Genomic DNA, 922,746 nt, shown 5'->3' with positions numbered 1-922,746 from the left:
CAACACCGATGACCAAATCCAGTGCGGCCATTCGCAAACTGGCCGAAAAGGCCGCCAAAAAGACAAAAGACGGCACCCTTCTTGAGCGCGCCCATGCTCTTTCTGATGCGGTGTCCGATGCGATTGCCTTTGAACCGGGGACAACAGATGTCCACACCACTGCCGCCGATGCGTTGGCCGATGGCAAGGGGGTCTGCCAAGACCATACGCATGTTCTGCTGTCAGCGGCACGACATCTTGGCATTCCGGCACGCTATGTTTCGGGGTATCTGTTTGCCGACCTGCATGGCAAACCGCACGAGGCATCCCACGCCTGGGCAGAGCTTTTTATTGCTGAATTAGGGTGGGTTGGGTTCGACGCCGCGAACCGGTGCTGCCCGACTGATTTTTATATTCGTCTGGGGTCTGGACTTGATGGGCAGGTGGCCACACCTATTAGGGGCGTACATACTGGTGGTGCGAACGAGAATTTGGATGTATCAGTGGTCGTTGCGCAATCACAACAATAGCTGGACCCATTAAGAAATGACCTACTGCGTCGGTTTGATGCTGAAAGAAGGGTTGGTTTTCCTTTCTGATACCCGCACGAATGCTGGCCTTGATAACATTTCGCGCTATCGCAAGATGTTCACGTGGGAAGTCCCCGGTGACCGGGCCATTGTCGCGCTTTCGGCTGGCAACCTTGCGATTACGCAAGCGGTGATGAGCACCTTACAAGAAGCAATCGATGACCCAGAAACCAAGCCGGGCGATTGCATTTTAAGTGCGTCTGGCATGTTCCGCGTGGCCGAGCTTGTCGGTCAAGCCATGCAAAAGGTTCAGCTGAAATACCACGACACACTTGAACAACATAATGAAAGCAGTGCGGCATCGATCATGATCGGTGGCCAGCGCAAAGGCGGCGATCAGCGCCTGTTTCTGGTCTATGCGGCGGGCAACTTTATCGAAGCCACCGAAGACACCCCCTATTTGCAGATCGGCGAACATAAATACGGCAAGCCGATCCTTGATCGCGTGATTACGCCCGAAACCCCAATCCGCGAAGGGGTTAAGGCGGCGTTGTTGTCGATGGATTCGACCCTGCGCTCCAACCTTTCAGTTGGCATGCCGCTTGATCTTGCGGTGCTGCCCGATGACGCGTGCGAATTTTCCGAATTGCGCCGCATCGATGCCGAAGATCCCGGTTTTCATGCCCTGTCATCGGCTTGGTCCGGCGCCCTGCGCGATGCCTTTGCCATGATGCCCGACGAGCATAGCAGCTGATTTCTTTCCGTGATTAATTTGTGGGCTCGACTTCTGTGCGCCCGCAAATTATCTATAAAAACATGAAAGACAAAACGGACACTACGATCACCGGGCGGATTACCCGTGCATTGGCCGATCGCATTATTTCTGGCGATATCCCAGCGGGCACCAAACTCCGTCAAGATCATCTTGCCGAGGAATTTGGCGCAAGCCACGTGCCGGTCCGCGAGGCATTTAGACGTCTGGAAGCACAAGGGCTTGCGATCAGCGAACCCCGCAGAGGTGTGCGTGTCGCCCGTTTTGATATTGCCGAAATCCGCGAAGTCGCAGAAATGCGGGCATCGTTGGAAGTGTTGGCCCTGCGCCATGCCGCCCCTCACTTAACCAGTTCGATCCTTGATCAAGCCGATGCCATCAACCGAACCGGCGAAAACGCACCGGATGTGCGGGCATGGGAAGACGCCAACAAGGCATTCCATCGCATCATTCTAGAGCCCTGTAACATGCCGCGCCTTATGGCGACGATTGATGATTTGCATGCGGCCAGTGCACGTTATCTGTTTTCAGGGTTCCGCACGGAATGGGAAGCCTCGACCGACAGCGACCACCGCGCCATCCTAGCTGCCCTTCGCAGCAATCAAATTGATGTGGCCGCCGCCACCCTTGCCCGGCACGTCAAATGGCTTGGCAGCCAGCCCGGGGACATTCCACGCCGCCGCCCCAAACTGGTCGCACACCAAAACTAAGACAGCACACCTTTAGCATCCGAGGTTTGCCCCGCAGCGCGAGAAAACAGCTGATGGCTGACGGCTGACGGCTGACGGCTGACGGCTGACGGCAGCCCAGACGTTTCTATCCAGAACAATCAAGCCTTTCGGCTTCATGCTTCTACTCGCGTGAATGCCTGTTCAAAGAACTGCTGTGTCGTCTTTTTTGTTAAGGCGAGCGGTGGAATGTGACGCCTCCAGCAGTACTCAAACCCACCTCCCTTGCCTCAGGGCACCGCAAAAAATAAAAATCTATAAAATTTATAGATAATATTTTCCGTTTTAAATCAGTGAACTAAGGCGTACTCGCGCTTGAAACTTGCGATTTCCGCGAAATTTGGAAAATTTCCAATTGATTTCGGGCGCGAGTCACGGCGTAATTAATAGATCAGATGCTGTTTTATAGATAATTTTAACACGAACGCCGATCACACGATCCTAAGACCACATACAGCCCCCATAGAACGATAGGTCGCGGCTTCGCCGAAGGATTTTGTGACGTCTTACACTGAGGTCTGAAAGGGCTGGTCGCGCTTAGGCCAACGCACAGGGCATTAAAAAGGCCGCTTCATGAAGGACACACTTCTAATGCGGCGCCTGCCCCCATTAAGGACATTGTCGCGCCAAACGTTTTGCGCTGCTGACACGCGGTCCTGTTACGGTTCAACCCCCGGAACCCGCACACCGCCCGTGCAGGTTCTATCTGGCGAAGTCCCTGCTCAGTCGGGGCTTCGCCATTTTTTTAGCTGACAGTTTTTGTGGCTTGATGGCACGTGTGCATTGGAACACGCATCTGGCGTCAGTTTGCTTCGGCGGTTTCGCTTGGCTGATATATAAAGCCATGCGCGGGATAAATCCGACCGAACGAACCGAGCGTGTTCATCATACGGACCTGCGACCAATCATTTTTGGGCGATACATCAACCACCGGCTGACGATAATGGACTTTGCCGCGCGTGCGCGAATCACCACCCCAATTGGCTTGGTTCACCAATATCTTACGGTCACTGAGGATCGCAGAAACCACAGCCACATGGCCAAGCTTCAAGCGCGACGTTTTGCGCAAGGTCAAAACAGCACCAACTTGCGGCCGATTTCCGCGCGCATAATTCTTTTTGGCGGCCTGTCCCCACCATGTCCAAGCATCACCATAAATTTGAATGCCCGAAACTTCGCGCGCATAAGGCACGCATTGTAGAAATTTATCGGTGGGGGCAAAGTTATGCAGCGGGGAATGAGGCACACTGACCTTCGTAACCGTCGTAACCGCCTGAACCGAATCGCTGGGCATCGGCCCATCCGATCGTGAAACCGATTTTGCCGTGGTAAAGCAGGCAGATAGCAACAAGCACAATCCGACAATTCCGATCAGGCGCATCTCAGATCCCCAAAAACATCATGATCCGCGACCATAACCACGCAGGGCTTAAACAATTGTTTATTGCCGCAATTGATTTTCATTTCGCACGCCTTTCATCGCAATGCTGAACCCGCCCAATGCGACACAATCGCCAAAACCCGAAAGAGGCGGCGCACAAAATCAAAACACCGGATCCACGTGCGGTATTTTGGATATTTGTGACCTCAGATATCGCACCAAGCAACACACCACCCAGCGCCATGCCGCCGAAACTGGTTGCGCTCCAAAAACTCATCACCCGGCCGCGCAACCGGTCATCGACCGTCAATTGCAAGGCTGTTTGCGATCCCACCCCGACCAAGGTCAAACCCGCACCAGTTATCGCAACCAGAACAACCGCCGCCTCGTACCAAGGTGAAAATCCAAGGCCCAGCATCCCAATTGATGCCCCAAAGGCCCCAAAAATCGTCATGCGCTGATAATCTGCCGCATTTGATCCGACCCGCGATAAAATGAATGTCGACGCCACCGATCCAATCCCACCGGCCGATGCCAAAAGCCCCAACCCAGTAACACCACGCGCATAGACTGCCTCTGCAAAGACGGGCATCAGTTCAACCATTCCGGTCCCCACCAACGAGACAAAGCATGACAATGCCAGCACAGATCGGATCATCGGGTGGTTAAGGGCATATTGCGCCCCATCCACAAGCGACGCCCAGATACGGCGGCTTTTGGCATCCGGTGCGCGTTCTGTGTGGATCGTCACAACGGAAATCACAAAGATCATCGGAAGATAACTGATCGCATTGATCATAAAGGCCGCACCCGTGCCCCATGTGGCAATCACAACACCGCCCACCGCCGGACCAACCAGACGCGAAATATTGAAATTCATCGCCGCATAGGCAACAGCCCGGCTCATGAATTCACGCCGGACAATAACCGGCACCAATGACAGTCGTATTGGCGTCATAGCACTGCCCAGAATCCCCATGGCACCGGCCAGCACCACCATCCAGGGCAGGGTGATCATATCGGCATAGGACAAGCCCATCAGAAGGAACGACACCGCCGCCTGCGCCAGATTGATCATCATCGCGGTACGGCGCAAATCGACCCGGTCGGCTACCACGCCGAAAATCGGACCCAGGAAAAAAGCCGGCGCAAAGTTTAAGGCGGCAATCGTCCCGGTCCAAAATGCAGAGCCGGTCAAAGACCACGCCAGCCAAGACATCGCGATTTTTTGCACCCACAATCCTTGTGTCGTGATGCATTGCCCAACCAAAAACAGGATAAAATTACGATCAGAAAAGATCGAACGCGATGCTTTCTGATCCGACGAAGTGTCATTCACTGGTGATGCAGGGGATTGTTGAGAGTCTGGGCGGCGTGTCGGCACGGAGCTTCCAATCATAGATCAGATTTGGGGCAGCTTGGTATGAGGTATCGTTAGGTAACTCAAGGTCGGATCATGCCAAGATTTCTGGCAGCAAGATGCGGCAACAGTACCTGGAACGGTTGGGCAGGATAGCACATCACCACGTAACAGCGTTGATACTTAGAACAGGTTCATATCTATACGAAAGACATGCAAAATTGATATTAATTCTTCTAAAATCAATTGTAGAATATCCTTCAATCGCGCGTAAAATAACACATAACGAAAGACATAAGCCGACCGCATAAAACGGAAAACGTCCTTGAAACAGACCTTGTGAACCTTCGGGGGATCGCCGCGAATGAACCCATCCTTCCGCGACATCGAACGCGAAAAATTTGCGATCAATCCGAACACATGTCAGTGGACATTGCGGGCAATGACCGCCCTTCGCGCCAATATTGACATCAATATCAAAATGCACGGCGCGCCAGATCATCTGGCGATGGGCGACATTTTTATGTTCAACCATTTCGCCCGGTTTGAAACGTTTATTCCGCAATATCTGATCGCACTTGAAACCGGGGTGTATTGCCGTTCCATCGCATCGGGCGAATTTTTTGCCCAAGACAATACCTTTTCGCGCTATCTGCGGGCACTGGGTGGGGTGCCCAATAATTATCCGCGGCTGTTACCATTTCTTGCCGAAGAAGTCCTTCGCGGCGGCAAGGTGGTGGTATTCCCGGAAGGCGGCATGGTGAAAGACCGGCGCGTCACACATAACGACCGCCCACACCCCAAACACCCGATTTACAGCGTGTATTCCCGATCTGCGGATGCCAGACGGGCGCACCACGCGGGTGCCGCCCTTTTGGGGTTGTGTATCGATGGTTTTAAAATCGGCTTATCGGCCCTGATCGCCAAGGGGGATACGCATGAACTATCGCGTTGGGCCGATATTCTTGATGTCGATGAAGATACGCTGCAGACGGTTTTGGCCAAACAAACCCTGATGTTCCCGGCCAATATTACCTTTCACCCACTGCGCGTGGATCAAAACATCCTGGCCCGGGCGGCGGATATGTTTACCGGCGGGCTTAGCCCGAAAATGGCCGAAGAATTGATCATTGAAGGCAACCTGATGTTCAAGAAGACGGATATGGATATCCGTTTGGGCGATCCGGTCAATCCGCGCGGACAGTTCAACTGGCTTGATCGGCGGCTGTTGGCGCGCCGAGTTGCACGGGCCAAATGCATTGATGATTTGTTTCGCCCGGCCAAAACGCTCGAATCCTTGCCAGAACGGGTCACGCAATATGCCCTGACGCGACACATTTCCCCATTACGCGATCACTGCATGGCGGTGATGTATTCCAACCTGACGATCAATGTCAGTCATCTGGCGTCGCGCCTGATTATGATGTGGCTCGATGATGGGGTTACAGAAGTTGATATCGCGCATTTTGACCGCACGCTGTATCTGGCGATCAAAAACATCCAACAGGCGGACAACGTGCACCTGCATCGCGGCATGCGCAACCCCGCCGATTACATCGGTATTTTTGATCTGAATTGTCCGCAAATCCGATTCTTTATCGACAGTGCCGTGCAACTGGGCCTGATCGAACGGCGCGACGGGAAATACTGTTTCTTGGAAAAGTTACAAGCCGAAGCCGAATTTGATCAGATCCGCATGGGCAACCCGATCATGGTCTATGCCAATGAAATGGCACCGATCCCAGCGGTTTGGCAGGCGCTGGAAAGGGCCCGTGTCGAAGTTGACAATTTAACCGACCAAGACATCGCGCATCGAAAATTTGACGATGAAATCCGTGCTTGGCAGTGGAACCGCACAAAATTCAACAAACCCAAATATGATGCAATTAACGCCCAAGAAACCGCCACGGCTGACAGCCGCCCGTATTTGAATCTGCCCAACGGCAAAACACAGTTCAACCTGGGCATTTTGCTGGTGCATGGCTTTTTGGCGTCCCCGGCGGAATTACGCGACTTGGGCGAAAAACTATCTGCACAGGGCCATGCGGTGATGGGGGTACGCCTTGCGGGTCATGGGACATCACCCCATGAATTGCAAAAACGCAAGTGGACCGACTGGCTGGCATCAGTAAGGCGCGGCTACGATATTCTTGCCCCGTTTTGCGACCAGATCATTATGATTGGCTTTTCGACCGGCGGGGCGCTGGCCGCGATCCACGCAAGCACACATCCCGATAAGCTATCCGCACTCGTGTTGGCCGGAACGCCCCTTAAATTTCGCAATCGCAATCTGATGTTTGTGCCGCTTTTATACGGGGCGAACAAGCTGATGGGGTGGATGCCGTCTGCCCATGAAATGCTGAGCTTCCGAACCAACGAGTCGGAGCATCCCGACATCAATTACCGCCATATCCCCATTGGGGGCTTATATCAGTTGCGCCAAGCCGTGGCCGAGATGCAGCAATGCCTACCGAAACTTGATTGCCCGACCCTGATCTTGCAGGGCGATGCTGATCAGGTCGTCGATCCCGCCAGCGCCACCATGATCAAGCGACTGGCAACCGGGGTTGAAGATATGGATGTGCAGATGCTGAAATCCGACCGCCACGGGATTATCAACGAGGATATTGACGACGCGCATAACCGTATCCTGCAGTTTGTCGAAGCCCATGTCGAAAACCAAACTCAGGCACAAAAGATCGCATAGGGACAATGGCCTCAAGGAACCCAGTCGGCTTAGGATAGAATTGGTCACATCGCCTTGATTAGAAGACACTTAAACCACTGCAGAACACCCCACCAGCAAACAGGGAACCCGCATGAGTAGCTTTGGTGCAGAAGTCATCTGGAAACGCTCGACCACAGAGAAATTTACCGACCGCCGATATTCACGTGCGCATGTCTGGCGCTTTGATGGCGGGGTGGAAGTTCCGGCATCCTCATCACCCCATGTGGTGCCGCTGCCGTATTCGGTCGAAGAAAATGTCGATCCCGAAGAAGCCTATGTCGCAGCATTATCAAGCTGCCATATGCTGTTCTTTCTGCATTTTGCGTCCGACAGTGGGTTTGTGATCGACCAATATGCCGATGCCGCGATTGGCGACATGGCGACAATCGATGGTAAATCCATGATCACCAACGTCACACTGCGCCCCAAGGTCACATATGCCGGTGACGCACCGACCGCCAATGTTGAAGCCGACCTGCATCACCGCGCACACGACGCGTGTTTCTTGGCCAATTCCGTTAAAACAGAAATCACGGTGGCGCCGGTTTCTTAACCGGCATCACAAAGCGCAATGATTAAGCGGTTAAGGGCTTTTGCGCACATAGCGCGTAACGATGCTGCGCACCGCGTTCTAACCCCTTGGCAAAGCTTATATGTTTCTTTTGCGATTTATGGATCTGCTTTAAGTCAAAGTCCGCGACAACTGGATCAAACCCAGCCGTTTTAAGCATTGCGGTGACCTCATTTGCGCGTGCGCCGCTAGAAAAATGCACGCGGGCCAGAATGTCATAATGGGTTTTCATCTGTGGCATCGGATCGGGCGCCTTGCGCAGGCCGAGCGACTGCATCAATCCAGCCATGGCTTGGTTAAGCTTGCTTGCCCAAGTCGGGGACACAAAATCACCGTCGACCACCAAAACCTTCCCACCGGGTTTAAGAACCCGGAACCATTCCGCAAAGGCCGCGGCGGGATCGACCAGCGTCCAAACCAAATGACGTGTGACAATCACGTCATAACTGTCATCTGGCTCCAGCGTGTTTTCCGCATCCCCCAGCAAGAACCGAATATTTGATCCACGCAGCTTTGATTTGGCACGCGCCTTTTCAAGCATGGCTTCGGACCAATCAAGCCCGGTAACGGCAAAGCCAAGATCATCCATCAAATGACTGACCACTGCCGTCCCACTGGCAAGATCAAGTGCACGACGACCATCCCCTTTGCCAAGGTGGCGTTCAAGCAAGGCATGCCAGGCCGCCCGTTCCGTTTCAGAGAAAATTTCATGCCCTGGCTGGGTATCAAAGGTCGCGGCCCGCATCGACCAATATTCTTTGATCTCTTCACGCAGGGAGTAATTGCTGGCTTGGTTCATGCTGTCTGGTGCCCTCATTCGCGCGAAAACGGGATTTCCACGCTTTGTCGTCAATCTCAACTCATCGTCCAAATTGCCTTCTGGCAATTAAATCGCATTATCACTGCAAAACATATTGATTTGCATTCTCAATAACTGATAATCCTCTCGCACGGAAATCCTAAATGAGGGAACGGGAATGAAAATTTTTGGTGCAATCGCAGCGGTAACGATGTTGGTTGCCGGATCGGTACAAGCAGCCGAAACGGTCACCATCACGGATGTCACCGGACGCGAAGTTTCGGTTAACGTGCCGGTAGAGCACGTCATTCTGGGCGAAGGCCGCTTGGTCTATGGTCTTGCGACGCTCGACACCGAAAACCCTTTCGCACGTGTGGTTGGCTGGCGTGATGACCTGGAAAAGGCCGATCCCGAAGGCTTTGAAATTTATGCTGCGAAATACCCAAAGATTAAAGACCTTCCCACTTTTGGCGGCGTAAAAGACGGCAGCTTTGACGTTGAACAGACGATTTCGCTTCAGCCTGACGTCGTAATCATGAACGTTGAATCCAAGGCCGCAACCGAAGATGCCGGTTTTGATGAAAAACTCGAAGCTGTTGGCATTCCACTGGTTTATATCGATTTTCGCGATGCGCCGATGAAAAACACAGAAACCAGCATGCGTATTCTGGGTAAATTGACGGGCAAAGAAGATCGTGCTGAGGAATTTATCAAATTCCGTTCTAACCACATCAAGGTGATCACCGATCGTCTTGCAAAGGCAAACCCGGAAAAACCAAAGGTCTTTATTGAACGTGCCGCAGGCTATTCAGAAGAATGCTGCATGTCCTTTGGCAATGAGAATTTCGGCACAATGGTTGAGATGGCCGGTGGCATCAACATTGCCGCTGACATCATCCCAGGCACCTTTGGCACCATCAATCCAGAACAGGTTGTCGCATCCAACCCCGATCAGTTTGTCGGCACTGGTGGCGATTGGGAAGCATATGCACCGGGCATGGGCTGGGTTCCGGTTGGACCGGGTGCTGACATGGTAGAAGCCAAACGCAAAATGGTCGCGCTAACCGAACGTCCTGCCTTCAGAGGGATTAAAGCCACCCAAAACGGTAACATCCACATTGTTTGGCATCAGTTCTATAACAGCCCGTATCAGTTTGTTGTGATCGAACAGATGGCAAAATGGTTCCATCCGGACCTGTTTGGCGATATCAACCCCGAAGAATCTTTCCGTGAATTGCATGAACGTTTCCTGCCGATTGACTATCAGCCGGGTTACTTCATCTCGATCAAAGATAGCGCCACAAACTAATGACGACCAATCAAGGAAGTATCGAAGCAGGGAGCGTGCAGTACAAGGCACGCTCCTTGCGCCGTTTTTTACTGTTGCTTGCCATGGCGATGGCATTGCTTTTGTCCATTGCAGTCGATCTTGCAACAGGTCCGGCCAACTATGCGTTATCTGACGTGATTTCGACCCTGCTTCATCCGTTTGAAGCAACACGACAAATGCGGGTGGTCATCTGGGAAATCCGCATGCCCGTTGCATTGATGGCGGTGACCGTTGGGGCGGCCCTTTCGACGGCTGGGGCGCAAATGCAGACCATCCTTGCCAACCCGCTTGCCAGTCCGTTTACCCTTGGCATTTCCGCAGCAGCGGGTTTTGGCGCGGCCTTGGCATTGGTTCTGGGCGTTGCGGTGCTTCCGGCCTTTGTTGAATTTATGATTCCGCTAAACGCGTTTGCGATGGCGATGGGGACCGCGCTTATCATCCATTTCTTTAGCCGCATGCGTGGTGTGACGGTCGAAACCATTGTTTTGCTGGGCATCGCGCTGGTCTTTACCTTCAATGCGCTTTTGGCCCTGTTGCAATACCTTGCCAGCGAGCAGGCCTTGGCAGCGGTTGTGTTTTGGACCATGGGCAGTCTGGTCAAAGCAACATGGACCAAGGTTGCCGTGACGGCCGCCGCAGTTGCGATTGCTCTGCCGCTGTTTATCAATCAGGCATGGGCCTTAACCGCCCTTCGTCTGGGTGATGCCAAGGCAGAAAGTTTCGGGGTGAATGTACAAGGGCTTCGTCTGCGCACCATGCTGATTGTCAGTCTTTTGGCGGCAATCCCGGTATCGTTTGTCGGCACCATCGGCTTTATCGGGCTGGTCGGCCCGCACATCGCGCGCATGCTGGTTGGCGAAGATCAACGCTTCTTCTTGCCAGCATCGATACTGTGCGGCGCGCTGATTCTGTCAGCGACCTCTGTGCTTTCAAAAACACTGATTCCGGGGGCCATTCTTCCGATTGGGGTGATTACCGCCCTTGTCGGTGTGCCGTTCTTCTTCTCGTTGATTTTCGCAAGCCGGAGGAAATCATGGTAACGCTGCAGCTTGAAAACCTTGGAACCCGTTATGGCAAAGTGCAGGTGGTTTCAGGGGTCACGACCCCGGTTATCCAGCCGGGCACCGTTACCGCGGTCATTGGCCCCAATGCGGCCGGTAAATCCAGCCTGTTTAAACGCATTGCCGGGCTGGCCAGCGGCGAGGGCAGGGTAAATACCGGATCGGCGGCAAAACAACGCAACACGATTTGCTATATGCCCCAAGATACCGGATCGACCGCCGTTTTGTCGGTATATGAATCGATCATTCTTGCCGCCAAGCAGGGATCAAGCCTGCGCGTGCGCGACGATGAACTCGACCGTATTGATAGCATTCTGGCAGCCTTGCGTATTTCCGACCTTGCCGCACGCAATTTGGGCGAGCTAAGCGGCGGCCAACGCCAATTGGTTGCGATTGCCCAAACATTGGTGCGCGATCCGAAAATCCTTCTGATGGATGAGCCGACCTCTGCCCTTGATCTGCATCGCCAGATGGAAGTTCTGTCGTTTATGCGCGATATCGCCAAGGGACAAAACATCATCGTCATGATTGCCATTCACGACCTGAACCACGCGCTTCAATATTGCGATCATGCCATGGCAATCCGCAATGGCCGCATGGTGACCTATGGCCCCTGTGCCGATGTCATCGACGGCAACCTGTTGCGCGATGTCTATCAGGTGGACGGCCATGTCGAGGTCAACTCGTTGGGCCAAAGCCACGTTGTACTGCGGGGCCCGCACGACGAAACAAAAAGCCGCCAAACCACGGCCGTTATGCATGCCGCTGCCACAGAGACACCATTGGCTGCTCAATAAACGTGCGCGTTTTTAATATCGATTAAAAACTTTGCATTTGCGGAAATTTCTGCTTCCATGGGCGTTAGAACAAATCACATCGTTCTGACGCCCATTTTGCGTCGTATAACATTGAATAATCGGACAGGACCCTGTCTGGCGATGTGACGGATGCTTCAGGAGGCTGAACTTGCAACAAAGCGCGCCCTTTCATTTTGAACGCTTCACCTTTCCCGATCTAAAAACGGTGATGGCAAAGGCAAGCCCGCTTCGGTCTGGCGATGTGCTGGCAGGTCTTGCCGCAGGGTCAGACGAAGAACGGGTGGCCGCACGCTTTGCACTGGCGGATGTGCCACTTAAACAGTTTCTCAGCGACGCCCTGATCCCCTATGAACGTGACGATGTAACGCGCCTGATCATGGATGGGCATGACCCCGACGCTTTTGACGTCGTGTCATCGCTAACCGTGGGCGATTTTCGTAATTGGCTGCTGAGTGATGCGGCCACACCCGAAGCCCTTAAAAGCTTGGCCCCCGGCCTGACGCCGGAAATGGTCGCGGCGGTGTCCAAGCTGATGCGTAATCAGGACCTGATTGCGGTGGCGAAAAAATGCCATGTAGTGACGGGTTTTCGCAATACGGTCGGTTTACCCGGCCATCTTTCTGTGCGCCTGCAACCCAACCATCCGACCGATGATCCCGCCGGGGTTGCCGCCTCGATCCTGGATGGTTTGATGCATGGCAGTGGCGATGCGGTAATTGGCATTAATCCCGCAACGGATAGCCCCGAAGCGATGATTGAGCTTCTGAACCTTATTGATGAAGTACGCGAACGGCTTGATATCCCCACACAATCATGTGTTTTGGCGCATGTGACCACGGCCATTGATGTTATGGCACGCAACGCCCCGGTGGACTTGGTGTTTCAATCAATTGCCGGCACCCAAAAAGCCAATGACAGTTTTGGCATCACCCTTGCCATGCTGGCCGAGGCCGAAGAGGCCGCCAAGGGCCTTAAACGCGGCACGGTTGGCAATAACGTCATGTATTTCGAAACCGGGCAGGGGGCGGCATTATCGGCCGATGCCCACGAAGGGATCGATCAGCAAACCGTTGAAGCACGCGCCTACGCGGTGGCGCGCGCTTATTCACCACTTTTGGTCAATACGGTGGTTGGCTTTATCGGCCCGGAATATCTGTTTGATGGCAAACAAATCACCCGTGCCGGGCTTGAAGACCATTTTTGTGGCAAGTTGCTCGGCGTACCGATGGGATGTGATGTTTGCTACACCAACCATGCCAAAGCCGATCAGGATGATATGGACAATCTGCTCACCCTTTTAGGGGTTGCGGGATGTAACTTTGTCATTGGGGTGCCCGGGGCTGATGACATCATGCTCAATTACCAAAGTACCAGTTTCCATGATGCCATGTATCTGCGATCGACATTGGGGTTGGAGCCTGCACCTGAATTTGCCGAATGGCTGCGCAAGATGGACATCATCGATCAAAACGGTCGCACGCGCCCGCAACTTGACGGGCAGGCCGCGCAAAACCTTTTGGCATGGTCGGGGGCAGCATAATGGCGGATTTAAAACCAACAAACATCGCCGACACCACCCGGAAAAACATCCACAGTGACCTTGATCCGTGGAATGCGCTTCGGGTGCATACGGATGCCCGGATTGGGCTTGGCCGGGTCGGGGATGGCCTGCCGACTGAACGGCTGCTTGAATTTCAAATGGCGCATGCGCGGGCACGCGATTCCGTTCATATGGATTTTGATGCCAGTATCGTGCGCAAAAAACTGACGGATTATGACGGCAAGATCGTTGACGTACATTCGGCTGCCCCGGATCGGGCCACTTATTTACAGCGCCCGGATCTTGGCCGGTTACTTGATGATCCGTCGCGTGACATTCTGCGCAGCTATAAGGGTGATTACGACGTCGTCTTTATTCTTGCTGATGGCCTGTCAGCACGGGCCACCCATGATCAAGCAGCCGACACCGCCCTGAACATTTTGGGGCATCTGGGCGATGATTGGACGGTCGCACCAATCATTTTGGCCGAACAATCGCGTGTCGGGCTGGGCGATGAAATTGGTGCGGCCTTGGGCGCGAAATTAACCGTAATGCTGATCGGGGAACGTCCCGGTCTTTCAAGTGCGGATTCGCTTGGGGCCTATTTGACGTGGGGCCCAAAACCGGGGCGATCAAATGCGGACCGCAATTGCGTTTCCAACATACGGCCCGCCGGCCTTGACCCGAAAAAGGCTGCGAAAAAGATTGCCTATCTAATGCTCGAAGCACGCAAACTGGGCCTGTCGGGAGTCGCACTTAAGGATAATTCATCCAATCCTGCCCTGATTGACACCTAAGTACACAAAAAAGGGGGGTTACACCCCCTTTTTAACGTTCACTGACGATGTTGATCGCAATCAGCCCTGCAAGGCTTCCAAGCCATCTGCCACCATCACCGGATCAAATTCCGTGATTGTATATTCGGCAAGATCATGTTGATGGAACGGATCACGTGTTAGTTCGTCTTCCAATGCCGCCCGGTCGCCCTTGGCCAAAATCACCCCGCCATCGCGCGGTACCTTGCGCCCGGATGCCAGAAACATTCCCTTGCCATACCCGGCCTTGAGCCACGCGATATGACCTTCTATATGCGCATCAACCTGATCAAGCGGCACTTTGTAGCGAAGCGATACAACAAACATATTTGGTCCGATCATACTAATTAGGACGACGAAGCAGGATGCGCCCGGGCAATCAATCGCTCTATGCGCTGGGCATGTGCCTTTTCAACGCGGGCAAGGCTTTCAAACCAGGCAGCAACATCTTCAAGCCCTTCTTCGCGCGCGATGCGCGCCATTTCCGGATAGCTTTTGTCGGCTTCCGCCTGTTCCAACGCCAAAGCCGCATCAAGATTAAGCTGCGTCGTGCCAAGTGCCTTTCCCGTGACTGGATCGCCGGTTTTTTCCAGAAATTCCAGATGGCCAAAAGCATGACCGGTTTCCGCCTCAGCCGCAGCGCGGAAAAACTCGGCGGCCTCGGTATCGCCTTCGATGTCGGCCTGTTGGGCGAAGTAAAGATATCGGCGATTAGTTTGGGATTCCGCGGCAAAGGCTGCGCGCAGGTTTTCCTCGGTACGTGTTCCCTTAAGCGCCATGTGCGCTGTCCTTTTATATTCTTGTTCGCATGGATCGTGATCGACGTTCCACACGAAAGGCGTCAAACAAAAAAGATGGCAAACCAGCTTGGGTTTGCCACCTCTGTATTTGTGCTGAAATGTCTGACCGTCAAGCATCGTGGGACCAATTTGCACCAGTTGGTCCGATATTTCATCTGCCAGTCACCTTTGGATTGCGCCAAAGGTGAAACGGTTCTTCGCCGTCAAAACCCAAGGTGATTTGGGTACAAGCAAATGGATAAAACGATCAGGCCGCGTCGCGCGCAACAGAGTCGCGTTTAAGCCGGAACACAAGATCAACCGACTGCAGCTGCGTACCGCTTGGCACGCTCGGAATGCCTTCGATCTGAACGGCGTCGGCCGGGATATCCGACAGCATACCGTCTTCTTCGCAGTAAAAATGGTAATGCGGTGCGGTGTTGGTATCGAAGTAAGACCGGCCCGAGTCGATGACAATTTCATGGAGCAAACCGGCATCCGTAAACTGGTGCAAGGTGTTATATACCGTTGCCAGCGATACCTTGATGCTGTTGGACATCGCTTCGGAATGCAGCTGCTCGGCTGTAAGATGACGGTGACCGTCTTCAAACATTAACCGCGCCAAAGCCAGACGCTGCCGCGTTGGGCGAAGATTGGCATCTTTAAGACGGTTCAACGCGTTGGTGTATGGACGTGCGGCGGTGCTCATTGTCTTGCCCCTTAAATTTCGTGACGGGCTTTAAACGTGGTTCTTACGCCCGATCAATTTCGAGGGTACCTTAGGGAACCTTTGCGCGTGGTTCTTTGATTTTGATCAACTCCAACCTGCTCAAAATCCGCCGTCTTAACGATAATGGACAATAAAAAAGGGCCGGAAAAATCCGGCCCTTTGTATTTTTCTTTTAGAACGGTGCGTTAGTCACCGGTCATGATGCGATCAACAAGCTGTTTTACCGTCGGAATATTGCCGTTGGCATAGAACGGATCTTCGCCAAACTTATAAGCATTATGCCCAGCAAACATCAGTTCGTTTTCAACTTCGGCACCATGCGCAATGTTCTGCAGCGTTTTCTGAATACAGAAAGAACGCGGATCGGCCCGCTTGCCGGTCGTACCGGTGTGCTGTTCCCAGTTAGAGAACTGGCATTGTGACAAGCACCCCATGCAATCGATCTGGTCTTTTTTGACCGTCAGCGCGCTTTCAGGGGTCAAGAACACCATGGTTTCATCCGGGGTCGGCATGCCTTCGGTGTAACCAGCTTCAAGCCAGCCACGCACCTTATCGGCATCGTCTTCGCGGACATAGATCGGACGCCCACGACGGCCCAGCGGAATACCAACATGCAAGTCGGCCTCAGCGGTACGTGAATAACGTACCTGACGATCCGAACGCTGATGCAGGTCTTCAAGGAACGCGTTACGTACCGCCGAGCTATAAAAGCCCGTCGGGCTGAATTTATGCAGCGATACTTCACCGTTCTTAAGCGTGGTCAGGCGCTGTTTCCATTCGTCGGAAATCTCGCTTTCCTGGGTCAGAAGCGGACGGGTACCGAACTGGAAGGCCACCGGGGCGACTTCCGGATTGTCGATCCAGTCTTCAAAATCACGCAGGTACCAGACACCACCAGCCATCAGAATTGGCACATGGTTCAGACCAACCGAATTCATAAAGGTACGCAGATCGCGGACACGCGGGAACGGATCTTCTGGCACCAGAGGATCTTCGGAATTGGACAGACCATTATGGCCACCTGCACGCCATGGATCTTCATAGACCACGCCGCCCAGCCATTCTGGAATCTTTTTGTAAGACCGCAGCCACAACGCACGGAACGCACGGGCCGAGGATACGATCGGGTAATAATGAACGCCGTAATTCGCGGCGATCTGTGCAATTTTATAGGGCATACCCGCGCCACAGGTTACCCCATGCACGAGCCCTTTGGTGCCTTCAAGAACACCTTCCAGGATCGGTTCAGCACCGCCCATTTCCCACAATACGTTCATGTGCAAACGGCCTTCGCCGTTGCGCATTTCGTGGGCAATTTGCGCCTGTGCAATACCGCCGCGGATACCGTTAGCAATCAGTTCCTGATGCCGGTCACCACGGGTTTTACCTGTATATTCTACCGGGATAATGTTGCCGTTTTCGTCATACGAGTCGGCATTAACAGCGGAAAAAGTCCCGATACCGCCGGCGGCAGCCCATGCGCCGGAACTTTTGCCCGTCGAGACAGCGACGCCTTTGCCACCTTCGATAACTGGCAAGACTTCTTTACCCGACATGACGAGCGGATTGAGGGCTTTCAAGTTCGTCTCTCCCATTCGGCAATTTGCCAGCGACACCCCTGCATCGCTATGACTGCCGGACGACGTTTCGTTTTTATCGTCGTCCGGCATTCAAGTTGCTTATTCGGCGTCGCCTGCGTCGAGGTCAGCACCGGTTTCCTGGTCGACACGTTTCATCGACAGTTTGATCTTACCGCGATCATCGAAACCGATGACTTTGACTTTTACAGCGTCGCCTTCTTTCACGATGTCCGAAACCTGTTTGACACGCTCAGGTGCCAGTTCGGAAATGTGAACCAGACCGTCACGTGCGCCAAAGAAGTTCACGAACGCACCAAAATCGACGGCCTTAACGACCTTACCATCATAGATATGATTCAATTCAGGTTCCGCAACGATGGACTTGATCCAATCGACTGCTTGTTTGCCTTTTGCACCATCGGTATGTGCGACGGTGATCGAACCATCATCTTCGATATCGACTTTCGCGCCGGTTTCTTCGCAGATTTCGCGAATGACCTTACCGCCCGAACCGATGACATCACGAATTTTGTCTTTCGGGATCGAGAACTGGGTAATGGTCGGTGCGTTGCCCGAAACTTCACCACGTGCTTCCGGAAGCGCCTTGGACATTTCGCCAAGGATGTGCAAACGGCCATCACGTGCCTGTTTCAATGCAATCTGCATGATCTCAGCGGTCACCGAAGTGATTTTGATGTCCATTTGTAGCGACGTAATACCATTTTCGGTACCCGCAACTTTAAAGTCCATGTCACCAAGGTGATCTTCATCACCCATGATGTCAGACAGAACAGCAAAATCGTCGGCTTCTTTGATCAGGCCCATCGCAATACCTGCGACCGGACGCGTCAGCGGAACACCGGCATCCATCATGGCAAGCGAACTTGCGCAAACCGTCGCCATCGAAGACGAACCGTTTGATTCGGTTACTTCCGAAACAATACGGGTGGTGTACGGGAAGACGTCTTTGGTCGGCATCAACGGATGCAACGCGCGCCATGCCAGTTTACCGTGACCGATTTCACGACGGCCCGGCGAACCCATACGGCCAGCTTCACCAACCGAGTACGGCGGGAAGTTGTAATGCAGCATGAAGCTTTCACGGTATTCACCGTCAAGCGCATCAACGATCTGTTCGTCCTGGCCAGTACCAAGGGTCACAACGGCAAGCGCCTGAGTTTCACCACGGGTGAAGATCGACGAGCCATGCGAACGCGGCAGAACCGAAACTTCGCCCATGATCGGACGAACGTCGGCACCGGTACGGCCATCGATACGTTTGCCGGTTTTCAGGATCGCACCGCGAACGATGTCTTTTTCCAGATCCTTAATGATCGACGAAACTTTGCCTTTCAGCGCGTCCGGAACATCATCACCGAGTTTCTCGACGATTTCAGCTTTGGCAGCCGAAACAGCAGCCGAACGTTCCTGTTTGACAACGTGGCTATATGCCTGGGTCAGGGCATCGGTGCCAAGACCAGCAATTTTTTCGACCAGCGCGTCATAACCTTCTGGCAGTTCTGCAACCGCACGCGGTTCTTTGGCTGCATCTTCGGCCAGATCGATGATCAGGTCGAGAACGCCTTGGAACTGATCGTGACCGAATTTAACAGCGCCAAGCATAACTTCTTCAGAAAGCTCGGATGCTTCGGACTCAACCATCATCACGCCATCGCGGGTACCCGCAACAACAAGATCAAGATCGCCTTCTTTGATCGTATCGGTCGCCGGATTGAGGATGTACTCACCGTCTTTGTAACCAACACGTGCCGCACCAATCGGGCCGAGGAACGGCAGACCAGAAATGGTCAATGCCGCAGACGTACCAATCATGGCAACCACATCCGGGTCGTTTTCCATGTCGTGGGACAGAACGGTACAAACGATCTGGGTGTCGTTACGATACAGCGGGTGGAACAGCGGGCGGATCGGACGGTCGATCAAACGCGAAACAAGGGTTTCTTTTTCCGACGGACGGCCTTCACGCTTAAAGAACCCCCCCGGGATTTTGCCAGCGGCAAATGCTTTTTCCTGGTAGTTCACGGTCAGCGGGAAAAAGTCGACATCCGGGCGCGGCTGTTTTGCGCCAACAGCAGTACAAAGAACAACGGTTTCACCAAGGGTGACCTTAACCGCACCATCAGCCTGACGGGCAATTTTACCGGTTTCAAGGGTCAGTTTGGCATTGCCCCACTGCATTTCCTTACGGACGACATTAAACATTATTTTTCTCTTCCTCTTACAAACCTCTGGCGGACCCATATTCGTACACGAGTTCCGAACACATTAATCATGAGGCTTTCGTAACAGCGTCATAATTAATGGGTCCGGATTAAGCATCTGGTCGGCCCATCCGACCTTACTTCTCGTGCCCCGATCCACCGGAGCAATAAAAAACGACGGCGGAGGTGACCCTCCGCCGCAGTTCGAAATCAGCGGCGAATGCCGAGACGTTCAATGATCGTCTCGTAACGCGACTGGTCTTTGCGCTGCAGATACTTGAGCAGACGGCGACGCTGACCAACCATCATGAGAAGACCACGACGGCTATGGAAGTCGTGCTTGTGCTCTTTCATGTGCTCGGTAAGGTTCTTGATCCGTTCGGTCAGGATTGAAACCTGTACTTCGGGGGAACCGGTGTCACCTTCTTTCTGACCAAATTCTTTGATCAGCTCGGATTTGCGTTCAGCAGTAATCGACATCAGGCATCCTTTCGCCTTTAGAGATTAAAAACACGCACAGGTCGAATTTCGCCACCACTTATCTCAGCCAACGCAACAGCGCGGTCATTGAGCATGGCACAGACGATCTCGTCCTGCACGACGGGGTTTTCGAGGGCACTTCGCTTTGCAACCGGCAACAATCCAACGGATTGGCCAGATGAAAGGCGTTGCGCCTCGACTTCGGTCAGGGCCAGCGCCGGGATGTCGTCCAGCGCGGTCTCAACCGGAAGCATTTTCTTCAACACCTCTTCGGGGTCCATTTCGAGCAGATCCTGCAAACGAATGGAATCACCTTCCGAAAATGGCCCCGCCGACGTACGGCGAAGCCCGGCGATATAGCCGACAGTCCCAAGGCGCAGCGCAATATCGCGCGCCAAAGATCGCATATATGCCCCTTTGCCCGATACAACATCGAACACAGCATGATCGCGATCTGGCATGTCGACCAGTCGAAGATCCTTGATCAGAATCGGACGCGGTTTTAACACCACGTCTTCATCGCGGCGCGCCAGATCATAGGCACGCTTGCCATTGACCTTGATCGCCGAAAACTTTGGCGGCACCTGCTGAATTTCACCAATGAATTCATTCAGCACAGCCTTAATTTCGTCTGCGCTCGGACGATGGTCGGACGTTTCAATAACGTCGCCTTCTGCATCATCCGTGCTGCGTGCTTCGCCGAATTTCAGCGTCACACGATAACTTTTGCTGCCATCCATGACATATGCAACCGTTTTGGTCGCTTCGCCAAAGGCAATTGGCAACACACCAGACGCCAGCGGGTCAAGAGTCCCACCGTGTCCAGCCTTGGCCGCATCTAACAGACGACGCACCTGATTGACCACAGTCGATGACGTGATCTCAAGGGGCTTATCGACGGCCAGCCAGCCATTAATACTATTCCCGCGACGACGACGCGCCATCAGTCGTCCTCATTTTCCGGCTCATTTGAACCGTTATCCGAAATATCTTGGGCCACGTGCGGATCGCGCAACAAGGCGCCGATATGATCCGCGACATCAAAACTTTTGTCTTCGACAAATCGCAATGCAGGCACATATTTCATGTGCACCTTTTGGGCCACATGGTTGCGCAGATGACCTTTCTGACGCGTCAAAGCCTTAAGCGAGCTTTCCGCGTCCCCCCCGCCAAGTGGCGTGAAGGAGATCATCGCATTGCGCATATCCGGTGAAAGACTGACGCCCGTAATGGTAACCGGGCGCCGGGTCAGTTCCGGTTCGTAAATATCACCGCGTTCCAATGCCTGCGACAGCGCCTGGCGGATTTCTTCCGCCACGCGAAGCTGTCGCTGACTTGGTGCTTTGGCTGGTTGCTTCGCCATTTCGTTCCTCACCGCCTTACAGTTCGACAGCGATTTCCTCGTTTTCGAAGCACTCGATCACATCGCCGACCTGCAGATCATTATACTTGGCGAAGGACATACCACATTCATAGCCCTCACGGACTTCTTTGACTTCGTCCTTGAAGCGACGCAGGGTCGAGAGTTCGCCCGAGTGGATGACAACGTTGTCGCGCAGAAGGCGGACACCCGCACCACGTTTGACGGTACCTTCGGTAACCATACAACCGGCGATCTTGTTGCCAGAGATGGTAAACAGGTCGCGGATTTCGGCGTAACCCAGGAACTTCTCGCGAACTTCTGGTGACAGCATACCCGACAGCATCTTTTTGATGTCATCTGCAACATCATAGATGATCGAATAGTAACGAATATCCACGTTGTCGCGGCGTGACTGTTCACGGGCCTGCTGGTTCGCACGCACGTTAAAGCCGATGATCAACGCATTCGATGCACGGGCAAGGGTGACATCCGACTCGTTGATACCGCCAACGCCACTGTGCAGGACGCGAACCGAAACTTCTTCGTTACCAAGCTTCTGCAAGGTGCCGATAAGGGCTTCGACAGAACCCTGCACGTCACCTTTGATGACGATCGGAAGTTCTTTAACTTCGCCGCTTTGTGCGAACATGTTTTCAAGTGCGGATTTCTTCATCGCCGCAGCCTGCGTTTCGCGGATACGACGCTGACGGAAATCAGAAACTTCACGTGCTTTGGCTTCGTTTTCGACAACCACGAAGTCATCACCAGCCGACGGAACACCGTTCAGGCCGGTGACCTCAACAGGCATGCCCGGAATGGCGTCGGCAACACGGGTACCGTGATCATCGATCAAGGCACGTACACGGCCCCACTCAGCACCGGAAACAAAGATATCACCGGTTTTCAAAGTGCCGCGCTGAACCAGAACGGTTGCAACTGGACCACGGCCTTTTTCCATACGGGCTTCGACGACAACGCCGTCGGCAACACGTTTCGGATTGGCTTTAAGGTCAAGAACCTCAGACTGCAGCAAGATGGCTTCTTCAAGCTCGGTCAGGCCAAGACGCTGTTTCGCCGAAACTTCAACAGCCTGGACGTCACCGCCCATTTCCTCGACCACGACTTCATGCTGAAGCAGCTGGGTCTTAACGCGTGAGACATCCGCACCCGGCTTGTCGATTTTGTTGATCGCAATAATCATCGGAACACCAGCAGCCTTGGCGTGGCTAATGGCTTCGATCGTTTGCGGCATGACCGAGTCATCGGCAGCAACAACAAGAACAACGATATCGGTAACCTTCGCACCGCGCGAACGCATTTCGGTAAATGCAGCGTGGCCCGGGGTATCGATGAAGGTGATTTTCGCACCGGTCGCCATGGTGACCTGATACGCACCAATGTGCTGGGTAATACCACCGGCTTCACCGCTGGCAACGTCGGTTGCGCGCAGGGCATCAAGCAGAGAGGTTTTACCGTGGTCAACGTGGCCCATGACGGTCACGACCGGCGGACGGCCGACCAGCTGATCGTCATTTTCATCAACAGATACCAGCGATTCTTCGATATCAGCGTCCGAAACACGTTTCATGTTATGGCCGAATTCTTCGACAACAAGCTGTGCAGTATCCGGATCAAGGCTCTGGTTGATGGTGGCCATAACGCCCATGCCCATCAGGCACTTGATTACATCTGCAGCACGTTCAGCCATACGGTTGGCAAGTTCCTGAACGGTAATGACGTCAGGGACGACCACATCACGCACGACTTTCTCCTTAGGTTTTTGCGGACCCTGGGCACGGGCCTTTGCTTTTGCCTGCTGGCGTTTGATCGATGCCATCGAACGACGACGACCACTTTCGTCACCGCTCATGGCATTGTTGATCGACAGTTTGCCGCGACGGCGCCCATCATCAGTTTTGGCGCGCGCAGCACCGCCTTTTGCCTCTTCCTCGGCGCGCTTACGCGCTGCCAGACGGGCATTTTCTTCGTCAATTTCCTTGCGGCTTTTGGTCTTGGCTGCGGCCGGCGCTGCACGGCGACGTTCCTCAGGCACAAGCGGTTCCGCCGGCTCGCCGGGCATGATTTCCTCAGCGGCTTTTGGTTTACCAACCGGTTTTGGTTTGGACGTTTTGCCTTTTGCCGTCGAAGCAGCAATCGATTTCTCGACATCTTCGACAGAAACAGAATCGTCTTTCGGCGATGCTTCTTCTGCTTTCTCAGCAGCTTTCGCTTCTTCGGCCTTACGCGCTTCTTCTTCGACTTTGCGTGCAGCTTCTTCGCGCGCACGCACCTCAGCTTCGGCCTCTTCCTGCTTGCGGCGCTCTTCAGCAGCCTTCAAAGCAGCCATACGGGTGGCACGCTCGCTGTTGGTAAGATTGCCGTGGTCTTCAACGACCGGGCGTTTCTTGGCTTGTTTAGCCGGTTCTTTTTTAACTTCCGGCTCTGGCTTGGCTTCCGGTGCCGCTTGCGGCTCCTCTGCCACGAGATCCTTTTTCACTTCACGGAAGCGGCCGGATTCGTTCTTTTCGAATGTCCGCTTCTTGCGCACTTCGACGGTCACAGATTTGGACCGTCCGTGTGAGAAGTTTTGGCGAACCTGCCCTGCCTCGACCGTCTTGCTCAATTCAAGTTTCGATCTGTTGAGGCTCAGCGGTTTCTTCTCCTGATCGCGATCACTCATAATCCGTCCAACTTCCTCATTTCCTGCGGGATCAACTTCACATGTCGATCCTGTCCTGTCCGTCCGGCGCATGCCTGTTGTCAGACTGCGCGAAATCCTTCAAGCCGCTTCAAGGAACGACCCAGCTGTTTAGCCAAGCCTCCTGGCGCAACGGCCACATGTACTGCTTTTTCGCGACCAAAAGCCGCGCCGATTTCAGCAGCGTCCAGAACGGAATAAATCGGCAGATACCGGGCCTTGGCCTCGATCTTGGATTTTCCGTCCGCAGCACCATCGCGTGCTGCCAATATCATCGCCGCACCCTCAGCAATCTGGGCACGTACTTTTTCAAACCCGGCAACGGCTTGACCGGCACGTCGTGCAAGCGACAACAGATCAAGACATTTCTGCGTAAGCAGCTGTTCGATCCGGTCTGCAAGCTCGGAGTCGATCACGACTTTTTGCCGTGCCGCCCGGGCAAAGGCATTCTTTGCACAAGCGGTATTTATCACATCCCGCGACGGGCACAACCATAATCCCCGTCCCGGTAACCGTTCTTCAAGGTCGGGAACGACCGAACCATCTGGTCCGATCACAACCCTGAGAAGATCTTCCTTGGGCCGGACTTCGCCGGTGACGATACACCGGCGTTCCGGAACCTCGGCTACCTTGCCGCCTTTGCGATGCGACATGGCGTCCTCCGATCGGCCTTAGGCCTGTTCACCCTCGACCGCATCTTCGGCGGTTTCAGTGGTCTCTTCTTCAAGACCATCGAACCAGCCAAGCTTGCGACGGGCTTCCATGATCATGTCATTGGCCTGATCCAAGGTGATGTTGTCGGCATCGCCAACAAATTCGATCAACTCGTCACTTGCCAGATCGGCGAAGTCTTCAAGATTTTTGACGTCATTCTCGCCAAGGCGAACAACAACCGCCAATGACAGGCCGTTAAATTCGACCAGATCATCAGAAACTTTAAGTTCCTCACGACGCTTCTGAAGTCGTTCTGCCTCGTCCGACAGGAAGGTACGGGCACGGTTGCGCAGTTCTTCGGCGATTTCTTCTTCGAAACCTTCGATTTCTGCCAACTCGGCCAACGGCACATAGCCAACTTCCTCGACCGAGGTAAAGCCTTCGGCGACCAGGAGATGGGCGATAACTTCATCAACATCAAGGGCTTTGATGAACATTTCCGCACGCTTGCGCGCTTCTTCCTGACGACGTTCGCTTTCGTCTTCTTCGGTCAGAATGTCGATATCCCAACCGGTCAGCTGGGATGCCAGACGCACGTTCTGACCGCGACGACCAATGGCCAGGCTCAGCTGATCATCAGGCACAACGACTTCGATGCGATTGGTTTCTTCATCCAGAACAACTTTGGTGACTTCGGCCGGGGCCAATGCGTTCACAACGAAAGTTGCCGGGTCTTCCGACCACTGAATGATATCGATTTTTTCGCCCTGCAATTCGGCAACAACAGCCTGTACACGTGAACCACGCATACCGACACAGGCACCGACCGGATCGATCGAGGTGTCTGACGACTGAACCGAAATTTTCGCGCGCGAACCCGGATCACGGGCAACCGATTTAATCTGGATAATACCGTCGTAGATTTCCGGCACTTCCTGGGCAAACAATTTTGCCATGAAAGCAGGATGGGTCCGCGACAAGAAGATCTGCGGGCCACGCTGTTCACGACGAACATCAAGGATGACTGCGCGAACGCGATCACCCTGACGCACCGTTTCACGCGGGATCAGTTCTTCGCGGCGCAGGATGGCTTCAGCACGGCCGATATCGACCAGAACGTTGCCAAATTCAACACGCTTGACCAAACCGTTGATGACTTCATCAGCACGGTCTTTGTATTCTTCAAACTGACGTTCACGCTCTGCGTCGCGCACTTTCTGAACGATCACCTGTTTGGCGGTCTGTGCAGCGATACGTCCAAAGTCAATCGGCGGCAACGGATCAATCAGGTATTCACCCAGATTGATATTTTCGTCACGAATGCGCGCCTGCTCGAGCGACATTTGGGTGAAGTCGTTTTCGATATCATCGGTAACTTCGACGAAACGTGCGAGTTTGATTTCGCCCGTTTTCCGGTCAATATGGGCACGGATATCATGCTCATGGCCATATCTGGAACGGCCAGCCTTCTGAATGGCCTGCTCCATTGCGCCAAGAACTTCATCACGATCAATGCCCTTTTCACGGGCAACGGCATCAGCAACCTGCAAAAGTTCTGGCCGTGGCATTCCCGAAGTGGCTTCCATATCCAACCTCTATTCTGCGGTGTCGTCATTCCGGCGGTCGCCGGTGACATGCGCGATCAATTCATCCGTCAGCACCAATTTCGACTTTGCGATATCGGCCAGCGGCAACAAGACACGTTCGCCATCGACAATCAGGGCGACCGCATTATCTTCAATCCCGTCCAGCAAACCGCTGAAACGGCGACGGCCGTCTTTGGCCATCGCAAGTTCGACCTTTGCCTCAAACCCCTTCCACACTTCAAAATGCGGTGCACGGGTTAACGGGCGGTCGATCCCCGGGGAGCTAACTTCAAGGTGATAAGCACCCGAAATCGGATCCTCGACATCCATCAGGGCAGATACAGTTCGGCTGACTTCGGCGCATTCAGTAACAGTGATGCGGCCTTTGGCATCCGCATGATCTACCATGATCTGCAGGATATTGTGGTCCTGTCCGGTCATGGAGACGCGGACAAGTTCAAAACCCAGCGCGTTGATCGACGGTTCGATGATTTCCGTGACCTTCGCCATCAACGGGTCTTTTAACTGCTGTCCAATCAGTTCGGCCATATAGCGATGCCATACCCCAAAATGCACAAAAGAGCGGGCGCGAGGCCCACTCTTTGTCCGGTTTTACAAAAAGCTTGGCGGCTTTATACAGCCGGTTTGCGCAGAAATCAAGTCAGGATACCCAAAGCGCCCGCCTTTCAACCGTGGGATTGTCAATTCGCGTTGCCTGCTGCCTCGACCGTCAACAAGTTGCGAAAGAACGCAAAAGCAGCACACGCACCATCGCGCACGGCTTGTTCTTCGCTGGCATCTAGTGACAAGCCGTTGACTTGGGTCACAAATTCCCGCCAATGCCGGCCCCGACCATCGCTATGCGCGGCCAAATGACGTGCGCCGAAATCGGCCCCAAGGCCAATTCCCGCCGCCGCCTTGAACAAAAAGGCCGCACCAAGTGACGATCCTTCGCAGACATAAAGCCAACCAATTCGTGAGATACCTGTCTGGGGTATCTCGTCCCGACTCCCGCCCGCAGGTATAGCGCATCCAAGATCGGCAAGATCCTTTGACACCGCATCATATCGGCTGCGCGCGGCAAGACCCGGCATCAACTGGTTCAGGTCTTTCGCCTGATAAAGCGGCAGCATCGCCTTATGAAAGATATACTGCAGACGCAAAAACCGAGCGTAGTTTGCACGGCTATCAAACGGCGCCATTTCCATCACCATGTCATCGACACTTTGATGATCACTGCGCGTTGATTGCTTTAAATCTGCCAATCGGGTTGGTGCATCGGCCAATGAAGGCTTCAGGTCGACCTGCGTTATCTCGTTCACATCAAAGTCCCTCGTTTAGACCCGGTTTATTTTGGCCAACGGATGTCCGTCGGCCCCCTAGAGTCTGAAACGATCCTGAGACACGGATATCTGATCCTTGCCCGACATTATCGACATTTCGCTTAATCTTCGCGAAAGGCGCGGGCGAACTGATCAGACAAGGGCTTGAACAGATAACTAAGGGCTGAACGCTCGCCGGTTGCCAAAAAGGTCTCAACCGGCATGCCCGGCACCAGTTCCTGTCCCCCAAGCTTGGCAACTTCGCCAGCGCCGATGCGGACACGCACCACATAATAGCTTTCGCCGGTCAGCTCATCACGATCAAGGTCCGCCGAAATCCGGGCCACCTTGCCCGATAATTCCGGTGTTGTGCGCTGATTAAAGGCGGTAAATCGCAGCATTGCAGACTGGCCCGGCATCACTTGCTCAATATCACGCGGATGAACCCGTGCCTCGATCACCAATTCATCACGATCAGGCACAATCCCCATAATGCGGTCACCGCCGGCAATTACACCACCGACGGTATGAACCGCCATTTGGTAAACCGTACCGTCATAGGGGGCCCGTATATCGATCCGACGCAATTGGTCATTCAGGGCGATCTGGCGTTGCAACAGTTCGGCCAGTTGCTGATCAATCTCGGTTAATTGCGACAGAACCTCGGTCTGGCGTTCGCGGTCAATTTGCAAAATCTGCATTTGTGTTTCAGAAATCTGCATATGGGTTGCCGCGATCTGCGCACTAAGCTCCCCATGCGTCCCATCAAGGCGGGCCCGTTCCCGCCGCAATGCCGCAACCCGCGTAATTGGCACAAGTTGCTTGGCAAACAGTGTCTCTAGGCCGCCAAGCTCATCGACAATATGTCTGCGTTCTTCTTCATTCGCCGTTTTCTGGGCGCTTAAGCCCGTCACCGTCTCGGAAAGCTGCGCCAGTTTTTGCGCAAGCTGTTGCTTTTGACCCTTCAGACTATCGCGGCGTGCAGCAAACAGGCGCTGCTCGGCCGCGACAAGATCAGAAAGGTTTGCGTTCTGATGGCGATTTTTGAAAATCTCAGGTTGGACAAAATCATCGCGAAGGTCACGCTCGGCGATCAAACGCATGCGACGGGCGCTTAGCGCATCAAGCTGGGAATTCACAATACCAAGGCTGGCACGCGCCATCGTATCATCCAGCCGGATCAGAAGATCCCCGGCCTTGACCCGATCCCCGTTATGAACATGAATTTCACCGACAATGCCGCCATCTGCGTGCTGAACATCTTTGACGTTACTCTCGACAACCATTTTCCCCGGCGCCACGACCGCACCGGAAAGCTGGGCTGAAAACAACCACACAATGATCCCGGACATCAGGGCAAGAACAAGTCCGCCGCCCCACACCATGTGACTTTGCAAGGTGCGCTGTGCGGCAGAAAAGTTGGTATTTTGAACGTTGTCATTGCCAAGCCCAGCAAGCAGTTTATGGCCGATACCGATCATGCCATTTCTCCCACTTGTCGCACGGTCTTGCGCAAGATGTCATCGCGGGCGCCAAATGCGACCTGACGCCCATCCTGAATGATGGTTGTTAAATTGACCGTCGCCAGCGCACCCGGTCGGTGGGCAATCAAAACAACAATGGCCCCACGCGCGCGTGCATCTCGAACCGCCTGCAAAAGGGACTGTTCGCCCGCGCCATCAAGATTTGAATTGGGTTCATCAAGGACAATCAGAAACGGATCACCAAACAGGGCACGCGCCAAGCCGATCCGCTGGCGTTGACCCCCCGACAAAACAACACCACCGGCCCCAACCCGGGTATCGTAACCATTTGGCAAAGATTGGATCAGATCATGCACTCCGGCCGCGCGCGCAGCCGATACGATATCGTCGGACCGGGCATCTGGCATCAGACGGGCAATATTGCGCGCAACCGTGTCATCAAACAGTTCGACATCTTGTGGCAGATACCCAATATAACGACCCAAACGGTCCGGATCCCAATGCGATAATTCCGCGCCATCCAGACGGATGGTACCGCCACGGATTGTGCCCATCCCCAAAATGGCCCGTCCAAGGGTCGATTTTCCAGATCCGCTTGGACCGATAATTCCCAAACCGTCCCCGGCCTTCAGCGTCAATTCATTGACCCGCAACAGGACCTTTTGCGGGGTTGCGGCTTTCCCACCCGGGGTGGCAACCACAAGGTTTGAAACCATTAAACTTTCTTTTGGGGCGGGCAATTCAAGACGGTCGCACTCCGTTTCCTGAGTGCCGAGTATCTGATCAAGACGATCGCGCGATTGCCTGGCTGATACAAATCCACGCCAGTTGGCAATTGCTTGCTCGACGGGCGACAGCGCCCGTGCGGTTAAAATAGACGCTGCAATCATCGCCCCCGGCGTGACTTCCTGGGCAATCGCAAGATAGGCACCAAGGGCAAGGACACCGGACTGCAAAGCCAAACGGATCACCTTTATATAGGCCGAAAAGGTTGAATTTACGTCACCGACAGCGGTGTTATCGCTCAAATACCGATCATTGAGGGTCGCCCATTGCCGCCTAAACGCTGCCAACATTCCCATTGCTCGGATGGCTTCGGCATTGCGACAACCGGCCTCGACAAGGTTGTTGCGCGCAGTGGTTTGCGCATTCATCTGCGCTACTTTTTTGCGAGTTGTCCATTCGCTGATCAATGTCAGAATGATTAAAACAACCCCGCCAGCCAGTGCCAGCACGCCAAGCCAAGGATGAAAAACAAACACAATTCCCAAAAAAAGTGGCATCCACGGCAAATCGCAAATAGCAATCGGTCCGGCACCGCTTAGAAATTGGCGAATTTGATCAAGGTCGTTAAGCGGGCGGGCCATATCCCGACCATTGCGCAGCCGAATGGCCAGCGTTTGTGCGAGTGCCTTTGGGCCAATTTGTTCGTCCACACGCCAGCCAATACGAACCAGCATCCGTGCACGCAGCGCATCCACACTGCCCAAAAACAGATAAAGACCAATCATCAACAAAACCAAGGCCAGCAAGGTCGGGACACTCTGACTGGCCAAAACCCGATCATACACCTGGAGCATAAAAAGCGGGCCTGTCAGCATCAGCAAGTTTGAGACGCCACTTAATCCCGCAACAACCCAAAACACGCGACGCAATGACGCAATCGCCGATCCAATTGGTGATTGGGATGCACTGTGCGCAGTGCTTTGGGCAGAAGATTTGCCAAACACGTTTTTTATATTCCAAAGATGTTTTATGGTGGGGTGGGTGTCGCTGTTACGCGACACCCTGCAATCAAGACATTGTGCCCGTTCCGCCGCTTGTGGGACGGGCCGTTTTGTTAAACGAAGTCAGTTGCGTCGATATCGGTGTAATCAACACCGGTCAGCGTGATCGTGCCATTGTCATGGGTGATCAGCGCATTGCCGTTGCCATCATCAGCAACCGTGACTGAGGCATAATCAATATCAAGAAGGTCGGTACCATCGGTAAAATCGTTCACGGTATCGTCACCAAAATCGGACGACGTATCGAATTCAAAGATATCCGCACCACCATTGCCGGTCAGAACATCATCGCCAGCCCAACCTCCGATGACATCATCCCCGGTACTGCCGTTGATTTCGACACCTTGATCCAGAGCAGATTCAAGTGTGGAAGTGCTTCCGGTATAGATGCCGGTGAGCACGCTGTTGGTGTCGCTTCCCGAAATACCCAGATTCGCAATATCAACCGAAGAATCCGAAAATTCGTACTGACCGGCAGTGGCGTCATATGCGCGGGTACTGCCAAAGGAAAAACCTTCGAGATCACCGGTAATGGTGTGGGAGCTTTGGTCATAGGCAAAATCAGTCGCCCCGGCAGTTGCGAGAACGCCACCGGTATATGAACTACTACTATCCATATCCGCCGCATAATATTGCGTCCCACCCATGCCGCCGGGCAGAGCACCATCATAGAAGGATCCGTGGTTGCCTGAGCCAAGCGAAAAGTTCGCGTTGAAATCTTCAAACACACCATGCAGGTCAACACCGTTTCCAGAGGAATCTGCATTCAAATTAATCGTAGCCGTCATTTTGATTTCTCCTGTCATGTTATTGCCCAACCAACGGACAACGACATGAGAATGACTCTCATTACAACAAAGAGTCAACAAAATAATCGTTTAAAAACAAATACTTAACCAGAACACGCCAAATGGCCGGTCAGGCGTTCCTGACCGGCGAATATGGCAACAAATGTGAAAGCGGTCTAAAAATTACCGCTGAGTGTGATCACTGCTGTACGTCCGGGCGACGGCGCGTAAGTGCCACCGGTCCCTTGGACATAGCCCTCGTCAAACATGTTATTCACAGCAAATCGAACCGTGACGTTTTCGTTGATTTCGTATGAGCTGTAGAAGTCGAAAATACGATATTTAAAGTACTGTCCGACGATACTAGACGAGCTGCTACTGCCGAAATTGTCTTGTGGATAGACAAAAGTCGCGCGCATGCCAGCCACCAGATCCTGATCAAAAAGCCGAACGCCACCATCAAGCGTATATTTGCGTTTTGGTGTCGCATAGATCCCGTATAGCTGATTGCTGCCGCCATAAATCGGATCACCGACACCAAGCGGGCTTAAGCCAGTATTGGCATATTGATCATAATCGGCATCAAGAACAAACGGATTATAGTCCCCCTGAAGATCCATATCAGACAGGGTAAGCGTCCCGCCGAGATAATATTCCCCGGCATCATAGGACAGTTCCATCTCCGTCCCGTTGACGTAAACAGGATCCGTAAGGTTGACCATTGCTGCAGCCATCTTACTCTCAATCAGAAGGCGGGGAATTGCGACTTCGGTTGTCGGCTGCGGGACATATGCAATTGTCGTGTAATTCTCAATCTTCGATCTGAAATATGCGACCTTGGCGCGGAAGCCATCCCCTTTCTGAAGAACATTATCAAACTTGAAATTAACGCCAATCTCCTTGGTTTCGGATTCTTCGGCTTTCAAGTTTGCGTTCGAATAGAATGGAATACCGACATTGCCGATATGGTCACCACTTAACATCGCTTCCTGAATTGTCGGTGCCCGCATGTTTTCGCGATAATTGGCAAAAAACTGAACCCCCTCGATGGGCGAAATACTTGCACCAAAACTCGGGGAAACCTTGCTTTCTGAAAGATCAATATCAAGCGGAGTTCCGCCATCCGAACAAAGGTTTCCAGATGCGGCGACGGTCTCGCACCAGAATGCGTCCCCATTCAGGTCGTATCGGTCATATCGAAGACCGCCAGTAAGACTGAACATGTCATTCCAACCGTAAGTGGCGTTCACATAACCACCGTAAACGTCGCGTTCACCGCTCGGCGTGGACCCTTCGACCTGATAGGAAGCACCGTAACCTCCCTGTCCACCCATATCTGCCGTTGTCTTGGCTCTGTCGTGAAACAACTCGCTACCGTAATCGAAGCTGATGCTGCTGAGTCCATCACCGATCTTGTCAAATGCGATATCACTGCGGTTGGAAATATCAGCACCTGTCGTATCAAGCGTGTAATGGTTATCAAATGAGTCTGTCGTCACGGCTCCCGAAGCACTAAAGCGTGCGGGCCGAAATTGATGGTTTTCAGTTCTTGTCCAATACAAACTGGAATTTAGATTGATAAGATCTGATCCCGGATTCCAATTATGTTTGGCCGTAAGCGTATGTGTTTCGGTTTCATTGAAATCCGTATAAATGTTGTTTACATCGTTTGTCTTGGCGTAATCGCTCATTGACCCGACATAACCAAGATTAAGCTCCTGATCGTCATTTAAATAAACATTTGCCTTCAGAAGCCCGGATGTCTGGCGAAGGAAGGTATATTTTGGACGCGAGTTTTCCGTCGAATAAAATTTCCCAATACCCGACGTAAATAAACCCGGATTGTGGGCACCGGCGCGGTAGTTGCCAACCACTTTGCGGCTTATGGCCGCAGCAACATCCAGTTTAGGCGAGACACGATACCCTGCAGATACATCACCGCCAAAATCATAGCTGTTGGTGCCGTGGCTGATATTGACCTTGCCACCCCAATCTTCGCCATCGTCAAGGATATCCTGCGTGTTTAAAGTGCGCATCGTCACGATACCCGCCGACGCACCAGCACCGCCATTTTGCGTCAAATTGGATTTTTCGATTTCCACTTCAGCCAACAAAGCTGGATCGATATAGACACGCGAAGTCGTTCCATGGGTAAGCTGATTATAGTTCTGACGTGCCCCGTCAATATTGACATTCACGCGGCCCATTTCCTGCTGCCCACGGACATTGACGGTCAATCCCGGATCACGCGCATCATTCGAGATGTCGACGCCAGCAACATTGTTAAAAATCTCGCGTGCTTCACGGACCGGTGATTTACGCATGCTTTCGCGCGTAATGACGGCAACCGATCCTGGCGTTTCAAAAACGCCATCCGGGGTACCATTTGGTCCAAGGGCGCGCGTGGTTGCTGTCACCCGTACCGGGGCGGTAAGGGTTGGAGCATCGCCAGTCACGGACGAAACGGGATCGATTACCCTAATCGTTGTCGGCCCCATTGCTGCCCAATCCAAGCCGCTTTGCGATAATAACCGATCCAGCGCATCAGAGGCTGTCTGTTGCCCCTGGACAGCAATGCTTTGCGCACCTTCTGGCAAACGACCGTCAAGCACGACGTCAATGCCCGATATTCGAGAAAATGCAACCAATGCCGTTGCAAGTGGCTGGGCATCAATATCAAACCGATAAACGGTATTTGGCAGTACTGCACTGCCAGCAGCTGCTTGTGCTGCCTCCACGGTGTCAACTGATTGGGACACTGTGACCTTCTGTGACTGCGCATTGGATGGCGATGGCATCACCGCGGCACCGAATGCCGTTAAGGCAACAAGACCGAAACCACCCAAAGATGTCCTTGAATTTAGAATTCTTTTGTACCCATTGGTCATCGTATGACCCCGCCTGAAAGCATTTCTCACGTCTCCTGATAACGATCAATGCAAATGAGATGCATTGTTATTTCACTATTTTCTGAGACGAGGTGGGAATTCATTTATCTGAAATCGTTCAAACTTTTTTTGAAATTAATTTTCATTATCATTAAAAAGCTGATCAGTGGCGTGATGCGGTTGAAATGGTCTTTAGACGTCGCGAATAACCGTCAGATATTCCGTGAACTGCGAAACATCGACCTGCAATACTTTCGCCAAAACCGGCAAAACAGTATGTAACCGTCCAAGATCAACAACCAATGTGACTGGCCGTTGCTTAAGGTGATCACCAAGAACCATGATCTTTCCTTGCTGCCAGCGTTCTAGAATGGCGACCACGTTCTCAAGCGGTTCGCCCATAAAGATTAACTGCCCTTCACGCCAGGCAAGTGCGGATGCGACGTCAATCCGATAAGACGGTTTGACAACCTCAGCCCCCCGATACGAAAGCGCATTGCCCTGCGGGACAGAATACCCAGCCCCGGAAAGCTCAAGCTGCAAAGAATTGGTTTGGGCAATAACAGTGACGTCATTGTTATAAGCTGCGACATCAAACCGTCCACCGGCTGACCAACTTTTTCCACCTTTCGCAACGACAAAGAAATCGCCGCGATCAGCATTGTGCTCAAACCAGGCTTCACCACTGTGAATTTCGACTCCGGGAACGCCACGGTCCGACACAAACGAGATGGCGGTATTGCTTGCTAGGATGCTGCGTCCATTATTACCGGGCAGGGTGACTTCCCGGCGCTGGCCGGTGTCGGTTGTCATATCGGCAAACGGGCGGTAACGCATGGTTCCCCAACCCGCCGCCAAAAGAATAGCAGCCAGAGATCCCCCTAAAACAGCCCGACGCCCAATCGGGTTGGCCGGCGAGAAATCAAGACTGGAACTGCCGCTCCAGAGACGGTCAATCTGGGAAAATGCATCCTTGTGACGCGGATCCTGATCGATCCAACGGGCAAATTCCTTACGGTCTTCGGCGCTTTCATTGCCCTCAAGAAGCAGGGCAAACCAATAGGCCGCCTGTTCTGATATTGGATCGGAGGTAAGATCAAGTTTGCTCATGGATATTACGGCGCATCATTTCGGTTGCTTGATAGACGTTCGGGTCGAACAAGCAACCCTTCACCTGTAACGAACCAGCGCGACAGATTTCTGATGATGAGGTTACTTTTTTTAAGCTTGATCCATTGCTTGTTTAACAAGGCTAAGTGCACGGACCATGCGGCTGAATGCTGTTTGGCTCGGAATACCAAGCTTTTCACCAATCTGAACGTATGTGAGACCTTCGACCCTCGCGAGCACGAACACCTCGCGTTGGGGTTTTGGAAGGGTCTTGAGAATCTTCTGCAACCGAGCAAGCTCTTGGCGCGACCATGCAATTTGCTCGGGCGACGGCGTATCATCGGCAACAAACTCAAACGCCTTATCGGCGTCTGTGACAAAACTTAAAATCCTTTCCCGACGGAAATGATCGATCACCAGGTTGTTTGCGGTTCGATACAAGTAGGATTTGGCAAATTCCGGCTCTGGCAGGGACGGTGTTGCGACCACACGTAAAAATGTATCTTGCACAATATCATCGGCCATATGCCATGACAGCTTGCGCCGCTGCACAAAATGCCGCAGTCGCGTTTGATAAAGGCGGAAGAGTTTGTTGACATCCCAATGTGACACGGGTCGGGCCTTTGGTCTTGGTTTCGAACCAACCTGTATCAGGGTGAACAGACATGGTTCAGGGGCGATGTTCTATAGTAGTCCAAATCACACTATCGCACATGACAATCATTCTCAATATCAACTTAAGCGAAACATGAAAAAACGCACCACACCTTTGACAAAGAAAAACCCGCCTCAGTGGGCGGGTTCGTTTGAGCTTGCCTGATACGCGGCACGTAGAAATAAGAATTAAGGTCAGGCTGTGCGTGGTTTCCGGCGGAAACGCAAATAATTGCATTTCTTACCCTGACGGAGCGCTTTTTGCTCATAGCGGGTTTTAACCCAATCTTGGGGTGGGGTACGCCAATCGTCTGCCCCTTCAGCCAACCATTCGAAATCAGCATGATTGTGCATATGCTGCAACGTCCAGGAAATATATTGCATATCGTCACTGGCGACCCGGAACTCGGCGCCATCTTTAAGAAGGCGCGCCAGTAGGGCCAAGTTTTTCGGCCCGATAAAGCGGCGTTCCGCGTGGCGCTTCTTCGGCCACGGATCAGGAAACAGCAAAAAGGCCCGATCAAAGCAAGCATCGACAAGCTTATAGAGCAACGGGCGCGAATCATCGGCAACGATGCGCACGTTGGTAAGCCCACGCTCATCAATATGGCGGGCAAGGCTTCCGACACCATCCATAAACGGCTCTGCCCCGATAATACCGACATGGGGGTTTGCTTGCGCCTGACCCGCCAAGTGTTCGCCGCCACCAAAACCGATTTCCAGCCAAAGCTGGTCTGGGGTGCCATCAAAATAGCCGTTCGGGTCAACACCGTCCTGATCAGGATAGCTGATGCCGATCTTGGGCATTAGCGCGTCAAGAAGCACACGCCGCGTATCCTTAAGCGGTCGACTGCCACGGCGGCCATAGAAGTTCGGGCGGTCCGGTGTTGGAATCGGTCGGTTACTGTTGCGCATTGTCTTGTCTGTCAGAACGGGAACGAAAAAATCGAAGCATCAAAATCAAACGGGCGGCTCCAAAACCATTCGGAGCCGCCCGCGTCATATCATGTCCGGCAATTTTAGCAAATCGCCCTTTTGCAATGCTGTTGCCTAGGCGCCGAATGCTGACTTGAGATCGCCAACAAGGTCGGTACGTTCCCAAGAGAACTTACCATCATCGGTCGGCTTGCGGCCAAAATGACCATAAGCAGAGGACGGGGTGTAGATCGGCTTGCACAGGGCAAGATGTTCGCGAATACCGCGAGGGCTTAGATCCATCAACTCACGCAGAACACTGCCCAACTTGATTTCATCAACATTGCCCGTGCCATGATTATTGACGTAAAGCGCCAGCGGCTTTGACACGCCAATCGCATAGGCGACCTGAATGGTGCAACGCTCAGCCAAGCCGGCAGCAACAACGTTTTTCGCAAGATAGCGCGCTGCGTAAGCAGCCGAACGGTCAACCTTCGTCGGGTCTTTGCCCGAGAATGCACCACCACCATGCGGAGCTGCGCCACCGTAAGTATCCACAATGATCTTACGTCCGGTCAAACCAGCATCACCATCGGGACCACCAATAACAAAACGGCCCGTCGGATTGATATAAATCTCGTCAGAAGCAGGCAACCAGCCATTTGGCAGGGCAGCTTCGACGTATGGCAGAACCATTGCACGCACGTCATCTTGGCTCAGACCATCAGCATGCTGGGTCGATACCACGACGGATGTTGCACCAACCGGTTTGCCATCGACATAGCGCAAGGTGACTTGGCTTTTGGCATCAGGACCGAAAGCGGCTGCTTTGCCCGAGTGGCGATCTTCCGCCATGGAGCGCAAAATACGGTGCGAAAATTGGATCGGAGCTGGCATCAATTCGTCGGTTTCGTCACATGCGTAACCAAACATGATGCCTTGGTCACCCGCACCGAGATCTTTTTCGCCCGCGGAATCAACACCCTGCGCGATATCGGCGGATTGCTCATGCACATGGCATTCGATCTCGGCGGTTTTCCAATGGAAACCTTCCTGCTCATAACCGATGGCGCGAATGGCTTCGCGGGCCTTTTCGATCATGACTTCTTTGGTCACACTTGCAGGACCACGGGTTTCACCTGCCAAGACCACGCGGTTGGTGGTGGCAAGCGTTTCAACCGCCACGCGCGAATCATCATCCGCCGCCAGAAATGCATCAACGATGGAATCGGAAATGCGGTCACAAACCTTGTCCGGATGACCTTCCGAAACGGATTCACTGGTAAAAAGATATTCGGAAAGAGACATATTGACCTTCTCCGGTAATGGGTTTCCAAAACTGGACCGGAGGGCTCCCAATGCAGATCAGCATCGATAGCGCCCACTTAGCCTTTTTTTGTGTGGTGGCAAGCGGTCCAAATCCGTCCACAATCTGCAAAATTTATTAAAACTGCATGACGCTTTTGCCTGATCGACTTTTGAAGGTCAAGCATCATCGACGCAAAAGCTTAATCAAAAAACTGTATATAAAACTTATAATTTAACAGAGGACAAAAAGGCGCATTCCTCATCATTTTGGAACGCGCCTTTCACTACGATCTAACGTCACACGAACTTACTTCTGATCCGCATCGCCAGAGGCAATCGCCCCCATAGATTTGACCAATTCAAAGATCTTCTTGCGCTGGTTGGGATCGGTTATGCGATAATAAGCACGGACGAGCTCAAGCGTTTCACGCCGGTTCATCGGATCATTGTCAAACGGGTCCGGGCTTTCGGACATCTCGCGGCGCTGATGAACCGATTTTGACGCGATTTCATCAGGCATATCGTCAAAGAAGAACGATACGGGCACTTCAAGAACACGTGACAAATCATAAAGACGCGATGCACCAACACGGTTTGCGCCACGTTCGTATTTCTGAACTTGTTGGAACGTAAGCCCAATGGCCTCGCCCAATTTTTCCTGACTCATGCCAAGAAGCGTTCGACGCAACCGAACGCGCGCGCCAACGTGAATGTCAACGGGGTTTGGATTGCCATTGGCGGTGCGGCCTCGGCCCCGACCACGGGTGTTTTTCACAATAGTACCTTCTTCTTTAGGCGACATCTGCCTTGTTCCTTCTCTCACTCCGACCTATCCGCCCTTATATGCTTAGGACAATCTATGGACGGTTCAGTGCTTTAGACAGCCGCTTAAAGGGATTTTAAAAACCGATTATATCCCATAACGAGAACGGCGAGGAAGGATACAATACCGTAAAATAGTATATCGCGCCACAAATAATATACTGTTGTATGGTTTTGATTACTCAAAAGGGGGTGAATCAATATATTTCTTGTACTTAAAGGCAGTTCAGCCAGTTTTCTTCCATACGGATCGAACATCACCGATACCCCCGTATAGGCAGCACGAACCAAAGGAAGGCCTTCTTCGACACTTCGAAAACGTGCCGCTGCCATGTGCTGATATGGGCCCGCACTGTCCCCAAACCAACCGTCATTGGTCACATTTAATAGCCATTCAGGACGATTTTGATCATCAATGACGTGACCTGGGAAAATAACCTCGTAGCAAATCAAGGGTGAAAAGCTTGGAATCCCAGGAACTTCAAGGGTTCTTGGCCCCGGACCGGCGGAGAAATCTGTTCGGCCAGCTGTTAGCTTGGGAAATGGCAGGATTGAGCGAAACGGAACATATTCGCCAAACGGCACAAGGTGGAATTTATCGAAACTGGCCACGATGTCGCCACGCGCGTCAATCACCTGTACGGAATTCCAAACTTTGTATTCGTCTGTATCACGCGGATAGGTGCGCGGCGCCCCGGTAATCAGAATATCGTCGGGCCCCAAAATTTCTGCCATTTGCGACCGCGCCATTGGCTGGTCTTCGACAAAAAAGGTCGCCGCTGTTTCCGGCCAAATCACAATGCGCTTTTGCCTAGGGTCCATGTCCACCGGACGCCGCGACATATCAATTAATTTGGTAAAATGCTGACGCTGAAGGTCGGGACGCCACTTATCACGCTGGGCAATATTGGGCTGAACAATCTGCACCACTGGCACCGACGGGTCATCCAACGCAGCGCTACTCGGAAGAGTAGGCGTCACACTGGCAAGACGAATGGCACCCCCGCCCCAAAGCGCAACCGCAATCAAAACCCCACCAAGGGCGGCCAAGCGGCCACGTTTTCCGGCGATGACCGCAGCAGGCAACGTGGCAAAAAGCGCCGTGACAACCGAAAGGCCATAAACCCCACCCACGGACGCAAACTGCATCGGCGCGGCATCGACCGCCCATACATGCGCCAGAAGGTTCCATGGGAAACCGGTCAGGATGTGACCACGCAGATATTCCGCCACTGACCATAAGACGGCCAGCATCACCGCGCGCTGAACCAAGCCGGTGGTCAGACGCCAACTGGCCCAAACCGCCAACATCGGAAAGATCGCCAGTCCACCGCCAAGCCCCAAAAGGGCAAACGGAATCATCCAACCATAAACTTCGGGCTGAACCAGAAACGCATGACTGATCCAATAAAACCCGGCGGCAAAATGCCCAGTTCCAAACCACCAACCCGCGGAAAGTGCGCCTTTGTTACAACGAACCCCTTCAAGGGTCCAAAGCAATACGGCAAAGCAGATCGGCAAGACGGGGATCACGAAAAAGGGCGGCAGCGCCAACACCGCAACCGCCCCGGCAATCAGCAAAACAAAACGCCGGCGCCAACCGGACAAACCGGCAAGCCGCGCCGCCAAGGTATTAATCATCAATTTTTTCCTGATTACCCGCGTCATGGTCAGAACCATTTTCCGCGTCATCATTCTGACCATCAGCCGATGCAAGCTCATCACGGCGGATCATGTGAATGCGCAAGCGGCGAATACGCCGTGGATCAGCTTCAAGCACTTCGAACTGAATCCCGGTTGGATGTTCGATCAGCTCACCTCGCGCCGGAACGCGCCCTGCCAAGGAAAAGACAAGACCCCCAAGGGTGTCGATATCTTCGTCTTCTTCATCATCAAGCAGCCCAAAGCCAAGCTTTTCTTCCAGGTCTTCGATCTCGAACCGGGCATCTGCGATATAGCATCCATCGGACAAACGAATAAGCTTTGGCGTCTGGTCCACGTCATGTTCGTCATCAATTTCGCCAACGATTTCCTCGACAAGGTCTTCAATCGTAATCAGGCCATCAATGCCGCCAAATTCGTCAACAACCAACGCCATGTGCGTGCGCGACAAACGCATCTCAGACAACAGGTCCAGTACCCGAATCGCAGGAGAAACGAACAACACCCGCCGCACGAGGGAATTAAGGCTGTATTCACGTCCCGCCGCAACACATCCCAACACGTCTTTGATATGGACCATGCCGGCAATTTCATCGAGCGTGTCGCCATAAACCGGCAAACGCGAATGCGCCTTTTTGATCATCAGCTCGACCAAGGCATCAAGGCTGATGGTCTTGGGCACGGCCACAATGTCGGCGCGCGGGATCATAACGTCCTCGGCCGTCATATCGCGTAGTGCGATGATATTTTCAAACAGGGAACGTTCATGCAGCGAGACCGGCTCGTCATCTTCTTCGGTCCGCTCAGCAAGCTCTTCAAGCGTATCGCTCAAGGAAGCTTCGCCGTTGCGCGTTTTGCGCTTTAGGCCAAGGGCCGAGGCCACATTCCCCCACAAGGAGCCGCTGTCGGCTTCCTGACTGATTTCCTCGCCGATGCGAGGGCGCATACTCTCGTGGTCGTCGTCGCGTTGACTACTGTCGTTCATTGGTCGGGTTCGAAATCCTTTGTTTCAAACGGTTGGTTTAAACAGGTTCATCTTCAATTGGCGCATAAGGATCATCAATCCCCAATGTGCCAAGAATTTTGCGTTCAAGATCTTCCATCTCTTCGGCTTCATCATCAACCATATGATCGTAACCGACAAGATGCAGCGTGCCATGAACAGCAAGATGCACCAGATGGTTTTTCAGGGGCTTGTTTTGCTCGATCGCTTCGCGGGCACATGTTTCACGCGCAATGATGATGTCGCCCAGCAAAAGCGGCATATCCGGCGCCATCATAAAGGCCGATGCATCTTCGGCACTTTCAAGGGCCGCAAAAGACAAAACATTTGTTGGCTTATCTTTGTCGCGATAATCACGGTTTAAAATCCGCACCGTCGCGTCATCAGACAAGCGCACCCCAATTTCAATCACCGGCGCAACTGACAGCAAAGATGCACCGTCGCCCTCATCGGACGTGCCATCATTGGGTTTGGCTTCTTCTTCCCAAAGCGCACCATCGGCGAGCGCACCATCAAGGGCGGCTGAAATCGCGGTTTCAATCGCGTCGATTTCTGCCTTTTCCCAGCCACCGGCCTCAATGTCGAGATCAAGATCAAGCGGTGCCGTCATTGTCCGTTTCCGCTTCTGGAGTTCCGTCTGCACCGTCTTTATTCCCGCGATAGCCCTTTTTAAGCCGGTCGCGCAGCGCATCTTTCGCGTCATAGGCTTGAACGATCTTGGTCACCAGATGGTGTCGGACAACGTCGCGCTGATCAAATTTGACCGTCGCAACACCTTTGACGTCACCAATGGTTTCAAGGGCGTCACGCAAACCTGACTTTGTTCCGTCTGGCAAATCGACCTGCGTCATATCGCCGGTCACCACCATGCGTGATCCTTCACCCAAACGGGTCAGAAACATCTTCATCTGCATCGGGGTGGTATTCTGCGCTTCGTCAAGAATGACAAAAGCATTGGCAAGGGTTCGCCCACGCATAAAGGCCAACGGGGCAACTTCGATCTCGCCACTTTCCATGCGCTTCATCACAACATCACCCGGAAGCGTGTCGTGCAAGGCATCATAAAGCGGACGCAGATACGGATCGACCTTGTCCTTCAAATCGCCCGGCAAGAAACCAAGTCGTTCACCGGCCTCAACCGCTGGACGCGACAAAATAATGCGATCAACCTGACCCAGGATAAAGGCCTGAACGGCCATCGCCACTGCCAAATAGGTCTTACCCGTACCGGCTGGACCGATCCCAAAGATCAGTTCGTTATCAAGGATCGCCTCGACATAGTCTTTTTGACGTTTGGAACGCGGCGAAATACGACGCTTCTTGGTCTGAATGGTCAGGCGCGATCCACCAAACATATCCTTGGTTTGACCGCTCCATGGATCCACGTCATCGGGTTCGGACAACCGAATGGCCCCGTCGACGGTCTCAACATCAATCAGATCAACTTCCTTATCGCGCAACCGGGCATAAAGCTGTGCCAACACCTTTTTGGCCTGCGCAACCTTTTGCCCTTCGCCGACAAGGGTGACGATCAAGCCACGGCTTGAAACCTGAACCCCGGTCCCTTCGGAAAGTCGGGTCAAATTTTCGGCCTGCGGACCATACAGCAATTGCGCAAGCGCATTGTCTGCAAACTCAATCTGCTCTTGCTCTTTGGCTGGGGCTTTTTTGGCGACCGTTTTCTTCGCCGTCGTCTTTTTAGCCGTGGGTTTAGGTTTGGTGGTTTTCGCCGAGGTGCCGCTCACGCAACGTTCCTTTCAGAATCCTGATCTTTCCCTTTATCGGGGGCATTGATCAGTTCACCGCCCAGTGAATTGGGCAGCGCTTCAGTAATTTTCAATCGTACAATCTGACCCAGTGCGCTTTCGGGTAACCCGCTGACATGCACAGGCTGCATATAGGGGCTTTTGCCCACCAGCTGGCCGTCAAGCTTGCCAAACCGTTCCAGAAGGACGTCCATTTCTTTACCGACACAGTTGCGGTTAAATTCAAGCTGCTGTTCCGCCAGCAAAGCTTGCAACCGCATGATGCGTTCGGTTTTAACTTTTTCAGGTACCTGTAATTCCATGGCCGATGCCGGGGTTCCCGGTCGCGGGCTGTATTTGAAACTAAACGCCTGAATAAACGTAATTTCGCGCACGATATCCATCGTGTCTTCGAAATCCTTATCCGATTCCCCAGGGAACCCAACGATAAAGTCCGATGACAATGCCAGATCAGGGCAGGCATCTTTGAGCCGCGCGGCAACATCGCGATAATCCGCACCATTATGTTTGCGGTTCATTGCCTGCAACACCCGATCTGATCCAGCCTGCACCGGCAGATGCAAAAACGGCATCAGTTTTGGCAAATCGCGATGAGCCGAAATCAGGTCTTCATCAACGTCACGCGGATGCGACGTGGTGTAACGAATGCGATCAAGCCCATCGATGTCAGATAATTCGCGCAGCAACCGACCAAGCGTCCATTCCCCGCCATTGGGGGCGTCGCCGTGATAGGCATTCACATTCTGGCCCAACAGCGTGATTTCACGCGTGCCTTGCGCAACCAGTTTGCGGGCTTCCTGAAGAACGTCCATGCCCGGGCGCGAATATTCCGCCCCACGGGTATAGGGCACAACACAAAAGGTGCAGAATTTATCGCAACCTTCCTGAATGGCCAAAAATGCCGAATAGCCCTGTCGGGAAACCTGTTCGGGCAGGTGATCAAACTTTTCCTCGGCCGGGAAATCGGTATCAACAATGCGATCACGCCCGACGGCACGATTTGCGCGCGCGACCATTTCCGGCAAGCGATGGTATGTCTGCGGTCCGAACACCATATCGACCATAGGCTCACGGCGCATCAATTCAGCGCCTTCCGCCTGCGCGACACAACCGGCAACCGCGACAATCATCTTGTCGCCGCCATTGGCTTCCTTGGCTTCTTTGTGTTTGCGCACGCGCCCCAAATCGGAAAAGACCTTTTCGGCCGCCTTTTCACGAATATGGCAGGTATTTAGGATAACCATATCGGCACCAGCCGCACTGTCGACCGACTGGTATCCCAGTGGCGCCAATACATCCTGCATGCGCTGACTGTCATAGACATTCATCTGACAGCCATAGGTCTTTACAAAAAGTTTTTTCGGTTCACTCACGTCAAACCCGTTTCGTTCTTTCAAAACGCAGAAAAGCGGCGTGACGAAATCACACCGCGCTGGGTTCGGACTTGTCACCAAGACCGCCATCATAGAACAGATGTATTTAGCCCCCCGAAGCAAAAGCGCAAGGTTAAGTAGCCTAAGTTACTTTTGCGCGCCCCATTATGGCCTGTTCGTCTGATCTATCTTTACAACATTCGATACCACGGCAGCATGCTGTGTCAAACATCTCAAACGGAGGGGATAAGGGTTTTTTGGAATTTTTCTGATGTCCCTGACCACTTTGGGTGATCAGATCGATAAATAGGGGCCGTCGAAACACTCAGGACCCAAACTGGCGCCCCGGCCCAAAAAGACGCAGATCTTCGGAAATAATCGCCAGCGGTGAAAACCCAACCAGCTCGCCGGAAAGATCGCTATCGATCAACTGCACTGGAATGCCTTGATGAATGCCGCGCAACGCCGCCTGATGGCCTTGGGTGATTTTGGCTTCGCACATCCGTGCCAGTTCCTTTCGCGATCCTGCCGCATCCGCCAACGTCACGGGCGGATGGACCACGATTTCAACGGTTACCTTACCAAGCGCCATGAACTGCCACATGTGCGGGGCCAAATCCATATCCCCGTACCAAGAATAAAAAGCGCGTAAATCACGGCCAATCGGCGCACCATCCAGTCGGGTGGCGGCAATGGATACCGGTTGGAATCTAACTTGCGATCCGTCGGGCAGGGTGCGTTCGGCAGCAGCAAATAATGTCGATTTAAACGGCAAAACCCGGTTGCCGTCATTGCTGGTTCCCTCAGGGAACAGGATCAACTTATCACCGTTATTTAACCGTGCGCTGAGTTGATCATTTTGTTCGCGCGATCGAACTGCACGGCGTTCAACAAAGGTTGTGCGCGATAATTTTGCCAACAAACCAATGACTGGCCAGCGCGCCACTTCGCTTTTGGCGATGAAGCTTCCGCGGGTCAGCGCACCTAGGATCGGCACATCAAGATAAGACGCATGATTGGCAACGATAATGCCCGGCCCATCCATCAAATCACCGCCCGACACGCGCACTTCGATATGCAAAATCCGCAGACAAAGCGCATGGTAAACGCGCGGCAATTCTTCTGCCAGCCGCATCTTGCATGCCACCGCCACCACCTGAACAGGCAACAAGACCAAGGTCAAAAGCACATAGGCCGTCAGCCGGATCGCGGCACACACATAGCAGTTCACGATACCCTCGCGGTGCGTTCGTAATGCTTGTAATAGCGATCGGTTACCTTTTCCGTTGGCAACACGATGCAGATATCTGTGGTGTTGAACTGATGATCAACCACCGCCCCGTCCCCGACAAAACCGCCAAGACGCAGATATCCCTTAATCAAGGGCGGCAGATCGCGAAGTGCTTGGCGCTGATCAATCCCGCCGATTTCGGCACGCATCATCGTCTCGTAGCGTTCCTCGATGGCACGCGGGCGCATGTCTTCGGGGGCAAGGTGATTGTGATGCAAATAGGTCAGAACGTCACTAAAGGCATCCGGGTCGGTGCCATGGAAGGATGCACACCCAAACATCAATTTGATGTCATACTTAAACACATAGGCGGCGATGCCCTGCCACAACAATTGCAACGTCGGCATCGTGCGGTAATCAGCCTCAACGCAAGACCGGCCCAGCTCCATGATTTCGCCGGTTTCCTTGACCGCATTAAGCATGCTTTCAATGTGATATTCATCCGCGCTGTAAAAGCCGCCATGCTCATTGGCAACCGACTGGCGCAGCAAGCGATAGGTGCCAACAACCCCGTCCGCCCCCTCGCCACGGCTATGATCCAGAACCAAAAGGTGATCACAAAGTGGATCGTAATGATCGAAATCACGCTTTTGAGCTGCCATTTCGTCACTTGGCTGCGCACCGCGCTCTTCATAGAAAACCTTGTAACGAAGTTTCTGGCTGGCAAGAATTTCGTCTGCATTCTCGGCGAGGCGTACCTCAAGCCGTTGAGGCTGTCTTTCGTCGCGCATTGCAACACCCTTTCGTTCATCTGTGCGGATTTTGCGCAAGATTCGCGACAAGGGCGAGTGAAGGGTTTGTGAATAAAGCGTAACAAAAATATGAAGGCCACCTGCTCAAAATGAACAGGTGGCCAATAAAAGACTGCTTTTAAGCGCAGAGGAAAAGCGTTTTACTTACTTTTCGTCCAAAGGAACGCCATATAGTTCAAGACGATGGCCGACCAAACGGTAGCCAAGTTCTCTGGCGATCTCTTCTTGAAGCTTTTCGATTTTGTCGTTCGAAAACTCGATGACGTTTCCTGATCGCATATCGATCAAGTGGTCATGATGTTCTTCGGTCAGCTCTTCATAGCGTGCGCGACCATCGCCAAAATCATGTTTCTCGAGAATGTTCGCCTCTTCGAAAAGACGAACGGTACGATAAACAGTCGCAATCGAAATCTTCGGATCAATCTCGGTCGCTCGGCGATAGACCAGCTCCACATCAGGGTGGTCTTCGGACTCTGACAGTACACGGGCGATAACCCGGCGTTGGCCTGTCATTTTAAGGCCCGCGTCGATGCATTTTTGCTCGATGGTTGATTCTGCAAGCATTGTATTATTCTCGTTTCCGGTTCCGGTTCCGCCTGTCCCCAAGCCTGGGTGTCCCAGCCTTCGCTCTCGTGTGGCACAATATTGAAAAATCTGCCACATATCGCAAGGTCGAATTCGCGATAATTCCTTGTCACAGCATTGCTGTGAAAACTGCGTCTTTCTGCGCCCCCTTGTCACCTGCGCTACGAGACGCTACTTCATCATCGCAGCCCCGCAAGGAGACAATCATGGACAACAACGCCCCCGACCAGAAAATCGACATCACAACCGATGTCTGTCCAATGACCTTTGTGCGGACCCGCCTCAAACTTGAAACCATGGCACCGGGCCAGGTTCTGGAGGTAACTCTTCGCGACGGTGAACCGTTAAAAAACGTTCCACGCTCCGTCAAAGAAATGGGTGACCACGTCACGGATCTGGTCGAAATCGCCGATATGCCCGGAACTTATCGCCTGACAATCCGTAAAGGATGACAAACGTCTAAGCCCGAATGTGGCTTTACCGTACAACAGGTTGAACATCAAAACCACACTAATCATGTGGGTATACAATATTAAAATGCGACCAAATTGCACAGAATAATTTCACAAAATCGTGCGCGGCTCACACACCTGCGTCGCCATCACCAAGGTGATCAACTTTGCGCAAAAACACGCTCAAGCACCAGCGCATCGACCTTGCGCCCATCATGCCGATCATAATACCCCTTGCGCCGGCCAACTTTTTCAAACCCGCACCCCTGATACAGGTTTAACGCCGGATCATTATCCACGGCGACCTCAAGCAACATACGCACAACACCGTTGGCACAAAGGCGCTGCTCGACACCGGCTATCAACGTTTTTGCAACCCCCATACGCCGTGCGGCCGATGCGACAACGATTGTGATAATTTCTGCCTCGTCGACAACCGACTGTATCAGCACGAATCCAAGCGGAATATCCGCACCATTTTGGGCACTGTCGCCGGGCTGGAACGCCAACAATCCGAATGTTCCCGGTACATCTAGCAACCGCAACAGTGCGTCTTCATCCCAGCAATCTTCAAACCCCTGAACATGCAACGCCGCCGCAACCGGCACAAACGCTGCGGTCAAAGGCACCAGTTCGATGTTACCCGACGATGAACCGGTCATTTCTTTTTCTGGGGTCCCTGATCTTCGATGCGGCGTGCATCCGGGGCACGCAAATACATCGGAACCGGGGCCAGGTTATCACCACTTTCCCAACGCGACGCCGCAATAAGCGCAACATTGCCCGCCCGGGGTAAACTATGTGCGGTACAATCGTAAAAGGCATCTGGCGCATGGGCCGCTGCGGTCAATAAACGCGGGGTCGCATCACCAGCCAACAGCGTATCACCGGGGGGCGCCATCATCAGGGCTTGGCGCGGAGCAAGACATTCCGGCGCGCTTAACGGCCTTTTTTTGCCATCAAACGCTTGGGCAAAAATCTCGTTTCGTTTGCTATCAAGGGCGACCAAAATATTGCGTCCTTGTTGGTCGCGCTCTGACACCCCATACGCCACCGCTTCAAGCGAACTGACACCGACCACCGGGATTTTCCGCGTCAGGCCAAGCGCACGTGCGGTCGCAAGACCAATGCGCATCCCGGTAAACGCACCGGGGCCAACGGTGACGGCAATACCATCCACCGCGTCAAACTCAATACCGGCTTCTTCAAGGCTTTTGGCGATAAAGCCCATCAGGTGCTCGGCCTGTCCGCGTTCCATATTCTCAAAAAGTTCGCCTTTGACCTCACCATTGATCAAAACAGCAGTCGACAGCGATGTTGAGGCGGTATCAATCGCCAACAGCGTCGGGCTGGTTTTTTCTTTGAGCTGCGATGTGGTTTGCGATGCGCTTTGATCTGCGCTATCTGATGAACGCGACTGACCAGTCAGCATCTTTTTTATGTAATCGGTGAACGACAAGAACAGGGGGCCTCCGGCGATGGCGCTGGTCGAAATTACGCCACAAGAATATGATGTCGAAATTGATATCGTCTATGCCACGGATCGCAATTTCACCGGGGCACCAATTTACGCGCGACCTGCGTGCTATCTTCATGCGGATGCGGCCAAATGCCTGAAAAAGGCATCGGCCATGGCACGGCGTCAGGGGGTGACCTTACGCATTCTCGATGCGTTCCGCCCACAAGAAGCCCAACGCGCCCTGTGGAACCATTCACCCAATCCCGATTTCGTCGCCAACCCGGATTTCGGATCGCCACATGGTCGTGGTGTGGCCATTGATCTAACCCTGATTGATCAAAACGGCAAGGAACTGGATATGGGGGCAGGGTTTGATGAAATGCATGACCGATCCTATCACGGGTCAGATTTGATTTCCAAAACCGCAGAAGCCAACCGTTTTCTGCTGCTGGGCATTATGGTCAGCGCCGGGTTTGAATATTACGATCACGAATGGTGGCATTACCAATTGCCCAATGCCGCGGCAAAATATCCTGTCATGTCCGACAGTGCCCTGGCCAAACCGATGATGGCGACATCAAAACCCGCCTAAAAAAAAGACGAAGCCGCTTTCACCTCAGCGGCTTCGTCATCCAAATGTCCTGATCTGCTTTTGGCTCAGTCTTCGTCACTGATTGATCGGGGATCGATTCGCCAAAATCAATCGGCCGTCATCGCCTGACCGGTTTGTTGGTTAAACAGGGATATGCGCGCCCCATCGAGCATAATCCGCGCATCCGTCCCGGCCTTAAAAGACTGTTCCGGGCCACAGCGGGCGGTAATTTCCGATCCCGCAACCGCCAAACGCACATACTGGTCCGGGCCGGTTGGCTCGGCCAAAATAATCCGGGCTGCCGCACCGCCATCATCAAATAAAATATGTTCGGGCCGCGCGCCCAACGTTACGGGGCGCCCGATCAGTGACCGGACTTGTTCTGGCAATCCGACCAACGGCAATCCACCTGATCCGCTGTCAAAAAAGATATCGGTGCCGTCTTGCATAATCCGCCCATCAATAAAGTTCATCGTCGGCGCACCGACAAAACTTGCAACGAACCGGTTTGCCGGACGGCGATAAACATTTTCGGGCGTATCGACTTGCTGAATGCTGCCCTTATCAAGGACCACAACCCGCGTTGCCAAGGTCATGGCTTCGATTTGATCGTGGGTCACATAGACAATCGTGCGGCCAAGCCGTTCATGCAGGCGCTTAAGCTCAATCCGCATATCAGCGCGCAACTTGGCATCAAGGTTGGATAACGGCTCATCAAACAGAAAAACCGACGGTTCGCGCACAAGTGCGCGGCCAATGGCAACGCGCTGTTGTTGCCCCCCCGAAAGCTGCGATGGCTTACGATCCAAAAGCGGCGAGATTTGTAAAAGATCGCCAATTTCCGCGACCTTTTTATCAATCTGATCCTTTGGCACGCCCCGCATTTTAAGGCCAAAGCCAATATTTTTGCGCACCGACATGGTCGGATACAGCGCATAGGACTGAAACACCATCGCGATGTCGCGCTCATCGGGTTCAAGGGCGGTAACATCACGGCCTTTGATGTGGATGGACCCACCTGTGGTCGGCTCTAACCCGGCAATCATATTTAGCAATGTCGATTTGCCACAGCCCGATGGCCCCAACAGAACCAAAAACTCGCCATCGCCGATTTCCAAATTGATGTCGCTCATCACCGTAAGCCCGGAATAGGCCTTGGTTACGTTGCGAAGTTCAACGCCGTTCATTCCCATCATCCCTTCACTGCACCCGCAGCAATACCGCGCACAAACAAACGCCCCGACAAAAGATAAACCACCAAAGTCGGAAGCGCGGTCAGCATGGTTGCAGCCATATCGACATTGTATTGTTTTTCGCCAAACTGCGATCCGACAAGGTTGTTAAGCGCCACCGTCATCGGTTGGCCGGATCGCCCGCCAAAGGTCAGGCCAAGCAAGAAGTCATTCCAGATGTAGGTAAATTGCAAAATCATCGCGACGCCAAGGATCGGCAAAGACAACGGCAGCATCACATGCCAGAACAACCGCCAAAAACCCGCCCCGTCAATCCGGGCTGCTTTCAGCAAATCCTGCGGAACGGTTTTGAAGAAGTTGCGAAACATCATGGTGGTAAAGGCAACACCCCAAATCAGATGCACCAAAATCAACCCCGGGATTGAGCCAAACAATCCCAATTCCCGAATCATGATGATCAATGGATAAAGCGTCACCTGCGGGGGGATGAACATGCCGACCAAAAGGGCAGCAAACATCAAATTGGCCCCCTTCATCTTCCAGACGGCCAACGCATAGCCGGTTATCGCGCCAAGCCCGACTGACAAAACAAGGGCAGGGATGACAATCTTGACCGAGGTTAAAAACGACGATGAAAGACCACCGCATTTTGTCCCCAATGATTGGGCACAATCCCCAAACCATGCCGTTCCCCACGCGGCAAAGCTGGGATCGGCGGGCAAGGTGAAAATGCTGCCATCGCGAATTTCATCCATGGATTTAAGCGAGGTTGAAACCATGATGAAAACCGGTGCTAAGACCATTAACGCTGCAAGGGCCAATAATCCATAAAGGGCAAGACGGTTATATCGCATGGTTAATGCCCCCGCCCGCCGCGCTCTTTGCGCAGTTCAAAATGGATATAGGGCGAAATAACCGCGATCACGGTGCACAACAAAACAAATGCGCCCGCCGCACCAAGGCCAAGTTCCTGACGGTTCAGGATATGATCCACCACAAACCGGGCTGGCAAATCAGATGAAAATCCCGGACCACCACCGGTCAATGCCACGACAAGGTCGAATGCCTTCATGACAATGGCACTCATCAGGATGAACACCGTAAAGAACACCGTGCGCAACATCGGGGTAATGACATGCAAATAGACCCGCCAGACCGGAATGCCATCAACACGGGTTGCTTTCCAAATATTCGGATCAATATTGCGAAGCCCGGCTAAAAACAGCGCCATACACAGGCCGACTTGTTGCCAAATGCCCGCAATCGCCAAGGTATAGATTGATCGATCCGGTCGGACGATCCAGTTAAATTCAAAACTGGTCCATCCCAAATCGCGCACGGCTTCTTGCAGGCCCAAGCCGGGATTCATCACCCATTGCCAAATCACGCCCGTAACGATGAACGACATCGACAGCGGCAACATAAAAACGGTGCGAAACAGGCCTTCTGCCTTGATCCCGCGATCGACAAGTATCGCCAGAAAATAGCCAAACAGCATGCAGCCACCGATAAACAGCACGCCATGAATCGCCAAATTCTGCATCGCTGTCCACCAACGTTCGTTGGCAAACAGGCGGAAATACTGATCAAAACCGGTAAATTTATAAACCGGCAATAACCGCGACCGGGTGAGTGAAATCACAAAGGTCCAGATGATAAAGCCGTAAAAACAGACAATCGTAATCGTCATGGCAGGGATCAGCGCCATTCTGGCCGTCCATTGTGGACGCCAGCGTCGCCTGCCACTGTGCGAGGACGTCAACGCCCTCTGTGCCTGTTCGGCCATGAATATTCTCGCTTCTTTGTAACGGCGCTGCTGCAACTAAAAATAGCAGCAGCGCACATCATTACAGAGTCTTGTGAACCAAACACCTACCTATTTGGCGTAAGAAATCGCCTGACGGAATTGTTCCTGACCTTCGGCGGCACTCATGTCAGCGCTGTTCCAAAAATTGGAAATACTGTCATCGATCGCCCCGGAAACCGCACTTGGCACCCCAAAAAGACCGGTACTGACAAGGTGCGTTTTTTCATCCTGAAGGGTTTTGATCGCCAATTGCGCACAAGCATCAAAGCTGTCGGACGGCACATCCAACCGGGCCGGGATAGATCCCTTTTTCTTGTTAAAGGCGATCTGCACATCCGGCTCAAGCATCACATGTGCCATCTTGGCCTGGGCCGGGGTGGGGTCTTGTCCATCCATGGCGGAAAAGGCAAATGCATCCACGGTCATGATATAGGCGGTGTCTTTCGCCGGGGCCAAGGAACAGCCAACCGTCGTTCCCGGCTCAACCCCGGCTGCAATGATTTCGCCCTTGGCCCAGTCGCCCATAAACTGAACGGCGGCATCGCCCTTGATCACCATATTGGTGGCCTCGTTCCAATTACGGCCCGGGCTTGATTCATCCACAAACGGCTTTAACTTGGCAAAGGTTTCAAACACCTCACGCATGGTGTCTGATGCCAAAAGGTCATCATCAAGGGTGCTGTAAAGCTTGGCATAAAAATCACGCCCACCAACGCCCAACAGAACACTGTTAAACATGATGCGTTCCTGCCACGGCTGCCCGCCAAGGCCAATCGGGATGATCCCGGCATCTTGAAGCTTTTTGGCCGCAGTCATAAATTCTGGCCAAGTTTTCGGGACGTCGACCCCGGCTTTTTCAAAGGCTTCTTTGTTATAGAACATCCAGTTTTCGCCGTGGATGTTGATCGGGGCGGCGATATATTCGCCGTCATATTTCGCTGCTTTGACAATCAAAGGCGGCAGTTTGTCATCCCAGTGTTCTTCGGTGGCAATTTGATCAACATTGGCCAGCAGGCCCTGATCAGCCAATTCACGAAGCTGTTGACCAATGGAAAACTGAAAGACCGCTGCTGGATCGCCGCCAAGCATCCGGTTTACGGCTGCTGCACGGGCATTTCCGCCCCCGGCAATCGGGGTATCGACCCATGTGCCACCTTGGGCCTCAAATGCCTTGCGCACTTCGCCAAGTGCGGCCTGTTCGCCACCCGATGTCCACCAATGCAAAACTTCGGCAGTTTGGGCGTGAAGCGCACCGGCAGATACAGCTGTGCTTAGAAATGCCGCAACCATCGCGACCTTGGAAAATTCCTTCATAACGGATGTCCTCCCTAATGGATACGTTCGCGCCCGACTTCTTTGAATGGTCGAAAATTCGTAACGTTTCGATTTTTTTGATAATCCGTTTATTCGCTCTTGTCAATCAACATAACCCGCCCATAATAAGGCAAAACCGATGCGGCATTATTTTTTTGCCGATTTTTTCGAAACGTTACGATTTTAGATCCGTCAACGAACGCGATCTATTGGCAGGGCAAGGAAACAACAATGACACGACCTTTTCCCGACGGATTTCGCTGGGGTGTTTCAACCTCAAGCTATCAGATTGAAGGCGGTTCGCCCAACGATGGTCGCGGCACCAGCATCTGGGATACCTATTGCGCCACACCCGGCCGGGTCGCCAACGGCGATAACGGCAATGTGGCCTGCGATCACTATAACTGCTGGGAAGAGGACCTTGACCTGATCAAGGGACTCGGCGCGAAACATTATCGTTTCTCGGTGATGTGGCCGCGCGTGATGCCCGAAGGGACCGGGCATATTAATGAAACCGGACTGGCATTTTATGACCGCCTGATTGATGGCATGCTCGAACGCGGACTTGATCCGTGGCTGTGCCTATATCATTGGGATTTGCCCCAGGCACTTCAGGATCGCGGCGGCTGGACCAATCGCAATATCGTTGATTGGTTTGCCGACTATACTGAAATTCTGGCCCTGCGCCTTGGTGATCGGGTCAAATCGTGGGTTACTTTTAACGAACCCAACGTCGTCGCCTGGGTCGGCCACGAAGAAGGCCGTCACGCGCCGGGCATCACCGACCCCCGTGCCGCCATGCGGGTGGCGCATCACTTAAACATGTGCCATGCCCGCGCCACCGAAGTAATCAAAAGCCACTTCCCCGATGCCCCCGTCGGGTTCGTTTTACCAATGCATAAGGGTTACACCCTTCCTGGACGCCAAGAACAAGACGCCCATTTGGTCGATCTGTTTGAAGCAAAATGGAACGGCGCATTTCTTGATCCGGTTTATTATGGTCGCTACCCGGACCTGATTATGGACCGCATGGAGCCCCATATTCAGGATGGCGACCTTCAGGCCATCAAAACCAAGGTCGATTTCCAAGGGTTAAACCAGTATTTCCCAAGCTATATCGAACCCGCCAATGGCAAAGCATGGCCATTTCAGCATGCCGAACCGCCAAAATATTTCCGCCGGACCGAAATGGGCTGGGCGATTGATGGCGATTGTTTTTACCGCACCATGAAAATCTTGCAGGACAAATACGGCAACCCGCCGGTCTTCATCACTGAAAATGGCGGTGCCTTTGTCGATCTGCCTGATGAAAACGGCAATATCAACGATCAGGATCGCATTGCCTATTACGATGAATATCTGTCGGCAATTTTACGCGCCACCGACGAAGGCGCCAACGTTCAGGGCTATATGCCGTGGTCGTTGCTTGATAATTTCGAATGGGCTTATGGATATGAAAAGCGGTTTGGTCTGGTTCATGTCGATTACACCACCCAAAAACGCACACCAAAGGCATCCTATGATTTCATGCGTAACGTGATCAAAAGCAACGCATTGCCTTAACCCATGCCGCGCGATTAGATTATCGGCCAAGATCGCGTCACCCAAAGATCATAAGAACGGACCTGCATATGCCCGCCTCGCGCCCGAACCTTCGCACCATTGCCGAACATCTTGGCCTTTCGGTCACGACGGTTTCGCGTGCACTGAAAGACGGGCCAGAAGTCAAACCGGGCACGGTTGCCAAGGTCAAGGCAGCCGCCGAGCAAATCGGCTATCAGCCCGATGCGCGCGGCGTCATGCTGCGTACCGGCAAAACCATGCAGGTCTGTTCAATCCTTTATTCCCCCGAAGTCGGCGATTACGGGGATCCGGGGTTTTTGGCCCAAGTTGAAAGCCTGGCGCAGGGGCTGGAAGCAGACCGTTATTCATTGGTCGTGCTGGCCCAAACCAGCAACAAAGACCCGCTTGAGCCGGTTAAACGCGTTCATACCCAACGCATGGCCGATGCAGTGGTGTTTTCGCGCACCACCGCCCAAGACAGCCGTGCGAAATACTGCCTGCAACATGATTTTCCATTTGTCAGCTTTGGCCGAACCGAACTTTTAACCCCGCATGCCTTTGTCGATCACGATGACGAGCAGGCCGCTTATGACGCAATCAAACGCCTGATTGCCGATGGCCATCGCAAAATTGGCATGATCGATCCGCCTGAAAACCTGACCTTTTTTGGCTATCGCAAACAAGGCGCGCGGCGCGCCATGATCGAAGCCGGGCTTGATCCCGAAAGTCTGATCTCGATGCATTCGGATGTTTCGGTCCGTGCCGCACGTGATGCCGCCACCAAACTGTTTCGCGATCAGCGCGACGCCACCGCCGTGGTATGCGCCAGCCAAATGACCATGATCGGCGCACTCGAAGCCCTGATGGAATTGAACATGGATACCATCCGCGACGGGATCGGGGTGGTTGGCTTTGGCGGTATGCCGTTCCGCATGCTGTCAAAACAAAAACTGGCCTATTATTACCAGCCCCAACGCCGCGTGGGCGAGGTATTAGCAAGCCATCTGCATGATCTGATGGCTGGCGTGCCCGCCGAAAACCTGCAAACACTTTTGCCCTATCGGCGCATTGATGATCTTGCCGCTTTCCGGGAGGGGGAGGATTTTTAAAATCCCCCGCCCGATACATACGCCCTTTAGGTCATCCCCCATCAAGCTGGCTTAATCTTGCTTTCCGGTGGTCTCGGGATCTTCGTTGCTCAGCCAGCGCACCAGCGCAGCTTCGATCGGTTTTAGGGCAATCAGAACAATGAATGTCAGCACGGTTGCGATTACAACGATGTGCCAAGCGGCAAGCGCACAGGCAATGCCAAGTGCGGCGGTAATCCAAACGGTGGCGGCGGTGGTTAAACCCGTTACCGACATATTTTTGGGTTGATGCAAAATGACCCCTGCACCGATAAAGCCGATGCCGGTCAAAACACCCTGCAAGATCCCCTGAACAACGCGTGAAAGTGCGTCGGGATGGTCAATCAAATCCTGAAAATGCACGGCGACCACGGACACAACCGCGGCCCCCAACGATACAAGCGCCAAGGTCCGCATTCCTGTTGGCTTGCCATTCACATCGCGGTTTAACCCGACAATCATGCCAATGACGGTCGCCGCAAGCAGCCGCAAAACCATATCGAGAATACCGATATCGAAATATTTTTCGGCCGTCGCATAATAAGGAATATCGCTCAGCATCTGTCCCACCCGCAAAGTTTCAAGACTCTCAAAACGCGGGCCGTTCGATAAATGTTCCGATCACGGCACCGGGCAGCAGCCTTTACGGTGTTACGCCATCGATTTCTGATGCGGGCAAAACCCCATGATCCATATCGCCTGCCGCCGCCATCAACCAATCAAAGAATAACGATATGCGCGGGTCCCGCCCCTGCGCTGAACCGGGCGCGGCATTTGGCGGATCCAGCGTTATCAGGACATAATCATAACCGGTTGGCGCCATGCCATGCGGCGCAATCAAACGGCCGGCTTTCAGATCGTCATAGACCAGCGGCAAGGGACCAATCGCTGTGCCCAATTTGTTCACCGCCGCCTGTAACGCGAAAAAGAAATGATCAAACGATTGCTCGCTTTTCGGGGTGGCGGTGCAGCCGCTGGCACGTTTCCAAACATCCCACGCATCGGGCCGGGTACGGGTGTGTAACCACCGGGCATTGGACAAATCACGAACAAGGATATTTTCCCAGCATCCCGGATCACAAACCGGTCCGGCATGCTCTGCCCACAGGCGGGTGGCGACGTAATGTTCTGAAATGCCGTAATCGGCGCGCCGAATGGCCGCATCGCACCCATCGGCCAAAAGGTCCACCGGCCCACCCGCAAGGCGAAGATCAATGTTCAAACCGGGATTTGCGTTCCGAAACGCCCCCAAACGCGGCATCAACCAACGCATGGCAAGGCTGGGCTCGCACGATACTGTCAAAATCGGTGATGCCCCATCGTGGCGCTGAATATCCTCCATCGCGTGATCAAGTCCATCAAGGGCGGTGGCGGTCGCCTTTAACAGTCTCTCGCCCGCCGGGGTTAACCAAACCCGGCGATTGCGGCGCATAAACAGTTGAACGCCCATGCGCTCTTCAATCTGGGCCACCGCACGGCTAACCGCCCCATGGGTCAGATGCAATTCTTCTGCTGCGCGCGAAAAACTTTGATGGCGGGCGGCGGCCTCAAACGCGGGCAGGGACGCAAGGGGGGGAAGGCGACGCTTTCTGTGAATATTACTCACAATAAATCCCGGAATTTTTCGATTTTTTGGCGGATAAAACAGTTTGATACTTAATCCACGCACAGATCAAGCATCAATTCAGGGATCAAACCATGCCCGACATCGCCACAAACGTCCTATCGATGGAAATCATCGCCGTTGGCATTATCACCATCCTTGCGGTCATAAGCCCCGGCCCAGATTTTGCCATGGTGACACGCATCGCCCTGACACGCGGGCGGCGTGCTGGGGTGCTGTGCGCGATTGGCATTGGGTCCGGGGTGTCCGTTCACCTTGCCTATACCCTGATCGGTTTGGGGGTGCTGTTTGCCAGCAATGTCTGGGTGCTTAACAGCCTGCGCTATCTTGGCGCGGCCTATTTAATCTGGCTGGGCTGTTCGGCCCTTTGGCCCGATGTCCGCAGTTTCCTTGGACGGTCCAAAAATCCAAAAACCACAACCAACACCACTTCTCACGCCACCCCTAACACCATCCCTGCCAGCACGAGCATAAGTGCCGCTTCGCCGGGCACGGATCAAAACAGGAACGGCTCAGCCTTTTGGATTGGGTTTGCGTGTAATGCGCTAAATCCCAAAACGATGTTGTTTATCGTATCGCTTTTCAGTCAGGTCATTTCGCCCAACACCGCAATAATGCAGGAAATCGGCTATGGGTTTTATATCGCCGCCTGCCACATGCTCTGGTTCGCACTGGTTGCGGTTGCGCTAACACTGCCATCGGTTCAGGCCCGCATTGCGGCGATTAAAACATGGATTGAGCGCGCTGTTGGCCTATGCCTGGCCGGTCTTGGCATCAAGCTTCTGGCCAGCTAAACCGAACTTTAACGAGATCAAGCTGGCCAACCGAAATCAGACAAACAGCATCTCGCCATTTTGCTGGGCGTCATTCAAAAACGTCACAACACCGCCCGTTTCAATCGAAAGCTCATCGCGGGTGGCTTGGTTTTCAAGGCCCAAGGCCCGCAAACCCATTTCGCACACCATGAATTTGGCATTAAGCGACGCGCACGCACCCAGCAATTCTTCGAATGTGCCAATCCCACGCGTGGCGTAAGACAAATCGATTGAGGTTGCTGTTGCCCCCTCGGCCTCTGTGCGCAGGTGACGCCAACCCGAAGGCGCCAAAAGCGCGCGGCTGGCTTCCATGGTGAAAAATAACGTCACATCGCGACCAGATGCCAGCGCGGCAGATGCCATTACGAGTGCGTAATGAACTTTTTCAAAACTGCCGGAAAACACCACCAGCGAGAGTTTTTTGGGACTTTGGGTCTCAGTGCTCATGGATCGAAAGGTCCTTGATCGTGGCGTTTTCTGAACAAATCGGGCACCCCGGATCGCGGGGCACCTTGATTTTACGATAAGACGCTGACAGCGCATCGACAATCAGCAACTGGCCCGAAAGCCCATCGCCAATGCCCATCAGTTCTTTAAGAACTTCGGTGGCCTGCATGCCACCAATCATGCCAACAACCGATCCCAAAACACCGCCCTGCGCACAGGATGGAATGGCATCTTCGGGTGGGGGAGCATGGTAAATGCAGCGATAACACGGATGGGGCGCGCCCAGATGGGCCTTAAAGGTCGAAACCTGCCCGTCAAATCGTAACGCTGCCCCCGATACCAATGTCTTACCCGCCAAATAGCAGGCGTCATTAAGCAAAAACCGCGTATCGAAATTGTCCGACCCGTCGGCAATCACATCATAATCAGCAATCAAATCCATCACATTGGTGGCATCAAGCCGGGTGTTATGGGCATTCACCGTCACGTTCGGGTTCATGTCGCGCATGGTGGCCTTGGCACTATCGACCTTGGCGGTGCCAATATCGCCCATGCCGTGCGCGATCTGACGTTGCAGGTTGGAAAGCTCGACCGTATCGGCATCGACAATGCCAATCGTTCCGACACCGGCGGCGGCCAAATACATCGCCAATGGCGATCCCAGCCCACCGGCCCCGACAATCAAAACACGTCCGCGTTTCAACTTCATCTGGCCCGTACCACCAACCTCTTTGAGGACGATGTGGCGCGCATAGCGCTGCACTTCATTTTCGGTGAAGTCAAAATCAGTCACGCGGGCGGGTTTCCTGTCAAAACGGCATTGGCAAAATAAAAGCTCTGACTTCTGGATATAGCGTGGCACGCATGTCGCTCAAGGATAAAGATTTGTTTTTCCGATTATTGCGGCCCGTCTTACGCCGTCTGCCAAGCGGCCCAAAGGCCAGCCGCACACATACCATCCCCATAAAAAAAGGCCCGGCGCATCCGCCCCGGGCCCGTATTTTATGTATTAAGCGTTCAGACAATCAGTCTGAAAACCGTGTTACTGCAGACCATCAAACAGCGGGGTCGACAGATAACGTTCGGCAAAGCTTGGAATGATAATCACAATGCGTTTGCCTGCATTTTCTGGTTTCTGGCCCAGTTCAATCGCCGCAGCAACCGCAGCACCAGATGAAATGCCGGTCGGAAGACCTTCAACAGACGCAAGCTTCCGCGCCGTGGCAAAGGCCGTTTCATTGCCAATGGTCATGACGGTATCGATAATATCTTTGTTCAGGTTGCCCGGAATAAAGCCAGCACCGATACCCTGAATTTTATGCGGCCCCGGTGCGCCACCGGAAATAACCGGGCTGTCTTCGGGTTCGACCGCAACCACCTGAATATTTGGGTTATGCTTTTTAAGCGCCTCACCAACGCCGGTCAGCGTACCACCCGTCCCGACACCGGCAACAAAGATATCAACGTTGCCTGCGGTGTCTTTGATGATTTCTTCGGCGGTGGTGTTGCGATGAATTTCCGGGTTGGACGGGTTGTCAAACTGCTGGAGCATCACCGCCCCATCAATCTCAGAAACCAGTTCCTCTGCACGGGCAACCGCCCCCTTCATGCCCTTGGCCGCCGGGGTCAGATCAATCGTCGCCCCCAAAAGCATCAGCATCTTACGACGCTCAATCGACATGCTTTCAGGCATGGTCAGGATCAGTTTATAGCCCTTGGCCGCCGCAACGAAGGCCAGTGCAATACCGGTATTGCCCGAGGTCGGCTCGACCAAGGTCGCACCCGGCTTGATCTTGCCGGACTTTTCGGCATTCTCAATCATTGCCATACCGATACGGTCTTTGACCGAGGCCAGCGGATTGAAAAATTCAAGCTTGCCAATCAAATCGGCTTTTACACCTTCTGATTCTGCCAGACGCGAAAGGCGCACCAACGGTGTTGCGCCGATGGTATCAAGAATGCTGTCGTAAATCTTGCCGCGAAACTCAGTCATGTTTTCCTCGCACTATTTTGTATTTTACCACCAAACACATGCTCAAACTGTATTTAACTGGCTATTGCCGCATGTCAAATGGGCTTTGGCTGTTTTTACAGTATGTCTTGTTTGGCGGCGTACCCGTTGTCTGTAAATTTAAATGAACCGCAGCGGTTTCTTGTTGATTAACAATACAATACACCGCTAGCGCCTCTAAAGCCTAAATGATGAAATCCGGTGATTCTTCGATCCCGCTGCGCAGGCCGGCATCACGTGCCCGATTGCACAAATCTTCGACCGTGATTTTGGCCAGTTGCTTCATCATTTCATCTTGCAACTCGCGCCACAGCGGGCGGACAACTTCCTTGCCCAGTGGCGATCCGGCTGGATCTTCAATCGGATCATCGGATGTTTCCATCGCCCGGATGACGCCAACGATATCGCAAAGCGTGATGCGACGGCGTTCACGCGCCAAACGATATCCGCCGCGCGGACCGCGCACACCGACCAAAATGTCGGCACGGACAAGTTGCTGCAATGTTTGCTCAAGGTAACGTTTCGGAATGCCCTGACGCGCGGTGATATCACGGCTTTGAACCGGCTCACCTGCCGCGTTATAGGCAATATCGACAACCGCCTCGATCGCAAACAGCATTTTCTTCGAAAGCTTTAACATTGTTTCTCTCTTAACTCCCCTGAGGTCCCGACATCCCCCCAGATGCCATCTGGACCTGATTTCGACAGAGTATTCTTTGTATCGATCCTTCCGGCGAACTGGCCGGAATTCTCCCTAAAAACCGGGGTGTTGATTAACGTGTTCCGGTCGAGCCAAAACCACCCGACCCACGCGCCGTTTCATCCAAATCATCGACCGCCTGCCATGCGACCTGTGTTACCGGGGCAACAACAAGCTGGGCAATGCGCATTCCACGTTCAATTTCAAAAGGCACGTCGCCGTGATTGATCAAAATGACTTTGATCTCGCCACGGTAATCGGCATCAATCGTGCCCGGACTGTTCAGCACGGTGACACCATTCTTGGCCGCCAAGCCAGACCGAGGGCGCACTTGCGCCTCAAACCCGGCAGGAAGGGCAATGGCAATGCCGGTTTCGATCATTGCCCGTTTGCCCGGTGCAATGACCTGCAGCCCGTCAATCGCGGCCTGCAAATCAACCGCGGCTGACTGTGCCGTGGCATAATCGGGCAGGGGCAAATCCGCCCCATGGGGCAGTTGTTTCAAATTGACGGTCAAACGCGTCATTGTTGGTCCTTATCTTTATATCTATCGCCACCCAAAGGGCGTCTATCGCGATGCCTGTGTGGCGTTATGTCGTTCCCGATGCAGCCGCATCAGGAAAAATGGTCAATGATCCGCGCGGTCAAAGCCCGGGCAATACCGGTTTTGCTTTGACGTGGCCAACGTTCATCGCTTGTGTCGTCATCACCTGAAATCAGGCAAATTTCATTTTCATCGCCGCCAAATGTGCCGGTATCAGGCGCAACATCATTGGCCAGAATCCAGTCACATCCTTTGCGGGCACGCTTGGCCCGCGCATGTTCGGCAACATTTTCCGTTTCGGCAGCGAAACCAACGACAAGTGCCGGGCGATTTGGGCCGGGCGCACTTAACGTCGCCAAAATATCGGGATTTTCCAAAAGCTTCAGATCGGCAATGACACCTGATCCGTCTTTTTTCATCTTTTGATCTGCCGTATCGGCGGTGCGCCAATCGGCAACCGCGGCGGCAAACACCGCAATATCAGCAGGCTGTGCATTTTGCACCGCCGCCAACATCTCACGCGCGGTTTCGACCCGCACCACATTCACGCCCGCCGGATCAGCAATCGATACCGGGCCAGACACCAACGTCACATCCGCCCCCGCCTGCGCCAAACTTTCGGCAATGGCATGGCCCTGCTTGCCTGATGACCGGTTGGCAATATAGCGCACCGGGTCAATCGGCTCATGGGTGGGGCCACTGGTCACAATCGCCTTTTTACCCAAAAGCGGCTTGGGTGCGTCAGATGCCTCAAGGAAATCAAGCACGCTTGCAATGATCTCGGCAGGTTCGGCCAAACGACCGGACCCGACTTCACCGCACGCCAAGTCCCCGGCAGACGGGCCAACTCGTATAACACCACGGCTTTCAAGGGTCGCGATATTGGCTTGGGTCGCGGGATGATTCCACATTTGCACATTCATGGCCGGGGCAATCATCACCGGCTTGTCTGTCGCCAACAAGGCGGTTGTTGCCAAATCACCGGCCTGTCCAGTGGCCATTTTTGCCAGCATATCCGCACTTGCCGGGGCGACCAGAACAAGGTCGGCCTCACGCGAAAGGCGGATATGGCCCATTTCCGCTTCATCGGTCAGGGAAAACAAATCCTGATAGACCTTATTTTCGGTCAGGGCTGCAACCGACAATGGGGTAACAAATTCAGCACCCCCTTTTGTCAGGACCGCGCGGATGTTAATGTCGCGGTCTCTAAGCCGACGGATCACCTCAAGAACCTTATAGGCGGCAATGCCGCCCGAGATGATCAGAAGGATACTTTTGCCGGTTAGAGCAGTTTTCACTGTGGTTACCAATTTTCTACGGTTAAGAAGTGTGGTTAACCTACATTGTCGCATGATCCGGTGCAAGCACCCAAAAAAGGCAATTAAAAACGCCGCAGATCCAAAAGACCCGCGGCGTCAAAATACGCGTTTTAGACAAAGTACTTAGCGGCCAAAGTGCTTAGGGAACGGTATAGAGCATCCCGAACCACTGCCACCGCCCTTTCGGGCCAAGTGCTGTGCAATTTATCCGCCAGCGCCCAGATGACACGGGGCCATCCATCCGGATTTCGACCCGTTCATCCCCCAAACGGTTCATGGTGGCTTCCCCATCCGACGGGTAGCACGACACGTTCCGTTGCGGTTTTTTCAGCGTAAAGCCAAAGGCCGGTGGATTGCGCTTTAAGGTATAATCGCTTGGCGTTACGTCACTGACCCGAAGCGGCAGGGAATTTGCCGCCAAGGCAAAACGATCCATCGCCCCATAATGCTCATTTAGCGCAAAGCGCGGCAGATACATGAAATCTGACTCGTCGCTCATTGCACCACTTTGCTGGCCAAAGGCCGCCTTGTAACCGGCTTCCTTAACGGCCTTAACGACGTCAGCATCCGCTTCGCCATAGGGGTATGCAAAGATATCCGGCACAAAGCCAAGCTCTTGCTTAAACCGCTCCGCCGAGTGGGCAAGTTCCTTTTTCACCCCAGCAAGACCAAGCTCGGGCAGATGGGCATGGTTTGCACTATGGCCGCCAATTGTCGCACCACCGCGCACCAAGTCACGGACCATGTCCCACGTCATATAGTTGGAATAGCCCGCATCAAGCTGCTCGGTTGAAACAAACACCGTGAACGGAATGTTGTTTTTCTTGAAAACCGGCCACGCCAATTCATAGACAGAGCGATACGCATCATCAATCGTGATCCCGATTGCCCGGTCGGGCAAACCGCCACCGCCTTGAAGGGCCGCAACAATATCGGAAATCCCCATCACCGTATAACTGCCATTGGTCAGTTCTTTGATGTGGGCGTTGAACTGTTCGGCGGTGATGTTGGTCGATGGGTATTCATCTTCGCCAAACCGATGATACATAAACACCACAGCCGATTTGGCATCCCCTGTGGGGACATCCGCCACCGCCTTCTTTGCGGTCGCATCATCTGCGGACTGTGTCGCTGTCTTTTCGGCTTGATCGGTTGTGTTTTGCTGTGTCGTCGCGGTATCGGACGTCACCGACTCCGACGTCGCTTGCGTTGTTTGCGCGTCGGTCGGCTGCGTGTCTGCCGATTGCGCCAGCGCATGACCAGCAAAGAATGTCAGTCCCACAGCGAACGCAGCACCGAAAGCCATGCCGCGCAGCATGGTGTTGTCTTGCAGGCTTGTCGACGCGGCGGCGAACCTGTGCCCTTTGGCGTCAATTTTCATTTCTGTTTCCAGTTTTCTGCGAACCACTCCTCGCGGTGGATACCTGGTTCAAGGTACCTTCCCGCACCCCTGCAACCTTGGTCACGGGGGCCGTCCCGTTTTCCAGGATCGCCTTTAATATGAAAAATACCAGTGAAACACTTGTTTTTCCACATTTCATGTGCTCGCTTGTGAATTCAACCTAAACACATAAATTTATGCCAGTGTTTCAAATCGTAAAATCTGCGAGGTTCCATGCTTAATTCTGATGCGTTTGATCTTTTGTTTAACAATGCACGCACCTACAACGACTGGCTGGACCGGGATGTTGATACCAGCCTTCTTAAAAAGGCTTGGGATTTGACCGTAATGGGCCCAACCAGCGCCAATTGCGAGCCAATGCGCGTAACGTTCGTCAAATCACCAGACGCCAAAGAACGGCTCAAACCCTTCCTGGCAGAAGGCAATGTGAAAAAAACCATGACAGCGCCTGTCACCGCGATTGTGGCCCATGACATGGAATTTTACGAAAAACTGCCTGATCTGTTTCCCCATGCAGATGCCCGGTCTTGGTTTGCCGGAAATGCAGACGCGATCAAAACAACCGCGTTTCGCAATGGAACGCTGCAGGCTGGTTATTTCATTCTGGCTTTGCGCGGACTTGGTCTTGATTGCGGGGCGATGTCTGGCTTTGACAACGAAAAACTCGATGCGGAATTTTTCGCCAACACCCCGCTCAAAAGCAACTTTTTGATCAATATCGGCTATGGCGACGCATCGACCCTGTTTGAACGCAGCCCACGCCTGACCTTTGATCAGGGTGCCGAAATTCTCTAGGCCCTTTGCCACGCTTGTAAATTCGCCCGCAAAAGGCATCTGATAAAGACACGAAAACGGTGTCTATGTGATATGATCCGTCTGTGGCCCGATAAAGGCCGCAGACGGATTTTTTCAATCGCGCCAGCGTCTTGAAAACTGTCATCAAACTTTTATTTGATCTTTACGCACGCGTAACCATTTTAGGTCCACTTTAGACCTTCGTATCGGACAAGATCGCGATACCACCTGAACAGGAGCATCAATTGGGCTTTCGCCAATTGTTAATGACAGCTTTGGCTGTTGCCTTTCCAGCGGGCATTGTCTTTGTCGTCCTTGCGGCGATGGAGAAGCTTGGCTGGGGCACTGCGATGATCGCAGCGACGCTTTCCTGGTTGGGCATTGCTGCGATACTGCGCATTTATTTTGGCGATTTGCGCCGGGTTGCGCGCTATGCGACCGATCTTCGCGACCAATTTTCCGGCACACCGCCGCAACATCTTTCATTTGGTGCTGCGTCTGAACTGTCGTCCCTGTACACGCAGATCGCCACCGCGTTTCGCGAACGTATCGCCGATTTGGAAACCCAAACCAGCACCGATGCCGAAATCCTCGATCACCTGCCAAATCCGGTGGTGATGGTGAACCAGCACCGGGTTGTCACTGGGTTTAATCAGGCCGCCAAGGGACTGTTTCACAGTCTGGAAACCGGGCGGGACTTAACCCGGTTCATCCGTGACCCCATCCTTTTGGATGCGTTTGATGATGTCGCCAACGAACGCGAAACCATGAAACATGCCGAATTTATCCTAGCCAGTGACGCGCACCGTCATTTTGACGTGCTGACTGCACGCCTGCCTGCGGCAACCGGTGACCGGAACTTTGTGCTTAGCTTCTCGGACCTGACCGAACTTCGCAAACTCGAACAAATGCGCGCCGATTTCGCAACCGATGCCGGCCATGAATTGCGGACACCACTTTCGGTTCTGCTGGGCTTTATCGAAACCCTCGAAGGACCGGCAAAAGACGACCCGGACGCACTCGCACAGTTTCTGCCCGTCATGCGCGATCAGGGTCAGCGCATGCAGCACCTGATCGAAGATTTGCTGTCACTTGCCCGGATTGAACTTAACGAACATACCCCGCCGTCCGAGGATTGCGACGTTGGTAAAATCATTGGAAAAGTGGCCGAAACCCTTGCGATGAAGGCCGACGCCAAGGGCATGAAAATCCGCGTTGATCAGGATCTTGAAAACGCGCAAATGGTCGGTGACGAAAAAGAACTGACACAGGTCTTTGTCAATCTGGTTGAAAACGCCATCAAATACGGCCATGCCGACAGCAATGTCGAAGTATCAATCAGCTTGGCGAAAAACGCTCCCGGTGCCTTGGCCCGGTTCCGCCATGATCGTGTCATGGCCGTTGCCATCCGCGACCATTCAGACGGCATTGCCCGCGAACATCTGCCCCGCCTGACCGAACGGTTTTACCGGGTCGATACCGCACGATCCCGCGCGGTTGGCGGTACGGGGCTTGGCCTTGCCATCGTAAAGCACTTGGTCCAACGCCACCGCGGCACGATGCAGATCGACAGCGAACAGGGCGTCGGCTCGGTCTTTACGGTCTATTTGCCCGCCAAGGCCGACGACAATGTGCGCAAATTGCATTCCGCCTAAAACTTTTTTGCTTCGTCGTGGATGAAGCGATCCGTAAACAATCCGCGACAAAATGCTGATTTATCAAAACATATATCCAAATAAAAAAGGCCAGCACCGAAATGCTGGCCTTTGTGCGATAGTCGAATGTTTTGATCGTTTCGATTACAGAATAAACTTCGAAAGATCGGTATCCTTGGACAGTTCTTCGACCTGTTCACGGACATAGGCACCGTCGACTTTAAACGTCTCGCCCGCGCGGTCCGTCGCGGTGAAGCTGATCTCATCAAGCAGCTTTTCCAGCACCGTATGCAGGCGACGCGCGCCGATATTTTCGACCGTTTCGTTCACAATCGCCGAAATACGGGCGATTTCGTCAATCGCGTCGTCGCTAAAGTCCAGCGTGACATTCTCGGTCTTCATCAACGCAACATATTGCTTGATCAGGGATGCTTCCGGTTCCAGCAGGATGCGGCGGAAATCGCCTTCGGTCAGGGCTTTAAGCTCAACCCGGATCGGCAAACGGCCCTGAAGTTCCGGCAACAGATCAGATGGCTTTGCCAAGTGGAACGCGCCCGAGCAAATGAACAGGATATGGTCGGTTTTGACCGTCCCGTGCTTGGTCGAAACGTTCGTTCCTTCGATCAGCGGCAGCAAATCACGCTGCACACCTTCACGCGATACATCGCCACCGCGCTCTGCACGGGCGGTGATTTTGTCGATCTCGTCGAGGAACACGATGCCGTTCTGTTCGACATTTTCAATCGCCTCGGCGGTGACTTTGTCATTATCAAGAAGCTTGTCACCTTCTTCATCGATCAGACGTTCAAACGCCTCGGCAACGGTCATGCGTTTGGGTTTGGTGTTATTGCCAAACGCCTTACCAAACATGTCGTTCAGGTTCATCATGCCCATCTGCGCACCCGGCATGCCCGGGATATCGATGGTCGGCATCGATGCGGAACTGCTTTCCTGAACATCGATTTCGATTTCTTTATCCTGCAACTCGCCTTCGCGCAGCATCTTGCGGAATTTCTGGCGGGTATCGGCCGATGCGTTCTCGCCAACCAGCCCATCAAGAATACGTTCCTCGGCCTGCATTTCAGCTTTGGCACGCACACTTTTGCGCATGGCTTCGCGGGTCAGATCGATGGAAACTTCGACCAGATCACGCACAATCTGTTCGACATCGCGCCCGACATACCCAACTTCGGTGAATTTGGTGGCTTCGATCTTGATGAACGGCGCATCAGAAAGCTTGGCCAAACGGCGCGCGATCTCGGTTTTACCCACCCCGGTCGGACCGATCATCAGGATGTTTTTGGGCAGAACTTCATTGCGCATGGTGTCGTCAAGCTGCTGACGGCGCCAGCGGTTCCGCATCGCAACGGCGACGGCGCGCTTGGCTTCTTTCTGGCCAATAATGTGGCGATCCAGTTCGGAAACCGTTTCGCGCGGGCTGTAATTCTGGGTCATTTTGGTGTTCCGTGTTGTTATTGCGACGGATGCATGGTCAAGGCCCGAAACGGCACCCTGATTATTTCGCATCCTCGATTTTCTCAAGCGTGACACTGCCATTGGTGTAAACGCAAATATCACCGGCAATTTTCATTGCCTTGCGGGCGATTTCTTCGGCGCTCAAATCCGTGTCAACCAAGGCCCGTGCGGCAGACAATGCATAATTGCCGCCTGATCCGATAGCGATAATCCCGTCTTCGGGTTCCAAAACGTCCCCTTGACCGGTCAAAACCAACGAAATGTCCTTATCGGCAACCGCCATCATGGCTTCAAGCTTACGCAAATAGCGATCTGTCCGCCAATCTTTGGCCAGTTCGACACAGGCGCGCATGGTTTGCCCAGGATGACGATCCAGCTTGGCTTCAAGACGCTCAAGCAAGGTAAACGCATCCGCCGTTGCCCCGGCAAAACCAACAATGATGTCGCCCTTTTGACCGATCCGGCGGACTTTGCGCGCATTGCCCTTAATCACGGTTTGGCCCAGCGATACCTGACCGTCACCAGCCACCACGACCTCATTACCCTTGCGCACAGACAAGATCGTTGTGCCATGCCAGCTTTGTTGTTCGCTCATGAATTATCCTTGAATGTCATCGTATGCTTCGGTCAAGAGTTAGCACGGCAGACGCCCCGGTCAAGGGCAGATGGCCCATTACGGCCCAATACAAAGCCAAAGTCAGACCCAACATGTCGGTACCTAAAAGCCCGCAACACTGTTTCAATGCAGCCATGCCCAAAAAATTCAAAGCACATCCGCTACGATTGCTTTACCCTTTAGGCATCAAAAATTTCAAAAAACACAGGACCAACCCGCATGAGCAGCACCGATCTTTCCCAAACCCATCTTGGCAAATGCATTCTCGCCGGGCAGGGCAAAATCAAGGCGGATCTGGTTCTGCGCAATATCGGGTTGCTTGATGTCATCACCGGCAAGGTCACTGTGACCGACATCGCCATTGTCGGCGACCGCATTGTCGGCACCCATGATACCTATCACGGGGATACCGAAATGGATTGCACCGGCAAATTCGCCGTGCCGGGCTTTATCGATACCCACCTTCATATCGAAAGTTCGCTTGTCACCCCGCTTGAGTTTGATCGCTGTGTGCTGCCCCATGGGGTGACAACGGTGCTGTGTGATCCGCACGAAATCGCCAATGTGCTGGGTGCTGATGGCATTAAATATTTCCTCGAATGTTCTGACCAAAGCATCATGGACATCCGGGTGAACCTGTCATCCTGCGTTCCGGCCACCGCCTTCGAAACCGCCGGTGCGCGGCTTGAAATCGAAGACCTGTTGCCGTTCCGCGACCATCCCAAGGTCGTTGGTCTGGCGGAAATGATGAACTATCCCGGCGTGCTGAACCTCGATCCGGGCATCATGGCAAAGCTCGAAGCATTCCAGAATGGGCATATTGATGGCCATGCGCCGCTGGTCCGCGGCCTTGATCTGAACGGGTATATGGCCGCGGGCATTCGCACCGACCACGAAGCCACCTCGGCCGAGGAAGCACGCGAAAAACTTGCCAAGGGCATGGCGATCCTGATCCGCGAAGGATCGGTTTCCAAGGACCTTGAAGCACTGGCTGAAATCTTGGACGAAAACAGTTCAAGCTTCGTGGCCCTGTGTACCGATGACCGCAACCCGCTTGATATCGGCGAAGAAGGCCACCTTGATAGCTTGGTCGAACGCCTAATTGGCCACCTTAAAGCCCGCAATTGCCCGATCCATCATGCTTATCGCGCCGCATCGCATTCTGCAGCCCGTATTTTTGGCCTGCGTGATCGTGGCCTGATCGGACCGGGCTGGCGTGCGGATATCGCGATTTTGGATGATCTTGAGACCTGTAACGTGGTCGACGTGATTGCGGCAGGCCGTCACGTCACCAACGATTTGTTTGCGGGGCGCAAAACCATCGCCCCGGTCGGCTTGTCATCCATGAAGGCCACCCCGGTTGATGCGGCGGCCTTTGCCTGTGATCCCAAACCGGGCCAAAACCAAACCCCGGTGATTAAGGTCAAACCGGGCCTGATCCTGACCTTCCGCGACGAAGCGACCCTCGAAATTGGTGATAATGGCCTCAAACCCGATCTTGATAACGACGTGATCAAAGTTGCCGTCGTCGAACGACACGGCATCAACGGCAATATCGGCAGAAGCTTCGTCCGCGGTTTTGGCCTGAAACGCGGTGCAATTGCTTCCTCGGTCGGCCATGACAGCCACAACATCACCGTGGTTGGCGCCAATGACGCCGATATGGCTGCTGCGGTCAATCGCCTGATTGAAATGGGCGGCGGCTTTGCGGTTGCCGATGGCGGCACCGTCACGGCGGAACTGGCTTTGCCGGTTGCCGGCCTCATGAGCACGGAGCCCTTTGAGGCGGTCGAAAAAGACCTGATTACCCTGCGCGCTGCGGCCAAGGATTTGGGCTGTGTGCTGCCCGAACCGTTCCTTCAGGTCGCGTTCCTGGCCCTTCCGGTCATCCCGCACCTTAAAATGACGGATCGCGGCTTGTTTGACGTCGATAAGTTCGATTTTGTCTGATTTTGCCAAAATTTGTAGACGGGCATTGGATGCTTGAAGGACCGCAGGTACTGTTTTCATGGATTTAACCGCCATTACTTGGCCGGTTAAACTGGTATTTGCGCGACTTTGTTGCTAAATACGTCCCAACATATGCATCCCTATCTGCAGGAAAGGAGCTTTGCATGCGCAAGGCCCGCGTTGAGCGTAATACAAACGAAACTCAGATCTCGGTTGAACTGAACCTTGACGGGACCGGCGTTTATGACGTCGAAACCGGCGTTGGCTTCCTTGATCACATGCTCGAACAGCTTTCGCGCCACAGCCTGATGGACCTTAAAGTCCGGGCCAAGGGCGACCTGCATATTGATTTCCATCACACCACCGAAGATGCGGGGATCGCAATCGGCGAAGCCTTTGCCAAGGCGCTTGGCGACAAAAAGGGCATCAACCGATATGGCAGCTGCCTTTTGCCGATGGACGAAGCCCTGACCCGTGTGGCCCTTGATATTTCAAGCCGCCCGTATCTGATTTGGAATGTGAACTTTAACCGCGACAAGATCGGCGACATGGATACCGAGCTGTTCCGCGAATGGTTCCAGGGCTTTGCCCAGGCTGGCGGCATCACGCTGCATGTCGAGAACCTCTATGGCGAGAACAACCACCATATCGTCGAAAGCGCTTATAAGGCGCTGGCACGGTCCCTGCGCACGGCGATCGAAATTGATCCGCGCAAATCCGATGCCATTCCGTCGACCAAGGGTGTTCTTGGCGGATCGCTTTGATCCTTTGCTATGATCTGATGTGATCCGCTAAAGATCGGAACATTGCCGGGGCCTTTTACCCCCGGCACGACCAGAAAATCGGTTTTCGATGCAGGTTTATACAGTCCATATCCATCCCGGCGACGCCGACCCGATGGAAAATGCCGTCCTGATCCGCGAAGGTTTCAATTTTTGGGCCTTTTTGCTGACGGGTGTGTGGGCCCTGTATCATCGGCTTTGGCTTGGCTTTGTTGCCATCGTCGCGGTTTCGGCGGTCTCTGGTCTTTTGGTTTCATTGCTGAATGGCGGCCCGGAAATGGATTTTGCCTTGGCATTGTTGACCGGGATTGGTGTTGGCCTAATCGGCAATGACCTTCGGCGCCGCAAATTGGCGGCCAAAGGTTGGAAAATGGTCGATATTGTTGCCGGAAAGAATGTTTCGGACGCGGAATATCGTTGTTTTGCCAATCTGCGATCTGCCCCATCCGGCCCCGTGGCATCCGTTCCTGCGGCGTACCCTGTACCCGCGCCAAATGTTGTCTCCACCCCCTCAATCGGGAGCCCATCCTACCCATGAGTGTTGCGATTATTGATTACGGTTCGGGCAATCTGCGCTCTGCGGCCAAGGCGTTTGAACGCGCCGCGCGTGAAACCGGATTTTCCGACAATATCATTGTTACCGATGATCCCGAAAAAGTCCGCAATGCCAGCCATATCGTGCTTCCCGGTGTTGGGGCCTATGCCGATTGCCGTGCTGGGCTTGATGGTGTTACCGGCATGGTTGACGTGCTGACCGAACAGGTGATTAAGGGCGGAAAGCCGTTCTTTGGCATCTGTGTCGGCATGCAATTAATGTCGTCGGTCGGGCGCGAATTTGTCACCACCGACGGACTTGATTGGATCAAGGGCGAAGTGGTCGCAATTGAGCCAAGTGACCCGTCGCTTAAAATCCCGCATATGGGCTGGAACGAGCTGGTGCTCGATAAGGCCGGTAAATCACACCCCGTCCTGAACGGCATTTCAGATGGCGATCACACCTATTTCGTGCACAGCTATCACATGCATGTGGAAAATGCCGATCAACGTTTGGCGTCGGTATCCTATGGCGGCGAACTGACCGCCATGATCGGACGCGATAACATGGTCGGTACTCAGTTCCACCCGGAAAAAAGCCAGAAAACCGGACTTACCATCATTGGTAACTTCCTTGGATGGAAACCATGACCGCACCAAGCGATATCATTCATCCCGGCGTCATTGCCGAACACGTGACCGAGCTTTCAGCCGGCGATCTGTCTGACATTGTCGATGCCTGCACCCAGGCAATCGTCGAAGGCGGCGGTTTTGGCTGGCTCAACGCGCCGGACCGTCCGGAAATGGAAAAATACTGGCGCGGGGTTTTGTTAATGCCCGGTCGGCATTTGTTTGTATCGCGCGTCGATGGCGTGATTTCCGGGGCGGCGCAATTGCTTGAAACGCCTGCCAACCTCGAAGCACAACGCCATTCCGCCCAAATTAGCAGCCACTTCGTTGCCCCTTGGGCACGTGGACGCGGCAACGGCAAGGCGATCGTGCGGTCGATTGAATATTTCGCCCGTGAAGCGGGCTATAGCGTGCTGAAACTAGACCTTCGCGAAACGCAAGAAGCGGCCATCGCATTGTATAATGGGCTGGGTTATGTCCGTTGGGGAATCAATCCCTATTACGCGATGATCGACGGCAAAATGGTCGAAGGCTACTACTACACCAAAAAAATACAGGACATGGACTCGTGAATCTTTATCCCGCAATCGACCTCAAAGACGGTGCCTGCGTTCGCCTTTTGCGCGGCGACATGGACAAGGCCACCGTGTTTAACAACGATCCCGGCGCACAGGCTGGTGAATTTGTCGCTGCTGGCTGCCACTGGGTTCATATTGTTGACCTGAACGGGGCCTTTGCTGGTGAACCGGTCAATGGGGCGGCGGTTGATTCCATTCTGGCCGCAGTCGACGGCAAAGCCCAGACCCAGCTTGGCGGCGGTATTCGCACCATGGATACGGTTGATTACTGGCTCAATAAGGGCATTACCCGCGTCATTCTGGGCACAGTCGCCCTTCGCGATCCCGACTTTGTCAAACAGGCCTGTGCGAAATGGCCGGGCCGGGTTGCGGTCGGCATTGATGCGCGTGATGGCTATGTCGCGGTCGAAGGTTGGGCCGAAACATCCGAAGTCACCGCCCTTGAATTGGCCAAAAAGTTCGAAGATTGCGGTGTTGCCGCCATCATCTTTACCGACATTGATCGTGATGGTGCGATGGGGGGTCCAAACATTGAATCCACCGTGGCCCTGGCATCTGAAATCTCGACCCCGGTGATTGTATCGGGCGGGGTATCGTCGCTTGACGATCTGATCGCGGTCAAGGCCCACACCGATGCGGGTATTGATGGCGCGATTTCCGGGCGCGCCCTTTATGATGGCCGCATTGATCTGACTGCTGCCATCGCGGCATTGTCCTAACGCTTTGAACAGGAAACCGACCATGCTCAAAACCCGTGTCATTCCCTGTCTTGACGTCAAGGACGGCCGCGTCGTCAAAGGGGTGAATTTCGTTGATCTGATTGATGCTGGTGATCCGGTCGAACAGGCGCGCATCTACGATGCCGAGGGCGCGGATGAGCTGTGTTTCCTTGATATCACCGCATCCAGCGACAACCGCGACACCATCTTTGATGTGGTCGCCCGCACCGCAGAAGCCTGCTTTATGCCGGTAACCGTGGGGGGTGGGGTACGTACCCTTGAAGATATCCGTAAATTGCTGCTTGCCGGCGCGGACAAGGTTTCAATCAATACCGCGGCGGTCAAAAACCCCGATTTCGTGCGCGAAGCCGCGCGCAAGTTCGGATCGCAATGCATTGTCGTTTCCATTGATGCCAAATCAACCGGGCCGGATAAATTTGAAATCTTTACCCATGGCGGGCGCGAACCGACCGGGATTGATGCCGTTTCGTTTGCAAAACAAATGGTTGAATATGGCGCGGGTGAGCTTCTTGTCACCTCGATGGACCGCGATGGGACGCAGTCGGGCTTTAACATCCCGCTGACCAAAACCATTGCCGACAGTGTCCATGTGCCCGTCATTGCATCGGGCGGGGTCGGAACCCTTGATCACATGGTCGAAGGCGTGCGTGACGCCCACGCATCGGCGGTTTTGGCCGCATCGATCTTCCATTTTGGCACCTACCGCATCCGTGAAGTCAAAGACCACATGAAGGCCGCGGGAATCCCCGTGCGCGAGGAATAAGGGCCGATCATGACCGATCAATCAAAACACATGCTTGATGCGCTTTACGCGACCGTGGCCGACCGCAAGGGTGCGGATCCATCCACCAGCTATACCGCCAAGCTGTTTGCCAAAGGCACGCCGAAAATCGCCCAGAAAGTTGGCGAGGAGGGTGTTGAAACCGTCATCGCCGCCCTGGCCGAAACGCCCGATAAGGTCGCATCCGAAAGTGCTGATCTGCTGTATCACCTGATGGTGCTTTGGGCCGATCAGGGCGTAAAACCGCAAGACGTTTGGGACATTCTGGCCGAACGCCAAGGTATTTCCGGCATCGCCGAAAAGGCATCACGCCCGAAAGACTAAAAACGCCCAACGTCGCTTATCCGGAACACCAGCAGGCCGGACCTTGGCGAAGCCATCTTATTTGCATTCGGAGCCGCGGCAGCATGCACTCCCGTGACTCCGATAGTGGCTTAATACCGCGCAACGCGGGGCCAATCGCCAACCTGCGCCCGCCATGGAAGTCAGCCCCGCCAGCAAGCCACAACTGCCAGCGCCGTGGTAATTTTCCAAAATCCAAATTGCGTCTAAAGCCAAGCCTGTCCAATATGGCAACCAGACATCACATTTAGCGACCCTCAGCGATCAGGAGCCCCAAAATGGCCGTCCCCGCCTATGACCCGGAAAACATCTTTGCCAAAATCCTGCGCGGCGAAATCCCGTGCAGCAAGGTCTATGAAGATGATTACGTGCTGGCCTTTAACGACATTGCGCCACAGGCCCCAACCCACGTTCTGGTGATCCCAAAGGGCGCCTACACGTCCTATGACGACTTCGCGCTTAATGCCTCGGACGAAGAAATCATCGCCTATACCCGCGCCATTGGCAAAATTTCCAAGGCCGCTGGCGTGATCGAAGACGGCTACCGCCTGATCGCCAATACCCGCGACCACGGCCGCCAAGACGTCCCGCACCTGCATGTGCATATCATCGGCGGCGAGAAACTCGGCCTGATGCTGCCAAAGGCATAAGACAAACAACCGGCCAATAATTGAACCGGCAGACGATTGAAAAAGGGCAGGATCGCAATGCGTTATCCTGCCTTTTCATCCAATCCATACGAGTATCCGACCCGCCATGACGCCCAACACACCAACCGCCACCGATATATTTTCCGCGCTTTCGGGCGACTGGCATCTGGTGCGTGATCTGGGCGATGTCGGGCAGTTTGTCGGCGATGTCACATTCCATGCGGCCGATCCGGACATCCCCAATATCCTGCGCTACCGCGAAGAGGGGTTTTTAACCCGCCCAGATGGTCAGACGTTTGATGGCTACCGCGAATATGATTTCGTGCTGCATGAAAACCCGTCGGCGATTGAGCTTCTTTTTCGCGATCCGCTCAGTTTCGGCAACCGTTATGTGATGCTAAAGTTTGGCGAAGATGCCAATGATGGGCTTTGCGCGCGCGACATTCACCCGTGTGGAGAGGACTTTTATCACCATTGTATGATCTGGAAGGGGTCAGATCATTTCGAAACTAAAATAAAAATCACCGGCCCAAAGAAAGATCACCTGCTGCACAGCGTCTATCGCCGCGCCTAGCACCAAAAAATTTATAAAATAACGCTTCAATTTCAAAATACTGTGCCTGAAGTCGCATACTTTAGATTAAGGACATAAACCGAGCACCCAGTCGCGAAAAGCTTGGACTTCCGGGACGTCCATTCGGCTTTCTGGCGTGATCAGGTAATATAATCCGCTGGATTTCAGGGCCGCATCACTGATGATTTCGAGGCTGCCCTTGGCAAGCTCCCCTTCGATCAAAACCCTTGGCAGCAGGGCAATTCCCATCCCGGCCTTGGCCGCTTCGATCAGCATAAAAAAATGTTCAAACCCTGGTCCGGGTGCGCCGGTAACGATCACTCCATTGGCCTGCGCCCAGTCATGCCATGCTTTGGGCCGGGTGGTGTGAACCAGCCTTGGATACCGTCCCATCAAATTTGCCGGATCGACAGGGGGCGTTTTGGTGTTGGCGTCAGTTGATGCAATATATCCGGGCTTGGCGACAACCACCTGAATTTCATCAAAAAGCTTATCACTGACCATCCCCGGCCAAGACCCATCACCAAAATACAGCCCAACATCAATTTGCCGTGCTGACAGGTCCGGGCTGCGGTCCGGGGTGGCAAAATTAAGCGCCAAGGTCTCGATTACCGGGCGAATATCAGGATGTTCGTTTTGAAACCGATTTAATTTTGGGATCAACCAGCTGCTGGCAAGTGTATGCAGGGTGCCAATCACCAATTTGCGTTCCCCCGCACCATGGGTCACCAGATCAAGGGTCGCGGCTTCAATCTCGTCCAATACACGGCGCAGCGTTGGCAAATACGCCCGGCCCGCTTCACGCAAGGTCAATTTCGGGCCCTTGCGATCAAACAGCGCCATGCCAAGGCTGGCCTCAAGATTGGCGACCTGCTGGCTGATTGCACCCGCGGTCACCGAAAGCTCATCCGCCGCGCGGGCAAAACTGCCAAAGCGGGCCGCCGCCTCAAACGCACGCAGCGCATTTAAGGGCGGGGTCGTTGGGCGCAGGGCCATAACAATAGTTTTCCTGATGCTAAGGTCAGAACTTCTGATTTTATCGCCCGCATTATGCCGGTTTAGACTGCCTCTAACAACCAAGCGTTAGATAAAATCAAGGATACCGCCATGTCATTGCCCCCATTCCATCTGGCTTTTCCGATCAAATCAATTGCCGACACACGCGCATTTTACATTGATATCCTCGGATGTGCCGAAGGCCGCTCGACCGAGGCATGGATTGATTTTGATTTCTTTGGGCATCAGCTGTCCGCCCATGTACGCCCAGAAGCCGGTCAAAATGCCGGGTCGGGCACGGTGGACGGTGATGCGGTGCCGATCCCGCATTTTGGTGCCGTTCTGGAATGGGAAAAATGGCACGATCTGGCCGATCGCCTAAAGGCCGCCAAGGTTCCCTTCCTGCTTGAACCGAAAATCCGCTTTAAAGGCGAACCGGGCGAGCAGGGCACCTTTTTTGTCTCTGACCCGGCGGGTAATGGGCTTGAGTTCAAAACCTTCCGCGATCCGGCAATGATTTTCGCACATTAAACCCACCGCAGGCACGAAGACCCGCCCTCAGCCAACTCGGCCAACATTTCGCGCGTCACCTGATCGGCACCGCCAAAGGTGACAGCGCATCTGCTTGCCAAGCATCCTTATCCGGATCGCATGTTTCCTCGATCCCAGCACTTGGCACATCTGACCGAATGCGCGCAGCAGGTCTGTGGCGAGTGTGATATGGTTTGCGCCAACGAACCGCAAGCACGTTGCATCTGCCAATCAACGTACCTTAAGTTGCCTTAAAAGGCGCATCAAAAGCCCCGTAAAAGGTCGCGCTGGAACGCTTTGTGCTTTGGCGCGTTCTATTACAATTGATCCCAAACATCGGATCACCCCGATAAATAACGACCCGCATCAGGAGAAAGCCCCATGTCACCGCAATCTGCCACGCCAAACATCCTTATTTCCGCCGCCGGCGAAGATGCCGACTGGAAAAAGGCGATGGTCGAACGGCTGCCTGATGCCAATGTCGCCACCACGGATGACGATTACGATCCCGCAACGATTGATCATGCCCTATTCTGGAAACAACCCCAGGGACTGATCAAGACGCTGCCCAATCTTAAGGCGATCTTTTCGCTTGGGGCGGGTGTTGATCATGTGGTGTCATCGCCAAGCCTTCCGGCCGATATCCCGGTTATTCGACTGGAAGATGCCGGTATGGCCGATCAGATGGTGCAATATCATTTGTATGCCGCCCTTCATTTCATGCGCGATTTTGATGTCTATGCCGCCCAGCAGGCCAAAGCCACCTGGACCCAGCATGATGTTGCGCGCATTTCCAAATGCCGGGTTGGCGTGATGGGCTTGGGCGCACTCGGTGCGGCGGTTGCCAGTGCGCTTTCGAACCTCGGCTTTGCTGTGTCAGGCTGGAGCCGCTCGATGAAGGCCATTGACGGCATCACCACCTATGCCGGCGAAGATGCCTTTGCCGAATTCCTTGGCCAGTCTGATATCCTGATCTGCCTGTTGCCGCGCACCCCGGAAACCGAAGGGTTGCTCAACAGTTCCGCACTTTCGCATTTGCCCAAGCGGGCCGCGATCATTAATGCCGCGCGCGGGGCAATGATCAACGAAGCTGATTTGTTGCGCGCTCTTGATACCGGCCATCTGCGCGGTGCATTTTTGGATGTGGCGGTCACCGAACCACTGCCCGAAAGCCACCCGTTCTGGGATCACCCGAAAATCCGCATCACCCCGCATATCGCCGCGGCCACCCGGATCGAAGAAGCCGTCGATCAGATCGCACAAAACATCGATCGCATGGCACGTGGTGAAACACCATCGGGCCTTGTTGACCGTCAAAGCGGCTATTAATCCAACCCAACTTAAACCCGGCCTATGATCGGGCTTGCAGGAATTGACTTGTCGGACGGAGCGCTTTCTGGGAAGAGAAAGCACTCCGTCCGTTTGTTTTCACAGGATTTTCGATGTCGGCCAAAACCTTTGTCGCCCTTCGCGTTGACTGCGATGCCCAAACCGCCTTTGACACCTTTACCAACGACATTGATCTTTGGTGGAAGCAGGGCCCGCGCAACCGACTGATCGGCAATCGCCCCGGGATCATGAAATTTGGCGAACGCGACGGGGCGCGCTATCTGCAAGAAGTCGATAAACGCCGTCCCGACTTTATTGTCGAGGCAGGCAAAGTCATCCATTGGGAACCCGCCAAACGACTGAGTTTTGAATGGCGCTGGCCCATGGCCGACCGCAATGAGCCGGTCACCCATGTCGATATCCGCTTTGTCCAATCGGGCGATGCCACCCGCCTGACCCTGACCCATACCGGGCTTGAGGGCCTATCGGCAGGCCATCCGGGGCGTAATGGCCTGAATGACAACCGGTTTAAACCGATGATGACCCATTACTGGCAGGCCCATTTAGTCTCGTTGCGAAACCGGATCAAACTGATGCCCCCTCAAAGTGAAAATCCCAAAACCGTGTGATCGCCTAAAACGGCATCCGTTTGGGTCGAAGGTTTCGTTGAAAATCGAACCGTTTTAAGATCATCGGTGATCTTGTTTTATGACATTGCTAAAAATTGGGACCCCATCACAGGTTTGAGGACCAAACATGTCCGACATCACATTCCGATATGCCACCCGCGATGATCTGCCTGCCATCGTTGCCCTGTTGGCCGACGATGAAAAGGGCAAAACCCGCGAAGAACTGACCGATCCGTTGCCCAACGCCTATTACGCGGCCTTTGACGCCATGGCATCGCAGTCCACCGCCGGACTGCCCAATCAATACCTTCTGGCCTGTCACGGTTCGGATATTGTCGGCTGTTTGCAACTGACCCTGATTGCCGGTTTGTCGCGGCGCGGGCAGCTCCGTGCCCAGATCGAAGCGGTTCGGGTCTCAAGCACGATGCGCAGTCAGAAAATTGGTGAAAAGCTTATTTTGGAATCAATTTCGCTATCGAAATCACTTGGCGCGGCTTTGATCCAGTTCACCACCGACAAAACACGCAAAGATGCCCATCGGTTTTACGAACGGCTCGGCTTTGTCGCCAGCCACGAAGGCATGAAGCTGCAGCTAAAGCCTTAGCTGACTTGAATATTGCTTTGGTTGGTGCAAGGCTGACGGTGGAACAACTTTCCGGACAGGACGTTTTAACCCTAAGTGACCCCAACGCGGAGAGATAAAATGACCTTAGCTGAACTTCAGGAAAACGCCAAAGAACACGGTTTTGAGCATCACTTCATCTGTGAAGGCGATGGCGCACGCAGTGACGGCACCGGCACCCTTTACCAGCCAGAAGACCTGCGCCTTGTGCATTCCAACAGCACCGATAATGGTACTGATCCGGGCGATGATGCCACGCTTTACATGATCGAAGCCAAAGACGGCACCAAAGGGGTCATGATCATCCCCAACAGCTTTAACGTTGACCCGAAAGAAGCGCGTTTGATTGATACGCTGCGCCAAAACCGGCAGAATAGCGCGTCTTAATCGTTCGAATTTGCTGCAAGATGGCATGACGAGATAGCAGCTTGAAACACGCGGGTTCGCAAAATGAACACAATATGGCGGGCTTACCGACATAAAGGACCGCTAGTTTCAAGCTCGTTACTCCACACACCAGATAGCAAGGCAAACACGCACATGTCGGATCTTTTGCCATTTTTTCGTGCCTGGGTGACCGATCCCAAAGGGGTATCGGCCATTTCACCCTCTAGTCCGGCTTTGGCAGAATTGATCACATCCGAAGTTGCCGCCGATCATGGCCCGGTTCTGGAATTGGGACCGGGTACTGGCGTTTTTACCCGTGCTTTGCTTGATCGTGGACTTGATGAAAGTGACCTGACCCTGATCGAACAGGGGCAGGATTTTTCCCGTTTGCTATCGGATCGTTACCCCAATGCCCGCATCTTGCAAATGGATGCCACCCGTCTGGCCCGTGCGGGCCTTTATCAACCGGGCAGGCTTGGCACCGTGATTAGCGGCCTGCCGCTATTATCGATGAAGCCGCGACAAATCATGGGCATTTTAACCGGCACATTTGGCTATATGCACGACCAAGGCGCATTTTACCAATTCACCTATGGTCCGCGTTGCCCTGTACCGCAGGCCATCTTGGGCCGCCTTGATTTACGCGCCACGCGCATCGGCACCACGGTGCGCAATATGCCGCCATCCTCAGTCTATCGGATTGAAAAGCAACAGCGCACCCGCGGCTTACAAACCGCTTAAGACGCCAATTGCCTTTCCCCTTTATGCCGGCGCGACAACCCGGCGAAAGGTATCTGGGTAATCGATCACAAGCCCGGCGTCATCAATCGCCAATTCGGCACAAAATCCCCGAAACAGCCCTTCATAACGATATAATTTCCCCTCAATCAAACAGGAATAGCGCTGCTGAACCGGCTGGGGCAGAAAGTCGCCGCTGATCTGGCTTGGCAACGGGACATAGGCCGCAACGATATGCTGACTGGCCTGTGGGGCAAGGCCAAGCCGCTTGATCGCCAGGCTGTTGGTCGCGGGCGTCACACCGATATCAACATCAAAGCACCCATCAAGTGACGGGATTGGCTGATCGCTTAGGATGTCATGCCAATTTCCGTCCCCATTGGCCGCGATATGCAGCGTTCTGCCGCCGATATATTTGACCAACACTTCACGGGTTCGAAACAGGGCATCAGTTCGCACGGAATAATACGCGCCATATGTGCCTTCGCGTGTCCCCGAAACAACGCCCTCAAGGATCAATTGATTGTCATCCTGGGACATAAAGCAGCGTTCAAGCCCGTTTCCGTCCCAATCCGTCCAACACACCGACCTTTCTATCAATCCACACCTCCCAAGCGATCTATTCCCTTAATTTCGCACTGCCAAACCACCGCGAAAACCAAAAACGCAGCCCTCTATCGCCGATACACCATCTGTCGATAATTAAGCGCCTCTGCAATGTGCGGGCGCCTGACGATCTCACTTCCGGCCAAATCGGCAATCGTGCGCGCCACCCGCAATATCCGGTGATACCCACGCGCCGAGAGCTTCATGCGCCGGGTGGCATCCTGCAACAGGCCCCGGCCATCCTCATCGGGTGCGGCGGCCTTTTGCAGGACTTCGCCATCTGCCAGCGCATTGGTTGAGATGTGTTCGTTTTTATAACGTAACATTTGCACTTCACGCGCCTGAAACACCCGATTGCGCACCATGGCACTGGTTTCACCATCCGCCGGAAGATCAAGTTCTTCGGGTTTGACCGCCGGCACATCAATCTGAATATCAAACCGATCCAAAAGCGGCCCCGAAAGCCGTGCCTGATAATCCTCGCCACAGCGTGGGGCCCGACTGCATGCAAGGTCATTATCGCCCAGATATCCGCACCGACACGGGTTCATCGCCGCAACCAACTGAACGCGCGCCGGATAGGTCACATGTGCGTTGGCGCGCGCGACTGACACCTGCCCGGTTTCAAGCGGCTGACGCAGGGCATCTAAAACAGGGCGCTGAAATTCGGCCAATTCATCCAAAAACAAAACGCCGTTATGGGCCAACGACATTTCACCGGGTTTAACCCGATGTCCCCCGCCGACAAGGGCGGGCATGGATGCGGAATGGTGGGGCTGACGAAATGGGCGGGTTCGGATTAAGCCACCTTCGGGCAAAAGTCCCGATACAGAATGAATAACCGTGGTTTCAAGGGCTTGTCTGGCATCAAGATCGGGTAAAATGCCCGGCAACCGCGCCGCCAGCATCGATTTTCCCGATCCGGGCGGGCCGCTCATTAGCAAATTATGCCCACCCGCCGCGGCGATTTCCAATGCCCGTTTGGCACTTTCCTGGCCCTTAATATCGCGCAGGTCCAAAACCGGCCCGGTCGGACTGGCATTTTCAACCGCGCGCGGGCGCGACAGGATTTGCGTCCCCTTGAAATGATTAATCAGGCCAACAAGGCTTTTGGGCGCCAGAATTTCCAGATCCCCGGCCCAAAGCGCCTCGGCCCCATTGGCATCAGGGCAGATAATGCCAAATTCCTGCATGCCCGCTTCCATCGCGGCGGGCAGAACCCCGCCCACACTGGTAATGCTGCCATCAAGACCAAGCTCGCCAAGCACCAAAAACCGCGCGATGTCTTCGTGACCGATAACATCCATCTCGGCCAAAAGGCCAAGCGCAATCGGCAGGTCAAAATGCGATCCTTCTTTAAGCAAATCAGCCGGGGCAAGATTGATCGTGATGCGTTTGGGTGGCAGGGCCAACCCCATCCCCGATAATGCGGACCGTACCCGTTCGCGCGCCTCGGAAACCGCCTTGTCAGGAAGGCCAACCACGGTAAAAGCCGGCAGTCCGCTTGCCATTTGCACCTGAACATCGACAGCAATCGTCTCAATCCCGGCAAAGGCAACTGTTGTGACCCGTGCTGTCAAACCGTCTTCCCCCAAACACCATAAGTTGTATTACTTTGCAGAGTTAATCGATGATGCGCAATGGATGGTTTGCTGTGCGCCAAAGGTCGTCGCGTGATCACCATTCGCGACGTGGGTGTTTATGAACAAGCAGATGATCATCAGAAACGAATAATATAGGTATCAATGGCTTACCTATAAATTCTATTTTCAACCATTAATACTAAAAATTCACCTCAGCACCCTTTAAAAATCATCCTCCGGGCTTAAATCCAAAAGTCTGAATTTCATCTTGGGGGGGAAGATGCTCGGTGGATATTGCTCGACCATTTCTGGTAATCGCGCTTTTGCTTTTTTCAATCACCTCGGCAAGCGCACAAAGCGATGATGTCGCTGGGCGGGTAACGGTCTCCGGGCTTGAACCCGGCCTGATCGAGAATCTCAATATTGATCCAGACCAACCGATCAATGATCTTGCGGCCCAACTGCTGCACGCTTTGGAACAGAGTGGCTATATTCTTGCGACTGTTACAACGGTCTCTGATCGGCATCTGCATGTCGATCTGGGCAAGATCACCTTGATAACGGTGACAAATCTTGGTCCGGATACCGAACGTACCATCAAAGACTTGCTATCAAACGTGCGCAACAATCCGCGACTGGCCGAAATTGATCGCGCTTTGGCCCTCATCAACGATCTTCCCGGCGTATCAGCGACATTTGCCATCAAACGCATTGAAGGCGAGAACAGTTTTGAAGTCGTCGTAAGCGGGAGCGAACGCTGGCAGTTCGGCGCGCTTTCGTTCGACAGTACACCACGAAACCAGTTTGCTCAGAACCGCATCAACCTTCAGCAAGATTTCTATGGTGTTGCAACGGGGGGCGACGTCGTGCGCTTTCAGGGTGTTTACATTGATGGCGACGGCAAACCCGAACAACATAGCATATTTGCCGCCTATCAAAGGCCAATCGGAAACCAAGGTGCGTATGCCGAAATCGGGTATGGCGATATAGAAACAGAAGTAGACGTAAGGGGTGAATCAACTGCCGAGATCACCAGTACAGGTTTTACCATCGACCCGGGTATCGTAACCAATCATGACTTTTTCGGGCAATTCGCAGTATTCACGCTTGGCTATCCGGTTACCCGTTATCACGACCGGTCAACTTATCTGGTCGGCAATCTCGATTATATTTCTGACGACACGTCGGGCGTCGGTGATACGAACACCTGGACAGTCGACCTGTCTTTGTTTCACAGCTATCAGAGCCAAACAGGGTCGAGTTTTGCTGTCGCTGTGACCTTGGGCGGCGGCGACACAGATTCCTACATCGATGCTGATGACGGGGATTTTTATCACCTGCAACTTGGTTCAGGCTACATTCAACCGCTCTCGGCCATTTCACCTGCAACCGAACTTCGCCTTGAAGGTTACGGTCAAATCTCGACGACGGGCACACCAAATTCCAAGACAATCGGGCTTGGGGGCACCGACTTCCTGCGCGGATACGAATCTTCGGCATTTTCGGGGAATTCAGGCTTTTTTGGAACCATAGAAGCCGCACACGCATTCGACTTTACCGGAAACATCTTCCAACACGTCGTTCCATTTGTTTTTGCCGATTTCGGCATGGTTCAGAATCCCGACAAGAAACAAAACACCACGACACGGCCAAGCAGCGACGGCCTTGTCAGTATTGGGTTCGGCGCAAAGATAAACATGACCCAATCGGTATTGCTTGATGGCTACGTCGGTGTGCCGTTGATGGAAGATGCAAATGACCGTATTCCGGGCCCGGTCGGATATATGAAACTGACGTGGAGTTGGTAAATGACGATTAAATCATGGCATATGGCCATTGCGATGGGATACGCGATCGTGTTTGGCGCTGCGCCAGTTTCAGCTGGCCCCAAATGCGCCACCCCCAAACATCCTGATATCTGCGCCAAGCTCATCCATTTTCTTGATCGTGGACATGCAGAAGGACTGCTCACTGATGGGCAATGGGATCCGACATCGCAAACGTTTCATATCTCCGATCAAAACAAATGGCGGGTAAAGGTCACAAGCTCGCCGAACACAAGCGCAGACACCAACACCTATAATTACAATATTCTCCAACTCCAAACAGGGACCGGCACCATGCTTCAACGTATGGAGCTTCAGCTTGAACAATCGATCCACACGGACGGCAGGATCATCACGCTAAGCTACAATGACCAGTTCTCGGGTGCTGCCGGGCAGACTATCGGTCCACAAGTCTCATTTGATTCCCTATCACAGCGCCCGACAGAGGATCGCAATTTAGGCGCCAGACCAACCGCACTTGATGTGTCCATTCACCCGGACGCGATTTCAGTTCAGCATGCAAGCCAGAACCATCCGAATGTTAAGATCGACAAGACAAACATCAACACACGTTTTGTCACACCCGTCGCAGGCGACCATATTGCCCAAAATCAAAGGGCCTTCATGATCGATTCAAACGGCGATGCCTGGAGTTGCAAGGTTTCAAGTTTGGGAATTCGGCGCATGACGAACCAGAACGGTCAAATAACAGTAGCGGGACACGCCGAAACCCTGCATTTCCAAAGCCGTGCGATTGCCCATATCCCGGGAAATCATGCCCAAACAGCCAAATGCCTTATCTCGGTACATAAATAAGGTTTGGTGCCGCAAACCCATCAGGATGTTAAAAGACGAAAACATAAAAACATTTCGTTTTCGTAATTAATGGATTTCTCAGAAACCGCCCCCATACGCCCACGTTGCACCAATTCGACGGGAAACGGGGCCAAGGCAACATATCCTTTTTCCTCAATGGCTTGCGCACAGCCAACCAGTCGGAGGATCATCTGGAAGAGCAGGGCCGATTACTGTGAAAAGATTGTGCTGCGTCTGGTTTTACCCTGCTGCGTCCAACTTTGATTGGCGCAGGTCTCGTCCGGGCGGGACACCAAAAAGGCGGCTATATTCGCGCGTGAATTGGGGGACGCTTTCGTAGCCAACGGCATAGGCTGCATCGGCAATATTCGTACCTTTTGCAACCATCTGGCGACGGGCTTCGATCAAACGTAATTGTTTTTGAAACTGCAACGGCGACAAGGTTGTTGCGGCCCGGAAATGTTGATGGAACGAGGAAACACTCATTCCTGCCGCGGCGGCCAGCTCATTCACCCGGATCGCTTGGGCATAGTGCTGCCTAATCAGTCCGATCGCCTTGGAAATGCGTTGCGCATGCCCGTTGGTGGCGCCCAAACGCCGGATTGCAGCGCTATGACGTCCCGAAAGCACCCAATAGTGCATTTCTTTTAAAAGACCATCCCCCAGAACCGAAATCGCGCCTGACCGATCCAAAAGCCGCATCAATCGCACAGCAACATCTTCGATGTTGGGATCAAATGGCTCCACAGAAATGGGGCCGCTTTGTCCCGGTGGCAGAACAATGGCGTCCGCGATTTCATTGATGATGGAAAGGTCGATCTCTAGCACAAGTGCATAATACGGGGCCGCCTGACTGGCTTGCGTAATCTGGCTTACGGTCGGAACGTCGGCAGAAATCAAAAGCGCTTCGCCCGGGCTCAACTCAAAACTCTCAGAACCCATCGTCACCGTTTTTCGACCTTGCAGAACCATCGCGACAAGGGGCCGGTTGATGGCAACTTGCAGCTCGCCGGGATATATCGCGCGCACCATGGAAAGTCCGCCAACCGGCGTTTGCGAAACCCCTAACGGATCGGCATGGGCATCCGCATAACGCCCCACAAGGTCAAGAAGAGAACGGCTCATTTGGGTCTTTTCCAATCATCTGATTGGATGAATAGGTAAGGATTTCGACCATTACCGCAAGTTATTTTGCCAAACAAAGACAAACAGGCAAAAATTTCAGAGAGACAGGCAACACCGCCGCCCCAATCACCGATATCTTGCTGGCATCGTTACAGACACAGGAGATACGCATGTCTAAAATTTCCCTGATTACCGGTGCGAACCGTGGACTTGGCCGCAACACAGCACTGAGTATTGCAAAAGCAGGCGGCGACGTCATCGTTGCCTACCGCAGCAACGAAGCCCAAGCGCAAGAAGTCGTCGAAGAAATCAAGGCATTGGGCCAAAAAGCAGTCGCCTTGCAGCTTGATGTCACGAAAATCTCGAGCTTTTCGACCTTTGCAGACGCTGTCAAAACCACGCTTGAGAAAACATTTGGCCGCAGTACCTTCGATCACCTGATCAACAATGCCGGCCACGGCGAAATGACCCCCTTTGCGGAAACCACCGAACAACAGTTCGACACGTTGTTTGACGTGCATGTCAAAGGCGTTTTCTTCTTGGTGCAGGCATTGTTGCCGATCCTTGCCGATGGTGGGCGGATCATCACCTATTCTTCGGGGCTGACACGTGTCTCCTTCCCCGGTTTCTCTGCGTATTCCGCTGCCAAGGGGGCCATCGAGATTCTAACGGTTTATCTTGCCAAAGAATTGGGCGAACGCGGTATCACAGCCAACTGTGTTGCGCCGGGCGCAATCGAAACCGATTTTCTCGGCGGTGCTGTCCGCGACACGCCCGAATATAACGAAGCATTTGCAAATATGACCGCACTGGGTCGTGTCGGCGTGCCCGATGATATTGGCCCCATGATTTCCAGCCTGCTGCGCGATGACAACCGCTGGGTTACCGGTCAACGGATCGAAGTTTCCGGCGGCCAAACGATCTAAGCCAATTGCCTGGCCGGTATATGCCGGTCAGGCTTTTTACTTTGGTTTGGTTTGGCTTAAAGGGTGCCCCATCTCCCGATTTTCCATCAGACAAATGCACCTGTGCTGGCCCGTGCTGTCTTAAGCGCCGCACACAAAGCCAAAAGTTGTTTTACGTTAAATGCTTGCGAAGATTTTGCAGCGATCTAGTCAGCGTTTGAAAATTCGATTTCATCAAGAATCTCCAACATCTGATGCAGCCCTTCGCGCACCAAAGCCAGTTTTCGCACTTTGATAAGCTCTGCGTGCCCCGACTGCAGAAGAACCACCTCAAGCACCCGATCAGAATGGCGGCACAACCGCACCAAAAATTCGCCGTTTGGCCCATTCGTGCCATCGAACCAGTTTTTAACCGAACGTTCGTTCGCATCAATCAGCCGGGCAATTGTTTTGACCGAGCTTCGATTGCCCCCAAATTCCTCACGCAATGCCTCAGAAATAAGATCGGCAAACCGTCTCGAATCAACGCTCTCCACAGAATCAGAATCCTTTTTTACGGAAAATAATTTCCATTTTCAGCCCTTATTTTTCGGACTGTTTTTGCAAACGACATTCCTCTGGAAACAAAATTATAAGTTGCAGGACAGGGAGGCCAATAACCCTGCTGATAAGCACTTTAATTTTCATTGGGTGGGAAAACGGCGCCGTCAATTCTGTCCTGACGACACAACCGCACCCCACCAAACCAGGAGAAATACAATGGGTGTTGAAATCGAAGGCACAATTGATCTGAACAAGTTCCACAAACTTGCCAGCCAAGATATCGGAAAATTGATCGCAGGGGCTGCGGTCGACGGAGCGGTTATTTTTAACAACTCAGGTAAGCCTGTGACGTTCCATGTCTATAACTACAGCGATCTGGTCAACTGGGTCCCGGCCCAGAAAACGCTGATCGCGTCGGGTTCATATGGCACGGTTGCCGCGTCTGGGGTGTTTTTCAAAGTGCATCCCAACAATAACAAGAACGAAGAATTCTTGGTCGCGCCGAGCAAAGCCTATGTCTATTCCGGCCCCGGTCGCCTCGAAGCGGCGGAATAATCTGTCGAAATAAACCTGACGGCCTGCCGAACGAACCTTCCATCGACATTTCACATGCGAAAACGACGTCTTAGAGTCATTTCTCCCCCATAAGACGTTTGTTTCCTGAACTTGTGAATTTTTCGCTGTGAAAACCGCTTCGGCAGTGCCGCCTTCCTCAACAGGAGACAGTCATGAAAACCATGATCCCGATGATTGCCATCGCCGCCGGACTACTTGTCGCAGCACAATCGGCACAAGCAGCCAGCTTGAAAAGCTATTGTAACGGTAACGACTTTTACGGAAAGGTTCCCGAGCGTGACGGTTTTGGCGATAAGTACCCACATTTGCATTGCGGCAGTCGGTTTATCACCTACAGCCCCAGCAAAAACAAAGGCAATCGCATTAACTTTCTCGATAAGGGCGGACTATCCGTTTCCAAGGCCGGGAATGCATGTCTCGACGCCAACAACAAGGGTGCCGATCGCCTGACGGCAAAGATCGCAGAAATCTGCACCGATTATGGGGCGGCATGTGGCTGCTAACCACCTAACGGTTAGCTAAACGCAAACAAGGTCGCAATCACGTTGCGGCCTTGTTCTGTTCAAAACTGTTCGGGGAAAGTTTTACGCGCTGCCATCTTCGCGGGGTGGCAAGAATTCCTTGCGGCACGGGACTGCTTCTTCATTGACCACGGTCCAGCCGAAATTGCGAAACTTGCCAAAGCTTTCTTTTTTCATCGTGATGCCGCTTTCCTTGTGCTTACGCACTTCGCGGGGATCTTCGCCGTCAATCTTATCGGCACGGATCCAGGCACGTTCGCGCATTCCTTTGGTGATCGTCGGTTCGGTCATATAGGCTCTTTTCATCGAAAAAGTGGGCAAACCGCATCATAACGCAATCTGCCTTGCGGGGCGATGGCTTTCACCCAGCCGCCTTAATCAATTGGTGCCGGATCGGTATCATGGGGCAGGTGGAAAAGCGTTTCCGCAAAAGATTCCCGTTCAGACATGATCGCCATCCAGTCGCGCACCCGCACCGGAATGTCAAACCGCCGGTCGGGCCACCGAAAATCAATATAATACAGGCCGACCAACACCGAATAGGTGCCCAAATGCGCATCTTCAGTCCGCAACGACGCCAATCCATCCAAAATCGCATCAATACTGCTTTGAACCGCTTGGGCTTGACGTTCCATTACGGTGTCAGAACGATCATCTTCGGGGCGCTGTGCGTCGGCAAATAACCGCCCGGTTGCGGCCATCATACCATCGGCAAGTCCCTGCCATTTCAAGGCATTCAGCCGTGCAGCGCCTTCAAGCGGGATGATGCCAGACGACGTCCCGGAAGCGCGTGCCACCTGATCAAGGTAATCACAAATCACCGCGGATTCATAAACCGCCATACCATCCGGCAGGATCAAGGTCGGCACCTTTGACAGCGGATTATGCGCACGAAGTGCATCATCGGTCCAAGGATCGATCAGGATTTCACTGACGTCCTTTTCCAAATCCAGTTCGCGCATTGCCACGCGCACCTTGCGCGAAAACGGTGATGTTGGTGAATAATAAAGCTGCATCGTTCAAAGTCCCTTGCCGTGATCGACCGTCTGATACGGCTGTCTTTTCAGGGGTCCCAAAAAAAACAGTCTAAATCGTCAGGTCAGGTGTCCAGCCAATCCCTTCGAGATGCCATTTCGCACCCCACTTTTTATCATTACGCGACAGTGTAAGGTAATTTCGCGCCGCACAATAGACACCTTTGCGATCAGGCAGTGGTTTTAACCGTGTCGGACGGTTGGGCAACGGATTATCGCCAATCCAGGCCAGCAATCCCAAACCGCGGGCAAAGGCCTGGGGTGGGGCGGTGTGCGAAATGCCCGATGCCACCAATTGGTGAATGGTTTTGCCCTTGGTTTCAAACGTCCCACGGGTGGCAACATGGATTTCACCCGACAATACCGTGATTTCGTGATCATGATCGTTGGCAATGCGTTCAAGCAATTCCAACATCTTGCACCATTCGCGCCGGTGCCAGCGGCTTTGCCACTGATCGCGCAGGTCATCTTCGTATTTTTGCGGCTTTGGCAGCATATACAAAAAGAATTCCACCAACGACAGCCGCGGTCCAATCACCGGCACCGTCGACATCAGCAAAATACGATTGCCGTCAGGAATGGTTTCAAGCGCCGGCACAAGATCGCGCCACCCCGTATCGCCCATAATCACGTCGGGTGTCCGTTCAGACCGAAGATCAGGCGCAATTAACGTCATCCCCGGATAATCCACCCGCCACGCAAAACTGCGTCCCGCGCGGTCCAAAATCATGTCGGGCAGGGGATCATGTTCGGATTTATTGGCAAGACCGGTTTTACGTTCCACCGCGTCCTGTTGTTTGGGATCAACCACCCCAAGCAAATCAACATCCGCCGCAGGGGCCGCACATAGTTGCATCAAACAAAATGCATCGCGGGCGCAGGCAAACATGCCCTTGGCCACCGCCGATCCTTGGAACCACTTTTTATGGCTGCCCCAGCCATCAAAAATATCATGATCATCCCACATCATAAGCGACGGCACGCGCGCCAGCATATGGGCGATCTGTGGCTGGTTATAGATCGTCAGATAATGATCAAGATAGAATTTCAAAACCGCGTCGCGCATCTCATCGGAAAATGCCGTCGCCAACCTTTGCCGACGGCGCGCGTCAAGCCATGCCTCGATCTCAGGGTGGCAATGCCAAACCCCATCGGCATAAATCTGATCGCCCCCATGCAGCAACAGCGCAAAAGGCCGCTTTTTATGCTGCTCGGCCAAGTCCGCCCAAAGCGCATTGCGCTCCTCTACCGGGCGGTCAAGATCACCTTCTTCCTGACCGTTGCACGACACAAAGCCGATATGTAAATCCGATCCCATATCGGCACAAACTGCATATGTTTCGCTTCCGAAACTATATTGTGCATCCGCGGATGCAGGCAGTTCAAAGTCAAATCGCCAATAGGTGCGCCCAAAAAGGGCCGCAAGCCTTTGCGGCGACACTGGATCGCCATCCATCGCGCGTAATTCTTGGATTTCCGCCCCGTCTGGCGCCACAATCAGGGCAGCAAGCCGGATTTTTGTGCTGTCGCCACCGCGCGCAAATAAAAACGGACCAAACATCTCGTCACCGGACTCTTTCGAAACCTGATTTTCTGTCATGTGGTCCTGTTACCTTTGCGCGAAAATGCTATCCATTCATACGCTTGATAGGGGTTTTAGTTCCAGAATTGCTTTTGGCCCTGTCCAATCTGCACCCAATACATGCACAAAAAAGGGCAAAGTCGGCTCATGCCAAATATTTATGCATTTTTTCATTGAGGCCGCCGGACAATCGTTTACCGTGATCAGACGAAAAAGAAACTGCGCCCCACATATCAGGAGAAAAACCTTGGCTTCACAACGCCCCAAAGCAATTCCGACCGTTCAGGTCGATGACGATACCGTACGCGTCACCGAATGGCATTTCCCGCCCGGTGCGGAAACCGGCGGTCACGTTCATGAAATGGACTATGTGGTTGTTCCCATGACCACCGGTGCGCTGACCATTGAAATGCATGATGGCACCGTCGTCACATCTGACCTTAAGGCTGGGCAATCCTATGCCCGCAAAACCGGCGTTGCCCATAACGTGATTAACGACAACGCATTCGATTTCACCTTCGTTGAAGTTGAAATCAAATAGGCGGCTCAATAACGCTGACGCGGCCTTAAAAACACTTAAAACCAAAACACAAAGGGCAGGTCCGCAATCGCACCTGCCCTTCATTCAATTTATGTCGTCAAACTGCCGGGCTTACGCCAGTCGGCTGTCAATCGCGTCCCAGATCAGACTTTCAAGTTTCGATCCGTCAAACCGGTTTATTTCCTGCAATCCGGTTGGCGAGGTGACGTTGATTTCGGTCATATAATCGCCGATCACATCAATCCCGACAAAGATCAGATCGCGCTTTTTAAGCTCCGGCCCGATCCGTTCGCAGATTTCCTTTTCACGATCGGTCAGCATCGATTTCACCGCAACACCGCCAACATGCATGTTCGACCGTGCTTCGCCCTCGGCCGGAACACGGTTGATCGCGCCAACTGCCTTGCCATCGACCAGAATGATGCGTTTGTCGCCTTTGCGGACATCGGGCAAATAGGCCTGCACCATCAACGGTTCACGCGACTGGGCGGCAAACAATTCCAACAGCGAATTCAGGTTTTCATCACCGGGCTTAAGGTGGAAAACACCCGCGCCGCCATTGCCAAACAACGGTTTGACGATGATGTCTTTGTATTCCTCGCGGAAATCGCGAATGCGCGCGGGCGACCGTGTGATCATGGTGGGCGGCATCAGGTCGGGAAATTCGGTAACAAAGATTTTTTCCGGCGCATTGCGCACATGACCCGGATGGTTGACCACAAAGGTTTCCGGATGAATGGATTCCAGCAAATGGCTTGCTGTAATGTAATTCATGTCAAACGGTGGGTCCTGACGCATCAAGATGACATCGGTTTCCTTTGCCAAATCAATGATCTTGGCATCGCCCAGGTCATAATGATTGCCCGCTTCATAGCGCAAGGTCATCGGTCGAACTTCGGCAAAAACCCGACCCCGGTCATAAAACATGTCGTCGGGATGATAATGTAAAAGATCATATCCGCGCGACTGGGCTTCCAGCCCCATGACAAAGGTTGAGTCCCCTTTGATATCAATGGACGCAATCGGGTCCATCTGAATGGCGACAATACGGCTCATAAAACGCGTTCTCCTTTTCCGGGGCTTGCGTGGCTTTGCAAACCGATCCTGACCAAAACCCGACCCGGTTTCACATGGTCAATTGTGATCATTTGCGGGCACGCCTTGACCCGGCTGGCCTTCCCGGCCAAATGATGCGATATGTAATTCGCGATTGATGGTGACTAATTTGGCAGGATTTTTATCATCCGCCATTCATGTTCTGCAATCGTGATGAGATAATTGTTATTTCGACCAGACAGGCAAGACAGACAAGATGGCATCTTCAAACCGTACCAAGACAACCGACACCCGCAAAATCGGCCAGAAAAGCCGGTCTGTCATTGTTGCATCTGCACTTGCCATGGCCAGCGTTCTTGGCGGCGCAGCCAGCATCGGTTTGTTGCCGACACCTGCGCACGCCCAATCAGCAAATGGCGCAACCAACGAAACGGGCACGGCCAAAAACGCCGATATCAGCCCGGAAATGGTCAAAAAGATCGAAAACTATCTGGCAAATATCACCACCATTCGCGCTGATTTCGTCCAGATTTCATCAGATGGTGGTACCGCCGAGGGCAAGCTTTACATGCAGCGCCCGGGCAAAATGCGGTTTGAATATAACCCACCGGCGCAAATCCTGTTGGTCTCAACGGGCAGTGATTTCATCTATTATGACAAAGAAATCAACGCCCCGACCTATTTCGATATTGATGAAACGCCCGCTGGTATCATTCTGGCGAAAAACATTTCGCTGTCCGAAAAGGTTAAAATCGTTGATTACCGCCGCACGGCCGAAACCATTCGGGTCGAGCTGGTGCGCAAATCCGATCCGGGTGCCGGCAGTGTGACCTTGGTGTTTGCTGAAAACCCGATGCAATTGCGTCAGTGGATCGTCACCGACCCAACCGGGATCCAAACAACCGTGACCCTTTTCAACGCCGAAGACGGCGTCTCACTTGATCCGGAACTGTTTAAGTTCAAACGCATCTGGCCCAACCAGCGCGGCGGCTAAGGCCTTTTCCTTAAAAACAAATTCCGCCCGACAGCACTTTCGCCGTCTGGCCCGCGTCCGAAAAATTAGGATTTTGAGTATCACCCAGCGATGCTCAAAATCCTTAAAACGTTAAGACGCCCAAATTGCGATGGCCCCAAAACGCGCCCATTTCGCGTTTTTGCAAATGACACCAGCCCTTAAATCTCCAAATCTCCCGCCGAAAAACTCAGCACGTCCAATACCCGATGGCGATAACGCGATCGCCGGTCCAAAGCGTGCCCGTCGCACCCCAAACGGGCTTCCAAACGCGACCAAACCCACATCATCCTCAAGTATAAATTCGCCACCCCTAAATTTTTTCACGGTTGGGTGCGAAGATCTGCATGTGTGCCCAAAATCACATTTAAAACGGCAAAACTTTTTGATTCAAACCGTTGCAGACATTGGGGTTACGAAATGATTAACAGCTCACGAAAAAATCATCGCCAACCCCAAAGATTCTTTGGCTTTCACGCTTGCGATCGCTGGCGAAAGCACGTGCTGCTTCCTATATGAAAAGCTGTCACAAGGTTCCTAAATTAGCGAGAGGAACCCGGTGTGAGGGCATGGTCTCCCCTACCTGTCCTCACGCTCCAAATGACGGAGCGCTGGCGTCCGGTTCACCCCCCTGGCCGGACGCCTTTTTTTTGCCCAACCCGCACGGTAAAACCGGCTTTGCATGAAAAAGGCAGCGAAATTTCCCCTGTGACCAACAGATTTCACAGGCTGTTAATTTTCATTGTCTAGTAACGTAAGGCATGATTCCCTTGATGGATGCGCGTGTTTACCGGCGCACCCAACGAAAATGACACGACAGGACCAATACGTTCGATGATCAACGACTTTATGAAATCCGTCTCGCAATTCTCTGACCCGCGTTTTCGCAAAGTCTTGCTGCTGAGTGTTGCCGGTGCTTTGGCAACCATTATTGGACTGTGGGTCTTGATCTGGTTTGGCCTAAGCTCGATCACCTTCTTTGCGGATGGTGGTTGGCTTGAAAGTGCTGCCGACTGGATCCTTGGCATCGGATTGAGCATTCTGGTCGTTCTTTTGTTTCCCGCGGCAACCGTCCTGATCTCGAGCCTCCTGCTCGATCAGATTGCGGATGCGGTCGAAGACAGATATTACCCGACCCTGCCAGAAACCCGCCCGCAACCTATTCTTGAGGCCCTGATCAGCGGCTTGAAATTTGCCCTGACGGCCCTTGCGCTTAACATCCTGATCTTGCCGCTTCTTCTGGTTACACCGGTCTATGTCATCGCCTTTTACGCGATGAATGGCTATCTTTTGTCGCGCGAATATTTTGAACTGGTGGCGATACGCCGCTATGATGCGCGGACAGTTGAGTCCATTCGCAAAAGCCGCCAGAAAAAGCTGTGGCTTGCCGGTGTGGGCCTGACCTTTTTGATGACCATTCCGATTGTCAATCTGGTCGCCCCGATCATCGCCACGGCCTTTATGGTTCATTACTCCGTCCGCCTTGGGACGTACGTCCCCGAAACTGCGGCCTAACCGTTTAAAATTGCGGCTTTGTCGCATCTTTGAATACCGAAACGAAAACACAAAGGATCTGGTCATCCAATGTTTGGAAAGAAAAAAGCCAACAAAACAGTCGACAGCCGTTCGGCTTCGTCAGATACATCTCCTACAGATTTGTCAGACACCCTTTCCAAGACGACGCAAGAGACCGAGATCAAGGCTTCTGGCGGATCTGAAAAAAATAAACACGACACCGGCCCAGCTGTAAAAACCGAAAATCGTAGTGAGCCGCGCCTTTTCAGCAAGCCGCGTACAAAGGATGAACCCGAAATGTCCAGTAGACCGCACTCCACAAATTTCCGACCGGAAATCGCAAAACGCCCGCTTGAGATTCCAACCCGCGGCAGCTCGGGACGTCCTTCGAGCAGCAGCCACCACAATACCGAAGGCAAAAAGCTGACTGTTGGCCGCGATATCCGTTTGGCGGGCGAAATTGGCTCTTGCGACGTTCTGGTCGTCGAAGGTCATGTCGAAGCACAGATCAAAGAATGCTCGCGTCTCGAAGTTGCCGAAGGCGGCACCTTTGTGGGCTCAGCCCAGGTTGAAGAAGCCGAAATCAGCGGAAAATTCGAAGGTGATCTGAACGCACGCCGCGTTATCCTGATCAGCTCGGCTGAAATCGACGGCAAAATCACCTATGGCGCGCTTCAGGTCGAAAATGGCGCCCGCATCAAGGGCACCCTTGATTACGTTGAAGGCAGCGACGATGGCACATCGCGCAGCGGCAACAGCGCAGCTATCACCATTCCGCGTAAATCGGACGATTCCTGATCCCGTGACTTCAATAAAAACACATAAATTCCCACCCCTGACGGGCGCAAAGCGGTCGTTTGGGGTGGTCGCACTTTTTGCGCTCATTGGCACATCGCTTGTGGCCTGTGGTGGCAATGCTGTACCGCCGGGCACCACCAATGCCAGCTATAGCAACCTCTCCACAGGTGCCAAAACGCAAACGCGGGCCAAACCGGCCCCAGTGCGCCGCACTCCGTCGAAAAAGACCAAAACACCCCCGAAAAAAACCGCTGCCTTGCCCTTCGTGCCGCTTGCGGCCGATACGCTGGCCGGATTGTCGGAAAAGGCTGTTGTGGCAAAACTTGGCGAACCCGAACTGATCCGCAGCGAAGGTCAAACGATGGTTTGGCAATATCGATCCAGTGAATGTTCGTTTGATATGTTCTTTATGCCTGTCTCAAAAACCGGCGCCAAAAGTGACAACCGTGAAGTACGTCACATGCTGGCCCGTAAGCGCCGTGGAAATGACCGCATTTCCGTTCAGGCTTGCTTGGATCAGGTGCGTAAAGAACGTCGTTCGCAGGGTTAATCGGTCACTTTCTTTGGTGATCTGCCCGACCCGATTTCGATTTTGCCCAAACGATCTGATTTCCTTGGTTGATTATTTACCTTTTGTTGTCAGGATCGATAAGCAATCTCATAAAGTCGCCATATAAGGTGATTTTAAACCATCCAGTCATGGTCCCGTTCCGGGCCCATCCCGAAACTTCTAGACACGATACGCGACCTCATGAAAAAAAACGCCCATCGTCTCGTCAGAACTTCGCTGGCTGCTGCCTTCTTGGCCCTGGTTAGTACTTTCGCCGTGGCAGTACCTTTTACCAGCGCCCAAGCTCAGAACACCCCAAAGCTGATTGATGTCTTTGGCAAGTGGGAAGCCTATACCTACACCGAGAAAGGCAAAAAAGTCTGCTATATGGGCAGTCAGCCAACCTCGGCAAAAGGCGACTACACCAAACGCGGTCGGATTTATGCGATGGTCACCCATCGTCCGTCGCTCAAACTGCTCAATGAAGTCAGCTTCATCACCGGTTATACCTATAAGACCGACAGCAAGGTGGACCTTCAAATCGATTCAAAATCGTTCAAGCTGTTTACCCATGATGATTCCGCGTGGGCATCCACCAGCGAAGGCGATCAGAAATTGATCAAAGCCATGCGGGCAGGGTCCAAAATGGTGGTTGTCGGCTATTCATCGCGCGGCACAAAAACCACTGACACCTATTCGCTGTCTGGCTTTACCGCTGCCTATAACGCGATTTCAAAGTCTTGCAACGTAAGACCGGTAAACTAATCGGTTGGCCAACAAACGCAGAAGGATGCCTTCTGCGGCCCATATTGCAACCGTGATTGCGCATGCGCGATAGCTGCAATGTGAAATTTATCGTTTCTAAATTGGCTCAGCCCCGCTATATGCGGGGCTGAGTTTATTGTCGTTAAGGTCCGCTTGCCAAATTCGCGGGCCAAGACACGCATTCTGATCGATTTTCTGTTATGATCGCAAATCATCGCGGCACATTGTCCGTGATGGGCAAAATCGCCATATTGCGATCCGTCCAGAGCGACAAAACGCACGACCACCAAAACCAAGAGAGAGACCGGGATGACCGACGTCCTGACTGAAAACGCATCCGCACAGCCAGCAACAGACAGCACCGCCGCAAACGGTCCTTCGCTGTCTGACTTCGTCACGCGCGCCGCCAACGGGCAGGCAGCCGACGGACGTCGTGATTTGGTTGGTATTTCCCGCGAAGAATTGACCGAACTGATGGCCGACATGGGCGAAAGCAAGTTCCGCGTCAAACAGCTGTGGAACTGGGTCTATAACCGCGGTGTCAAAGACATCGAGGACATGACCAACATTTCCAAAAAGCTGCGCGATCGCCTTGCACAGGATTTCTATGTCGGACGTCCGGTTCTGACTGCCGATCAAAAAAGCTCGGATGATACCCATAAGTGGCTGATGAAGTTCCACGACGGCAACGAGGCCGAAACGGTCTATATCCCTGATCGCAACGAAGACCGTGGTGCTGTCTGCATTTCATCGCAGGTTGGCTGCACGCTGACCTGTAAGTTCTGCCATACCGGTACCCAGCTTCTGGTGCGCAACCTGACACCAGGCGAAATCGTCAGCCAGTTCATGATTGCACGTGACAGCTACGGCGAATGGCCAACCCCGTCCAATGGCATCCGTCGCCTGTCCAACATCGTTATGATGGGCATGGGGGAACCGCTGTTTAACTATGAAAATGTCCGTGATGCGCTGCGCATTGCCATGGACGGCGAAGGCATTTCGATCTCGCGCCGCCGCGTAACGCTGTCGACATCCGGTGTCGTGCCTGAAATCGTTCGCTGCGGCGAGGAACTCGGTGTGGGTCTGGCGATTTCGCTGCATGCGCCTGATGATGACCTGCGCAACGAAATCATGCCGATCAACAAGAAATACCCGCTCAAAGAATTGATGGATGCCTGCCGGAATTATCCGGGCATGTCCAATTCGCGGCCGATCACCATGGAATATGTCATGCTCAAAGGTGTCAATGACAAGCCTGAACATGCCCGCGCACTGGCCAAACTGGTCAAAGGCGTTCACTGCAAATTTAACCTGATCCCGTTCAATAAATGGCCGGGCTCGGATTACGAATGCACGCCAACCAACGACATCAAGAAGTTCGCGCAAGTTCTGCTTGATAACGGCTACGAAGCGCCAATTCGTTGGCCGCGTGGGCGTGATATTCTTGCCGCCTGCGGTCAGCTTAAATCCGAAAGCCAGCGTCAGCGCAAATCACGCGCGACCGCCGGTGGCTGTGCGAAATCGGACTCAGATGGCGAAGGTGTTGTTGCCGCCCAATAGGGCCACCCCGCCAAAAAGAGCTTCCAGACAGATCAACACCGGATGGCCCCGCTATCCGGTGTTTTTTTATGTGCGGAGTACCGGTTTGCTGATTAACGTTTTTGGGCAAAATCTGATGGCACTTTTTTCACGTAGGAGCAAAACGATTTAGCCATACAGAGTTATTTATCTAATTCTAATTTGGAAATAAAACCCAACCCACCTGTGGATTTTAATCAAAGATTCAATTGCCCCCGGCACGGTCAGTGCGGCTTTAATCCTACTGCGCTGGCCATTGGGCGGGATCAATGGATTTGGGCAGCAGCACGTATTTTTGGCCCGGCCGGTTCATATGCCCGGCAAACAGGGCCGCGTCTTCGCCTGGGCCAAAGAAAATATCCCCGCGCACCGGCCCGCGAATAGCACCCCCCGTATCCTGTGCGACCATCAAACGATGGAATTTACGGTCCGCATTCATCGGATCATTTGTTTCCAACCACACCGGAACCCCCATGGCATGGAACCGCCGATCCACGGCAAGCGACCGCCCGGGTTCAAGCGGAACACCTTGCGATCCCAGCGGTCCGGCGTCTGGGTCATTGGGATCGGTCTTAAGCGGATTGAAAAACACGTAAGATGCGTTGGTATTCATCACCGCATCGGCTTCGTCGGGATTGTCATGCAGCCATTTGCGGATGGTCTGAAGCGATACGGTTTCGCGCGTCAGCGCGCCGCGTTCGATCAATTCACGGCCAATCGCGTAATAGGCGCGGCCATTGGTCGCGGCATACCCCACCCGCAACACGCTGCCATCGGGCAACACCACCCGGCCAGATCCCTGAATTTGCAGGAAAAAGGCATCAACCGCATCATCGACCCACACCATTTCAAGATCACGCCCGGCAAGCGCGCCATTTTCAATCTCGGCCCGGTCATAATAGGGTTTTAAACGACTGCCCGACAGGCGCCCGACCAGCTTCTTGCCTTTTAAATCGTCGCTGAAATCCCCCAGATCAACCGACACCATGTCATTGGGTTTCAGATAGATCGGGGTTTGAAATTCACCCTCGCGGGTCAGGTTGCCGCGCAGTTCCGGTTCGTAATAGCCGGTAAAAAGCCCCTCGGTCTTATCGCCATTGCCCGAAAGATACGGGGTAAATTCAGTTTGGAAAAACGCCCGTGCATCGTCCTTACGCAAGGTACCAGCATCCAGTGCAAGTGCGGTTTCACATGCCCCGCGCCACTGGCCAATGGTACCCATACGCGCATCTGGCCCCACCGTACGGTCATCTGTACGGCGCACCATCGCCCGACAGGATCGTTGGAATGCGCGCAACGACCCGCGCATGTCATCGCTTTGCCAACCATCAAGATCGGCATATGTCACCTGGCGTAGGGTCAGATGGTCTTTTGGCGCATCATTTTTGCCATCTGCCGTTTCGGTCTTTTGGGAGTTTTGCGTGATCAGGCCGTTAATTTCCGGCCAAAACATCCAGACAAGCGCACATGCCGCCCCGACAAAGATCGATAACAAGGAAAGGCTGCGCGATAAAACCAAACGTCTTTTCAAGATGGCACTCGTTTAACTGACAAAGCGGGACATAAAAGGCGATACACAAAAAACGCCCAGCCACGCTTCATCGCCCGGCCCGACGCAGGGCAATTTTCGCCAAACATGCTTAACAAGCCGATAATTCAAAGATGCTGTTATGCCGGGCACGCCCGATATGGCACAAAATGGTCCCAAACAGAAAAAAGGCGACCCGCATCACACGGGCCGCCTTATATTTTTTGACGACATCAGAACGCTTAAGGGATTAAAGAGCGCTGTCTTCGTCTTCCGGGGTTTCGGTTGCCACCAGCTGCCAATTTGGATCTTTGTTTTCCGTATTGCGCGCAAAGGTCCAAAGGTCTTCGGCCTCAACCACTTGATTGGGATCACCTGAAACCACTTCACCTTCGGCATTGCGAACAACCGATACTTCTTCGGACACGAATTTCACCGTCACATAGGCGGTGCGGCCCTCAAAGCTGGCATCATGGATCGTCGCACTTTTAATGCCGACCAAGGTGGTTTCTTCGTGTTCACCCTTTTCCGACCGCGCATCAATGGCCGCGGTGAAGTTCTTGTAAACTTCTGGCGAAAGCAGCGGGCTTAGGGAATCTTTGTCGCCCTTGGCAAAATATTCGACAATCATTTCAAATGCCATGCGCGCACCATTGAGGAAATCCTTCTGGGTAAAGCTTGAATCGGCTTTTTGGATTTTCTGCAATGTGGCGTAAATGCCGCTCGGAACATCTGCCGGGGCGGGCGCGTTTTCGGAATCCGGCAGGCGATAGACATTATCAGGTTTTGGCGCCGCGCCATTTTCAGCGGGGCTGCCATTGGCGTCATCATGTTGTTGACGGCCAAACACATCTGATGGTCCCTGTTTCTCGTTGCCGGTACGACGGCCAAGAACACTGCGCAAGCGCAGAACAAGGAAAACAGCGATCAGAGCGAAAAGAAAAATATCGAAATATTGCAAGATCCGGACTCTTGATCTTTGGGGTTTCAAAAAGGTCGAAATGAACAAACCGACCATGGTTGTGAAATGGTATGAACCCAACCAAATGCAAGGGCAACCTATGATCACACCTTAAATGTGATCGTCTTCACCTTGATCTTCTTGGGTTCTTGGCAAACTGCCGTAATTTCGTCGAGTTATAAGGTTAAGTATACGATAAACACATTCAGCAGGTTAATCGGAAATCACTGAAATCCAAGTTGTTTTCTGTAATAATTGTGTATGTGACCACGATCTGGCGGCGAAATCCGCTGTGAATTTGAACCAAATGCGGGTTAGTCCCCTTTAACGGAGCACCAATGGGCGTGTATTTTCTGGCCATCTTTGTCGCCATCCCCATCATTGAAATCGCGGTCTTTATTCAGGCCGGCGAGTTAATTGGCCTATGGCCGACCATTGGTGTGGTGATCCTGACTGCAATTATCGGCACCTCGCTGATGCGCGCCCAAGGTTTGCAAACCCTCGCCAAGGCGCAAAGTCAGATGGATCAGGGCGAAATGCCAATTGGGGCCATGTTTGACGGGATTTGCATTCTGATTGCGGGCGTATTGCTGCTGACCCCGGGCTTTGTCACCGATACCATGGGCTTCTTGCTGTTGGTTCCGCCATTGCGCCAATTGGTCGGGGCAAAAGTCATCATGAAACTGGTCCAGTCGGGCAATATTCGCACCAACTTTGGCGGCGGCCGCCGATATGGTGGGCCGGGCGCGCAACAGTCGCACCGCCCCAATGGCCGCCCGGGCAGCGGCCCGATCATTGATGGCGACTTCGAAGATATCAGCCCCGATGACCATCCCAACCAGGGCAACAGCAACGCTGCGTCGTCAAATGGTCCGAAGGACCCTTCAAACGACGATGATGACAATGACGACAATGATCCCGATAACAATAACGGGTCGCGCACCTTGCCGCCCCACACGTCATCATAAAATAACATAACGCTTCGCCGCGCGGGCAATCGGTGTGCGTGCCTTTGCCGTTGCCTTGATCAGCCCGCAAGCACTTTCATATCCCAGTCACGCCCATCATCCCCATGCCATAGCCGGTCTACCCCCGGTTTTGGCAGGGAGGGCCGGCACAATCAGCAGCAACAATCATACCGCCCGCAACACAGCAACCACGCGCTGTTTGCGAACAGCTGGTTGGAAGCCTACACCGGGACCGCATTGCGCTGGTTCTAAACGGCTTAAAACCGCGCCAAACCGCGTCCGATTGGCTTGCTCGCATGATAAAGACATGCTACCCCAGATCATCTGCCGCAGGGTTGCGGCGTCAGAAACAAGCATTTCAGCCGGTCCAAGCATATATCGACCGACATTTTCACAGCATGCCCTTTCATCGGGGCCTGAATGGCTTATTTCTGATCAAGACCGAATTTAATGGGAGCGATACTTAATGGCCGAGAATACCACCGGTACACAGCAGGGCGGTGCAGAACAGGGCGGCGAACAGCAGCAAGCGCCTGCGAACCCGATTACGATCCACACCCAGTACATCAAGGATCTTTCGTTCGAAAATCCCAATGCACCGGAAAGTGTCGCACTTCAGCAGCAGCCGAAAATCAATATCGACGTCGATGTTGAGGCCCGCACCACTCAGGATCAGAAGCTTCACGAAGTTACGATCAAAATCAACGTCAAAGCCGAAGTCGCCGAAAAGGTCGCCTTCATTGCTGAACTTCAGTATGGCGCGGTTGTGACCCTGAATGTTGAAGAACAGCATCGTCTGCCGGTTCTGATGATCGAAGTTCCGCGTCTTCTGTTCCCATATGTCCGTAAGATCGTCTCTGATCTGACCGCGGATGGTGGCTTCCCGCCGCTTATGATGCAGCAGATTGATTTTGCTGATCTTTTCCGCAAAAAATTCGCCAAACAGATGGAAGGCCAGCCTGCGGGCAACGCCTAAATCCCTATTTGGTTCGACATCAAAACAAAGGCCGCCAATTTGGCGGCCTTTTTATTTTAATATCGTAATGAAGTCAGGCCGAATTTTAAAACACCCGGTCTTACACCACAATCGCGCACCTATTTTAGAACGGGCGGGCGATCACCATAAAGACGATGATAATCATCAAGATGGTTGGTACTTCGTTGAAAATCCTAAAGAATTTCTGTGATTTGGTATTGGCATCGGCGTCGAACGCCCGGCGATACCGCGCCAGCATCATGTGCGATACGGTCATCAGAACCACACACAGCAATTTCACGTGAAACCAGCCTTCGGTCATCACACCGGCCGCATGGATCAGGTATCCACCAAAAATCCAGGACGCAATCATCGCCGGGTTCATGATAGCCCGCAGCAAACGCCGTTCCATCACTTTGAATTTCTCACTGGCTTCCGAGCCCGGTGCGACTTCGCAGTGATATACATAAAGCCGCGGCAGATACAAAAGCCCCGCCATCCAGGCAATGATGCTGATGACATGCAGGGATTTGATAACGCTATAAGTGTCCATCTCTCTCTTTTCTCAAATCAGCAGGGGGATAATCAATGGGCCATGACCCAACGGGATGTGTGGACCATACCAAAAAACAGGCCGGCCCCTAAGCGGTAACCGGCCTGTTTAACTTGGCAATTATGCTTATGCGCCGCCCGGTTGCTTGGCCACCGCACAGGAATGCTCATCTGGGCACCACCAACCACGGGTCTCGACCGTGTAATCGTCTCCGCCCTTTTCATCCAGCTCGACTTGCGTTTGTTTTACAACCGAAACAAGTCCGTTGATGAATTTCGGATGGGAACAGACCGTACGCACCCGTTCATAGATCGGCACATGATGTTCGTGGGCCAGCTCGCCATATTCGATATCAAGCTCAACCAGCGTCTCGGAATGCTCGGTCACAAAGGCAATCGGCACAATCACAAGGCCAACACCTTCTTTGCCGGCACGTTCGATCTCGCTTTCGGTGGATGGACCAATCCATTCCATCGGACCGACCCGGCTTTGATAGCAAACTTTCCAATCCAGCCCGGCAATCGCCATTTTTTCGACCACGGCAGCCGCGGTTTTTTCAATCTGCGACTGATAAGGATCACCGCGCTTGGTAATCACTGCTTTTGGCACACCATGGGCCGAAAACAAAAGACGTGGCTTGGCAATGCCAAGTTCTTCGGCCTTGGCCACCGCCTTGTTATAGCCCGTTATGATCATTTCGGCCGATGCGTCGACAAAGCCCGGATTGGTCGGGTAACAGCACGCGGTTTTGATCGGCGCGCTTAAGCCAACCTTATGGCAGGCCTGTTTCCAATCTTTGACCGATGATCCGCTGGTGGTGGTTGAAAACTGCGGATAAAGCGGCAGCAAAATTTGCTCATCCGCACCCCAGGCTTTGACCTCTGCTGCGGTATCCTTGGCAAACGGCTTCCAATAACGCATGGCGATAAAGCACCGATTTTCATAGGTGGTGTCTTCACCATCGGCATTAAGGGCCGCTTGCAGGGCATCTGCCTGTTCTTGGGTCAATTCCAAAAGCGGCGATTTTCCCCCGATATGGGCGTAAATTTCTTGTGCGACCGGGGCGCGGCGATGGGAAATCAGTTTGGCCAGAAAATAGCGAAACGGGTTGGGCAGGCTGATAATCGCCGGATCGTTAAACAGGTTAAACAAAAACGGCTCAACCGCCTCTGGGCTATCAGGGCCGCCGAGATTGAACAAAACAATCGCGCGCTTCTTACGCATATTCTCGGACATATAGCGTATCCTTCATGGCGTTTTGATCAGATCCGTAAAAATCGGAAATCATAATCTATGGATAAAACCCGTTCCGCACCGAAAGCCTATTTGGGTCAAACAGGCCTTCGGCGCAACGGAATTACCTCAGTATACGCACTGATTTTTCCAATCGATTTGATTGATTTCAAAAATCAGCTTTGATTTCGGATAAATTTCACCAGCTTATCGACATTTTCCGGTGACGTTTCCGGGGTGATGCCGTGGCCAAGGTTGAAAATAAACGGTCCGTTTTTCAGCGTTTCAAGAATACGGCGGGTTTCCGCAATCATCTCATCGCCGCCCGTGATCACATACATCGGATCAAGATTACCTTGCACAGGGCCAAGTTTCTGAAGGTTTTCCGCCACCCATTTCAACGGCACGCCACTATCAAGGCCCACCGCGGTCACACCGGTTTTGGTTTTAAAATCAATCAGATGCAAACCAGCACCACGCGGGAAGCCAATGATCGGCAGATCCGGGTGCACATTGCGCAGGTTTTCGACGATTTTCTTGGTCGGCTCGATCACCCAACGGTTAAAGCCGTTTTCCGACAACACCCCGCCCCAGGTTTCAAACAGCTGGATGCATTCTGCGCCCGCTTCAACCTGCTTGAGCAAATATTGCGTTGTCGCCTCGACCAGAATATCAATCAGCTGGTCAAATCCTTCGGGATCGCCATAGGCAAACCGACGGATATTGGCAAAATCTTTGCTGCCTTTCCCTTCGACCATATAGGTCGCCACAGTCCATGGGCCCCCGGCAAAGCCAATGAGGGCCGTATGGTCGGGAATGGCGTCAGACAGCTTTGAAACGGTCTCGTAGATCGGTCCAAGCGTGTCATGAATGCCATCGACCGAAAGTTTACCAAGGCCCGAAGCATCGCGGATGGCCTCAAGCTGTGGTCCTTCACCCTGCTTGAAGGCCAAATGCTGTCCAAGGGCCTGCGGTATAACGAGGATATCGGAGAACAGAATAGCCGCATCGAAGTCATAGCGCCGAAGTGGCTGCAACGTAACTTCGCAGGCAAGGTCGGGATTGTAGCAAAGATCGAGGAACGATCCTGCTTCGCCACGGGTGGCACGGTATTCCGGAAGATAGCGACCGGCTTGGCGCATCAGCCAAATAGGTGGGACGGGCAGCGTTTCACCAGCAAGGGCACGCAAGAAAGTCTTATTCGAATTGGGCATTTGGTTTCCTGTCTGTCTGTCCCGATCGGATGTATTTATGACCAATGCCGTCCCCCGGGCTCGGTGCCCGTGGTTCACGCATTGGTCTTCTGACCCCGTTAATTTTGTCCTGTGGCCTTGGCCGGGACGTTTTCCACGCTCTGCCTACCAAACCCTTATTTAATTAAAAAGGATGTTGTTTGTAGGTGGATACCTGTGGATAACAGGGATTAAATTTAACGCACAGCTTATTCACAATTCGACTCGGGAAAAATGATCCATCTCAAGCGGTCTTGGGGAAAACTGGGGACGACTCCGAACGACTCTCAGACTCTGCCTTGGGATAAGCATGTTTTGAATAATGGGGATAACGTGGATTAAGCTGGTTTTTGCCCCTTTATCCCTGCTATTACGGGAAAAAATAATGAGTTATCCCTGTCGGGATGAACGGTCTGAGAAACTTTGTATGATGGGGAGGATAAAACCTGTGGAAAAAATGCACCCGGAGTCGCACCCGTTATCCACAATAATCCACAGGGCCGACTCCGACCCCCTAACTCTTGGTTGGGCTAATATACCTTATACGGACGGGTGTGATCGAAATATCGAACACCTAAAATAAAAGACACAAAAACCGCTTGGCGCGTCAAAAGTGGATAACTGAATCCTTGCATCGCCAAAAATCGGCAAATTTTGCGAAAAATCGGATGGGTCATGGTCCAAGCAGATAAAATTTTCCATCTTCATCTGGTTTCGGATTCGACCGGCGAGACAGTTGATGGCGTTGCCCGGGCCTGCATTGCGCAATTTCCTGATGTCCGCGCCCATGAACATGTTTGGTCGCTGATCCGAACGGACGCCCAGCTTGCGCGCGTTTTGGCCGATATTGAACGTAATCCCGGCATTGTCCTTTACACCGTGTTTGACAGTGAAATTCGCCGCAAACTCGAAGAAGGCTGTCGCCGCCTTCAGGTGCCGCACAGCCATGTGCTTGATAATACCGTCACCATGATGGCCGGCTATTTGGGCCAGCAATCGCGCGGCCGGACTGGCGCACTTCATAAAATGGACGAAGAATATTTCAGCCGGATCGAGGCGATTGATTTTACCCTGTCCCATGATGACGGGCAGTCTGGCTGGGATCTGGAAGAAGCCGACGTTGTGATTGTCGGCGTGTCGCGGACGTCAAAAACCCCGACCTCGGTCTATTTGGCCAATCGCGGGATCAAAACCGCCAATATTCCCTTTGTGCCGGGCTGTCCGCTGCCGCCTGATTTGGATCAGCTGAAAAAGCCGCTGATTGTTGGCTTGATCAAGGATGTTGATCAATTGGTGTCGATCCGTAAAAACCGTCTGCGTCAGATCGAACGCGGCGAGGGCGGGGATTATGTCGATCCGGTTGCCGTGCGCGATGAAGTCCATCAGGCGCGACGTTATTTTACCGATCGCGGCTGGAAGATTATCAATGTCACCCGCCGTTCGATCGAAGAAACAGCGGCCATGATCATGGCAACCATGTATGACCGTCGCGGTCACGAATAGGATATAAACGATGAACCAACGGCTTATTCTGGCCTCAAGCAGCAAAACACGTCACGCCATGCTGACAAATGCAGGTGTGGATTGCGATGCGATTGCCTCGATGATTGACGAGGACGGCTATAAACAATCGATGAAGGCCGAAGGGGCCAACGCCGCCGAAGCCGCCGAAACCCTGGCCGAAATGAAGGCGCTGCGCATGTATCGCCAGCAGCCCGACGGCATTGTCATTGCCGCGGATCAGATGCTGGAATGCAATGGCATCTGGTTTGATAAGCCCAAAGACCGCGATAACACCCGTGCGCAACTTTTGGCGCTGCGCGGCAAGACCCATCAATTGGTCTCCGCTGCTGTTATATATAAAGAGGGCTCTCGCATTTGGGGCACGATTGATACCGCCCATTTGACCATGCGCAATTTCACCGAAGAATGGCTTGATTGGTATCTTGATACGGCGGGCGAAGACATATTTGACTGCGTTGGCGGGTATCAGCTTGAAGGCATCGGGGCGCAGCTCTTTACCGAAGTACGCGGTGACTATTTCACCGTTCTTGGTTTGCCGCTTTTGCCGCTGATTGGCTTTTTGCGCGATCACGGTGTTCTTAAGGCGTAAAAATGCGATTGTGTCCGTTCATATTGTGTCCGTTCATCTCGATCCCCGCCGTGGCGGGCATGACGGGAAGAACGAAGTTTCACTTTTAACCGTCACTCCCGCATAGGCGGGGGGCTCATGGTTGGCACACCGTAAAAACGAAACAAACGTCGCACGCAAAATCCAGAAGGCAGGAATTTCAGGCTTATGACATCTCGCACTTCCTATCGCACACTTTCGGGGACGTCACGCCTGGCCGGTGTTATGGGCTGGCCGGTGTCGCATTCAAAATCTCCCCGTTTGCAGGGATATTGGCTGGCAAATAATGCCATTGATGGCAGTTACATGCCGCTGCCTGTTGCGCCTGAAAATTTCGAAACGGCTTTAACGTCCTTGCGCGATCTTGGTTTTGCCGGGGTCAATGTCACCATCCCGTTTAAGGAAACGGCGATGCGTGCTTGTGATGAATTGACCGATCGCGCCAAACGTATTGGGGCGGTCAATACCGTCACCTTTGCCAAAGATGGCCGGCTGTTGGGCGATAACACCGACGGATTTGGTTTTATCGAAAACCTGCGCCAAGAAGCCCCGAATACGGCTTTTTGTTCTGGTCCGGCGGTGGTGTTGGGCGCTGGTGGGGCATCGCGCGCGGTTTTGGTGGCGTTACTTGATGAAGGCTGCCCTGAAATTCGCCTTGCCAACCGGACCCGCAAACGGGCCGATGATCTGGCGGGCGAGATAAATGATCCGCGCATAACCGTGATTGATTGGCCGGTCGCGCCATCCGCCTTGGAAAATGCGTCCCTTGTCGTCAATACCACAAGCCTTGGCATGGTTGGCCAACCCGCCCTTGAAATTGATCTGACCGGATTGCCAACATCGGCCCTTGTGACCGATATTGTCTATGCGCCGCTGATCACTGATTTGCTGGCACAGGCCAAAGACCGTGGAAATCCGATTGTCGATGGCTTGGGCATGTTGCTGCATCAAGCCCGGCCGGGTTTCCATAAGTGGTTTGGTATTGATCCTGATGTGACGCCGGACTTGCGCGAATTCGTCCTTTCGACCGATTAAGTATTTAAGGTTGATCTTGATATGGTAATTATGGGGTTAACCGGTTCAATCGGAATGGGCAAATCTACCGCGGCTGGGATGTTTCGATATCTTGGTGTGCCGGTCCATGATGCCGATGCCACGACCCATAAACTGATGGCGCCAAACGGTGCGGCGTTTGATCAGATCGCGGCATTATTTCCCGATGTCATCATTGATGGCAAGATCGACCGACAAAAACTCGGTCAAAAGGCCTTTGGTGATCCCAAAATCCTGACCCAGCTTGAAACCATTTTACATCCGCTGGTGCGCGATGCCGAAAACCGGTTTTTAAAAACCCAGCGGATGCTCGGCCGCAAATTGGTGGTGCTTGATATTCCGCTTTTGTACGAAACAGCGGGCGAAAAACGCTGTGACGTCGTTGCGGTTGTGTCCGCTCCATTATTCATTCAACTTCAACGTGTTATGGCACGACAGGGGATGACGGATGGGAAATTTTCCGCCATTCTGTCCAAGCAGATGCCCGATAGCCAAAAGCGACGGCGCGCCGATTTTATCATCCCGACCGGGTTGGGGCGTGCAGTGACTTTTGATCATATCGCGGCCATCGTTGCCCAATTTTGTTGACCATCGGACTTAAGCAAACATGCGTGAAATCGTTCTTGATACTGAAACCACCGGCCTTGATCCTTATTCCGACCATCGCCTGGTGGAAATTGGCTGTATCGAACTGATCAATCACATGCCGACAGGCCGCCAATATCACCAATATATCAATCCGCAGCGCAACATGCCCAAAGAGGCCTTTGACGTGCACGGACTTGGTGATGACTTCCTCAAAGATCAGCCGGTTTTTGCCGAGGTTGCTGACGATTTCCTTGAATTCATCGGCGATGATTCGATCCTCGTCATTCACAATGCGCCCTTTGATATGAAGTTCCTCAATGCGGAACTGTCATGGCTGAACAAGCCGAAAATTCCGATGGAACGGGCGCTCGATACCGTTCAAATGGCGCGCAAAAAGTTCCCCGGTTCCCCGGTCAGCTTGGATGCGCTGTGTCGCCGGTTCAAAATTGATAACTCCAACCGTACTTTGCACGGGGCACTGCTTGATTCCGATCTTTTGGCGGTGGTTTATCTTGAACTGTTGGGCGGCCGGCAGCACGGTCTATCCCTTGATCCCAATGCCCGCCAAGACGACGACGAAGTTGTCGAACGTGTGCTGGGGCCAAAGGAAAACCGCCTTGAACCGCGGCCCCATCTGGTCAGCGATGCCGAACTTGACGCCCACAAAGCCTACATCGAAGCCAAGGTCAAAGACGCCCTTTGGCTTAAAGCGAAAGAAGCATGATGTGATCGGCGGCTTTTGTTCGATACGAACCCGATCAAACAATTGCGATCGACATGCGATAAAAGCCGCCTTTGGCGGTTTGGTGCTGCTGATAATGATGATGATGGTCATCCCTCCGGCTTATGCATCAGGCCCCACCCCTGAACCCGGATCTGAAATTGATGATGATCTGGCATCTGATATGCCCGATGATTTGGTCGATCAAACAGCCCCGGCCTTTGACGGCACCTATAAAATCCATCTCTCAGAAAGTGGCAAGTCCAGCACGTCAGCCCGGCCAGAACCGGGCTATTTTGATCGTTTGGTCATCACCCTTTTTGATAAAGCCAGTCTTTCAGCCAGACTTTCGCCGCAAGAACCCTGGAAACGCCAGCTCGAGAAATCAGCGAAAGAACCCGGTCACGTCATTTATCCGACCACACGCACCAAAGCCCGCGAAGATCATTTCAAATGGGTCGGCCCCATCAGCAGAACCGTCTGGAATCTATACGGGTTTTCGACAACCGATTGGCAAAATGCCAGATTTGACACGGTTTTAAGGGAGGCCAGCATCGGCGTGTTGCTCGGCTCTGCCCGCGAAGCCTATTTGCGCAAAAGTGGGGCGCAAAAATTGGTGATGGTGCCGCGCGAAGAACTGCTTTTGCCGATGTTGATGGCGCACCGTGTCGATATGATTGCGATTGGCGGCAATATCTTGCGCCATTACATCAAAGCCGCTGACAAGCTGCCAAAAATCGAAAGCAAATTGGCCTATCGCACCTGTTATCTTTATGTCGCGGTCAGTGGCGATGTACCTGATCGGGATATTACAACGCTTCAAGACCAGCTTGATCGCTTTAAACGCAGCGGATTTTTCATCCAAAACCGCCGTGATCATGGTCTTTCGACCAATGCCTTCAAACCGTTTTTACGCGCCATGCTTGATCTCGACAATAATGGGGTCGGGTGCGTGGATCTAAATGGTCATCACGGTGATGCGGGTCATTAAGTCGCTTGGACGGCCCCATGTCCTTGGCGTGAACGCAAATTGGCATGGCGTTTTACTTTTCGCACCTAATTACGATATCGAAATATTCTTGTTTATCGGTTTGAAAACAAGTTCTTATCGTCGCGTAAGCAGCAATTTCCAAACCCAAGGCACTGATCGGCAAACAGGCCAAACTTCCACTTGATCAATCGCGTGTGACGGCGTGGATCTGGGATCAGATCGGCCTGGAATATGTGTTCTGTTTGAATAAATTGTTCATACAGGCGTGGTATCAAACTGCGAAAGGCTTTATGTCATTTGCAAATGGATGCTGGGTTTATGGGTTTTCTGCCGTTAAATCCGGTCGGGCTTTGGTCTTTTTATATATTGGCGTGCGCTTCTGAATGTGGGGGCGGTCGCGTTACATATAATCTGATCATGGCAAAGCACTTATTACGTTAATCGATCTGGTCCGATGACACAGAAAAAGACGCCAAAACGACGCCGTGCCGTCAATGACGAGGAAAAGGCCCTGTGGGAGGTCTTTACCCGTGACGTCACCCCTTTGCGCAGTAAAAAGCGCAAAAGCGTTGATGCGCCTTTCGTGCCGGAAGACGACGATACCCACACAAGCGACACCGCCGTTTCGGCCCCCGGTGACATGTTTGACGATCTGTCTGATATGCTCGCTGAAAATGTGCAAAAATCCGAAGAAAACCGGGCGGCGCGCAATTTACCTTCGGCCCGAAATGCTGATCGCGGCCCGCAGATCAAAAATCGCAACCTTGATGACCTTAAACCCGGTGTTACCGCTGGGATTGACCGATCAACGGCCAATAAGTTCCAAAAGGGCAAAATGTCGATTGATGGGCGCATCGATCTGCATGGCATGACCCAGGAAGTGGCCCATAACGCCTTAAACTCCTTTATCGAAGACAGTTGGCGGGCAGGGAAACGCTGTGTGTTGGTGATCACCGGTAAGGGATCGCGCCCGGATGAATATGGCCGCACGGGTCTTTTGCGTGCCCGCACTCCGCAATGGTTAAGTGCGCCGCGCCTGCGCACGCGCATTCTGGCCATTCACCAAGCCCAGATTCAGCATGGCGGTTCAGGGGCCTTTTATGTCTTGTTAAAACGGAGACGCCCGTGACACCCTTTGGCAATCGTATCCGGGAATTGCGGGCACGCAATGACGTGACCCTGACCGATATGGCAAATGCGCTGCAGCTGTCACCGGCCTATCTTTCAGCCCTTGAACATGGGCATCGCGGCCGGCCCAGCCCCGGATTGGTGCAGCAGATTTGCGGCTATTTCAATCTGGTCTGGGATGAAGTTGACGATATCAAACGTCTGGCCCAACTTTCGCACCCAAAAATCACCGTCGATACCGCCGGTTTGGCCCCCGAGGCGACCGAGCTTGCCAATCTTCTGTCTGAACGCATTGCAGGCTTAAGCGATGAACAATTAAGCCAGATGCTCGACATTGTGCGTGCGCCCCTTTCTCAATAACGGCGTCCTTGGCGACGAAATCCATCGTTAAATCCCAAAAATCGCCTGTTTCCGGGGCGGGTTATCTTGAATTTTCGCGCTGCACCACAATATCGGATTGTATTGAGCGCGCGGCATCACATGCAAATAGCGATCAAATCAATGACCGGTGTTTAAAAAATAACCGGCGTCTTATTCTGTGCACCCAGGGAGTGGGTGAATAACTGGCGGTCATCGACATTTTGATGTGTGGGGGATCGCATGTTTAGTCAGATTAGCATTGGCAAAAAACTTGTTCTGTCGCTGGTACCACCAGTGGTCGGGCTTCTTATTTTGTCGATTATTCTTGTAAGTGGCCGTTATCAGCAGATGGACGAGCTTGGTAAAATCCGCAGTTTGACGGAACTTGCCGGCACCATCGGTGCAACAATTCATGAATTGCAAAAAGAACGTGGCGCATCTGCGGGCTTTATTGGGTCTGGCGGTGAAAAATTTGGGCCACAGCTGGCCAAACAGCGCGCCCTTTCCGATGAAAGAATAAGCACACTGCGGGCGGACATCGCGGAGTTTGACCTGTCGCGCTACGATCAAAGTCTTTCGGAAGATATCAGAAGCTTCATTGCCTTAATCGATCAAATCCCGGCAACCCGACAAAAGGTCGACGCGCTTTCGATCAAGCTTGGCGAGTCTGTTGCGTTCTACACCTCGATCATTTCCGATATGCTGTCGACCGTGAATGTCATGGGGGCGCTTAGTCGGGATCCTGAACTCCTGCGCATGATTGCCGCCTTTAATGACTTCATGCAGGCCAAGGAACGCGCCGGGCTGGAACGTGCAACCGGGGCGGCCGGATTTGGCATGGGCAAATTTGAACCGGCCCTCTATCGCCGCTTTGTCGAACTGATCACGCTTCAAAATGCGTATTTATCGGTGTTTGCAGAATTTGCGCCCGATGATGTCATGGCATTTTATCAAGAAACCATGTCAGACCCAGCAGTAGCAGAGGTCGAGGCGCTTCGCGCGGTTGCGCTTGATTACCCTGTCAGTGGAACCACAAACGGCATTGGCGGCGAAGATTGGTTTGCGAAAATCAGCGTTAAAATCAATCTTTACAAGGCAGTCGAAGACCATATCGCCCAAAAACTGATTTCTATGGCGCAGGCCAAACTGGTGACCGCACGAATCTATTTCTTCGCAACGCTTGCCGGGGTGACCATTCTGTTGGTTTTGGCCTGTATCCTGGTGGTGTTGGTGGGGCGCAGTATTACCCGCCCGATTGGCAATATGACCCAAAGCATGATTGATCTGGCGGCGGGTGATCTTGGCAAAAAGGTCGAAGGACAAGACCGCGGCGATGAAGTCGGGGATATGGCCCGCTCGGTCGAAGTTTTCCGCCAAAACCTTGAACAAAACCGCGAATTGACCTTGCAACGCGAAGCCGATCAGGCCGCGCGTTTGGCACATGCCGAAAAAATGGAAAAGCTGGCCTACGCTTTTCAGGAAAATGTCGACGGATTGCTGCGGGATATTGGCAATTCGACCGATGATTTGCGTACAACGTCTGACGGCATGACAACCGCGGTCAGCACCAGTCGCGAACGTGCATCACGGGTAAGCGAAAACGCCCAAACGGCTTCAAACAATGTTGCGGCGGTGTCGTCTGCCACCGAAGAATTGGCCAATTCGATCCTGGAAATTTCGCGTCAGATTACCAGTGCTGCGGAAAATGCGTCGGTGGCGGCACAGGATGCGCGCGATGCCAGTGTCATTTCCGAGGCCCTGCAAGATGGTGCGGAAAAAATCGGCACGGTCGTCGGCCTGATCCGCGATATCGCCGAACAGACCAACCTCCTTGCCCTGAATGCGACAATCGAAGCCGCCCGGGCTGGCGAGGCCGGCAAGGGGTTTGCCGTTGTCGCCAACGAAGTCAAAAACCTGGCAACCCAAACGTCGCGGGCCACGGACGAGATTTCCGAACAAATGGACAATTTGCAGGATGCGACCGAACGCGCGGTTCGGGCGTTTGGCCGCATTGGCGAACGGATTTCCGAAATCGATTCTGCTTCGTCCTCGCTTTCGGCGGCGGTGAATGAACAACAGGCCGCCACCACGGAAATCGCCAACAATATTGAACGTGCATCAAACGGCACGGCCGAAGTATCGGATAATATTGATGGCGTTCGCGCCGCCACCGATCAGACCGGGCACGCGGCACAAGACGTTCTTGCCGCCTGCGAAACCGTAACCAATGTCAGCAACACCTTGCGTAAGGAGGTCGAAGGATTTTTAAACTCTGTACGGGAAAATCAGGCCTAACAACTGTTGGTTATGGTTGTTAATTTCGCCATTTTTATGCCCCGATACTGCTAAATGCCCTGTCAAACCGTGGTTTTTGTGCACCAGCGGAAACAAAATAGCTGCATTGCACGAAACACGGTTTGACTATTGTGATTATCAAGGGTATCTATCGGTTGTGTTTCGATCCAGAAACATGAAAATGCCTCACCTTTGATTCAACTAAAAGGTTTTTGCACCGTCCGCATTGCTTGCGTCTCTCCTTGACGGTCAACCGCATCTTCTACACTGATCCCACCAAATTTTTCGCCCTCCCGGCAATTACAGATCATTAAACGCACACATGCATCTTCAAGACCTTAAAAAGAAATCACCGACCGAGCTTCTGGCTCTGTCCGATGAGCTTGAAATCGAAAATGCCAGCACGCTCCGTAAGCAGGAGCTGATGTTCGCCATTCTCAAACAGTTGGCCGAGAACGACCACGCCATTTTTGGCCTGGGTGTTCTTGAAGTACTGCCGGATGGCTTTGGCTTTTTGCGTAGTCCCGAGGCAAATTACCTTGCCGGACCGGACGATATTTACGTCTCGCCAAGCCAGGTGCGCCGCTTTAGCTTGCGTACCGGTGACACGGTCGAAGGCCAGATCCGTTCGCCCAAGGAAGGTGAACGGTATTTCGCGCTGCTCAAAGTCGACAAGGTCAACTTTGATGCGCCGGAAAAAGTGCGTCAGCGCGTTAATTTCGATAACCTGACCCCGCTATATCCTGACGAGCCGCTCAAGATGGAGCGTAATGTCGATCAGGAAGGCAACAAGGACACCACCAATCGGGTGATTGAGCTTGTTTCCCCGCTTGGTAAAGGTCAGCGTGCCCTGATCGTGGCACCGCCGCGTACGGGTAAAACCGTGATGCTGCAAAACATTGCGCACGCGATCGAAGAAAACCACCCGGAAGCTTATTTGATCGTTCTTCTGATCGATGAACGCCCCGAAGAGGTCACCGATATGGACCGCTCGGTTAAAGGCGAAGTCATCAGCTCGACCTTTGATGAACCGGCACAGCGCCACGTTCAGGTGACCGAAATGGTCCTTGAAAAGGCCAAGCGTCTGGTCGAACACAAGCATGATGTTGTCATCCTGCTTGATTCCATCACCCGTCTGGCGCGTGCATATAACACCGTCGTGCCAAGCTCGGGCAAGGTCCTGACCGGTGGTGTTGATGCCAACGCTTTGCAGCGTCCAAAACGCTTCTTTGGTGCGGCCCGTAACATCGAAGAAGGCGGCTCGTTGACCATCATCGCAACCGCCCTGATCGATACCGGTTCGCGCATGGACGAGGTCATCTTTGAAGAATTCAAAGGGACCGGTAACTCCGAGCTTATCCTGGATCGCAAACTGTCTGACAAACGTATCTTCCCGGCGATTGATATCCTTAAATCGGGTACCCGTAAGGAAGAACTGCTTGTCGATAAGGCCGTGCTGTCGAAAATGTGGGTTCTGCGCCGTATCCTCAACCCGATGGGGCCGCAGGACGCGATGGAATTCCTTTTGGGCAAGCTCAAAACGACCAAAAGCAACGACGATTTCTTCGATTCAATGAACGGCTAATCCGCCGATCATCTATCGAAACGTCTGATAAACCCTCGGCAATTCATTGCCGGGGGTTTTTTATGCTGTGCGGGGCAGGGTGGTTATATCCAACTTGCGGCCTGCATCGGTTTTCGGGCCTGTTTGAATTGGCGACTGAATTGACGGCATACGACCCCCGAATGTTTCACGGGAAACATTTTCCAAACAAGACAGGCCTGAACTCGCGCTTAATCGTGCAACTGCGGGGTTTCGGTTGATCGACAGGGCAACAGTTTGCATGTCGGCGCACAATTTCCCATGTGATAGGGGGATCAATGCTTGAAACCAGCCAAAAGCCATGGGACTTTGGCGTTCGTCATTCACTACTGTAACGAGCTTTATGCAGCTTTTACTCAAATCTGTTGATTTTGCCGCCCGCGCCCACCGCGATCAGCGTCGCAAGGGACCGGCCGAAGAACCCTATATCAACCACCCGATTGAGGTTGCGCGCCTGATTGTCGAATGCGAACCCGATACAGACGAAGATATTCTCTGTGCTGCCGTTTTGCATGACGTGATCGAGGATTGCGGTGCCACCCGCGATGAAATCGCCGCCTGTTTCAACGATACGGTCGCCGATATCGTCTTGGAAGTCAGTGATGACAAGGCATTGCCGCGTGATGAACGCAAAGCGCGCCAGATCGAAACCGCCCCTGATTTGACCGACGGGGCCAAATTGGTGCGACTTGCCGATAAGGTCGCCAATGTTGGTGCGATGCTGACCGATACGCCAATTGGCTGGGACGAAGACCAAATTCTGGCCTATGTCAGCTGGGCCGAGGCGGTTGTCGCCCCGTGCCGCGTGATCAGCGACAGCCTGTCAGATCGCTTTGATGCAATTTCCCGCGATGTTCGGGCCTTCCACGCACAAGAAGAACAGCAAAAGGCAGAAGCCGGCGCATAAGCCAGCTTCTGCCTTTATTTAAAACATAAGATCATAGATATGATCTTGTGCTGTATTTTCACACTGTAAAGACAATCGATCCGTTGGTTTTACGGCCTTCAAGATCATCATGTGCCTTGGCCGCATCGGCCAGCGGGTAGGTTGCGGTAATGTCGATTTTGACGACACCGGATTTCAGCACATCAAACAAATCCTGCGCCGTTGCCAAAAGTTCTTCGCGGGTGGCGGTATATTGGAAAATGCTGGGTCGGGTCAGGAAATACGCCCCCGGTGCCAATTTAGACATCTCGATGGGCGGAACCGCGCCTGATGCCTGGCCAAAGCTGACCATCATGCCAAGCCGTTTGAGGCATTTAAGTGAGTCATCGAACGTGTCTTTGCCGACCGAATCATAAACAACATCAACGCCTTGGCCCTTGGTGATGTCCATCACCCGCTCGGAAACCACGTCATCACGATACAAAATCGGATAATCGCAGCCCTTTGCTTTGGCGATCTCGGCTTTTTCGGGGGATCCGACCGTTCCAATCACGGTCGCGCCCAAATGTTTGGCCCATTGGCAGACAATCTGGCCAACACCGCCCGCGGCCGCATGGATCAGGATGGTGTCGCCCTTTTGCACCTTATAGGTCCGACGCAACAGATACTGGGCGGTCATGCCCTGAAGCATCGCGCCTGCCGCCAGTTCGAAACTGATGTCATCGGGGATTTTAACCAATCCCTTGGCCGGCATGATGCGCGCCTCGGCATAGGCGCCAAGCGGTTGCGCGGCATAGGCCACACGATCACCAACCGAAAGATCGGTAACGCCATCCCCAACCGCCTCAATCACGCCAGCGCCCTCAAGACCAAGTCCGGCGGGATAGGATGGGGCGGGATAGACGCCAGACCGGAAATAAATATCGATATAGTTCAGGCCAACCGCCTTTTGACGCAGCAAAACTTCGCCTTCGCCCGGGGTGCCAAGGGTGACATCTTCAAACCGCAACACATCGCTGCCACCGGTTTCGTAAAATCGGAATGCTTTGGTCATTGTGACCTCCGTTGATCATACGCGTTTTTTAAAACGCCTGTTTCTGTGATGGCAGCAGTGTAGGGCAGAATCGGGTGATTTACAGCCTGACAAATATGCCAGATAGTTGTGCAATCTTACAGAAACGCACGGAAATGTATGATGCCGATCATCAGTCACATTACGTTTGGCACCAATGATAAGGCCCGCTCAGCGGCCTTTTATGATGCGGTACTTGGCGCAATTGGCTTTGCGCGGTTGCCAAAGCCGCCGGAAAAGCCGCTGGCCTATGACCGCAACGGCGAAATGCCAACGATCTATATCTACACGCCCGAGGATGGCCGCCCGGCGACATGGGGAAACGGCACGCATGTCGCCTTTTGTGCCGACACGCGGGGTCAGGTCGATGATTTTCATGCATTGGCCCTGAAAAACGGGGGCATGGACGAAGGAAAACCGGGCCTGCGCGACCATTACGGGCCGAATTATTACGCCGCCTATGTGCGCGACCCGGATGGCAACAAATTACAGGCTGTTTGCTACGCATCCGGTGTAACGGAGTGATTATAAGGGTAAATCGCCCTGATCGCTCTCAAGGGGCAGATCCACCCCTTCGATCTTAAGCAGCATGCGTTTGGTTTCAAGGCCGCCATCGCCGGAATAGCCCCCCGGTTTGTCGCCCGATGCGACCACCCGGTGACACGGAATGATGATCGGGATCGGGTTATCGCCGCACGCCGTGCCAACCGACTGAAACGCCTTGGGCGATCCGGCGGCTTCGGCCAGTTCTTTATAGGTCGCGGTTGTACCCGCCGGGATTTTGCGCATGGCATCCCAGACCGCCTTTTGGAAGTCGGTGCCCTCGGCATCAAGCGGCAGGTCAAAATCGCTGCGTTTGCCAGCAAAATAATCGGCAAGCTGCTTTTTGGCTTCTTCCAAGACCGGGCTTGTTTCCATGTCCTCGACATAGCCCCATTCCAGCGCGACGATTTTGTCGTCAAATTCAAAAAGTGTCAGCGCACCAACGGGACTGTTGATCGAAATCTGGGGCATGGCGTGTCATCCTGTTCAAAGCGGGTGTTTTAAACCCGGGTCGGGGCGGCAATTTGGTCGTTGCGAAATAGAAACGACGCCCGGTTCACAAGGAACGCCACAGTCCGCAGTTGCGGTTTTTGGTTCTGCTGCGTCCCTACTTGACCCGTTAAGCCGCGTGTTGCGCCCTTATGCCGCCTTGGACGGCAAATCGGCAAGCAATTTGGTCAGCGCATCGACACTGGTTACCGGGGCGGAGCAAACCGGCCCCTGACAGACATAGGCGGTTTCCTTGCCATCAATTGCGGTTTTGCCTTGCGCTGGATGACCATCGGGCAGGGTTTCATTGTCGCCCAGAATGGTAATCGCGCGGTTTGGCAAATAGGTGCCAAAGATGGCCCGGCGCATATCCATATAGGTTTGGCTGCGATCCTTGGCGATCAAAACAATCTGTACCGGGTTTTGCAGCATTTCGGCGGCCAGTAACAATCCCGGCATATTGGGAAATTGTTGCGTAAGCTGCCCGCCAAAGGCCGACAGGGTAATTTCGGCCCGATCGCGATAGGTGCTATCCCCGGTCAGGGCATAAAGCTTGGCCAAGTTTTGCGCCATGATCGCATTGCCCGACGGCACCGCATTATCCATATGCGGTTTCTGGCGGATGATCAGGTCCTTGGCATCCGATGCCGATTGGAAATAACCACCCTTGGCATCGGCAAACAGGGCTTCGACCGTGTCGGACCACGCAATGGCTTCGCGCAGATAGGTATCCTCGCCAAAGCATTCAAACAAACGAAGCGCCGCGCGGATCATATGGGCGTAATCTTCTAACATGCCGGCATGTTGGGATTTGCCGTCGCGGTAACTGTGCAAGAACCGGTCGCCGTTCATCAGCGTGCTGGTGACGAAGTTATAGGCAAGCTTGGCATAATCAAGCCAATCGGCGCGCTTAAACGTCATGGCCGCTTCGGCAAGGGCGGCGATGGTCATGGCGTTCCAATCGGTCAGCGCCTTGTCATCCCAGCCCGGACGGATACGTTTGGCCCGCTCGGTCAAAAGGATTTGACGCAGTTTCGCCAGTTTTTCCTCGGTCGCATCATCCGAAAGGGTCAAGCCAGACTGCGTGCGATTGAGGATATTATTGCCTTCCCAATTGCCGTCTTTTGACACGTCATAAAACTTTTTGAACAATGCGGCGTCATCGCCCAGAATCTGGTCAATTTCGGCATCCGACCAGACATAAAACTTGCCTTCAACACCTTCGCTGTCGGCATCCAGGCTGGCGGTAAAGGCGCCGCCGGTTATGCGCATTTCGCGCAAGATCCAGGTGATGGTTTCTTCCACGCGCTTGGCATAAAGCGGATTGGCATCGACCCGCCAGACATCGCACAAAAGATCAATCAGCTGCGCATTGTCATAGAGCATCTTTTCAAAATGCGGCACCAGCCACTGATCATCGACCGCATAGCGGGCAAAGCCGCCACCAAGATGGTCATAAATGCCGCCTTGGCACATGCGATCAAGGCTGTGTTTGACGATGCGTTGCAGTTCTTCGTCGCCGCTGCGCACCGATGTCCGCCAAATCAGGGACAATAAACTTGGCTGCGGGAATTTGGGCGCGCCCGACGTCCCGCCATTTTTGCCATCCATGATCTGCAAACAGCCATGCCCACAGCGATCAATCATCTCCAAGCTGGGGATGTCACCATTGGACCCGCTGTTTAGTTTTTGAAGCGCTTGGGAAATCTGGGTGACGTTTTGGCGGACATCTTCGGGCTTTTCGGCATAGACATTGGCCATGGCCTTAAGCACCTGATCAAATCCCGGCCGGCCATAGCGCGCGGTTTTAGGAAAATACGTCCCGCCCCAGAACGGCTCGCCATCCGGGGTTAAAAACATCGTCAGCGGCCAGCCGCCCTGTTGGCCAAGCAGGGCCAACGCATTTTGATGCAGCGCATCAAGATCCGGGCGTTCTTCGCGGTCGAGTTTGATATTAACGAACAGATCGTTCATCAAATGGGCAATTTCCGGATCTTCAAAGCTTTCATGGGCCATGACATGGCACCAGTGACAGGCGGCATAGCCAACAGACAACAGGATCGGCTTGTTGGCGGCCTTGGCTGCGGCCAAGACCTCGTCGCTCCAGGGCTGCCAATGCACGGGATTATCTTCGTGCTGGCGCAGATAGGGGCTCGTTTCCGATCCAAGGTTGTTGCGGGCCATGTCCATGTTTTTCGTCCTAATCTTGGCGTTTTCAGTGCGGGAGTTTCTTGTAAGACGATGCGACGCACCGTCGTTTTTTACCCGACTTACTATTAAGGGTAACGATCAGGGGGCCAAACACAAGGGGGACGGGCTGTTTATCGGTAAATTTAGTTAAATATTATATTTCGGAAACAAAACGATTATACTTATGGTTTTTATCGTGCTGAAATTAGGCGATATTCCGAATAAAAATTGAGATAAATCATCACGTCGCGTGTATGGTTCCGGTAACCGTAACCATCAAATTTCTCGAACTGAGTTAAGTCGTGTTAACGCCAAAGCACTTTTGCGCTGCATTTAACAAGGTCTTGCGTGTTCTGTGCATGCTGGCACTTGTTTCTGTGGGTTTTGGGCATGTATTTCCCCAAGGCAATGCGTCACTGACTTTAAATTCTGCAAGCTCAACACCGTTTAAGGCGTTGAATTTGCAACAGTTCGCCCTTCCTGATGGCTCAACGCCCTATATCTGTTCGGCGCTTGGCACGGCCAACACCGATCAGGACGCCCCATCACCACGGTCCAAAGACTGTCCTGCGTGTCGTATTTTTACATCGACGCTGATGCCGTTGCCCGGTCCCATTGTAAAGGTCCGTGAAGCGTATTCGCGCATTTCTTATCTGCAGGTAAAATCGGCGATTTTCCGCCCGATTCCGGTTTTCCAGAATGCGTCGCCCCGTGCGCCGCCGTTGGTCTTCATCTGATCGTTTTTACCGCGATCACATGATTTTCAAACGCAGGTTCGCGTCTTCGTTACGCCGATCCTCGTCCCATGCTGCCGATTGCACAGGGGACGCGGCGATAACGTTAATCGTGACCAGCACGAAGACCCTTATTTCTTGGAAAAGACAGATGAAGATTTTTGCAAAAATCGCCGTTGGCGTTGTTGCCTTGTTCGGCGCGACCCAGGCACAGGCCGAAATTCAAATTACAGACGTTGAAGGCCGTCAGATCACCCTGGAAAAACCGGCAGAGAATGTTTTGCTTGGTTTTAACTTCGAAGATTTCATGGCCATTGTCGGCGAGAACGCGATGGACCGGGTTGTTGCCATTTCCCGCCCGGTGTGGAAGGGCTGGCGCCCCAATCAATATGCCGCCTATGTGCAGCAAATCCCGGAAATTGATAAGCTGGTCGATGTTGGCGATACCGAAGGCGGCACGTTCTCGATTGAAACGGCGATTGCCACCCATCCTGATCTTGCGATCCTTGCCGCGTGGCAGTTCCGTTCTTTGGGCAAAAATGTAGAACAGCTTGAACAGGCCGGGATTCCGGTTTTGGTCATTGATTACAACGCCCAAACGCTTGAGCGTCACTTGCGCTCAACCCGCGCAATCGGCAAGGCCATGGGCGCAGAAGACCGCGCAGAAAAGCTTGCGACCCTGTATCAAACCTATTTTGAAGACACCCTCAAACGTGTCGAGGCCGCGACAGAGCCGAAAAAGAAGGTTTATGTCGAACTGGCGAAAAAAGGTCCTTCAGAAGTCGGCAATAGCTATGCAAATGGCATGTGGGGCGGTTTGATTGACCTGCTGGGTGGTGAAAACATCGCAAATGGCCAGATCGAAGCCTGGGGTCCGCTTAGCCCTGAATATGTGCTGGCAAGCAAACCAGATGTCATCTTTTTGGCCGGGTCGGAATGGGTAAATTCCCCGGGTGCGGTGCCGATTGGGTTTGGTGCCGACCCACAGGTGGTGAACGAACGCATGGCGGCGTATTTGAACCGTGTTGGCTGGTCTGATCTGCCAGCGGTCAAAAATGGCGAGGTTTATGGCCTGTACCATGGCGGTGCGCGCACGCTTTCAGATTTCGTCTATATGCTTCAAATCGCCAAGGCCCTGTACCCATCGGAATTTTCTGACGTTCATCCGGACAAAGAACTTCAGAAATTCTATGCCGATTGGCTGCCGATCACACCAAACGGTGTCTTTGGCATGAAGTATCAGCCTGTTGGACAATGAGTTCATCATTTTCGGTCACCGATACCCGGCACGCTGCCGGGTATCGGCGTATGGCCGTCAGGCGGGCACTGGCGATGGTCGGTGCGCTTCTGGTCTTGGGATGGTTCTTTGTTGTTGATATGGCAACCGGTCCGTCCGGAATGCCGCTTTCTGATGTGATAAATGCCCTTTTGGCGGGGCCTTCGGGCCCGGATCGGGCGTCGGCAACCATCATTTGGTACTTGCGCATGCCCCAAAGCATGATGGGCGTGATTGTGGGCATTTGCCTTGGTGTTGCCGGTCTGCAGATGCAAACGATTTTGGACAACCCGCTTGCAAGTCCGTTCACACTTGGTTTTTCGGCCGCCGCCGGGTTTGGTGCGGCGCTGTCTATTATGTTTGGCGCATCGCTTCCGGTTCCGGAATATCTGGTTACACCCATCGTTGCTTTTGCGATGACGCTTTTGGCGTGTTTGATTGTTTATCTGATGGTGCGTGCCCTTGGGGAAAGTCCGGAAATCCTTGTTTTATGCGGGATTGGCGTGCTGTTTTTGTTCCAGTCCTTGCAATCATTGCTGCAATATTTGGCATCCCCGGAAGTCCTGCAACAGATCGTCTTTTGGCTATTTGGCAGTTTGTTAAAGGCCAACTGGACAAGCGTCATGGTCACCGGCGCGGTGGCCCTGTTTTGTATGCCTTTGGTGATGCGGGATTCGTGGCGTCTGACCGTGTTGCGTCTTGGTGATGCAAATGCCGCAAGCCTTGGTATTGACGTTGCCAATCTGCGACGCCGAAGTTTCATCATTGTCGCCTTATTGACCGCTGCTGCGGTCAGTTTTGTCGGCACCATCGGCTTTGTCGGGTTGGTCGCACCGCATGTGGCAAAGGCATTGGTGGGTGAAGATCATCGCTATTCGATCCCGTTGGCGGGCTTAATCGGCGCAACGATCCTGATCAGTGCGTCTGTTTTTGGCAAAATGATCTCAGTCGGGGGCGTGATACCGGTTGGGATTATTACCGCTGTTGCGGGCATTCCGATGCTGTTCTTGGTGATATTTTCCCGAAAGAGGCAGGAAAAATGACAGATCAGAATTTAGTGATTGATCGTCTAACCGTAGTTAAATCGGGCAAACACATCATCGACAATGTCAGTTGTCAGTTTGCCACCGGCCAGTTGGTTGGCATTATCGGGCCAAATGGCGCAGGGAAATCGACGTTGCTTTCGGCGGTGGCCGGGCAGGGGCGGTATTCTGGCGATATTCGGTGGCATGGGCGTCGTCCGGATGCCTCTGATTTGGGATACATGCCCCAAGCGTGCCGCGTATCATCGACATTAACGGTGCTTGAAACGGTTTTACTAGGATCGCACGAACGGTTGGGCTGGCGCGTGTCGGAGGCGGATATCGAACGTGCGACCGCCATTCTTGATGAATTTGCGTTGGCGCATTTGGCGTCTCGGTCGATGCGCACCCTTTCGGGCGGTCAACAGCAACTGGTTTTGCTCTCGCAGCGGCTGGTGCGCGAACCCAAACTGTTGGTGCTCGACGAAGCAACAAGCGCGCTTGATCTGTCCCATCAGATATCTGTGTTGGGAATGCTGCGCCGTTATGTCGCCAAACAGCGGGCCTTGGTGCTTATGGCGATCCATGATCTTAATGTCGCCATGCAATATACTGATCAGCTTGTCTTGGTTGATAACGGGGTCTTGGCAGGTCAGGACGCGCCGCAAAATGTCCTGACGCAAGATAAGATCAAAAAAAGCTATGGTCTTGCGGTGGATTTGGTACCGCGCCCCAATGGGCGCCCGGTGATCGCCCCCGTCGTGATGGCTTAAAAGTGGTTTTTGGCCGATCAAAACGCTGTTTAAAGCAGTGTTTAAAAGCTGTCGGAGATATATCGGCGTCGTTTATCATTGAGATGGTTCTAAACCCGGTCATAATGTGCAGGTAGCACATAACAGATAAGAACCAAGGAGATCGGGGCGATGAAAGTAACTGTCGATATTGATTGCAGCCCGGAAGAACTGCGGACTTTCTTTGGTCTGCCAGACGTTCAGCCGATGCAACAGGCGATGATGAAAGAAATCGAAGACCGCATGAAAGCCAATCTTGCGGCCATGGACCCCGAAACCATGCTCAATACCTGGCTGCCCCAAGGCATGCAGAACTGGGATCAGATGCAAAAAGTATTCTGGAGCCAGTTCAACGCCACCGGACAAACCGGGCAGGGCAGTAAAGCCGGCAAAAAAAACGATAAGGACTAATGAGATTGACGCGCGACGCACACTACTATCAGGCGCATGTTTTCGTCTGTCAGAATGAACGCCCCGCTGGCCATGAACGCGGCTGTTGCCAGTCCAAAGGTGCCACCAAACTGCGTAATTACATGAAAGTCCGGGCCAAGGAACTTGGGCTTCCCATGACCCGGATCAACACCGCCGGGTGCCTTGATCGCTGCGAATTGGGGCCGGTGATGGTGATCTACCCGGAAGGGACTTGGTACCGCTACGAGACGATGGAAGACATCGACACCATCCTGACCGACCATTTGGTTGGCGGAAAAGTGGTCGAACGGCTCAAGCTCAGCCCGGATCAATAATCCCCGATATCTTGATCCCAATGTTTTGATAAGGGCGGATGTGCCAAACCGGTTTGGGGCATTCCCAGCAAATGGCCGCATCCTTCCTTTCCAAAGCTTTCCTAAATTCTTCGAACCCACATTGATGGATCCCGCCATTTAATCCGCGTCACACGGCCGGTGCGGATACCGCGCGTGCTTTCCTTATGATGGGTGGGTTTTAGGTCGTTCCTGCCGATGACAGCGCGGGTAACGATCTTATGATGGCGATAGCAGGCTTTATAGAGCCGCTATAGACGCTGTTGGCGCCAACCTGTCTCCTTTGCTGCTACCGGCTTCTGTTCACGTACAGTCGCCGCCAAATGAGGCCCAAGCGGTAAATAAGGGTCAGGCCCCCTCTGTCCTTGCCTGAAGGCGATGAAATGCGCGTTATCGGGCAGGGCGGGCCGATCTGTGATGCGGCGGATGAATGCCTCTGATCCCAGCCATCGCAATATTCTCAAACCGTCCTATATTCCGGTGCGTCTTCTTTTCCGGCTTTAAAGACCTGTTGGTATTTAAAGCGATATGTTGACCTTTGCGCCCGTCTGAACGATATCGACGGCACAGAATGCATTCACCGTCCGGCCATCGCATCCCCCATCGCGCAGGCCGCAGGCGGTGTCACAGCCAAAAGCGACGGACAGATTATGATTGCACACCAAAACACCATTTTTGCCCTGTCGTCCGGGGCCGGGCGCGCAGGCGTTGCCGTGATCCGATTATCCGGGCCAATGGCGGGCCAGACGCTTTGTGCGCTGCTTGGGCGCGATACGGTGCCGACACCGCGCCATGCGGTCTATGCGCCGATCCGCGATCCGCAAACTGGCGAGCGGCTTGATGATGCGGTGGCGATCTATTTTGCCGGTCCTGCCAGCTTTACCGGCGAAGACGTGGTGGAGCTTCATACCCATGGCGGGCGTGCGGTGATTAATGGGGTGTTGGAATGCCTGTCGCGGCAACCGGGCCTGCGCATTGCCGAACCGGGCGAATATACCAAGCGTGCCTTTGAAAATGGCAAAATGGATTTAACCGCCGCCGAAGGCATCGCCGATCTGATTGATGCCGAAACCGCTGCCCAGCGCCGTCAGGCTGTGCGCCAGATGGCGGGCGAATTGGGCGCGCTTTATGAAGATTGGCGCACACGGTTGATGAAGGCCCTGGCCCATATCGAGGCCGATATTGATTTTCCCGACGAAGATTTGCCCGATGGGATTGTGCCCGTCGTGCGCGGCGATTTGATCGCGGTGGGCGACGAGATGACCAAACATCTGGCCGATAACCGCCGCGGCGAACGCCTGCGCGAAGGGTTCCAGATTGTCATTCTTGGCGCGCCAAATGCCGGGAAATCAAGCTTGCTGAACCGCCTTGCACAGCGCGATGCGGCGATTGTTTCGGAAATTGCCGGCACGACACGCGATATGATCGAAGTCCACCTTGATCTTGGCGGCTTCCCGGTGACCATGGTTGATACGGCGGGCCTGCGCGAAAGCGGTGACGTCATCGAAACCGAGGGGGTTCGCCGTGCGACCGAACGGGCCGAAAATGCTGATTTGCGCCTTGTGGTGGTGGATCGCGAAGACTGGCCCCATATCGACCCCGAAGCAGCGCGTTTGATCGATGGCAGCACGATATTGCTGATCAATAAGGTCGATGGCCTCGCGCCAGCGGAACTGCCCAAGGTCTGGAACGGGACATCTGCCAAGGGTGCCGCGCTAGAGCTTCCCGTTTTGCCCATATCGGCCATGACCGGGCAGGGGATCGAAAGCCTCTTGCAACTGCTGGAGACTCGCGTAAAAGAAGGTCTCGATTTTGCCGGTCCCGTACCCCTTACACGGTTGCGGCACCGCCGGGCACTTGAAAGTGCCAGCGACCATCTGGATCGCGGAATGAAGACCGATATCGCCGAACTGGCTGCTGAGGATGTACGCCTCGCAGTGCGCGAAATCGGCAAGATTACCGGACGTGTCGATGTGGAAGACCTGCTTGATATTATCTTCGGCGACTTCTGTATTGGTAAATAAGATTAGGGCGCAGTCCCTAAAATTGTTTCACGTGAAACATTGGTCCATTTGTCGGACCAGATAAGCGTATTGGAACCTGACAAGGTTCAGTCCCGCAACCCGTGCTGTAATCTGTGGCGGCCTGCGTTGGCGGGGGATGAATGAGGAACTCGATGTCTCAGAATGTGTCAGATAACCGTTTTGATGTGATTGTGGTTGGCGGCGGCCATGCCGGCTGCGAAGCGGCTGCGGCTGCGGCGCGCATGGGTGCGAACACTGCATTGGTGACGCACCGCGCCGATCGCATCGGTGAAATGTCGTGTAACCCGGCCATTGGTGGCTTGGGCAAGGGGCATATGGTCCGCGAGGTTGATGCGCTTGATGGGGTGATGGGGCGTGCTATTGACCGGGCCGGCATTCAGTTCCGGATGCTGAACCGCTCCAAGGGCCCCGCTGTACGTGGCCCGCGTGCGCAAGCCGACCGCAAGCTGTATCGTCAGGCGGTTCAGGATATTCTGGCAGAGCAAGAAAACCTCACCATCCTTGAAGGCGGTGTGGAAGATCTGATCATTGATGAAAACCATCGCGTTGCCGGTGTGATCACCGGCGATGGCCGCGAATATCGCGCCGGGGCGGTGGTGCTGACCACCGGCACGTTCCTGCGTGGGCTTATTCACATCGGCGAAAAAACCACGCCGGCAGGCCGCATTGGCGATGCACCGTCAATGGGCCTGTCCGATACGCTTGAAAAATATGACTTCAAACTTGGCCGTTTGAAAACGGGCACACCGGCGCGCCTTGATGGCCGGACAATTGATTGGGCCAGCCTGCAAGAACAGCCGGGCGACACGCCACCCGATCCGTTTTCGTTCTTAACGTCTGAAATCACGGTGCCACAGATCCCGTGTCATTTGACCTGGACGACTGAGGCAACCCACGAAATCATTCGGGCCAATTTGCACCGTGCCCCGATGTATAGCGGCCAAATCAACAGCAGTGGCCCACGCTACTGCCCGTCGATTGAAGACAAGGTCGTCCGCTTTGCCGAGAAAAATCAGCACCAGATTTTCCTTGAGCCAGAGGGCCTCGACGATCCGACGGTGTATCCGAACGGCATTTCAACCTCCTTGCCTGAGGATGTGCAGCTCGCCATGCTGGTGACCATTCCGGGCTTGGAAAAGGTCGAAATCTTCCGCCCGGGCTACGCGGTGGAATATGACTTCGTTGATCCGCGCGAATTGCGCCATACGCTGGAAACAAAAAAAGTCGCTGGCCTGTTCTTTGCGGGTCAGATCAATGGCACGACCGGCTACGAAGAAGCCGCCGGGCAGGGGCTTGTTGCAGGTGTGAACGCGGCCCTTTTATGTGATGGCAGCGATCGCGAATTCCGTCTTGATCGTGCAGATGCCTATATCGGTGTGATGATCGATGATCTGGTGACGCAGGGGACGCGCGAACCGTATCGTATGTTCACCTCGCGCGCGGAATATCGGTTGATGTTGCGTGCCGATAACGCCGATCAGCGCCTGACCGATCGTGGGCTTGAAATTGGCTGCGTCGCATCTCCGCGCGCAAAAGTGTGGGGCGATAAAAAATCAGCGCTTGAGGCCGCAAAAAACGATGTCTCCGCCTTGGCCGAAACACCCAATACGCTGACCAAATTTGGCATCAAGATCAATCTCGATGGTGTGCGGCGCAGTGCTTATGACCTGCTGGCCTATCCCGATATTGATTTTGACGTTCTGACCAAAGTCTGGCCGCAGCTTGAAACCATTGATCCGGCGATCAAGGAACAGGTTACGATTGACGCCCAGTATAAAGGCTATCTTGACCGCCAGGCGGCCGACATTGCGGCCTTCCGCCGTGACGAAGAATTGCGCCTGCCGCGCGGTCTTGATTTCGATAAGGTCGGTGGCCTGTCGGCTGAAATCCGCATCAAGCTCAATGAAATTCAGCCTGAAACCATTGGTGCTGCGTCACGTATTCCGGGCGTGACACCGGCGGCGGTTACCGCCCTTCTGGGCCATATCAAAAGCCACAAACACCACGTCAAAAACGCCCGCAGCGCTTAACGTACAGTGGAGCTAGTCGGAATACCCGTCCAACGACGTCATTGATAAAACAAGCAACAGCCCGATTGGTTTCCACCGGTCGGGCTGTTTGCGTTCTGGATTCGAGATAGCGGGCAGGGTTTGAGGACGTGATGAGAAGCACTCGCGGACCAATACCCCTAAGAGAGGATCAAACCGTCTCGGTGAACTAGAGGCCTCACGGATTTCCACCTCGAACCGGTGGGAAAGGTTCTGACCTCAAACCGGGGCAATCGGATCGTGACCTCGAACTGTGGCAGTGATGCTTATGCTTTTGCCGCCCCAGCAAATCCCGACAGTCTCAATGAAGAAGCGAGGGGAGTGATGATCGCTGGCCGCGCGCGATAATACGCTGCCTATCGTACATATTTCATTCTGGCGATGATCACCTAGACCATCCAACCATTGTTGCCATTTTCACTGATAAGAGACTCATAAAAGGCCTAACGCCTCAAATGGAGAGGTTCGCACCTTTGAACCTGCGTTGGGGTTTGTTGAGGGCGTTATGGCGTAGCGAACGGGACTTGGTCCGCGAGATCAATTTTGCACCGGCAGGACGTTCTTACGGTAGGGGCACGCAGGATGGTTTAGACGGCTCTTTCGCTTTCGTAAAGGGCGCAAATGTCACCGCCCCAGCATCGTGAACATTCTGGATATCGCGCGCATTGCGTTAGCGGTCGGGTTGGGAGCTCGGCCTTCAGCATCTCTAAGGCCGTGTCTGTGAATTTGATCTTTGATGGTTGTTGCCGATTTCTCCGGCAAGGTTCTGTCGTGCTATTTGCAAGGTATGGGGTAGGGGCAAGGCAAATGGTTAGTGTTCGGTTTTGCGCGCCTAACGAAGGTCGAGAGATTTTGATCAAAACGTCGTTTTGAATGTTTCACGTGAAACATTGGCGTGGAAATGGCGTGTTTTTATTCGATATCATCATAAAAATTCGCCTTGATATGAAGTCAATGCTGGCGTGTTTTGAAAACGCGGCGTATAAATCGATTATGCAATCAATTTCCGAGCCCGTAAAAACATGGTTTGAACGCGATTTGAGTGTTTCACGTGAAACATTGGACCGTTTAAACCAGTATGCAGACCTCGTTGTGAAGTGGCAGCCACGGATTAATATCGTTGGCGCCAGCACAGCGGAAGACGTTTGGGCGCGTCATTTACAGGATTCTGCACAGCTTTGGCCGCATCTTGAGGATGTGGCTGCCAGCGGAAAGATCGTTGATTTTGGCTCTGGCGCGGGTTTCCCGGGCATTGTTCTGGCCATTTTGGGGGCTGGCAATGTCACGATGATGGAGTCCAACACCAAGAAAACCGTCTTTTTGATGGAAGCCGCCCGGGTTTGCGGTGTTTTGGCGCAAACCAAAATTGCCCGCGAACGGATTGAGGCGGCCAGCCCATCTGAGGCGGATGTGATTACGGCCCGGGCGTTTGCGCCCTTGCCGAAGCTTTTGGAATTTGGCCAAAGACATCTGAAAGCTGGCGGCCATTATGTGTTGCTAAAAGGACGTGCCTTTGAGGATGAACTGGCTGATGCACGTGCGGCTGGTTGGTCATTTGATGTAACCACGCATGCCAGTCTGGTCGACCCGGACGGTGTGGTGATGATCTTAAAAGGAGTGAGCCGGTGACGGATGTAATTGACTTGCCGCTTTCGACCAAATCGCAAGGGCCGGGGCATCGCCCACGCATTATTTCTGTTGCCAATCAGAAGGGCGGGGTTGGCAAAACCACCACGACCATCAATTTGGCAACTGCCTTGGCCGCGGTCAATCAGCGGGTTTTGATTGTTGACTTGGATCCGCAGGGCAACGCCAGTACCGGCCTTGGTTTGCGTCCGTCAGATCGTCAGATCAGCTCCTATGACGTGTTGATCAATGGCAACAGTCTGGAAGAAGCCCGGATTGAAACATCGATCCCGCGTTTGACGATTGTGCCATCGGGTATGGATCTTTCGGGGGCAGAGATTGAGCTGGTGGATTTCGAGCAGCGCGAAACGCAGCTTAAAGAATCCTTGGGCAAATTGCCGCATGACGTTGATTATGTCTTGATCGATTGCCCGCCATCTTTGGGGCTTTTGACCCTTAATGCCTTGGTGGCATCGGATGCGGTGTTGGTGCCGTTGCAATGCGAGTTCTTTGCGCTCGAAGGGATCAGTCATCTGGTCCGCACCATCAAGCGGGTCAAAAAGGCCTTTAACCCGCAGCTTGAAATTCAGGGCATCGTTTTGACGATGTATGACAAGCGTAACAACCTGTCAGCACAAGTTGCCAACGATGTGCGTGATTATTTTGGCGATGTTGTCTATCGCACGGTTATTCCGCGCAATGTGCGGGTGTCGGAAGCACCAAGTCACGGGACGCCCGTTTTGGTCTATGACATGAAATGCCCCGGTTCACGGGCTTATCTTAATCTCGCCAGCGAAGTCTTGAAACGCGAAGGGGTGAAAGCATGAGCGAAGCAAAAAAACGCGGATTGGGACGCGGACTATCGGCCCTTTTGGGTGATGAAGACGAAGATGTTGGCGCAGCCGTTGCGGTTGCGGCCGATGATACGGCAACACCGGCTCATCCGGGGCCTGGTGGCACGACGCAGCTTATTGCGATCACCGATCTGAAGCCGTCACCGTTCCAGCCGCGCGTTAATTTTGACGACGAAGCGATCGATGATCTTGCGGCCTCAATCCGCGAGAAAGGCATTATTCAGCCGATTTTGGTGCGCGCATCGTCGACCGGCGAAACCACCTATGAAATCATCGCCGGTGAGCGGCGCTGGCGCGCGGCACAGCGGGCACAGCTGCACGAAGTGCCGGTGTTGGTCCGCGAATTTGATGATCGCGAAACTGCGGAAATTGCCCTTATTGAAAACCTGCAACGTCAGGATCTTTCACCGCTTGAAGAGGCGGAAGGCTATAACCGCTTGATGAGCGAGTTTTCGCATACGCAGGAAGCCTTGGGGCAGGCGCTGGGTAAAAGCCGTAGCCACATTGCCAATAGCTTGCGGTTGCTGGGCCTTGCCGCACCGATCAAACAGATGCTGTCAGACAAGGTCTTAAGTGCTGGTCATGCGCGTGCGTTGCTCGGTGCTGATAACGCAGTTGAACTGGCCACCCAGATTGTCAAAAAGGGCTTGAATGTCCGCCAGACCGAAAAACTGGTGAAGACAGATGGCGGAAAAACAGCCCGCCCGAAAAAGGCGTCTGGCGGCACATCGTTGAACAAAGACCCAGATACAGTAGCTTTAGAGCGCGACCTCACCAATATGTTGGGGTTATCGGTCAATATCGATTTTGACGGGGCGGCCGGTAAAATTTCTATCCGGTATGAAACCCTAGAGCAGCTTGACGATATTTTACAGCGTCTGACCCACGGGAAAGCCAGCGACCTTGGTGGGGGTAATACCGACGAGGTTGCATCCAACGAGGTTACGCCAGGCGAGGACGAAAACGAATTCGACTCGATGTTTATCGAAGAAGATGCAGCTGACGACGGTTCCGACGGCGTTACCGAGGACCTTGAAGCAATTGCCGCGAGTGCCTTTAGTGCGGAGTCGGGCGATGAGGAGGGCGAGGCAAACACGTCCTCGGCGTCTGACAATGACGACCTGATGATGGAAGATCTGGAAGGTGACACGCCGATCGAGCAGGACCAAGTCGATGACGAGGTGCTTAACGAAATTGTTGAGCCTGCGCCAAAGGAAAAAGAGCCCGACTATAACTTCAGCCGCGAAAATATTAAAAAGATGGAAAAGCTTAAGGCCGAAAAGGATGCGGAGCGTAGGGCAGCGGCGGCCCAAGCTGCTTCATCGGACGCGGACGTGTAGGGGCGAATCGGCGGGAAAGTCGAATTTTCAGGCGACTTCATTTGTCTGGCCTTTTCCGTTAGAGCCGTTGTGGTCTGTCCGGATCATTCCACGAAGATATGAAACAAGGGGCTGCACATTCGTGTAGCCCCTTTGTTTTTCGCGCGTACGTCTACGGGATAAAGGGGCTCTGTACCGGCAGAGACGCTGGTTTACCTACCGCAGGTTCGCATGGGCATGTTTAACCGAGAGATGCCAAGGTTTTGGCCGAAAACTAAGGAGTCGGGTATCTTCTGGTTTGAGCGAATGTGATGCCGGTGGTGGGCAATCAAATTCAGACGCCGTTTGTCGCATGGAGTGCCGCCATGTTGCAATGCAGCATTTAAAGGTTTTAGCGGGGAGACGAGCGATTTAACGGCGGGCTTGTTTCTGGCGGGCGACCGCGATCTTAATCATGGCCCGATGGGCGATGGTTTCGGGCACGGCGATACCGCTTTTGCAGTCTTTTTCAGCCTCGAGCAGGATTTGCAAGCTGCGCTGCAGGTTATTGACTGCCCAGTTGTTCAGATTGGCGCGAAACTGATCGGCAGCCTTAAAGAACAGCGGCGGTCGAAGGGATTTCATCGCTTGTTCTGCATTTGCCCCTTGGGCAACTTGGCCTTTGACCAGGTGCAGTTTTTGGAAGTAGCCCAGCATCATACGCAGCGCCCCGACGGGGTTTAGGCCTTCTTCGGTCAGTCGGGTCAGGGCGGCGTCAAGATTGGCGACATTCCCCTGTGAAACGGCTTGAATGACGTCGTCATAGTGGCGTGCAGAGCTGTCGCCGACACAGGCCATGGCATCGGCCAATGTGACCTGACCGTCCCTGAGCGCATACAGGGCAAGCTTTTCCAGTTCGCTGCGCGATATCATGCGGTCCGACCCAAGATTGGCGACCAAATAGCGAGTCGCATCACGGTCAATCCGCAATTTGTGCTCTTCCATGACCGATTGGATCAATCCTTCGAGGTCGCGGCCACTATCGGCATAACAGGGCAGGGCCATGCCATTGCCAGCCTTTTCGACGGCTTGACGCAGCTTGGAGCGGGACGGCAAGCTGCCGGCTTCGATTACGATCAGGGCATCACCGGCCGGAGAACTCAGAAAATCGGCAATCACCGGGGCCTGCGCATCGCCAATATCACGCAGGCGGATGACGCGGCGCCCGCCGCCAAAGCTGATGGCGGCGGCTTCATCGCGCAGGCGGCTGCTGTCTTCTTTAAGCTGGGCAGCGCCCATCTCGATCACGCGGAACGGATCTTTGAGGTCTTCGACAACGGTTTTGGCAAGCTTCACCGCGCGCTCACGCACCAGTCCTTCGTCCTCGCCGTAAATGAGGATGAGCTGCGCCTTGGCATCGGGTGCGCGAAGGAAGTTCTCGACCTGAGCTGCCTTGAGTTTCATGAAGCTGGCGTCTTTCTTAAATAGACTTAAGGGCCTAAGAAAATCTTAGGGATTGGCGCGCAGGCCAACGGCGACCTGATTGGCGAGCTGTTGCGCCAACGTGCGGGCAGCGTCACGACGGGCTGCCTTCTCGGCTTCGAGGCTGGCAAAGTCGGAATCGACGATGTTGTAACTGGTGCGAGCACGGACTTTGCCATCACGTAGGATCTTGGAGTCGGATCGACGGGTAAGTTTGTAATTTGCAGACAGCAAGTAGTCTGCAATTGTTGCTTCGTTGTCTTTGGTAAAGCCCTGCTCGCTCGTGGTTTCGGTTAATTCAACATTGAGCGTGTAGGCCGGGTTTGAAGGTTGCCCGCGCGGTGTGAGCGTCTCGATCAAAAGGTTGCGTGTGATTTGGCCGACTCGGTCATTAATTAGGCTGACTTCCACCTGTGACATATCTGCCGCAGTGCTCTGACCACTTCGATCTTCGGCATAGAGCGGGCGGAAACCGCATGCGCTAAGTGCGGTTAGGGCGACCAACGCAATGACAATAAAAGGAACACGCAATTTCATTTAAGAGAGCCTTTTGTCCAAGGAGCTTCAACCAGTCCGTACTGATACGATAGTTCACTGCCGATAAAAGGGCAAAACAGCGTCAGGTTGGCAAGGAAAGAATACAATTTGTCGCTCTCAATCTGTTCCGGATCCCGCTCACAGGCGCCTTCAAGAAGATCGTGAAACATTTGCCGAAGTTGCGCGATGGCAACGTTATTTCGGTTTTCCAGAAGGGCATCACGGAGTATTTGGTCTGGTGGAAACTCTTCTATGGGGTGGATGGCTGCTGGCCTTGTTTTGGTTTGCACCAATGTCCGCCAGACCAAGCGCAGCCAACGCCAGTGACCAATTAAACTATTATGACTTATGTGAAGAGGCCGGTGCACAGGGACGTCGGCGAGAAGGGCCAACGTTAAAACATCAAGACCTACTTCATTATATAGCGCGTTGGCAGTCGCCTCGGGAATATCGATGGTGACCTTCGCCGGTGAAGACGGTTTAGGCTTGCTGTCACCTTCTTTGTTTGTGGAGATGACATGACCTGCTAATGCGATTTCTCTCAGACTACGAACCAGAGTTTGGCGCAGCGTTGCGAATGAAGTGCTCGACATAGCGCCAAAGATGTCGGGCCGTTTGGTTTCTACGAAGAACCCCCAATCGCGTTTTAGCGAATGGGGGTTGTATTCCGGCGAGATATAGACAGCCTTGGCCATCAACTTATTCAGCGTTTGCACTATCGATTCGCAATTGGCGCGCACGGGTCAGAATAGCGTCCTCCATTGAGGTTACGGTTCCCTTTTCAACAACAGCATCCTGCCATTGGTTCGGGCCGACATTGACCTGACGGAAAATCGCAACCTTGATTGCATCGGAGCGAAGCGCGGTTCCCAGAATGTACGCCGTCAATTTAAAGCGTTCATTCGGTGTTTCTGTCGGGCTGTACCAATCGGTAATGATCACACCACCAAATGGGTCGGCAGAATTAAGCGGCATGAAGGACAGAGTATCAAGCGTTGCACGCCAGAGAAAACTGTTCACGCCGATTCCAGAACCGGTTTCTTTCTTCGAGCTGTCATCACCAAAGATACCGATGCCGTCACCAAAAATAGTCCCTCGGGCTTTTTGGTCAGCGCGCGTCATCTTGCGTCCATTGACCCGCTCATCCGTACTGGCGGATCCAGGAAATGAATCATAATCGACGCTGCTTGAGGAACATCCTGCGAGCAGCAGAGCAAATCCAGCTCCAAGCAGCACTGACTTTGACAAAGAAAAGGTCAACATTTCCGGCCTTTAAGAACATTGTGAAGCGAAATTTCTGCGAATATAGGGCGGATTGGCGTTGTGATCAAAGAAAACCCGTGTGTTTTTTTTGCAACAGTGTGATGGGAATGTATCATTTTCGACACAGTGTTGCTTGACGGGGACGGTAAATGATGGCTCCATGCCTCTCGAACCGGGCGGCACAAGCTGTCCAAATAATTTTTGTAGCGTAAAAACGCTTGCAAAGACGTTGAGGGAAAAGATGAAAAAGATTCTGTTTGCTTCCAGCGCGATCGCCGCTGTTGCTTTCGCTGGCCAGGCTTCTGCTTCTGAGCCAATCAAACTGTCGCTTGGCGGTTACATGGAACAGTGGGTTGGTTTTTCTGACGAAGATCGCCCGGGTTCTGACGGTCGTAACAATGCGTTCCAGTCTGACACCGAAGTTTACTTCGACGGTGAAACCATCCTTGATAACGGCATCCAGGTTGGTGCGCATATCGAACTTGAAGGTGAAACCTCAACCGACCAGGTTGATGAGCAGTTCCTTTACGTAAGCGGCGGCTTTGGTCGTATCGAAATGGGCAAAAACGACAGCGCAGCTGACTCGATGGGCGTAACCGCTCCGACCGTTGGTCCAGTAAACCCGAGCGATGGCGGGACCGAAGATTGGGTCAACCTGACCAACGTTATCGACACCGTTCCTTCTTCTGGTGACCAGAACCGCGTAACTTGGTTCACCCCGAACATGGGTGGCTTCCAGGCTGGTTTCTCTGTCGCTGACGACAGCAACACCAACGGTTCGTTCGACAAAGTCGTTACCACCAATGCACAAGGTCAACAAGTTGTTGGCGGTTTGAGCAGCGACACCTCAGGTAATGGTGATAGCGTTCTTTCTGCTGCTGTTGCATACGACCATGACTTCGACGGTTTCTCGCTCGGTCTTTCTCTTGAAGGTGAAAGCCAAGGTAACGACGAATGGTATGGCGCTGGTGTAAATGTTGGCTTTGGCAACTTCACCGTTGGTGGTTCTTACGGCCATGTTGACCCGGACGCTACCAGCGACACTAACGCATTTGACCTCGGTCTTACCTATGCAATGGACGCTGCTTCGGTTGGTGTGAGCTACGCTTACCAGGATGACAACGCAGACGACATCCAGAACCAGGGTCTTTCCGTTGGTATGGCTTATACCCTCGGTGCAGGCGTTTCTTGGCAGTCTTCTGTCTTCTGGTTTGACGAAGACACCAATGGCGCGAACAACGACAACGACGGTTACGGCGCTGTTACCGGTCTTGCTCTTAACTTCTAATCCTTACTGGATTGGATGAAGAGTTGAAGGGGGTGGATTTTTCCACCCCCTTCTTTTTTGTTTGGTGACAAAAGTTTGCTGATTTGAGCCAGGTCTAAAAAACCAGAAGAGCTTCAACGTAGCCTCTTCAGAGTCCTAATAGGGCGACCATTATATTATCCTGTAGCAGCCCTTCCTTATCGCCCTGTGGGAGCTGCCGGGGCCAAATCGTTTCACGGGGAGCACGCCAACCTCGGTGCTTGGTTGTCGCGGAAGAGTGGTTTAAAGCGCTTTCAGTTACAAAATTTGCATTCACCTTATATCTAATGAGTGTTGCAAAATTTATGCGTTCTGTTGGTTCGGGCCTAAATCCGACATTAGGATTCCCTGATGCTGACCTTTATATATTTATGTCAAAATACACCGTGATTCTGCCACTCTAGCGGTTCCGTAAAGCTTTCTAATATAACGGCTGCTTAATAGAAATACCGCCAGTGACAGATGTGTGTGCCTAAAATGCAACAGTGCGACAAATAAATAAACTTCGGTCATTTATTGATGTTGACCCAGGGTCAGATAATTGGCTTTATGGCCTCGAACGAGCGAGGGGCCAATTGGTTAACGTCCTTTGTCTCAAACTTATTTTATATCGAGGGTTCCGATGAAAAAGATTCTCTTTGCTTCCAGCGCCATCGCCGCTGTCGCATTTGCCGGTTCGGCACAGGCTTCCGACAAAATCCAGCTGCAGCTGGGTGGTTACATGGAACAGTGGGCTGGCTTCGCTGATGCCGACAACGAAGGCACCGATGGCCGTAACAATGCTTTCCAGTCTGACACCGAAGTTTACTTCGATGGTGAAACCACCCTCGACAACGGTATCCAGGTTGGTGCGCACATCGAGCTCGAAGGCGAAACCTCTGGCGACCAGATCGATGAGCAGTTCCTGTTCGTAAACGGTGGCTTCGGTCGCGTCGAAATGGGCAAAAACGACAGTGCAGCTGACGCAATGGCTTTGACGGCTCCGGCTGTTGGCCCAGTAGGCGTCAACGATGGCGATCTGTCGAACTGGGTTGATGCATACCTTATCGACACCGTTCGTTCGAGCGGCGACCAGAACCGCGTCACCTACTACACCCCGTCCTTCGGTGGTTTCCGTGCCGGTGCTTCTTACGCCGACGACAGCAACCGTAACGGTGCAAACGGTTACAACAACAAAGACGGTTCTGGCGACAGCATCGTTTCTGGTGCCCTTGCTTTTGACCACGATTTCAACAACGGCGTTGCACTTGGTCTTTCCGCAAGCGGTGAACATTCGGGCGAAGGTTACTGGGCTGGTTTCGGTTCGACCGTTGGCTTTGGTAACTTCACCGTTGGTGGTTCTTACGGTCACACCGAAGACGATTACGGCCTGAACTCAACCGGTCAGGAACTCGATGCGTTTGACCTCGGCGTTTCCTACGCAATGGACGCAGCGATCGTTTCTTTGAGCTACGGCTACGAAGATGTTGATAACAGCGGCGACATCAGCACCGTTGATCTCGGTATGGCTTACACCCTCGGTGCCGGCGTAACCTGGAAGTCTTCCCTGTACTGGTTCGACCAGGATGCTGACAGCAACAACAATGCTGCTACCAGCGGTATCGAAGGCGACAACGACGGTTACGGCGTTGTAACCGGTCTTCGTCTGGACTTCTAATTCTTCGGAATTAGATCGCAGATTGGAAGGAGGTGGCTTTGGCTACCTCCTTCTTTTTTTGTCTGGATGCTTTTTGGACATGAAAGACAGCGCGTGACAGCAGCGATCAGATTGCTTTCACGGGATCAAATAATCATTTGATCACTTGATGGCCGACGGCGCATATTGGGTTTTCAGATCTTCGCCAAGAATCTGGAAAATGGCATCCTGATCTTTGCGCAAATGCGCGACACAGGGCACGGTCGACTCGACGACGAGTTTTTCGGCCACTGCCTTGTTGCTGGTCGACGGCAGGGTGCCAAGCTTTTCAAACGGAACTTTGAGGCTGCCCATGCAGCCAATTTGGCCATCATCCGTGGCACGTAGTTTGGCGAGTCCGCAAGGGGCTTGGCAAAAGTCACCCATATAGGTGCTTTGCCAATTGCGTAGATTGCGATGTCGGCCCTGCAAAACCGTGGCGGATGCCGATGTGTAAATCCCCAAGCCCGGTGTTTGAAACAGCTTGGTGATATGGGCTGGGCCGCTGTCGGCCAACACCACATAATCCTGTTTTTCCATAAAGCCGATCAAATCGCCAATGGTGCGAAAGCCGTCAACGACCGCAACGTTAGGCAGGTTTTCAGCCGCGATGCTATCTTTGTATGTGCGCATGACCCCCTGATAGGCATTTAAAATCAGGGTGACGGAATGCCCAGCATTTCCAAGCTTCTGCGCCATATCACGCACCAAAGCCGGGGGAAGCGTGCGCAAAGGTGATGACGCCATGGGCAGAATGCCGATATTCATTTGCGGTTTCACGACCGGTTGGCGTGAGGGCAGAGAAATTGGTGTTACGCCAAAGGCGCTCGATAGGGCTTCTTCGGGATTGACCGGCATTTTGGCGATCGTGTCCCAGCCTTCCATTTCGCTCAGATCAATTAGAACATCAAATCGGGCCAGCTGTTTGGATGAAATGAACAGCTGAAAGATTTCGATATCGGGCAGGGTGGCAAAAATGTCTGATGCGCTGGCACTGTTAAGGACAGCGATTTTTGCCTTTGGGTATTTCTCCGCAAAGGCCCGGAAAAATAGCGCCATGCCAACGCAATCGCCCAAGGCATCATCGGGAATCAGAAACAAAACACGCGACGTTTGAAAATCAGCCTCGGCCCAGGCGCTGCGCGGTAAAACGCGGGGATGATAGGCATCTGACTTGATGGTGACAGACGGTGCATTGGCAAGCACCTGGCGACGCAAAAGCGAGGTTGTCCGGGTGAAATAGATCGGACTGCCGTCAGAGGCCTGCGTCAATGTGGGACTGACATTGGGAAGCCCGAACTGAAACGGCACCTTGGATGCGAATCGGGTAAATTTCTTGCGGGCAGGATGCAGTTTTGCGGACATTTTCGGCGATTCTCCGGCCACCGGGCGGGGTGTATGATTAGCCGACAGAAAACCCGATCCCGGCGACAGACGCAAGAACAGAACCGCGCAGCTTTTTGATCGTGTTGCGATCAATGCCGCCAAGTCCGATTGGGGTGATCGCGTTCTGTGCCGCCAGATGCGCAACCTGTTGGACCCTTTCAAAGGGCATGTGGACGGCACCGGGATGGCTTTGGGTCTGAAAAACCGGTGAAATAAGCACGCCATCGGGCCGGTAATCACGCGGTAGCAGGCAAATTTTGCGTAAAGTTGTCATGCTGTGACACGCCGACGTGACGATTAATCCAGACGGAATTTGGCCAAAGATCGATGGGGTTTGCAAAATGCGGTATTCGGGCAGGTGAACACCATCCGCACCGAGCTTAAGTGCAAGTGCCAAATCATTGGCGATCAGGGTTTTATGCCCCAAACGGCGCGATTCGGCACATACTTTGGCGGCCAAGGCCGTGCGGTTTGCATGATCGTAATGGCGAAAGATCACCATGCTTCTGCGCGGCAATTGCGCAATTGCGGCCAATGGATCGGGCAGGCGTGCATCATCGGTTAGAAGGATCACCGGGGGAAATGGTCCGCCAATAGGACAATTGCGTAAATTCAGTTGGCCTGCCTGCTTTAACAGGATCTCGTCCATTGATAGTATCCCCACTCCATAAGCCCATTTCAAACCATTAGGACCCATCATCCATGAGCGATCATGATCTGTCGTCTGGCAATAGCGACGTTGCACAGAACCTGCGCGAGATTCAGGACAATATCGATGCTGCCTGTGCGGCGGTTGACCGTGATCCAAAGGATGTGACGCTGGTTTGTGTGTCCAAAAACCATGAAGCCGATCATGTGCGCAAGGCATTGGTCGAGGGAAGACGGGTTTTTGGCGAAAACCGGGTGCAGGAATCCGCCGGGAAATGGCCCGGATTGCGTGCAGAGTTTTCCGATGTGCAATTGCATCTGATCGGGCCGTTGCAAACCAATAAGGTCAAAGATGCGGTCGGCCTGTTTGACGTGATCGAGACAGTGGACCGCCCGAAACTGGCACGCGCCTTGGCAAAGCATCGGGATGCGACGGGAAGCTGCCCGGATTTATTCATTCAGATTAATACCGGCGAAGAACTGCAAAAGGCCGGCATAGCCCCCGCGGATGCCGATGATTTTATTACCATGTGCCGCGATGAGCTGAATTTGCCGATCACCGGGTTAATGTGCATTCCCCCGGTAGATGAAGAACCCGCGCCGCATTTTTTATTGCTGGGCAAGATCGCCGATCGCCATAATATCGCAATCCGCAGTATGGGAATGAGTGGCGATTACGAGGCCGCAATCCGCTTTGGCGCGACACATGTGCGCATTGGCACTGCTATTTTCGGGTCCCGGGGCTATTAATTCGTCATTTGGGCCATTTTCAAGCGCCGAAAAACCGCTTTTCACGAGATAAATATGCATATGGTGGCTTAATAACGGCGTTTATCGCTATTTTTACAGAAAATGATGGAAATCCCATTTCTGTGGATAATTTCGCCGATATCTATGACGGTGAGCTAGACTGTTTGTGACAAAAAAATCCCGCTTTTTTATCGCGGGATTTTTTATGTCTGATTGCGAAGGCGACCGCCCCTTAGGGGATCAGCTTATAGCCGCCCGGTTCGGTCACCAGAATGGTCGCGTTTGACGGGTCTTTTTCGATTTTCTGACGCAGACGATAGACATGGGTTTCAAGCGTGTGGGTCGTCACACCCGCGTTATAGCCCCAAACTTCATCCAGAAGCGTTTCACGCGTCACCGGCTTATCCCCGGCCCGGAATAGGAATTTAAGGATCGACGTTTCCTTTTCCGTCAGGCGGACTTTCTTTTCGGTCGCGGTTTCGACCAAAATCTTTGCGCTGGGTTGGAAGCTATAGGGGCCGATGACAAAGACGGCGTCTTCGCTTTGTTCATGTTGACGGATATGGGCACGGATACGGGCCAGAAGCACGTTGAGACGAAACGGCTTGGTAACGTAATCGTTGGCCCCAGATTCAAGGCCAAGGATCGTGTCAGAATCGCTGTTTGCACCGGTCAGCATAATGATGGGGGATTTGACACCTTCGCGGCGCATCAGCTTACACACATCGCGGCCATCCATATCGGGCAGGCCGACATCAAGCAAAATCATGTCGAAATAAGCTTCTTTGACGGCTTCGAGTGCGTCCTTGCCGCTTTTGGCGACGAGACAGTCGAATTCCTCGTGCAGTCGGAGCTGCTCGGTCAAAGACTGGCTGAGTGCCGCATCGTCTTCAACCACGAGAACCTGTTTACCTGTCGACATTTACCATCCCTTGTTGCTTGTCAGATCTGTGTTTCGTTCTGATCCGATGTCACACTGCTTAATGCCATTGTTTTTGTGGCATATCCGATCAAGGCCCGCCATATATCAAGAGTGAAAGTCGCATACTGCTATTTCAAGAACAAACTGTTTTCAGATTAGCCCATTGACCTGTGACGGCCTCGGATTAATTAATACACCCGACGCATCGATACGATTTATATGGGGTATGTGTCGCAAAATGTTGAAAGATGTCGCTCTTCCTGCGATTTTGCGCGGCACGTCACCACAAACCGGATCGATATGTCGGTTATATTAATCAATTCGGGTCCTTATCTAGCCCCCATAGCACCAGATCGCGATGTTGTGATCACGTAATGGCCCCTGACCCTTAACGATAAGATACCAATGACCCAAAGCATCGCCGCCAAGGCCCAGAATGACAGCCCTTCGATCCCGACCACCGATCTGGTGACAGTATCGCGTGCGGTTGCGGATTTACGCCGCGGCGAGATTGTTCTGGTGCAGGGACATATGGACGGTGTCGCCCATAGTGTTGCGGTGATTGCCGCCGAACCGCTGTCACAAAACGGGTTTGATCGGTTGTGTGCGATCAGTACCCAAAATGACAGCCCGGCAATTGTTTTGCCGCGTGTGCGGGCAAAATCCTTGGGCGTGGCATGTAAGGAAGATGCGTTTATCGCCTTTGTCAGTGGCAATGTTGACGATATTGACGCGGCCCGCCTTGGCGAAATCGCCAATCCGCTGCTTGATCTTGACCAATTGCCTGATGGTGATTGGCGTTCAGTGACCATGGCAGAAAGTGCCGCCATTCGGCTGGCAAAACTTGCGCGGCTTTTGCCAGCAGTTGTCACCGTGCCGATCACGGCTGATCAGCTTGAAAACCTTGTGCGGGCGCAGAATTTGTTGGTTTTGCAATCTGATAGCATCAATGGATATGAAGATGCATCGGCTGCGACGCTTCGGGAAGTTAGCCAGGCACGTGTACCGCTTGAAGATGCGGAAAATGCGACCGTGATTGCCTTTCGCCCCGAAGATGGCGGGCAAGAACATCTGGCCATCGTGATTGACGAACCGGCCAAGGATCAGCCGGTTCTGATCCGGCTGCATTCAGAATGCTTTACCGGCGATTTGATCGGATCATTGCGCTGCGATTGCGGGCCGCAATTGCGCGGCGCCATTTCCGAAATCGCCAAAAGCGGGCAGGGCGGCATTATCCTGTATCTGCGCCAAGAAGGTCGGGGCATTGGACTTGTGAACAAGCTGCGTGCTTATGCGTTGCAGGATCGCGGGTTTGATACCCTTGATGCCAACGAGGAGCTTGGCTTTGACGCGGATGAACGCGTTTATCGCCCGGCGGCTGAAATGTTGCGCCAGATGGGCTTTGAATCGGTCCGGTTGCTGACGAACAATCCGGAAAAGCTTAAAGGCCTGGAAAGTTGGGGCGTGACAGTGGCCGAACGGGTGCCGCACACATTCCCGTCCAATGGCCATAATGAATTTTACCTTCAGACCAAGAAGGACCGTGCCGGTCATCTGTTCTAATCAATGCGCGCTTAACGGACTGCAAATAAAGGTTTCTCTGCGCTTCGATGCTCACGTACTTTAGTACGCTGCGCTTCGGTGCTCGTGAAACCATCATTTTCGTCACGTTAAACACGCATTGCGAAATTCGGGATCATACCCGGCAGAAGATTCCGACAGGCAGAAATGCTGCCAGCGGGTTTTGAATAATTTCCATATATAACAATCACTTATCAGCGTGTGAGTTTGGCATTCCTTTTGCAATGTAAGGCGCAAGAGGAGGACAGACATGTCGATTGGTGCAGATTGGCGGCAAAATTCGCCCGGCAGTGTTGCGGGCCAGACCAGCGAAAGTGCGAAAAACAAATTCGTACAGTCGGGGTCAGGTGCGCAGGCGGCTGAGGGCGCGCAAAAAGAGCGCGACTTTTCCGAATATATGTTCGGAAAGGACGGGTTTGAGTTTTCCGATGTGCTCGACGTGATTAATCCGCTGCAACATATTCCCGGTGTCGGAATGCTGTATCGTTCGCTTACGGGCGATGAAATCGGCAATGGCGCGCGGGTTGTTGGCGGCGGTCTGTTTGGCGGTGTGTTTGGTTTGGCAGGTGCCGCAATCGATGCGGTTGTCGACGCCGTTACCGGCGAAGATACCGGCGAACATGTTATGGCCTTCTTGGATGACAGTTTTAATGGCGCCCCGGTTGAGGGGGGGACCGCGGTTGCCGACGCATCACAGGCGGCAGGAGCTGCGCCCGATGCAATGGCGGCCAATGCCCGTGCAGCCGCCGATGGGACCTATCAGGGGGACCTTGTTCTGCCATGGATGGCGGGGCAGCAGGGGGCAACACCGGCCAGCGTCACGGCAAGTGCCGAGGAACAATCCACTATTGTTCAAGCCGCCCCGGTCGCAGGGGTCGATGTGGCGTCGCTTGATCCGGCACAGGATCAAAATGGCGCATCTGCATTTACCGCGCCCACAGCATCCGATTTAAATCCCCCTTGGGCGCAGGCAGCACAATCTGGACAAGTGGCGCAGGACGCCCAAGCAGCGCAAGCGAGACAGGCGCAGCAGACCGAACAGCCGACACAGGTCGCCCAAGCGACACAGGCGCAAACAGCATCACCACAGCCGCGCACCAATAGCACTAACGGCACGAGTGCGATTGCCGAGATGGCTGCAGCCGTTCAAAATGATCCAGCCGAATTGGCCGTGGCGATGGCATCCGCCGGGAGCTACAGCCCGGCTTCGCGCCTGACCGGCGCGGTTGCAACATCGTCATCACAGACCAACCGGTCACCGATCCAGCAAGCATCATTTAACAGTGGCGGCGGCGATACGGTTTGGGCGCGCGCGCAAAATAGTGGACGGGTTAGCCGCAGCACCAATCAATTTGCCGTGTCGCCAGAACTGGTGGCCCACGAAGCACGTTTTGCAAAATTGAATGCTGCCAAACTTGATGCGGAGAAAGCAGCGGGTACTGATGCGGCTGGGAATGAGGCAATGGCCGCAACCGATCGCCGATCCTCAAGCCCGACCGCACAGGTGTCAGCGGATTATAGAAATGGTGATGCGCCGTTATCCGCCGCGGAAATGGCCGCCCGATTTAATGCCGCGCTGGGTGGGGAGCAAGCCCGCACGATGGCCGCCGAATCGGCATCGCCGCGCAACCCGATTGCCGATCAGGGCCGCGTTTCCGGTCATTTTGACCAGACGGATAACGCGCAAAACGCCAATACCGTCGCCCAACGCGACACCAATACGACCGCTGCCGAGCCGGTCCATCCCCTGATGGAAGAAGCGACCAGCCATATCGGCGCCCAGCAACCGGTCGGGGCATGGTTTAGCCAAACGATGATGGATGGCCTGAAGAAATATCAAGCCATGCAGCAAGACCGCCAAGCCCCTGGAAACGCGATCTGATCTGATTTTGTCAGTCGATTGAGCGATAAAAAAAGCCCGTCTGTCTTGCTTGTGAAAGCTGTGACAAACGGGCTTTTGGTATTTTAGGTCGTAATATCGATCAGGAGTTCAGGAAGCCAACGGTTTCCTTGACCTCGCGCAGGATGGGCTGGGCAATGGCATTTGCCCGTTCTGCACCCTTGGCCAGAACAGAATCGATATAGGCCGGATCGGCTTTCAGGCGGGCCATTTCCTCGGTGATGGGGGCCAGTTTTTCGACAACCACATCGGTCAGGGCCTGCTTAAAGCCAGAGAACTGCGTGCCACCATGCTCGGCCAAAACTGCATCCACCGTGCTGTCGGTCAGGGCCGCATAGATGGTGATCAGGTTCTTGGCTTCTGGGCGGCCTTCAAGACCAGCGGCCTCGCTTGGCAGCGGTTCCGGATCGGTTTTAGCCTTGCGGATTTTTTTGCTGAGCGTGTCGGCATCATCGGTCATGTTGATGCGCGCCATTTCCGACGGATCGGATTTCGACATCTTTTTCGACCCATCACGCAGCGACATCACGCGCGTTGCCGGCCCCAGAATCAATGGTTCTGGCTGTGGGAAGAAGCCTTCGACTTCGTAATCATTGTTAAATTTCAATGCGATGTCGCGGGCCAGTTCAAGATGCTGTTTCTGATCTTCGCCAACCGGAACATGGGTGGCTTTGTATGCCAGAATGTCCGCTGCCATCAGGCTTGGATAGGCATACAGACCCAGCGATGCGTTTTCGCGGTGCTTGCCAGCCTTTTCCTTAAACTGGGTCATCCGGTTGAGCCAACCGATACGCGCCACACAGTTAAAGATCCACGCCAGTTCCGCATGGGCGGAAACCTGACTTTGGTTAAACAGCACCTGATTTTCCGGATCAATTCCGGATGCGATCATGCTGGCGGCCAGTTCGCGGATGTTGGAACGCAGTTCCTTGGGGTCTTGCCAGACCGTGATGGCATGCATATCGACCACGCAGAAGATGCATTCATTTTGCTTCTGCAGTTCGACCCAGTTGCGGATCGCGCCAAGATAGTTGCCAAGATGAAGGTTACCGGTGGGCTGAGCGCCCGAAAACACACGTTCCATAAGAGTGTCGTCCATTTCAATAAAAACAAAAATGGGTTCGCAAGCTCCGCCAGGTTGTGGACACCCGCCGGCGGACGAGCTGCAAACCAACGCGCGGAGTTAAGCCCCACGACGGTGTAAGGTCAAGCAGCTTATGGGGAAATCAGCGCAATTATGGATGGTTTTACCACCGGGTTTTGATGTTTTCCCTATTTGGCGCGTTTGAGGGTGGCTTTAAGTTCGCTAAGGTTGGTGGCACCAAGAATTTGGGCCGACAATCCATAGACCGCGACACCGCCAACTACACAGGCCGCCATGATCATCATTCGGGTGATCGACAGCGCGTCATTTTGCCAAAACGCATCAATGGCAAACCAAAGTGCCAGCCCCATCAGGATCGATGCCGCCAGAATACGCGGAACGCGTCTAAGCAAGCGGGCATCAAGAACCAAATCCCCGCGTTTGCGCAGCAAATACCCCAATGACAGTGCGTTGACCCAAACCGATACAGACGTTGCCGCCGCAATGCCCAAATGCCCAAAATAGGGCATCAGGATCACGATCAGAACGATGTTGAGCACCATCGCCGAAATGCCAATGCGGATCGGTGTTTTGGTGTCTTCGCGGGCGAAAAAGCCCGGTGCAAGCACCTTGACCAATACCGATGCGGGCAGACCAAAGGCAAAGACGGTCAGTGCCAAGCCGGTCATTTGGGTTTCGTCGGCGCCAAATGCGCCGCGTTCAAACAGAACATTGATCACCGGAATGCCCATAACGCCAAGGGCGACCGCCGCAGGCAGGGTCAAAAGCAGGGCGATTTCAATGCCGCGATTTTGACTGTTCATCGCAACCGCCGGGTCCGCCCCCTGTAATTGCCGCGACAAGGTGGGCAGCAAGGCGGTGCCAATGGCAATGCCAATCACGCCCAAGGGCAATTGTTGCACCCGGTCGGCATAATAGAGCCACGAAACAGCCCCATCAGAAACAAGCGAAGCCAGCATGGTATCAATCAGAAGGTTGAGCTGATAAACACCGGCACCAATCATGCCCGGCACCATGCGTTTGCCCAGCAACTTAACCCGGTCATCGATTTTGGGGCGCTGCCATTTTATCGCAAAGCCTGCGCGTTTGCAGGCAATCACCAGAAAGACAAATTGCGCGACACCGGCCAATGCCACGCCCCACGCCAGCGCATGGGCCGGGGTTTGGGTGACCGGGGTCAGGCCAAGCAACGCACCAATCAGGCACAGATTAAGGATAATCGGCGCGGCGGCAGCGGCGGCATAGCGGTGCAAGGTGTTGAGAACCCCCGACATCAGGGCAACCGCGGAAATAAAGGCAAGATAGGGGAAGGTGATGCGCGACAGTTCGACGGCAAGCGCGAATTTTTCCGGATCGTCGGAAAATCCGGGCGCGAATACAAACATTGCCCATGGCATCAGAATTTCAATGATCGCGACCAAAAAGCCGGTGATCAGCAACAGCATCGACATGGCACGCGCGGCAAATTCGCGCGCAACATCCATCCCGCGTTTTTCGATATCGCCGGACAAAAGCGGGATGAAGGCCGCGGAAAATGCGCCTTCGCCAAACAGGCGGCGAAACAGGTTGGGAAATTTAAACGCGACAAAAAACGCATCGGCAATGCCACCAGCGCCCAGCATGCTGGCAATCAGGATATCACGGCAAAACCCAAGCAGACGTGACAGCAGGGTAAAGCCACTGACCGTGGCGATGGAACGTACGAGCGACATGTGCGTCTTTTATCCGTCTAAAGGGCCGTGTTTCGGGGGCCGCATGCGCGGGCCGGGCCCCGCAATTGGTAAATCTGTGCGCGGGTTTTTCGCCCGTTTTTATGCCAACGTTTACGTGACCCGGCGCGCCCGACAAAATCTGACAGGGGAAAGTGAAGAAGTCGTAATCAACATGGGGGCAGCGGGGCGTATGTCACAAAAATATGAAATCGGTCTGAAAAGAGCATTCTTTTTGACAGCTGTGACCGCCGTCACAGAAAAATACAGTCAAGACGGCTAAATTCCCGCTTGCTGAGATTCGTTGGGACGCGAGCCTCATTTAGGATGGTCGGGGAAAAGGGGATCCACCTCAACCTGCTGCATTCCGAGGAAAAGACGTCGTGATTAACATATCATGATGTTCGTTTTGGATAGCCCTTCCTCGACCGTCTTTTATTCCAAAAAAGAGCAAACTGAATTTAATCCTTTCTGAGGTGTGACCACGCGTCACATAAGAGGAAGGGTTAAACCGGTGTCTTGGGCGGTTTAATACCGCCCAAGATCGCCATTTCGTCCAAATCACATGCTGGCTTAATTGTTCTGGATAGCCTGGGTCAGGGTTTCCTTGACTTGCACGAATTTGGTGCGGCTGTCGATTTTAAGCCCAAACACATCTTTCACATAGAAAACGTCGACCGCGCGTTCGCCAAAGGTGGAAATCCGCGCCGATGCGATTTGCAAGGACAGGTCACGCAAAGCGCGCGTGATGTCATACAAAAGCCCCTGTCGGTCGCGGGCGGAAATTTCAATCACCGTATGGGTGCGGCTGGCCTTGTTGTCGATAATGACATTGGGTTCGACCTTAAACACGGCGGTACGGTGCTTGTTATCCTTGTTCTGGCGACGTTCGATTTCATGACTGGGGCGCAAACGCCCGGAAATCACCTGTTCGAGGGTTTCACGCAGCTTTTCGAGTTTGGCCTTGTCGTTATAGGCTTCGTCGTTGGTGTCCTGAATAAAGAACGCATCAAGCGCCATGCCGTCGGCCAAGGTCAGGATTTTTGCATCGACAACATTGGCACCACAAATCGCCATCGCCCCGGCAATCTGGGAAAACAGGCCCGGATGGTCGGTGGTGTGAACGGTGATTTCGGTGGCATCAATTTCGGTATCAATGCGCACATCAACCGTGATGTCCGCGCCGCTTTCTTTGGCATCGCGGGTCAGATGGGCGTGATGCACGTGAACGTCGGTATCGAAACTGAGCCAATAAGACGGATAGCCGCGATCAATGAAATCTTCGATCTGATCGGTTGGCCAATCGGCCAAGGCTTCGCGCAGGGCCATTTGGGCGTTGGCCACCCGCGAATCGCGGCTATCGGCGTTAAGGCCGCCCGATAGCAAATCATCGGTGGCATAATAAAGTTCACGCAACAGGGTGGCTTTCCAGCCATTCCAGACATTTGGCCCCACCGCACGAATATCGGCCACCGTCAGGCACAGCAACAGGCGTAGGCGTTCTTGCGATTGCACCAGATCGCCAAAGGCCTTGATCGTCATCGGGTCATTGATGTCGCGTTTAAAGGCCGTCAAGCTCATCCATAGATGGGCCTTAACCAGCCACGCCACGGTTTCCGTATCGGCGGGCGACAGACCCAAACGCGGGCACAGCTTTTCGGCAACTTCGGCCCCCAGTTCGGAATGATCGCCACCACGGCCCTTGGCAATGTCATGCAGTAAAACCGCGACATACAGAACCCGTCTGGAAATCACCTGACCCATGATGCGGGTGGCGACCGGGGCATCATCAACCAGTTCGCCATTTTCGATCTGGTTCAGCACACCAATCGCGCGGATGGTGTGCTCGTCCACCGTATAGGTGTGGTACATGTCATATTGCATCTGGGCGACGACCCGGCCGAAATCCGGGATGAAGCGGCCCAAAACACCGGCTTCGTTCATTTTACGCAGCACGATGTCAGGGTTTTGACGCTGGGTCAGGATTTCAAGGAAGACCTCGTTGGCGTCCGGATCGTTTTGCAGCTTATGATCGACATGTTTTAAGCTTTGCGTCACCCAGCGCAGGGTTTCGGGATGAATGCCGACCCCGTTTTGATTGGCAACCAAAAACAGGCGCAAAATCTTGATCGGGTCGTTTTTGAAAACATCAAGGCTTTCAACGGTTAGCCGGTCATTGCGCAGCTCAAACCCGTCAATTTCCTTGGTGCCAAATAGCTTGCCGGGAAAGCGGATCAATGGGCGGCGTTGATGGCGTTCTTCGAGGGCGGCACAGAAAATCCGGGTCAGGTTGCCGACATGTTTGACCATCAGATAATAGTGTTTCATGAACCGTTCGACGCCCGATGCCCCGGCATGGTCGGTATAGCCAAGGCGTTCGGCGATATCGCGCTGCATATCAAATGTCAGGCGGTCTTCTTCACGGTCAGACAGGTAATGCAACCAGCAGCGCACCGCCCACAGGAAGTTTTGCGCTTTTAGAAACCCTTGGGCTTCTTTGCGGGTCAGAACTTTAAGGTCGACAAGCTCCATCGGGGAATTGACCCGATACAGGTATTTGCCAATCCAAAACAGGGTGTGCAGATCGCGAAGGCCGCCTTTACCGTCTTTGACGTTGGGTTCCACCACATAGCGCGAATCGCCCATGCGCACATGGCGATCATCCCGTTCGCCCAGTTTCTTTTCGATAAATTCAAGGCCGCTGCCCTTGACCAGCTCGTCCATAAAGCGGGCGCGAAACACGTTATAGGTATCCTCATCCCCCCAGACGAACCGGCTTTCCAGCAGGTTGGTGCGGATGGTGATGTCTTGGCGGCCCATGCGCAGGCAGTCATCAACTGACCGGGTGGCATGGCCGACCTTTAGGCCAAGATCCCACAGCATATAAAGAATGAATTCAACAACCTGTTCGCCATTGGCGGTTTGTTTGTAGGGAAACAAAAACAGGATATCGACATCAGAATGCGGCGCCATATCGCCCCGGCCATAGCCACCAACCGCAACCACCGACATGCGTTGTTCATTGGTTGGATTATGCAGCGGATAGACAAAATTGGTCGCAAAATCATGAATAAGACGGACAATCTGATCCATCAGGAAGCTGTTCGAAAAGACGGTTTCCTGCCCGGAATTGCTTTGTTCAAACCGCGCGCGAATGACGTTGTGGCCGTCTTCCAAGACGGATTTTAGCTTGGCCAGAACGGCGCTGCGTTGCTTGAAGCTTTTAAGCGTCGGGTCATTGGCAATGGCGCTTAGATCAGCAAAGACTTTTTTACGATCAATGATTTCGCGCTGTTTCTTGATTTTATACATACCGGGTTGCCGTTTCCTTGCGCCTAGATTGCAGGTTCTGCAATAGCATTTTCCCCCTGTTCGCGGCAATTGAAACGCGCCACAGGACATTTGCCGCCATCATTGCATGTGCCGTGCCAGAGATCAGATGACCTATCGGGCCGCAGCCAACCGCGCCAACCCACGTTTTGGGAGGGCCACAGCGGCTAAATGAAAACAGGCACCTGCCTGATATGGGGGCAAGGTGCCTGTTTTGCATGCGTTTTTTCCGCAAAGGGTTTTAACCCCACCGCGTTTGCGCGGATGCCGCTTATTGGCGTAAGTCACGCAGCCGATAGAGCGCATCAAGCGCTTCGCGGGGCGTCAGGTTATCGGGATCAATATCGGCAATCGCATCCAACAGCGCCTTTTGATCGTCCGACAGGGCCGGGGTGGCGTCACGGTCTTCCTGTGCGGCTTGCTCAATCGCGGCAGCAAACAAAGGCAGATCATCGGCCAGCTTGGACACCGCACCGCCCTGTTGCCCCTTTTCAAGGGTTTTAAGCACCTGTTCGGCGCGCTTGATCACCGGTTTCGGCAGGCCCGCCAATTGCGCGACGTGAATACCATAAGATCGGTCCGCACTGCCCAAGCCAACTTCGTGAAGGAAGACAACCTCGCCCTGCCATTCCTTGATCAGCATGGTGTGGCAAGATAGATGGTCGAGCTTGGCGGCGAGGGCGGTCAGTTCGTGATAGTGGGTGGCGAACAGACCACGGCATTTGTTGATTTCATGCAGGTTTTCGACCACCGCCCAGGCAATCGACAGACCGTCAAAGGTGGCCGTGCCGCGCCCGATTTCATCCAAGATCACCAAGGAACGATCGGTTGCCTGATTAAGGATCGATGCGGTTTCAACCATTTCGACCATGAAGGTGGATCGACCGCGAGCCAAATCATCGGCGGCCCCGACACGGGAAAACAGCCGATCAATCACACCGATATGTGCCTTGGCCGCCGGGACAAAGGCCCCGATTTGGGCCATGACCGCAATCAGGGCATTTTGACGCAGGAAGGTGGATTTACCGGCCATGTTCGGACCGGTGATCAGCCATAGGCTTTGTTCATCTTCCAGGCGGCAATCATTGGCGACAAAGGGCGAATCGGCATTTTCGCGAAGGGCTGCTTCGACGACCGGATGACGCCCGGCCGTGATATCAAACGACAGGCTGTCATCAATTTGGGGGCGGACACAGCCCCGATCGCGGGCCAGTTCGGCAAGGGCGGCAGAAACATCAAGCCCCGCCAAGGCCTGGGCGCATTGGGCAATGTCATCGGCCTTGGCCAGCACGGCCTGAACCAGTTCTTCGAACAGTTCGAGTTCAAGGGCGAGCGCCTGATCCCCGGCCTTTGACACTTTGCTTTCAAGTTCGGACAGTTCGACCGTGGTGAAACGCACCGCATTGGCCATGGTTTGACGATGAATAAATTCATCAATTTCCATCATTTTGTCGGCGTTTTTGGCCGAAACTTCGATGAAATAGCCCAGAACGTTGTTGTGTTTGACCTTAAGGTTGGCAATGCCGGTTTGTTCGGTATAGCGGGCCTGAAGATTGGCGATCAGCTTTTTGCTTTCGCTTGAAAGCATGCGCAATTCATCAAGCGGGGGATGATAGCCCCCGGCAATAAAGCCGCCATCGCGTGCCATCAAAGGCAGGTTTTCGGCAATCGCACGGCGCAAAAGATCAATCAGATCGCCGTGATGGCCCATGCGGGTGACATGATCGGTTAGCGATTCTGGCTGTGCGGTAAGGCCATCATTGCCACCATCGGGCTTGCCCAAAAGGGTGCCAATCGCAAACGAACAGGCCAGACCATCGCGCATGGCGGCCAAATCACGTGGTCCGCCACGGCCAACGGAAAGCCGCGATAGTGCGCGTTCAATATCAGGGCATTCGCCAAGGCCAGATCGCAAATCAGCGCGCAGGCCATCGCGATCATGGAAATATTCCACCAGATCAAGGCGTTTGTTGACGTTATCGGCATTGGTCAGCGGGGCAGACAGACGCGCCGCCAAAAGGCGGGCCCCCGCACCGGTTTTGGTGCGATCAATGACCGAAAGCAACGATCCCTTACGCTCGCCCGATTGGGTTTGGATCAGTTCAAGCGACCGACGCGTGGCGGCGTCAATTTCCATGGCCGCCCCCTGCGCCATGCGGATCGGCGGCGACAGGCGGGGCATCTGACCTTTTTGGGTCAGTTCAACATAATCAATCAGTGCGCCGGCTGCGGACAGTTCGGCCAGCTCAAACCCGCCGAAGGCATCAAGGGCCTCGACCTGATAGAGCTTTTTAAGGCGCAATTGCGCATTTTCGGCATCGAACCGTGCCGCGGGCTGCGGGGTGATGATGTTTTTATATTCGCTGTAGATATCAAAGATTTCCGAGCGGTTGAGCAGCCGGTCGGAAAACAGGATTTCACCCGGATCAAGCCGGGCAAGGGCCGCGGGCAAGCCGCCAATATCGGTGGGCTGGACATAAAAATCGCCGGTCGACATATCAAGCCAGGCCAAGCCAACCTTGCCGCGCAATTCCGCAACCGCAGCCAGATAGTTATGACGGCGCGCGTCCAAAAGGCTGTCTTCGGTCAGGGTGCCGGGCGTAATCAGACGCACGACACCGCGTTTGACCACGGATTTTGCACCCCGTTTTTTGGCTTCTGCCGGGTCTTCCATCTGTTCGCAGACGGCAACACGGAATCCTTTGCGGATCAGACGCTGCAGATATGTTTCGTGGCTATGGACGGGAACACCGGCCATGGGAATTTCGTTACCTTGATGCTTGCCGCGTTTTGTCAGGGCAATATCAAGGGCTTCGGCGGCTTTGACGGCATCGTCAAAGAACAGCTCGTAAAAGTCGCCCATCCGATAAAACAGCAGGCAGTCCTGATACTGTTCCTTGATTTCAAGGAACTGGATCATCATTGGGGTCGCGCCCTCTTTGGAAAAGGACGGGGCACTTGGCGTGGTATCGGATGTATCAGCGATGTTGTTCATGATGAATTTGATAACAAACCCTAAAGGCATTTACGAGGGGCAAGACGTGCGGGTGATAAAACTTGATTTATGCCATTGCAACGCCTGAATTTCCGTAAAAGATAACAACTGAGCACAGACTATGGGAAACTGTTGGTTCGCCGGCGCCATGATGGCGTGAAACCGAACAGAAGACCAGTCACCAAGGAGACACACTATGTCAGAAGACCAGACCGCAGCACAGGCCCCCGAACTGGTTGGGTTGTTCGAGACCAAAGACGGTTTTGACGCCGCCGTGCGCGAATTACGCGATAGCGGCTTTGCGCGCACCGATTTGTCGGTTTTAAGTTCACATGAATCAATTGATGTGGCGGGCGAAGATGGCCGGTCATGGTCAGATGTGCTGACCGCACTTGTCGGCGAAGTCAAATATGAGGTGCCATTGGTGGCATCGGGCGCCATTGCGCTGTTTGGTGGGGTGGCAACCGCCCCGGTGGCCCTTGCGGTTGGCGCGGGTGTTGGTGCGGTGGCACTGAGCGAATTTATCGGCGAGGTCACATCGACCCCGCATACCGAGGATTTCGCACGCGCAATTGACGCCGGATCGGTGATCCTGTGGGTGCGCATTGACCCAGAAGGTGATGAAGCCCTTCTTAAAGCCAAGGCACAGGCGATCCTTGAAAAGCATGGTGCGACCAACATCCACCTGCATCAGGGCGGCAAACCGGCCTGATTCCATTTGCCGTGTAGGGCAGATCACATGGATCAAGATATCAAGGCGATCAGAAATGATCGCCTTTTTTCATTCCGACTTTTTGGTCGTGTTTTTTCATAAAGTGGAACAATCGTCCTGCGGCGTTCAGTGCGATGCAATAGGGGCTGCCAAGACGGGGTTAGGCCGAGATTTTATAGGATGCTGAAAAATCAACGCTATTTGCCGATGACCCATTCACATTCCATCGGCGCTGCGGCGCAATAGTGGGGGCCAGCGGGGGTGTGGTGAAGACGGTTGTTGCATTGCAACATACGGAAAACGCTACGTAATTTTGTGGTTGCCGTTAACGTCGCCTTTGACCCGGGGGGCGAAGCCTGATTTATTGGGCGGTCAGACAACGCGGTCCCACGCCGCACATTTGTCCAACTTTATTAAACAACATACAGCATCAATTGCTTTCCAACCCATCATGCAAGCGTCAGTGAAAAAATAATGTCAGATACAGAAATCAAGGTTCGCGACCGCGAAGCGCTTTTGTTTCATTCCAGTGGCCGTCCGGGCAAAATCGAAATCACGCCATCCAAGCCGCTGACGACACAGCGCGATCTTTCGCTGGCTTATTCGCCGGGCGTCGCGGTGCCGTGTCTTGAAATCGCCAAGAACCCGGCGACAGCGTATGATTATACGTCCAAGGGCAACATCGTTGCGGTGATTTCCAACGGTACAGCCGTTCTGGGTCTGGGCAATCTTGGCGCGCTGGCGTCCAAACCGGTGATGGAAGGCAAGGCTGTTTTGTTCAAACGCTTTGCCGATGTTGACGGTATCGACCTTGAAGTTTCGACCGAAAACGTTGACGAGTTCGTCAATTGCGTGCGGTTCCTGGGGGCGTCGTTTGGGGGCATTAACCTTGAAGACATCAAGGCACCTGAATGCTTCATCATTGAACAGCGTCTGCGCGAAATCATGGATATCCCGGTTTTCCATGACGATCAGCACGGCACGGCGATCATTGCGGCATCGGGTTTGATCAATGCCTGTGATTTGACGGGTCGCGACCTTAAAGACATCAAACTGGTGATCAATGGTGCTGGTGCGGCGGCAATTGCCTGCTGCGAGTTGGTCAAAAGCATGGGCGTGTCGCATGACAACGTCATCATGTGTGACACACGTGGCGTGATCTATAAGGGCCGCGAAGACGGCATGAACCAGTGGAAGTCGGCCCATGCGGCGGACACCGATGCGCGTACCCTTGAAGATGCGATGAACGGGGCGGATGCGTTCTTTGGCCTGTCAGCCAAAGGGGCGGTGACGACCCAGATGGTCAAAAGCATGGCCAAAAAGCCGATCATTTTTGCCATGGCCAACCCGGATCCGGAAATCAGCCCCGAAGAAGTCGCATCGATTCGCGATGACGCGATCTGTGCCACCGGGCGTTCGGATTACCCCAACCAGATCAACAACGTTCTTGGTTTCCCGTATATCTTCCGCGGGGCATTGGATGTTCAGGCATCGACCATCAACGAAGATATGAAAATTGCTGCGGCCCATGCGGTGGCGTCCTTGGCACGCGAAGATGTGCCTGATGAAGTGGCGGCGGCCTATTCCGGGCGTCGTTTGCAATATGGCCCGGAATACATCATTCCAGCGCCGTTTGATCCGCGCTTGATCATTGCGATCCCCAAGGCGGTTGCACAGGCCGCAATGGATAGTGGTGTTGCGCGCCGTCCGATCATTGATATGGCGGAATACGAAAACCAGCTGCGCGGGCGTCTTGATCCGACGGCGGCACATTTGCAGCTTATTTCTGATTATGTGCGGGCCCATCCCAAACGCATCGCCTTTGCCGAGGGCGAAGAAGAAACCGTTATTCGTGCGGCAGTGGCCTATCGCAATTCGGGCTATGGCACGCCGATCCTGATTGGGCGCGAAGACCGCATTCATGCCAGTGCCAAAAACCTTGGCATTGAAACCCTTGAAGGGGTCGAAATCAGCAACGCGGCGATTTCAGACAACAATGCTGAATATGCCCAGTTCATGTATGAACGCCTGCAGCGCAAAGGGTATCTGTGGCGTGATTGCCAGCGCATGGTCAATCAGAAGCGTAACGTTTTTGCCTCTGTCATGGTGGCAAAAGGCCATGCCGATGGTTTGATCACCGGTCTGACCCGGAACTTCAATCGCAGCTTTACCGATATTGCCAGCGTGATCGACGCCAAAGAGGGCGAAATCCCGATGGGTCTTTCGATCGCGATTGCCAAGGGCCGCACGGTGTTTATCGCCGATACCCGCGTGCACAATGTGCCCGATGCCGAACAGCTGGCCGAGATCGCCATTCAGGCGGCGGAAAAAGCCCGTCAGCTTGGTCATGAGCCGCGTGTGGCGATGGTCTCGCATTCGACCTTTGGCAACCCGTACAGTGCCGATACCGACCGTATCCGCGATGCGGTCGGCATTTTGGAACGCAGCAATGTCGATTTCGAATTCGATGGCGATATGGCCGTTGATGTCGCACTCGATACCGAGCTTCTGAAACTTTATCCCTTCTGCCGTCTGTCTGGCCCGGCTAACGTTTTGGTGATGCCGGCCCTGCATGCGGCAACCACGGCGTCCAAGCTTTTGGATAAGCTGGGCGGTGGCACGGTTGTTGGTCCGGTGATGATCGGGTTGGAAAAACCGGCTCAGATTGCCCAGATGGGCGCAACGGTGAATGATCTGGTCAATCTGGCAGCCTTGGCTGCGCATGACGCAGAACATAACTAAGACCGGGTTTTAAGACCTCACGACCTTTTGCGAATGGCGGGGCTTTCATGGAAGCTCCGCCATTCTTGTTTGCAAGGCGCGCTTTGGTTCGGAGTGTGTAGCGGCGTATCGGGGTGCGTTGGCGCAGGGTGGTGGAGGATTATTCGATGGCCTGCCCAAATAGCGCGATGACCGCGCCGAGGCTTGCCAGGGCCAGATACCAACTGACTTTAAGCGCACCGGATTTTTGTTTGATGGCAATGACGGCGGCCAAGGCTGATTGCAGGCCGTAATAGATGGCAAACCCGCGCGAGGCATAACTGACAATGGCAAAAATATCGGCCGACCATGTCAGGGTAATGCCGATCACCGCCAGAATGAAATAGGCCTGCGGTTCGCTGATGCGGTTGCGCGACAATTCGGTGAACAAGCCGCCCGATCCGCTGGTATCGGCGATGGCGGCACTAAATTGCGAGGCAAGGGCGGCTGAAACCAGCAAGAAGGGCAAAATCGGTGCGACGATTTGCATCATGTCGATGATGCCGGTTTCAGACATCGACATTTGATCGGGCCGAAACGCATAGCAAATCAGAACAATATAAATCACGTAAATCGCGGTCGAGAGCCATTGCGCCATGCGCATGGATCGAATGCGCATTTTCGCATCATAAACCGATCCCAGATACCGCGATGTTTCAAACCCCTGAACCGTGATTAACAGGCCCAACGCCATGGTGACGGCGGGCCATCCTGTGACGGTTTGCGGATTAAGGATCAGGGTGTTTTGCCGGGCCTGATCCCCAAAATTGACAATCAAGCCAATGATCAGCCCGGCGATGATTGCCAGTTTGATCGCGACGGAAAAATATTCCATCCGTTCGAGACTTTTGAACCCGTTGGTACACCCGACAATAACGATCAGGACAAAAACGCCAGACGTCAAAAGTTTGGCGTCAAAGTCGGAGTTATACGGGGTGAGGCTGAGCGCGAAGGCGCCGAGCAAGTTCAAATAATACGAAACCGAAATGATATAGGCAAAGGCCAACGCCCAAGACGACACGTTTTCAATGCGTTTGGCCAAGATGCCGTGCCCACCTTCGATAATGGTGGTTTCACCCGCAGCAATATTGGACCGGATCACCCCGCCAAACATATAGGCCACCGCACAGAGCCCGATCATCACCAAGGGGGCAAAGCCGCCATAGCCGTGGCTGAGCACGGGGCCCAGCAACAAAAAGCCACTGCCGATGATCGAGGCCAGCGGGGTGACAACCGCGCGCCATAACGGAAACCGGGCAACATGTGGCAACACCAAAACGAACCCGACAGCCAGTGTCGTCAATGCAATGATCAAATCGAATAACACGTTATGCTACCAACAGGTTTTGGGGCAGGGGACTGACATTCAGGGCAAGATAAGCGGTCCTGAAATCATAAGATAGTCTGGTTTTAACAACACCCACCCAATCGGCACATTGGATCGCGTGCTTTCGGGTCGGGCGTTGCGGGTCATTCTGATTGGGGGGCGACTGTGATACTGTGTTTTGTGATGGATTTTATCGTGTACTGGGCGCGTCGACCTGATTTTTGCCACATGTGATCGGCACACCAGATTAACATCGTCGTTCTACCCGCAAAATAGGATATCGTTCATGGGCCAGATGACCCGGTTTCTTGCCGTTTTTATGTTTTTCCCGTTTCTTGCAGCATGCGACGACCCAGAGGCAAAGGGACCGAGCAGCGATGAGATTACAACGGCCGTAATCGAACGGTTCCGGCAAGACCCGTATGCCAAAGTGGGCCACGTTGAAAACGTCACCAAAACCAACAGCATTTCCCAAGACGATGACGAAGTCATTGCGATGGTGCGTTACGATCTGGTGTTTGACCGTACCCTTGCCGAGTTCGCCGATGATGTGTCGGAAAAGGGCAAGGCAGCCGGGGACCTTGATCAGGTTGGCGACACCGTAAGTGACGCGATTGATTTGGTGAAAACCAAAATGCTGGCGCTCAAAGAAGGTGACTTCAAAGCAGGCGACCGCCGGGTTATTGAAAATGAAATTCGGTTGGTGAAGTCCGAAAAGGGCTGGATTTATCGCGGTCGCCCGTAAGCTGAGATCAATATATTTGGTTCAGACATGAAAAAGGGATCCGTGTGGATCCCTTTTTTGTGGTTTCTGAGCGTTATTTGGTCTCAGAAGGTCTGATGATTAGTCGTCGCGCGATGCCAGCACCTTTGGCGGCGGTGGGACGTCCTCGGCGGCAAATTGCAGCCCATCAAGGTCGGTTAGGTCATTGACCCGCATGATGGCATGCAGGCTTTCGACATATTCTTCACCGCGTTCTGAATATTTCGTCAGGGTCGATGCAAGATCCCAACCGGTGACGCGTTGCCCCTCGGCGCGCAGGCGCGCACGTTCTTCGCGCAGGGCCTGATAGGCGGGGTGGGAGTTGATGTTGCGTGCATAGGCCCGGACACTGTCCATCAGGCTTGGAAACGCCTTAATGACGTGGGTTTTGCCATCTTCGCGATCTTTGGGAATGATGCCTTCGGCATCGCCCCAGGCCCACTGACCAAACAGGGCGTTACCCTTACGCACAAACCGCGAGGTGCCCCAACCGCTTTCTTCGGCCGACTGGGCCATCATCAAGGAGGTCGGGATCACATCGATCCGTTCAAGCAGGGCCGTGATGCCGCCATCGGTCACCCGATAGCGTTTCATCAGCTGGGAAACCCATTGCTGGTCTTTGACACTGACGGGGATGCCCGAAATGCCCTTGGCCTGAATGGCCATCAGACGATCACGGCGCGCGTTGATTTCTTCGTTCACGCGCATGGCCAATGGCAACATGATGCGCAGGAAAAGCTGTTTGCGTTCTTTGACCGATGCCAGTTCGCCAAGTCCCTTTGGTACGCGTTTGATGTAAACGCGCGGGACTTCGGTCAGTGTGGGCAGAAGGTAACCGATGCTTTTGAAATACTGGTTCAGCGCAATCACCTCGGGTCCGCGGCGATAGGCTGGTTTGGTTTTCTTTACCGGTGCTGCCGTTGGTGCCTCAACGACGGTTTCCTCGTCTGGGCTTGTTGGCTGCGGCGAAATATCAATTCCGGTAAAAATGCCAATATAGAGTAAGCTGACCGCTCCGAAGATCGAAGCGAGCGCAATTTTCCTGTACAGGCCTGTTTTTGCGCTATTCATCATGTAATCTCCAGGATCAGTAACACTGCCCACCCCATTTGGACGTTATCTATGCCTGCCACGGGCCAAGATCGCAACGGACAATATTCTCGTGGTTGAGAAGTCCGCGTTATCCTTTGCGTTGGGCACATAATAATTACGCCCGGCACAAAACGAATGCTGCGTCGGGCGTAAGTGTTTTGTTAACGACTCGGGGTCTTTTTCGGTCAGTCTGCCATGACCGGTTCGACGGCCTGAACTTCTGGCACGTAATAACGCAGCATGTTTTCGATGCCCATTTTCAGGGTCGCGGTGCTGCTTGGGCAGCCAGCGCATGCGCCGTGCATTTCAAGGTAAACAACGCCGTCTTCGAAACGGTGGAAGACGATATCGCCACCATCCTGTGCCACGGCCGGACGGACACGGGTATCAAGCAGTTCTTTGATCTGGCTTACCAGCTCGTTGTCGCCTTCGGCGGCGGTGCTGGCACCGGTTGCGGCATCGGAATTCTGATCAAGAACCGACTGGCCAGACGTGTAATGCTCCATAATACCGCCAAGAATCTGCGGTTTTAGGGTCTGCCAATCTTTGGAGTCGTCTTTGGTGATGGTGATAAAATCACCGCCAAGGAACACACCGGCAATGCCATCAACTTCGAACAGTTTACGCGCAAGCGGTGATTTCACGGCTTCGTCACCCTTGACGAAGTTCGCGGTGCCCAGGCGGCCCATCACTTCCTCACCCGGCAGGAATTTAAGGGTTGCGGGGTTCGGCGTTGGTTCAGTTTGAATGAACATGGTCAGCTTGTCCTCTCACTCTGATTGCCGGGGCATTTTGTGCCCGCACGGCAATCTACGTTTATTTGGTTAGGCCCTAAATGGGGCAAAAAACCAAAAAGATCAAGTCACAGCGCGCAACTCAGGTATTCATGCCCTACGATATGTGACCGAAATTACGATTAGCGTTGCAGGATGCTGCTGATTTCACGCATCTGGGTACGGGCGCGCAGCAAATAAAATCCGAGCCCCGCCAGATGGTTGGGGAAAATGATGCCATCAGCCGACCCATTGATCACAACCACCGGATCCAAGGCGGCGGCATGTTGCAACGATTCAACCATTTCGGCCCATGCCGGGGCAACCTGACGTTCATTAATGACCTGTTCGAAGTCCGTTCCGAGATCGCGCAGGATCAGGCTATAGGCATAAAGACGTCCCTTGGTGGCATAGAAGACGTCATCGGCGGTGGTGTCAAAAATCGACGGGGCGTCGACTTTGTCATCCAAAAGGGCCGATGCCGAACCAAGATCGTTGGCAAAGCGGTTCAGGGTTTCTTGCAGGTTATCGGCACGACGTTCGAAAACGGCATTTCCGTTGATCAGGCGCTGATTATATTTGCGAAGCGAACGGATCGCGTCGCGATATTGCTGTTCAGATGTCACACCGGGCAGCAGCGATACACTGGGATCAAACACCCATTTATCACCCCGGAATTTCAACAGGCCAGCAGCATTGTCCAAATCCGGGTCAACCTGACTGGAGCCACGGGTCCGCCCGATCTGGTCAGACAGTTCGATCGCAAAGCGCGACAGGGCATAGATCACACCGGACTGGAAGTTCGGCATGTTATCGAGCGCCCCACCGGGCAGGAAGAACGGATCATTCGCCGTCCAGCGGTTTTGATTGACTTCGCGATCAATCAGGGCTGCTGCGGTGTTTACCGAATGGCTGCCCCCCTGATAATTGCCGACAAAATCAGGGTTGTCATCGATGCGATGCACAATTGCCATGCCCACCGGATAATAGACCACAGCCACAAGGACGATTACGGCAAGGCCGCCGATCCAGAATTTGCGTGAACCGAAAACACGTCTCAGTCGCGCTCTAAATCCTGCCATACCGCCTTTTTTGTACAGATAATCGTCTTCAATCATGACTTGTCCTGTGAATTATATCCGGCCATTGAACCTAGGCTGTCGGCGCCCAAACGGCAAGTGCATGATTTCATGGCACTTCGTCGGTCTTGCCGGTCAGCGGTTGAGTGGGGCTTGGATCGTGGGTGGCGAAGAACGATCTTTACGCGTTGATGGTGATGTATGTGTCGTATTCGACGAGGCTCAAAACCGTTTCAAGATCGGGTTCGGCGAGGGCAACGCAGCCCTCTGTACCGCGATAGTCAGGTTTGGCGACATGCATGAAAATCGCCGATCCTTTTCCCGGTATGGGCGGATCATCATTGTGGCCCAGCACGACGACGATGTTATAGGCGTCATCATCGCGATAAAGCTTTTCGTGGCTGGCATCAAATGGCAAGCGCACGGGCCGGTTATAGTCAGGGTGGTTGGGATCGTCACACCAGCCATCTGAAAATGAAATGGTCGTAACCGGCAGTTTGGTATGCGGGCAGGGGCGATGATCGGCCCGGTACATCACATATCGCAATCGCCAACGCCCGGCGGGGCTTTTGCCGTCGCCTTCGGTTTTGTCATTGGCATCAATGACGCCATTGACCCCCAGCGCACAGCGAAATTCCTGATCCCCCACGCGCAACACGCCGTCAGGCGAGACGGATATCTCGACCGGTTTGGGGGCGGGATGTGCGGTGGCGGTGTCTTGCATTCAATCAGGTCCGTCATCGAAGGGGCAAATACGGCATTTGAGTCCGTATCACGGGACTTTGGCGAGGATGATGCGCCAGAACAAAGGTAAAGTTATGGCAAAGCACGCGTTTCGCAAGGTGCATCACGGATCGGTGATGGAAAGATTTTGCGGGTTTGGTCCTTTTGGACAAAAAAAACAGCGCCCTGTGACAAAACGGGGCGCTGTTTCATATTCTCGGATGTGCGGTCAGGGGCTTATTTGCCCAGACGGGTCACACCTTCTTCGATCAGGCTGGCCGCTTTTTCAGCGCCTTCCCAACCGGTGACTTTAACCCATTTGCCTTTTTCGAGGTCTTTGTAACGCTCGAAGAAGTGCTGGATCTGATCGCGCAGAATCTGCGGCAGATCTTCGTAGGATTTGATGTCGGTGTAGTACGGGTCGATCTTGTCATGCGGGACGCAGATCAGTTTTTCGTCCTGACCAGCTTCGTCTTCCATGATCAGAACGCCGACCGGACGCGCACGGATGACCGAACCAGCAACGACCGGCTCACGGAACATGACCATGGCATCAACCGGATCGCCATCTTCACCAAGCGTGTTGGGGATGAAGCCGTAATTGACCGGGTAATACATCGAGGTATGCAAGAAACGGTCAACGAAGATCGCGCCGGAATCTTTGTCGACTTCATACTTTACCGGACCGCCTTGCGGAATTTCGATGACGACATTTACGTCCCATGGAACATCTTTGCCGACGGGAATCTTGTTGAGATCCATCTGGGAAAATCCCTTTCGCTTTTTTAAAGGCATGCCCCGAATCATCGGGACGGCTGTTTTCGGCTTCAGCTACGTAAATCGTACCCAAAGGAGAATGATGCCGCCCTTTTATCGCGAAATGTCACAGCTTCCAAGGGGGTGCGCGTCCATCCATGGTCGAAAGTGACGCCGTAACCGATTTCGCCCGCAATTTGTCATGTGACAGACGGGGACGAAATCCAGATTTTTCATCACGTTATATGGTCAGAACGCGGCAGGCCATCGCGCGATTAAGCGGCGAAAACGTTTGGTGTTTCGGCGCGAAATCGTTTGCGCAGGATGCATTGGACGCTGCGGGAACGGATTACAAAATCTTTTTACGGGCAAGTGATGCCGTTCTTGGATTGATCAGTTCGCGGATCCAGTTGGCGGCTTCGATCACGACCGGGTCTTTTTGCCGTGCCGGGCGGATCAACAGCCGATACCACCAGTGGGCGACGAAATCGGGGAAATTAAGGGCAACCAATTCGCCGCGTTCGACGTAATTACGCGCCACCACATCGGTGCTGGCCACAATGCCCTGACCGGCACGGGCAGCTTCGAGCGCCCAGATATGGTGGCTGAAAGTCGAACAATCGGTCAGGGCAAAGCCCGCATTTTTGAACCATTGATCGATCTGGGAAAACTGTTCGCTGTCGCTATCGATCAGTAGAATGTCACGCGGATTAAGCCCCTGGATATCGATGTTATAGGCATCAAATCCGCGCTTTTCCAGCCATTGCGGGGCGGCAAAGGCAGTATAGACTTCGGGGGTGAGAAGTTCGGTCACCCAGTTTTCAGGGCCGGGTAGGTCCTTTGGCGCGATTTGCAGGGCCAGATCAATTTCAAGCGGATCGAGATCGTCATCAAATTCGATCTTGCGAAACTGAACCGGAATATCGGCCGGTATGCGCGCATGCAGATTGTCGAGTTCATACATCAAAACGGTCAGGGCCGGGGTCGCCAGTGCGCCAATGCGAATGGCCTTACCCTTGTCCGGGCCGACTTCGCCAGTGATGTCAGCAATGCCGTCAAGCGCCTCTGTCAGGCGGGGCAAAAGAAGTTCGGCCGATTTGGTCGGGGTCAGACCGCGCCCTTTGCGGGTAAACAATACCACGCCAAGGTTTTCTTCAAGCTGACGGAGCTGATGACTAATCGCACTTTGCGTGACGTGCAATTCTTCGGCGGCACCCTTCACACTTTGATGGCGGGCGGTGGCTTCAAAAGCGACAAGCGCGCGTAAAGGGGGCAGTTTGCGGCGCATAAGTTCTATCCGTTAGTCTTGGTTTTGATGGTCTGTCATCTCTATCAGGATCGCGTATGGAATGGGGCAAAAAAATCTCATGAATGGCTGAGAACTCTTCATTCGTATTTTTCAAAGTTTAAGGGCAGGATAATCGCCATACGGGTTTCCGGCCGTGCTTGTAAAAAGATGTCTCCTTGCGCCACCCGCAGCAGTCAACTCAGACTGCCGGAAACCCCGTCAGCCCAACCAACCTTTGATACTGGAATAATGATGACCGCGACGCTTTTGCGCCTGAGCGGAAATTTCCGTGGCGTTTTGTGGATGACGGCTGCCATGGCATCGGGCGTTTTTGTCGATGTCTGTGCCAAGCTTGTGTCCCATGACGTGCCCACCGCACAGATTTTGGCCATGCGTGCGATAACGACGGTCACGGTTTTCGTGATCATTGTCATGTTCATCGGAACCCGCGAAATACGCACGCGTCGTCCCTTTGCGCATTTTGCGCGCGGGGTGCTTTGGTACGGCTCTTTGTTCTTTGTTTTCTTTGCCTTGCGCCAAATGAGCATCGCCGAAGTGAATGCTTATTTGTTCATCGAAGCGCTTTTGACCGTCATGATGGCGGTGGTGATTTTGGGCGAGAAGCTTACAGCGCGCAAACTGATTGCCACCCTTTTGGGGTTGGTCGGGGTGTGGGTGATGTGCGCGCCGCGTATGAATGGCTTTGGCGTGCCGCTTGGTGTTGGCGCGGCGTTGATCGGGGCGTTTTGTTTTTCGGCGCAAACCCTGTTTGCCAAGGTGCTGACCCGCACGGAAACTAACTTTTCAATGCTGTTTTGGCCGCAAATCATTGCGGTGATGTTCTGGGTGCCGATTGCGATTATTACCTGGCATCCGGCATCCTTGGCTGACTGGCTGTATTCGTCGGGTGCGGGATTCTTTGCGATGCTGACCAATTACATGGTGTTGCGCGCGGTACGCGTGGCAGACGCCAGTGTTGTGTCGCCCGCGGCCTATACCGCCTTGCCGTTTTCGGTGGCGATGGATTTGATCTTCTTTGACATGTTGCCGGTGCCGATCATTTTTGTCGGGGCGGGGATTGTCGTGCTGGCGGTGATGTTGCTTGATTACAAAGGTGGGGTGAAGCCCGCCGATCAGGACGCAGAAGCAGATGCAGATTTGTTTGGCGCCAAAGAGGGCCGTGCCGAGGCGTCGGAGGCCGCAAACAGCGCAGAGGATTTCGAGGATGGCGGACCATCCCCGAAACCCGTCACCAATGAGGCCTAAACACGATTGCTTTTTTAGACGCGGCCTTTTCGTGTTTCCCAATTTCCCCTTAGCTTTGCCGACTTATGCGTGATGGGCGGATGAATCCGCCGGTGCCTGATCGCGTGGGGTCAGGCCGTAATCACGGATGACACCCGCGACCCGCAGGCGATAATCGGCAAAGATACGGTTGCGGCCTTCAATCTGGGCGGCGCGGTGTTCGGCGATATTGCGCCATGCCTTGACCGCATCTTCATCACGCCAAAATGACAGCGATAAAACTTTGCCCGGGGTGGTCAGTGAACTGAACCGTTCGATGGAAATAAATCCGTCCATGCCGTCAAGGATCGGTCCAAGGTCACCGGCAATGGCAAGATATTCATCGTAATGGTCGGTGTGCGGGGTGACTTCGAAAATCACCGCGATCATGGCTTGATAAGCTCCGCATGTGGGGTGGAGGCAATTTTGAGAAACTGGCGTTCTTCGCGCAGGATGAATTTTTCGCGCTGGGAAAATTCATAGTTCTCGCGGCCCAGCGGATCGTCCTTCAGACGCGCGCGATAGGCTTCATAGGATGCCAGATCGGGCAAATGATAGATGCCATAGGCGGTTGAAACCGATCCTTCATGCGGGGCGAAATAACCAACCAAATCCGCCCCGCAACGTGGAATGGCCTGCCCCCAATTGCGGGCATATTCGATGAAGGCATCCTTTTTGTAAGGATCGATTTCATAGCGGATAAAACACGTGATCATGGAAAGCTGCCTTTGATTTTTTCAGGTTAAAGCGCGGATCTGCGCGGGTTTGTTGCCTGAAAAGTCATAGCGCAGCAGATGGGCCTGATGCTTCGATACAGATCGAACTATTGGGCGAGATTTCGATCACAGCCGGGGTTCAAACACGCGATGTCGCGATGGACAGGTGGGGTAAACTACTGTACGAAATGATATGTTATAACATATCATTTAATAGGAGCATATTTTGTTCAAAAACATTGCGCGGGCCGCCATGGTAAGTGGCGTGGCTTTGATGCCGGTTTTCGGGGCATCCATCGCACAAGCCGACGATGAAACGCAGCAGGCATGGCGTCTTTTCGTGACCGATCAGAAAGACGGCGGGGTTAGCGTTGTTGATCTGGAAAAAATGACGGTGATCGATCGGTTCGACACCACCGGCTATGTGACGCACCTGGTGCCAAGTGAAAGCGGCCAGACCCTGGCAGCGGTTCAAATGGATCATGATGCGGTGCATGTGATCGATAGCGGGATCAAGGTTTCATCCCATGGTGACCATACCGATATCGACATTCATGATGCGACGTTGCTGCCCATTGAGATCACCGGCAATCGACCGGTTCACGCGGTCCCGCATCACGGGGCGTTTTATATGTTCTTTGACGGCGAAGGTGTTGCAAAGGTCTTTGGCGAAGACAACCTTCTTGCCGGACAATCAAAATATGATGAGGTTGCCGCGACGGCCCCGCACCATGGTGTGGTGGTGCCGATGGGGGATTATTACCTGATTTCCGAACCCAATCTTTCGGTTGAAACCAAACCGGGCAGTCTGCCGCCGCGTCTTGGGCTTAAGGTTGTCGATCATGACGCTAAGCAGGTTGGGGATATCCATACCTGCACGGGGCTTCACGGTGAAGCATACTCCGCCGGGATTGTCGCCTTTGGCTGTGAAGAAGGGGTAATTACCGCCCAGCTTGGTGATGACGACGTGCCGGCCATTAAGATGCTGTCATATGGCGAAGCTATGCCAAGCGGGCGTGTTGGCCATCTGGCCGGTGGCAAAGCCATGCAATTCTTCCTTGGCGATTATGGTTCCGACAAGCTGGTGGTGATTGAACCGACCGAAGACGCGCCGTTCAGGGTGGTCGATTTGCCGGTGCGCTATGTCAGCTTCGCGCTTGATCCGCAACAGGTGACGATTGGCTATGTCTTTACCGAAGATGGTTATTTGCATGCGGTGGATGTGTTGGATGGGAAAATTATCCGATCGCAACAGATCACCAAACCTTATAGCAAGGATGGGCATTGGCGCGATCCGCGACCACGCATTGCGGTTGCCGGTGATGTGATTGCCGTGACCGATCCGCGCAACCATCTGGTACGCCTTGTCGATGCCGAAAGCTTCGCCGACAAGGGTGAAATTCCGGTCGAAGGACTTCCATTTAACATCGTTGCGATTGGCGGTTCTGGCCTTTCGCACTAGGTGATTCTCCACCCAGTGCATTTGGCGTCGCAATCCGATGAAGCGGGCAGATTTGGGTCTGCCCGTTTTTTTATGTGCGCCTTATTATATCCGTCTTCGGCCTTGTTGCCGTGCATCCATCCTTCGATTACTATCGAACTATGAAAGAAGGACCCGATATTGCCCGTGTGGCCGCATTGCTTGGCGATCCGGCGCGCGCGAACATGCTAACCGCCTTGCTGAGCGGTAAGGCACTAACCGCGAGTGAGCTGGCACAAGAAGCCGGTGTGACGCCGCAAACGGCAAGTTCGCACCTGTCCAAACTTGAGGCAGGCCAGATCGTCACCCCGCGGAGGCAGGGGCGGCATCGCTATTTCACCTTGTCTGGCCCCGATATTGTCGAGGCGTTGGAAGTCCTGATGGGGATTGCCAGCCGGGTGGGGCATAACCGTGTTCGTACCGGCCCCAAAGACCCGGAATTGCGCCATGCACGGGTATGTTACGATCATCTTGCCGGTGATATGGGCGTTGCGTTGTTTAACGGCCTGTCACAGCGCAAATTGATCGAGGTTGATCTTAATGGTGTGGCCTTGACCGAGGCCGGAATGGCCTTTGCCGCCGAATTTGGCATTGATCTGGCGGCATTGCGCAAGCATCGCCGACCGCTTTGTCGTGAATGTCTGGATTGGAGTGCCCGACAATCCCATCTGGCCGGGTCATTTGGTGCGGCGTTGCTGGACCGGTTTTATGATTTGGGCTGGGCCCGACGATTAAGCGAGTCGCGCGTGGTGCGGTTTAGCCCAAAGGGCGAACAGGCGTTTCGCGAACTGGTTGGCGGGTAACCCAAGGGTGCTGTTAGCTTTTTAAAAGGGCATCCACAAAGCTTGGCACCAGTTCTGTTGCCGGGCCGTAAGTGCTGTGGTCAAACAGGGTCGCCCCTGTGCTGGGTTCAAGGTTAAGCTCAACCGTTTCCGCACCGGCATCCTGATGGGCAATCTGCACAAACCCGGCGGCCGGATAGACATTGCCCGATGTTCCGATGGACAAAAACAATCCGCAATCGCCAAGGGCATCGTAAATACGGTCCATTTCAAGCGGCATTTCACCGAACCAAACCACATGCGGGCGTAACCCACCGGCCTTGCCACAGGACGGGCAGGGCGTTTCCTTGGCAAGGTCACCATCCCAATGGGTCAGCAAGTCACAGTGATTGCAGCGGATTTTCAAAAGTTCGCCATGCATATGGATCAGGTTTTTTGATCCGGCCCGGCCGTGCAGATCATCAATATTTTGGGTGATCAGCAACACATCCCCCGGCCATTCGGCTTCGAGGCGTGCAAGGGCGTGATGGGCGGCGTTGGGGACAATATTGGGGTCCATCAGGGCCGCGCGGCGGTCATTATAGAAATGATGCACCAGATCGGGGTTATTGATGAAGGCGTCCGGGGTGGCGACCTCGGAAATATCGTATTTTGCCCAAATGCCATCGGGATCGCGGAATGTGTGCAATCCGCTTTCCTTGGAAATTCCGGCCCCGGTCAGAATGACAATCGGGGCTTCTTCAGTGCGCAGAATATCAATCAAATCGGGGCGAAGGGGCATGGAAAATCCTGTTTAAATTCGGATCAGGGGGCTTGATTACAGAAACCATATCGCAAAGAAAACGGCCCCGCCAAGTCTGTCTGGCAGGGCCGCTTATAAACCCGATCCGCTAAAATCGGTTTATCTTGGTGCTGTGTGCTTAGGCCGAGGTATCGACATTCCCACCGGGGGTGTCGTCCTTGGGGGCTTCTTGGCCAGCCGGATTTTTGGTGACACCGACCATGGCCGGGCGCAACAAGCGGCCTTTGAGCATGTAACCGGCCTGCATGACCTGTGCGACATGGCCATCCGGATATTCCGGGTGCGGCATTTCAAACACGGCCTGATGTTTGTTCGGGTCGAGCTTTTCACCAAGCGGCTCAAGCTTTTCAACGCCGTTCTTTTCCAGCGCTTTAAGCAGGGTTTGCTCGGTCATTTCAACGCCTTCGACCAGCGTTTTCATGGTTTGGTCGGCACCCGACGTATCGCCAGCAGCATCAAGGGCGCGGCGCAGGTTGTCACCAACATCAAGAAGTTCGCGGGCGAATTTCGTAATCGCGTAGTTGCCTGCGTCCTCGACGTCTTTTTTGGCGCGGCGGCGGGTGTTTTCCACCTCGGCGGCCTGGCGCAACAGACGGTCTTTCAGTTCGGCGACTTCGGCTTCAAGGGCGGCAACTGGATCGGTGTTAACGCCCTCTTCATTGGCCTCTGCTGCCTCTGCGGCGATATCTTCGGCTGCGGCTTGTTCTGCATTAACGTCCTGCAGATCTTCCGGAGTGTTTTTTGCGGTTTCCGACATGGCTAACCTTGTACTTTCACGTTTATGCGGCCTGACACGCAGCGCCGCGATTTATCCAATCAGTCGACCGACCAGTTTGGCGGTGTAATCGACCAGCGGAATGATCCGGGCATAATTGATCCGGGTCGGTCCGACAACCCCGATTGCGCCCACAATACTGCCTTCGGCATTTTGATAGGGCGAAATCACCATCGAAAGACCCGATCCGCCGAACAACTTGTTCTCCGACCCGATGAAAATCTGAACGCCTTGGGCATCCGTCGTCACATCGAGCAGTTCAATCATCTGATCGCGGGCCTCAAGCACGCTAAACAGGCGCCGCACGGTTTCAAGCTGTTCAATCGTATCGATATTTTCCAACAGCTGGGACTGACCCTTAACGATCAGGGACGATCCCTTAACCCCGCCAGCCCATGTTGCAAGGCCCGCATCAATCAATCCGGCTGAAAGGTCATCAAGTTCCTGACGCAACTGATCGCGTTCTTGTGTGATCAGCAAGCGCGCATCGTCGAGAGTCTTACCAGCCAACCGGGTATTTAGATAATTCGCGGCCTCTGTCAATGCCGAGGCGGGTAAATCCGCCGGAACATCAAGGATTCGGTTTTCAACGTTGCCATTCTGCGACACCAGAACCGCAAGCACCTTGCCCGGCGAAAGGCCAACAAATTCAATCTGTTTAAGGCGCATGCCGTCGGTTTTGGGCGCGACAACAAGCCCAGCACAGCGCGACAGACCAGATAACATGGTGGTTGCTTCGCCCAGCATCTGTTCAAGCGAATAGCCAGCCTGTTCGCAGTTTTTGGTCAGTTGATCACGTTCGGCATTGGGAAGGTCACCGACCTCCATTAAGGCATTTACAAAAAGACGCAGGCCCTTTTCGCTGGGCAACCGACCGGCCGAGATATGCGGGGCGACCAGCAAGCCCATATCTTCAAGATCCGACATCACATTGCGAATGGTCGCCGCCGACAGGTTTTCCGACATGCGCCGCGCAATCGACCGAGACCCGATGGGTTCACCGGTTTCGACATAGGCATCAACAATCTGGCGGAACACTTCGCGTGTCCGCACATTCATGTCACCAAGGAGTGTGTCGTCAAAATGCGCCATAATTTATATGTGACCATGTCTTGCGCAAAAAGGTGCGTTGAAAGTTAAGCTGAATTTAGTCACGCAAAGCGAAACCGTCAATCACACCAGATGTCGTGTGTGCCCGGCGGACCATACCATCAATCAAGTAGTTAGGTTCAAGACCTGTCGGGGCGCAATGTGAAACGCGCCATATATCACAGGAAGATCACAGGGAAACTGCTGGACCTTTGATGGGTGTCATCATACTTTGGGCCAAATTTCAGATCATTCGCCCGGGTTGATAAAGACCCGCGCCATACCGACAAACAAGAGGTTCTCCCCCATGCGCCCATCCGGCCGTACCCAAGATCAGCTTCGTGACGTTTCCATCGAAACCGGCATTTCCAAATATGCCGAAGGGTCTTGCATGATCAAATTCGGTGACACCCACGTCATTTGCACAGCAACGGTCGAGGATAAAGTACCCGGTTGGATGCGCAATTCTGGCAAGGGCTGGATCACCGCAGAATACGGCATGCTGCCGCGTGCCACCGATAGCCGTATGAACCGTGAAGCGGCCCGCGGTGGTCAGTCAGGCCGAACCCAAGAAATTCAGCGACTGATTGGTCGTTCGATCCGTGCTGTGACCGATATGAAGGCCATGGGCGAAATGCAGATGCGTCTGGATTGTGATGTTATCCAGGCAGATGGCGGCACGCGTACCGCATCGATCACCGGTGCTTATGTTGCGGCCCATCTGGCGTTTCAGGGCGTGCGTCGCCTCGGCCTGATTAAGGAAATCCCACTGACCCAGCCGGTCGCGGCCATTTCGTGCGGGATTTATAACGGGAATGCCGTTCTTGACCTTGATTACGCCGAAGACAGCAATGCCGGCGCCGATGCCAACTTTGTACTGGCCGGAAATGGCGGCATTGTTGAAGTTCAGGCCACTGCCGAAGACGTGCCGTTTGATCGTGCTGCCTATGATCAGATGTTTGCGCTGGCGGAAAAAGGCTGCAAGGAGCTGTTTGCAAAACAGCGTGAAGCACTCGGCCTATAAGGCTCAGATATTCGTCCCATGCTGGCCTGCAAATGGCGGGGCGCTGCGATTCCGATGCTCACGTACTTAAGTACGCTGCGCTTCGGTTCTCGCGACCAACCATTTTCGGCTCAGCATGGATCGAATCTCAAGAACCTTATTTTGATCTAACTCTTTTTGAAAATCTTCAGGCAGGAACATGGCCCGTCGTTTTACGGAAAAAAAACTGGTGATCGCCAGTCATAACAAAGGCAAAATCAAGGAAATCGGTGCGCTTTTGGCCCCGTTTGGGATTGAAGTTCTTTCGGCTGGTGACCTTAATCTTCCCGAACCCGAAGAAACCGAAAAGACCTTTATTGGCAATGCGCAGCTAAAATCCACGGCGGCGGCCAAGGGGGCAAATTTACCGGCCTTGGCCGATGATAGCGGTCTTGCCGTATCCGCCCTTGATGGGGCACCGGGCATTTATTCTGCCCGCTGGGCTGGCCCGGACAAGGATTTCGACATGGCGATGGAAAAGGTCCAGAACGGGATTGGCAACCATCCCGATCGCCGTGCATCGTTTGTATGTGCGCTTTCGCTGGCGTGGCCCGATGGCCATGTTGAGAATTTCGAAGGCCGCCTTGAAGGCGAGATTGTATGGCCCAAGCGTGGCCGCCATGGATTTGGCTATGACCCGATTTTCCAGCCCAAAGGATACGACGAAACCTTTGGCGAAATGGATCCGGCCAAAAAACATGAAATGAGCCACCGCGCCGATGCCTTCGCCCAATTGGTCAAGGCCTGCTTTGAATAAGCACGTTTGGCTATCTTGATTGGCTTGATGGCTTGCACGGAACCTATGCACGCATCGCTGATGTTATGATCGGCGGTGCGTGTTAGTTTAAGGCCATTCCATTCGCTTTTGAAACGAGTACCACGTGTCTGCACCCCAAGTGTCCAGCTCCCAAGTGTCCGGCTCCCAAGTTTCCGCAACCATGGCCGAAGACGTGCCGTTTGGCATTTATATCCATTGGCCGTTTTGCTTGTCGAAATGCCCGTATTGCGATTTCAACAGCCATGTTGCCAACAGCGTTGATCATGCTCGTTGGCGTGCGGCCTTGCGCGCAGAGCTGGCGGCGGGGGCTGCGCGCCATCCGGGGCGGACGGTTGGATCAGTATTTTTTGGCGGGGGAACGCCATCGCTTATGGATCCGGAAACAGCCGGCGCACTGATCGCGGACATCAAATCGTTTTGGAATGTGACGGATGATATTGAAATCACGCTGGAAGCCAATCCGGGAACGGTTGAGATCAACCGGTTTTCAGCCTTTGCCGCTAATGGCATTAACCGTGTCTCGATTGGCATTCAGGCGCTGAATGACCGTGATTTGAAGTTTTTGGGCCGCCTTCACAGTGCCGAAGAAGCCATGCGCGCCTTGGACGTGGCAACATCGGTGTTTGATCGGTTTTCCTTTGATTTGATCTATGCCCGCCCGGAACATGATCCCAAAGCATGGCGTAAGGAACTTCGCGAAGGGCTTGCCATCGCCAATGGGCATATCTCGCTTTATCAGCTAACGATCGAGCCGGGCACGCAGTTCTATACCCTGCATCAGCGTGGTGAGTTGGTGGTACCGGATGAAGACCTTGCGACCGAGCTTTATGAAATCACCCAGGAAGAAACCCAGGCAGCGGGTTATGGCTGCTACGAGGTGTCTAACCATGCCAAACCGGGGCAGGAAAGCCGCCATAATCTGGTCTATTGGCGCTATGGCGATTATCTCGGCATTGGGCCGGGGGCACATGGCCGCGAAGCGGTAATTCAGTCTGATGGCAGTACCGTGCCAACGGCGGTCCGCCGCCACCGTGCACCTGATATCTGGCTGGACCGGGTGGAAAAGCATGGCACGGGCACGCAGGAAGAAACGGTGCTGGACGCTAATGAACGCCTGCTTGAAATGGTGATGATGGGCTTGCGCCTCAATGAAACGATCCCGACGGCGCGCTTTAACCGAATCATCGGCAAAGGCCCACGGGATGTTTTGGATGCGGATCGGCTTGAAACCCTGATTGGGTCAGGGGATTTGATCTGTGATTCTTCGGGCCTGCGTACCACCGATCAGGGACGCAACCGTTTGAATGGGGTGCTGGGATACTTGTTCGACCATTCGGCGTAAGGCGAGGTGGCCTGATAAAAACGCCAAAATCCCAAGAAAACCCGGATGTTTCCGGCATTGGCCAAACACATACACATCTGACGTGATTTAGTTTCATCAAACCATCAAAAAGGTGGTTGACACTTCAAGCTGACCGCGTATATTCCGCCCCGTTCCGGCGGATCCCGCCGAACAAACCAGATGCCCCTATGCCCAGGTGGCGGAATTGGTAGACGCGCTGGCTTCAGGTGCCAGTGGCCGCAAGGTCGTGGAAGTTCGAGTCTTCTCCTGGGCACCATACCCCAGCACATTTCAAATGTGCTGGGGTATTGTCGTTTTGGGCACTAGCCGATGTTTAGAATCGAAAAAGGCCCCACAAAATTTTGCGGGGCCTTTTTTTTGGGCTAAGTGATTGTTTTTATCCGCTTTGGTCGCCGCTTATGTAAGTCATGGCTACCTCCTTTATTGATCCTGCCAATAATCTAAACCATTTTAGTTACTAATTTGCAACTGAACTTTCGGATTTGGTTGGCGAACTGTCATCTGATGGCTGAGCTATTGTATTTGGATCTCTCCACCAAAATGTCAAGTTATCTGCTGGTGTGAACTTTTTCCGTTCTTCGAGATCTAACTGAGCATTATGTTCCAAGGATTGTACAGGACCCTCCTGACCTTTTAGGCTAATCACCGCTTTTCCATCCCAGTGGTTAACAATAGTGGTCTTTAAAGTCTCGGTGTATCTAAGAACTTGTGTTACATTTGGCTCTCCTACAAGGCACCACATCCAGTAATTAAACTCATATTCAGTTGTTCCGTTTGCAGGAATTCTAATGCCTATTTTAGTTTTATAGTCTTGATCAGTTATCTTTATGACTTTTTCATTGTGCTTAACAGGTGCTTCACCAATGACCGTGGTTTGAAATAGGTGTATCTCCCCCATGACTTTGCTCTGCACACCACCTAAATTCATTTCTAATTGATCACTCTCGATCGAGTCTGGTGAGATTGAGATATCTATCACGTCTTCGTAATCTCGGTCTTTAAACATGTTTTGCAGTGTGTATCGCTTTTCGACTTCGATACGGTATGCATTCATTGACGCATCATAGTCAGTAATTGTGATTTTTCCGGTTGCGGATTTACAAAATGCGGCAAGTTTCTTTATTTGATTTTTATTGTATTGTAGTGATTCATCCGTAGCATGCTCGCTAGAGTATAAGTACCAAATTCTGTTTTCGAGTAACTCAGACTCCGGTCTTCTAAAGCTGTATATTGCCAATGCCAATCCAATGAATATAAAGAAGACTAGACTTTCTAAGGATGAAGCAAAAAAAGATATGTAAAAGTTGTATCTTTGTTCAATGATTACATCAAACCAAGTACACAGGAGAATAAGATTTCCAGCTACTAATAACAAACATAGAAATCCAATAGTTTTAAAGGCTGTGGACGCATTTGTAGAAGGTTTTTTGATACTCATAATACAAGGACCTGTGTAATGGTATGTGTCGAGTGTAGGGCAATCTTAAATTGAAATTGGTGGCTAGTCACTTTCTTAATGCTGTTGATAAGCGGACCTTCCTCAGTGCGTGCGACTTTTGCGATGCGATGCGCAGTTTGCTGTGTTAAGAACAGGAAAATCCTGACCTTCTGGAGCATCGTAATGACCAATTTCCTCCATCTCGGCGATCTGCCGGGTGACCTTGACCTTGGTAAGGTTGTCGCCATTGACAGTGAAACCATGGGGCTTAACCCGCACCGCGACCGTTTATGCGTCGTGCAATTGTCCAGCGGGGATGGCAATGCCCATCTGGTCAAGTTTGATGGGGAAGATTACAGCGCGCCGAACCTAAAAAAGCTTCTGGCGGATGAAAGCGTTCTGAAGCTGTTTCACTTTGGGCGTTTCGACATTGCGGTGATGGACAAATATCTTGGTGTGCGTTGTGCACCGGTCTATTGCACCAAAATTGCCTCCAAGCTGATCCGCACCTATACCGACCGTCACGGTCTGAAAGACCTGTTGCGTGAATTGGTCGGGGTCGAGATTTCCAAACAGCAGCAAAGTTCTGATTGGGGCGCTGCTGAGCTTTCCAAAGAACAGATTGATTATGCAGCGTCGGACGTTTTGTACCTGCATAAAGCCAAAGAAGAGCTGGATCGTCGTTTGGCCCGCGAAGGTCGGACCGCACTTGCGCAGGCTTGTTTCGACTTCCTGCCGACACGTGCGACCTTGGATCTTGCCGGTTGGGACGAAACCGATATTTTTGCCCACTAGTTTTTGCCAGTCTTTTTTTGAACCTGTCTGATCTGGGCCAAAGACACCGGGTTAACGAACTGCAAAGGTGGGATGTGCAAGATAATTGACCCCCACCAATGCCGGGTTCATAGTTTTGGCAAATTGACCGATTATATGTGTCAATGCGCCTAACCGTCCTAGCAGGTGCGACGCGGCCCACGTTCGGGGCAGGAAACGCAAAAAGAAACAGATGACAGTGACCCAACACGCCAAGACCCAACAGTCCAATACCGAGAACAGCCATCAGACTTCCGGATATCGTGCTGCGCCGGCCTCAAAGGCCGATCTTGCGGTCGCGCGCCGGGTGCTTGAGATCGAAGCAACGGCTTTGCGCGAGTTGGCAGAATCGCTTGATGGGGCTTTTTGTGCGGCGATTGACCTGATTGAGGGGCTGAAAGGCCGTCTTGTGATCACGGGTATGGGCAAAAGCGGACATATCGCCAAGAAAATTGCGGCGACTTTTGCCTCTACCGGGACGCCATCATTCTTTGTGCATCCGGCCGAAGCAAGCCATGGCGACCTTGGCATGATTGGCAAGGATGACGGGGTTTTGGCCTTGTCCAATTCCGGTGAAACCCCCGAACTTTCCGATATTATCGCCTTTACCCGGCGCTTTAACGTGCCGTTGATTGGCATGACGCGCAAACCGCAAAGCTCGCTTGCCGCGCAAAGCGATTGCCCGCTGGTTCTGCCAGCCAGTCCGGAAGCCTGCCCGAACAAACAAGCCCCAACAACCTCGACCACGGCGATGCTTGCACTGGCGGATGCGTTGGCCGTGACCTTGATGGAGCGTCGCGGCTTTTCGGCCGAAGATTTTCGGACGTTCCACCCCGGTGGCAAGTTGGGTCAGCGATTGCTGCATGTTCGTGATGTTATGCATCCCGTCGAAAGCCTGCCGCTGATCGCCAAAGACGCGCTGATGTCAGAGGCGCTTGTCACCATGACCAGCCATTCGTTTGGCTGTGTTGGGGTGTTGGGTGATCAGGGCGAATTGGTTGGGATCGTTACCGATGGTGATTTGCGTCGCCATATGGCCGATGACTTGGTGGCGATGACGGTTGCCAATGTCATGACCGTCGGTCCGAAAGTAACCAGCGAAATGGCGCTGGCGGTTGAGGCCCTTGCGATTATGAATGATCGCAGCATCACCGCGTTGTTTGTTTTGGATGAGGCTGGTGTGCCGGTTGGCTTGGTTCATATCCATGATCTTTTGCGGTCGGGGGTTGCCTAAGCATGACCGAAGATCAGGCGAAACTGGATGAAAAAGCAGCGCGTGATGCACGCAGTCGCGATCGGATGCCGTCCGGGCGGCGCAATGTGTCTATCAGCCCGTTTCGTCGGATCATTGTACGGTCGTTGAAATTCGTTTTGCCGTTGATCGCCATGACGTTGATGGCGCTTGTGGTTTTGTGGCCCCAAATCGAAGAAGTGCAGGAAAGCGGTTTCCGCGTTGGATTTTCCACATCCCCAGAGGATTTGATGGAAAATGTCGCGATGTCCAATCCGCGCTTTTTCGGGGTTGATGGCAATCGTCAGCCTTTTACGGTTACCGCGCAGGAAGCCGTCGAAAGCAAGGCCGAGGACGGACATGACGATCATGTGTATCTTGATGCGCCCCAAGCGGACATGACGCTTAAGGATGGGTCGTGGATCGCGCTGACGGCCAATGAAGGGTTCTATACCGAAACCGACGGTTTGCTTGACTTGGTCGGGGCGGTGAATATGTATCACGATAACGGTTTCGAACTTCACACCCAGAAAGCCGAAGTCGAAATGAATGAAGGCAATGCCAGGGGATCGGTACCCGTCGATGGGCAGGGACCGTTTGGCACGATCAATTCGGATTCAGGCTTTGAGCTTGAAAACAAAGGCAAAGTGATCCGTTTTTTGGGGAATGCCAAAATGGTGATTTTCGATAGCGCATTGAAAGGGAAGTCATGATCGCAACGGCGCGTTTGGCCCGCACACAGGCAGCCGCAGGGCGCTTTTTGGCGACAGTTCTTTTGGGCAGTGCTCTTGTTGGGGCTGGGGCCTTGATGCAGACCGCGTTCGTGGGGGACGCCAATGCAAGCCCGCTTGGCTTGGCGCAAGGCAATGGCGGCGGGCTTGAGGTTGAGGCCGATAACGGCATCGAATGGCGCCGAAACGAGCAAGTCCTGATTGCGAACGGCAATGCGGTGGCCAAGCGCGGAACGTCTCGGATTGATGCCGATGAGCTGCGTGCGCTGTATCGCGACCGCGATGGCAATAGCGAGATTTACCGCATCGTTGCAACCGGCAATGTCACATTATCATCTGATACCGATGTCGCGACCGGCGATAAGGCGGTCTATGATATTGATAAGGCAGTTGTGGTTTTGACCGGGAATGATTTGAAATACAAAACCCCGAAAGAAACCCTGACGGCGCAAGAAAGCCTTGAATATTGGGAAACGGACCGCATTGCGGTGGCACGCGGTGATGCGGTTGCTGTTGCCGGCAATCGGACATTGCGCGGCGATACCCTGACCGCGCGGTTCGAGGCGGGCAAAGGTGGCACCAATGAATTGCGCCGCATTGACGGCGACGGCAATGTGACAATCCGCACCCCCACAGACTTTGTCGTTGGCAATCAAGGGGTTTATGATGCGAAAACAGGTATCGCTACCTTGATTGGATCGGTTAAGATCACGCGCGGGGAAAACCAGCTGAATGGTGATCGTGCGGTCGTTGACCTCAATACCGGGATCAGTCGTTTGACAACCAATGGCGATGGGGGCGGTAAAAGCCGTGTCCGGGGCCTTCTGATCCCAGAAAAAGATTAAAAAGACAGCCTGGCAGTCGCCGGGAAGGTAATTGAAGAAAGGTCGGTAATTTGTTCTGGTCGCGCAAAGGCGTAAAATCCGACACAGCAATCGGACAAGCGGCATCTTCTGTAGAAGGTGGACCGCGTCTGGTCACGGCGAATAAGGGACTGGTGGCGCACAATCTTGGCAAAAGTTTCAAGAAGCGCCCGGTTCTTAAAGATGTGTCGATGTCGGTGCAGCGTGGTGAAGCAGTTGGTCTTTTGGGGCCAAACGGTGCAGGCAAGACGACCAGTTTTTACATCATTACCGGTTTGATCGGATCTGATCGCGGGACCATATCGCTTGATGGGCGCGACATTACATCAATGCCGATGTATCAACGCGCGCGCCTTGGGATTGGCTATTTGCCCCAGGAAGCGTCGATTTTCCGCGGCATGACGGTTGAGCAAAATATCATGTCCGTGCTTGAGGTGGTCGAAGATGACCGCATCAAACGCGAACAGAACCTTGAAGACCTTTTGGCGGAATTTGCCATCGAGCATTTGCGCCGCACGCCAGCACTTGCGCTTTCGGGTGGCGAACGCCGCCGTTGCGAGATTGCGCGCGCCTTGGCAGCCCATCCGAACTTTGTTCTGCTTGACGAACCATTGGCCGGGATTGACCCGATTGCCGTGGGCGATATCCGTGATCTTGTGCGGCATCTGAAAGATCGTGGCATTGGGGTCTTGATTACTGACCACAATGTGCGCGAGACTCTCGACATCATTGACCGGGCATATATCTTGCATGATGGCCGGGTTTTGATGGAAGGTGGTCCCGACGAAATCGTTAGAAATGATGACGTTCGAAGGGTTTATCTGGGCGATCGTTTCAGCCTTTGACCATTTCTTGGGGAGAATCGGATTGACACGGGGTAGTGCATAAATGGCCCTGAAGGCGCGGCTTGATCTTCGCCAGTCTCAGTCTCTTGTCATGACGCCGCAATTGCAGCAGGCGATTAAGCTGTTGCAATTCAACAATATTGAACTTTCCAACTTCATTGACAGTGAGCTGCTGGAAAATCCGCTGCTAGAGCGTGCGGACCCGGGGCAAACATATGCCGAAGCCGGGGACGGCGCAGTGGGCAATGGCGATGAAGGCCTTGATCAGCGTACCAGCGATAATTTTACCGACCGCGATGACCAGTTTGGCACAGACCGCCTGACCGCCAGTGAAACCATGGGGGCGGGGGATAGTCCGCTGGACGTTGCCAGCGATGCGCTGTATGACGGCGAAGGCGAAATTTCGCAAAATGGCGCACCCTTGCCCGGCAACCACGACTATTCCGAGTCCTATAGTGGCGGGGCTTCGGGTGGTGGCGGTGGTTCGGGTTCTGCTGGGCCTGGTGGGGATGAACTGCCCAGTCTTGAACAGACGCTGGCCGACGAAGCAACCCTGCGCCAATCCCTTGATGATCAGCTGAATATTGCCTTTGCCGATGCCCGGTCACGGATGATTGGCAGCTATCTGATCGATATGCTTGATGAGAATGGCTATATCAGCGGGGCGCTGGACGAGGTTTCTTCGTCGCTTGAATGCGAATTGTCAGATGTGAAGCAGGTCCTGTCGGTCATGCAGGGGTTTGATCCGGTCGGGATCTTTGCCCGCGATCTGGCCGAATGTCTTGAACTGCAATTGCGCGATTTAAACCGGTTTGATCCGGCGATGGCCGCCTTGTTGGCCAATTTGGAATTGCTGGCCAAGCGCGAATTTGATCGGTTGCGCCGGATTTGTGGTGTTGATGCCGACGATTTGCACGACATGATTGCCGAGATCAAAACACTTGATCCGCGCCCGGGTCGGACAGCCGATGGCGAGGTCGCAACCCCGGTGATCCCAGATGTTTTGATGCGCGCGGCGGGCAACGGCAATTGGCATTTGGAACTGAATACCGACGCACTTCCACGCGTTTTGGTGAACGAAGAATATGTCGCGGAAATCGGATCAGGTTTGCGTGACCGCGAAGAACGCAGCTTTATGACGGAAAAGCTGCAAACCGCGAATTGGCTGGTCAAGGCGCTGCATCAGCGTGCGACCACCATCATGAAGGTCTCAACCGAGATTGTCCGCCAGCAGGACGGGTTCTTTACCCATGGGGTATCGCATTTGCGGCCCTTGATCCTGCGTGACATCGCCGAAGCCATCGGGATGCACGAAAGTACGGTTTCGCGTGTGACCAATGGTAAATTCATGTCCACGCCGCGCGGCATGTTTGAGCTGAAATACTTCTTTACCACGGCAATTTCATCGTCGGTCGGGGGGGATTCATATTCTTCTGAATCTGTCCGTCATCGGATTAAGTCATTGATTGATATGGAAGATCCGAAAAAGATTTTGTCAGATGATAAGCTGGTTGAGCTGCTGCAAAAGGAAGGGATCGACATTGCACGGCGAACGGTGGCAAAATACCGTGAAGCAATGCGCATTTCTTCTTCGGTGCAGCGCCGCCGCGAAAAGAAGTCACGTGCTCAATAGCAATTTTTTTACCCCAATAAAGCGCCCTAAGGTGCTGTAATATAAGGTAGAATACCCATATCTTGACTTGGCAATGACGAGGGAATATGGTGCGGCCTCCTGACTGAGGGGCCCCAAGCATCCATATGTACTGGGAAGTCACTCAAAGAGGGATAGGCGATCCATGCAAATTACGGTTATCGGTAAGCAACTTGACGTTGGTGATGCTCTTCGCGAGCACGTCGTCGAGACGTTGGACCCTGCGGTAGAGAAATATTTCGATCATGCGATCGAAGCCACGGTGACACTCACCAAACAGGCGCATCTCTATCACACGCAAATTTCGGTCCATGTCGGTAAGGGCATGTTGGTACAGGCCAAGGCATCGGCGGATGAAATTTATCCTGCCTTTGACTCGGCTTGTGACAAGGTGGCCAAGCAGTTGCGGCGCTACAAACGGCGCTTGCGTGATCATCACGCCAACCGGGACCAACATGAGCAGGCACGCCTTGATGCGGTCCACTATGTGATCGCGCAAGAAGACGATGATCATTCGGATGACAATCATGTAAATGGCTACGAACCAGTGATTGTTGCCGAGACGCCCGATCGTATTGATACGCTTTCCGTTGGGGAAGCTGTCATGCGGCTCGATTTGGGGGACATTCCGGCACTTATGTTCCGGAATGGCAAACATGGCGGATTGAATGTTGTGTACCGTCGCACCGACGGAAATATCGGTTGGCTTGATCCATCTGATAAAGATGCCGGTGCAGCGTGACGGACACAGATTCTGAGCCAAACAACGCAACGCGAAAAATGGACATATCATCTATTCTTACCCCGTCCGGGGTCATTCCGGCACTGCGGTCCGGTGCGAAAAAAGCTGTGCTTGAGGAACTTGCCGAAAAAGCAGCCGAAGTTACCGGACGCGACGCAAGCGAGATTTTTTCTGTCCTGCTTGATCGTGAAAAGCTTGGCAGCACAGGTGTTGGCGGCGGTGTCGCAATTCCGCATGGCAAGCTGAATGACCTTGATCGACTGTATATGGTTTTTGCCCGTGCTCAGAACCCGATTGAGTTCGACGCGGTGGATGAACATCCGGTCGATTTGTTCTGCATGTTGATTGCGCCCGAAGAAGCTGGTGCCGATCATCTGAAAGCGCTGGCACGCATTTCGCGCCTGCTGCGTAATCAGGGCATGTGTGACAAACTGCGCGGCGCAGGTTCCGCCGATGCGATCTATGCTTTGCTGACACAGGACGAAGCCGAACAGGCCGCCTGAAAGGGTCAGTAAGCGTCGGGTAGCCCCCGTAAGATCAGACACAGATATAAAAGCGCAGAATTTGAAAAACCGGACGCCCGTTTAAGGCGTCCGGTTTTGTTTTAGGCTTAAGCGGTAAGTGCATGTTCCAACTGGTGGGAATGCGTTGACGTAAGCTGTGCTGCCCGTCGGTATGATCGCAGTGAGGCGCACGAACCCGGCTGACTAGGCATCTGCGTCAGCGGATTTCGGCGATGGGTTTTCGACATCGGTCAAGCGTGCAGCCAACACCACAAGATAAAGTACGGGAATGCCAATCAGGGCGGTTCCGATAAAGAACCAGCTATATCCAACCGCATCGACCGCGGTGCCCGAGAACCCGGCAAGGATTTTGGGAAACAGGGTCATGATCGAACTGAAGATCGCGTATTGCATTGCCGTGAAGGAAATATTGGTCAGTCCCGACAGATAAGCAATGAAGGCCGCGGTTGCCAAACCACCCGAAAGGTTATCGGCCATGATCACCACGGCAAACATGACGGTGTTGGCGCCAAGATGGGCCATGATCGCAAACAGGATGTTGGTAATCGCCGATAACAGCGCGCCAAGAAACAAGATGCGGACAACCCCAAACCGTACCGACAGAACCCCACCCATGAAACTGCCGGTGATGGTCATGAACAGACCAAAGGTTTTTGAGACCGCGGCGATTTCTTCCTTGGAAAATCCAAGGTCGGTGTAAAACACATTTGCCATGACACCCATGACAATGTCGGCAATGCGATAAACCCCAATTAGGGTTAAGACAATGATCGCAGCCTTGCCATAACGGTCGATAAAGTCCTTTACGGGGGAGATATAGGTTTCACGCACCATGCCTGTCGGGGTCAAGCCAAACCGGGTTGTCAGCCATGCGACCCCAATGGCGATGGCAATTGAAATGGCCAGTTTCAGCGCGCCTGCGATAAAGCTGGCCAGTTCGGAAATCATACCTGCGTTCCGCAGGATCTTTTTAAGCGGGTCGGTCAGATCACCGACATAAAGATTGGCGACGATAAAGGCGATGACGGTGACGGCAAACATTGCCAGAAAGCGCGCATAGTCCGACGTTTTATGGAAATACTTGCTGTCGGTGCGGTTAACTTCGGGTTCGCGGATCAAAAGGGTGGTGATCACCCCAACCCCCATCGCAAGCGCCATGCAGGCATAGGCCATCGTCCAGGCATAGGGTTGGTAGGTGCCCTCGGCCTCAAACAGCCCGGCAATGGTCAGTGCGCCGGCACCAGCAACGATCATGCCGATGCGATAGCCTGCGATATAGGCCGAACTCATCATCGCCTGAAGGTCGGTATCCGCGGCCTCAATGCGATAGGCATCAATCACAATATCCTGGGTGGCAGATGCAAAGCCAAGCGCAACAGCGGCAAACGCCATCATGGTCAGGTTTTGCGACGGATCGGTTAGCCCCATCCAAAGAATGGCACCAATGATGCAGCTTTGCGCAACGATCAGCCAGCTGCGCCGACGTCCCAGCAGGCCGTGCAAGACCGGAAAGGGTAGCCGGTCAATCAGCGGCGCCCAGACGAATTTGAACGAATAGCCAAGGGCGGCCCAGCTAAAATAGGTCACGGTGGAGCGATCCACGCCCGCTTCGCGCAGCCAAATCGACAGGGTCGAGAAAATCAAAAGAATGGGAATGCCTGCAGACAGGCCCATAAACAGCATAGTGATCACACGTGGATGGATGAAGGCGGCAAATGCCTCGCTCCAGCTTCTTTTTTCGGCGCTCTGCATCACTTTTCCCTGTTCGAGGACCCTGTGCCGACAAGGTAGGCGATAACTGGTTAAGGAAAGCCGAAATCGTGCTTTGGTGCAGGATTAAGATTGCTGTCGGGTGTGGGGCAATTTGTGCGGATTGGTGGGCGGGTTCGGGCTGACGCATCGGTCGTTAACGTCTTGGGCTTAAACGCAAAAAAGGCCGATCCAAATGGACCGGCCTTTTTTAATTCGAAATCGAAACAATTAGACAGTTTCGGATTCTGATTTACGGCTTTCGCGTTTGCGCACGTTCGGATCAAGGTGCAGCTTACGGATACGAATGCTTGAAGGCGTTACTTCGACCAGCTCGTCGTTCTGGATGTAGGCAAGGGCCTCTTCCAGGGACATGCGGCGCGGCGGGGTCAGGGTGATTGCGTCATCCTTGCCCGATGCACGAACGTTGGTCAGTTTTTTACCTTTGAGGATGTTAACCTCAAGATCGTTGCTGCGGTTATGTTCGCCAATGACCATGCCTTCGTAAACGCGGTCACCCGGGTTAATGAACATCGAACCACGATCTTCAAGACCCCAAAGCGCATAGGCGACAGCATCGCCCTGATCGTTTGAAATCAGAACGCCGTTACGACGACCAGCAATCGCACCTTTGACCGGGCCATAAGAATGGAACACACGGTTCATAACGCCGGTACCACGGGTATCGGTCAGGAATTCACCGTGATAGCCGATCAGGCCACGCGACGGCGCGTGGAAGATGATACGGGTCTTGCCACCACCGGAAGACCGCATGTCGGTCATTTCGGCTTTACGCAGGCTCATTTTCTCAACAACGGCACCCGCAAACTCTTCGTCAACGTCGACCTGAACTTCTTCGAACGGCTCAGACATGACGCCGTCGATTTCCTGGATCAGAACGCGCGGACGCGAGATCGAAAGCTCGTAACCTTCGCGGCGCATGGTTTCGATCAAAACGCCCAGCTGAAGTTCGCCACGACCGGCAACTTCAAATGCGTCTTTATCGGCGGTTTCACCGATTTTAATCGCGATGTTGCCTTCGGCTTCGCGCTCAAGACGGGCACGGATCATACGCGAGGTAACTTTGTCACCTTCTTGACCTGCGAGCGGCGAGTTGTTGACCGAGAAGGTCATTGCAAGCGTCGGCGGATCGATCGGCTGGCTTGAAATCGCAGCGGTGATTTCGGTCGAGCAGATGGTGTCGGCAACGGTTGCGTTGGTCAGGCCAGCAATCGCGATGATGTCACCAGCTTCTGCTTCTTCCTGTGGGACACGGTCGAGACCGCGGAAGCCCATCAGTTTCGACAGACGGCCGGTTTCAACCGTGCCATCGCCACGCAGAACTTTAACCGGCATGTTGAGTTTCGCACGGCCCTGCGCGACACGACCGGTCAGGATACGACCAAGGAAGTTATCTGCATGCAGCATGGTCGCAATCATTGCGAACGGTGCGTCAACGTCGGCTTTTGGTGCCGGGACGTAGTCCAAAATCAGATCCATCAGCGGGGTCAGATTTTCTTTCGGACCTTCTGGGGCAAGGGCTGCCCAGCCATCACGACCCGATGCATAAAGGGTCGGGAAGTCGAGCTGTTCTTCGCTTGCTTCAAGCGATACGAACAGATCGAAGATTTCGTCGAGAACTTCCTCGGCGCGTTCGTCAGGACGGTCAATTTTGTTGATGATGACGATTGGCTTCAGACCGAGTTTCAGGGCTTTACCCAAAACGAATTTGGTCTGTGGCATCGGGCCTTCGGCCGAGTCAACCAACAGAACAACACCGTCAACCATGGACAGGATACGTTCAACTTCGCCGCCGAAATCGGCGTGGCCCGGGGTATCAACGATGTTGATACGGGTTTCGCCCCACTGAATAGCGGTCGGCTTTGCCATAATGGTAATGCCGCGTTCGCGTTCGAGATCGTTGCTGTCCATTGCGCGTTCATCAACGCGCTGGTTGTCACGATAGACGCCAGACTGACGGAACATCGCATCGACGAGGGTGGTTTTGCCATGGTCAACGTGAGCGATGATGGCGATATTGCGCAAGTTCATTGGCGCGGACTCCAGAATAAAAATGCCGCGCGCCGGGATGTATCCCTTGCGCATCGGTCAGTAAAAGTTTCAAGGCCAGTAGATATTCAGCCGCCACAAGACCGGGTCTATTCGGTCGGCAAGGTCAAACCCGCGCGATATGCGCAGTACTGCACGTGCTGAATGTTTACTGGCCCAATGACAAATTGCAGGTTGGCTCGAAGTTGCCCTGTCATAGCCAATGTGGAGGCGAATGACCAGCCTCGTGCACGCCATGCGGGGTTGATTTTTCTGCAATCCGGGGTGTTTGCGCTAAAGTTTGTATAAAGTCAATGCTTGTGTGCAGTGCAAAGCCCGGTAAGCCGCGCTATTTTTCCAAGCAAAACAGGACGACAATCAAATATTGCCGTCCTGTTAAATCTTTTCAGACCTGCCTTGGAGGATCAGAAATCAGACCCAAGGTGGGATTAGATTGCCTTTACGGCCAGTTCTTTGAGGTCGGCAACCGGGCGTGCGCCCATGTGCGAGATCACTTCGCCTGCGCAAATCGCACCAAGCTGACCACATGTCGCAAGGTCATGACCCTGTGTGTAGCCATACAAGAAGCCAGATGCGAACAAATCGCCGGCACCTGTGGTATCGACCACGCGGGCGACTGGCTCGGCGCTGATTTCATATAGTTCCGAATCCGAAACGATCACGGCACCTTTTTCACTGCGGGTAAGGGCCGCGACCTTGCAGTGCTTGCGCACTTCGGCAAGGGCTTCTTCAAAGGTTTCGACTTCATAGAGCGACTTGATTTCGTCTTCGTTGGCGAACAACACGTCGATATGATTGTGGACCAGATCGCGGAACGATTCGCGGTGACGATCCACACAGAAAGAGTCTGACAGGCTAATCGAGACCTGACGGCCAGCGTCATGGGCAACTTTGGCGGCCTTTACAAAGGCTTCCTTGGCTTCTGGGCGATCCCACAGATAGCCTTCCAAATAGGTCAGCTTTGCCGATTTGATCAGATCTTCGTCGATATCGTCCGGACCCAGTTCCGTGCAGGCACCCAAGAACGTGTTCATGGTGCGGTGGCCATCCGGGGTCACAAAAATCAGGCAGCGTGCGGTTGGGGAGCCTTCGGTGGCCGGGGTGGAGTTAAACTGCACGCCAATCGCGCGAATGTCGTGGCTAAAGACCTGACCGAGCTGGTCATCACGGATTTTACCGATATAGGCCCCTTTGCCGCCAAGGGCAGCGATGCCAGCCATGGTGTTGCCCGCAGAACCGCCAGACATTTCAATACCAGGTCCCATTTGCTCATAGAGACTGTCGGCCGCATCTGCGTCGATCAGGGTCATGGCGTTTTTAACCAGGTTCAACCGTTCCAGGTCTTCTTCCTTGCAATTGGCAAGGACATCAACAATGGCGTTTCCGATACCGACGACGTCGACTTTGGTGTCGTGCATGTAAGTTATTCCTGCGATTTTTTCGGTTTAGGATGTGGGATTAACGGCAGACCTGTCAAAGCCTGCTGCCCGATGGGCCGATACGATAAACGGTCGAACCGGACGTCTTTATATATAGGGGTCGTTTGCGCGTTGGCGGGAGTATAGGGATTGCAATTATTGGTGCAAGTGTTGCGACCGTTTCGTGCCCGTTCGTTTAACCTCTCGTTAAGCGATCAAAAAACTACATACGAAGTTTTTTCTATTCGTTTCGATGTCAGATTCTCAAGCAGCCGGTTCAAACATCCATCAATCCGGAAAATTAATTCATTCTGGCCAAGCATGTGGAATCAGAAGTCCCAGAAAACTGCCGATTTTCGAAAATTAGGGGCCTGTTATGGACAAGTGGGGCCGCTGGCCACGTTTGGTGGTGATTTTGGGTCAAAAACACGCAAATAAATCATTTTTACTGATTTTGATGTCGATTTAGGCCGGTGTTCGGATTTCTTGAAACAACGGACAAACTGGTTTGTCTTGAAATAGAGATATTAAGTTAGGTGTATATTTGGCAGTATAGAGTTAATTATATAACCCAAAATGCTTAATTTAGCGATTTTGGCACAATATGCCTACCTGCGACAGCAACCCAAACTTTTCGGGCCAAAAGGCGATCGGACAGCGGATATCAGAGTGATTTGGGGGGTGGTTTGCCGGGACTAAATCGGAAAAAGCGGGATTGGTGCATTGTCCTCAGGCGCGTGGTTCGCCCCATCATGAGGGTCTGCGGCAATGGTTTTTGCTTTGGCAGGGGCGACATCATCCGCACTATCGGCAAGGCCAAGCCGATCGCGTAATTCTTCGATGACGGCTTCTATTCTGGTGCGATGAAGCGGGTCTTTGCACAGGCCAACAAACTGTTCAAAGGCACCAAGTGCCTTGTGGTCCTGATCAAGGCGGGCATAAAGCGCGCCAAGCTGATGCCAAAGGCCTTCATGGTCCGGCGCAATCAAAAGACTATGTTCGATAATACGGGTCGCATAGGCCAGTTCACCGGCGCGAAGGGCGCGAACCTTTAGGTTGTTTTGTAATCGTAATAAAATAGCATTATCGGAAGATTCCCGATAATGGCGCGGTTCAAGCTCCGCATCGAGGCCGCTAAACGACTTTAACAATTCGCGCAGCTCGGCCGGGCGCAGCGTAATGCATCCATGGAACGGATCAATCATGCGGCGTTGACCATTGACCTGAACGCGCAGCAGGAAGTGCCCGGGGAAATCAATGCCGGTGATGGCAATGTCGCAGCGCCGTGCAACATGGATATAAAGCATCGCCAAGGCGACCGGCAGGCCGCGCTTGCGATCCATGACCTTCATCAGGTCGGCATTTTCCATATCGTCATAGTTTTCCGCATCCCCCTGAAAGCCATTTTTGCCCGGGATGACAGATTGCAGCGTGGATACGACATCATCGATTGTGGCCTCTGCCAGCATATCGGCGATGCTCATCGTTTCATGATCGTTCGTATTATTTGAAATGTCGCTGTCATCTGAACCGCGCGCAAGCCGATGGGCCAGTTCGTCATGGACTTGTTCAGCCAAGGCATCAAGCCGCGTCATATATGGTGCAATATCGCGCGCGCTGTCTGGATCGTTCAGACGCGCAAAGCGCAATGCCGCTTCTGCTGGCGTGGCGTCAGGCTTTTGGCCGTTGCCATAATCGACAAGCCATCGGCGATCCGGGTCGGTCGGGTCAATGATGTTGCGCATATTGGTAATGGGATCAGGTTCCTTGCCGGGTTGCATCATTTTTCAGGCGAATATGGCTGACCACGCGTCTGACATAGCTGGTTTCGCGGGCATGTGCGATGACCCGCTTTCGCTCGGCGTCATCTTGGGCAATGCCCATCAGATGTACCGTCCCCTTTACGGTCTCGATGCTGTAATTGATCGCAAAAACATCGGTATCGAACATCAGGGCGGCTTTCAGCCGGGTGGTGATCAAAAGATCACTGGCACTATCCATAAAGGATGTGCCTTCGCCAACATCGATTTCATTCAGCACACGCTTTACGCCATCAACCTGCCAGGTCAGCTTAACCGCTTCAAGCTCGTCTTGATAGGTTTTGACTTCACCTGCCAGTAGAACTTCGCCTTCGACAACTTCAATTTCGATATTGAGGAACAGCTTTTCGTCTTTTGCCAGAAACTTTTGCCAAATCTCAGCCGTGATGGCGGTGTCGCTGACAGCACCTTGGAACCCGCGTTCCTGAAAGGCGGCCACACCCGCGGTTGCGGCCCCGCCAACCGCCATTGATGTGCATCCCGATAACGGAACAAGGCAAATCAAAGCAATGAGGGCGATCCTGCGGTGGCATGGTTCTGCGAAAAGATGATGCCAGGCGCTCTGTATGAACTGCCAAAAAGCGGCAGAAAATGACGTCATTATTTTGATGTCTCGTCCCAATTCCCCAAATCTTGATGCCGATTATGACCGCATGGGGTTAAGGAGTTTTAAAATCGCGGTGGTTTTATCCCGAAATTGCTATTTTATTTCCAACGGTCGAAATTCACCGATCGTCTTGCCGGGTCAGCGAAAGCCACCGACCGGGTGTGACACCATATGTCTGCCGGAAATGACGGTTCAGATGGCTTTGATCAGAAAACCCGGTGTCCGCAGCAACCCCGGCCAACGGTTGCCCCAAAACCATCAGGGCGCGGGCCTTTTGCAGGCGACGCATAATCAGGTAGCGATACGGCGTTGTGCCAAAACGGGCGCGAAAATGACGGATCAGGCGATAACGATCCATGCCTGCTACCTGTTCAAGTTCATCTGACTGCACCGGCCGATCAAAATGCGCGGCAAGAAATTCACGCACCTGATCCATACGTTGTGCGGCATTGAAACGCGGTTGTTTCAGCGGTGCCTTTGCATGTTGTGACAGGCGCTGGGCGATGTCGCTTATGAATTGATCACACAACAGTGGATCCACATCGCGATCGAGTTCGCCCAAAACAGATGCCAGTGTCGACCAAAGGATCGGGTCATGGATGACCGGATCGCCGATGAAGGGAAGGGATGCGTGATCATGATCAAGGCCTCGCCGCAAAAGGGCCGGTTCAAGATAAAGCATGCGATATTGCAGCCCGTCATCTGTTCCCGCACCGCCATCATGAAGTTCATCAGGATGCAGGATGATGACATTGCCCGGATTGCTGGCGCGATATTCACCGCGATAATTAAATGTCTGAACCCCGTGCATGGTGATGCCCAGCGCATAGGTATCGTGCCGGTGCGGGGCAAACATATTGCCAAAAAACTGCGCTTCCATCCGTTCGATCCCCGGTGTTGGCGGGGCCGAAATGAATCTTTCGTGCTTTTTGCACAAACGTTCAATACCGGGGTCGGTTTCCTGTTCTATTGCTTTTGTCATCACCTGATACCCGAACCGGATGGAGAAAACATATGTTTGATACCAAGGTCGCGCTGGTTTTGCGCAATGATCTTCAGGGGTGGCAGTCCCTTAATGTGACGGCCTTTTTGATGAGCGGCATCGTTGCGCAGACCCCCGATATTATCGGTGAGCCTTATGTCGACGCGAAGAATAATATGTACAATCGGCTGTCACGCCAACCAGCAATCGTTTTAGCGGCCGATGCCGCGACCATGGAAAAAATCCATCAACGCACCCTAAACCGTGGGATTTGTGTATCGGCCTATATCGAAGAAATGTTCGAGACCGGCCATGATGCCGCCAATCGCGAGGTTTTCGCCAAACTTGCCCCGGATGATGCCAAATTTGTCGGGATTGGCATCCATGCCGAAAAACGCATTGTCGATAAAATTACCAAAGGTGCAAAAATGCATCCCTGATCAGGATTTGGCCTGCCACGCATTTTCGAAATGCCAGATGCGGCCAAATTGGCCAACCGCCATCAGATCAAGCCGCAAGTCCCCATCATGTCCGGTTTTTGCGGCATAGGCGTGAAGGGCGCGCGCAATGCGCTGTTGCTGTTGCGGGCGGATCGCCAAAAGCGCGTCATCAAGGCGGGCACGGTTTTTTACCTCAATCGCCGCCATCATCTTTCCGCGTTTGGCGATGATATCAATTTCGCCAACCCGACTTTGATGGCGGCATTCAAGAATGCGGTATCCCTTTAACCGCAGCCAAACCGTGCACAGCCATTCCGCCCGACGCCCGGCCTTTTCGGCCTGTTTGCGTTTTGCCTTGGCATCGGGTGTTTGTTGGCGCGATGAGGGGGCCATGGCTTAGTCGCCTGTAGGTTTGGCAAGCTCCAACGCACGGTTATAAAGGTCGCGTTTTTTAAGTCCGGTTTCCTTGGCAAGGATATCGGCGGCGTCCTTGGTGCGGTGGGTTTGAATAAGCTCTGACAGGCGGGCGTCGATGTCTTCGGGGCTTGGTTCATTACCAGATTCATCGGCCGGGCCAACAATGACAACGATTTCGCCCTTGGGTGCACCTTGTTCGTCGTAATGGGCGGCCAATTCATCCAATGTGCCGTTGCGGACTTCTTCAAACATCTTGGTCAATTCGCGCGCGACGGCGGCGTCGCGTGATCCGCCCAGCATTTCGGCCATATCGGCCAAGCTGGCCGCAAGGCGTTTGGGGCTTTCAAGGAAAATCAGGCTGCCGGGAATCGGTGCGAACCGCGCCAGTTCCTTTTTGCGCGCCATGGTTTTGGGCGGCAAAAAGCCCGCATAAAAGAAATGATCGCTGGGCAAACCCGACAGGATCAAAGCCACAATCGGGGACGCCGCGCCGGGGGCAGCGGTGACGTTATATCCCTCGGCTTTGCAATCTTGGACAAGTTTATAGCCCGGATCATTGATCAACGGGGTGCCGGCATCGGAAATCAGGGCAAGTCCCTGACCCTTGGAAAGACGGTCCATAATTTCCGGGCGCATCTTGGCGGCGTTATGTTCGTGATAGGCGATGCGTTTGGTTTTTACGCCATACCGCGACAGCAATTTTCCCGATGTTCGGGTGTCTTCGCACAAAATAATATCGGCCCGTTTGAGCATATCGAGTGCTCTGAACGTAATATCGCCCAAATTTCCGATTGGAGTAGCAACAAGATAAAGACCAGATGAAAGTGGTAAAAGGCTTTCATCGTGTTTACTTGATCGGTCGCCCGCATTAACCTGCGTGCGAAACGAGTTATCGGGAGGTGAGAGTGGATTCTCCGAAACGTCATCCGGGGCAAAATCAGGCGCCGCGTTTTCAGGCGTTAAAGAATTTTGGTCGGGATTCGGCTTTGTGCCGTGTCGTGTGCCGGACGGCATCTGTGTTTGTCCTCTCTATAGGGCTTGCCGCATGTAGTTCGACCACGAGTATCACGGACATCTTTGGCATGCAACGAGACGGGGCGCCGGTGGAAACCGCCAATGGCCCCAATGCAGATGCAACACGTGCGCCAGATCAGGGATTGATCCCGGATGCCAATCCGTGGACGAACGATGCTGCCTTGCCCGAAGGGGTCGGCGAAGAAATTCCGACACTTTTCAACGATGCAGCCGCGTCGTCGGAAAAACGTGTCGCGTTGTTGCTGCCGCTGTCGGGGCAGAATGCCGCCCTTGGCCGCGCGATGCGCCATGCGGCTGAATTGGCAATGTTTGATATTGCCGCAGATGATTTCATCTTGATGCCGGTTGATACCGAAGGCACCTATCAAGGTGGTCAGAATGCTGCGCGCAAGGCAATTGATGCCGGTGCCAAAATGATTTTGGGTCCGCTGTTTTCCGAATCGGTTAGCGGTGCCAGCGAAATCGCAAAAGCGGCCAATGTGCCGGTGGTGTCATTTTCCAATAACCGCCGCGTTGCGGAAAACGGGGTGTGGGTTAATGGCCTGATCCCCGAAGATCAGATCGCGCGTGCCGTTGGTTATGCCACCAGCCAGGGCAAGTATCGTTTTGCAGCATTGTTGCCGCAAAATGATTATGGTCGCCAGATTTCAGCATCCTTAGACAGCATTGTCTCGCGCGTTGGGGGCACGATGGGTCGGGTTGCATTTTATCAGCCCGGGTCTGAAAATTTGCAGCAAACCATTAAAAGCTTTGCCCGATATAATTCCGGCCCGGACAGTGGTTTTGATGCGCTGATCTTGCCAACAACGGGTGGCGATTTGCGTCAGGTGTCCGCAATGTTGGCGTATTACGACGTTGATTCATCAGTCGTGCAGTTTATCGGCACATTTGGCTGGAATGACCCGGCACTGTTTTCCGAACCGGCATTGAAGGGCGGTATCTATGCGGCCCCGAACCCGGGCAATTGGGAATCATTTGCCAACCGGTTTGAGCGCACCTTTGGCAGCCAGCCGCCACGCATTGCAAGCATTGCCTATGACAGTGCCGCATTGGCGGCGTTGCTGTCGCGCGATGGCAAAGAAATATCCGAAGCAGCTTTGACCAACTCAACCGGTTTTGTTGGGGTTGATGGTGTGTTCCGACTGACCCAAGATGGTCGTTCAGAACGGGGTTATGCCATCATGAAAGTGGCACCGGGCGGGGCAAAAGAAGTCGCCCCGGCACCTGAAAGCTTTGATCAGGTTTTCTGATGCACGGATAATATAAAGACATCGCCCGGATCGACATCCGGGCTGATGGTCGGTTTCAAAACGCCTGCCGGGTTATGCCTCGGTGGGCGTTTTGTCTTTGAAGTTGCACAGATCATTGACAATGCAGTCGCCGCAACGTGGTTTGCGCGCCTTGCAGATGTAACGTCCGTGCAGGATCAGCCAATGATGGGCATGGTTCATAAAGCGGGTCGGGACCTTTTTCATCAGACCCTTTTCGACGGCGAGAACCGTTTTGCCATTGGCCATGCCGGTGCGATTGCCGACGCGGAAAATATGGGTGTCGACCGCCATGGTGTGTTCACCCCATGCGATGTTGCGCACCACATTGGCGGTTTTACGCCCGACACCAGGAAGTTCTTCGAGGGCGTCTTGGTCGTTGGGGACGATGCCATTGTGCTTTTCGACCAGAATTTTGGCCGCTGCCATCACGTTCTTGGCCTTGCCGCGATAGAGACCGATGGTTTTGATGTGACTGATCAGGGCCTCTTCGCCGAGATCAAGCATGTCTTGCGGGGTTGCGACGATTTCAAACAGCTTTTTGGTCGCCTTATTGACCCCGATATCGGTTGCCTGTGCCGATAGGGCCACGGCGACCAGCAATGTATAGGGATTGGTGTAATCCAATTCGCCCTGGGGTTCGGGATCGGCATCGGACATACGCTGGAAAAATTCTTCGATTGCGGCTTTGCTCATCGGGCGGGCCATGCGGGAAACTCTTTCTTGGTGCCGCATTTTGCGGTCGATTGTGGAATGGCGTTTTGGTTTTATGTCGGTTGCGTGATCCGATTTCCTGATCTGTTATTATATAAACGTGCAGGGTCAAAAAATCGAATTCTGATTGCAGTCGGGCCATTGCCCGGCGCAAAATTGCGAGCCGGAATTATTAAGAGCGCAATTGGCGCGCCCAAGAGGCCGGATAAAACGACCATCAAGAACAACGCGATGAGGGGGATTGATCGTGCCCGCCGTACCACGCAGTTCAAAACCGATATTTAGCATTGCGCTCAGACCGCCTCGGTCGCTGTCCCGCCGTGGGGCACGCAATGTCGTGTTTTTACTTGCGGCGACGACGACGATGATCAGTGTGATCTTTTGGTCGGTTGGGGCATGGCCGGTTATCGGGTTTTTGGGAATTGATGTGATTTTTCTGGCCCTTGCGTTTCATTTTAGTTTTCGGTCCGCCCGCCAAGAAGAACGGATCGACCTTCATCCGGGGAATTTGCGGGTCACACGCATTCCTGTGCGGGGCACGCGCCAGTACTTTGATTTTCAGCCTTATTGGCTGCGCGTTGTGTTGGAACGCGGCGAGGACGAGACATGCAGTCTTTTTTTACAAACGCATGGAAAAAGTCTGGAAATAGCGGGTTTTCTGGGCCCCGATGATAAGGCCGATTTGGCCGCCGAGCTTGAGGCGGTTTTGCGTAAAACCCGTTGTAATCCGGGGCCGCCACCCGTTTCATCCCTGTGATTTGCCGGGATTTGCAGGTTTTGCAACCCGGTCATGACGGATTTTAAAAGGCGGTTTGCAGGGGTTTAAAACCGGCGTTATGCGCCAAATTGGCGTTCCAGAACGGGTGAAATTGCCCGTCATTGGTGAAAAAACACGGTTTAAATGCCAAAAACACGCAAGATTCCCTGTTTTGACCGCTTGCGACTTCGTGGTGACTTTCATATATAGGTGCGCGGGGTAACGAAGAGCCCCCAGAAAAAATACGTGTATTACAACCATTGGTCCCAGGAGGTCCTGCGCGGCGCTTCAAAGCGAAGGCTGCGGGACGGACCGGCCGCTAAAAGAGGAACTTACTATGGGCAAAATTATTGGTATTGACCTTGGCACCACCAACTCCTGTGTTGCAGTCATGGACGGCAAAGAAGGCCGCGTGATTGAAAACAGTGAAGGTGCCCGTACCACGCCGTCGATGGTTGCTTTCACCGATGACGGTGAACGCCTTGTCGGTCAGCCTGCAAAACGTCAGGCCGTTACCAACCCGGAAAACACCCTGTTTGCGATCAAACGTCTGATCGGCCGTCGTTACAGCGACGCAGAAGTCGAAAAAGATAAAGATCTTGTCCCGTACAAAATCATCTCGGGCGAGAACGGCGACGCATGGGTTGAAGTCAATGGCGAGAAAATGGCACCGAGCCAGATCGCAGCCATGGTGCTTCAGAAAATGAAGGAAACCGCAGAAGGCCATCTTGGCGAGCCGGTGACCGAAGCCGTGATTACCGTTCCGGCATATTTCAACGATTCGCAGCGTCAGGCGACCAAAGATGCCGGTAAAATTGCCGGTCTTGACGTGAAGCGTATCATCAACGAGCCGACCGCCGCTGCTTTGGCGTATGGCCTTGATAAAAAAGAAGCTGGCACCGTTGTCGTTTATGACCTTGGTGGTGGTACCTTTGACGTGTCGGTTCTTGAAATCGGCGATGGCGTTTTCGAAGTTAAATCAACCAACGGCGATACCTTCCTTGGTGGTGAAGACTTCGATAAACAGATCATCGATTATCTTGCTGACGAGTTCAAAAAAGAACAGCAGATCGACCTTCGTAAAGACCGTCTGGCCCTGCAGCGTCTGAAAGAAGCCGCTGAGAAAGCCAAGATCGAGCTTTCCTCGTCGATGCAGACCGACGTCAACCTGCCGTTCATCACCGCAGACGCATCGGGTCCGAAACACTTGAACATCAAGCTGTCGCGCGCGAAGCTTGAAGGTCTTGTTGGCGATCTGATCGAACGCACCATGACCCCGTGTAAAGCCGCATTGAAAGATGCCGGTGTCACCGCGGGCGAAATCGACGACGTGATTCTGGTCGGCGGTATGACCCGTATGCCGAAGGTTCAGGAACGCGTTAAAGAGTTCTTTGGCCGTGAGCCACACAAAGGTGTGAACCCGGACGAAGTTGTTGCTCTTGGTGCGGCCATTCAGGGCGGTGTCTTGCAGGGTGACGTTAAAGACGTCCTGCTGCTTGATGTGACCCCGCTGTCGCTGGGTATTGAGACCCTTGGTGGTGTCTTCACCCGTTTGATCGACCGTAACACCACGATCCCGACCCGTAAGTCGCAGACTTTCTCGACCGCTGAAGACAATCAGACGGCCGTGACCATCCGCGTCTTCCAGGGCGAACGTGAAATGGCTGCCGATAACAAGATGCTTGGCCAGTTTGATCTGGTTGGTATCCCGCCGGCACCGCGCGGTGTTCCGCAGATTGAAGTGACCTTTGACATTGATGCCAACGGTATCGTCAACGTGTCCGCCAAAGATAAGGCGACCAACAAAGAACAGCAGATCCGCATTCAGGCATCTGGTGGTCTTGGCGATGACGAAATCGAAAAAATGGTTAAGGACGCCGAAAGCAATGCCGAAGCTGATAAACAGCGTAAGGCACTTGTCGAAGCCCGTAACCAGGCCGAAGCCGTTATTCACGCGACCGAGAAAAACCTGACCGATCATGGCGACAAGGTTGACGATTCAACCAAGTCGGAAATCGAAAACGCCCTTTCAGCTTTGAAAGAAGCCAAGGACGGTGAAGATGCCGAAGCCATCACCGCGAAGGTTAATGAACTTCAGCAGGCTGCAATGAAACTTGGCGAAGCCATGTATCAGGCACAGCAGGAAGAAGGCGGTGAAGAAGGCGAATCTGCGGATGCAGGTGCGTCGGCACAGGCCGATGATGGTGTTGTTGATGCAGACTTTGAAGAAGTCGACGACACCAAAAAAGACAAATAAGACGACCGCAGAGGTCGTCTTGAACGACGCCCTGTAAAGAAAAATCGGGCCGTTCCGGACGCAAAGATTGCTGGGACGGCCCGACCGTATTTCGGAGTTACAGATGGCGAAAGAAGATTACTATGAGCTGTTAGGCGTCAGCAAAGACGCCAGCGCGGCCGAGCTCAAAAGCGCCTATCGCAAACAGGCCATGAAATACCACCCGGATAAAAATCCGGGCGATACTGCCGCAGAAGTGAAATTCAAGCAGGTCAACGAAGCTTACGAAATCCTCAAGGATCAAGAGAAGCGCGCGGCCTATGATCGTTTTGGTCATGCAGCCTTTGAACAGGGCGGTCCCGGTGGGGGCGGCTTTGGTGGTGGTGGCTTTGGCGGCGGCGGTTTCGGCGGTGGCGGCTTTGCCGATGTCTTTGACGAAATCTTTGGCGCCATGGGCGGCGGTGGCCGTCGTGGTGGCGGTGGATCGTCGCGTGGTGCTGATTTGCGCTACAACATGGCGATCACGCTTGAAGAAGCCTTTGAAGGCAAGAAAGCCGAGATCACCATTCCGGGTTCTGTCTCATGCGAAGAATGTGATGGCACAGGGGCCGAAGCGGGATCACAGCCGGTAACCTGTCCGACCTGTAATGGTCACGGTAAGGTCCGCGCCCAGCAGGGTTTCTTTACCATTGAACGCACCTGCCCAAGCTGTCATGGCAAAGGCAAGATCATTAAGAACCCGTGCAAAGCTTGTCACGGTGTTGGTCGCGTTGAAAAGGAAAAGACCCTTCAGGTCACTATCCCGCAAGGGGTTGAGGACGGCACCCGCATTCGCCTTTCGAGCGAAGGGGAAGCCGGAACCAACGGTGCACCGGCGGGTGATTTGTATATTTTCCTTGATATACAGCCGCATCGCTTCTTCCAGCGCGAAGGGGCAAACCTGTATTGCCGGATTCCGATCCCGATGGGCAAAGCGGCCCTTGGCGGCACCATCGAGGTGCCAACAATTGAAGGCACGCGCACGCGGATCAACATTCCGGCTGGAACCCAGTCGGGTCAACAGTTGCGCCTGCGGGGCAAAGGTATGACCATCCTGCGGTCGCAAGCCCGTGGCGATATGTTTGTGGAAGTTAGCGTCGAAACCCCGGTCAATCTGACCGATCGCCAGAAAGAGCTTCTGGAGGAATTCGACGAGATTTCGCGCGAAGAAGGGTCCAGCCCCGAAAGCGAAGGGTTCTTTTCCAAGATGAAAGAAATCTGGAAAGACCTGACCGACTAGGCTGATGGCTTTTACGCAATGCAATCTGAAAACACCCCGTTACGTTTACCGTGGCGGGGTGTTTTTTTATCGAGATATCGGTGCAGGTGGCGCCGGATGGGCTTTGATGAAGTCGATAAAGGTCCGAAGCGGGGTCGGCACCAGCCGACGACCGGGATAATACAATTTGGGCCCCGGAAATGTGAGCCACCAGTCTGTCAGCAACGGGACAAGTTTGCCGCTGTCAAAATAGGGCTGAAGCCAGTCTTCGAACAAAAAGACGATGCCGGTTCCCGCACATGCGGCATCCACCACAAGGTCGGTTCCCCCGCCAAGACGGACGAGCAACGGACCGGTCGGGTTTATTTCCAGATACTCATCGCCGCGTTCAAATTCCCAAGAGTGCATCGCACCACTGGCAAATTTTCCACGCAGGCAAGCATGCTCCAAAAGGTCGCGGGGATGTTCGGGGACGCCATGCTTTTCCAGATATTCCGGGGATGCGGCGGTGGCAAACCGTTGTGTGCGCTGTCCAATTGGCACTGCGATCATGTCGAGTTCGAGACTTTCGTCATAACGAATCCCGGCATCACATCCTTCGGCCAATACATCGACAAAGCTTTCCTCGGCAATGACCTCAACCCGAATGTCAGGATAGGTGGCCAGAAAGGCCGGAAGAATATGGGGCAAAACAAGACGGGCGGCCGCGGTCGGCACGTTTAGTTTCAGCGTGCCTGCCGGGCGGTCCCGGTAACTGTTCACGACATCAAGGGCCAGTTCCATTTCATCAAGGGCAGGGGACAACCGTTTTAAAAGCCCTTCGCCCGCCTCGGTCAGGGACACACTGCGTGTGCTGCGGTTAAACAACCGAACGCCAATTTGGGATTCAAGCCGCCGGATTTGATCGCTGAGGCGCGATGCGCTTCCGCCACTAAGGCGGGCACCTTCGCGAAAACCGCCTGCGCGGGCAACGGTGATAAAGGCGGTGATGGTCGTCAGATCAAGCTTCATTGTTTCATTTTCCGTACAGCTTGTATCAATTGTAGCGAATTGTCGATCAAATGAGGAGGGACTAACTTTGGGGCAGTCGAAAATATTCTGACATCCAAGGAGTTTTCCATGTCCACCATTCAACACGCCGGAACGGCCTCGATCGGGGATTTGACTGTATACCGCATGGGCTATGGGGCAATGCAGCTTGCCGGGCCTGGTGTCTTTGGCCCGCCAAAAGATCGCGACGAAGCAATCGCAGTTTTACGTGCGGCGGTTGAAGCCGGGGTCAATCACATCGATACCAGTGATTTTTATGGTCCGCATATTACCAATCAGCTGATCAAGGAAGCGCTTCATCCATATTCGGATGATTTGGTGATTGTGACCAAGATCTCGGCAAAGCGCGATGACGAGGGCGCATGGTTGCCGGCCATGTCGCCGGATGAATTGACGGCCGCCGTGCATGATAATCTGCGCAATTTGGGCGTTGATGCGATTGATGTTGTGAATTTCCGTTCGATGCATGGCCTGCACGGCCCGGCAGAAGGATCAATCGAAGAACAATTGACGGTACTTGCCGAGTTGCAGCGCAAGGGATTGATCAAACACATCGGTCTTTCAAATGTCACACCGACCCAGATTGCCGAGGGGCGCAAGATTTGTGACATTGTCTGTGTCCAGAATCAGTACAACCTTGCGCAACGCGATGATGATGGGCTGATTGACGAACTGGCGGCGGATGGTATTCCCTTTGTGCCGTTCTTCCCGTTGGGGGGCTTTTCGCCCCTACAGTCAGAAACCTTGTCCGACGTTGCCAAACGTCTTGAAGCATCGCCGATGCAGGTTGCCCTTGCGTGGTTGCTTCAGCGGTCGCCCAATATCTTGCTTATTCCGGGAACCTCGTCGCGCGATCATTTGTCACAGAACCTTGCGGCGGCGGAACTGGAATTGCCAGCCGATGCAATTGCCGAGCTTGATGGCATAGCAGGTCAGGCGCAAGCAACGACGTGATACCGTCTCGCGGGTTTTGCGCATTTCCGGTGATTTCATCGTGTGGCTGCATGTGCTAAAGCAGTCACACGTTTGAAATTACTTGCCGGAGGAGACCGGAAATGAAAGTCGGGATTGTTGGTTGTGCTGGTCGTATGGGCCGGATGCTGGTGAATGAAACTGCCAGAACCAAAGGATGTGACGTTGGTGGTGGCACGGATCTTCCCGGTAGCGCGTTTATCGGTAAGGATGTGACACTGATTGCCGGTCTGGAAGAAAGTGGCGTTTTGGTTGGTGATGATCCCAAGGCGCTGTTTGAGGCCGTTGATGCGGTGATTGATTTCACCGCACCTGAAGCCACCATGAAACACGCCAAACTGGCAGCAGAAACCGGCACCATCCTTGTGATCGGCACCACGGGCCTTTCCAATGATCAGAAAGAAGAGCTTAAGGTTGCCGCGCAAAAAGCCCCGATTATCTTTGCGCCGAACATGAGTGTGGGCGTGAACCTTGCCTTTGCGCTGGTCGAAAAGGTCGCAAGTGTTCTTGATAAGGATGTGGCCGACATCGAAATCGTTGAAATGCACCACAAGCACAAGGTCGATGCCCCGTCCGGCACAGCCCTTGGCCTTGGTGAGGCGGCTGCGAAGGGCCGTGGGGTTGTGCTTGATGATGTGTCGGTGCGGTCGCGCGATGGGCACACAGGCGCGCGTGAGGACGGTACAATCGGCTTTGCCACCATGCGTGGCGGCGATGTTGTCGGCGATCATACGGTGGTGTTTGCCTGCGAAGGGGAACGTATCGAGATTACCCATAAGGCATCGTCGCGCGAAGTCTTTGCCAAGGGCGCCGTTCGGGCCGCGAAATGGGCCGAGGGCAAAGAGCCGGGTCTTTATTCCATGCGCGATGTTTTGGGTCTTTAATCCGCCCGATACATACGCTGTTTCGTAAAAGAAAAACCCCGGCTGCGTTCGTGCAGCCGGGGTTTTGTATTTGTTTGGTCTTTGTCAGGTTCTAGTGCGCGTCGGCCCAGCTATCACCAATGCCCGCGTCAACAATCAGCGGTACGGACAGGTGGGCGGCATTTTCCATAACGTCGCGGATGATTTTGGTGGCTTTTTCGGCCTCGTCTTCGGGGGCTTCAAAGATCAATTCATCGTGGACCTGCAATAGCATGCGGGTTTTAAGCCCGGCATCAACCAAAGCACCCGGAACCGCAATCATCGCGCGTTTGATGATATCGGCAGCACCGCCCTGAATAGGGGCGTTAATCGCGGCACGTTCGCCAAAGCTTCGGCGCATGCCGTTTTTGTCATTGATGCCACTGATATGGATGTTGCGGCCAAACAGGGTGCGTACATGACCATGCTTTTTGGCAAATTCCTTGGCTTCATCCATGTAATCGCGAATACCTGGATAAATCTCGAAATAGGCTTCGATAAAGGACTTGGCTTCTTTTTGGGCGATGCCCAGCTGATTGGCCAAACCAAAGGCGGAAATGCCATAGATGATGCCAAAGTTAATTGCCTTGGCTTTACGGCGGACCATCGGGTCCATGCCTTCGATCGGCACGCCAAACACCTTGGACGCGGTTGCGGCGTGGATATCCTCGCCATTTTTGAATGCTTCGCGTAGTGCGTCGATTTCGGCGACATGGGCCAGAAGGCGCAACTCAATCTGCGAATAGTCGGCAGAAATAAGCTTGCAGCCCTTATCGGCGACAAAGGCGGTACGGATTTTGCGGCCTTCTTCGCTGCGGATCGGGATGTTTTGCAGGTTCGGGTCATTTGATGACAGACGCCCGGTATTGACGTTTGTCTGACCGTAACTGGTGTGGACGCGCCCGGTCAGCGGGTTGACGTGATGTGCCAAGGCGTCGGTATAGGTGCTTTTAAGTTTTGAAAGCTGGCGCCATTCCAAAATCTTGGTCGGCAGGTTATGACCAAGTGCGGCCAATCCTTCCAAAACATCTGCACCAGTTTGCCAAGCGCCGGTTTTGGTTTTCTTGCCCCCCGGCAGGCTCATTTTATCAAACAGGATTTCGCCAAGCTGCTTGGGACTGCCAAGGTTAAAGGGTTCGCCGGCCATTTCATGGATGGTTTCTTCCAAAACCGCCATGCGTTTGGCAAAGTCATTGGACAGGGTTTTAAGGATGTCGGTGTCGACCTTAACGCCCAAACGTTCCATCTTGGCCAAGACAGGCACCAACGGACGGTCCAGCGTTTCATAGACGCTGGCCATATGTTCCTGCGCGATACGCGGTTTTAACAATCGATGCAGGCGAAGGGTGATGTCAGCATCCTCGGCGGCGTAATCAAGCGCCTTATCAAGGGGTACCTGATCAAAGGTAATCTGGTTTTTGCCAGACCCGCACACGTCCGAGAACTTAATCGGTTGATAGCCAAGATGCAGATCGGCCAGTTCGTCCATGCCATGTCCGTGGCTGGTGCCATCAAGGACATAGGACAGCACCATGGTGTCATCCATCGGGGCAACATCAATGCCATGACGGGACAGAACAATCATATCGTATTTAAGGTTCTGCCCGACTTTCAGGACACCCGGATCTTGTAACAGCGGTTTGATCAGCTCAATCGCGCGATCAAGCGGGATTTGTTTTGGGGCGTCGCTTTTGGCCGGTTCGTCATCCGCATCGCCAAAATCAAAACCGCCTTGTGTACCCTTGGCATCTTCGCTGTCGGTGATTTTACCGTGGCCAAGCGGGATGTAGCAGCCATTGCCCGGCTCGGTCGAAAGCGAAATGCCGACCAGTTTGGCCTGATGGGCATCAAGGGACGTGGTTTCGGTATCAACCGCCACGATGCCCGCATATTCGGCCTTTTCAATCCAATGCGTTAGGCGGTCTTCGTCTTGTATCAGTTCATATTCGGTCTTTTCGACCTTGATATCATTGACACCAACACCCGGTTGGGTCGGCGATTCAAATTCGATATCGCCGCCGAACTTTGCTTTTACTTTAGAAAGTAATGATTTAAAGCCGTGACTTGCGATAAAGCTTAAAAGAACCTCGGGATCGGGTTCTTTAAGTTCAAAACCATCGATCTGTTCGACCACTGGCACGTCAACTTTCAGGGTGACGAGACGCCGGGAAATGCGGGCCAGTTCGGCATTTTCGATCAGTTTTTCGCGGCGTTTTGGCTGTTTAATTTCGCCTGCACGTTCCAGCAGCGAATCAAGATCGCCATATTCATCAATCAGCTGGGCCGCGGTTTTTACGCCGATGCCCGGCACACCCGGAACGTTATCAACTGAATCACCCGCAAGTGCCTGAATATCGATGACTTTATCGGGCGCAACGCCGAATTTCTCCATGACCTCAGCCGCGCCGATGGTGCGATTTTTCATCGCATCAAACATCTGTACGCGGTCGGTGACCAGCTGCATCAAATCCTTATCGGATGAGACGATGATGACGTCGGCACCGTCTGCTTCGGCCTGACGGGCATAGGTCGCGATCAGATCGTCGGCCTCGTATCCTTCGAGCTCGATCGAAGGCAGGTTAAACGCGCGGGTCGCATCACGGATCAAGCCGAATTGCGGAACCAGTTCTTCGGGGGGTGGCGGGCGATGTGCCTTGTACTGATCATAGAAATCATTACGGAAAGACTTGCCCTTGGTGTCAAAAATGACCGCCATGTGATCGGGCTTGGTGTCTTCGCGCAGTTTCATCAGCATGGTGCAGAAACCGTAAACCGCATTGACCGGGGTGCCATCGGGGCTGGTCATTGGCGGCAGCGCGTGAAAAGCGCGGAAAATAAAGCCGGAACCGTCAACCAAGACCACGCGGCGCGGTTTTGAGCCGCTGGCTGTTTTGGTGTCGGTGGAGGCGGAATCTGTCATGCGTCTATTGCTCTTATGTTCGAGGATCATGTTGGCCCGCAGAATGCCCGATCCGCGCTCGTAAGTCGAGGGTGCGCTGAGCCACATCGCAAAAGCAAATGCGGTCTGCTGACAAAACCGTGCCCCGGGGAAAATGCAGTTTGCGCGTAACTGTCTGTAATATATTTCGATTTCGATATGATAGGCCTAAGCACCGGGATTTGGACGATTTTTAACCGATCATCTGTTTGTGCTTATCAGTCTGCCCCGGTGTTGGTATGGTGAGGATATCACTTCATCCCAAGCGTATGGGAGATCCGGCTCGTGGCCCGGAAAACAACCAAGCCGGTATTTCGCCCAAAAGGCATCGGCGTTGAGACGGCAGGACCGGTCGGAGAGCTTTCGATTGATACGAGGCGATCCAACCGGAACGGCAAAAAGAAGCAAGATAGTCGTCGTACCAACGGTGCGAACGAAAGCGGCTGGCGCAGGTTATTCAGCGTCACTGCGTGGCTGCGCTTTGTCCTAACCTTTGGCAGTTTTGCGTTGCTGGTGCATGGGCTGTTTGTTTTCTTTGGGATTTACGAACGAAACCAACGACTTGCCAGTTTTGATCATTTTGTTTTGCTGATCAAACTCGTGGTGTTTGTCGCGTTGATGTATCTGTTCTATGCGATGCTGATGCATTACCGGCCGATTCGCCACAAGGTACGTGGCGTATTCTTTTTGGCGTTGGCGCCAGTGGCCGCCCTTTGTATTTTCATGATCTATGGTGGGGGCGCACTGTTTGGCAGTTTTGTCCCCGTCCTGCAATTCTTGATCCTGACCGCCGGGGTTGGCGGTTTCTTGTTGTATATCCTTGGCTATACGTGGATCACCAAACGCAAGGTCCGTCGCGATAATTTGAAAAACCCCGACGTGCTGTCATGGGCCGACCCGGCAGAACCAGCACGGCAAAAAGGCCTGCCGCCCGGTGTGCATCAGGACCGGCGCAAGGTCCAGAAACCAGGGAACTTGCGTTTGCGCAGCACCGATGGTGGTCCGCAATCCAGCGGCGGTGGTGGGCGTTTGAACCGCAAGGGTGGCAAGGTCAGCCTGCCCGAAATCTAAGCTTGGGAAATGCTTTGGTGACGCGGGGCTTGGGGCTGGTCGCAACCATCCCATGTCCGGCCTAAAAGACCAGCGCGGCTGCTACCCGTTCAAGAATGATTTTCCAGAACCACACCGGCTAGATATAGCGATCCAAGGATCAAAATCCGCGAGGGTGTCGGGTTTTCTTTTAAAAGCACAGCCATGGCCTGTTCCAAGTCACGGCAGGCGTGGCTTTGGGCAATGCCGCATGTTTTGCCCGCATTTTGCAGTGTGGCGGCATCGTGGGCTTCGTGGTCGCTGGGGATTTTAATCCCCGCCAATGCCGAGATATGCGGTGCCAGCGGCTTTAAGAACGCCACAGGATCGCGGTTATCAAGCATACCGACAATGGCCAATGTTTCGCCGTCCGGCTGCTGTGACAGCCATTCTGCGATGGCTTCTGAGGCGGCGATATTATGCCCACCATCAAGGATCAGTGTGCAGTCCTTTGGCAGGGCATCAATCAGTGGGCCTTGTTCAAGGCGCTGAAGGCGCGCGGGCCAGCGGGCAGCGCGCAATCCCTTGGCCAGAACATCACGATCCATGCCATCACAGCCGGGAATATTGGCCTGACGCACGGCGGCAATGGCGGTGGCGGCATTGATATATTGATGATGCCCCGCAAGTGCAGGTCGCGGCAGGTCGAGCATTTCGTTGCCTATCCGTAACGTAAAGCCAGACGGCGTTTCGTCGCGGACTTCAAAGTCGTTAAAGACCGGCGCGTTGATGGTGTTGGCGTGCCGGATCAGGGTATCGAATGCTTCAAGCGTTTGCGGGGCCAAAATGCTGACCACACCGGGTTTCATGATCCCGGCCTTTTCAAAGGCAATTTTGGCAATGGTATCGCCAAGGAAACCCTGATGATCCAGCGAGATCGGCGTGATCACGGTGGCGGCGGGGCTTTCCAGCACGTTTGATGCATCCACGCGCCCGCCAAGTCCGGTTTCCAAGATTAAAACATCGGCCGGAATGCGTGCATAGGCAAGAAAAGCCGCGGCCTGTGTGATTTCAAAGAAGGTAATGCTGTCGCCGCCATTGGCGGTTTCAACTTCTTCGAGCAGGTCACAAAGGGCTTGTTCGGAAATTTGCCGCCCGGCAAGGGTAATGCGTTCGTGGAAGCGCACCAGATGCGGGGAGGTAGAGCAATGAACCCGTAGGCCAGCTGCCTCATAGATGGCGCGCAAATAAGCCTGGGTCGAGCCCTTGCCATTGGTGCCCGCCAAATGGATGACAGGCGGCAGGCTCAGGTGCGGATTACCAAGCTTCTCAAGAAGCCGGGTAATCCGCCCGAGTGAAAGATCGATGACTTTCGGGTGCAACTGCCCAAGGCGCGCAATGATTGCGTCGCTTTTGGCAAGGTTACTTGTCTGTTTGGGCACCTTTGGCGTCCGACTTATTCTTGGCATCCTTGATCGGAACGATTGACGCACCCGGCTTGGTGCGACGGATCATGTCGATCAATCGGCCAAAGGTCTCGTTCAATTCGTTGCGCGGGACCACCATATCGACCATGCCATGTTCCAGCAGGTATTCCGCTGTCTGGAAATCATCAGGCAGTTTTTCGCGAATGGTGTTTTCAATCACGCGCCGACCAGCAAAGCCAATCAGGGCACCCGGTTCGGCGATCTGAATGTCACCAAGCATCGCAAAGGATGCCGAAACACCCCCGGTGGTCGGATCGGTCAGCAGCACGAAATAGGGCAGGCCTTTTTCTTTGACCTTTTCGATCGCAGCCGTGGTGCGGGCCATCTGCATCAGGCTGAGAATGCCTTCTTGCATACGTGCACCGCCCGATGCCGGAACGATGATCAGGGCTGCATCTTGAACCGATGCCAGTTCGGCGGCAGCAACGATGCCTTCGCCAACGGCCATGCCCATCGATCCCGCCATAAAGGAGAAATCGAAAACAGCAATCACCGTGGGATGGCCACCGACCTCACCATGGGCAACAGCCAGTGCGTCCTTGAAATCGGACTTGGCCTGTGCTGCCTTAACACGGTCGGTGTATTTTTTCTGATCACGGAATTTCAGCGGATCGACCGGAACATTCGGCAGTTCGATGGTTTGGTATTTACCTTCATCAAACAGGAGTTCAAGACGGTTTTTCGCGGAAATCCGCATATGATGCCCACAATGCTGGCAAACATGATTGTTCTTTGCCAGATCACGGTGGAAAATCATCTGTTCGCATGATGGGCATTTGTGCCAAAGATTTTCGGGCACATCTGTCCGGCGAACAAGTTGTTGAATCTTTGGACGGACGAATTCAGTCAGCCACGACATATCGGATACTGATCCTTAGGTTCTGTCTATACCGGTTCTTTTCTCAACGCCGCGTGATTATTTACGCGCGTTTCGGACCCCGTCTGCAAGTTCGCGTACAAGGCCAGTCACCATAGAGGCGGTCTTATCGGTGGCCTTGCCGTTTTCGTCAAGACTTTCGGCAATTTTTGATACAATTGCCGACCCAACCACGGCTGCGTCTGCCTGTTTGGCAACATCAGCAGCCTGGGCTGCGGTCTTGATACCAAAACCAACCGCAATCGGAAGGTCGGTATGGCGATGCAGGCGTTCCATTGCTTCGATAATCTGTTCATTGCTGGCTGATCCGGCACCGGTAACCCCGGCAACCGAAACATAGTAAACAAAGCCAGATGTATTCTGCACAAGTTTCGGCAGACGCTTGTCATCAGAGGTCGGTGTGGTCAGTCGAATGAACGATAGACCCTTTTCCACGGTCGGAACACAAAGTTCTGCGTCTTCTTCTGGTGGCAAATCTACCACAATCAGGCCATCAACCCCGGCATTGCGGGCGTCTTCAAGGAATTCGGCAACCCCATAGATATAAATCGGGTTGTAATATCCCATCAGAATGATCGGCGTTTCATGATCCTGATCACGGAAACCGCGCACCAGCGACAAGGTTTTGCGCATATGCATGCCCGCAGCAAGCGCACGGTTCGATGCTTCCTGAATGGCCGGGCCATCGGCCATCGGATCGGTGAACGGCATGCCAAGTTCGATGATATCGGCACCGGCTTCTGGCAGGGCTTTTAGAATCTCAAACGATGCTTCTGGGTCCGGGTCGCCTGCGGTGATAAAGGTGACAAGACCCGCACGGCCTTCTTCCTTGAGCTTGGCAAAACGTTTTTCGATGCGGTCTTTGCCGCCGATGATTGCGTCGCTCACAGTTTCACTCCCAGTGCTTCGGCCACAGTAAAGATGTCTTTGTCACCACGGCCACACAGATTGACGATGATGATTTTGTCTTTGCTCATTTTCGGTGCGATTTTCATGACATGGGCCAAGGCGTGGCTTGGCTCAAGGGCAGGAATAATGCCTTCGCATTCCGAACAAAGCTTAAATGCTTCAAGGGCTTCTTTGTCGGTGATCGCGACGTAATCGACGCGGCCGATATCTTTAAGCCAGCTATGTTCTGGACCAATGCCCGGATAATCGAGACCAGCAGAAATCGAGTCTGCTTCGGTGATCTGACCGTCATCATCCATCAAAAGATAGGTGCGGTTACCATGCAGAACGCCCGGTGCGCCGGCGGTCAGGCTGGCGGCATGCTTGCCGGTATGGACACCATGGCCCGCGGCTTCGACGCCGGTAATTTCAACATCCTTGTCATCAAGGAACGGATGGAAGAGGCCAATGGCGTTTGAACCACCGCCGATGGCCGCAACCAAAAGGTCGGGCAGGCGGCCTTCGGCTTCCATGATCTGTTCTTTGGCTTCGTTGCCGATGACAGACTGGAAATCACGAACAAGTTCCGGATACGGGTGCGGGCCAGCCGCGGTACCGATGATGTAGAACGTATCATCGACATTGGTAACCCAGTCGCGCAGTGCTTCGTTCATCGCGTCTTTCAAGGAACGCGAACCCGATTCGACCGCTTTGACTTCAGCGCCCAGAAGCTTCATGCGAAATACGTTGGGCGACTGACGTTCGATGTCTTTGGCGCCCATGTAAACCGTGCAAGGCAGGCCAAAACGGGCGCAAACGGTTGCCGTGGCAACACCGTGCTGACCGGCGCCGGTTTCAGCAATGATACGGGTTTTGCCCATACGCATCGCCAACAGGATCTGGCCGATACAGTTATTGATTTTGTGCGCGCCGGTGTGGTTGAGCTCGTCACGCTTGAAATAGATCTTGGCGCCGCCAAGTTCTTCGGTCATGCGCTCTGCGAAATAAAGCGGGCTTGGGCGACCGACATAATATTTCAGATAATAATCGAGCTCTTTTTGGAACTCCGGGTCATTCTTGGCGTCTTTATAGGCCTGCTCGAGCTCAAGAATCAGCGGCATCAAGGTCTCGGCGACGAAACGTCCGCCGTAATTACCAAAATGTCCGTCTGTATCGGGTAAGGTGCGGTAGCTGTTGGGCTTGGGCGATGAAGACGTCATAGAAATTCCCCGTGGGTAGGCCGCAAATGACATGCGGCATAGGCTGGCGACGACGGATTAATCCGCAGCGCAAACAGAATTTGTCGCGCTGGCTGTTTACTGTACCCAAGAATGGGCGTAACGGATTAATGGGCGGCGTGTTCGGCTTGGGATTTGTCGAAGATATATTTTTTTGAGCAGTATGGGCAAACCACTTCGCCGTTTTCCTCAAGATTGAGGTACACGGTCGGATGGCCAAGGTGACCTTTTCCGCCGTCACAGGCAATATTTAGGCTGCCGACTTTGATTTCTTCGGTGATCTTCATATATCCAGTTCCAAGTTTTATATGGCCATCGGGATTGGCCACGCGGTGCGGTCAGCATTGACCCCGGTTTAACGGGAATGATACCGATTGCGCATATTCAATCAATACTTCCGCATGCTCATGGCGCTCCATGGTCTTAGCGCAAACAAGCGACGCGGAAAAGAGTGGAGATCACTGACACATGACGACAATGCCCGACTATGCCATCGAAGTCGAAGGGTTGACCAAGGTTTATAAGGGATCAAATGGCGAAAAACTCGCCCTTGATAATGTCTCTTTGAAGATCCCGCGTGGCTCCTTTTTCGCACTTCTCGGGCCGAACGGTGCTGGAAAATCCACTTTTATCAACATCTTGGCGGGTCTGGTGACAAAGACCGACGGCACAGCCAAAATTTGGGACTACGACATCGAAACGCAAATGCGCTCAGCGCGTTGCTCAATCGGGATCGTGCCACAAGAACTAAATCTTGATGCATTTTTCACCCCGCGTCAGGCAATGGAATTGCAGGCAGGCCTGTATGGTGTGCCCAAACCTGAACGCCGCACCGACGAGATTCTCGAAGCAATCGGCCTTTCAGACAAGGCAGATTCGTATTCCCGATCACTTTCGGGTGGGATGCGACGCCGTCTTTTGGTTGGCAAGGCGATGGTCCATACCCCGCCGGTTTTGGTGTTGGATGAACCGACCGCAGGGGTCGATATCGAATTGCGTCAGCAACTTTGGGCCTATGTCAAAGAGCTGAACAAAGCCGGTGTGACGATTGTTTTGACCACGCACTATCTTGAAGAAGCCGAAGAGCTGTGTGACGAAATCGCGATTATCAATCAGGGCAAAGTGATTGCGCACGAAGATAAGCGCAGCCTGCTGCGCCGGATTGATCACAAAACGCTGCTTCTGACGTTGAATAACGAGGTGAATGCGGTGCCAGATGTCCTGGCGCCATGGGGGGCAGAGCTTAAAGGCGACAATCAAATCGCCCTGCATTACCGCCCAAGCAAAACCCAGATGGCGGAAATCCTAGAAGCCATCCATGGCTGCGGCCTTGCGATTAAGGACCTGTCGACCGAGGAAGGCGATCTTGAAGACATCTTCTTGAAGCTGACCCGCGATAACAATGCCGAACGCGCAAGCTCGGCGGCGTAGGCATAGGCGGCTTTGGCTGATTGAAAATATCTTCCTTCTATTCGAACCCCGCATCGTCTTGCGGGGTTCTTATTTTCTGGCTTTAAAATGATCACTTTGTCTGAAATTTTTTCCATCGGAGCCCCCTGTGTCGCGTAGTCAATTCTTCCGACGGATTTCTGGTCGTGTGTTGTCTTGGTTGGCGGCACCTTGTTTGGGCGCATTGCTTTGTGCATGCGCGCCGACGGTAAAGCCAGCCGGACCGCCGATTGCACAAATCTCGTTGAACTCAGACAGTTTTCAGACCAGCGATGGCACGATACTTCCTGTGCAAAGCTGGGGGGCGGTTGCTCAGCCATCTGCCGTGATCTTGGGGCTGCATGGCATGGGCGATTATGCCAACGGATTTATGGAGCTTGGCGAACAGTTGAGCGCCATCGATGGTACTGATGCTGATACTAATGCCGGTGCCGAAAACATTGCCGTTTATGCCTTTGATCAGCGCGGCTTTGGGCGTAGCCCGTCGCGCCCATACTGGGCCGGGACGCGCAGTATGGTTGATGATGCCAGTGATATGTTGATCTTGCTGCGTAGTCGTTATCCCAATGTGCCGATTTACCTTTTGGGTAATTCCATGGGTGGGGCGGTGGCGATTATGGTAGCAGCAACTCGTCCGACCCTGATGGATGGAGTGGTGTTGGTTGCACCCGCTGTTTGGGATCGCGATATGATGCCGTGGTATCAAACCGCGCCGCTTAGTGTCATATCCCACAGCTTGCCTTGGTTGCCGTTAACAGGCAGGGGGCTTGATATTTGGCCGTCCGACAATATCGAAATGCTGCGCCGTTTGTCGCGCGACCCAAATATGATGTCTTCTGTGCGGGTTGATTTGGTGGCCGGGATTGCCGATTTGATGGATTTGGCGCGTGTCCGGGTTTCCGACATTTCCGTTCCGACACTTTTGCTGTCGGGGGCAAAGGATCAGGTCATTCCACCTGAGGCCATTGATGCGATTGATCATGATCTTCGGGTGCAAAATTTACCAAGCTATTTCAGGTGTTTGTATCCATCTGGCTATCACATGCTGTTGCGCGATTTAAACGGGCCGGTGGTGATTAACGATATCGCGCGCTGGATTGCGGCCAAGGGGATGACGGAAAATTATTCCTGCACAGAACAATGACATCGTCCGGCAGGCATTTTGCGATTGCTTTTTGACCCCGGAAGGCCGATCAGGTAGCATTTAGGAAGTCTGTAGTTTGTCATTTAACGCATTACAGTCCCTACTCATTTACGCGGTGTCGGTTGGGTTGTCTGACGCGCATCCAATCCCGATATGTTAGCAACAAACGCGTTATTTTAGCGATTATTTCGGAGGATCAGGACCGGCATGCTACGGACCGTTCGGGCAAAGTTCCTGGGTGTTGCGGCCTTTTTCGTCGTGTGGCTGGTTGTGGCGACTGGTTTTTCTGTCATTCAGTCGCTGGGGATCAATGGCGACCTTGAAGCGGTTTCGCGTTATGTCACCCCGGTCAAAGATGCCATTTCCGATGTGCGTGCGCGCCAGCTTGAACAGATTTCCCTGATTGATCGCTATATGCGGGTGGTTGAAAATGACGGCCCAAGCGCCCCGTTGCTCAATGGCCTTGAAATCGAAATCACCGCCAAGCAGACCCAAATCGAACAAGCCTTTCGTAAGGCGTTTACCTTTGCCGCCCTTGGCCGAGCACAGGCATCTGATCATTTCGACAAGGGCGTGTTGCTTGACCTTGATGTTCGCATGCGCGAATTCGCCGATGTGTCTGCGCAGTTTTCACTTGGCGTTGAACGCCTTTTAGGGCGGGTCGGCGACGGCGATTTGATCGATGCCCAGCGCCAGGAAAACATGGTGCGCGGCCTGCATCGTCAGATCGTGCTGGATTTGCGCAACGAGATTTTGCTGCTGGAAAAATACGCCGCCGATACGGTTGAAAACGTCTCGCTCCGCGAAGATTTCCTGATTCAGGCCGAATTTATCATGATGCTGGCCGCCGTGGTGATTGGCGTTTCGCTGGCCTATTACATGGCGCACGCGGTGGTGCGGGCGGTGCAAATGATCACCAATGCGCTCAACAGCGTGCAGTCGGGCAAACTTGATGCCAGCCTTGATTTCAAAGGAAAGGGCGACTTTGCCCGCCTAGCAGAGGCATTTAACCGCATGACCCGCGAATTGCGGGTGCGATTCCGCATGCGTGAACGGTTTGGTAAATATGTCGATCCAAAAGTCGTCAATAACCTGATTGCTCAGGAAACCGCACTTGAAACCTCTGAAAAGCGGGTGATGACGGTCAGTGTTGTGAACCTGACCGGATTTGACTGGCTGGCCGAACATACCGCGCCAGAGAAGCTGGTCGATTTCCTAAATGACTATTTGACCGCGATGACCGAACCGATTGCCGGACACAGCGGGATTATTGATAATTTCGTCGGTGACCGGGTAATTGGTTTTTGGGGCGCGCCGTTTTGCGGCGAAAATGCCCATGCCGGCCATGCATGCCAAGCCGCGCTAGAGCAAGTCGCGCGCTTTAACGCGCTTAAAACCAAATATGCCGATTTGATCGGTGATCATGGGCTTGATATTCGTATCGGTATCGCAACGGGCGAGGTGGTTGTTGGCTCCATCGGCACCGACAAGTCGCGTTCCTATACCGTGGTGGGCGATTGCGTGAACTATGCCAACCGTCTGGAAAAAGCCAACCGTGTTTACGGTACCCGTATTTTGGCATCCAACGAAACGGCCAAAATGGCATCAGCTGACGTTGAAATGCGTGATCTTGACCATGTGGTGCTGCTGGGTACGGAACAAGTTGTCTATTTGTACGAGGTGCTGGCACAAGGCGGGCAATTGTCCGAAGAACGCCGTGATTGGCGCCGCAAATACGAAACCGCCATGGCGCTGTATCGCGATGGCAGCTTTGATCAGGCCCGACCACTTTATGAAGAAGTCGTCGCGTTTGATGACAGCGACTTTGCCGCCCAGCTGATGATGAACCGTATGGAGCGTCTGCAACGGCGCGAACAGGACCGTGAATGGAACGGCACATGGGTGGTGCGTGATCCGTATGAGCGCCGCGACGTCGAAAGCTGATTGTACCACAACTCAGCCAAAGCTAGGGTAACTGGCCTTGGGTGATGATCTGGGATGCAATCGGGTTCAAAAACCCTTGCCCGTTCTGCTTAAAACCTGTATCACCCAAACCGCTCGGGCCACTTGATCCAGTCGTGGCCCCATATATTGCGCACCCGTAGCTCAGCTGGATAGAGCGCTGCCCTCCGAAGGCAGAGGCCACAGGTTCGAATCCTGTCGGGTGCGCCAAATTCTTGGGGATGGAGTCATGGTTCCCAACTTTCAACAATCTTGACACAGATTCTATTTTATCTTCTTACTTGGGGAATAGAAGTTTGGAGAGTTTATTATGCCTTTTCCAGCCCAGCCAAGAGTAATTTACGATAAAAATGCTCTCGTAGAGGTTGTGTGCCAAGTCAGGTTTCCAACTATCTTAAAGATTGAGGCTGAGCCACCTGTTGCGTTTCAGGAGGCGGTCAGGGCGAAATATCCTTTTTTTAATGAGAAAGATGTGATTCAATTATCTCTTAATGCGGACGCTCCTGCTCAGCAGGTGCGGCAGAATGGGAGAGTTTTAGAGTTCACTTCGTCCGATCAAAAATCAAAAATATATTTTGCAAAGAATTTTATATCATACCTGTCTAACTCGTACGTCAGGTGGGAAGATTTTCGCGCTGATGCACATAGCTGCATTTCAAAATTCTTAAGCATTTATGGTGTAAATAACTTTACTAGAATCGGGTTAATGTATCGAAATCAGATCACTAACCAACATGCCGGTACATCTAACCCCAATTGGGGTGAGCTCCTGAACCCTGCAATTTCAGGCATATATTCATCGAGTGAAATTGATACTGATGCAATCTCCTCGATGAAAGGTACCTTCTCGTCTGCCTTATCTGATGACGGGTTTGTAAATGCTTTCTATGCTTCGGAAGAGGAAAGTAACATTAAGAAATTTGCGATTGATGCTGATTTCTTCTCTGAGGAAGCACTGACTGGTGGAGTAGAAGATGTCTTCGAGCGACTTGACGGTTTCAATCGAAAATCAGGAAGCTTTTTCCGATGGTGTATTTCAGAGAAACTCCACGAAAGATTGGGACCTCAGCCAGTTTCCTGAAGCTGAAGAAATCGATCTTAATTCTGATAATTGCACGGCAATAATAAAAGTTGCAGCTCGTAGCCAGCATCAACACGAATCTTATGACCTGCATAGAATTGCAAATGTGTCTAATAGACTTGCAATTAGACAGATTGACCCGGAGATCATCTGTTTTACGATATTGGACCATCGTTTGTCCCAATATCCATCGGCGCGCTTTGGCCTTAGTCAAAACACTAAACGTGGCGAGCACTTGTCGTGGTTGAGGCTATTTGAGGCAAGTGAAGAAGCTTCCCCAAAGCAAGACGAGATCACAGACGTTTTTAAATACCTAAATGGTATGATCTCTGAAAAGCGCCTTTCTGATGTAGATCATCTTCTATTCTTGCTAGGAAATATCCGAATGAGCTTGGAGTTGAAGGCTGCTATTCTCAGGTTTACTTATCCAAAGAAGGATGAGTTTCGTGCTTGGAATAGTGCAGTTGATAACATTCAAGATAAGATTAAAAGTAAGGGCGATAATCCCAAAGATCTTCTGTTCGGTCTAATTTGAGGGATGTCAGTGCTTGTTTGTCACAAATCTGCTGATGTGAATTGTATTCAAGTGGTTTCATTAGGAATCGCGGAGACATCAGAGGGGCAGCGGCATGTCGGCATTATTTATCGCAAAGATAATCAGGTGAGAGTGTGCCATTTGGCTTGGCACTGCAAATTGATCGACGAGTTGGCTAGTGAGACAGCTCATTTTAAGTTTGATTGGGTCAGAATAGCTATCCCTGATGCTCCTTTACGAGCTGTCGTCTCATTTATTGAACTCATTACAGGCTCGAACACCGGTAGCGAAATTCCATACTCGTTCTTGGGACAAACCCAACCTTTCGACCGTGTGACCGGTAAGTATAATCCATCGGTTCATGCAGGGGACGGTTTGACTTGTGCAACCTTTATTTTGGAAATCTTTAAGTGTTTAGGGCTTGAGCTACTTGATGAAAGTAGTTTTGAAGAGCGCCCCGACGACTTGGATTGGCAGAACAAGATTACCTATTGGTTGCGCCAGCGCAATGTTGAGGGTCATCACGTAGCAAAATTAGAGGAATCAAATTTGGCGAAGCGTTTCCGGCCGGAAGAGGTGGCGGCAGCGTCGGGTGAGGAGAACCTGCCTTTGCAGTTTACCGAGGCTGCGTCGAAAGGTGTCGCGTTGGTTGAAGAACTACATAATTGCTGCCCGTTTACAGAAGACAGAGCAAGACATAGGTAACTGCAATCGTTCCATCAGGTTGAACGAAATTAATGATCTAGGTTAAATATTTAATGCGCGGCTATCTTCATGATTTTGCAGGTCGCAACGTGTTGTTTGCAATGGCAGCACCAGCGGAATATGGGAGTTCCTTAAGCAGCGTTTCACGCCATTGTTGATTAGTGTCGGCCCAATTGAGGTGGCGGTTGACTTATCGGTGGCGCTGGCGGTGTTTGAAAATGCCAAAGACCTCCCTGATTTGGTCGTGATCCTTGGCTCGACCAGGTCACGAACGCTAGATCAAGCTCAGGTTTATCAGGCGATTTCGGTATTTTACCGCAATATGGATACATTGGTTTCGGACTTCCAGAAGGTTGGGCGCCGTTTGTGAATTTGACTGCCGAAGTCGCGTTGCCATACCGGATTCCCTGTGCCTTCGAAGGACGACTTTCAACCGTGCCAATTTTGTTTCAGGTGATGCAAATGATGCGATTGATGCCGATATGGTTGATCTGGAAAACGACGTGAACCTGAGTGCGTACGAAAACTGCGTCCGTTATCCTGCTCCGATCCAGCGCGCCTTTAGTACGTTATTGATATATATAGTTCTATATAGAACTAGTTGACTGAGGTTTTGGAATTTGTATTGTCGAGGTCTCGGGAGGAAACGAGATGGTACAAATTCAACAAGAGCGGGAGCCCGACAAGCGGCTTCCGGCTTATTTGCAATTGCGTGATCGCCTGGCAGCGCGTATCGCCGCTGGTGAATGGCGCGCGGACGATGTTTTGCCGTCTGAAAATGTTCTGACACGCGAAAGCGGCTTGTCCGTCGGAACGGTGCGACGTGCAATTCAACAGCTTGTCGATGAAGGACTTTTGGAACGCCGTCAGGGATCGGGAACGTTTTTGCGTAAACCCGCATTTGACGCGACCTTGTTCCGCTTTTTTGCCTTGCAGCCCAAAGATGGCAAGCCGGTAATCCCAGTCAGCCGCGTTATCGCGCGGACACGTGTGAAAGCGCCATCACAGGCAGCGCACATCCTTGGTACAGAGGATTGCATCCGGATTGATCGCCTGCGCGTGGTGTCTGATGAAATTCTGCTGTCTGAGGAAATCTGGCTGCCAAATCACCTGTTTGACGGGTTTGACAGTGTCGATGCCAGCAGTATCGGCCCCTTGCTTTATCCCTATTATCAAGAACGGTACGGCGTGTTTGTCGCACGTGCAGAGGACGAGGTCAGTTTCGCCACCGCAAGCCCGGCCCAAGCACAACGATTGAACCTGTCGCCGGGGGATCCGCTTGCCCGCATTGAGCGCACGGCCTTTTCCCTGACAGGTGATGCGATCGAATGGCGTGTGGCCTATGGCGATGCCGCGCGGTTCCGGTATCGCAGCAATATCACGTAATTCCGGCCAAGGTCGCGACCGCCAGCTGTAATGCCGGGCACATCCCCGGCGGGTGGTTGATCTTGGCTAGATTTCCCTTGTTTTTGCGGTTTCACGTTTGCTGCGCACCCGAACTTCTTTTGGCGCGCGTACGGTGAAAACACGTGAAAATCCCCTAAGATGGAGACGGTAAAATGACCTCTGTGTGTCGCGTGACGGGTATTGATACCCACGCACATATTTTCCATCCCGATTTGCCGATGGTTGCCGGGCGTCGCTATAGCCCGGAATATGAAGCAGCCCTTGATGATTGGTTGCGCCTTCAAGATGCCGCGGGGATCAGCCACGGCGTTCTGATTCAGCCCAGTTTTCTGGGTACCGATAACAGTCACATCGAAGCCGCCTTGCGCGCCCATCCCAACCGGCTGCGCGGCGTTGCGGTGATTGATCGCGATATTGATGATGCCAAGCTTATGGACCTTGCCAAAGCCGGGTTTGTCGGCGCACGGCTTAACCTTGTTGGCAAAGATATTGAAGATTACCGCGATCCGGCATGGACAGCCTTTTTTGAACGTCTTGCGAAACTAGACTGGCAGGTTGAAATCCAGCGTCGTTTCGAAGACCTGATCGACATTGTCCCGGCCATGGTGGCCGCGGGCGTGACTGTTGTGATTGATCACTTTGGCCTGCCCGGGGGGCAGATTGATCCAGACAATCCAAAACATGCCGCGTTTCTTGCGCTTTTGGCCAAAGAACCCCGCATTTGGGTGAAGCTTTCAGCACCTTATCGTGCCGGGCTTGATGCTGTGGCGGCGGCAAGTGCGCTTGAACATTTGCGCGCGGCATGCGGCGGGATTGATCGTTTTGTTTGGGGCAGCGATTGGCCGCATACCCAGCACGAAGACGTCGTGAATTACCATCAACAATATGACCGGCTGGTCGCATTGCTGCCTGACGCGCTAGAGCGTGATCAGGTGCTATGTGCAAATGCAGTGCGCCTGTTCGGGTTCGATAAAAACGTGGAAGATCGGAATTCCAAATGAGCCTTCTGATTGTTCTGGCCATTCTTCTGGCCATTTTCCTGGGCTATATCACCCGGATTAATATCGGCCTGTTTGCCATTGCTTTTGCCTATATCCTGGGCTGCTTTGTCATGGGACTTTCGCCCAAGGAAGTCATAGCGATGTGGCCGCTTAAGATCTTTTTTGTGATCTTTTCGGTCTGCCTGTTTTACAGCTTTGCGATGGTCAACGGGACCTTGGAAAAGCTGGCTGGGCATCTTTTGTATTTTTGCCGGAACGCGCCTTGGCTTCTGCCGTTTGCGGTGTTTTTGACCGCGACTGTGATTGCGGCAATGGGCGCTGGTTACTACACGGTTCTGGCCTTTATGGCGCCGGTTACCCTGATTTTGTGCAAACGCACCGGCATGGACCTGATCGTTGGTGGCTTGGCCGTGAACTATGGCGCATTGGGCGGGGCGAACTTTATGTCCAGCCAAAGCGGGATCATTTTCCGTGGGCTTATGACAACGGCCGGAATTTCGGACAATGATGCCTTTATCAACGCAACTGCGATTTTCGCCAGCACGTTTGTCTTGCCGCTGATCGTCATATCGGTGTTGCTGTTTGTGTTTGGCCGCCATCGCACGATGGGCACCGATTTGGGGGATGTGACAAAACCAGAACCGCTGACATCTCAGCAAAAAACGACCTTGGTTTTGACCCTTGTCATGATGGCTGTGGTGTTAGCAGCGCCGATTGCCAACCTGATTGCGCCGGACAATGCGACGGTCAATTTCATCAATTCAAAAATCAATATTGGTTTGATTGCCAGTGTCTTTTCCGTCATCGCCCTTCTTTTGAAATTGGGGGATGAACGCAAGGCGATCAGTTCGTTGCCGTGGGGCACACTGATCATGATTTGCGGTATGGGCATGTTGATTGCAATCGCCATTAAAGCCGGGACGATCGTTCAGCTTTCTGAATGGATCGGTGGGAATATTCCGGCCTTTTTGGTGCCGCTTATGTTTGGCATTGTCGCGGCGATCATGTCGCTGTTTGCCAGCACGCTTGGTGTCGTGACGCCGGCCCTGTTCCCGATGGTGCCGGTGCTGTCTGACCAATTGGCAATCAGTCCGGTTCTGATGTTTGTGGCGATTGTCGTTGGGGCGCAGGCAACATCCATCTCTCCATTTTCATCGGGTGGCAGCCTTATCCTGAGTTCCGCACCCGATGAACAGGAACGTCGTTCTTTGTTCTCTCGGTTGTTGTTCCGTGCCGCGCCGATTGGGTTTATTGGGGCGATGTTGGCCAATATCGTGCTGACCTTCGTCTTGTAAAACCAGACACCCAAAATGATATCTTAAATGGCCGTCCGGTATTCGGGCGGCCATTTTTTGTTTTCTCTGAAATTTCAGATGTGCCTGAACTGGCTTTGCGATAGGGTCCATATCAGCGGAACGACGAACAAGAGAGATCAGGTTATGCGCGGCTATCTTCATGATTTTGCAGGTTACAACGTGTTGTTTGCAATGGCAGCACCAGCGGAATATGGGGAATTCCTTAAGCAGCGTTTCACGCCATTGATGATTGGTGTTGGCCCGATTGAGGCGGCGATTAACTTATCGGTGGCGCTGGCGGAGCTTGAAAATGCCAAAGACCTGCCTGATTTGGTCGTGACCCTTGGCTCGGCCGGGTCACGAACGCTAGAGCAGGCTGAGGTTTATCAGGCGATTTCCGTATCTTACCGCGATATGGACGCATCTGTTTTGGGGTTCGAGAAGGGCTGCACGCCGTTTGTTGATTTCCCTGCCGAAATCATGCTGCCTCTTCGCATTCCCGGCATCCCCGAAGCACGTCTTTCAACCGGCGCCAACGTTGTGTCAGGTGCCGCATATGACGCGATTGATGCCGATATGGTTGATATGGAAAGCTTTGCCATCTTGCGGGTGTGCCACAAATTTGATGTGCCCCTGATCGGCCTGCGCGGGATTTCCGATGGCAAGGAAGAGCTGTCCAAGCTGTCAGACTGGACGGCTTATTTGCATGTGATCGACGAAAAGCTAAGCCGGGCTGTTGATCTGCTTCATGCCGGTTTGGAAAGCGGCGAGATCAGCCTATCAAAAGGCTGATCTGCCTTATTACCTTTTCGAAATGATCAACTTCCCGTGCGGATTTGATCAAGGGTTTTGATCGGCGTTAAGGCCTGTGGGTCGACCTGAATTTCAAGGATCGCAGGTTTGCCACTGGCGACCGCACGGTCAAAGGCCGGCCCGAAATCCTCGGTTCGTGTGACGGTTTCGCCGTATCCACCGAATGCCTTGGCGTAGGCGGCAAAATCGGGATTGTGCAGTTCCGTGCCCGAAACGCGGCCAGGATAATTGCGTTCCTGATGCATGCGGATGGTGCCAAACATGCCGTTATTGATAACCAATGTGATGATGTTCGCGCCATATTGAACGGCGGTGGCAAATTCCTGCCCATGCATCAAAAAGCAGCCATCCCCTGCAAGACATACCACTGGACGGTCCGGATGCGTCAGCTTTGCCGATACCGATGCCGGCAGGCCATAGCCCATTGATCCCGATGTCGGTGCCAATTCCGTGCGATAGTCGCGGTAGCGGAAAAAGCGATGCAAAAAGGCGGCATAATTGCCAGCCCCATTGGTGACAATCGCATTGTCCGGCAGCTTTTCACGCAGTTCGGCGACCACATGGGCCATTTTGACATCACCCGGCGTATCAAGCGGGGTGGAGAATTTCAGATATGCCGCGTGGGCGTTTTCGATTTGGGCATCACGGGCACTGCCATCGACCGGCTCCATCATCGCAATCGCTCGGATAAACGACCGCTGAGACGCATTGATCGCAATATCTGGGCGATAGACTCGGCCCAATTCATCAGGCCCGGCATACACATGGATCAGTTTTTGGCGCGGGCAGGGGATATCAAGCAGGTCATAGCCGCTGCTGGTCATTTCGCCCATACGTGACCCCACCAAAATCACCAGATCACTATCGCGGATAAACTCGGCCAGTTTGGGGTTAATCCCAATGCCGACATCACCGATAAAGTGGCTGTGGGTATTTGGAATATAGTCCTGACAGCGGAAACTGGTCGCAATCGCGACATTGTTTCGTGTTGCAAACGATTTAAGGTTTTCGGTGGCTTCACGTGTCCAGCCACCCCCACCGACAATCATGATCGGCTGTTTGGCTTCTTTCAACGCGTTGTGAAAACGCGCAACATCATCGGGGGCGGTTTTGGCCTCAATCGGGACGTATGGTTTGGCATCGGCCACTTCGGCGCATCCCGACAGCATATCTTCGGGAAGGGCCAGCACGACCGGGCCAGGGCGACCAGATGTCGCGATATGGTAGGCGTGGCTCAAATATTCGGGGATGCGGTTAATATCATCAATCTGCCCAACCCATTTGGCCAAGGGTTCAAACATCTTGCGGTAATCGACCTCTTGGAATGCTTCGCGGTCCACCATATCGCGGCCGATCTGCCCGACCAGAAGGATCATTGGTGTGCTGTCTTGGTGGGCAACATGGACGCCCGCCGATGCATTGGTCGCACCGGGGCCACGTGTCACCATGCAAATGCCGGGTTTTCCGGTCAGTTTGCCATAGGCCTCTGCCATGATGGCCGCCCCGCCTTCCTGCCGACAAATGATCGGATCAATATCGGGATGATCCACAAGGCCATCCAAAACGGCCAAATAGCTTTCGCCGGGGACCAGAAAAACGCGTTCGGCACCGTGAAGGGCCAACTGATCAACCAGAATACGTCCGCCGTGGCGCATTTCCGTTTTCGTGGACATGTGTGAAGAACTCCGTGTGATGGGCGGTGGGGCCAAATCGATTTGTTTGTTGTTGGCGCGGTGGATTGCGCAAACCCGATTTCATCACGGATCAGGGGCCAAGGTAAAGATATCAGAACGCAAAAAGGTTGGGAAAATTCAACGCACTGTTGAGCCGTTCTAAAATGCAGCCTTTTAAAAATACCGTTCGGCAATTCTAACGATATCGCCGGGCATGACGATGGTGCTAAGGGATGCTTCCAATGTGACCCGGTTGGTGTCATTGCCACGCTGGATTTCGATGTCATCCTCGTCACCGCGATAGGTCATCCCACCGCCAAGGGCGATGGCATTTAGAACATTCATGCCCGGCACAAAATCATAAGAGCCCGGTTGATTGACTTCGCCAACAATAAAGAACGGGCGAAAGGCAATGATTTCAACAGCGACGTCCGCTTGGCGTAGAAAACCGTCTTGATAGGCATTTTGAAGTTTCTGACGCGCTTGATCCGCTGTCAGGTTGCGCACATCAACCGGCCCGATTAGCGCCATGTTGATCCGACCATCGGCATCAACGGCAAAGTCCCCCGATAACGCCGTTTCGCCAAATACCGTGACGCGCACCGTATCGCCCGAATTAATCCGGTAGATGGTTTGTGCCTTTAGGGGATGAAGCCCGCCCAATAGCAGGACACAACAGGTCAGAACCATCATCACAAAGTTGGTTGGGCGATGAAGCATCTTACATCTCCAGCTTGAGGCTGAGTTGCGTTTGAAGACGGCGATAGTCATGGCCGGCACTGGTCGAATTTCGCATGTCATGGGCAATGCCCGCATCAAACCGCGCAAAACGATTGAGCTGATAATTTAACCCAAGCCCAAAGCGACTGGTGCGGTCACGCCGCGTGGTTTGCTGAAAGGCCTTGTCGGTATAATTTGCATTTGCCGTAATCGATAAAAAGCGCCGGAGTTCGTGTGAAATGCGCGCGCCACCGTCAAAGGCGACGATACCACTTGCGCCGGGCAGGGTGGTTTCGCGGACTTGCCGGGCGGCTTTGACGCCGATGTTGGTTAAACGCGTGACCGCCCAATCGATGTCGGCGCGCAGGGTATAATCGGCAATATTGCCAAATGCCGGGTCGGCGTAGCTTTGCGCCATCCATCCCCCGGCAATATCGGCCGTGATCAGGTTTGTCAGATCAAACCGTAATCCGCCAAGCACCTGAAACCCGGCAGAGTCGCGGACCAGTCCCGCGTCATCGGGGATGCGATCATATTGCCGCTGATTGAAATTAAATTCGCCGTAAAATTCCCGGCCCAAATCAAGGGGCATCAACACCCGGATGGCTTCACGGGTTTCAAGCCGGTTGCGGTCGTCATTGGTAATGTGATCGCCTGAGCTATCGGTGGCATCTTCGAAATCAAGTCGCCTGAGGGCTAGTTCCGTTTGGTAATGCAGGAAGTTGGTGGCGTGGCTGGCCTTTAGGTGGGCTTGTACATCGCGAAAGATCACCGGTTCAGTCGCCCCGGTCGGGACATCATTTCCCCCGCGCGGATCGTGGGTGCGATGCCATTCAAAGGCCCCTTCAAGAGACGTGTTGCCACCGATATCAAGCTCCGCCCCCGCCCGCATATCGACATCTTGATAATTGTCATCATCGGACTTGGCGAAAAAGCCAAGCTCGGCCCCTGTACCGACATAAAGTTTAAGATACCGCCACTCAGATTGCAGGTTTAAACGCGGTGCGATTTGCGTAATGACATCGGATGTCGGGTTGTCATCTGCAAGATAGATATTGTCGTCAAACCTTTCGCGGATAGAGACTGCGGGGCTGATCACAAAGCGCCCTAACCGTATTGCTGTTTCATCCGTCTTTGGCGGTGTTTGTGCCATGCTGGTTATCGGCCAAAGCATGATGGTCAAACCCAAGCCATACACGATCATGATCAAAGACCGCACGCGGACCTGCATCACAGCACCTGCTTTGTCGGGCGGCAGGTGGTGGTTTTCTGGGGTCGGCTAAACGGCAACAGAACCGTACCGATCAGAATTTTCAGATCAAAAAGCAAATTTTGGTTGGTGATATAGTCAAGATCGTGGGCAACCCGTTCGGCCAAGTGATGATGGGTACGAACCGTCCCACGCCATCCCCGTATTTGCGCCCAGCCGGTCAATCCCGGTTTTGCGATCAGGCGTTTTTCGTAATCGGGATGGATCGCGGCAAAACGGATATGATCGGAAATCATGTGCGGTCTGGGCCCCACCAGTGACATATCACCGCGCAAGACGTTGAAAAGCTGTGGTAATTCGTCAAGCCCGCTGCAACGAAGCAGGGACAAGATCGGTTGGCACCAATGACCGGCCATAGGACGAAACACGGCGGTGGCCATGGTGTTTTCGGGCAAGGTTCGGAATTTAACGATCGTAAAAACCCGCCCGTCCTGACCAACCCGCTTTTGGGTGAAAATCGGTTGGTTAAAACCGCAACATCGGATCAGGCCATAAATGACAAGCATGACCGGCAATAGGCCTAGTACGGCAACACTGGCCAATCCAACATCATAGGTTCGTTTAAGGTTTGGCAGATGCTGATATATGGATTTTGCCGCCGATATAGGCGCATGGATGATTTGGGTATTTGGAATATAGGGCCGTGATGGATTTCTTCTAACGACACGCAGCACCTTCTTGCCCCCACATTCCCCAAATGCCAGTTAAACTTAGGGTAGCGAAAAGGTGACGTAATTCAAGGTGATATGTCGACGTTCTTTGGTCTTATGACCTCAGCGATGGGATCGTCGAGAGGATCGTTTTCATCAATTGTGGCTGTCGGTTAACACCAATCTTCGAAAAGATGGTTTTGAGATACGTCCGGGCCGAGCTGTGTGAAATCCCAACCAGTTCGGCGGCCTGATCAAGCGGTAGGCCCTCGGCCAGTTTTTGGGTTAATTTTGCCTCTGACCGGGTCAGGCCAAACAGGTCCATTAAATCATCAATCGCCGGCGCACTTTGTTGCGACGGATCGACCAGAATGAACATGAAGCTACTTTCGCCGTTAGATGATTTTGGCATCCGGCGGACAAATAGGGACAGCTTTTCATCACCTTGTTCCAAGGCAAAGCTTTGTTGACGGCGCGGGGCAAGGTTGGCGGGCGGATTTAAAAAACTGTCGAGGCCATCGGGTTGCGGGCTGAAGACCAGGGTATTGTTCGCATCTATCCGCACCAAGGATGCGTTGCGCAAAACTTCGGCAGCCTGCGCATTCATGTGCGATACGCCAAGCGTTCCATCAACAGCCACGACACCGAGTTGAAACAAATCAAGGAAGGCCGTCGGCAGGGGGGCTTGGGTTTGCGTACCGCGACGATTGATCTCGTCTGAGATGCCTTCCAGGATGATCTGAAGATTTGTCGGTTTGGGATAAAACCGATAGACCCCCAGTTCATTGACCGCGGTTAAGGCCGATTTCAGATCGGCATAGCCGGTCAGCATCACAATGATCAGATCATCGCGGGTTTTGCGGAGTTCCTCGGCCAGTTCCAAGCCGGTCATGCCCGGCATATGGATATCGACAATGGCCGCAACGATATGGCCGGTTTCATCTGCCCCTTGATCGGCCTGTTGGGCGATGGCGTCCCGTGCGGCAAGTGGGTCTGTGAAATAGACAGCCTCCCATTCGGGCATCAGACGGGCAAAATTCCTCCGGTAGGACGACAGAAGATTTTCGTCATCGTCAACAAAGGCAATTCTTACCGGTGATTTTGCATTCATCTGAAAGTGCCCTCCACAAATGGGGATATTCGAATTTCTACTCTGACATTAATTTCCAAAGCATCAAAGTCCCGGCATTTGATCAATCGCTTGATGAGGTGCCTGACCTTATCTGTATTTATGCGTTTTTTGATAAGTTTGGAGATTTCCATTTATGGAAACCGTTGGCGGTAAGCGCCCTGTCATTTTGATGGTTGATGACGACGATAAGCTGCTGGCGTCCGTGCGACGGGCGCTTTCAGGCAGCTTTGACCTCGTCACCCATACAGACTCGGAAGAAGCCTTTGCCTGGCTAACGCAGAATCGTGCCCAGATTGATCTGATTATTGCCGATCTGGTGATGCCGACTTTGGACGGTATTGGCTTTTTGAAAAAAGCAGCCCGGTCTGCGCCAACCATCCCGCGCATTTTGCTTTCGGGCAATGTTTCAAGCATTTCGCTCCGCGAGGCGATTAACCACGCCATGGTGACCCGGGTTTTGGCAAAGCCGGTTTCGGTGGCCGTCCTTAAAGACGCAATTGATCGCGTTATTCAATTGAAAGAACCGCTTAAGATCCCGGTGGATGGACCGACACCGATGATGGTCAATGCGGCGATTGATCGTGCGGACTTTCGAACGGTTTTACAGCCACGGTTCCGTGCAAGTGATTTGGGCCTGTGCGGCAGCGAAGTACTGTGCCGTATCCCGTCGCTTGAAAAGGAATATGGCATCGACGAGATTTTCGACGCCTGCCGTGACCATCCGGTGATTAACCGGCTGACCAGCCAATTGATGGCGCTGATGGTTGATCAGGCGCCACGATACCGTGACCTGATGGAAAATAATGCCAGTGTTGCGGTCAACCTGTCGACATACTCGCTTAAGAATGCAGAGTTTCTTGATCTGATTATCAGGTTCTATGAAAAAATGCGGATGCGCGGTGTCGTGGTGACTTTTGAAGTCCCTGAACGCCAAATCCTGATGAATGATCATCAATTGTTTGCAAATGCCTTACGTCTGCGCGAACGCGGCATTGCGCTTTTCGTCGATGATTTTGGTTCCGGGAACAATTCGCTGGAATTGCTGCGTCATGAAGTTTTCGCGGGCATCAAGCTTGACCGTGAATTGGTCAGCGGAACCATGACAGATTTTCTCGATGATGCCTTCGTTGAATGGATTGCGCGGGTATGTTCAAAACTTGGTGTATCGATTTCGGCAAAGGGGATTGAAAACCGCAAACTGATCGAAAAATTGCAGGTATATGGAATAACCGAATTGCAGGGTTTTTATCTTGGTGGCCCCGTGACACTGGAAGAATGGGAAGACAAGGTTAGGACAAATGTAACCGCCTCTGGTTGATGATAGACATCGCCAAAATTACATTAAGACTATTGTTCTCATGATCTGGTGCTACCACACTTAAGATATGGTTCGAAGTTGGGGGACGAAGATGAAATTCTGCTTGAAACTTTTTGTGATGGTCTGTGGGGTCATTGGACTGTTTGCAGCACCAGCCTTTGCCGGTGCTAAACTTACGCTTGGCAAAACCGATGGTGAACCGGTGACGGTTTCCATGGAAAAGCTTATGAAAATGCCCGCGACCGAGTTTTATACCTCGACACCTTGGACCTCAGGGGTTCAGAAGTTTCGCGGTGTGGATTTCAAACTGCTGCTTGATAGCTACGATATTACCGCCGACACGATCCGGATTTCGGCACTGAATGATTACAGCGTCATGGTGCCCGCCAGCGTCTTGCGCAATGACGGTGCTATCCTTGCCTACCACCTAAATGATGCTGAAATGTCGATCCGCGAAAAGGGTCCGTTTTGGCTTGTCTTCCCGTTTGATCGCGACGTCCGTTTTCAGACGGACACCTTTTGGGCCTATTCTGTTTGGCAGGTAAAAGCGATTGATGGGCAGAACTAAAGCGATTTTTGCAAACATTCCGGGGCGCGCGATTTTCGTCGTCCTGGCTTTGTTTCTGATCCTGTATGCGGTGCTGTCGACGTCAATCGTTCAAAAACTTGAAGATGACCGCTTCACCTACAGAGAGAATTTTGTCTGGGCGATTTATCAGGTCCAGCGGCAATACCTTGTCTTGCAGCGTGATATCGAGGCCGCCTTGGTCGGTGGCGAAGTAACCGAGCAAGAAGCCGAAAACGTGATGCTGGGTTACGAGCTTTTGGTCAGCCGCGTTTATGTTTTGCGCGATGGCGAGGGCTTTTCTGCGCTGTCATCGATCCCCGAAGTTCGCGATTTGATTTCGACGCTTGAAAAGCAGATTGCCCGTATTGACGAGACAATTGCGGGTATGTCCGATCCCAAGGCGCAGCTGATTACGCTTTTGGGGTTGCTTGATTTTTTGGATGAGCCGCTCCAGCAGGCGGTTGTTCGAACCACCAATTTCACCTCGTCCTATAATACCGCCAATATTTCCGGGGTTCGGAACGATATCCAGACCCTGTCCTTTTTGGTGTTCGTTGGCGTGTTTGTGATGGGGGTTTTGGGGCTATTTATGATCCGGCAGCGCCAGCGCGCCTTTGCCGCGGATATCGCCGCCCAAAAAGCCCGCCAAGAACAGGAAGTCATCGAAGAAGCAGCCGATTACGCCAAAATGCATGCGCTTGGCACGCTTGCGGGCGGGGTTGCACACGAAATCAACACGCCGGCGCAATATATCCAAAACAATCTTGAATTCCTGTCCGACAGCTTTGCCAGCTTGGTTGGCGCAATCGAACGCGATGACCAGCAAAAGATCACGTGGCTTAACCTTGATCAGAGCAAAATCGATTTTCTCAGTGCAGAAGTCCCGATGGCGATTGACGAAAGCATTCAGGGGCTTCAGCGTATTGCCGAAATCGTGCGCGGCATTCGTAAATTTGCCCATCCAGATAACGATGTGATCGAACGTATTTCCATCATCGAGGAAATTGATACAGCCGTTACCTTGACCCGCAACGAGGTCAAACACATTGCCGATCTTGAGGTCGATGTCCAAACCGATGTGACTGAAATCAACGGGCGTCGTAACCATCTGTCGCAGGCATTGATTAATCTGATTGTGAATGCGTCCCAAGCAATCAGCATGTCGGACAAACGGCGTGGAAAGATTGATATTGTGCTCAAATCCGATGATACCCATGCCCATATTTATGTGCGCGATAATGGTGGCGGGGTTCCGTTTGATCTGCGCGATCGCATCTTTGATTATTTCTTCACCACCAAAGAACGCGGTGTTGGTACGGGGCAGGGGCTTCCGATTTGTCGCAAGCTTATTCAGGACGATTTTAACGGCGATTTGACCCTGTCGCGCGACTATACCGGTGGGGCGGAGTTCGTGATCAGCTTACCCAAACCAGACCAGTCGAATGCGATCATTCGCCCGGTACTGAATATGAATGATTAAGCGATCTGACGGCGTTTATGCTGTGATCAATTTGCCGTAAGTGTTTCTTGGGGCATGTGGCGTGCCGCACACATTTTTTCCCAATCTTCCCATTTGGCTTCTGCGTTGCATTTTTCGATAAACCCAGTTGCCAGATCGTACTTTACCGCCCATTTGGCGCCATCACGCCCGATTTTGCGGGCAAAATGCTGTGCGGCATAGACAATCAAAAGGCTTTCAGAATTGCGGGTTGGTGCCGATTCCGGGCGATGGTGAAACGCGACGTTTTCGACAATTTCATGCGAAAAGCCCCAAAGCGCACACAGACAGGCCGAAATGCCCGGATGCGCCACCCCGATTTCAGTAATCTCGGCCGAAACAATGTCGCACATATCGCGGTCTGCCGTTTCGCGACTTGCGGCAAACCCGTCGGGATGTACCCGCAATAGGATGTTTTGTCCGATATGGCACAGCAGCGCCGCCGCGCGGACATGATCGACAAATTCTGGTGGGTAATTTTGATCATTTGCGATGTTGGCCGCCATTTGCCCCAGAACAAGGGGCCGATGCAATTTGACATCAAGTTGCCCCAGTTCAAATGCGGTGGGCTCGCCGACCTCAAGCCACAATATGCAAAGTGCCTTGATGCTTTCAAATCCAAGGGCCTTGACCAGATCAAAGAATGGCGGATGCGCATCGCGGTCAATCAGACCTTCGCGATAGGCCAGTTCGCGGGCAAGTGCGGTTAAAGCCGGATGGTCATGGGCAAAATCGGTCAGCTCGGCACGGCTATGTGGGCCACGGAATTGCAAAATCAGGTGCAAGCGATGAAAAACAGGCGGCCAAACCTGATCATCCGTCATGCGGCTAAGCAGTTCCTGAAGCTGCTGATCAAGCAAATAGGCATGTAAAATCAGCCCACGTTCAACAGCATTAATGATGTCCGTATCGGTGCAGGGTTTGGCCAGAAAATGGTGGGTGGCCGCCGTTCCGTTTTCGATGGCAGCTTCATCCGCATAACCCGATAGAAGAATGCGCGATGTATGCGGATACCGTTTTGAAATGATGCGCAGGAATTCCGCACCATCCATCACCGGCATGCGCATATCGGAAATGACAACGTCGGCTGGATTTTCTTCCAGATCGGCAAGGGCATCTTGCGCGCTGGCAAAGAATCGGATCGACCAATTGGGTCGTTTCGCAAAAATACGCCGCCGCAGCCCATTTAAGACGTTTTGGTCGTCATCAACAAAGACAATTGATGCGGTATCAGTCATGGGCGTCTCCAATGGCCCTTTTTGAATATGGCTTGGGAAGTTTGCCATCTTTTCGGGGCGCGCATACACAACATATTCTGCGGTTATTCTCGCCGGTCATTTTCAGCATACGGATGCTGTTTCGCTATTGTTATTTGAGGACGCAAAGAAAAACGGGCAACCCCCTGGGATGCCCGTTTCGCAAGATTTTTCGTATCAAGAAGACGTTTATGTGGCCATGTCGAAAACAAGGGCCTCGGCGTTGTTGGCATCGGTAAAGACAAGTTCGTCTTCGTCCTTGATCGCAACACCATCACCGGCCTTGAGGGCCTCGCCATTCAAAGTCAGGTTGCCACGTGCGACCTGTACCCAGGCAATGCGGCCTTTGGCGAGTTTGTGGCTGGCATTTTCACCGTCATTTAGGTGTGCGACATACAGATCGACATCCTGATGGATGGTGATCGATCCATCGCGGCCGCTGCGCGACCCAATCAACGACAAGCCTGATCCCGTATCGCTACGCGCGATTTCCTTTTCCTCGTAGCCGGGCTCAAGCCCTGCGGCCTCTGGAATGATCCAGATTTGAAGGAAATGGACCGGATCGGTTTTCGAATGGTTGTATTCCGAATGACGAATGCCGGTTCCCGCAGTCATGCGTTGCAAACGGCCCGGCTGGATTACAGAACCGGTTCCGATGCTGTCTTTGTGTTCCAGCGCACCATCAAGCACATAGGAAATGATCTCCATGTCCTTATGGCCGTGGGTGTCAAACCCGGCACCCGCAATAACCCGGTCTTCGTTGATCACCCGAAGCGGCCCCCAACCCATACGATTGGGGTCGTAATAGTGCCCAAACGAAAAGGTGTGGTTGGAATCCAACCAGCCAAACTGCGCGCGACCACGTGTTTCGCCATCTAATTTCATCAGCATATCTGCCTCCGTCGGCTGCTTTCATGTTGAAGCCAGAATACGCTTTTCAGAAATTGAGACAATTTATGTAATAATGCCCATAGTGTTGCATAAAACGCGACAATAGGCGGCATCGTGATGGTACGTGAACAGGAATATTATGGATAAGCTGGCCAGCCTGCAGACATTCATTCGCGTGGTTGAAGACGGAAGCTTCGCCGCGGCGGCGCGGACCATTGGTCAATCACGGTCCCAGGTAAACCGCGCGGTTGTCGCGCTTGAAGATGATCTCGGCGTGCAGCTTTTGAACCGCACCACGCGTCAGGTTTCCGTCACGCCATCTGGGCAGGCCTATTATCAGCGCGCAAAGGCGATCTTGGCCGATTTGACTGAGGCCGAAGATTCCATCCGCGAAAGCCGTGAAACACCGACCGGCGATATTCGCATCAATGCGCCGATGTCGTTTGGGACCCTGCATCTTGGGCCCGCCTTGGTCGATTTTGCCCGTCTTTATCCCGACATTCGGGTGGAGCTGGCACTTAATGATCATTTTATCGATCCGGTCGCGGATGGGTTTGACATCACCGTGCGCATCAGTCGCCCGACTGAAACGCTGGCCCTGATTGATCATGAAATCATCCCGATGAAGCGGGTTCTGTGCGCATCCCCAGAATTCATTCACAAACACGGTGAACCGGTTGATATTCGCGATCTCGCAACATTGCCATGCCTGCATTACGGAAATTTGCCATCCGGGGCGGCGTGGAAACTGACCGGGCCAGACGGGCCGGTCGCGGTACAGGTCAATGGCGTGTTTTGCTGTAACAATGCCGAAGTCCTGCGCGATGCGGCCGTGGCCGGGCTGGGCATTGCGGAGCTTCCGACTTTTATCGCCGGTGCCGAGTTACAAACCGGTCGATTGGTTACGGTCTTGTGTGACTACGCCCCGCCGGAATTGTTTTTGTCGTTGCTTTATCCGCCGAGCAGACAGTTATCATCGCGCATACGGCTGCTGGTTGATTTTATGCATGATCGTTTTGGCGGGCAGCCGCGTTGGGATCTGGTGCAATAGTTCTTGGGTCATCGGGATATCACTTAAAAACACGTTTGCAGAAATCCAATCGGTTGCATCCTGCGTACTGCGTCTTAGGTTAATTTTGAAACACTAAGCATGGTTGGATCGGCATGACGCAGTTTGAAATGCCAACATTGATGATGGTTGCCCACGGTAACAGCGGCAATGGCGGTGATCCCGCAGGCGCGCTGGCGACAAAGGTCGCCCCGCTTTGGGATGGTCGCGTCGCGTTCGGCTATATGCGCAGCCAACCATCCTTGTCCGATCAGTTTGTCCAGATAAAGCGCGATGGCGACGGTGATCGCTTGATCGTTTTCCCGCTGTTTTTCAGCGAAGGCTACCTTGTCTTTCAAGAGCTGCCAAAGAAGCTTTTGGCGGCGGGCCTTGATGATGCGGTGGTGTTGCCGCCCGCGATCAACTTGCCGGGCTTTACCGAAATGGTTGCCAATCATGTCCATGATGCCCTGAACCGGCGGGCATGGAGTGCGGCGGAAACATCTGTGTTTCTTGTGCCCCATGGCCTGAAAACCCTGACCGAGGCACTGCCGGAAACCGTGCGATTTGGCAATGATTTGTCGCGATTGTGTGGTGCGGCCGAAGTTGTGGTGGGTAATATAGAAGGCCACCCGTCACTTGCCGACTGGCGCGATTTAGGATCGCGGAAAAACGCCCTGATTATTCCGATGCTGGCGGGCGGTGGAACGCATGCGCGCGATGATTTGCCCGAATTGATTTCAGCCCGCCCAGGCGAAGAAATCGAAGTTCTGGAACCCATCGGCCAGTGGGAAGACCTTCCGGCATTGGTCGTCGAAGAAGCCAACCGTCACGTGGCGCGGTTTGGCAGGTTTGCTGTGCCGCTTGGCCCAACGGGGCATGATCTGTGGGCGGAACGCATGGCGCGATCGGCCTGATCGTGAGTTTGCTGGCAGTTGAAGTTGTTATCCCAACACCGGTTTAAATTCGGTCTCAGCGGATTTTTTCAACAGGTAATCGCGGAAGGTTCGCGCGGCACTGGTCAGGTTTTCGTCGCCTTCATGGACGATTAGCAACTGCCGCTTGGCCCACGCATCGGCAATTGGGGCACCTGATATATTCATGTGCCCGACATATCCCGCGACAGAGCTTTTTCGCAAAAATCCAATGCCCAGTCCAGCCGCGATCATTTGACGCAACGAGCCGAAACGAACGACTTTGATGTGTGGATGCATATCAAGTTTGATTTTTGCCGCGGCTTCGCTGATCAGATCGTCAATCACCCCGCCTTCAAATAACGAAATGATGTCGTATTTGGCGGCTTCGGCGAATTTAACCGGTTTTGGATTGGATGGATCGGGAATAAGCGGATGGCCCTTTGGGGTCACAACCCAGATCGGATCATCACAAAACACATCGTGCTTTAAATCACCGCGCGGGCTGTTATCGGCAAGAATGGCCAAATCAGCGCGTCCTTCGCGGATGGCCTCGCCACTTTCGCGGGATGTCAGTTCACGTACATCAACAGTAATATCGGGAAAATCGCGTTCGAAATCGGCCAAAAAACGCGGCAGGCCGGTCAAAATGGCAGACGTCACGGCGGCAAGATAGATTTTGCCTTTTTCGCCGACGTTGAAATCACGCAATTCATTGGAAAGATGGTTCAGGTCGCCCAAAAGCTTTTCGCCGTAGCGGGCAAAAATAGCGCCTTCTTCGGTCGGTTCGACCCCGCGCGGCAGGCGGCGCAATAGTTTGACGCCCAACATGGCTTCAAGCTCGCCGATGCGGCGGCTAACGGCCGATGTCGCGATATGTTCGCGTCGGGCTGCTTCATTAATGCTTCCGGCGCGCACAATGGCGACAAACAACCGGATGGTCACGATATCAAACTTTTGCATAGAACCGTTTTCGGTGGTTCAACCAAAAGCGTCAAGCGCTTTAACGGTTCTTGCGATCACGTGCGAGAACCGGCTGGCCGGGTGAGGGCGAATTAGCCCTCGACCTGGTGCCAGGCTTTGTTCCAGTCTGCCGTCAGTTCGGCATGATTTTTTGCGCTGGATGCCTTCATGATGATGGCAACCTGAAGTGCATTTACGAAACTGGTGAACCAGCCAGCGCGGACGTCACGTTCGATGGTGGTGCTGTCTTTGTATGCAATCGTGGACATGATGTTTTCCTTTACGGCTTTCTCTGTCTCTTCGGTGATCTAAGGGATACCAAACACCTGTCAGCACGACTATTCTCGTTTCACCGCTCACCCGTTCTTGTTTGGAGAACGATAGGCATAAGGTTTTGATTTGTTTATCTCATTTCGGTCCTGGCTGCCGCGCGCTTTGATGTAATCCAGGGTTTTGTTGCCGATCATGGCAGCCTATTAAGGGTGTTTTACACAGCACAGATGCGTTTCACCCATGGGATGAATATCTGCTATAGATCGATAAATTTTCACGGCAAAGGTCGCGCACATGACCGCACTGAATACCGACGATATGGATGATAATCTTGCTTACGAGCAGGCCCATGGCAGTGGCTTGCAGGACCACCTTGGATATCGTTTGGTGGAATGGGCGGAAAACCATGCTGTTATGGAACTCGACATTCAGGATCATCACCGAAACCGCGCGGGGATTTTGCACGGCGGGGTGTTGGCGACATTAATGGATACGGTGTCGGGGTATGCCGTTTGTTACTGTGCGGTGCCCGGAAACGTTCGAAGGTCGGTCACACTGACCCTGACCACCAATTTCGTGGGCATGGGCAAAGATGGCACTGTGCGGGTGGTTGGCAAGAAACAAGGTGGTGGGCGCAAGGTCGTCTTTACGCAGGCCACAGCCTATAACGCCGACGGTGATGTGATCGGAACTGCGACCGGCACCTTTAAGTATCAACGCGGCAGTGATGACCCAAACGGTGTGCCGCGTGATGCCTGATAATGCTTAGGTTAAAGTAATCCTCATACAAAAAGGCGCGACCAAATGGCCGCGCCTTTTACATGTCGGATGATTTGCCGTTATTGGCTTAGCTTGGCATCTGCCACTTACCGTTGACCAAACGCGGAATGTTCAGCGGGTTGGAATCCTGAATGGCGGCTGGAAGCAGCGCATCCGGGAAAGACTGATAAGACACCGGACGGATAAAGCGTTTGATCGCAAGCGACCCGACCGAGGTTGAGCGTGAATCCGTGCTTGCCGGGTATGGGCCACCGTGAACCATGGAATGGCAAACTTCGACACCGGTCGGCCAACCATTGATCAAGATACGACCCGCACATTTTTCCAATGCCGGGCGCAGTTTGCCTGCAACATCCGAATCGCCATCAACCATATGAACGGTTGCGGTCAACTGACCGATCAGGGTCGATGACAGCTCGATCATTTCATCAACGCTGTCACACTCGACGATGATGCCAGCCGGGCCAAACATTTCTTCGGCCAGTTCCGGGTTGGCTTTCCAATCAGCTGCCGTGGTGCGGAAGATCGCCGGGCTGCCTTCGAACTTGCCATCAGAATCGCGGCGTTTGAGTTCACAGGTCACTTTGCCATGTTTGCTCATGGTGTCGGTGACATCATGATAGGCACTTGAAACGCGGTCGGTCAGCATGGTGGCACCATCAATCTGACCCAGTTCGGATGCGGCCTTATCGACGAAGGCGTCAAGATCCGAACCTTTAACCGCGATCAAAAGGCCCGGGTTGGTACAGAACTGGCCAACACCCATGGTCAGCGACCCGACCCAGCCCTTGGCGATTTCGCGGGCTTTTTCGCCCATGGCTTTGGGCAGAAGGAAGACCGGGTTGTTTGAGCCAAGTTCGCCATAGAACGGGATCGGTTCCGGGCGTGATACCGCAATATCAAACAGCGCACGGCCGCCACCGGTCGAACCGGTAAAGCCAACCGCCTTAATCAGCGGATGGGCAACCAGTGCCTGGCCGACTTTGCGTGTGCCGCCATGTATCAAGCTAAAGACGCCTTTTGGCATGCCGGTTTTGGCAATCGCTGCTTCGATGGCCTTGGCAACAAGTTCCGAGGTTCCAGGATGGGCTGCGTGGCCCTTGAACACAACCGGGCAACCCGCAGCCAATGCCGATGCGGTGTCACCGCCAGCAGTCGAAAAGGCCAGCGGGAAGTTGGATGCGCCAAACACGCCAACCGGACCAAGCGCCTTGTTCATCACACGCAGATCAGGTTTTGGCAGCGGTTCGCGATCTGGCTGTGCGGTTTCAATACGGGCTTCGAACCATGAACCTTCTTCGATCCAATCGGCAAAGAAACGCAGCTGGCCAACCGTACGGCCGCGCTCGCCGGTCAGGCGTGCAGCAGGCAGGGCGGATTCAAGCGTTCCGATTTCGGTGATGTCATCGCCGCGTGCGTCAATTTCATCAGCAATCGCGCGCAGAAATTCAGCGCGTTTTGCCGGCAGCATCGCAGCGAATTCTTCGGCACAGCTTTGTGCGGCCTGAACGGCCTGATCGACCAGTTCTTCGGTGCCGTGCTGGAATTTGGTTGGCAGTTTGTTGCCGGTTGACGGATTGTCGGCCTGAAAAACGTCCGGGCCGTTAAGCCATTCGCCTGCAATATAATGCTGTCCACTAAGCATATCGGTCTCCTGTGGGTTAAGTCCTGTAACCTGATGTATTCCGCGCAATCACGTCTGAACCGCAAAACATGCCATGCATCGTGGCGGTCCAAAGGGCGCAGTGTTTTTAAACTGGGCGCAGCTTAGGTTCTCGGCGCTGGGATGTAAACATCATACAATATGATAATTATGCGGCGACGGGTCCAAACCCGCATGGTTCGTTCTTTGCCGCGGATCGTTACGAGCCGAACATCAAATAGGAACCTTTGTGATTCAACGGCTGGTGGTGGGGGATGTTCCTAAATACCACGATGGGGTGTTTGGCGGCGTCGGGATTGACGGGGCAGCCCCATACTGGATTGGCCGCTTTGGGACGCAAGCTTAGCGGATGGCTGCGCCTATCGTCGTCAGCGGGGTTTGGTCGTGGACAGATGTCTATGCCAATTCATTTGGCGGCGGCGCGGGCCATGGCGCGGCCAATGATCAGAAGAATGAGCTGTGGGGGTGGTTTTGTGGTGGCTTAGCTGGCTTCTGAGGTCGGGGTGCGGCCAAAGATGCTGGCAAAGTCAGTTTTCCCCGGTTTGGGGCGCTGAAGCTGCAGACGATCGCGGATGGCATCAAGGTGACGGGACATTTCCGCCGCCGCCACATCGGGATCCCCGCTGAGCAGGGCATCAAGCAACTGGTCATGTTCGCTGTGGGAGCAATCAACCGGTTGCGGGCTTTCATACATCGCAATGATCAGCGAGGTGCGCAGAATAAGCCGTTCTAGGAATTCCTCGATCACGAGGTTGCCGGTGAGCCGTGCGAGAAGAAGGTGGAATTCACCCGATAGAATGATCGCGGTTCTGTGGTCGCCGTCATGATGGGCGGCGTGTTCGCGGGCCAGATGGCTTTTGATTTGTTTGGCGCGTTCGGGCGTCATGCTGGTTGCGACTTTGCGTGCCACACCGTCTTCGATCATGCGCCGGGCCGAAAAGACTTCGATGGCTTCGTTGATGGTCGGTTCGGCAATGAAGGCACCGCGATTGGGGATCAGGTTGATCAGTTTGTCGTGTGCAAGCTGAAGGAAGGTGGCGCGAATGCGCGCGCGGCTGACGCCAAACGTCTTAGCCAGATCTTCTTCGACCAGTTTCATGCCCGGTTCCAACCGGCGATCAAGGATCGCGTCGAGCATTTCCTGATAGATCATTTCCTCTGGGCGCAGTTTTTCGCTGCCCTTATAGGGGCCTGTTTGCTCGGCCTTGGCCATCGTGACGATTCTTTCCGCCGTTTGAGTTCATACTTCCGAATATATTTCTACAAAATTGTTGACGATTTGGACAATAAAAAATCAAAGGAAACTGTTTCCGCCTCACCGCAAAATTGCCTGAGTAATGAACAAATAAACCAATGTGCGTAAAAAATAGCCAAATGATGGTCCGAAAACGGGCAACGTATCTGGTGCAATTCCGAGGTCTTGAGGCTTAAATCTATCGAATCCCGCATGAAACAGCCAATAAAGCCAAGTGGCACGTATCTTGCCTGCAATCCCGAATAATATTGTTAACAATTTTGCATGCAGCGACGGGTGGACGGATGAAGGGCAACGGAGCGATTGAATTGATTGCTGTCAGTAAGTTTTACGGCAGCACACACGCAGTCAAATCGATTGATCTGCAAATTCCGGCAGGGGCGTATTGCTGTTTGATTGGTCCGTCGGGCTGTGGAAAATCAACAACATTGCGCATGATTGCCGGTCATGAAGTGATCAGCGAAGGCGATCTTTTGATCGGGGATCGCAACGTCACCGAATTGCCACCGGTCAAACGTGGCACGGCAATGATGTTCCAGAATTACGCGCTTTTCCCACACATGACCTGTGCCGAGAACGTTGCGTTTGGCCTTAAGATGCAAGGCGTTTCGGCGTCCGAGCGCGCCGAACGGGCCAAGGAAATGCTGGCGCGTGTTCAAATGGAAACCTTTGCGGATCGAAAACCCGATCAGCTTTCCGGTGGGCAGCAACAGCGTATTGCACTGGCACGTTCATTGATTACCGAACCGTCGGTTCTTTTGCTTGATGAGCCGCTTTCGGCGCTTGATCCGTTTTTGCGCGCCCGGATGCGTGATGAGTTGCGCCGCCTGCAGCAGGAACTTGGCATTACCTTTGTCCATGTCACCCACGCCCAGGATGAGGCATTGGCCCTTTCGGACATGGTGGTGGTGATGGAAGACGGGATCATTCGCCAAAAAGGCAGCCCGCAGGAAATCTTTAATCAGCCAAAATCCCGGTTCATCGCCAACTTCATGGGCGGTCAAAACATCTTTAAGGGCAAGGTGTCGCAATCAAGCCCGGCGGGGACGTTGCTTGCGCGGGGGCCCGATAGCTTTTTCCTGCCGGGTTTTGCCGATGGCAAAGCGGGCGAAGACATTGAATTTACCATCCGCACCGACCTGATCGGTCTGGATCAAAATGCCCCGGAAGACACCGTAAACGGGCAAATCCCGGTTGAAATTACCACGGTCGAGTATCTCGGCCTGTGGGTCCGGATCGTCGCGACAACAAGCGACGGCAAGGAGATAACCCTGATGAAGACCGAAAGCGAATTTCGGCAGGCGCCTGTAAGGCGACAGGACAAGTTCATCGCCTATTGGAAGCCCGAACACGCACACGTTCTGGCGTAAACGAAAAACAAACCAAACAAACTATCAGGAGTGCTTCACATGACGATCGACATCAAAAAATCAGCGAAGAATCTTCTAACCGATAATGCTGTATCCCGCCGTGGTTTCGTTAAGGGTGCGGCGGTCGCAACCGGTGCTGCGATTGGTTCGGGTGCGATTACCGGTTTTCCGACCATCTGGGCGCAGAACATTAAAAATGTGACGCTGCGCCAGTTCGGCACGGGTGTTTCGAACATCAACGCCATTGGTGACAAGGTCAAAGAAGACCTTGGCTTTACCTTGCAGATGACCGCCCTTGATTCCGATGCGGTGGCACAGCGTGCGGTGACCCAGCCAAATTCATTTGATATCGCCGATATCGAATACTGGATTTGTAAAAAGGTTTTCCCAGCCGGCACCATGCAGCCGATGGATACCACCAAGCTTAAAAACTATAAGTATATTTCAAAGCTGTTCATTGACGGCAAGCTGACCCCGGATTCCGAAATCGCGCAGGGTACAGCCCCCCATACGGTTGGTTTCGTTGAAGGCAAAGACAGCGTTGATTTCGCGTCAGAACCGACCCAGTGGATGACCCTGATCCCGACGATTTATAACGCCGATACCCTTGGCATCCGTCCGGACCTGATTGATCGCCCGATTGATAGCTGGGCCGATTTGCTGGACCCGGCCTTTAAAGGCAAGGCGTCGATCCTAAACATTCCGTCGATCGGGATTATGGATGCCGCCATGGTTTGCGAAGCGATGGGTAAAGTTACCTATGGCGATAAAGGTAACATGACCAAGGACGAAATCGATAAGACGATTGCGATCATGATCGATGCCAAAAACGAAGGTCAGTTCCGTGCGTTTTGGAAAAGCTTCGATGAGTCGGTCAATCTGATGGCATCGGGCGAAGTGGTTATTCAGTCCATGTGGTCGCCAGCAGTGGCCGCCGTGCGTTCCAAAGGCATCGCATGTAAGTACCAGCCGCTTAAAGAAGGTTACCGCGCATGGGGTGGCGGCATTGGTCTTGCCAAGCATCTTTCGGGCCTCGAACTCGAAGCGGCATACGAATATATCGATTGGTATCTGTCAGGCTGGGTTGGTGCATATCTGAACCGTCAGGGCTACTACAGTGCGGCCCCTGAAACCGCCAAGAAATTCATGTCCGAAGACGAGTGGGGCTTCTGGATGGAAGGCGAAGCGGCCGAAGGCGATATCCTGAGCCCAGAAGGCAAGGTTATGGAAAAAGCCGGTGCAGTCCGCGATGGCGGTTCCTATGAAGAGCGCATGGGCTCGGTCGCCTGCTGGAACTCTGTCATGGACGAGAACAAGCACATGATCCGCAAATGGAACGAATTCATCGCTGCCTAAGCGGGCGAAACATCATGATCGGGCGCGGTTTTGGCTGCGCCCGGCATTCGGTTTATGAATTTCAAATGCCAGACTTTATCCGCACATTTTAGCGTCAAACTGGCAGGCATTCAGGGACAGACCATGGCTTCTGATACGTCCAAACGATCGTCCTATTTTTTGATCACGCCAATGGCGGCGATCTTTGCGGTCTTTCTTGTCATTCCGTTGGTGACCATCGTGATTGTCAGCTTCTGGGACTATGACGAGTACCGGATTCTGCCTGATTTTATTTTAGAAAATTACAGCTATTTGCTTGGGTCTTCGGTGACCTGGAGCATCTATCTCAATACATTGAAATATGCGGCTCTGACGTGGCTGTTTACCCTGTTGATCGGGTTTACAGTGGCTTATTTCCTAGCCTTCCACGTGCGCAGTTTAACCTGGCAGATCGTGCTTTTCATGGTCTGTACCATCCCGTTTTGGACATCAAACATTATCCGCATGATTTCGTGGATTCCGTTTTTGGGCAGAAACGGGCTTTTGAACTCGGCCCTGATCAATCTTGGCATTGTCGATCAGCCGCTTGAATTCTTGCTGTTTTCCGACTTTGCTGTCGTGTTGGCCGATGTGCACCTTTATGCGCTGTTTATGGTGGTGCCGATCTTTAATTCGATGATGCGCATTGACCGTTCCTTGATCGAGGCGGCCCGCGATGCGGGCGCCAGCGGATTTGAAACCTTAAAATCAGTGATCGTGCCGTTGTCCAAGCCGGGCATTGCGATTGGATCGATCTTTGTCATCACGGTTGTGATGGGGGATTTCATCACAGTTCGTTTGATGAGTGGCGGGCAAAGTGCATCGGTTGGTTTGCAGATTTCCAACGAAATTGGCCTGTTGCAATATCCGGCCGCGGCGGCCAGTGCGGTGGTGCTTTTGATTACGGTTCTGTTGATCGTAACCGCGTTGTTGCGACTGGTTGATATCCGGAAGGAGCTGTGATCATGGCAGATGCACGCAAAACACGTGAACGGCGCCCGACAAGCTTTTATGTCCTCGCTGCGTTTTTCGCCCTGTTTGTTCTGTTTTTATACGGACCGATGCTGACGATCTTTATTCTGTCCTTTCAGGGGGAAAATGGCGGTTTGACCTTCCCGATGAACGGGTTTTCGTTCCATTGGTTTGGTAATCTGTTTGAACGACAGGCGGTGGGCGACTTTGGTGGATCGTTTTTAAGGTCGCTTAAGCTTGGCCTGATTGTCATGGTGGTGACGGTTGTTGTGTCTTTCATGGCCGGTCTGGCGTTCCGCCGTCGGTTTAAGGGCGACAGCATTGTGTTCTATCTGGCGATTGCCAGCTTGATCGTGCCATCAATCCTGATTTCGCTTGGGATTGGTTTGCTCTTCAACATCATCGAATGGCAGCCACAATGGTTTACCTCGGCCCTTGGTGCGCATTTGACATGGACCTTCCCGTTTGGGCTTTTGATCATGTTTGCCGTGTTTAACCGGTTTGATCCGTCGTACGAGGAAGCCGCCCGTGATCTGGGCGCAAGCAACTGGCAAACCATTCAATATGTTGTCTTGCCAATGGTGGGCCCCAGCCTGATCGGGGTGGCGATGTTTTCCTTTACCCTGTCCTATGACGAGTTCGCCCGAACGCTTATGACAGCCGGTGCGCTTAATACCCTGCCGCTTGAGATTTATGGCATGACGACCAATGTCACGACGCCGGTTCTGTATGCGCTGGGCACCGTGACCACCGGGTTCTCGTTCCTGGTGATTGCGCTGGCGCTTGGGTCGGTGGCGATCCTTCGGATGCGCAAAGGACAAAAGGCATGAGCAGGATTGCGGTGATTAATCCCAACCTGTCTGAGGGCTTTACCAAAAAGGTCGGCGATCAGGCGGGCAAAATTGTCGCGCAACAAACCGAAATCATCGCCCTTAATCCATCCTTTGGCCCGGCCAGCATCGAGGGATACTATGACGAGGCCTTTGCCAGTGTCGGATTGCTTTCGGTTATTCGCGAACTGGAAGCAGACCCAAGTCATGCCGCCGATCCAATCCGTGGATATGTCGTGGCCTGCTTTGATGATACCGGCGTTGATGCGGCACGGTGTTTAACCAATGCGCCGGTTATGGGGCTGTGCGAAGGCGCACTTCGGATGGCTGCTGCCGTCGCGTCGCGGTTTTCGATTGTGACACCGATGTCGGTTTCGGTGCGACCGTTGGAGCACCTTGTGGAAAAATACGGGGCAGCGTCGCAATGTGTTGTGCGCGCAGCTGGGGTGCGGACGCTTGATTTTGAAGGATCTGGGGCGTCTTCGGCCTATTTGGCCTTGAAAAAGCAGGCGGAAACCAGCCTGGCCAAAGACCGGTCAGAGGCCATTGTTTTGGGCTGTGCGGGCATGACCGATATTGCCGATCGCTTGCAGTCCGAACTTGGCGTGCCGGTGATTGATGGGGTCAGTGCCGCCGTTAAGATGGTTGAAGCCATGGCGATGCTGGGGCTTCAGACCAGCAAGGCGGGGGCATATGCCAGCCCACCAGCGAAACCCTATTTCGGGATGTTCGATGGGTTCGCGCCACAAGGCTGAGCCAATTCGAAGCTGCCCGGTTAAGGTATGCGAATTGGTGCAGTTGGTTCGGGGGCTGGGCAGTTTAAAGTAATTCCAAGATCAGCTTTGTTTTAGGGCCTGTTCGACCTGTGCCAGATGCCGGTGCATGGCGTCTTCGGCGCGTTTGGGGTCGCGCATTTCAATGGCATCGACAATTTCATGATGTTGGCGGCTCAGGTCATTGATCAGACTGCCAGAATGGCTGCTTTCGCGCAGACGTGACCACGCGGCGTCACGTCGGACGGCGTTAACCGCCTCAAACACCGCCAGAAACAGGGTGTTTTTTACCGATTCGGCCAGTTTCTGATGAAACGCAGCATCCCATTTTTCATATTCGCCCTGTGTCGTCGCGCGGGCGGCATTTTCAACCATGGTCCGCATGGCATCAATATCGCCCTGCGATGCGCGAAGGGCGGCAAAGCGTGCCATGGATGGTTCGATTTCCTGGCGGACTTCCATGATTTCGAACGGGCTGGTTTTGGTCGCGATGCCTTCAAGTTTGCGCAGGCGCGGCGTTGGCGGGGTGCCGACAAAGGTGCCTTGTCCTTGTCGTCGCCAAATCAGACCTTCGCTCTCAAGCAGGTCAAACGCCTTACGCAGGGCGCGGCGTCCGACATCAAGCTGTTCGGCAAGATGGCGTTCGGGGATGACGCGACCTTCTTTGACGAAGCTGCCGTCTGAAAAGCCTGCTTTAAGTTTCTCGGCCAAAGATTGAGTCGCGATATCATACATGGTCGTTATTCTTTTTTTATGGCGTTCCCTGCGTCCGAACCAATCCGCACCCTTATTTTCAGGTGTTATTTCCCAGTGGACTGGTTCGGGTTTAATTTCGGTCTGAGCTTATATCAGCTAATCAGATCATAGAACATTCTCAATGATGTGACAGCCAGAAACAGCCCAAAGCACATGCGAAGTGCCCGGCGCGGAATGGTGTGCGCGATGCGTGCACCAATTGGCGCGCAAAGTACGGTCATCGGGATCAAAAGGGCGGCGGCCAAAACGTTCACATACCCCAACGAGAAGGGTGGGCGACCTTCGACACCAATGCCCGACATGGCATAGCCAATCGTGCCTGGAATGGCGATGATCAAACCAATGGCAGCCGACGTCCCAACCGCGCGGCGGATGTCATATCCAAGGAAGTTCAGAACCGGCACACAGATCGTACCGCCCCCGATCCCCATCATGGCCGACAAGCCACCGGCGATGACGCCCAGAACGGCCCAAACCGGTTTGGATGGTTTTTTCTGTTCGTCGGTTTCACGGTCCTTAATCAGGATCATGTTTGCAGCAACCAAAAGTGCGACAACAGCAAACACAATGGTCAGAACCCGACCATCTGCAAACCCGCCAATGGCGGTGCCGATGATCACACCAACGATAATCGCCGGTCCCCAATGTTTTAACAGGGCTGTATCAACCGACCCCTTTTTATAGTGACTGCGTGTCGAGGAGATCGCGGTTGCGATGATTGTCGTCAGCGATGTGGCAACGGCGACCTGCATGCGCAGCGTTTCATCCACACCCATGGTGGTCAAAAAGTGATAGAGCACCGGCACAATCACAATCCCGCCGCCTACGCCAAGAAGCCCGGCCATGATGCCGCCAACAACGCCCGCAAACAGCATGGCAGCGCCCCAAACCAAATAGAGGCTCATGGTGCCATCAATTTCAATCATTTCAAACCAATCCAAACCAATTTAAAGTGTATATCTGATTTTAAGTAACGCCAGTCTTCTTGGTTTTGCAATAATTTTGAACGTGAAACTGCAATAAATGGCGAAAAAATAAGTGCATATGCGTTTTTAGGGTTGCAGATAAAAGATTCGGATGACAACAATGTGATGACAAAATGACGGAACCAAAATTTAATTGGTTTTAATTGATCTGGACATGTTTATTCAGGAGGCTCTTAATATGTTCCGCAAGATTGCCGTTGCCGCTGGTTTGATGGCTGCTGCCATTTCTGGCCCGGTTCAGGCGCAAGACTATCCGACGAAACCGATCGAATTCATCGTGCCTTGGGGCCCGGGTGGCGGCAGTGACACGCTGATGCGTATCGTTGCACAGGGTCTGGCAGAAGAAACCGGTCAGGCTGTTCCGGTTATCAATATGCCTGGTGTTGGCGGTAATATTGGTTTGGCTGAGTTCGCCAAACGTCCGGCAGATGGCTATACCATGTCGCAAATCCACGAAGGTTTGCTGATTTCAAATGGTACGGGCATCACTGACCTTAACTGGGACAGCTTCATGCCGATCGCGTTGGTCACCTCGTCGCCGCAGTACCTGACGATTGCGAAAAACGACAACTTCTCGACCTTTGATGAAATGGTTGCTTATGCCAAAGCACACCCGGGTGCGGTGCGCGCCGGTGTGACCCTTGCTGGTGTGCCGCACTTGCACATGGCAATGATCGAAGACGCATACGGTATTCAGTTCTCTTATGTCGGCTACGAAGGTACCGGTCAGCGTATCCGTGCACTGGTTGGTGGTAACATTGACGTTGCAATCGGTGACGTTTCGTCTGCTGGTCAGTTCGTTGAAAATGGCGACTTGATCTTTGCTGCTGTTGGTATGCCTGAGCGTACCGAAGAAGCACCGGACGTTCCGACCTTCAAAGAGCTTGGCAAAGACCTTGATCTTGCTGTGACCCGCGGCGTTGTTCTGCCAAAAGGCACCCCGCAGGAAATCGCTGATGCGCTTGAAGCTGACTTGGAAAAAGTCATGCAGAAAGAAGACGTCCGCGCCAAAATCAAGAATGTTGGTTCTGAGCCGATGTTCCTTGGTCAGGAAGAATACAAAGCCTATCTCGGCAAACTGTCTGAAACTGTTAACCGTCTGGTTGGCAAGCTCGCAGGATGACGAACGGCACTGAGAAATCAGCAGCAGCGGGTGCAGATGCATCCGCTGCTCGTCGTGCAAGAACGGAATTCGCGCGGCTGATTTCATACATCGTCTTTGGTTTGGGCTCAGTTTATCTGTCGGTCCGGGCTGGCGCATTGCCAACATCGCGTTGGGAACCGCTTGGTGCGGGATCATTCCCCAAGCTGGTTTTTGCCGTTCTGGCGGTGTTGTGCCTGATTGCTGCGATCCGTGCGGTAATTGACATTCGCAAAACCGGTCATTTGTACGGCCTCAGTGGGGCTTTGCGCCGATGGATCCGGGCGCGCCAAGTTGCCTTTGCGCTGTTTGGCTTGCTGGTGGTCTATCTCGCCGCCTTGCCCTATGCCGGGTTTTCGCTGGCGACCTTTGTCTTTCTGATGATCGCCCAGCTTATGATCGCAGGCATTTCGAAAAAGACCATTATTCAGTCTGTAATCGCCGCCCTGATTTTCTCGGTCGGCTTGAATCTGCTGTTTGCTGAGGTCTTTAACGTGTTTCTTCCGCGCGGCGTGCTGTTCGCGGGCTAAAAAAAGTTTACGATCATGTTGGATGCATTTCTTGCCGGTGCCCATCAGGTTTTCGCATTCGATACCCTGATTTATATGTTGATCGGCTCTGTCGCCGGGATCGTTGCCGCCGCCATTCCCGGCTTTACGGTGACGATGGCGATTATTCTGACCTTGCCGCTGACCTTTACCATGGACCCGCTACAGGGTGTTTCGGTGATGTTGTCGGTCTATGTCGGTGGTTATACCGGTGGTTTGATCAGTGCGGCCCTTTTGGGCATTCCTGGAACACCAAGTTCGGTCGCCACAACCTTTGATGCCTTTCCGATGGCACGTGGCGGGGAACCCGGACGTGCGCTTTCACTTGGGGTTTGGTCATCGTTCTTTGGAACGGTTATTTCCACCATCATTCTGATCGTTGCCGCGCCGCCGCTGGCTTTGATCGCGGTGAAACTCGGTCCTTGGGAATATTTCTCGTTGATCGTTTTTGCCCTGACGATTGTCGCCAGCCTTGTGGGGAATTCCCTGATGCGTGGCCTGATCGCTGGCGTGATTGGTTTGGGATTGGCAACGGTTGGTCCGGACCCGATGATGGGCCGCCCGCGCTTGACGTTTGATTCTGATATTTTGATGCCGGGTCTGCCGTTCCTGATCGTTCTGATCGGTATCTTTGCCATCAGCCAGCTGATGAGCGAAGTCGAAGATGACGGTAAAACAGGCACCAAAGGTGCGCTGATCCCCGACGTGATCGAGTTCAAGACCTGGGCTGTGATGCGCGAAGTTCTGATGCATCCGGTGAACCTTGTTCGGTCATCACTGATTGGTGTGTTTATTGGCGCGCTGCCGGGTGCCGGTGGCTCGATTGCCAACCTGTTGGCCTATGACCAAGCCAAGCGCAGTTCGAAAAATCCGGAAGAATTTGGCAAAGGCACGCCAGACGGCGTGATCGCGTCAGAGGCCGGAAACTCTGCCACGGCGGGTGGCGGTTTGATCCCGATGATTGCCCTTGGGATTCCGGGATCAGCGGTGGACGCCATTTTGATGGCCGCCCTTATGGTGCATGGCATTTCGGTTGGCCCGCGTTTGATCATGGATAATGCGGATCTGGCCTATGGCATGTTCATTGCCATGATTGTTGCGTCCTTGATGATGCTGGTGGTTTGCGTGTTGTCGATGCGCCTGTTCTTGCGCGTCACCGACATTCCGAAACAGTTCATTGTGCCGACTGTGATGATCTGCTGCGTGATTGGGGCCTTTGCGCTTAATAACCGCGTGACGGACTTGTATTTGCTCGGTGCGATTGGTCTGGTTGGCTATGGGCTTAAATCCCTTGATTATCCGTTGGCACCGTTGGTGCTGGGTGTGATTTTGGGGCCAATTGCCGAAACCAACCTGCGTCGTGCCTTGATGAGTGATGGGGACTGGACAGTCTTCTTTACCCGTCCGATTTCGGCTGTGTTGCTGGCGGCGGCCTTGCTGTCTGTTATTTTCAGCGTCCGTTCGGTCTTGAAAATGCGCCGTAAAGACCGCGCTGCCACCGATGAACAAGATGGCGATTAAGCCATTACCAGGAGACTTCAATGAAACTTCGTCATGACGCGCTTTATGCCTCACGCCGGTCACCGGTTTTGGCGCGCAATATCGTTTCCACATCGCAGCCGTTGGCCGCACAGGCCGGTTTGCGCATGTTGCTCGCAGGTGGTAACGCCGCGGATGCCGCCTTGGCATCGGCCATTGCGCTGACCGTGCTTGAACCGACCGGCAATGGTTTGGGATCTGATGCCTATGCCATTATTTGGGATGGCAAAGAACTGCATGGTTTGAACGCATCTGGTCGTGCACCAGCGGCGTGGAACGCAGAACGTTTTGCCGGTGCCGACACCATGCCCCAGCGCGGTTGGGAAGCGGTCACCACACCCGGTGCGGTTTCCGCATGGCGTGAAATTTCCGATAAATTCGGCAAGCTTGATTTTGAAAAGCTGTTTGAACCGGCTGTCGAATATGCAACGCGCGGCTTTGCGGTTTCTCCGATCATTGCCACCCTTTGGGAAAAGGGCGGCAATCTTTTGGGCAAACAGCCCGGTTTTGCTGAGGCCTTCTTGCCGGGTGGCAAAGCGCCAAAAGCGGGCGAGCTTTTCACCAACAAAGCAGCTGCTGAAAGCCTGATTGATATTGCCCAGACCAAGGGGGAAAGCTTCTATCGGGGTAAATTGGCGGCCAAGATTGCTGCCTTTGCCAAGGAACATGGTGCGGCCCTTTCCGAAGAAGACTTGGCCAACCATAAAGCTGACTGGGTCGGGACGATTTCACAAGGCTTTGGCAAAGTGAAACTGCACGAAATTCCGCCAAACGGGCAGGGGATTTCGGCCCTGATTGCCTTGGGCATTTTGCGCTATACCAATATCACTGATTACGCACCAGACTCGGTCGAAGCACTTCATCTTGAAATTGAAGCGATGAAACTGGCCTTTGCTGATATGCGTGCCTATGTCGCCGACCTTGATCACATGACCGATGTGACGGTCGAGCATCTTTTGTCCGATGATTATTTGAAATCCCGTGCGGCCCTGATTGATGCCAATAAGGCGCAGGACTTCAAGGCTGGTGCACCAAAACATGGTGGTACGGTTTACGTCACGGCAGCCGATGAAAACGGCATGATGGTATCGTTTATTCAGTCGAACTATATGGGCTTTGGCTCTGGCGTTGTGGTGCCGGGCACATCCATCAGTTTGCAGAACCGTGGTCATGGTTTCAGCCTGACACCGGGGCATCCAAACCATGTCGCAGGCGGCAAACGTCCGTTCCAGACGATCATTCCGGCGTTCTTGATGGGCGATGACGGCAACCCCGTCATGAGCTTTGGCGTCATGGGCGGCCCAATGCAGGCCCAAGGGCATCTTCAAATGACCCTGCGCACACAGCTTTGGGGGCAGGACCCGCAAACGGCGGCGGATGCGCCGCGTTGGCAGGCGTTGTCCGGCCTAGAAGTGGCCGTCGAAGCATCCCTTGGTGCCGACGTCATTGATGGTTTGAAAGCCAAAGGCCATGCGATTGCGGTTGAAACACCCGACAGCACCAATTTCGGGTTTGGCGGCGCACAGCTGATTGCCAAAGCCGAGAATGGCTATGTCGCAGGATCTGATCCGCGCAAAGATGGCTGTGCGGTTGGCTACTAATTAAAGCGTCTTTCAGATCGGCATTCGCAGTCATCTGATATCCGGGTCGGTCCAGAAATGGGCCGGCCCTTTTTTTATGGCATGCGGGAAACACCACCTAAGGTTTTAAATTTTGGGTTCTGTCAAGCTGAAAACCCCCGCATTTCAGTGCGATAGCCTATGCAAAAATGCCGCTTTGCACATAGGGCGGTTTGGCGTAGTTGGGATGATGGGGATAGGCTGGGTAAGGTGATGTTGCGGATTCTTTCCCTTTTCGCGACACATTCCTGCCTCGTTTTTTGCGCACAAGCAACGCTAGGATTCTCTAGAAATCCATTGGTTGGGTAACTCAAACGAGAAACATGCAAAATAATCAACGGCGCGTGGCGCTTAGTTTCAAACGTGTTCTTCTGATCGCATCTGCCGCCAGTGCCATTATGGTTGGCGCATCGCACGGTGCATGGGCGCAAGGTTCAAAGCCTGCTGACCAGACCGAGGCGGAAGCGGCGCCAAAGCCACAAACTGATGCTGCGCAACCCGCAGCAGAGGGTGCCGACGCGGCAACTGGCGAAGCATCAGCAGCTGATCAAGGCGATGCCACCGCAGAACCCCAGCCAGTGCCAACAGCGGCAGCAGCCGATCAAGAAAAGCCTGTGACGTCTGCGCCGGTGGCGTTTGATCCGCAAATGGTGATTGATCGCGCCCGCGATTTGGCGAAAAAGCCATTTGAAGACCCACATCGCGATTTGCCCGATGCATTGGCCAATCTGAGTGCCTATGATTACGACCAGATCCGGTTTAAGTCACAGCGCGCATTTTTCAGTCAGGCAGAGTCGGGCTTCTCGCTTGAGCTGTTCCATCCGGGCAATATGTATGATGTGCCGGTCGCGATTAATCTTGTGCGCGATGGCAATTTGCAGGTCGTGCCTTATTCCGCGGGACTGTTTGATTTTGGCAAGCTTGGCTTGTCGGCCAATGATTTTTCAACACAGGGCTATGCCGGGTTCCGGCTTCGCTATCCGTTGACGGATGTGACCAGCAGCGACGAACTGGCACGGTTCTTAGGCGCGTCTTATTTCCGTCTTCAGGGCGAAGGCCAATCAATTGGTCAGATGGCGCGCGGCTTGGCCCTTGATCTGGCCGGCCCAACCGGCGAAGAAGTCCCGGTATTCCGTGAATTTTGGATCGTCGCGCCGAAAAAAGGTGAACGTAAAATCACGGTTTATGCGCTGCTTGATAGTGCGCGCGTCACCGGGGCCTATCAGTTTGACATTACGCCGGGTTCAGACAGTAAAGCCGATATCCGCGCCAACCTGTTTTTCCGCGATGGTGTAGAAAAGGTCGGACTGGCCCCATTGAACGGCATGTTCCTGTTTGGCGAACAGCACCGCCGTAACTTTGACGATTATCGCGGTGAAGTTCATTCCAGCGACGGCCTTTTGATCAATAATGGTCATGGCGAATGGCTGTGGCGTCCGCTTGATAACCCGGTCAATTTGCAGATCAGTTCATTCTTGGATGAAAACCCGCGCGGCTTTGGCTTGTTGCAGCGCGACCGTAATTTCGACCACTATCAGGACCTTGACCGTCGTTTCGATAAGCAACCCGGTTATTGGATCAAGCCGAAAGGCGATTGGGGCAAGGGGCATGTCGAACTGGTCGAAATCCCGATCCCAAGTGAAAGCAACGACAATATCGTTGCCTATTGGGTGCCGGAAACCAAACCGGTCGCAGGCGGCGAAATGCAGGTCGAATACAGCATTACGGCAACCCGTGACGGCGATGATTTGCACCAGATGGCGCAAGCAACCGATACCCGGATCATGCGTATTGCAGCGCAGGGGGATGACGATACGGCCAAGACCCGTTTCATTCTGAACTTTGCCGGTGGCGACCTTGATTACTTCGCCAAAAATGTCGCCAATATGAAGGCCAATGTCAGCACGTCTGAGGGAAGCGTTGAAAATATTCGCATCATCGCTGACCCGGAAAATGGTGGTGTCAGGGTCACCTTTGATCTGATTCACGACAGCGGCGCGCCCAGCAGCAATCTGCGCGCGTTCCTTTTGTATGATGAACAGGTCCTTAGTGAAACCTGGACCATGCCGTGGGTGTTTTAACCCGCATTTTTGACCGCAGATCGTATTGCTGAACACCGATTTATTCAGGTAAAGCCAGATGAACCGCACTTCTGACCAACAAGAAACAACAATGCCTGATGGCCCAACCGGGCAATTTGACGGCGTGGCGTACGATCCGGCAGTCAAGCTGCGTGGACCGGGCGTTGGTGCGCGGCGGTTCTTTTTGTTTGGTGCGTCATTGGCCGCAACTGCCTATGCGGCATGGTTGATGGCCGATGTGTTGGGTGCGGATCAACTGACGATCATGGAAATGGTGGTTGTAACGTTCTTTACCATCAACTTTGCCTGGATTTCGTTGTCGTTTTTCACCGGTATTGTTGGGTTGTTCCTGCGTGGCTTAAAGCTCGATGCGATTACGCTTAAACGCTTAAAACCCATTGAACGCCAAGGGCCGCTACGGTCCAAAAACGTCGTGGTGATCCCGGTTTATAACGAAGACCCAAACCGTGTCTTTGCCGGCCTTCGCGCCAGTTATGAAAGCCTTGCTGCGACCGGTGAAATTGATGCGTTTGATTTCTTTGTTCTGTCTGACACCCGTGATCCCGATATTTGGATCGCCGAAGAAATGGCATGGGCCAAGGCCTGTACGGATTTGAACGCCCGCGGGAAAATCTTTTTCCGCAGACGTACGGAAAATACCGAACGCAAATCGGGCAACCTGAAAGAATTCTGCGAAACCTATGCGGCCAATTACGATCACATGATCGTTTTTGATGCCGACAGTGTGATGTCCGGCGAGGCCATGGTGAACATGGCCTATTTGATGGAAAACAATCAGGATGCCGGGATTATCCAAAGCCCGCCGCAGCCGACCGGTCGTCAGACCCTGTTTGCGCGTATCTTGCAGTTTATTTCCCGTGTTCACGGCCCGACCATGTCAGCAGGTCTGTCATTTTGGTGTATGGGCAGTTCGAACTATTGGGGCCATAACGCAATCATTCGCGTCAAAGCATTCATTGAATGCTGTGGTCTTCCGGTTTTGTCGGGCAAGCCGCCGATGGGCGGGCATATCCTTAGCCACGATTTCGTCGAGGCAGCCTTTATGCGCAAGGCTGGTTGGCGGTGCTGGTTGATCCCGCAGCTTGAAGGCAGCTGGGAAGAATTGCCGCCCAACCTGATTGATTTTGCCATCCGTGACCGTCGTTGGTGTCAGGGCAATATGCAACATGCGCGCTTGATGGTTGCGCCAGGGTTCAAACCGCTTAGCCGACTGCATTTCTTTATGGGTGTTATGAGCTTTGGCTCGTCGCCGCTTTGGCTGCTGTTGCTGTTAAGTTCGACCGTTGCCACACTGCAAAACACGCAGCTGACCTATAGCTTCTTCCCTGGTCATTTCACCATGTTCCCGCAATGGCCGGTGGACAGGTCGTTTGAAATGCTGGTCTTGCTGATTTTCACCATCGGTATGCTGGTTCTGCCCAAGATCATCTCGATTCTGATGGTTTGCCTTGGCCGCGATCGCAAACAGTATGGCGGGGTCATGGTGCTGGCCAGTGGGGTTCTCGAAACGCTGTATTCCGCGTTGCAGGCCCCAATCATGATGATGTTGCATGCCCAATTTGTGTTTTCGGTTCTGACCGGTAATCAGGTCGGTTGGGACGCGCAGGAACGTGATGATGCAGGTGTGCCGTTTCGTGCGGCCCTGAAAACCCATCGGACGATTATTGTGATCGGGTTAATCTGGGGCGCGATCGCGATCTTTGTCGATACGGCGTTCTTCTGGTGGCTATCGCCGATTTTGGCCGGTTTGGTTTTGTCGCCTTGGCTGACCCACTATTCCAGCAGCCTGAAAATTGGCAAGGCTGCGCGGCGGATGAAGTTGTTTGTCACCCCCGAAGAATATGACAGCCCCGATGAACTGCGCGCACTGGATCGGATTACCGCGGAAAACGGTGGCGGCGATGTGAAGGATGGCTTGTTGCGCCTGATCGAAGATCCGTACGCCAATGCCCTGCATTCGGCCTTGTTGCCGACACGTAAACCCGATGCACGCACCGGGATCGAGATTGGCATCATTTACGAAAAGCTTGCGCGTTTGGGGATCGAAAGCCTTACACGCGATGAGAAGCTTCTGATTTTGTCGTGGCCGGTTAAACCACTTGATCAAATCATGGCTGGTCGGGACGCACATGCAGCACAAAAAACAAATGAATCTTCGTAAGTCATTGTTTTTATGATATATGTGCCGCCACAAAAACGCCCAGATTTGAGCAAAATATTCCGACTTTTACAGGCGAATATCATTCTTAACGAACAGTTAATCATAAATGATCGCTTACCTTTTAAAGGGCTGAACACATGACTGATCTGACCTTTGCATCACAGGGTTATTCCTACGCCGCTTTTGAATCGGCTGCTATGACGCGCCTGATCGAAGATACAGCCCGTGCTTGGCTGCGGTCATTTGGTCTGACCAACGCATCGGCGAACCAGCGTTTGGTCACCGCCCTTCGTGATGCCCTTGCCCAAGACAGCTTTGCGGCAAATGATCGGACAAATATGCAGGACCTTTTGGATCAGGCCGCGCACGATGCGATTGCCGGTTGGTTCGAACAGGTAACCGGTCAGCATGATTGTTATCGTTCAACCGCGTTTTCGATGCTGCGTTGCGCCTTTTTGTCGGCCAATCGCGATGGCATCTGGTCTGAGCATTTCCTTGATCAAGAACGTAAAAACAATGATCTGGCGATTGCCTTGTCAGTTCAGATGATGCTGCCAACGCCAAGCTTGAAATCATGCGAAATGCCGCGTCAGACTCTTGAGCGCGAAGCATCCTAAGACACAGTTACACGACTGCGTGCAGACGTTTTTAGAACCCTCAACGTCCTATGCGCATAACAAAAAGCACCGCCGATTTCGGCGGTGCTTTTGTATGTGGTCACTGTCGATCTGCTGATTACCAGCGGTATTTTACACTGGCAAGAAACGTCCGGCCCTGACCGTAATAGCACGACGTTGCGCCGGCACAGCTGGCAACCCAGCGTTCATCGGTCAGGTTGGTCGCATTCAAGGCGAAGACATAGTTTTCAAGATCGTAGTGAATGCCCGCATCAAACAGGGTTGTGTGTGGGACTTCTATGGTGTTGGCGTCATCGACATATTGTGAACCGAGATAACGTACACCGCCATTAAAGCCAAACCCATCAAGCATCCCATGGTCAAAGGTGTAATCAGCCCAAAGCGATGCGGTGTGCTTGGGCGTTGATTTTGCAACCTTCCCCCGATTGCCGTCATTGGTTTTGGTGATTTCGGCATCGTTAAAGGTATAAGCCAGTTTGGTGACAAGACCGTCGATTGGTTCAAACCCAGCTTCAAGTTCGACACCGCGGGAGCGGACTTCACCGGTTTGAACTTTTAAATTTGGGTCATTGGGATCGGCTGTTGTCACGTTCTGACGGCGCAAATCGTAAAGTGCCACCGAGAACAAACCATCAAAGCTTTGCGGTTCGTATTTTGCACCGATTTCAAACTGTTGTCCGGTTTCCGGATCAAAGCTTTGGGTGCCCGTACTTGCCACGGGGGTAAAGGACTCGGAATAGCTGACATAGGGCACCAGACCGAAATCCGTCTTATAGATAAGACCGGCTTGGCCGCTGAAAGCATGATCGTTTTTACTGCTTTCTTTGCCATTGGCAGTGTTATCGATTTTTTCCTCATCCGACCAATCTTGACGTCCGCCAAGGGTCAGCGTCCAGTTTTCATCAAAATCAATCTGGTCTTGGGCATAGATGCCAAGTTGGCGTTGGGTCAGTTCGTCATCATACCATGTCGCTTCGCCAAGCAAGGATCCGTTATATGATGGATTGTAAACATTGATCGATGACGCCATCCCGAAATATGCCTCTCGGTCATATTTGTAGTGTTGGTAATCCAAACCGGTCAGCAATGTGTGATTGACGCTGCCAAATTCGAAACGGCTTTCAATTTGGTTGTCGATGGTAAAGACATTTGCATTCTGATCGGTACGCAAGGTGCTGCGTTTTAGGGTGCCTGCGTTCACATCATCCCAGCCATTGCCATAGAATGTCTTATAGTCGACATCGACATAGGCATAGCGGGCGTTCTGGCGCAAAGTGACTTGATTGTTCACATCGTGGCTGAACTCGTAGCCGACAGAATATTGCGTTCTGTCATATCCTTCGAAACTGGGATCACCGGTAAAGACATCGACCGGAATTGCACCATTCGGGGCGTCATAAATTGTCCCCACGGTGGGTAACCAGTTATTGGCGGATCCGGTATGGTCTTCTTGATAATGGGTCAACAAGACCAAGCTGGTATCGTCGTTTTCCCATTTAAGTGACGGGGCAATATAAACCCGGTCATCATCGACCATATCGGTTTGCGTTCCGGAATCCTTAACCAAACCGGTCAGGCGATACATCACACTGCCGTCGTTCAGGATATTGCCGCCGATATCAAACGCGCCCTGCTTGTGATCAAAACTGCCCCCTTGAATCTCGATTTCGTTTTGCATGTCGGCATTGGGGCGTTTGGTGACGACATTGACCATCCCACCTGGGGAGTTTTGCCCATAGAGAACCGATGTGGGGCCGCGCAAAAGTTCAACGCGTTCTGCGCCATAGGCTTCTTGTTGGAACGATGCGTAGCCAGATGATCGTAACTGCAAGCCGTCGCGGTATAGGCCGACTTCGTTTTGCGAGAACCCACGTACCTTGAACCAGTCATAGCGGGTGTCATAGCCAAACAGATCGGGCTGAATGCCGGGCGAATATTCCAACGCATCCATTACGGTTTGTGCCTGACGTGTTTCGACTTCGTCGGCGGTCACCACGGAAATTGAACGTGGTGTTTCAACAAGGGCTGTATCGGTTTTTGTGCCGGTTGCGCTTCGGCTGGCAATGATGCCATCGACCGGGCCCTTGGCCAGTTCACCTGCCGTTGCTTCGATGGTGACAGGGGCGGTAAGGGTGCTGCCATCGGTGGTTTGTGCTGCGTTTAGTGTGATCGATCCATTATCGCCAACGCGGTAAAGAATACCGGTACCAGCCAAAACCTGTTGCAGTGCATTGTCGATGGTCGCATTGCCGATAAAGCCGCTGCTTTGCAGGTCGCGCGTGATGTCGGCACTGTAAATCAGGTTCACATTAGCCTGCTGCGCAAACCGGGTTAACGCATCAGACAGGCTGCCAGCGGGCACATCAAATGCAACAACGGTGTCGTTGGCGGCAAGTTCAACCGTCGCGCTTTGCGCGTGCAGGGGTGAAATGCCGGTGACGACAAACCCGGTCAACATCGTCCCGGTCAGAAGAAGTGTCAGGATTGGTTTGGATGTGCGGCGGTTAGGCCATGTCTGTGCCGTGCCGGTCATCGTTGGTTTCATCAGGACCCCCAAGAAGCACCGGATATTGCGGCGCAGTGTTTACTTTCCGATAATGCGAATAAATTGCATTCTTATTGGTAAGACGGGGAGGTCCGGGAAAAGACGACCTTAAAAATGAAAATTTTTGGGATTTTTCGTCAATACAGCAGAATCAACGCGTTGGTAACGCTTAGACTGTCGAGTTTCATCGCGTCTTTCAGCGTGTCGACCATGGCAGTTGGGTTGTCCAAGTTCACAACACCGTTAATCCGCTCGTCCGCGCGGGATCGATTGGCAAGGCGGATGATACCGTAATGATATCGATTGATTTTGGCGATGGCGTCATCAAGACGTTCATTGCGAAACACAAGCTTTCCATCAAGCCAACTTGTTTCCGTTAATGCGGTCGTTTCCAGTTTGCCCATTCCCGATGGTCCGTACTGAATTTTCTGACCAGGCCGGACAACGATTTGGCCATCAGGGGCGATATTATCGCACTGACATTGCACGCCAACCTTGCTTTCAAGGACTGTGACGGTGGCATTTTCGTCGTATTTTCGAACACCATACACAGTGCCCAAGGCGGTCGCGGTTCCGTTCCCGGCTGTGACGACGAATGGGCGGGTTTTATCGGGGGATACGGTAAAGATAGCCTCGCCCGAAATCAGATGAATACGGCGTGTATCGTTGCTGTAATCGATATCAATCAGGGTATCGGTATTCAGCGCAATCAACGATCCATCGGGAAGTTCGGTTGTGCGGACTTCACCATATCCGGTTGCAATATCCGCCGTATGATTTGGCAGATAATGCATGCCGCCCAAAACCGCCGCAAACGCAATAGACGCGGCAAGGGCCGATGTGACCGCCATGCGCCAAGGGCCACGTTTTACACGTGACTGGGCGGTTTTAGCACCTGAACGGCGGTTATGTGACGTGAAATCAACGACAGTGGGGGCATCGGATGCATGGCGTGCCGGATGGCTGTCGGCCTGATTTTTGAAATCGTCTGCCAAAAGATCAAATTCTTGCCAGATATTATTAACCTGCTGCCACGCCTGTAGATGACGTGGATCGCGTGCCAGCCACTGGGCATGCGCGTCCGCGACCGCATCGGCTTCTTTTTGGGTTTCTGCACCGTCAAAACGGGCGAGCCAATAAGAAGCTTCTTGTTCTATGCGTTTTTGTGCGTCTGCCGATTGCGGGTTCTGCGGCACGTCTCGTCCTCTGCTCGTCTGTCCGTCACTTTTTGATCCGGTCCATGACAATAAGACGATTGCCAATGCAAAAACCGGAATTGCTTTTTAATTTGTATCGATTTCGCGCATCTTTTCCATGCAATGGGCGAGGGCATTTCGAATGTGCTTTTCCACCATGCCGCGCGAAATTCCAAGTTTTTCTGCAATTTCTGCCTGTGAGATTCCATCAAATTTACGCATGATGAAAACGTCGCGGCACCTTGGCGGCAATTCATCCACAGCACGTTTCAAAACAGCCAGTCGTTCACGTTGGACAAGGTGTTCTTCGACGGATGGGGTATCAGACCGCGCATGTTCGGGGATATCGCCGGTTTGAACATAGCGGGTTTGGGTTTTTTGCGCCCGCAATTGGTCAATCGCCATATTGCTGGCTGCACGATATAAAAATGCCCGTGGGTTTTCGATGGCGGTTTCTGGGGGGCGTTCAGTCAGTTTTGCGCCGACTTCTTGAATGATATCAGCCGCCATCGCACCACAGCCAACCCGTTTGCGCACATGAATAAGCAGCTCGTCATAATAACGTTCGAGCGCATCAAGAATCATATGGCGAGACCGGGTGATCATAAGGGTGAGGAAATTCCACGTACCGCACTATTTTGCGAATGAATATCAAAATCGATTGCAGTGTAAAGCAGAAAAATGCGCCCCATGCAATCAAACTAAACCAGCGGTCATTTGGCGAGCGCCCAAAAAAGAACCCGCCACAAAAGGGCGGGTTGAGTTCAGCGGGCGAGAAACCTGATTGCCATTGTGCAAAATCACATGGACAAATCAGGTCCCCTAAAGACGCCAAAACACCATCATTTTGACGCCAAATCCAATTAGACGGCGGTGTGAAAGCGGCCAATCTTGTCCAAAAGTTTCGCAACCTGCGGGTCGTTCTTGCCGTTGCGATCCAGTTCCAAAAAGAAGTCCTGATAGGGGACTGTGCCCGGCGTCAGGTTGTATTGTTCAAAATCGGTGATGCCGATGGCCTCAAGCACGGCTTCATCGGTAAAGAAGCCGCCGGTCACATCGCGTGCGGGCGATGTCAAAATGGCATGCGCAGCATCGGCCAGAATTTTGGGGGTGCGGGCCCGGCCCTGTTCGATCCCCGGGATCATATTAAGGGCGGCGGTTTCAATCACCGTTACCGGCCAAAGTGAATTCACTGCGATCCCAGCATCGGCAAACTCCGCCGCAAGACCCAGCGTCACCAGGCTCATGCCGTATTTCGAAATGGTATAGGCCGTGTGATTGGCAAACCATTGCGCAGACAGATTGGGTGGGGGCGACATGGTCAGAATATGCGGATTGTCCGATTTCATCAGATGCGGCAAGCAGGCCTGCGCACAGGCAAATGTTGCGCGCGTATTGACCTGATGCATCAAATCAAATCGCTTCATCGGGGTTTGTAAGGTCGGCGTTAGATTGATTGCACTGGCATTGTTGATCAGGATATCGATCCCGCCAAACGCGTCGACGGTTTTGGCAACGGCTGCTGTGATCTGATCTTCATCGCGGATATCGGTTTTAAGGGCCAGTCCCTTGCCGCCGGCTGCCTCGATCTCGGCAACGGCGCTATGAATGGTGCCGGGCAGTTTGGGATGAGGCTGATCGGTTTTGGCAATCACAGCAATATTGGCACCGTCCCGAGCCGCACGCAGGGCAATTTCCTTGCCGATGCCGCGCGATGCACCGGTGATAAACAATGTCTTCCCGTTAAGGTTTGCCATGATCGTATTCCCCCCTGAATTTTTTTTTATGATTTGTCCGATGACTTGCCAAAATGCGGGCTGCGTTTCTCGACAAAGGCGGTAACACCTTCGCGGAAATCATTACTTTGGGCACAGTCGGAAAATGATTTGGCTTCGCGGGTGAGTTGGCTGGAAAGATCATGTTCCAAGGCATCGTTCAAAAGGGCCTTGGTCCGGTCAATGGCATCGCGTGGGCCATTGGCCAGACGGGTGGCATATTGCGCAGTGGCGCTGGCCAATTGCACATGGGGCACGACCCGATTGATCAGCCCGCAATCCATGGCCTCATCCGCGCCAAAACGATCCCCCAAAAGGGCAATTTCCTTGGCCTTTTTCATGCCAACAAGCCGCGGAAGGGAATGGGTCGAACCGCCATCGGGCGATGTCCCGATATGGATATAGGCCAGTGTGAAAACGGTATCCTCGGCGGCAACGGCAAGGTCGCAGGCATTCATCAGACTAATCCCAAAACCCGCAACCGCGCCATCGAGTTTGGCAATCACCGGACGGGGCAGCGCGGTAATGCGGGCAATGATGTCATGGACCTTAGCGATCATGTTTTCGATTTCTGGTCGGGCTTTGTCGGGTGGGGTTTGCGATAGCTGATGAAAGAATTTCACATCGCCGCCCGCCATAAACGTGCCGCCCGATCCTTCGATGATGACCGCGCCAATATGGGCAAGATCGCCTTCGACCTGATCAAGGGCGTTGGCAAGGCCAGCGATCATGGATTGATCAAGCGCATTCATGCGGTCTGGCCGGTTTAGCGTAATTGTCGCGATTTCATCAGAAATCGACAGCAAAACGGCGTCATCTGAGTGCGATGCCATAGGACGTCCTCCCGCGGGCTTTTACCCGGTTTTATGTTTGTGCGCTGTGCGCGTTACGGCGGTACGGCGTTACGCGACAAGGCGGTCTTCGATCGCATTTTCCACATCAGGCCAACTTGCCAACCAGTCGGGCATTATCGGGGACGTTTCATCCGCCCCGACAAGACGACAAATTTCTTGGGGCGTGACGATGCCGCTTGGTCCAACAAACACCGCCTTTACGATGCCAAGGGCAAGGGTTTTGCCATCCGCGACAAAGCGCTGCTCAAGATAAAACCCCTTGTCATCCCAATAGAGAGCCTGTGTTTCGACCGTGAATTTCTGAAACGGTCTGATCGCGCGTTTGAACCGCATGGTGGCGCCAGATACCACTGGTTGCCATTGGCGTTTAAACATCTGTTTAGCAATGCCGTTGCGCAGGATCAGTTCGGTGCGCGCCAAATCCATCAGGGCGAAATAGCGCGAATTGGTCATATGCACATTGATGTCCAGATCAAATGGCCATGCCCGAAAATGCAAACACGATGGATCAAGCGGATGCAGGCCGGGCCGCACCCGTGACAAGATCAAAACACGGATCAGTCGGAAAATCAGGTTCACAACAGTACCCCGCACATTGATGGCGGATCATGTCGGCTGCGGCCCGCTGCCATGACTAAAACAGCTCCTCATCAAGCGACATCATGTTGGAAGATCCCGACATCATCTGACTAAACAGCGCACCCGATTGGGGCAAAATCCGTTCCATATAGAATTTGGCCGTGATCAGCTTGGCCTTATAGAACCCATCGGGATCGTCATCCTTCTTCGCCAGCGCGATTTCAGCGGTACGTGCCCACATGAAACCAACCGCAACCAATCCAAACAGGCGCAGGAACTCGGATGCGGCGGCCCCGGCTTCGTCAGGGTTTTTCATGCCGCGTTGGGCCAGTTCACCGGTGATTTGCTGCAGGCGCATGAACGCCTTTGCCAGCGGCTGCACATAGTCACCCAGTTCCCCGTTCGATACGTTGGCTTGGATATATTCCTGAACCGGGTGGAAAAACCGTCGCAGGTAACGACCTGCCTTTGCCGGCATTTTACGCCCGACAAGGTCAAGGGCCTGAATGCCGTTTGTCCCTTCGTAAATCTGTGCAATGCGGGCATCACGAACATATTGTTCCATGCCCCATTCGCGGATGTAGCCGTGCCCGCCAAAGACCTGCACGCCCAGATTGGCATTATCAAAGCCCCAATCGGTAAACAGCGCTTTGACAATCGGGGTCATCAGTTGCACGAATTCGTCGGCTTCTTCGCGTTTGATTGGGTCTTCGTGATGTTTGGCGGTATCAAGGGCGCGCGCCACCCACATGCCCATCGCCCGGCATCCTTCATTGGTTGCCTTGGCTGTTAACAACATGCGGCGGACATCGGGGTGAACAATGATCGAATCGGCGGGTTTTTCAGGTGATTTTGAGCCGGTAAGGGCGCGTCCCTGCAACCGATCCTTGGCATAGGCGCGTGCGCCCTGATAGGCGGCTTCGCCAATGCCAAGGCCCTGAATGCCGACCGAAAGCCGTTCCTGGTTCATCATGGTAAACATGGCCGGCATGCCTTGATGGGGTTCCCCCACCAAATAGCCCGTGGCACCGTCAAAATTCATGACGCAGGTCGCGGATGCCTTAATGCCCATTTTATGTTCGATTGATCCGCATTTAACCGCGTTGCGATCGCCAAGCGATCCGTCATCACCAACCATGAATTTCGGCACAAGGAACAGGGATATGCCCTTGGTTCCTTTGGGGGCATCGGGCAGTTTTGCCAATACCAGATGGATGATGTTTTCCGTCAGGTCATGTTCACCGGCGGATATGAAAATCTTTGTGCCGGTGATCGCATAAGACCCATCATCATGTGGTTCTGCCTTGGTTTTGATGATGCCAAGATCCGTACCGCAATGCGGTTCGGTCAGGCACATGGTGCCAGACCAAGTTCCATCGACCATCTTGGGCAGGAATTTATCTTTTAGGGTGTCTGATGCATGGTTACGCAGCGCGGCATAGGCGCCAAATGACAGACCGGGATACATGCCAAATGACAGGTTGGCCGAACACATCATTTCTTCGAACAATGCATTAACCGACTTTGGCGCACCTTGACCGCCATAAGCAGGGTCACAGGCAATTCCGGTCCAGCCGCCTTCGGCAAAGGTTTGGTAAGCTTCTTTAAAGCCCTTTGGGGTTGTCACCACCCCGTCATCCCAGTGGCATCCTTCTTCATCCCCGGATCGATTGATCGGAAACAGGATTTCCTCACAAAACTTGGCGGCTTCTTCAAGAACCGCATCGACGACATCGGGTGTGAAATCGGTGCAACCGGGCATCTGGTTGATGTCGTTATAATCAAACAGCTCGGTCAGGACGAAGCGCATGTCGCGCAGCGGTGCTTTATATTCGGCCATTTCTATTTCCTCCTGAACCGTTCCTAGTTACGCAACGGCTTGCCGGTCAGCAGCATATGCTCAACCCGGGCCATGGTGCCTTCATTGTGGACCAGCCGCATGAAACCTTCGCGTTCCATTTCAAGAATGTCGTCTTCGGACAGTTCGTTGGTAACGTCGGTATCGCCGCCCGAAAGAACCGTGGCCAACTCGCCGGCCACGACACGGTCGTAATCGGTGGCCTTGCCAAGGCGATGGAACCCATCCACGGCCATTTCAAATGCGACGCGACCGCTTTCACCAGGCAGGTGGTAGGTGAATTCTTTGGGGGCTTCGTATCCATCCACCATCGAAAGAGCGCGTTGCTTGGCATCGGCCAATAAACGGTCGCGGTTCATGGTGATGCCGTCTTGTTCGCGAAAGAACAGGTTTTCCTTGGCTTCCATGGCGGATTTGGCAACGGTCGCGACCGAGATGATTTCAAACGCCTTGGCACTTGGCGCCATTGGGCCTTTGGCGAATTTGGGATTTTCCGTCCAACGACGGATCATTTCCTTACACCCGCCCCATGCCGGGATCAGACCAACACCGGGTTCCACCAACCCGATATAGGTTTCGCCATGTGCCTGAACGCCATCACAATGCAAAAGGATTTCACACCCACCGCCCAGTGCCATGCCACTTGGCGCACCGACAACCGGGAACGGCGAATATTTAAGTGCCTTATAGGTTTCCTGACCGGTTTCAATCAGGTTTTCAATTTCCGGCCATGCAGCGATGTTGGCGGCAAATAACGCCAGGCCAAGGTTGGCCCCGGCGGAAAAATTGCTGCCTTCGTTATAGATCACCAGCGCCTTGAACTGCTTTTTCACCGTTCGGATCGATGTTTTGAGCGCGCCCAACACATCGCCATCAAGGGCATTCATCTTGGTATGAAATTCAAGGCAGGCGACCCCGTCGCCAATATCCCAAAGCGACGCACCACGATTACCGGCAACCCGTTCGGATTTGCGTTTGATATCTTCAAGCAGAATGACGCCATCAGGGCGGGTAACCGGGGCATATGACCCATCAAAGCCAAGATAATAAAGCTGCCCGTCTTCGACCTTGTAAAACGATTTCCCAGCCGCCTTTTTCAGCAGTGGTGGAACGTCAACGCCATCGGTTTCAAGCATTTCAATCAGCGTATCGACGCCAATGGCATCTATCAGCTCAAACGGGCCAGTTTTCCACGCATAGCCAAGCTTCATAGCGTCATCGACATCGACAATCGACTTTGCGGCCGTTTCGGCGATAAAGGCGGCATAGGCAAGGGTTTTGCCCATAACCGCACGGCCATAAAGCCCGCCCTTATCCGTGGCCTGCATCATTTTGCGCGGGTCTTTGCCTGCATCGCGCACACTGCCAAGGCGGGCTTTTTCCGACTTCGAAAATTCCCCGGTTTCCAGATTGATTGATTCTTTGACTTTCTGGCCGCCGTCGCCGTTCAGGCGGTAAAAACCACCTTTGCCCTTGCGCCCGGTATAGCCATCGGCAATCAGTTTGCTGACTAACGGGCTTTCGCGGTAAATCGCGTGGAACGGATCGGATTTATCAAGAAGACCGGCCATGCTTGATTGAACATGGGGCATCAAATCAAGCCCGACCAAATCCATCAGGCCAAATACACCAGTTTTGGGAATGCCAAACGGGCGGCCAATGACACTGTCGGCTTCTTCGACGGTCAATTTGCGGTCCATTGCCTCGACCATGGCGGCCTGAACCCAATAGACCCCCAAACGGTTGGCGATAAAACCCGGTTGGTCGTGGCAGATGACACAGGTCTTGCCCAATTTGTGATCGGCAAACTCAGCAACCGTGTCGATGACATCATCGCGTGTGACAGATGATCCGACCAGTTCAAGCAACCGCATATAGCGCGGCGGATTGAAAAAATGCGTGATGATGAAGTCCTGTGCGAACCCTTTATCCAGCCCGTCAATCAAGGTCGCCAGCGGAATGGTCGATGTGTTGGATGAAACAACCGACCCCTTGGCACGGACCTTATCGATCTTGCGATACAGGTCTTGTTTGATATCAAGCCGTTCAATCACCGCTTCGATGATCCAGTCACAGTCGGCGATCTTTTCAAGGTGATCTTCGATATTGCCGCAGGTAATCAGCTTGGCGACCCGTTTTGCCATAAAGGGCGCAGGATCGGTTTTGAGCATTTTGGCAACCGCGCCCTCGGCAATCGCATTGCGGTTTTCTGCACCGTCGGGAACGATATCAAGCAGCAAGACCGGGGTACCGGAATTAGCGATATGCGCGGCAATTGATGCGCCCATTACACCGGCACCGATCACGGCGACCTGTTTGATTTTGGCCTGTTTCGGGTCTGATTTGGTATTGGGCATTACATCGCCTCCAATATGGTCGCGATCCCCTGACCCCCGCCAATACATTGCGACGCAAGGGCATATTTACCGCCATCGCGTTTCAAAATCGCGGCGGCCTTGCCCACAATCCGTGCGCCGGTCGCGCCAAGCGGATGACCAAGGGCCAATGCACCGCCGTCAATATTGACCTTTGCGATATCCAGACCAAGATCGGCAATGCTTGCTATGGCTTGCGATGAAAATGCTTCGTTGAGTTCAACCACATCAAGGTCGTCGGCGCTAATCCCGGCACGCGACAGGGCCTTTTTCGATGAGCCAACTGGGCCGATCCCCATAATTTCGGGCAGGCACCCGTCAACCGCAACCGACTTGATGCGCGCAAGCGGCGTAAGACCATGTTTGGCCGCATATTCTTCGGAGCACACCAGAACCGCTGATGCACCGTCGGTAAGGGGGGATGACGTTCCCGCTGTCACAACGCCGTCTTCTTTAAAGGCCGGTTTCAGTTCCGCAAGGCTTTCGGCGGTGGTTTCTGCGCGAATGCAGCCGTCTTCTGAAACAACGCCGTCTTTGGTTTGGATTGGAATGATTTCATCTGTGAATTTGCCAGCCGATTGCGCAGCGGCGGCTTTTTTATGGCTTGTGACGGCAAAGCTTTCCTGTTCTGCACGCGATAAATCATATTTCGCTGCAACGTTTTCGGCTGTGTCGCCCATGCCCATATAGGCCTCAGGCATTGTTTTATAAAGTTCCGGGTTTGGCAGCGGGTTAAAGCCCATCATCGGCACGCGCGTCATGCTTTCGACGCCTGCACAGATGAAAACGTCCCCAGCGCCAATCGCAATGGCACCGGCAGCTTGGTGGATTGCCTGCATGGATGATCCACAGAACCGGTTGACGGTCACCCCGGCGACAGAGCGCGGCAGATCGGCAAGGAATGTGACAAGGCGGGCAACATTAAAGCCCTGTTCGCCTTCGGGAAATGCACAGCCAAGGATCAGGTCTTCGACATCTTTGGGATCGATACCGGTTTTCTCGACCAATCCTTTGACAACCTGTGCCGCAAGATCGTCAGGGCGGACCTTGGTCAGCGCGCCTTTGCGGGCGGGGGTAAAGGGCGACCGGACATATCCGGCAATAACGGCATTGGTCATGGCTAGTCTTCCTTCCTGAACTGTCCTGTTACCCGATCCATATTTGTTACGATTCCGGATCGAGTCCTTTTTCTTTCAGCGCATCAATTGATTGTTGTTCGATTTCGCGCAACTCATCCAATGTGACGTCAAGTGCTTGGCGTTGTTCTTCTAGGTCTGCCACCCGTTCGCGCACTTGGCTGAGCAGCATTTTAATTTGCTCTGCCTGGGTGGGATCCGCCCCATAAAGATCAAGGTAATCGGCGATCTCACGCAGGCTAAACCCCAGCCGCTTTCCGCGCAGAATGATCAAAAGCTTGGCGCGGTCTTGCCGGGTATAAACCCGTGTGGTCCCAGCGCGTTGCGGGTTTAACAGCCCCTTTTGTTCGTAAAACCGGATCGTGCGCGGCGTTATGCCAAGGTCATCGGCCAGTTCCGGCACGGTATAAAACCGCTCCTCAATTTTGGTCATGTTATGGCCCTTATGGTACTCTATTTTATCATTGCGTCAATAAGTTTACGTTAACGTAAAATCGAGCGGTTTAGGGGGGGAACTCCTAACCAAACTCGTCATTACGTATTCTGTTGTTCCCGTTTCTGGCGTTCTTCCTCGACCAATTCTTTTTTTGACAGTTTGCCGACCATTGTTTTGGGAAGTTCTTCGCGAATTTCGATTTCGCGGGGCATTTCGATTCTTGAAATCTTGTCATCGAGAAACGCGCGCAGGTCTTCGGCGGTAATATCGTTCGCACCGTCGATCAGGCGGACAAATGCCTTTGGCGCCTGACCACGATATTTATCGGGGACACCGATACAGGTGACTTCGGCGATTTGGTCATGCAGATAAAGGGCTTCTTCAATCGCGCGCGGATATACATTATAGCCGCTGCACAGGATGACATCCTTTAACCGATCTACAAGGAAGGTATAGCCATCCGCGTCCTGATATCCGACGTCCCCGGTGCGCAGCCAACCATCGACAAAGGTTTCGTCGGTTGCAGCCGGGTTTTGCCAATAAGCGGGCATGATGTTTGGCCCTTTGACGCATACCTCGCCCTTTTCACCCAGTTGCACGCAGTGATCGGGCCGTTCAAGCGCACGAATTTCAATTTCGGCCCCCGGCATCGGAAGCCCGATGGATCCTTCCTTGTTAATCCCTTTCAACGGATTACAGGTGCAAACCGGGCTGGCTTCGGTCAGGCCGTATCCCTCAACCACCTTTGATCCGGTGATTTCTTCAAACCGGTGTTTGACTTCGACTGGAAGCGGCGCGCCACCTGAAATACAGCATCGAATGTTCGACAAATCGTGTTTGGCTGTTTCGGGCGAATTGTTGATCGCGGTGTAAATCGTTGGAACGCCGGGAAAGATGGTGGCGCGTTTTTTATCAAGGGCGCGCAGAACGGCACTGAGTTCAAACCGTGGCTGAAGGACAAGTTCGGCCCCCAAATTGATCGAGGTGTTGAGGGCTACCGTCATGGCAAAGACATGGAAAAACGGAAGCACACAGATTGTGACTTCATGTCCCGGTTTGGCATCGGGCATCCAGCGGGTCAGTTGATCCACATTGGCGCTGAGGTTGGCGTGCGTCAGCATCGCCCCCTTGGGCCGCCCCGTTGTGCCGCCGGTATATTGCAGCACGGCAAGATCATCGACAGCGATAGCGACTAAGGTGTCGATGGGGTTGCAGCCAATGACACGTTCATAGGGGATATGGCGCAAATCGCTGGGGACTTCGGCCAGTTCGCTGCGTTTAAACAGGGAAAACAGCACGCTTTTGATCGGGGGGAGAATGTCGCTCATTTCGCAGACGACAATCCGCTTTAAGCAGGTGTGATCCAGGCAGGCCGCGACTTTTGGGTAAATTTGTTTGAGGTTCAGCGTCACCATCATTCGGCAGCCAGAATCCTCGATCTGATAGGCAATCTCGCGCTTGGCATACAGCGGGTTAAAGTTGACCACCACCCCACCGCATTTCAGGATCGCGTAGTAGCACACCACATAATAAGGCGTGTTGGGCAGGCACAAACCCACCTTGTCGCCCTTTCGCACGCCAAGCTGTTTAAAACCCTCGGCGGCGCGATCAATCTGGTCATTGATGGTTTTGTAATCATAAACACGGCCCATAAAATCGATGCAGGGGCGGTTGGGAAACCGCGCAGCAGCATTTTCAAAAATCTCATGGACCGGACAGGTGCGCACCGGCGAACTCACATCAACCCCGTTGATCAGGGTGGGGGATTCTTGAACGTTTATTTGGTTCATCTGCGTTAACTCCATTACGTTAACGTCACTTTATGAATAGAAAAAAGGCCGGTACGGTCCAGTCCATTAATAGACAGCCGTACCGGTATATATGGGATCAGAATTGGAACTTTGCCTGCAGGGCGATGATGTCCACTTTCGAGTCGTAATCACCAGAAAATGTGTTGTTGGAGCTATCACGCACGTTGACGTGGGCTTCGTGTGCAAAAATATGCGTATAGCCCAAGCTTACGTCAGCCCAATCGTTGACCTTGTAGGATGTGCCAAGGGAAACCCAATACCGATTTGAGTCCGGTAAGCGAACCGAGCGATGCTCGGTTTTAACCGGGGTCTGATCATAAGCAATGCCCCCGGTGAAGGCCCAGTTCTCGTCATATTGATAGCGCGCACCGAGAGTGCCGAACCAAGCGCTGCTCCAGTTGTAATATTCTGAGGTAGAGGTGACTGGAGTGCCGAGATTGCTGATGTTCCCGCCGTAATTGAATGTCAGATTTGTAAGCGACGTCCAGTTTGTCCATTGGGCATCGGCCATGATCGTCCATTTCTCGCCAAGATCCTGGGCAATACCGAATGTGACGAATTCAGGGGTTGTTACTTTTGCTTTGGCGCTCTGGTCGTTATAGGCTGCCGTTGATCCGAATTTGATGTCACCTCTTAGGTGATGGGTAACGTCGGATGTGTAGCTGGCTCCGATGCGGGTCCCTGGGACAACTTCCCAGTTCATCCCGGCGGACCAGCCCATCGCCACATCATCACCTGTCACATCCGAGGCGGCTTCGGTGCCTGCCCCTGTGATAACCGCTCTTGCCAGACGGGCATCCATATATTGAATTTGCAGGCCAGCGCCAAGGGCGAGGCCGTTGTCAAAACGATAGGCGAGTGCCGGCTTGACGTTCGCGGTCTTGATAGAAGATGTCGTTCCAAAAAAACGACCCGCAAAATCATCTTCGTAGTCGGTCACCAACCCCCAAGGCGATGTCAGTGAAATACCCATATTGAGGTTGTCTGTAAGCTTCCATACGGCGTGGGCATTTGGAACAAACGCATCTTGTGCCATGTCGCCATAGTCTGACCGGGAAACGTCTTGGCCGAGCGGTGCATTTGCTGAGGCATTTCTCACCGTCGATTTCGGCATGATCAACGATCCACCAACACTATAAGTGCTTTGGTCGAACTGGCCTATATTCGCCGGATTGAAAAATATGGTTGAGGCATCAGCCGAAGAGGTCGACATGCCCGCAAACGATGACCCTTGCAGGGTGCCACTTACTTCGCGTAACTGGTAACCCGAAGCATGGGCTGTGGTTGCAATGGCAAGGGAACCGAGCAATGCGGTACCCGAAACGGCCGCGCGAAGGCAGGCCTTGCTCAACATCTGTGTCATTTGTTCCTCCCTGAACACGATCTTCGCTCGTTGGCGATTTTCTAAATGAAACTTTTGGTTGGTAATTTTTTATTGGGCATCAACTCTTATAAAGTCGATGTCGTAACCCTCTTTTTTTAAGCTGGTTTTGAGCAGTTTTCCGTTTTTGTCGTACCAGAGTTTGCGCTCGGCATCCCCGGTCATCACATAGTGGACCGCCGGTGTTTCCCGGTTTTCGATCATAAGTGTTTCGTCACCGACCTTCTTGGTTTTGACCTCATATGGTTCGGCGTTAATGACGCTATAGAGATACGTTTTTCCTGTGACGTCTTCCTTCCACATGCTGACAGGCCAGGCGCCGTTACAGGCCTTACGCTCATCGACATGCTTTCCAGAAATTTCATAGCAATCATCCTGATAGCTTACTGAAAAATCGTATGTTTTGTCGTCTTCACTGGTTTTGGCCTCGACCGAGACGATCTGGTTGTTTTCCCATTTCTCGGTGCGTTCGTGTGCGTAATGGTAATCGACAAAAAGCACCGTCACATCGGTCTTTCCGGTGATTTTAACGGTGCGGCCATTTTCCGTATCCGTGATTTCGATTTTTTCATATCCAATTTTTTCGCCGCCTTTAAGGACATGAAAATTCAGGACTTCATCCGCATAAGAGAATGTGGGCACCGCGATAAGGGCAGTCCCAAAAACCAAGGCCGCTATGGTCTGTTTTAAAACGCTTTTTCGCATGGGTTCCCCCGAACCGTAAAAGAGACCTAATCAAGCATCGAAGACAATTTCGCGGCAACGCCCATGGATCCTTTGATCTTTAGTTTGCCCATGGTGAAGGCAAGCATTGGATCAAGCTTGCCAGCGATCAGCTTTTCGAGGTTGGCTTTTTTGATCTTAAGAACACAGTCTGCGTCAGACAGGTCGTCATCGGTGATTTCCGGTTCATCGCCGGTGGCATCGACAACAATCTGACCATCCTCGCCGCAATCAAAGGCGACGACAGCATTCAAACCACGCAATTGTGGAAGCTTTTCTTTTACGGTTTCGAGGATGTCATCCACGAACGCCTCCCTCTTAAAGACGGTGTTTTTTTATGTTTGTGTCGAAATTTTAGCGCAAAGTGACGTTAACGTAAAACAAATTACGAAAGCGACAGTTGAATTGCAAATAAGGTGCTGAAATTAAAACGCTTTAATTGATAAAAAAATCGATATGCCCGGTTAAGTGGTTGCGCAATGTCGGAAGTGATCATGCAGAAAATGGGGCAGGGCTGCATCTGATACAGGTTTTAATGGCCTTCATTTACATTGAAACGATTCTGACAAGCCGATAGCTTGGCGATCAAACAAAGCTGGCGCATAAAGTCGGCAATCACGGCGGGGCGTTTTGTTCCGCCACTTTGGGGAACCGTCATGAGCTTTGCCGCGTGGTTGTCTGTTGCAACCATTTGTATTTTGGGTGCGATGACGCCTGGGCCCAGTTTGGCCGTTGTGTTGCGCTATTCTGTCGGCCAATCGCGTCAGGCCGGTTTCGCCTGTGCGGTGGCGCATGGATTGGGCATCGGATTTTACGCCGTCATCACGATGACGGGGCTTGGCATCCTGTTTCAGACCGTTCCGGTATTTCACAATGCGGTCAGCATTCTGGGCGCGCTTTATCTGATTTGGCTTGCCATCAAGGCATGGCGCGCGGCCGGATCAGGGGAAAAATTTACCGTCGCGCGGAACGGGAACCTTTCCGGGTCTTTGATACAGGCGGCGCGTGACGGGTTCATGATCGCGTTTCTTAATCCCAAAATCGCATTGTTCTTTTTGGCGCTGTTTAGCCAGTTCGTATCCCCTGATTTTGAATGGGGCGGCAAGTTCTTGCTGGCCTTTACTGCCGCGGCGATTGATGCGGGATGGTATTGCCTGGTCGCGATCGGCCTTTCGCATGGGGCTGTCTTGCCGTGGTTACGTGATCACGCCCCGTGGATTGAACGCATTATCGCGGTTTTGTTTGTCCTTGTCGCCTTGCGGGTCCTTTGGGGTATCTCGCCGCTGTGACCTTGCGTATATAATTTGATTCTTTCCATTTTGCCGCCACCACGGACAAAATCGACTTCTGATCGGAGCCACCGAATGACCAACCAACATGCCCCACAACCAGACCCGGACGACAAATCCGGGCGCGGGTTTCATCGCCTTGGCGCGCATATTGGATTTTTGATCGCAATCTTGCTGTTGGCCGCCAATATGCGCGGCAGCATTGTCGGCCTTGGACCGCTGGCCGAGATTATCGGCAATGACCTTGCTCTTTCGGGAACACAGCTTGGCCTTCTGACCACGCTTCCTGTTCTAAGCTTTGGGGTGTTATCAATCTTTGCCCCGCGTTTGGGTCAGCGCTTTGGCCTTGAGGCCACCTTGCTTGCGATGTTGCTGTTCATTGCCATCGGGCAGGGGCTTCGTGCCACCGGTGCCTATGGCATTATGGTGGTTGGCACGATTATTCTGGGCGCTGCCATCGCGGTTTTAAATGTCCTGACACCGTCTTTGGTGCGGCGCAGTTTTCCAGCGCGTGTGGCGCTGGTGACAGCACTTTATACCTTTACCATGTCGACCGGTGCGACCATTGCGGCCTTTTCGGCAATTCCAATTCGGAACGCGGCGGATGGTGACTGGCGCTGGTCACTTGGGGTATGGGCGGTGTTTGCCGCAATTGCGTTTGTTTGCTGGCTGCCGATGCTTCGATACCGCCATAAGGCGGTTGTGCCGTCCAATTTGGTCAAAATATCATTGTGGAAAAATGTCGAAGCATGGTGGTTGGCCCTGTTTTTTGGGTGCCAGTCTTTGATGTTTTATACCGGCACCGCCTGGATCGCCAAAGTGTTCATTGATCAAGGCATGAGCGAGGGCGAAGCCGCCACGCTTTTAACCCTGTTTAACGTGTTTGGGATTCCCGCCGCCTTTGGGGCACCGCTGATTTATTCGAAGTTCCGCAATAAAAAGCTGGCGATGCTGTGCTTGCATATCCCGCTGATGATCGCCGTGCCGGGCTTTGTTTTTGCAACAACTTCGTTCCCGTATGTATGGGCGGTGTGCCTTGGCCTTGGGCAGGGCAGCATGATCAGCATTGCCTTGACCCTTGTCGGGATGCGTGGGGCGGATCCGCAAACCTCGGCCCGTCTTTCCGGGATGGCGCAATCGGTGGGCTATTTGTTTGCTGCGATCGGTCCAGTTTTGTTTGGTGCACTGCACGACCTTTTGGGGGATTGGCAGGTTGCACTTTGGTTCCTGTTTGTCGTGGTTGCGGTCCAGATCTTTGCTGCGATGCGGGCCGGATCACCCGAAAAAATCGGCACCGAATAAACACCCCGAAAACTAGATCAGCACAAAACCCCGGCATGAACTGATCATGGCGGGGTTTTTCGTGTTGTGAGAAAGCTCACAGACGTGAACTTGACTTGCATTCGCAATAAGAATATAGAGATGCAAATCATTATTAATAACATTCATGAACGCAAGGAGTTTGCGATGCCCGACATCGCAGCCAAACCGCAAAAGGCGGAAAAAACCGGCGCGGTTAAACAAATGAACGTCAGTGATTTGATGGGGGATGCTCGGGAAATTATCATTGTTCATCAAGGCGATGAATATCACCTGCGTTTGACGTCAAACAACAAATTGATCCTGACAAAATAACAGCGTCACCCGACGCTAACCTTCCTTAAATATTCAATAAATTCGCCAGCCAGCGCGCCAGTGCCCCGCACAAGCCAGCCAGCCAGCCCAAAAATGGTCCAAAGCTGCCTTACAGGGGAACATCATGGTTCGAACCACTTCTGCGCGCTTTCTGATGGCGACAGTTTCCATACTAGCGCTGAGCATTTCTGCCAACGCCCAACAAGCAACTTCCACCCAAACACAAGCGGTTGATCAAGCGTCCGGTGACGGGCTGAAATCTATGCCTGACAAGACCATCACGCTTGATGCGATTTCGGTCACTGCAAGTAAAACCGAAACCCTTGCAATTGATGCGCCTGCATCGATTTCGATTGTTGATCATGCTGAAATTCAACGTCGTCAACCTGATAATCTTGCCGATATTTTGCGCGGGACACCGGGTGTTGAGATTGCCGGTGGGCCACGCAGCACCGTTCAGATGCCGATCATTCGCGGGCTTACCGATAACCGCGTTGTCATTCGTGTTGATGGTGCGCGTGCAAACCTGAATGTCGGGCATAAGGGCGGGCTTTTTATCGATCCTGAACTGATCAAACAGGCCGAGGTTTACCGCGGGCCCGCATCGACCATGCAGGGCACCGGTGCGCTTGGCGGTGTGTTGGCCTTAACGACAATTGATGCCAACGACATGCTTGAGCCAGGTGAAAAGATTGGTGCCCGAGTTAAAGCCGGTTACACGTCGGTCGATCACGGCATGACATGGAACGGCATGGCTTATGGCCGACCGACCGATAATACGGACGTTCTTTTAAGCATTACGCGCAAGAATACCGATGATTTCGAGGCGGGAAACGGCGAAGAGCAACCCTTTACCGATGATGATTACGTCAACGGATTGCTTAAGGCGGGGCTTGATATCAATGACGTTAGCCGCCTGACTTTGTCATTGCAAAGATACAGCGACGATCATGAATTGCCATCTGCCCCCGACGGGACCAGCATTTCCAATTTGACGGATCGCGAAAGCACGCAGACCACGGCTGTTATTGGCTATGAGTATGATGACAGTGCTAATGATTGGGTGGATGCGGAAGTGCGGCTGTATGGCATGGATAGTGACATCCATGAAGTCCGTATCAGTGATGGCCGCGATGATAAGCGCGAACTTCAAACAATCGGGCTGGAAGGTAGCAACACGGTTCGGTTTGATCTGGCGGGCGGAGAGCTGTTCACCACCCTTGGCGGCGAGATTTTTGAAGATAGCCAAGAAGGGCGTCGTGACGGCGCGCCAACGCCGGGGTGGTATCCAGATGCCGAAATGCTGATTTCAGGGGTTTATATCGACAATACCTATGCGGTGACCGACCGCCTTGAATTGGGTGCAGGTGTTCGGTTTGATTCCTTTGATTTGTCGGCGGATGGTCAGGAAGATCGCAGTGATCAAGCAATCTCGCCGCGCTTTTCAGCAAGCTACCGCGTGACCAACTGGTTCCAGCCCTATGTTAGCTATGCCGAGGCCTTTAACGCCCCGTCGCTAAATCAGCTTTACAATGACGGGCTTCATTTCTCGCTGGGTGGCTTTGGCCCGGACAACTTCTTTGTTCCCAACCCTGATCTGGATGCCGAAACGGCCAAAACATGGGAATTTGGCTCTAACTTTAAGGCCGATGACCTGTTTGTTGGTGGCGATGCGTTGCGCGCCAAGGTGTCCTATTTCCGCAACAAGGTCGAAGATTATATCGAACAATCAACCGATATCATGGCGGGAACGACAACCAGTTCAAATCTGCCCGAAGCCGAAATCAAGGGTTTTGAGGCGGAATTAAACTATGACACCGGCGTTATGTTTGCCGGCATTGCCGCGGCGCGCATCCGCGGGGAAAACGCCCGGACGGGTGAATATCTGTCCAATATTTCCGGCGATAAGGTTTCGCTTTCTGGCGGGTATCGCTTTGTCGATCACGGTGTCGAAGTCGGCGGACGGGCCAATATGGTCGACGCGCAAAAACGGGTGCCAGACGGAGAAGATGAACGCGATGGGTATGCGACATTCGATCTGTTTGCCAACTGGCAGGCTGATGACGTCGTCAATGGTCTGACCGTGAATTTCGGTGTGGATAACATCCTCGATCAGAAATACCGCACCAGTGCTGCCACCCTGTATGAGCCGGGCCGCAACGTCAAAATTTCCGCAAGCATGAAATTCTAATCACTTCAGATCAGACGGCGCGACTTCTGCATCGTCTGATCTTTAAGGAGGTACTTAATCGCCATGACTGAAAACAATTTTAAAACGCCACAAGAAGCTTGGTCCGCATTTTCCGCCGGCGAAGCCAAAGGATATGCGGTTGATATCGCAAGTGCGCTTGGCCTGACCGAGGGTGAGCTGGTTGCTGCGGGCATTGGGCAAAATGTTGTGCGCCTTGATGCGGACTGGGGGGATTTGATTTCCCGGTTGGAAGAGCTGGGTGAGGTCAAAATTCTGACCCGTAACGTCAATGTTGTGCATGAGAAAACCGGCACGTTCGGCAAAGTCAGTATTAATGGCGAGATGGGCCTTGTGCTGAATGGGGATGTTGATTTGCGCCTGTTTTTGGGACGTTGGGGGCATGGATTTGCGGTGGAAACCCATCATCCGCGCGCAGGACGACGCCGTAGCTTCCAGTTTTTTGACCATGAAGGAGGGGCCATTCATAAGGTCTTCCTGACGGGGAACTCAAACGAAGATGCCTATGACGCACTGATTGCCGATTTTAAATCCGATAATCAAAACCCAGGCATCGAGACCCTGCCAGCTTTGCCCGAAAAGGTGACGGCCAATGATAGCGACGTTGACGTTGAAAACCTGCGCGCCCATTGGCAACGCATGACGGATGTGCATCAGTTCCACGGGTTGCTTAAGGATTTCAACGTCGGTCGCCACCAAGGTTTGCGTTTGGTGGGGCGTCAATTTGCCGAACGTCTTAGGGGTGACGCGCTTAAAAAACTGCTGGAAACGGCGGCAAAAAGCGATCTGTCGATTATGGTTTTTGTCGGCAATAGTGGTGCCATTCAAATCCATACCGGCCCGATCAACACCATTCGTGAAATGGGCACGTGGATCAATATTATGGATCCAAACTTCACATTGCATCTGCGCATGGATTTGATCGCCCAAGCGTGGCTTGTGCGCAAACCAATCCGTGAAGGTCAGATCACCACGATCGAGCTTTATGACGCCGAGCTGAACAATTTTGCGATTTTCTGTGGCGAACGCAAACCCAAAGACCCGGAAAACCCAGAATGGCAGAAAATGGCCGAAAGCATGCCCCGTTTCGAAACCGAAACAGCGTCGGCGGCGGAGTAAGTGATGCGCGCGATTTTTGGATTTAGCTTGGCTGTTGTTGGTTTTCTTGGCTTTTGCTTGCCAGCCTTGGCCGAGGATGCACCTCAGCGTGTGATTACTGTCGGCGCACCAGCAACCGAGATTGTTTTTGCCCTTGGGGCAGGTGACGACGTGATCGCGGTCGATACCACCAGCACACGGCCTGAAACGGTGTCATCCCTGCCCAAGGTCGGTTATATGCGCCAATTGGCGTCCGAGGGGATCATTAGCTTGAAGCCCGACTTGATTGTCGCGGTTGAGAAAGCCGGGCCAGAGCCGGTCCTTAAAGAATTAAGCGATTTGGGCATTAAGATCGTCACACTTCCGTCGCTTGATCAGATGGAAAATTTGCCAGATGCCATCAGCATTGCCGCCGGTGCCTTGGGCCGCCAAGACAAAGCCAAAGAGTTGAACGCAAAGATCAAATCTGACATCGGCGGTGTGTCGAAGCTTGCAACCGAAAATCACCCAAGCATCGTGTTTCTGATGGTGGTGGGACATGGCAAACCACTTGCCGCCGGAAACGGCACAACCGCCGCAGAAATCATCAAACTGATTGGTGGGCGCAATAGTATGGATGATGTTGATGGCTTTAAGCCGGTGTCATCGGAAATCATCGCCGCAGATGCGTCGGACTACGTTTTAGTCACCCAGTCAACAATTGATCAGTTGGGCGGGATGGACGGCCTTAAGGCCCATCCGGTCCTGGGCCTGAACAAGGCGGTGGCCAATGGTCATGTCCTGACGGTTTCATCATCTACTATTCTTGGTTTTGGTCCGTCTTCGGCGTCCGAAATCAGGGCCTTGGCCACGTCGCTGCATCAGCAGTCCCAGCAGGCTCATTTAGGGCAATGATGCGATGAAGCAGATGGTGGCATCTCTTCAGGAAAGCATGCCCATACGTCGGCCGGTTATGATGTTGATCCTGATGGGATTGGGATTGCTGGCTGTAACCGTTGTGTCGTTGGGAATGGGTGGGGCCAAGATTAATCTGGCTGATGTTATCCATCATATGGGTCATCGTATCGGCATTTGGCCGACGGGCATTGATGATTTTAATGCGCGTATTCTTGATAGCTTGCGGTTGCCACGTATTGTACGGGCGATTGTTATCGGCGCAGGCCTCGGGCTTGCCGGGGCGGTCATGCAAAGCCTGTTTCGCAATCCGATTGCCGATCCCGGGATCATCGGGGTTTCGGCCAGTGCGGCCCTGGGGGCTGTGGCAATGATTGTTGCAGGTCACCTTGTATTGGGCAGCTATTATGCGGTTGTGGGCCCGTATGGTGTGCCGGTTGCGGCCTTTGCCGGGGCGGTTGTCGCAACGGCGTTGGTACGGATCCTATCGCGTCAGGATGGGCACACCGACGCCGCGATCATGTTGCTGATCGGGGTGGCGATCAATGCCATCGCCTTTGCCGGGGTGGGGGTGTTTACCTATATGGCCGATGATGCACAGCTCCGCAGCCTGACCTTTTGGCAAATGGGGGCACTGTCGGGCAATGGTCCCGCCGATGCACCCGCCTTAATCATTATGGCCCTTGGCGCGGCCTATTTGGTGAGTTTGGGCACGTCGCTTAACCTGTTTTTATTGGGCGAGGCCGAAGCCCGCCATCTTGGTGTCGAGGTCGAAAACCTTAAACGCCGGGCGACTGTTGTCACCGCCTTGGTGGTTGGTGCGGCGGTGGCGGTTTCTGGGATTATTGGCTTTGTCGGGTTGGTGGCCCCGCATCTTGTGCGGTTGGTGACCGGGCCAGACAATCGCTATGTCCTGCCCGCATCGGCGATTTGCGGCGCGGCGATTTTGACCGGTGCGGATGCCGTTGCGCGCATCATTGTTTTACCCGCCGAATTGCCTATTGGTCTTGTGACCGGGATTGTCGGCGGGCCCTTTTTCCTGTGTCTTTTGTTGCGTGAAAAGAAAAGGCGGCGGATATGAGCCTGACGGCGCAAAACATCAGCTTTATGGCGCGCGGCCGTTATTTGCTGCGTGATGTTTCCCTTTCGCTAAACCCCGGAGAAGTCTTGGCCGTTTTGGGGCCAAACGGGGCAGGGAAATCGACCTTGTTAAAGGTTCTGGCAGGGGAATATTCGCCGGTCCACGGGGCTGTTTTGCAAAATGGTCGTGATATCGCAAGCGTTCCAGCAATTAGCTTGGCGGGCGAACGTGCGGTGATGCCACAGGCAACATCGATGACGTTTCCGTTTCCTGTACGCGATGTCGTGGCGCTTGGACGATCGCCGTTTCGCAAAATATCATCACGTCAGCTTGATAATGCGTTGGTTACCCGTGCGATTAAACTGGCCGATATCGAACAACTGGCTGATCGCGCCTATCCAGCGCTTTCGGGCGGGGAAAAGCAACGCGTTCATCTTGCCCGCGCCCTTGTGCAAGTTTGGGGCATGACCGAAGCGAACCCGCAAACGGTACCTGAGGACGAAGCCATCCGTTCAAACGGGAGCGCGCATGGTCGGTTCTTGCTGCTTGATGAACCGACATCGGGGCTGGATGTTTCCCATCAGCACGCGTTACTTTCAGTGGCCCGACGCGAAGCCCGCCAAAACGGGGTCGGGGTCCTGATGATCCTTCATGATTTCAATCAGGTTACGGCCTATGCCGACAGGGTTGCTGTTTTACAATCGGGCGAACTGGTCGCACAGGGGATGGTGACTGATGTCATGACGCCTGATTTGCTTTCGACCGTGTTTAAAAGCCCTATTCGCGCGATTCCCGATCCGGTCGGTGGGGCGGTTTTGGTCAGCCAGGCACAAGAACCGGTTTAGAAGGTCGTTTGAAATCGATATGCGCGTGTGCGGACGTGGTCGGATCGAAATACGATGGCAACTTACGCCAGCATGCGCGTTAGAGCGTGTCAGTTGCTCTGCTGAGTCTCATCTGTTTGGCAGATGTGATCTTGGGTTTTTCAGAGTTTGCGGTAATCGTTGCCACCTTGTTCCTGCCTGCTTTTTTGGCAGAATACAGAGCATAATCGGCCCGTTTATAGATGTCCTTAACCGCTTCACCGATCCGAACCTCCGTGAGGCCAAAGCTCGACGTTAATGTGATCTGGTGTCCGTCGTAGGTGACCGGAGTTTGTTTGATGCGCATTCGAATGCGGTGGCAGACTTTGTTGGCGTCTTCAAAGCTGGTATTGGGCAGGATTAATGCGAATTCCTCACCGCCAATGCGACCAGCTTTATCAAGTGAACGACACTCGTCTATCAGTAATTTCCCAATATGAGACAGCACCTTGTCACCGCATGGGTGGCCATATAGGTCATTGATCTCTTTGAAGTTATCCAGATCAAGAACCGCGAAGCATGTTGGCTTGGCGCCAGTGTCCACATCCTGAACATAGCGCGGAAGTTCATCAAACAGCGTTGAGCGCTGCAACAGACCGGTCAGCGTGTCTTTGCGCGAAATTTCACGTTCGATCAGAAGCTGTCGGTTCTTCTTGCGAAGGGCTTTGTTGAGGTCGTCAAATCTTTGTCGTGTAATCGCATTGACGTCAATAAAGCGCAGCAAGATATGACTTGGCCGTTCACATCCCAGTCGCAACATCGAACACTGTAGGGGCAACCGCGATAGGTTATCTGCATCGCCTGCGTTTGAGCGTCCCTTTCTAGTCTGTAAAACGCCGGGAAATATGCCGCTTTGAGTTCGGCAAAGCGAAAGGATTTGATTAATGCTATCAGTACTTTGTGGAAACAGATCGAAGATCGTTAACTCTTCGATACGATTGTCGCCAATGGTGCTGACATCCTTCATCAACTGGCGTGCGGGCATATTAATGAAGGCAATCTGACCCTTTGTCGTGCAAATAATCACGGCATCGCTGATCGCCTCAATCAGGGATTTGGCGGTTTGGGCGACGTCCTGAGAAACGAGTTGGCGAACGGTTTCAGTCATCTTCGCGGAAATACTCACGCCCGTTAACGTCCTCAACGGATGCCAAGGGATTTAACTGAATAACAACGCGACAGCCTTTGTCGCCTTCTGCAATTGTTTCTTTCAGCTCGACGCGTGCATATCCAAGGTTTTCGGCAGTAATTTTGCCAAAAACATTCGAGGTCATCATGCACATTGATTTGCGACCAACGACGGCTTTACCAAATGGGCATGCGGTGTTTTCAAGAACAATCGCGTCTTGTGTCACTTCGGTAACTTTAAAGCCACCATCGATCTTTTGTTTTAAATCGACAAGGGCATGGCAAACCTGTTCGACCGTCATTTGATCCGTGTCATACAGGGCGCGATAACGATCATTCAGATCTTTGCCGATTGTCGCGCCCACAATGCTGATCATGCCGGATGCTTCTTCAAGCCCGATCAAGTCTTGAAGGTTTCCGCTAAGGTCACGGATGATATTGATCAAGAATGACTGTTTGTCGAAGTCGATGTCGCCCTTGGGCGTATTTTCAATAGACCCCGTCATCTGCATTCACTTTCCGATCAGGTGTCCCGTACGTGCACACGATATTCGCGCGCATCGTTTGTAGGATGAACCTTACATACCGAATTTCATATATAATAATTATAAAAGCCTGATACAAATTCATGACAGCCAACCAGCAGCTGGCGTTCGAATTTTATCAAGCTGTGTTCACTTTGTTGCGACGCAGAGGCGCTTTGGAATCTGAACAACTTACCGGCTAAGGGCGCGGGTTTCTTCGCTGGTCTGGGACGCGCTTAACAGCCAGTCGCGGAATGCGCGCACGGCGAAGTTATTTTCCTTTTCCTTCGGATAGACCACGTAATAGGCGTGTTGGTTCGGTATAGAGATATCAAATGGTGCTACCAGGCGCCCACTTTCAAGTTCTTCGCGAACTAAAAATTCCGGCAATAGGGCCAAGCCAAGCCCGGCGACAGCCGCCTGAATCACCATGTGGAAATGTTCAAACCGGGGGCCGGCCAATTCATCAACCACCGCCACACCGGCCGCAGCAAGCCAGTCTTCCCAGGCGCGTGGACGTGTGGAATGTTGCAGCAGCGTGCAATTGCGCACCCGTTCACGGGCAATCGGCAGATCGTCATTTTCTTTAAGGATCTTGGGGGCGCAAACCGCAATCAGGGTTTCGCCCATCAGCCGATGAAATACGCAACCCGGCAGATTGTCATCGCCAAAGTGAACGGCAATATCAATGCCTTCGCGGTCGAAATTGAATTCGCGCGTTTGGGTCAGCAGATTAAGCTGAATATCGGGCCAGGTCGCTTTGAAATCACCCAGACGCGGGACCAACCAACGGGCACCAAATGTCGGCAATGTCCCCACATTCAACATCCCACCCGCATCGGAATAGGCCATCACTTGCAAGGTGGCGGCCTCGGCCCGGTCCAAAAGATCACGTACCTGTGCGGCATATGCTTCGCCGGCGGCAGTAAGTTTTAGGCGCTTTTTGATCCGTCGAAACAAATCCCGGCCAAGATATTCTTCCAGCGCACGGATCTGGCGGCTGATCGCACTTTGGGTGACGTTTAATTCTTCGGCCGCCCGCGTAAAGGATAGATGGCGTGCCGAACTTTCAAAGAATTGCAGGGCGGTCAGGGATGGCAGGACGCGGCGCATGGCGGTATTCCCAGTTCATAACAAAATGGAATGATGTGGTGCGAATATATCGTTTGTTTGCTGTTCTTCCAAGGCGTACCGTTTTAAACGGTTCCAATCGATTTGACGCACAAAATTACGACAGCTTGGCCAGTGGCCACTAAACCGCAGGATTGTTGATCGATAATTATTCCGAAGGATAAGTCTTTGACGATCAGGCCGTCATAAAGCGTTTTGATGATGGGCCAAACTTAAAAAGACCGGAAAAAAAGCCGGCAAAACGGGACAACAAAAACGGCAAAAAAATCAGCCGGACGTGTTCAAAAAATTATCGGGTAGAAGGCGAGAATGGCTTTAGAAGAGCAAAATTACGATGTGATCATCGTCGGTGGCGCGGTTATTGGCAGCTCCATCGCATGGTTCCTAAGCGGCCGGGATGATTTTAAGGGCCGCGTATTGGTGATCGAAAAAGATCCCAATTATGAATTTTGTTCGACCGCGCTTTCGGCGGCCTCCATTCGTCAGCAGTTTTCGACCCCGATCAATATCGAAATGTCGGCCTTTGGCATTGAATTCCTGCGCAACTTGCAACGCGACCTTGATCCGGACGTTGATATTGCCTTGCACGAAAAGGGGTATTTGGTGTTGGCGACCGATGATGGCCGCGACATTTTGCGCCAAAATCACGCAACCCAGATCGAATTTGGCGCCAACATCGAATGGATGGAACCCGGCGATCTGGCGGCAAAATATCCGTGGATGAACACATCCGATCTGGCCGCAGGTTGCTGGGGACGCACGGGCGAGGGATGGTTTGATGCCTATTGCCTGATGCAGTCATTCCGCAAACAGGCACGCCGCCGTGGTGTTGATTACATTGACGGCGAAGTTGTCGATATTCTGCGCGATGGCAATCACGTGACCGGTGTTGTCCTAAAAGACGGCCGTCGGTTTGGCTGTGGCACATTGGTCAATGCCGCCGGTACGGGCAGTTCAAAGGTTGCCAAAATGGCGGGCCTTGAAATTCCGGTCGAGCCGCGCAAACGCTGCATTTTCGTGTTTAATTGCCGGGACGCTGCCGACATCAGCGCAAGCTGCCCGATGTTGATTGACCCAAGTGGGCTTTACGTTCGTCCCGAAGGCGAGTTTTTCATCACCGGCATTGCCCCGCCAAAGGATCGCGACACGGAATGCTGGGATTTTGATGTCGATCACAGCCTGTTTGACGACATCATTTGGCCGGGCCTGTATGAGCGCTGCGAACGGTTTGAAGCGATCAAGGTCGTTAACGCCTGGGCCGGACATTATTCGTATAACTTGCTGGATCAAAACGCGATTTTGGGCCGCCACACAGATGTGGAAAACTTTGTCTTTGCCAACGGATTTTCCGGTCATGGCTTGCAACAAAGTCCGGCTGTTGGGCGCGGCATTGCCGAGCTGATCACCACCGGCTCCTATCAAACGCTTGATTTATCCGTGTTTGGCTATCAGCGCATTCGCGACAACGCCCCGGTGCTTGAGCTTAATGTTATTTAGTTCGATTTCGTAACGATACAGCGAAATCAGTCTTTTACCTTAATTTAGCCGGAGCAACCCCCAATGCCCCGAGATGATGCAAACCAAATGACAACAAATGCACCGCAAAGTGCGGCGACAATCGATACACGGCAAAAAGCCAGTGTGTCGCATGGTGTGCGCAATGTGCATCCGGTCTATCTGGATCGGGCGCAAAATGCCGAAGTCTGGGACGTTGAGGGCAACCGTTATGTCGATTTCGTTGGCGGAATTGGTGTTTTAACGGTCGGGCATCGTCATCCGGTGGTGATGGACCGCGTAACCGCACAGTGTGCGCGCTTTACCCATAGCTGCTTTAACGCGCTGCCCCACGAACCCTATGTCGCGGTAGCCGATTGGTTGGCTGAAAATTGCCCCATCGAAGGCGCAGCAAAATCGATGCTGACCAATTCCGGTGCCGAGGCGATGGAAAATGCGCTTAAGCTTGCCCGGGCGTTTACCGGACGCACCGGTGTGATTGCCTTTGAAGGCGGCTTCCATGGCCGCACATTGGCGACATTGGCGCTTACGGGCAAAACCAAGCCCTATAAAACTGGATTGGGTCCTTTGCCCGGGCCGGTTTGGCATTTGCCATATCCATGCCCAGAAACCGGTGTATCTGTTTCGGATGCCTTGGATGCGATGGCCAAACTGTTTGCCGTATCCGCCGATCCCGGATCGGTTGGCGCCATTGTGATTGAGCCGGTGCAGGGCGAAGGCGGTTTTCGTGCCTGTGATTGTGATTTTATGAACGAGTTACGCCGGATATGCGATGAAAACGGTATGGTTTTAATCGCTGATGAAATCCAGTCGGGCTTTGCTCGCACAGGTAAGATGTTTGCGATTGAGCATTCTGGTGTCGCGCCTGATATCCTCGTGATGGGCAAGGGGATTGGCGGTGGTTTCCCACTGGCGGCGATCACGGGTGCTGAGGATGTGATGAACGCACTTGCCCCAGGCGGGCTTGGCGGGACCTATTCGGGCAATCCTGTCGCCTGTGCGGCGGCAACCGGTGTGTTTGACGTTTTGAAAAGCGAAAACATTCTGGGTCGCGCCAAACAGCTTGGCGAGAAATACGCCACCCATATTGCGTGGTTGCGAGATCTGCCCGGCGGGCATGTGATCGGCAATATGCGCGGAATTGGCGCGATGCGTGCCTTTGAATTGATTGCAGATGACGGCAAGCCGTCGGCCAAACGTCTGCAAACCTTGTTGCAACTGGCCCGTTCAAACGGGCTATTGTTAATGCCAAGTGGTGAACACGCCAATGTGGTGCGCCTGCTGGCACCTTTGACCATTCCGTTCGATCAGGTCGATGAGGCCTTTGCCATCATCGCCAAGCTTTTGCCCAAGGTGGCCGAAACAAAAGATTGACCCGGAACCAAGATCAAATTTGCCGGTGCAGCGCGCCGGAGAGTGAAAAACGAAGGGAATTTTATCGTGAGTTACAAATCCATCCTGACCGAACTTGGCCTGTCCGACGCCGAGATTACCAACGGAACGCTGAGTGTCGAGACCCCGGTCGACGGTTCAGAATTTGCAAATGTCACTGAAACCACCCCGGCCGAAATGACCGATGTGATCGGCAATGCCAAAAAGGCGTTTGGCGCATGGCGTCAGGTCCCCGGTCCACGCCGCGGCGAATTGGTCCGTCTTCTGGGTGATGAGCTTCGCGCGGCCAAAGAACCGCTTGGTCGTCTGGTGTCGCTTGAATGCGGCAAGATCTATCAAGAAGGTCTTGGCGAAGTTCAGGAAATGATCGACATCTGCGATTTCGCCCTTGGCCTGTCGCGCCAGCTTTACGGTTTGACCATCGCGTCCGAACGTCCGGGCCACAAAATGATGGAAAATTGGCATCCGCTGGGCGTTGTTGGCCTGATCACCGCCTTTAACTTCCCGGTCGCACCATGGGCGTGGAATACTGCCCTTGCGCTGGCATGTGGTAATGCCGTGATTTGGAAACCGTCGGAAAAAACCCCGGTTACCGCCTTGGCTTGTCAGAAGATTCTGGAAAAGGCGATTGCGAAATTCGGTGATGCGCCAGCTAATCTGCATCAGGTTGTTGTTGGGGATCGCGAGATCGGTGAAATTATGACCGACAGCCGCGATGTGTCGTTGATTTCGGCAACTGGATCGACCCGCATGGGCCGTGAAGTTGCACCGCGTGTTGCCCAGCGTTTTGGTCGTACCATTCTTGAGCTTGGCGGCAACAATGCCATGATCGTAACCCCGTCGGCAGACATTGATATGTCGGTCCGTGCGGTTGTGTTCTCTGCTGTTGGTACCTGTGGTCAGCGTTGCACATCTTTGCGTCGCCTGATCGTGCATAAAGATGTGAAGGACCAGATTCTTCCGAAAATTATTGCTGCTTACAAGTCGGTCAAAATCGGTGATCCGCTTGAAGATGGCGTTCTTGTCGGTCCGCTGATTGACGAAGAAGCTTACACCAACATGCAGACTGCCCTGACGAACGCCAAAAAAGATGGTGGTACCGTTCATGGTGGTGAACGCACACTCGAAGATAAATATCCCGATGCGTTTTATGTCACGCCGTCGGTTGTTGAAATGCCGGGTCAGACTGACACCGTAAAGCACGAAACCTTTGCGCCGATCCTGTATGTGATGACCTACGAAACGCTTGAAGAAGCCATCGCACTTCAAAATGATGTGCCACAAGGGCTGTCATCTTGCATCTTCTCGACCGATCTGCGCGAAACCGAATTGTTCCTGTCATCAGTTGGTTCGGATTGCGGGATTGCCAACGTTAATATCGGCCCGTCAGGCGCTGAAATCGGCGGCGCATTTGGTGGTGAAAAAGAAACCGGTGGCGGGCGCGAGTCCGGTTCGGACGCTTGGAAAGCTTATATGCGCCGCGCAACCAACACCATCAACTATTCCCGCGAACTGCCATTGGCACAGGGTATTAAATTCGATATTTGATCACTCGCCCGATCAGCGTCGATCCAAGTCCCGCCGGTTTTCCGGCGGGGCTTTTCGTTTCTGTCGCTTTCGCCAAGAATGGCGGGATCGCAATCACGCATAAAAAAAGCGGTCCCCGAAGGGACCGCTTTCGTGTTCTCGTCTCAAAGCGTAAGGCTTTATTAGCCAGCTTTGGAGAAACGTTCTGCGACATATTCCCAGTTAACGAGCTTGTCGAGGAACGCTTTAACGTAGTCAGGGCGCGCGTTGCGGTAATCGATGTAATAGGAGTGTTCCCAAACATCACAACCGAGCAGCGGGGTCTGACCGTGGACCAGCGGGTTTTCCGCGTTCGGGGTTTTGGTCACAACCAATTTGCCCGATTTGTCCATTGCCAGCCAGCACCAGCCCGAACCGAACTGAGTTACGCCAGCCTGTACAAAGGCTTCTTTGAAGGCATCGACAGAGCCGAAATCTTCAACGATTTTCTTTTCCAGTTCACCCGGAAGATTGCCGCCGCCGTCTTTCTTCATCATTTTCCAGAACTCGATATGGTTCCAGTGCTGAGCAGCATTGTTGAAGAGACCGGCTTTGGACGCGTCACCATAAGAAGCAACAACGATTTCTTCGAGCGACTTACCTTCAAGGCCCGACCCTTCGAGCAGCTTGTTGCCATTCACAACATAGGCGTTGTGATGCTTGTCATGGTGAAACTCAAGGGTTTCAGCCGACATGACGGGTGCAAGCGCGTCGTGTGCATACGGAAGTGCTGGGAGTTCAAATGCCATGATACAGTTCCTCGACTTTCATTATTGGTCTGTGCGGTAACGCAACATATCCCTTTTTGCGCGTTTCGTGAAAGTTAAAATCCCGTGCAAGCTGTTGTAAAACTTTGTTTCGGGCTTTCCGGGTCGCAGCAAAAAAAGATCTCTGTCGCCTTTATCTAAGACAACAGCGCGTTAATGCAATGTTGCGATGAGCATCAGGCGATTGCCCATCCATATATTGAAAACTCATTTGCGGGCAAAACGTTCCATGAAATGCGAAATTTTACCCACATGATGGCATGTGGATGGACGGTTTATTCCTTGTACAGCCCGACCATGTGTTCGATGTCGGTCCCGTTACGGATCATGACATCATACTCGCCCGTAGACAGGGCCGAGATATCAAGCTGACACGGAAATTTCATACAGTTTCGGTTAAACGCAATGGTGCCGTCCTGGTGCGACAAGATCACCTCGCCCTTGGGCTTTTCCGAGTAGATGGTGACACTGTCGGTCGTTGGTTTGGGTGCGATTTTAATAGCAGCCAATGCGGCTGTCGTGCCCATCAAGATAGAGGCCAGGACAATGGCAACCGGTTTGCTGCGCAAAGATTTCATCATGATATCCCTCGCGCTTTATTGCGACTTTCCATGCACACAAGATGCACCCCGAAGCAGAAGAATTCGCGGCGCAATTGAGGCATTTCCATGCCGTTTCGTGCAAAGGGTGAGGATCAGCCATGCACAGGCGTAAAAAGCCAGTCCCCGCAAGTGGTTATGGTTGCGGGGACTAAGTGCCTGATTTGAATATCATCAAGGATATGGGGCGATTTTACCCGATTTTAGGGCACAAATGCCGACTTTGTGGCCTTAATCGCGGCTGCGATTTCTTGTGCGGCACCTTCGGGATTGGGTTGGCCGCAAATGGCGGAAACAACCGCCAGCCCATCTGCACCAGCGGCAAAAACCGGATCAACATGGGCAAGCTTAAGGCCGCCAATCGCAACCGATGGCAGCTTGGTAATTTTGATCAATTCAGCCAGCCCGTCAAAGCCGATGGCGGGTTTATGATCGGGTTTGGTTGGGGTGGCAAAGATCGGGCCGATGCCAACATAATCGACAATCGTCGGATCAACTTTGCGCGCCACAGCGTCACTTTCAATCGAAAGGCCGATGATCTTGTCGCGGCCCAGTCGGTCCCGGGCGGTTTGTGAGGGAATGTCATCCTGCCCAACATGAAGCCCATCGGCCCCAATGGCGATGGCCGCATCGATATCGTCATTTACGATCAACGGCACGCCGGTACCGGCCATCGCCGCCATCAATTCATGGCCGATGCGAATAAGGTCGTCGGTGCTGGCATATTTATCGCGCAGCTGGACCATGGTCGCACCGCCCGCAATGGCGGCCATCGCAGTTTCAACCATGGAAAGGGTTCGGCATAGATCGGGATCAAGAACAAGATATAGCGAAAGATCGAAGGACTTCATTGGGCAGTGATCCGGGCATTGGCGTTAAAGGTTTGCGCATCTAGGTTATGCAGGCCATCGACAAAGGCCGTCATAAACGATGCCGGGCCATTTGCCGATTTGGCGGCGATTTCGCCAACAACGGCAAAATTGGTAAGGGCGGCGATGGTTGCCTCAAACGGCTGATCGGGGGCAATGGCGACATAGGCGCCGGTCAGTGCGGTTAACGCACAGCCCATGGCGGTGATTTTGGGCATCAAATCCGATCCACCGGCAATCCGAACAGACCGCGTCCCATCGGTGACAAAATCAACTTCGCCTGTAACGGCGACAATCGCATTTTGGGTCGTGGCAAGGGCACGCGCGGCTTCTTCTGCCTGTTCGACGGGGTCGCCACTATCAACCCCTTGTCCGGCACTTTGCCCGCCGCCAAGGGCAATGATTTCGGATGCATTGCCCCGAATAACATTGGGATTAAGTTTCAAAAGGTTCGCCGTCGCATCGCGGCGATATTGGGTGGCAAAATGTGCCACGGGATCAAGCACCCAAGGTTTGCGCGCCTGATTGGCCGAGGTGGCCGCCGCCGTCATGCCCGCAACCCAATTGGGCGACAGAGTGCCGATATTAACCGTCAGCGCCCCGGCAATGGCGGCAAATTCGCCGGATTCTTCGGGGGTGTGGACCATCGCGGGGGATGCGCCTGCTGCCAGCAGAACATTGGCGGCATAATTCATTGCGACATAATTGGTGATGCACTGGACCAATGGATTGGTCGCACGCATGCGTTCAAATAGGTCGGTGGTGGTTTGGCTAAGATCGTTCGTCATGTCGAGGCTCCAATGCGTCTTGTGTCGCAGCGTTGGAGACCCAGTTCGAAGTCGGAATGATGGAGAACGTTATCAACAGCATAAGCAACGTTCGCACCGTCCCTACGCCAGTATGAACTGGATCAGGTTCAACGGGTCACTGCGCTTGTGCTTTGCATCGCACGGGGCAGTTTCTCAGCCTCCTGTCGAGGCTCCCCTTGGTGAACCTGCAACATGGGTTTTTACGCGCGGTCTGTCAATTCACACGGTGTTTCTGGCTTGGATTTTCGCAAGATACAAAAAGGGCGGCGGGTTGGTTTGTGCCAATCCCGCCGCCCTTTTCTAAGGTATGTGTTTAATCACACTACGCAGCGTTTGCGCAGTGTCGGTTCTTATTTGCGGCGTTCCATTGCGGCCTTAAGGGCGGCTGCCATCGCGTCATTCCCTGACGAGCTGCCACTGGAACTGCGCGACGCATTCCCACGACCATTACCGCCGCCGCCGCCGGCGTTGCCGCGATTGTGGTTTGGACGGTTGCCAGAATGGGCCTGTCCGCCACGTGGGCCAGCGGATTGACCGTCATTACGACGTTCACGTGTGCCTTCGTAATCCGGTGCTGATTTCATCGAAAGCCCAATGCGTTTACGCGGCGCATCGACTTCCATGACGGTGACTGACACGATCTGACCCGCCTTAACCACCTGACGGGGGTCTTCGACAAATTTATCGGCCAGTTGGGAAATATGCACCAAGCCATCCTGATGCACGCCAATGTCAACAAACGCGCCGAAATTGGTAACGTTGGTCACTGTCCCTTCCAGCTTCATGCCGGTTTTAAGATCTTTGATCTCGTTCACGCCATCGGTGAATTTTGCGGTCTTAAATTCCGGGCGCGGGTCACGACCGGGCTTTTCAAGCTCAGCAATGATGTCGCGGATGGTCGGCACACCAAACGTTTCGTCTGCGTAATCTTCTGGGCGCAGCGTTTTGATAAAGGCCGAATCCCCGATCAAATCCGCAAGTGACTTGGATGCCTGCGCGCTGATCTTTTTCACCAAGGGATAGGCTTCTGGGTGTACTGCCGACGCGTCAAGCGGGTTGGATGCCCCTTGAATGCGCAAGAAGCCCGCACATTGTTCAAACGCCTTTGGACCAAGACGTTCGACCTTTTTAAGGTCACTGCGCGACTGGAACGCACCGTTTGAATCGCGATATCCAACGATATTGCGCGCCAGCGTTTCGGTCAGGCCCGCCACACGGGTCAAAAGCGGGATCGATGCGGTATTAAGGTCAACACCCACACCGTTCACGCAATCCTCAACCACGGCATCAAGCGATTTGGCCAGTTTAGTTTCCGACACGTCATGCTGATATTGCCCGACACCGATTGATTTCGGTTCGATTTTCACCAGTTCGGCCAGCGGATCCTGCAAACGACGGGCAATGGATGCGGCCCCACGCAGCGACACATCCAAATCCGGGAATTCTTCGGCCGCGAATTGCGATGCCGAATAAATCGACGCCCCGGATTCGTTGACAATCACCTTGGTTGCCTTAAGGGCCGGGAACCGTTTAAGCATCTGACCGGCAAGGTCATCGGTTTCGCGCGAAAACGTGCCGTTACCAATTGCGATCAGTTCGATCTGATGGCGCGCGGCAAGGGCGGCCATGGTGTTGATCGCCCCTTCCACGTCATTGCGCGGCTGGAAGGGATAAACCGTTGCGGTATCAACCAGCTTACCGGTGGCATCGACCACGGCAACTTTAACCCCGGTGCGCACACCCGGATCAAGGCCCATGGTGGCCTTTTGCCCGGCCGGGGCTGCCAACAGAAGGTCTTTAAGGTTATCAGCAAAGACCTTGATCGCGTCTTCTTCGGCACTTTCACGCAGCGACCCAAACAGATCAAGTTCGATCGAAAGCGACAATTTCACGCGCCAGGTCCAGCGCACCGTATCGACAAGCCACTTATCGGCAGCACGGCCCCTATCAGCGATCCCGACGTGGGCGGCGATCATGATTTCAGCACGGCCTGCTTGGCCGCGTGGGCGGGCTTCGTCCTCAGCGCCGAGGGTCAGTTTAAGTTGCAGGATGTCTTCGTTCCGGCCCCGGAACAAGGCAAGTGCGCGGTGCGACGGGCAGGTTTTGACTTTTTCCGAATGTTCGAAATAGTCCGAGAATTTCGCGCCTTCGGCCTGTTTGCCTTCGATGACGCTGGCGGTGATTTCACCGTCATTCCACAAAAGGTCACGCAGTTTGGCAACAAGGTCGGCATCCTCGGCAAAGCGTTCCATCAGGATTTGACGCGCGCCATCAAGGGCGGCCTTGGTGTCTTCGACGGCCTTATCTGCATCGACATATTTTGCCGCTTCGGTTTCCGGATCAAGGTCCGGATTGGCAAGCAGATCATCGGCCAGCGGCTCAAGCCCGGATTCACGCGCAATCTGTGCCTTGGTGCGGCGCTTTTTCTTAAACGGCAGGTACAGATCCTCAAGACGGGTCTTGGTATCGGCCTCGTTAATCGCCGCTTCAAGTTCCGGGGTGAGTTTGTCTTGCTCGCGGATGCTTTCAAGCACGGACGACCGGCGGCTTTCAAGTTCGGTCAGATAGCGCAGGCGTTCTTCCAGCGTACGAAGTTGGGTGTCATCAAGCCCACCGGTTTTTTCTTTACGGTAACGGGCGATAAACGGAACGGTGGAGCCTTCATTAAGCATTTCAATGGTGGCGATGACCTGTTCTGGACGTACCGAAAGTTCTTCGGCGATACGCTGGGGAATTGGACGCATGGTTTCTCCTTGTTTTACTCGTCTCCTTGAAATAGCGGCTTTGGACGCGCACGGAAAGAGTCAGTTTTCGCCAAATTTTTGGCTGGGGTTAAAACAGGATTCCGTGTTTGTTTCCAAGGGATTGAAATCGCATGTCTTTCACGCCGTTTGGTCGCACCGATCGCGGACTTGCGGGGGGCTGTGTATGACGTTATCTGTTGGTTAAATGTGATTGAAAGGGGCGCGCGCCCCACAGCAGGAGAAGCCCAATGGCCGGAAAGTTCCGCGAGACCGTCATCCATCGGGTGCCAACAGAAAAAACTGACATCCCAACCGGTGCAGAAACCGAAGCTGCAAAGACGGACGAGATTGCCGGTGCGGACAGTGCGCCGAAACTGTCGCAAGACGCGATCAATGCGCTGGCCGAAGCCAAGGCCGCCAAAGAAGCCGCCGCCAAGCAACGCGAAATTGGTGGCCCAAAAGGCCCGGAACCAACCCGCTTTGGCGATTGGGAAAACAAAGGGCGCTGTATCGACTTTTAAGTGTCGGCTTTTGCGCAATCCGGCCTTCTGGGGCGCCCCGCGCGTCTAAACCGGTTGGTAAAAGGTACGCAACGTGCGTTCGTCGCGCTTTACCAATTTCAAAACAGTACAGGATTGCAAAAGCGCGTTTAGTTCCCGCAGGACCAGCGCATGAGCAAGGCCCAGAAGGCGGGCGAATGTGCGGCTATCACGCGCGATGTTTTGCTGTGCCGCGATGATGATGCCCGCCTGTATCGGGGTCAGGTCTGGTTGCGCGGTACACAGGCGCGCAACCAGATCCATAAATTGATCGCTATCGGGGGGCGTTTCCGTCACGCCGCGGCATCCTTATTGGCGGGGATGTTGGCTTGGCCGTCTTTTTGAAACGATACCATGACCGATTTTGATGTCGGCGTGTCGCTTTGATCCCCGGCACTTCCCAGTGGTACAAGCACGTTTAGTTCCGGGTAATAGCCCGCAACACTGCCGCGTGGAATGTCGTATGAAACGAACCGGAAATCGGTTGCGACACGTGTAATACCGTCATCATATTCACCAACCACATTTACCCGGTCGCCGGACACCGCGCCAAGGGATGCCAAGTCATCGGGGTGGATGAAAATCACATTTCGTTCGCCGTAAACGCCGCGATATCGGTCATCCAGGCCATAAACCGTGGTGTTGTACTGATCGTGTGACCGGAATGTCTGAAGCGCGAAACGGGTTTGTGCCGTGCGGGCCTGTTGATGCACCGTGCTGGTTGGCAGTCCCCCGACAAAGAAATTGGCCTTGCCGGTTGGCGTATCCCATTCCCGATGTGCAGCGGAATTGCGCAAATGGAAACCGCGTGGCTGGCGCAGGCGGGTGTTATATTCGACAAAGCCCGGAACGGTTGCCTCAATATGATCGCGGATGCGTGCGTAATCATCGGCAAGGGCCGCCCATGATAAGGTTTGGCTGCCAACTGTTGCTTCGGCAATGCCTGCAATAATAGCAACCTCCGACAGCAAATGCGGGGAGGCGGGGCGATTAATCCCGGCAGATCCATGCACCATGCTCATGGAATCTTCGACACTGACGACTTGTGGCTGACCGTGGGAGTTCAGATCAATCTCGGTCCGTCCAAGACACGGCAGGATAAAGGCGACCTTGCCCGGCATCAGGTGCGAATGATTGGGTTTGGTTGCGATATGAACGGTTAGGTCCAAATTACGCAGCGCTTTGGCAACCAGCGCACTGTCAGGTGTTGCGCGGGCGAAATTGCCGCCAAGCCCGACAAAGGCTTTTGCGCTGCCATCCAGCATCGCCCCAATCGCGGCCAAGACATTATGCCCATGCGCGCGCGGCACGTTGAAACCAAATTCCCTTTCAAGCGCGTCCAAGAATGCATCGGATGGCTTTTCATTAATGCCAACTGTGCGGTCGCCCTGAACATTTGAATGGCCGCGCACGGGGCAAAGGCCGGCCCCCGGTTTTCCGATATTGCCGCGTAGGAACATGAAATTGGAAATTTCACGGATCGTGGCGACGGAATGAAGATGCTGCGTAATCCCCATGGCCCAGGTGCAAATAACCTTTTCCGCAGACATATAAACGTCTGCAGCTTGTTCGATTTGCGCGCGGGTCAGACCAGATTGGTTTTCAATGTCTGACCAACTGGTTGCATCGACGGCGGCACGGTAATCGTCAAAGCCTTGGCAATGGTCGCGCAGGAATGCGTGATCAAGTACGGATGGACGACCAGCCGCAATCGCGGCATCTTCGGCGGCGAAAACGGCTTTGCTCATGCCGCGCACGGCGGCCATATCCCCACCCAAAAGCGGCTGGAAATAATGACTGGCGATATCGGTCGCGCCACCATGCAGCATTTCAAGTTTGGCCTGCGGGTCAGAAAATCTTTCCAAGCCACGTTCACGGACCGGGTTAAAGACCACGATATTGGCACCGCGAATGGCCGCACGGCGCAAATCACCCAGCATGCGGGGATGGTTGGTGCCGGGATTCTGGCCAAGTACGAAAATGGCATCCGCCTTTTCGAAATCTTCCAGCAGGACCGTACCTTTGCCAATGCCGATGGCCTGTTTTAAGCCAACACCGCTGGCTTCGTGGCACATGTTTGAGCAATCCGGAAAATTGTTGGTGCCATACATGCGAACAAACAATTGATACAGATATGCTGCTTCGTTGCTGGCCCGACCGGATGTGTAAAACTCTGCCTGATTCGGGGAACTGAGGCCTTTTAGGATGTCGCCAATTTCGGCAAAGGCATCTTCCCACGTCACCGGCAGATATTTATCGCTGGCGTGGTCATAGCGCATCGGATGGGTCAGGCGACCATTAAGCTCCAACTCGTAATCAGACAGCGTGGCTAGATCAGATACTGTATGTTTGGCAAAAAAGTCCGGGGTTGCGCGCTTTTCGGTGGCTTCCCACGAAACGGCTTTTACGCCATTTTCGCAAAATTCAAACGACGACCCATGCTCGGGATCGCCCCAAGCACAACCGGGGCAATCAAAGCCGTGAGGCTGATTTGCCTTAAGCATCGTGCGCGCACCGGCGATGGCGTTGCCGCTTTGCAAAAGCTGCTTACCGCAACTTTTCAGCGCACCCCAACCACCTGCGGTCGACGATTTCTTTCCAATAAAATCTGATTTCATGACGCATCTATTTGCGATATCGCAAAAAGGGTCAAGTATGCAGACCTAATCGGGTGATAGAAAAAATTTATCAATCACTTATAGGGGGGAATTAAAATGAAGCTAAAACGCATTCAGGGCCGCAACCATACGTAATGGTGCTGCCCTGAGTAGGTGTTGCTTTGATTTTCCGGCAGATTTACGCGCCGCGAATGGCTTTGATATTGTTGGCATATTCGCCCGGACCGCCCTTGAACGTAGCAGACCCGGCAACCAGAACGTTTGCGCCGGCCTCAATGACCTGCGGTGCTATTTCCGGGTTCACGCCGCCGTCGACCTGAAGGTCGATATCGCGGCCGGTGGCATCAATCATTTTGCGGATGCGTTTGATTTTCTCGAGCTGGCTTGGAATGAATTTCTGGCCGCCAAAGCCCGGATTCACGGTCATGACCAGAACCAGATCGACCATGTCCATGACATATTCAATCACGCTTTCCGGGGTCGACGGATTAAGCGATACACCGGCTTTTTTGCCCAGCGATTTGATCAGCTGAAGCGAGCGATGCAAATGCGGACCTGCTTCGGCATGGATGGTGATGATGTCGGACCCGGCCTTGGCAAAGGCTTCGATATAGGGATCGACCGGTGCAATCATAAGGTGGACGTCAAACACCTTGTCGCTGTGCGAGCGCAGGGCCTTCACCACGTCAGGGCCAATCGTGATGTTGGGAACGAAATGGCCATCCATCACATCGATATGGATGTAATCGGCGCCTGCTTCGTCAACTGCGCGGACATCCACGCCAAGTTGTGCGAAATCAGCCGAAAGGATCGAAGGTGCGATTTTAATGTTCGACGTGGTCATGTGTCACGGGTCCTGAAACACTGCGGGATATGGGAATTTGGCGCCTGTCTTAACGCAAAAAGGCCACTCTGTCATCCAATTGGACATTCGAGTGGCCTAATCTGTGGTTATGTTTGGCGGTAGTACGTGCAACTAGCCTTTTTTGACGAGTCGCGCACAGAAAAAGCCATCCATCCCGCCATATTCCTGCATATGAACCGGCAGAATACGCAACTCGCCCGCCTCGTTGATTGCCTCATCCCAGCCACCAAGTTCATCAGCCGTGATCGGCTTGCGTTCATATTTCGGATGATCGGCCAGGAAAGATTTAATCTGATGCTCGCCTTCTTCGGGTTGCAGCGAACAGGTGCAATAAATCAACTCTCCGCCAACATTCAAAAGCTTGTCAGCCTGATTAAGCAATTTGGTCTGGATCGGCAAAAGCGACCGCATCAGTTTGTCACTCTGACGCAACAAAATGTCAGGATGGCGGCGAATGGTGCCGGTTGCCGAACACGGCGCGTCCAGCAGCACCGCATCTGCACGGGGCGTATCAGGTGCAAGATCGGTTGCGTCCCCGGTGACAACGGCCGCACCCAGTTCGACGCGTTCAAGGTTCTCATAAACGCGTTTTAGACGACCTTCGGATTTATCAACCGCTATCGGGCTGCTGCCAAGGGATGCCAACTGCATGGTTTTGCCACCCGGTGCAGCACACAGGTCATAGATGGTTTTGCCCTTATAGGCCGAAAACAGGGTGGCTGGGATGGCTGCGGCGGCATCCTGTACCCACCATTTACCGCCTTTGTAGCCCGGAAGGTCGCGAATACGACGCCCGCTTTCAAGCCGGACCGATCCGGTCGGCAGAACAAGGCCATCCATTTGCTCGGCCCAATTTTCGGATTCCGAACGATCCTTGATCGACAGATCAAGCATGGCGTGGCCAAGACTTGCCTCGGCAATGCCCTGTGCGATTTCTGCACCATAGGCCTTTTTCCATGATCCGCGCAGCCATGCCGGGATGTTAAGCTGCCAGTCTTCGACACCTTCTGGCCATTCAAAGCCATCGCGCTGCAAACCGCGCAGGACTGCATTGACCAGTTTGACATATTTATGCAAACCGGCATCGCGGGTCAGATTGACCGTGCTGTCGACGGCACCATAATCGGACGTATCCATAAAGAATAACTGAGCAACACCAAGGCGCATAATATTGGTCAGGCGTGCAGCCACCCGGTCTTGCGGGGGCTGATAACGTGGCGCAAGAACCGCATCAATTTCGCCCAGATGGCGCAATGTCGTCCCCAGCAAATGGCGCAGATAGTTTCGATCAAGCGATGGCAGGCCATAGCCATGCTTTGACAGAAGTTCGTCCAGTGTCACTTCGCCGCCACGCAATTCCTGCAATGTTTTAAGTGCAAGCATGCGTGGATCAGGTGCCTCGACCGCCTGGTGGCGGGACGCATTGCGATGGGCAGGACGGGAACGACGTTCAGTCAAAGGGATATCTCCGGTTTATGTTGTGACGTTTAGTTAAGCGTCGCGCGACCGCGTGTAAAGCATCAAGCGTCTGTTTCGTTGGCATGGCTGACCTGCCGATCACCTGTGTGTCGGGGTGAAAAGCCTTGCGATAGGGGCGTGGCCCGGCTAATCCAGACGTAACAATTTATTATGTGCTTTTAAGGCTGTTGATCAAAAGCCGAACAGTAAAAGCCAACTACGGGACGACGCATACAATGACCTTCGCCGGGCTTGCGACCTTTTCCAGCATTTTTCTGATCGGTGCGATGTTGCTGACATGGGCCGTTCTGATTTACCTGCGCCGCAAAGCCATTTTGGATATGCCCAACCACCGGTCCAGCCATGCCGTACCAACCCCACGCGGCGGTGGGCTTGCGGTAACGCCGCTTTTGATTGTGTTGGTTGCGGGTGTGTTTATCTATGCCGGTGTGCGCGATATTGGGCATTGGTTGATGCTTGCGGCGGGGGCGGGGCTTGGAATCCTAAGTTGGCTTGATGATCGCCATGATCTTTCGCCGGCTATTCGCTTTGCTTGTCAGTTCGTTGCGGTGATTATCGGGGTTTTTGCCCTTGATCAGCCGGTTTTGGGCGGAATTGTGCCGGTTTGGCTCGATCATGTTTTGGTGGTTTTCGCCTGGGTCTGGTTTATCAATCTGTTTAATTTCATGGACGGGATTGATGGCATTTCCGGCGTCGAAGCAGGCTCCATCGGGCTTGGTATTTTCATTCTGGCGTTGTTTATCCCACTGCCGGAATTCATTGGGCTTGGCTATATTGGGCTTGGTGTGGTGTCGATCATGGCCGGTTTTTTAATCTGGAACTGGCATCCGGCGCGGCTGTTTTTGGGGGATGTTGGCTCGATCCCACTTGGGTTTATTTTGGGCTGGGTTCTTTTGGAAACAGCGTCACGAGGAGCTTGGGCTGTGGCCCTGATTTTGCCGTCTTACTACTTGTTTGACGCGACGATAACCTTGATCAAACGGGTCTTGCGCCGCGAAAAGGTTTGGCAGGCACATCGCGAACATTTCTATCAACTGGCAACCCAGCGTGGTCTGTCGCATTCAACCGTGTCAGCAATGATTGCAATCGCTAATTTGGCTTTGATTGCCGTATGTTTTGTCGAGGTGGATATCCCCAACTGGGTGCGTGTTATCGCGGCCCTTGTTGTTGTGTTGGCCCTTGTTGGCATGATGTTGCGCATGCCCGCAAAGGGCAGCCGGGGCGCTTAAGTCACGCGATACATGTTTGGATAGCTTGACTTGTTTTCAGGCGGGCGCGAAAAGAAAGCCTTATCCGCCCTCACACGAAGCGGGTATCCTTTAAAAACAGAAAACTGCCGGTAAGGGACCGCATGTCGCGCATCATACAGCGAAGCCATATTGCCTTTGGTCATGACATTGTCATGGCGGCACTTTCCTTTCCGCTCGCATTGTATTTGCGGGTTGGCGACGGCGTGCAGTTTTACGTGCTCGATAACATCCTGTTTTCGTCAGGTGTGTTTACCTTGCTTGCAGCAGTGTCATTCTGGTTTTTTGGCCTCTATCGCGGCATTTGGCGCTATGCGTCGCTGAATGATCTGACGCGCATTGCCAAGGCCGTTTCTGTTGCGGTTGCGGCCCTATTTGTCATCTTGTTTTTGACCACCCGCCTTGACTGGATTCCGCGCTCAGCGCCGATTATCCAATGGTTTTTGCTGATGGCGCTGCTCGGTGGGTCACGCTTGGCCTATCGTATCTTTAAGGATAAAACGACTGCACGTGCGCTGGTGCGTCAAGGCACGCGGCGTCTGTCGGTTCTGTTGATTGGGGCAGGCGACGAGGCAGAAGCCTTCATCCGTGAAACCCAACGTTCTGCCGACACACCGTTCAAAGTGGTTGGGATTGTTGCCCTGAACCCAAGCCGGGTCGGGCGCAATATGCACAATATCGATGTGCTGGCGACAGTGGATGAACTTGAAGAAACCATTCAAAAACTTGAAAAGACGCGGCATGGCCTGCCCAGTCGGTTGGTGTTAACCGGTGACGCATTGCGTCATCCTGATAACGTCAAATGGCTTGAGATTGCCGACCGATACAACATGACCTTTGCCCGCTTGCCCAAACTGGGTGACTTGCGCGAAGGCCTTGCCGATCCGTTGCAAATCCGCCCCGTCGCCATCGAAGATTTGCTTGGTCGTCCGCAGGCGCGCCTTGATCGCGACAAAGTGCGTGAAATGGTTGCTGGCAAGCGTGTTCTTGTCACCGGTGCTGGCGGGTCAATTGGCTCGGAACTGGTGCGCCAGATTGCGTCTTATGGTCCCGATAGCCTGACATTGGTCGATGCGGGGGAATACAATCTTTATGCCATTGATATGGAAGTGGCCGAAAAGTATCCGGACCTTCGCCGCGACAGTGTCTTGGGCGATGTGCGTGATCGCACCAGGATCAATCAAGTGTTTGATCGGTTCAAGCCGGAAATCGTGTTTCATGCCGCGGCCTATAAGCACGTACCGTTGGTCGAACACAATCCCAACGAAGGCATTCTGACCAATACACTTGGCACGCGCAACGTGGCTGAGGCTTGCCGCGCGGCAGATGTCGCGACCATGGTTTTGATTTCAACCGATAAGGCAGTTAATCCGGCCAACGTCATGGGCGCATCAAAGCGACTGGCGGAATGTTATTGTCAGGCACTTGAAACCCTGCCGACCGATCAGCGTGGGGTGACGCGGTTTGTCACGGTGCGGTTTGGGAATGTCTTGGGGTCGACGGGCTCGGTTGTGCCGTTGTTTAAGCGCCAACTCGAAGCAGGCGGTCCTTTAACCGTTACCCATGAAGGTATCACACGTTATTTCATGACCATTGCCGAGGCCGTGGAACTTGTCTTGCAATCGGCAGAGCTTGGCCGTCGTGGTGTGACAGAAGGCGGCAAAATCTTTGTTCTGGATATGGGGCGGCCGGTTAAAATCGTTGATTTGGCCCGTCAAATGATCCTGCTGTCTGGTTTGCAGCCGGGCAAGGATGTCGAGATCAAGGTTACCGGCCTGCGTCCGGGTGAAAAGCTGTATGAAGAACTGTTCCACGATTCAGAACCACCCGTCCCGACGGAAACCGATGGGGTGATGTTGGCGGCTCCGCGTGTGGTTGACTATGATCTGATCAAGCAGGTTTTTGATGCACTTGAAACCAGTGCGACCGGGCGTGATACAGCAACGACGCTTGATCTGATCAGTCGGCTGGTGCCGGAATTTCAGTCACCCGAAATCGGTGTTAAATCAATCTTTGCCGGGGCTTCCGATGCGGCTGAGCACGCCAAGGCGGTTATAGATAACGCTGCCGATCATGGCGGTGCATCTGACCAAAAAGCGGGTACATCAGCCTAATTCATCTTTGTGCGTCCTTTACGCCTTTATGCCGCGTAGTGTGTCACATCATCGCGTGATGCGACTTCATGCGTGTACGGAATGAATTTGTGCGGAATTGTCGTTTGTCAGGCGCGTTTTGCGCCAATATTTTAAAATCAAAATGACAAACAGGAATGATCCATTGGCTTGGGCATTCCAGAATTCAAACATATTCCCGTTTTTGGAGGCCCCATGTCGGCAGACGCTTTTGTCCATCCCGATGAAATTCGTTCGATGTTTTCCAGTGCCATGTCGGACATGTACCGTGCAGAAGTGCCGCAATACGGCACATTGCTGGAACTGGTGGCCGACGTTAATCAGGAAAGCCTCGCCGCAAATGCTGAGTTGCGCGAAGGCCTAGAACGCAGTGACGAACTGGGTCGGCTTGATGTTGAACGCCACGGTGCGATCCGTTTGGGCAAACCCGAAGAACTGTTTACCATGCGCCGCCTGTTTGCCGTGATGGGAATGGCCCCGGTTGGCTATTATGACTTATCAGTCGCCGGTGTGCCGGTGCATTCGACGGCCTTTCGCCCGATTGACGATGACGCGCTGCGCCGCAATCCGTTTCGTGTTTTCACATCCCTTTTGCGCCTTGAGCTGATCGAAGATGAAAGCTTACGCGCCGCGGCAGAGGACATCTTGGCCAAGCGCGATATTTTCACCGCGGATGCCATCAAGCTGATCGATTTGGCCGAAAAGAATGGCGGTTTAACCCGCCCAGAGGCTGAGCAGTTTGTGACCGAAGCGCTCGAAACCTTCCGTTGGCACAGTGACGCGACGGTATCGCTTGAAACCTATAAAAAGATGCATGACGCCCATCGTCTGATTGCCGATGTTGTGTGCTTTAAGGGCCCGCATATCAATCATCTGACACCGCGTACTTTGGATATTGATGCGGTTCAGAAAGGCATGCCCAAACGCGGCATTTCGCCCAAGGCCGTTGTCGAAGGCCCGCCAACCCGCAATTGCCCGATCCTTTTGCGTCAGACCAGTTTTAAGGCGCTTGAAGAAAAGGTTCGGTTTGTCGGTGATAGCGGTGACAAAGGCGCATCGGGCACACATACCGCACGCTTTGGCGAGATCGAGCAGCGCGGCATTGCCCTAACCCAAAAAGGTCGTGCCCTGTATGACACGCTTTTGGCGAATGTCCGCCACGCCGTTCAGATCAATGCTGGCGGATCAAATGCCCGCGATTACGAGACGGAGCTTTCTGAACGTTTCGCAGCCTTCCCAGATGATTACGAAACCCTGCGCACCGAAGATTTGGCCTTCTTTAAATATAGCCCGACCAAAGCCGGTTTGGACGCGGCCAAAAATGGCGAGGTTTCAGGCACAGTCAATGCCTTGGTCGACCAAGGATACCTTCGTTGCGATCCCATCATTTACGAAGATTTCTTGCCCGTTAGTGCGGCTGGAATTTTCCAGTCCAATCTGGGCGATGAGGCCCAGAAAAACTATCAGGAACAATCAAACCAGGACGTGTTCGAGGCAGCATTGGGCACACCGGTCAATGATGAGCTGGCCCTTTACGCCCAAACGCAGCAAGCCTCGATCGAGGCTGCGTTTGCCGCCTTGGGGCTTCGTAAAAGCGTCGCCTGATCTGCTGGTTCGTCTTGAAATTATCAAAGATTTTGCGGGGTGGTTTATGGGCCACCCCGTTTTCTGTGGGGAAATACGGATACAATGTCCGTTTCGATAAAAGCCGCCATGCAACAATTCGGGGTCCACATTTTGCGCTGCACATGCTAAAGGTCCGCGCGAAACATGGTTCGGACTCATTGATCATGTGTCGGCCCTGATCAGGGCCCAATATCTTAATTGGTTTCTTGATCGCGTTTATGGCCGGTTCGCCCGCAATTGATACCCCGCAGGTACGAGCAGCCCTGCAAATCGGTAGCGTCGCTGGGCCGATATATCATCAATGGGTCCGCAACCTTTCATCACATCGATGTATGAAAGCGAACCCAATGACTGCTCGTATTGCGCGCGCGCTTATTTCCGTCTCCGACAAGGCCGGTCTGGTCGAATTTGCCAAATCCCTTCATGAACAGGGTGTTGAAATACTGTCCACCGGTGGTTCCGCCAAGGCCATTGAGGCCGCTGGCATCCCGGTAAAAGAAGTTGCCGATCACACTGGTTTTCCGGAAATCATGGACGGTCGTGTAAAAACCCTTCACCCGAAAATTCACGGTGGTCTTCTGGGCCGTCGTCCGCTTGCCAGCCATATGCAGGCAATGGAAGATAACGATATTGCACCGATCGACCTGGTGGCCGTTAATCTGTATCCGTTCGAAGAAACCGTTGCCAAGGGTGCCGATTTTGACACCTGCATCGAGAATATCGATATCGGTGGGCCAAGCATGATCCGCTCGGCGGCGAAAAACCATGAATCGGTTACCGTTATTGTCGATCCAAGCGACTATGACCGCGTTGTTGCCGAAATGAAGGGCAATGACGGTGCGACCACCGCCGAAACCCGTCGTGTTCTGGCCGCAAAGGCATTTGCCCGTACCGGTGCGTATGACTCGGCGATTTCAAGCTGGTTTGCCGGTGCGCTTGGCGAGACCTTCCCACAGCGTCTGAACGTTTCGGCCGAACTGAAGCAAACCCTTCGTTATGGCGAAAACCCCCATCAGCAAGCTGCGTTCTACACCAACGGCAAAAACCGTCCGGGTGTCGCAACCGCGACCCAGCTTCAGGGCAAGGAATTGTCGTTTAATAACCTGAACGACACCGATGCAGCCTTTGAGCTGGTCTCTGAATTTGATGAAAAACCGGCCGTTGCCATCATCAAGCACGCCAACCCGTGTGGTGTTGCCGAAGGCGAAAGCCTGATCGACGCCTATCACAAGGCGCTGTCATGTGATCCGGTATCGGCATTTGGTGGCATCATCGCGGTGAACCGTACGCTTGATAAAGCCACCGCCGAAGAAATCGCCAAACTGTTTGCCGAAGTCGTGATTTGCCCGGATGCCGATGATGCAGCCCGCGAAGTTCTTTCATCCAAAAAGAACCTGCGTGTTCTGGTGACCGGCGGTATGGCCGATCCAGAAGGCGAAGACATGACCCTTCGTTCGCTTGCGGGCGGCTATCTGCTTCAGAACCGTGATGCAGGTCGTGTTAAACGCGAAGAACTTAAAGTCGTTACCAAGCGTAAGCCATCTGATGCGGAGCTTGATGACCTTCTGTTTGCTTTCCGCGTTGGTAAGCACGTAAAATCAAACGCCATTGTGTATGTCAAAGACGGCAAGACCGTTGGCGTTGGTGCCGGCCAGATGAGCCGCGTTGACAGTTCGCGCATTGCCGCATGGAAAGCCGAAGAAGCCAGCAAAAATGCCGGCGAAGATGAAGTTCGCACCAAGGGTTCGGTCGTATCATCTGATGCGTTCTTCCCGTTTGCGGATGGTCTTTTGGCCGCGGTTAAAGCCGGCGCAACGGCCGTTATTCAGCCAGGTGGCTCCATGCGTGATGAAGAAGTCATCGCTGCCGCGGACGAGCATGACATCGCCATGGTCTTTACCGGTATGCGTCACTTCCGCCACTAAGTAAGGCGGCGAAAGCACAACATAAAAAACCCCGGGGTTCTGCCCCGGGGTTTTTGTTTGGGTATTTCATTTGGGTGCCGACTTGGGGCCTATATCGGTCAAGCAGCCGGTTCAGTTCCCTTTTGCGTCTGATCCGTTTTAGGCGCAGGGCCATCGTTGGTATTTTCAATGATGGTCGCATCCTGTGTCAGGGCAAAGGACCCAGATTTGGAATGGACGTCTTGGGGATCCGTTGCTGTCGGATTTTGCGCCGGATGCACGCGAAGGGGGCTTCGCCATTCAACGCTGCCAAACGAATGGCATGAAGGGCATGAAACAACCCAACGGTCGGTTTCGGCACCGCATGCCCCGCATCGCCAATCGGGATCCGGGTTGGCGTGGCTGGCTTTGATCAAAAGGTCGCGAGCCTTGGCACCATCTTGCTTTTCACGCATTTCCAGATCGGCAAGCAAACGGTAATGGCGGGCTTCTGCCTTTCGGGTCATTGCCTTTTCAAGATTGGTGCGCGCAACACCCCAGAGATCGGCCAAAAGGGCGGCTTCGGCCATAATGATATGGCTTTCAACGTGTTCTGGATTGGTTTCGACCAGTTTTTCAACTGATTTCACCTGTGCCAGTGCATCACCGCTGAGCGTATCCATATAAATCGCGCCAAGGGCAGCAGATGGCGTTGTGCGCCAGCTATGAATAACGACGTCGCGGGCTTTGTTTCCCTGATCAAGGTCACGATAAAGCCCAGCAAGCAAAACAGCCGCGCCGGTAAAATCATCTGCGGAATTCAACGCCTTGCGCAGAAGTTTGACGGCCTCGGCATTTTCACCCGCGGCAATGGCATCTTCGGCCTTGGCGGTAATTAAAAGGGCGCGACGACGTGTCAGTTCCTTTTCGTTAAAGACCTCTGCCTTTTGCGCATCAATCAAAAGGCTAAGCGCACGGTCCCAACGTTTGGATGTCAGCAGCAAGTCAAACAGCGTAACAATCACAGCCGGATTACGTGGGCGCAAACGGTGGGCGCGCTCGGCATAATCAAGGGCATCTTTGCGATTGTTGTTCTTAAGCGATAATTGCAGCAAACCGCGCAACCCGAAAAAGGCTGAGTCTGGTTTTTCCAGCATGGCTTCGAACTGACGTTTGGCAGCTTCGTTATTGCCATCAAGTTCAGCAGCCTGTGCCGTCAAAAGCCGGGTTAGGGTGTCGTCTTCAAGGTAACGGTCAACCGCACGCGTATGCTTCAGGGCCTGACGGACATCGCCCGATGCCAATTCCAACAATCCCATGGTCAGGGCCTGTTGGCCTTTTTTACGGCGGCGACTGCCAAGCAAACGTCCAACCCAGCCCGGTGAATTGGCAATGATCGACCACCCACGCCAGCACAGCACCAGCACGACGGTCAACGCCAACAGGGCCAAGGCAACCATGCCAATTGATCCGTCAAAGCGATAGCCAAGCCAGACAACGTTTATGGTGCCCGGATGATTTGCAAACCAGACCGTGCAGATAATCAGCACGGCCGTCATTAGGATAAAGGTCAGCAAGCGGATCATTGGCTGTCCTCCGACCCGGTCAGAAGACCGATGGCATGCGCGCTGAGCGATGCGATTGCGCTGTTAAGCACCTGACGGTTTTTCGCCTGATTAAGCCATTCAGAAACTGCTGCCGATGCGTTTTTGCCTTCGATCCCTTCAAGGGCGGTGACCGCTTCGTCAAGGTCATCATGTGCCAGCGCGTTTTCAGCCGTCGCAAGGCGACCTTCAAGCGATTCTTCACCAGCAACATCAACGCGCCGGATTGGGATCATTTTCTTGATATTGGCCCAGGTGGCATCCCAAACGCTGCCCGAATGATCATCGGTCGCGGCCTGAACCGCTTCTTGTGCCATCGCCGGGAAGGTTTGGCGCAGTTTTTCAAGTGTCGGAGCACCTTGTTCCGCAAGTGGCTTTAAGGTTTCGATCTGTTTGGTGATAACTTCGTCATCACCGCTGCTGCGTTCAAGCTGATTAAGCGCAATGATAAATGGTCCACCCCGTTGCAGGGCATCGCGCAGAATGGTGACGGCCATGGCAATAGCCTGTCCGCGACTTTCGACACGAAGACCGGCTGTTGCCCGAACTTCTTCTTCCATGGTCGACAAACGTGCGGACATTTGGCGCATTTCATTGGCCACACCGGCAAGTTCGCTCTCGACGCGCGCAAGTTCTTCGATCGGGGCGGAATGGGTTTCGATTTCCGCCATGCGGCGTGCGACGGTATCGTTAACCGTACCACCACGTTCGTCGTTCAACCGGTCGCGCAATGCATTGATCGTGCCTTCAAGCCGCGAAAGACGCTCAGTCAAATCCGGATCAACAACAACTGATCCATCGGGCAGGGTGGACGCGTCGGCATCTGAATTCGCGGTATCGGTCGCATCGTCAGACGATGACAATGAATTTGGTTCATTGACCATGGCGTCGTCTTGTTCGGCCATGGCTGCGTCTTCATCGGGGGCCGGAACAGAATTGGATGTGTTCTGGCTGTCCTGCGCGTTCGTGGTGGATTCTTGGTTTGGTGTATTGGTTGCCGTGTTTGTGCCATCGTCTTTGAATTCATCGGGTGTGATTTCATTCATGATAACGGTCGGCACGTATTGGCTTAGCACCGGTTCAGCATCGCGCCACCAAAATGCACGGGTCAACCAGCCCGCGGCAATCGCAACGATAATGATAACGACAAAAATGAAAATTGCCTTGCCACCAGCACCCTTGGATTTCGGCGCCTTGTCGCTTGGTTTTGTGGTCTTGTCCGTGGACTGACTGCTGCGCTGGGCCGATGCCGGTTTGATTTCCGGTTTTGCAGTTGATGCTGACGATGCTTTTGCGCCTGACGCGTCAGAAGGTTTCTCGCCGGCTTTGTCAGCGGTTTTTTCGCCCGGTTTCGACGCGGTTTGGGATGCGGTGTTTGCCGTTTGGCTTTTGGTCGCATCAACCTTTGCGTCTGATTTCGTATCCGGTTTTGCATCGGTTTTGGCATTAGAAGATGCGCCACCCTTCGAATCGGGTTTCGCATTCGCGCTAGCATTGCCGCTGCTGTCTACAGAGATGGTCTCGGTCGTTTTTTCGGTGTCGACCTGTTTGGCGGAAGCGTCTGGTTTTGGCGTTTCTGGTTTTTTCACGATCGGACCATTACAGTTTGCGGTTGTGCCATAGCGCGATTACGCGCTGGAAAAGGACTGATCTAGGATAGAAAGAAGGTATTCCTGTGTCGGCTTTGATGCAACGTGCGTTCTTTGCCATTTAAGGTCAGCAATCTGCAACTGCACTGCCGGGCTTAGGCAAATTGCCCGCGTATTGCAAAGTTCGCCCTCCAGCTTCGCACTTTTGATCAGCTTAACAAATGTTTCGGCTGTGCGGGGAGAGAAAAATAAAACTGCATCAATATGATGGGCAGCAATGGCTTTGGCAGTTTGCTCAGGCAGCGAGGTGCTGGCATGTGCGTTATAGACAGTTTGACGGTCAATCTTATATCCGCCATCCGCCAATATTTGGCCCAAATCCCCGGCTGTTTTGCGTGCTGCCGGATGGAAAAGGGGGCCTTTTTCGGGATCAATTTGATCGCGGATCAAGTCGGCAAGATCGTTGATATCCCCATTGGCACTTTTGATCTGATCAAAACCGATCTGTGCGGCCAAACGGGCAGTGGCGTCACCGACGCATAAAACATGTCGGGTGCGATCATCTGACAATTGGGCAAACGCCCGGACCCCGTTGGCGGATGTGAAAATCAGTGCCTGATATGGGGCCGGGTCAAAAACAGTTGCCTGATCTGGAAACTCGATCTGTAACATCGGCGCGGACATCACTTGATATCCGCGCTGGGTCAGGATCGACTCAAGGTCGGCAGAATCGGTTTCTGGCCGGGTATTTAAAACCAGTGGTCCCATTTGCTGCCTCATGATCTGTGGATTAGGCCGAAATGAAATCCGGCCCGCCACGTTTTTTCAGTTCTTCACCGGCATCCGCACCCGCCTCTGACGCGGTTTTCAGGTCTGGGTTTGCTATATGCCGTTCCGTATCAAGACGTTCGCTGCCATCTGGTCGCACGATGGTAACGCGCAAACGCATGCTGCCGTCGTCGTTATATTCGGCCAAGGCCGCGATCGGTGTCCGGCAGGAGCCATCAAGCGCAAAGAGGGCCGCGCGTTCGGCTGTCACACGAATGGCTGATTTTTCGCAATGAAGTGCTGAAATCCATTCGTTGGCCTGTGTGTCATCGCTTCTGATGGTGATGCCAATTGCCCCTTGGGCAACGGCTGGAAGCATGTCGTCTTCGGCAATTGGTGCGGTGGCAATTTCGGGCTGACCCAAACGGTTTAATCCGGCCATTGCCAGCAAGGTCGCATCAACCTGTTCTTCGCCAAGTTTGCGAAGTCGTGACTGCACATTGCCGCGGAACGTAATGACCTTAAGGTCGGGATATTTGTTTAAAATCATTGCCTGACGTCGCAGCGACGCTGACCCGATGACCGATCCGGCGGGCATTTCGGCAAAGCTTTTATATTTCAGCGAAATAAACGCATCGCGCACATCTTCACGCGGCAGGATCGTCGGTAGGATCATACCATCAGGCAGAACCGTTGGTACGTCCTTCATGCTGTGAACGGCAAGATCAATATCGCCGCCCAACAGGGCATCGTCGATTTCCTTGGTAAACAGACCCTTGCCACCGATTTCCGACAGGGCACGATCAAGGATTTTATCGCCGGTCGTTGTGATGACCGTGATGGCAATGGCGCCTTCCTCGGCAAGTTCGGGATGGGCGGCGGCGAGTTTGTCGCGGACCTCGTGTGCCTGTGCAAGTGCCAAGGGCGAACCACGGGTACCAATGCGGAGTTTTGCTGTATCTGTCATGCAAGGAGTCTTAGTCTTAAAATTGTTTAAAAACAAGGCCTGCAGCTGCCTGCAGACCGGCAAATTCGGTCTGATATGAAACAGCAATTATAAGGCTTAAAAATGCCATTTCATTGACGTATGTCTGTCTGTGTATTGAATGGCACAAGCGCGGTGGAAATTCGAAAAGATGTATAAAACGCGATAACTGCATATGGCAAATGCGCCCGCCGGGGGTGGAAAGCCGATAAAGTTTCCGCTACATCATCGTCAGGCGTGGCATTGTTGCGGCCCCTGTTATTGTTTTTCCCATGCCGAAGGTGTCGGCGCACCCCTGACCGGATCAAAATTATGATCGTACTTGGTATCGAAACCAGCTGTGATGAAACGGCCGCTGCTGTCGTAAATGACAAGCGCGAGATTCTGTCCCACCGCGTTTTGTCCCAGCTTGATGACCATCGTCCTTATGGCGGTGTGGTGCCCGAAATTGCCGCGCGTGCGCATCTTGAACATCTTGATCGGCTGGTGGCCGAGGCGATGGATGATGCCGGTGTTGATTTCAACGATCTTGATGCGGTTGCCTGTACCGGTGGGCCGGGGCTGATTGGTGGGGTGATGGTTGGGGCCATGACTGCCAAGGCGATTGCCTTTGCCGCTCAAAAACCGTTTCTGGCGGTTAATCACCTTGAAGGTCACGCCCTGACGGTGCGACTGACCGATGATGTTGCCTTTCCTTATTTGCTGTTGCTGGTGTCGGGTGGCCATTGCCAAGTGCTGATTGTCGAAGGTGTTGGTCAATATAAACGGATCGGCACGACGATTGACGATGCGGTCGGCGAAGCATTTGATAAAACCGCGAAAATGATGGGCCTTGGCTATCCGGGTGGACCGGCACTTGAAAAGATTGCCGAAAAAGGCGACCCGGAACGCTTTGGCTTGCCGCGTCCGTTGCGTGGGCGTCCGGGCTGTGACTTTTCATTTTCGGGTCTGAAGACGGCGGTGCGCAATTACATGGATGGTTTCCCGGTCGAACAACAAACCGAGGAAGTCAAAGCCGACCTTGCCGCATCGTTTCAGCGCGCGGTGGGCGATACCCTGATTGATCGTGCCCGCAATGCAGTGTTTGAATTCATGCAAGATTACCCGACGGGCAAGACACTTGTTCTCGCGGGCGGGGTTGCGGCCAATAAATATCTGCGGGGACGTCTGACCGAACTTACCGATCAGGCCGGCATGAAGCTTGTCGCGCCTCCGCTTGATCTTTGCACAGATAACGCCGCGATGATTGCATGGGCAGGGTTGGAACGGTTCCGCCTTGGAGAACGTGATGATCTTGATTTTAAGCCACGCCCGCGGTGGCCGCTCGACCCCGAAGCCCCCAAGCGCCCCGGTGCCGGGGTTAAGGCCTAAGTCACCTGATAAAAAACACCTTACATTTTGCCCGGAATAAGATCATGAAAAAGCGCATTACAGTTATCGGTGGCGGTGCATGGGGTACTGCATTGGCGGTTCAAGCCGTGCGGGCCGGTGCGGATGTTGAATTGGTTCTGCGCAATCCGGATTTGGCAGAACACATCAATGCCAATGGCGAAAATGATTTATATCTGCCTGGCATTTCCCTGCCCGGTGCGTTGCGGGCGACAACGTCCTATGACGGCTTGCGCGATGCGGATGCTGTTTTGCTGGTTACACCGGCCCAGCATTTGCGCGAAACCCTGACCAAACTGGCCGCCCATTGGACCGATAACCTTCCGGCTGTGATTTGCAGCAAGGGGATCGAAACCAAAACCGGTGCTCTGATGGCGCAGGTTGTTACCCAATCGCTTGGTAATGTGCCGGTTGCTGTTTTGTCAGGTCCAACGTTTGCACAGGAAGTTGCCAAAGGATTGCCCGCCGCCATAACGCTTGCGTGTGAAGACCGTGTTGTGGGCAAGCGTCTTGTGGAATTGATCGGAACACCGGAATTTCGCCCCTATTTCAGCACGGACGTTGCCGGTGTTGAAGTAGCCGGTGCCATCAAGAACGTGCTGGCGATTGCCAGTGGCGTTGTCGCCGGGCTTGAGCTTGGCGATAATGCACGTGCGGCCCTGATCACGCGCGGGATTGCGGAAATGTCGCGTCTTGCCGTTGCGATGGGCGGTCGTGTTGAAACCATGCTGGGCTTGGCTGGTCTTGGCGATTTGACCTTGACCTGTACGGGTACGTTATCGCGCAATTACACCTTTGGCCTTGCCTTGGGGCAGGGCCGAAAGGCCAAAGACATTCTTGCGGAACGCCGTTCGGTCACTGAAGGCGTTTATACGGCGGCCTCCATCACGGATGTTGCGGCAAAATACGGGGTCGAGATGCCCATATGTAAGGCGGTTGATCAGGTGGCCAATCATGACTGTGATCTGCGCAGCACGATCAACGGTCTTTTGCAGCGTCCTTTCCGCGACGAGCTTGAAGCCGCATCCTAACTTTTGCGGCATTGCACTTTAAAACCAGCAAAACCAGCAAAACCAGCGCATTATTGATCGGTTGCGCTTGAGAATGGTTGGGGCTTCTGTCACTTTATGGCCATTGATCCCATAAAGAAGCAGGAAACAGTTCATGCATTTCTATATTCGTTGCGTTGATAAACCCGGCCACCTTGACGTTCGCAAGGCCAATCGCGAAGACCATCTGGCCTACATAAAAGGTGGTTTTGCCGATCGTATTGTGGCGGCGGGCCCGACCCTTGATCCAGATATGGAAGGCATGAACGGTTCGGTTTTTATTATCGAATTTGATGCGATTGAAGACGCGCGCGAATTTGCCGCCAATGATCCCTATGCCAAGGCGGGGCTTTTTGAATCCGTCGTGATCCGTCCGTTTAAAAAGGTTTTCTGATCGATGGCATTCTGGCTGATCAAAACCGAACCGGGCAGCTGGTCGTGGGACGATCAGGTCAAGAAGGATGTCGAAGGTTGGGATGGGGTGCGCAACCACCAGGCGGCCAAGAACCTTCGCACGATGAAGATTGGCGACCGGGCGTTTTTCTATCACTCGGTAAATGAAAAACGCATCGTCGGAATTGTCGAAGTGGTCCGCGAATTCTATCCCGACCCAACGGATGCTGCGGGCAAGTTCGTGCAGGTGGATTTCAAAACGGTCAAACCATTGATATCACCAGTGACCCTTGCTGATATCAAGGCCGACCCAAGGTTTTCTGAACTCGGCCTGATCAAACAATCGCGGTTGTCCGTTGTGCCGATTGATGACGCCTCTTGGGCGGCCATCTGCGAAATGGGCGGAGTCGCACCATGACCGATCTACCGGAACCCGGAACCGTTTTGTGTGCGGTATCGGATCTTGATGTCACCGGTGCCAAGGGGATTAACCTTGGCGGAACCGGCATTTTTGTCGTGCGCAGCGGCGCGGATGTTTTCGGCTATGTGAATAGTTGTCCCCATATCGGGGTGCCACTTGAGATGGAACCAGATGAATTCATCAGCGACTTTGGTGATGAAATCATCTGCTCCACCCATGGGGCACGGTTTCGCATCGAAGATGGCGAATGCGTTGCTGGCCCCTGCACGGGCGATATGCTCACACCCGTTGCCGTTAAGATCCAAGACGACCAGATCGTTCTGGCGTGATCATATTGTATTTAAGGCGATGGGGTTATCTCGTCGCCTTTGCCAAAACGGCATCAAGATGCCCGGTAATGACATCAAGTTGATCGGGCTCTGACAGTCGGTGATCGCCGGTCTTGATCAGATCGACGCGGACATCTTTTGTAACCAATGCATCGGTCAGGCGAATCGCTGTTTGCCATGGGACATCAGGGTCCTGCATGCCTTGAACCAGATGAACCGGGCACGTGATATTTAGCGGTTCACGCAAAAGAAGCTGTTTGCGCCCGTCTTCAATCAGATCACGTGTGATGGTATAGGGATCGTCGCCATACTCGGTGGGTTCGACCAATGCCCCATCTTCCATAATCGATTTCTTCTGATCTTCGCTAAATTGTGCCCACATCAGGTCTTCGGTGAAATCGGGTGCTGCGGCAATTCCGACAAGTCCCGCGACGCGTTCAGGCCGAGCAAGGGCGACCAAAAGCATGATCCAGCCGCCCATCGATGACCCGGCAAGAACCTGTGGCCCCGTGGTAATTTCATCAAGAACAGCAATGGCATCGCGTGCCCACTGGCCGATTGTGCCATCGACAAATTTGCCAGACGATTGTCCGTGACCGGAATAGTCAAAGCGGGTATAACCCAGCCCCTGTCTGACGCAGTGCTCTTGAAGATGCGTTGCCTTGGTGCCGGTCATGTCTGACATGAAGCCGCCCAGGAACATAACGCCCGGAGTATTGGGGGCCTTGGTATTTAAGGCCTCGGTGTCAGATTGCTTGCCGGGCGTGTGATGGTATGCGATTTTTAAACCATCCCGCTGGTCGAGATATTGGGGTTTTTCAAGCTGCGGTTTGGGCATGTCGTGTGTCATCCGGGGCAGAATCCTTGGATGTTGGTGGTTGGAGTTGCATGAGCGCGTCAGAAGTTAAGACTGAAGCAGTCTATCGATCAGAGCCCCAAGTGCAAGATGGGGGCTATCGGCCTGCGGTAATTTTGCAGGTTTTACCCGAACTTGATGCTGGTGGGGTAGAACGTGGAACGGTGGATATCGCACGCGCGATTATGAATGGCGGCGGTAAAGCGCTCGTCGCGTCCCAAGGGGGGCGGCTTGAGCGCGAATTAGGCCGTTTTGGCGCAAAACATTTCGAGTTGCCGCTAAAATCAAAAAATTTGCTGACCATGCGTAAGAATGTCGACGCGTTGGTAAAGCTTATCAAAGAAGAAGGTGTGGATATTATCCATGCCCGTTCGCGTGCACCCGCTTGGAGCGCGTATTTTGCTGCGCGGAAATGTGGCATACCGTTCGTCACGACGTTCCATGGGACCTATTCAGGATATACCAATCCGTTTAAACGCCGGTATAACGCGATCATGACCAAGGGTGATCAGGTTATTGCGATTTCCCAGCATATCGCCAAGCATATTAATACCTATTACAAGGTCGAAGCAGATCGTTTGAACCTTGTGCCGCGCGGTACGAATGTTGATCTTTTTAATCCGGAAAATGTTAGTCAAGAACGCCTCATCGCGTTGTCAAACCTGTGGCGTTTGAATGGCGAAGAATATGTCATCATGTTGCCTGGGCGTATCACGCGCTGGAAAGGGCATAGCTTCTTGATCAAGGCATTGCCGGCTGTTCTCGAATCCTTGGGGCATCGCCGTGTCCGGTGTTTGATTGTTGGATCGGATCAGGGCCGTACAGGATACCGTGACGAAATCCTGCAATCGACGAAAAAGCTTGGGCTTGAAGACATCGTTCATATTGTTGACCACTGCGCAGATATGCCAGCAGCCTATATGTTGGCCGATGTTGTTGCCTGTCCGTCTATCGAGCCAGAGGCCTTTGGGCGCATTCCGTCCGAAGCACAGGCAATGGGACGGCCAGTTGTTTCAACCGCCCACGGTGGCGCGATGGAAACCGTTTTGCCCGGCGAAACCGGATGGCTTGTTACGCCAGATGAGGTTGAGCAACTTTCGCGCGCACTTGTTCAAGTGCTTGGCATGACGCCTGAAAAACGTGCCGCTCTTGCTGCGAAGGGACGTCAGCACGTCATCGACAATTACTCGCTCGAGCAAATGGCTGCGAAAACGCTTGCTGTATACGATAAGGCACTTAAGCATGGTCGTAGGGCGGCAGCATGACAGGTGACACTCATAACACCGAAGTTGATCTAGTCGTTTCAGAAGCAGAAGCAGATGCAGATGTTGGACAGACATCGAATGTGACGGCCCCGAAAGAACGTATTCTAGTTATAAAGCTGTCGGCACTTGGGGATGTGGTTATTGCGATGGGTGCTTTTGCGGCGATCCGTGCCGCGCATCCCGATGCGCATATCACTGTGCTGACAACGCGGCTTTATGTTGATCTGATGAAGGCGAGTGGCTTCTTTGATGCAGTTGCCATCGACCGTCGTCCAAAGCTGACGAATGTGCGGGAAGTGTTGGCGTTGCGTCGGTTCTTGCGCAACAGCAACTTCGATCGCGTTTATGACCTGCAAACGTCTGATCGTTCCGGCTTTTATTTTAAGCTCCTATGGCCAGGCGAAAAACCTGAATGGTCAGGCATTGCGCGGGGATGTTCGCATCCGCATGCTAATCCTGACCGTGACAATATGCATTCGATTGACCGGATTGCCGATCAACTTGCATATGCTGGTATTTTAGATGTTCCGGAACCTTCTATCGCGGCACCAGATATTGATTTGGAACGATTTGGGATTCGTAGTCCATTCGTTTTGATTTGTCCTGGCGGCGCGCCACATCGCCCGGCAAAGCGGTGGCCGGCGGAACGGTTCGGTCTGTTGGCCAAACAGCTTGCGGATTACCGGTTAACGCCGGTTTTGATTGGCACTGAAAAGGAAAGTGCTGAGCTTGCCAAGATTGATGGCATGTGCCCAAAGGCGCGCAACCTTATGGGTCGTACCGGGTTTCTTGATATCGCGGCGCTTGCTGCACGTTCGGTTTTGGCAATTGGCAATGACACGGGGCCGATGCATATTGCTGCGGCCGCCGGGGCGCCATCTATTGTCTTGTTTTCACGCGAATCCGACCCGAAAAAAAGCGCACCACGCGGTATTGGCGAGAATGCTGTCAGTATTATTCGTGAAAATGATCTGCGCGAATTAACCGCTGCACGCGTGATGGATCAAGTGCGCCGTCGCCTTGATTTGGAAGAATAAGAATTTCCAAGATGCGCAATAAGCACACTCTTAATCCAAAAGCGCGGAAATAGGGGCTTTGGCAGGTTTTAATTGCCTAAAAACATTGCTTTCTGAGCCAACCGGGATATGTTAGTTCAGGTCTAGTGAAAAACGCGGTTTCTTTGAAACGCGGATTTCCATATTACTCTTTCTGACCGATTTGTTTGATTACCACAGGAGATTATCCATAGCACGACCACGCAAACCGATGCAGCCGACCAAGGATGGTCCGCGCGTCAATGAGGATATTAAAGCCCGTTCCATCTGTGTTGTTGACGCTGAAGGCAATATGTCAGATCCGATGACGGTGCGTGAAGGCGTTGAAATGGCAGCGGAAGTTGGGCTCGACCTTGTCGAAGTCGCTCCGAATGCTGAACCGCCCGTGTGCAAGTTGATCGACTACGGCAAGTTCAAATACGAACAAAGCAAAAAGCAGAACGAAGCCAAAAAGAAACAGAAGGTTATCGAAGTTAAGGAGATCAAACTCCGTCCGAACATCGATATCCATGACTACAACGTCAAACTGCGTGCTGCGCAGAAGTTTCTTGGCGGTGGAGATAAGGTGAAAGTTACGTTGCGCTTCCGCGGACGTGAAATGGCTCACCAGGATCTTGGTCTTGGCATGCTTCAACGGTTCTCGGGGGATCTTGAAGATCTTTCCAAACCGGAAATGATGCCGAAGATGGAAGGTCGTGTTATGATTATGGTACTGGCGCCGCGTTAATACGCGGCGTTTTGCCGTTCTGCCCAAAGAGGTCCAAGCCAAAGAGGGAATGACATGCCAGCCGTGAATGATCTTCTGATCGTCGGTGTCGATGACGACCCGAAAAGTCTGGTTCTCCTGAAGCGAATCGTCGAAAGTGGCGGTTACAAGTTTCAGGGCGTTTCTTCTGGCAAGGACCTTTTGAAGCTTCTGAAGTCTGAAACACCGCGCATCATCCTATTGGATATCATGATGCCCGGCATGAATGGCTTTGAGGCTGCACTGCATGTGCGAACTGAATTTCCCAATCTTGCCTGTGCGATCGTGTACGTCACCGCACGTCAAAGCGAAGAAGACCTTCGGGGCGGGGTTGCGGCTGGGGGCAATGACTTTGTCCTCAAACCGGTTAATCGCGAAAAGCTGATGAGCCGAGTCGAAAAATGGGTGGGCCGGGCCCATACTATTCAGACAGCAGTGTAACGTTTTCCCCAAATCTGCGATTTTATCCACGGCTTGAACGCTGGTTTAACCGATGATGTGCGTTCGCGCTTAAGGACACGCTAAGGTCTCTAACTTGGAAATTTGGCGACTGTCATCGTCAAGAGAAGCCTTGCGGTAACTGTGTTTCGAATGCAGATGAGGCCATTTTGCGGGGGCGAAACCAAATACTTTTATCCGCATCGTTCGGTTCCAAAGCCCTGATATCCCGCGTGTCGCTGCGCCAGAAGACTTTATTCTTCACAAACACAGCAAAGAACACAGTGACGGGATTCCAAGTCTGATTGGCGCGACCCGGCTGTAAAATAAGATGCGGTGAACCGTCTGACGGAATGAGCAGGATCGTTGGATGTTTCGCAAACGCCGGGCAGGCTTGCAAAGGGCTGGGACACAGGGGCGAATTGGTCCTTGAAAAAGGGAAGTCCTGAGTCTATAACCACCCGTCCTCGAAACAGGTGGTGAGGCTGGAAAGTTTGTTACGAACTTTCAGGGCATGCCCAGCCGCCGTAGGGGATTTCGTTTTCATTGCATATGCAAGGATAGAAAAATGCCCAAGATGAAGACCAAAGCGAGTGCTAAAAAACGCTTTAGCCTGACTGCAAGCGGAAAAGTGCGTCGCAACGTGGCAAACAAACGCCACCTGCTGACTGCAAAACCTACCAAGATGAAGCGCCAGGCGCGTGGTACAGAGATTCTGTGTGACGCCGATGCCCGCATCGTCAAAAAATTCCTGCCGTACGGTTAAGGTTAAGGAGAGTTAAATGGCTCGTGTAAAAGGGGGCGTGTCTTCGCACGCTCGTCACCGCAAGGTTATTAAGGCTGCCAAGGGTTACCGCGGTCGCCGCAACAATACTTTCCGCACTGCCGTACAGGCTGTGGAAAAAGGTCTGCAGTATGCATACCGCGATCGTCGCGTTAAGAAACGCCAGTTCCGTTCGCTTTGGATTCAGCGTATCAACGCTGGTGCACGCGACAACGGTCTGAGCTATTCGCAGTTCATGAACGGCCTTAAAAAGGCTGGTGTTGAACTGGACCGTAAGGTGCTTGCCGACATCGCAGTGCGTGAACCTGAAGCTTTCAAAGCTCTGGTCACCCAGGCGCAGGCTGCACTCGGCTAATAAACCTTGTTAAAAGGTTTAATAGGCGCTTGCCTGATTTGATCGGGGGCGGCCATATTGGCCGTCCCCTTTCTTTTTAAGTTCTTTTTGTTTTTGAAACCCAAGCCAAAGCGTCGGAAGTTATGGAAAACATCGAAGCATTGCGCGAAGAGGTTCTGGCGGAAGTCGAAAATGCAGCCGATTTGGCTGTACTTGAAGATGTCCGCATCAGCGCCCTTGGCAAGAAAGGCCGCATTACCGGCCTGATGAAAAACCTTGGCAAGATGGACCCGGATCAACGTCGTGAATTTGGTCAGACGCTGAACGCGGTCAAAGACCAGGTCGCAGGCGCAATCGAAACCCGCAAAACTGCCCTTGAAGATGCCGCCCTTGAGGCGCGCCTGTCGGGCGAGCGGATCGACGTCACCCTGTCATCGCGCCCGGATGAAACCGCGGGTCGCATTCACCCGATCAGCCAGACGATTGATGAAATTGTCTCGATCTTTGGTGAAATGGGCTTTGCCCTGGCCGAAGGGCCGGACGTCGAAGACGATTTCCATAACTTTACTGCCCTTAACATTCCGCCAGAGCACCCTGCGCGCGAGATGCAGGACACGTTCTATCTGCCTGAACAGGAAGACGGCTCGCGCCTTGTGCTGCGAACCCATACGTCGCCTGTGCAGATCCGCACCATGCAAAGCAAAACCCCGCCGATCCGCATTATTGCGCCGGGTCGGACGTATCGTTCCGATAGCGATATGACCCATACGCCGATGTTCCATCAGGTCGAAGGCCTGGTGATCGACAAGAAAACGCATATGGGTCACCTGAAGGGCTGCTTGCTTGAGTTTGTTAAGACCTATTTCGAACTTGATGACGTGCCGGTTCGTTACCGCCCAAGCTTCTTCCCGTTCACCGAGCCGAGTGCTGAAATGGATATCGGCTGTTCGCGCAAAGGCGGCGAGCTTAAGATTGGAGAAGGCGACGACTGGCTTGAAATCCTTGGCTGCGGCATGGTTCATCCGCGCGTTCTGTCTGCCTGTGGTCTTGACCCGGATGAATATCAGGGTTTTGCCTTTGGCATGGGCATTGAACGTATCGCCATGCTGAAATACGGCATTCCTGATCTTCGTACCTTCTTCGATACCGATCTGCGCTGGCTGAAACATTATGGTTTCGTGCCGCTGGATGTACCGAACATGGTAAGGGGCTGAGATTATGAAATTCACACTTGATTGGCTTAAACAGCACCTTGAAACCGATGCCTCGGTCGGGGTGATCGCCGAAAAATTGACCGATATCGGTCTTGAGATCGAAGAGCTTACCGACCGTGGTGCGGCTTTGGCCGACATTCGTGTTGCCCATATCGAAGAAGCCGGACAGCATCCCGATGCCGACCGGCTGAAACTTTGCCGGGTCAATACCGGCGATAAAATCATTCAGGTCGTTTGCGGTGCGCCCAACGCACGCACCGGCATCAAGGTTGCCTTGGCTCAGCCGGGTGCGATCATTCCGATTGATGGCTCCAAGCTGAAACCGGGCAAAATCCGTGGTGTCGAAAGTCAGGGCATGATGTGCTCAACCCGTGAGCTTTGCCTGGGTGATGACCATGACGGCATTATCGAATTGCCAGATGATGCGCCAATCGGTGCGCCGGTTGCCGGCATTTTGGGGGCGGACGATACGATTTTTGAAATCGGTCTGACACCGAACCGTCCCGATTGCACCGGGGTGCGCGGCATTGCCCGCGATCTGGCAGCAGCAGGCATCGGTACGCTTAAATCTGACCCGCGTCAGGACGCCGTTGCGGGCACCTTTGACAGTCCCATTGGTGTCACTATCAGCGGCGACATTGCTAAAAATGGTGCAGTTCCCGCATTTTACGGTCGCTACATCCGCGGCGTGAAAAATGCGCAAAGCCCGGATTGGCTCAAAGCCCGTCTGGAAGCCATTGGCTTGCGCCCGATTTCAGCCCTTGTGGATATCACCAATCTGGTAACCCACGATCTGGGGCGTCCATTGCATGTGTTTGATGCCGATAAATTGTCGGGTGACATCAATGTGCGTTACGCAACGTATGGCGAAAAACTCACGGCCCTTGATAACAAGGAATACCAGCTTTCTGACAGCATGGTGGTCATTGCCGATGCGGCCAAGGCGCTTGGCATTGGCGGGATCATCGGCGGTGAAGAAACCGGCTGCCTTGAAGACACGGTAAACGTGTTTGTCGAATGCGCCTTGTTTGATCCAATCAGCATCGCCAAAACCGGCCGTAAGCTGCAGATCAATTCCGATGCGCGTTACCGTTTCGAACGCGGTGTTGATCCGCAATCGATCGCGTGGGGCATGGAAGTTGCCACCCACCTGATTACCGAAATCTGTGGCGGTGAAGGTTCCAATGTTGTGAAGGCGGGCGAGGTTCCAAACCCGCGCAACAGCTTTGATCTGCGGATTGATCGTATTGCGGAATTGGGTGGCGTCGCGGTCGAGGCTGACCGTGTTGTTGAAATCCTGACATCGCTTGGCTTTGAGGTCAGTGGTTCTGCCCCGGTTATTTCCGCCGTTGCGCCAACATGGCGTCCCGATGTGGTTGGCGAAGCTGACCTGATCGAGGAAGTCTTGCGCATTGTCGGCTATGACAAAATCCCGACCGTTGCGATGGAACGTGAAAGCAGCCTTCCGGTACCGGCCCTGTCGCCAATCCAAAAACGCGTTGGTCTGACGCGCCGTGTTCTGGCGTCGCGTGGTCTTTATGAAACCGTGACTTGGGCCTTTACCGACTCGCGCTGGGCTAAGTTGTTTGGCGAACTCAAAGACGGTTTGTATCTGGCCAACCCGATCAGCTCTGATCTTGATGTGATGCGCCCCAATGCGCTGATCAACATGATCGCGGCTGCTGGTCGTAACCATGCACGCGGCTTTGCGGACCTGGCATTGTTCGAAGTTGGTCCGGAATTCTTTGGTGATCAGCCGGGCGATCAACGCCTTGTTGCGGCGGGCCTTCGTTCTGGTTCGACAACACCGCGCAGCTGGACCGGTTCGCGCCGCGACGTTGATGTATTTGACGTTAAGGCCGATGCCGAGGCCCTGCTTGAAGCACTTGGTACCAATGCCGCCAACGTTCAGATCAATACTGACGGCGCACCAGGCTGGTATCACCCGGGACGTTCGGCTGCCTTGCAGCTGGGTCCGAAAAACGTTTTGGGTTATTTCGGTGAACTGCACCCCAAAGTTCTCAAAGGACTTGGGGTCAAAGGTCGCGTTGTTGCGTTTGAGCTGTTTGTTGAAAACGTGCCGATGCCAAAGAAAAAAGGCACCGCACGCCCGGCACTGAATGCGTCGAGCTTCCAGTCGGTTGAACGTGATTTTGCCTTCCTGCTCGATAGCGACGTCAAAGCCGAAGCAATCGTCAAGGCCGCACGAAGTGCTGATCGCAACTTGATCAGCGATGTGACGATCTTTGATCTTTATGCCGGCAAAGGCATCGAAGATGGCAAGAAGTCGCTGGCATTTTCGATCACGCTGCAGCCGACCAAAGCAACGTTGACCGAAGAAGAAATTGACGCGGTCAGCAAAAACGTTGTCGCAGCTGTCGAAAAGGCAACCGGCGGCACCTTGCGCGCCTAAGCGATAACGATCGCCTAGATATTTAAAAACGGGTCGCTTTCTGGCGGCCCGTTTTCTTTTTTAATGATGGGCGCCCATCAAATATCCATGCGCACAAAGCGTGTGGATAAAGTTACCGACCGGGGCGCTTGCGCATGATGGCATATTCTTCCTCATCAAGGTCAAGCGCGATCAGTTCTGGACCGTTGCTAAAGATTTGCCAGTCCATATCGGTATCATCGCATTCAATGCTAAGCTGATCGGCAACGCTGTTCCAGATGCAGCTTTCCAAGTCGCCATCGGCCTCCAGGCGCCCGCGACCAATATCATCAAGCGACATCACCAAAATCTGCTCATCCTCGTCAATCGAGTAAATGGAATATGTTTCGTTTGCAAAACGGTAGTTGATTTCCCGGCCATCCAGGCGTCGCCAACCGCGTGGCAATGGATCGCCCGGTTCATGCTGGGCAAAGAAATTGGCAAGCGTTTGCATGCGCGCATTGTTCATTGTGCGCATGTCTGAACCACATGCGGCCAGCGTCAAAAGACCCATCATCGTAATCGATGTCAGGATTGAACGCGGGGGCGGTGCAAAGCGTCGGGTCATGTTTGACATACTCCTTGTGTATCAGCGCGCGGCAGCTTTTTCCCTGCCATTCGATGTTGCTGACATATCAAGCAATATGCTTGCCATTTCAGGCGTGAATATGTGTGGGGTTATTCAGACCGATTGGCGCGCAGCGTAAAGATAAATGTCGCACCCGGGCTTGTGATCGGGCGGGTGGTATCCAGCCAGATTTTACCGCCATGCTGTTCGACGATTTTCCGACACATAGAAAGCCCAAGACCGGTGCCGGTAAACTCATCCTTATGCAGGCGCTGGAACAGGCGGAAAATACGCTGCGCATGTTCCGGGTGAATGCCAATGCCATTATCACGGACCGAAAATCGCCAGAAATCGCCAGACGGGGTATCGGGTTCAACCGTGATGTCGATATGGGGCGGCACCCCTGGGCGACGGTATTTGATCGCATTGGATAACAGGTTCTGGAACAGCCGCGAAAGACCGATGCGGTTGCCCATCAGGTTGGGCAATTCGTTATGGGTGATGGTGGCCTGTTCTTGGGAAATGATCGTTTTCAGATCCGCTTGGGCTTCGTTCAGGACCTGATTACAATCAACCATGCTGTAATCTTGATTGGTGCCGGTTTTTGCATATTCCAAAAGATGGCTGATCAGCTTGTGCATGCGTTTTGCACCATCGACGGCATAATCGATATATTCGTCTGCTTCCTGATCCAGTGTACCCGCATATCGCCGTTTTAGAAGCTGGGTATAGCTTGCGACCATGCGCAACGGCTGTTGCAAATCGTGGGATGCGACATAGGCAAACTGTTCAAGGTCTTCGTTGCTGCGTTTAAGTTGGTCAAGCGTATCGCGCAGCTTATTGGCGTTTTCGACAAATTCCGTCACATCGCGTGCACTGCTAAAGGTCATGCCATCAAATGGACCGATGGCATGCCACGAAAGCCAACGGACATTGTCATGGCGATCACGCAGTCGCAGGATTTGCTTGGTACCGTCTGATTGGCGTTTTTCGCGATGAATGCGCGCCGATGCCATGGCGATTTGCTGGTCTTCGGGCTCAAACAGTTTGAAAAATGGTTGTCCGATCAGGTTATAAAGACGCGTGCCTACCAGTTCTTCAAATGCCGGGCTGAACCCTTGCAAGATGCCATCGGTATCAACCGCAATCGATGGTTCTGGGGTGTGGCGTAAATAGGTTTCAAACGGATGGCAAAGTTCCTGTTGTGCGGCGGTTTCAAGCAGCAGCACGGAAATGTAATCACGTTCATTTTCCGTGAACCGATGCGCCATCAGGTAAAACCGTTGGGTACGGTTGGCCTCGATTTGCATATCGACCATCGCCCCGATCCGTGCATCTGGCCAGATATTATCAATCAGTGGTCCACGCAGTTTTGCCAAGGATGGCGGCGTTAAGCGGTCAAGGAACTCGGTTAACAGGGGTTCGATGTCTTCATTGGCCGGGCCCAGAATTTCAGGCCAGTTCATTTGCGTGACCAGACGTCCATCGGCCGTTTCGACCGGCCAGCTAATTACCGCACAGCCACATTCTGAAAGCGCGTTTTCCGTATCGCTGAAATGATCGGCAAGGTGGGCTGCGCGCACATGTTGGCGCTTAAGACGTTGCCAAAGCCAGATCGCCAACCCGCACAGAATAAACATCGCGATGGCAAATAAAAGCACGTGTAAAATGATCGCTTCGCGCCAGCTTTCCATCAATGTTGATCGTGGGGTATATCCGACGACAATCCGATCAAGCTCCGGCAGGCGGCTGTAGGCCAAAATCATCACCTGCTGGCCATGCACGCACAGCATGGAATTGCGATCTTGTGTTTGCCTGCCGATATATTCGACCAGGTCGCCAATCAGATGCAGTGGAACTTGCCCGTCAATTTGCTCAAAGTTGTTATTGAGTAGGCCGACAGTGATGTCTTCGTTGTTTCCAACGATTTTTTGCAGGTCCACACTGCTGTGTTGCAGCATCACCAGCCCCAGACGGTACACCGTGGCTTCGACTTGGCTACGCGCATGATCGACCGCACTGTCATACAGCGTTTTCTGGATGAAAAAGAACGAAAACAGCAGGACGAAAACGCCTGTCAGGGTCAGAAGCGCCAGCCTTTTGCGCAGCATTCCTAAGCTACGGCGAGACAATGTTGTCTCGATTGAGGTCATGAACATGTTGTCTGGCGTTCCCACTCGGCGTTTCGCGGCTTTGATGTCAGCTTTGCCCGGCTGAATTGGTACGGATAGGTTTAAAACCTATGTTCTTTTTGGCTGGTTGAAAAGCAGGTAGATGATCTAAATCGTATGTAACGCCCAAGAAAATGCGTTGTCGATGCCCAATTTGGCGCATGCAAAAGCCTGATGGGCGTCAATTGCAACACAACGCTTCTATTTGAACGCAAAAACCCCTATAAACCCGCTGGTGATTGATCCGGGAAATTGTTTGATCAATTTCCTGATTGCTGCGCGGATCACGTATCGCGGGTTTTCCCATGAGGACGCCACCGTTTAACGGTGCGTTTTACCTCAGAGTCGCTGCCACAATATGGCGTGCAGACCGGGGTGAAAGCTTTGGGTTGAACCAACAAGATGACGGGTTCCGCAGCAGTCAGACAACGGCAATCACAGCGTTTCGAATTATTTTGCCCCTTGGCCGAATGCGTGCCAACTTTAGTGCCAGAAGCAGCCAAAATGACCGATCTTAAGCATATTCGTAATTTTTCGATCATCGCCCATATCGACCACGGTAAATCCACCCTGGCCGATCGTCTGATCCAGTTGACTGGCGGTCTGACCGATCGTGAAATGGCCGAGCAGGTTCTTGATTCGATGGATATCGAACGCGAACGTGGCATCACCATTAAATCACAGGCCGTGCGACTGAAATACACCGCCAAGGATGGGCAGGAATATACGCTCAACCTGATGGATACGCCGGGTCACGTTGACTTTGCCTATGAAGTGTCGCGCTCTCTTGCTGCGTGCGAAGGATCGCTTTTGGTGGTCGATGCCGCACAGGGCGTAGAAGCCCAGACATTGGCAAACGTCTATCAGGCAATCGAAAACAATCACGAAATCGTACCTGTTTTGAATAAGGTCGATCTGCCCGCCGCAGAACCCGACCGTGTCAAAGAACAGATCGAAGAAGTGATTGGCATTGATGCCCAAGACGCGGTGATGATTTCGGCCAAAACCGGCCTTGGTGTTCCAGATGTGCTTGAAGCACTGGTAAACCGACTTCCGGCACCGACAGGGGACGCAACCGCACCGCTTGAGGTTCTGCTGGTTGATAGTTGGTATGATGCATATCTTGGCGTGATGATTTTGGTCCGCGTTAAGCAAGGTACGCTTAAAAAGGGCCAGAAGGTCCGGTTTATGAATGCCAAAGTTACCCACACCATTGATCGCGTTGGGGTGTTCACACCAAAACCAATCGCGCTTGAAGAAATGGGTCCGGGTGAAGTCGGCTTTATCAATTGCGGTATGAAAACCGTTGCCGAATGCGAAGTCGGTGACACCATTACCGAAGAAAAACGCCCGTGTGCAAAACCATTGGCCGGTTTCAAACCGTCCATTCCGGTGGTGTTCTGTGGCATTTTCCCGGTTGATACCAGCGAATATGAAACGCTGCGTGATGCGCTTGAAAAGCTGCACCTTAACGACGCATCCTTCATGTTCGAGCCGGAAAACTCAACTGCTTTGGGCCTTGGCTTCCGCTGTGGTTTCTTGGGCTTGCTGCATCTTGAAATTATTCAGGAACGTCTAGAGCGCGAGTTCGAACTTGATCTGATCACCACAGCGCCGTCGGTGTCCTATAAGATCACCATGAGCAAGGGCGAAGAAATCCTGCTGCATAACCCGGCAGATTTCCCTGATGTCACCAAAATCGCCAAGATCGAAGAACCTTGGATCAAGGCATCCATCATGGTTCCCGACGATTATCTTGGTGGGATTCTAACACTTTGTACCGAACGTCGTGGTGTTCAGCTTGACCTGACCTATGTCGGGAATCGTGCGATGGTGGTCTATAAATTGCCGCTTAACGAAGTGGTGTTTGATTTCTATGACCGTCTGAAATCCATTTCGCGCGGCTATGCCAGCTTTGACTATGAAATTGCCGGCTATGACGAAAGTGATCTGGTTAAGGTATCCATTCTGGTCAACGAAGAACCGGTCGATGCACTGGCATTGATGGTTCACCGTTCGGCAGCTGAATTCCGCGGTCGCGAGATTTGTAAGCGTCTTAAGGACCTGATCCCGCGCCAGATGTTTAAGGTTGCCATTCAGGCCGCAATTGGCGGCCGTGTGATTGCCCGTGAAACTGTATCGGCAATGCGCAAAGACGTGACCGCAAAATGTTACGGCGGTGACGTTTCGCGTAAACGTAAACTTCTGGAAAAACAGAAGGCCGGTAAGAAAAAGATGCGTCAGTTCGGCAAGGTGGAAATCCCACAATCGGCCTTTATCAATGCGCTTAAGATGGGCGACGATAAATAAGCTGAGATTTCCGAAGTTTCGATATCGAAATAAAGGCTGCATCCCACTGGGACGCAGCCTTTTTTCTTTGCCGCTTTGCGCGGCATCGTTGTTGGGATAATGATTGATCCTTGGTAATCCACCATCCGCCACGCATGCCGTTAACCGCAGGAGCCCGTCATGGAACTCGATCTTCTGATCAAACAGGAAGAAACACTGGTGTTTGATCGCTTTGACGAAGACACCGCATGGGATATCGGCACCAAACTGGTTGGGGTGGCAAAATCACAAAACGCAGCCGTTGCGATTAACATCCGCACCCCGGATCGCACCCTGTTTCATGCGTCTTTGCCCGGCGCCAAGCCCGCAAATGATGCGTGGGCACAACGCAAAAGCAATTTGGTTTTACGCGAACATCAAAGTTCAATGCGCTTTGGGGCCGAACTTCGCGCGCAGGGCAAAACCTTGGCCGATCACGGCATTGATTTTGCCGATTATGCCGATCACGGCGGCAGTTTCCCGATCCGGGTTAAGGGGGGGGGGGTTATCGGGGCAATCACCGTATCGGGTCTTGCATCGGCCGAGGATCACGGCATGATCATTGATGTGCTTAGTGCGTTTTTAAAGGTCGATGCGCGCTGAATTCGGCCAAACACCGGTCTATTCGTTTAAGATCGCCTGCACTTTATGCGATACCCATTTTGAAATGATGGTCGAACCGGCCACCAAAAGGCCAATGGCGACGGCTGTGCCAATCACCACCATAAAGCTACCGCCAGATCGGCCGGTCATCATCATGTTAAGGGCGGTCTGAAACGTCACCATCATCAGCAAAGTCCCCAGCAGCAACGTGCCAGATCCGAAAAGAATAAGCTTCTGCATGTTCGAAACACGGCTGGGTTTTTCTTGGGTATCTTGACTTTGGTCGCTCATGAAAGGCCCCCTTTGGATGGTGTGTGCAAATTTCGACTTTAAGTGGAAATTGCAGCCTGACATGAATGCGCCGTAAGGGCCAGTGGTAAGGCCCCAAGGTAAGCCCCAAAGATAAGGGAACGGCGAGGACTGGTGGTGATGGGAAGCTGTCATCGCCCCTTTGGTATCAACTGCCCACCAGATGCAACAAAGCGCACCGCGCCGCAACGATATCCCCTAAAATAGGGCATGGTCGCGGCGCGGTGCGCTTTGTGAAATGCGTTTGGCTTATTCGTTCGGAACGCCCGTCGTGGTCGAGTATTCGAAGTGGAATTCCTTGTCCGGGAACAGGTAGGAACGTGCAGCATGGATTGCGCTCGCACCCTCTGCAAAGCCCGACAGGATCAGCTTAAGCTTGTGCTCATAGGTCGCAATGTCGCCAATGGCGAAAATGCCCGGTACTGATGTTTCCATCGTCGCCTGTTTGACCCCGATATGGCTTTTATCAAGGTTAAGACCCCAATCGGCAATCGGACCCAATTCCATGGCAAGGCCAAAGAACGGCAAAAGATGATCGGCTTCAAGTTCGCGCTCTTCGCCTTTAAGGGTCGCGACAACCACGTGGGATAGAACGCCGTTTTCACCCTTAAGGCTTTTAAGCTGATAAGGGATGACCATTTCGATCTTACCCGCATCGGCCAATGCTTGCAGTTTGGCACTGCTGTCTGGGGCGGCACGGAATTTCGGGCGGCGATGGACAACCATGACCTTTTCGGCAATGTCATGCAGCGACAATGCCCAATCCACGGCCGAGTCCCCGCCACCGGCAATCACAACCTTTTTGCCAGCAAAATCAACGCGGCGTTTGACGTAATACTGAACCCCACCGGAACCTTCATAATCCTCAAGGCCTTCCATCGGGGGTTTGTTCGGGCCAAACGCGCCGCAGCCCGCGGCAATGACCACCGCACCGGCATCGATCACGGTGCCTGTGCTGGTTTCCAAGGTGAACCGGCCATCATCGCGCTTTTCCAATTTGATGACCTGCTGACCCAAATGGTAGGTCGGCTCAAACGGGGCGGCCTGTTTGGCAAGCTGATCAATCAGGTCCTGACCTGCGATTTGCGGATGGGCCGGAATATCAAAGATCGGTTTTTCCGGATACAGCGCGCTGCACTGGCCGCCGACCATTTCAAGCGCATCAATCACATGGGATTTAAGCCCCAGCATACCGGCTTCGAAAACCGCAAAAAGCCCAACGGGGCCTGCGCCAATAATGGCAATATCTGTGCTGGTTGAGGCGTCTGACATGTCTATTCCATCCAAATAATATCGAATTCGGGTCTTGGTCCAGACCCTTAACCCGGCGATCAGCGGGAAAACGAACATTGGCGAAATAGCATTTGGGGCGCAATACCGCAACGTAAACCGGCCAATTTTGCTGTCTTTGCCCGCTTTTGGTGTGACCTTGACCCTGATCGCGTAAAATCATTGCGAACGGGTCACTTCACCCCCTACAAAAGGGGATAAGATGACATCACACATTACCCATTTGCCAACCGATAAACGGACATCATGAGCAAGAAAGTCGCTGTCAGCGATCAAAACGGGACCGAAGCCCTTGCCGCAACGCTTGCATCCACCGCCAAGGCCGGGGATGTGATTTTGATGCATGGCACGCTTGGCATGGGCAAAAGCGCGTTTTGCCGCGCCTTCGTGCGCGCCGTCGCCAATAACCCGCATGAAGAAGTCCCAAGCCCGACCTTTACCTTGGTCCAAATTTACGAGCTTGATCCGCTGCCGGTATGGCATTTTGATCTCTATCGCTTGTCTGATCCCGAAGAAGTGCATGAACTTGATATCGAAGATGCCTTTGCCGATGCCATCAGCTTGATCGAATGGCCCGACCGGTTGGAATATCTGACCCCGGAAAACCGGCTTGATATTCATATCGAACCCGGTCCAAACCCCGATGCGCGGGTGTTTGTCCTTGAACCCCATGGGGCTGATTGGCAAACCCGGATTGAAAACTTGAACGATGATGGCGCACTGTCGAGGGCGCAACAATGACCCGTGCAACACCCGAACAAGTACGTCGCAATGCCGATCGTCAGGATTTCTTGGGCGCATGTGGCTGGCAAACTGCGCAGGTTATGCCGCTGGTTGATGATGCGTCGGCGCGGAAATATTTCCGGCTTGAACGCAAACATGACACAGCCCTTTTGATGGATTTCCCACCCAGTGCGATCCATGTCGATCCGCACGGTATTTATGAAAATCCCGAACGTCCCGCATCTATTGAACCGGTCTTGCAAACCACGGAACTGTTTTACCGCGCAGGATGGCGCGTACCGGAAATTTATGCGTCCGATGTCAAACGCGGTCTTGCCCTGATCGAGGATTTTGGCGATGTCACCTTTACCAATGCCCTACAGGCGGGGGGCAGGATGGACGGGGTTGGCCAAGATGGCCTTTATCTGCGCGCGGTTGATCAGTTAATCACCCTGCATCGGTTCTGTGACGATGGCGCGATGGCCGATTGCGGCTTGGTTACGTATGGCCCGGAAAACCTTCGGCGTATGCTGGGCAGTTTTAAAACCGATTACCTGCCCCTAATCCTTGCCGATCCGCAAAAACGCGCGGCTGCGATGGATGATTTTGACCGTTTGCTTGATGATGTTTTACCGCTCTGTTGGCAGGTGGGGGATGCGATTATTCACCGCGATTATCATGTGGATAACCTGATGCTGGTCGAAAACGGCGATGGCGGGGATGATTGCGGCATCATTGATTTCCAAGACGCGGCCGTTGCCACGCGCCCCTATGATCTGGTGTCTCTTTTGCGCGATGTCCGCCATGATATCAGCCCGGATTTGGAAAGCCGGATGAAACAGTTTTATCTGGCAGCCTTCCCCAATATAGATCATTCCGATTTCGAAACGGCCTATGTCGCCAATTCGATGGTGCGTAATTTCCGGATTTTAGGGCGGTTTGGCTGGCTTGCGATCAAGGCCGGGAAAACCCGCTATTTCGATTTCATTCCGCGCTGCTGGGACGTGATCCTGCGCGGGGCGGCGGACGGTTTGCCCGCCTTGCGTGATTGGGTCGAAACCCACATTCCGGCAGATGCGCGAACCGCCCCGACCCTTCAATCACCGCAATCAAACGAAAAGGCGTCCCAATGACCGGCAGCACCCACACAGCACAGGCAATGGTTTTGGCCGCTGGTCTTGGCAAACGTATGCGCCCAATTACCGATAAAATGCCAAAGCCACTTGTGCCGGTTGCAGGCAAACCGATGCTGGATCATGTGCTCGATAAACTGGCCGATGCCGGGTTTGATCAGGCGGTGGTCAACAGCCACTATCTGGGCCAGATGATTGTTGATCATGTCGGAACGCGCAGCGCGCCCAAGGTTCTAACATCCCCCGAAGCCGATCTTTTGGAAACCGGCGGCGGGGTGAAAAAAGCCCTGCCGATGCTAGACCGTGATGCGGTACTGGTCGCCAATGCTGATGTGTTTTGGACCGAAGGCGCCGAACCGCTTTTTGATCGTTTGATCGGCGCATTTGATCCCGACCATATGGACGCGCTTTTGGCCCTTTACCCGGTGTCAGGGGCGTTTGGCTATGACGGGGCCGGGGATTTCTTTTGGCAGGTTGATGGTCGTTTAAAACGCCGTGGCGATGCACCATCCGCACCTTATTTTTTTACCGGTGTGCAGATTCTCTCACCGCGCTTGTTTGAAAACACGCCTGACGGGTCGTTTTCGCTTAATGTTGTTTACGACAAGGCCCTTTCGGCGGGCCGGTGTTATGGTTTGATCCATGATGGGCGGCATTTCCATATCGGCACACCAGAAGCCTTGAACGCGGCTGAGCCGTTAATTGCGGATGCCCTAAAAGATGAACGCGCAAAACAGGCAACCCGTGGGGAGGTATAATGGCCGACCTATTTGATTATATGGACGAGCCTTCCCCGTTTGCCCCATTTCCTGACGAAATGGCGAACCCCGAAAACCTGTTTTTCATTCCGCCCGGCGTGGCATTTGCCGATCTGATTGCCAAACAGCTGATGGCCGAAACCGCCGATCAGCCCGATGCGCTGCCTGATTACGTCCTGATGGTGCCCAACCGTCGGTCGGCCAAGGTGATGCGCGATGCCTTCCTGCGTCAGTCGGGTGGGGCGGTCACGTTGCTGCCGACCATTCGCCCCCTTGGCGAGGCCGACGAAGATGAATTGGCTGTTTATGGTGCGGGCGGGCAGCAAGCGGCCCTTGATCTGCCGCCGGCTATTCCTGATTTACAGCGCAAATTGCTGCTGACCCGCCTGATTATGAACCGGCCCAATCACCGCGATGAAAAGCCAACAGCCGATCAGGCCGCCCGTCTGGCGGGCGAGCTGGCCCGATTCCTTGATCAGGTGCAAACTGAAAACTGCCAGTTTTCTGATCTTAAGGGCCTGGTCCCCGAAGAATTCGCCGAACATTGGCAGTTGACGTTAGAGTTTCTGCAAATCCTGACCCTGCATTGGCCTGACATTCTGGCCACCCAAGAAGTCAGTGACCGGGCCATGCGTCGCAACGCATTGATCAAGGCGCAAATTGAACTTTGGCAGGAAAATACACCCCAAACCCCGGTTCTGATCGTCGGCTCCACCGGGCCGTTTCCAGCATTGCGCGATTTAATGGGCGCTGTCCTTGCGATGCCAAAGGGCCGGGTGGTTCTGCCCGGCCTCATGACCGGGTTAAGCCACGAAGACTGGTCCGCGATCCAGGATGACGCCGCCCATCCCCAGCATCTTTTGGGCAAGACATTGCGCCATATCGGACGCAGTGCCGAGAGCGTTCTGCCATGGCCGGCGTTGGCGATGGATAATAACGTCACCATCGAACGTCGCCGTCTGGCCCGCGAAGCCCTGCGCCCGGCCAAAACCACCCACCATTGGCGCCACATTACCGGCTTCGTCCCCGATGTTTTGGATGGCGTGCTGCGTGTCGATTGTTCGGGTGCGCGCGAAGAAGCCACCACGATTGCCGTGATGATGCGCGAAGCCTTGGAAAATCCTGGCATGACCTGTGCGCTGGTCACCCCTGATCGTGGGCTTGCGCGACGTGTGGCAACCGAACTACGCCGCTGGGAAGTTGAAATTGATGACTCGGCCGGGATCCCGCTGCATGACACGGCACCGGCGATTTATCTGCGCCTTGTGGTGCGCGCCGTCCAAGAAGAATTCGCACCCGTGCCGTTGTTGGAACTGCTTAAACATCCTTTGTCGGCGGCGGGGCTGTCGCCGGAAACCTTCCGTGTGCTGACCCGTCTTCTTGAACAGAATGTTTTGCGTGGGGCACGTCCGGGGCCGGGATTGGATGGTTTGCAAACCGCCCTTGATGGCTGGCGCGATGAATTTATCGAACGCATGAAAGACAGTGGGGCGCCGCATGCCCATGCCCGGATTGAACGCACTCGTGATGACCACGCGCGTTTGACCGATCTGGTTGCGCGCTGTGCGGAATGCCTTAACCCGCTTTCGGATTTGAACGGCGATAAAACACTGTCGCCGGTCGGTGCACTGCGCAGTCACATCATCGCCGCCGAAGCCCTTGCCGCAAGCGATACGCAACCCGGTGCCGACCGTCTGTGGCGTGGCGAAGCGGGCGAAGCCTTGGCGGATTTTGTGCACGAATTGCTCAATGCATTGGGTGAGTTTGTACCAATGCCCGGCAATCGATATGGCGCGTTTTTGGATGCGCTTATGGCGGACCGTGCGGTACGCCCGCGCTATGGTAAGCATCCGCGCCTGTTTATCTGGGGGACGGTCGAAGCCCAGATGCAGCAAGCTGACCTGACCATCCTTGGTGGCCTGAACGAAGGTGTCTGGCCCCCCGAAGCCGGCGCCGACCCATGGATGAGCCGCCCGATGCGACGCAATTTTGGTTTGCCTGCCCCTGAACACCGGGTCGGGCAATCGGCCCACGATTTCCAACAACTGTTTTGTTCGCCCAATGTGGTGATGACCCGTGCACTGCGTGTCGAAGGCACCCCAACCGTGCCATCTCGTTGGTTGTTACGGATTGAAAACATTCTGCGAAAATCGGGCGTTTCCATGGAAACCGCCGACGCCGCCGAATGGCGCGCATTGGCCGAAACACTTGATGAACCCGCCGACGAAATGCGCCTTAAAATTGGCCGCCCGTCGCCCAAGCCACCTGTTTCCGCCCGTCCGCAACGTCTGTCGGTTACCCAAATTGAAACATGGATGCGCGATCCCTATGCGATCTATGCGCGGCATATTTTGGGGTTGCGCAAACTTGATGGTGTCGACGAGGATCCCGGTGCCGCCGATTACGGCAACTTGATCCATGACGCGCTTGATCAATTCATCGCCCGACATCCTGATCATTTGCCGCCCGACGGTGAACATGAACTCCTGATCATTGGCCGCGAGGTTTTCAAACCCTTGGCCGCCCGTCCGGGGCTTTGGGCGTTCTGGTGGCCGCGTTTCGAACGGATTGCCAAATGGTTCATCCAAACCGAGGCCGCCCGTCGTGATGATGTGCGCAAATCCCATACCGAACAATCAGGCACCCTTGATACGCCAAGTGGTTTTCAGGTTTACGCCCGTGCAGACCGGATTGATCTGCTGCGCGATGGCGGGATTGCGATCATTGATTACAAAACCGGCGCCCCGCCCAGTCAGGGGGATGTGGCAAACGGCTTTGCACCGCAATTACCACTCGAAGCTGCCATTGCCGAAAAGGGGGGCTTTGGCGATGTACCGGCTGGCCCACCGGCCTCAATGGCGTTTTGGAAATTGTCGGGCGGTGACCCGGCGGGCGAGATTGTCGAAATTAATACCAAGCGCATGAAAACCACACCTGCCGAACTCGCCCACGAGGCCGTGGACGGGGTGAATGATTTGGCGGCGGCCTTTGCGGATCCAGCAACACCGTATCTAAGTGTGCCCCATCCCGATCACGCCCCGAAATATTCCGATTACGTCCATCTGGCACGCCTGCGCGAATGGATGGGCAGCGAAGATGTCGAGGATGCTGAGGTGCGCGAAGGTGGCAACAGCGCGGATGATCGCGCGAACACCAAGGCAAACTCTGCTGTGCATAAAGGGGATAAACCATGACCGATATCCGCGGTACAGATCCCAATGTCCTGCAACGCAATGCGTCTGATCCAATGGCATCGGTTTGGGTGTCGGCATCGGCCGGGGCCGGGAAAACCAAGGTTCTGTCGGACCGGGTGTTGCGTCAGATGTTATCGGGCACCGAACCCCATCGCATTTTGTGTCTGACCTTTACCAAGGCCGCCGCGGCTGAAATGTCGAACCGCGTCAATGAACGTTTGGGCCGGTGGGCCACGATGGAGGATCGCGACCTTCATGATGATCTGACCAATCTTGCGGGCACGGCCCCCAGTGGTGATGAAACCATGCGCGCACGCCAACTGTTCGCGCGGGTCTTGGATGCGCCCGGTGGCATGAAAATTCAAACCATTCATGCCTTTTGCCAATCTTTGTTGCGGCGCTTCCCGCTTGAAGCTGGCCTGGCCCCACATTTTGAAATCATGGATGACCGGACCGCGGCGGAAACCATGGCCGCCGTGCAGGAAGAAGTCCTGGCCTTTGCCCGAAATGGCCGTGACCAAGAATTGGCTGATGCGCTTTCGGTGGTGACCGCACAGGTCCGCGAAGGCGCATTTGGCGAGGTCATGAGCGAACTTGCCCGTGAACGCGGCCGTCTGAAACGCATGCTGACCAATCTTGGCGGGGCCAATCGCATGCGCGATGCGGTTTATGCCGCCCTTGGCGTGCCGGTTGGTTTGACCGATGACGCGGTCCTGCGCAAAGCGTTGTCTGATGATGCCTTTGACCGCGACGGGCTGATGCGCGGGCTTGCCGCACTTGAGGCCGGAACGAAAACCGATCAGGCACGTGTGCCAGCATTGGCGCAGTTTTTGGAAAAAACCACAGTCGAAGACCGCCTTTCGGTGTTTGGCGATTATCGCAGTGTGTTCTTTACGGCTGCGGGTGAACCGCGCGCCAAATTGATCACCAAGGGGGCGGCGGAAAACCATCCCGTGGGGGCCGATGCGCTTGAACAAGAAGGTGCGCGTCTGATCGAAGTCGACCGCCAGCGTAAGGCGGCTGCAATGGCCGGGGCCACCGGGGCGTTGATCACGATTGGCAATGCGATGCTTGATCGGTATGCAACGAAAAAGGCCCTGCATGCCCGCCTTGATTACGATGATCTTATCCTGACCAGTTTGAACCTTTTGCAACGCCAGGCCGGGATTGCCGGGTGGGTCTTGTTCAAACTTGACGAAGGCCTTGATCATATCCTGATTGACGAAGCACAGGACACCAACCCCGAACAATGGGAAGTGGTGCGTATTCTGGCCGAAGAATTCTTTATCGATGCCGGGCGTCATGCCGATAAACCGCGCACCATCTTTGCGGTGGGGGATGCGAAACAATCGATTTACAGCTTCCAGCGCGCCGATCCGGAAAAATTCGCCGAAATGCGGCGTTATTTCCGCGAACGTGCCCAACAAATCGAAGCTGCTTGGCGCGAAGTTCCGATGAACATCTCCTTCCGATCCACAGATGCGGTTTTGGGGACGGTCGACCGTGTCTTTGCGGGCCCCATCGCCAAACAGGGGGTTGGGGATGATGGCGCGGATGTGCTTCATAGTCCGTTTCGTGTCGGGCAGGCTGGCCGGATTGAACTTTGGCCCGCAGTCGAACCCGAAGAACGCCCACCCGAAGACCCATGGACGCCACCCACCCGGATTGTCCGCCTTGAAGACCCGGAAATCAGATTGGCCCGCGTCATTGCCGGGCGTATTCGCCATGCGATTGACGCACAGGAAACCCTGACATCGCGTGGGCGTCCGGTGCGTGCCGGTGACTTTATGATTTTGGTGCGCCGTCGTACCGCCTTTGTCGACGAAGTTGTTAAGGCGCTGAAAGAACGAAACGTACCGGTTGCCGGTGTTGACCGTATGCAAATCACCGATCAGCTTGCCGTGATGGATTTGGTGGCATTTGGTCGTTTCTTGCTAATGCCCGAAGATGACCTGACCTTGGCCGAGGTGCTGAAAAGTCCGTTGATTGGGCTTGATGACGATCAGTTGTTTGAAATTGCCCATAATCGGCCCAGAACCCTTTGGCATGCGCTGCGTGAAAAGGCTGCTCTTGTTGAAGACGGCTCACCCTTTGCGCGCGCTTATGCCTTTTTGTTCAAATGGTTGGGTCGGGTGGATTATGAACGCCCGTTTGAACTGTTTGCCGAATTGCTTGGTGGGCGGGGCGAAGATGCGCGCGGCGTGCGTGCCCGCCTGGTCGGGCGTCTGGGCATTGAGGCCAATGACCCCATTGATGAATTCCTAAACCTTGCGATGGGGTATGAGGCCGATCATGCCCCGACCTTGCAAGGGTTCTTGCATTGGTTGATGGCCGGTGATGCCGAAATTAAGCGTGACCTTGAACAAAGCGGTCGCGATGAAGTCCGCATCATGACTGTGCACGGGGCCAAGGGCCTTCAGGCCCCCATCGTCTTTTTGCCCGACACCATGCAGGTCCCGACACAGGCGCCGAACCTGTTTTGGCAAGAAGACCGTAATTTGATGTTCTGGTTGCCGCGCGTCGCACTGGAAACCGATGTTGTCTCGCGGCTGCGCGATGCCATCGCCGTCAAACGCGATCAGGAATACAACCGATTGCTGTATGTCGCGCTGACCCGCGCGGAAGACCGGCTTTATATCTGTGGATGGCAAGGCCGCCGCAAGCCGCCAGAGCATTGCTGGTACAATCTGTGCCAACAAGCAATGGAAGGCTATGCCAAGTCCAAACAGCTTGATCTGGGCGCCTATTCCCCGTCTGGCTGGGGCGGAGAGGGCTGGGTTTGGGAAACCGATCAAAGTCAGGCCCCCAAAGCCGACCGGCCAGAAGAAGACACCACCGAAAAACGCACCAGTCAGCACAGTTTGATCCGGGCGGTGGCACCGCAAGAAGTCTTCCCGCCAAAACCGCTGGCACCAAGCAAAATGATCGAAGAAGACGAAGTGTTCCAATCGCCATTGGGCGGCGATCAGGGGCAAAGCTTCAAACGTGGTCTGTTGATCCACAAACTGCTGGAATTGCTGCCCGACCTTCCGGTCGCGGCACGCCATGCCGCGGCGGAGCGGTTCTTGGCGCAATCGGTCCATGGTCTTGAACCAGATCAGCAGGCGGAAATTGCCGAAGAAACCCTGCGGATTTTTGAAAATCCCGATTTTGCTCCGGTATTTGCAGCCGGGTCACGTGCCGAGGTGCCGTTGGTTGGGGTCGTCGGTGGGGATGTTGTCTCGGCGCAGATTGACCGGCTTGTCGTGCGCGATGACGAAGTCATGATTGTCGATTATAAAACCAATCGGCCGCCGCCGCGTGATGTCGATGGCACACCAAAGGCCTACCGACGTCAGATGTCGATATATCGCGCCGCCCTGCGTCAGATGTATCCGGGCAAGACTGTCAGATGCTTTATCTTATGGACCAATGGCCCCTGGATGGTGGAGCTTCCCGACCATATTCTGACATTTGGTCAGTAGATGCGACTCTGCGGTTGGCATGATTTCTGGCGAACAAGATAAAGCACCAACGCCCAATGCGCTTGACGTTTGCGTCGGTGCTGCCTACCTTGGGCCCATATAGCGGATCGAGGTTGGCGGGGGAAACCCTGATGCCTCGTAACAACTAGGATACTGAAAGCATGACCACGATTAAAGTTTCCGATGGCTCGTTTGAGGGCGACGTTCTGAACTCAGACGCAGCAGTCCTCGTCGATTTCTGGGCTGAATGGTGCGGTCCGTGCAAACAGATTGCGCCGTATCTTGATGAAATTGCCACCGAACTTGATGGCAAACTCAAGATCGCCAAAGTCAACATTGACGAAAACCCGAATACACCGGCGAAATACGGTGTGCGCGGTATCCCGACCCTGATGATCTTCAAGGGCGGCGAAGTGGCTGCAATGAAAGTTGGCGCATTGCCAAAAAGCGCATTGGTTGATTGGATCAACCAGTCGATCTGATCGTTTGATCAGACCAGAATTTAAAAAGGCGGGCTGAAATTCAGCCCGCCTTTTTTTTGTAAGGTGTCTATCTCGTTTCGCGATTTACGCGGCCCGAATGTCAGACAGGAACTGTTTGATCTGTCCCAAAAGGGCTTGGGATTTATCGCCAAGGCCGTTTGAAGCGGTCAAAACCTGTCCAGAAGCTTCGCGCTCTTCCTCTGCCGACTGACGAAGCCCGACAACGTTGTGGGCAACTTCCTTGGTCCCCGTGGCGGCCTCAGATACGTTGCGCGCAATTTCACCGGTTGCGGCATCTTGTTCGCTAACGGCTGCGGCAATACCACCGGCAACTTCATTCAGTTCCTTCATGCGACCAGACAGATGTTCAATCGCCCCAAGTGCATTTTGGGTGGAATCCTGAATGCCGTTGATTTGGCCCGCGATTTCTTCGGTTGCGCGGGTGGTTTGATTGGCAAGGTTTTTGACCTCGGCGGCAACCACGGCAAAACCTTTGCCTGCATCGCCTGCGCGTGCGGCTTCAATCGTCGCGTTCAGGGCCAAAAGGTTGGTCTGTTCGGCAATTGATTGGATCAGTTGAACAACTTCACCAATTTTATCCGACGCATCGCCCAGCTCGCTAAAGATGGCAGTGGCTTCATCAGCCTCGGTCGAGCCCGATTGTGCAATGTCCGAACTTCTTGTGACCTGTGCGGTGATTTCGTCAATCGCAGCAGCAAGCTGTTCGGCGGCAGACGCAACCGTATCAACGTTGGTGGCGGCCTGTTCGGTCGCTGCAGCCACGTTTGTTGCCTGCGACGCCGTATGATCGGATTGTTCCGCCATACTGCTTGCGGTACTGCGCAGTTGCGCAACAGCAGCGTTCACAAAGGTCAGGTTGCCTTCTACATCCTGTTCAAACTCTTTGATTCGCTGATCAATTTTGTTCGCGCGATCAAGCTGGGCCTGATTGGCAGCTTCTTGTTCGGCACGCATGGCTTCCGATTTTTCAAGATTGGCACGGAAAACTTCAAATGCGTGGGCAAGATCACCGATTTCGTCCTTGCGATCGGCCCCTTGCGCACGGGCAGACAAATCCCCCGCTGCAAGCTGATTGATCGCCGCCGTAATCGAGCGCATCGGGGCGGTTGTCGAACGTTCAATGGCAATCGCAAGTGCCAAGATCACCAAAAACAGGGCAACCGTCATCAAGATGTCGATGCGCGCACCGGCCCAAAACGCATCGTTGATGTCATCAACATAGGCGCCGGTGGCAACGACCCATCCCCAATCATTGGTCGCCCGCGCATAGGAAATTTTGGGTTCAACCTGTTTGGTGCTGGGCTTGTCCCAGACATAATGAACAAAACCGCCCTTGGGGTCTTTCGATGCCGCTTCGACAAGGTGGCGCAAAATAGGATCGCCATTTGGATCCTTAACGGTATCAAGTCTTTTACCGATAAGTTGCGGGTTCGTCGGATGCATGACGGTCTGGTCATTATTTTTGCTCAGAACGAAAACATAATTTCCGTTGTCATATCGCTGGCTTTTAAGGACCGAAAGTGCCTGTTCCTGCGCTTCTTCCTGCGAAAGGTCGCCTGATTTTGCTTTCTGGCTATAGCTGTTGATCACCGAAACAGACTGATCGACAACATATTGCAAACTCACTTTGCGGTCGTCCGTCATGGTTTGGTGAAGCGACAGCAAGTTTGTAACCGAAAGAGACACCAACGCCAGCGCCGTCAGGATCATGACACCGCGCAACTTCCACGCGAGCGAATAGTTCGAAAGTTTCATAAGACACCCCACCTTAAATATACATGGCAAGTATATCCTGCCATTTGTGCATATAAGAATTGATGCAGATATAAATCTTCCGGGCATTGAAATGCCTTGATCTATGCCAAACCGCGAACAAGAAGCCTATTCTTGTAGATAAGCTGTTGAATTAAAACAGTTAAAAGGTAAATTCCTTTTCTAAATTCAACTTGTGGATGTATGTGCGCATACCAGAAGACGACATTTCGCATTGGAAATGTCGTCTTGGGATGGGCTGAGTCTGTCGTGTAAAAAAGGTCGTCCCGGACCTAATATTCGTACGGGGAGCCGTCCATGTTTTCCATCAGCACTTCACGCTTGCCGACATGGTTGGCGGCCGAAACAACACCGTTTTCTTCCATCTGTTCGATGATGCGTGCTGCGCGGTTATAGCCGATCGAAAGTTTGCGCTGGATAAAGCTGGTTGATGCCTTTTTCTCGCGCAGGACGATGCCAACTGCCTGATTGTACAAATCATCATCGGACCCATTTCCGCCGCCAGAACCGGCATTCCCGCCCGCCATATAGGCCGCAACCGGGTCTTCTTCGGGTTCTTCGGTAACAGTGTCGAGATAGGCCGGGTCGCCCTGATCACGCAGGTGTTTGACGATGCTTTCGACTTCTTCATCGGACACAAACGGGCCATGGACACGCTGCAGACGGCCGCCTTGGCCCATATAGAGCATATCACCTTGCCCCAGAAGCTGCTCCGCCCCCATTTCGCCCAAGATCGTACGCGAATCGATTTTCGACGTCACAGAGTAAGAAATACGTGTCGGGAAGTTGGCCTTAATCGTACCGGTAATGACGTCAACCGATGGACGCTGGGTTGCCATGATCAGGTGAAGACCGGCCGCACGGGCCATTTGTGCCAGGCGCTGGATCGATGCTTCAACATCTTTACCCGCCACCAACATCAAGTCGGCCATCTCATCGACAATCACAACGATAAACGGCAGCGGCTCCATCGGCAGTTCCTGATCTTCAAAGATCGGTTTGCCGGTTTCTGGATCAAACCCGGTTTGAACACGACGGGTCAGTTGTTCGCCCTTGGCGGCGGCTTCCTTGATACGTTTGTTGTAGCCCGCAATGTTACGCACGCCGACTTGGCTCATCGCGCGATAGCGATCTTCCATTTCACGCACCGCCCATTTCAGGGCGACAACGGCCTTATGCGGATCGGTCACAACCGGGGTCAAAAGATGTGGAATACCGTCATAAATCGACAGTTCCAACATTTTCGGATCGATCATGATGAAGCGGCATTCTTCGGGCCGCAGGCGATAAAGCAACGATAAGATCATTGCGTTCACACCAACCGATTTACCCGACCCGGTGGTCCCGGCGATCAGCAAGTGCGGCATTTTCGAAAGATCGGCAATAACCGGCGTACCGCCAATATCCTTGCCCAAGCTCATATTCAGCTTGCCGGGATTCTTTTCAAAATCGCTCGAAGCCAGAATTTCATGCAGATGCACGGTTTCACGCCGTGCGTTTGGCAATTCAATCCCGATGACGTTGCGGCCCGGCACAACGGCAACACGTGCGGCAATCGCACTCATGGAACGGGCAATATCATCGGCCAAACCAATAACGCGCGATGATTTCACCCCGGCGGCCGGTTCAAGTTCGTACAAGGTCACCACAGGGCCGGGACGAACCTGAACGATTTCACCCTTAACGCCAAAGTCCTGAAGAACGGTTTCCAAAAGACGGGCATTTTGCGCCAGTGCTTCCTGATCAATTTGGGTTGCATCGGCTGGATCAGGCTCATGCAGCAGATCAAGCGGCGGGAAACGGTATTCTTCGGATCCAAGGTCAAACGATGCTTGGCGCTGCGCAGATGCCTTTTCGCTAGGCTGCAGCTTTGCAGCCGGCGCGGCAACGATATGGACCGGTGGTTCGTGGTCTACATCATCATCAAGTTCGTGATACCCGTCATCGTCATTACCCTGATCGGTTGCGGGCTCAGACCGTCGGGTTGAAATCGCCGAACCCAGTTTGGACTTGCCAGCCTGATCCATGGATGGTTCTTGACGTGCCCGTGCGGCCCGTTTGGTGCCCGGTTCATCGTTGCTCGATCCAGGGATCACAGCCCGGATGCCCGAAACAACTTTGCCGCTGGCAAAGGCAAGAATCCCACCAAGACGCGCCCAATCGGACAGCGAATAGGCCATGCAAAAAATGGTCAGCCCCATGCCCAGCAACATTGACGTCAGGGCAATGAGGGCACGCGCACCTGGGATGCCAATCGCAGCAAAACCAGATTGCAGTTTTGACAGCAGCAAATCACCCGCAAAACCGCCAAGACCAACCGTCAAAGGCCAATGCATGCCCGGTTCGATGGCCGCCGCCGATACCGCCACCAGCAACAGCGCCAGCGGCAGGACAAGGAAGCGCAACCACATCCAGTTAAATGGTTTAACCGCAATCAGACGCATGCCCCAACCCAGCAGCAATACGGTAAGTAGTGCTGACGCCAGACCAAGGGTGCGTAACATCAAATCTGCGCTATAGGCGCCAACAACGCCCAGCGGGTTAAACAATGTTGCCCGATCACTGGCATGGTTAAAGGACGGGTCACCGGGATGGAAACCGATCAGCATGATGAATAAGATCACCGCCAGTGCAACCAGTCCAAGACCGCAAATCCGTAAACCGCTTCGTTTCAGCAGCATGACAAGGCTGCCGGGCATGAAAGCGGTTCCAAGAATGTTTGACTGACTGCTCATCTGGGTGTCCGTACTGGTTGGGTTCTGGTTGCGGTTATATTCGTGCGTCTGATCGGTGTGATCGGTGTGATCGGTCTGTCGGTTCGTCCGGCGACCGCAATGGCGGCGCTAATCCGCGTTAGCTTTCCAGCGCCTTTGCAATGCGTGTCAGCCCGTCGCGCGTGGTTGCCAAATCATGGACCAGCGCAATACGGATAAATTGTTTGCCCGGGTTATTCCCATCGGCGTCGGTGATCGACAGATAACTGCCCGGAATGACCTTAACCCCGGCTTCTTGCCAGATTTTCTTGGTCGCGGCCTCGTCATCGCCGACATCCAGCCACAGGAAAAAGCCACCCGGCGGGCGGTAAAAGCCAAACCGATTGCCAAAGATTTCTTCGGCGATGTCGATTTTGGCCCGGTACAAATCACGGTTTTCTTCCGCGTGGGCGTCGTCGTTCCAAAGATCAACCGATGCGGCCATGATCGGCATCGGCATGGTCGCGGAGCAATAACTGCGCAGGTCATTAAACCGTTTGATGATCTTGGCATCCCCGGCAACAAATCCTGATCGCAATCCCGGTGCGCTGGACCGTTTGGACAAGCTATGAAACACAAGGACATTGTCCATGTTGCCACCCTGCGAAGCACAGATTTCAAGCGCGCCAACCGGTGCGGTGGTGTCAAAAATATCGGCGTAGCATTCATCCATCGCCAACACGAAATCATGTTTGCGGGCAAGGGCAATGATGCGTTTCAAATAATCAGGCGATGCGATTGACCCTTGCGGATTGGCTGGGGAGCACAGGAAAAATAAGCTGCATGCATCAAGGGTCTCAGGATCGATCTGATCAAGATCGGGCAGAAAACCATTTTCAGGACTCGCCGCCAACGGCACCATTTCCGCATCATTAAGAACAGCCGCCCCGCAATAGACCTGATAAAACGGATTGGGCAGCAGGACCTTGGGTTTTGGGCCGTTGGTATCTTGTGGGATGACAGTGGTCGCAATCAGATACAATGCTTCGCGCGTTCCCGCCACGGGCAGAATATGATCATCGCGGTCCAGCATATCGGTCGGCAGGCTATAGCGACGATCCAGCCAGTTTTTAATCGCGCTGCGCAGTTCTGGCGTGCCCGCACCTGGCGGATATTTATGCCAAAGGGCGGCATGTTTCACCATCGCATCGGTGATCATCGCAGGTGGGGTGTGCTGCGGCTCTCCGATCGACATGATCAGCGGGGATTGACCGGGTTCAATACCGTCAAGCAAGGCCGCCAACCGTGGAAATGGATAAGCAGGCAATTGATCAAGGCGTTCGTTAAACATGGTTATCGTCAATCCAGCTTGGTCTGTGCCCTCACCGTGCGATCACCGTGCGATGGAGCCGTTGTCATCATGTATGGGTAAATTCCCCAGGGTCTGCGCCCAACTTTACCCCTATGCCAAAAGTGCAAAGAAACATTTAAGAGAACCGCCACCAGAACGTAAAAAGCCCGGAAAGGCGCGCTTTCCGGGCAGGTGATTTTGTTGTGATGGTTAAGGCTTCTGTGCCTAGCTTGCGCGCAGGTCATCCTCTGGATAGGCGCTGATTTTATGCACGGACACATCCGCACCGGCAAATTCGTCTTCTTCTGACAGGCGGATACCGATGGTTTTCTTTAAGACGCCATAAACGACAAACCCAGAAACGCCTGCAAAGACAATCCCACACAGCGACCCGACAATCTGGGCGCCAAATGAAACGCCGCCCATACCGCCAAGGGCCTCAAGCCCAAAGACACCACATGCAATGCCGCCCAAAAGGCCGCACATGCCGTGCAGCGGCCACACACCAAGCACGTCATCAATTTTCCATTTCGCCTGGCACTGATTAAAGCCCCAGACAAATAAAAGTCCGGCAAGTCCGCCGGTGATCAATGCGCCAATTGGGTGCATCACATCCGACCCGGCGCAAACCGCAACCAATCCGGCCAAGGCCCCGTTATGCACGAAGCCCGGATCATTTCGACCGGCCACCAAGGCCGTCAAAATACCACCAACCATCGCCATTAACGAATTGACGGCAACAAGGCCGGTGATCCCGTTAACCGATTGGGCCGACATCACATTAAAGCCAAACCAGCCAACGCATAAAACCCACGACCCAAGGGCAAGAAACGGGATGTTTGATGGGGGGATACCAATAAGTTCGCCTGATTTGCGATATCTGCCGCGCCGCACACCAAGGCAAATAACCGCGCCAAGGGCGATCCAGCCGCCCACGGCATGCACCACAATTGATCCGGCAAAATCGTGGAACGGCGCACCAAAGGTTGCGGTAATCAGGTCCTGAAAACCGAAATTATTGTTCCAGACCAGTCCTTCAAACAGCGGATAACACAGGCCAACCAGAATGGCGGTGGCGAAAAGCTGTGGATAAAAACGTGCGCGTTCGGCAATGCCGCCCGAAATAATCGCGGGAATGGCGGCAGCAAATGTCAGCAGGAAAAAGAACTTAACCAAGTCATAGCCGCTTGACGAAAATGGGTGCAGTCCATCGATCATGGCAGAACCGGAAAGCACGTTGGCATTGGCGAAAAAATCAACGCCGTACGCGACGCTATATCCGACAAAGAAATAGGCAATCGTTGAAACGGCAAAATCGACAATGATTTTAACCAGTGCATTGACCTGATTCTTTTTGCGCACGGTGCCAACTTCAAGAAAGGCAAAACCGGCATGCATCGCAAGCACCATAATGGCGCCCATCAGGACGAAAAACACGTCCGAGGCAGTTTGGAAAGCCTCCATAAGGCATCCCCCCGTTTATTTAAAAGCGTTTCCTCTCGGTTCGGTCTTGCCGGGGCAGCCGAACTCTGGTTCGGAGCAGCCAAGATCAATTTCCGTGCCAACGGGGTTTTGAACTGTTCAAAGGCCTTAATCTTGTAAGGGCAAGGATGCTTTTGGTGACGATGCAATGACGTGGGGGATGTTTCGGTGGAAAACTGGTTTTGCCTTTGCAATGAACAAATTGCTGCCCAAAAAGGCAGCACAGAAACAAAAAAGACCCGCCGGGGAAAATCCCGACGGGTCTTTGATTTGATGGTCCGGGAACCGTTAAACACGGCACCCGGTATCTAAATCATATCGCTTAGAAGCGCTGCGAACCTTTACCGAATTCCGGATAAGCTTCGAGGCCAAGCTCAGCAGCATCAGAACCCATTGCTTCGTCTTCTTCGCTGAGGCGGATGCCAACAGTGAATTTCAAGATCAACCAGACGATAGCAGAGGTAACGATGGTGAAGGCACCCATTGCAACGATACCGGTCAACTGAACGCCAAACGATGCACCTTCATTGGTGAATGGAACAGCAAGCGTGCCCCAGATACCGCAAACCAAGTGAACCGAAACTGCGCCAACGACATCGTCGATTTTCAGTTTGTCGAGCAGCGGAACTGCAACAACAACCAGAATGCCGCCGATTGCGCCGATGATGATTGCCGAACCAATGGTCGGGGTGTCCGGACCAGCCGTGATCGATACCAGACCAGCAAGTGCACCGTTAAGTGCCATGGTCAGGTCGACCTTTTTGTAAAGGATCTGGGTCAGGATCATGGCAGCAACAACACCACCAGCAGCCGCCATCGACGTGTTGCCATAGATGTTGGCAATCGCGATCACGTCAGCAGCCGAACCCATAGCAAGCTGGGAACCACCGTTGAAGCCGAACCAGCCGAGCCACAAGATAAAGGTACCAAGCGTTGCAAGCGGAAGGTTCGAACCCGGCATCGGATGAACCGAACCGTCCTGGCCGTACTTGCCTTTACGTGCACCAAGGATAATCGCACCGGTCAAAGCAGCCCAGCCGCCGATTGAGTGAACGATGGTTGAGCCAGCAAAGTCAGAGAAGCCCATTTCGGACAACCAGCCGCCGCCCCAGGTCCATGAACCCGTAATCGGGTACAGAACGCCGGTCAGGATGACGACAAAGATCATGAACGGCCACAGTTTGATGCGCTCGGCAACAGTACCCGAAACGATCGAAGCTGCGGTTGCAACGAACACCATCTGGAAGAACCAGTCAGACGTTGCGGAATAACCCCCTGAGAAATCGCCACCAAGAGCTGCGGCATCATCCGCACCCCAAAGGCTGAGCGAGCCGATCCAGCCAGTGACATCCATGTACATCAGGTTATACCCGATGAGGTAATACATGATGCCAGCAACTGCGAAGAGCGAGATATTCTTCAAAAGAATGGTCGAAACGTTTTTGGTGCGAACCAGACCAGCTTCGAGCATGGCAAAGCCAGCTGCCATCCACATGACCAGTGCGCCACTGAACAGGAAGCTAAAGCTGTTCAAAATGTATTGGGTCTCTGCCGAAACGCCTGCGTCCTGAGCAAAGGCCGGAGAAGCGAGCGCGAGAACGGCGGTGCCTGCAAGAGCGGCAAGGCCGGTTTTTTTCATAGGAATGTTCATTGTGTCTCCCCTTGTCTCTGGACTTACAGGGCGTCGTCGCCGGTTTCGCCTGTGCGGATACGGACCGCTTGGCTCACATCAAGAACGAAAATCTTACCGTCCCCGATTTTCCCGGTTTGAGCTGTTTTGGTGATAGCCTCGACAACCTGATCAACCAGATTATCCGTGATGGCGACTTCCAGCTTCACTTTCGGCAGGAAGCTGACCATGTATTCAGCACCACGATAAATTTCGGTCTGACCTTTCTGACGGCCAAAACCCTTAACTTCGGTGACCGTCAATCCCTGAACGCCCAGTGCGCTAAGCGCCTCGCGGACTTCGTCCAGTTTGAACGGTTTGATGACAGCGGTAACAAGTTTCATATTGTGCGACCTCCCGGCATATCCGTTGAGTACCAACGTGGTAATCACGATTTCGCAGTCGTAGCACTCAAACCAAGAATCGTGCCAGACTCGAAAAAATAAATGCAAGACATTGTTTTTTAAGGGAAAAATGGAAAAATTGTCGACCGGGAGTCGCGCCGTAGCCCCAGCGTGTTGGATTAAAATATGAACAAAATCCCAGGTTGTTTAAAAATTGTGCATATTTTTTAATCAACAAAGAAGACTGAAAAAACCTGTTTTAGGTCAATGCACTGCCGCACGGTCGCCACTAAGGTCGGCGAAGTTTGAAAATGGAAATCAACAAGTGGCCCAATGGCGCTTGGATGTCGTACGTCTAATGCGTGGGTCTGAATTTTGGTGAATGAACAGAAGGTGTGGTTCTGAATATGGCGTCATATGCAGGATCACAATTTCGCGCATCTGCTTGCCGGGACCGTTAAGGCCGGGGTAAACAGATGCCCAACATAGATACGGCCCAGACAAAGACACGGTCGGTAAAGCAGGCGACCGAGCTTGCCGGACCATACTGACCATACAGGATAGGGATTTTGCACAATGCATGATCAGAACGTGATGAAGACCGATGTGATTATTTTGGGCGGTGGCCTGAATGGTGCGGCGATGGCTTTGGCGCTGGCGCATGGGGGCATCAAATCGGTCGTGATTGACTTTGCTGATCCCAAAACAATCCTGACGGCCAACTATGATGGCCGGACCTGTGCGATTGCGGCGGCATCAAAATCCGTGCTTGAAGTCATCGGTGCGTGGGAACACATGGCCGATGAAGCCGAACCAATCCTTGATATCCGCATTGCGGATGGCCAAAGCCCGCTGTTCTTGCATTACGATCATGCCGACCTTGGTGACAAACCATTGGGCTATATCGTCGAAAATCTGGTTACGCGCGGTGCTTTGTATCGTGCAATTGCCGAAAATGATCTGGTCGAAATGCTCGCCCCGGCACGGGTCGAAGACATCGCACGCGATCAAGGCGGTATGACGATTACGTTGGACGATGGCCGATCCGTGCGTGCACCGCTTGCCATTGGTGCCGAGGGGCGCAAATCCATGTTGCGCGAATGGGCGGGCATCAAAACCTATAGCTGGAGCTATAAGCAAAGTGCGGTCGTTTGTACGGTCAAGCATAAGCAGCCCCATAACGGTCTTGCGGTTGAACATTTCCTGCCAGCTGGGCCGTTTGCCATTTTGCCAATGACCGAAGATCGGTGTTCCATTGTTTGGACCGAAGGCACCGATCAGGCCAATTATTTGGTCAATCTGGATGAACAAACCTTCACAGATGAGTTGCATCGCCGGTTTGATGGCTATCTTGGCGACCTTGAGGTGGTTGGCCCGCGTTTTTGCTATCCGCTGGGTCTTCAGCATGCCTATCACTACACCGATGACCGCATTGCACTGATTGGCGACGCGGCACACGGGATGCATCCGATTGCTGGGCAGGGCCTGAATATGGGCATTCGCGATGTGGCTGTGCTGGCAGAAATTCTGGTCAATGCGCGCCGACTTGGTCGCGATATTGGCAGTGCCGATGTGTTGGGCGAATATGCCCAGTGGCGCCGCTTTGATAACACGGTGATGTTGGGGGTTACCGATCTGACCAACCGTCTATTTTCCAATGATATTGCCCCGATCAAATGGGCCCGTGACATTGGTCTTGCGGTTGTGCAGAAAATTCCACCTCTCAAGAAAACCTTCATGTCCCATGCCATGGGCTATGCCGGGACTCTGCCAAAATTGATGCAGGGCGAGTCGCTATAACGCGATTCGCGTCCGATTCTACCCTTGGTTTAATGGGCGCATCACGCCCTATGGTTGAAATTTCGGCGAAAATGGTTTCGAAATTCGATTATTGGGGCGTGGTCATTTAGAATCATTCAAACGAATGTCGCTTTTTATCAGGCTTTGTTGATTTGCATCAACACTTCGGCGCGATCTTTGGTACAGGTTCCCCGTAGTTAATTTAATGACAGGGGACAGAAAATGACATTTTCCCGTAAACTGATGTTGTCGGCTGCTGTAGCCGCAATCTTCGGTGCAACCATGGCTGCCGGTGGCGTTGCTCAGGCTGACGAAGTTGCTTCTTTCAAAACCAAACAGGCTGGTGACTTCCTGATCCGTGGTCGTGCCATTGGCGTCGTTCCGAATGAAGATTCGTCAACCAACGATATCGGAACCGGCGAAGCCAAGGTCGATAACGATTACGTTCCTGAGCTTGATTTCTCTTACTTTGTCACTGACAATATTGCTTTTGAGCTCATTGCAGCGACCACCAAGCATGATGTAAAATGGCAGAACCCGGATGTAGACCTCGGTTCGGTTAACCTTCTTCCGCCGACCTTGACCCTGCAGTACCACTTCATGCCTGATCAGCGTTTCAGCCCATATGTTGGTGCAGGTATCAACTACACCATGTTCTACAATGAAAAATCTGGTGCAGCGAACTCCATCAAGTACGATGATGGCTTCGGTTATGCCTTCCAGGCCGGCTTTGACTATGCCATTTCTGGCCCATGGTCGCTGAACTTTGACGTGAAAAAAGTCTTCCTCGACACCGACGTAACCGCAGACCTTGGCGGCGCATCGCCGGCCAAAGTTGATGTTGATCTCGATCCGTGGATCTTCGGTGTTGGTGTTGGTTACCGCTTCTAAGCGCTGCCGACCAAATACCTCGATATAAATTGTCGAACCCGAAAGCGGCCCTGTCTTTTGATGGGGCCGTTTTTGTATATGGATTGTCCTGTTCTGGGGGCGGTAGGCAGGGAGGAGGGGCGTTAGGAAGGTTTGCGCGGGTCGCGTGACAGGCCGCGTTTTTCAAGCGCGCTTAGGTAATCCGCCCAAAGCGTATCTTGTGTGTCATGCAATTCGCGAAGGTACTGCCAGCTAAACAGGCCGCTGTCATGCAGGTCGTCAAAGCTGATCCGGATCGCATAATTGCCAACCGGCAGGATATCAATAATCCCGACGTGACGCCGCCCGGGGATGATTTTCTTTTCCGATGGATGGTGTCCCTGAACCTCGGCCGAGGGGCTTTCAACCCGCAATAGCTCCGCACTGAACCGGGATGTCACATCATCATCCCAGACAATCTCAAGAATGTGTTCATCACTGAGATAGTTGATTTCCACAGGTGTGAAATCAGGCGTGAAACCGTCTTTGGTCATGCGGGTTAAGGTGCCTTAATCGTCGATTGCGCGGGCTTCGTCGGGCAGCATGATTGGAATGCCATCACGGATCGGATAGGCCAAACCAGCCTTGCTGCTGATCAGCTCGTTATTATCGCGATCATATTCAAGCGCCTGCTTGGTCACCGGGCAAACAAGAATTTCAAGAAGCTTTGGGTCTACCGGGCTATGGGTCGCGTTCATTATATCGGCCTTCGGTTTGGTGGCGCTATCGGGCGCAAATATCGGGTTTAGTTTGCGTTGCTGTGTGCGTTTTTTGGGTTGGCGTGCGCGGCCATCTCAAGCAACGTTGTCAGCATATCGCCGCGATCATACAGGGTTGTGCATTCGAGCAAAGCCTGTTTTTCAAGCGGGCTTAGCTGACAGCCCATCGAAATGGTCGTGATCAGCATTTCATCATCCCCATCGGCAAGCGTATCCCAGCAAGACCGAAGCGAATGCTGGGCAAAATACGCTTCAAGGGCGGTGCGCAGACGATCACGATTGACCGGCATCTTATCAATCGGCGCATCAAGATCGCTTTTCCACGGGCCAAAGTCACCGCGGACAATGCGATATCCACCGTCATTTTCGGGCAATTCTTCAACCACATCAAACCGGCATACCCCGGTCAATGTGATTAAAAAATGCCCATCATCTGTTTCGCTAAACGCGGTAATGCGCCCGGCACATCCGGTTTTGAACACGGGTGGGTTTTCGTAATCCAAAACATGTTCAATGCGGTTGATCGGTTTTGGCTGGATCATGCCAATCATGCGGTCCCTGCCCAATGCATCAGTCACCATGTTGATATAACGTGGCTCAAACACATTCAGCGGCAAATGCCCGCGTGGCAGCAACAATGCGCCACTCAGCGGGAATACCGGCATCGTCTCTGGAAGGTCGGAAAAAGACGGGGTAAAGGGACCGCATATGCTCATGAAAACAATACCGTTGATAGTGCCCGGCGTCCGGCGACGCTGGCCGGGTCCGTTGGACCCCATGCTTCGAAGAATTTAATCAACTGGGTGCGTCCGGCATCCTCGTTCCATTCACGGTCCGTGCGAATGATCGCAATCATCGCATTAACCGCGTCTTCGCGTTTATTGGTGGCAAAGCACGCCATGCCCAAATCGAATTGCGCCTGAAGGTCGCTTGGATTCGCTGCGACTTTCGCGCGGGCGGCTTCCAAATCTTCTGGGCTATAGCCGGTTTCGGCCAGTTCAAGCGCGCTGATTGCTGCGGCAATCGGGGCTTTCAGGCGGTCGGCATCGGCCATGTTGTCAACAAAGTGGCGGGTTTCTTCAAGTTCGCCCATGCCCACCATGCAACGGATCATGCCGCCAATTGCGACTTCATTTTGCTGCTCGCGTTCAAGCACGCTGACATAAAGACCGTGCGCGGTTGCGTGGTCGTCTTCGGCCAAGGCTGCTGCAGCTTGCTCCAACAGCGCCTCAATCGGGCTTTCAATCGGGCCACCGGCAAGTTTTTCGTAAAAGGCGCGTACTTCGCTTTCGGGCTGTGCGCCCTGAAATGCATCAACCGGGCGACCACCCTTAAAGGCATAAACCGTCGGGACGGATTGAATGCGCAACTGGGCGGCCAATTCCTGGTTTTCGTCGATATTGATTTTGACAAGCTTCACACGGCCACCGGCTTCGCGGGTGACTTTTTCGATGGTTGGCGTCAGGCTTTTGCAGGGGCCGCACCATGGCGCCCAGAAATCAACCACAACCGGCACTTCCATCGACGGCTCAATGACGTCCTCGACGAAAGTTTCAACAGAGCTGTCCTTGATCAGGCCATCTGTCGAATTGGAAGGCTGTTCCGGCGCGTTCGCGTCAAGAATGATCGACATTATCTTTAACTCACTAATTCTGGATTTAAGATGATGATGCCATGGCTCCACGACAAGAGGCGGAATGGCAATATGAGGTGTGCATTATACTTCAATATAAAGGAATAAGGCGGTTCTTGGACCTTTGCCTAGGTTAGGTGGCATCCAATTCATCTTCGAAATTAATAATTTTTGCCTCATAGCCCAGCGACGTAATGAACCGCAACAGATCCTTTGCCTGAATTGTTGTGGTTTGGTCATTCCGCAAGGGGTGAAAGTTTAGTTTTTCACCATTGGCAAGTTTGGCATCCAAGGCAAGATTAACGACGCGGTCCTGATCATTGATCAGGGCAAAGGGCGTAACCGACCCCGGTTTGACGCCAAGTGTCTCGATCAAAAGGTCGGGTTTGCCAAACGAAAGACGCGCACAGCCAAGGCTTTTATGCAGGTGGTTCATACGGATTTGCGTGTTTTCCTCGGCGACGACAAGCCACAATGCGCCTTTTTTATCTTTCACAAACAGATTTTTGGAATGCAGGCCCGGCAGATCACCCCGAAGGTTCTGCGAATCCTCAACCGTGAACAGCGGCGCATGGGTCTGCGTTGTGGTTTTAATTCCCAATTTTTCCAGATGTTCGAAAAGCAGGGTTGATGGATCGCTCATGTTGTTTTCCTTGTGGCTGTGTTGCCAGAAGATAACCAAGTTCAAAACCGGACGCAAATTTGCGACCGGCGCTCAGATTTCGGCAATTCGACCCAGAAAAGTCAAGGAAAACCGCCAAAATTGGCGATGTTACACTTTGATGGAAAAAAGGGTTGCAATCGCTCTTTGTTGGGCTATTATCCGCGCCGCTCCACAGGGGCAGGAAAACACTGATGAATGCGGGCGTAGCTCAGGGGTAGAGCATAACCTTGCCAAGGTTAGGGTCGAGAGTTCGAATCTCTTCGCCCGCTCCATGATGAAAGTTTCAAAGGCCGTCCTTCGGGGCGGCCTTTTGCTTTTGTATCTTGCGCCAAACGTCGTTTTGTCGTGTGCTGGGCTTCATGCACGATACATCTGCCAAAACTCCCGATCCGCATTCGAAAACCATCTTTACTGTCGGCTATGCTGGGCATGACCGCGACAGTTTGCTTGCGCTGTTACGCACCCACGGCATCACCGCAGTCGCCGATATTCGCACCTTTAAGCGATCAAGCTACTGGACGGCATTTGACGCCGATAGTTTCGGGCCGTTTTTACGTGCGCAGGGCATTGCCTATGTTTTTATGGGGGGATATGATGGGTGGAAAGCCTCAGCGGCCTGAGCTGTATCCTGACGGGCAGCTAAGCTATGATTTGATGGCGCAGTTGCCAGAATTTCAAGACGGCATTGCACGGCTTGTCAAAGGGGCGGAAAAATATCGCATTTGCTTGATGTGTGCGGAAAAGGATCCGCTTGATTGCCATCGAACCTTGCTGATCGCCCCACCGCTTAAGGCGGCTGGTTTTGATCTTTGCCATTTGGTTGCCGGGCAGGTCGAACACCAATCACAGACGGAACAACGCATGATCACCCAAAATGGTGGCGATGTGCCAGATCTGTTTGCCGCAACGGATGCCGATCCAGATGCCCAGACCAAGCTGGCATGGCGTCAACAGGTCAAGCGGGTCGCGCCGATGGCTCAAGACGCGATAAAGCGTCGATCTTAGAAAGCGCCATCAAGCGTCGATCTTCTTAGGAAGCGCGATTTCGTTTTGTTGTTGGCCGTCGGCGCATAAAAGCGCCGCTACCCCATAATGTTATATCCGCCATCAATATGAACGACGTCGCCGGTGAGGGATCGTGCCCGATCGCTGGCAAGGAATGCGGCCAATTCACCAATTTCCTCAATGGTCACCAGCCGATGGCCGGGTGATCGCTGGGTCGCCTGATCCATTAGCGTATCAAACTCGGCAATGCCCGATGCAGCACGGGTCAATAACGGGCCCGGTGAAATCGCATGGCACCGGATGTTTTTCGGGCCAAGTTCAGCCGCCATATAGCGGGTTGCGCTTTCAAGGGCGGCTTTGACCGGCCCCATCACCCCGTAATGATCAATCACCCGTTCGGACCCCATATAGGTCACGGTCAAAAGCGCACCGCCGTCCTTCATCAAGGGTTCTGCGCGCTTGGCAAGGCGTTGAAACGAATGGCAGGAGATATCCATCGCCATCAAAAAACCGTCGCGCGAACAGTCCGTCACCCGCCCATGCAGGTCCTCGGCGGGGGCAAATGCGATGGAATGAAGCACAAAATCAAGCTTTCCCCATTGTTTCTCGATATTTGCGAACAATATGTCCATTTGCTGGGTGTCACAAACATCAAGGGGGCAAATAATCGGCGATTGCAGCTCTTCGGCCAAGGGGCGAACATATTTCTCGGCCTTGGCATTTTGATATGTCACCGCAAGGTCAGCGCCTTCGCGCTTAAAAACGCGGCCGCAACCCCACGCGATGGACATTTCATTGGCAACGCCGACGATCAGACCCTTTTTGCCCTTAAGCATACCGAGATACTCCGGTTTTTCGTTGTGCACCTGCGAGGATACCAACCCCGCGACACGGTATCTGTAGTCTAGTCTGATTTTGCAGTGCGAAAAGTCTAAAGTTCTATGACATCGCGCGTATGTTGATATTCAACTCTGGGAGGCTACCCTATTGGAGAAGCGATTTTTTTTTGAGCACAAGCATAGTTTTTAGGCAGATGATCCGCTATGTGTAGGTCAGAAGGAAATCTTCGGAGTTCCAAGAATTTTTACGTTGGAAACCGCCGATTTCCTTCCCAAATAAATATGACATCCGTGGTGTGTGATGCTGGCCGCAAAAGGTCAGTGTTTCGGTCTTGGTAAACAGGATCGGGAAAAAGGGAAATTGGACATGAAAGCCCGTAAAGACGACCCGAAACGGGAAGTCATCGACAAAGTTGTCGAACAAATCCAACAACGCTTAAAAGGCAAAATGGCGAAGGATGCAGAAGCGTTCGTTCGCCTTTTTTATAAGGATGTTCCGCCCGACGACATGGCAGGTCGATCCGTCGACTCGCTTTATGGCGCGGCGTTGACGCTTTATAAATTCGCGCAAAAGCGCCCCTCGGTCGAGGAAGCCAAGATCAGGGTTTATAACCCCGACCTTGAAGAGCACGGCTGGAAATCCGATCACACCGTGATCGAGATGATTAATACCGACATGCCGTTCTTGGTCGACTCGGTCACATCTGCGCTGCATGACCTTGATCTGACAGTGCATTTGGTCATTCACCCGATCATGCGGATCGAACGCGATGACAAGGGCGAACTTCTGGCGGTGACGTCGGTCGAGGAATCCGAAGCACCGCGTGAATCGGTCATGCATCTTGAGATTGACGAGCAAACTGACGAGGCCGTTCTGGCCAAAGTCCGTGCACGTCTTGATGATGTTTTGACCGATGTCGGGCTTGCGGTGCGTGACTGGAAGCAGATGCTTGGCAAAGTCACCGACGTTCTTGAAGAAATCAAAACAGCGCCAAAAACCATTGCCGCCGATGATCGCCGCGAAGCAGAGGATTTCCTTGGCTGGCTGCATAATGATCACTTCACCTTCTTGGGCTACCGCGAATACAAATTTGCCGATGACGCCAAAAAGGCCGGTGGGGATGTCAGTGTCCATAATCAGCTGGGTATTCTGGCCCGCGAAGGTACGCATATTTTTGACGAACTGCGTCAAATCGGCAACCTGTCGGACGAGGTAAAGGATTTCGTCACCAAACCAAGTCTTTTGATGGTGACCAAAGCCAACAAGCAATCGACCGTTCATCGCTCGGTCCATCTTGATACGATTGTCGTTAAGCAGTTCGATAAAAAGGGCAAGGTCATCGGCCAGCACCTGTTTGTTGGTCTGTTTACCTCGGTTGCTTATAACCTCAGCCCGCGTTTGATCCCGCTTTTGCGCAAAAAACTGGATGAAACGATTGCCCGTGCCGGCTTCCCGCCAGCTGGCCATGATGCCAAGGCGCTGGTCAATATTCTTGAAACCTATCCGCGTGACGAGCTGTTCCAGGTCGAACTTGATGACCTGTATCATACCTGCATGGGCATCTTGCACCTGCAGGAACGCCAACGGATCGCGCTGTTTGTGCGCCGTGATGCGTTTGAACGGTTCGTTTCCTGTCAGTTGTTCTGTCCGCGCGACCGTTTCTCGACCAAACTGCGGATCCGATTCCAAAAGGTCATCGAAGATGCGTTTGAAGGCAAAGTCAGCGCCCATTACACCCTGATTGGCGATAGTCCGCTTGCGCGTTTGCATTTGCTGGTCAAAACCACGCCGGGTGAATTGCCGGAATATGACGTTGCCGAAATCGAACGTCAGTTGGTTGAAACCGCACGCGATTGGTCCGACACCCTGCGTCAGGTTCTTGTCCGTGAAAAGGGCGAAGAACGTGGCTTGGCAATGTATCGTAAATACGGCGAAAGCTTCTCGACCGAGTATAGCGAACGCTTTAGCGTCGAAAGTGCCGCCCTTGATGTTGAACGCATTGAGGAGGTCATGAACGCCAGCGATCTTCGGGTAAACCTTTATCGCCCGATTGAAGCCGCCGAGAACGAGCTTCGGTTTAAAATTTACAATCCGGGCGCGCCTGTGCCGCTGTCCGATGTGTTGCCGATGCTTGAAAATATGGGCCTTAAGGTCATCACCGAGAACCCGTTCACGGTGGAGCCGCGCGATGCGGAGCAAAACGTTCGCATCCACGATTTCGGTGTGGTCGTTGACGGTGAATTCCGCCTGCATGATGTGCGTGACAAGTTCCAGGAACTGTTTGTCCGTATGTGGCATGGCGAAGTGGAAAATGACGGATTTAACCGTCTTGTTCTGCTCGGCGGACTGCATTGGCGCGAAGTCGTCATCCTGCGCGCTTATTCCCGCTATATGCGTCAGATGGGCTCTGCCTTCTCGCAGGATTATATGGCCAAGACCCTTGCCAATAACCCGGCACTGGCATCGGCAATCGTCAGCCTGTTTATGGCCCGCTTTGACCCGGATCGCGATCCGGGGCTGGTCGCCGAGGCCGAGGCAATCGAAGGCGATATCGTCAGCCGCCTTGAAGATGTGATGAACCCGGATGAAGACCGCATTTTGCGCGCCTTCCTTAATCTGGTTCAGGCAACCCTTCGCACCAACTTCTTCCAATACGGTACGGATGGAAATCCCAAGCCGTATTTGTCGGTCAAATTCAATTCCGGCATGATCGAAGATTTGCCACTGCCCCGTCCGTGGCGCGAAATATTTGTCTATTCCCCACGGGTCGAGGCCGTCCATCTGCGTGGTGGTCCGGTGGCCCGTGGTGGTATCCGCTGGTCCGACCGCCAGGAAGATTTCCGTACCGAAATCCTCGGCTTGGTTAAGGCCCAGATGGTCAAAAACGCCGTCATCGTGCCGGTTGGCTCCAAGGGTGGCTTTGTTGTCAAACGCCCACCTGTCGATGGCACGCGTGAAGCCTTCCTCGAAGAAGGCATTGCTTGCTACAAAATCCTCATGAGCGGGATGCTCGATATCACCGACAATATCGTTGGTGGGGATATCGTTGCGCCCGAACGTGTGCGTCGTTTGGACGAAGATGACCCGTATTTGGTTGTCGCCGCCGATAAGGGCACCGCAACGTTTTCTGATATCGCCAATGGTGTGGCGCGTGATTATGGCTTCTGGCTGGATGATGCGTTCGCATCGGGTGGCTCGCAGGGGTATGACCATAAGAAAATGGGCATTACCGCACGCGGTGCGTGGGAATCTGTCAAACGTCACTTCCGCGAAATGGGCAAAGACATTCAGAAAACCCCGTTCACCGTGGCCGGTGTCGGCGACATGTCGGGCGACGTGTTTGGCAATGGCATGTTGCTGTCAGAAAAAATCAAACTGACAGCCGCCTTTAACCACATGCATATCTTTGTCGATCCGGATCCGGATATAGCAAAAAGCTTTGCCGAACGCCAACGCTTGTTCAATCTTCCGCGTTCGGGCTGGGGCGATTACGATAAAAAGGTCCTGTCCAAAGGCGGGGATATCTTTGATCGTAAGGCCAAAACCCTTGATCCATCGCCAGAAGTCCGCAAATTGCTGGGCCTTGACCAAGGCAAGGTCACCCCGGCGGATATGATGAAGGCCATCCTGAAATCTGACGTCGAACTTCTTTGGTTTGGCGGCATCGGGACCTATATCAAATCGCACGCCGAAACCAATGCCGATGCTGGGGACCGTGCCAATGATGCCATTCGCATCAATGGCCGTGAAATCCGGGCCAAGGTCGTTGGCGAAGGGGCCAACCTTGGTGCCACTCAGCGTGGCCGGATCGAGTATGCCCAAGCAGGTGGCCGTTTGAATACAGACGCCATCGATAACGCGGCGGGTGTGAATTGCTCCGACCACGAGGTTAATATCAAGATCCTGGTCGGCGAAGTTGTTGCCGCTGGCGATATGACCGAAAAGCAGCGCAATAAGCTTCTGGTCGAGATGACCGAAGAGGTCGGTGAACTTGTTCTGCGTGATAACTATCTGCAAAGTCAGGCGATCTCAAACACCCACGCGGTCAGCTCCGAAGTTCTTGATGCGCAGGTCCGCCTGATCCGCATGTTGGAACGCGAAGGACGCCTGAACCGCGAAATCGAATATCTTCCTGATGACGAAGAACTCGCACGTCGTGCCGCCAATCAAGAAGGGCTGACCCGCCCCGAAGTGTCGGTTTTGATGCCATATGCGAAACTTTGGCTGTATGACGAGGTGCTTGATTCTGATTTGCCAGATGATCCGATCTTGGTCGAGGAACTGGTGCGGTATTTCCCGACACCGGTGCGCAAGAAATACGCCGATGCGATTTCCGAGCACCGCCTGAAACGTGAAATCATTGCAACGGTTGCGACCAACAGTCTGGTCAACCGGGTCGGGGGCACCTTTGTCCATGACATGATGGAGGCCACCGGGCTTTCCGCCGTTGACGTCTCACGTGGTTATCTGATCACCCGTGCGGTGTTTGGTCTGCGCGATATCTGGGCCGGGATCGAGGCCCTGGATAACGTGGTTTTGGCCAAGCTTCAGATCGGGATGTTCCGTGACATCAACCGTATGGTCAACGAAGTCACCCAATGGTTCTTGCGCAATTGCGAGGATCTTAATGTCGGGGCCAAGATCGAACTGTTCCGTCCTGCGGTGTCCAAGGTCATTGCGGCCTTTGATGATATCGTTCCAGCCGATGCTGCTTTCAGAAAGACGCTGAACGAAAAGACGCAATCTTTGGTCGCCCAAGGTGTCCCCGAAGATTTGGCCCGTCGCGTTGCATCCATGGCGCAAATGGTTGCCATTTGTGATGTGGTACGTATCGCCGATGCCACGGGGCGTGACGTCATCGAAGTTGGGGCGACCTACTTTGCGGTGGGGGCGCGGTTCCAGCTTGGTTTGATGCGTGCCGCAGCCGACTCGATCGAAGCTGAAACCCATTGGCAGAAACTCGCCCGGGCGGCGGTGATCGACGATCTTTACGGTCATCAACGTGAATTGACCCGTACGGTCCTGTCGTCGGGCAAAAAGGGCTCCTCTGGGGCGGCACTTGTCGATAAGTGGGTCGAAGACCATCAACGCGGCTGTGCGCGCTGTGATGAACTGATCAACGAACTGCGCGCCGCAGGTCAGATTGATCTTTCAATGATCACGGTTGCCAACCGCCAGATCCGTGCACTGACCGGCGCTTAATCGTCGGTTTGTCTCGGATATTTAGATGACTGTGAGGAGGGCGCGATTCGCTTCGCGCCCTCCTTTCTTTTTGCGCGATGGGCGGTATTTGATGTGTAATCGTGTAAGCCAGCGGAAAAACGCGGAAAAAATACCGCTGTGATGGCAGATATGTTCTTTGGGCAGGTCTTGATTTAAGGTGTTGAATTCGCGGGTTTTACTGTCACCCTACTGCCATATTTATATCATGAAATGACAATGTAACCCGGTCGTTCCATTGCTAAATACCGACCGGTTCGTATATCTACTGCCAGTAAGAAAAAAAATAGGTCAATGCTATGAGGAACGCTTCAGATACCCGGATGAATTTGCTTGAAACCGCCATGGAGTTACTGGCGACAAGCAGTTATCACGATATTGGTGTCAGCGATGTCTGCAAACATGCAGGTGTCACCAAGGGGGCGTTCTATCACCACTTCGATAGCAAGTCGGCCTTGTTTGCTGCGGCTGCCCGCCATCATTGGGAAAAGGGCAAGGATGAGTTGCGTGCAATCTTCTCGCCCGAAATGTCACCGACGGATCAGCTTTACGGCTATATCGAACTGGTCTGCGACAAACAGGAAAAGTACGCCGTTCCGGGCGAAAACGAAGTCTGTGTCTGTCCGATCTTTACTGCCGGTGGCCAGGTTGGCCCCGAAGATATCGAAATCCAGAATTGTTCACGCGAACTGGCCGAAGAACAGATCAAATATCTGGCATCCATGGTGCGCGGCCTAAAGGGCGAAGGCCTGCTGGGCAAGGATGGTGAAGTCACCACACTGGCGCGCATGATTTTCCAATATGTCCACGGACTGCTGGCATATGGCCGGGTTTTCAATGATATTGATACTGTTCGGTCTGATCTACGCGAAGGCATTTGCCGAATTCTTGATTTGCGTTGTGATTCCAAGGATTAAGCCCCTTTCTCGGGCGTGGAAACTCCATTCTGAACTTAAAATAATTTTAAATTAATCCACTTTTTTGCCTTCTTCCCCTTGCGCACATACCGATCGGTATGCATCTATGCGGTCAAACAGTCCGCCATAGGTGCGGCTCACGCTTTTGGAAGATGGAAAGATGCAGTCCCAATTAAAACGTAAATTGCTGCTGCCTGCGGCCGTTTTGGCGCTGGCAGTTGCCGCTGGCGGATACGGCCTTCATATCGCGGGCTCAGCCGCCGACGAGGTTGCGGTTCAAACCGCTCCGACGGCAATGCCGGTCTCTGTTGCCGATGTAAAAAGCAGTTCTGTCCGCCTCTGGAGCAACTTTTCCGGCCGTTTAAGCGCGGTCGAGGAAGTTCAGCTTCGCCCGCAGGTCAGCGGCGCAATCGTCAAAATCAACTTCACAGACGGTCAGCTGGTCAAACAGGGCGACATTCTTGCCGTGATTGACCCGCGCAGTTATCAGGCCGCCGTCGAAGAAGCGCGCGCAGCCCTTTCGGCTGCCCGCCAGGACCTTTCGCTGGCGGCCAAGGAAAAGAAACGTGCCGAAAAACTGGTGTCCAAGGGCACCGTTTCCAAGCGCGTTTATGACGAACGGCTCAGCACCCATCAGGTGGCGCAAAGTCAGGTCAGCCGTGCACAGGCACAGCTAGAACTGGCCGAAATCGAACTTGATCATGCCTATGTCAAAGCCCCGATTGACGGCCGTGTCAGCCGGGTCGAACTGACCGTTGGCAATCAGGTCAATGCTGGCCCAAATGCACCGGTTCTGACCACCATCGTCTCAACCGGGCAAATCTATGCCGACTTCGATCTGGATGAGCAGACCTTCTTTGCCAGCCTCGGCGAAAGCGGCAAGGTCGACGATGCTGCGCAAAGCATCCCGGTCAACATGACGCTTTCAAATGGTCGGCAAGTTTCGGGTCACGTGCACAGCTTTGATAACCGCATTGATCCGCGCACCGGCACCATTCGGACCCGTGCGATGTTTGACAATCTTGACGGCACGCTTCTGCCCGGCACCTTTGCCAGTCTGGAACTTGGCACCCTTGCCAAGAAAGACGTCATCATGATTGCCCCACAAGCAATTAGCACCGATCAGGACCGCAAATTTGTCTATGTGGTTCAACCCGATAACACGGTGGCCTATCGACAGGTCACCTTGGGGGCTGAGGTCGATGGCAAGCGGATTGTGACATCCGGACTTGAGGTTGGCGAACTTGTGATCGTCAACGGGATCATGAAAGTCCGCCCCGGTATGTCCGTTGCTCCCGAAATTCTGCAGGCCTCTGCGTCCTAACGGATGCTTTTGGGTACGCATAAGCAAGGCTGATCTTGATGCAGAACTTATCGAAATTTTTCGTGGACCGGCCGATTTTTGCCGGCGTCCTGTCCGTATTGATTCTCTTGGCAGGTCTGATTGCCATGTGGCGCCTGCCGATTTCCGAATATCCGGACGTCGTGCCGCCCTCAATTGTCGTAACCGCCAATTTTCCCGGTGCCAATCCCGCCGAGATTTCCGAAACCGTCGCTTCCCCGCTTGAAGAACAAATCAACGGGGTTGAGGGGATGCTGTATGTCAACTCGCTGGCGACAACGGATGGCAAATTATCTCTGACCGTAACATTTGAAATCGGCACCGATCCGGATCTGGCTCAGCAAAAAGTCCAGAACCGCGTGTCGCAGGCTGAACCGCGTTTGCCTGATGTCGTGCGGCAACTTGGCGTGACGGTGTCAAAACAGTCACCTGATTTGACCATGGTGGTGCATCTTCGTTCCCCCAATGACCGGTACGACGTTCTTTATATGCGCAACTATGCGACGCTACATGTGCGCGACCGTTTGGCGCGTATTCGCGGTGTTGGTCAGGTTGGGCTGTTTGGTTCGGGTGATTACGCGATGCGGGTGTGGCTCAACCCCGACAAAGTTGCCGAACGCAATCTGACCGCGGGCGAGGTGGTCTCCGCCATTCAAAGCCAGAACGTCCAGGTTGCTGCGGGCATCATCGGCGGTGCGCCCTATGACACCGGTGTGCAATTCCAGTTGCCGATTAATATCAGCGGTCGCCTCGAAACCCCTGATGAATTCAAAAACATTATCGTCAAACGCGGGGATGATGGCACGATCACGCGTCTCGGTGATGTTGCACGTGTCGAAATGCAGGCACAGCAATATGCCCTGCGGTCTTTGCTCGATAACAAAGAAGCCGTTGCGATTCCGATCTTTGCGTCACCCGGTGCAAACGCGCTTGATATTTCAAGCAACGTCCGCGCCGCCATGGAAGAACTTAAACAAAACTTCCCCGAAGACCTTGATTACAGCATCGTTTATGACCCGACGGTCTTTGTCCGAAGCTCGATCAAATCCGTGATCACGACCTTGCTGGAAGCCATCGCCCTTGTTGTTGTGGTGGTCACGATCTTCCTGCAAACATGGCGGGCGTCGATTATTCCGCTGCTGGCGGTGCCGGTGTCGATTGTCGGTACCTTCGCACTGATGTTGGTGTTTGGCTTTTCTATCAATGTGTTGTCGCTGTTTGGCTTGATCCTTGCCATCGGGATTGTGGTCGATGATGCGATTGTGGTGGTGGAAAACGTCGAACGAAACATCGAACGTGGTTTGTCGCCACGCGATGCAACGGTTGCGGCAATGCGCGAAGTCACCGGGCCGATCATTGCGACCTCGCTTGTGATCACCGGCGTGTTTGTGCCAATTGCATTTATCAGTGGCCTAACCGGCCAGTTTTATCAGCAGTTCGCCCTGACCATTGCGATTGCAACGATCATCTCGACGGTGAATTCCCTCACACTTAGTCCGGCTTTATCCGCGATTTTGTTGCGTGGCCACGATGCGCCAAAGGATTGGCTCACGCGCGGTATGGACTTTGTCTTTGGCTGGTTCTTCCGTGGCTTCAACCGGTTCTTTAACCGCAGCACGGATAAATATGCCGGTGGGGTTAAACGCCTGCTTGGTCTGAAATCGATCATGATGGTGCTTTATCTTGGCTTGCTGGCACTGACCTATCAGGGCTTCCAGATTCTGCCCAGTGGCTTTGTCCCGCTTCAGGATAAGCAATATTTGGTTGCCTTCGCCCAGCTTCCCCAAGGTGCGACATTGGACCGCACCGAAGAAGTCATGCGCGAAATGTCTGACATTGCGCTTAAGGAACCTGGTGTTGAAAGTGCACTTGCGTTCCCCGGCCTGTCGATCAATGGGTTCGTGAACAGTTCAAGTTCGGGCATCGTGTTTGTCACCTTGGATGACTTTGCGACCCGCAAAAGTGATGAGCTGTCTGGTCTGGCGCTTGCTGGGACGCTTCAACAGAAGTATGCCGGGATTGACGAGGCCTTTGTGGCGATTTTCCCCGCACCCCCGGTGCAGGGTCTTGGCACCGTTGGCGGCTTTAAGCTTCAGGTCGAAGATCGCGCCGATCAGGGCTATCGTGCCCTTGATGATGTGATGCAGCAGGTCCTGGCGAAAGCATGGGCCGCACCGGAACTGACCGGCGTGTTCACCAGTTACAACATCAACGTTCCGCAACTTCAGGCGACGCTTGATCGGACAAAGGTTCAACAGCTTGGCATTCCGGTTGATGAAGTCTTCCAAACCATGCAGGTCTATCTGGGCTCGATGTATGTCAATGACTTCAACGCCTTTGGCCGCACCTATCAGGTCATTGCACAGGCTGATAAGCCGTTCCGGTCAAGCCCCGAGGATATCTTGCGCCTGCAAACGCGCAATTCGGACGGGGAAATGGTGCCACTTGGCAGTGTTGTTTCCGTTGATGAAACGTTCGGGCCAGATACGTCCATGCGGTACAACGGGTTTCGTGCCGCAGATCTAAACGGCAGTCCGGCACCGGGCTATTCAAGTGGTCAGGCAGAAGCTGCGATGATGAAAATACTTGATGAAACCCTGCCACCCGGAATGTCGTACGAATGGACCGAACTCACCTATCAGCAGATCCTGGCGGGCGATACGGCCATGTATGTCTTCCCGATCTGTATTCTTCTGGTGTTCTTGGTTTTGGCTGCCCAATACGAAAGCCTGACCATGCCACTGGCGGTGATCATGATCGTCCCCATGAGCATCCTGTCCGCTGTCTTTGGTGTTTATCTGTTTGGTGGGGATAATAACATCTTCACCCAGATCAGTTTGTTCGTGCTTGCCGGGCTAGCGTCAAAGAACGCGATCTTGATTGTCGAGTTTGCCCGCGAACTCGAACACCAAGGCCGAACAACGCTTCAAGCCGCGATTGAGGCCAGCCGTCTGCGGCTGCGCCCGATCCTTATGACCTCACTGGCCTTTATCATGGGCGTTGTTCCGCTGGTTCTGTCCAGTGGAGCCGGGGCTGAGATGCGCCACGCAATCGGTATTGCCGTTTTCTCAGGCATGCTGGGTGTGACGATCTTTGGCCTGATCCTGACACCGGTCTTTTATGTGCTTGTGCGCATGATTGGTCGGCGCGACGAAGTCCGTTCTCTTAACGAGGCTGACCCCCATCAGTCTGCAGAGTAAACGACGTCGTTGCAAAAACAGCCGGACCGCATTTTCCCCCGACCCCGCCGGTCCGGCTGTTTTACTTTTTCTTGCACACCATAATGTGAGTTCGTTCTCACTCATTGTCGCCATCGCTTGCGTTGTCTGCGCTTCTGCCTATCTTTTGCCTAACGGAATTGTCTAAAGGGCATTTGAGCATGAATTACATCCGTACAGGTTTGTTACTTGCCGGTTTGACCGCATTGTTTGGTGTGGTCGGTATGATGATTGGTGGCCAGCAGGGCATGATCATTGCCCTGTTATTTGCCGGTGCGATGAACGTGTTTGCCTATTGGAATTCCGATGCGATGTTGCTTCGGATGCGAAGCGCACAACAGGTGGATGATCGCACCGCGCCTGAGCTGGTCTCGATCGTGCGTGAATTATCGCAAAATGCAGGTTTGCCGATGCCCAAGGTGTATGTGGTTGAAAACCCGCAGCCCAACGCATTTGCCACCGGGCGAAACCCGGAAAATGCAGCCGTGGCGGCAACCACCGGTTTGTTAAAGCTTCTGGATCGTAACGAGATCGCCGGGGTCATGGCCCACGAACTGGCACACGTTAAAAACCGTGATACCCTGACTATGACGATTACTGCCACCATCGCCGGTGCCATTTCCGCCTTGGCCAACTTTGCGATGTTTGCGGGCATTTTCGGCGGCCATCGCAGCGATAACAACAATCCGCTTGGCGGTTTGGGCATGATCTTGGTCGCCATTCTGGCACCGCTTGGCGCGATGCTGGTGCAAATGGCAATTTCGCGCACCCGCGAATATGAAGCTGACAAAATCGGTGCGGAAATTTGCCGCCATCCGATGTGGTTGGCCAGTGCGTTAAATAAGCTTGATAAAGGCGTTCACACCATCCCCAATCAGGATGCCGAACGCAATCCGGCAACCGCGCACATGTATATCGCCAACCCGCTGTCGGGAAAGGGCATGGACAGCCTGTTTGCCACCCATCCTGATATGGGCAACCGGATTGCCCGCCTGCGCGAAATGTCTGGTCAAATGTCTGGTCAAATGTCTGGTCAAATGTCTGGCCAAATGTCCGAACCAACCCATGACGGCGCACAGGGCAGGGCGCAAAGCAATGCGTCCCAGTCGGATCGGGCACAGGCGGAACGTTCTGGCCCGTGGCAGGCAAAACCGCGTGCGTCCCAACAGGAACCGCGCCGCCGCCGAAAGCGGCCTTGGGGCTAAACGCACTGCCAAATGGCCTTTAGTCTGTCCAAAATTACAATGCCATATCAGCCATTTATCGGGTTTTCTTATATAGGTGTACGGGGGTCTCTATCCTTCAGTATCGTGAAAATCTTGGTTGATTGGATTGACCCCGGTTGCCTTGCAGCGGACAATAGTCCTGCAATTACGGATCATTGTTTCTAATTGCCAATAAATAAGACGCGATAAGAGGCAAGGGAAAAAATGGCTGGTTTCTGGTCTGCTGTGGGCCTTGCGATCAAGTCATTGTTCGCAGCTCAAGGATCAAAAGGATCTTCTGCCGCCGTCGGTACGCCAGATGCGACCGCCGCTGCGCCAGAAACCGTGCACACCTATGCCATCGCCCGATTTTCAAATGCAGATACGGCGGCTGCCAACGGTGCGGATATACCGGCCGGGGCGCCGTCATCTGATGCCATTTCTGATCTTCTGGTCCGGCATCTGGGATCGGTTTCCGAAAGAAAATCTGTTCAGATTGATCATCATTTCGTACCCAACCCCGATGTTGCCGATCCTTTTGTCGCCCTGCGCGAAGCCCAACTTGGTGTTTTAAACGCTGCACACTATCGCAATGCGACGACCGCCTTTTGGGGCCGTGAAAACGGGCCAAGTGGTCAGCTTGAAATCCATTTAATCAGCGATGAATTGGCATCCCCGCTTTACGAAGTTCTGATGCCACTGACCCATTGCTTCACCGCGCCCGATCACCATGACACGGCCGAAGCCGTGCGCATTTTGCTATGTGCGGAGCTTGTCCATCAATCCCGTGGCAGTGAAAAGCGTTCTTTGCAGATGGCGCGTTTGACGTCGCATCTGGATGATTTTCAGGAACGCATTCAAAACGGTGATACCCTTGAAAAGGCCGGTACCGGTGTCGCAAGCGCCTATGCGTTTGCAGCCTATGTTTTGGCCGAAACCGGTGATCGCAGTTACTGCGCCTCGGCGATACGGGTTATGGAACCGCGCGTTCGCCAAATCCTGACGGCGGCGGGTGACGCACCTGCGGCACCGGCCCCGGTCCGGGCAAAGGCCCCATCCGGATTATTGGGCGAGGGCGTTGCACAAAAAGAAACCACCATCAAAGAAACCAGCACCGAAGACCTGATTGCCGCAATCAGCGACTTTGACAAGGTTGATTGCCCGCAAACGGCGGTTCTGGCGCTGTATGGCGGGCTGGTGAATTGGTCCTTGGTCAGCAACATGCAAAAAAGTGCGGGCACGGTTGCCGTCGCGCTGTGGAAGTTCCTTGTCCGGCGCTTTGAACTAAGCGGTGGCTCTGCCGCCGACTGTGCCGCGGCCCTTTGTCGATTGGGCGAAGCATTGGTTGCCTATGCCAAGGAAATCGAAAAAGCCAAACTGTCTGATATGGGCGCTTCCCAATTCCGCCGTGCAATCGGCATGATCAATAGCAGCCTGCATGCGCCGCTTTATGCGGTGGCCGCCTATGGTTTGGGGGAATCCCTGGTCGCATCGGCCTTGATCAATGATGTTCATATTCCTGATGAACAAGTCATTCCGGTGTTTCAGGCATCGCTTAAGGTCTGTAATCGCCGTGAACAGCCCTATATTTGGGGCCGTACCATGTTTGCCCTTGCCACGGTGCAGCTAACAAACGGCAGCAACGGCAAGGATGAAAAACTGATCGGCCATGCCCGTGTCAGCTTTTCCCACGCCTATCATGCCTTCATGGATGCCGGGGCAAAGGGTGCTGCACGCGCTGCATCGGGCGGCTATGCGCGCTCTGAAAACATGCTCTCGCAAATTAGCCATCGCAAGGCGGTGATAAGTGCGACAGGCGGCGAGACCAAGCAAGAACCCGCGGCGTCCTGATCGCCAAGCTTAGCCAACATCTTCCTGCCTTCTGCCGCCATTGACGTTGATCGCGTCTGGCGTTTCGGATTGAGCAGATAAAAGAAAACCCCGCAGCCGAAGCTGCGGGGTTTTTGACTGCGAATGCGCGGGGCGCATCCTAATCCCGGCTTGCGCCGAAGAACTGCAGCAACATGATAAACAGGTTCACGAAGTCCAGATACAGACGCAGGGCACCAAACAGGGCTTTCTTGCCCGAAGTCGCTACGTCGTCCTGTTCGTGATACTCTTCCTTGATGCGCTGGGTGTCATACGCGGTAAGACCGGTAAAGATCAGTACACCAGCTGCTGAAATCACGAACTGCAGCATGCCGCTGCCAAGGAAGATGTTCACAACGCTGGCAATGATGATGCCGATCAGGCCCATGAACAGGAAGCTACCCCAACCCGACAGGTCTTTCTTGGTGGTATAGCCATAAAGGCTCATCGCACCAAAGGTACCTGCGGTGATGAAGAAGGTCCGGGCAATCGATTCACCGGTATACACCAAGAAGATCGACGCCAGTGACAGCCCCATCAGGGCGGCATAAACCCAGAACGTCGCCTGTGCTGCGCCAAAGCTCATTTTATGGATGCGCGCGCTCAGGAAGAAGACAAGTCCGATCGGGGCCAGCATGACAACCCAGTGCAAACCCGTACCGAAAATTGCCTGCATCAGGGTTGGGCTGGTGGACACTGCCATCGCGACCACACCAGTCAAAGCCAGTGCGGATGCCATGTAGTTATAAACACGCAGCATATAGGCGCGGAGACCTGCATCGATCTCGGCCGCCGACTGGCCAACCGAGACGTCATAGCCGCGTTGACGCGTTTCAAAAGCCATTGAAATCCCTCTTTGATCCAATTGTGTGCAGAATGCTTTATAGACTTCTGCGATGGTTAAAATATGGCAGAATTTCCGTGAAAAGCAACGGTTCCGCCAAGTTGCGGCCCTTGTGGGAAAGTCAGATGTGACCTTGTTCACTTCGCGCTAATGCGCGACATCGCCGCCAAAAAGCGCTAATATGCGCCAAAGCAGGGGATAACCGCGCGTGACCGCAATATTTTAAGGCAAAACCTGCCATGCCCGCACCCAACAGGATTAAAAAAAATAAGACATCCCAAATCGTTATGCCCAAACCCCTTTGGGGGCGTTTGGCGGGATTTGGTGTGGTTGGTCTTGCGAGTCTGATGGTCTTTGCTGCTGCCATTCCAATGGTTGCCGTGGCACAGAATGCCAATCTATCGGCGGCACCTGATGCAAAAACCGTCCCGGTCTTTACCGATCGCTATCCCGAAACGGAATTTTGTGCGGATCCCGATCTGGCGGCACCCTGCTTGGTTGCGCCGGTCGATGTGCCGGAATTTGACGCCAGTTTTGTCTATCGCTTTCTCGCTTACGAGGCACAGCGCCCCTTTGACCGGTTTTCGTGGCAGTCCTTTGTCGCCGTAACCGCCCCTGATCCTGATCGGGCTGGGCGTGCGCGCTGGGAAACATTCCCAACAAGTCGCGATCTGTTTGCCGAGGTTGCCATGCCCAACCCGGCTTGCCGCGATGGATTGCCCGACGGTGCCCTTTTGCTGGCAAGTCATGTGCAATCAAGCGGCGATATGCTGGTCGATCAGGCCGGGAATTTCATTTTATATGAAACCCGGATCAATCCGGTGGCGGCTGATTATATTCGCAAGAACCGCCTTAATCACGAAGATGGCCGGTTGGATTTTGCCAGTGCGGGCATGACGGTTGACTTCCCGATGGGCCGCAGCCCCGAAACCCGCGTGATCGGGGCCGCGAAACCCACGGCCTCCGTCATCACCGCCTCGGGCGCGGGCGAAACACCCAACGCGCCAACCAAGGCCCTTCTGGGTGATGGGCAGCTCGGCAGGGTAATGGGCGCGCAGCTTTTGAAATTTGCCTGGCGTATCCTGCCAGAAGAACCCGCTTCTGATAATTACTTTACACGGCCGGCACGCATTGCACTTGATGGGGATGTCACGCTGAATGGCAAGCCGACCTGTCTTGATGTCACGGTTGGGCTGGTTGGCATGCATTTGGTGGAGCGTGTCACCAGCGGCAATGGCGATCGTTGGATTTGGTCCAGCTTTGAACATACCGGCACCGCCCCACTTGCCGCCAATGCCCGCCGCCCCAACAGCATCATCACCGATACGCCCTTTGCCGATGGTTGCTTGGCCCCTGATCCATCGACTTTGGAGGCTCCCACCGATGGGTTTGTGTTTTATGGTGGGCATACAAAGCCCGGAAAACCTGCCAATCAATCCATTCAAACCGACCTTCGCTGGGCCGATAACGCGCCCTATGCCCGCAATATCTCTGGCGATCCGATCAACCCGCCCGATATCGTGCGCTGCTGGCGCTTGTTTTCCGGCACGGCTGAGGCGAATTTTGTCTGGCAAAACAAATTGGCCGGCACGGTTTGGCAAAATTACATGTTGCTTGGCACGCAATGGATCGGCAACCCGGGCGGTGCGCCATTTGGGGTTGGCGAAGTCCCCCGTTTCTTAAGCAACCTTGCCCTTGAAAGCTTCATTCAGCATCAAAGCGATGCCTCCTGTCTTGGCTGTCACGCGACGGCGACGACAGATGCCGGGCAGGATGCGAATTTCACGTTCCTTTTGGACCCGGTTCGCTGACATATCTGGTCGGATAGGATGCTACTCCGACCTTCCAATTGGCGCAGATTGGTTCTAGCATGCTGACAAAATTTACCGCAGCGAAAAACAAAAAACAGCGGTAGATACAGGGAGGAAACATGCTGGTCTGTCGTGATGATTACGCGACGGTGCGTTCGGACTTTGTCTGGGACGTGCCGACTTATTTCAACATTGGTGTCGATGTTTGCGACAAATGGGCCGATGACCCGGATCGGCTGGCGTTAATGTACCGTCGGCGCGATGGTTCGCGCCGCGATTACACCTTTGCCCAAATCAAACGGCTTTCAAATCGCTTTGCCAACGTTATGCGCCGCCATGGGATACGCCGCGGTGACCGGGTGGGGATATTGCTGCCCCAAAGTCCAGAAACCGCCATTTCCCATGTTGCCGCCTATAAAATGGGCTGCATTGCCGTGCCGCTATTTACCTTGTTTGGGGTCGATGCACTGGAATATCGGTTGGGCAACTGTGCGGCCAAGGCACTTGTGACCGACCGCGAAGGGGCGGCGAAAATTGCCGAAATTCGCGATCTTTTACCGGCCCTTGAATATGTTTATGTGATTGATGGCGCGCCCGATGATTGCTTTGATTTCAAGGCGCTCTCGGCTGAAGAAGCCGATGATTTCACGCCGGTCAAAACGCGCGCCGATGAACCGGCCCTGATCATTTATACATCGGGCACCACCGGCCAACCCAAAGGGGCGCTTCACGCGCATCGGGTGTTGCTGGGCCATTTGCCCGGCGTTGAAATGTCGCATGATTTCTTTCCCAAGGATGGCGATGTCATGTGGACGCCCGCCGATTGGGCATGGATTGGTGGATTGCTCGATGTGTTATTGCCCGCGTGGCATCACGGAATTGCGGTGGTGGCCCACCGATTTGAAAAATTCACCCCCGAGGCCGCCTTTGAACTGATTGCTGATTATGGGGTGCGCAACACGTTCCTGCCGCCAACCGCGTTAAAGATGATGCGTGCGGCCGGGGATGATGTGGCGCAGAAATTTGACTGTAACTTGCGCTCCATCGCCAGTGGCGGCGAAACCCTTGGCGCGGAATTGCTTGATTGGGGGCGTCGGGTCTTTGGGGTCACGATCAATGAGTTTTATGGTCAGACCGAATGCAACATGGTCGTCAGTTCCTGCCAATCAATCATGGATTCTAAGCCGGGGGTGATGGGGCGACCGGTTCCGGGGCACGATGTTGCGGTGATTGATCTTGATGGCAATGTGTTGGCCGCTGGTGACATGGGCCGCATTGCGGTGCGCGCGCCCGATCCGGTGATGTTTTTGGAATATTGGCGTAATCCCGATGCCACCCGCGACAAATATATCGGTGAATGGCTTCTGACGGGCGACATGGGCTGTGTCGACGAAGATGGCTATATCCATTTTGTCGGACGCGATGATGACGTGATCAGTTCGGCCGGGTACCGCATTGGTCCGGGCGAAATCGAAGATTGCCTGATTGCCCATCCCGCCGTGCGCATGGCGGGTGTCATAGGCAAACCCGATCCCCAACGCGGGCAGATCGTTAAGGCCTTTGTCATCTTGGCCGATGGCTTTGATCAAAGTGACGCGCTCGAAGGCGATATCAAGCAGTTTGTGAAAACCCGCTTGGCCGCCCACGAATACCCGCGCGAAATTGCTTTTCTGGATGAACTTCCCATGACCACAACCGGCAAGGTGGTCCGCCGGGCCTTGCGCGATTTGGCGTAATCATGCGCCATTGATGGCTTAAACGACAAAGGGCCGGTCAGTAATATGACCGGCCCTAAGTTTGTTTTGGAAGCGTATCGCATCAGGTCAGCGCCATACAGCGCTATTCAGGACCACTCAGCGCCATCCTACTCGTTGCGCAACAACGGTGCTGCCGGGCTGCGCAATGCCTGCCACGTGCCGACAAACCCGGCTGACAGGGTGGCAAACAGGCCAATGGCAATCGGCCCCAGAATGGTGGCGGGCAACAGCGTCCAAGACGCCCCCATCACCAGGACAAGCACCGACCACGCGGCAAGTGACCCAACCAGTGCCGCCAGCACCCCGGTCGCAAAGCCAAGAATGCCGTACTCAAGTGCATAGGCATAAAGGATATTGGCCCGCGTTGCGCCCAGCGTTTTAAGGACGACGGCATCATAAATGCGTTTGCGCCGCCCGGCGGCAACCGCACCGGCCAACACCAACACCCCAGCAACAATCGCAATCATACTCGTGGCATTAAGGGCCGTACCAATCCCCGCCAAGATGGCGTTGGCCGCCTCAAGCGCCTCGCGTACCCGAATGGCCGAAACGTTCGGGAAATCCAGCCCGATCATGCGATCAACCGGTCCTTCCATTTCGCGTGGCATATGGGCCGTCGCAATCAGGCTATAGGGCGCCTTGTCGATCAAGCCCGGTGAGAACACCATGGCGAAATTCATACGCAGGCTTTGCCATTCGATTTCGCGCCAATTGGCGATTTCTGCGGTGATGTCACGCCCCAGAATATTGACGGTCAATGTGTCACCGGGCTGAAGGTCAAAGGCCCGACCAATATCCGCACTGATCGACACCAGCGGCTTTGACGCGTCATCATAATCAGACGGCCACCATTGCCCCTGCACCAGCTTGGTTTCTGGCGGCGGTGATGCCGCAAAGGTCAGGCCACGATCCCCGCGCAGGAACCAACGGTCTTCCCCCGGTCCGACATCTTCGGATTTAACCCCATCAACCGCTGTGACACGTCCACGCAACATCGGCGTTTGTTCGATATCCGAAACATTATCCTCGGCCAAAAGCTGGTCACGGAACGCATCCATTTGATCCGGGCGGATATCAAGGAAGAAGAACGCCGGGGCAGAGTCCGGCAGGTTTTCATTGATCTCGTTATCAAGGTTGCCCTCAATCCCGGAAATCGTCACCAGCAATGTCAAACCAAGGCCAAGCGACAGCGCCACGGGCACCGTGCTCGCACCGGGCCGATGCAGGTTGGTCAGGGCCAAGCGTGAAAACGCATTGCGTCCGCCGGTAAAACGTTTCGATAAAGATACAATTGCCCGACCGGCATAGGTGAAAATCACAATCGCCGCTGCCGATCCGCCGATAAAGCCAAGTGCGATGGTTTTATCCGTCGCGGTCACCACGGTTAACACCAGCAAAAGAACCAGCGGCAACCCGATATAGGGCAGGTCACGTTTGCGCACCGGGCTTCCGCCCAGCAATCCTGCACTGGCCCGAAACAGGCGGGCGGCGGGAATTTCACGGGCGCGCAACAATGATGGCAGGGCAAAGACCAGGGTGGTCAAAATGCCAAAGCTTGTCGCAATCAACAGCGACGGCAATGCCGGGCCCAATGTCACATCAATCGGCAGGCGCCCGGCCAAAACCGGTGCAATCAGTGCCGGGGTTACCGCGCCAATCACAAGGCCGATGGTAATGCCAATGATCGCTAGAACAAGGATTTGCAGGAAGTAAATCCGCAAGACCAATCCGTGGGATGCACCAACCGATTTCAACGTGGCGATCACGGATGTTTTGCTTTCGATATGGCTGCGCACTGCATTGGCAACACCAATCCCGCCCACCAACAGGGCGGACAACCCAACAAGGGTCAGGAACAGCGTCAATCGTTCGATAAACCGCTTCAAACCCGGATTGGCATTGGCCGTATCACGCACGCGCCAGCTCGCATCTTCAAACCGCTCATCAAGCCGTTCGCGAAAGGCGGTCGGGGTTTCGTTGCCCTTCAAATCCAAAGCGTAATAATAGCGGATCAGACTGCCGGGCTGCACCAATCCGGTCTGCATCAGTGCGTCTTTGGACACCATCAAACGCGGCCCGAAATTAAAGAACCCAACCGCTTTATCTGGCTCGGTCGTGATGACGCCGCGAATTTGCACATCAATATCGCCAAGCTTAACCGTATCGCCAATCTTGATATTCAGCCGTTCCAAAAGCCCGGCTTCGCTGACAGCCCCCCACGTGCCGTCTTTTTGATCAAGGATCCCGTCAAACGGAATGTCATCGGCAAGCTTCATCTCGCCAAACAGCGGATAGGCATCATCAACCGCCTTAAGCTCCACCAACCGGCGCTGATCCGGGCCATAGGCGGTGGTGCGCATGGTGGCAAGTTGCCCAACCCGTTCGGTATTGTCGTTAAGCCATTGAATTTGCTCAGCTGTCGCATCCATATTGGTCAGGCGCAGCTCAACATCGCCACCCAAAAGCTTCCGCCCGTCACGTTCAAGCGCCGAAAGAACGGATTCCGAAACGTTTCCGACGGATGCAATCGCACCAACGCCAAGGGCCAGACAGGCCAGGAAAATCCAAAAGCCCGAAAGTCCGCCGCGCAGTTCGCGTCGGCACACCCGCCACGCAATCGACCACAGGCGGTCGGCACCATCTGTACCGTTGGCCGCACCCATATTGATCGGAGTGTCGCTTGATGCGCCGTTGGATGGGGTTATTTTGTCGCTCATGAATGATCTTCCTGCTGCGAAACGATTTCCCCATCACGCAGCATGATGGTCCGATCACATCGCTCGGCAAGGCTCGGATCATGGGTAATCAACAACAATGTTGATCCCTTGTCCTTGGCCAAATCAAACAGCAATTCAATGATGGTTTCGCCCGTGGTGCCGTCAAGGTTACCGGTCGGCTCATCGGCCAAAAGCAATTCCGGATCGGTCGCCAGCGCGCGCGCCAAGGCAACACGTTGTTGCTCACCCCCCGAAAGCTGGCCTGGATAATGGCCAAGACGATGGCCAAGGCCAACAGCCTTAAGTTCTTGTTCTGCTTTCTCAAATGCGTCTTTGCGCCCGGCAAATTCCATCGGCAGCGCAACGTTTTCAAGTGCGCTCATCGTCGGGATCAGGTGGAAGTCCTGAAACACGATGCCAACATGATGACGGCGATAAAGGGCAAGCCCATCTTCATTCAGTGCACGCAGATCATTGCCACAGACCGAAACAACGCCTTCTTGCGCCTGTTCCAACCCGGCAATCACCATCAAAAGCGATGTTTTGCCTGACCCGGATGGCCCCACAAGACTAACGCGTTCACCCGCATTGATCGAAATGTCGATGCCCTTAAGGATTTCAACAATCCCCGCCGGGCCTTCAAGGCGCAGTTTCAGGTTCTGCACATCGACGGTTTTCACCGCGCCGGGCGCGGACGTGGGGGCATTTTCATCTGGGATCGGCGCGGTTTTCGTAACACTCATCTGGGGTCCAATCGGGCTTAATCCATTGCAAGAACAAGAATGCGGGCTACATGTCCATACGGGAACGCAGGCGTTCGGTTCAAACTTTTATGGCCCAATACGTGGTTTCATAACGGTTTGAAGATGCCGCTTAACGGTCGTCGAATGGCCAAGGTTCCAATAAAATAACAGGCATTTTGAATGGGATGTGTAATGAATTTCGGCTTCGGGCAAGGGCGCACTGTAATCAAGTTCACTGCCAAACGGGTCTTGCGTGCCGTCGCACAAGGTGCGCGCGCATCGGTACTTACGATCGCAATGGTGATCGGGGTGGGCGCCGTGGCGCTGTCTTCTCCGGCAAATGCGGCGGATAAAGACGCAAAAACCCTTGTTTTATTTGGCGATAGCTTAATGGCCGGCTATGGCTTGGACCAGGACGAAGGCTTCGCGCCGCAGCTTCAATCGGCGCTGAATGATCGCGGTTATAACGTCAATGTCGTTAACAGTTCGGTGTCTGGCGACACCACAGCGGCTGGCTTGGCGCGCTTGGATTGGGCCTTGGTTGAAAAGCCCGATGCCGTCTTGCTGGAACTTGGCGCCAATGATGCCCTGCGCGGTGTGGAACCGTCCCAAACACGCGATAATCTGGCCCAGATCATCGAGAAATTAAAGGCACAGGGCATTGATGTCTTGCTGGCCGGGATGATGTCGCCGCCCAATATGGGGGCCGACTACCGCGATGAATTCGACAGCATCTATCCCGACCTCGCGGGTCGGTATGACCTTGATTTATATCCGTTTTTCCTGGATGGCGTTGTTGCTGATCCGGACCTTAATCTTGATGACGGCATGCATCCAAACCCACAAGGTGTCAAAGAAATCGTCGGCCGTATCCTGCCGGATGTGATTTCGTTGCTGTCACTTGATCCGAAAACCGCCCTGTCGTCGGATAATTAACCGATCAGGCTGTTACGCGCCCCCGTTTGAGCGCCCCATTCGCGTTGCACGACATCACGGATAACGATCAAAAGCAGGCTGCATCTAACGGGTGCAGCCTGCTTTGCGTTTACGGCGGAAAACCGTAAAAGAGTAGGTATTCCAAGCATTTGCGCTCTGGCCGGTATGGCATTTTCTGCCGACCCCCAACCAAATGGCGGTCAAAACACCCTAAATCGGCCATCGGAAACCACTTATGTAGATAGAATTTGTACACACTTCGAAACGATATTTTTGAGATTGCTTCTGCGATGCGCGGGAATGGACCTGGTCGCGAAAAAACATATTAAAAACAGAATGTTAAGGTGTGTTTATGCAGGCGGTATATACCCCAAAAAGGGGGTAAAAACGGGCCCAAATACCCCTCAACAGCGGGTTAAGTGTAAAATTAACACTCCATTTACTTTCGGTTATGTTCCAATTGTCCGATCACCTAACTACGAATGTTGTTTTCAAGTTTTCCAATTCCGACAATTGGCAAAATTTTTATCCCGGAAGGGCGGTGGTAAAGCCGAAAGCGGCCACAACCGGGAAAACCGGGTCGCTCAAAGAGCCGTTAGGATTCAGTCACTTAGCCAGAAACTCGGAAAAAATGAAAACAAAAGCCTGTGGATAACTTTGTTGACGAACTTTTTGGCAGGTGCCTGCGGCAAAGGCAGGGGGAATCGTTAATAACGCTGGTATTTCGGGTGTTTTGCGCCCTTTGGCGACTCGCGAGTCGCTGTTTAAAAGCGCACAAGCGCCTGTGGATGAAATGAAAGCGATACAAATTTTGACTGCAAATGCAGTTGCCGCGACCCAAATCCGTCGATAGACTTTAGGTCGTCGCTGCCTGTTATCGGGCAGGTTTTGCAATAATATTATTTAAAATCAAATACTTGTGTGGGGTATGCGTGTCTGCGCCGGGCGTCAAACAATCCTATACCATTCCCTGTTCATCGATTTTCCGCGATGCGGTGCATGCGCTGGCCGAACGGCGTGGGGTGAATGCGGCTGATCTGGCGCGGTCTGTCATGTTGATCGTGCCCGAAAAGGCCATCGAGCAATATGACGATCCGGGCGATCCGCCCAAGTCGGACCGCGAAACCATCGTGTTGAAATCCGGCCCCGCCGAAGGACGCCCATGGCGGCGCAAACCAAGGCTGCAACTGCGTTTGCCGCCGGGGTTTTCAATTGTCACGGTGCGTAAGGCATTGAAAATGGCGCTCGATTTCGACAGTGGCGACGTCAAAATGCGGGTGGAAAAATCCGATGTGCTGGCCGCCGAAATTGCCGCCCTCGAAGAAGCCCGCGCCTTGAAAAAGCGTCAGGCCGAACCGCCGGTCGAACTTTTGCAGTCCCGTGAAGAACTCGAACGCCTGCGTCAGATTGTTGATAACTTGGCGTTTGATCCGCTTGATCGCGGTGTCACCACCTTTAACGAGGCGCTGCACGTGATGGGCTTTGCCCCCAATGCGCGCCCGGATTTGCGCGAAATTCGTACCAAATACCGTGTCCTTGCCGCCATTCACCACCCCGACAGCAACTATGGATCGCATCAACGCATGACGCAGCTCAATGCGGCCATGGATCTGCTGCGGCGTCATATTACATAAGGTGGGGAAATATGACGTTCGGTGATCTTGCGATTGCCGGGCGGCGTAACCTGGACCATAATTAGAATGTTCTTATATTATTAAAGATCAGGCACCAGACAAAACCAACATCTGAACAAGACCTGAGAACGGGCCTTTCACGGCCCAACTGGAAACATCGGGAGTATCCATGACGGCGGAATTTTACGCGGCACATGCCAGTGGTGAAAACTGGGCCGCAGTCGCATCCGAACTTGCCGACCAACTGCAAACTGGTGCCATGCCACAAAACGCCTTGGCATTTTTATATGTCACCGAAGCCCTTTCGGATGATTTGGGCAGCATCCTGACCTTTCTTCGGTCCCGGCTGTCGATTGAACATTGGATTGGCACGGTGGGCGTTGGGGTTTGTGGATCGGGCCGGGCTTATTTCGGCGTTCCCGCTGCCTCGGTGATGATTGCGCCGTTTTCCGACGATGATTTCCATGTGTTTGAGCCGCTTAAAACCGATGCGGATCTCGATGCGCCCAAACTGCAACAGGCGATTGACCGCCTGCAGCCGATCTTTGGCTTGGTCCATGGCGATCCGGGCGCACCACAATCGCTTTCAACCCTGACAGAGCTGGCGCGCGTTGGCTCAACCTATCTTGTCGGTGGTATTGCGTCGGGCGAACGTGGCGCGCCACAGATTGCTGATCGCATTGTCGATGGCGGGTTATCTGGTGTTTTGTTTGATTCCAGCACGTCGGTTCAGGTCGGCATCAGTCAGGCCTGCACGCCGGTCGGCCCGGTGCACCGCGTCACCGATGGCCGCGAAGGGGTGATCTCGACACTCGATGACCGACCGGCACTTGAGGTCCTAAAAGAAGCCCTTGATTCCGACGGCAGTGAAAGCTCCATCGCATCCGGGCGGTATCACGTTGCGCTGATGATCCCGGGGTCCGATACCGGTGATTTTGTCGTGCGCAACCTGGTCGGTGTTGATCCGCAAAACAACATGATCGCCATGAGCGGCGATGTCCAAGCCGGGGATGCCATTCGGTTTGTCCGCCGCGATGGTGTCGCCGCCGAAGAAGACCTGCGCCGCATGCTGGGCGATTTACAAAAACGTCTGCCGGGCAAACCGCGCGGCGCGCTGTATTGCAGCTGTGTCGCCCGTGGGCCGCAATTATTTGGCACCGAAAGCCGCGAAATGATGATTATCCGCGATGAATTGGGCGATTTGCCGCTGACCGGATTTTATGGCAATGGCGAAGTCTGCAATGACCGGTTTTATGGCTATACCGGTGTTTTAACATTGTTTGTTTAGGGGGATTTGGGTTTGGAAACCCTTGCATAAGCTGTGCAAAACCGTGACATCACGACATTTTTTGCCTTCAACGGTTTCATCCCGGCCCTGACAGGATATATTCAATCCATTGGAAAATATGTGCACCCCACTTGGGGTGTAAAAGGGGATTGATATATGGAATACCGTCGATTGGGACGAACTGACATTGATGTCAGTGTTATTTGCCTGGGCACCATGACCTGGGGCCAACAGAATACGCAGGACGAAGCATTCGAGCAGCTTGATTACGCCACGTCCAACGAAGTCAATTTCATTGATACCGCCGAAATGTATCCGGTTCCGGCGATGGAAGAAACCTTCACCAAAACCGAAACCATCATCGGCAACTGGTTGGAAAAACGTGGTAAGCGCGACGATCTTGTCATCGCGACCAAGGTGGTCGGTCCGGCGGATCGCTTTCCGTTCGTGCGCGGCGGCCCGCGCCTGACCCGCGATCAAATCTTTGAAGCCATCGACGGTTCGCTCAAACGTCTGAAAACCGATTATGTCGATCTGTACCAACTGCACTGGCCAGATCGTAATTCCAACTTCTTCTCCAAACTGGGTTACACGCACGATGCGGACGAAGAAACCACCCCGATTGAAGAAACCCTTGGTGCCTTGGGCGAATTGGTCGAAGCGGGCAAAATCCGCCATATCGGCCTGTCAAACGAAAGCCCATGGGGCCTGATGAAGTTCCTGCAGCTTGCCGATGCCAGCGGCCTGCCGCGTGTGGTTTCCGTCCAAAACCCCTACAGCCTGCTGACCCGTCAGTACGAAGTCGGCTTGGCAGAATGCTCCATCCGCGAAGATGCCGGTCTATTGGCCTATTCGCCCTTGGGTGGCGGCGCATTGTCGGGCAAGTATCTTGGCGGTGCCCGTCCAGAAGGCGCACGTTCCTCGATCTGGCCGCAATATTTTGGCCGTTACCTGACCGACAATGGCGTCAAAGCGACCGAAGCCTACGTCAAGCTTGCCAAGGATAACGACCTTGATCCGTCACAGATGGCGCTGGCCTATGTCAATTCGCGTCAGTTCCTGACGTCAAACATCATTGGCGCGACCAGCATGGAACAGCTCAAACTCAATATCGGTTCGGCCAACATTACCCTGTCCGATCACGTGCTTGAGGAAATTGAGAACATCCACACACTCTATACCTATCCGTGCCCATAAGGCCCCAGTAGTAGGTATCCCGGCCTTAAAGGTTCGGAACATCAGTGCCCGCAAAGTCACAAGACGGGCACAATTAAAATGCACGATCAATGGCATGCGCTGGGGTGATGAACATCCGGCGCATGCCTGACCACCGATAAGGAGGCGACGCATGGTAAAGCAGATTATTGGGAAACAAACCGATCTTGGCAGTTTCACCGTGCGCCGCGTTCTTCCCCACCGTGAAGTGCGCGCGGTCGGACCATTTGTGTTTTTCGATCACATCGGACCGGTGGTGTTTAAACCCGGTCAGGGCATCGACGTTGCCCCGCATCCCCACATTGGTCTGGCAACGGTGACCTACCTTTTCGAAGGTGCCATTCGCCATCACGACAGCATCGGCAGCCTGCTTGAAGCCAAGCCGGGCGATCTTAACTGGATGCATGCGGGGCGTGGCATCACCCATTCGGAACGCGAAACCGACGCGGTCCGCAACAGCCACCATAAACTAGATGGCCTGCAGCTTTGGGTCGCCCTTCCCGAAGAAGACGAGGAGTCTGATCCCGAATTCATCCATGTCGCACAGGATGACCTGCCGGTTATCGAGGATGCCGGGTTGCACATGCGCCTGATCGCGGGCGAGGCCTTTGGCAAAACCGCCCAGGTACCGGTCAAGTCCAAGCTGTTTTATCTCGATGTCTATATGGATGCCGGCGCACAGCTTTTGCTGCCCGGTGAAAATCAGGAAGCCGCTCTTTACGTCGTGTCGGGCACCTTGCGCATCGATGGCTCGGCCTATGATCCGCAAAGCTTTGTCTTTGTCGCCCCCGAAGAAATTCCCGACATCGTCGCGCAAACCAATTGCCGCGTGATGCTGCTGGGCGGGGTGCCGCTGGGTCATCGTCATATGTGGTGGAACTTCGTTTCCAGCAGCAAGGACCGCATCGAACAGGCCAAAGCTGATTGGGACGCGGGGAATTTCCCACCCGTGGCGGGCGAAGATGACAATATCCCGCTTCCCGGCCGTCCCGCGCCAAAGCTTGCCGCCCAGCCGAATGCGGATGCTTCTGAACCGTCTAACAAGGCAACGGGCTAAAGCCCCATTTGCTTCCGCCCATCTGATTTCGATATTGAGTTTCGCACATGCGTTTATTTGTTGGCGTCGAAATACCGGCTGATATTGCGGCTGATCTTTACCCGTTGGCGCGCGGGATTAAGGGGCTTGATGCCCAAACTCCGCAAAACATGCACATCACCCTGAAATTCATCGGCAATGTCGATCCGGGGCTTGCGGGGGAAATTGATCAGGCCCTGTCAAAACTGGCCTTTACCCCGTTTGATCTGCGTGTTCAGGGGCTTGATGTTTTTGGCTCCGCCCAGAAAATTCGCATCTTTTGGGCCGGTGTTGCTGAACAACCGCTCTTGCATCAACTGGCCGCACGGGTCGAAAGTGCCTTGCGGACCGTTGATGACATCCCGGATATGGAGTTGCGCAAATTCACCCCGCATATCACCTTGGGCCGCAATCGAACGGCGGCGCGGGCAACGGTTGAACAAGCCGTCGCCGACCATGGCGACATTCAATCACGCAGCTTCACTGTTGATCGCTTTTGCCTGTATGAAAGCCACGCAACCGCCGACGGCCCGGAATTTCGCGTGGTGGCGGCCTATGACGGCAGTGATATCCAAAACAACCCAAACGCCCCGTCCCCGCAATCCGGGGACATGGCAGGCGATTTATCCGGTGACGAAAACCTGTTTAACGCCGTCCGTTTAGAGGAATTCCTATGAAACTTGGCTTTATCGGCACTGGCGTGATTAGTGATGCGGTGATACGGGGTCTTTTATCGACCGATTATTCCGCATCCGAAATTATTGTCTCGACCCGCGGTCGGGCGTTTTCGCAAAAGCTGACCGCTGATTTTGAAATTGTCCGGGCCGAAGACGACAATCAGGCAATCATGGAAAGTGCTGACATGGTGTTTCTGGCGATCCGCCCGCAAGACGCCCAAAAGGTCCTAACCGGCCTCAAAGCTGGTCCCGAAACCCAAATCGTCAGCCTGATCGCCACCATTCCGATTGAAACCCTGCAAGGCTGGATTTGCGGTGGCGCATCCTTTGATCGCGCCATTCCCTTGCCCTCGGTCGCCCATTGTAATTGCGTCACTGCGGTCTATCCCGGGTCTGACAACGTGATTGCTTTGTTCGATAAACTCGGCGGCGCTGTGGCGGCTGACACCATTGACGCCTTTGATGGCTATGCCGCGGGCAGTGCGTTGATGGCGACCTATTTTGAAATCCTTGAAAACGCCGCCCAATGGATGGTGACACAGGGATCGGATTACGCAGACGCAAGGCGCTATCTCGCTGCCCTGTTTTCGGGTCTTTCCGACAATACGCTTAAATCCCCGGATCAAAGCTTTGCCGAGCTGGTCGACGGCCACGCAACACCGGGCGGCTTAAACGAACAGGTCGCCCAAACCTTTATCCGTGAAAAAGGCGGCGAAGCGATCCACACCGCATTGGATGATGTGTTTGCCCGCATCAAGGCAGCCTCCGGCGACAGCTAAAAAACGGGCGGCCCCCGTTAAAGGTCGCCGCCCGCTCATGTTGGGGTTCGCGTCACATTTGCCGTTAAATCATGCTGATTTGGCAGGGGCTTGGGCCGCATTGGCGGCGGGAACAGGGGCCGGGCGTGCGGCCCGTTGTCCAATCCAGATGCTAACCAAAACAACTACCACCCCAACGATTTGCAGCACCGACAGCGCTTGGCCCAAAACAATCCAACCCAGCAAAACCGCACTGGTCGGGCTTAAAAAGCCAAAACTGGTGACCGTGGTCGGGCCAAGCCGCGCAATGCCACGAAACCAAAGATAATAGGTCAGCGCCGCACCAATCAGCCCCAACCAAACAAGACCGGCAAGGTTGGTTAAACTCGGCATTGGAAAGCCCGGCTCAACAATCAACGCAACCGGGATCAAAAGAATCCCGCCCGCCGTCAATTGCCATGCGGTAAAGGTCAGGGGCGATACCGGCGGCTGCCATTTGCGGGTTAAAACCGTGCCCGCCGCCATCGAAAGGGCGCCTGCCAGTGCGGCAGTAATCCCCGGCGGATTAAGTGCGGCCGTTGGATCAAGTACAAGCAAAGCCACCCCGATCAACCCGGAAACTGCGGCAGCGATCCCCATCGCGGTAATCGTGCTGCCCAATGCAATCCGCGCCAGAAACAGCACCAGAAGCGGCTGCACCGCCCCAAGGGTCGCGGCCACCCCACCGGGAAGGGTAAAGGCCGCCAAAAACAGCATCGACCAGAAAACCGCAAAGTTCAGCGCGCCCAGAATAAACACCTTTATCCACCAGCCCGCCTGCGGCAATCGGCGCACCACAAGCAACAGGATTAAACCCGCAGGCAAGGCGCGCAACAATGCCACGGTCAGCGGATAGCCATGTGGCAACATCTCGGTGGCGACGATGTAACTGCTGCCCCAAATGGCTGGGGCAAGGGCGGTCAGGAATAAATCGGTCGTTCGGTTCATGGGAATCTCCAAATATCTTGACGTCAAGATATATACAGAAATCTTGACGTCAAGATAAATATTTGGCATCACCCCTCCATGGACCAAGTTGATCGTATTTTGGCGCAGTGGCATCAGGAACGTCCCGATCTTGATGTGACGCCAATGGGAATGTTTGGCCGCTTTGGGCGGCTGCGTTCCATTTTGACCTCGGGGCTTGAGGATGTCTTTCGTGCGCATGGCCTCAGTGCGGCCAGCTTTGACGTGCTCGCGACACTGCGTCGTTCCGGCCCACCTTACGCGCTCAGCCCCTCTGATCTGATCGCGTGGACAATGGTCACATCGGGCACCATGACCAACCGGCTTGATAAACTCGAACAGGCCGGATTGGTCTCACGCGAAAAGAACCCCGAAGACGGCCGTGGCTTTGTCATCGCACTCACCCAAAAAGGCCGCGACCTCATCGACGCCGCCGTCACCGACCACGTCGCCAACCAGCACCGCCTTGTCGATGGCCTGACGGATGATGAACAGCAACAACTTGATGGCCTGCTGCGTAAATGGCTGGCCGCACTAAATTCCGACGGTAAATAATTCAGCTATAAACCACGCCAGCGCGCAGAAGCTCAAACCCGGCGATTTCAAATTCATACATCCCGGATCCATCGGCCTTCTCGGCCCGGGCCATCAGCTTGCCATCCTCATTGCGAAACACTGCATGCGCTGTATGCAGTGCGCGGTAACAATGGCTGCCATCCGGATACAGATACTTGATCATTGATGTCTCCCGCTAACGGCAAAAGAACATCATGGCAAACGGCCCCTGACAGCTTGCTGTCAGTTGATCGAAATCGGCAACACAGACGGGATACATACCGCAGTTTGCGATCTGTTTGAATATTTGAAAAATCTGGGAAAACTGCTTTCAAGGCAAGTGGCAGAGAGGAGGGGATTCGAACCCCTGAGGGGCTTACACCCCAACACGCTTTCCAGGCGTGCGCCTTAAACCGCTCGGCCACCTCTCCACATGCGATCTTATGTATATCGCGAAAGCGGGCGGACATTAGCCGACCCGCCCTTGCTTGACAAGGGCCAATCATCCTCTTTTTTCACTTTCGTTAAATCGGTGCAAAAACCGGGCGACTGGCGGCTTTGAACAAGGCTGTAATGGTTGATAATGCCCGGTTTGGTGCAATCTTTACTTCTTATTGATCAATCGCGGTTAAGGTTTCTGGTTAGGTTGTTAAGCCGTAAACGGGCATGCGAGCAACCCTGCGGACTTTACGCCGGTCGCGCAGTATGGTTAGGGTGCACATATAAATTTCTAATATACCCACCTTTGGGGTGGTGTGGAGAATATGATGTGGTTTTTCAGGGCGTTGGGATGGGTGTTGCTCTTTGCCAGCATTGCGGTGCTGGTCGATAGTTCCATTACGGCGCTACAGACAGGTAGTTTTCGTTTGGTCGCCGCGGGGGAGCTTTGGTATCGCCTAGATGCCGGAAGCCTCAACTATTTGCAGTATATGGTGCAGACCTACATCTCTGTCTGGGCTTGGGATAATCTCTTTGTGCCGGTGCTTCTTGCGCCTGCCCTTGTCGTCCTGTTCGTGCCGGCCTTGCTGCTGTTGTTGCTTGCCCGTAAACGCAAACGTCAGCGCATTTTCTAAGCACAAACCGCTTTTACATCCCCCATACATCAAAAACCGATTTGGCTTAGCCAAATGTCGGCTTGTTTGCCATGTCTACAGCCTGCACAGTAAGTGCTGGGTTCAATCATCACCGCAATAATTGCGCCCGATTATTTCGCATTCTGGCAGGTGGCCCGCATGAAAGCATGGATTTGCACGGCATTTGGCGAAGAACCGCACTTGATCGATCAAGACGATCCGGTGGCCGCCCCAAATCAGGTCGTCCTTAAAGTCGCCGCCTGCGGGGTGAATTTCGCCGACAGCCTGATCTTAAAGGGCACCTATCAAAAACGCCCCACCGGCGCCTTTTCCCCCGGTTTTGAAGTCAGCGGCACCGTCATTGACGTTGGTTCCGACGTAACCGGCCTTATGGTCGGGGATCGGGTTATGGCCATGCCCGATTGGGGCGGCTTTGCCACCAAGATCGCGGTCGATGCCGCGCGCGTGATCCCCCTGCCGGATGATGTTGGTTTTAACGCAGCGGCAGCCTTTCAAATTGCATATGGCACAAGTTGGTTTGGTTTGAAATATCGCGCCAGTGTTGCGCCGGGCGAGCTTGTTTTGGTGCATGGTGCTGCGGGCGGCGTTGGCTTGACCGCGGTGGAATGCGCCAAACTCCTGGGGGCCACGGTGATTGCCACGGCGGGCGGGGCGGCCAAATGCCAAATCGCGCGGGATCATGGCGCGGATGCGGTGATTGACTATAAATCCGAAAATATCCGCGACCGGGTGCGCGAAATTGCCGCCGATCTTGGGCATCCGGCCGGGGTGGATGTGGTTTATGATCCGGTGGGTGGGGATGTGTTTGATCATAGCCTGCGCTGCGTTGCGCCCGGTGCGCGCCTGTTGCTGATCGGTTTTGCCAGCGGTACTGTGCCGCAAATCCCTGCCAATATCTTGTTGGTCAAAAATGTCAGTGCGATGGGGTTTTATTTCGGGGCGTATTTGGACCAAAACCCAGATATCGCCCGAACCGGCATGGCTGAATTGGTCGCGATGCTGGCATCGGGTCAAATCACCCCGATGATTTCGCGTGAATTTGCCTTGCCGCATGCGATGGACGCCCTTGCCGCGATTGCGGATCGCAGTGCGACGGGCAAGCTTGTCATTCGCTGCCAGGATTTTTAATCGGCAAAACGCGACCAAAACCAGCATTTTGCGGCGGTTTACTTCAACAATAACTGATATTCAGAAACACCGGATTTTATTAATGAATTGCTTGGTATAGGATGGCGCTGTCCCGATTGATTACCCACTGGAAGCGGCCCGAATGCCTGACGATAAAAAAATGTCTGACGCTGTTTCATCTGCGTCGTCTGACAAAACGCGTGATCAGTATGAAACCTATCCCTATCCGGCACGAAATCCGGAAGACGAGGATAAGCGCCTGATCAGCGGATCGCCGGGCAATTGGGATGAAGTCGTTCATTTTGTCTTTGGCGGACGCGATCCATCGGCTCAGACCAAAAGTGGCAAAATCAAAATTCTGGTGGCCGGTGGCGGCACCGGGGATGCCTTGGTCATGCTGGCCCAGCAGGCCCGTGACCGCAAAGCCAAGGCGGAAATCGTTTATATCGATCTGTCTGAAAGCTCCCGCGCCATTGCCGAGGCCCGGATCAAGCGCCGCAATCTTGAAAAGAACGTCACCTTTGTCACCGGATCCTTTGTCGATCTGGCGTCGAAATATGGCCCGTTTGATTACATTGATTGCTGTGGGGTATTGCATCATCTGCCCGATCCCGATGCGGGTCTGCGCGCCCTTGCCGATGCGTTAAAACCCAATGGCGGCATGGGCTTGATGGTGTATGGCGAATTGGGCCGAACCGGCGTGTATCACATGCAGGAAATGATGGAGCGCCTGAATGCCGAGGCCGGTGGTGCGCGCCGTTTGAACTTTGGCAAGGCCCTGTTTAACAGCCTGCCGGGCACCAATTGGCTTAAACGCAATCCATTTGTCGGCGATCATATCAATGGCGGCGATGCCGGGTTTTATGATTTGCTGTTGCATCAGCAAGACCGCGCCTATCGGGTGGATGAGGTCTTTGATTTCGCCGAGCAAGCCGGCCTGCGCATTCAGAACTTTATCGAACCGATGCGCTATGACCCGACAACCTATTGTTCGCGTCATGATGTGCTGGATCGTGCGATGCATGTGCCGTTCCGCGAACGGGCCGCCTTGGCCGAACTGATGGCGGGCAACATCACCAAGCACACGTTTTATGTGGTAAAGGCCAAAAACAAGGTCCAACCACCCCAGCCTTCGCCGGATGCCATTCCGTTCTTTACCCGGTTGGATGGCCCTTCCTTGGCGCGGTCTGTTGCGAAAACCGGCAATATCAAAATTACCTTTACCGGTCTTTCCGTCACCCGAACACTGCCCGCCGCCAGCCCGGCGATCCTGTCGCGGATTGATGGCAAACGCTCTATTGCCGAGATTTATCAGACCTTTGATCCCAAGCCGGAAAAATACGAATTCAACGCCCAATTTGCGGTGATGTATTCGGTGCTGTGTGCGGCCAACATCCTGTATCTGCACCTGCCGTCCAAGAAATAACGCCTGCCCCCGAACGTTCGGGGCGTACTTCCCGGCTGTGTCTGCTGTATCTTTAGATTGCGTATTTGGATCGTGGCCTTCGATTGCGCCGTTGGATTGTGCCCGTGGATGAGGTCCGGCAATGGATCGACATCACCTTATGGGATGTTTTGATTCGATCAAACACGCCGGGCGGCCAGATATGTTGGCAAAAACAAAGCCGTCCACGCGGGGGAAGCGTGAACGGCTTTGATATCCGCAATCTCAAACACGGGTCGTTGCGATTGCGGTCAGGGACGGAAAAACGTCTTATTTGACGTTATGAATTCTCAATGCGCTGAGCAGGGCATCAAGAACCTGCAATGGGAAAGAAAGGCGACCCTGCAGGCGAAACGTTTGGGCAGACATGATAAATCTCTTTGGTTTGGCGCACAGGCAAATGCCTATGCTTTCCAGAATGGTTTTGCAGCTTCGCGACGGGCATCGAAAACGCTCCAGCCGATATCGCGCAGCATGCGGCTGTCCATCGACGCCAGTTTCTGACGCAGGTCATAACGTTTGACCCACTGGCGTGGCATGTCCATCAGGTTGATGGTCGTGCGGGGACGGGGGGTGACAAAGGCACCGACATTTTTGGTGATCGCGACCATGATCTCATTCCTTCAATCTTTGGGCCTGCTCTCAACAATCAGCGGCCGAATGACAGTGTTTTGCGTCTGTGAATATTTCTAAACTCAGGGTTAAACCTAAAAACACTTGCGCTCAAACCATCTTTAGTCATCATTGCATGAGGTTTAGTCATGCAAAGTCACTGTTATGAAACGTCGCCCTTTGCCGTTAAATGCGCTTCGTGCCTTCGAAGTAGCCGGTCGTCTTGAAAGTTTCACCAAAGCATCACATGAGCTTAACGTAACGCAAGGTGCCGTCAGTCGGCAGGTGCAACATCTTGAAGATGTGCTGGGCCGCAAACTGTTTGATCGTCATCATCGCAGCTTGAAATTAACCCGCGCGGGACGAAACCTGCTGCTGGGCCTGACCCCGGCCTTTGATGCGATTGAACAGGCGGTGAGCAAGGTCGAAGACCGCGCGGACGATACCCAATTGCGCGTCTTGGCCCCGCTGACCTTTTCCATGCGCTGGATCGTGCCGCGCCTTGGGCGGTTTCAAATGGAACATCCCGATCTGCAGGTGCAACTTGGCACCTATCATGATGATAAGGCCCCCGTCGATTTCAACGAAACCGACATTGCCATTCGCTTTGCCGATGATCAGGATGAACAACTGGTCCACGAATTTTTAACCGGCGAACGCTTGTTGCCCGTCTGTCATCCCGATTTGGCAAAGCAGCTTAAAACCCCTTCGGATCTGGCCGATGTCACGCTGTTGCATTGCTCCGCCCAGCGCGAAGATTGGCGGATTTGGCTGGCTGAAACCGGTATTAAGGGTGTGGACCCGGAACGTGGCCCGGTCTTTGCCACCCTTGATATGGCGATGGAGGCCGCGGCAAGTGGCTTTGGCGTGGTGATTTCCGATCCGGCGATGATCGGGGAATATGTGGTGACCAATCGGTTGATCGTGCCGTTCGATTTACCGGTCGATAGCCCATATGCCTATTCGCTGTGTTATCCTGATGGGCGTCTTGAACGGCGTAAGGTCCGGGCGTTTCGCAATTGGCTGATGGCCGAAATCCGTCTTGAAACCGAACGTCGGAAATTGGCAGCCGACATGCATCAAAATCAACAAAACACGTGATGATGCCTTGAAATCGAACCAATTAGTTCGTCATTATCATCAGCACACTGTGCGTCAGTTTGAAATTGATGCATGTTTGTACGATGTCGATACATATATCAGGACATAAAGCGGTAACTGAAATGGTGCGAAAACGCTGTTTTGCCGGTCTGGCCAAGCGCAAGGCATATATCAGGGGAAAGACAATTAATCAGATGAATGCCAACGCAGTTTCAAGCCTGCTTTCAGGGCTGTGGCATGCGGATAAAAAAGTCACCCGTATTCTGGCTGTGGCTGGGCTGATCACGACCGGCCTTGTGGCGATGGCGGGCAGTTCTGGCGGGATGATATCCCGGGCTCAGGCCGAAGAAATGCCAAAAATCGTCGCGGCCCCGACCATTTCGGTCGCCGAAGAACAATTGGCCCCGATCACCACCATTTCGCACGGCATATCGCTTTATGGGGATTTGAAATACGGCCCCGATTTTCGCAATTTTGATTATGTGAATCCTGACGCGCCCAAGGGTGGTGCACTGGTTCAAGGGACGAGCATCTCATTTGATACGCTCAATCCCTTTACTCTCAAGGGCACCGCCGCCCTTGGTCTTGGCATGATGTATGACAGCCTGATGGTTTCAAGTGCGGATGAGCCAAGCTCGCATTACGGTCTGATCGCGCGCAGCATCGAATATCCAAACGACCGATCCTTTGCCATCTTCCATCTGGATCCGCGCGCACGTTTTCAGGACGGCACAGACATCACCGCCGATGATGTGGTCTTTTCGTTCAATATCCTGATGGAAAAAGGCAGCCCGGTATATCGACAGTATTACGCACAGGTCGACACGGTCGAAGCAATCGATGACCTGACGGTGCGGTTCAATTTCAAGCCCGGCAATAACCGCGAACTGCCCATGATCGTGGCCGACTTGTCCATCATGCCCAAACATTACTGGGAAGGGCGCGATTTTTCAAAAACCACATTCGATGCACCCGTTGGCAGTGGTGCCTATAAGATCCAAAGCATGGAAGCCGGGCGACGCATCACCTATGAACGGGTAAAGGATTACTGGGCGGCCGATTTGCCGGTTAATCGCGGCAGCAATAATTTCGATACCATCCGCTATGATACCTACCGCGATCTCGATGTCGCACGTCAGGCCTTCTTTGCTGGCGAATACCTGATCCGAAGCGAAAATTCATCGCGCGAATGGAACACCGCCTACAACACGCCGGCTGTCAAATCCGGCGAAATCAAAAAAGAATTCCTGCCCGATAATCTGCCAAACGGCATGCAGGCCTATGTGTTTAACACCCGCAACCCCCTGTTTGCCGATCGCCGCGTGCGCGAAGCGTTGCAATATGCCTTTGATTTTGAATGGCTAAACCGCGCCATGTTCTATGGGGCCTATAAACGCAATGTCAGCTATTTCGCCAACTCCGAACTGGCCGCAACCGGCCTTCCGACCGGCGAAGAATTGGACATCCTAAAGGGCTTCAAAAGCAAACTTCCCCCGGAACTGTTTACCCAGCCGCCGCACTTGCCAAACTTTGATCCGCCCAATGGTCGCCGCGAAGCCTTGCGCCATTCGATCAAGCTGCTGCAAGAAGCCGGCTGGGAATTGCGCGATCAACAATTGGTCAATCGCAAAACCGGGCAGCCCTTCCGGTTTGAGCTGATCATCCGTCAGCCCGGGCTCGAAAAAATCGCCTTGGTTCTTAAGGCCCGCCTGCGTCAGCTTGGCGTCACCCTGGATATCCGCCTGATCGATACCGGGCAGTGGATTAACCGTATTCAGGCCTATGACTTTGAAATGACCACCTTCTGGTGGCAACAAAGCCTGTCGCCGGGCAATGAGCAGCAAATCTTCTGGTCATCTGCCGCCGCCGATCAGCCCGGCACGCGTAATTTCGCCGGGATCAAAGATCCGGTGATTGATGAACTGATCAAACTGGTCATTGATGCCGATAACCGCGAAAGCCTTGTACAGCGCGTGCATGCCCTTGATCGGGTGCTGCAATGGGGCTTCTACGTGATCCCGCAATATTATCTTGGCGGGGATCGCATGGCCTATTGGGATGTGTTTGGACGCCCCGATACCGTCCCGCTTAAGGGCACCTCGATCATGACCTGGTGGATTGATGCCGATAAATCGCGAAAACTAAACAAGGGTGGGTACTAGGCCATGCTTAATTACATCCTGCGCCGCCTTTTACTGATCCCGGTTACCTTGTTTGGCATCATGGTGCTGAACTTTGCCATCATCCAATTTGCCCCCGGCGGCCCGGTCGAACAAATCGTCGCCCAGCTTCAAGGGGCTGACGTTTCCGCAACCGCGCGCATCAGCAACCAAGGGGCCGAAAGCGGCAATAGCGGCGGCGGCAGCAATAATTTCTCCTCCACCTCGACCTATCGCGGGGCACAGGGCCTTGATCCAGAAATCATCAGCCAGCTTGAAAAGCAGTTTGGTTTTGATAAGCCCGCTTACGAGCGCTTCTGGATCATGATGAAAAACTATCTGACCTTCGATTTCGGCCAAAGCTACTTTCAGGACCGCGACGTGATTGATCTGGTGATTGATAAAATGCCGGTCTCGATATCGCTGGGTCTTTGGTCAACCCTGATCATTTATATGGTTTCGGTCCCGCTGGGCGTCGCCAAGGCGGTGCGCGATGGCTCAAACTTTGATGTCTGGTCATCGGCGGCGATCATTGTCGGCTACGCCATACCGGGCTTTTTGTTTGCCGTGATGCTGATTGTGGTCTTTGCTGGCGGCACGTATTTCGATCTGTTCCCGTTACGCGGGTTAACGTCATCGAATTTCGATCAATTATCGCTGTTGGGCAAAATCGGCGATTATTTTTGGCATCTGGCGTTGCCGATTACGGCCCTTACCATTGGCGGCTTCACCACGCTGACCATGCTGACCAAAAACTCATTCTTGGATGAAATTAACAAGCAATATGTCGTGACGGCCCGTGCTAAGGGCTTAACGGAAAAGCGGGTACTTTATGGCCATGTCTTTCGCAATGCCATGTTGCTGGTGATTGCGGGTTTCCCAACCGCGCTGATTGGCTTGCTGTTTACCGGATCTGTCTTGATCGAAGTGATCTTCTCGCTTGATGGGCTTGGCCTGCTGGGCTTTGAAGCGGTGATGAAGCGCGATTATCCGGTGATGTTTGCCACCCTGTATCTGTTTACGCTGTTTGGTCTTGTTCTCAACCTGATCAGCGACCTTAGCTATCACTTCGTTGATCCGCGGATTAACTTTGACGCGCGGGAGAATTGATCATGAAAAACGTCATTCTTTCCCCGCTCAATAAACGCCGCATCGCCAACTTCCGCGCCAATAAACGTGGATATTGGTCGCTTGTGATCTTTGCCATTCTGTTTGTCATTTGTTTGCTGGCGGAATTTGTCGCCAATGACAAACCGATCTTCGTCAAATATGACGATAACTGGTACATGCCGATCCTTTCCGACCATCCCGAAACCGCCTATGGCGGCGATTTTGATGTCGAGACGGATTTTTACGATCCCTATATCCTTGGCAAGATCAATGAACATGGCTTTGCCATCTGGCCGCCGATCCCGTTTTCATATGACACCATCGATTTTCAGATGCGCGAACCCCAACCGGCTCCGCCATCTTGGCGCCATTTACTGGGCACCGATGACCTTGGGCGCGATGTGCTGGCCCGCCTGATTTACGGCTTTAGGATATCGATCCTGTTTGGTTTGGCCTTGACCGCGATCAGTTCCGTAATCGGCATCGCGGCGGGTGCGGTACAGGGCTATTTCGGTGGTTGGGTCGATCTTGGCGCGCAACGCGTGATCGAAATCTGGTCTGGCTTGCCGCAATTGTTCATCCTGATCATCCTCGCCAGCCTGTTTGCGCCGGGTTTCTGGACGCTTTTGTTTATTCTTGTCCTGTTTAGCTGGATGAGTTTGACCGGCCTTGTCCGGGCTGAATTCCTGCGCGCGCGGAACTTTGAATATGTTCGGGCGGCCCGCGCACTTGGCATGACCGATGCGCGCATCATGTATCGCCACGTTTTGCCCAATGCCATGGTCGCAACCATCACCTTCCTGCCGTTTGTCTTGAATGGCTCGATCGTGGCCCTGACATCGCTTGATTTCTTGGGGCTTGGCATGCCGCCCGGTTCCCCGTCACTGGGTGAATTGCTCGCCCAGGGGAAAAACAATCTACAGGCCCCGTGGCTTGGCCTGACGGCCTTCTTTGCCATCGCGGTGATGCTCAGCTTGCTGATCTTTATTGGCGAAGCCGTGCGCGATGCCTTTGACCCCCGCAAAACGTTTTAGGAGTTGGCTATGACGAACACCCAATCGACACAGCCGCTTCTGGTGGTCAATGATCTTTCGGTCAGCTTTGCCGACGTTCCGGCGGTTAAGCGCATTTCATTTGAAATGGAACGCGGCGAAACCTTGGCCTTGGTCGGTGAAAGCGGATCGGGCAAATCGGTTACTGCGCTTTCGATCCTGCAATTGCTGCCTTATCCGCGCGCATCCCATCCCTCCGGCTCCATCACCTTTGATGGGGTCGAAATGGTCGGGGCCAATGAACGGAGCTTGCGCGAAATCCGCGGCAACCGGATTTCGATGATTTTTCAAGAACCGATGACCTCGCTTAACCCGCTGCACAACATCGAAAAGCAAATCGGCGAAGTGCTTTTCCTCCATAAGGGGCTTCGCGGTGGGGCTGCCCGTGCGCGCATTCTTGAACTGCTTGATCTGGTGGGCATTCCCGATCCCAAATCACGGCTGCGCGCCTTGCCCCATGAATTATCCGGTGGCCAACGCCAACGTGTGATGATCGCCATGGCGCTCGCCAATGAACCGGAACTTCTGATTGCCGACGAACCGACAACCGCCCTTGATGTCACCATTCAGGCCCAGATTCTTGAACTTCTCAAAGACCTGCAGGCCAAGCTTGGCATGGCATTGTTACTGATCACTCATGATCTGCAAATCGTCGAGAAAATGGCGAAGAATGTATGCGTCATGAAGGACGGCGAAATCGTCGAACGCGGTACGGGGCACGGCCTGTTTGAAAATCCGCAACATCCCTACACGCAAAAACTGTTGGCGGCTGTGCCCAGTGGCACCGCACCGGCCTTGCCCGAAAACACGGCGGAGCTTTTGAAAACCAGCGACATTCAGGTCCGCTTCCCCATCGGCCGCAAAGGCATCCTTGGGCGTCCGGAACGCTATCTTGATGCGGTGGATCATATTTCGCTGACCCTAAGGCAGGGCGAAACCCTTGGCATTGTCGGCGAAAGTGGATCGGGTAAAACCACCCTTGCCATGGCGATCTTGCGATTGTTGAAATCGAATGGCGATATTCACTTTGCGGGCAAGGATATCCGAACCTATTCCGGGGCGGATTTACGCAATCTGCGCCGGGATATGCAGGTGGTGTTTCAGGATCCGTTTGGATCGCTCAGCCCGCGCATGTCGATTGCCCAAATCGTCGGCGAGGGACTTGAAATTCATGAACCCGACCTGACCCCGGCGGAACGTGCAAAACGCATATCCGACGCCCTGACAGAGGTCGACCTGCCGCAAAACGCCATGGATCGATACCCCCATGAATTTTCCGGCGGCCAGCGACAGCGTATTTCAATCGCCCGCGCATTGGTCTTAAAGCCGCGCTTTATCGTACTGGATGAACCAACATCGGCGCTTGATATGTCGGTACAGGCCCAGATCGTTGAATTGCTGCGCGATTTACAGGCGCGCCACAACATGGCGTATCTGTTTATTAGTCACGATTTGCGGGTTGTGCGGGCTTTGTCGCACCGGGTGATGGTGATGCAGAACGGGAAACTGGTCGAAAGTGGCAATGCCGCCGATGTGTTTGACCACCCCCAACAGCCCTATACCCAGGCGCTATTGGCTGCCGCCCTTGATCTACGTGCGGCTTCGACAGAATTTGTCAGGAACTAAAACCAGACAATTAAGCCTCGTATCTGTTACACATTTCGCAGTAAGGTATTGAAATCAGGAATAGAAATAAGGGCGTGCCGGCGATGGCGAGACTTTCAAAGCCACAACAAAATGCCAAGGTGACGGGCAAAACACCTTTTGCCTTCTGCGTAACGGCGATGATGCTGTGCATGTTTGCTTTCTCAGCCGCACTTATCACCCCGGCCAATGCATCTTCGAAAAAGGAAGAACCGGCCGAAACCAAGGACGATACCACCAAAAAACCGGAACTGCCCGATACGGTCATGGTTCTTGATCCGGTGACCTTAACGGTGGTTTTGCCAAAATCGGGTGCGATCCGGCAGTTGGTTTTTGATATCTGGCTCGAAGCCAACGACAAGGCGTCGGTTGAAACCATCGAAAATTCCCTGCCCAAGATCATCAACGCCTTCCTGGTCGATCTCCAGCGCCTGATGTATAGCGATACCAAGAACCGCTATGAAACCCGTAAGCCCGGCAAACGGGGTTTCCGGTTTGATGCGCCGCCGATGCTGACCCCGCCGCCGCCCAAGACCGAGGAAGAACTCGAAGCCGCGGCCGAAGCCGCCGAAAAGGCCGAAGAAAACGGCGAAGAAATCACGCCAGAACCGCCGTTTAATCCCTTCGCACCGGTTAAAAATCGCTACTTCGCAGCCCTTCAGGCGCATTTGCTGAAAAGGGCACAGACCATGTTGCCGCCTGATACCCTGCGCTCGGTCCAAATCCGCAAATTCTATGATTACTGGCCGGGCGACGGCAAAAAGAAGGGCTAACTGGCTTCGGCTGCGATCCCGTCTGTGGTGGCGCTGCCCCGTTCGATGGGGGGATGCGACGATGCTGTCCCGTGCTCGTCCTCATCGCGCCAGCTAATCCTGCTTCACAAAATTTCATGGACCATTGCACAAGATGCACTTGTGCAATGGCGGCGCTGTGATATGCCAATTGCATCCTTCCATCCACGGTGTCGATCCCATGTCCTTTGAAATCTGGTTAAGCTTTACCTTCCTGGTCTTTTTGCTGGTGCTGACACCGGGGCCAAGTGTTTTGATCGGCATGTCGCATGCGCTGCGCTATGGCGCGCGTCCAACCTTGATGACCGCCTTGGGCGATGTCACCGCCAACATGATTCAGATGGTGGTTGCCGCGGTTGGTCTTGGCGCACTTTTGGCAACGTCGGCAACGGCCTTTGCGGTTGTTAAATGGTGCGGGGTCGGGTTCCTTCTTGTCATGGGGCTGACCGCACTGCTGCGCAAGGCCAAGGTCAATAAGGGCCAAAACGATATCGTAACGAAGGAAGCGGGCATTTACGAACCCGTCCGTCGGCGCAAATTATTCCGCGAGGGCTTTTTGGTCGCAGCCGGCAACCCCAAGGCAATCGCCTTCTTTGGGGCTCTGTTCCCACAGTTTGTCGACCCGACAGCCCCCTTGGTACCGCAATTGCTGATCCTTGGGGCAACCTTCGTCGTTCTTGATTACACATTCGTAATGATTTACGCGATGGGCGCGGCACGCGTCATGCCATGGCTGGTCCAGCGCGGTGGCACCAACATCGTCGCGCGTGTTTCTGGCGGCGTTTTGATCCTCGCTGCGGCCCTTTTATCGCTGATTGAAATGCCCGAAAGCACCGCCGGAACGCGTTTCTAAGCGCGTCTCTGCCGGATCGGCATTTCGCCTGCCATGACCGACATCAGCCGCCCCCGATTTGCACGTCGGCGCGCCAAATCCAACTAACCATTTGGTATTAAACAATAAGATGCCAGGGCCCAAACCCGTCAAAAAACCGCCGTTACATACCAACTGGTCTGTATATAGCGATTTTGGGCCTCAAAAGGCGATCTGAAGGCGGGGAAAGGGGAATATCGTCACCCGGTATCGCGTGATCTTGCGATGTGCCGAAAGGCGGGTAACAGGGGCCCCAATAGATCGTTTGAATCCGATATTGGGGCGGGCAGGGGACCTCACGGTAAGCGGAAAATACGCGGCGGATACCCGTAAACTGCTCGGTGCTATTCGGCGTTTTTACCGGCAAGGGCGATAATGTCGCCAAACTCATGCAGGAAAACCGATCCCTTAACCGTACGCTGGATCAGAACCGAACGGCGATCGTCTTCATCGACTTTACGTTTGACCATGCCAAGCGAACTCAGGCGATCAAGTGCACGCGTAATTGCCGGTTTCGAGATATTCAGGGCTTCTGACAGGCCGCGCACCGTATGGGGGGCCGGGGTCAAGTAAACGCTCAGCATCAAAGCCATCTGTCGAGCTGAAAGATCGGGTGAATCCCGACGCACGCTTTCAACAGTCGCGATACGCCAAAGGTCAAGCGCCTTGGACGGTTTGATCTCGATCGACATGCTTGTGCCCAACAATTTATTTGTTACGAATACGTAATCTGTCTACCCGACCCCTGCGTTGATGTCAAAGGTCTAATTCGGAAATATTCAACCCAACCGATTTTCTCTCTGGGTTGTATCTCTATCTCGGATGGGCGCATTCGCCTGGTTTTCAACCGGTTGCGGCGTGTCTTGCCCTATCGGACCCGATCACCCGGTGTTGCTCTGTTGCGCCCTAAATCCATGTCGCTATTTGGCATCGTTACAGCGTGGCAACGACACGCGGTGTTGTCTTTTAAACGCGACCTTGCCAAACATGGTTTCAAACCGTGGACGGGACGCCGTCTTAGTTTGGCAAAGCCGGTGACAGAAGGTCACAACAGATCAAAGCAGTTCAAGCGCCCCTCAAACACGGCTCAAGGGGCGCTTGATTTTAGTTCACTTACCGAAACGATCCTCGATCAGCTTGAATGCCGCACGAATGCCTTGGGCTTCGCCACCGGTCGGGCGGCCCGGACGGTCGGTCGGGTTCCATGCCATCAAATCGATATGCGCCCAGCTTTTTGCCCCATCGGCAAACCGATCCAGGAACAGGGCAGCAATGATCGCACCGCCAAATGGCGATCCGGAAATGTTGTTCATGTCCGCGGCCTTGCTATCAAGCATCGGGCGATACTCATCCCACAGCGGCAAACGCCACAGCGGGTCATGCGTCGCCATACCGGTTTCCATCAGGCCATTGGCCAGATCGTCATCATTGGAAAACAGCGCAGGCAGACCAAGACCAAGTGCCACACGTGCCGCCCCGGTAAGCGTCGCGAAATCAAGCAACATGTCTGGCTTCTCAGACGCCGCTTCGGTCAGGGCATCAGACAGGACAAGACGACCTTCTGCATCCGTGTTGCCAACTTCAACCGACAGACCCTTACGGGTTTTCAAAATGTCACTTGGACGATAGGCCCGACCCGATACCATGTTTTCCACGGCCGGGATCAGAACACGCAATCGCACCGGCAATTTTGCCGCCATGATCATCCGCGCCAGGCCAAGAACCTGTGCCGAACCGCCCATATCCTTTTTCATCAGCAACATGTTGCTTGATGGTTTCAGGTCATAGCCGCCGGTATCAAAACAAACACCCTTGCCAACAAGGGTGATCTTGGGCGCGTTTTCATCGCCCCAATGCAAATCAATCAGGCGCGGCGCACGGTCGCTGCCATTGCCAACCGTGTGAATGGCCGGGAAGTTTTGCTTTAACAGGTCATCGCCGACAATCGCGCTGACGTGGGCACCAAATTCCGCACCAAGGTGTTTTGCCGCGGCTTCAAGTTCGGCCGGGCCCATGTCATTGGCTGGAATGTTGATCAAATCACGCGCAAGGCCAATCCCGTGCGCGACATTTTCGGCCCGCGCGGCGGCGTCATTGTCGGGCAGGGCGAATTTCGCACGTTTGTCTTTTTTGCCATCATCCAGGCGATAACGATCAAACCGGTATCCGCCCAAATAAACGCCAAGGACCGCTTTTTCAAAAAGGGTCGCGTTGTCGGCAAAGCCGTCTTCAAATCCATAGGTGCCGGTGGGCAGGGCACCCGGCAGACCGGCAAAATCCCAAAGCGCTTTGGCATCGTCGCAATAGCCAACCAAAACCGTGCCCAATCCACCATCGGACCCCGGAAGAACCAAATGCGTGCCGCGTTTGGCTTCATAACTGTTGGCGGAAATCCATGCCTTGGTGGTGTCGGGCTGATCGGAAAGCCAATTGGCGAAATCCCCTTCGGCAATCGGATGGATCGGGGTTGGGGCGGGGGCAGATGTATCAAGTGCGGTGATGTGGTCGTACAATGTAAGACTTCCCTGCTGGTGACGGTTGTTCTAACGCGATGATTGGGCCGAAACGCTATGTGACGGCCCCGCGTTAGGTAAGATATGTGGCCTGATCTTACGGGCGGCAATGGGTTTGGGCAATTGTCCATAACAATCTGTTTTGCCTAATCGGCAAGGTTGCTTTGGGCCATCACCTCATCGCGCGGCTTGTGGTCTTGAAACACCGCCGCAAAGCAGCGATTGTAACGAACACAGATCATCCCATCGCAAAAAAAGGCTCAGCCATGCAAACGTCTCCTGTGCTTTATATCGGCAATAAAAATTATTCGTCGTGGTCGCTGCGCGCGTGGCTGGGGCTTAAGGTCTCCGGGGTCGAATTTGATGAAAAGCTCGTGCAGTTGCGCAGCGACGCCTTCGCGGCACAGGCGCCGATTTTTTCACCGACCGCCAAGGTGCCGGCATTCTTTGACGGGCATAAAACCATCTGGGAAGCCTTGGCGATCCTTGAATATATCGCCGATACCCAACCCGATACGCTGCTTTGGCCGCTCGATATGGATGTCCGTGCGATTGCGCGCGCCGTGTCGCTTGAAATGCATGGCGGGTTTGGTGCCTTGCGCAGCCACATGCCGATGAATTGCCGCAAATCCCTGACCGGTCTTGGCCGGGGGCCGGGTGTCGATGCCGACATTGCGCGCATTGGCGACATTTTCAAAACCTGCCGCACCCAATATGGTCAGGGCGGCGATTTTCTGTTTGGTCATTTTTCGATTGCCGATGCGATGTATGCGCCGGTGGTCACCCGGTTTAAAACCTATGGCGTGACCCTGGATCCAATCGGCAATGCCTATATGGAAGCCGTCCTTGATCTGCCCGATATGAAGGCATGGTACGAAGATGCCAAGGCCGAAGAATGGGTGATCGAAGATTCCGAGGTGGGCTAACCCATGCCCGGCCTAAAACCCGGCATCCATGGCGACCTGCCCGAAATCGATCCGCCCGGCGGGGATCCGGCCTTTGATGCGCTTTTAACGGACGTGCGTGCCTGCGCGATCTGCGCTGCGGCCTTGCCCTTGGGCCCGCGTCCGGTGGTGCGCATGGCAAAGGGCGCGCGGGTTATGATCATCGGCCAGGCACCGGGAACCCGGGTGCATGAAACCGGCCTGCCATGGAATGATGCCTCTGGCGATCGGTTGCGCGATTGGTTGGGGGTGTCGGTCGATGATTTTTACGATCCGGCCAAATTCGCCATCATGCCGATGGGCTTTTGCTATCCGGGCCGCATGGAACGCGGTGGGGATTTACCACCCCGCCCGGAATGCGCACCAACCTGGCACGATGCCTTGTTGCGCCATGTGCCCGATATCGGCCTGACCCTGTTGATTGGGCAATATGCGCAAAGTTACTATTTGGGCAAACGGCGTGCGCGCACCATGACCGAAACCGTGGCGGGCTTTGCCGACTATTTGCCCGACGATATTATCCCGATGCCCCATCCAAGTTGGCGCAACACCGCTTGGATCAAAAAGAACCCATGGTTTGAAACCGATCTTTTGCCGGTTCTGCGCGCCAAGTTGCAGGCTTTGTTGGGTTAATTCTATTTTTATGGTTAAATGACAGCATAAAAAAATAAGGAGACACCCATGAGCAAACTCGACAAATCCGCGATTGAGGCAGCCCTTACCGATCTTCCGGGCTGGGAGCTTTCCGAAGACGGCATTTCGATTGGCCGTGTTTATATGTTTGGCGATTTTAATTCCGCATTTGGCTTCATGACCCGTATTGCGATCATGGCCGAAAAGATGGATCACCATCCGGAATGGTTCAATGTCTACAACAAGGTCGGCGTGACCCTTACGACCCACGATGCGGGCGGTGTGACGCAAAAGGACATTGACCTTGCGAAATTCTGCGAAACCGTGGTCGACGTCTAAATCGACAAACCCTCGGCGATTGATTTACCCCTAATTCACCCGGCACCCCTTTGGGTCTCGGGCTAAACGCGTGGGCGCAAGCCGTGCCGCCGCAAGGATGACCACGCGCAAAAACGCCCTGCCGGTGCGGGACATGGCAGGGCGCTTTGCGGCAGCAGCATTTCCGGGCCGAAGGCCGAACTATGGGGGCTATTTCGGCTCCAGCCGGACCGCGCCATCGATGCGGATCGTCTCGCCATTGATCATCTGATTTTCACAGATATGCAGGGCAAGACGACCATATTCATTTGGATCGCCCAAACGTTTGGGAAACGGCGTATTCGCCGCCAAGCTTTCTTGAACGTCATCGGGCAACCCCATCAACATCGGGGTGCCAAACAGGCCCGGCGCAATCGCCACAACCCGCACCCCGTGGCGCGATAATTCACGCGCCGCTGGCAATGTAAGCGACGCAACACCACCTTTGGACGCGGCATATGCGGCCTGTCCAATTTGTCCTTCGAATGCGGCGATGGAGGCAGTGTTGATAATCACCCCGCGTTCACCCGTATCGGACGGATCATTCTGGCTCATGGTGTGGGCGACAACGCGCATCATGTTAAAGGTGCCGACCAGATTAACCGTGATCACCTTTGAAAACGCCGCAAGGTCGGCCGGGCCTTCGCGCCCAACAATGCGTTCGCCATGCACGATCCCGGCGCAATTGACCAAAATCGTCGGCGTGCCAAGTGTTTCGACCACTTTGGCAACCGCACCCTCAACACTATCGGCATCGGAAACATCCACGCCAAACCCAACCCCGCCAAGCTTTTCGGCGGTTGCCTTGGCCCCATCTTCATTAAGGTCAAAAGCCGCAATTTGCGCCCCGGCATGGGCCAGCACCTCTGCCGTGGCCGCGCCAAGCCCGGACGCTGCCCCGGTCACAATGGCGATGGATCCTTTGACCTGCATGACGTGAAGCCTCCCGTTTTTGATCAAATCTTTGTTCGTGATATTTTAATTGGTATTTACATACCAAATTATATCTTTAGCGGGCAAGGAGAATTGCAGGTTGTGGGCGTGTTTGGCTACCGCGCCTTGGGATCACGTTCGCTAAGGATTGCCGCCTGCGGGTCTTGTGCCGGAGCTTGTGTTTGAATTTGTGTCGGAACTTGTGCGGAAACATCGTCCGTTGGGTTTGCAGTCTTTGTCGCCTCTGCCGTCTTTGCTGCCTCTGCCGCCAGTTTACGTTCCCGAAGGGCCACATAAATCGCTGCGCCGACAATCATCGCCCCACCGGGCAAAATCCAGATATCGGGCACTTCGCCAAACAGGATCAGGGCCAAAACCGCAATGATCGGCAGGCGTAAATAGGAAAACCCGACAAAGAAGCTGTAATCGGCAAGCTGCAAGGCCTTCACATTGCACACTTGCATGACATTCATCATCAATGCCGCAACCGCCATTAAGCCGAAGGCCGCCAAACTTGGCGTCTGCCAAACAAACAGGGCCGGGATCAGCGAAATCGGTGTTGTGATCACCATCAGATAAAACAAAAGGGCCGTGGTGCTTTCGGTTCGCACCAGTTTTTTGGTGATCATCCCCGCACCGGCCATGCACATCGCCGCGGCTATCGGCAGCAAGCTTGCCAATTGCATGGCATCGGATCCGGGTTGAATGATCAAACCCACCCCGACAAACCCGACCAAAACCGCGATCCATCGATGCACACGCACCGTTTCGCGTAAGGCAACAGCGGCCAAGATCGTCCCAAAAAGCGGCACGGTGAAGTTAAGCGTGGTCGCCTCGGCCAGTGGTAAATAAAGCACGGCCATAAACCATAAACACATTTCCGATGCCGACAAGACCCCACGCAATCCAAGCAACGGCAAACGCGCGGTTTTAAGCGTTGCCCAACCGTTGCGCCAAACCATCGGCGCAATCAGGATCACGCCAAAAAAGAACCGCAAAAACACCGCCTGATAGGGATGAATTTCTGCGGTGGCAAAGCGAATGGTCAGGGTAAAACACGCCGCCAACATTGCCGCACAAAGCGCATAAAAACTGGCCTTCACCGTATTGGGTTGGCGATCAAACCATGTTTTCATCGGAACGCCTCCCCTTTCTGCGGCCCCATCTGGCTTTATCCGTTTTTGGCGCGTGAACCCCGCCTATCTGCGTTTGGATGGCGGTTCAATATCACTCGCCGCGGCCGATGGTCCGCGTTTGATGCGGTCGGCTTCCTTGGCAAGTTTGGCTTCACGCCGGGCGATGAACAAGGCCGCGCCGATAATCAATCCCGCACCGGGCAGCAGCCAGATTTCGGGGATTTCGCCAAACATGACAAAGGCAATCGCCACCACAATCGGCAGGCGCAAATAGTTAAACCCAACCACAAAGCTGTAATCGTAAACCCGAAACGCGTTGGTGTTAAAAATCTGCGTCAGATTGGCAAAAAGTGCGACGCCAAGCATAATCCCAATGGTCGGCAAATCGGGCGTTTGCCACACAAACAAGGCCGGGATGAAGGTCATTGGCGTGGTCAGCACCATCATATAAAGCACAATCGTCGTGCTGTTTTCCGTCTTTGACAGCGACTTGATGGTCAACCCTGCCGACGCCATACAAAGGGCGGCAATAATCGGCAACAGGCTTGCCCATTGCATGGTCTCGCTGCCCGGTCGAATGATAATGATCACCCCGATAAACCCGGCCAACAGGGCGGCAATACGGTATTTTCGGATGGTTTCGCCCAAAAACACCGCAGCCAAAAACGTGCCAAACAACGGCACGGTGAAGTTAAGCGTCGTGGCTTCGGCCAGCGGCAAATAGGCAATCGATGAAAACCAAAACGTCATCGCCCCCATCGACAGCACCGCGCGCAGGCCAAACATCGGCAGCCGCGCGGTCTTAAGCGGCGCAAACCCCGATCGCAACGCAAACGGCGCAATCATGATCAGGCCAAATAAATTCCGTAAAAACACCGCCTGTAACGGATCAATTTCCGCCGTGCCCAAACGGATCATGATCGATGACATGGATGCGGTGATGGATGCACAGACCGCAAAGATCGTTGCCTGAATATAGGGCGGCAGGGTCGAAAACCATTTACGCATCTGGCTTTTCCTTCATGCCGTTATCTGGCGCATCCGGGGTATCACTCTCGCCAATGTTGTCGGTGTCCGCTGGCCGGTCAATCCGTCCCACCGGGATGGCTTGCGCGTCGGCGGGGGCCGTGGTGGCAAGGCGGGCGTCAATCCGGGCCTGCTTGGCCAAAACCGCTTCGCGCCGTGCGATATAAAGCCCCGATCCAATGATCAAACTCGCCCCGACCCAGGTCCAAATATCGACCGTTTCACCAAACATGATAAACGCCATCACCGCGACAAAGGGCAGGCGCAAGAAATCAAAAATCATGACATAGGACTGATCCGCCGCCCGGTATGCCCGCACCAAAAGCTGCTGCCCCGCTGTGGCAAACACCCCCATCAACACCAGAACCCCCAACTGCCAAACGGTCGGCGTCTGCCAATAATAAAGGGCCGGTATAAAGGATAGCGGCGTCATAATAAGCCCCATCCATGTCACGATGGCATTGGCACTATCTGTCTGCGACAGCATCTTCACCGTTGTCATGGCCGATGCCATAAACAGGGTGGCAATAAGTGCTAAAATCGCCCCGGTTTCAAAGCTCTGGCCGAACGGGCGGATAATCACCATCGCCCCGACAAACCCAATCGCAACCGCACTCCAGCGCCGCGCGCGCACCACTTCGCGCACGATGATCGCCGCCAGCACCGTGGTTAAAATCGGAAGGGTGAAGTTAATCGCAATCACCTGTGCCGCCGGGGTGATCGCAAGGGCGGAAAACAGGCACAACATCGCACCAAGGCCAAGGGCCGCGCGCATGAAATGCAGCTTAAACCGTGCGGTTTTCAATCCACCGCGTCCTTGGCCCAGAATAAAGGGCAGCATCGGCAGCAAACCGAACAGATTCCGGAAAAATGCCGCTTCGAACGGATGCACTTCCTGCGTGATATAGCGGATCAACACCGCCATGGCGGCCATGCAAAATGCAGAGCCGATCATAAGCAACATGCCACGCAGGACATTATTTTCGGTGGGGCCAAAAGGCTGCATTCGGGGTCAGGACCCTTAAAAGGAATTGGGGTGCGAAAAACGATGATGGGGCACGCCAAACGGCCAAGAAACTGTCAGCGTAATCGGTATTCATCTTGCGGTTTGCGCCACACAGGCCGGGAAACTATATAACTTCCAATGTTGTATGACAAATGTGCGCACCTGTCTTGCCACAATGCACGACCCCCGGGGTGCGCATCGGGCAAGGCTGGCAGCGGTGATGTCACAACCGACATTGGCTGTTTGGGGCTAAATGTTCTCGGGGGCCTGATTTTCGTGTAACATCAGACACATCAAAACAAACGCATCAGGGGAAAGTTTCATGGATATGATTGATCGCAAGCTGATCGACATTTTACAGCAAGACGCATCACTGTCCTATTCGGTTCTCGGGTCCAAGGTCGGATTGTCGGTTTCTGCGGTCAATGATCGGGTGCGCAAATTGCGCGATCAGGGCATCATTAAATCCTATCAGGTGTCGGTTGATCCCAACGCCATCGGCCGCGCCTTGACCGCCATGGTCTGGCTGCGCACCGATCCGGCCAAGGGCAACAAAAAACTGGTCAAATCCCTGATCAAGGAAGACGAAGTTCTCGAATGTCATCACATGACCGGGCGGTTTGATTTCTTGTTGAAACTGCGCCTGCGCGATACCGCCCATCTCGAAAGCTTTGTCACCGATACGATCAAGGAACTTGGCGGTATTTTGGAAGTCTTGCCGGAAATCGCCCTGTCCACGGCCAAGGAAACATCCTTTGTTCCGGCTTCTGCCGAAAAAGACGGATAAATATAATCGGCGTTATCCTGTTTTAACGGATAAAAAACGCCATATAGCCAAGGCACACAGAATATCCACAAAATCGCCACCAGATTGCAGGCATATATTCATACATTACTGCTTTATTGGCGACACGACTTCTGACCCGCACCGTCTTCCTTGCCAAGGGACCGGGTCATTCACATAACGGCAAAAACGCCCACAACGCAGGAGCACACGCATGATTGAATCGATGAATCTGGTCATCCTGATTGCATCGATTCTGGTGATTGTCGCTGTATTCACAAGCTTGGTCAGCTTCCGTGTTGGCGCACCCTTGCTGTTGGTGTTTTTGTTTGTCGGCCTTGCTGCGGGCGAGGATGGCATTGGTGGCATCACCTTTGATAATGCCCCGCTTGCCTATTTCATTGGCTCCATCGCGCTGGCCCTGATCTTGTTTGACAGTGGCTTTGAAACCCAACTGCGAACCTTAAAAATCGCCGCCGGGCCCTCTGTGGTTTTGGCGACCTTCGGGGTCATGATCACCACGGGTGTGATTGGTGGCATCACGTGGCTTGTGCTCGATGTGCCGTGGCTTGTGGCCCTGTTATTTGGGGCGATTGTCAGTTCAACCGATGCGGCGGCGGTGTTTTTCCTGCTGCGCGTTGGCGGCATTAATCTCCGTGATCGCACACGCAGCACGCTGGAAGTTGAATCGGGCTCGAACGATCCCATGGCCGTGTTTTTGACCATTTCCTTGGTCGAACTGATCGTGCTGGGCGGGGGCGATAATATCGCCGTCGAATTGCTGCAACGCTTTGTTTTGCAAATTGGTCTGGGGGCTGTTTTCGGCCTGGCGGGCGGGGTTGCGATTGTTCAGATGATCAATCGGATCAAGCTTGAACCGGGGCTGGTCCCGATCATTACACTGGCTTGCGCGCTAAGTTTGTTTGGCACCACCAGCATCCTGGGCGGCAGTGGCTTTTTGGCGGTTTATGTTGCCGGGCTTTATGCCGGGAACAAACAAATGCGCATGAGTGTCGGTGTCCGCCGCTTCCAGCATGTCACAACTTGGCTCGCCCAAATCGCAATGTTTGTCACCTTGGGCCTGCTTGCCACCCCGTCGGACTTTGGCGCGGTGGTGGTGCCCGGTGTGATTTTGGCATTGGTTTTGGTGTTTGTCGCCCGTCCGCTGGCGGTGTGGCTGTGCCTGATGTTCTTTAACTTCTCGCGCAATGATACCGCCTTTATTTCATGGGTTGGCTTGCGCGGGGCGGTGTCGATCCTGCTTGCGATTGTCCCCATGGTCGAAGGCGTGCCCGAAGGCCAGATGTTGTTTAACACCGCCTTTATCGTCGTGATTACATCGCTTCTGTTACAAGGCTGGACGATCCGGCGCATGGCGCGCTGGTTGGGCATCATTGTTCCGCCCCGCCATGGTCCGGTTGACCGTATTGATCTTGAATTGCCGGGCAACGCCAATCAGGAAATCGTTGTTTACCGCGTCCACGCCGAAAGTGCCGTTGCCACCGGGCAGCGCATCCCGCGTTGGGCCCGACCCAGCCTGATCCTGCGCGAAGGCACCTCGCTTCGCCCGCACAGTGCCGGCCCCATTCAGGGCGGCGATCAGGTCTATATCATAACGCCCCCGCGTCACGTTGATCTGCTCGACCAATTGTTCGCCGGCCCGGCCGAGGGGGCCAATGACGTCGAACTGTTTGGCGATTTCAGCTTCCCGGCCTCCACCAGCATTGCTGATATTGGCCGCCTGTATGGCTTCGCGGTTAAGGACGAAGACAGCGAACTGACCGTGGCCGATATTCTTGAACGTGATTTGGCCGATAACCTCGAACTGGGGGATCGCATTGCCTATGGCACGGTTGAACTGATCGTGCGCCGAACCGATGACGAACATGGTGTCACCGATGTTGGCTTGGCGGTCGAACAACAAGTCGTCAAACCCAAACGCAAAATCCCGATTTTCCAATCACGCAGCGAATTGCTGTCGATCTGGAAAGACTGGCAAGCCCGTCGCCGCACCGAAAAGGACGCGAAACGCGCCCCGCTGCTGGATGGCGATGACGCGGCCGACGCCGAACGCCAAGCCTTGGAACATCATCTGGCCGAAGACCTGACAGAGGACGCGCCAGAAGATGCGCCACAGGACGCGCCCGAAAACGGGCAGGAAGACGGGGATGATGTGACCGCGGACAAACGGCCCGAGGCCGCCACAGACGACACCGCCGATACCGATGACGCCGATGATACGGATGACGCCACCGACGCCACCAATCCCAAAGCCGACGCGGACACGGCCAAAGATACGGACGCGAACACCGATACCGATACCGAGAAAGATCAAGCGTCAGACACAGAAACGGACGACGCCCCAGAGCCAAGTCCAGACCGCAAACCGGACACCAGTCCAAACACCAACCAAGCCCCAAAAACCAAGCGTAAGCGCCGCTAATACGCTGCCCCATGCTTTGGTTCAGCCACAAAATGGCCCATCACGGGTCCTCATGGATAAGCCATGCCGGGGCGTGGTATTAGTTCAGCTAATGCCTCGATGATAAATACTGGTTTGGCGCGGGCGCGGTTTCTGACCTAGATTGCGGCTTCAATTCTTGTTGGGGTGCGCCATGGGCTTGCTGGGGTTATATGCGGTTGTTGTTCTGATCTGGGGATCAACCTGGATCGCTATCGGGTTTCAGCTTTCTGTCGCCCCCGAAGTCGCGGTTGCCTATCGCTTTGCGTTGGCGACCCTGATCTTGATGGCATGGTGTGCCATCCGCCGTTTGCCAATGCGGTTTTCCTTGCGCGATCACGTGTTTATGGCCGCCCTTGGCACCTGCCTGTTTTCCGTAAACTATGTTCTGATCTATATCGCCAGCGCGCATTTAACATCCGGGCTGTTGGCGGTGGTGTTTTCGACCATCGTCATCATGAACATCCTCAATGGCGCGATCTTTTTCCGCCGTCGCCCCGAAACCCGCACCGTTATTGGTGCTGTCATCGGCATGGCCGGGATTTCGTTGGTATTTGCCCGCGATTTGGCGGCGTTTGATCTGGCAACCGGGGGCAGCATCGGGCTTTTGGTCTCCTTGGCCGGAAGCTATATCGCATCACTTGGCAATATGGCCTCGGCCCGCAATCAGGGGCACGGCATTCCTGTTGTTCAGGCCAATGCCTTTGGCATGCTCTATGGCACGTTGTTGCTGTTTGGCTATATCCTGATCGCCGGTGTGCCGCTGTCCTTTGATACCAGCCCGTCCTTTATCGCAGCCCTCGTCTATCTGGCACTGTTTGGCTCGGTCATCGGCTTTGGCACTTATTTGACGCTGCTTGGTAAAATCGGCCCGGACCGCGCATCTTATAGCTCGGTCATGTTCCCGGTGGTGGCCTTGTTATTGTCGACATGGTTCGAAGATTTCACATGGACCACCAACATCGTTCTTGGTGTTGGGCTGACGTTGCTGGGCAATGTGGTTATTCTGACCAAACGCATGCCAAAACCACCGGCAACGATCCTGCAACAGGTCGCATCCGACCCAAAGGCCGATGACACCGCCAAACAGACGACCGTCGCGCCGGTAGCATGAAGACATGACGTCCAAGGCAAGCTAAGCCAGACTAAGCGCAGGCCACGCGTTGCCACAAACGCCGCCGCTGACAACAAGGAACGGAGAAAACCATGAACGGGGTTGCTTATTTCAAACGCATGGCGGGCTATAACCGTTGGGCCAATGGTCACGTTTATAATGCCTGTGCCGCGCTGCCCGAAGATGCGCTGTACGCGCCGCGCACGGCATTTTTCCCGTCCATCATGCGCACACTAAACCATCTTTTGGTTGCTGACCGTTTGTGGTTGTCGCGTCTTTTGGGCGCGCCCGAAGTCATGCCGCTTGATACCGTTTTGTTTGATGCCTTTGACGATCTGCGCGCCGCGCGCACCGCACAGGATCAGGCGATCATTGATTTTGCCACCAAGCTGACCGAAGAACTGCTGTCCTCGGATTTAAGTTATCAGTCGGTGTCGGGCGGGGCGAACGTCATGCCGCGTGATGTGGTTTTGGGGCATATGTTCAACCATCAAACCCATCACCGTGGTCAACTGTCTTCCATGGTGCTCGAAGCAGGTGGCAAACCACTTGAGATTGATTTTATTTACTATCTTCGGGAAACCGCCCTATGACCGATATTTTGATCCAATATAGCCCGTTTTTGATCGCGGCTTTGCTTCTCAACGTCTCTCCGGGGCCGGATATGGCCTATATTGTCGGTCAAACTGCCGTTTATGGTCGTAAAATCGGTCTTTTTTCGACATTTGGCGTGGTTTCGGGCGCATGTGTGCATATTTTGGCCGCTGCCCTTGGTCTTTCGGCGATTTTGGCCACCTCGGCCATTGCCTTTTCCATCGTGAAATGGGTCGGCGTGGTTTATCTGGTCTGGCTGGGCATTGGCGCCCTGCGCAGCAGCTTTGCCAAACCGGCACAAGATGACCTCGAAAACAGTACGGCGCTTGATGCCGCCGGGCAGGGGCTCAACCCCACATCGGTCGCCACCCCAAAACGCACCATCACCGCCTATCAGGCATGGCGGCAGGGGGTCATGATTGATGTGCTCAACCCCAAAGTCGCGATCTTTTTCTTGGCGTTCTTACCGCAATTCGTCCATCCCGAACTCGGCCATGGCACGGTGCAATTCCTTGTTCTGGGCAGCACGGTTAATCTGATCGGGCTTGTGGTGGAAACCGCCATTGTTCTGATGGTCGGGGCTGCAGCCGCACGGATCCGGGGTAATGCAGTTCTGGGTAAATTCGGGGTTTGGTTACAACGCGCCTTGGGTGGGATGTTCATCGCCCTTGGTCTGCGCCTTGCCGTGACCGAGCAATAACCGCTCCGCAGTGCCTTGCGCGCGGGCACCTCAAAAGCGATCTGTTGCGAGACGCGAGACGCGAGACGCGAGACGCGAGACGCTAGGCACACGGCCCTAGAACGCAAGGTGCAAGAACGCGCCCCAACGCCTACGCACAACCCCGAAGCCTGACGCCTCAAACGCGGCCCCTCAATCGAAAATCCGAAACGCCGTATTGGGAATACGACGCCCCATCAGGCCGTTGCGTTGCGCAACACGGCAAGGCCTTCGTCGTGGCAACGTTTGTCGCCACTGGCAATCACCAGATCACCGCTGTTGATGGTCAATGCCTTGCCATCCCAATCGGTAATCACCCCGCCAGCCCCTTCAATCACTGGCACGGCGGCACAGAAATCATAAGGTTGCAGGTTCGATTCAACCAACGCATCGCCAAATCCCATGGCAATCAGGCCATAGCCATATGAATCAATGCCGTAAACCGGCGTCTTGGCCGCGCCAAACGCCGCTTTATATCCGGCGATGGCCTTTGGCGTGACGAAAAGGTCCGGACCGGTGGTGAAAATCGTCGCATCGCGCAAATGCGCACATTCACGCACCGAAACCACTTTATCATTCAGGGTGGTGGGCTGGCCTGCCACCCCGACCCAGCGTTCATCCAAAATCGCCTGATCAATCAGGCCCAGCACCGGCTTGCCGTTCTGACACAGCGCTATCAGGGTGTTAAAGCTGGGTTTGCCGGTAATGAACGATTTGGTGCCGTCAATCGGGTCCAGTACCCAGACATATTCCGCGTCGAGATTTTCCGAACCATGTTCTTCGCCCAAAATGCCATGACCGGGCAGTTCAGCATTGATCATGTCGCGCATGGCCCGTTCAATTTCCCGGTCCGCAATCGTCACCAGGCTTTCATCGCCCTTCACGTCAATTTCGACCGGTTTGCGGTAATAGCTTTGCAAAACCGGGCGCGCGACGTCGGCAAGTTTGTGCGCCATGGCAAGAAACGGGTGGGACTGGGTCATTGGGGGCTCCGGTTGGTCGAAATTCGCAGAAGGTAGGGCTTTTGGGCGGCTTTAGATCGGACTTGGCTGTCAGGTTGGCAGGCGCGCAGAGCAGGCAGGGATCAGCCCATTGCGGCCTTAATGGTCTCCAACACATCCTGATGGCAACGCGCATCGCCGCTGGCAATCACCGCACCATCACTGTCAATGGTCAGTTCCTTGCCCGACCAGTCGCTCATCACGCCACCAGCCCCTTCGACGACGGGCACCAGTGCACAGAAATCATAGGCCTGAAGCCCGATTTCCACCACCGTATCGGCCAGACCAAGGGCGGTCAGGCCATAGGCATACGCATCGACACCATACATCGGCACCCGGCATTGCGTTGATACCGCGTCATAGGCCTTTTTGGCGTCATCGCGGAAAAGTTCCGGTGCGGTGGTAAAGAAGGTCGCCGATTTAAGGTCTTCGCATTCGCGCGCGCTGATTTCTTTGCCATTCATGGTGCTGGCCTTGCCCATCATCCCGACCCAGCGTTCCTCGGTAATCGCTTGATCAATGATGCCAAGGACCGGTTTGCCGCGATGACACAGGGCAATCAGGGTCGCAAAGCTTGGCTTGCCGGAAATAAACGACTTGGTGCCGTCAATCGGGTCGAGCACCCAGACATATTCCGCATCGACATTTTCGCGGCCATATTCCTCGCCCAAAATCCCATGATCCGGAAGCTCTTTGCCCAGAATATCGCGCATGGTGCGTTCGACTTCGCGGTCGGCAATCGTCACCGGGCTGTCATCGGCCTTCACATCGACCGCGACCGGGGTGCGGTAATATTTGCGCACAACCGGGCGCGCGGCATCTGCCAGTTTGTGGGCGATTTCCAGAAATTGGTCGAGATCTTCCATGAATGCGTATCCCTGCAGGCAATGAGAAAATGCGGCGTGGCAGGTAATATTTCCGCTTTGGCCCCAGAAGGCAAGGACGCCATACATAAATGTCTCAAACGCAAACAGGGGACAGTTTCCTGTCCCCTGCGAATTACGATCTGAAACATCAGATTTGAAAATTTAGATGCGTGCCAGATAGACTAGGTGGCCTAGATGGTCCAGATGGTTAAGTCTGACCCATAAGTCTGTCCCATAAGTCTGACACCAGCAGCACTTATTCCGCTGCTTTGGGTTCCTCAACCGCATCAACGGCGTCTTCGGCGGTGTCTTCAACCGCTTCTGCCGCATCGTCAACGGCCTCTGCGGTGCCATCAACAGCCTGATCAACCGCTTCACCAGTTGCGTCGGCGGCTTCTGCGGCGGCGTCACCTACGGCATCAACCGCTTGGTCAACCGCTTCGCCGGCATCGTCAATGGCCTCGGCCGCGGCGGCTTCTGCCGGGTCCGGATACGGTTTCGGATCGTCTGACTGGCTGTTAAGCCACGCAATGACGTTTGCACGGTCAGATGCTTTTTTCAGGCCGCCAAAGCTCATTTTCGTGCCGTCGATATAATCGCGCGGTTTGTAAAGGAACTCGTTCAGCTCAGCAAAGCCCCACTGGCCGCCATGGTTGGCCATGCCGTCGGAATAGGAAAAATCGCTTTTGTGGGCGAAGTTCGCGCCAACAATGCCATACAGGTTCGGGCCGGTTTTATTCGGACCACCTTTGGATGCATCATGGCAAGATGCGCATTTCTTAAAGACCTTTTCGCCCTGACCAAGGTCAGCAGATGCCAGCATGGCAAGGATCGGTTCCGGTCCTTCCGGTTTGCTCGGTGCGGCAGCCGGTGCACTTGCGCCCGCCATAACATCCTCGGAGAACGGATATACCGGTGCTTCAAGCTCGTCGGGATGGACAAGGACGCCACCGATCTTTCCGACAACCACGACTAAAAGCACGGCACAAATGACTCCGGCGACGATCTTGTTGATTTCCATCGTTTTCATGACGGGACCCCGTTACAGCCTAATCACTCTCAGGTTTCTTATATAATATTGATCAGTTTATACATGCGTTCCCTAGAAGCTGCACAAAACTGCGCAACACGCATGCACGACCGAACAAAACTGATCGGTGGGAAACTATACGTTTCAGCGATTTGCATCAACCTTTCTTAAACACAAAGGCGAAAACAAAGGCGTATAAACTTTCGTCTATCGCTTCTAAAAAAGCAATTGCGTCTTTCACCAAATCCCTAAAACGGGCTATTGTCCCGCCGATTCACAGCCATGTTTTTGGCATCTCGTGTATTCGCAATGCTTTGCGCGAGATCAAATCGAGCTAATTATTGGGACATATGATGCATGGCCCTGATGCCTGACCGGAGTTCTAACATGTCGACGCCGCGCAATCCTGTTGTTGTTATCCCCGCCCGCATGGCGTCCATGCGCCTGCCCAATAAACCGTTGGCCGACATCTGTGGCGAGCCAATGATTGTTCAGGTCTGGCGCCGCGCGATGGAGGCCGAAATTGGCCCCGTTCTGGTCGCCTGTGCCGAACAGGAAATCGTCGATGCGGTCGAGGCCGCTGGCGGCATGGCCGTTCTGACCGATCCCGATTTGCCAAGCGGCTCGGACCGGGTGCATCAGGCCCTGCAAACCTTTGATCCCGAGGGCAAATACGATGCCGTGGTCAATGTGCAGGGCGATCTGCCCACCATTTCACCTGATGATATCCGCGCGGTGTTTGATCCGCTCGAAGATCCGAATGTCGATATCGCGACCTTGGCGGCTGAGATTAAGCGCGAAGAAGAACGCCACAATCCCAATGTGGTGAAGGCGGTTGTCGCCTTTAACGGTCAACGTGTGGCGCGCGCGCTGTATTTCACCCGTGCGACCGCGCCGTTTGGCGATGGCCCGCTTTATCATCACATCGGCCTTTATACCTATCGCCGTGCGGCCCTTGACCGGTTTGTTTCCCTGCCGCCTGCGGAATTGGAAAAACGCGAACGGCTTGAACAGTTGCGCGCGCTTGAAAACGGCATGGTGATTGCGGTCGCCTTGGTCGATGGGGTGCCCTTGGGTGTTGATACCCCCGAAGACCTCGAACGGGCCCGCCTTGTGCTCGGCGCGTAATTGGGGTTCTCTATCCAACGGATCCGTGATCAGTGATCAATGACCAATGATTACCGATCACCGACCGCTCATTCGTGACCAAACATTTTGACCAACCAGGAAACAGCCAGATGACTGCGCAACAAAGGATCGCTTTTCAAGGAATGCACGGGGCTTACTCCGATCAGGCCGCCCGCCGTGCTTTTCCGGGTGCAACCACCGTACCCTGCAGGACCTTTGAAGGCGCATTTGGCGCGTTAAAAGACGGCGATGTCGATCTGGCGGTGATCCCGATCGACAATACCTTGGCCGGGCGCGTTGCCGATGTGCATCACATCCTGCCCGAATCGGGTGTGCATATCATCGGTGAAACCTTCCTGCGCATTAACCACGCGCTGGTCGCTTTGCCCGGCACGCAGATTTCCGACATCAAAGAAATCCGAAGCCACGTGCACGCCCTTGGTCAATGCCGCAAATTGCGCAAGGAACTTGGCGTGAACACGGTTGTCGGGTCTGATACCGCCGGCTGCGCCAAGGAAGTTGCTGATATGGGCGATAAATCGATTGCTGCCATCGCCCCGGTTCTGGCGGCCGAGATTTATGGTCTTGATATCCTGCGGACCGAGGTCGAAGACGCCGCGCACAACACCACCCGCTTTATCATCTTGGCCCGTGAACCGCTGAACATTGCCAATGATGATACCCCGGTGGTGACAAGCTTTGTCTTTCGCGTGCGCAACGTTGCCGCCGCCCTTTATAAGGCGCTTGGCGGTTTTGCCACCAACGGCATTAACATGACCAAGCTTGAAAGCTACATGGTCGAGGGCCACTTCACCGCCACCCAATTCTTTGCCGAGGTCGAAGCCCACCCCGAACAGCTTGGCCTGCGCCATGCGCTGGAAGAATTGCAATTCTATTCCCACGAAGTCCGCATTCTGGGCGTTTATCCTGCCCATCCGTTCCGTCAGGAAAACAACCTTCCGGCGGAATAAAACCCGCGGCATCAAAGACATCAAACCAGACACAAAAAGGGCCGGTCTTTGCGATAAAGACCGGCCCTTTTATTCTACGCAGTATAAACCGTTGCGGGTTTGCGCGGCTTAGCTTTCCGACTGTTTGATCAAATCGCTTGAGAAACGATGAATGATCTGGGTCAGCTCGGCCGAACGGCTTGAAAGTTCCTCGGATGCGGATTTCAGTTCTTCGGCATCGCGGGTCGTTCCCTGCGCATTGGTCATGGTTTCATCGACACTTTGCGAAATCTGTTTCACGCCATCCGCACTGCGGTTGGCATTGCCCGAAATTTCCTGGGTGGCGGCACCTTGTTCTTCGATGGCCGCGGCAATCGCGGTGGATGCCCCGCGCACCTGTTCGATGGTTTCGGTAACCCGCGAAATGCCGGTCACGGCGCGTTCGGTACCTTCAACAATGCCGTTAATCTGGGCGGCAATGTCATCGGTCGCACGGGCGGTTTGCGTCGCAAGGTTCTTAACCTCGCTGGCAACCACGGCAAAGCCTTTACCAGCTTCACCCGCACGGGCGGCCTCAATCGTCGCGTTCAGGGCCAGCAGGTTGGTCTGACCGGCAATGTCGTTAATCAGGCTGATGATTTCTTTAATCTTATCAACCGCATCCGAAAGCCCGGCCACGTCGTTTGACGCACTCTGGCTTTCGTTCGTGGCGCGTTCAACCGTGTTGGACATCTGGGAAATCTGAACATTGATTTCCGTGATCGACGATGAAAGTTCCTCGGTCGCGGCGGCAACCGCATCGACATTTTGCGAAACTTCACCGGCCGAAGACGCCACTTGCTGGCTTTGGCCCAAAATGCCATCGGCACTGTGCGCCATGCTGATCGCAAGGTCGTTACTGCGCGCAACGGATGTGTTCACCGCCCCTGCAATACCGCCAACCTCGGTTTCAAGTTTCTGGGCGATGGACCGGATATTGGAACGACGTTCCTGCTCGGATTTTTGTTTCTGAATGGCGGCATCGGCTTCAAGCTGCTGGGCTTGGGCTGACTTATCGCGCAGGGCCTGAATGCCCTCGGCCATATTGCCAATCTCGGTAAAGTGGGAATCACTGTCGACATCGGCGGTATAATCGCCGTCCGCAATCGTGCGGATCGATGTGTTCAGTCCCTTGATGCTCGATGCGATGCGTGACCCAACAAACCATGAAACAAAACCGGCAATCACGATGGCAATCGCGGCAATAATGGCGATGCGCTGCATGACACCCAGGAACTCTGCCTGAACATCATCAAGATAAACACCCGCACCAATCGCCCAGTTCCATTCCGGGATCGGGCGGACATAGGCCGCTTTTTCGATCCGTCTGTCACCTTCGCCAGGCTTTTGGGTCTCATAGGTAATCACACCGCCACCGGCCTGTGCCGTGGTGACGATCATGTTACGCGTCTTGCTGTCGGGGTTACATTTGCCAACATCTTCGGGGCTCAGTGGATCAAGCACCATGCATTTGTCGTAATCGGTGGCAAAGATATAGTTCGCACCGTCAAATCGATAGGCGTTCAAAACGCCAAGTGCGGCTGCCTTGGCTTCCGCTTCGGTCATTTCCCCCGATTGCGCCTTGGCAATATAGGAGTCAACGATCGTGACCGCCCCTTCGGTCAGATGTGAGATTTGCTCAAACTTACCATTCCGAAGACTGGTTTGATAATTAAGCGCCACCGTCAAAATAATGATCAGCAATGTCAGCAAACAAACTGCCGGAATTGCAAAGATCCCCGTCACTACGCGAAACCGCATGGTTTTCCCCTTAAGAATAGGCCAGAGTAGAGTATGGTCTACTGATCCTTAACTATATGGTTAAAACTGGAAAAGATATGCGGTCCAGATGCGTTTTTGCATAGCTGCCCGGCGTGGCAGGGTGCGGTCAACGATTGACATCACCGCACATGACCTGTATCACCCGGCTCATTCCTTCGCTTGCAAAGACAGAATCAGCTGTCAGGAACTGTAAGAAAAAGGCGAGGGCGGCTACAACGTGATGACGTTGTGGCCTCACATCATTTGCCTCTCTTGCAGGGTCCGACGCAGTGGCTTCTTTGCCGCGTTACCGGTCTTGACTGCGTTTGAGCAGGCATCATTGGCGTTAACATGTCGCCACCGGTAAAGTTAGGATATTCCTTTTATGACCAATTTTGAAGGGCTCAAGCTTATCGAGCCCCTGCTGCGCAATGTTGAAGCAACTGGTTTCACCGCGCCGACCGAAATTCAGGCCGCGACGATTCCCGCACTTCTCGAAGGGCACGACCTTATGGGTATTTCCCATACGGGTGGCGGTAAAACCGCTGCATTCTGCCTGCCATTGCTGCAGCGTCTTGCTGAAAATCCGCAGCGCCCGAAACCGGGCCAGCCGCGCGCCGTCATTCTGGCGCCGACTCGTGAACTGGCGACCCAGATCGGCCAGTGCCTGCGCGATTTCAAAAAAGGCATCCGCCTTTTCTCATCTGTTGTTTTCGGTGGTTCCCCGATGGGCCCGCAGATTCAAGAACTGCGCCGCGGCGTTGATATCTTGGTTGCGACCCCGGGTCGTCTGCTCGATCACATGTCGCGTAACACGGTTCGTTTCGACGATGTCGAAGTCTTCATTCTTGATGAAGCCGACCGTATGCTCGACATGGGCTTCTCCGAAGACGTTCTGACCGTTGCAGAATTGCTGCCGCACAAACATCAGACCGTGATGTTCTCGGCAACCATGCCTGCAGAAGTCAAACATCTGACCGATCGCCTTCTGCGCGATCCGGTAAAGGTTGAAACCGCGCCGCAGGCCAGTGTCACCGAACGTGTGACCCAGGTTGGTATGTTCGTGAAACGTCACGACAAAACCAAACTGCTTGTTCAGATTCTGAACCGCGATGATACCGACCGTGTTCTGGTCTTCACCAAAACCAAAGCAGACGCTGACGAACTGTCGTTCCAGCTGCGCGATGAAGGCATTGATAGCGATGCCATCCATGGCGACAAACAGCAGCGCATCCGTCAGAAAATCCTGCGCAATTTCCGTAATGGCCAGTTCCCGGTTCTGATCGCAACCGATGTTGCAGCCCGTGGTATTGACGTTCCGGGCATCACCCACGTTGTGAACTACGATCTGCCGCAAGATGCAGATAGCTACGTTCACCGTATCGGTCGTACCGGTCGTGGTTCTGCCGAAGGCATTGCAATTGCATTCTGTGAGCCGCGTGACATTCGCTTGCTGCGCAACATCGAACGCCTGATCAAACAGCAAATTGACATCGACGAAAATCACGAATTCCATTCGGCTCCCCCGGCACGTGCTGCTGGTGGCGGCGGCCGTGATGGTGGCCGTGGTCGTGGTGGCTTCGGCGGCGGTCGTGGCCGTGGCGGTTTCGCTGGTGGTCGTGATGGCGGTCGCGGTGGACGCGGCGGTTTCGGCGGTGGTCGTGATGGCGCTGCCCGTGATGGTGGTCGCGATGGCGGTCGTGATGGTGGCCGTGGTCGCAGCTTCGGCGGCGGTCGTGACGGTGGCCGTGATGGTGTTCAAGGCGAACGCGCCGCACGCAGCTTTGGCGGTCGTGACGGTGGTCGCGATGGCGGCCGTGATGGCGCCCGCGATGGTGCCCGTCGTGATTTCGGTGATCGTCCGCGTCGTGATGGCGGTGAATTCCGCGCTGATCGCAAACCACGTTTTGATAACGATGATCGTGCCCCGCGCGGTGATCGCGAAGAACGCAGTGGTGGTCGCGGTGGTAACTTCCGTCCGCGAGGCGAAGGTGCTCCGCGCGATGGTGGCGAACGCCGTACCGCAGAAAAGCCGCGCGGTGATCGTGCTGCCAACTTCCGCAATCGCGATGGTGCTGGCCGTGATGGCGCCCGTGGTGATGGCGGCGCACGCCGTGACTTCAACGATCGTCCGCGTCGCGCCGAAGGCGGCCGCAGCGAAGGTCGTGGTGGCAACCAAGGCATGAAGCGTCGCTCAGCTTAATCTGACAAACGATATGTAAGGTCCGTAAGGTCCCTTACGTATCTAAGACGCGAAAAATGACAAAAGAACCGGCTGGCAACAGTCGGTTCTTTTTTTTGTTTGGTGATTTTTTATACCATTCACACCATTAGGTTGTATAATCACCACCGATGATTGCTATACTTAAGTGGTATTTTCCCGTAATCATTACCTCGTAAGGATAAGTATCCTGCTGTGCGTGATAGGGGACGAGGGAGCGTGAAACACATGAAGTGGCCCACCGTGGTTCTAACGGCAGGACTGACCGCTGTTCTTGCTTTTGGAACGCCGAACGCTTTACGCGCGCAGCAAACATCCCAATCAGAAACCCCGTCTCAATCTAAATCTCAATCCCAATCGCAGTCTAACTTTAACTCTAACTCTAACTCTCCGTCCGACCACCTGCACCCCGGCTTGGGCGCGTTCGTGATGAATGCCAATGGCACGCGCGATTGCACCCATCTGGTTGCCTCGGGCAATCCCGATTATCCGCCCTATCTTTGGCGATCTGACGACGGAACGCATTTGATCGGTGCGGCGGCGGATATGGTCAAGCGTGTTGGCGAACTGGCCGGGGTTCAGATTGATATTGTCGATGCGGGCAGTTGGGGGCGTGTCCAACAAGACATGCGCGATGGCACCATTGATCTGATTGCCGGCGCGTTTCTGACTGTGCCGCGCATGGGATATATGGATTATTTCTATCCCGCCTTTCAGCGCACCCGAACGGTTATCTGGACCCAAAACACAATTGATCTGCACTATCATGAATGGTCCGATTTAATCGGACTCGAAGGTTTGACCGTGATTGATAACAGTTTTGGTCAGCAGTTTGATACCTATGCCGCCGAAAACCTGAAAATCCGCGAAGTCCCCAGTCTGGAACAAGGTTTTCAGATGCTCGCGCGTAATCGCGGCGATTACCTGATCTACGAAGAATTCCCCGGCAAGGCGGTTGCCGCACGCGATAACCTGACAAACCTGCGCAGCTATTCCGTGCCGGTCAGTACGGAAAACCTCTATCTGACCATGTCCCATAAATCGGCGTGTAATACCGGAAAGCTGCGCGGACGATTTGCCCAGGCCCTGTTCAAGCTCGTCTCTGAAAACACCATGGACGACTTGATTGACGCCAATATGCGCCGCTGGGCGGATGCCATCAACTAACGGCATCATGCGCGCCCGCAAACCCACGCCCATCGCGCAGCAAACCAAAACAACCCCCGAACGATAAATGGTCCATCATAAGTGACCATGGGGTTTTTATTTGCCTAATGCCGCAATATTCGGGTCATTTTGTATTGTTATCGCGACATAACTCATACTAAGTTCGGCTCCCAAGGAAACTTAATTTCATAAAACAAACAAGATGTCTCGGGAGGACGCCTTTCATGAAATTCACAAAACTCGTCGCAGCCCTTAGTTTCGGCGCCGCGTTGTCGCTTTCGATGACCGCCTATGCCAGCGATTACAAATCCGAATACAAAGTTTCGACCGTTTTGGGTCAGCCGTTCCCATGGGGCGAAGCTGCTGTAAAATGGGCCGAACTCGTTGCCGAACGCACCGATGGCCGCATCAATCTGAAAGTCTATCCGAACGCACAGCTGGTATCTGGTGACCAGACCAAGGAATTCACCGCCATGCGTCAGGGCATCATTGATATGGCGGTTGGCTCGACCATCAACTGGTCGCCGCAGGTCAAAGAACTGAACCTGTTTTCCCTACCGTTCCTGATGCCAGATTACGCCGCCATGGATGCCCTGACCCAAGGGCCGGTTGGCGAAAAGATTTTCGAGGCCATCGAAGACAAAGGCATTCATCCGATTGCATGGTCTGAAAATGGCTTCCGCGAGGTTTCCAACTCCAAACACCCGATCACCGAACCGGCCGATCTGGATGGTTTGAAAATGCGTGTTGTTGGCTCCCCGCTTTATAACGACACCTTCACCGCCCTTGGTGCCAACCCAACCCAAATGAGCTGGGCCGACGCAAAACCGGCCCTGACCACCGGTGCGGTTGACGGTCAGGAAAACCCGCTGACGGTGTATGACGTCGCGAAAATCGAAACCGTCGGTCAGACCTATGTCACCCAGTGGCATTATGTTGCCGATCCGCTGATCTTTGCCTCGAACGAACGGGTTTGGGAAAACTTCACCCCCGAAGATCAGGAAATCCTCAAACAGGCGGCGGTTGATGCCGGTGCCTATGGCATCGAGCTGGCCCGCAAAGGCACCACTGCCGATGATCAATCCTTGATCAAGGCGCTCGAAGCCCGCGGTGCCGAGTTCACCGAACTGACCGACGAACAGCGTCAGAAATTTGTCGATGCGACCCGTGATGTCTACGCCAAATGGAAAGACCGCATTGGTGCTGATCTGGTCGATATGGCCGAAAAATCGATTGCTGATCGTCCGCAATAATCTGTTGGCATAAAAATCAGGCGCCATGCATCGCCCCGGTTCGGGGTTTGGTATGGCGCCTTTTTTTGCTTTTGCCGCGATCTGCGCGGTCTCCTCTTTTGTTTCTCTGATGACGATTTGATTTGTGTGAAAGGTCCCGACCGTGGCGGATCAAGACGGAATTCCGATTGATTTCTCGGCTGCCCCCTCTTCCAAAGATGGGCAGGGGAATGGCTCTGACGCTGGCAATGTCCATGGTTCTTCTGATCCGGGGGCACCGGGCAAAACGATCAAGATCGAAGAAGCCCTTGCCGCATTGGCAATGGCCTTAATCTGTCTGATCAGTCTGGCCAATGTGTTGGTCCGTTATATGACCGACGCGTCTTTCGCTTTTACCGAAGAATTCTCGATCTTCCTGTTGGTCGCCATGACCTTGCTGGGCGCGTCCATTGCCTTTGCCCGCAACGAACATATTCGCATTACCTTCTTCCTTGAACGCTTCCCCAAACCGGTTCGGATCGTGGCCGAATTGGTGACATTGGTCGTCACCACATTGCTGTTTTCCATGATCGTTTATTACGGCGCCTTGTTCGCCTTTGACGAATATCAGTATGACGAAGTCTCCGCCGGGCTTGGTTATCCAAGCTGGATCTATTCGATCTGGTTGCCGCTGATTTCCGCGATCATTCTGGTCCGCGTCATCGGCCGGGCGTGGCGTTTGGTGCGGGCACAAAAATCATCAACAGATCCCTCCGCCGATAAAGGGGATCTGTCATGATGACCGCCAGTTTCGCCTTGCTTGCTGTTTTTCTGGTTCTGTTGATCATCGGCACCCCGATTGCGGTGGCGCTGGGCTTTGCCGGGGTCGTCGGGATTTACTTTGGTCTTGATGTCTATGCCTTGGCCACCGTCGGCACCAATACCTATAACGGCATTGCCAAATATCCCCTGATTGCGATCCCGCTCTTTATCCTGACCGGCATGATCTTTGAACGGTCTGGTGTCGCCAAAAGTCTGGTGGATTTCGCCAGTGCGATTGTTGGCCCGCGCCGGGGCGGCTTGGCCGTGGTGGCGGTTTTGGTCTGCATGATGATGGGCGGCATGTCGGGTTCTGGTCCGGCGGATGCCGCCGCCGTTGCCATGGTGATGATCCCGTCGATGATGCGTTCTGGCTATCCGCGCGAATTTTCCGCCAGTGTGATTGCGGCTGGGGCATCCACCGCGATTTTGATCCCGCCGTCGGTGGCCTTGATTGTTTATTCGCTGATCGTGCCGGGCACGGATTTGCGCGCGCTGTTTGCGGGCGGCATGATCCCCGGTTTGATTGCCGGTGTTGCGATCATTATTCCGGCATTGTTGCTGTCGCGCCGTCATAATTTCGGCGGGGCCGAAGTCGCCGAACGTTTGCCGCTGGGCCGTACCTTTGTGCGCGCCATCCCGGCTTTGTTTGCGCCGGTGATTGTGTTGGGCGGCTTGCGCACCGGCCTGTTTACCCCGACCGAGGCGGCGGTGGTCACCGTGACCTATGGTCTGTTGATCGGGCTTTTTGTCTATCGCAGCATGCGGGTGCGCGATCTGTATCAGTTGTTTGTCGATTCCGCTGTGACGTCGGGTGTGATCATGTTGATCATGACCCTTGCGGGCATTTTTGCCTGGGCCGGGGCAACACTTGGCACGTTTGATATGGCTGCACAGGCCTTGCTGGGTCTGTCGGACAATGAATATGTCGTCCTCACCCTGATCATGATCTTCCTGCTGCTGGCGGGCATGGTGCTCGATGGGATTTCGATCTATCTGATCACCTTGCCGCTCTTGATGCCGATCATGACTGCCTTTGATTGGAGCCCGGTCTGGTTTGGTGTGGTCATGGCCATGAACATCGCCATTGGCCAATTCACCCCGCCGGTTGCGGTCAACCTGATGGTGACCTCACGCATTGCCGGCATCCCGCTTGAACGCACCATTCCGTGGACGCTGTATCTGGTCTTCTCCATGGCGCTTGCGATGACACTGGTCATTGTCTTCCCGCAATTGGTGACGTGGCTGCCGCAAATGCTCGGTTACAACGTCTGATCCAGCGTCTGATCCAAACTCACGCGATAAAATTTATCACCAATGGCGCGTCTTTCGGGGCGCGCCATTGGTGTTTGTGCCAACGGGCATAACGATCCCGGGTTATTCCGTCCGATAGCGCGCGATTTTTGAATTGCGGAACGAACTGGCCCATATTTCATCACCGACCTCCAGCCCCGTCGTTGCCCCGGCAAATGTTTTCATTGCTTCGCCATCAACGACGACCCGAAGGATTTTCATGCTTTTGGGGGCGACCTCGATGATCTTGAACGGAACGGGGCAGACTTCGGCATCAGCGCCACGGATCATCTGGATCGGTGGGCAGGCATGTGGGCGGTCGATACTCAGCAGTTCTGCGTCGCAGTACCAAGCGGGCCTGATTGCCCAGCACGCCTTTCCCAGCGCGCCTTTCCCAACGCGCCTTTCCAAGCGCGTCTTGCAAGGCACGCGCACGATCTGCTGCCGATACCGCATCTGCTGCCTATGTCACGCGGTTTGCGCGGTTGATGGCATCTGCAAACGACGGGGTCGGTAGACGGGGGTCGGCACTTGCATCCTTAAATCGGCATCGCTATGCGGATTTAATTTGACGTTAACGTAAACGTTAACTACAAAAGAAGTGCGTCATATCCCGGTGCGGCCAAAGGCCGTGCCGTTTCAGCATCAGGATCGCGACATGAGCGACATGACTTCGTTTGAACCCGAAAACCCCAACTACGATGCCGAAGTCCGCTATCGCTTCGCGCAGCAGCCCTACAATCTGTCGATTGGGGCGCGCGTCACCGATGTAAAGCCGGGTCGGGTTGAGGTGGTCGTGCCAAGCCGCGATGATCTTGTGCAGCATAACGGCTTTTTCCATGGCGGGCTGATTGCCGGTCTGGCCGACATTGCCGGTGGGTTCGCGGGATGGAGCCTCATTGCCGCCGATCGGGGGATGCTGACAATTGAATATAAGCTCAACATCGTCGCACCCGGTTTGGGGCCAAAATTGCGTGCTGTGGGCGAGGTTGTTTCACGTGGTCGGTCGATCATTGTCACCCGTATCGATGTCTTTGGTATGAGGAATGAAAAACCGGTGTTGTGCACGACCGCGCTTCAAACGCTCAAGGTGATGAAGCTGCCGGCGGAATTGGTTCATGAAAATGACTAATATCGCGCATTCTTCATTTTAAACGAATAATCAAACGTAGTCAGGGCAGGATAGATATCATGGCATTTTTCGAATTTCCCGGATTGAAATTTGATCTTGGCGAGACCGCAAATGCGATCCGCGAAACCGTTTCCGCCTTTGCCGAGGCCGAAATCGCACCGCGTGCCGCCGAAATCGATGAAAAGAACCAGTTTCCCAACGATCTATGGAAGAAATTCGGCGATCTTGGCCTGCTGGGCATGACCGTCCCCGAAGAAGACGGTGGAACCGGCCTTGGCTATCTGGAACATGTCATCGCCATGGAAGAAATCAGCCGCGCCTCAGCATCGGTTGCGCTGTCATATGGGGCGCATTCGAACCTGTGTGTCAATCAGCTCAAACGCAACGCCACCGCCGATCAGAAGGCAAAATACCTGCCCAAACTGATCAGCGGCGACCATATCGGCGCGCTGGCTATGAGCGAGCCGGGGGCCGGGTCCGACGTGGTTTCGATGAAGCTGCGCGCAGAGAAAAAGGGCGATCGCTATATCCTCAATGGCAACAAAATGTGGATCACCAACGGCCCGGATGCGGACACGCTGGTGGTCTATGCCAAAACCGATCTGGATGCCGGGCCCAAGGGCATTACCGCCTTTATCATTGAAAAGGGCTTCAAGGGCTTCTCAACCGCACAAAAGCTCGACAAATTGGGCATGCGCGGCTCGAACACCTGCGAGCTGGTGTTTGAAGATTGCGAAGTGCCCGAAGAAAACATCCTCGGTCAGCTTCATGGCGGCGTGCGTGTTCTCATGAGTGGCCTTGATTACGAGCGCGCGGTTCTGGCCGCTGGCCCCACCGGCATCATGCGGGCCTGCATGGATGTGGTGGTGCCCTATATCCATGAACGCAAACAGTTTGGTCAGGCCATTGGCGAGTTTCAGCTGATGCAGGGCAAAATGGCCGATATGTACACCACGATGAATGCCTGCCGGGCGTATGTCTATGAAGTCGCCAAGGCCTGTGATCGCGGCGAAACATCGCGCAAAGATGCCGCCGGTGTCATCCTGTATGCGGCGGAAAAGGCCACATGGATGGCGCTTGAGGCGATCCAGACACTGGGCGGGAATGGCTATATCAATGAATACCCGACCGGTCGTTTGCTGCGCGATGCCAAGCTTTATGAAATCGGGGCGGGGACCAGTGAAATCCGCCGCATGCTGATTGGCCGCGAGCTGTTTAACGAAACCGACTAAGTCGCATAAATCCGCCGTTTTCGGTGCAATGCCGACCAACTGACAGACAGATACAGGGTAAATGTTATGACCGCTTCTGATCCGATTGTTATCGTTTCTAGTGCCCGCACCCCGATGGGCGGGCTGCAGGGGGATTTTGCCAGCGTCACCGCGGCCGAATTGGGCGGTGTTGCGATCAAGGCAGCGCTTGAGCGCGGCGGGATTGCCGCCGATGACATTGACGAAGTCATCATGGGCAATGTCCTTCCCGCCGGCCAAGGACAGGCTCCCGCCCGTCAGGCCGCTTGGCATGCCGGGATCCCGCGTGCCGCCGGGGCGACCACGATCAATAAAATGTGCGGCTCGGGCATGAAGGCGGTGATGTTTGCCCATGATATCCTGACCGCGGGCAATGCCGACGTCATGGTGGTGGGCGGCATGGAAAGCATGACAAATGCCCCGTTTTTGCTGCCCAAAATGCGCAGCGGCCATAAATACGGACATGACATGGTTTATGACCATATGGCGCTTGATGGCTTGGAAGATGCCTATGAAAAGGGCCGGTCAATGGGCACCTTTGCCGAGGCAACAGCCGAAAAATACGGCTTCACCCGCAAGGAGCAGGATGATTACGCCATCACCTCGCTCACCCGCGCGCAAGAGGCGTCAACAGCAGGCCATTTTGCCGATGAAATTACCCCGGTGACGTTTGAAACCCGCAAGGGCGATGTCACCATTGATGCCGACGAGCAACCACCAAAAGCCAAACCGGAAAAAATCCCCACCCTGCGCCCGGCCTTTGCCAAGGATGGCACGGTCACGGCGGCCCATTCCGCATCGATTTCCGATGGTGCCGCGGCCCTTGTCATGATGCGCGCGTCCGAGGCCAAAAAGCGCGGACTTACGCCACTTGCGCAAATCACCGGACAGGCCACCCACGCACAGGAACCGTGCTGGTTCACCACTGCCCCGATTGATGCGATCAAAAAGGTGCTGGGTAAAACCGGCTGGTCGGTGAGCGATGTGGATCTTTGGGAAATTAACGAGGCCTTTGCGGTGGTGGCGATGGCCGCGATGCGCGATCTGGAACTTGATCACGCAAAGGTCAATGTGCATGGCGGGGCCTGTGCACTCGGCCATCCGATTGGCGCGACCGGTGCACGGTTGCTGGTGACCTTGATCCATGCGCTTAAAACCCACGGCGGGACCAAGGGCATTGCATCGCTGTGTATTGGCGGGGGCGAGGCAACCGCCGTTGCGATTGAGCTTCTGTAATTGCCAAAGGGCGTTAACCGGGAAAGGGTGATTTCGGCGGTTGTGTGATTGAGGGGTACCAAGTTTGGTCAATTGGCCTTATTTTGGCGTCAGAGTGCGTGATCACATAAGGGAATGGACTGGATGTCAAAACCGACCGTCGACCGGATGCTGGCTGGGTTTAGAAGCTTTAAGGCGATGTATTATGAACAACGCCCTGAACGCGTCGAAGACCTGGTTAATAGCGGGCAAAAGCCAGAAGTGCTTTTGATTGCCTGTTCCGATTCACGGGTTGATCCGGCGATCCTGACCAATGCCGAACCGGGCGAGATGTTTGTCATCCGCAACGTTGCCAATCTTGTCCCGCCCTATGAGCCAGATGAAAACTATCACGGCACGTCGGCTGCGATTGAGTTCGCGGTACGTGATTTAAAGGTCAAGGATATCGTTATTCTCGGCCATTCCGGATGCGGCGGCATCGAAGCATTGGTCGAACATGGCGAAGCCGGCAAGGTACCAGAGCGTGATTTTATCGGCGCTTGGGTTAGCATGGCGAAATGTTGTTTGCATCACGGCCCGGACGTTGACGAGGTTTCGCGCCAGTCAGTCGCCAAGTCCTTGTTAAACTTGACGACGTTTCCGTTCATTCAGGAACGGATTGATGCCGGTGACCTCAGCCTGCATGGTTGGTGGTACGGCATGAAAGAAGGCATTCTTTGGCAGTATGACAGTGCCAAAGACGAATTTGTTCAGGGCGCATAAGCCGGGCTTTGACGTTCTTTAAAGATCGCAGCCGGTGCATCGCCCATCGGGAAAGAGGGAAGGGTATTTACGGCCATGCGGTTGGAAGAACATCAGATCATGGTGCGCGATACCGCGCGCGAGTTTGCTGAAAACGAACTCAAACCCAACGCTGCCAAATGGGATACCCATCATACCTTCCCGGCCGAAGCCATTGCGGGCCTGGGCGAACTTGGCTTTTTAGGCATGCTTGTGCCTGATGATTATGGCGGGGCGGGCATGGATCATGTCGCCTATGCCTTGGCGTTAGAAGAAATTGCGGCTGGCGACGGCGCAACATCCACCATCATGTCGGTGCATAATTCCGTTGGCTGCATGCCGATTTTGAACTTTGGCACCGAAACCCAAAAGCAAAAATTCCTGATCCCCATGGCGCAGGGCGAAAAAATCGGTGCTTTTTGCCTGACCGAACCGCAGGCCGGATCGGATGCCAGTGCCCTTAAAACCCGAGCGGTACTTGATGGTGATCATTGGGTTTTAAACGGGTCCAAGCAATTCATCACATCGGGCAGCGAAGGCGACATTGCCATTGTCTTTGCCGTCACCGACCCGGATGCCGGAAAGCGCGGTATTTCGGCCTTTATCGTGCCGACCGACACGCCGGGTTATGTTGTGTCACGGGTCGAGGAAAAGCTGGGGCAGAATGCCTCGGACACCTGTCAGATCACCTTTGTTGAATGCCGGGTTCCGGCGGAAAATATGCTGGGTGAGGAAGGGCAGGGTTACAAGATAGCGCTTTCGAACCTTGAAGGCGGGCGCATCGGCATCGCGGCCCAATCGGTTGGCATGGCCCGTGCGGCGTTTGAGGCCGCCAAGGACTATGCCAATGAACGCGAAACCTTTGGCAAAAAGATCATTGATCATCAGGCGGTGGCGTTTCGCTTGGCCGATATGGCCACCAAAATCGACGCCGCCCGGCTTTTGGTCCATCGCGCTGCAGAACTGCGTGACGATCGCAAGCCGTGTCTGACCGAGGCCTGCATGGCGAAAATGTTTGCGTCAGAAATTGCCGAAGAAGTCTGCTCCGCCGCCATTCAAATCCATGGCGGGTACGGATACCTCAAGGATTTCCCGGTTGAGCGGATCTATCGCGATGTACGGGTGTGCCAGATTTACGAAGGCACATCTGATATCCAGCGCATGGTGATTGCCCGCGCGTTGACCGATTAACAGCAAGATCATCCAAGCCAGTCACAGCGCGCAATGACTAAGGTGGCATCCGATTTGAAAGGGTGCCAATGATCGAATTGTTTGTATCGGCCTTTGGGCTGGGTTTTTTGTTCAATGCTGCACCGGGGGCCATTTTTGTTGAAAGTTTACGGCGTGGCATGGTCGGGGGATTTTCTCAGGCCTTTGCCGTCCAAATCGGGTCGCTGATTGGTGATTTGATCTGGGCGGCGCTTGGGCTTTTGGGCGTCGCAGCGATATTCACATTGGCCGTTGTTAAGCTGCCCATGGCGATCTTGGGGACTGTGCTGCTTGGCTGGATGGCGTTGCAAAGTTTCCGCGACGCGATGGGGGATGTGCCTGTGCTTTCGAGCGGGCGTTCGACGGGCCATCAGCCGGGGCGACAATCGGCATTTGTTGCTGGTGCCGGGCTTTCCTTATCCAATCCGCTGAATATTACCTATTGGACTGCGCTTGGTGGGACGATTTCTGCCCTTGGTGTGTCTGATCCGGGTGGTGCTGCGTTCTTTGTTTTTCTGGCCGGTTTTATGCTGTCGTCGGTTTTATGGTGCTTTATGTGTGCAGCGGGCATTGGCTGGACGCGACGATATGCATCGCCTTTTATCTGGCGTTTTTTGAATCTGACATGCGCCATTGGTTTGTTGTTTTTTGCCGGTTTGATCCTCTATCGCGTCGTGGCCGTTTAAGGTTTGTCTCGGGGTGAGGGAGGGGGCGGTGAAAACCGGTCCAGATAGCGTTCTGCGCGGGGCAAGGCATTGTGCAAAAAATGCGTGGGTTCGCGGAGCCAAAGGCCAGCAATTTCGCGGGATTTGGGTTCGGAAATTAACACGTCGCGGGGCAGCTCCGTGATGTCAGCATTCCAACCGGACCAACGTTGCCGGGCTCTTTGAAAGCAGTGCGTGATGAATTTTTGCCTGTTGCTGTAACCGTGATAGTCAAAAATCCAGTCATCCCAGGCAATAACGATATGATTGCCCGTAAAACCCGCATGCGGGCGAAACCATAGAGGTTTCATGTCATCGCGGCCATATAGCATAAGAAACGCATGCGCAAGGATGTGGCACGCGCCGCAGGCAAAGAAGACACGATCCGGCAAATTCCAGCGCATCACGGGATCATTCTTGCGGTAGTTCGGTGTTCTTGGCTGGTACATCACGCTTCCTGAAGGAGGTGGGGGCCTGCGGAAATGCCAACGCAAAACACCCCGAACCGCAAGAATATCGAGGTCCGGGGTGTCTGCATAGATCAGGTGATGTCAGAGTGTTGCCGAATGGCGGGCTCAGAATTGATATTGCAGTCCGAGCAGGACTTCATGTGCTTTTAGGTCAAATTGAGCTTCTTCGACGAGGATGTCCGGCACGCCAGCGTCTGTGTAAAGCCTGCTCGTACGTGCCTTGCCCATATCGATATAGCGATAGGAAAGATCGACTTTCCAGCTGTCGGTCAGGGCATAGTTCAAGCCAGCCCCGACTTGCCACGCGAGTTCGTCGCTTGTTTTTCCGTCAAGTACGGAGCTCGTTATCCGGCTTGACTTTGTTGTGTTTCGTGCCCAGCCCACACCAGCCTGAAGGTAAGGGGAAAAGTTACCTGTATCAATTTTCAAAACGGCGAACGGATCAATATACCCCGCCAGCATTGTGGTAATGTTTGATGTGTTGTGACGCCCGTCAGTGACATTAAACCTGAAGCCTCCCAAGTTATCAAAGGTATCGAGGTCTGCCATGTTATCGCGGTACGATATCGTGACGTCAGTGCGAAAATATCGGGTTAACTCTAGTCCTGCGCCAACTTGGAATCTGGCACCTGTATGGGGGTCCGTTTCAAACTTTCGGGGAGCGTCGTCGAAAACAGTTGCGTCGTTAGCATCTGTGCTTGAATAACCAATATCAGCCCGCAAATATGGCGCAAGCAGCCATTCTTCGGCGGACGCTGTGGAATGCAACCAAGCAAGTCCAAGTGCCGCGAACATGGCAACGTGAACTGACTTACGAACAAGTTTGCGTGGTTTAGAGGCGGAAGAATCCGATGACATTGACGTGCAACCTACAGAAAATGTTTAATTTTACGGCTCGATTAAACCTAAGATTGTATTTGCGTGCAATTAAAAATAAACACGTGCCAGATTTTTGCATCTAAAGGTGCGCCGAAAGCCCGTGTTTCTCAAGCAAGAGGCGAAACGGGTGGTCGTTCAGGTCAAGCGCCTTGGCGGCCTTGTCATGTTTGTCGGCGTTAGCGCACAGCGCCTGTTCCAGCAGTTCGATCTCGAAATCCGCGACCTGTGATGTGAAGTCGATCGGGGGTATCTCCGGATCATTCTTGGGGCTGCTTGGTGTTTTTGGCTGGTACAGTATGCTTTTTTCTTGCCGGGAAGCCTTTGGCTTTGCCAAAACAAAACACCCCGAACCGCGAGAATGTCGAGGTCCGGGGTGTCTGCATAGATTAGAGGGTATTTCGGGTTCGCCGAATGGCTGGCTCAGAACTGATATTGCAGGCCGACCATGAACTCATGTGCCCGTAGGTCAAACCGGGCAGGCTCCACACCAAACTCCGTCCCCGCCGAAGTAGTAAATTTGTCACCACCGCGAGCTTCGCCCATGTCAAGGAAGCGATAGGACATGTCGAGCGTCCAATGGTCGGAAATCGCGTAGCCGACACCCGCGCCAATCTGCCAGGCCAAATCGTTATGCGTGTCGCCGGAAGTGTAACTACTATTGTCGTTTACAAAGATCATTCTTTCCGTCTTGTTCCGCGCCCAGCCAACGCCGCCTTGCACGTAGGTTGAAAAGGCACCGAGATCGACGCCAGCGAAGCTAAGTGGATCGACGTAAACATTCATCATCGTCGTCCAGTTGCTTGACTCAAGCGCGCCACTGTTGAGTTTATTGCCTGGTTTGTTCGCGATGCCATCCGCGTCACGATAGTCATCTGCTGTGGTTAGTCGGCTACCATAAGATACCGTAATGTCGGTTCGCAGATAGTCGGTGAGCGCGAGCCCCGCGCCGATCTGATATCGCACACCTTTATGGTCTGAAATTTCGACTGAATCGGTTTGAACCGGGTCCAAAAATTCAGCTTTATCGTCAAGCGCATGGGAATAGCCCAGATCGGCCCGCAGGTAAGGGGCAAGCAGCCATTCTTCGGCGCTTGCCGTTGTCTGCATTCCAGTAAGGAAAAGTGCCATAACCATGGAAATCTGTGCAGACTTGCGCACGCGTTGGCGTGTCTGAGAAATACGGAACAATTTGGGCATTGCAACTTAACTCACTGAATTGAAATATCATATTCAAGTGAATAAACCTGCGATTGGGACATATTGCAATCAAAAAATCAAAGGTGGTAGATTCTTGAAATGAGGCCCTATCGCCCCGGTAGCAGATTGTGCTTTTCCAAAAGGCGGCGAAACTGGTGGTAGTTCAGGTCAAGCGTCTTGGCGGCTTCGGTCTGGTTGTTGGCGTTGGCGCGCAGCGCCTGTTTGAGCAGTTTGATTTCGAAATCCGCGACCTGCGATTTGAAGTCGATGCCAAGGTCAGGTTCCGGTTCCGGCATTTCAATGGGGGCTGCTTGTGCGGGCGTGTCCGGATCGGTTTCCGACCAGATGCCTTTGAACGGATCAAGCACGATATGGTCGAGCGGTGCTTCGTCGTCGTCGGACAGGTACAAGCTGCGTTCCACAGCATTGCGTAATTCGCGCACATTGCCGGGCCAAGAGTAGCCGCGCAATTGTTGGGCTGCATTTGGTGTGAAGCCAGAAAAAACCGAGCGTCCCAGGCGTTTGGTCATTGCCAGCGCGAATTGTTCGGCAAGTAAAAGGATGTCATCGGGTCTTTTGCGAAGTGGCGGGACGGCCAAGACATCAAAAGCCAAACGGTCAAGAAGATCGGCGCGAAACTTGCCCAGTGCGGCAAGCTGTTTGAGGTTTTCATTGGTTACGCCAATGACCCTTACATCAACTTCGATCACCTCGGACCCGCCGACGCGTTCGATTTCACCGTATTCAACCACACGCAGAAGTTTTTCCTGTACGACCGGGCTGGCGGTGGCGATTTCATCGAGAATAATCGTCCCGCCGTGCGCACGTTCAAACCGGCCAACATGGCGGCGCGCTGCACCAGTAAAGGCGCCCGCTTCGTGGCCAAACAATTCGGTATCAAGCAAAGTTTCCGACAGGGCCGCGCAATTGACCTTAACCAATGGTCCGCCCCAGCGGCGCGACAGATAGTGCAGGCGTGCGGCGATCAGTTCCTTGCCCGATCCGCGTTCACCAATCACCAGACATGGCCGTTCAATCGGTGCCAGTCGGGACACATGTTCAAGGGCGGCGAGAAAAACCGGATCTTCGCCCAATATGGGTTGCAGACTATCCATTTCGCGAAAAACGATAACGAAAAATGAAATTAAAGTCGCGGTAAAAGTAATTTAAATAGTCTGATGATTGCATAATACATTGAAATACATAGATAGTAAAAATTGGCACGGCATTTGAATTAGTGAGATCAGAATTTTTGCGTCCCTCGTTTTTAAAGGAGATCTGACAATGGGCGTGTTTTCGCGTTTGTCCGATATCGTAAATGCCAACATCAATTCGCTTTTGGATCGTGCCGAAGACCCGGAAAAAATGGTTCGGTTGATGATTCAGGAAATGGAAGACACGTTGGTTGAAGTCCGATCATCCGCGGTTAAGGCGATCGCCGACAAAAAAGAAGTCGAGCGGAAGCTGAAAAAGCTGCATGACGGTCAAGTCGAATGGGACGCCAAAGCGGAATTTGCTGTGTCCAAGGGCCGTGACGATCTTGCCAAAGGGGCGCTGATGGCGCGCCGTCGTTTGGCCGATCAAAGCGTTGTTCTGGAGCGGGAGCTTGAAGTGATTGAAGAGACCCTTGGCAAGTTTGACGAGGATCTGAATAAATTGCAGAACAAGCTGACCGAAGCCAAAGGCAAACAGCGCGCGGTGGAAATCCGGATGCAGACCGCTGAAAAGCGTGTCAAAATGCGTGAGAAAATCCATTCTGGTCAGATTGATGACGCACTTCTGCGCTATGAGCAGATGGAACGCCGGATTGACGAACTTGAAGCCGGTGCGGATTCCTGGGACCTTGGTCGCGGGCAGAGCCTTGAAGAACAGTTCGAAGACCTTGAGGGCGAGCTTGGGATTGAAGACGACCTTAAGGAACTTAAAGCCCGCGTGAAGAAAGCAAAATAAGCAGCGTATTGGGTGTTTCGATACGCTTCCTTAAACAAAGAATGAGCAGACAGACATGTGGGCGATTGCCGTACCCTTGATTGTGTTTCTTGTCATTGTTGGACCGGTTTGGGTGGTGTTTCACTACATAACGGTCTGGAAACGGATGAAGGCGGCGCAACGCACCCAAAGCCCAGCGCAAACCGAACACGAAAAAGCAATCGTTTCGGATTTGACAAAACGGGCCAAGCGTCTTGAAAGCCGTGTCGAAACACTTGAACGCCTGTTAGATGCCGAGGTTGTCGAATGGAGGAACAGGATATGAGTGCCCAGCAAGCAACCGCCGATGGCGGCGGGTATCAGCGCGGCCATAAACAGCGCGGTCCGCGCGGATGGGGCGGATGCCATTCGCATCGCCAGCAACGCCACCATCGCCACCATCACCAAGACCGGAACCAGAACGGTGAACGCTGCGATGGTGTGATCGGGCGGACCACCCGCGGGATTTCAGAAGCTTTTGGCATTCCGCGCAAAGGTGTGTTGATTGCCTTTGTCCTGATCCTTGTGTTCAGTTTCCCCGTTGGTGTGATGCTGTTTGCCCTTGCATGGGCCTATGTCCATCATCCTGATTGGTTTGCCGGTCTGCGCGGAAAATGGCGCGGTGCATCGGGTCGGGCGCGCTATGACGCAAAGGCAACATCGGAAAGTGCCGCGTCAGAAGAGCGTCCAACCATGGGTGTTGATTTTGAAGAACCCTGGATGGATGAGCTGCGCAGAAAGTTTGACGACCTTGAACGTCGCACCGGATCGATGGAGGGGTTTGTGGCCTCTGGCGATTATGGTTTGGCGTCCGAGCTTGAGCAGATGAAAAAGGCAGATGCGTCCAATGATGGCCAAGATGGCACGTCAAAAGACGCAAAAGACAAAAAAGACACCGGTTCTTCCCCTAACGATAAAGCGTAATCAAGCGCATACGAACTTGGCAGCGATTTTCACGTCCCCGTCCCGCGTATCCCCAACGCGTCTAAACTGTGAAATCGCTGCCTTCTTTTATTTGGTGCCGGACCTGCCTTGCGGGTCCGGTTTTTCTTTTGTTTGCAGGTAATTGCTGAAAACATTCGAAATAGCGTTTATCACTATACCTAATTTAAAGGTTTTCCCGGCAGGATCGCCAAAGATGCGCGGTCAGCCGCGGTATATTCAGGGTAGGTGAGAATGGCGACCATAATCGAACATCCGGGTGAACGGGACTTTCTGCACCGGCTGATGCTGGATAATCCGTGGTGGGACGGGGTGACCGATGATTTGGTGCATGACCTGCCGCAACGGGCCTTTTTTAAACGATTTTGGGCCGCCCTTGAAAAGCATGACGGGCAAAAGGCCGTTGTCCTGACCGGGCCACGCGGGGTGGGCAAAACCGTAATGATGCGCCAGGCGATTGCTGGCTTGCTCAATGCCGATACGCCGCGCCGTCATGTGTGTTACATCTCGCTTGAACATCCTCTGTTTTTGGAAATTGACCTGCCGCGTTTGCCGAAATTGCTACGCTCCATGCGCGGGATTTCGGCCGATCATCCATTATGGATTTTTGTTGATGAGGTTTCCTATCAGCGTGATTGGGAAGACCGTTTGGCCCAGTTGATTGTGGCCGATCCGATGTTGCGCGTAGTGGCGGTCAGTGCGCTGGCACCAAGTGCGGATAGTTCCGGCCATATTCAAAGCCTGTTTTTACCACCATTTAGTTTTGCCGAATATCTTGAGCAAAAGGGCGTGTCGCCCAGCGACGTTTTGCCGGAAACCCCGAATGTTGGGCGTTATACATCCGATGTGCCTGATGGCTTGGTTGAGCTCAACGAGATGTTTGAGTCCTATATCAATGAAGGCGGGTTTCATGATCGCGACGGCGAAGCGCGCGCGATCCATCGTTCCCTTCATTCTGATTTGCCGGGGCTTCATGGCATTTCAAGCCCGTCGGACTTGCATCGGTTATTTGCGCTTTTGGCGTATAATACCGGGTCGGAATTTTCGATCGAGACGCTGGCGCGGGAGCTTGATATCGCCAAAAACACTTTGCGCCGGTATTTGGAATATCTTGAAAGTGCGTGGCTGGTGCGCCGCCTTGAACGGGTCGATCAGGATGCCAAACCGTTCCAGCGTGCGGTGGCGTTTAAGGTCCATCTGATTCATCCGGGGCTTCGGACGGGGTTGATCGGCGGGCGGGCGACCGATAGTGCGACCATCACGCGCCTGGCGGAAACGGCCATTCAGACTCAGTTTTTGACATCCAGTGTCGGTATGGAAAGTCTGTATTACGCGCGTTGGGGGCATTACGAAGTGCCGTTTGTGTTCCTGGATCGCCGGTCGGGAACGCCGCTTTTTGCCTATCATTGCCTGTGGCGCGATGAAGCAATCCGCAAGCCAAAGGAAATCCGTGCGCTTGTTAATTTCCGCGGCAGTCATCCCTTGCCGCTTGGCGCGTTTGTTCTGACCAAGGCGCAATGGCATGGCGGGAAAATTGGCGGTGTGCCGATGCGGTTTGAACCCGCAAGTGTTCTTGCCCTGCGGATCGGGCTTGAATTTTCGCAGCTTTAACGACCGTCACATGGTTGGTCATGGTGCGTCTGGGGTGGGCAGTATGTCCGTGCTATTCTGCAAGGACAGGAACTGCATCAGACAAAGCAAAGGAGGTCGTTTATGACGACACTTTCAAAGCTTTTCCAAGTGCTTGCCTTTGGCGCGTTGATGGTGGCGGTAGTGTTTTTGCTGTCGCTTCAACTGGCGTCAGCGCAGGTTGCTTGCCCGGCGAACCCGCATTGGACCGGCACTGTTCCGCCGATTAATGCGGATCACGTTTTCTGTGGTGAGATCCGTAAGAATGGTACCGCCGCCGGATTCCATTCTCGTCCGGGGGGCGTAAACCCGGCAACGGTTGCCAATGTCGTGGTCAATCAGCCGCCGAATGCCAATGGCATATATGGTGGCAACGTAATCTTGGTGAACCCGAACGGGCCAAACCCCGCCAAGTTTTCGACCATTTTCCCGGACGGTTGCAGTCAGGCAGAAGTCGTTCAATCGATCCTGTATGCGCATGCAAATCCAGTGGCGTGCCCGGCGGGCGCACCGGGATGGGCAACGTGTGGTATGAACCGTCCTGACCCAGCAACGCCGGGCCATTGCGTCGGCGACGACGCCACGACACGGTTCTTCATTGCGTTTGCGACGCTGGGCAATGGCAACATCAACACAGCTTTTCCGTTGCGTTAAGCTAGGACCATAAGGAAGACATACCATGGCAGGCGGTGATTTTCCTGTTCCTGATTGGCCGGGTAAGGTGGCTGGTAATGCCGGTCACGATCGGATTGCCGCCTGCTTGGTCATGGACATTCAGCGCGCAGCGGACTGGGCACATATTGTCCTTTCCCATGTCCGAGATGTGCAGGACGGCGGCGCGGATCATTGGGAAATGGCGATGAATGCTTACATGCTGAGTGTCGGGCCACAGACGACCGACATCGCGCCGGTCTATGAGGAGGCTGGTGAAGTGACAGTTTCTGTCCAGACATCGGAACTGTGTGTGGCCTTGCAGGCATGGTGCCAGCAGATCACACAGCAGTCCGATTAATCCGGCTTACTCGGATATGATCCGAACGTACCTGTTTTAGAACGGCAGCGAGAGGCTGACCTCGATGCTGCTGGTGTCGTTTTGGTGATCTTTGTCAGCGATCGACATCATGTGCGACAGGCTCAGCTCGCTTGTGAGGTCGCCATAGGCATAGCCCAAGCCACCGCGCAAACGCTGATTGCCAAATTCGTTCAGATTGCTGCCAAAGAACGGTTTGACGACGCCAAGGTCGCGTCCTTGGTCATCCTTGAGGGCAAAGCCATATGTGATGGTTCCAGCAAGGGTGTATTCGCTATAATCGCTGCGTCCGGCAAGGTAATTGCCTTCAAGCGCGCCATTCAGGCCAAGTTGACTGTCAGACAGCCGCACCCCGCCGCCCAGATTGAAGGCTGTGGCGTCGTTATTTACCTCGTCGGTGAAGTCATGGATCATGCCCGCTTCGATAAAGGGGGTAAGCGTCATGGTGCCTTGATAGAAATCGTAAGCCATTTCGACGGCCGGTTTGATCTGGCGGGTATTGGAATGCGATGCCTTGACCACGGAGCCGTCGCTTTCGGTATATCCGTCAACCGTTTTGCGTGCGGCAAGCAACGCAACGCTGGGGGACAGAGACAACGGCGTATCGGTTAGCGGGCGATACCGATAGGACGCAGAGACTGCGCCATACCAGATGTCGGAATCGGTATTGCCCCGAACCGCGCCATTATCGCGAGTAACGTCGATGTCGCCCATGCCAAAGCCTGCTTCGGCGACAAGGTTTACCCCATCAAACGGGCTGTAAATGGCATAGGGCGATACCACCCAGCCGGTTTCGTCATACGTCCCGTTATTGAACGCCGTGGTCAAATCCGTGTCGTTATAACCAAGCGAGACGCCAGCGGTCATGGTCTGGGTGAATTGATAATCAAGGCCGATATTGTAACCCCAGACATCGCCGTTATAGCGGCTGTCTAGCGTGCCGTTGGCATAATCGTTATCCACGTTGGTATAGGACCCATGTCCCCAAACCGTGAAAGGGGACGGCGTGGAAAGGGCAGAGCGCCCATCTGGTCCTGATGCGCCGCCAGTGCCACTATTTCCACCCTGATCGGCGGGGCCAAGATTGAACAAATTATTGCCAAAAGATTGCGAGCTGTCGAAGTCGCCCATCATGGCCAGTTGTTTGAGCCCGGCGCCACTGTCGTCGGTGGTGTAACCGGTATCCTGATGGTCGTATGCAAAAGAAGAAAGCGTGGAGTTGCTGCCAGCCAGTGATGTTTGGTCGGAGCCAGTAGGGGTGCCGTTTATCCCGCCACCAGTTGTACCGCCAGCCGCGTTGCTTATGGCAGATACACGTGCGCCGATATTTTGCTGCACGACACTGGTCTGAGATCGCGACACCGCTGCAACAACGGCAGATGTTGTGCTGGCGGGCGTTTGCGTCTCTGCTGATGGCTCAGGCGTAGGCGTCGGAGCTGCCCCGGCGACGCAGTTTATCGTCATAGTAATGGTGCCAGACAGCTTGGTCACTAGGAGTTGGCCACCTGTCGTATCTTGCGGAACCGTAATGTTTGCAGTCTCGGTGGCGTCGCTTGCAACGGTGACAGATCGTAAGATTTCGGGACTGGAATTAGCAACATCATTGTAGGTGAACGTAAGAGTGGATCCTCCGCCGGTATCGGTAACTGTTATCGAGGCGACTTCCCCAGCCTTGAAATCAACCTGGCTACCGGTGAGTGGTGAATTCACCAGGAAGGTACTGTTGCCGTTCCATTGGGTGCAGCCGGTACTCAAATCAGCAGCAGATGCGGTTTGGGTGAGCGGCAATAACAGTCCCATAAAGGCCAGTCCGCAGATAAATGGTTTGAGTGGTGTGGTCATTTTCGCGGTCCCCCATTTAGTTGCGCTCCCCCTCCCTAAAAACACCGTGGTTGTCTTTGGGTGTGTCTGGCGTTCACGGCTTCTAGTCTAAGTTGTGCATTTTGAATGCAATCCGAAGTGTAGTTCACGTAAAATGACCTTGGGTCAAGAAAATATGGCGCGTTCATACAAACAAGGCCAAATAGTGATCGTTGATTGAGATGAAGAGAAGATTTCGCAATACGCAAGGGGCAGGGTGCTGTTCTTGAGGGTAGGTGCATATCAGAAAGACATTGTATACGGTTTGAGCGAATCGGGTATTTGACAGCTATCATGTCGATTTCAGGGCAGCGGTTGTTTTCTGATATTCGATTAATGAGGTCTTAAGTGGCCTTGGGTCACCCCTTTGGAGGTCATACTGGAGGCTAGTTTCTGACCTTAAGTGTAGTTCTGGGCCCGGGAAGGCTATTGTGTCTGTTTGGCGACTCGCGTATTGCGCAGTTCTGAAATTGATTTCATCATGCAGGAGTGGGCGATGGGCGAATCACTCGGTGGGCCCTATCCCGTCGTGCCAGACTGGCCGGGACGCAATGCAGGTAACAGCGCACATGCGCGCATTACAGCACTGTTGTTGATTGATATTGGTCAGTCGCTGCAACAGGCGATGGCGTTGCGTGATCGTATTCTTGATCAGATCGCCCCGCGCCAGGGCAATCCCGATGAAAACGAAATCATCCTGAACGCGTATGCTGTTTATCTGGGGCCGAAAACGTCTGTCATTGAGGCTGCCTTTGATGAAACAGGCGAGGCGCCTGTTGAAGTTTTGACCGCAGATCTTTTGGCCGCGATTGAGCAGTATATTATCGATATAGAGCGTGCCAGCCGTCCATAGCATTGCAATTTCATGAAAAGTTTGAGCCCATCCCGATTTAAATAGCGAATTAGCGGTGTCTTTTCCTTGGATTGACAGCGAATGCTGACCATATTAAGGGGGCACTTCAATCAGTCGGGGACAGTTTTCGTGCCAAAGAATGCGCGCCTGGGGGCGCAAATGCGCAAAGAGGGTGGTGCCTTTTTGTTGGCGATTTGCCTGATCTTCGTGTGGGGCGTTGCGGCCCCGGCCTTGGCGCAGACAAAAACAGCCCCGTCAAAACCCGCGCCAAAATCTGGTTCAGATCCCTTAACAACGTTTTTGCATCAATATGTTGAACAGGCCGGGTTGCCCGGTGCTGTTCTCGGTGTTGGCTATGACACGGGGGCGATGCGATTGGCGGCGACCGGATATGCATCGGTGCGCCCCGATGAAGGCATGACCACGGACCGGCAGTTTTATATCGGATCGCTGACCAAAATGATGACAGCGGTGGTGACTTTGCAGTTAGCATCGGAAAAGCGGATTGATTTGTCCGACAAGATTGGCAAATTCCTGCCCAAGGAATTTCAGGGGCGCATTGCCAATGCTGATACCGCGACGCTGCGTGATCTGTTGCGTAACAGTTCGGGTATTCCTGATTATCTTGATGGCGAATTCTTTTTCCAATTGGTCGGGCGCGATCCCAAACATGGTTGGCGCAATATTGAGTTGTTGCCGCTGATTGCCGACCATGATGCGTATTTCAAGCCCGGTTCAACCTATGCATCATCCAACAGCAATTTCATTTTGCTGGGTGTGATGATCGAGGCCGTCGAAGGGGATCATATCGAGGCGGTGTTTAATCGCCGCATTTTCGAGCCTGCTGAAATGACCAATACGGCCTTTGGTCGTTTTCCGCGTCCAGCCCTTTTGGCGCGCGGTTTTGATGATGCAAATGATGACGGGCAGCTTGAAGACGTCACCGATTATGATGTGGGCGATCAATTGGCCGATGGCGGCGTGATGTCGACCGCAGAAGATTTGATCAAATTTGCCCGTGCGCTGTTTGTTGATGGCGTGTTGTTGGGGCCAAATGCATTAAAGCGTGCGACCACCGATACGATTTTTGCCGGCAACGGTTCGTATGGCTATGGCCTTATGATCGGCAGCACCGATTGGGGGCCGGTTTGGGGGCATGACGGGATTTACTTTGGTTATTCCGCCGAATTTTCATGGTTCCCGGAACAGAAAACCGCCGTGGTATTTTTGGCCAATGGGCGGGCGCTAAACGAAGTTCCCAGCGTTACCAGCATGATGATGACAGGTTTGTTTGGGAAGCCGGACTAAGCCGGAATTTCTCGCCTGCTTCCGAGCTGCGGTTTTTTATTCCACAAAAACAAAATCATAGCGGGTCTCTGTGAATTATTCTGGTTCCTATGCGCAGGCTGCATAACAGGTAGATTGTTAATAGTTAGAATCCTATCTAATTTTCATGCTATGGTCCGGGCATGGAAAAAATTGATCATGAACCCGGATATTTGACCCTTGGCAGTGCGTTGATGCGCGTTGCGCGGGGTTGGCAGCGCGAAGTGAACAGAACGCTTTTGTCGTCTGGTCTGTCGCAAACCATGGTGATGCCGCTGATTGCGCTTCATCGCGGTGGCGGTGCCGCGCGCCAGGGCCTGATCGCCGATGAAATCGGGGTCGAGGGACCGTCACTTGTGCGGGTGATTGATGGATTGGAACGCGACGGGTTGGTGACGCGGGTCTGCGACCCCACCGACCGTCGGGCGAAAATGGTGGCGCTGACCGATGCGGGTAAGCAAAAGGCGACCGAGGTCGAGACGATCTTGGGCCAGCTGCGCAGCGAACTGACCGCCGATATCGATGCCAAAGATCTTGATCGCACGCTTGAGGTCATGCACAGCCTTTTGGGTAAGCTTATCCTTCGTGGCGATGGGCAGTAAGGTCGGCTGATATGTTAAAATCCATCCTTGCGCTGCGACCGTCCGTCGCTGATTGGGTCTTTTCGCTTAAGACCTTTGCTGCGTCGATCCTGGCACTTTATATTGCGTTGATGTTTGACCTTGATCGCCCGGTGTGGGCGATGGCGACGGTTTATATCGTTGCCCATCCGATGTCGGGTGTTTTGGGATCAAAGGCGATTTACCGTGTGCTCGGCACCATATTAGGCGCGGTTGCCGCTGTTGCCTTTGTGCCCAATTTCGTCAATGCGCCGGTTGTTTTATCGGCGGTGCTGTCGATTTGGGTGGGCTTTTGCCTGTTTATGTCGCGGCTGGATCGCACCCCGCGCAGTTATGTCTTTATGTTGGCGGGATATACCGCGGCGATTGTTGGTTTTCCGTGTGTATCGGACCCTGGCATTGTGTTTGATACGGCGATTGCGCGTTTCCAAGAAATCAGTCTGGGCATCCTGTGTGCCACACTGGTCAGCCACGTTGTTTTTCCCCGTCACATCGGGCCGGTGATTGCCGGGCGTGTTGACGGGTGGATGACCGATATCGCCAAACTGGGCGAAGAAAGCTTCGATCCGGACGCAGACGGCGAAGCCATTCAGAACGATCGGGCCCGCATCGCGGCGGACCTTGGCGAATTACATGGCTTGGCCCTGCATTTGGGATATGAAAAATCCCGTTTCGCCGGGCGTACGCGTCATTTGCAGGCCCTGCAAAGCGCGATGGCGGCGATTTTGCCGGTGTTTTACGGGATTTACGACCGATTGGTCGCGCTTAAGACGGAAAATGGATCCATTCCGGCGGAATTAACCCCGTTATTGACGCAGGTGTCGGACTCCATTCAGGCCCAAACACATGGTGTTGAGCAGGCGGCTGAGTTGCATGAGGCGATTAACACCTATGCCGCGACCCTTCGCGGGCGGGATGACTGGGCGTCTTTGTTGCAATTGAATTTATGTGATCGCCTGCATCGGCTTGTGGATTATCACACCGATTGTCATGCGCTTTGGGCGGGTATTCGGGCCGGTGATGTGCCCGATATGTTGGTGAACCGCTGGCGTGAAGTCGGCCGTGATCGCAGTTTGCACCGTGATTATGGCGTGGCGTTTCGTTGTGGCGTGACGGCATCGATTGCAACGGCGGTGGTCTGTGCATTCTGGATCATGTCGGGATGGCCCAGTGGGGCGACCGCGGCGATGATGGCGGCGGTTGGATCCAGCATCATGTCGTTTCTTGATAACCCGGTTCCGGCCCTTAAGGGCTTTATCCGCTATACCGCGATGGCGGTTGGGGTGGTGCTTATTTACAGCCTTGTGATCCTGCCGGGCATTGATGGGTTCCCGCTTTTGGCATTGTCTTTTGCGCCTTATTTCATTTTGCTGGGCGTGTTGATCACGTCGCCGCAAACATATGGCTTTGGCTTGGCGATGTTGGTCAATGTGGTCATGATCTTGAATGTCAGTTCGTCTTATACCAGCAATGTCGAGATGCTTTTGGGTGGTGGGATTGCATCGCTTTTTGGGTTTGGCGTGGCGGCGATTTTCACATCCTTTATCCGGGTTGTGCCCGTCGATCGATCCATTCGCAGCCTTGTTCGCGCCAATTGGCGTGACATTGCCGCGGTAGCCAAAGGCAAATTAAAGCTGGGCCGGATGATGATGATCCGCCGTCTTTTGGATCGGCAGGGCTTGATCTTGCCGCGGTTGGCGATGGCGCCTGAACACCGTGAAACGTTGCTGCGCGTGATGCCCGAAGTCACGATTGCCGCGGTGCTTTATGACCTGCGTCAGCTGCGTATTGAGATTGGACCGGCATTGTCGGCCAAGATTGACGATGTATTGGAAAACACCGCCCGGCATTTCGAAGACAGACTGGATGATTTTAACCGCCCGCCCGATGACGTGATCCTGACTGGGGTTGATGGCGTTCTGTGTGACGCGATTGCCCTGCCAGAAGGTCCAAACCGCGAAAAGCTGCTTATTGCGTTGGTGGCGTTGCGCCGGACTCTTGCCAAGGAGGGCGCACCTGCTTTTGCCGTGGCGGGCAATACGACTTTACGAAACGGATCGGATGCGCCGCATGCAGGCGGTCTGATCGGAGACACCGCATGATCAACCAAACTCTTAATATTTATGGCCTGTATGTTCCGACGTTACTGGTGATTGCACTGGCGGCATGGGGGTGTTTGAAAATCGCCCATGTTGGTCTGGCGCGGATCGGTTTTTACAAAATAACCGTTCATCCCGCTCTGACAGACTTAGCCCTCTATGTGCTGATCCTGACCGGACTTTCGGCCCTGTTCATTCAATAGGTGATGAAATGAAATCGTTTTTTGCAAAATTTGGGCGCATTGCCTTTACGCTTGTTCTGGTGATTGCCGCTGTTGCCGGTGCGCTGCACCTTTATGATTATTACATGAATGAACCATGGACCCGTGATGGGCGGATCAGTGCCGATGTGGTTTCCATCGCCCCGGATGTTTCGGGGTTGGTCAGCCATGTGAATGTGCATGACAACCAGACGGTCAAGGCGGGCGATGTTTTGTTCACCCTTGACCCGGCGCGCTATCAGGTGGCGGTCGACCAGGCCAAGGCAAAACTTTCAAGTGCGGCCGCGGCCCGCGATCAGGCATCACGCGAAGTAAAACGCTATCAGGGTCTTGATAGCGGCGTTGTATCGCGCCAGAAAAAAGAACAGGTCGAAACCGACCTGCAAACTGCCCAGTCGGCCATGGACCTTGCCAAGGCGGACCTTGATTTGGCGGAGCTTAATTTGGAGCGCACCCGTGTGGTGGCGTCGGTTGATGGGGTGGTGACAAACTTTTCCCTGCGTCCGGGCAATTATGTCGGGGCGGGATCGGCCGTTGCAGCCTTGGTCGACAGTACGTCGTTTTATGTTGCGGGGTATTTCGAAGAAAACAAACTGCCGCGCATCGCGATTAATGATCGGGTCGAAATCAAGTTGATGGGCGATGAGCATCCGATTTTTGGCCATGTCGTCAGCATCGCAAGCGGCATTCAAGACAGCGAGCGATCCGGCAGTTCTGGTGGTCTGGCCGTCGTAAAGCCAACCTTTAGCTGGGTGCGTTTGGCCCAACGCGTGCCGGTCCGTATTGCAATTGATAAAGTGCCAGACGGTGTCCGCCTTGTGGCGGGACGCAGTGCCACCGTGACTGTTTTGCCGCGCGATGAAGATGGCGACTTGGTCAGCTTTTCGGATCTGACCGATCAGTTGACCAAACGCGTTAATGCCGGGCTGGTTTTCTAGCTCGGACGTGCCGCAACGCAAAAAGTGGCTTGCAGTGCACAACAAGTTTGGGTAATTTTCGTAAAAATAAACAATCAATATTGAACGAAAATTATCAACTGGGAGAGTCCTGATGACTGCTGCTGCGCGTCCGCGTCGTTCTGTTTTGTATATGCCGGGATCGAATGCCCGTGCATTGGAAAAGGGCAGGAGCCTGCCAGCGGATGGTTTGATCCTTGATCTGGAAGATGCGGTGGCACCCGATGCAAAGGATAGCGCGCGCGATCAAATCGTGTCTGCCTTGGCCGAGGGCGGATATGGCAAGCGCGAAATTCAGATCAGGACCAATGGCCTGAATACCCCGTGGGGCTACGCCGATATTGTTGCCGCGGCCAAAACATCAGCGGATGCGATTTTGCTGCCCAAGGTCGAAAGTGCCGATACCGTGCGCCAAGTGGCAACAATCATGCAGGCCGAAGGGGCGCATGAAGACATGCGCATCTGGTGCATGATGGAAACCCCGCTTGCGATGCTGAGTGCCAAGGAAATTGCTGGCGCGCATCCCAAGCTGGGTGGGTTTGTCATGGGCACATCTGATTTGGCAAAGGATTTAAATTGCGCCCATACCCCGGACCGGCAGCCGATGATCACAAGCCTTGGTTTGTGTCTTTTGGCAGCACGGGCGTATGGCTTGGCGATTTTGGATGGCGTGCATCTTGATCTGTCTGATGAAGACGGATTTGCCGCATCCTGCCAGCAAGGCCGCGACATGGGGTTTGACGGCAAGACGCTTATTCATCCCAAAACCATTGCGGCTGCCAATCGGGCCTTTGCGCCAAGTGACGACGATGTGGCGTGGGCGCGCAAAATCATTGCCGCCCATGAAGATGCCGCGTCCAAGGGGCAGGGGGTTGTGGTGGTTGATGGCAAGCTGATTGAAAACCTGCATGTGGTGTCGGCGCAAAAATTGGTGACCATGGCCGATTTGATCCGCGAAATGGATGCTGCCTAATTCGTCTGATCCAAGCGTTTGCAGAAGTTTCGGCCTTTTAGGGAGCGCGGTGTATGTCAAAAGCCACTTCAAAGAGCAATTCAAAGACGACCTCGAAGACCAATCTGGGCAATTATTTCGAAGATTTCCGCATTGGGCAGGAAATCCGCCACGCGACGCCGCGCACCATCACATCTGGGGATGTGGCCCTTTATAATGGGCTGTATGGACCGCGCTTTGCCGTGCAGTCGTCTGATGAATATGCCCATCGCATTGGGTTTAAAGCTGCCCCGGTCGATGATCTTTTGGCGTTTCATGTGGTGTTTGGCAAAACCGTGCCGGACGTGTCGCTAAATGCGGTGGCCAATTTGGGCTATGGCGGCGGGGTGTTTGGCGTTCCGGTTTATCCCGGCGATACGATCCACTCGGTTTCAACCGTGACCGGGCTTAAGCAAAATTCAAACGGCAAGACCGGGGTGGTTTACGTCAATACGGTCGGACGCAATCAGCGCGGCGAGATGGTCCTTGATTATAATCGTTGGGTGATGGTGGTGAAAAATGATCCGTCTGCCCCTGCACCTGAAACGGTTTTGCCAGAATTGCCCAAGGTTGTGGCGCCAGAAGCGCTTCAAGTACCTGTTGGGCTTGATACATCCGATTATGATCGCGCCCTTTCGGGATCAGCCCATCTTTGGGGCGATTATCAGGTCGGGGAAAAGATCGACCATATTGACGGAATGACGATTGAAGAGGCCGAACATCAGATCGCAACGCGTCTGTATCAAAATACCGCCAAGGTCCATTTTGATCAGGTCGCCGCAAGTGCGGGGCGGTTTGGCAAGCGGCTGATATATGGGGGGCATATTATTTCGTTGGCACGCGTGCTGTCGTTTAACGGGTTGGGGAACGCGTTTAAAATTGCTGCGATCAATGCCGGGGCGCATGCCAATCCGGCCTTTGCCGGGGATACTGTTTTTGCCTGGTCTGAGGTTTTAGATAGGTTTGAACTGCCTGCGCGGTGTGATCTTGGTGCGCTTAGGTTGCGGTTGGTTGCCGTGCGCGGGCGCCCGGCCAGTGACTTTCCGTTGCGGTCAGAAGACGGAAAATATCAAAACGATGTTCTTTTGGACTTTGACTATACCGTTCTAATCCCCAGATAAGGCAGAGTGCGTTCAACTTGTTAGATATGGTAATCCAATTGTTGTGACCTTGCGTAATAAGGTCTAATTGTGCAATTGCTAAGTTCACGTTACGCCGTATGCACATCAGAAGCATGACCAAGGTTGTGTTTTGGGCCCTTCCCGCGGGTCGTTTACGGTGTCTGAGAGGTTAACCTATGTAGTTATACGGATGCGAAAATCCGATTTAGTCACTGATTTCTTTGGTTTGCAAAGGGGTTCAGATTGACTCAAACGGCTCGCATGGGTAAATAAACCCTGCTTTCCCGCCAGCTACTTTGAGAAGAGGCAATTCCGTTATGAGCAAAGCCAATCGGCCGCTGTCTCCGCATTTACAGGTGTACCGGCTTCCTTTGGCAGCAAAGATGTCTATCACATTCCGCGTGATGGGGATCGGCCTTGCCATTGGTTTCGTATTTTTAGCGTCTTGGCTGATTGGTGCCGGCGCTGGCCGTGACGCCTTTGATGGCTATCAGGCATTTTTCACCTCGTGGTTTGGTCTTGTGTTGCTGTTCGGTTGGACAGCGGCGTTTTATTACCACGCCTGCAACGGTGTCCGACATCTGATGTGGGATACTGGTCGCGGCCTGTCCAATGAGGGTGCTGCAAAAGGCAACCCCATCGTTCTTGGCGCGGCAGTTGTGCTGACCATTCTCACCTGGATCATCGGCCTAGTTTAAGGCCGGGCAAGAGGGGACAATTTTGTCATGAAGATGCAATCCGATCTTGGCCGTGTTCGCGGTCTTGGTTCTGCGAAAAGTGGCGCATCGCACTGGTGGACCCAGCGCGTTACAGCCATGGCGAACCTTCCGCTCGGCATCTGGTTCATAATTTCGATTCTGTCGGGCCATGCAGCCAACTATTACGCCGTCCAAGCGTGGCTGAGCTCGTACTTCCATTCGACCATGATGATTCTTTTGATCGTCAGTTTTGCTATTCATGCCTCGCATGGCTTGCAGGTCGTGATCGAAGACTATGTGCATAACCGTAAAGCAGAGATGATTTCGTTGATGCTGATCAAGGCTGTACTGACCTTCTTGTCAGTCGCGGCGATCGTATCAGTTCTACGTATCGTTTTTGCCGGAGCCTGAGCCAATGACTGAATCTTATAAAATCATCGATCATAACTACGACGTCGTTGTTATGGGTGCAGGCGGCGCTGGTTTGCGCGCGACGCTGGGCACGGTGGAAGCCGGGCTTAAGACTGCGTGTATCACCAAGGTCTTCCCGACCCGTTCACACACCGTTGCCGCCCAGGGTGGTATCGGCGCGTCGCTGGGCAACATGTCCGAGGATCACTGGCAGTGGCATATGTATGACACCGTCAAAGGGTCTGACTGGCTCGGCGATCAGGACGCGATCGAATATATGTGCCGTAACGCCGTTCCGGCGGTTCATGAACTTGAACATTACGGTATGCCGTTCTCGCGGACCGAAGATGGCAAAATCTATCAGCGTCCGTTCGGTGGCCACACCCGTGACCACGGCAAGGCGCCGGTTGAACGTGCCTGTGCTGCTGCTGACCGTACCGGTCATGCGATGCTTCATACGCTGTATCAACAGTGCCTGAAGCACAAAGCAGAATTCTTTGTCGAATATATCGCGCTTGATCTGATCATGGATGAAGACGGTTCGTGCAAAGGTCTGGTTGCTTGGGATCTTGATAGCGGAGAACTGCATCGCTTCAATGCCAAAATGGTTATTCTGGCATCTGGCGGTTATGGCCGTGCATTCTTTAGCTGCACCTCGGCGCATACCTGTACCGGTGACGGTCATGGCATGGTCGCACGTGCGGGCCTTGGGTTGCAGGACATGGAATTTGTTCAGTTCCACCCGACCGGCATTTACGGTTCGGGCTGCTTGATCACCGAGGGTGCCCGCGGTGAAGGCGGTTATCTGACCAACTCCGAAGGCGAACGTTTCATGGAACGTTATGCGCCGACCGTTAAGGACCTTGCATCGCGTGACGTTGTTTCGCGCGGTATGGCACAGGAAATCCGTGATGGTCGTGGTGTTGGCGAACACGGCGAATATATCCACTTGCACCTAGAACATCTTGGTTCGGAAGTGCTGTGGGAACGTCTGCCGGGTATTACCGAAACCGCAAAAATCTTTGCCGGTGTTGATGCGACCAAAGAACCGATCCCGGTTCTTCCGACGGTCCATTACAACATGGGCGGCATTCCGACCAACTATAAGGGCGAAGTTCTGCGCCCGACCGCCAAAGACCCGAACGCAATTGTGCCGGGCCTGATGGCGGCAGGTGAAGCTGCCTGTGTGTCGGTCCATGGCGCAAACCGCCTTGGCACCAACTCGCTGCTTGATCTGGTCGTGTTTGGTCGTGCATGCGGCATGCATGCCGCTGAAGTCGTCGATTCCAAAGCATCCTTCAAGGAGCTTAAAGGGACTGACGGCGACGAAGCGATTGCACGGTTTGATCGTCTGCGTTGGGCCAAAGGTTCACGTCCGACCGCCGACATCCGCTTGGAAATGCAGCGCGTGATGCAGGGTAACTGCGGCGTGTTCCGGACTTCGGACATTCTGAAAGAAGGTAAGGACAAGCTTTCTGAAACCGCCAAAACGCTTACCGATATTGGTGTTTCGGATCGTTCGCTTATCTGGAACTCGGACCTGGTCGAGACTCTCGAGCTTGAGAACCTCATGACCTGTGCCGCAGCGACCATGAATTCGGCAGAAGCGCGTCACGAATCACGTGGGGCACATGCCCACGAAGATCACCCGAAACGTGATGACGAAGTCTGGATGAAGCACACCATTGCCAAGGTGGATGACAGCAAGGGTTACGACGTTGAACTGACATATCGTCCGGTCAACAACTTCACCCTTACCGACGAAGTGTCATACATCGAGCCGAAAGAGCGCGTCTATTAAGGCGCGGCAAGAGAGGATTTGAGAGATGGCAGAATTCAATCTTCCCGCCAATTCGGTCGTAAAAGAGGGCAAGTCGTTCTCTGCTCCGGCTGACGCGAAGAACACACGTAGCTTCAAGATCTATCGTTATGATCCTGACAGCGGCGATAACCCGCGTACCGACACTTATGATATCGATCTTGATAAGTGTGGTCCGATGGTTCTTGACGCGCTGATCAAGATTAAGAACGAGATCGACGCGACCCTGACTTTCCGCCGTTCGTGCCGTGAAGGCATTTGCGGTTCGTGTGCGATGAACATTGATGGCCGTAACACGCTTGCGTGTCTGAAGCCGATTGATGACATCAAGGGCGAAGTCAAGATTTACCCGCTGCCGCATATGCCGGTGGTCAAGGATCTTGTGCCGGACCTGTCGCAGCCTTATGCACAGCTCGCGTCGATCGAGCCGTGGTTGAAGGCCGATAGCCCGACCCCGCCAGATGGCGAACGTCTGCAGTCGCGTGAAGAACGTGCCAAGCTTGACGGTTTGTGGGAATGCATTTTGTGCTTCTCCTGCTCGACCGCGTGCCCGTCTTATTGGTGGAACTCCGACCGATTCCTCGGCCCGGCTGTTTTGCTTCAGGCGTACCGTTGGTTGGCAGACTCGCGTGACGAATATACCGGTGAACGTCTCGATGCACTCGAAGATCCGTTCCGCCTGTATCGTTGCCACACGATCATGAACTGCACCAATACCTGCCCGAAAGGCTTGAACCCGTCGCTTGCGATTACTGAAATCAAGAAGATGATTGCAGAACGTCGCGCCTAATGGTGCATCGGGTTGCCCTAAAATAGGCGTTTTACGCCAACATGTTAAAGCCGCCAGTGATCTAATGATCCTGGCGGCTTTTTCTGTTTAACTAGCTTTTCGATTTAAAATCATTTCGCGGCGACAAGACCGCACCTAGACACGAGCATGGGCAGATCAATGAAGAACAGACACTGGATGTTTCCGCTAAGCGGGGCGGCATATGGATTGGCGTTTTGGTATCTCAGCAATTACGCGCCAGTGGATGAATATGTCCTGGCCAGTCTGATGACGTTTGTCGCAAGCATTGCCTTTTGCAGCTGGTTTGCGATTGGCGTGCGCAATCTGCGCGATGATGCGCTTTTTGCCATTGGCGCGTCACTGCTTGCAGCCCTTCAGGTGTTAAGTTTCCAGATTTTTGTTGGCTTGGATTATGTCACCGACATTCCGACAACCGGGCTTTTGGTATGTCAGGCGATCTGGGTCGGGATTGCTGTGGCGGCATGGCGCATTTGGGCCCGCCCGCAAACAACGGTTTTGCCAAACAATCGTGACCGCGCGGCGTTGGTGCCTGAAATCTGGTCGATCAAGCTGTCGCTGGCCTTTGGGCTTTTGGCCATTGGTATTCTTTGGCCGCTTTTGTATGCGATGACCTTATTGCTTGAGCTGGTTGGGCTTGATCTGATTTGGGACTTCATCGCCGAGGGATATATCGCCGCCCCCTTATCTGGTGTGGCGTTTGCCACCGGTGTTTTGATCGCGCAGGAAAAAGGCAATCTTTTGATCCCGGTGCGCCAAGTGATCGGCGTGCTGTTTAGGGTGCTGTATCCTATTCAGGCCTGTGGCCTGCTGGTGTTCTTAGCGGTTGCTGTTTTCGGTGGCTGGCAAATTCTGGTCGCGCAGGAATTTGGCGTTTGGTGGACGGTGATGGCGGCGGCGGCCGGTTTGACCTATTTGCTGTTTGGTGCGGTTCAGGCGGGCGAAGAGCCGACCCTGTTTGGCAAGATCGGTGATCGTATATTCCGGGTGACGTTATGGATGGCACCGGTTTTTGCCGCGATTGCGATCTATACCATTTGGCTGCGCATGGCCGATTATGGCCTAACACCGTCGCGGATTTATGCCATCTGGGCGGCGCTATTTATGTTGTTTGCGACCATTTGGTTGGCCGTTGCCGCCTTTGGTCGACGTCAATCCACCCCCAATGCCCTGCGCCAAACATTTGGCCAAATGACCATCTGTTTTGCGATGATGGCATTTGTCGTGCATTTGCCGTTCATTGATCCCGTGACCATGTCAGCCCGCAGTCAAAAGGCGCGCTTGGCGGACAAAATCGCCGCCGAAGCACCATCGTCGGAGCTATCGACCCACACGCTTAATGACCTGTCTTTTATGGCCGGTCGACTGGGCGATCCGGGCATTGCGGCGATTGCGGAATTTCAGGAAACCTATCCTGGTCTGGTTCCGGAGTTGACCGCCTTGCGCGACCGTAACCCCAATGACCGCGGTGATATGATCGCGGTGGATCGTATTCCGATCTTCCCGGAAAATCATCAGGTACCAAGCGCGCTTATCGACAAATTGATGACCGGGTCGCTTGAATTTTATCGCCGGTTCTGCCGCGACGAAACCGGGGATAACCTGTGTTCGGTTTTGTTGATTGATCTGGATGGCGATGGCGCGAAAGAAGCCGTCTTTTTCATCGATGAGGATTACGCGCCGGTTTATCGGTTTGAGGCGGACGAAAACGAATGGACATCGGTTGCGACTTTGCAGCTTGAAGGTAACCAGAATGATCACGCCAAGCTATTGCGTGATTTGCAGGAGGGTGCCGTCGATGTGGTTGCGCCGCGCTATTCCGACCTTAAGATCGGTGGACGACGTTGGCGGCAAACCCGATAAAGGTCATGCTGTTAATGCCTGAAAAACCGATTTACGCTATGCTGTCCTTGGATTTTGATACCACTACAGGGAATGACTGCTGTGCCTGATTTCCGTCCGTTTGATATTCGATCAATCTGCCCGTTTTTGGCTGGTGCCCTTTTGCTTGGCCTTGCGGCCTGTGGGAATACGGCCCCGAACTGGGAACCCCAGGACATGATCGCCGCGCCAACGCAGGCCAAGGTCGATGACCGTTATCGGGCGATGATGGATTTCAAAGCACTGTCGCGCGATGCCCGGGGCAAGGAATATGCCGCCGGACCATCGGCAACTGTTTTAGGCGCGGTCGAAGAATCCGTAGCACTTTGTCAGGACCAAAGCGGGCAGGGCTGCAAGGCGGTGCGCGTTGGCCTGACATGGGTTGATGGGCTTGATCAGGACACCATCCAAAGCGTGATGAAATCGTACCGCGATACCATGACGGCCGAGGCCTATCAGGCGGCGCGTCAGGGCAATATGGGGGCGGCAAACTGGTTGGCCTATCATTATGCGGTGCGCGGCGAGAACCTGAAAGAAGCTGAAAAGCTTGCCAAACAGGCGTTGCAGGTTGCGCCCGATGATCCCGGCGCACTCGATACCTATGGCTTGATCTTGTATAAACAGGAACGCTACGCCGAAGCCGAAGAAGTGTTTATCCGTGCCAATAAGGCGATGCCAACAGCCGAACATATCGCGCATTTTGCCGATAATGCATTGGCGATGGGCAAGACCGAAATGGCCCGTGCGGCGTATCAACGTGCGATGCAGGCGGGGCCCAGTGCCGTTCTGTCACAGGAAATCCAGAAACGCCTGCTGGCGCTTGATTTGGGCGGGGTATCGAACGGGCAGCAAGCCCCGGGGCAATGATTTCACAGATCATTTTAAACTGATGGCGTTTTACGCGCAGGGCCCGTCCAGAAAGATGGCCCTGCCGTTTTTTTGCTGCGGCACAGCACGAGAAGAATAGCAAATATCCTGATAACATGAGAATAACTTCATGTGACCACCGTTAGGCTGTGGTCATTGGTGCTTGCGTTGACGGGGCGAAAAGGTCTTTCGGGCGGGGCTGCGCTGGTGTCGTGGTGTCGTGTGTCAGTCGGATATTCGCCGATATCGCCCGGTTATTAGGAGAAGAAGAAAATGTTCAAGACGGTCCTTTTGGCAACGGTAGCGGTCGCATGTGTTTCGACGGCTGCGATGGCTGATACGGTGGGCACTGGTGTTTCTGACGAAGTCATTGCCAAGCAACGCGCAACGTTGGCGATTGAGACCGATGGAAAAGGATATAGTCCGCAGTCACCGCGCGACATTGAGGCGCGAACTGGCGAGAACCATCGTATTTTTGGCGTCGCCCCCGCAGTTGATAAGATGACGCTGTGTGACATTCATTTTCATGAAAGTGCCGAACATAAAGGTGGCATGTTCACAACATACGCGGGCAATGGCGACGGGCAGGGATATGGCACGGGCTTTAAATATGATGGCGAACTGACCGAAGATGAACTTGCGCCCATTGGCATAAAAGTTGGCGCCAGCGATCATGGCGATCTTGAGCCGGGCGACACCATCGAAATTCACTTTGTCTATTCGACCGCAAAGGCGACCATCGGCCATGGCCTTGGTACCTGTATGACTGAAGAGATCAAAAACCCGCAACTTCGTGTCGAGGCGGTTGTCGGGGTTCTGGTTTCCGAAGGTGGCGAAGACTTCACCCAAATGGCCGAGATCGAAGATATTGACGGTCTTAATCAGGTGCCGAACCTGCCAACCGATCTGGGTACGCCGGTTCAATATGAAGGATCGACCACCGGACCGGGCTATAATGAAAAAGGTTCGCCCTTTCAGGTGACCTGGAGCGTGCGGCCAGAGGTGGTTAAGCTGAACCTTACATCGATTGATACATGGTTAAAGGACAACCCGTTTGGTGAAGACCACGCCCACGGGGCGCGTAACCTTGTGACAAATCCGGATCTGTTGTCGGAAATCAAGTGAGCCTTGAGCCGTATTGTTAAACGAAGACAGAGCGGACGATGTCGCTCGCTCTGTCTTGGTTATAAGTCATCAATTGTCATCTTGGTGGTGCGTTGTGACAGGGCGACTTGGACGTCCCTTATGGCCAATCAAGCGTGATGACAGCGCCATTCACCAACGGCAAGTCAACTTCATTAAGGTTTTCGCCCGGACCAGATCGGTCAACGATCAGAAAATCACTGTCGGGTTCCAGAACCAAAAGCGGATGATGCCAGACGTTTTTGGCATAGGTGACGCCCTGTGATCCGTCACTGATAAAGGCGCGGAGGTCTTCGGGCTTTGGTGTGTCCGTACCCGTTGCCACCACGATCAGGAACTTTTGGCCCATAAGCGGCATAAAGGCCTGCGATCCCAGCGGATGGCGTTCCATCATTTTGATTTCAATCGGCTTGGCCCGTGGTGTGCCGCGAAAGATACTAATGATCGGTTGGCCGTCTTGATCGCCGACATCAACGCGTGAAATATCGTGAAACCGGGTGGTGGTGCCCAGATTGATCTTATAGCTATCGCGCGCCGTCGCGGTTGAGATGACTTCACCAAACGGGGCGAAGGCATCTTGGGTCAGCAGTTCGACCTTAAGCTTCATGGTCATCCCTGGCTCCGTTACTTGCTGCTGGGCGTGCCAAGGATGCGCAAACGGCTGATGCCGCCATCCGGGATCGAATTGATCCGCAAATGTGTGACAGGGCCATTGACCGTGAGGGCCGACGTATCAAATTCGTGGATATGGTCCGCCTGCATTTTGCTTTCGGGCAGGATGGTGGACCAGAACATCGACCGCGCAGTCAGCGACTTGTCCTTTTCGCCGTCAACGAAGGCGCCCTGGATCGATAGGCGGTCCGGATAGTTGCCCTTAAAGTGGCAGGTATCGACGATGATCTTTTCGATTTCGCCGGGGGTGCCCAGTTCAATGATCAGCCATTCATTGCCCGGTTCGCGGCGACGACGCGTTTCCCAGCCATCGCCCATGTTAACCCCGCGCCCCGGTGCCAAAATGGCGTTGGGATTACCGTAATGGGAATCAGACCAGCCGACGACAACCCCGCCATTAATCATCGCCGCCAGATCGACCTGTTCGCCTTTGGCGGCCAAGTCGGTCCAGTCGCGGTTCGGGCGACCATAAATACGCAGACGGGCGACACCCCCATCAGGATAGATGTGCAAACGCACATGGGTGTAAATGGCATCTGAGGTGACATCGGCATAATGATGTGCACTGGCCCCAAGGCCCATGGGGGCGACAATTTCGGTCCATGTGGCATCATCGGCCGGATCACCGTCCGGGCAATAGCATCCTTCAAGCGATCCTGCCGGGGGGAAGTTGCCAGTAAAGTGACTGGTGTCGATATCTACACCGTAAATGCGGCCCGATGTTGCCAGACGGACAACGCAGTAATCATGGCCTTCGACACGTTTGCGGCGGCTTTCCCAGCCATCCATCCATTTGCCGTTATCGTCATATCGGTCGGGATAGAAAATGGCGTCTGCTGATTGCAGCATGCGCTGTTTGTCGGCAAAGAAATCATCGGTCGCGAAAATGGCTTCTGCGCCCAGACGTTCATCGGCCAGATTAACAAAGCGCCGGGTAAATTCCGGTGCCTCGGCGTTTTCGATATGGCTCATAACAGCTTATTCCTGATTTTATCGTTTGTTATTCGGCCCGCGCATTGTGGCGCGGATGTTTTTGATGGTTACAGATCTTCAAGGCGTAGTTTGGCGATGCGATGGACTTGGCCGATGGCCTCGTGAAATTCGGCTTGGACGTCGTTTTTCACCCGGCGTTCAAAGGCGGCCAGAATATCGGCGCGATCAAAGCCCTTTACGGCAAAGATAAACGGGAAGCCGAATTTCTGTTTGTAGGCGTCATTAAGTTCGCGAAAACGGGCAAGTTCATCGGGGCTGCATTGATCAAGCCCAGCACCCTTTTGTTCGTTTTGCGAAGAGGTGGTTAAATCCGCCAAGGCCAGTTTCCCAGCCAAATCCGGGTGGGCGCGCAGCAAGGAGAGCTTATCGGCATCAACCGCGCCATTGACCACAGCCGCCATCGCATCGGCAAGGGCAGCGGGGGTATCAAGGGCATCGGTAATGCCGCGTTCATAGAGTTGATGAGCAACCCAGGGCGAGTGTTCATAAACCCAGCCATACAGCGAGACAAAGGCGCTTTGCGCCAATGTGCTGGGCGGGCGGGTTTCAAAAAGGGATGGTGCGCTGTTCGTCATAGGGACCTTTGGGGTTTTAGGGGGTGCTTTAGCCGCCATAGGGATGATGTTCGCGCCAATGGCGTGCGATATCAATCCGGCGGGCAAACCACACATTGTCGTGGCTTTGAACGTAATCAACAAAGCGTTTAAGGGCAGCAAAACGGCCCGGACGCCCGACCAACCGGCAATGCAAACCAACAGACAGCATACGCGGGGTTTCGGCCCCTTCTTCATACAGCGTGTCAAAGCTGTCTTTGAGGTATTGGAAATACTGTTCGCCGGAATTGAAGCCCTGCATGGCGGCAAAGCGCATGTCGTTGACATCAAGCGTGTAGGGCACGATCAAATGCGGTGTTTCTGTCTGGGGGCTCCAGAACGGTAATTCATCGCTGTAATCATCTGCATCGTACAAAAAGCCGCCTTCTTCGGCGACGAGGCGGCGGGTATTGGGGCTTGTGCGCCCGGTGTACCAGCCAAGCGGGCGTTCGCCAGTCACCCCTTTGATGATTTCAATTGCCTGATGGAGATGTTCACGTTCGAGGTCCTCGGGAAAGTACTGGTAATCGATCCAGCGATACCCGTGCGAGCAAATTTCGTGACCATCCTTCATCGCGACTTCGCCGACCTTGGGATTGCGGGCCAGCGCCATGGCAACCGCAAACAGCGTGATCGGAATTTGGCGTTCACGGAACAGGTTTAAAATGCGCCAGACACCCACGCGCGATCCATATTCATAGATCGATTCCATGCTCATGTGGCGGACACCTTCGCGCATGTCGGCGCCAATCATTTCCGACAGGAATGCTTCGGATGCTTTGTCACCATGCAGGATGCAGTTTTCGCCACCTTCTTCGTAATTGAGCACGAACTGAACCGCGACGCGGGCCTTATTTGGCCAGTTGGCCTTGGGCGGCGTATCGCCATAGCCAATCAGATCACGCGCATAATTCTGGTCGTTCATTTCTGCCTCTCCTGCCTTCTTTGTATCCCTTGCTTTGTCTGCCGGGATGTTTGGTGTAGCATCTATGGTTGTAGCATTAACCATAGGCCGCGGTGCAGCAAGGAAGAACTCCGTTGCTGTGGGGCCGCACTATCAACACGACTTTGATAATGTTCCTGGACGGGATTAGGTGTTTGCCACGTTTTTCGCGGTCTTTTAGGCTTTTAAGCATTATTTCGTAGCATTCTGCACGATGTGACGGAATTCGTTTTTCAAAGAATCATTGATATAGTTTCACTTTATCGCCTCTTTCCGCGGAGCCAACGGAATGCAACGATTTTAAAATCGCTAAAAATTGGTACGGCACAAAATCACTAAATAGAATGCCGACCGGGGGAGAAGCGATCGACCATCATATAAGAGTTTGAGAGAGGGAGGCCCGCTATGGGACGACTGACGACCCATGTACTCGACACGGCCAAAGGCTGCCCGGCGGGTGGTATTCGCATTGAACTGCATCGGTTTGGCAATGGTCACGATGACCTTGTTGCCGAAGCGATCACCAATGAAGATGGTCGTACCGATGCGCCGATGCTTGACGGGGCATCGTTTAAGCCGGGCACCTATCAGATGGTTTTCCATGCGGGGGATTATTTTGATGCCTGTGGCGCCGATCTTCCTGATCCGAAATTCCTAGATCAAGTTGTCATCCGGTTTGGCATTTCAGACGGGCAGTCGCATTATCATGTACCGCTTTTGCTGTCGCCATTCGGCTATTCCACCTATCGCGGAAGCTGAGGCCGACCATCATGACGCAGCCTACCAGCCAAAATATGCGCCCTGACATTCGTTTCCTGTTTGGTGACGAAGAACGCAGTCTAAGCGGTATTGATCCGCAGATGACGGTTCTTGATTACCTGCGTCTTGAAGAACGCAAAACCGGCACCAAAGAAGGCTGTGCCGAGGGGGATTGCGGGGCCTGTACCGTGGTTCTTGGCGAACCCGATGGTGATGGCAAAATGGCCTATCGCACGGTAAATGCCTGCATTCAGTTTGTCCCGACCCTTGATGGCAAGCAGCTTTTGACCGTGGAGCATCTGAAATCGAAAGTTGGCAGCCTGCATCCGGTGCAACAGGCGATGGTTGAGACCCACGGATCGCAATGCGGGTTCTGCACGCCGGGCTTTGTCATGAGCCTGTATCAGATGTGGCTGGATGGCGGCGAAGATGATCGCGGGGCAATCAATGATGCGCTGGCGGGGAACCTGTGCCGCTGTACTGGCTATGGCCCGATTATCGAGGCGGCGCGTAAAGCTGGTGGGATTGCCGCGGGTGATGCAGCAGAACAAAAACGCCGTGCTGACATTGCGACCCGTTTGACCGATCTGGTCAAGGATGCGGGCACCTTGGCGGTGGAACATGCCGCTGGCCGCTATTACGCGCCGCGCACATCCGATGAATTGGCCGCCCTTTTGGTGGCGCATCCCGATGCGACGGTGTTGGCAGGCGGTACGGATGTTGGGCTTTGGGTGACCAAGATGCTCAAACGGTTGGACCCGATCATTTACATTGGAGATGTTGCTGATCTGAAATCGGTGAGCGAAACCGACACGGCGGTCGTTATCGGGGCGGGTGTGACATATAGCCGCGCACATGATGCCTTGGGCCGGGTGGCCAGTGATATTGGCGAGTTGATCCGCCGCATTGGATCACGGCAAATCCGCAATGCCGGGACGGTTGGCGGCAATATTGCCAACGGATCGCCGATTGGCGATACCCCGCCGGCCTTGATTGCGTTGGGGGCGAAAATCGTTCTGCGCATGGGCAATGTGCGCCGCGAAGTGCCACTGGAAGATTACTTTATCAGTTATGGCAAACAGGACCGGACACCGGGCGAGTTTGTCGAAAGCGTGATCGTGCCCAAACCCGCCAAAGGATTGGTGTTTAAGGCCTATAAGATTTCCAAGCGGTTTGATCAGGATATCACTGCGGTTCTGGGCGCGTTTGCGATCCAGATTGCCGATGGCAAAGTCGCCGCGTTCCGCGCCGTTTATGGCGGGATGGCAGGCACCCCAATGCGGGCGAAAAAATGCGAAGCCGCCGTGATCGGTAAAGAGTGGGATGAAGCCACCCTTGGGGCGGCGCAGCGCGCGCTGGCTGATGAGTTTGAACCGATGACGGATATGCGCGCGTCCAAGGAATACCGCATGTTGGTTGCGCAGAATCTTTTGACCAAGCTGTTTATTGAAACCAGTGCGCCCGATATCGCCACCCGCCTTGTTGGGAAGGAGGCAGCCCTTGTCTGATCAAGCTGCATATAACCAAACCGATGATTTGATCGAACCGACGGCGGGGCTTTCGGGTGGGGTGCGAACCCCGTCCAAGCATGATAGCGGGCCAAAACATGTTGCGGGCGAAGCGGTTTATATCGATGACATTATCGAACCGTTCGGCACGCTGCATCTGGCACCCGGCTCGGCAAACATCGCGCATGGCAAAATCACCAAGATGGACCTTTCCAAGGTGCGTTCCGCACCGGGTGTTGTGTGTGTTTTGACGTCTGATGATGTGCCCGGTGTGAATGATGTGTCCCCGGCACATACCCATGACGAGCCGGTCTTGCCCGATGGGGTGGTGCAGTTTTATGGTCAGCCGGTTTTTTGTGTTGCGGCGGAAACCCGTGCCCAAGCCCGCCATGCCGCCAAACTGGCCGAGATCGAGTACGAAGAATTGCCAGCGGCTTTGTCGGTGGATGAAGCGCTTGAAAAGCAGCTTTTTGTCGCCCCGCCGCATGTGATGAAACAAGGCGATGCCGCATCTGCCTTGGCAAAGGCCAAACACCGCCGATCTGCACGCATGGAAATTGGCGGGCAGGATCACTTTTACCTTGAAGGGCAAATTAGTCTGGCCGTCCCGCAAGAAGACGGCGATGTTTTGTTGCATTGTTCGACCCAGCACCCATCCGAAGTGCAGCACAATATTGCCAATGTATTGGGCCGTCCGGCCAATGCGGTGACGGTGGAAGTGCGCCGTATGGGGGGCGGTTTTGGCGGCAAGGAAACCCAAGCATCGCAATGGGCCGCATTGGCGGCAATCGTCGCGGTGAAAACCGGCCGCCCGGCGAAATTCCGTCTGGACCGTGATGACGATATGGTCATGACCGGCAAGCGCCATGATTTCATTGTCGATTATGATGTTGGTTTTGACGATGACGGGCGGATTTGCGGGCTGGATATCCAATATGCGGCCAATTGCGGATTTTCGGCGGATTTATCCGCCGCGATTGCCGACCGGGCGATGTTCCATACCGACAATGCCTATTATCTTGGTGATGTTGAAATCCGGTCCTATCGCTGCAAAACCAATCTTGTGTCCAACACAGCCTTTCGCGGGTTTGGTGGGCCACAGGGGATGGTCGCGATTGAACGCATCATTGATGAAATCGCAATGACTGTCGGGCGCGATCCGTTGGATGTGCGCATGGCCAATTATTACGGCACAGATGATCGCAATACGACGCCCTATCACATGGTGGTCGAAGACAATGTGTTGGGGGAACTGACCGACGATATCCTGAAATCCAGTGATTATCGCACCCGACGTGCCGCGATTGAGGCATTTAATTCCGAAAGTCCGGTGCTTAAAAAGGGTCTTTCGATCACGCCGGTTAAATTTGGCATTTCCTTTACCACGTCGTTCCTTAATCAGGCCGGGGCGTTGATCCATGTGTATCAGGATGGATCGGTGCATTTGAACCATGGCGGGACGGAAATGGGGCAGGGCCTGTTTATCAAGGTCGCCCAAGTCGTGGCCGAGGAATTCCAGATCGACCTAGATCAGATCAAGATCACCGCGACCAATACCGGCAAAGTGCCCAATACATCGGCCACAGCCGCATCAAGCGGGGCGGATATGAACGGCATGGCTGCGCGTGATGCGGCGATGACGATCAAAAACCGCCTAATTTCCTTTGCGGCGGAAAAATACGGTGTGGCCGAGGCCGCCGTTCGGTTCGTGCCGGGCAAGGTCATTGTTGGTGATCAGGCTGAGCTTAGCTTTGCCGAAGTGATCAAGCAGGCCTATTTGGCGCGCGTGTCGCTTTCGGCGACGGGCTATTACGCCACCCCGAAAATCCATTACGACCGTGAAAACGCATCGGGCCGACCATTTTATTACTTTGCGTATGGCATGGCGTGTTCGGAAGTTTTGATTGATACCCTGACCGGCGAAAACAAGGTCACGCGCGTTGATATCATCCATGATGTCGGCCGTTCTTTGAACCCGGCGATTGACCGTGGCCAGATCGAAGGCGGCTTTATTCAAGGCATGGGGTGGCTGACGACCGAGGAACTTTGGTGGGATGACAAGGGAAGTTTGCGCACCCATGCGCCGTCCACCTATAAAATCCCGGCCTGTTCGGATCGCCCGGAAGATTTCCGCATGGAATTGTGGGCATCGGGGCGCAATGTTGAAAAAACCATTCACCGGTCCAAGGCCGTGGGCGAGCCACCCTTGATGTTGTCGATCTCGGTCCATCGGGCGATTGCCGATGCGATTGCATCGGTGGGCGATCATAAAGTGATCCCGGCCCTAAATACCCCGGCCACGCCCGAGGCGATCTTGTATGCGGTCGCCGATGTTGCCAAGCAGATGATGACAGATGCCGGGCAGAAAATGTCGGCGGCGGGGGAATAATCATGACCCTGTCGCACCGCGCGCATATTGATCTTTTGTCGTCACCGGGGTCGGTGATGCTGGTCAGTGTGGCGACCATTCGTGGATCCACCCCGCGCGAAGCCGGTGCGTTCATGTTGATTGGCAAGGATAGTGTTTCTGGCACGATTGGTGGCGGGAACCTTGAACATCAGGTCACGCGCAAGGTCCGGGATGAATTGGCAGAAGCAGCCAAAACCGATGGCACCGATAGCACCGATGATGCGGCCATGTCCGATGCCGAAATTGTGCGCTTTCCGCTCGGCCCGGGATTGGGGCAATGTTGCGGTGGATCGGTTGATGTTGGGTTCCATCATTTGGGGCCGTCTCAAAAGGCCGATCTTTTGGCTGCATTTCAAAAGCTTTCGTCAGGTGGTGTTTCGCCAAATGGCTGTTGGGTGACCGTGCCGGTCACGGGCAATCAGTTACGCGTTGCCGATGACGATCAAGCGACCGTGTTGGCCAATACATTTGGGGCCTTGCGCGGTGGCATGATGGCCCATAACGGGGCGGATGTGCTGTGCCTGCGTCTGGATGATGCGGTGACACCGGTTTGGATTTTTGGTGCGGGTCATGTCGGTAAGGCGTTGGTTGGTGCGTTAAGCCTCCTGCCATTTTCAATCCATATGGTCGATTCGCGTGATGATTATCTGGCGGAGCTGGCCGGTCATGTTGATGACGCCGATGAAGCCGGTCAGACGGCAGGAAAGCTGCATCTTTGCCAAAGCGATCAGCCCCAAGACGAAGTCGCGGACATTCCACCGGGCGCGCACGTGTTGATTTTAACCCATAACCACGCCCTTGATTTTGATATCTGCCGGGCGGCATTGGCGCGCGATGATCTTGGCTTTGTCGGGATGATTGGCAGTCAAACCAAACGTGCGCGGTTTGTGCGCCGTCTTTCTGATCGGGGGTTAAGGGCGGCCGAAATCGGTCGATTGACCTGCCCGATCGGTACTTCGGGCATTACGGGGAAACAACCCGCTGTGATTGCGGCATCCGTCGTGGTGCAATTGCTGACTGTGCGCGAAGCACAGATGGCACAAAATCAGCCAATACTTAAAACCGCGACAGACGGGATTATTGGTCGATAAAACCTTCGTTGAAGGTGTTTTTAATGATAAAGGGCCGCGTTAATGACGGTCTGGTCAGGTGATCTGGTTTTCCAGATTAAGGGTTTCGCAAAGGAGATTGGCTGTGTGTGATGCCAAAAAAGGCCATATGCGCCATGCCGTGGAATTGTCGCGGCAGAAAATGGATGAAGGATGTGGTGGCCCATTCGGCGCGGTGATTGTGCGCGATGGCAAGGTTATTGCCGAAGGATGGAACAACGTCACATCCAAACACGACCCGACCGCCCATGCCGAGGTCAGCGCCATTCGCGCGGCCTGTGAAAAGCTTGGGCGTCATGATCTTGTCGGGTGTGAAATTTACACCAGCTGCGAACCCTGCCCAATGTGTCTTGCTGCGATTTATTGGGCCCGTCTTGATAAGATCTATTATGCCAATGGCCGCGACGATGCTGCTGCCATCGGATTTGATGATCAGTTCCTGTATGATGAAGTTGCAAAGCCGATGTCAGATCGGACGTTGCCGATTGAACATGTCGATGTCCCCGAGGCGCGCGAAGTTTTTGCGGCTTGGGAAGACAAAGAAGACAAGATCGAATATTGAGACCGTTTGATTGCTGCGCATTATCGGGTAAAACCGCCGTCAGTGTGCAACATCATATTGCTAAATAGGGGTGCTAGCAGTGACGTCAATAACCGGGGATACCGGGGCAGAAACCATGACGGGGGCGGGACACGCGCAACTTGAAGTGCGCGGTGTGACCAAGGCTTTTCCGGGCTGTCTGGCCAATGACGATATCAGTTTCCGTATCGAGCCGGGCGAAATCCATGCGCTGCTTGGTGAAAATGGGGCCGGCAAAAGTACGCTTGTGAAAATCATTTACGGTGTTTTGCAAGCCGACGAGGGCGACGTGTTGTGGGAGGGCAAACCTGTCACCATTCAAAGCCCGCATGACGCGCGTGAAATGGGTGTCGGTTTGGTGTTCCAGCATTTCTCGCTGTTTGAAACCATGACCGTTCTTGAAAACATTGCCCTTGCGATGAACGATGTGCGCGACATGAATGTGCTGCGCAAGCAAGTGGTCGAAGTTGAAAAGACCTATGGTCTGCCGCTTGACCCGGATCGTCATGTCTACACCCTGTCGGTCGGGGAACGTCAGCGGATCGAGATTGTAAGGTGTTTGCTGCAAAATCCCAAATTGCTGATTTTGGATGAACCGACATCGGTTCTGACCCCGCAAGAAGTCGAAAAGCTGTTTGAAACGCTGCGCCGTTTGTCCGCAGAGGGCTGCGCGATTTTGTATATCAGCCACAAGCTGCATGAGGTCAAAGCCCTGTGTCAGACCGCGACGGTGTTGCGCGGTGGCAAGGTGGTGGGCGGCTGTGACCCGCGTGAAGAAACCGCAAAATCCATGGCCGAAATGATGATCGGCCAGAAACTGACCGCACCCGACCGGGGTGGTGACCGTACGTTTGGCGATGTGCGTCTTGACGTCAGCGGATTGTCCCTTGCCAGCGAAGAACAGTTTGGTACTGACCTTAAAGACGTCAATCTGACCGTTCGCGGGGGCGAAATCCTTGGCGTTGCTGGGGTTGCGGGTAATGGTCAGAACGAACTTTTTCAGGCGTTGGCCGGTGAGACCGAACAGTTTGGCGCACCTGATACGATTAAAATTGATGGCACATCGGTCGCACATTTTGGACCGCGCCGCCGCCGTCGCCTTGGCGCGGCATTCGTTCCAGAAGAACGCAACGGCCATGGGGCGGTGCCCGATATGAGCCTGTCGGAAAATGGGTTTTTGACCGCGTTTCGCCGCATGGCATTGGCCGCCAATGGCTTGATCCGCGAAGTTCCGACCCGGTCATTTGCCGATAACATCATCAAAACATTTGATGTGCGCACCACGGGTTCCGGGGCCGAAGCCGGAAGTCTTTCGGGCGGGAACCTTCAGAAATTTATTGTTGGGCGTGAAATCCTTCAGGACCCGGGTGTTTTGGTGATTTCGCAACCAACTTGGGGTGTGGATGCCGGTGCAGCCAGTGCCATTCATCAGGCGTTGCTTGATTTGGCGGCCAAGGGCACGGCGGTTCTGGTGATTTCACAGGACCTCGACGAGATTTTTGCGATTTGTGATTCGGTCGTTGTGATGGCAGAGGGCAAATTGTCCAAACCGCGTCCGATGGCCGATGTCACCATTGAAGAAATTGGTCTGTTGATGGGGGGGCTTCATGATCTTGATGGGACCGCGACCCCGGCGAACGACACGCTAACCACAGGAGGCCGCGTTGATCAGGCTTGAACCGCGCCGTCAGCATTCACAGGCGATGGTTTATCTGTCGCCGGTTCTGGCAATTATCATGACGCTGGTTGTCGGCGGGATCATCTTTGCCTTTATGGGCAAAAACCCGTTTGACGCGCTGTATACTTTTTTCATCCTGCCGATCAATAACAGCTATGGCATTTCCGAGCTGTTGGTTAAGGCCACCCCGCTTGTGATCATTGCGATTGGTCTTGCCATGGGGTTCCGCGCCAATGTTTGGAATATCGGTGCCGAAGGGCAGCTAACCATGGGCGCCATTTTTGGCGGTGGGTTAGCGCTTTATTTCTATGACAGTACCAGCGTGTTTTTGCTGCCTGCCATGATGGTTCTGGGCGCGATTGGTGGGGCGTTTTGGGGGGCAATTCCCGCCCTGTTGCGTACCCGATTTAATGCCAATGAAATCCTGACCAGCTTGATGCTGACCTATGTCGCGACGCTGTTTTTAAGCTTTTTGGTGCATGGTCCTTGGCGCAATCCCGAAGGGTTCAACTTCCCAGAATCACGTCCGTTCCCGGATGCGGGTCTGTTGCCGATGATTTTCGATGGTACACGTGTACATTTGGGCACAGCGATTGCTGTTTTTGTCGTGCTTGCCGGGTGGTTGTTGCTGTCAAAATCGGTGATTGGTTTTCAGTTGCGCGTGGTTGGCAAGGCACCGCAGGCCGCGCGCCACGTTGGTTTCCGCCAAAAACGCATGGTTTGGTTTACACTGCTTCTGAGCGGCGGGCTTTCGGGGCTGGCCGGGTTGTTTGAGGTTGCTGGCCCGATTGGGCAGCTGCAATCGTCAATTTCACCGGGATACGGGTTTACCGCGATCATTGTTGCCTTTTTGGGGCGTTTGCATCCGGTGGGCATTTTGTTTGGCGGTTTGATTATGGCGCTGACCTATCTTGGTGGGGAACTGGCCCAGATGACCTTGCAGCTTCCAAATGCGGTGACCGGCCTGTTCCAGGGGATCTTGCTGTTCTTCCTGCTGGCGTGTGATGTTTTGACCAAATACCGTGTTCGTTTCGGTTCTATCGCGGCAAAAGGGAGAACCGCATAATGGATTGGATTGTTCCCTTTATTCTGACGGTGATCACTGCATCGACCCCGCTTTTACTGGCGGCGTCGGGTGAATTGGTCACGGAAAAGTCCGGTGTGCTGAACCTTGGCGTCGAAGGCATGATGCTGGTTGGGGCGATTGCCGGTTTTGCCGTAACGGCCACGACCGGATCGGCAGTGCTGGGCATTGTTGGTGCGATGTGTGCCGGTGTGTTGATGTCATTGATCTTTGCATTTTTGACCTTAACGCTGATGGCCAATCAGGTTGCAACCGGCTTGGCATTGACGATTTTCGGGGTTGGTTTTTCCGCCCTTGTTGGATCGGGTTTTGTTGGCTTTGCCATTCAACCACTGCCGTCGCTTTCAATTCCGGGGCTTAGTTCCATTCCGGTCCTTGGCCCGATTTTGTTTGGGCAAGATTTCCTTGTTTATCTGTCCTTCGCAATTGTGGTTGGGATTGGCTATTTCCTGACCAAGACGCGGGCGGGGTTGATCCTTAAGGCGGTTGGGGATTCACATCATTCGGCCAATGCGATTGGGTATTCGGTGATCAAAATCCGGTATCTTGCCACCATGTTTGGCGGGGCAATGTCGGGTTTGGCCGGGGCGTATTTGTCGCTGTCTTATACCCCGATGTGGGCCGAAAACATGACTGCTGGGCGTGGCTGGATCGCGCTGGCATTGGTTGTATTTGCCACGTGGCGTCCGGGCCGGTTGTTGGCAGGCGCCTATATGTTTGGCCTGATTTCTGTGATGCAGCTTCATGCGCAAGGGGCGGGCATTCATGTGCCGTCACAGTTCATGTCGATGCTGCCATACCTGGCGACCGTGATTGTTCTGGTGATTATTTCCAGTGACCGTGCGAAAATCAGACTAAATGCGCCGGCCTGTATTGGGCAGGCGTTCCGGGCGACCCAATAACGAGTCGTTTTCCGGTGGCCGGACACGCCAAACGATGTTCGCGCCATGGGGAGGATACCATGTTGAACCAAAACTCACACAAGCCGGGCAGCGGTTTGATCGGTTTGTCTGAGTCTTGGTTCGCATGCGAACACGTCATTGATTGCAAACAGGAATGTGTTTAAATCCTGAGCTGCTGATTAACAGGGAGACTACGTAATGAATGCAAGTTTCGTGAAGCGCACTTTGGCGGCGGTTGCTGCTGTTGGTGCACTCGCATCGGGCATGGGTGCTGCCCATGCCGAAGACGCCAAAGTCGGTTTCGTTTATGTCGGCCCGATTGGCGACCATGGCTGGTCCTATCGTCACGATATTGGCCGTCAGGCAATTGAAAAAGAATTCGGTGATGCGGTTTCGACCAGCTACGTCGAAAGCGTGCCAGAAGGTGCCGATGCGGAACGTGTGATCCGTCAGATGGCACAGACCGGCCACAACCTGATCTTTACCACGTCGTTTGGGTTTATGAACCCGACCGAAAAGGTTGCCAAACAGTTCCCGAATGTAAAATTCGAACATGCAACCGGTTACAAGCGCGCGGACAACATTTCGACCTATGCCGCACGTTTCTATGAAGGCCGTTATGTTGCTGGCGTGATCGCCGGTAAAATGACCAAATCCAACATCATCGGTTATGTTGGTTCCTTCCCGATCCCGGAAGTTGTCCGTGGCATCAACTCGTTCATGCGCGGCGCATGGTCGGTAAATCCGGATGTTAAAGTCAAAATCGTTTGGGCAAACACCTGGTATGATCCGGGTAAAGAAGGCGATGCTGCCAAGGCCCTGATCGATCAGGGTGCGGACATCATGGTTCAGCACACCGACAGCCCGGCCCCGCTTCAGGTTGCAGAAAACCGTGGCGTTTTGGGCATTGGTCAGGCATCTGACATGATCAAATTCGCACCGAAAGCACAGCTGACGGCGATTGTGGATCACTGGGACGAATATTACGTTGCCCGCACTAAAGCGGTCATGGACGGCACCTGGGAGTCAACCGACACCTGGGGGGGTATCGCAAGCGGCATGGTTGACATGGCGCCCTATACCAACATGCCAGACGACGTAAAAGCACTGGCCGAAGAAACCGAAGCCAAAATCGCATCGGGTGAGATCCATCCGTTCGGTGGCCCGATCTATGATCAGGCAGGCGAGCTTCGCGTTAAAGAAGGCGAAGATGCACCAGACGAAATGCTGCTTGGCATGGACTGGTACGTCAAAGGCATTGATGCCGAACTGCCGAAATAAGTCAGCTACGCGATCCTTTGGGATCGGCTGAAAATAGAAACCCCGTGCATTTGGTTGCGCGGGGTTTTTTGATTTTGGATGTTTGAGTGCTTTGGCACTTTAGGGCGCTGAGGTGTTGGGGCACCCGTCATTTTTTGATGGATGTTTCCTTATCGCCCGGCCGGATGCGTTTGGGGGCTGTGTCGGTTTCTTGCTCGTAGGCAATCATTTCGGTTTTGGGATGGCACAGGGCATAAAAGGCGGCACGCAGGCCACGTAATTTGACTTTTCGTTCGCGGGTTTTGCCCGACCAGCGTTCGCGAAACAGTTCCATGTCATCGCGCCGCGCGAAATAAATCACCATGTCGACAAACGGGGCGGACTGCCCGGAACGGGGGAGTTCAATATTGCGAATGCCCATGGTCCAGCGGTCGCTGCGGATGTTTTTATCGAGCCAATCGAGCACATTTTGTGCGGATTGTTTCTCGTGAATGGCCACACGAAATGGAAAATTGCGAAGGTCTTGCTGCATCCGTCCCCCAAAGACAAATCCATGTCCGACATAGCGATGATACCTTACTAAAGTGTAAGAGGCCTATAAATTCATTGCCGTTACATTACAGCACCCGATCGATATGACAGGTCGGGTCGGAAGGGGCATCCGCCGTTTGGGGAATATGTGGGTACTTTTCTGTCTGCCGATGGTGGTAATTTGACAAGAATCTCCCATTTTCGAAGGGAGCAGGAACTTAAATTACTCTGATTTTTGATTGGGGGTTTAAGGCATGAAATATATGAGAAAATTACATTTTTTCTTCGCGGAATGCCGGTTACGTGGTAACTCAAATGTCAAACTTGCCTCCTCATCAAACCTAAATGGCAAGAAAATGATAAACGGGGTATCACGGTGAGCGACACGCGTTTAGGCATCCGGCCTTCGGGCAAGGAACGCCATTTCAAACCAGAACAACTGATCGTCAGTAAAACCGATCTTAAGGGTCGGATTACATATGCAAATGACTTGTTTCTTGATTTAGCAGATTATTCCGAAGACGAAGTCCTTGGTCAGCCCCATTCGTTGATCCGCCATCCCGATATGCCGCGCTGCATTTTCAAAATGATGTGGGATGAAATCGCGGCAGGGAAAGAGATTTTCGCCTATGTCGTCAATATGGGCAAAAACGGGGATCATTATTGGGTCTATGCCCATATCACCCCGACATTTGACGAGAATCATAAGGTGATTGGATATCATTCCAACCGTCGTGTGGCAGATCCCAAAATTCTCAAAGAAAAGATCATTCCTCTCTATGCGGAGCTTCGCAAGATTGAGGACAGTACATCCAACCGCAAGGATGGGATGAACGCGGCGTCCAAGGTTCTTGCCCAAAAATTGTCCGATGCCGGTATGGCATACGATAAATTCATTCAAAGTCTTTAGGCGATAAGGTCGAGGTTTTACAATGGCACTATTTGGTGGTTCCAAATCAGGTATCAAAAAGGCTTTGGATGTGGTTTTGGCCGCAGCCGAAGGCGACTATGAGGCCCGCATCACCAATGTTGACAGTCATGCGGACATGCGTGAGCTGTTTATCGCGATCAACCGTTTGATTGACCGCAATGATGCGTTCTTGCGCGAAAGTGCAGCATCGATGGGGGCGGTTTCAGAAAACCGTTATTACCGTCGTATCGTCGAAACCGGTTTGGTGGGCGAGTATCTTTCATCGGCCAAACGCATCAATGCGGCAACCGCATCGATTGAGCAAAAGCTTTCGGGCTTTGGCGCGATTTTGGACGATTTCAAAAGCGGGTCGCTTGACGTTGTTGATGACATCGCCAGTGCGGCGAACGCCCTTTCAGACGCATCAGGCGAAGCCAATTCGATTGCGCGTGAAACCAGCACACGTTCGACCAATGTTGCTGCTGCTGCGCGTGAGACCTCAAGCAATGTCAGCGAGGTGTCGCAAGCATCCGAAGAACTGAACCAATCAATTCGCGAAGTCTCGGAGCAGGCGCGTGAGTCTGTTGATATTGCCCACCGTGCAAACGGGTTGGCGCAAGAAACCGATGGCCGCATCGGCCAACTTGAAACCGCTGCGGGCGAGATTGTTGAAGTTGTCAGCTTTATCCGTGACATTGCGGCGCAGACCAACCTTCTGGCCCTGAACGCCACGATTGAGGCCGCGCGTGCGGGCGAAGCGGGCAAGGGCTTTGCCGTTGTTGCCAACGAGGTCAAAGGCCTTGCCAATCAGACCAGTAAGGCGACCGAAAGCATCGAAGAAAAAGTTCAGGACATTCAGACCGCGATTGAACAATCGGTCGGATCGATCCGTGAAATTGCCAGTGTGATTGATGACTTGGCAGCACGTTCGGACATGATTTCGGGCAATGTCCAAAAGCAAGAAAGCCTGTCGTCCAATATCACCCGTAATGTTGAGCAAGCCTCAAACGGGGCACAGGAAGTTACCGATAACATCAGCGTTGTGTCTGACATGACCAGTCGTACCGGCGATGCCGCAGATACCACCAGCGAGATGGCCAGCCGCCTTGCTGAGCAATCAGAAAATCTGCGCAACAAACTGGGTGGTTTCCTTGATACCATCGAAAAACTGCTGTTTACTGCCAAGAAATAGCCGTTTTTTACTGGCGTCTTAAAAAGATGTGCAGGGTGCGGGGGATGTTTGGCGTTTGCCTTTTGTCTGTACCCGTATCCTGCTTTCTGACCCTCACAGGAGAACTGTGCCGTGCGTGTTTTCTTTAATGCCCGCCACGACGCCCATGATGGTGCTGGCGAAATGCACCACGGACGCATGGTGCCCTGTTTTGAGAATGCCCGGCGCATTCCGATCATTCGCGACGCAGTTGCCACGGCGGTTCAGGCGCAATTGGTTGATCCGGCCGATCACGGCATGGAACCGATCCGTGCCATCCATGACGCCGATTACCTTGATTTCATCGAAAATGCGTGGGATGCGTGGGTGAAGGCTGGCAATGAAGGGGATGCATTTCCCTATGTCTGGCCCAGTGCAGGATTTTCCGGCGGTAAGCCCGAACATATCAGCGCGCGCCTTGGTCAGTTTGCCATTTCATCGGACACCCCGATTACCCAAGGCACATGGAAAGCCGCCTATTGGGGCGCGCAAACCGTGACATCGGCGGCGGACGCCACGTGGCAAGACGGCGAAGCATCCTTTGCCTTGACCCGGCCACCGGGGCACCATGCCCATGCCAATCGATATGGCGGTTATTGCTTTTTGAACAATTGCGCCATCGCGGCCCAGCGGATGATTTCCAAAGGTGCGAAAAAGGTCGCGATCCTTGATATCGATTACCATCATGGCAATGGCGCGCAGGATATTTTCTATGAGCGCGGCGACGTTCTGACCATTTCGATCCATGCCGACCCGACCCATCAATTCCCGTTCTTTACCGGTTATGCCAATGAAACCGGGCGCAATGACGGGCAGGGTGCGAACCTTAACATCCCGCTTCCCGGCGGCAGTGATTTTGGTGCCTGGGGGCAGGGATATGCCCAGGCCATGCAAAAGCTGTTGATGTGGAAGGCAGATGCGCTGGTGATTGCGCTGGGCGTTGATGCCCACGAAGCCGAACCGATTTGCGATTTCAAACTCCAGACCGATGATTTTAACCGCATTGGTCAAATGATCGGTCGGTTGGGCCTTAAAACCGTCTTCGTGATGGAAGGCGGTTATGCCCATGATGTGATCGGGCATAATGTGGCGGCGGTTTTGGGCGGCTATCTGAACGAAGCCAAACGCTGATCGCGTCCGATATTGTAACGTGAAATGAAAATGCCCCGGCAGTGTGCCGGGGCATTTTTTAATGGCAGTCGTCGTATAGGACTAATCTTTGTCGCGTTCCCAAGGCGGTGTGCCGCCGAATTCCGATACCAGAAAATCGACAAAGGCCCGCACCCGGGTCGGCAGATAGCGGTTTTCGGGATAAAGCGTATAGACCGCATGCGAGGGCGGTTGATAATCGGGCAAAACGCGCTCAAGGCGTCCATCGCGAAGGTACTCGCCAACTTCCCAATCCGATTTCAAGGAAATGCCATGCCCGTCAAGGCACCAGCGGGTCAGGACTTCGCTGTTATCTGAATCCATGGAACCGGCAACGGCCAAGGTTACTGGGGCGTCATCGCCCGCACCCTGCAAGGTCCATTGATATTGCTGTGACCCTGGAAAGCGCAGCAGCAGGCAATTATGATTTAAAAGGTCTGCCGGGACTTTTGGGGTGCCATTTTTGGCAAGATAGTCGGGGCTTGCGACCAGCATGCGTTTGTTGGCGGCCAATTTTCGGACAATTAACGAGCTTTCTTTGAGCTCGGCAATGCGGATGGCCAGATCGACCTTGTCTTGCAACAGGTCCAAAAGCCGATCCGACAAATGCAGGCGGACCTGAACATCCGGGTTTTGTTCGACAAATTTTGGAATGATCGGCACGACATATTTATTGCCAAAGGCCACCGGGCAGGTCAGCGTCACCGGGCCGCGGGTGGTGTTTTTCTGATTAGCGATGGCATTTTCGGCTTCTTGCATTTCCGATAAAATGCGCAGGCAATGGCGGTAATATACGTCGCCTTCGGTCGTCAGATTAACCCGCCGTGTCGTGCGGTTGAGCAACCGAACGCCAAGGCGTTCTTCAAGTCGCGCAATCCGGTTGGAAACCACAGCCGCCGAATGACGCAATTCGCGTCCGGCCGCAGAAAGGTTGCCAAGTTCGGCAACACGGACAAAAATCTGGATGTCCTCAAAGTCGGACATGGTGCGGGATGCTCCTGATTTGGCAGTTTATTTTGGCGGCTTATTGGGTGTAATGGCGCGTTGTTTTCGATCTGTACTGTGCCATTTTAAAGATTAACTTGAAAGTCATTTCGATTATGCCCGGCCCCTTAATAATAGAGGTGTAATTGCGGCTATGGTAGGAATCGACCAAGATTGATTGGAATGATTCTGGATCGGCGTGGGGACAAACGCGGACCATTTCATTCACCAGAGAGGGGCCGTCCAAGGGTGCGTGATCCTTAAACACCTTGGGCGAGACGGAGGTTTCTAACGCTGTGGATATTCTGTTTCAGGACTGGATCAATTTGATCCTGCGCTGGGCGCATTTGATTACGGGCATCGCCTGGATCGGGTCATCGTTCTATTTCGTTTGGCTGGATTTAAGCCTGCGTAAACGCCCGGGCATGGATGAGGGTGTCTATGGCGAAGCATGGATGGTGCATGGTGGCGGGTTCTATCACGTCAATAAATGGATGGTTGCCCCGGCCTCTATGCCGCCTGAGCTGCACTGGTTCAAATACGAAGCCTATTTCACGTGGCTGACCGGTTTTGCGCTTTTGGTAACCATGTATTACTGGAGTGCCGAAAGCTATTTGATCGACCCCACGGTTCTGGCGCTGACCAAAATGGATGCCATCCTGATTGGGCTTGGCAGCCTGTTCGCCGGGTGGGTGATTTACGACATCATTTGCAAAAGCCCGATTGGTAAAAGTACCGGCAAGCTTGCGGTTGCGCTGTTTGTCCTGATCATGGCGGCGGCCTATATGTTTACCCATGTGTTTAGCGGGCGCGGTGCGTTTATTCATGTCGGGGCGATGATTGGTACGATCATGGCTGCCAATGTGTTTCGGATTATTATCCCCAATCAGAAAAAAGTCGTCGCCAGCCTGATGGAGGGGAAAACCCCCGACCCGGCATTGGGGCTTCAGGCCAAACAACGTTCAACGCACAATAACTATCTGACCCTGCCGGTGTTGTTGATGATGATCAGCAACCATTATTCGATGCTGTTTTCCCACGATCAGTCGTGGCTGATTGTCGGCTTGATCCTGATCATCGGTGGGCTGGTGCGTCATTTCTTTAACACACGCAATGCCGGTGGAACCGGTAAGGCCATCGCGTGGCAGCTGCCCGCCGCTGGTGTTGGCATGGCGGTATTGGCGATGTTTGCATCCTATGATCCCGACGCGGCCAAGCTTGACGGGGAAGACATCATTAGTGCGGACCATGCGTTGGCGATTGTGCAAACCCGTTGCACTGCCTGTCATTCACAGAACCCGCGCGATGAGGGCTTCGACGAAGCCCCGGCCGGTGTGATGTTTGATAATCTGGCCCAGATTGAAGCCAACGCGCAGCGCATTCTGGCCCAAGCGGTGATTGGCCGGGCCATGCCGCTAGGGAACCTGACTGAAATGACCGACGAAGAACGCGTCAAACTCGGCCATTGGATCCGGGCGGGGATGCCAGAATAAAGCCAGAATAAAGATCCTTTGGCGATTGCTTGAAAAGTAAAAAAGGGCGGCTGCCGTGATGGTGCAGCCGCCTTTCTTTTTTACTTTTGCTTTGACGACTTGGGCGATAATGCCCGTTGGGAACAGGGTATCAGATGTCAGCGCGGTAGTTCATCGGAACCCAGTCATACATGGTGTCATCTTCGCGGACATGACCGATGCCCGGAAAGGCGATGTGGCATCCGGCCACCAGATATTTCTCGGCGACGGCCTCGGCAAAGGCGGCTTCGCGTGATTTGATTGCCATGTCTGTATCGTTGTCAAAGGCAATGGCCACGCCCGGTTCGTCAAACTGGACCACGTCGCCATGGGTAATGTCGCCCCAATAGACGAATTTTTCGCCCTTGCTTTCGATCCAAAGCGCGCTGTGACCGGGCGTATGTCCCGGGCGGAAAGTGGTGTTGATTTTGCCCGGAATGGCCGGTTGGTCGGCGGCGTATTTTTTAAGGGTGTTGCTGTTGATATAGGGGGTAAGGGCGGCAACCGCCTGATCGAAGGCATGTTTTGCGTCGTCAGGGGCCGCGGCCTTATTTTCCGCGCTTAGCCAAAATGCCGCATCGACTTCGGGCACGTGAACAACGGCGTTTTTAAAGACTTTCTTGCCACCCAGCGTCAACCCGCCGGTATGGTCGGCGTGAATGTGGCTGATGACCACATCGTCAACCTGATCAGGGTGATAGCCCGAGGCAATAATATTGGCCGGAAGCTTTCCAAGCGTTGGTCCCAACAAATCGCTGGTGCCTGCGTCAAGCAACACAAGCCGATCTCCGAAATTCAAAAGATAGGCGTTTACCGACAGATACGTCGGCGTGCTCTGAAATGCGTTGGCCAGGGCAAGGCGCGCATGTTCTGGCGTTGTGTTCAGATACAGATCCGATAGCGGGAAATGCCCGGTGCCATCTGAAAGAGCGGTGACTTCGACGTCACCAACCATCAAGCGGTAATAGCCCGGCGCCTGTGTGCCGACTTTGGGGGCTTTTGCTTGTGCATTCAGCGGAACGAACATGGTGCTGCCAGCCGCCCCAACCGTTGCGGCGGCGGCAAGAGTGCCTTTAAGCATGTCGCGGCGAGATATCATTTTGGGTTCCCTCATCATCTTCTGGTGTGCAAGCCAGGGCTTGTTTTGTGATGGGGAAAAGGTATATCTCGACTGGTTAGTAATCAAATCGATGCGGCTCATGGATAATATTGATCATTTCAATTTACGGTCTTTTGACCTCAATCTCATGATTGCGTTTGACGCAATGATGCAAGAACTCAGCGTGACAAAATCGGCTGAGAAACTGCGCATTGGACAATCGGCCATGAGTCATAATTTATCGACCCTGCGCATGCTGCTTCAGGATGATTTGTTTGTCCGTGTGGGGCAGAAAATGCAACCAACTGCAAAGGCGCGTGCGCTGGCCGGGCCGGTACGCACGGCTTTGTCGCAGGCGCAAAGTGCATTGCAATCGTCAGACAGTTTTGATCCGGCCAAAGCCGACCGTGTGTTTCGGATTGGGGTGACGGGCGAAATGGAAATGGTTTTGCTGCCGGCCTTGGTCAATCGATTGCAAGCGGTAGCGCCGGGGATCAAGTTGCTTAGCCGGGCGATCACCTATGATACGGTTGATCATATGATGGACAGCGGCGAGATCGATCTTGCGGTTGGCTGTCGGGCGGAAATTCCATCGCGCCATCGCGGTGAAGTTCTTTTTGAATCTGAAGTTGCTTGTTGTTTTAACGCGCGCCTGTGTGGTTTGGGCGATACCTTGTCGCGCGCGGAATTCCTTGCGGCCCGTCACGCGGTATTGTCGCAGACGGAAAATGTGGCGGGCTGTGTAGGGGCGGCGATGCAGGGCATGGGCATTGCGCTTAATGTGGTTCTGGCTGCGCCTGATTTTATGCCGCTGTTGGCCGCGGCCCGAACCGCACCGATCATTGCAAATGTACCGCGCAGGATTGCGGTTCAATACGCGCCATTGTTTGGTTTGACCACAGCCACGATGCCGGTTGATCTTGCCTTTCCGGCAACCACGATGAACTGGGCTGTTTGGACCGACCGGGATGTTGCGATGGTTTGGCTGCGCGAACAGATCCGATCTGTTACCGGTGATGTTGCGGCATTGGGGGCGACGATTGCGGCGGAATGATACCAGCCATTCGATGCACCCTCGTGGTTGGATAAAATAACGCCCCGCGGGCGAACCGGCGGGGCGGGAAGCCGTCCTTGCAAGACGGGATTGTGGTGCAATAACCGCAGTGAAGGCGAAACTTCCGCCCTTGAGATAGGGGTGAGATAGGGTCACGTCAATCTGATTAAATAATGGTCAAATTTTAATCTATGATTTAAAAATAATCATCACAGGTGGTGTCTGTGCAAATATTTCCCGAAATGCGTTTGTAAAATGGTGGGTTATTGCGTGGAAATCCCACGATTCTTGATTTTATTCCATGCGCCAAAGATTCTGGCACGGTTTTAGCTAGTAGCCCTGCGGTGCAATAAACTCGCAGTGGAGGCTATAAAATGAATAAGAAGCTTCAAGCGCTCATGGGCGCTGGGGCCATGGCATTGTCTGTTATGACCATGTCAGCCGCACAAGCAGCAGATACCATCAAGGTTGGTGTGCTGCATTCTCTTTCGGGGACGATGGCGATTTCTGAAACCACGTTGAAGGACACCGTCCTGATGCTGGTGGATGACCTGAACAAAAACGGTGGTTTGCTGGGCAAGCAGGTTGAGGCCGTGGTCGTTGACCCGGCATCCGATTGGCCGCTTTTTGCGGAAAAAGCCCGTGAACTGATCGAAAAAGATCAGGTCGATGTTGTTTTTGGGTGCTGGACCTCGGTGTCGCGTAAGTCGGTTCTGCCGGTCTTCGAAGAACTTAACAGCATGCTGTTCTATCCGGTTCAGTACGAGGGCGAAGAAAGCTCGCGCAATGTGTTTTACACCGGTGCCGCGCCGAACCAGCAGGCCATTCCGGCCGTTGATTACCTGATGAGCGAAGATGGCGGTGGGGCAGAACGCATTGTTCTGCTGGGGACTGATTACGTTTACCCGCGTACCACCAATAAAATCCTGCGTTCCTACTTGAATGATAAGGGGATTGCAGATGCCGACATCATGGAAAATTACACCCCGTTTGGTCATTCCGACTGGCAGTCGATTGTTGCAGATGTAAAAGCATTCGCATCCGCTGGTAAGAAAACCGCTGTGGTTTCGACCATTAACGGTGATGCCAACGTACCGTTCTACAAAGAACTCGCCAACCAGGGCATCAAAGCCGAAGACATTCCGGTTGTTGCGTTCTCGGTCGGGGAAGAAGAGCTTGCCGGTATTGATACCGCGCCGCTCGTTGGTCACTTGGCAGCGTGGAACTATTTCCAGTCTGTTGAAGCAGATGCCAACACGGCCTTCATCGACAAATGGCATGCCTTTATCGGTGATGACGCCCGTGTCACCAACGATCCGATGGAAGCAACCTATATCGGCTTTAACATGTGGAAACAGGCTGTTGAGCAGGCTGGCACCACCGATGTTGATGCCGTGCGTCAGGCCATGTACGGCCAGGAAGTTGCAAACTTGACCGGTGGTACGGCAGTGATGAACACCAACCACCACCTGTCCAAACCGGTTCTGATCGGTGAAGTTCAGGACGATGGCCAGTTTGACGTTGTTTGGGAAACCGATGGAACGGTTGTTGGCGATGCATGGTCCGACTTCCTGCCAGAAAGCGCAAAACTGACCGCCGATTGGACCTATCCGTGGGTCTGCGGCAACTGTGAAAAACCGATGTATTAATCGGTTTGGGGCGGGCCGGTCGCGTTTTTCGTGATCGGCCTGTTCACGATCAGGCGGATAAATCTTTATCGCTTTGCCTGAGCCATTCTTTTTTCCATTTCCATATTGAATTCAAAAGGTTTGGTGATCATGCGCAATGAATTGTTTTCAGTGCTGCGCCGTTCCCCTTTTTCTCTGAAAAAAGTCCGCGGTGGCTTTGTGCGCCTTGGCGGTGCGATGGCATGTCTGATGTTGGTGGCGTTTGTTTTGCCAAATGCGGCACAGGCCTTTAGCGACGAAGAACTTCGCAATATTGCCGAACGTCTTGATACGAAAAGTTCGACCCAAAAAATCACCGTGATCGAGGAAATGGCCGCAGACGGCGACCCGCGTGTCGCGCCGATCCTTAAAGCAATGTTAGAGGGCGATCTTTTTGTCCGCGATAGCGACGAACATGTCGTCATCGGGCGCAAGAAGGGCAAGGTTTACACCCATATCGACATCGTCAGCGGCGAAGAAGTCGGTGAAAGTTCATCCAAGGAACTGTCAAAGATCAAGGTGAATAACCGTCTGCGTGGTGCACTGCGCGATGCCTTGGCGACCCTGAACCTGTTTAGTCCTGACCTTAATATCCGGACAAACGCGGTCGAGCAGATCATGGATGCCCGTGATCCGACAATGTTGCCGTTGCTTTTGCGTGCGATTGAACGCGAAGACGACGAGACGCTTTTGGCGCGTATGGAGCTGGCGCGTGCGACCATGGCGCTGGCGGCGGGGGAAAATCCGGCGGAACGCCTGGCTGCGATTGATGTTCTATCGAGTGAAACCACACCGCAAATTCGCGCAGTCCTGTCGCAATTTGTCGCCAGTGCCGAGGCCGAGGGCATCGAACCCGAAGTTTTGGCCGCGGCCAAAGATGCCCTGAATGACGTCGAAGGACGCCTTTCGACATGGCAAACTGTGGGCGATGTTTATCGCGGGATCAGTCTTGGGTCAGTGTTGCTGTTGGCGGCAGTCGGGCTTGCCATCACATTTGGCGTGATGGGGGTCATTAACATGGCCCACGGCGAAATGATCATGATCGGCGCCTATACCACCTTTGTTGTGCAGCAAATCCTAAGCTCGGTTTTGCCATCTGGTTCGCCGTGGTCGTTGATCATTGCGGTTCCGGCGGCCTTTTTGGTGGCGGGCATGATCGGCGTTGTGATTGAACGTTGCGTTATTCGGTTCTTGTACGGTCGGCCGCTTGAAACCTTGCTGGCGACGTGGGGGGTTAGTCTGGTGTTGCAGCAAGCCACCAGAACGATCTTTGGCGCGACCAACCAGCAGGTTACGGCCCCTGATTTCATGAGTGGCGCGATTGAGTTTTCGACGGGTCTGGTCCTGACCTATAACCGGCTGTGGATCATTTTGTTTAGTTTGATCGTGGTCGCGGGGATTGCGTGTGTTTTGCGCTATACGGCCTTTGGCCTTCAGATGCGGGCGGTAACGCAAAACCGTCGCATGGCCGGATCGGTTGGTATTCGCACTGGCTATGTGGATGCGCTGACCTTTGGTCTTGGTTCTGGGATTGCCGGGATTGCCGGCGTAGCACTCAGCCAGATTTCGAACGTTAGTCCGAACCTTGGTCAGACATACATCATCGATAGTTTCATGGTGGTTGTGTTTGGTGGGGTGGGCAACCTTTGGGGCACGGTTTTGGGCGCCTTTAGCCTTGGCATCGTCAATAAGTTCCTCGAACCGTTTGCCGGGGCGGTTTTGGCCAAAATCTTTGTCCTGATTGCTTTGATCCTGTTTATCCAAAAACGACCCAAGGGGCTGTTTGCCCTTAAAGGTCGCGCGGTGGAGGCCTGATCCATGACCGATTACAGTCAGAAATATAAAATGACGCCGGTTGTGGGCTGGTTGTTGCAAGATCGCGGCGGCATGATCCTTTTGGCGATCTTAATCGCAGCATCCATCCTGATCCCAATTTGCAGCCTGCTGTTGCCGCAAAGCTCGGCCTTTCATGTGCCGACCTGGATGGTCAGCCTGTTGGGGAAATATCTGTGCTATGCGCTGTTGGCGCTCAGTGTTGATTTGATCTGGGGATTTTGTGGCATTCTGTCGTTGGGCCACGGGGCGTTCTTTGCGCTGGGTGGTTATGCGATGGGCATGTATCTGATGCGTCAGATCGGGGATCGCGGGGTGTATGGTAACCCGGACCTTCCTGATTTTATGGTGTTCCTGAACTGGACCGAATTGCCGTGGTATTGGTACGGCTTTGACATGTTCTGGTTCGCCATCGTCATGGCGATGTTTGTGCCGGGATTGTTGGCCTTTGTGTTTGGGTTCTTGGCCTTCCGGTCGCGCGTGACGGGGGTGTATCTTTCGATCATTACCCAGGCGATGACCTATGCGCTGTTGTTGGCATTTTTCCGCAATGACATGGGATTTGGCGGCAATAACGGCCTGACCGATTTCAAGGACTTGCTGGGCTATTCATTGCAATCGGATGGTACGCGGGCCGGGTTGTTTGTCGCATCCTGTGTGTTTTTGGGGCTGTGTTACATTGTTGCGCGCGGCATTACCCAGTCGCGCCTTGGCAAGGTTTTAATTGCCATTCGCGATGCCGAAAGCCGGGTCCGTTTCACCGGTTACCGGGTCGAATATTACAAACTTTTCGTCTTTACCGTTTCGGCCGTGATGGCCGGGATTGCGGGCGCGCTTTATGTGCCGCAAGTCGGCATCATCAATCCGGGCGAATTTGCCCCGGCTTTGTCGATTGAAATCGTCATATGGGTGGCGGTTGGCGGGCGTGGCACGCTGTATGGTGCGGTTCTTGGTGCGTTTATCGTCAATTATGCCAAAACCTTCTTTACCGGGGTGATGCCGGATTTCTGGTTGTTCTTCCTTGGTGGGTTGTTCATTGCCGTGACCTTGTTCCTGCCAAAAGGGGTAATTGGAGCGGTGCCGGCATTTGGATCGGCAAACGGCCAGTCGTTCCTGTCGGGTGTGCGTAAACGCCTTAATGCAGGAGGCAAAGCATGAGCAACGTCATCGCCAATGCACCTAGTAACGCTGATACCATGACCCTTGAAAAAGAGGGCGCAGAAAACGGCCCGGCTGTTATGGCCGATGCGCAACGCAAATCAAACCGTTCTGAAACCATTTTGTATGTCGATGGGGTGTCGGTGACCTTTGACGGGTTCCGCGCGCTTAATAACCTGTCCTTTTATGTCGAGCCGGGCGAACTTCGCGCGATTATTGGTCCGAACGGGGCGGGTAAGACCACGATGATGGATATCATCACCGGTAAAACACGGCCGGATACCGGGGATGTTTTGTTTAAAAGCGAAACTGATCTGACCAAAATGGATGAGGCCGATATTGCCAATCTTGGCATTGGCCGCAAATTTCAAAAACCGACCGTGTTTGAAAGCCATACGGTGTTTGACAACCTGCTGTTGGCCTGTTCGGGCGGGCGCGGGGTGTTTAATGCGCTGTTTCATCGGTTGTCCGGGGCGGAAAAGGCCCGGATTGATAAGACGCTGACGACGATCATGCTTGATGACAAGCGCGATGAGATGGCGGCCAACCTGTCACATGGTCAAAAGCAGTGGCTGGAAATCGGGATGCTGTTGATGCAGGAACCCGAACTTCTTTTGGTCGATGAGCCAGTCGCTGGCATGACCGATTCCGAAACCGAAGAAACCGCCAAGCTTTTGCGCGCAATCGCCAAGGAATATTCGGTGGTGGTGGTCGAACATGACATGGAGTTTGTCCGTGATCTCGATTGCAAGGTGACCGTGCTTCACGAAGGATCGGTTTTGGCCGAAGGGCGCCTTGATCACGTGCAAAAAGACCCACGGGTCATTGAAGTTTATCTGGGCCGTTAAGGGAGTTCCGAAAACATGCTCGATGTTCGTAATATTGATCTGTTCTACGGCGCGTCCCATGCTTTGCGTAAAGTGTCGTTAAATGCGCAAACCGGCAAAGTTACCGCCGTTTTGGGTCGCAATGGGGTTGGGAAAACATCCCTGATGCGTGCGGTTGTTGGCCAACATCCCATTGCGGATGGCAACATCAAATGGGAAGGCAAGGACATATCGCGCGATCCGTCTTGGCGCCGGTCGGCCAATGGGATTGCCATTGTCCCGCAAGGGCGCGAGATTTTCCCGCTTTTGACCGTAAAGGAAAATCTTGAAACCGGGTTTGCCGCCTTGCCACGTGCCATGCGCCATATCCCCGACGAGATTTTCGAACTGTTCCCGGTCCTGCGCGACATGCTGGGCCGTCGTGGTGGCGATTTGTCGGGGGGGCAGCAACAGCAGCTGGCCATTGGTCGTGCCCTTGTCACCCGGCCCAGATTGCTGGTGCTAGATGAACCGACCGAGGGCATTCAGCCATCCATCATCAAAGACATCCAACGCGTGATCAAGCAATTGGCCAATCGCGGTGATATGGCGATCCTTTTGGTCGAACAGTATTTCGAATTTGCCCACGAACTGGCCGATGAAATCATCGTTCTGGAACGCGGCGAAGTGGTGTTGTCCGGTTCGAAAGAGACATTGGACCGGGAAAAGGTCCGCGCCTATCTGACTGTTTGATCAGCATTTGCCAAAAAATTGCGCAACGGTTGATGGGGCGGCGGGCCGAAAGGCGTGCGGGAATCCGGCTGTTGGCGTGAATTTGGCGGTTGGCCCGTATCTTGCTGATGTACCTGATAGAATTGCCGGAAAACGGCATAAATCATCAGGTGGCGTCTTGCAGCTTCGCAAACTCGAAACCCCGATATCCACACCCCAAAACGTGGATACAGCAACGTCGATCAACAATGCCCGCATCAAAACAGATGGTCGGGCCGAAGTGACGTTTCGCACCGGCACCGGACCGGGCCATCAGGGCGGGCATGCGGCACTTGATCATTTATATTACCGCGACCCGATGAAAATCCTGTTTCCCCGTCCGATGGCTGGGGATTTGACGACCGCTGTGTTGGTGACGACATCGGGCGGCATGGTCGGCGGGGACAAGTTGGCGTTTGAGGGGCGGGTGTCCGATGGGGCATCGGCGCTGTTTACCGCCCAGGCGGCGGAAAAGGTGTATCGGTCTGTTGGGCCTGATTGCGAAATGTCGGTCGATTTGGCGGTCGGCGATGGTGGCTGGCTGGAATGGCTGCCCCATGAAACGATCCTGTTTGATCAGGCCAGATTGCGGCGCAAAACCAGCGTGGCGGCCACCGGTAATGGCATGGTGATGGCCGGTGAAATGATGGTGTTTGGCCGTCTGGCGCGCGGTGAAGTGTTTGCGACCGGTTTGGCGCGCGATGCTTGGGATGTTTCGATTGATGGCCGTCCGATTTGGCGCGATGCGCTGCATCTTGAAGGTGATGTTTTGCGCATGCTTGATCATGCGGCGGCCTTTGATGGTGCGCGGGCCAACGCGACGGCGATTTTGGTCGGGCATGGGGCGCAAGATCGCCTTGACGAAGCCCGGGCATGTTTGGAACGCGCCTGTGACGGGCTTGATACGACAGATGTTTTGTGTGCCGCGACCGCGATGAACGGGATTGTCATTGCGCGGTTTATGGCGCGTGATCCAATGAAATTGCGCCGGGTATACGGCGCATGGTGGAAGCAGTTCCGCCATAAAACAAGGGGGCTTCCAGAACGCTTGCCGCGTTTGTGGGAGATTTAAAAACGTGGATCCAAGGAGTAGGCAGGCATGAACTTGACGCCACGCGAAAAAGACAAATTGCTGGTTTCAGTCGCGGCCATGGTGGCACGCAACCGCCTTGCGCGCGGGGTAAAGCTGAACCACCCCGAAGCCATTGCAATCATCACTGATTATGTGGTTGAGGGCGCGCGCGACGGGCGGTCGGTTGCCGATTTGATGCGCGATGGTGCGACGGTGATCACGCGCGATCAAGTGATGGATGGCATTGCCGAAATGATCCACGACATTCAGGTCGAAGCCACATTCCCCGACGGTACGAAGCTTGTCACCGTTCACGAACCGATCCGCTAAGGACAGAGGAGTAAGTCATGATTCCAGGTGAAATTATTACCAAGGAAGGCAACCTCATCCTTAATGAGGGACGTGAAACCAAAACCATTACGGTTTCCAATACCGGGGACCGCCCCGTACAGGTTGGATCGCACTATCATTTCTATGAAACCAATCCGGGGCTTGATTTTGATCGCGATGCGGCGCGGGGCTTCCGGCTTGATATTCCCGCAGGCAGTGCCGTTCGGTTTGAGCCGGGGCAATCGCGTGATGTCAATCTGGTGAAATATGCCGGAACCGGCACGGTTTATGGCTTTAACGGTAAAATCAACGGCGCGCTTTAAGCAGGGGGATACGATAAATGGCATATGAAATTGATCGTCCGTCCTATGCGGCGATGTTTGGTCCGACCGTTGGCGATAAGGTCCGTCTGGCCGATACCGATTTGATCATCGAGGTCGAAAAGGACTTCACGACACTGGGCGAAGAAGTCAAATTTGGCGGTGGGAAAGTCATCCGCGATGGCATGGGCCAATCACAGGTCACCCGGGCCGATGGCGCGGTCGATACCGTGATCACCAACGCGCTGATCTTGGATTACACCGGCATCATCAAGGCCGATATCGGTATTCGCGATGGCCGCATTGCCGCCGTTGGTAAGGCGGGGAACCCTGATATTCAGCCCGGTGTCGATATCATCATCGGTCCGGGCACTGAAATTATCGCAGGTGAAGGCAACATCATCACCGCGGGTGGCATTGACGCGCATATTCACTGGATTTGCCCGCAACAGATCGAAGACGCGCTTTATTCCGGCGTGACCAGCATGCTTGGCGGTGGTACGGGCCCGGCGGCGGGCACGAACGCCACGACCTGCACACCCGGCCCATGGCATATTGCGCGCATGCTTCAGGCGGCAGACGGCATTCCGATGAATATCGGGTTCTTTGGCAAGGGCAATGCGACCCTGCCGGGATCATTGATTGAGCAGATCAAAGCAGGTGCGTGCGGGCTTAAGCTGCATGAAGATTGGGGCACGACGCCCGCGTCCATTGATAATTGCCTGTCGGTGGCCGATGACCTTGATGTGCAGGTGATGATCCATACCGATACACTGAATGAAAGTGGCTTTGTCGAGCATACCCGTGCGGCATTTAAGGGCCGCACCATTCATACCTTCCACACCGAAGGGGCCGGGGGTGGTCACGCGCCAGACATCATCAAGTTGTGTGGCGAAACCAACGTCATCCCAAGTTCGACCAATCCGACCCGTCCGTTTACGGTCAATACGATTGACGAACATCTTGATATGCTGATGGTCTGTCATCACCTTGATCCGAAAATCCCCGAAGACGTCGCCTTTGCCGAAAGCCGCATTCGTCGTGAAACGATTGCCGCCGAAGACATCCTGCATGACCTTGGTGCGTTTTCGATTATCTCGTCTGACAGTCAGGCCATGGGCCGTGTGGGCGAAGTCATCACCCGGACTTGGCAGACCGCCGACAAGATGAAAAAGCAGCGTGGTGCGTTGCCCGAGGATGCCGGGACCGGCAATGACAATTTCCGCGCCAAACGATATATCGCGAAATACACCATCAATCCGGCGATTGCGCAGGGCATTGGATCGCATGTCGGTTCCATCGAAGTTGGCAAGATCGCCGATTTGGTGGTTTGGAAACCGATGTTCTTTGGCACCAAGCCTGACATGGTGATTAAGGCCGGTATGATTGCCGCCGCCGCCATGGGCGACCCGAATGCATCAATCCCAACCCCGCAGCCGGTTCATTATCGTCCGATGTTTGGGGCCTATGGCAATGCGCTTGCGCGCTCAAGCTTCTCGTTCGTGTCGCAAGCGGGCATTGATGCAGGGATCGCGGCGGAGTTTGGCTTGTCGAAGGATCTTTTGGCGGTGTCAAACACGCGCAATATCGGCAAAAAAGACATGAAGCTCAATGATGCCTTGCCGAAAATGGAAGTCGATCCGGAAACCTATCAGGTGACAGCGGATGGCGAGCTTCTGACCTGCCAGCCGGTTGATACTGTGCCAATGGCGCAGCGGTATTTCCTGTTCTGATCGCGGGCAAGGAGGTCAACATGCGTCACGCCATTGAACATATTCCGGTCGACCGCGCCGACACATCCGAAGTCCGCGGGACGGTTACCTTGGTGTTTTCCGACCGTCATCGTCGGCGCATTCGTCTGATTGATGATGCGGGCGATGCGTTTTTGCTCGATCTGCCCCATGCGGTGCGTTTGGCCGATGGGGATCGGTTGCGCCTTGCCGACGGCGGGGTAATTGTTGTGCGTGCTGCCGAAGAACCGGTTTTAACCATTACGGCGGCCGGGCCGATTGCGACCGCCAAACTGGCATGGCATATCGGCAACCGTCATACCCCGGTTCAGGTGTTAAATGATGGCCGTTTGCGCATTATCGAGGATCATGTCATGCGCGACATGATCACCGGGCTTGGGGGCGTTGTTGAGGCCGAAATCGCGCCGTTTGATCCGCTCAACGGGGCGTATCACGGGCTTGGTGGCGCGCATGGTCACAGCCACGGCAATGATCATTTTGATCATGATGACCATCACGCCCATTCACATGACGACGTCCACGCGCATGCCCATGCCGCAGGAAAACCCCATGACCATTAAGGGCGCCGATATGAACCTTAATCCGGCGGGGTTGATGCGCCTGATGACGTGGCTTAGCCCGTCATTTCCGGTTGGGTCTTATACCTATTCGCATGGCGTGGAATATGCGGTTGAGGATGGCCGGGTGACGTCTGCACCCACCCTGATCCATTGGGTGGAAGGCGTTCTGGAATTTGGCGCCGGGCGGATTGATGCGGTGCTGTTTTGTGCCGCGTGGCGGGCTGCCCTTTCGGGCGATGAAGACGCGCTGTTTGACATCGGGGTTGAAGCCGATTGTTGGCGTGGCACATCTGAAATGGCGCTTGAGGCAACAGCACAGGGACGCGCCTTTGTCTCCACCGTGTCAAAGGTTTGGGGCGATGGAGTGCTAACGCGCTGGGCCGACAAAATGCGCGCTGATGATCGGTTGCCGTCCTATCCGGTGGTAGTTGGTATTGCCGCCGCGGTGGCCAAGGTGCCATTGCGCGAAGCCCTGACGGCGTTTTTGCACGCCATGGCGGCCAATTTTGTGTCCAGTGCGGTGCGTTTGGTGCCACTTGGCCAGACAGATGGTGTGCGGTCTTTGTCATCGCTTGATGATGCGGTGTCGGTGGCTGTCGATCATGCCATGGCGACTGATTTGGACGATCTGGGGGCGGCGGCCCCGATGGTCGACTGGACATCCATGAAACACGAAACCCAATATACGAGGCTATTTAGATCATGAGCTCACCTCTTCGTATCGGCATCGGTGGCCCGGTTGGGTCCGGCAAAACAGCCCTTTTGGAGCGCCTGTGTAAGGCAATGCGCGATGATTTTAACATCGCTGCGATCACCAACGATATTTACACCCGCGAAGATGCCGAGTTTATGACCCGGTCGGGGGCCTTGGCCGCGGATCGTATTGCCGGTGTTGAAACCGGCGGCTGCCCACACACGGCCATTCGCGAAGATGCCTCGATCAATTTGGCCGCAGTCGAAGATATGTCGGCCAAACATCCCGGGCTTGAGGCGATCTTTATTGAATCGGGCGGCGATAACCTGTCCGCGACGTTTTCGCCGGAGCTTGCCGATATCACCATTTATGTCATCGACGTATCGGCGGGCGACAAAATCCCGCGCAAAGGCGGACCGGGCATTACACGGTCTGATTTGCTGGTGATCAACAAAACCGATTTAGCACCACTTGTTGGGGCGGATTTGGGCGTGATGGACCGCGATGCCAAGAAAATGCGCGGCGACCGACCTTTTCTGTTCACCAATCTAAAGGCGATGGACGGTCTGGACGACGTTAAGAATTTCATTATCGAGACAGGGGGGCTCCGCCAATCCGCAGCGTCCTGATATGGGGATAGAAGGACGCGTTCTTTAAGCGGAACGGGAGCACACAGCGCCCGGCTGGAAACAGCCGGGCGTTCGTGTTTTTGGAATCAGCATTCCAATGCGCAACTTTTTAGTTGCATAAAGGGACGTATACTGGCATCTTAAATGCAACCAGGAGGTTGCGTTATGTCGAATATGATCGAAAAGTCTATCGAGATTGAAGCCCCACGTTCCATGGTTTGGTCGGCGTTGACCGATCACGAGAAATTCGGTGCATGGTTCGGTGCGCGCATTGATGGGCCATTCGTCGTTGGCGAAGTTTCAACCGGTGTCATCACGGTCTGTGAGGCCGCAGGTTGGAAGGCAACCATCAAGGCAATGGAAGATCCGGCCTATTTTGCCTATACGTGGCATCCCTATGCCATTGATCCCGACTATGACTACAGTGGGGAACCCGAAACGCTTGTTGAATTCTGGCTCGAAGAAAAAGGGGCATCAACCGTGGTGAAAGTCCGTGAAACCGGATTTGATAACCTGCCACCGCATCGGATTGCCGATGCCCTGCGGTCCAATACAAATGGCTGGGAATTCCAGTTGGGAAATATCAAAAAATATGCCGAAAACTGATCATAATCCTGTTGATGTCGAAAATGACGGTGATTTTTCCGTCATTTTCGCCGCGCTGGGTGATTCTACCCGGTTGGCGATCTTTGACCGGCTTTCAGATGGAAAACCACGATCCATTTCGACCCTGTCAGATGACGCGGACATGACCCGTCAGGCCGTGACCAAGCATCTGCGCGTCCTTGAAGCGGCTGGATTGGTGCAAAACCATCGGGTTGGGCGCGAAAGTCAGTATGCCTTTTGCCCCGAGCAGCTTGAACAGGCACGTGCCTATCTTGATCAGGTGGCGAACCGGTGGGCTTCTGCCCTAATGCGGCTTAAAACCTTCGTCGAGGGTGAGGGCAGCTAAGGCGCTGAAATCACGTGGCTATTGGGATGTCGGCGATCTCATTTGGCCAAGGGGTGCGTCATTTTGCTTGGCCTTGACGCGATTTGCGGGTATCCCATTGCCCGTTGAGCCGGTCGGGCGGACCGGTTAACGCAAGGCTGTTTTGCGCAAGGGGTTGATTGCAAAACGGCCTTATAACGGGAATGGGAACCGTTACATGAAGACCAAAGATATTGTTTATATCGCCCTGTTTGCAGCTCTGACCGCCGCTCTTGGGCTGTTTCCGCCAATTACCCTTCCAGTCACCGGTGTGCCGATCACAGCCCAGTCGCTTGGTCCAATGTTGGCGGGTGCCATTCTGGGGGCACGCCGCGGGGCGCTTTCGATTATTCTCTTTCTTGTGCTGGTTGCTGTTGGCTTGCCGCTTTTGTCCGGCGGGCGCGGTGGCTTTGGCGTGATGATCGGGGTTACCGGCGGGTTCATGTTCGGCTGGGCGATTTCGGCCTTTATTATCGGGCTTTTGATCGAGAAATTCTGGAACCACTTGAATGTTTTCAATGCCGCGCTGTCCATTGTTTTTGGCGGCATCGTGGTGCTGTATGCCATTGGTAATGCCTGGGTCGCGGTCGTGGCCGACATCAGCTATTGGCAGGCCACCGTTGGGTCGGCGCCCTTCCTGATCGGGGGGGCCATCAAGGTCGTGATTGCGACCGCCGCATGCCTTGCGGTTCGCCGCGCCTATCCCTTGATTTCCAAGGCGGGCTAACGCCTTATGGGCGCAAGTGATCTACTTGCGCCCGATCTGTATCCAGTTAACATCGTCAAATAACCTCGAACAGGCTGCTCCATGATTCGACTTGAAAATGTCTCTGTACAGTTTGATCAGCGACACGCGCTTGCCGACATCGACCTGACGCTTACTGAAAAGCGGATCGGTGTCGTCGGTGCGAATGGGTCGGGCAAAAGCACGTTTGTCCGATTGCTCAATGGCCTGCAAACCGCAAGCAGTGGGCGGGTCATGGTCGATGATCTGGACGCGGCAAAGGACGGCCGCAAACTGCGTCGTCATGTCGGGTTTGTTTTTCAAAATCCCGATAATCAAATCGTTTATCCGGTGGTCGAAGAAGACTTGGCCTTTGGGCTTAAATCACTGAAGCTGCCCAAAGAAGAAGTCACGCGCCGGATCGATGAAATCCTGGCGCGCTATGATTTGACCGATTTTAAAGCCCATCCCAGCCATCTTTTAAGTGGTGGTCAGAAACAGCTTTTAGCGATTTCAGGCGTGCTGGTGATGGAGCCGCGCTATATCATTTTTGATGAACCGACCACCCTTTTGGACCTGCGTAACCGTAATCGGGTCAAACGTGCGATTGATGGACTTGATCAAACCGTGATCACGGTTACCCATGATCTTGATTTAATTGCCGACTATGACCGGGTGCTGGTGTTTGAAAACGGCAATGTCGTGATTGACGATACGCCCGCCAATGCCGTCCCGAAATACCGCGAGATGATGGCATGATCGCCGGTCTTTATATCGACGGTACATCCGCCGTGCACCGGGCAACTGCCGGGATCAAGATTTTGGCGATGGTGGCCTTGGGGACGGGTGTTTTCCTGATCCCCGATTGGCCGGTGGCGGCGGCGGTGCTTGCCACGGTGATTGTGCTTTATCCGGTCAGTGGCTTTGGCCTGCGTGTCCTTTGGGCGCAGATCAAACCGATGATCTGGCTGTTGGCAGTTTTCTTTGCCGTGCAGCTTTGGCTTCATGATTGGCAGGCCGGGTTGTTGGTCGTCACGCGTGTGGCTGCGATTGTGCTGTTCGCGGCACTTGTGACCTTAACCACCAAAACGTCTGCCATGCTCGACTCACTTGAACGCGCCATGCAGCCACTTCGCCCCATCGGGGTTAATCCGCAAAAGGTCAGTTTGGCGATTTCGATGGTGCTGCGCTTTATCCCGGTGATTGCAACCGTCGCATCGGAAATCCGCGATGCCCAACGTGCGCGTGGCTTGGATAAGTCGATCCTTGCCATGGTCGTGCCGTTGATCATTCGCACCCTTAAGATGGCCGATGATGTGGCCGATGCGATTGATGCGCGCAGTTTCGATCCGGACTAGCTGTACGCGCTTTTCCCCTGAAAAGAAGAACCCCGGCACGCCAAAGGGGGGATGGGTATGGCGACATGCCGGGGGAACCGCATTGCTGCGGAAGTCGTGATATTGCGAAGATCAGTTCAGGCCAAGATGCTTGGCATGGAAGCGAATGTGATCTTCGATAAAGCTTGAGATGAAGTAATAGCTATGGTCATAGCCATCCTGCATGCGCACCGTCAGCGGGTAGTTTGACGTTTTCGCTGCTGCTTCGAGGATTTCGGGTTTAAGCTGCTCGGCCAAGAAGCCATCCGCGTCACCCTGATCCACAAGGGCTGGTGTTTGTGCATCAGAAGATGTTGCTGCCTTCATCAATTCCGAACTGTCCCATGCTTTCCAAGTCGATTTATCGTCGCCCAGATAATTGCCCAGCGCCTTTTGGCCCCAAGGGCAGTTGATCGGGTTGGAAATCGGTGCAAAGGCCGTGACGGATTTAAAGGTGCCCGGATTACGAAGGGCAATCATCAATGCGCCGTGCCCACCCATCGAGTGGCCGGAAATCACTGCATCGTCACTGACCGGGAAGTGATCCTTGATCAATTCTGGCAGTTCTTTGGTGACGTAATCATACATGCGGTAATTGCGCGCCCACGGTTCTTGGGTGGCGTTGACGTAAAATCCCGCCCCCTTACCGAAATCATAGGCTTCTTCTTCGTCATCGGGCACATGATCTCCACGCGGGCTGGTGTCCGGGGCGACAATCGCAATGCCCAGTTCGGCGGCAAGACGGAATGCGCCGGCCTTTTGCATGAAGTTTTCATCCGTGCAGGTCAGGCCAGATAACCAGTACATGACCGGGACTTTGGTGCCATTGCTTGCCTGTGGCGGCAGGAAAATGGCAAAGCGCATGTCACAGCCCAATACATTGGACGGGTGGGTGTATTGCTTTTGCCAGCCACCAAACACCTTATTACTGGATGCGTTTTCGATACCCATTTGGGCCTCCTTCTGATCATTTGATCGTTTTTGGGGTATCCGCCAATGCCGAGAGTCATCCAGAATTGGCGTGATATTACAAACCGATTTAGCCTGATCAGTAATGGATAACCGTACGGATGCTTTCACCTGAGTGCATCAGATGGAATGCTTCGTTGATGTCGTCCAGCTTCATGGTGTGGGTGATGAAGTCGGACAATTTGAACTCACCATTCAGGTAGCGTTCAACATATTCAGGCAACTGAGAGCGACCTTTAACACCGCCAAATGCGGTGCCGCGCCAGACGCGCCCGGTGACAAGTTGGAACGGACGGGTCGAGATTTCCTGACCGGCCCCGGCAACACCGATGATGACCGACTCACCCCAACCTTTGTGACAGCATTCAAGGGCAGAGCGCATGACATTGACGTTGCCAATGCACTCAAAGCTCCACTCAACGCCGCCATCGGTCATATCAACAATGACTTCCTGAACCGGTTTGTCGAATTTCTGCGGGTTGATGCAATCGGTCGCGCCAAGCTGTTTGGCCAGTTCGAATTTTGACTCGTTAATATCAATCGCAAGAATGCGACCCGCACCGGCCATTTTTGCGCCAATGATTGCCGAAAGACCAATGCCGCCCAGGCCAAACACGGCAACGGAATCGCCGTCTTGGACTTTGGCGGCATTTACCGTCGCACCCATGCCGGTGGTAACGCCACAACCCAGCAGGCAAACTTCTTCAAGCGGGGCGGATTTGTTGATTTTCGCCAGCGAGATTTCCGGCAAAACCGTATATTCCGCAAAGGTCGAGCACCCCATGTAATGGTAAATCGGCTTACCATTCTGCGAGAAGCGCGTGGTGCCATCTGGCATCAGGCCCTTGCCCTGGGTAGCGCGGATTTTACCGCACAGGTTGGTTTTGCCCGATTTACAGAATTTGCACTCGCCACATTCCGGGGTGTAAAGCGGAATGACGTGATCGCCAACCGCGACACTGGTGACACCTTCGCCGATGGATTCAACAATGCCGCCACCTTCGTGGCCAAGAATCGCTGGGAAAATGCCCTCTGGATCTTCGCCCGACAGGGTAAAGGCATCCGTGTGGCACACACCGGTAGCCACGATTTTAACGCGCACTTCACCGGCTTTTGGCGGGGCAACCTGAACGTCTTCGATCGACAACGGTTTGCCCGCTTCCCAGGCAATGGCAGCTTTGCAGGTAATGGTCTCGGCACTCATGAAGTGTCTCCGGCTTATGTGTAAGGATGGGATCACTATATTTATTTCTCCGAAAATGATAATCCGGTGATTTGGTAATTCACTTTTACGCATGTGTAATAATGGATTTGGGAAATCGCGCGGGGGAATGGCGATGAATGCATGGGATGGGATCAGCGAATTTATCGCCGTTGCGGAACGCCAAAGCTTTACCGCCGCGGCCAAGCAGCTTGGCATTTCAGTGGCCCAGGTCAGCCGTCAGGTCACTGCACTTGAAGAAAAGCTTGGCGTGCCGCTGTTTTATCGCACCACGCGTAAGGTCAGCGTGACCGAAGCCGGACAGGTTTATTATCAGCATTGCCGTCAATTGCTGGATGGTTTGGGCGATGCGGAACGTGCGATTGGCAACCTGACGGAAATCCCGCGCGGCAAACTTAAACTCACTGCACCGACGACTTATGGTGAAACCGTGATTGCGCCGCTGGTGAATGACTTTGTCGCGCGCTACCCCGATCTTGAAGTCCATTGCCGCTTTACCAATCAAAAGCTTGATCTGTTGCTGGAGGGATATGACATGGCGATCCGGTTGGGGCGGCTGGATGGCCCGGCGGGCGGTCTGATGACCCAGCAACTCGCAACCCGTCGTCTTTATGCCTGCGCCGCCCCGACATACATCGCCAAACGCGGCGAACCCCATTCGTTGTCGGAGCTTCATCACCATAACTGCCTTGTCGGCACGCTGGATTATTGGCGCTTTGAAGAAGATGGCCGTGAACGCACAGTGCGCATTCATGGCTCCATCCATGCCAATAGTGGGCAGGCGCTGCTCGATGCGGCGCGCAAAGGCATGGGGATTGTGCAATTGCCCGATTATTACGTCGATCCATGGATCGCCAGCGGTGATCTTGTCCCGGTCTTGACCAAATATCAGCCGTCTGACGAAGGCATCTGGGCGCTTTATCCCACCAATCGGCACCTATCCCCCAAAATCCGCATGCTGGTGGAGCATTTAGGAAGGTATTTGGGCTAACGCGCCGGGTTTAAGTTTTCACAAAAGCCCGTAATCCCCGTCAAAAGTTTGGGACCAGATTTTCCGAGTTGATGAGGTAAGACATGGCAAGCTGCAGAGACACCAACGGCGACCTATGGGAGCTTTACGAAGGCAAAGACGGTTGGCGGTGGCGGCGTACGGCACGCAACGGCAATATCGTAGGTGCGTCGACGCAAGGCTATTCCCATAAGCAGGACTGCATCAATAATGCCGAACGCAATGGCATGACCTGCATGCCGAAAGACTAAAGCCTATAGTCACGTTCGGTTTATAAACGCATGCAAAAGCCCCTTTGGCGCGAAGTCCAAAGGGGCTTTTTGTGTGTTTGGATGCTTTTGGGCAGTGTGCGCTTTACTGCGCGGTCCAGCCGCCATCAACTGACATATGCGTCCCGGTCATTTGGTCTGCGGCGTCCGAGCACAGGAACAGGGCGGTTTTGCCGATCTGTTCGGGGGTGACGAACTGCTTGGAGGGGTGTTTGTCCGATACCAAGTTCGTTGCGGCTTCTTCGACGGAAATGCCGCCTTCCTTGGCCTTGGCTTCGATCTGGCGTTCAACCAGTTCGGTGCGGACCCAGCCCGGGCAAATTGCGTTGGCCGTGATCCCGGTTTCGGCGGTTTCAAGGGCAGTGACCTTGGTCAGGCCCATAATGCCGTGCTTGGCCGCGACATAGGCCGCCTTTTGCGCCGATGCCACAAGCCCGTGGGCGGACGCGGTATTGATGATCCGACCCCAGTTTTGCTTTTTCATATAGGGTACGGCATGGCGCGTGGTGTGAAAGGCGGAACTTAGGTTGATCGCGATGATCGCGTCCCATTTTTCGGCCGGGAAATCTTCGATCAGATCGGTATGCTGAATGCCGGCATTGTTAATCAAAATGTCAGCGCCGCCGCCAAATTTATCGGCGACGTCTTTCATCATTGCTTCGATCTGGTCGGGCTTGGACAGGTCCGCGCTATTATAATAGGCGGTCACGCCAAAGTCGGTCTCAAGTGATTTGCGGATGGCTTCGATTTCGTCTTTGTCGCCAAAGCCATTGAGCATGATATCCGCCCCGGCCCCGGCAAGTGCCTTGGCCATCGCAAGGCCGATGCCACTGGTAGAGCCGGTTACAAGTGCGCTTTTTCCTGTCAGCATGATGTTTTCTCCCGAGGGGTGAGGATTGTATCCTCTTATTAAAGTAGTCGAATCATGCCGCAGCGCAACGTACAGCGCAATGCAAGACGTGATAAAAGCCGTTTTGCTGTTGGTTTAGCGCGGTTTTCGTGGGTTTTTCTGCTGCCCTGATCAGCTTCCAATGCCGTATTTACGCAGTTTGTTGGCAATCGATGTGTGCGAAACACCCAGCCGTTCGGCCAGTTTGCGCGAACTGGGATAGTCGGGATAAAGCCGGGTGAGCATTTCACGTTCAATCATCGTCATGCCTGTTGCAAAGTCCGGTGCGGCCAGTGCGTCCGTGATGATGTCTGTGCGATGATGTGGGGGTGTCGTGGTTGGCGTGTTTGCGTCGCTTAAGTTGGTGGTCGCGGTTTCTGATGTGTGTTGTGCCGTGCCGGTGGCAGCATCGCAAAGGTCGCGGGCGGTCAGGGTGTTGCCATCCAGCAGGGCAACGGCGCGAAACAGCGTATTTTCAAGCTCGCGCACATTGCCGGGCCATGTGTGTTGCGTCAGCCACGCCAAGGCATCTTGCGCAAGATGCGGGGTGGCCCGTTCGGTTTGCTGGGCGGTGCGATCAATGAAAAATTGGGCAAGATCGTGGATGTCCTCAATCCGATCGCGCAAGGGCGGCAAGGTGATGCCAAGGACGTTGAGGCGGAAATAAAGGTCCTCGCGGAAGGTGCCGTCATGGGACATGGCTTCGAGATCGCGGTTGGTCGCGCTGATGATCCGCACATCAACGCCAATTTCATCGGTACCACCAACGCGCCGGAACCGGCCATCTTGCAAAACGCGCAGCAATTTGGCCTGCAAATACGGGGTTAATTCGCCAATTTCATCCAAAAATAGCGTGCCGCCATCAGCCAATTCCAAAAGCCCCGGCTTGCCGCCGCGCCGTGCACTGGTAAATGCCCCGGCGGCATAGCCAAACAGTTCGCTTTCGGCCAATCCTTCGGGCATGGCGGCACAGTTTAGGGCCAGAAAGGGTTGATCGATGCGCGTGCTTGCCCGGTGGGATGCGCGGGCAAACAGTTCCTTGCCGGTTCCGGTTTCGCCAAGGATCAAAAGCGGTGCATCAATTGCGGCAAGGCGCTTGGCCTGTGATTTCACCCGTGTCATCGCGCGGCTTTCGCCGATAATGTCGTCAAATTCGGTGTGGCTGCGATCCTGAAGGGCGGTGATCACGCGGCCAAGCCGCGCAGCACGGTGAAACACCATCACCCCGCCCCAGGGGGAGGCGTCATCAATGTCCGATCCATCATCGACATGGCCGATTGGCTCCACCTGCAAAAGGTATGTTTGCCCGCCCAAAGTCACCTCGCGCTCTGGCAGGTGGAATTTGCTGTGGCGCAAATCTTCAATAGATGGATCATTTAAAATAAAGGATATATCGCGATCACGCAGGTCTTTTTCAGACAGGCCAATGATGGTTTGTGCGGCGGGGTTGGCTTGGGCAATTTGCCCCGACGCATCAACCGCAATCACCGGATCGCCAAGGGCGGCCAAGGTGGCATGCAACTGTGCGCGGCGGCGTTCGGTTGGCAGGCGGTCAATTTCGCGAATATCGGAAATACCCGGAATGCGTTTAAGGGCATGGGACAGCAACGGAAACCGTTCCGGGCGGATGGCGGGAATATCGGCATAGATGTAATGGGTGGTGACCTCAAACGCGCGAAGATCAAGCCCCTGATCAGTCAGAACATTGACCACATCGCGCGTAATGCCAAGCCTGTTTTCGCCCCGGATTTCAAATCGCATGACTGTACCGATAAGTTTACACTGTATCGAAAAGTGTACATCTGGATTTGCACGAAATCCATCGAATTCGCTGTGGTTTGGGAGCTTGGCGATAAATGGGTGTAAATAAATATGTACGCCTTGGCCGGTAATCAATGGCGCATAACGGCGGAAAACCGCCCTTTGGCAGGCTGGCATATGGCTTGCGAGGATGTCGGCAGAATAAACGCATTGTCGGGAGATTTTCATGTCTAACAGCCACAACTCAACTGCCAAAACCGGTTTCGCCACACGTGCCATTCACCATGGCTATGACCCCAAAAGTCACAATGGGGCGTTGAACCAACCGGTTTATATGTCGTCGACCTTTGCGTTTGAAACCGCCGAGCAGGGTGGTCGGTTCTTTGCTGGTGACGAGCAGGGCTTTATCTATTCCCGGATTGCCAACCCGACCCTTGATTTGCTTGAGCAACGCTTGGCGGTGTTAGAAGGCGGGGAAGCCGCCGTTGCGACCGCATCGGGCATGGGGGCGATTACGTCTGTATTCTGGAGCTTCATCGCGCCAGGTGACGAGATCATTGTCGATCAGACCTTGTATGGCTGCACATTTGCCTATTTCCGCCACGGGTTGGAAAAGTTTGGCATCAAGCACACCCATGTTGACCTAAGCGACCCGGCGGAGCTTGAAAAGGCGATTTCCGACAAGACCAAGATTGTCTATTTCGAAACCCCGGCGAACCCGAACATGCGCCTGGTTGATATCGAAGCCATTTCTGCGATTGCCCACAAAAGTGGGGCTAAGGTGGTGGTCGATAACACCTATTGCACGCCATATCTGCAGCGCCCGATTGAGCGTGGTGCGGATATCGTTGTGCATTCCGCGACAAAATATTTGGGCGGCCACGGGGATTTGATGGCGGGTGCGGTGATTGGCACGGCCGAGGACATGACGCAGGTGCGTTTGGTCGGTCTAAAGGACATGACCGGTGCGGTGCTGTCGGCACAGGATGGCAATCTTGTCATGCGCGGGCTTAAAACCCTTGAGCTTCGTATGGAACGTCATTGCGACAATGCGGAAAAGATCGCTGATTTTCTGGTGAACCACCCGAAAGTCGACAAGGTGTTTTATCCGGGCCTCGATAGCTTTGCTCAGCATGAGCTGGCCAAAAAGCAAATGGACCGCTTTGGCGGGATGATTGCATTTGAACTTAAAGGCGGGATCGAAGAAGGCCGGAAATTGATGAACGGTCTTCATATGATTACCCGCGCGGTCAGCCTTGGGGATGCCGAAACCCTGATTCAGCATCCGGCATCAATGACCCATTCGACCTACACACCTGAAGAACGCGCGCAATATCAGATTACCGATGGCCTGATCCGCTTGTCGGCCGGGCTTGAATGCATTGACGATATCTTGGCCGATCTTGGTCAGGCGCTTGATGGTGATCAGATGGCGATTGCCGCCGAATAAAACCGATTGTGATATAAAAACACCGCCCGGCAGATGGACCGACAATCGTTCGTCTGCCGGGCGGTTGTGTGTTGGCCGTCTCGCAACTCCGGCGGCGTGGCATTATTGGAAGATGCTGTATTTCTTCATCACGTCGATGGATTTTTGCGGCAATAGCGGGTTTTGAATGCGAAAAACCCGTAAGTTTTTCAGGTTGATTTCCTGTATTGACCGGGCTGTTTCCGGATGGCTTTGCAGCAGGTGCCAAAGCTTCCCGGTTTCAAAGGCCCGTTCCATCCCGGTTTGAAGCGCTTTGTGCAGGTCGGGGGCCTTGGGGCTGACAAAGAAATAGATTGGCTGGGGATAATAAAGCGCGATCTTGTCGTAAACGACAATGTTTGGGGCGGCTTCGCGCATCCATTCCCATTCCCCGATAATCTGCCAAAGGGCGCGCGGATAAAGGTCAAACCGTTTGGCGCCAAGCATTTTGTGCAAAGACATATAGCCGCCATCGGTCACGGAAAATCCGTTGGTGCGCAGGATGTCAGTATCGGGCCAGCCCATGCCTTGGCCAATGGTGAAGGTTTTAAGCGCATGCGCGGATGTGACCTTATCCAGTCTGGGAAGGACTTCGGGGTGGGTCATGAAAAGGCGCAATCCCGTTGTGCCCATATAGACCGGTACATACACGGTCAGCAGTTTTTCTTCGCGTTCGGCATTGGTGCCAAAATGCACAACATTGATTTCATCACCCGATAGCAGCATGGCGATGCGCCGTTGCTCGGTCGGGTATTCGGCGCAGGATGGCTGAACCGTGATGTCACTGCCGCTTAGCGATAGGGCAAGCCGCAAAAGATCGACGTCATATTCGTTGTGATCTTCCCAACGGATTTCCCCCTTGCAATAGGGGGAGCCAGAAGACATCGGAACGATGGCGGCAGTTGGTTTGGGTTGAGCGGCACACGGGTTTGCGAGGAAAACAATAATGACGGGCAGGACAATAAGAAGTCTGGCGGTGATCGACATGTTTACCCCGGATGCCTTCGTTTTTTATTACATTACCAAAACATGAATAAAGCCATTGGTTGGTTTTTCAAGTCTACTTTTGGCCCTAGCGCAATCTGTTCGCGGCCAAGGTGGCGCACGGTTTTGGGAAACGCACTTTGCGCGGGTTCGGTCGAATCGTCCGCGTCGCTGTGGCGGGGCGGTTGCGCGCAATATTGTTTCAAACGAGATATTCGAATGTTTGGCCAGAACCGTCGCAGTGAATTCCAAGGATTGTCTAAATCTGTCTAATCTTGTGTGAAAATGGTGCGGTGAATCTTGATTTCCTGTCTGGCGGCTTGAAAATCGGTAAATCAATACCGGAATATTGCCACCCGTTTAACCGCACGTGCAGAAGCCCCATCAAAAGGTGTTACGTAAGATGTCCACACAAGATGCCACCCCGGAAATCGGTGAAATTATCGATGTTACCTCAACCGGTCAGATGAAGGCCGAAGATGTTGAGATGCTCGGTCAGATCGAGAAAAAGGTGCGGTGGCTATCAAGCTGGACCATCCATAATGCCAATCACCTGCGGCCCAAGCGCGATGGCATCAAGGTCGGTGGGCATCAGGCCAGTTGTGCGTCCATGACCACCTTGATGACCGCCCTTTATTTCAATGTGCTGCGCCCGCAGGACCGGGTCGCGGTCAAACCGCATGCAAGCCCGGTTTTCCATGCGATTAATTACTTGTTTGGCCGCCAGACCAAGGAAAAGCTTGAAGCCTTTCGGGCGTTTGGTGGGGCGCAATCCTATCCATCGCGGACCAAGGATGGTGATCAGGTTGATTTTTCAACCGGGTCGGTTGGTCTTGGCGCAGCGGTAACGAACTTCGCCGCCCTGACGCAAGATTACCTGCGCTACAAAGATATGCTGCCCCAAGATGAAAAGCCCGGTCGCATGGTGGCCCTTGTTGGCGATGCGGAGCTTGACGAAGGCAATATCTATGAGGCGCTTCTTGATACGTGGAAGCATGACATTCGCAATGTCTGGTGGGTGATTGATTATAACCGCCAAAGCCTTGATGGCATGATTGATGCCCATCTGTTCCGTGTAATTGGCCGGTTTTTCCGCGCGGTCGGCTGGAACGTGATTACGATTAAATATGGTGGGAAACTCAACGAGGCCTTTACCAAGCCGGGCGGCAAGTCACTCAAGAAATGGCTTAACGACGTCCCCAACGACATCTATTCCGCATTGACCTTCCAGGGTGGGGCCGCGTGGCGCAAACAAATTCTTGGCGACGTGCCGGGTGACAATGCGCTGGCCAGCCTGTTGGGGGAATATGAAGATGATGCGCTTCATGATCTGATGACCAATCTGGGCGGTCATTGCATGGAAGCAGTGCTGAGCGCCTTTGACGCGGTGCCTAATGATAAACCGACCATCTTTATTGCGTATACGGTCAAGGGGTACGGCACCCCGCTTCAGGGCCATAAGGATAACCATGCGGGTCTGATGAATGTCCCGCAAATGGACGCGTTTAAGAAACAAAATTGGATTGAAGACGGCCAAGAGTGGGATTTTGCCGCCGGCTTGGATGTTTCGGCGGATAAAATTCGCGATTACATCAAAAATGCACCGTTTAACGACAGTGCTCCGCGCCACAAACAGGCCGATATCATTGCCATCCCTGATATGCCCTATACGCGCACAGATACATCAAGCACGCAGGAAGTGTTTGGCAAAATCCTAAATGAGTTGGCGAAGCTGAAAGACAGCGATCTTGCGGATCGTATTGTGACGACATCGCCCGATGTGACGGTGTCGACCAACCTTGGCGGGTTTGTGAACCAGCGCGGATTGTTTGGCCGTGCGGACCTTGCTGATGAGTTCCGCGAACGAAAAGTCCCCTCAGCCCAGAAATGGATCCGTTCGCAAAGTGGTCAGCATGTCGAGCTGGGCATTGCCGAAAACAATCTGTTTTTGAATTTGGCTGCCCTTGGTCTGTCGCACAGTCTGTTTGGTGAGCGCTTGTTCCCGATCGGGACGCTGTATGATCCGTTCATTGCGCGCGGTTTGGATGCGTTGAATTATGCCTGTTATCAGGATGCGCGCTTTATGGTGGTGGCGACCCCAAGTGGCATTTCACTTGCCCCCGAAGGCGGGGCGCACCAGTCAATCTCGACCCCGATGATCGGCATGGGCCAGCCGGGCCTGACCAGTTTTGAGCCAAGCTTTGGCGACGAAGTTGCGGCAATCATGGGGTGGTCGTTTGACCATATGCAGGCCAAGGATGGCGGATCGATTTATCTGCGTCTTTCAACCAAACCGCTTGAACAGCCCAAACGTGAACTGTCGGACGAAACCAAATCAGACATCGTTTCAGGCGGCTATTGGCTGCGTGAGCCAGGCGATGATTGCAAGATGGTGATTGCCTATTGCGGGGCGATGGCGCCCGAAGCCATTGCCGCGTGGGAAAAACTGTCCGACGATCATCCGGGCTTGGGTCTTTTGGCCGTGACCTCAACCGATCGGCTCTATAACCAGTGGCAGGATTTGGAACGTGCACGGCTTGAAGGCAAGTCTGATGGCAAAATGTCACATGTGGAAAACTTGCTAAAACCCCTTGCATCGGATGCACGGTTGGTCACGGTAATTGATGGCCATCCGGCGGCGTTAGCGTGGCTTGGCTCCGTCCGTGGGCACGCGGTTGCCCCGCTTGGCGTGAATGCCTTTGGTCAGTGCGGCGACAGCATCGCGCTGTACGAGCATTATCAGATCGGCACGGATGCGATCCTGCGCGCTGCGAAGCGGTGGGATTGATCAGGAATACTTCGTGTGTAGAACGAGAAAGGGAGGGCAAATTGCCCTCCCTCATTCTTTTGGGTCGTCGATATTTACGAGACGCTTAGAAAAACGCCTGCTTAATCCCGTCGATGATGAACTGCACGGCAAGGGCGGCCAAGATCATGCCGAGCAGGCGTGATACCACCGTGGCGACGGTCGGGCTGAGGCGTTTGGCGACCACGTTTGCCAGCAGGAAGAAAATAAAAGCAATCACCATGACGATGGCGACAACGCCAATCACGCTGGCTTGCATGGCGATGTTGTTTTCAAATTTCCCCATCAGAAGCATGACCGACGCAATCGCACCGGGCCCGGCAAGAAACGGGATCGACATCGGGAAGATCGACACATCGTCGGCTTCTTCATCGGGGATGGTGTGTTCTGGTCCCTTTTGCGCTTTGGCGGGTTTGGGCGCAGGTGCGGCTTCGTCGTCGGAATCGTGGTCGTCTTCGAGTTCCTGATGGACCTGTTCGGCGCGTTGGTTCCGTTTTTGGCTGCGTTTTTCAAACAGCATTTCAAGCGCGATCAAGAATAAAAGCGTGCCTCCGGCAATGCGAAAGGCGGGCATGTGAATGCCAAAGATGCCGAGCAATCCTTCGCCAATCAGCGCGAAAGCAGCCAGAATGAAAAAGCTGGTCAGACAGGCGCGGATCGCCATGCGTCTGCGGTGGGCGGCACTTGTGCCCTGTGTCAGCACGATGAAAACCGGGACCAGTCCAAGTGGATCAATGATCACGAACAGGGTGACAAACACCGGAATGAGGTCATTAAGCATATCGGCACTTGGCATGGTGGGTCCCCGGATTGATCATGTGCATCTTAGGTGATTGGCACCTTAAGTACCCGGATAGGCGCATTGGCGTAAACGATAAACGTATCAGGGGTGGGGCAATGGCGCCGATCTTTGGTTTTTTGTGCGGGCCCATAAGTGCGCCAATCCACGTGCAGCTTTATCGCCGGTTGGCGCGATTGCGGCCATATCGTCCGCTACTTTCGGGCCAGTCGATATAGTCAGCTGGCTTTTTGCGCACCCATTTGATGAATTTGATCATGTCGGGATGACGTGTCAGCTTTTCCGGGCTGTCGAATTCACGCGCAAGGGTGGCCTCGTCAAAAAGGCGATGGATCATCCGATGACAGACCCGGTGCAGCCAGTCTGTTTCGGTGCCGCCCTGTGACTTTGGCTGCCAATGATGGCGGTCAACTGTCGACCCGGCCAGCATCGGCCGACCACAAATCGGGCAGGGGCCAAGGTCGGATTTGTTTTTCATCTCGGACTGAAACGACATGAGGCGATTATGCGCGGGGCGTGGCCCCTTTTTCAAAGAATTTTTGCGTTTCGATGGGGGGATTTGACAGTGCCGGGAAGGCGGTTGGAGGCACCCTCGAAACAAGCGTTTTGTTTCCGCTGTTTTAATTCTGACCAGCCAGAGACTCCGAAACGGTGTTGCAAAGACTCGGTGCGCGATGCGGGCCTGATTGCGTATTGGGCGGCGATATCAGGTCGTCAAAAGCGATTTTCTTGACACAGAATGCAAGGAAATGAAGGGTTTTACGCCTATTTGTTAACACATCCTTATATATTGGCCTAGAATAGTGGAAGTATGCAATCGGATAGGATACCCGTCGCAGGAGGGCTGCGCGGGACGATTGGCGTGCGCCATGGGCATATGCGAAAATATTATGCGCGGTGAAAGCGTTGCCGCCAGCGATGAGTAAGACCGGAAAGGACAAGATGGGCCTGTTGGATAAAATCCGGCCAAACCGCAAAGCGGATGCGGGACGCGAAGGGGATCGGACCCCGCTGGAACGGATGTTCTGGCGGTCGATTGCGCTCGTGGGCGGATTTAGCATGGTGATCAACCTGCTCAACATGGTGATCCCGATCTATTCCATGCAGGTGTTTGACCGCGTGCTTTCAAGCCGCAGTGTCGACACGCTGGCCCTTTTGACAGTCGGTATTGGTCTTGTTCTTTTGTTCATTGCATCGATGGAACAGTTGCGATCCCGAGTATTGATCCGGGTGGGAACAGCACTTGACCTTCGTCTGGGTGGGGAGCTGTTTGCCCATGTGGTGCAGCAATCTGCCCGTGGTACGCCAATGCGTCAGCGGCCCTTGCGCGATTTATATGGTTTGCGCGGCTTTCTGACCGGCAGCGGCCCGTTTGCCATGATCGATTTCATGTGGGCGCCGGTTTATATTGGGGTGGTGTTTGTTTTTGACACCCGGCTTGGCCTTGTCGCGTGCGGCGGGGCAGTGTTGTTGATCCTGATTGCGATTGCCAACGAAGCCGCATCAAGAATTTCCGTCGACCGATCCGAAGAAAGTCAGAACCGCGGGATTGCGCAGGAAGAAACCTATGTCCGCAATGCCGAGGCGATGGAAGCCATGGGCATGACGCCATCCGCGCGGCAACGCTGGCAGGCGGATCAATCTGACTCGCTTTATTGGGAAGGCCAGTCCAGCCGCCGGGTTGGAACATCAACCACGCTTTCGCATCTCGTGCGCCTGTCGATGCAGGTGTGCTTTATCGGTGTGGGTGCGTATCTGGTTCTGACCGAAAGCATCACCATCGGGATTATGGTGGCATCCATGATCCTTGGTATGCGGGGCTTGGCCCCATTTGATGGTGCGGTTTCGGCATGGCGCAGCTGGAATTCCGCGCGCAGTTCGTTTGATCGCCTCAACAAAATTCTGCTTGAAAAGAAACCGTCCATTCCCGCCCCCTTGCCACGTGGTCGCGGCATGGCTGTGGCGGTTGATCGGCTTGTGTTTGCGCCGCCCAATAGTCGCAGTGTTCTGTTTAAAGGCTTTTCGTTTAAGGCGGGCCCGGGCCAGATTATTTCGATTGCCGGGTTTAACGGGGTGGGGAAAACCGCCCTTTTGAAACTGATCATGGGCATTTGGTTGCCCGGATCTGGATCGGTGAAGCTTGACGAGGTCGAAGCATCCCGGATTGAACGTGGCGATATCGGCACGCAAATTGGTTATTTATCGCAGAACCCGTTCCTGTTCCCTGGAACAATCGCCGAAAATATTGCCCGTCTGGGCGGTGCAGAAATGCGCGATATTATTCAGGCGGCCGAGCTTGCCGGGGCGCATAAGTTTATCCTGGATCTTCAGGACGGATACGAAACCCGTGTGGATCGTGGGGGACGGAACCTTTCGGGGGGGCAACGCCAGTTAATTGCGCTTGCCGCGGCCCTGTTTGCCCGACCGCGTTTGTTGCTGCTTGATGAGCCGACAACCGCGCTTGATGACGGTGGTGTTGCCCATATTTGCGAGTTGATTGATGTGTTGCGGCGTAATGGCATTACGACCTTTATCGTCAGTCATGAGCGTGAAATTCTGAGCCGGGCGGATGCGATCCTTGCCCTTGCCGATGGTCAGATTAAGGTTGTCCCTGTTCAGCAGCCCAAGACCCCCAAGCCCGCGTTGGCCGGGCCAAGTCCGTCGGGGGGGGTGAACGAAGTCGCACCCGCACCCGCACCCGCACGTGAAACGTCGAAGGTTGCGGCATCGACCGATGGGCAAATGCGCATTAGCCCCAAACAGATTGCCGTACCCAACCCGGATGCACCGCGCCCGATTGTGGAAAAAAATACCGCACCTGTCACCCATCCTGCGGCAGTTGCGTCCGAAAATGAGATGCCGGAAATTGTTGATTTCGGCACCGGGGATGACGCCGGTGGATCGGCCCGCGCACAGGCAGCAAAGAAAGCGGCCGGGATTGATAAGCCGAAATCGGCATCGCAACCAACACCGCCCAAAACAACGCCAACGCCAACACCGACACCGGGTGGAACCATGATGACCATGCGCCCGGTTGTGGAAAAATCAGAAACCGCACTGGTGGCCGCATCCGCAAAAGCAAAACCGGCTGCAACGCCGCCGCGTGATGCGAAAAAGCCCGTTGCCGCTCGGCGCGCAGAACCAACGCAAAAACCACTGAGTACCAAGCGCAATGTGCGTGAACAGGTGCAGCTGACCACGGCCGAGCGTAAAAAGGCCGAAGCGCAGGCCATGTTCGAAGCACGCGAAGCCGCCGCCAGCCGCATGCGCAAATTCCGCGAAGAGGCAGAGCGCGAAGCCGCCAAACGTGATGCGGATCGCCCGCGCCGCCCCGCCGCCCAAGCGGCAGAACAATCTGCAACCCCGTCACCAAGCCAGCCGCGCCGAACGCGCCCGCAACTGCGTGTGGTTGAAGGATCGGCGCAACGTCGGCAAGGGGGCGTTTGATGGCCGGGGTGGAGTTACCAACCGCACGTGAGCTTGATACCGATGTGACGCCATTGGTGCGGATCGGTCTTTTGATTCTGATCCTTGGTTTTGGGTCGGTTTTGCTGTGGGCGGGAACCGCAAGGGTGAACTCGGCCGCCACCGCAAGTGGGTTGGTCGCGCCGTTTTCCGGGCGCCAAAGTGTACAGCATCTTGAAGGCGGGATTATTCGCGAAATTCTGGTGCGCAATGGCACGCAAGTTAAGGCCGGGGATGTGTTGATCCGCTTGGATGATACCCGGGCGCGGGCCAGTTATGATTTGCTCAATAACCGCTATCTTAATGCGCTGGCGACCCAGACACGATTAGAAGCCGAGCGCGCCAACCAAGATCAGCTGGTGTTTCCTGATCCCTTGAATGATCCCAAATATTTCTCGATCACTGATTCCCAAAGAACCCTGTTCGAAAGTCGACGCAGCGCCTTTGCCGGGGAGCTTGAGCTGTATGACGAGCGGATCAAGGAATTGCGCCGCGAGATTATCGGCACGCGCGAGCAAAAAACCGCCGCCGAGCAACAGGTCGGGATCGTTAAAGAAGAACTGGCGATGGTCAAGCCGATGGTTGAGCTTGGCTATGCGCGGCGTACCCGGTTGTTGCAGCTTGAAAGCCGGTTGGTGGAAACGCTTGGTAATATTGGACGCTTTTCATCCGATATTGCGCGGATTGAACAGCAAATCCAGCAGGTTAAAGCCAGCCAGTCGCAGCTAAACCGCGATAATTTGCAAACCATCAATACCGAACTTCGTGATATTCAGGGCGAGATTTCCGATTTGCATGAACGGTTGCGCTCGGCCGAGGATATTTTGGTGCGCTCCAACATCATTGCGCCGCGCAATGGCACGGTGACCAACTTGCAATTCACAACCGTTGGTGGCGTGGTTCCACCCGGTGCCAAGGTGCTTGAAATTGTGCCGCTTGATGATCGCTTGGTGATTGAAGCACGGGTGTCGCCCAATGACATCGATGTTGTTTCCAAGGGGCTTGGGGTGAATATCCGCGTAACGGCCTTTAGCCAACGCTGGTTCGCACCGGTCAAGGGCACGGTGACCGAAGTTTCGCCCGATCGTCTGACCGACTCCGAAGGCCGATCTTACTTTCAAGCAATGATAGAAATTGATGCTGAAAGTCTGGCTGAGCATGAAGGCATGATCCTGTCACCGGGAATGCCAGCCCAGTTAGAGATCGTGACAGGGGCGCGGACCGTCCTTTCCTACCTGTTCTCCCCGATTACCAACAGCTTTGAGCGCGCATTCCGCGAGCAATAATTTGGTCGCGCAAGTCCTGCGCGCACCGCGTTAAACCGCCGGAAATGATCAGAATCTGACAGAATCTGACATGCCGTGTTTTGGCCTTTTCAAAACCGATCAAATATGAACTTATTCTTATTTAGCGTAGTATATGTGGTTGCCCTGTAGGGCGTCCTAATATATATACAATTGTATATGAATGCGCCGACTTAGCTCGTTGGCTGTATTGGTAATTATAAATCCCATGTAGGGAGAACGATCTATGGCCTCGCCCGCCAACCAAGATGACGGTACCGGTTTAACAGACACCGATATCGAACAGGTCCTTGATGCCCGCGCGGAAAGCAATTCCAGCGCGGCCAATTCCGATTCCGGGACCGATGCACAGGGCGGGGGCAATACTCCTTCTTCTGCCAATCAGGTTTTCACCAATATTCAGAACGTCATTGGCACGGCCTATGACGATGTTTTGGTTGGCGATTCACAGGACAACACGCTGGTTGGCGGCGAAGGCAACGACATCATTGAACCGGGCGAGGGCGACGATGTTGTTACTGGTGGCGCTGGTCACGATACGTTTGTGCTTGAAAGTGGTTTTGAAAGGACCACGATTACCGATTTCTCCCTTGATGAAGATACACTGGCCTTAACCGATCTTGGCGTTAACAGTGCTGATGATCTGATGTCGCTGGCTGTTGATGACGGGGCGGGTAATACGGTTATCACCTTTGCGACGGGGGATGTCCTTGTCCTGCAGGGTATCAGCAAAAACCAGCTGGCCAATATCACAATTGCGTCTGCACCGCAGATTTCCAATGTGTCCGCGACAGGCACGGGGGCTGCTGCCAGTGGCGATAGCACCGATCTCTCGGCTGATGATACTGCCAACGTGATTGATGGCACAGCAGGAAATGACACCATTTCCGGGACGTCTGGTAATGATGTGATTTCCTCTGGTGGTGGGATTGATACCATCGACGGCGGTGACGGCGAAGATACCCTGTCCCTTGATGGGGCTGCCGATGGCATGGATGCCGATATCGCGCGCGGAACTGCGACAGATGGCTTGGGCTCAAAACGTATCGATTTCAGCGACATTGAAAACCTGCGCGGCACGTCGGGGAATGATGTTTTGCGCGGTGATGCAGGCGATAACAGCATTTCGGGCGGTGCGGGGGATGATACCTTTGCGGCCAGTGGCGGCAATGATGATATCGACGGTGGTTCGGGCGAAAATACCCTTGATTACAGCGACGCAGAGCAAGCCGTTCGCGTTGATATGGATAGCGGTGCCGCAACGTCGTCTTCTGAGCTGACGTCTGATGAGGATGCCGCAAGCCAAACGTCGCAAGAAAACCCGCAGCAACCGCCTGAAACTGACGGCGGTGACACTTCCGCTGAGGCGGATACCACCGACAATACGGGCCAGCCCGACGCAACGGACACGGGATCGGACAGCACAACTGGTGGCCAAACCGGCGGTGAAACATCTGATACGGGGAATGATTCAACCGGTTCGACCGATACTGGTGCGACAGAGGGTGGTTCTGAAACCGAAGGCAGCGCGGATAGCGATAGCCAGACGGGCCAAACCGAAACCGGTGAAACGACGGAACCAACTGACAGCAATACCGGCAGTTCTGATGACGCTGCTGGCAGCACCACCGAACCGCAAACCGACGACGAACCAACTTCTCAGACCGATGCCGGGTCGACTGGTTCGGAAAGCTCAGATACTCCAGCAAATTCAGGTGATGATAGCGCCGGTGCTGCACAGAGCACGGATGGTGGCGCCAATTCCGAAACACAGGAAGATACATCCTCGGGCGAGGCCTCTTCCGGTGGGGCGGATGCCGGGGGCGATACCAGTCCCGAAACCGGGGCAAATACGGGTTCCGATGCAGGTTCGGAAACTGGGACTGGCGATGATGCCAGTGATGCAATCGATACTGATACGACCGATACATCTGATGGTTCGCAAACATCCGCTGACGATACCTCATCATCAGGCGGCGCGACGGGTTCTGATGCGGTTGAGGGTGGCGGCACGGATGGTGGTTCGGATGCCTCTGGTTCGGACGGTTCAGAGGGTGTGACCGATTCCGGTGATGTTACTGGCGAAACCGGTGGCGCAGATGGTTCGACTGACACCCAAGGTGATGCTTCGGGTTCCGACGGTGCGCCGACCGGCGGTGAAACACCAGATCCGGTAACCTCTGACGAGGATACTACTGGCGAACCGACAACTGGCGGAACATCTGGCGACGAGACTGCGGGTGATGAGACGACAGGCAGTGATGGCGCGGATGATCCCGTGACGGGCGAAGACGGTTCTACTGATCAGGGTGGGGTCGACGAAACCGGCAGTTCTGACACCCAAACCGAACAGGAAAACAATACATCTGGCGCACAGGCCGGAACCGAAACAGGATCGCAAACCGATAGCGGCGAAGACGCTGGTGCTGATTCATCGGATAATGGCTCTTCGGAAACAGGTTCATCTGAGGCGGATGCGACCGGCAGCGGTGAAACCAGCAGCGAAGATGCTGCAACCGATGGCGATGATGGCAGCGATCCCGCAACCGGATCGTCTGAGGCAAATGAAACCACACCAGACACCGGCGACGCGCAAACTGGCGAGACGACTGGGGATGAGATGTCGTCGGGCGACGAAACCAGTGGCGGCACCACCGGCGAGGACGCAACCGGTACGACGGATACCCCGGCCGAGGATGAAGCCGGCACCGATACAGGTGGCGATGTCCCAGATGTTGCGGATGGTGAAGCAGGCATTTACGACAACACCCCGACATCAGACGATGATGTTGTTCAGGGTGCCGCAGATGATGACGTGTTCGGTGGCGGTGCTGGTAATGACACGCTTCAGGGGGGCGACGGTAACGACACCCTTGATGGCGGTACTGGCGATGATGTCCTGCAGGGTAGCTTTGGCGATGATCTTCTGCGCGGTGAACAGGGCAATGATCATCTGCAGGGCGGCGACGGCAACGATACCCTTGATGGCGGCACGGGTAACGATGTCTTGCAGGGTAGTCAGGGTGATGACCACCTTGAAGGTGGTGCTGGTGACGACGTCATGCAGGGCGGTGACGGCAATGATTTCCTGCGCGGTGGTGACGGTAATGACCACATTCAGGGTGGCGATGGTGTTGATACCGCAAGCTATAGCGACGCAACCGGCGCTGTAACTGTTGACCTTTCAAACAACACGGCGACCGGGGCGGCGGGCGATGACGTCGTTCAGATGGTCGAAAATGTTGTTGGTTCTGATCATGACGATTACCTGACCGGCGACGACGGCGATAACGTTCTTGATGGTGGTGCCGGGATTGATACGCTGATTGGTGGCGCGGGGGATGACACGCTTACCGGTGGGGCGGGCAAAGATGATTTTGAACTGACCGAGAATTTCGGCAACGATACGATTACCGATTTCACCAGTTCCGACGACATTATCGATCTCTCAAAGCTTGGTGTCGAAGACTTTGCCAGCCTGCAGTCGATGATGAGCGATGACGGCAACGGCAATACAGTCATCGATTTTGGCGATCAGGGAACGTTGACCCTTGAAGGGGTAAGCAGCGACAGCTTAACGGCCGATCAGTTCCGCGGTTTTGGCCGCATCTTTGAAACCGAAGGCGCCGACGTTGAAGGCGGTACGGACGGCGATGATGCGGTTTATGGCTATGACGGGGATGACACCCTTGGCGGTGGCGATGGCGACGATGTTGTGTCGGGTGGGTTCGGCGACGATACCGTTTCAGGTGGTGCAGGGAACGATACGCTGCGCGGCCAGGAAGGGATCGATACGGTCGATTATTCCGGCGCGAACGGCAGTGTAAATGTTGACCTTGAAGCCGGTACCGCAAGCGGTGCTGATGGCGACGACATTCTTGATCGCATCGAAAATGTCATCGGCTCTGATTATGATGATGTCCTCAATGGTGATAGCGGCACCAACGTCCTTTCGGGTGGTGATGGCAATGATACCCTTATCGGGCGTGACGGCGACGATACGCTTGACGGTGGGGCGGGCGATGACCTTTTCTTCGCCGAGGATGGCAATGATGCCTATGTCGGTGGGGAAGGTTCGGACACGCTTGACCTGAGTGCACGCGATGGCGGTCTGAAGGTTAATCTTGGCGCTGGAATCGTTACGGACGACAAAATTGGTGACAGCGATACTGTCACAGGCATTGAAAATATTATTACCGGTGCGGGTAATGACCAGATTCTCGGAACAGCGGGCGACAACAATTTCAATGCCGGTGCAGGTGATGACTTTGTCGCAGGCGGTGGTGGCAATGATACGCTAGACGGTGGTGACGGAAACGACACCATTAGTTTTGGATCCCAGACCGGTGTAAATGTCGATTTGGAGAACGGCACGGCAACGACCGATACCGGTACATCGACCATCCGTAATTTTGAAAATGTCCAAGGCAGCCAAAACGACGATATTCTTACCGGCGATGATGGCAATAACATTCTAAACGGCCTTGGCGGCGATGACACCATAGCTGGTGGTGCCGGTGACGATACGCTAATTGGCGGTAACGGTTCGGATACTGCTGATTATAGTCACGTCTCGGGCGATATGAATGTCGACCTTTCACAAGGTAGCGCGACCGGTGACGGTATCGATACATTGTCGGGCATCGAAAACGTCCAAACAGCCGATGGCAACGACATTGTCCGTGGCAACCAAGAAGATAACCGGATCGATACCGGTGCTGGCGACGACACAGTATATGGCAGCACTGGTGATGACATCCTGAAGGGGGGCGATGGCTTTGACACGCTGAGTTATTCGGCGGGTGATGAGACGCGCGGCGTAACCGTCGATCTTGATGCGGGTACAGTAACGGGTCGTGGCTTTGTTGATCAGATTTCCGGGTTTGAACAGGTCGAGGGATCAACCGGTATCGACACCATGCTGGGCAGTTCCGGCGATGACATCCTTTTGGCTGGTGCTGGCAATGACACTATCGATGGGCGTGGAGGTGATGACACTCTTTCTGGTGGTGCAGGCGAGGATACCTTTGTTGTAAATGCCGATAGTGGCCATGATCTGATTACGGATTTTGATCCCACCGTCGATGTGATCGACATTCAAGGGATCGAAGGTCTGGAACTGTTTGGCGACATCGTCGACTTCATTGGGGAAGACGAAGCGGGCAACGCGACGATCACGATCGGCGATGCGGTGATCACCCTGGATGGTGTTGATCCCGACAGCCTCAGTTACAAGAACTTTGTCGGCATCCGATCCCTTGAAGGTACCGAAGCCAGAGATGACCTGACCGGTACAAATCGCAGTGATGTGATCGATGCCAAGGGTGACGATGATACCGTCAGCGGTGGTGCGGGGAATGACACCATTTTGGGTGGCGCCGGTGACGACCACATCGATGGTGGATCAGGTGACGACGTTATTGATGGCGGTGCTGACGACGACTTCATCACCGGTGGCGCTGGGTCTGATGTTCTTGATGGTGGCGAGGGGGCTGATACAGTTTCCTATCGCGGCAATGCCGACGGGGTAACGGTTGATCTTGGGGCCGGAACAGCGACATCTGGTGCGGATACCGATACGCTTCGCAATTTTGAGAATGTTACTGGGTCGGGCCATGATGATCATCTGATTGGTGATGATCAAGACAACATTCTCAATGGCGGCAATGGTCAGGATACCCTGGTTGGCGGTCTTGGTGATGATACGCTGATTGGTGGCGTTGGACGCGATACCGCCGATTACAGCAATGCTGACGGTGCTGTTACGGTTGATCTTGGTGCGGGCACGGCAAGTGGTGCTGACGGCAATGATGCCCTGCAGGGTATCGAGAATGTCGTTGGGTCAGATCACGACGATGTGCTGCGTGGATCAAACGGCGTAAATACCCTTGTTGGCGGGGCGGGTGACGATACGCTTGATGGTGGTAACGGCAATGACGTTCTGACCGGCGGCGAAGGTGCAGATACCTTTGTCTTTAGTAAAACTTCCGGTGAAGACACCATCACCGATTTCGATCCGTCTGAAGATCAAATTGATCTGTCTGATTTTGGTGTTCCAAATTGGGAAGCCCTTCGGAATATGATTGGCACGGATGATAGCGGGAATGCCGTCATCACCATAAATGGCCAGACACTGACTTTGACGGATGTTTCGCCCCAAGACCTGACAGCGGACAATTTTGCCGATCTTGCAACGCTGGGCGCGACAGACGGTGATGACATTATTTCCGGAACCGGGTTTGACGAAGTTATCGACGGGCTGGACGGTGATGACACGATTTCGGCCGGGGCGGGTGCCGATACAGTCTTTGGCGGCGCTGGTAATGACACGATTTCAGGTGGGGCAGGTGCCGATACCCTAGATGGCGGCGAAGGTCAGGATACCGTCGATTATAGTTCGACCTTGGGTGTCAGTGTTGACCTTGGCGCCGGAACCGCATCGGGCGGTGGTGCGGATGTTGATACATTAAGCAGTATAGAAAACGTTATCGGCTCTGCTCAGCGCGATACTATTTCAGGTGATGATCAGGCCAATTCCATCTGGGGTGGGGCTGGTAGTGATGACCTTTCCGGTGGTGCGGGTGACGACTTTATTGACGGCGGTGCCGGCGATGACACGCTTTCGGGCGGGGCTGGCGGCGATACTCTGGTCGGCGGCAGTGGTACTGATCTTGTCGACTACAGCAATGCACAAGGCAGCGTCACAGTTGATCTTGATGCCGGAATTGCTTCTGGTGCAGATGGCAATGACACGCTTTCCGGGTTTGAAAATATTACCGGCTCGGATCACGACGATACTCTGATCGGTAATGATGCAAATAACCTTATTAAAGGTGGTGCGGGCGATGACCTTCTTGATGGCGGGGCTGGCAATGACACGCTGATTGGTGGCGCCGGTAATGACACCATCGAAGGTGGTGCTGGAACGGACACCGTTGATTACAGCGCCAGCGAACCGCTAACCATCAATCTTGCTGATGGCACAGCCACGAGCGAGAGCGGCACAGATACCTTAAGCGGTGTTGAAAATATCATTGGCTCCAAGGGGGCTGACGATATCATCGGTGATGACGGCGCCAATATCATCAATGCCGGTAGCGGTAGCGATACGATCCGTGGTGGTGCCGGTGACGACACGCTTACCGGCGGTTCGGGGGCTGACGTTTATAAAATGGCAGCTGGTGACGGCAATGACACCGTCACCGATTTCAATACGGCAATTGACCAGATCGATGTGACTGAGCTGCCGGTTGAAAGTTATGGTCAGCTTTATGAAATGATGTCGGAAAACGAAAACGGTGACTTGGTCATCGATTTCGGTGATGACACCAGCATGGTGCTTGAAGGTGTCGGCATTGACGACATCACAGCCGATAACTTCATCGGTGTCCGGGATATCGCGGGTTCATCAGGTGACGACACATTGTTTGGCACCGACGGGGAAGATACCCTGTCGGGACTGGACGGCAACGATACGCTTTATGGCCTTGAAGACAGTGATCTTCTTCAAGGCGGCGATGGTGATGACACGCTGATTGGTGGCGACGGCAACGATATCCTTGATGGCGGCGACGGTGTCGACACAGCCGATTACAGCGATGAGACGGACGGTGTTACGGTTGACTTGAAGACCGGGAACGCATCGGCGACATCAGGCAATGACACGCTTCGCAATGTTGAGAACGTGATTGCGGGTGCCGGGAACGATATGTTGACCGGTAGTGCCGAAGATAACCTCCTTAATGGTGGTGCTGGCGACGATGTTCTTAGTGGTTTAGATGGTGATGATACGCTGATCGGTGGCGATGGTAACGATACGGCCAATTATTCATCTGCCACCAATGGCGTAAATGTCGATCTGTCAGACCAAACAGCAACGGGCGGCGCGGGTAACGATAGTCTTGTCGATATTGAAAATGTCACCGGTTCAACGCATTCTGATACCCTAAAAGGGGATGCCGGTGACAACGCGCTCAGTGCTGGTTCTGGCGACGATATTCTAATCGCGACCGAAGGAAACGATACGATTTTCGGCGGTTCCGGGCGCGACACGGTTGATTACAGCGGTGCGACAGGTGCGATTGACGCAGACCTTGACGCGGGCACCGTATTTGGTATGGGCACCGACCGTGTGTCCGGTGTTGAAAACCTGACCGGCAGTGATTTTGACGACACCATTTCTGGTGATCAGTTCGCCAACATTCTTGATGGCGGTGAAGGCAACGATACGCTTAGTGGTGGTTCAGGGAACGATACACTGCTTGGGGCGACTGGGAATGATAGCCTCTTTGGCGGAACAGGTTCAGACCTGCTGGACGGTGGCGATGGCAATGATCTGCTTTCAGGCGGTGCCGGTAACGACACGCTTTTGGGTGGGGCTGGCAATGACAGTCTGATTGGTGGTTCTGGCGCGGATCTGATTGATGGTGGCGATGGTGTGGATACCGTTAGCTATGCCGATGCGGATGACGGCGTTGAAATCAATCTGACCACTGGCGAAACTGACAACCGAACAGGCGACACGGTCCTTAATGTTGAAAATGTGACCGGCAGTGCGTTTGACGACGTGATGACGGGATCTGATGCCAACAACACCCTGATCGGTGATGCGGGCGACGATACGTTCAATGGCAGTGCCGGTGATGATGTTATTGATGGCGGTTCCGGGTCGGACACCGTTGATTACAGCAATAGCGACACCAGCGTTGATGTCGATCTTAACGCGGGTGTTGCCGATAAGGCCGATGGCAAAGATGCGTTAAACAGCATTGAAAACATAACCGGCTCGTCTGCCGATGATGTGATTTCAGGTTCTTCGGACGCCAATACCCTTTCCGGGGATGCCGGGAACGACATTATTGACGGTCGCGCGGGCGATGACGTCATTTCCGGTGGCGCCGGTGATGACACCCTGACCGGTGGCGAAGGCAACGATACGGTTGATTATTCCGATGCCAGCGGTGGTCAGAATATTGATCTGTTGAACGGTACGGCAACTGGCGCAGACGGCAATGACACATTTGCCGGTTTTGAAAATGTCACCGGCTCAGATCATGACGACACCATCATCGGCGATGAGGGCGATAACCGTCTTGATGGCGGCGATGGGAATGATGTCATTACCGGCGGTGCCGGGAATGATGTGCTTAGCGGTGGTGCCGGTGACGACAGCTTTGTCGGCGAACTGGGTGATGACACCTATATCGGTGGTGAAGGTTCCGATACGCTTGATTACAGCGATGCGCAGTCGGGTCTTGATATCGATCTTGCGAATAATCGCGCGACGGGTGACGGCATTGGCACCGATACCATAAGCGGCGTCGAACACATCATCGCGACCGATCAAGATGATACCATTATTGGCGGCACCGGGGCCGAGACGATTTTGGCCGGTGCAGGCAATGATTATGTTGCGGGTGGTTCCGGCAACGATACGCTTGATGGCGGTGACGGCGAAGATACGCTTGGCTTTGCTGATGCAAATGGCGTGCGTGTTGATCTGGAAACCAGCACCGTGCGTGGTGAAGGCAATGACACCATTGCCAATTTCGAAAATATCGATGGGTCTGCTGGCAATGACGTGCTTAGCGGTGATGGCGGTTCAAACACCTTGTCCGGGAATGCAGGCAATGACCTGATTGATGGTCGTGGCGGGGATGACGTTCTGCTTGGCGGGGCCGGCGACGATACGCTTTTGGGGGGCGACGGCAACGACACGATTGATGGTGGTATCGGCAATGATACTCTGATGTCCGGGGCCGGTGATGACATTCTGCTTGGTGGGGATGGTATCGACCGCGCAAGCTATGCCGACTCAGATGCCGCCGTTACGGTCGACACGACGAATAACACGGTTAGCGGTGACGCAACCGGGACAGATACCCTTGATGCTATCGAAGTCGTCGAAGGATCACGCTTTGACGATAGCTTTGTCGGTGGCGCCGACAACGATACATTCATCGGTGGTGCGGGTGACGATACGTTCGATGCTGGCACGGGTGATGATACGCTAACACTGGGTTCCGGCGCCGATCAGGTCATCTTTAATCCGGGTGATGGCCATGACACGATTACCGATTTTGATGTCAACAGCGACGTTATCGATCTGGCACCGTTTAGCATCGCGGGCTTCGGCAGCCTTGAACACATGTTCGGCACCGATGCCGATGGCAATTTGGTCATTACATTCGATACCGGCGACAGCATCACACTAAAAGGTGTGACCGCGGATCAGATTGGCGAAGAAAACTTCACCGGTATCATTCAGCTTGGCACCAACGATGCCGATGACATTGCCGGTGGTGCTGGCAATGACTTTATCGATGCACTTGACGGTGATGACACCGTTTCGGGTGGCGACGGCAATGACCACCTTATGGGTGGCGACGGCAATGACACCCTTTCAGGGGATGCGGGCGACGATACGCTCAGCGGGAATGCCGGATCGGACGTCCTTTCTGGTGGCGAAGGTAATGATACCGCCGATTACGCGACCGAAGGTGCGGGCATTAATGCCGATCTGGCCAATGGCACTGTCATCGGTGGTGATGGCAACGATACGCTTGAAGGCATCGAAAATATTACCGGGACTGTTTTCGACGATACCCTGTTGGGCAATGACGAAAACAACACCCTGACGGGCTTGGCCGGTGATGACGTTCTGGCCGGTGGTGGCGGTGATGATGTTCTTGATGGTGGCGAAGGATCCGATACCGTCGATTATAGCAACGCCAGCGATGCGGTGAACGTCAATCTTTCTGACGGGACTGCGACGGGCGAAGGCAATGATACCCTTTCCGATATTGAAAATGTCGTTGGGTCCGATTTCAACGATGACATTACCGGCAGTGACGACGCCAATACGATTTCGTCCGGGGCTGGCAATGACGCGATCAATGCGGGTGCGGGTGACGACGTCATTGATGCCGGTACGGGTGATGATCAAATCACCGGTGGTGATGGAAATGACATTATTGATGGCGGGGCTGGCAATGATGTTCTGCTTGGCGAAGCCGGCAACGATACGCTTTCGGGCGGTTTTGGCGATGACATGGTCGATGCCGGTGCTGGCAGTGACTGGGTATATGGCGATACCGGCGATGATATCCTTGATGGTGGCAACGGCGAAGATGACGTTGACACGGTTGACTATTCCAATGTCAGCGAAGGCGTCACGGTTGATCTTATCAACGAATACGCATCGGGCGGCGGCGGCAACGACATTGTTCGCAACTTTGAACGTGTGATCGGGACCGACTACGCCGATACACTGGTTGGCAGTGACGGCGTAAATACCCTTGATGGCGGTTCGGGCAACGACACCTTGTTTGGTGGCGGCGGCGATGATGTGATCATCACCGGTGACGGCGAGGACATGATCGTCTTAAAGCCGGGTGGCGGGAATGACACCGCAACCGACTTTGATGTCGAAAAAGACATGATCGATTTGTCGGCGTATGGCGTCGAAGATTACACAACGCTTCGCGATCAGATGGCCGATGACGAAAACGGCAACGCGGTCATTACGCTGGACGATGGCGAAAGCATCACGCTTGAAGGTGTCTCGGTCGATGATCTTGGTCCGGGTAATTTCTTTGGCTATGACGTCATCGTTGGGACCGAATTCGAAGACAACATCACCGGCAGCCAGATTGGCGATGAAATCCGCGCCCTTGAAAGCGACGATATCATCGACGGTCAGGCCGGGGATGACGACATTTACGGCGATGAAGGCAACGATACGCTGATCGGTGGCGCGGGCGACGATACCCTGCGCGGCGGCGATGGCAATGATACAGCCGATTATTCCGACACGACCGAGGGTGTCACGGTTGATCTGAATGCTGGAACCGCGACCGGCGAAGCAGGCAACGATACCCTTGAAAGCATTGAAAACGTTACCGGCGGTGCGGGTGACGATGTTCTGATCGGTGATGAAAACGCCAATATCCTTGATGGGGGTGAAGGCAACGACACTGTCCTTGGCAATGGTGGCGATGACACCCTGATCGGTGGCGATGGCGAAGACGTTCTGTCCTATGACGGGGCAGACGGCGGCGTTACGGTTGATCTGGCCAACGGGACCGCGTCCGGTGGTGCCGGGAATGACGTTATTGACGGGTTTGAAACCGTTATCGGGTCGGACCACGATGATACGATCATTGGTGATGGCACGGACAATGTCATTGATGGTGGGGCCGGTAATGACACGCTTTCGGGCGGGGCGGGTAATGACACACTGACCGGCGGTGCGGGCGACGATATTGTCGATTATTCCGATCAGACCGATGGGGTTGTTGTTGATCTTGAAAACGGAACCGGCACGGCAACCGATGGCACCGATACCTTAAACGGGATCGAAGGTGCGACCGGTGGTGCGGGCGATGATACCCTGATCGGATCGACCGGCGATAATATCCTGGCCGGCGGTGCGGGCAACGATACGCTGACAGGTGGCGCAGGCAACGATACCCTTTCGGGTGGCGACGGTTCTGACCTGTTGGATGGTGGTGCTGGTGACGATGTTCTGTCATTTGACGGTGACACCATTGCCCAAGACGGCGACACAACCGATCACGTCGGCAGCCCGACCACGGATGGCACCGGCGACATTGCCGATATTTCCGGCAAAAACTTGTCCGATGACAGCTTCGTGGGTGGGGGCGGCAATGACACGCTTGTGGCCGGTGATGGCGATGATGCGATCATTCTTGACCGGGATCATGCCGGGGGCGGTGCAGCCAATCCGTCGATTGTGGATATCGAAAATATCGATGCGGGCGATGGCAATGACGTCGTCGATCTGACCAGCGAAGTTCATTCTTATGGCGATGTCACCGTTGATGGTGGCGCTGGGGATGACACGATCTGGTCCAATGATGGCGATGATGTCCTGTCAGGCGGCGACGGGGCAGATAACATCCATGGCGGTGCCGGGAACGATGTGATTTCCGGTGGTGCTGGCAATGATGTTCTTGATGGCGGCGCTGGCAGCGACACCATTGATGCCGGAACCGGCGATGATACGGTTATGGCGGGTGTTGGTGACGATACCCTGATCGGCGGCGACGGTGCCGACACACTTGACCTTTCCGGGGCCAATGGCGCGACCATCAATCTGGCCGATGGTACGGCAAGCAGTGCGGAAACCGGCACGGATACCATTGGCGGATTTGAAAACGTCATTGCGACCGACGGTGATGACATCATTACCGGATCGGACGGCGACAACACGATTGATGCCGGTGCGGGCAATGACACGGTCACCCTTGATGCAGGCAATGACGACCTTGATGGTGGCGACGGTATCGATACCGTTGATCTTCGCGGCACCACGGGGGGCGTGACGGTTGATCTTGCTGCTGGTACGGCAACTGGTGCCAATACCGGTACCGACACGGTGGCCAATTTTGAAAATGTCACCGGGTCGGATGATGCCGATACAATCACGGGATCTGACGGTGCCAACAGCATCGATGGTGGTGCGGGCGATGACGTGATTGACGGCGGGGCCGGTGATGATGTTCTGGTCGGTGGTGCCGGTGATGACACCCTTGTTGCGGGTGCCGGTAATGACACGCTGACCGGTGGGGCTGGCAACGATACCTTTGTGTTTGAAAATGGCAGTGACGCGGATCTGGTCAGTGATTTTGATCTTGCTGGTGATGTCATTTCCGTGCCCGATCTGGGTGTTTCGACCTGGACTGAATTGCAGGCACTTTTGTCAGATGGCCCTGATGGCGCTGTCATCAGCTTGCCAGCGGGCGGGACTGTGACCCTGGCTGGGGTTACGGTTTCTGATCTGACCCCAACCCATTTTGACGACATCGAAAATGTTGGCACACCGGGCGATGATACGCTTGGCGGTGGCAGCGGTGATGACACTGTTGGCGGTGGTGCCGGTGACGACACGGTCGATGGCGGTGACGGTAATGACAGCCTCGATGGTGGCGACGGGAATGATTCCGTGGGTGGTGGCGCGGGCGATGACACCGTTGGTGGTGGTGCTGGCGACGACACATTGTCGGGCGGCGATGGCACCGATACGCTGATTGGTGGCGACGGTAACGATGTTCTGGAATTTGGTGTCGATGGCATCGGGCAGGCAGGCGACAGTACGAATGATATCGGAAGCCCCGGTGTCGCTGGCACGGGCGCGGTCGCCGATCTTGAAGGCCTTGGCATCAGTGATGATGTCTATGATGGCGGTGCGGGCGTTGATACGTTGGTTGGCACCAGTGCTGGTGATGCGATTATTCTTGATCGCGATCATGAAAATGGTGCGGCTGATCCATCGATTGTCGATGTCGAAGTCATCAATTCGGGTGACGGTGATGACGTTGTCGACCTGACCAGTGAAAATCATACCTATGGCGATGTTACGGTCGATGCCGGAACCGGTAACGATACCGTTTGGACCAATGCAGGCAATGACAGCATCGATGGCGGAGGTGGTGATGATCACCTTAATGGTGGTGCCGGTGACGACATTGTAAATGGCGGCGCAGGCAACGATACGATCCTCGGTGATGCGGGGAATGATACCCTTTCGGGGGGTGATGGCTCCGATACGCTTGATATGTCCGATACCCAAAGTGACATCGCGGTCAATCTTGCGACCGGCAGCGCCAATAGCAGCGAAACCGGTTCGGACGTTATTTCCGGGTTTGAAAATGTTGTCACCGGTGCAGGTGATGACACCGTTATTGGCAGTACGGGTGACGATACAATTTCGACCGGCGACGGTGCGGACACCATTTCTGGTGGCGACGGCATTGATCTGATTGATGCCGGTGCAGGCAACGATGTCATTTCCGATGGCGCGGGCAGTGACCTTGTCAAGGCCGGTGCTGGCGATGATACGGTCATCGCAGGTGCGGGCAATGACAGCCTTGATGGCGGTGATGGGTCCGATACGCTTGATATGTCGAACGCATCAGGCGATGCCGTGGTTGACCTTGGTGCGGGGACAGCTCAGTCAGCACAAACCGGCAATGACCAGATTTCCAACTTTGAAAATGTCACGACCGGTTCGGGCAATGATCAAATCATCGGTTCGGACGCGGATAACGTTATTTCCGCGGGTGCGGGAGACGACACCATAGATGGTGGCGCCGGCGACGATATGGTTTCTGGTGGAGTGGGGCGTGATACCTTCATCTTTGCCGATGGTACGGATAACGATGTTGTCAGCGACTTTACTGTCGGCCAAGACACGCTTTCGATTGATGATCTTGGTCTCGAAAGCTGGAGCGACGTTTTGCCGTTGCTCAGCGAAAATGACAATGGTGATGCCGTTCTGAACCTGCCTGCGGGCGGGACTGTAACCCTTGTTGGCGTTGATCTTCGTGATCTGAGTGCCGATGATTTTAACAACATCACCGATGGCGCGACACCGTATGATGATACCCTTGCGGGGACCGACGGTGATGACACTATCGATGCATTGGCGGGCGACGATACAGTTGCCGGTGGTGCAGGTGATGACACGTTGCTTGGCAATAGCGGGAATGACAGCATTTCTGGCGATGCAGGCAACGATACCCTTGATGGTGGTACCGGCAACGATACGCTTTCGGGTGGGACTGGTGACGATCAGATCGGCGGTGGCGACGGGAATGATGTTCTGTCGGGCGGTTCGGGGGATGACACCCTTGATGGTGGTGATGGCGACGACGTTCTGAACTTTGACGTCGATGGCACAGCAGACGCGGCGGACACGACAGAAAACACCGGAAGCCCGGATGTCGACGGTACCGGTGACGTTGCCGATATTGGTGGTAAAAACATTTCCGACGATACGTTCATTGGCGGTGAGGGGCACGATACCCTGAACATGTCTGATGGCGGCGATGCCTTGGTTCTGGATGGTTCAAAACTGGGCGATGGTGAAACCACCGTCAGCACGACCGAACTTCGGACCCTTGGCCTGACAGAATCTGCAAGCAGTGCGGACGTCCAGGCAGCATGGTCGGATGCCAACCTGTATGGGTTTGATTTTGGCACGTCCTATGTCGATGACGATGGCAAGCTGAACCTTGCTGCGGCGGACGATACAGTTGCATTTGACGGCAAAGGTATTGGCAATTCCGGCGGCAGCCCGGCTGGCAGCCAAATCAACCACAATGGCGAGAGCGGCGAAAGCGAAGCCATCGTTGTTGATCTGGGCGCCAATGCGACATCCGCCACGGTTCAGGTTTCAAACCTGATGGCGAATGAAGGCGGCGGCGAAGTTGGTGCGTGGCAGGCCTTTGACGCGGATGGCAACCTTGTTGCATCGGGCGTGCTTGATAACAGCACGATTGATTACAGTTCCGGCGGTGTTGGTACGGCGAGCATCAGTGTCACCGACGCGCAGGGCAATCCGGTTGATTTCCGATATCTTGCTTTTGAAAGCGAACCGTACGCCAATGGTTCGTCGGGCTCAGACAGCAGTGATTATTTCGTCCGGTCGATCAGCTTTGACGCGCTTGTCGAACAAACGACTGCCGATGGTGCGCGCCTTGACGGGGTTGAGGTTATCAATGCCGGGGCGGGCGATGATGTTGTCGATCTGACCAGCGAAACGATTGCATATGGCGATGTCACCATCAATGGTGGTTCAGGTGCCGATACGCTTTGGGCGAACGAAGGCAATGACGTCATCAATGGCGAACTTGGTCATGATAATATTCATGGCGGTGCGGGCGATGACACGCTTGACGGCGGCTATGGTGACGATCTGATTGACGGTGGTGTTGGCAATGACACCCTGCTTGGCGGCACCGGCGACGATCAGATGCGTGGCGGTGAAGGCGACGACATTCTGATTGGTCAGGGCGATAATGATACCGCCCTTTATGATGATGCAACGTCGGGTGTGAATGTTGATCTTGAACATTATACCGCCACCGGTGGTGCCGGGAATGACAAGCTTTACACGATTGAAAACGTTGTCGGATCGGATCATGACGACACGCTTAGTGGCGATGCCAAAAATAACATCCTGACCGGCGGTGCGGGCAACGATACCCTTGCCGGTGGTGCGGGCGACGATACGCTTGCCGGTGGCGACGGATCGGATACCGCCGATTACAGCAATTCAAACGCTGCGGTGAATGCTGACCTGTCGACCGGCACGGCCGACCTTGCCAATGGTGATCGCGATACACTTTCAAGCATCGAAAACCTGATTGGATCGGACGGGAACGATATCCTGAACGGGTCAGATGTCGATAACACCCTTTCGGGTGGTGCAGGCAATGACAAGCTGTCGGGCAATGCCGGGAATGACGTTCTGCTTGGCGGGGCCGGCAATGACACCCTGGATGGCGGCGTTGGCAACGATACCCTAATCGGTGGTGCCGGTGCGGATACAGTTCTGGCCGGTGCGGGCAATGATACACTTGATGGGGGCGATGGTACCGATACGCTTGATATGTCGGCCGCTGATGGTGCGACGGTTGATCTGGGGACCGGAACGGCCGTTTCCGATGCCACCGGTACCGATGCAATCACCGGCATCGAAAATGTGATTGGGTCTGACGGCGATGACGTCCTGACCGGATCGGATGGTGCCAATACCATTTTGGGCGGTGCCGGCGACGACACCATCGAAGGTGGTGCTGGCGGCGACGTTCTTGATGGTGGTGATGGTATCGATACCATCAGCTATGAAGGATCAGACGCTGGTGTCGAGATTTACCTTGGCGATACCGATGCAAATGCACGCACCACCGGCGAAGGTGGTCGGGCCTTTGACGGTGACGCGGCGGGCGACATTCTTTCCAACTTTGAAAAAGTCATCGCATCGGCCCATGACGATTATGTTTATGGCAACAGCCAGAATAACGAAGTCGATCTGGGCGATGGCAACGACAGCTTTGACAATGTCGAAGCCGACATTAGTGCCGACACCGTCGATGGCGGGGAAGGTAATGACACCATCTGGACCGGTGACGGCGCAGATACCCTGTTTGGGGGCAATGGTGCGGATTACCTGAATGGTGAAAAAGGCGACGACGTTCTTCATGGTGGTGCAGGCAAAGATCGCCTGATTGGTGGCGATGGCAATGATACCCTTGATGGGGGTTCAGGTAACGACACCCTGTCGGGTGGTTCGGGTGCCGATCTTATTCAGGTTAGCAGTCTGGATGGTCATAAGCTCGTCACTGATTTCAACACCAGCGTTGATCAGATTTCGCTGGATGCCCTTGATATCAGCAAGTGGTCAGATTTGGCGCCGCTTCTGTCGGAAGTAAACGGCAACACGGTGATAGATCTGGGCGCAAACGGCTCTGTCACATTGCGCGGTGTGCGGTTGAATGACGTTTCGTCTGACATGTTTGTCGGTATCGAAAATGATGGCGGGGCAACACCGTTTGATGATGTCCTGATCGGCACCAGCGAAGATGATTATATCGACGCATTGGCGGGTAATGACGTTGTCGATGGTGGTGCTGGCGATGACACCATCAATGGCATGGAAGGCGATGATAACCTTTCGGGCGGTGAGGGTGACGACACCATTACCGGCGGCAGTGGCAATGACGTTGTGTCGGGCGGTGCTGGCGATGACACGCTTGATGGCAACGAAGGCCACGACGTTATTTCCGGCGGCGAAGGCAATGATACCCTGATCGGTGGCAGCGGCAACGACGTCATGGATGGCGGTGGCGGCGATGATTACATCGACGGCATGGACGGCGACGATACCGTCACGGGTGGCGATGAAACCGACACGATTTACGGATCGGCCGGGAATGACACGCTGGATGGTGAAGGCGGCGACGACGTCATTTACGGTGGCGATGATAATGACATCATTGCGGGTGGTGCGGGCAATGATCTGCTGTCTGGCGATGGTGGCAATGACACCCTTGATGGCGGTATTGGCAACGATACGCTTCTGGGCGGGGATGGTGAAGATACCCTGCGCGGTGGCGACGGCGATGACGTGCTGTCGGGTGGCAATGGCAATGATCTTTTGGATGGGGGTGCGGGTAACGACACCCTGACCGGAACCGACGGGGCCGATACGCTGCTTGGTGGTTCTGGCAATGATACGCTTGATGGTGGTGCGGGCAATGATACCTATACCGGCGGTGCTGGTGCGGATCAGATCCTTGTGTCGAACAATTCGGGCGACAAGGTTGTCACCGACTTTAACGTCAATGAAGATCAGATCAATCTGGCGTCGCTTGATGTGGATGATTGGGCCGATCTTCGCGATCAGATGACCGAGGTCAATGGCAATACGGTCATCGATTTGAATGGTCAGGGCACGCTCACGCTTGTGGGTGTTTCACTCAGCCAGCTGAATGCTGACATGTTTGTTGGCGTCAAAGCGGCAACCGGTCCGACCCCGTATGATGACCTGCTTTATGGTACCAGCAACAATGACACGATTGCCGCCCTTGCCGGGGACGACACCGTCTATGGCCTGAACGGTCAGGACACCTTGTCGGGTATGGAAGGCAATGACAGCCTGTATGGCGGTGATGGCGATGATACGCTGTCGGGTGATGATGGAAACGATCTTGTCGAAGGCGGCAGTGGTCAGGACCTCATTACCGGCGGTACAGGGGATGACACCCTTGATGGCGGATCGGGCGATGACCGTGTTTGGGGTGGTTCTGGCAACGATACGCTTCTTGGCGGTCAGGGGCAGGACAAGCTGTATGGCGAAGCCGGAAATGACCACATCAATGGCGGGACTGGTGATGACACCTTGGTCGGTGGTGCCGGGAATGACGTCCTTGATGGCGGTGAAAACAATGACCGTCTGTATGGCGGGGATGATGGCGATACGCTGATGGGCGGCAATGGCGATGACAAACTGTATGGCGAAGACGGCAATGATACCCTAATCGGTGGTCAAGGTCATGACACGCTGAGCGGTGGCGAAGGCCGCGATACGGCAAGTTATGCCAATGCATCGTCTGCGGTTGCGGTCAGCCTTGAAAGCGGCACGGCCGCTGGTGGCGATGGCCGCGATACCCTGTCTTCGATCGAAGATTTGATTGGCTCGAACTTTAACGATTACCTGTTTGGTGATGATGGGTCGAACCTGCTTTCGGGTCTTGACGGGAATGACATTCTTGGCGGTGACGGCGGGGATGACACCATTTGGGGCGGCCTTGGCGATGATACGATCAATGGCGGCAGTGGCTCTGATTTGATTGATGGTGGTGCGGGCAACGACACCATCGAATATCAAAAAGACGCCATCTGGACCGGCAGTCACACCGCCAAGAACTTTGGCGATCCGGGCATGGATGGCACCCACGAGCAGGTTAATCTTTGGGGCCATACCCGTTCAGAAGATATCTTTGACGGGGGTGCGGGGACCGACACCCTGTCAATGACCAGCGGCAATGACGCCCTGTTCCTTGATGATAACTATACCGATCCGGGCACCAGCCCGCGCATTTCCAACATCGAAGTCATCGATGCGGGGAATGGGGATGATATTATTGACCTGACCAGCGAAACGCATTCATACGGCGATGTCACGGTTCTGGGCGGTACGGGCGATGATATCGTCTGGAGCAACGCCGGGGATGACGTGCTTGACGGTGGCGAGGGCGACGACACCCTTTGGGGTGGTTCGGGGTCCGATACACTGATCGGTGGCAACGGCGAAGATGTGCTGAATGGTGGTGCCGGGGATGACGTCCTGCAATACAATGCGGACGATACCTGGGGGAACAGCTGGTACGCGCTAAATGATGGCTCGCCCAGTGAAGACGGGCATAGCCATGATAATGGCTGGGGCCATCACAATCATTTCGGCAATGGTTGGGGGCATCATGACGGTGGCGACAATGGTACTGGCGAATATGTCAATCTGGGCGGGTACAACCAGTCCAATGATGTGTTCGAAGGTGGCGCAGGTGTCGACACCCTTGAAATGACCAGCGGCGATGATGCGCTGTTCTTGCATGATGATGTCAGCGACGCGGCAAACGATGTGCGCCTAAGCGATATCGAAGTCATCAAGGCCGGTGATGGCAATGACATCATCGATCTGACGAGTGATCAGCATAGCTATGGCAATGTGACGCTTGATGGTGGCGACGGCAATGACACGCTTTGGAGCAACGCGGGCGATGACGTCTTGCTGGGTGGGGCGGGCAATGACCATCTTTATGGCAGTGCAGGCAATGACACCCTGACCGGTGGGACTGGCTGGGATGAATTCCAGATCGGCAAGGCCGATGGTCATGACATCATCACCGATTTCAAATCGGGCGAGGACATTATCGACCTGTCTGAATGGAACTACAGCAACTTCAATCAGGTTCAAAACGACATGCACATTGATAACACGGGCAATGTCGTCATCGATCTTGGCAATGATGCATCGGTCACTCTGATGGGGGTTCATGATCCTGATGATCTAAGTGCCGATGACTTTGGCTTTGGGACCTAAGGCCTTCGTAACAGATTGAATGAAAACGGGGTGGTTCATTGGACCACCCCGTTCTCGTTTTAGAGGGTACTTTTAGATCCCGCCGTCACGGCGCATCAGGATCAGTTCAAATGGTCGACCCTTATCATCGTGGCACCGCCGTGAAACGTCGCGAAAGCCAAGTTTGCGATAAAAGTCCGGCGCCAATTTATTCGCCGCATAGACTTCAAGTTCCAGTTTGGGTTTCTGTTGGCTGACATGTTCGACCAATGCCCGGCCAACACCACATCGATGATAGGCGGGATCGACAAACAGGCCGCCGATAAAACAATCAAGCAACCCGATGAAGCCAACCGGTTGGCCATCACACAGGGCAACGTGGTTTTCAGCCCTTGGCAGATAAACATCGCGCACGACGGCGCGCTGCGCCAACAGGGTGTCTTCGCCCAAAAAAGGATGGCCAAGGCGCGATGCCGCCAGCCAGATATCAAGCAAGCGGTCGGTATCGTTTGGGTCAAAGGCCCGCACGGTCAATTTAGGAAAAGTCATGGGATTTCCAGATCAGAATTTAATGCACAGATACACATATCCCGACACCCGCATGCACGGATGTTCAAAACAAAGGCAAAAATGTTGCGGTACTGTGCATAAAGCTCCTGTCTGGTGGGCAAACAGGATAATTCCCACTGTATGATTTTTCAATCGGCAGATTGGGAAAGCGGGGGCTTATTCCGCAGCCACCGGTACAGCTGTGCGCTGATTTTCCGGAAGGGCCATATCGGATTTTAACTTGGCACGCAGTTCACCAATATCGCGGATGCGCTTGATTTCATCAAAGCAGGCATTGCCTTGCGCGTGGCTTTTGCGGATCAGGGCCATCCACTGTTTGATCCGGCCTGCTTGATGGTTCTCGCTTGCACCGTCTTCGTCCATTAAATCGCAATAAGACAGCAGCATCAGCAAAACATCGGCCCAGCATTCTTTTGGCTTTGGCGTGCCGTTTTCAAATGCCTTGATCCGGTTGGCCAGATCAGGGGCCGCAATGGCACCGCGTCCGATCATGAAGCTGTCGCAGCCTGATATATCGCGGCATTTAGCGTAATCTGCTTCGTCCCAGATTTCACCATTGCCGGTCATGCCGATCGATATGGCGTCGCGGATGCGGGCCAGATATTCCCAGTGTGCTGGCGGTTTATATCCTTCAAGCTTGGTGCGGGCATGCACGGTGAGGTGCTGCGCACCGGCGGCTTCGACCGCGCGTGCATTATCAAGAAACAGTTCCTTGTCGGCATAGCCAAGGCGGATTTTGGCACTGACCGGGATGTGATCAGGCACCGCACGACGCACCGCGGATACAATCCGCAAAAGGTTATCGGGGCATTTCAAAAGCGATGCGCCCGCTTCGTGCTTGTTTACGGTTTTGGATGGGCAGCCAAAATTAATATCAATGCCCGGTGCGCCAAGGCTTGCGGCAAAGGCGGCATTTTCACCCATCAGTTCCGGGTCGTGGCCCATTAACTGCACCAGAACCGGTGTACCCGAAAGGGTCTTGCCGCCATTTAAAAGTTCGGGGCAATAGCGATGAAACACATGCGCAGGAAACAGGTTCTGCGACACGCGGATAAATTCAGTCACGCATAGGTCAAACCCGCCCGTCGCGCTCAGCAATTGCCGAACGCGCCAGTCCACAAGTCCTTCCATTGGTGCAAGCACCAGCTGCGTCATCGCGATGTTTCCTGTTTTCGAAAATCAGTTGGCGGCTTTTATCATAAACCAGGATTTGGTGCCGTTGAAAAAACACATCCCAGCATTGATCAGATCGGGCTGACCTTTGCTAAATGTGGCGAAAAAAGCGTATTGCTGACACCTTTCCAGCGAATTCGAGGGGTACTTTATTAAAATCAAAAACAACAAAGAAACGCCCGATCAAATGCATCGGGCAGGAGTGAAAAAGATGCTGTATATTTTTGAAAGTGCCTTCGATGAAGTTGAAGCCGTTTCGCGTGAAGCACGTTCGAAATTGTCAGGCCTTGAAAGCGCGTTGAAATCAACCGCCGAAAGTCTTCAGGTTCTTAAAGACCGCCTTGAACAAACAGCCGCTTCCTAACGACAAATACCTCTGCCGGTTTCGTGCCATGAGCGTGTTCCGGGGTGCCATGATGACGTCTTTGCAACAGCAATAAACGGATTTTCATCTGGAACCCTCCACCCCGCGTTCACGCTCATGGGATGAAACTTTCTGAAAACTTCGTCGCTGTCGTTGATTGCGTTTGATTAAAGCATCACAATGGATATTGTGCCACTGCAGATCAAACAAGAGGAGGTTGTCCGAGATGCTTTATATCGTAGAAAAAGCCCTGAACGAGCTTGAAGCCATGCCGCGCGAAAAACGCGAAAACCTTGCCCATCTTGATAGCGAAATCAATGATGCGGTTGAGAAGCTTAAAGTTTTGAAGGCAAAGCTCAAGGAAGATGCTGACGGCAAGTGATATTCAAGGAATATCGCGCGTGTGCAGGTCTTGAGTGACAAGGCCTGCACTCAGAAGTCTGGCTTTGAAATCATAAGCCAGACTATGAGCATGATGGCGATAAATGCTGGAAATCCAAATATCAGCCAAATGCGATAAAGACTTCGATACGTTGATGGTAGAGAGCTGTTTGTTTCGACCGCTTCATGGGCAATATCCCGAAGTCGAATTTGTATCCAGACAACTGGCAACCAGAATATTCCAACCACTACGTACAGAATCAACGAAGCCAATAGCCAAGAATCGGTAAGAGGCCAGCCAATCTCGCGGGCCAGAAAAAAACCAGTAATCGGCTGAAAGATGAATGCTGTTGCTGTAAATACGGTGTCTGCCAAAACGACGATCCGTCCGACGTGAGCGATCATCGCCGCATTTCCCCAGTGATTGGATAAGACAAAGAAAAACGCAATCCCTGCCCCAGTGCCAATCAATACACAGGCACCAATAATGTGAGCATAAAGAAGCAACTCGTAGGTCATCGTTCGTCCAATATGGCAAGCGTGAAAAGCGTCAGAACTATAGATGGGATGACTTTGATCAGAGGTCCAAGCGGATCAAGCCATAAGTCGGGTGCCGTCGCCAAGCTGCTCAGAAGGTAACCGATAGAAATTGTGATCATACCTAGACAAGCAACTCTACTGAACCTGCGTATGAGAATGGCTGCTCCCAAGCCGATATCAGCAATCGAACCGGCAAGGACGAGAAGTTTGCTTAACTCTGCGGGCATACCTCTGTTCGTGAGAATTTGTTGCGCATCAGAAAGTGCGTAGATGCCAATAATGCCGCTGCTCAACCAGAATATGGACAGAAAACATATTGCGAGTGGAAGCATGAGATAGAGCTTTGAAAACCATCGTTCCTGGATCGTTGCAGGCATTGAATCTAGAGTTTCATTTAGTGATCGGCACGCAAGACTTTCCGTTTTTTGCCAAGAGTAAGCGTCGCCTTTGATGCCATCTTTAAGTGCCTGCAGAGCGTTCGTGCGTAGTGGAGAACGCCAACCAAACAAACCGGTCAAGTCAGCAAACTTGCCGAGCAAAGCGATGGCACATTGGGGAACTACAATATTAATCCGCCAAGCGGGTAGGCCTAGCCAATCGCGAAAGTGACGCTTTAATTCGTCAAAGCTTTGTGAATTTTCCTCTGTCAGGTCAGCCACAGTCCGTTTCGGAATTAATCCGTTCGCTGCTTTGGCAACCGCGTTCGTTACATCGTCAATCGACACGGTTTGTATTTGAGAATCTGCAAAAATCTTTATGTTGGCGAATGGAAAAGCTGCGGCGGCGCGTAAAATTGCCGTACCACCATATGCTTGGCGACTGATGACAAGAGTTGGACGCAATATGTGCCAATCAAGTTGGCTGTCCATCAGGGTTTTGTCGCCGCGTGCTTTGCTCCTCATGAACTCAGTAGAAGCTTGCTCATTGGCACCTGCTGCGGAAATCTGGATAAATGTCAAATCTCTGCCATTGAGGGCCTCGGTAATGTTTTCCAGCAAAGTTACATGGATTGCTTCTAGGTTGTCTCTCGCACTTTCTTGAAGAGCACCCGCAGCATTTACGACTACATCTGCATCGGTCAATATTTCGGACCATTCAGCAACTGAAGTCTTGCTGATATCAGTTATGCGCCAATTGATGCGATTATTGCTAGACATGCCTTTCTGAAGCGATCGACCAACGCCGATCACATCAAACCCAGCAACAATAAGTTTTTGTATGCAGGCCGACCCGATCAGTCCGTATCCGCCAAGGACGTAAACCTTCTTCTTCATATCCCTTTGCCCTTTATGCGAACAGATCACGCAAGTACCCTGCTGCCATTTTAGACGGGCCAAGGTCACGAAGTCACTGGAAACAGTTATTGATTTCTATTTTCTCGTTTGATCAGGCCCAGCATTTCCTCGACCGCGGCGGTCGGGTTGGTGGTGCCCGAAAGTACATCCGCCTCAAGCGTTTTAAGCCGATTGGCGACGTCATCGCGTGCAGTGAATGTTTCAAGCAGCCGATCGCGCAGCATGCTCCACATCCAGTCATGTTGCTGCCGGGCGCGTTTGGCGGCAAATTCGCCTTCCTTGTCCATCACGGCACGGTGCTGATTAATCAGATCCCAGATATTATCAAGCCCATCATTGATCAGGGACGACACCATCACTGATTGCGGGCGCCAATGTTTGCTGCTGGGCTGCAAAATACGCAGGGCCGATGAATATTCTCGTTTGGCTTCGCGCGCCTTGGCCGGATCGGCATCGGCCTTGTTTACCGCAATTAAATCGGCGATTTCCAGCACGCCTTTCTTGATGCCCTGAAGCTCATCGCCGGCACCGGGCAGCATAAGGACAAGGAAGAAATCGGTCATTTGGGCGACCATGGTTTCGCTTTGCCCCGCACCCACAGTTTCCACCAGAACCACATCAAACCCGGCCGCTTCGCACAGCAAAATGGTTTCACGGGTCATGCGGTTGACCCCACCCAAATAGCCGCTGCTGGGCGATGGACGGATATAGGCGTTCGGATCAATCGACAATTCATTCATTCGGGTTTTATCGCCCAGAATAGAACCACCAGACCGCGCACTGGTCGGATCGACCGCCAGAACCGCGACCTTTTTCCCGGCCTTGGTCAGGTTTTTGCCAAATGCTTCGATAAAGGTTGATTTGCCAACACCAGGAACCCCGGTAATACCGATGCGCTGCGATCCGCCGGTTTTGGGCATCAATTCGGCCAAAACCGCCTGTGCTTGTTCGAAATGTTTGGGATTGCGGCTTTCGACCAGTGTGATGGCGCGTGACAGAATGGTGCGATCCTCGGCCAACACACCATCAACAATCTGTTCGGTTGTTAAAACACGTCTGCGCACGGCCTTCCGCGGGCTGATCGTGCCGCCCGATCCGGCCGGAATGGTGCGCAGGGTTTCTTTCACCGTCTATCCTTTGACTGTGCAGCTAAGCCGCTTCTTCGTCGTCTGTGTCGTTTAACTTTTCTAACAGGTCGGATGCGGCTTCGGCAATCACCGTTCCGGGCGGGAAGATGGCCTCAGCCCCGGCTTCGAACAGTTTGTCGAAATCTTGCGGCGGGATAACGCCACCCGCGACAATCATGATGTCTTCACGGCCAAGCTTATCAAGCTCAGCGCGAAGCTGTGGCACCAGGGTTAAATGCCCGGCGGCAAGGGAACTTGCCCCGACAATGTGCACATCATTTTCAACCGCCTGCTTTGCGGCTTCTTCCGGGGTTTGGAACAGCGGGCCAATATCAACATCAAAGCCGAGATCGGCAAATGCCGTCGCGATGACTTTTTGACCGCGGTCATGCCCGTCCTGCCCCATTTTGGCAATCAGGATACGTGGGCGGCGGCCTTCGTTTTCTTCAAAGGTTTTGATCAGGCGATCAACCTTGGCCAGTGCTTCGTTATCGGCACCAACCTCGGTTTTATAGACCCCTGAAATCGACCGAATAACCGCCTGATGACGGCCATAGACCTTTTCCAAGGCATCGGAAATTTCGCCAACCGTACATTTCGCACGCGCGGCCTGAACGGCCAGTTCAAGCAAATTGCCCTCGCCACTGTCCGCGGCATTGGTCAGGGCACTTAAGGTGCTTTCGACCATCGCATCGTCGCGCTCAGCACGTAGCTTTTCAAGTTTGGCGATCTGCTGACGGCGGACTTCGGCGTTGTCAACTTGAAGGACATCCACCGCACGATCATCGGTAACACGGTATTTGTTAACGCCGACCAGTGTCTGGCGACCGCTATCGATGCGGGCTTGGGTTCGGGCCGCGGCTTCTTCGATGCGCATTTTGGGGATGCCGGCTTCGATCGCCTTGGCCATGCCGCCCTGTTCTTCGACTTCTTCGATATGGGCCCATGCCTTTTCCGCCAGATCACGGGTGAGGCGTTCAACATAGTACGACCCACCCCAGGGATCGATGGCATTGGTCGTGCCACTTTCCTGTTGCAGGAAAAGTTGCGTATTGCGGGCAATTCGGGCGGAAAAATCAGTCGGCAAGGCCAATGCTTCGTCAAGGGCATTGGTATGCAGCGACTGGGTGTGGCCTTGTGTCGATGCCATAGCCTCAACACAGGTGCGAATGACGTTGTTAAACACATCTTGCGCGGTCAGCGACCAGCCGGATGTCTGGCTATGGGTGCGCAGCGACAATGATTTGGGGTTTTTCGGATCAAACTGTTTGATCATCTTGGCCCAGATCATGCGTGCGGCGCGCATTTTGGCAATTTCCATAAAGAAATTCATACCCGTCGCCCAGAAGAACGACAAACGCGGCGCAAATTGATCAATCGGCAAACCTGCCGCCTGTCCTGCGCGGGCATATTCAATGCCATCGGCCAGTGTATAGGCCAGTTCAAGGTCGGCGGTCGCCCCGGCTTCTTGCATATGGTAGCCCGAAATCGAGATCGAATTGAATTTCGGCATGTTTTGCGACGTAAACGAAAAGATGTCCGAAATAATCCGCATCGATGGTTTGGGCGGATAGATATAGGTGTTACGCACCATAAATTCTTTGAGGATGTCGTTCTGAATGGTGCCAGACAACTTTTCGCGTGCAACGCCCTGTTCTTCGGCGGCCGCGATATAAAGCGCCATGATTGGCAAAACGGCACCATTCATGGTCATGGATACCGACATTTCATCAAGCGGTATGCCATCAAAGAGGGTTCGCATGTCATAGATGCTGTCAATCGCGACACCAGCCATGCCAACATCCCCGGCAACCCTTGGATGATCGCTGTCATAACCGCGGTGCGTGGCAAGGTCGAACGCAATCGACAGGCCCTTTTGCCCGGCGGCAAGGTTACGGCGATAAAACGCGTTGGATTCTGCGGCGGTGGAAAAACCGGCATATTGGCGAATGGTCCAAGGGCGCTGAACATACATGGTCGGATAGGGCCCGCGCAAAAATGGCGGCATACCCGGCATGGTTTCAAGATGGTCAAGCCCCGCCAGGTCCGATGGGCCATAGGTTGGCTTAACGTCAATGCCCTCTGGCGTGGTCCAAGGTGTACTTTCGAACGGGTCTTTGGTCCCGGCAGATGCGCCGTCAAACAACGAAATGTCTGAAAAATCAGGAATGCGGGTCATGGTTATTTATCCCCCCGTACATCAGACGATATGTGATCCATTGCCGTTCGACAAATGCCCGGAACGTCGGACCCGACATAGATAAAATCATCAATACCAGCGGCCTCGTACGCCGCCTTGGCATCGCCCGGATGGCCTGCCAAATAGACCCGCGATGCGCCGGCATCTTTCAACGCCTTTGCCATATCGGCGGCCATGTCGCCATATTGCGGATCAGAACCACAAATTACCGCGATCTTTGCGCCGGATGCTGTAAACACCTTGGCTGCCGGTTCTGCGTCGGCAAAGCCGGTGTTGGTAATCGCCTCAATCCCGCAGGATTCAAAAAAGTTTCGCGCAAACATGGCGCGTGCGGTGTGCTGGGCAACTTTGCCAAGATTGGCCAAGAAGATCTGAGGGAAGGCCCCGGTTTTGCTTTTGTAATTGTCGGCCCGTTTGCGAAGCGCTTCAAACGGTTCGGACCGACGATGGAGTGTAAGGGCCGGGACGGTTATTGCCGCACTTGTCCCATACAGATCGGTAAACATATGGCCGATGGTTGCGCCATTACGCGCGGTATCCATCAGGCTTTCCAACGTGTTGCCCACGGTTTGGCTGTATTTGGTCTGGCGCGCTTTGCCATTGGCCTGAATGGCATCAAGGTCGGGCGCATCGCAGGAAACTTTGGTTTCGGCAATGTTTGGAAATTCCGAAACACCGGTTAGTGGATCGCGCCGGTTTGCCACGCGCTTTTCGCGGCTTTGCCAGACGGCTTCGATGTCTTTTTTCAAACTGCCATCGGCAAGGGCGGCAAGAATGCCACCGGATGCTTCAAGGGATTGGAATTTTTTCCATGCCACATTGGCAAGATCGCGGGTCATATTTTCGATGAACCACGCGCCACCGGCGGGATCAATCACCCGATGCACGTTGCTTTCTTCTTGTAAAATCAGTTGCGTATTGCGGGCGATCCGGCGGGTAAAGCTGTCGGGCAGGCCAATCAAATGATCATATGGCAGGCACACAACGCTGTTTGCTCCGCCCAGACCAGCGGCAAAGCTCGTGACTGTGGTGCGCAGCATATTGACCCACGGATCGACCTTGCTCATGGCGATTTCTGCCGAAACGGCGTTAATTGAAATCGATGCATCCTCGGCACCGGATGCGGCCAGAACGCGGGTCCACATCAGACGAAGGGCGCGCAGTTTGGCAATCCCGGCAAAGAAATCCGTCCCAATTGCGACGTTAAATGCAATAGCCCCCGCCGCCTGATCAACCGCCATGCCGGTATCGGTCAGCGCACGTAAATAGGCAACACCACTTGCCAGCAAACAAGCCAATTCCTGCCCGTCAGTGGCGCCCGCGTTGTAATAGGGCGCACCATTTACCGATATCGCCGTGCCCAGCGGGAAAAGATCGATGAGTTCGGCGCTGATTTCTGCGGTGTGGCGCAGGGCATCTTCGGCCGCACAGGGCAGGGTGCCCGTACTGGCAAGCGTTCCGATCGGATCAATGTTAAAGGCCGGGGCCGCTTCGTCAGCGCCGTCTTCATCCACCATCCGTGCGGCCAACATGGCCGCCGCCGGGATTGCCGCGGCACCAGCGTCAAGGGCGATGGTGGCAAGGTTGGTGTAAACGTCTTTTAGGGTGCATTCAAAATCGGCCAGACAATGAAGTGCGATGCCATCGACACCGACATCGCCGGAATTGATTTCACGGCCCTTGCGCGCACTGGCATCAAGTTTGAGCAGGATCGATGTCGCGCCGTTTTCAAGATCATCAAGAATTGCGCTATTGGTAACGACGGGGTCGGGATGGGCATGAAGTTGGCGGATGTCCCAGCCGGTCACTGTTTCGCGCGGTTCAACCGATGTGCACAGCACGTCATGGATCAGGCGCGTCGCATCATCCTGATCATCTTGGGTATACAGTGGCTGAATGGCAAAACCATCAAGCGTCTGCGTGACGAGCTTTTTCTCAAACGAGGCGCCTTTCAGGGCTTCTTCGGCAAGCTTGCGCCATCCTGCATAATCCGCAGACGGAAATTCTGATGCCAGCTTAAGCGGGTCTGTCATGGTGTCTCCCGGTCGGAACGTTTCCGATTAATCATAGTGCAACCGATTCCCGACTCCCGGTACACCCCGCCCGGACCCGTTCATGCTGTGGAAACCAGATCGGTGATCTGACTCGTGGCGTGGTAACGCGCACCTACAGTTGCGGGGGCAGCTCCGGTTTTGATGCGTCGGGTTTAACGCTTCGCACCGGATTCCCGACAAGGTTTCCCTGATCGCTCTCGCGACAAGCAGATTTATAGCACCTGACTCTAAATCCGTAAATAGGCATGGAAATACCTATTTAGACGAAGACTACACCTGTGGCGTCTTTGTTTCGTAGCGTCAAGTGTCGGAATTAATAAGGTTTTTGCCTGTTACGACAACCATGGAAAGCAAGTATCGCATCCTGCCTTGCACGGGAATTTGGCGAGAACATGAAAAAAGCGGGGCAATCGACAGCAAATAATTTCGCTGTTTAACCAATTTGACATTTTCATCTGTCAATTTCTGCGTGTCCCAACTCTCGGAGTATCGCAATCCATGAACGCGCTCAGCGCCATGTCGTCCTATACGCGTCCTGACGGACTCGTTGCGTTTGCAGACGACAGTCCCAGTGCCAAAGCAGCCCTTGAAACAGTGCTGCGCCGTGCCGGATATGACGTGGCAAGTTTTGACTGTGCTGACGATCTGATTGATCAGCTCGACGGGCTTTATCCCCGTGCAATCATTCTTGATATCGAAATGCCCGGGATGAGCGGATTCGAAGCGTTTTGCGAAATTCGCCGCCGGTATCCCAGTGCGATTAACGTGCCGGTCTTTTTCTTTTCCGCCCATTACGATTCGGATACCCGCGCACAGGCCGATGCCCTTGGCGCGGCTGATTTCATCAGCAAGGACGCTAGCCCACGGGTGGTACTAGAGCAACTTAAGCGCGTATTGGGCAATCCAATGAGTGCGTGTTAACCCGCGCACCCACTGACATCCCCCAATACACGATACCCGATACATTCGATGTGCTCCGAAAACGCCCTGCTTTAAGCGGGGCGTTGTTGCATCTGGCCTGCTTTATCAGACGCCGCAATGGCAGCAGCATCGCCATGCAGATGATAGATTTTGTCAGATGGCAAAGTTGTCTGCGGATCAATCGGCGTTTGACCGATCAACCGATCATAAATCGGGGCAAGCGGGGTTTTCATCGCCTCAAACAACTGATCATAGCTTTCCAAAACGAAATAGGTTTTCTGGAAATCATCAATTGCGTAATCGGTCGCCATCACCCGCTCAAGGTCAAAACCGACCCGGTTTGGGGTTGGATCGGTGACTGAATAAATGGTTTCGCTTTGCGATGACAACATCCCCGCCCCATAGGCGCGCAGTCCTTTGTCGGTCATGATCAGGCCGAATTCGACCATATACCAATACATCCGGGCAAGGTTCTTAAGCCCGCCTTTGGCAATGGCCTCGGGGCCCTTCGCCCCATAGGCGGCAAGATAATCGGCAAACACCGGATCATAAAGCATCGGCACATGGCCAAAGAAATCATGGAAAATATCGGGTTCCACCAGATAGTCCATTTCTTCAGGCTTGCGCAGCCAGACCGTCACTGGGAACCGGCGATTTGCCAGATGATCAAAAAAGACATCATCGGGGACAAGGCCCGGCACCGCGACCAGTTGCCAGCCGGTGGCGGCATGAAGATGTTCGCTGACCCGACCAAAATGCGGGATCCCATCGGCGGCATTTAGCTTTGCCAGATTGGCGATATAATCATCCGCCGCATAGCCGGGCAGGATGTCAGATTGGCGGGCATAAAGTTTGCGCCAAAGGTCGTGTTCGGCATCGCTATATGCGTGCCAGTCTTGTGCAATGGTGTAGTCGTCACGGATATGGCTGTAATCGCCACGCAGATCGTTTCCCATAAGCTTGGCCTTCCTCTTTTTCGGTTTCTAATGCCGATTTACAAGGATCATTTTACATCACATCCAATGTCATTTTCTGGCGAATAAAGTAACGTTTTGCGTTAGGGTTGATTTTAAATGACCATAAATAATTAACTTGGGGTGGAAAATGACGGAGATAACCTTAAGCGCGACAGACATCCGTATTCTTCAAATTTTGCAAAAAGACGCATCGATCAGCAATGTGCAGCTGGCTGAAATGGTTGGCATGTCACCATCGCCCTGTTTGCGCCGTGTTAAGCAGCTTGAAGCATCCGGCGTTATTCAAAAGCATGTCGCCTTGCTCGATCGCAAAAAGCTGGGATTGGGTGTTTTGGCGACCATTCAGGTCCGTCTGCAACGCCACACCGAAGAAGGGGCGGAGGATTTTGCCAAGGCCATGAACGATCTGCCCGAAATTCTGTCTTGCTGGGCGATGACCGGGCGGCAGGATTTTTTGTTGATGGCAGTGGCTGGCGACATCGAAAGTTTCGGTGATTTTGTGACCCACCAATTGCTTTCGATGCCCAACGTTCGCGATGTGCAATCAAGCTTGGTTCTGAAAGAATACAAAAACCATACGGCCATACCGTTGCCAAAGGCACCCTGATCGCCCGCAAGGTGGCCTGCGTTCTCGCAGGTGCAAGACGGGCGATGCTTGCTTTTAGGGGCGGCTTTGGGCATACGGATGGCTAAGTTTAAGATGAAGGCTATTACACAAGTCCCCTCACTGCCGGAGCGCAATTATGTCCCATGCTGCCAACCCGATCCTTGTCGAAGCCACCCGTGGCGAGATGGTCGAAAGTTTTCATCGTGGTCGATATGTTGTGATGAAGTCCGATGGCACGGTTGTGGATCAGGGCGGGGATATCGATGCGTTGATGTATCCGCGATCGGCGATCAAACCGTTGCTGGCCATTCCATTGGTCGAAAGCGGTGCGGCGGATGCGTTTAAGCTTGAAGACAAACACATCGCGCTGGCCTGTTCGTCACACAATGGCGAAGAAGAACATGCCAATACGGTTAAGGCATGGTTGGAAAGCATCGGGCTGTCGGTTGATACCCTTGAATGCGCGCCGCATTACTCGATCCATTCGCCTGCGGCGATTAAGCAAGCATCGGGGCAGGTGACACTGACCAAGGCGCATAACAATTGTTCAGGCAAACATTCCGGGTTCCTGACGACCGCACAGCATCTTGGCGATGATCCGGCGGGTTATACCAATGAAGCCCATTCCGTTCAGCAACGCCTAATCAAAGTGCTTGAAGAAATGGGTGATTGTGATTTGTCGTCGACCCCGCGCGGCATCGATGGTTGTGGCATTCCTGTCATTGGCATGCGCCTGCGTGATCTGGGGCTTGCCATGGGGCGGATGGCCGATCCATCGGGTCTTGATGCCAAGCGCGCTGATGCGATCAAACGTATCCGCAAGGGATGTGCCGCTGCCCCGTTCATGGTGGCGGGGACCGGGCGTTTTTGTACCGGTATCATGGAAGAATGCGGTGAAGACGCGCTGGTCAAAGTTGGGGCCGAAGGCGTTTATTGCGCGGCCTTCCCAAAACAGGGTCTTGGCGTTGCACTTAAAATCGATGATGGCACCCAACGCGGGGCCGAGGTCGCCATGGGCGCGCTGTTGCGCAAACATGGTGTCATTGACGATGCCCAGGCCGAAACGCTGAAAAAGTACCTGACACCGGTTTTGACCAACTGGGCGGGCAAATATGCGGGCGACTTGCGCCCGGCGTTCTAAGGTCTTTTAAAGAGGCTACCCGGTCCAAGGGGGATGTGATGCAGACGATCTTGGCCTATATCGCAGCGGCCCTTGCCGAAATCGCCGGGTGCTTTGCCTTTTGGGCATGGTTGAAATCGGGTAAATCGGTGCTGTGGGTGATCCCCGGTATCGCGTCACTGATTGTGTTTGCCTGGTTGTTAACCCGCGTGGACGCGGCCTTTGCCGGGCGTGCCTATGCGGCCTATGGCGGGGTTTATATTGCCGCCTCAATTTTCTGGCTGTGGGTTGTCGAACGCGCCGTGCCTGATCGTTGGGATTTAACCGGTATGGCGATCTGTCTTTTGGGGGCAGGGGTTATTTTGTTCGCGCCGCGCTAAAACCCATCTCATCGGGGGTGAATGAACCTGCTGCTTGCACCTGCTTTATCGCCCCGTGACACCAATTAACGTCGTCACAGCACACATGCTACGCGACTCGCCAGATAATTCGTATTAGTTGATTATTGCATGCTAAATATTTCGTGGGGTTGCGTCATTTTGCTGCGCGGGCACAGCGCAAAACGGCTGGTTCTGTTTTCCCTAAGTCTATGTAAATTCTGTTAAACCATTGTTGGGTTTGCTTAAATTAGGGAATGCGCAAGTTTTATGCGGGTGCTCATGCTGAAATAGGGATAAGATGATGGGCAATTCAACCAAAATGATATTCGGACTTTGACCAAAGCAGGAGCAGACGACACATGACGTCACGGGCAGAATTAATTGACGCCATAAAGAAACATCAGCTCTATCTTTCCAATAAGCCCGGTGGCGAGCGTTTACAGGCGCGCAATGCAGACCTTTCGCGCATTAAAATGAGTAAAATTAGCCTTCTTGATGCAGTGTTGCCGGGGGCTAATTTCATCAAGGCGCATGTGCGTGGGGTCAATTTCGATTTTGCCGATTTGTTCGGGGCAAATTTTGTTGAAGCCGACCTTGAAGGATCCAGCTTTGTCAGTGCCGATTTGCGCGGTGCCAACATGGCGCGCGCCAAATTACGAAACGCCAATTTGACCCGTGCGGATTTAAGGTCGGGGGTTATGGTGGTCCTTGATGAGGGCCGCGAAACCACCGTTAAAACCTCCACCGATTTGACCGCAACCGATCTGGAAGGATCGATGATGTGGGGGGCGAATTTGGCGGGAACCAATCTTAGCCGTTCCAGCCTTGCCAACAGCGATATGAGTGATGCGAACCTGTTTGCAGTTAATCTTGAGGGGGCAGACCTTTCGGGATGTAACCTGACGGGGGCGAAGCTTCGCAATGCCAATCTTAAGGGGGCCCGTCTTGCCGAGTGCCGATTGGTTGGCACGGATTTAAGCGGCGCCAACCTTCGCAATGTTGATTTGGGTAAGGTCGATTTGGGACAGGCCAATATCGCCAATACCATTGGCGGTGGGCAGCCTTCCATGCCGTTGCCAGATGATATTCGCGGCCTGATCAATGCGCATAGTGAATGGTTGACGACAGCAGGCAAAAGCGGCGCGCCACTTGACGCGCGTGGGCTTGATCTTACCGGGATGGATTTCTCTGGGCTTGATTTGTCTGCCGCCTGTTTTGATGAGTGCATCCTGCGCGGGGCATTGTTTGTCGATACGATCCTTGCCATGTGTTCGATGCGGGGTGCCGACATGCATAAGGTCCGCATGAATGGCGCGATTATGGATGGCGTGCGCATGGCCAAGGCCGATTGCAGCAAATCCGTCTTTCAGGGGGTTAAGTTTGGCGGGGTTAGCCAACGCGACAAAAAGGGCGTTGAAACCGGCTCTGTTTGGCGGGCGGATCTTTCCCAAACCAATTTTCAAGACGCCGATTTGCGCAATTCGCACTTTGATCAGGCCAATATGACCGGTGCGAACATGAAACAGGCCAACATTGCCGGTGTTGCCTTTGGCGATACCGACTTGGCCGGGGTTGAGCTGGAAGGGGCCAATGTCGGTTCTGTCCTAAATGGGAATATCCCAGTTTATCGATAAGCCAACACCGCGCAAAATTGTGCCCGAAAACAAAAACGCCGCCTTTCAAAGGCGGCGTTTGTCGTGTGTGGATATCTTCTGGCCGACCATGCGATCGGGATCAAATTGATTAGCTGCGGTAATCCGCATTGATCGAGATATAGCCATGCGTCAGGTCGCACGTCCAAACCGTGGCCGCACCATCGCCAAACCCAAGGTCGGCATGTATATCGATATACTGACCTTTGATGTGGGCATCGACCGGGGCTTCGTCATAATCTTCAACCCGTTCGCCGTTCTTGGCCAAGGTAATGCCGCCAATGGCAATGGTCAGTTTGTTTGGATCTGCGGTAACACCGCATTTACCAACCGCCATGACAATACGGCCCCAGTTGGCGTCCTCACCGGCAATTGCGGTTTTAACCAGCGGGGAATTGGCAATCGCCTTGGCGGCGATCTTGGCTTCTTTTTCGTTCACCGCACCGCTGACATTCACCGTGATGAATTTAGATGCGCCTTCGCCGTCGCGGACAATCTGATGGGCAAGATCGCGCAGAACGTCTTCAAAGGCGGTTTTAAATTCTGCCAATGCCGGGTCATCGATGCCTGATACGGCATCGTTGCCCGCCTTGCCGGTGGCCGCGACCAGAACCGTGTCAGACGTCGACGTGTCGCTATCGACCGTAATGGCGTTGAAGCTTCGGTTGTTGCTGTCGGCCAAAATCGCCTGCAGGACCGCATGCGGGATGGCGGCATCGGTAAAGATAAAACCAAGCATGGTCGCCATGTTCGGTTCGATCATGCCCGATCCCTTGGCAATGCCCGAAATCGAAACGGTTTTGCCGTTGATTGTCGCCGTCGCCGATGCCCCCTTGGCAAAGGTATCGGTGGTCATGATTGCCTTGGCCGCGTCAAGCCATCCGCTCTCATTGGCAAGCAAATCACCCATGGCATCGGTAATGCGGTTGGCGGTGGTCGGTTCACCGATGACGCCGGTTGAGGCCGTAAAAATTTCGGTTTTGTCGCACGACAGTGCGTTGGCAGCGGCTTGGACTTTGTCTGCGACGAATTTCTCGCCCGATTTTCCGGTAAAGGCGACCGAGTTGCCTGCATTGACGAAAAAGGCGCACGCCGACCCACCCTTAAGGGCTTCGCGGCCCCAACGAACCGCTGCCGATGCAGTGGTCGATGTGGTGAAAACACCCGCAACCTGTGTGCCCGGTGCCAGTTCAGCCAAAAATACGTCCGGGCGGCCTTTGTAGCGGATACCAAGTGTTGCGGTATGCAGTTTAACGCCGTTAATGGCGGCAAGCTCTGGAAAGGCCGCAGGGGCAAGCGGAGAAACGGAAGTCGCACCCATCTATATATTTTCCTTTAAATGGCGGTGGTCGGTAACGTTGGATCATCCTGCCGCAATGGTTGCGAAAAGCAAGTCACAGTATTGGTGGTGATCTATAAAACAAACGGGGCGAAGCCATATGCCTCGCCCCGTTTGGGAACCTGTTCACATCAGAAACCGGGCGTAAGATGCCCGTATCTGCTTATTCTTTGGTTTCTTCTGCCGGTGCTTCTTCAGGCATCGGTGCGTTGTTGACGATATCGGCGTCATCACGCAGGTCCTCAACCAGGTCGTCAATCGCTTTGCGGGTCAGTTCAGCAACCAATTGCGGGCGAACTTCTTCAAGCGTTGGCTGAGTGCCTTCTTTTTTCTCTTCGACTTTGATCACGTGCCAGCCGAACTGGGTCTGAACCGGTTCTTTGCTGTATGTGCCCGGCTCCATGGCAAAGGCGGCGTCGGCAAACGGGGCAACCATGTCGCCTGCGCTAAAGAAGCCAAGATCGCCACCCTTCGGACCAGATGGGCCGGTTGATTTTTCTTTGGCGAGTTCCGCAAAGTCAGCACCGTCATCAAGCTCGGCGATGACGGCTTTCGCGTCGTCTTCGTTTTCAAGCAGGATGTGACGGGCGTGAACCTGTGGCTGCGGCTCGTTGGTTTTCAGGAATTCTTCGTACTGTTCCTTGATCGCGTCCTCGGTGGATGCTTTTGCGATCTGACGGTCAAGATACGTCTCGGCAATCACGCGACGCTCAAGTGCTTCAACGCGGGCTTTGACTTCTTCGTCATCGGCAAGACCAGCATCGCGACCGGCCATCATCAGCAAACGCTGGTTGATTTCACGATCAACGAGTGTCGGTTTAAGCATTTCAAACGGAAGCTGGCGATACTGTTGCGGCAGACCCGCCTGGGTCGCGCGAACTTCAGATTCCAGGATGTCCTCACCATTGACAGTCGCAAGGACCGGATCTTCGGTCGGTGCAGCGTCCTGTGCCATGGCAGGGGAAGCAAAAATAACGGATGCCAGTGACGCGGCAAAAAGGGTTCTGCGCAGCATAGTTTCTCCAGACTTTGATTTCAAACGGGGTCACCCCCATCGCCTCTCCCCACGGGTAAATCATATAAGGCCCTAATGCACAAGGCTTCCCCGTGGCGAGTACGGTTTTTTGCAAAGCATTCTGTCGAAAATATGAAACGCTTATCTTTGCATTTCATTATGTGTGGCCAAAAGACTGCCAAAAAATGGCCGGCGGACTGTAAGTATCAACGTTGGTTCATTTTTCTTCGTCAAATACGACGCCGCATTTTTATTGAAGGCCGCCATAATTTGCGGCCTTCGTGACGCTCAGATGGTGATTTGGCAACGCGGGGGCTGCTCGACCGATGGCAATGTGAACGATCCGCGGAATTACGTCGAGATATTCACATTGGAACCGGGGTAGTTTGAAAACTCTGGTAATTTGGTGACGGCAACGGCACCTGCAAGCTGGGCTTTGCTAAACTGCGCTAAGTGCGGATTCATCTTGTTGCGGATAAATTCTTCAAGGTTTCCATATGCTTTGTCGGCATCGGCCGATGTTGGGCCAAGCAGTTCAGACAACAATGAACTGATCTGTTTGTTGTCGGTTTGGAAACTTAAGCGATTGGCCTGACGTGTGTCGGTTTCAACGTCGAACGCAATGTATTCCGCTGGATCCGGTTGTTCGTCGTAGAGCGCGGGCGGTTTGTTCGCCGCGTCAAGTGGTGGCGTTGCGGTATCCCCCTTGTGCGCACGCGCCGCTGCGCCCGCGACGATTTGGATTGCATCGGCGTATTTGCCGCTTGTCGCAATTGCCGTCGTTTTGGGTTCATGCCCCATTTGGAGGTCTTGATGCGAAAAGCTTGCTTCACCCGAATTTTTATCAAAATGGATGCCAAGCATTCCGATATTTGTGACGGCGGTTTCGGCGATGACTTTCCCCCCTACAGCGCCCTGCATCGCAGTCCCGGCCTCGACGGACCATGACCCCGATGTTTTCGTATATTCAAGCATGTAGCTGTTAAGGTCGAAGTCAAATTGATCTTGGGTTTGGGCTGATGCTCGAATTTGGTCGATCAATTTCCCAGCAGCTTGTTCTGGGTCTGCAATGCCATTGGCGGCAAGAATGTCTTCAATATTGCTGCGGTTTTCTTCCAGAAATGTATCGAGCTTTCCAAGAAGTTCTTCCGGCGATGAAAATGTGTCGACATTCGAAGACTGCTTCCACAAAGCCCCTGCATCCGGGGTTTCAAGTGGGCCGATATTGACATCAACACGGTCCTGGTCTGACAGGTGTCGCGGGGCATTATTGTTATCAGGCTGTGTTTCTGATGCCTGTGTTGCCGCTGTATTCTTTGCCGAATCCGCGGTCGCACGTTGAACTGTTGGCTGTGTTTGTACAGATGAAACGCTGTTCATTTTTTTGTTCCTTCAAAACATGACACTGCAAGTCATGGTTGTAGGTCTAGATAAGGTGGGGGTGTTCTGGATGTTGGGGGCGCAGCGGCACGCAGTAAGCTCAGTTTATGCGTGCCGCTACAAAATTAAGCGAATTGATCTTTGGAAGGTTGGCTTGGCGCGATATGAAGCAAGTCGCCATTCGGGGATGAAAGAGTCGGGCCATTCTCATCCTGACCGAAACGGCCCAACGGCATCAGCATATCAATCGTCAGATTAAGCTTCGGTTTGCCCGTACCGTCATCTGATGCGGACTGATCAATGCCGCGTACAATCAGGGTCGCCTGTTCCATGAACTTTTCGGTGATCTGGGCATTGAGTGCGGCCATACGTTCGGCGGCAAGCGATGCACTCGACGCATTTTGCTCGGCAGCACCGTCGTTCTGTTCGCCGTCTTGACCTGCACCATCCGTGCCGACGGTTGCGTTCATCATTTCGCGGATGAAATCGGCAACACCGTTGTCGGACATATCAAACAACAGACCGCCATTATCGGCATTTGCCGGATTGCCCATCATGTCGACCAATGAACCAGTGCCAAGGCCATCTAACAATTTACCCAGCGCACTCTGTGCCCCGGCGGCGGTTTTGCCAACAGCAATGCCTTCCGCACGCAGGAAGTGAAGTTGGTTGGCCTGATAGTTGAACGAAAACTCGCCGGAGTTCCTGTCGATGCTGATATCAAGCGATTGCACCGCCATCATCGTCGACTCGCTCACACCAACAGCAGACCCGTCTGCGCCGGAATATGAAATGGCCGTGCGGCTAAAGCTTTTGATGGCTTGATCAAAGGAAAACTCAAACTGGTCATCGCCGGCTGCGGCCTCGCGAATACCTTTAAACATGGCATCGGTTGCGGAAGTGGCGTCTGCGGCGCTCATGCCCGAAAACTGAAACATTTCTTCGACACTACTGCGCACCATTTCAAGGGACGCGGCAAGGGCCCGATCAATGGTATCCCCCGGCGTCAACCGAACTTCTGATAAGTCGCGATCCGATGCGGGGGCAAGTTGCTTTGCATCGTTTTGTGCCGCAACGGCGTCATCGGAAAGGGCTACAGAATCGAGCAACCGACCACGATTGGCGTTCGACTGCGCTGATGCGTCCTGTCGAGGGTCTGTTGCTGATTTGTCAAACTGCTGACGCGCATCTTGAAGGGCGGATTGCCCCTGTCGAAATGGATTAAGCGCGGATAAATCGACCATTTCCTCCTCCTGAGGATTTCCTGACGGGTAAGTTCTTGCCGAACCACAGCGTCGAAAATGAGCTACTTGCTCAGATAAATAAAACTTAAGCTAAATCATACGTTGTTTTTTTTTGATTCTCAAGCCTCAAGGTAGTAGTGCGTTCTTTTCTGTCAGCACAGCGTTGGCCTTGCATGCAAATCCAACGGGTTATTGACAAAAGAAGACAGAAAATTTCTCTTCTTTAACGCTAAAAAAGCTCAGAACATTAGTGATATTGGTTCGGTCCGTTGACAGATGGCAGGCAGGGTTCTATCTGTCATCTGGCCTCGACCTTTGGTCGCTGCGCTATATTTGTTTATTCATTTGTTCAGGAACGTATTAATGCTCGGCTCCATCGCCCGGAAAATTTTCGGTTCTGCTAACGATCGTGAAGTCAAAGCCCTGCATGCCACGGTCGAGCAAATCAATGCCCTGGAACCCGAAGTCGAGAAACTCTCAGACGATGAACTGCGCGCCCGTACCGACTGGCTGCGCGAACGTCTGAAGAATGGCGAGACTCTCAAGGACATTTTGCCCGATAGCTTTGCGACCGTTCGCGAGGCTGCCAAACGTGTGCGTGGTGAACGTCATTACGATGTTCAGCTGCTTGGCGGTATGGTTTTGACATCCGGCAAAATTGCCGAGATGAAAACCGGTGAAGGTAAAACGCTGGTATCGACGTTACCGGTTTACCTGAATGCCCTTGAAGGCAAGGGCGTTCACGTGGTCACGGTGAACGACTATCTGGCGCGCCGCGATGCGGAATGGATGGGGCAGGTTTATGGCTTCCTTGGGCTGAGCGTTGGCGTAATCATGCACGGCATGACCGACGATATGCGTCGTTCGGCTTATGCTTGCGATATCACCTATGCCACCAATAACGAGCTCGGCTTTGATTATCTGCGCGATAATATGAAGTTCCGCCTCGAAGACATGGTGCAGCGTCCGTTCAACTTTGCGATTGTCGATGAAGTCGATAGCATCCTGATTGACGAAGCCCGTACCCCGCTGATCATTTCCGGCCCAGCCGAAGACAGCTCGGAACTTTATCGCGCAATTGATGTGCTGATCCCGAAACTGGGTGAAGACGATTTTGAAAAAGACGAAAAAGCCCGCGCTGTAACCCTGACCGAAGACGGCACGGAAAATGCCGAACGTCTTCTGGGCGAAATGGGTATCCTGACCGAAGGCACGCTGTATGACGTTGCCAACGTTCACCTTGTCCATCACGTCAATCAGGCCCTGCGTGCGCACAAGCTGTTCCAGAAAGACACCGATTACATCGTTAAGGATGACAAGGTCGTCATCATTGACGAATTTACCGGTCGTATGATGGAAGGCCGCCGCTATTCCGATGGTCTGCATCAGGCGCTTGAAGCCAAAGAAAAGGTCAAGATTCAGAACGAGAATCAGACCTTGGCATCCATCACCTTCCAGAACTATTTCCGTCTGTATCCGACTCTGTCGGGCATGACCGGTACGGCGATGACCGAGGCCGAAGAGTTCGAGGAAATCTACAACCTCAAAGTTGTTGAAATCCCGACCCATCGTCCGATCGCCCGTAAAGACGCCGATGATGAAATCTATCGGACCGCCAATGAAAAGTGGATCGCGATTTCAGAACTGCTGGCCGATTGCCATCAACGTGGTCAACCGGCACTGGTCGGGACGGTTTCGATTGAAAAGTCTGAAATCCTTGGTGCGCTTCTTAAGCAAAAGAAAATCCCGCACGAAGTTCTCAATGCCAAGCAGCACGAACGCGAAGCATTGATCGTGGCCCAGGCCGGTGCGCCGGGTGCGATTACGATTGCAACCAACATGGCCGGTCGTGGTACCGACATCAAGCTTGGCGGTAACGTCGAGATGCGTGTCGAGCATGAATTGGTCAATGTTACCGACGAAGCTGAACGTGCGGCGGCGATTGAAAAAATCAAACAGGAAGTCAAAGCCGACCAGGAAAAAGTTCTGGCAGCGGGCGGCTTGTTTGTGATCGGGACCGAGCGCCACGAATCGCGTCGTGTCGATAACCAGCTGCGTGGTCGTTCTGGCCGTCAGGGCGATCCGGGTGGCTCGAAATTCTTCCTGTCGCTTGAAGATGATCTGATGCGCATCTTTGGGTCCGATCGTATGGACAGCATGCTTCGCAAACTTGGTTTGCAAGAAGGCGAGGCGATCTACCATCCTTGGATCAACAAGGCGCTTGAAAAGGCACAGCAGAAAGTCGAAGCCCGTAACTTTGATACCCGTAAAAACGTTCTGAAATTCGATGACGTCATGAATGACCAGCGTAAGGTCGTTTACGAACAGCGTCGTGATTTGATGCAGGCAGAGCATGTCGCCGAAGACGTTGCCGATATGCGCGCCGAAGTCATCGAAGAAATGGTCGAAAAATTCTGCCCGGTAAAAATCTATCCGGAACAGTGGGAAGTCGCCAGCCTGCACGAAGAAGTCACCCGACTTCTTGGTCTGGACCTGCCGATTTCCGATTGGGTCAAGGAAGAGGGCATCGACCCAGAAGTTATGCGCGAACGTATCAGCAAGGCCGCCGACGATAAAATGGCGGCCAAGGTTGCCAATTATGGTGCTGATATCATGCGTCAGGTGGAAAAAAGCCTGGTTCTTCAGCTTCTTGATCAGACGTGGAAAGACCACCTTCTTGCACTTGATCATCTGCGTCAGGGCATTGGTCTGCGCGCCTATGGTCAGCGCGATCCGCTGAATGAGTTCAAGCGCGAAGCATTCAACATGTTTGAAGGTATGCTGATTACCCTGCGTGAACGTGTGACCCAGATGCTGTCGCATGTTGAACTGCAAAGCACCCCACGCGAAGAAGATCTTGAACCGCGTAATCCGCCAAAAGAAATGCACGAAAACCATTCCGATCACGTCGATGGTGGCGGGAATGATGGTGGTGTTCAGTCGCGTCAAGCATCCGCAAAGGTCGATCCGGCCAATCCCGCAACATGGGGCCGGGTTGCACGCAACCAGCTTTGCCCATGCGGCTCGGGTAAGAAATACAAGCATTGCCACGGTCAGCTTGCCTGATTAGTCGGCACGCACGGCAAAAAAGAAAAACGCGCTTTCGCAAGGAAGCGCGTTTTTTGTTGTGTGATTTGGCTCAGTTAGATTTTGGTGAATGTGGGTGCCAAATGCTTATGGCTGCTGAACCGGATAATGTGCGGCCAAGAACGATTTAACCGGATTAAGCACCGCGTCATTGGATGTCACATACGTTCCAAGCGCTATGAGCGTTCCGGCATGATCGGCATCGGGGATTTCAACCAACTGGGCGTCAGGTGCTAATTCGGCAAGCCTGCGTGAATTGCGCGGATAAACTGTCTCGTCCGCTGTTCCGGTAATCAACAGCATGGGCGGCATGTGCGACAGGTCCATTTCAACGGGCTGGCTGATTGCTGCGATTGTATCGCCAAAGGCCTTTTGGGTTGCGCTGACATCATAAGGGTAAAAATCATACGGGCCGGAAAGACCAATGATGCCGGCAATGTCATTCACATTCATGGAATAGGCACCAAGAAAGACCGGGTCGGCCACCATCTGAACCGCGTTATAGGCACCTGCCGAATGCCCCGCAAGCATCAAGGGGCCCTGTGTGATTTGGTCAGGGTGCTCGATCTGATAGCCCTTCATAAAGCCAACGGCGCGGGCGCAATCTTCAACAAATTTTGGAAAATGTACTTCTGGCACCAGTCGGTAATCGGGGATCGCAACCGCATACCCCATATCGGTAAAGCGTTTTGCCACAAAGGCATATTTGTCCTTATCGCCCGCATCCCATGACCCGCCATAAAACCAGACAATCAAGGGGGCCGGGGTGCTTTTATCTGCTGGCAGATACAGATCAAGCTTTTGCCGCGGGGCATCGCCATACGCAATGTTGGCATAGGTGGGGTGATAGGTGCCTGATTGCAGCTTGTTAAACGCCGTCAGTTTGTCGCACCCGACGAGGAATAGCGCGGCAATCAGGGCGTTGGCCGTCAATGTAAGAATACGCATTTTCACCAAAAATCTAAATTAATAAAAGCTTGTGTCTTTCTATACGTAAATCCTTCACGCGGGGATTTGTTCCCATGTGTGCGAATGCCAAAAGTCTTGGACAGGCAAAGTTTGGCGGCTGGATCGGAAATAAGACAATGCGCCTCTTGGCGAATGTCGTCTTGCGCGATAAAACAGGGTTATGAGCATTCAACAACCAGATAAGGGCTGCATGTCGGTTGACCTGCGCCAGGGGAAAACCCCCGAAAAGACAGTGTTTGTCAGTGCAGTAGCATTGGTGGACGTCGATCATCGCGTTCTGATCGCCCAGCGCCCAGAAGGCAAATCCATGGCCGGCCTTTGGGAGTTCCCCGGGGGTAAGGTCGAAGCCGGGGAAACGCCAGAAATGGCGCTTGTGCGTGAGCTGAAAGAAGAGCTTGGCATCGACATCACGGAAAGCTGCCTGGCGCCGTTTACATTCGCGTCTTTCACCTATGATGATTTCCATCTGATGATGCCGCTTTATCTGTGTCGGGTGTGGAAAGGTGACATCACCCCGATGGAAGGCCAACAGGTCAAATGGGTGCGTCCGGTGCGTTTGGGCGATTATCCCATGCCGCCTGCGGACGTGCCGCTTGTTGCGATGTTGCGCGATTTTCTCTGAGCCATGCGCGCATCACATGCGTATGACTTGATACCAACCAAGATGAATAAAGTTGTGGGGATGTAATGTCTGATCCGGTACGCGCATGTTTGATTATTATCGGCAATGAAATCCTGTCGGGCCGAACCCATGACAAAAACCTGCCCTACTTGGCAGAGGAACTAAATACCCTTGGTGTGCGTCTGGCCGAAACACGGGTTATTCCCGATATTGAACAGACCATTATCGACACGGTCAATGAATGCCGGGCGGCATTTGATTATGTCTTTACCACCGGCGGGATTGGCCCAACCCATGACGACATCACATCGGAATGCGTTGCCAAGGCCTTTGGTGTGGCGATTGAACTTAACGCCGATGCCCATGCACTGTTGAAAAGCCATTACGAAAACCCCGAAGACCTGAATGAAGCGCGCCTGCGCATGGCGCACATCCCGGTCGGTGCGGAACTGATTGATAATCCGATTTCCAAGGCACCGGGTTTTCGCATGGAAAACGTTTATGTCATGGCCGGTGTGCCCATGATCATGCAGGCCATGTTCCAAGGCATTAAACATCAGTTGGTCGGGGGTAAGCCGATGGTATCGCGTTCCGTCGGCGGTTATATCCCCGAAGGCGCAATTGCCAAGGTTCTTGCTGAAATTCAGGGCGATTTTCCCAAAACCGATATCGGATCCTATCCATTTTTACGCGAAGGAAAGCTTGGCACAACCTTGGTCGTGCGTGGTGAAAACCCCGACGAGGTTAATCAGGCGTCCGAGCGTATTCGCATCGCGATCACCGATCAGGGACGCGACGTGATGGAAGATACCGGCGAAGTTTCGGGCTAATTGCTAATCATCAAGGCGCGTCTTGATCAAAAACGTTATGCTTGGTTTGATTTCCTGTAAGGGGTGCCACGCCAATGACGCCGTCAGACAACCAAAACGACCCAGAAGATGACCCGCGCAACAGTCAGGCGGCGCGCGAAGGCCGCCTGATGATCAAATTCCTGATCGAACATACCGCGTATGGCTGTGTGGGGGCGCTGGTGTTTGGCTGCTTGGTGCTGTTTTTTGATATTGGCGGTATCTACAGTCTGGCGATGGCATCACGTGATGCGCCGGTCTATATCTTTTTGCTGTTCTTTGGCCTGTTCATCACCTTTGGCGGCATCAGTCTGGGCATGGGCATTATGGGGCTGGGCAGCTTTTCCGATGATGACCGGTACCGGGATGAACGCACCCGTCACCGCAACGATGATGAATACTGATCAAATCGTCCAAAATCACAAAAGGCGCCCCTTATGGACGCCTTTATTTTCGTCGGTAGGGTGGACAATCAGGGGCGATCCGCGCCGGTTTTCTTTTGAATAACCCGCGCGATAATCATGCCCAGTATCCAACCGGCCAGCGGCACGACAAAGATGTAATCAAACATCGGATGTTTTGTATCACCGCCGGTAATGGCCAGGATAAAGCCAACCCAACCCGCTGTCAGCAAATAGCCCATGATCTTAAAATAGATCGCATTGGACAGCGTTTTCTTTTCCGGGGCGTCCGGATTTACCGGGTTTTGCGGTTGGCCTTTGTCGGCAGACATCCTGATATCCTTGTCTTTTGTTATCTTATTTCATCAATACGCAGTAAGCCGGGCATTGCGCGGGCTTTGCCCATTTTATCGTTCAAGGGTTAAGGCACTTGGATCAATGCGATCCTGCCATCCTTCGCGGACCAGTTCGGGCACAACGTGATCTTCTTGGGCATAGCCAATGCAAAGATAAGCAATCAGTCGCCAGTGTTCGGGCACATCAAGGGTTTCTTGCACGGTTTTGGGTTCCAAAATCGAAACCCAGCCAACGCCAATGCCCTTAACGCGCGCGGCCAGCCACAAAAGCTGTACGGCGGCAACGGCCGAATAATCAAGCATCTCTGGCATGGTTTTACGGCCAAGCCCCATGCCGGCTTCGGTTTGTTCATCGGCAAAGACCGCAAGCTGTACCGGGGCCTGATCCATGCCCTGTAGCTTAAGCGATGCATAAAGCTTGGCACGTTCACCATGATAATCGTTCAGCGCCTCTTGATTGGCGCGCTCGAAACTGTCGCGGATGGCTTTGCGCCGTGTGGTATCGTTGACCTTTACAAACCGCCACGGCTGACAATTGCCAACTGATGGTGCAAGGCAGGCTTCCTTGATCAGGCCGTCAATGTCTTCTTTGGGGATCGGGTCGGTACGGAACCGACGCACGTCGCGCCGCCACAGCAAAAGATCGATAAACTGCTTTTGAAATTCGGGATCAAAGACCGGTGGCGTTGGGGCGTCTTTGCCCGCATCGTCCGGGGTTTTAAGATCGGGCCTGGTCATGCGCAAACCTGTTGGAATTGACGGTTACCTTCGTTCTGACCAGCACCCTACGCGTCGCGATCATCAACGCCAAGTGCAAGATGCATTTTCACCCTGTTTTGTCAGAAACCCGGACCTAGAAATTGAAATCCACGGTCATTAAGCCAGAATAATCGCTGTGGTGGATGTCATAGGTAAACTTACGCCGCACCTCAAGGCTGAGTTGCCCCGGAATGCCGCCCCAGTCATGGGTGATCCCGCCCCCGGTTTCGAGATACAGATTGGTTTGCTCTGCACTCAAATACGGGCTGAGCGTGCCATACCCTTGCGGCAGGTCACTCGAAAGCGATACTTCCGACCGCACCCCTTCAAGCGGGTCGGAATCACTTCCCAATTCGCGGAACCCCTGAAGGCTTAAGCCGAAATTCAAAGGATCATAGGCATATTCACTGCCGACAAAATACCGTGTCGATCCGCTGCGTCCGTAATCTTGGTTCATCAGGGCAATGGTTTCTTGCTGCCCGGCAAATGGGATGATGCTGTGTTCGCCAAGTGCGATGCGATATCGCGCCTGTGCTTGCGCATCAAACAGACGGGTGGTGGCGATGCTTGCGGCGATATTGCTGCCATCATTTGCCTTGGCCGCATCGATATATTCGCGCGCGGTGATCATATCGCCATCTAACTGGATGGTCAGCGGGATGGCGCCGAACTCGTAATGCGCACCAAGGCCGATGGAATTTGAAACCGTGCTGCTTTCAAGTGTTTCGGCATAACGAAGGGAATCTGGCCCCGTGCCAATCGCCGATTGGTCAATCGTGCTTTGCCCGAAACTAAAACTGCCGCGCAGGTTCAGCCAATCGGTCATGCGTGCAACGAAATAGGGCGATACCGCGAAATTGTTCTCGCTATAGCGCAACTGTCGAGCACCGGTTTCGCCGTCGGTATTTCCCCAGCTGATGCCAAGGCCCAAAACCAGCCCATCATCGACCAGATAATCAACACCGCTATCAATTGAAACGGTATCGCCGCTTAACCCGGGGTCATATCCCCGGCCAGAAATCTGGTTTTCAAGGTCGGTCTGGTTGCCAACAACCCAAATGCTTAGCGGCACATTGGCCGTACGTGACTGGGTGGGGAATGTGCCCGCCGCACTGTCAAAATCAAGCTTCCGCGCAAGTGACCGTAACGCCGCCCGGCCGCCAAATGCCTCAAGCGTTGCGTCGTCGCCGGTTCCAAGCTCAAGTGCTGTGCCCGGTTGGTCTTCTTCCGATATGCTGTCATCAAGCAAAAGCGGGCCAAGCGTGCTGTCATAAATATCCTTGTCCATCTTTTCATACAGACGGTTCATATGACGGCGCCGATTGTTGGCCCGGTTCATGGTTTCGCTGCGCAATATCGGGGTGTCAGGCCGCGCACTATCGTCCCCGGCAAAAGCCAGCGGTACAAAGTTCGGCAAAAGACCGCGGTGCAGATAAAGCGAAGTTGCCGCCACACACACCGAGGCAATCAGGACAATGGGCAAGGGCCTGTTCATAATGCAAGCGCGCTATAATGATCGATAGGGTCCTGTACTGACATGGGAATGTGCAGCCAATATGAAAAGATGTTGGCAATCACGCCTCATTGATATCTGGCTCGCGGATCAAAATGACCAAATTCAAACAAGGGTCGCAAAAGTCGCAATAAGGATGTTGCACCAACGCCAAAGCCGCGCTAGAAACCTGATCTGCCGGTTCCAAAACCGGACTTCGTGCGTCTTGCGGGCGTGGCGAAATTGGTAAACGCAGCGGACTTAAAATCCGTCGGTCCTAAAGACTTTGCCGGTTCAAGTCCGGCCGCCCGCACCACGATCCCCATAATTCACCCATTTCATCGATGTCTGATTTCTTCTTTGCCCAAAACACATTTGGGTCAAAAATCCTGTTCCGTGCGGTGCCATTTGAATGTGGCGTGGCGGTGGATGCGTCCTTGCATCCAAACCCCAAGTTTTTTGGCTTTACCGGATTTAAATCGGTTGGGCATAAGAACATAGAAAGCTGTGGGTAGGGGCAATGACGAAAGTGATCCGTTGAACATGACCGATAAAGAAGACGCAGGGCCACGTAAAAAGGAACGGTTGGGCAAATATGTTGCCCCCGAAGAACGCGCGGCCAATATCGTCAAGCAGCTCGATGATTTCCTGCGCAAAGGGCCAAGCAAGGGGCTTAAATATTCCCGTTGGCAGCAATTGGCGTGGTATGAAGTTGTCGATGAAATCAAACGTGCCGAGGCCGCCCAAAAAAATCAGGACACCCTGACAAAGTCAGCATTCCTTAGTTTGGCCATTGGGTTTGGTACCATCGGTTTCTGGGGGCTTGTTTTGGTGGCCGGGAACGGCTTGGGCGGCATTGCCGCAGGCGTAATTGTGGTCGCCGGTCTTGTGGTTTGGCGCGCAATGGCCAAGGCAAACTGGTTTAAATGATCCTGTGAAACAGCCTGTGAAACGGAAAGTACGATGAACAAAGAAGCAGCAGAAACACTTGCCATTCGTGCGGTTGCCCATATCGCGGGTGACGACGAACTTTTGCAAGGTCTGGTGGCGCAAACCGGCATGGGGCTTGATGATCTGCGCGCTGGTATTGCGTCAAGCGAAGTGCAGGTTGGTGTGCTTGAATTCTTGCTCTCACACGAACCGTTTTTGATGCGCTTTGTCGAAGATTGCGACTGCGCGCCCGAAGATCCCGCCCGGGCCCACATCGTGCTTTCGGGTGGGCCGATCTGGCAGGACTAATACCGGCCTTTTGTGCTGTCGTTGGGCGAGCTGTTTAGTCGATAATAATCGGGGCAGGCGTCACATCGGGGCGCGGATCTGATCGCAGCAGTCCATAAATCACCGAATCGCGAATGCCAATATGGGTTTCCCATTCACCGCGCAGGACGCCTTCACGGGTAAAGCCCAGCTTTTCAAATGTTTTAAGCGATGCCTGATTTTCCGAGTCAACATCGGCAAAGACACGGCGGGCGTCGGTTGTTTTGAACAATTCCCCAACCGCATATGACAAGGCCCGTGCGGCATAATTTTTCCCACGTGCTGCTGGGGAAATCATGCAAGCAATTTCCCAAATCTTTGGGTCCCGTCCGATATTATAAAGGGCGATGCGCCCCATCGCCGGGCCATCGGCCGTGTGCGCGACGGTCCAAGACCATTTCTCAAACCCCTCGGTCCAGGATTTCAAATTGGCAATGGTGGTTTCGACATCGGCAAAGGCCGGATCGGCGAGCCATGTGCAGCAATCTGGATCGCCAAATATGGCATGCAGGGCTTGGCCATCGGCAATCGGATCAAGTGGGCGCATATACATGTGGTGGGCACTTCGTCTTAGGATTTAGGTGTGGCGTAGCGTGGTCTGGTTTGTGGTGCTTTTGTCAGTTCCGGCTTGGGTTAAAAACCAAGGCTGAGCGGCGCCATATCATACGCATACACCCAGACAAGCAAGCCGCCGCCCAGAAGAATGCGATAAATGGCAAACGGGGTGAAGGTGGACCGTTTCAACCAGCTCATCAAAACCGTGATCGCAATAAGTGCTGTAATAAACGACATGCCAACAGCCAAGAACACATCTTGGGTCAGTTCCATATCGCCAGATTGCTGCAAATCGATACCTGCCAAAAGGCCTGCACCCAAAATCACCGGGATCGACATCAGCATGGAAAACTGTGCGGCGTCGGATCGCTCGTATCCCATGAAACGGGCGGCGGTCATGGTGATACCCGAACGGCTGGTTCCCGGTATCAGCGCCAGAACCTGTGCCAGGCCAATGAAAAGAGCACCGCCCCAACGCATATGTTCAAGACGGTTAATCGTCATGCCAACGCGATCCGCAACCCAAAGCAGGATGCCAAAGCCAAGTGTCGTCCACGCGATGATCACCACGGAACGCATTTGTTCTTCGATTCCAGAAACCTTGAGGTAAAAACCAACCGCCACAACCGGGATGGTAGCAAGGATGATGTGCAGCGCGAGTCGCGCACCGGGGTTAATCCGCCCGGACAGCAGGACAAAGAACCCACCGATCATCGCAAAAACATCGCGCCAGAAATAGATCAGTACGGCGGCAAGGGTGCCAACGTGAACCGAAACATCGACCAATAAACCCTGATCTGATGCGCCTGTTAGCGCAGGCGTCAGGATCAGGTGGCCTGATGAACTGATGGGCAGGAATTCCGTGATCCCCTGAACGACTGCCAGAAGAATAATATGCTGTAACGTCACTCCGGCCTCTATGGCTGTCTCGGCAAAAACTGATCGCTTATAGCAGTTTAGCGTGATCTGACGAAATGCATAAATAGTACCATTTCGGTACTAATGAAACTTTATTACAGTTGAATTCCCCCGACTTTACCGGCCTATTCCGATTTTGAGCAATTCTGATAAGTCAGCATTACTGACGTAATCTGCAATTAGTGCTGGATTCTTGTAATTTTGCGACGTATATAAAACGAAACCCGCAACATAAAACCCTTCCAGAGGGCTGCCATGACAGAGAAGATGCTGAAATTTGTTCACTTGGAACAAAAATATCCGCACAAAAGGGATGCGTCCGCGCGTCGTGAAGACTTTAACGAAATTTATGAGCCATTCGAAGATAGCTCGGCTGCCGATCAGGCGTCGCGTTGCTCGCAGTGCGGTGTTCCGTTCTGTCAGGCCCATTGCCCGCTTTATAACAATATCCCCGACTGGTTGAGCTTGACCACGGCAGGGCGCCTTGAAGAGGCTTATGCCATCTCGGCTGCCACCAATAATATGCCCGAAGTTACGGGGCGTATTTGCCCGCAGGATCGCCTGTGTGAAGGCAATTGCGTGATCGAACAGTCAACGCATGGCGCCGTGACCATCGGCTCCGTTGAAAAATACATCACCGATACCGCCTTTGCGAACGGTTGGGTCAAGCCACCAAAGCCTGCTGCTGAAAACGGTATGTCTGTCGGCATTATCGGGGGTGGTCCCGGTGGTATGGCCGCGGCCGAACAGCTGCGCCAAAAAGGATATGAAGTCCATGTCTATGACCGTTATGACCGCATGGGTGGTCTGTTGGTTTACGGTATTCCGGGCTTTAAACTTGAAAAAGACGTTGTGGAACGTCGCGTTAAACTCCTCGAAGAAGGTGGCGTTATCATGCACACCGAATTCGAAGTTGGCCGTGATGCGTCCCTTGAAGACCTTCGTCGCAAACATGACAGCGTTCTGATCGCAACCGGTGTTTACAAGGCGCGCGATCTGAAATTGCCCGGTGTTGGTCTGTCGAACATTTATCCGGCACTGGAATATCTGACGACCTCGAACCGTCATGGTCTTGGCGATGATGTCCCGGCGTATAATGACGGAACACTTAACGCCAACGGCAAGAATGTTGTCGTTGTCGGTGGGGGTGATACCGCGATGGACTGTGTCCGTACTGCGATCCGTCAGGGTGCGAAATCGGTCAAATGTCTGTATCGCCGTGACCGCGCCAATATGCCAGGTTCCCAGCGCGAAGTTGCCAATGCCGAAGAAGAAGGTGTTGAATTCGTTTGGCTGACCAACCCCGAAGCTTTCCTTGGCGATGACAAAGTCACGGGTGTTCGTGCGGTTAAAATGCGTCTTGGGGCCCCGGATGCCGGTGGCCGTCAAAGCCCGGAACTGATCGAAGGATCAAGCTACACGATGGATGCCGACATGGTCATCACAGCGCTTGGCTTTGAACCCGAAGATCTGCCGACCTTGTTTGATGCGCCGGAACTTGGTGTGTCGCGTTGGGGGACCGTCAAAATCGATTTCCGCTCGATGATGACCAATCTTGATGGTGTGTTTGCTGCTGGTGACATCGCGCGCGGTGCATCGCTTGTGGTTTGGGCAATCCGTGATGGCCGTGATGCGGCGGATCGGATCGATGAATATTTGCTGGCGCGCAAAGAAGCTGCTGCTTAAGCCCGCTGCCGCATGAGGAGAGAGACCGTTATGAACAAGATCGTTCAGGACAAACTAGAACAAAGCCAGGCAGCCGTTGACGTCGCGCGCTTTGAAAAGAACGCGGCCCATCTTGAGGCCAGCGGGATGTATGACCCAGCCGAAGAACACGCCAACTGTGGTGTGGGCCTTGTTGGGGCGATTGATGGCAAACCGCGCCGCGAAGTTGTCGAAGCTGGTATCGAAGCCCTGAAAGCCATTTGGCACCGTGGTGCTGTTGATGCCGATGGTAAAACCGGCGATGGCGCGGGTATCCACCTTCAGATTCCGCAGGACTTCTTTAAGGCATACCTTAAGGTCATCAATCAGGAAGCCCCTGATACCTTGATCGCGGTTGGCCAAGTCTTCTTGCCGCGTATTGATATGGCCGCACAGGAACGTTGCCGTGCGATTGTTGAAACCGAAATCCTGAAACAGGGTTACGGCATTTTGGGTTGGCGTCAGGTGCCGGTCGATGTGTCTGTCATTGGTGAAAAAGCCAACCAGACTCGTCCCGAGATCGAACAAGTCTTGATCGGTGTGCGCGACGATGTTGACGAAGAACAGTTCGAAATCGATCTGTATGCGATCCGTCGCCGTGTTGAAAAAGCTGTCCTGTCCGAAGCGATCAAAGATTTCTACATCTGCTCGATGTCGTGCCGCTCGGTTATCTACAAGGGCATGTTCCTTGCCGAAGACGTTGATACCTTCTATCCGGATTTGCGCGACGAGCGGTTCGTGTCGAACTTCTGCGTTTACCACCAGCGCTATTCGACCAACACCTTCCCAAGCTGGCCGCTGGCACAGCCGTTCCGTGTTTTGGCCCATAACGGCGAAATCAACACGCTGCGCGGTAACGTCAACTGGATGAAAAGCCACGAAGCACGCATGGCACATGATGCGTTTGCTGAAAGCATTGATGACCTTAAACCGGTCATTCAGCCGGGCTCCTCGGATTCCGCTGCTCTTGATGCCGTGTTTGAGCTGATGGTGCGTGCGGGCCGTGACCTGCCGATGGTGAAAACCATGATGGTGCCAGAAGCTTGGTCGAAAAAGGCATCCACGCCAGACAGCTATAAAAACCTTTATGCCTATTGCAATGCCGTGATGGAACCGTGGGACGGTCCAGCCGCACTTGCGGCTTACGGCGGTGAATGGCTGATGGGCGGGACGGATCGCAACGGTCTGCGTCCGCTGCGTTACGCGGTAACCGGCAATGGTCTTTTGATCGCTGGCTCCGAAGCCGGCATGGTTCACATCGACGAAGAGCGCTGCCTCGAAAAAGGCCGGCTTGGCCCGGGCCAGATGATCGCGGTGAACCTTGCAGAAGGCAAACTGTTCCACGATGGCGAATTGAAAGACCGTCTGGCGAACCGTCGTGACTGGTCCAAATGGGTCGGTCGCACCAAGGTGCTTGATGATCTGATTTCAGCCGATCGTGTTGAAGCCTCGAACATTGATAAAGAACAGCTGCTACGCCTGCAGAAATCGATGGGCCTGACCCACGAAGATCTTGAACTTATCCTGCATCCGATGGGCGAAGATGGCAAAGAAGCCATTGGTTCGATGGGCGATGATACCCCGCTTGCGATCTTGTCGGATCGTTATCGCGGTCTGCATCACTTCTTCCGTCAGAACTTCTCTCAGGTGACCAACCCGCCGATCGATTCCCTTCGTGAAGCACGGGTCATGAGCCTGAAAACCCGTCTCGGCAACCTTGGCAACATCCTTGATGAGGATGAAAGCCAGTGTGATTTGCTGCAGCTTGAAAGCCCGGTTCTGACCAACGCCGAATATGACGCCATGCGCGGTTATATGGGCGATACGGCGGTCGAAATTGACACCACCTTTGACATCAATGGCGGTAAGCTTGCCCTGCGTGAAGCCATTTCACGCATTCAGCGCGAAGCCGAAGAAGCCGTGCGCGGCGGGGCTTTGCACGTCATTCTGACCGACGAAGGCATTTGCGAAACCCGTGCGGCCATCCCGATGGTTTTGGCAACCGGGGGCGTTCACAGCCATCTCGTGAAAACGTCGCTTCGTACTTATATCTCGCTGAACGTGCGCTCAGCCGAATGCATGGATGTGCATTACTTTGCTGTTTTGATCGGTGTCGGTGCGACCACGGTCAACGCCTATGTCGCGCAGGAAGGTTTGCTTGATCGCTATGCGCGCGGCCTGTTCCCGAATGTTTCGGGCAGCGTCGAAGTCATGCAGCGTTTCAAGGCGGCGATTGATGCGGGCTTGCTCAAAATCATGTCGAAGATGGGCATTTCGATCATCAGTTCCTATCGTGGGGGCTATAACTTCGAAAGTCTCGGCCTGTCGCGTTCCTTGGTTGCGGAATTCTTCCCGGGCATGCCATCGCGCATTTCGGGCATTGGTCTGCAGGGGATTCAGCGTCGTTGCATCGCCCAGCACAAAGAAGCTTTCAACGGCAATGTTGTGACTTTGCCGGTTGGTGGTTTGTACAAATACCGCCGTTCGGGCGAACGCCATGTTTGGACCGGTCCGCTGATCCATACCTTGCAGTCGTCTGTAACCACAGGCAGCTACAACACATTCCGCAAGTTTTCCGAAGGTCTGCGCTCCCGCGAGCCGCTGCATCTTCGTGATTTGCTTGATTTCAGAAGTGATCGCAAACCGGTTCATCAGGACACGGTCGAAAGCATCACCGAAATCCGTAAGCGTTTCGTGACACCGGGCATGTCCCACGGGGCTCTGTCGACCGAGGCCCACGAAGCCCTTGCCATTGCCATGAACCGGATCGGTGCAAAATCGAACTCCGGCGAAGGCGGGGAATCGCGTGAACGTTTCCGTCCGCGTGCGAACGGTGACAATGCGCGTTCCTCGATCAAGCAGGTTGCTTCGGGTCGCTTTGGGGTGACGGCTGAATATCTGAATAACTGTGAAGAAATTCAGATCAAAGTCGCCCAGGGTGCAAAACCGGGCGAAGGTGGTCAGCTTCCAGGCTTTAAGGTCACGGTCGAAATTGCGCAGCTGCGTAATGCAACGCCGGGCGTTACCCTGATTTCACCGCCGCCGCACCATGACATCTATTCGATCGAAGATCTGGCCCAGCTGATCTATGACCTTAAACAGATCAACCCGCGTTGTAAGGTCTGTGTGAAACTGGTGTCGCGTTCAGGTGTTGGAACGATTGCAGCTGGTGTTGCCAAGGCAAAAGCCGACGTGATCCTGATTTCCGGGTACGACGGTGGTACGGGTGCAAGCCCGCAGACCTCGATCAAATATGCCGGTATTCCATGGGAAATGGGCCTGTCGGAAGTCAATCAGGTTCTGACGCTCAACAACCTGCGCGATAAGGTTAAATTGCGCGTCGATGGCGGCTTTAAAACCGGCCGTGACGTTGTGATTGGCGCGATGCTTGGTGCCGAAGAATTCGGTATCGGGACCGCATCCCTGATCGCCCTTGGGTGCATCATGGTGCGTCAGTGCCATTCCAACACATGCCCGGTTGGTGTCTGTACGCAGGACCCGGCACTGCGCGCCAAATTCGTTGGCACCGCGGACAAGTTGGTTAACCTGTTCACCTTCATGGCCGAGGAAGTCAAAGACGTTCTGGCCGAGCTTGGCTATGACAAGCTTGAAGATGTGATCGGTCGCTCGGAACTGCTTCAGCAGGTTCACCGTGGCGCGAAAGACCTTGTTGACCTTGATTTGAACCCGCTTCTGGCTCAGGCCGATGCTGGTGGTCATGCACGTTTCTGCACGACGATTGGTCGTAACGAAGTGCCTGATACGCTTGACGCTCAGATGATCAAGGATGCGCACGCGCTTCTTGAAGACGGCGAAAAGATGCAGCTTCAGTACAACATCCAAAATACCCAGCGCGCCATTGGCACGCGGATGTCGTCCCTGATCACGCAGAAATACGGCATGACCGGCCTGAAGCCGGGGCATTTGCATGTACGTCTGCGCGGGTCTGCAGGGCAGTCGCTTGGGGCCTTTGCCGTGCAGGGTCTTAAGATCGAAGTACAGGGCGATGCCAACGATTACGTCGGTAAGGGCCTGTCGGGCGGGACGATTGTTTTGCGTCCACGTCCATCCAGCCCGCTTAAGACCAACGAAAACACCATCATTGGCAACACCATTTTGTATGGCGCGTCGGCTGGTAAGTTGTTTGCTGCGGGTCAGGCCGGTGAACGTTTCTGTGTGCGTAACTCCGGCGCGCTTGTCGTGGTCGAAGGATGTGGCTCGAACGGTTGTGAATACATGACCGGTGGTACCGCAGTTATCCTTGGCTCGGTTGGTGAAAACTTTGGCGCTGGCATGACCGGCGGCATGGCCTTCATCTATGACGTCGATGGCACATTCCCTGATGTGGTCAATGATGGTTCGATCCTCTACCAGCGCATCGAAACCGACCACTGGGATGAACAATGTCGTTCCCTGATCCAGGAACACGTCTTGGAAACCGAAAGCGGCTATGCACGAACCATTCTTGATAACTGGGATCGTGAACGCGGTAACTTCTGGCAGATCGTGCCAAAGGAAATCGTCGACAAGCTGGAACACCCCATTCGCTCGATGAGCGAAGACCAGGCAACTGCGTGATCTGATCACGCTTTTGCGCAAGCTCCCTTGTCCAACACACCTGGACAAATAAACTAGCCCCGTACTTCGGTACGGGGCTCTTTTCTTGGCCGACTTGCAACCAGATATGAAAATGGCGGGTAAGAATGACCCGCCTTTTTTATTGCGATGAGTATCGGGGATAAGCCGCACTAGGCCTTCGTTGAAGGGCTGCCGACAGGCCGTTTTGTTGGGAAATGTTGGGATATGGCGGGAACGATTACAGGACTACATAACTGCGCCCAAAAGCACAAAGCCCAGACTTTTACAGCAGGATATTCAGATAGGTGCCGCGCCGCGCATTGTGGTCAATTTGGTCGGTGGCAATCAGATTGCGCAACCGGGCAAGCTGTGCGGCAATGAAGCTGTCAGGGGATGGCTGATCCGGATTGGCTGGCAACCGCCCACGGGCACGTACGCCAACACCCTGCTGGGTGGTGCGGGCATCCTGCAAGCCTGTTTGGGATGATCCAGTGCCAATTCTGTTGGTGGGCATTTTACCGCTGACAATATCATTTAGGGTTAAGAAGACGTGATCTTAACATGCGTTGCGTGTTTTGTCATGAACCGGGCAGCAGGGCATTAAGCCCAGCCATACAAGTCGTTTTCGTCCAGCTGTTGGCTGAGCAGCGTAACTCTAGGCAGCAGATAAATTGCACCAGCATTCGGACAAAAAAAAGGGTGGCAACTGCCACCCCAGGGGACGCTAACGACAGGGAAAATTACGTTAAAATGTTCACTTTGGTCCCGCGTGCGCCGCTTGTTTCAAGCGGCTGATGTTCTGTCACAATAGAACCGATCGTTTTGGCAAGGCTGGTCGCCTTGTTAATCGCACCTTCAGCGGCAGCAAACGGCAAAGACGGGCCTGATCCACCTGGTGTGATCGCCTCGTTTACAGCCTGTGCTGCTGCGCTTAATCCTGAACCCTGAACTGAACCGATCATCCTGACCTCATTCCATCATCAATTTCGGTATTTCTCATGCCAAAAGAAGGAGAATACCATACGTAAGATTGGGCTATGTCGGGTGTAAAATAAAGTGACGGTTGTCACACCACACATCGGAACGGTAGCGCAGGGGTGTGCAATGGCTTATAAAACAACGCATTAGCGGTGCCAAAAAGGTAAAGAAAATTTTAAGGCGGCGGCTGGTATTCGCCTAGAGGCAACCACAAGTCGGTAAGAATCGACCAGCGTGAAGGGTAAAACCGTTTTGGCGAACCGTCTGCCTAGACGTTCCTGCGATTGTCGCGCAGTGCCAACGCATCATGGATGGCTTTTTGTAATTGCGCTGGCCGGAACGGTTTTTTGATAAACACGTAATTACCCAAAAGCTTATCGAGTTCCTTTTGCGACCGCGCGGGATAGCCAGACATAAAGACAACACCGTAATCGGGGTTTTGGCGCAATGCTTCGATGACCAGTTGCGGGCCACTGCGCCCGGACATGACAACATCGGTCAGGATCACATCGATTTTGTCGGTTTCTTCGGTCGCTTTTAGAATCTCAAGCGCTTCTTCGGTGCTTTTGGCGGAAACCGGCTGAAAACCAGCATCGTCAAGGATGATGCCCGCCGTTGTCCGCAAAGACTGTTCATCATCGACCACCAAAACGCGCTCGCCATTGCCCGGAATGTTGGCAATGACATTTTGCGGCAGGGCTTGGACATCTGCGCTTTCTGCAAACGGAAGATACACAGAGAAGGTCGTTCCTTCGCCTTCTATGGTTTCAACATTGATAAACCCGTTTGCTTCCTCGACCCAGCTATGAACAATCGAAAGACCAAGACCGGTTCCCTTGCCCGGCTCCTTGGTTGAGAAGAAGGGGTCGAAAATGTTGTCTAAAACCTCGTCGGGGATGCCAGAACCGGTATCTTGAACCGTGATGACAACAAACTTACCCGCGACATTGTCGGGATAGGTTTCGGCGTCATCATCCGCGTCACGTTGTGCCAAGGGTGGAATATCAACGCTGTGCGATGATATTTGCAATGTGCCGCCATCGGGCATCGCATCACGGGCATTAATCGCAAGGTTCAGCAAACAAGCCGACAGTTGGGTTGGGTCAACGCGGGTACAAAGTTCCGGATCGTCCGACCAGATATGAAGTGTGATCCGATGTTCAAGCATCGTGGTAAGAAGCTTTTCCATCTCGTTAAAGACGCTTTGCACCCGAACATTGGTTGGTTGATCAATCCGTCGGCGTGAAAACATCAAAAGCTGATCGGCAACGCTGGTCGCGCGTTCGCCCAGTGAAATGACATGATCAAGATATTCTTTGACCCGCTCCGGATCATCAATTTTGGCGCGGGCCACTTCGGCAAAGCTTAAAATACCGGCAAGGCAGTTGTTAAATTCATGCGCAACCCCGCCTGCCATTTGCCCAACGGCTTCAAGTTTCTGCGATGTGGCCAATTGGCGTTGAAGAACTTGTTGTTCCTCGGCCGCGCGGCGCTCGGCGGTGATGTCGCTGCCGGTGCCGCGATATCCTTTGAACGTGCCATCAATTTCAAAAACTGGCACGCCATTGATGCGCCCGAAATGCTTTTCACCTTGGCGCGACATCCACGAAAATTCGATGTTCTGGAACATAAGATGTGCGGCCAACCGCGAATTAAGGTGCCGCCATCCGCCCGGCCCTTCGCAATGAAGCCCCAGCTTATCAAAGGTCTTTCCTTGCGGGGATCCGTTGATATCCTCGACCAGCTGATAGAATTTATGGGACGCAAAGACGATTTTTAAATCAGGCCCCATTTCCCAGTACCAGTCCGCTGATGACAGGGTAAAGTCGCGAAAGCGTTCTTCGCTATCGCGCAGGGCATCTTGTGCGGCCTGATGCTGAAGCGTTCGGCGCTCAAGACTTTCTGCCATGGCATTCAGGCCACTTTCCAGCGTCCCGATTTCATCGCGCCCCATTGGCGTAAGGCGTGAACTTAAATTGCCAATCTGGATGTCATTAACAAACTGTGCTGCGGCAATCAGGCGCTTAAGGACGGTTTGCTGGGTAAACAAAAAGATCAAGAGCGACGTCAGTAAAATACAGGTCGCCGAACCAATGATCAGAACCGACTGCATCTGTCGCTGGCTTTCTTCAAGCCCTTGGGTCGATACCTTGAAATAGGCATACATAAACGGTTGGTTGGCATTTAGCGCAAACAGCGGCGTGATGCTGACCATATAACGGCCATCGCGATCATCGGCGGTAAACAGCACCTCTTTTTCCATATCTGATCGCAACGCGTCAGCCGGGAAATCAGGAAGGTCTTTGATCGTCCGCCCGATCATCATCGGGTCCATCGCGTGATAGATCGTGCCGTCAAAGGCAATTGCCATGGCCTGGCGCACATGGGGGCCCAGCAAAAGCTCCATCTGCTGGGCGTCACTGATCACCGAGATTTTAAGCTGCTCGTCCTGAATAAGTCGACCGGGGGCGCTGATTTGTTCGGTAATCCGACGGTCAATTTCGGCACCAAAATACTGAACGTAATAGAAGCCAAAAAGTCCCAGTAGAATGGTTTCCACGATCACAATCGAAAGTGCGATTTTGAAAACCAAACTGCCGATCATTCGGTCCAACAGCTTCTTCACGCGGTTCTTTTCCCCCTGTCGTCACCCGTGCGAGTGATCTTTTTGGTCGTCCTAATCTATATAGTACTGACTAGGGTTTGTCGGCGCAGGCGTGGCATAACTCCAGGCTGCGGGCATGACCTTTGGAACGTTATGGAAGTTCTTTGCCACCACCCCTTTGCGATTAAGCGGAAGCGCAATTCCCATAGCGTAAAACTGATCTGCGCTGATGTCGAGGATGTCGCGCATCAGTTGCATTTGTTTTTCCGAATTTGCCGTCGCTTTAAGCAAATCATACAGCGCAAGTTGCTCTTGCACAGGTAATGGTGGCGTTATGGCATCGGTACTATCGGGGTTCACGTACCAATTGGCCCATCCTGTCGCAAACCACGACGAATCCGCCGACACAGGTAGGTAGTTGATTGGGATGACCATGGCATCGAGGCCACCATCACCGCCCCAAGCACTTGCTTGATGGTCATTCTTTTCGCGCGAGGTCACAAAAACATCGCGCGATAAATTGCGGGCGGTAACGTCAATGCCAAGATCGCGCCAATACTGAATGACGGCACTGAGCATCTCGAAACGATCGGCACCTTCGGTATCAATCGTAAAGGACAGGCGTTTGCCGTCAGGACGCAGTAAAAAACCGTCTTCGTCTTTTTGCGACAGGTTTGCTTTTGCCAAGAAATCCGTGGCCAAGTCTGGATCGTGGCTTATGAATTGCCGTGCCAGTACGGCCCGATACAGTGGGCTTTCTGGCCGTGGGGCGGCCTGATGCGGAAGCGCACCCGGCGCAAAGCGTGAAATAATGGCTTCGCGATCAATGGCATAGGACAAAGCAACGCGGAAATTCTTGTCCTGGAAAATCTTGCGCAGAACCGTGTCCTTATCATTCAGGTTCAAAGATAAGGTCAGGTAATTCATGTCGCTTTCGATCAGGGTAAAGGGCTGCAAATTGTCATTGGCCGCCAGAATTTCATCTGCGCGCGCACTGACATGCCGTTCTTGCATATTGACCTTTCCGGCAATCGCCGCGTCGGCCGCGGCACTTTTTGACGGTACCCGCGTAAAGGCGACTTGATCGATATAGGGCAACTGACGCCCCATCGGATCGATCTTCCAGTAATAGGGATTCCGTTTGGCGATGAGCGGATCATCCTCGCCGTAAACACCGGTTAAAACCCACGCATTGAGTGTCGGTACATCCGGGCTGTGCCAGCGACTTGGATCATCAATTGAACCCGGAACGCCAAAGACATTGATAAAACGGTCTTTCCAGCCGGAAAATCCCTGCGCACGGGCTTCTTCGTCTGCCTTGGCATTGTATTTGGGCAAAAGCGGTTTTAAGAAATGGGCGGGATAACTGACCGGTTCGACCCCTTCGGGCCGTGCAAGGGCGGTTGGGAACAGGCCATAAGGCGTGCTGAACCGGAATGCGACCGTTGTTTCGTCGATTTTATCGACTTGGACGGTGTTGCCGCCTGCATTCAACCATTCTGGCACGTTCTCTGAGAAGGCCGGGTTGTTCAGGATGTCTTCGTACCAAAAAATGATATCGTCGGCGTCAAATGGTGCGCCATCAGACCAACGCATTCCCGGACGCAGCCGAAAGAAGAACTCTGTCGCATCGCTACTTGGCTGAAATGAAAGTGCGACATTGGGCACCGTTGTTGTCCATTGCGGCGTCCAGCGTAGCAGGGGCTCATAACCAATATTGCGGATCAACAGGGCATGATCGCGCGTACCGCGCTGGGCCATTTTCCATGTGCCGCCATACGCACCAATTTTGTCATTGGGGGTTACGATCATCGGCGTGCTGGGAAGACGTTCATCAATCGGGGGCAGGGTGCCGTCCTTGACTTGCTTTGCAAGGATCGGGGCTTGTCCAAAATCAGTCGCAGAGGATGTTGGCACGTCCATCAACATGACTGCCAAAATACCCAAAAAGATGTTTGCGTATGATTTCACCAAGTTTGGCCCCTTTGTCGTCCCGCAGCATGTCCGAACGTATTTATCAGACTAACCAAAGGTGGTGGATACTGCGTGTGGGCTTCAAGGTAAATAGACCAATTAACGAGATAAACCCCAAAATGATTTTGACGCGACTTTTGCGCGTATAATTCGTTTGGAAAAATGATCAATTATGATCGTGCATTTGCGCCTATTTTTCCCTATCTCATTGATAAATAAACGTTCAACATCAGGAAAACAGGCGGCCTTGGCGGATTTTAAATCATCATTTTTATGCGTGTTGGTTGTTTTTTACGTCCGACATTTCGAAACTATCGCGTGGCCATACAAAGGGGGTGTTACACTAAAGTTTAATAAAGACTAAATTAGAAATTTCATCGAAAATATCCAATCTACTGTGTTGATGAACCAATTTGGCCACGAGTCGCCCTGCGGCATCGCATGTGCTATGATTTGGTGTCCTTGCAGGGAATATTTAAAACCATGGCGAAATCACACGATCAGGATAAAGGCCCGTCAACCGGTTCATTCATGAACGGTCCCAAGCCTGCTGCGCCATTTCCCAAATACGAACCGGGCACAGATCCGGTTTTGACAGACCGACTACCGACGTCGTCAGCAATCACTTCGGCCCCACCTGCCGGGGTGCCTGATAGCCTCCCCGAAAGCGATAGTTTCACGGTCGCCGGTATTGAAGGGCGCATTGATCGCAACAAGGCCCATGTTGCCGGGAAACTGGTTGATACCGACCCGGATCAGGCGCTTCGCGTCATTCGAAACTGGCTGTTAAAGGAATAAGCAGCTCTTTTCACGTCGCTTATATTAGGGTTTTCCACGATAATTCTTGGGAATTTTCAAGGGCTTTGTCATGCTGGCCCTGAATATATCGTGATGTCTGATCTGTTTATAAAAATTGGCATCATATGGGGGTGTTTAGGTCTTACATATCGGGGGGTAAATGACCAATTTTGATCAGCTTATTTCAGACCAGTTTTGTGCATTTGACGCAGACTACTTAACGCAAAAGGCCGCTTTCGAAGCCCAGTTTGAACCGCTTCAGGAACGGCTGATCGCGATCCAGAAAACCGGCAACAGCATGGCCGCATCGGATCAGAAAATGGTCGAATGCAAATGGCTGCTTCTTTACACGGCCGATTGGAACACGCTGACAGGCAAGCTGGCCGATTTTGAAAAATCACTCGCTGACCATGATCAAGATTGGGCCAGCCAGCAGGTCGAAAGTGATGGCTCGTGGGGTCCGTGCTATGATCAATGGTTCCTGAAAGTCGATGCGATGATTGACGCGGTCAATACATTGGCCGACGCCGGGGACGCGCCGAAATATCCGTTTTTGTTTCTTGAACCCATCGCAACACCGCAAAAAATGGTCGCTTGGCTCGACAGTCAAAAAACCTCGCAAATCTATGCCGATGGGCTTGATCGTCGCGATGCCTTGGGCGCGGTTACCGCAACCTTGTCGCAGATGTGTTTTAAAAGCGAAATCCGCGATTACTTTAAGGCCCATGTTAAGGGCTTTGACCTGACCGATGACTATATCGCGACTTATAAAAACTGGCTTGATGCGTGGCAGGATGATCAAACCGGCTATTGGGGCGGCTGGTTTGCGACCAAATCAGACGGCGTGCTTAAAAGTCCGGACCTCAGCCTGACCTTTCATAATATTTCCTATCAGCATGGCAAGGTTGATTTATGGACCGAAATTTTTGCAACCACGCTGGCGATCCGCGATGACGCCTATCCGTTCGGGTGGAAACACAACGGTGATTTCAACAATCACAATAATTACGACGTGACCAAAATCTTTGACCTTGGCTGGTCCCAGGTGGATATGACCTCGCAAAAGGCGGCCTCTGCTGATATCGCAAAGATTGTGAACTGGTGCCTGACCAAATCCATGACGCCCGATGGCGGATTTATCGATGATCCGACTTTCTATAACTCGGTCGGGGCGGCCTATTATTACGGGGTGTCGTTTTTGGATCAGGCCCAATATTTCGGAACAGATAAACCGTTTTGGGCCGACGCCCCCTTTGCCGATGGTCCGGCCCTTTGTTGCAAAATCCAAAAGAAAATCAAATCCGAAGGATTGGACGACGACGAAGCCAAGGCAGCCATGGAAAAGTTGGTTGATGCCTGTGGAAACTGCACCTAACTAGGCGCGCATTTGGCGGCAAACGGACGGATTCTATGCACGAAATCTGAACTATCTTGTTGTTGGGGTTGGCGAAACGCCATCGACCAACCCCATATAGGAATAGAACAACAACAAAAAATCACGAGGTTCACGATGACTGACCGTAAAGATATCGATATTGCCGAACTGCGCGGACGTCTTGAAGCACGCCAAGCAGAACTGTTGGAAAGCTCCAGCCATTCAGAAGACTACCGCAAACCGGTCGATCTTGATCAACAAGCGGTCGGACGTCTATCGCGGATGGATGCTTTGCAAAATCAGGAAATGCATCTTGAACAGGAACGGCGCCGCGCGGCCGAGCTCGACCGGATTAAGGAAACACTGACCCGCATGGACAAGGACGAATATGGTCATTGCCATAACTGCGGCGAAGATATTCAGGTCAAACGTCTTGAATTTGATCCGACAACCCCGCTTTGTGTCGATTGCGCTGACCGGGTAACCCATGTCTGACTTTTCCCCGTACAAGCGTCATGTTCGTTGTTTTGTCCATGGCGCTATTTAAACGGGGAATGCGGATTGCCATATCGACTGACGAAGCTGCCAAACCGTGACAGGAGACACCCCTTGCCAGCGTTTTGGCAACCAACAAACCGCAGACGCAATCTGCCCTTTATGCCCTCGCGGCTGTCATTACCCCTTGCGGTGATGATCGCGGTCCTAATGGTGTGCGTCGTCGTGGGGCATTCGCGCATGGCGCTTGCCCAAACCGATGGATGCGGGCCGGTTCAAACACCTGCGACCACGCTTGAATTTATCAAGATGGACCCGATGCTTGATCGGCATCGCTCTGTGCGGTGGCTCAACAGTCGGGCCGGCGGCAGTGCGCGCTATCTGGTGACTGGCCTGACCGAATATGAAATGCGGGCATCGTTTAATATGCGTCTGATGCCGCGCGATGTTGGCTTTGGGCGCTATTGCCTGACCCCGATCACGGTTAATCCGCGTGTGGAAGTCATCAAGCATCTTGTTTATGTCGCATCCGAACTCGAACGGGGCAGTTGCGAATATAACGTGGTTTATGCCCACGAGGGGGAACACGTTAAAATTAATCAGGGCATGGAAGCCGACATTCAGGCATCCTTGGATGACATGGTCGATGATATCACTCGCAAACTGGCCGCAATGCCACCAATGTCGGGGGAAAATGTTGCCCGTTCGATCAAACGACTTCTGGCGGAATATGGTCGGGATTTTAAGCGCCGCCTAAAAGACATTGATCGCAACCGCCGCGAAGACCACAAACGCATCGACACCCCCGAAGAATACACAAAGCTGTCTTTGGCCTGTGGCCCGAACTCCGCCTTTCAAACTGTGCTGCCCCAGGCGGCGCGATGATTGTTTTCGCGGGGTGGATTTCCGTTTAGGGCAGATAGGACACGCTATTCCGCCGCGCCCAATTCTTCGTCTTCAAGACCCGCAACGGCGCGAACTTGGTCCGGAAGCGGGCGAAACACATTGCGCGCAACAAATTCAATCACGCCCCGACGGCGGAATTCGGCGATGGTGCGGCTGGCCGTTTCGGTGGTGATGCCCAGCATCGCACCAATATCTTCACGGCCGGGCAGGTGACACAGGCCGGTCTCTTGATCTGTCAAAAACAGGCACAATCTGGCGACCCGCTCGCGGGCGGTGCCGGTCGACATTTGCATCAACCAGTTATCCGATTCCACCACGGCCTGATGCCAACGGTTCAGAACCTGTTTGTGCAGACGCGGGCTTTCGCGGTCCAGCTTCTCAATGACAGCAATCGGGATGCGGCATAGTTCACTGTCCTGCAGGGCCTCTGCGTGATGGCTGAACGTTTCACTGACAAGGGCCTCAAGCCCGATGGTCCCGCCAGGGCGGACCACCCGCACGACGCGTTGCCCACCATCTGGCAGATAATGGACCAGTTTGATCAATCCACTGCGCAGGGTGAAAATCGACTGGGCTGTGTCGCCAGCGTTATAAAGGATGCCACGTTTGGCCACGGCAAGGTCTTCAACGGGCAAATGCACCAGTTTGAAGTCCTCGTCGGTCAGGTTGTTAAACAACGCAAACTGCCGCACGCCGCAATTGCGACACCGCGCAAGATCCGGTCGGAACAATGAATTGGCGTTATTACTCACGTCCTATCCTTCAAGGGTCACAAGACCCTTTTCAATCGCATAGCGGACCAAACCGGCCGAACTGTCGATATCAAGCTTGCGTTTGATGTTGCGGCGGTGGGTCTCAACCGTCCGCACGCTGATATCCAGCTCACGCGCGACGTGTTTGTTGCTGGCCCCTTTTGCCAACAATCGCAATACCGTGCGTTCGCGCGACGTCAACGGAACACCGTCATTGTCGCTGCTTTCGCCCGAGCTCATCCGTTCGAACGTTGAACTATATGCTTCGCCGCCATGCGCGATGGTTTCAATGGCGCGCACCATGTCATTGGATGACACATCTTTCAGGATAAAGCCCCGCGCGCCAGCTTCTTGGGCGGTGCGCAGATATTCCGGGTTTTCATGCATCGACAAAATGACGACTTTGGTGTCGGGCATGGTTTCGCGGAATTTTTCAGCGGCTTCCAACCCATTCATCACCGGCATCGAAATATCCATCAAGACAATGTCGGGCTGCAATTCACGCGCCAGCGACAGGGCCTCAACCCCGTTGCCTGCTTCGCCGATGATGTCGATATGCTCAAAACATTCCAGGCGCGACCGAATGCCATCCATGACAAGTGCGTGGTCATCGCACAAAAGAACACGCATCGGACGGGTAGCTGAATAGGTAAGATTGGCATTGTTCATCGGTCGAAACTTATTCCTGTCGCGTGAATATCATGGTCGCGTGATTGACAGACTAACTGCTGATGGACGTATCGGGTAGATCATTATGCGCATTTGCGGGAATAAATGCCGTAATGCGTGTGCCGTCATCGGGTTCGGAACGGACACTTAACCCGCCGCCATGGAACTCCATCCGTTCGCGCATGTTGCGCAAACCAATACCCGCACGCGGATCGCGGTTGCGGATATATCTGTTTGTTTCAAAACCGACCCCGTTATCATCAATACGCATGACAATACTTGGTCCTTCGCGCTTAATCAAAATCGTCACCACGGTGGCGTCTGCATGACGGACGATGTTGGTTAATGTTTCCTGCAAAACCCGATACAGCGTTGTTTTCTTGGCGATATCAAGCTGGTTGTCAATGGCGTCACATTTAACGTCGATGCGCATGCCCGACCGGTCTTCAAGTTCGCTACACATGCTTTCGATGGCGGGTTTCAGGCCAAGGTCATCCAAAACCGCCGGGCGCAAATCGCGTGAAATCTGTCGGACTTCCTGAATGGCATCTTGCAGCCGCTTGGCGGCTTTTTCCATTGGCTCAATCGCTGTACTGGAACTTTGGCCAATCCGGGCAATTGCGGTCTCGACCGCGTATTTGACGGATACAAGAATTTGGCTAATGCCGTCATGTAATTCGCGTGAAACCCGTGCGCGTTCTTGTTCCTGAACGTCGACAACGCGGTGGGTCAGTTCTTTCAGCTTGGCATCGGCCAATTTGCGTTCCGAAAGGGTCACGACCGTGCCTGATATCCCGACCAGCAACACCGCAAGGATGGTCACACCGACAATCGAAATCGTGGTTTCGCGGATATGGTTGGAAACTTCTGACTCGATTTCGGCGACCTGTTCGGAAATATCGTCGATATAAATCCCCGTGCCGATCATCCAATCCCATTTATCAAGCATCAGCGAATAGGAAATCTTTTCGGTCGGCATGCCGGTCGATGGTTTTTCCCAGACATGGCGCATGAAATCGCCGCCCTTTTCGGCATTGAAAATCAATCCCTGGATGACCGAGTTTCCGTTAATGTCGCGCAAATTCCAATAGGTTTGCCCCAGCCGCCATGGTTGCGGCGGATCGACAAGGGCCGTGCCATCACGGTCATAAATAAAGAAATAGCCATCCTCGCCATAAGACAGATCTTCAATGATCGCCTTGACCCGTTCCTTGGACACCGCATCAAGCGGGCTTGCCACGGAATAAATATGGTCAATCGATGCCATGGCCAGTTCAAGGTAACTTTTAAGCTCGTCCTTGCGCGATTTAAGGATGTTGCGCTCAAACGTTCTGATCTCGGCCTCGGCCAGGCGTTCGGCCTGGGCAAAAACCAGCCACGAAATGGCACTGGCCGCCAGAACAAGCGGCAGAATGGACAGCAAAAGAAACTTTAGTCGAAGATTAAGCTTCGGCATGGGCGTGACCGTTTTGGCAGCGGGGACTTTTTCGAAGGCCGGACCATAGCATATTTGCCACAAAAGTCTGCGCAAGAACACGGCTTCTCAACCATGAGGATAGGAGACGTCGGAGGATGTTTTCCATATGGTGAAAACGCGCTGGTCGCTCATGAGGATGATTGGTATTACCAATTTAACAGATCATGCTTTGACAGGGGGTGGGCAATGCGCATATATCATAAAAGTCGCCTGCCCACCGGGCGCCAAAAACTTTGGATGCACTGCACACGTTTTCTGGGTGCATGCATTCCGATCCGCCACATTAGGTATGGCGTTGTAGGCATCCCGCACCGCAACGCATTCCGGGACCATATCGTGGCGTTCACTTGGTTTTGGCAGGCGCGCACAGGACGTTCCTGCCATAAAAATCTGGTAGGAGCCCGGTGTCCATGACCCGTTCAGCACCAAAGCGTATCCGTAAACTTCTCGTCGCCAACCGTGGCGAAATTGCTATTCGTGTTTTGCGTGCCGCAAACGAACTTGGCATTCGTACAGTTGCGATTTTCTCTGACGAAGACCGTTTCGCCCTGCACCGTTTCAAAGCTGATGAAAGCTATACGGTGGGTAAGGGCAATAAACCCATTCGCGCCTATCTTGATATCGAAGATATCCTGCGTGTTGCGCGCGATGCCGATGTAGATGCCATCCATCCCGGCTATGGTTTTCTGTCGGAAAACCCCGATTTTGCCGATGCTTGTGCCGAAGCCGGCATTCAGTTCATCGGCCCTGATTCCGATGTGATGCGCCTTTTGGGCAACAAGGTTTCCGCCCGTAATTTGGCCGAAACCGCCGATGTGCCGGTGATGCCCGCATCTGCCGCCTTGCCCGAAGACATGACCGAAGTCGCCAAAATTGCCGAGGATGTCGGCTATCCGCTGATGCTGAAAGCAAGCTGGGGCGGCGGTGGACGCGGCATGCGTGTCATTGAAAACAGCAAGGATCTGGCAAACCAGGTTCTGGGTGCGCGCCGCGAAGCCGAGGCCGCCTTTGGCAATGGCGAAGTCTATTTTGAAAAGCTGATCCGCCGTGCTCGCCACGTCGAAGTCCAGCTTTTGGGCGATAATCACGGCACCTTGGTGCATCTGTATGAACGTGATTGTTCGGTTCAGCGCCGTAACCAAAAGGTGGTCGAACGCGCACCGGCCCCTTATTTGGATGATGCACAGCGCAAAGAAATCTGCGATGCCGCACTTCGGTTGGGCAAGGCCGCCAATTATGTGAATGCCGGTACGGTCGAATTCCTGATGGATGTCGACACATCCAAATTCTATTTCATCGAGGTCAACCCCCGCATTCAGGTCGAACATACCGTGACCGAATGTGTGACCGGCTTTGATTTGGTCAAGGCGCAAATCCTGATTGCGCAAGGTGGCCGGATTGGCTTCCCGTCTGAAACCGGTATTCCGTGGCAGGACAAAATCAAACTGCGCGATCATGCGCTTCAGTGCCGTATCACCACCGAAAACCCCGAAAACAATTTTGTCCCCGATTACGGGATCATCAAGGTGTATCGCGGCGCCAACGGGTTTGGCATTCGCCTCGATGGCGGCACGGCCTATTCCGGGGCGGTGATCACACCGTTCTATGACAGTATGTTGGAAAAGGTCACCGCCTGGGGCAGCACACCGCGCGAAGCCGTAGACCGCATGGACCGGGCCTTGCGTGAATTCCGTATTCGCGGTGTTGCCACCAACTTGGCCTTCCTTGAAAACCTGATCAATCACCCGAAATTCCGGGCCGGGGAATATACCACCCGGTTTATTGATGAAACGCCCGATTTGTTTAAATTCGTGCGTCGTCGGGATCGCGCCACACGTCTGTTGCGCTTCATTGGCGAAGTGGCCGTCAATGGCAATCCAGAGGTCGAAGGCCGCGTTGTGCCAACGAACCTGAATGATCCGGTGATGCCAAAATCCATCGATCTGGATGAAATTCGCCCGGGCACCAAGCAAAAGCTGGATCAATTGGGCCCAGAAGGCTTTTCACGCTGGATGAAGGATCAGGAACGCGTCCTGATTACCGATACCACCATGCGTGATGCCCATCAGTCGCTGCTGGCGACCCGTATGCGCACATACGACATGCTGAAAATCGCACCGTATTACGCCCACGGCTTGCCTGAATTGTTCTCGCTTGAATGTTGGGGCGGGGCAACGTTTGACGTGGCCATGCGGTTCTTAAACGAAGATCCGTGGGATCGTCTGGTCAAGCTGCGTGAACGCGTGCCCAACATCCTGACACAGATGCTTTTGCGCGCCTCAAACGCGGTTGGCTATACGAACTACCCCGATAATGCGGTGGAATATTTCGTAAAACAGGCTGCTGATCACGGGATGGATGTTTTCCGCGTGTTTGATAGCCTCAACTGGGTTGAAAACATGAAGGTCGCCATGGAATCGGTGCTTAAAACCGATAAACTGTGCGAAGCGACCATTTGTTATACTGGCGACATCTACGATAAAAGCCGCCCGAAATATAACCTTGATTACTACGTCAATATGGCGCGCGAGCTTGAAAAATCGGGTGCCCATATTCTGGGGCTTAAGGACATGGCCGGTGTACTGCGTCCGGCGGCGGCCACCGAACTGGTCACCGCCCTTAAGGACACGGTCAATATCCCGATCCATTTCCACACCCATGACACCAGTGGCATTTCGGCGGCCACGGTCATCGCGGCGATTGATGCCGGGGTGGATGCGGTCGATGCGGCAATGGATTCCATGTCGGGCCTAACGTCACAGCCCAACCTTGGTTCGATTGCCAATAACTATATCGGGCAGCCCCGTGACCCGGGCCTCAATACCGAGGCCCTTAAAGAAGTCTCGACCTATTGGGAACAAGTCCGTCGCTATTACGCCGGCTTTGAAAGCGACATTCGAAGCGGCACCTCGGACGTCTACGTGCATGAAATGCCCGGTGGTCAATATACCAACCTGCGCCAACAGGCGCGTGCGCTGGGCATTGATGATCGCTGGCCCGAAGTGTCCAAGGCCTATGCCGCGGTCAACAAGATGTTTGGCGATGTGGTGAAAGTCACGCCAAGCTCCAAGGTTGTCGGCGACATGGCGTTGATGATGGTGACATCGGGTCTGTCCGAACAAGATGTCCTTGATCCGAAAAAGGATATTACCTTCCCCGATAGCGTCATTTCCTTCTTCCGCGGTGAAATCGGTCAGCCGGTTGGCGGCTTCCCGCCAGCACTTCAGCGTAAGGTGCTGAAAGGGGCCGAAGCCCTTTCGGATCGTCCGGGTAAATCCCTGCCGCCGATTGATTTCGAAGCCACCCGCAAGGAAATTGAAAAGAAAACCCATCGCAACACCAGCGATGCCGAGGTTGCATCTTATGTGATGTATCCCAAGGTGTTTCTTGATTACGCCGAACACCGCAGCCACAACGCCGATGTTTCTGTGCTGCCAACCCCGGTCTTTTTCTATGGGATGAACCAGAACGATGAAATCTCGGTTGATCTGGAAAAGGGCAAGACACTGGTCATTCGTTATCTGACCACGTCCGAAGGCGGCGATGACGAAGGTCAACGTACGGTGTTCTTTGAACTGAACGGCCAACCCCGAACCGTTAAGGTCGCGGACAAAACCCTTGCTGCCACCGGTAAGGTCCGGCCAAAAGCCGAAGACGGCAATAAACTTCACATCGCCGCCCCCATGCCGGGGCTTGTGGTTGAAGTTCATGTCGACGAAGGCCAGAAAATCAAAGCCGGTGACGTTGTGTGTTCGCTCGAAGCCATGAAAATGGAAACAGCGGTGCACGCGGAAAAGGACGGCACGGTTGCAACCATCCACGCACCTGCCGGCACACAAGTCGACAGCAAGGACTTGCTGGTCGAAATGACGGAGTAACCACGCGATGCTTAGGATGCCTGAGCCTGATCAACACACCCTCGCAAAGCGCAAGGACATCATCGCCGCCATGAAGGATATTATTCCGACACCCGGCGGTGTGATTGTCGATGAAGATCAGCTCAGGCCCTATGAATGCGATGGTTTAATGGCGTATCGGCAATTGCCGATGATTGTGGTCCTGCCCGAAAATACCGGGCAGGTCGCCGCCATTTTGAAATATTGTCATACCCATAAAATTCGTGTTGTGCCGCGCGGGGCGGGAACCGGCCTTTCGGGCGGGGCCTTGCCGATGGCCGATGCGATTACGATCAGTATGATGAAATTCAACCGTGTGCTTGATATCGATTGGGATAACCGTGCCGCTGTTGTGCAGCCCGGTGTCACCAACCTTGGCATCACCCGGGCAGTTGAACATAACGGATTTTATTACGCACCTGACCCATCCAGTCAGATCGCCTGTTCAATCGGCGGCAATATCGCCGAAAATTCCGGCGGGGTGCATTGCCTGAAATACGGGCTGACCACCAACAATGTGCTTGGCGTCGAAATGGTCACCATCGAAGGCGACATCTTACGCGTCGGCGGTAAGGGTCTGGATCAAACCGGGTATGACCTTTTGGGTCTTATAACCGGCTCCGAAGGTCTTTTGGGCATCGTGACCGAAGTCACCGTGCGCATTTTGCGCAAACCCGAAACAGCGCGCGCGCTTTTGCTGGGCTTTAATTCCTCCGAAGACGGTGGCAATTGCGTTGCCGAAATCATCGCCGCGGGCATCATTCCCGGCGGTCTTGAAATGATGGACGCCCCGGCGATCAAGGCGACCGAGGATTTTGTTCATGCCGGATATCCCCTGGATGTCGAGGCGTTGCTGTTGGTCGAACTTGATGGCCCCTTGGTCGAAGTCGATTATCTGATCGACCGTGTCGGGCAAATCGCGACCGATTGTGGGGCGATCTATTCGCGCATTTCCCAAAGCGAAGAAGAACGCCTGTTATTCTGGTCGGGCCGCAAAAATGCCTTTCCGGCGATTGGGCGTATTTCACCAGATTACATGTGCATGGATGGCACGATCCCGCGCGGCCGCTTGGCCGAGGTTTTAACCGGCATGCAAATCCTGTCGCAGCGGCACGGTCTTCGCGTGGCCAATGTGTTTCATGCGGGGGATGGCAATTTGCACCCGCTGATCATGTTTGATGCCAACCAACCGGGCGAACTTGAACGCGCCGAGGCGTTTGGCAGTGACATTCTGAAACTATGTGTTCAGGTCGGCGGCGTGTTGTCCGGCGAACATGGGATCGGGATCGAAAAACGTGATCTGATGGGCGAAATGTTCACCAGTGATGACATGAAGCACCAAGAACGCATCAAAATGGCGTTCGACGAAGACCAATTGCTTAATCCCGGCAAGGTATTCCCGACCTTGCATGGCTGTGGGGAACTTAAAACCCTGCATGCCAAGGCCGTGGCCGACAAATTCCCAACCATCCCGCGGTTCTAAACACCGTTCGGATGGCACAATAAAATAAGAAAAAACGATCAAAAATGAAGACGACAAAAACGTGTGATGGGTTCCCGCAGTCCCGATCATACGTATCAGGAGAGGAAAAGAGACACCGCCATGGTGGATATTTTAACCCCGACGACGCCAGACCAGCTGCGCGAAGCTGTTGGCTGGGCGCTTGGCGCAAAAACCCCGCTTGAGGTCATTGGATCGGGCAGCAAGCGATCCTTTGGTCACGCAGTTCAGGCCGATACGGTTTTGGATTGCTCTGCCCTGTCGGGCATCTTGTTTTATCAGCCCGAAGAATTGGTGATTTCGGCGCGTGTTGGCACACCGTTGGCCGATATTAAGGCCGCGTTGGCCGAAAAAAATCAGCAATTCCATTTTGAGCCCGGAAATTTTCCAGCCCTTTTGGGGGATGGCGCAGCCACTGATGCTGGTACCATTGGCGGCCTTGTCGCCACCAACATTGCTGGGCCACGCCGGATCAAGGTTGGCGCCGCCCGTGATCATGTTCTGGGTTTTGAGGCCATTTCTGGCCGGGCAGAGGATTTTAAATCTGGCGGGCGGGTGATGAAAAACGTCACCGGCTTTGACTTATCAAAACTGATGGCGGGATCGTTTGGCACCTTGGGGGTGATGCATACCGTCACCCTAAAAGTCATGCCGTGCGATGAACAATCCGCCACCATTCTTGTGACCTGTGACGATCCGAAAACCGCGGGCACCATCATGACGGCCGCACTGGGCAGTGAAAACGAAGTGTCCGCCGCTGCATGGATTTCATCAGCCGATATCACATCACTTGATGTGCCATTGGCCTTGGAAATTGGCAGCGGTCTGGTGGCGGTGCGCGTCGAAGGCCCGACACCATCGGTTGCTTGGCGGATTGATGCCCTGTGTAAACACCTCGCGCAATATGGTGAAACCCGCCCGCTGGCGGAAAGTTACAGCCAACGTCTGTGGCAATGTGTCGCTGACGTAAAACCGTTTATCCCAGCCGCTGACGCCAGTGCTGATAACGCAAGCCTTCTGTGGCGGGTGTCGGTGCCCCCGGCATCGGGCGGCGAAATTGCGGCGCGCTTGATGGATGTGACCGGTGGCCGGGTGATCATGGATTGGGCTGGTGGGCTGATTTGGCTGCAAATCAATGGATTGGATGCCTTTGCCCAACAGGTACGCGATATTGCGATGACGGTTGATGGGCAGGCGGTTCTTGTCCGGGCACCGGCATCCATGCGCCAACGCATTTCGGTGTTTCATCCCGAAAATCCGGCCTTGGCCCGCATCAACGCCAAGATCAAAGACAATTTCGACCCCGAAGGCATCCTTAATCCCGGGCGCCTTGCCCCATCAAGCACAATGGGGGAGGGCGCATAATGCAAACCAACTTCACCCCGGCCCAGCTTGAAAACCCCATGATCGCCGAAAGCGAACAGATCCTGCGCAAATGCGTGCATTGCGGGTTCTGCACGGCGACCTGTCCGACATTCGTCACCCTTGGCGATGAACTTGATAGTCCGCGTGGGCGGATTTACCTGATTAAGGACATGCTCGAAAATGACAAACCGGCAACCGATCGGGTGGTAAAGCATCTTGATCGCTGTTTGTCCTGTCTGTCTTGCACGACCACCTGTCCATCGGGTGTGGATTACATGCATCTGATCGATAATGCGCGTGCCCATATCGAACAGACCTATGACCGTCCCTTGGGCGATAAGCTCCTGCGCAAAATGTTGTCGGTTGTTGTGCCAAGCCCGACCTTGTTTCGCCTGTCGATGCTCGGCGCAAAATTCGCCGCACCATTTGCCAAACTGATGCCCGGCCGTCTTAAGGGCATGGTTAAAATGGGCGCGCGGTCGCTTCCGACACCAAGTTGGGTCGATAAACCGCAAATCATACCGGCCATTGGCGAACGCAAAGGCCGCGTTGCCATCCTGACCGGCTGTGCCCAACAGGTTCTTGAAACCGAAATTAACGAATCGACGGTGCGTCTGCTCACCCGTCTTGGGATCGAAGTCGTCGTTGCCAAGGGTGCGGGCTGTTGTGGTTCACTTGTCCATCATATGGGCAAGGAAGAAAAATCCCACCATCAGGCCAAGGGCAATATCGATGCCTGGACGGCTGAACTTGCCGGGGATGGTCTTGATGCTGTGGTCATCACCGCATCGGGCTGTGGCACGACGGTTAAGGATTATGGCCATATGTTTGCCCGTGATCCCAAATACGCCCAAAAGGCCAAAACCATCTCGGCGCTTGCGCGCGACATCACCGAATACCTGACCCAGATTGATGTTGATCCCAACGCCTTTGCCAAGGCCGATCATGGCAATCTGCGCGTGGCGTATCATTCGGCCTGCTCAATGCAACATGGTCAAAAAATCGTCCGCGAACCGCGTGATCTTTTGAAAATGGCGGGATTTGAGGTCGCCGAAATTGCCGAGGGACATTTATGTTGTGGCTCGGCCGGGGTTTATAACCTGTTGCAGCCGGAAATCGCCGGGCAGCTACAAGATCGCAAACGGGCAAATATCCGCCATACCCTCCCCGACCTTGTTGCGACCGGGAATATCGGCTGCATGATTCAGATTGAAACAGATGATCTGAAAGTCGTTCATAGCGTCCAGTTGCTTGATTGGGCAACCGGCGGGCCGCGCCCCGCAAAGTTAAAGGGCGTTGAACCTCAACGGGGCCGGGGCTAGTCGCGCGGTCCGAACATATGGCCCATGCTATCAGGCCATAAATAAAGTCGGCGGACCCGCATCAGGTCGCCGACTTCTTTATCTCTCGATATTGGCCTCATCGCAGGGCGATGGTGTCAGGACTCTTTACCAAGCAGGCTTTGCGCAATGCCCTCGGCTGCGGATCCTTCGGAACCGTCCTCGGCAAAGGCGGCGGTTTTATCGCGGATCCACTGCAACACCTCGGCTTCGTCAACGCCGACTTTTTGCACCATCAGCGCCAAGATCGCCTCCATCGCCAAAACATGTGACGAGATGTTGTTGACGGCGATATGCAGCTCATCGATATGCGTTGCTGCCGCTTGTGACATGTCCCCCAAATCGCCCGACAGCTTCTGGATCAATTCCTGAATTTCGTCGATGGAAGCATTGCTCATGTCGTTCTCCTAAAGTGTCGCGCACATCAATTCATGGTGCCGTGACAATGTTTTGCTCTGCGTAAGACTTGCGTGGAACGCGCCACATGTAAAGTCTTAGCTGGCCTTTCGCCCTGATCATCCGCGCATTGTTACAACGCCAGCTTGGGCAAAACGTCCTTTGTTACAGTTTTTGTCACAAAATTCCGCCTGCCGCGCATTTTGCGGTGAAAATCGGTGAAAATGCCCGGAAAAACGATAAGCTCGAAAATAACTAAGTATCTGATTTTAAAGTGCTAAATGACACAATTTTTCATCAAAAATGCGTTGTCACATAAGGTTAACAAAAGCGACACAATACCGTAAGCACCCAGCGGTAGAGTCCGGCTCGCAGATCGTTGCACCGTTCCAAACCGGAACTACCATTGGGGAATATACCATGAAGAAGACTCTTGCTGTTGCGGCGCTGATGAGCGTTGCCTTTGCTGGCGCGGCCCAAGCACGTGACCAGATTCGTATCGTTGGTTCGTCCACCGTTTTCCCGTTTGCAACCGCAGTTGCAGAAGAATTCGGTAAAACCACCTCGTTCAAAACTCCGGTTATTGAATCAACCGGTTCTGGCGGTGGTTTGAAACTGTTCTGTGCCGGTGTTGGCGAACAGAACCCGGACATCACCAACGCTTCGCGTCGCATCAAGAAGTCCGAAGTTGAAACCTGCGCCAAAAACGGCGTTGAAGAAATTACCGAAGTCAAAATCGGTTATGACGGGATCGTTCTTTCGAACTCGAACGAAGCCGAACAGCTTGACCTGACCAAAGAGCAGATCTTCCTGGCTCTTGCGAAAATCGTTCCGTCCAAAGATGGCAAGTCGCTCGTAGATAACTTCTACAGCACCTGGTCTGAAATCGACCCGAGCCTGCCGGACGTTAAAATCGAAGTTCTCGGCCCGCCGCCGACCTCAGGTACGCGTGATGCCTTCACCGAGCTGGTACTTGAAGAAGCTTGTGAAGAATTCCCGGTTATCGCTGAACTCGAAAAATCCAACAAAGACAAATTCAAAGCTGTCTGCGCTGGTGTTCGTGAAGACGGTGCCTACATCGAAGCTGGCGAAAACGACAACCTGATCGTTCAGAAGCTCGAAGCCAACAAAGACGCATTTGGCATCTTTGGCTTCTCCTTCCTCGACCAGAATGGCGACAAACTTCAGGGTTCCTTGATCGGTGGCGTTGCACCGACCTTTGAAGCCATCTCGGCTGGTGAATATCCGGTTTCGCGTTCGCTTTACTTCTACGTAAAGAACGCTCACGTCGGTACCATTCCGGGCATGATGGAATATGTTTCGGAATTCACCTCGGACAAAGCATGGGGCGAAGAAGGTTACCTTGCTGACCGTGGCCTGATCCCGATGGATGCCAAAGAACGCGAAGCTGTTCATAACGCTGCGATGAACCTGTCGCCGCTGAGCATGTAACGTGATACTTCAACCGGTGGCGGCACGGGTCGCCACCGGTTTCTTTGTTTCCAGACTTGATTAATTTATTGTTTTTGTTCTACCTGCCCATACCATTTGATTTCTGCAGGCTCACCAGGCAAACGGATCTAACGTAATGTCCCTGTCTTTTCTGTTGCTCGCGGTTGCAGCACTTTGTGTGCTCTCCTTTTATTTCGGGCGTCAGCGGGCGATAGCCCTTTCGGGCGGTCGGTACAGTAACCTTCATTCATTGCCCACGCATTACGGGATGTATGTCGCGTTATGGTGTGGCCTTCCTGCGTTATTGTTGCTGGTTGTCTGGTACATGTTCCAGGGATCGATCATCGAAGCGATGATTATTGCGGACCTGCCAGCCGAAATCACCGGTGACCCCGGTAAATTGTCGCTTGCGCTCAACAGCATTTCCTTGATCGCCGAGGGCGGTGGACAGCACTTAACCGTATCACCAGAAGTGGTCGATGCCGGTCGCCGTTTGGCCCGCTTGCACACCATTGCCAATGCGGCCTTGATTGTGGTGATGCTCGCCAGTGCATCGGTCGGCATTATGTTATCGTACCGCAAAATTGATCCGGAAATGCGCGCGCGCAATAACGTCGAACGCATTTCACGCTGGATCATGATTGCCTGCTCAGCGATTGCGATCCTATCGACCGTGGGCATTGTCTTTTCGCTTCTGTTCGAAGCCCTGCATTTCTTTAGCAAGATCAGCCCGCTTGAGTTCCTCTTTGGTCTGGAATGGAGCCCGCAAACCGCGATCCGCGCAGATCAGGTGGCCTCTGACGGTGCCTTTGGCGCGATCCCGCTCTTTGTCGGCACCTTGCTGATTACCCTGATTGCGATGGCGGTTGCCGTACCCGTCGGCCTGTTTTCTGCAATTTATATGGGCGAATATGCGTCATCGAAATTCCGCTCGGTCGCGAAACCCGCGCTTGAAATTTTGGCGGGTGTTCCGACGGTTGTGTATGGCTTCTTTGCCGCGCTGACCGTCGCCCCGTTCCTGCGTGATAACGGTGCGATCATCGGTCTTGATGTCAGTTCCGAAAGTGCGCTGGCGGCGGGGCTTGTGATGGGGGTGATGATCATCCCATTCGTTTCATCGCTGTCTGATGATGTGATGTCCCAGGTGCCGCAATCCTTGCGCGATGGCTCTTATGGGCTGGGTGCTACGAAATCGGAAACAATCCGTCACGTGATTTTTCCGGCGGCCTTGCCCGGTATCGTGGGCGCGGTTTTGCTGGCGGTATCGCGCGCCATTGGCGAAACCATGATTGTGGTGATGGCTGCTGGTTTGGCAGCGAATTTGACCGTTAACCCGCTTCAGGCGGTGACAACTGTGACGGTTCAGATCGTAACCCTTTTGGTCGGTGACCAAGAATTTAACAGTGCAAAAACACTCTCGGCCTTTGCGTTGGGGCTGGTTCTTTTCCTTGTCACCTTGGGTTTAAACGTCTTTGCCCTTAAGGTTGTTCAGAAGTATCGCGAGAAATATGACTGATATGGCATCTCTGATGGAAGATAGAGCCGCGGCCAAGGTGATCTCGGACAATCTGCACAAGCCGGTTGACTGGGACAGCCCGAAAATTGCCCGTAACATCAAAAAACGTTACGCCGCAGAACGTCGCTTTAAGTTTTATGGCCTTGCTGCAATCGGTGTTGCATTGCTGGCGCTGTTTGTCTTGGCCGGCTCGATTGGCTCAAAGGGCTATACCGCCTTTTTCCAGACCTATGTTCAGCTTGAAATCACCTTTGATCAGGATGCGATTGATCCTGACCGTACTGGCGATCCAGCCGTGATTGGCAAGGCCAACTTTGATGGTCTAATCAAACAGGCGCTACGCGAACGGTTCCCGCAGGTTACAGGCCGTCAGGAAAAACGCGATCTTTACAGCATCGTTTCGGGCGGCGCGTCTTATGACCTGCGCGAACGTGTGATGGAAAATCCCGGCCTGATCGGGCAGACGCGGAAAGTTTGGCTGATTTCCGGCGATGATTTCGACATGCTCAACAAAGGTTACATCAGTGCCGACGTTGAAGAAGGCAACCGCCGTCTCAATGACGAAGAAATTGCTTGGTATGACGCGCTGAAGTCGGACGGTGCGGTGGAAAAACAATTCCACACCCGCTTCTTTACCAATGGTGATTCTCGTGAACCGGAACTTGCCGGTATCTGGGGCGCTGCTGTTGGTTCGCTTTATACCTTGATGGTGACCTTGGCGCTTTCCTTCCCAATCGGGGTGTTGGCCGCGGTCTATCTCGAAGAATTCGCACCGAAAAATCGCTTCACCCAAATTGTCGAGGTCAATATCAACAACCTCGCTGCGGTGCCGTCAATTGTCTTTGGTTTGCTGGGGCTTGAGGTCTACCTCAATGTCATGCATCTGCCGCGCTCAGCCCCGGTTGTTGGTGGTTTGACCTTGGCCCTGATGACCTTGCCAACAATTATCATCGCATCCCGCGCAGCGATTAAGGCGGTGCCGCCGTCGATCCGTCAGGCCGCACTTGGTCTTGGGGCGTCGCCGGTTCAAACCGTGACCCATCACGTCTTGCCGCTTGCGATGCCGGGTATCTTGACCGGTACGATCATTGGCATGGCGCAGGCCTTGGGTGAAACCGCACCGCTTTTGATGATCGGCATGGTGGCCTTTATTGTTGATATCCCGGGTGGGGCGCTTGATCCGGCGACGGTTCTCCCGGTGCAAATCTATCTTTGGGCTGACAGCCCAGAGCGTGCCTTTGTCGAGAAAACCTCGGCGGCGATTATGGTTTTGCTGGCCTTCCTGGTTCTTATGAACGGATTGGCCGTGTATCTGCGCAAAAAATTTGAACGGAAGTGGTAAAATGGCTGCTGTATCCCAGAGCGCAATGACGGCTGAGCCGTCGGTCGCAAGCCCGAAAATGACGGCCCGTGACCTTAATCTTTCCTATGGCGACAATCAGGCGCTGTTTGATGTCAATCTTGACATCGTTGAACGTCAGGTCACCGCACTTATCGGCCCGTCAGGCTGTGGTAAATCCACCTTCCTGCGCTGCATGAACCGCATGAACGACACGATTGATGGGGTGACGATCAAGGGCGAAGTCACCCTGGATGGTCGCGACATTTATGACAAACGCATCGACGTTGTTCAGTTGCGTGCGCGCATTGGCATGGTGTTCCAAAAGCCAAACCCGTTCCCGAAAACCATCTATGACAACGTGGCCTATGGCCCGCGTATTCATGGCTTGGTCAATTCGCGCGACGAGCTTGATCAGATCGTGATGACCTCGCTGGAACGTGCGGGCTTGCTTAAAGAAGTCAAAGACCGCCTTCAATCGCCAGCCACCGGTCTTTCGGGGGGGCAGCAGCAGCGTCTTTGCATTGCACGCGCGGTCGCGGTCAGCCCGGAAGTCATCCTGATGGATGAACCATGCTCGGCCCTTGATCCGATCGCAACGGCGAAAGTCGAAGAGCTGATCGACGAATTGCGGTCAAACTACACCATCGTGATTGTGACCCACTCCATGCAGCAGGCTGCACGTGTGTCGCAACGCACGGCCTTCTTCCACCTTGGCAAGTTGGTCGAGGTTGGTGAAACCGATCAGATTTTCACCAATCCAAAAGACGAACGCACCAAGGGTTACATCACCGGCCGCTTCGGTTAAGCGCCCGCAGGAGACGAACCAATGCCCGACGAAAAAACACATATTGTGAGTTCGTTCGACGAGGAACTGACCCGTCTGAACAACATCATCTCGCAGATGGGCGGCCTTGCGGAAAGCCAGCTGATCTCTGCGATCCGCTCAATCGTCAAACGGGATTCAGAATTGGCCGAAAAGGTCATTTTGTCCGATCACCGTATCGATGCCCTTGAACAAGAAGTTCAGGATTTCGCTGTCCGTCTTCTGGCCCTGCGTCAGCCGATGGCCGATGACCTGCGTCAGGTCGTCACGACCCTGAAACTGTCAAATGATCTGGAACGGATTGGCGATCTTGCGAAAAACATCGCCAAGCGCGCCCAGGTTCTTAACCAGATTCCGCCGATCCGCCCGGTACAGGTCATCCCGAACATGGCCCGCCTGGCACAGGAAATCATCAAAGACGTTCTGGACGCCTATATCGAAGGCGATGCGGAAAAAGCCCAGCGTGTCTGGGCCCGCGATCAAGAAGTCGACGACATGTATAATTCGCTGTTCCGCGAATTGCTGACTTACATGATGGAAGATCCGCGCAATATCACCGCATCAACGCACATGCTGTTTATTGCCAAAAACATTGAACGGATCGGCGACCACGCCACCAACATCGCCGAAACGATCTATTACCGGATCAAAGGCGAAGACCTGCCGACAGATGGTCGGCCAAAAAACGACGCAGCAAACTTTGCTGTTGTCGAAGCTAATGAGTGACACTGGAGCATAGGAAGATGGACCCAACGGTTCTTATCGTCGAGGACGAAGCCGCAATCGTAACCATGTTGCGCTACAACCTCGAACGCGAGGGGATGCAGGTTGTCGAAGCCGGCGATGGTGACGAAGCGTTGAAAATCATGGCGGAAACCCATGTGGATCTGGTCCTTTTGGACTGGATGCTGCCGGTCATGTCGGGGATTGAGGTCTGCCGTCAGATCCGCCGCAAACCTGAAAGCCGCGATTTGCCGGTGATCATGGTTACCGCGCGCGGCGAAGAAGGCGATCGCATTCGCGGCCTTGATACCGGTGCCGATGACTATGTCACCAAACCCTTTGCGATTGGCGAATTGCTGGCCCGTATTCGTGCGCTTTTGCGCCGCTCCGGTCCGGCGCAACCACAAGGGCAGTTGATCTATTCCGATATCGAAATGGATCTCGCCGCCCACCGTGTCAGTCGCAATGGCAAGGCCATCCATTTGGGCCCGACGGAATTCCGTCTGTTGCGCTATTTCCTTGAGCATCCGGGCCGGGTTTTCTCGCGTGAGCAGCTTTTGAACGCGGTGTGGGGACCCAATATTTACGTCGAAACCCGCACGGTCGATGTCCATATCCGCCGCCTGCGTAAGGCGCTAAATGACGTCAAAGGCACACGCGATATCATTCGTACTGTCCGTGCCGCCGGCTATGCCCTGGATTCAGAAGCCGCCGCTTAAGGCGCTTTGAAACAGCTGGCTTTAAGGCCATACGACAAAACCCCCACTGCATTCTGCGTGGGGGTTTTGTTTTGGTTGGTTTGGGCTGTTGGCTGCCAATAGATGCTTACAACGGACGCTTATTTGGCCTTGCCGTCTGTCGCGGTTGCCACATCACCCGCGGCGTCTGGCGGTGTATCCGTTTCTGCCTCTGGCTTACGCCGTTGGGTGCGTGGGGCCAATTCGTTCATCAACAACATATCAGCACGGCGGAATTTGGCGATTTCGGCATCAATGTCTTCTTGGGGCACATCACATGCCGACAACACATGATCCGAAAGCCGCAACCCGGTTTCCAACACCTCGGGGATCGCCGCATCAGCACCGCTGCGCGACAGTGGCCCGATATGGGTAATGTCCTGCGCACGGGCAAAGATTTTCAAATGCGGATAATGATGGCGCAACAGGGCCACGGTCTTTTCGGTGGCATGCGGGTTGCCCATGGCAACCACGGCAATGCGCGCTTCGTCGGTGTGGGCTGCACGGAATGTTTCGGGGCGTGATCCATCGGCGAAATAGACCGGCAATCCTTCGGCCCGGCCGCGCGATACCTGCAAGGCATCCGTGTCCAAAACCAAATAGGGGATCTTGCGGCTTTTTAACAACCGCGCCAAAACCCGGCCGACACGGCCACAGCCAATGATCAACACATGCTGCTGCATGCCTTCGGCCTCGGATGAAATCGGGCCAAGCTGATCGTCTTCTTTGGGATGAAGCTTTTCCTCAATCCGTTGCCCAAGCGACATTAATGTTGGTGTGAGTGCCATAGAAAGCGCAACCACCGGAATGATCACCGCGACAATATCGGGCGCAATCGCCCCGTTTTGCGCGGCCAAGGCCAACATGACAAAGGCAAACTCACCACCCGCCGCCAGGCTCATGCCCACACGGATGGCTGATCCCTTTTCAAATTGCGCCATTAAGGCCAAAACAAACAATACCGCGGTTTTGGTCCCCAAAAGCGCAATCAGCCAAATCATAATCGTGCCGAACTGGGCAAAGACGATATCGGCATTGACCGACATGCCGACCGACATGAAAAACAGCGACAGGAAAACACCGCGAAATGGCGTGATATCGGCTTCGATCTGATGGCGGAATTCGGTTTCGGCCAACATGACACCGGCAATAAACGCCCCCAACGCCATCGAAAGCCCGGCCACCTCGGTCAAGGTACTGGCTGCAAGCACGACGAACAATGTGCCAATCGCAAACAGTTCCGGGTTCTTAAGAAGCGCGATATAGCGAAACAGGCGGGGCAACAAATAACGCCCGATCAGCAACAACAAACCAACCGCGCCAATCCCGCTGATGATGCTGACCCACGGGCTGGTTTCGGTGCCTGCATCCCCTGCGGCCTGCACCATAATCAGGAACGGACCAACCGCCACATCCTGAATAAGCAGGATGGCAAGCGCCGCACGGCCAAACTTGGTATGAAGCTGCTTGTCATCAGACAGCTGCTTTAAAATGATCGCGGTCGAGGATAACGCCAATGCCCCGGCAATCACCACGGCACTTGGCACGTTAAAGCCAAGTGCGAACAACCCGCCAAACAGAACCGCCATCGAAACGATAATTTGAAACAGGCCCAGCACGGCAAACCGGCCACCAATGATCCGCAACCGTTCACGGGACAGTTCAAGGCCGATCATGAACAACAAAAACACAACGCCAAGTTCGGCAACAGTTGCAATATCTTCACGTTCATTGATCAAGCCAAACCCAAACGGGCCGATGCAAAAACCACCGATTAGAAAACCAATAATCGAATTGGCCCGTAATCGATGTGCAAGCGGTACGGCGATCACCGCCGCCGTCAAAATCAGGAAAAGCTCAAACAGAACGCCGTGATGCATGGTGTGATGAGGTCCAAAGCCCAGTTAAACATATGAAATCTATATGATGTACAAGATAGCGAAACCAACCGCCCCCGTCGCGCTTAAATGTGTCCCAGACCCGCGTTTGGGCCAATGATTGTGACAATTGTCATTCTCTGATGACTTGCCATTCATCTTGTGCGATGCCATGTTCCGCGTGCCCGGCAAAGCCCCGGGGGGCTTTAAAAACAATATAATCACGACGAGCAAAGTTATCTTGGAACAGTTTATCCCTTATCTGCAAATTATCGCCGGTCTTGTCCTGTTAACAGCCGGTGGCGAATTTATCGTTCGGGGCGCTGTTGGCCTTGCGCTTTTGATGGGCGTGTCCAAGGTTATCGTCGGATTGACCATTGTTGCCGCCGGGACGTCTGCGCCGGAATTTGTGGTGTCCTTGAACGCTGCACTAAAAGACACCGCCGATATTGCGATGGGCAATGTGGTCGGATCCAACATCGCCAATATATTGCTGATTTTGGGCGCGGTTGCGGTTTTAAAACCTATCTCGGCAAGCCGGATGACGGTTGTGCGTGATGGCGGGGCCATGTTGCTGGGCACGGTTTTGTTTGTCGGGCTGTGCATGTTTGGCGAAATCAACCGTTGGGCTGGCGCGCTGATGCTGTGTGTATTGGCCGCCATTTGGGTCTTAACCTATCGCCATGATAAAAAAATGCCGACCGAGGCCACTGAACTTCATCACGACGAAGTCGATGAAGTCGGCGACGTTCCCACCGGCTGGATGAAACCAATCATCGCCACTTTGGTCGGGATCGTTGGTTTGATGTTTGGGGCCGAATGGCTGGTCGAGGGCGGCGTGACCGTTGCCCGTCAGTTTGGCGTCTCCGAGGCGGTTATTGGTTTAACATTGGTTGCCTTTGGCACGTCCTTGCCAGAACTGGCGGCTTCAATGGTTGCAGCCTTCCGGGGGCATGCGGATGTGGCGCTGGGCAATGTGTTTGGCTCAAACCTTTTGAACCTTTTGGTGATTATCGGTGGTGTCTCTATGATTACCCCGATCCCGGTTCCCGCACAGATTTTAACATCCGATATCTGGATCATGCTGGCGGTCACGGTCGCCCTGTTGCTGCTGGCTTATGCGTTTCGTAAAATTTCGCGCATCACTGGTGTCGCCTTTGTCATTGCCTACTTTGTGTATATCTTCCAGCTTGTCGCTGCATAATGAGGTTCAAGGTTTTCTGGCTGATGCTTGGAAACTCACTGCATCACAGTCTGGGTAAACGTCAATTTTGCTTGTTTTTACCGTTGCTTTTTCGACGCCTTCATTTTCAAGGCATAGCTCTAAAATTCTCTCGCAGAGTGTTTCTTGTAGGTTGAACACTTCCGTGTCGCTAATTTTCTTGATTCCTAACCTTAAATAATCATAGTCGACTGTTGATGTTATGTCGTCATCTTGTGGTGATATGTCATTTGAAATAATAAGTTCTATGTTTATTGATACATTTTGTCTTTCTTTTTTTTCAAATGCATGGATTCCTATCCAGAATGGAATAGTATATTTACTCAGTGTTATTTTCCGTTCTGATATTATTAGGTGGTTTTCCATCGATAGACCTGTTTTTGTTCATTCGTCGAGGAAAGCTACGTCGCGACTTAGGTTTGTTAATGATTGTCCTCCGTCTAAAACAAGGACTTGCCCATTATATATAGGGTTGTTTGCGATGTAATATGCGCCTTTACATATGTCTTCAGGAGAACAGCCTTTTCTTGTCAAGGTGAGAGGGTGGGAGATCTGAAAGTCGGTTTGCGTCTGAGCGCCACTAGGTAAAGTTACGCTTGGCGCAATGCCACAAACGCGCATACTCGGAGCGAAAGACATTGCCTGCATTTTCGTTGCTGATAGCAAGGCTGACTTTGCGAGTGTATAGGAATAGAAATCCGGATTTAGCGAGAATACTTTGTTATCAAGTATATTTATAATGCACTTGTCCTTTGGTTGGTCAAGTGTTGAGTTGTAGTATATTTCTGATATTTTTGTGGGGGCAAGTATATTTACCCGCATAGATTTTAGGAAGATTTCCGTTTCCATTGAGTCGGGGGAGTCATACTCAAATATTGATGCGTTATTTATCAGCAAATCTATTTTTTCATCTAGAAAAACTGGTAGAAATTTCTCTTTAATTTCGTCAATGTTTCCCAGGTCGCATTTTATGATTCTAATTTCCCCATTTTTCTCATTGATATACTTTTGAAGACGAATTGCTGATTTCTCAGAGCTATTGTAATGGACATGAACTTTCCATCCATTGGTAGCAAAAAACTTTGAAAGTGCCTTGCCAATGCGAGCTGCGCCGCCGGTAATGAGTACTGACTTCATGAATGCTTTCTACTTGTTTGTGGACGAGAACAGGTTAGGGTTTTCCGAGTAGAATGATCGAACCATGAACATCATATCTTGGCAGAAGTATAGCTTTTCGCTCGGGTCCCATAAGAAATCCGGTTTGAGGTTGGCAGTTGCTACAATGCAGTAGTAAAGTTTTCCTCCTATATGTCTCTCAAGAATCGTATTGTTGAAACGGTAAGTGATGTAGTCATTTCCAGTGTTTTCTTGAGATAAACCAGAGCTTCCACTGGAAGAATGGTGAAATAGTTCAAATATTTTTGATGATTTTCCCAAAACGTTTTCTTTGTCACCATGCTTCATAACGCTATTTTTTTCGATATTGTCTTTTTCTAGAAACAGGTTGAAATTTACTTTTCGTACATTCAATTCTACTCGAACAACAATTTCTTTGAAATGTGTTATGTCACAGCTGTCGTTGCCGTGTTGGCATAGGTCTGGTGCCTTGATTTTATAGTCACAATAGCAACGGTTTTTGTGAAGGTTCGTTGTCACAAGCGAGTGCCGTTGTTTCTTGTCCTTGGGAATTGAGGTTGTTCGGGGATCATAGAACTCGCCGTTCTCCTCGGCGATTCTGCTTAAGTATTCCGGCAAGGTGGATGCTAGAAGGCTCTCAGTTTTCTCTTTCAAGGCATCAATGCCAGAATGCGAAAATGAAAATAATATTGAAATGATAATTATTGGAAGTAGTACTCCCATTAGATTGGTTGCGGCTTCTGCCCAATCTTTCATTCCGTGCTCAAATACTCCGCTTGCTCCAATGTAAATGTTGAATACGAAAAGAACTGTCAAAAGAATATAGATGATTATCTTTACCCACGAAGGTATAGCTATAATTCTAATGTTTTGAAGTATTTCCATTTTTTAATCTCTATAGCGGAGGGTGTCCTTTGTACGAAGCGTACGAGAATGTCGGTTCGTCTTCAGTAGTTTCTGGTTTTGTAAAGGTAGAGAAGCATACCCATCCTGTGGCTTGCCACCAAGTGCTAACAATTAGGTCTGGATTTTTTCTCAGCCAACCAATTAACATTAGTGGAATAAAAAATATCAATTTTACAAGCGAAAACTCGTATTTTGCACTTTCCGGTCTCACTCCCCAGAAAAGTCCTAATCGATAAAGCCCTTGAGGTGTCCAAGGGCGTCCAACGTGCGTCGGATCATCATAGTACGACATAATAAGTCGCCAGTTCTGAGCCCAAGGAAAGCTAAACCACAAAGAGTGATCTGATGGAGCTTCAACAAATATGTTTCCGCCGCATTTTGCTACCCGGACAAGCTCCCCAAATAGATTTACCGAATTGTAAAGGTGTTCAATAACATGTTGGCAAATCACTAGATCAAAGGAATTGGCTTCAAAGGGAATTTTTTCGTGTTCAAAATTGCACGTTCTAAAACTTAGTTGGTTTGGAACTCTTTTAGGTTCTGTTTTGTCTGTACCGTGAACCTTGATATCGCTGCGTAACCTAAAAATAATATCACATATTTGACCTTGGCCGCAGCCAACGTCTAGGACTTTGGCGTTACGTGGGAGGTGTTTAATCAATCTCTCAAGTTCTTCAATTGCTAGCACTAATTTGTCCCGCGTTAAAAGGTTTAGGCACAGTCAGTGGTGTTAAATATTCTGTTGTGAAAGTTAGTTAGCATTACGTTGGGCAGCCATGTTTGGATTACTGCTTAGTTCGCCGCCACATATTTGATCCTGGATGTTGTTAACTAAATTGAACTTTGATGAGATTCGACAATCGAATACAATTATGGTGTCCAGTTAACCGTATTTGTTGATGACAAGCTTAGCTGTTTCGCGCGTGTCGCGTTTAGGTTCAATCGAATCTAGTTGAGCTACCTTATAAATTGATACGTATCACATTGCCTGCTTGGATTGATTAGGGCGTGTTTAAGCTAACTTCAATATAGGGCGCAAAATCAACACTCTTCCTTATAAATAACGAGAACACTCTAATTCTTGGTACAAGAGATTTGCGACACCGTTCGGTTTTTCCTTGCCGCGCCGGCCATCACCGGGCAAATGTTAGCTCTTGATGGCGGACAGCACCTTGATTGGGCCCCCAGTGGCGAAGAAGATAAGCCAGAAGAATGAAGCCAGAGATCCATATTAAAAGATCAATGTCAGGCGCGTATACCGGACATCTGGCTTAAAGCGCATGGACAAAGACCATGCCCGAAAGCAGCACAAGGAAGACCGGAATATGACCGCAGGCCTCAAACAGGATGCCAACATCACGACATTGCCCTTTGCCGATCTGTCCCATGGCGGATTGCCCAAGACCGATCTTGCAGGCAGCCTGCGCCGCATTTTTGTGCGCGATATGGTGATGCACACCTCTATCGGGGTTTATGATCACGAAAAAGAAGCCCCACAGCGCGTTCGGATCAACCTTGATCTGGCTGTGATCGAAGGCGACGGTGTTCAGAATGACGATATTTCCACCGTGCTCAGTTACGAAGACCTCGTAGTTGGCACGCGCCGTATTTGCCAAGATGGTCATGTGAACCTTGTGGAAACTCTTGGGGAAAAACTTGCGGATATGTGCCTTGCGGATACGCGGGTTCGCAAGGTGATCGTTCGGGTTGAAAAGCTCGACGTCTTTGAAGACGTTGCAGCGGTCGGGGTCGAAATCGAACGGTACAATATCGCCCGTTGATTAAAGCCCAAATCGGGTCAAAAATTTACTTTTTGAAAAACCGGCTTCAAGGGAATCTGTGATTCCTCTAGGGCGAATCGTATCGGCCCTTATGCACAAGCATCTGGCGAGATGGAATCAAAGAGAAATATTCATTTTTTACGACTCTATTACCGAATGATTTCATGTTGACAGTTTTTTTGTTGTTTAAAAACAATAACTTAGGTTGTTTGCTCAATATTTAGGCACTTCATAGAACGTTAAGACTCTCAACGGGTCCAGACAATAGCCCCCCTATTACCCACATAGTTATCCACAGTCTTGGTGGACATCTTTTTTCCGGGGCGATTCCCTTACGCCCGGTTGCGATGTTAATCTTTTCGGCTATGTTCCAAACTCTTTCGTGGCTGTGACAGCTGTCACAACTTCGGATATATTTACTGACCTCGGAGCCCCTTGATGAAGCCACCTGTTTCCACTGGTACCCCAAGCACGGAAGATGCCCCAAAACGGGAAATCGATCTGTCGCTTGAAGGTGATACCTTTGACGGTGGGGCCGCACGCGGGGTCGAGGCGATCAAGAATGCGCTGAAAACCATGCCGGGCTCGGCGGGCGTTTATCGCATGCTCGATGACAAGGACCGCGTGCTGTATGTCGGCAAGGCCAAGAACCTTAAAAAGCGCGTGGTGTCTTATACCCGTCTGATGCAGTTGCCGTTACGTATTGCGCGCATGGTCGCCCAGACGGTGCGGATGGAAATCATCACCACCCATACCGAGGCCGAAGCCCTTCTTCTTGAATCCAACCTGATCAAAAAGCTGAAACCGCGCTACAACATCCTGCTGCGCGACGATAAAAGCTTCCCCTATATCCTGATCACTGAGGATCACGATTATCCGCGCATCGTAAAACACCGTGGTGCGCGCGCCAAAGACGGCAGTTGCTTTGGCCCCTTTGCCTCTGCGTGGGCGGTGAACAACACCATCAACCATTTGCAGCGCGCCTTTTTGCTGCGCTCTTGTACGGATGCGGTGTTTTCCAATCGCTCGCGCCCGTGTTTGCTGTATCAAATCAAACGCTGTGCCGGGCCGTGTGTGGATCGTATTTCCAAACCGGAATATGACGGGCTTGTTGATATCTGCCGCGACTTCCTGACCGGACGCAGCCAGAAAATCTTAAAACAGCTCGAATCCGATATGATGTCGGCGTCTGAAAACATGGAATTTGAACAGGCGGCGATGTATCGCGATCGTATCCGTGCGCTCAGCCAAATCCGCTCGCATCAGGATATCAACCTCGAAGGTGTCGAAGAGGCCGACGTCATTGCCCTGCATCACGAAGGCGGGCAAAGCTGCGTTCAAGTGTTCTTCTTCCGCTCTGGCTCAAACTACGGCAACCGGTCCTATTTCCCGCGCCACGAACAGTCGGCCGAAATTCCCGAAATTCTGTCGGCCTTTGTCGGGCAGTTCTATGCCGATAAACCCGCCCCTAAACAGATTTTCCTGTCGCACGAAATCGAAGGCCAGGAATTGGTGCAAACCGCCCTTGGTGTGAACAATGATCGCAAGATTGAATTGCTCGTGCCCAAGCGCGGCGGCAAACGCAAACTTGTTGAACATGCCCTGACCAATGCCAAGGATGCCTTGGGCCGACGTATGGCCGAAAGTGCAACTCAACGTAAATTGCTCGAAGATTTGGCAGATAAGCTTGATCTTGATGGCGCGCCGGAACGCATCGAAGTCTACGATAACAGCCACACTCAAGGCACCAATATGGTCGGTGGCATGATTGTCGCCGGGCCCGAAGGCTTCATGAAAAACGCCTATCGCAAATTTAACATCAAAACCGACATCGCACCGGGCGATGACTTTGCCATGATGCGCGAAGTCTTAACCCGGCGCTTTTCCCGCGCCCAAAAAGAAGACCCGGATCGCGAAAACGGCACATGGCCGGACCTGTGTTTGATCGATGGGGGCTTGGGCCAATTGGGTGTCGCACGCGCCGTCCTCGAAGAATTGGGTATCGAGGATGTCATGTTGGTGGGGGTTGCCAAGGGTGTTGATCGCAACGCCGGCAAGGAAGTCCTGCATATTCCGGGCAAGGCGCCGGTACGGCTGAATATGAACGACCCGGTTTTATATTTCATTCAGCGCCTGCGCGACGAAGCGCACCGTTGGGCAATTGGCACCCACCGGGCCAAACGCGCCAAACAGATCGGCAAAAGCTTGCTCGATTCTGTGCCCGGTGTCGGCGGGGCCCGCAAAAAAGCCCTGCTGCATCACTTTGGTTCCGCACGCGGTGTTGCCGATGCTGGCTTGTCCGATCTTGAGGCCGTCGATGGCATCAGTGCGGCGCTTGCCCGCAAAATTTACGAGCATTTCCACAGCAACGACTAAAAAACCTGCGGCTGACATCTTGCTTTTTTGGCGTGGCGGCGCGATACCCGTTGCGGTTTAAAATGTGTCGCGGCTTTTTGGCCCGGCGCATGCGCGCGAACCGTCCCTGAAAAATCAGCTTAAGGAAACAGATGCGATACTTTCCTTCCTGGTCTCTGACCCGGTCTTCAACAGTCTTGCCTGATGAACGTCTTCCGTGGGGGGCTATGTTCCCAATGGGCTTGCAGCACCTTGTTGCGATGTCGGGTTCAACCATCCTTGGTCCGCTTCTGATGGGCTTTGATCCAAACTTGGCGATCCTGTTTTCCGGTATCGGGACCCTGATTTTCTTCATCTGTACAGCCGGGCGTGTGCCAAGCTATTTGGGGTCTTCCTTTGCGTTTATCGCGGTGGTCATTGCCGCAACCGGCTATGCGGGCAGTGGGCCGAACCCGGATATTGGCGGGGCGCTGGGCGGTATTATTGCGGCGGGTGCGCTTTACGTTTTGATCGGTGTGATCGTCATGGCAACCGGCACAGGTTGGGTCGAAAAGCTGATGCCCCCGGCGGTGACAGGCGCGGTTGGTGCCGCGATTGGCCTTAATCTGGCCCCGGTCGGCGTCAACGGGATCACGGGTGATGCGGCCCATATTGTGGTTTCGCTAATGACGTTGCTGTCAGTGGCCTTGGTATCGGTCTATGCCCCGATTGCCGTGCGCCGCGTGTCCATTTTGATGGGCATTTTGATCGGCTATCTGCTTGTGCTTGTTCTGGGGAACGGGTTTGGCCTGATGCCAGCCATTGATTTTACCGAACTGTCCCAAGCCGCGTGGTTTGGCATGCCAAGCTTTGTCGCACCGCGTTTTGAAAGTGCGGCGATGGTCATGATCGCCCCGGTGGCGTTCATTCTGGTGGCGGAAAACCTTGGCCATATCAAAGCAATCGGCGGCATGACCAAACAAAATATGGACCGGTATATCGGTCGTGGTTTTGTTGGCGATGGCCTTGCCACAATGCTGGCTGGTTCTGGCGGCGGTACCGGGGTGACGACCTATGTGGAAAATATGGGTGTCATGGCGGTAACCCGCGTTTTCTCGACCCTGATTTTTGTCATCGCGGCCTTTGTCGCCATCCTGCTTGGATTCTCGCCAAAATTTGGGGCATTGCTTCATACCATTCCTGACCCGGTTCTGGGGGGGCTTGGTGTGGCGGTCTTTGGCTTGATCGCGGCTGCCATGGTCCGGCTTTGGGTCGATAACCGTGTTGATTTTTCCGATCCGCGCAATCTGTTTACGGTCGGCATCACCCTGATCTTTGGGGCAGGGGACTTTACTGTCACCTTTGGTGGTTTTGCTCTTGGTGGGATTGGAACGGCAACGCTTGCCGCGATCATTCTTTATCAGGTGCTCAGCATCGGACGCGGTAAAGCCGATCGCGCTGCATCGGACGACGCACAGGCCCACTAAACGGGTTTTCTATCGTCCAATTGATCTTGTAATCTATCTTCTGATCCATCTTGGGCCGTGTCTCAGTTTTATGGCAACTGAACACGGCCCTTGTGGTTGCTTGCACAAGGCTTTACTAATGGCCCGGATTTGGGGCGATGCTGTCCCCAAGCTGCATGTTATTGCCGTAAGTCTCCGCAAACAGGCTGTTTTATGAAAAACCAGATTCCCAATATTCTCACCTTGTCGCGCATTTTTGTGATCCCGGCATTGGTGGCATCGTTTTACATCGATGGCCCGGTGGGAAACTGGCTGGGCTTTGCCCTGTTTGCCTTTGCCGGGGTGACGGACTTTTTTGATGGCTATCTTGCGCGCAGCATGAATGTGGTCTCGCCTTTGGGCCGATTCTTGGACCCGATTGCCGATAAGTTGCTGGTTGCGGCGGCTTTGATGATGATGGTGTCATTTGAACGCATCGCCGGTTTGTCGGTGTTGCCCGCCGTGATCATTATGTGCCGCGAAATCATGGTTTCGGGCTTGCGCGAACATCTTGCCGAATTAAAGGTGCCGCTGCCAGTTACCGTTCTTGCCAAATGGAAAACCACCGCCCAAATTTTGGCCATTGGGTTCCTTTTGGTGGGCGATGCGTCGCCAGATTTGATCCCGTCGGTTTTGATCGGGGATATTTTGCTGTGGATTGCCGGGATTGTGACGGTTCAGACCGGGTACATTTACCTGCGCACGGGGCTTAAGCACCTCGATTAACCTGGCCTATTCGGGGGCGGCATGACCAAGTTACGCGTTTCAGTACAAGAACATGATTTCGATCCGGGGCGTGAACTATCCGCACTCACTGATGGTCGAACCGATATTGGTGCGGCGGTCAGCTTTGTTGGGCTGGTGCGTGACATTCACGGCGGCGATCAAGTTTCGGCCTTAACCCTTGATCATTATCCGGGCATGACCGAACGCGAACTTGAAAAGATCGCCGACGCGGCATGTGAACGTTGGCCGCTTGACGATATCCGCATTGTCCATCGCTTTGGCCGGATGTTGCCGGGCGAACGGATTGTGTTGGTGATTGTGCTTTCGGCACATCGCCGCGCGGCGTTCGAAGCCTGCGATTTCGTGATGGATTTCCTTAAAACCCGGGCACCGTTCTGGAAACGTGAAGAAACCCAGAACGGCGAACATTGGGTCGCGGCCAAGGCAACGGACGATGCCGACGCGGATCGCTGGAACTCCTAAGCTGGGGTGCCGGACCAGCTCCGCGCCGATAAAAGTTTGCCCGCCTCGACGTTTTCAAAATCTTCCAGTTCAATCCCGCTCTGCTCTGCTCTGATTTGGTCACGCCGTCATCGAGCACCGAGAATTAATCCCCTAATCCCCTAATTCCAATACGGCTTAATCGGCGATGGCCTTTGCCAATGCTGGCGTTTGCAGTTTTCACAGCAAAAATTTGCTGACCAAACCGATGATCCCGGCGATGGCCGATTGCAGTTCGGCGGCATTGTTGATCTGTGTCCGAAGGCGGCTCATTTCGGCCAAATCGGCATCGGTAACGGTAATCTGTTGGGCAAGTTGGGCTTCTTGCAGGGCCAGCAATTTGGATTGCGCATCTTGCACCATCGGCGACAGCAAGATTTTGTGGTTGATGTCGGCCTCGTCATAGGCGATTGCGACTTCAAGGTAGGCTTTCTTTGCCTGCGCGATCAGTTTTTCATCATTGGTCATGGTCTTCTCCCCTATTTGGTGGCGGTTTCTGCCAAGGCGGTGCTTTGGGACATCAGTTCTTGCGGGCTCATGTTGTTGATCTGGTGTGCTTGGAGGATGCCTTGCTCTACGGCGTTCAAAAGCGACGTCATATCTAGGCTTGCGTAATTGTCGATCAGGTTTTGCAGATGGTCACCAAGCGCGTTGGCGCGGACAAAGTTGCGCAGTGTTTCGCCCTGCATATTCTGTTCCGCCAGCACCAAGCTTTCCCAATCCTGCCACCATGTTTCATAGCGCAGGGTGCTAAGCTCTGGGTCTTTGTCGGGGTCATTGCGGATGGCATTTAGCTTGGCGATCAGGGTGCTGCGTTTGGCCAAGAATTCCGGCGGATTTTGGGTGAAGTTGCTTGTGATGGCCTTAAGCTGAGCGCGCAGTTTTTCAAGGATCGGGCCGGACTTCTTGACCGCTGACGCGCCAAGGACAGCCCCGGCTTCGATATTGTCAAAAATCGCGACAAACTGTTGATATTGCATGCGCAGACGCGACAGGGTTTCCTGCCATTTGCGCGCGACACTTGGATCAATTTTTGCCCCGTCCGGGGCCATCAGGACATCGATATTGGCCGCCGATACTGTGCCGGTAAAGGCATCCATGTTGGCGACGAATGTATCGCGCTTGTCCGCGGGTGATTTTTCAAACGGTTTGAACTGCGCCGCATAGGCCGCACCGTAACTGTCAAAGGCTTCCTCGGTGGCGGTGCCAAACTGGGTGACGGTGAGTTTCAGCGTTTCTGCCTTTTGCGAACAGGCAGCAAGGAAGCTGAGGGTTGCGACGACGAATGTCGTCCGAAAAAGGTGGGAGAGTTTTGAAACTGTCATCGGTGCCCCGTCTGATAAAAATGCCCTGAGATGCAACAGGATTCAGACGGGGAATGAACCGATTTGTGACGGCGTTTTTGGCCGCAAAGATTAGTCACAAAAAATGACTAATTGTCTTTATTATTTGCTCAGCATGAATAATGCCTGATTGCCAAAGAAATTGGCAAAACGCGAATGGCTGTCCAAGCTGACTTTTGATCCGCTTTCATTGAGCACCATGGAGCGTTCGATCTTGACCCCCATTTCATCGCACATGGCGACAAAGTCGCGCACGGTGCAAAAATGGATGTTGGGTGTTTCGTACCACATGATCGGAAGGTTCGGGTTTTGCGGCATGCGACCGCGAAACATCAAGTCAAACCGCGCCCGCCAATGGCCGAAATTGGGAAACGAGACAATCGCCTTGTTCCCAATACGCAGCAATTCCGCCAAAACTTCCTTGGGCCGGTTGGTCGCCTGAAGGGTTTGGCTGAGGATCGCGTAGTCAAACGCGCCGTCAGGATAATCCCCCAAATCGCGGTCGGCATCGCCCTGCATTACCGGCAGTCCCTGGGCAACACAGTTACGCACGCCTTCGTTCGACAGTTCCAAGCCACGGCCATCGACATCTTTTGTCCGGGTCAAATAGCCCAGCAATTCGCCGTCACTACACCCAATATCGAGAACCCGACTGCCGGGTTTGACCATGTCGGCAATCAGCTGAAGGTCGACACGGATACGGTCGCTATGCACCGTGGACGGGGCGTTTGCGGTATTTGTATGAGGATTGTTCATGGTGTTATTTCAGCCCCCGGCTTTCCGCGGCCCCATCAATGAAACCGCCCAGAACCATGTGGAAGTCAGGTTCATCAAGCAAGAAGGCGTCATGGCCCTTGTCGCTTTCGATTTCGACACAGCTGACATTGCAGGATGCAGCATTGAGCGCATGGGCCAATTGGCGGCTTTCGGCGGTGGTAAAGCACCAGTCACTGGAAAAGGACACGATGCAAAACCGGGTTTTGCAATCCTTAAAGGCATCGGCCAAGCGTCCGTCATGTTCAAGCGACAGATCGAAATAATCCATGGCGCGCGTGATGTAGAGATAGCTGTTGGCATCAAACCGGTCGACGAAGCTTTTGCCCTGATGGCGCAGATAGCTTTCGACCTGAAAATCATGATCGAAGCTGTAGGTGATCGCACCACGGTTTTGCAGTTTGCGGCCAAATTTACGGTGCAGGGCGGGCTGCGACAAATAGGTGATGTGTGCAGTCATGCGTGCCACGGCCAAGCCACGGGCGGGTTTTTTGCCTTCGAGCAGGTAATTCCCCCCACACCAATCGGGATCGGCCATGACGGCCTGACGCCCGACTTCGTGAAAGGCAATGTTTTGCGCGCTGTGACGGAAAGAGGTGGCAATCGGGGCGGCGGCAAAAACCCGTTCGGGATAGCTTTTGCACCATTCAAGAACCTGCATGCCGCCCATTGATCCGCCAATGACGGCAAACAGGGTATCGATGCCAAGCGCGTCAATCAGCATGGTCTGGGCGCGCACCATGTCGGCAATGGTAATCACCGGGAAATCAAGGCCCCACGGTTTGCCGGTTTCCGGGTTGGTATCCTTTGGCCCGGTACTGCCAAGGCAGCCGCCAATCACGTTGCTGCAAATGACGAAATATTTGTCGGTATCAATGATTTTGCCCGGCCCAACCAGTTCGCGCCACCAGCCGTCTTTGCCGGTGATCGGGTGGACTTCGTCGGCGACATATTGATCACCGGTCAGGGCATGACAGACCAAAATGGCGTTGGATTTGTCGGCATTGAGCGCGCCATAGGTCTGGTAGGCGATTGTGAAGGGCCCAAATTCCACACCGCTATCAAGGCGCAGCTTGTCCGTTTCGCCCAGAACCATGTGATGGCCGGGCAGCGGAGCGCGCTTATCTGTGTTGGTAACGGTGGTCATGGATATTGGAGTCCCTCTTGGTTGGTTCTTATGCCAGCAAACAAAAAGGTCTTGCTGCCTTTTGCCACGGTTTGCAGGAAATTCGACTATCTTAGCTATGGAGCAACCTGAGGATAGTCAATCTTTTCTTTGCATTTGTACGGCCCTGTACCTAATACTGTGCGCCGATTTAAAAAAGAGTGGATCATGGCGCAAGAGTTCGAAAATTTAGCAAATCTTGACCTTGATGGGTTGCGCGGCGAGATCGATGAGATCGATCAGGCGCTGCAATCATTGATCATTCGCCGGACCAAGGTTGTGCAGGCTGTTGGGGCCTATAAGGACCGCGTGATTGCCGCCGGTGGCAAGGTTAAAGTCCCGTATCGCCCGGCGCGCGAAGCGCGCATCATGCGCACCCTGGTCGAGCGCCATGAAGGCGCGTTTCCCAAAACAGCCCTGATCCAGATCTGGCGCGAAATGATCGCGGCCGGTACGCGCCTTGAAGCGCCCTATACGGTGGCGCTGTGCCGTAATGCGGATGGTCAGGATTGCTGGGAATTGGCGCGGCTGAATTTTGGCTGCTTAAACGAGATCGATGAATATGAAACCCCGCGCGAAGCATTTAGCGCGCTGGAAGAAGGTCGGGCCGCGGTCGGCGTGTTTCCCAAGCCCGAACTTGGCGAGGCAATGCCGTGGTGGACGCTTTTAACCGCAGACAGTGCGGTAAAGGTCGTTTCCAAGCTGCCATTTGGCGGTCGTCCGGTGGGACGTGGGGAGCAAAGCGAAGGTTTTGTTCTGGCGGCGATTGATCTTGAAGACAGTGGTGATGATCGCACCCTGTTTGTGGTAAGCCTGTCCAAAGAGATTTCCATGGATACAGTGCGCAAAAAAATTGCGGATGGCATCGATGGATCAGCAATCCTTGGCTTTTCTGATGAATTGGCGTCGGATCGGCGTTTTGTTCTTGTTGATGTGCCCGGTTTCTTTTGTAATCGTGCCGATGCGTTCCAAACGACGCTGGCGGAACAGGGGCTTAACCCCGAAAGCCTGCGGGTTGTCGGCGCATATGCCGTTCCGATTTTTGAAGACGCAATGAGTTAAAAACAAATGGCGGGCATGTTTGGCCGCCGCTTCCTTTGGGAGAATATACGTTATGTCTGCGCCCACCCCACGCCCCGGAATTCTTGACATCGCGCCGTATCAAGGCGGTAAATCAAGTGCCAATAGCACGCAGCGCGTGATCAAGTTGTCGTCAAACGAAGGCGCACTTGGCCCGAGCCCGAAAGCCATGGAGGCCCTGCGCAATACCGCGGATCGTCTGCATCGGTATCCGGATGGCGGGTGTGATTTGCTGCGCAGCAAGCTTGCCGAGAAATATGGTCTTGAAAAGGATCAACTGGTCTGTGGTGCCGGGTCGGACGAACTTTTGACCCTGTTGATCCGTGCCTATGCCGGGCCGGGGGATGAAGTGCTGTATTCGCAGCATGGTTTCCTGATGTATCCAATCACCGCCAAGGGCGTTGGTGCGGTGCCGGTTGCGGCGGCCGAAACCAACATGACCACAAGTGTTGATTCACTTTTGGCCGCGGTCACCGAAAAGACCAAGATTGTCTTTGTTGCCAATCCGAATAACCCAACGGGGACCTACATCACGGATGCGGAAATGAAGCGTCTGCGTGATGGTCTGCGCGAAGACATCGTTCTGGTGGTCGATGCGGCCTATGCCGAGTTCATGACTGGTCAGGAAGATTATTCCGCCGGTGAAGAGCTTGTTCGTGCGGGCAATAACACGGTGATGACCCGGACATTTTCCAAGATTTATGGTCTTGGCGGTATTCGCCTTGGCTGGTGCTATGCGCCGGTTGAGATTGCCGATGTCTTGCAGCGTTTGCGCAACCCGTTCAACGTTTCCCTGCCAACCCAGGAAGCAGGTGTTGCCGCCCTTGATGATGATGATTTCGTCAATGATTGCGTGCGCCACAATGCCGAAACGCTGTCGTGGTTCCGTGATGAGGTCAATGGGCTTAGCGGCCTGACCGCGCATCCGAGCTATGGCAACTTTGTCATGATCGAGTTCCCGGAAAAAGATGGCAAAACCGCAGATGCGGCCAACGATTTCATGATGGAACGCGGTGTGATCCCGCGCAAAATCGGCGCGTATGGCTTGCCGCAGATGTTGCGTGTTTCGATTGGGACGAAGGAAGAAATGGAAATCTGCCTTCAGGCCATCAAGGACTTTGTGAACGCGTAAAATGACCCATAGTGCATCCCAACCGTTATTTGAAAATGTTGCCTTTATCGGCATGGGCCTGATTGGCTCGTCGCTTGCGCGTCGTATGGTGCGTGATGGACTGGCGGGGAAAATCACCTGTGCCGTGCGGTCCGAGGCCACCCGTGACCGGGTTCTTGAGCTTGGTCTGGCCGATGCGGCCTATTGCGACATTAAAAGTGCGGTTGGCGATGCCGATTTGGTGATGATCTGTGCGCCGGTTGGTGCCAATGAGGCCATCGGCGCGCAGCTTTCAGGGGTGTTAAAAAAGGGCGCGATTGTGTCCGACGTTGGGTCGGTCAAACAGTCCGTCATTCGCGATATTGCCCCGCATCTGGATGAGGGCGTTTCGTTCGTCCCCGGTCACCCGTTGGCCGGGACCGAGCATTCCGGCCCGGATGCCGGTTTTCCAGAACTGTTTGAAGAACGTTGGTGCATTTTAACCCCGGTTCCGGGCGAGCGCGAAGAGGCGGTCGCCAAGGTCCGTGCCATGTGGGAAGCCTGTGGCATGAAGGTCGAATGCATGGATGCGGATCATCATGACCGCATTCTGGGCATCACATCGCATTTACCGCATTTGATTGCCTATACCATTGTTGGGACGGCGACCGATCTTGAAGATGCCCTGCGTCAGGAAGTGATCAAGTTTTCCGCATCGGGTTTCCGTGATTTTACCCGAATTGCCGCATCCGACCCGACCATGTGGCGCGATGTGTTTTTAAACAACCGCGAAGCCGTTCTGGAAGTTCTGGGACGTTTTCAGGAAGACCTGATGGCGTTGCAACGCGCCATTCGCTGGGGCGAGGGTGACAAGCTGTTTGATCTGTTTTCGCGCACCCGCGAAATTCGCCGCGGCATTGTCGATGCCGGGCAGTATTTCACCAATTTCTCGGCCGAGGGTGAAAACCGCCAAAGCGACGAAAAGGGCAAGAAAAAGCCCGCTGAATAATAAACCCGGAACTGTTTTGGGGAATGGCCTGTGCGGCTGTACAGGTCACCTTTCGGTGTGATGAGGTGCCCCGTTTCGCATCATCGCCCGAAACAAGGGGATCGTCATGTCTGCCAGCCATCGTGAGCGCCCATCTGCGACCAGCCATCCGGCATTTGCGCGGTTCATGCCATTTGTTTTTGTGTTTCTTTGGAGCACAGGGTTTATCGGCGCCAAATTTGGCCTGCCTTATGCCGACCCGTTTGTTTTCCTGTTTATCCGGTTTGTTCTTGTTCTGATTTTGATGGTGCCGGTTGTCCTTTTGATGAAGGCGAAATGGCCCACATCCGTGCGCGAGGCCGTGCATATCGGGACGGCCGGTGCGCTTGTGCATGGGGTGTATCTTGGCTGTGTTTTCTGGGCGATTGATACCGGGCTTCCGGCCGGGTTGGCGGCCCTGATTGTTGGATTGCAACCCGTTGTGACCGCATCGGTTGTCGGTGCGGTTCTGGGGGAGCGGGTGACGATCCGCCAGTGGGGCGGCCTTGTTTTGGGGCTGCTTGGAGTGGCGTTGGTGTTGCTGCCCAAGATTGGTGACGGCGTTGGGATTACACCATTTGGCATTGGATTGGCGGTTGTTGCCCTGTTTGGGATGACGGCGGGCACGCTGTATCAAAAGCGGTTCTGTACCGGTATGAATCTGTTGAGCGGTACGGTGATCCAATATGTGTTCGCGTCGATCCTTGTTGGGGTGATCGCGTTTTTCAAAGAGCCATTCACCGTCGAATGGAGCATTGATTTCATTCTTGCCATGGCGTGGCTGGTGCTGGTTTTGTCGATTGGGGCGATCATGTTGTTGATGGTGCTGATCAAGCAGGGCGAAGCCACCCGTGTTGCCAGCATGTTTTACCTTGTCCCGCCAAGTGCGGCCTTTTTGGCGTGGATGCTGTTTGACGAGCATCTGGGCGTTTTGGGCTTTGCCGGGTTTGGTGTTGCGGCCGTCGGGGTGGCATTAGTGATGTTGAAACGTTAGGTTTAATTTCATAACAAGGCCTTGGTTCATCATCGTAATTCATACGTAAGATGGACCAGAACAGAAATGCGTTTTGGAGGGTATCTTGACGGACGACCAAGACAGATGGGTATTTGGATACGGGTCGCTGTTGTGGCGACCAGGGTTTGAGTTTGCGGAAAAGGCGCGTGCGCTTTTGCCCGGTTACCATCGGTCGTTTTGTATTTATTCCCATCATTATCGTGGCACACCGGAAAATCCGGGACTTGTTCTTGGCCTGAATAAAGGTGGGGAATGTGTCGGTAACGCATTTCGCATCACGCCGGATAACTGGCCGGTGGTGAAGGCGTATCTTGATGAACGCGAACTTGTCACCAACACCTATATCCCCGCCGATGTTGAAATCGAACTTGAAGATGATCGGCGCGTGATTGCGCACACCTATGTCGCGGATCCGAGCCATCCGCAATATGCCGGGAACTTATCCGTGCGCAAAGCGGTCGAGATCATCGTGGCGGCGCATGGCAATGTTGGGCCGAACCTTGAATATCTGGAAAATACAGTTTTGCATCTGGATCAGATGGGGATTGTTGACCCGCCGTTGCATGACCTGATGGATTTGGTCCGCCGCGAATATGGCGAGATCAATATGGGCGCTGGCATCTGATTGGGGATTGGATGGGATGGATGCGCGTCCATCCAAGCGCAGCGCATAGGCAACAAAAAAGGCCGGAAATGCATCCTGCATCACCGGCCTTTGACGTATCAGGAACAAAACCCAAAGCTGTGATTAGCTGGTTTTTTCCGCGCTGGTTTCGGCTTTGGCTTCGGCAGTTGCTGCTGCTGTTACTTCGGCCTTGGCTTCTTCTTTGGCTTCGCGGGCTTCTTCTGCGTCGATGTCGTCCGAGGTTAGCATCGGCAGATTGAATTCCTGCTGGGCTTCGTTTTCAAGTTCGCGGGTCCGGGTATCGATCCGCGTTTTGATTTCCTTCATGAAGGTCTTGCGATCCAGACCGTGTTCGATCGGCGGCATCAATTCCATGGTGACCAGGCCACCATATTTCATGAAGCTGTCCTTGCCCCAGAACATGCCGGAATTGACCGCAACCGGGATCACCTTGGTATCGGGGAAGGCTTTATACAGCGCGTAAACGCCCGGATGATACGGGCGGCTTGACCCCGGTGGGGTGCGTGTACCTTCGGGGAAGATGATGACCTGACGGTTTTCTTCGAGCGCCTTTGAGGCCCCCTTGATCATGTCTTTTAGGGCCGATCCCCCGGCGGAACGATCAACGGCGATCTGACCGGAAAGATGCAGAAACTGTCCGACCAGCGGGATTTTGATCAGTTCCTTTTTCAGGATATAGGCCGGATCAGACACGACGGTATGGAAGGTCAGGGTTTCCCAAGCCGATTGATGCTTTGCCACCAAGATGCACGGCCCATCGGGCAGGTTTTCGAGCCCGGTGATGCGTTTGCGCATGCCGACAGAGATGTTCAAGGCAATCTGGGTCAGGCGACACCACATATGGCCGACAAACTGGCTTGCTTTACGACCAAATAGCATCAACGGAAGAAGGGCGATGCAGAGCACGGCCGTCCCACCAAAAAACAACACGTTAAACAGTAACGCGCGTAGGGCTCTCATTCAGAAAAATCCTTAAAACGCTTCGTATATCTGATGCTTTGTAACAGCATTATGGCAATCGTAAAATGCCGATTGTTATCCGCCAATGCGCGGGATGCCGTTTGATGTTGCGTCGTCTTGGGCGTTTACTTCGGTGTCGCTTCGGATGTTGAGCGCCAGACGATTGCTTTCGGGGAGCAAATCCAAAACCGAGTTGCGCAGGCTGGCAAACAGGTATTTGTTATATTCGCTGGCGATTAAGGCCGCACTTCCGGGATAACGCCACCAACTGTCGATTTTGACATTATCGGGGAAGACGGGATTGGCGATCATGTCGACATCGGGCATCAGGCTTTTGAATTCCAAAAGCGAGCGGCGCATATGATAGTTCGCCGTGACGATGCGCAGGCTGGTATAGCCCTGTTCGTAGACCCAGACAGCGGTTTCAAGGGCATTGCCACGTGTGTTTTCCGCAACATGGCCCAGCACGACGCAGCAGGAAATCAGGCGCGGGTCAGATTTTCCGACCGACAGTAATTCATCGACTTCAACCCCGCGATACACCCCAGAGATAAACAGCTTTTTGGCCAAACCACGTGCGAGCAAACGGCGGCCTTCTGACAGGCGTTCGCTGCCGCCGGTCAGAACGACAATGGCATCGGTTTTCTGATCGGTGTTATCGACAGTGGTTGGGATGGAATTGACATACCATACGAACCCGGCAAGCCAAGCCAGCCCGATCATGATCAGGGTGGACAGCAAAAAGCGGAAGCGGCGAAAACGGCGCTTGTGTTGCACACTCAGGGGCGGTTTGTTCATGCGGTCATGCCTGATGCGGGGCGTGCGGGCATTTATCGAGGTCTCCTGCGGTGGCTAGAGCGTTGACCCAACTCTATCATATCGGACGGACATGTTCATCGGGTCTAGCACTTAAGTCCATGTTCCCAAAAGGGAAGCTTGGGGAACTATAGGCAGGCACGCTGCTGGTGACAACACGGGTTCCGATCAGAATTATAACATTTGTCGCAAGACACGCAGAACCGTGCGGGTTGCCGTGAGATAGGCGACAAAGGCAACCACAAACGGAATGGCGACCAGAAGGGCGATGAAAAGCGGACTAAACACCAGCGATGGCACCGGCCAGCCCGCGCGCATGCCAAGCCAGCCAATCATCACGGAAATCGGTAGGGCGATCAGAAGGCCCAGCAACGCGCCAAAAAAGGCGAGGCGTTGGCTATGGCGGCCAAATTGCCGGGCGATGTAATCATCCTGTGCGCCGATCAGGTGCAACAGTTCAATTATCCGGTGATGGATCGAAAAGCCCGATTTGGTGGCAAAAATGATCGACAGCATGGTGGCACCAAACAGAACCGCGATCAGAAGCGACAAGGCCAGTTCGACCGAAAAGGCGACATCGGCGATGCGTTCAATCCAGATGCGATGATCATCCAGAACTGCCTCGGGCGCGATGAGACCCAGCTTGGTTTCCAGTGCGTCGTAATTAAAGCCGGTTTCGGGCGTGATTTCGATGATGCGCGGAATGGGCAGTTCGCTGACGACTTCGTCGGGACCGAGCCACGGTTCAAGAAGGGCCGCCATGGTTTCGGGGCTGAGTTCTTCGATCCGGGCGATGCCAGGCATCGGGGCCAGTTCATCAATGATGGTATCGACGGTTTTTTGCAGGGCCTGTTCGCGCTCTTCGGGGCTGCGGTTGGCCAATTCGGTCGGGGGGACCTGAATCGACAGGCTGCCTTCGATCTGGCTGGACCATTGCCCGACGCTATCGTGCAGGACGGCAAGGCCGACCATCGAAAAGGTCAGCAGTGCCACCATCAGGGCAACGATACTTGGCAAGAAGCGCGACGAAGAATCGGCTTCTAGGGGCAGATGTGACGGATGTGAGCGAAAAGCCATAATCGTCTGTTGGTCCTATTGATCCTGTTGGCCCGGATATTGAGGCATGTCGTTAATCAAGGTCGTTGCGCGTATGTTAGCTGCTTTGGGTGACGTCGTGCAGGGTCGCCCCTTCGAGCAGCCATTGGGTATGGCCAAAGCGCCGCACAAGTTGCCGGTTATGGGTGGCAATCAGAACGGTGGTGCCCAGTTTATTGAGTTCTTCGAACAGATAAAGCAAACGCATGGCGATGCGGTCATCGACGTTACCGGTCGGCTCATCGGCCAAAAGAAGGGCCGGGCGCCCGATAACGGCACGCGCAATCGCGACACGCTGTTGCTGCCCACCGGAAAGACGCGATGGTTTGGCATTGATATGATCGCCCAAGCCAACCCATTCGAGCAATTCGGTGACGTTTTTACGGATTTGCAGGTCTTCGACGCCGGCAACGCGCAGCGGCAATGCGACGTTTTCAAAGGTGCTGAGGTGATTGATCAGGCGGAAATCCTGAAACACCACGCCGATTCTGCGACGGATTTCGGGAAGTTCTTCGCGCGGGATGCGGACATTGTCGCGGCCAAAAATATTTATTTCACCCCGAGTCTGACGCAGGGCGAGATATAAAAGGCGCATCAAAGTCGACTTGCCCGCACCTGACGCACCGGTCAGAAAGTGAAAGCTGCCGCGATGGAGGCTAAAGTTCAGGTCGCGTAAAATTTCCGGTCCGGATTCGTACCGGACTCCGACATTCCTGAAACTGACAACTTCGGTCAAGATCGGCGCTCCACTTGGTGTAAGGGCGGTTTGCTCAGACGATTGTCTTGGCAAATCATAACAATTTTTCTCACATTTGTCGGGGTTGGCGAAATGCTTTAGAACTCCGATATCGAAAACATATAATCGGTAAGAGGCGATTTTATGTGCGTTGGGGATGCCATGATCTGTGCCCGCGGGCAATGTTTAGACACCTAAATCGGGGCAGCTTCTATTATCTCTGCTTAACAGTCTGTTAAATCGCCGCTATTTACATATAGTGTTATTCTCTGCCGACGATATCGGGGGACCGTTGGTCACGAGTCCGTTTTAGGCCATCCCCGTGTTTGGTTCTGCTGACATCGAGATGCCAGGTTTGCAATGATCATAACTTGCCCAGATTGTTCTAAGAAATACTCCGTCAAAACGGAAGCCATCGGTCCGAAGGGCCGAACGGTACGCTGTAAGAACTGTGGGAATAGCTGGCATCAGGACCCGCCCGGGGTCAAGAAAGCAGCGCCTGCACCGGCACCGTCGTCGGATAATGATGTGCCGCCACCTTTTGATCAGGAAGGCGCACTTGGTGCTGATTTCAATGCCGATCAGATGGGCGGTGGCCCGGTGGATGAAGGGTTCGAGGATGCAGACCGCATTCCTGATCCGCCCCCGATCCCTGAACAGCTGATTCGCAATAATCCAAAGCCAGCGCCCAAAAAGAAAAAGGGCATTATTGGCTGGATCGTCTTTTTGCTGCTGATCGCAGGGATTGGCGCAGGTGCCTATTTTGCCAAAGACATCCTGATTAATGCATGGCCGCCGATTGCCAAGGTTTATGACATGGTTGGCCTTGATGTGCCCCATGTTGGCGATGGCCTTGATATCCGCGAATTGCCGCCAACCCGCGAAGACGAGGATGGCGTTGATGTGTTGGTCGTGCGTGCCGAGATCGTCAATATCGTCGAAGAACCGGTGGTGTTGCCGTATCTGCTGATCGAGCTTCTTGATCCGCTGGACCGGGTGGTTCAGCGCAAAAAGACGCCGCTGATCTATGATAAGAGCAAGGTCCAAAGCGGGGCGGAAATGCCGATGGAGCAGCAAATGCTGCCCGCCGGTGAAACCATTAAGGTGGAAACCAAAATCCGCCGCCCGAACCCGACCGCAACCCGATTGCAGGTCACGTTCCTTGACCCGCGCGAGGCCGTGGAACCGTAATCAACACGGGTTTCCAACAGCAAATAATGTGCAAAAGGCAGCGTTTCGACGCTGCCTTTTGTGTTTTGCGCTGTGGAATTGGGGCGTGGTTGGTGGCCCTATAAGGGGGCTGTGGAGGATGTGTGCGGCGAACCATCACGGATAAGGCTTAAGGGCGTACATCAGCGTCACGGGCGTTTAAAACGCCGGGCGTGGTCTGTTTGGGGCGGGATGGCGCCCCAAAGGGAATTTGTCGCCGGTGGTGGCATGGATGGGGTGGGCGTGCCGAGGTCGGGATTATGGTCGGGCTTAGAAGCGTTTGAGCAGCCGGTCGATATAATCCTGTTCGATCTGCGGGCGATCGGGATCGCCGGAACGGCGGCGAAGTTCCTGCATGATCCGCCAGGCCCGTTCAAGGGTATCGACATTGGGAATGGTGGTGGTGCCATCGCCCCCGACCGGACGGCCCAACGGATCGCGCCGCCCAGCCCCTTCGAGGTCTTCGAGCAGCGGGGCGAGTTGGCTCAGCCCTTCAAGGGCACGGTTGATTTCACCAATGCCCTTTTTAAGGTTTTCCATGGCTTGGCGTTGGTATTGCAGGGCTTCGTGGGATCGGTTGTGACCAAGGGCCTCTGCGGCGCGGCGCATGGCATCAATCACCGAATTCATGCCGCTGGCTTCGCCAAACTGGCCGATGTCGGGATTGTTGATGATGTCACCAGCGTCATTGGCCAAACCTTGTTGTTCCTCGGCGCGCTGACCGGGGCCGTTGCCGGTTGCGTTATTGTCGCCCTCGTTCATCAGGTTTTGTTGGCGGCGCGATAGATCACGCATGCCATCAAGCATTTCGCGCAAGGCCGATGTGATGTCCATGCCGCCTTCGCCGGTGGTGACTTGCATATTTTCCACAAGTTCACGCAGCCGTTCGATCAATTGACGGGCATCATCACGCGCCCCGGCGCGCATCAGCGCATCAATCTGATCAATGATCCGCGACAGGTCTTGTTGTTCAATGGTGGCGGTGGCTTGTTGCTGATCCTCGGCCGCGGGGGCGGCGTCACGGGTTAAGGCCGCCAGATATTCGTTCAGCGCCTTGCGGTAATTTTCGATCAATTGGGCGATTTCGGCCTCTGTCACGTCCGGATCAGACAGCGCTTCAAGCAGGGCTTCTTCGGCCTCCATCAGGTTGCGTTCGGCAATGCCATAGCTGCCGCGTTCGATTTCCTCGGCAATGTGCCAAAGAAGCCCGGCGACATCTTGATGCACAGCGCGGTCTTCAAGGTTGGCGGCCAAGCGGCTTTCGGCGACGGACAAAGTCAGAAACACGCCGATATGGCTGTTATAGGCCTGCGGGGCATACAGGACCGGCAGCAAGGCCTGCTGCATTTCGTGCGCCCGATCTGGATGACGCAAAAGAGCCCGGCGAATGGCGATCAGTTTTTGCGCGACCGGATGGGTAAATTCGCGTTCGGGCAAGACAAGCGACCGCATGTCGCTGAGTGCAGTTTGACCGGCATTGTCGCGTGCATGCATCTGAATATTGACCGGCAAACCCGCCCATGGATGGGCGACCAAATCGACAAACCGTGGGCCTTCGATCCGGGTCGGGGTGCGGGCTGTGTCGCTATTTGTATCGGTATTGGCATTGGTGCCGGTACTGCCACCGGCATTGGCGCGACCGCTGTCTTCGCCCTTGAGGTTGATGGTGATGGCGTCAATCGGGCCAAACGGATCGAGCACACCGTTTTCAGGGGCCGGGGTGATGACAAGGTCAAGCTGGGTCATGCCGTAATCATCATTGGCGACATAATCAAAGCGCAAATGATCGCGGCGTGTGACCGTTGGCGGGCTGACAAAGCGTGCAGTCGGCACCTTGTCAGCCACCAGATTGATGTTCAGGGTCGTTCGGTCTGTGCCCCACACCGAAATGCGCCACATGCCCGGCTGATTGATCGCGGTGGATAGCACATAGCTGTTATTGCCGCTGTCAGTAATGACGCGTTCGCCGTCTGGGGCGGTTAAGGTCGGTTCCCAGATGCTAGAGATCGTGCCGTCCAGCGTCGACCCAGCGGGGACTTCAACATTGATGACGTCGTTATTGGCGTTGGCATCGGCGTCGGTGTCGCGAGTTGCTGCATCAGCGCTGGTGGTTTGTGCCGCGGAAGATGGGCGTTGCCCCGAAAGGGATGCGGTGTCTGCGCCGGTTTTGGAAATTTGCAAGACACGTGGCACTTGCCCGGTATAGGGCGGCGGGGTGACCCAAAGCGTTGCACTGAAATCCGCCGTGCCCAAACGTTGCAGGGGGCTAAACGCCTTGGAAAACCGTTCGGAAACGGCGTTGTGCCCAACCATGATGCCGACAAACAGCACCAAAACCGGAAGGACGACCACGCCAAAGCGGTCAATCCGGCTGATGGCGGGGATGGGGCGGGGCAGGCGGAGTTTTGCAATGGCTGCTTCGTGCAGGCCGATCTGCTTTTGCCAAAGATACACCGTGAAGGGGTCTTCGGTTTTGGAAATCTGGTCTTCGAGGCTTTGCAGCGGATTGTTGGCCAGCCCGTTTTCATATTCAAGGCGGTGCAAAATATCGCGCCGGGTCGGCCAATGAAAATGACGCCACGGCATCAAGAGCGCGACCAACATGGCAACGGCCAAAACCGACAGCAATATGATGTGGCCAGAGGGGGGTAAAAGTTCAAAGGTTCCGGTTAAGGTCAGGCCCACGGTCAGGATCACCAACCCCAGTGGGGCCATCACACGCGGCCATACCGATTCCCAAAGCAAAACCATGCGCGTTCGACGCACATGGGTTTCCATTTCGGGATAGGGCGGTATCAGCGACATGCGATCAGGGGTCCTTTGCGCCAGTTACAGGCGGTTGATGTCTGGCCTGTTCACTCCTTGTTAGAGTTTGGGGCTTTGTGATCTTTGGTCAAGTTATTGCGTATTTGTGATGCAAATAAAAAGGCGGCCCCCGAAAAAGGGCCGCCTTAAAACAGTCGTGTTGGTCAAAGTGGCTTAATCAAGCCAATCTGGGATGCGATCCATGTTGATCACGTCGTCAATTTCCTGACGCGGACGCACGATGGCAAAGGCATCGTCCTTTACCAGGACTTCTGGGATCAGCGCACGGGTGTTGTAGGTCGATGACATGACCGCGCCATATGCACCCGCCGACATCACCGCGACCAGATCACCGGCCTTAAGGTTATCGGGCAATGTGCGATCCTTGCCGAACGTATCGCCGGTTTCACAGATCGGGCCGACAATATCGACAGAGGCCTGCTTATCGTCAGCCCCCTGTTCATCAACCGGGATGATTTCGTGATAGGCGCTGTAAAGGGTCGGGCGGATCAAATCGTTCATTGCGGCATCAAGGATGACAAAGCGTTTGGCTTCGCCGTCTTTGACGTACATGACGCGCGATACCATGATGCCCGCATTGCCCGCAATCAAACGGCCCGGTTCAAGCGTGATGTGACAGCCAAGATGACCAACGGTTTCACGCACCATCTGACCATAGGCATCAGGAAGCGGGGGTGTTTCGCCCTGATAGGCGATGCCAAGACCGCCACCCAGATCAAGATTGCGGATTTCAATGCCCTCAGCACGGAGCTGTTCGACCATGCCGGCGATGCGTGTAAACGCCTCGCGGAAAGGGGCAAGATCGGTCAGTTGCGATCCGATATGCATGGCGATACCGGTAATTTCGATCCCGTCCATGGCGGCGGCATCGCGGTACACCTCAATCGCGCGGGTCCAGTCGATGCCGAATTTGTTTTCGGCCTTACCGGTGGCGATTTTTTCGTGGGTTTTGGCGTCTACGTGCGGATTGATGCGCAGGGCGATCCGGGCCTTTTTGCCCATTTCAAGGGCAACACGGTTCAGCTCAATCAGTTCAGGGATGCTTTCGACATTGATCTGGCCAATGTCGGCATCAAGGGCTTCGCGCATTTCGGCGTCAGCCTTGCCCACGCCAGAGAAAATGATTTTCGCCGGTGCAATGCCCGCACGCAGGGCGCGGCGCATTTCGCCAACCGACACAACGTCGGCACCCGCACCAAGTTTGCCAAGGGTTTTAAGAACCGCCTGATTGGAGTTTGCCTTTACCGCATAGCAAACGGTCGCATTCAAACCATCAAATGCATCGGCATAAACGGTGTAATGGCGTTCCAGCGTTGCAGTGGAATAGCAAAAGAACGGGGTTCCGACTTTTTCAGCCAGTTCAGGAACAGAGACGCCTTCGGCATGAAGGACGCCATCAACATATTCAAAATGGTTCATCTGCTTGGATAGTCCCTTGGAAATTCGTTGCCTTTTTCCGTTGGCGGTTCCAGCGGGCCTTTTTTGCCACACGCTGCCACCGAAAGACCCAACATGATTGCAAGTGCGGCAATGGTGCCGCGTTTAAGCAAAGTGGTTGTCATTTAAGGAACCTTTCCTTTGCCGCCGCCACAGATTCGGTCACCCGAACCGGCGCCGTGCCGCCAAAGCTTTGACGTGCAGCAACCGATGCTTCGACGGTGAGGACATCATAAACAGCATTGGTGATTTTGGGTTCAATCCCCTGAAGGTCTTCAAGGGAAAGCTGATCAAGATCGCAGCCCTTGGTTTCGGCCAGTTTCACGGTGGCCCCCACAACATGGTGCGCATCGCGGAACGGCATGCCAAGTTCCGCCACCAGCCAATCGGCAAGATCGGTTGCGGTGGTGTAACCGGCACCCGCGGCGGCCCGCATGTTATCGGCAAAGACTTTCATGTCGGCAATCATGCCGGTCATGGCCGCCACACACAGACCAAGATGGTCGTGGGCTTCGAATACCGGTTCTTTGTCTTCTTGCATGTCTTTGGAGTATGCCAGCGGCAAACCCTTCATCGACAGCATCAACGAGTTATAGCAGCCAACGATACGACCAATTTTGGAGCGGATCAGTTCGGCGGCATCCGGGTTGCGTTTTTGCGGCATGATCGAAGAGCCGGTCGAAAACTTGTCGGACATGCCGATGAATTTAAACTGAGCCGAGCACCAGATGACCATTTCTTCGGCCAAGCGCGACAGATGCATGGCGGTGATCGACGCGGCATTAAGATATTCCAGCGCGAAATCACGGTCTGATACCGCATCAAGCGAGTTTGCCGTCGGACGGTCAAAGCCAAGGGTGCTTGCGGTCATGTGACGGTCAATCGGGTAAGGCGTGCCAGCAAGGGCGGCTGAGCCCAGCGGGTTTTCATTGACCCGGGTGCGGCAATCGGCAACGCGTCCACGGTCACGGCCAAACATTTCGACATAGGCCAAAAGATGGTGGCCAAACGTCACTGGCTGGGCCGCCTGAAGGTGGGTGAAGCCCGGCATGATGGTTTCGGCGTGCGTACCAGCCTGCGTGATCAGGGCTTCTTGAAGGCCCTTAAGGCCGACTTCAAGATCGGCCAAAGCAACATCGCGGACCCACAGTTTGAAATCGGTCGCGACCTGATCATTGCGCGAGCGTGCGGTATGCAGGCGACCAGCCGCCGGACCAATCAATTCACGCAGGCGGCTTTCGACATTCATATGGATATCTTCAAGGGCGGCAGAGAATTTAAAGGCGCCGCTCTCGATTTCTTGAAGAATCTGGTCTAGACCATTGGTGATTTTCTCGCCATCTTCGGCAGGAATGATGTTCTGCTTGACCAGCATCGCGCAATGGGCTTTTGAGCCCTGGATATCCTGGGCATAGAGGCGTTTGTCAAAACCGATGGAAGCGTTGATTTCTTCCATAATGGCAGACGGGCCTGCTTCGAAGCGGCCGCCCCAAAGGGAATTGGCGTTTTTCTGGTCGGTGGCGTTTTGGTCGGTCATTGTGATCCGCAGTACTGGAAAGGTGGGTGTTGTGAAGTCTTTGCTTCGTTTCGTAAAACTTGGCGTGATTGTCGCCATATCGGGCATTTATGCAACCCCTGCCTTTGCAGAACCGCAATTCCCGTCTGAACTTTCCAAAATGATCGAGCTTCGCAACGCCGAATCGTTGCTTGAAAATGCAACATTCGTCGACGCGGCAGGCACGGAAACGTCCCTTAACAGCCTGAAAGGACAGGTTGTTTTGGTTAATCTGTGGGCGACATGGTGTGTGCCATGCGTCAAGGAAATGCCCGAGCTTGATCAGCTGGCTGCTGAAATGGCCGATAAGCCCATGCGGGTTTTGGCCCTTAGTCAGGATCGTGGCGGGGCGGAAGATGTTTCGAAATTCTTTGAAAACAATAGAATCGAACATTTGGACGTGCTTTTGGACCCCAAAGGGGCGACCGCACGCGCCATGGGCGCACGCGGGTTGCCAACCAGCTTTATCATTGATGCGAATGGTGAACTGATTGGCAAGTTAGAAGGCATCGCCAAATGGGACGCCCCGGAAGTGATCGCGTATTTCAACCGTTTGATCGACCAGGCATCTTAAGCGCATCATAAGGCTATCGTAAGCCCATCGTAAGGCTGGGATGACCGGTCAGAATGGGATGATCACGCCGTTCCGTCCATCAATGCCGTAACTTGATCAAGGGTAGGGGCGGCTTCGGCGGCACCGGGGCGGGTGGTGGCCAATGCGCCGCTGGCGCAGGCAAACCGCACCGCATCGGGCAGGCTTTGCCCCTTGTACAGGGCGACGGCCAAACCGGCGTTAAAGGAATCCCCCGCGCCGACGGTATCAATGGCGGTGACGTTAAAGGCCGGGATCAGGTCGCTTTGACCATCGGCGGAATAGAATGCGCCGATGCCGCCCATTTTGATGATGACGGTTGCGGGCCCCATTTCATGAATGATTTTGGCGGCCTCGGACGCGGTTTGGGCGTCTTCGGGGAGGATGCCGGTCATGGCGCGGCATTCGGTGACGTTGGGGGTGATGATATCGGTCAGCGCCATCAAATCGCGTAACACGACGCGATCAGGGACCGGGGCGGGATCGAGCATGATTTTAGCCCCACCTTCGCGGGCATGTTTCATGGCGCAGTCGATGGCAATCACCGGGCATTCCAATTGCAACATCAAGATATCGCAGCCGTGAAGGCGATCTTGTTTTTCATGAACATCTTCGCGGGTCATGGTCATGTTCGCGCCGCCCGCGACAGTGATCATGTTTTCACCGCTTTCTTCGATGGAAATCAGGGCCATGCCGGTTTGGATATCCGGGGCGATGATCAGGTTTTCGACATCAAGCCCCTCGGCGCGCAGGGTTGCGACCAGTTGATTCCCCAGCATATCGTCACCGATTTTGGAAATGAAAGTCGGTTGAACGCCAAGGCGTGCGACGGCAACGGCCTGATTGCAGCCTTTGCCGCCCGCGCCGGTGCTGTATTTTTTGGCAAGGACAGTTTGGCCCGGTGTTGGCAGGCTGGTGACGCGGGCCGCAAAATCGATATTGGAGCTTCCAACAACTGCAATCGTCATGTTTTATCCAAATAGAAAAATAACAATACCTTTTGATAATATTGGGCGTGATGCGGGGCTTTAAAGAACCCAGAGTTAATTCTGTTGGGAATTTGGGACCGTTTTGGGGCAGTGCCGATATTTCGTAAAATTGATCGATTTTGCGATCAAGGATCGGCGCGGTCTGCGTTAAGGCATCTGCGGAAAAGCGTTGGGGATTAGGGCGTTACAGGCGCAATAAAAAAGCCGCTGCAAAGGTGCAGCGGCTTAATCTGATGCGTTGTGCCAAATGGCAGCGATATGGCTTAGCGGGTTGGGACGGGTTCGTCGCCGCTATAGTCGTAGAAACCACGACCAGCTTTGCGGCCGAGCCAACCGGCTTCGACATATTTTACCAGAAGCGGGCACGGACGGTATTTGGTGTCGGCCAGACCATCATGCAGGACATGCATGATCGAAAGGCAGGTATCCAAACCAATGAAATCGGCCAGTTGCAACGGGCCCATCGGATGGTTGGCACCAAGGCGCAACGCCGTATCAATCGATTTGACGTTCCCGACACCTTCATACAGCGTGTAGATCGCTTCGTTGATCATCGGCAGCAAGATACGATTGACGATGAAAGCCGGGAAATCTTCGGCACTTGCCGTTTCTTTGCCGAGTTTCTTGGTCAGTTCGTGAATGGTGCGATAGGTCACTTCGTCGGTCGCGATGCCGCGGATCAGTTCGACCAGCTTCATCAGCGGGACCGGGTTCATGAAGTGCATGCCCATGAATTTCGACGGGCGATCCGTATAGGACGCCAGACGTGTCACCGAGATCGAAGATGTGTTGGTCGCGATGATCGCTTCGGGGCCAAGAACCGGGCACAGCGCCTTGAAGATCTGTTTTTTAACTTCTTCATTTTCGGTCGCTGCTTCGATCACCAGATCACAATCAGACAGGAAGCTATATTCCGTTCCGGTTGAGACGCGCTTGAGCGCATCGTCTTTTTGCGCTGCGGTAATCAGTTCTTTTTTGACCTGACGATCCATGTTCTTGCCCATCGCGTCAAACGCCTTATTCAGGGCGTCTTGCGAGATGTCGAGAAGTCGGACGTCGTAACCGGCAAGGGCAATCACATGAGCAATGCCATTGCCCATTTGTCCTGCGCCAATCACGCCAATGGTTTTGATATCTTCTAGCGAAGCCATTTTTTCCCCACTCGTCCCTTTAGGGTCAAAACAATACACAATCGACTGTTTTGACCCTAGATGGGATCAGTTTATTTGTCGAGTTCACTCGCCAGAGCGGGAAGGGCCTCGAACAGGTCACCGACAAGGCCGTAATCGGCAACCGAGAAGATCGGTGCTTCTTCGTCCTTATTGATCGCGACAATGACCTTACTGTCCTTCATGCCGGCAAGGTGCTGAATAGCACCTGAAATGCCTACAGCAATGTATAGCTGCGGTGCAACAACTTTGCCTGTCTGGCCGACTTGCCAGTCATTCGGTGCGTATCCGGCATCAACCGCAGCGCGTGATGCGCCAATCGCCGCACCGAGTTTATCGGCAATCGGTTCGATCAGGTGGAAGTTCTCACCCGAGCCCATGCCACGACCACCAGAAATCACAATGCTGGCCGCGCTGAGGTCTGGACGTTCCGACTCGGTCAGTTCCTGACCGACGAAGCTTGATTTACCGGCATCGGAAACCGTTGCGACGTCTTCGATCGATGCAGAGCCACCTTCGGCCGCAACCGGATCAAAGCCCGTGGTCCGCACGGTGATCAGTTTGAGGCTGTCAGATGACTGCACGGTTGCCATGGCATTACCGGCATAGATCGGACGGACAAAGGTATCGGCACTTTCGACATCGGTGATGTCAGAAATCTGTGCGACGTCCTTAAGGGCAGCAACACGGGGCATGAAGTTTTTGCCCGAGGTGGTTGCCGGTACCAGAACGTGGCTGTAATCGCCTGCCAGTTCGGAGACCAGACCGGCCATGTTTTCAGCCAGGAAGTGGCCATAGGCCGCATTATCAGCCACCAGAACTTTGCCAACGCCGTCAACCTTGGCCGCGGCATCGGCAACAGCGCGGCAATTTTCGCCGGCAACCAGAATGGTGATGTCGCCACCGATTTTCTGTGCAGCAGCAACGGTGTTAAGCGTGCCACCCTTCAGTTCGGTATTGTCGTGATCGGCAATAACAAGAATGCTCATTTGAATGATCCCCGCTTATATGACTTTTGCTTCGTTGCGCAGCTTGTCGACAAGCTCAGCAACGTCAGCAACTTTGACACCTGCCTGACGTGCCGGTGGTTCGGCCACTTTCAGGGTTTTCAGGCGGGGCGCTGTATCAACACCAAGGTCCGCCGGGGTCATGGTATCAAGCGGCTTTTTCTTGGCCTTCATGATGTTTGGCAGCGACGCGTAGCGCGGCTCATTGAGGCGCAGGTCGGTGGTGACAATCGCCGGAAGATCGATTTTGATGGTCTCAAGACCGCCATCAATTTCACGGGTGACGTCCAGCTTGCCATCAGCAACGACAACCTTGGATGCGAAGGTGCCCTGCGACCAGCCAAGAAGGGCAGAAAGCATCTGACCGGTTTGGTTGGCATCATCATCAATCGCCTGTTTGCCGAGGATCACGATATCGGGATTTTCCTTGGCGACGACTTCTTTGAGGAGTTTGGCAACGGCGAGTGGCTGAAGCTCATCCTCGGTTTCGACCAGAATGCCGCGGTCGGCACCCATGGCAAGAGCAGTGCGGAGCGTTTCCTGACACTGTTTTACGCCAAGCGAAACAGCAACCACTTCGGTGGCAGTACCTGCTTCTTTGAGGCGGACAGCCTCTTCAACGGCGATTTCGTCAAACGGGTTCATGGACATTTTGACGTTGTTCAATTCAACGCCAGACTGGTCCTGTTTGACACGGATCTTGACGTTGTAATCCACAACGCGCTTAACGGCGACAAGAACCTTCATGACAGACCTGTTCGTTTTTGTTGTCAAAACTATGGGTTTGCCGCGCACTGCCGGGGCAGTTTGCGGCGCGCCCGCATGGTAATAGTTTCCCCGCGATGCACAATAGGCAGTGCACCGGAGGTTGTCAATTTACGTAAAGAGGTTAACGTTAACGATAACTTCTTCACTTGATTTTCTCGCCCTTGAATATCTTGATAAGGGACTAAGCCCCGCTTGAACAGGGGGTTTTTCGGTTTTTGTTACCGCGTTAGGCCCGGTTGCCACAGGATGTCACCTTTGCCGCCATCATTGGCGTGGCGCGACAGGACAAACATATGGTCCGACAAGCGGTTGATATAGCGGACGGCTTCGGGGTTGATGGCCTCGATTCCCGCCAGTTCGACGATCAAGCGTTCCGCGCGGCGCGATACGGTGCGCGCGACGTGAAGCTGTGCGGCCAAGGCACTGCCGCCGGGCAACACAAACGATTTTAACGGATCAAGATTTGCGTTGATCCGATCAATTTCGGCTTCGAGGCGTTCGGTTTGTTTGGCGGTGATGCGAAGGGCGGGTTGTTCGGGATTATCGTCCGTGCCATCGCCCGGCGTGCACAGATCAGCGCCCAGATCAAAAAGATCGTTCTGGATGCGGGCCAACATGGCATCGACATCGGCGTTATCGGACGAATGCAGGCGGGCGACACCGATCACGGCATTGGTTTCATCAACCGTTCCATAGGCGGTAACGCGGATATCATTTTTGGCAACGCGTGATCCGTTACCAAGGGCGGTTTTCCCCTTGTCGCCAGATTTCGTGTAGATGCGTGTCAGTTGAACCATGTGTCGTCCGTTATGTCAGAAGAATTGTGGAAAAAGGGATGAAGAACGATAAGACGAAAAAATAGGGGGCTATTTCCCAAGCGCCATGAAAGACAGAATAAACAAAATTAAAAGCGCGAGGGCCTGAAGCAAGACGCGAAGCTGCATTAACTTGTTGGATTTGCGGGCATCTTTGCCGCGCGCCATGGAAACGATGCCCAAAATCAGCACGACCGCAACCGCGGCCATCGCCAGCATCGCACCAATCTGAAGAAATGCAGCCATTTGTGTTTCTCCCTGCTTTTCCCCTTATGGGGATTTTTCGAAATCTTATCGTGCAATGGCATACGCGCCGGTGCGGCCCAAGGTTCAACCATCGCCATTATATTACGGGCGGCGATATGCTGCGCCAAACAGACCGTTGGGGCAATACCCAGAAACAGGAAACTGTTTAAAAGGTGCTGGCGTTTCAAAAGATTTGGCCTAAATCACTGGGATATGATGTTTCGGCAAGGCGGTTTTTGTTTACGCCAGAATGCCGAGATGATTTCGCGATATCTTTTGTTAAACGAAGGATCACATCCCGATGGCTGATTTGTCTGACTTTGAAATTACCAAACGCTGGCCTGCCAAGAATCCCGATATTTTGCAGCTTTATTCCTATCCGACGCCAAATGGCGTGAAGGTTTCGATCCTGCTTGAGGAACTTGGGCTTGAGTATGAAGTACACCAGGTCAAAATCGGCGATGATGAAACCTGGACGCCGGAATTCTTGTCGCTTAATCCCAATGGCAAAATACCGGCGATCATTGATCCGGATGGGCCGGGCGGCAAGCCGATGGGATTGTTTGAATCCGGGGCGATTTTGCAATATCTGGCGGAGAAAACCGGCAAGTTCCTGCCAAGTGATCCGGCAAAGCGGATGGAAACCCTGCAATGGGTCTATTTCCAGATGGCCGGGCTTGGCCCGATCTTTGGGCAGCTTGGGTTCTTTTATAAGTTTTCTGGCAAAGAGATCGAAGATAAGCGCCCGCGTGATCGCTATGCCAATGAAAGCAAGCGGTTGCTTGGTGTGTTGGATCAGCGTCTTGAAGGCCGTGACTGGATCATGGGCGATGAATATACCATTGCCGATATCGCCACCCTTGGTTGGGTGCGGGCGATTAACGTGTTTTATGAGGCCGGTGATTTGGTCGAATATGACAAGCTGAAAAACGTTCCGGCATGGCTTGAGCGCGGCTTGGCACGTCCTGCCGTTCAGCGTGGCTTGGAAATCCCGCCATTTGATTAAGGGATTTTGCCATCCGATAGGATGGCGGATGAATGAGATAATGTGACCTTTGACCAGTGACCGAATGGAGAGAAATGCTTTCCATTCGGTCAGGCTGGCTTTAACGTCCGGGCAGATGAATTGCCCCACGATGTTAAGAGACCCGCCGACATGACCAGCCGCATCAAAGACCTGGCCCTTGCCGCACAGATCACGGACGAAACCCTTGCATGGCGCGACGTTATTTGCCCGGTCACGGCAAAATACGGAAATTATGTCGCCAAACGCGATCTGCGCGATAAAACCATCGTCAGTTTCCAACATGTTCTGGAAGACACCATTCCGACCCTGTTGCCGTTTGTTAAAGCCGGGGCAAAGGTTAAGGTTGGTGCGTGCAATCCGGATAGTACCGATGATGTTGCGGCGGCCTATTTGGCGGCCAACGGGGTCGAGGTACATGCATTTTCGGGCATGACCCCGGATGAATATGCCAAAAGCATCGATATCCTGTCGTCCGAGCCCGCTGACATCATTGCCGATATGGGCGGGGAGTTGATTGAGGCCTTTGTGCAAAAGGGGCAGAAAGTGGATGGCGCGCTTGAGGCGACCACCACGGGCGTGCACCGGGTTGAAAAGCTTGAATATGCGTTTCCGGTGTTTAACTGGAACGACATCGCGATCAAGGATCGCCTGCATAATCGCCATCACGTCGCGCAGGAAATGTGGCCGGTCTTTTCCAATGTGACCGGATTGGCGCTTTATGGGCGCACCGTGCTTGTGATTGGCTTTGGGCCGGTCGGGCGTGGTGTGGCGGAACGTGCGCGGAATTTGGGGGCGGTGGTTTCGGTTTCTGAACGCGATCCAGTGCGCGCCCTTGAAGCCCAGCATCACGGATGCCGGGTGGTTTCCCTTGAAGATGGTCTGAAAGAAAACGCGATCATTGTGACCGCCACCGGCCTTTCGGGCATTTTGGGCGCAAACCAAATCAAGCAATGCCGTCGCGGGGCGATTTTGATCAATGTCGGGCATTCCAATACCGAGATCGATGTCGCGTGGCTTGATCGCCAAAAACAAACCAAAATGCGCCGCCACATCGAACGGTTTGAGCTTGAAAACAGCCGGGAGGTTTATTTGCTCAACCGCGGCAGCTTGCTGAACCTGGCACCGGGGATGGGTGGATCGGGCAAGGATCTGTTTGATCCGTTTTCCGCCATCCTTATTCGCGGGATTGATTGGCTGGCATCGGGTGGTGCGGCCTCGTTCAAGCCGGGGTTCTATGACTACCCGGCCGAGATCGAACGCGAAATCGCCGAGGCCATTTTACATTCGCACAGTTAACTCCCGTTTCGATTTAAGGATATCCACCAATGAAAGCATTGGAATGGATTGAAGACAAATTTCGTGAATACGACACCCCGCGCCTTTACTGCGGTGGTTTGGCTGTAAAGGCCTATGGCGGGACGCGGCCGCTTAATGACATTGACGTGTTTGTGCCCGATGTGACGTTCTGGCCGCTGGTTGAGGCGTTAAAGGATCATATTCGCAAACCGGCCATCCGTCAGTGCGAGGCGGGCTGGGATTTGACCTATGTGCAGTTTGTCTATGACGGCATGAAGATCGAAATCGGCAGCGATGACACTCCGCGTATTCAGGATGGGGCAACTGGCCAATGGTGTGCGCTTGAAATCGATTTTGACGACGCGGAAATGCGGACCTATGAGGAATGTGATCTTCCGGTGATGGCGCGTGATAAACTGATCGCCTACAAACAAATATTGGCGCGTGAAGTGGACCTGATTGATGTTGCAGAACTTACGGATGGTTGAGCGGCCTGCACTGCGAGCCGCAAAGTAAACTTAAGAGCCAAACACCCCGGTCAGATGGCCGGGGTGTTTTTTGACGGCTGTATAATTTTTTGGGATTAGGAACGATAACCGATCCGCAGATTACCCCACTGTTGCCCGTTGACCATGATCGGTACGTCGCATTCTTTCATGAAGACAACATGATCGCCCATGTCGCGGAAATAGGTTTGCAGCAGGTGCGGTTTGGTGTTGCGCCCGGCCATGAGACCCGCGCGATCATCAAAGATGCGCCGGTTGCGGCAATTGCCCATATTCCATGCCGGTTCACCGGGCTTTTGCGGTTGGCTATAGATTTTATTGTGGGTCGGAAGATAGCCGTTGGTGTCGACGCCAGCGGCAAAGACAATGTGTTTGTCTTTTTCCAGTATGGCTTCTTGTAGCGGGGTGAAATGGCGATCGGTGAATTCGATATAGGGCGTCATGAATTGTTGCGGGTCGCTGTCTTCAATCGGCTCATAGCGAGTATTGAACAGGTCGTCTTGGTCAATTTCATTGTTGCGAAGACCTGATTCCAGAACCTTGCCAAGTTCGGCGGCCAGTTCCAAACCAAGATCGGCGATCTTGCCGTCATGATCGTGGGTTTTGCGCAAATGATCGAGGATCACCTGATGGGCATGATCATCGATCTCGGTAAATTGAACATGCGTCCCAAGGTTTGAGGTCGCCTTGACCACCCCATGCAGAACCGTGTCGTCATCCATGGTGATGATGATCGATTTGCCGCGGTCTTGGTCGCTGGCGTCGATACGTGCGAGCAGCCCGGCTGGTGACATGTCAGCGGTGACGCCGGTTCGAACGTCGCCCTTGCCAAAATCAACGGTGATGTCGACAGCAATTGGCGCGCGTTCTTCGTTTTGATGGCCGGTGGCATCGGCACTGCGCAACACACCGCGGAACCGGTTTTCCATTTCGGTGATGTCGTTGCGGATGTTGGATGCCAAAATGCGCAGGTTTTCCGCCGTCTGGGTGGCGTTTTGCGACTTGTCACTGGCGAGGGCAATATCGTTTGAAATCCCCTGCATGTGGGTGGAGACTTCCTGTGCGCTGTTGGAAATTTCGGCAATCGCGGCGGTTTGTTGTTCGACCGATGCGGAAATGTCAGATGACAGCTGACTGACTTCGCCGATTGCGCCACCAATGCCCTCAATCGCGGTAACGGCCTCAGACGTGGCGCCTTGAATGGCGGAGATTTGCGCGTTGATATCAAGGATGGCTTTTTCGGTCTGGGTGGCGAGGTTTTTGACCTCGTTCGCGACGACGGCAAATCCCTTGCCCGCGTCGCCCGCACGTGCGGCCTCAATCGTGGCATTTAGGGCCAGCATCTTGGTCTGATCGGAAATGCGTTTGACGATGTCGACGACTTTGCCGATCTCGCTTGCGGTGTCAGACAGGCTGTTCATCGTTTGCGATGTTTCTTGCGCGCGGGTGACAGCCTGACCGGCGATGTCATTGGTTTTGTGGATGCGCTCGGCGATTTCATGGCTGGAGGCCTGAAGTTCTTCGGTGGCCGATGCAACGGTGGAGACATTGTTGCTGGCGATTTCGGTGGTGGCGGTGATCCGTTCGACCAAGCCGGAAAGTTCATTGGCATCGGTTTCCATTGCCTGGGCGACGTCATTGGTGCGGCCTGCCTGAAAACCGACCTCGGAAATGATGTTATCGGTTTCGCGTTCAATGATTTCCGACATTGATTGGACTTCGGATGCGGCGCGCCGTTGTGTTTGCATGGCACCCAGCGCGTTCATCAAACTTGCCATATCGGCCATCAAAAGGGCGCGCGCGGCGTCGACAAAAGCCGAAGGCGGACCGGCGCGTTTTGAGCTGGTGGCAAGGGATGCGCAGTTGGCAGCGGTATCGTGATAGGCCTGCACAATCTGATCGGGGGTAAAATCCGCCGTCGCGTTGGCCAGAATGTGCCCGTCAAAGCAGCTGTTAAATTCCGCCGCCGAGGTGGCATTGGCCATCGAGCGAAATCGGTTGGCCAGATCATCGGCAAGGTTTTGCGGCATGTTTGCAGGTGTGGTGTTTTCCGGCACCCCAAACAGCGCGTCAACCAATGCCTGGGCAAGCTGGTCGGCGTGCGGATCAAAAAGGTCCTTGGTGTTGCCTATGCGCGCATAGATTGTGTTGTTAGACGTGGCGGAGACGTGATTCATTTTACGTCGCTCCCTGTTTCCCCTTGCGGCTTTTTGCCGATATTGCGCCGGTTCTTATTGACCTGCGTTCATGTCGATGAAGTGTACCACCATAGATTGGGGAGTAATGTATCATACTTTAGGTTGATATAAAAAAGAGGCCCGTCATATTCGACGGGCCAAGGTGGGCCTTGTGGGGTACAGGGCCACGGTTCGATAATCTGATTTGTGAATAGTTTTAATTGCTTAGCAGATCAGTTCCCGGTTCATCGGCCAAGGATGCCACGGGTGACGACCTGTGCCTGAATTTCAGCGGCCCCTTCAAAAATATTTAGGATACGGGCATCACATAGAACGCGGCTGATCTGATATTCCAGCGCATAGCCATTGCCGCCATGGATTTGCAGCGCATTGTCGGCGTTTGACCACGCAACGCGCGCGCCCAAAAGCTTTGCCATGCCCGCTTCGATGTCACAGCGGATATCCTGATCCTTTTCAAGGGCGGAAAAATAGGTCAGTTGGCGGGCGATCATGGTTTCAACGACCATCCATGCGATTTTGCCATAGACCCGCGGGAAGGCGTAAAGCGGTTTGGAAAACTGCACGCGGTCCTTGGCATAGCGCATGCCGATTTCAAGCGCATTTTGCGCAACACCAACCGCACGCGCGGCGGTTTGAATGCGGGCAGACTCGAACGTTGCCATTAGCTGTTTAAAGCCCTGGCCTTCTTCGCCGCCCAAAAGGTTTTCGGCCGGCACGTCAAAGCCATCAAAGGACAGTTCGTATTCCTTCATGCCGCGATAGCCAAGCACCTCGATCTCGCCACCCGACATGCCGTTGGCGGGGAAGGGATCGCTGTTGGTGCCGCGTGGTTTTTCCGCCAATAACATCGAAAGACCGCGATAGCCCGCCTCATCCGGGTTGGTGCGGGCCAGAAGCGTCATTAAGTCGGATCGTGCGGCGTGGGTGATCCATGTTTTGTTGCCCGTCACAGTATAGGTATCGCCGTTTTTGGTCGCCCGGGTGCGCAGATGGGCAAGGTCCGAACCATTGTTGGGTTCGGTAAAGACCGCGGTGGGCAGGATTTCGCCCGATGCCAGTTTGGGCAGGTAATGTTGTTTTTGCGCCTCCGTGCCGCCAAGGCGGATCAGTTCGGCGGCAATTTCGGATCGGGTGCCGAGTGATCCCACCCCGATATACCCGCGAGAGAGTTCTTCGGTGACAACGCACATGGCGGTTTTGCCCATGCCAAGGCCCCCGAATTCTTCGGGGATGGTCAGGCCAAAGACGCCGAGTTCGGACATTTCATCGACGATTTCAATCGGGATCAGTTCATCGCGTTCGTGCCAGCCATGGGCATGGGGGGCGACCTTTTCATCGACAAAACGGCGGAACTGATCACGGACCATATCGAGCATTTCGTCTTCAAGGCCGGTTTCGCCAAAGCGGCCGGTATCAAGGCTGTCTTGGATGTTCTCGGCAATTGCGCGGCGCGTGGCATCGCAGTTGCCATGTGTGGCAAGTGTGATGACCGACGGGTTGGCGCAAAAGGCAGCAATGATATTGGGGGCCACGCCAAGGGTGGAAAGGCGGATAAATTCGCCCTGCGACATTGCGATGCCGCCCATGATCTGGGCCAAATATTCGCCAAAGGCGGCCTGAAGGATAAGCTGTTCAAGCGGGCCGTTTTTATCCTGAGCGGTTAGGCGATCTGACCATGCCTTCATTTGTTGAAGGGCGGTGACATAGGTGGTGAACCAGGCAAAGCCGTGGGCGGAAAATTGGTTTTCATCAAACGCGGCAGCGTCGATTTTGCCATCGACCGTGACAGACGCACGCAGCGCATTTTCAGCCGCGTCATAGACCGGGGCCAATGCCGACAAAGTATCGTCACACAAACGGTTCAGATCAGAAAGCAGGGCGGTATCTGTCATGGTTTTGGTCCTTGGATCGGCGTGGCTGTGTAAGGCCGTTGTTCGTTGGTAGAGGGGCTGGCATCCCGATGCCGGACAGGGGAAGAACGCGCAAACGGGATGCCATGGTCAGTCGATCCTTTATGTGGGTTCAGGTTTCGACTGCTTCTTCGAGGGTGCGCATGCCCGGGCGTTTGGCCTGTACCAGTACGGCCATGTTTCCGGGTTTGTGTTCGTTATTCATCATTTTCATGTGGGCGCGCGGGATATCATCCCAGCCAAACACCTCGGACATGCTGGGATCGATGCGGCGTTCGATCATCAGCTTGTTGGCCTGGGCGGCCTGTTTCAGGTTGGCAAAGTGGCTGCCTTGGATGCGTTTTTGGCGCATCCAGACAAACCGGGCATCAAAGGTCAGGTTAAAGCCGGTGGTGCCAGCACAAAACACAACCATGCCGCCGCGTTTAACCACATTGCACGATACCGGGAAGGTTTGCTCGCCCGGATGTTCAAAGACGATATCAACGTCTGTGCCCTTGCCGGTAATGTCCCAAATGGCTTTGCCGAACTTGCGGACTTCTTTCATATAGGCGCCAAATTCCGGACCATTCACGGTCGGCAATTGCCCCCAGCATTCAAAATCCTTGCGGTTAATGACGGCCTTGGCCCCAAGGCCCAGAACAAATTCACGCTTTGATTCATCGGAAATAACCCCGATGGCATTGGCGCCAGCGGTGGTGATCAATTGGATCGCCATGGACCCCAATCCCCCAGACGCCCCCCAAACCAAAACATTATGACCCGGGCGCAAGATATGCGGGCGATGGCCAAACAGCATGCGATAGGCGGTGGCAAGGGTCAGGGTGTAACACGCACTTTCTTCCCACGTCAGGTGCTTGGGCCGGGGCATAAGTTGCTGGGATTGCACACAGGTAAATTGTGCGAATGATCCATCAGGCGTTTCATAGCCCCAAATCCGCTGGGTCGGGGACAGCATCGGATCGCCGCCGTTGCATTCTTCGTCGTCGCCATCATCCTGATTACAGTGAATGACGACTTCGTCGCCGACTTTCCAGCGCGTGACTTTGGATCCGACCGCCCAAACGATGCCCGATGCATCGGACCCGGCAATGTGAAACGGGCTGTCATGGACATCAAAGACCGAGATCGGTTTGCCAAGGGATGCCCACACACCGTTGTAATTCACCCCGGCCGCCATCACGAGAACGAGGACTTCGTGACTGTCTGGCTGGGTGACGGGCAGAACTTCGCATTCCATGGCGGTATCGGGTTCGCCGTGACGTTCGCGGCGAATGGCCCAGCCATACATGTTTTTGGGTACATGGCCGAGCGGCGGGATTTCGCCGATCTCATACAGATCTTTGATGTCCTGACCGCCACGGAAAGGCAGCACTTCAGCGGTGGTGTTCATGGCCTTTACTCCTTTTTCGGGTCGATCCGAATCGCGCTGGGCTGTGGTGTCTTTAAATGACCCTTTGATGATCCTGTGTTGCGCTGCGTTCGGCGAAACCGCCAAGTCCCGGAATTTGTTTTCGTTTCCCGGAATATTCCCCGAATTCCCGGCGGTTTCGCGCGGTGGTTTTTCGGGGTGGCGTGTTTTTCGCTTTTATCGCGTTGCACAAATTGTTATATAATTATCCAAATGATGTCTAGTGGATAATTTAATAACGTTTATGCGCAATTAAATGTAACAATGTCAGCAATAAAAGTACGCGAGGTCGTGATGGCGATGGAAAACAAGCGCAGTGCAACAAGCCCGGAACGCGATCGGCCGTGGCTTATTCGCACCTATGCCGGGCATAGTTCGGCAGCGGCATCAAACGCGCTGTATCGTCAGAACCTGGCGAAGGGACAAACGGGGCTTTCGGTCGCGTTCGATTTGCCGACCCAGACCGGATATGACGCGGACCATATTTTGGCGCGCGGCGAAGTCGGGAAGGTCGGGGTGCCTGTCGGGCATCTGGGCGACATGATGACGTTGTTTGAGGGTATTCCGCTTGATCAAATGAATACATCGATGACGATCAACGCCCCGGCGGCGTGGTTGTTGTCGCTGTATATCGCGGTGGCGGAAAAGCAGGGAACCGCGCGGGCGAGCCTTCAGGGGACAACGCAAAATGACATCATCAAGGAATACCTGTCGCGCGGGACATATATCTTTCCGCCTGCGCCCAGCCTGAAACTGATTACAGACGTTGCGGCATTCACATATCGCGAGGTGCCAAAATGGAACCCGATGAATGTGTGTTCGTACCATTTGCAAGAAGCGGGTGCGACGGCAGAGCAGGAATTGGCCTATGCGCTTGGTACGGCGATTGCGGTTTTGGATTCGATCCGGGATTCAGGACAGGTGCCCGAAGAAGATTTTGCCAAAGTCGTCGGCCGAATTTCATTTTTTGTGAATGCAGGCATTCGGTTCGTCACGGAAATCTGCAAGATGCGGGCGTTCTGCGAATTGTGGGATGAAATCACCCGGGATCGTTACGGGATCAAGGACGCCAAATACCGTCGGTTCCGGTATGGGGTGCAGGTCAATTCGCTGGGCCTGACCGAACAGCAGCCCGAAAACAATGTGTATCGCATCTTGATCGAAATGTTGTCGGTGGTGCTGTCAAAAAATGCGCGTGCGCGTGCGGTGCAGTTGCCAGCGTGGAACGAGGCGCTGGGCCTGCCGCGGCCATGGGATCAGCAATGGTCGCTGCGACTTCAGCAAATCATGGCCTATGAAACCGATCTTTTGGAATATGAGGACCTGTTTGATGGCAATCCCGCGATTGAGCGCAAGGTCGGTGCCTTAAAAGACGGGGCGCGGGCAGAATTGGCCCGGCTTGATGCGATGGGCGGGGCAATTGCGGCGGTGGATGCCGGATATATGAAGCAGGAATTGGTCAAATCCAATGCCATGCGCTTGGCCGATATTGAAAGCGGCGCGACCAAGGTGGTGGGCGTCAATGCCTTTGCCGAGACCGAACCATCGCCATTAACGTCGGGCGAAAAATCGATCATGACCGTCGATGACATGGCCGAGCAGGAACAGATCGAAAAACTGAAAGCCTGGCGATCCGATCGGGATCAGGCCGCGGTGAAAGATACGCTGGCGGGGTTGGAACAGGCCGCGCGCGAAGGCCGCAATATCATGGAAAGTTCGATTGCCTGTGCGCATGCCGGTGTGACCACCGGCGAATGGTCCGAAACCCTGCGCGAGGTGTTTGGCGAATACCGTGCGCCGACCGGCATTACATCCATGATCGTCACCGGGGATGCGGACAATATTCAGACGTTGCGTACACGCGTTGACGAGGTTTCTGAGAAGCTGGGTGAACGCATGAAGATGCTGGTTGGCAAGCCGGGGTTGGATGGGCATTCCAACGGGGCGGAACAGATTGCGGTTAAGGCCGGTGACGTCGGGATTGAGGTTGTCTATGACGGCATCCGCTGGACGCCGGATGAACTGGTACGCAACGCGATTGATGAAGGCGCGCATGTGATCGGGTTATCGATCCTGTCAGGATCGCACGTGCCGTTGGTGCGTGATGTGGTCAATGGATTACGCGCCAAGGGGGCGGGGCATATTCCCGTTGTTGTTGGCGGGATCATTCCGGACGCGGATATGCTTGTGTTACGCCAAATGGGGGTTGCGGCGGTCTATACGCCAAAGGATTACCAGTTGGTGCGGGTGATTTCCGAAATTGTCGATCTGGTGGATCGCACGTCTGGCAGCGGTCCGGTGATGCCGCGCGATGGTAAACAGCCGTCTGAACCCAGTGCGGTTTACTAGGTTTTCGCGCAGACCTTTTCGGTTTCCTGACTTTGGCGTTCATTGACCCATTTAACGAAGGTGTCGGACGGCAAAGGCTTGGAATACAAGAAGCCCTGAATGAAGTCGCAGCCCTTTTCACACAGGTATTTGAACTGTTCGACTTCTTCCACACCCTCGGCCACGACTTCGAGGTTCAGGCTGTGGCCAAGGCCGATGACGGCATCGACAATTGCCTTGTCATCTTCGTCCACATGGATGTCATTGACAAAGGATCGGTCAATTTTGATCGAGGTGACCGGGAATCGTTTCAGGTAGTTCAGCGATGAATAGCCCGTGCCAAAGTCATCAATCGCGATGAGCACGCCAAGGGCTTTGAGCTCTTTGAGGGTTGAAACCGCCTTTTCCGGATTGTTCATCAGGATGGATTCGGTGATTTCGAGTTCCAGTGTGCCTTCGGGAAGGGCGGTGTCCTTTAAAATCCGTGTGACACTGGCAACCAGTTCGGCGTCCTGGAACTGTGCGGGGGACAGGTTCACGGCAATGCGCATGCCGGGCAAAGTTGATTCGCGCCAGATTTGCGTTTGCTTGCACGCCTTTTCGAGAACCCACGCACCGAGACGGTTGATCAAGCCGCATTCTTCGGCGACCGATATAAATTCGCCGGGCAGGATCATGCCGCGTTCCGGGTGGTGCCAGCGCACAAGGGCTTCGGCACCGACAACCCGTTCGTTGTGGCAGTCGATTTTGGGTTGGTAGTACAGTTCAAGCTGATCGTGCTCCAGCGCGTGGCGCAGATCTTCTTCGATGGTTTTGCGTTCTTTGACCCGTTCATGCATGGATGGCAGGAAGAAGCGGTAATTGTTGCGGCCTTCGGCCTTGGCAGCATACATCGCCATGTCCGCATTTTTGACCAGCTGTTCGGGGTTTTCGCCGTCCTCTGGGAACAGGGTGATGCCGACACTGGCGGTGGAATGCAGACGCACACCTCGGCAATCAAATGGCTGGCAAAGTTCATCAATGATGCGTTGTGCCAGGGCAATGGTGTCTTCGATGTTTTGAACGTCGGTCTGGATGATGGCAAATTCATCGCCGCCAAGACGTGCGGCCGTATCAGAATCGCGGATGATCCGTGACAGGCGCTGCCCCATTTCCTGAATCATCAGATCGCCGACGTCATGACCAAAGTGGTCATTGATGTCCTTAAACCGGTCAAGGTCGACAAACAGCACGGTCACACCCCGTTGGAAACGGCGTGCCGACAGCAATGCCTGCCGCAGGCGATCAAGGAACAAGGTGCGGTTGGGCAGGCTGGTCAGCACGTCATGCACGGCGAGATGGCGCATGCGGGCTTCGGTTTGTTTGCGTTCGGTAATGTCGGTATAGGTCGCAACATAGCCGCCGCCGGGCATTGGGTTGTGATCAACCTGAATGACGCGGCCGTTCGGGCGGGTGCGTTCCATACGATAAGGTTCGCGACGGCGCGCAATCGCAACACGATCGGAAATCAGCGCCTGAATGCTGACATCGCCATATTCGCCGCGTTCACCGTTGAAACGCAGGATATCGGAAAGCGGGGTGCCTTCCTTGACCAGATCGCGCGGCAGATTAAGCAATTCGATATAGCGTTCGTTCCAGACCATCAGATTAAGGTCCTGATCGAACAGGCAGATGCCCTGACCGATATTATGAAGGGTTGCTTCAAGCAGGGCCTGTTTACGCTGGGCTTCTTCTTGGGATTGGCCCTGAAGGGCGACCATTTCGTTATATTCGCGGATCAAAAGACCCAGTTCATCCGAGCTGTTCCATTCCACGGGGCGACGCAGGCGCCCATGTTTGGTCATGCGGATGGAATGCAAAAGACGATTAAGCGGTTCTTTGATCGACCGTTTGTTGGCGATCAACAGGCTGGCCGCGACCACCGAGATCAGCAGGCCAAACAAGATCATGTCAATTGCGATACGGCGCATCAGAAGGTTTTTGACGCGTTCCTCGGTGAAGTAAATCACCAGTTCGCCAACATCGTGGCGGACATTGTTGCGTTCAAAATAAACCCGGCGCGACAGACGCAAGGTATCGGCCAACTCGGTTTGGGATACGCCGGTATGGGCAAATTCGGTTCCGTCTGCCCCCAAGGCCTGAACGGCGACGATGTCGCGGTCACGCGCCATGGCGTTCAGGGCCGATTCGATATTATCGACATCAAGATACCAGAATGGGGTTGCCAGCACGCGGGCGTTGATATCGGCGGTTTGTTCGACCTTGCCATTGAGGTCGTCGCGCAGCACCTTATAGCTGATGTAGCCAAAGATAATGAACAAGGCGAGAGAGAATACAGAGACCAGCGGCAATGCTATAAATAGCAGCCGGCTGCTGAGGGACTTCCGTTGTAAAAAACCGTACGGTCCGCGCGACAAGCGTATTCTCCTAGGCACCCATCTCCAACGAGCCAAGCTGTATCGTACTCGACCTTTGTATGGGGGCCAATCCCCCCAACGTCGAGGTTAACTCAACCCGGAAGTTCGTCGGAACGCAAGTTTGATTTTGTTTTTCTTATAAATAATACAGTCTAAAGACTTAAAGCCCCACATATTTTGGGGCAAAGACGTTCATCTTCAAGTATTTATTATAAATTATAATGATTTATCGCTATTTCGGGACAGCCATTCGGGCCAGTTCATCGCAGCGTTCGTTTTCGGGATGACCTGCGTGACCTTTGACCCAGTGCCATTCGACTTGGTGGGGTTTTAGGGCTTCGAGCATCCGTTTCCAAAGTTCGACATTTTTGACCGGCTTTTTATCAGCGGTTTTCCAGCCGCGTTTTTGCCAGCCAAAAATCCATTTGGTGATGCCGTCGCGCACATAGCTGCTGTCGGTATAGATATTGATGATGCACGGACGTTTCAGGGCTTCGAGTGCACTGATCGCGGCCATCATTTCCATGCGATTGTTGGTTGTTTCGGGATCGCCCCCCGACAGTTCCTTTTCCACACCCTTAAAGCGCAGGATCGCCCCCCAACCACCGGGGCCGGGGTTGCCGCTGCAGGCACCGTCGGTGAAGATATCGACGCGGTTATCGTCAGTTGGCTGTGTCGTCATGTCGTCGCGTCCTTGTTGGGGAATGCCCCTAATCTAAACCATAGGCGGATGCGTTTTTCACCCGTTGATGAAAACGCAATTTGGTGATGTATTCGCGCGGATTTTTGGGGGTAACCAAGGCGTCCTTTGGCGTGTTGACCCAGTCATAAAGACGGGTCAGCAAAAAGCGCAAACTGGCCCCACGCGCCAGAACCGGAAGGGCGGCAAGCTCGGTCTCAGACAGGGCGCGGACCTTGCCATACTGTGACAGCAGGTTTTTCGCCTTGGTGACGTTAAAGCTGCTGTCAGGTTCAAAGCACCATGCATTCATGCAAATTGCGATGTCATAGGCCAAAAGATCATTACACGCGAAATAGAAATCAATCAGGCCCGACACATCTTCTTTGCCCGGGAAGAAAAAGACATTGTCGGGGAATAGGTCGGCGTGAATGACGCCTTTTGGCAGGTCATGCGGCCAGTTGGCTTCAAGATAATCAAGCTCGTCAGCGATCATTTTGCCCAAGCCCGGCTCGACATCGTCGGCATGTTCCTGGCAGCTTTCAAATAGCGGGCGCCATCCCTTAACACTTAGCGCGTTGGGCAGGTGCATTTCAAAGTCTTGCCCGGCGGTATGGAGCTGTGCCAATGCGGTGCCAAGCCCGGCACAATGATGGGGCAGGATGCGGCGCGGCGACATGCCTTGCAGGAAGGATGTGATGGCGGCTGGACGCCCGCACAGGCGGCGCAGCGCAACGCCGTCTTTGCCGTGGATCGGGGTGGGGCAATTAAGCCCGCTGGCCGACAGGTGATCCATCAGCCCCAGATAAAATGGCAAATCATCCGGATTTACCCGCTTTTCATAAAGGGTAAGGATAAAAGGGGCTTGGGTCGTTTGCAGCAGAAAGTTGGTGTTTTCCACACCTTCTGCGATGCCCTTAAAGGACACGACATCACCGATATCGTATTCGGCAACAAAACGCGCGATATCTTCGTCTGAAACGTCGGTATAGACGGCCATTGGGTCTTTTATATTCCTGAATTAGGTTTTGATGCCGGTTAGCTTGCCAACTGACGGGGCAGTTTGAACGTCACATTTTCGTCGGTCAATGTGATGGTTTCAACCGTGACATTGTAACGTTCACGACAGGCATCAATGACTTCTTCGACCAGAACTTCTGGCGCGGATGCACCGGCGGTAATGCCAAGCGATTTGATGCCTTCAAGGGTCGACCAATCAATGTCCTTGGCCCGTTCAACCAGCACCGATTTAAGGCATCCTTCGCGTTTGGCGACCTCAACCAAGCGGTTGGAGTTTGACGAGTTCGGCGCGCCCAGAACAAGGATGGCGTCGGTTTGCTCGGCAATCAGTTTGACCGCGTGCTGGCGATTGGTGGTCGCATAGCAAATGTCTTCTTTTTTCGGCACCGAAATGCTTGGGAAGCGCCGCTGAAGAATTTCAATAATTTTGGCGGTATCGTCGAGCGACAAGGTCGTTTGCGTCACAAAAGCAAGATTTTCCGGATGGTCGTATTCCAGCTTTTCGGCGTCTTCTTCGGTTTCGATCAAGGTCATGCTGCCGGGCGGCAATTGGCCCATCGTCCCGATGACTTCGGGGTGGCCGGCGTGACCGATCAAAAGGATATGCTTGCCATCGGCGTGATGACGTTCCGCCCCCCGATGGACTTTCGATACCAGCGGGCAGGTCGCATCAAGATATTGCAGATTGCGGCTTTCGGCGGCTTCGGGGACGGATTTTGGCACCCCGTGCGCGGAAAAGATTACCGGAACGCCGTCAGGCACCGCATCAAGTTCATCAACGAACACTGCCCCCATATCGCGCAGGCGGTCGACGACGAATTTATTATGGACGATTTCGTGTCGGACATAGACGGGCGCGCCATATTTTTCGAGCGCCTTTTCCACAATTTCAATCGCACGGTCAACGCCGGCGCAGAAGCCGCGCGGGTTGGCAAGAACGATCCGAAGTTCGGCTTTGTCTGGCATGATACTGTCCGGGTTTTAGAGGCGCTGATACGACAAGCGCAGTTGTTTCTATGCCCCCGTTACATAACCCGCCTGATCGTGCTGTGCAATGTCTGAGCAACGATTGACGTGGTGGGTTGGCTGCGGTGGTTTGAGGTATTCTTTGATTGCGGACATTTGAAGCGGGTTGTGTGTCTTGAAGCGAAAGAATAGACTGCGCGCGGACCACCCATCAATTGGGCCCGAACCGGGGAAGGTCACGAAACAAACGCTATAATAGAGGCTTGGATGACGATCGGTAACGGATTGCGGCGCGTATGTGCATTTGGAATGGTGTCTCTTGGTGGGCTTTTGGCCGCGTGCGGGACAAATCCGTTCGAAGAAGCACCAGTTCCGGCGTGTCCGGCGGCGTATCTTCCAAAGGATACGGCAAAGTTGGTCCAGTTTAACGGGACCGGCAAGGATTTGACCGACGTTGTGTTTGAAGCCGAGCTGAATGGCTATGACGGTGATTGCGGCTATGATCTTGATGATGGTGTGCTGAACGTGATCATCAGCCCGGTGATTACTGGCGAGCTTGGCCCAGCGGCGCAAAATCGTTCGGCAAGCTTTAAGTATTTCGTGGCGTTGCGTGATCCCGATGGCAATTTCGTCGAGAAATCGGTTTTTGATGTGAACATGCCGTTCCCCGAAAACCTTAATCTTGCACGTTACCGCGATGAGCAGGTGACGTTGAACGTGCCGCTGGCCGATGTTTGGGCGGGACCTGATTTCGAAATTTATATGGGCTTCCAGCTGAGTGCTGATCAGCTTGAATATAACCGTCGTTTCGGTTCAGAATAACCCGTCAGGGTTGAATATGCCCCATCCTGATTGCCCGAAATTAGGGGCTGGTCGGGTTGGGGGTAAATCCGTATAAGAACGCATACCCAATTGATCCCCGTGGGAGAGTGCCACGGTCTTAGACAGATCACGCGGACGCCGAAGGAGCAACCACCCCGGAAACTCTCAGGCAAACGGACCGCGGGGAGATGGGACTCTGGAAAGTAGGCGGCATCTTAAAGATGCTTGTCTCGCCGAAGATGTAAGCAGACCGATCCGTTAAATCGGCTGTGATTCTTTCAGGCTCCAAGACAGAGGGGGATGTGGTTGGCCATTGGTCGGCTATGTTTCACAACGACTGTCCGGGAGACCTTAATGGCGGATCAAGAGACCGTACTGCTTAAAACTGCCCTTCATGACCTGCATGTAGAACTTGGTGCCAAAATGGTGCCGTTCGCTGGCTATGACATGCCGGTTCAATACCCGTTGGGTGTTAAGGCCGAGCATCTTCATACCCGCGCCAAAGCCGGACTTTTTGACGTTTCACATATGGGCCAGGTCCGCCTGACCGGTGAAAACCGCGTCGCGGAGCTTGAAAAGCTTGTGCCTGGTGATATCGCGATCCTTAAACCCGGTCGCACACGTTATTCCACCTTTACCAGTGATGACGGCACCATTCTTGATGATCTTATGATCACCAATGCGGGCGAAAGCCTGTTTTTGGTGATCAATGCGGCCTGCAAGGATGATGATATTGTCCATATGCGCGCCAATCTTGGGGATGGTGTGAACCTTGAAGAAATCAATGACCGCGCGCTGATGGCGTTGCAGGGTCCAGAGGCCGCCAATGTTTTGGCACGCTTTGCCGCGGCGGTCGCAGACCTTAAATTCATGAGCTTTGCCGAGTTGGATATTGCGGGCATTCCGTGCTTTGTCACGCGGTCGGGTTATACTGGCGAAGACGGATATGAGATTTCCGTGCCCAATGACCGTGCCGAAGAATTGGCGCGCAAGCTTTTGGCGGAAGACGAGGTTGAGGCCATCGGCCTTGGCGCGCGTGATTCGCTGCGTCTTGAGGCGGGGCTTTGCCTGTATGGTAATGACATTAACGACACCACCACCCCGGTTGAAGGCGATCTGAACTGGATCATCAATAAGCGTCGCCGTGCCGAAGGCGGATTTAAGGGCGCTGATGTGATTTTGGATCAGCTGGAAAATGGTGCGGACATCAAACGTGTTGGCATCAAGCCCGAAGGCAAGGCACCGGCACGTGAACACACCGCGATCTTAAACAGCGACGGCGAAGAAATCGGCGAAATCACCAGTGGTGGATTTGGACCGACCGTCGATGGCCCGATTGCGATGGGCTATGTGGCAATTGAATTTGCCGCACCGGGTACCAAGGTCGATCTTATGGTGCGTGGCAAGGCCCGCCCGGCAGAAATCGTTGAACTTCCGTTTGCACCGCACCGTTATTTCCGCGGCTAAGTGCAGAAAACTTTCTTGAATGTGCGGCTGATCGCCGCGTTGGCAGACAATCGATCAACAGGGACGAAATACAATGGCTAAAAAATTCTCGCAGGAACATGAGTGGATTGAACTTGAAGACGGCATCGCGACCGTTGGCATTACCGATTACGCACAGCAGTCACTGGGCGATATCGTTTACGTTGAACTGCCAGAAGTTGGTAAAAAACTGACCAAGGACGGCGATGCAGCCGTTGTTGAATCCGTTAAAGCCGCCAGCGACGTTTATGCCCCGCTTGATGGCGAGATCGTTGAAGTTAACGAAGACCTTGATGATAACCCGGCATTGGTGAACGAAGCCCCGGAAACGGACGGCTGGTTCTTTAGAATGACGCTGACCGATGAGTCCCAGCTTGATGAGCTGATGGATGAAGCTGCTTATAACGACTTCGTCGAAGGCCTTTAAGCATGCGTTATCTTCCGTTAACCAGCGCTGATCGCGCGTCGATGCTTGAAACCATCGGGGCGTCGTCGGTCGAAGAACTTTACAGTGACGTTCCAGACGGTGCGTTGTTGGATGCCCCGGTTGATCTGCCAAGCCATCTTGGTGAAATGCAGGTCGAACGCGACATGATGGCGCTTGCAGCCAAAAACACCGGTGCATCAAGCGTGCCGAGTTTCCTAGGTGCAGGGGCCTATCGCCACCATGTTCCGGCGACAGTCGATTACGTGATCCAGCGCGGTGAGTTCCTGACGGCTTATACGCCGTATCAGCCGGAAATCGCGCAAGGCACCTTGCAGTATTTGTTCGAGTTCCAGACACAGGTTGCGTCGATCACCGGTATGGATGTGGCCAACGCATCCATGTGGGATGGTGCGACATCCTGTGCCGAAGCCGTATTGATGGCGTGCCGTGCGACCCGTCGTAAAAAGGCAGTTCTGTCCGGTGGTGTGCATCCGCATTACCGCGAAGTGACCGAAACCTATTGCCAGTATAGCGACACCGAAGTTGCCGGACGCGATGGCAATCCAGAACAGCAGGCAACGGTCGAAGAACTTGACGATCTGATTGATGATCAGACCGCATGTGTTGTGGTTCAGTACCCCGACGTATTCGGGCGCGTGCAGGATCACACCAAGCTTGCCGAAGTTTGCCACGCAAAGGGCGCGCTTTTGGTCGTTGTCTTTACCGAGGCGGTTGCCTTTGGCGCGATCAAATCGCCGGGCAGCTTTGGTGCTGACATCGTCTGTGGCGAAGGCCAGTCGATCGGTAATGCGCTGAACTATGGCGGGCCGTATGTTGGTCTGTTTGCCACGACCCAGAAACTGGTGCGTCAGATGCCCGGTCGTCTGTGTGGTGAAACCGTCGATCAGGATGGTAAGCGCGGTTTTGTTCTGACCCTTTCGACGCGTGAGCAGCATATCCGCCGCGAGAAGGCGACTTCGAACATTTGTACCAACTCGGGTCTGTGTTCGCTGGCCTTTACGGTGCATATGAGCCTGCTTGGCGAAGATGGGTATCGCCGTTTGGCCACATTGAACCATGAAAACGCCTGTAAGGCTGCCGATGCGTTGGATGCTGTGCCGGGTGTTACTGTGGTCAATGACAGCTTCTTTAACGAATTTACCGTGAAGCTTTCCAAGCCAGCGGCCGAAGTCGTTGAAACGCTTGTTGCCAAGAATGTTCTTGGTGGCGTTCCATTGTCGCGTCTGTATCCGAACCGTTCTGATCTGGACAATTACCTTTTGGTGGCGGTGACCGAAACCAATACCGATGACGACATCGCGGCCCTAGCGGACGCATTGAAGGAGGCGCTGGCATGACCTTCACAACCCATACCGGTAACCGTGGACTTGTTCTTGAAGAAAAACTGATTTTTGAACAGGGCCAAGCGGGCCGTACCGGCGTTGATTTGCCTGAGCCCAAAGGAACCAAATCGCGTCTTGGCGGTTTGGACCGTGACAGCGATGTTGGTCTTCCGGGGCTTTCGGAACCACAAGTAGTGCGCCACTTTACCCGTTTGTCACAGAAGAATTTCGGCATTGATTCCGGGTTCTTCCCGCTTGGGTCATGCACGATGAAGCATAACCCGCGCATCAACGAAAAAGTTGCCCGTCTGCCCGGTCTTTCTGATCTGCACCCGATGCAGCCGGAAAGCACGGTTCAGGGTGCGCTTGAGCTGATGGATCAATGTGCGCATTGGTTGCTGGTTCTGACCGGCATGCCCGCGGTTGCCATGTCACCGGCGGCTGGTGCGCAGGGCGAACTTTGCGGCATGATGGCCATTCGTGCGGCCCTTGATGCACGCGGTGAAAACCGTCGTCGCGTTTTGGTGCCGGAATCAGCACATGGCACCAACCCGGCAACGGCGGCGGCCTGTGGCTTTACCGTGGATTCAATCCCGGCAACCGAAGATGGCCGTGTTGATTTGGCCGCATTTGAAGCCAAGCTTGGCGATGATGTGGCCGGGATCATGTTGACCAATCCCAATACCTGCGGATTGTTTGAGCGTGACGTCCGCAAGATTGCCGATCTGGTGCATGAAGCTGGTGGCTATTTCTATTGCGATGGGGCGAACTTCAACGCCATTGTTGGTCGGGTGCGCCCGGCGGATCTTGGCATTGATGCGATGCATATCAACTTGCATAAAACCTTCTCGACGCCGCATGGCGGTGGTGGGCCGGGTTCCGGGCCGGTTGTGTTTTCCGATGCCTTGGCACCGTTCGCGCCGATCCCCTATGTGGTGCGCACCGAGAATGGGTTTCGTTTGGTCGAAACCGCAGACGAAAATGACGGCACCAAGCCGTTTGGTCGTCTGAAAGGTTTCCATGGTCAGATGGGGATGTTCATTCGCGCGCTGGCCTATATGAAAAGCCACGGTTCGGATGGTTTGCGGCAGGCATCTGGCGATGCGGTTCTTAATGCGAACTATCTGTTGGCCCGTTTGAAAGACAAGCTTAGCGTGGCCTATCCGGGCTATTGCATGCACGAAGCCCTGTTTGACGATGGTTTCCTGAAAGATACCGGTGTTTCGACACTTGATCTTGCCAAGGCAATCATTGACGAGGGTTTCCACCCGATGACGATGTATTTCCCATTGGTCGTGCATGGTGCGCTTTTGGTCGAGCCGACCGAGACCGAAACCAAAGAATCGATTGATGAATTCTGTGATTCGGTTCTGCATTTGGTGGGCAAGGCGCAATCTGGGGATGCGGAATTCTTTAAGAATGCACCGTATCTGACCCCACGTCGTCGTCTTGATGAAACGGCGGCGGCAAGAAAGCCAGTCTTGCGCTGGAAGCCGGAAACAGCTTGATCCGTAAGGTTTAGCGGTTACTTAGAACACCCCGTCCAAATGGTCGGGGTGTTCTTTTTCAAGGACTTGTCCTTGAAACTCGTTGGACTTGTCGCAATCTCAACCCTTATACTTGTTTCAATTGTGATAAACGGAGCCCGGTGGGGTTAAGTTTGGGGATAGTGCGATTGGGCGAATGCCCATTGCCGGAGGTTTGAATTCAATCATGTCGCGTCGGGTGCAAAAAGTGTTTACCGCAGAACGTCGTCTAAAAGAACGCGCGGGTGGGAGTGTCGAGGATTGGTCAGATTCATTTTTTGACCCGACCCTCGAAAGTGGTTTGGGGGCCGGGGATGTCTTGCCGTCGCCAACACCAACGCCTGTTTCCGCCGAGCCATCCGGCATCAATCAGGCGGTGCTTGATGAAATCCGGGCCTTGCGCACAGAAGTCGCCGAATTGCGTGACGCGGTTGGAAATGGGGGACAAGCAGCGTCATCTGCATCCGCATCAGACGATGCGCCGATGGATGTTTTGCCAGAACCGGTTTCAAGCGAGCCGTCACACAGCAATCGACCCGGGGCGGCCGAACCGGATCGTGATGATCTGGAATTGATCCGCACCCAGATCGAGCAGATGAACGAGCACATCCATAAGGCCAAGCTTCAGATAGCGTCGCTGCGTCATCCAAAGGCAGAAGATGATCGGTTCATCAATGCCGCGACGGAGCTGGATGCCATCGTCAAGGATACAGAGATGGCGACGCACACCATCCTTGAATCCGCTGAAATCATTGATGATTTGACGATGACGTTGAAAAATTCAGCACCGAACGATTTCGTTGCTGATCACGTCGAGCAAATCGCATTCAATGTGACGAAAATCTTTGAGTCCTGTAATTTCCAGGACATCACAGGCCAGCGTATCAACAAGGTTGTCAGTACCCTCGAATTTGTTGAGGAACGCGTACACAACATGATTTCTATCTGGGGCGAGGATGCGTTTGCGGATCTTCCTGTTCCAGAAAAAGAGAGCAAAGATGACGCACCGGAAGATTCTGACCTTCTAAACGGACCGCAATTAGAAGGCGAAGGTATCAGCCAGGACGACATCGACAAATTGTTCGATTAATCGGTTAAAGTTTTAGAATACTTCCTGTATCTAAACGACAAGAGTGATTAACGCCTTTTTGGAAAGCGTCGTTTGGCGTTTTTATCGGGCAGAATTAATCAACCAATCGTTTACATATACTGCGGTATGTTTATACCCAGAAGAATAATAAGCAATGTTGGGATGCGTGTAACATGTGTTTGCACGTGTTTTGACGTGCTTGGAGGAAGTTATGGGATTTTGGTCTCTTGGCTCTATTCGCCAACCAAAAGCACAAGATATCAAGTGGCGCAAAAGTCCGCGCGGGGACTATTACCGTCTGTTCATGATTGATGATGTTTCGGAACTGAAACTGGACGGTGTCGGTGGCGTTTACATTTTGTGGCACGGTGGTTTGCAGCCATCCTGGTTGCTTGCCGGTGCAACAGAAGATCTTGGCCACAGCTTTTCAGAATTGATGGATGACCCCGATATTCGCGAATATGACAGTCGTGGCCACGTCTTCATGAGCTGGTCGCCCATCGTCGAAGAGTTCCGCGAAGGCGTTGTGCATTTCATTGCGAAACACACCAATCCGACCTTTGAATGTGACTTCGATGACCGCGAAGACCCAATTCCGGTTTTGTTGCCGCGCTAAGTTATCTTTGGCTGTTACGCATAAAAGCTCCGCAGTGGCCTGCGGAGCTTTGTGTTTTTGTCGCGACGATTAACGTCGCGGACCGATTGGCCAGCGTGATTAAAGCTTCGGCAGAACGGCTTCTGCGCTGGAAACTTCAAATGCGCCCGGTTCTTCGACGGCCAAATGGGTGACTTCGCCGTTTTCGACAACCATGACAAAACGGTTGGCGCGTTTGCCAAGGCCGCGACCGGTCAGGTCAAGCTCAAGCCCGGTGGCATCAACAAAGGCAAGGTCGCCATCGGAAAGCATGGTGATGCCTTCGGCCTTTTCGCTTTCGGCCCATGCCTGCAGGACGAACGCATCGTTCGAGGCAAGGCAGACGATTTCATCAACGCCTTTGGCCTTAATTTCATCAGCTTTGGCGACGAAGCCCGGAAGGTGTTTGGCCGAACAGGTCGGGGTGAAGGCACCCGGAACAGCAAACAGAACGATCTTGCGGTCTGCGAAGAATTCTTTGGAATTGACAGCTTCTGGGCCGTCGCTGGTCGCGCGGAACAGGGTTACATCCGGGATTTTGGTGCCGACTGAAATGGTCATGGATATCTCCGTTATGTTGCGCGACCATTTTTGATCGCGTCATTGAGCGCATGCTTGGAAGCAAACTATAAAATCACTGGATGTACAATGAGATCCGTGACCGTCTTACCAAGTATAATGAATTCTACGCTGTACTGTCGCAATTGTTCCGATAATCCCAAGATGCGGCTGGAATGCGTTAGGAGCAAGGCAAGCCTTTAAAGCCCGACTTTTAGCGTGCATCCTTGATGGCATCTAAAACCGCATCTTTGCTGAGCAATTCAGAAAGCAAAACGCCGTCCGGTGTGCTTGGCCCAAAGACAGCATTAAACGGGATGCCATACCGGCCATACGATGCCAGATAGTCGGCGATCTGTTGATCGGGACGGGTCCAGTCGGCCTGCATCAGAACAATGTCGTCCTCGGCCAATGTGTTGGCGACGTCGTCGGTTTCCAAAACCAGTTTTTTGTTCACCTGACAACTGACACACCATTCGGCGGTGATATCGACAAACACCGTTTTGCCATCGGCAATCAGGGCGGGAATGGATTCAGGCGCAAATGCCTGCCAATTCAGGGCCTCATTCGTGCCATTGGGGCCATTCGCGGTATTTGATGCGGCGGGGGGGCGCGAGAAACCCGGTGCAAACAAGGCAACCAAGAAACCACATACCGCAAGGGCGGTGAAGATGAACCGGGTGCGCAAAGTTTGACTGCGGGTGCGGGCCCAGACAAACACCGACCCGAACACAAGCCCGATACCAACCGCAATCGCCCCACCAAGGCCGATTTGAACCGATAGAATACCAAGCAGCCAAACAGCAGTCCCGACCAGCGCGACACCCAGCACGACCTTGACCACATTCATCCATCGGCCCGGCTTGGGCAGCAGATGGGCGAGGCGCGGCTGTATGGCGATTGCCAAATACGGTGTGGCAAGGCCAATGCCCAGCAAGGTGAAAATCCAAAGGATGTCAAAGCTGCTGCCGGCTAGCGCGAAGCCAACAGCCGTGCCAAGGAACGGGGCCGAGCAGGGGGTGGCAAGCAGGGTCGCAAACATGCCGGTCATGAAATGACTGCTGAGGTGACGGCCCCCTTTTTCCTGCTGGGTGATGACGTCGTTGGCCGCTGTGCCCAGATTGTCCGAGCCGTTAATTTCAAACAGACCCCACATGTTCAGGGCAAACAGGGCCAGGACGATTGTCATGACCGTCAGGAAAAGCGGTTGCTGGAACTGAATGCCCCAGCCGATGGAGCCGCCGGCGAATTTGATGCCGATCAGCACCGCCGCAATCAGCCAGAACGAGGTCACAATGCCCGCCGCACTGGCCAAGAAGCCACTTCGTACCCGGCTGATTTCGCTGTCGCGGGCATTGATCGCCGACATCACCTTGATCGACAGAACCGGCAGTACGCAGGGCATGACGTTTAAGATCAAGCCGCCCAGCAAGGCAAATAGGCCGATGAGCCAGATATTGGTGCCAGCGCTGTTCGCAGATGAAGCGCCTTTTGCAGAAGACGCGGCGTTTGATGGCGTGCTGGTTTGGGACGATGATCCTGAGGCGTCTTGTTTCCCGACGGTCAGGTCCTGTTCGATGGCCAATGGCCCGGCCACCACGGTGACCGTGACCTTTTCCGAGGCAAGGGTTTCATCGGGTTTAAGGCCGAGTACAGGGATATCAAACGTGCGGATATCTGCATCATCGTTTTCATCGGTCATGACCGGCGCGCCAAAGCCGATGCGAAGCGGGCTTTCAACCATGATGTCATCAACCGACACACCGGCATTTGAGAGGCCGGAAACAGACAGGCGCAGCTGGGTTGCTTCGCCGCTTTGGGTCGGGAAAATGGAGGTGACGTTGATCGGAAGGTTGTCGCCGCTTAGCGGGACTTGCGAGACGAATTTTTCAATTTCGTGGGCATGCTTGCTGGTGATCGATGCATTTGACGCGGTTTTGGACGCATCGCCGCCCGCGGGTATGTCGAGTGCGAAGGTTGCGGATGCCGGGATGCAAATATCACTGCAGACAAGGTAATCAACGGCCAAATTCACCGCGACCGGATGTGTGCGATCGGGAATGGCAACATCAATTGGCAGGATGATGTGGTTTTTATAGCCAAATGTTTCGAGGCCAAAGATCGAAAATCTGTGTGGGGCGGGCCAAAGGATATGCGCATCCCCGACATTTTGCGATCCGGTCCAATCAAGATTGGGCGGAAAGCCCGCATCCCCCGCACTGCGCCAATAGATTTTCCAATCTGGTTGCAGTTCGAATTCAAGGCCAAGGCGAAGTGTATGTGATGGGCCGGTTTGGGTTTGGGCGCTGATAAGGCGGACAGACGTGAAGTCTTCGTCGGTCCACGGGGTTGCGACGTCCGTCGCCGCCACTGCCGGTAGCGTTAAGACCGGGGCGCAGAGGGCAGCAAGCAAAAACACAAACCGGGTGATCAGGTGGCGGAGCACGTCGATGTCCTTAAATTCGGTGGGCGTTATGATCTCTGCCACGGTGTCAAATGGCTGGCATTGTGATGCCGCTTGGGTGTGGCATAAATCAGGCGCTTTTTCACATAGGCAAGGCGTAATCCCAGCGCACGATCAAATCAAGCCACGACTGTGTGAAGGGTGTCTCTGAGGGGGGATTTTTTGCGGCGTGATTGTAAAATAGTCACGATATGCCGTGGCGAGGTCCCAAATGCGACATTACATCTAAGACAGCGCGATAGGACTGCGATGCGTGATATTTTGTCACGCGATGCGGGGTTCTTGATGGAAATGGATGCTTAATCGCGCTAGGCTTGACGAAACCAAAGACAGAAAGAGATCAAAAATGGGCGTGCGGAGCACAACAGGCGAATATCTTGGTGGGAAGTTGCTGATCGCAATGCCGGGCATGCGTGATCCGCGCTTTTCGCAAAGTGTTGTCTATGTCTGCGCGCACAATGAAGACGGTGCGATGGGGTTGGTGATCAATCGGGTGATTGACAGCATCACATTCCCCGAACTGCTTGAGCAGCTTGGCATTGCGCGCCCGGCCGACACCATCCAAGACATTCAGGTGCATTTTGGCGGCCCGGTCGAAAGCAGCCGTGGCTTTGTTTTGCATTCCACCGATTTTTCCAACGAAGCGACCTTGCATGTCGATAACGGGGTGTCGGTGACGGCAACCGTCGATATTCTAGAGCAAATTGCGCTGGGCGAAGGGCCGGAAAACCGTATCCTTGCCCTTGGCTATGCCGGATGGCGCAGCGGACAGTTGGAAAATGAAATTCTGGCCAATGGCTGGTTACATCTTGATGCGGATGCCGACCTTTTGTTCGACATTGATTGCGAAGACAAATGGGAACGGGCATTTACCAAGCTTGGCTTTGCGCCAGAATTGCTGTCGGGGGAAGCGGGCCACGCCTAAGGGGCTTTCGGTCATCTCAGCTTTGCTGTGTGACTTGATGTGACTAAACGCGAAAAAGCCTGCCGATTGGCAGGCTTTTGTCTGTTTGGGCTGATGCTGATAAAAGTCGGATCAATCAAACAGGGCGTCGATTTCTTCCTGTGAGAAGATCTGATCGACTTCGTCCTGATTAACGCGGGTTGCGTTTTCCGGTGCCTTGGTGACGGTCTTATCGAGATTGTCGAGGCCTTTGGGATCGGCTGGGATATCGAACTCGCCAAAGTCATCATCGCCCCAAATTTCGATCACGCGGGTGACGCGTTCCTCGATATATTTCATGGTGTTGACGACTTTTGTGATCCGCTGACCGGTCAAATCCTGGAAGTTACAGCTTTCAAAGACTTTGACCACCAGTTCAACGATGTCATCGGCAAGGCCCTGGGTATAGTCATCTGGCGCGGCAGAACGAATGTTGTGGGCCGCAGTATCGATTTTCTCGACCGTATCAAGGATGTTTGCAGTGGCATCCTCGGTCGCGGCAACGACAGAGTCCAACTCGCCCTTCACAATATTGATACGTGTGCCGCTGTCGTCTTCAGGGGCGGTATAAAGGGCGGCGATTTCCCTTTTGGTTTCCTGAATGGAATTGGCCAAGGCGCGAATTTCGGTTTTCAGCATCCGCAGTTCGGTGCGCGCATCGTCTTCATCGTCGTTTTCATGCTGCACGGTGAGCTTTTTTTGCTCTTCCATGATGCCACGGATGTCGGAAAGCAGCTCAGCCTTTAGCTCTTCAATGGCATGGTGAACCGCCGATAGGTCCGGGCCGCTGCCAGGTTGGTGCGGTTCGGAGGGCATCTCGGTTGGCAAGGCGACAATGTCGCTCATGGTTTCGAGTTTGTTGAGCAACCGCAATTCGGCGGTGAACAGTTTTTTGCTTCCGTGGCGTGCCATTAACGAACCTCTGAATTTAACAATCGGTATCGCGCAAGAGACGTTGGCATCCCTTTGTTTGATAATCAGCGAAATCCATACTTTAGAACAGCGTAATCTGCAAACGCGATCTCGCTAACCGACTTCCTATCGGTGATATTGGGGAAAGCACCTGATAATTAAAGGCTTGGAACCTTGAATTTATCGCCCAGCAAATAAATTTATCTCTTATCGGGCGCGAATCGACCGATGCTGGATGCGACAGCGGTCTGATTTTGCACAATATTATTAGAAAAGTTGCAGGCGTAAGGAAGCCGTAACGGTGTTTTGGCAAAATAGGGATGTTTTGGTGCAAAAAACTTTTGCGATTTGATTTATCCATTGGTTGAAGTGTTTTGCAGGTCATTCTCTGTTTATGTTGCGTGGCAACAATTTCATGCGCTGCAGAATTATTCTGAAACAAATGGCGGTTTTTCTATCTAGGCGTGGGTATTTAGAGTTTTTTTAGATAAAACCAAAGCGCTAAAATGACCGTATGATAGGTAGGTTTTTGGTGCATCGCAGCGAGGTTTTTTCTGGATCAGATGCCCTAGATGCGCTATTTGCCTGCGTTACCGATGTACTTTCATGTGCAGGACAATTAAGAATAAGATATGTCAGAGGAAATACTCCGGCTTCGCGGTTGAGGTAATCTTTGGTTGAGATGGCAAGCCCCTATTGCAGAGGGACCCGTAACTTGCCAGATGAACAATAGACCAAGGTCACGGACGGAGACGATTGAGGCATATCGCCTTGAGATGTAATGCGAGGGGGCAGATTCGCATGTCGATCAAGAAGCTATTTCCCATTCTTTTGCTGGGATTGGCGGTACTCACCGGGCTTGATGGTTCGGCTGTGGCCGCTGTTGGTCAGGCAGAACCTTGGCAGCTTGGGCTGCAAGATCCGGTTTCGCCGGTGGCTGTCGAAGGCCACGATTTCTTTATTCTACTGACCTGGTTGATGACGATCATCACCGTGGTGGTTTTGGTATTGTTGCTTTACGTTCTGTATCGCTTCAGCGCGAAACGTAATCCGGTACCGTCGAAAACCACCCACCATACCCTTCTTGAGGTGGTTTGGACCGTCGTTCCGGTTCTTATTCTTCTTGTGATTGCGATCCCGTCTTTCCGACTGCTGTATTTTGCAGACCGTGTCGAGGATGCCGATCTTACCCTTAAGATCATTGGTAAGCAGTGGTATTGGACATACGAATATCCCGACAATGGCAACTTCACTTTCGATTCTTTGATGATCGACGAAGAAACCGCCGTTGCCGAAGGTAAAATGCGGTTGCTTGATGTGGACAACCCGGTTGTTCTGCCCGTGGATGCCAATATTCGCCTGATCATGACGTCCGATGATGTGATCCATAACTGGGCCATGCCATCCCTGTTTATCAAGCTTGATGCCGTTCCGGGCCGACTGAATGAAACCTGGACCCGCATCCCGGCCGAATATGCCGGCACGACCTTTTATGGTCAGTGTTCGGAACTGTGTGGTGTGAACCACGCCTATATGCCGATTGCTGTTAAAGCTGTTACAATGGAAGAATACGAGGCTTGGGTAACCAAGGCACAAGAACAGTTCGCATCAGCAGACTTGCCGTCTTCGGTTTCCGTGGCATCGGCAGAGTGAGGGAGAGATTGATGGCTCACGCTGACACACATGATCACGATCATACCCCGGGATTCTTTACCCGTTGGTTCCTGTCGACCAACCATAAAGATATCGGGACGCTTTATCTTATATTCTCTGTGCTTGCCGGTTTGGTCGGCGGTGCTTTTTCGGTTTGGTTCCGTATGGAACTGGCCCATCCGGGCACGCAGATCATTGAAGATCACCATTTCTTCAACGTGCTGATCACCGCACACGGCATGATCATGGTCTTCTTTGTTGTGATGCCGGCCATGATTGGCGGGTTTGGCAACTGGTTCGTACCGATCATGATTGGTGCGCCGGACATGGCGTTCCCGCGGTTGAACAACATTTCGTTCTGGCTGCTTGTACCGGCCTTCCTGATGTTGATGTTGTCTGCTGTTGTTGGCAGTGGGGCCGGAACCGGTTGGACGGTATATCCGCCGCTTTCAAGCACGCTTGGGCATCCGGATGCCTCGGTCGATTTGGCGATCTTTGCCCTTCACTTGGCAGGGGCCAGCTCGATCCTTGGGGCGGTGAACTTTATCACCACCATCTTTAACATGCGCGCGCCGGGCATGACCCTGCATAAGATGCCGCTTTTTGCGTGGTCAATGCTGGTGACGGCATTCCTGCTTTTGCTGGCTGTGCCGGTTCTTGGTGGCGCGATTACGATGCTTCTGACCGACCGCAACTTTGGCACGGACTTCTTTAATCCGGCCGGTGGCGGGGATCCGATCCTGTATCAGCATCTGTTCTGGTTCTTTGGGCATCCAGAAGTTTACATCATGATCCTGCCGGGCTTTGGCATTATCAGTCACATCATCGCGACCTTCTCGCGCAAGCCAGTGTTTGGCTATCTTGGGATGGCCTATGCCATGGTGGCGATTGGTGTTGTCGGTTTTATCGTTTGGGCGCACCACATGTATACGGTGGGCATGGATGTTGACACCCGCGCATACTTCACCGCGGCGACGATGGTGATTGCGGTGCCGACCGGGATTAAAATCTTTTCATGGATTGCGACCATGTGGGGTGGCTCGATCACCTTGCGTGCACCGATGCTTTGGGCCATCGGCTTTATCTTCCTGTTCACTGTGGGCGGTGTGACAGGTGTGATTTTGGCGAACTCGGGCATGGACTTGCCGCTTCATGATACCTATTTCGTGGTAGCTCACTTCCACTATGTGCTGTCACTTGGTGCGTTGTTCTCGATCTTTGCTGGCTTCTATTACTGGTTTGGCAAAATGTCGGGTTACGAGATTTCCGACCTGGGTGCGAAGATCCACTTCTGGCTGTTCTTTGTCGGGGTGAACATGACCTTCTTCCCGCAGCATTTCCTTGGATTGGCTGGCATGCCGCGTCGTTATGCCGACTATCCGGATGCGTTTGCCGGTTGGAACCTTGTGTCATCGTATGGTGCGTATATCTCGTTCGCGGCGACGATCTTCTTCCTGGGGGTGGTGGCGCATGCCTTCATCCGGGGCAAGAAAGCCGAAGCCAATCCGTATGGGGTTGGTGCCGACACATTGGAATGGACCGTCAGCTCGCCGCCGCCGTTCCATACCTTTGACGAATTGCCGCGTATCAAGTAAGTGATCCTGGTTTACGTCCCCCGCAGGTTCGTCTTGCGGGGGGCATTCCACCGCCCCAAGAAGAGAAGACCAGAGTTTCATGACCAAGCAGGTTGCCAATCAGACCCTTGCCCTAGATAACGCAGTTCCGCTGCCGGTTTCGGAGGTGCGCGACTATATTGCGTTACTTAAACCCGGTGTGATGACCCTTGTGGTCTTTACCGGTGCGGTGGGCCTTTTGATTGCGCCTGGATCGATCCATCCGTTCCTTGGACTCGTCGCGATTGCCTGTATCGCGGTGGCCAGTGGTGCGGCGGCATCGATTAACATGTGGTACGATCGCGATATCGATCAGCATATGAAACGCACCCAAAACCGGCCGATCCCGGCGGGGCGTGTTCCGGCTGATGAGGCGTTATCGCTTGGCATTGCCTTGTCGATTGTGTCGGTCACGGTGATGGCGGTTGCGATCAACTTTGCCGCCGCTGCGTTGTTGGCGGTATCGATAGCGTTTTACGTGTTTGTCTACACCATGTGGCTTAAACGCAGCACGCCACAGAATATCGTCATTGGCGGTGCCGCCGGGGCATTTCCCCCGATGATCGGCTGGGCGTCGGTGACCGGCGGGATTGATCTTAATTCAATCGCGCTGTTCTTGATTATCTTTATGTGGACCCCACCTCATTTTTGGGCGCTGGCGCTGTTTCGGTGTGGGGACTATGCCAAGGTTGGCGTGCCGATGATGCCGGTGATTGCCGGTGAAGCGGCCACCAAAAAGCAGATGCTGATTTATACCATCTTGCTTTTGCCGGTGACGTTTATCCCGGTTGCGACCGGATTGTTGGGCGTTCTGTATGCGGTGACAGCAACTGTGACCGGGTTGTGGTTCCTGCGTCATGCGGTACGTGTGTTGCGCAATGCCGAAGAACGCGCACCACATAAAATGTTTGGCTATTCGATTTTGTATTTGTTCGTTCTGTTTGGTTCGATGGTTGCGGATGTGTTGTTGACTGGATTTATCGCATGACCGAGCACCCGAACCCAAACAAGGCCGAACTTGAAGCGTTTCTTGCCAAGCGTAAGAAAAAGAACTGGGCGTTTCTTGTCATTCTTGGTGGCTTGGCCGTTTTGTTCTTTGCGATAACGATTTTAAAGATGAGCTAGGAAGCCATGGCTGATCAGAAGCACGCAGACAACATGAAGGCCCGCAACAAGCGATTTTTGCTTGGGTGCGTTGTCGTTGTCGCGGGCATGGTCGGCCTGACATATGCTTCTGTTCCGCTTTATGCGCTGTTTTGCCGGGTGACCGGTTTTGGTGGTACAACCCAAGTCGCCCATGACGCGCCAGAAGCCGCATCGGAAAAAACCATCAAGGTGCGGTTTAACGCGGATGTGAATTCCGAACTGCCGTGGCAGTTCAAGCCCGAGCAACGCGAAATTACTGTGCAGCTTGGTCAGGATAATTTGGCCCATTACATGGCCGAGAACCTGTCGAACCACCCGATTACCGGGCAAGCTGTTTACAACGTAACACCGCTTAAAGCGGGACAATATTTTAGCAAGATCGCCTGTTTCTGCTTTGACGAGCAGACCCTGGACGCCGGAGAGCGCGTCGACATGCCGGTCAGCTTTTATGTCGATCCCGAAATTGCCGAAGACATCAATACCCAAGACGTAAAGACAATAACCCTGTCCTATACCTTCTATAAGGCCGAAACATCGGTTGAAGCACCGGACAGTAAGGACGATCAGGGGGGCTAACAGAACGCCGTAAAGCGGTCTGTTGTCTCTGTAACAAAGTAAACTTGAGTTTCTTTTGTAAGGATTGAGGGGGGCAAGGAATGAGTGATCATGCTCAGAAACATCCGTTCCACCTGGTAGACCCAAGCCCGTGGCCGCTGGTGGCGGCAACTGCGGCGGGTATGTTTACCGGCGGTATGGTCATGTTCATGCATTCGGATCGGACACCTGCTGATTTTTGGCTGGCCGCGCTTGGAATTGCAGGCATCCTGTTTGTGATGTTCCGCTGGTGGAGCAACGTGATCAGCGAGTCAAAGATTTACCATAACAAGGTCGTTCAGATCGGCCTGCGCTATGGCATGTCGCTGTTCATCGCATCCGAGGTGATGTTCTTTGTCGCCTTCTTCTGGGCGTTCTTCCACAGTGCTTTTGTGATCTTTAGCCCCGGTGTGACCGAATGGCCGCCAGCAGGTGTTGAGGTCCTTGATCCGTGGGATTTGCCGTTCCTCAATACCCTGATTTTGCTGTTGTCTGGCTGTACCCTGACATGGGCGCATCACGGCTGCATCGAGGGTCGAAAGAAAGACATGGTCCAAGGCCTGGCATTGACCGTGGCCCTTGGTGCGATCTTCTTGTGCTTGCAAGCCTATGAATATAGCCACGCAGCATTTGGTTTTTCTGACAACATCTATTCATCGACCTTCTATATGGCGACCGGTTTCCATGGGTTCCATGTGTTTGTCGGGACGGTGTTCCTTGCGGTCTGTCTTGGCCGGGCGATCAAGGGTGGCTTTAAACCAGACCACCATTTCGGCCTGGAAGCAGCAGCTTGGTATTGGCACTTCGTTGACGTTGTCTGGCTGTTCCTGTTCTTTGCTGTCTACATCTGGGGCGGCAAATAAGCTGTGCTGACCCGAACATGAAACGGGTCTTTTGATATGGCGGAATATTATCCAAACCTTTCCCCCTTTCGTACCGGGCTGGCATGCAAATGCCCCCGTTGCGGTGGGGGAAAGCTTTTTGATGGTTATTTGACTGTTCGGGAATCGTGTGCCGTCTGTGGGCTTGACCTGCGCGGGCACGATGCCGGTGATGGCCCGGCGATTTTCATCATTTTTATTCTTGGGTTTGTGATCGTCCCTATCGCATTATGGGGCGAAATGACCTATCGACCGCCGCTTTGGCTGCATGCCGTGATTTGGGCCCCCACCATCCTTGGTGTGACACTGGCCTTGCTTCGGCCGCTAAAAGGTCTCATGGTCGCTTTGCAATATCGCCATCGAACGACTTCCGAACAGGACTGATTTCATTTTATGCCTCTATTAACCACGCGCCCGTCTATGGCGATGAAAATTTGTGTCGGATTGTCTCTGATCATTCTTGTCGGTCTTGGCAGTTGGCAGGTTGACCGGTTGTTCTGGAAAGAAAACCTGATTGCGCAGCGCCAAGCACAATCTACCTTGCCGCCGATTGCGGTGCCAACGGACCGGCCACTTGATCCTGCGATGGCGTTTCGGGCGGCCTATGCCGAAGGACGTTTCTTGCACGATCAGGAAAAGTACCTGATGGCGCGCACCCGTCGCGGCAATGTTGGCTTTCAACTGATCACCCCGCTTGAACAAGATGATGGCCGAATTATTCTGGTGAACCGTGGTTGGGTCCCGTCCGACAACCGCGATCCGGCAACCCGCCCGGAAACCCTGATTGAAGAACCGGTACGTGTTACCGGCGTCTTGCGCTTGCCCAAAGAAAAACATTGGGCACAGCCGGAAAATGATGCGCTGAATAATCAGTGGTTCTATGTCGATGTGCGCCACATGGCCGAAGACAGCGGAGCAGACCTTGCCAGCGAATATTATCTGGAAGTCGACGAAGACGAGGTTTCCGGTGGCCTTCCGATTGGCGGACAGGCAAAGGTCGAATTGCCCAATAACCACCTGCAATATGCCATCACATGGTACAGCCTTGCACTGTCACTGGTTGTCGTATTCGTCATCTATCATCGTCGCCCACAAGGCGACAAAGATAAGAATGACGCCAAAGATGCCTAAGACGTGATTTGATCGGCGTTTGGGTGCTTGGCGCTGGCGGTTATTCCGCATTTACGGCAAGCCCCAAAGTCCATCAAACAGCACAGCTTAAAAGGCCGGAATGAGGCATTCTCATCCGGCCTTGTTCACGCTATCGTTCGCGATAATTTACCGTTTAGCCTTCCAACGCCCCGTCGCCCACAAGTTGCCCAGGAGTCCGCGATGACCACAGCCTATAAAACCCTCGAAGCCCGTTTTCGCCGGATGAATATTCTGTCTGATATTGGCGGGATGTTGCATTGGGATATGGCCGCAATCATGCCAGCAGGCGGGGCCAATGCCCGGTCGGATCAGCTTGCGACCCTTGATGTGATGGGCAACGAGTTGATCAACGCACCTGATATGGGCGATTTGATCGCGGCCGCGGGCGATGAAGAACTTGATGCGTGGCAACAAGCAAACCTTGGCGAAATGAAACGTGCCTGGGTACATGGCACAGCCGTTCCGGTCGAACTGGTCGAAAAAATGTCGTTGGCCGCGACGCGATGTGAAGTCGCATGGCGCGATGCACGGGCGCAAAATGACTTTAAGGGGCTGTTGCCAAAGTTGCAGGAAGTGCTGGATCTGTCGATTGAGGCGGGCAATGCCAAGGCCGCGGCACTGGGCACATCGGTCTATGACGCGTTGCTGGATCAATATGATCCGATGATGCGGTCTGATCGGATCGATAGCCTGTTTGCCGAACTTGAAGATTTCCTGCCAAGCTTTACCGCCGAGGTGATTGAACGCCAGAAATCCGAAGATGCGCCAATTGCACCAACCGGGCCGTTCCCGATTGAAACGCAAAACCGGGTCGGGTTGGATTTGATGAGGGCGGTTGGGTTTGATTTTGACCACGGGCGTCTTGATATTTCGCATCATCCGTTCTGTGGCGGCATCCCAGATGATGTGCGCATTACCACCCGATATGACGAAAGCGACTTTACGTCCGCGATCATGGGTGTTTTGCACGAAACCGGCCATGCGATGTATGAACGCGGCCTGCCGTCAGATTGGCGCGATCAGCCGGTTGGCAAGGCACGCGGCATGACCATGCATGAAAGCCAGTCTCTGTTGGTGGAAATGCAGGCCTGCCGGTCTGAGGATTTCCTGACATACGCAGCACCGGTGTTTAAAAAGGCCTTTGGCGGCGATGGTGGGGCGTGGGATGCATCGAACCTGCATCGCCTTTATACCCGGGTTGAGCCGGGCCTGATCCGTGTTGACGCGGACGAGGTGACCTATCCGGCGCATGTGATCCTGCGCTATCGACTTGAGCGCGCCTTGATCGAAGGGGACATGAAACTTTCCGATCTGCCAGCGGCCTGGAACGAGATGATGCAAAAGCTTTTGGGGATTACCCCGCCCAATGACCGGGATGGCTGTATGCAAGATATCCATTGGCCATCCGGGGCGTGGGGATATTTCCCAACTTATACCCTGGGCGCGATGGCCGCCGCGCAAATTTACGCCGCAGCCAAAGAAGCCAACCCGGATATTCCCGGTGCCCTTGGCGAAGGCAACTTTGCACCCTTGATGACGTGGCTTGGCAAGAACATCCATAGTCAGGCATCAAGCCGTTCGACGGATGATATTTTGCAATCGGCGACCGGCAAGGTTCTTGGTATTGATGCGTTCAAGGCACATATGATCAATCGCTACGGTCCGAAATAAGACGTTCCGAAAAACGCAGGCCGCCGATGGATGATTGGCGGCCTGGCGCATCTGACCTGTGATCCGTGGCGCGAAGGGTGTGCGGCCCCATTATGTGTTGGGCCCCACGCCATCATGGATGAGGGTGCAAGATGGGAATAACCGACGGCAACAAGAATGTGATGGACCGGCAGGTCTTTGCCATCGACCAAGTGATCTTTCGCGAAGGCAAGTACGGCAACAGCGCCTATGTCGTGCAGGAAGGCAAAGTCGAAATTTTCAAAACCCTTGGCAATGACGAAGAAGTCATTCTGGGTACGGTCGAGGCGGGTGGATTGTTGGGCGAATTGGCCCTTGTTGATCGACAACCGCGCATGGCATCGGCGCGTGCGGTTGAACGTACGGTCTTGGTTGCGATCACGCGCAAAACCTTTGAAGCAAAAATGTCTGGATCGGATCGCTTCGTCAAAGCGGTTTTGCGAATCCTGCTTGGCAATTACCGTACCGTGGTCCGCCGGGCCGCAATTGCCGAGGCGAAACTTAAGGAACACGGCATCTCAGTCGACTAAGCGCCCATGATTTGAAGGGCTTTGCGCATTTACACGCATGGGGCGGCTGATCTGTTTGATTGTCCCTTGACTATAACACCACTTCCCATCACTAACTCAGGCGTTGGAGTGTGTTTTTGCGTCTTGCGCGCAAAGATATGCAGAGCCGTTATTGCCTAACTCAGGAGCAGGTATAGTGCGCTATGTCAGTACGCGGGGAAGCGCCCCCGTTTTGCAGTTTGATGATGTTCTTCTTGCCGGTCTGGCCCGTGATGGTGGGCTTTATGTCCCCGAAACCTGGCCGACCTTTTCCAAGGATGATATTCGTGCGCTGCGAACTCTGACATATGCCCAGGTTGCTTTTAAGGTCATTCAGCCGTTTGTTGCCGGGGCTGTTGATGACGACGCGCTGATGGCGATCCTTGAAGATACTTATAACGGTTTTGATCACGCGGCGGTCGCACCGCTTAAGCAGCTTGGTGCGAATGACTGGGTGATGGAGCTTTTCCACGGTCCGACATTGGCGTTTAAGGATTATGCGCTTCAGGTTGTTGGACGTTTGTTTGACCATGTATTGGCCAAGCGCGGCGAACGCATCACCATTGTTGGCGCGACGTCCGGGGATACCGGATCAGCCGCGATTGAAGCATGCCGTGACCGTGAAAACATCGATATCTTTATCCTGCATCCCAAAGGCCGCGTTTCCGAAGTTCAGCGTCGCCAGATGACCACCATCCTGTCTGACAATGTGCATAACCTTGCCGTTGAAGGATCATTTGATGATTGTCAGGATCTGGTCAAAGCATTGTTCAACGATCACGGTTTCCGCGATGAAGTTGGGCTTTCGGCGGTGAATTCGATCAACTGGGCGCGCATCATGTGCCAGATCGCCTATTACTTCTGGGCGGGTGTGCAGCTTGGATCGCCGGAACGTGAAATTTCCTTCTCTGTGCCGTCGGGTAACTTTGGCAATGTGTATGCTGGTTATGCGGCGATGCAGATGGGGCTTCCGATCAAACAATTTGTTGTCGGTGCAAACCGCAATGACATTCTTGCGCGCTTCTTTGAAAGTGGCGTGATGAAGATGGAAGGTGTGGAACCGTCGCTTAGCCCGTCGATGGATATTCAGGTCAGTTCAAACTTTGAACGTTTGATGTTTGATCTTTATGACCGGGATGGTTTGGCGATTGCGGAAATGATGACCAAATTCCGTGAAACCGGGGTGATGGAAATGTCGCAGGGCCAGCATGGCCGCGCACGCGAACATTTTGATGGTTATCGCGTTGATGATGAACAAACCCGTGCGGCGATTAAGGACGTTTTGGAAACCACTGGCGAACTGGTGGACCCCCATTCCGTGATCGGGATCGTGTCGGGACGTGAATGCAATCGCGATACGTCGGTGCCGATGGTGGCACTGGCAACGGCGCATCCGGCGAAATTCCCCGACGCGGTTAAACAGGCGTCTGGCATCTATCCAGACTTGCCGCCGCGTCTTTCTGATCTATATGACCGACCAGAAAAGGTCGAACCCATTTCCAACGATGTCGCAGAATTGATGGCGCATGTCCGTAAACACCGGCGTGCGGCCTGACGATTTGGCGTTGTGGGATATGAAATGAAACACAGGAGTACTGCTATATGACAGTCGAGCTTACCAAGCTTGACAATGGGATGATTGTCGCAACGGACCGCCTTGACCATGTTGAGTCAGTGGCCTTGGGAAGTTGGGTTGATGTTGGCGCGCGTCACGAGACGCCCGACATTAACGGCATCTCTCATATGCTTGAACATATGGCCTTTAAAGGCACGCGTCGTCGTTCTGCATTGCAGATTTCCGAGGAAATCGAATCTGTCGGTGGGCAGATGAATGCGTATACCTCGCGCGAGAATACGGCCTATTACTGCAAGGTTCTGCACGAAGATCAGGAACTGGCTATCGATGTGATTGCCGATATCCTTCAGCATTCGACATTGGATGAGAAGGAACTTGAACGCGAACGTCAGGTGATCTTGCAGGAAATCGGTCAGGCAAACGATACGCCCGACGATATCATTTTCGATCATTTCCAGGAAACCGCCCTGCCAAATCAGGCGCTCGGTCGGTCGATCCTTGGAAGTCCGGAAAATGTATCGTCGCTGTCGCGGGATCACTTGTTCGATTTCATGTCGCGGCGCTATAGCCCGAAAAACATGGTTTTCTCAGCCTCGGGCAAGGTAGAGCATCAGCGCATTGTTGATATGGTTGCCGAAAAATTCGACAGCCTGCCAGCCCATGAAGAGCACGAGATCGAGGCGCTTAAATACCAAGGTGGCAGCCGGATCGAGAACCGGAAGCTTGAACAGGTGCATGTCATCTTTGGCCTGCCGACGGTGTCATATACCCATGACAGCTTCTTTGATCTGCAGGTGTTTAACACGCTTTTGGGCGGGGGCATGTCATCGCGCCTGTTCCAGGCAATCCGTGAAAAGCGCGGCTTGGTGTATTCGGTTTACAGTTTCTCGTCGCATTATGTCGATGGCGGCCTGTTTTCGATTTATGCCGGGACCGGGGCCAATGACATTGGCGAATTGATGCCGGTGATGTGTGACGAACTGGTGCGCGCGACCGAGGATCTGAGCGAAGTCGAAGTTACCCGTGCACGGGCGCAGCTTAAGGCGTCTGTGGTGATGGCGATGGAAAGCAATTCCGGTCGTTGTGAAACCTTGGCCCGTCAAATCCAGATTTTCGGTCGTCCGCAAAGCATGGAAGAAATCGTTGCCAAGGTCGACGCGGTTGACCTTGAAAGTGTCCGCCGTGCGGGGAAGGCGTTGCTGGAAGGCAAACCAACCATCACCGCCCTTGGCCCGGTTGATAAGATGCCGGAATATGACACATTGGCTGCGCGTCTGCGCCCTTAAGCGAACGCCGACCAGAACGAACATCATCGTGATGAAAGCGGCACTTGCCATTTGGCAGGTGCCGTTTCTTTTTGCGGCGGTGCTGTGTGTCGTGTATTCCGGTATAATCAGTGCTGACGGGGTGACAGACGATGCAATACGCGTTTGATATTGGTGGATCGAAGATCGAGTTCGGGGTGTTTGATGATGCTGGCGACATTGTGTTGCACAGTAAAACCCCCACACCGTCACTTGACCGCAATGCGTTTGTTGCGGCGGTGTCTAACTTGATTGACGAAGCCGACCTTGAATTTGGCGAACGCCCCAATATCGGGGTCAGTTTCGCCGGGGGGCTTGATCCGCAAACCGGTGCGGTGATTTCGGCCAATGTGCCCGCGATTATGGGCTGGTGTCTGGAAACCGAGTTATCGGCAATTCTGGGCCGCAAGGTTCTGGTGGAAAACGATGCCGATTGTTTTGCCCTGGCCGAAGCGCGAACCGGCGTTGCACGAGATCATCGTACTGTCTTTGGCATCATTCTGGGAACCGGTGTTGGCGGCGGTATTGTTGTCGATGGTCAATTCATCGGCGGGCGCAGTGGCATTCGTGGTGAATGGGGGCATGGCAATGACGTGACCGGGGGGCTAATCCGCAATGGATTGGCACCAGTGAAATGCGGATGTGGTCACACCGGATGCCTTGATGCGTGGGGTGGCGCGCGTGGATTGGAGCATATCCATGCGCAGACCAGCGGCAACCGCATCACCAGTTTTGACATCACCGACGCATGGCGTTCGGGCGATGACGTGGCAACGCGGAGCATTGAAATTTATTGCGACCTCGTCTCGCGCGAATTGGCCTTGATGGTCAATGTGCTTGATCCCGATTGCGTGCCAGTCGGTGGTGGACTGGCGTCAGAGCCAAACCTGATCGCAGAGCTTGATAGAATGGTCCGCCAGCGCGTGTTGGGGCGGTATGACGCGCCACTGGTCGTGCCGGGCCAACATAGCAAGGATGGCGGCCTGCGCGGCGCGTCGTTGCTGCATGATGCAGTTGCCGTCTCGGATGCGAAAGATGGGACAGAACATGCGTAGTGTTTGTGATGATACATCCATGCATCGCCCGTTGCTGGAAGTTTGTGTGGAAAGCTTTGCCGATGCCACGCGCGCGGTCGAGGCCGGGGCGGATCGCATTGAATATTGTTCTGCGCTGGCATTGGGCGGCTTAACCCCAACACCGGGTGCGCTTGCCCAGATAAAAGGTATTTCTGCCCCATGCATGGTGATGATTCGACCCCGGCCGGGCGGGTTTGACTATGACGCGGGCGAGCTTGCCATCATGACGCATGAAATCACCCTTGCGCGGGCGGCGGGTGCGGTGGGTGTTGTGTTTGGCGCCTGTGATCCGGATCAGCACCTTAACGTCGCGGCACTTCGTGATTTGATGGGCGCATGTGATGGCCTGCAAACCACATTGCACCGCGTCTTTGACGAGGTCCCGGATCAGTTTGATGCGCTTGAACAGGCCATCGAGATCGGCTTTGACCGTATTCTGACAAGTGGCGGGCAGGCCGATGCCAAATCGGGTGCCGATCAGATTGCCGCACTGATCAAGCAGGCGGCTGGCCGGATTGGCATTTTGCCCGGTGCCGGGGTGACGGCATTCAATGCCGTGGAAATTTTGGCCACCACGGGGGCGGCGGAACTGCATGCGTCCTGTAAGCTGACGGATGCCGGCGGCACCCGCGTTGCGGACGGCCGAACGCGGGTTGATGTGTCACGCGTTGCGGACCTTGTTGCCGTAATGAACCGTACCGCGAATCAACGCCTTAGATAGGCCTGCTATTCGTCATGGCAGGTAAGACTATTCTAATTGTAAGTTGTGCGCTTATGTGTGCTATAGGCAGGTGGAAATTTTTACATAAAATGCCGCGCTTTTGACGCCGGGCCCGTAACGTGGTTCCGACCCATTGCGGATAACAGATATCTCGTTTGGAGTGGAAAGAAGTCATGTCAACCGACACACCTGCCGCAGGCCAAAAAGCTGCTGAACACGTGCTTCATCGGTTGCAGCGTATCACGTCATCTCAGGAACTTGATTTTACGCAACGCGTGGATGCGATCTTGCATCTTGGGGCGGATCATTTCGGACTGCCGATCGGGATTTTCAGCAAGATCGATGGGGAAATCTATGACGTTGTGCAGGCAATCCATCCTGAAAATGAGGTGAAAGCTGGCATGCGCTTTGATCTTGGGGAAACCTATTGCTGTCATGTGGTTGCGGCCGATGACGTGTGTGGTTTTCACCATGTCGCCGAAAGCGAGATCAAAACCCATCCCTGTTATAAAAGCTTCGCGCTTGAGGCCTATCTTGGCGCGCCGATCATGGTTGATGGCGTGCGGTTTGGCACACTTAACTTTTCAAGCCCGTCACCGACACGACCGTTTTCGGGACAAGACATCGAAATCGTGCGTCTGTTTGCCAGCTGGGTTGGCCACGAAATCGCCCGCGGTCGTGACCTGAGCGCGCTTGAAACAAGCCGCCAACAGGTTGAAGACCTTACGACAACCGATCCGCTGACCGGTCTTTATAACCGCCGTTACATGCAAGAGTGCCTGACCAAGGAACTTGAACGTGCCAAGCGCTATGACAATTCGTTTGTGATCGGATTGCTGGATTTCGATAATTTCAAAGACCTGAACGCGAAATACGGCCCCCAGACCGGGGACGCGGCCCTTCGCCTGTTTGGCAAAGTGTCGTCCGAAATGATGCGCGAAACCGACATCATTTCGCGTTGGGGTGCCGAAGAATTCCTGATCCTGATGCCCGAAACCACGGCCGAAGGCGCGCTTCGATACCTGCAGCGTTTGACCGACAAGGTCCGCGACACTGCGTTTCATGCCCAGGAAGATCGTCTTGAACTCACCCTGAGTGTTGGGCTGGGCGTACCCGAAGAAGGCGACACGTCAGACAGCCTTGTGGCACGGGCTAATATCGCGATGTATGAAGCCAAAAACACCGGCCCCAACATGACCAAACCGCAAAGAGATATCTCTTAATCAAGCGCGGAATGCTCGTATCAATTTAGGTCAATGTCGCAGTGTATATCGCGCTGCGGCAGCGACTTGATGTGGGCTGAGATGTTTTGTGGGATCTGGAAAAAAGAAAACCGCTTTGAGGAAAACCTCAAAGCGGTTTGTCTTGGCTGGGGCGGTAGGATTCGAACCTACGGTACACGATACCAAAAACCGATGCCTTACCACTTGGCCACGCCCCATCAGTGTGCGTGGCGCGGAAAATAGCGTCCTCGTCGCAAGAGTGCAACCCTCTATTTCAAGGTTTTTTATCAATATTTCAGTCGGGGAAGGATGCGCCGATATTTGACAGGGTTTTGGCCTGCTCAGACAGGGTGTGTGTCGGCGTAATCCACCAGTCTTCGTGGGCCGATGCAATGGTCTTGGCGGCCTGTTCTGCCTGATCGGGGGTGTCATAAATTGCAAAGCAGGTCGCACCCGATCCAGACATGCGCGCCAGCAAGCAGCCTTCTTCGCGGGCCAGGGCATTTAAGATGTCGCAAATTTCGGGCAAGATCGACGTTGCCGCAAGCGTCAGGTCGTTCCCACAGTCCTGAAGATCTGCTGCAAGGGCTGCACCACTTTGATAGTGGGTGGTGACGTCCCACAGGTTTTCGTCGCTAAAGGCGTCTTCTTCGCGGGCCTTGAAAATGGCCGGTGTTGAAACCGGCTTGCCCGGATTGATCAACACCATCGGCAAGGACGGAAATTCAGGAAGGTCGGTCAGGGTTTCACCGATTCCCGACATCAAGACCGTTTGACCGCGAAGACAGACCGGCACATCGGCACCAAGTGACAGCGCAATACGCGACAGGGTATCGGCATCCAGATCAAGCTTCCACATATCGACAAGCAGGCGCAAGGTCGCCGCCGCATCAGCCGATCCACCACCGATACCCGATGCAATGGGCAAGCGTTTATCAAGGACCAAATCCGCACCAAGCGGTGTTTGGGTTTCTTGTTGCAGCAAGCGGGCCGCGCGGATGACAAGGTTGTCTTCTGACGGGGCGTCTGAGAGGTCGCCAGCCATCTGACCGGTTATGGCAAGGGTGATCTTGCCATCGTCGCGAAGTTCGCCACTTAGGGCATCCCCCGCCGCGGTAAAGCAGACGAGGCTTTCAAGAAGGTGATAGCCATCATCGCGTTTCCCGGTGACGTGCAGGAAAAGGTTTATCTTGGCCGGGGCGGGCTGGCTGTAGGTTGCGGACATGAATTATGCCTTCCCAACGCGTCAATTTTCGACAAGCGGGTCGGTGCTGGGCACCTGTCCATTCAGTTTGGCTTCGACGGTGGCGCGCAGTTCATCTGTCGGATCGAATGACAGCGCACGGTTCCACTGGAAACGGGCTTCGTGATAGCGGCCAGCCTGCCAATAGGCATCGCCAAGATGATCGTTAAGCGTGGGATCATCGGGTTTGAGTTCGACCGCCTTTTCAAGTTGGGTAACCGCATCTTCAAAGCGACCAAGTTTGTAGTAAACCCAGCCCAGACTATCGACGATATAGCCATCTTCGGGTTGCAGGGCGACAGCACGTTTGAGCATTTCTTCGGCTTTGTCGAAGTTCTTGCCCATTTCAACCCAGCTATAGCCAAGATAGTTCAGCACATAAGGCTGTTCGGGTTCGAGTTCGAGCGCAAGCAAGAAGTCATATTCGGCTTTTTTCCAATTCCCGGCGCGTTCATGGGCAATCCCGCGACGATACAATAAACGCCAACCAACTTGGGATTCGCCACCCAAACGTTTGATCGCCTGATCATAGGCATTTGCCGCACCGGCAAAGTCCTGTTGGAAGCGCATGATGTCGCCAAGCTGGATGAGGGCATCCGGGCGGCTGTCGCGTTCATTGACCATGTCTTTGAGAAGGGCGATGGCTTCGTCGGCCTTGCCGATCTGCTCAAGGCTTGAGGCAATGCGCAGGCGGGCGTTCCAGCTATGCGGCGATGATTTTGGGATCGCGCTATAGACTGAAATGGCTGCTTCGAAGCGTTTTTGAATTTCCATGACTTCCCCGACCAGAAGGCGGGTAATGTCATCGCCCGGACGCAGCGACAGGGAATAGCGTGCCAGCAAAAGCGACGGATCAACCGCATTTTCCTGACTAAGCAGGGTCGCGATATCAAGATAGGCTTCTGCAAGGCCAGATGCCGGTGTCACAACCGTCGCAAGCGGCGGGTCGCCCCGTTCAAGGCGACGCAGGTGATAGGGCATCGCCAAAGATTGTGGATGGCGGTCCATATAGCTTGAATAAAGAAGGGCCGCTTTTTGTGTCTGGCCTTTGCGCTCATAGACAGCGCCAAGGGCCTCGGCGGCGCGAAGCGGCGCATCAGCCGGGTCGCCATATGCGCTGGCCAAGGCACGTTCGGCGCCGTCAAGATCGTTGAAATACGCCAAGATCAGGCCGCGATGATATTCCGACAACGGGTTCAGGGCCCCGTTGCCTTCCATTTCGTTCAAGCTGGCAAGGGCCTGCTGTTGGTCATTGAGGCCGGCATAAAGCCATGCCTTGGCCAGTGGCGCGATCAGGGCGTTGATGCCCCGCTTGGGCAGGCCGGAAACCACATCAAGTGCCGACTGGTAGTCGTCGTTTTGAATGTCGGCATCCATGACTGCCATGACGGCAAACAGGTCTTCGTGGTTTTCGGCATAAAGCTGACGTGCGATGCCCTCGGCATCGGCGATGCGGCCATCGGAAACCAGAGCCAAGAACGCGCGACGGCGCAGTTCCTTGTTATCGGCATCAAGTTCGTGCGCGCGCAGCAAATAGCGCGCAGCATAATCGGTGCTGTTTTCCATCTGGGCGGCTTTACCCGCCAGGAAATTGCCCGAGAAACCATCGCTTTGCGGATATGTGAATTCGGCCTGCCCCTTGTCGTTGGACATGGTGCCACAGGCTGACAGAGCAAGTGCTGCCACCGGAAGGATGATGTGTAAGAATTGACGTTTCAAAGGCTTATCCTGCATCCGCAAATCGGTTTCGGTAGTGCCGCATTCCATGCAATACCATATTGCAACTCAGCGGTAGCCTACTCAGTAGGCAATTATAAGGCAAAGCATTTGCAACACCATAAGCTGGTCTTTGTCAGCTTTACGTTGGGTGCGGGGGGAACGATCAGTGATTTCTAGCAGTAAAGCGGGCGCTTTGCCGGGACATCTAACTGTTTGCTAATGATGTCGCGGGCCTGTTTGGAAAATTGTGATTTTTGACCAATCGGGGCGACAAATTCCAAAATCGAAAGCGCCTTATCCATTCCAAGATGCTTGGCCAACATCCAGCCCGCCAGATAACCCGATGATAAACAGCCGCCCGCGGTGACGATGTTGCCCTGTGCGACAAGCGGGCGATCTTCGACAATGGTGTCGGCCCGGCCCAAGACGGAACGGGTTTGTGCATCTGTTGTGATGGTGGCCGGTAACAAGCCAAGACGATGCAAGAACAACGCCCCCGAACCTTGCGCCCCGATCCATTGCCGGGACGGATCAAGCGAAAGTTCGGCCATCAGGTCGGGCGTGTTGATATGGTCGCGGGTATGAATGCCGCTGCCAAATATGACGGCATCGGCCTGTGCGGCAAATGAAAGCGGTTTTTGCACCGAAACGGTCACACCATTCAGGGATGTCACCGTGTCACCCATGCCGGTAATTTCGGCGCAAACCCCATCTGACTTGGCGCGGTTTAGAATCGAAAGCGCGACAAAGCTGTCAATCTCGTTAAAGCCATCAAGTGTAACGATTGCAATCTTCATGATGTTCGGCCGCTCCTAAAAAAGGGCGGGTATTGAACGCGCAGATTGCATCATACACAAGGAAAATCTGATGTGACCTTAGGCCGACAGATGTTCGTGCACCAGTGCGACCCAATAGGTGACGCCATATGCAATGGCATCATCATTGAAGTTGTAAGCCGCGTTATGAAGCATGCAGTTGCCATCGGTCGGGCCATTGCCAAGCCAGACATAGCTGCCCGGTTTTTCATTGAGCATAAAGGCGAAATCTTCGCTGGCCATCGAGGATTCTGGGTCGGTGTCGATGTTTTGTGCGCCAACCACCTTGGCTGCGGCGGCCTGTGCGATACCAGTTTCGGCTTCTGTGTTGATCGTGGCGGGATAGCGCCGCTGATAGGATACCTTTGCCTGGCAATCAAATGCGGCAGCGGTTGAATGAACCACTGTTTTAAGGCGTTCTTCGATCATGTCCTGAATGGCGGGATCGAATGTGCGCACGGTGCCACGAATGGTTGCGGTATCGGGGATCACATTCCAGGTGTCGCCGCCAAAAATCTGTGTCGGGGAGATAACCGCACTTTGTTGCGGATTGACGTTGCGTGACACGATGGCCTGCAGGGCCAGCAAAACCTGACCTGCGGTGGTGATCGGGTCGCGTCCCAAATGCGGCATAGCGGCGTGGCTGCCCTTGCCTTCGACGACGATTTCAATCACATCGTAGCTTGCCATCATCGGACCCGGCTTCATCGCCATGGTGCCGACATCGCGTCCCGGCCAGTTATGCATGCCATAGACCGCATCACACGGATATTGATCAAACAGGCCTTCATTGACCATTTCGCGGCCGCCGCCTTCGTTTTCTTCGGCGGGCTGGAAGATGAAATCAACCGTACCGGCAAAATCGGGATTTTCGGCCAGAATTTTTGCCGCGCCTAACAACATGGTCATGTGACCATCATGGCCGCACGCATGCATTTTGCCGGGATATTTCGAGGCATAGGGCAGGTTGGTGGTTTCGTGGATGTCAAGCGCATCCATGTCAGCACGCAGGCCAATCCGTTTGCCATCGCCTTTGTTGCCCTTAAGGGTGGCGATCACACCAGTTTTGGCCATACCGGTTGCGACTTCAAGACCAAAGGATTTCAGTTTTTCAGCGACAAAGGCGCTGGTCAGATTTTCTTCGAATGCCGTTTCAGGATGAGCATGCAGATGATGTCGCCACGCAGTAAACTCATCAACAAGTTCGGTGGCACGAGGATGAAGGGCAGGCGCGTTAACAGTCATCTGCATACTCGATCTTTTGAAACGGAAACGGAAAATCTAGGGCAGTTTTCAGCAGTATATCCCACCGGGGCATCGCAACGTGTGTGATGCCCCGGTGAGAGGTCTTTGGTTTGGTTTAGATGCCTTGCAGGCGCAAGATGCCCTCGGCAACCAGAACCGAACCGGCATAGGTGCCAAAGAAAACAAGGCAAGCAATAACGATCAGTTTCCAACCGGAATGCTTGGCAACTTCGATTTCCTTTTTGGCAATTGCAAAACCGGCATAGGCAAGAGCCGGGGTGGCAAGGGCAAGGAAGTTAACCGATTTTGCCTGTGCGACGATCCATTCAGAACCTGGTGTCCAGGGCAGGGTCGCCACAATCCCGACCAGCGAGATCCAAGCAACACTTGGCATATAAAACGGTGAGAAACGGGTCAGGATCAAGCCAACCATCGAAATCAAATAGATCACGATCATGCCGACAAACCCATCGGCAAGCGGAATGGCCGGGCCAACCGTGTTCATGATCAGGCCGACAAGGCAGACAATGACCAGAGTGACGGCATGATCAACAAGGTTGATTTCCGGGCGGGTGGTTTCTTTTGCAATGGTGCTGTTGGCCATGATCAAGCCTCCTTATTTTTGGTGGCGGCAAGATCACGTTTGCCTGCGGTTGCGTTATAGAGTTTTTCAACAACGGGCAGGGCAATGAACAGCCCGGCATAAAGACCCGTTGCATATGTCAGAAGGTTACTTGCACCAGCAAGGGCAAGGATTTCGTCCTTCATGGCAGGGATGGCTTCGGTCAAGGCACCAGTGCAGGCCGCCATCATGGAGCCACTGCCGATACCACATGCCATGGCCAATGCGCGCGGGTCGAACCATTCGACGCTGGCAAACAAAGACGCCAAAATGGCGAAGATGAATGTGCCAAACAGGGTGCCAATCACATACACGCCCATAACGCCCGTGCCTTCTGGGCTTTTAAGGGTATAACGGTCCGCGATGATGGCAAGGTTTGGTTCGCGTGCGATGGAGAAGGTCGCGCCAATGGCTTCGCGACCCATTTTCAGGCCCCAAACTGCAAGCGGGAAGGCCAGAACAATGGTCCCCAGATTGCCAAGTTCCTGCAGCAACAATGCAGGACCTGCTTCGATGATGGTTTGAATTGATGGCCCGATGGTGGTGCCAAATTTTGCGATGAAGGGCATGATCGCAACGACGATCAGCGGAGAAGCGGCTTTGACTTCTTTTTCCCCAATGAATTTGCCAAATTTAGGCATCACATTTGGGTTCATCAGTGCGGCCATGACAAAGGCATAAAGCAGCGGAAGAAGAAGGATCGCGCCAATTCCAAATGGAATTTTACGAATACCAATAAGTTCGGCAACGACGCCGATCACAATAACGGCCAGATGAAGCTTCCATAGCCCCATTTGCCCCCGAAGCGCATTCATTATCCCTGTCTCCTTGATAAACAGTGTCATTGACGATGATGGGCGCATTTCGCCGACGATTTTGGCAAAACGGACCGTGCCATCCCTGTAATTTCCAGCATTGGCAAGTTTCATAATCCTGCCGTATTTGAGGGCCGGAATTTTGTGTGACAATGAAAAGTTGGTGAAAAAGGGGCAAGTGCCATTTTGGGAGCTTGCTGTTGCCGTTTCGGCAACAGGGTGTTCGGGCTTACCGATGTTCGTCGGGATACCAAGCCGCGCCAAATGCCTCCATCCGATCGCGGATGACGCCGGTAACTGCCCGAACTGCGGCGGTTTTTGGTCGACCTTTGCGCACCAACAGATGGGATGGGACGCGGGATAGAAAATCGTCTGTCATTGGGATGGCAACGATCTCGCCCCTGCGTAATTGTCGGGATACGGCAAAGGCCGGAAGATAGGTAATCCCGCCCCCCGACAGAACAAAGTGAATGGCGACATTGATCGAATCGGCTGTCAAAAAGGCATCCTTTGCCGCCCGGTCGCCCTGATCTGTGTTGGCCAAAAGTTTGGCAACGCCAAAATGCGGGTTTAACAGTGCAAGCGGATAGCCAAGCGTTTCGGAAAAGCTGCAGGTTTTCTTTTTTGCTAAGGGAAACTGTGGCGGGACAAGCGCGCAAAGCGGTGCGTGATCCTCGGCCAGTAACTCAAGGTCTGCGGTGCGCGGGGGATTGAAAACAAGCCCCATATCATAGTCATCACGCAAGATGCCGTGTGTGATTTTTTCCGTGCCGGCAACATCAATTTCAAGCCGGATGTCGGGAAATCCATCACGCAACGGCCGCACCACATGATTGACCAAATCCACAACGAAACCCTCGCCCGTAGCGATGCGGACCGTACCTGCAATCGCCCCGCGCGCCGCGGCCAAATCAACCGCAAAACTTTCATCAAGTTCGATGCGCCGACGGGCATGGGCCGCGACCATATGACCAGATTCGGTGAAAATAATCCCGCGTTTGGTGCGTTCCATCAACAGCGTATCAAGACGGGCTTCTAGTGCAGAAATCTGACGACTGATGGCCGATGGTGCGATCCGCAAGGTGTCTGCGGCGGTGCGGATAGAGCCTGCTTCGAACACGGCCAGAAAATAGCGGAGCGGTTTGTCGTCAATTTTCATGTGCATAACATCAATTTATCGGGTGATGCCTTTATCAGAGCATATCTGTTGCTGTTTCGGCAACAACATGTTCCGGCAATTGATCTTGAATATGGCCCAGTTCCACCGGACAGTTGCTGGGTAACTCAAAAATATGAACGGACGTATCGGTGCGGATCAGCGCTGAGCGCGGGGTAAGACGTATGTTTTTCCCGAACGAACCCGTATGTCCGCAGCCATATCAGAACGAACAGAGAGGCAAGTATCGTGACGAATTCGAATACTGGTGCAGATGGCGCCATCGGTAACACCGGTACCATAGGCGTGATTGGCCTTGGCAATATGGGGCTTGGCATGGTGCGGACCTTGTTACGCGAAGGTTTTGCCGTTGTTGGGTTTGACCTTTCCAACGACCGGCGGATCGAAACCGCCGAGGCCGGGGCCGCCATCGTCACAAGCCAGCAGGAGCTGTTTAAATCCTGTGACACCATCATTTTGTCGCTGCCAACAGCGGCGCATGTCACGGCGGTTCTGACGGGCGACGGTGGGCTGACGGGCTGTGATTGCGGACCGCGTCTGGTGATTGACACCACAACGTCCGAGCCCGATGTGACCCGCGCGCTTGACCAATCGCTGCGTCGGCTTGGTCATATCCTGATTGATGCGCCGGTCAGCGGTGGCCCTGCCGGGGCCAATTCAGGACAACTGACGATGATGGTTGGCGGATCGGAAAGCGATTTTGCAAAGGCGATGCCTGTTCTAACCGCGCTGGGTGGCAAGATCACCCATGTTGGGCCGGTTGGTGCCGGGCATGCGGTGAAGATTGTAAATAACATGCTCGTGGCAACACACCTGTTGACCATGAGCGAGGCAATACGCCTTGGCACCGCAGCCGGGGTTGAGGTCGAGAACCTGATAAATGCATTGAATGCCGGGTCAGGCCGAAGCGCGATTAGCGAGGTCAATTATCCCAAGTGGGTGATGAACGGTGCGTTTGACAGCGGATTTACCATGGGCCTGATGCGCAAGGATGTGCGCCTTGCCATGGCGTTGGCAGCACAGAAAGATATCGCGATGCCGGTTTCTGAGCTGGCCGGTGAGTTATGGGCGCAAAGTGCCGATAGCCTTGCCGATGGCGAAGATTTCAACCGGATCACCGAGTTGAAAAACACGTCCGCGACAAACACCGTAACCAAGACCGATCCCCTTAAGGCAGGAGAATAAAAATGACCGTGGCAAACGAAACCCTGATGGATCGCGATTACAAGGCGGCGATGCAGCCCTTCTTTGGCGACGCTGAGATCGGAAGCTGGGTAAACGGGGCAATGATGGCTGGGCGTGGTGAAGCGTTTGATCTGATTGATCCGGCAACCGGCAAGGCATTTCTTGAACTTAAAGATGCAGGCGCCGAGGTTGTTGATGCCGCGATGCAGGCGGCAGAAAAAGGTCAACGTGTTTGGTGGGCGCTTCCGGCGGCGGAGCGCGGACGTATCTTGTGGCGCATTGGTCAACAGGTGCGTGACCATCTTGAGCAACTGGCTGTGTTGGAAACCGTTTCGGCCGGAAAGCCAATCCGCGATACCCGGGTCGAGGTTCTTAAAGTCGCTGAAATGTTTGAATACTACGCCGGTTGGGCGGACAAACTGCATGGCGATGTGATCCCGGTTCCGACCAGTCACCTTAACTATACCCGGCCAGAGCCATATGGCGTGATCACCCAGATTACACCGTGGAACGCACCGATCTTTACAGCCGGTTGGCAATTGGCACCCGCCCTTTGTGCGGGCAATGCTGCGGTTCTTAAACCATCGGAAATGACGCCGTTAACGTCGCTTGCCCTTGGTGGGCTCAGCAAAAAGGCCGGTCTGCCTGATGGGGTTATCACGATTTTGACCGGGCTTGGCATGACCACCGGTGTGGCCGCGACCACCCATGATGTCACGCGCAAGGTTGTGTTTGTCGGATCACCCAAAACCGGGGCGGCGATTGCGGCCCAAGCCGCGGCAAATATTGTGCCCTGTGTTTTGGAACTTGGCGGTAAATCGGCCAATATTGTTTTTGAGGATGCCGATTTGAGACGGGCGGTTCTTGGCGCACAGGCTGCGATCTTCAGCGGTGCGGGACAAAGCTGTGTGGCCGGATCGCGGTTGTTGGTCCAGCGATCCGTGCTTGATCGGTTTGTCGATATGCTGGTCGATGGGGCCAATCAGATCCCGGTAGGCGATCCGCTTGATCCCGCAACCCAGATTGGGCCGATTAATAACTTGGCCCAGTATCAGACAATTGAGGGCCTGATCAAAGCAGGCTGCCAAGAAGGGGCAGAGGTTTTGGCCGGCGGTGCGCGCCCGGAAGGCGGCATCTGTGCCGATGGTTATTTCCTGCGTCCGACGGTGCTTGGCAATGTGCGCAACGATATGGGCATCGCGCGCGAGGAAATCTTTGGCCCGGTTGTGTCGGTTATTCCGTTCGACGACGAAGCCGATGCAATTGCAATCGCCAATGACAGTAAGTTTGGGCTGGCTGGTGCAGTTTGGACCAACCGCGTTGATCGTGCGCACCGGGTTGCGGCAAACGTGCGTGCGGGAACGTTTTGGATCAACAGCTATAAGACGATCAACGTCATGTCGCCGTTTGGCGGATTTGGTCACAGTGGCTATGGCCGGTCCAGCGGCAAGGAAGGGCTGATGGAATATATGCAGCCCAAAAGTGTCTGGACCGAAACGGCGGAAAACCCGCCGGCTGCATTTGGCTATGCGCCGGAATAAGCCAGATTTTCCAATCATCAGACAAAAGAATAAGGGCCGCAAAATGCGGCCCTTATTTGTATGGAGAAATCCGGTTGGACTTCCAAATTACATATTGGGGTAGTTCGGACCTCCGCCGCCTTCTGGCACGACCCAGACGATGTTTTGGGTCGGGTCTTTGATGTCGCAGGTTTTACAATGCACGCAGTTCTGGGCATTGATCTGAAGACGTTTGCCACCGTTATCTTCGTCTTCGACAAACTCATACACCCCAGCCGGGCAGAAGCGGGCTTCTGGGCCGTCATACACCGCAAGGTTCACGTCAACCGGCACGCTGGCATCTTTCAATGTCAGGTGGATTGGCTGATCTTCGCTGTGGTTGGTGTTGGACAGGAAGACCGAAGACAACTTGTCAAAGGTGATTTTGCCGTCGGGTTTCGGATAGTCGATCTTTGGCATTTCGCTGGCGGGTTTCAGGCAAGCGTGATCTGCATGGTTTTTAAAGGTCCATGGGGCCTTGCCGCCAAACAGATATGTATCCACCGCACTATAGGCCATGCCCCCCCAGAAGCCCCATTTCGCAAAGCTTGGGCGGATGTTACGCACTTTGTGCAGTTCTGGATAAACCCAGCTGTCTTTCAGACGCGACGGATAGCTTTCCATCGATGACGGTACTTCGTCAGCGGTCAGGGCTTCAAACGCGGCTTCGGCGGCAAGCATGCCGGTCTTCATCGCGGTATGTGACCCTTTGATTTTGGGCACATTCATAAAGCCGGCCGAACAGCCAATCAAACACCCACCAGGGAAGACCAGATCAGGGATCGATTGGAAGCCGCCTTCGTTCAGCGCGCGTGCGCCATAGGAAATGCGGCGACCATTTTCGAAAATCTTGCGGACATTCGGGTGCGTTTTGAAACGCTGGAATTCTTCAAACGGGCTGAGATGCGGGTTTTCGTAATCAAGACCGATCACGAAGCCAACCACCACCTGATTGTTATCCAGATGATACAGGAATGATCCGCCATAGGTGTCCTTATCAAGCGGCCAGCCGGTGGTGTGCTGGATCAGGCCTTCTTTGTGGACGGCCGGATCAACTTCCCAAAGTTCCTTGATACCGATGCCATAGGTTTGCGGATCGGAATTTTTGCGCAGATCGAACTTTTTGATCAGCTGTTCAGACAGCGATCCACGGCAACCTTCGGCAAAGAAGGTATATTTGGCGTGCAGTTCCATGCCCGGTTCGTGGTTCGGGCCCGGTGTACCATCACGCTGCAGACCCATATCGCCGGTGGCGATGCCCTTGACCGATCCATCCTCGTTAAACAGAACTTCGGCAGCGGCGAAACCAGGATAAACTTCAACGCCAAGGGCCTCGGCCTGTTCGCCAAGCCAACGGCAGACATTGCCAAGGCTGACGATGTAATTGCCCTTGTTGTGCATCTGTGGCGGGGTTGGCAGCTTTTTCGCACCCGTTTCGCTCAGCACCATGAACTGGTCCTCACCGGCGGGGACATTCAGCGGCGCACCGCGTTCTTTCCAGTCCGGGAAAAGTTCATTCATGGAGCGGGGCTCCATCACAGCACCCGAAAGGGTATGTGCGCCAACCTCGGAACCTTTTTCCACCACACAGACGGTGATTTCTTTTTCTTGTTCCTGGGCGAGCTGCATCAGTTTGATGGCCGCCGACAGACCGGACACACCGGCACCGACGACAACCACGTCAAATTCCATGGATTCGCGTTCCATTTGGCCTCTCTCCTTTGGTTGCCAACCATATCGGACTGTTTCCGTCCGTTTAGTCGCAAGCCGGTATTTACCGATCAGGGTCTCGCCCAAGCCCTGATTTCTGACATTTATTGTTTAATCGGTATAGATGTACCGATTAACATCGCGTTTGTATATGGTGCAAGTGGACCAAAATCGTTAAGGTCTGTCAAAATTCATGCGTGCCATATACGGGTGCGGCGCAACATACACCGTCTTTGTGTAAATGAGCAAACCAATTACAGATTTTGATGTACATAATCTCGATCCGTTTCAAGCGCTGATTTGGCAGTATGAAATGGGTGTGGACGAGGCGATCGCGGATGAACCGCTTGATCGCTTTAAGGCGTCCGAGAGCCTAAGCCGAAATGCTGCCAACCGTCCGGGTTTTGCCCCGGCAGGTGGGCAAGGGGCTGGCCGTGGGCCGTCTGCTGCGCGTCCGGGCTCCGGTTCTGGAGCTAGACCAAATAACGGCCCGGCGCAAAGCGGTGGAATGGCGTCTGCGCCCGCCGATGGTGGGTTCTTGTTGTCAGATACGCCGCACGAAGCACGCCAGTCTGCCCGTGATGCCGCGGCGGCCGCCAAGACGCTTGATGAGCTTAAAGACGCGATTGAAAAGTTCGAAGGATGCGCGCTTAAAAAGTCGGCCAGCAATACCGTGTTTGGTGTCGGCAATCCCGAGGCCAAGCTTGTTCTGGTCGGCGAAGCCCCCGGTGCAGAAGAGGATCGGCAGGGGCTGCCGTTTGTTGGGCCAAGCGGGAAGCTTTTGGATGCGATGTTGCGATCCATCGGGCTTTCGCGTGAAGAAGTTTACATCACCAATATTTTGCCATGGCGTCCGCCGGGAAACCGGCCCCCTACCACAGCGGAAACCGCCGTGTGCGAGCCGTTCGTGCGTCGTCACCTTGAACTGATTGTGCCAAAAGTCGTGGTTTGCCTTGGCGGCAGTTCGGCCAAGGCCCTGATGGAAGAAGATCGCGGGATTACCCGGTTGCGCGGAACGTGGAAGGAAATGGTCTTTGCCGATGGTGCGAAGGCCGATTTGACGGCGATGTTCCACCCGGCATATCTGTTGCGAACACCCGAACAAAAGCGACTAGCATGGCGCGATTTGCGCGCGATTTTGCAAAAACTTTCGTAAATATGCAGTTTTGGGCGGGGTGCATAGGAGATATGCAGTTTGCCGTTGATGGCCGAGAGGCCACGCCAAGTGATTGATTCTGGATAAATCATTTCGCTGTTTTGGCGTTTCCTGTTATAAGAACCGCCGTTGCGCGGGGGAACATCGCTTGCAACGGGTTGCGACATCAAACTGCTTCGCGATAAATACGTGGCTTTGCGATACAGCCTCGTTGGGGAATAGACTAGTTTTGATCGAAGCACTAAGAACAAACCGACCGCGTGTGCAAACGGCACTACGACGGGGCCTAATCACCGCTGTTTTCTGCGCCATGTCATTTGCCATGACTGCGCCGATGCCTGCTGTCGCTGACACGCCGGAACAAGCGTCGCTGAGCAACCCTGATTTTGGTGATACGCTTTCGGTGTCGCTGCCAAAACCGCTTTCCAAGCGTGACGCAGAACTTTACGAACAGATTTTTGCCGTGCAAGAGCAGGGCCGCTGGAAAGATGCGGACCGCCTAATTGCGCGCCTGAATGACGATGTCCTGATGGGCCATGTTATGGCGCAGCGCTATTTGCACCCGACGGCTTATCGTTCGCGTTACAAGGAACTTAAAGATTGGCTGGCGAAATATGCCGATCTGCCGCAGGCACCGCGCATTTATAAACTTGCGCTGACCCGCCGTGGCACTGCCAGCTATCCGAAAAAGCCGGTTGGCGGTTATGTTTCGGGGGCCGGGTACGACTACGAAGATATCCGCCCTTATTATCATAAATCGACCAAAAGCCTTTCGGCCAAGCAACGTGCGCGGCTTTCAACGCTTAAGCGTCGGATTCGCCACCGTATTCGTACGGGCTGGCCGACCGGGGCGTTGCAGGTGATCGAAAGCCAGGAAGCAAAACGTCTGTTTGATTCCTTTGAGCTTGATCAGGCCCGTACGTCCATTGCATCGGGGTATTACTATTTCGGTAAACCTGATCTTGCATTGAAATTTGCCGGACAAGCCGCAAAGCGGTCTGGGAAATACCTGCCGCAGTCGCATTGGACAGCCGGTTTGACCGCGTGGCGTTTGGGCAAGATGGATGTTGCCCACAAACATTTCGTCGATCTGAGCACCAATAAATACGCATCAAGCTGGACCCGTACAGCGGGCGCATTTTGGGCCGCACGTATCGATTTGGCCGCAGGCCGTTTCGAACAAGCGGACAAAATGTTGAACCGTGCGGCGGAATATCCGCGTTCGTTTTATGGTTTGCTTGCGATGCGTGCGCTTGGCCGCGACGATGCGTTTGACTGGGATAGCCTTGAGCTTGACGAAAACCGTGCGAACAAGCTGAAGCTTGATCCGCATGGCCGTCGTGCACTGGCACTTTTGCAGGTCAATCAGCGTGATGAAGCCGAACGTGAATTGCGCAAAGCTGCTGCTGAAAATGATGACTCGCTGCGTCGTGCTGTGTTGGCATTGACCGATACCGCAAACTTCGCATCCCTTACCATGCGTTTGGGAAGCTATATCGCGCAGAAAACTGGCGAAGTGATCGTGAATGCGCTGTATCCGGTTCCGCCATGGGCACCAGAAGGTGGCTATGAAGTTGACCGTGCCCTGATTTATGCGTTCATGCGTCAAGAATCCGGGTTTAAAGCCGATGCGCGCAGCCATGCTGGTGCACGTGGTTTGATGCAACTGATGCCAGCGACCGCAAACTATATTGGCAATCAGCAGTTCCGCGGCAAAAACCGTGCTGAGCTTTATCGGCCAGAAGTTAACCTGTCGCTTGGTCAGAAATACGTTGACTATTTGCTTGAGCAGAATGGCGTTGATAACGGCATCTTGGAACTGATGGCGGCCTATAACGGTGGCATTGGTAATCTTATTCGCTGGCAGAAGGCGCTTAACGATAATGTTGATCCGCTTTACTTCATCGAGAGCATCCCATCGCGTGAAACCCGACTGTTTGTCGAGCGTGTGATGGCGAATTTCTGGATGTATCGTTCGCGGTTTGGTCAGGAAACGCCATCACTTGATTTGCTGGCCAGTGGCAATTGGCCAAAATATCAGCCGCAAGATGGTTTGGCTGACCGCGGCCTGACCGCGCAGCGTTAATCAGCATTCATTTAGATCATGCCTGAAAATCCAGACAAGCACGGTTCCCACGGTTCCAATAAAACGGATCATGGAACCGTGCTTGATCGGATACCGATGCCGCCGATGAGTGCGCACGAAGCACTGCGTCGCTTTGAAGAGCGCAACAGCCCCACCGGCAGTGGGGAAAGCCCCCAAACCAAACCCGATAGCGATCTGTCGCAACTTCATCCAGTCCTGCGCCTATGTGCGCTGGTTGGGACGTTGGGCGTGATTGTCGTTATTTTGCTGGGTGTTTTGTATCTGATCGGGCGGTAAAACCCTTTCAGGACGATGCCCTCATGGGTGGGCCTTTATGCCGCATCCTGATAGATAGCTCGTGCGTCTTAAACGCATCAAAGCTTATTGCGTCTCGACCTTTTGATCGCCGTTTTCCTGAAGAGATTTAATCACGCTTTCGGTGGCATTGCCCAAAGGATCGTCTTTGGGGATGTCACGATAAAGGTCCTGAAGCACGCGCAACGCCTGGGCCGATTTATCATTTTGTTTGAGCATCATGCCGTAATAGTAGCGCGCCAGAAGATGGTTTGGCATTTGCCCAAGGGCATGCAGCACCAGATCGCGTGACGTGCTGTCAATTTCGCCATTTTGTGATGTGATGCGGGTGTCGGCATATTCAATTGCCAACAGCGGATTATGCCCCGAAAGGGCATATGCACGCGCAAAGGCGGCGACTGCGCGATCCACATTCCCCAAACGCAAAGATCCACGCGCCAGAACGATCCAGCCTTGCAGGTTGCGTGGGTTTACTTCGAGGGACAGCACGATCTGATTGAGCAATTTGCGGATTTGCTGATCGGTTTTGTAGTTCGGGTCGGTGACGTTGCCAGCAGCGGCCGCGGCGGCCGCCAGATTGCGTTCGCCATCGCGGTCCGCATATGGCTGTGCGGGCAGGGTCGGGTTGCCCAAGAAGCTGTAAATCCCGATCGCCGCGAGTACGGGCACCACGGCAATCGCGGCGCGCCCAACGGATCGGTTGGGTTGGTCTTTTGTTTTGGGCATGCTGAAATAGATCGCAACCGCGACCATACAGGCCAGAACAGTTAAACCAAGCCAGATCACAAAGCGCCCCCGGTCGATAATTTAGGTGTCGCGATACGTATAAATCGCATTATTTCGAGCCACCATTTTCGGATTTACCCAGAATTTCATTCAGGCGGGTTTCTTCGTCGCTTGAAAGGGTATCTGGTTTTGCCGCAGCTTCGCGTTGCTTGCGGCGATAGAACGCAGCAACCGCCAGCAGGGCAAGGATTGCCAATACAATCGGGCTTGCCCACAAAACGTATGTTTCGGGCTTAAGCGGCGGGTTCAGCAACACATAGTCACCGTACCGGGCAACGATATAATCGATGACTTCCTCATTGGTGTCGCCAGCGACGAGGCGTTCACGCACGAGAACACGCAGGTCATGGGCCAGTTCCGCATCCGAATCGTCAATCGACTGGTTCTGACACACCAAACAGCGCAGTTCCTGACTGATGTCGCGCGCACGTTCTTCCAGAACCGGATTGGACAGCATTTCATCGGGATTAACCGCAAGGGCCGGACTGCTGATCGCCAAGGGCATCGCAAGACCCATAAGGCAGATGAATGCTAGAAACGGTTTTCTCATCCTTTTAACTCCGCGATTTTTGGCAGCAGAACGTTTTCAAGGACTTCTGTGCTGATGGGGCCGACATGTTTGTATTTGATGTTGCCCTGACCATCGATGATGAAGGTTTCCGGGACGCCGTATACCCCAAAATCAATCCCGGTTCGACCCGACAAATCCATGCCAACAGCCTGATAAGGATTGCCAAGCTCTTCGAGCCATTTAACCCCGTCCTGTGGGTCTTTTTCCTTATAGTTCAGGCCATAGATCGGCACACCTGCTTCGCGTGACATGCGCTTGATCAGCGGATGTTCCGCACGGCATGGGATGCACCAGCTGGCAAAGACATTGAGAACGGAAACTTCGCCCTTGGTCAGATCAGCACGCGACAGGCCCTTATCGGCCCCCGGCAGTGGCGGGAGCGAGAAATCTGGTGCGGGTTTGTCAATCAAGACAGACGGAACAACGGATGAATCCTTGTCGATATTGAGCAGGAAAACCCCGGCCAATGCCGCAAACAAAACCAGCGGAATAATAGCAAGCGATAATCTCATGAAGCGGGAACTCCGTTCTTGCGAATGCGCAGGAAAATACGCGTCAGGATGCTAACGCTGCCACCAATCAGCATCAAAATCATACCGCCCCAAACCCACGGCATCATTGGCAGAAAGCGCACGGTTACAATGCGTCCGCCATCTTCGGAACGATCACCGACGGATACATGAACGTCACCATCGCGGCCGTGGAAAATATCGGCCTCGCGGGTTTCCGTGCCACGGATTGGGTAATAGCGGATTTCTGGAAACAGTTCTTCGAGGGGCAGAGAATTGCGGTACAGAATAAAGGTCGCCTGGCGGGTGGCATAGTTTTCGCCCGCCAAAAGGGACACGCCTTCATATTGCAGGTTATAGGGCCCGACCTGAATGCTTTGACCCGCACGGGCAGACAGAACAACCTGTTCTTCCCAGACCGCACTGGCGGATCCACCAGCGATCAGGATGGCAAGCCCGATATGGGATAGGGTCATGCTGATATAGCGTGGACCAAGAAGCTGCAGATTGCGATATTTGCTTTCGCCGTGATCGGGTTGGTGCCACAGACGTGCCCAAAGATCACTGACCGAGGATGTCAATATCCACCCGGCCAACCCAAGGCCAATCAGCGGCAAAGGCGACAGTTCAATAAAGCGGATCGAGACAAACAGAATAATGATGGCCGACAGGATCGCCGCGAGTTTCATCCGCCGCCCGATTAACCACAATTCATCCTGACGCCAACGTAAAACCGGGGCAAAGCCCATGATAAACATCAGCGGAAGAATGGCAGGCAACAGGGTGGTGACATAAAACGGTGCGCCAACGGTGATGTGTTCACCGTCAACCCAGCGCAGAACCAGTGGATAAATTGTCCCGATCAGAATGACAGCCGCCATCAGTGATAGGGTCACACTGTTGACGAACATGCCACTTTCGCGTGAGACAAAGCCAAAGGCTTTTTGCTCGGCCATGCGGTCAGATTGGCGCCAAAACAGGAAGTAGGCGGCACTAAATAAAACGCAAAAGCCAATCAAAAGAGCCGTGCTATTGCCGCTTTGCGTCAGCATTTTAGGCAGTGGGCTTAAAAGATCAGACTGGGTCAGATAAACGCCAAACCATCCAAGCGCGAATGCCGAAATCCCCAAAAATGCCGTCCAGCTTTTAAGGGTTTCGGTCTTTTCAAGAACCGCACGGCAATGGACAAGTGCAGTCGCCAAAAGCCACGGGATCAGCAGACTGTTTTCAGCCGTGTCCCAATACCACCAGGTTCCCCATGCCTGTTGGCTGTAGGACCGATAGGCATTGATCGCAATAGCAAGACCAAGAAGCAGCCAAGCCCCCATGACCCAAGGGCGCAGCGTTTCGGCAAAGCCACGGTCAATCTTGCGCACGGCAAGGCCGGAAACGGTGACGGCAAAAATGACGGCCAATCCCGCCAAGCCAAGGTAAAGAGCCGGTTCGCGCAGGATACGCAACATATCCTGGCTTTGCGGGTTCATGCCCCGCCCATCGAGCGGGGCGACGGCTTCGCGTAAAAACGGATCGGCGTCGACCAAGGTCACAACGGCAAGAACCGTGATGACAATACCAAGGATTGAAAGCGCGTTGGCGGTAAACTGATTTTGTACAATCGCGCTGGTGTCGGGTTGGGACGACCGGCGAAAGACTTGCAGGGCAAAGACGGTGTTGGCCAATGCGGTTGCCAGCACCCACAGCAGCATTGCCCCGCCATCAGTGATAAAGGCAGCGCCCACACGAAACAGCAACGGCGTTGATGAATGGCTGATGCCCGCAACAATCGGCAGGCTAAAATCACTGACGATAAAGGATTGGATCAAGGCAGCTTGCGCAATGAGCCCCAGCACCAAAATGACCACCGGCAACGCGATCATGTTGGAGGGCAAAGCATATGCCTCTACCGGTGAACCAGCCATGTCAGGGTGTTCATCAGCATCAAGACCAGCACCGGATACGGTTCCTGTTCCAGCATTTCCTGAAACGGCTGCGGCGGTCTTGGGGCCGAATGATAGGGCTGCTGCAATTCTGCCGACTGTCAGCCTGATTGGGCTAAACAGCAGGGCCTGGCTGAAGCCGGCCACCAGAATCAGAAGCAGGGCAAAATGTCCGAACTCTGCAATCATCTGCTGTTAAGGCTTCCCCGAATTTGATCTGCAACCACCGTCTCATTGTCTGTCCACAATGAGCCCGTTTGACGCGGGAAGATGGATGCGGTGTTTTCCTTGTGCACGAAGCTGGATTTTATGATGGCAGAATGTGGCTTAATTGCGCATTTGTTCCGCGTTTTTCGCTTCGATTTCTTCCCAATGGCCGCTTTTTTTAAGGGATTCTGCAACCTCTGGCGGCATGTAGTTTTCATCATGCTTTGCCAAAACTTCAGATGCCACAAACGTCCCGTTCGGTGACATGTGTCCTTCGGCGACGACCCCTTGTCCTTCGCGGAATAGGTCGGGCAGGATACCGGCATAGGCAACTGTGATTGATTCTGCCATGTCTGTTACGACGAAGTTAACCGTTTTGCCGTCTTGCTGTTTGCTCACCGTGCCTTCTTCGACCAGGCCACCAATTCGTAAACGTTGATCCGGATCGATTGGTGATTTTTCGACAATTTCTGACGGGCTAAAGAAGAAGACAACAGAATCTTCAAACGCCGTCAATGCAAGTGCGGCGGCACCAGCAACGGCAATCATCACGGCGCCGATGATATACATCCGTTGGCGTTTACGGGCTTTGGCGCGGGAAAGGGACACTTTCTTATCTCCGGTCAGGTGGCTTTGCGGCTTTTGCGATTACGACGCGGGCGCCGTGCCTGCAGCACCGTTTCAAGCTGATCAAGTTCGCGGCGGCTGTTGCGCAGACCACGCAATGTCGCCAGCAAAAGAACAATCATCGCCAGTGCTGTGATGCCGTAACTCGGCCATATATAGCTTGCATAGCCGCCCATAGAGAAGAACTCAGTCATTGGCTGGCCTCCGCATTGTGACTCGGATCATAAGGTTTGGTCTCGGCAGTGCTGTTTTCGCCATTGTCATCAAACATGCCGCTAAGATGCAGGGCGCGAATACGGCGCTCATTAAGCTCCAGCCGTACGCGCAGGATCAGAACGACGAAATAGTATCCGGTAAATCCAAAGATCATCAAAGCCAGCGGCAATTGCATGCTGGGATCAACAGCCGGTCCATCGACACGGACAATCGATGCTGGTTGATGCAAGGTATTCCACCAATCGACCGAGAATTTGACAATCGGTACATTGATCGCACCAACCAATGCCAGTGCCGATCCGGCTTTTGACCCACGTTCTGGATCATCAAACGCATTCACAAGCGCGATATAGCCAAGATACAGGAACAACAGGATAAGCATCGATGTCAGGCGCGCATCCCATACCCACCATGTGCCCCACATCGGTTCGCCCCAAAGCGATCCGGTAATCAGGCAAAGGGCGGTAAATGTCGCGCCAATCGGGGCGGTTGCACGCGCGCAGATATCGGCAAGCGGGTGCTTCCAGATCAGGCTCATGGCCCCGCAAAGCGCCATCCCGACATAACAAAACAGCCCCATCCAAGCGGCAGGCACATGCAGATACATGATACGAACGGTCGCGCCCTGCTGATAATCAACGGGGGACGCGATCAGGGAAAAATAAAGCCCCGACGCAATCAAAATGACCGTCGCACCGACCAACCATGGCAGGATTGGCGCGGTTATTTTCAGAAAGACACTGGGTTTAGCAAAGCGATGCATTTTCTCTCGTCCGGTGCGCGGCGTGCCGCAGAAGTCGTTCGTTTGGTCGTCTATTTAGGCGCATAGTTCCATCGACGCCAGTACCTATTCCATGGCCTGGCGGAGTGCATGGGCCGTGGCAAACGGTGTCGCCGCCAAGGCCAGCAGCAAAATCGCCCCCATGATTTGCAACTGGGCAGCAGCGGAAACACCAAGCAATGCGGCTTCGACCGCACCAGCCCCGAAAATCAAAATCGGGATATACAGCGGTAAAACCAGCAAGGACACCAAAACCCCGCCGCGTCGCGCGCCCAATATCAGGGCTGCACCAATTGCGCCAATCAAACTAAGGGCCGGGGTGCCAAGCAGCATGGCAACCATCAAAACGCCAAAGCCCGCCGGGTCCATGTTCAGCATCACCGCCATCAGCGGGGCCGCGATAATAAGCGGCAACCCGGTTGTCAGCCAGTGGGCAAGGGCCTTTCCCAATACAACCAGTTCAAGCGATACCGGCGATAAGGTCAGAAGTTCAAGCGTGCCGTCTTCGTAATCGGTCTGAAACACACGTTCAAGCGACAACATTGCCGCCAAAAGGGCGGAAACCCAAATCACACCCGATGCAATGCGCGCCAGAATGTTGGCTTCGGGGCCGACCCCAAACGGGAAAAGCGTGGTGGTGACGATAAAGAAGGCAACCACCATGACGGAGTCAGCCCCCTGACGCAGGGCAAGCCGCAAGTCACGCTGCAAAATGGCGAAAAATCCGGTCATTGCGCGGCTCCTTGGCGATCAGAAGGCACGGCCAATTGCGGTGCGTCGGTATCCAGGTCATACTCGGGATCAGCGTCCTGTTCATGCGCGTCTTGATCTTGGAGCCATTCGACCATTGGGATAGCAAACTCATCAAGATCCAGCAGGGCCGGGTCATCAACGGCAAGGTCGATATGGGTGGAGTAAATCACAATGCCGCCCTTGGCACGGAAATCGGCAATCAGGCGGGCCAGTTCGGCACAGCTTTCGCGGTCAAGGCCGACAGTCGGCTCATCTAAAAGCCATAACTGCGTTTCACCGATCAGAATGCGGGCCAAGGCCGTGCGGCGTTTTTGGCCACTTGAAAGATACCGACCGGCGGTACGCGAAAGATGATGGATTTCAAGCGCGTGAAGTGCGGTGTCAATGGCCGCGTCGATGTCCTTTACCCCGCGCAATTGCGCCCAAAGACGTAAATTATCGCGGACCGACAAGACAGGTTTTATTGCATCCTGATGACCAAGATATTGCTGACGGGCGTTGTGGCCCACACGGTCCTTATGAATGGACTCGCCATCCCAAGTGATCATACCTGATCGCGGTACGAGCAACCCGGCCATCAAGCGCAGCAAGCTTGATTTACCAGCGCCGTTGCGCCCGCGCAGCATGATCGCGTCGCCCGGATTGGCGGCAAAGGATAGGCCGCCAAAAACCAGTCGCTCTCCACGAAGGCAGGTCAGATCAGAACCGCTAAAAACTGCCATGTAACCCGTTCTATTATCGAAAATCGCATTGCGTCACGTCATTCTATAACGCGTTCGCACTTAATGTTCATGCTTTAACCGACATTGAAACCAATGGCATTGTTTCAAATCAATCAAAAGAGAGAGTTGGGTTTGGCAGGAAAGAAAGATTTCAACACGCCGAAAGGGCGTGTGCTGTGCATGTTTGCGAGGTCAGAACTGCACCATCGAGGCGGCGATGATCGGACCACCTGATCCATCTTGAACTAAAACCGCTACGCCGCCATCGCAGGGCGATGGCATGGTGAAATTCCGCTGATCGGCCGTGCCGTTCCAAGTTCCCAGATCGATCATTTCACGAACCACATTGGCATGCACCAGACGCCGACCAGCATTTTCGCCGGATCGGACATCACGGGCACGTTCGTCATCAAACCCAACCAGCCAAAGTTTTAACCCGTTGGCGTTCTTTGTATGGTTAAGCGTGCGAAGTTTTATGGTGCCGCGGGCAGGGTGGTTTTTATCCCGTGGGGCGAGGGTCAAATCGACGATGTCTTGCAAGGGTGCAATTTGGTTGCTGGCGACTTTAATCGTTTGCTGGTCGGGGGATTTTACGACGTGATGACCGTTGATGATGATTTGCGGCGTATAAACGTATCTTTCGCGCATATGCTGGGCATAGGCATGCTGGCGGTCGGTAAACATGGCGCTGGAAAATGGGTCCGTCCAACCCAGATAGTTCCAATAATCCACATGATATGACAGCACCAAAAGATCGCGGCGGTCCTGATTTACGGTATGCAAAGCAGCGTCCGCTGGCGGGCAGGAGCTGCATCCTTCTGATGTGTAAAGCTCGACCACGGCGCGGGGCCGCACGCCATCATCCGCCGTGGCGGCGTTCGAAAATCCCAAAAGGACAAGAGGCAGCGTAAGGATAAGGGCACGGATCATGTTCATACCCGCATGATGCCCGAAAGCATGGCACATCCCCAAATCACAAGGCCTTGAGCATTTATTGAACGGGGCCTGTGGTGAAGGCCAAAGCGTGAAACGCCGTGTTCTTAAATGGCCAAGGATTGCTGTTGTTTGGCGATGGCCGTGATGTCATCAGCTGGCATTGGCTTGCCCAGAAGATATCCTTGGATCAAATCACAACCGGCATTACGCAGGAAGGCCAGTTGATGATGGTTTTCGACCCCCTCAGCAACGCAGGTTTTACCAAGGTTTTGCGCCATTTTAAGGATCGACAACGCTAGGGCCTGGCCATCTTCGCCGTTATCGATATCGATCACAAAGCTACGATCAAGCTTAAGCGTGTCAAACGGCAGGGTGCGCAGGTAGCTAAGGTTTGAGAAACCAGTCCCAAAATCGTCGAGTGAGATATTGACGCCAAGATCACGCACGCGCTGAAGCTTGATTCGCATATCATCAATATTGCGCATGAACAGGCTTTCGGTGACTTCGATTTCAAGGCGATCCGCGGCAATACCTTTGTCGAGCAAAATGGTGCGAAGCTGTTCGGCGAAATCAACAGCACCATAGAACTGCTGAACCGACACGTTGATGGCCACACGCAAATTAAGCAGTCCCTCAGCGCGCCAGTTTATCAATTGGCGGCATGCGGTGCGCATCACCCACCGGCCCAGATCATCAATCGCACCGATGTTTTCGGCCATCGGGATAAATGTCGATGGCGGAATGACGGTGCCATCGGGGCGTGTCCATCTTGCCAAGGCCTCTACACCGCAAAGCTCTTGGGTGCGGGCATCGAATTGTGGCTGATAAACTAAATGTAGTTCCTGATTATCAAGGGCTTGGCGGAACGCGGTTTCAAGTTCGAGTTCGGCACCGTTTTGGGATTCAAGTGCCTGGCGGTATTTGAGGGCACGGTTTCGGCCTTCTTCCTTGGCCTCCATCATCGCAAGTTCCGCGTTACGCAGAAGCATGCTGGTGTCGTGGGCGTCTTCGGGGAAGCAGGCGATGCCGATACTTGCCGACAGATAAAGTTCTGTACCCTTTCGGGTCATGTAAGGTTCGCGTAAACGGCCGAGCAAAGTATCAGATGCCTTGCGTGCGTCATGATCGGTTTGAACGTCGGGTAAAATGGCGGCGTATTCATCGGCACCGACACGCGCGACTACGGCGTCTTGGCCAAGTTCGCGGGTGATGCGACGACCAACTTCAATCAGAACATCATCGCCGTCATTATGGCTAAGCGCGCTGTTGACGCGTTGGAAGTTATCAATATCAAGCATGATCACCGTAAGGCGCGTGCCCTGCTGGCGCGCACGTCCGATATGATGCGATAGAAGTTCGGCAAACCGGCGGCGGTTGGGCATGCCGGTCAATTCATCCGTATGGGCCAAGCGCCGGATATTTTCGCGATTTTTCTCGCGCCCGCTGATGTCGGTAAAGATCGCGGCATAGTGGCTGGTGATGCCATCGGAATCGCGGATTGCCATGATCGACAACCATTCGGGATAAATTTCGCCCGATTTGCGGCGGTTCCAAATCTCGCCTTCCCAGTTTCCGGTGCGCATGACTTCGCCCCACATGGCGTCATAAAACGCCTTGTTTTGGCGGCCCGATTGTAAAATACGCGGGTTCTTGCCAATCACTTCTTCGGCCTGATAGCCGGTGACACGAGTGAAGGCAGGATTGACGGCCTCGATATCGCCGCGCGCATTACAAACCATCACGCAGTCTGGTGAGGTTTCAATAAGCTTATGAGCCAGCAACAGGGACCGCTTGGCATTTGCGACGTCGCTGTTGTTGTCTTCGTTCAAGCTGCGCAGCTGTGCGAAATAGTCCTGTTCAATGAAATGCAGCAAATCGGCGAACGACAGAACGCCAATGACTTCTTTGTGGCGGTTATGCACAACAAGATGACGGATATTGGCGCGCATCATAATATCGCGTGCGTCATTCAGGTTTATGGCATGATTGACCATGGTCACCGGACGTGTGGCAATATCGCCAGCACTTTGATGTTCGTTTCCGTCCACCAGATAGCGCAGAATATCGCGTTCGGTAATGATCCCGGTTTGCTCGGCCGCGGGAAGGTCGCGGTCAAAACCGGTGACAATGGCGTTGTCGCATTTTTCCGAATGCATTTTCAGCCGTAAGTCGCTGACAGATATGCCTGCATCAACAAACAGCGTCGAGCGCCGCACAGCGGTTTCAACGTCATTGGAATTAAGCGATTTACTGACAGCAACCTGTCGGATCAGGTCGGTTTGGCTGATGATACCCGCCAAATGGTTCTGCTCATCAACGGTTGCCAGATGGCGCACATTCAAGTCGCGCATACGCACGATTGCTGCCTGCTGGCTGGCATGGACCGAAATGGTATGTACCGGTTTGGACATGTGATTTTCGATCGGCGCATTCAGGGCAGAATGGCTGTCTGCGGGCAGGGATAAGACGTCTTTTTCGGTGATGATCCCGATGGGTTTATGCGACGACACCACAACAATTGAACTGCAATTGCTTTTCCTCATATGCGCGATCGCCTTGCCAAGTGGCAAGTCTGGGGCGCACGTCAGAACCTTACCGGGCGACAGGGTGCCGACCGTTCGACCACTGTTTGGTCCATCGTCAGAGGTGGGGCGTATCATTCGAACCTGTAAACGTGCTTCGTTTTCGTCGGGCTGTGATGTGGTGGCCAATTCAATCTTCTTTCACTGCCTATCAGACTAGCTGTTCCTAAGAATTGTTATGGATCAAACTTCATGTGGCAATGATTTTGAACCAATGAAAGGTCGGCAAAATAAAATCACCCCGCCGGTTGCCCGACGGGGTGAAAAGTCATCAAGCAGATGATTTCCGAATCGGAAATCAGGCCGCTTTGATCATGTTACGCAGAACGAACTGCAAGATGCCGCCGTTCTGGTAGTAGAGAACTTCGTTCTCGGTATCGATACGGCAGGTGGCGGTGCACTCTTCGGTGCTGCCATCTTTGCGCGTGATGCGAACCGTAACGTCCTGTTGCGGGGTGATGCCATCGGCAATACCCAGAACGTCAAAGGTTTCCGAACCATCAAGCTTGTAGGTCGCACGACCTTCACCGTTTTTGAACTGCAGCGGCAGAACGCCCATGCAGACCAAGTTGGTGCGGTGGATACGCTCGAAGCTTTCCGCGATCACAGCTTTGACGCCAAGCAGGTTGGTGCCTTTTGCTGCCCAGTCACGCGACGAACCGGTGCCGTATTCTTTACCAGCAACAATCACAAGCGGGGTGCCTTCGGCCTGATAACGCATTGCTACGTCATAGACCCAACCCTGTTCGCCGGACGGATAATGAACCGAAACACCACCTTCGGTGCCCGGTGCCATTTCGTTGCGGATACGAATGTTGGCAAAGGTGCCGCGCATCATGACTTCGTGGTTACCACGACGTGCACCATAGGAGTTGAAGTCGCGAACAGCGACGCCGTGTTCCTTAAGGTATTCGCCTGCCGGGCTTTCTTCCTTGATCGAGCCGGCCGGTGAAATGTGGTCGGTCGTGACGGAGTCAGCAAGGATCAGAAGCGGACGTGCGCCATGAACTTCGGAGAATTCACCAGGTTCCTTCGCCATGTCGACGAAGTAAGGCGGGTTCTGAACGTAAGTGGATTTGTTGTCCCACTTGAACGTTTCGCCTTCGGTAACCTGGATGTTCTGCCATGGTTTCGGACCGGCAAAGATGTTGTCATAACGATCTTTGTACATCGCAGCCGAGATCGAGGATGCAATGGTGTCCGCGATCTCTTTGTTGGTCGGCCAGATGTCTTTCATATAGACATCGTTGCCATCTTTGTCGGTACCAAGCGGATCTTTGTCCAGATCGACTTTGAGGTTACCTGCAAGGGCATAGGCAACAACCAGCGGCGGAGAGGCAAGGTAGTTTGCCTTAACGTGCGGGCTGATACGACCTTCAAAGTTACGGTTACCAGACAGGACAGCCGTTACCAGCATGTCTTTGTCTTCAATCGCACCGGCAATCGGATCCGCGAGCGGACCAGAGTTACCAATACAGGTGGTGCAACCGAAACCGGCAATGTTAAAGCCAAGCTGATCCAGATAATCCTGAAGGCCAGCTTTTTCGAGATAATCGGCAACAACCAAAGAGCCCGGTGCGAGTGAGGTTTTCACCCACGGCTTGCTGGTCAGGCCAAGTTCAACAGCTTTTTTCGCCAAAAGACCTGCGGCGATCAACACACTCGGGTTTGAGGTGTTGGTGCACGAGGTGATCGCGGCGATAACGACGTTACCGTCTTTCATTTCGAAGTTTTCATTCGAAACCGGGACAGAACGATCAGCATCAACACCCGGTGCCATTTCAGCAAAGGTGTTGTTGAAGCTTGATACGGCTTCTTTCAGCAGAACACGGTCCTGCGGACGCTTCGGACCCGAAAGGGCCGGCTCGACAGTTGAAATGTCCAGCTCAAGCGTTGCGGTGTATTCAGCTTCATGTGCCGGGTCGCCCCACATGCCCTGTTCTTTGGCATATGCTTCGACAAGGGCAATCTGGTCTTCGTCACGACCGGTCGAACGCATGTAGTTAAGCGTTTCTTCGTCAATCGGGAAGAAGCCACAGGTCGCGCCGTATTCCGGTGCCATGTTACCAATGGTCGCACGGTCCGGGAGGCTCATGTGGGCAAGGGCATCGCCATAGAATTCGACGAATTTACCAACAACGCCTTTTTCACGCAGCATCTGAACGACACGCAGAACAAGGTCAGTTGCGGTGATGCCTTCTTTCATGGAACCGGTCAGCTTAAAGCCGACAACTTCCGGGATCAGCATCGAGATCGGCTGACCGAGCATTGCAGCTTCGGCCTCAAGACCGCCAACACCCCAACCAAGAACGGCAAGGCCGTTGACCATGGTGGTGTGTGAATCGGTACCAACCAGCGTATCAGGATATGCAACGGTTTTGCCGTCTGCGTCTTCGCCAGTCCAAACGACCTTTGCGAGATGCTCGACGTTAACCTGGTGGCAGATACCTGCGCCCGGCGGGACGATGCGGAAGTTGTTGAACGCGTTCTGGCCCCAACGCAGGAAGCCATAACGTTCGCCGTTACGTTCGAACTCGACTTCCATGTTTTTTTCAAGGGCATCATCGGTGCCAAAGAAGTCAATCATGACCGAGTGGTCAATGACGAGGTCAACGGGTGAAAGCGGGTTCACCTTCTGGGCGTCGCCGCCCATGTTGACAACGGCATCGCGCATCGCGGCAAGGTCAACAACAGCCGGAACACCCGTGAAGTCCTGCATCAGGACGCGGGCCGGACGATAGTTGATTTCGTGGTCGCTTTTGCGATCTTTGAGCCAGTCTACAACGGCTTTGACGTCGTCGGACTTAACTGTGAAATCGTCTTCGAAACGCAGAAGGTTCTCAAGAACGACCTTCAGCGTGAAGGGAAGTTTAGAAACGTCGCCGATTTTTTCGGAAGCAGCTTTCAGGCTGTAATAGTCGAAAGATTTGTCCCCGACTTTCAGCGTGCGGCGCGTTTTCAGGTTGTCTTTGCCACAAATGGACATCAGACCCTCCTCAAGGTGGTTAAAAGGGCTTGTCGTGACAAGACACCCCGACCGTCGGAGCGCCGAGCGGTGGGCTATCTGTATCTCGTGACGCGGGTCACGGCTACATATGAATGTGCACCGGGGTTACACCACAATTCCCTTCGAAAGTCCAGACCCGGAAAAGGGGTATTCGGGAAAATGCCCTGATTGCAGCATATTGGCAAAGCACAACAAGTGTTGAAAAACCAAAAGTAGATATGTGGTTCGTCAATTCGCCTTTCAATGCGCAATTTGAAAGTGCCGAGTCTATTTGACGAAATGCGTGGCGACAGGGTTCGGACTGATGTCCTTACCAAGCCTGGACTGTCAGCTTAGTCGAGATTGTAATGTGATCAGATGCCCGGCGAATCGGATGGGTTTTGTCTGTCTGGTTGCTGCGCAATTTGACGGTTTTTCCCAAAAGATAAACTTAAAATTGTGCGCTGCAGGATGTGTAAAGTTTTTTGCGTTGCGGTGATGTGCCGTGTGTCTGCGAACGCCCAATATGTAAATAACGTTACGTAATCATAGGTCGATGGGGCATGTTTAAAGTTAGTCTTTAAATTGTGCGGTGCGAATTTGTGAAAAAGCGTCAATCCCTTGTGGATCATTGCATTGACGCAATATGCTGAAATTGGTACTTAAATGCTTATTAAATGTGTCAGGCCCGGTTTCCGTAAGGTCAGGGTCATATAAAAAATCCGACACATCATCAGGGAAACTGAAAAGCGGCGTGCAATATCAACCGACACGAACCGGGAATGCGGTTCTGCGGTATTTGCGGTCCAAGTCAGGGAGGATAAGCGACGTTATGACGTCACAAGGTCCCATTTTGCAGATCAGCGACGTGTCGCTTGTGTTTGGCGGTGTGCGTGCGCTTAGCGACGTCAGCTTTTCCGTCCAGCCAGGCGAGCTTTTTTCGATTATTGGTCCAAACGGTGCCGGTAAGACATCGATGCTTAACTGTGTATCGGGGCGTTATACGCCGACATCGGGCACAGTATCGTTTAAGGGGCAGGATGTTACCGGGCTTAAGCCAAATGACCGCGCAGAGCTTGGCATCGGTCGAACCTTTCAGAACCTGGCGCTTTTTGGGCACATGAATGTGCTTGATAACATCATGGTCGGGCGCCACCACCTTTTGAAAAATAATGTTTTTAACGGGCCGCTTTATTGGTTTGGCGGCGCTCAGAAGGAAGAGCTTGAACACCGTCGTTTCTGCGAAGACGTCATTGATTTTCTTGAGATTTCCCATATCCGCAAGGCAACTGCTGGCACGCTGTCATATGGTTTGCGCAAGCGTGTCGAATTGGCACGCGCGGTCGCACTGCGTCCTGATCTGATTCTGCTCGATGAGCCGATGGCCGGCATGAACCTTGAAGAAAAAGAGGACATGGCGCGGTTTATCATCGACCTCAACGAAGAGTGGGGCATGACGGTCGTGATGATCGAACATGACATGGGGGTTGTGATGGATATCTCCAACCGTGTGATGGTTCTTGATTTCGGTCGCAAGATTGCCGAAGGCCTGCCCGATGAAGTGATGGCCAACAAGCACGTCAAAAAAGCCTATCTCGGCGAAGAAGACGACGACACAGACGATGACGAGCAGGTGGCCTGAGCATGAGTAGCAATATTCCCGAATATGCAGATGTCCAGGCAATGGACACATTCCCCAAAGTGCTGGCCTATAACGCGCGCAAATGGGGCGATGACGTTGCCATGCGCGAAAAGGAATTTGGCATCTGGCAGGAGTTCACCTGGAAAGATTACAACGACCGCGTCAAATGGATGACGCTTGGCATGCATGCCCTTGGAATAGGGCCGGGCGATGTGGTTGGCATTATCGGTGAAAACCGTCCCGAATGGGTTTGGGCGGAAATTGCCGCCCATGCGCTGCGTGGCCGATCCGTTGGACTTTATCAAGATAGTCTACATGAAGAAGTCGCGTTTCTGATTACCTATTCCGAGGCGCGCATCCTGATTGCTGAGGACGAAGAACAGTGTGACAAGCTGATCGAACTTGGCGAGGATATCCCAACAGTTGATCATATTGTCTATTGCGATCCACGCGGCATGCGCAAATACGACGATCCGCGCCTTTTGGATGTAGAAAAGCTTTATGAAATGGGCCGCGCCGTCGAGGCCAAAGACCCCGGTCTGTATGATAAGATGGTGGCCGATACGCGCGGCGATGAATGCGCGATCCTGTGCACCACATCTGGCACCACGTCCAAGCCGAAAATGGCGATGCTTAATAGTGCCGATTTCCTTGATCACTGTGCGGCCTATTTGCGCGCCGATCCAAAATATCCGGGCGATAACTATGTTTCGGTTTTGCCGCTGCCCTGGATTATGGAGCAGGTCTATGTGGTTGGTCAGTCGCTGATCAGCCGACAGATCGTCAATTTCGTTGAAGAGCAGGAAACCATGATGGAAGACCTGCGCGAAATTGGCCCGAACTTTGTCCTGCTGGCACCGCGCGTTTGGGAAACCATTGCTGCGGATGTGCGCGCACGGATGATGGATTCAACGCCGTTCAAACAGAAAATGTACGATGCTGGCATGGCGTTGGCACGCACCGCCTTGGACAGTGGCGGGCATTCAAAACTGGCCGATTGGATGCTGATGAACGCCCTGAAAGATCGGTTGGGTTTTACCAATCTGCGCTCTGCCGCGACTGGTGGGGCGGCAATTGGCCCGGAAACGTTTAAGTTCTTCCATGCGATGGGCGTGCCGCTGCGTCAGCTTTATGGTCAGACTGAGCTGTGCGGTGCCTATACCATTCACCAACCTGATGACATTGATTTTGATACGGTCGGGATTGCGTTTGATAATTCCGAAGTCAAAGTCATCAATGCCGATGAAAATGGCGTGGGTGAAATCGTTGCCCGCACGTCGGGCATGTTCACCAGTTACTATAAAAATCAGGCCGCCTATGACGAAGACGTTCGGGATGGCTGGATGCATACCGGGGATGCCGGGTACTTCAAGGATGAAAACAAGCACCTTGTGGTGATTGACCGGATGAAGGACCTGGCGGAAACATCGACCGGGGTGCGGTATTCGCCGCAATTTATCGAAAACAAATTGAAGTTTTCGCCCTTCATTGCCGAGGCCGTCATTCTGGGCAAGGACCTGCCGTTCCTGTCGACCATGATCTGTATCCGTTATTCGATCATGGCCAAGTGGGCCGAGCAGCGCGGCATTGCCTTTACCAACTACACCAACCTGTCTGCCCAGCCGCAAGTCTATGACATGATTGTCGATGAAGTGCGTCAGGTAAACGAAACCTTGCCCGAAGCGCAGCGGATCAAACGGTTCTTGCTGCTGTACAAGGAACTTGATGCTGACGACGGCGAACTGACCCGGACCCGCAAGGTACGCCGCAGTGTCGTTGCCGAAAAATATGCCGACATCATCGACGCTGTTTATGCCGGAAATGACAAGGTTGATATCGATACCATGATCACCTTCCAGGACGGGTCAAAAACCCGCATTCAGACAAGTGTCAAAGTGGTCGATCTAGAAGAAATCAAGGCCGCAAAGACGGCCCCGAAAGCAGCCGAATAAGGCCGCAAATAAACTGTGGTTCCGCGCCATTGGGCCGGGCCGCCATTACAGGGATGGCAACATGAATTTCGAACTTCTGTTCCAGCTGCTGCTGAACGGGTTGATCGTCGGAACGTTGTATGGCGTCGTCGCCATGTGTTTCGTGCTGATCTATAAATCAACCCAGATCGTCAACTTTGCTCAGGGTGAATTCCTGCTGATCGGGGCATGGGTCTGTTATGCGTTTCTTGTCGAAATGCACATGCCGTTCTGGATGGGGTTCTTGTTTACGCTGCTGTTTATGATGGCGTTTGGCGTCATCCTGCAGATGGTGGTTTTACGGCCCATGATTGGCGAACCGATTATTTCCGTGATCATGGTGACCATCGGGCTTTCGATCTTTTTCCAGGCGGCAACCAAATGGATTTTCGGGGCTACCACGGCAACCTATCCACAGGTGTTTGAAACCCGTTCATTGAACGTCCTCGGGATGCAGATCGAGACCGCCTATATCATGAGTTTCGTGATCTCGTTGTTCATCATGGCCGGGTTCTATTGGTTCTTTAAATATTCCAAGCTTGGCCTTGCGATGCGCGCCACCGCGTTTGATCAGCAGGTCGCCCAAAGTCTGGGCATTTCCGTGAAAACCGTTTTTGCCATGTCTTGGGCTATTTCCGCCCTGGTGTCGGGTGTCGCCGGGATCGTGATCGGCATGGTCAACGGCGTGTCATCAGCACTTTCGGTCATCGGGATCAAGGTGTTTCCGGCGGTCATTTTGGGGGGGCTTGATTCCATTGTCGGGGCGGTTGTTGGCGGTGTGATTATTGGCTTGCTTGAAAACACGGCCGAGTTTGTTGATGGGCAGTATCTGCACTGGGGCAATTTGTTTTCGATCGCGCCGTTCTATGTGCTGATCATTATTTTGTGCATCAAGCCGTATGGCCTGTTTGGCACCAAAGATATCGAACGTGTCTAAGGGACGAGGAAAGAAACGATGGCTGGATTTTCGATGCGTCCCTGCGGTGATTTCCGAACGACTTATCGGCAGGATACCCGCATTTTTGATACGACGGTTGTACGCAATGCCGCTGTTCTTGGTGTGATCGCTGTTGCCCTGATCCCGTTTGTTCTGGATGGGTATTACGTCAATCTGTTCATTCAGATTTCCTATTTCGCGATTGCCGCATTGGGTTTGAACATTCTGGTTGGTTTTACCGGGCAGATTTCACTGGGCCATGCGGCGTTCTTTGGCTTTGGCGCGTTTGCATCGGCATGGATCAACAATACCACCGGCATTCCGGTATTGTTGTCGATCCCGCTTGCCGGGTTAATGACCGCCGCGGTAGGGTTGCTGTTTGGTTTGCCTGCGGCCCGGATTAAGGGGCTGTATCTGGCGATTGCGACCTTGGCAGCGCAGTTCATTTTGGAAGATTTCTTTGCCCGCGCAGAATGGTTTACCGGTGGTTCTTATGGCGCGGCGGCCAACCCGATCAATGTGTTTGGCTATGAAATCTATGATGATTTTAGCTTCTTCTATGTCTGCCTGTTCTTCTTGGTGGTGATGTATCTGTTGGGTACCAACCTGATGCGGACCCGGGATGGACGGGCATTTGTTGCGGTGCGCGATCATTATCTTTCAGCTGAAATCATGGGCATCAATCTGACGAAATATCGTCTGATGAGCTTTGCGGTTTCATCGTTTTATGCCGGTGTCGGCGGGGCGATGTATGGGCATTATCTTGGTTTTGTTTCCGCCGAAGGTTTCACCATTCTGCTGTCGATCCAGTTTCTGGGCATGATCATTATTGGTGGTCTTGGCTCGGTCAAGGGGACGCTTATGGGCACTGTCTTTATGGTGTTGTTGCCCGAAGTCATGGAAAGCGGTGTCAGTGCATTAAGTGTTTTTGACTGGGCAAGCTCGACGGATGTGACCGATGGGCTGGCCTATATCAAGGAGATGGCGATCGGTCTGGCCATCATCCTGTTCCTGATCTTTGAGCCGGATGGGCTTGCCCATCGTTGGCAACAGATCAGGGCGTACTGGAAGCTTTATCCCTTCTCGTACTGATCAATACCGCCGAGGCCTGTTTCGCTAAAAAACAACAAAGAAACAGGATCAAAAATCGGCGTGGACCGGGAGGCTACTTTGTTGAGTAAAACGTCCAAGGGAGACGTCGTAATGAAAAGAGTAATTGCAGCAACCGCACTGGTTGCGACCAGCTTGTCGATGACAGCCGCCAAGGCCGATGACGACATGGTGTTTGTCGGTCACTTGATGGATATCACCGGACCGACCGGCTTTATCGGCAAGTTCTATGCCGATGGGGTGCGTGACGCGCTGTCTTATATCAATACCCATGGCGGGATTGATGGCACCGTTTTGGATTCAGAATCGATTGATTACGCCTATAAAGTACCCCAAGCGATTGCCAACTATAAAAAATGGCGTTCGCGCAACAACATGGTCGCGATGCAAGGCTGGGGTACGGGCGATACCGAGGCCCTTATCAGCTTCGTCGCCAAGGATAAGGTGCCGGTCTATTCCGCATCCTATTCCGGTCACCTGACCGATCCGACGGCCAAAAACCCCAGAACCGCCAAGCCCGCACCTTATAACTTCTTCTATGGCGCATCTTATTCCGATGCCTGCCGTGCGATGGTTCAGTGGGCGGCAGAAGATTGGAAATCGTCTGGCAAAAGCGGCAAGCCGGTCTTCTCGCACATTGGGGACAACCATCCTTACCCGAATGCGCCCAAAGAAGCCTGCGCTGAATATGCGACCGAACTTGGCTTTGAGGTGACCGAGCCGGTGGTCGTTTCGATGAAGCCGGGCGATTTCAAAGCGCAGTGCCTGACCATCAAGGAAGCGGGTACGAATTACGGCTATCTTGGCAATCTTGGCCCGTCGGTTGTGTCGCTGGTGAAATCCTGTGACACGGTTGGCGCAACGCCAAAATGGCTCGCCAATATCTGGGCGGGCGATTACGAGACGCTTAAAACCATTGGCGATGTTGATAACTACATCTTCCCGGCGATGACCAGCTTCTGGACCGACGAAGGGGTTCCGGGCATGGATCTTGTGCGCGAAATTTCGAAAATGTCTGACAGCTCGGGCAAGGAATTCCGTACCCACCATTATATCCGTGGCATTTGTTCAGCCTATTACATGAAAGAAGCCATGGAATGGGCCAAGGAAAATGGTGGCATTACCGGTGAAAACATCAAGGCCGGCATGTATGCCCGCGAATTGTGGGTCCCCAAAGGTCTTGAAGGTGTGTGCATGGAAGCAACCTGGACCGCCGAAGATCACCGCGGCATCAATACCGTCAATATCTATAAAGGATCGGCAAAAGGCGGCGAACCGACCGTCGAAAAGGTTACCACTGTAACCTTGCCGCGCCGTGATGACTGGCTCGGTTACTAAGACCGGTCCGACGACGAATGTCTCCCATGCTGTTCGGGGGGAAAGCGGGTTTTCCGTTTTCCCCCCGACGGTGGGGCGATGAACAGGGATATGATCAAAGGGGACACCATGGCAGAGCCCGCCCGTAAAATCGAAAATGCCGAACCGATGTTGTCGGTCAACAATATCGAAGTTGTTTATGACGAGGTGATCCTTGTCCTGCGCGGGGTATCGTTAGAGGTTCCGCAAGGAAAGATCGTGACCCTTCTTGGGCCAAACGGGGCCGGTAAATCCACAACGCTTAAGGCGATTTCCGGGTTGCTGAAAACCGAAGACGGTGAAGTCACCCGTGGCGAGATCAATTTCATGGGAAAACAGATCGCCAACGGAAACCCCGAAGACATCGTACGGTCCGGCCTGTTTCAGGTGATGGAAGGCCGCCGTATTATCGAAGACATGACCTGTATCGAAAATCTGCGTTTGGGCGCCTATACCCGTAAGGATAAGGGCGTTAAAGACGATATCGATATGGTGTTTGACTATTTCCCGCGCCTGAAAGAACGCACCGGCCTTGCCGGGTACCTATCGGGTGGGGAGCAGCAAATGCTGGCCATTGGTCGGTCCTTGATGGCGCGGCCGAAAATGATCCTGCTTGATGAGCCATCCATGGGCCTGTCGCCGCTTTTGGTTAAGGAAGTGTTCGGGATCATCGAAAAGATCAATCGCGATCAAGGGATTACCATGCTGATCGTCGAACAGAATGCCAACTTTGCGCTGAAGGTCGCCGATTACGGTTACATTATGGAAAGCGGCAAGGTGGTGCTTGATGGCACACGCGACGAGCTTCTGAATAACGAAGACGTTAAAGAGTTCTATCTTGGTGGTGGGTCGGAAGATCGCAAAAGCTTTAAGAACATCAAGTCATATAAACGTCGTAAACGTTGGTTATAACCCCTGATCTTGGGTGTTGGTGATTTTGGATGAAAGACGGGCGACATGCTTAAAACCTATTACGACGGAATTGAAACGCGCAAACCAGCCGATCGCGATGCCGGATTAATGGCCGCATTGCCGCGTGTCATTCATCACGCGAAATCAAAGTCCGCTGGATTTGGACGTATCCTAAGCGATGTTGATCCGCAAACCGTCACCAGCCGCGATGCCTTGGCGAAACTGCCGGTCACGCGAAAATCCGATCTGATCGACGCCCAGGCAAAAGAACCACCCTTTGCCGGGTTAAACGCAACGCCGGTTCCGGCCCTTGCGCGCATGTTCCAAAGCCCAGGGCCGATTTATGATCCGCAGGGTAAGGGTGATGATTGGTGGCGTATGGGCCGCGCATTCTTTGCCGCCGGGTTCCGCCCGGGCGATATTGTGCATAACTGCCTGTCTTATCATCTGACCCCGGGTGGCTTTATTTTTGATAGTGGCGCACGGGCATGTGGCTGTGTCGTGATCCCGGCCGGGGTTGGACAAAGCGAAGCACAGGTCAAAGCCATCAGCGATCTGAAACCAACGGGCTATTGCGGTACGCCATCGTTCCTTAAAATCCTGATCGAAAAGGCCGATGAACTTGGCGCGGATATTTCGTCGATCAAACGCGCACTGGTTTCCGGCGAAGCATTGCCCGAAACCCTGCGCAGCTGGTTTGCCGAACGCGATATCGCGATGTTGCAATGTTATGCTAGTGCGGACCTTGGTTTGATTGCCTATGAAAGCGATGCCAAGGACGGCATGATCGTCGCCGAAGACATCATTCTTGAAATCGTGCGCCCGGGGACCGGCGATCCAGTGGCAGAGGGCGAGGTCGGCGAAGTCGTCGTCACGTCGCTTAATATGGATTATCCGTTGCTCCGCTTTGCGACCGGGGATCTATCGGCCATCGCACCGGGCCAAAGCCCGTGTGGACGGACGAATGACCGGATCAAGGGGTGGATGGGCCGCGCGGATCAAACCACCAAAGTCAAAGGCATGTTTGTCCATCCGCAGCAGGTTGCCGAAGTCATCAAGCGTCACGACGAAATCACCAAGGCTCGCCTTGTTGTCACCCGTGAAAACGACAATGACGTCATGACCCTGATCTGCGAGGGGCCGGACGCCGGGCATGTTGATGCCATTGGCGAAACCCTTGCCAGCGTCTGCAAATTGCGTGGGGCGGTCGAATGTGCCGCGACGGGCAGCCTTCCCAATGATGGCAAGGTCATTGATGACAAGCGGACCGCGTAGAAAGCAAGTTAACTAACTCAGATTGCCCAATACCTCATTCCCGCTCGGGAAACTTGATGCCGTCTGGCTTGGTCAGCGGCATCTTTTTTTGCGGGGTTAAAGGTGGGGAGAAGTTGTTAATGATCTAACCGCCCTGCCAAGGCCGTTCGGGTTGATTTGGGCGTTGCTTTGATCGTCCTCCTGGAATGGCTGAAACTTCAAACCGTTCGAAGATGGGCATTCGCGCACTTCTGTGTATGATGGCGAAAATGATAACAAATGGGCCGGGGATGGCATGACGCGCACGGGAAAATGCTTTGCCGTTTCAATGATTACGGTCTGTCAGTTGATGGCGCTTGCCCTTTGGTTTTCGGCAACGGCGGTGCTGCCGCAATTGCGTGCCGAGTTTGATCTGGGCGCGCTTCAATCATCGTTATTTACCAGTTCGGTTCTGTTTGGCTTTGTGCTGGGCACGCTGATCAGTGCGGTTCTTGGTTTGGCCGATCGCATTGAACCGCGCCGCTTTTGGGCGGCATCGGCCTTGATCGCGGCAACCGCCAATATCCTGATCCTGACCGTCCCGATTGACGGGGGTGTTGTTATCGCGTTGCGGGTTGTAACCGGGATATGCATGGCGGGCATTTACCCGATTGGCATGAAAATGGTGGCGACGTGGTCGCGCGGCGATACCGGTTTTCTGGTGGGGGTGCTTGTCGGGGCGCTGACACTGGGATCGGCCTTGCCGCATTTGTTTTCGGTTGTCGTGCCGCTTAATTGGCGGTGGGTGATTGTTGCGGCCAGTGTGTCGGCTTACGCAGCCGCACTTGTGATCTTGTTTGTCAATCTTGGCGGCACACCGGGCGCGTCGCCGCGTTTTGATCCACGCATGGTGGGGCATATCTGGGCCAATAAGCCACTGCGTTATGCCTGTTACGGTTATTTCGGCCACATGTGGGAACTGTATGCCATGTGGGGCTGGATCGGGTTATTCCTGTATTCAAGTCTTTCGGATCGTTTGGTTGAAAACGCGGGTGTCTGGTCGGCATTGTCGACCTTTGGCATCGTTGGGATTGGCGCATTTGGATCGCTTGCCGGGGGATATTTCGCCGATCGGATTGGGCGGACGACGGTGACCATTGCCGCCATGTGTATCAGTGGCCTTTGCGCGTTGCTGGTCGGTGCTCTGGCGGATGCACCATTTGCGGTGCTGTTTGTCATTTGTCTGGTCTGGGGGCTTTCCGTGATCGCGGATTCTGCACAGTTTTCGTCCTGTGTGATCGAACTGGCCGATCCCCATCAGGTCGGAACGGCGCTGACATTACAAAATGCGATCGGATTTATCATCGCCTTGCTGTCGATCCACCTTGTACCGGTGGTTGCAGGCGCATTTGGATGGTGGGGCGCATTTGCCATGCTGTCGATTGGGCCGTTGCTGGGCGTGTTGGCAATGATCCGATTGCGTCTGATGCCCGAGGCAAGGCTTCTTGCAGGTGGCAAAAAATAGCAAATGGCGAAGTCAGGGTTGTAATTATTGGTGATCGGCATCACTTGACAGGTCCAAAGCAAAAACTAGCAACGTTTGGGTTTTCTTGACCATTTTCTGTACAAATATTACCTTCTGCCGGAATTTTCTTGCTGTATCGCGCTGGGGGCGATGCGGCGACTTCCAAAAATAAGGGTCTTTCATGAGTCTCACCCTCATTGTTTTGCTTCCCTTCATTGGGGCGGTACTACCCGCCATAATGATCAGGGCTGGGCGCAACGCATGCGCGATTGCGACTGGTTCTGTCACATTGCTTGCCCTGATTTTGCTGATGGCAAAGGCACCCGCCGTAATTGGTGGCGAGGTGTTTCAGGTCAGCTATGACTGGCTTCCCGAACTGGGACTTAATGTCACCTTCTTCCTTGATGGATTGGGCTTGCTGTTTGCAACGCTGATCCTTGGGATCGGGTTGTTGATCATTATTTACGCCCGTTTCTACCTTTCCAAAGACGATCCCATGGGGCGCTTTTATGTGTTCCTGTTGCTGTTCCAAGGGGCGATGGTTGGCATCGTCTTGTCAGACAACATCCTGCTGTTGCTGGTGTTCTGGGAACTGACGTCGCTGTCATCGTTCTTGTTGATCGGGTATTGGAAGCATCTGCCAGAAGGTCGTCAGGGCGCGCGAATGGCGCTTGCCGTGACGGGTGGTGGTGGACTTGCGATGATTGCCGGGATGTTGATCCTGGGCAACATTGTCGGATCTTATGATTTAAGCGTCATCTTGCAGAACGCCGACATGATCCAGGCATCCCCGATGTATGTCCCGGCCCTTGTGTTGATCTTGCTGGGTTGCTTTACCAAATCGGCGCAATTCCCGTTCCATTTCTGGCTGCCGCATGCCATGGCCGCACCGACCCCGGTTTCGGCTTATTTGCACTCGGCCACCATGGTTAAGGCGGGCATCTTCCTGATGGCGCGTATGTGGCCGGTTTTGTCGGGCACGCCAGAATGGTTCTATATCGTTGCGACCACCGGTCTTGTGACCATGGTTCTGGGCGCATGGATTGCGATCTTCAAACATGATCTTAAGGGGCTTTTGGCCTATTCCACGGTTAGTCACCTTGGTCTTGTGACCATGTTGCTTGGTTTTGGAACGCCGATTGCGGCTGTGGCTGGTGTGTTTCACATCATCAACCATGCGACCTTTAAGGCGGCGCTGTTTATGACGGCAGGTATCGTCGATCATGAAACCGGGACCCGTGATATTCGCCGGTTTGGTGGGTTGATCAACCTGATGCCGATTGCCGGGACCATCGGGATTATTTCCGCGGCATCCATGGCCGGGATCATTCCGTTCAACGGCTTCCTGTCCAAGGAAATGATGCTTGAAGAAGCATGGCACACGGTATGGATGGATCAAAGCTGGTTCATGCCGGTTTTGGCGACGATCGGTGCGATCTTCTCGGTTGCGTATTCGTTCCGCTTTATCTTCCATGTTTGGCTGGGTAAACCGCGCGATGAAAATCTGCCGCACCATCCGCACGACCCGCCCTTTGGCATGTGGGCACCGCCCGCATTCTTGACCATTCTGGTTATTCTGATCGGCTTGTTCCCGGCCGCCATTGCCGGGCCCATCGTTGCGGCCACATCTGCGGCGGTTATTGGTGGGGCGTTGCCGGAATACCATTTGGCTTTGTGGCATGGTCTGACCCCCGCACTAGGCATGAGCATCATTGCAATCGTCGTCGGTGCTGTTTTGCTGATGCGCCACGGCAGCCTTTTGTCGGCAACCGCGAACTTGTCGCGTCCTGATGCAAAGGCAATGTTTGATTGCGGCATGGCCAAGCTGGTCACAGTGACCCGGTTTGCAACGGAAAAGCTGCATAACGGTTCTTTGCAGCGTTACTTGGCGATTACGATTTTCGCAGCGATTGCAATTGGTCTTACCGGCTTCTATGCCGAACCAGATCATACGGCAGGCACGCGTGAATTGCTTGCTGTTTCACCGGCGGCGGCGATTGGCTGGGTCTTGCTGGTTGTGACCTGCCTTGCGGCGGTTGTCATGCATCACAATCGACTGTTGTCGTTGCTCCTTGTTGGGGTGATTGGTCTGATTGTGTCGCTTGGCTTTATCTATCTGTCGGCACCGGATCTGGCGCTGACGCAAATCTCGGTCGAAGTTGTGACCGTTATTTTGATGTTGCTGGCGCTTAATATCCTGCCAAAGGAAACGCCAAAGGAAAGCCTTGCCGGACGTAAGATGCGCGACGGGGTGATTTCCATTGCGGCGGGTCTTGGTATTGGTTCGGCGATCTGGGCGATCATGACGCGTGAACTGCCAAACTCGATTTCGGCCTTCCATTTGGCGAACTCAAAAACCGAGGGCGGTGGCACGAACGTTGTGAACGTCATCCTCGTTGATTTCCGTGGGTTTGATACCTTTGGCGAAATCATTGTTCTTGGGATTGCGGCGCTTTCGATCTTTGCACTGATCGAAACAGTGTCAGGAAGCGAAGCGGCCAAACGTCTGGCAAGTTGGGTGGTCAAAAACCGTCGTTCGGCGGATCGCCATCCGATGATGATGGTGATTGCAACTCGTGTGATGCTGCCCTTGTCGCTGATGGTGGGTGTTTACATCTTCCTGCGCGGTCATAACGAACCGGGCGGTGGGTTTATCGCCGGTCTGGTCGTTTCGGTCGCTTTGGTCATGCAGTATATGGCGTCAGGCTTTGGCTGGACCCAGAACCGCATGAAGGTTCGCTATCACGGCATGATTGGTTTGGGTGTGATTGCTGCGGCCATTACCGGTGCGTCGGCCTGGGTGGCTGGCTTGCCGTTCCTGACCAGTGGCTTTGTCCATGTGCACCTGCCGATTGTTGGCGAGTTTGAACTGGCATCGGCCATGGGCTTTGACCTTGGCGTATTCCTGACCGTGGTCGGGGCGGTGATGCTGGCCCTTGCCAAACTGTCGCAGGTCGAACGCATGGCAGAACATGCCGATATCAACCGTCATCCGATGGATTACGATCCGTCTGTTCAAACCACAACGCCAGAGAAGGAGGCCTGATATGGAATTTCTAGTAGCAAGCAGTATTGGGCTTCTGACGACGTGCGGCACGTATCTTTTGTTGCGTGGGCGGACGTTCCCGGTCGTGGTTGGGTTGGCCCTTTTATCCTATGCGGTGAACGTGTTCCTGTTTGCCATGGGCCGGTTGACCATCAATATGCCGCCGATCCTGCGAGAGGGTGTAACCGAATACACCGATCCATTGCCCCAGGCACTTGTCCTGACGGCGATTGTGATTTCGTTTGGGATGACTGCACTGATTGTTGTGCTGTCGATCCGGGCGTTTCTTGAAATCGGGAATGACCATGTTGACGGTCGCCCGGTTGGCGAGCCATCCGAAGCAGGAGATAAAAACTGATGGGTGACTGGATTGTTGTTCCCATAGTGCTGCCCGCTGTGGTGGCCGCGCTGATCGTTTTGGCGGTTCGTCACGATATCGTTCTACAGCGCATCTTTTCGATTACATCGACGCTCGCACTTGTCGCGATAAGCTTGGTTCTGATGATTTTCGCTAGCACCAATGCGCCGGAAATGTATGCGCTGTCTGATTGGCCTGCACCGTTCGGGATCGTTCTGGTCCTTGACCGGCTTTCGGCGATGATGGTCTTTTTGACGTCGGTTCTTGGCCTTGGCGTTGTTCTGTATTCTTCCAGTGAATGGGACAAACGCGGCAAGCATTTCCATGCCCTTTTCCAGTTCCAGCTGATGGGGGTTAATGGTGCGTTCCTGACCGGTGACGTCTTTAACTTGTTTGTGTTCTTTGAGGTGCTGCTGATCGCATCTTATGGGCTGATGCTTCATGGTGCGGGGGCTGAACGCCTTAAAGCGGGCATGCAATATGTTGTTGTCAATCTGACCGGTTCGTCCCTGTTCCTGGTTGGGGTTGGGATGATCTATTCGGTGACCGGCACGCTGAATATGGCCGATCTTGCCATTCAGGTTGCCAATATTGCCCCGGGTGATGCCGCGATCCTGCGTGCTGGTGGTTTGATTTTGCTGCTGGTGTTCTGTGTCAAGGCGGCTCTGGTTCCGATCCATTTCTGGTTACCGGGTACTTATGCCAACGCCCCCGCACCGGTTGCGGCCCTGTTTGCGATCATGACCAAAGTTGGCGCCTATTCCGTGCTGCGTGTTTACACGCTGGTCTTTGGCGGTACTGCCGGGGATATGGCGTGGCTGGCGGAACCATTTATTCTGCCTGCGGCCTTGATCACGGTTACGGTTGGGATGGTCGGTGTTGTGGCGGCAAAGCGCCTTAACAGCTTGGTGGCCTTTTCGGTGATCGGGTCGATGGGGACCTTGTTGACCGCGATTGGTCTGTTTACCCCCGAAGGCATTTCGGCTGGTCTTTACTATCTGCTGCATTCGACCTTCTCGGCTGCGGCATTGTTCCTGATTGCGGATCTTGTGGTGTCACGCCGGGGCCAGTATGGCGATAGCCTGCACACCGCGCCGGTCTTCCATCAATCTGGTTTCCTTGCCGTTCTGTTCTTTATTGGGGCGATTGGCATGGCCGGTATGCCGCCGATAAGCGGATTTATCGGTAAGCTCCAGATCCTTAATGCGGCGCGTGATGGCGATACGATGATTTGGGTCTGGTCGGTTATTCTGGTGACGTCCTTGATCTGCATTATCGGTTTTGGCCGGGCGGGCAGTGTGCTGTTTTGGAAAAGCGCATCCGTGCAGGGCGAGATCGTTGTCGAAGATGCCAACTGGCCGGTTCTGCCGATTGTTGCCGCATGCGGCATGCTTGGCTGTATGATCGCACTTACGGTCTTTGCCGGTCCGATCAGTGCCTATCTTAACGGGGTGGCAGATCAGTTGTTCGATACGTCGCAATATATTCGTGCCGTGCTGGGTGATGGCGCCCTTGCACAGTTTGGCCAGTAAGTGGTGTTGAAAGGATCATGATGATGATGAAACGTTATCTTCCCCACCCGCTGCTGTCGCTGGCTTTGCTGATTGTTTGGGTGTTCCTCGTTAATGAAGTCTCGGCTGGGGCCATTGTTTTTGGGGCCATTCTTGCGGTGATCATTCCGTTAATCACCGCAAGCTTCTGGCAAGATCGGCCCAAGGTCGGCAATGTCATTGCGATTTGTGAATACGGCTTGGTGGTCTTGTGGGACATTCTGGTTGCCAACGTGATTGTTGCCGGACTGATTTTGTTTCGCAAAGCCGAAAGCCTTGAAACAAAGTGCGTTGTCGTGCCGCTTGATCTGACCTCGCCAGAGGCGATAACCACCCTTGCGGGCACCATCACCATGACGCCGGGTACGGTTACGATTGACCTCAGTGCAGACGCCAAGAGCCTTCTGGTTCATTGCCTGCATGCGCCGGATGCCCAAGGTGTTATAGACGATATCAAGGACCGCTACGAACGCCGCCTGAAGGAGATTTTCGAATGATCGATTATGCGCTGAATTTCGGCTTCATATGCGTGTCGCTGGCATTGCTGATGAATTTGTGGCGTTTGACCATAGGCCCGACAACGGCAGACCGCATTCTGGCGGTCGATACCATGACGATTAATGCAATTGCCCTATTGGTCATGTATGGCATTGCCAAAGGCACATCGATGTATTTCGAAGGTGCGCTTTTGCTGGCGATGTTTGGGTTTGTTTCAACGGTTGCCTACTGCAAGTTCATCTTGCGTGGCGACATCATCGAATAAGGGAGCGTTATGATGCCGTTTATTGTCGAACTCATTATCTCGCTTCTGATCGTGATTGGCGGACTGTTCTTGCTGATCGGATCGTTCGGGATGCTTAAACTGCGCGAATTGCTGCCGCGTCTGCATGCGCCGACCAAGGCGACAACCGTGGGTGTTGGTGGCGTGTTGATCGCGTCCATGCTGTTTTTCTGGGTGGAGCGCGGGCATTTCACCATTCATGAATTGCTGATTACGCTGTTTCTGTTCTTAACGGCACCGATCACGGCCAACCTGATTGCCAAGGCCTATATGCTGCTGAATGTCGATCCGCATACGGATTTGCCACCAAGTGAGCAAAATGAAGGCTGGGCAACCTTTGATCCGGTCGGGCCAGAAGGCTATGACCCCAGCGAAGAATATGAGGAAAAAGAAAGCTGATTTCGGCTTTTGAGTTTCTGAAATATCTTAAAGACGGCACCGGTTTTCGGTGCCGTTCTTTGTTTGGATCACGTTATCACCGCGTCATATGGGACATCAGCCATGATTTTTGAAACGGATCGTCTGATTTTGCGCCCCCGGACAATGCGCGATTTTGACGCCTGTATCGCCATGGACAAGGCGCCCGGCGTTATCGATTACATTCCCGGCCCGTGGGAAAATGACGCAGATCACAGGGCGTTTGTCCGAACCCGGATCAACACCCAATACGGTGATGGATTGGGATATTGGTCGATCTTTGCCAAATCTGCGCCAGACATTTTTATAGGCTGGGTGCTTTTGATCCCCGAAGACGCAAAAGGCCCCGATATTGAAATCGGGTGGCGGTTGCATCCTGATTATTGGGCAAAGGGCTTCGCAACGGAGGCGGCGCTTGCACTGGTGCCACATGCCTTTGAAACGCTTAACCTGCCGCGTATTGTCGCCGGGATTGATGCTCGCAACATGGGATCAATCGGTGTCGCGCGTAAAATCGGAATGACGTTTCAGTCACATCAGGACGGTTATGATATGTTTGTGCTGGAAAACCCAAATGTCGAGATGGTCTGATCGAGTTGTCTCTCTGGCCTGCGACTGATAAGAAAACAGGCAAGAGGGAGCCTTAAACACCATGCCTGATTTTTCCATCGAAGATCAGTATCAGGGGCGCATTGCCGGGATTGACGAAGTGGGTCGTGGACCATTGGCAGGGCCGGTGGTGGCCGCCGCCGTCATTCTGCCGCGTGATGATCGTTTGCCCGTTGCTCTGTTGAATGAGCTTAATGATTCAAAAAAGCTATCGATTAGAAAACGCGAACACCTGCATGCCATCATTATGGACTGTGCAGAGGTCGGGATTGGGGCCGCATCTGTTCGCGAGATTGATCAGGTCAATATCTTGCAGGCAACCTATATTGCCATGCGCCGTGCCGTAACTCGGTTACACACAGTGCCGGATCAGGCCTTGGTGGATGGCAATCGTGATCCCGGATTGCCCTGCGCGGTTGAAACCGTGGTGAAAGGGGATAGCAAGTCGCTGTCGATTGCGGCGGCGTCAATCGTCGCCAAGGTGGTGCGTGATCGGGCGATGGCACGCCTTGCCGTGCGCTATCCGTTTTTTGGCTGGGAAGGCAATGCGGGCTACGGCGTTAAAAAGCATATGGCGGGGCTTGTCGATGTCGGGCCCACCGTACATCATCGACGCAGTTTCAAGCCGATTGCCAATTTGTTTGATGCCATTCTGGACGGCAATTAAGCCGGGTTAAAACGTGGCACAATGGCAGCGTTACGCCAATGCTGTGCGGTGATGCGGCGTGACATATGCGCGCACCAAATCGGTGTCATCGTCTTCGAGGGTTACGGCGGCAAAGCCGTCATAGTTGCGGATTTTTACGCGCTGATGGACGCGACATTCGGATCGATATTGAATGTCGATGCTTTCGGGGTGAAAGTCCGGGTGGCTGTTTGGGCCCGCAACACCCAGAACCCACTGCATCAACCGCACATTGTTGACATGGCCATACAGGTCAAGATCGGATGGGCGGGCCTTGACGATGTCGCATGGCACAAGTGGCGTGCTGGTTGATGGTGTGCCCAACGATGGCTCGATCAGTTTAGGCCCAGGCGGATCTGGCAGGCGATCATAAATCCAGTCAGGCCATTGCGCGGCGCGGCGTTTCTTTAAATCAAACATCACCCAGAAACTTTGGGCCACGCCGATGACGTCGCCCTTGGCATTTGTCAGGCGAAAATCACGGGTGACAACCCGGCGCGATACCCCCGATGGCCATGTTTCAACGGTGATGTCGTCGCCATTGCCGGGATAGTCGCGGATATGGATGACCCAGCGCGCCAAGACCCAGGCAATGCCCTGATCGACCGTATCGTCATAGGCAAGTTTTAAAATCCGTGCGCCCCAACCCGCAGCATCCTGCAAATAGTCGGCAAGGGCGGGTAACGTGGCTTTGCCATTCTCGCCAATTTCAGAATACCGAACCCGGTATGTGCCCTTCCATCCACAATTGGCGGGCAGGGTGGCGTTGGCAATATGGTTCCAGTCCAGCGTCATCACGCGATCCTTTGTGTTCATATGCCTTTATATGGACGATGGCGCACCGTTGGCAATTGAATGGGATGGTTGGGTTGGAAAACGACGATCCGGCAAATCTGGTTGCGTAGGTGGCTTGATCAGTAGGTGGGCTTTTGGCGCATCTTTTTGGTGTCGCCGCGCTTTTTCTTGTTATCGGTGCGTTTGCGCTTGGCTGATAGGCTGGGGCGCGTTTTAACGCGGTATTTCGGACGTTCGGCGGCCTTGCGCAGCAGGGCAAGCAACCGTTCAATTGCGTCTTGTTTGTTGCGTTCTTGTGTACGGTGGCGCTGCGCATCAAAGATGATTTCGCCGTCATTGGTCAGTTTGCTGCCGGCCAGTTCACGCAGGCGGTTGCGCACCCGTATCGGAAGCTCGGTCAGGTCATCAATGCGCACGCGCATCTGAACGGCACTCGACACCTTGTTGACATTCTGTCCACCGGGGCCGGATGCACGGACAAACTGAAAGTTCAGATGGCGTTCATCCAGATAAAGGCCATTTTGGATTTCAATCATGGGAAACCGTGACGATTTTTAAGACATAAACGGATGTGAAAATAACTGAGTATAATGGTTGGTTATTGGTTGAATTTGGCAAATACTATACGTAAATTAAGCTGTGTCTAGCCTGTCAGGGGGCGGACAGACTGTAAACAGGAAATCGATGTTGGGCATTTCGCATATCTATATTGGGCTTGGTTGGCTTGCGATTGGCTTGGGCGTTGTAGGGATTTTTTTGCCCCTCTTGCCAACAACGCCGTTTATGTTGCTGGCCGCTTGGCTGTTTGCCAAAGGATCGCCGAAACTCCATGACTGGCTTTGTAATCATCCGCGCTTTGGGACGTCGATCCGCCAATGGAATGACCATGGTGTGATCAATCGTCGGGCCAAATGTCTTGCGATCTTGGCATTTGTTGTCGTGATTGCCGCGTCCCTGATCTTTATCGACAACCGCTGGGTTGTGACCATCCAAGTCCTGGTCGCGATCCCGGTCAGTTTCTTTATCCTGTCGCGCCCATCACAGCCACGCATGATCAAAGTCAGCTCGACCGCCGGTAATCCATAAAGGTCTACAAACTGCGGATTTTGATATGGGTTATCCGGTTTTCTTGCGGGTAAGTTCTGCTTGGCAGGTTTCTTCGAGTTTATCGAGTTCCTCAAGCGTTGCATCAATGTCTTCGCGCTGGGTGCGCAGGGCATCGCGGCGTTCGTTGATTTTGGTGACAAGGGTGGTCAACTGCGTAATTTCGCTGCGATCCCCGTCATACAGGTCAAGCAAGTCACGTATTTCTTTGAGCGAAAAGCCAAGCCGCTTGCCGCGCATAATCAGCCGTAACCGCACCCGGTCACGTTGGCTGTAAATGCGGGTTTGTCCCTGACGTTCAGGTTCGATCAATTCCTGGTCTTCGTAAAACCGGATGGTCCGTGTGGTAACGTCGAATTCGCGGGCAAGATCAGTGATGGAGTAGCTGTCGCTCATGGGGGCTCATGTTGCTAAGGTTTACGTTGACGTAAACTGAAGGCTACATGCTTTCCGGCGTGACGACAATCGCCAATTCTTTAGGAAATTCAACGCAGAATATGCTGCCTTCGCCGGGTGTGCTGGTGACACTAAGGCTGCCGCCGTGGCGCTCGACGATCTTTTTGCAAATCGCCAATCCAATACCTGTCCCGGCATAATCACCATAGCCATGCAGACGTTTGAAAACTTCGAAAATGGTTTCGTGATATTGCTCTTCGATCCCAATCCCGTTATCGGCGACAAAAACGCGGTAACTGTTTGGGGTTTCTTCCGAATATATCCGAACCTGTCCGTTTTCCGGATCGCTGTATTTAAGCCCGTTCGATACCAAGTTCTGGAACAACAGCAGCAACTGACTGGCATCGCCCGTGACGGTTGGCAGGGTGCCTTCACGGATGATGTTGCCTTCGGGCGTGGGCCCGGCGCGTCGGAAGTTTGTCACCAATGCATCAAACAGGGCGCTAAGCGCGACGGCATGGAATGGCTTCCCGTGGCGACCGACCCGCGACAGGGTCAGAAGGTCATCAATCATCCGCTGCATGCGCTGGGTGCCATCCACGGCGTAATGAATGAATTCATCAGCCGTGTCGTCAAGCTGCCCTTCGTAACGTCGCGCAAGCAACTGGGTATAGCTTGAAACCATCCTAAGCGGTTCTTGCAAATCGTGGGACGCCGCATAGGCAAACTGTTCAAGTTCGCTGTTGGACCGTTCAAGTTCGGTCATGGTGCGCTGAATTTCCATTTCGTGCCGTTTACGTTGGGAAATATCGCGCAGGGTAATGATGTAATGATACCGGCCATCGGTGGAAAAGTGGCTGATGGCAACTTCTAGCGGAACGTCGCGTTTCCCCGGCGAGCAGGCCAGAACTTCGATCACACCGGTTCCCAGGTCGGTTAAAATTCGGTCCTGCGGTGGCCGGGGTGGGGGCGTGTTTCCGCTGTCTGGCAACAAGAACCGAATGATATTACGAAGTTCCGGGTCGCCTTCTGGGCCACAAAGTTCCTGCGCACGCGCGTTTAGCGGTTCAATATTGCCGTCATCGGATGCGACCAAAATGGCATCAACCGTATTTTGCAAAATGGCCCGGGTGCGGCCTTCGCTGCGTCGGGTTTGCGTCACAAGATCGGCAAGTTCGGTTGCCTGTTGGCGCAGCAATCTATCGCGTTGTACCGCAAGTGTGACGTCGCGAATGGTCAGTGAACATAACGTCCCATCGTTGCTGGTTTTGATGGGGTGGATACGGATGGATTGTTCCATACGATCAAAGCTGGCCGCAAATTGCGGCAATGGCTTTAACGGTAACGCACCTTGATTAAGCGATGGGGAAATAACCGCAGGCATGCCAAATTTAAGGCAGTCTTCAATGGCTTGACTGACCCGCCCCAAACGGGTTTCGGGAAATACCTCCGCCAGCTGTTTTCCAAGGACCTGATGCGGGGTTAAGTCAGAACGGGTTTGCATCCATCTGTTCCAGTGGCAGATGGTGCCGTCTTGGGATATCGCGATGGAGCCGGTATCTGCCGTGTCGAGCAGGGCGGCATAAAGCTCAGCCGTATTGTCAGTGCCGTCAGGATTACCTGACGTTGCTTTCGGGTCCGACGATGTTGGCGTGGATTTTTTCATTCACCTCGGCCTGGTTACCCAAATGACTTTACTAGGAAGCGACGCACAAGTTCACGAAGCATCTGGATGGAGTTCATATCCATCACAAACAAGACATATCCATCGATATCATTTTGACGCAGCATGAATTGAACATGCAGGATCATCAGAACCGGTTTTTTGCCTGCATCGTGTTCGTCGCCATCTTGATCCAGTAAGGAACGGCTTTCACGTTTGCGAAAAGACGGCATCGAGCAATTAATCGGCTCGCCAAGCACATTTGAAATGCTGCCAAGGCAGGCATTCAAAATGATATTGCCGACCTCCATCAGGGCCTCTTGCTCAAGATCGGTTAATGCCTCAAGCGGGACATCAACTTTCAAAAGGCTGCGCACCAGCTCCAGACTACGTTCTTCGGGAAAGACCAGCATGGCCTCGCCTTTGAACGGACCGTCAAATGTTTGACTGACGGCAGAAACGATTTCGGTTGGGGCTTTGGCAAGGTCGGTATCGGAAAATCGTTCCACAAATGTGATACGTGGAACGGTTAATTCGACGGGCTGATCAACCATTTCTGACAAGGATGATGCCGCCCGACCGACACCGATATTGATCAGTTCACTGATGGTATCATGTTCAAGTTCACTCAGTTCAATCATCTGCTGGCTTCCTTGGAAGCAATGTAGTCACGGATTTTCTCTTCGGTGGGTGGTTTTGCCAAAAAGTCGATGCCGATGCTTTCAGCTTTGCGTTGGATTTCTTGCTGAATATTGGCTGTCAAAAGCGCAATCACGGCATCAGGAAATAGCCCGCGCAGTTTTTCGCCCAGTTCAAGCCCATCCATGCCGGGCATGTTGAAGTCGACCAGAAGATAGTCATAGGTTTTGTCTTCAACCATCGCCAGCGCGTTGGTTGCGTCTTCGGCTTCGTCAATTTCCCAATCGGCGAAATTGCTGGAAATGAAGGCCTTGACCAACAGTCGGGCGAATTTGCTGTCATCTACAAGCAGGACGGATTTTTGTGCGGCCATGTTATGTCTCGGGTCACCAAAATGATAATGTTGTGCGGTTGCGCGCATTTGTTCCTACGTGCGCTCGCATGAAGTCTTTACAGTTCCGTTCCGGCCTTAGCCGGCAGGCGTTTAAGATGTTCGACCGCCTCATGTGCGGGCAATGGTGTGGCAATCAGGAAGCCTTGAACTTCATCGCATCCGCTTTTGCGCAGGAAGTCCATCTGTTCAACAGTTTCAACCCCCTCGGCAACAACCAAAAGACCAAGATTGTGGCCCATCACAATGATCGCACGTGTGATTGCGGCGTCGTCACTATCAATCGTCACGTCGCGGACAAAGGACCGGTCGATCTTGATCGAATTGATCGGCAGGCGTTTAAGATACGCCAGTGATGAATACCCGGTACCAAAATCATCGACCGCAATCTGAAGGCCAAGGTGGCGCAGCTCTTGAAGAATTGTAGCCGATTTATTGATTTCCTGCATCATGACGGTTTCCGTCACTTCAAGCACAATCCGGGCAGCAGGCGTTTGGGTTTGTTCGAGAATGCGCGAAATGGTGTGTGTGATCCGGCCTTCCATCAATTGGCGCGGCGACAAATTGATGGCGATGGGAACGGGGGGAACATCCTGCGCATCCCATTCGCCGATCTGGCGACAGGCTTCTTCAAATACCCATTCACCGATTTTGCCAATCAGTCCGGTTTCTTCGGCCACCGGGATAAACTGCATCGGCGAAATATAGCCGCGTTTGGGATGCTTCCAGCGGATAAGTGCCTCAAGGCCACAGATGCGGTCTGTTTTCAGATCGACTTTCGGTTGGTAATGCAGTTCGAATTGATTTTTCGAAAGCGCTTCTCGCAGATCATTTTCGATCACAAGGCGCGCCATCGCACTTTCGTTCATGGTCTTGGTAAAGAAGTGATAGGTCCCGCCACCATTTGATTTCGCACTATACATCGCGGTATCGGCATTGCGCATCAAGGTCGGGAAGTCTTCCCCATCCGATGGATAAAGCGCAATCCCAATGGACGGGGTTACAAAAAGGATGCGCCCCTTAATGTCGAACGCGGGGGTCAGGGCTTCAAGCACGGCCTGCGACAGGCTGGCGGCGTCCTGTGTTTCTTTAAGATCCGGGATAATGATCAGGAACTCGTCGCCACCAAGACGACCAACAATTTCCTGTCGGCCAATCACTTTTTGCAAGCGTGATCCGACCGCCTTAAGCAACAAGTCACCGACATGATGGCCCAAACTGTCATTGATCACCTTAAAGCGGTCCAGATCGATAAAGACCACAGCCGTCGCACCCTGACGGCGTTCTTGGTCGTTTTTATGCGTTTGAAGCGCATTGGACAGGCTGTCTTCAAGCATGCTGCGGTTGGGCAGGTTGGTCAGCGTGTCGTGATTGGCAAGATAGACCAGTTGTTCTTCGTAGCGTTTGCGAACGGTGATGTCGTTTAAGACCGCCGTTATCAGTGGCGTATCGGCATCGGGGATCGGGCGAAGGGCAAACGAAACATCAATCTCGCTTTGATCGCCCCTAATCACGGGCAAGGTGATCCGTTTTTCCGTGATCTCGACCGTTGGGTCATATGTCGCAAGTTCGCCGAGTGTATGTTCAAGCGTTACCACCGCACCCGGGGCAATGAATTCCTGCAAGGCGCGCCCTTTGGGGACTTCGTCGCGTAACAAGCCAAATAACGACCGTATCGCCGCGTTATATTCAACAATCCGTCCATTCGGTGTGATCGTTAGAATGCCGTCAGCAACATTTTGAACAATTGCGTTAAGCTGCGATTCCCGGTCTCTGACTTGTTGCTCGGTGGCACGCAGTTTGCCCAAGTTTGCCGAGATGCTATCGATCAGATTTCGCGTGGTGTGCAAAATCATGCCCAGTTCGTCGCGTTCATGCTTAGGCGGGACTTTAATGCCACTGGGGTCTGGGTGGTTTGGATTAATCCTGCGCAGCATGCTGGAAATACGCAAAAGCGGCTTGGTCAGCGTCGCATAGAAAAACGCGACCAGCACAAGGCCCAGAAGAAGGTTGCGTAAAATACCCGACGCCAGAATGCGCGTCGCACGGTTGATAAAGCCGTCCGCAATCAGGTTGGTATCGATTTGAACGCTGAGATACCCGACAAGCTCGTTTCCCGGCTCGGTTTCAAGGCGGATATCATATTGCTTGTTCTCGCCAAACATCAGGCTGGTCAAAAAGGAACGCTTGGAGCTACTTGGTGGTTCGGATTGACGGGCAAGGACATTGTCGAAATTATCGCGCAATTCGGCTTCGTAGACCGGCTGATATTCAAAAAGCCCGGCAATCACACGCGATGCCAAATTTTCATCAAGGCCGTATGCCGCCTGTGTCGCGGATTCGCGCAGTGTCGCAAGAACCTGCCGGACCGTGCGGTCAATCAGGTTTCGTTCTTCGCGTAGATCAAGGGTAATTTGAACAGCGCTTAGCAACAGTCCAATGAAAAGGGTGATCGCAACCGCAATGCGTGCCTGCTTAACAGACAGGCGATTTCGCCACTTAAGCTGTTGCTGATCAAGGCTTTCTTCAGACACCCCGAACCCCAAACATTTACTTTTCCCCACCAGTTAAAAGCAGACTATGGCTTTGTGTGCTCAAAAGCAATTGTCGCAAGGCCCTAAGAACTGGAAAAGAGCAAAGAAATCTGTATGGTCTGCGCAGATTTTCGAAGGCCAGCCTATCGTTGGGCTGGCAGGTGTTTCTGCATTGCACCAAATCGTGAATACTACGCAAAAAAATGGGATTTTAATGGAGTTGCACACAAGCGCTCTGCGTGATAACCCAATGCCCGAGAGAGAACAAGGCCAAGCGCGGGTGCAGCCGCAATCTGGCCCAGCAACCTGTACGGAGTTACACCATGACCTATGTGGTGACGGAAAACTGCATCAAATGTAAGTATCAGGACTGCGTCGAGGTTTGCCCCGTCGATTGCTTCTATGAAGGTGATAACTTCTTGGTTATCCACCCGGACGAATGCATCGATTGCGGTGTCTGTGAACCGGAATGCCCCGCCGAAGCAATTATTCCAGATACGGAACCGAATTTGGATAATTGGCTGGAACTTAATCGCAAGTTTGCCGAGATTTGGCCGAACATCACCCGCAAAGGCGATGCGCCAGCGGATGCTGACGAGTGGAATGGCAAGTCTGGCAAGACAGAAATGCTAAGTGAAGCGCCCGGAAAGGGCGACTGATTTCTTAGAATTTTTTGTAAGAATTAAATCACATCCGGGCCAGACCAGCTGTGCTGTTTGGCCCGTTGCATGGCTGCATTGAGCTGGTGACACGGAAAAATTCTGTGAAACACCGGCTCTTTGTGTTATTGTCTGTCACTCGCGTTTAAGGGCTCGACAGGCTTCGTTCCTAAGTTACCGGATCTCCGTTAATATTCCCCTGTCTGAAACCGCGACTTCGCCAAAAGCTTGGTCGTGTGCAGCTCTTCGCGTCACTGGGTCTATAGTGTTACCGTTGAATGACCAGGCCTCAATTGGCCGGAAGGATGCTTGATGTCGGATAAGTTGCCCTTTACTGTTGGCGATTACGTTGTTTACCCCGCGCACGGTGTTGGCTGTGTTGACGGCCTGGAAACCCAGGAAATCGCGGGTCAGGAATTGCGCCTTTATGTAATTACCTTTGAATCGAGCCGCATGACCTTGCGCGTGCCGGTTAACAAGGTGGGTAACTCGGGTCTTCGCAAGCTTTCCTCGAAAAAGCAGATGGATTCTGCGCTCATTACCCTTAAGGGCCGTGCACGTGTAAAACGCACCATGTGGTCGCGCCGTGCACAGGAATATGAAGCAAAGATCAATTCTGGCGATCCTGTTTCCATTGCCGAAGTGGTTCGTGACCTGCATCGCAGCGCAACCCAGCCGGAGCAATCTTTCTCTGAGCGTCAGATTTACGAAGCTGCCTTTGAGCGCCTTGTTGACGAATTGGCTGCGATCGAGAAGATCGACAAAGACAAGGCTTCGGGCAAACTTGAAAAGCTTTTGTATAAAGCTGCCTGATTGAAGGTCTTTCCTTCATACAACTGTTTCTAAAAACCGGCCCACAAGGTATCATTGATATCCTCGGGGCCGGTTTTGTTTTTTGTTTTAGGCAGGTTATCACGATGAGTGCAGTTCTGGCGCCGATCAAGCCGGCGGAGAGAATCTGGGTTGTTGGTGCGATCAATGGTGATCATGGCGCCCTAAAGGCCGTTCATCAAAAGCTTGCCCAGCGTGTCGCCCCCGGTGAACGGCTGGTGTATTTGGGTAATTATTGGGGCGATGGCACGGCGGAGTCCGTGGTGGCGACCATTAACGAGATTTTGCTGTTCCGCCGGTATTTCATTGCCCTTGATGGTGTTGATATTTCTGATATCGCCTTCCTGCGCGGTGCATCCGAAGAAATGCTGACCAAGTTACAGCAATTGCAGTTTGCCCCAAATCCTGGCGATGTATTTGACTGGATGTTGACCCGTGGAATCGCCGGAACAATTCGGGCCTATGGGTTTGATCCGGCAAATGTACAGTCGATCATGCGCCAAGGTGCGCACGCCATTTCGCAATGGACATCGCAATTTGTCGATTCACTGCGCCGTCATAGCGGCCACAGTGCCCTGTTGGCGGATCTAAAGCACGCGGCCTATACCACTGATGGCCAGTTGATCTTTGTCCATGCGGGCCTTGATGGTTCACGTCCCTTGACTGGGCAAACGGATACGTTTTGGTGGGGCGGATCGATGTTCGAAAGTATCACCGATCGGTATTACGATTGCGCGCGCATTGTTCGCGGTGCCGCAGGAAGTCAAACCGGATTGATCGAGCGCGAATTTACCTTGTCGCTTGATAATGGCGCAGGCCGTGGTGGATCGCTTTTGGCGCTGGCCCTTGATGGTCAAGGCAAAGTGATTGAGCGGATCGATAGCAACGGCGCGTAAGAACCCAGCCGGATCGCAGCGGGCATAAATCGCAGAACTGAAAAAGGCAGCATGTTTAAATGCTGCCTTTTGTTGTTTGTGCTTCTCGGGTGTGAGTGCAGTTCCTAGTGCCGGACAACTTTCACCAGCGCATTCGGGGCCGGTGCTTGGCCGACTGACAGGCCGTTCAGGGTGGCAAAGGTGGCAGCCGGTTCGCGGTCCACCTGCATGTCATCAACGAATGTTTGCAGGGTGTATTCCGGGTTCGCCGCGCGGACTTTAATCCGAAGCGGTGTATGAACCTTTTGCTCCTGACGGGTCAACGGACGGAAGCTGTATGTGGTGCGGCGCAGCGCAACATTATACTTATCGGCCTGATTCAATGGCACAACGAACAGGAACTGATAGGCTGCATCCCCGTGACGGATCACAACAACACGCAAACGGCTCGACCCGGAACTGAGCGAAACATCGGCACTTCCCGTCGCAGCTTCTTGGCCGTTGATATCAATCATTTCGATGTTTTGAAGCTTAATCCGGTCAGAAAAACCGTTCCGAAGGTAGGTATCAAGCCGGGTATTGCGGGCTGACGGTGCGCCTTCAAACACGATCTGCGCACCATTTTGATCGCGCGCGACGACTGCTGTTGGTTGGTTGACCATCGAAAAGCCGTCAGGCACTTCAAACGTGAAATCAAGTGGCACATGGAAGAATTGGGTGCCGCGCACATATCCTTCGTCTGGGCCGTCGCCATACAAAATCCCGTCAATCGCGGTCATATAGCGCACCGTTCCCAGTTCAGGATTTGGAGCGGGTGTTACATTGGCCCGTGCGTGGGCCTGTTGAATACGATCAAGGGTACGTGGATGGGTTGCCATGAAGTCGAACTTGTCGACATCATCGGGCGAGCGTCCGGCCAGCATCGCCTGAAGGCGGGCATGCGCGCGCAGTTTTTCAAGGAAGGTCGCCATGGCATCGGGATCATAGCCGGCACGCGTGATATAGCGAATGCCAAGCATATCCGCTTCAAGCTCATGCTCACGCGAGAAGGATTTAAGATAGGCGTTCGCACCCGTTCCAATAATCTGGCCAGCACCGTTGCCAATCGCGGCGGAAAGACCACCGGCCAAAATCTGTGTGATCATGCCGCGGCTATAGCGTTGCGCGGAATGGCGGGCGACCACATGGCCGATTTCATGGGCCAAAACGCCGGCAAGTTCGGCTTCGTTGGATGCCAAGGCGGCCAAACCGCGCGTGATATAGACATACCCGCCCGGCAGGGCAAAGGCGTTGATCACGGGTGAGTCGAGAACCGTAAAGGTGAACTTTTCATTTGGTGTTTCTGAAACCGCGACTAGTTTCTGACCAACTTTGTTCACATAGGACGGCAGGTCTTTTTCATCATATTTGCCGCCAAATTCTGCAACCATCTTCGGGTGCTCTTGTGCCCCGATTTTCTTTTCTTCACTGGGCGACATGAACGCTGTGAATGTATCTTCACCGGTTGCCCGATTGGTCGAGCACCCCGCCAGTCCGGCCGTTAAGCCGACGGCTGCAATCAATGCCGCAATGTGTCTTTTGTGTTTGAAATGCAGCCAACCCATTGATGTCTTTCCTCTTGTCGCGATGGCGCGTAAGTTTGAAACAGATGCCACAAAGAATTCTATAAGAATTGGTACCGCGTGTTGCAGAACCGATCAACCTCTTCGCTGTTCAGATCATATACTGCGAAATTGGGAAATTTTGCGGCCATGCGCGTGTGGCCGCTCACTTTGGCCGTGCCTTTGGTCTTCTTTGCCTTGTCCATTTGCGATGCCCAAGCCATGCAATGGCAATGTGGTGCAAGTGTTAATGTCGGCTCTGAAGATGCGGCGCCGGTCGATGATGCGCCCCTGTCGTGGGCGCGCCATCAATTGCAGTCGCCCGATGCGGTTGACCGGCTGATTGCGCCTGATTTTGCCGACCATCCCCTTCGACTATCAGATATCGCCTTTGTCCCAAAGGTTGAAGCGGATGCTTTGGACTGGATGAAACGCGCCAGTCAGTCGCCCGTTGAGATCACCGCACTCGGGCCCAAGCCAGACTACTTGGGCCGCATCCCCGTCCTGATCCGCGACCAAGCAAAGACATCGCCGATAACATGGCAAGAAGCGCTTTTGTCAAAGGGGCTGGCGCTGCTGATGCCCGAAACACCTGGTGATCTCAGTCGGCTGATCACGGCAGAGGATAATGCGATTTCCAGCGGTGCAGGCATGTGGGGAGATCATGGCAGCGACACGGCCTTTTATACCGTTGCAATTACTTCCAATGCATCCGGTGTAGCAAAGTCGGGCCATGCTGACGTTACCAATGCGATTGGGCGCTTTGTTGTCGTCGATGGCGTTGTGGTCAGTGTCGAAAATCAGGAATGGCGGAGTTACCTGAATTTCGGGCAAGAGTGGCGTCGGGATTTTACCATCGCCATTGGTGCCGAGCTTCGCGACGTTCTGACCAACCCTGATGGTGGTTTTGATGCATGGATTGGCCGCAAAGTGCGTGTACGCGGTGTGGTCGAAAACCGTGGCGGACCGTATATCGCGCTTCAAAACATCGATTGGCTTTGTCTTGAAACACAATAGTCGCTTGTTCTGGTTGCTGTAATTGTGAGACAGCTAATCGCACAGATATGCAAAAATGTTTAAACGAGGTTCCTACGTGCTTTATCCCAATGTCACGCCTAGCCAAACTGGCTGGCTTACCCGTGAAGATGGCCATGAAATTTACTGGGAAGAGGTCGGCAATCCAGACGGCATTCCGGTGGTCTTCCTTCATGGCGGACCTGGGGGTGGGATTTCGGCCAACAGCCGCCGGTTCTTTGATCCGCAAAAGTATCGGGTGATTTTGCACGATCAGCGTGGTGCGGGAAAATCCAAGCCGTTCGGCAGTCTTGAAAACAACACAACCGATCATTTGATTGGCGATATCGAAGCCCTTCGCAAAGACCGTGGCATCGACCGTTGGCTGGTGTTTGGCGGATCGTGGGGATCGACCTTGGCGCTGGCCTATGGGCAGGCCCATCCGCAACAGGTTCTTGGCTTTGTCCTGCGCGGGATCTTCTTGTGCCGCGACAGCGAAATTGCCTGGTTCATGGACGGCATGGGGCGTTTCTTCCCCGAGGCCGAGCGCAAATTTATCCAAGCCGCCGGATTTGATACAAATCCCGGCTGGCAAGAAATGCTTAATCGCTATGCCGATATTTTCGCTGGCAAAGAGGGTGAAGAAGCCGCTGTCTCGGCGGCGCGCGTTTGGTCGGCATTTGAGGCAACCTGCTGCACATTATTGCCCGATGACGGGTTGGTTGAGGATTTCGAAAGCGATCACATCGCACTGGCCTTGGCAAAGCTTGAACATCATTATTTTGTTCATCGCGGCTTTTTTGAACCCGATCAATTACTGCGTAATATCGACCGTATTGCACATCTGCCTGTACGCATTGTTCAGGGGCGCTATGACGTTGTATGTCCACCAAAATCGGCATTTGCATTGCATGCGGCATGGCCGGGGGCCGAGATGGTTGTGGTCGATGATGCCGGTCATGCGGCAAGCGAACCGGGAATTGTGCGCGAGCTTGTTCGCGCAACTGACATGTTTGATGGAACGCAGTTTACCGGACGGTAGGATTTTCGTTCCAATATACAATCGTGTCTGGTAAATGAATGGGCAGTATATATTACCTATTGATCTAGTGGGGACTTGATTAATGAAGCTCGGCTTTGGGAAACTGCTTGCAGTTTGCGTATTCTTTGGACTGTTTAGCACTGCGCACGCGCAGCAGATTTTGGGCAACAATAACGATTCGGGGCTTCTTGAGTTTTCGACCGGTATGGTCGACATCACTCAGGATGAAGAAGCAGCTGAGTTTCGCGTTAACTACCGTGCACAGCACGCGATGTTCGATGTTGCCCGCCCGATTGGCGGCGTGATGGTAACGTCCGAAGGTGCCGTTCACGGTTATGGTGGTCTGGCTGTTGATGTGCTTTGGGGCGAACGCTTCGTTTCAAGTGTCTATACCTCTGTCGGCGCATACCATCAGGGCAACGGCGAAGACCTGGGTCACTGGATCGAGTTCCGTTCGGGCCTTGAACTTGGTTACCGCTTTGACAGCCACGAGCGTCTGAGCCTTGGCATCTCGCACATCTCTAACGCGAGCATCGGCGACGAAAACCCGGGTACCGAAATTCTGTCGCTGACCTATTCGTTCCCGATCGACCGTATTTTTGAGTAATCGCTCTTAGCACTCAAAACGGCATTTAGCCGATTTGCCCGCGCACAAAGCGAAGGGCAGATCGGCTTTTTTATTTTGTGCTTTATGATCTTTGCGCGCGATCACTGTTTGGCATCATCGCGCGAAGGCGCAATTTCAAAATGCCGGGGCCGTTGCAGGCAGGCCACTTCGAAAATCCGCGGATTGATCGCAGTTTGAATTACTGCTAAGTGAAGGTGCCTTTGTGCAGCGCGCCCGTAGCTCAGCAGGATAGAGCACCAGATTCCTAATCTGGGGGCCACAGGTTCGAATCCTGTCGGGCGCGCCAATTTCTTCTTCCCACCATTGATGCAGCTTCGTGATATCGACGTGCCCTTTAAGTTTAAGGTGGCGCGGGCTTCGCATGTTTGTGGTCTGTTTTTGGCGTGGAAGCGGCATGAATGCAGCTTATAAGTGTGTAAATCCAAATCTTTACTCGGCTTGAAAAGAAGCGCTATTCTTCACATATCAATACTGAGGCGGGCCTCATAAAAAACCAGAACACGGCTGCCGCCTTTTACACATCGGGAGGGTATCGTGAAGAACTGGATTAGACTTCCAAATAGCGAAGGGAACTGCATTCCGGCAAAGGACGGCAGTTCAGGACAAAAACTTTATCAACGCGAAGTCGGCCGATCAGGGTTTCGTGGTCCGTCGGCGCAAATTTATCACCGTCATCCGCCAGCCGGGTGGGTAACTTTTGAAGGACCGTTGCGCCCACGCGCCTTCACCCTCGGTAAGCTTTCCGCCGGGCCAGCATGCCCATTACAAGCGCGTCGTGTTTTGTTCAATGACGAGATGGAACTTCGGTATTGGAAAACCGAAACCAAAATGCATGCACTGGCGCGCAATGCGGACGGCGATATGCTTTTATTCGTTCACGAAGGGGAAGGTGCGCTGTTTTGTGATTACGGCCACCTGCCATTCCGTGATGGCGATTATATTCTTTTACCGCGCGGGACCTCTTGGCGGATTGAGCCACACGGCACATGTGAATTCATGATGATCGAGGCCACTGGCGATGCTTTTGGCCTACCCGATCCTAATACTGTGCCCGGTGGCGTTTCGGTCGACCCAATGCGCTTTACCTTGCCCCAGATTGATGACGCTTTTCGCGCGCAGCAAGATGACGCCTTTTGGGAAATCCACATCAAACGCCGTGGCGCAATCTCCACCCTGACTTATCCATATAACCCGCTTGATGCCGCGGGGTGGGAAGGGGACCTGTGTGTTGTCAAACTAAACTGGCGCGATTTGGCCCAGCGCAGTGCATCCGGCCAAAATGTGCCACCCGCTGCCCATTGCACCTTTGTCGCCAAAAGCATGTCGGTCAGCACGTTCGTGCCAAAGGTCGGCGAAGGTAAATCCGGGATGCTGCGCGTGCCATTTTATCATTCAAACGAGGATGTCGACGAGTTCGTTTTTTATCATCGCGGCGAGTTCTTTAGCCGGGGCGAGATAAAAGCAGGCATGGCAACCTTCCACCCCAGTGGTTTCCCGCATGGACCACACCCATGTTCTTACCAGGAAAAGATGATCGAGGTCCCGATTGAGACCGAGGAAGTTGCCGTGATGATCGACAGCATGTCGTTTTTGAATGTCGATGAAACAATCCCGGCGGGGGCCGAATGGAAGGCCTATGTGAAAACGTGGGAAAAAGCAGAGGAAACTTTATAAACGCTTGATCGAGCTTACGGGGCGCCGCCGATTTTAACGCAACGTCATGGAACGCCAATGTGGCCAATTGCGTTAATGATTTTGTCAGCTTGTCAGGGTAACTTGTGATTTGATATGGACACTTTTATTAGCTGTCCGAAATGCCCAAATGTTAAAGGTTCCGTTCGTTGGTCGTTGCGCATCATATGATTGTGCAACCGGCCTATGGATTGTTGTTACCGGAACAGGTTGACCAAGCCGACAATGAACAAACAAAAGATTGTCCAGTCCGTAAGCCACAAAACGCCTGATGCGCCAACCGCATCAGACGACCCATTGTCGTGTCTGCCTGAAACCTTCCTGACCCGGGGTGCGCGGACCCCATTCACCAGCAAAAGCCTGCGCTATGCGCGGGTCGCGGTGGGCAAGAACGGACGTGCGATGGTCAATCTTCCGGGACTGGCGGGCGGGCTTGGTACCTATGAGTTGCCGCTAGATACGCTGCGCGATGTTTTTGATCTGTCGGTGCATGATCGCATGTTGTTTGACCGGTTGTTGGTCCTTGAAAACGTGCGACCCGATACGGTTCTTGAACAGGCACGCGCGGTTGCGGTGACCGGTGTGGGCGGGATTGAACTTGCGCGCATCAGTGCGGCACGTGACAAGGACGAAAAGTCATCGCGTGAACTTGGTCAACTTGCTGTGATGCATCAGGCGTTGCTGCAACTTGGTGGTGCGGCGGTTCAGGATATGAAGCGCGAAGAATTGTTGACCATGGATGGTCAAGTCCGCGCGCGTAAGGCCTTAAATCGATTTTCGTCTGAGCATAACGTCGCCATCGAAACCATCATCGACAGTCTTGGCGAATGGAGCAAGATGTCGGCCCCGGTCGGTCTTGCGCTTGAGGGATGTCACGGCCCGCTTAGAAGACTGGCCGCCGGGCTTCAGAAATTTGCCGCCGATATCGACGAATGGTCCAGTTCCGAGCAATCTGATTTCAGGTTCATGGCCGGGCGCATCAGCAGTGCGACCAAGGCAACCTATGATCACGCCATGAAGCAGGTGAAACAGGTTGATGCCTGGAACAATGAGCTCGGCAAGGTCCTGACCGATTGGGAGCGCGCCAAGAAAGAGATCGCCAAGATGATTGATCATCTTTGGTGGTTGCTTGATGGCTGGCAGGAGCTGATTGATGTTTGGGACCGGCGTCCGGTGAATGATCGTGTGCGCCAGCGCGAACTGATCGAGGAAATTGCAAGCTTCACACCGGTCCTTCCGATTGATGAAATCTGGGAAAAGGAACAGGCGTTCTGGGTGGATGTGCGCGTCAATCAAATGTTGTGGGCAGGTGAATTGCGGAAATTGGGCAGTGGTGAAATTGATGCGGATATGGTCGATCGTCTCGAACGTTTCCGGAGACAATCCGCATGAAGATCGAAGAGGCCGGCAATCTTGGTGTATCGCAGCTTGGTCAGCTGTTTGAATCCCTAAGCAGTTCTGAAATCGCCCGATTTACCCGCGCGATCGAAAGCGACCGTGTCGATCCCAAGCTACCCCTCCCGCACGAGACGATCTTGCAAATTCTGCGTCCGCGTTTGGCATCGCTTAAGCCTGAACGCTATCCGACCCCAATGCGTCAGTTTTGCGATCCGTTCGAAGATCTGCTGACCTCGGCCGAGCCAAGTGACAAAAGCATTCGCATCAGCCGCTTGTCCTTGATGCCGATCTGGAATTTTGTCAGCACCGGTGCCGGGCCAGACTTCGAAAAGGCCACAAAGGATATCGAAGCCGCCGCTGCCAAACGGGATAGCGAAAAGCTTGCGATTGCCGAAAGAACGCTTTGGAAATTGGGTGCGCGGTACATCGAAGAAGAAGTCGCGGCATCGCATTCCGGTGTAAAGCAGGAACGCGCGCTGGCAACCCGCCTTGGATCGCGTGTTCACCTTAAGGCGCTGGTCGATATCAGCCGCATTTTACAGGTCGGCGAGGAAATCGCACTGGTGAAAGAGCGTTTCCCATCGGCCCCGATACGTGTGCTTGATCCCAATGATGTGTCATGGTTGCGTGACCGTTTCCTTGAAATTTCCGAAGCCAAGCCGGGGTTGGAACCGATGTTCCTGCTTGCGGTGCTGGCGCGTCTATTGCGGCCAAGTGAACTGTTCAAGTTGATCCGGGTTTTGTCAAACAAGGCCGATGACCGCACCATTGGCAAAACCAACCTTGCCGAAACCGGTGATCTGATCATTGATCTGCTGGCCGAAACGGTGACCGAAATCGAACAAGGTGTCGGAACCGGCAAGGACGAAGCCCACATCCTGTCGCTGGCACGGTGGTATGCATCCGAGTTCACGCGCATTACCCGTGAGTTCAACATCCGCAAGGATGGCCGTTGGGGTGAAAAGCTGCTTGAAACCCGCCGTCGCGTGTCAAAGGCACTGGCCAACACCATGTTTGGCGCGACGCCAGAACGTGTGATTGATGCGCTGCCAAAACTTGAAGCCACGCGAGGACCGGGGTCAAGCTCCAAGGGCTTGTCACGCCCCATCTTTGCCCAGGAATTTGATGACGAAAAGGTTCTGGCAGCTGAAAAATCCGCCGAAGCCATTGCCGAAACCGCGCGCATTTCCGACGTTCTTGCCGCGCAAAGCTCGGCTGCCAAGGCGGTGGTCGAACTGCGTAAAAAGCTAAACCAGATCGGGCGTGCCGGTGTGGATGGCATGAGCCGCCTGACCCCCGAAGAAGCCCCCGTGGCCCAGCGCAATTTGATGGCAACAGTCCGCTTGCTTGAAATTATCGATGGTCCCGAGGATGCCGACGTTTTACGTCGTCGTGGCATGTCGGCCTTGCGCGCGCTTGAAGGCAAGAATGCCGTCTAAGAGGCGGGCGTTTACCGTTCTGCTTTTTACGTAATCAGTTGGCGAGCGACATCAAGTTGATCAAGCCACCCCAAAAACGCCCGGATTTTCGGAAGACGTGCCCGGCTGACCGGGCTCGTCGCGTAATAGTGAAACGGGCTTGCCTTTGGCGGACCGAACGGCGCGATGATCCGGCCGGTTTTTAATTCATCCTCGATGGCGAATGTCGGTAACAGGGCAACGCCCAATCCGGCGGCGGCGGCCTGAATGGCCATGGTGAAATGCTCGAATTTCGGGCCATTTTCGCCATCAATATCGGTAAACTCACTGGCCGCAAGCCAATCGGCCCAGCCCCGTGGGCGGGTGACGATATGAAGCAGCGGGAAATGGCGTAAATCGTCTGCTGTTGGGGTATGGTCGAGTTTGCTGATCAGTTGCGGGCTACAGATCGGCACCATTTCTTCGCCATGTAAAAGATGCGCATCCAATCCAGACCACTGACCATCGCCAAACAGAACCGCAATATCGATTTGCTCGCGATCAAAGTCCGGTGTGCCGATGCGCGAAATGAAATTGATCACGATGTCGGGGAACTCTGCGCGAAACGCCGGCAGTAACGGAATAAGACAGCGCGATCCAAATGTCGGCGGTGCGGCCACGGTCAAGACACCACTTTCAGATCCCCCCGAAAGTAACGTCAGTGTCGCACTTTCAAGATGATCAAGGGCAGGGCGGATCGATTGCAGGTAATTTTCCCCCTCAGGGGTAAGAACAAGTCGCTGCTTTTCGCGGGTAAACAATTTGCAGCCCAGCCAATCTTCAAGTCCCTGTATCTGGCGGCTGATGGCACTTTGCGTCAGGTACAGTTCCTCGGCGGCGCGCGATGCGCTGCCAAAACGGGCGGTTTGTTCAAAACAGCTAAGGGCTTTTAAGCTTGGAATGCGACGGCTCACACGGGGGTCCTAATTACAAACAAATGAATGCACATTATGAGTTTTATGCATAACCTAAATCACTTTTATCATTTGCAACTTCCGCTGCCAATTCCTAGCTTACCCTTATAAGCGATATAGCTTTCAGGGGTAACGTCGTCTCGCCCTTCTATGGCGTTGCCCCTGTTTTGTTTTCACAAATTTCATAAGAGGACCAGGCATATGGCCAGCCGCGCACCTTTTCACTGGGAAGACCCGCTCCTGATTGAAGATCAGTTGAGCGAAGAAGAGCGCATGATCCGCGATGCGGCGCGCGCATATTGCCAGGAAAACCTTCAGACCCGCGTTCTTGAAGCCAACCGGCACGAGATTTTCCACCGCGAAATCATGACCGAAATGGGCGAACTTGGCCTGCTTGGCCCGACCATCCCCGAAGAATACGGCGGGCCGGGGGTTAACCATGTTGCCTATGGTCTGGTCGCACGCGAAGTGGAACGTGTTGATTCCGGCTACCGCTCGGCAATGTCGGTTCAAAGCTCGCTCGTGATGCATCCCATTTTTGCATATGGCAGCGAAGACCAGCGTAAAAAGTACCTTCCGAAACTTGCAACCGGCGAATGGGTTGGCTGTTTTGGTCTGACCGAGCCTGATCACGGTTCCGATCCGGGCGGCATGAAGACCCGTGCGCGCAAGACGGATGGTGGTTTCACCCTTTCGGGTGCCAAAATGTGGATCACCAACAGCCCGATTGCCGATGTTTTCGTGGTGTGGGGCAAAGATGACGACGGTGTCATTCGCGGCTTCATCCTTGAAAAAGGCATGAAAGGTCTGTCCGCACCGAAAATCGAAGGCAAGTTTTCCCTGCGTGCGTCGATCACCGGCGAGATCGTCATGGACAACGTTTTCGTCCCCGAAGAAAACATGCTGCCCAATGTTAAGGGCCTTGGCGGACCGTTCGGTTGCCTGAACAAAGCACGTTACGGCATTGCTTGGGGTGCGATGGGTGCTGCTGAATTCTGCTGGCATGCGGCACGTCAATATACCCTTGATCGCAAACAGTTCGGTCGTCCGTTGGCCGCAAATCAGCTGGTTCAGCTGAAACTGGCAAACATGCAGACCGAAATCACGCTGGGCCTTCAAGGTGCCTTGCAGCTTGGTCGTATGCTTGATGCCGGCACCGGCGCACCGGAATCCATTTCGCTGATGAAGCGTAACAACTGCGGCAAGGCGCTTGATATTGCCCGCGTTGCACGTGACATGCACGGCGGTAACGGGATTGCCGATGAATTCCACGTCATTCGCCATGCGATGAATCTGGAAGCGGTCAATACCTACGAAGGAACGCATGACATTCACGCGCTGATTCTTGGTCGGGCTCAGACCGGCATTCAGGCCTTCTCGTCTGAGGGCTAAGTAAAATCAAAACGGGCGGCGGCACAAAGCTTCCGCCCGTTTTGAGTCCTGATCGCATTTTCTGTTTTCGCTATTTCCGGGATACGTAGATGACTGGCGCGCTTTCTGGCCTTCGGGTTCTTGACCTTTCGCGTGTGTTGGCCGGGCCATGGGCCAGCCAAACCCTTGCTGATATGGGTGCTGAGGTCATCAAAATCGAACGTCCCGGTGCGGGCGATGATACGCGCGGCTGGGGCCCGCCCTTTGCCAAGGACGAAGCCGGAAATGACACCACCGAAGCTGCCTATTACCTGACGGCAAACCGTGGCAAGAAATCCCTGACGGTCGATATTACCAAGCCCGAAGGACAAGAAATCGTTCGCAATCTGGCGGCCGAAAGTGATGTGGTTCTGGAAAACTTCAAGGTCGGCGGTCTTGCCAAATATGGCCTTGATTATGCGTCGCTGTGCAAAATCAATCCCAAGCTTGTTTATTGCTCCATCACCGGGTTTGGGCAGGACGGCCCATACAAAGACCGGCCGGGCTATGATTTCATGATTCAGGGCATGGGTGGGCTCATGAGCATCACCGGCGCACCTGATAGCGTTACCGGCGGGCAGCCGATGAAGGTCGGTGTGGCTGTGGCTGATATCTTTACCGGGCTTTATGCCACCATCGGTATTCTTGCCGCCCTACGTCACCGTGATGCCACGGGCGAGGGGCAATATATCGACCTTGCGTTGCTCGATGTGCAAACCGCCGTTCTTGCCAATCAGGCAATGAACTATTTAACCACCGGGAACGCCCCCGGTCGTTTGGGCAATGCGCACCCCAATATCGTGCCTTACGAAGCATTCCCGTCGGCAGACGGTTATCTGATCTTGGCTGTTGGCAATGACAGCCAGTTCAAAAGTTTCTGCGCAGTTGCTGGTCTGGATGAATTGCCATTGGATGAGCGATACGCAACCAACCGGTCGCGGGTGGCGCATCGTGAAACACTCGTGCCCCTGATCCGGCGTGCGATGGTGGCGAAAACCACCGATGAATGGATTGATGCCCTTGAAAAGGCCAACGTGCCCTGTGGTCCGATCAACACCCTTGATCGGGTGTTTGATAATCCGCAGGTTCAGCACCGGGATATGGTTCGTTATCTTGATCATCCAACAGCGGGTAAAGTCCCGACAGTTGCCAACCCGATCAAGTTCTCCAAAACCCCGATTTCGGGCGAAGCCGCCGCCCCAATGTTGGGCCAGCACAGTGATGAAATTCTGCGCAAGGTCGCGGATCTCAGCGATGAGCAGATCGCAAAACTGCGCAGTGCCGGAATCATCTGATCATCCGTTCGTATCAGTTTGCACCCTGCAAAAGAGGGATGCTTCATTTGTGCGCTGCGGAAAATTTTAAAAAGTGGTAGCCTGACGCAACTTAAATACATCAGGTGTATGATCGTGAGTGGATGTTGCGGAATTTATGAAAATCCGCACATTTTCACGCGTCGCGAATTGCAACTATCTGAATATTTTATATCCTTTTAAAAAATACAAACAGGGGATGTGCATGTCGGAAGTCGTAATTTCTGCTCAGTCTGTTGGCAAAACCTTTGGGTCCGGGGCTGGCAAAGTCACCGCCCTCAAAGACGTATCTGTCGACATCTTTCAGAATGAATTCTTCACAATGTTGGGCCCGTCCGGGTGCGGCAAAACCACTTTGCTGCGTTTGATTGGCGGGTTCGAACAGGCGACGTCTGGAAAAATTTTGCTCGAAGGGCAGGAACTTAATGACCTGCCGCCGTTCAAACGGCCGATTAATACGGTGTTCCAGTCCTATGCGCTTTTCCCGCATTTGACGGTGCGTCAAAACATCACCTTTGGCCTGGAAATGAAATCCATCTCGCGCGATGCGGCCAATGCACGCGCGGATGAAATGCTTGAACTTGTGCAGCTTGCCGACTATGGCGACCGCGTTCCAAATCAGCTTTCCGGTGGCCAGCAACAACGTATCGCCTTGGCCCGTGCCCTTGCACCTGCGCCTAAGGTGTTGCTGCTTGATGAACCGCTTTCGGCCCTTGATTTGAAATTGCGCAAGGAAATGCAGATCGAACTTAAACGTCTGCAAACCGAAACCGGCATTACCTTTGTTTTCGTGACCCACGATCAGGAAGAAGCCCTTGCGATGTCAGACCGGATTGCCGTGATGCAATCGGGCGAAATCCTGCAAGTTGGCGCACCGCGTGACATATACGAACAACCCACCCATCGCTTTGTTGCCGACTTCATTGGCGACAGTAACTTCTTGCGCGGGGATCTTGTCGATGCCGCCAATGGCGGGCGCGCAATCAGCTTTGGCGAAGGGCGCGTTGTGAACCTTGCTGCCGATATCACTCCGGCTAAGACCAAGGATGTCAGTGTTTCGATCCGTCCTGAACGTCTGACCATCACCGATGCAAATGCACCGCTTGATAACAAACTGGGCGGCACGATTTCGTCGATCACTTATTTTGGCACAGACACGACCTACCGCGTGGATCTTGATGGTGGCGCACCCGTCACGGTGCGGATGCAAAACGGTGATGGCGCGACCGCACCGTTTGGCAAAGGCGACCGTGTTGGTGTTGTCGTCCCGGCCGAAGCAATTCGTGTATTGGTGGACTGATCATGGGAAAGTTGTTTCGTAGTAAACGATTTTGGCTGATCGCACCGGCTGTCGTTTATATCGCATTCTTTATGGCCGTCCCGCTGATGCAGATGGCCTATGTTTCGGTTTTGGAACGCGGTGATTACGGCGGGGGGAATTTGGGGGCATTCTCGTTTGATGCCTACGTCAATTTCCTGTTTGAACGCGATCTGATGGATAATCTGGTGCTCAACACCGATTACATCCAAATCTTTGTCCGTTCCTTTGGCTTGTCGGCCATGACCATGGTCTTTGCGCTGTTGCTTGGATTTCCGACCGCGTTTTACATTTCCATGCAGTCGCAAGGCCGACGCAATTTCCTGATCTTCTTGGTCACAATCCCGTTTTGGACCAACATTTTGGTGCGCAACTACGCTTGGATGCTGTTGCTGCGCAATGGTGGTTTGATCGACGGGGTACTGAACTGGGCCGGGATTGAAACCGGTGGGCTGGATATCCTTTATACGCCCTATGCCGTGTCGATTGGCCTGACTTATACCTATTTGCCGTTCATGGTGCTGCCGATTTACGCCAGCCTTGAAAAGCTTGATCATCGCTTGGTCGAAGCGGCCTTTGACCTTGGCGCGGATAAACGCCGTGCCATGAAACGTGTCATTTTGCCACTTGCGGCACCGGGCATTGCGGCGGGCTGTATTCTTGTGTTCATTCCGTGCCTTGGCGCCTATGTCACGCCAGAACTGTTGGGCGGTGGCAAGTTTATGATGATTGCCAACCTGATCGGCAGCCAGTTTGGCGCTGCACGTAACTGGCCGTTTGGGGCCGGGCTTGGCTTTGTATTGTTGGCGCTTGTGCTAATTGCCATGCTGGCCTATTCGCTCAAATTCAAATCATTGCCGGAGGAAAAGATATGAAGGTCGATGCCTCCAACCCGTTATGGCGTTTTCGCGGGATTACTTCGACGGCAATGTTGTTCTTTGCCTATTTGTATCTGCCGATTGTGATTCTGATCGCGCTTTCGTTTAACGAAAACCGATTGGCCACCATCTGGACCGGCTTTACCACCGATTGGTATGTCGCGGCATTGTCCAACGATGACATGCTGAGGGCTGCCAAAAATTCGCTGGTGATCGCAATTTCGGCAACGGTAATTGCCACCATTGCCGCGACCCTTGCAGCGATGGGCATGTCACGTGGGCGTTTTCGCGGTGAAACCGGTGTGTCGGCGATCTTGGCATTGCCGTTGTTGGTCCCCGAAGTCGTCACCGCGATTGCAACCTTGCTGTTCTTTGTTGCCATTGGCATCAAGCTTGGTCTGGTGACGATCATTATCGCGCATACGGTCTTTTGCATTCCGTTTGCCTATCTACCGATCCGTGCCCGGATCGAAGGGATGGACCCGTCGCTTCGCGAGGCGGCAAACGATCTTTATGCCAATGAATGGCAGGCGTTTCGTCGTGTCACCTTACCTTTGCTGTGGCCCGGTATTTTGTCGGGTGCAATGTTGTCCTTTATCATCTCGCTGGATGATTTTGTGATTTCATACTTCGTCGGTGGGGCCGGGGCGACGACGCTTCCGATTTATATCTTTGGCATGATCCGCATTGGTATCACCCCGGAAGTCAACGCCATATCGGCGATGATGCTGTTGGTATCGATTGTCTTTGTCAGCATCTCATTCATCATTGATCGCATTCGTTACTAACGTGTCCGTTTTGGGTGTCCGGTTTCTGGGCGGGCTGGGCGCATAGAAAAATAAAGTACCGTCCATAACAGGGAGACTACGATGAAATTTCGGTCTGTAATCCTAGGCGCATCTGCTCTTGCCGTGTTGTCCGTGGGATCGGCAAAAGCAGATGGTGAGCTGTTTTTCTATAACTGGTCGAACTACTTTCCGCCGGAACTGATGGAAAAGTTCGAAAAGGAAACGGGCATTAAGGTCACGCTTGATGTCTATGATTCCAACGAAACCTTGCTGGCAAAACTTCAGGCCGGTGCATCTGGCTATGACGTAGCGGTTGCGTCTGACTATATGGTCGATGTGATGATCAAAGAAGGCCTGGCAACCGAGATCGATGCCAAGGACTTTGCCAATTTCAAAAATGTCGCCAAGCCACACGACACGATGAAATACGATCCGGATCGTAAATACTCCGTCACCTATCTTTGGGGCACGACTGGCTTTACCTATGACGCATCGGCAACCGATGCCAAAATGGAACGCAGCTGGAAAGAATTCTTTGAACCGCGTGAAGAATTCCGTGGCAAAATCGGCGCGCTGAACGACGAAGTCGAAATGTTCAATGCGGCGTCTTACTATGCAGGTGTTGAGAAATGCACCGAAGACCCGGCCGAGGCGCAAAAGGTCCTCGACGTTCTTCTTAAGCAGAAACCTTACATCGCGGTGTATAGCTCTGAGGGTACGATCGACCGTATGTCTGCGCGCGAGGTCACCATGCACATGCAGTGGAACGGTGCCGCACACCGCACCAAGGAAAGCATTCCAGACGCTGTGTTTGTCTATCCAAAAGAAGGCCTGACCTATTGGGCGGATCACTTTGTTGTTCCGACCGGTGCGCCGAACATGGAAAACGCCAAAATCTTCCTCAATTGGATGATGGAACCGGAAAATGCAGCCGAAGCATCAAACTATGCGGGCTACATGAATTCGATCAAAGGAAGTGGCGAGTTTATGGACCCATCCATGAACAGCGATCCTGCGGTGAACATGCCCGAAGAATATGCTGATCTTTTGATCCCGGGGCAGAATTGCTCGGTCAAGGCGCGTGATCTGCGTAACCGCGTTTGGACCAAGCTTAAAAGCTAAGTTGGTCTGAAGAATATGACCTGTTCCGGCGCTGCCGTCTTTGCGGTTGCCGGAACAGGTCGCATCCATGCCCCCATCGACAGAAAGAAAATATCATGACGTCGCCCGCCTCGTTCCCTGATCACGTTACCATTGCCCTTTGGTCGACCAACCTTGGCAAACCCATCAGCGACATGGCCGATTGGGCCAGCCACGTCGATGGCAAAATGGCTGAGGCCGCCCAGCAGGGCGCGAAGGTTTTCGTCATGCCCGAATATGCCAGCGAACACTGGATGGCGTTTAAGCCAGATGGCCTTAAACCCAATCAGGAAATGGCATGGATGGCGGATCAGGCACCCGTGGCCCGTGACCATGCGGCCAAGCTAGCCAAGAAACACGATATGTTCCTGGTGGCGGGCAGCACGCCGTGGCACATCGATGCCAGCAACCCGGAAAAGGGTCAGACAAATAGTGCCTTGATCTTCACGCCCGAGGGTGACGCGATCAATCAGGATAAACTGTCGCTGACACCGGGCGAACAGGAACCTGATGATTGGTTTCTGACGCCGGGTAAGCACTTTAACGTCATTGAATGGCGTGGACTGAAAATTGCGGTTTTGATCTGCCTTGATATCGAAATGCCGGCACTGTCATGTTTGATCGCGCCGCTTGATATTGATTTGCTGTTGGTGCCATCAATGACCGCGACCCCATCGGGCTACCATCGTGTATTTAGCTGTGCCAAGGCGCGCGCTGTTGAGCTGATGACCATTGTTGCGGCCTGCGGCACGACAGGAACGGCGATCAATACGACCCAGAACCCGACAAACTATTCCGGCTGTTCTGTCTTTACCCCGTGCGAGCCAGCATTGGGCCATACCGGCATCTTTGCACAAACCGAACCGGCCTTTGATGATGGCGGCGATGGCGAAATGCTGATCGCCAAAGACGTGCCGGTGGGCATTGTCCGCAATTTGCGCGGTGGTGATGCCGAAGTTTGGCCGGGCGGCTGGACGGCGAACCATGTGACCGTGCGCAAACCGGACTAAGGTCCCGCTACGCCGCGTCCCTTAATAAATCCGTGCGCAGGTGCTTTGCATCGATACCCCCAAAGCACCTGCGCACGTGATCTTTACGATGTCAGGATTTCGGACGATTGCATGCGCTTGACACCAGATGCCTTCATCGCGTCCCAAGCTGCCTGAAGCGAGCCATTTAAATCAATCGCACGGCAAGCATCCTCAATCACCGCAACATTCAAACCTGCTTTGCGGCCATCCTGTGCAGACCAATTGACGCAGAAATCTGTCGCAAGGCCACACATATAAACGTTCTGAAGGCCGCGCTCTTTCATATAGCCGGTCAGGCCGGTTTTGGTTTTCCCGTCCGCGGCGACAAAGGCTGAATAGCTATCAACGGCGCTGTTATAGCCCTTGCGAACGATCAGCTGCGCGTGCGGGATATCAAGGCCCGCCGCAAGTTTGGCATCCTCTGTTCCCTGCACACAGTGATCTGGCCACAAAACTTGCGTTCCGTAATCCATCTCAACCGTGTCAAACGGTGCTTTGCCCGCGTGGCTTGAGGCAAAAGATTCATGACCCGGCGTGTGCCAGTCTTGGGTAAAAACGACGTTTTTAAATTTCTGACCAAGTTTGTTGATGATCGGAATGATCTGATCACCATCGCTTACCGGCAATGTCCCGCCCGGCAAAAAGCAATTCTGGACGTCAATGACCAAAAGGACATCGTCCTTTCCGGCCCCAATCATGTTGGATGCCAGCGCCGATTTCAGGGTGGCCAACATGCTGCCAGACGCAATTGCGCCCGCACCAATGGCGCCCATCCCGGCCAGAAAACGGCGACGATTTATTGGATATGAGGAATTGTTCAAGATAGCCTTCCTGATGTTTTGAACCTGCGCGCTTGGCACGATTTTTTGCAGGTAGAGGTTATAAGTACTTGAACGTTCCTCTAATTTAACGAGAATTGAGCAGCCAAGTCGGAAAGTCAAGCCGCGCGAAATGGCGGTCTTTGTCTGATGGAAAGTTCGTGACAACCCACAGCGTCGTAAGGATTAAAGAAAATGAAGATCGCAGTAATGGGGGCTGGTGCCGTTGGTTGTTATTATGGCGCGATGCTGGCCCGTGCCGGGCATGACGTGACACTGATTGGCCGCGCGGCACATGTTGATGCGATGAACCGGGATGGTTTGCTGCTTGATCTTGGAACGTCACAGGAATATGTCGCGGTGACTGGCAACACGGACGCGGCATCTGTATCGGGTTCCGAGATGATTTTGTTCTGCGTAAAATCCACCGACACCGCCGATGCCGGGCTGCAGATCAAACCGTTCCTTGGCAACGATACCATTATCCTAAGCATGCAAAACGGCGTTGATAATGCCGAACGCCTGCAGGACGTGATCGGGCAGCCGGTCATTCCGGTGGTGGTTTATGTCGCCACCAGCATGGGCGGGCCCGGGCATGTGAAACATCATGGGCGCGGCGAACTTGTTATGGGGCCGTCCCCGCAAAGCAACATGGCGGCGGATACCTTGCGCCCGGCAAAAATCCCGGTTGAGATTTCCGACAATGCCGATGGCGCGCTTTGGGCCAAGATGATCCTGAACTGCGCCTATAATGCGATTTCTGCGATTACGCAGACCTCGTATGGCGATCTGGTCAAGCAGGATGGTATTTGGGATGTGATGCGCAATGCAGTTGATGAATGCGTTGCAGTGGCCTCGGCATGTGGCGTGACGGTTTCTGGTGACGTGTGGGGGGCGATTGAAAAGATTGTCGAAACCATGCCCGCACAGTTTTCCTCAACCGCGCAGGATTTGGCACGCGGCAAACCAAGCGAGATCGACTATCTCAACGGCTATATCGTGCGCAAGGGTCGGGAATTTGGCATTCCAACCCCAACCAACCTGACTTTGCATGCACTGACCAAGCTGTGTGAAAACAAGGCACGGTAGTCGCGGTCAGAAAGCCTGTTTTATGGGGTGGGTGGCTTCCCTGCGTTTTTGCTGCGCCGGGAATGCTCGAAGCAACATAATGGCGTCGTGATGCTCGCTCTGACGCTCATGGCCGGGCCGGTCGCCACCATTGCCCCACCGGGTGCCGGTTGAGGGCCTTAATCTTCGCTGGCTGTGGCGGCCTGTTTATTGGCCCGGGTTGGCAGCATGGCGATGATCTTATCGCCAAACATCACAATGGCCGCTGCAAGCACAATCAGGAAGGCCCCGAATAGGCTGACCGGTTGGGGCAACACCCCAAATATCGTCACATCCAAAAGCAATGCCCAGATCATGGCGGTATATTCGAATGCCGCCAATGTCGATGCCGGGGCGCGGGCCAAGGCTTCGGTCATGAAAATATGCGCAAGTCCACCGGTCAGACCCGCACCAATCAAATAGGTCAAGGCTTCCAACGATGGGTTCACCCACCCAAACGGCAGGGTCAGCAAGCCCCCCAACGCACAAATCACGGCAAAATAAAACGCAATGGTGCCCGATGATTCCGTACTGGTCAGGGCTTTGATCTGCGCCTTGGCAAAGGCTGTCGTGACGGCCATGGCAAGACCGGCGGCAATGCCTATCACAACCCCGGTATCAAGACCCGGTGTTGATAAGGTCGGCCACAGCATCAAAAACACGCCGCCAAAACCGGCAAACGTTGCGACAAAGACCGCAATGCCGGGTTTTTCACGCAGCATCACCATAGCAATCGGCAGCACCAAAAGCGGGGCCAAAAAGCCAAGGGCAGTGGCAAGCGCAAGCGGAAGATAGGACAACGACAAAAACGAAAAGAACATCGCCACCAGGCCAAATGTGCTGCGTTTAATGTGGCCAAAGGGGCGTGCAGTGCGCAGTGCGCGGGGGAACTGGTTGCACCATATCAGGTAAAGCACGATGGGAATGAGCGCGATTGAGCTGCGCCAAAACATGATCTGACCAACCGGTGCTTCAAATGATGCCAGGCGGACAAACAGGCTCATGACGGCAAAAAGGCCGGTCGCGCCAAGACGCAACCCAATACCAGCCCAAAACGTGTTCATTCTTTCTGCCCTCCGATACTGCAAGCGCATATCAATATCGGAAACAGTCTCGTTTGCATGAATGACAAATTCTCATATCTGGGCTGAGGAAAATTTGCGATTGCTCTTAAACGTCGAAGTTTTCGGTGTCCACAGTCAATAAATGGACATTTTGTTTATAAATTTGGACTGACCGCATAGTTGCGTGCGGGCTTTTCGTGCGCCAAAGGCCGGCTGTTATTATCGAGCGAGAAAAAGGTGCTGGAACAACCTGACAAATCCTGTTCCGACTGCATTTGTATGTTCCTGATATGGCCTACATGGCACGCATCAAAGGATGCATTTCAACAATAGAATTGGGATGAAATTACGTCATATAGTCGTTTCTTGAGTTATCATAAATCAACCTATGGTTTAAAATTGCAAGTGCAAAATTGGAATATACTTTAGGGCTAGCACCCGTAATCCTTAGTTGATGTAGCGCTGAGTGGCCTTTAATCGCTATAGTGTAATGACCAAGTCTAGGGATGTGGGCATTGTGCAAAATCTTTTAGACGTTCTGCGCATTGGCTTCACGCGATACGTGCTAAAGATATTTGAATAAAAATAGAATCTTGAATGCAGAAAATGCATCGAGTGATCAGGTAGAGTCGTCATATTTCTCCGGGGGAGAAGATGAATTCAGTTCAACAGCAGCACCCTGCGCGCCGCAAAGGAGAGGTCAATTGCAAAGACCCCGGGCGGTATTTGGGTGACAACTGCCATCTTAATCCAGGCCGCAGGCGTGGTGAACCAAACCACGAGGTTTGGAATGATCTGGTATCCATGCGTTTGACGTCCGAGGCCAAACGCAAATTGGCGGATACCGCTGAAACGCTCAGTTCTGCGAATTTTGACGCGGCCAATATTGAAAACGCCACCGCGATGATCCGCGCGATTGGCGACAGCGTTGCCGTCTTAAAATCCATTGTCGAGATCATGCCCGCCCTTGAACGACTGATTTCGGTTAATTCCGGCGGGGACGCCGCACGCGGCACAACAGATACAACCGACCATCCCGGTCTGGGAAAACTGCCGCCAAAGAAATCTTTGACCAACACAAGTGGTTGGTCATCGGATGCACTGGTCGAAATACATAACCTATGCGTCGAAAGCCGCCGGACATCTTTGGCGAGTTTGGCATCGGGCACGGTGTATGACAGTACGGATGATGTGTTTGAAAACGTCATCCCACCGCGCGTGCGCTATTACAATCCGAACTAACACGACAGGCCGCGCAATATATGTGCGATGGTTTTATCTGCTGATTGAAATGCCGCCGAACAGATGAAGGTAACTTTGTCTTTCGGCGGTTGTTTTGTATGGGTGTATCGGCTTGGACAAAATGGCGTTTAACGGCGCAGCCATTGAGGGACTAGCGGAAATAGCTTCCCGGTGTCTTGCCCGTGGTTTTGCGGAACATGGCAATGAAGGCCGATGTGTTTTCATAACCCAAATCAAACGCGACTTCGGTGACCGGGCGATCATTGGCAAGCCGTTCGAGCGCATAAAGCAGACGTAGCTTTTGCCGCCATTCACGAAACGGCATGCCGGTTTCACGTTGAAACAGCCGGGCGAGTGTGCGGCTTGATGCGCCACAAAACTGTGCCCAGTCTTCAAGCGCGCGGTTGTCTGCCGGGTCTTGCTGAAGATGTTCGCAGATTTTTGAAATTCTCGGATCTTTGGGGGCGGGTAAGTGCAGGTTGTCGTGCGCTGGCGCCTTTAATTGATCAAGCAACACACGGATCAGTCGCCCGTCCTCGCCGTCTTCGTCATATTCAATTGGTATTTCGGTGGCCGCCCGGATCAATTCGCGCAGCAACGGGGTGACGTCAATTACCATACATCTGTCGGGCAGGTTCACGGTAACCTCGCGCCCGATATAGATATGCCGCGCCCGGGTAAGCCCCTTACAGGTGACCGCATGCTCGGTATGGGGCGGGACCCACACGGCACGTTGCGGGGGCACGATCCACATGCCGGCCTTTGTGATGACCGTCATTGTGCCTTCCACCGCATATAAAAGCTGGTTCCAGTCATGGCTGTGTGCTGCCACCCGGTAGCCCGCGGGCATGTCACTTACCCGAACATAGACCGCACGCGGCAGTTCTTTGGGCCGGGGGCGTGGGTTGTGATGAACCGGGCGTTCATCAAACGTGTTCATGATGTTTGGCATGGCTGGGTGCCTAATGAAATCTGTCCGGTTTGACGTATATATTGGCAGATTATCGTAAGACAGACGTCCTCGGAAGGTTTAATTTGGTCTCATTCCAAATCAACCATCGTTGTGACAAAGGGCCCGCCACCAACGCGCCCCTGTCTGGGGAGACACAATGTCCAAGGAAATCATACCAGAAGCCAGCAACCACGCGGCCCCAATCGGTGACGTGCCTGCTGGCGATATTAAGCAGCCCGTCCCAAAAGGCTGGCGCAATCCAGAAGTCCTTTTGATTTTAATGGCGGCGGCCATGCCGCTTTCATTTTCGACGTGGATGGCGCTTTTAAATAACTTCTCGGTCGAAATGGCTGATTTTACCGGGCGTGAAATCGGAATTTTGCAGTCGCTTCGTGAAATTCCGGGCTTCCTCGCCTTTAGCGCCATTTTCGTGTTGTTGATCCTGCGGGAACAGACATTTGCCCTGATCTCGCTTTTAGTGTTGGGGGTTGGTGTTGCGATTTCGGGTTATTTCCCGACCGTGATCGGGCTTTATTGCACCACGGTTTTGATGTCGATCGGCTTCCATTACTTTGAAACCATGCAGCAGGCCCTGTCGCTGCAATGGGTCAAAAAGGAACGCACCGCGATGGTCATGGGCCGGCAACTTTCGGCCAAGTCCCTTTCGTCTTTGGTGATGTTTGGCATCGTTTGGGTGATGCTTGAAATCTTTAATGTCGAGTATCGCTATGTCTATCTGTTCGGCGGTGCGCTGACCATTATTGCCGCTTTGGCCTTCTGGGGGGCTTTCCCGAAATTTGCCGATGCGCATCCCCAAACCAAAAAGCTTGTTCTTCGCAAACGCTATTGGCTGTATTACGCGCTAACCTTTATGAGCGGTGCGCGCCGTCAGATTTTCACCGTCTTTGCAGGCTTCCTGATGGTTGAAAAGTTTGGCTATGACGCCGGGACGATCACGCTACTGTTTCTTTTGAACCATGCGATCAACATGGTTTTGGCACCCAAAATTGGCAAACTGATTGCCAAATGGGGCGAACGCCGCGCATTGACGTTTGAATATATCGGGCTGTTTATCGTCTTTCTGTCTTATGCGTTTGTTGAAAACGATAAGGTCGCCGGCGGGCTTTACGTCGTGGATCATCTGTTCTTTGCTATGGCGATTGCGATCAAAACCTATTTCCAAAAGATCGCCGATCCGGGGGATATTTCATCAACCGCCGGGGTCAGTTTTACCATCAACCATATTGCCGCGGTGTTTATCCCGGCGGCCTTTGGCTTGCTTTGGTTGCTGTCGCCCAGTGCGGTGTTCCTTGCCGGGGCCGCGATGGCGGTCGTTTCATTGATCTTGGCTCTGAACGTGCCCCATGACCCGGAACCGGGCAACGAAGTGGTGCGCGGCTATAAGTCAGAAGTCCTGAAACCCGCCTGAAAAAGGCGGCTTTAATCGCCGCTCGAAGGGCCAGAGTGATCTTAGTTTGGAAACGTCCGCGCCAATGTGCGGGCGTTTCTGTTTGTATTTGCCTTTTCTTTTTCGCAAAATCTTCAAAACTTGACCACTTCAACAAGAATAAAGTCGTACGACAAAACACGCGAGCAGGGAAAAACACATATGGCGCACTTTGGTAAAACGGGCGCAGCCTTCGTCGGGCTGTCGCTGGTATTGGTCAGTGGGACCGCACTTGCAGACAGCAACGTATCGCTGCGCATTCTCGAAACCACCGATATTCACACCCATCTGGTCAATTACGATTATTACCGCGATGGCACCACCGATACGGTTGGTCTGGCAAAAGTTGCGACATTGCTGAAAACCGCCCGCGGCGAAGCAGAAAACGTCGTTCTTGTCGATAACGGCGACCTTATTCAGGGCAACCCACTTGGCGATTACATGGCCAAGGAACGCGGCCTAAAAGATGGTGATGTTCACCCGGTCTATAAGGCGATGAACCTTCTTGGCTATGACGCGGCCAATATCGGAAACCATGAATTTAACTATGGTTTGGATTTCCTTGCCAAATCCCTGTCTGGGGCCGAATTCCCCTATGTCAGTGCCAATATCTTTGTCGATGATGGTGATGATAATGCCCAAAACGACAAGCCGTATTTTGATCCCTATGTGCTGCTCGACCGCGAATTTGTCGATGACGAAGGCAAAATACATAAGGCCAAAGTCGGCGTGATTGGGTTCGTGCCGCCGCAAATTACGCAGTGGGATAAGGCCAACCTTGAAGGCAAGGTGATTGCCAAGGACATCGTCGACATGGCCAAAAAATACGTGCCAGAAATGCGCGCCAAAGGGGCTGATATCGTGATTGCCGTCCCCCATTCTGGCCTGTCGACCATGGAACGCCATGGCATGGAAGAAAACGCCACCTACTACCTGTCAGAAGTCGAGGGCATTGACGCCATCCTGTTTGGCCATGCCCACACGGTTTTCCCATCTGATGCCTTTTCTGACATCGATGGTGTCGACCTTGCCAAGGGCACGATTAACGGCGTTGCAGCCGTCATGCCGGGCTTCTGGGGTAGCCATCTTGGCGTGATTGACCTGAAACTAAACGTCACGGACGATGGCATCTGGAGCGTGGTTGACAGCCTGTCCGAAGCCCGCCCGATTTATCAGCGTGAAGGCCGCGACATCACCCCATTGGTTGAGGCCGATCCGGATGTTGTCGCCGCCGTCAAAGAAGAACACGACGCCACCATTGCCTATATGCGCAAAGGGGTGGGCACCACATCAACCCCGATCAACAGTTTCTTTGCTTTGGTCGCCGATGATCCGTCGATCCAGATCGTGACCAACGCGCAAAAATGGTATCTGGAAAAGATGCTAAACGGTTCGGAATATGACGGCATTCCAATCCTGTCTGCGGGGGCACCGTTTAAGGCCGGTGGGCGCGGTGGACCAGATTACTTTACCGATATCCCCAAAGGCGAAATTGCCCTTAAAAACGTTGCTGATCTGTACATCTATCCCAATACCGTCCGCGCCGTATTGCTTGATGGTGATCAGGTCCGTGAATGGCTGGAAATGTCAGCCGGGCAGTTTAATCAGATTGATCCAAACAGCCGCGATGAGCAGCCCTTGGTCAATCCTGATTTCCCTACCTATAACTTTGACGTGATTGATGGTGTTAACTATCAGATCGATGTCACCAAACCTGCACGCTACAACAAGGCGGGCGAGGTGGTTAATCCTGACAGTCACCGGATTGTTAATCTTGAATTTGATGGCAAGCCGGTGACGGCGGATCAGAAATTCGTGGTTGCAACCAACAACTATCGCGCGGGCGGTGGCGGCAATTTCCCGGGCTTGGATGGATCAACCATCATCGTCGAAGCCCCGGATGAAAACCGCACGGTGCTTGGTAACTATATCCTGTCGGAAAAGGAAATTGATCCAAAGGCCGATGGAAACTGGTCGTTTGCGCCGCTGGGTGATGCGTCCAAAGTTACCTTTACCACCAGCCCCAAGGCATCATCGGCACTTAATGCACCGGGCAATATCAGCTTTATCGGCGAAGACAAGGACGGCTTTGCCAAATACGTCCTGCAAACCCAATAAACACCGATAAGGTGTCGGGGCCGGTTATGCTGTATGCGGATCGGTCCCGACCAAAATAAAAAAAGCCGCTCGGAAATTCCGGGCGGCTTTTTAAATGTCATGCGACCAATGAAATCGGTCAGCTTATTTCTTTGCGCCAAACGACCCGCGGTTCGGACCATTATGTTGGCCTTTGTTCGGGCCACCCTGCTGATGCGGGGGATTGTCTTCGCGTGGGTTTTTACCGTTCAGGTAAGCCTGAGCGCAATGTTCGTCGCAATAAGGTTTGGTCGGCACGGTTTTCTTGCCGCAGAAATAAAAGTCATCCCCATCCGGATCACCAAATGGCCAACGGCACATGCCCGGACCAAGATCATAGATGCTGATGCCTTTGCTCTGCTGCTTGGGCGCAGGCGCCTTTTTCTGTTCGGCTTCTTCCGCACGTCGCTGGATCGGGGAGGGACGCTTGGGCAATCCCAGGCGGTGTGCCTTGCCAACCACAGCATTCTTACCAACGCCCAGTTCTTCACCGATGCGTGCCGTGGTCCAGCCCTGATTCCAGAGCGAAGTCAGCAATTCAATCTTTTCCGGCGTCCAGCTCATTTCGAGTATATTCCGTGTTCCTTTGTCTGCCGGGCGGCGGGATGCCACTGACAGAAGCGTATTGTCTGATGTCAATTTAGGATACAGAGGTATCCGCTAATATCCCATAGCGCAAGGGGCTAGGAGATTCGCACCGAGACCGAGATGGGCGAACAGGGCAATTTGCATGTTGGCGACGTATTGTAAAGAGGGGATCGCAATTTGATCTGGTTTTTCATATCGGTTGTGGCATTCATGGCAGGTCACATTGTCCCCGGTTTGATGCGTAAACAAATCATCGGATGGATTGGGCATCTTGCCTATGTCGTGTGCTTCTCGATTTTATCGATCGTGCTTCTGGCGTGGGTCATTCACGAAGTCCTGGTTGCCGATTTTATCATGCTTTGGCCCTTTGCCGTTTGGCAGGTCTATTGCACGCTAGGCCTTATGTTGCCTGCTTGTATTTTGTGGGCCTCGGCCATTCTTCAACCCTGTCCTCTGTCAATCGGACGAAAAAACGGCTTTGACCCAGACCGGCCCGGTATCAATGCATTTTGTCGCCATCCTTTGTTGCTTGGCGTGTTCTTGTGGGGGCTTGGACATGTGCTTTCAAATGGTGATCTGGTTGCGGTAATTTTCTTTTGCGGCAGTGCTGTTTTTGCCCTTGTTGGTTTCGTCAGAATGGAAAAAATCCGCATGCGCGACATGTCCCAAACCGAAATCAGCCAAGTTCTGGCCGGGACTCGACGGTTTTCGCCCGCTGCATTGCTTCACGGTGCCATTGGTCCCGCCGATATCGGGTTGGGCGTTCTGATATATGCCGGGCTGATCACCGCGCATGAATACGTGATTGGCATAAGCCCACTTGGCGCTCTTGGGGTCCCCAGTATCCTTGGGCTGCTCGGCGGATAAGGATTGGGCATTTGCAATGCGTCTTTCTCGCATTGCTATTTCATGGTGCTTGCCAGTCCGTGTTTTGACTGGAATACTAAGCTTTTCCAATGATTGGCAAAGGAAGGTCTGACGAAGGTTTGCCTCCGATCTGGCAAAGCGCTTGCCGAGATTGCTTTAAATGCCAACCGCTTCTGATACCGAAAAGCGAGGGACAATGACGTCTTCCCAACTTGCGACGAGCCTTGCGAAATTTGCAGAAATCGAAGGTCGTCATCCCCGGATTTTATTGGCAACGGCCTCTTCGCATGAAGAACGCTATCATAAAAAGGTCGCGACCCTGTTTGCCGATGGGGGCTTTGATGTCGATGTCGCCCCGGCACATTCCGATGCGCAATCCATCGCCCGTCAGGTTATTGATTGTGATGCGGACATGCTGGTGTTGATCCGAACATCACTGACCGCCGATGACCGTGTCGGTGTTGCGGATATCATTTCCTCGCTTGATGCGCTGCATGGGGAATATGTCAAATTTGGCATTGTCGGCAACCCGGATGACCCGGCCAAAGGCACGGTCGATTTTGTCTGTGATCTTGACCATCTTAAAACCACCGACTGCGAAGCATTGATCGATTACATTTTGGCCGTTGAAGAAGAGCGCGTCACACAACATATTTAAATCATTGCTGAATTTTCTAATATGAAACAGGCAATGATTTCGCAACGCTTTTGGGTGCATAATAGATGTCCCAAGGCGGGATCTTAAATCAAAGGACGTATGATGGGATTGCTCAAAGAAACGCTGATGCGCGTCTTTGTTGGCAAAAGTGGCCGAGATGCCATTCGCGCCTACAACAAAGCGCAGTCCCTGGACGTCCGTGATGCGGCGACGGATGAGCAGGTCGCGGCCAACGCCCGGCAGGCCCGTCGTATCGAAGACCGCGCCATGGCCCATCAAGAAGACGGCATGTCGCTTGAAGAAGCCCGTGCGCTGGCACTGGCCGAAACCCTGACCGAACAGGCCGAAGCCCCCCATGCTGCCATCCTAAAGGCCCTGCAAGAGGCTGATGTTAAGCTTGGTAAGCAGAAAAGCAAAATGCCAACCAAGGTCGATGCAAAGCGCGAAGAACTGATCGCAGAAGCCGTCACAGCCCTTCGTAAAAAGCAGGTTGATCTGGATAAGCTTGATCCTGATTTGCGCGCCAAACTGACCGTCATGGCGGTGGGCGCGTTGCTCGGCGGTCCCAATACCCGTCAGTAATCTGCGGCACCCGATGCCGCCACGTCGCGGCAATTGGGTTTAACGCGCGATCACATCCCTAGTGATGGATACCGCGATGCAGCCCGGTAACCAGATCATCGTAGTCGGGTTCATTATCGGCGGTCAGATATCCTTGCCGGATCAGAAAATCGATGACCACCAGCGCGCTGTTAAATTTGAACTCAAATCCGTTGCGCACTATTTCTGCGACCTCGCCCAGCGGTAAAAGGTCAAATCGTTCAACCTCGCCATCGGCACATCGCGGTTCGAAATCCGCGGGCAGTTCAAGGTCATAATTCAGCATCACGTCGGGCTTTAGGCCCTCTTGGGTCTCATACAGGTATGAAACCGTTCCAACCGCCTGAAGGTCGCGTGCAACCGACGGCGGAATGTCGGCTTCTTCGCCGCATTCCTTGATCATGTTTTCCAAAAATCCAAGGCCGGCGGGCTGTCCACCGGCAACCATATTATCAAGCATCCCCGGATAGGTCGGCTTGTTTGGGGATCGTTTGGCGATCCACATGTAAATGCCGTCGGCTTTGCGCACATATCCATTCATATGCACGCCCCAGGACCGACACCCGAAATAGGGCATGGCAAACCGATCCAACTGACAAAGCGGTTCGTGCGACAGGGATGCGCGAATATCGAACTTTTCACCGTGCAGATGCTTGATCACACCCTGTTCGCACAGCGTTGTGGTTGCGCGATGCAGGACGTCGTTACGCTGCGCCAGCGTCTTTACATCGGGGGCAAAGCCGTATTCGCCGTTTTCGTCACGGATGAAATCCGGACCAAGCCCAATCAGTGCGGCGGCAAAGTCCGATCGGACGGCGCCAAGCGGCGCATCGCCGATGCGAAAACGGGCATAGCGTGAAAAGTTGGCGTTGTTACAGGCTTTGATATGATCAAGGTAGGACAAAAGGCACTCCGTCAGTTGGGATGCACTGTCTTATCATCAACACAGTGCATTCACCCAAACAGACTAGTATATTCTGCTTGTCTTATGCATCATTAATTTGAGGCATAAGCCTATTAATGCGCTGTAATTGCAACCGGTTAGGCGCTTAGGGCCGAATTGGAGTATCCCTTTTCCGACGTCAGAACCGTATTCACATGAACGATCTGACGCAGACAGCGCGCGATGTGTTCTGCAACGTGGGCGTCAAGCTGCCGGACCTGAATATCGATCTGTAACTCGTCAAAACCATGGTTGGTTTGGGCAACAGATGAATGCCAACTGGTCGGGGTCAGGTTGCGCTTGGCAAACAGTTCAAGAACGCGCGGCATAACATCGGGTTCAGCCGCCGCGTGAACAGAATAGCAATAAACGGATTTGGATGGCTGCGCGCTTGCATCAAGCGCAGCATAAGCATGATTGGTCATGGCGATGCACACATATTTTCATTGTATCACATAGGCGAATAGGCACGTCCCGGCGTCCTCAGACTGCCGGGTTGATAATTCGCGTAATGATGGCAACGAAAATACGGTGATCGGTCATGAAGCTAATATGCAGACATTGTTTTTCAGGACCGCGTGGTCCGAAATGGATAGCCGGGAAAAGATGAACGCTAGATTACGATCAAATGATCAGTAGCGATGCGATAATTGCCACAATGGTTCCTGCAAACAGGATTTCCATCGAACGGGCAATCTGCTGTTCGCGGGCAATGGCAATAGCAACGGCTTTACGCTTGTTCATCATAGTCACTCCGTCTTCTGACAGGTAGCTTCGGGGTGCCACAGGGCACTCACGAATATAGGCAGGCAAAAGGGCACGATACAAGGGCTGTTACCTAAAAAACGTCAAAAAACTTTCAACCTCATGGAAAAGGTGGCGTTTTTCCTGCCGTTTTTGTCACAAATGGCGGTCCCGTTTCGACCCGATGGCACAAGAAGCCAGAACTTTCGTCAGTTGTTTCTCATCTGGCGAAGCCCGGCGACCCGATTCGCGCGTGCTTTGATTGGTCTTTAGAACGCGCTTAGCGGATCGTTACGGTGTCTTCGCCGATCATTTTTGGAACGGCACCCGTACGGGTAAAGGTTACTTCCCCTCGATAAGTTCCCGCCGGCCACAAGTCACCCGGACGGTCCATATTAATAAAGAACCACTTGGCGCGCGGGCCCTGATCATTGGGCAAATCAATCTTAAAATCGCGATGCCCGCCTTTGCCATTCGGGCTTTGCAGGCTCAGCCGGATGACATCGCCGTCATTCGCACCGATCAGATAAGCCCAGAAATACAAACCGGGTGCTGATCGCGGCAATTCGCGTTCCTTGCCATAGCCGCGTTTGATATCCGATGCATTCGGGCGCGACATGGCAAAGCCACTGCCATACAGGGTGACTTGTTTATAAACCAATTGCTGTCGCGCCGCCGGGGTCCAAAGAACGGCATTGTCCGCCGCACAGTCACGGGCCGAACTTGCCCCCATCTGGGTGCCGCTAAACGGATCGACAAGTTGTTTGTCTTTACGCAGGTTGAAATGCAAATGCGGGAAGGTCGCCTGACCCGACATGCCAATTTCCGCAATTTGCTGACCACGCCCAACGCGATCGCCTTGTTTAACCGCCAATGACCCACGCCGCAGATGGCAATACTGGCTTTGCCAGCCATCGGCATGATTGATCAAGATTCCATTGCCACACTCAATGCCCGCCAAATCCTTTGCGTCAACGCGACCAGAATCAATATCCTCGACCCCTTCGCGCAGGGCCGCGACCGTGCCATCGGCAACCGAACGCACTGCGACACCTGATAACATGGTGGCTTCGTCGGGAACGGCGAAGTCCGTACCACGGTGGCCGTTATAGGTTGTCGTGCCACAGGCGTAATCACGGATTTCAGGCCCTGCATCATGATCAACATAATGCACGATCTGGCATTCCCCATTTAGGCAATCGACGGGTAAATCAAACGGTGGGCCATCTGCGTGCGCAACGTTGCTTGCCGACAGGATCACGAACATGCCAAGGCATACTGTTCGTAAAAGTCCTGTTGCGTTTGGCATTGTGGTGCTCCCGTGGATTGATCGCTTGATTGCTTTGGCGAATTTCTGTGGCTTATCACGAAAATCTTATTATCTAACATAATGGTGATCGCATCGCGACGCGCAAGGTGTTGTTTGTCCGTGTGCTTATCCGCTATCACTTCACGACGGCGTTGCTGCCAACGAATGGCGCCGCTGCCAAAGAATAAGGTCGCAAACTGCATGGATCAGACCGGGTTTCTTAGATTGGGTATCTTTGCCGCCATTTTGGTGGTCATGGCTCTATGGGAAGCCATCGCACCCTATCGCCCGCGTGAAGCCGTGCGGCGTCCCGTGCGCTGGCTGACCAATTTTGGCCTGCTGGTCATCAGTGCCGCCCTTAGTCGTTTTACCGTTGGGGCGGCGATGATTGCCGCGGCCATTTGGGCCAAGGGGGCTGGTTTCGGCGTTCTTAACCTTGTTGGTCTGCCGCCGGTCATTGCCGGGTTGATTGCCATTGTTGTTCTTGATTGTGCAATCTACTGGCAGCACCGGTTTACCCATATCGTGCCGCTGTTTTGGCGGTTTCACCGGGTGCATCACTGCGATGTTGAATTTGATGTCTCGACCGCTGTTCGGTTCCATCCCATCGAAATTTTGGCATCGGCGATTTATAAATCATGCTTTGTCGTGCTGATTGGTGCTGATCCATGGGCAGTGGTGATTTACGAAAGCATGCTCAGCGGATTTGCCCTGTTTAATCATGGCAATGTGCATTTCCCCAAATCGATTGATCGGGTGTTGCGGGCGGTGATTGTCACACCCGACATGCACCGGGTGCATCATTCCAGTGTGGAAATCGAAACCAACAGCAATTATGGAAACATCCTGTCGATTTGGGATCGGCTGTTTGTCAGCTATATCGATCACACCAAAACCAACGATCACGATATGCAGATCGGTCTGGCGGAATTTCGCGATAAAAACAGTCAAAGCCTGTGGGGCGTTCTGTTTTTGCCGTTTCGCGGACGCTAATTGCTCATTGTCATCTCCGCGATGATTATGCGGTGCCTGGCACAACCCCGCGCACGGCCAGGGCGGACGCCACCAGTGATCGCCGTCCATCGTTCTGACCGGCAAGGAAGGCCCGCATGGTTGCTTGTTGCACTTCATGGGCAAGTTCTGGCGACAGGTTGCCGAAAAACTCCCGGATCAGGCTATGCGCCCCCATCAGCGACTGCCAGTAATCTTCAAAATCAAGGAAGTCCATACGCACCGCGATGGTCGTGGTGTCGACCTCATGCAGTCCGGCATCTGACCACAGATCAAACAACGCATCTTCGTTTTGATAGGGCACATCAAAGACCTTCTTGCGCAATTCTTCACCCGCGCCATGCACCAAAATGGCCGCCACATCCAAAAACAACCGGATAAAGGTCAATCCACCCGCGCGGTCCCAGACCGTTGCGGCAATGCGACCATTGGGGCGCGTAACCCGAACCATTTCGCTGACGGCACGGGCGGGCCCATCCAGATCGTTCAACAGCAATTGGGAAAATGCGGTGTCGAAACTGTCATCACCAAACGGCAATGCCGCCGCGTCGCCGGTTTCAAACTCCGCATTGGGGGCGGTATTGCGCAGGGCCTCGGTCAGGTAATCGGGCATCAAATCAATGCCGACGATTTTCGCATCCGGATAACGGGTGGCGGCGGCCAGCGTCAAACTGCCCGTGCCACAGCCAACATCAATCAGCGAACTGCAGGCCAGCGATCCAGATGAAAAGGATCCGGCGGAAACTGAGTCAGAAGCCGGCACGGCAACAAAATCAAGGAAGCTGCGCGATAAACGGCGGCTCCAGCGGCCCATGGCAATCTCGTAGATATCAGCGCTGGTCGAATTCATCTGCGTGCGTTTCCTTAAACTGTGGCCGCTGGGCGGTCTGATTTTTGGGCGACCGCACTTTTGCGTGCGCCGCCAAATCCTTGATGTGTCAGTTGTTTGGTCGATTGCAAGTTATAATCGATACCCTGTTCGACGAAATAGGCATTGCTCAATCTTGAATTTGCGCAATAAAGTTACAAATGCTGCGATGCAAAACAATCATAAGCGCAAAAGCGGTCGTCGCAGATGACCATGATAGGCAAGGAAGCTGAGGAAATGAGTGACTTGAACGGACTTCAAGGGCTGTATCTCGAAGATCTGGAGATCGGTTTGTCAGCAAGCTATGGCAAAACGGTGACGGAAACCGACATTGTCATGTTCGCGGGCATTACCGGTGACAACAACCCGGTGCACCTTAATCAGGAATACGCCCAAACCACGATGTTCAAGGGGCGCATTGCCCACGGCATGCTGTCAGCCGGTTTCATTTCCACGGTTCTGGGCACCCGTTTGCCCGGGCCCGGTACGATTTATTTGTCGCAAAATCTGGTGTTTAAGGCCCCGGTGCGCATTGGCGATACGGTGACCGCCAAGGTGATTGTTCGTGAAATCATGCCGTCAAAGAAACGCGCCATTCTTGAAACCAATTGCTATGTCGGGGATCTTTGCGTGATTTCTGGGGAATCCACGGTGATGGTGCCATCGCGCCCACAAGAGTAACCTTGCAAACCGCGACCAGAGTTACGCGTTGTCGCGAAAATTAAGCGGGTTTTCTTGGTTGCCCGTGCGCGAATTGAAGGCTGCGCATATCAGCAGGGCGACGCTTTTTGATGGAAAAGTCTTTACGGTTTGGCCCTGTGCGCTTTATAGCTGCCTGCTGGATTTGCCGATACGCGGTCGGCTGACATGGACCCAAGCAGCAAGAGAGACCAGCGCGAATGCGCGTTTTTCGATCTTTTGAAAATCTGACCAGCGACGCACGGGGTGCTGTCGTAGCGATTGGTAATTTTGACGGTTTGCATCTGGGGCATCAGTCGCTTTTGGATCAAGCCCGCAAAATTGCGCGCGATCTTGGTGTGCCGCTTGCGATCCTGTCGTTTGAGCCGCACCCGCGCATGTTATTTCGCGCCGATGATCCGCCGTTTCGCCTGACCTCGGCTGAGGACCGCGTAACCGCCGCTGCATCAATTGATATCGACCTGTTTTATGAGGTCGAATTTAACCGCGATTTCGCCTCTATGACCGCCGAACAATTCATCGAACGGGTTCTCGTCGATGGACTGGGGGCCAAGCATGTCGTGGTTGGCTGGGATTTCTGTTTCGGCAAGGGCCGGGCAGGCACGGTTGATTTGCTGCGCCAGATCGGCGCGCAATCAGGATTTGGCGTAACCGCGGTTGAAGCGGTCACCCACGATAACGGTATCGTCTATTCATCAACCGCCATTCGCCAAGCCTTGCGCGATGGCCGCCCCGAAGACGCGACCCATTTGTTGGGGCGCCCGTGGGAAATCGCCGGAACGGTGGCCCATGGCGATGAACGGGGCCGCACCATCGGCTTTCCGACCGCCAATGTCGCGCTGGGAAATCATCTGCGCCCGAAATTTGGGGTTTATGCCATCGAACTTGGCCTGATTTCGGCGTCTGATGGCCACACGGTGGAACGTTGGATCCCCGGAGTCGCAAATATTGGCGTCCGCCCAACCTTTGGCGGGGATGATGATGCCGGCCTAGAAGCGCACCTGTTTGATTTCGATCAGGACATTTATGACAGACAGGTTCGCGTGCGTTTGCACGGCTTTATCCGGGGCGAACGGAAGTTCGACGGGCTTGATGCCATAAAGGCCCAAATCGCCGCAGATGTCATTGCCGCCAAAGAGATTCTCAGCAAGATTTGAATTTGTCGACGAACCCGCTATGATCCGCGCGCCTTTGAAAGGGCCAGCCAAGATCAGGCCACTATCACCGGGGGTTCGCCCTTTTAATTTTTTCAAGACCACAGGACCGTCACGATGAGTGTCGAATACAAAAAGACCGTTATCCTGCCCAAAACCGATTTCCCGATGCGGGCGGGTTTGCCAAAGATGGAGCCCACACTGCTTGACCAGTGGAAGGATGAGGATCTCTATGGCAAAATTCGCGGTATTTCGGCCGATCGTGAAATGTTTGTCCTTCATGATGGCCCTCCATATGCCAACGGCCATCTGCACATTGGGCACGCGCTCAACAAAATCCTAAAAGACGTCATCACCCGTTCGCAGCAAATGCTCGGTAAGAATGCCGTCTATGTGCCGGGTTGGGATTGCCACGGTCTTCCGATTGAATGGAAAATCGAAGAACGCTATCGCGCCAAAGGCAAAAACAAGGACGATGTGCCAATCGCCGAATTCCGTAAGGAATGCCGCGAGTTTGCCCAGGAATGGCTCAACATTCAGCGCGAAGAATTTAAACGCCTTGGCGTTATGGGCGACTGGGATCATCCCTATGTCACCATGGACTTCAAAGCAGAAGCCTCCATCGCGCGTGAACTTGGCAAATTCCTGATGAACGGTTCGCTCTATATGGGCTCCAAACCGGTCATGTGGTCGGTGGTTGAAAAAACCGCGCTGGCTGAGGCCGAAGTTGAATATCACGACCATACCAGCAAAACGATCTATGTCCGGTTCCCGGTCACCGAGACCAAGGTTGATTTCTTAAAAGACGCAACCATCGTCATCTGGACCACGACCCCATGGACGATCCCGGGCAACCGTGCAATTTCGTATGGCGATGACATCGAATATGCGGTGATCGAAGTTACCGAAACCGCCGAAGAAGCCTGGGCCACCGTCGGCGAGAAAATGGCTGTCTGTACCGATCTTCTTGAAGATCTGTGCAAGAACGGTCGTGTCACCGGTCATAAGGTAATTGGCACCTTTAAGGGTTCTGACCTTGAAGGCACCCTTGCTGCCCATCCGTTCCGCGGTTTGGGCTATGAATTTGATGTGCCGCTTTTGGCGGCGGATTATGTCACGACCGACACCGGTACCGGCTTTGTCCATACCGCACCGACCCACGGCCCGGACGATTACCAGACCGGTTTGAAATATGGTCTGGAAGTTCCTGAAATGGTCGATGGCGACGGTGCCTATTATCCGACCGTGCCGCTGTTTGCAGGCAAACGCATCTATGATGAAAACGGCAAAGAAGCCGACGCCAACGAAGCCGTCATCGCCAAACTGATCGAAGTTGGCGCATTGCTGTCGCGTGGCCGTTTGAAGCACTCCTATCCGTGCTCGTGGCGTTCCAAGGCACCGGTCATTTATCGCACCACCCCGCAGTGGTTCATTTCCATGCAGGATAATGACCTGCGTGAAAAGGCGCTTAAGGCGATTGATGAAACCCGCTTCGTGCCAGAAGGTGGGCGTAACCGTCTGCATTCCATGATCGCCAACCGTCCTGACTGGTGCGTTTCGCGCCAGCGTGCATGGGGTGTGCCGATCACGGTGTTTATCGATAAAAACACCCGTCAGCCGCTGCGCGATCAAAAGGTTCTCGACCGTGTTTACGAAGCCTTCTGCGAAGAAGGTGCGGATGTCTGGTTCACCGCCGATCCGCAACGTTTCCTTGGCGACGAATACGACGCCAATGACTTTGAACAGGTCATGGACGTTCTGGACGTTTGGTTTGATTCCGGTTCAACCCACGCCTTTGTCCTTGAAGAACGTCAGGATCTGAAATGGCCAGCCGATCTGTACCTTGAAGGGTCTGATCAGCATCGTGGTTGGTTCCACAGCTCGCTTTTGGAATCATGTGGTACGCGCGGTCGCGCCCCGTATGAAGCCGTTCTGACCCACGGGTTTGTTCTTGATGGCGAAGGCCGCAAAATGTCGAAATCGCTCGGCAATGTGATTGCGCCAAACGACATCATCAACAAGCTTGGTGCCGATATTCTGCGTCTTTGGGTGGTCAGCTCGGACTATCATGATGATCTGCGCATCAGCCATGAAATCATCCAGCGCCATTCCGACATTTATCGTCGCCTGCGCAATACGCTGCGCTTCTTGCTGGGGAACTTGGATGGCTTTACCGAGGCCGAAAAAATTGCCGATAACGAACTGCCTGAACTCGAACGTTGGGTTCTGCATCGTCTAAGCCACCTTGATGATATGGTGCGCAAGACAACGGCTGATTTCGACTTCCACACCATGTTCATCGAACTGCACAACTTCTGTGCGCTCGACATGTCGGCGTTCTATCTCGACATCCGCAAAGATGCGCTTTATTGCGACGCGCCAAGCAGCCTGCGCCGCCGTGCCGCACGGACCATCATGGACCGTGTGTTTGATTGCCTCGTGCGTTGGTTGGCACCGGTTCTTTGCTTTACCGCCGATGAAGCATGGCGTTCGCGCTATGGCGCGGATAGCTCGGTCCATTCGGAAACCTTCAACACGGTTTCAGATGGCTGGAAAGACGACGCATTGGCAGAAAAATGGGCGAAAATCCGTAAACTGCGCCGTGTTGTCACCGGGGCACTTGAACTTGAACGGGCAGAAAAACGCATCGGCGCAAGCTTGGATGCCGCTCCGAAAGTTTACGCAACGGCTGACTATGTCGAAGCACTTAACGGCCTTAATCTTGCCGAAATCGCCATTACATCTGACATCGAACTCATCACCGGCGATGCACCAGAAGGTGCCTATACGCTTGAAGATGTTGCAGGTGTTGGTGTCGTGCCGCAATTGGCCGATGGCGAAAAATGTGAACGCTGCTGGCAGACCCTGCCAGAAGTCGGTACGCACGCAACGCATAAAACCATCTGCTGCCGCTGTGCGGACGCCGTTGATGAAATGGGGATTGCCACGGCCGAATAAGGTCGCTGGTTTTGGCTGGTTTTGATTGTCTGGTGATGGTCGGCCTTTGGGTCGGCCATGACTGGCAAGTTTGAAAGAGTATTGATGAAACGTCGTGCCTTTTTGTTTGGCTTGGTCGTGATTGCTGCGGTTTTCGCACTGGACCAATGGACCAAGCAGCTTGCGATTAACGGCTTGTCCAATCCATTTCGCGTGATTGAAGTTACACCGTTCCTGAACTTTGTTCTGGCATGGAATCCCGGTGTGTCGTTTGGCCTGTTTCAGGGGCAAGCACCATGGGTGATGATTACCGCCACGGCGGCGATCACCATTGGTTTTTGCATTTGGATGTGGCGCACCAATGATGGGCTGCTGCGGTTGGCATTGGCCTTGGTTGTCGGCGGTGCGGTTGGCAACCTTGTTGATCGCTTGCGTCATGGCGCGGTAACCGATTTTATCGATCTGCATGTCGCAGGTTACCACTGGCCGGTTTTCAATATTGCAGACAGTGCGATTACGATTGGTGCAGTACTACTGTTGATCGATTCCCTATTTGGCGGTAAAAAATCATCTCGGTAATTTATGATCGGTGTGATGATACCCGGTTAAGATGTGTAAATGAGGCAAAAATGGCCCGGAACCTGACGACCAATCTGTTTAAAATTGCGCTTTTGGGTGGGCTCGCCCTTGGTGTTTCCGGTTGTGAGTCAACGCGCGAAACATTTGGCCTGAACAAGCAGGCACCTGACGAATTTCAGGTTGTCTCGCGTGCACCGCTAAGCCTGCCGCCTGATTTTACCTTGCGTGTGCCTGAACCTGGTGCCGCACGTCCGCAAACCGGTACCACCACCGATCAGGCCCGTCGTATTCTGACCGGCGAAGATCCCAATGGTGTCAAACGCGACATTTCCGACGGAAACCGCAGCCAAGGCCAAGTTGCACTTCTGTCGAAATCTGGCGCGCAATATGCAGCACCCGATATCCGCAACACCGTTGATCGGGAAACCTCGATCTTTATTTCGGAAAGCGAAAGCGTTGTGGACGATCTGATCTTCTGGCAGGAAAAACCGGAATTCGGGTCTACTGTTGATCCGGCGGCCGAATCAAAACGCATCCGTGACCAGCAGGCGCTTGGCGATTCCGTTGCCGAAGGCGGCGCGACCCCGGTTATTGAGCGTAAGAAAAAAGGCTGGCTTGAAGATATCTTCTAAGCCGACGGTTCTCGCCAACACCGCTCAGCGGTTGGCGACAGACAGTTTTGACAATTTGAACAAGGGCGCGGAATTTCCGCGCCCTTGTTCTGTCATATTCGCTTTTTAAGAAATGCCTGTCGCGATTGTCATACGTACGTCCCGTGCGTGCATCGCAAAGCAACTTGTTTGCAACTCCATGCCTGATGGAATGGGAAGACATAATGAAAATTCGAAAAATATCTGCACTGTTTGCGCGCACGTCCGCTGCGGTCGCCATGATGGCGGCTGTGACGATGGTTCTTGTGCCGCAATTGTCACAGGCGGCGGTCTTTAACCCGCAAACAGCGACCCTTGATAACGGCATGCAGGTGGTGTTGGTGGAAAACCATCGCGCCCCGGTCGTCACCCAGATGGTCTGGTACAAGGTTGGCTCGGCCGATGAAACGCCCGGCGTTTCCGGGATCGCGCATTTTCTTGAACATCTGATGTTTAAGGGCACCAAAGACATTGCACCGGGTGATTTTTCCAAAATCGTTGCGCGCAATGGCGGCAATGACAATGCGTTCACCTCGTGGGATTACACCGGCTATTTCCAAAACATCGCGCGCGATCGTCTTGATCTTGTGATGAAAATGGAAGCCGACCGGATGACCAATCTGCAATTGTCAGACGATGTTGTCCTGCCTGAACGTGACGTGATCATCGAAGAACGCCGTTCGCGGATTGATAACAATCCGGGCGCGCTTTTGGGTGAACAGATGCGTGCAGCCCTTTATATGGCGCACCCTTATGGGCGTTCGATCATTGGGTGGCTCAACGAAATGGAAACCTTGTCGACCCAGGACGCGCTTGATTTTTATCATAAATGGTATGCCCCCAATAACGCCATTCTGGTCGTTGCGGGCGATATCACCATGGATGAATTGCTGCCGATGGCGCAGAAATATTACGGTGCCATTCCACGCGGCGATGTTGCCACCCGTCACCGGGTCAAGGAACCGACCCAGCACGCCCCGCGCAAAGTAACGCTTCGCGATCCGCGCGTGGGTCAGGCATCCATGTCGCGTTACTACCTCGCACCGTCCTATAATTCCGAAGATGCCGCTGATGCGGCCCCGCTTGAATTGCTCAGCGAAATCATCGGATCGGGCACCACCAGTCGTTTCTATAAGGCACTGGTTGTTGATCAGTCGCTGGCCTCAAGTGTTGGCACGTCTTACAACCCGGTTGCGGTTGATCTGGCAACCTTTGGGCTGTACGCCGTGCCGCGCGGGGATGTTGATCTGGCCGACGTCGAAAAGGCGGTTGATGAACAGATCGCCAAGGTCGTCGATGACGGTGTTACGCAAGACGAACTTGATCGTGCCAAGCAAAAGCTGCTCGATAGCGCGGTCTTTGCCCGTGATTCCCTGTCGGCTGGCGCACGCGTTCTGGGCCAATCGCTTGCGGTTGGTTTGACTGTGGATCAGGTCGAAAGCTGGCCGGATCGCATTTCGGCTGTGACGGTTGATCAGGTCAACGAAGCCGCCAAGCGCGTCTTTAACGACAAGCAATCTGTCACCGGTTGGCTGATGCCGCCCAAAGGTGGCCCGGTAACCCGGAGCGGCCCGTCAATTCCGTTTGAAAACGACGGGGGAGTACATTGATATGAACCATTTTACAAAACACGTTGCCGGGCTCACGGTTGCGGCCTTTGCCACCTTTGGTCTGGCAAGTCAGGCCCAAGCGGTCGAAGTTCAGGAAGTGGTTTCTGATGGCGGTATTCATGCATGGTTGATCGAAGATCACCAGAACCCGCTTCTGACCATGAACTTTTCCTTTACCGGGGCAGGGGCTGCCACCGATCCTGACGGCAAGCTTGGCCTTGCCAACATGGTGTCTGGCCTGATCGACGAGGGGGCTGGCGAAATGGACAGCCAAGCCTTCCGCGGCGAAATGGAAAACAGATCAATCGGTCTGTCCTTTGATGCGGGCCGGGATGACTTTTCTGGTTCCTTGGTTACCCTTAGTCGAGAACGCGATACCGCGATTGATTTGCTGCGACTGGCCTTGTCGGAGCCACGCTTTGACGATGCGGCTGTCGAACGCATTCGCGCGCAAATCGTTTCTGGCCTGAAGAGTGCGGAAAATGATCCGCGCGATATCGCCAGCCGAACCTTCTTTAAGTCGATCTTTGGCGATCATCCCTATGCCCGTCCGGTATCAGGGACATTTGATACCGTCGCTGGTCTGAACGCGAATGATTTTCGTGGTTTTGTCGGGCGTGCCTTTGCCAAGGATAACCTGATCATTGGTGTTGCGGGCGACATCACCGCCGATGAACTTGGCCCGCTTCTCGACGAGGCATTTGGCAGCCTGCCTGATCATGCGGATCTTCCGGCAATTGCGGATGTGACCCCAAAATTCGGGGCCATGGACGTCGTGCAACAGGACATCCCGCAAAGTCAGGCAATCTGGGGCCAAAAGGGCATTAAACGCACCGATCCGGATTTCTATGCCGCCTATGTGATGAATTACATTCTGGGCGGGGGCGGCTTCTCGTCGCGCCTGACCGAAGAAGTCCGTGAAAAACGCGGTCTTGCCTATGGCGTTTATAGCTATCTGGCCGACCTGGACCATGCGGAAATGATGATGGGTGGGGTTGCCACGCGCAATGACGCGATTGGTAAAAGCCTGTCGCTGATCAGCACCGAATGGACCAAGATGAAGGACAAAGGCGTAACGCAAGAAGAACTTGATAACGCCAAATCCTATCTGACCGGTGCCTTCCCGTTGCGCTTTACCAGCCTTGGCAATCTGTCGGGAATGCTGGTGGGCATGCAAAAAGAAGACCTCGGTAAGGACTTCTTGGATCGCCGCAACAGCCTTGTTGATGCGGTTACGCTTGATGACGTGAACCGTGTCGCGGCCAAGCTGATGGACCCGGCCAATGTCACCGTCACCGTGGTCGGCAAGCCCGAAGGCGATTTGACGTTCTAAGCCAACGCCCATCTAAATGGTCAAAGCGCGGCGAAAGAGATTTCGCCGCGCTTTGTGCTTTGATAGGTTCATCCCAATCAGTGTAAAAACTCCAAAATCAAAACTTAAAATTCAAAACACCCAACATCACGAGCACCCAGCTAAATGACTTTGCGCGTCCTTCCCCAGAACCTGATCAACCAGATTGCCGCCGGTGAGGTGGTTGAACGGCCTGCAGCTGCGCTTAAGGAACTGGTGGAAAACGCGCTGGATGCCGGGGCAACAAAGGTTGATGTCAATCTGCGCGATGGTGGGCGCACGCTTTTGTCGATCAGCGATGATGGCAAGGGCATGACGCCCGAGGAACTCGCCCTTTCGGTCGAACGTCACGCCACGTCAAAGCTGCCTGATGATGATCTGTTTAACATCGGCTTTATGGGCTTTCGCGGCGAAGCATTGCCCTCTATTGGCTCGGTCTCGCGGATGCGATTGACCAGCCGTGTCCGCGGTGCCGACAGCGCCTGGACACTTCTGATCGAAGGCGGGGCCAAGGGCGAACCCGAGCCCGCAGCCCATCCTTATGGCACCCGGGTCGAAGTCCGCGATCTTTTCTATGCCACGCCGGCCCGGTTAAAGTTCCTGAAAACTGCGCGTACCGAGCAAATGTATGCGCGCGAAATCATGGACCGTCTGGCGATGGCACGGCCCGATGTTGGCTTTACCCTGTCGGGTGATAACAACAAAACGATCCTAAATTACCCGGCCTGTGAAGGTGATCTGTTTGATGCGCGGCTTAAACGTCTTGGTGCGGTGATGGGCCGCGAATTTCAGGACAACGCGCTTCAGATCAATGCCGAACGCGAAGGCATCAAACTGACCGGCTATGCCGGGGTGCCGACGTTAAACCGCGGAAATGCACAGATGCAGTTCATGTTTGTCAATGGCCGCCCGGTCAAGGATAGGCTTCTGCAAGGGGCCGTTCGCGGCGCCTATCAAGATTTCCTCGCACGGGATCGGCATCCGTTGTTGGCGCTATTCTTTGAACTTAGCCCGCGCGATGTCGACGTTAACGTTCACCCCGGCAAAACCGAAGTCCGTTTCCGCGATCCGGGCATGGTGCGCGGCCTGATTGTCGGCGCACTGAAACATGCGTTGGCCGGGGCAGGGCACCGGGCATCCACCACGGTTGCCGATATGGCGCTTGGCGCGGTACGGCGTGAGGGCGAAGGCCCCAGCCTGCCATATGATGGTGGATCACACTCGTCTGGCGGCGGTGGCTTTAACATTGGCCAGTATCAGGCAAACACCCCCAGCCACGCGGCAATCGAACGCAATTACGGCGCACAGGCCCCGATGGCCGATGGTGGCACGTCGGGTTATGGCGGGTTGTTCGATCGGGGGCGCGATTTCGCCGGAACGCCGGACCCGGATGGCGGGTTTGCTGGTGCGGCGGCCGCGGCCCTTGCTGGCGGTTATGGCGCGGCTGGGCCATCGGCACGCATTGACATGACGGATGATACCAAATTCGTCGATCATCCGCTGGGGGCCGCCCGTGGGCAGGTCCACGCCAACTATATCATTGCCCAAACCCGCGACGGCTTGGTGATTGTCGATCAGCATGCCGCCCATGAACGTATTGTCTATGAACGCATGAAGGCCGATCTGGCCGAAAACGGCGTCAAACGCCAAGGGTTACTATTGCCCGAGGTGGTCGAACTTGACGAAGCATCGGCGGATCGCATTGCCGACAGGGCCGAAGAATTTGCCGAACTGGGGCTTGTTGTCGAACCCTTTGGCCCCGGTGCGATTGTGGTGCGTGAAGTCCCGGCCATGCTGGGCAAGGTGGATGTTGGCGCGCTTGTACGCGACATGGCCGATGAAATCGCCGAACTGGGCCAGGGCATGTTGCTGAAAGATCGGCTGATGTATGTCTGTGCGACCATGGCATGCCACGGATCGGTGCGGTCGGGCCGTAAATTAAACGCCGATGAAATGAATGCGTTGCTGCGCCAAATGGAAGCCACCCCGCATTCCGGGCAGTGCAACCACGGTCGCCCGACCTATGTTGAGCTCAAACTTCATGACATCGAAAAGATGTTTGGCCGCAGATAAGGACGAAAACCAATGACGGATCGCATCATCGAAAACGCGTCTCTTTCCGATGCCGAGGCGATCAGCGCATTGTTTGCCCGTTCTTATTCCCAGCTTCTGAAAAATGACTATGCGCCCGATGTCCTGGCGCGCGCCATGCCGTTCTTATCCTTTGCCAGACCGGAACTGATTTCATCGGGCAGCTATTATGTGGTCAAGGACGCAAGCACACGCGTTATTGCCGCCGGCGGATGGACCGCAACCCGCCCCGGCGCCCCAGATGAGCCGGTTAAGCCCGGGTGGGTGCATGTGCGCCATTTTGCCGTTGACCCGGATTTTACCGGTCAGGGACTGGGCAAGATGCTGTTTAACCACTGTGTCCGCGACGCAAAGGCATCTTATGGCGCAACCCGATTTGATGCGTATGCAACACTGTCAGCCCGCAAATTTTATGAAAAGTTGGGATTTACGTTAATCGGCCCGATTGAGGTGTCCTTTGGCCCCGACGTCACATTTCCCAGCTTGCATATGACATGTGACGTCTAGACACGGTTGCGAGGCCTTGGGCAGCGGCTTGGGCCTTTGCATTAGCCCGTGATTATTCACGCAATTTCAAACTACTTGGCAGACGCGTATTCACATTCACGCGTGCGCGCTGAATCTGTTCGGCGAACAGGCCCCGTACACTGGTTAAATCCGCATCGCGGAAATCAGCCCCGGCAAGGTTGGTGCCACTAAAATCGCAATTCACAAACTGCATGCCGTTGAAATTGGCGTTGGACAAATCCGATCCCAAAAACACGGTATTGTGCAGGATTGCCGAATTAAACCGCGCGCCCGAAAGGCGGCTGGCCGCTAGGTTGGCACTTTCCAAATTGCTATCAACAAAATCAGCAGCCGTGAGGTCGCAGCGTCGCAGGACGGCTTGCTTGCAATTGGCATTCTTAAACGACGCAAACCTTAGCCCACAGCGGCTAAGATCAACGCCTTCAAGATCGGAATCACGCAGATCGGCATGGTCAATCGACATGACCGATCCTTCCTTGCCACCGGTATCGACCCAAAGCCTATGATCGACCAAGGCTTCCTGAAGATCGATTTCAACCAGCTGGTCGGTATTTTCTTGCTGTTCGACCTCTGTCTCGGCTTCCGGTTCGCTCTTTGCGGCCGCTTTTTTCGCAACGGCCGGGATCGGTTTTGGGTCTTTTGGCGGGGCTTCTACTGCGGTCGCGGGCTCTAGCTCCGCTTTGGCAGGTTCTTTGGCCTCCGGGATGTCTGCGACCGACACAGGCGGCGTTGGTTTTTCTTTGGCCTTTTTGCTAGCAGCTGGTTTTGGCTTTTTGGCAACCGGATCTGGTTTTAAAAGCTCACGTGCGGCAATTGCTGCTTTGATGCTGCGTTCCTTATGCGCCGCAAGATCATCTTCGGGCACGCTGGCAAGTTCCGCTTCATCAAAGGTTTGCCCCCCTTGGGATGCCAATGCGCTTGGCCGTGTTACCTGGCCGCGCTTTATGACGCTTGGTTTTAAGGTGACGGACGCGGAAACTGGTCGGCGGCTACTGGTTTGTTCGCCTTCCTCGGTGGCGATGTCCTCTGGCCGGGCCGGGCCAAAATAATCATCTTTCAGAACAAAACGACGGGGATTTTCAAGCACCGATGTAATGATCTTGCGGAGCCGTGCAGGGTCAACCGGTTGGCGGAAAACGCCTTCGATCCCGGCTTCAACAGCATCGCGCATGGCACGCCGATCCAGTTTTGGCGCACCCAGCAAAATGATGACGTCCTTGCCGTGATGGTTTACCGCCGTTGCACTGTCACGAATGGCCCGGATTGTTGAAATGCCGCGCATCCCATCAAGGTAAAGGCCCACAAGCACGATGTCGGGTTTTAAGGTATTCACAAGATCGACGGTTTGGTCACGGTCATCACAGGTAATGAAATCGGCAAAACCCAGCGGTTCAATCGCCTCCTTCGCGGAGAGACTGTTGCGTTCGCTGTAATCGGCATAAAGAATTGTTTTATTGTTGTTGTCTTGCACCGTCATGATGCGTCAATTCCTGTTGTTGCCATGGTACGGATAAGCCGGTCCGTCATGGGTATCATTCTTGTCTGTCTCGACGGTGCAATTTTCCCTTTGCGGCCCCGTCACGGGTTGCTGCTTGGAATGCTAAATGTCCGACGCCGGTTTGATGTGGCTTGTTCCGGGGTGGTTTGATCATCTTGCGCTGCGTCGTCGCCAACAGAAGACTCTTCACTTGGGGTGGCGGGCGTCGCATTGCCACTGTTTTCGCCAGATGGGGCACTGTTTCCGCCGGTCGGCTTGTTGCTTTCGACCATTTGGATGGTGATCTCGACCCGTCGGTTCTTTGATCGTCCTTCCGGTGTGTCATTTGATGCGACCGGGCGGCTGTCGCCATAGCCCTGAATAACCATCCGTGTTGGATCGGTGCCATCAAGATCGATCATATGGTGTAAAACCGCCGTCGCACGCGCCGCCGAAAGATCCCAGTTGGATATATAGGGCGATGATGCAGACACCGGAATATTATCGGTATGACCGGCGATGTGAATTTCGCCGTTGGTTTGGTTCAGGACGGGCGCAATTCGATCAAGGGCGGCGGCAAATTCTTCGGTCATGCCTGATGATCCCGACGGAAAAGCCAGTTCATCGGGAAAGCTCATCACCACTTCGCCGTCAATGCGCTCCAGACCCACCTCATCCTCAAGGCCCATATTTTCAAGCACGGTGTTGAGCGTTTCTTCAAGCGCTTCGGCTTTTTCTTCTTTGCTGTCGGATTGTTCAATCTCGACTTTAGGTGTTTCGGCCTTGGGAATTTCCGAAACAACGCGCGGCGTATCGGGGGTTGGCGCCTTTAGGGACTTACCAACGATCGACCCATCCAATTCAATCACACCGGCAAGTTGGTCTTCCTTGGAAAACCCAAATGCGGCTTTGACCGATCCGGCGATCTGCTTGTACCGGATGACATCCATCTCTGCGAATGTCAGCAAAAGAACAAACAAAACAAGCAGCAACGACATCAGATCGGCAAATGTCGCCATCCATGCGGGTGCGCCTGCTGCGGGTTTCTTTGCCATGGACCTAATCCATGTTCCAGATAACGGCCAATACCATGATTATTCCCCTTCGCCTTCGGCATCTTTGGGAACACCACCGGGCAAATACGGGCCCAGAATTTCTTTCATCACCATCGGGCTTTGGCTGGCCTGAATTTGGACGACTGATTCAATAATCAATTGCTTGGTGTTTTTAAGCTGCTCGACCTTAAGGGCCAGCTTGTCGGCAATCGGAAGGGCAATCAGGTTGGCCAACACCGCGCCATAAAACGTCGTCAGCATTGCAATCGCCATTGCCGGGCCAATCGCATCCGGATCAGAAAGGTTGGCCAGCATCTGCACCAGACCGACCAAGGTGCCGATCATGCCAAATGCCGGTGCGGTATCACCGATACCACGAAACATCAGTTCGCCAAGTTCATCATTCTGAATGGATTTTTCGACCTCGCTTGAGATCGAGCTTCGGATAACTTCGCCGCTATGACCATCGACACACATGCGAATGCCGCGTGCCATGATCTCGTTTTCAACCTCGGCAGTTTCCAGGCCAAGCAGGCCGTTTTTGCGCACAAGACCCGAAAGCTCGATGGCTTTTTCATAGATCGAAAGCGGGTCTTCCTTGGGGTTTTTAAACGCGATGCCAATGCCGATCTTGAGCGACTTGATCACATCGCGCATCGGAAATTTAATCAGTGTCGCTGCGGCCGTTCCGCCAAACACCACCATAATGGATGGTATGTCGACAAACGCACCAAGGTTGCCGCCAAGCAGGATGGCGCCAACAATCACGCCCGATCCCGCAAGTATCCCAATGAGTGTCGCTATATCCATATCGGTTTCTGGTGTCCGGCGTTATATCTGTTGTCCATGACCTGATCGGGCGTCGCGAAAATCTCTGAGCCCGGATACCGGGACGATGCGTCGCTTCACAGATGTCGGGCGAAAAAGTGTCAGCGGGTAATGATTATGGTTTAAATGTCGAATATCCCCTCTCAAGACAGTTGGGGGCTGCGACATCCTTTTTCCATAAAAAATATAACAACTTTTCGCACCACGACGTCTGATGGTCTGGAACTCTGCGTTTCTCCGATTTTAAAAAACTGACATTGGTCTAGTCGACACTATGATTCCGGCAATTAATCTTTATCGCCAGACTCTTAACGGTGTCGCACCATAAATCTCGTCGCAGGGCTGAAACTCAGCCCAGCTCGAACGATGAAATCCCATAGATCATGTTCAGATCAAGCGTCGGGGCATCGCCTTTATACATGCGTGCCGTTTCGAATTCGGGCTGCATGTCATAGCCGGTGGCAAGGGCAAGTGCGGCTTGATTGGGTTCCGGCACATCCAAAAATACCTTACCACTTTGGTCGGCGCGACTTGCCAAAAGCGCCTCAAACAGGATTTTGGCGTCTTCCTGGGTTGGGGCAAAAAGTGGTCCGACCTTATGACCTTCTTCACAGGGGCGGATCACGCCATAGCCACGCAGCCCCATCGGGCCTTTCAGACCCATGGCGGTATGGTTTTCATTGCCGATCCAGCCACGCAGGAACTCAATCCGGCTTTCACCAAACAGATTGCAGGTTTGCTCAAACGCATCAACGACCGCGATATCATCAATCAACAGATCAAACAGGTCGGCGTCGTTTGGGGCAGGGGCCTTAACAACACCGCCAAAGCGGATATTGCGATGGGCGAATTCAAACCCGGATTTTGTGTAATTCTCTTGTTGGTCAACAACACCATCAAGGCCGATGGTTTTCATCACACTGTCTTGCAAAACCGTTTGCCACAAACGGTATCCCAAGCCCGATCCACGGCGGTCTTCGCGGCAAATATAAAACCCGACAAAGCCGAAATCCGAACTGTACTGCACAGCCGAAATGACGGCAGCCATGCCCTTTTTATCAAACGCGCCCCAAAAACCTTCCGGATCGGCGTTGAAAAATATCTCGGCATCAGCGCAGCCGGGATTCCAGCCTTCCTTGGCAGCCCATTTTACAGCTTCGGGAAATTCAGACGGTTTCAGGCGGCGGATTTTGTCATGCATGGTCGGGTCTTTAACTTTCAGTGTCTTTTGTCACGCTGCACTTGATCAGCACGGTGCGCGAAGGGCAGCGGCGTTTGATGGTTTATCTGATCCAACATTTAACATGATGGATATGATTTAAATGAGAATTTTTATTGAGAATGAAACGCATTTTTATTATCAATAGCTGCAACACATTTCATGACCCGCCCCACCGTTTGAGAGCCCCATGCCAACACCTGTTTTGACAGCTAAAACGCGCATTGCCCTGCCTGATAGTGCAGCCCTTATCACGCGCGCTGCGGACTATTACAAAAGCCACGATTGCGAGGTGATCGGCGATGCATCGGCCATTCGGGTGTCGGTATCGATTGGTCACATCAATCTTGCCAGCACCGACGACGGCTTGGATATCGAAGTCGGGGCGAATAATGATGCCGGGGTGGTTCAACTTAAATTCGCGGTCATATCGCTGCTTCAGGCCGCCTTGCCCGACGCCAAACTTGATTGCCGCTGGCAAGGGGCGGGCAAAAATAACGGCCGTTTGCCCAATTTCCGTGTTTTGACGGTCGGCGCGACCCGCGACCTTTCACCGCATATGCGCCGCGTTCGGCTGCATGGTGATGATCTTGGTGCCTATGACATTGATGGCATACACATTCGTCTTTTGATCCCACAACGCGGTGATCAAAATCCGGAATGGCCAACTCTGGCCGATAACGGACTGCCGGTCTGGCCAAGTGGGGATAAAGCGGTCGAACAACGCGTTTACACCATTCGCAACATCGATGTTGATGCGGGCTGGATGGATGTCGATTTCGTCATTCACGGCGATAATAGGCCGGGCTCGTCCTTTGCCCTGCATGCCGCACCGGGGGATCTGGCGGCGATCACCGGACCCTTTGGCAACGCGCTACCAAATGCCGATTGGGTGTTGTTCGCGGGCGATGAAACCGCATTGCCGGCCATTGGCCGCTACCTTGAAAATCTGTCTCCCAACGTTGCCGGTCATGCGGTGATCGAAGTTGGCGGCAAAGACGACATCATCGATATCACCACCAAAAGTGCAGTCGAAATTCAATGGCTGTTGCGTGATGGCGAAACCAATACGAATGTTGAGCGCAGCCTTATTCAGGATGCCGTGCGCGCGATTGACATCCCGCATGCCAAACGAAACGTGTTTTGCTGGGCCGGGGTGGAGCAAGAAGACTACAAACCGCTTCATCGCTATTGGCGCAAAGAGATCGGGCTGGAACGTGACCAATGTCTTGCGATGACTTTCTGGCGCAAAGCAGCACATGCGCCGTGATGCACATGCGCCCAGACGCACTGACTTAATCCGTTGGCAGGTTGGCGACAGATGTGTGTAGCCGTGGGGCAAGATGGGCAATCGCATCATCAAGATCGATCAGGATTTCCGATACCCTTGATGATCCGGGGTTCAGCGCGCCGGTCTTGGTTTCAGCACGTAATGCGCTTACCGTACGGATCAGTTCAAGGTTGGTCGGATTAATCCCAGCTGCGCGCGCCTTTGCCCGCTCGAAAATAAGCTTCCTTGCCGCCCGAAATGCGGAAATCTCGTCATCTGCGGTCAGGTTTTCGGATTTCGCCGTGTTTTTAAGGCCATATTTGACTGAAAGTCCGATCATATGGCTGTTATCGGCGAAAATAGCCGATGTAATCATGCGAAACGCAATGATATCGGCGCGAAGCCCATTGCGAAGCTCGGTATTCGCTATGGTTTCGCTCAGCGCATTGAAGGCGAAAATATCGGCGTCAACCTCATCACCATGGCTTTCCACGTCGCCATAATGATCGGGCATGCAATGCCGCGCTTCATGGCGCAATAGCCATTCAAATGTCAGTTCCGCACTGCTGCCATAGGTTAAATCGGGTCCGAACCAGCCGCGCATCAATTGTGCAAAAATCTCGTTGCCGCTGTTGGGCGCGATATTGGCGGGCACGAAAATCTGGCATGATGGGATTTGCTTGCCATTTTGCCGCCCGGTAATGGTAAAGGGCGATCTGGGCAGTTTGGCAAATGTCGTATCTGGATTGGCAATGTTCTTAAGGCCAATCGTCCGATCCATAATATCGAGAAACGCTTGGCGATCCTTAAAAACATAAAGATCAATATCGCCATAGGCGCTTAAATCACTCTGGATTTTTGCGATAACCGGCGCTGGTGACGTGGGTGTTTGGGCATATGCCGATATCCCAAAAGACACCAGCACAGTTACCGCTGCGCCGATTACACCGGTCATCATCCCGAAATGTTTCGCCAACCAACCAATTTGCATCCGCCAAGTATGTGCGTTTCGCACGGGTTGGGCTAGGGCAATTTTGCGCGGTTACGGCAAAGGCACTTATGCCTCGGCCTGTTGGCCGGTGCGTTTGCGCTGTGGGCCGAACAAACAGGTCAAAAGCATAATGATCCCCGAAATGGTGGCAATCATGCCCGCGGCACTGACCGCATAGGGCGATCCAAACCAGCCCGGCCCATATCCGGCAAACACATATCCCAAAATTGCGGAAATCGTCGCAAACAGGACGGACCATGCAACTTGTCGGCCCAACTGATTGGTCATCAGGCGCGCACTGGCTGGCGGGCAGACAAACATCGCAATGACAATGATCGACCCGACCGCATCAAAGGCCGCAACGGCGGCAATCGCCGTACAGACCACAAGTGCAAAGCCAAGTATCCCGGTGCGAATGCCAATCGCCCCGGCAAAGGCCGCGTCAAAGGTCGAAATTTTCAACTCTTTCCAAAACAACCCGATAAAAAGCATGATCCCGACCAACACAATCGCCAATCGCGGCAACTGTGGCGGCAGGGTGGCAAGTGCTTGCGGATCAAGAAGCGATGACCAACCTTCGGCATCAAACCAGATCAGGCTTTCAAGATTGCCCAAAAGCGCATGCTGTACATCAATATGCACCGAACTGGTATCGGTCATTTCAAGCAGCAACACACCCGCGGCAAACAGGGTGGTAAACACCAATCCCATCGCCGCCCCCGGTTCAACCCGGCCCAGACGTTTGACGACCTCGATCATCACCACGGCGACAATTGCCGCCGCCCCGGCACCCAGCATCATCGGAATGGCGCTAATGGTGCCGGTCACTAAAAACGCGGCCACAATGCCGGGCAACACCACATGGCTGATCGCATCGCCAATCAACGCTTGTCGGCGCAGCAACAGGAAATTACCTGGCAGCGCACAGGCAATAGCGGCCAAAACACCAATCAGGATCGGTGTTAAGCTCAGCTGAACAAACTCCGCGCCAAGGGCGGTTATCAGATCATTGATCATGCCTTAGCTCCGTTCTGCTCGGCGATCATGCGGTCAATCTCGGCAATCTGATCGGATGTCATCATTTGTTCGATCGGGGTTAACCCGTCATAGCGTTCAATCGCGGAATCATCGGGCAAAATCCGCCGGGCCACGGCCCAGCGTGCTTCATCGCGGGATGCCTTTTCCGATGCTGCCCGCCCGCGCAGGGTCGCAACCCCGTCGCGCCGGATCATGCCCGACCGGCGCAAAATGCGTAAGGTCAGCCCGTCATAAATCGGTTCACGCCGTGCCAGTGCCAAAAGCCCCTGCCGACGATGCACGCGGCGCTGGAACTTATGATGCCGAAGGGCCGATGCCAACGCCCCGCGCAACGGTGAAAACAGGGCCGAAATCATGAAAAAGCCAAACGCCACCAAAACAATGATCGGCCCGGTGGGGATGGATGCTTCGGCGGCGGATAGAACCGCCCCGATATAGCCTGAAACACCGCCGACAAGGGCCGAAATACCGATCATCTTCCCGACCTGATTGGTCCAAAGCCGGGCGGTAACCGGCGGGATAATCAAAAGCGCCACAATCAGGATCAGACCCACAATCTTAAGCCCGATGACGGTGACAATAAGGGCCAAACCCATCATTGCCAGATCGATATTGCGCACATTGACCCCGGTGGTCGCGGCATATTCCGGGTCAAACGCCACCAGCGTCATGGGCCGACGCAGCAAGAAAACAAACCCGGCGGCAAGGGCACCGGCAATCGCAATCGTGGTGGCCTCGGAAATCAGCATCCCGGCGGTGGCCCCCAACAGGAAGTTTTCCAAACCGGCCTGACGACCTGATGACATGGTTTGAATGATCGTCAAAAGGACAATGCCAAACCCGAAAAACACCGATAGCACCGCACCAATCGCCGCATCTTCGGTCAGACGGGTTTTGCGCGTGATCCACTCCACCAGGATCAAACCGATTGCCGATGAAATGGCCGAACCGATGATTAATCCCGGCAACCAGCGGCCATCACTGCCAAATGCCACCATGATCATAAACGCCAAACCAACACCGGGCAGGGTGGCATGACTGATCGCATCGGATACCAAGGCGCGTTTGCGCAGGAAAATAAACGCCCCGGCACTGCCCGCCGACAGCCCCAAAAGCCCGGCGCCAACGGCGACAAGCGCGCTGTTATAGCCAGCTTGTAGGAAAAGCGCGCTGATGAAGTAATCAACAAAGCTCATGAAGCGTTCTCGGCGGGGATGTTGGGGGCGGTGGCGGTCATGTAACGCTCCACCCTACGCAAGGCGCAAATCATTGATATGCGTTTCGGCCAACCGCCCGCCATATGTTTCCTGAAGGTGCTCGGCGGTAAAGGTTGTCTCTACCGGACCTTCGGCGATGCGGCGCACATTGATCAGCAACACCCGATCAAAATATTCGTTCACAGTCGACAGGTCATGATGCACGCAAACAACTGTGCGGCCCTCGGCTTTTAAGTCCTTTAGAACGGTGACAATCGCGCGCTCCGTTGCGGCATCGACCCCGGCAAACGGCTCATCAAGCAGGTAAAACTCGGCATTTTGCGCCAACGCACGCGCCAGAAAGACGCGCTGTTGCTGGCCACCAGAAAGTTGGCCGATCTGACGGTCGGCGAAATCGGCCATACCCACCCGGTCAAGGCAGGCCATTGCCTGCTGGCGGTGGCGGGCGCGCCACATGCGGAACAGCCCGACCGATCCATAAAGACCCATCAGGACCACATCAATCACCCGTGCGGGAAAATCCCAATCAACGCTGGCACGCTGGGGCACATAGGCAACGCGATCGCGGGCTTCGTGGAAGGGCTTACCAAAAATGCGCACTTCCCCCGACAGGCGCGGCACCACGCCAAGGGTTCCTTTTAGAAAGGTCGACTTGCCCGCGCCATTGGGACCGATAATCGCAGTCATCGACCCGGCCGGGATGGACGCATCGACTGAAAACACCGCCGGCTTATTGCCATATGAAACCGTCAGGCCACGCACCGTCAGCGGTGCATCTTTTCCCGCGACGTCTACGATCTTTCCGGCTTGGGCAATCAGTTCGGCTTGTCGCATCAGATGTCCTTTGTGTCTCTTCCGTAATCCATAATCTGATCAATGTTCCGGATCAGATCGGTCGGTCCGCAATATATTCGGCGGCTTTTACGTTATGACGTGGGCGCAAGTTTACCCTGCATACCGGTTTCTGGCGCATCGCCGCCCAGTGCCCGGGTAATCAGGGTCGTGTTGTGGTCAATCATGCCAATATACGTCCCTTCATAGGTCCCTGGTTCGCCCATCGCATCGGAAAACAGCGTGCCACCAATCTTAACCGCTTGGCCGCGGGCTTCGGCCCCTTCGATCAGGGCACGGACATTGCGTTCCGGGACGGAGCTTTCGACGAACACTGCGGAAATATTGCGATCAACAATGATATCGACCAATTGCTCAACCCGGCGCAGGCCCGCTTCGGATTCCGTTGAAATGCCCTGAATGCCCAGAACCTCGAAATCATAGCCGCGTCCGAAATAGCTAAACGCATCATGGGCGGTTAACAATACACGGCTTTTTTCCGGGACGCTGGTGGTAACTGATTTCATATACTCAATCAGTTTTTTAATCTCGGCAATGTGGGTGTCCGCATTGCCGAGATAGGTGGCTTCACCCTCGGGATCGGTTTTGATCAGCGCATCGCGCACGGCCAACACGACGGTCTGCCAAAGCTGCGGGTCCATCCAGATATGCGGATCATAACGCCCTTCGTAGGATGCGTGCCCCAAGAGGTTATCCTTGGCGATGGCTTCGCCAACCGCGACCACATTGCGGCGTTTTTCCAGATCAAGGAAGAACTCTTCAAGCTGCGCCTCAAGATACAAGCCATGCCACAAAACAAGGTCGGCACGTGCCATGGCGGCAATGTCGCTTCGGGTTTGACGATAAGAATGCGGATCAACGCCTGGGCCCATCAACGCGGTAACGTCCGCCCGATCCCCGGCAACTTGTCGTGCCGCATCGGCGATCATGGATGTCGTTGCAACCACGTTCAGTGGCTTGGCCACGGCCATATTGGCACTGGCAAAGGCGCCAGCAATGGCGGTTGCGACAACGACTGTCGCGATCAGGAAAAGGCGGCGTGCGGCATAAAGAAAGGTCATAAAGGGTCCCGACAGCAAATTAAAATCATTCGTCTGAATATCCACTATCTATGTGCGGACTTTCAAAGTTAGTCAAGGCTAAATTGCTTTTTGAACACTTAGTTGTTATGAAGATTTCAGAGATACTGTTTGGAGAGACCGATGGGCGATAAGCCGACGTTAAACCCGCGCCATAACAAGGCCGAAGTCTTTGCCCGCCTGCGCGATGCACATGCCCGCGAGGTCACCGAAGATTACGTCGAAATGATCAGTGATTTGATCCATGAAGAAGGTGAAGCACGCTCCGTCGCCCTTGCGGAACGCTTTGGCGTGACTGCCGCAACGGTCAACAACACCATCAAACGCCTGGAGCGCGACGGCTATGTCACCTCGCGCCCCTATCGCTCGATCTTCCTGACAGAAAAAGGCGAAACGCTCGCAAAAAAATGCCGCGACCGCCACCAGATCGTCTATAACTTCCTCGTCTCGATCGGCGTTGATCCAGACACAGCAGAGTTCGATGCCGAAGGCATCGAGCATCACGTCAGTGAGGAGACTTTGCGGGTGTTTGCTGCGGTTTCACGCGCTGACGATGCATTATAAATAAGATATCGTTTGTTCTTGAACTGTTTTGCTGGATCGTCGGCAAAGTATTATGGTTGTTGGCCCTTATGTATATTATTACTCAGCTTATCCTGGCTCCAATACGTAACCTTATTGCGCACATTTTAAAATTACGAAAGTTTAATGCGATTGAAAGGCTCGGCGCGGATCCACTTGGGAGTGCAGCTGGAAGACCACGTGAGTTTTTCCTCCAATTGGCTCAGGAAGCGGCGAGAGCGAGTTTTCCCGAAATTGACAATGTTGAGAAAACGTATGGAGAATCTATTGATAAGTGCTGGCTGGATGAAGTCGCTTTCCATACGCAAGTTGTGGTGAAAGATGCTGAGCTTAACTATCAGCATGGAAGATTGTTGTACTCGGTATTCTCTTACTATCTGAAAAATAGAGGGTCATCTAATGATTGCGTTTACGTGTTTGAAACGGGAACAGCAAGAGGGTTTTCTGCAGTTTGTATGTCCAAAGCATTAAGAGATAAAAATGTTCAAGGTGTAATTACTACCGTGGATATATTGCCTCATGATGTTCCTATGTTTTGGAACTGTGTAGATGATTTAGATGGGAGAAAGTCGCGCAGAGAAATTTTGAATCCTTGGAAAGAATATTTGTCATCAGTCATTTTTGTCCAACAGGAAACATTATCCGCGGTTAGTAGTCTTGCATTTCCGCGTATTAACTTTGCATTTCTTGATGCAAGTCATACGTTTGAAGATGTTTTGGCGGAGTTCAGCTTTGTGCAGAAACATCAAAAAAAGGGGGACATGATTGTGTTTGATGATGTAACGCCGGCTCATTTCCCTGGGGTTGTTTCTGCGGTAGAGGAAATTTCTCGGCAGGCAAACTATAAGGTTGATCTTATCGAAGCTGGGCAAGATAGGGGATATGCAATAGCTACGCGATTAATGGAGTAGAAGGCGGCGACTCCATATTTTACAGATCATGAAAATTTGTGTCCTTGTAGGTTTCACACCAAGCTTGAAGCATTAATATATCCCAAAGATAATATTGCCAGTCAGCGTCTCCGGCGAGATGTTCTAGCCACTTTTGTCGAACCGGTGCGGGTGATAGGATTCCATGTTTGGCGATTGTCGTGGGATCGAGTAGGTTTTCTGCCCATTCTTTGAGTGGGCCGCGAAGCCAACTTCCAATGGGAACTCCAAAGCCCATTTTGGGGCGGTCTGTGATTGCTTCTGGTACGTATTTATTTAGGATTTGCCGCAAGGGCCATTTATCTACTTTTTTCTTAATCAAATGATCTTGATTAAGTCTCCAGGCGAACTCGACGACACGATGATCCAAAATTGGTACTCTTGCCTCAAGGGATACAGACATACTTGCTCGATCTACCTTTGTTAGGATGTCGTCGGGAAGATAGGTTTTGCTGTCTACGTAGCGCATCCAGTCCAGATAATTTGGCGTCAACGATTGACTGGAATTGTCCCAGATACTTGCTTTGGGCTCACACGAACCCGGTATCAAAGTTGATGGGGCTGACCAATGGCTTACAAGGCCACGATATAGATCTTCCCTACCGTCACGCAGTAAATTGCGCAGCTTTTGCGCGCGGCCAAGTGTAAGCTTCAGATGGTTTGCATATGGCAAGTGCTCAGTCGAAGACATAAATGCCTCTGTTGTTAGCGAAGATAGCAGGTGGTTAAACCCACGTTTCGCGAAGCCTGGTACCTTGTTGGCTGCCTGATGCAGCTTCAGAGCTTTTGTATATCGACTGTATCCGGCAAAAAGTTCATCTCCACCATCACCGCTTAAAGCCACCGTCACGTGCTCTTTGGTCATTTGAGAAACCAGATATGTGGGAATTTGCGATGAGTCGGAAAACGGCTCGTCAAACATCGTTGCAAGTTTTGGAATCACATCGCGGGCTTCGGCAGGTGATACATAGAACTCGGTGTGATCTGTGCCCAAATGTTTGGCCACTGCAGCTGCATGAGGCGCTTCGTTAAACGCATTTTCCTCGAATCCGATCGAAAAGGTTCGTACTGGATTAGGCGAGTGCTCTTGCATTAATGCGGTTACGGTAGATGAATCGATCCCTCCGGAAAGAAATGCACCTATTGGAACATCTGAGATCATTCTTCGTTGAACAGCATCACTGAGTAGTTCATGTAGCTGGTCTATTAATTGCTCGTCAGTGCCTGAGAAGCATTTGGATTGGCCCTGGAGAATTGTATCTTCTAGTGACCAATATGCTTCAATCTTCGGTGTGTCGGAAAGTTGGCTGCTAAACGTAAGTAAATGCCCAGGCTCTAATTTTTGCGTGTTCTTGCTTACGGAATGTGGGCTAGGAATATAGTTATGTCGTAAAAAGGAAGTCAGAGCGTCTTTGTTTAAATCGCCTTTCCAATCTGGATGGGCATAGAGCGCTTTGAGTTCGGAGCCGAAAAATAGCTGTCCGTTCTGGATTGACCAATAAAGTGGTTTTATTCCCAGCCGGTCACGAACAAGGGTTAGGTTTTGTTCTTTGCGATCCCAAACTGCGATTGCAAACATGCCTATTAATCTCTTGAGAGTTTCCTTTACTCCCCATGCGGAGAACCCCTCAAGCATTACTTCAGTGTCGGAATGGCCGCGAAAAGTTGATCTGCCAAGCCTGCGAAGATCGTCGCGCAGTTCGTTGGAATTATAAATTTCACCATTATAAACGGTGACAAAGCGATTGCAGCTAGAAGACATTGGCTGGTTGCCAGCGGGCGAGAGGTCTATAATTGACAGACGTCGGTGTGCTAGCGCAACGCCTGCCGCCGCGTCTGACCATGCAGCCGCTGCATCGGGGCCTCGGTAATGAATTTGTTCGCCCATTCTTAGGGCGATGTCCTCAAGTTCCTCAGGGTTTTTGTTCCGGCGGTTATCTAGAAAGCCTGCAATTCCACACATTTTGTTAGCGCTTCTTTAATGGGCTATCCAGGGGGGCTGATAGCAATTTTTTGTATACTTCATCGTAGGAATTAACGCAGTTCTTCAGGGAAAAAAGAGAATGAACCTTTTTCTTTCCTTGGTCTCCCATCTCTTTCCTTGTAACTGGATTTGAAAGAAGTTCTTGGATGGCTTCAGAAAGTACACTTGGAATCATAGGTGGAACCACAAGGCCTGTAATTCTATGGGTTACAGCTTCAGCATTTCCACCAACATTCGTAACGACCATCGGTAGTCCGGCTGCCATGCCTTCTAATATGGCATTAGAAAAACCTTCTTGATGCGAGACCAGTAAACCGATGTCTGATGCCGCATAAATGTCGGCAATATCTTGGCGTGAACCTAAGTACATAACATTTTCACCGATGTTTGCACTTTCTGCGTAGCGTAACAGTTCTGGTAACATCCCGTCATCTCTCCCGACAATTAAAAGCTTCCAGTCAGTTTGAGTATTTGAGGATACTTGCGCCATCGCCTTCAAGAGATCGATATGCCCCTTATATGCAATGAGGTTTGCTACAATTACCAAAACTAAACTGCTTTCGGGAATGCCCAATGCTTGCCGCAGGGTAGAAGGATTGGTTGAGCTTACGGGGGCGCTCACACCGTTATAGATTAAACCCGTTTTATTAGGTGGTGAACCCTCGGCTATAAGCTGGTCTACGACTGATTTTGAATTTCCTAAAATAAAATGCATTCTTCTGTGTAGAAAACTCTCAAACTGGCGAATAAAAGGTCTATGACTTAAGTAGTCATTTAAACTTCTTCTGCTCATAACGCGTTTAGCGTTGCTGAATATGAAAGATAACGGAGCACCTAGCCAATAACTGGCAGGCAAGAAAAAATGGATAATACTATAGGGGGTGGTCAATATACTGTAAGAAAATTGCAGTGATACAACGATTAGTCTAAATAGGCGAGAGAGAATTCCGTTTTTACGTCTTGGTGTGTTTTTATACCACAATGGAATAACATTGATTCCCGATGATTTGAAATCTTCTTCCATTGTGCCAGCATGAGAAAGAGTAAATATATCAAAATTATAACCCTTCTCAGATAGAAGAGGAAGTGTTGTTAGTAAATGCTTTTCACATCCCCCGCGATCTAAGCTGCCTACTACAATCAATACCTTAGCGCGCATATTGTATGGCCGTCTGTTGCAATATGTTTTCGATTTGCTCTACGTAATTGTCTAAATGATAAGACTTCGCGTGGTCATAGGCATTATCAGCGAGAGATAATCGGAGCTTCTCGTCAAGCTGAAGTTTCTCGAGGGCTTCTGCGAGTTCAGTGGCATTTAGACCTGTTAGAAGTCCCGTGTGTTGATCTTCAAGCACATCGGAGATGCCGATCACATTTGATCCAACGACAGCAATTCGACACGCCATCGCTTCAATCAGTGATTTTGGGTGCCCCTCATAATCGGAGAACAACACAAATACGTGACTGTTGTGGTAGATATGTAGTAATTCATCATTCTTAACTCTACCAACAAATTCGACATCGGTGTTGAGTTGAGAAGATAGGTTTTGAAGATTTTCTTTATCCGGCCCATCACCAACACATATAAGTTTTACATTTGATAGCTTGCTAATTGCTTCAATAATTAAATCGTGTCTTTTCGGGTATGATAATCTTGCTGTCGTTACTATTTGAAACTTATCAGCATGGGGTTGTGTTTTAATTCTAATGAGGTTGTCTGAGGAAATAGGAAAAAACGTAGAGCTATCTACGTAATTTGGGAGCACGTGTAGCTTTGAGGTTAGTGACTTATTAAGTGATTTTACCGCGCTTGAAATTGTTGTCGTTGTTGTGATTATTTTTGATGCTAGGCGCATTGAAAAAAATTCATTGATATAACTAAAAAGATATTTTTTAGATAACTTTCCGTAGTTATGAGCGTCTTGTAATGAGTTTAGATAGCCAAATCTTAGAAGGAACGGGATGCGACGAATACTTGCGAAAATAGCAGCAATATAAGACCCGAATAATTGGTTTGATAATATTACCATATCTGATTGTGAGGCATCTTTTTTTAAGAATAAAATTTGATAAATCATCCAGACCCGATTTGGAAGGTAAGTATCATTAACTTTAATGTCAAAATCAGGAAATTTATCCACATATTTTTTGTCCTCGCCCTTTGACCACGTCAAAATCGTGATCTTGTGTTGACGATTCGCTAGTTTCTTGTAGACAGCCATTTCTCTTTCTAATGTACCTACTTTGTCAAATAGGCTTAGAGTGGTTCCTTGGTCTAGATAAACTATAATATGCATGTTGTTATTTTACGCGATAGGTGCTGATGGAATGTTTGTCATGGGCGTGTTTTCTGTTTGCAACGAGCGTATAATGAGATATTTCAGTATGCACAAACAGCATTAAGCTATTAAAATCGAACGTGAAACAACGCAAAATGCTTTTATGAAATATGCGATTATTTGTCCGGAGCTTTAGGTGCCAAAATCATTTAGGCCTGCCTAACGTCAGACGTCATTCTTCCTACTTCCTACTTCCTTCTCTACACATTCATAGAAAGATTTAGAGATATCGGTGGCACGAAATGCATGCCGGGATCCACCTCTTTGATGACCAACAAATGCCTTTCCATCCAGCTGATACTCCTCATTGTAATCTTTTCCGGTTCGTAGAACCTGAATTTCAGCGGAGCTAGGCTTAATCTGTCGAAATGCCTTGGCTTTGATGTTGTGTTCTTTGCAAAACTGCGGGAAGCGCCATCCCACATCTCGAACAACCTCATAGCCGATAGGAAGGTTGTATAGGTCTGAATCGTCCTGTGATTTGATCGCGATGTTCTTTTCTTTTAGAGGCATCCAGTTCATGCCCGAAATGTCACACCCATCTTTTATGGCGAGCCAAATCGGATTGGGAAAATCTTTATACGTTTGGATTTTTGACGTGCCTGAGCTAAATCCCCCGATGGGTTCATAAGGAGTGCCAATAACGTCGACGTCAGTGAGTTCCTCTTCTATTATTTCGTCCCATCCTTTCTGGATAACCGCTACATCACTGTCTGCTATAATGTTGTGTCCGGCCAGATTGGGGAGGGTCCTCATTATTCTGTTTAGGCCTGCAGCATGACCATTTGACCCGCCAAGGCTTGCATTTTGCGTGATTTTGGCACGAAGGAAAATGCGCCAATCGTTAAGTGTGCGGAGCCTGTATGCGCCTGGCATCTTATATACTTCGAAGCAGCCTGATAGCCGCGCATCTTTTCTGAAGTGATTAAAAGCTTCTGAATCGAGCGCGTAGCAAAAAAAGAACAACCGTTCAGAGTCCTTAGCAGTATGCGTAAAGTTATCTACCAAATAGTTATAATATTCTCTTGCACCAAAATCGACAGCAACATGTACATTAATAATTTTACGGCTCATGGGAATCAACTTGCTATACTTATGAAATGTTCTCTGTTCTCAATCTTACTGACTCAGTCATATGGCTTTTGGGCTACAACAAATAGCATATGGCCAGCGACTATGCCCCGCGTAATAAGAGAGTAGCTTAACTATTCTTGCTGTAATCGGACCGGAAGTGTTCATTTTTGTTAATCCAGTGAAAAGGCGCCCGATACCCTGAGTTTTGTGTATTTGGGGGATCGATTTTATAATAAAAGGTTGCTGCTTAACCTCAAAGGCAATTTCTCTTTTTGTTAACCGCCATTGGTAGAACGCATATTTTTTTCCGGCATCTTGATGCGTGTTGTTCCAGTCCCCGTGATATTTTTGGAAAAATAAGCGTAGGCTATCTTGAGGTACGGTTATAAACAGAAATCCACCCGGTTTTAGGATCCGATAGGCTTCTGATATGGGGGTGCTAAGGCCTGCCTCAAAATGTTCAAATGTGCCCCATGAAATATACGCATCAAAGCTTTTATCGGTGTGACTAAGCTTGTTGATGTCTCCAGTTTCCCACTGAAGGTTAGGAAATTCTTTTTTCAAACGCGAGATAGTTGATGAAGACATGTCAAGATCGGTTGGTTTGAAGCCTCGTCTATGCAAATAATTTACCCATTCCCCCATACCGCAGCCGCCATCAAGGAAAGAGGCGCCGGCTGGAAGTTCGCTCAGATAGTCTGAAATGACGCGATATTCGTCACTTGCTTCAATCTTCTTTTGGACGAGGTCAGATGTAATGGCCAAATCTTGCCACACGCTACTCCAAAAGGCGTCGACGCGTTCAATTTCTGATTTTTCTTCAAGATCAGCTTCAATGGGTAAATAGTCTTTTTGCACGAGTTTGAGCTCTTTTAGTTGAATATTTTACAGTATTTGTCGGTTACGTTCTCAATTGTAGGTACATCTATTTGGGTTCGATACTGGTCGTAATTTTCGACGAGCTTTTCCAATAGGGCAGGTATTTCTTCAGCACTCTCAAACCCAAGCCCACCTGACTTGACGATCTCGGGATGGCCGCCGGAGTTTTTGTACAGAGCAGGCAGTCCACAGGACAATGCTTCGGTCAAAGCGTTGGAGCAAGGGTCATTTATGCTCGCGGTAATGTAAATATGACTATCTCGCAAGTGCGACGCTAGTTGATTAGATGGAACGGCTGGTACTATGCGTATATTCTTATACTGTCCCTTGATATTTCCAACGAATGTCATCTCGTACTTCGAAAAATCAAGGTTGTCGTCAATCCATTTATATGTCTCAGCACCCTTTCGGGCATTGTCCGACCAGCTTGTGGCAACAATCCTAATCTTTCCGGATAAATTCGTTATGTCTGTTTTAGATGCACTAGGGTAGAAGATCGAAGAGTTTACCGCATTCATTATGACATGCGTGTTAGGGCCAAAGTCCAATCCAATTTCTTCATGTTTCTTAAGGCTAAACTGACTTTGGAAGACTGTGGCATCGGCGAGTTCGCGGTTGATTTCGAGTATTTTCTTATCGATCTCAAAGTCTTTGCCGCGATAAGCAGAAATAGGACCGTCCACGCGATGCACGGTTTTAATATTTCGGCTTTGCCTGGAATGGAGTTGTTCCCGGAGCCAATTCATGTCGAAGTTAAATGAATTAAACAAAACTTTTCGTGTGTTTTTTCCTATTTGACCGGCGCAGACGTCAATGCCTCTGCGTTCAAGTTCATGTTTCACCGCTAGAAGAAATTGGTTACCACCGCCATATGGCGGTGGACGAAATTCGTGAATAATACTGTATTCAGCGCCGTAAAATTTATGTCGTAATTTTTTGAACATAATAATCAGCCTTCTTTTAATGGTAAATTTTTCAGTATCTTTTTAATAAAATATTTTAATGTTTTTATTGTTTCTTTCGGGTTCAATTTAAAAGCTCGTGCAAATAGATGTATTCGGCAAAAAATGGAATCGAATCCTCGTGGATATATGCAAGACTGAAGTATACGGTATATTATCAAAGCGTGGAACTCTGAAAGCTGATTTCTTTCACCGCCTAATTTATTCACCATATCCAACAATTGGTGACCTAGAAACGCGCGATTGATATTCTGAGCGTCTGCTTCCCGCCGGTCTCCGAAGACATACGTTATAATTGGGATTATATTTGAAAACTCCACGCTTGTTGAGCCTTCTCGAGCAAAACGTTCTCTTATGATGTTACAAGTGTTCTTTAAGTTTTCGTGATAGTGACGGGTCGTCATATTTGACGGGTGCTGTCTATAGTATAACAGTTGCCTCGGTAGATTTGCGGCATTGGATCTAGTCAAGATCCGCGACCATAATTCAAAATCCTGATTGATGTATTGGTCACTATACAGCATCTTGTTTGCAGGTAATATCGTGCGCCGGATCATAATTGATGGATGGACAAAAGGGTTTGAAAAAAAACAAAAAGCCCAAATGCTTACGCTCTCTTTCGGGAGAAATGTTTGCCCAATCAGTTTACCATTATGATCTATGATGGTTGCTTGTGCTCCTAAAATAGATATCTCGGGGTTCTGTTCAAAAAATCTGACTTGTTCAAATAATCTTTCCGGATAGCAAATATCGTCGGAATCCATTCTTGCCAGATACTGCCCCGATGATTTTGAAATGGCCTTATTTAATGACTTGGTTTGTCCGATATTTGAAGCGTTTTTAATTAAAACAATTCTTTTGTCATCTATATTATCTAAATATTCAAAACTTTCATCTGTTGAGCAGTCATCAACAATGATAAACTCAAGATTATCATATGTTTGATTTAAAACACTTTCGACACAGTCCTTAAGATAAATACCGCCATTGAAATTAGCCATAATCACACTCACAAGTGGATTAACGGCATTGGCGGTATCTGAAGTGTTCGAAGGGGAAATCATGAAACACCCAAATTTCTACGCAATATTTTAAAGGGAATATTGATTGTCATAGCTTTTTTGTCGATGTCGAAAATCAATTCTTGGATACTTCGATTATACCGGGACGGTAGCTTCCTAAAGCGTCTGTGACAGCTTTATAAGTATTTTCGGTGCTGATGTTTTTCATGCATTTTACATCATGAGGGCAATTGCCGAGCAAGCCACAAGGCGCGCATGCTACAGGTGAATGTAAAATCATGTGTGAATCCGGATACCCAGCGAAGCTTGGGTCCGTCAATCCGCCCCAAAGAATCACTGCCTTTGCTTCGACTGCTCTTGCCGCATGCATCAATCCCCCTTCAGTGCCTATAAATAGCCGGCAGCTTTGCATTAGCAACGCCGCTTGGCGGAATGTTGTGGTTCCACGGATATCTATAACACCATCAAGTACAAGTGTGTCGGGGACTCCTATGCGGACGATGCTTAGCCCTGGGTAGCTTTCTTTTAATTGATTTACTAACAGTTGCCAACGCGCGGGCATCCAGGCTCTCAAGTTCGAGAACCATTCTGCGTTTGTAGATGGTTCCAGCACAATAAAGTCGTTGTTGTTCAGGTTGTGCTTAGCCAATAATTTCTCAACGTAGGGTCGTTCAGTTTCTAGCCCATAGAACGCTGGCTTAATTTGGGGGTGCTTTATAGGAGGGCGTTCGGGATCAAGGAATCCAGAGAGAGTTGCTGCTACTGCATTCGGGGAATCTCTCCAAATCATTTTGGTATCATCAACCGATTCTGCATAACTGAAGCGAATATCGTCTTTGTAAAGATACCTTACACCTGTGGACTTTGCGTGGTGGAAGCATTTCTTTTGAAGGTAATTGTCAAACGCGTCGCGCAGACTTAAGCGATTGATAGTCTTCTCAAAGAGTGTATCAACGCTGTTGCTGAGCGGAATTGTGAAAGTCGAGCGTTCGTTGGAAACATCGTGTAGGTAAGGGTTCTCGTGAAATACCGGGGACAATGTGTTCTCGGCAAGCGGACGGTACAGTCTGCCGCTCAGTAAGTCAGACAATTTTGGTTTGGCCACAAGGGCAATTTTGTTTCCGCTGTATTTACAGTATTCCGCAATACTTGCGGACAACATTAAATCTCCACCAAGTCCCACTTATTCCCCCATTGATCTATCTCTGTAAAAGTGGAAGTGATCTTTTAATAAATCTCTTTAAACGAAGCGGGAGATATCCCGAGAGTATGTGTTCGATTTCTTTCGAAATTTCTTCGTGATCGAAGGATGGGGAATGATATTCTTGCTCCGCGTTATTAAACATCTTAACGAATTCTGGGTTGTTGTACGAAGCGTCTTCAATCCTTGAATGAAACGACGCGCGCACCCCCATTAGGGCCCATAGCCGACCTGTCTCAGGGGCATTTTTCCAGGCATCAAGGCAATTACGGACAATATTCAATTGACCTTTTGACCAACGACGGTAGCCAAAGTGAAACGCCTGTTTAGGGGAGGGATAAAGACAATGTCGTGCAATGGGGAAGATATCTAACGTATCTTTTGGCTTTAGTATCTTCTTGTGGCCTACTTCTTCTATGCGGTCACAAAATAAGGGGTCTGTTGGTATTGAAAAGGAAACTTCTGGGGAGAATGAGTTCAATCCAGAAATCATCTGATTGCTGAAATAGTCTAACAATCCTGTCTGAACCGCAGAAATTTCACTATCTGTGCTGAAGATCTTCCATAATTTAAATAGACTGTCGTCCTTTTCAAGGACGGTATCACCATCAATTTTAACGAAAAGATCAAAATCGGAGCGATTCTCATTCCAGTACTGGAATAGCTCTTGGTGAGCAAAAATTTCTGGTTTGTTTTCAATCACATAGTGCCTGACAACAACGTACTTTTGAGCCGCGATCGCCTGTTGGCATGCGGGGAACTCTTTTTCTCCGCATGCCATAGTGCCGACAAGAATCTTAGGTGCAGTGTCCATAGTTACTCTTGATTTACTTCTCGCCAAGAAGAGTAAGAACTGTGTGTGCTATCTTCTCGGCATCCTGACGGGTTATCCACCAACCACATGGGATCGAGATTTGATGTTCCGAGAATTTACGAACCCCCGGAAGTGGCTTTCGGTACTTGTTAAAGCAACTATAGTCGTCATTTGGGACATGCACTTGTCCTGAGTGAATGCCTTCAGATGCGAGTTTGTCTATGAACTTATCTCGGTCAACACTGTTGTCCAAAATACACGTATATACCCAGAATGACGGATTGCTACCCTGAACGCGGTTGATTGGTCGGATTTTAGATGACTGTGCAAATGCTTTATCATAAGTCGCTGCATTGTCTCGATGTTGCGCAACAATTTCAGGCATTTTGGGCAATTGGGCTAACCCTATGGCTGCCGACACGTTGTTCATGTTAAATTTAAAACCAACATCACCTTCTTGGATGTCTGCGTCAGCTTGCTGTGCTTTCCAGTTCCCTTTTTCGTCTTTGGCCTTCTCACGGTCATACCCAAACCATTTAAGTTTCTGTGCGGCGTGATAATCGCGATCACTTTGGCAGACTAATGCCCCTCCGTCGCCACAAGTGAAATGTTTGATTGCTTGGAAGCTATAGCAAGTGAAGTCGGCAAAATGGTTTATTGGTTTGCCATCAAATTCTGCCATGAACGCGTGAGCGGCATCTTGAATGACTTTCACGCCATGCTGTTTGGCAACGGATTGGATGTCGGTCAGATTGGCAGGAACGCCACCCCAGTTCACATACAGAACCGCGACGGTGTTTTCATCAATCTCTTTGGATATTGTTTCAGCTGTTACCATTCCTGTTTCCGGGGAAACGTCAGCCCACTTGATTTCACCTCCTAAATTAATGATTGGTGTATTGGAGGCGATACAAGTCATCGGAGATGTCACAATGTTTTTCCCCGGCTTTAAGCCAGCGAGTTTCATCGCCACGGTAAGTGCCGAAGTGCAGCTATTCATAAGGATAATGTTATCATCCTTGAATACTCCCTTAAGCTGCTCTTTCAATTCATTAACTTGGATACCTTCATTGATGAAGCCGCTGTCAAAAACATCAGCCAAACCTGAAAGTGCGGTTTCTTTTTCAAGGTAAACTTTGAATAAGGGATAGGAGATTGAACTAGACATAGCGAACAGCTTTCACAAATTAGCTTGGACGGATTTCTTCGATTTTGGTGCCTACAAATTTGTCCATATCTCCGGAAAGGATCCCAAGAGAATTCAGATATTTCTCAAGATCATTCTGCGAGAGGCAGTCGTGTTCACTAGAATATTCAATCATTTTGAAGTTGTCGGGGATCGTGTCCATTGCTGATTTCAAAACGTGGAATCCATTTTTTGACATCAATCGCAGGGATTCCGTTTCAGAGATCAACATTTCATGAAGTTTTTCGCCTGGGCGGATCCCTGTAACCTTGATTGGTTTATTGTACATACGAGAGAAAATCTCGGCGAGGTCCCTTACACGCATCGAACGAATTGTGGGTAACCATGTCTCTCCACTTTCTGCATGTTTGGCAGCTGCAACGATCAGATCGATACTTTCATCAAGCGTCATCACAAAGCGGGTCATGCCGTCATGGGTAAGAGTGAAGGCTGCGGCATGTTCTGCTTGGTATCGGAAAAGCGGAATAATACTGCCACGCGACTCAAGCACATTGCCATAACGAACTGCAACAAATCGTGGAGTCTTATGTAGCTGGCCTCGACTGGTCACAATTCGTTCGGCGATCGCTTTTGACATGCCATATACATTCGTCGGTTCACATGCCTTGTCCGTTGAAACCATCACAACAGACTCAAGGTTTGACATGCGATCAAGATTTCGTTCGACAACCTCGACGAGGTTTTGTACGCCGGTAATGTTTGTTTTGATGCTTTCACTTGGAGCACGTTCACAAGTGTCAACTTGTTTAAGAGCGGCCGCCACAACGATAACATCGGGAAGCTCTGTAAGGACAACTTCTTCAAGGCGTTGGCGGTCGCGCATATCGCATACAGCGAACGAAACACTTTGCCCGGCAGTCAAATCGTTCCGCATGGTCCATTGTTTTAATTCATCTCTTGAAACAACAACTAGATGGTTGTTGTTTGATAACCGGCGAACGAGCGCTTTTCCAAGAGAGCCGGTGCCACCAATGATGAGGATCTTTTTGTTTTGAAGTTGTTCCATGAGACGGTGAGTCCTTGTTCACAGTAATTTCTTTTTTGGGCCGATAAGACGCACTTTATCCTATGCGTCGCCGGATTAACTTGAGGTCTTTCTCGTAATTTTGGCCGGGAACCAAAAGCTTTTCTTCTAGGTATTCTGGGGCTTTTCTTTGAACGCAGGATAAAACAAACCTCAAAGTATTTATCGGCCCTAAATCATCTTTCAGCCATTTTTTACATTCTTCAGGGCTTTTAATGATGTTTAGTATCTCTGATCTTTGGTCGATCAAATCATCGGACCATTCATATTCTGGAATACCAGGCGCCTGATCATTCAAAAGCCAGCCATGATCACCATGCAGTACAACGATTGCGTTCGGATCCAGCACTGAAAGTTTGGTCATGAACGTAGTGACTGTTTTCTCAATGCATTCAACACTGTACTGATAAAGTCGTCCATCATTGTAGGCGCTTACATTGATGCGGTTACATTCCCCATCTACATACCACGGGCTGTGAGGTTGCATGTGATGGATAAATGTAAACTGCGGATGCTCACTTTCCGTTCGCTTTTCAACAAGCTTTTCGAGATATTCTGTTACCGGCGTAATTGAGTCAATTTTCTTGTCGAGGACAGCTGGATAGATTAATGGCAGCGGTGTCCGCGATATCAAAATTTGAGCTTCGCGGTTCGGATGAAATTGTTCCCGATTAATGCAATCCATATGGACTTTGCGGCAGCCGCTGTACCAGCTCCCGGACATGTTAAGATCGTAGCCTAGGCTGCGCAATTTCCGAAATAATTCCGAAGGCTGCTTCCGGTATGTGATTGCCGGGAAGTAGCTGCTGTTCGGCAGCGCCGATTGATCGGAGTTTTCATCCCTAAAATAGTCTAAATGAAAAAGACTTCCGATACTGGAAGCCGAAGCTATGTAATTAGACCGCGCTTCTGGAATATAAGAGAACCCTAGTGTTTCCATAGATTGGACAAAGGGAAGAAGGCTTTGACCGGTAACAGTTTGGTATCCTCTTTCACCGATCATCCCATCTGATACAATATAGTAGATGTTTGGCAAATTGTTCTCCACAACCGGAGATATCCGTTCCTCAATCTTCGTGTTTGTTTCCGGCTCGAAGAAGATGCTTGAAGCCAAGCTTGGTAGATTCATAATCAAAGGTGTGAATGAAGCTACTACGATACCAAAGTACAGGCTCTTTCGAGTGATTTCAAATCGCGAGAGAGTGCCAGCAATTGCGCAGACCAAACATGCGAAAATCAGCACACCTATAATCGCACCGCGCTCAAAACCAATCGCAGTTATGATGTTTCCGCTGAGTTGATATGCCGGTTTAAAAAAGAAGAAAATTCCAACTAATACAAGACCTGCACTAAAAATCGAATGAAAATGCCGTTTGGTTATTGCGCGTACAGCTAATGTGACGATCAACAGAATTGAAAAAACAAATAAACAAAACAAAAGAGGTTGCCAAATAGAAAAAATATCAGCTTTCCTCAACTCACCGAGGTTGGTGTCCAAGAAGTTGTTGAAAGGCCATAGACAAATTGCAAGCAAAGATATGATAGGCAGTGCAATGTTGGTCATTATTTTTTCCTGTAGAAGAATAATTCTCTTCCCGATTGTGATACTACTTCTCTATTTTCAATTTTTGCATTTCTTTCAATGGCTATAATGAAGTTCTCTTTTGTGTAGTCATTGAATATATCCTCGCGCGTCGCGAGCATGCGTTGTATCATCGGGTCTGATTTGGGAACAAATTCTATTACACCGTTTGGTGCTAAGCTTATCAACCAATTTACAACATCTGTAAGAAGAGCATTTCTTCCAACTACTAAGTGATGAATGAAAGCAAGCGCCAAGATACTGTCCGCATTTTTGCGGTCAGAAAAACCTAGTCGTTCCGATTGCATCCAGCCTTGGTTCGGGCTCGGGTTCATTGCGTTGAAATACAGCGGGAGCAAATTTATTTTTTTGCTTTTCGCACGATTGAAGGCGGCTTCTAGAGCATTATGGTCGATGTCAAACCCGATAGCTTGAGTTGCTCCGCCTTGTAAAGCTGCCTCGCTGAACAATCCGGAGTTGCATCCTAAGTCCCAGACCGTTTTTGATTCGGTTCGGGTAATGAAGTTTGCAATCAAATCTTTCTTTTTTTGAGTTTCTTCATTGGTGTAACTATTGTCGTGTTCATAGTCTCCCCATTCCGAGCTTCCTCCGGCTGGTAGTTTAAGCGCCATGATCGTGTTTTTTAAACTCAATAAAAGATTTCTAAGTTTAGTCTTGCTGAAGGAAAGGTTAGTTTTTTTTGCGTTTTCACGTGCATCAGAGTGCTTGCTTTGGAGGTGCGCATGCAAAATCACATGAAAAAGCATTACGGGAGAGAAAAAATCACGCATCCGCGCGAGTTTTGCAAATTCCCCGACAGGAATTCCTTCTAGTTCACCCCTAAACCATGAGTTGAATGGGGTTCCTAATTTGCAGCGTAGGAGTAATGGGCACAGGAATTGTTCGACGAACTGCCGGTACCCATCCCAATAATCTCCGTCATTATATTCAATTAAAGAAAGCGTATCGATGAAGTAAGCTTTTGTGCCAATGAACTGAATATTATAGGCAGAACCATCCGCTAAATTATAGCCAAGTTTAAGAGCAGAAAGATGAAGGTTTAAATGCGTAATTGCAGCGGACTTTAGCTGTGAAAATGACCACTCGTAGGGGTGGGAAATGAAAGAAATCTCGGGATGTTCCAAGACTCTTCCGCTGGGGCTTAGATCAACAATTTCCTTTGGAACCTCATCAGCATTCTTCAAGGTAGCTGGCCAGAGGTTATTCTCTGACATGAGCATTTCCAATGTCCCAGTTTTCGTCATCTCAGAAATCGTCTGGTAGGCGGTATCTGATAGTGTTCTGAAGATACGGTTCTCGTGTCTTACAACTCTACCATTTCGATCTCTAAAGGATCCGGGAACAATTGCTGTCATCATGTGCCTTAATTATCAGAAGCGGGTTCTTGAAATCGTAAATTATTCGTCTTCTGGGCTGTTTGGGTCTTTGTCTTTGCCGAATAATTTAGCGAAGAATGCCTTGATCTGTTGGCGTGCTGCAGCAAAGCCGACGCTGAGAGCTGCGACGGCCCCAACCACAGCCTGCAGGATAATGGAACCGGTTCCAGGGTCGAGGTAAGCATACGCCGGGCTGGTGAGCGTCAAAAGTGCTGCACCGGACAGTAAGGCCATTTTACAGAAAGACGGTTTCATCTTCATTCACCTTTTAGAGGACGACTTGTTTAGGAGCTTCACTACGTTATCTCTAAAGAGATTAATGTTGTCCATAAAGCCAATTCCTGATTGATCAGGGATTAATTTTCCATCGTTTGCCTTGAGTGCTTTTAAACCGTTTTGGATTGCTTCATGTGCATGGAAAAGACATGGCGTACTATAGATGACTAAATCTGCGCCCTTGGACTTTAATTCAGTAAGTGAAACAGGCGGAGTTTTCCCGCCAGCAATTAAGTTGACCACGATATAGGCGTCAGATTTCACAGCATCCCGTACGCGTGAGACATCCTCAACGGACGACAAACCTTCCAGCATGATTGCGTCGGCACCAACATTTGCATATGTTGAGACGCGTTTTAGCCCATCTTCAAAGTTTGTGCTGTCGGAGCGGGCGACAACGAACATCTCGTCGCGTGCGGTAAGGACTGCATCTAGTCGGCGGATATAGTCATCGACGGGCATAACCTCTTTACCTTCAAGGTGACCGCATTGTTTTGGACGTCGTTGATCTTCAAGTATAACTGCAGACGCTCCAACGCGTTCTAGCCTTGTTGCGACAGTTGCAGCAATGTTCGCGTCACCGTATCCCTCATCGATATCTACGACAATGTGGTTTTCGGGTAAAATGGCCCGCATTCTCTCAACATAGTTGACGATATCCGGCCATGCTATGTAGCCTTCGTCGGGAAGCCCGTAGTAGCTTGCAGCAAAGCCATAGCCTGAACAAAATATGCCTTCGAATTCTCTGCCAGCAAGCGAGGCGGAAAACTGATCAAATACCCCAATGAGCGGAAGTATTTTTCCGGTTTTCATTCTCGAGCGGAGCTGCTCACCATAACTCTGTCCGGTGTTTTGATGAAGTTCAACGGCTTCACTGTCAGAGTTCAGCTCGGAGGGTTTTTGCAAATATAAACCTAGTGTGCGCTCGACATCTTTTATAGATGATAATTTAGAGGAAATATCCCGAGGGAGTTCTTCGCCAATAATTTTTTCTATGCCCACAATAATCCTGATTAAGGCCAAGCTATCCCACTGACGAATTGTGGCCGAGCTGGCATCATCATGGACTTCGCTTTGGTCAAGATTAAGGGCGTCAGCAACGATATTTTTTGATATTTCTTTAAGATTATTCATTCCTGTTCCGCCTTTTTATTCTAAAATATCGAGATATTGTCGTGTATTAATTTTTGTATTTAAGTGATTAACAAAAGGCTGTGAGCCAAAATCTTTAAGGTAGTGAATGGTGGCAACATAATTATCTGGGCGACATAAATCAAGGTGGATTTATAGCCGAAAGCCGCCTCTAAAGGCGGTCAATATCTCATCGTTCTTTACCATTTCGGGACGCGATATATTGACTTAGAGAAGCGTGGTGGGCATGGCAGATAACTGACTTAGGGGGCTACTGTTCTCATTTAGTTGTGATGCTGTAGCCAATGATTATCGTAAGCAATGATCTTCAGTTTTGGATAGTATGGTCTGTCGATACAGTAAATCCTGCAGAAAATAATCTGCAGGATTTACCTTTGAAACAACTATTCTTGTCGTCGGGATAAATAAGATAATTATTCGTTCAGGCAGAAGTTTGCGACATTTTCGCGGTTTATTTTCCCACGATCGGTCTTTGGAATGCCATCTACGACAAACCATCTATCCGGGTTCTTTTCCGGGATGAGGTTTTCTCGACAGTGGGTTTTCACTGTTGCGAGATCAAAGTTACTGCTGTCTTCAGGGACGATCGCGACGCCGACAATTTGACCAGCTAGAGGATCTGACACTGGGAATGCACATGCTTCTTTGATATCTTTATGCTTTTCAAGCAAGATATCGATATCTTCAGGATGAATTTTTAACCCGGCTCTATTGATTTCGTTTTTTTGGCGGCCGATCAGTTTCGCATTTCCCATTTCATCAATGACGGCGATGTCTCCTGTGTGAAACCAGCCGCTCTGAAGGGCTTCAGCCGTCGTTTCTGGTCGATCAAAGTAACCGCGCATTAAGGTTGGCGTTTGAACTAGAAGCTCGCCTTTCCCATGGTTTTGGATGCTGCCATCGTCAAGCTTAACTGCATAACTTCCGCCCCATGCTTTGCCAATAAGGCCATCTTCTGCCACACCGCGTATATAGGTCCGGCCGCCGATCCAGTTACAAGCCTCTGTAATCCCATACACATTCCAGATGGAATCTAGTGAGCACCATTTGGCAATATCCCCCCATAAATCTGATGAAAGAGGGGCGGACCCAACATGCACGCGCCGAAGGTATTGTTTCTCCGGTCCGCTTGAAAGGCGCGTAATTATGCGCCACATAGCCGGGACTGAGCTCATGAAGCTAATTTCATGTTCGTCTAGCAATTTGCCAAAATTGCTCGCTATTTCGACAGACACACCTGGCACAATCCGTAAATGAGCGCCGGCAAAAATTGCAGTAAGGCAATTCCCAATCAAACCATGTCCAAAATGTGTGGGCAAGGGACTCAAAGTGTTACGGAGTACTTCATCGCCGATTTCTTCACGGTTAATCGCGATGCGAGCAAACAATGATCGGAATGAGTGTGTGACCCCTTTGGGTGTTCCCGTTGTGCCTGATGTGAAAAGCATCAGGGCATCATCATCCAATCCGTGTTCCACAACCTCTGTGAAGGGATGCGAGGACTCAGATTCTTGCGTTGTATCTATATACGGTGCAGCAGGAGCCTCTTCGAATGCTAGATTACCCGCACCAACAATCGCTTTGGCCTTAACAAAGTTGCAGATGTTGTTGATTTCGCTAAGTGTGATCGAGGAGTTTACGCAAGCGACGCACGCGCCTGCTCTCCAGGCGCCGAACAATGTGGAGAAGAAGCTTGGTTGGTAGGAGGCAATGATCACAACGAGGTCGCCTTTCCCAATACCGAAACGCTGCAACTGAGTGGCTATATTTAATGCCTCTTTGGACAGCTCTTGCGAAGATAAAGATTTATCCTCGGTAATGAGTGAGATTCGAGTTCGTTCCGGTAGATTGATGATCATGTTCTCGACCTGTGTTTTACGCGTTGATGGCTGATACGACGGTTTGCCAGTCTTGGCGATTTTTGATGATCTCGACAGCTTTGTTCATGCGTCGCCAACGTTCCTCTTCGGGCATGCGCCTGATATGTTCTACCAACTTAGGAATTTCCGATCTATCCTTATATGGAAAGACGGTCGGGATTTCGTCTATGTTGTAAGCTGCACGGCTTAGGTCATCATTCCTGATGACAAAGCAGCCGCGTCCTGCAACTGTGAGACATTTTCCCCACAGGCCGTGGAAGCTGGTTGGTTCGCCTTGGACGGTCAGTGATGCATGGTCGTCATATAAATAAATGCCAACTTCTTGAACGGTTTTCAGGAAAGTTTCGAAATCAACCCGTTCCAAAATTTCAGTGTGCAAGCCGCTTGTTTTTTCGAGCTCATCGAAAAATTTTTGCCGATGAGGATGAACTGTGCCTTGAAAACCAATTTCGTGTTTGCGTTTGGTAAATGGTTTTCCCGGATCGCAATTCTGAGGGATTGCCCCCATCCGCACAAATTTTACCGTTGCCTCTGTTTGGTTGGCAATATGATCACACCACCATTTAGAAGTTACCAGAAAGGATTCAACGCGGATAAGTGATTGGAGTAATTCATATATACCACGGCAAGCTCCGTTGTCGTGATACGCTTCCCAAGGGTCTTGGTCGTACATATACAGTTCAGAAGTCTCAGAAATTTTGGCAAGGTATGGGAGAAGTGGTCGCCAGCTTCTCAAGCGCAGTACAGAAAGCATTTTTACGCCATGTGGGGGTGTATTATACTCTCCGTTAATCAGGTCGTTTGCTGAGACATACTGGAGGTCAAAATTGTCTTTCAGCACAATATGAAGTTGTTTAATGAAGCAATCTGAATTTATTTGTTTCTTATCTTCATAAATAAGTATAATTTTTTGTTTGTTAACCACAAAAATCACTTTCTTATTTTGGAGCTCGTCGCTCTCTAAATGAGAGTTATGTATGTTTTCCATTTCTGAACTAATGTGCTGCTAGGTGTAATTGTACATTGGTTTGTTACACCTCAGAAAGCAGGCATCGGTAAGTTCGAAGGTTGCTGTCCTCATAGAGATAACATGCGATCCAGGCTTTTGTAATTGCACTATGCCGTGTAAGCCCCAGATCGATAGAAGATGCAGAAGTAGCATCTATCCAATTGCCATTTTTTTAAGGAAGATCTTGTGATCAATTGCAAAGTTACCGGTGACATGACTTCCGATTGGCAGGTCATTTATGACGACAGACCCGATAGAGATGAAGCAGCCGCTGTCTATATTTAGGCCATTTGATATTGCTACATTCGGGCCGATCCAGCAATCTTGGCCAATTATACAGGATCCTGAAATTACAGCATTGGCTCCAACTTTGCAGCCCCTATCGAGGGCTACCCCATGTGAGATAAATACCATATGTCCGATCTTGCAGTCTTCACCTATGGTTGTTGGTGCATTGAACACGGACTTCGCAATCGAACAATTAGCCTGAATATCCACATTGTTGTTTACAACGACTTTTCCACCGTGCCGGATGCAACACGTCTTGCCGGCCAGTTCTCTAATCTCAAACCCGTCATACCCGATCGTGCTATTTGGTCCAATTGAGCAATCATCGCCAATTTCGCTCCCTGACAGGATAACGGTATTTGGCCCCACGATTGATCGTTCTCCAATGACTACATCTGTTGCGTCGATATATGCCGTTGGGTGGATCTGCGCAGTTGGAGAGATTGTCGTTTTCTGGCCGGGTGAATAAAAATCTGTACTCAGCAAGAAGTTGTGAATATCAAAAAATGTTTCAAGGGGTTTCGAACAGACTGCGTGAGGATGCGAGTCTGCGATGAGTGGTGAAAGCGCCTCGGTTGTGAGAATGCATGCTACATTCTTGTCATCTTGTGCAATTTTTAGATATCGTTCATCGTAAACCGGAGTGAGAGAGTTTCTTGCCCTACGGTTAAGGAACCCGAGCTCCTGGAATGTGCCGTCAATTACGACCTGAATTTGCGCATGGTTTGATAGTGTAGATAGGTCCATTTCTCACAATCATCATTTTGGAGTGAACTAAACTAACCGGCAGAATGTACACCAAAGCGAACACGCATAGTTGCTATTGCCTTTACAGCCGCAGCCGTTAAGTCAATGTATCTACAATCTCGATATCAGGGAAAGAACCTATCATTTTGCTATGTCGAGATGATAGGTATCCGTGCTTCTTGAGGGTTTGTGCATCTGACCAACTTCCAGTCAACCACTTCTTCTCCCACGGCCAGAAGCGGGTTCCCAAATTACAATAGTATATTCCCTTATCTAGCAGTCCAACTCTTTTTGATTTCTCATACATCCTTTCCATGAACATCAACTCTGTAATATTCCCATTACTTGCCAGTATTTCGAGGACGTCCTTGAATACATCCATACGATGAAGCGCGGGCACCTTTGCGTGCCATTCGCTTGTATAAATGTTGGGTTTGTTTTCACAATCAGTTTTGTCGATAGATATATCTTTGCCAGTGACCCCATGAAACGGCGCAACCCGAGAACGCCTAACCGGAAAGAGTGTTCCGCTATTCTTTAGGAAACGCTGTTTTTGCCTGACTGAGAACTCTTGAGTCCGAACGGTAGAATAGGCATCATTCTGGTCTAAAAATGATTTGGCTTCGGTAAGTCTTTCAATGTTGTAAAGAACAAGGTCGGATTCAATCGGATGTATATACTTGAAATCATTATGAAATATATCGCTAGCATTCTGAGTAGCCCAATGTAATGCGGACCAGTAGCCAATATTGTTACTCGATAATGCAAATACTGAATCTGTCTCCAAACTCTTGAGCGGGGAGATGGACGTAGATGCATTATCGAAAAACAGAACGTTTCGACCGAAAAGGCCTTTCCGATTTTCTTTGTTAATCGAGGAGACAAGTTTGTTTAGGGCTTTTTCGCGCGAGGAGTCCCGGGTGCATGTCACCACAACAAACAGAACGTCATCTAAGTTGTCGGATGTGTTCTCTAAAGCCATTTCAAGCCCTTGTCATCTTTGGTCGAGTAAGAAAAGGTCTCTGCGCGCATGCCAATTTTCCGTGCTGGATTACCGCCGACTACCGTGTGGGGAGGAACGTCCTTTGTAACCACAGCGCCGGCTGCAACAAGGGCTCCTTTGCCAACATGAACACCAGGTAAAATTGTGACATTTGTAGCAAGCCACGCAAAGTCATCTATCTTCACAGTTGCAAGGGTTGTTTCAAGGCTGGGGCTTGAAACGTTGTGTTCCTGTGAGATGATAAAGCTGAAACCTGATATGTTTACATTCTTACCAATGACGATTCCGCCTTGTGAAAGCATCACTGTGCGAGGGCCAACGATTGAATTCTCGCCAATCTGAATAAGTTTTGGATGATTTATGTGTGCCCCGCACCAGATAATGCTGTGTTTGTCGGCTTTGATGCCCAGCCATCTATAGATCCTCATCCGTAAATCGTTGCTGAAAAATAGGGACCTGTTAAAGCGCAGTAGGTGTTTTTGAAAACCGGCAAATGTAGCGCCTAGTAAGCGTTTAAGGGGCAAAGGGGTGCCGTTAGAGGCGGCTTTATGGAGCCATGATTTTTCTCGAGTGGTCATTTTTGCTTTACCAATGCAAACGCCCGTAAATCGACGAAACTCCCGTCTCTATAAATTGCTTCTTTGTGTAAGCCTTCTTCAACAAAGCCGAGCTTTTTATACAAGTTAACTGCCACCGTATTGTTGACCATTGTTACAAGTGAAAGTCGGTGCAATCCCATAGCGCCAAACAAGTAGTTGAACATTGCTTCAAAAGTAATGGTGGCATAGCCTAATCCACGTTTCTCGGGAGTGATGTCCAGCCCGACCATGGCATTTCTGTTTTGCAGATCAATCGCATCCAGCCTGAAGACGCCCACAAAAGCACCTGTATCTTCTTCAACGACAAGGCGCCTTGCCGACTTTGAGGTTGATACGGCTTTAAACCAGTTTTCTTGTTCTGCCTCGCTAATAAGGCGCACATCAGTCAAAAACTTAAGCACAGATGGATGATTGTGTAACAAGCGAGCGTTCTCTATGTCACGATGTTCCATCTGACGGATAACTAGATTTTCACGAAACAGCATTTTGGACTCTTGGTGCGATGGAAGTGCTCGATTTTGTGTCGACTATGACTTTATCACAAGCGCTTGACCTGTGCTTAAGCAAATAGGTTCTTCAGGTTTGTCCGAGAAGAACTTATCAACGGCAAGTCTAGCGCCATAACAGGACTCAAAGCCATAATCGTCAAAAATAATAAATCCGCCTGGTAAAACAGAATTGTAGAAGAAATCTAGTGTGTTAATTATGCTATCATGAATATCTAAGTCAATATGCAGGAGGGATACATATTTAACATCTATGTTTTCGAACGTATCTGGAATATACCCCTCATAGAATAATACATTTTCACTGTAATTAATATTTTTCTTTACAGTTTCAAGAGATGTGTCGACGAAGTCTCCTTCTCGGTGTTTGTCGAATTCTTTATTCGTTTGTGGCATTCCCGAAAACGTGTCAAACAGGTGCAGCCGAACATCTCTATTCTGCAGTGTGTGTGCGAGTAAGTGCGCTGTTCCGCCTTTGTATACTCCGCACTCGACGAAATCACCTTTAAGGTTTTTTGCGTTTATTGCCAGTTTATAGAGTACCCAAGCGCGGTCTGGAGAAACAAGGGTAAAACGAGACATATGATCGCGGATGCCACCAAATTCACCATTGCCAAGCCAGGGGCTGAAAACAGGTTTGTAAAGCTCGTGGTCCGGAATATCTGGCAATATTCTGTCCCGGTCCCGCCATTTGTTTTTTAGTAATGAAACAATCGGGGGCGTTAACAGATATGGTAAGTTTTTAAAGCGTTGATGCCAACGTTGAATATTCATTTGAAATCCCCCTCACCTAGCGCGCCAGAGTATTTGGCGGCATCAATCGAATTGTCTTTTTTAACACTGAGTTCGTACAGTTTTTGATATAGGCCGTTGATTCCCATCAGTTCGCGATGGGTACCTTGTTCAACAACTTCACCGCTTTGCAGTACATATATCCTGCTGGCATCTACTATTGTTGATAGTCGGTGAGCGATGACAATGATTGTCATGTTCCCTCGGAGGTTTTCAATCGTTTCCTTGATCTTGCTTTCGGACTGCGTGTCTTGCGCACTTGTCGCTTCGTCTAGAACCAGTACTTCTGGTTTGGTGAGCAATGCTCTCGCAATTGCCAGTCTTTGTACTTGTCCGCCTGAGAGCGAGTTACCGTTTTCACCGGCTAAGCTGTTGTAGCCACCTTGAAGGCGCTCGATAAAGTCGTGAGCATTTGCTAGCTTTGCGGCAGAAATAACTTCGGCATCTGAGGCGTCAGGGTTGCCATATCGGATGTTTTCGCGGATTGAAAGATCGAAGATATATGGCTTTTGTGGAACGATCGATATCTGCTTTCGCCACGATTTAAGTTCCAACTTGTTTAAGTCGGTGTCATCGACAAGAATCTGCCCGGTCGTTGGAGTTTCAAAGCTCGAGAGCAGGTTAATCAATGTTGTTTTTCCGGCGCCTGAGGGGCCTACAATCCCAATGAAATCGCCACGCTCTATCGAAAACGAAACATTTCTGATCGTGGCTTCATGCGAATCATAAGAAAACCCAACGTCATTAAAGCGGATGTTGCGGATTGTTTTGACTTCTTGGCCACCGGTGCGCTCGTTGCTTGTTGAAAGGAAATCCAGCAAGTCTGTCATTGTTGGCTGCAATTGCGAAAGGCCCGCGCGTTGCATGTTCAGGGCCGTAAGAGGGCCGTTAATTCTTGTCAGGATAAACATGAAAAGAATTAAGGTTGAAAGGAACTTTAGCTCGTTTATCTCAGATACAGAATAATAAACGACCATGGCGCCTAAAATAAGTATAAACGAAATTGCGCGTTGCAATGGGCCAAGGGCGGCATTTAGGTACGCGCTTAACTCATTTGCTTTCAAGAACCTAGAGGCGATTTTCATATAAGAATGAAGGGCGCTACTTTCTTGATTGAATGACCGAACAACAGGAAGAGCGTAAATAAGTTCGTTTGCTTTTGTAGATGTTTCAACAAGCCCCTGCCGCATTAGCTGCCCAAATTGTGTCTGGTGAACATACGCCGCTTTCATGCAAAGCATAATCAATATTGATACGACACCGACCAACGCGAACAGCCTCCATTCGACATTGATCATCATTGCAATATAGACCGACAGCATGGTTAGTGTTGGGATCATGGAAATGAAACTGAACACAAATCCGGCGGCGCTTCTTGGATATGAGTTTATTATGCTGTGTGTGACGCCAGATGATAGAGATAGGAATTTGCTGATAGGGATCTGTAAAGTCTTTTTGTAATTCAGTCGGCGTATATTAAGTTCAAACTGGGTTCTGATACGTATTGATTGAAACTCAGCAAGGTACAAGAATACTTCACGAAGAATCTGAAGTAAAAGCAGCATAGCTAAGATCGCGATAATTCTCTCTTTTGAACTTAGATCTTCTAATTTTGAGACCAGTTTAGCTTGAATAAAGAATAAATTCTCGCGATCAAGATCCGCGCCGGAAAAGAGCGCGATAACAGGCTGGATTAAGGCGATTGTGAAGAACTCGCTGAAAGCTGCCGCTGTGGAGGCACTTGCAACCAATAAAATCTGTAGTTTGGAAACGTTGGCAATGGCTGTAAGTCGACGCCATATGCTGAATAGCGTAAAAATACTCTGGTGTTTGCTCTTGGGGGAAGTTTCTTGCTTGGACATTATTACGCCGTAACAATCACATAATGCTGAGCGCCAAGATCCTGTCTCCATGGCTTCTTGCGCGGGCGCCCACTTGCGACAAGATGAAGTTCTGCTTTCTTCAACAGCTTTTTGGTTGTTTGTGGTCGCAAAAGCAGTGTGTTTTCGCGGGTGGTATCTACTTTTCGGGTGTTAATATCGAGATACTTTATGCCGTGAAGATTGAATGGCAGGTGTCCGATATAAAGACAGGCTGCCTTTCCCGGTTTTAAGATTCGTTTGACCTCGTGAAGATAGCTTTCAAGAATATCAATCGTGGGAAGATGTTGAAGCACGATGAAACTATAAATAAAGTCGACACTGTTGTCTTCAAGTGGAATGGTTTTTCCATCTCCCTTGAGTAAGGTAAAGTTTTCGACGTCGCGCGAAGCTAAAAACTCGGAGACTTTGTCAAAGTTTTCGTGAATATCAACGCCATAGACATGATTGAAAAAGCGACTGGATGCGTTGAGTAAGCGACCGCCACCAAATCCGATTTCAAGTGCTGAGCAGTTGAATGGCTCCCCAATTAGGGGTAGAAGATCATCTTTAAGGATGTGGTGAGCAAAGTCCCAATATCCTTGGCAAAAAGCCTCTTCAACGCTTCCTGATGTGTCAAAGTATGACAGGAAGTCAGCATCTTTTTGTGAAGAACTGTCTATTTTCTTTCGCCAATCGTCAAAATGTTCTTCTGATTTTGAATTTGTCACTATATTTTTCTCTCTAGTATCAAATAATTAATTTTCGTCGACGGTGGTGGACGCAGAATTCTGAGCCCATCTCCATGTATCCCGGCACATATCTTTTAGTGACTTTTGAGGGGTCCAGGATAGGTTTTTTTGTGCCGCTCTCGGATCTGCAAAGTATTTCCCGATGTCACCTGGGCGTTGTGTCTCAATTTTATAAGGGATTTGAAGGTTGCAGCTATCCTCGAAAGCCCTGATGACTTCAAGGACTGATACACTTTTCCCTATTCCCAGGTTTAGTGCGCCGGGTATGGGGCTGTTGTGGCTTTGCAACAAAAACTGTAGCGCTTCCACATGAGCTTTGGCTAGGTCGCATATGTGAATATAATCTCGTTCCCCTGTGCCATCGGCTGTATCGTAATTGTTGCCATATACGGACAGGTTTTCTCTCTTCCCAGTAAGAACCTGGCAAATGATTGGAAACAGATTGCTTGGATGATTATCGAACCTGTCCCCGATGAGCCCGCTCACATGGGCGCCCGCCGGATTGAAATACCGTAAATTCATCGTCTTCCATTTACTTCCGGAACGACAAAGATCATTCAAAATATTCTCAATCGTAAGTTTGGTTTTGCCGTAAGGGTTTACGGGAGCTGTCTGCGCTTGTTCGGAGATGGCTATCCCTTTTGGAATGCCATAAACTGTAGCGGACGACGAAAAGATAAGTATGGAGACGCCGCAACTTTCCATTGCTTTGAAAAGAGATATGCTGGATCCGACGTTATTGTCGTAATATTTCAGTGGCATGAGTACAGATTCAGCCACCGACTTGTCTCCCGCGCAATGGATGACCGCCTTGATATTTTGTTCTCTTAGTATCTTTTGAATTTTTTCGGTATCGCCGATGTTTGCTTCATAAAAGGAAACACTTTTACTTGGTGATATGATTTGGCGTATCCCATCAAGCTGCTGAACGCTGCTATTTGAGAAGTTGTCGACTAAATGAACATCGAATCCTTTCTCGATGAGCTCGACTGCAACGTGAGATCCAACGTAACCAATTCCACCGGTGACAAGAACGGACGTAACCATAATTGGTCTTAACCTTTATATGAGCGTTGGTTGTCAAAGTTTCGATAGCTCAGTGTCATGCGATAGTGTCGTCTTGCTCCGGGGATTATGTATCAAAGATACTTTTTCACTGTGGGTGTTTTAAAGTCGAAAATGTAATAACCGTATTCGCGGGGGGGCATCAACCCAAAAACATGATGAGGTCTTTCCTTAAGGTTACGCGGAATTTGATTTCGTTATAATTGTATGGTTGCAAGCGTCAACTAGGACATTTTGACAAACTTGTGAGCCATAAGCGAACCGAAAGAATGTGAATGAAGCCGAGATAGCTTTCTGTGGTTTTATCTTGCCGGGGTGCCAGCCGTCTCCGGTATTCGAGCTTATGGGGCCGCGCTCAAAGTGATTTAGCAAAGCACTAGGTTATAGCTCGGTCTTGATTGGTGCTTTTCTATTGGTTTCATCTGGAAGAGCACAGGTGCCGTCTGTATGTCGATCACGCTACGAATATGGTTGTTGTCATAATCTTTAATCAGTCAGAAAAACCTTGGCTTTCGGCAAATATTTATCCACCAGAATATCGAAGTCCTTGAGGTCAGAAGCTTCTCCGCCGCTTGTTTCCGCACTGACAGGCAGTCTGTGAGCGTTGGCAACGAGGTGAATCTTGGTCGTAAAGCCACCGCGTTGAGTGGCCAAAACCTTCTTTTGACGCCCCTTTTGCGCCCGCAGCCAAGTGATGAGACCGGATCACTTGCCGGATTCTTAGGGTAGGCCTCGCCACGGTGAACTCGTCCGCGCAATTCAGAAGATCGCATCGAGAACGCGGCGATGATCTGAGGCTCGACGGCCACCACGCTCATGTATCGCCAAGAGAAAAGGCTCAAAAAAAAATGCCGACTTAGCTTCTTCCATCAGCAATCTCGCCAGGGGGCATCTCCGTAGAGGTTACCTTTAAGCATATTACAGATCTTTAAGGAATCAAGTATGTCAACATAACCTGAGGCATTGAAGCGATAGTGCTTCGCTTGGGTAGGGCCATTTTATAAGGCTTAAAGAGTGCTTGCTAAAATGTTTTCACATGCCAGATTGTGCTCGTTACTTCACGAAATGCTGCTTAACATTGCGATAGAGTGCATTTTTGTTCTAGACTTGATGTGGAAAATGGCGGAGAGGGTGGGATTCGAACCCACGGTACTATTGCTAGTACAACGGTTTTCGAGACCGCCCCGTTCGACCACTCCGGCACCTCTCCGCATGTGTGGTCTTGGCGTTCGAGGCGGTGTTTACCCATCCTCGCGCCAGATTGCAAGAGGGAAAACGTATTTTTGCCAACTCTTTTGTCTTCTTCCGCCCCGCGCGCGTCATGCGGCCGGGTTATTCAACCTGTTGGCCGGTCGGAGTAGGGGCGCGATCGCTGCATGACGCCGCGGTTCATTGGGCGCGAACATCACCATCCGCGCCGGTTCTGCGGGGCAATCTAGGCGCCCCACCATGATCTGGCACAATTGCCGGGCTGCCATGCGCGCAAACCATCCCAAAGCCGACGTCTCATCACGCTTTGGAGTTGACTCTTAGGGCCAAAAACGGTAATTCACCCGTTCTTCGCAGCGGTTCGGTATCAGTTAGCAGCGACACCGAAGCGCGCGTTTTGATTCCAGAATGTTTTTTCAGGAAGTTTTAGATGTACGCAATCATCAAAACTGGTGGCAAACAGTATAAAGTTGCTACCAACGACGTTATCAAAGTCGAAAAGATCGCTGCCCAGGCCGGTGACACTGTGAAACTTGAAGAAGTTCTCATGGTTGCTGGCGATGGTGCGCCGAAAGTTGGTGCTCCGTTGCTCAAAGGTGCTTTTGTTAACGCAGAAGTTCTCGAACAGGCCAAGGGCGACAAGGTGATCGTTTTCAAGAAAAAGCGCCGGCATAACTACCGTCGTAAAAATGGTCATCGCCAGAACCTGACTGTTCTGCGCATCAAGGACATCACAGCCTGATTTATCAGGTTGAGATGCAGTTTTAGGAGAGTTTCATGGCTCATAAGAAAGCTGGTGGTAGTTCGCGCAACGGTCGCGACTCCGAAGGTCGCCGTCTTGGCGTGAAAAAATTCGGTGGTCAGGCAGTTGTCGCAGGCAACATCCTCGTTCGTCAGCGTGGCACCAAGTACCACCCGGGCGACAATGTCGGCGTTGGCAAAGACCACACCCTGTTTGCGACTGTGGACGGTTCCGTCCTGTTCAAGTCGGGCTTCAAGGGTCGTACTTACGTAACCATCGTTCCGGCAGAGGCGTAAGCCTCCCGTCGGCTACGCGATACGTAGCAAGATTTTCGAGGGAGGAATGAGCAATCATTCCTCCCTTGTTTTATGTAATATAGAATTTATGGTCCTGTTGAGGCGCAGCCCCCTTGCGCGCCGGGATCGCAAAGATAAAAACGGGCGCTGCCCAAAGGACCGGTTATGAAGTTTCTCGATCAAGCCAAAATTTATGTGCGCAGTGGCCGCGGCGGTGCCGGCGCGGTAAGCTTTAGGCGCGAAAAATATATCGAGTTTGGCGGTCCCGATGGCGGTGACGGCGGGCGCGGCGGTGACGTCATTCTTGAGGCCGTCGAAAACCTCAATACCCTGATTGATTTCCGCTATCAGCAGCATTTCAAAGCCGAAGTCGGCATGCATGGCATGGGCCGCGACCGCACCGGGCGTTCGGGCAATTCCATCACGATTAAGGTCCCGGTCGGCACCCAAATCCTTGCCGAAGACCGCGAAACCCTGATCGTCGATATGCTTAAACCCGGCCAAACGCATCTATTGTGTAAAGGCGGGGACGGCGGCCGTGGTAACGCGCGCTTTAAATCCTCCACCAACCAGGCCCCGCGCCGTGCCGAAGAAGGCTTCCCGGCAGAGGAAATGTGGGTCTGGATGCGCTTAAAGCTGATCGCCGATGCCGGTCTTGTCGGGTTGCCCAACGCGGGGAAATCCACCTTCCTGGCCGCATCGTCACAAGCACGTCCAAAAATTGCCGATTATCCCTTTACCACCCTGCATCCGCAGCTTGGCGTGGTCAGTGTCGATGACACCGAATTCGTTTTGGCCGATATTCCCGGCCTGATCGAAGGCGCATCCGAGGGCAAAGGCATCGGGACACGGTTCTTGGGCCATATTGAACGCTGCGAAGTGCTGTTGCACCTGATCGACTGCGCCGAAGAAGATCCGGTCGCGACCTATCGCACGGTCCGTGAAGAGCTTGAAGGCTATGCCGATATGCTGGTCGACAAGCCAGAAATCGTCGTGCTGTCAAAGGCCGATCAGCTTCTGCCCGAAATGGTCGAAGAACAGCGCGAGATCCTTGAAAAGGGCATTGGCAAAAAAGTTCATGTCGTGTCGGGCGTGACCCAGCAAGGGGTTACCGAAATCCACCGCCAAGTCCGGGACTATATCGATGAGCAGCGCGAACGCCGCGCTATGGAAGGTCGCGAGGATGTCGGTTACCAGCCTTAAGGGCGAAAGCCCAAACAGCGAGGGCACAGCAATGAAACCCGCACTCGCGGACGCAAAACGCCTGATCATTAAGGTCGGCTCGGCCCTTTTGGTCGATGAAACCACCGGCAAGCTCCGCCGGGCGTGGCTCGAAGCATTGGCCGATGATATCGCCCTTTTGCGCGAACGCGGGGTAGAGGTCATCGTGGTTTCCAGTGGCGCGATCGCCATGGGCCGTCGCCTGCTTGGGCTTGATCACCGCACCATCAGTCTGGCCGATAAGCAGGCCGCCGCCGCAACTGGCCAAATCAGCCTGTCACAAGTCTGGCAAGAAGCGCTTGGCCGCAATGGCCTGACCATGGCGCAGGTGCTGGTAACGCTTGAGGATATGGAAGGCCGCCGTCGCTATCTTAATGCGCGCGGCACCTTGAACGCGTTGCTCGCCCATGGTGCTGTGCCGCTGATCAACGAAAACGATACGGTGGCGACCGAAGAAATCCGCTTTGGCGATAATGATCGCCTGGGCGCAAAGGTCGCGCACATGATCTCGGCCGATACGCTTGTATTGTTGTCAGATATTGATGGGCTTTATACCGCTGATCCGCGCAAGAACCCGGATGCGCAATTGATCCCCGAAGTCCGCGAACTGACGTCCGATATCATGGGAATGGCAGGTGCGGCCCCGACCATGTATAGCTCCGGCGGGATGGTGACCAAATTACAGGCCGCCGAAATCGCGATGAAATCGGGCTGCCGCATGATCATTGCACGCGGCACAATCTATCATCCGCTCAAGGCGCAGCTTGATGGCGCCCCCAATACGGTCTTCCTGCCAAGCGACACACCATTGGCGGCACGCCGCCATTGGATTGCGACCTCGCTTAAGGCATCTGGCGTGATTATTGTCGATGCAGGGGCCGCCAAGGCGATGCGCGCCGGCAAAAACCTTTTGGCGGCCGGTATCAGTGGCGTTGATGGCGGTTTTAAGCATGGTGACGCCGTTCGCGTGCTTGATGACAAGGGTGATGAGGTCGCACGCGGCATCACGTCCTACGGTGCCGAAGAAACCCGCCTGTTGATGGGCCATGCCTCGGGCGATATCGAAGCCACCCTTGGCTTTACACGCGGCAATGCCGTTATTCATTCCGATGATCTGGTGGTGACAGAGGGGTAAAACCCTCTGGCTGGCCGCACAGCGATTTGCGCCTTTTGGGGCTGATTATTTTGCCTCAGGATGGTAATGCGACTGCATACGCCTGTCCGCATGCGTAAATCTGCCATCACCCGCAATAACTTGCCCGGTTTCAAGCCGGATGTCCGTCGCGCGTCCATGTCCCTTTAAAACGGCACCGCGTTCATCGGCAATCGGATGCGCGAATGATCCACCCGCCCCAAGCCAGACATTAACCACACTGATCTGCCCCAAGATTTGGCCGCCATCCCCCAGATGGCAGGTGCCGCCAATGTCGATAAAACCCCGAAAGCGAACCTGCGACCCGATGATGATCTCCGCACCGACCCGATTGGTCGCGATGCACACCGATCCCTCGCCAAACAGGTTCTCATTGCCGATGCTGATTTTTCCGGTCGTCGCGGTTATGGCCGTGCCGGGATAAAAGACGTTCCCGTTGCCAATGCAAACTGTGCCCGGCGTGTCTGCGCTAAATGTCGTGTTGGGATAAAACACATTGCCCGTTCCAATCACGGCGTTCGTCGCAATCAGGGTCGAAAACGGATCAAGGATCACGTTGCCCTGATCGGCAAGTGCGATTGTCTGCGCGATGGTGCGGTAATTGCGGGCCTGTCGTCCGCGATCAAGCATGTCAAAATCGATGTCGCGCATCATGTGGGCCTTGTTGTGGTGTGGTGGTGATTAGCTTCCCAAAGACCGGCCCAGTCGACAAGGCACAAAAAAAAGGCTGCCCCAAATTGCGGGACAGCCTTTTTTTCGGTGGCGCTCAATCCGTTAATCGGAATTAAGCGGCCTGATCGGCAAGCGCACGAGCCATCTGGCTCAGGGCTTCTTGATGCTTTTCGTGTTTGATGCTGGCAAAGTTACGAGCCAGTTCAAGGCACATACGCTGACGCGCGTTAAGCTCGGAAGCCTGGTTACCGTCAAGGCCTTCATAGAAGTAGCTGACAGGAACACCCAGAACTTGGGAGATTTCATAAAGGCGACCAGCCGAGATGCGGTTAATGCCGCGCTCGTATTTATGAGCCTGCTGGTAGGTTACGCCAATAAGGTCAGCCATCTGCTGCTGGGAAAGGCCCAGCATGATGCGACGTTCACGGATACGCTGACCAACATAACGGTCAGTGTCAGTTGCGCGATTTGCGCGTTTCGGTTCTTCGTTTGAGACATTCTCAGTCATGATATAATCCGTTATCAACCGCCAGTTATTTTAACCCCACTTTGGATGCCGTTGGGCTTATTTGATTTTGCCCAATGAACAACTCCCCGCACGTCATTTTTGACCCTTGGGTTGTTGAATTGTATCTGAACGTTGGTCAGATAATCGTTACAGCAATCCGCCAGAAGCTAGCTATATAGGTCAATTGCGCTGTCTTTGTCTAGTGCGGAAGGCGAAAAAAAGTCGTACGTTTCTATGCTAGAAGGTGTGGAATGTGCCGCATAGCTGGCATGCATTTCCTGAATGACCGGCGGTTGCAAAAGGGTTTCCTGAGGGAATATCTGGCCCAATAGTTGCGTCCAGAATGCTGCACTGCCCACAAGATCATGGGGTTGCAGCCACACGCCACCACTTTGCGCAACTTCGCGGACCGGCGAAATTTGCGCATGAATATCAATCCCAATCCCGGCAGGACCATCCGTTCCGGTGCTCGCAGAATCTGTCCTGCGGGCCAGGGGCATGGAGATCGGTGTTATGGCTGTCATGTTTTCTGGTGTTGTTGCGTTAAAACTGGCTGTGTGGGCGAAGACTCCCTGTGTTGCTTAGGATACCGGGCATATACCCGGCAAAAATTGCCGCCTGACAGCACTGTCGGACGGTCAAAAAGGGTTAATGAAAAATTTATGCAGGAATGATGCCGAACGGTTGTGGGGCGAATCGGTTCAGATCGCAGAACGTTCACCCCATCATGGCACCCCATCATCGCACCGCAACATTGGGTTCGGCACCTATATGGGCACGGTACTTGTTGCCGACGAAACGATGATCCTCACGCGATTTCGGATCGCTTGCGTGCTGTGAAGTGTCTCACACGGACGCATGAAAAATGCGTTGGGGCAAACTGTGAACTGGACCACAGACATAAAAAAGGCGGCGCCGCTTTCGCGTGGCACCGCCTTTTAAAATCTCGGGTGTTGAACGACTTATTTGTCGGTCTTGCTATTCGCCAGCGTATTAAGCTGTGCTTGCATGGCTTCAAGCTGGCTTTTCAGCTCATCAAGCGATGCATCCGCTTTGGCAGGACTTGCTGCGGACGCGCCAGCATGTGGCGTATTGCCCGCGGCACCGTTTTCGCCTTCTTTGGCAAACGGGGAAAACATTTTCATCGTCTGTTCGAACAGCGCCATATTCTGTTTGTTCATTTCTTCGAACTGACCAAACGGGAAAATGCCGCTCATCGTGCCTTGCATATATTCGCGCATCTGTTCCTGATTATGGGCAAATGACTGCATGGATTGTTCAAGGTAACCGGGCACCAACCCTTGCAGGCTGTCGCCGTAAAACCCGATCAGCTGACGCAGGAAATTGATCGGCAAAAGGTTCTGCCCCTTGCTTTCCTCTTCAACGATAATCTGGGTCAGGACCGGGCGCGTGATGTCGTCACCGGTTTTGGCGTCATAGACCACAAAGTCGGTGTTTTCCTTGACCATCTGCGACAGGTGATCAAGCGTGACATAGGAACTCGTCGCGGTGTTATAGAGGCGGCGGTTCGCGTATTTCTTGATAACAATGCGATCTTGATCGTCAGATTTTTTGTTGGTCATGGCGGTGTTTCCTGCTTCCCTGTTTCCCGGACGTTTGCCTGGCACTTTGATTATGGGCATCTTTCGACCCCGCTTTGCGCATGCACAATTTACGATGTTGCGCAGCATTTTCAATTTTGCAATTGCTCAGGCGACCCACAGAGTGCCGTGATTTTTCCAATGTGTCCAGTCCTCAACGCAAAGTGCAGTGCGAAAAACAACCCGGAATAAAGCGTGTTGCCGCGCAGCAAGGGTTTTCATTTTACCCGTCAGCGCATCTCTCTATAGTAAAGACAACTCGCCAAACATCATCAGGGGGCGGCATAGGTGTCACAAAAGACAACCGGCAAAGATCACACCAAAGACCCGGCCACAGAACAGGACGAAGACGACGCGCTTGACCATCTGGCACAGCGGTTCTTGGATCTGTGGCGTGAACAGGTCGCCGCCACCGCGGATGGCACACAGGCCGCCAGTGCGATTGGCCGTCTTTATGCCTCGCTCGGTGCGGATACCTCGCGCATGGGCGAGGGGTTTGAAGCCTGGGGCAATCTGATCGGGCAAATGGCAATGGGCCAGCAACCCGGCATGACGCCGTCTGACATGGCGGCCAACATGATGAAAAACCCGCTGATGGACGGGCTTGATGCGTCCAATCCGCTAAAATCGATGATGGATCAAATGGCCAAGGCGGCGCGCGATTTGCCCACCGCACCCTTTCCGGGTGTGATGCCGTTTGCCACCAACCCGGCCAGCACCACCGCAAAGCCAAACGCCGCCGCACCGAGCGACGAGCCACACAAAGCCGCGGCCGAAAATCCTAAAACCACCGCCCAAGATGCGCCGTCGCCGGGTGCGCCCAAGGCTGACAATCCAAATGCGGTAAGCACGACCAAAACGTCATCGTCAAAATCAGGCGGCCAAAAACCGGCAAAGGGGCAGGAAACCGATGAGCAATCCACAAACGCCAAAGCAAAATCCCCCCAAAAGAACCCGCCAAAGGCGGGCAGGGCCAAGGCCGCTTCCGATGCACATGGCAGTCGAGATGACGAGCTGGCTCAGCTCGCGCGCCGCATTGCCGATCTTTCAGAAACAATTGCTGCCCTGGAAGGCCGAACTCCGGGATCAGGCGGCGGAACTCCTGACGGAGATGAATAACTACCATCCCGATGATGTCGTGCAGGCGCTTGATCGCGTGGCCTTTGATCGCCATGCCGGCTTTCATGATGGGGTGCGCGCCTATCAACGTCATGACTATCGCCGCAACATCGATGATGTGCCGGTGATCTGGGAAGACGGATCGACCCAGATTTATGATTACGGCGTCACCGCACCCAACAAAGACGCGCAAGATGGCGAGATTATCTTGCTGGTGCCATCCTTGGTCAATCGCGGCTATATCCTTGATCTCAATGAAAAACGAAGCTTCGCACGGTTTCTCGCAAAATCGGGTTATCGTCCGCTGTTGGTCGATTGGGGCTATCCCGGCCCGGACGAAGTGAATTTCGGGCTGGATGATTATATCGCTGGGCGGCTGGTGATGGCCTTACAGGATGTGGCGGACATCAACGGTGGCCCGGTTGCGATGATGGGCTATTGCATGGGCGGGGTGCTGGCCTTGGCCGCAACCTTGCTGGATCCGGCACAGGTCAAAAAGCTGGCCCTTTTGGCAACCCCGTGGGACTTCATGGCCGCTGGCCCAACCCAATCGCGTATTGCGGCGGCTTTCGCACCATCTTTGCCGCATATGCTGGCCATTCATGACGTCCTGCCGGTCGATGTCTTGCAAAGCCTGTTTGCCAGCTTGGACCCGTTCATGATGGGCGAAAAGTTCCGCCGTTTTGACAAGATGCCGACCAAATCGGCCAAGGCCCGTGATTTTGTCGCCCTTGAAGATTGGCTCAATGATGGGGTGCCGTTAACGCGCCGCGTTGCGGCCGATTGCCTGATCGGATGGTATGTCGAAAACAAACCGGCCAAGGGCGAATGGCAGATTGACGGCATTGATATCAACCCGGCGGATATTTGCTGCCCGACAATCACCGTTATCCCCGAAAGTGATCGGATCGTGCCGCCCGAAAGTGCCAAGGCGCTGTTTGATGTGCTGCCAAAAGATTTGCGCACCGAACTGCATCCCTCGGCCGGGCATGTCGGCATGATGGTCGGATCGCGGGCACAAAAATCAACATGGGTGCCCTTGGTCAATTGGTTGATGCAATAGGGCCGCTTTCGCACCCGTTCCCAATGATGTGATCAAGCCGTATCGGTTGCCAATTGTGCCGGTTCCCGGTCCCAGCGCAGCGTCAAACGTGCCAGCAACGCCACAATGATCAGGGTCAGGATCACCCGCCCGACCAAAATCACCCAAAGATCGGCACCAAGCGCAAACATGATCGCCGTATCCTCGATCAGTGAATGCGACAAAGACAACCAGCACAGCGATAAAAACAGCGTACGCTTGCGGTAGTTGTTCTTGCGCGCTTCATCAATGATCAACGCCCCGCCATATGTCAGGCCAAGCAACACGCCAATCGTCGTTACCGGCGCCACATCGCGCGACAATCCCGAAACACGCAAGATCGGCAACATCGCACGGGTAAATTTATCGGTAAGCCCGGTGACCTTCATCGCGTCAAGCACCACCAAAAGCGCCAAAATCACCCCAAAGCTAACAATCAGCGACTTGATGGTTTGAACCGCCCAATCCCCCCAACCGGCCAGTCCGGTCGCTGCCGCGCTGACATCACCGCCGGCCATCCACGAAAAATCAACCGGCTCAGACAGCCAGCCGGTCGTGTTGCTGACCCATGTGACCAGCGCGCCATAGCCAATCGCCGCCCCAACCCGAAGGGCCGTGGTCGCGATGAAGCTGCCACCCGCACGTTTGACAATCGCCTGTTCGACGGGCAATCCATGGGCAAACAGCATCATCGCACACAGCGCGCTAAGCTGCCCGCCTGTCATATCAAGCGTGCCCGCCAACCCGATAAACGCCCCAACCGCGCCATACATGCTGACCAGCGCGCAGGTCGCCCAAATCAATCCGGCCTCGGGCGGCAGGCCAATCAACGCCATCATCGGGCTCAGCAGCTCGGACGCCGCATCAATCGCGCCAAACTCTTGGGCGATGCGCACAATGATCATCACCGGCAGCATCACCTTGATTAAGGTCACAAACAGCTTCTGACTGCGGTTGATCAGATCAATTAAATATCGGCGCGCGGTACGTGTCATGATGGGGCTCAATTTGGGTGTTTGGGGCTTGCGGAAATTGCGTGTGTACCTGTTTTTCGCAACGGGTGCCACGGCGTTTTAAGTCCGCCGATCATGCCATGTTGGCCCACAACCGGGGCGGCGAATTTGCGCATTGTCGCGCAATATGGCATCGTTACCTCTCATCACGAACTCATCAATCTTCGCCTAGTCCGGTAAGTAATGTCTGAGTTGAACTAGCGTGCTTGTGAAACGATGCAATCACGGATGATCTCAAGAGCCCGATGTAACTCTTGGATATCTATTCCGCCAAAAGCCACACGCAGTGCATGAGGTGCAGCCTCCGTTACGGCATAGGGCTCACTTCCCGCCACGGCTACGCCATTTGCAGCAATTTCCCTGATAATTGGCTCAGCCCTTAACCCCCGAGATAGTGGCAACCAGATGAATCCCGCATTTGGGTGAGACACAATTTCCGTCTCGCGCAGAACTTCTCGGCACAAATTCTGACGGCGCGCGCCATCAGCGCGACGGGCTTTCTCGAACTCAGCGAGGGTGCCGTCTTGCACCCACCCGCAAATAATGGCGGAAATCAAAGCCGGAACATTCCAAGTTGTCGCCCTAATCGCATAGATCATTCGTTCTAGATATTGATCCGGCGCGATGACATACCCAAGGCGCAATCCGGTCGCGATGTTTTTCGAGAAACCACCAATATAAATGGTACGCTCTGGTGCAAGCTCGAAGAAACTAATTGGCGGATTCGTTTCAAGAAACGCATATGCACTGTCCTCAAAGATCAGCAGGTCATATTTGCGGGCGATAGAGACAATTTGCTGGCGCTCGTCCTCTGGCATGACTGATCCTAGAGGGTTTTGCACTGTCGGCATCAAATAAAGTGCACGAAGTTTCTTTTCGCGACACACCTGCTCAAGGTGATCGGCATCAAACGGCTGGCTTTCTCGGCGAACAGAAAAAAGACTGATGCCGTGCAGCTCTGCTGCTGTCTTGAATCCAGGGTAAGTCAATGGTTCCGTTCCAACCGCATCGCCCCGACGCAGCAAGCTGAAAAGAGTGATGGCCAAACCATGTTGAGCGCCCGAGGTTAACAGCAACCTCTCAAACGGAACATTTCCCAACATTGAGCTGAGATAACTGGCAATGATTTTACGTTCGTGCTGACGACCACCATGTGGTTGGTAGCGGAGAAAAGCGTCTAGATCTCCTCTGTTCGCAAGCGCTTTAAGAGCCGTGCGAAGAACCTGCGAATCGGAGGGCGCCCCCGGCATATTAAAGACTAGGTCAATCTGGCCATCGGCTGGCTTCTGCTCCACACCGAGTGAAAGCGGCACCGCCATATCACGAACAAATACCCCCCGACCTTGCTCGCCAACAATCAGTCCCTGGCTTTCCAAGAGACGATATGTCCGCGTGGCAGTAGCCAAGGCAATACCGTGTTTTTCGGCGAAGGCACGATGCGTTGGCATCTGCGTTCCCGGCTGGCGGACGCCATTGCGGATCTCTTCCGCAACCATATTGGCAAGTCTGAGGTAATGTGCTTTGGGCATGGCTTCACTGTATTTAGTACAATTTAAATATTGTATTAAATTAAATTTTATGTCAAGCGAACAGAAACAACTATTTAGGGTTGATTAAAATGTTCAGAATTGCTGCGTCTTGTCTTCTAGCTATGGTGCTTTTTGCTGTGACATTCAGTGTCAATCTACAAGCTCCTCTATATAGTGCATATGTTGAAGGAGCCCAGTATACCGCGATATCTGTGACAACTGCTTTCGCTGCTTATGTTGCTGGTTTAATGCCAACACTCATGTTGCTCGGCGGACTATCGGACCGGGTTGGACGACGTCTTCCAGTTGTTTTAGCGTTATTATTGAGTGGCGCAGCCACGGCGTTGCTAGCTGCTGCACCGAATTGGTACAGTTTGATGGCTGCCCGTGCGATGCTCGGCGTCGGAACAGGGCTTGCAACGACTGCGGGTACCGCGTACATGGCGGAGCTTCTAGGAGAAAAGCACGCCAAAAATGCTGCTCTTCTCGTGACCACGACAACTGCTTTGGGTTTTTCAGGTGGCGCACTTGCAACAGGGGTCAGCCTCAACTTCCAAGGCCACACGTTCATTCCAGCGAGCTTCATATTTTTCCTAGTTCTCGCATCGATCCTGTTAATCGCAGCGGTGCTGCTTCCTCGTTCAAGCAAAGATACAAGTGTATCAATGTTGAGGCTGCCAGTTTTCCCTGAAGGAACCGCTCTATATGGCCTAGCAATGTTTATTGCTTGGGCTACTTCTGGAATGATTATTTCAGTGGTGCCACTCGAACTCAAGCGACACGGGTATGAACAGTGGACAGGTGCGGTCGTTTTTCTGGCGATTTTTATGGGATTTATATGCCAGCCCATCGGGAGGAAGCTCTCAAATCGCACTGCATTGGCAATCGGCTTTTTCCTGATACCTGCCGGATTTGTCTTGCTCCTTGCAGGTGTCGTGGTTGGCAACATCAGCCTCGTTCTTATTGGCACAGGCATCACAAGTTCTTCAAGTTATGGCTTTACATATCTCGCGGCACTCTCAGAGGTTTCATTGCGTGCACCATTCAACCGTGCGCGGGCTACAGCCGGATTGTTTGTTTACGCTTATCTTGGCTTTTCAGTACCGGTAATTATTTGCGGCGTTATCGCCGACATGATTGGCCTGCTCAGCTCATTAACCTTATTTGGTATAGCGCAGTTTTTAGCCACCATCGTAATTGTTACGATGTGGATCAAGCGCCCCTTGCCTGAGACATCCATATCAAAGTGATCGTAAAAACCGTGGCGGTGGTTGATCCGGCCTTGGTTGGCCGTCCGCTTAAGGCGGTGATCAATCTTGAATTTCATCGCCACGGCAATCAATACCGTCAGGACTTTATTACCAAAACCCGCCAACTTGCCGCTGTTCGGCAATGCTATATCGTGACGGGCGAGGTCACCGGCGTTTTGATTTTACATATGCAGGACATGGCCGAATATACAGCACTCTGCGAAACCCTGTTTGATGCGGATGAAAACATCGTCTGGTATCGCACCTATATCGTGACCGAAACCCTCAAGGACGAAGCCGTCATCGGAGTATAGCGGGCGATAGTTTGCCGCAGGCCCCCAGGTCTGCACATGCCTGCGCCTAACTTGGTTTGGATCAGGCTTGGGTCGGTGCTTTCTTTTTGCCATCCGCTTGGCGGCCGGTTCTGTCTTCGGCGGGCAACAGCACATGGAACGTCGTGCCCTTATTGACCTGTGTCTCAAACCAGATGCGCCCACCATGGCGGGTCTGGACAATGTCATGCGTAATCGCAAGTCCCTGACCCGTTCCCTTGCCAACCTCTTTGGTGGTGAAAAACGGATTAAAGATTTTTGATCTGTTTTCTGGCTCGATGCCTGATCCGTTATCGCTGATGCTGATCAGGATACTGTCATCAAGCGATGTGGTCTTAACCGTGATTTCCCCTTCTTCGGGTGTGCGTCCGGCGGCGTGAATGGCTTGGGCTGCATTGACAATAAGGTTCAGGAACACCTGATTAATCTCATTCACATGGGTCGGAATATGTGGAAGTTCCGCATCCATCTTGGTTTCCATATTGGCATAGTGCTTCCACTCATTGCGTGACACCACCAACACATTCTCAAGCACACGGTTGATATCGGTTGCGGTTTTCTCGGCCCCGCTTGGGTGGGAAAATTCCTTCATCGACAACACAATCTTGGCCACCTGATTGATCCCATCAAGTGACTGCTGGGTTGCGTGGGGGATTTCATCAAGCAAAAACTCAAGATCCGCATCACGCATTTGCTTGGCAAATTTCGAAAACGCATTGTCGGACAACTCGTTGCGATGTTCCCACAATACATGCATGGCAAGACCCAGCATGCGTGAAATCGCCCCATATCCGTCGTTCAGGAATTTCAAATTGTCGCGAATATATTGGCTTGGCGTATTGATCTCATGCGCGATGCCGCCTGCCAGATGGCCAATTGCCTCAAGCTTTAAGGCTTCGCGCAGTTCGCTTTCTAGCTTGTTGTGGGATTCTTCGGCCTGTTTGCGCCGCGTGATGTCGCGGAAAATATACAAATAGTTCATCTCGCCGGTCAGGTTGGCTGGGCTGATGGTGATTTCCATCGGAAAAGTATCGCCGTCTTGGCGCTGGGCCATTGTTTCCGTGTAATCGTATTTCAAAACCCCGCTTCGGATGCTGATGCATTTGTTCAAAAGGCGGTGGCGCAACGTCGCCTTGCGGTCGATAAACATCATATCGACATTCGTGCCCAAAAGCTGATCCTCGTCCGCACGCAGGATTTCGGTCGCCGATTTATTGAAATCCTCGATCACCCCGCCATTATTCACCACCAAGATGCCCTCGACCACGCTATCAAGAATGGTTTTAAGGCGCTGGGTGGTTTCCTGCTGGCGCTTTTGCTGTTCCTGCAAAAGGGCGCGAAACTGGCTGCGCACTTCGTCATCGGTTGTGATCTCATCGACGGCCAGCAACAGATCATTGGTCTCAGGGCCACCGGCATCCGTGCGCAAAATTTTCTTATCTTCGACGGTGTCTTTTGATGCGTCTGGCGCGGCGTTCGCCGCTACTTCTGCGTCTTCATTTTGCGCGTCTAATGCGGCGTCCTGTTCTTCGATCTCGGTGCTTTGATCCTCGATCGCCTCGGCATCTTCTTGGGTTTCGACATTTTGCTCATTCATAACAGCGTTCCATTTTGTCTCCCTTGGATTTGTACCTTCCTGACAAATCACACGGTCCTCGTTTTAACGCCGCGTTTGATGTCTACGGGCTCTCGAAAATCATGGGCTTTTTGGAAAACTCTGATCCGTGCGAGCTGCATTTCAGAGATAAAGTTGCCGTGGGTTAAAACGATATGGTTGTCCACGGTTTCAAGGTCGGTCATCAAAAGATCACCCTCGCGCAGGTTCGCAATCGAAAGCGTCATATCAACCCCTTCGGGCGGCAGGTCCTGATCGTTATCGATGACGGCCAAAAGCTTCCTGATTTTCTCAAACAGAACCGGGTCATAACGGTGCGGTTTTTGCCCGATCTGTTCGAAATCAATGTCGGTTGGCTCGCCGCCAAAGCTGACTTCTGCCAAATCCCGAACGATCCGCAAGATGCGCGCACCCAGCGGAATATCCTCGCCCACCGGGCCTTCGTCAGGAAAGCCGGTGCCGTCAAAATTGCGGTTCTGGAAATGAACAATTTCCGCCACCGCTTCCAGGCGGGGGATATTGCTAATCAGTTTATGGCCGACTTCTGGCGTGCGTTTGAGTAAGTCACGCTCCAGCGGCTGCAATCGCTTGCCAACCGACATCCGCGCAAGAATATCGGGCGGCAGGGCAACGATCCCGATCGGGCACAGCAATGCGGCAATGCCCAGTTCCCAAGGCCGCGGAAAGCCGATCTCTTTGGAAATCAGATCACACCAGCTTTTCATTTTCATCGACCGGCCAAAAACCGTCGGATTAAGCTGCGCCATCACATCGGTCAAAAGCTTCACACTACCCGCAAGCGTTTCCTGAATAAGGCTCTTTTCTGCTGTAATCAGTTGGTGCTGGCGCAACCCATCCGTCAGGGCGCGTTGCAGGTCTTCGGTCTCATAAGGTTTGGAGAAAAACCGAAAAATTTGCCCCTTGTTGATCGCGTTGACCGCCGTTGCCTGATCGGCATTGCCAGTCAGCATGATGCGCACAGTATCGGGGCTGACTTTTTGCACCTTTTCAAGGAATTCAAGCCCGGTCATGCCGGGCATCTGCATGTCGGCAACGCAAACCGCGATATTGTCGTGTTCGTCAAACATGGTAAGGCCGGTGGCCCCGCCTGCCGCGGTCACCATATCGAACTTTCCGCGCAGTTGACGGCGCAACGCCATCAGAAGGTTGGAGTCATCGTCGACAAAAAGAACTTTATAGTCGGCCATTTTGGACACTTCCCCTCTTAATGAAATTTACGGGTAACTTTTCAGGACCGTGGCAACGATTTTCCGCCAAGCGGGCAAGCTGTCGGCTTTCCCAATCTTTTCGAGATAGCCGATATCAATCGTGCTTTCTGGTTCAGTGGTCGGTGCATCTGGGTTTTCGTCGTCGCCATCTTGCGGGCGATGCTGCGCGCTAAGTTCACGGGTTAAATGCTGTGCGGCATAAAGGGCGGTTAACTCGTTCATTTCAGTCTGGTTGAACGCGACCGGGTCGTGATGGTGGGCTACCGCGTTGGTCAGGCTTTCCGGAAATCCCCAAAGCCCCAAAAGATACGCGCCAATTTCGGGATGGGCGGCGCCAAATTCATCACGTTCGGCGTCAACAATCGAAATGCCTTCTTTCTCAACCCGCGCAATGACCTTGTCCATCCGCGCGTGATAGTAAAGATACAAGATCAGGCTGCCGATATGGCTCATCATGCCAACGGATGGCAGCAACTGGCAGGCATCCTTGCCGAGTTTTTCGTACTCGCCGATGAGTGCTGCGGCGATCCCCATTTGTTGGGATCGCCGACACAATGTTTTCATGCGCCCAACAACCGCATCCGGCCCGTCAAAGCTTTTGAACAGGCCAATGAAAATCGCCAGCGATTTCAATGTATCCGCCCCGATCATGCGTACCGCGTGCGAAATTGACGTAATCTTGTTGGGCAGCGCGAAATAGGCGGAATTTGTCATCTTCAGAACTTCGGCGGTCAGTGCGATATCCGATGACACGATGGCAACGATCTGATCATTGCCCGTTTTGGGATCGTCAAAGGCCTGCACAAGCCGGGTATAGGTATCAGGCGGGGACGCCAGCGCATCAATGCCGCCGATAATGCTTCGAATGTCGGCTTTCGCCAAAAGGCTCCGAATGCCAAGCATCTGCTCAAGCGCTTCGAACAGAACTTCGTCATCACACGGTTTGGCAAGGTATCGTTGGGCGGGACCAACGGTTCGAAGGATGGCGTCGTCTTCGGAATATCCCGATAAAATAATCCGGGCGGTGTCGGGGATTTTGTCCTGAAGTTGATGCAGTAAATCTGCACCATCCATGCCGGGCATGCGCATGTCAGAAACAACAACGTCAAAGCTTTGCTCATCACACAAAGACAGGGCTTGGGCACCACTGGTCACGAACGAAATATTCCATTCCGGATGCACGCGGCGCGCTCGGCGGCGTAACCCGCTTAGAATATTAACGTCATCGTCAACAAATAGAATATTGCTCATTCAAATGACTGCCTTTGATCATGCTGCGTCTAAATCTGCCTTTCTTTGTTCTGTGTACCCTTCACCATCGTTTCCCAACGGATCCCACCGCTTTGCATCGGGTTTAGGCGGTTAAATCCTAACCCCCCCGGGAAATTACGCGGAAGTTACGGCGAAACCACCACGCACCCACCACCGTGGGTTTAACTCCCTTATTGGCATATTGGGTTTTCCCAACACGAATAAAAGAGCCCCAAAACGTATTTGTTTGGCTGCATTTGGCGGAAAATCGGCCTGTCATTTTGGCGTGTGATGCCGTCAAAATCTGCAACTGGGGTTGCGATATTGCCTCAATAAGCACACACTCTAAGGGCAACGTTTTGCAAACAGCGCGGGCAACGCCGCCTTTGGGATCGTCCGCGTGCTGGGCCAAAGCAAAGATGCCCACGAAAAGCCGACAAAAAGAAGGTCATCCTCTCCGAAAGAGGGAGGGATCAGTGCTTGGAATTTTGCTGCAGTGCGATAAGATCGTAACAGGACCACAAAGCGCGTGGATAAAAACATCGTTGCCCGGTCCGGGGAAAAACGTAAACAAGATATAATCGGAGGGTTTCATGACCGACGTCGTAATTGTAAGTGCCGCCAGAACGCCAATTGGCGCATTCAGCGGTACGCTTGCCAATACCCCCGCCCATGATTTAGGCGCTGTCGCCATCAAGGCCGCACTCAAACGTGCTGGCATCGAAGGTGACGCTGTTGACGAAGTCATTCTCGGGCAGGTTCTTACCGGCGGTCAGGGGCAAAACCCGGCACGTCAGGCCGCCATGGCGGCTGGCATTTCCGAGCGCGCAACAGCCTTCCTGATCAATCAGGTTTGTGGCTCTGGCCTGCGCACCGTCGCATTGGCTGCCCAGCAAATCATGACCGGGGATGCCAATATCGTCGTCGCTGGTGGTCAGGAAAACATGTCCAACTCCACCCATGTCGCAAACTTGCGCGCCGGGCATAAAATGGGCGATGTCAAATTCATCGACAGCATGATCAAGGACGGCCTGTGGTGTGCCTTTAACGGCTATCACATGGGCAACACCGCCGAAAATGTCGCCGCCAAATGGGGCATTTCACGCGAAGAACAAGACGAATTTGCCGTCGCATCCCAAAACAAAGCCGAAGCCGCCCAAAAGGCTGGCCGCTTTGACGATGAAATTGCTCCTGTCACGATCGCCCACCGTAAGGGTGAAACCATCTTTGATGCGGACGAATATCCGCGTCACGGCGCCAGCGTCGAAGGCATGTCCAAGCTCCGCCCGGCGTTTGATAAGGAAGGCACGGTAACCGCGGGCAACGCATCTGGGATTAACGACGGGGCTGCGGCCTTGGTCGTCATGTCCGCTGCCGAGGCGTCCAAACGTGGGCTGACCCCGCTTGCAACCATCAAAAGCTGGGCAACGGCGGGTGTTGATCCGGCGATCATGGGCTCTGGCCCGATCCCGGCATCGAAAAAGGCACTGGAAAAAGCCGGTTGGTCGGCGGGTGATCTTGACCTGATCGAAGCCAACGAAGCCTTCGCCGCGCAGGCGATTGCGGTCAACCGCGAAATGGGCTGGGATACCGATAAGGTCAATGTGAATGGCGGCGCGATTGCGCTGGGCCATCCGATTGGCGCATCGGGTGCACGCGTCTTTACCACTTTGCTCCATGAAATGCAGAAGCGCGACGCGAAAAAAGGTCTCGCGACGCTCTGCATTGGTGGTGGCATGGGGGTTGCTCTTTGCGTCGAACGCTAAGAAAAGCAGCACCTCATAAATCTTCATGACCAGCAGGGCGTCCTCTTACGGGGGCGTCCTGTTTGTCTTTTCGGCCCCTTTTTGGGGTGTCCGATACGACCAAAGATCACGTTTTAAACTGATATGCATCATGGAAGGAGGGCAAAATAAGGTCTATAAATCTACCTATGGGTTAATTTTTCGCATGTCGTAGAAGGGCAAATGACGGAAATCAATTCAATCAGGGTTTTGATAAACGAATTAAAGGGAGGCGATCATGACGAAGACAGCTTTGGTGTCCGGTGGGACACGCGGCATTGGTAAATCCATCAGCTTGGCGCTCAAAAAGGCGGGCTTTAACGTCGTTGCAAACTATGGCGGCAACGATGACGCCGCACGCGCCTTTACCGATGAAACCGGCATTCCGGCCTTTAAATGGAGTGTCGCAGACGCAGATGCCTGTGCCAATGGCATCGCGAAAATCGAAGAAGAAGTTGGCCCGATCGATATTCTGGTCAACAACGCTGGCATCACCCGCGATGGCTTCATGCATAAAATGGATGTCGATGCATGGAATGCGGTGATTGAAACCAATCTCAGTTCGCTATTTTATATGACCAAACCAGCGCTTGAAGGCATGCGTGCGCGCGGCTTTGGCCGGGTGGTCAATATCTCCTCGATCAACGGGCAGGCCGGTCAGATGGGGCAGGCCAACTATTCCGCCGCCAAGGCCGGTGTGCACGGCTTTACCAAGGCCCTGGCACAGGAAACCGCGCGCAAGGGCATTACGGTCAACACCATCGCGCCGGGCTATATCAATACCGACATGGTGGCGGCTGTTCCTGAAAAGGTCCTTGAAAGCATCATCGCCAAAATCCCGGTCGGTCGATTGGGCGAGGCCGATGAAATCGCACAAGCAGTCCTTTATCTTTGCGGCCCAAATTCCGGCTTCATCACCGGATCATGCCTGTCGATCAATGGCGGCCAGCACATGTGCTGATCAGCCAATATAAACTGGCAAATACGAAAACGCCCCGCAGCATTCTGCGGGGCGTTTCTTTTGGGTGGGAACCGATGATGCTGGGCACTTACGCCTTAAGCACATCGTCCGTCGTGACAATCTTGGCAAAGGTGTCAGACAGGATCGCCAATTCCGCCCGATGTAGCTCGGCGGCGGGGATGACATCGCCGGTGGTCGCATCTGGCAGGTCACGGGTTGCGGTGGCGTCCGATACCACAGACACGTCATAGCCGATTTCATTGGCAAACCGTGCGGTGGTTGAAACGCAGACATGGGTCATAAAGCCGCTCAGGACCACATGCTTGATGCCCGCTTCCTTCAGCAACTCGTCAAGGTTCGTGCCCCCAAACGAATTCGGCACGGCCTTGGTCAGAACCGGCTCATCGCCGCCCGGCTTAACCTCGTCAACGATGGCGGCATAGGGGGTTGATGGATCAAAAAGGCCTTTGGCGTGATGCTGGATGTTGATCACTTTGCCGCCTTTCGCCCGCCAATGGGCCAGCAACTTTTGAATGTTGCCAAGGGCGGCATCAAGCCCCACCAATTGCAAGCTGCCCGACCGATATTCTTCCTGTGCATCAATCACAATAAGTGCTGCGTCCTCTGGCGTTCCGGTCGGAAGCTTCGCACCGGCGATGTCAAAGATGGTCTTGGCTGTCATTGTTCGCTCCTTATTTTGTTGTGAACCGATGCCCACAGATTGCGCCTGCAAATTTGCATTTTCCAGCCGTAATAATTCGGCTAACCTCTGCAAAAATGCAGAGGGACGCCGGGACCACAGAAAGGCACGACAATGTCACTTGATTGGGAAGGATTGCGCACCTTCGCCCATGTCTGCAAAGCCGGTAATATGAGTGCCGCCGCACGCGAACTTGGTGTTAACCAAACCACGGTGGCCCGCCGCCTTGCCCGGCTGGAAGAATGGCTGGGCTATGCCATCCTGCACCGCGATGGCGGTGTTCTGCGCGCCACTGCAAGTGCGCGACCGCTGCTTGAAACAGCGCAAAGCATGCAAACAACCGTCGCGGGCCTTCTGGATCAATCCGCACCAGATACATCTGGAGATCAGGTCTCTGGTGCTGTTCGGATCACCGGGGTCGATGCGATCTTGGAACAGTGTGTTGCGCCACATCTGGCATCCTTGCATGCAAAACATCCGCGCATTTCGCTTGAACTGATGGGGGCGAACCGCAATCTAAGCCTGCCGCAACGTGAAACCGATCTGGCCCTGCGTCTTGCCCGGCCCGAAAGTGGCGCGTTTCATATTCGCCGCCTTGGCTATCTGGAATACGGGGTGTACTGCCATCCGATGGACCGCGGCATCGATGCGTTGGATCATGCTTTTGATCCGACCACCTTGCCGTGGATTGATCTTGATGAATTCTTTGCCGACAAACCTGAACAACGCTGGCTGAGCGAAACCTTTCCGGATCGCACGGTGATTGGCACGGGCAACCGAAGCTCCCTTATGGTGTCAATGATGCGCAATGTTGCCTGTTGTGCGTTGCTGCCTGTCTGCCTTGGCGATGCGCTTGACTGGTTGCGCAAACTGCCCGGCTATGAACCTGTGGGCCGCGAAGTCTGGCTTTTGACTCATCAGGATAAAAGACACCTGCCACAGGTCCGCGCCGTTGCTGACTGGTTGCGCGGTATCATGGTGGACGGTGTGGCAATTTCCAAACGGACATCATCATAAAATTCTGATGACGGCGATGGAATGAACCGTAATAGTTGTGCTGATCTTGATGATGCGTGGGGATGTGATGACTGAAAATTCTAAATTTACCGCCGATAACAAAGCAGCATGGAATGCCTCGGCGACGTACCATCAGGCAACTTTAAATATCGATGATATCGTTGCCAAGCTGCGCGATCATGACCACGGCGTCTTTGACGAAACGTTTGGCGCAACCCTTGATGCCATTGGTGTGCGGGGCAAAAAGGCGGTGCAGGTCGGATGTAACAATGGCCGCGAAGCATTGTCGCTGGCAAAAATGGGCGCAACATCGGTTCTGGGGATCGATCAGTCCGATGCGTTCCTAGCCCAGGCCGAAATGCTTAAAAATGCGGCGAGTCTGGAGTGTCAGTTTCTGTGTTCAGACATCTATAACTTGCCGTCCGACATCGATGCCGATTTTGATGTTGGCGTGATTACAATCGGCGTGCTGAACTGGATGCCGGATCTCAAACTGTTCTTTCAGGCGGTGGCGGGGCTTCTGACCACGGGGGCGACATTGGCAATCTATGAAACCCACCCCGTGCTTGAAATGTTCGATCCAGATGCCGCTGATCCGTTCACACCGAAACATTCCTATTTCGCCAAAACCCCCTATGCCAGCGAAGAGCCAATCACCTATGACGGATCCTCGCCCGGCAAAGCACCCGTATCTTGGTGGTTTTCCCATACCATGGGCGACATCGTCACCGCCGCGATACAGGCTGGCCTGCGGTTGGAACGCCTGACCGAATATCCCCATTCCAACCGCGAAGTCGACTTTGATATCTACGAAGACCGTGATGCGCAGGTGCCCATGTGTTTTGAAATGGTTCTGACAAAACCCTGATCGCAAAACACGCGGGCGGTCCTACCGGCGGCGGCTAGGCGTCTGAAATCGTGATGTCGGCTTTCTTGGTCAACATCACGACCGTTTGCGCATTCGGAAGGTCATTGCCCTGCGCCTTTTGCAGGGCATCGGCCTCGTTAAAGCCAAAGCTCCGCCAACGATCCAGCAACCGGGCGCGCAATGTTTCTTCGGGCACCTCAAGGTAAATCGACAGATCAAACAACTTTGCCAGTTGATCCCACGGTTCTTGGTTCAGCAGCAAGTAATTGCCTTCGACCAGGATAATCCGGTGGCTGGGCGATATGCAGCGTGCCGACCCGCGCGAAAGTTCAAGGCCACGGTCAAACACCGGCACATAAACGTCCTCGTTGGCGTCTTCCTTGATGGCTTCTAAAATCCGTTTCAGGCCCCCCGCGTCAAACGTATGGGGCGCGCCTTTGCGGTTCAAAACCCCGCGTTCGGACAAGATCGCATCGTCAAAATGAAATCCGTCCATCGGCACAACCGCAACGCCGGCCGCATCCCCGCCAAGATGCTGATGAAGTTTTTCGGCCAAGGTTGTTTTGCCCGATGCGGGCGCACCGGCAATGGCAACGATAAGACGCGCGTCATCGGTATGCGCCGCACGAATGCGGGCGGTCAGTCCATCCAAATCAAGGGTCATTTATTCAATCAACATTCATTCAAGCTAAGCCCGCGATGCTTGTCGCGCTGGCAAGGGTAAGCACGCCATGGAAAGACGCCAACAGCAATGACGCGGTTAGGTCGCGCTGTCGACATTCGGTGGTTCCGCCGCCCCGGTCATAAAGGCAACGGCATCGGACATACTGTAATCATCCGGCTTGATGGTGCAAAGCCGTTTTCCCAACCGATGCACATGAATTCGGTCCGCAACTTCAAACACATGCGGCATATTGTGCGAAATAAGCACAATCGGCATCCCGCGTGCCCGAACATCGGCAATCAGTTCAAGAACACGTCGGCTTTCCTTGACCCCAAGGGCGGCGGTCGGTTCATCCATGATCACCACGCGCGATCCAAATGCTGCTGCCCTTGCCACGGCGACCCCTTGGCGCTGCCCCCCCGAAAGGGTTTCAACCGCCTGATTGATGTTTTGGATCGTCATCAGGCCAAGCTCGGTCAGCTTTTCACGTGCAATGCGTTGCATGCCTTTGTGGTCAAGGGCGCCGAAATACTTGCCCATAATGCTAGGCTTTCGAAGCTCCCGACCCATAAACATATTGTCGGCAATCGAAAGGGCAGGCGACAGGGCAAGGTTCTGATACACCGTCTCGATCCCGGCTTCGCGGGCATCCATTGGCGATGAAAAATGAATGGGCTTGCCATCAAGCTCAATCGTGCCTTCATCAACCGTGATCGCCCCCGAAAGGGCCTTAATCAACGATGATTTCCCCGCACCATTATCGCCGATCACGGCCAAAATTTCGCCGGGATAAAGATCAAAATCCGCGTGATCAAGGGCGGTAACCCGGCCATAGCGTTTGACAATGCCACGCGCCTTAAGAACAGGTGTTTGATGGGTACTCATGCTGACACCTTTCTGATCCATTGGTCGATTGCAACCGCGATGATGGTCAGCCAGCCAATGGCAAAGACCTGCCACAGCACATCGACCCCCGCCAATCGCAAACCGGAATTAAACACGCCAACAATCAAGGCCCCGATCAACGGACCAATGATCGATCCACGCCCGCCAAACAGCGATATGCCCCCAATCACAACCGCGGTAATTGATTGCAAATTGGCTTCTTGGAAACTTTGCGGTGATACCGATCCAACCCGCCCGATTGATGCCCATGCGGCAATGCCACACACAAGCCCCGCCAGCCCATACACCATAATAAGCGTGCGGTTGGTGCGAATGCCCGACAGTTCGGCGGCTTCCTTGTCATCGCCAATGGCGTAAACGTGCCGCCCCCAACTGGTGTGGTTCAGGATGTACCAAAGCACGGCAAACACCACCAACATCAGGATGGACCCATAGGTCACCCGCGCACTGCCAATCGCAAGGCTCTCGCCAAAGAATTTCAAAAGCGGGGCAAGTTCATCCAGGGTCTGGCTGCGGATCGATTGCGCCCCCGAAAGCCAAAGGTTCAACGCAAAAAAGATATTCCACGTGCCAAGGGTCACGATAAAGGGCGGCAATTTAATGCGCGTGACCAAAAAACCGTTCAGCAACCCAGCACCAATCCCGCCGACAAACCCGATAAAAATCGCAAGCGGTGCCGGAAGGCCAAGCGTAATGGCAAGTTGGCCCATGATCACGGACATCAAAACCATGATCGCCCCAACCGAAAGATCAATCCCCGCCGTCAGGATCACAAGGCTCTGTGCGGCGGCCAAAATGCCAATCACCGCCACCTGCTGCAAAATCAGCGAAAGGTTAAACGGCGAGAAAAATTTAGGCCCGGCCACCAGACCGAAAATCACGATCGAGCACACCAGAACAATCACCGGCACCATGGTCGGATTGCCATGCAAAAAGTGCTGTATGGTGGCAAAGATGTTTCGGCTTTTATGGTCAAACTGCGCGACATTCTTGTCGCTGGCATCAAGCGAATGCTCGAAATCCTGTTTCTTGCGAGACGTCGGCGTGGTTTCGCTCATCTCTTCCTCCCGGCTTGGTCATCGTCAAGATCAACACGTCACATTGGCTGCGCGTGGATGAATGACTGGCCCCGTTCCGGTTTTATTACCGGCTTGATATCGGGGTGTGACCAAGTGTGACCTGAAATATAAAATACGCGGGGTAGGGCGGATAAACTCATATCCGCCCCCCGTTTCATTTGGCGCGGCTTAGCCCCAGCAACGGTTCATGCCTTCTTCGACCGAAATCGATGGCACACCGTCAACCGGCTGATCGGTGACAAGGTTTACACCCGTATCAAAGAAGTTAAGCCCTTCGGTATTTTGGGGTTTTTCACCGGTATCGACCCATGTGCGGATCGCCTCGATCCCCTTATAGGCCATATCGGTCGGGTATTGCTGCGACGTTGCACCAATCACGCCATCCTTGACGTTGGCAACACCGGGGCACCCGCCATCAACCGAAACGATCAGAACGCCTTCTTCCATGCCAAAGGCTTTCAGCGCCTCATATGCACCGGCGGCGGCGGGTTCATTGATGGTGTAAACCACATTGATGCCCGGATCGCGCTGCATCAGGTTTTCCATCGCCTCGCGGCCACCTTCTTCGTTGCCGTTTGTCACGTCATGGCCAACGATCCGGTCGTCATCCTCGTCACCAATTTTGTTGGCGTCCTTGATGTCGATCCCGAACCCTTTCAAAAAGCCCTGATCGCGCAAAACATCGACCGATGGTGCACTTGGCGTCAGGTCAAGCAACGCGATCTTGGCGTCCGATGCCTTGTCGCCCAGTTTGGCTGCCGCCCATTGGCCGATCAGTTCACCGGCCTTAAAGTTATCGGTGGCAAAGGTGGCATCGGCGGAATCAATCGGTTCAAGCGGGGTATCAAGGGCAATCACTAAAATCCCGGCATCGCGCGCCTTTTTCACCGCTGGCACAATCGCCTTGGTATCGGATGCGGTGATCAAAATGCCTTTGGCACCCGATGCGATGCAGGTTTCAATCGCCTGAACCTGTGTTTCGTGATCGCCATCAATTTTACCGGCATACGTTGACAGATTGACGTTTTGCGCAACGGCGGCGGCGGATGCCCCTTCTTTCATTTTCACAAAGAACGGGTTGATATCGGTTTTGGTAATCAGGCAGGCGCCAATTTCATCTGCCTTTGCGGTGGTCGGGCCAGCGACAAAGCTTAGTGCAAGCGCACCAAGGGTTGCGCCAAGAAGTGCTTTCTTCATCATTTCCTCCCAGGAAATTCCCTGAATGACTGGCTGTTGATGCCATCTGTGTTTGTTTTCCAAACAGATTGTAACGCGCTTTATGATGTAGGGTCTTCAACCTGTATTTCCATACGACACACGAAATATCGGACGCTGTCAATTAATAAATCCGATTGATTTATTAATTAATCCTGTCACTCTTTTGTCCAATCGGGCATCAAAGCTCGGGGAGGAACGCATGACAGTGTCACCAACACAAAACCCTGATCAAACCGGGGCCGATGACCCCGCAACGCGCCCGCTGCATCCGGGCGGGGGTGCCAATCAATTGCGTGTGCGCGCCTATAACGAACGGCTGGTTTTATCGCTGGTGCGCCGCAATGCGGGCCTGTCAAAGGCCGAAATTGCAAGGCTTTCGGGGCTGTCGGCGCAAACCGTTTCGGTGATTATGCGCGGCCTTGAAAAAGACGGGCTTTTGATGCGTGGCGATCCTGTGCGCGGCAAAGTCGGCAAACCCAAAGTCCCCATGGCCCTTAATCCCGATGGGGTTTATTCCTTTGGTCTTAAGATCGGACGACGCAGTGCAGAACTGATCCTGCTTGATTTTGTCGGCAACGTTCGCGGCACCCTGACCCAAGCTTATCGCTATCCCACCCCCGACAGTATCCGCCAATTTGTCCGCAACTCGGTTGATCAAATCACCGCAAGCCTCACGGCCGCCCAGCAGGCCCGAATCGCTGGCATCGGGATTGCCGCCCCGTTCGAACTTTGGAATTGGGGCGAAGAAGTCGGTGCGCCGATTGATGATCTTAATGCCTGGCGCGAAGTCGATCTGATCGACACCATCGGGGCCATCGTGCCGTTTCCGGTGTTTCAACAAAACGACGCGACGGCGGCGTGTGGCGCTGAACTGGTGTTTGGCCTTGGCCCGAACTATTCCGATTTTGCCTATTTCTTTATTGGCTCGTTCATTGGCGGCGGGGTCGTTCTGAACCAAGCACTTTATGCCGGGCGAACGGGCAATGCCGGGGCGTTTGGCTCCATGCCGGTTTCATCGCGCACCGGTCATCCCAGCCAGCTGATCGATCAGGCATCAATTTTCGTGCTTGAAGAAATGCTAACCCGCGATGGCCGTGATCCGGCCATGCTGTGGCGCGATCCAGCCGCGTGGGGGCAACTTGGCGATACGCTGGATATCTGGATCAATCACACCGCACGCAGTTTGGCGATTGCCATTACCTCGGTCTGCTCGGTGATTGATTTTGAAACGGTGATTGTCGACGGCGCATTTCCGCGCGATATCTGCGCGCGCATTGTCGATGCCACCCGGGGGGCTATATCCGACCTTGATCTACAGGGCATCGCGCGCCCGCGCATCGAACAAGGCCAGGTCGGCGGTGCCGCACGCGCCATCGGTGCGGCAAGCCTTCCTTTATTCTCGCGCTATCTGCTTGATCAGAACGTGCTGTTTAAGCAGATGCAATAGGCCAAGCAAGATCTGAATAGGGCGATGTGAAAAGGACGATGCGAGCAACCAAAACTGCCCGCATCGAAAGCTGTTCGCCGCCCAACGCCATCAGATCAGAAATTATCTTTGCGCTTGCGGATTTCCGTAAAAATCTCGGTCGGGGTCGACCCCTCCATACCCAGTGCGGCCGCGACCGATGGCTGATCGGCGCGCAAGAACGGGTTGGTTGCCAGTTCGACATCAATGCGCGATGGGATGGTCGGGATGTTGCGGGCGCGCAACCCGTCAATATCCTGACAGCGTGCCGCAAGGATCGGGTTATCGGGCTCGATCGTTTTGGCAAATTTGGCGTTTGCCTGGGTATATTCATGCCCGCAATAGACCTGCGTGCTGTCAGGAAGATTGCGGAATTTTTGCAAGGACTGCCACATCTGTTCCGGCGTACCTTCAAACAACCGGCCGCAGCCCAGCGCAAACAGGCTATCGCCCGAAAACAGTGCGGTGATTGCCGGGAAATAAAACGCGATATGTCCCGATGTATGGCCCGGTACGTCAAACACGCGGCCTTGCAGCTCGCCGACCAAAACCTGATCACCCTCGGCAACGGTTTCATCCATGTTGGGAATGCGGTCTTTTTCTGCCGTCGGGCCCAACAATTTCGCGCCGTATTTTTCAATCAGCTCGCCATTGCCCGCAATGTGGTCATTGTGGTGGTGGGTGTTGATGACAAGATCAAGCTGCCATTCACGCTCTTTCAACGCGGCAATCACCGGGGCGGCTTCGCCCGGATCAATGATCGCGGTCATCTCGCTGCGGTGGCAGCGCACCAGATAGGTGTAATTGTCTGAAAGACACGGAATAACGATAACTTCGCCCGCAGCCATAAGGGGACCTCAATAAAATGATGATGTGATGTGCCCCACATTATCAGCATCACCTGTCTTGAAACAATCACCCAACCGGCAAACTTTCTGACATTCTATGTTCGTGCGCGTTTCAAAGATATTTCCGCAACCCCTCATTGGGTGCTAGGGTCCTGTTCGGTTCCGCTGTGGCAAATATCTAAACAGCCACTAACTTATGTAGATGCGAAGGAACCTTAGGGTTAATCATGCGTCAGGATGTCGTTGATCTTCACCGTTTTTATGCCAGTACGCTAGGCCAGGCCGCCCGGCGTCTGATCCGTCGGCGTTTGCGTCTGATGTGGTCGGATGTGCGCGGCTTGCGCGTGCTGGGCTTTGGCTATGCGACACCCTATTTGCGCCCGTTCATTGGCGAAGCCGAGCGCGTGATGTCCTTTATGCCCGCCCAACAGGGCTGTGTGCATTGGCCCGCCGGCGAAGCCAACCGTGTGGCCCTGACCGAAGAAACCATGCTGCCACTGCCCGATAGCTCGGTCGATCGCATTTTGGTGGTGCATCTGGTCGAACATTCCGATTCCATGCGCCGTTTGATGCGTGAATGCTGGCGGGTTCTCACCCCTAATGGACGGATTGTGGTGGTCACCCCAAACCGAAGCTCCCTTTGGAGCTGGTCGGAAAACACCCCCTTTGGCTTTGGCCATCCCCACAGTGTCTCGCAATTGCAAAACCTGATGCGCGAAAACATGTTTTTGCCGGTCCAACACAGCCGCGCGCTGTTCATGCCGCCAACGCATCGCCGCTTCTTGCTGCGCTGGTCGCAGGTGTTTGAAAATATCGGATCACGCTTGTTTAAGGCCTTTGCAGGGGTGTCCATCGTCGAAGCGGGCAAACAACTCTATGCCAGCACCGGCACCCCATCGCGCAAACGCCGCCTAGTCCACATGCCGGTTGCGGTCCCGCCCATGCGCCCCGCCGATGGCAATCACCAACATCGCGAAGAACTTCAAAAGCCAAACGCAAAGCACGCCCCGGATACAGCCCACCAAAGCGATACCCCTTAAGGCAAGAGTGCCTGTAATCGTGGTTTCCCTCATCATTTCTGTTCTTGCAAAATACAACTGGCACGTAAGTTGCGAGCTGGAATTGCAGCTTTAATGACATATCGGGGGCGAGATGATGGACTATGTGCTGAAAAATTCCCTGTCAAAGGACAGTGTGGGATCTGTTCATAACAACAAGACGGACAAAGTTGCTAACGACATGTTGGCAAGGCAAAAGGACTTTCTGCGCCAGAAGCTTGAACAAGACGAGATGAGCCAAATCGAATGGCAGAACGCCCAGCCGATCCATACCGCTTTCCGATTGAACGGTAAGCTGGTCGGGACCATCGGTGTCAATACTGGCTTTACCTCAAGCGGGATTCCTGGTGGGCCGTGCCGTGTTGCCTATGCTAAAGCGAACGCCATGGCTGATGAAAAAGGCGTCTATGGCGACGCCCGCAACGACTTTGTGAACAAACAGGTCGGGGATATGCTTAAAGAAAGCTTTGGTGCCAGTTTTGAGGCCATTACCTATGACCCGGACGATCGTCCGACATCCGGCGAATTGCATGCGGAAATGTTTGGACTCCCTTACGAAGCGCCCGAGAAGCCCGAACCGACTGAAAATGAATTTGCCTATATGAAGGTCTTTGCACAGATGTATGCGCAGAAATTCGGCGAGGACCCGTTTGAAGGGATCGATGTCCCCTTCTAAAACCACCGGCAGGGGACGTTGTGCCCAAATGCCCAAGCTTCTCTTGAACGGCAATCACCGGGTTTCGGGCTTGGATAATCGGTTGTTTTTTCCCCCGCTTAAGGATGGTCTCTAAAGTGTGGGAAAAATATGCAGCCTGGCCAAAGGTCTAATCAGGCTGATCCATCATCGTTCACGGCGCAAGACGCCGAAAGCGTGCGTAAGGCACGGACACGCGACATACCCAAAAAAAACAGGCTGCCGAAATTCGGTGGCCTGTTTCATTTTCCGTGCGTCGCAATTGAACGGAATGTTCGATGTGGTGCGCGACACAGTTTTTACCGAAACGGTTTTTGCAATTCACTCGCAAAATAGATTGACTTTTCAACTCCGAACCGCTTTGAAGTGTTATGTTATATCATATCAAATCGTATTATGGAGACGATCAATTATGCGAGCCTCGCTTGCGCAGATACTTGCCGCTGCCGGCTTTTTAACCGCCAGCGCGGTCGGACCTTTTGTCCCGTCCGCAATCGCAGCATCCAATGATGATGTCCTTGACGTTACAAGCCCCAATGAAATTGCCGGTCTTGATCCTGCCAAATCGGGCTATATTTTTAGCCGGACCCAAGTTGTGGAAACGCTGTTCACGATTAACCGTGACCGGAAACTTGTCCCCATGCTGGCCAGTGAAAGTCGCACGGAAAATGACGGGCTGATCTGGCACTTTACCCTGCGTGATGATGTCGTATTTCATGACGGCACACCCATGACACCGCAAATTGTTGCTGATGATCTGCAACGCGCGTTTGAGCGCCCCGGCGTGCTCCATCAGGCGCCCATCACCAAGATTGCTGCGACGGACAATGGCGTTGTCGTCACACTGTCGTCCCCCTTTGCCATGCTGCCGGCTTTTCTGTCTCATTACAGCACGGTCATTCTGGCCCCGTCTTCATTTGATGAAAATGGTGAAGTCACCAGCATCATTGGCACAGGTGCCTATAAGGTCGATACAGTAACGCCGCCCCTCCATGTTGAGCTTTCTGCATTTGATCAGTGGTGGAATGGTCATGCCCATATTGAAAAGATCAATTATCTGGCGATTGGGCGCGGCGAAACCAGAACCATGATGGTCCAAAGCGGGGATGCCGATCTTGCGATTTCGCTGCTGCCCGTTTCGGTGACCCAGCTTAAAAACAACCCCGATGTCAACGTCACCATCGCCACAGTACCGCGCACGCGGATGCTTAAGCTCAATCTGGCAAAGCCGTTCTTTGACGAGGTCACCGAACGCAAAGCGCTCAGTATGGCGATTAACCGCGAAGCCCTATCGGCGGTCGTCATGCGCAACCGCGATCTTGCCGCAACCAAGTTGTTCCCGCCATCAATCCCGGGCTGGAGCACGGATGAGATTGCACCGCTGGAATATAACCCGGATGCGGCGCGCAAATTGTTGGCCGATGCTGGTTGGAAACCGGGGGCCGATGGCGTCTTGGAAAACGATGGGAAACGGTTCGAAGTTACGCTGCGCACCTATGCAAGCCGCCCTGATTTGCCGTTGCTCGCAACCGCACTTCAATCGCAGCTTCGCGATGTCGGGATTGCGGTGAACATTTCGGTCGGCAGTTACACCGAAATCCCCGCAGGCCACGCTGACGGGACCCTTGATCTGGCGTTGTTAACCCGCAGTTTCTCGCAGGTGCCGGATCCCGCCGCGACCGTGATTGCCGATTATGGCCCCGGCGGTGCCGATTGGGGGTCAATGAATTGGTCCAACACCGAGGCGTTCGATCTGGTTGCCGATCTGAAAAGCACGGCGGACCCGATTGCACGCGTTGCGATTCAGGAAAAGCTGGCTGCGATCTTGCAAAATGATCTGCCAACTATTCCCGTCGTCTGGAGCGAACTTGCCGTCGCATCGACCGCAAAGCTCGAAAATGTCTATGTCGACCCGTATGAGCAGAATTACCATCTGGCAGATATGCGGTGGGCACCATGACGACACGGTCTCTACAGGGACTTCTCCTCACGCGACTGCTACAGCTTGTAGCAGTCGTTTTGATTGTCGGAACACTCAGCTTCGCGCTGATGTATTTCCTGCCCGGTGATCCGGCCTTGCGGATTGCGGCTGGGCGGTATGGGCCCGATATGATGGACAACGCCCTTTCTGACATGGTGCGCGTGGAACTGGGGCTTGATCGGCCGTTGCTGGTACGTTTCGCCAGTTGGATGGGCGATCTTTTACGGTTTGATCTTGGCCATTCGCTTGTGTCGGGTGCGCCGGTCGTCGATGAAATCGCGCTACAGCTTGGCTATACATTGTGGCTGGCTGCGATTGCCTTTGTCCTCGCGTTGATCATTGGACCAACCATTGGTGCGATTGCCGGGCTTTTCCCCGGATCGGTTTTTGACCGCGTTACCTTGGTTCTTTCAATCGCCTTTCGCGCCGTGCCGCCATTTGTTCTGGCGGTTCTGTTCATGGTGATTTTTGGCGTGACGCTGCGCTGGTTCCCGACCGCCGGATTTGGCGGTTGGCAGAATCTGGTCCTGCCGTCCGTGACCTTGGCGTTGGGGCTGGCGGCCATGTCATCGCGCGTGATGCGTGACGCCATGGCACAGGTCTCCCAGGCGCCGTATTTCACCCATGCCCGCTACAAGGGGCTTTCCGATCCAACCGTGGTGCGTCGTCATGGCTTGCGAAATGCGTCCTTGCCGGTTGTCACATATCTCGGTTTGCAGATGGTCTATCTGGTCGAAGGCGTGGTCGTTGTTGAATCGATCTTTGCCTTTCCGGGGATTGGCCATGCGCTTGTACATGCGGTGATCGCCCGTGATGTGCCGATGGTTCAGGGCACCGCACTTGCGATGGGCGGACTGTTTGTTTTGTTAAACAGTCTGATCGATCTTGCTTGCCTGCGGCTTGATCCCCGTTTGCGGAGGATGCCGTCATGAAAACCAAATCGTTCGCAAATCTTCCAACCGATGTGGCGGCGGACATGATGGATGGATCGCGGTCTGTCTTTTGGACACCGGCGCGCATCACCGGCGCATTTATTTTAGTGTGCTTGCTGCTGTTTGCGGTTTTGGGGCCTGTCTTCATTTCCACCGATCCGCTGCACCAAAATTATAATGCCGTCTTGGTTGGCCCGGGTGTTGATGGATATCTGCTCGGCACGGATCATTTTGGCCGATCCATGGTGTCGCGCCTTGCGCATGGGGCTCAGTTGTCCTTTGCGATGGCATTTGTCACGGCAATCAGTGCGGCAGTACCGGGTATTTTGCTTGGCGTGATTGCCGCGGCCCGGGGCGGGATGGTCGAACGGGGCCTTGTTGCCCTGTCCGACATTATTCTGGCCCTTCCCGGATTGCTGCTGGTTCTTTTGTTGCTGGCCTTTGCACCGGGGGAATTTGGCCCGCTTTATCTCGGCTTGGCGCTGTATCTGTGGGTCGAGTTTTTCCGCGTGGCCCGCATTGAAACCGCGCGTGTCATCACATCGCCCTCGGTCGAGGCGACCCGTCTTCTTGGATTTAGTCGGCTATATGTTTTTACACGCATCATTGTGCCGGCTTTGACCGGCCCGATGGCAACGCTGTTTGCCTTTGCGATGGGCTCGGCAATCATTGCGGTCAGCACACTTAGTGCCATCCATGTGGGTTTGCGTCCGCCAACCCCGGAACTCGGCGCAATGATTGTTGAATTGGTCCCCTATTACAGCGAGGCCCCCTTGCAGATATTGATGCCTGCGATTGGGATCTTTCTTCTCGTTCTGGGGCTGCAATTAATGGCCGGAAGGAAAAGCTGATGACATATGAGCTTCGTATCGAAAATCTGACGGTGCGCACGGCCGATGATACCGTTTTGGTCTCGGATGTGTCGCTGGTCTGTGGTCCATCCAACCCGATCTGCCTGATCGGCGAAACCGGATCGGGCAAAAGTCTTGTGATGCACGCCATCATGGGAAGCTTGCCAGACAGTCTGTCGTGCGACGGGAAAATCCTGCTCGATGGCACAGACATTCTGCCCCTCAGTCCGCAACAACGGCGCGAACTTTGGGGGCGTAAATTTGCCCTGTTGCCCCAAGAACCGTGGCTGTCGCTTGATCCCACCATGCGGGTGGGTGCGCAGGTTGCCGAACTTTACACCGATCTGCGGGGGATCGGCCGCAAACAAGCCAATCAAATGGCGGCAGACGAACTTGCCTCTGTTGGATTGGCCGGGTCGTTTGATGCCTATCCGTTTGAATTGTCGGGCGGCATGGCCCAGCGGGTGTCGATTGCCATGGCCCATGCCGCGCAAAGTCCGATCATGCTGGCAGATGAACCGACCAAGGGGCTCGACCGTGCCTTATGTGATGTGGTTGCCGATCTCTTGCGTGGCGAAGTCGCGGCGGGGCGGACTTTGATGGTGATTACGCATGACTTGGAACTGGCCGAAAAGGTCGGGGGGACAGTCGGGGTGATGCGCAAGGGGCGTTTGCTTGAACTTGGCACGGCCGATCAGGTGCTGCGCAATCCTTCGCATGACTATAGTCGCGAACTGGTGGCGGCTTTGCCCGCCAACTGGCCGGTCCGCACGCCAGCACGCGCCAAAAAGTCGGATGACATCGTTGTTGCCGCCGACAGCATTGGCAAATCGTTTGGCCGCAATACCCTGTTTTCAGATGTCGATGTCGCAATCGCCAAGGGCCAAGTCACGATCATCCTTGGTCCAAGCGGCAGTGGCAAAAGCACCCTTGGAAATATCCTGCTTAAGCTCATCAAACCGGATGCCGGGCATGTTTCATGGGGCGATGATTTGCCCGCGATGAAATATCAAAAGATCTATCAAGACCCGCCATCGGCGTTTATCGCCGGGCAAACACTGGGACGTGCTTTTGCCGATCTTCGCAAATTGCACAACATTGATGGGGCGCGCATCAACGCGATGCTCGATCAATTGGGGCTTGATCGGGGTCTTCTGGCGCGTCGGCCAGATGCGATTTCCGGCGGCGAATTACAACGCTTTGCCATTGCCCGGTCGTTGCTGCTTGATCCGGTGATGCTCTTTGCGGACGAGGCAACCTCGCGCCTTGATCCGGTTAGTCAAAAGCGTGTCATTGATCTTTTGTGTGCGCAGGTTCGCGATCGCGGGCTTGCGTTGCTTTTGGTCACCCATGATCCGGATTTGGCCGAACATATTGCCGATCACATTATCCGCATTTCGGATGGTGATCACAGCAGTTTGGCGGCCAAGGCGGCGTAACCAGCGCCTCTCATCCAAACATGCTTTTGCGATAGTGATCTAAAAAAACAGGCCACCGAAATTCGGTGGCCTGTTTCATTTTCTGTGTGACGAAACCGAACTTAATGTTCGACGTCGCGCCAGATTTTACGTTTCACCGCATACAGCATCACGGTCAGAACGATCAGGAACAGCATCACTTTCCACCCCAAAGATTTACGGGCTTCAAGTTCGGGCTGTGCCGTCCAGTTCAGGAACGCCGCAACGTCATGTGCGTGTTGCTCCAGGGTCATCGGGGTCCCATCGGTATACTCGACCGCTTCGTCATAAAGCGGCGGTGCCATGGAAATCTGATGTCCCGGGAAGTAGTGGTTGTAATACTTGCCATCTGCAAGGTCGAAGCCCTCAGGTGCTTCTTCCTCATAGCCGGTCATAAGGGCGACGATATAGTCCGGTCCATGCATCCGGGCTTTGGCCATCAACGAAAGGTCGGGCGGAATGGCCCCACCGTTCGATGCGGCTGCTGCCTTGGAGTTCGGGAACGGTGACGGGAAATAATCCGACGCAATCCCCGGACGGGTGAACATGTCACCATCATCGTTCGGGCCGTCTTCAATATCGTATTCCGCCGCGATCGCCTTGATCTGGTCTTCGTTAAAGCCAATGCCTTCCAGATTACGGAACGCAATGAAACGAAGGCTATGACAACCAGCACAGATGTTTTTATAGACCTGGAAGCCACGCTGAAGCTGGGCACGATCATATGTGCCAAACAACCCGTGCCAGCTCCATTCCTGTGCCTCAGGAACCGGACCTTCCCCGGCAGCCTTGGCAGCACCGCCGGTAAAGGCTGTTAGCGCGAAGGCAGCTGCAATTGCGGTCAGTGCGAATTTACGCATTAGCTCCCTCCTTGAGAACAGATTGGCTGATACTTGCTGGCAGCGGTTTAGGCCGTTCCAGTTTGCCGACAAGCGGCATGACAACAAGGAAGTGCGCGAAGTAATACAGCGTTGCCAACTGGCCAACCGTAATCACCTTAAGCCCTTCAATGCCCATGAAGTAATCATCCGGGGCCTTCTTGCCGCAATATCCAAGGATAAAGCAGTCAATGAACAGGATCAGGAAGAACCACTTGTAAACAGGACGGTATTTTGAGCTGCGTACTTTCGAGGTATCAAGCCACGGGATAACAAACAGAATGATGATCGAGGCAAACATCGCCAAGACACCAAGCAGTTTTGCCGGAACGCCAAACACGCTGAAATCGATCGACCGCAAAATGGCATAGAACGGCAAGAAGTACCATTCGGGCACAATGTGCGGCGGGGTCACCAGCGGGTTCGCCGGAATATAGTTATCTGGCTCGCCAAAGAAGTCCGGTGCAAAGAACACAAAGAACAGGAAGAAGATCAAGAACACACCCATCCCGAACAGATCTTTGATCGTGTAATACGGGTGGAATGCAATCGCATCCTGCGGGGTTTTGATCTCAACGCCGGTCGGGTTGTTCGAACGCACGGTATGCAATGCCCAGACATGCAGGACAACAAGGCCCAGAATGACAAACGGCATCAGATAATGCAGCGAGAAGAACCGGTTCAGGGTCGGGTTTGCGACAGAGAAGCCGCCCCAAAGCAACTGAACAATTGACTCACCAACGACCGGGAAAGCGGTGAACAGGTTGGTAATAACCGTCGCCCCCCAGAAGGACATCTGGCCCCATGGCAGAACGTAACCCATAAAGGCCGTCGCCATCATCGCAAGCAGGATCAAAATACCAATCCACCACAGCATTTCGCGCGGTGCTTTGTATGATCCGTAATAAAGTCCCCGGAAAATATGAATGTAAACGCAGATGAAGAACATCGATGCGCCGTTCATATGGATATAGCGGATCAACCAGCCATAGTTGACATCGCGCATGATGCGCTCAACCGACCAGAACGCCATATCGGCATGCGGGGTGTAATTCATTGCCAGGAAGATCCCTGACAAAATCATCGTCACCAGAACAAACCCGGCCAAAGAACCGAAGTTCCACATGTAAGACAGGTTTTTCGGGGTCGGATATTCATATGCGGAGTGGTGCAGCATGGAGAAAACCGGCAGGCGGTCATCAACCCATTTCACCACTTTGTTATTCCAAACGGGTGCACTCATTATATCTGCTCCTTAGCCGATCTTAACCGTGGTGTCGGAAACGAACGTGTATTCCGGCACAACAAGGTTTGCCGGCGCAGGACCCTTACGGATGCGACCAGACGAATCATAGTGCGACCCATGGCATGGGCAGTACCAGCCATCGTAATCGCCGCGCGGTTCACCGGTGGCCGTTCCCATTGGGATGCAACCCAAATGGGTGCAAACGCCAACAACAATCAGCCACTCTTTCTTCTCGACACGCGACGCATCGGTTTGCGGATCGACAAGCTCATTCAATGAAACCTCTTCGGCTTCAGTGATTTCGCGTTCTGTACGATGTCGGATAAAGACGGGCTTGCCACGCCACATGACTTTAATCGCCTGACCGACGGGAATGTTCGAGATATTCACCTCGACAGACGCCAGCGCCAGAACGTCTTTGGACGGGTTCATGCTGTCCACGAACGGCAACAACGCACAACCAGCGCCAACAACGCCGACTGCAGTGGTCGCCAAGGTCAGGAAATCCCTGCGGTTCTCGTCCGGCTGATGCTCGCCGGATGACTGGACCGATTGCGACATAATGTCTTCCTCTTTCTGCCCCCAAAACAGGCATGCGGGATGCCAAAAGCCAGACTTACGGGATTCATGTTTGCTTTCCCTTGATGAAAATCAAACAATCCTATCCCCAAAAGCCTTTAGGCCTGTTTCGAGCTTCGTATACTAACAAAAAACACGTTTGTTAAGGAGAACTTGGAGTTGCAAATTGTTTGCATTCAACAAAATCATCCGGTTTCGCACTGCACAAATGGGTAAAGCCACGCGGATTTGCGGCTTAATCCGCCATTTTCAACCAAGAGGATGCAATTTTCATTAATATAATGCCAAAAAAGTCTAACACGGGCGTTTTTGTGTAATTTTATGACTCAGGCGGTGGTTTTGTCCGGCATGTTAAAGCGATTCTAAACACGCCAAACGGCGTCAATTTCGCGGTTTCAAACCGGCATCGGGCAGGGGGCAAAGAACGCTGCAAACACCCCCCAAAGACCACCCGAAAAAATTATCAATTTTCCAAAGAAATCATAAAATTTAGACGTCGCTTGGTGACCATTTGGCGGGTTTGGTCCATCGGGCCTTAAATTACCTGCAGTATCACCTTGGATGCAGTGATCGATCACGTTCCCGATTCTATTCTCAGACCTGCCGATGATGTGGCCCAACAGATCGCCCACATCGCCCAGATCGGTTATGCTCCAGACCGCTCAGATGCGCTATGAGTCAAAAGGCACTGTGGTCATGGTCCCTTTGATCCCGGGGTTAAAGCTGTTTACCGCTTAAATGTCTTTGGATCCCCCGCTGGTCGGGGGGATCCAAATCAGATTCCTGCGCGGAGGAATTAAGCGTTTATTTATATACGCACGTCTGTAACGTGCTATCGGTTTTGTCGAAATACCCAGGTAAACATTGAGGAACGGTATTTGGCGGCAGGTTTAAGCCGCAAATAGTGTCAATCGTATTGGTAGTTTGACTGCAAGTGCCCTTGCTAACGCAAGATATGTCCTGCGATGTCCTAAATTGAAAATAGGATACCAGATTCGTGGTGTTTCTTGGAGCGGTTGTGAGATCTATGTCGCAGTCGGTTTTTGTTATTTCTTGCAGACTCTCCTGGAGGTCGACGCTATAGGTGCTGCTGTGAAGCCAAGTCGCCGCGATTGTAGATGAAACCTTGCCGCTTGCTCCTTTTATAGAAAATCCCGCTTCGACCGCTCGTTCAATACTTAGGCTTTCTTGTTGTGTGTTTGTACTTCCTTGCGATCTTGTGGTTCCTACTCCAATAGACCTGCTTATAGTGCAATTCGATCGTCCTCCGGGGCATTGTTGTGTTGCGATCAATTTCCAAGATCCAACCAGATTGGTTACCTTGATTTGCAAAGGCTGAGTATAGCATTGCTTAACTGTTCCTGGGGATGGATCTAGCTTGAAGCTTTGAATGCCGCATTTAAGCTCTGGGCTGCTGACAAGAACTGTTCTGGCATTGGTTACAGGCTCAACGTTGACGGGGCGAATCTGAACTGCACGCAACGCAGAGTCGGTGAAATCGCAATCTTTGCCTTCGTTTGCGCATTTTGTTGGCGATGCATCTTTAGCGAAGCCAATTGGTTCGTTAAGCATCCAGCATGACTTTTCGTTATGTCCGTATGCTGGGTCAACGCCGACAAATTCATTTGAACATTTAACAGTTGTGTGTGGTCCGATCGGGACGTAAACCCATTTGGCGGGTGTAGTGCCTTGAGCGGGTCTTCCGTATCGCATCCAAGAAATATGAGTAGTCGATTCATTAGTGCAAGACCTACCCTCATGTGCGCATGGACCTCCCCACGCAGATTCTTCAATTTTACTCAGACCGAAAATATCCTGCTCGGTATATGCACATTCTTTTGGTTTTCCGAAATTTGCATCACCGACAACATCAATACTGCATGGTATTTCACTCACGCCGCTGGCGGCGATGAAGTGGTACTTGCCTTCCCCGCCGATGCGCATCACGGCAAAGCTTGCCGGAGAATTATTCGATTGAAGATTGCATGTTTGTCCCTGACTTGCACACGCAATCCAAACTTTCTTGTCGTCAGCGCGCAAGGATGACGGACAATGGCTGACAAGTAGGAAGAGGATAACCCCGCATAACGAAAGACAGTTTAAGTCCCTTATTTTATCGAAACTAAATTTAAAACTTACCATTTTCTATCTCACCTATATGGTTTTCACTCTCAGCATTGTATCACCATAGGTTGAATTAGAATAATATAAATAACCTTTTTCTGTTTTAGGTTTTTTGCGTTCGGCTTTGCTGAGTAAGTAAGTTTGCAATGCATGACGGCTAATTGTTTGCAAAGAGGTACACCAAACAGGCCCTTTTGGGTTGGCCTGCGACATGATAGATGTGCGTCCAAATAAAAGCTGACGAGAGCTTGGTATACCTCATGAGAATCTGTTTATTCGAACCTGACATTCCGCAAAATACCGGCACGATCCTGCGCATGGCGGCATGCTTTGGCTTGCCGGTCGATATTATCGAACCGTGCGGTTTTTTGCTGACCTCGGGCGCGCTAAAACGGGCGGGCATGGATTATATGGAAAAGGCACATTATATACGTCACGCCGACTGGCGCGATTTCGTCGCGGCGCGCGAAAATGAAACGGTGCCGGGCCGGTTGGTTTTGCTGACCACCAAGGGCGCTGAACCTTATTGCGACTTTGAATTTCGCGCCGACGATATATTAATGCTGGGCTCGGAAAGCAAAGGCGTGCCTGACCAAGTACATGACTATGTTGATGCCCGCGTGATCATCCCGATGCAGCCGGAAATGCGCTCCTTGAATGTCGCAATGGCCACCGCGATGACACTGGGCGAGGCGCTCAGACAAACAAACGGCTTTCCCGCCGCCGCGCCGAACACCTGAACCGAACGAATAAATGGAATGAGTAACGCAATGACGGATGCAAAAACCGCTGCCAAACAGGCGATGAAGGCCAATGCCGATCACACGGCCGACGAAGCCCTCATCGCGCAGCGCAAACAAACCGCCCAAAACTGGTTCCGTCAGTTGCGCGACGATATCTGTGCCGCGTTCGAGGCCCTCGAAGACAGCTATAGCGGCCCATTGTCCGACCGTCCGGCGGGTCGATTTGACCGCACCGTTTGGGAACGCGGCCCTAACGAGGGCGGCGGCGAAATGTCGGTGATGAAGGGCCGCGTGTTTGAAAAGGTCGGGGTCAATATCTCCACCGTGCACGGCGAATTTTCCGAAAAGTTCCGGGCCGAAATCCCCGGTGCGGCTGAAAATCCCAATTTCTGGGCGGCGGGCATCTCGCTGGTCGCACATCCATGCTCCCCGCATGTCCCGGCAGTTCATATGAATACCCGCCACATCGTCACGACCAAGGCATGGTTTGGCGGCGGTGCGGATTTAACCCCGGTTTTCCCCGATGATGCCGACACCAATGATTTCCATGGCGCGTTCAAGGCCGCCTGTGATGCCCATGGGGATGATTATTACGACCGCTTTAAAAAGTGGTGCGATGAATATTTCTGGCTGCCCCATCGTAATGAGGCGCGCGGTGTGGGCGGGATTTTCTATGATTATCTTGATGCCGATTGGGATGCCGATTTTGCCTTCACGCAGGATGTCGGCCGCGCCTTTCGCGATATCTATCCCGAACTGGTCAAACGCCATTACAACAAACCATGGACCGATGACGACCGCCGCGCGCAATTGATCAAACGCGGCCGCTACGTCGAATTTAACCTGCTCCATGACCGTGGCACACGCTTTGGCCTGATGACCGGCGGCAACACCGAAGCCATCCTGATGTCCCTGCCCCCCGAAGCCAACTGGCCGTAAAACAGCCAGACAGTCAACGTCTTCACTCAAACGTCATTCCCGCGCAGGCGGGAATCTCGATCTGCAAGTGTCATCCGCGAATGTTCCGGGGGCAATTCGCCAAGATGCTGTTTCATCCACGCCACTTCCTCGGACGCGGTTTTGCCAAAGTGGCGTTTGAATTCCCGGCTAAATTGCGACGCGCTGACATAGCCGACCCGATTGGCCGCTTCGGCAATCGTCTGCCCATGACGCGCCAGCAACAGCCGGGCCTCATGCAGGCGCATCGATTTGATATATTGAATCGGACTGCTGCCCAAAAGCTTTCTGAAATGCGCGTGATAGGACGGCACACTCATCCCGGCCTGTTGCGCCAAATCCGCAATCGATAACGGCTGGGTAAAGTGGGCGCGCAGATATCCCAGACTGCGCAGGATGTTGCCCGCCGTCCCGCGTAGGGCAAGGGCCGTCATCATTTTGGGCCCTTGCGGCCCGGTCAGTATCCGAAAATACAATTCCCGCAACAGCCCATCGCCCAAAACGGCGATTTCAACCGGGCTTTGCAATATGGTCAGAAGCCGGTGCAAAACATCATGGATGTTTGTGTCAATCGGCGTTGAAATCAGGCTTTCGGCCGCGGGGATGGGTGTCGGTACCTTGCCATATCCCTCAAGCATATCAATCAGTTCGGCCACCAGCCGCATGTCAAAATCCAAATAGATCGCAAGCAACGGCTGTTTGGGGCTGGCATCTGATTCCATGCGAAACGGCACGGGCACGGAAACCGCCAAATAATGCGCTTCGTCATACACAAAGACATCGCCATCCAGCACCCCGCGCTTGCTGCCCTGACAGACAAAAACCACACCCGGCTGATAAAGCACCGGCACATTATGCAGCACGCTTTCACTGCGCAGCACACGCACCCCCGCAAGGGCTTGGTAATTATAGCCCTGCTTGGGCGCAAGCTGTGCGGCAAGCCGGGCAAGATCGGCGGGCTTAGATGCAGTCATCATATGCTTTCATAGGATTGGGCAAGAATACCAGCGTAACCGGCGTAGATACGGCTCCGTTTCAAGAGTATTTGACAGTGTGTCGCCCAATCATGTCAAGGAATGGATTACATCTATGACCAAACGATTTTTTATCACCGGTGCGAATTCCGGTTTCGGATTTGCCATCGCCAAAGCCGCCCTTGCGGCGGGCTATACCGTCATCGGCACGGTCCGATCTGATCGCGCACAGGCGCAGCTGACATCTGAATTGCCCGATATCGACGTGGTGCGCATGGATGTCACTGATTTCGATGCCATCCCGGGAACGGTCGCCAAGGCTGAGGCGGATTTTGGGCCGGTCGATGTGCTGATCAACAATGCCGGTTATGGCCATGAAGGCGTGCTCGAAGAATCCCCGATGGATGAATTGCGCCGCCAGTTTGAGGTCAATGTGTTTGGCGCAACCGCGGTGGCCAAGGCCTTCTTGCCGCGCTTTCGCGAACGCCGGGCTGGCTTTATTGTCAATATCACCTCGATGGGCGGCATGATCACCATGCCCGGCATTGCCTATTACTGCGGTAGTAAATTCGCCCTACAGGGCATTTCCGAAGTCATGCGGGCCGAAATGGCCCCGTTTGGTGTGCATGTGACGGCTGTTTGCCCCGGCTCTTTTAGAACCGATTGGGCCGGGCGTTCCATGGTGCGCACTGATCGGTCGATTGCGGATTATGACGCCTTGTTTGAACCGATCCGCCAAGCCCGTCTGGAAAAAAGCGGCAAGCAACTTGGCGATCCGGCAAAGCTGGCCGATGCGGTTTTGGAATTGATCAACGATCAAAACCCACCCGCACAGCTTTTGTTGGGCAGCGATGCCTATCAACTGGTGTCCGATAAGCTGACCGGGATGCAGGATGACATTGAAAAATGGAAATCCCTGACGGTGTCGACAGACGGCTAGGGCGTAAAACGCGCCTCATCACGTTCTGTCAGCTTCCATCACGTCTCATGGATCAACCAATCGAGCAAAACCGATGTTGTCGGGCTTGCGCTGGGATGGGCGGCGGCACTTGGCACCAACCAATAGCCCCGATCATTGCGGGTGACCTCCGGGCCAACGGTGACAAGGCTGCCCTGATCCAGGTGATGATCCACCAATCCCCGCCAGCCCAGCGCAATGCCCTGTTCGGCCAAGGCGGCCTGTATGACAAAGCCATAGGTATTCAGGCCAAGGTCGCCTTGTGCCGGGGCGCGCGTGACGTCGTGGGTGGCAAGCCACGTTTGCCACGTTATCCAGCGCGATTTTCCGGTGGTTTCAAGATGGAGCAACGGAGCGGCGGCAAAGTCAGCCGGGCTGTCAAACGGGCCGAACCGATCGAGAAAACCTGGTGTGCAAACCGGCACCACCCGTTCGGGGATCAAAAGCCGCGCGGTGTCGGGGAAATCATCGCGCGCGCCAAACAACATCGCCGCATCCGTATCGCGTTCGGGCGCACCATCCAGTTCCTGGGACGCGACAATATGCACTTCCGCCTCGGGATGCAGGCGGCGAAAATCGGTCACGCGCGGCATCAACCAAAATGCGGCAAAGCCAAAATCGGTGAAAATCCGAACTGCCGGCACCTTTGCCGTGCGGCGCGTATCCTCTGCGGCCTTATCAATCGTCTCGACACCCGATTGTACGGCTTGAAACAAAATCTCCCCCGCGTCGGTCAGGCGGCTGCCCCCTTGGGCACGCTGAAACAATGCCACACCAAGCTGTTCTTCAATTCGCTTGATTTGATAGGTCACAGCCGGTTGCGTCATGCCAAGGGCACGTGCCGCGCGGGTTAAGCTGCCCAGCCGTCCGGCGGTTTCAAAAATGCGCAGCCATCCAAGATCAAGCGGGCGTTGGGACATAAAAATTCTTTATGTTGTTGATTAAAAATCAGCGGGTTTCATCACATGATGATTTGGGGATTTAATGATGGGTGCGCATCGGTGGTCAAGGCAATTCGCCCCTTCGGCCGTTTGCTGCGCTGTCTGTTATCGCCGCCCCCCATGCACCCCCTCATTTTATTTCCCAAAAGGAGCCCGCCCGCTTCATGGCATCCCCCAATATTTTGATCCTGATGGCCGACCAATTAAACGGCACCTTGTTCCCCGATGGTCCGGCTGATTTCCTGCATACGCCGCATTTGCGGGCCTTGGCCGAACGTTCCGCACGGTTCCAAAATTGCTATACCGCGTCCCCGCTCTGTGCGCCGGGGCGGGCATCGTTTATGGCCGGCCAATTGCCCAGCCGCACACGGGTTTATGATAACGCGGCGGAGTTTTGCTCAGACATTCCGACCTATGCCCATCATTTGCGCCGGGCCGGGTATTACACCTGCCTTTCGGGCAAGATGCATTTTGTCGGCCCCGATCAGTTGCACGGCTTTGAACAACGCCTGACCACCGATATTTACCCGGCCGATTTTGGCTGGACGCCCGATTACCGCAAACCGGGCGAACGCATTGACTGGTGGTATCATAATCTGGGGTCTGTCACCGGGGCCGGGGTGGGGGAAATCTCCAACCAGATGGAATATGATGACGAGGTTGCCTTTCACGCCACGCAAAAGATTTATGACCTCGCACGTGGTCATGATGAACGCCCCTGGTGCCTGACTGTTAGCTTCACCCACCCGCATGATCCCTATGTCGCGCGCAAGAAATACTGGGATCTCTACGAAGACTGCCCGGAGCTTGAGCCAAAAACAGATGCCGTCGCGTTCGAGGATCAAGACCCGCATTCACAGCGTCTTTTGCTGGCAAGCGATCATACCGCCTTTGACATCACGCGCGAAAATGTTCGCCGGTCGCGGCAGGCCTATTTTGCCAATGTGTCCTATATCGATGACAAAATCGGTGAAATCCTCGATGTGCTTGATCGCACCCAACAGGCGGAAAACACCATCATCCTGTTCTTGTCCGATCATGGCGACATGCTGGGCGAACGCGGCCTTTGGTTTAAAATGAGCTTCTTTGAAGGCTCGGCGCGGGTGCCACTGATGATGGCCGGGCCGAACATCACACCGGGCTGCTATACCGATCCGGTTTCCACCCTTGATGTCACGCCAACCGTTGCCGAAATCGCAGGCATTTCGCTTGATGACATCATGCCATGGACCGATGGCACCAGCCTTCTTCCGGTTTTTTCGGGCACAAAGCGCACAGACCCGGTCTTGATGGAATACGCCGCCGAGGGGTCATACGCCCCGCTGGTCTGCATCCGCGAAGGCCAATGGAAATACACCTATTGCGCCCTTGATCCCGAACAGCTTTTTGACCTTAAAGCCGACCCAGAAGAACAGCACAACCTCGCCACCGATCCGGCGATTGACGGCCAAACCGCCGAACAGCTCGAACAGTTCCGCGCCCAACGCACGGAACGTTGGGATATCGACGCGTTTGATGCAGCCGTCCGCGAAAGTCAGGCACGGCGTTGGATTGTGTATGAATCCCTGCGCAACGGGTCCTACTTCCCATGGGATTACCAACCGCTGCAAAAGGCGTCCGAGCGCTATATGCGCAACCACATGGACCTCAATGAGGTCGAGGAAAAGCAACGTTTCCCCCGTGGTGACTAGGGGCTGAACCCAACCTAAGCATCCGCCAGATGCACCTGCGCCCGCCGGTTCGTGTCATGAAACCGGCGGGCGCAGTCTTAAGTCATCGAAGACAAGTCGGTTTTAGCCAAAAACACGCCCCAGCGCGCCGTCGATGGCATCGGTAATGCGATCAATATCATCGCCCGTCGCAATCAGTGCGGGCGATAGACACAACGTATTGTTAAAGCCGGGCAGGGACCGGTTTGTCGCCCCAATCACAACACCGTTCGCACCACAATCGGCAACAACGGCCTGAACATGCTTTTCTTCGACCGGCTCTTTGGTTTTGCGGTCCTTAACCAGTTCCGCCCCACAGAAAAGCCCAAGCCCCCGAACATCACCAATCACCGGATGTCGATCCATCAGCGCCCGCAGGTTCCCCATCAGGCGCTCGCCCATGGCTTGCGTATTACTCAGCAAATCTTCGTCTTCGATAATCCGCATGTTTTCAAGGGCGGCCACCGGCCCCGCCGTGCAGCCCCCAAAGGTCGAAATATCGCGAAAATGGTTCAGCGGATCGGTGGCATCGTCCTTGAACATGTCAAAGACCTTTTCGTTGGTGACCATGCACGCAATCGCCGCATAGCCTGATGCAACCCCTTTGGCCATGGTGACGAAATCCGGCTCAATGCCATAATGCTGATAGCCAAACCACTTGCCTGTGCGACCAACGCCGCAAACGACCTCGTCGATATGCAGCAAAATATCGTATTTTCGGCAAATTTCCTGAACGCGCTGCCAATATCCTTCTGGCGGCGTCAGGACACCACCCCCCGCGGTTACCGGTTCAAGGCAAATCGCACCAACCGTATCGGCGCCTTCGCGCAGGATCACTTCTTCGATCGCATCGGCGGCGCGTTCACCGTAATTTTCAACATCCCACTGCGCCCTGTATTCACAGCAATGGGGCACTTCCACAAAACCTGGCGTGAACGGGCCATACTGGGCATTGCGTTCTGGCTGGCCACCGGCGGACACGGCGGTGATCGATGATCCGTGATAATCGCGTTCGCGGAACAGGATTTTGTGCTTTTTGCCGCCATATCGTTTATGGGCAATTTGGCGGACAATTTTGAAAACCTTCTCGTTGGCCTCCGTACCTGAATTCACATAATAGACCCGGCTCATACCGGGCATTTTTGAAATCAGTTTTTCGGCAAACAACGCGCCCGGGATCGATCCGGCCGATTGCGCGAAATAGTTCAATTTGACCAATTGGTCCCGCACGGCATTGGCAATGCTTTCACGGCCATACCCGACATTCACCGTCCAAACCCCGCCCGATACCGCATCTAAATATTCACGTCCTGCGGCGTCCCAAATCTGCATGCCTTTGCCTTCGACAATGATCTTGGGGTCATTCGCTTCAAGGGGTTTGTGTTGGGTTAAGTGATGCCAGACATGGGCGCGGTCTGCTTCAACGACGTCGGACAAATCGTTTTCTTTGGTCATAAGACTCATGGAACACCTCAAAGCGAAAAAGACAGGAAAAACGGGAAAAGACGTTAAAATCAGGGACAAGCACGCAAGCTTGATGCAGTTTTGCCCCACGGAAAGATCATGCCGCGGGGCAAAACGGTTTTTGGCTTATGCGTTTGACGACGTTACCATATTCGACGCCCCCGAAAGCAAGCCAAGATGGCTGCCATCAGATACTTTGGCCTCAGCAATCCGACCTTTGGCGGTTTTGTCCTCGCCAATGGCAAGAACTTCATCCAGGTCTTCTGGGGCGATAAACAATACACCGCAATCATCGGCCAACACCGCATAGCCCGGCAGAACAGCAGCACCGCCAACACTGACCGGCACGTTGAACCCACCCCCCGTGTTATAAAGACGGGTGGTCACCGGGGATGCGCCGCGCGACCACATCGGGAAATCCTGTTCTTCGATTTCAAGTGTGTCGGTATGCGGGCCATCAACACAGCCACCGTCAAGCTTCATCATCGATGCCATGCGCGTAACCCCACCGCCCCAGCAGGCGTATTTGGTGTCGCCCAAACGGTCGACGGCCAGAAAGTATCCTGGGCCAACTTCGCTTAAGCAATGATGCAGTAACGTTGAATCCAATCCCGGTGTCGCAAGCGTGCATACGGTCGATGCAATGGTCTTGCCGCGCAAAACCGGCGAGATCCCCGGATCGGCAAAGCCATAATGATAAAAGTGGCCGATGGTGGCGGTTTCCAGCTTTGCCAGACGGTCCAGTTTGTCCTGCGGGATTTTCGCGGGCATCGGGTTCATTTTATAGACGAGGTTGCTCATCGTAGCTCCATATTCAGTTTGTATTTGGCCCAAGCACCAGATCCGGAAGGAAGGTGGAAAAAGCGGGGACATAGGTGACGAGAATGAGGACAATCAGTAACGGGATCAGCAGGGGCAAAATCGCCATCGTGACCTTTTCAATCCGAACACGGCCAACTTCGGACACGATATAAAGGCCGATCCCCATGGGCGGGGTGGCAATGCCGATCAACAGGCCAAGCTGGATGATGATGCCAAACTGGACCCGGTCGATCCCATAAGCATCGATGACGGGCAAAAGGGTCGGGACCAAAATCAGTTTGGCCGGAACGCCTTCCACCACGCAGCCGACAATGATGATGAAGATGACAAGAAGCCCAAGGAAAATGCTCTTGCTATCGGTAAGCGCAAACATCTGGTTGGCGAGTTTTTGGGGCGTCTGGTCAATCGCCAAAAGCCATCCCATGGCAATCGAAAAGGCGATGATGATCATGATGACCGATGTCATCGATGCTGTTTCGGTCAAGGCCTGAACCAGTTTCTTGAACGTCAGCTCGCGGTACCAGAACCCCAAAATGATGCAATAAATGCACGCCAAAACACCGGCTTCGGTTGCGGTCACAAAACCGAACATAATCGAACCAAGGATAATGCCCGGCGCGACAAGGGCCAGAAAACCGTGCTGTCCCGTGGCGGCGACCTTGCGCATGGGGGCACGTTTTTGGGATGGGAAATCGGTGAACTCGGCCTTGATCCGAACAAAAATCATCAAGGCCAGGCCAACGATGATCCCCGGAACCAAACCTGCCAGAAACATCCGTTCAATCGATTGCTGGGCTAAAAATGCGTATAACACCAAACCGATTGACGGCGGAATAAGCGGACCAATTACCGATGATGCCACCGTAATGGCTGCGGCAAAGTCCGTCTTATAGCCGCTTTCGCGCATGGCCTTGATTTCAATGGCACCAAGACCGGCGCAATCGGCAACTGCGGCACCCGAAATACCGGCAAAGATCATCGAACTTAAGATGTTAACCTGTGCCAGTCCGCCTTTAAGATGGCCGACAAGTGCATTGGCAAAGGCAAAAATACGTTCCGTGACACCGGTAACATTCATCAAGTTGCCGGCCATGATGAAAAAGGGCACGGCGGTTAAGGACGCCTTGTTCACCCCTTCAAGCATTTGCTGGGGTAAAATCTGAAGTGCGCTTGAAAAATCAGACGTCAAAAATGTGATCAGGGACGCCGAACCAATCGCAATCGAAATTGGCACGCGCAGAAGGATGAGCACCAAAAAGGAGCCGAAAAGGATGTATGCCATCTGGCTCAATCCTCCATATGGATTTCGGGGGAACGCTCTGAAATGCCGACCGCCATTTTGGCTAGATCAATCAGGGCACTGATCACGATCAAGGCCGCTGACATAAACAGCGGAACGTAAAGCGCGTTGCGCACAAGCTCGCCACCGCCGGGCAAGATAACCCCTTCGATAAAGCCGCTTGCGCTGGCCATAACTTTTGGCATCAACCAGAACAGCGTGCCGCACAGTGCGATTGCAAACGCATCTGAAATCAACCGTGTGACCGCCATCCCCCATTTGCCAAACATAAGCGCCAGAAACTCAATCCGGACATCCATTTGGCGCACAAAGATCGCAAAGAACCCAAAGAATGAAAGCCAGACAAAGAACACCATTGTCCAAGGCCAGATCCATGGGGCGGACCAATTAAACAGCCGCCCAATGATTGTCGTCGCCGTCAAAACAAGCATGACGAACAAACAGATATTACTAAGCCACAGGAACAACCCACCCAGTTGCCAAGCAAGGCCGTCGATCCGGTGGAGAGCGCGCCCTAAGGCGCGCTCATTTGGGATATTCGTGTGCGGATCCATTCCTTTCCCGCACCCTTACTCGGACCGGGCGGCTTCCACCGCAGCAATAAAGCCGTCGGGCAGTTCACCCTTCGCTTCTAAATCGGCATAGAAGCTTTTCATCGATTTAACGAACGGGCCGGTATCAAGCTCGACATAGGTTGCACCCCCCGCGACCATGTCATCGATGCTTTTGTCTGCAACACTGAACATCAATTCGCGCGAATAATCGCCCGCCGCGTTATAGGCTTTCAAAAGACCAGCTTTGGTCTCGTCATCAAGCGCGTCATAGGCTTCCATATTCATCATAAAGCCAATGGACTGCCAATATTCGTCGGTCCGCCCGATATACGGTGCGACTTCGTTAAACCGCATAGATTCGACCAACGCGACCGGTGAATTTACCGCCTGAACAATGTCTTTTTGGATCGTCTGATACACCTCGGTCCATGGCAAGGTGATCACTTCCGCACCAAGATGCTGCCAGCTTGCAATGGCAATCTTGTTCGGATGCATACGCAGTTTAAGTCCCTGAATGTCTTCAAGACTGTTGACCGGCTTGTTCGAGACAATCACGCGGAACGGACCGCGCAAAATCGTGGTTGGGCTGCCAAGTGGCTTAACACCCGCTGCGGCTTCAACCTTGTCAAACCAGCTTTGGACCAGATCGCCGTTCATAAAACGCGCCCAGTGATCAAAGTCATCAAACATGAATGGTGCGGCGGTCCAATCAAGCTCCGGCGCCCATTTCTTCATATAGCCAAAACCCTCGGCATAAATGTTCAGGATGCCCATCTGAAGCTGTTCAAGAACCGCATCTTCCTTACCCAATTGTTCATTGGGGTAAATTTCGATGGTCAGCTCACCGTTGGTATATTCTTTGGTCAGGTCGGCAAATTTCTGGAAGACTTTCCCTTCCGGGCTGTCAGCGGGCATTTTTGACGTCATGCGCCACGTATCGGCCATCGCGCTGCCGCTTGTAAGCGCCAGTGTGACCATCGCCGCTGTCATTAGATTGGTGAATTTTCCCATGCCGTGACTTCCTTCTCGATTTGTTTGGCAAATTTGGATCGAAGGACAGCCCTCCCTGAGGGCCAGATATTCTGTTTTTTATTCACGGGGATCATATGCCCCCGTGTTTTGCGGTATGGCAGGATCGATTTTTCATTGCCCTGTGACGGCAAAAAATCGCCCAGCCTTTTTGGGTTCTGGATTTTTTGGATAACGGTCTTGAGCACGCCAAGATCATGTTGCCGGTGGGGCCGCGGTCCGATCTGCACAGTTAATTTTGGGAATGAACGGTGCGACCGGGCCGTGGCGCTATTTCGACAAAACGCTTAGCAGCTCAGGCGACGGTGGCGGCCAACCGGGATCAGGTTTTGCACGCGCTGATTTTGCTCTTTATCAAGCGTTGCCGTGACATAACCTTCACCGTCTGATGCCTGTGCGACAAGCATGCCCCACGGATCGGCGACCAAGGAATGGCCATAACATGCGCGTTTTTCGCCGTTGGTCTCGGTAAAGCCGGTCTGGCCACACGCCGCGAAATAGGCCGCGGTTTCGATGGCACGCGCACGGGCCAAAACTTCCCAATGGTCTTTGCCGGTCTGCATCGTAAAGGCTGCTGGCAATACAATCAGATCGCACCCTTTTCGCTGCAAGGCGACGAAAAGCTCGGCAAAGCGGATGTCATAACAAATGCCACAGCCTACGGTGAAACCGTCTACGTCATAGGTAACAACATCTTCGCCCGGCATGACGCTATCTGACTCGCGATAGACCAGCCCGTCGGGGGTATCGACATCAAACAGATGAATTTTGCGGTATTGGGCAATCTCTTTGCCCGTGCGGTCGAAAACAAACGTCGTATTAAAAACGCGGCTTTCGCCCTCAATGCGTTCCATAACCGAACCGGCATGAACATAAACGCCGTGGGTGCGGGCGAAATCTTGGGCGAATTTGTATGCCTTTCCGCCTTTCTCTTCCGCTACGGCGAATTTTTCCTCGTTCGAAAGGCCGTAAACATCAAAATATTCCGGCAGAACAACGAGATCAGGTTTGTCCGCGGTAACCGCTGTCTCCATGATCTTAAGAGTGCGCGCAAGGTTGGCGTCCCGGTCCGATTGCGGGTTGGTTTGGATAAGGCTGATTTTCACTGGGGCTTCTCCAGAAGTATCGGGTTTGAAGTAACCGTCTCTGGTGGTGGCGAGAGGCGGGCGATCCGTCTTGGGTGGCGGGCGATACAAGGTCGAACCTTGCGTATTTAGAGTATTGCTTCGTCAGTGAGGTGCATTTTTTGCGTGTTGCCTTCGCAACGTGCATGCCTCCCATGTCGAAATGATGCATCGCGGCTGAAATCAGTGCAAAACAAAATTTCTTTTACAGGCGATAAGGTTTGTTTATGGTCTAATATATGGATGGCAGGAGGAAAAAATGCTTAATTTCAAGCAATTAGAAGCAATCTATTGGTTGCGGGAATTGCAGAATTTCGGAAAGGTTGCAAACCGCCTGCATGTCACCCAACCTGCGGTATCTTCCCGAATTGCATCTCTTGAAAGTCAAATTGGCCAAAAGCTGATTGAACGCACCCACGCCTCCATCCGCTTGACCCTTCTCGGTGAACAAATTGCTGATCACGCCGAGAAAATCGTCAATGCGCAATACGCGCTGCTTGATAACATTCGCCGCAATGAAAAAAGCGTACTGCGCATGGGCATGATTGGTCCGGTCGCCCTGACATGGGGCAGGGACTTGCACGACCGGATCAAGGATATTGAACCTGATCTGGAAATTGAATTTTCGGTTGGCACCAGTGCCGATCTTGAACGTGAACTCAAAGCCGGGTCGATCGACCTCGCTTTTGTTTCCATGCATACGCAGCAAAAACATATCAGTTCGGGTTTGGCGCTGGCGTATGATCTGGGCTGGGTGGGGGCATCAAGTTTGGCAACAGGGTTAAAACAGCCACTGTCGCTCGAAACGCTCAGTCGCCAAGAACTGATCATGTATCCGCAAACATCTCCGCTTTATTCCCCTGTACACGACATTCTGATGCGCCCGGATGCCGCCCACGGTATTCGCCATCACGCGTCGTCGCTGACCACGATCATAGAAATGCTGCGCTTGGGATACGGGTTTTCAATGCTTGCGCTTGCGGTGGTCGAAAAGGACATCGACGCCGGCAGTCTCATGCATGTGAAAAGCGAGGTGACCTTCCCACCGCTGATCGTGCATTGCCTGTTCCAAACCGGCCATTCCCGTCGGCCACTTAGAATGGCGTTTGAAACCGCTCGGGAAGTCGCGCGCGACTATGTCAGCAACCAAACCCGCTTCATCCGTATCGTCAAAGATAATTCGATCCACTTAAGCGACGTCTGACAAGCGCCAAAGAGCGAACACACTGGCGGCTAAACGCGCGGGCTCAGTTTACCAACTGTGGTGTAAGAGGGTTGGCGCGCAGTCTGATGCCCGTACCAACATTATTGCCGACACCCGATCCTATGCCTGTGTGCCTGTGCCTGTGCCTGTGCCTGTGCCTATGCCAGTGCCAGTGCCAGTGCCCGTGCCCGTGCTGGTTCCCGTTCCCGTTCCCGTTCCCGTGCTCGTGCCGGTGCCGATCTCTTGCTGGTATCGGGGCCACTCCCATTCTGGCATCCGCATCCGCACCTGCTACCGCTACCCGGACCGTTCTCGTTCCCGTGCCGCTCTCTTACTGGTATCGGGGCAACTCCCATTCTCGCTTCCGCATCTGCTCCCGCATCTGCTACCGCTTCCGCTCCCGCATCCGCGCGCAAAGCGGATATAATCTCGCTGCTGGTTTTGCTGGGGGGCTTAAGGCTTAATCTGATCTCGCTGCTGGTTTTGCCACGTGCCCTTTTGCTGGATGTCCTAAGGCGTCATCTGGTTCCGGTGCGCATTGCCACGGTCGATCCCGCCGCGACGACATCCAAAGAAATCCTGTCATATGCTGCCTCAAACACCGAATTCTGCCCTCGGCCCTTCTGGACGGGGGAGCGTGTCGCCCGCGAACGTTCAGCAGCCTGTCATCTATTTAAAATGGATCACTGCTCGGGCAAATGATGCCATCTGTTTTGTCGTCAAATTTAGTTCGTCGGCGCTGCTTGGTTTTTGGGGGCCGGATATGACGGCTGGTCTAATAATTTCCAGTCCGCCACCTGTGGATTAACGATGCCGCTATTGATCAGGCAACGCCGAATGAAGCCGTTCTTATACAGGATTTTGATGCCGCGATTAAGGCCTGCGACCAGCGCGTCCGCATCTTTAAGGTGGCGCGACACCATGAAATGTTGGCTTCCGGCAAGGGCGACCTTCACGCCGGGAATTGGAAACAGTTCGATGCCATTGATCTCACGCATCATCCCCTTGGCTGAGGAAAAGGCAAGCAATGTAAAGTCTGCGCGCCCGGCCTCAATCAGGGAAAAAATCTGTTCTTGGGTGGCGACATTCATCACACTTGCGGGCGTCAGGCTTTCAAGCACCTGCCAATCCAGCCGCCAATTGCGCAGGCTCACCGCGCGTAAGGTTTGAATGCTTTCCGCGGGCGTATTGGCATATAAACCGGCCACGCGGCGACTTGTATAAAGCCCTTTTTCATACTCGCCGACGCGAATGAACGGCTCGGTTTTCAGGGCATTTGGGCTATCATCAATGTTAAACGCCCAGTCGGTTTTGATGTCGGCGGCACCGGTTTGGACCATCATGCGGCTGCGCTCGGAATTGGGCGATGGCACGGGCTTTATGTGGGCCTTTATGCCACCGACCTTTAACGCTTCGCGCATTATGCTGTAATTCATCAGCGATACGTTATCGGCGGCGGGGCCGGTGCATTTTCCGCAGGTGTCAGTTGGGTGTTGCGCGCATTCCAGCACGTCGTCGATCTCGCCATTGATGACCGGAAAGGTAATCACCCGTTCAGGTGCTGCCTGTGCGATGTGCGCAGCAAGGGGCACACACAAAACGGATGCCATCATCCCCACCAGGATCAATCCCAACTGCATGGCGTTTCCTTCCACAGCAATCCCAAGTGCAATCCGAAGTGCAATTACGCGTTCTTATAAAGCCGATTGCGAGAACGCTATACCAAGTGGGGGGAAACACCGAACACATTTCGCCTTTTAGACAGGATCAAAAACAGGCCAAAATCGCCAATCGTGGCGTCTGGCCCCGGCTTCCAGCACTTGTTGTATTGGCTCTAATTTGTATGAGGAATAAAAAGCTGGCGCTTGATGGCCTATACGGGCGGTGTTTGCGTCGGAATTTCGGTCCGACTCAGTCGTGGGTTTGGCCGGAAAAGCGGGTTTTGGTCATGGATTCCCGGGCGCAGAAATCCTCATACCATTGCGTCAGGTTGGGCCGCCCCGTTTTGAAATCAACCAAATCGCGAAATGCGATCCAATCAAGCCCGGTGGCCAGCGCGACATGGCCAATCGTGATCGGCGTTTTCGGATCAAGCGCGCTTTCAAGGTGATCAAACGTTTCGACCAGTTTGGTCTTTTGCCCCTCTGCCAATTCGTTATAGCGCAGATGTTCTGGCCGCCGCTTGGTTTCCCACCGATACAGCACCCCGGCATCGCACATACCTTGTGCCAATGCATGCAACCGCAAGGCATGCCAACGTCTTGGTGCTTTGTGCGGGATCAGTTTGCGGCCCCGATGCAGCCGATCCAGATAGTCACAGATCACCATCGAATCATATAATGTCATGCCATCTGGCGTGATCAGGACCGGCACCTTGCCCAGTGGATTAGCAGCAAAGATCGCGTCATTGCGCTGGGTCGGGCTGGTTTCGTGATGCACAACCTCGATCCGCTCGCCCAATCCGCATTCCAGGGCAAAAACCAGCACCTTGCGCGCAAACGGCGAATGGGTCTGATACAGCAATCGATGATCGCATTTGAGATCGGATTTTTGATCTGGTTTGTGACCGGGTTTGTGATCATGTTTGTGATCGGATTTTAAATCATCAGACTTTTGGGGCATTGATTTGCTGCTTTTGGCGCGATTTTGGGTCGGAAGCTTGGTGTGGGCATTTCAGAACAAATATTATGTACGCACAATAAGAAACGCCCGGTCGATCTGAACCGGGCGTTTCTTCGTTTAAAATGAATAATCGCGTGGATTAGTCAAAATTTATTCGGCAGCAACAGCGGTTTTTTCACCGCGTACCAGCGCCATATAATCTTCCATCATCGTCTTGCAGACCTGACCCGGGGTAAAGCTGTACGGGCCGATTTCTGCAACCGGGGTCACTTCGGCAGCCGTGCCGGTCAGGAAGCATTCCTCAAAATCAGCCATTTCTTCAGGCATGATCGCACGCTCAATCACGTCATAACCCTTTGCTTTTGCAAGGCCAATCACCGTGCGGCGCGTAATACCATCCAGGAAACAATCAGGTTTTGGCGTATGGATCTGACCGTCTTTGATAAAGAAGATGTTTGCACCGGTCGCCTCAGCAACCTGACCACGGTAATCAAGCATCAGCGCATCGGCATACCCTTTGCGTTCTGCTTCATGCTTTGACAGCGTGCAGATCATGTAAAGACCAGCAGCCTTGGCGTTGGTTGGTGCGGTATTCGGCGCCGGGCGCGCCCATTTGGACATGTCCAGACGAATGCCTTTCAGGCGTTCTTCCGGCGCGAAATAGCTTGGCCATTCCCAGCAGGCAATCGCAACATTGATGCGCGTGGTTTGGGCGGAAACACCCATCATTTCGCTGCCGCGCCAAGCAATACGGCGGACATAGCCTTCGGTAATGTTGTTGGCCGACAGGGTTTCAAGAACCGCGTCATCAAGCTCGGTCGAGCTGTACGGGATTTTCATATCCAAGATTTCACCGGACTTGATCAGGCGTTCGCCATGCTCGGCCAGCTTGAAAACCTTGCCATTATAAGACCGCTCGCCCTCAAAAACCGCACTACCATAATGGACAGCGTGGCTTAGCACGTGCAAAGTACTTTCACGCCACGGTTTAAGTTCGCCATTATACCAGATAAAACCGTCACGGTTGTCGAAGGTCGGAGTCATCATTTGCCAAAATCCAGTTCAGAAACGTTTCCGGACGTAACTTTATGTCCTAATTTGTGTGGCGGAAGTAACATTCATAGATTAATATGTCAATATAACTGACATAACGGAAAAGCATGGCAGATATCTCTACACGTAAGGTCAACCCGCTTTTCCTGCGGGAAGAAGAGCTTAGGCAAGGCATTGAACTTTTGTTCTATGCCTACCGCGATTTCACCGCGGTCGCAGACCAGGTGCTTGAGCAATATAATTTCGGACGCGCCCATCACCGGGTCATTTATTTCGTAAGCCGCAATCCCGGCATTACGGTAAGTGACCTGTTGTCGATCCTGCGCATCACCAAGCAATCCCTGTCGCGCGTGCTAAGTCAGTTGGTCCGCGAAGGCTTTATCGATCAAAAAACCGGTCTGCAGGACCGGCGTCAGCGTTTGCTAACCCTGACCGATAAGGGCGATGCACTTGAACGCGAAATCACGGAAAAGCAGCGCGGATTGATCGCTGCGGCGTACCGCGAAGCTGGCGCCGAATCGGTTGAAGGGTTCCGTAAAGTGCTGCTTGGCATGCTTGAAGACGATGATCGCAAACGCTTTGACGATGATGGCCCCAGCGGCCCGAACGGGTTGCGCCGCCAAGTCGGATAAATCCGATAGGGGCACGGCGCGTTTCACCCTTGTCTTCAGGCAGGGTACAGACCGAATATTACCGGGCAGCGGATGCCAAAAACCAAAAGGGGCATTTTGCCCCTTTTTTTCTTGCGGTCGGAATGGCGATGTTTGACGCTTTTGAAACACTTTTTGGCCCAAGTTGTTAGACATAAGTCAGGATCACTTTTGTGTTTAGAGGCGCGCGATGAGCAATGCAGATCAACCACATATCCTTGTGGTCGATGACGATGATCGCTTGCGTGATTTGTTGACCCGTTATTTGGGCGAAAACGGTTTTGTGGTTTCGGCCGCGCGCGATGCACAAGAGGCGCGGTCTAGTATGGCAGGACTTCAGTTTGATTTGATCGTTCTGGATGTTTTGATGCCCGGTGAAAAGGGCGTCGATCTGGCACGCAGCCTGCGGGCCGAAGGTGCGACCGTGCCGATTTTGTTGCTAACAGCATTGTCGGAAACCGAAGACCGTATTTCCGGACTGGAAGCCGGGGCCGATGATTATCTGGCCAAACCGTTTGAACCGCGTGAGCTTGTCCTGCGTATTGAAGCGATCTTGCGCCGCTTTGCCCAGTTGCCCGAAACGGATGATGCAGAGAACGATAGTGATGCCGACGATGTCGTGCAGTTTGGCGCATTCCAGTTTGATCTAACCCGCATGACCTTGCAGTCGGGGGACGATCATATTTACCTGACCACAGCCGAGCAGGCGCTTTTGGCGGCATTGGCAAAACGGCGCGGACAAACAACCACGCGGGAACAATTGCATAGTTTGATCAGCGGCAATGCCATTGATCCCGGGGCGTCACGCAGCATTGATGTGCAGGTAACGCGCCTGCGGCGAAAATTTGAAGAAGACCCAAAACAACCAAGATACTTGCAGACCGTGCGCGGTCGGGGATATGTCCTCTATACCGATTGAATCAAAGCGCTGCTTATGATCAGGTGTGACAAAATGAACAGGGAATTGCACCGTGGGAAGTGAACAGAACAGACGGATCAAATCCTTCTTGCCGACGGGCCTTTTGGGGCGGTCGCTTTTGATCCTGATGACGCCGATGCTGCTGTTGCAGGTCGTGACGGTCCTGATCTTCTTTGAACGTCACTGGGATACCGTGGCGCGCCAGCTTAGCCGTGGGCTTGCCGGTGATGTTGCCTACGTCCTTGATTACCTTGGTCAGTACCCGGATGAAGACCATTTTAAATGGATTCAGCATTCCGCACGCGGGCACATGCAGCTTGATCTGGTGTTTGAGCCAGATGCGATTTTGGATGAACAGACCACAGAACCGCCATTTGGCTTGGTGTCCAAAGAACTGTTCATCGCACTGGATGAGCGGCTGTCCCGGCCGTTCTATTTCAACATGGATCTGGATGACAGAAGGCTGGAAATCCGGATTCAGTTAAAGCATGGCGTGTTGTCCATCGTCGCCCCACGCAAGCGTCTTTATAACTCGACCACGTATATCTTCTTCATGTGGATCGCGGGGTCTGCATTGATCCTGTATGGGGTTGCGGTGATCTTTATGCGCAACCAAGTGCGCCCGATCCGGCGGTTGGCAAAGGCGGCCGATCAGTTTGGTCGCGGTGTCGATGTTGAGGACTTCAAACCCGAAGGGGCGGCCGAAGTCCGCACAGCTGCGACGTCCTTTATGGCGATGCGCGATCGTATTGGCCGGCATTTGTCGCAACGTACCGCGCTTTTGGCAGGGGTTTCCCACGACCTGCGCACCCCATTGACCCGCATGAAGCTGGAACTGGCGATGCAGCAATCATCCCCGGGTGTTGATGCGTTGAAACAGGACGTGGTCGATATGGAGCGCATGGTGGATGCCTATCTGGCGTTTGCGCGCGGGGAAGAGGGTGAAAAGGCGGAACTGACCGATATTGGCAAGCTTTTGACCGATCAGGTTGGCGAGGCCCTGCGCGATGGGCAGCAGATTGATCTGCATATCGAAGACAATCTGGATATGGAATTGCGCCCGCAATCGATGCGCCGCTGTATTTCAAATATCATGTCCAATGCGGGGCGTTACGCCAACAACTTGTCGGTGCGCGCCGGGCGGCGTGGGCAAGACTATGAGATTGTCTTTGACGATGATGGCCCGGGCATCCCGGCGGAAAAGCGCGAAGAAGTGTTCAAGCCGTTCTTCCGCCTGGAAGAGTCGCGCAACCAAGCCACGGGGGGCGTTGGTCTTGGCATGACGATCGCGCGGGATTCCGCACGCGGGCATGGTGGCGATGTAATGCTTGAAGATGCGCCGGGCGGTGGTCTTCGTGTGCGTTTGGTCCTGCCGATTGGGCATTAAACCCATCTGATCAAAGGGCGATTATATCCATATCTTTGTGTGGCCCCGTCGATATTGGCGGGGCCGTTCTTTTGCGCCAAAGACCAGTCCTTTCTGTATTGCGATGGATCATTGTTTGTCTGGCGCGATCAGGGTATCAAGCAGCAATACCGACACCCAATAATGCTAAAGGCGGAAATAAACGTACTTTTTGTGTGGTTAATGAGGATTTACACAAAAAATGATCATATTGCGATTGTTTCCTTGCGATATACGTTTGAGTGATGTTAAATCGCGCCAACTTGGCATGGACGTTTTGCCGGGATATATATCCGTGTTCCCGCCACGGTCCAGATAACCAGATTTAGACAACGGATTGATGCAGCGTTATGGCCAGCAATTTTAACGAAGAAACCGTCACCTATGTCCACCATTGGACGGACACTCTCTTCACGTTCAAAACCACCCGTGATCCGGGCTTCCGATTCATCAATGGTCAGTTCGCGATGATCGGCCTCGAAGTTGAAGGCAAGCCGCTTTTGCGCGCCTATTCGATGGTCAGTGCGAACTATGATGAAGAACTTGAGTTTTTCTCGATCAAGGTGCCGAACGGTCCGCTGACGTCGCGTTTGCAGCATATCAAAGTGGGTGACAAGATCCTGGTTGGGCGCAAACCCACCGGCACCCTGATCCATGACAACCTGCTGCCGGGCAAAAACCTTTGGCTGTTGTCAACCGGGACTGGTTTGGCGCCGTTCATGAGCGTGATCCGCGATTACGAAACCTATGAGCGCTATGACAAGGTCATTCTGGTGCATGGTTGCCGCGAAGTGCGTGAGCTGGCCTATCAGGAATTCATTCACAGCGAATTGCCGCATAATGAGTTCTTTGGTGAAGAGGTTCAGAAAAAGCTTCTGTATTATCCGACCGTCACCCGCGAAGAGTTCAAGCATCAGGGCCGTATCACCGAGCTGATGAAATCGGGCAAGCTTTATGATGATCTTGGTTTGCCCAAGCCGTCGCTTGAAAATGATCGGTTCATGCTGTGCGGTAATCCGGAAATGATTGCCGACACCCGTCAGATGTTGATCGAGTGGGGCGGTCAGGAAGGTAATATGAACGAGCCAGGCCATTTCGTGATCGAAAAAGCCTTCGTCGAGAAGTAATTTCACCGGCGAAATCGGCTGGTTTCAATTAAAATCAGCAAAGTTTAAAGGACACAACGCATTGCGATTGTGTCCTTTTTTGTTGGTTTTCGCCCTAAGGTTTATACGCATGTATATATCACTCCCCAAATGAGGATATTTTTGGATAGGGTGTTTGGGTAAATTTCTTTCAACGCCGGGATCGGCACGTAGGGGCAGCGTTTTGCCTTGGCTAGGGTTGAAGGGAGTTTACGATGACCATTTTCAATTTTTTCAAGCGCAATACGGATTCTCTTGCGAACGAAACACTGGACGCACTTGATAAGTCGCTGGCCGTGATTGAGTTTGATCCGCAAGGGAACGTCTTACGGGCGAATGAGAACTTTTTGACGGTGCTCGGCTATGAACTTTCGGAGATCGTCGGCAAACATCACGCGATGTTCGTTCCGGCCGAAATCAAAAACAGCCCGGAATACGACGCGTTCTGGTCTGATTTGCGCGGCGGCACGTTTAAATCGTCGGCCTTTCCACGCATCACTAAAAGCGGCACGCGCATCTGGATCGAAGCGACCTATAACCCGGTGCGCAATGCAAAAGGCGAGATTGTTAAGATCGTCAAATTTGCAACTGACATCACCAAGCGTCAGAATACATTTGCCGATTTGGAAGGCAAGGTCACGGCAATTGGCCGCAGCCAAGCGGTGATTGAGTTCGATCTGAATGGCAACATTTTGGATGCCAACGACAATTTTCTGGCGGTAACCGGCTATGGATTGTCGGAAATTGTTGGGCAGCACCATCGTATGTTTGTTGACCCAGAATATGCTGCAAGCCCGGAATATGTCGAGTTTTGGAAAGATTTGGCGCAAGGCAATTTCTGTTCTCGGCAGTTCAAGCGGTTTACCAAAAGTGGCAAAGAAATCTGGATCGAAGCATCCTATAACCCGATCTTTGACCCGGATGGCAATCCTTACAAAGTCATCAAATACGCCACCGACATCACTGATCAGATAAAGTTGCTGTCTGAGCTGAAAGCGATGATTGATACCAATTTCAGCGAAATCGATAACAGTCTGGGCGAACTTGATCAGCGATCAGATGTGGCAACCACGTCATGTGAAGAAACATCTGCAAATGTTCAGGCCGTTGCCGCCGGGACAGAGCAACTTGCCGCATCAATTTCAGAGATTTCGCGCAGCATGTCAGAGGCGCGTGCGTCAACCGACCAAGTTTACGAAAAAGCCGTTCAGGCGGGGACGTCGACCGGGCGCATGACCGAACTTGTCGGTGCGATGAGCAACATCATCGATGTCATTCAAGGTATCGCCGGTCAGATTAACTTGCTGGCACTTAATGCAACGATTGAATCCGCACGTGCCGGTGAGGCGGGCAAAGGGTTCGCGGTGGTAGCGACCGAGGTTAAAAACCTTGCCAATCAGGTGGCCCGCGCGACCGAGCAGATCACCGGCGAGATTGAAGGCGTGCAGAATATTGCCGACGAAGTAACCGAGGTTCTGGGCACCATTCAGGGCGATGTTGAATGTGTTGTGAACAACGTCACCACCATTTCATCCGCGGTCGAAGAGCAAAGTGCCGTGACCCAGGAAGTGTCGGGAAATATGCAGCGCATGGCGGTATCGGTTGAGCAATTCTCATCCACGGTCCGTTACATCCGCGACGCATCGTCGATGGTCTCAGGCACGGTTGGCCGGACCCGTGAGGCAGCAGTGGTTCTTGCAAGATAGTCTGCGGGACAACGGACAGTTAAGTAACATGTCCGAAACGAGCGACAGCTATGAGGCAAGATGGGCGGGAGCACGATGTGTTCCCGCCCAAACTTTTTGGCAATAACGTTAGATGACATCCGCGATCCAAAAAACGGCGGACCGAAAGGCCGATACATAGCGGTCAGCAACGGACGCGTTGATCAGATAGGATAGGCGCAGCCGGTATTGATCAGAATGTCAGAGGCGTTAAAGCAGTCGACCGCCATTTGGAATGTCGTGATCGGGTTTGATCAAAACGATGCCATTGTCGTCATCGCCATCGGGAAAACCAAGGCAGAGGAATTCGGACATAAACGGTCCGACCTGTTTTTTCGGGAAGTTGACAACGCCAGCGACCTGTCGGCCGATCAGCTTTTCTGGGGTGTAATATTTGGTGATCTGGGCCGATGTTTTTCGGGTGCCAATTTCAGGGCCAAAATCCACCCAGATCTTTAACGCCGGGCGGCGGGCTTCGGGGAACTCTTGCGCGTCAATCACCGTGCCGACGCGGATATCGACTTTTAGAAAATCATCAAAACTGATTTCGCTCATGATCTGTGCTCCTTGCTATCAGGACAACTTAGAACGAGAAAACAGCCCTGATAAGTCCAAAGCAGACAGTTGTGGCAAAGTCAGGAGTTTGAGCAAAACGACCGAAAAGTGTCCGTGACGTTGGCCGTGAGAAAGAGGCATAAAAAATGGCAGGGCTGTTAGGCCCTGCCATCAAGTCGATCACGGGAAGTGAAAAACGTTAGTCGCTTACTTCGCAGCCGCATTCTTTTCGATTGCGGTTTTGAATTCCTCAAGAGATTCGGTAAAGCGGTTCTGGAGAAGCGAAAGAGCTTCTTCCTGAGATTTGGTTACCAAACCCGAGAGTTCTTTCGAATTTGCAAGTGCTTCTTCGTAGGCGGCTTTTGCGACTTCGGTCTGCTTAGCAGCAGACGCCATCGGGTCGTCAGCGGAAGTAGCAGCAAAATCTTTGCCCTGTGTCTGGACTTTGTCCAACAGCGACTTGAAGATTTCGCTCTGGCGCTGAGCAACAGCCTGGAAACCATCGAAGGCAACCTTGTTGGCTTTGGTCAGGGCTTCAACGTTTTTACGCTGGAAAGCCATCATCTCGTTCATATCTACGCCCGGAATTTTAAAATCCGCAGCATATTTGGTGAAGTCGACATCAAAGAACGGGTTCGTAGCTTTTTTAGCGGCGGTCATAGTGTGCACTCCTTGCAACAGGTGTGAAATGAGGCGCATTGTGCGCCGCACAAATTCAACTGCAATATGCCGGAATGGAGCGCGTTCGTCAAGTATTATTTTGCACTGCACAAAACCGTATGGTTGATGGTTTTGGCGTTGGTTATAACCTGGGGTATTAATGTCTTTTTTGCATTTTATATCAGCGTATTAGCTGGAAGATGCAGGCGCATTATCGCCTGTTTCAGGGCTTTGCGTGCTGTTGGTTTGATCCGAAGGTGCAGATTTTTTTGCTGCAAAGCGGTGATATTTTTTCGAGATACGGTCACACAGCTTGTTTGCCTTGCCAAGACCCTTTTCAACCCGCGCGTCCCAAACAGATGCCTTTGACAGTTCGCGATCCAAACGCGCCATGGTTGGGCCAAAATCGGTGCTGGTATCATCCAGCCAGTATTTAAAGCAGCGGGCATAGATGCCGGTCAGCCCGGCAATGCGCAGACTGCCGTGAAGGCCGCCGGTGCGAAAGCCCGCCGCATCAAGCATCCAACGCATCGACCCGAAATGGGTTTTGATGGCACGCAATTGATCGGCCGGGCCAAGGTCACCATGCACGTCGGTGATCGAACGAAGGGCCGGGCGATAGGCCGCCAAGGCATCAAAGCGCGCCATCATCACCGCGATCAAGCGATCATGACCCGGCTCGTCGAAATCTTCATCTTCGAGATCGGCCAGAACTTCGCGGTCGATCTTATAGATGAACTTGCGCAGGATATCGCCCTTGCTGCGGCAATGGTCATAACATTCCGCAACGGAAAGACCCGCTGTTTGGGCGATATCGATCATGGTGACGTCATGCCAGCTTTTCTCTGCTGCCAGTTTCATCGCGGCCGTGATCAGGGTATTTGGGATATCCTTTTTCGCAGGCATGACTGTCTCCTTGTTCGGGGCAATAGCATTGGCAACGGCAGGTAATTTACCCTGCCAGTTCGACCGAGCGTTTGCGGGCGGCTTCGACCGCGCGGGTCATCAGTTCGGGCAGTCCGGTTTTTTGGTCCATCAAAACATCAAGTGCGGCGGCGGTTGTGCCCCCGGGGCTTGTAACATTTTGACGCAGGGTTTCGGCGGTTTCTTCGCGGGCATCTAGTAAGAAACCGGCACCCACAACGGTTTGCCGTGCGAGCAACATCGCCTGTTCTGCCGGAAGCCCAGCCGCTTCGCCCGCCTGTGCCATGGCTTCGACCATGTGGAAGATATACGCCGGGCCACTGCCCGAAACGGCGGTGACCGCATCCATCAGGTTTTCATCATCGACCCAGGATACAAGACCAACCGCCTTAAGCAGGGTTTCGCACATGTCGCACTGGGCGATGCTGACATCATCGGTTGGGCACATCACGGTCATGCCGCGCGATACGGCGGCTGGCGTGTTGGGCATGGCGCGCACGATGCGGGCGTTTTCACCCAGATGGCTGGCAAAGAAATCGATCGTTTTGCCTGCTGCCACCGACAGAAATACGGTTTCAGCGCGCACAAGCGGCTTATAGGCATCGATCACATCAGGCAGGACCTGTGGCTTGATCGCGAACAGGACGACCTGCGGCACAAAGTCCTTGGGCATTTCTTTGACATCGGTAATGCCATTAATGCCATAGCTGGTTTCAAGCTTTTCGACCGCTTCGGCTTGTTCGACGATATAGACATTACTTGCAACAAGGCCCTGCGCAAGCCAGCCTTCAAGCATGGCGCTGCCCATTTTTCCGCAACCGACCAGCAAAAGACGCGTATTCATAAAAAAGTGCTCCGCTTTATCCATCCTGTCCTGTTGAGCAGGGTGCAATCAACAGTGGTATTCTAGAACCTGACCGTTATGCCGTAGCGATCTTAACAAGGTGGGTCAAGTCAGTGCATAGGGCAAGTGGTGTGCGTGGTATTGGTAACACAATTTACAGGATACATCATCGCGGTTGGTTTGGCTGTGATTGGCAATGATGACGCGATTTTATCTTGTCGGGCGTCCAAGGCGGCCCGGAACGGCGACGTTTATTTTGTTTTGCCCAAAACATGATGTCGGCAGAAAAATAAGGACGATATGAAAGCCGATATGAAAAAGGACGGCGAATATGCCGTCCTGATCACGTTGAGCGCCATATGGCGGTCTTATGCTTTGTGCGGTTGGCTTATGCTTGGCCAAGGGGCTCAAGCATGGAATGCATCAATGCTTCGTCGGGGGATTTGCCTTGTCCGAGGACGAAGTTAAATGCCGGGAAGAAGCGTTCACATTCCGATACGGCAATTTCGATCATTTCTTCGAACTGTTCGATCATTGGCGGGACATCGCCGCCGAACAACAGGGTATGACGAAACAGCGGCATGTTTTCTTCGAGCCAAAGACCGAAATGCCCGATCCAGAGTTGCTCGTTACACTTGGCGACCAGTTCGTAGATGCGCGGGCGCAATGGCTCTGGCACGAACAGGTCAAAACAACATGCGACATGCAGGGCTTCGGCGTCTTCGCGCCAGGTGAAATAGACCAGATACGTGCACCAATGGCCGGGGATCTCGACCACCACCTCGTCGGTGCTGCGTCGTTCAATCTGCCATTGGTTGGTGCGGGCGATATCTTCGATAAGGATTAACGGATTTTCGTCATCCAGATCGCCGATATCGTCGGGTTGGTCGTTCATATAAACCCAGCCTGTTTAAGCATATGCGAAAGGGCGCGCACTATATGCTGGTGCGTGCCGTGTTTCAACCGCCGTTCATCACAGGGCTGCAATGAGTGCTATGTCTTTGCCTGCCCGCATTCCCCAACCGACTGATCCGTGTGGATCTTTGTCGGATCGGGGATAGGGCGGGGCTGCGTTTTATTCTGTAACGGACGCCGGCTTAGGCGTCTTTTTTTGCAGCCGTTTTGGGGCTTGCGCGTTTCGCAGCAGGTTTTTGCGGGGCATCGGCCGCGGCAAGACGTTTTTCGAGATCGCCAATTTTGGCTTCGAGTTCGTCAATGCGTTCGGATGCGCGAATGGCAACGTCATGCACCACGTCGAATTCTTCGCGGCTGACCAAATCCATGCTGAGCAGGATTTTTTCAAACTGCTGACGGATCATTGCGTCCACCTCGCCTTTGACCCCGGTCATGGTGCCCAATGCAGAATTGGTCACGCGGGTAAGGTCATCGAGAATGCGGTTATTGATCTGCATCGGTGTCTCCGTCTTTTGGGATCAAGTTGTTGTGCGTAATATGGTTGGTAATGCCCTGCGGGGCAAGTTGATCGTCTGTTTGGGTCACAATATCGTTCTTTTCTATGGCTTTTCTTGCTCCAGATCAGGGGCGGTCCTATAAAGTGGTCAGATTTTTGGATGACAGGGCCCAGCACATGGGCCGTTAGGGAACGGGAATGCGTTCCGTCAGGAGAATGTGATGCTTATCGTTACCGGTGGTGCCGGATTTATCGGTTCCAATATTGTTGCCGCCCTTGAAGAACGCGGCGAGACCGACATTGTTGTCGTCGATCGTCTGCGCGATGGCATTAAGTGGAAAAACATCGCCAAGCGGAACCTGCGCGACATCATTCATCCTGATGAGCTACCCGCATTCCTTGAGCAGCATGACGGCGATGTGGATACGATTTTCCATATGGGCGCGATTTCCGCGACCACCGAAACCGATGCCGATAAGATCGTGGCCAATAACCTGAAACTGACCACGTGGCTTTGGGATTGGTGCGCACGCCATTCCGCACGATTGATCTATGCGTCATCAGCTGCGACCTACGGCGATGGCAAGCAGGGCTTTGATGATCGCTTTGACGATGGTGAAATGGCAAAGCTTGCACCGCTAAATGCTTATGGCTGGTCAAAACATGCGACTGACCGTCGGTTCCGCCGCATTTTGGATCAAAACGGTTTCCGCCCCAAACAGTGGGCCGGGTTGAAGTTTTTCAATGTCTATGGCCCGAACGAATATCACAAAGGCGGCATGCGATCTGTTGTGTCGCAGATGTTTGACAAATTGTCGGCCGGGGAAACCGCGACGCTGTTTAAATCCCATCATCCCGATTATGAAGATGGCGGACAGTTGCGTGATTTTGTCTGGGTTGGTGATGTGGTCAATATCATCATGTGGCTTTATGACCACCCCGATGTCAGCGACCTGTTTAACGTCGGTACGGGCAAGGCGCGCAGTTTCAAGGATTTGGCATTGTCGGTCTTTGCCGCCTTGGGCAAGGAACCCGACATTCAATATGTGCCGACCCCAGAATCCATTCGCGACAAATACCAGTATTTCACCGAGGCCAACATGTCCAAGCTGCGGCAAGCGGGATATGACGCCGATATGACGTCACTTGAAGACGGTGTGCGCAGCTACATTCAGGATTATCTTGCCACCGATGATCCGTTCCGTTGATCACGCCCGGTAATTTAGGGCTGCAAAGTGGTTGCGCGGCCAATCGGGCCAGGTTGCCATGATGCTGCCCATATCCTTTGTGACACCCCAAGATATGTTTGTTTTCTTCCTCTGTTTCGGACCGGAGTTTTCCTGATGCTAAGCCTTGCCTTTCCGGCCATAGATCCGATTGCCATTTCCATTGGTCCGATTGCCATTCGCTGGTATGCGCTGGCCTATATCGCAGGGCTTTTGCTGGGGTGGCGGTATGTTGTGTATTATTGCAGCAAAACCCCCCGCATCATGAGCAAAGCAGACGTTGATGATTTGCTGTTTTGGGCAACGCTTGGCGTGATCCTGGGCGGTCGGATCGGCTATGTGCTGTTTTATAACTTCGATTATTACCTGGCCAATCCGGGCAATATCCTTAAGGTCTGGCAGGGCGGCATGGCGTTCCATGGCGGCTTTATGGGTGTGATTGTTGCGATCATTTTGTTCGCGCGCAAACGCGGCATTTCGATCTTGGCGGTTTTGGATGCCGCCGCGGTGGCAACGCCGATTGGTTTGTTCTTTGGCCGTATTGCCAACTTCATCAATGGTGAGTTGTTTGGCCGCGCCACGGATGCGCCGTGGGGCATGGTGTTCCCCAATGGTGGCCCAATGCCGCGCCATCCCAGTCAACTTTACGAAGCCGCCCTTGAAGGGGTGATCCTGTTTTGCGTGCTGTTTGTCTTGTCGCGCAGTGCGTATGTTCGTCATCGTCCCGGTATTTTGGGCGGCACGTTCGTTGCGGGATATGGTCTTTCGCGGATTATTATTGAATTCTTCCGTCAGCCTGATGCACAGCTTGGCTACCTTGTGGGTGGGGCGACGATGGGGCAGTTGCTGTCGATCCCGATGGTTCTGGCCGGTCTGGGGTGCATTATCTATGCGCTGAAATCCAAACCGATTGAAACCCGCATCCACCCGAAAGAAGATGCCAAAAACAAAGATGGAAAGACCGCGTGACCGATATGTCTGAAAGCCCGCTTCTTGATCATATCAAACGCCGTATTTCGCTTTCGGGGCCGATCAGCATTGCCGATTTCATGAATGAGGCACTGGCCCATCCCGAGTACGGCTATTACCGCAAACAAGATCCGTTTGGCCGGTCGGGCGATTTCATAACCGCCCCTGAAATCAGCCAGATGTTTGGCGAATTGATCGGGCTTTGGGCGGCGGTGACGTGGCAGCAGATGGGCGGGCCATCGAAAATCGATCTGGTCGAACTGGGGCCGGGGCGCGGGACATTAATGTCCGATGCCCTGCGTGCGGTGCGCAATGTCCCTGGGTTTAGTGACGCGATCACGGTGCGGTTTGTTGAAACCAGCCCGGTTCTGCGCACCCATCAGCAAACCGCGATTATGCCATATGGTGTGCCGGCAACCTGGCACGAAGCGTTCGAAGACATCGCACCACGTTCTGGCGTGCCGATGATTGTGATTGGCAACGAATTCTTTGACGCGCTGCCGATCCGCCAGTTCGAACGCGGTGATACCGGATGGGCCGAACGGCTTGTTGGTGTGGATGCGAAGACCGGCGCGCTTGGCTTTGTCCGTGGGCGCGAAACCCCGATTGCCGATGCGCTTATTCCGGCGACCTTGCGCGGGACAGCCAAAAAGGGTGACATTTTTGAAAGCTGTGGCCCGGCAATTGCCGTGGCCGATCAGATTGCCCGCCGTTTGAACGAGACCGGTGGTGCGGCATTGTTTATTGATTATGGCCATCCCCACAGCGCGTTTGGCGACACGTTGCAGGCGGTGAAGGCCCATGAATATTACCCGGTTTTAAGTCAGCCGGGTGACGCGGATTTAACCGCCCATGTCGATTTCGCGGCCTTGTCGCGTGCGATGCTTGAGGCTGGCGCACGGACGGGTGCTGTTTTAACCCAAGGCACCTTTTTGGCGATGCTGGGCATTGAACAGCGTGCCGAACTTTTAAAAACCGATGCCAATGATGATCAGGCCAAGGCGATTGATCAGGCCCTGGCACGTTTGATCGCACCCGATCAGATGGGAACGCTTTTTAAAGTTCTGATCGGCTATGGTGCGACAACAACACCGCCGCCCTGCATCAGTGGTGCCGAAGGGTGATTTTGCGCCACGCCCGACCCGAAAGACGGAGCACAGCATCATGAGCAATCCGACCCCCGTTCATCCGATCACGGATGGTATCAGCCGCACGCAAGACGGGCTGACATGGTTTGAAGCCGAAAGGCTTGAAGGCGCATCCGGCCTGCGGCATGGGTTTTTTAGCCGCAAGGGTGGGGTCAGTCATGGCATTCATGGCGGGCTCAATGTTGGATTTGGCTCCGACGATAATAACGACCGTGTGGCCGAAAACCGTACCCGCGCAGCCAAGGTATTTGATGCGGACCCCGATCAACTGACAACCGTGTATCAGGTGCATGGGATCGATGTTGCGGTGCTAGATCAGCCGTTGTCGCGTGAAAATGCGCCCAAGGCCGATGCGATGGTGACGAACCGCCCCTGCATCATGTTGGGGATTTTGACCGCCGATTGCACGCCGGTGTTGTTCCATGATCCCAAGGCGGGTGTGATTGGCGCGTGCCATTCGGGATGGCGCGGGTCGTATGGCGGGATTTCGGAAAGCACCGTCACGGCGATGGAAAAACTGGGTGCTGCGCGTGAAAACATCATCGCCGCCGTTGGTCCATGCATTGCGCGCGACTCTTACGAAGTTGATGCTGCGTTTCGCGATACGATCCTTGGTGGGCCAGAAGGCAACGAAGACCTTTTTGATGCATCGGTGCGTTTGGGCCACTATATGTTTGATCTGCCTGAATATGTGCGCCGGCGCACGATTGCAACCGGGGTTGGTGCGGTCGAGCTTGTGGCGCGCGATACCTTGGCGCAAGAAGATTTGTTCTACAGTTACCGCCGCACGACGCTTCGTAAGGAGCCCGATTACGGTCGGCAATTATCCGCGATTATGTTGTCAGAAGTGTAAGAGGACATTGATGTCGGGCCAACAAATCTTGGTTGGCCGGTACTTCAATGTCCTTATGGGGGATGCACGATGCCACATATGATTATGCTGTTTGTTTTTATCATCATCGCGACCATGGTTGGTTGCGCGTTGATGTGATGCAATCTGATTTGGTTTGATGTGAGTTGATGAAAGCGTTCCTCCGTAATTTTGGTCTTGTTGTTCTGATCCTTGGTCCGTTGGGCGCGTGTGGTGATTTGCCGCGCCCGTTTGAGGGGGCCGGGCGCGAGGGCGATCCGTCACTTTTGGAACTGCGTGATACCGGAACCGTTCGGGTTGAAGGTGGCGATGATTTGCCCGAAGGGGCAGCCGCACATTTGGCCCGTGCCATGGCGCGCGCCCTTCGCAGCCGTGAAATTCCGGCCTATAGCGACAGTGCGCAGGGCGGGGATTACATCCTGCGCCCCAACGTCACGGCAGAGCTGATTGAAACCGGGGCATCGGTGGATGTGACATGGGTTTTGATGCGGCCCGACGGATTGGCGATTGATACCACATCGGCCCATGGTCAATTGGCACAGGATCAATGGTTTGCGCCAACCCCGACCGGACCAGAAGAAGGCGACCTTGCCATCCCCGAGGAACTTGTCGACAAAGTCCGCGATTTGGGCGGCATCACCCAAGACCCGGAACAAGAAACCTATGACGCGCTTGTCGCGACGTCGGCCGACAAGATTGCCTATATGATCACCGGCGACAGAAGTGCGTTGCGCACAGCACCGGTGATGAAGGTGGCGTTGGTTGATTTTGATGGTGCGCCCGGCGATGGGGATACGGCATTGGCGCGGTCCGCTGGTGCCCTGTTGCAGGCCAAGGGCATTCAGGTTGATAATGCCGATATTGGCGATCATAGCGTGATCTTATCAGCAACCACGCAAGTCACCCCGATTGATAAAAGCAAATCGAAAACACCAGCCGATCGGGTGGTGATCGAATGGGTGATCATGGATGTGGATGGCAATGAACTTGGCCAGATGACGCAAAATAACGTTGTCCCGCACGGAAGCCTTGATCAGCGGTGGGGAACGATTGCGTCCCTTGCGGCACAGGCAGCGGTCGAGTCCCTTGAAGGGGCGCTGGGGCAGATTGCCAATCGCAAAAAGTGGCTGTTGCGCGGTGATAATAAGACCACGGCAGCACGTTAAACTGGGCGTATCATTGGCAGGGACCGTGATGGTGCATGACAGCGATGTCGATATTCGCCATTGGCCCCATTTACAGACTGTTAACGGATGGGTATAAAGCCGCCGCGATCTGCCAAAAAGCGGTGTCGCCGAACAATGGTCTTTGACTGTCGGATATATGTTGCCGCGCCGGACGGGAAAGCCCCGAAACCAGTGCGTTTTGGCAACAAGGCAAGCAGCGAACCATCCCGGCGTATCGTGCAGGGTGGAGTCGCACATTCGAATTTTTCGCTTTCCCGGCACCCATTATCCGAGGCCACGCTATGAAGATCCTCGCTTGTAACAGCAACCGTCCCTTGGCAGAGGCTATTGCTGACCATCTGAACCTGCCGCTTACGCGCGCAGATGTTAAGCGATTCTCCGACGAAGAAATCTGGTGTGAAATTCAAGAAAACGTCCGCGGTGAGGACGTTTTTGTGATTCAGAGCACATCGTTCCCGGCGAACGACAATCTGATGGAACTTCTGGTGATGCTTGATGCGTTGCGCCGGGGCTCCGCGCGCCGTATCACAGCCGTACTGCCGTATTTCGGTTACGCCCGTCAGGATCGTAAATCGGGTCCCCGCACCCCGATTTCGGCCAAGCTGGTGGCGAACCTGATTACGGTTGCCGGTGCAGACCGCGTTCTGACCATGGACCTTCATGCCGGTCAGATTCAGGGCTTTTTCGATATTCCGCTCGATAACCTGTTTGCGTCGCCGGTTTTGACCAGCGACATCCGCAACAAGTTCGAAGGCCAGAAACTGGTCGTTGTCAGCCCGGACGTTGGCGGTGTTGCCCGTGCCCGTTCTGTGGCAAAGCGTTTGGACGCGGAACTTGCGATCATTGATAAACGTCGCCCGAAAGCCGGTGTGTCGGAAGTCATGAATGTGATTGGTGACGTTAAAGACGCTGCCTGCATTCTGGTTGATGACATCGTGGACAGTGCTGGCACGCTTTGCAATGCGGCGGGTGCACTTAAGGATCGTGGTGCGGCATCGGTTGCGGCCTATGTTTCACATGGTGTTCTGTCGGGTCCGGCGGTTGAGCGTATTGCCAATTCACCGATGTCTGAGGTGGTCACCACCGATTCCATCAAGGCATCTGAAGCCGTTCGTAATTGCGGAAAAATCAGGCAGCTTCCGATTGCGCCGCTGATGGCAGAAGCCATTCGTCGTATCTCGGAAGAAAAATCTGTTTCCGTTCTTTTCGATTGAGGGTATAAGGCCCTCGTCGCGCTGGCACCCCTGGAGGCCAGCGCGCTTGTTTTCGTGGGCTTTCAGCGGTGATTTACATCGACCCGCGTAAACAACTTTTTTAGTTCAAGGAGATTTTCTGATGGCAAACACTGTTATCAATGCGGAAATCCGTGAACGGGCCGGAAAGGGGGCCGCCCGTGCCGTGCGTCGTGCCGGTATGGTCCCTGGTGTTATTTATGGTGCAAAACAAGAACCTGTTATGTTCCAGATTGACCCGCGTCCGCTCGTTAAACTTCTGCATCAGCCGGGCTTTTTCTCTCACATTCTGACGGTTACCGTCGGTAAAGAGAAATACGAAGTCCTGCCGCGCGACGTTCAGTTCGACAAAGTTACTGACGAACCGATCCACGTTGACTTCCTGCGCTTTGCAAAAGGCCAGACCATGAACGTTGAAGTTCCGGTTACCTTCGTAAACGAAGAGAAATCACCGGGCCTGAAACGTGGTGGCGTTCTCAACATCGTTCGTCACGATGTCGAAGTTATCTGTGCGCCTTCCGCTATTCCGGAAGAGCTGGTCTTTGACCTTTCGGGTGTTGAAGTTGGTGACTCGATCCACATCTCGGCAATCAAATTGCCGAAAGGTGTCGAACTTTCGATTACCGACCGTGACTTTACCGTTGCGACCGTTGCTGCTCCGTCCGCTCTGAAATCGGAAGATAATGCCGATGAAGGAGAAGAGGGCGAAGAAGAAGCAACGACCGAAGAATAAGATCGAGGTCGTAAGATGTTTTTGGTGGTTGGACTTGGAAACCCGGGTTCGGGATATGCCGCCAATCGCCACAATATCGGCTTTATGGCGGCGGACGAAATTGTCCGCCGCCATTCTTTTGGTCCCTGGCGCAGAAAGTTTCAGGGCCAATTGTCCGAAGGCGAATTGAACGGTGAAAAGGTTCTGGTTCTTAAACCTGAGACCTTTATGAACCTTTCGGGGCAAAGCGTTGGCGAAGTGCTGCGCTTTTACAAAATTCCGGTCGAAGACGTTATTGTCCTGCATGATGAGCTGGACCTGCCGCCGGGCAAGCTGCGTGTGAAACGCGGCGGGGGCCACGGCGGACATAACGGATTGCGATCCATTGATGCCCATTGCGGCAAAGAATATCGGCGCGTGCGTCTTGGCATTGGTCATCCGGGTGAAAAATCCCGTGTGCATGGTCATGTTCTGGGGGATTTTTCAAAATCCGAACAGGACGGCTGGCTGATGACGTTGCTTGATGCGGTTGCGGCCGAGTTCGCGCGCCTGACCAAGGGCGACGACGGCGGCTTTATGAGCAAGGTGTCAAACATCGTTACACCGCCCAAGCCAAAAGCGCCGAAAAAAGACAAGCCAGCGGCCGATAAGGCCAAAGGCGGGGCGTCCGGTGACCCGAAATCGGATGACCCAGCACCGTCTGGCGAGGATATGGATAATTTGTCGGGTGCGGCGAAAGTGCGCGTTGAAAAGGCCGATACACCGGTCAGCAATGCCGCCAATGCCATGGCCGAAGCCCTTGCCAAAGCGTTTGGCAAAAAGAAATAGTCTTTCGGTTCGACCCCGTTCGAGCCGATCCTGATAGAAACAAATCAAGTTACGGAGCCCGGAAAGATGGGATTCAAATGCGGTATCGTCGGTATGCCAAATGTTGGTAAATCGACCCTTTTTAACGCCCTGACCCAGACGGCAGCAGCCGAGGCGGCGAACTTCCCGTTCTGTACGATTGAACCAAATACCGGTCGTGTCAGCGTTCCTGATGATCGTCTCGACAAGATCGTTGAGATTTCCAAGTCGGCAACCATCATCCCGACCCAGCTTGAATTTGTCGATATTGCCGGTCTGGTGCGCGGTGCGTCCAAGGGCGAGGGCCTGGGCAACCAGTTCTTGGCCAACATTCGCGAAACCGACGCGATTGTGCATGTTCTGCGTTGCTTTGAAGATGGCGACATCACCCATGTTGATGGTTCGGTTGATCCGGTGCGCGATGCGGAAACCATCGAAACCGAATTGATGCTGGCTGATATGGAAAGCCTGGAAAAACGTATTCCGGGTCTTCAGAAAAAAGCCCGTCAGAATGACAAGGATGCCGTCCTGACGATGGCGCTGATCGAACGGTCTTTGGAAGCCCTTCGCGAAGGCAAACCGGCGCGTACGGTCAAGATCGACGGTGAAGACGAAGAAAAAGCGTTCCGTATGCTGCAGCTTCTGACCAGCAAGCCGATCCTTTATGCGTGCAACGTTGACGAAGACAGTGCCGCCGAAGGCAACGAATTGTCGGCCAAAGTTGCCGAAATGGCCGCCGCACAAGGTGCGCGTTCTGTTGTGATTTCAGCGGCGATCGAGTCAGAGGTCGCGTTGCTTGACGATCCGGAAGACAAGAAAGAATTCCTTGAAGGTCTTGGTCTTTCGGAAACCGGTTTGGCACGCGTGATCCGTGAAGGGTACAAGCTGCTTGATCTGTTGACCTTCTTTACCGTGGGTCCGAAAGAAGCACGCGCATGGACGGTGTATAAAGGTGCGACCGCACCGAATGCCGCGGGCGTCATTCACACCGATTTCGAACGCGGTTTCATTAAGGCCGAAACCATGGCCTACGACGATTTCATTGCCTGCAACGGCGAAGCTGGTGCACGTGATGCCGGTAAGCTGCGTCAGGAAGGCAAGACCTATATCGTTAAAGATGGCGATATTTTCCACTTTAAATTCAACGTTTAAGGCGCTTTTTAGAGACCGTCTAAACGTAGAGAAATCAAAGCCGTCGCAGATTTGCGGCGGCTTTTTTCGTGTCTGGTCGGGGGATTAGTGCGGCCAAGGGGGTTGTCAAACGCGGCTGAAAAGGTCACCTTTCGCAGACGCAACAAAGAGGATGAGATGAACAACCTAAGCCCGTCGAAACGTATTTTGTTGGTTTTCAATTCTGCCACTGGTCAGCCGGGGCGGGTTGGCGACGTGATGCGTCGGTACGGTTTTGGGTTTGATATTCGTCGTCCCGGTGAAGGCGATGCGTTGCCCAATGATCTGAGCATGTATCATTTGGTGGTCGTGTTTGGTGGCCCAATGAGTGCCAATGACGATGATCTGGATAATGTGCGCGCGATTATGGATTGGCTGCCCAAGGTGGTTGCCAGCGACGCGATGTATTTGGGGATTTGTTTGGGCGCGCAAATGATGGCACGTCATCTGGGCGCACCGGTTGAACCCCGGCCCGATGGATTGACCGAAATCGGCTATTACCCGGTTTATCCGACCGAGGCCGGCGGTGATTTATTCCCCGATGAACTGATTGTCTATCATTGGCACAGCGAAGGGTTTGGCGTCCCCGATGGGGCGGAGCTTTTGGCGAGCAGCCCGACATTCCCCCATCAGGCGTATCATTTGGATGGCCGCATTTGGGGCATTCAATTCCACCCGGAAGTCGATGATGAGGCGCATGAACGCTGGTTATCGAGTGCGGGCGATAACATCAACCGACCTAATGCGCAGGATGCGGATGTTCAACGCGCCGGACGGGCGAAATATGACGCGGCGTTTGGCGCGTGGTTTGAACAGTTTGCCCAACGGGTTCTGGTGCGTGATGCTGTTTCGGCCCGCGCAGGGCAAAGCGATTAAGGCCAAACCGGCCAAATCTTCCAAGCCAATCAAGATCCGCTTTCAAACACATAAGTCTTTGCGGTAAGCATAATCATCACCGGCCGTTTGATTGGTCTGTGAGGGCTAATTGCGCGTGTCGGACGCCAAGATTTAACCCGCGTCATATGATGAAAAATTCCAAAGGACCAAGATGATCAAAATCATGCAGGCACAAGCCCGCCACCGTACTGGTTGGGAAACCTTATGGCGTCAGAACATCGCCAATTTCGGTGCGCCGGATATGGGCGATGATGTGATTGATGGCCTTTGGCAGCGCATCCTTGACCCGGATCACGGCATGCAGGCGTGGTTGGCGGTTGATCAAGGCGCCAGCAACGGTGATGGCGCGGATGATGCGCAAGAAACCGTGGTGGGACTGGCGCATATCATTGTCCATCCGCACACCTTTTCGCTGCGCAATGTGGCCTATCTGGAAGATTTTTGGGTGTCTGAAAATCAACGCGGGCAGGGCACGGGCGGCAAGATGATGACCGTGTTGCAAGATCAGGCAAAGCAGCAAGACTGGGTGCGCCTATATTGGTTGACCGCAAACGACAACCACGGTGCCCAGCGCATGTATGATCGGCTCACGGACCGGGTGGAGTCGGTTTTGTACAAGATCGATACACCGTAAAGGCACGCAGACCGGTCGTTGAGGCTGGGCTTACGCGCTTTCGGCGATGCTGGTGTGCTGGTCCAGCCATGTCAGGATCGCGTGATGATCAAGTGCCACGGTATCGGCAATGCCGCCATGGAACTCGTCCCATGCACCGGCATATTCATCCCGCACACCGACCAGAACAGGGATTTCACGCTCCATCGCGCGTGAAATCACATCGCGGAGTCCGCGTCCTTCGGCCTCGCTGCGGCCAAAACGGGCGACGATCAAAACATCGCTTCCGGCTTCGATATCGCGTGCAAGGTCTTCGGACAGGGTCGACAGGGCATCGCCATCAAGCTTGCAGCCCTTGGCCATCGCACCCCGGTTTTTCGTGATCGACATTTCATCGCCAGACCGCAGATTGCGGACATAAACCAGCGTACCGCAATCGCGATCCTTGCGACGTTTTTGAACGTATCCGGCGACCTGATCTTGTGGATAGCGCGATGCTACCTGCGACAGAACATCGTCAATGGGGTCTTCTGGCTGGAACTTTATGCCAGCCAGAAGAGGTTTATCTTGGGTGTCTTGTGTCACGCTGTCATTTCCATCGTCAGATTACTGCCATTCGGGAACGCCCGACATATCGGGTAGATGATGCGCGATCCCCTTGTGACAGTCGATGCATGTCTTTTCCCCAGTGAACAAAAACTTCTGATGGGCTTCAACTGCACGCGGACTTTGGCGGGTAATATCCATCGATTCATCCGAGTGGCAATTGCGACATTCGAGCGAGTTATTGGCCTTAAGCCTTGCCCATTCATGCTGGGCGAGCTCAAGGCGTTTGTCGAGGAATTTGTCACGTGTGTTGATGGTGCCAAAGATCTTACCCCAAACCTCTTTGGAGGCCTGCATTTTACGGGCGATCTTGTCGGTCCATTTATGCGGAACATGGCAATCAGGACAGGTTGCGCGCACCCCCGATCTGTTCGAATAGTGAATGGTTGTTTTCAATTCGGCAAAGACGTTGTTCTTCATCTCGTGGCAAGAAACACAGAATTCTTCGGTGTTGGTTGCCTCAAGTGCCGTATTGAACCCGCCCCAGAAAATGACCCCGGCGACAAACCCACCGAGTGTCAGAAATGCCAGACTGTAATGCACACTGGGTGTTGTCAGGATTTTCCAATAGCGTTTGAGAAGATTAATCATCATCAATCTCCCTATTCCGCAATACGTGTGCTGTTGGTGGGAAGAAGTTTATCAATGTCGATAAAGTCGTTTCCAACCAACGGCTTGACGTCTTTTTGCGGAACGTGGCATTGCGTGCAGAAATACCGTCGCGGACTGACGGCGGCCAAGAACTGGCCGTCACGGTCCATGAAATGGGTGATCGAAACCATGGGCGCACCGCTGTCGCCAGTACGGGACCGGGCATGGCATGACAGACATTTATTGGCATTGCCGTCGATCTGATATCCTTCGATATCATGCGGAATGGTTGGCGGTTGTTCCGGATAATTGCGCGGACGTTTGATGCTGTTATCTTCGAAATTGGTGATGCGCGGTGCAGCGGATTCCTGATCCGGGGCGGTACTGCGCAATGTGGTTATCGGTTCTGAAGCATATGCCATGCCAGCAATGCTGATGATGGCAAGAGACAGAAGCCATTTTGAACTTATTTTCATGGTTTCCTCCTTCAGACTTTTTCAATGCGAATGGCGCATTTTTTGTAGTCAGTCTGTTTTGACATTGGGTCGGTCGCATCGAGTGTGACCTTGTTGATCAACTCGCTGGCATCGAACCAAGGAATGAAAACAAGTCCGCGAGGCGGCTTGTTACGGCCGCGTGTTTCAACGCGTGTACGGATATTGCCACGACGTGAAATCACGCGGATTTCGTCGCCACGGCGCAGACCCTGTTCGGCGGCGTCGTCTGGGTGCAAGAAGCACACAGCATCCGGGAATGCGCGGTAGAGTTCTGGTACGCGCTGCGTCATGGAACCAGAGTGCCAATGTTCCAGAACACGTCCGGTGCAAAGCCAGAATGGATATTCTTCGTCCGGGCTTTCGGCGGCGGGTTCATAAGGAAGGGCAAAGATGCGTGCCTTGCCATCCTTGTGACCATAAAATTCGACCCCAGCACCGGGCGTGACATACGGGTCATATCCTTCGCGGTACCGCCAAAGCGTTTCTTTGCCATCAACAACCGGCCAGCGCAGGCCGCGTTCATTGTGATAGCGGTCGAACGGTGCCAGATCGTGCCCGTGACCACGTCCGAAGGTGGCGTATTCTTCAAACAGGCCTTTTTGAACGTAGAACCCGTATTCCTTGGATTCGTCGTTGTTGTAATTCGGGGCAGTTTGCTCAAGCGGGAATTTGTCGACATTGCCGTTGCGATACAGCACGTCAAACAAGCTTTTGCCCCGCATCTCGGGTGCCTTGGCCAGAAGTTCTTCGGGCCAGACGTCTTCCATGACAAAGCGTTTGGAGAACTCCATCACTTGCCAAAGATCCGACTTTGCATTTCCCGGGGCGTCAACAAGCTGGTGCCACATGTGCGTACGGCGTTCGGCATTGCCGTAACAGCCTTCCTTTTCCACCCACATTGCTGTTGGCAGGATAAGGTCGGCCGCTTCGCAGGTGACGGTCGGATAGGCATCGGAAACAACGATAAAGTTTTCTGGGTTGCGATAGCCCGGCCAAGCTTCTTCGTTGATGTTGGCGGCGGCCTGCATGTTGTTATTACACTGCACCCAGTACGCGTTCAGTTTGCCGTCTTTGAGCATGCGGTTCTGCAATGCTGCGTGATAGCCAACTTTGCCTGGAATGGTGCCTTCGGGCAGTTTCCAGATTTCCTCGGCCATTTTTCGGTGTTCGGGATTGGTGACGACCATATCGGCAGGCAGCCGATGCGAGAATGTCCCAACTTCGCGTGCTGTCCCACAGGCCGAAGGTTGCCCCGTAAGCGAGAAGGGCGAATTGCCCGGTTCGGCGATTTTACCGGTCAGAAGGTGGATGTTGTAACACAGGTTGTTGGCCCAAACGCCGCGCGTATGTTGGTTAAAGCCCATGGTCCAGAATGACGTGACCTTGATCTTTGGATCAGCATAAAGCTCGGCAAGCGCTTTGAGGCGTTCTTTGGGGACGCCGGTCATTTCATGGGTTTTATCAAGCGTATATTCCGATACGAATTCGGCATACTCGTCGAACGTCATATCGGTTGATCCACCGGCATCGGATGCGTGTGCGGCGGATTTTTGGCGCGGGTCTTCTGGACGCAAGCCATAGCCAATATCGGTGTTGCCGCGCCGGAAAATGGTATGTTTGTTGACGAAGTCGGTATTGACCCGACCGGTCGAGATGATGTGGTTGGCGATGTAGTTGAGGATCACGAGGTCCGTCTGGGGTTTGAACACCATCGGGATGTCGGCCAGATCAAAGCAGCGATTTTCATAGGTCGAAAGTACGGCGACTTTTACATGTGGTGCCGACAGGCGCCGATCCGTGACACGGGTCCAGAGGATCGGATGCATTTCGGCCATGTTCGATCCCCACAGCACAAAGGCGTCTGCGGCTTCCATGTCGTCATAGCACCCCATGGGTTCGTCCATGCCAAAAGTCCGCATGAAGCCGACAACAGCCGACGCCATGCAGTGGCGCGCGTTGGGATCAATGTTGTTGGACCGGAAACCGGCTTTCATCAATTTGGATGCGGCATAGCCTTCAAAGACGGTCCATTGACCAGATCCAAACATGCCAACGGAGGTTGGGCCTTTGGTTTTTAGGGCCGTTTTCCATTTCTCTGCCATGATATCGAATGCTTCGTCCCAGGAAACAGGTTCGAAGTCACCGTTTTTGTCGTAAACGCCGTTCTTTTTACGCAGCAGTGGTTCCGTCAGGCGGTCCTTGCCATACATGATTTTTGACAGGAAGTAGCCTTTGACGCAGTTCAGGCCGCGGTTCACAGGAGACAGCACATCACCGTGGGTTGCCACGATATGATTGTCTTTGGTCGCGACCATGACCGAACATCCCGTACCACAAAAGCGGCAGGGGGCTTTGGACCATTTGAGTTCGGTGTGTTCTGTCTCGGTTACCAGATTCTGTGCAGATGCCGGAAGACTGACGCCAGCAGCAGCGGCAGCCACTGCGGCGGCTTTTGCTTTAAGGGCATCTCGGCGGGATATCTTTGTCTTGAACATCGTTTGTTTCCTCGGGCCAGATGGCAAATTCTTGATTTTCAGCTTCTTGTTTTAAGGCGCGTTGGCGCTAGTTGGCATGTTCGTTGTGGTGATAGACAAGGTTGACGCCAAGAACGCCGGCAATGTTGCCGATGTCGTTCATGGTGTCGGCCAGTTGCCTGTCATTTTCTGCTTCCAGAACGACAATGATTTTTCCAGACGGATCACGTGCGGAAATTTCGATGCCGGGAAAGGCTTTAAGTTCTGTTGTGATTGTTTCGAGTTTTTCTGGGCGGGCCTGAACAATCATGCTGGAGATCACCCCGATATTTTCATCCATGGGCGGTGTCCTTTTGGCGGGTGATGGATATGGCGTCGGCAGGGCAGGCTGAAAGGCATGCGCCGCATCCCGTACAGGTATCGTCATCGATGATGACACGGGCCCGACCACCAAGTTGTGGTGCGATACGGATCGCCGTTTCCGGGCAAGCATCGCCGCAAGACCGACAGTAAATTCCGTTCTCAGCAAAACAGGTTTTTGCGACGTCAACATCTAGGGTCCAGGGGGCGTCGGCTGTGCGGTCAAAGACCCCCTCTGCGCAGGCATCGGAACAGGCCCCGCAAAAGGTGCATTCACCTTTGGTAAAATCAATGACCGGATGGTTTTTGCCGTCAAATGCGATAATGCCTTCTGGGCAGGCTGGCGCACAATCACCGCATCCCGTGCAGCGATCACAAATATCGCGTGCCCATGGTGGACGTACCACATCATCGACTGGATCAGAATGCGTCGCCGGAACAGCCCGGAAGCGGGACAGAAAATCACGGCGGCTTGTCTGTTTTGCGTGTGCAGACATGTTCACCCCCTACCGCTTACATCGGCGGTCCTGGTGGTCCGGCAAACATTTGATAAATCCAGATTGAAAAGCCCAAAGCGCCAACGATCGCAATCGAAAGGGCCGGGGCGAGAAATACGGCCAAAAACAGGAAGCATCGCGTTTCTGTCTTACGCCGGGTTGGGACATCTAGAGTTTGGTTGTCGCTCATGACTTCGTTTCTCTCACTTCGTGGGCGGGAAACCGTTGCTTTCGCCACTATGTCCCAAGCGAAAGTCGGTGTTCTCTTTTTAGGGTATTGGCCAAAACTGGTGAATACCCACCCCAAAAGTAAGGTCTTTACTATACGTATTGCAATTGAAAATGTGGCGTATTAATGGCACCTAATGTTGTAGCTATTCCAACAAATTGGCTATCTACCCAACACGCGGCATTATTGAGAATTCTATGCCGAAAAACGATTTATCACGGTAACGCCGGTTGAGGTGAAACTATCCATGTTCATAAGAGCAGTGGCTCCTTCGGATAGGGTGACTCGATCCCCGATCAGTTTTTGTGGTGCCAGTTTGCCTGTCATGATCATGTCGAGCATATCTTGATAGCGAAATGCTTGCATGCCGTGGCTGCCGAGGATTTCCAGTTCATGGGCGACAATGCGGTCCATCGGGACTTTGGCATGGGCGTGATCGCCGGTCATCAGGCCGATCTGGATGTGTTTGCCGCGTTTGCGCAGGCAGGACACGGAGTTAAAGCTGGTTTGCGCGCTGCCAAGGGCATCGACCGACACATGTGCGCCGCCGCGTGTAATGTCTTTGATCGCGGTTGGAATATCGGAAATTGTCGTAGCATTTAACGTGGCATTCGCGCCAAGTTCCTTGGCAAATTCCAGCTTGCTGTCGTCAATATCGACCGCAACCACATACGCACCCGCCGCCGCGGCAATCATGATGGCCGATAGGCCAACACCGCCCGCGCCATGCACGGCAACGATTTGACCCGCCGATACTTTGCCCTGATCAATCACACCGCGGAAACTGGTGGCAAAACGGCAGCCAAGGCTGGCGGCGGTGGCGAAATCCATGTCATCGGGCAGGCCGATCAGATTGGTGTCGGCATAATCAATGGCGACATATTCGGCAAAGCTGCCCCAGTGGGTAAAGCCGGGCTGGAATTGGTTGTCACAGACTTGGTGATTGCCGCTGTGGCATTCCGGGCAATGGCCGCAGCCCGATACAAATGGGACGGTGACCCGGTCGCCTTCTTTCCACGATGAAATGCCATTGCCAACCGCCACAACAGTGCCGGCAAATTCATGGCCGGGAACATGGGGCAGTTGCACATCGGAATCATGGCCCATCCAGCCGTGCCAGTCGCTTCGACACAAACCCGTTGCACCGACCTTGATCACAACGCCATCGTTTGATGGGGTGGGGTCATCGACGTTTTCAACGTTGATCGGACCTTGGTACTCGGTGAAATAGGCTGCGCGCATTTTAAGGCTCCTGACGTGGACGAACGAAAGGTTCGCGTCAAAGGTTACCGTTTAAGTATCGTCTTTGTCGCGGTCTTTATGCAAGCGGGTAACTTTGGGCACACCAATGCCCGGTTTTGGGGCCGGTTTGGGTTTATTTGGCTGATAACGGCCCCATGGCGATGTGTCACGGGTTTCACCCGGTTCGGGTTCCTTGCCCCACGGGCCGGCGTTATTACGCTTCATGCGGGCATGTTTGGCCGCACGTTCGGCCTCATAGGCGGCAGCCCAGGGTGGGGCGCCGGTACTTGATGTCCGTGAGTTTGAGGTGCTGACGCCGCGCGCCTTGCGGCCCGGGCGGCCGGGGCGATACACGCCAAAGGCCGGGGCGTGCGACCCATCATGCCAAAGCGGCACATTGCGGTGCTTAAACAGCGGGATCAGGGCAACGCCGGCAATGAAACCGGCGATATGGGCAACCCATGCGATGCCGCCGCCCGCACCACTGCTGAAATTGAAGACCTGTGTCACGAACCAGAAACCCAGAACGAAGACAGCAGGCACATAGAAAATGAAAACCCAGAAGAACCAGACCAGAATCCGGGCCTTGGGATAGAGCAGGAAATACGCGCCCAAAACCCCGGCCAGTGCGCCGGATGCGCCGATCATTGGTACTTGTGACTGGGTATCAAGCAAGCCATGGCCAAGGGCGGCCGCCACCCCGCACAACAGATAGAATATCAAAAAACGGAAATGGCCCATGGCGTCTTCGACATTGTTGCCGAACACCCAAAGATACAGCATGTTGCCGCCAATATGCATCCAGCCGCCATGCATGAACATGGAACTGAAGATCGTCAGAAATTCATATCCCGGTGGAAAGACGGCAAGTTGTGGCGGTAAATCCGCATGACCAAACAAGACTGCGGGGATAGCACCATATTGCAAGGTTGCCAGGGTGTTGCCCTGAGGACTAAGCGATACGGTGACAAGGAAGACCGCCACATTGATCGCAATGAGGCCATAGGTCACCCATGGGGTGATTGTGGTCGGGTTGTCATCCTTGATTGGCAGCATCGGTTCGGTATCTGGTCCTGAATATATAAAGGGGCCGTAGTGTACGAAACTTTTGCTGCTTATGCGACATCCGCGCAGTTTTGGGCGGTCAGGCTATCGCGCAAATGGGCAGCCAATTGACGATATTCACGTTTGCGCGCAGAGCTGCGGCGCCAGACCATGCCGATGCGGCGAATGGGGACCGGATTTTCAAACGGAATGATCTTAAGCGCGTCTGGCCGACGGGCTTCGACCTCAAGCGACATTTCGGGCAGCAAGGTCGAGCCAATTCCGGCGGATACCATTTGCACCAAGGTCGACA

Annotated in this window: 825 protein-coding genes, 8 tRNA genes and 4 riboswitches (2 of these 837 running past the window's edge); of the genes, 449 read left to right on the top strand and 384 right to left on the bottom strand. The window is 53.4% G+C overall.

The window, feature by feature from the left end; all coding sequences use genetic code 11:
• The 3 genes from HCZ99_RS04585 to HCZ99_RS04575 form a co-directional block, all read left to right on the top strand.
• Positions 1-509 carry the 3' portion of a transglutaminase family protein gene (locus HCZ99_RS04585; RefSeq protein WP_167445649.1) on the top strand. 310 nt of this gene lie to the left of the window's left edge, so 509 of the gene's 819 nt are visible here — the last part of the coding sequence; its start codon lies off the left edge, out of view; its stop codon occupies positions 507-509.
• 16 nt (positions 510-525) lie between these two features.
• On the top strand, positions 526-1,263 hold the full coding sequence (locus HCZ99_RS04580; RefSeq protein ID WP_167445648.1) for a proteasome-type protease: 738 nt from the start codon (positions 526-528) through the stop codon (positions 1,261-1,263).
• Between the two features lie 62 nt (positions 1,264-1,325).
• Complete coding sequence (locus HCZ99_RS04575; protein ID WP_167445647.1) at positions 1,326-1,991, top strand: GntR family transcriptional regulator; 666 nt, start codon at positions 1,326-1,328, stop codon at positions 1,989-1,991.
• 820 nt (positions 1,992-2,811) lie between these two features.
• On the opposite strand, the gene HCZ99_RS04570 is transcribed toward HCZ99_RS04575, so the two are convergent.
• Together HCZ99_RS04570 and HCZ99_RS04565 are read right to left on the bottom strand one after the other, a co-directional pair.
• Positions 2,812-3,390 carry a CHAP domain-containing protein gene (locus HCZ99_RS04570; protein WP_167445646.1) on the bottom strand — a complete coding sequence of 193 codons (579 nt, stop codon included), beginning with the start codon at positions 3,388-3,390 and terminating at the stop codon, positions 2,812-2,814.
• Between the two features lie 79 nt (positions 3,391-3,469).
• Complete coding sequence (locus tag HCZ99_RS04565; RefSeq protein WP_368484226.1) at positions 3,470-4,729, bottom strand: MFS transporter; 1,260 nt, start codon at positions 4,727-4,729, stop codon at positions 3,470-3,472.
• 385 nt (positions 4,730-5,114) lie between these two features.
• Between HCZ99_RS04565 and HCZ99_RS04560 the strand changes: the two genes are divergently transcribed.
• Both HCZ99_RS04560 and HCZ99_RS04555 read left to right on the top strand, forming a co-directional pair.
• Positions 5,115-7,457: an alpha/beta hydrolase gene (locus HCZ99_RS04560; protein WP_167445644.1), complete on the top strand. Its 2,343-nt coding sequence runs from the start codon at positions 5,115-5,117 to the stop codon at positions 7,455-7,457.
• A 112-nt stretch (positions 7,458-7,569) separates the two neighbouring features.
• Positions 7,570-8,031: an OsmC family protein gene (locus HCZ99_RS04555; protein ID WP_167445643.1), complete on the top strand. Its 462-nt coding sequence runs from the start codon at positions 7,570-7,572 to the stop codon at positions 8,029-8,031.
• Between the two features lie 22 nt (positions 8,032-8,053).
• On the opposite strand, the gene HCZ99_RS04550 is transcribed toward HCZ99_RS04555, so the two are convergent.
• Positions 8,054-8,848: a class I SAM-dependent methyltransferase gene (locus HCZ99_RS04550; protein WP_167445642.1), complete on the bottom strand. Its 795-nt coding sequence runs from the start codon at positions 8,846-8,848 to the stop codon at positions 8,054-8,056.
• A gap of 178 nt (positions 8,849-9,026) precedes the next feature.
• Here HCZ99_RS04550 and HCZ99_RS04545 point away from each other — a divergent pair, with 178 nt between their 5' ends.
• From HCZ99_RS04545 to eutC, 5 genes are all read left to right on the top strand, one after another.
• Positions 9,027-10,157 (top strand): ABC transporter substrate-binding protein, encoded by a 1,131-nt coding sequence (locus HCZ99_RS04545; RefSeq protein WP_167445641.1) that lies wholly within the window; start codon positions 9,027-9,029, stop codon positions 10,155-10,157.
• Positions 10,157-11,218, top strand: a complete 1,062-nt coding sequence (locus HCZ99_RS04540) for a FecCD family ABC transporter permease (protein ID WP_167445640.1) — start codon at positions 10,157-10,159, stop codon at positions 11,216-11,218. Before HCZ99_RS04545 ends, HCZ99_RS04540 begins: the two co-directional genes overlap by 1 nt.
• Positions 11,212-12,036, top strand: a complete 825-nt coding sequence (locus HCZ99_RS04535) for an ABC transporter ATP-binding protein (RefSeq protein ID WP_167445639.1) — start codon at positions 11,212-11,214, stop codon at positions 12,034-12,036. Before HCZ99_RS04540 ends, HCZ99_RS04535 begins: the two co-directional genes overlap by 7 nt.
• 229 nt (positions 12,037-12,265) lie before the next feature.
• Positions 12,266-13,597, top strand: coding sequence for an ethanolamine ammonia-lyase subunit EutB (locus HCZ99_RS04530; protein WP_254869477.1), 1,332 nt, complete (start codon positions 12,266-12,268; stop codon positions 13,595-13,597).
• On the top strand, positions 13,597-14,394 hold the full coding sequence (eutC, locus tag HCZ99_RS04525; protein ID WP_217701453.1) for an ethanolamine ammonia-lyase subunit EutC: 798 nt from the start codon (positions 13,597-13,599) through the stop codon (positions 14,392-14,394). Before HCZ99_RS04530 ends, eutC begins: the two co-directional genes overlap by 1 nt.
• Positions 14,395-14,454: 60 nt before the next feature.
• Here the strand turns inward: eutC and HCZ99_RS04520 are convergent, their stop codons facing one another.
• From HCZ99_RS04520 to HCZ99_RS04375, 30 genes are all read right to left on the bottom strand, one after another.
• The gene (locus HCZ99_RS04520) at positions 14,455-14,739 is read right to left on the bottom strand and encodes a YciI family protein (protein ID WP_167445637.1); all 285 of its coding nucleotides are present in this window, start codon (positions 14,737-14,739) and stop codon (positions 14,455-14,457) included.
• Positions 14,740-14,759: 20 nt separating this feature from the next.
• The gene (locus HCZ99_RS04515; protein ID WP_167445636.1) at positions 14,760-15,191 is read right to left on the bottom strand and encodes a rubrerythrin family protein; all 432 of its coding nucleotides are present in this window, start codon (positions 15,189-15,191) and stop codon (positions 14,760-14,762) included.
• A gap of 268 nt (positions 15,192-15,459) precedes the next feature.
• The gene (gene irrA / locus HCZ99_RS04510; RefSeq protein ID WP_167445635.1) at positions 15,460-15,900 is read right to left on the bottom strand and encodes an iron response transcriptional regulator IrrA; all 441 of its coding nucleotides are present in this window, start codon (positions 15,898-15,900) and stop codon (positions 15,460-15,462) included.
• Between the two features lie 206 nt (positions 15,901-16,106).
• Positions 16,107-17,501: an NAD(P)H-dependent flavin oxidoreductase gene (locus HCZ99_RS04505; protein ID WP_167445634.1), complete on the bottom strand. Its 1,395-nt coding sequence runs from the start codon at positions 17,499-17,501 to the stop codon at positions 16,107-16,109.
• Between the two features lie 99 nt (positions 17,502-17,600).
• On the bottom strand, positions 17,601-19,724 hold the full coding sequence (pnp, locus tag HCZ99_RS04500) for a polyribonucleotide nucleotidyltransferase (RefSeq protein ID WP_167445633.1): 2,124 nt from the start codon (positions 19,722-19,724) through the stop codon (positions 17,601-17,603).
• Positions 19,725-19,933: 209 nt separating this feature from the next.
• Positions 19,934-20,203 (bottom strand): 30S ribosomal protein S15, encoded by a 270-nt coding sequence (gene rpsO, locus HCZ99_RS04495; RefSeq protein WP_167445632.1) that lies wholly within the window; start codon positions 20,201-20,203, stop codon positions 19,934-19,936.
• Between the two features lie 17 nt (positions 20,204-20,220).
• A complete protein-coding gene (gene truB, locus HCZ99_RS04490) occupies positions 20,221-21,147 on the bottom strand; it encodes a tRNA pseudouridine(55) synthase TruB (RefSeq protein ID WP_167445631.1) in 927 nt (308 codons plus the stop codon).
• Complete coding sequence (gene rbfA, locus HCZ99_RS04485) at positions 21,147-21,566, bottom strand: 30S ribosome-binding factor RbfA (RefSeq protein WP_167445630.1); 420 nt, start codon at positions 21,564-21,566, stop codon at positions 21,147-21,149. Before rbfA ends, truB begins: the two co-directional genes overlap by 1 nt.
• A 16-nt stretch (positions 21,567-21,582) precedes the next feature.
• A complete protein-coding gene (gene infB, locus HCZ99_RS04480; RefSeq protein WP_167445629.1) occupies positions 21,583-24,246 on the bottom strand; it encodes a translation initiation factor IF-2 in 2,664 nt (887 codons plus the stop codon).
• Positions 24,247-24,326: 80 nt separating this feature from the next.
• Positions 24,327-24,917: an RNA-binding protein gene (locus HCZ99_RS04475; protein ID WP_167445628.1), complete on the bottom strand. Its 591-nt coding sequence runs from the start codon at positions 24,915-24,917 to the stop codon at positions 24,327-24,329.
• 18 nt (positions 24,918-24,935) lie between these two features.
• Positions 24,936-26,504: a transcription termination factor NusA gene (nusA, locus tag HCZ99_RS04470; RefSeq protein WP_167445627.1), complete on the bottom strand. Its 1,569-nt coding sequence runs from the start codon at positions 26,502-26,504 to the stop codon at positions 24,936-24,938.
• 9 nt (positions 26,505-26,513) lie between these two features.
• Positions 26,514-27,053, bottom strand: a complete 540-nt coding sequence (rimP, locus tag HCZ99_RS04465) for a ribosome maturation factor RimP (RefSeq protein WP_254869427.1) — start codon at positions 27,051-27,053, stop codon at positions 26,514-26,516.
• Positions 27,054-27,205: 152 nt separating this feature from the next.
• Complete coding sequence (locus HCZ99_RS04460) at positions 27,206-27,826, bottom strand: biliverdin-producing heme oxygenase (protein WP_368484225.1); 621 nt, start codon at positions 27,824-27,826, stop codon at positions 27,206-27,208.
• Between the two features lie 122 nt (positions 27,827-27,948).
• Entirely contained in the window at positions 27,949-29,307 is a 1,359-nt protein-coding gene (locus tag HCZ99_RS04455; RefSeq protein WP_167445626.1) for an HlyD family type I secretion periplasmic adaptor subunit, read from the bottom strand.
• On the bottom strand, positions 29,304-31,040 hold the full coding sequence (locus HCZ99_RS04450) for a type I secretion system permease/ATPase (protein ID WP_167445625.1): 1,737 nt from the start codon (positions 31,038-31,040) through the stop codon (positions 29,304-29,306). Before HCZ99_RS04450 ends, HCZ99_RS04455 begins: the two co-directional genes overlap by 4 nt.
• 110 nt (positions 31,041-31,150) lie before the next feature.
• Positions 31,151-31,885, bottom strand: a complete 735-nt coding sequence (locus HCZ99_RS04445) for a calcium-binding protein (RefSeq protein ID WP_167445624.1) — start codon at positions 31,883-31,885, stop codon at positions 31,151-31,153.
• A gap of 176 nt (positions 31,886-32,061) precedes the next feature.
• Positions 32,062-34,644: a TonB-dependent receptor gene (locus HCZ99_RS04440; RefSeq protein WP_368484224.1), complete on the bottom strand. Its 2,583-nt coding sequence runs from the start codon at positions 34,642-34,644 to the stop codon at positions 32,062-32,064.
• A gap of 321 nt (positions 34,645-34,965) precedes the next feature.
• Positions 34,966-35,883, bottom strand: coding sequence for a FecR family protein (locus HCZ99_RS04435; protein ID WP_167445622.1), 918 nt, complete (start codon positions 35,881-35,883; stop codon positions 34,966-34,968).
• Between the two features lie 111 nt (positions 35,884-35,994).
• A complete protein-coding gene (locus HCZ99_RS04430; protein WP_167445621.1) occupies positions 35,995-36,495 on the bottom strand; it encodes an RNA polymerase sigma factor in 501 nt (166 codons plus the stop codon).
• Positions 36,496-36,732: 237 nt separating this feature from the next.
• Entirely contained in the window at positions 36,733-37,452 is a 720-nt protein-coding gene (gene trmB, locus HCZ99_RS04425) for a tRNA (guanine(46)-N(7))-methyltransferase TrmB (RefSeq protein WP_167445620.1), read from the bottom strand.
• Positions 37,453-37,587: 135 nt separating this feature from the next.
• Positions 37,588-38,760, bottom strand: a complete 1,173-nt coding sequence (gene metK / locus HCZ99_RS04420) for a methionine adenosyltransferase (RefSeq protein WP_167445619.1) — start codon at positions 38,758-38,760, stop codon at positions 37,588-37,590.
• 307 nt (positions 38,761-39,067) lie between these two features.
• The gene (locus HCZ99_RS04415; protein WP_167445618.1) at positions 39,068-39,562 is read right to left on the bottom strand and encodes a helix-turn-helix domain-containing protein; all 495 of its coding nucleotides are present in this window, start codon (positions 39,560-39,562) and stop codon (positions 39,068-39,070) included.
• An 86-nt stretch (positions 39,563-39,648) separates the two neighbouring features.
• Positions 39,649-41,223: an apolipoprotein N-acyltransferase gene (gene lnt, locus HCZ99_RS04410; RefSeq protein WP_167445617.1), complete on the bottom strand. Its 1,575-nt coding sequence runs from the start codon at positions 41,221-41,223 to the stop codon at positions 39,649-39,651.
• On the bottom strand, positions 41,216-42,190 hold the full coding sequence (locus HCZ99_RS04405; RefSeq protein WP_167445976.1) for a hemolysin family protein: 975 nt from the start codon (positions 42,188-42,190) through the stop codon (positions 41,216-41,218). The genes lnt and HCZ99_RS04405 overlap by 8 nt, the downstream gene beginning before the upstream one ends.
• Positions 42,191-42,266: 76 nt before the next feature.
• Positions 42,267-42,857, bottom strand: a complete 591-nt coding sequence (gene ybeY / locus HCZ99_RS04400) for an rRNA maturation RNase YbeY (RefSeq protein ID WP_254869424.1) — start codon at positions 42,855-42,857, stop codon at positions 42,267-42,269.
• Complete coding sequence (locus HCZ99_RS04395) at positions 42,841-43,992, bottom strand: PhoH family protein (RefSeq protein ID WP_439654649.1); 1,152 nt, start codon at positions 43,990-43,992, stop codon at positions 42,841-42,843. Before HCZ99_RS04395 ends, ybeY begins: the two co-directional genes overlap by 17 nt.
• The gene (gene miaB / locus HCZ99_RS04390) at positions 43,989-45,386 is read right to left on the bottom strand and encodes a tRNA (N6-isopentenyl adenosine(37)-C2)-methylthiotransferase MiaB (protein ID WP_167445616.1); all 1,398 of its coding nucleotides are present in this window, start codon (positions 45,384-45,386) and stop codon (positions 43,989-43,991) included. Before miaB ends, HCZ99_RS04395 begins: the two co-directional genes overlap by 4 nt.
• Positions 45,387-45,711: 325 nt before the next feature.
• Positions 45,712-46,617 (bottom strand): lysophospholipid acyltransferase family protein, encoded by a 906-nt coding sequence (locus HCZ99_RS04385; protein WP_167445615.1) that lies wholly within the window; start codon positions 46,615-46,617, stop codon positions 45,712-45,714.
• Positions 46,614-47,408 (bottom strand): GNAT family N-acetyltransferase, encoded by a 795-nt coding sequence (locus HCZ99_RS04380; RefSeq protein ID WP_167445614.1) that lies wholly within the window; start codon positions 47,406-47,408, stop codon positions 46,614-46,616. Before HCZ99_RS04380 ends, HCZ99_RS04385 begins: the two co-directional genes overlap by 4 nt.
• Positions 47,409-47,573: 165 nt before the next feature.
• On the bottom strand, positions 47,574-47,993 hold the full coding sequence (locus tag HCZ99_RS04375) for a Fur family transcriptional regulator (protein WP_167445613.1): 420 nt from the start codon (positions 47,991-47,993) through the stop codon (positions 47,574-47,576).
• A gap of 227 nt (positions 47,994-48,220) precedes the next feature.
• Here HCZ99_RS04375 and HCZ99_RS04370 point away from each other — a divergent pair, with 227 nt between their 5' ends.
• Positions 48,221-48,466 (top strand): sulfurtransferase TusA family protein, encoded by a 246-nt coding sequence (locus tag HCZ99_RS04370; protein WP_167445612.1) that lies wholly within the window; start codon positions 48,221-48,223, stop codon positions 48,464-48,466.
• 161 nt (positions 48,467-48,627) lie between these two features.
• On the opposite strand, the gene HCZ99_RS04365 is transcribed toward HCZ99_RS04370, so the two are convergent.
• Positions 48,628-49,128, bottom strand: coding sequence for a GNAT family N-acetyltransferase (locus tag HCZ99_RS04365; protein ID WP_167445611.1), 501 nt, complete (start codon positions 49,126-49,128; stop codon positions 48,628-48,630).
• Positions 49,125-49,925 (bottom strand): tRNA (adenosine(37)-N6)-threonylcarbamoyltransferase complex dimerization subunit type 1 TsaB, encoded by an 801-nt coding sequence (gene tsaB, locus HCZ99_RS04360; RefSeq protein WP_167445610.1) that lies wholly within the window; start codon positions 49,923-49,925, stop codon positions 49,125-49,127. The genes HCZ99_RS04365 and tsaB overlap by 4 nt, the downstream gene beginning before the upstream one ends.
• 19 nt (positions 49,926-49,944) lie before the next feature.
• Between tsaB and ddpX the strand changes: the two genes are divergently transcribed.
• The gene (gene ddpX / locus HCZ99_RS04355) at positions 49,945-50,517 is read left to right on the top strand and encodes a D-alanyl-D-alanine dipeptidase (protein ID WP_167445609.1); all 573 of its coding nucleotides are present in this window, start codon (positions 49,945-49,947) and stop codon (positions 50,515-50,517) included.
• A gap of 107 nt (positions 50,518-50,624) precedes the next feature.
• Here the strand turns inward: ddpX and HCZ99_RS04350 are convergent, their stop codons facing one another.
• From HCZ99_RS04350 to HCZ99_RS04335, 4 genes are all read right to left on the bottom strand, one after another.
• Positions 50,625-51,704 (bottom strand): ABC transporter ATP-binding protein, encoded by a 1,080-nt coding sequence (locus HCZ99_RS04350; RefSeq protein WP_167445608.1) that lies wholly within the window; start codon positions 51,702-51,704, stop codon positions 50,625-50,627.
• 5 nt (positions 51,705-51,709) lie between these two features.
• Entirely contained in the window at positions 51,710-52,564 is an 855-nt protein-coding gene (locus HCZ99_RS04345; RefSeq protein WP_167445607.1) for a carbohydrate ABC transporter permease, read from the bottom strand.
• A 2-nt stretch (positions 52,565-52,566) separates the two neighbouring features.
• Positions 52,567-53,418, bottom strand: a complete 852-nt coding sequence (locus tag HCZ99_RS04340; protein ID WP_254869423.1) for a carbohydrate ABC transporter permease — start codon at positions 53,416-53,418, stop codon at positions 52,567-52,569.
• A 168-nt stretch (positions 53,419-53,586) separates the two neighbouring features.
• Complete coding sequence (locus HCZ99_RS04335) at positions 53,587-54,831, bottom strand: ABC transporter substrate-binding protein (protein ID WP_167445605.1); 1,245 nt, start codon at positions 54,829-54,831, stop codon at positions 53,587-53,589.
• Between the two features lie 231 nt (positions 54,832-55,062).
• On the opposite strand from HCZ99_RS04335, the gene HCZ99_RS04330 reads away from it, so the two are divergent.
• Positions 55,063-56,394, top strand: coding sequence for a GH1 family beta-glucosidase (locus HCZ99_RS04330; protein ID WP_167445604.1), 1,332 nt, complete (start codon positions 55,063-55,065; stop codon positions 56,392-56,394).
• A gap of 68 nt (positions 56,395-56,462) precedes the next feature.
• Positions 56,463-57,503 (top strand): LacI family DNA-binding transcriptional regulator, encoded by a 1,041-nt coding sequence (locus tag HCZ99_RS04325; protein ID WP_167445603.1) that lies wholly within the window; start codon positions 56,463-56,465, stop codon positions 57,501-57,503.
• Between the two features lie 51 nt (positions 57,504-57,554).
• Here the strand turns inward: HCZ99_RS04325 and HCZ99_RS04320 are convergent, their stop codons facing one another.
• Both HCZ99_RS04320 and HCZ99_RS04315 read right to left on the bottom strand, forming a co-directional pair.
• A complete protein-coding gene (locus HCZ99_RS04320) occupies positions 57,555-58,082 on the bottom strand; it encodes an MgtC/SapB family protein (RefSeq protein ID WP_167445602.1) in 528 nt (175 codons plus the stop codon).
• 82 nt (positions 58,083-58,164) lie between these two features.
• Positions 58,165-59,127: a LysR substrate-binding domain-containing protein gene (locus HCZ99_RS04315; RefSeq protein WP_167445601.1), complete on the bottom strand. Its 963-nt coding sequence runs from the start codon at positions 59,125-59,127 to the stop codon at positions 58,165-58,167.
• A gap of 92 nt (positions 59,128-59,219) precedes the next feature.
• On the opposite strand from HCZ99_RS04315, the gene HCZ99_RS04310 reads away from it, so the two are divergent.
• The gene (locus tag HCZ99_RS04310; RefSeq protein ID WP_167445600.1) at positions 59,220-59,939 is read left to right on the top strand and encodes a LysE family translocator; all 720 of its coding nucleotides are present in this window, start codon (positions 59,220-59,222) and stop codon (positions 59,937-59,939) included.
• Between the two features lie 36 nt (positions 59,940-59,975).
• Here the strand turns inward: HCZ99_RS04310 and HCZ99_RS04305 are convergent, their stop codons facing one another.
• From HCZ99_RS04305 to HCZ99_RS04275, 7 genes are all read right to left on the bottom strand, one after another.
• Positions 59,976-60,407, bottom strand: coding sequence for a DsrE family protein (locus HCZ99_RS04305; protein WP_167445599.1), 432 nt, complete (start codon positions 60,405-60,407; stop codon positions 59,976-59,978).
• Positions 60,397-61,200, bottom strand: coding sequence for a HesA/MoeB/ThiF family protein (locus HCZ99_RS04300; RefSeq protein ID WP_167445598.1), 804 nt, complete (start codon positions 61,198-61,200; stop codon positions 60,397-60,399). Before HCZ99_RS04300 ends, HCZ99_RS04305 begins: the two co-directional genes overlap by 11 nt.
• A gap of 249 nt (positions 61,201-61,449) precedes the next feature.
• A complete protein-coding gene (cysK, locus tag HCZ99_RS04295; protein WP_167445597.1) occupies positions 61,450-62,400 on the bottom strand; it encodes a cysteine synthase A in 951 nt (316 codons plus the stop codon).
• 202 nt (positions 62,401-62,602) lie between these two features.
• A complete protein-coding gene (locus HCZ99_RS04290) occupies positions 62,603-63,058 on the bottom strand; it encodes an RrF2 family transcriptional regulator (protein WP_167445596.1) in 456 nt (151 codons plus the stop codon).
• A gap of 133 nt (positions 63,059-63,191) precedes the next feature.
• The gene (gene dut / locus HCZ99_RS04285; protein WP_167445595.1) at positions 63,192-63,644 is read right to left on the bottom strand and encodes a dUTP diphosphatase; all 453 of its coding nucleotides are present in this window, start codon (positions 63,642-63,644) and stop codon (positions 63,192-63,194) included.
• A gap of 89 nt (positions 63,645-63,733) precedes the next feature.
• Positions 63,734-64,960: a bifunctional phosphopantothenoylcysteine decarboxylase/phosphopantothenate--cysteine ligase CoaBC gene (coaBC, locus tag HCZ99_RS04280; RefSeq protein ID WP_368484223.1), complete on the bottom strand. Its 1,227-nt coding sequence runs from the start codon at positions 64,958-64,960 to the stop codon at positions 63,734-63,736.
• 160 nt (positions 64,961-65,120) lie between these two features.
• On the bottom strand, positions 65,121-66,362 hold the full coding sequence (locus HCZ99_RS04275; protein WP_167445593.1) for a polysaccharide deacetylase family protein: 1,242 nt from the start codon (positions 66,360-66,362) through the stop codon (positions 65,121-65,123).
• A gap of 234 nt (positions 66,363-66,596) precedes the next feature.
• Between HCZ99_RS04275 and HCZ99_RS04270 the strand changes: the two genes are divergently transcribed.
• Together HCZ99_RS04270 and HCZ99_RS04265 are read left to right on the top strand one after the other, a co-directional pair.
• Positions 66,597-67,178 carry a malonic semialdehyde reductase gene (locus HCZ99_RS04270; protein WP_167445592.1) on the top strand — a complete coding sequence of 194 codons (582 nt, stop codon included), beginning with the start codon at positions 66,597-66,599 and terminating at the stop codon, positions 67,176-67,178.
• Positions 67,179-67,423: 245 nt separating this feature from the next.
• The gene (locus tag HCZ99_RS04265) at positions 67,424-68,833 is read left to right on the top strand and encodes an ATP-binding protein (RefSeq protein WP_167445591.1); all 1,410 of its coding nucleotides are present in this window, start codon (positions 67,424-67,426) and stop codon (positions 68,831-68,833) included.
• A 144-nt stretch (positions 68,834-68,977) separates the two neighbouring features.
• Here HCZ99_RS04265 and hslU read toward each other — a convergent pair whose 3' ends face one another.
• Both hslU and hslV read right to left on the bottom strand, forming a co-directional pair.
• The gene (hslU, locus tag HCZ99_RS04260) at positions 68,978-70,288 is read right to left on the bottom strand and encodes an ATP-dependent protease ATPase subunit HslU (protein WP_167445590.1); all 1,311 of its coding nucleotides are present in this window, start codon (positions 70,286-70,288) and stop codon (positions 68,978-68,980) included.
• A 61-nt stretch (positions 70,289-70,349) separates the two neighbouring features.
• Entirely contained in the window at positions 70,350-70,904 is a 555-nt protein-coding gene (gene hslV / locus HCZ99_RS04255) for an ATP-dependent protease subunit HslV (RefSeq protein ID WP_167445589.1), read from the bottom strand.
• Positions 70,905-71,144: 240 nt separating this feature from the next.
• On the opposite strand from hslV, the gene ade reads away from it, so the two are divergent.
• The 10 genes from ade (at position 71,145) to HCZ99_RS04205 (ending at position 78,486) form a co-directional block, all read left to right on the top strand.
• Complete coding sequence (gene ade, locus HCZ99_RS04250; protein ID WP_167445588.1) at positions 71,145-72,875, top strand: adenine deaminase; 1,731 nt, start codon at positions 71,145-71,147, stop codon at positions 72,873-72,875.
• A gap of 164 nt (positions 72,876-73,039) precedes the next feature.
• A complete protein-coding gene (hisB, locus tag HCZ99_RS04245; RefSeq protein WP_167445587.1) occupies positions 73,040-73,639 on the top strand; it encodes an imidazoleglycerol-phosphate dehydratase HisB in 600 nt (199 codons plus the stop codon).
• A gap of 88 nt (positions 73,640-73,727) precedes the next feature.
• On the top strand, positions 73,728-74,195 hold the full coding sequence (locus HCZ99_RS04240; protein ID WP_167445586.1) for a DUF2628 domain-containing protein: 468 nt from the start codon (positions 73,728-73,730) through the stop codon (positions 74,193-74,195).
• Positions 74,192-74,842, top strand: a complete 651-nt coding sequence (hisH, locus tag HCZ99_RS04235; protein ID WP_167445585.1) for an imidazole glycerol phosphate synthase subunit HisH — start codon at positions 74,192-74,194, stop codon at positions 74,840-74,842. Before HCZ99_RS04240 ends, hisH begins: the two co-directional genes overlap by 4 nt.
• A complete protein-coding gene (locus tag HCZ99_RS04230) occupies positions 74,839-75,393 on the top strand; it encodes a GNAT family N-acetyltransferase (RefSeq protein ID WP_254869422.1) in 555 nt (184 codons plus the stop codon). Before hisH ends, HCZ99_RS04230 begins: the two co-directional genes overlap by 4 nt.
• Entirely contained in the window at positions 75,390-76,118 is a 729-nt protein-coding gene (gene hisA, locus HCZ99_RS04225; RefSeq protein WP_167445583.1) for a 1-(5-phosphoribosyl)-5-[(5-phosphoribosylamino)methylideneamino]imidazole-4-carboxamide isomerase, read from the top strand. Before HCZ99_RS04230 ends, hisA begins: the two co-directional genes overlap by 4 nt.
• A gap of 22 nt (positions 76,119-76,140) precedes the next feature.
• On the top strand, positions 76,141-76,902 hold the full coding sequence (gene hisF / locus HCZ99_RS04220; RefSeq protein WP_167445582.1) for an imidazole glycerol phosphate synthase subunit HisF: 762 nt from the start codon (positions 76,141-76,143) through the stop codon (positions 76,900-76,902).
• Between the two features lie 9 nt (positions 76,903-76,911).
• Positions 76,912-77,244 (top strand): phosphoribosyl-ATP diphosphatase, encoded by a 333-nt coding sequence (locus HCZ99_RS04215; RefSeq protein WP_167445581.1) that lies wholly within the window; start codon positions 76,912-76,914, stop codon positions 77,242-77,244.
• A gap of 296 nt (positions 77,245-77,540) precedes the next feature.
• Complete coding sequence (locus HCZ99_RS04210; protein ID WP_167445580.1) at positions 77,541-77,912, top strand: histidine triad nucleotide-binding protein; 372 nt, start codon at positions 77,541-77,543, stop codon at positions 77,910-77,912.
• A 106-nt stretch (positions 77,913-78,018) separates the two neighbouring features.
• The gene (locus HCZ99_RS04205; RefSeq protein ID WP_175581379.1) at positions 78,019-78,486 is read left to right on the top strand and encodes a DUF6314 family protein; all 468 of its coding nucleotides are present in this window, start codon (positions 78,019-78,021) and stop codon (positions 78,484-78,486) included.
• A 66-nt stretch (positions 78,487-78,552) separates the two neighbouring features.
• Here the strand turns inward: HCZ99_RS04205 and HCZ99_RS04200 are convergent, their stop codons facing one another.
• Positions 78,553-79,482 (bottom strand): LysR substrate-binding domain-containing protein, encoded by a 930-nt coding sequence (locus tag HCZ99_RS04200; protein ID WP_167445579.1) that lies wholly within the window; start codon positions 79,480-79,482, stop codon positions 78,553-78,555.
• A gap of 111 nt (positions 79,483-79,593) precedes the next feature.
• Here HCZ99_RS04200 and HCZ99_RS04195 point away from each other — a divergent pair, with 111 nt between their 5' ends.
• The 6 genes from HCZ99_RS04195 (at position 79,594) to HCZ99_RS04170 (ending at position 83,721) form a co-directional block, all read left to right on the top strand.
• Positions 79,594-80,013: a VOC family protein gene (locus tag HCZ99_RS04195; protein WP_167445578.1), complete on the top strand. Its 420-nt coding sequence runs from the start codon at positions 79,594-79,596 to the stop codon at positions 80,011-80,013.
• Between the two features lie 381 nt (positions 80,014-80,394).
• Entirely contained in the window at positions 80,395-81,342 is a 948-nt protein-coding gene (locus tag HCZ99_RS04190; RefSeq protein ID WP_167445577.1) for a 2-hydroxyacid dehydrogenase, read from the top strand.
• Between the two features lie 113 nt (positions 81,343-81,455).
• Positions 81,456-81,971, top strand: a complete 516-nt coding sequence (locus HCZ99_RS04185) for an SRPBCC domain-containing protein (RefSeq protein WP_167445576.1) — start codon at positions 81,456-81,458, stop codon at positions 81,969-81,971.
• A gap of 127 nt (positions 81,972-82,098) precedes the next feature.
• A complete protein-coding gene (locus tag HCZ99_RS04180) occupies positions 82,099-82,575 on the top strand; it encodes a GNAT family N-acetyltransferase (RefSeq protein ID WP_167445575.1) in 477 nt (158 codons plus the stop codon).
• Positions 82,576-82,674: 99 nt separating this feature from the next.
• A complete protein-coding gene (locus HCZ99_RS04175) occupies positions 82,675-82,980 on the top strand; it encodes a phosphoribosylpyrophosphate synthetase (protein WP_167445574.1) in 306 nt (101 codons plus the stop codon).
• 153 nt (positions 82,981-83,133) lie between these two features.
• Positions 83,134-83,721 carry a class I SAM-dependent methyltransferase gene (locus HCZ99_RS04170; RefSeq protein WP_167445573.1) on the top strand — a complete coding sequence of 196 codons (588 nt, stop codon included), beginning with the start codon at positions 83,134-83,136 and terminating at the stop codon, positions 83,719-83,721.
• Between the two features lie 21 nt (positions 83,722-83,742).
• Here HCZ99_RS04170 and HCZ99_RS04165 read toward each other — a convergent pair whose 3' ends face one another.
• On the bottom strand, positions 83,743-84,303 hold the full coding sequence (locus HCZ99_RS04165; protein WP_368484222.1) for a putative glycolipid-binding domain-containing protein: 561 nt from the start codon (positions 84,301-84,303) through the stop codon (positions 83,743-83,745).
• An 89-nt stretch (positions 84,304-84,392) separates the two neighbouring features.
• Positions 84,393-85,904, bottom strand: a complete 1,512-nt coding sequence (locus HCZ99_RS04160) for a YifB family Mg chelatase-like AAA ATPase (RefSeq protein WP_167445571.1) — start codon at positions 85,902-85,904, stop codon at positions 84,393-84,395.
• A gap of 290 nt (positions 85,905-86,194) precedes the next feature.
• On the opposite strand from HCZ99_RS04160, the gene HCZ99_RS20800 reads away from it, so the two are divergent.
• Both HCZ99_RS20800 and HCZ99_RS04150 read left to right on the top strand, forming a co-directional pair.
• A complete protein-coding gene (locus HCZ99_RS20800) occupies positions 86,195-87,715 on the top strand; it encodes a ShlB/FhaC/HecB family hemolysin secretion/activation protein (RefSeq protein ID WP_167445570.1) in 1,521 nt (506 codons plus the stop codon).
• Positions 87,716-88,549 carry a hypothetical protein gene (locus HCZ99_RS04150; protein WP_167445569.1) on the top strand — a complete coding sequence of 278 codons (834 nt, stop codon included), beginning with the start codon at positions 87,716-87,718 and terminating at the stop codon, positions 88,547-88,549.
• A gap of 240 nt (positions 88,550-88,789) precedes the next feature.
• On the opposite strand, the gene HCZ99_RS04145 is transcribed toward HCZ99_RS04150, so the two are convergent.
• Positions 88,790-89,674, bottom strand: coding sequence for an AraC family transcriptional regulator (locus HCZ99_RS04145; RefSeq protein WP_167445568.1), 885 nt, complete (start codon positions 89,672-89,674; stop codon positions 88,790-88,792).
• Between the two features lie 170 nt (positions 89,675-89,844).
• Between HCZ99_RS04145 and HCZ99_RS04140 the strand changes: the two genes are divergently transcribed.
• Positions 89,845-90,600: an SDR family NAD(P)-dependent oxidoreductase gene (locus HCZ99_RS04140; RefSeq protein WP_167445567.1), complete on the top strand. Its 756-nt coding sequence runs from the start codon at positions 89,845-89,847 to the stop codon at positions 90,598-90,600.
• 185 nt (positions 90,601-90,785) lie between these two features.
• Here the strand turns inward: HCZ99_RS04140 and HCZ99_RS04135 are convergent, their stop codons facing one another.
• Positions 90,786-91,115, bottom strand: a complete 330-nt coding sequence (locus tag HCZ99_RS04135) for a hypothetical protein (RefSeq protein WP_167445566.1) — start codon at positions 91,113-91,115, stop codon at positions 90,786-90,788.
• Positions 91,116-91,338: 223 nt separating this feature from the next.
• On the opposite strand from HCZ99_RS04135, the gene HCZ99_RS04130 reads away from it, so the two are divergent.
• Together HCZ99_RS04130 and HCZ99_RS04125 are read left to right on the top strand one after the other, a co-directional pair.
• A complete protein-coding gene (locus HCZ99_RS04130; protein WP_167445565.1) occupies positions 91,339-91,677 on the top strand; it encodes a hypothetical protein in 339 nt (112 codons plus the stop codon).
• A 173-nt stretch (positions 91,678-91,850) separates the two neighbouring features.
• Positions 91,851-92,201, top strand: a complete 351-nt coding sequence (locus HCZ99_RS04125) for a hypothetical protein (protein WP_167445564.1) — start codon at positions 91,851-91,853, stop codon at positions 92,199-92,201.
• Positions 92,202-92,282: 81 nt separating this feature from the next.
• Here the strand turns inward: HCZ99_RS04125 and HCZ99_RS04120 are convergent, their stop codons facing one another.
• From HCZ99_RS04120 to HCZ99_RS04110, 3 genes are all read right to left on the bottom strand, one after another.
• On the bottom strand, positions 92,283-92,510 hold the full coding sequence (locus tag HCZ99_RS04120; protein WP_167445563.1) for a hypothetical protein: 228 nt from the start codon (positions 92,508-92,510) through the stop codon (positions 92,283-92,285).
• Positions 92,511-92,593: 83 nt separating this feature from the next.
• Positions 92,594-93,235 (bottom strand): glutathione S-transferase, encoded by a 642-nt coding sequence (locus HCZ99_RS04115; RefSeq protein WP_167445562.1) that lies wholly within the window; start codon positions 93,233-93,235, stop codon positions 92,594-92,596.
• Between the two features lie 70 nt (positions 93,236-93,305).
• Positions 93,306-94,853 (bottom strand): alkaline phosphatase D family protein, encoded by a 1,548-nt coding sequence (locus tag HCZ99_RS04110; RefSeq protein ID WP_167445561.1) that lies wholly within the window; start codon positions 94,851-94,853, stop codon positions 93,306-93,308.
• 229 nt (positions 94,854-95,082) lie between these two features.
• Here HCZ99_RS04110 and HCZ99_RS04105 point away from each other — a divergent pair, with 229 nt between their 5' ends.
• Entirely contained in the window at positions 95,083-95,376 is a 294-nt protein-coding gene (locus HCZ99_RS04105) for a cupin domain-containing protein (protein ID WP_167445560.1), read from the top strand.
• Between the two features lie 111 nt (positions 95,377-95,487).
• Here the strand turns inward: HCZ99_RS04105 and gshB are convergent, their stop codons facing one another.
• Positions 95,488-96,432 carry a glutathione synthase gene (gene gshB / locus HCZ99_RS04100; protein ID WP_167445559.1) on the bottom strand — a complete coding sequence of 315 codons (945 nt, stop codon included), beginning with the start codon at positions 96,430-96,432 and terminating at the stop codon, positions 95,488-95,490.
• A gap of 256 nt (positions 96,433-96,688) precedes the next feature.
• Between gshB and HCZ99_RS04095 the strand changes: the two genes are divergently transcribed.
• The 6 genes from HCZ99_RS04095 to rlmN all read left to right on the top strand — a co-directional run bounded on the left by HCZ99_RS04095 (position 96,689) and on the right by rlmN (position 102,632).
• Positions 96,689-97,426, top strand: coding sequence for a LolA family protein (locus HCZ99_RS04095; RefSeq protein ID WP_167445558.1), 738 nt, complete (start codon positions 96,689-96,691; stop codon positions 97,424-97,426).
• Positions 97,427-98,278: 852 nt separating this feature from the next.
• Entirely contained in the window at positions 98,279-98,959 is a 681-nt protein-coding gene (locus HCZ99_RS04090) for an EI24 domain-containing protein (protein ID WP_167445557.1), read from the top strand.
• A 297-nt stretch (positions 98,960-99,256) separates the two neighbouring features.
• Positions 99,257-99,757 (top strand): bactofilin family protein, encoded by a 501-nt coding sequence (locus HCZ99_RS04085; protein ID WP_254869421.1) that lies wholly within the window; start codon positions 99,257-99,259, stop codon positions 99,755-99,757.
• A 4-nt stretch (positions 99,758-99,761) separates the two neighbouring features.
• Complete coding sequence (locus tag HCZ99_RS04080) at positions 99,762-100,307, top strand: hypothetical protein (protein WP_167445555.1); 546 nt, start codon at positions 99,762-99,764, stop codon at positions 100,305-100,307.
• Positions 100,308-100,583: 276 nt separating this feature from the next.
• A complete protein-coding gene (locus HCZ99_RS04075; protein ID WP_368484221.1) occupies positions 100,584-101,072 on the top strand; it encodes an invasion associated locus B family protein in 489 nt (162 codons plus the stop codon).
• A gap of 309 nt (positions 101,073-101,381) precedes the next feature.
• Positions 101,382-102,632 carry a 23S rRNA (adenine(2503)-C(2))-methyltransferase RlmN gene (gene rlmN, locus HCZ99_RS04070; RefSeq protein ID WP_167445553.1) on the top strand — a complete coding sequence of 417 codons (1,251 nt, stop codon included), beginning with the start codon at positions 101,382-101,384 and terminating at the stop codon, positions 102,630-102,632.
• Between the two features lie 259 nt (positions 102,633-102,891).
• Here rlmN and mltA read toward each other — a convergent pair whose 3' ends face one another.
• Positions 102,892-104,181 carry a murein transglycosylase A gene (gene mltA / locus HCZ99_RS04065; RefSeq protein WP_167445552.1) on the bottom strand — a complete coding sequence of 430 codons (1,290 nt, stop codon included), beginning with the start codon at positions 104,179-104,181 and terminating at the stop codon, positions 102,892-102,894.
• A 247-nt stretch (positions 104,182-104,428) separates the two neighbouring features.
• Positions 104,429-105,139 (bottom strand): Tim44/TimA family putative adaptor protein, encoded by a 711-nt coding sequence (locus HCZ99_RS04060; protein WP_175581378.1) that lies wholly within the window; start codon positions 105,137-105,139, stop codon positions 104,429-104,431.
• A 338-nt stretch (positions 105,140-105,477) separates the two neighbouring features.
• On the opposite strand from HCZ99_RS04060, the gene HCZ99_RS04055 reads away from it, so the two are divergent.
• Positions 105,478-106,107 carry an FxsA family protein gene (locus HCZ99_RS04055; protein ID WP_167445550.1) on the top strand — a complete coding sequence of 210 codons (630 nt, stop codon included), beginning with the start codon at positions 105,478-105,480 and terminating at the stop codon, positions 106,105-106,107.
• Between the two features lie 466 nt (positions 106,108-106,573).
• Positions 106,574-107,083 carry a protein-export chaperone SecB gene (gene secB / locus HCZ99_RS04050; protein ID WP_167445549.1) on the top strand — a complete coding sequence of 170 codons (510 nt, stop codon included), beginning with the start codon at positions 106,574-106,576 and terminating at the stop codon, positions 107,081-107,083.
• A gap of 124 nt (positions 107,084-107,207) precedes the next feature.
• On the opposite strand, the gene hemJ is transcribed toward secB, so the two are convergent.
• The 3 genes from hemJ to hemE form a co-directional block, all read right to left on the bottom strand.
• On the bottom strand, positions 107,208-107,636 hold the full coding sequence (gene hemJ, locus HCZ99_RS04045) for a protoporphyrinogen oxidase HemJ (RefSeq protein ID WP_167445548.1): 429 nt from the start codon (positions 107,634-107,636) through the stop codon (positions 107,208-107,210).
• Between the two features lie 126 nt (positions 107,637-107,762).
• Positions 107,763-108,872, bottom strand: a complete 1,110-nt coding sequence (gene hemH, locus HCZ99_RS04040) for a ferrochelatase (RefSeq protein ID WP_167445547.1) — start codon at positions 108,870-108,872, stop codon at positions 107,763-107,765.
• A 173-nt stretch (positions 108,873-109,045) separates the two neighbouring features.
• On the bottom strand, positions 109,046-110,083 hold the full coding sequence (gene hemE, locus HCZ99_RS04035) for a uroporphyrinogen decarboxylase (RefSeq protein ID WP_167445546.1): 1,038 nt from the start codon (positions 110,081-110,083) through the stop codon (positions 109,046-109,048).
• Between the two features lie 693 nt (positions 110,084-110,776).
• On the opposite strand from hemE, the gene HCZ99_RS04030 reads away from it, so the two are divergent.
• The 11 genes from HCZ99_RS04030 to HCZ99_RS03980 all read left to right on the top strand — a co-directional run bounded on the left by HCZ99_RS04030 (position 110,777) and on the right by HCZ99_RS03980 (position 121,878).
• The gene (locus HCZ99_RS04030; RefSeq protein ID WP_167445545.1) at positions 110,777-111,604 is read left to right on the top strand and encodes a pyruvate, water dikinase regulatory protein; all 828 of its coding nucleotides are present in this window, start codon (positions 110,777-110,779) and stop codon (positions 111,602-111,604) included.
• Between the two features lie 10 nt (positions 111,605-111,614).
• Positions 111,615-112,214: a Maf family protein gene (locus HCZ99_RS04025; protein ID WP_167445544.1), complete on the top strand. Its 600-nt coding sequence runs from the start codon at positions 111,615-111,617 to the stop codon at positions 112,212-112,214.
• Positions 112,215-112,400: 186 nt separating this feature from the next.
• On the top strand, positions 112,401-113,267 hold the full coding sequence (locus tag HCZ99_RS04020) for a shikimate dehydrogenase (protein WP_167445543.1): 867 nt from the start codon (positions 112,401-112,403) through the stop codon (positions 113,265-113,267).
• 21 nt (positions 113,268-113,288) lie between these two features.
• The gene (coaE, locus tag HCZ99_RS04015) at positions 113,289-113,873 is read left to right on the top strand and encodes a dephospho-CoA kinase (RefSeq protein ID WP_167445542.1); all 585 of its coding nucleotides are present in this window, start codon (positions 113,289-113,291) and stop codon (positions 113,871-113,873) included.
• A gap of 19 nt (positions 113,874-113,892) precedes the next feature.
• Positions 113,893-114,597: a DNA polymerase III subunit epsilon gene (gene dnaQ / locus HCZ99_RS04010; protein WP_167445541.1), complete on the top strand. Its 705-nt coding sequence runs from the start codon at positions 113,893-113,895 to the stop codon at positions 114,595-114,597.
• A gap of 94 nt (positions 114,598-114,691) precedes the next feature.
• Entirely contained in the window at positions 114,692-115,585 is an 894-nt protein-coding gene (locus HCZ99_RS04005; RefSeq protein WP_167445540.1) for an amino acid ABC transporter substrate-binding protein, read from the top strand.
• A 454-nt stretch (positions 115,586-116,039) separates the two neighbouring features.
• Positions 116,040-116,714 (top strand): Smr/MutS family protein, encoded by a 675-nt coding sequence (locus tag HCZ99_RS04000; protein WP_167445539.1) that lies wholly within the window; start codon positions 116,040-116,042, stop codon positions 116,712-116,714.
• A complete protein-coding gene (locus tag HCZ99_RS03995; RefSeq protein WP_167445538.1) occupies positions 116,711-117,073 on the top strand; it encodes a helix-turn-helix domain-containing protein in 363 nt (120 codons plus the stop codon). Before HCZ99_RS04000 ends, HCZ99_RS03995 begins: the two co-directional genes overlap by 4 nt.
• A 240-nt stretch (positions 117,074-117,313) precedes the next feature.
• Positions 117,314-119,368, top strand: coding sequence for a methyl-accepting chemotaxis protein (locus tag HCZ99_RS03990; protein ID WP_167445537.1), 2,055 nt, complete (start codon positions 117,314-117,316; stop codon positions 119,366-119,368).
• A 322-nt stretch (positions 119,369-119,690) separates the two neighbouring features.
• Positions 119,691-120,953, top strand: a complete 1,263-nt coding sequence (gene rho / locus HCZ99_RS03985) for a transcription termination factor Rho (protein ID WP_167445536.1) — start codon at positions 119,691-119,693, stop codon at positions 120,951-120,953.
• 361 nt (positions 120,954-121,314) lie between these two features.
• Entirely contained in the window at positions 121,315-121,878 is a 564-nt protein-coding gene (locus HCZ99_RS03980; RefSeq protein WP_167445535.1) for an HD domain-containing protein, read from the top strand.
• 58 nt (positions 121,879-121,936) lie between these two features.
• Here HCZ99_RS03980 and HCZ99_RS03975 read toward each other — a convergent pair whose 3' ends face one another.
• Positions 121,937-122,911, bottom strand: coding sequence for a quinone oxidoreductase family protein (locus HCZ99_RS03975; protein ID WP_167445534.1), 975 nt, complete (start codon positions 122,909-122,911; stop codon positions 121,937-121,939).
• 141 nt (positions 122,912-123,052) lie between these two features.
• On the opposite strand from HCZ99_RS03975, the gene HCZ99_RS03970 reads away from it, so the two are divergent.
• The gene (locus tag HCZ99_RS03970; protein WP_175581377.1) at positions 123,053-123,454 is read left to right on the top strand and encodes a VOC family protein; all 402 of its coding nucleotides are present in this window, start codon (positions 123,053-123,055) and stop codon (positions 123,452-123,454) included.
• Here the strand turns inward: HCZ99_RS03970 and HCZ99_RS03965 are convergent, their stop codons facing one another.
• On the bottom strand, positions 123,455-123,943 hold the full coding sequence (locus tag HCZ99_RS03965) for a methylated-DNA--[protein]-cysteine S-methyltransferase (protein WP_167445533.1): 489 nt from the start codon (positions 123,941-123,943) through the stop codon (positions 123,455-123,457).
• 168 nt (positions 123,944-124,111) lie between these two features.
• Positions 124,112-126,151 carry a thioredoxin domain-containing protein gene (locus HCZ99_RS03960; protein WP_167445532.1) on the bottom strand — a complete coding sequence of 680 codons (2,040 nt, stop codon included), beginning with the start codon at positions 126,149-126,151 and terminating at the stop codon, positions 124,112-124,114.
• Positions 126,152-126,510: 359 nt separating this feature from the next.
• Here HCZ99_RS03960 and HCZ99_RS03955 point away from each other — a divergent pair, with 359 nt between their 5' ends.
• From HCZ99_RS03955 to HCZ99_RS03905, 11 genes are all read left to right on the top strand, one after another.
• Complete coding sequence (locus HCZ99_RS03955; RefSeq protein WP_167445531.1) at positions 126,511-126,888, top strand: hypothetical protein; 378 nt, start codon at positions 126,511-126,513, stop codon at positions 126,886-126,888.
• A gap of 148 nt (positions 126,889-127,036) precedes the next feature.
• A complete protein-coding gene (locus HCZ99_RS03950; protein WP_167445530.1) occupies positions 127,037-128,143 on the top strand; it encodes an ABC transporter substrate-binding protein in 1,107 nt (368 codons plus the stop codon).
• Positions 128,140-129,204, top strand: coding sequence for a FecCD family ABC transporter permease (locus HCZ99_RS03945; RefSeq protein WP_217701452.1), 1,065 nt, complete (start codon positions 128,140-128,142; stop codon positions 129,202-129,204). Before HCZ99_RS03950 ends, HCZ99_RS03945 begins: the two co-directional genes overlap by 4 nt.
• A complete protein-coding gene (locus tag HCZ99_RS03940) occupies positions 129,201-129,956 on the top strand; it encodes an ABC transporter ATP-binding protein (RefSeq protein ID WP_167445529.1) in 756 nt (251 codons plus the stop codon). The genes HCZ99_RS03945 and HCZ99_RS03940 overlap by 4 nt, the downstream gene beginning before the upstream one ends.
• Before the next feature lie 150 nt (positions 129,957-130,106).
• The gene (locus HCZ99_RS03935) at positions 130,107-130,385 is read left to right on the top strand and encodes a DUF6489 family protein (protein ID WP_167445528.1); all 279 of its coding nucleotides are present in this window, start codon (positions 130,107-130,109) and stop codon (positions 130,383-130,385) included.
• Positions 130,385-130,720 (top strand): (2Fe-2S) ferredoxin domain-containing protein, encoded by a 336-nt coding sequence (locus HCZ99_RS03930; RefSeq protein ID WP_167445527.1) that lies wholly within the window; start codon positions 130,385-130,387, stop codon positions 130,718-130,720. The genes HCZ99_RS03935 and HCZ99_RS03930 overlap by 1 nt, the downstream gene beginning before the upstream one ends.
• 668 nt (positions 130,721-131,388) lie before the next feature.
• Positions 131,389-132,762: a tRNA uridine-5-carboxymethylaminomethyl(34) synthesis GTPase MnmE gene (gene mnmE / locus HCZ99_RS03925; RefSeq protein WP_167445526.1), complete on the top strand. Its 1,374-nt coding sequence runs from the start codon at positions 131,389-131,391 to the stop codon at positions 132,760-132,762.
• 140 nt (positions 132,763-132,902) lie between these two features.
• Positions 132,903-134,813: a tRNA uridine-5-carboxymethylaminomethyl(34) synthesis enzyme MnmG gene (gene mnmG / locus HCZ99_RS03920; protein WP_303047815.1), complete on the top strand. Its 1,911-nt coding sequence runs from the start codon at positions 132,903-132,905 to the stop codon at positions 134,811-134,813.
• A 924-nt stretch (positions 134,814-135,737) separates the two neighbouring features.
• A complete protein-coding gene (rsmG, locus tag HCZ99_RS03915) occupies positions 135,738-136,460 on the top strand; it encodes a 16S rRNA (guanine(527)-N(7))-methyltransferase RsmG (RefSeq protein WP_368484220.1) in 723 nt (240 codons plus the stop codon).
• On the top strand, positions 136,457-137,284 hold the full coding sequence (locus HCZ99_RS03910) for a ParA family protein (RefSeq protein WP_167445525.1): 828 nt from the start codon (positions 136,457-136,459) through the stop codon (positions 137,282-137,284). The genes rsmG and HCZ99_RS03910 overlap by 4 nt, the downstream gene beginning before the upstream one ends.
• Positions 137,281-138,651, top strand: coding sequence for a ParB/RepB/Spo0J family partition protein (locus HCZ99_RS03905; protein WP_167445524.1), 1,371 nt, complete (start codon positions 137,281-137,283; stop codon positions 138,649-138,651). Before HCZ99_RS03910 ends, HCZ99_RS03905 begins: the two co-directional genes overlap by 4 nt.
• A 390-nt stretch (positions 138,652-139,041) precedes the next feature.
• Here the strand turns inward: HCZ99_RS03905 and holA are convergent, their stop codons facing one another.
• Genes holA through HCZ99_RS03885 form a run of 4 tightly spaced genes read right to left on the bottom strand, consistent with a single transcriptional unit; the run spans position 139,042 to position 141,891 of the window.
• Positions 139,042-140,073 (bottom strand): DNA polymerase III subunit delta, encoded by a 1,032-nt coding sequence (holA, locus tag HCZ99_RS03900; protein ID WP_167445523.1) that lies wholly within the window; start codon positions 140,071-140,073, stop codon positions 139,042-139,044.
• A gap of 45 nt (positions 140,074-140,118) precedes the next feature.
• Positions 140,119-140,628 carry an LPS assembly lipoprotein LptE gene (gene lptE, locus HCZ99_RS03895; protein WP_167445522.1) on the bottom strand — a complete coding sequence of 170 codons (510 nt, stop codon included), beginning with the start codon at positions 140,626-140,628 and terminating at the stop codon, positions 140,119-140,121.
• On the bottom strand, positions 140,625-141,323 hold the full coding sequence (locus HCZ99_RS03890; RefSeq protein ID WP_167445521.1) for a hypothetical protein: 699 nt from the start codon (positions 141,321-141,323) through the stop codon (positions 140,625-140,627). Before HCZ99_RS03890 ends, lptE begins: the two co-directional genes overlap by 4 nt.
• Before the next feature lie 4 nt (positions 141,324-141,327).
• On the bottom strand, positions 141,328-141,891 hold the full coding sequence (locus HCZ99_RS03885) for a DUF3576 domain-containing protein (protein WP_167445520.1): 564 nt from the start codon (positions 141,889-141,891) through the stop codon (positions 141,328-141,330).
• A 160-nt stretch (positions 141,892-142,051) separates the two neighbouring features.
• Between HCZ99_RS03885 and HCZ99_RS03880 the strand changes: the two genes are divergently transcribed.
• A complete protein-coding gene (locus HCZ99_RS03880) occupies positions 142,052-143,179 on the top strand; it encodes a porin (protein WP_254869418.1) in 1,128 nt (375 codons plus the stop codon).
• Between the two features lie 640 nt (positions 143,180-143,819).
• Positions 143,820-144,854, top strand: a complete 1,035-nt coding sequence (locus HCZ99_RS03875) for a porin (protein ID WP_167445519.1) — start codon at positions 143,820-143,822, stop codon at positions 144,852-144,854.
• Between the two features lie 141 nt (positions 144,855-144,995).
• Here HCZ99_RS03875 and HCZ99_RS03870 read toward each other — a convergent pair whose 3' ends face one another.
• On the bottom strand, positions 144,996-146,237 hold the full coding sequence (locus HCZ99_RS03870) for a glycosyltransferase family 9 protein (RefSeq protein WP_167445518.1): 1,242 nt from the start codon (positions 146,235-146,237) through the stop codon (positions 144,996-144,998).
• A 37-nt stretch (positions 146,238-146,274) separates the two neighbouring features.
• Positions 146,275-146,907, bottom strand: a complete 633-nt coding sequence (locus tag HCZ99_RS03865; protein ID WP_167445517.1) for a thiamine phosphate synthase — start codon at positions 146,905-146,907, stop codon at positions 146,275-146,277.
• 53 nt (positions 146,908-146,960) lie between these two features.
• On the opposite strand from HCZ99_RS03865, the gene HCZ99_RS03860 reads away from it, so the two are divergent.
• Complete coding sequence (locus tag HCZ99_RS03860; protein WP_167445516.1) at positions 146,961-147,656, top strand: YggS family pyridoxal phosphate-dependent enzyme; 696 nt, start codon at positions 146,961-146,963, stop codon at positions 147,654-147,656.
• Positions 147,657-147,888: 232 nt separating this feature from the next.
• On the opposite strand, the gene HCZ99_RS03855 is transcribed toward HCZ99_RS03860, so the two are convergent.
• Positions 147,889-148,578, bottom strand: coding sequence for a response regulator transcription factor (locus HCZ99_RS03855; protein WP_167445515.1), 690 nt, complete (start codon positions 148,576-148,578; stop codon positions 147,889-147,891).
• 405 nt (positions 148,579-148,983) lie between these two features.
• Here HCZ99_RS03855 and ribA point away from each other — a divergent pair, with 405 nt between their 5' ends.
• Together ribA and HCZ99_RS03845 are read left to right on the top strand one after the other, a co-directional pair.
• Positions 148,984-150,141, top strand: a complete 1,158-nt coding sequence (gene ribA, locus HCZ99_RS03850; RefSeq protein ID WP_167445514.1) for a GTP cyclohydrolase II — start codon at positions 148,984-148,986, stop codon at positions 150,139-150,141.
• A gap of 268 nt (positions 150,142-150,409) precedes the next feature.
• Positions 150,410-152,041, top strand: coding sequence for a hypothetical protein (locus tag HCZ99_RS03845; RefSeq protein ID WP_167445513.1), 1,632 nt, complete (start codon positions 150,410-150,412; stop codon positions 152,039-152,041).
• A gap of 100 nt (positions 152,042-152,141) precedes the next feature.
• Here HCZ99_RS03845 and trpS read toward each other — a convergent pair whose 3' ends face one another.
• Positions 152,142-153,143 (bottom strand): tryptophan--tRNA ligase, encoded by a 1,002-nt coding sequence (trpS, locus tag HCZ99_RS03840; protein ID WP_167445512.1) that lies wholly within the window; start codon positions 153,141-153,143, stop codon positions 152,142-152,144.
• Between the two features lie 188 nt (positions 153,144-153,331).
• Positions 153,332-154,876: a murein biosynthesis integral membrane protein MurJ gene (gene murJ / locus HCZ99_RS03835; protein ID WP_167445511.1), complete on the bottom strand. Its 1,545-nt coding sequence runs from the start codon at positions 154,874-154,876 to the stop codon at positions 153,332-153,334.
• On the opposite strand from murJ, the gene HCZ99_RS03830 reads away from it, so the two are divergent.
• Positions 154,851-155,156 (top strand): hypothetical protein, encoded by a 306-nt coding sequence (locus tag HCZ99_RS03830; protein ID WP_167445510.1) that lies wholly within the window; start codon positions 154,851-154,853, stop codon positions 155,154-155,156. The two genes, murJ and HCZ99_RS03830, sit on opposite strands and share 26 nt — an antisense overlap.
• Positions 155,157-155,446: 290 nt before the next feature.
• On the opposite strand, the gene HCZ99_RS03825 is transcribed toward HCZ99_RS03830, so the two are convergent.
• Together HCZ99_RS03825 and mutS are read right to left on the bottom strand one after the other, a co-directional pair.
• Positions 155,447-158,185, bottom strand: coding sequence for a [protein-PII] uridylyltransferase (locus HCZ99_RS03825; RefSeq protein WP_167445509.1), 2,739 nt, complete (start codon positions 158,183-158,185; stop codon positions 155,447-155,449).
• A gap of 289 nt (positions 158,186-158,474) precedes the next feature.
• A complete protein-coding gene (mutS, locus tag HCZ99_RS03820) occupies positions 158,475-161,198 on the bottom strand; it encodes a DNA mismatch repair protein MutS (RefSeq protein WP_167445508.1) in 2,724 nt (907 codons plus the stop codon).
• Between the two features lie 196 nt (positions 161,199-161,394).
• On the opposite strand from mutS, the gene HCZ99_RS03815 reads away from it, so the two are divergent.
• Positions 161,395-161,910, top strand: coding sequence for a hypothetical protein (locus tag HCZ99_RS03815; RefSeq protein WP_167445507.1), 516 nt, complete (start codon positions 161,395-161,397; stop codon positions 161,908-161,910).
• A 474-nt stretch (positions 161,911-162,384) separates the two neighbouring features.
• Complete coding sequence (locus HCZ99_RS03810) at positions 162,385-164,652, top strand: NADP-dependent malic enzyme (RefSeq protein WP_167445506.1); 2,268 nt, start codon at positions 162,385-162,387, stop codon at positions 164,650-164,652.
• A 139-nt stretch (positions 164,653-164,791) separates the two neighbouring features.
• Here the strand turns inward: HCZ99_RS03810 and HCZ99_RS03805 are convergent, their stop codons facing one another.
• Positions 164,792-165,997: a hypothetical protein gene (locus tag HCZ99_RS03805; protein ID WP_167445505.1), complete on the bottom strand. Its 1,206-nt coding sequence runs from the start codon at positions 165,995-165,997 to the stop codon at positions 164,792-164,794.
• Positions 165,998-166,283: 286 nt separating this feature from the next.
• On the opposite strand from HCZ99_RS03805, the gene HCZ99_RS03800 reads away from it, so the two are divergent.
• The gene (locus tag HCZ99_RS03800; protein WP_167445504.1) at positions 166,284-166,742 is read left to right on the top strand and encodes a hypothetical protein; all 459 of its coding nucleotides are present in this window, start codon (positions 166,284-166,286) and stop codon (positions 166,740-166,742) included.
• A gap of 99 nt (positions 166,743-166,841) precedes the next feature.
• On the opposite strand, the gene HCZ99_RS03795 is transcribed toward HCZ99_RS03800, so the two are convergent.
• From HCZ99_RS03795 to HCZ99_RS03770, 6 genes are all read right to left on the bottom strand, one after another.
• Positions 166,842-167,834 carry a glucosaminidase domain-containing protein gene (locus HCZ99_RS03795; protein WP_254869417.1) on the bottom strand — a complete coding sequence of 331 codons (993 nt, stop codon included), beginning with the start codon at positions 167,832-167,834 and terminating at the stop codon, positions 166,842-166,844.
• Between the two features lie 203 nt (positions 167,835-168,037).
• The gene (locus HCZ99_RS03790; RefSeq protein ID WP_167445503.1) at positions 168,038-168,607 is read right to left on the bottom strand and encodes a NifU family protein; all 570 of its coding nucleotides are present in this window, start codon (positions 168,605-168,607) and stop codon (positions 168,038-168,040) included.
• Between the two features lie 161 nt (positions 168,608-168,768).
• Entirely contained in the window at positions 168,769-169,743 is a 975-nt protein-coding gene (locus HCZ99_RS03785) for a DUF2333 family protein (protein ID WP_167445502.1), read from the bottom strand.
• A 142-nt stretch (positions 169,744-169,885) separates the two neighbouring features.
• Complete coding sequence (locus HCZ99_RS03780; RefSeq protein ID WP_167445501.1) at positions 169,886-170,428, bottom strand: L,D-transpeptidase family protein; 543 nt, start codon at positions 170,426-170,428, stop codon at positions 169,886-169,888.
• Positions 170,429-170,664: 236 nt separating this feature from the next.
• Positions 170,665-171,189, bottom strand: a complete 525-nt coding sequence (gene ppa, locus HCZ99_RS03775; RefSeq protein ID WP_167445500.1) for an inorganic diphosphatase — start codon at positions 171,187-171,189, stop codon at positions 170,665-170,667.
• Positions 171,190-171,532: 343 nt separating this feature from the next.
• Complete coding sequence (locus HCZ99_RS03770; RefSeq protein ID WP_167445499.1) at positions 171,533-172,471, bottom strand: LysR family transcriptional regulator; 939 nt, start codon at positions 172,469-172,471, stop codon at positions 171,533-171,535.
• A 252-nt stretch (positions 172,472-172,723) separates the two neighbouring features.
• Here HCZ99_RS03770 and HCZ99_RS03765 point away from each other — a divergent pair, with 252 nt between their 5' ends.
• A complete protein-coding gene (locus HCZ99_RS03765) occupies positions 172,724-173,737 on the top strand; it encodes a DMT family transporter (RefSeq protein ID WP_254869416.1) in 1,014 nt (337 codons plus the stop codon).
• 63 nt (positions 173,738-173,800) lie between these two features.
• On the opposite strand, the gene HCZ99_RS03760 is transcribed toward HCZ99_RS03765, so the two are convergent.
• Entirely contained in the window at positions 173,801-174,145 is a 345-nt protein-coding gene (locus HCZ99_RS03760; RefSeq protein ID WP_167445498.1) for an antibiotic biosynthesis monooxygenase family protein, read from the bottom strand.
• Positions 174,142-174,471 carry an NIPSNAP family protein gene (locus HCZ99_RS03755; protein WP_167445497.1) on the bottom strand — a complete coding sequence of 110 codons (330 nt, stop codon included), beginning with the start codon at positions 174,469-174,471 and terminating at the stop codon, positions 174,142-174,144. The genes HCZ99_RS03760 and HCZ99_RS03755 overlap by 4 nt, the downstream gene beginning before the upstream one ends.
• 226 nt (positions 174,472-174,697) lie before the next feature.
• Here HCZ99_RS03755 and HCZ99_RS03750 point away from each other — a divergent pair, with 226 nt between their 5' ends.
• Both HCZ99_RS03750 and HCZ99_RS03745 read left to right on the top strand, forming a co-directional pair.
• The gene (locus HCZ99_RS03750; protein ID WP_217701451.1) at positions 174,698-175,933 is read left to right on the top strand and encodes a metallochaperone AztD; all 1,236 of its coding nucleotides are present in this window, start codon (positions 174,698-174,700) and stop codon (positions 175,931-175,933) included.
• Between the two features lie 140 nt (positions 175,934-176,073).
• A complete protein-coding gene (locus HCZ99_RS03745; RefSeq protein ID WP_167445496.1) occupies positions 176,074-176,754 on the top strand; it encodes a metalloregulator ArsR/SmtB family transcription factor in 681 nt (226 codons plus the stop codon).
• A gap of 13 nt (positions 176,755-176,767) precedes the next feature.
• On the opposite strand, the gene HCZ99_RS03740 is transcribed toward HCZ99_RS03745, so the two are convergent.
• The 3 genes from HCZ99_RS03740 to hrcA all read right to left on the bottom strand — a co-directional run bounded on the left by HCZ99_RS03740 (position 176,768) and on the right by hrcA (position 179,402).
• Positions 176,768-177,514 (bottom strand): NAD-dependent deacylase, encoded by a 747-nt coding sequence (locus HCZ99_RS03740; protein WP_167445495.1) that lies wholly within the window; start codon positions 177,512-177,514, stop codon positions 176,768-176,770.
• 139 nt (positions 177,515-177,653) lie between these two features.
• Positions 177,654-178,292 (bottom strand): nucleotide exchange factor GrpE, encoded by a 639-nt coding sequence (grpE, locus tag HCZ99_RS03735; protein ID WP_167445494.1) that lies wholly within the window; start codon positions 178,290-178,292, stop codon positions 177,654-177,656.
• 51 nt (positions 178,293-178,343) lie between these two features.
• The gene (hrcA, locus tag HCZ99_RS03730) at positions 178,344-179,402 is read right to left on the bottom strand and encodes a heat-inducible transcriptional repressor HrcA (protein WP_167445493.1); all 1,059 of its coding nucleotides are present in this window, start codon (positions 179,400-179,402) and stop codon (positions 178,344-178,346) included.
• Positions 179,403-179,706: 304 nt separating this feature from the next.
• On the opposite strand from hrcA, the gene rph reads away from it, so the two are divergent.
• From rph to HCZ99_RS03710, 4 genes are all read left to right on the top strand, one after another.
• Entirely contained in the window at positions 179,707-180,423 is a 717-nt protein-coding gene (gene rph / locus HCZ99_RS03725; RefSeq protein ID WP_022732873.1) for a ribonuclease PH, read from the top strand.
• Between the two features lie 178 nt (positions 180,424-180,601).
• Positions 180,602-181,198: an RdgB/HAM1 family non-canonical purine NTP pyrophosphatase gene (gene rdgB / locus HCZ99_RS03720; protein WP_167445492.1), complete on the top strand. Its 597-nt coding sequence runs from the start codon at positions 180,602-180,604 to the stop codon at positions 181,196-181,198.
• Between the two features lie 181 nt (positions 181,199-181,379).
• On the top strand, positions 181,380-182,561 hold the full coding sequence (gene hemW, locus HCZ99_RS03715) for a radical SAM family heme chaperone HemW (protein WP_167445966.1): 1,182 nt from the start codon (positions 181,380-181,382) through the stop codon (positions 182,559-182,561).
• A 190-nt stretch (positions 182,562-182,751) separates the two neighbouring features.
• Positions 182,752-182,838: transfer RNA gene (locus tag HCZ99_RS03710), tRNA-Leu, on the top strand.
• 201 nt (positions 182,839-183,039) lie between these two features.
• Here HCZ99_RS03710 and HCZ99_RS03705 read toward each other — a convergent pair.
• Positions 183,040-184,020: a hypothetical protein gene (locus HCZ99_RS03705; protein ID WP_167445491.1), complete on the bottom strand. Its 981-nt coding sequence runs from the start codon at positions 184,018-184,020 to the stop codon at positions 183,040-183,042.
• Positions 184,021-184,203: 183 nt separating this feature from the next.
• On the opposite strand from HCZ99_RS03705, the gene HCZ99_RS03700 reads away from it, so the two are divergent.
• From HCZ99_RS03700 to ptsN, 8 genes are all read left to right on the top strand, one after another.
• Positions 184,204-184,815 (top strand): ribonuclease D, encoded by a 612-nt coding sequence (locus HCZ99_RS03700; RefSeq protein WP_167445490.1) that lies wholly within the window; start codon positions 184,204-184,206, stop codon positions 184,813-184,815.
• 211 nt (positions 184,816-185,026) lie between these two features.
• Positions 185,027-186,067 carry a KpsF/GutQ family sugar-phosphate isomerase gene (locus HCZ99_RS03695; RefSeq protein WP_167445489.1) on the top strand — a complete coding sequence of 347 codons (1,041 nt, stop codon included), beginning with the start codon at positions 185,027-185,029 and terminating at the stop codon, positions 186,065-186,067.
• 2 nt (positions 186,068-186,069) lie between these two features.
• Positions 186,070-186,777 carry an LPS export ABC transporter periplasmic protein LptC gene (lptC, locus tag HCZ99_RS03690; protein WP_167445488.1) on the top strand — a complete coding sequence of 236 codons (708 nt, stop codon included), beginning with the start codon at positions 186,070-186,072 and terminating at the stop codon, positions 186,775-186,777.
• Positions 186,774-187,640: an LptA/OstA family protein gene (locus HCZ99_RS03685; RefSeq protein ID WP_167445487.1), complete on the top strand. Its 867-nt coding sequence runs from the start codon at positions 186,774-186,776 to the stop codon at positions 187,638-187,640. Before lptC ends, HCZ99_RS03685 begins: the two co-directional genes overlap by 4 nt.
• Positions 187,641-187,690: 50 nt before the next feature.
• Positions 187,691-188,503 carry an LPS export ABC transporter ATP-binding protein gene (lptB, locus tag HCZ99_RS03680; RefSeq protein ID WP_175581376.1) on the top strand — a complete coding sequence of 271 codons (813 nt, stop codon included), beginning with the start codon at positions 187,691-187,693 and terminating at the stop codon, positions 188,501-188,503.
• A 43-nt stretch (positions 188,504-188,546) separates the two neighbouring features.
• Complete coding sequence (gene rpoN, locus HCZ99_RS03675; protein WP_167445486.1) at positions 188,547-190,136, top strand: RNA polymerase factor sigma-54; 1,590 nt, start codon at positions 188,547-188,549, stop codon at positions 190,134-190,136.
• A 163-nt stretch (positions 190,137-190,299) separates the two neighbouring features.
• Positions 190,300-190,896 carry a ribosome hibernation-promoting factor, HPF/YfiA family gene (gene hpf / locus HCZ99_RS03670; RefSeq protein WP_167445485.1) on the top strand — a complete coding sequence of 199 codons (597 nt, stop codon included), beginning with the start codon at positions 190,300-190,302 and terminating at the stop codon, positions 190,894-190,896.
• Positions 190,897-190,934: 38 nt separating this feature from the next.
• Positions 190,935-191,399: a PTS IIA-like nitrogen regulatory protein PtsN gene (gene ptsN, locus HCZ99_RS03665; protein ID WP_028791622.1), complete on the top strand. Its 465-nt coding sequence runs from the start codon at positions 190,935-190,937 to the stop codon at positions 191,397-191,399.
• A gap of 204 nt (positions 191,400-191,603) precedes the next feature.
• Here ptsN and HCZ99_RS03660 read toward each other — a convergent pair whose 3' ends face one another.
• The 6 genes from HCZ99_RS03660 to HCZ99_RS03635 form a co-directional block, all read right to left on the bottom strand.
• Positions 191,604-193,172 (bottom strand): AmpG family muropeptide MFS transporter, encoded by a 1,569-nt coding sequence (locus HCZ99_RS03660; protein ID WP_167445484.1) that lies wholly within the window; start codon positions 193,170-193,172, stop codon positions 191,604-191,606.
• 228 nt (positions 193,173-193,400) lie between these two features.
• Positions 193,401-195,221 carry a translational GTPase TypA gene (typA, locus tag HCZ99_RS03655; protein WP_167445483.1) on the bottom strand — a complete coding sequence of 607 codons (1,821 nt, stop codon included), beginning with the start codon at positions 195,219-195,221 and terminating at the stop codon, positions 193,401-193,403.
• 446 nt (positions 195,222-195,667) lie between these two features.
• Entirely contained in the window at positions 195,668-196,657 is a 990-nt protein-coding gene (locus HCZ99_RS03650) for an adenosine kinase (RefSeq protein ID WP_167445482.1), read from the bottom strand.
• Between the two features lie 695 nt (positions 196,658-197,352).
• On the bottom strand, positions 197,353-198,438 hold the full coding sequence (locus HCZ99_RS03645; protein ID WP_254869414.1) for a SirB1 family protein: 1,086 nt from the start codon (positions 198,436-198,438) through the stop codon (positions 197,353-197,355).
• Complete coding sequence (locus HCZ99_RS03640) at positions 198,416-198,946, bottom strand: BON domain-containing protein (protein WP_254869413.1); 531 nt, start codon at positions 198,944-198,946, stop codon at positions 198,416-198,418. Before HCZ99_RS03640 ends, HCZ99_RS03645 begins: the two co-directional genes overlap by 23 nt.
• 256 nt (positions 198,947-199,202) lie before the next feature.
• On the bottom strand, positions 199,203-200,066 hold the full coding sequence (locus HCZ99_RS03635) for a helix-turn-helix domain-containing protein (RefSeq protein ID WP_167445480.1): 864 nt from the start codon (positions 200,064-200,066) through the stop codon (positions 199,203-199,205).
• Between the two features lie 32 nt (positions 200,067-200,098).
• On the opposite strand from HCZ99_RS03635, the gene HCZ99_RS03630 reads away from it, so the two are divergent.
• Positions 200,099-200,506, top strand: coding sequence for a DUF2000 family protein (locus HCZ99_RS03630; RefSeq protein WP_167445479.1), 408 nt, complete (start codon positions 200,099-200,101; stop codon positions 200,504-200,506).
• Here the strand turns inward: HCZ99_RS03630 and HCZ99_RS03625 are convergent, their stop codons facing one another.
• Both HCZ99_RS03625 and rsmI read right to left on the bottom strand, forming a co-directional pair.
• A complete protein-coding gene (locus HCZ99_RS03625) occupies positions 200,507-200,899 on the bottom strand; it encodes a YraN family protein (protein WP_167445478.1) in 393 nt (130 codons plus the stop codon).
• A 3-nt stretch (positions 200,900-200,902) separates the two neighbouring features.
• The gene (gene rsmI / locus HCZ99_RS03620; RefSeq protein ID WP_167445477.1) at positions 200,903-201,937 is read right to left on the bottom strand and encodes a 16S rRNA (cytidine(1402)-2'-O)-methyltransferase; all 1,035 of its coding nucleotides are present in this window, start codon (positions 201,935-201,937) and stop codon (positions 200,903-200,905) included.
• Positions 201,938-202,005: 68 nt separating this feature from the next.
• Between rsmI and HCZ99_RS03615 the strand changes: the two genes are divergently transcribed.
• Positions 202,006-203,208 carry a penicillin-binding protein activator gene (locus HCZ99_RS03615; protein ID WP_167445476.1) on the top strand — a complete coding sequence of 401 codons (1,203 nt, stop codon included), beginning with the start codon at positions 202,006-202,008 and terminating at the stop codon, positions 203,206-203,208.
• A gap of 72 nt (positions 203,209-203,280) precedes the next feature.
• On the opposite strand, the gene nth is transcribed toward HCZ99_RS03615, so the two are convergent.
• Entirely contained in the window at positions 203,281-203,922 is a 642-nt protein-coding gene (nth, locus tag HCZ99_RS03610) for an endonuclease III (RefSeq protein WP_167445963.1), read from the bottom strand.
• 265 nt (positions 203,923-204,187) lie between these two features.
• On the opposite strand from nth, the gene HCZ99_RS03605 reads away from it, so the two are divergent.
• From HCZ99_RS03605 to dnaJ, 3 genes are all read left to right on the top strand, one after another.
• Positions 204,188-204,697 (top strand): DUF2244 domain-containing protein, encoded by a 510-nt coding sequence (locus HCZ99_RS03605; RefSeq protein WP_167445475.1) that lies wholly within the window; start codon positions 204,188-204,190, stop codon positions 204,695-204,697.
• A 337-nt stretch (positions 204,698-205,034) separates the two neighbouring features.
• On the top strand, positions 205,035-206,954 hold the full coding sequence (gene dnaK, locus HCZ99_RS03600) for a molecular chaperone DnaK (protein ID WP_167445474.1): 1,920 nt from the start codon (positions 205,035-205,037) through the stop codon (positions 206,952-206,954).
• A 103-nt stretch (positions 206,955-207,057) separates the two neighbouring features.
• Complete coding sequence (gene dnaJ, locus HCZ99_RS03595) at positions 207,058-208,212, top strand: molecular chaperone DnaJ (RefSeq protein WP_167445473.1); 1,155 nt, start codon at positions 207,058-207,060, stop codon at positions 208,210-208,212.
• A 66-nt stretch (positions 208,213-208,278) separates the two neighbouring features.
• Here dnaJ and HCZ99_RS03590 read toward each other — a convergent pair whose 3' ends face one another.
• Positions 208,279-209,202, bottom strand: coding sequence for a LysR family transcriptional regulator (locus tag HCZ99_RS03590; protein ID WP_167445472.1), 924 nt, complete (start codon positions 209,200-209,202; stop codon positions 208,279-208,281).
• 108 nt (positions 209,203-209,310) lie between these two features.
• On the opposite strand from HCZ99_RS03590, the gene HCZ99_RS03585 reads away from it, so the two are divergent.
• A complete protein-coding gene (locus HCZ99_RS03585) occupies positions 209,311-210,195 on the top strand; it encodes an aldo/keto reductase family oxidoreductase (RefSeq protein WP_167445471.1) in 885 nt (294 codons plus the stop codon).
• A 101-nt stretch (positions 210,196-210,296) separates the two neighbouring features.
• The gene (dapB, locus tag HCZ99_RS03580; RefSeq protein WP_167445470.1) at positions 210,297-211,097 is read left to right on the top strand and encodes a 4-hydroxy-tetrahydrodipicolinate reductase; all 801 of its coding nucleotides are present in this window, start codon (positions 210,297-210,299) and stop codon (positions 211,095-211,097) included.
• Between the two features lie 91 nt (positions 211,098-211,188).
• Here dapB and polA read toward each other — a convergent pair whose 3' ends face one another.
• Positions 211,189-214,035: a DNA polymerase I gene (gene polA, locus HCZ99_RS03575; RefSeq protein WP_175581374.1), complete on the bottom strand. Its 2,847-nt coding sequence runs from the start codon at positions 214,033-214,035 to the stop codon at positions 211,189-211,191.
• A 303-nt stretch (positions 214,036-214,338) separates the two neighbouring features.
• On the opposite strand from polA, the gene HCZ99_RS03570 reads away from it, so the two are divergent.
• Entirely contained in the window at positions 214,339-215,124 is a 786-nt protein-coding gene (locus tag HCZ99_RS03570) for a hypothetical protein (RefSeq protein ID WP_175581373.1), read from the top strand.
• Positions 215,125-215,213: 89 nt separating this feature from the next.
• Here the strand turns inward: HCZ99_RS03570 and HCZ99_RS03565 are convergent, their stop codons facing one another.
• The 5 genes from HCZ99_RS03565 to HCZ99_RS03545 form a co-directional block, all read right to left on the bottom strand.
• Positions 215,214-216,524: a folylpolyglutamate synthase/dihydrofolate synthase family protein gene (locus tag HCZ99_RS03565; protein WP_368484219.1), complete on the bottom strand. Its 1,311-nt coding sequence runs from the start codon at positions 216,522-216,524 to the stop codon at positions 215,214-215,216.
• Positions 216,505-217,428, bottom strand: a complete 924-nt coding sequence (gene accD, locus HCZ99_RS03560) for an acetyl-CoA carboxylase, carboxyltransferase subunit beta (protein WP_167445467.1) — start codon at positions 217,426-217,428, stop codon at positions 216,505-216,507. Before accD ends, HCZ99_RS03565 begins: the two co-directional genes overlap by 20 nt.
• A gap of 57 nt (positions 217,429-217,485) precedes the next feature.
• On the bottom strand, positions 217,486-218,334 hold the full coding sequence (gene trpA, locus HCZ99_RS03555) for a tryptophan synthase subunit alpha (RefSeq protein ID WP_167445466.1): 849 nt from the start codon (positions 218,332-218,334) through the stop codon (positions 217,486-217,488).
• The gene (gene trpB, locus HCZ99_RS03550; RefSeq protein WP_167445465.1) at positions 218,331-219,554 is read right to left on the bottom strand and encodes a tryptophan synthase subunit beta; all 1,224 of its coding nucleotides are present in this window, start codon (positions 219,552-219,554) and stop codon (positions 218,331-218,333) included. The genes trpA and trpB overlap by 4 nt, the downstream gene beginning before the upstream one ends.
• A gap of 125 nt (positions 219,555-219,679) precedes the next feature.
• Positions 219,680-219,901: a zinc-finger domain-containing protein gene (locus HCZ99_RS03545; RefSeq protein WP_368484218.1), complete on the bottom strand. Its 222-nt coding sequence runs from the start codon at positions 219,899-219,901 to the stop codon at positions 219,680-219,682.
• Positions 219,902-220,040: 139 nt separating this feature from the next.
• Between HCZ99_RS03545 and HCZ99_RS03540 the strand changes: the two genes are divergently transcribed.
• From HCZ99_RS03540 to HCZ99_RS03485, 12 genes are all read left to right on the top strand, one after another.
• Positions 220,041-221,003 (top strand): ABC transporter ATP-binding protein, encoded by a 963-nt coding sequence (locus HCZ99_RS03540; RefSeq protein WP_167445464.1) that lies wholly within the window; start codon positions 220,041-220,043, stop codon positions 221,001-221,003.
• Positions 221,004-221,130: 127 nt separating this feature from the next.
• A complete protein-coding gene (locus HCZ99_RS03535; protein ID WP_368484217.1) occupies positions 221,131-222,165 on the top strand; it encodes a lysophospholipase in 1,035 nt (344 codons plus the stop codon).
• Positions 222,166-222,372: 207 nt separating this feature from the next.
• Complete coding sequence (locus HCZ99_RS03530) at positions 222,373-224,109, top strand: adenylate/guanylate cyclase domain-containing protein (protein WP_167445463.1); 1,737 nt, start codon at positions 222,373-222,375, stop codon at positions 224,107-224,109.
• Between the two features lie 151 nt (positions 224,110-224,260).
• Positions 224,261-224,337: transfer RNA gene (locus tag HCZ99_RS03525), tRNA-Arg, on the top strand.
• Between the two features lie 100 nt (positions 224,338-224,437).
• Positions 224,438-225,208, top strand: a complete 771-nt coding sequence (locus HCZ99_RS03520) for a TIGR04255 family protein (RefSeq protein ID WP_167445462.1) — start codon at positions 224,438-224,440, stop codon at positions 225,206-225,208.
• Positions 225,102-225,743 carry a hypothetical protein gene (locus tag HCZ99_RS03515; protein ID WP_167445461.1) on the top strand — a complete coding sequence of 214 codons (642 nt, stop codon included), beginning with the start codon at positions 225,102-225,104 and terminating at the stop codon, positions 225,741-225,743. The genes HCZ99_RS03520 and HCZ99_RS03515 overlap by 107 nt, the downstream gene beginning before the upstream one ends.
• A 3-nt stretch (positions 225,744-225,746) precedes the next feature.
• Entirely contained in the window at positions 225,747-226,448 is a 702-nt protein-coding gene (locus HCZ99_RS03510; RefSeq protein WP_167445460.1) for a hypothetical protein, read from the top strand.
• A 178-nt stretch (positions 226,449-226,626) separates the two neighbouring features.
• On the top strand, positions 226,627-226,818 hold the full coding sequence (locus HCZ99_RS03505) for a hypothetical protein (protein WP_167445459.1): 192 nt from the start codon (positions 226,627-226,629) through the stop codon (positions 226,816-226,818).
• 281 nt (positions 226,819-227,099) lie between these two features.
• A complete protein-coding gene (locus tag HCZ99_RS03500; RefSeq protein ID WP_167445458.1) occupies positions 227,100-227,834 on the top strand; it encodes a GntR family transcriptional regulator in 735 nt (244 codons plus the stop codon).
• A gap of 173 nt (positions 227,835-228,007) precedes the next feature.
• Positions 228,008-228,856: an amidohydrolase family protein gene (locus tag HCZ99_RS03495; protein WP_167445457.1), complete on the top strand. Its 849-nt coding sequence runs from the start codon at positions 228,008-228,010 to the stop codon at positions 228,854-228,856.
• On the top strand, positions 228,853-230,151 hold the full coding sequence (locus tag HCZ99_RS03490) for an SLC13 family permease (protein ID WP_167445456.1): 1,299 nt from the start codon (positions 228,853-228,855) through the stop codon (positions 230,149-230,151). Before HCZ99_RS03495 ends, HCZ99_RS03490 begins: the two co-directional genes overlap by 4 nt.
• A gap of 144 nt (positions 230,152-230,295) precedes the next feature.
• Positions 230,296-230,943 (top strand): 5'-methylthioadenosine/S-adenosylhomocysteine nucleosidase, encoded by a 648-nt coding sequence (locus tag HCZ99_RS03485; RefSeq protein ID WP_167445455.1) that lies wholly within the window; start codon positions 230,296-230,298, stop codon positions 230,941-230,943.
• A gap of 26 nt (positions 230,944-230,969) precedes the next feature.
• On the opposite strand, the gene HCZ99_RS03480 is transcribed toward HCZ99_RS03485, so the two are convergent.
• From HCZ99_RS03480 to HCZ99_RS03460, 5 genes are all read right to left on the bottom strand, one after another.
• Positions 230,970-232,637, bottom strand: coding sequence for a thiamine pyrophosphate-binding protein (locus HCZ99_RS03480; RefSeq protein WP_167445454.1), 1,668 nt, complete (start codon positions 232,635-232,637; stop codon positions 230,970-230,972).
• A gap of 174 nt (positions 232,638-232,811) precedes the next feature.
• Complete coding sequence (locus tag HCZ99_RS03475; protein WP_167445453.1) at positions 232,812-233,357, bottom strand: polysaccharide biosynthesis/export family protein; 546 nt, start codon at positions 233,355-233,357, stop codon at positions 232,812-232,814.
• Between the two features lies 1 nt (position 233,358).
• Positions 233,359-234,588 carry an outer membrane beta-barrel protein gene (locus tag HCZ99_RS03470; RefSeq protein WP_167445452.1) on the bottom strand — a complete coding sequence of 410 codons (1,230 nt, stop codon included), beginning with the start codon at positions 234,586-234,588 and terminating at the stop codon, positions 233,359-233,361.
• A complete protein-coding gene (locus tag HCZ99_RS03465; protein WP_368484216.1) occupies positions 234,588-235,301 on the bottom strand; it encodes a sugar transferase in 714 nt (237 codons plus the stop codon). Before HCZ99_RS03465 ends, HCZ99_RS03470 begins: the two co-directional genes overlap by 1 nt.
• Before the next feature lie 91 nt (positions 235,302-235,392).
• Positions 235,393-236,388, bottom strand: coding sequence for a DNA-binding response regulator (locus HCZ99_RS03460; RefSeq protein WP_167445450.1), 996 nt, complete (start codon positions 236,386-236,388; stop codon positions 235,393-235,395).
• Between the two features lie 154 nt (positions 236,389-236,542).
• Here HCZ99_RS03460 and HCZ99_RS03455 point away from each other — a divergent pair, with 154 nt between their 5' ends.
• The 3 genes from HCZ99_RS03455 to HCZ99_RS03445 all read left to right on the top strand — a co-directional run bounded on the left by HCZ99_RS03455 (position 236,543) and on the right by HCZ99_RS03445 (position 239,775).
• Complete coding sequence (locus HCZ99_RS03455) at positions 236,543-237,727, top strand: EAL domain-containing response regulator (RefSeq protein WP_167445449.1); 1,185 nt, start codon at positions 236,543-236,545, stop codon at positions 237,725-237,727.
• Between the two features lie 91 nt (positions 237,728-237,818).
• On the top strand, positions 237,819-238,295 hold the full coding sequence (locus HCZ99_RS03450) for a hypothetical protein (protein WP_167445448.1): 477 nt from the start codon (positions 237,819-237,821) through the stop codon (positions 238,293-238,295).
• A complete protein-coding gene (locus HCZ99_RS03445; protein ID WP_167445447.1) occupies positions 238,282-239,775 on the top strand; it encodes a sensor histidine kinase in 1,494 nt (497 codons plus the stop codon). The genes HCZ99_RS03450 and HCZ99_RS03445 overlap by 14 nt, the downstream gene beginning before the upstream one ends.
• A gap of 26 nt (positions 239,776-239,801) precedes the next feature.
• Here the strand turns inward: HCZ99_RS03445 and HCZ99_RS03440 are convergent, their stop codons facing one another.
• Together HCZ99_RS03440 and HCZ99_RS03435 are read right to left on the bottom strand one after the other, a co-directional pair.
• On the bottom strand, positions 239,802-241,031 hold the full coding sequence (locus HCZ99_RS03440; RefSeq protein WP_167445446.1) for a response regulator: 1,230 nt from the start codon (positions 241,029-241,031) through the stop codon (positions 239,802-239,804).
• 207 nt (positions 241,032-241,238) lie between these two features.
• A complete protein-coding gene (locus HCZ99_RS03435; RefSeq protein WP_167445445.1) occupies positions 241,239-241,940 on the bottom strand; it encodes a pirin family protein in 702 nt (233 codons plus the stop codon).
• Between the two features lie 139 nt (positions 241,941-242,079).
• Between HCZ99_RS03435 and HCZ99_RS03430 the strand changes: the two genes are divergently transcribed.
• Together HCZ99_RS03430 and HCZ99_RS03425 are read left to right on the top strand one after the other, a co-directional pair.
• The gene (locus HCZ99_RS03430; RefSeq protein WP_167445444.1) at positions 242,080-242,991 is read left to right on the top strand and encodes a LysR family transcriptional regulator; all 912 of its coding nucleotides are present in this window, start codon (positions 242,080-242,082) and stop codon (positions 242,989-242,991) included.
• A gap of 113 nt (positions 242,992-243,104) precedes the next feature.
• Positions 243,105-243,905, top strand: a complete 801-nt coding sequence (locus tag HCZ99_RS03425) for a cobalamin biosynthesis protein CbiX (RefSeq protein ID WP_167445443.1) — start codon at positions 243,105-243,107, stop codon at positions 243,903-243,905.
• A gap of 27 nt (positions 243,906-243,932) precedes the next feature.
• On the opposite strand, the gene HCZ99_RS03420 is transcribed toward HCZ99_RS03425, so the two are convergent.
• Together HCZ99_RS03420 and HCZ99_RS03415 are read right to left on the bottom strand one after the other, a co-directional pair.
• Positions 243,933-244,865 carry a LysR family transcriptional regulator gene (locus HCZ99_RS03420; RefSeq protein WP_167445442.1) on the bottom strand — a complete coding sequence of 311 codons (933 nt, stop codon included), beginning with the start codon at positions 244,863-244,865 and terminating at the stop codon, positions 243,933-243,935.
• Positions 244,866-244,957: 92 nt separating this feature from the next.
• Positions 244,958-245,134: a hypothetical protein gene (locus HCZ99_RS03415; protein WP_167445441.1), complete on the bottom strand. Its 177-nt coding sequence runs from the start codon at positions 245,132-245,134 to the stop codon at positions 244,958-244,960.
• A gap of 298 nt (positions 245,135-245,432) precedes the next feature.
• Here HCZ99_RS03415 and HCZ99_RS03410 point away from each other — a divergent pair, with 298 nt between their 5' ends.
• On the top strand, positions 245,433-245,897 hold the full coding sequence (locus tag HCZ99_RS03410; RefSeq protein ID WP_167445440.1) for a PaaI family thioesterase: 465 nt from the start codon (positions 245,433-245,435) through the stop codon (positions 245,895-245,897).
• A gap of 88 nt (positions 245,898-245,985) precedes the next feature.
• Here HCZ99_RS03410 and HCZ99_RS03405 read toward each other — a convergent pair whose 3' ends face one another.
• The gene (locus tag HCZ99_RS03405; protein WP_167445439.1) at positions 245,986-247,563 is read right to left on the bottom strand and encodes an aldehyde dehydrogenase (NADP(+)); all 1,578 of its coding nucleotides are present in this window, start codon (positions 247,561-247,563) and stop codon (positions 245,986-245,988) included.
• 499 nt (positions 247,564-248,062) lie between these two features.
• Entirely contained in the window at positions 248,063-248,794 is a 732-nt protein-coding gene (locus HCZ99_RS03400) for a GntR family transcriptional regulator (RefSeq protein WP_167445438.1), read from the bottom strand.
• A 326-nt stretch (positions 248,795-249,120) separates the two neighbouring features.
• Between HCZ99_RS03400 and HCZ99_RS03395 the strand changes: the two genes are divergently transcribed.
• The 5 genes from HCZ99_RS03395 (at position 249,121) to HCZ99_RS03375 (ending at position 254,137) form a co-directional block, all read left to right on the top strand.
• A complete protein-coding gene (locus HCZ99_RS03395; protein ID WP_167445437.1) occupies positions 249,121-250,206 on the top strand; it encodes an ABC transporter ATP-binding protein in 1,086 nt (361 codons plus the stop codon).
• A gap of 39 nt (positions 250,207-250,245) precedes the next feature.
• Positions 250,246-251,562, top strand: coding sequence for an ABC transporter substrate-binding protein (locus HCZ99_RS03390; protein WP_167445436.1), 1,317 nt, complete (start codon positions 250,246-250,248; stop codon positions 251,560-251,562).
• A gap of 123 nt (positions 251,563-251,685) precedes the next feature.
• On the top strand, positions 251,686-252,543 hold the full coding sequence (locus HCZ99_RS03385; protein WP_167445435.1) for an ABC transporter permease: 858 nt from the start codon (positions 251,686-251,688) through the stop codon (positions 252,541-252,543).
• A 2-nt stretch (positions 252,544-252,545) separates the two neighbouring features.
• Positions 252,546-253,382, top strand: a complete 837-nt coding sequence (locus HCZ99_RS03380; RefSeq protein WP_167445434.1) for an ABC transporter permease — start codon at positions 252,546-252,548, stop codon at positions 253,380-253,382.
• Entirely contained in the window at positions 253,379-254,137 is a 759-nt protein-coding gene (locus HCZ99_RS03375) for an aspartate/glutamate racemase family protein (RefSeq protein ID WP_167445433.1), read from the top strand. Before HCZ99_RS03380 ends, HCZ99_RS03375 begins: the two co-directional genes overlap by 4 nt.
• An 81-nt stretch (positions 254,138-254,218) precedes the next feature.
• On the opposite strand, the gene HCZ99_RS03370 is transcribed toward HCZ99_RS03375, so the two are convergent.
• A complete protein-coding gene (locus tag HCZ99_RS03370; protein WP_167445432.1) occupies positions 254,219-254,890 on the bottom strand; it encodes a FadR/GntR family transcriptional regulator in 672 nt (223 codons plus the stop codon).
• 113 nt (positions 254,891-255,003) lie between these two features.
• On the bottom strand, positions 255,004-255,837 hold the full coding sequence (locus HCZ99_RS03365; RefSeq protein WP_167445431.1) for a sulfite exporter TauE/SafE family protein: 834 nt from the start codon (positions 255,835-255,837) through the stop codon (positions 255,004-255,006).
• 238 nt (positions 255,838-256,075) lie between these two features.
• On the opposite strand from HCZ99_RS03365, the gene HCZ99_RS03360 reads away from it, so the two are divergent.
• From HCZ99_RS03360 to HCZ99_RS03330, 7 genes are all read left to right on the top strand, one after another.
• Positions 256,076-257,020, top strand: coding sequence for a Bug family tripartite tricarboxylate transporter substrate binding protein (locus HCZ99_RS03360; protein ID WP_167445430.1), 945 nt, complete (start codon positions 256,076-256,078; stop codon positions 257,018-257,020).
• Positions 257,017-257,568, top strand: coding sequence for a tripartite tricarboxylate transporter TctB family protein (locus HCZ99_RS03355; protein WP_167445429.1), 552 nt, complete (start codon positions 257,017-257,019; stop codon positions 257,566-257,568). The genes HCZ99_RS03360 and HCZ99_RS03355 overlap by 4 nt, the downstream gene beginning before the upstream one ends.
• Positions 257,569-257,583: 15 nt before the next feature.
• On the top strand, positions 257,584-259,107 hold the full coding sequence (locus HCZ99_RS03350) for a tripartite tricarboxylate transporter permease (protein WP_167445428.1): 1,524 nt from the start codon (positions 257,584-257,586) through the stop codon (positions 259,105-259,107).
• 20 nt (positions 259,108-259,127) lie between these two features.
• Positions 259,128-260,726, top strand: a complete 1,599-nt coding sequence (locus tag HCZ99_RS03345; RefSeq protein ID WP_167445427.1) for a gamma-glutamyltransferase family protein — start codon at positions 259,128-259,130, stop codon at positions 260,724-260,726.
• 341 nt (positions 260,727-261,067) lie between these two features.
• Positions 261,068-262,825: a glucan biosynthesis protein gene (locus tag HCZ99_RS03340; RefSeq protein WP_167445426.1), complete on the top strand. Its 1,758-nt coding sequence runs from the start codon at positions 261,068-261,070 to the stop codon at positions 262,823-262,825.
• Between the two features lie 58 nt (positions 262,826-262,883).
• Complete coding sequence (mdoH, locus tag HCZ99_RS03335) at positions 262,884-265,007, top strand: glucans biosynthesis glucosyltransferase MdoH (protein WP_254869411.1); 2,124 nt, start codon at positions 262,884-262,886, stop codon at positions 265,005-265,007.
• Between the two features lie 137 nt (positions 265,008-265,144).
• Positions 265,145-265,624: a hypothetical protein gene (locus tag HCZ99_RS03330; protein ID WP_167445425.1), complete on the top strand. Its 480-nt coding sequence runs from the start codon at positions 265,145-265,147 to the stop codon at positions 265,622-265,624.
• Positions 265,625-265,742: 118 nt separating this feature from the next.
• On the opposite strand, the gene HCZ99_RS03325 is transcribed toward HCZ99_RS03330, so the two are convergent.
• The 14 genes from HCZ99_RS03325 to HCZ99_RS03260 form a co-directional block, all read right to left on the bottom strand.
• Positions 265,743-268,190: a TonB-dependent siderophore receptor gene (locus tag HCZ99_RS03325; protein WP_167445424.1), complete on the bottom strand. Its 2,448-nt coding sequence runs from the start codon at positions 268,188-268,190 to the stop codon at positions 265,743-265,745.
• 137 nt (positions 268,191-268,327) lie between these two features.
• Positions 268,328-269,386 carry a FecR family protein gene (locus tag HCZ99_RS03320; RefSeq protein ID WP_167445423.1) on the bottom strand — a complete coding sequence of 353 codons (1,059 nt, stop codon included), beginning with the start codon at positions 269,384-269,386 and terminating at the stop codon, positions 268,328-268,330.
• An 87-nt stretch (positions 269,387-269,473) separates the two neighbouring features.
• On the bottom strand, positions 269,474-269,992 hold the full coding sequence (locus tag HCZ99_RS03315; protein ID WP_167445422.1) for a sigma-70 family RNA polymerase sigma factor: 519 nt from the start codon (positions 269,990-269,992) through the stop codon (positions 269,474-269,476).
• A 257-nt stretch (positions 269,993-270,249) separates the two neighbouring features.
• Positions 270,250-271,143 carry an SDR family oxidoreductase gene (locus HCZ99_RS03310; RefSeq protein WP_167445421.1) on the bottom strand — a complete coding sequence of 298 codons (894 nt, stop codon included), beginning with the start codon at positions 271,141-271,143 and terminating at the stop codon, positions 270,250-270,252.
• Positions 271,144-271,169: 26 nt separating this feature from the next.
• Positions 271,170-271,994 carry an enoyl-CoA hydratase gene (locus HCZ99_RS03305; RefSeq protein WP_167445420.1) on the bottom strand — a complete coding sequence of 275 codons (825 nt, stop codon included), beginning with the start codon at positions 271,992-271,994 and terminating at the stop codon, positions 271,170-271,172.
• Positions 271,995-272,063: 69 nt separating this feature from the next.
• Positions 272,064-272,594, bottom strand: a complete 531-nt coding sequence (locus HCZ99_RS03300; protein ID WP_167445419.1) for an acyl-CoA thioesterase — start codon at positions 272,592-272,594, stop codon at positions 272,064-272,066.
• A gap of 55 nt (positions 272,595-272,649) precedes the next feature.
• On the bottom strand, positions 272,650-274,434 hold the full coding sequence (locus HCZ99_RS03295; RefSeq protein WP_167445418.1) for an acyl-CoA dehydrogenase C-terminal domain-containing protein: 1,785 nt from the start codon (positions 274,432-274,434) through the stop codon (positions 272,650-272,652).
• A gap of 23 nt (positions 274,435-274,457) precedes the next feature.
• Positions 274,458-276,809, bottom strand: coding sequence for a 3-hydroxyacyl-CoA dehydrogenase/enoyl-CoA hydratase family protein (locus HCZ99_RS03290; RefSeq protein ID WP_167445417.1), 2,352 nt, complete (start codon positions 276,807-276,809; stop codon positions 274,458-274,460).
• Positions 276,809-277,945: a thiolase family protein gene (locus HCZ99_RS03285; RefSeq protein WP_167445416.1), complete on the bottom strand. Its 1,137-nt coding sequence runs from the start codon at positions 277,943-277,945 to the stop codon at positions 276,809-276,811. Before HCZ99_RS03285 ends, HCZ99_RS03290 begins: the two co-directional genes overlap by 1 nt.
• Before the next feature lie 46 nt (positions 277,946-277,991).
• On the bottom strand, positions 277,992-278,396 hold the full coding sequence (locus HCZ99_RS03280; RefSeq protein ID WP_167445415.1) for a MerR family transcriptional regulator: 405 nt from the start codon (positions 278,394-278,396) through the stop codon (positions 277,992-277,994).
• A 101-nt stretch (positions 278,397-278,497) separates the two neighbouring features.
• Positions 278,498-280,189: a long-chain-fatty-acid--CoA ligase gene (locus HCZ99_RS03275; RefSeq protein ID WP_167445414.1), complete on the bottom strand. Its 1,692-nt coding sequence runs from the start codon at positions 280,187-280,189 to the stop codon at positions 278,498-278,500.
• A gap of 97 nt (positions 280,190-280,286) precedes the next feature.
• Positions 280,287-281,573 carry an OmpP1/FadL family transporter gene (locus tag HCZ99_RS03270; RefSeq protein ID WP_254869410.1) on the bottom strand — a complete coding sequence of 429 codons (1,287 nt, stop codon included), beginning with the start codon at positions 281,571-281,573 and terminating at the stop codon, positions 280,287-280,289.
• 69 nt (positions 281,574-281,642) lie between these two features.
• On the bottom strand, positions 281,643-282,296 hold the full coding sequence (locus tag HCZ99_RS03265; RefSeq protein WP_167445413.1) for a DUF6134 family protein: 654 nt from the start codon (positions 282,294-282,296) through the stop codon (positions 281,643-281,645).
• 26 nt (positions 282,297-282,322) lie between these two features.
• A complete protein-coding gene (locus HCZ99_RS03260; RefSeq protein WP_167445412.1) occupies positions 282,323-282,619 on the bottom strand; it encodes an SCP2 sterol-binding domain-containing protein in 297 nt (98 codons plus the stop codon).
• 351 nt (positions 282,620-282,970) lie between these two features.
• On the opposite strand from HCZ99_RS03260, the gene HCZ99_RS03255 reads away from it, so the two are divergent.
• The 8 genes from HCZ99_RS03255 (at position 282,971) to HCZ99_RS03220 (ending at position 291,365) form a co-directional block, all read left to right on the top strand.
• Complete coding sequence (locus tag HCZ99_RS03255) at positions 282,971-283,603, top strand: LysE family translocator (protein WP_167445411.1); 633 nt, start codon at positions 282,971-282,973, stop codon at positions 283,601-283,603.
• 75 nt (positions 283,604-283,678) lie between these two features.
• Entirely contained in the window at positions 283,679-284,905 is a 1,227-nt protein-coding gene (locus tag HCZ99_RS03250; RefSeq protein ID WP_167445410.1) for a CynX/NimT family MFS transporter, read from the top strand.
• A gap of 165 nt (positions 284,906-285,070) precedes the next feature.
• Positions 285,071-285,238, top strand: a complete 168-nt coding sequence (gene hemP / locus HCZ99_RS03245) for a hemin uptake protein HemP (RefSeq protein WP_167445409.1) — start codon at positions 285,071-285,073, stop codon at positions 285,236-285,238.
• 124 nt (positions 285,239-285,362) lie between these two features.
• Positions 285,363-287,429: a TonB-dependent hemoglobin/transferrin/lactoferrin family receptor gene (locus HCZ99_RS03240; RefSeq protein ID WP_167445408.1), complete on the top strand. Its 2,067-nt coding sequence runs from the start codon at positions 285,363-285,365 to the stop codon at positions 287,427-287,429.
• Positions 287,430-287,492: 63 nt separating this feature from the next.
• Entirely contained in the window at positions 287,493-288,566 is a 1,074-nt protein-coding gene (locus HCZ99_RS03235; protein WP_167445407.1) for a hemin-degrading factor, read from the top strand.
• A 3-nt stretch (positions 288,567-288,569) separates the two neighbouring features.
• Positions 288,570-289,439, top strand: coding sequence for a heme/hemin ABC transporter substrate-binding protein (locus HCZ99_RS03230; RefSeq protein WP_167445406.1), 870 nt, complete (start codon positions 288,570-288,572; stop codon positions 289,437-289,439).
• A 4-nt stretch (positions 289,440-289,443) separates the two neighbouring features.
• Positions 289,444-290,520, top strand: a complete 1,077-nt coding sequence (locus HCZ99_RS03225; protein WP_254869409.1) for a FecCD family ABC transporter permease — start codon at positions 289,444-289,446, stop codon at positions 290,518-290,520.
• Entirely contained in the window at positions 290,517-291,365 is an 849-nt protein-coding gene (locus tag HCZ99_RS03220; RefSeq protein ID WP_167445405.1) for a heme ABC transporter ATP-binding protein, read from the top strand. The genes HCZ99_RS03225 and HCZ99_RS03220 overlap by 4 nt, the downstream gene beginning before the upstream one ends.
• A 79-nt stretch (positions 291,366-291,444) precedes the next feature.
• Here HCZ99_RS03220 and HCZ99_RS03215 read toward each other — a convergent pair whose 3' ends face one another.
• The 3 genes from HCZ99_RS03215 to gcvA all read right to left on the bottom strand — a co-directional run bounded on the left by HCZ99_RS03215 (position 291,445) and on the right by gcvA (position 294,148).
• Positions 291,445-292,350, bottom strand: coding sequence for a GGDEF domain-containing protein (locus HCZ99_RS03215; protein ID WP_167445404.1), 906 nt, complete (start codon positions 292,348-292,350; stop codon positions 291,445-291,447).
• Positions 292,351-292,483: 133 nt separating this feature from the next.
• The gene (locus tag HCZ99_RS03210) at positions 292,484-293,017 is read right to left on the bottom strand and encodes a methanogen output domain 1-containing protein (RefSeq protein WP_175581372.1); all 534 of its coding nucleotides are present in this window, start codon (positions 293,015-293,017) and stop codon (positions 292,484-292,486) included.
• 210 nt (positions 293,018-293,227) lie between these two features.
• Complete coding sequence (gcvA, locus tag HCZ99_RS03205; protein ID WP_167445402.1) at positions 293,228-294,148, bottom strand: transcriptional regulator GcvA; 921 nt, start codon at positions 294,146-294,148, stop codon at positions 293,228-293,230.
• 327 nt (positions 294,149-294,475) lie between these two features.
• Here gcvA and HCZ99_RS03200 point away from each other — a divergent pair, with 327 nt between their 5' ends.
• From HCZ99_RS03200 to amaB, 3 genes are all read left to right on the top strand, one after another.
• Positions 294,476-295,663 carry an NAD(P)/FAD-dependent oxidoreductase gene (locus HCZ99_RS03200; protein WP_167445401.1) on the top strand — a complete coding sequence of 396 codons (1,188 nt, stop codon included), beginning with the start codon at positions 294,476-294,478 and terminating at the stop codon, positions 295,661-295,663.
• A gap of 87 nt (positions 295,664-295,750) precedes the next feature.
• Positions 295,751-297,055, top strand: coding sequence for an aspartate aminotransferase family protein (locus HCZ99_RS03195; RefSeq protein WP_254869408.1), 1,305 nt, complete (start codon positions 295,751-295,753; stop codon positions 297,053-297,055).
• Positions 297,056-297,121: 66 nt separating this feature from the next.
• Positions 297,122-298,621 (top strand): L-piperidine-6-carboxylate dehydrogenase, encoded by a 1,500-nt coding sequence (gene amaB, locus HCZ99_RS03190; RefSeq protein WP_167445399.1) that lies wholly within the window; start codon positions 297,122-297,124, stop codon positions 298,619-298,621.
• Positions 298,622-298,782: 161 nt separating this feature from the next.
• On the opposite strand, the gene HCZ99_RS03185 is transcribed toward amaB, so the two are convergent.
• From HCZ99_RS03185 to HCZ99_RS03165, 5 genes are all read right to left on the bottom strand, one after another.
• Entirely contained in the window at positions 298,783-299,388 is a 606-nt protein-coding gene (locus HCZ99_RS03185) for a superoxide dismutase (RefSeq protein WP_167445398.1), read from the bottom strand.
• Positions 299,389-299,681: 293 nt separating this feature from the next.
• Positions 299,682-299,987, bottom strand: a complete 306-nt coding sequence (locus HCZ99_RS03180; RefSeq protein ID WP_167445397.1) for a hypothetical protein — start codon at positions 299,985-299,987, stop codon at positions 299,682-299,684.
• Positions 299,988-300,208: 221 nt separating this feature from the next.
• The gene (thiE, locus tag HCZ99_RS03175; protein WP_167445396.1) at positions 300,209-300,856 is read right to left on the bottom strand and encodes a thiamine phosphate synthase; all 648 of its coding nucleotides are present in this window, start codon (positions 300,854-300,856) and stop codon (positions 300,209-300,211) included.
• On the bottom strand, positions 300,853-301,662 hold the full coding sequence (gene thiM / locus HCZ99_RS03170) for a hydroxyethylthiazole kinase (RefSeq protein WP_167445395.1): 810 nt from the start codon (positions 301,660-301,662) through the stop codon (positions 300,853-300,855). Before thiM ends, thiE begins: the two co-directional genes overlap by 4 nt.
• 82 nt (positions 301,663-301,744) lie before the next feature.
• Positions 301,745-301,870, bottom strand: a riboswitch (TPP riboswitch).
• Between the two features lie 163 nt (positions 301,871-302,033).
• Entirely contained in the window at positions 302,034-304,427 is a 2,394-nt protein-coding gene (locus HCZ99_RS03165) for a Tex family protein (RefSeq protein ID WP_167445394.1), read from the bottom strand.
• Between the two features lie 248 nt (positions 304,428-304,675).
• Between HCZ99_RS03165 and HCZ99_RS03160 the strand changes: the two genes are divergently transcribed.
• Complete coding sequence (locus tag HCZ99_RS03160; RefSeq protein WP_167445393.1) at positions 304,676-304,948, top strand: DUF1674 domain-containing protein; 273 nt, start codon at positions 304,676-304,678, stop codon at positions 304,946-304,948.
• 45 nt (positions 304,949-304,993) lie between these two features.
• Here HCZ99_RS03160 and HCZ99_RS03155 read toward each other — a convergent pair whose 3' ends face one another.
• From HCZ99_RS03155 to HCZ99_RS03140, 4 genes are all read right to left on the bottom strand, one after another.
• Positions 304,994-305,263, bottom strand: coding sequence for a hypothetical protein (locus HCZ99_RS03155; protein ID WP_167445392.1), 270 nt, complete (start codon positions 305,261-305,263; stop codon positions 304,994-304,996).
• A complete protein-coding gene (locus tag HCZ99_RS03150) occupies positions 305,260-307,584 on the bottom strand; it encodes an FdhF/YdeP family oxidoreductase (protein WP_167445391.1) in 2,325 nt (774 codons plus the stop codon). The genes HCZ99_RS03155 and HCZ99_RS03150 overlap by 4 nt, the downstream gene beginning before the upstream one ends.
• A 178-nt stretch (positions 307,585-307,762) precedes the next feature.
• Positions 307,763-308,428, bottom strand: coding sequence for a ribulose-phosphate 3-epimerase (gene rpe / locus HCZ99_RS03145; RefSeq protein WP_167445390.1), 666 nt, complete (start codon positions 308,426-308,428; stop codon positions 307,763-307,765).
• Between the two features lie 132 nt (positions 308,429-308,560).
• On the bottom strand, positions 308,561-309,907 hold the full coding sequence (locus HCZ99_RS03140) for an RsmB/NOP family class I SAM-dependent RNA methyltransferase (RefSeq protein WP_167445389.1): 1,347 nt from the start codon (positions 309,905-309,907) through the stop codon (positions 308,561-308,563).
• A 236-nt stretch (positions 309,908-310,143) separates the two neighbouring features.
• Between HCZ99_RS03140 and HCZ99_RS03135 the strand changes: the two genes are divergently transcribed.
• From HCZ99_RS03135 to purH, 4 genes are all read left to right on the top strand, one after another.
• On the top strand, positions 310,144-311,157 hold the full coding sequence (locus HCZ99_RS03135) for an MraY family glycosyltransferase (protein WP_167445388.1): 1,014 nt from the start codon (positions 310,144-310,146) through the stop codon (positions 311,155-311,157).
• 122 nt (positions 311,158-311,279) lie between these two features.
• Positions 311,280-313,289 (top strand): polysaccharide biosynthesis protein, encoded by a 2,010-nt coding sequence (locus HCZ99_RS03130; RefSeq protein ID WP_167445387.1) that lies wholly within the window; start codon positions 311,280-311,282, stop codon positions 313,287-313,289.
• A gap of 213 nt (positions 313,290-313,502) precedes the next feature.
• The gene (gene hglS / locus HCZ99_RS03125) at positions 313,503-314,912 is read left to right on the top strand and encodes a 2-oxoadipate dioxygenase/decarboxylase HglS (RefSeq protein ID WP_167445386.1); all 1,410 of its coding nucleotides are present in this window, start codon (positions 313,503-313,505) and stop codon (positions 314,910-314,912) included.
• A 368-nt stretch (positions 314,913-315,280) separates the two neighbouring features.
• On the top strand, positions 315,281-316,858 hold the full coding sequence (gene purH, locus HCZ99_RS03120; protein ID WP_167445385.1) for a bifunctional phosphoribosylaminoimidazolecarboxamide formyltransferase/IMP cyclohydrolase: 1,578 nt from the start codon (positions 315,281-315,283) through the stop codon (positions 316,856-316,858).
• A gap of 98 nt (positions 316,859-316,956) precedes the next feature.
• On the opposite strand, the gene HCZ99_RS03115 is transcribed toward purH, so the two are convergent.
• The 4 genes from HCZ99_RS03115 to hemC are packed head-to-tail and all read right to left on the bottom strand — an operon-like array spanning position 316,957 to position 321,744.
• A complete protein-coding gene (locus tag HCZ99_RS03115; protein WP_167445384.1) occupies positions 316,957-318,402 on the bottom strand; it encodes a heme biosynthesis protein HemY in 1,446 nt (481 codons plus the stop codon).
• A complete protein-coding gene (locus HCZ99_RS20865; RefSeq protein WP_167445383.1) occupies positions 318,399-320,009 on the bottom strand; it encodes a COG4223 family protein in 1,611 nt (536 codons plus the stop codon). Before HCZ99_RS20865 ends, HCZ99_RS03115 begins: the two co-directional genes overlap by 4 nt.
• A gap of 39 nt (positions 320,010-320,048) precedes the next feature.
• Positions 320,049-320,777: a uroporphyrinogen-III synthase gene (locus tag HCZ99_RS03105; RefSeq protein WP_167445382.1), complete on the bottom strand. Its 729-nt coding sequence runs from the start codon at positions 320,775-320,777 to the stop codon at positions 320,049-320,051.
• Positions 320,778-320,799: 22 nt separating this feature from the next.
• Positions 320,800-321,744, bottom strand: a complete 945-nt coding sequence (hemC, locus tag HCZ99_RS03100; protein WP_167445381.1) for a hydroxymethylbilane synthase — start codon at positions 321,742-321,744, stop codon at positions 320,800-320,802.
• A gap of 330 nt (positions 321,745-322,074) precedes the next feature.
• Here hemC and tsaD point away from each other — a divergent pair, with 330 nt between their 5' ends.
• The 5 genes from tsaD (at position 322,075) to HCZ99_RS03075 (ending at position 325,343) form a co-directional block, all read left to right on the top strand.
• On the top strand, positions 322,075-323,133 hold the full coding sequence (tsaD, locus tag HCZ99_RS03095) for a tRNA (adenosine(37)-N6)-threonylcarbamoyltransferase complex transferase subunit TsaD (RefSeq protein WP_167445380.1): 1,059 nt from the start codon (positions 322,075-322,077) through the stop codon (positions 323,131-323,133).
• Positions 323,134-323,177: 44 nt separating this feature from the next.
• Entirely contained in the window at positions 323,178-324,182 is a 1,005-nt protein-coding gene (locus HCZ99_RS03090; RefSeq protein ID WP_167445379.1) for an NAD(P)H-dependent glycerol-3-phosphate dehydrogenase, read from the top strand.
• Positions 324,183-324,315: 133 nt separating this feature from the next.
• Positions 324,316-324,594 carry a YciI family protein gene (locus tag HCZ99_RS03085; RefSeq protein WP_008888584.1) on the top strand — a complete coding sequence of 93 codons (279 nt, stop codon included), beginning with the start codon at positions 324,316-324,318 and terminating at the stop codon, positions 324,592-324,594.
• A gap of 3 nt (positions 324,595-324,597) precedes the next feature.
• The gene (locus HCZ99_RS03080; RefSeq protein WP_167445378.1) at positions 324,598-325,011 is read left to right on the top strand and encodes an EVE domain-containing protein; all 414 of its coding nucleotides are present in this window, start codon (positions 324,598-324,600) and stop codon (positions 325,009-325,011) included.
• On the top strand, positions 325,008-325,343 hold the full coding sequence (locus HCZ99_RS03075; RefSeq protein ID WP_167445377.1) for a Rieske (2Fe-2S) protein: 336 nt from the start codon (positions 325,008-325,010) through the stop codon (positions 325,341-325,343). Before HCZ99_RS03080 ends, HCZ99_RS03075 begins: the two co-directional genes overlap by 4 nt.
• A 25-nt stretch (positions 325,344-325,368) precedes the next feature.
• On the opposite strand, the gene HCZ99_RS03070 is transcribed toward HCZ99_RS03075, so the two are convergent.
• Positions 325,369-326,193: an alpha/beta hydrolase gene (locus tag HCZ99_RS03070; RefSeq protein WP_167445376.1), complete on the bottom strand. Its 825-nt coding sequence runs from the start codon at positions 326,191-326,193 to the stop codon at positions 325,369-325,371.
• A gap of 38 nt (positions 326,194-326,231) precedes the next feature.
• Between HCZ99_RS03070 and HCZ99_RS03065 the strand changes: the two genes are divergently transcribed.
• The 8 genes from HCZ99_RS03065 (at position 326,232) to pheT (ending at position 334,447) form a co-directional block, all read left to right on the top strand.
• Entirely contained in the window at positions 326,232-327,464 is a 1,233-nt protein-coding gene (locus HCZ99_RS03065) for a glycosyltransferase family 4 protein (RefSeq protein WP_167445375.1), read from the top strand.
• Positions 327,461-328,501 (top strand): glycosyltransferase family 9 protein, encoded by a 1,041-nt coding sequence (locus HCZ99_RS03060; protein WP_167445374.1) that lies wholly within the window; start codon positions 327,461-327,463, stop codon positions 328,499-328,501. Before HCZ99_RS03065 ends, HCZ99_RS03060 begins: the two co-directional genes overlap by 4 nt.
• 229 nt (positions 328,502-328,730) lie before the next feature.
• Entirely contained in the window at positions 328,731-329,246 is a 516-nt protein-coding gene (gene infC / locus HCZ99_RS03055; protein WP_167445373.1) for a translation initiation factor IF-3, read from the top strand.
• Positions 329,247-329,300: 54 nt separating this feature from the next.
• The gene (locus HCZ99_RS03050) at positions 329,301-329,705 is read left to right on the top strand and encodes a response regulator (RefSeq protein ID WP_167445372.1); all 405 of its coding nucleotides are present in this window, start codon (positions 329,301-329,303) and stop codon (positions 329,703-329,705) included.
• 565 nt (positions 329,706-330,270) lie between these two features.
• A complete protein-coding gene (gene rpmI / locus HCZ99_RS03045; protein ID WP_167445371.1) occupies positions 330,271-330,468 on the top strand; it encodes a 50S ribosomal protein L35 in 198 nt (65 codons plus the stop codon).
• Between the two features lie 16 nt (positions 330,469-330,484).
• A complete protein-coding gene (rplT, locus tag HCZ99_RS03040) occupies positions 330,485-330,841 on the top strand; it encodes a 50S ribosomal protein L20 (RefSeq protein WP_167445370.1) in 357 nt (118 codons plus the stop codon).
• Positions 330,842-330,963: 122 nt separating this feature from the next.
• On the top strand, positions 330,964-332,034 hold the full coding sequence (gene pheS / locus HCZ99_RS03035) for a phenylalanine--tRNA ligase subunit alpha (protein WP_167445369.1): 1,071 nt from the start codon (positions 330,964-330,966) through the stop codon (positions 332,032-332,034).
• Positions 332,035-332,038: 4 nt separating this feature from the next.
• Positions 332,039-334,447: a phenylalanine--tRNA ligase subunit beta gene (pheT, locus tag HCZ99_RS03030; protein WP_167445368.1), complete on the top strand. Its 2,409-nt coding sequence runs from the start codon at positions 332,039-332,041 to the stop codon at positions 334,445-334,447.
• A 112-nt stretch (positions 334,448-334,559) separates the two neighbouring features.
• Here pheT and HCZ99_RS03025 read toward each other — a convergent pair whose 3' ends face one another.
• Entirely contained in the window at positions 334,560-335,033 is a 474-nt protein-coding gene (locus tag HCZ99_RS03025) for a hypothetical protein (protein ID WP_167445367.1), read from the bottom strand.
• A 110-nt stretch (positions 335,034-335,143) separates the two neighbouring features.
• Complete coding sequence (locus tag HCZ99_RS03020; RefSeq protein WP_254869407.1) at positions 335,144-337,144, bottom strand: sensor histidine kinase; 2,001 nt, start codon at positions 337,142-337,144, stop codon at positions 335,144-335,146.
• Positions 337,145-337,708: 564 nt separating this feature from the next.
• On the opposite strand from HCZ99_RS03020, the gene lepA reads away from it, so the two are divergent.
• Positions 337,709-339,514 (top strand): translation elongation factor 4, encoded by a 1,806-nt coding sequence (gene lepA, locus HCZ99_RS03015; RefSeq protein ID WP_167445365.1) that lies wholly within the window; start codon positions 337,709-337,711, stop codon positions 339,512-339,514.
• 159 nt (positions 339,515-339,673) lie between these two features.
• The gene (locus HCZ99_RS03010) at positions 339,674-340,135 is read left to right on the top strand and encodes a heme-degrading domain-containing protein (RefSeq protein WP_167445364.1); all 462 of its coding nucleotides are present in this window, start codon (positions 339,674-339,676) and stop codon (positions 340,133-340,135) included.
• Positions 340,136-340,153: 18 nt separating this feature from the next.
• Here the strand turns inward: HCZ99_RS03010 and HCZ99_RS03005 are convergent, their stop codons facing one another.
• Entirely contained in the window at positions 340,154-340,426 is a 273-nt protein-coding gene (locus tag HCZ99_RS03005) for a hypothetical protein (RefSeq protein ID WP_167445363.1), read from the bottom strand.
• Between the two features lie 267 nt (positions 340,427-340,693).
• Positions 340,694-341,716, bottom strand: coding sequence for an NAD(P)/FAD-dependent oxidoreductase (locus tag HCZ99_RS03000; RefSeq protein ID WP_167445362.1), 1,023 nt, complete (start codon positions 341,714-341,716; stop codon positions 340,694-340,696).
• Positions 341,717-341,980: 264 nt separating this feature from the next.
• Between HCZ99_RS03000 and tsaE the strand changes: the two genes are divergently transcribed.
• From tsaE to trxA (HCZ99_RS02970), 6 genes are all read left to right on the top strand, one after another.
• Entirely contained in the window at positions 341,981-342,475 is a 495-nt protein-coding gene (gene tsaE / locus HCZ99_RS02995) for a tRNA (adenosine(37)-N6)-threonylcarbamoyltransferase complex ATPase subunit type 1 TsaE (RefSeq protein ID WP_167445361.1), read from the top strand.
• Positions 342,472-343,590, top strand: a complete 1,119-nt coding sequence (locus HCZ99_RS02990) for an aminoglycoside phosphotransferase family protein (RefSeq protein ID WP_167445360.1) — start codon at positions 342,472-342,474, stop codon at positions 343,588-343,590. Before tsaE ends, HCZ99_RS02990 begins: the two co-directional genes overlap by 4 nt.
• Positions 343,587-344,348: a nucleotidyltransferase family protein gene (locus tag HCZ99_RS02985; protein WP_167445359.1), complete on the top strand. Its 762-nt coding sequence runs from the start codon at positions 343,587-343,589 to the stop codon at positions 344,346-344,348. The genes HCZ99_RS02990 and HCZ99_RS02985 overlap by 4 nt, the downstream gene beginning before the upstream one ends.
• The gene (addB, locus tag HCZ99_RS02980; RefSeq protein WP_167445358.1) at positions 344,348-347,542 is read left to right on the top strand and encodes a double-strand break repair protein AddB; all 3,195 of its coding nucleotides are present in this window, start codon (positions 344,348-344,350) and stop codon (positions 347,540-347,542) included. Before HCZ99_RS02985 ends, addB begins: the two co-directional genes overlap by 1 nt.
• Entirely contained in the window at positions 347,539-351,006 is a 3,468-nt protein-coding gene (gene addA / locus HCZ99_RS02975; RefSeq protein WP_167445357.1) for a double-strand break repair helicase AddA, read from the top strand. Before addB ends, addA begins: the two co-directional genes overlap by 4 nt.
• A gap of 161 nt (positions 351,007-351,167) precedes the next feature.
• Complete coding sequence (gene trxA, locus HCZ99_RS02970) at positions 351,168-351,488, top strand: thioredoxin TrxA (RefSeq protein ID WP_167445356.1); 321 nt, start codon at positions 351,168-351,170, stop codon at positions 351,486-351,488.
• Positions 351,489-351,572: 84 nt separating this feature from the next.
• Here trxA (HCZ99_RS02970) and HCZ99_RS02965 read toward each other — a convergent pair whose 3' ends face one another.
• The 6 genes from HCZ99_RS02965 to HCZ99_RS02940 form a co-directional block, all read right to left on the bottom strand.
• Positions 351,573-353,264 carry a methyl-accepting chemotaxis protein gene (locus HCZ99_RS02965; RefSeq protein WP_167445355.1) on the bottom strand — a complete coding sequence of 564 codons (1,692 nt, stop codon included), beginning with the start codon at positions 353,262-353,264 and terminating at the stop codon, positions 351,573-351,575.
• Positions 353,265-353,554: 290 nt separating this feature from the next.
• A complete protein-coding gene (locus tag HCZ99_RS02960) occupies positions 353,555-356,017 on the bottom strand; it encodes a DNA translocase FtsK (RefSeq protein WP_167445354.1) in 2,463 nt (820 codons plus the stop codon).
• A gap of 118 nt (positions 356,018-356,135) precedes the next feature.
• Positions 356,136-357,326 (bottom strand): aminotransferase class I/II-fold pyridoxal phosphate-dependent enzyme, encoded by a 1,191-nt coding sequence (locus HCZ99_RS02955; RefSeq protein WP_167445353.1) that lies wholly within the window; start codon positions 357,324-357,326, stop codon positions 356,136-356,138.
• A gap of 225 nt (positions 357,327-357,551) precedes the next feature.
• Positions 357,552-358,790 (bottom strand): ammonium transporter, encoded by a 1,239-nt coding sequence (locus tag HCZ99_RS02950; RefSeq protein ID WP_167445352.1) that lies wholly within the window; start codon positions 358,788-358,790, stop codon positions 357,552-357,554.
• 340 nt (positions 358,791-359,130) lie between these two features.
• A complete protein-coding gene (gene amt, locus HCZ99_RS02945) occupies positions 359,131-360,459 on the bottom strand; it encodes an ammonium transporter (protein ID WP_167445351.1) in 1,329 nt (442 codons plus the stop codon).
• A gap of 23 nt (positions 360,460-360,482) precedes the next feature.
• Positions 360,483-360,821 (bottom strand): P-II family nitrogen regulator, encoded by a 339-nt coding sequence (locus HCZ99_RS02940; RefSeq protein ID WP_007088725.1) that lies wholly within the window; start codon positions 360,819-360,821, stop codon positions 360,483-360,485.
• 576 nt (positions 360,822-361,397) lie between these two features.
• On the opposite strand from HCZ99_RS02940, the gene ubiH reads away from it, so the two are divergent.
• Both ubiH and HCZ99_RS02930 read left to right on the top strand, forming a co-directional pair.
• Positions 361,398-362,621 carry a 2-octaprenyl-6-methoxyphenyl hydroxylase gene (gene ubiH, locus HCZ99_RS02935; RefSeq protein WP_167445350.1) on the top strand — a complete coding sequence of 408 codons (1,224 nt, stop codon included), beginning with the start codon at positions 361,398-361,400 and terminating at the stop codon, positions 362,619-362,621.
• A gap of 222 nt (positions 362,622-362,843) precedes the next feature.
• Positions 362,844-363,512: an OmpW/AlkL family protein gene (locus HCZ99_RS02930; RefSeq protein WP_167445349.1), complete on the top strand. Its 669-nt coding sequence runs from the start codon at positions 362,844-362,846 to the stop codon at positions 363,510-363,512.
• A 122-nt stretch (positions 363,513-363,634) separates the two neighbouring features.
• Here the strand turns inward: HCZ99_RS02930 and HCZ99_RS02925 are convergent, their stop codons facing one another.
• The 5 genes from HCZ99_RS02925 to HCZ99_RS02905 all read right to left on the bottom strand — a co-directional run bounded on the left by HCZ99_RS02925 (position 363,635) and on the right by HCZ99_RS02905 (position 366,525).
• Positions 363,635-364,024, bottom strand: a complete 390-nt coding sequence (locus tag HCZ99_RS02925; RefSeq protein WP_167445348.1) for a gamma-butyrobetaine hydroxylase-like domain-containing protein — start codon at positions 364,022-364,024, stop codon at positions 363,635-363,637.
• A gap of 15 nt (positions 364,025-364,039) precedes the next feature.
• Positions 364,040-364,228 (bottom strand): Trm112 family protein, encoded by a 189-nt coding sequence (locus HCZ99_RS02920; RefSeq protein WP_167445347.1) that lies wholly within the window; start codon positions 364,226-364,228, stop codon positions 364,040-364,042.
• A 47-nt stretch (positions 364,229-364,275) separates the two neighbouring features.
• On the bottom strand, positions 364,276-364,965 hold the full coding sequence (locus HCZ99_RS02915; protein ID WP_167445346.1) for an LON peptidase substrate-binding domain-containing protein: 690 nt from the start codon (positions 364,963-364,965) through the stop codon (positions 364,276-364,278).
• A complete protein-coding gene (gene trxA / locus HCZ99_RS02910; protein ID WP_167445345.1) occupies positions 364,962-365,882 on the bottom strand; it encodes a thioredoxin in 921 nt (306 codons plus the stop codon). The genes HCZ99_RS02915 and trxA (HCZ99_RS02910) overlap by 4 nt, the downstream gene beginning before the upstream one ends.
• Positions 365,883-366,015: 133 nt before the next feature.
• Complete coding sequence (locus tag HCZ99_RS02905; RefSeq protein ID WP_167445344.1) at positions 366,016-366,525, bottom strand: prolyl-tRNA synthetase associated domain-containing protein; 510 nt, start codon at positions 366,523-366,525, stop codon at positions 366,016-366,018.
• A 218-nt stretch (positions 366,526-366,743) separates the two neighbouring features.
• Between HCZ99_RS02905 and HCZ99_RS02900 the strand changes: the two genes are divergently transcribed.
• The 3 genes from HCZ99_RS02900 to HCZ99_RS20630 all read left to right on the top strand — a co-directional run bounded on the left by HCZ99_RS02900 (position 366,744) and on the right by HCZ99_RS20630 (position 367,551).
• Positions 366,744-366,818 (top strand) — tRNA-Gly (locus HCZ99_RS02900).
• Between the two features lie 87 nt (positions 366,819-366,905).
• Positions 366,906-367,166: a DUF488 family protein gene (locus HCZ99_RS20635; RefSeq protein WP_254869406.1), complete on the top strand. Its 261-nt coding sequence runs from the start codon at positions 366,906-366,908 to the stop codon at positions 367,164-367,166.
• Positions 367,141-367,551 carry a DUF488 domain-containing protein gene (locus HCZ99_RS20630; RefSeq protein WP_254869405.1) on the top strand — a complete coding sequence of 137 codons (411 nt, stop codon included), beginning with the start codon at positions 367,141-367,143 and terminating at the stop codon, positions 367,549-367,551. The genes HCZ99_RS20635 and HCZ99_RS20630 overlap by 26 nt, the downstream gene beginning before the upstream one ends.
• A 77-nt stretch (positions 367,552-367,628) precedes the next feature.
• Here the strand turns inward: HCZ99_RS20630 and fabI are convergent, their stop codons facing one another.
• Entirely contained in the window at positions 367,629-368,387 is a 759-nt protein-coding gene (gene fabI / locus HCZ99_RS02890; RefSeq protein ID WP_167445343.1) for an enoyl-ACP reductase FabI, read from the bottom strand.
• A 370-nt stretch (positions 368,388-368,757) separates the two neighbouring features.
• Here fabI and HCZ99_RS02885 point away from each other — a divergent pair, with 370 nt between their 5' ends.
• The 6 genes from HCZ99_RS02885 to HCZ99_RS02860 all read left to right on the top strand — a co-directional run bounded on the left by HCZ99_RS02885 (position 368,758) and on the right by HCZ99_RS02860 (position 382,144).
• On the top strand, positions 368,758-373,593 hold the full coding sequence (locus tag HCZ99_RS02885; protein ID WP_167445342.1) for an NAD-glutamate dehydrogenase: 4,836 nt from the start codon (positions 368,758-368,760) through the stop codon (positions 373,591-373,593).
• Between the two features lie 317 nt (positions 373,594-373,910).
• A complete protein-coding gene (locus HCZ99_RS02880; protein WP_167445341.1) occupies positions 373,911-374,528 on the top strand; it encodes a TetR/AcrR family transcriptional regulator in 618 nt (205 codons plus the stop codon).
• A gap of 160 nt (positions 374,529-374,688) precedes the next feature.
• A complete protein-coding gene (locus HCZ99_RS02875) occupies positions 374,689-375,852 on the top strand; it encodes an efflux RND transporter periplasmic adaptor subunit (protein WP_167445340.1) in 1,164 nt (387 codons plus the stop codon).
• Between the two features lie 38 nt (positions 375,853-375,890).
• A complete protein-coding gene (locus HCZ99_RS02870) occupies positions 375,891-379,070 on the top strand; it encodes an efflux RND transporter permease subunit (RefSeq protein WP_167445339.1) in 3,180 nt (1,059 codons plus the stop codon).
• A gap of 179 nt (positions 379,071-379,249) precedes the next feature.
• Positions 379,250-380,293, top strand: a complete 1,044-nt coding sequence (gene htpX / locus HCZ99_RS02865) for a zinc metalloprotease HtpX (protein ID WP_167445338.1) — start codon at positions 379,250-379,252, stop codon at positions 380,291-380,293.
• Positions 380,294-380,518: 225 nt separating this feature from the next.
• The gene (locus HCZ99_RS02860; protein WP_167445337.1) at positions 380,519-382,144 is read left to right on the top strand and encodes a hypothetical protein; all 1,626 of its coding nucleotides are present in this window, start codon (positions 380,519-380,521) and stop codon (positions 382,142-382,144) included.
• A gap of 139 nt (positions 382,145-382,283) precedes the next feature.
• On the opposite strand, the gene HCZ99_RS02855 is transcribed toward HCZ99_RS02860, so the two are convergent.
• Positions 382,284-383,006 (bottom strand): Bax inhibitor-1/YccA family protein, encoded by a 723-nt coding sequence (locus HCZ99_RS02855; protein ID WP_167445336.1) that lies wholly within the window; start codon positions 383,004-383,006, stop codon positions 382,284-382,286.
• A gap of 287 nt (positions 383,007-383,293) precedes the next feature.
• On the opposite strand from HCZ99_RS02855, the gene HCZ99_RS02850 reads away from it, so the two are divergent.
• Together HCZ99_RS02850 and HCZ99_RS02845 are read left to right on the top strand one after the other, a co-directional pair.
• Positions 383,294-384,817 (top strand): hypothetical protein, encoded by a 1,524-nt coding sequence (locus HCZ99_RS02850; protein WP_254869404.1) that lies wholly within the window; start codon positions 383,294-383,296, stop codon positions 384,815-384,817.
• Between the two features lie 119 nt (positions 384,818-384,936).
• A complete protein-coding gene (locus HCZ99_RS02845) occupies positions 384,937-386,553 on the top strand; it encodes an acyl-CoA synthetase (protein WP_167445335.1) in 1,617 nt (538 codons plus the stop codon).
• 128 nt (positions 386,554-386,681) lie between these two features.
• Here the strand turns inward: HCZ99_RS02845 and HCZ99_RS02840 are convergent, their stop codons facing one another.
• Positions 386,682-389,291 carry an ABC transporter permease gene (locus tag HCZ99_RS02840; RefSeq protein ID WP_254869403.1) on the bottom strand — a complete coding sequence of 870 codons (2,610 nt, stop codon included), beginning with the start codon at positions 389,289-389,291 and terminating at the stop codon, positions 386,682-386,684.
• The gene (locus HCZ99_RS02835) at positions 389,288-390,034 is read right to left on the bottom strand and encodes an ABC transporter ATP-binding protein (protein WP_167445334.1); all 747 of its coding nucleotides are present in this window, start codon (positions 390,032-390,034) and stop codon (positions 389,288-389,290) included. The genes HCZ99_RS02840 and HCZ99_RS02835 overlap by 4 nt, the downstream gene beginning before the upstream one ends.
• 192 nt (positions 390,035-390,226) lie before the next feature.
• Here HCZ99_RS02835 and HCZ99_RS02830 point away from each other — a divergent pair, with 192 nt between their 5' ends.
• From HCZ99_RS02830 to HCZ99_RS02800, 7 genes are all read left to right on the top strand, one after another.
• The gene (locus HCZ99_RS02830; RefSeq protein ID WP_167445333.1) at positions 390,227-390,970 is read left to right on the top strand and encodes an arylesterase; all 744 of its coding nucleotides are present in this window, start codon (positions 390,227-390,229) and stop codon (positions 390,968-390,970) included.
• Between the two features lie 932 nt (positions 390,971-391,902).
• Positions 391,903-392,604 carry a J domain-containing protein gene (locus tag HCZ99_RS02825; protein ID WP_167445332.1) on the top strand — a complete coding sequence of 234 codons (702 nt, stop codon included), beginning with the start codon at positions 391,903-391,905 and terminating at the stop codon, positions 392,602-392,604.
• 169 nt (positions 392,605-392,773) lie between these two features.
• Positions 392,774-393,892 carry an FIST signal transduction protein gene (locus HCZ99_RS02820; RefSeq protein WP_167445331.1) on the top strand — a complete coding sequence of 373 codons (1,119 nt, stop codon included), beginning with the start codon at positions 392,774-392,776 and terminating at the stop codon, positions 393,890-393,892.
• 156 nt (positions 393,893-394,048) lie between these two features.
• Positions 394,049-395,089 (top strand): NADP(H)-dependent aldo-keto reductase, encoded by a 1,041-nt coding sequence (locus HCZ99_RS02815; protein ID WP_167445330.1) that lies wholly within the window; start codon positions 394,049-394,051, stop codon positions 395,087-395,089.
• Positions 395,090-395,240: 151 nt separating this feature from the next.
• Positions 395,241-396,164, top strand: a complete 924-nt coding sequence (locus HCZ99_RS02810; RefSeq protein ID WP_167445329.1) for a pirin family protein — start codon at positions 395,241-395,243, stop codon at positions 396,162-396,164.
• A 47-nt stretch (positions 396,165-396,211) separates the two neighbouring features.
• Entirely contained in the window at positions 396,212-396,859 is a 648-nt protein-coding gene (gene thpR, locus HCZ99_RS02805; protein WP_167445328.1) for an RNA 2',3'-cyclic phosphodiesterase, read from the top strand.
• Positions 396,856-397,638, top strand: coding sequence for a pyrroline-5-carboxylate reductase (locus HCZ99_RS02800; protein ID WP_167445327.1), 783 nt, complete (start codon positions 396,856-396,858; stop codon positions 397,636-397,638). Before thpR ends, HCZ99_RS02800 begins: the two co-directional genes overlap by 4 nt.
• 69 nt (positions 397,639-397,707) lie before the next feature.
• Here the strand turns inward: HCZ99_RS02800 and HCZ99_RS02795 are convergent, their stop codons facing one another.
• On the bottom strand, positions 397,708-398,604 hold the full coding sequence (locus tag HCZ99_RS02795) for an EamA family transporter (protein ID WP_167445326.1): 897 nt from the start codon (positions 398,602-398,604) through the stop codon (positions 397,708-397,710).
• Between the two features lie 78 nt (positions 398,605-398,682).
• On the opposite strand from HCZ99_RS02795, the gene HCZ99_RS02790 reads away from it, so the two are divergent.
• Positions 398,683-399,177 carry a MarR family winged helix-turn-helix transcriptional regulator gene (locus HCZ99_RS02790; RefSeq protein ID WP_167445325.1) on the top strand — a complete coding sequence of 165 codons (495 nt, stop codon included), beginning with the start codon at positions 398,683-398,685 and terminating at the stop codon, positions 399,175-399,177.
• Position 399,178: 1 nt separating this feature from the next.
• Here HCZ99_RS02790 and HCZ99_RS02785 read toward each other — a convergent pair whose 3' ends face one another.
• Together HCZ99_RS02785 and HCZ99_RS02780 are read right to left on the bottom strand one after the other, a co-directional pair.
• Positions 399,179-399,361: a hypothetical protein gene (locus HCZ99_RS02785; RefSeq protein WP_167445324.1), complete on the bottom strand. Its 183-nt coding sequence runs from the start codon at positions 399,359-399,361 to the stop codon at positions 399,179-399,181.
• Positions 399,362-399,518: 157 nt separating this feature from the next.
• Positions 399,519-399,608: transfer RNA gene (locus tag HCZ99_RS02780), tRNA-Ser, on the bottom strand.
• 336 nt (positions 399,609-399,944) lie between these two features.
• Here HCZ99_RS02780 and HCZ99_RS02775 point away from each other — a divergent pair.
• The 3 genes from HCZ99_RS02775 (at position 399,945) to HCZ99_RS02765 (ending at position 402,825) form a co-directional block, all read left to right on the top strand.
• Complete coding sequence (locus HCZ99_RS02775; protein ID WP_167445323.1) at positions 399,945-400,250, top strand: hypothetical protein; 306 nt, start codon at positions 399,945-399,947, stop codon at positions 400,248-400,250.
• A gap of 159 nt (positions 400,251-400,409) precedes the next feature.
• Positions 400,410-401,399, top strand: a complete 990-nt coding sequence (locus tag HCZ99_RS02770; protein ID WP_167445322.1) for an NADPH:quinone oxidoreductase family protein — start codon at positions 400,410-400,412, stop codon at positions 401,397-401,399.
• 142 nt (positions 401,400-401,541) lie between these two features.
• Positions 401,542-402,825, top strand: coding sequence for a class I SAM-dependent methyltransferase (locus HCZ99_RS02765; RefSeq protein ID WP_254869402.1), 1,284 nt, complete (start codon positions 401,542-401,544; stop codon positions 402,823-402,825).
• Positions 402,826-403,247: 422 nt separating this feature from the next.
• On the opposite strand, the gene HCZ99_RS02760 is transcribed toward HCZ99_RS02765, so the two are convergent.
• Positions 403,248-403,454: a DUF1127 domain-containing protein gene (locus HCZ99_RS02760; RefSeq protein ID WP_167445321.1), complete on the bottom strand. Its 207-nt coding sequence runs from the start codon at positions 403,452-403,454 to the stop codon at positions 403,248-403,250.
• Positions 403,455-403,620: 166 nt separating this feature from the next.
• Between HCZ99_RS02760 and HCZ99_RS02755 the strand changes: the two genes are divergently transcribed.
• The 7 genes from HCZ99_RS02755 to HCZ99_RS02725 all read left to right on the top strand — a co-directional run bounded on the left by HCZ99_RS02755 (position 403,621) and on the right by HCZ99_RS02725 (position 412,165).
• On the top strand, positions 403,621-404,556 hold the full coding sequence (locus HCZ99_RS02755) for a LysR substrate-binding domain-containing protein (RefSeq protein ID WP_167445320.1): 936 nt from the start codon (positions 403,621-403,623) through the stop codon (positions 404,554-404,556).
• Between the two features lie 194 nt (positions 404,557-404,750).
• Positions 404,751-406,718 carry an extracellular solute-binding protein gene (locus HCZ99_RS02750; protein WP_254869401.1) on the top strand — a complete coding sequence of 656 codons (1,968 nt, stop codon included), beginning with the start codon at positions 404,751-404,753 and terminating at the stop codon, positions 406,716-406,718.
• A 3-nt stretch (positions 406,719-406,721) separates the two neighbouring features.
• Positions 406,722-407,825, top strand: a complete 1,104-nt coding sequence (locus HCZ99_RS02745; RefSeq protein ID WP_167445319.1) for a microcin C ABC transporter permease YejB — start codon at positions 406,722-406,724, stop codon at positions 407,823-407,825.
• Positions 407,826-407,827: 2 nt separating this feature from the next.
• On the top strand, positions 407,828-408,859 hold the full coding sequence (locus HCZ99_RS02740; protein WP_175581370.1) for an ABC transporter permease: 1,032 nt from the start codon (positions 407,828-407,830) through the stop codon (positions 408,857-408,859).
• A gap of 9 nt (positions 408,860-408,868) precedes the next feature.
• Positions 408,869-410,503: an ABC transporter ATP-binding protein gene (locus HCZ99_RS02735; protein WP_167445318.1), complete on the top strand. Its 1,635-nt coding sequence runs from the start codon at positions 408,869-408,871 to the stop codon at positions 410,501-410,503.
• Between the two features lie 83 nt (positions 410,504-410,586).
• On the top strand, positions 410,587-411,294 hold the full coding sequence (locus tag HCZ99_RS02730) for a hypothetical protein (RefSeq protein WP_167445317.1): 708 nt from the start codon (positions 410,587-410,589) through the stop codon (positions 411,292-411,294).
• A gap of 199 nt (positions 411,295-411,493) precedes the next feature.
• On the top strand, positions 411,494-412,165 hold the full coding sequence (locus tag HCZ99_RS02725) for a LysE family translocator (RefSeq protein WP_167445316.1): 672 nt from the start codon (positions 411,494-411,496) through the stop codon (positions 412,163-412,165).
• Positions 412,166-412,527: 362 nt separating this feature from the next.
• Here HCZ99_RS02725 and HCZ99_RS02720 read toward each other — a convergent pair whose 3' ends face one another.
• The gene (locus HCZ99_RS02720; RefSeq protein ID WP_167445315.1) at positions 412,528-412,875 is read right to left on the bottom strand and encodes a MarR family transcriptional regulator; all 348 of its coding nucleotides are present in this window, start codon (positions 412,873-412,875) and stop codon (positions 412,528-412,530) included.
• Between the two features lie 417 nt (positions 412,876-413,292).
• Positions 413,293-414,696 (bottom strand): leucyl aminopeptidase family protein, encoded by a 1,404-nt coding sequence (locus HCZ99_RS02715; RefSeq protein ID WP_167445314.1) that lies wholly within the window; start codon positions 414,694-414,696, stop codon positions 413,293-413,295.
• Between the two features lie 266 nt (positions 414,697-414,962).
• Between HCZ99_RS02715 and HCZ99_RS02710 the strand changes: the two genes are divergently transcribed.
• Genes HCZ99_RS02710 through HCZ99_RS02700 form a run of 3 tightly spaced genes read left to right on the top strand, consistent with a single transcriptional unit; the run spans position 414,963 to position 416,612 of the window.
• The gene (locus tag HCZ99_RS02710) at positions 414,963-415,622 is read left to right on the top strand and encodes a glutathione S-transferase family protein (RefSeq protein ID WP_167445313.1); all 660 of its coding nucleotides are present in this window, start codon (positions 414,963-414,965) and stop codon (positions 415,620-415,622) included.
• 3 nt (positions 415,623-415,625) lie between these two features.
• Positions 415,626-416,273 carry a uracil-DNA glycosylase family protein gene (locus HCZ99_RS02705; protein ID WP_167445312.1) on the top strand — a complete coding sequence of 216 codons (648 nt, stop codon included), beginning with the start codon at positions 415,626-415,628 and terminating at the stop codon, positions 416,271-416,273.
• A gap of 48 nt (positions 416,274-416,321) precedes the next feature.
• Entirely contained in the window at positions 416,322-416,612 is a 291-nt protein-coding gene (locus HCZ99_RS02700; RefSeq protein ID WP_167445311.1) for a 4a-hydroxytetrahydrobiopterin dehydratase, read from the top strand.
• Between the two features lie 189 nt (positions 416,613-416,801).
• Here the strand turns inward: HCZ99_RS02700 and HCZ99_RS02695 are convergent, their stop codons facing one another.
• From HCZ99_RS02695 to HCZ99_RS02680, 4 genes are all read right to left on the bottom strand, one after another.
• A complete protein-coding gene (locus tag HCZ99_RS02695; protein ID WP_167445310.1) occupies positions 416,802-417,563 on the bottom strand; it encodes an SDR family NAD(P)-dependent oxidoreductase in 762 nt (253 codons plus the stop codon).
• Between the two features lie 116 nt (positions 417,564-417,679).
• Positions 417,680-418,699 (bottom strand): DMT family transporter, encoded by a 1,020-nt coding sequence (locus tag HCZ99_RS02690; protein ID WP_167445309.1) that lies wholly within the window; start codon positions 418,697-418,699, stop codon positions 417,680-417,682.
• Positions 418,700-418,762: 63 nt separating this feature from the next.
• Positions 418,763-419,707, bottom strand: coding sequence for a DMT family transporter (locus HCZ99_RS02685; protein WP_167445308.1), 945 nt, complete (start codon positions 419,705-419,707; stop codon positions 418,763-418,765).
• Positions 419,700-420,731, bottom strand: coding sequence for a DMT family transporter (locus HCZ99_RS02680; protein ID WP_167445307.1), 1,032 nt, complete (start codon positions 420,729-420,731; stop codon positions 419,700-419,702). Before HCZ99_RS02680 ends, HCZ99_RS02685 begins: the two co-directional genes overlap by 8 nt.
• 322 nt (positions 420,732-421,053) lie before the next feature.
• Between HCZ99_RS02680 and HCZ99_RS02675 the strand changes: the two genes are divergently transcribed.
• The 5 genes from HCZ99_RS02675 to HCZ99_RS02655 all read left to right on the top strand — a co-directional run bounded on the left by HCZ99_RS02675 (position 421,054) and on the right by HCZ99_RS02655 (position 426,384).
• Positions 421,054-421,518 (top strand): Lrp/AsnC family transcriptional regulator, encoded by a 465-nt coding sequence (locus HCZ99_RS02675; protein WP_167445306.1) that lies wholly within the window; start codon positions 421,054-421,056, stop codon positions 421,516-421,518.
• 211 nt (positions 421,519-421,729) lie between these two features.
• On the top strand, positions 421,730-423,958 hold the full coding sequence (locus HCZ99_RS02670) for a potassium/proton antiporter (RefSeq protein WP_254869400.1): 2,229 nt from the start codon (positions 421,730-421,732) through the stop codon (positions 423,956-423,958).
• A gap of 172 nt (positions 423,959-424,130) precedes the next feature.
• Complete coding sequence (locus tag HCZ99_RS02665; RefSeq protein WP_167445305.1) at positions 424,131-425,090, top strand: DMT family transporter; 960 nt, start codon at positions 424,131-424,133, stop codon at positions 425,088-425,090.
• 92 nt (positions 425,091-425,182) lie between these two features.
• A complete protein-coding gene (locus HCZ99_RS02660) occupies positions 425,183-425,683 on the top strand; it encodes a DinB family protein (protein WP_167445304.1) in 501 nt (166 codons plus the stop codon).
• Positions 425,680-426,384 carry a LysE family translocator gene (locus HCZ99_RS02655; protein ID WP_167445303.1) on the top strand — a complete coding sequence of 235 codons (705 nt, stop codon included), beginning with the start codon at positions 425,680-425,682 and terminating at the stop codon, positions 426,382-426,384. The genes HCZ99_RS02660 and HCZ99_RS02655 overlap by 4 nt, the downstream gene beginning before the upstream one ends.
• A 215-nt stretch (positions 426,385-426,599) precedes the next feature.
• On the opposite strand, the gene HCZ99_RS02650 is transcribed toward HCZ99_RS02655, so the two are convergent.
• From HCZ99_RS02650 to HCZ99_RS02640, 3 genes are all read right to left on the bottom strand, one after another.
• Positions 426,600-427,385: an inositol monophosphatase family protein gene (locus tag HCZ99_RS02650; RefSeq protein ID WP_167445302.1), complete on the bottom strand. Its 786-nt coding sequence runs from the start codon at positions 427,383-427,385 to the stop codon at positions 426,600-426,602.
• Positions 427,386-427,486: 101 nt separating this feature from the next.
• Positions 427,487-428,269, bottom strand: coding sequence for a histidinol-phosphatase (gene hisN / locus HCZ99_RS02645; RefSeq protein ID WP_167445301.1), 783 nt, complete (start codon positions 428,267-428,269; stop codon positions 427,487-427,489).
• A 256-nt stretch (positions 428,270-428,525) separates the two neighbouring features.
• Complete coding sequence (locus tag HCZ99_RS02640) at positions 428,526-429,299, bottom strand: c-type cytochrome (protein WP_167445300.1); 774 nt, start codon at positions 429,297-429,299, stop codon at positions 428,526-428,528.
• 387 nt (positions 429,300-429,686) lie between these two features.
• Between HCZ99_RS02640 and HCZ99_RS02635 the strand changes: the two genes are divergently transcribed.
• Positions 429,687-430,427, top strand: coding sequence for a 3-deoxy-manno-octulosonate cytidylyltransferase (locus HCZ99_RS02635; protein ID WP_167445299.1), 741 nt, complete (start codon positions 429,687-429,689; stop codon positions 430,425-430,427).
• A gap of 110 nt (positions 430,428-430,537) precedes the next feature.
• On the top strand, positions 430,538-431,398 hold the full coding sequence (locus tag HCZ99_RS02630; RefSeq protein ID WP_167445298.1) for a prephenate dehydratase: 861 nt from the start codon (positions 430,538-430,540) through the stop codon (positions 431,396-431,398).
• Between the two features lie 108 nt (positions 431,399-431,506).
• Here the strand turns inward: HCZ99_RS02630 and HCZ99_RS02625 are convergent, their stop codons facing one another.
• The gene (locus HCZ99_RS02625; protein ID WP_167445297.1) at positions 431,507-433,177 is read right to left on the bottom strand and encodes a methyl-accepting chemotaxis protein; all 1,671 of its coding nucleotides are present in this window, start codon (positions 433,175-433,177) and stop codon (positions 431,507-431,509) included.
• Between the two features lie 385 nt (positions 433,178-433,562).
• Between HCZ99_RS02625 and HCZ99_RS02620 the strand changes: the two genes are divergently transcribed.
• The 5 genes from HCZ99_RS02620 to HCZ99_RS02600 all read left to right on the top strand — a co-directional run bounded on the left by HCZ99_RS02620 (position 433,563) and on the right by HCZ99_RS02600 (position 439,870).
• Entirely contained in the window at positions 433,563-435,380 is a 1,818-nt protein-coding gene (locus tag HCZ99_RS02620; protein ID WP_167445296.1) for a DEAD/DEAH box helicase, read from the top strand.
• 246 nt (positions 435,381-435,626) lie between these two features.
• On the top strand, positions 435,627-436,565 hold the full coding sequence (locus tag HCZ99_RS02615) for a substrate-binding periplasmic protein (RefSeq protein WP_254869399.1): 939 nt from the start codon (positions 435,627-435,629) through the stop codon (positions 436,563-436,565).
• Between the two features lie 224 nt (positions 436,566-436,789).
• Positions 436,790-437,818 (top strand): DctP family TRAP transporter solute-binding subunit, encoded by a 1,029-nt coding sequence (locus tag HCZ99_RS02610; protein ID WP_167445295.1) that lies wholly within the window; start codon positions 436,790-436,792, stop codon positions 437,816-437,818.
• Between the two features lie 142 nt (positions 437,819-437,960).
• On the top strand, positions 437,961-438,575 hold the full coding sequence (locus tag HCZ99_RS02605) for a TRAP transporter small permease (protein WP_368484215.1): 615 nt from the start codon (positions 437,961-437,963) through the stop codon (positions 438,573-438,575).
• Positions 438,572-439,870, top strand: a complete 1,299-nt coding sequence (locus HCZ99_RS02600) for a TRAP transporter large permease (protein ID WP_217701450.1) — start codon at positions 438,572-438,574, stop codon at positions 439,868-439,870. Before HCZ99_RS02605 ends, HCZ99_RS02600 begins: the two co-directional genes overlap by 4 nt.
• 102 nt (positions 439,871-439,972) lie before the next feature.
• Here HCZ99_RS02600 and HCZ99_RS02595 read toward each other — a convergent pair whose 3' ends face one another.
• Positions 439,973-440,179 carry a hypothetical protein gene (locus tag HCZ99_RS02595; RefSeq protein WP_167445294.1) on the bottom strand — a complete coding sequence of 69 codons (207 nt, stop codon included), beginning with the start codon at positions 440,177-440,179 and terminating at the stop codon, positions 439,973-439,975.
• A 367-nt stretch (positions 440,180-440,546) separates the two neighbouring features.
• Here HCZ99_RS02595 and HCZ99_RS02590 point away from each other — a divergent pair, with 367 nt between their 5' ends.
• From HCZ99_RS02590 to HCZ99_RS02565, 6 genes are all read left to right on the top strand, one after another.
• Positions 440,547-441,020, top strand: a complete 474-nt coding sequence (locus HCZ99_RS02590) for a PaaI family thioesterase (RefSeq protein WP_254869398.1) — start codon at positions 440,547-440,549, stop codon at positions 441,018-441,020.
• A 59-nt stretch (positions 441,021-441,079) separates the two neighbouring features.
• Positions 441,080-442,252: an isovaleryl-CoA dehydrogenase gene (locus HCZ99_RS02585; protein ID WP_167445293.1), complete on the top strand. Its 1,173-nt coding sequence runs from the start codon at positions 441,080-441,082 to the stop codon at positions 442,250-442,252.
• 66 nt (positions 442,253-442,318) lie between these two features.
• Positions 442,319-443,506: an acetyl-CoA C-acyltransferase gene (locus tag HCZ99_RS02580; RefSeq protein ID WP_167445292.1), complete on the top strand. Its 1,188-nt coding sequence runs from the start codon at positions 442,319-442,321 to the stop codon at positions 443,504-443,506.
• Between the two features lie 123 nt (positions 443,507-443,629).
• Positions 443,630-444,247 carry a carbonic anhydrase gene (locus tag HCZ99_RS02575; protein WP_167445291.1) on the top strand — a complete coding sequence of 206 codons (618 nt, stop codon included), beginning with the start codon at positions 443,630-443,632 and terminating at the stop codon, positions 444,245-444,247.
• 75 nt (positions 444,248-444,322) lie between these two features.
• Positions 444,323-445,456 carry an acyl-CoA dehydrogenase gene (locus tag HCZ99_RS02570; protein ID WP_167445290.1) on the top strand — a complete coding sequence of 378 codons (1,134 nt, stop codon included), beginning with the start codon at positions 444,323-444,325 and terminating at the stop codon, positions 445,454-445,456.
• 68 nt (positions 445,457-445,524) lie between these two features.
• Positions 445,525-446,160 carry a LysE family transporter gene (locus HCZ99_RS02565; protein ID WP_167445289.1) on the top strand — a complete coding sequence of 212 codons (636 nt, stop codon included), beginning with the start codon at positions 445,525-445,527 and terminating at the stop codon, positions 446,158-446,160.
• Here the strand turns inward: HCZ99_RS02565 and HCZ99_RS02560 are convergent.
• The 5 genes from HCZ99_RS02560 to pspF all read right to left on the bottom strand — a co-directional run bounded on the left by HCZ99_RS02560 (position 446,157) and on the right by pspF (position 449,839).
• Complete coding sequence (locus tag HCZ99_RS02560) at positions 446,157-446,627, bottom strand: hypothetical protein (protein ID WP_167445288.1); 471 nt, start codon at positions 446,625-446,627, stop codon at positions 446,157-446,159. The two genes, HCZ99_RS02565 and HCZ99_RS02560, sit on opposite strands and share 4 nt — an antisense overlap.
• Positions 446,628-446,753: 126 nt before the next feature.
• Positions 446,754-447,506, bottom strand: a complete 753-nt coding sequence (locus HCZ99_RS02555; protein ID WP_167445287.1) for an outer membrane protein — start codon at positions 447,504-447,506, stop codon at positions 446,754-446,756.
• Positions 447,507-447,606: 100 nt separating this feature from the next.
• Entirely contained in the window at positions 447,607-447,861 is a 255-nt protein-coding gene (locus tag HCZ99_RS02550; RefSeq protein WP_167445286.1) for a hypothetical protein, read from the bottom strand.
• Positions 447,862-447,947: 86 nt separating this feature from the next.
• Complete coding sequence (locus HCZ99_RS02545; RefSeq protein ID WP_167445285.1) at positions 447,948-448,724, bottom strand: outer membrane protein; 777 nt, start codon at positions 448,722-448,724, stop codon at positions 447,948-447,950.
• Between the two features lie 107 nt (positions 448,725-448,831).
• Complete coding sequence (gene pspF / locus HCZ99_RS02540; RefSeq protein ID WP_167445284.1) at positions 448,832-449,839, bottom strand: phage shock protein operon transcriptional activator; 1,008 nt, start codon at positions 449,837-449,839, stop codon at positions 448,832-448,834.
• Between the two features lie 169 nt (positions 449,840-450,008).
• Here pspF and pspA point away from each other — a divergent pair, with 169 nt between their 5' ends.
• From pspA to HCZ99_RS02510, 6 genes are all read left to right on the top strand, one after another.
• Positions 450,009-450,674 carry a phage shock protein PspA gene (gene pspA / locus HCZ99_RS02535; RefSeq protein WP_167445283.1) on the top strand — a complete coding sequence of 222 codons (666 nt, stop codon included), beginning with the start codon at positions 450,009-450,011 and terminating at the stop codon, positions 450,672-450,674.
• Between the two features lie 55 nt (positions 450,675-450,729).
• Positions 450,730-450,978: an envelope stress response membrane protein PspB gene (gene pspB / locus HCZ99_RS02530; protein WP_167445282.1), complete on the top strand. Its 249-nt coding sequence runs from the start codon at positions 450,730-450,732 to the stop codon at positions 450,976-450,978.
• A complete protein-coding gene (locus HCZ99_RS02525) occupies positions 450,975-451,616 on the top strand; it encodes a PspC domain-containing protein (protein ID WP_254869397.1) in 642 nt (213 codons plus the stop codon). The genes pspB and HCZ99_RS02525 overlap by 4 nt, the downstream gene beginning before the upstream one ends.
• Before the next feature lie 252 nt (positions 451,617-451,868).
• Complete coding sequence (locus HCZ99_RS02520; protein WP_167445281.1) at positions 451,869-453,245, top strand: ATP-binding protein; 1,377 nt, start codon at positions 451,869-451,871, stop codon at positions 453,243-453,245.
• 102 nt (positions 453,246-453,347) lie between these two features.
• Positions 453,348-453,917 (top strand): EndoU domain-containing protein, encoded by a 570-nt coding sequence (locus HCZ99_RS02515; RefSeq protein ID WP_167445280.1) that lies wholly within the window; start codon positions 453,348-453,350, stop codon positions 453,915-453,917.
• Between the two features lie 25 nt (positions 453,918-453,942).
• Positions 453,943-454,275 carry a hypothetical protein gene (locus tag HCZ99_RS02510; protein WP_167445279.1) on the top strand — a complete coding sequence of 111 codons (333 nt, stop codon included), beginning with the start codon at positions 453,943-453,945 and terminating at the stop codon, positions 454,273-454,275.
• Between the two features lie 36 nt (positions 454,276-454,311).
• Here HCZ99_RS02510 and HCZ99_RS02505 read toward each other — a convergent pair whose 3' ends face one another.
• On the bottom strand, positions 454,312-456,135 hold the full coding sequence (locus HCZ99_RS02505) for an autotransporter outer membrane beta-barrel domain-containing protein (RefSeq protein WP_167445278.1): 1,824 nt from the start codon (positions 456,133-456,135) through the stop codon (positions 454,312-454,314).
• Between the two features lie 514 nt (positions 456,136-456,649).
• Between HCZ99_RS02505 and HCZ99_RS02500 the strand changes: the two genes are divergently transcribed.
• The 15 genes from HCZ99_RS02500 to HCZ99_RS02430 all read left to right on the top strand — a co-directional run bounded on the left by HCZ99_RS02500 (position 456,650) and on the right by HCZ99_RS02430 (position 471,949).
• On the top strand, positions 456,650-457,006 hold the full coding sequence (locus HCZ99_RS02500) for a hypothetical protein (protein WP_167445277.1): 357 nt from the start codon (positions 456,650-456,652) through the stop codon (positions 457,004-457,006).
• Between the two features lie 159 nt (positions 457,007-457,165).
• Positions 457,166-458,314: a serine hydrolase domain-containing protein gene (locus HCZ99_RS02495; protein ID WP_167445276.1), complete on the top strand. Its 1,149-nt coding sequence runs from the start codon at positions 457,166-457,168 to the stop codon at positions 458,312-458,314.
• Between the two features lie 161 nt (positions 458,315-458,475).
• A complete protein-coding gene (locus HCZ99_RS02490; protein WP_167445275.1) occupies positions 458,476-458,934 on the top strand; it encodes a MarR family winged helix-turn-helix transcriptional regulator in 459 nt (152 codons plus the stop codon).
• Between the two features lie 11 nt (positions 458,935-458,945).
• Positions 458,946-461,054: an FUSC family protein gene (locus HCZ99_RS02485; protein ID WP_167445274.1), complete on the top strand. Its 2,109-nt coding sequence runs from the start codon at positions 458,946-458,948 to the stop codon at positions 461,052-461,054.
• Positions 461,051-461,254, top strand: coding sequence for a DUF1656 domain-containing protein (locus HCZ99_RS02480; RefSeq protein ID WP_175581369.1), 204 nt, complete (start codon positions 461,051-461,053; stop codon positions 461,252-461,254). Before HCZ99_RS02485 ends, HCZ99_RS02480 begins: the two co-directional genes overlap by 4 nt.
• An 8-nt stretch (positions 461,255-461,262) precedes the next feature.
• Complete coding sequence (locus HCZ99_RS02475) at positions 461,263-462,210, top strand: efflux RND transporter periplasmic adaptor subunit (RefSeq protein ID WP_167445273.1); 948 nt, start codon at positions 461,263-461,265, stop codon at positions 462,208-462,210.
• Positions 462,211-462,322: 112 nt separating this feature from the next.
• On the top strand, positions 462,323-463,201 hold the full coding sequence (locus HCZ99_RS02470; protein WP_167445272.1) for an HpcH/HpaI aldolase/citrate lyase family protein: 879 nt from the start codon (positions 462,323-462,325) through the stop codon (positions 463,199-463,201).
• Positions 463,202-463,254: 53 nt separating this feature from the next.
• Positions 463,255-464,340: a MaoC family dehydratase gene (locus tag HCZ99_RS02465; RefSeq protein ID WP_167445271.1), complete on the top strand. Its 1,086-nt coding sequence runs from the start codon at positions 463,255-463,257 to the stop codon at positions 464,338-464,340.
• 317 nt (positions 464,341-464,657) lie between these two features.
• Positions 464,658-465,038 carry a succinate dehydrogenase, cytochrome b556 subunit gene (gene sdhC / locus HCZ99_RS02460; protein ID WP_167445270.1) on the top strand — a complete coding sequence of 127 codons (381 nt, stop codon included), beginning with the start codon at positions 464,658-464,660 and terminating at the stop codon, positions 465,036-465,038.
• A gap of 27 nt (positions 465,039-465,065) precedes the next feature.
• Positions 465,066-465,449: a succinate dehydrogenase, hydrophobic membrane anchor protein gene (sdhD, locus tag HCZ99_RS02455; protein WP_167445269.1), complete on the top strand. Its 384-nt coding sequence runs from the start codon at positions 465,066-465,068 to the stop codon at positions 465,447-465,449.
• A gap of 4 nt (positions 465,450-465,453) precedes the next feature.
• On the top strand, positions 465,454-467,250 hold the full coding sequence (gene sdhA, locus HCZ99_RS02450) for a succinate dehydrogenase flavoprotein subunit (RefSeq protein WP_167445268.1): 1,797 nt from the start codon (positions 465,454-465,456) through the stop codon (positions 467,248-467,250).
• A gap of 25 nt (positions 467,251-467,275) precedes the next feature.
• The gene (locus HCZ99_RS02445; protein ID WP_167445267.1) at positions 467,276-468,058 is read left to right on the top strand and encodes a succinate dehydrogenase iron-sulfur subunit; all 783 of its coding nucleotides are present in this window, start codon (positions 467,276-467,278) and stop codon (positions 468,056-468,058) included.
• 159 nt (positions 468,059-468,217) lie between these two features.
• Positions 468,218-469,939 carry a DUF4153 domain-containing protein gene (locus HCZ99_RS02440; RefSeq protein ID WP_167445266.1) on the top strand — a complete coding sequence of 574 codons (1,722 nt, stop codon included), beginning with the start codon at positions 468,218-468,220 and terminating at the stop codon, positions 469,937-469,939.
• 81 nt (positions 469,940-470,020) lie between these two features.
• Positions 470,021-470,824 (top strand): tetratricopeptide repeat protein, encoded by an 804-nt coding sequence (locus tag HCZ99_RS02435; protein WP_368484214.1) that lies wholly within the window; start codon positions 470,021-470,023, stop codon positions 470,822-470,824.
• A 273-nt stretch (positions 470,825-471,097) separates the two neighbouring features.
• Positions 471,098-471,949 carry a delta-class carbonic anhydrase gene (locus HCZ99_RS02430; protein WP_167445264.1) on the top strand — a complete coding sequence of 284 codons (852 nt, stop codon included), beginning with the start codon at positions 471,098-471,100 and terminating at the stop codon, positions 471,947-471,949.
• Between the two features lie 118 nt (positions 471,950-472,067).
• Here HCZ99_RS02430 and HCZ99_RS02425 read toward each other — a convergent pair whose 3' ends face one another.
• The 4 genes from HCZ99_RS02425 to puuE form a co-directional block, all read right to left on the bottom strand.
• Positions 472,068-472,580: an ureidoglycolate lyase gene (locus tag HCZ99_RS02425; RefSeq protein WP_254869396.1), complete on the bottom strand. Its 513-nt coding sequence runs from the start codon at positions 472,578-472,580 to the stop codon at positions 472,068-472,070.
• Positions 472,581-472,591: 11 nt separating this feature from the next.
• Positions 472,592-473,611, bottom strand: a complete 1,020-nt coding sequence (gene alc / locus HCZ99_RS02420; RefSeq protein ID WP_167445263.1) for an allantoicase — start codon at positions 473,609-473,611, stop codon at positions 472,592-472,594.
• A 68-nt stretch (positions 473,612-473,679) separates the two neighbouring features.
• Entirely contained in the window at positions 473,680-474,207 is a 528-nt protein-coding gene (gene uraD / locus HCZ99_RS02415; RefSeq protein WP_167445262.1) for a 2-oxo-4-hydroxy-4-carboxy-5-ureidoimidazoline decarboxylase, read from the bottom strand.
• A gap of 28 nt (positions 474,208-474,235) precedes the next feature.
• Positions 474,236-475,150 (bottom strand): allantoinase PuuE, encoded by a 915-nt coding sequence (puuE, locus tag HCZ99_RS02410; RefSeq protein ID WP_167445261.1) that lies wholly within the window; start codon positions 475,148-475,150, stop codon positions 474,236-474,238.
• 423 nt (positions 475,151-475,573) lie between these two features.
• On the opposite strand from puuE, the gene uraH reads away from it, so the two are divergent.
• The 9 genes from uraH to HCZ99_RS02365 all read left to right on the top strand — a co-directional run bounded on the left by uraH (position 475,574) and on the right by HCZ99_RS02365 (position 486,479).
• On the top strand, positions 475,574-475,927 hold the full coding sequence (uraH, locus tag HCZ99_RS02405; RefSeq protein WP_167445260.1) for a hydroxyisourate hydrolase: 354 nt from the start codon (positions 475,574-475,576) through the stop codon (positions 475,925-475,927).
• An 11-nt stretch (positions 475,928-475,938) separates the two neighbouring features.
• A complete protein-coding gene (gene xdhA, locus HCZ99_RS02400) occupies positions 475,939-477,435 on the top strand; it encodes a xanthine dehydrogenase small subunit (protein WP_217701449.1) in 1,497 nt (498 codons plus the stop codon).
• Positions 477,428-479,824, top strand: a complete 2,397-nt coding sequence (gene xdhB / locus HCZ99_RS02395) for a xanthine dehydrogenase molybdopterin binding subunit (RefSeq protein ID WP_167445259.1) — start codon at positions 477,428-477,430, stop codon at positions 479,822-479,824. Before xdhA ends, xdhB begins: the two co-directional genes overlap by 8 nt.
• Positions 479,825-479,826: 2 nt before the next feature.
• The gene (gene xdhC, locus HCZ99_RS02390) at positions 479,827-480,936 is read left to right on the top strand and encodes a xanthine dehydrogenase accessory protein XdhC (RefSeq protein WP_167445258.1); all 1,110 of its coding nucleotides are present in this window, start codon (positions 479,827-479,829) and stop codon (positions 480,934-480,936) included.
• 103 nt (positions 480,937-481,039) lie between these two features.
• Positions 481,040-481,516, top strand: a complete 477-nt coding sequence (locus tag HCZ99_RS02385) for a nucleoside deaminase (RefSeq protein ID WP_368484213.1) — start codon at positions 481,040-481,042, stop codon at positions 481,514-481,516.
• Positions 481,517-481,631: 115 nt separating this feature from the next.
• A complete protein-coding gene (locus HCZ99_RS02380; RefSeq protein WP_167445945.1) occupies positions 481,632-483,212 on the top strand; it encodes an ABC transporter ATP-binding protein in 1,581 nt (526 codons plus the stop codon).
• Positions 483,199-484,278: an ABC transporter permease gene (locus HCZ99_RS02375; RefSeq protein WP_175581368.1), complete on the top strand. Its 1,080-nt coding sequence runs from the start codon at positions 483,199-483,201 to the stop codon at positions 484,276-484,278. Before HCZ99_RS02380 ends, HCZ99_RS02375 begins: the two co-directional genes overlap by 14 nt.
• Complete coding sequence (locus HCZ99_RS02370) at positions 484,278-485,198, top strand: ABC transporter permease (RefSeq protein ID WP_167445257.1); 921 nt, start codon at positions 484,278-484,280, stop codon at positions 485,196-485,198. Before HCZ99_RS02375 ends, HCZ99_RS02370 begins: the two co-directional genes overlap by 1 nt.
• Before the next feature lie 213 nt (positions 485,199-485,411).
• Positions 485,412-486,479: a BMP family ABC transporter substrate-binding protein gene (locus tag HCZ99_RS02365; RefSeq protein ID WP_167445943.1), complete on the top strand. Its 1,068-nt coding sequence runs from the start codon at positions 485,412-485,414 to the stop codon at positions 486,477-486,479.
• Between the two features lie 127 nt (positions 486,480-486,606).
• On the opposite strand, the gene HCZ99_RS02360 is transcribed toward HCZ99_RS02365, so the two are convergent.
• Positions 486,607-486,990 carry a hypothetical protein gene (locus HCZ99_RS02360; RefSeq protein WP_167445256.1) on the bottom strand — a complete coding sequence of 128 codons (384 nt, stop codon included), beginning with the start codon at positions 486,988-486,990 and terminating at the stop codon, positions 486,607-486,609.
• 375 nt (positions 486,991-487,365) lie between these two features.
• Here HCZ99_RS02360 and HCZ99_RS02355 point away from each other — a divergent pair, with 375 nt between their 5' ends.
• The 3 genes from HCZ99_RS02355 to HCZ99_RS02345 all read left to right on the top strand — a co-directional run bounded on the left by HCZ99_RS02355 (position 487,366) and on the right by HCZ99_RS02345 (position 490,240).
• Positions 487,366-487,899: a PAS domain-containing protein gene (locus HCZ99_RS02355; protein ID WP_167445255.1), complete on the top strand. Its 534-nt coding sequence runs from the start codon at positions 487,366-487,368 to the stop codon at positions 487,897-487,899.
• Between the two features lie 22 nt (positions 487,900-487,921).
• A complete protein-coding gene (locus HCZ99_RS02350; RefSeq protein ID WP_167445254.1) occupies positions 487,922-489,091 on the top strand; it encodes a methyl-accepting chemotaxis protein in 1,170 nt (389 codons plus the stop codon).
• Positions 489,092-489,202: 111 nt separating this feature from the next.
• Positions 489,203-490,240, top strand: coding sequence for a histone deacetylase family protein (locus tag HCZ99_RS02345; protein WP_167445253.1), 1,038 nt, complete (start codon positions 489,203-489,205; stop codon positions 490,238-490,240).
• 81 nt (positions 490,241-490,321) lie between these two features.
• Here the strand turns inward: HCZ99_RS02345 and HCZ99_RS02340 are convergent, their stop codons facing one another.
• Positions 490,322-491,242: a LysR family transcriptional regulator gene (locus tag HCZ99_RS02340; RefSeq protein ID WP_167445252.1), complete on the bottom strand. Its 921-nt coding sequence runs from the start codon at positions 491,240-491,242 to the stop codon at positions 490,322-490,324.
• A 296-nt stretch (positions 491,243-491,538) separates the two neighbouring features.
• On the opposite strand from HCZ99_RS02340, the gene HCZ99_RS02335 reads away from it, so the two are divergent.
• Positions 491,539-492,735 carry a urate hydroxylase PuuD gene (locus HCZ99_RS02335; RefSeq protein WP_167445251.1) on the top strand — a complete coding sequence of 399 codons (1,197 nt, stop codon included), beginning with the start codon at positions 491,539-491,541 and terminating at the stop codon, positions 492,733-492,735.
• 130 nt (positions 492,736-492,865) lie between these two features.
• On the opposite strand, the gene HCZ99_RS02330 is transcribed toward HCZ99_RS02335, so the two are convergent.
• Positions 492,866-493,852: an MBL fold metallo-hydrolase gene (locus tag HCZ99_RS02330; RefSeq protein WP_167445250.1), complete on the bottom strand. Its 987-nt coding sequence runs from the start codon at positions 493,850-493,852 to the stop codon at positions 492,866-492,868.
• Between the two features lie 91 nt (positions 493,853-493,943).
• Between HCZ99_RS02330 and HCZ99_RS02325 the strand changes: the two genes are divergently transcribed.
• The 18 genes from HCZ99_RS02325 to HCZ99_RS02240 all read left to right on the top strand — a co-directional run bounded on the left by HCZ99_RS02325 (position 493,944) and on the right by HCZ99_RS02240 (position 509,549).
• Entirely contained in the window at positions 493,944-494,906 is a 963-nt protein-coding gene (locus HCZ99_RS02325; RefSeq protein WP_217701448.1) for a LysR family transcriptional regulator, read from the top strand.
• Positions 494,907-495,280: 374 nt separating this feature from the next.
• Positions 495,281-496,555: an urea ABC transporter substrate-binding protein gene (gene urtA / locus HCZ99_RS02320; protein WP_167445248.1), complete on the top strand. Its 1,275-nt coding sequence runs from the start codon at positions 495,281-495,283 to the stop codon at positions 496,553-496,555.
• A 129-nt stretch (positions 496,556-496,684) separates the two neighbouring features.
• The gene (urtB, locus tag HCZ99_RS02315; RefSeq protein ID WP_167445247.1) at positions 496,685-498,388 is read left to right on the top strand and encodes an urea ABC transporter permease subunit UrtB; all 1,704 of its coding nucleotides are present in this window, start codon (positions 496,685-496,687) and stop codon (positions 498,386-498,388) included.
• Positions 498,389-498,391: 3 nt separating this feature from the next.
• Positions 498,392-499,564: an urea ABC transporter permease subunit UrtC gene (urtC, locus tag HCZ99_RS02310; RefSeq protein WP_167445246.1), complete on the top strand. Its 1,173-nt coding sequence runs from the start codon at positions 498,392-498,394 to the stop codon at positions 499,562-499,564.
• A gap of 80 nt (positions 499,565-499,644) precedes the next feature.
• Positions 499,645-500,412: an urea ABC transporter ATP-binding protein UrtD gene (gene urtD / locus HCZ99_RS02305; protein ID WP_167445942.1), complete on the top strand. Its 768-nt coding sequence runs from the start codon at positions 499,645-499,647 to the stop codon at positions 500,410-500,412.
• A 15-nt stretch (positions 500,413-500,427) separates the two neighbouring features.
• Positions 500,428-501,123: an urea ABC transporter ATP-binding subunit UrtE gene (urtE, locus tag HCZ99_RS02300; protein WP_167445245.1), complete on the top strand. Its 696-nt coding sequence runs from the start codon at positions 500,428-500,430 to the stop codon at positions 501,121-501,123.
• 76 nt (positions 501,124-501,199) lie between these two features.
• Positions 501,200-502,213 carry an urease accessory protein UreD gene (locus tag HCZ99_RS02295; RefSeq protein ID WP_368484212.1) on the top strand — a complete coding sequence of 338 codons (1,014 nt, stop codon included), beginning with the start codon at positions 501,200-501,202 and terminating at the stop codon, positions 502,211-502,213.
• Between the two features lie 27 nt (positions 502,214-502,240).
• Positions 502,241-502,543 carry an urease subunit gamma gene (locus HCZ99_RS02290; RefSeq protein ID WP_167445244.1) on the top strand — a complete coding sequence of 101 codons (303 nt, stop codon included), beginning with the start codon at positions 502,241-502,243 and terminating at the stop codon, positions 502,541-502,543.
• Positions 502,544-502,560: 17 nt separating this feature from the next.
• A complete protein-coding gene (locus tag HCZ99_RS02285) occupies positions 502,561-502,866 on the top strand; it encodes an urease subunit beta (protein ID WP_167445243.1) in 306 nt (101 codons plus the stop codon).
• 17 nt (positions 502,867-502,883) lie between these two features.
• Positions 502,884-504,596 (top strand): urease subunit alpha, encoded by a 1,713-nt coding sequence (gene ureC, locus HCZ99_RS02280; protein ID WP_167445242.1) that lies wholly within the window; start codon positions 502,884-502,886, stop codon positions 504,594-504,596.
• Positions 504,597-504,616: 20 nt separating this feature from the next.
• The gene (locus HCZ99_RS02275; protein ID WP_167445241.1) at positions 504,617-505,174 is read left to right on the top strand and encodes an urease accessory protein UreE; all 558 of its coding nucleotides are present in this window, start codon (positions 504,617-504,619) and stop codon (positions 505,172-505,174) included.
• Positions 505,164-505,880: an urease accessory protein UreF gene (locus HCZ99_RS02270; RefSeq protein ID WP_167445240.1), complete on the top strand. Its 717-nt coding sequence runs from the start codon at positions 505,164-505,166 to the stop codon at positions 505,878-505,880. The genes HCZ99_RS02275 and HCZ99_RS02270 overlap by 11 nt, the downstream gene beginning before the upstream one ends.
• On the top strand, positions 505,877-506,497 hold the full coding sequence (gene ureG, locus HCZ99_RS02265) for an urease accessory protein UreG (RefSeq protein WP_167445239.1): 621 nt from the start codon (positions 505,877-505,879) through the stop codon (positions 506,495-506,497). The genes HCZ99_RS02270 and ureG overlap by 4 nt, the downstream gene beginning before the upstream one ends.
• A 165-nt stretch (positions 506,498-506,662) precedes the next feature.
• Complete coding sequence (locus tag HCZ99_RS02260; protein WP_167445238.1) at positions 506,663-507,103, top strand: SRPBCC family protein; 441 nt, start codon at positions 506,663-506,665, stop codon at positions 507,101-507,103.
• Entirely contained in the window at positions 507,090-507,449 is a 360-nt protein-coding gene (locus HCZ99_RS02255) for an ArsR/SmtB family transcription factor (protein WP_167445237.1), read from the top strand. The genes HCZ99_RS02260 and HCZ99_RS02255 overlap by 14 nt, the downstream gene beginning before the upstream one ends.
• 196 nt (positions 507,450-507,645) lie before the next feature.
• Positions 507,646-508,194 (top strand): biotin transporter BioY, encoded by a 549-nt coding sequence (locus tag HCZ99_RS02250; protein WP_167445236.1) that lies wholly within the window; start codon positions 507,646-507,648, stop codon positions 508,192-508,194.
• A gap of 81 nt (positions 508,195-508,275) precedes the next feature.
• On the top strand, positions 508,276-508,950 hold the full coding sequence (locus HCZ99_RS02245; protein WP_167445235.1) for an energy-coupling factor ABC transporter ATP-binding protein: 675 nt from the start codon (positions 508,276-508,278) through the stop codon (positions 508,948-508,950).
• Positions 508,947-509,549 carry an energy-coupling factor transporter transmembrane component T family protein gene (locus HCZ99_RS02240; RefSeq protein WP_167445234.1) on the top strand — a complete coding sequence of 201 codons (603 nt, stop codon included), beginning with the start codon at positions 508,947-508,949 and terminating at the stop codon, positions 509,547-509,549. The genes HCZ99_RS02245 and HCZ99_RS02240 overlap by 4 nt, the downstream gene beginning before the upstream one ends.
• A gap of 111 nt (positions 509,550-509,660) precedes the next feature.
• On the opposite strand, the gene fghA is transcribed toward HCZ99_RS02240, so the two are convergent.
• Together fghA and HCZ99_RS02230 are read right to left on the bottom strand one after the other, a co-directional pair.
• A complete protein-coding gene (fghA, locus tag HCZ99_RS02235; protein ID WP_167445233.1) occupies positions 509,661-510,518 on the bottom strand; it encodes an S-formylglutathione hydrolase in 858 nt (285 codons plus the stop codon).
• A 97-nt stretch (positions 510,519-510,615) separates the two neighbouring features.
• A complete protein-coding gene (locus tag HCZ99_RS02230; protein WP_167445232.1) occupies positions 510,616-511,740 on the bottom strand; it encodes an S-(hydroxymethyl)glutathione dehydrogenase/class III alcohol dehydrogenase in 1,125 nt (374 codons plus the stop codon).
• Between the two features lie 133 nt (positions 511,741-511,873).
• Here HCZ99_RS02230 and HCZ99_RS02225 point away from each other — a divergent pair, with 133 nt between their 5' ends.
• Positions 511,874-512,749 carry a LysR family transcriptional regulator gene (locus HCZ99_RS02225; protein ID WP_167445231.1) on the top strand — a complete coding sequence of 292 codons (876 nt, stop codon included), beginning with the start codon at positions 511,874-511,876 and terminating at the stop codon, positions 512,747-512,749.
• Positions 512,750-512,832: 83 nt separating this feature from the next.
• Positions 512,833-513,018 (top strand): YegP family protein, encoded by a 186-nt coding sequence (locus HCZ99_RS02220; RefSeq protein WP_167445230.1) that lies wholly within the window; start codon positions 512,833-512,835, stop codon positions 513,016-513,018.
• Positions 513,019-513,121: 103 nt separating this feature from the next.
• On the opposite strand, the gene HCZ99_RS02215 is transcribed toward HCZ99_RS02220, so the two are convergent.
• Positions 513,122-513,907 carry a 3-hydroxybutyrate dehydrogenase gene (locus HCZ99_RS02215; protein WP_167445229.1) on the bottom strand — a complete coding sequence of 262 codons (786 nt, stop codon included), beginning with the start codon at positions 513,905-513,907 and terminating at the stop codon, positions 513,122-513,124.
• A gap of 150 nt (positions 513,908-514,057) precedes the next feature.
• The gene (locus HCZ99_RS02210; protein WP_167445228.1) at positions 514,058-515,686 is read right to left on the bottom strand and encodes a sigma-54-dependent transcriptional regulator; all 1,629 of its coding nucleotides are present in this window, start codon (positions 515,684-515,686) and stop codon (positions 514,058-514,060) included.
• 226 nt (positions 515,687-515,912) lie between these two features.
• Here HCZ99_RS02210 and HCZ99_RS02205 point away from each other — a divergent pair, with 226 nt between their 5' ends.
• Positions 515,913-517,136, top strand: coding sequence for a methionine gamma-lyase (locus HCZ99_RS02205; RefSeq protein WP_167445227.1), 1,224 nt, complete (start codon positions 515,913-515,915; stop codon positions 517,134-517,136).
• Positions 517,137-517,238: 102 nt separating this feature from the next.
• Here the strand turns inward: HCZ99_RS02205 and HCZ99_RS02200 are convergent, their stop codons facing one another.
• Positions 517,239-518,141, bottom strand: a complete 903-nt coding sequence (locus tag HCZ99_RS02200; RefSeq protein WP_167445226.1) for a hypothetical protein — start codon at positions 518,139-518,141, stop codon at positions 517,239-517,241.
• Between the two features lie 400 nt (positions 518,142-518,541).
• Here HCZ99_RS02200 and HCZ99_RS02195 point away from each other — a divergent pair, with 400 nt between their 5' ends.
• Positions 518,542-520,926, top strand: a complete 2,385-nt coding sequence (locus HCZ99_RS02195) for a transketolase (RefSeq protein WP_167445225.1) — start codon at positions 518,542-518,544, stop codon at positions 520,924-520,926.
• A gap of 85 nt (positions 520,927-521,011) precedes the next feature.
• Here HCZ99_RS02195 and HCZ99_RS02190 read toward each other — a convergent pair whose 3' ends face one another.
• Both HCZ99_RS02190 and HCZ99_RS02185 read right to left on the bottom strand, forming a co-directional pair.
• Positions 521,012-521,740 (bottom strand): MarC family protein, encoded by a 729-nt coding sequence (locus HCZ99_RS02190; RefSeq protein ID WP_167445224.1) that lies wholly within the window; start codon positions 521,738-521,740, stop codon positions 521,012-521,014.
• Between the two features lie 160 nt (positions 521,741-521,900).
• Positions 521,901-522,239: an HNH endonuclease gene (locus HCZ99_RS02185; protein WP_254869395.1), complete on the bottom strand. Its 339-nt coding sequence runs from the start codon at positions 522,237-522,239 to the stop codon at positions 521,901-521,903.
• A gap of 422 nt (positions 522,240-522,661) precedes the next feature.
• On the opposite strand from HCZ99_RS02185, the gene HCZ99_RS02180 reads away from it, so the two are divergent.
• The 3 genes from HCZ99_RS02180 (at position 522,662) to HCZ99_RS20615 (ending at position 547,924) form a co-directional block, all read left to right on the top strand.
• A complete protein-coding gene (locus tag HCZ99_RS02180; RefSeq protein ID WP_254869394.1) occupies positions 522,662-525,190 on the top strand; it encodes an ATP-binding cassette domain-containing protein in 2,529 nt (842 codons plus the stop codon).
• Positions 525,190-526,494, top strand: a complete 1,305-nt coding sequence (locus HCZ99_RS02175) for an HlyD family type I secretion periplasmic adaptor subunit (RefSeq protein ID WP_167445223.1) — start codon at positions 525,190-525,192, stop codon at positions 526,492-526,494. The genes HCZ99_RS02180 and HCZ99_RS02175 overlap by 1 nt, the downstream gene beginning before the upstream one ends.
• Positions 526,495-526,738: 244 nt before the next feature.
• Positions 526,739-547,924 carry a hypothetical protein gene (locus HCZ99_RS20615; RefSeq protein WP_303047813.1) on the top strand — a complete coding sequence of 7,062 codons (21,186 nt, stop codon included), beginning with the start codon at positions 526,739-526,741 and terminating at the stop codon, positions 547,922-547,924.
• A 72-nt stretch (positions 547,925-547,996) separates the two neighbouring features.
• Here HCZ99_RS20615 and HCZ99_RS01975 read toward each other — a convergent pair whose 3' ends face one another.
• Both HCZ99_RS01975 and HCZ99_RS01970 read right to left on the bottom strand, forming a co-directional pair.
• The gene (locus tag HCZ99_RS01975; protein WP_167445222.1) at positions 547,997-548,452 is read right to left on the bottom strand and encodes a GNAT family N-acetyltransferase; all 456 of its coding nucleotides are present in this window, start codon (positions 548,450-548,452) and stop codon (positions 547,997-547,999) included.
• 177 nt (positions 548,453-548,629) lie between these two features.
• On the bottom strand, positions 548,630-549,628 hold the full coding sequence (locus tag HCZ99_RS01970; protein WP_167445221.1) for a tRNA dihydrouridine synthase: 999 nt from the start codon (positions 549,626-549,628) through the stop codon (positions 548,630-548,632).
• Between the two features lie 229 nt (positions 549,629-549,857).
• On the opposite strand from HCZ99_RS01970, the gene HCZ99_RS01965 reads away from it, so the two are divergent.
• Positions 549,858-550,010 carry a hypothetical protein gene (locus HCZ99_RS01965; protein ID WP_167445220.1) on the top strand — a complete coding sequence of 51 codons (153 nt, stop codon included), beginning with the start codon at positions 549,858-549,860 and terminating at the stop codon, positions 550,008-550,010.
• Between the two features lie 226 nt (positions 550,011-550,236).
• Positions 550,237-550,392, top strand: coding sequence for a hypothetical protein (locus tag HCZ99_RS01960; protein ID WP_167445219.1), 156 nt, complete (start codon positions 550,237-550,239; stop codon positions 550,390-550,392).
• A 50-nt stretch (positions 550,393-550,442) separates the two neighbouring features.
• Here the strand turns inward: HCZ99_RS01960 and HCZ99_RS01955 are convergent, their stop codons facing one another.
• From HCZ99_RS01955 to HCZ99_RS01935, 5 genes are all read right to left on the bottom strand, one after another.
• Complete coding sequence (locus tag HCZ99_RS01955; protein WP_167445218.1) at positions 550,443-550,910, bottom strand: DUF2269 family protein; 468 nt, start codon at positions 550,908-550,910, stop codon at positions 550,443-550,445.
• On the bottom strand, positions 550,907-552,205 hold the full coding sequence (locus HCZ99_RS01950) for an SDR family oxidoreductase (protein ID WP_167445217.1): 1,299 nt from the start codon (positions 552,203-552,205) through the stop codon (positions 550,907-550,909). Before HCZ99_RS01950 ends, HCZ99_RS01955 begins: the two co-directional genes overlap by 4 nt.
• Before the next feature lie 86 nt (positions 552,206-552,291).
• A complete protein-coding gene (gene meaB / locus HCZ99_RS01945; protein WP_167445216.1) occupies positions 552,292-553,353 on the bottom strand; it encodes a methylmalonyl Co-A mutase-associated GTPase MeaB in 1,062 nt (353 codons plus the stop codon).
• A 22-nt stretch (positions 553,354-553,375) separates the two neighbouring features.
• The gene (scpA, locus tag HCZ99_RS01940; RefSeq protein ID WP_167445215.1) at positions 553,376-555,532 is read right to left on the bottom strand and encodes a methylmalonyl-CoA mutase; all 2,157 of its coding nucleotides are present in this window, start codon (positions 555,530-555,532) and stop codon (positions 553,376-553,378) included.
• Between the two features lie 2 nt (positions 555,533-555,534).
• On the bottom strand, positions 555,535-557,586 hold the full coding sequence (locus HCZ99_RS01935) for a methylmalonyl-CoA mutase family protein (protein WP_167445214.1): 2,052 nt from the start codon (positions 557,584-557,586) through the stop codon (positions 555,535-555,537).
• Between the two features lie 23 nt (positions 557,587-557,609).
• A riboswitch (cobalamin riboswitch) is annotated at positions 557,610-557,818 on the bottom strand.
• Positions 557,819-558,105: 287 nt separating this feature from the next.
• On the opposite strand from HCZ99_RS01935, the gene HCZ99_RS01930 reads away from it, so the two are divergent.
• Positions 558,106-558,528, top strand: a complete 423-nt coding sequence (locus HCZ99_RS01930; protein ID WP_167445213.1) for a response regulator — start codon at positions 558,106-558,108, stop codon at positions 558,526-558,528.
• Between the two features lie 71 nt (positions 558,529-558,599).
• Here the strand turns inward: HCZ99_RS01930 and phhA are convergent, their stop codons facing one another.
• On the bottom strand, positions 558,600-559,484 hold the full coding sequence (gene phhA / locus HCZ99_RS01925) for a phenylalanine 4-monooxygenase (RefSeq protein WP_167445212.1): 885 nt from the start codon (positions 559,482-559,484) through the stop codon (positions 558,600-558,602).
• Positions 559,485-559,632: 148 nt separating this feature from the next.
• Here phhA and HCZ99_RS01920 point away from each other — a divergent pair, with 148 nt between their 5' ends.
• The 4 genes from HCZ99_RS01920 to HCZ99_RS01905 all read left to right on the top strand — a co-directional run bounded on the left by HCZ99_RS01920 (position 559,633) and on the right by HCZ99_RS01905 (position 563,246).
• Positions 559,633-560,112 (top strand): Lrp/AsnC family transcriptional regulator, encoded by a 480-nt coding sequence (locus tag HCZ99_RS01920; protein ID WP_167445211.1) that lies wholly within the window; start codon positions 559,633-559,635, stop codon positions 560,110-560,112.
• Positions 560,113-560,248: 136 nt separating this feature from the next.
• Positions 560,249-561,253 (top strand): asparaginase, encoded by a 1,005-nt coding sequence (locus HCZ99_RS01915; protein ID WP_167445210.1) that lies wholly within the window; start codon positions 560,249-560,251, stop codon positions 561,251-561,253.
• Between the two features lie 38 nt (positions 561,254-561,291).
• Complete coding sequence (locus HCZ99_RS01910; protein ID WP_167445209.1) at positions 561,292-561,612, top strand: YnfA family protein; 321 nt, start codon at positions 561,292-561,294, stop codon at positions 561,610-561,612.
• 359 nt (positions 561,613-561,971) lie between these two features.
• Positions 561,972-563,246 carry a pentapeptide repeat-containing protein gene (locus HCZ99_RS01905; RefSeq protein ID WP_167445208.1) on the top strand — a complete coding sequence of 425 codons (1,275 nt, stop codon included), beginning with the start codon at positions 561,972-561,974 and terminating at the stop codon, positions 563,244-563,246.
• 109 nt (positions 563,247-563,355) lie between these two features.
• On the opposite strand, the gene argJ is transcribed toward HCZ99_RS01905, so the two are convergent.
• From argJ to HCZ99_RS01885, 4 genes are all read right to left on the bottom strand, one after another.
• The gene (gene argJ, locus HCZ99_RS01900) at positions 563,356-564,585 is read right to left on the bottom strand and encodes a bifunctional glutamate N-acetyltransferase/amino-acid acetyltransferase ArgJ (protein WP_167445207.1); all 1,230 of its coding nucleotides are present in this window, start codon (positions 564,583-564,585) and stop codon (positions 563,356-563,358) included.
• Between the two features lie 181 nt (positions 564,586-564,766).
• Positions 564,767-565,618, bottom strand: a complete 852-nt coding sequence (locus HCZ99_RS01895) for a peptidylprolyl isomerase (protein ID WP_167445206.1) — start codon at positions 565,616-565,618, stop codon at positions 564,767-564,769.
• A 351-nt stretch (positions 565,619-565,969) separates the two neighbouring features.
• Entirely contained in the window at positions 565,970-566,998 is a 1,029-nt protein-coding gene (locus HCZ99_RS01890) for a hypothetical protein (protein ID WP_167445205.1), read from the bottom strand.
• A gap of 125 nt (positions 566,999-567,123) precedes the next feature.
• Positions 567,124-568,242: a hypothetical protein gene (locus HCZ99_RS01885; RefSeq protein WP_167445204.1), complete on the bottom strand. Its 1,119-nt coding sequence runs from the start codon at positions 568,240-568,242 to the stop codon at positions 567,124-567,126.
• Between the two features lie 363 nt (positions 568,243-568,605).
• Here HCZ99_RS01885 and secA point away from each other — a divergent pair, with 363 nt between their 5' ends.
• Positions 568,606-571,308: a preprotein translocase subunit SecA gene (gene secA, locus HCZ99_RS01880; protein WP_167445203.1), complete on the top strand. Its 2,703-nt coding sequence runs from the start codon at positions 568,606-568,608 to the stop codon at positions 571,306-571,308.
• 108 nt (positions 571,309-571,416) lie between these two features.
• Here secA and HCZ99_RS01875 read toward each other — a convergent pair whose 3' ends face one another.
• Positions 571,417-572,277: an alpha/beta hydrolase gene (locus HCZ99_RS01875; RefSeq protein ID WP_167445202.1), complete on the bottom strand. Its 861-nt coding sequence runs from the start codon at positions 572,275-572,277 to the stop codon at positions 571,417-571,419.
• A gap of 211 nt (positions 572,278-572,488) precedes the next feature.
• Here HCZ99_RS01875 and mutT point away from each other — a divergent pair, with 211 nt between their 5' ends.
• The 3 genes from mutT (at position 572,489) to HCZ99_RS01860 (ending at position 574,172) form a co-directional block, all read left to right on the top strand.
• Positions 572,489-572,920 carry an 8-oxo-dGTP diphosphatase MutT gene (gene mutT / locus HCZ99_RS01870; protein WP_167445937.1) on the top strand — a complete coding sequence of 144 codons (432 nt, stop codon included), beginning with the start codon at positions 572,489-572,491 and terminating at the stop codon, positions 572,918-572,920.
• Positions 572,921-572,985: 65 nt separating this feature from the next.
• A complete protein-coding gene (locus HCZ99_RS01865) occupies positions 572,986-573,750 on the top strand; it encodes a competence/damage-inducible protein A (RefSeq protein WP_167445201.1) in 765 nt (254 codons plus the stop codon).
• 74 nt (positions 573,751-573,824) lie between these two features.
• A complete protein-coding gene (locus tag HCZ99_RS01860; RefSeq protein ID WP_167445200.1) occupies positions 573,825-574,172 on the top strand; it encodes a hypothetical protein in 348 nt (115 codons plus the stop codon).
• A 68-nt stretch (positions 574,173-574,240) separates the two neighbouring features.
• Here HCZ99_RS01860 and HCZ99_RS01855 read toward each other — a convergent pair whose 3' ends face one another.
• The 3 genes from HCZ99_RS01855 to HCZ99_RS01845 form a co-directional block, all read right to left on the bottom strand.
• Complete coding sequence (locus tag HCZ99_RS01855; protein WP_167445199.1) at positions 574,241-574,501, bottom strand: hypothetical protein; 261 nt, start codon at positions 574,499-574,501, stop codon at positions 574,241-574,243.
• 75 nt (positions 574,502-574,576) lie between these two features.
• A complete protein-coding gene (gene bluB / locus HCZ99_RS01850) occupies positions 574,577-575,263 on the bottom strand; it encodes a 5,6-dimethylbenzimidazole synthase (protein ID WP_167445198.1) in 687 nt (228 codons plus the stop codon).
• A 115-nt stretch (positions 575,264-575,378) separates the two neighbouring features.
• On the bottom strand, positions 575,379-576,767 hold the full coding sequence (locus tag HCZ99_RS01845) for an autotransporter domain-containing protein (protein ID WP_254869393.1): 1,389 nt from the start codon (positions 576,765-576,767) through the stop codon (positions 575,379-575,381).
• 237 nt (positions 576,768-577,004) lie between these two features.
• Here HCZ99_RS01845 and HCZ99_RS01840 point away from each other — a divergent pair.
• The 3 genes from HCZ99_RS01840 (at position 577,005) to HCZ99_RS01830 (ending at position 578,015) form a co-directional block, all read left to right on the top strand.
• Positions 577,005-577,092: transfer RNA gene (locus HCZ99_RS01840), tRNA-Leu, on the top strand.
• A gap of 227 nt (positions 577,093-577,319) precedes the next feature.
• Positions 577,320-577,706 (top strand): hypothetical protein, encoded by a 387-nt coding sequence (locus HCZ99_RS01835; protein WP_254869392.1) that lies wholly within the window; start codon positions 577,320-577,322, stop codon positions 577,704-577,706.
• A gap of 33 nt (positions 577,707-577,739) precedes the next feature.
• Positions 577,740-578,015, top strand: coding sequence for a DUF3572 domain-containing protein (locus HCZ99_RS01830; protein ID WP_167445196.1), 276 nt, complete (start codon positions 577,740-577,742; stop codon positions 578,013-578,015).
• Between the two features lie 34 nt (positions 578,016-578,049).
• Here the strand turns inward: HCZ99_RS01830 and HCZ99_RS01825 are convergent, their stop codons facing one another.
• Entirely contained in the window at positions 578,050-578,586 is a 537-nt protein-coding gene (locus tag HCZ99_RS01825) for a GNAT family N-acetyltransferase (protein WP_167445195.1), read from the bottom strand.
• Between the two features lie 80 nt (positions 578,587-578,666).
• The gene (locus tag HCZ99_RS01820; protein WP_167445194.1) at positions 578,667-579,497 is read right to left on the bottom strand and encodes an undecaprenyl-diphosphate phosphatase; all 831 of its coding nucleotides are present in this window, start codon (positions 579,495-579,497) and stop codon (positions 578,667-578,669) included.
• Between the two features lie 264 nt (positions 579,498-579,761).
• On the opposite strand from HCZ99_RS01820, the gene HCZ99_RS01815 reads away from it, so the two are divergent.
• Positions 579,762-581,192, top strand: coding sequence for an NAD(P)-dependent oxidoreductase (locus HCZ99_RS01815; RefSeq protein WP_167445193.1), 1,431 nt, complete (start codon positions 579,762-579,764; stop codon positions 581,190-581,192).
• 30 nt (positions 581,193-581,222) lie between these two features.
• The gene (gltB, locus tag HCZ99_RS01810; protein ID WP_167445192.1) at positions 581,223-585,788 is read left to right on the top strand and encodes a glutamate synthase large subunit; all 4,566 of its coding nucleotides are present in this window, start codon (positions 581,223-581,225) and stop codon (positions 585,786-585,788) included.
• Between the two features lie 283 nt (positions 585,789-586,071).
• Here the strand turns inward: gltB and HCZ99_RS01805 are convergent, their stop codons facing one another.
• From HCZ99_RS01805 to HCZ99_RS01790, 4 genes are all read right to left on the bottom strand, one after another.
• Complete coding sequence (locus tag HCZ99_RS01805) at positions 586,072-586,302, bottom strand: hypothetical protein (RefSeq protein ID WP_167445191.1); 231 nt, start codon at positions 586,300-586,302, stop codon at positions 586,072-586,074.
• Positions 586,303-586,528: 226 nt separating this feature from the next.
• Entirely contained in the window at positions 586,529-586,750 is a 222-nt protein-coding gene (locus tag HCZ99_RS01800; RefSeq protein ID WP_167445190.1) for a hypothetical protein, read from the bottom strand.
• A gap of 284 nt (positions 586,751-587,034) precedes the next feature.
• On the bottom strand, positions 587,035-589,392 hold the full coding sequence (locus HCZ99_RS01795) for an ATP-binding protein (RefSeq protein ID WP_167445189.1): 2,358 nt from the start codon (positions 589,390-589,392) through the stop codon (positions 587,035-587,037).
• A 51-nt stretch (positions 589,393-589,443) separates the two neighbouring features.
• Positions 589,444-591,342 carry an ABC transporter substrate-binding protein gene (locus HCZ99_RS01790; RefSeq protein ID WP_368484211.1) on the bottom strand — a complete coding sequence of 633 codons (1,899 nt, stop codon included), beginning with the start codon at positions 591,340-591,342 and terminating at the stop codon, positions 589,444-589,446.
• Positions 591,343-591,828: 486 nt separating this feature from the next.
• On the opposite strand from HCZ99_RS01790, the gene HCZ99_RS01785 reads away from it, so the two are divergent.
• The 4 genes from HCZ99_RS01785 to HCZ99_RS01770 all read left to right on the top strand — a co-directional run bounded on the left by HCZ99_RS01785 (position 591,829) and on the right by HCZ99_RS01770 (position 594,898).
• The gene (locus HCZ99_RS01785; protein ID WP_167445188.1) at positions 591,829-592,143 is read left to right on the top strand and encodes a hypothetical protein; all 315 of its coding nucleotides are present in this window, start codon (positions 591,829-591,831) and stop codon (positions 592,141-592,143) included.
• Between the two features lie 160 nt (positions 592,144-592,303).
• Positions 592,304-593,518 (top strand): hypothetical protein, encoded by a 1,215-nt coding sequence (locus tag HCZ99_RS01780; RefSeq protein ID WP_167445187.1) that lies wholly within the window; start codon positions 592,304-592,306, stop codon positions 593,516-593,518.
• Between the two features lie 135 nt (positions 593,519-593,653).
• Positions 593,654-594,013, top strand: coding sequence for a TraR/DksA family transcriptional regulator (locus HCZ99_RS01775; RefSeq protein WP_167445186.1), 360 nt, complete (start codon positions 593,654-593,656; stop codon positions 594,011-594,013).
• Positions 594,014-594,253: 240 nt separating this feature from the next.
• The gene (locus HCZ99_RS01770) at positions 594,254-594,898 is read left to right on the top strand and encodes a hypothetical protein (RefSeq protein ID WP_175581365.1); all 645 of its coding nucleotides are present in this window, start codon (positions 594,254-594,256) and stop codon (positions 594,896-594,898) included.
• 44 nt (positions 594,899-594,942) lie between these two features.
• Here the strand turns inward: HCZ99_RS01770 and HCZ99_RS01765 are convergent, their stop codons facing one another.
• From HCZ99_RS01765 to HCZ99_RS01755, 3 genes are read right to left on the bottom strand one after another with little or no spacing between them, the layout of a single operon-like run.
• Positions 594,943-595,671 (bottom strand): Crp/Fnr family transcriptional regulator, encoded by a 729-nt coding sequence (locus tag HCZ99_RS01765; protein WP_167445185.1) that lies wholly within the window; start codon positions 595,669-595,671, stop codon positions 594,943-594,945.
• Between the two features lie 3 nt (positions 595,672-595,674).
• Positions 595,675-596,340 (bottom strand): response regulator transcription factor, encoded by a 666-nt coding sequence (locus tag HCZ99_RS01760; RefSeq protein WP_167445184.1) that lies wholly within the window; start codon positions 596,338-596,340, stop codon positions 595,675-595,677.
• A gap of 52 nt (positions 596,341-596,392) precedes the next feature.
• Positions 596,393-597,796 (bottom strand): cache domain-containing protein, encoded by a 1,404-nt coding sequence (locus tag HCZ99_RS01755; protein ID WP_167445183.1) that lies wholly within the window; start codon positions 597,794-597,796, stop codon positions 596,393-596,395.
• A gap of 431 nt (positions 597,797-598,227) precedes the next feature.
• On the opposite strand from HCZ99_RS01755, the gene pyc reads away from it, so the two are divergent.
• The 4 genes from pyc to glcF all read left to right on the top strand — a co-directional run bounded on the left by pyc (position 598,228) and on the right by glcF (position 605,901).
• The gene (gene pyc, locus HCZ99_RS01750) at positions 598,228-601,695 is read left to right on the top strand and encodes a pyruvate carboxylase (protein WP_167445182.1); all 3,468 of its coding nucleotides are present in this window, start codon (positions 598,228-598,230) and stop codon (positions 601,693-601,695) included.
• 16 nt (positions 601,696-601,711) lie between these two features.
• Complete coding sequence (locus HCZ99_RS01745) at positions 601,712-603,196, top strand: FAD-linked oxidase C-terminal domain-containing protein (RefSeq protein ID WP_167445934.1); 1,485 nt, start codon at positions 601,712-601,714, stop codon at positions 603,194-603,196.
• A gap of 120 nt (positions 603,197-603,316) precedes the next feature.
• A complete protein-coding gene (gene glcE, locus HCZ99_RS01740; RefSeq protein ID WP_167445181.1) occupies positions 603,317-604,579 on the top strand; it encodes a glycolate oxidase subunit GlcE in 1,263 nt (420 codons plus the stop codon).
• Entirely contained in the window at positions 604,579-605,901 is a 1,323-nt protein-coding gene (gene glcF / locus HCZ99_RS01735; protein WP_167445180.1) for a glycolate oxidase subunit GlcF, read from the top strand. The genes glcE and glcF overlap by 1 nt, the downstream gene beginning before the upstream one ends.
• Before the next feature lie 116 nt (positions 605,902-606,017).
• Here the strand turns inward: glcF and HCZ99_RS01730 are convergent, their stop codons facing one another.
• Positions 606,018-606,317 (bottom strand): hypothetical protein, encoded by a 300-nt coding sequence (locus HCZ99_RS01730; RefSeq protein ID WP_167445179.1) that lies wholly within the window; start codon positions 606,315-606,317, stop codon positions 606,018-606,020.
• Positions 606,318-606,735: 418 nt separating this feature from the next.
• Between HCZ99_RS01730 and HCZ99_RS01725 the strand changes: the two genes are divergently transcribed.
• The 6 genes from HCZ99_RS01725 (at position 606,736) to phoB (ending at position 612,890) form a co-directional block, all read left to right on the top strand.
• The gene (locus HCZ99_RS01725) at positions 606,736-607,767 is read left to right on the top strand and encodes a PstS family phosphate ABC transporter substrate-binding protein (RefSeq protein WP_167445178.1); all 1,032 of its coding nucleotides are present in this window, start codon (positions 606,736-606,738) and stop codon (positions 607,765-607,767) included.
• 136 nt (positions 607,768-607,903) lie between these two features.
• Positions 607,904-609,283: a phosphate ABC transporter permease subunit PstC gene (pstC, locus tag HCZ99_RS01720; protein WP_167445177.1), complete on the top strand. Its 1,380-nt coding sequence runs from the start codon at positions 607,904-607,906 to the stop codon at positions 609,281-609,283.
• Positions 609,276-610,625 (top strand): phosphate ABC transporter permease PstA, encoded by a 1,350-nt coding sequence (gene pstA, locus HCZ99_RS01715; protein ID WP_167445176.1) that lies wholly within the window; start codon positions 609,276-609,278, stop codon positions 610,623-610,625. Before pstC ends, pstA begins: the two co-directional genes overlap by 8 nt.
• A gap of 1 nt (position 610,626) precedes the next feature.
• The gene (gene pstB, locus HCZ99_RS01710) at positions 610,627-611,430 is read left to right on the top strand and encodes a phosphate ABC transporter ATP-binding protein PstB (protein WP_167445175.1); all 804 of its coding nucleotides are present in this window, start codon (positions 610,627-610,629) and stop codon (positions 611,428-611,430) included.
• A 21-nt stretch (positions 611,431-611,451) separates the two neighbouring features.
• The gene (gene phoU, locus HCZ99_RS01705) at positions 611,452-612,174 is read left to right on the top strand and encodes a phosphate signaling complex protein PhoU (RefSeq protein WP_167445174.1); all 723 of its coding nucleotides are present in this window, start codon (positions 611,452-611,454) and stop codon (positions 612,172-612,174) included.
• A 17-nt stretch (positions 612,175-612,191) separates the two neighbouring features.
• Entirely contained in the window at positions 612,192-612,890 is a 699-nt protein-coding gene (gene phoB, locus HCZ99_RS01700; RefSeq protein WP_167445173.1) for a phosphate regulon transcriptional regulator PhoB, read from the top strand.
• A 119-nt stretch (positions 612,891-613,009) separates the two neighbouring features.
• Here the strand turns inward: phoB and HCZ99_RS01695 are convergent, their stop codons facing one another.
• Positions 613,010-614,788: a cation:proton antiporter domain-containing protein gene (locus HCZ99_RS01695; RefSeq protein ID WP_167445172.1), complete on the bottom strand. Its 1,779-nt coding sequence runs from the start codon at positions 614,786-614,788 to the stop codon at positions 613,010-613,012.
• A gap of 238 nt (positions 614,789-615,026) precedes the next feature.
• Here HCZ99_RS01695 and HCZ99_RS01690 point away from each other — a divergent pair, with 238 nt between their 5' ends.
• A complete protein-coding gene (locus HCZ99_RS01690; RefSeq protein ID WP_167445171.1) occupies positions 615,027-615,989 on the top strand; it encodes a calcium/sodium antiporter in 963 nt (320 codons plus the stop codon).
• 6 nt (positions 615,990-615,995) lie between these two features.
• Here HCZ99_RS01690 and HCZ99_RS01685 read toward each other — a convergent pair whose 3' ends face one another.
• From HCZ99_RS01685 to HCZ99_RS01670, 4 genes are read right to left on the bottom strand one after another with little or no spacing between them, the layout of a single operon-like run.
• Entirely contained in the window at positions 615,996-616,373 is a 378-nt protein-coding gene (locus tag HCZ99_RS01685) for a dihydroneopterin aldolase (RefSeq protein ID WP_167445170.1), read from the bottom strand.
• Between the two features lie 18 nt (positions 616,374-616,391).
• Positions 616,392-617,144 (bottom strand): SDR family NAD(P)-dependent oxidoreductase, encoded by a 753-nt coding sequence (locus HCZ99_RS01680; protein WP_167445169.1) that lies wholly within the window; start codon positions 617,142-617,144, stop codon positions 616,392-616,394.
• A gap of 9 nt (positions 617,145-617,153) precedes the next feature.
• Entirely contained in the window at positions 617,154-618,029 is an 876-nt protein-coding gene (locus HCZ99_RS01675; protein WP_167445168.1) for a hypothetical protein, read from the bottom strand.
• 10 nt (positions 618,030-618,039) lie between these two features.
• Positions 618,040-618,738 carry a class I SAM-dependent methyltransferase gene (locus tag HCZ99_RS01670; protein WP_167445167.1) on the bottom strand — a complete coding sequence of 233 codons (699 nt, stop codon included), beginning with the start codon at positions 618,736-618,738 and terminating at the stop codon, positions 618,040-618,042.
• Positions 618,739-619,375: 637 nt separating this feature from the next.
• On the opposite strand from HCZ99_RS01670, the gene folB reads away from it, so the two are divergent.
• The 5 genes from folB (at position 619,376) to moaE (ending at position 624,879) form a co-directional block, all read left to right on the top strand.
• A complete protein-coding gene (gene folB / locus HCZ99_RS01665; protein ID WP_167445166.1) occupies positions 619,376-619,831 on the top strand; it encodes a dihydroneopterin aldolase in 456 nt (151 codons plus the stop codon).
• Between the two features lie 438 nt (positions 619,832-620,269).
• Positions 620,270-622,207 carry an excinuclease ABC subunit UvrC gene (uvrC, locus tag HCZ99_RS01660; protein ID WP_254869391.1) on the top strand — a complete coding sequence of 646 codons (1,938 nt, stop codon included), beginning with the start codon at positions 620,270-620,272 and terminating at the stop codon, positions 622,205-622,207.
• Between the two features lie 131 nt (positions 622,208-622,338).
• Positions 622,339-623,652, top strand: coding sequence for a uracil-xanthine permease family protein (locus tag HCZ99_RS01655; protein ID WP_167445165.1), 1,314 nt, complete (start codon positions 622,339-622,341; stop codon positions 623,650-623,652).
• Positions 623,653-623,844: 192 nt separating this feature from the next.
• Positions 623,845-624,396, top strand: coding sequence for a CDP-diacylglycerol--glycerol-3-phosphate 3-phosphatidyltransferase (gene pgsA, locus HCZ99_RS01650; RefSeq protein ID WP_167445164.1), 552 nt, complete (start codon positions 623,845-623,847; stop codon positions 624,394-624,396).
• Positions 624,397-624,417: 21 nt separating this feature from the next.
• Positions 624,418-624,879, top strand: a complete 462-nt coding sequence (moaE, locus tag HCZ99_RS01645; protein WP_167445163.1) for a molybdopterin synthase catalytic subunit MoaE — start codon at positions 624,418-624,420, stop codon at positions 624,877-624,879.
• A gap of 198 nt (positions 624,880-625,077) precedes the next feature.
• Here moaE and HCZ99_RS01640 read toward each other — a convergent pair whose 3' ends face one another.
• From HCZ99_RS01640 to metX, 4 genes are all read right to left on the bottom strand, one after another.
• Positions 625,078-625,365 carry a hypothetical protein gene (locus tag HCZ99_RS01640; RefSeq protein WP_167445162.1) on the bottom strand — a complete coding sequence of 96 codons (288 nt, stop codon included), beginning with the start codon at positions 625,363-625,365 and terminating at the stop codon, positions 625,078-625,080.
• 11 nt (positions 625,366-625,376) lie between these two features.
• Complete coding sequence (locus HCZ99_RS01635) at positions 625,377-626,222, bottom strand: hypothetical protein (RefSeq protein WP_254869389.1); 846 nt, start codon at positions 626,220-626,222, stop codon at positions 625,377-625,379.
• Positions 626,223-626,342: 120 nt separating this feature from the next.
• Positions 626,343-626,996 (bottom strand): methionine biosynthesis protein MetW, encoded by a 654-nt coding sequence (gene metW, locus HCZ99_RS01630; protein WP_167445160.1) that lies wholly within the window; start codon positions 626,994-626,996, stop codon positions 626,343-626,345.
• A gap of 4 nt (positions 626,997-627,000) precedes the next feature.
• Positions 627,001-628,161, bottom strand: a complete 1,161-nt coding sequence (gene metX / locus HCZ99_RS01625; RefSeq protein ID WP_167445159.1) for a homoserine O-acetyltransferase MetX — start codon at positions 628,159-628,161, stop codon at positions 627,001-627,003.
• 186 nt (positions 628,162-628,347) lie between these two features.
• Between metX and HCZ99_RS01620 the strand changes: the two genes are divergently transcribed.
• From HCZ99_RS01620 to HCZ99_RS01600, 5 genes are all read left to right on the top strand, one after another.
• Positions 628,348-629,241: a chorismate mutase gene (locus HCZ99_RS01620; protein ID WP_167445158.1), complete on the top strand. Its 894-nt coding sequence runs from the start codon at positions 628,348-628,350 to the stop codon at positions 629,239-629,241.
• Between the two features lie 52 nt (positions 629,242-629,293).
• Positions 629,294-630,391, top strand: a complete 1,098-nt coding sequence (hisC, locus tag HCZ99_RS01615; RefSeq protein WP_167445157.1) for a histidinol-phosphate transaminase — start codon at positions 629,294-629,296, stop codon at positions 630,389-630,391.
• 1 nt (position 630,392) lies between these two features.
• Entirely contained in the window at positions 630,393-631,358 is a 966-nt protein-coding gene (locus HCZ99_RS01610; protein ID WP_167445156.1) for a prephenate/arogenate dehydrogenase family protein, read from the top strand.
• A gap of 106 nt (positions 631,359-631,464) precedes the next feature.
• On the top strand, positions 631,465-632,370 hold the full coding sequence (locus tag HCZ99_RS01605; protein WP_167445155.1) for a DMT family transporter: 906 nt from the start codon (positions 631,465-631,467) through the stop codon (positions 632,368-632,370).
• 85 nt (positions 632,371-632,455) lie between these two features.
• A complete protein-coding gene (locus HCZ99_RS01600) occupies positions 632,456-633,016 on the top strand; it encodes a gamma-glutamylcyclotransferase (protein ID WP_167445154.1) in 561 nt (186 codons plus the stop codon).
• Positions 633,017-633,139: 123 nt separating this feature from the next.
• Here the strand turns inward: HCZ99_RS01600 and HCZ99_RS01595 are convergent, their stop codons facing one another.
• From HCZ99_RS01595 to ftsE, 4 genes are all read right to left on the bottom strand, one after another.
• Complete coding sequence (locus HCZ99_RS01595; RefSeq protein ID WP_167445153.1) at positions 633,140-633,997, bottom strand: lysophospholipid acyltransferase family protein; 858 nt, start codon at positions 633,995-633,997, stop codon at positions 633,140-633,142.
• Positions 633,998-634,072: 75 nt separating this feature from the next.
• Positions 634,073-634,795 carry a YdcF family protein gene (locus HCZ99_RS01590; protein WP_167445152.1) on the bottom strand — a complete coding sequence of 241 codons (723 nt, stop codon included), beginning with the start codon at positions 634,793-634,795 and terminating at the stop codon, positions 634,073-634,075.
• Positions 634,796-634,987: 192 nt separating this feature from the next.
• On the bottom strand, positions 634,988-635,890 hold the full coding sequence (locus tag HCZ99_RS01585; RefSeq protein ID WP_167445151.1) for a cell division protein FtsX: 903 nt from the start codon (positions 635,888-635,890) through the stop codon (positions 634,988-634,990).
• A gap of 76 nt (positions 635,891-635,966) precedes the next feature.
• Positions 635,967-636,644 (bottom strand): cell division ATP-binding protein FtsE, encoded by a 678-nt coding sequence (gene ftsE, locus HCZ99_RS01580; RefSeq protein WP_167445150.1) that lies wholly within the window; start codon positions 636,642-636,644, stop codon positions 635,967-635,969.
• Between the two features lie 360 nt (positions 636,645-637,004).
• On the opposite strand from ftsE, the gene HCZ99_RS01575 reads away from it, so the two are divergent.
• Complete coding sequence (locus tag HCZ99_RS01575; protein ID WP_167445149.1) at positions 637,005-637,835, top strand: DUF3426 domain-containing protein; 831 nt, start codon at positions 637,005-637,007, stop codon at positions 637,833-637,835.
• Positions 637,836-638,123: 288 nt separating this feature from the next.
• On the opposite strand, the gene HCZ99_RS01570 is transcribed toward HCZ99_RS01575, so the two are convergent.
• The 4 genes from HCZ99_RS01570 to argH form a co-directional block, all read right to left on the bottom strand.
• Positions 638,124-640,658, bottom strand: a complete 2,535-nt coding sequence (locus HCZ99_RS01570; protein ID WP_167445148.1) for a DUF4175 domain-containing protein — start codon at positions 640,656-640,658, stop codon at positions 638,124-638,126.
• A gap of 174 nt (positions 640,659-640,832) precedes the next feature.
• A complete protein-coding gene (lysA, locus tag HCZ99_RS01565; protein ID WP_167445147.1) occupies positions 640,833-642,098 on the bottom strand; it encodes a diaminopimelate decarboxylase in 1,266 nt (421 codons plus the stop codon).
• Positions 642,095-642,241: an LPS translocon maturation chaperone LptM gene (gene lptM, locus HCZ99_RS01560; RefSeq protein ID WP_167445146.1), complete on the bottom strand. Its 147-nt coding sequence runs from the start codon at positions 642,239-642,241 to the stop codon at positions 642,095-642,097. Before lptM ends, lysA begins: the two co-directional genes overlap by 4 nt.
• Positions 642,238-643,653, bottom strand: a complete 1,416-nt coding sequence (argH, locus tag HCZ99_RS01555) for an argininosuccinate lyase (protein WP_167445145.1) — start codon at positions 643,651-643,653, stop codon at positions 642,238-642,240. The genes lptM and argH overlap by 4 nt, the downstream gene beginning before the upstream one ends.
• 31 nt (positions 643,654-643,684) lie before the next feature.
• Between argH and HCZ99_RS01550 the strand changes: the two genes are divergently transcribed.
• Complete coding sequence (locus HCZ99_RS01550; RefSeq protein ID WP_167445144.1) at positions 643,685-644,245, top strand: TlpA disulfide reductase family protein; 561 nt, start codon at positions 643,685-643,687, stop codon at positions 644,243-644,245.
• A gap of 62 nt (positions 644,246-644,307) precedes the next feature.
• Here HCZ99_RS01550 and rbsK read toward each other — a convergent pair whose 3' ends face one another.
• From rbsK to HCZ99_RS01520, 6 genes are all read right to left on the bottom strand, one after another.
• Positions 644,308-645,231, bottom strand: coding sequence for a ribokinase (gene rbsK, locus HCZ99_RS01545; RefSeq protein WP_167445143.1), 924 nt, complete (start codon positions 645,229-645,231; stop codon positions 644,308-644,310).
• Between the two features lie 284 nt (positions 645,232-645,515).
• On the bottom strand, positions 645,516-646,403 hold the full coding sequence (locus HCZ99_RS01540; RefSeq protein WP_167445142.1) for a 3-hydroxybutyryl-CoA dehydrogenase: 888 nt from the start codon (positions 646,401-646,403) through the stop codon (positions 645,516-645,518).
• A gap of 71 nt (positions 646,404-646,474) precedes the next feature.
• Complete coding sequence (locus HCZ99_RS01535; protein ID WP_167445141.1) at positions 646,475-647,410, bottom strand: electron transfer flavoprotein subunit alpha/FixB family protein; 936 nt, start codon at positions 647,408-647,410, stop codon at positions 646,475-646,477.
• 15 nt (positions 647,411-647,425) lie between these two features.
• Complete coding sequence (locus HCZ99_RS01530; protein ID WP_167445140.1) at positions 647,426-648,175, bottom strand: electron transfer flavoprotein subunit beta/FixA family protein; 750 nt, start codon at positions 648,173-648,175, stop codon at positions 647,426-647,428.
• A gap of 239 nt (positions 648,176-648,414) precedes the next feature.
• Complete coding sequence (locus HCZ99_RS01525; RefSeq protein ID WP_167445139.1) at positions 648,415-648,993, bottom strand: cob(I)yrinic acid a,c-diamide adenosyltransferase; 579 nt, start codon at positions 648,991-648,993, stop codon at positions 648,415-648,417.
• A 69-nt stretch (positions 648,994-649,062) separates the two neighbouring features.
• The gene (locus HCZ99_RS01520; RefSeq protein WP_167445138.1) at positions 649,063-649,257 is read right to left on the bottom strand and encodes a twin transmembrane helix small protein; all 195 of its coding nucleotides are present in this window, start codon (positions 649,255-649,257) and stop codon (positions 649,063-649,065) included.
• A gap of 301 nt (positions 649,258-649,558) precedes the next feature.
• On the opposite strand from HCZ99_RS01520, the gene HCZ99_RS01515 reads away from it, so the two are divergent.
• The 3 genes from HCZ99_RS01515 (at position 649,559) to HCZ99_RS01505 (ending at position 652,068) form a co-directional block, all read left to right on the top strand.
• Positions 649,559-650,263 (top strand): glutathione S-transferase N-terminal domain-containing protein, encoded by a 705-nt coding sequence (locus tag HCZ99_RS01515; RefSeq protein ID WP_167445137.1) that lies wholly within the window; start codon positions 649,559-649,561, stop codon positions 650,261-650,263.
• A 150-nt stretch (positions 650,264-650,413) separates the two neighbouring features.
• Complete coding sequence (locus HCZ99_RS01510) at positions 650,414-651,580, top strand: adenosylhomocysteinase (protein WP_167445136.1); 1,167 nt, start codon at positions 650,414-650,416, stop codon at positions 651,578-651,580.
• 29 nt (positions 651,581-651,609) lie between these two features.
• Positions 651,610-652,068, top strand: a complete 459-nt coding sequence (locus tag HCZ99_RS01505; RefSeq protein WP_167445135.1) for a hypothetical protein — start codon at positions 651,610-651,612, stop codon at positions 652,066-652,068.
• A 95-nt stretch (positions 652,069-652,163) separates the two neighbouring features.
• Here HCZ99_RS01505 and HCZ99_RS01500 read toward each other — a convergent pair whose 3' ends face one another.
• The 3 genes from HCZ99_RS01500 to ccrA all read right to left on the bottom strand — a co-directional run bounded on the left by HCZ99_RS01500 (position 652,164) and on the right by ccrA (position 657,587).
• On the bottom strand, positions 652,164-654,263 hold the full coding sequence (locus HCZ99_RS01500; RefSeq protein WP_167445134.1) for a methyl-accepting chemotaxis protein: 2,100 nt from the start codon (positions 654,261-654,263) through the stop codon (positions 652,164-652,166).
• A gap of 245 nt (positions 654,264-654,508) precedes the next feature.
• A complete protein-coding gene (locus HCZ99_RS01495; protein ID WP_167445133.1) occupies positions 654,509-656,176 on the bottom strand; it encodes an acyl-CoA dehydrogenase family protein in 1,668 nt (555 codons plus the stop codon).
• 130 nt (positions 656,177-656,306) lie between these two features.
• Positions 656,307-657,587, bottom strand: coding sequence for a crotonyl-CoA carboxylase/reductase (gene ccrA / locus HCZ99_RS01490; RefSeq protein WP_167445132.1), 1,281 nt, complete (start codon positions 657,585-657,587; stop codon positions 656,307-656,309).
• A gap of 312 nt (positions 657,588-657,899) precedes the next feature.
• Here ccrA and HCZ99_RS01485 point away from each other — a divergent pair, with 312 nt between their 5' ends.
• Positions 657,900-659,954, top strand: coding sequence for a protein meaA (locus HCZ99_RS01485; RefSeq protein WP_167445932.1), 2,055 nt, complete (start codon positions 657,900-657,902; stop codon positions 659,952-659,954).
• On the opposite strand, the gene HCZ99_RS01480 is transcribed toward HCZ99_RS01485, so the two are convergent.
• The 4 genes from HCZ99_RS01480 to ispH form a co-directional block, all read right to left on the bottom strand.
• A complete protein-coding gene (locus HCZ99_RS01480; protein ID WP_254869388.1) occupies positions 659,951-662,350 on the bottom strand; it encodes a putative bifunctional diguanylate cyclase/phosphodiesterase in 2,400 nt (799 codons plus the stop codon). The genes HCZ99_RS01485 and HCZ99_RS01480 overlap by 4 nt on opposite strands.
• A 232-nt stretch (positions 662,351-662,582) precedes the next feature.
• Positions 662,583-663,032: a ribonuclease HI gene (gene rnhA, locus HCZ99_RS01475; RefSeq protein ID WP_167445131.1), complete on the bottom strand. Its 450-nt coding sequence runs from the start codon at positions 663,030-663,032 to the stop codon at positions 662,583-662,585.
• A 28-nt stretch (positions 663,033-663,060) separates the two neighbouring features.
• On the bottom strand, positions 663,061-664,029 hold the full coding sequence (locus tag HCZ99_RS01470) for a homoserine kinase (protein WP_167445130.1): 969 nt from the start codon (positions 664,027-664,029) through the stop codon (positions 663,061-663,063).
• A gap of 38 nt (positions 664,030-664,067) precedes the next feature.
• Positions 664,068-665,015 (bottom strand): 4-hydroxy-3-methylbut-2-enyl diphosphate reductase, encoded by a 948-nt coding sequence (ispH, locus tag HCZ99_RS01465; protein ID WP_167445129.1) that lies wholly within the window; start codon positions 665,013-665,015, stop codon positions 664,068-664,070.
• Between the two features lie 267 nt (positions 665,016-665,282).
• Here ispH and HCZ99_RS01460 point away from each other — a divergent pair, with 267 nt between their 5' ends.
• The 7 genes from HCZ99_RS01460 to HCZ99_RS01430 all read left to right on the top strand — a co-directional run bounded on the left by HCZ99_RS01460 (position 665,283) and on the right by HCZ99_RS01430 (position 672,324).
• Entirely contained in the window at positions 665,283-665,837 is a 555-nt protein-coding gene (locus tag HCZ99_RS01460; protein ID WP_167445128.1) for a hypothetical protein, read from the top strand.
• Between the two features lie 90 nt (positions 665,838-665,927).
• A riboswitch (glycine riboswitch) is annotated at positions 665,928-666,028 on the top strand.
• Between the two features lie 3 nt (positions 666,029-666,031).
• A riboswitch (glycine riboswitch) is annotated at positions 666,032-666,133 on the top strand.
• 58 nt (positions 666,134-666,191) lie between these two features.
• Positions 666,192-667,304 (top strand): glycine cleavage system aminomethyltransferase GcvT, encoded by a 1,113-nt coding sequence (gene gcvT, locus HCZ99_RS01455; RefSeq protein ID WP_167445127.1) that lies wholly within the window; start codon positions 666,192-666,194, stop codon positions 667,302-667,304.
• 73 nt (positions 667,305-667,377) lie between these two features.
• Positions 667,378-667,749, top strand: coding sequence for a glycine cleavage system protein GcvH (gene gcvH / locus HCZ99_RS01450; RefSeq protein WP_167445126.1), 372 nt, complete (start codon positions 667,378-667,380; stop codon positions 667,747-667,749).
• Between the two features lie 2 nt (positions 667,750-667,751).
• Positions 667,752-669,107, top strand: a complete 1,356-nt coding sequence (gene gcvPA, locus HCZ99_RS01445) for an aminomethyl-transferring glycine dehydrogenase subunit GcvPA (protein WP_167445125.1) — start codon at positions 667,752-667,754, stop codon at positions 669,105-669,107.
• Positions 669,104-670,600: an aminomethyl-transferring glycine dehydrogenase subunit GcvPB gene (gene gcvPB / locus HCZ99_RS01440; RefSeq protein ID WP_167445124.1), complete on the top strand. Its 1,497-nt coding sequence runs from the start codon at positions 669,104-669,106 to the stop codon at positions 670,598-670,600. The genes gcvPA and gcvPB overlap by 4 nt, the downstream gene beginning before the upstream one ends.
• 205 nt (positions 670,601-670,805) lie before the next feature.
• Positions 670,806-671,708, top strand: a complete 903-nt coding sequence (locus HCZ99_RS01435) for a protein phosphatase CheZ (protein WP_167445930.1) — start codon at positions 670,806-670,808, stop codon at positions 671,706-671,708.
• Between the two features lie 211 nt (positions 671,709-671,919).
• Positions 671,920-672,324 carry a hypothetical protein gene (locus HCZ99_RS01430; RefSeq protein WP_254869387.1) on the top strand — a complete coding sequence of 135 codons (405 nt, stop codon included), beginning with the start codon at positions 671,920-671,922 and terminating at the stop codon, positions 672,322-672,324.
• A gap of 99 nt (positions 672,325-672,423) precedes the next feature.
• Here the strand turns inward: HCZ99_RS01430 and HCZ99_RS01425 are convergent, their stop codons facing one another.
• Positions 672,424-672,903 (bottom strand): peroxiredoxin, encoded by a 480-nt coding sequence (locus HCZ99_RS01425; protein ID WP_167445123.1) that lies wholly within the window; start codon positions 672,901-672,903, stop codon positions 672,424-672,426.
• A 211-nt stretch (positions 672,904-673,114) separates the two neighbouring features.
• Positions 673,115-675,346 carry a protein-disulfide reductase DsbD family protein gene (locus HCZ99_RS01420; RefSeq protein ID WP_167445122.1) on the bottom strand — a complete coding sequence of 744 codons (2,232 nt, stop codon included), beginning with the start codon at positions 675,344-675,346 and terminating at the stop codon, positions 673,115-673,117.
• 364 nt (positions 675,347-675,710) lie between these two features.
• Between HCZ99_RS01420 and HCZ99_RS01415 the strand changes: the two genes are divergently transcribed.
• Entirely contained in the window at positions 675,711-676,289 is a 579-nt protein-coding gene (locus HCZ99_RS01415) for a YqgE/AlgH family protein (RefSeq protein WP_167445121.1), read from the top strand.
• A gap of 111 nt (positions 676,290-676,400) precedes the next feature.
• Here the strand turns inward: HCZ99_RS01415 and HCZ99_RS01410 are convergent, their stop codons facing one another.
• Entirely contained in the window at positions 676,401-677,219 is an 819-nt protein-coding gene (locus tag HCZ99_RS01410) for a hypothetical protein (RefSeq protein WP_167445120.1), read from the bottom strand.
• A gap of 801 nt (positions 677,220-678,020) precedes the next feature.
• On the opposite strand from HCZ99_RS01410, the gene coxB reads away from it, so the two are divergent.
• The 15 genes from coxB to HCZ99_RS01335 all read left to right on the top strand — a co-directional run bounded on the left by coxB (position 678,021) and on the right by HCZ99_RS01335 (position 692,395).
• Positions 678,021-678,872 (top strand): cytochrome c oxidase subunit II, encoded by an 852-nt coding sequence (gene coxB / locus HCZ99_RS01405; RefSeq protein ID WP_167445119.1) that lies wholly within the window; start codon positions 678,021-678,023, stop codon positions 678,870-678,872.
• An 11-nt stretch (positions 678,873-678,883) separates the two neighbouring features.
• Positions 678,884-680,467 carry a cytochrome c oxidase subunit I gene (ctaD, locus tag HCZ99_RS01400; protein WP_167445118.1) on the top strand — a complete coding sequence of 528 codons (1,584 nt, stop codon included), beginning with the start codon at positions 678,884-678,886 and terminating at the stop codon, positions 680,465-680,467.
• Between the two features lie 79 nt (positions 680,468-680,546).
• Positions 680,547-681,473: a heme o synthase gene (gene cyoE / locus HCZ99_RS01395; protein ID WP_175581363.1), complete on the top strand. Its 927-nt coding sequence runs from the start codon at positions 680,547-680,549 to the stop codon at positions 681,471-681,473.
• The gene (locus tag HCZ99_RS01390) at positions 681,470-681,610 is read left to right on the top strand and encodes a hypothetical protein (RefSeq protein WP_167445117.1); all 141 of its coding nucleotides are present in this window, start codon (positions 681,470-681,472) and stop codon (positions 681,608-681,610) included. Before cyoE ends, HCZ99_RS01390 begins: the two co-directional genes overlap by 4 nt.
• A gap of 6 nt (positions 681,611-681,616) precedes the next feature.
• Positions 681,617-682,207: a cytochrome c oxidase assembly protein gene (locus HCZ99_RS01385; protein ID WP_167445116.1), complete on the top strand. Its 591-nt coding sequence runs from the start codon at positions 681,617-681,619 to the stop codon at positions 682,205-682,207.
• Between the two features lie 80 nt (positions 682,208-682,287).
• Positions 682,288-683,088, top strand: a complete 801-nt coding sequence (locus tag HCZ99_RS01380; RefSeq protein WP_167445115.1) for a cytochrome c oxidase subunit 3 — start codon at positions 682,288-682,290, stop codon at positions 683,086-683,088.
• Positions 683,089-683,124: 36 nt separating this feature from the next.
• Positions 683,125-683,490, top strand: coding sequence for a DUF983 domain-containing protein (locus HCZ99_RS01375; protein WP_167445114.1), 366 nt, complete (start codon positions 683,125-683,127; stop codon positions 683,488-683,490).
• Between the two features lie 36 nt (positions 683,491-683,526).
• Entirely contained in the window at positions 683,527-684,237 is a 711-nt protein-coding gene (locus tag HCZ99_RS01370; RefSeq protein ID WP_254869386.1) for an SURF1 family protein, read from the top strand.
• Between the two features lie 201 nt (positions 684,238-684,438).
• On the top strand, positions 684,439-685,929 hold the full coding sequence (locus HCZ99_RS01365) for a carboxypeptidase M32 (protein WP_167445112.1): 1,491 nt from the start codon (positions 684,439-684,441) through the stop codon (positions 685,927-685,929).
• A gap of 131 nt (positions 685,930-686,060) precedes the next feature.
• The gene (locus HCZ99_RS01360; protein WP_167445111.1) at positions 686,061-686,477 is read left to right on the top strand and encodes a cyclic nucleotide-binding domain-containing protein; all 417 of its coding nucleotides are present in this window, start codon (positions 686,061-686,063) and stop codon (positions 686,475-686,477) included.
• Between the two features lie 175 nt (positions 686,478-686,652).
• On the top strand, positions 686,653-688,050 hold the full coding sequence (thrC, locus tag HCZ99_RS01355; protein ID WP_167445110.1) for a threonine synthase: 1,398 nt from the start codon (positions 686,653-686,655) through the stop codon (positions 688,048-688,050).
• Between the two features lie 47 nt (positions 688,051-688,097).
• On the top strand, positions 688,098-689,357 hold the full coding sequence (locus tag HCZ99_RS01350; protein ID WP_167445109.1) for a M16 family metallopeptidase: 1,260 nt from the start codon (positions 688,098-688,100) through the stop codon (positions 689,355-689,357).
• A gap of 131 nt (positions 689,358-689,488) precedes the next feature.
• On the top strand, positions 689,489-690,430 hold the full coding sequence (locus HCZ99_RS01345) for an ROK family protein (protein ID WP_167445108.1): 942 nt from the start codon (positions 689,489-689,491) through the stop codon (positions 690,428-690,430).
• The gene (locus HCZ99_RS01340) at positions 690,423-691,172 is read left to right on the top strand and encodes a copper homeostasis protein CutC (protein ID WP_167445107.1); all 750 of its coding nucleotides are present in this window, start codon (positions 690,423-690,425) and stop codon (positions 691,170-691,172) included. The genes HCZ99_RS01345 and HCZ99_RS01340 overlap by 8 nt, the downstream gene beginning before the upstream one ends.
• Before the next feature lie 173 nt (positions 691,173-691,345).
• Positions 691,346-692,395 carry a sensor domain-containing diguanylate cyclase gene (locus HCZ99_RS01335; RefSeq protein ID WP_167445106.1) on the top strand — a complete coding sequence of 350 codons (1,050 nt, stop codon included), beginning with the start codon at positions 691,346-691,348 and terminating at the stop codon, positions 692,393-692,395.
• Between the two features lie 143 nt (positions 692,396-692,538).
• Here HCZ99_RS01335 and HCZ99_RS01330 read toward each other — a convergent pair.
• The 8 genes from HCZ99_RS01330 to HCZ99_RS01295 all read right to left on the bottom strand — a co-directional run bounded on the left by HCZ99_RS01330 (position 692,539) and on the right by HCZ99_RS01295 (position 700,013).
• Positions 692,539-692,613: transfer RNA gene (locus HCZ99_RS01330), tRNA-Gln, on the bottom strand.
• Between the two features lie 77 nt (positions 692,614-692,690).
• The gene (locus HCZ99_RS01325; protein ID WP_167445105.1) at positions 692,691-693,620 is read right to left on the bottom strand and encodes a 4-(cytidine 5'-diphospho)-2-C-methyl-D-erythritol kinase; all 930 of its coding nucleotides are present in this window, start codon (positions 693,618-693,620) and stop codon (positions 692,691-692,693) included.
• A gap of 21 nt (positions 693,621-693,641) precedes the next feature.
• A complete protein-coding gene (locus tag HCZ99_RS01320) occupies positions 693,642-695,357 on the bottom strand; it encodes a tetratricopeptide repeat protein (RefSeq protein WP_167445104.1) in 1,716 nt (571 codons plus the stop codon).
• A gap of 173 nt (positions 695,358-695,530) precedes the next feature.
• Positions 695,531-696,154, bottom strand: coding sequence for a DJ-1/PfpI family protein (locus HCZ99_RS01315; RefSeq protein ID WP_167445103.1), 624 nt, complete (start codon positions 696,152-696,154; stop codon positions 695,531-695,533).
• A gap of 78 nt (positions 696,155-696,232) precedes the next feature.
• Positions 696,233-697,417 (bottom strand): M20 aminoacylase family protein, encoded by a 1,185-nt coding sequence (locus tag HCZ99_RS01310; protein WP_167445927.1) that lies wholly within the window; start codon positions 697,415-697,417, stop codon positions 696,233-696,235.
• Positions 697,418-697,532: 115 nt separating this feature from the next.
• The gene (locus HCZ99_RS01305) at positions 697,533-698,021 is read right to left on the bottom strand and encodes a hypothetical protein (RefSeq protein ID WP_167445102.1); all 489 of its coding nucleotides are present in this window, start codon (positions 698,019-698,021) and stop codon (positions 697,533-697,535) included.
• A gap of 2 nt (positions 698,022-698,023) precedes the next feature.
• Positions 698,024-698,854 carry a DUF3100 domain-containing protein gene (locus HCZ99_RS01300; RefSeq protein WP_167445101.1) on the bottom strand — a complete coding sequence of 277 codons (831 nt, stop codon included), beginning with the start codon at positions 698,852-698,854 and terminating at the stop codon, positions 698,024-698,026.
• Positions 698,855-699,083: 229 nt separating this feature from the next.
• Entirely contained in the window at positions 699,084-700,013 is a 930-nt protein-coding gene (locus HCZ99_RS01295) for a LysR family transcriptional regulator (RefSeq protein ID WP_167445100.1), read from the bottom strand.
• A gap of 246 nt (positions 700,014-700,259) precedes the next feature.
• Here HCZ99_RS01295 and HCZ99_RS20860 point away from each other — a divergent pair, with 246 nt between their 5' ends.
• Positions 700,260-701,216, top strand: coding sequence for an NAD(P)-dependent oxidoreductase (locus tag HCZ99_RS20860; protein WP_368484210.1), 957 nt, complete (start codon positions 700,260-700,262; stop codon positions 701,214-701,216).
• A gap of 2 nt (positions 701,217-701,218) precedes the next feature.
• Positions 701,219-702,757: an aldehyde dehydrogenase family protein gene (locus HCZ99_RS01285; protein WP_167445099.1), complete on the top strand. Its 1,539-nt coding sequence runs from the start codon at positions 701,219-701,221 to the stop codon at positions 702,755-702,757.
• Positions 702,758-702,844: 87 nt separating this feature from the next.
• On the opposite strand, the gene HCZ99_RS01280 is transcribed toward HCZ99_RS01285, so the two are convergent.
• On the bottom strand, positions 702,845-704,482 hold the full coding sequence (locus HCZ99_RS01280) for an electron transfer flavoprotein-ubiquinone oxidoreductase (RefSeq protein ID WP_167445098.1): 1,638 nt from the start codon (positions 704,480-704,482) through the stop codon (positions 702,845-702,847).
• A gap of 244 nt (positions 704,483-704,726) precedes the next feature.
• Between HCZ99_RS01280 and HCZ99_RS01275 the strand changes: the two genes are divergently transcribed.
• The 3 genes from HCZ99_RS01275 (at position 704,727) to HCZ99_RS01265 (ending at position 708,024) form a co-directional block, all read left to right on the top strand.
• Positions 704,727-705,641 carry a uracil-DNA glycosylase family protein gene (locus tag HCZ99_RS01275; protein WP_167445097.1) on the top strand — a complete coding sequence of 305 codons (915 nt, stop codon included), beginning with the start codon at positions 704,727-704,729 and terminating at the stop codon, positions 705,639-705,641.
• Between the two features lie 334 nt (positions 705,642-705,975).
• Complete coding sequence (locus HCZ99_RS01270; protein WP_254869385.1) at positions 705,976-707,727, top strand: lytic transglycosylase domain-containing protein; 1,752 nt, start codon at positions 705,976-705,978, stop codon at positions 707,725-707,727.
• A 78-nt stretch (positions 707,728-707,805) separates the two neighbouring features.
• Positions 707,806-708,024: a hypothetical protein gene (locus HCZ99_RS01265; RefSeq protein WP_167445095.1), complete on the top strand. Its 219-nt coding sequence runs from the start codon at positions 707,806-707,808 to the stop codon at positions 708,022-708,024.
• An 84-nt stretch (positions 708,025-708,108) separates the two neighbouring features.
• Here HCZ99_RS01265 and HCZ99_RS01260 read toward each other — a convergent pair whose 3' ends face one another.
• The 12 genes from HCZ99_RS01260 to acnA form a co-directional block, all read right to left on the bottom strand.
• Positions 708,109-708,828: a tetratricopeptide repeat protein gene (locus HCZ99_RS01260; RefSeq protein WP_167445094.1), complete on the bottom strand. Its 720-nt coding sequence runs from the start codon at positions 708,826-708,828 to the stop codon at positions 708,109-708,111.
• A 49-nt stretch (positions 708,829-708,877) separates the two neighbouring features.
• Positions 708,878-709,378, bottom strand: a complete 501-nt coding sequence (locus HCZ99_RS01255) for a cytochrome c-type biogenesis protein (protein WP_167445093.1) — start codon at positions 709,376-709,378, stop codon at positions 708,878-708,880.
• Positions 709,375-709,911: a DsbE family thiol:disulfide interchange protein gene (locus tag HCZ99_RS01250; protein WP_167445092.1), complete on the bottom strand. Its 537-nt coding sequence runs from the start codon at positions 709,909-709,911 to the stop codon at positions 709,375-709,377. Before HCZ99_RS01250 ends, HCZ99_RS01255 begins: the two co-directional genes overlap by 4 nt.
• Entirely contained in the window at positions 709,908-712,034 is a 2,127-nt protein-coding gene (locus HCZ99_RS01245) for a heme lyase CcmF/NrfE family subunit (protein ID WP_167445091.1), read from the bottom strand. The genes HCZ99_RS01250 and HCZ99_RS01245 overlap by 4 nt, the downstream gene beginning before the upstream one ends.
• A 138-nt stretch (positions 712,035-712,172) precedes the next feature.
• Positions 712,173-712,661 (bottom strand): cytochrome c maturation protein CcmE, encoded by a 489-nt coding sequence (gene ccmE / locus HCZ99_RS01240; protein WP_167445090.1) that lies wholly within the window; start codon positions 712,659-712,661, stop codon positions 712,173-712,175.
• Between the two features lie 14 nt (positions 712,662-712,675).
• Complete coding sequence (gene ccmD / locus HCZ99_RS01235; protein ID WP_167445089.1) at positions 712,676-712,873, bottom strand: heme exporter protein CcmD; 198 nt, start codon at positions 712,871-712,873, stop codon at positions 712,676-712,678.
• A complete protein-coding gene (locus HCZ99_RS01230; protein ID WP_167445088.1) occupies positions 712,870-713,658 on the bottom strand; it encodes a heme ABC transporter permease in 789 nt (262 codons plus the stop codon). The genes ccmD and HCZ99_RS01230 overlap by 4 nt, the downstream gene beginning before the upstream one ends.
• 84 nt (positions 713,659-713,742) lie before the next feature.
• Complete coding sequence (ccmB, locus tag HCZ99_RS01225; protein WP_167445087.1) at positions 713,743-714,408, bottom strand: heme exporter protein CcmB; 666 nt, start codon at positions 714,406-714,408, stop codon at positions 713,743-713,745.
• Positions 714,405-715,151: a heme ABC exporter ATP-binding protein CcmA gene (gene ccmA / locus HCZ99_RS01220; protein WP_167445086.1), complete on the bottom strand. Its 747-nt coding sequence runs from the start codon at positions 715,149-715,151 to the stop codon at positions 714,405-714,407. Before ccmA ends, ccmB begins: the two co-directional genes overlap by 4 nt.
• A 192-nt stretch (positions 715,152-715,343) precedes the next feature.
• A complete protein-coding gene (locus tag HCZ99_RS01215; RefSeq protein WP_254869384.1) occupies positions 715,344-716,081 on the bottom strand; it encodes a DUF1223 domain-containing protein in 738 nt (245 codons plus the stop codon).
• A gap of 110 nt (positions 716,082-716,191) precedes the next feature.
• A complete protein-coding gene (locus HCZ99_RS01210; RefSeq protein WP_167445925.1) occupies positions 716,192-718,747 on the bottom strand; it encodes an EAL domain-containing protein in 2,556 nt (851 codons plus the stop codon).
• Between the two features lie 220 nt (positions 718,748-718,967).
• Entirely contained in the window at positions 718,968-721,655 is a 2,688-nt protein-coding gene (gene acnA / locus HCZ99_RS01205; RefSeq protein WP_167445084.1) for an aconitate hydratase AcnA, read from the bottom strand.
• An 832-nt stretch (positions 721,656-722,487) separates the two neighbouring features.
• Between acnA and HCZ99_RS01200 the strand changes: the two genes are divergently transcribed.
• The 16 genes from HCZ99_RS01200 to HCZ99_RS01125 all read left to right on the top strand — a co-directional run bounded on the left by HCZ99_RS01200 (position 722,488) and on the right by HCZ99_RS01125 (position 739,768).
• Positions 722,488-723,297 (top strand): ABC transporter ATP-binding protein, encoded by an 810-nt coding sequence (locus tag HCZ99_RS01200; RefSeq protein WP_167445083.1) that lies wholly within the window; start codon positions 722,488-722,490, stop codon positions 723,295-723,297.
• Positions 723,298-723,299: 2 nt separating this feature from the next.
• Entirely contained in the window at positions 723,300-725,249 is a 1,950-nt protein-coding gene (locus HCZ99_RS01195) for a long-chain fatty acid--CoA ligase (RefSeq protein WP_167445082.1), read from the top strand.
• Between the two features lie 61 nt (positions 725,250-725,310).
• Entirely contained in the window at positions 725,311-726,204 is an 894-nt protein-coding gene (locus tag HCZ99_RS01190) for a branched-chain amino acid ABC transporter permease (protein WP_167445081.1), read from the top strand.
• Positions 726,205-726,222: 18 nt separating this feature from the next.
• A complete protein-coding gene (locus HCZ99_RS01185) occupies positions 726,223-727,296 on the top strand; it encodes a branched-chain amino acid ABC transporter permease (RefSeq protein ID WP_167445080.1) in 1,074 nt (357 codons plus the stop codon).
• A gap of 111 nt (positions 727,297-727,407) precedes the next feature.
• Positions 727,408-728,652 (top strand): ABC transporter substrate-binding protein, encoded by a 1,245-nt coding sequence (locus HCZ99_RS01180; RefSeq protein ID WP_167445079.1) that lies wholly within the window; start codon positions 727,408-727,410, stop codon positions 728,650-728,652.
• Positions 728,653-728,799: 147 nt separating this feature from the next.
• Positions 728,800-729,582 (top strand): ABC transporter ATP-binding protein, encoded by a 783-nt coding sequence (locus tag HCZ99_RS01175; RefSeq protein WP_167445924.1) that lies wholly within the window; start codon positions 728,800-728,802, stop codon positions 729,580-729,582.
• 45 nt (positions 729,583-729,627) lie between these two features.
• On the top strand, positions 729,628-730,857 hold the full coding sequence (locus HCZ99_RS01170) for a phenylacetate--CoA ligase family protein (RefSeq protein ID WP_167445078.1): 1,230 nt from the start codon (positions 729,628-729,630) through the stop codon (positions 730,855-730,857).
• 274 nt (positions 730,858-731,131) lie between these two features.
• Entirely contained in the window at positions 731,132-732,340 is a 1,209-nt protein-coding gene (locus tag HCZ99_RS01165) for an MFS transporter (protein ID WP_167445077.1), read from the top strand.
• A 181-nt stretch (positions 732,341-732,521) separates the two neighbouring features.
• Entirely contained in the window at positions 732,522-735,386 is a 2,865-nt protein-coding gene (locus HCZ99_RS01160) for a monovalent cation/H+ antiporter subunit A (protein WP_167445076.1), read from the top strand.
• Position 735,387: 1 nt separating this feature from the next.
• A complete protein-coding gene (locus tag HCZ99_RS01155; RefSeq protein WP_167445075.1) occupies positions 735,388-735,744 on the top strand; it encodes a Na+/H+ antiporter subunit C in 357 nt (118 codons plus the stop codon).
• Positions 735,744-737,276: a monovalent cation/H+ antiporter subunit D gene (locus HCZ99_RS01150; RefSeq protein ID WP_167445074.1), complete on the top strand. Its 1,533-nt coding sequence runs from the start codon at positions 735,744-735,746 to the stop codon at positions 737,274-737,276. The genes HCZ99_RS01155 and HCZ99_RS01150 overlap by 1 nt, the downstream gene beginning before the upstream one ends.
• A 26-nt stretch (positions 737,277-737,302) precedes the next feature.
• Positions 737,303-737,791, top strand: a complete 489-nt coding sequence (locus HCZ99_RS01145) for a Na+/H+ antiporter subunit E (RefSeq protein ID WP_254869382.1) — start codon at positions 737,303-737,305, stop codon at positions 737,789-737,791.
• Positions 737,788-738,057 (top strand): K+/H+ antiporter subunit F, encoded by a 270-nt coding sequence (locus HCZ99_RS01140; RefSeq protein ID WP_167445072.1) that lies wholly within the window; start codon positions 737,788-737,790, stop codon positions 738,055-738,057. The genes HCZ99_RS01145 and HCZ99_RS01140 overlap by 4 nt, the downstream gene beginning before the upstream one ends.
• Positions 738,058-738,066: 9 nt before the next feature.
• A complete protein-coding gene (locus tag HCZ99_RS01135; protein WP_254869381.1) occupies positions 738,067-738,474 on the top strand; it encodes a Na+/H+ antiporter subunit G in 408 nt (135 codons plus the stop codon).
• A gap of 102 nt (positions 738,475-738,576) precedes the next feature.
• Complete coding sequence (locus HCZ99_RS01130) at positions 738,577-739,083, top strand: GNAT family N-acetyltransferase (protein WP_167445071.1); 507 nt, start codon at positions 738,577-738,579, stop codon at positions 739,081-739,083.
• Between the two features lie 61 nt (positions 739,084-739,144).
• Positions 739,145-739,768, top strand: coding sequence for a ribonuclease HII (locus HCZ99_RS01125; protein ID WP_167445070.1), 624 nt, complete (start codon positions 739,145-739,147; stop codon positions 739,766-739,768).
• A gap of 30 nt (positions 739,769-739,798) precedes the next feature.
• Here HCZ99_RS01125 and HCZ99_RS01120 read toward each other — a convergent pair whose 3' ends face one another.
• Together HCZ99_RS01120 and arfB are read right to left on the bottom strand one after the other, a co-directional pair.
• Complete coding sequence (locus HCZ99_RS01120) at positions 739,799-740,581, bottom strand: acyl-[acyl-carrier-protein] thioesterase (RefSeq protein WP_167445069.1); 783 nt, start codon at positions 740,579-740,581, stop codon at positions 739,799-739,801.
• A 119-nt stretch (positions 740,582-740,700) separates the two neighbouring features.
• Entirely contained in the window at positions 740,701-741,117 is a 417-nt protein-coding gene (gene arfB / locus HCZ99_RS01115) for an alternative ribosome rescue aminoacyl-tRNA hydrolase ArfB (RefSeq protein ID WP_167445068.1), read from the bottom strand.
• 148 nt (positions 741,118-741,265) lie between these two features.
• Here arfB and HCZ99_RS01110 point away from each other — a divergent pair, with 148 nt between their 5' ends.
• The gene (locus tag HCZ99_RS01110; protein WP_167445067.1) at positions 741,266-741,667 is read left to right on the top strand and encodes a YbaN family protein; all 402 of its coding nucleotides are present in this window, start codon (positions 741,266-741,268) and stop codon (positions 741,665-741,667) included.
• Between the two features lie 30 nt (positions 741,668-741,697).
• Here the strand turns inward: HCZ99_RS01110 and HCZ99_RS01105 are convergent, their stop codons facing one another.
• From HCZ99_RS01105 to HCZ99_RS01085, 5 genes are all read right to left on the bottom strand, one after another.
• Entirely contained in the window at positions 741,698-742,081 is a 384-nt protein-coding gene (locus tag HCZ99_RS01105) for a MerR family transcriptional regulator (RefSeq protein WP_167445066.1), read from the bottom strand.
• A 43-nt stretch (positions 742,082-742,124) separates the two neighbouring features.
• Positions 742,125-743,747, bottom strand: a complete 1,623-nt coding sequence (locus HCZ99_RS01100; protein WP_167445065.1) for an ATP-binding protein — start codon at positions 743,745-743,747, stop codon at positions 742,125-742,127.
• Between the two features lie 14 nt (positions 743,748-743,761).
• On the bottom strand, positions 743,762-744,385 hold the full coding sequence (locus HCZ99_RS01095) for a chemotaxis protein CheC (protein WP_167445064.1): 624 nt from the start codon (positions 744,383-744,385) through the stop codon (positions 743,762-743,764).
• Complete coding sequence (locus HCZ99_RS01090) at positions 744,382-744,756, bottom strand: response regulator transcription factor (protein ID WP_167445063.1); 375 nt, start codon at positions 744,754-744,756, stop codon at positions 744,382-744,384. The genes HCZ99_RS01095 and HCZ99_RS01090 overlap by 4 nt, the downstream gene beginning before the upstream one ends.
• A 77-nt stretch (positions 744,757-744,833) precedes the next feature.
• Positions 744,834-747,308: an EAL domain-containing protein gene (locus HCZ99_RS01085; RefSeq protein ID WP_368484209.1), complete on the bottom strand. Its 2,475-nt coding sequence runs from the start codon at positions 747,306-747,308 to the stop codon at positions 744,834-744,836.
• 323 nt (positions 747,309-747,631) lie between these two features.
• Between HCZ99_RS01085 and fdxA the strand changes: the two genes are divergently transcribed.
• The 3 genes from fdxA (at position 747,632) to HCZ99_RS01070 (ending at position 749,694) form a co-directional block, all read left to right on the top strand.
• Positions 747,632-747,967 carry a ferredoxin FdxA gene (gene fdxA / locus HCZ99_RS01080; RefSeq protein WP_167445061.1) on the top strand — a complete coding sequence of 112 codons (336 nt, stop codon included), beginning with the start codon at positions 747,632-747,634 and terminating at the stop codon, positions 747,965-747,967.
• A 312-nt stretch (positions 747,968-748,279) separates the two neighbouring features.
• Positions 748,280-748,780, top strand: coding sequence for a CarD family transcriptional regulator (locus tag HCZ99_RS01075; RefSeq protein WP_022731066.1), 501 nt, complete (start codon positions 748,280-748,282; stop codon positions 748,778-748,780).
• A 104-nt stretch (positions 748,781-748,884) separates the two neighbouring features.
• Complete coding sequence (locus tag HCZ99_RS01070; protein ID WP_167445060.1) at positions 748,885-749,694, top strand: hypothetical protein; 810 nt, start codon at positions 748,885-748,887, stop codon at positions 749,692-749,694.
• Between the two features lie 104 nt (positions 749,695-749,798).
• Here HCZ99_RS01070 and HCZ99_RS01065 read toward each other — a convergent pair whose 3' ends face one another.
• A complete protein-coding gene (locus HCZ99_RS01065) occupies positions 749,799-751,277 on the bottom strand; it encodes a M48 family metalloprotease (protein ID WP_167445059.1) in 1,479 nt (492 codons plus the stop codon).
• Between the two features lie 147 nt (positions 751,278-751,424).
• Between HCZ99_RS01065 and HCZ99_RS01060 the strand changes: the two genes are divergently transcribed.
• The 7 genes from HCZ99_RS01060 to HCZ99_RS01030 all read left to right on the top strand — a co-directional run bounded on the left by HCZ99_RS01060 (position 751,425) and on the right by HCZ99_RS01030 (position 758,487).
• The gene (locus tag HCZ99_RS01060; protein WP_167445058.1) at positions 751,425-752,291 is read left to right on the top strand and encodes a hypothetical protein; all 867 of its coding nucleotides are present in this window, start codon (positions 751,425-751,427) and stop codon (positions 752,289-752,291) included.
• A gap of 55 nt (positions 752,292-752,346) precedes the next feature.
• A complete protein-coding gene (gene pip, locus HCZ99_RS01055; protein ID WP_167445057.1) occupies positions 752,347-753,330 on the top strand; it encodes a prolyl aminopeptidase in 984 nt (327 codons plus the stop codon).
• Between the two features lie 82 nt (positions 753,331-753,412).
• Entirely contained in the window at positions 753,413-753,937 is a 525-nt protein-coding gene (locus HCZ99_RS01050; protein ID WP_167445056.1) for an acyloxyacyl hydrolase, read from the top strand.
• Positions 753,938-754,167: 230 nt separating this feature from the next.
• A tRNA-Arg gene (locus tag HCZ99_RS01045) sits at positions 754,168-754,244 on the top strand.
• A gap of 248 nt (positions 754,245-754,492) precedes the next feature.
• The gene (locus HCZ99_RS01040) at positions 754,493-755,632 is read left to right on the top strand and encodes a homogentisate 1,2-dioxygenase (protein WP_167445055.1); all 1,140 of its coding nucleotides are present in this window, start codon (positions 754,493-754,495) and stop codon (positions 755,630-755,632) included.
• Between the two features lie 243 nt (positions 755,633-755,875).
• Positions 755,876-757,042 (top strand): hypothetical protein, encoded by a 1,167-nt coding sequence (locus tag HCZ99_RS01035; RefSeq protein WP_254869380.1) that lies wholly within the window; start codon positions 755,876-755,878, stop codon positions 757,040-757,042.
• Positions 757,039-758,487, top strand: a complete 1,449-nt coding sequence (locus tag HCZ99_RS01030; protein WP_167445054.1) for a hypothetical protein — start codon at positions 757,039-757,041, stop codon at positions 758,485-758,487. The genes HCZ99_RS01035 and HCZ99_RS01030 overlap by 4 nt, the downstream gene beginning before the upstream one ends.
• A gap of 26 nt (positions 758,488-758,513) precedes the next feature.
• Here HCZ99_RS01030 and HCZ99_RS01025 read toward each other — a convergent pair whose 3' ends face one another.
• Positions 758,514-759,419: a LysR substrate-binding domain-containing protein gene (locus tag HCZ99_RS01025; RefSeq protein ID WP_167445053.1), complete on the bottom strand. Its 906-nt coding sequence runs from the start codon at positions 759,417-759,419 to the stop codon at positions 758,514-758,516.
• A 201-nt stretch (positions 759,420-759,620) separates the two neighbouring features.
• Between HCZ99_RS01025 and HCZ99_RS01020 the strand changes: the two genes are divergently transcribed.
• The 7 genes from HCZ99_RS01020 (at position 759,621) to HCZ99_RS00990 (ending at position 767,276) form a co-directional block, all read left to right on the top strand.
• Positions 759,621-760,811, top strand: coding sequence for an acyl-CoA dehydrogenase (locus tag HCZ99_RS01020; protein WP_167445052.1), 1,191 nt, complete (start codon positions 759,621-759,623; stop codon positions 760,809-760,811).
• 89 nt (positions 760,812-760,900) lie between these two features.
• Positions 760,901-762,124 carry a CaiB/BaiF CoA transferase family protein gene (locus tag HCZ99_RS01015; protein ID WP_167445051.1) on the top strand — a complete coding sequence of 408 codons (1,224 nt, stop codon included), beginning with the start codon at positions 760,901-760,903 and terminating at the stop codon, positions 762,122-762,124.
• A 223-nt stretch (positions 762,125-762,347) separates the two neighbouring features.
• A complete protein-coding gene (locus HCZ99_RS01010) occupies positions 762,348-763,442 on the top strand; it encodes an ABC transporter ATP-binding protein (protein WP_167445050.1) in 1,095 nt (364 codons plus the stop codon).
• A 2-nt stretch (positions 763,443-763,444) separates the two neighbouring features.
• Positions 763,445-764,335, top strand: a complete 891-nt coding sequence (locus tag HCZ99_RS01005; protein ID WP_167445049.1) for an ABC transporter permease — start codon at positions 763,445-763,447, stop codon at positions 764,333-764,335.
• On the top strand, positions 764,332-765,126 hold the full coding sequence (locus tag HCZ99_RS01000; protein ID WP_167445048.1) for an ABC transporter permease: 795 nt from the start codon (positions 764,332-764,334) through the stop codon (positions 765,124-765,126). The genes HCZ99_RS01005 and HCZ99_RS01000 overlap by 4 nt, the downstream gene beginning before the upstream one ends.
• An 81-nt stretch (positions 765,127-765,207) precedes the next feature.
• Complete coding sequence (locus HCZ99_RS00995; protein ID WP_167445047.1) at positions 765,208-766,248, top strand: extracellular solute-binding protein; 1,041 nt, start codon at positions 765,208-765,210, stop codon at positions 766,246-766,248.
• Between the two features lie 95 nt (positions 766,249-766,343).
• Complete coding sequence (locus HCZ99_RS00990; protein WP_167445046.1) at positions 766,344-767,276, top strand: nitrilase-related carbon-nitrogen hydrolase; 933 nt, start codon at positions 766,344-766,346, stop codon at positions 767,274-767,276.
• Between the two features lie 83 nt (positions 767,277-767,359).
• Here the strand turns inward: HCZ99_RS00990 and HCZ99_RS00985 are convergent, their stop codons facing one another.
• On the bottom strand, positions 767,360-768,118 hold the full coding sequence (locus HCZ99_RS00985) for a nicotinamidase (RefSeq protein ID WP_254869379.1): 759 nt from the start codon (positions 768,116-768,118) through the stop codon (positions 767,360-767,362).
• Between the two features lie 192 nt (positions 768,119-768,310).
• Here HCZ99_RS00985 and HCZ99_RS00980 point away from each other — a divergent pair, with 192 nt between their 5' ends.
• The gene (locus HCZ99_RS00980; RefSeq protein ID WP_167445045.1) at positions 768,311-769,204 is read left to right on the top strand and encodes a ketopantoate reductase family protein; all 894 of its coding nucleotides are present in this window, start codon (positions 768,311-768,313) and stop codon (positions 769,202-769,204) included.
• 158 nt (positions 769,205-769,362) lie between these two features.
• Here HCZ99_RS00980 and HCZ99_RS00975 read toward each other — a convergent pair whose 3' ends face one another.
• Positions 769,363-770,286: a DMT family transporter gene (locus HCZ99_RS00975; protein ID WP_167445044.1), complete on the bottom strand. Its 924-nt coding sequence runs from the start codon at positions 770,284-770,286 to the stop codon at positions 769,363-769,365.
• 654 nt (positions 770,287-770,940) lie between these two features.
• On the opposite strand from HCZ99_RS00975, the gene HCZ99_RS00970 reads away from it, so the two are divergent.
• On the top strand, positions 770,941-771,528 hold the full coding sequence (locus tag HCZ99_RS00970; protein WP_167445043.1) for a hypothetical protein: 588 nt from the start codon (positions 770,941-770,943) through the stop codon (positions 771,526-771,528).
• Positions 771,529-771,679: 151 nt separating this feature from the next.
• On the opposite strand, the gene HCZ99_RS00965 is transcribed toward HCZ99_RS00970, so the two are convergent.
• Positions 771,680-772,480: an AraC family transcriptional regulator gene (locus HCZ99_RS00965; RefSeq protein WP_167445042.1), complete on the bottom strand. Its 801-nt coding sequence runs from the start codon at positions 772,478-772,480 to the stop codon at positions 771,680-771,682.
• A 157-nt stretch (positions 772,481-772,637) separates the two neighbouring features.
• Between HCZ99_RS00965 and HCZ99_RS00960 the strand changes: the two genes are divergently transcribed.
• Together HCZ99_RS00960 and HCZ99_RS00955 are read left to right on the top strand one after the other, a co-directional pair.
• Complete coding sequence (locus tag HCZ99_RS00960; protein ID WP_167445041.1) at positions 772,638-773,909, top strand: MFS transporter; 1,272 nt, start codon at positions 772,638-772,640, stop codon at positions 773,907-773,909.
• A gap of 180 nt (positions 773,910-774,089) precedes the next feature.
• Positions 774,090-776,045: a bifunctional 2',3'-cyclic-nucleotide 2'-phosphodiesterase/3'-nucleotidase gene (locus HCZ99_RS00955; RefSeq protein ID WP_167445040.1), complete on the top strand. Its 1,956-nt coding sequence runs from the start codon at positions 774,090-774,092 to the stop codon at positions 776,043-776,045.
• Between the two features lie 123 nt (positions 776,046-776,168).
• Here HCZ99_RS00955 and HCZ99_RS00950 read toward each other — a convergent pair whose 3' ends face one another.
• Positions 776,169-776,627: a GcrA family cell cycle regulator gene (locus HCZ99_RS00950; protein ID WP_167445039.1), complete on the bottom strand. Its 459-nt coding sequence runs from the start codon at positions 776,625-776,627 to the stop codon at positions 776,169-776,171.
• Between the two features lie 225 nt (positions 776,628-776,852).
• Between HCZ99_RS00950 and HCZ99_RS00945 the strand changes: the two genes are divergently transcribed.
• The 3 genes from HCZ99_RS00945 to HCZ99_RS00935 all read left to right on the top strand — a co-directional run bounded on the left by HCZ99_RS00945 (position 776,853) and on the right by HCZ99_RS00935 (position 778,758).
• On the top strand, positions 776,853-777,518 hold the full coding sequence (locus HCZ99_RS00945; RefSeq protein ID WP_368484234.1) for an NnrU family protein: 666 nt from the start codon (positions 776,853-776,855) through the stop codon (positions 777,516-777,518).
• Between the two features lie 196 nt (positions 777,519-777,714).
• On the top strand, positions 777,715-778,176 hold the full coding sequence (locus tag HCZ99_RS00940) for a methylmalonyl-CoA mutase (protein WP_167445037.1): 462 nt from the start codon (positions 777,715-777,717) through the stop codon (positions 778,174-778,176).
• 102 nt (positions 778,177-778,278) lie between these two features.
• A complete protein-coding gene (locus tag HCZ99_RS00935; RefSeq protein ID WP_167445036.1) occupies positions 778,279-778,758 on the top strand; it encodes a hypothetical protein in 480 nt (159 codons plus the stop codon).
• Between the two features lie 58 nt (positions 778,759-778,816).
• Here the strand turns inward: HCZ99_RS00935 and HCZ99_RS00930 are convergent, their stop codons facing one another.
• The 3 genes from HCZ99_RS00930 to HCZ99_RS00920 form a co-directional block, all read right to left on the bottom strand.
• Entirely contained in the window at positions 778,817-779,680 is an 864-nt protein-coding gene (locus HCZ99_RS00930) for an NUDIX hydrolase (RefSeq protein WP_167445035.1), read from the bottom strand.
• Between the two features lie 137 nt (positions 779,681-779,817).
• Entirely contained in the window at positions 779,818-780,144 is a 327-nt protein-coding gene (locus HCZ99_RS00925) for a hypothetical protein (protein WP_167445034.1), read from the bottom strand.
• A gap of 599 nt (positions 780,145-780,743) precedes the next feature.
• Complete coding sequence (locus tag HCZ99_RS00920) at positions 780,744-781,772, bottom strand: M23 family metallopeptidase (RefSeq protein WP_167445033.1); 1,029 nt, start codon at positions 781,770-781,772, stop codon at positions 780,744-780,746.
• 201 nt (positions 781,773-781,973) lie between these two features.
• Between HCZ99_RS00920 and HCZ99_RS00915 the strand changes: the two genes are divergently transcribed.
• Positions 781,974-782,765 carry a sterol desaturase family protein gene (locus HCZ99_RS00915; protein WP_167445032.1) on the top strand — a complete coding sequence of 264 codons (792 nt, stop codon included), beginning with the start codon at positions 781,974-781,976 and terminating at the stop codon, positions 782,763-782,765.
• A 25-nt stretch (positions 782,766-782,790) separates the two neighbouring features.
• On the opposite strand, the gene HCZ99_RS00910 is transcribed toward HCZ99_RS00915, so the two are convergent.
• On the bottom strand, positions 782,791-783,633 hold the full coding sequence (locus HCZ99_RS00910) for a class I SAM-dependent methyltransferase (RefSeq protein ID WP_167445031.1): 843 nt from the start codon (positions 783,631-783,633) through the stop codon (positions 782,791-782,793).
• A 255-nt stretch (positions 783,634-783,888) separates the two neighbouring features.
• On the opposite strand from HCZ99_RS00910, the gene HCZ99_RS00905 reads away from it, so the two are divergent.
• The 9 genes from HCZ99_RS00905 to HCZ99_RS00865 all read left to right on the top strand — a co-directional run bounded on the left by HCZ99_RS00905 (position 783,889) and on the right by HCZ99_RS00865 (position 795,229).
• Complete coding sequence (locus tag HCZ99_RS00905) at positions 783,889-784,332, top strand: MaoC family dehydratase (RefSeq protein WP_167445030.1); 444 nt, start codon at positions 783,889-783,891, stop codon at positions 784,330-784,332.
• A 218-nt stretch (positions 784,333-784,550) separates the two neighbouring features.
• Positions 784,551-785,507 carry a bifunctional riboflavin kinase/FAD synthetase gene (locus HCZ99_RS00900; RefSeq protein WP_167445029.1) on the top strand — a complete coding sequence of 319 codons (957 nt, stop codon included), beginning with the start codon at positions 784,551-784,553 and terminating at the stop codon, positions 785,505-785,507.
• A 114-nt stretch (positions 785,508-785,621) separates the two neighbouring features.
• On the top strand, positions 785,622-788,462 hold the full coding sequence (gene ileS / locus HCZ99_RS00895; protein WP_167445028.1) for an isoleucine--tRNA ligase: 2,841 nt from the start codon (positions 785,622-785,624) through the stop codon (positions 788,460-788,462).
• Between the two features lie 84 nt (positions 788,463-788,546).
• A complete protein-coding gene (gene lspA, locus HCZ99_RS00890) occupies positions 788,547-789,020 on the top strand; it encodes a signal peptidase II (protein WP_167445027.1) in 474 nt (157 codons plus the stop codon).
• A gap of 50 nt (positions 789,021-789,070) precedes the next feature.
• Complete coding sequence (locus HCZ99_RS00885; RefSeq protein ID WP_167445026.1) at positions 789,071-789,652, top strand: DUF3035 domain-containing protein; 582 nt, start codon at positions 789,071-789,073, stop codon at positions 789,650-789,652.
• A 203-nt stretch (positions 789,653-789,855) separates the two neighbouring features.
• Complete coding sequence (locus tag HCZ99_RS00880) at positions 789,856-791,280, top strand: M16 family metallopeptidase (RefSeq protein ID WP_167445025.1); 1,425 nt, start codon at positions 789,856-789,858, stop codon at positions 791,278-791,280.
• 1 nt (position 791,281) lies between these two features.
• Positions 791,282-792,613 carry a M16 family metallopeptidase gene (locus HCZ99_RS00875; RefSeq protein WP_167445024.1) on the top strand — a complete coding sequence of 444 codons (1,332 nt, stop codon included), beginning with the start codon at positions 791,282-791,284 and terminating at the stop codon, positions 792,611-792,613.
• Positions 792,614-792,757: 144 nt separating this feature from the next.
• Positions 792,758-794,704 (top strand): DNA mismatch repair endonuclease MutL, encoded by a 1,947-nt coding sequence (gene mutL / locus HCZ99_RS00870; RefSeq protein ID WP_167445023.1) that lies wholly within the window; start codon positions 792,758-792,760, stop codon positions 794,702-794,704.
• A 12-nt stretch (positions 794,705-794,716) separates the two neighbouring features.
• Complete coding sequence (locus HCZ99_RS00865) at positions 794,717-795,229, top strand: GNAT family N-acetyltransferase (protein ID WP_167445022.1); 513 nt, start codon at positions 794,717-794,719, stop codon at positions 795,227-795,229.
• A 52-nt stretch (positions 795,230-795,281) separates the two neighbouring features.
• Here HCZ99_RS00865 and HCZ99_RS00860 read toward each other — a convergent pair whose 3' ends face one another.
• The 4 genes from HCZ99_RS00860 to HCZ99_RS00845 all read right to left on the bottom strand — a co-directional run bounded on the left by HCZ99_RS00860 (position 795,282) and on the right by HCZ99_RS00845 (position 799,811).
• Positions 795,282-796,727, bottom strand: a complete 1,446-nt coding sequence (locus HCZ99_RS00860; protein ID WP_167445021.1) for a pentapeptide repeat-containing protein — start codon at positions 796,725-796,727, stop codon at positions 795,282-795,284.
• Positions 796,728-796,828: 101 nt separating this feature from the next.
• Positions 796,829-797,782 carry an OmpA family protein gene (locus HCZ99_RS00855; RefSeq protein WP_167445020.1) on the bottom strand — a complete coding sequence of 318 codons (954 nt, stop codon included), beginning with the start codon at positions 797,780-797,782 and terminating at the stop codon, positions 796,829-796,831.
• A 39-nt stretch (positions 797,783-797,821) separates the two neighbouring features.
• Complete coding sequence (locus HCZ99_RS00850) at positions 797,822-798,592, bottom strand: motility protein A (protein ID WP_167445019.1); 771 nt, start codon at positions 798,590-798,592, stop codon at positions 797,822-797,824.
• Between the two features lie 367 nt (positions 798,593-798,959).
• Positions 798,960-799,811 (bottom strand): GNAT family N-acetyltransferase, encoded by an 852-nt coding sequence (locus HCZ99_RS00845; RefSeq protein WP_167445018.1) that lies wholly within the window; start codon positions 799,809-799,811, stop codon positions 798,960-798,962.
• Between the two features lie 208 nt (positions 799,812-800,019).
• Here HCZ99_RS00845 and HCZ99_RS00840 point away from each other — a divergent pair, with 208 nt between their 5' ends.
• Complete coding sequence (locus HCZ99_RS00840) at positions 800,020-801,099, top strand: siderophore-interacting protein (RefSeq protein ID WP_167445017.1); 1,080 nt, start codon at positions 800,020-800,022, stop codon at positions 801,097-801,099.
• 25 nt (positions 801,100-801,124) lie between these two features.
• Here the strand turns inward: HCZ99_RS00840 and HCZ99_RS00835 are convergent, their stop codons facing one another.
• The 5 genes from HCZ99_RS00835 to HCZ99_RS00815 all read right to left on the bottom strand — a co-directional run bounded on the left by HCZ99_RS00835 (position 801,125) and on the right by HCZ99_RS00815 (position 806,258).
• The gene (locus HCZ99_RS00835) at positions 801,125-802,057 is read right to left on the bottom strand and encodes a hypothetical protein (RefSeq protein WP_167445016.1); all 933 of its coding nucleotides are present in this window, start codon (positions 802,055-802,057) and stop codon (positions 801,125-801,127) included.
• Between the two features lie 99 nt (positions 802,058-802,156).
• Entirely contained in the window at positions 802,157-803,107 is a 951-nt protein-coding gene (locus HCZ99_RS00830; protein WP_167445015.1) for a metal ABC transporter permease, read from the bottom strand.
• Positions 803,104-804,324, bottom strand: coding sequence for a metal ABC transporter permease (locus tag HCZ99_RS00825; protein ID WP_167445014.1), 1,221 nt, complete (start codon positions 804,322-804,324; stop codon positions 803,104-803,106). The genes HCZ99_RS00830 and HCZ99_RS00825 overlap by 4 nt, the downstream gene beginning before the upstream one ends.
• Positions 804,325-804,378: 54 nt before the next feature.
• On the bottom strand, positions 804,379-805,179 hold the full coding sequence (locus HCZ99_RS00820) for a metal ABC transporter ATP-binding protein (protein ID WP_254869377.1): 801 nt from the start codon (positions 805,177-805,179) through the stop codon (positions 804,379-804,381).
• Positions 805,180-805,271: 92 nt separating this feature from the next.
• The gene (locus HCZ99_RS00815; RefSeq protein ID WP_167445013.1) at positions 805,272-806,258 is read right to left on the bottom strand and encodes a metal ABC transporter solute-binding protein, Zn/Mn family; all 987 of its coding nucleotides are present in this window, start codon (positions 806,256-806,258) and stop codon (positions 805,272-805,274) included.
• Positions 806,259-806,399: 141 nt separating this feature from the next.
• Here HCZ99_RS00815 and mntR point away from each other — a divergent pair, with 141 nt between their 5' ends.
• Positions 806,400-806,840 carry a manganese-binding transcriptional regulator MntR gene (gene mntR / locus HCZ99_RS00810; RefSeq protein WP_167445012.1) on the top strand — a complete coding sequence of 147 codons (441 nt, stop codon included), beginning with the start codon at positions 806,400-806,402 and terminating at the stop codon, positions 806,838-806,840.
• A gap of 68 nt (positions 806,841-806,908) precedes the next feature.
• A complete protein-coding gene (locus HCZ99_RS00805) occupies positions 806,909-807,769 on the top strand; it encodes a class I SAM-dependent methyltransferase (protein WP_167445011.1) in 861 nt (286 codons plus the stop codon).
• 19 nt (positions 807,770-807,788) lie between these two features.
• Here the strand turns inward: HCZ99_RS00805 and asnB are convergent, their stop codons facing one another.
• The 27 genes from asnB to HCZ99_RS00670 form a co-directional block, all read right to left on the bottom strand.
• Positions 807,789-809,750 carry an asparagine synthase (glutamine-hydrolyzing) gene (gene asnB, locus HCZ99_RS00800; protein ID WP_167445010.1) on the bottom strand — a complete coding sequence of 654 codons (1,962 nt, stop codon included), beginning with the start codon at positions 809,748-809,750 and terminating at the stop codon, positions 807,789-807,791.
• A gap of 4 nt (positions 809,751-809,754) precedes the next feature.
• Positions 809,755-810,930, bottom strand: coding sequence for a glycosyltransferase (locus tag HCZ99_RS00795; RefSeq protein WP_167445009.1), 1,176 nt, complete (start codon positions 810,928-810,930; stop codon positions 809,755-809,757).
• Entirely contained in the window at positions 810,920-811,993 is a 1,074-nt protein-coding gene (locus tag HCZ99_RS00790; RefSeq protein WP_167445008.1) for a glycosyltransferase family 4 protein, read from the bottom strand. The genes HCZ99_RS00795 and HCZ99_RS00790 overlap by 11 nt, the downstream gene beginning before the upstream one ends.
• A gap of 282 nt (positions 811,994-812,275) precedes the next feature.
• Positions 812,276-813,184, bottom strand: a complete 909-nt coding sequence (locus tag HCZ99_RS00785; RefSeq protein WP_167445007.1) for a hypothetical protein — start codon at positions 813,182-813,184, stop codon at positions 812,276-812,278.
• 57 nt (positions 813,185-813,241) lie between these two features.
• Complete coding sequence (locus HCZ99_RS00780) at positions 813,242-814,042, bottom strand: class I SAM-dependent methyltransferase (protein ID WP_167445006.1); 801 nt, start codon at positions 814,040-814,042, stop codon at positions 813,242-813,244.
• Positions 814,043-814,056: 14 nt separating this feature from the next.
• Positions 814,057-815,007, bottom strand: coding sequence for a glycosyltransferase family 4 protein (locus tag HCZ99_RS00775; RefSeq protein WP_167445005.1), 951 nt, complete (start codon positions 815,005-815,007; stop codon positions 814,057-814,059).
• Between the two features lie 5 nt (positions 815,008-815,012).
• Positions 815,013-816,089: a glycosyltransferase gene (locus HCZ99_RS00770; protein ID WP_167445004.1), complete on the bottom strand. Its 1,077-nt coding sequence runs from the start codon at positions 816,087-816,089 to the stop codon at positions 815,013-815,015.
• A 73-nt stretch (positions 816,090-816,162) separates the two neighbouring features.
• Entirely contained in the window at positions 816,163-817,209 is a 1,047-nt protein-coding gene (locus HCZ99_RS00765) for a glycosyltransferase family 9 protein (protein WP_167445003.1), read from the bottom strand.
• A 37-nt stretch (positions 817,210-817,246) separates the two neighbouring features.
• Complete coding sequence (locus HCZ99_RS00760; protein ID WP_167445002.1) at positions 817,247-818,062, bottom strand: hypothetical protein; 816 nt, start codon at positions 818,060-818,062, stop codon at positions 817,247-817,249.
• Positions 818,063-818,075: 13 nt separating this feature from the next.
• Positions 818,076-819,230 carry a DegT/DnrJ/EryC1/StrS family aminotransferase gene (locus HCZ99_RS00755; RefSeq protein WP_167445001.1) on the bottom strand — a complete coding sequence of 385 codons (1,155 nt, stop codon included), beginning with the start codon at positions 819,228-819,230 and terminating at the stop codon, positions 818,076-818,078.
• Between the two features lie 19 nt (positions 819,231-819,249).
• Positions 819,250-820,275, bottom strand: a complete 1,026-nt coding sequence (locus tag HCZ99_RS00750) for an SDR family NAD(P)-dependent oxidoreductase (RefSeq protein ID WP_167445000.1) — start codon at positions 820,273-820,275, stop codon at positions 819,250-819,252.
• A 55-nt stretch (positions 820,276-820,330) separates the two neighbouring features.
• Positions 820,331-821,857 (bottom strand): sulfatase-like hydrolase/transferase, encoded by a 1,527-nt coding sequence (locus HCZ99_RS00745; RefSeq protein WP_167444999.1) that lies wholly within the window; start codon positions 821,855-821,857, stop codon positions 820,331-820,333.
• On the bottom strand, positions 821,857-823,110 hold the full coding sequence (locus HCZ99_RS00740; protein ID WP_167444998.1) for a class I SAM-dependent methyltransferase: 1,254 nt from the start codon (positions 823,108-823,110) through the stop codon (positions 821,857-821,859). The genes HCZ99_RS00745 and HCZ99_RS00740 overlap by 1 nt, the downstream gene beginning before the upstream one ends.
• A gap of 183 nt (positions 823,111-823,293) precedes the next feature.
• Entirely contained in the window at positions 823,294-823,527 is a 234-nt protein-coding gene (locus HCZ99_RS00735; protein ID WP_167444869.1) for a hypothetical protein, read from the bottom strand.
• 6 nt (positions 823,528-823,533) lie between these two features.
• Positions 823,534-824,682, bottom strand: coding sequence for an isocitrate lyase/phosphoenolpyruvate mutase family protein (locus HCZ99_RS00730; protein WP_217701447.1), 1,149 nt, complete (start codon positions 824,680-824,682; stop codon positions 823,534-823,536).
• 431 nt (positions 824,683-825,113) lie between these two features.
• Positions 825,114-826,559 (bottom strand): class I adenylate-forming enzyme family protein, encoded by a 1,446-nt coding sequence (locus HCZ99_RS00725; protein ID WP_167444997.1) that lies wholly within the window; start codon positions 826,557-826,559, stop codon positions 825,114-825,116.
• 16 nt (positions 826,560-826,575) lie between these two features.
• On the bottom strand, positions 826,576-827,568 hold the full coding sequence (locus HCZ99_RS00720) for a hypothetical protein (RefSeq protein ID WP_167444996.1): 993 nt from the start codon (positions 827,566-827,568) through the stop codon (positions 826,576-826,578).
• A gap of 174 nt (positions 827,569-827,742) precedes the next feature.
• Positions 827,743-828,624 (bottom strand): DapH/DapD/GlmU-related protein, encoded by an 882-nt coding sequence (locus HCZ99_RS00715; protein WP_167444995.1) that lies wholly within the window; start codon positions 828,622-828,624, stop codon positions 827,743-827,745.
• Between the two features lie 97 nt (positions 828,625-828,721).
• Positions 828,722-829,606: a hypothetical protein gene (locus HCZ99_RS00710; RefSeq protein ID WP_167444994.1), complete on the bottom strand. Its 885-nt coding sequence runs from the start codon at positions 829,604-829,606 to the stop codon at positions 828,722-828,724.
• Positions 829,597-830,205: an acyltransferase gene (locus tag HCZ99_RS20780; protein ID WP_303047812.1), complete on the bottom strand. Its 609-nt coding sequence runs from the start codon at positions 830,203-830,205 to the stop codon at positions 829,597-829,599. Before HCZ99_RS20780 ends, HCZ99_RS00710 begins: the two co-directional genes overlap by 10 nt.
• Positions 830,202-830,711, bottom strand: a complete 510-nt coding sequence (locus tag HCZ99_RS00700) for a GNAT family N-acetyltransferase (RefSeq protein ID WP_167444993.1) — start codon at positions 830,709-830,711, stop codon at positions 830,202-830,204. Before HCZ99_RS00700 ends, HCZ99_RS20780 begins: the two co-directional genes overlap by 4 nt.
• 42 nt (positions 830,712-830,753) lie before the next feature.
• Positions 830,754-831,506: a TylF/MycF/NovP-related O-methyltransferase gene (locus tag HCZ99_RS00695; protein ID WP_167444992.1), complete on the bottom strand. Its 753-nt coding sequence runs from the start codon at positions 831,504-831,506 to the stop codon at positions 830,754-830,756.
• Positions 831,503-833,386 carry an ABC transporter ATP-binding protein gene (locus HCZ99_RS00690; RefSeq protein ID WP_167444991.1) on the bottom strand — a complete coding sequence of 628 codons (1,884 nt, stop codon included), beginning with the start codon at positions 833,384-833,386 and terminating at the stop codon, positions 831,503-831,505. The genes HCZ99_RS00695 and HCZ99_RS00690 overlap by 4 nt, the downstream gene beginning before the upstream one ends.
• A 2-nt stretch (positions 833,387-833,388) precedes the next feature.
• Positions 833,389-834,114 (bottom strand): class I SAM-dependent methyltransferase, encoded by a 726-nt coding sequence (locus tag HCZ99_RS00685; protein ID WP_167444990.1) that lies wholly within the window; start codon positions 834,112-834,114, stop codon positions 833,389-833,391.
• Between the two features lie 27 nt (positions 834,115-834,141).
• Complete coding sequence (galE, locus tag HCZ99_RS00680) at positions 834,142-835,182, bottom strand: UDP-glucose 4-epimerase GalE (protein ID WP_167444989.1); 1,041 nt, start codon at positions 835,180-835,182, stop codon at positions 834,142-834,144.
• Positions 835,183-835,686: 504 nt separating this feature from the next.
• Entirely contained in the window at positions 835,687-835,854 is a 168-nt protein-coding gene (locus tag HCZ99_RS00675) for a hypothetical protein (protein ID WP_167444988.1), read from the bottom strand.
• 466 nt (positions 835,855-836,320) lie between these two features.
• Positions 836,321-836,410: transfer RNA gene (locus tag HCZ99_RS00670), tRNA-Ser, on the bottom strand.
• A gap of 429 nt (positions 836,411-836,839) precedes the next feature.
• Here HCZ99_RS00670 and rplU point away from each other — a divergent pair.
• The 4 genes from rplU to proB all read left to right on the top strand — a co-directional run bounded on the left by rplU (position 836,840) and on the right by proB (position 839,803).
• Positions 836,840-837,151 (top strand): 50S ribosomal protein L21, encoded by a 312-nt coding sequence (gene rplU / locus HCZ99_RS00665; RefSeq protein ID WP_167444987.1) that lies wholly within the window; start codon positions 836,840-836,842, stop codon positions 837,149-837,151.
• A 35-nt stretch (positions 837,152-837,186) separates the two neighbouring features.
• Positions 837,187-837,447, top strand: coding sequence for a 50S ribosomal protein L27 (gene rpmA / locus HCZ99_RS00660; protein WP_167444986.1), 261 nt, complete (start codon positions 837,187-837,189; stop codon positions 837,445-837,447).
• 165 nt (positions 837,448-837,612) lie between these two features.
• On the top strand, positions 837,613-838,650 hold the full coding sequence (gene obgE, locus HCZ99_RS00655) for a GTPase ObgE (RefSeq protein WP_167444985.1): 1,038 nt from the start codon (positions 837,613-837,615) through the stop codon (positions 838,648-838,650).
• Positions 838,631-839,803 carry a glutamate 5-kinase gene (gene proB / locus HCZ99_RS00650; RefSeq protein ID WP_254869376.1) on the top strand — a complete coding sequence of 391 codons (1,173 nt, stop codon included), beginning with the start codon at positions 838,631-838,633 and terminating at the stop codon, positions 839,801-839,803. Before obgE ends, proB begins: the two co-directional genes overlap by 20 nt.
• Before the next feature lie 45 nt (positions 839,804-839,848).
• Here the strand turns inward: proB and HCZ99_RS00645 are convergent, their stop codons facing one another.
• From HCZ99_RS00645 to phaR, 4 genes are all read right to left on the bottom strand, one after another.
• A complete protein-coding gene (locus HCZ99_RS00645) occupies positions 839,849-840,475 on the bottom strand; it encodes a hypothetical protein (protein WP_167444984.1) in 627 nt (208 codons plus the stop codon).
• A gap of 130 nt (positions 840,476-840,605) precedes the next feature.
• The gene (locus HCZ99_RS00640; RefSeq protein ID WP_167444983.1) at positions 840,606-841,001 is read right to left on the bottom strand and encodes a helix-turn-helix domain-containing protein; all 396 of its coding nucleotides are present in this window, start codon (positions 840,999-841,001) and stop codon (positions 840,606-840,608) included.
• A gap of 167 nt (positions 841,002-841,168) precedes the next feature.
• On the bottom strand, positions 841,169-841,525 hold the full coding sequence (locus HCZ99_RS00635; protein ID WP_167444982.1) for a hypothetical protein: 357 nt from the start codon (positions 841,523-841,525) through the stop codon (positions 841,169-841,171).
• Between the two features lie 438 nt (positions 841,526-841,963).
• Positions 841,964-842,584, bottom strand: coding sequence for a polyhydroxyalkanoate synthesis repressor PhaR (phaR, locus tag HCZ99_RS00630; RefSeq protein WP_167444981.1), 621 nt, complete (start codon positions 842,582-842,584; stop codon positions 841,964-841,966).
• Between the two features lie 306 nt (positions 842,585-842,890).
• Between phaR and HCZ99_RS00625 the strand changes: the two genes are divergently transcribed.
• Positions 842,891-843,721, top strand: coding sequence for a hypothetical protein (locus HCZ99_RS00625; RefSeq protein ID WP_167444980.1), 831 nt, complete (start codon positions 842,891-842,893; stop codon positions 843,719-843,721).
• Positions 843,609-844,784 carry an alpha/beta fold hydrolase gene (locus tag HCZ99_RS00620; RefSeq protein WP_254869375.1) on the top strand — a complete coding sequence of 392 codons (1,176 nt, stop codon included), beginning with the start codon at positions 843,609-843,611 and terminating at the stop codon, positions 844,782-844,784. Before HCZ99_RS00625 ends, HCZ99_RS00620 begins: the two co-directional genes overlap by 113 nt.
• A 32-nt stretch (positions 844,785-844,816) precedes the next feature.
• On the opposite strand, the gene HCZ99_RS00615 is transcribed toward HCZ99_RS00620, so the two are convergent.
• Together HCZ99_RS00615 and HCZ99_RS00610 are read right to left on the bottom strand one after the other, a co-directional pair.
• Positions 844,817-845,797, bottom strand: a complete 981-nt coding sequence (locus tag HCZ99_RS00615) for a hypothetical protein (RefSeq protein WP_167444979.1) — start codon at positions 845,795-845,797, stop codon at positions 844,817-844,819.
• 215 nt (positions 845,798-846,012) lie between these two features.
• Positions 846,013-847,344 (bottom strand): PLP-dependent aminotransferase family protein, encoded by a 1,332-nt coding sequence (locus HCZ99_RS00610; RefSeq protein ID WP_167444978.1) that lies wholly within the window; start codon positions 847,342-847,344, stop codon positions 846,013-846,015.
• A gap of 89 nt (positions 847,345-847,433) precedes the next feature.
• On the opposite strand from HCZ99_RS00610, the gene HCZ99_RS00605 reads away from it, so the two are divergent.
• Both HCZ99_RS00605 and HCZ99_RS00600 read left to right on the top strand, forming a co-directional pair.
• Complete coding sequence (locus HCZ99_RS00605; RefSeq protein WP_167444977.1) at positions 847,434-848,594, top strand: MFS transporter; 1,161 nt, start codon at positions 847,434-847,436, stop codon at positions 848,592-848,594.
• Positions 848,591-848,908 carry an Lrp/AsnC family transcriptional regulator gene (locus HCZ99_RS00600; RefSeq protein WP_368484208.1) on the top strand — a complete coding sequence of 106 codons (318 nt, stop codon included), beginning with the start codon at positions 848,591-848,593 and terminating at the stop codon, positions 848,906-848,908. The genes HCZ99_RS00605 and HCZ99_RS00600 overlap by 4 nt, the downstream gene beginning before the upstream one ends.
• A gap of 61 nt (positions 848,909-848,969) precedes the next feature.
• Here the strand turns inward: HCZ99_RS00600 and HCZ99_RS00595 are convergent, their stop codons facing one another.
• Genes HCZ99_RS00595 through HCZ99_RS00585 form a run of 3 tightly spaced genes read right to left on the bottom strand, consistent with a single transcriptional unit; the run spans position 848,970 to position 853,021 of the window.
• On the bottom strand, positions 848,970-850,523 hold the full coding sequence (locus tag HCZ99_RS00595; protein WP_167444976.1) for a two-component system sensor histidine kinase NtrB: 1,554 nt from the start codon (positions 850,521-850,523) through the stop codon (positions 848,970-848,972).
• 47 nt (positions 850,524-850,570) lie between these two features.
• Complete coding sequence (locus HCZ99_RS00590) at positions 850,571-851,749, bottom strand: HD domain-containing phosphohydrolase (RefSeq protein WP_167444975.1); 1,179 nt, start codon at positions 851,747-851,749, stop codon at positions 850,571-850,573.
• A gap of 27 nt (positions 851,750-851,776) precedes the next feature.
• Positions 851,777-853,021, bottom strand: coding sequence for a response regulator (locus tag HCZ99_RS00585; RefSeq protein WP_167444974.1), 1,245 nt, complete (start codon positions 853,019-853,021; stop codon positions 851,777-851,779).
• Between the two features lie 593 nt (positions 853,022-853,614).
• Between HCZ99_RS00585 and HCZ99_RS00580 the strand changes: the two genes are divergently transcribed.
• Together HCZ99_RS00580 and phbB are read left to right on the top strand one after the other, a co-directional pair.
• Positions 853,615-854,787, top strand: a complete 1,173-nt coding sequence (locus HCZ99_RS00580; protein WP_167444973.1) for an acetyl-CoA C-acetyltransferase — start codon at positions 853,615-853,617, stop codon at positions 854,785-854,787.
• 256 nt (positions 854,788-855,043) lie between these two features.
• A complete protein-coding gene (gene phbB / locus HCZ99_RS00575; protein ID WP_167444972.1) occupies positions 855,044-855,766 on the top strand; it encodes an acetoacetyl-CoA reductase in 723 nt (240 codons plus the stop codon).
• 88 nt (positions 855,767-855,854) lie between these two features.
• Here phbB and HCZ99_RS00570 read toward each other — a convergent pair whose 3' ends face one another.
• Positions 855,855-856,448: a cysteine hydrolase family protein gene (locus tag HCZ99_RS00570; RefSeq protein ID WP_167444971.1), complete on the bottom strand. Its 594-nt coding sequence runs from the start codon at positions 856,446-856,448 to the stop codon at positions 855,855-855,857.
• Between the two features lie 132 nt (positions 856,449-856,580).
• Between HCZ99_RS00570 and HCZ99_RS00565 the strand changes: the two genes are divergently transcribed.
• Both HCZ99_RS00565 and HCZ99_RS00560 read left to right on the top strand, forming a co-directional pair.
• Positions 856,581-857,483: a LysR family transcriptional regulator gene (locus HCZ99_RS00565; protein ID WP_167444970.1), complete on the top strand. Its 903-nt coding sequence runs from the start codon at positions 856,581-856,583 to the stop codon at positions 857,481-857,483.
• Between the two features lie 67 nt (positions 857,484-857,550).
• On the top strand, positions 857,551-858,351 hold the full coding sequence (locus HCZ99_RS00560; protein WP_167444969.1) for a class I SAM-dependent methyltransferase: 801 nt from the start codon (positions 857,551-857,553) through the stop codon (positions 858,349-858,351).
• A gap of 34 nt (positions 858,352-858,385) precedes the next feature.
• On the opposite strand, the gene HCZ99_RS00555 is transcribed toward HCZ99_RS00560, so the two are convergent.
• From HCZ99_RS00555 to HCZ99_RS00540, 4 genes are all read right to left on the bottom strand, one after another.
• Entirely contained in the window at positions 858,386-859,015 is a 630-nt protein-coding gene (locus tag HCZ99_RS00555) for a nucleoside triphosphate hydrolase (protein ID WP_167444968.1), read from the bottom strand.
• A gap of 96 nt (positions 859,016-859,111) precedes the next feature.
• A complete protein-coding gene (locus tag HCZ99_RS00550) occupies positions 859,112-859,900 on the bottom strand; it encodes an ATP-binding cassette domain-containing protein (RefSeq protein ID WP_167444967.1) in 789 nt (262 codons plus the stop codon).
• A complete protein-coding gene (locus HCZ99_RS00545; protein WP_167444966.1) occupies positions 859,897-860,979 on the bottom strand; it encodes an ABC transporter permease in 1,083 nt (360 codons plus the stop codon). The genes HCZ99_RS00550 and HCZ99_RS00545 overlap by 4 nt, the downstream gene beginning before the upstream one ends.
• 189 nt (positions 860,980-861,168) lie before the next feature.
• On the bottom strand, positions 861,169-862,197 hold the full coding sequence (locus HCZ99_RS00540; RefSeq protein WP_167444965.1) for a sugar ABC transporter substrate-binding protein: 1,029 nt from the start codon (positions 862,195-862,197) through the stop codon (positions 861,169-861,171).
• 220 nt (positions 862,198-862,417) lie between these two features.
• On the opposite strand from HCZ99_RS00540, the gene HCZ99_RS00535 reads away from it, so the two are divergent.
• On the top strand, positions 862,418-863,665 hold the full coding sequence (locus HCZ99_RS00535; RefSeq protein ID WP_167444964.1) for an ROK family transcriptional regulator: 1,248 nt from the start codon (positions 862,418-862,420) through the stop codon (positions 863,663-863,665).
• A 95-nt stretch (positions 863,666-863,760) separates the two neighbouring features.
• Here the strand turns inward: HCZ99_RS00535 and gloB are convergent, their stop codons facing one another.
• Positions 863,761-864,531, bottom strand: coding sequence for a hydroxyacylglutathione hydrolase (gene gloB / locus HCZ99_RS00530; RefSeq protein WP_167444963.1), 771 nt, complete (start codon positions 864,529-864,531; stop codon positions 863,761-863,763).
• Between the two features lie 227 nt (positions 864,532-864,758).
• On the opposite strand from gloB, the gene HCZ99_RS00525 reads away from it, so the two are divergent.
• From HCZ99_RS00525 to HCZ99_RS00500, 6 genes are all read left to right on the top strand, one after another.
• Complete coding sequence (locus tag HCZ99_RS00525; RefSeq protein ID WP_254869374.1) at positions 864,759-865,571, top strand: methyltransferase domain-containing protein; 813 nt, start codon at positions 864,759-864,761, stop codon at positions 865,569-865,571.
• Positions 865,572-865,683: 112 nt separating this feature from the next.
• Positions 865,684-866,265 (top strand): hypothetical protein, encoded by a 582-nt coding sequence (locus HCZ99_RS00520; RefSeq protein WP_167444962.1) that lies wholly within the window; start codon positions 865,684-865,686, stop codon positions 866,263-866,265.
• A gap of 430 nt (positions 866,266-866,695) precedes the next feature.
• Positions 866,696-868,243, top strand: a complete 1,548-nt coding sequence (locus HCZ99_RS00515) for an ABC transporter substrate-binding protein (RefSeq protein WP_167444961.1) — start codon at positions 866,696-866,698, stop codon at positions 868,241-868,243.
• Positions 868,240-869,196, top strand: a complete 957-nt coding sequence (locus HCZ99_RS00510) for an ABC transporter permease (RefSeq protein WP_167444960.1) — start codon at positions 868,240-868,242, stop codon at positions 869,194-869,196. Before HCZ99_RS00515 ends, HCZ99_RS00510 begins: the two co-directional genes overlap by 4 nt.
• Positions 869,193-870,047, top strand: coding sequence for an ABC transporter permease (locus HCZ99_RS00505; RefSeq protein WP_217701446.1), 855 nt, complete (start codon positions 869,193-869,195; stop codon positions 870,045-870,047). Before HCZ99_RS00510 ends, HCZ99_RS00505 begins: the two co-directional genes overlap by 4 nt.
• Positions 870,047-871,486 (top strand): ABC transporter ATP-binding protein, encoded by a 1,440-nt coding sequence (locus tag HCZ99_RS00500; protein ID WP_167444959.1) that lies wholly within the window; start codon positions 870,047-870,049, stop codon positions 871,484-871,486. The genes HCZ99_RS00505 and HCZ99_RS00500 overlap by 1 nt, the downstream gene beginning before the upstream one ends.
• A 101-nt stretch (positions 871,487-871,587) precedes the next feature.
• Here HCZ99_RS00500 and HCZ99_RS00495 read toward each other — a convergent pair whose 3' ends face one another.
• From HCZ99_RS00495 to HCZ99_RS00480, 4 genes are all read right to left on the bottom strand, one after another.
• Positions 871,588-872,364, bottom strand: a complete 777-nt coding sequence (locus HCZ99_RS00495; protein ID WP_167444958.1) for a cytochrome c1 — start codon at positions 872,362-872,364, stop codon at positions 871,588-871,590.
• Positions 872,357-873,628, bottom strand: a complete 1,272-nt coding sequence (locus HCZ99_RS00490) for a cytochrome bc complex cytochrome b subunit (protein WP_368484233.1) — start codon at positions 873,626-873,628, stop codon at positions 872,357-872,359. Before HCZ99_RS00490 ends, HCZ99_RS00495 begins: the two co-directional genes overlap by 8 nt.
• A gap of 9 nt (positions 873,629-873,637) precedes the next feature.
• Positions 873,638-874,189, bottom strand: coding sequence for a ubiquinol-cytochrome c reductase iron-sulfur subunit (gene petA, locus HCZ99_RS00485; protein WP_167444956.1), 552 nt, complete (start codon positions 874,187-874,189; stop codon positions 873,638-873,640).
• 822 nt (positions 874,190-875,011) lie between these two features.
• Positions 875,012-876,349, bottom strand: a complete 1,338-nt coding sequence (locus HCZ99_RS00480) for a hypothetical protein (protein WP_167444955.1) — start codon at positions 876,347-876,349, stop codon at positions 875,012-875,014.
• Positions 876,350-876,591: 242 nt separating this feature from the next.
• Between HCZ99_RS00480 and HCZ99_RS00475 the strand changes: the two genes are divergently transcribed.
• Both HCZ99_RS00475 and hemF read left to right on the top strand, forming a co-directional pair.
• Positions 876,592-877,071 carry a tRNA (cytidine(34)-2'-O)-methyltransferase gene (locus HCZ99_RS00475; RefSeq protein WP_167444954.1) on the top strand — a complete coding sequence of 160 codons (480 nt, stop codon included), beginning with the start codon at positions 876,592-876,594 and terminating at the stop codon, positions 877,069-877,071.
• A gap of 63 nt (positions 877,072-877,134) precedes the next feature.
• On the top strand, positions 877,135-878,013 hold the full coding sequence (gene hemF, locus HCZ99_RS00470; RefSeq protein WP_167445913.1) for an oxygen-dependent coproporphyrinogen oxidase: 879 nt from the start codon (positions 877,135-877,137) through the stop codon (positions 878,011-878,013).
• A 26-nt stretch (positions 878,014-878,039) separates the two neighbouring features.
• On the opposite strand, the gene HCZ99_RS00465 is transcribed toward hemF, so the two are convergent.
• A complete protein-coding gene (locus tag HCZ99_RS00465) occupies positions 878,040-879,008 on the bottom strand; it encodes an AraC family transcriptional regulator (protein ID WP_167444953.1) in 969 nt (322 codons plus the stop codon).
• A gap of 112 nt (positions 879,009-879,120) precedes the next feature.
• Between HCZ99_RS00465 and HCZ99_RS00460 the strand changes: the two genes are divergently transcribed.
• Positions 879,121-879,945, top strand: a complete 825-nt coding sequence (locus HCZ99_RS00460; protein ID WP_167444952.1) for an oxidoreductase — start codon at positions 879,121-879,123, stop codon at positions 879,943-879,945.
• Positions 879,946-879,983: 38 nt separating this feature from the next.
• On the opposite strand, the gene HCZ99_RS00455 is transcribed toward HCZ99_RS00460, so the two are convergent.
• Positions 879,984-880,883, bottom strand: coding sequence for a choline sulfate utilization transcriptional regulator (locus HCZ99_RS00455; protein ID WP_167444951.1), 900 nt, complete (start codon positions 880,881-880,883; stop codon positions 879,984-879,986).
• 185 nt (positions 880,884-881,068) lie between these two features.
• Here HCZ99_RS00455 and betC point away from each other — a divergent pair, with 185 nt between their 5' ends.
• The gene (gene betC / locus HCZ99_RS00450) at positions 881,069-882,595 is read left to right on the top strand and encodes a choline-sulfatase (protein ID WP_167444950.1); all 1,527 of its coding nucleotides are present in this window, start codon (positions 881,069-881,071) and stop codon (positions 882,593-882,595) included.
• Positions 882,596-882,697: 102 nt separating this feature from the next.
• Here betC and HCZ99_RS00445 read toward each other — a convergent pair whose 3' ends face one another.
• The 6 genes from HCZ99_RS00445 to HCZ99_RS00420 form a co-directional block, all read right to left on the bottom strand.
• Positions 882,698-884,077, bottom strand: coding sequence for an aminotransferase family protein (locus tag HCZ99_RS00445; RefSeq protein WP_167444949.1), 1,380 nt, complete (start codon positions 884,075-884,077; stop codon positions 882,698-882,700).
• Positions 884,078-884,203: 126 nt separating this feature from the next.
• Entirely contained in the window at positions 884,204-884,878 is a 675-nt protein-coding gene (locus HCZ99_RS00440) for an RraA family protein (protein ID WP_167444948.1), read from the bottom strand.
• A gap of 13 nt (positions 884,879-884,891) precedes the next feature.
• The gene (locus tag HCZ99_RS00435; protein WP_167444947.1) at positions 884,892-886,181 is read right to left on the bottom strand and encodes a TRAP transporter large permease; all 1,290 of its coding nucleotides are present in this window, start codon (positions 886,179-886,181) and stop codon (positions 884,892-884,894) included.
• A gap of 5 nt (positions 886,182-886,186) precedes the next feature.
• Positions 886,187-886,753 carry a TRAP transporter small permease gene (locus tag HCZ99_RS00430; protein WP_167444946.1) on the bottom strand — a complete coding sequence of 189 codons (567 nt, stop codon included), beginning with the start codon at positions 886,751-886,753 and terminating at the stop codon, positions 886,187-886,189.
• Positions 886,754-886,768: 15 nt separating this feature from the next.
• On the bottom strand, positions 886,769-887,764 hold the full coding sequence (locus tag HCZ99_RS00425) for a TRAP transporter substrate-binding protein (protein WP_217701445.1): 996 nt from the start codon (positions 887,762-887,764) through the stop codon (positions 886,769-886,771).
• A 305-nt stretch (positions 887,765-888,069) separates the two neighbouring features.
• Positions 888,070-888,888 (bottom strand): carbon-nitrogen hydrolase family protein, encoded by an 819-nt coding sequence (locus tag HCZ99_RS00420; RefSeq protein ID WP_167444945.1) that lies wholly within the window; start codon positions 888,886-888,888, stop codon positions 888,070-888,072.
• Positions 888,889-889,165: 277 nt separating this feature from the next.
• Here HCZ99_RS00420 and HCZ99_RS00415 point away from each other — a divergent pair, with 277 nt between their 5' ends.
• On the top strand, positions 889,166-890,110 hold the full coding sequence (locus tag HCZ99_RS00415) for a LysR family transcriptional regulator (RefSeq protein WP_167444944.1): 945 nt from the start codon (positions 889,166-889,168) through the stop codon (positions 890,108-890,110).
• Between the two features lie 725 nt (positions 890,111-890,835).
• Here HCZ99_RS00415 and HCZ99_RS00410 read toward each other — a convergent pair.
• The 3 genes from HCZ99_RS00410 to HCZ99_RS00400 all read right to left on the bottom strand — a co-directional run bounded on the left by HCZ99_RS00410 (position 890,836) and on the right by HCZ99_RS00400 (position 893,779).
• Positions 890,836-891,750: an amino acid ABC transporter substrate-binding protein gene (locus HCZ99_RS00410; protein ID WP_167444943.1), complete on the bottom strand. Its 915-nt coding sequence runs from the start codon at positions 891,748-891,750 to the stop codon at positions 890,836-890,838.
• Between the two features lie 271 nt (positions 891,751-892,021).
• Complete coding sequence (locus HCZ99_RS00405) at positions 892,022-892,732, bottom strand: glutathione S-transferase family protein (RefSeq protein ID WP_167444942.1); 711 nt, start codon at positions 892,730-892,732, stop codon at positions 892,022-892,024.
• Between the two features lie 150 nt (positions 892,733-892,882).
• Complete coding sequence (locus HCZ99_RS00400) at positions 892,883-893,779, bottom strand: branched-chain amino acid aminotransferase (RefSeq protein ID WP_167444941.1); 897 nt, start codon at positions 893,777-893,779, stop codon at positions 892,883-892,885.
• A gap of 113 nt (positions 893,780-893,892) precedes the next feature.
• On the opposite strand from HCZ99_RS00400, the gene HCZ99_RS00395 reads away from it, so the two are divergent.
• From HCZ99_RS00395 to HCZ99_RS00375, 5 genes are all read left to right on the top strand, one after another.
• Positions 893,893-894,417 carry a MarR family winged helix-turn-helix transcriptional regulator gene (locus tag HCZ99_RS00395; RefSeq protein ID WP_167444940.1) on the top strand — a complete coding sequence of 175 codons (525 nt, stop codon included), beginning with the start codon at positions 893,893-893,895 and terminating at the stop codon, positions 894,415-894,417.
• A 208-nt stretch (positions 894,418-894,625) separates the two neighbouring features.
• Positions 894,626-895,354 (top strand): response regulator, encoded by a 729-nt coding sequence (locus tag HCZ99_RS00390; protein WP_167444939.1) that lies wholly within the window; start codon positions 894,626-894,628, stop codon positions 895,352-895,354.
• A gap of 52 nt (positions 895,355-895,406) precedes the next feature.
• Positions 895,407-896,741 (top strand): ATP-binding protein, encoded by a 1,335-nt coding sequence (locus HCZ99_RS00385; protein WP_368484207.1) that lies wholly within the window; start codon positions 895,407-895,409, stop codon positions 896,739-896,741.
• A 368-nt stretch (positions 896,742-897,109) separates the two neighbouring features.
• Complete coding sequence (locus HCZ99_RS00380; RefSeq protein WP_167444938.1) at positions 897,110-897,886, top strand: ferredoxin--NADP reductase; 777 nt, start codon at positions 897,110-897,112, stop codon at positions 897,884-897,886.
• Between the two features lie 233 nt (positions 897,887-898,119).
• On the top strand, positions 898,120-899,610 hold the full coding sequence (locus tag HCZ99_RS00375; protein ID WP_167444937.1) for a methyl-accepting chemotaxis protein: 1,491 nt from the start codon (positions 898,120-898,122) through the stop codon (positions 899,608-899,610).
• Between the two features lie 228 nt (positions 899,611-899,838).
• On the opposite strand, the gene HCZ99_RS00370 is transcribed toward HCZ99_RS00375, so the two are convergent.
• From HCZ99_RS00370 to HCZ99_RS00345, 6 genes are all read right to left on the bottom strand, one after another.
• Positions 899,839-900,183 carry a tRNA-binding protein gene (locus tag HCZ99_RS00370; RefSeq protein ID WP_167444936.1) on the bottom strand — a complete coding sequence of 115 codons (345 nt, stop codon included), beginning with the start codon at positions 900,181-900,183 and terminating at the stop codon, positions 899,839-899,841.
• Between the two features lie 207 nt (positions 900,184-900,390).
• Positions 900,391-900,843 (bottom strand): phasin family protein, encoded by a 453-nt coding sequence (locus tag HCZ99_RS00365; protein ID WP_167444935.1) that lies wholly within the window; start codon positions 900,841-900,843, stop codon positions 900,391-900,393.
• Positions 900,844-901,032: 189 nt separating this feature from the next.
• On the bottom strand, positions 901,033-901,749 hold the full coding sequence (locus HCZ99_RS00360; RefSeq protein ID WP_167444934.1) for a TetR/AcrR family transcriptional regulator: 717 nt from the start codon (positions 901,747-901,749) through the stop codon (positions 901,033-901,035).
• Positions 901,750-901,795: 46 nt separating this feature from the next.
• Positions 901,796-902,611, bottom strand: coding sequence for a pyrroline-5-carboxylate reductase (gene proC / locus HCZ99_RS00355; protein ID WP_167444933.1), 816 nt, complete (start codon positions 902,609-902,611; stop codon positions 901,796-901,798).
• Positions 902,612-902,999: 388 nt separating this feature from the next.
• Positions 903,000-903,506, bottom strand: coding sequence for a YbjN domain-containing protein (locus HCZ99_RS00350; RefSeq protein ID WP_167444932.1), 507 nt, complete (start codon positions 903,504-903,506; stop codon positions 903,000-903,002).
• 202 nt (positions 903,507-903,708) lie between these two features.
• A complete protein-coding gene (locus tag HCZ99_RS00345; RefSeq protein ID WP_167444931.1) occupies positions 903,709-904,023 on the bottom strand; it encodes an accessory factor UbiK family protein in 315 nt (104 codons plus the stop codon).
• A 220-nt stretch (positions 904,024-904,243) separates the two neighbouring features.
• Here HCZ99_RS00345 and rfaD point away from each other — a divergent pair, with 220 nt between their 5' ends.
• The 11 genes from rfaD to HCZ99_RS00290 all read left to right on the top strand — a co-directional run bounded on the left by rfaD (position 904,244) and on the right by HCZ99_RS00290 (position 914,914).
• A complete protein-coding gene (rfaD, locus tag HCZ99_RS00340) occupies positions 904,244-905,230 on the top strand; it encodes an ADP-glyceromanno-heptose 6-epimerase (RefSeq protein ID WP_167444930.1) in 987 nt (328 codons plus the stop codon).
• Between the two features lie 132 nt (positions 905,231-905,362).
• On the top strand, positions 905,363-906,217 hold the full coding sequence (gene lgt, locus HCZ99_RS00335; protein WP_167445910.1) for a prolipoprotein diacylglyceryl transferase: 855 nt from the start codon (positions 905,363-905,365) through the stop codon (positions 906,215-906,217).
• A gap of 5 nt (positions 906,218-906,222) precedes the next feature.
• Complete coding sequence (locus tag HCZ99_RS00330; protein ID WP_175581388.1) at positions 906,223-907,341, top strand: class I SAM-dependent methyltransferase; 1,119 nt, start codon at positions 906,223-906,225, stop codon at positions 907,339-907,341.
• Between the two features lie 40 nt (positions 907,342-907,381).
• Complete coding sequence (pgeF, locus tag HCZ99_RS00325) at positions 907,382-908,218, top strand: peptidoglycan editing factor PgeF (protein WP_167444928.1); 837 nt, start codon at positions 907,382-907,384, stop codon at positions 908,216-908,218.
• A gap of 167 nt (positions 908,219-908,385) precedes the next feature.
• Complete coding sequence (locus HCZ99_RS00320; RefSeq protein WP_167444927.1) at positions 908,386-909,402, top strand: hypothetical protein; 1,017 nt, start codon at positions 908,386-908,388, stop codon at positions 909,400-909,402.
• 302 nt (positions 909,403-909,704) lie between these two features.
• Positions 909,705-910,637, top strand: coding sequence for a ribose-phosphate pyrophosphokinase (locus HCZ99_RS00315; RefSeq protein ID WP_167444926.1), 933 nt, complete (start codon positions 909,705-909,707; stop codon positions 910,635-910,637).
• Positions 910,638-910,758: 121 nt separating this feature from the next.
• On the top strand, positions 910,759-911,388 hold the full coding sequence (locus HCZ99_RS00310) for a 50S ribosomal protein L25/general stress protein Ctc (protein WP_167444925.1): 630 nt from the start codon (positions 910,759-910,761) through the stop codon (positions 911,386-911,388).
• A 15-nt stretch (positions 911,389-911,403) separates the two neighbouring features.
• Entirely contained in the window at positions 911,404-912,195 is a 792-nt protein-coding gene (gene pth / locus HCZ99_RS00305) for an aminoacyl-tRNA hydrolase (protein ID WP_167444924.1), read from the top strand.
• Between the two features lie 66 nt (positions 912,196-912,261).
• The gene (gene ychF / locus HCZ99_RS00300) at positions 912,262-913,365 is read left to right on the top strand and encodes a redox-regulated ATPase YchF (RefSeq protein ID WP_167444923.1); all 1,104 of its coding nucleotides are present in this window, start codon (positions 912,262-912,264) and stop codon (positions 913,363-913,365) included.
• A 156-nt stretch (positions 913,366-913,521) separates the two neighbouring features.
• A complete protein-coding gene (locus HCZ99_RS00295) occupies positions 913,522-914,259 on the top strand; it encodes a glutamine amidotransferase-related protein (RefSeq protein ID WP_167444922.1) in 738 nt (245 codons plus the stop codon).
• 184 nt (positions 914,260-914,443) lie between these two features.
• Positions 914,444-914,914, top strand: a complete 471-nt coding sequence (locus HCZ99_RS00290; protein ID WP_167444921.1) for a GNAT family N-acetyltransferase — start codon at positions 914,444-914,446, stop codon at positions 914,912-914,914.
• 30 nt (positions 914,915-914,944) lie between these two features.
• On the opposite strand, the gene HCZ99_RS00285 is transcribed toward HCZ99_RS00290, so the two are convergent.
• From HCZ99_RS00285 to HCZ99_RS00240, 10 genes are all read right to left on the bottom strand, one after another.
• Complete coding sequence (locus HCZ99_RS00285; protein WP_167444920.1) at positions 914,945-915,478, bottom strand: DUF2478 domain-containing protein; 534 nt, start codon at positions 915,476-915,478, stop codon at positions 914,945-914,947.
• A gap of 21 nt (positions 915,479-915,499) precedes the next feature.
• A complete protein-coding gene (locus HCZ99_RS00280; RefSeq protein ID WP_167445909.1) occupies positions 915,500-916,090 on the bottom strand; it encodes a cytochrome c3 family protein in 591 nt (196 codons plus the stop codon).
• An 11-nt stretch (positions 916,091-916,101) separates the two neighbouring features.
• Entirely contained in the window at positions 916,102-916,566 is a 465-nt protein-coding gene (locus HCZ99_RS00275) for a nitrate reductase cytochrome c-type subunit (RefSeq protein WP_167444919.1), read from the bottom strand.
• A gap of 11 nt (positions 916,567-916,577) precedes the next feature.
• Positions 916,578-919,082 (bottom strand): nitrate reductase catalytic subunit NapA, encoded by a 2,505-nt coding sequence (gene napA, locus HCZ99_RS00270; RefSeq protein ID WP_167444918.1) that lies wholly within the window; start codon positions 919,080-919,082, stop codon positions 916,578-916,580.
• Positions 919,083-919,149: 67 nt separating this feature from the next.
• On the bottom strand, positions 919,150-919,401 hold the full coding sequence (locus HCZ99_RS00265; RefSeq protein WP_167444917.1) for a chaperone NapD: 252 nt from the start codon (positions 919,399-919,401) through the stop codon (positions 919,150-919,152).
• Positions 919,394-919,918, bottom strand: coding sequence for a ferredoxin-type protein NapF (gene napF / locus HCZ99_RS00260; RefSeq protein WP_167444916.1), 525 nt, complete (start codon positions 919,916-919,918; stop codon positions 919,394-919,396). The genes HCZ99_RS00265 and napF overlap by 8 nt, the downstream gene beginning before the upstream one ends.
• Positions 919,919-919,934: 16 nt before the next feature.
• The gene (locus tag HCZ99_RS00255) at positions 919,935-920,108 is read right to left on the bottom strand and encodes a periplasmic nitrate reductase, NapE protein (protein WP_167444915.1); all 174 of its coding nucleotides are present in this window, start codon (positions 920,106-920,108) and stop codon (positions 919,935-919,937) included.
• Positions 920,109-920,342: 234 nt separating this feature from the next.
• Positions 920,343-921,389, bottom strand: a complete 1,047-nt coding sequence (locus HCZ99_RS00250; RefSeq protein ID WP_167444914.1) for a zinc-dependent alcohol dehydrogenase family protein — start codon at positions 921,387-921,389, stop codon at positions 920,343-920,345.
• A 51-nt stretch (positions 921,390-921,440) separates the two neighbouring features.
• Positions 921,441-922,445: a rhomboid family intramembrane serine protease gene (locus tag HCZ99_RS00245; RefSeq protein WP_167444913.1), complete on the bottom strand. Its 1,005-nt coding sequence runs from the start codon at positions 922,443-922,445 to the stop codon at positions 921,441-921,443.
• 59 nt (positions 922,446-922,504) lie between these two features.
• Positions 922,505-922,746, bottom strand: the end of a protein-coding gene (locus HCZ99_RS00240) for a LysR substrate-binding domain-containing protein (protein ID WP_167444912.1). Its footprint extends 682 nt past the window's final position; the window shows 242 of its 924 coding nt (coding positions 683-924); the start codon falls outside the window, past its right edge — the gene reads right to left on this strand; its stop codon occupies positions 922,505-922,507.

Origin of the sequence: Thalassospira lucentensis, from assembly GCF_011806425.1 — a bacterium.
GTDB lineage: Bacteria > Pseudomonadota > Alphaproteobacteria > Rhodospirillales > Thalassospiraceae > Thalassospira > Thalassospira lucentensis_B.
This window is presented reverse-complemented; position numbering and strand designations above follow the sequence as displayed.

Coding starts and splice junctions, on each gene's coding strand:
- HCZ99_RS01530 (WP_167445140.1), bottom strand. CDS start 648,175: ATGAAGGTTCTTGTCGCCGTTAAGCGCGTTGTGGATTACAACGTCAAG.
- gcvH (WP_167445126.1), top strand. CDS start 667,378: ATGGCTAAAAAATTCTCGCAGGAACATGAGTGGATTGAACTTGAAGAC.
- HCZ99_RS03650 (WP_167445482.1), bottom strand. CDS start 196,657: ATGCACGACACCAAAGTCGACGTCGTCGGTATCGGAAACGCCATTGTT.
- HCZ99_RS02545 (WP_167445285.1), bottom strand. CDS start 448,724: ATGCCCAAATTGTTCCGTATTTCTCAGACACGCCAACGCGTGCGCAAG.
- HCZ99_RS00925 (WP_167445034.1), bottom strand. CDS start 780,144: ATGACCAATCATGCTTATGCTGCGCTTGATGCAAGCGCGCAGCCATCC.
- proC (WP_167444933.1), bottom strand. CDS start 902,611: ATGAATACGCGTCTTTTGCTGGTCGGTTGCGGAAAAATGGGCAGCGCC.
- HCZ99_RS03745 (WP_167445496.1), top strand. CDS start 176,074: ATGAAAGAAGGACCCGATATTGCCCGTGTGGCCGCATTGCTTGGCGAT.
- HCZ99_RS03945 (WP_217701452.1), top strand. CDS start 128,140: ATGAGTTCATCATTTTCGGTCACCGATACCCGGCACGCTGCCGGGTAT.
- HCZ99_RS01435 (WP_167445930.1), top strand. CDS start 670,806: ATGTCGCGTCGGGTGCAAAAAGTGTTTACCGCAGAACGTCGTCTAAAA.
- uvrC (WP_254869391.1), top strand. CDS start 620,270: ATGAAGCCACCTGTTTCCACTGGTACCCCAAGCACGGAAGATGCCCCA.
- HCZ99_RS03785 (WP_167445502.1), bottom strand. CDS start 169,743: ATGATTGAAGACGATTATCTGTACAAAAAAGGCGGTATGGCAGGATTT.
- HCZ99_RS03295 (WP_167445418.1), bottom strand. CDS start 274,434: ATGGCCGAATATAAAGCACCGCTGCGCGACATGCGCTTCGTCCTGACC.
- HCZ99_RS02570 (WP_167445290.1), top strand. CDS start 444,323: ATGCGGTTGGAAGAACATCAGATCATGGTGCGCGATACCGCGCGCGAG.
- HCZ99_RS03220 (WP_167445405.1), top strand. CDS start 290,517: ATGAGCCTGACGGCGCAAAACATCAGCTTTATGGCGCGCGGCCGTTAT.
- pheT (WP_167445368.1), top strand. CDS start 332,039: ATGAAATTCACACTTGATTGGCTTAAACAGCACCTTGAAACCGATGCC.
- thiE (WP_167445396.1), bottom strand. CDS start 300,856: ATGAAGTCCTTCGATCTTTCGCTATATCTTGTTCTTGATCCCGATCTA.
- HCZ99_RS03780 (WP_167445501.1), bottom strand. CDS start 170,428: ATGCAAGACACCGCCACCGCACATCCCGCCCCCAAACCGGTCGAGATA.
- HCZ99_RS01345 (WP_167445108.1), top strand. CDS start 689,489: ATGCAATACGCGTTTGATATTGGTGGATCGAAGATCGAGTTCGGGGTG.
- HCZ99_RS00910 (WP_167445031.1), bottom strand. CDS start 783,633: ATGAATTCGACCAGCGCTGATATCTACGAGATTGCCATGGGCCGCTGG.
- HCZ99_RS00935 (WP_167445036.1), top strand. CDS start 778,279: ATGGGATTGCTCAAAGAAACGCTGATGCGCGTCTTTGTTGGCAAAAGT.
- HCZ99_RS02465 (WP_167445271.1), top strand. CDS start 463,255: ATGTCAAAAGCCACTTCAAAGAGCAATTCAAAGACGACCTCGAAGACC.
- HCZ99_RS01590 (WP_167445152.1), bottom strand. CDS start 634,795: ATGAACAAACCGCCCCTGAGTGTGCAACACAAGCGCCGTTTTCGCCGC.
- fghA (WP_167445233.1), bottom strand. CDS start 510,518: ATGGGTATCGAAAACGCATCCAGTAATAAGGTGTTTGGTGGCTGGCAA.
- HCZ99_RS01370 (WP_254869386.1), top strand. CDS start 683,527: ATGGCGATGAAAATTTGTGTCGGATTGTCTCTGATCATTCTTGTCGGT.
- HCZ99_RS04240 (WP_167445586.1), top strand. CDS start 73,728: ATGCAGGTTTATACAGTCCATATCCATCCCGGCGACGCCGACCCGATG.
- HCZ99_RS02985 (WP_167445359.1), top strand. CDS start 343,587: ATGACCGGCAGCACCCACACAGCACAGGCAATGGTTTTGGCCGCTGGT.
- HCZ99_RS03500 (WP_167445458.1), top strand. CDS start 227,100: ATGGTACAAATTCAACAAGAGCGGGAGCCCGACAAGCGGCTTCCGGCT.
- HCZ99_RS03795 (WP_254869417.1), bottom strand. CDS start 167,834: ATGATGAATAGCGCAAAAACAGGCCTGTACAGGAAAATTGCGCTCGCT.
- HCZ99_RS00505 (WP_217701446.1), top strand. CDS start 869,193: ATGAAAACCAAATCGTTCGCAAATCTTCCAACCGATGTGGCGGCGGAC.
- HCZ99_RS00730 (WP_217701447.1), bottom strand. CDS start 824,682: ATGAATAATCTTAAAGAAATATCAAAAAATATCGTTGCTGACGCCCTT.
- HCZ99_RS01110 (WP_167445067.1), top strand. CDS start 741,266: ATGTTGGGCATTTCGCATATCTATATTGGGCTTGGTTGGCTTGCGATT.
- rnhA (WP_167445131.1), bottom strand. CDS start 663,032: ATGACGACACAGCCAACTGACGATAACCGCGTCGATATCTTCACCGAC.
- pyc (WP_167445182.1), top strand. CDS start 598,228: ATGACCCGTTCAGCACCAAAGCGTATCCGTAAACTTCTCGTCGCCAAC.
- HCZ99_RS01950 (WP_167445217.1), bottom strand. CDS start 552,205: ATGAAGAAGAAGGTTTACGTCCTTGGCGGATACGGACTGATCGGGTCG.
- HCZ99_RS01575 (WP_167445149.1), top strand. CDS start 637,005: ATGATCATAACTTGCCCAGATTGTTCTAAGAAATACTCCGTCAAAACG.
- HCZ99_RS00970 (WP_167445043.1), top strand. CDS start 770,941: ATGAATTCAGTTCAACAGCAGCACCCTGCGCGCCGCAAAGGAGAGGTC.
- HCZ99_RS01680 (WP_167445169.1), bottom strand. CDS start 617,144: ATGAAGTCAGTACTCATTACCGGCGGCGCAGCTCGCATTGGCAAGGCA.
- HCZ99_RS03460 (WP_167445450.1), bottom strand. CDS start 236,388: ATGAATGCAAAATCACCGGTAAGAATTGCCTTTGTTGACGATGACGAA.
- HCZ99_RS04085 (WP_254869421.1), top strand. CDS start 99,257: ATGTCCAGTAGACCGCACTCCACAAATTTCCGACCGGAAATCGCAAAA.
- HCZ99_RS03200 (WP_167445401.1), top strand. CDS start 294,476: ATGGCTTTAGAAGAGCAAAATTACGATGTGATCATCGTCGGTGGCGCG.
- pip (WP_167445057.1), top strand. CDS start 752,347: ATGTTTAAACGAGGTTCCTACGTGCTTTATCCCAATGTCACGCCTAGC.
- HCZ99_RS02630 (WP_167445298.1), top strand. CDS start 430,538: ATGACTGCGCAACAAAGGATCGCTTTTCAAGGAATGCACGGGGCTTAC.
- HCZ99_RS02380 (WP_167445945.1), top strand. CDS start 481,632: ATGACGGGGGCGGGACACGCGCAACTTGAAGTGCGCGGTGTGACCAAG.
- rpsO (WP_167445632.1), bottom strand. CDS start 20,203: ATGTCGATTACTGCTGAACGCAAATCCGAGCTGATCAAAGAATTTGGT.
- accD (WP_167445467.1), bottom strand. CDS start 217,428: ATGTCGTGGCTGACTGAATTCGTCCGTCCAAAGATTCAACAACTTGTT.
- HCZ99_RS02655 (WP_167445303.1), top strand. CDS start 425,680: ATGACCGATATTTTGATCCAATATAGCCCGTTTTTGATCGCGGCTTTG.
- ccmD (WP_167445089.1), bottom strand. CDS start 712,873: ATGACTGAGTTCTTCTCTATGGGCGGCTATGCAAGCTATATATGGCCG.
- HCZ99_RS02915 (WP_167445346.1), bottom strand. CDS start 364,965: ATGAGCATATGCGGTCCCTTTACCCCGTCTTTTTCCGACCTTCCAGAG.
- HCZ99_RS00860 (WP_167445021.1), bottom strand. CDS start 796,727: ATGACGGTGCAAGACAACAACAATAAAACAATTCTTTATGCCGATTAC.
- lepA (WP_167445365.1), top strand. CDS start 337,709: ATGACCGATCTTAAGCATATTCGTAATTTTTCGATCATCGCCCATATC.
- HCZ99_RS00795 (WP_167445009.1), bottom strand. CDS start 810,930: ATGCGCGCTAAGGTATTGATTGTAGTAGGCAGCTTAGATCGCGGGGGA.
- HCZ99_RS00595 (WP_167444976.1), bottom strand. CDS start 850,523: ATGAATGAGCAAAATGTCGAAACCCAAGAAGATGCCGAGGCGATCGAG.
- HCZ99_RS02755 (WP_167445320.1), top strand. CDS start 403,621: ATGAAACGTCGCCCTTTGCCGTTAAATGCGCTTCGTGCCTTCGAAGTA.
- HCZ99_RS03180 (WP_167445397.1), bottom strand. CDS start 299,987: ATGATGAAATCTTTGCGCAGCAAACCGGTTGCCATTGTCCTGGCCTCT.
- rdgB (WP_167445492.1), top strand. CDS start 180,602: ATGGCCCGTCGTTTTACGGAAAAAAAACTGGTGATCGCCAGTCATAAC.
- HCZ99_RS03890 (WP_167445521.1), bottom strand. CDS start 141,323: ATGGCCAAGGCTGTCTATATCTCGCCGGAATACAACCCCCATTCGCTA.
- HCZ99_RS00410 (WP_167444943.1), bottom strand. CDS start 891,750: ATGCAGTTGGGATTGATCCTGGTGGGGATGATGGCATCCGTTTTGTGT.
- HCZ99_RS02260 (WP_167445238.1), top strand. CDS start 506,663: ATGTCGAATATGATCGAAAAGTCTATCGAGATTGAAGCCCCACGTTCC.
- HCZ99_RS01725 (WP_167445178.1), top strand. CDS start 606,736: ATGAAGAAGACTCTTGCTGTTGCGGCGCTGATGAGCGTTGCCTTTGCT.
- mntR (WP_167445012.1), top strand. CDS start 806,400: ATGGGCGATAAGCCGACGTTAAACCCGCGCCATAACAAGGCCGAAGTC.
- HCZ99_RS03970 (WP_175581377.1), top strand. CDS start 123,053: ATGCCGATCATCAGTCACATTACGTTTGGCACCAATGATAAGGCCCGC.
- HCZ99_RS00565 (WP_167444970.1), top strand. CDS start 856,581: ATGTCACTTGATTGGGAAGGATTGCGCACCTTCGCCCATGTCTGCAAA.
- HCZ99_RS02770 (WP_167445322.1), top strand. CDS start 400,410: ATGAAAGCATGGATTTGCACGGCATTTGGCGAAGAACCGCACTTGATC.
- pheS (WP_167445369.1), top strand. CDS start 330,964: ATGGAAAACATCGAAGCATTGCGCGAAGAGGTTCTGGCGGAAGTCGAA.
- HCZ99_RS04365 (WP_167445611.1), bottom strand. CDS start 49,128: ATGACCGGTTCATCGTCGGGTAACATCGAACTGGTGCCTTTGACCGCA.
- HCZ99_RS03485 (WP_167445455.1), top strand. CDS start 230,296: ATGCGCGGCTATCTTCATGATTTTGCAGGTTACAACGTGTTGTTTGCA.
- HCZ99_RS03375 (WP_167445433.1), top strand. CDS start 253,379: ATGAGCAGGATTGCGGTGATTAATCCCAACCTGTCTGAGGGCTTTACC.
- typA (WP_167445483.1), bottom strand. CDS start 195,221: ATGAACTTGCGCAATATCGCCATCATCGCTCACGTTGACCATGGCAAA.
- HCZ99_RS00830 (WP_167445015.1), bottom strand. CDS start 803,107: ATGATCAATGATCTGATAACCGCCCTTGGCGCGGAGTTTGTTCAGCTG.
- ctaD (WP_167445118.1), top strand. CDS start 678,884: ATGGCTCACGCTGACACACATGATCACGATCATACCCCGGGATTCTTT.
- HCZ99_RS00535 (WP_167444964.1), top strand. CDS start 862,418: ATGACAGTGTCACCAACACAAAACCCTGATCAAACCGGGGCCGATGAC.
- HCZ99_RS00690 (WP_167444991.1), bottom strand. CDS start 833,386: ATGTCCAAGCAAGAAACTTCCCCCAAGAGCAAACACCAGAGTATTTTT.
- HCZ99_RS03385 (WP_167445435.1), top strand. CDS start 251,686: ATGGCTTCTGATACGTCCAAACGATCGTCCTATTTTTTGATCACGCCA.
- HCZ99_RS03790 (WP_167445503.1), bottom strand. CDS start 168,607: ATGTTCATTCAAACTGAACCAACGCCGAACCCCGCAACCCTTAAATTC.
- HCZ99_RS01100 (WP_167445065.1), bottom strand. CDS start 743,747: ATGAAAAAATCCACGCCAACATCGTCGGACCCGAAAGCAACGTCAGGT.
- HCZ99_RS00840 (WP_167445017.1), top strand. CDS start 800,020: ATGCCAACACCTGTTTTGACAGCTAAAACGCGCATTGCCCTGCCTGAT.
- scpA (WP_167445215.1), bottom strand. CDS start 555,532: ATGACCCGCATTCCTGATTTTTCAGACATTTCGTTGTTTGACGGCGCA.
- HCZ99_RS01365 (WP_167445112.1), top strand. CDS start 684,439: ATGACCACAGCCTATAAAACCCTCGAAGCCCGTTTTCGCCGGATGAAT.
- trxA (WP_167445345.1), bottom strand. CDS start 365,882: ATGTCGATCATTCTTGACGCGAACGCGCCGGAACAGCCTTCCAATTCG.
- betC (WP_167444950.1), top strand. CDS start 881,069: ATGGCATCCCCCAATATTTTGATCCTGATGGCCGACCAATTAAACGGC.
- HCZ99_RS03585 (WP_167445471.1), top strand. CDS start 209,311: ATGTCCACCATTCAACACGCCGGAACGGCCTCGATCGGGGATTTGACT.
- HCZ99_RS03955 (WP_167445531.1), top strand. CDS start 126,511: ATGCTGGCACTTGTTTCTGTGGGTTTTGGGCATGTATTTCCCCAAGGC.
- HCZ99_RS00590 (WP_167444975.1), bottom strand. CDS start 851,749: ATGGCCGACTATAAAGTTCTTTTTGTCGACGATGACTCCAACCTTCTG.
- HCZ99_RS00955 (WP_167445040.1), top strand. CDS start 774,090: ATGGCGCACTTTGGTAAAACGGGCGCAGCCTTCGTCGGGCTGTCGCTG.
- HCZ99_RS02955 (WP_167445353.1), bottom strand. CDS start 357,326: ATGTTTAACGAACGCCTTGATCAATTGCCTGCTTATCCATTTCCACGG.
- HCZ99_RS01470 (WP_167445130.1), bottom strand. CDS start 664,029: ATGGCCGTCTATACCGACGTTTCAGACGAAGATATCGCGCGTTTTGTT.
- HCZ99_RS03425 (WP_167445443.1), top strand. CDS start 243,105: ATGACGCAGTTTGAAATGCCAACATTGATGATGGTTGCCCACGGTAAC.
- HCZ99_RS01640 (WP_167445162.1), bottom strand. CDS start 625,365: ATGACCAATGATGAAAAACTGATCGCGCAGGCAAAGAAAGCCTACCTT.
- gcvT (WP_167445127.1), top strand. CDS start 666,192: ATGGCGGATCAAGAGACCGTACTGCTTAAAACTGCCCTTCATGACCTG.
- HCZ99_RS04200 (WP_167445579.1), bottom strand. CDS start 79,482: ATGGCCCTGCGCCCAACGACCCCGCCCTTAAATGCGCTGCGTGCGTTT.
- HCZ99_RS02350 (WP_167445254.1), top strand. CDS start 487,922: ATGGCACTATTTGGTGGTTCCAAATCAGGTATCAAAAAGGCTTTGGAT.
- HCZ99_RS00755 (WP_167445001.1), bottom strand. CDS start 819,230: ATGTCTAGTTCAATCTCCTATCCCTTATTCAAAGTTTACCTTGAAAAA.
- rpoN (WP_167445486.1), top strand. CDS start 188,547: ATGGCCCTGAAGGCGCGGCTTGATCTTCGCCAGTCTCAGTCTCTTGTC.
- HCZ99_RS02750 (WP_254869401.1), top strand. CDS start 404,751: ATGAATGCCAACGCAGTTTCAAGCCTGCTTTCAGGGCTGTGGCATGCG.
- lnt (WP_167445617.1), bottom strand. CDS start 41,223: ATGATTAATACCTTGGCGGCGCGGCTTGCCGGTTTGTCCGGTTGGCGC.
- HCZ99_RS01525 (WP_167445139.1), bottom strand. CDS start 648,993: ATGGTTCAACTGACACGCATCTACACGAAATCTGGCGACAAGGGGAAA.
- HCZ99_RS03815 (WP_167445507.1), top strand. CDS start 161,395: ATGTCAGAAGACCAGACCGCAGCACAGGCCCCCGAACTGGTTGGGTTG.
- HCZ99_RS02230 (WP_167445232.1), bottom strand. CDS start 511,740: ATGAGTGCCGAGACCATTACCTGCAAAGCTGCCATTGCCTGGGAAGCG.
- HCZ99_RS02700 (WP_167445311.1), top strand. CDS start 416,322: ATGAGCAAACTCGACAAATCCGCGATTGAGGCAGCCCTTACCGATCTT.
- HCZ99_RS00940 (WP_167445037.1), top strand. CDS start 777,715: ATGACGTCTTCCCAACTTGCGACGAGCCTTGCGAAATTTGCAGAAATC.
- HCZ99_RS00975 (WP_167445044.1), bottom strand. CDS start 770,286: ATGAACACGTTTTGGGCTGGTATTGGGTTGCGTCTTGGCGCGACCGGC.
- xdhA (WP_217701449.1), top strand. CDS start 475,939: ATGACGCAGCCTACCAGCCAAAATATGCGCCCTGACATTCGTTTCCTG.
- coxB (WP_167445119.1), top strand. CDS start 678,021: ATGTCGATCAAGAAGCTATTTCCCATTCTTTTGCTGGGATTGGCGGTA.
- HCZ99_RS01685 (WP_167445170.1), bottom strand. CDS start 616,373: ATGGAAAACCACCTAATAATATCAGAACGGAAAATAACACTGAGTAAA.
- HCZ99_RS01150 (WP_167445074.1), top strand. CDS start 735,744: ATGGGTGACTGGATTGTTGTTCCCATAGTGCTGCCCGCTGTGGTGGCC.
- HCZ99_RS03590 (WP_167445472.1), bottom strand. CDS start 209,202: ATGAAGCTTGATCTGACGACCATCACCGCCTTTATCACCGTTGCCCGC.
- sdhD (WP_167445269.1), top strand. CDS start 465,066: ATGAAGATGCAATCCGATCTTGGCCGTGTTCGCGGTCTTGGTTCTGCG.
- HCZ99_RS04145 (WP_167445568.1), bottom strand. CDS start 89,674: ATGAGCCGTTCTCTTCTTGACCTTGTGGGGCGTTATGCGGATGCCCAT.
- HCZ99_RS03660 (WP_167445484.1), bottom strand. CDS start 193,172: ATGCAGAGCGCCGAAAAAAGAAGCTGGAGCGAGGCATTTGCCGCCTTC.
- HCZ99_RS02735 (WP_167445318.1), top strand. CDS start 408,869: ATGACGAACACCCAATCGACACAGCCGCTTCTGGTGGTCAATGATCTT.
- HCZ99_RS00415 (WP_167444944.1), top strand. CDS start 889,166: ATGCTTAATTTCAAGCAATTAGAAGCAATCTATTGGTTGCGGGAATTG.
- HCZ99_RS20630 (WP_254869405.1), top strand. CDS start 367,141: ATGGGTGGAAAGCCTCAGCGGCCTGAGCTGTATCCTGACGGGCAGCTA.
- HCZ99_RS00545 (WP_167444966.1), bottom strand. CDS start 860,979: ATGAGCGAAACCACGCCGACGTCTCGCAAGAAACAGGATTTCGAGCAT.
- HCZ99_RS02505 (WP_167445278.1), bottom strand. CDS start 456,135: ATGACCACACCACTCAAACCATTTATCTGCGGACTGGCCTTTATGGGA.
- HCZ99_RS02920 (WP_167445347.1), bottom strand. CDS start 364,228: ATGAACGCGACCCATAGCCCGGTAGACCCAAAGCTTCTTGAAATTCTT.
- HCZ99_RS04290 (WP_167445596.1), bottom strand. CDS start 63,058: ATGTTAAAGCTTTCGAAGAAAATGCTGTTTGCGATCGAGGCGGTTGTC.
- HCZ99_RS02595 (WP_167445294.1), bottom strand. CDS start 440,179: ATGATCCGTGGCGCTGATGCCGAAGTCTGCCCCGTTCCGTTCAAGATC.
- gloB (WP_167444963.1), bottom strand. CDS start 864,531: ATGGCTGCGGGCGAAGTTATCGTTATTCCGTGTCTTTCAGACAATTAC.
- acnA (WP_167445084.1), bottom strand. CDS start 721,655: ATGTCCATTTGTGGCAAAGACAACCTGAAAACGCGCCGCACGCTGAAA.
- HCZ99_RS00555 (WP_167444968.1), bottom strand. CDS start 859,015: ATGACCCTTGATTTGGATGGACTGACCGCCCGCATTCGTGCGGCGCAT.
- trpS (WP_167445512.1), bottom strand. CDS start 153,143: ATGGAACGTGTGTTTTCGGGCGCTCAGCCCACCGGTAACCTTCATCTT.
- HCZ99_RS02175 (WP_167445223.1), top strand. CDS start 525,190: ATGGCCGGGGTGGAGTTACCAACCGCACGTGAGCTTGATACCGATGTG.
- HCZ99_RS03275 (WP_167445414.1), bottom strand. CDS start 280,189: ATGAACCAAATAAACGTTCAAGAATCCCCCACCCTGATCAACGGGGTT.
- hisC (WP_167445157.1), top strand. CDS start 629,294: ATGTCTGCGCCCACCCCACGCCCCGGAATTCTTGACATCGCGCCGTAT.
- murJ (WP_167445511.1), bottom strand. CDS start 154,876: ATGTCGCTCGTACGTTCCATCGCCACGGTCAGTGGCTTTACCCTGCTG.
- HCZ99_RS02200 (WP_167445226.1), bottom strand. CDS start 518,141: ATGTCGATCACCGCCAGACTTCTTATTGTCCTGCCCGTCATTATTGTT.
- HCZ99_RS02795 (WP_167445326.1), bottom strand. CDS start 398,604: ATGAACCGAACGACCGATTTATTCCTGACCGCCCTTGCCCCAGCCATT.
- HCZ99_RS02840 (WP_254869403.1), bottom strand. CDS start 389,291: ATGAGCGACAAAATAACCCCATCCAACGGCGCATCAAGCGACACTCCG.
- HCZ99_RS00855 (WP_167445020.1), bottom strand. CDS start 797,782: ATGGCAAAGAAACCCGCAGCAGGCGCACCCGCATGGATGGCGACATTT.
- HCZ99_RS02330 (WP_167445250.1), bottom strand. CDS start 493,852: ATGATATCTCGCCGCGACATGCTTAAAGGCACTCTTGCCGCCGCCGCA.
- HCZ99_RS00560 (WP_167444969.1), top strand. CDS start 857,551: ATGACTGAAAATTCTAAATTTACCGCCGATAACAAAGCAGCATGGAAT.
- HCZ99_RS01215 (WP_254869384.1), bottom strand. CDS start 716,081: ATGATCCGTGCCCTTATCCTTACGCTGCCTCTTGTCCTTTTGGGATTT.
- HCZ99_RS02835 (WP_167445334.1), bottom strand. CDS start 390,034: ATGAGTGTTACGAAAACCGCGCCGATCCCAGATGAAAATGCCCCCACG.
- pstB (WP_167445175.1), top strand. CDS start 610,627: ATGGCTGCTGTATCCCAGAGCGCAATGACGGCTGAGCCGTCGGTCGCA.
- HCZ99_RS00825 (WP_167445014.1), bottom strand. CDS start 804,324: ATGAGCTTTGTTGATTACTTCATCAGCGCGCTTTTCCTACAAGCTGGC.
- HCZ99_RS04180 (WP_167445575.1), top strand. CDS start 82,099: ATGTCCGACATCACATTCCGATATGCCACCCGCGATGATCTGCCTGCC.
- HCZ99_RS04520 (WP_167445637.1), bottom strand. CDS start 14,739: ATGTTTGTTGTATCGCTTCGCTACAAAGTGCCGCTTGATCAGGTTGAT.
- HCZ99_RS01350 (WP_167445109.1), top strand. CDS start 688,098: ATGACAGTCGAGCTTACCAAGCTTGACAATGGGATGATTGTCGCAACG.
- HCZ99_RS00465 (WP_167444953.1), bottom strand. CDS start 879,008: ATGATGACTGCATCTAAGCCCGCCGATCTTGCCCGGCTTGCCGCACAG.
- HCZ99_RS03865 (WP_167445517.1), bottom strand. CDS start 146,907: ATGGACGAGATCCTGTTAAAGCAGGCAGGCCAACTGAATTTACGCAAT.
- HCZ99_RS01510 (WP_167445136.1), top strand. CDS start 650,414: ATGACCAGCCGCATCAAAGACCTGGCCCTTGCCGCACAGATCACGGAC.
- HCZ99_RS00460 (WP_167444952.1), top strand. CDS start 879,121: ATGACCAAACGATTTTTTATCACCGGTGCGAATTCCGGTTTCGGATTT.
- HCZ99_RS01860 (WP_167445200.1), top strand. CDS start 573,825: ATGACGCCGTCAGACAACCAAAACGACCCAGAAGATGACCCGCGCAAC.
- HCZ99_RS00295 (WP_167444922.1), top strand. CDS start 913,522: ATGAACAACCTAAGCCCGTCGAAACGTATTTTGTTGGTTTTCAATTCT.
- HCZ99_RS03075 (WP_167445377.1), top strand. CDS start 325,008: ATGACCGATCTACCGGAACCCGGAACCGTTTTGTGTGCGGTATCGGAT.
- HCZ99_RS04405 (WP_167445976.1), bottom strand. CDS start 42,190: ATGCGCCCTCGCATCGGCGAGGAAATCAGTCAGGAAGCCGACAGCGGC.
- HCZ99_RS01960 (WP_167445219.1), top strand. CDS start 550,237: ATGCTTTATATCGTAGAAAAAGCCCTGAACGAGCTTGAAGCCATGCCG.
- HCZ99_RS04555 (WP_167445643.1), top strand. CDS start 7,570: ATGAGTAGCTTTGGTGCAGAAGTCATCTGGAAACGCTCGACCACAGAG.
- HCZ99_RS00290 (WP_167444921.1), top strand. CDS start 914,444: ATGCAGGCACAAGCCCGCCACCGTACTGGTTGGGAAACCTTATGGCGT.
- HCZ99_RS03855 (WP_167445515.1), bottom strand. CDS start 148,578: ATGTCGACAGGTAAACAGGTTCTCGTGGTTGAAGACGATGCGGCACTC.
- HCZ99_RS00360 (WP_167444934.1), bottom strand. CDS start 901,749: ATGCCTGCGAAAAAGGATATCCCAAATACCCTGATCACGGCCGCGATG.
- HCZ99_RS01855 (WP_167445199.1), bottom strand. CDS start 574,501: ATGTCTGCCGACAAAGGCCAACCGCAAAACCCGGTAAATCCGGACGCC.
- HCZ99_RS20635 (WP_254869406.1), top strand. CDS start 366,906: ATGCACGATACATCTGCCAAAACTCCCGATCCGCATTCGAAAACCATC.
- gcvA (WP_167445402.1), bottom strand. CDS start 294,148: ATGCGCCGCGTCCTGCCATCCCTGACCGCCCTGCAATTCTTTGAAAGT.
- HCZ99_RS01730 (WP_167445179.1), bottom strand. CDS start 606,317: ATGAGCAATGCTTCCATCGACGAAATTCAGGAATTGATCCAGAAGCTG.
- HCZ99_RS01830 (WP_167445196.1), top strand. CDS start 577,740: ATGAACAAAGAAGCAGCAGAAACACTTGCCATTCGTGCGGTTGCCCAT.
- HCZ99_RS00445 (WP_167444949.1), bottom strand. CDS start 884,077: ATGAGTCTTATGACCAAAGAAAACGATTTGTCCGACGTCGTTGAAGCA.
- HCZ99_RS01410 (WP_167445120.1), bottom strand. CDS start 677,219: ATGGCACGCCACGGAAGCAAAAAACTGTTCACCGCCGAATTGCGGTTG.
- HCZ99_RS02565 (WP_167445289.1), top strand. CDS start 445,525: ATGATCGAATTGTTTGTATCGGCCTTTGGGCTGGGTTTTTTGTTCAAT.
- HCZ99_RS04230 (WP_254869422.1), top strand. CDS start 74,839: ATGACCGCACCAAGCGATATCATTCATCCCGGCGTCATTGCCGAACAC.
- HCZ99_RS02575 (WP_167445291.1), top strand. CDS start 443,630: ATGTCAAAACCGACCGTCGACCGGATGCTGGCTGGGTTTAGAAGCTTT.
- HCZ99_RS01160 (WP_167445076.1), top strand. CDS start 732,522: ATGAGTCTCACCCTCATTGTTTTGCTTCCCTTCATTGGGGCGGTACTA.
- HCZ99_RS02635 (WP_167445299.1), top strand. CDS start 429,687: ATGTCGACGCCGCGCAATCCTGTTGTTGTTATCCCCGCCCGCATGGCG.
- HCZ99_RS02905 (WP_167445344.1), bottom strand. CDS start 366,525: ATGAGCGATCCATCAACCCTGCTTTTCGAACATCTGGAAAAATTGGGA.
- HCZ99_RS02250 (WP_167445236.1), top strand. CDS start 507,646: ATGAAGACCAAAGATATTGTTTATATCGCCCTGTTTGCAGCTCTGACC.
- HCZ99_RS02480 (WP_175581369.1), top strand. CDS start 461,051: ATGATCAACCAAACTCTTAATATTTATGGCCTGTATGTTCCGACGTTA.
- HCZ99_RS02525 (WP_254869397.1), top strand. CDS start 450,975: ATGAGTGCCCAGCAAGCAACCGCCGATGGCGGCGGGTATCAGCGCGGC.
- nth (WP_167445963.1), bottom strand. CDS start 203,922: ATGAGCAAAGCCGCAATCGAAGAATTTTTCCAGCGTATGTCCGATGCC.
- HCZ99_RS00495 (WP_167444958.1), bottom strand. CDS start 872,364: ATGCGTAAATTCGCACTGACCGCAATTGCAGCTGCCTTCGCGCTAACA.
- HCZ99_RS01005 (WP_167445049.1), top strand. CDS start 763,445: ATGGGAAAGTTGTTTCGTAGTAAACGATTTTGGCTGATCGCACCGGCT.
- HCZ99_RS01120 (WP_167445069.1), bottom strand. CDS start 740,581: ATGACGCTGGACTGGAACCATATTGCCAACGCCACCCTGCCCGCCAAT.
- dapB (WP_167445470.1), top strand. CDS start 210,297: ATGAAAGTCGGGATTGTTGGTTGTGCTGGTCGTATGGGCCGGATGCTG.
- dnaJ (WP_167445473.1), top strand. CDS start 207,058: ATGGCGAAAGAAGATTACTATGAGCTGTTAGGCGTCAGCAAAGACGCC.
- hemF (WP_167445913.1), top strand. CDS start 877,135: ATGAAGGCCAATGCCGATCACACGGCCGACGAAGCCCTCATCGCGCAG.
- HCZ99_RS01075 (WP_022731066.1), top strand. CDS start 748,280: ATGTCGGATAAGTTGCCCTTTACTGTTGGCGATTACGTTGTTTACCCC.
- hisH (WP_167445585.1), top strand. CDS start 74,192: ATGAGTGTTGCGATTATTGATTACGGTTCGGGCAATCTGCGCTCTGCG.
- HCZ99_RS03365 (WP_167445431.1), bottom strand. CDS start 255,837: ATGATTGAAATTGATGGCACCATGAGCCTCTATTTGGTTTGGGGCGCT.
- HCZ99_RS03330 (WP_167445425.1), top strand. CDS start 265,145: ATGACTGATCTGACCTTTGCATCACAGGGTTATTCCTACGCCGCTTTT.
- HCZ99_RS00645 (WP_167444984.1), bottom strand. CDS start 840,475: ATGATGCGCGACATCGATTTTGACATGCTTGATCGCGGACGACAGGCC.
- HCZ99_RS03285 (WP_167445416.1), bottom strand. CDS start 277,945: ATGACCAATGCCGTTATTGCCGGATATGTCCGGTCGCCCTTTACCCCC.
- HCZ99_RS20780 (WP_303047812.1), bottom strand. CDS start 830,205: ATGACCACTCGAGAAAAATCATGGCTCCATAAAGCCGCCTCTAACGGC.
- ppa (WP_167445500.1), bottom strand. CDS start 171,189: ATGGATCTCAACAAGATTCCCGTCGGCAAAGATGTTCCATGGGACGTA.
- HCZ99_RS02495 (WP_167445276.1), top strand. CDS start 457,166: ATGCGCAAAGAGGGTGGTGCCTTTTTGTTGGCGATTTGCCTGATCTTC.
- HCZ99_RS02360 (WP_167445256.1), bottom strand. CDS start 486,990: ATGCAGCAAGACCTTCGCAATTTTCCATTTCGTGTGGCCATTCACGAG.
- HCZ99_RS02785 (WP_167445324.1), bottom strand. CDS start 399,361: ATGATCAAGTATCTGTATCCGGATGGCAGCCATTGTTACCGCGCACTG.
- lptE (WP_167445522.1), bottom strand. CDS start 140,628: ATGAAATTGCGTGTTCCTTTTATTGTCATTGCGTTGGTCGCCCTAACC.
- tsaD (WP_167445380.1), top strand. CDS start 322,075: ATGATCGTACTTGGTATCGAAACCAGCTGTGATGAAACGGCCGCTGCT.
- HCZ99_RS01585 (WP_167445151.1), bottom strand. CDS start 635,890: ATGGCTTTTCGCTCACATCCGTCACATCTGCCCCTAGAAGCCGATTCT.
- urtE (WP_167445245.1), top strand. CDS start 500,428: ATGCTCGATGTTCGTAATATTGATCTGTTCTACGGCGCGTCCCATGCT.
- amt (WP_167445351.1), bottom strand. CDS start 360,459: ATGAACATTCCTATGAAAAAAACCGGCCTTGCCGCTCTTGCAGGCACC.
- HCZ99_RS04170 (WP_167445573.1), top strand. CDS start 83,134: ATGTCGGATCTTTTGCCATTTTTTCGTGCCTGGGTGACCGATCCCAAA.
- trxA (WP_167445356.1), top strand. CDS start 351,168: ATGACCACGATTAAAGTTTCCGATGGCTCGTTTGAGGGCGACGTTCTG.
- napF (WP_167444916.1), bottom strand. CDS start 919,918: ATGTCTGCACACGCAAAACAGACAAGCCGCCGTGATTTTCTGTCCCGC.
- HCZ99_RS01310 (WP_167445927.1), bottom strand. CDS start 697,417: ATGACTGTTAACGCGCCTGCCCTTCATCCTCGTGCCACCGAACTTGTT.
- lysA (WP_167445147.1), bottom strand. CDS start 642,098: ATGAACCATTTTGAATATGTTGATGGCGTCCTTCATGCCGAAGGCGTC.
- rplU (WP_167444987.1), top strand. CDS start 836,840: ATGTACGCAATCATCAAAACTGGTGGCAAACAGTATAAAGTTGCTACC.
- HCZ99_RS04120 (WP_167445563.1), bottom strand. CDS start 92,510: ATGACCGAACCGACGATCACCAAAGGAATGCGCGAACGTGCCTGGATC.
- HCZ99_RS02810 (WP_167445329.1), top strand. CDS start 395,241: ATGGTAAAGCAGATTATTGGGAAACAAACCGATCTTGGCAGTTTCACC.
- HCZ99_RS00850 (WP_167445019.1), bottom strand. CDS start 798,592: ATGGATATAGCGACACTCATTGGGATACTTGCGGGATCGGGCGTGATT.
- HCZ99_RS04270 (WP_167445592.1), top strand. CDS start 66,597: ATGCTTAATTCTGATGCGTTTGATCTTTTGTTTAACAATGCACGCACC.
- HCZ99_RS00515 (WP_167444961.1), top strand. CDS start 866,696: ATGCGAGCCTCGCTTGCGCAGATACTTGCCGCTGCCGGCTTTTTAACC.
- HCZ99_RS03825 (WP_167445509.1), bottom strand. CDS start 158,185: ATGTATAAAATCAAGAAACAGCGCGAAATCATTGATCGTAAAAAAGTC.
- rsmI (WP_167445477.1), bottom strand. CDS start 201,937: ATGCCGTCCGGCACACGACACGGCACAAAGCCGAATCCCGACCAAAAT.
- HCZ99_RS03270 (WP_254869410.1), bottom strand. CDS start 281,573: ATGACACAGATGTTGAGCAAGGCCTGCCTTCGCGCGGCCGTTTCGGGT.
- HCZ99_RS02195 (WP_167445225.1), top strand. CDS start 518,542: ATGTCCACACAAGATGCCACCCCGGAAATCGGTGAAATTATCGATGTT.
- HCZ99_RS00605 (WP_167444977.1), top strand. CDS start 847,434: ATGTTCAGAATTGCTGCGTCTTGTCTTCTAGCTATGGTGCTTTTTGCT.
- HCZ99_RS01935 (WP_167445214.1), bottom strand. CDS start 557,586: ATGACAGACCCGCTTAAGCTGGCATCAGAATTTCCGTCTGCGGATTAT.
- HCZ99_RS00405 (WP_167444942.1), bottom strand. CDS start 892,732: ATGCCCCAAAAGTCTGATGATTTAAAATCCGATCACAAACATGATCAC.
- HCZ99_RS03210 (WP_175581372.1), bottom strand. CDS start 293,017: ATGACGGGGTCTATTGAAAATACGCCCAAGGGCGACATCGACTTCGAC.
- hemC (WP_167445381.1), bottom strand. CDS start 321,744: ATGACAGATACAGCAAAACTCCGCATTGGTACCCGTGGTTCGCCCTTG.
- HCZ99_RS03305 (WP_167445420.1), bottom strand. CDS start 271,994: ATGGCATCGCACTCAGATGACGCCGTTTTGCTGTCGATTTCTGATGAA.
- HCZ99_RS02885 (WP_167445342.1), top strand. CDS start 368,758: ATGAAAGCCCGTAAAGACGACCCGAAACGGGAAGTCATCGACAAAGTT.
- HCZ99_RS00775 (WP_167445005.1), bottom strand. CDS start 815,007: ATGTTCAAAAAATTACGACATAAATTTTACGGCGCTGAATACAGTATT.
- lptC (WP_167445488.1), top strand. CDS start 186,070: ATGACCGAAGATCAGGCGAAACTGGATGAAAAAGCAGCGCGTGATGCA.
- HCZ99_RS03085 (WP_008888584.1), top strand. CDS start 324,316: ATGCATTTCTATATTCGTTGCGTTGATAAACCCGGCCACCTTGACGTT.
- HCZ99_RS02615 (WP_254869399.1), top strand. CDS start 435,627: ATGAAGTGGCCCACCGTGGTTCTAACGGCAGGACTGACCGCTGTTCTT.
- HCZ99_RS02765 (WP_254869402.1), top strand. CDS start 401,542: ATGCCTGACGATAAAAAAATGTCTGACGCTGTTTCATCTGCGTCGTCT.
- pstC (WP_167445177.1), top strand. CDS start 607,904: ATGTCCCTGTCTTTTCTGTTGCTCGCGGTTGCAGCACTTTGTGTGCTC.
- lptM (WP_167445146.1), bottom strand. CDS start 642,241: ATGACAACCACTTTGCTTAAACGCGGCACCATTGCCGCACTTGCAATC.
- HCZ99_RS02205 (WP_167445227.1), top strand. CDS start 515,913: ATGTCTAACAGCCACAACTCAACTGCCAAAACCGGTTTCGCCACACGT.
- HCZ99_RS03940 (WP_167445529.1), top strand. CDS start 129,201: ATGACAGATCAGAATTTAGTGATTGATCGTCTAACCGTAGTTAAATCG.
- HCZ99_RS03070 (WP_167445376.1), bottom strand. CDS start 326,193: ATGACACACGACATGCCCAAACCGCAGCTTGAAAAACCCCAATATCTC.
- rbsK (WP_167445143.1), bottom strand. CDS start 645,231: ATGACGATTGCAGTTGTTGGAAGCTCCAATATCGATTTTGCGGCCCGC.
- HCZ99_RS00725 (WP_167444997.1), bottom strand. CDS start 826,559: ATGATCATCAATCTACCGGAACGAACTCGAATCTCACTCATTACCGAG.
- HCZ99_RS01385 (WP_167445116.1), top strand. CDS start 681,617: ATGGCTGATCAGAAGCACGCAGACAACATGAAGGCCCGCAACAAGCGA.
- HCZ99_RS00425 (WP_217701445.1), bottom strand. CDS start 887,764: ATGGGAAAATTCACCAATCTAATGACAGCGGCGATGGTCACACTGGCG.
- HCZ99_RS02210 (WP_167445228.1), bottom strand. CDS start 515,686: ATGCGATTTGAAATCCGGGGCGAAAACAGGCTTGGCATTACGCGCGAT.
- HCZ99_RS02725 (WP_167445316.1), top strand. CDS start 411,494: ATGTCCTTTGAAATCTGGTTAAGCTTTACCTTCCTGGTCTTTTTGCTG.
- HCZ99_RS03885 (WP_167445520.1), bottom strand. CDS start 141,891: ATGTTGACCTTTTCTTTGTCAAAGTCAGTGCTGCTTGGAGCTGGATTT.
- HCZ99_RS00455 (WP_167444951.1), bottom strand. CDS start 880,883: ATGTCCCAACGCCCGCTTGATCTTGGATGGCTGCGCATTTTTGAAACC.
- rimP (WP_254869427.1), bottom strand. CDS start 27,053: ATGGCCGAACTGATTGGACAGCAGTTAAAAGACCCGTTGATGGCGAAG.
- HCZ99_RS04350 (WP_167445608.1), bottom strand. CDS start 51,704: ATGAACGGCGTTGAACTTCGCAACGTAACCAAGGCCTATTCCGGGCTT.
- HCZ99_RS03515 (WP_167445461.1), top strand. CDS start 225,102: ATGTCTTCGAGCGACTTGACGGTTTCAATCGAAAATCAGGAAGCTTTT.
- HCZ99_RS03450 (WP_167445448.1), top strand. CDS start 237,819: ATGAAATTCTGCTTGAAACTTTTTGTGATGGTCTGTGGGGTCATTGGA.
- HCZ99_RS02270 (WP_167445240.1), top strand. CDS start 505,164: ATGACCATTAAGGGCGCCGATATGAACCTTAATCCGGCGGGGTTGATG.
- uraH (WP_167445260.1), top strand. CDS start 475,574: ATGGGACGACTGACGACCCATGTACTCGACACGGCCAAAGGCTGCCCG.
- HCZ99_RS03685 (WP_167445487.1), top strand. CDS start 186,774: ATGATCGCAACGGCGCGTTTGGCCCGCACACAGGCAGCCGCAGGGCGC.
- HCZ99_RS03005 (WP_167445363.1), bottom strand. CDS start 340,426: ATGAGCGACCAAAGTCAAGATACCCAAGAAAAACCCAGCCGTGTTTCG.
- HCZ99_RS01965 (WP_167445220.1), top strand. CDS start 549,858: ATGCTGTATATTTTTGAAAGTGCCTTCGATGAAGTTGAAGCCGTTTCG.
- HCZ99_RS02180 (WP_254869394.1), top strand. CDS start 522,662: ATGAGTAAGACCGGAAAGGACAAGATGGGCCTGTTGGATAAAATCCGG.
- glcF (WP_167445180.1), top strand. CDS start 604,579: ATGCAAACCAACTTCACCCCGGCCCAGCTTGAAAACCCCATGATCGCC.
- HCZ99_RS01015 (WP_167445051.1), top strand. CDS start 760,901: ATGACTGGCGCGCTTTCTGGCCTTCGGGTTCTTGACCTTTCGCGTGTG.
- HCZ99_RS01930 (WP_167445213.1), top strand. CDS start 558,106: ATGAACGCGCTCAGCGCCATGTCGTCCTATACGCGTCCTGACGGACTC.
- HCZ99_RS02215 (WP_167445229.1), bottom strand. CDS start 513,907: ATGCTGACAGGAAAAAGCGCACTTGTAACCGGCTCTACCAGTGGCATC.
- HCZ99_RS02695 (WP_167445310.1), bottom strand. CDS start 417,563: ATGCAGGTCAAAGGATCCATCGCCATTGTGACCGGGGCAGCGTCCGGG.
- HCZ99_RS01250 (WP_167445092.1), bottom strand. CDS start 709,911: ATGAGATTATCGCTTGCTATTATTCCGCTGGTTTTGTTTGCGGCATTG.
- HCZ99_RS01805 (WP_167445191.1), bottom strand. CDS start 586,302: ATGCCCACCAACAGAATTGGCACTGGATCATCCCAAACAGGCTTGCAG.
- polA (WP_175581374.1), bottom strand. CDS start 214,035: ATGACAGATTCCGCCTCCACCGACACCAAAACAGCCAGCGGCTCAAAA.
- HCZ99_RS03930 (WP_167445527.1), top strand. CDS start 130,385: ATGAGATTGACGCGCGACGCACACTACTATCAGGCGCATGTTTTCGTC.
- HCZ99_RS02830 (WP_167445333.1), top strand. CDS start 390,227: ATGAATTTCGGCTTCGGGCAAGGGCGCACTGTAATCAAGTTCACTGCC.
- holA (WP_167445523.1), bottom strand. CDS start 140,073: ATGAAACTCAAGGCAGCTCAGGTCGAGAACTTCCTTCGCGCACCCGAT.
- HCZ99_RS01170 (WP_167445078.1), top strand. CDS start 729,628: ATGCTTAAAACCTATTACGACGGAATTGAAACGCGCAAACCAGCCGAT.
- sdhA (WP_167445268.1), top strand. CDS start 465,454: ATGACTGAATCTTATAAAATCATCGATCATAACTACGACGTCGTTGTT.
- HCZ99_RS00950 (WP_167445039.1), bottom strand. CDS start 776,627: ATGAGCTGGACGCCGGAAAAGATTGAATTGCTGACTTCGCTCTGGAAT.
- HCZ99_RS03740 (WP_167445495.1), bottom strand. CDS start 177,514: ATGCCCCTTCGCCCCGATTTGATTGATATTCTGCGCACTGAAGAAGCC.
- HCZ99_RS03905 (WP_167445524.1), top strand. CDS start 137,281: ATGAGCGAAGCAAAAAAACGCGGATTGGGACGCGGACTATCGGCCCTT.
- HCZ99_RS00905 (WP_167445030.1), top strand. CDS start 783,889: ATGAGTGACTTGAACGGACTTCAAGGGCTGTATCTCGAAGATCTGGAG.
- HCZ99_RS00390 (WP_167444939.1), top strand. CDS start 894,626: ATGAGCAATGCAGATCAACCACATATCCTTGTGGTCGATGACGATGAT.
- HCZ99_RS00375 (WP_167444937.1), top strand. CDS start 898,120: ATGACCATTTTCAATTTTTTCAAGCGCAATACGGATTCTCTTGCGAAC.
- HCZ99_RS00635 (WP_167444982.1), bottom strand. CDS start 841,525: ATGACAGCCATAACACCGATCTCCATGCCCCTGGCCCGCAGGACAGAT.
- ptsN (WP_028791622.1), top strand. CDS start 190,935: ATGGACATATCATCTATTCTTACCCCGTCCGGGGTCATTCCGGCACTG.
- HCZ99_RS03860 (WP_167445516.1), top strand. CDS start 146,961: ATGAGCGATCATGATCTGTCGTCTGGCAATAGCGACGTTGCACAGAAC.
- cyoE (WP_175581363.1), top strand. CDS start 680,547: ATGACCAAGCAGGTTGCCAATCAGACCCTTGCCCTAGATAACGCAGTT.
- HCZ99_RS02960 (WP_167445354.1), bottom strand. CDS start 356,017: ATGAGCAGTCAGTCAAACATTCTTGGAACCGCTTTCATGCCCGGCAGC.
- asnB (WP_167445010.1), bottom strand. CDS start 809,750: ATGTGTGGAATTGCAGGCTTTCTAGATAACCGCCGGAACAAAAACCCT.
- HCZ99_RS00250 (WP_167444914.1), bottom strand. CDS start 921,389: ATGCGCGCAGCCTATTTCACCGAGTACCAAGGTCCGATCAACGTTGAA.
- HCZ99_RS02560 (WP_167445288.1), bottom strand. CDS start 446,627: ATGTACCAGCCAAGAACACCGAACTACCGCAAGAATGATCCCGTGATG.
- HCZ99_RS03310 (WP_167445421.1), bottom strand. CDS start 271,143: ATGGCAAACCTTAACGGGAAGACATTGTTTATCACCGGTGCATCGCGC.
- HCZ99_RS01390 (WP_167445117.1), top strand. CDS start 681,470: ATGACCGAGCACCCGAACCCAAACAAGGCCGAACTTGAAGCGTTTCTT.
- HCZ99_RS03520 (WP_167445462.1), top strand. CDS start 224,438: ATGCCTTTTCCAGCCCAGCCAAGAGTAATTTACGATAAAAATGCTCTC.
- HCZ99_RS00885 (WP_167445026.1), top strand. CDS start 789,071: ATGGCCCGGAACCTGACGACCAATCTGTTTAAAATTGCGCTTTTGGGT.
- HCZ99_RS01760 (WP_167445184.1), bottom strand. CDS start 596,340: ATGAACAATGCCAATCTTACCTATTCAGCTACCCGTCCGATGCGTGTT.
- ddpX (WP_167445609.1), top strand. CDS start 49,945: ATGGCGCTGGTCGAAATTACGCCACAAGAATATGATGTCGAAATTGAT.
- sdhC (WP_167445270.1), top strand. CDS start 464,658: ATGAGCAAAGCCAATCGGCCGCTGTCTCCGCATTTACAGGTGTACCGG.
- dnaK (WP_167445474.1), top strand. CDS start 205,035: ATGGGCAAAATTATTGGTATTGACCTTGGCACCACCAACTCCTGTGTT.
- HCZ99_RS02740 (WP_175581370.1), top strand. CDS start 407,828: ATGAAAAACGTCATTCTTTCCCCGCTCAATAAACGCCGCATCGCCAAC.
- HCZ99_RS00275 (WP_167444919.1), bottom strand. CDS start 916,566: ATGAAAATAAGTTCAAAATGGCTTCTGTCTCTTGCCATCATCAGCATT.
- HCZ99_RS01975 (WP_167445222.1), bottom strand. CDS start 548,452: ATGACTTTTCCTAAATTGACCGTGCGGGCCTTTGACCCAAACGATACC.
- HCZ99_RS03000 (WP_167445362.1), bottom strand. CDS start 341,716: ATGTCAGACGCCTCAACCAGCACAGATATTGCCATTATTGGCGCAGGC.
- trpB (WP_167445465.1), bottom strand. CDS start 219,554: ATGACGTCTTCATCGCCCAAGCCCAACAGCTACCGCACCTTACCCGAT.
- HCZ99_RS01535 (WP_167445141.1), bottom strand. CDS start 647,410: ATGAGCATTCTTGTTATTGCCGATCACGACAATACCGAACTGAAGGGT.
- HCZ99_RS01425 (WP_167445123.1), bottom strand. CDS start 672,903: ATGACCATTTCAGTCGGCACCAAAATCCCGGATGTAACCCTGTTCCGC.
- HCZ99_RS03615 (WP_167445476.1), top strand. CDS start 202,006: ATGCAACGAGACGGGGCGCCGGTGGAAACCGCCAATGGCCCCAATGCA.
- HCZ99_RS03265 (WP_167445413.1), bottom strand. CDS start 282,296: ATGCGAAAAAGCGTTTTAAAACAGACCATAGCGGCCTTGGTTTTTGGG.
- HCZ99_RS04435 (WP_167445622.1), bottom strand. CDS start 35,883: ATGAGCAAACTTGATCTTACCTCCGATCCAATATCAGAACAGGCGGCC.
- glcE (WP_167445181.1), top strand. CDS start 603,317: ATGGTGGATATTTTAACCCCGACGACGCCAGACCAGCTGCGCGAAGCT.
- HCZ99_RS04020 (WP_167445543.1), top strand. CDS start 112,401: ATGACATCTCGCACTTCCTATCGCACACTTTCGGGGACGTCACGCCTG.
- HCZ99_RS03050 (WP_167445372.1), top strand. CDS start 329,301: ATGCCAGCCGTGAATGATCTTCTGATCGTCGGTGTCGATGACGACCCG.
- HCZ99_RS00875 (WP_167445024.1), top strand. CDS start 791,282: ATGAACCATTTTACAAAACACGTTGCCGGGCTCACGGTTGCGGCCTTT.
- HCZ99_RS00880 (WP_167445025.1), top strand. CDS start 789,856: ATGAAAATTCGAAAAATATCTGCACTGTTTGCGCGCACGTCCGCTGCG.
- HCZ99_RS00525 (WP_254869374.1), top strand. CDS start 864,759: ATGCGTCAGGATGTCGTTGATCTTCACCGTTTTTATGCCAGTACGCTA.
- thiM (WP_167445395.1), bottom strand. CDS start 301,662: ATGACGAACGATCTTAGCCAAACCACCACCGACCTATTTGAACGCATG.
- HCZ99_RS02245 (WP_167445235.1), top strand. CDS start 508,276: ATGATTCGACTTGAAAATGTCTCTGTACAGTTTGATCAGCGACACGCG.
- HCZ99_RS02650 (WP_167445302.1), bottom strand. CDS start 427,385: ATGACCCAGTCCCACCCGTTTCTTGCCATGGCGCACAAACTTGCCGAC.
- HCZ99_RS02720 (WP_167445315.1), bottom strand. CDS start 412,875: ATGTCGATCGAGATCAAACCGTCCAAGGCGCTTGACCTTTGGCGTATC.
- hglS (WP_167445386.1), top strand. CDS start 313,503: ATGTCGGCAGACGCTTTTGTCCATCCCGATGAAATTCGTTCGATGTTT.
- HCZ99_RS00750 (WP_167445000.1), bottom strand. CDS start 820,275: ATGGAACAACTTCAAAACAAAAAGATCCTCATCATTGGTGGCACCGGC.
- rplT (WP_167445370.1), top strand. CDS start 330,485: ATGGCTCGTGTAAAAGGGGGCGTGTCTTCGCACGCTCGTCACCGCAAG.
- HCZ99_RS03080 (WP_167445378.1), top strand. CDS start 324,598: ATGGCATTCTGGCTGATCAAAACCGAACCGGGCAGCTGGTCGTGGGAC.
- HCZ99_RS02710 (WP_167445313.1), top strand. CDS start 414,963: ATGCAAACGTCTCCTGTGCTTTATATCGGCAATAAAAATTATTCGTCG.
- HCZ99_RS03130 (WP_167445387.1), top strand. CDS start 311,280: ATGTCGCGCATCATACAGCGAAGCCATATTGCCTTTGGTCATGACATT.
- HCZ99_RS03765 (WP_254869416.1), top strand. CDS start 172,724: ATGACCGCGACGCTTTTGCGCCTGAGCGGAAATTTCCGTGGCGTTTTG.
- HCZ99_RS03235 (WP_167445407.1), top strand. CDS start 287,493: ATGACTGAAAACAATTTTAAAACGCCACAAGAAGCTTGGTCCGCATTT.
- HCZ99_RS03345 (WP_167445427.1), top strand. CDS start 259,128: ATGAAACTTCGTCATGACGCGCTTTATGCCTCACGCCGGTCACCGGTT.
- HCZ99_RS01285 (WP_167445099.1), top strand. CDS start 701,219: ATGACCGTGGCAAACGAAACCCTGATGGATCGCGATTACAAGGCGGCG.
- rpe (WP_167445390.1), bottom strand. CDS start 308,428: ATGACCACGTCGAACATTAAAATCGCACCTTCGATCCTTTCGGCTGAT.
- HCZ99_RS03185 (WP_167445398.1), bottom strand. CDS start 299,388: ATGGCATTTGAACTCCCAGCACTTCCGTATGCACACGACGCGCTTGCA.
- ybeY (WP_254869424.1), bottom strand. CDS start 42,857: ATGACGGCACCGCTTGATCTTGATCTCGACATTGAGGCCGGTGGCTGG.
- HCZ99_RS02225 (WP_167445231.1), top strand. CDS start 511,874: ATGAATGCATGGGATGGGATCAGCGAATTTATCGCCGTTGCGGAACGC.
- HCZ99_RS00280 (WP_167445909.1), bottom strand. CDS start 916,090: ATGATTAATCTTCTCAAACGCTATTGGAAAATCCTGACAACACCCAGT.
- HCZ99_RS00760 (WP_167445002.1), bottom strand. CDS start 818,062: ATGGACACTGCACCTAAGATTCTTGTCGGCACTATGGCATGCGGAGAA.
- HCZ99_RS00610 (WP_167444978.1), bottom strand. CDS start 847,344: ATGCCCAAAGCACATTACCTCAGACTTGCCAATATGGTTGCGGAAGAG.
- HCZ99_RS02425 (WP_254869396.1), bottom strand. CDS start 472,580: ATGACCATGAAGCTTAAGGTCGAACTGCTGACCCAAGATGCCTTCGCC.
- dnaQ (WP_167445541.1), top strand. CDS start 113,893: ATGCGTGAAATCGTTCTTGATACTGAAACCACCGGCCTTGATCCTTAT.
- HCZ99_RS02870 (WP_167445339.1), top strand. CDS start 375,891: ATGCAGAACTTATCGAAATTTTTCGTGGACCGGCCGATTTTTGCCGGC.
- pspF (WP_167445284.1), bottom strand. CDS start 449,839: ATGGATAGTCTGCAACCCATATTGGGCGAAGATCCGGTTTTTCTCGCC.
- HCZ99_RS02880 (WP_167445341.1), top strand. CDS start 373,911: ATGAGGAACGCTTCAGATACCCGGATGAATTTGCTTGAAACCGCCATG.
- HCZ99_RS03870 (WP_167445518.1), bottom strand. CDS start 146,237: ATGTCCGCAAAACTGCATCCTGCCCGCAAGAAATTTACCCGATTCGCA.
- purH (WP_167445385.1), top strand. CDS start 315,281: ATGACTGCTCGTATTGCGCGCGCGCTTATTTCCGTCTCCGACAAGGCC.
- HCZ99_RS02370 (WP_167445257.1), top strand. CDS start 484,278: ATGGATTGGATTGTTCCCTTTATTCTGACGGTGATCACTGCATCGACC.
- HCZ99_RS01895 (WP_167445206.1), bottom strand. CDS start 565,618: ATGCTGCGCAGAACCCTTTTTGCCGCGTCACTGGCATCCGTTATTTTT.
- HCZ99_RS03430 (WP_167445444.1), top strand. CDS start 242,080: ATGGATAAGCTGGCCAGCCTGCAGACATTCATTCGCGTGGTTGAAGAC.
- HCZ99_RS04580 (WP_167445648.1), top strand. CDS start 526: ATGACCTACTGCGTCGGTTTGATGCTGAAAGAAGGGTTGGTTTTCCTT.
- HCZ99_RS01270 (WP_254869385.1), top strand. CDS start 705,976: ATGCCTGCTGTCGCTGACACGCCGGAACAAGCGTCGCTGAGCAACCCT.
- HCZ99_RS00540 (WP_167444965.1), bottom strand. CDS start 862,197: ATGAAGAAAGCACTTCTTGGCGCAACCCTTGGTGCGCTTGCACTAAGC.
- HCZ99_RS03135 (WP_167445388.1), top strand. CDS start 310,144: ATGACCTTCGCCGGGCTTGCGACCTTTTCCAGCATTTTTCTGATCGGT.
- HCZ99_RS00745 (WP_167444999.1), bottom strand. CDS start 821,857: ATGACCAACATTGCACTGCCTATCATATCTTTGCTTGCAATTTGTCTA.
- HCZ99_RS03950 (WP_167445530.1), top strand. CDS start 127,037: ATGAAGATTTTTGCAAAAATCGCCGTTGGCGTTGTTGCCTTGTTCGGC.
- HCZ99_RS03160 (WP_167445393.1), top strand. CDS start 304,676: ATGGCCGGAAAGTTCCGCGAGACCGTCATCCATCGGGTGCCAACAGAA.
- HCZ99_RS04030 (WP_167445545.1), top strand. CDS start 110,777: ATGGTCCAAGCAGATAAAATTTTCCATCTTCATCTGGTTTCGGATTCG.
- HCZ99_RS03990 (WP_167445537.1), top strand. CDS start 117,314: ATGTTTAGTCAGATTAGCATTGGCAAAAAACTTGTTCTGTCGCTGGTA.
- HCZ99_RS00790 (WP_167445008.1), bottom strand. CDS start 811,993: ATGGCTGTCTACAAGAAACTAGCGAATCGTCAACACAAGATCACGATT.
- HCZ99_RS02690 (WP_167445309.1), bottom strand. CDS start 418,699: ATGAAAACATGGTTTGATCGCCAACCCAATACGGTGAAGGCCAGTTTT.
- HCZ99_RS00245 (WP_167444913.1), bottom strand. CDS start 922,445: ATGCTGCCAATCAAGGATGACAACCCGACCACAATCACCCCATGGGTG.
- HCZ99_RS03010 (WP_167445364.1), top strand. CDS start 339,674: ATGGAACTCGATCTTCTGATCAAACAGGAAGAAACACTGGTGTTTGAT.
- HCZ99_RS04115 (WP_167445562.1), bottom strand. CDS start 93,235: ATGCAGCTTTATTATTCACCAACATCACCGTTTTCGCGCAAGGTGCGC.
- HCZ99_RS00615 (WP_167444979.1), bottom strand. CDS start 845,797: ATGACACGTACCGCGCGCCGATATTTAATTGATCTGATCAACCGCAGT.
- grpE (WP_167445494.1), bottom strand. CDS start 178,292: ATGTCGGAAACCGCAAAAAACACTCCGGAAGATCTGCAGGACGTTAAT.
- HCZ99_RS01105 (WP_167445066.1), bottom strand. CDS start 742,081: ATGAGCGACAGCTACTCCATCACTGATCTTGCCCGCGAATTCGACGTT.
- HCZ99_RS01340 (WP_167445107.1), top strand. CDS start 690,423: ATGCGTAGTGTTTGTGATGATACATCCATGCATCGCCCGTTGCTGGAA.
- HCZ99_RS00785 (WP_167445007.1), bottom strand. CDS start 813,184: ATGAGCCGTAAAATTATTAATGTACATGTTGCTGTCGATTTTGGTGCA.
- HCZ99_RS02775 (WP_167445323.1), top strand. CDS start 399,945: ATGTGGTTTTTCAGGGCGTTGGGATGGGTGTTGCTCTTTGCCAGCATT.
- HCZ99_RS03410 (WP_167445440.1), top strand. CDS start 245,433: ATGACCGCACTGAATACCGACGATATGGATGATAATCTTGCTTACGAG.
- HCZ99_RS02485 (WP_167445274.1), top strand. CDS start 458,946: ATGTTAAAATCCATCCTTGCGCTGCGACCGTCCGTCGCTGATTGGGTC.
- HCZ99_RS00915 (WP_167445032.1), top strand. CDS start 781,974: ATGGATCAGACCGGGTTTCTTAGATTGGGTATCTTTGCCGCCATTTTG.
- HCZ99_RS01335 (WP_167445106.1), top strand. CDS start 691,346: ATGTCAACCGACACACCTGCCGCAGGCCAAAAAGCTGCTGAACACGTG.
- obgE (WP_167444985.1), top strand. CDS start 837,613: ATGAAGTTTCTCGATCAAGCCAAAATTTATGTGCGCAGTGGCCGCGGC.
- HCZ99_RS02555 (WP_167445287.1), bottom strand. CDS start 447,506: ATGTCATCGGATTCTTCCGCCTCTAAACCACGCAAACTTGTTCGTAAG.
- hemH (WP_167445547.1), bottom strand. CDS start 108,872: ATGTCCGAGAATATGCGTAAGAAGCGCGCGATTGTTTTGTTCAATCTC.
- HCZ99_RS01325 (WP_167445105.1), bottom strand. CDS start 693,620: ATGTCCGCAACCTACAGCCAGCCCGCCCCGGCCAAGATAAACCTTTTC.
- HCZ99_RS02610 (WP_167445295.1), top strand. CDS start 436,790: ATGAAATTCACAAAACTCGTCGCAGCCCTTAGTTTCGGCGCCGCGTTG.
- HCZ99_RS04380 (WP_167445614.1), bottom strand. CDS start 47,408: ATGCGCGACGAAAGACAGCCTCAACGGCTTGAGGTACGCCTCGCCGAG.
- HCZ99_RS03640 (WP_254869413.1), bottom strand. CDS start 198,946: ATGGCGGTTGGCGGGGCCGCAACCGCGGGTGTGGCCGCCTTTCAGGAA.
- HCZ99_RS00520 (WP_167444962.1), top strand. CDS start 865,684: ATGATGGACTATGTGCTGAAAAATTCCCTGTCAAAGGACAGTGTGGGA.
- argJ (WP_167445207.1), bottom strand. CDS start 564,585: ATGGGTGCGACTTCCGTTTCTCCGCTTGCCCCTGCGGCCTTTCCAGAG.
- HCZ99_RS02475 (WP_167445273.1), top strand. CDS start 461,263: ATGAAATCGTTTTTTGCAAAATTTGGGCGCATTGCCTTTACGCTTGTT.
- HCZ99_RS02220 (WP_167445230.1), top strand. CDS start 512,833: ATGGCAAGCTGCAGAGACACCAACGGCGACCTATGGGAGCTTTACGAA.
- HCZ99_RS01360 (WP_167445111.1), top strand. CDS start 686,061: ATGGGAATAACCGACGGCAACAAGAATGTGATGGACCGGCAGGTCTTT.
- HCZ99_RS01305 (WP_167445102.1), bottom strand. CDS start 698,021: ATGGCCAACAGCACCATTGCAAAAGAAACCACCCGCCCGGAAATCAAC.
- mnmE (WP_167445526.1), top strand. CDS start 131,389: ATGATTGCACACCAAAACACCATTTTTGCCCTGTCGTCCGGGGCCGGG.
- HCZ99_RS02325 (WP_217701448.1), top strand. CDS start 493,944: ATGCGGCTCATGGATAATATTGATCATTTCAATTTACGGTCTTTTGAC.
- HCZ99_RS01835 (WP_254869392.1), top strand. CDS start 577,320: ATGACCGATAAAGAAGACGCAGGGCCACGTAAAAAGGAACGGTTGGGC.
- HCZ99_RS01255 (WP_167445093.1), bottom strand. CDS start 709,378: ATGAGAAAACCGTTTCTAGCATTCATCTGCCTTATGGGTCTTGCGATG.
- HCZ99_RS00550 (WP_167444967.1), bottom strand. CDS start 859,900: ATGAGTACCCATCAAACACCTGTTCTTAAGGCGCGTGGCATTGTCAAA.
- HCZ99_RS03480 (WP_167445454.1), bottom strand. CDS start 232,637: ATGTCCACGAAAACGGAAATGCGCCACGGCGGACGTATTCTGGTTGAT.
- HCZ99_RS00920 (WP_167445033.1), bottom strand. CDS start 781,772: ATGCCAAACGCAACAGGACTTTTACGAACAGTATGCCTTGGCATGTTC.
- HCZ99_RS04195 (WP_167445578.1), top strand. CDS start 79,594: ATGTCATTGCCCCCATTCCATCTGGCTTTTCCGATCAAATCAATTGCC.
- HCZ99_RS04535 (WP_167445639.1), top strand. CDS start 11,212: ATGGTAACGCTGCAGCTTGAAAACCTTGGAACCCGTTATGGCAAAGTG.
- addA (WP_167445357.1), top strand. CDS start 347,539: ATGACCGATATCCGCGGTACAGATCCCAATGTCCTGCAACGCAATGCG.
- HCZ99_RS01430 (WP_254869387.1), top strand. CDS start 671,920: ATGGGATTTTGGTCTCTTGGCTCTATTCGCCAACCAAAAGCACAAGAT.
- HCZ99_RS03700 (WP_167445490.1), top strand. CDS start 184,204: ATGACCAATTTCCTCCATCTCGGCGATCTGCCGGGTGACCTTGACCTT.
- HCZ99_RS00365 (WP_167444935.1), bottom strand. CDS start 900,843: ATGACCGCCGCTAAAAAAGCTACGAACCCGTTCTTTGATGTCGACTTC.
- HCZ99_RS04550 (WP_167445642.1), bottom strand. CDS start 8,848: ATGAACCAAGCCAGCAATTACTCCCTGCGTGAAGAGATCAAAGAATAT.
- HCZ99_RS01595 (WP_167445153.1), bottom strand. CDS start 633,997: ATGAGAGCCCTACGCGCGTTACTGTTTAACGTGTTGTTTTTTGGTGGG.
- HCZ99_RS03390 (WP_167445436.1), top strand. CDS start 250,246: ATGACGATCGACATCAAAAAATCAGCGAAGAATCTTCTAACCGATAAT.
- HCZ99_RS02790 (WP_167445325.1), top strand. CDS start 398,683: ATGGACCAAGTTGATCGTATTTTGGCGCAGTGGCATCAGGAACGTCCC.
- fdxA (WP_167445061.1), top strand. CDS start 747,632: ATGACCTATGTGGTGACGGAAAACTGCATCAAATGTAAGTATCAGGAC.
- HCZ99_RS02620 (WP_167445296.1), top strand. CDS start 433,563: ATGACCAATTTTGAAGGGCTCAAGCTTATCGAGCCCCTGCTGCGCAAT.
- HCZ99_RS00500 (WP_167444959.1), top strand. CDS start 870,047: ATGACATATGAGCTTCGTATCGAAAATCTGACGGTGCGCACGGCCGAT.
- HCZ99_RS02705 (WP_167445312.1), top strand. CDS start 415,626: ATGCCCGGCCTAAAACCCGGCATCCATGGCGACCTGCCCGAAATCGAT.
- HCZ99_RS04005 (WP_167445540.1), top strand. CDS start 114,692: ATGATGATGATGGTCATCCCTCCGGCTTATGCATCAGGCCCCACCCCT.
- HCZ99_RS01570 (WP_167445148.1), bottom strand. CDS start 640,658: ATGTCGCTGATACCGCCCTATCCCGAAATGGAAACCCATGTGCGTCGA.
- HCZ99_RS01180 (WP_167445079.1), top strand. CDS start 727,408: ATGAAAAGAGTAATTGCAGCAACCGCACTGGTTGCGACCAGCTTGTCG.
- galE (WP_167444989.1), bottom strand. CDS start 835,182: ATGGTTACGTCCGTTCTTGTCACCGGTGGAATTGGTTACGTTGGATCT.
- HCZ99_RS03630 (WP_167445479.1), top strand. CDS start 200,099: ATGTTTGATACCAAGGTCGCGCTGGTTTTGCGCAATGATCTTCAGGGG.
- HCZ99_RS04560 (WP_167445644.1), top strand. CDS start 5,115: ATGAACCCATCCTTCCGCGACATCGAACGCGAAAAATTTGCGATCAAT.
- HCZ99_RS01910 (WP_167445209.1), top strand. CDS start 561,292: ATGCAGACGATCTTGGCCTATATCGCAGCGGCCCTTGCCGAAATCGCC.
- HCZ99_RS04310 (WP_167445600.1), top strand. CDS start 59,220: ATGCCCGACATCGCCACAAACGTCCTATCGATGGAAATCATCGCCGTT.
- HCZ99_RS01130 (WP_167445071.1), top strand. CDS start 738,577: ATGATTTTTGAAACGGATCGTCTGATTTTGCGCCCCCGGACAATGCGC.
- HCZ99_RS02290 (WP_167445244.1), top strand. CDS start 502,241: ATGAACTTGACGCCACGCGAAAAAGACAAATTGCTGGTTTCAGTCGCG.
- HCZ99_RS01875 (WP_167445202.1), bottom strand. CDS start 572,277: ATGCGTATTCTTACATTGACGGCCAACGCCCTGATTGCCGCGCTATTC.
- HCZ99_RS01010 (WP_167445050.1), top strand. CDS start 762,348: ATGTCGGAAGTCGTAATTTCTGCTCAGTCTGTTGGCAAAACCTTTGGG.
- HCZ99_RS03315 (WP_167445422.1), bottom strand. CDS start 269,992: ATGATCACCCGGTCTCGCCATATGATTCTTGATGCGCTCGAACGTTAT.
- HCZ99_RS01620 (WP_167445158.1), top strand. CDS start 628,348: ATGGCGCAAGAGTTCGAAAATTTAGCAAATCTTGACCTTGATGGGTTG.
- HCZ99_RS04215 (WP_167445581.1), top strand. CDS start 76,912: ATGACCGATCAATCAAAACACATGCTTGATGCGCTTTACGCGACCGTG.
- HCZ99_RS04335 (WP_167445605.1), bottom strand. CDS start 54,831: ATGAAGGAATTTTCCAAGGTCGCGATGGTTGCGGCATTTCTAAGCACA.
- HCZ99_RS00440 (WP_167444948.1), bottom strand. CDS start 884,878: ATGAGCAACCTCGTCTATAAAATGAACCCGATGCCCGCGAAAATCCCG.
- HCZ99_RS03090 (WP_167445379.1), top strand. CDS start 323,178: ATGAAAAAGCGCATTACAGTTATCGGTGGCGGTGCATGGGGTACTGCA.
- HCZ99_RS04275 (WP_167445593.1), bottom strand. CDS start 66,362: ATGAAAATTGACGCCAAAGGGCACAGGTTCGCCGCCGCGTCGACAAGC.
- mdoH (WP_254869411.1), top strand. CDS start 262,884: ATGAACCGCACTTCTGACCAACAAGAAACAACAATGCCTGATGGCCCA.
- HCZ99_RS02510 (WP_167445279.1), top strand. CDS start 453,943: ATGGCAGGCGGTGATTTTCCTGTTCCTGATTGGCCGGGTAAGGTGGCT.
- HCZ99_RS02430 (WP_167445264.1), top strand. CDS start 471,098: ATGTTCAAGACGGTCCTTTTGGCAACGGTAGCGGTCGCATGTGTTTCG.
- HCZ99_RS02925 (WP_167445348.1), bottom strand. CDS start 364,024: ATGACCAAAGACGGTTTCACGCCTGATTTCACACCTGTGGAAATCAAC.
- HCZ99_RS01460 (WP_167445128.1), top strand. CDS start 665,283: ATGACGATCGGTAACGGATTGCGGCGCGTATGTGCATTTGGAATGGTG.
- HCZ99_RS00380 (WP_167444938.1), top strand. CDS start 897,110: ATGGCCAGCAATTTTAACGAAGAAACCGTCACCTATGTCCACCATTGG.
- HCZ99_RS03370 (WP_167445432.1), bottom strand. CDS start 254,890: ATGTATGATATCGCGACTCAATCTTTGGCCGAGAAACTTAAAGCAGGC.
- HCZ99_RS02930 (WP_167445349.1), top strand. CDS start 362,844: ATGACATTTTCCCGTAAACTGATGTTGTCGGCTGCTGTAGCCGCAATC.
- HCZ99_RS03760 (WP_167445498.1), bottom strand. CDS start 174,145: ATGATCGCGGTGATTTTCGAAGTCACCCCGCACACCGACCATTACGAT.
- HCZ99_RS00310 (WP_167444925.1), top strand. CDS start 910,759: ATGGCAAACACTGTTATCAATGCGGAAATCCGTGAACGGGCCGGAAAG.
- HCZ99_RS04130 (WP_167445565.1), top strand. CDS start 91,339: ATGGGTGTTGAAATCGAAGGCACAATTGATCTGAACAAGTTCCACAAA.
- HCZ99_RS00570 (WP_167444971.1), bottom strand. CDS start 856,448: ATGACAGCCAAGACCATCTTTGACATCGCCGGTGCGAAGCTTCCGACC.
- HCZ99_RS01610 (WP_167445156.1), top strand. CDS start 630,393: ATGACCCATAGTGCATCCCAACCGTTATTTGAAAATGTTGCCTTTATC.
- HCZ99_RS00435 (WP_167444947.1), bottom strand. CDS start 886,181: ATGGCATACATCCTTTTCGGCTCCTTTTTGGTGCTCATCCTTCTGCGC.
- HCZ99_RS01955 (WP_167445218.1), bottom strand. CDS start 550,910: ATGACCTACGAGTTGCTTCTTTATGCTCACATTATTGGTGCCTGTGTA.
- HCZ99_RS00995 (WP_167445047.1), top strand. CDS start 765,208: ATGAAATTTCGGTCTGTAATCCTAGGCGCATCTGCTCTTGCCGTGTTG.
- HCZ99_RS04325 (WP_167445603.1), top strand. CDS start 56,463: ATGCCCGCCTCGCGCCCGAACCTTCGCACCATTGCCGAACATCTTGGC.
- HCZ99_RS01185 (WP_167445080.1), top strand. CDS start 726,223: ATGGCTGGATTTTCGATGCGTCCCTGCGGTGATTTCCGAACGACTTAT.
- HCZ99_RS01500 (WP_167445134.1), bottom strand. CDS start 654,263: ATGAATCACGTCTCCGCCACGTCTAACAACACAATCTATGCGCGCATA.
- HCZ99_RS03355 (WP_167445429.1), top strand. CDS start 257,017: ATGACGAACGGCACTGAGAAATCAGCAGCAGCGGGTGCAGATGCATCC.
- HCZ99_RS03395 (WP_167445437.1), top strand. CDS start 249,121: ATGAAGGGCAACGGAGCGATTGAATTGATTGCTGTCAGTAAGTTTTAC.
- HCZ99_RS01920 (WP_167445211.1), top strand. CDS start 559,633: ATGACGGAGATAACCTTAAGCGCGACAGACATCCGTATTCTTCAAATT.
- HCZ99_RS00710 (WP_167444994.1), bottom strand. CDS start 829,606: ATGGCTTTAGAGAACACATCCGACAACTTAGATGACGTTCTGTTTGTT.
- rfaD (WP_167444930.1), top strand. CDS start 904,244: ATGCTTATCGTTACCGGTGGTGCCGGATTTATCGGTTCCAATATTGTT.
- HCZ99_RS03115 (WP_167445384.1), bottom strand. CDS start 318,402: ATGATCCGCTTGCTGACCTTTATCCTAATGACGGCCGTGCTGATTATC.
- HCZ99_RS02815 (WP_167445330.1), top strand. CDS start 394,049: ATGGAATACCGTCGATTGGGACGAACTGACATTGATGTCAGTGTTATT.
- HCZ99_RS04530 (WP_254869477.1), top strand. CDS start 12,266: ATGGCAAAGGCAAGCCCGCTTCGGTCTGGCGATGTGCTGGCAGGTCTT.
- HCZ99_RS00320 (WP_167444927.1), top strand. CDS start 908,386: ATGAAAGCGTTCCTCCGTAATTTTGGTCTTGTTGTTCTGATCCTTGGT.
- HCZ99_RS00960 (WP_167445041.1), top strand. CDS start 772,638: ATGTCCAAGGAAATCATACCAGAAGCCAGCAACCACGCGGCCCCAATC.
- HCZ99_RS03360 (WP_167445430.1), top strand. CDS start 256,076: ATGTTCCGCAAGATTGCCGTTGCCGCTGGTTTGATGGCTGCTGCCATT.
- HCZ99_RS01635 (WP_254869389.1), bottom strand. CDS start 626,222: ATGACAGTTTCAAAACTCTCCCACCTTTTTCGGACGACATTCGTCGTC.
- HCZ99_RS01050 (WP_167445056.1), top strand. CDS start 753,413: ATGAAGCTCGGCTTTGGGAAACTGCTTGCAGTTTGCGTATTCTTTGGA.
- HCZ99_RS02730 (WP_167445317.1), top strand. CDS start 410,587: ATGGCGAGACTTTCAAAGCCACAACAAAATGCCAAGGTGACGGGCAAA.
- HCZ99_RS02990 (WP_167445360.1), top strand. CDS start 342,472: ATGACCCGTGCAACACCCGAACAAGTACGTCGCAATGCCGATCGTCAG.
- HCZ99_RS01230 (WP_167445088.1), bottom strand. CDS start 713,658: ATGCATCGCTTTGCTAAACCCAGTGTCTTTCTGAAAATAACCGCGCCA.
- HCZ99_RS04055 (WP_167445550.1), top strand. CDS start 105,478: ATGGGCGTGTATTTTCTGGCCATCTTTGTCGCCATCCCCATCATTGAA.
- HCZ99_RS02580 (WP_167445292.1), top strand. CDS start 442,319: ATGACCGCTTCTGATCCGATTGTTATCGTTTCTAGTGCCCGCACCCCG.
- HCZ99_RS03695 (WP_167445489.1), top strand. CDS start 185,027: ATGACAGTGACCCAACACGCCAAGACCCAACAGTCCAATACCGAGAAC.
- HCZ99_RS01970 (WP_167445221.1), bottom strand. CDS start 549,628: ATGACGCAGCTGGTGCTTGCACCAATGGAAGGACTTGTGGACTGGCGC.
- HCZ99_RS01200 (WP_167445083.1), top strand. CDS start 722,488: ATGACGTCACAAGGTCCCATTTTGCAGATCAGCGACGTGTCGCTTGTG.
- urtD (WP_167445942.1), top strand. CDS start 499,645: ATGGCCGATGCGCAACGCAAATCAAACCGTTCTGAAACCATTTTGTAT.
- HCZ99_RS02875 (WP_167445340.1), top strand. CDS start 374,689: ATGCAGTCCCAATTAAAACGTAAATTGCTGCTGCCTGCGGCCGTTTTG.
- HCZ99_RS03255 (WP_167445411.1), top strand. CDS start 282,971: ATGAGCTTTGCCGCGTGGTTGTCTGTTGCAACCATTTGTATTTTGGGT.
- HCZ99_RS00400 (WP_167444941.1), bottom strand. CDS start 893,779: ATGATGACTCCGACCTTCGACAACCGTGACGGTTTTATCTGGTATAAT.
- HCZ99_RS03635 (WP_167445480.1), bottom strand. CDS start 200,066: ATGACAAAAGCAATAGAACAGGAAACCGACCCCGGTATTGAACGTTTG.
- HCZ99_RS01000 (WP_167445048.1), top strand. CDS start 764,332: ATGAAGGTCGATGCCTCCAACCCGTTATGGCGTTTTCGCGGGATTACT.
- HCZ99_RS00640 (WP_167444983.1), bottom strand. CDS start 841,001: ATGACTGAGAATGTCTCAAACGAAGAACCGAAACGCGCAAATCGCGCA.
- HCZ99_RS01315 (WP_167445103.1), bottom strand. CDS start 696,154: ATGAAGATTGCAATCGTTACACTTGATGGCTTTAACGAGATTGACAGC.
- HCZ99_RS04305 (WP_167445599.1), bottom strand. CDS start 60,407: ATGAGCACTGAGACCCAAAGTCCCAAAAAACTCTCGCTGGTGGTGTTT.
- rph (WP_022732873.1), top strand. CDS start 179,707: ATGCGCCCATCCGGCCGTACCCAAGATCAGCTTCGTGACGTTTCCATC.
- HCZ99_RS03455 (WP_167445449.1), top strand. CDS start 236,543: ATGGAAACCGTTGGCGGTAAGCGCCCTGTCATTTTGATGGTTGATGAC.
- HCZ99_RS01605 (WP_167445155.1), top strand. CDS start 631,465: ATGTCTGCCAGCCATCGTGAGCGCCCATCTGCGACCAGCCATCCGGCA.
- HCZ99_RS04340 (WP_254869423.1), bottom strand. CDS start 53,418: ATGGCGCTGATCCCTGCCATGACGATTACGATTGTCTGTTTTTACGGC.
- HCZ99_RS00900 (WP_167445029.1), top strand. CDS start 784,551: ATGCGCGTTTTTCGATCTTTTGAAAATCTGACCAGCGACGCACGGGGT.
- HCZ99_RS00845 (WP_167445018.1), bottom strand. CDS start 799,811: ATGCATGACAAAATCCGCCGCCTGAAACCGTCTGAATTTCCCGAAGCT.
- HCZ99_RS02470 (WP_167445272.1), top strand. CDS start 462,323: ATGACTGCTGCTGCGCGTCCGCGTCGTTCTGTTTTGTATATGCCGGGA.
- HCZ99_RS03445 (WP_167445447.1), top strand. CDS start 238,282: ATGGGCAGAACTAAAGCGATTTTTGCAAACATTCCGGGGCGCGCGATT.
- HCZ99_RS01065 (WP_167445059.1), bottom strand. CDS start 751,277: ATGGGTTGGCTGCATTTCAAACACAAAAGACACATTGCGGCATTGATT.
- HCZ99_RS03440 (WP_167445446.1), bottom strand. CDS start 241,031: ATGACTGATACCGCATCAATTGTCTTTGTTGATGACGACCAAAACGTC.
- pstA (WP_167445176.1), top strand. CDS start 609,276: ATGACTGATATGGCATCTCTGATGGAAGATAGAGCCGCGGCCAAGGTG.
- HCZ99_RS01195 (WP_167445082.1), top strand. CDS start 723,300: ATGAGTAGCAATATTCCCGAATATGCAGATGTCCAGGCAATGGACACA.
- HCZ99_RS03240 (WP_167445408.1), top strand. CDS start 285,363: ATGGTTCGAACCACTTCTGCGCGCTTTCTGATGGCGACAGTTTCCATA.
- ccmB (WP_167445087.1), bottom strand. CDS start 714,408: ATGACCGGATTTTTCGCCATTTTGCAGCGTGACTTGCGGCTTGCCCTG.
- HCZ99_RS03645 (WP_254869414.1), bottom strand. CDS start 198,438: ATGCAACCCGGCAAGGAACCTGATCCCATTACCAATATGCGCAACATC.
- HCZ99_RS01655 (WP_167445165.1), top strand. CDS start 622,339: ATGCGATACTTTCCTTCCTGGTCTCTGACCCGGTCTTCAACAGTCTTG.
- HCZ99_RS04570 (WP_167445646.1), bottom strand. CDS start 3,390: ATGCGCCTGATCGGAATTGTCGGATTGTGCTTGTTGCTATCTGCCTGC.
- HCZ99_RS02800 (WP_167445327.1), top strand. CDS start 396,856: ATGAAACTTGGCTTTATCGGCACTGGCGTGATTAGTGATGCGGTGATA.
- alc (WP_167445263.1), bottom strand. CDS start 473,611: ATGAGCCATATCGAAAACGCCGAGGCACCGGAATTTACCCGGCGCTTT.
- HCZ99_RS02760 (WP_167445321.1), bottom strand. CDS start 403,454: ATGGTCGCGATCACCAAAAATGTCGGTGCCTTTGTCACCCCCCGTCCC.
- HCZ99_RS00865 (WP_167445022.1), top strand. CDS start 794,717: ATGACGGATCGCATCATCGAAAACGCGTCTCTTTCCGATGCCGAGGCG.
- HCZ99_RS01020 (WP_167445052.1), top strand. CDS start 759,621: ATGGCCAGCCGCGCACCTTTTCACTGGGAAGACCCGCTCCTGATTGAA.
- HCZ99_RS03340 (WP_167445426.1), top strand. CDS start 261,068: ATGCAAAATAATCAACGGCGCGTGGCGCTTAGTTTCAAACGTGTTCTT.
- bluB (WP_167445198.1), bottom strand. CDS start 575,263: ATGACCAGGCCCGATCTTAAAACCCCGGACGATGCGGGCAAAGACGCC.
- HCZ99_RS01825 (WP_167445195.1), bottom strand. CDS start 578,586: ATGTATATGCGCCCACTTGATCCGATTGCCGATGGCCAAGCCCTGCAT.
- metW (WP_167445160.1), bottom strand. CDS start 626,996: ATGAACAATCCTCATACAAATACCGCAAACGCCCCGTCCACGGTGCAT.
- HCZ99_RS00765 (WP_167445003.1), bottom strand. CDS start 817,209: ATGTTGTCCGCAAGTATTGCGGAATACTGTAAATACAGCGGAAACAAA.
- HCZ99_RS03105 (WP_167445382.1), bottom strand. CDS start 320,777: ATGGGACCACTGGTTTTAAATACCCGGCCAGAAACCGATTCTGCCGAC.
- rbfA (WP_167445630.1), bottom strand. CDS start 21,566: ATGGCGAAGCAACCAGCCAAAGCACCAAGTCAGCGACAGCTTCGCGTG.
- HCZ99_RS03215 (WP_167445404.1), bottom strand. CDS start 292,350: ATGAAGGATGTCAGCACCATTGGCGACAATCGTATCGAAGAGTTAACG.
- napA (WP_167444918.1), bottom strand. CDS start 919,082: ATGTTCAAGACAAAGATATCCCGCCGAGATGCCCTTAAAGCAAAAGCC.
- phbB (WP_167444972.1), top strand. CDS start 855,044: ATGACGAAGACAGCTTTGGTGTCCGGTGGGACACGCGGCATTGGTAAA.
- HCZ99_RS04345 (WP_167445607.1), bottom strand. CDS start 52,564: ATGCGATATAACCGTCTTGCCCTTTATGGATTATTGGCCCTTGCAGCG.
- HCZ99_RS04140 (WP_167445567.1), top strand. CDS start 89,845: ATGTCTAAAATTTCCCTGATTACCGGTGCGAACCGTGGACTTGGCCGC.
- HCZ99_RS03350 (WP_167445428.1), top strand. CDS start 257,584: ATGTTGGATGCATTTCTTGCCGGTGCCCATCAGGTTTTCGCATTCGAT.
- HCZ99_RS01505 (WP_167445135.1), top strand. CDS start 651,610: ATGAAAGCATTGGAATGGATTGAAGACAAATTTCGTGAATACGACACC.
- HCZ99_RS04205 (WP_175581379.1), top strand. CDS start 78,019: ATGACGCCCAACACACCAACCGCCACCGATATATTTTCCGCGCTTTCG.
- rho (WP_167445536.1), top strand. CDS start 119,691: ATGCATCTTCAAGACCTTAAAAAGAAATCACCGACCGAGCTTCTGGCT.
- HCZ99_RS01515 (WP_167445137.1), top strand. CDS start 649,559: ATGGCTGATTTGTCTGACTTTGAAATTACCAAACGCTGGCCTGCCAAG.
- secB (WP_167445549.1), top strand. CDS start 106,574: ATGGCCGAGAATACCACCGGTACACAGCAGGGCGGTGCAGAACAGGGC.
- HCZ99_RS00735 (WP_167444869.1), bottom strand. CDS start 823,527: ATGAAACCGTCTTTCTGTAAAATGGCCTTACTGTCCGGTGCAGCACTT.
- HCZ99_RS04415 (WP_167445618.1), bottom strand. CDS start 39,562: ATGTCGCCTAAAGAAGAAGGTACTATTGTGAAAAACACCCGTGGTCGG.
- HCZ99_RS02445 (WP_167445267.1), top strand. CDS start 467,276: ATGGCAGAATTCAATCTTCCCGCCAATTCGGTCGTAAAAGAGGGCAAG.
- HCZ99_RS01815 (WP_167445193.1), top strand. CDS start 579,762: ATGACAGAGAAGATGCTGAAATTTGTTCACTTGGAACAAAAATATCCG.
- HCZ99_RS01800 (WP_167445190.1), bottom strand. CDS start 586,750: ATGATCGGTTCAGTTCAGGGTTCAGGATTAAGCGCAGCAGCACAGGCT.
- hrcA (WP_167445493.1), bottom strand. CDS start 179,402: ATGGCGCATTTTGACGACACACTCCTTGGTGACATGAATGTGCGGACA.
- HCZ99_RS02850 (WP_254869404.1), top strand. CDS start 383,294: ATGCCCAAACCCCTTTGGGGGCGTTTGGCGGGATTTGGTGTGGTTGGT.
- HCZ99_RS03540 (WP_167445464.1), top strand. CDS start 220,041: ATGACGACAATGCCCGACTATGCCATCGAAGTCGAAGGGTTGACCAAG.
- HCZ99_RS03400 (WP_167445438.1), bottom strand. CDS start 248,794: ATGGCCAAGGCCGAGCAAACAGGCCCCTATAAGGGCAGCGAAAAACTG.
- gshB (WP_167445559.1), bottom strand. CDS start 96,432: ATGAGCCGTATTGTCGCCATTCAGATGGACCCGATTGCGTCCATTGAT.
- HCZ99_RS03150 (WP_167445391.1), bottom strand. CDS start 307,584: ATGAAATCAGATTTTATTGGAAAGAAATCGTCGACCGCAGGTGGTTGG.
- HCZ99_RS02745 (WP_167445319.1), top strand. CDS start 406,722: ATGCTTAATTACATCCTGCGCCGCCTTTTACTGATCCCGGTTACCTTG.
- HCZ99_RS00330 (WP_175581388.1), top strand. CDS start 906,223: ATGTCTGAAAGCCCGCTTCTTGATCATATCAAACGCCGTATTTCGCTT.
- HCZ99_RS01415 (WP_167445121.1), top strand. CDS start 675,711: ATGGGCGTGCGGAGCACAACAGGCGAATATCTTGGTGGGAAGTTGCTG.
- urtC (WP_167445246.1), top strand. CDS start 498,392: ATGACCGATTACAGTCAGAAATATAAAATGACGCCGGTTGTGGGCTGG.
- metX (WP_167445159.1), bottom strand. CDS start 628,161: ATGACCACCGTTACCAACACAGATAAGCGCGCTCCGCTGCCCGGCCAT.
- argH (WP_167445145.1), bottom strand. CDS start 643,653: ATGACCGACCAAAACGCCACCGACCAGAAAAACGCCAATTCCCTTTGG.
- ccmA (WP_167445086.1), bottom strand. CDS start 715,151: ATGGCAGTTTTTAGCGGTTCTGATCTGACCTGCCTTCGTGGAGAGCGA.
- HCZ99_RS03405 (WP_167445439.1), bottom strand. CDS start 247,563: ATGCTTAGTGGACAGCATTATATTGCAGGCGAATGGCTTAACGGCCCG.
- HCZ99_RS01030 (WP_167445054.1), top strand. CDS start 757,039: ATGAAGATCGAAGAGGCCGGCAATCTTGGTGTATCGCAGCTTGGTCAG.
- moaE (WP_167445163.1), top strand. CDS start 624,418: ATGACCAAGTTACGCGTTTCAGTACAAGAACATGATTTCGATCCGGGG.
- eutC (WP_217701453.1), top strand. CDS start 13,597: ATGGCGGATTTAAAACCAACAAACATCGCCGACACCACCCGGAAAAAC.
- ureG (WP_167445239.1), top strand. CDS start 505,877: ATGAGCTCACCTCTTCGTATCGGCATCGGTGGCCCGGTTGGGTCCGGC.
- lspA (WP_167445027.1), top strand. CDS start 788,547: ATGAAACGTCGTGCCTTTTTGTTTGGCTTGGTCGTGATTGCTGCGGTT.
- HCZ99_RS02855 (WP_167445336.1), bottom strand. CDS start 383,006: ATGGCTTTTGAAACGCGTCAACGCGGCTATGACGTCTCGGTTGGCCAG.
- HCZ99_RS02190 (WP_167445224.1), bottom strand. CDS start 521,740: ATGCCAAGTGCCGATATGCTTAATGACCTCATTCCGGTGTTTGTCACC.
- HCZ99_RS01125 (WP_167445070.1), top strand. CDS start 739,145: ATGCCTGATTTTTCCATCGAAGATCAGTATCAGGGGCGCATTGCCGGG.
- HCZ99_RS01775 (WP_167445186.1), top strand. CDS start 593,654: ATGACTGACCGTAAAGATATCGATATTGCCGAACTGCGCGGACGTCTT.
- HCZ99_RS02965 (WP_167445355.1), bottom strand. CDS start 353,264: ATGAAACTTTCGAACTATTCGCTCGCGTGGAAGTTGCGCGGTGTCATG.
- HCZ99_RS03510 (WP_167445460.1), top strand. CDS start 225,747: ATGTCAGTGCTTGTTTGTCACAAATCTGCTGATGTGAATTGTATTCAA.
- HCZ99_RS04095 (WP_167445558.1), top strand. CDS start 96,689: ATGGCATCTTCAAACCGTACCAAGACAACCGACACCCGCAAAATCGGC.
- HCZ99_RS02625 (WP_167445297.1), bottom strand. CDS start 433,177: ATGCGGTTTCGCGTAGTGACGGGGATCTTTGCAATTCCGGCAGTTTGT.
- HCZ99_RS03420 (WP_167445442.1), bottom strand. CDS start 244,865: ATGCAAAAGTTTGATATCGTGACCATCCGGTTGTTTGTCGCCATTGTG.
- HCZ99_RS00430 (WP_167444946.1), bottom strand. CDS start 886,753: ATGGATCCGCACACGAATATCCCAAATGAGCGCGCCTTAGGGCGCGCT.
- HCZ99_RS03810 (WP_167445506.1), top strand. CDS start 162,385: ATGTCAGATACAGAAATCAAGGTTCGCGACCGCGAAGCGCTTTTGTTT.
- gltB (WP_167445192.1), top strand. CDS start 581,223: ATGAACAAGATCGTTCAGGACAAACTAGAACAAAGCCAGGCAGCCGTT.
- HCZ99_RS02490 (WP_167445275.1), top strand. CDS start 458,476: ATGGAAAAAATTGATCATGAACCCGGATATTTGACCCTTGGCAGTGCG.
- phoU (WP_167445174.1), top strand. CDS start 611,452: ATGCCCGACGAAAAAACACATATTGTGAGTTCGTTCGACGAGGAACTG.
- HCZ99_RS01060 (WP_167445058.1), top strand. CDS start 751,425: ATGCGCGTGTGGCCGCTCACTTTGGCCGTGCCTTTGGTCTTCTTTGCC.
- HCZ99_RS00265 (WP_167444917.1), bottom strand. CDS start 919,401: ATGGATGAAAATATCGGGGTGATCTCCAGCATGATTGTTCAGGCCCGC.
- HCZ99_RS03195 (WP_254869408.1), top strand. CDS start 295,751: ATGACAACAAATGCACCGCAAAGTGCGGCGACAATCGATACACGGCAA.
- HCZ99_RS02585 (WP_167445293.1), top strand. CDS start 441,080: ATGGCATTTTTCGAATTTCCCGGATTGAAATTTGATCTTGGCGAGACC.
- HCZ99_RS03490 (WP_167445456.1), top strand. CDS start 228,853: ATGAGCCTTCTGATTGTTCTGGCCATTCTTCTGGCCATTTTCCTGGGC.
- ispH (WP_167445129.1), bottom strand. CDS start 665,015: ATGCCAGACAAAGCCGAACTTCGGATCGTTCTTGCCAACCCGCGCGGC.
- HCZ99_RS01695 (WP_167445172.1), bottom strand. CDS start 614,788: ATGCATCACGGCGTTCTGTTTGAGCTTTTCCTGATTTTGACGGCGGCG.
- HCZ99_RS02590 (WP_254869398.1), top strand. CDS start 440,547: ATGAGCGACATGACTTCGTTTGAACCCGAAAACCCCAACTACGATGCC.
- HCZ99_RS00980 (WP_167445045.1), top strand. CDS start 768,311: ATGAAGATCGCAGTAATGGGGGCTGGTGCCGTTGGTTGTTATTATGGC.
- HCZ99_RS03770 (WP_167445499.1), bottom strand. CDS start 172,471: ATGCGCCGCAAACTGCCCCCTTTACGCGCGCTTGTCGCTTTTGAAGCC.
- HCZ99_RS03755 (WP_167445497.1), bottom strand. CDS start 174,471: ATGATCACGTGTTTTATCCGCTATGAAATCGATCCTTACAAAAAGGAT.
- HCZ99_RS03880 (WP_254869418.1), top strand. CDS start 142,052: ATGCCTCTCGAACCGGGCGGCACAAGCTGTCCAAATAATTTTTGTAGC.
- HCZ99_RS03065 (WP_167445375.1), top strand. CDS start 326,232: ATGAGCGCGTCAGAAGTTAAGACTGAAGCAGTCTATCGATCAGAGCCC.
- HCZ99_RS00255 (WP_167444915.1), bottom strand. CDS start 920,108: ATGAGCGACAACCAAACTCTAGATGTCCCAACCCGGCGTAAGACAGAA.
- HCZ99_RS01145 (WP_254869382.1), top strand. CDS start 737,303: ATGAAACGTTATCTTCCCCACCCGCTGCTGTCGCTGGCTTTGCTGATT.
- HCZ99_RS01375 (WP_167445114.1), top strand. CDS start 683,125: ATGGCGGAATATTATCCAAACCTTTCCCCCTTTCGTACCGGGCTGGCA.
- HCZ99_RS04110 (WP_167445561.1), bottom strand. CDS start 94,853: ATGACAGAAAATCAGGTTTCGAAAGAGTCCGGTGACGAGATGTTTGGT.
- HCZ99_RS03165 (WP_167445394.1), bottom strand. CDS start 304,427: ATGCGTCCAATTCCCCAGCGTATCGCCGAAGAACTTTCGGTACGTCCA.
- HCZ99_RS03960 (WP_167445532.1), bottom strand. CDS start 126,151: ATGGACATGGCCCGCAACAACCTTGGATCGGAAACGAGCCCCTATCTG.
- HCZ99_RS03230 (WP_167445406.1), top strand. CDS start 288,570: ATGCGCGCGATTTTTGGATTTAGCTTGGCTGTTGTTGGTTTTCTTGGC.
- ileS (WP_167445028.1), top strand. CDS start 785,622: ATGAGTGTCGAATACAAAAAGACCGTTATCCTGCCCAAAACCGATTTC.
- HCZ99_RS03470 (WP_167445452.1), bottom strand. CDS start 234,588: ATGCAGGTCCGCGTGCGGTCTTTGATCATGATCGTGTATGGCTTGGGT.
- HCZ99_RS04150 (WP_167445569.1), top strand. CDS start 87,716: ATGACGATTAAATCATGGCATATGGCCATTGCGATGGGATACGCGATC.
- HCZ99_RS00770 (WP_167445004.1), bottom strand. CDS start 816,089: ATGATTTCCCCTTCGAACACTTCAGATACCGCCAATGCCGTTAATCCA.
- HCZ99_RS04475 (WP_167445628.1), bottom strand. CDS start 24,917: ATGTCGCATCGCAAAGGCGGCAAGGTAGCCGAGGTTCCGGAACGCCGG.
- ribA (WP_167445514.1), top strand. CDS start 148,984: ATGACCCAAAGCATCGCCGCCAAGGCCCAGAATGACAGCCCTTCGATC.
- HCZ99_RS03965 (WP_167445533.1), bottom strand. CDS start 123,943: ATGCCCCAGATTTCGATCAACAGTCCCGTTGGTGCGCTGACACTTTTT.
- HCZ99_RS02680 (WP_167445307.1), bottom strand. CDS start 420,731: ATGCAGCCTTTTGGCCCCACCGAAAATAATGTCCTGCGTGGCATGTTG.
- thpR (WP_167445328.1), top strand. CDS start 396,212: ATGCGTTTATTTGTTGGCGTCGAAATACCGGCTGATATTGCGGCTGAT.
- urtA (WP_167445248.1), top strand. CDS start 495,281: ATGAATAAGAAGCTTCAAGCGCTCATGGGCGCTGGGGCCATGGCATTG.
- addB (WP_167445358.1), top strand. CDS start 344,348: ATGGCCGACCTATTTGATTATATGGACGAGCCTTCCCCGTTTGCCCCA.
- HCZ99_RS02285 (WP_167445243.1), top strand. CDS start 502,561: ATGATTCCAGGTGAAATTATTACCAAGGAAGGCAACCTCATCCTTAAT.
- HCZ99_RS01780 (WP_167445187.1), top strand. CDS start 592,304: ATGACCAATTTTGATCAGCTTATTTCAGACCAGTTTTGTGCATTTGAC.
- HCZ99_RS00805 (WP_167445011.1), top strand. CDS start 806,909: ATGTATATTATTACTCAGCTTATCCTGGCTCCAATACGTAACCTTATT.
- arfB (WP_167445068.1), bottom strand. CDS start 741,117: ATGATTGAAATCCAAAATGGCCTTTATCTGGATGAACGCCATCTGAAC.
- HCZ99_RS01155 (WP_167445075.1), top strand. CDS start 735,388: ATGGAATTTCTAGTAGCAAGCAGTATTGGGCTTCTGACGACGTGCGGC.
- HCZ99_RS01035 (WP_254869380.1), top strand. CDS start 755,876: ATGAACAAACAAAAGATTGTCCAGTCCGTAAGCCACAAAACGCCTGAT.
- HCZ99_RS01380 (WP_167445115.1), top strand. CDS start 682,288: ATGAGTGATCATGCTCAGAAACATCCGTTCCACCTGGTAGACCCAAGC.
- trmB (WP_167445620.1), bottom strand. CDS start 37,452: ATGCGCAACAGTAACCGACCGATTCCAACACCGGACCGCCCGAACTTC.
- HCZ99_RS02665 (WP_167445305.1), top strand. CDS start 424,131: ATGGGCTTGCTGGGGTTATATGCGGTTGTTGTTCTGATCTGGGGATCA.
- urtB (WP_167445247.1), top strand. CDS start 496,685: ATGCGCAATGAATTGTTTTCAGTGCTGCGCCGTTCCCCTTTTTCTCTG.
- puuE (WP_167445261.1), bottom strand. CDS start 475,150: ATGAACGACCAGAATTATGCGCGTGATCTGATTGGCTATGGCGATACG.
- HCZ99_RS04025 (WP_167445544.1), top strand. CDS start 111,615: ATGAACCAACGGCTTATTCTGGCCTCAAGCAGCAAAACACGTCACGCC.
- HCZ99_RS02600 (WP_217701450.1), top strand. CDS start 438,572: ATGATGACCGCCAGTTTCGCCTTGCTTGCTGTTTTTCTGGTTCTGTTG.
- HCZ99_RS03415 (WP_167445441.1), bottom strand. CDS start 245,134: ATGTCCACGATTGCATACAAAGACAGCACCACCATCGAACGTGACGTC.
- HCZ99_RS02950 (WP_167445352.1), bottom strand. CDS start 358,790: ATGGAGGCTTTCCAAACTGCCTCGGACGTGTTTTTCGTCCTGATGGGC.
- mutS (WP_167445508.1), bottom strand. CDS start 161,198: ATGAACAACATCGCTGATACATCCGATACCACGCCAAGTGCCCCGTCC.
- tsaE (WP_167445361.1), top strand. CDS start 341,981: ATGAGCAAGAAAGTCGCTGTCAGCGATCAAAACGGGACCGAAGCCCTT.
- HCZ99_RS01095 (WP_167445064.1), bottom strand. CDS start 744,385: ATGATTGAACTGAGTGAACTTGAACATGATACCATCAGTGAACTGATC.
- proB (WP_254869376.1), top strand. CDS start 838,631: ATGTCGGTTACCAGCCTTAAGGGCGAAAGCCCAAACAGCGAGGGCACA.
- hslV (WP_167445589.1), bottom strand. CDS start 70,904: ATGAGCGAACAACAAAGCTGGCATGGCACAACGATCTTGTCTGTGCGC.
- HCZ99_RS02670 (WP_254869400.1), top strand. CDS start 421,730: ATGATTGAATCGATGAATCTGGTCATCCTGATTGCATCGATTCTGGTG.
- HCZ99_RS04375 (WP_167445613.1), bottom strand. CDS start 47,993: ATGCTTGCAGAATCAACCATCGAGCAAAAATGCATCGACGCGGGCCTT.
- HCZ99_RS00835 (WP_167445016.1), bottom strand. CDS start 802,057: ATGATGACCGGTGTAATCGGCGCAGCGGTAACTGTGCTGGTGTCTTTT.
- HCZ99_RS03495 (WP_167445457.1), top strand. CDS start 228,008: ATGACCTCTGTGTGTCGCGTGACGGGTATTGATACCCACGCACATATT.
- cysK (WP_167445597.1), bottom strand. CDS start 62,400: ATGACTGAGTTTCGCGGCAAGATTTACGACAGCATTCTTGATACCATC.
- HCZ99_RS02340 (WP_167445252.1), bottom strand. CDS start 491,242: ATGTCCGACTTTGAGGACATCCAGATTTTTGTCCGTGTTGCCGAACTT.
- HCZ99_RS04545 (WP_167445641.1), top strand. CDS start 9,027: ATGAAAATTTTTGGTGCAATCGCAGCGGTAACGATGTTGGTTGCCGGA.
- HCZ99_RS01210 (WP_167445925.1), bottom strand. CDS start 718,747: ATGATACGCCCCACCTCTGACGATGGACCAAACAGTGGTCGAACGGTC.
- HCZ99_RS03020 (WP_254869407.1), bottom strand. CDS start 337,144: ATGCTGCGCAAAAGGCTGGCGCTTCTGACCCTGACAGGCGTTTTCGTC.
- petA (WP_167444956.1), bottom strand. CDS start 874,189: ATGTCGCAATCGGTCCAGTCATCCGGCGAGCATCAGCCGGACGAGAAC.
- mutL (WP_167445023.1), top strand. CDS start 792,758: ATGACTTTGCGCGTCCTTCCCCAGAACCTGATCAACCAGATTGCCGCC.
- HCZ99_RS01495 (WP_167445133.1), bottom strand. CDS start 656,176: ATGACAGATACCGCCCTGCTTTCTGATCTGAACCGTTTGTGTGACGAT.
- HCZ99_RS03060 (WP_167445374.1), top strand. CDS start 327,461: ATGACAGGTGACACTCATAACACCGAAGTTGATCTAGTCGTTTCAGAA.
- hslU (WP_167445590.1), bottom strand. CDS start 70,288: ATGACCCAGAATTACAGCCCGCGCGAAACGGTTTCCGAACTGGATCGC.
- HCZ99_RS03975 (WP_167445534.1), bottom strand. CDS start 122,911: ATGACCAAAGCATTCCGATTTTACGAAACCGGTGGCAGCGATGTGTTG.
- HCZ99_RS04210 (WP_167445580.1), top strand. CDS start 77,541: ATGGCCGTCCCCGCCTATGACCCGGAAAACATCTTTGCCAAAATCCTG.
- HCZ99_RS02845 (WP_167445335.1), top strand. CDS start 384,937: ATGCTGGTCTGTCGTGATGATTACGCGACGGTGCGTTCGGACTTTGTC.
- HCZ99_RS02275 (WP_167445241.1), top strand. CDS start 504,617: ATGCGTCACGCCATTGAACATATTCCGGTCGACCGCGCCGACACATCC.
- HCZ99_RS01135 (WP_254869381.1), top strand. CDS start 738,067: ATGATGCCGTTTATTGTCGAACTCATTATCTCGCTTCTGATCGTGATT.
- HCZ99_RS00695 (WP_167444992.1), bottom strand. CDS start 831,506: ATGAATATTCAACGTTGGCATCAACGCTTTAAAAACTTACCATATCTG.
- HCZ99_RS04125 (WP_167445564.1), top strand. CDS start 91,851: ATGAAAACCATGATCCCGATGATTGCCATCGCCGCCGGACTACTTGTC.
- HCZ99_RS01275 (WP_167445097.1), top strand. CDS start 704,727: ATGAGCAAACCAATTACAGATTTTGATGTACATAATCTCGATCCGTTT.
- HCZ99_RS04185 (WP_167445576.1), top strand. CDS start 81,456: ATGTCGGCCAAAACCTTTGTCGCCCTTCGCGTTGACTGCGATGCCCAA.
- pth (WP_167444924.1), top strand. CDS start 911,404: ATGTTTTTGGTGGTTGGACTTGGAAACCCGGGTTCGGGATATGCCGCC.
- HCZ99_RS03800 (WP_167445504.1), top strand. CDS start 166,284: ATGGGCCAGATGACCCGGTTTCTTGCCGTTTTTATGTTTTTCCCGTTT.
- HCZ99_RS03705 (WP_167445491.1), bottom strand. CDS start 184,020: ATGAGTATCAAAAAACCTTCTACAAATGCGTCCACAGCCTTTAAAACT.
- HCZ99_RS00350 (WP_167444932.1), bottom strand. CDS start 903,506: ATGAACGACCAACCCGACGATATCGGCGATCTGGATGACGAAAATCCG.
- infB (WP_167445629.1), bottom strand. CDS start 24,246: ATGAGTGATCGCGATCAGGAGAAGAAACCGCTGAGCCTCAACAGATCG.
- HCZ99_RS01520 (WP_167445138.1), bottom strand. CDS start 649,257: ATGGCTGCATTTCTTCAGATTGGTGCGATGCTGGCGATGGCCGCGGTT.
- HCZ99_RS01090 (WP_167445063.1), bottom strand. CDS start 744,756: ATGGCCGCACAAAAATCCGTCCTGCTTGTAGATGACAGCAAATTCGCC.
- HCZ99_RS02640 (WP_167445300.1), bottom strand. CDS start 429,299: ATGAAAACGATGGAAATCAACAAGATCGTCGCCGGAGTCATTTGTGCC.
- xdhC (WP_167445258.1), top strand. CDS start 479,827: ATGACCCTGTCGCACCGCGCGCATATTGATCTTTTGTCGTCACCGGGG.
- nusA (WP_167445627.1), bottom strand. CDS start 26,504: ATGGAAGCCACTTCGGGAATGCCACGGCCAGAACTTTTGCAGGTTGCT.
- fabI (WP_167445343.1), bottom strand. CDS start 368,387: ATGCTTAAGGGCAAAAAGGGTCTGATCGTCGGCGTTGCCAATGAAATG.
- HCZ99_RS20615 (WP_303047813.1), top strand. CDS start 526,739: ATGGCCTCGCCCGCCAACCAAGATGACGGTACCGGTTTAACAGACACC.
- HCZ99_RS03530 (WP_167445463.1), top strand. CDS start 222,373: ATGCTACGGACCGTTCGGGCAAAGTTCCTGGGTGTTGCGGCCTTTTTC.
- HCZ99_RS03435 (WP_167445445.1), bottom strand. CDS start 241,940: ATGCTGATGAAATTAGATGGCGAAACACGTGGTCGCGCGCAGTTTGGC.
- hemJ (WP_167445548.1), bottom strand. CDS start 107,636: ATGGACACTTATAGCGTTATCAAATCCCTGCATGTCATCAGCATCATT.
- HCZ99_RS02440 (WP_167445266.1), top strand. CDS start 468,218: ATGAAGAACAGACACTGGATGTTTCCGCTAAGCGGGGCGGCATATGGA.
- HCZ99_RS00820 (WP_254869377.1), bottom strand. CDS start 805,179: ATGCGACAAGCCGAACTGATTGCCCAAGCCGGAAAGATCGTAGACGTC.
- HCZ99_RS00510 (WP_167444960.1), top strand. CDS start 868,240: ATGACGACACGGTCTCTACAGGGACTTCTCCTCACGCGACTGCTACAG.
- HCZ99_RS03325 (WP_167445424.1), bottom strand. CDS start 268,190: ATGAAACCAACGATGACCGGCACGGCACAGACATGGCCTAACCGCCGC.
- HCZ99_RS04320 (WP_167445602.1), bottom strand. CDS start 58,082: ATGCTGAGCGATATTCCTTATTATGCGACGGCCGAAAAATATTTCGAT.
- HCZ99_RS00740 (WP_167444998.1), bottom strand. CDS start 823,110: ATGTCAGAGAATAACCTCTGGCCAGCTACCTTGAAGAATGCTGATGAG.
- HCZ99_RS03845 (WP_167445513.1), top strand. CDS start 150,410: ATGTCGATTGGTGCAGATTGGCGGCAAAATTCGCCCGGCAGTGTTGCG.
- HCZ99_RS01485 (WP_167445932.1), top strand. CDS start 657,900: ATGGCGATGGAAAACAAGCGCAGTGCAACAAGCCCGGAACGCGATCGG.
- pspA (WP_167445283.1), top strand. CDS start 450,009: ATGGGCGTGTTTTCGCGTTTGTCCGATATCGTAAATGCCAACATCAAT.
- HCZ99_RS00720 (WP_167444996.1), bottom strand. CDS start 827,568: ATGGAAAACATACATAACTCTCATTTAGAGAGCGACGAGCTCCAAAAT.
- HCZ99_RS00965 (WP_167445042.1), bottom strand. CDS start 772,480: ATGCCAAACATCATGAACACGTTTGATGAACGCCCGGTTCATCACAAC.
- pgsA (WP_167445164.1), top strand. CDS start 623,845: ATGAAAAACCAGATTCCCAATATTCTCACCTTGTCGCGCATTTTTGTG.
- HCZ99_RS02500 (WP_167445277.1), top strand. CDS start 456,650: ATGGGCGAATCACTCGGTGGGCCCTATCCCGTCGTGCCAGACTGGCCG.
- HCZ99_RS02185 (WP_254869395.1), bottom strand. CDS start 522,239: ATGTCGTTTCAGTCCGAGATGAAAAACAAATCCGACCTTGGCCCCTGC.
- ccrA (WP_167445132.1), bottom strand. CDS start 657,587: ATGAACACCACCGCTGAAGTGCTGCCTTTCCGTGGCGGTCAGGACATC.
- HCZ99_RS02820 (WP_167445331.1), top strand. CDS start 392,774: ATGACGGCGGAATTTTACGCGGCACATGCCAGTGGTGAAAACTGGGCC.
- truB (WP_167445631.1), bottom strand. CDS start 21,147: ATGGCGCGTCGTCGTCGCGGGAATAGTATTAATGGCTGGCTGGCCGTC.
- HCZ99_RS01070 (WP_167445060.1), top strand. CDS start 748,885: ATGAGTGCAGTTCTGGCGCCGATCAAGCCGGCGGAGAGAATCTGGGTT.
- dut (WP_167445595.1), bottom strand. CDS start 63,644: ATGACGCGTTTGACCGTCAATTTGAAACAACTGCCCCATGGGGCGGAT.
- HCZ99_RS02660 (WP_167445304.1), top strand. CDS start 425,183: ATGAACGGGGTTGCTTATTTCAAACGCATGGCGGGCTATAACCGTTGG.
- HCZ99_RS00585 (WP_167444974.1), bottom strand. CDS start 853,021: ATGAGCAATATTCTATTTGTTGACGATGACGTTAATATTCTAAGCGGG.
- htpX (WP_167445338.1), top strand. CDS start 379,250: ATGAATTACATCCGTACAGGTTTGTTACTTGCCGGTTTGACCGCATTG.
- HCZ99_RS00580 (WP_167444973.1), top strand. CDS start 853,615: ATGACCGACGTCGTAATTGTAAGTGCCGCCAGAACGCCAATTGGCGCA.
- HCZ99_RS00815 (WP_167445013.1), bottom strand. CDS start 806,258: ATGACCTTTCTTTATGCCGCACGCCGCCTTTTCCTGATCGCGACAGTC.
- HCZ99_RS01300 (WP_167445101.1), bottom strand. CDS start 698,854: ATGAATGCGCTTCGGGGGCAAATGGGGCTATGGAAGCTTCATCTGGCC.
- HCZ99_RS00345 (WP_167444931.1), bottom strand. CDS start 904,023: ATGCAGATCAATAACCGCATTCTCGATGACCTTACCCGCGTGACCAAT.
- HCZ99_RS01675 (WP_167445168.1), bottom strand. CDS start 618,029: ATGGAAATACTTCAAAACATTAGAATTATAGCTATACCTTCGTGGGTA.
- HCZ99_RS04445 (WP_167445624.1), bottom strand. CDS start 31,885: ATGACGGCTACGATTAATTTGAATGCAGATTCCTCTGGAAACGGTGTT.
- HCZ99_RS02515 (WP_167445280.1), top strand. CDS start 453,348: ATGACGACACTTTCAAAGCTTTTCCAAGTGCTTGCCTTTGGCGCGTTG.
- HCZ99_RS03380 (WP_167445434.1), top strand. CDS start 252,546: ATGGCAGATGCACGCAAAACACGTGAACGGCGCCCGACAAGCTTTTAT.
- HCZ99_RS00990 (WP_167445046.1), top strand. CDS start 766,344: ATGACGTCGCCCGCCTCGTTCCCTGATCACGTTACCATTGCCCTTTGG.
- phhA (WP_167445212.1), bottom strand. CDS start 559,484: ATGGGAAACGATCTGCGTGGCGATTACAGCCATATCCGTGACGACTAC.
- HCZ99_RS01865 (WP_167445201.1), top strand. CDS start 572,986: ATGTCTGATCCGGTACGCGCATGTTTGATTATTATCGGCAATGAAATC.
- HCZ99_RS03225 (WP_254869409.1), top strand. CDS start 289,444: ATGAAGCAGATGGTGGCATCTCTTCAGGAAAGCATGCCCATACGTCGG.
- HCZ99_RS00475 (WP_167444954.1), top strand. CDS start 876,592: ATGAGAATCTGTTTATTCGAACCTGACATTCCGCAAAATACCGGCACG.
- HCZ99_RS01890 (WP_167445205.1), bottom strand. CDS start 566,998: ATGAACAGCGTTTCATCTGTACAAACACAGCCAACAGTTCAACGTGCG.
- hemE (WP_167445546.1), bottom strand. CDS start 110,083: ATGCCCAATTCGAATAAGACTTTCTTGCGTGCCCTTGCTGGTGAAACG.
- HCZ99_RS04455 (WP_167445626.1), bottom strand. CDS start 29,307: ATGATCGGTATCGGCCATAAACTGCTTGCTGGGCTTGGCAATGACAAC.
- HCZ99_RS00370 (WP_167444936.1), bottom strand. CDS start 900,183: ATGAGCGAAATCAGTTTTGATGATTTTCTAAAAGTCGATATCCGCGTC.
- HCZ99_RS00480 (WP_167444955.1), bottom strand. CDS start 876,349: ATGGTAAGTTTTAAATTTAGTTTCGATAAAATAAGGGACTTAAACTGT.
- hpf (WP_167445485.1), top strand. CDS start 190,300: ATGCAAATTACGGTTATCGGTAAGCAACTTGACGTTGGTGATGCTCTT.
- HCZ99_RS03625 (WP_167445478.1), bottom strand. CDS start 200,899: ATGGCCCCCTCATCGCGCCAACAAACACCCGATGCCAAGGCAAAACGC.
- HCZ99_RS02255 (WP_167445237.1), top strand. CDS start 507,090: ATGCCGAAAACTGATCATAATCCTGTTGATGTCGAAAATGACGGTGAT.
- HCZ99_RS03280 (WP_167445415.1), bottom strand. CDS start 278,396: ATGACCAAAATTGAGGAGCGGTTTTATACCGTGCCGGAACTGGCCGAT.
- HCZ99_RS01190 (WP_167445081.1), top strand. CDS start 725,311: ATGAATTTCGAACTTCTGTTCCAGCTGCTGCTGAACGGGTTGATCGTC.
- HCZ99_RS01915 (WP_167445210.1), top strand. CDS start 560,249: ATGTCCCATGCTGCCAACCCGATCCTTGTCGAAGCCACCCGTGGCGAG.
- HCZ99_RS03250 (WP_167445410.1), top strand. CDS start 283,679: ATGACCAACCAACATGCCCCACAACCAGACCCGGACGACAAATCCGGG.
- HCZ99_RS01785 (WP_167445188.1), top strand. CDS start 591,829: ATGGCGAAATCACACGATCAGGATAAAGGCCCGTCAACCGGTTCATTC.
- HCZ99_RS04090 (WP_167445557.1), top strand. CDS start 98,279: ATGATCAACGACTTTATGAAATCCGTCTCGCAATTCTCTGACCCGCGT.
- HCZ99_RS03025 (WP_167445367.1), bottom strand. CDS start 335,033: ATGACCCGACGCTTTGCACCGCCCCCGCGTTCAATCCTGACATCGATT.
- HCZ99_RS00715 (WP_167444995.1), bottom strand. CDS start 828,624: ATGGACCTATCTACACTATCAAACCATGCGCAAATTCAGGTCGTAATT.
- pgeF (WP_167444928.1), top strand. CDS start 907,382: ATGAGCAATCCGACCCCCGTTCATCCGATCACGGATGGTATCAGCCGC.
- ade (WP_167445588.1), top strand. CDS start 71,145: ATGAGCAGCACCGATCTTTCCCAAACCCATCTTGGCAAATGCATTCTC.
- HCZ99_RS02240 (WP_167445234.1), top strand. CDS start 508,947: ATGATCGCCGGTCTTTATATCGACGGTACATCCGCCGTGCACCGGGCA.
- HCZ99_RS02685 (WP_167445308.1), bottom strand. CDS start 419,707: ATGCGTAAATGGTTTTCGACCCTGCCGCCCTATATTCAGGCAACGATC.
- rpmI (WP_167445371.1), top strand. CDS start 330,271: ATGCCCAAGATGAAGACCAAAGCGAGTGCTAAAAAACGCTTTAGCCTG.
- coaE (WP_167445542.1), top strand. CDS start 113,289: ATGGTAATTATGGGGTTAACCGGTTCAATCGGAATGGGCAAATCTACC.
- phaR (WP_167444981.1), bottom strand. CDS start 842,584: ATGACCAACAAAAAATCTGACGATCAAGATCGCATTGTTATCAAGAAA.
- HCZ99_RS01175 (WP_167445924.1), top strand. CDS start 728,800: ATGTTGTCGGTCAACAATATCGAAGTTGTTTATGACGAGGTGATCCTT.
- ychF (WP_167444923.1), top strand. CDS start 912,262: ATGGGATTCAAATGCGGTATCGTCGGTATGCCAAATGTTGGTAAATCG.
- HCZ99_RS03290 (WP_167445417.1), bottom strand. CDS start 276,809: ATGCCCAATACCAAATCAGACCCGAAACAGGCCAAAATCAAACAGGTC.
- HCZ99_RS00395 (WP_167444940.1), top strand. CDS start 893,893: ATGGCAGATATCTCTACACGTAAGGTCAACCCGCTTTTCCTGCGGGAA.
- HCZ99_RS03875 (WP_167445519.1), top strand. CDS start 143,820: ATGAAAAAGATTCTCTTTGCTTCCAGCGCCATCGCCGCTGTCGCATTT.
- hisN (WP_167445301.1), bottom strand. CDS start 428,269: ATGGAAGATCTCGACCAATTTCTGGAAATCGCCCACAAACTGGCAGAT.
- HCZ99_RS04370 (WP_167445612.1), top strand. CDS start 48,221: ATGGACAACAACGCCCCCGACCAGAAAATCGACATCACAACCGATGTC.
- HCZ99_RS00700 (WP_167444993.1), bottom strand. CDS start 830,711: ATGCTGTTTCGTGAAAATCTAGTTATCCGTCAGATGGAACATCGTGAC.
- hemW (WP_167445966.1), top strand. CDS start 181,380: ATGGCCGAAGACGTGCCGTTTGGCATTTATATCCATTGGCCGTTTTGC.
- rpmA (WP_167444986.1), top strand. CDS start 837,187: ATGGCTCATAAGAAAGCTGGTGGTAGTTCGCGCAACGGTCGCGACTCC.
- pspB (WP_167445282.1), top strand. CDS start 450,730: ATGTGGGCGATTGCCGTACCCTTGATTGTGTTTCTTGTCATTGTTGGA.
- HCZ99_RS01885 (WP_167445204.1), bottom strand. CDS start 568,242: ATGGTCGATTTATCCGCGCTTAATCCATTTCGACAGGGGCAATCCGCC.
- HCZ99_RS01140 (WP_167445072.1), top strand. CDS start 737,788: ATGATCGATTATGCGCTGAATTTCGGCTTCATATGCGTGTCGCTGGCA.
- HCZ99_RS04540 (WP_167445640.1), top strand. CDS start 10,157: ATGACGACCAATCAAGGAAGTATCGAAGCAGGGAGCGTGCAGTACAAG.
- HCZ99_RS01905 (WP_167445208.1), top strand. CDS start 561,972: ATGACGTCACGGGCAGAATTAATTGACGCCATAAAGAAACATCAGCTC.
- HCZ99_RS01755 (WP_167445183.1), bottom strand. CDS start 597,796: ATGCCGAAGCTTAATCTTCGACTAAAGTTTCTTTTGCTGTCCATTCTG.
- HCZ99_RS01295 (WP_167445100.1), bottom strand. CDS start 700,013: ATGAAAATTGACGACAAACCGCTCCGCTATTTTCTGGCCGTGTTCGAA.
- infC (WP_167445373.1), top strand. CDS start 328,731: ATGCAGCCGACCAAGGATGGTCCGCGCGTCAATGAGGATATTAAAGCC.
- HCZ99_RS02675 (WP_167445306.1), top strand. CDS start 421,054: ATGGATATGATTGATCGCAAGCTGATCGACATTTTACAGCAAGACGCA.
- secA (WP_167445203.1), top strand. CDS start 568,606: ATGCTCGGCTCCATCGCCCGGAAAATTTTCGGTTCTGCTAACGATCGT.
- HCZ99_RS01540 (WP_167445142.1), bottom strand. CDS start 646,403: ATGGCTTCGCTAGAAGATATCAAAACCATTGGCGTGATTGGCGCAGGA.
- phoB (WP_167445173.1), top strand. CDS start 612,192: ATGGACCCAACGGTTCTTATCGTCGAGGACGAAGCCGCAATCGTAACC.
- folB (WP_167445166.1), top strand. CDS start 619,376: ATGACCGCAGGCCTCAAACAGGATGCCAACATCACGACATTGCCCTTT.
- HCZ99_RS04575 (WP_167445647.1), top strand. CDS start 1,326: ATGAAAGACAAAACGGACACTACGATCACCGGGCGGATTACCCGTGCA.
- HCZ99_RS01245 (WP_167445091.1), bottom strand. CDS start 712,034: ATGATTGCAGAGTTCGGACATTTTGCCCTGCTTCTGATTCTGGTGGCC.
- mutT (WP_167445937.1), top strand. CDS start 572,489: ATGTCGGTTGACCTGCGCCAGGGGAAAACCCCCGAAAAGACAGTGTTT.
- HCZ99_RS04175 (WP_167445574.1), top strand. CDS start 82,675: ATGACCTTAGCTGAACTTCAGGAAAACGCCAAAGAACACGGTTTTGAG.
- HCZ99_RS04190 (WP_167445577.1), top strand. CDS start 80,395: ATGTCACCGCAATCTGCCACGCCAAACATCCTTATTTCCGCCGCCGGC.
- gcvPA (WP_167445125.1), top strand. CDS start 667,752: ATGCGTTATCTTCCGTTAACCAGCGCTGATCGCGCGTCGATGCTTGAA.
- HCZ99_RS02520 (WP_167445281.1), top strand. CDS start 451,869: ATGGCGACCATAATCGAACATCCGGGTGAACGGGACTTTCTGCACCGG.
- HCZ99_RS04515 (WP_167445636.1), bottom strand. CDS start 15,191: ATGGCGCTTAAGGGAACACGTACCGAGGAAAACCTGCGCGCAGCCTTT.
- HCZ99_RS00315 (WP_167444926.1), top strand. CDS start 909,705: ATGAAGATCCTCGCTTGTAACAGCAACCGTCCCTTGGCAGAGGCTATT.
- HCZ99_RS01165 (WP_167445077.1), top strand. CDS start 731,132: ATGACGCGCACGGGAAAATGCTTTGCCGTTTCAATGATTACGGTCTGT.
- HCZ99_RS04000 (WP_167445539.1), top strand. CDS start 116,040: ATGACACAGAAAAAGACGCCAAAACGACGCCGTGCCGTCAATGACGAG.
- HCZ99_RS01770 (WP_175581365.1), top strand. CDS start 594,254: ATGGCGCTTGCCCAAACCGATGGATGCGGGCCGGTTCAAACACCTGCG.
- HCZ99_RS02940 (WP_007088725.1), bottom strand. CDS start 360,821: ATGAAACTTGTTACCGCTGTCATCAAACCGTTCAAACTGGACGAAGTC.
- ureC (WP_167445242.1), top strand. CDS start 502,884: ATGGCATATGAAATTGATCGTCCGTCCTATGCGGCGATGTTTGGTCCG.
- rlmN (WP_167445553.1), top strand. CDS start 101,382: ATGACCGACGTCCTGACTGAAAACGCATCCGCACAGCCAGCAACAGAC.
- hisB (WP_167445587.1), top strand. CDS start 73,040: ATGCGCAAGGCCCGCGTTGAGCGTAATACAAACGAAACTCAGATCTCG.
- hemP (WP_167445409.1), top strand. CDS start 285,071: ATGCCCGACATCGCAGCCAAACCGCAAAAGGCGGAAAAAACCGGCGCG.
- HCZ99_RS04330 (WP_167445604.1), top strand. CDS start 55,063: ATGACACGACCTTTTCCCGACGGATTTCGCTGGGGTGTTTCAACCTCA.
- HCZ99_RS00620 (WP_254869375.1), top strand. CDS start 843,609: ATGACGAGCTGGCTCAGCTCGCGCGCCGCATTGCCGATCTTTCAGAAA.
- hisF (WP_167445582.1), top strand. CDS start 76,141: ATGCTCAAAACCCGTGTCATTCCCTGTCTTGACGTCAAGGACGGCCGC.
- pnp (WP_167445633.1), bottom strand. CDS start 19,724: ATGTTTAATGTCGTCCGTAAGGAAATGCAGTGGGGCAATGCCAAACTG.
- HCZ99_RS01280 (WP_167445098.1), bottom strand. CDS start 704,482: ATGGAACGCGAATCCATGGAATTTGACGTGGTTGTCGTCGGTGCCGGT.
- irrA (WP_167445635.1), bottom strand. CDS start 15,900: ATGAGCACCGCCGCACGTCCATACACCAACGCGTTGAACCGTCTTAAA.
- ubiH (WP_167445350.1), top strand. CDS start 361,398: ATGCATGATCAGAACGTGATGAAGACCGATGTGATTATTTTGGGCGGT.
- HCZ99_RS02860 (WP_167445337.1), top strand. CDS start 380,519: ATGGCTGGTTTCTGGTCTGCTGTGGGCCTTGCGATCAAGTCATTGTTC.
- HCZ99_RS03475 (WP_167445453.1), bottom strand. CDS start 233,357: ATGCTTCATCGCCCAACCAACTTTGTGATGATGGTTCTGACCTGTTGT.
- mnmG (WP_303047815.1), top strand. CDS start 132,903: ATGAGGAACTCGATGTCTCAGAATGTGTCAGATAACCGTTTTGATGTG.
- HCZ99_RS03935 (WP_167445528.1), top strand. CDS start 130,107: ATGAAAGTAACTGTCGATATTGATTGCAGCCCGGAAGAACTGCGGACT.
- gcvPB (WP_167445124.1), top strand. CDS start 669,104: ATGACCTTCACAACCCATACCGGTAACCGTGGACTTGTTCTTGAAGAA.
- HCZ99_RS01745 (WP_167445934.1), top strand. CDS start 601,712: ATGCCTGAGCCTGATCAACACACCCTCGCAAAGCGCAAGGACATCATC.
- uraD (WP_167445262.1), bottom strand. CDS start 474,207: ATGACGAACAGCGCACCATCCCTTTTTGAAACCCGCCCGCCCAGCACA.
- metK (WP_167445619.1), bottom strand. CDS start 38,760: ATGTCTCTTTCCGAATATCTTTTTACCAGTGAATCCGTTTCGGAAGGT.
- HCZ99_RS03980 (WP_167445535.1), top strand. CDS start 121,315: ATGCAGCTTTTACTCAAATCTGTTGATTTTGCCGCCCGCGCCCACCGC.